General features: G+C 72.3%; 786 protein-coding genes, 8 tRNA genes, 6 pseudogenes and 2 riboswitches (2 of these 802 cut by a window edge). Of the genes and pseudogenes, 308 read left to right on the forward strand and 492 right to left on the reverse strand.

Annotated features, from left to right (window positions below; translation table 11 throughout):
- From AC5WAM_RS12100 to rimP, 8 genes are all read right to left on the reverse strand, one after another.
- Positions 1–2,284 carry the 5' portion of a trypsin-like peptidase domain-containing protein gene (locus AC5WAM_RS12100; RefSeq protein WP_495522597.1) on the reverse strand. The gene continues 1,247 nt to the left of window position 1, outside the view, so only the first 2,284 of its 3,531 coding nucleotides appear in the window; the start codon lies at positions 2,282–2,284; its stop codon lies beyond the left edge, outside the window.
- Between the two features lie 294 nt (positions 2,285–2,578).
- On the reverse strand, positions 2,579–3,541 hold the full coding sequence (gene truB, locus AC5WAM_RS12105) for a tRNA pseudouridine(55) synthase TruB (RefSeq protein WP_366795281.1): 963 nt from the start codon (positions 3,539–3,541) through the stop codon (positions 2,579–2,581).
- The gene (gene rbfA, locus AC5WAM_RS12110) at positions 3,538–3,993 is read right to left on the reverse strand and encodes a 30S ribosome-binding factor RbfA (RefSeq protein ID WP_138962129.1); all 456 of its coding nucleotides are present in this window, start codon (positions 3,991–3,993) and stop codon (positions 3,538–3,540) included. Before rbfA ends, truB begins: the two co-directional genes overlap by 4 nt.
- A 47-nt stretch (positions 3,994–4,040) precedes the next feature.
- The gene (locus AC5WAM_RS12115) at positions 4,041–4,337 is read right to left on the reverse strand and encodes a DUF503 domain-containing protein (protein WP_138962128.1); all 297 of its coding nucleotides are present in this window, start codon (positions 4,335–4,337) and stop codon (positions 4,041–4,043) included.
- A gap of 285 nt (positions 4,338–4,622) precedes the next feature.
- Positions 4,623–7,724: a translation initiation factor IF-2 gene (gene infB / locus AC5WAM_RS12120; protein ID WP_366795280.1), complete on the reverse strand. Its 3,102-nt coding sequence runs from the start codon at positions 7,722–7,724 to the stop codon at positions 4,623–4,625.
- Positions 7,725–7,871: 147 nt separating this feature from the next.
- Entirely contained in the window at positions 7,872–8,171 is a 300-nt protein-coding gene (locus AC5WAM_RS12125; RefSeq protein WP_366795279.1) for a YlxR family protein, read from the reverse strand.
- Between the two features lie 141 nt (positions 8,172–8,312).
- Positions 8,313–9,311 carry a transcription termination factor NusA gene (nusA, locus tag AC5WAM_RS12130; protein ID WP_138962125.1) on the reverse strand — a complete coding sequence of 333 codons (999 nt, stop codon included), beginning with the start codon at positions 9,309–9,311 and terminating at the stop codon, positions 8,313–8,315.
- A gap of 2 nt (positions 9,312–9,313) precedes the next feature.
- Positions 9,314–9,823, reverse strand: a complete 510-nt coding sequence (gene rimP / locus AC5WAM_RS12135; RefSeq protein WP_366795278.1) for a ribosome maturation factor RimP — start codon at positions 9,821–9,823, stop codon at positions 9,314–9,316.
- Positions 9,824–10,097: 274 nt separating this feature from the next.
- Between rimP and AC5WAM_RS12140 the strand changes: the two genes are divergently transcribed.
- From AC5WAM_RS12140 to AC5WAM_RS12150, 3 genes are all read left to right on the forward strand, one after another.
- Positions 10,098–10,628, forward strand: a complete 531-nt coding sequence (locus AC5WAM_RS12140) for a hypothetical protein (protein WP_495522598.1) — start codon at positions 10,098–10,100, stop codon at positions 10,626–10,628.
- Positions 10,625–11,089 carry a ferritin-like domain-containing protein gene (locus tag AC5WAM_RS12145; protein ID WP_172382097.1) on the forward strand — a complete coding sequence of 155 codons (465 nt, stop codon included), beginning with the start codon at positions 10,625–10,627 and terminating at the stop codon, positions 11,087–11,089. Before AC5WAM_RS12140 ends, AC5WAM_RS12145 begins: the two co-directional genes overlap by 4 nt.
- Positions 11,090–11,152: 63 nt before the next feature.
- A complete protein-coding gene (locus AC5WAM_RS12150) occupies positions 11,153–12,061 on the forward strand; it encodes an aminoglycoside phosphotransferase family protein (protein WP_495522599.1) in 909 nt (302 codons plus the stop codon).
- Positions 12,062–12,145: 84 nt separating this feature from the next.
- On the opposite strand, the gene AC5WAM_RS12155 is transcribed toward AC5WAM_RS12150, so the two are convergent.
- The 11 genes from AC5WAM_RS12155 to AC5WAM_RS12205 form a co-directional block, all read right to left on the reverse strand.
- Positions 12,146–13,840 (reverse strand): proline--tRNA ligase, encoded by a 1,695-nt coding sequence (locus AC5WAM_RS12155; RefSeq protein ID WP_366795275.1) that lies wholly within the window; start codon positions 13,838–13,840, stop codon positions 12,146–12,148.
- Between the two features lie 154 nt (positions 13,841–13,994).
- Positions 13,995–14,543 (reverse strand): GNAT family N-acetyltransferase, encoded by a 549-nt coding sequence (locus tag AC5WAM_RS12160; protein WP_366795274.1) that lies wholly within the window; start codon positions 14,541–14,543, stop codon positions 13,995–13,997.
- A 40-nt stretch (positions 14,544–14,583) separates the two neighbouring features.
- Complete coding sequence (locus tag AC5WAM_RS12165; protein ID WP_399626030.1) at positions 14,584–15,432, reverse strand: GNAT family N-acetyltransferase; 849 nt, start codon at positions 15,430–15,432, stop codon at positions 14,584–14,586.
- A gap of 104 nt (positions 15,433–15,536) precedes the next feature.
- Positions 15,537–17,321 (reverse strand): alpha-L-fucosidase, encoded by a 1,785-nt coding sequence (locus AC5WAM_RS12170; RefSeq protein WP_495522600.1) that lies wholly within the window; start codon positions 17,319–17,321, stop codon positions 15,537–15,539.
- A gap of 919 nt (positions 17,322–18,240) precedes the next feature.
- Positions 18,241–19,395: a flavodoxin-dependent (E)-4-hydroxy-3-methylbut-2-enyl-diphosphate synthase gene (ispG, locus tag AC5WAM_RS12175; RefSeq protein ID WP_366795271.1), complete on the reverse strand. Its 1,155-nt coding sequence runs from the start codon at positions 19,393–19,395 to the stop codon at positions 18,241–18,243.
- Positions 19,396–19,614: 219 nt separating this feature from the next.
- Positions 19,615–20,916 carry a M50 family metallopeptidase gene (locus tag AC5WAM_RS12180; RefSeq protein WP_138962115.1) on the reverse strand — a complete coding sequence of 434 codons (1,302 nt, stop codon included), beginning with the start codon at positions 20,914–20,916 and terminating at the stop codon, positions 19,615–19,617.
- Positions 20,913–22,178 carry a 1-deoxy-D-xylulose-5-phosphate reductoisomerase gene (dxr, locus tag AC5WAM_RS12185; RefSeq protein ID WP_366795270.1) on the reverse strand — a complete coding sequence of 422 codons (1,266 nt, stop codon included), beginning with the start codon at positions 22,176–22,178 and terminating at the stop codon, positions 20,913–20,915. The genes AC5WAM_RS12180 and dxr overlap by 4 nt, the downstream gene beginning before the upstream one ends.
- A gap of 60 nt (positions 22,179–22,238) precedes the next feature.
- Positions 22,239–24,194 (reverse strand): acyl-CoA dehydrogenase family protein, encoded by a 1,956-nt coding sequence (locus AC5WAM_RS12190; protein WP_366795269.1) that lies wholly within the window; start codon positions 24,192–24,194, stop codon positions 22,239–22,241.
- Positions 24,195–24,398: 204 nt separating this feature from the next.
- On the reverse strand, positions 24,399–25,844 hold the full coding sequence (locus AC5WAM_RS12195) for an aldehyde dehydrogenase family protein (RefSeq protein WP_495522601.1): 1,446 nt from the start codon (positions 25,842–25,844) through the stop codon (positions 24,399–24,401).
- Positions 25,845–26,212: 368 nt separating this feature from the next.
- Positions 26,213–27,787: a PucR family transcriptional regulator gene (locus tag AC5WAM_RS12200; protein WP_495522602.1), complete on the reverse strand. Its 1,575-nt coding sequence runs from the start codon at positions 27,785–27,787 to the stop codon at positions 26,213–26,215.
- A gap of 239 nt (positions 27,788–28,026) precedes the next feature.
- Complete coding sequence (locus tag AC5WAM_RS12205) at positions 28,027–30,459, reverse strand: ATP/GTP-binding protein (RefSeq protein ID WP_495522603.1); 2,433 nt, start codon at positions 30,457–30,459, stop codon at positions 28,027–28,029.
- Between the two features lie 328 nt (positions 30,460–30,787).
- Between AC5WAM_RS12205 and gabT the strand changes: the two genes are divergently transcribed.
- A complete protein-coding gene (gene gabT / locus AC5WAM_RS12210; protein WP_366792652.1) occupies positions 30,788–32,122 on the forward strand; it encodes a 4-aminobutyrate--2-oxoglutarate transaminase in 1,335 nt (444 codons plus the stop codon).
- Positions 32,123–32,603: 481 nt separating this feature from the next.
- Complete coding sequence (locus AC5WAM_RS12215) at positions 32,604–33,203, forward strand: phosphatase PAP2 family protein (RefSeq protein WP_366792651.1); 600 nt, start codon at positions 32,604–32,606, stop codon at positions 33,201–33,203.
- Here AC5WAM_RS12215 and AC5WAM_RS12220 read toward each other — a convergent pair.
- From AC5WAM_RS12220 to AC5WAM_RS12255, 8 genes are all read right to left on the reverse strand, one after another.
- A complete protein-coding gene (locus AC5WAM_RS12220) occupies positions 33,157–34,266 on the reverse strand; it encodes a chitinase (RefSeq protein WP_495523570.1) in 1,110 nt (369 codons plus the stop codon). The two genes, AC5WAM_RS12215 and AC5WAM_RS12220, sit on opposite strands and share 47 nt — an antisense overlap.
- Before the next feature lie 147 nt (positions 34,267–34,413).
- The gene (locus AC5WAM_RS12225; protein WP_366792649.1) at positions 34,414–34,926 is read right to left on the reverse strand and encodes a hypothetical protein; all 513 of its coding nucleotides are present in this window, start codon (positions 34,924–34,926) and stop codon (positions 34,414–34,416) included.
- A 231-nt stretch (positions 34,927–35,157) separates the two neighbouring features.
- A complete protein-coding gene (locus AC5WAM_RS12230; protein ID WP_495522604.1) occupies positions 35,158–36,576 on the reverse strand; it encodes an NAD(P)/FAD-dependent oxidoreductase in 1,419 nt (472 codons plus the stop codon).
- Positions 36,577–36,652: 76 nt separating this feature from the next.
- On the reverse strand, positions 36,653–37,465 hold the full coding sequence (locus AC5WAM_RS12235) for an ABC transporter permease (protein WP_366792647.1): 813 nt from the start codon (positions 37,463–37,465) through the stop codon (positions 36,653–36,655).
- Positions 37,465–38,394 (reverse strand): ABC transporter permease, encoded by a 930-nt coding sequence (locus AC5WAM_RS12240; RefSeq protein WP_366792645.1) that lies wholly within the window; start codon positions 38,392–38,394, stop codon positions 37,465–37,467. The genes AC5WAM_RS12235 and AC5WAM_RS12240 overlap by 1 nt, the downstream gene beginning before the upstream one ends.
- The gene (locus AC5WAM_RS12245; RefSeq protein WP_495522605.1) at positions 38,391–39,536 is read right to left on the reverse strand and encodes an ABC transporter ATP-binding protein; all 1,146 of its coding nucleotides are present in this window, start codon (positions 39,534–39,536) and stop codon (positions 38,391–38,393) included. The genes AC5WAM_RS12240 and AC5WAM_RS12245 overlap by 4 nt, the downstream gene beginning before the upstream one ends.
- A 97-nt stretch (positions 39,537–39,633) precedes the next feature.
- Positions 39,634–40,878 carry an ABC transporter substrate-binding protein gene (locus AC5WAM_RS12250; protein ID WP_495522606.1) on the reverse strand — a complete coding sequence of 415 codons (1,245 nt, stop codon included), beginning with the start codon at positions 40,876–40,878 and terminating at the stop codon, positions 39,634–39,636.
- A gap of 88 nt (positions 40,879–40,966) precedes the next feature.
- Positions 40,967–42,493 carry a gamma-aminobutyraldehyde dehydrogenase gene (locus AC5WAM_RS12255; protein WP_495522607.1) on the reverse strand — a complete coding sequence of 509 codons (1,527 nt, stop codon included), beginning with the start codon at positions 42,491–42,493 and terminating at the stop codon, positions 40,967–40,969.
- A 205-nt stretch (positions 42,494–42,698) separates the two neighbouring features.
- On the opposite strand from AC5WAM_RS12255, the gene ybiA reads away from it, so the two are divergent.
- From ybiA to AC5WAM_RS12275, 4 genes are all read left to right on the forward strand, one after another.
- A complete protein-coding gene (gene ybiA, locus AC5WAM_RS12260) occupies positions 42,699–43,310 on the forward strand; it encodes a riboflavin biosynthesis intermediates N-glycosidase (protein ID WP_495522608.1) in 612 nt (203 codons plus the stop codon).
- 160 nt (positions 43,311–43,470) lie between these two features.
- Positions 43,471–44,517 (forward strand): adenosine deaminase, encoded by a 1,047-nt coding sequence (locus AC5WAM_RS12265; RefSeq protein ID WP_366792637.1) that lies wholly within the window; start codon positions 43,471–43,473, stop codon positions 44,515–44,517.
- A 30-nt stretch (positions 44,518–44,547) separates the two neighbouring features.
- A complete protein-coding gene (locus AC5WAM_RS12270) occupies positions 44,548–45,261 on the forward strand; it encodes a glycerophosphodiester phosphodiesterase (RefSeq protein WP_366792636.1) in 714 nt (237 codons plus the stop codon).
- Entirely contained in the window at positions 45,258–46,049 is a 792-nt protein-coding gene (locus tag AC5WAM_RS12275) for an SAM-dependent methyltransferase (protein ID WP_366792634.1), read from the forward strand. Before AC5WAM_RS12270 ends, AC5WAM_RS12275 begins: the two co-directional genes overlap by 4 nt.
- Before the next feature lie 54 nt (positions 46,050–46,103).
- Here the strand turns inward: AC5WAM_RS12275 and AC5WAM_RS12280 are convergent, their stop codons facing one another.
- Positions 46,104–46,850 carry an SDR family NAD(P)-dependent oxidoreductase gene (locus AC5WAM_RS12280; RefSeq protein WP_366792633.1) on the reverse strand — a complete coding sequence of 249 codons (747 nt, stop codon included), beginning with the start codon at positions 46,848–46,850 and terminating at the stop codon, positions 46,104–46,106.
- 153 nt (positions 46,851–47,003) lie between these two features.
- Between AC5WAM_RS12280 and AC5WAM_RS12285 the strand changes: the two genes are divergently transcribed.
- A complete protein-coding gene (locus AC5WAM_RS12285) occupies positions 47,004–47,615 on the forward strand; it encodes a TetR/AcrR family transcriptional regulator (RefSeq protein WP_495522609.1) in 612 nt (203 codons plus the stop codon).
- 39 nt (positions 47,616–47,654) lie between these two features.
- Here AC5WAM_RS12285 and AC5WAM_RS12290 read toward each other — a convergent pair whose 3' ends face one another.
- Both AC5WAM_RS12290 and AC5WAM_RS12295 read right to left on the reverse strand, forming a co-directional pair.
- Complete coding sequence (locus AC5WAM_RS12290; protein ID WP_495522610.1) at positions 47,655–48,827, reverse strand: ABC transporter substrate-binding protein; 1,173 nt, start codon at positions 48,825–48,827, stop codon at positions 47,655–47,657.
- A 103-nt stretch (positions 48,828–48,930) separates the two neighbouring features.
- Positions 48,931–50,367, reverse strand: coding sequence for a gamma-aminobutyraldehyde dehydrogenase (locus AC5WAM_RS12295; RefSeq protein ID WP_366792628.1), 1,437 nt, complete (start codon positions 50,365–50,367; stop codon positions 48,931–48,933).
- A gap of 176 nt (positions 50,368–50,543) precedes the next feature.
- On the opposite strand from AC5WAM_RS12295, the gene AC5WAM_RS12300 reads away from it, so the two are divergent.
- The 6 genes and pseudogenes from AC5WAM_RS12300 (at position 50,544) to AC5WAM_RS12325 (ending at position 56,475) form a co-directional block, all read left to right on the forward strand.
- Positions 50,544–51,080 (forward strand): Lrp/AsnC family transcriptional regulator, encoded by a 537-nt coding sequence (locus tag AC5WAM_RS12300; protein ID WP_495522611.1) that lies wholly within the window; start codon positions 50,544–50,546, stop codon positions 51,078–51,080.
- Positions 51,065–52,444 (forward strand): aspartate aminotransferase family protein, encoded by a 1,380-nt coding sequence (locus AC5WAM_RS12305; protein ID WP_138962090.1) that lies wholly within the window; start codon positions 51,065–51,067, stop codon positions 52,442–52,444. The genes AC5WAM_RS12300 and AC5WAM_RS12305 overlap by 16 nt, the downstream gene beginning before the upstream one ends.
- Before the next feature lie 171 nt (positions 52,445–52,615).
- Positions 52,616–53,311 (forward strand): annotated as a pseudogene (locus AC5WAM_RS12310) (ABC transporter ATP-binding protein); the annotation flags it as partial.
- 245 nt (positions 53,312–53,556) lie between these two features.
- Entirely contained in the window at positions 53,557–54,714 is a 1,158-nt protein-coding gene (locus AC5WAM_RS12315) for a hypothetical protein (RefSeq protein WP_495522612.1), read from the forward strand.
- Positions 54,715–54,907: 193 nt separating this feature from the next.
- Positions 54,908–55,312 carry a VOC family protein gene (locus AC5WAM_RS12320; protein ID WP_495522613.1) on the forward strand — a complete coding sequence of 135 codons (405 nt, stop codon included), beginning with the start codon at positions 54,908–54,910 and terminating at the stop codon, positions 55,310–55,312.
- A 38-nt stretch (positions 55,313–55,350) separates the two neighbouring features.
- Positions 55,351–56,475: an LOG family protein gene (locus AC5WAM_RS12325; RefSeq protein WP_495522614.1), complete on the forward strand. Its 1,125-nt coding sequence runs from the start codon at positions 55,351–55,353 to the stop codon at positions 56,473–56,475.
- Between the two features lie 151 nt (positions 56,476–56,626).
- On the opposite strand, the gene AC5WAM_RS12330 is transcribed toward AC5WAM_RS12325, so the two are convergent.
- The 10 genes from AC5WAM_RS12330 to rpsB all read right to left on the reverse strand — a co-directional run bounded on the left by AC5WAM_RS12330 (position 56,627) and on the right by rpsB (position 67,566).
- Complete coding sequence (locus AC5WAM_RS12330; RefSeq protein WP_495522615.1) at positions 56,627–57,418, reverse strand: maleylpyruvate isomerase family mycothiol-dependent enzyme; 792 nt, start codon at positions 57,416–57,418, stop codon at positions 56,627–56,629.
- 9 nt (positions 57,419–57,427) lie between these two features.
- Positions 57,428–58,525: an ABC transporter ATP-binding protein gene (locus AC5WAM_RS12335; RefSeq protein ID WP_495522616.1), complete on the reverse strand. Its 1,098-nt coding sequence runs from the start codon at positions 58,523–58,525 to the stop codon at positions 57,428–57,430.
- Positions 58,525–60,222 (reverse strand): ABC transporter permease, encoded by a 1,698-nt coding sequence (locus AC5WAM_RS12340; protein WP_495523571.1) that lies wholly within the window; start codon positions 60,220–60,222, stop codon positions 58,525–58,527. The genes AC5WAM_RS12335 and AC5WAM_RS12340 overlap by 1 nt, the downstream gene beginning before the upstream one ends.
- Entirely contained in the window at positions 60,198–61,286 is a 1,089-nt protein-coding gene (locus AC5WAM_RS12345) for a thiamine ABC transporter substrate-binding protein (RefSeq protein ID WP_495522617.1), read from the reverse strand. The genes AC5WAM_RS12340 and AC5WAM_RS12345 overlap by 25 nt, the downstream gene beginning before the upstream one ends.
- A gap of 225 nt (positions 61,287–61,511) precedes the next feature.
- On the reverse strand, positions 61,512–62,624 hold the full coding sequence (rlmN, locus tag AC5WAM_RS12350) for a dual-specificity RNA methyltransferase RlmN (protein WP_366792615.1): 1,113 nt from the start codon (positions 62,622–62,624) through the stop codon (positions 61,512–61,514).
- A 171-nt stretch (positions 62,625–62,795) separates the two neighbouring features.
- Positions 62,796–63,938 (reverse strand): phosphatidate cytidylyltransferase, encoded by a 1,143-nt coding sequence (locus AC5WAM_RS12355; RefSeq protein WP_495522618.1) that lies wholly within the window; start codon positions 63,936–63,938, stop codon positions 62,796–62,798.
- 57 nt (positions 63,939–63,995) lie between these two features.
- Positions 63,996–64,553 (reverse strand): ribosome recycling factor, encoded by a 558-nt coding sequence (gene frr, locus AC5WAM_RS12360; RefSeq protein ID WP_138962079.1) that lies wholly within the window; start codon positions 64,551–64,553, stop codon positions 63,996–63,998.
- A 188-nt stretch (positions 64,554–64,741) separates the two neighbouring features.
- Complete coding sequence (pyrH, locus tag AC5WAM_RS12365) at positions 64,742–65,536, reverse strand: UMP kinase (protein WP_374120711.1); 795 nt, start codon at positions 65,534–65,536, stop codon at positions 64,742–64,744.
- A gap of 198 nt (positions 65,537–65,734) precedes the next feature.
- Positions 65,735–66,571: a translation elongation factor Ts gene (tsf, locus tag AC5WAM_RS12370; protein ID WP_366792611.1), complete on the reverse strand. Its 837-nt coding sequence runs from the start codon at positions 66,569–66,571 to the stop codon at positions 65,735–65,737.
- Positions 66,572–66,669: 98 nt separating this feature from the next.
- Complete coding sequence (gene rpsB, locus AC5WAM_RS12375) at positions 66,670–67,566, reverse strand: 30S ribosomal protein S2 (protein ID WP_366792610.1); 897 nt, start codon at positions 67,564–67,566, stop codon at positions 66,670–66,672.
- A 269-nt stretch (positions 67,567–67,835) separates the two neighbouring features.
- Between rpsB and AC5WAM_RS12380 the strand changes: the two genes are divergently transcribed.
- Positions 67,836–68,579 (forward strand): murein hydrolase activator EnvC family protein, encoded by a 744-nt coding sequence (locus AC5WAM_RS12380; protein ID WP_495522619.1) that lies wholly within the window; start codon positions 67,836–67,838, stop codon positions 68,577–68,579.
- Here AC5WAM_RS12380 and AC5WAM_RS12385 read toward each other — a convergent pair.
- The 18 genes from AC5WAM_RS12385 to proS form a co-directional block, all read right to left on the reverse strand.
- Positions 68,533–69,090 (reverse strand): TetR/AcrR family transcriptional regulator, encoded by a 558-nt coding sequence (locus tag AC5WAM_RS12385; RefSeq protein WP_366792661.1) that lies wholly within the window; start codon positions 69,088–69,090, stop codon positions 68,533–68,535. The genes AC5WAM_RS12380 and AC5WAM_RS12385 overlap by 47 nt on opposite strands.
- Positions 69,091–69,264: 174 nt before the next feature.
- On the reverse strand, positions 69,265–70,110 hold the full coding sequence (gene whiG, locus AC5WAM_RS12390; RefSeq protein WP_366792609.1) for an RNA polymerase sigma factor WhiG: 846 nt from the start codon (positions 70,108–70,110) through the stop codon (positions 69,265–69,267).
- 311 nt (positions 70,111–70,421) lie between these two features.
- Positions 70,422–71,567 carry a DNA-processing protein DprA gene (gene dprA, locus AC5WAM_RS12395; RefSeq protein WP_495522620.1) on the reverse strand — a complete coding sequence of 382 codons (1,146 nt, stop codon included), beginning with the start codon at positions 71,565–71,567 and terminating at the stop codon, positions 70,422–70,424.
- 179 nt (positions 71,568–71,746) lie between these two features.
- Entirely contained in the window at positions 71,747–73,372 is a 1,626-nt protein-coding gene (locus tag AC5WAM_RS12400; protein ID WP_366792607.1) for a YifB family Mg chelatase-like AAA ATPase, read from the reverse strand.
- The gene (locus tag AC5WAM_RS12405; protein ID WP_366792606.1) at positions 73,372–73,734 is read right to left on the reverse strand and encodes a YraN family protein; all 363 of its coding nucleotides are present in this window, start codon (positions 73,732–73,734) and stop codon (positions 73,372–73,374) included. The genes AC5WAM_RS12400 and AC5WAM_RS12405 overlap by 1 nt, the downstream gene beginning before the upstream one ends.
- A gap of 109 nt (positions 73,735–73,843) precedes the next feature.
- Entirely contained in the window at positions 73,844–74,152 is a 309-nt protein-coding gene (locus AC5WAM_RS12410; RefSeq protein WP_003965949.1) for a DUF2469 domain-containing protein, read from the reverse strand.
- A gap of 55 nt (positions 74,153–74,207) precedes the next feature.
- Complete coding sequence (locus AC5WAM_RS12415) at positions 74,208–74,717, reverse strand: NUDIX hydrolase (protein ID WP_495522621.1); 510 nt, start codon at positions 74,715–74,717, stop codon at positions 74,208–74,210.
- On the reverse strand, positions 74,707–75,453 hold the full coding sequence (gene lepB / locus AC5WAM_RS12420) for a signal peptidase I (RefSeq protein ID WP_495522622.1): 747 nt from the start codon (positions 75,451–75,453) through the stop codon (positions 74,707–74,709). Before lepB (AC5WAM_RS12420) ends, AC5WAM_RS12415 begins: the two co-directional genes overlap by 11 nt.
- Before the next feature lie 166 nt (positions 75,454–75,619).
- Positions 75,620–76,636, reverse strand: coding sequence for a signal peptidase I (gene lepB / locus AC5WAM_RS12425; protein WP_495522623.1), 1,017 nt, complete (start codon positions 76,634–76,636; stop codon positions 75,620–75,622).
- Positions 76,521–77,603: a signal peptidase I gene (lepB, locus tag AC5WAM_RS12430; protein WP_366792601.1), complete on the reverse strand. Its 1,083-nt coding sequence runs from the start codon at positions 77,601–77,603 to the stop codon at positions 76,521–76,523. Before lepB (AC5WAM_RS12430) ends, lepB (AC5WAM_RS12425) begins: the two co-directional genes overlap by 116 nt.
- Positions 77,596–78,318: a signal peptidase I gene (gene lepB, locus AC5WAM_RS12435; RefSeq protein WP_495522624.1), complete on the reverse strand. Its 723-nt coding sequence runs from the start codon at positions 78,316–78,318 to the stop codon at positions 77,596–77,598. The genes lepB (AC5WAM_RS12430) and lepB (AC5WAM_RS12435) overlap by 8 nt, the downstream gene beginning before the upstream one ends.
- Before the next feature lie 45 nt (positions 78,319–78,363).
- Positions 78,364–78,714, reverse strand: coding sequence for a 50S ribosomal protein L19 (rplS, locus tag AC5WAM_RS12440; RefSeq protein WP_138962067.1), 351 nt, complete (start codon positions 78,712–78,714; stop codon positions 78,364–78,366).
- Positions 78,715–78,893: 179 nt separating this feature from the next.
- Positions 78,894–79,715 (reverse strand): tRNA (guanosine(37)-N1)-methyltransferase TrmD, encoded by an 822-nt coding sequence (gene trmD, locus AC5WAM_RS12445; RefSeq protein WP_366792599.1) that lies wholly within the window; start codon positions 79,713–79,715, stop codon positions 78,894–78,896.
- Positions 79,715–80,374: a ribosome maturation factor RimM gene (rimM, locus tag AC5WAM_RS12450; RefSeq protein ID WP_495522625.1), complete on the reverse strand. Its 660-nt coding sequence runs from the start codon at positions 80,372–80,374 to the stop codon at positions 79,715–79,717. The genes trmD and rimM overlap by 1 nt, the downstream gene beginning before the upstream one ends.
- Before the next feature lie 109 nt (positions 80,375–80,483).
- On the reverse strand, positions 80,484–80,723 hold the full coding sequence (locus AC5WAM_RS12455; protein WP_138962065.1) for an RNA-binding protein: 240 nt from the start codon (positions 80,721–80,723) through the stop codon (positions 80,484–80,486).
- A 2-nt stretch (positions 80,724–80,725) separates the two neighbouring features.
- Complete coding sequence (gene rpsP, locus AC5WAM_RS12460; RefSeq protein WP_138962064.1) at positions 80,726–81,154, reverse strand: 30S ribosomal protein S16; 429 nt, start codon at positions 81,152–81,154, stop codon at positions 80,726–80,728.
- A 316-nt stretch (positions 81,155–81,470) separates the two neighbouring features.
- Positions 81,471–82,103: a hypothetical protein gene (locus AC5WAM_RS12465; RefSeq protein WP_138962063.1), complete on the reverse strand. Its 633-nt coding sequence runs from the start codon at positions 82,101–82,103 to the stop codon at positions 81,471–81,473.
- 244 nt (positions 82,104–82,347) lie between these two features.
- On the reverse strand, positions 82,348–83,763 hold the full coding sequence (proS, locus tag AC5WAM_RS12470; RefSeq protein ID WP_495522626.1) for a proline--tRNA ligase: 1,416 nt from the start codon (positions 83,761–83,763) through the stop codon (positions 82,348–82,350).
- A 214-nt stretch (positions 83,764–83,977) separates the two neighbouring features.
- Here proS and AC5WAM_RS12475 point away from each other — a divergent pair, with 214 nt between their 5' ends.
- The gene (locus AC5WAM_RS12475) at positions 83,978–84,832 is read left to right on the forward strand and encodes a class I SAM-dependent methyltransferase (protein ID WP_495522627.1); all 855 of its coding nucleotides are present in this window, start codon (positions 83,978–83,980) and stop codon (positions 84,830–84,832) included.
- Between the two features lie 212 nt (positions 84,833–85,044).
- Here the strand turns inward: AC5WAM_RS12475 and ftsH are convergent, their stop codons facing one another.
- The 6 genes from ftsH to nsdA all read right to left on the reverse strand — a co-directional run bounded on the left by ftsH (position 85,045) and on the right by nsdA (position 95,043).
- Entirely contained in the window at positions 85,045–86,976 is a 1,932-nt protein-coding gene (gene ftsH, locus AC5WAM_RS12480) for an ATP-dependent zinc metalloprotease FtsH (protein WP_366792595.1), read from the reverse strand.
- 128 nt (positions 86,977–87,104) lie between these two features.
- Entirely contained in the window at positions 87,105–88,664 is a 1,560-nt protein-coding gene (gene ffh, locus AC5WAM_RS12485; RefSeq protein WP_366792594.1) for a signal recognition particle protein, read from the reverse strand.
- 227 nt (positions 88,665–88,891) lie between these two features.
- Positions 88,892–91,342 (reverse strand): [protein-PII] uridylyltransferase, encoded by a 2,451-nt coding sequence (locus AC5WAM_RS12490; RefSeq protein WP_495522628.1) that lies wholly within the window; start codon positions 91,340–91,342, stop codon positions 88,892–88,894.
- An 82-nt stretch (positions 91,343–91,424) separates the two neighbouring features.
- A complete protein-coding gene (locus tag AC5WAM_RS12495) occupies positions 91,425–91,763 on the reverse strand; it encodes a P-II family nitrogen regulator (protein WP_138962057.1) in 339 nt (112 codons plus the stop codon).
- Positions 91,760–93,130, reverse strand: a complete 1,371-nt coding sequence (locus AC5WAM_RS12500; RefSeq protein WP_495522629.1) for an ammonium transporter — start codon at positions 93,128–93,130, stop codon at positions 91,760–91,762. The genes AC5WAM_RS12495 and AC5WAM_RS12500 overlap by 4 nt, the downstream gene beginning before the upstream one ends.
- A 428-nt stretch (positions 93,131–93,558) precedes the next feature.
- Positions 93,559–95,043, reverse strand: coding sequence for a transcriptional repressor NsdA (nsdA, locus tag AC5WAM_RS12505; RefSeq protein ID WP_242724210.1), 1,485 nt, complete (start codon positions 95,041–95,043; stop codon positions 93,559–93,561).
- Positions 95,044–95,562: 519 nt separating this feature from the next.
- Here nsdA and AC5WAM_RS12510 point away from each other — a divergent pair.
- On the forward strand, positions 95,563–96,345 hold the full coding sequence (locus tag AC5WAM_RS12510; protein ID WP_366792590.1) for a bifunctional DNA primase/polymerase: 783 nt from the start codon (positions 95,563–95,565) through the stop codon (positions 96,343–96,345).
- Positions 96,346–96,595: 250 nt separating this feature from the next.
- Here the strand turns inward: AC5WAM_RS12510 and ftsY are convergent, their stop codons facing one another.
- Entirely contained in the window at positions 96,596–97,825 is a 1,230-nt protein-coding gene (gene ftsY / locus AC5WAM_RS12515) for a signal recognition particle-docking protein FtsY (protein WP_495522630.1), read from the reverse strand.
- A gap of 204 nt (positions 97,826–98,029) precedes the next feature.
- On the opposite strand from ftsY, the gene AC5WAM_RS12520 reads away from it, so the two are divergent.
- Together AC5WAM_RS12520 and AC5WAM_RS12525 are read left to right on the forward strand one after the other, a co-directional pair.
- Positions 98,030–99,490 (forward strand): purine-cytosine permease family protein, encoded by a 1,461-nt coding sequence (locus AC5WAM_RS12520; protein ID WP_495522631.1) that lies wholly within the window; start codon positions 98,030–98,032, stop codon positions 99,488–99,490.
- A gap of 134 nt (positions 99,491–99,624) precedes the next feature.
- A complete protein-coding gene (locus tag AC5WAM_RS12525) occupies positions 99,625–100,653 on the forward strand; it encodes an LLM class flavin-dependent oxidoreductase (RefSeq protein ID WP_495522632.1) in 1,029 nt (342 codons plus the stop codon).
- Here the strand turns inward: AC5WAM_RS12525 and AC5WAM_RS12530 are convergent.
- The 4 genes from AC5WAM_RS12530 to AC5WAM_RS12545 form a co-directional block, all read right to left on the reverse strand.
- The gene (locus tag AC5WAM_RS12530; protein ID WP_495522633.1) at positions 100,650–102,077 is read right to left on the reverse strand and encodes a sugar porter family MFS transporter; all 1,428 of its coding nucleotides are present in this window, start codon (positions 102,075–102,077) and stop codon (positions 100,650–100,652) included. The two genes, AC5WAM_RS12525 and AC5WAM_RS12530, sit on opposite strands and share 4 nt — an antisense overlap.
- A 325-nt stretch (positions 102,078–102,402) precedes the next feature.
- Positions 102,403–105,981, reverse strand: a complete 3,579-nt coding sequence (gene smc / locus AC5WAM_RS12535; protein ID WP_495523572.1) for a chromosome segregation protein SMC — start codon at positions 105,979–105,981, stop codon at positions 102,403–102,405.
- A 424-nt stretch (positions 105,982–106,405) separates the two neighbouring features.
- Complete coding sequence (locus tag AC5WAM_RS12540; RefSeq protein WP_030675993.1) at positions 106,406–106,609, reverse strand: hypothetical protein; 204 nt, start codon at positions 106,607–106,609, stop codon at positions 106,406–106,408.
- 395 nt (positions 106,610–107,004) lie between these two features.
- Positions 107,005–107,286: an acylphosphatase gene (locus tag AC5WAM_RS12545; protein WP_366792584.1), complete on the reverse strand. Its 282-nt coding sequence runs from the start codon at positions 107,284–107,286 to the stop codon at positions 107,005–107,007.
- Positions 107,287–107,446: 160 nt separating this feature from the next.
- On the opposite strand from AC5WAM_RS12545, the gene AC5WAM_RS12550 reads away from it, so the two are divergent.
- Positions 107,447–108,463 (forward strand): CAP domain-containing protein, encoded by a 1,017-nt coding sequence (locus AC5WAM_RS12550; protein ID WP_495522634.1) that lies wholly within the window; start codon positions 107,447–107,449, stop codon positions 108,461–108,463.
- A 67-nt stretch (positions 108,464–108,530) separates the two neighbouring features.
- Here the strand turns inward: AC5WAM_RS12550 and AC5WAM_RS12555 are convergent, their stop codons facing one another.
- Positions 108,531–109,121, reverse strand: coding sequence for a flavodoxin family protein (locus AC5WAM_RS12555; protein ID WP_172382152.1), 591 nt, complete (start codon positions 109,119–109,121; stop codon positions 108,531–108,533).
- Between the two features lie 132 nt (positions 109,122–109,253).
- Between AC5WAM_RS12555 and AC5WAM_RS12560 the strand changes: the two genes are divergently transcribed.
- A complete protein-coding gene (locus AC5WAM_RS12560) occupies positions 109,254–109,667 on the forward strand; it encodes a winged helix-turn-helix transcriptional regulator (protein WP_366792581.1) in 414 nt (137 codons plus the stop codon).
- Here the strand turns inward: AC5WAM_RS12560 and mutM are convergent.
- From mutM to AC5WAM_RS12605, 9 genes are all read right to left on the reverse strand, one after another.
- Complete coding sequence (mutM, locus tag AC5WAM_RS12565; protein WP_366792580.1) at positions 109,634–110,500, reverse strand: bifunctional DNA-formamidopyrimidine glycosylase/DNA-(apurinic or apyrimidinic site) lyase; 867 nt, start codon at positions 110,498–110,500, stop codon at positions 109,634–109,636. The genes AC5WAM_RS12560 and mutM overlap by 34 nt on opposite strands.
- A gap of 132 nt (positions 110,501–110,632) precedes the next feature.
- Entirely contained in the window at positions 110,633–111,460 is an 828-nt protein-coding gene (gene rnc, locus AC5WAM_RS12570; protein ID WP_366792579.1) for a ribonuclease III, read from the reverse strand.
- A gap of 7 nt (positions 111,461–111,467) precedes the next feature.
- Positions 111,468–111,641, reverse strand: a complete 174-nt coding sequence (gene rpmF, locus AC5WAM_RS12575; protein ID WP_030676011.1) for a 50S ribosomal protein L32 — start codon at positions 111,639–111,641, stop codon at positions 111,468–111,470.
- Between the two features lie 2 nt (positions 111,642–111,643).
- A complete protein-coding gene (locus tag AC5WAM_RS12580; protein ID WP_366792659.1) occupies positions 111,644–112,318 on the reverse strand; it encodes a YceD family protein in 675 nt (224 codons plus the stop codon).
- Between the two features lie 167 nt (positions 112,319–112,485).
- A complete protein-coding gene (locus AC5WAM_RS12585; protein ID WP_495522635.1) occupies positions 112,486–113,586 on the reverse strand; it encodes a F0F1 ATP synthase subunit B in 1,101 nt (366 codons plus the stop codon).
- Between the two features lie 60 nt (positions 113,587–113,646).
- On the reverse strand, positions 113,647–114,126 hold the full coding sequence (coaD, locus tag AC5WAM_RS12590; protein ID WP_212767913.1) for a pantetheine-phosphate adenylyltransferase: 480 nt from the start codon (positions 114,124–114,126) through the stop codon (positions 113,647–113,649).
- Positions 114,127–114,152: 26 nt separating this feature from the next.
- A complete protein-coding gene (gene rsmD, locus AC5WAM_RS12595) occupies positions 114,153–114,746 on the reverse strand; it encodes a 16S rRNA (guanine(966)-N(2))-methyltransferase RsmD (protein ID WP_366792577.1) in 594 nt (197 codons plus the stop codon).
- Positions 114,747–114,902: 156 nt separating this feature from the next.
- Positions 114,903–118,142 carry a helicase-related protein gene (locus AC5WAM_RS12600; RefSeq protein ID WP_495522636.1) on the reverse strand — a complete coding sequence of 1,080 codons (3,240 nt, stop codon included), beginning with the start codon at positions 118,140–118,142 and terminating at the stop codon, positions 114,903–114,905.
- Between the two features lie 76 nt (positions 118,143–118,218).
- Positions 118,219–119,955, reverse strand: coding sequence for a DAK2 domain-containing protein (locus AC5WAM_RS12605; RefSeq protein ID WP_495522637.1), 1,737 nt, complete (start codon positions 119,953–119,955; stop codon positions 118,219–118,221).
- 258 nt (positions 119,956–120,213) lie between these two features.
- Between AC5WAM_RS12605 and rpmB the strand changes: the two genes are divergently transcribed.
- Positions 120,214–120,399 (forward strand): 50S ribosomal protein L28, encoded by a 186-nt coding sequence (rpmB, locus tag AC5WAM_RS12610; RefSeq protein ID WP_030195073.1) that lies wholly within the window; start codon positions 120,214–120,216, stop codon positions 120,397–120,399.
- Between the two features lie 265 nt (positions 120,400–120,664).
- Here the strand turns inward: rpmB and thiD are convergent, their stop codons facing one another.
- Positions 120,665–121,540 (reverse strand): bifunctional hydroxymethylpyrimidine kinase/phosphomethylpyrimidine kinase, encoded by an 876-nt coding sequence (gene thiD, locus AC5WAM_RS12615; RefSeq protein WP_495522638.1) that lies wholly within the window; start codon positions 121,538–121,540, stop codon positions 120,665–120,667.
- Complete coding sequence (locus AC5WAM_RS12620) at positions 121,540–122,508, reverse strand: thiamine-phosphate kinase (RefSeq protein ID WP_138962034.1); 969 nt, start codon at positions 122,506–122,508, stop codon at positions 121,540–121,542. The genes thiD and AC5WAM_RS12620 overlap by 1 nt, the downstream gene beginning before the upstream one ends.
- A 206-nt stretch (positions 122,509–122,714) precedes the next feature.
- On the opposite strand from AC5WAM_RS12620, the gene AC5WAM_RS12625 reads away from it, so the two are divergent.
- Both AC5WAM_RS12625 and AC5WAM_RS12630 read left to right on the forward strand, forming a co-directional pair.
- Positions 122,715–122,948, forward strand: coding sequence for an Lrp/AsnC family transcriptional regulator (locus AC5WAM_RS12625; protein ID WP_016642988.1), 234 nt, complete (start codon positions 122,715–122,717; stop codon positions 122,946–122,948).
- Positions 122,949–122,968: 20 nt separating this feature from the next.
- Positions 122,969–123,454 (forward strand): DUF3515 domain-containing protein, encoded by a 486-nt coding sequence (locus AC5WAM_RS12630; protein ID WP_495522639.1) that lies wholly within the window; start codon positions 122,969–122,971, stop codon positions 123,452–123,454.
- Positions 123,455–123,580: 126 nt separating this feature from the next.
- Here the strand turns inward: AC5WAM_RS12630 and AC5WAM_RS12635 are convergent, their stop codons facing one another.
- The 3 genes from AC5WAM_RS12635 to AC5WAM_RS12645 form a co-directional block, all read right to left on the reverse strand.
- Positions 123,581–124,759 carry a D-alanine--D-alanine ligase family protein gene (locus AC5WAM_RS12635; RefSeq protein WP_366792570.1) on the reverse strand — a complete coding sequence of 393 codons (1,179 nt, stop codon included), beginning with the start codon at positions 124,757–124,759 and terminating at the stop codon, positions 123,581–123,583.
- 69 nt (positions 124,760–124,828) lie between these two features.
- Positions 124,829–125,839, reverse strand: a complete 1,011-nt coding sequence (locus AC5WAM_RS12640; RefSeq protein ID WP_495522640.1) for an NAD(P)H-dependent glycerol-3-phosphate dehydrogenase — start codon at positions 125,837–125,839, stop codon at positions 124,829–124,831.
- On the reverse strand, positions 125,836–126,645 hold the full coding sequence (locus AC5WAM_RS12645; RefSeq protein WP_366792568.1) for a lysophospholipid acyltransferase family protein: 810 nt from the start codon (positions 126,643–126,645) through the stop codon (positions 125,836–125,838). The genes AC5WAM_RS12640 and AC5WAM_RS12645 overlap by 4 nt, the downstream gene beginning before the upstream one ends.
- 208 nt (positions 126,646–126,853) lie before the next feature.
- On the opposite strand from AC5WAM_RS12645, the gene cofC reads away from it, so the two are divergent.
- Positions 126,854–127,489, forward strand: coding sequence for a 2-phospho-L-lactate guanylyltransferase (gene cofC, locus AC5WAM_RS12650; RefSeq protein WP_495522641.1), 636 nt, complete (start codon positions 126,854–126,856; stop codon positions 127,487–127,489).
- Positions 127,490–127,503: 14 nt separating this feature from the next.
- Complete coding sequence (locus AC5WAM_RS12655; RefSeq protein WP_495522642.1) at positions 127,504–127,707, forward strand: hypothetical protein; 204 nt, start codon at positions 127,504–127,506, stop codon at positions 127,705–127,707.
- Between the two features lie 107 nt (positions 127,708–127,814).
- Here AC5WAM_RS12655 and AC5WAM_RS12660 read toward each other — a convergent pair whose 3' ends face one another.
- From AC5WAM_RS12660 to leuC, 4 genes are all read right to left on the reverse strand, one after another.
- Positions 127,815–128,519 (reverse strand): HU family DNA-binding protein, encoded by a 705-nt coding sequence (locus AC5WAM_RS12660; RefSeq protein WP_366792565.1) that lies wholly within the window; start codon positions 128,517–128,519, stop codon positions 127,815–127,817.
- 162 nt (positions 128,520–128,681) lie between these two features.
- Positions 128,682–128,918 carry an SCO5555 family protein gene (locus AC5WAM_RS12665; RefSeq protein ID WP_138962026.1) on the reverse strand — a complete coding sequence of 79 codons (237 nt, stop codon included), beginning with the start codon at positions 128,916–128,918 and terminating at the stop codon, positions 128,682–128,684.
- Between the two features lie 271 nt (positions 128,919–129,189).
- On the reverse strand, positions 129,190–129,783 hold the full coding sequence (gene leuD / locus AC5WAM_RS12670; RefSeq protein ID WP_366792564.1) for a 3-isopropylmalate dehydratase small subunit: 594 nt from the start codon (positions 129,781–129,783) through the stop codon (positions 129,190–129,192).
- Between the two features lie 6 nt (positions 129,784–129,789).
- Entirely contained in the window at positions 129,790–131,214 is a 1,425-nt protein-coding gene (leuC, locus tag AC5WAM_RS12675) for a 3-isopropylmalate dehydratase large subunit (protein WP_495522643.1), read from the reverse strand.
- A gap of 187 nt (positions 131,215–131,401) precedes the next feature.
- Here leuC and ndgR point away from each other — a divergent pair, with 187 nt between their 5' ends.
- A complete protein-coding gene (gene ndgR, locus AC5WAM_RS12680) occupies positions 131,402–132,118 on the forward strand; it encodes an IclR family transcriptional regulator NdgR (protein WP_138962023.1) in 717 nt (238 codons plus the stop codon).
- Positions 132,119–132,276: 158 nt separating this feature from the next.
- Here ndgR and AC5WAM_RS12685 read toward each other — a convergent pair whose 3' ends face one another.
- Positions 132,277–132,777, reverse strand: a complete 501-nt coding sequence (locus AC5WAM_RS12685; RefSeq protein ID WP_495522644.1) for a DUF4188 domain-containing protein — start codon at positions 132,775–132,777, stop codon at positions 132,277–132,279.
- A gap of 86 nt (positions 132,778–132,863) precedes the next feature.
- Between AC5WAM_RS12685 and AC5WAM_RS12690 the strand changes: the two genes are divergently transcribed.
- Positions 132,864–133,508 carry a MerR family transcriptional regulator gene (locus tag AC5WAM_RS12690; RefSeq protein WP_495522645.1) on the forward strand — a complete coding sequence of 215 codons (645 nt, stop codon included), beginning with the start codon at positions 132,864–132,866 and terminating at the stop codon, positions 133,506–133,508.
- A 91-nt stretch (positions 133,509–133,599) separates the two neighbouring features.
- Here AC5WAM_RS12690 and AC5WAM_RS12695 read toward each other — a convergent pair.
- From AC5WAM_RS12695 to AC5WAM_RS12735, 9 genes are all read right to left on the reverse strand, one after another.
- Positions 133,600–133,672 (reverse strand) — tRNA-Glu (locus AC5WAM_RS12695).
- Between the two features lie 38 nt (positions 133,673–133,710).
- Positions 133,711–133,782, reverse strand: a tRNA-Gln gene (locus tag AC5WAM_RS12700).
- A 21-nt stretch (positions 133,783–133,803) separates the two neighbouring features.
- Positions 133,804–133,876, reverse strand: a tRNA-Glu gene (locus AC5WAM_RS12705).
- A 62-nt stretch (positions 133,877–133,938) separates the two neighbouring features.
- Positions 133,939–134,011 (reverse strand) — tRNA-Glu (locus AC5WAM_RS12710).
- A gap of 21 nt (positions 134,012–134,032) precedes the next feature.
- Positions 134,033–134,104, reverse strand: a tRNA-Gln gene (locus AC5WAM_RS12715).
- Between the two features lie 87 nt (positions 134,105–134,191).
- A complete protein-coding gene (locus AC5WAM_RS12720) occupies positions 134,192–134,953 on the reverse strand; it encodes an HAD family hydrolase (RefSeq protein WP_495522646.1) in 762 nt (253 codons plus the stop codon).
- 127 nt (positions 134,954–135,080) lie between these two features.
- Complete coding sequence (gltX, locus tag AC5WAM_RS12725) at positions 135,081–136,559, reverse strand: glutamate--tRNA ligase (protein ID WP_495522647.1); 1,479 nt, start codon at positions 136,557–136,559, stop codon at positions 135,081–135,083.
- A complete protein-coding gene (locus tag AC5WAM_RS12730) occupies positions 136,552–137,328 on the reverse strand; it encodes a fumarylacetoacetate hydrolase family protein (protein ID WP_138962018.1) in 777 nt (258 codons plus the stop codon). Before AC5WAM_RS12730 ends, gltX begins: the two co-directional genes overlap by 8 nt.
- A 156-nt stretch (positions 137,329–137,484) precedes the next feature.
- Positions 137,485–137,655 (reverse strand): hypothetical protein, encoded by a 171-nt coding sequence (locus AC5WAM_RS12735; protein WP_366792556.1) that lies wholly within the window; start codon positions 137,653–137,655, stop codon positions 137,485–137,487.
- A 571-nt stretch (positions 137,656–138,226) separates the two neighbouring features.
- On the opposite strand from AC5WAM_RS12735, the gene AC5WAM_RS12740 reads away from it, so the two are divergent.
- From AC5WAM_RS12740 to AC5WAM_RS12775, 8 genes are all read left to right on the forward strand, one after another.
- Positions 138,227–142,231 (forward strand): sensor histidine kinase, encoded by a 4,005-nt coding sequence (locus AC5WAM_RS12740; protein ID WP_495522648.1) that lies wholly within the window; start codon positions 138,227–138,229, stop codon positions 142,229–142,231.
- Between the two features lie 9 nt (positions 142,232–142,240).
- Positions 142,241–142,654 carry a roadblock/LC7 domain-containing protein gene (locus AC5WAM_RS12745; RefSeq protein ID WP_030676095.1) on the forward strand — a complete coding sequence of 138 codons (414 nt, stop codon included), beginning with the start codon at positions 142,241–142,243 and terminating at the stop codon, positions 142,652–142,654.
- 157 nt (positions 142,655–142,811) lie between these two features.
- The gene (locus AC5WAM_RS12750) at positions 142,812–143,216 is read left to right on the forward strand and encodes a DUF742 domain-containing protein (protein ID WP_030676098.1); all 405 of its coding nucleotides are present in this window, start codon (positions 142,812–142,814) and stop codon (positions 143,214–143,216) included.
- Positions 143,197–143,799, forward strand: a complete 603-nt coding sequence (locus AC5WAM_RS12755; protein ID WP_495522649.1) for a GTP-binding protein — start codon at positions 143,197–143,199, stop codon at positions 143,797–143,799. The genes AC5WAM_RS12750 and AC5WAM_RS12755 overlap by 20 nt, the downstream gene beginning before the upstream one ends.
- Before the next feature lie 341 nt (positions 143,800–144,140).
- Complete coding sequence (locus AC5WAM_RS12760) at positions 144,141–147,440, forward strand: nitrate- and nitrite sensing domain-containing protein (protein ID WP_495522650.1); 3,300 nt, start codon at positions 144,141–144,143, stop codon at positions 147,438–147,440.
- A gap of 10 nt (positions 147,441–147,450) precedes the next feature.
- The gene (locus AC5WAM_RS12765; RefSeq protein ID WP_030676106.1) at positions 147,451–147,864 is read left to right on the forward strand and encodes a roadblock/LC7 domain-containing protein; all 414 of its coding nucleotides are present in this window, start codon (positions 147,451–147,453) and stop codon (positions 147,862–147,864) included.
- Positions 147,865–147,926: 62 nt separating this feature from the next.
- Positions 147,927–148,595: a DUF742 domain-containing protein gene (locus AC5WAM_RS12770; protein WP_495522651.1), complete on the forward strand. Its 669-nt coding sequence runs from the start codon at positions 147,927–147,929 to the stop codon at positions 148,593–148,595.
- Complete coding sequence (locus AC5WAM_RS12775; protein ID WP_030361923.1) at positions 148,576–149,160, forward strand: GTP-binding protein; 585 nt, start codon at positions 148,576–148,578, stop codon at positions 149,158–149,160. The genes AC5WAM_RS12770 and AC5WAM_RS12775 overlap by 20 nt, the downstream gene beginning before the upstream one ends.
- A gap of 86 nt (positions 149,161–149,246) precedes the next feature.
- On the opposite strand, the gene AC5WAM_RS12780 is transcribed toward AC5WAM_RS12775, so the two are convergent.
- The 4 genes from AC5WAM_RS12780 to AC5WAM_RS12795 all read right to left on the reverse strand — a co-directional run bounded on the left by AC5WAM_RS12780 (position 149,247) and on the right by AC5WAM_RS12795 (position 152,877).
- Positions 149,247–149,444 carry an acyl-CoA carboxylase subunit epsilon gene (locus AC5WAM_RS12780; protein WP_138962012.1) on the reverse strand — a complete coding sequence of 66 codons (198 nt, stop codon included), beginning with the start codon at positions 149,442–149,444 and terminating at the stop codon, positions 149,247–149,249.
- Between the two features lie 44 nt (positions 149,445–149,488).
- Complete coding sequence (locus AC5WAM_RS12785; protein WP_366790042.1) at positions 149,489–151,081, reverse strand: acyl-CoA carboxylase subunit beta; 1,593 nt, start codon at positions 151,079–151,081, stop codon at positions 149,489–149,491.
- Positions 151,082–151,422: 341 nt separating this feature from the next.
- Entirely contained in the window at positions 151,423–152,262 is an 840-nt protein-coding gene (locus AC5WAM_RS12790; RefSeq protein WP_366790043.1) for a DUF4097 family beta strand repeat-containing protein, read from the reverse strand.
- Between the two features lie 87 nt (positions 152,263–152,349).
- Entirely contained in the window at positions 152,350–152,877 is a 528-nt protein-coding gene (locus AC5WAM_RS12795) for a toxin-antitoxin system HicB family antitoxin (protein WP_366790044.1), read from the reverse strand.
- Positions 152,878–153,227: 350 nt separating this feature from the next.
- Between AC5WAM_RS12795 and AC5WAM_RS12800 the strand changes: the two genes are divergently transcribed.
- Complete coding sequence (locus tag AC5WAM_RS12800) at positions 153,228–153,839, forward strand: YceI family protein (RefSeq protein WP_366790045.1); 612 nt, start codon at positions 153,228–153,230, stop codon at positions 153,837–153,839.
- 71 nt (positions 153,840–153,910) lie between these two features.
- On the opposite strand, the gene AC5WAM_RS12805 is transcribed toward AC5WAM_RS12800, so the two are convergent.
- From AC5WAM_RS12805 to ureA, 10 genes are all read right to left on the reverse strand, one after another.
- On the reverse strand, positions 153,911–155,239 hold the full coding sequence (locus AC5WAM_RS12805; RefSeq protein ID WP_495522652.1) for a hypothetical protein: 1,329 nt from the start codon (positions 155,237–155,239) through the stop codon (positions 153,911–153,913).
- 42 nt (positions 155,240–155,281) lie between these two features.
- Positions 155,282–156,889: a citramalate synthase gene (gene cimA, locus AC5WAM_RS12810; RefSeq protein WP_495522653.1), complete on the reverse strand. Its 1,608-nt coding sequence runs from the start codon at positions 156,887–156,889 to the stop codon at positions 155,282–155,284.
- 308 nt (positions 156,890–157,197) lie between these two features.
- Positions 157,198–158,448 (reverse strand): TolB family protein, encoded by a 1,251-nt coding sequence (locus tag AC5WAM_RS12815; protein WP_495522654.1) that lies wholly within the window; start codon positions 158,446–158,448, stop codon positions 157,198–157,200.
- Positions 158,449–158,619: 171 nt separating this feature from the next.
- The gene (locus tag AC5WAM_RS12820) at positions 158,620–159,714 is read right to left on the reverse strand and encodes a TolB family protein (RefSeq protein WP_495522655.1); all 1,095 of its coding nucleotides are present in this window, start codon (positions 159,712–159,714) and stop codon (positions 158,620–158,622) included.
- Between the two features lie 26 nt (positions 159,715–159,740).
- Positions 159,741–160,847, reverse strand: a complete 1,107-nt coding sequence (locus AC5WAM_RS12825) for a hypothetical protein (protein ID WP_495522656.1) — start codon at positions 160,845–160,847, stop codon at positions 159,741–159,743.
- Positions 160,848–160,951: 104 nt separating this feature from the next.
- Entirely contained in the window at positions 160,952–162,220 is a 1,269-nt protein-coding gene (locus tag AC5WAM_RS12830) for a TolB family protein (protein WP_495522657.1), read from the reverse strand.
- Between the two features lie 115 nt (positions 162,221–162,335).
- The gene (locus tag AC5WAM_RS12835) at positions 162,336–162,893 is read right to left on the reverse strand and encodes a TetR/AcrR family transcriptional regulator (RefSeq protein WP_366790203.1); all 558 of its coding nucleotides are present in this window, start codon (positions 162,891–162,893) and stop codon (positions 162,336–162,338) included.
- An 87-nt stretch (positions 162,894–162,980) separates the two neighbouring features.
- The gene (locus AC5WAM_RS12840) at positions 162,981–164,006 is read right to left on the reverse strand and encodes an agmatine deiminase family protein (RefSeq protein ID WP_366790052.1); all 1,026 of its coding nucleotides are present in this window, start codon (positions 164,004–164,006) and stop codon (positions 162,981–162,983) included.
- 26 nt (positions 164,007–164,032) lie between these two features.
- Entirely contained in the window at positions 164,033–165,721 is a 1,689-nt protein-coding gene (locus tag AC5WAM_RS12845; RefSeq protein ID WP_495522658.1) for an urease subunit alpha, read from the reverse strand.
- Positions 165,718–166,410, reverse strand: coding sequence for an urease subunit gamma (gene ureA / locus AC5WAM_RS12850; RefSeq protein WP_495522659.1), 693 nt, complete (start codon positions 166,408–166,410; stop codon positions 165,718–165,720). Before ureA ends, AC5WAM_RS12845 begins: the two co-directional genes overlap by 4 nt.
- A gap of 200 nt (positions 166,411–166,610) precedes the next feature.
- Here ureA and AC5WAM_RS12855 point away from each other — a divergent pair, with 200 nt between their 5' ends.
- On the forward strand, positions 166,611–168,098 hold the full coding sequence (locus AC5WAM_RS12855) for a cytosine permease (RefSeq protein WP_495522660.1): 1,488 nt from the start codon (positions 166,611–166,613) through the stop codon (positions 168,096–168,098).
- A 10-nt stretch (positions 168,099–168,108) separates the two neighbouring features.
- Here the strand turns inward: AC5WAM_RS12855 and AC5WAM_RS12860 are convergent, their stop codons facing one another.
- The gene (locus AC5WAM_RS12860) at positions 168,109–169,041 is read right to left on the reverse strand and encodes a zinc-binding dehydrogenase (protein ID WP_495522661.1); all 933 of its coding nucleotides are present in this window, start codon (positions 169,039–169,041) and stop codon (positions 168,109–168,111) included.
- Positions 169,042–169,140: 99 nt separating this feature from the next.
- On the opposite strand from AC5WAM_RS12860, the gene AC5WAM_RS12865 reads away from it, so the two are divergent.
- Entirely contained in the window at positions 169,141–169,803 is a 663-nt protein-coding gene (locus AC5WAM_RS12865) for a TetR/AcrR family transcriptional regulator (protein ID WP_495522662.1), read from the forward strand.
- An 84-nt stretch (positions 169,804–169,887) separates the two neighbouring features.
- Here AC5WAM_RS12865 and AC5WAM_RS12870 read toward each other — a convergent pair whose 3' ends face one another.
- Positions 169,888–170,976: a branched-chain amino acid aminotransferase gene (locus AC5WAM_RS12870; protein WP_366790058.1), complete on the reverse strand. Its 1,089-nt coding sequence runs from the start codon at positions 170,974–170,976 to the stop codon at positions 169,888–169,890.
- 280 nt (positions 170,977–171,256) lie between these two features.
- The gene (locus tag AC5WAM_RS12875; protein WP_366790059.1) at positions 171,257–172,297 is read right to left on the reverse strand and encodes a 3-isopropylmalate dehydrogenase; all 1,041 of its coding nucleotides are present in this window, start codon (positions 172,295–172,297) and stop codon (positions 171,257–171,259) included.
- Between the two features lie 151 nt (positions 172,298–172,448).
- Here AC5WAM_RS12875 and AC5WAM_RS12880 point away from each other — a divergent pair, with 151 nt between their 5' ends.
- A complete protein-coding gene (locus tag AC5WAM_RS12880) occupies positions 172,449–174,038 on the forward strand; it encodes a purple acid phosphatase family protein (protein WP_495522663.1) in 1,590 nt (529 codons plus the stop codon).
- A gap of 10 nt (positions 174,039–174,048) precedes the next feature.
- On the opposite strand, the gene AC5WAM_RS12885 is transcribed toward AC5WAM_RS12880, so the two are convergent.
- Together AC5WAM_RS12885 and AC5WAM_RS12890 are read right to left on the reverse strand one after the other, a co-directional pair.
- Positions 174,049–174,177 carry a hypothetical protein gene (locus AC5WAM_RS12885; RefSeq protein ID WP_278194243.1) on the reverse strand — a complete coding sequence of 43 codons (129 nt, stop codon included), beginning with the start codon at positions 174,175–174,177 and terminating at the stop codon, positions 174,049–174,051.
- Positions 174,178–174,364: 187 nt separating this feature from the next.
- Positions 174,365–175,288: a LysR family transcriptional regulator gene (locus AC5WAM_RS12890; RefSeq protein WP_495523573.1), complete on the reverse strand. Its 924-nt coding sequence runs from the start codon at positions 175,286–175,288 to the stop codon at positions 174,365–174,367.
- Between the two features lie 131 nt (positions 175,289–175,419).
- Here AC5WAM_RS12890 and AC5WAM_RS12895 point away from each other — a divergent pair, with 131 nt between their 5' ends.
- A complete protein-coding gene (locus tag AC5WAM_RS12895) occupies positions 175,420–176,427 on the forward strand; it encodes an NADP-dependent oxidoreductase (protein ID WP_495522664.1) in 1,008 nt (335 codons plus the stop codon).
- A gap of 31 nt (positions 176,428–176,458) precedes the next feature.
- On the opposite strand, the gene AC5WAM_RS12900 is transcribed toward AC5WAM_RS12895, so the two are convergent.
- Positions 176,459–177,019, reverse strand: coding sequence for a GNAT family N-acetyltransferase (locus tag AC5WAM_RS12900; RefSeq protein WP_495522665.1), 561 nt, complete (start codon positions 177,017–177,019; stop codon positions 176,459–176,461).
- A gap of 52 nt (positions 177,020–177,071) precedes the next feature.
- On the opposite strand from AC5WAM_RS12900, the gene AC5WAM_RS12905 reads away from it, so the two are divergent.
- The 4 genes from AC5WAM_RS12905 to AC5WAM_RS12920 all read left to right on the forward strand — a co-directional run bounded on the left by AC5WAM_RS12905 (position 177,072) and on the right by AC5WAM_RS12920 (position 180,613).
- Positions 177,072–177,674, forward strand: coding sequence for a CDP-alcohol phosphatidyltransferase family protein (locus AC5WAM_RS12905; RefSeq protein ID WP_495522666.1), 603 nt, complete (start codon positions 177,072–177,074; stop codon positions 177,672–177,674).
- Entirely contained in the window at positions 177,671–178,534 is an 864-nt protein-coding gene (locus AC5WAM_RS12910; protein WP_366790064.1) for a phosphatidate cytidylyltransferase, read from the forward strand. Before AC5WAM_RS12905 ends, AC5WAM_RS12910 begins: the two co-directional genes overlap by 4 nt.
- Positions 178,531–179,787, forward strand: coding sequence for a lysophospholipid acyltransferase family protein (locus AC5WAM_RS12915; protein ID WP_495522667.1), 1,257 nt, complete (start codon positions 178,531–178,533; stop codon positions 179,785–179,787). Before AC5WAM_RS12910 ends, AC5WAM_RS12915 begins: the two co-directional genes overlap by 4 nt.
- A gap of 94 nt (positions 179,788–179,881) precedes the next feature.
- The gene (locus AC5WAM_RS12920; protein WP_138961986.1) at positions 179,882–180,613 is read left to right on the forward strand and encodes a nitroreductase family protein; all 732 of its coding nucleotides are present in this window, start codon (positions 179,882–179,884) and stop codon (positions 180,611–180,613) included.
- On the opposite strand, the gene AC5WAM_RS12925 is transcribed toward AC5WAM_RS12920, so the two are convergent.
- The gene (locus tag AC5WAM_RS12925; protein ID WP_495522668.1) at positions 180,592–181,737 is read right to left on the reverse strand and encodes an alkene reductase; all 1,146 of its coding nucleotides are present in this window, start codon (positions 181,735–181,737) and stop codon (positions 180,592–180,594) included. The genes AC5WAM_RS12920 and AC5WAM_RS12925 overlap by 22 nt on opposite strands.
- 144 nt (positions 181,738–181,881) lie before the next feature.
- Between AC5WAM_RS12925 and AC5WAM_RS12930 the strand changes: the two genes are divergently transcribed.
- Positions 181,882–182,757 (forward strand): alpha/beta fold hydrolase, encoded by an 876-nt coding sequence (locus AC5WAM_RS12930; protein ID WP_495522669.1) that lies wholly within the window; start codon positions 181,882–181,884, stop codon positions 182,755–182,757.
- Positions 182,758–182,832: 75 nt separating this feature from the next.
- Here the strand turns inward: AC5WAM_RS12930 and pruA are convergent, their stop codons facing one another.
- Both pruA and AC5WAM_RS12940 read right to left on the reverse strand, forming a co-directional pair.
- Positions 182,833–184,464: an L-glutamate gamma-semialdehyde dehydrogenase gene (pruA, locus tag AC5WAM_RS12935; protein ID WP_495522670.1), complete on the reverse strand. Its 1,632-nt coding sequence runs from the start codon at positions 184,462–184,464 to the stop codon at positions 182,833–182,835.
- 54 nt (positions 184,465–184,518) lie between these two features.
- On the reverse strand, positions 184,519–185,445 hold the full coding sequence (locus AC5WAM_RS12940; protein WP_495522671.1) for a proline dehydrogenase family protein: 927 nt from the start codon (positions 185,443–185,445) through the stop codon (positions 184,519–184,521).
- A gap of 259 nt (positions 185,446–185,704) precedes the next feature.
- Here AC5WAM_RS12940 and AC5WAM_RS12945 point away from each other — a divergent pair, with 259 nt between their 5' ends.
- Positions 185,705–186,874 carry a PucR family transcriptional regulator gene (locus AC5WAM_RS12945; protein ID WP_366790070.1) on the forward strand — a complete coding sequence of 390 codons (1,170 nt, stop codon included), beginning with the start codon at positions 185,705–185,707 and terminating at the stop codon, positions 186,872–186,874.
- Here the strand turns inward: AC5WAM_RS12945 and AC5WAM_RS12950 are convergent.
- On the reverse strand, positions 186,860–187,462 hold the full coding sequence (locus AC5WAM_RS12950) for a TetR/AcrR family transcriptional regulator (RefSeq protein ID WP_495522672.1): 603 nt from the start codon (positions 187,460–187,462) through the stop codon (positions 186,860–186,862). The genes AC5WAM_RS12945 and AC5WAM_RS12950 overlap by 15 nt on opposite strands.
- A gap of 97 nt (positions 187,463–187,559) precedes the next feature.
- On the opposite strand from AC5WAM_RS12950, the gene AC5WAM_RS12955 reads away from it, so the two are divergent.
- On the forward strand, positions 187,560–189,062 hold the full coding sequence (locus AC5WAM_RS12955; RefSeq protein ID WP_495522673.1) for an MFS transporter: 1,503 nt from the start codon (positions 187,560–187,562) through the stop codon (positions 189,060–189,062).
- 85 nt (positions 189,063–189,147) lie between these two features.
- On the opposite strand, the gene serA is transcribed toward AC5WAM_RS12955, so the two are convergent.
- The 6 genes from serA to AC5WAM_RS12985 all read right to left on the reverse strand — a co-directional run bounded on the left by serA (position 189,148) and on the right by AC5WAM_RS12985 (position 199,665).
- Complete coding sequence (gene serA, locus AC5WAM_RS12960) at positions 189,148–190,752, reverse strand: phosphoglycerate dehydrogenase (RefSeq protein ID WP_138961978.1); 1,605 nt, start codon at positions 190,750–190,752, stop codon at positions 189,148–189,150.
- A gap of 304 nt (positions 190,753–191,056) precedes the next feature.
- Positions 191,057–192,055 carry a ketol-acid reductoisomerase gene (gene ilvC / locus AC5WAM_RS12965; RefSeq protein WP_138961977.1) on the reverse strand — a complete coding sequence of 333 codons (999 nt, stop codon included), beginning with the start codon at positions 192,053–192,055 and terminating at the stop codon, positions 191,057–191,059.
- A gap of 86 nt (positions 192,056–192,141) precedes the next feature.
- Positions 192,142–192,666, reverse strand: a complete 525-nt coding sequence (gene ilvN, locus AC5WAM_RS12970; RefSeq protein ID WP_242724007.1) for an acetolactate synthase small subunit — start codon at positions 192,664–192,666, stop codon at positions 192,142–192,144.
- Between the two features lie 45 nt (positions 192,667–192,711).
- Positions 192,712–194,574: an acetolactate synthase large subunit gene (locus tag AC5WAM_RS12975; protein ID WP_366790073.1), complete on the reverse strand. Its 1,863-nt coding sequence runs from the start codon at positions 194,572–194,574 to the stop codon at positions 192,712–192,714.
- Positions 194,575–194,838: 264 nt separating this feature from the next.
- Positions 194,839–197,946 carry a putative bifunctional diguanylate cyclase/phosphodiesterase gene (locus tag AC5WAM_RS12980; RefSeq protein ID WP_495523574.1) on the reverse strand — a complete coding sequence of 1,036 codons (3,108 nt, stop codon included), beginning with the start codon at positions 197,944–197,946 and terminating at the stop codon, positions 194,839–194,841.
- Between the two features lie 768 nt (positions 197,947–198,714).
- Positions 198,715–199,665: a 2-hydroxyacid dehydrogenase gene (locus tag AC5WAM_RS12985; RefSeq protein WP_366790074.1), complete on the reverse strand. Its 951-nt coding sequence runs from the start codon at positions 199,663–199,665 to the stop codon at positions 198,715–198,717.
- Positions 199,666–199,791: 126 nt separating this feature from the next.
- On the opposite strand from AC5WAM_RS12985, the gene AC5WAM_RS12990 reads away from it, so the two are divergent.
- Positions 199,792–200,784, forward strand: a complete 993-nt coding sequence (locus tag AC5WAM_RS12990) for an aldo/keto reductase (protein ID WP_495522674.1) — start codon at positions 199,792–199,794, stop codon at positions 200,782–200,784.
- Between the two features lie 322 nt (positions 200,785–201,106).
- Positions 201,107–202,249, forward strand: a complete 1,143-nt coding sequence (locus AC5WAM_RS12995; RefSeq protein WP_495522675.1) for a PQQ-dependent sugar dehydrogenase — start codon at positions 201,107–201,109, stop codon at positions 202,247–202,249.
- A gap of 78 nt (positions 202,250–202,327) precedes the next feature.
- Here AC5WAM_RS12995 and AC5WAM_RS13000 read toward each other — a convergent pair whose 3' ends face one another.
- From AC5WAM_RS13000 to gatC, 11 genes are all read right to left on the reverse strand, one after another.
- Complete coding sequence (locus AC5WAM_RS13000; RefSeq protein WP_495522676.1) at positions 202,328–202,576, reverse strand: DUF6191 domain-containing protein; 249 nt, start codon at positions 202,574–202,576, stop codon at positions 202,328–202,330.
- A gap of 73 nt (positions 202,577–202,649) precedes the next feature.
- On the reverse strand, positions 202,650–205,730 hold the full coding sequence (locus AC5WAM_RS13005) for a helix-turn-helix transcriptional regulator (protein ID WP_495522677.1): 3,081 nt from the start codon (positions 205,728–205,730) through the stop codon (positions 202,650–202,652).
- A gap of 68 nt (positions 205,731–205,798) precedes the next feature.
- A complete protein-coding gene (locus tag AC5WAM_RS13010) occupies positions 205,799–205,987 on the reverse strand; it encodes a hypothetical protein (RefSeq protein WP_366790079.1) in 189 nt (62 codons plus the stop codon).
- 164 nt (positions 205,988–206,151) lie between these two features.
- The gene (locus tag AC5WAM_RS13015) at positions 206,152–206,733 is read right to left on the reverse strand and encodes a hypothetical protein (protein ID WP_495522678.1); all 582 of its coding nucleotides are present in this window, start codon (positions 206,731–206,733) and stop codon (positions 206,152–206,154) included.
- A 35-nt stretch (positions 206,734–206,768) separates the two neighbouring features.
- On the reverse strand, positions 206,769–207,326 hold the full coding sequence (locus tag AC5WAM_RS13020) for a GNAT family N-acetyltransferase (protein ID WP_495522679.1): 558 nt from the start codon (positions 207,324–207,326) through the stop codon (positions 206,769–206,771).
- A 26-nt stretch (positions 207,327–207,352) separates the two neighbouring features.
- The gene (locus tag AC5WAM_RS13025) at positions 207,353–209,572 is read right to left on the reverse strand and encodes an MMPL family transporter (RefSeq protein WP_495522680.1); all 2,220 of its coding nucleotides are present in this window, start codon (positions 209,570–209,572) and stop codon (positions 207,353–207,355) included.
- 324 nt (positions 209,573–209,896) lie between these two features.
- Positions 209,897–211,993, reverse strand: a complete 2,097-nt coding sequence (locus tag AC5WAM_RS13030) for a phosphocholine-specific phospholipase C (protein WP_495522681.1) — start codon at positions 211,991–211,993, stop codon at positions 209,897–209,899.
- 215 nt (positions 211,994–212,208) lie between these two features.
- Positions 212,209–213,726 (reverse strand): Asp-tRNA(Asn)/Glu-tRNA(Gln) amidotransferase subunit GatB, encoded by a 1,518-nt coding sequence (gene gatB, locus AC5WAM_RS13035; protein WP_308402325.1) that lies wholly within the window; start codon positions 213,724–213,726, stop codon positions 212,209–212,211.
- Between the two features lie 18 nt (positions 213,727–213,744).
- A complete protein-coding gene (locus tag AC5WAM_RS13040) occupies positions 213,745–213,990 on the reverse strand; it encodes a hypothetical protein (RefSeq protein WP_144321085.1) in 246 nt (81 codons plus the stop codon).
- A complete protein-coding gene (gene gatA, locus AC5WAM_RS13045; protein ID WP_495522682.1) occupies positions 213,987–215,480 on the reverse strand; it encodes an Asp-tRNA(Asn)/Glu-tRNA(Gln) amidotransferase subunit GatA in 1,494 nt (497 codons plus the stop codon). Before gatA ends, AC5WAM_RS13040 begins: the two co-directional genes overlap by 4 nt.
- Positions 215,481–215,486: 6 nt before the next feature.
- Positions 215,487–215,783, reverse strand: a complete 297-nt coding sequence (gene gatC, locus AC5WAM_RS13050; protein WP_016642027.1) for an Asp-tRNA(Asn)/Glu-tRNA(Gln) amidotransferase subunit GatC — start codon at positions 215,781–215,783, stop codon at positions 215,487–215,489.
- 414 nt (positions 215,784–216,197) lie between these two features.
- Between gatC and AC5WAM_RS13055 the strand changes: the two genes are divergently transcribed.
- Positions 216,198–217,544: a glycosyltransferase 87 family protein gene (locus AC5WAM_RS13055; RefSeq protein ID WP_495522683.1), complete on the forward strand. Its 1,347-nt coding sequence runs from the start codon at positions 216,198–216,200 to the stop codon at positions 217,542–217,544.
- Between the two features lie 21 nt (positions 217,545–217,565).
- On the opposite strand, the gene AC5WAM_RS13060 is transcribed toward AC5WAM_RS13055, so the two are convergent.
- The 5 genes from AC5WAM_RS13060 to AC5WAM_RS13080 form a co-directional block, all read right to left on the reverse strand.
- Positions 217,566–219,647 (reverse strand): putative bifunctional diguanylate cyclase/phosphodiesterase, encoded by a 2,082-nt coding sequence (locus AC5WAM_RS13060; protein WP_138967117.1) that lies wholly within the window; start codon positions 219,645–219,647, stop codon positions 217,566–217,568.
- Positions 219,648–220,618: 971 nt separating this feature from the next.
- Complete coding sequence (ligA, locus tag AC5WAM_RS13065; RefSeq protein ID WP_495522684.1) at positions 220,619–222,799, reverse strand: NAD-dependent DNA ligase LigA; 2,181 nt, start codon at positions 222,797–222,799, stop codon at positions 220,619–220,621.
- A 41-nt stretch (positions 222,800–222,840) separates the two neighbouring features.
- Positions 222,841–223,857 (reverse strand): methionine synthase, encoded by a 1,017-nt coding sequence (locus tag AC5WAM_RS13070; RefSeq protein WP_366790086.1) that lies wholly within the window; start codon positions 223,855–223,857, stop codon positions 222,841–222,843.
- An 8-nt stretch (positions 223,858–223,865) separates the two neighbouring features.
- Entirely contained in the window at positions 223,866–224,555 is a 690-nt protein-coding gene (locus tag AC5WAM_RS13075) for an SDR family oxidoreductase (RefSeq protein WP_366790087.1), read from the reverse strand.
- Positions 224,556–224,723: 168 nt separating this feature from the next.
- Complete coding sequence (locus AC5WAM_RS13080; protein ID WP_172382223.1) at positions 224,724–225,263, reverse strand: LOG family protein; 540 nt, start codon at positions 225,261–225,263, stop codon at positions 224,724–224,726.
- Between the two features lie 113 nt (positions 225,264–225,376).
- On the opposite strand from AC5WAM_RS13080, the gene AC5WAM_RS13085 reads away from it, so the two are divergent.
- Positions 225,377–225,718: a DUF427 domain-containing protein gene (locus AC5WAM_RS13085; protein WP_366790088.1), complete on the forward strand. Its 342-nt coding sequence runs from the start codon at positions 225,377–225,379 to the stop codon at positions 225,716–225,718.
- Here AC5WAM_RS13085 and AC5WAM_RS13090 read toward each other — a convergent pair.
- Positions 225,685–226,704, reverse strand: a complete 1,020-nt coding sequence (locus tag AC5WAM_RS13090; RefSeq protein WP_366790089.1) for a GlxA family transcriptional regulator — start codon at positions 226,702–226,704, stop codon at positions 225,685–225,687. The genes AC5WAM_RS13085 and AC5WAM_RS13090 overlap by 34 nt on opposite strands.
- A 116-nt stretch (positions 226,705–226,820) precedes the next feature.
- Here AC5WAM_RS13090 and AC5WAM_RS13095 point away from each other — a divergent pair, with 116 nt between their 5' ends.
- Positions 226,821–227,792 carry an NADP-dependent oxidoreductase gene (locus AC5WAM_RS13095; protein WP_366790090.1) on the forward strand — a complete coding sequence of 324 codons (972 nt, stop codon included), beginning with the start codon at positions 226,821–226,823 and terminating at the stop codon, positions 227,790–227,792.
- Positions 227,793–227,827: 35 nt separating this feature from the next.
- Here the strand turns inward: AC5WAM_RS13095 and AC5WAM_RS13100 are convergent, their stop codons facing one another.
- The 3 genes from AC5WAM_RS13100 to mnmA all read right to left on the reverse strand — a co-directional run bounded on the left by AC5WAM_RS13100 (position 227,828) and on the right by mnmA (position 230,541).
- Entirely contained in the window at positions 227,828–228,562 is a 735-nt protein-coding gene (locus AC5WAM_RS13100; RefSeq protein WP_495522685.1) for a hypothetical protein, read from the reverse strand.
- Positions 228,556–229,287 (reverse strand): hypothetical protein, encoded by a 732-nt coding sequence (locus tag AC5WAM_RS13105; protein WP_495522686.1) that lies wholly within the window; start codon positions 229,285–229,287, stop codon positions 228,556–228,558. Before AC5WAM_RS13105 ends, AC5WAM_RS13100 begins: the two co-directional genes overlap by 7 nt.
- Before the next feature lie 117 nt (positions 229,288–229,404).
- The gene (gene mnmA / locus AC5WAM_RS13110; protein ID WP_495522687.1) at positions 229,405–230,541 is read right to left on the reverse strand and encodes a tRNA 2-thiouridine(34) synthase MnmA; all 1,137 of its coding nucleotides are present in this window, start codon (positions 230,539–230,541) and stop codon (positions 229,405–229,407) included.
- A 61-nt stretch (positions 230,542–230,602) separates the two neighbouring features.
- Here mnmA and AC5WAM_RS13115 point away from each other — a divergent pair, with 61 nt between their 5' ends.
- Entirely contained in the window at positions 230,603–231,334 is a 732-nt protein-coding gene (locus AC5WAM_RS13115) for an N-acetylmuramoyl-L-alanine amidase (RefSeq protein WP_495522688.1), read from the forward strand.
- A gap of 57 nt (positions 231,335–231,391) precedes the next feature.
- Here AC5WAM_RS13115 and AC5WAM_RS13120 read toward each other — a convergent pair whose 3' ends face one another.
- The 3 genes from AC5WAM_RS13120 to AC5WAM_RS13130 form a co-directional block, all read right to left on the reverse strand.
- The gene (locus AC5WAM_RS13120; protein ID WP_495522689.1) at positions 231,392–232,561 is read right to left on the reverse strand and encodes a cysteine desulfurase family protein; all 1,170 of its coding nucleotides are present in this window, start codon (positions 232,559–232,561) and stop codon (positions 231,392–231,394) included.
- A gap of 84 nt (positions 232,562–232,645) precedes the next feature.
- On the reverse strand, positions 232,646–232,864 hold the full coding sequence (locus AC5WAM_RS13125) for a DUF4190 domain-containing protein (RefSeq protein WP_366790206.1): 219 nt from the start codon (positions 232,862–232,864) through the stop codon (positions 232,646–232,648).
- Between the two features lie 250 nt (positions 232,865–233,114).
- Positions 233,115–233,267: a hypothetical protein gene (locus tag AC5WAM_RS13130; RefSeq protein WP_366790096.1), complete on the reverse strand. Its 153-nt coding sequence runs from the start codon at positions 233,265–233,267 to the stop codon at positions 233,115–233,117.
- 110 nt (positions 233,268–233,377) lie between these two features.
- Here AC5WAM_RS13130 and AC5WAM_RS13135 point away from each other — a divergent pair, with 110 nt between their 5' ends.
- The gene (locus AC5WAM_RS13135) at positions 233,378–234,022 is read left to right on the forward strand and encodes a TetR family transcriptional regulator (RefSeq protein WP_495522690.1); all 645 of its coding nucleotides are present in this window, start codon (positions 233,378–233,380) and stop codon (positions 234,020–234,022) included.
- A 59-nt stretch (positions 234,023–234,081) separates the two neighbouring features.
- Positions 234,082–234,948 carry an alpha/beta fold hydrolase gene (locus AC5WAM_RS13140; protein ID WP_495522691.1) on the forward strand — a complete coding sequence of 289 codons (867 nt, stop codon included), beginning with the start codon at positions 234,082–234,084 and terminating at the stop codon, positions 234,946–234,948.
- On the opposite strand, the gene AC5WAM_RS13145 is transcribed toward AC5WAM_RS13140, so the two are convergent.
- Positions 234,942–235,910 (reverse strand): helix-turn-helix transcriptional regulator, encoded by a 969-nt coding sequence (locus AC5WAM_RS13145; protein WP_495522692.1) that lies wholly within the window; start codon positions 235,908–235,910, stop codon positions 234,942–234,944. The genes AC5WAM_RS13140 and AC5WAM_RS13145 overlap by 7 nt on opposite strands.
- A gap of 192 nt (positions 235,911–236,102) precedes the next feature.
- On the opposite strand from AC5WAM_RS13145, the gene AC5WAM_RS13150 reads away from it, so the two are divergent.
- The 3 genes from AC5WAM_RS13150 (at position 236,103) to AC5WAM_RS13160 (ending at position 238,734) form a co-directional block, all read left to right on the forward strand.
- Entirely contained in the window at positions 236,103–237,008 is a 906-nt protein-coding gene (locus AC5WAM_RS13150) for a LysR family transcriptional regulator (RefSeq protein WP_138961946.1), read from the forward strand.
- A gap of 104 nt (positions 237,009–237,112) precedes the next feature.
- Positions 237,113–237,688, forward strand: coding sequence for a cysteine dioxygenase family protein (locus tag AC5WAM_RS13155; RefSeq protein WP_366790104.1), 576 nt, complete (start codon positions 237,113–237,115; stop codon positions 237,686–237,688).
- On the forward strand, positions 237,688–238,734 hold the full coding sequence (locus tag AC5WAM_RS13160) for a YeiH family protein (RefSeq protein WP_495522693.1): 1,047 nt from the start codon (positions 237,688–237,690) through the stop codon (positions 238,732–238,734). Before AC5WAM_RS13155 ends, AC5WAM_RS13160 begins: the two co-directional genes overlap by 1 nt.
- Before the next feature lie 39 nt (positions 238,735–238,773).
- Here AC5WAM_RS13160 and AC5WAM_RS13165 read toward each other — a convergent pair whose 3' ends face one another.
- The 10 genes from AC5WAM_RS13165 to AC5WAM_RS13210 all read right to left on the reverse strand — a co-directional run bounded on the left by AC5WAM_RS13165 (position 238,774) and on the right by AC5WAM_RS13210 (position 250,083).
- Positions 238,774–239,634, reverse strand: a complete 861-nt coding sequence (locus AC5WAM_RS13165; RefSeq protein WP_138961943.1) for a thioesterase family protein — start codon at positions 239,632–239,634, stop codon at positions 238,774–238,776.
- 67 nt (positions 239,635–239,701) lie between these two features.
- A complete protein-coding gene (locus AC5WAM_RS13170) occupies positions 239,702–240,364 on the reverse strand; it encodes a trimeric intracellular cation channel family protein (RefSeq protein ID WP_242723937.1) in 663 nt (220 codons plus the stop codon).
- Positions 240,365–240,577: 213 nt separating this feature from the next.
- A complete protein-coding gene (locus AC5WAM_RS13175; protein WP_495523575.1) occupies positions 240,578–241,867 on the reverse strand; it encodes an ABC transporter ATP-binding protein in 1,290 nt (429 codons plus the stop codon).
- Positions 241,868–241,923: 56 nt separating this feature from the next.
- Positions 241,924–243,021, reverse strand: a complete 1,098-nt coding sequence (locus tag AC5WAM_RS13180; RefSeq protein ID WP_138961941.1) for an ABC transporter ATP-binding protein — start codon at positions 243,019–243,021, stop codon at positions 241,924–241,926.
- The gene (locus AC5WAM_RS13185) at positions 243,018–244,019 is read right to left on the reverse strand and encodes an ABC transporter permease (RefSeq protein WP_138961940.1); all 1,002 of its coding nucleotides are present in this window, start codon (positions 244,017–244,019) and stop codon (positions 243,018–243,020) included. Before AC5WAM_RS13185 ends, AC5WAM_RS13180 begins: the two co-directional genes overlap by 4 nt.
- 162 nt (positions 244,020–244,181) lie before the next feature.
- Positions 244,182–245,954 (reverse strand): ABC transporter substrate-binding protein, encoded by a 1,773-nt coding sequence (locus AC5WAM_RS13190; protein WP_495522694.1) that lies wholly within the window; start codon positions 245,952–245,954, stop codon positions 244,182–244,184.
- 101 nt (positions 245,955–246,055) lie between these two features.
- Complete coding sequence (locus AC5WAM_RS13195) at positions 246,056–247,060, reverse strand: ABC transporter permease (protein WP_366790111.1); 1,005 nt, start codon at positions 247,058–247,060, stop codon at positions 246,056–246,058.
- A 391-nt stretch (positions 247,061–247,451) separates the two neighbouring features.
- Entirely contained in the window at positions 247,452–248,228 is a 777-nt protein-coding gene (locus AC5WAM_RS13200; protein ID WP_366790112.1) for an enhanced serine sensitivity protein SseB C-terminal domain-containing protein, read from the reverse strand.
- A 234-nt stretch (positions 248,229–248,462) separates the two neighbouring features.
- The gene (locus tag AC5WAM_RS13205) at positions 248,463–249,248 is read right to left on the reverse strand and encodes an enhanced serine sensitivity protein SseB (RefSeq protein ID WP_495522695.1); all 786 of its coding nucleotides are present in this window, start codon (positions 249,246–249,248) and stop codon (positions 248,463–248,465) included.
- Between the two features lie 70 nt (positions 249,249–249,318).
- Positions 249,319–250,083 carry an AAA family ATPase gene (locus AC5WAM_RS13210; RefSeq protein WP_495522696.1) on the reverse strand — a complete coding sequence of 255 codons (765 nt, stop codon included), beginning with the start codon at positions 250,081–250,083 and terminating at the stop codon, positions 249,319–249,321.
- Between the two features lie 134 nt (positions 250,084–250,217).
- Positions 250,218–250,320, forward strand: a riboswitch (glycine riboswitch).
- A gap of 175 nt (positions 250,321–250,495) precedes the next feature.
- Here AC5WAM_RS13210 and gcvT point away from each other — a divergent pair.
- From gcvT to AC5WAM_RS13230, 4 genes are all read left to right on the forward strand, one after another.
- Entirely contained in the window at positions 250,496–251,629 is a 1,134-nt protein-coding gene (gene gcvT / locus AC5WAM_RS13215; protein WP_366790115.1) for a glycine cleavage system aminomethyltransferase GcvT, read from the forward strand.
- 143 nt (positions 251,630–251,772) lie between these two features.
- Entirely contained in the window at positions 251,773–252,150 is a 378-nt protein-coding gene (gcvH, locus tag AC5WAM_RS13220; protein WP_242723927.1) for a glycine cleavage system protein GcvH, read from the forward strand.
- A gap of 25 nt (positions 252,151–252,175) precedes the next feature.
- On the forward strand, positions 252,176–253,438 hold the full coding sequence (glyA, locus tag AC5WAM_RS13225; RefSeq protein ID WP_366790116.1) for a serine hydroxymethyltransferase: 1,263 nt from the start codon (positions 252,176–252,178) through the stop codon (positions 253,436–253,438).
- A gap of 194 nt (positions 253,439–253,632) precedes the next feature.
- Entirely contained in the window at positions 253,633–255,003 is a 1,371-nt protein-coding gene (locus tag AC5WAM_RS13230; RefSeq protein WP_495522697.1) for an L-serine ammonia-lyase, read from the forward strand.
- A gap of 20 nt (positions 255,004–255,023) precedes the next feature.
- Here AC5WAM_RS13230 and AC5WAM_RS13235 read toward each other — a convergent pair whose 3' ends face one another.
- Positions 255,024–255,899, reverse strand: a complete 876-nt coding sequence (locus AC5WAM_RS13235; protein ID WP_495522698.1) for a phosphatidylinositol-specific phospholipase C — start codon at positions 255,897–255,899, stop codon at positions 255,024–255,026.
- 205 nt (positions 255,900–256,104) lie between these two features.
- Here AC5WAM_RS13235 and AC5WAM_RS13240 point away from each other — a divergent pair, with 205 nt between their 5' ends.
- Positions 256,105–256,656, forward strand: a complete 552-nt coding sequence (locus tag AC5WAM_RS13240) for a glycoside hydrolase family 25 protein (protein ID WP_366790129.1) — start codon at positions 256,105–256,107, stop codon at positions 256,654–256,656.
- A 21-nt stretch (positions 256,657–256,677) separates the two neighbouring features.
- Here the strand turns inward: AC5WAM_RS13240 and AC5WAM_RS13245 are convergent, their stop codons facing one another.
- A complete protein-coding gene (locus tag AC5WAM_RS13245; protein ID WP_495522699.1) occupies positions 256,678–257,337 on the reverse strand; it encodes a GNAT family N-acetyltransferase in 660 nt (219 codons plus the stop codon).
- 81 nt (positions 257,338–257,418) lie between these two features.
- On the opposite strand from AC5WAM_RS13245, the gene AC5WAM_RS13250 reads away from it, so the two are divergent.
- Positions 257,419–257,634, forward strand: coding sequence for an EF-hand domain-containing protein (locus tag AC5WAM_RS13250; RefSeq protein ID WP_366790131.1), 216 nt, complete (start codon positions 257,419–257,421; stop codon positions 257,632–257,634).
- 52 nt (positions 257,635–257,686) lie between these two features.
- Here AC5WAM_RS13250 and AC5WAM_RS13255 read toward each other — a convergent pair whose 3' ends face one another.
- Positions 257,687–258,526, reverse strand: a complete 840-nt coding sequence (locus AC5WAM_RS13255; RefSeq protein ID WP_495522700.1) for an ABC transporter ATP-binding protein — start codon at positions 258,524–258,526, stop codon at positions 257,687–257,689.
- Positions 258,523–260,268, reverse strand: a complete 1,746-nt coding sequence (leuA, locus tag AC5WAM_RS13260) for a 2-isopropylmalate synthase (protein ID WP_495523576.1) — start codon at positions 260,266–260,268, stop codon at positions 258,523–258,525. Before leuA ends, AC5WAM_RS13255 begins: the two co-directional genes overlap by 4 nt.
- 115 nt (positions 260,269–260,383) lie before the next feature.
- On the opposite strand from leuA, the gene AC5WAM_RS13265 reads away from it, so the two are divergent.
- On the forward strand, positions 260,384–261,085 hold the full coding sequence (locus AC5WAM_RS13265) for a FadR/GntR family transcriptional regulator (RefSeq protein ID WP_366790209.1): 702 nt from the start codon (positions 260,384–260,386) through the stop codon (positions 261,083–261,085).
- 35 nt (positions 261,086–261,120) lie between these two features.
- On the opposite strand, the gene AC5WAM_RS13270 is transcribed toward AC5WAM_RS13265, so the two are convergent.
- From AC5WAM_RS13270 to AC5WAM_RS13295, 6 genes are all read right to left on the reverse strand, one after another.
- A complete protein-coding gene (locus AC5WAM_RS13270) occupies positions 261,121–262,308 on the reverse strand; it encodes a YncE family protein (RefSeq protein ID WP_495522701.1) in 1,188 nt (395 codons plus the stop codon).
- Entirely contained in the window at positions 262,308–263,060 is a 753-nt protein-coding gene (locus AC5WAM_RS13275) for a polysaccharide deacetylase family protein (RefSeq protein WP_366790134.1), read from the reverse strand. The genes AC5WAM_RS13270 and AC5WAM_RS13275 overlap by 1 nt, the downstream gene beginning before the upstream one ends.
- A gap of 376 nt (positions 263,061–263,436) precedes the next feature.
- Positions 263,437–263,940 (reverse strand): ATP-binding protein, encoded by a 504-nt coding sequence (locus AC5WAM_RS13280; protein WP_030676216.1) that lies wholly within the window; start codon positions 263,938–263,940, stop codon positions 263,437–263,439.
- 264 nt (positions 263,941–264,204) lie between these two features.
- Positions 264,205–264,975 (reverse strand): enoyl-CoA hydratase/isomerase family protein, encoded by a 771-nt coding sequence (locus AC5WAM_RS13285; RefSeq protein WP_495522702.1) that lies wholly within the window; start codon positions 264,973–264,975, stop codon positions 264,205–264,207.
- A gap of 88 nt (positions 264,976–265,063) precedes the next feature.
- Positions 265,064–266,305 (reverse strand): L,D-transpeptidase, encoded by a 1,242-nt coding sequence (locus AC5WAM_RS13290; RefSeq protein WP_366790136.1) that lies wholly within the window; start codon positions 266,303–266,305, stop codon positions 265,064–265,066.
- Between the two features lie 177 nt (positions 266,306–266,482).
- Positions 266,483–267,706 (reverse strand): L,D-transpeptidase, encoded by a 1,224-nt coding sequence (locus AC5WAM_RS13295; protein WP_495522703.1) that lies wholly within the window; start codon positions 267,704–267,706, stop codon positions 266,483–266,485.
- Between the two features lie 208 nt (positions 267,707–267,914).
- Between AC5WAM_RS13295 and glgX the strand changes: the two genes are divergently transcribed.
- From glgX to AC5WAM_RS13330, 7 genes are all read left to right on the forward strand, one after another.
- The gene (glgX, locus tag AC5WAM_RS13300; RefSeq protein WP_495522704.1) at positions 267,915–270,245 is read left to right on the forward strand and encodes a glycogen debranching protein GlgX; all 2,331 of its coding nucleotides are present in this window, start codon (positions 267,915–267,917) and stop codon (positions 270,243–270,245) included.
- A 61-nt stretch (positions 270,246–270,306) separates the two neighbouring features.
- A complete protein-coding gene (locus AC5WAM_RS13305; protein WP_366790138.1) occupies positions 270,307–271,260 on the forward strand; it encodes a LysR family transcriptional regulator in 954 nt (317 codons plus the stop codon).
- 183 nt (positions 271,261–271,443) lie between these two features.
- Positions 271,444–272,829: a carbohydrate-binding protein gene (locus AC5WAM_RS13310; RefSeq protein WP_495522705.1), complete on the forward strand. Its 1,386-nt coding sequence runs from the start codon at positions 271,444–271,446 to the stop codon at positions 272,827–272,829.
- Between the two features lie 428 nt (positions 272,830–273,257).
- Positions 273,258–275,030 carry an ABC transporter ATP-binding protein gene (locus tag AC5WAM_RS13315; RefSeq protein ID WP_495522706.1) on the forward strand — a complete coding sequence of 591 codons (1,773 nt, stop codon included), beginning with the start codon at positions 273,258–273,260 and terminating at the stop codon, positions 275,028–275,030.
- A complete protein-coding gene (locus tag AC5WAM_RS13320; protein WP_495523577.1) occupies positions 275,021–276,841 on the forward strand; it encodes an ABC transporter ATP-binding protein in 1,821 nt (606 codons plus the stop codon). Before AC5WAM_RS13315 ends, AC5WAM_RS13320 begins: the two co-directional genes overlap by 10 nt.
- 450 nt (positions 276,842–277,291) lie before the next feature.
- Positions 277,292–278,971, forward strand: coding sequence for a M4 family metallopeptidase (locus AC5WAM_RS13325; protein ID WP_495522707.1), 1,680 nt, complete (start codon positions 277,292–277,294; stop codon positions 278,969–278,971).
- 287 nt (positions 278,972–279,258) lie between these two features.
- Positions 279,259–280,899, forward strand: coding sequence for a M4 family metallopeptidase (locus AC5WAM_RS13330; protein ID WP_366790143.1), 1,641 nt, complete (start codon positions 279,259–279,261; stop codon positions 280,897–280,899).
- Positions 280,900–280,959: 60 nt separating this feature from the next.
- On the opposite strand, the gene glgP is transcribed toward AC5WAM_RS13330, so the two are convergent.
- The 5 genes from glgP to AC5WAM_RS13355 all read right to left on the reverse strand — a co-directional run bounded on the left by glgP (position 280,960) and on the right by AC5WAM_RS13355 (position 290,491).
- A complete protein-coding gene (glgP, locus tag AC5WAM_RS13335; protein WP_495522708.1) occupies positions 280,960–283,602 on the reverse strand; it encodes an alpha-glucan family phosphorylase in 2,643 nt (880 codons plus the stop codon).
- A 123-nt stretch (positions 283,603–283,725) separates the two neighbouring features.
- The gene (locus AC5WAM_RS13340) at positions 283,726–286,080 is read right to left on the reverse strand and encodes a protein kinase domain-containing protein (RefSeq protein ID WP_495522709.1); all 2,355 of its coding nucleotides are present in this window, start codon (positions 286,078–286,080) and stop codon (positions 283,726–283,728) included.
- A gap of 83 nt (positions 286,081–286,163) precedes the next feature.
- Positions 286,164–288,845, reverse strand: coding sequence for a protein kinase domain-containing protein (locus tag AC5WAM_RS13345; protein WP_495522710.1), 2,682 nt, complete (start codon positions 288,843–288,845; stop codon positions 286,164–286,166).
- Positions 288,846–288,999: 154 nt separating this feature from the next.
- Positions 289,000–289,521: a hemerythrin domain-containing protein gene (locus AC5WAM_RS13350; RefSeq protein WP_495522711.1), complete on the reverse strand. Its 522-nt coding sequence runs from the start codon at positions 289,519–289,521 to the stop codon at positions 289,000–289,002.
- 463 nt (positions 289,522–289,984) lie between these two features.
- Entirely contained in the window at positions 289,985–290,491 is a 507-nt protein-coding gene (locus AC5WAM_RS13355; RefSeq protein WP_495522712.1) for a nuclear transport factor 2 family protein, read from the reverse strand.
- A gap of 559 nt (positions 290,492–291,050) precedes the next feature.
- Between AC5WAM_RS13355 and AC5WAM_RS13360 the strand changes: the two genes are divergently transcribed.
- The 6 genes and pseudogenes from AC5WAM_RS13360 to glgB all read left to right on the forward strand — a co-directional run bounded on the left by AC5WAM_RS13360 (position 291,051) and on the right by glgB (position 301,863).
- Positions 291,051–292,241 (forward strand): S8 family peptidase, encoded by a 1,191-nt coding sequence (locus AC5WAM_RS13360; RefSeq protein WP_495523578.1) that lies wholly within the window; start codon positions 291,051–291,053, stop codon positions 292,239–292,241.
- Between the two features lie 309 nt (positions 292,242–292,550).
- On the forward strand, positions 292,551–293,720 hold the full coding sequence (locus tag AC5WAM_RS13365; RefSeq protein WP_495522713.1) for a S8 family peptidase: 1,170 nt from the start codon (positions 292,551–292,553) through the stop codon (positions 293,718–293,720).
- Positions 293,721–294,019: 299 nt separating this feature from the next.
- Positions 294,020–296,058, forward strand: a pseudogene (locus AC5WAM_RS13370) (alpha-1,4-glucan--maltose-1-phosphate maltosyltransferase); the annotation flags it as partial.
- 1 nt (position 296,059) lies between these two features.
- Complete coding sequence (gene treS, locus AC5WAM_RS13375; RefSeq protein ID WP_495522714.1) at positions 296,060–297,787, forward strand: maltose alpha-D-glucosyltransferase; 1,728 nt, start codon at positions 296,060–296,062, stop codon at positions 297,785–297,787.
- 144 nt (positions 297,788–297,931) lie between these two features.
- Complete coding sequence (locus tag AC5WAM_RS13380) at positions 297,932–299,362, forward strand: maltokinase N-terminal cap-like domain-containing protein (protein WP_495522715.1); 1,431 nt, start codon at positions 297,932–297,934, stop codon at positions 299,360–299,362.
- Between the two features lie 50 nt (positions 299,363–299,412).
- Positions 299,413–301,863 carry a 1,4-alpha-glucan branching enzyme gene (glgB, locus tag AC5WAM_RS13385; RefSeq protein WP_495522716.1) on the forward strand — a complete coding sequence of 817 codons (2,451 nt, stop codon included), beginning with the start codon at positions 299,413–299,415 and terminating at the stop codon, positions 301,861–301,863.
- Between the two features lie 8 nt (positions 301,864–301,871).
- Here the strand turns inward: glgB and AC5WAM_RS13390 are convergent, their stop codons facing one another.
- The 7 genes from AC5WAM_RS13390 to AC5WAM_RS13420 all read right to left on the reverse strand — a co-directional run bounded on the left by AC5WAM_RS13390 (position 301,872) and on the right by AC5WAM_RS13420 (position 312,013).
- Positions 301,872–304,124 (reverse strand): HelD family protein, encoded by a 2,253-nt coding sequence (locus AC5WAM_RS13390; RefSeq protein WP_495522717.1) that lies wholly within the window; start codon positions 304,122–304,124, stop codon positions 301,872–301,874.
- A 188-nt stretch (positions 304,125–304,312) separates the two neighbouring features.
- Positions 304,313–304,657 carry a thioredoxin family protein gene (locus tag AC5WAM_RS13395; protein ID WP_366790153.1) on the reverse strand — a complete coding sequence of 115 codons (345 nt, stop codon included), beginning with the start codon at positions 304,655–304,657 and terminating at the stop codon, positions 304,313–304,315.
- Entirely contained in the window at positions 304,654–305,091 is a 438-nt protein-coding gene (locus AC5WAM_RS13400; protein WP_366790154.1) for a MerR family transcriptional regulator, read from the reverse strand. The genes AC5WAM_RS13395 and AC5WAM_RS13400 overlap by 4 nt, the downstream gene beginning before the upstream one ends.
- 57 nt (positions 305,092–305,148) lie before the next feature.
- Entirely contained in the window at positions 305,149–306,033 is an 885-nt protein-coding gene (locus AC5WAM_RS13405) for an NAD(P)-dependent oxidoreductase (RefSeq protein ID WP_366790155.1), read from the reverse strand.
- Positions 306,034–306,119: 86 nt separating this feature from the next.
- Entirely contained in the window at positions 306,120–307,745 is a 1,626-nt protein-coding gene (locus AC5WAM_RS13410; RefSeq protein ID WP_495522718.1) for an AAA family ATPase, read from the reverse strand.
- A gap of 91 nt (positions 307,746–307,836) precedes the next feature.
- Positions 307,837–310,254 carry a hypothetical protein gene (locus AC5WAM_RS13415; RefSeq protein ID WP_495522719.1) on the reverse strand — a complete coding sequence of 806 codons (2,418 nt, stop codon included), beginning with the start codon at positions 310,252–310,254 and terminating at the stop codon, positions 307,837–307,839.
- 67 nt (positions 310,255–310,321) lie between these two features.
- Complete coding sequence (locus tag AC5WAM_RS13420; RefSeq protein ID WP_495522720.1) at positions 310,322–312,013, reverse strand: MFS transporter; 1,692 nt, start codon at positions 312,011–312,013, stop codon at positions 310,322–310,324.
- 150 nt (positions 312,014–312,163) lie between these two features.
- Here AC5WAM_RS13420 and AC5WAM_RS13425 point away from each other — a divergent pair, with 150 nt between their 5' ends.
- The gene (locus AC5WAM_RS13425; protein ID WP_495522721.1) at positions 312,164–312,847 is read left to right on the forward strand and encodes a TetR/AcrR family transcriptional regulator; all 684 of its coding nucleotides are present in this window, start codon (positions 312,164–312,166) and stop codon (positions 312,845–312,847) included.
- Here the strand turns inward: AC5WAM_RS13425 and AC5WAM_RS13430 are convergent.
- Entirely contained in the window at positions 312,844–313,284 is a 441-nt protein-coding gene (locus tag AC5WAM_RS13430) for an ATP-binding protein (protein ID WP_495522722.1), read from the reverse strand. The genes AC5WAM_RS13425 and AC5WAM_RS13430 overlap by 4 nt on opposite strands.
- Positions 313,285–313,461: 177 nt before the next feature.
- Here AC5WAM_RS13430 and AC5WAM_RS13435 point away from each other — a divergent pair, with 177 nt between their 5' ends.
- Together AC5WAM_RS13435 and AC5WAM_RS13440 are read left to right on the forward strand one after the other, a co-directional pair.
- Positions 313,462–314,343, forward strand: coding sequence for a helix-turn-helix domain-containing protein (locus tag AC5WAM_RS13435; RefSeq protein WP_495522723.1), 882 nt, complete (start codon positions 313,462–313,464; stop codon positions 314,341–314,343).
- 4 nt (positions 314,344–314,347) lie between these two features.
- A complete protein-coding gene (locus AC5WAM_RS13440; RefSeq protein ID WP_495522724.1) occupies positions 314,348–314,650 on the forward strand; it encodes a DUF397 domain-containing protein in 303 nt (100 codons plus the stop codon).
- Here AC5WAM_RS13440 and AC5WAM_RS13445 read toward each other — a convergent pair.
- A complete protein-coding gene (locus tag AC5WAM_RS13445) occupies positions 314,626–315,321 on the reverse strand; it encodes a response regulator (RefSeq protein WP_366790163.1) in 696 nt (231 codons plus the stop codon). The genes AC5WAM_RS13440 and AC5WAM_RS13445 overlap by 25 nt on opposite strands.
- Complete coding sequence (locus tag AC5WAM_RS13450) at positions 315,318–317,171, reverse strand: sensor histidine kinase (protein WP_495522725.1); 1,854 nt, start codon at positions 317,169–317,171, stop codon at positions 315,318–315,320. Before AC5WAM_RS13450 ends, AC5WAM_RS13445 begins: the two co-directional genes overlap by 4 nt.
- A gap of 185 nt (positions 317,172–317,356) precedes the next feature.
- On the opposite strand from AC5WAM_RS13450, the gene AC5WAM_RS13455 reads away from it, so the two are divergent.
- From AC5WAM_RS13455 to AC5WAM_RS13480, 6 genes are all read left to right on the forward strand, one after another.
- Entirely contained in the window at positions 317,357–318,796 is a 1,440-nt protein-coding gene (locus AC5WAM_RS13455) for a cation:dicarboxylate symporter family transporter (protein WP_495522726.1), read from the forward strand.
- Positions 318,797–318,893: 97 nt separating this feature from the next.
- Positions 318,894–319,103, forward strand: coding sequence for a hypothetical protein (locus tag AC5WAM_RS13460; RefSeq protein WP_138961891.1), 210 nt, complete (start codon positions 318,894–318,896; stop codon positions 319,101–319,103).
- A gap of 123 nt (positions 319,104–319,226) precedes the next feature.
- On the forward strand, positions 319,227–320,591 hold the full coding sequence (locus tag AC5WAM_RS13465) for an extracellular solute-binding protein (protein ID WP_495522727.1): 1,365 nt from the start codon (positions 319,227–319,229) through the stop codon (positions 320,589–320,591).
- Positions 320,592–320,689: 98 nt separating this feature from the next.
- A complete protein-coding gene (locus AC5WAM_RS13470) occupies positions 320,690–321,496 on the forward strand; it encodes a carbohydrate ABC transporter permease (protein ID WP_495523579.1) in 807 nt (268 codons plus the stop codon).
- The gene (locus tag AC5WAM_RS13475) at positions 321,496–322,326 is read left to right on the forward strand and encodes a carbohydrate ABC transporter permease (protein WP_495522728.1); all 831 of its coding nucleotides are present in this window, start codon (positions 321,496–321,498) and stop codon (positions 322,324–322,326) included. Before AC5WAM_RS13470 ends, AC5WAM_RS13475 begins: the two co-directional genes overlap by 1 nt.
- Before the next feature lie 192 nt (positions 322,327–322,518).
- Complete coding sequence (locus AC5WAM_RS13480) at positions 322,519–323,145, forward strand: XRE family transcriptional regulator (RefSeq protein WP_495523580.1); 627 nt, start codon at positions 322,519–322,521, stop codon at positions 323,143–323,145.
- Positions 323,146–323,238: 93 nt separating this feature from the next.
- Here the strand turns inward: AC5WAM_RS13480 and AC5WAM_RS13485 are convergent, their stop codons facing one another.
- Positions 323,239–324,264: an ATP-dependent 6-phosphofructokinase gene (locus AC5WAM_RS13485; protein WP_138961886.1), complete on the reverse strand. Its 1,026-nt coding sequence runs from the start codon at positions 324,262–324,264 to the stop codon at positions 323,239–323,241.
- Between the two features lie 199 nt (positions 324,265–324,463).
- Here AC5WAM_RS13485 and pta point away from each other — a divergent pair, with 199 nt between their 5' ends.
- The 3 genes from pta to pyk all read left to right on the forward strand — a co-directional run bounded on the left by pta (position 324,464) and on the right by pyk (position 329,276).
- Positions 324,464–326,563 (forward strand): phosphate acetyltransferase, encoded by a 2,100-nt coding sequence (gene pta, locus AC5WAM_RS13490; protein ID WP_366790168.1) that lies wholly within the window; start codon positions 324,464–324,466, stop codon positions 326,561–326,563.
- The gene (locus tag AC5WAM_RS13495) at positions 326,560–327,771 is read left to right on the forward strand and encodes an acetate kinase (RefSeq protein WP_495522729.1); all 1,212 of its coding nucleotides are present in this window, start codon (positions 326,560–326,562) and stop codon (positions 327,769–327,771) included. Before pta ends, AC5WAM_RS13495 begins: the two co-directional genes overlap by 4 nt.
- 74 nt (positions 327,772–327,845) lie before the next feature.
- Positions 327,846–329,276 carry a pyruvate kinase gene (gene pyk / locus AC5WAM_RS13500; RefSeq protein ID WP_366790170.1) on the forward strand — a complete coding sequence of 477 codons (1,431 nt, stop codon included), beginning with the start codon at positions 327,846–327,848 and terminating at the stop codon, positions 329,274–329,276.
- 76 nt (positions 329,277–329,352) lie between these two features.
- Here pyk and AC5WAM_RS13505 read toward each other — a convergent pair whose 3' ends face one another.
- From AC5WAM_RS13505 to AC5WAM_RS13520, 4 genes are all read right to left on the reverse strand, one after another.
- On the reverse strand, positions 329,353–330,720 hold the full coding sequence (locus AC5WAM_RS13505; protein WP_495522730.1) for a hypothetical protein: 1,368 nt from the start codon (positions 330,718–330,720) through the stop codon (positions 329,353–329,355).
- Between the two features lie 79 nt (positions 330,721–330,799).
- Positions 330,800–331,375, reverse strand: a complete 576-nt coding sequence (locus AC5WAM_RS13510; RefSeq protein ID WP_495522731.1) for a DUF6114 domain-containing protein — start codon at positions 331,373–331,375, stop codon at positions 330,800–330,802.
- 207 nt (positions 331,376–331,582) lie between these two features.
- Complete coding sequence (locus AC5WAM_RS13515; protein ID WP_366790173.1) at positions 331,583–332,209, reverse strand: DUF6230 family protein; 627 nt, start codon at positions 332,207–332,209, stop codon at positions 331,583–331,585.
- A gap of 705 nt (positions 332,210–332,914) precedes the next feature.
- The gene (locus tag AC5WAM_RS13520) at positions 332,915–333,883 is read right to left on the reverse strand and encodes a tetratricopeptide repeat protein (protein WP_495522732.1); all 969 of its coding nucleotides are present in this window, start codon (positions 333,881–333,883) and stop codon (positions 332,915–332,917) included.
- 391 nt (positions 333,884–334,274) lie between these two features.
- On the opposite strand from AC5WAM_RS13520, the gene AC5WAM_RS13525 reads away from it, so the two are divergent.
- Positions 334,275–334,919, forward strand: coding sequence for a TetR/AcrR family transcriptional regulator (locus tag AC5WAM_RS13525; RefSeq protein WP_495522733.1), 645 nt, complete (start codon positions 334,275–334,277; stop codon positions 334,917–334,919).
- Positions 334,920–335,242: 323 nt separating this feature from the next.
- On the opposite strand, the gene AC5WAM_RS13530 is transcribed toward AC5WAM_RS13525, so the two are convergent.
- Positions 335,243–336,256 carry a GDP-mannose 4,6-dehydratase gene (locus AC5WAM_RS13530; RefSeq protein ID WP_366790176.1) on the reverse strand — a complete coding sequence of 338 codons (1,014 nt, stop codon included), beginning with the start codon at positions 336,254–336,256 and terminating at the stop codon, positions 335,243–335,245.
- The gene (locus AC5WAM_RS13535; RefSeq protein ID WP_495522734.1) at positions 336,253–337,458 is read right to left on the reverse strand and encodes a UDP-N-acetylglucosamine--N-acetylmuramyl-(pentapeptide) pyrophosphoryl-undecaprenol N-acetylglucosamine transferase; all 1,206 of its coding nucleotides are present in this window, start codon (positions 337,456–337,458) and stop codon (positions 336,253–336,255) included. The genes AC5WAM_RS13530 and AC5WAM_RS13535 overlap by 4 nt, the downstream gene beginning before the upstream one ends.
- A 156-nt stretch (positions 337,459–337,614) precedes the next feature.
- Here AC5WAM_RS13535 and AC5WAM_RS13540 point away from each other — a divergent pair, with 156 nt between their 5' ends.
- Positions 337,615–338,337, forward strand: a complete 723-nt coding sequence (locus AC5WAM_RS13540; protein ID WP_366790177.1) for a response regulator transcription factor — start codon at positions 337,615–337,617, stop codon at positions 338,335–338,337.
- Positions 338,334–339,734 carry a sensor histidine kinase gene (locus tag AC5WAM_RS13545; RefSeq protein ID WP_495522735.1) on the forward strand — a complete coding sequence of 467 codons (1,401 nt, stop codon included), beginning with the start codon at positions 338,334–338,336 and terminating at the stop codon, positions 339,732–339,734. The genes AC5WAM_RS13540 and AC5WAM_RS13545 overlap by 4 nt, the downstream gene beginning before the upstream one ends.
- 223 nt (positions 339,735–339,957) lie before the next feature.
- On the opposite strand, the gene icmA is transcribed toward AC5WAM_RS13545, so the two are convergent.
- From icmA to AC5WAM_RS13560, 3 genes are all read right to left on the reverse strand, one after another.
- Positions 339,958–341,658: a coenzyme B12-dependent isobutyryl-CoA mutase large subunit gene (gene icmA / locus AC5WAM_RS13550; protein WP_495522736.1), complete on the reverse strand. Its 1,701-nt coding sequence runs from the start codon at positions 341,656–341,658 to the stop codon at positions 339,958–339,960.
- A gap of 72 nt (positions 341,659–341,730) precedes the next feature.
- Positions 341,731–342,063, reverse strand: coding sequence for a DUF3817 domain-containing protein (locus AC5WAM_RS13555; protein ID WP_171075864.1), 333 nt, complete (start codon positions 342,061–342,063; stop codon positions 341,731–341,733).
- A 66-nt stretch (positions 342,064–342,129) separates the two neighbouring features.
- Positions 342,130–342,639 carry a MarR family winged helix-turn-helix transcriptional regulator gene (locus AC5WAM_RS13560; RefSeq protein WP_138961873.1) on the reverse strand — a complete coding sequence of 170 codons (510 nt, stop codon included), beginning with the start codon at positions 342,637–342,639 and terminating at the stop codon, positions 342,130–342,132.
- A 168-nt stretch (positions 342,640–342,807) separates the two neighbouring features.
- On the opposite strand from AC5WAM_RS13560, the pseudogene AC5WAM_RS13565 reads away from it, so the two are divergent.
- The 3 genes and pseudogenes from AC5WAM_RS13565 to AC5WAM_RS13575 all read left to right on the forward strand — a co-directional run.
- Positions 342,808–343,038 (forward strand): annotated as a pseudogene (locus AC5WAM_RS13565) (ArsR/SmtB family transcription factor); the annotation flags it as partial.
- 133 nt (positions 343,039–343,171) lie between these two features.
- Positions 343,172–344,197: a glycoside hydrolase family 6 protein gene (locus tag AC5WAM_RS13570; RefSeq protein WP_366790182.1), complete on the forward strand. Its 1,026-nt coding sequence runs from the start codon at positions 343,172–343,174 to the stop codon at positions 344,195–344,197.
- Positions 344,198–344,252: 55 nt separating this feature from the next.
- A complete protein-coding gene (locus tag AC5WAM_RS13575) occupies positions 344,253–345,005 on the forward strand; it encodes a 2-phosphosulfolactate phosphatase (RefSeq protein WP_495522737.1) in 753 nt (250 codons plus the stop codon).
- A 30-nt stretch (positions 345,006–345,035) separates the two neighbouring features.
- On the opposite strand, the gene glxA is transcribed toward AC5WAM_RS13575, so the two are convergent.
- The 7 genes from glxA to AC5WAM_RS13610 all read right to left on the reverse strand — a co-directional run bounded on the left by glxA (position 345,036) and on the right by AC5WAM_RS13610 (position 351,781).
- On the reverse strand, positions 345,036–347,015 hold the full coding sequence (gene glxA / locus AC5WAM_RS13580; protein WP_495522738.1) for a radical copper oxidase GlxA: 1,980 nt from the start codon (positions 347,013–347,015) through the stop codon (positions 345,036–345,038).
- 4 nt (positions 347,016–347,019) lie between these two features.
- On the reverse strand, positions 347,020–348,795 hold the full coding sequence (locus AC5WAM_RS13585) for a glycosyltransferase family 2 protein (protein WP_495522739.1): 1,776 nt from the start codon (positions 348,793–348,795) through the stop codon (positions 347,020–347,022).
- A 139-nt stretch (positions 348,796–348,934) separates the two neighbouring features.
- Positions 348,935–349,564: a TetR/AcrR family transcriptional regulator gene (locus tag AC5WAM_RS13590; RefSeq protein ID WP_495522740.1), complete on the reverse strand. Its 630-nt coding sequence runs from the start codon at positions 349,562–349,564 to the stop codon at positions 348,935–348,937.
- On the reverse strand, positions 349,561–350,241 hold the full coding sequence (locus AC5WAM_RS13595) for a DUF4166 domain-containing protein (RefSeq protein ID WP_366790188.1): 681 nt from the start codon (positions 350,239–350,241) through the stop codon (positions 349,561–349,563). The genes AC5WAM_RS13590 and AC5WAM_RS13595 overlap by 4 nt, the downstream gene beginning before the upstream one ends.
- On the reverse strand, positions 350,238–350,960 hold the full coding sequence (locus tag AC5WAM_RS13600) for a hypothetical protein (RefSeq protein ID WP_495522741.1): 723 nt from the start codon (positions 350,958–350,960) through the stop codon (positions 350,238–350,240). The genes AC5WAM_RS13595 and AC5WAM_RS13600 overlap by 4 nt, the downstream gene beginning before the upstream one ends.
- A 183-nt stretch (positions 350,961–351,143) precedes the next feature.
- Positions 351,144–351,440, reverse strand: coding sequence for an MTH1187 family thiamine-binding protein (locus AC5WAM_RS13605; RefSeq protein ID WP_138961865.1), 297 nt, complete (start codon positions 351,438–351,440; stop codon positions 351,144–351,146).
- Complete coding sequence (locus AC5WAM_RS13610; RefSeq protein ID WP_366790190.1) at positions 351,437–351,781, reverse strand: DUF3817 domain-containing protein; 345 nt, start codon at positions 351,779–351,781, stop codon at positions 351,437–351,439. Before AC5WAM_RS13610 ends, AC5WAM_RS13605 begins: the two co-directional genes overlap by 4 nt.
- Positions 351,782–351,925: 144 nt before the next feature.
- Between AC5WAM_RS13610 and AC5WAM_RS13615 the strand changes: the two genes are divergently transcribed.
- The 4 genes from AC5WAM_RS13615 to AC5WAM_RS13630 all read left to right on the forward strand — a co-directional run bounded on the left by AC5WAM_RS13615 (position 351,926) and on the right by AC5WAM_RS13630 (position 354,635).
- Positions 351,926–352,564, forward strand: a complete 639-nt coding sequence (locus AC5WAM_RS13615) for an AIM24 family protein (protein ID WP_366790191.1) — start codon at positions 351,926–351,928, stop codon at positions 352,562–352,564.
- A 1-nt stretch (position 352,565) separates the two neighbouring features.
- Entirely contained in the window at positions 352,566–353,216 is a 651-nt protein-coding gene (locus tag AC5WAM_RS13620; protein ID WP_366790192.1) for an AIM24 family protein, read from the forward strand.
- Positions 353,213–354,040, forward strand: coding sequence for an AIM24 family protein (locus tag AC5WAM_RS13625; protein WP_366790193.1), 828 nt, complete (start codon positions 353,213–353,215; stop codon positions 354,038–354,040). The genes AC5WAM_RS13620 and AC5WAM_RS13625 overlap by 4 nt, the downstream gene beginning before the upstream one ends.
- A 118-nt stretch (positions 354,041–354,158) precedes the next feature.
- Complete coding sequence (locus AC5WAM_RS13630; RefSeq protein WP_366790194.1) at positions 354,159–354,635, forward strand: MarR family winged helix-turn-helix transcriptional regulator; 477 nt, start codon at positions 354,159–354,161, stop codon at positions 354,633–354,635.
- 50 nt (positions 354,636–354,685) lie between these two features.
- On the opposite strand, the gene AC5WAM_RS13635 is transcribed toward AC5WAM_RS13630, so the two are convergent.
- Complete coding sequence (locus AC5WAM_RS13635; RefSeq protein WP_495522742.1) at positions 354,686–356,377, reverse strand: sensor histidine kinase; 1,692 nt, start codon at positions 356,375–356,377, stop codon at positions 354,686–354,688.
- Positions 356,374–357,048, reverse strand: a complete 675-nt coding sequence (locus tag AC5WAM_RS13640; protein ID WP_366790196.1) for a response regulator transcription factor — start codon at positions 357,046–357,048, stop codon at positions 356,374–356,376. The genes AC5WAM_RS13635 and AC5WAM_RS13640 overlap by 4 nt, the downstream gene beginning before the upstream one ends.
- A 138-nt stretch (positions 357,049–357,186) precedes the next feature.
- On the opposite strand from AC5WAM_RS13640, the gene AC5WAM_RS13645 reads away from it, so the two are divergent.
- Entirely contained in the window at positions 357,187–357,897 is a 711-nt protein-coding gene (locus AC5WAM_RS13645; protein WP_495522743.1) for a PepSY domain-containing protein, read from the forward strand.
- Between the two features lie 104 nt (positions 357,898–358,001).
- On the opposite strand, the gene meaB is transcribed toward AC5WAM_RS13645, so the two are convergent.
- A complete protein-coding gene (gene meaB / locus AC5WAM_RS13650) occupies positions 358,002–358,958 on the reverse strand; it encodes a methylmalonyl Co-A mutase-associated GTPase MeaB (RefSeq protein WP_366790198.1) in 957 nt (318 codons plus the stop codon).
- A 118-nt stretch (positions 358,959–359,076) separates the two neighbouring features.
- A complete protein-coding gene (locus tag AC5WAM_RS13655; RefSeq protein ID WP_172383844.1) occupies positions 359,077–360,279 on the reverse strand; it encodes an acetyl-CoA C-acetyltransferase in 1,203 nt (400 codons plus the stop codon).
- A gap of 148 nt (positions 360,280–360,427) precedes the next feature.
- On the opposite strand from AC5WAM_RS13655, the gene mce reads away from it, so the two are divergent.
- The 7 genes from mce to AC5WAM_RS13690 all read left to right on the forward strand — a co-directional run bounded on the left by mce (position 360,428) and on the right by AC5WAM_RS13690 (position 371,553).
- Positions 360,428–360,868 (forward strand): methylmalonyl-CoA epimerase, encoded by a 441-nt coding sequence (gene mce, locus AC5WAM_RS13660; RefSeq protein ID WP_366790200.1) that lies wholly within the window; start codon positions 360,428–360,430, stop codon positions 360,866–360,868.
- Between the two features lie 210 nt (positions 360,869–361,078).
- Entirely contained in the window at positions 361,079–365,128 is a 4,050-nt protein-coding gene (gene scy, locus AC5WAM_RS13665; RefSeq protein WP_495522744.1) for a polarized growth protein Scy, read from the forward strand.
- A gap of 183 nt (positions 365,129–365,311) precedes the next feature.
- Positions 365,312–366,247, forward strand: a complete 936-nt coding sequence (locus tag AC5WAM_RS13670) for a coiled-coil domain-containing protein (RefSeq protein ID WP_030688363.1) — start codon at positions 365,312–365,314, stop codon at positions 366,245–366,247.
- Positions 366,248–366,370: 123 nt separating this feature from the next.
- Positions 366,371–367,348, forward strand: coding sequence for an ABC transporter ATP-binding protein (locus AC5WAM_RS13675; RefSeq protein ID WP_495523581.1), 978 nt, complete (start codon positions 366,371–366,373; stop codon positions 367,346–367,348).
- A 6-nt stretch (positions 367,349–367,354) separates the two neighbouring features.
- Complete coding sequence (locus AC5WAM_RS13680) at positions 367,355–368,125, forward strand: ABC transporter permease (RefSeq protein ID WP_366790202.1); 771 nt, start codon at positions 367,355–367,357, stop codon at positions 368,123–368,125.
- Between the two features lie 1,236 nt (positions 368,126–369,361).
- Positions 369,362–370,534: an ABC transporter ATP-binding protein gene (locus AC5WAM_RS13685; RefSeq protein WP_172383842.1), complete on the forward strand. Its 1,173-nt coding sequence runs from the start codon at positions 369,362–369,364 to the stop codon at positions 370,532–370,534.
- Positions 370,535–370,710: 176 nt separating this feature from the next.
- The gene (locus AC5WAM_RS13690) at positions 370,711–371,553 is read left to right on the forward strand and encodes an ABC transporter permease (RefSeq protein ID WP_495523582.1); all 843 of its coding nucleotides are present in this window, start codon (positions 370,711–370,713) and stop codon (positions 371,551–371,553) included.
- A 163-nt stretch (positions 371,554–371,716) separates the two neighbouring features.
- Here AC5WAM_RS13690 and AC5WAM_RS13695 read toward each other — a convergent pair whose 3' ends face one another.
- Positions 371,717–372,049 (reverse strand): Rv1322 family protein, encoded by a 333-nt coding sequence (locus AC5WAM_RS13695; RefSeq protein ID WP_366790217.1) that lies wholly within the window; start codon positions 372,047–372,049, stop codon positions 371,717–371,719.
- A gap of 212 nt (positions 372,050–372,261) precedes the next feature.
- Between AC5WAM_RS13695 and AC5WAM_RS13700 the strand changes: the two genes are divergently transcribed.
- Positions 372,262–373,311: an LLM class flavin-dependent oxidoreductase gene (locus AC5WAM_RS13700; protein ID WP_495522745.1), complete on the forward strand. Its 1,050-nt coding sequence runs from the start codon at positions 372,262–372,264 to the stop codon at positions 373,309–373,311.
- A 184-nt stretch (positions 373,312–373,495) separates the two neighbouring features.
- On the opposite strand, the gene AC5WAM_RS13705 is transcribed toward AC5WAM_RS13700, so the two are convergent.
- Entirely contained in the window at positions 373,496–373,888 is a 393-nt protein-coding gene (locus AC5WAM_RS13705; protein WP_030685118.1) for an SCO5389 family protein, read from the reverse strand.
- A gap of 255 nt (positions 373,889–374,143) precedes the next feature.
- Between AC5WAM_RS13705 and nucS the strand changes: the two genes are divergently transcribed.
- Entirely contained in the window at positions 374,144–374,815 is a 672-nt protein-coding gene (gene nucS, locus AC5WAM_RS13710) for an endonuclease NucS (RefSeq protein WP_366790219.1), read from the forward strand.
- Positions 374,816–374,882: 67 nt separating this feature from the next.
- Here the strand turns inward: nucS and AC5WAM_RS13715 are convergent, their stop codons facing one another.
- The 4 genes from AC5WAM_RS13715 to AC5WAM_RS13730 form a co-directional block, all read right to left on the reverse strand.
- Positions 374,883–377,573, reverse strand: coding sequence for an ATP-binding protein (locus AC5WAM_RS13715; protein ID WP_495522746.1), 2,691 nt, complete (start codon positions 377,571–377,573; stop codon positions 374,883–374,885).
- 342 nt (positions 377,574–377,915) lie between these two features.
- The gene (locus AC5WAM_RS13720; protein ID WP_030361223.1) at positions 377,916–378,239 is read right to left on the reverse strand and encodes an STAS domain-containing protein; all 324 of its coding nucleotides are present in this window, start codon (positions 378,237–378,239) and stop codon (positions 377,916–377,918) included.
- A gap of 172 nt (positions 378,240–378,411) precedes the next feature.
- Positions 378,412–379,260 (reverse strand): 3-hydroxyacyl-CoA dehydrogenase family protein, encoded by an 849-nt coding sequence (locus AC5WAM_RS13725; RefSeq protein WP_366790221.1) that lies wholly within the window; start codon positions 379,258–379,260, stop codon positions 378,412–378,414.
- Positions 379,261–379,431: 171 nt separating this feature from the next.
- Positions 379,432–380,067 carry a TetR/AcrR family transcriptional regulator gene (locus AC5WAM_RS13730; RefSeq protein ID WP_495522747.1) on the reverse strand — a complete coding sequence of 212 codons (636 nt, stop codon included), beginning with the start codon at positions 380,065–380,067 and terminating at the stop codon, positions 379,432–379,434.
- Between the two features lie 84 nt (positions 380,068–380,151).
- Here AC5WAM_RS13730 and AC5WAM_RS13735 point away from each other — a divergent pair, with 84 nt between their 5' ends.
- The 3 genes from AC5WAM_RS13735 to AC5WAM_RS13745 are packed head-to-tail and all read left to right on the forward strand — an operon-like array spanning position 380,152 to position 382,350.
- The gene (locus tag AC5WAM_RS13735) at positions 380,152–380,934 is read left to right on the forward strand and encodes an ABC transporter ATP-binding protein (RefSeq protein WP_495522748.1); all 783 of its coding nucleotides are present in this window, start codon (positions 380,152–380,154) and stop codon (positions 380,932–380,934) included.
- A 55-nt stretch (positions 380,935–380,989) separates the two neighbouring features.
- A complete protein-coding gene (locus AC5WAM_RS13740; RefSeq protein WP_495522749.1) occupies positions 380,990–381,739 on the forward strand; it encodes an ABC transporter permease in 750 nt (249 codons plus the stop codon).
- 38 nt (positions 381,740–381,777) lie between these two features.
- The gene (locus tag AC5WAM_RS13745) at positions 381,778–382,350 is read left to right on the forward strand and encodes a cob(I)yrinic acid a,c-diamide adenosyltransferase (protein WP_495522750.1); all 573 of its coding nucleotides are present in this window, start codon (positions 381,778–381,780) and stop codon (positions 382,348–382,350) included.
- Here AC5WAM_RS13745 and AC5WAM_RS13750 read toward each other — a convergent pair.
- The gene (locus tag AC5WAM_RS13750; protein WP_495522751.1) at positions 382,347–382,997 is read right to left on the reverse strand and encodes a hypothetical protein; all 651 of its coding nucleotides are present in this window, start codon (positions 382,995–382,997) and stop codon (positions 382,347–382,349) included. The genes AC5WAM_RS13745 and AC5WAM_RS13750 overlap by 4 nt on opposite strands.
- A gap of 170 nt (positions 382,998–383,167) precedes the next feature.
- Here AC5WAM_RS13750 and AC5WAM_RS13755 point away from each other — a divergent pair, with 170 nt between their 5' ends.
- The 3 genes from AC5WAM_RS13755 to AC5WAM_RS13765 all read left to right on the forward strand — a co-directional run bounded on the left by AC5WAM_RS13755 (position 383,168) and on the right by AC5WAM_RS13765 (position 387,092).
- Positions 383,168–384,376, forward strand: coding sequence for a sensor histidine kinase (locus tag AC5WAM_RS13755; RefSeq protein ID WP_495522752.1), 1,209 nt, complete (start codon positions 383,168–383,170; stop codon positions 384,374–384,376).
- Complete coding sequence (locus tag AC5WAM_RS13760; RefSeq protein ID WP_495522753.1) at positions 384,373–385,020, forward strand: response regulator; 648 nt, start codon at positions 384,373–384,375, stop codon at positions 385,018–385,020. The genes AC5WAM_RS13755 and AC5WAM_RS13760 overlap by 4 nt, the downstream gene beginning before the upstream one ends.
- Positions 385,021–385,232: 212 nt before the next feature.
- Positions 385,233–387,092: a glycosyl hydrolase family 18 protein gene (locus AC5WAM_RS13765; protein ID WP_495522754.1), complete on the forward strand. Its 1,860-nt coding sequence runs from the start codon at positions 385,233–385,235 to the stop codon at positions 387,090–387,092.
- 132 nt (positions 387,093–387,224) lie between these two features.
- Here AC5WAM_RS13765 and AC5WAM_RS13770 read toward each other — a convergent pair whose 3' ends face one another.
- Positions 387,225–389,546, reverse strand: coding sequence for an MMPL family transporter (locus AC5WAM_RS13770; RefSeq protein ID WP_495522755.1), 2,322 nt, complete (start codon positions 389,544–389,546; stop codon positions 387,225–387,227).
- Positions 389,547–389,789: 243 nt separating this feature from the next.
- Here AC5WAM_RS13770 and AC5WAM_RS13775 point away from each other — a divergent pair, with 243 nt between their 5' ends.
- Positions 389,790–390,971: a sensor histidine kinase gene (locus AC5WAM_RS13775; protein WP_495522756.1), complete on the forward strand. Its 1,182-nt coding sequence runs from the start codon at positions 389,790–389,792 to the stop codon at positions 390,969–390,971.
- The gene (locus AC5WAM_RS13780; protein ID WP_495522757.1) at positions 390,968–391,639 is read left to right on the forward strand and encodes a response regulator; all 672 of its coding nucleotides are present in this window, start codon (positions 390,968–390,970) and stop codon (positions 391,637–391,639) included. The genes AC5WAM_RS13775 and AC5WAM_RS13780 overlap by 4 nt, the downstream gene beginning before the upstream one ends.
- A gap of 63 nt (positions 391,640–391,702) precedes the next feature.
- On the opposite strand, the gene AC5WAM_RS13785 is transcribed toward AC5WAM_RS13780, so the two are convergent.
- From AC5WAM_RS13785 to AC5WAM_RS13910, 26 genes are all read right to left on the reverse strand, one after another.
- Positions 391,703–392,161 carry a DUF2550 domain-containing protein gene (locus tag AC5WAM_RS13785; protein WP_138961836.1) on the reverse strand — a complete coding sequence of 153 codons (459 nt, stop codon included), beginning with the start codon at positions 392,159–392,161 and terminating at the stop codon, positions 391,703–391,705.
- A gap of 159 nt (positions 392,162–392,320) precedes the next feature.
- Positions 392,321–392,695, reverse strand: coding sequence for a F0F1 ATP synthase subunit epsilon (locus AC5WAM_RS13790; RefSeq protein ID WP_138961835.1), 375 nt, complete (start codon positions 392,693–392,695; stop codon positions 392,321–392,323).
- 131 nt (positions 392,696–392,826) lie between these two features.
- Positions 392,827–394,263, reverse strand: coding sequence for a F0F1 ATP synthase subunit beta (gene atpD / locus AC5WAM_RS13795; protein ID WP_366790233.1), 1,437 nt, complete (start codon positions 394,261–394,263; stop codon positions 392,827–392,829).
- On the reverse strand, positions 394,263–395,180 hold the full coding sequence (locus tag AC5WAM_RS13800) for a F0F1 ATP synthase subunit gamma (protein WP_366790234.1): 918 nt from the start codon (positions 395,178–395,180) through the stop codon (positions 394,263–394,265). Before AC5WAM_RS13800 ends, atpD begins: the two co-directional genes overlap by 1 nt.
- Positions 395,181–395,200: 20 nt before the next feature.
- The gene (gene atpA, locus AC5WAM_RS13805) at positions 395,201–396,793 is read right to left on the reverse strand and encodes a F0F1 ATP synthase subunit alpha (protein WP_366790235.1); all 1,593 of its coding nucleotides are present in this window, start codon (positions 396,791–396,793) and stop codon (positions 395,201–395,203) included.
- 124 nt (positions 396,794–396,917) lie between these two features.
- Positions 396,918–397,739 carry a F0F1 ATP synthase subunit delta gene (locus AC5WAM_RS13810; protein ID WP_366790236.1) on the reverse strand — a complete coding sequence of 274 codons (822 nt, stop codon included), beginning with the start codon at positions 397,737–397,739 and terminating at the stop codon, positions 396,918–396,920.
- Complete coding sequence (locus AC5WAM_RS13815) at positions 397,736–398,293, reverse strand: F0F1 ATP synthase subunit B (RefSeq protein WP_030685168.1); 558 nt, start codon at positions 398,291–398,293, stop codon at positions 397,736–397,738. Before AC5WAM_RS13815 ends, AC5WAM_RS13810 begins: the two co-directional genes overlap by 4 nt.
- Before the next feature lie 36 nt (positions 398,294–398,329).
- A complete protein-coding gene (atpE, locus tag AC5WAM_RS13820) occupies positions 398,330–398,566 on the reverse strand; it encodes an ATP synthase F0 subunit C (protein WP_138961830.1) in 237 nt (78 codons plus the stop codon).
- A gap of 76 nt (positions 398,567–398,642) precedes the next feature.
- Complete coding sequence (atpB, locus tag AC5WAM_RS13825) at positions 398,643–399,461, reverse strand: F0F1 ATP synthase subunit A (RefSeq protein WP_495522758.1); 819 nt, start codon at positions 399,459–399,461, stop codon at positions 398,643–398,645.
- Positions 399,462–399,689: 228 nt separating this feature from the next.
- Positions 399,690–400,151, reverse strand: coding sequence for a Cg1360 family ATP-synthase-associated protein (locus tag AC5WAM_RS13830; RefSeq protein ID WP_138961829.1), 462 nt, complete (start codon positions 400,149–400,151; stop codon positions 399,690–399,692).
- A gap of 261 nt (positions 400,152–400,412) precedes the next feature.
- Positions 400,413–401,783 (reverse strand): MraY family glycosyltransferase, encoded by a 1,371-nt coding sequence (locus tag AC5WAM_RS13835; RefSeq protein ID WP_495522759.1) that lies wholly within the window; start codon positions 401,781–401,783, stop codon positions 400,413–400,415.
- A gap of 102 nt (positions 401,784–401,885) precedes the next feature.
- A complete protein-coding gene (gene glyA, locus AC5WAM_RS13840; RefSeq protein ID WP_495522760.1) occupies positions 401,886–403,160 on the reverse strand; it encodes a serine hydroxymethyltransferase in 1,275 nt (424 codons plus the stop codon).
- 243 nt (positions 403,161–403,403) lie between these two features.
- Positions 403,404–404,102: an arsenate reductase/protein-tyrosine-phosphatase family protein gene (locus AC5WAM_RS13845; RefSeq protein WP_495522761.1), complete on the reverse strand. Its 699-nt coding sequence runs from the start codon at positions 404,100–404,102 to the stop codon at positions 403,404–403,406.
- Positions 404,099–404,746 carry an L-threonylcarbamoyladenylate synthase gene (locus AC5WAM_RS13850; RefSeq protein WP_138961826.1) on the reverse strand — a complete coding sequence of 216 codons (648 nt, stop codon included), beginning with the start codon at positions 404,744–404,746 and terminating at the stop codon, positions 404,099–404,101. The genes AC5WAM_RS13845 and AC5WAM_RS13850 overlap by 4 nt, the downstream gene beginning before the upstream one ends.
- Positions 404,747–404,853: 107 nt before the next feature.
- On the reverse strand, positions 404,854–405,699 hold the full coding sequence (gene prmC / locus AC5WAM_RS13855) for a peptide chain release factor N(5)-glutamine methyltransferase (protein ID WP_172383823.1): 846 nt from the start codon (positions 405,697–405,699) through the stop codon (positions 404,854–404,856).
- A gap of 39 nt (positions 405,700–405,738) precedes the next feature.
- The gene (prfA, locus tag AC5WAM_RS13860) at positions 405,739–406,815 is read right to left on the reverse strand and encodes a peptide chain release factor 1 (RefSeq protein WP_366790239.1); all 1,077 of its coding nucleotides are present in this window, start codon (positions 406,813–406,815) and stop codon (positions 405,739–405,741) included.
- A 136-nt stretch (positions 406,816–406,951) separates the two neighbouring features.
- Entirely contained in the window at positions 406,952–407,176 is a 225-nt protein-coding gene (gene rpmE, locus AC5WAM_RS13865) for a 50S ribosomal protein L31 (RefSeq protein ID WP_138961823.1), read from the reverse strand.
- Between the two features lie 171 nt (positions 407,177–407,347).
- Positions 407,348–408,472: an LCP family protein gene (locus AC5WAM_RS13870; RefSeq protein ID WP_366790240.1), complete on the reverse strand. Its 1,125-nt coding sequence runs from the start codon at positions 408,470–408,472 to the stop codon at positions 407,348–407,350.
- Positions 408,473–408,831: 359 nt separating this feature from the next.
- Positions 408,832–410,874, reverse strand: a complete 2,043-nt coding sequence (rho, locus tag AC5WAM_RS13875; protein ID WP_366790241.1) for a transcription termination factor Rho — start codon at positions 410,872–410,874, stop codon at positions 408,832–408,834.
- A gap of 387 nt (positions 410,875–411,261) precedes the next feature.
- Positions 411,262–412,179: a homoserine kinase gene (gene thrB / locus AC5WAM_RS13880; RefSeq protein WP_138961820.1), complete on the reverse strand. Its 918-nt coding sequence runs from the start codon at positions 412,177–412,179 to the stop codon at positions 411,262–411,264.
- Positions 412,180–412,490: 311 nt separating this feature from the next.
- Complete coding sequence (gene thrC, locus AC5WAM_RS13885; RefSeq protein ID WP_366790243.1) at positions 412,491–413,549, reverse strand: threonine synthase; 1,059 nt, start codon at positions 413,547–413,549, stop codon at positions 412,491–412,493.
- Positions 413,550–413,555: 6 nt separating this feature from the next.
- On the reverse strand, positions 413,556–414,845 hold the full coding sequence (locus tag AC5WAM_RS13890) for a homoserine dehydrogenase (RefSeq protein ID WP_495523583.1): 1,290 nt from the start codon (positions 414,843–414,845) through the stop codon (positions 413,556–413,558).
- Between the two features lie 141 nt (positions 414,846–414,986).
- Positions 414,987–416,378, reverse strand: a complete 1,392-nt coding sequence (gene lysA, locus AC5WAM_RS13895; protein ID WP_366790244.1) for a diaminopimelate decarboxylase — start codon at positions 416,376–416,378, stop codon at positions 414,987–414,989.
- Positions 416,379–416,400: 22 nt separating this feature from the next.
- The gene (gene nrtL / locus AC5WAM_RS13900; protein ID WP_495522762.1) at positions 416,401–417,489 is read right to left on the reverse strand and encodes an ArgS-related anticodon-binding protein NrtL; all 1,089 of its coding nucleotides are present in this window, start codon (positions 417,487–417,489) and stop codon (positions 416,401–416,403) included.
- Positions 417,490–417,760: 271 nt separating this feature from the next.
- Positions 417,761–418,261 (reverse strand): response regulator, encoded by a 501-nt coding sequence (locus AC5WAM_RS13905; RefSeq protein ID WP_366790246.1) that lies wholly within the window; start codon positions 418,259–418,261, stop codon positions 417,761–417,763.
- 36 nt (positions 418,262–418,297) lie between these two features.
- Positions 418,298–419,020 carry a TetR/AcrR family transcriptional regulator gene (locus AC5WAM_RS13910; RefSeq protein ID WP_495523584.1) on the reverse strand — a complete coding sequence of 241 codons (723 nt, stop codon included), beginning with the start codon at positions 419,018–419,020 and terminating at the stop codon, positions 418,298–418,300.
- Between the two features lie 485 nt (positions 419,021–419,505).
- Between AC5WAM_RS13910 and AC5WAM_RS13915 the strand changes: the two genes are divergently transcribed.
- From AC5WAM_RS13915 to AC5WAM_RS13925, 3 genes are all read left to right on the forward strand, one after another.
- A complete protein-coding gene (locus AC5WAM_RS13915; protein ID WP_495522763.1) occupies positions 419,506–420,510 on the forward strand; it encodes an isopenicillin N synthase family dioxygenase in 1,005 nt (334 codons plus the stop codon).
- Between the two features lie 102 nt (positions 420,511–420,612).
- Positions 420,613–420,750, forward strand: coding sequence for a hypothetical protein (locus AC5WAM_RS13920; RefSeq protein WP_366790248.1), 138 nt, complete (start codon positions 420,613–420,615; stop codon positions 420,748–420,750).
- Positions 420,747–422,213, forward strand: coding sequence for a nitrosuccinate lyase (locus AC5WAM_RS13925; RefSeq protein ID WP_495522764.1), 1,467 nt, complete (start codon positions 420,747–420,749; stop codon positions 422,211–422,213). The genes AC5WAM_RS13920 and AC5WAM_RS13925 overlap by 4 nt, the downstream gene beginning before the upstream one ends.
- Positions 422,214–422,865: 652 nt before the next feature.
- Here AC5WAM_RS13925 and AC5WAM_RS13930 read toward each other — a convergent pair.
- Complete coding sequence (locus tag AC5WAM_RS13930) at positions 422,866–423,297, reverse strand: hypothetical protein (RefSeq protein WP_495522765.1); 432 nt, start codon at positions 423,295–423,297, stop codon at positions 422,866–422,868.
- 9 nt (positions 423,298–423,306) lie between these two features.
- Between AC5WAM_RS13930 and AC5WAM_RS13935 the strand changes: the two genes are divergently transcribed.
- Together AC5WAM_RS13935 and AC5WAM_RS13940 are read left to right on the forward strand one after the other, a co-directional pair.
- A complete protein-coding gene (locus tag AC5WAM_RS13935) occupies positions 423,307–423,495 on the forward strand; it encodes a hypothetical protein (RefSeq protein WP_495522766.1) in 189 nt (62 codons plus the stop codon).
- A 126-nt stretch (positions 423,496–423,621) separates the two neighbouring features.
- Positions 423,622–424,032: a site-specific integrase gene (locus AC5WAM_RS13940; RefSeq protein ID WP_495522767.1), complete on the forward strand. Its 411-nt coding sequence runs from the start codon at positions 423,622–423,624 to the stop codon at positions 424,030–424,032.
- A 141-nt stretch (positions 424,033–424,173) separates the two neighbouring features.
- Here the strand turns inward: AC5WAM_RS13940 and AC5WAM_RS13945 are convergent.
- Positions 424,174–424,245, reverse strand: a tRNA-Arg gene (locus AC5WAM_RS13945).
- 114 nt (positions 424,246–424,359) lie between these two features.
- Positions 424,360–425,178 (reverse strand): SAM-dependent methyltransferase, encoded by an 819-nt coding sequence (locus tag AC5WAM_RS13950; protein WP_495522768.1) that lies wholly within the window; start codon positions 425,176–425,178, stop codon positions 424,360–424,362.
- A gap of 256 nt (positions 425,179–425,434) precedes the next feature.
- Here AC5WAM_RS13950 and AC5WAM_RS13955 point away from each other — a divergent pair, with 256 nt between their 5' ends.
- On the forward strand, positions 425,435–426,229 hold the full coding sequence (locus tag AC5WAM_RS13955; protein ID WP_366790254.1) for a class I SAM-dependent methyltransferase family protein: 795 nt from the start codon (positions 425,435–425,437) through the stop codon (positions 426,227–426,229).
- A gap of 51 nt (positions 426,230–426,280) precedes the next feature.
- On the opposite strand, the gene ku is transcribed toward AC5WAM_RS13955, so the two are convergent.
- Complete coding sequence (gene ku / locus AC5WAM_RS13960; RefSeq protein ID WP_495522769.1) at positions 426,281–427,378, reverse strand: non-homologous end joining protein Ku; 1,098 nt, start codon at positions 427,376–427,378, stop codon at positions 426,281–426,283.
- 50 nt (positions 427,379–427,428) lie between these two features.
- Here ku and ligD point away from each other — a divergent pair, with 50 nt between their 5' ends.
- Positions 427,429–428,325, forward strand: a complete 897-nt coding sequence (gene ligD, locus AC5WAM_RS13965) for a non-homologous end-joining DNA ligase (protein ID WP_495522770.1) — start codon at positions 427,429–427,431, stop codon at positions 428,323–428,325.
- A gap of 329 nt (positions 428,326–428,654) precedes the next feature.
- Here the strand turns inward: ligD and AC5WAM_RS13970 are convergent, their stop codons facing one another.
- Positions 428,655–429,458 carry a nuclease-related domain-containing protein gene (locus tag AC5WAM_RS13970; protein ID WP_495522771.1) on the reverse strand — a complete coding sequence of 268 codons (804 nt, stop codon included), beginning with the start codon at positions 429,456–429,458 and terminating at the stop codon, positions 428,655–428,657.
- A 277-nt stretch (positions 429,459–429,735) separates the two neighbouring features.
- On the opposite strand from AC5WAM_RS13970, the gene AC5WAM_RS13975 reads away from it, so the two are divergent.
- From AC5WAM_RS13975 to AC5WAM_RS14005, 7 genes are all read left to right on the forward strand, one after another.
- Positions 429,736–430,014 (forward strand): hypothetical protein, encoded by a 279-nt coding sequence (locus AC5WAM_RS13975; RefSeq protein ID WP_495522772.1) that lies wholly within the window; start codon positions 429,736–429,738, stop codon positions 430,012–430,014.
- A 49-nt stretch (positions 430,015–430,063) separates the two neighbouring features.
- Complete coding sequence (locus AC5WAM_RS13980; protein ID WP_495522773.1) at positions 430,064–430,708, forward strand: class F sortase; 645 nt, start codon at positions 430,064–430,066, stop codon at positions 430,706–430,708.
- A 57-nt stretch (positions 430,709–430,765) separates the two neighbouring features.
- Positions 430,766–431,548, forward strand: a complete 783-nt coding sequence (locus AC5WAM_RS13985) for a hypothetical protein (RefSeq protein ID WP_366790260.1) — start codon at positions 430,766–430,768, stop codon at positions 431,546–431,548.
- On the forward strand, positions 431,545–432,861 hold the full coding sequence (locus AC5WAM_RS13990) for an ATP-binding protein (RefSeq protein ID WP_366790261.1): 1,317 nt from the start codon (positions 431,545–431,547) through the stop codon (positions 432,859–432,861). Before AC5WAM_RS13985 ends, AC5WAM_RS13990 begins: the two co-directional genes overlap by 4 nt.
- A gap of 107 nt (positions 432,862–432,968) precedes the next feature.
- Entirely contained in the window at positions 432,969–433,325 is a 357-nt protein-coding gene (locus AC5WAM_RS13995; RefSeq protein WP_366790262.1) for an SH3 domain-containing protein, read from the forward strand.
- A gap of 89 nt (positions 433,326–433,414) precedes the next feature.
- Positions 433,415–434,770, forward strand: coding sequence for an FtsW/RodA/SpoVE family cell cycle protein (locus AC5WAM_RS14000; protein ID WP_495522774.1), 1,356 nt, complete (start codon positions 433,415–433,417; stop codon positions 434,768–434,770).
- Positions 434,767–436,224, forward strand: coding sequence for a penicillin-binding transpeptidase domain-containing protein (locus tag AC5WAM_RS14005; RefSeq protein WP_366790264.1), 1,458 nt, complete (start codon positions 434,767–434,769; stop codon positions 436,222–436,224). Before AC5WAM_RS14000 ends, AC5WAM_RS14005 begins: the two co-directional genes overlap by 4 nt.
- A gap of 82 nt (positions 436,225–436,306) precedes the next feature.
- Here the strand turns inward: AC5WAM_RS14005 and AC5WAM_RS14010 are convergent, their stop codons facing one another.
- The 4 genes from AC5WAM_RS14010 to AC5WAM_RS14025 all read right to left on the reverse strand — a co-directional run bounded on the left by AC5WAM_RS14010 (position 436,307) and on the right by AC5WAM_RS14025 (position 439,809).
- Positions 436,307–437,464 carry a C40 family peptidase gene (locus tag AC5WAM_RS14010; protein ID WP_366790265.1) on the reverse strand — a complete coding sequence of 386 codons (1,158 nt, stop codon included), beginning with the start codon at positions 437,462–437,464 and terminating at the stop codon, positions 436,307–436,309.
- A gap of 224 nt (positions 437,465–437,688) precedes the next feature.
- The gene (locus AC5WAM_RS14015) at positions 437,689–437,991 is read right to left on the reverse strand and encodes a DUF8847 domain-containing protein (protein ID WP_495522775.1); all 303 of its coding nucleotides are present in this window, start codon (positions 437,989–437,991) and stop codon (positions 437,689–437,691) included.
- A 37-nt stretch (positions 437,992–438,028) separates the two neighbouring features.
- Positions 438,029–438,748, reverse strand: coding sequence for a TetR/AcrR family transcriptional regulator (locus AC5WAM_RS14020; RefSeq protein ID WP_138961776.1), 720 nt, complete (start codon positions 438,746–438,748; stop codon positions 438,029–438,031).
- 122 nt (positions 438,749–438,870) lie between these two features.
- A complete protein-coding gene (locus AC5WAM_RS14025) occupies positions 438,871–439,809 on the reverse strand; it encodes an AurF N-oxygenase family protein (RefSeq protein WP_495522776.1) in 939 nt (312 codons plus the stop codon).
- Positions 439,810–440,019: 210 nt separating this feature from the next.
- Here AC5WAM_RS14025 and AC5WAM_RS14030 point away from each other — a divergent pair, with 210 nt between their 5' ends.
- Complete coding sequence (locus tag AC5WAM_RS14030) at positions 440,020–441,129, forward strand: ferritin-like domain-containing protein (protein WP_366790268.1); 1,110 nt, start codon at positions 440,020–440,022, stop codon at positions 441,127–441,129.
- Positions 441,130–441,224: 95 nt separating this feature from the next.
- On the opposite strand, the gene AC5WAM_RS14035 is transcribed toward AC5WAM_RS14030, so the two are convergent.
- From AC5WAM_RS14035 to AC5WAM_RS14055, 5 genes are all read right to left on the reverse strand, one after another.
- The gene (locus AC5WAM_RS14035) at positions 441,225–442,460 is read right to left on the reverse strand and encodes a styrene monooxygenase/indole monooxygenase family protein (RefSeq protein WP_366790269.1); all 1,236 of its coding nucleotides are present in this window, start codon (positions 442,458–442,460) and stop codon (positions 441,225–441,227) included.
- A gap of 61 nt (positions 442,461–442,521) precedes the next feature.
- Positions 442,522–443,154: a GTP-binding protein gene (locus AC5WAM_RS14040; protein WP_138961772.1), complete on the reverse strand. Its 633-nt coding sequence runs from the start codon at positions 443,152–443,154 to the stop codon at positions 442,522–442,524.
- Positions 443,135–443,557, reverse strand: a complete 423-nt coding sequence (locus tag AC5WAM_RS14045) for a DUF742 domain-containing protein (protein ID WP_366790270.1) — start codon at positions 443,555–443,557, stop codon at positions 443,135–443,137. Before AC5WAM_RS14045 ends, AC5WAM_RS14040 begins: the two co-directional genes overlap by 20 nt.
- A complete protein-coding gene (locus AC5WAM_RS14050) occupies positions 443,557–444,021 on the reverse strand; it encodes a roadblock/LC7 domain-containing protein (RefSeq protein ID WP_495523585.1) in 465 nt (154 codons plus the stop codon). The genes AC5WAM_RS14045 and AC5WAM_RS14050 overlap by 1 nt, the downstream gene beginning before the upstream one ends.
- Before the next feature lie 155 nt (positions 444,022–444,176).
- Positions 444,177–447,578 (reverse strand): sensor histidine kinase, encoded by a 3,402-nt coding sequence (locus tag AC5WAM_RS14055; protein ID WP_495522777.1) that lies wholly within the window; start codon positions 447,576–447,578, stop codon positions 444,177–444,179.
- 386 nt (positions 447,579–447,964) lie between these two features.
- On the opposite strand from AC5WAM_RS14055, the gene AC5WAM_RS14060 reads away from it, so the two are divergent.
- Entirely contained in the window at positions 447,965–448,810 is an 846-nt protein-coding gene (locus tag AC5WAM_RS14060) for a hypothetical protein (protein ID WP_495522778.1), read from the forward strand.
- Between the two features lie 227 nt (positions 448,811–449,037).
- Here the strand turns inward: AC5WAM_RS14060 and AC5WAM_RS14065 are convergent, their stop codons facing one another.
- A complete protein-coding gene (locus AC5WAM_RS14065; protein ID WP_366790273.1) occupies positions 449,038–449,532 on the reverse strand; it encodes a MarR family winged helix-turn-helix transcriptional regulator in 495 nt (164 codons plus the stop codon).
- Positions 449,533–449,847: 315 nt separating this feature from the next.
- Here AC5WAM_RS14065 and AC5WAM_RS14070 point away from each other — a divergent pair, with 315 nt between their 5' ends.
- Entirely contained in the window at positions 449,848–450,687 is an 840-nt protein-coding gene (locus AC5WAM_RS14070; protein ID WP_495522779.1) for a lysozyme, read from the forward strand.
- A 146-nt stretch (positions 450,688–450,833) separates the two neighbouring features.
- Here the strand turns inward: AC5WAM_RS14070 and lon are convergent, their stop codons facing one another.
- The gene (gene lon / locus AC5WAM_RS14075; RefSeq protein WP_495522780.1) at positions 450,834–453,251 is read right to left on the reverse strand and encodes an endopeptidase La; all 2,418 of its coding nucleotides are present in this window, start codon (positions 453,249–453,251) and stop codon (positions 450,834–450,836) included.
- Positions 453,252–453,517: 266 nt separating this feature from the next.
- Between lon and AC5WAM_RS14080 the strand changes: the two genes are divergently transcribed.
- Positions 453,518–454,210 carry a GNAT family N-acetyltransferase gene (locus AC5WAM_RS14080; protein ID WP_495522781.1) on the forward strand — a complete coding sequence of 231 codons (693 nt, stop codon included), beginning with the start codon at positions 453,518–453,520 and terminating at the stop codon, positions 454,208–454,210.
- Between the two features lie 457 nt (positions 454,211–454,667).
- Here AC5WAM_RS14080 and AC5WAM_RS14085 read toward each other — a convergent pair whose 3' ends face one another.
- From AC5WAM_RS14085 to AC5WAM_RS14095, 3 genes are all read right to left on the reverse strand, one after another.
- Positions 454,668–455,423 (reverse strand): hypothetical protein, encoded by a 756-nt coding sequence (locus AC5WAM_RS14085; protein WP_495522782.1) that lies wholly within the window; start codon positions 455,421–455,423, stop codon positions 454,668–454,670.
- 40 nt (positions 455,424–455,463) lie between these two features.
- The gene (locus AC5WAM_RS14090; protein ID WP_495522783.1) at positions 455,464–455,814 is read right to left on the reverse strand and encodes a PadR family transcriptional regulator; all 351 of its coding nucleotides are present in this window, start codon (positions 455,812–455,814) and stop codon (positions 455,464–455,466) included.
- Between the two features lie 388 nt (positions 455,815–456,202).
- The gene (locus AC5WAM_RS14095) at positions 456,203–456,880 is read right to left on the reverse strand and encodes a rhomboid-like protein (RefSeq protein WP_495522784.1); all 678 of its coding nucleotides are present in this window, start codon (positions 456,878–456,880) and stop codon (positions 456,203–456,205) included.
- 803 nt (positions 456,881–457,683) lie between these two features.
- Between AC5WAM_RS14095 and AC5WAM_RS14100 the strand changes: the two genes are divergently transcribed.
- From AC5WAM_RS14100 to erm, 6 genes are all read left to right on the forward strand, one after another.
- A complete protein-coding gene (locus AC5WAM_RS14100; RefSeq protein WP_495522785.1) occupies positions 457,684–458,433 on the forward strand; it encodes a spermidine synthase family protein in 750 nt (249 codons plus the stop codon).
- A gap of 66 nt (positions 458,434–458,499) precedes the next feature.
- Positions 458,500–459,240 (forward strand): response regulator transcription factor, encoded by a 741-nt coding sequence (locus AC5WAM_RS14105; protein WP_016641312.1) that lies wholly within the window; start codon positions 458,500–458,502, stop codon positions 459,238–459,240.
- Between the two features lie 167 nt (positions 459,241–459,407).
- Positions 459,408–460,478, forward strand: a complete 1,071-nt coding sequence (locus AC5WAM_RS14110) for a HAMP domain-containing sensor histidine kinase (protein ID WP_366790280.1) — start codon at positions 459,408–459,410, stop codon at positions 460,476–460,478.
- 277 nt (positions 460,479–460,755) lie between these two features.
- Complete coding sequence (locus tag AC5WAM_RS14115) at positions 460,756–464,538, forward strand: multifunctional oxoglutarate decarboxylase/oxoglutarate dehydrogenase thiamine pyrophosphate-binding subunit/dihydrolipoyllysine-residue succinyltransferase subunit (protein WP_495522786.1); 3,783 nt, start codon at positions 460,756–460,758, stop codon at positions 464,536–464,538.
- 119 nt (positions 464,539–464,657) lie between these two features.
- Entirely contained in the window at positions 464,658–464,840 is a 183-nt protein-coding gene (locus AC5WAM_RS14120; RefSeq protein WP_003961784.1) for a DUF6104 family protein, read from the forward strand.
- Between the two features lie 428 nt (positions 464,841–465,268).
- Positions 465,269–466,072 (forward strand): 23S ribosomal RNA methyltransferase Erm, encoded by an 804-nt coding sequence (gene erm, locus AC5WAM_RS14125; protein ID WP_495522787.1) that lies wholly within the window; start codon positions 465,269–465,271, stop codon positions 466,070–466,072.
- On the opposite strand, the gene AC5WAM_RS14130 is transcribed toward erm, so the two are convergent.
- Entirely contained in the window at positions 466,046–466,975 is a 930-nt protein-coding gene (locus AC5WAM_RS14130) for a TIGR03620 family F420-dependent LLM class oxidoreductase (RefSeq protein ID WP_495522788.1), read from the reverse strand. The genes erm and AC5WAM_RS14130 overlap by 27 nt on opposite strands.
- A gap of 101 nt (positions 466,976–467,076) precedes the next feature.
- Here AC5WAM_RS14130 and AC5WAM_RS14135 point away from each other — a divergent pair, with 101 nt between their 5' ends.
- A complete protein-coding gene (locus AC5WAM_RS14135; protein ID WP_495522789.1) occupies positions 467,077–467,703 on the forward strand; it encodes a TetR/AcrR family transcriptional regulator in 627 nt (208 codons plus the stop codon).
- Between the two features lie 48 nt (positions 467,704–467,751).
- Here the strand turns inward: AC5WAM_RS14135 and AC5WAM_RS14140 are convergent, their stop codons facing one another.
- Positions 467,752–468,603, reverse strand: a complete 852-nt coding sequence (locus AC5WAM_RS14140) for a hypothetical protein (protein WP_495522790.1) — start codon at positions 468,601–468,603, stop codon at positions 467,752–467,754.
- 209 nt (positions 468,604–468,812) lie between these two features.
- On the opposite strand from AC5WAM_RS14140, the gene AC5WAM_RS14145 reads away from it, so the two are divergent.
- Positions 468,813–469,778: a DUF4097 family beta strand repeat-containing protein gene (locus AC5WAM_RS14145; RefSeq protein ID WP_495522791.1), complete on the forward strand. Its 966-nt coding sequence runs from the start codon at positions 468,813–468,815 to the stop codon at positions 469,776–469,778.
- Position 469,779: 1 nt separating this feature from the next.
- Positions 469,780–471,006: a PadR family transcriptional regulator gene (locus AC5WAM_RS14150; protein WP_495522792.1), complete on the forward strand. Its 1,227-nt coding sequence runs from the start codon at positions 469,780–469,782 to the stop codon at positions 471,004–471,006.
- 323 nt (positions 471,007–471,329) lie between these two features.
- Here the strand turns inward: AC5WAM_RS14150 and AC5WAM_RS14155 are convergent, their stop codons facing one another.
- The 4 genes from AC5WAM_RS14155 to AC5WAM_RS14170 all read right to left on the reverse strand — a co-directional run bounded on the left by AC5WAM_RS14155 (position 471,330) and on the right by AC5WAM_RS14170 (position 474,746).
- The gene (locus AC5WAM_RS14155) at positions 471,330–471,884 is read right to left on the reverse strand and encodes a Clp protease N-terminal domain-containing protein (RefSeq protein ID WP_495522793.1); all 555 of its coding nucleotides are present in this window, start codon (positions 471,882–471,884) and stop codon (positions 471,330–471,332) included.
- Entirely contained in the window at positions 471,884–472,093 is a 210-nt protein-coding gene (locus AC5WAM_RS14160; RefSeq protein WP_164320753.1) for a helix-turn-helix domain-containing protein, read from the reverse strand. The genes AC5WAM_RS14155 and AC5WAM_RS14160 overlap by 1 nt, the downstream gene beginning before the upstream one ends.
- Before the next feature lie 77 nt (positions 472,094–472,170).
- Positions 472,171–473,133 carry a zinc-binding dehydrogenase gene (locus tag AC5WAM_RS14165; RefSeq protein ID WP_495522794.1) on the reverse strand — a complete coding sequence of 321 codons (963 nt, stop codon included), beginning with the start codon at positions 473,131–473,133 and terminating at the stop codon, positions 472,171–472,173.
- A 392-nt stretch (positions 473,134–473,525) separates the two neighbouring features.
- On the reverse strand, positions 473,526–474,746 hold the full coding sequence (locus AC5WAM_RS14170) for an NAD(P)-dependent malic enzyme (protein ID WP_495522795.1): 1,221 nt from the start codon (positions 474,744–474,746) through the stop codon (positions 473,526–473,528).
- A 586-nt stretch (positions 474,747–475,332) separates the two neighbouring features.
- Between AC5WAM_RS14170 and AC5WAM_RS14175 the strand changes: the two genes are divergently transcribed.
- The 3 genes from AC5WAM_RS14175 (at position 475,333) to AC5WAM_RS14185 (ending at position 478,386) form a co-directional block, all read left to right on the forward strand.
- Positions 475,333–476,298, forward strand: coding sequence for an ABC transporter substrate-binding protein (locus AC5WAM_RS14175; protein ID WP_366790292.1), 966 nt, complete (start codon positions 475,333–475,335; stop codon positions 476,296–476,298).
- 382 nt (positions 476,299–476,680) lie between these two features.
- A complete protein-coding gene (locus tag AC5WAM_RS14180) occupies positions 476,681–477,625 on the forward strand; it encodes an amino acid ABC transporter permease (protein ID WP_366790293.1) in 945 nt (314 codons plus the stop codon).
- Complete coding sequence (locus tag AC5WAM_RS14185; RefSeq protein WP_301549596.1) at positions 477,625–478,386, forward strand: amino acid ABC transporter ATP-binding protein; 762 nt, start codon at positions 477,625–477,627, stop codon at positions 478,384–478,386. Before AC5WAM_RS14180 ends, AC5WAM_RS14185 begins: the two co-directional genes overlap by 1 nt.
- Positions 478,387–478,462: 76 nt before the next feature.
- Here the strand turns inward: AC5WAM_RS14185 and AC5WAM_RS14190 are convergent, their stop codons facing one another.
- Entirely contained in the window at positions 478,463–479,236 is a 774-nt protein-coding gene (locus tag AC5WAM_RS14190; RefSeq protein WP_366790294.1) for a class I SAM-dependent methyltransferase, read from the reverse strand.
- A gap of 117 nt (positions 479,237–479,353) precedes the next feature.
- On the opposite strand from AC5WAM_RS14190, the gene AC5WAM_RS14195 reads away from it, so the two are divergent.
- On the forward strand, positions 479,354–479,983 hold the full coding sequence (locus tag AC5WAM_RS14195; RefSeq protein WP_138961748.1) for a CGNR zinc finger domain-containing protein: 630 nt from the start codon (positions 479,354–479,356) through the stop codon (positions 479,981–479,983).
- Here the strand turns inward: AC5WAM_RS14195 and sodX are convergent.
- On the reverse strand, positions 479,887–480,348 hold the full coding sequence (sodX, locus tag AC5WAM_RS14200; RefSeq protein ID WP_138961747.1) for a nickel-type superoxide dismutase maturation protease: 462 nt from the start codon (positions 480,346–480,348) through the stop codon (positions 479,887–479,889). The two genes, AC5WAM_RS14195 and sodX, sit on opposite strands and share 97 nt — an antisense overlap.
- A 143-nt stretch (positions 480,349–480,491) precedes the next feature.
- Here sodX and sodN point away from each other — a divergent pair, with 143 nt between their 5' ends.
- Positions 480,492–480,887, forward strand: a complete 396-nt coding sequence (sodN, locus tag AC5WAM_RS14205; protein WP_030683420.1) for a superoxide dismutase, Ni — start codon at positions 480,492–480,494, stop codon at positions 480,885–480,887.
- A gap of 318 nt (positions 480,888–481,205) precedes the next feature.
- The gene (locus tag AC5WAM_RS14210) at positions 481,206–483,209 is read left to right on the forward strand and encodes a GTP-binding protein (RefSeq protein ID WP_495523586.1); all 2,004 of its coding nucleotides are present in this window, start codon (positions 481,206–481,208) and stop codon (positions 483,207–483,209) included.
- Positions 483,210–483,494: 285 nt separating this feature from the next.
- On the opposite strand, the gene AC5WAM_RS14215 is transcribed toward AC5WAM_RS14210, so the two are convergent.
- The 3 genes from AC5WAM_RS14215 to AC5WAM_RS14225 form a co-directional block, all read right to left on the reverse strand.
- Positions 483,495–484,421 (reverse strand): sigma-70 family RNA polymerase sigma factor, encoded by a 927-nt coding sequence (locus tag AC5WAM_RS14215; RefSeq protein WP_366790295.1) that lies wholly within the window; start codon positions 484,419–484,421, stop codon positions 483,495–483,497.
- A 283-nt stretch (positions 484,422–484,704) separates the two neighbouring features.
- Complete coding sequence (locus tag AC5WAM_RS14220) at positions 484,705–485,367, reverse strand: HAD-IA family hydrolase (protein WP_495522796.1); 663 nt, start codon at positions 485,365–485,367, stop codon at positions 484,705–484,707.
- 88 nt (positions 485,368–485,455) lie between these two features.
- On the reverse strand, positions 485,456–486,544 hold the full coding sequence (locus tag AC5WAM_RS14225) for an EamA family transporter (RefSeq protein WP_495522797.1): 1,089 nt from the start codon (positions 486,542–486,544) through the stop codon (positions 485,456–485,458).
- A gap of 25 nt (positions 486,545–486,569) precedes the next feature.
- On the opposite strand from AC5WAM_RS14225, the gene AC5WAM_RS14230 reads away from it, so the two are divergent.
- A complete protein-coding gene (locus AC5WAM_RS14230) occupies positions 486,570–487,250 on the forward strand; it encodes a CGNR zinc finger domain-containing protein (RefSeq protein ID WP_495522798.1) in 681 nt (226 codons plus the stop codon).
- Between the two features lie 7 nt (positions 487,251–487,257).
- Here AC5WAM_RS14230 and AC5WAM_RS14235 read toward each other — a convergent pair whose 3' ends face one another.
- The 6 genes from AC5WAM_RS14235 to AC5WAM_RS14260 form a co-directional block, all read right to left on the reverse strand.
- Complete coding sequence (locus tag AC5WAM_RS14235) at positions 487,258–488,232, reverse strand: hypothetical protein (protein ID WP_495522799.1); 975 nt, start codon at positions 488,230–488,232, stop codon at positions 487,258–487,260.
- Between the two features lie 123 nt (positions 488,233–488,355).
- The gene (locus tag AC5WAM_RS14240) at positions 488,356–488,673 is read right to left on the reverse strand and encodes a hypothetical protein (RefSeq protein ID WP_495522800.1); all 318 of its coding nucleotides are present in this window, start codon (positions 488,671–488,673) and stop codon (positions 488,356–488,358) included.
- A 65-nt stretch (positions 488,674–488,738) separates the two neighbouring features.
- A complete protein-coding gene (locus AC5WAM_RS14245) occupies positions 488,739–489,335 on the reverse strand; it encodes a dihydrofolate reductase family protein (protein WP_495522801.1) in 597 nt (198 codons plus the stop codon).
- A gap of 89 nt (positions 489,336–489,424) precedes the next feature.
- Positions 489,425–490,030: a GNAT family N-acetyltransferase gene (locus AC5WAM_RS14250; RefSeq protein ID WP_495522802.1), complete on the reverse strand. Its 606-nt coding sequence runs from the start codon at positions 490,028–490,030 to the stop codon at positions 489,425–489,427.
- 178 nt (positions 490,031–490,208) lie between these two features.
- A complete protein-coding gene (locus AC5WAM_RS14255; protein ID WP_495522803.1) occupies positions 490,209–491,285 on the reverse strand; it encodes a polyprenyl synthetase family protein in 1,077 nt (358 codons plus the stop codon).
- A 129-nt stretch (positions 491,286–491,414) separates the two neighbouring features.
- Positions 491,415–492,821, reverse strand: coding sequence for a family 2B encapsulin nanocompartment shell protein (locus AC5WAM_RS14260; RefSeq protein WP_366790303.1), 1,407 nt, complete (start codon positions 492,819–492,821; stop codon positions 491,415–491,417).
- A gap of 230 nt (positions 492,822–493,051) precedes the next feature.
- Between AC5WAM_RS14260 and AC5WAM_RS14265 the strand changes: the two genes are divergently transcribed.
- The 4 genes from AC5WAM_RS14265 to AC5WAM_RS14280 all read left to right on the forward strand — a co-directional run bounded on the left by AC5WAM_RS14265 (position 493,052) and on the right by AC5WAM_RS14280 (position 497,687).
- Entirely contained in the window at positions 493,052–495,649 is a 2,598-nt protein-coding gene (locus tag AC5WAM_RS14265) for a phosphatidylglycerol lysyltransferase domain-containing protein (RefSeq protein ID WP_495522804.1), read from the forward strand.
- An 84-nt stretch (positions 495,650–495,733) separates the two neighbouring features.
- Positions 495,734–495,967 (forward strand): hypothetical protein, encoded by a 234-nt coding sequence (locus AC5WAM_RS14270; protein WP_242722809.1) that lies wholly within the window; start codon positions 495,734–495,736, stop codon positions 495,965–495,967.
- A gap of 162 nt (positions 495,968–496,129) precedes the next feature.
- Complete coding sequence (locus tag AC5WAM_RS14275; RefSeq protein WP_366790305.1) at positions 496,130–496,720, forward strand: N-acetylmuramoyl-L-alanine amidase; 591 nt, start codon at positions 496,130–496,132, stop codon at positions 496,718–496,720.
- 31 nt (positions 496,721–496,751) lie between these two features.
- Positions 496,752–497,687 (forward strand): 1-aminocyclopropane-1-carboxylate deaminase/D-cysteine desulfhydrase, encoded by a 936-nt coding sequence (locus tag AC5WAM_RS14280; protein ID WP_495522805.1) that lies wholly within the window; start codon positions 496,752–496,754, stop codon positions 497,685–497,687.
- Here the strand turns inward: AC5WAM_RS14280 and AC5WAM_RS14285 are convergent.
- Complete coding sequence (locus AC5WAM_RS14285) at positions 497,666–499,264, reverse strand: Na+/H+ antiporter (RefSeq protein WP_366790307.1); 1,599 nt, start codon at positions 499,262–499,264, stop codon at positions 497,666–497,668. The genes AC5WAM_RS14280 and AC5WAM_RS14285 overlap by 22 nt on opposite strands.
- A gap of 45 nt (positions 499,265–499,309) precedes the next feature.
- Here AC5WAM_RS14285 and AC5WAM_RS14290 point away from each other — a divergent pair, with 45 nt between their 5' ends.
- The 3 genes from AC5WAM_RS14290 (at position 499,310) to AC5WAM_RS14300 (ending at position 501,405) form a co-directional block, all read left to right on the forward strand.
- Positions 499,310–499,570: a UBP-type zinc finger domain-containing protein gene (locus AC5WAM_RS14290; RefSeq protein WP_138961728.1), complete on the forward strand. Its 261-nt coding sequence runs from the start codon at positions 499,310–499,312 to the stop codon at positions 499,568–499,570.
- Between the two features lie 243 nt (positions 499,571–499,813).
- Positions 499,814–500,227, forward strand: a complete 414-nt coding sequence (locus AC5WAM_RS14295; protein WP_138961726.1) for an ATP-binding protein — start codon at positions 499,814–499,816, stop codon at positions 500,225–500,227.
- Entirely contained in the window at positions 500,224–501,405 is a 1,182-nt protein-coding gene (locus tag AC5WAM_RS14300) for an RNA polymerase sigma factor SigF (RefSeq protein ID WP_495522806.1), read from the forward strand. Before AC5WAM_RS14295 ends, AC5WAM_RS14300 begins: the two co-directional genes overlap by 4 nt.
- A gap of 88 nt (positions 501,406–501,493) precedes the next feature.
- Here the strand turns inward: AC5WAM_RS14300 and AC5WAM_RS14305 are convergent, their stop codons facing one another.
- Entirely contained in the window at positions 501,494–501,946 is a 453-nt protein-coding gene (locus tag AC5WAM_RS14305; RefSeq protein WP_366790308.1) for a hypothetical protein, read from the reverse strand.
- A gap of 104 nt (positions 501,947–502,050) precedes the next feature.
- Here AC5WAM_RS14305 and AC5WAM_RS14310 point away from each other — a divergent pair, with 104 nt between their 5' ends.
- Together AC5WAM_RS14310 and AC5WAM_RS14315 are read left to right on the forward strand one after the other, a co-directional pair.
- Positions 502,051–503,019, forward strand: coding sequence for a diacylglycerol/lipid kinase family protein (locus AC5WAM_RS14310; RefSeq protein WP_495522807.1), 969 nt, complete (start codon positions 502,051–502,053; stop codon positions 503,017–503,019).
- A 320-nt stretch (positions 503,020–503,339) separates the two neighbouring features.
- On the forward strand, positions 503,340–503,597 hold the full coding sequence (locus tag AC5WAM_RS14315; protein WP_003992873.1) for a WhiB family transcriptional regulator: 258 nt from the start codon (positions 503,340–503,342) through the stop codon (positions 503,595–503,597).
- Between the two features lie 229 nt (positions 503,598–503,826).
- Here the strand turns inward: AC5WAM_RS14315 and AC5WAM_RS14320 are convergent, their stop codons facing one another.
- Together AC5WAM_RS14320 and AC5WAM_RS14325 are read right to left on the reverse strand one after the other, a co-directional pair.
- Positions 503,827–505,293, reverse strand: a complete 1,467-nt coding sequence (locus tag AC5WAM_RS14320) for a sensor histidine kinase (RefSeq protein WP_366790378.1) — start codon at positions 505,291–505,293, stop codon at positions 503,827–503,829.
- A gap of 462 nt (positions 505,294–505,755) precedes the next feature.
- Positions 505,756–506,373, reverse strand: a complete 618-nt coding sequence (locus tag AC5WAM_RS14325; protein ID WP_366790310.1) for a TetR/AcrR family transcriptional regulator — start codon at positions 506,371–506,373, stop codon at positions 505,756–505,758.
- 93 nt (positions 506,374–506,466) lie between these two features.
- Here AC5WAM_RS14325 and AC5WAM_RS14330 point away from each other — a divergent pair, with 93 nt between their 5' ends.
- On the forward strand, positions 506,467–507,309 hold the full coding sequence (locus AC5WAM_RS14330) for an SDR family oxidoreductase (protein ID WP_495522808.1): 843 nt from the start codon (positions 506,467–506,469) through the stop codon (positions 507,307–507,309).
- 78 nt (positions 507,310–507,387) lie between these two features.
- Here the strand turns inward: AC5WAM_RS14330 and AC5WAM_RS14335 are convergent, their stop codons facing one another.
- Positions 507,388–508,458, reverse strand: a complete 1,071-nt coding sequence (locus AC5WAM_RS14335) for an SIS domain-containing protein (protein ID WP_495522809.1) — start codon at positions 508,456–508,458, stop codon at positions 507,388–507,390.
- Positions 508,459–509,474: 1,016 nt separating this feature from the next.
- On the opposite strand from AC5WAM_RS14335, the gene nagB reads away from it, so the two are divergent.
- Positions 509,475–510,260: a glucosamine-6-phosphate deaminase gene (gene nagB / locus AC5WAM_RS14340; protein WP_138961717.1), complete on the forward strand. Its 786-nt coding sequence runs from the start codon at positions 509,475–509,477 to the stop codon at positions 510,258–510,260.
- 177 nt (positions 510,261–510,437) lie between these two features.
- Here the strand turns inward: nagB and AC5WAM_RS14345 are convergent, their stop codons facing one another.
- The 4 genes from AC5WAM_RS14345 to AC5WAM_RS14360 all read right to left on the reverse strand — a co-directional run bounded on the left by AC5WAM_RS14345 (position 510,438) and on the right by AC5WAM_RS14360 (position 515,129).
- Entirely contained in the window at positions 510,438–511,931 is a 1,494-nt protein-coding gene (locus AC5WAM_RS14345) for a glycoside hydrolase family 3 protein (protein WP_366790313.1), read from the reverse strand.
- A gap of 9 nt (positions 511,932–511,940) precedes the next feature.
- On the reverse strand, positions 511,941–512,771 hold the full coding sequence (locus AC5WAM_RS14350) for a carbohydrate ABC transporter permease (RefSeq protein ID WP_138961713.1): 831 nt from the start codon (positions 512,769–512,771) through the stop codon (positions 511,941–511,943).
- The gene (locus tag AC5WAM_RS14355; protein ID WP_138961712.1) at positions 512,768–513,748 is read right to left on the reverse strand and encodes a carbohydrate ABC transporter permease; all 981 of its coding nucleotides are present in this window, start codon (positions 513,746–513,748) and stop codon (positions 512,768–512,770) included. Before AC5WAM_RS14355 ends, AC5WAM_RS14350 begins: the two co-directional genes overlap by 4 nt.
- 106 nt (positions 513,749–513,854) lie before the next feature.
- Complete coding sequence (locus AC5WAM_RS14360) at positions 513,855–515,129, reverse strand: extracellular solute-binding protein (RefSeq protein ID WP_366790314.1); 1,275 nt, start codon at positions 515,127–515,129, stop codon at positions 513,855–513,857.
- 342 nt (positions 515,130–515,471) lie between these two features.
- On the opposite strand from AC5WAM_RS14360, the gene AC5WAM_RS14365 reads away from it, so the two are divergent.
- From AC5WAM_RS14365 to AC5WAM_RS14405, 9 genes are all read left to right on the forward strand, one after another.
- Entirely contained in the window at positions 515,472–516,305 is an 834-nt protein-coding gene (locus AC5WAM_RS14365) for a GntR family transcriptional regulator (RefSeq protein WP_216677471.1), read from the forward strand.
- Between the two features lie 220 nt (positions 516,306–516,525).
- A complete protein-coding gene (locus AC5WAM_RS14370) occupies positions 516,526–518,667 on the forward strand; it encodes a carbon starvation CstA family protein (protein WP_495522810.1) in 2,142 nt (713 codons plus the stop codon).
- Entirely contained in the window at positions 518,664–518,864 is a 201-nt protein-coding gene (locus AC5WAM_RS14375; protein WP_495522811.1) for a CstA-like transporter-associated (seleno)protein, read from the forward strand. Before AC5WAM_RS14370 ends, AC5WAM_RS14375 begins: the two co-directional genes overlap by 4 nt.
- A 120-nt stretch (positions 518,865–518,984) precedes the next feature.
- Entirely contained in the window at positions 518,985–519,272 is a 288-nt protein-coding gene (locus AC5WAM_RS14380; RefSeq protein ID WP_495522812.1) for a DUF3311 domain-containing protein, read from the forward strand.
- Complete coding sequence (gene mctP, locus AC5WAM_RS14385; protein WP_366790318.1) at positions 519,269–520,888, forward strand: monocarboxylate uptake permease MctP; 1,620 nt, start codon at positions 519,269–519,271, stop codon at positions 520,886–520,888. Before AC5WAM_RS14380 ends, mctP begins: the two co-directional genes overlap by 4 nt.
- 68 nt (positions 520,889–520,956) lie before the next feature.
- The gene (locus tag AC5WAM_RS14390) at positions 520,957–521,592 is read left to right on the forward strand and encodes a hypothetical protein (RefSeq protein WP_495522813.1); all 636 of its coding nucleotides are present in this window, start codon (positions 520,957–520,959) and stop codon (positions 521,590–521,592) included.
- Positions 521,593–521,752: 160 nt separating this feature from the next.
- Positions 521,753–522,250, forward strand: coding sequence for a GNAT family N-acetyltransferase (locus AC5WAM_RS14395; RefSeq protein WP_495522814.1), 498 nt, complete (start codon positions 521,753–521,755; stop codon positions 522,248–522,250).
- A 100-nt stretch (positions 522,251–522,350) separates the two neighbouring features.
- Positions 522,351–522,449, forward strand: a riboswitch (adenosylcobalamin-variant (AdoCbl-variant) riboswitch).
- A 146-nt stretch (positions 522,450–522,595) separates the two neighbouring features.
- Complete coding sequence (locus AC5WAM_RS14400) at positions 522,596–525,007, forward strand: ribonucleoside-diphosphate reductase subunit alpha (RefSeq protein WP_495522815.1); 2,412 nt, start codon at positions 522,596–522,598, stop codon at positions 525,005–525,007.
- Positions 525,007–526,044: a ribonucleotide-diphosphate reductase subunit beta gene (locus AC5WAM_RS14405; RefSeq protein ID WP_495522816.1), complete on the forward strand. Its 1,038-nt coding sequence runs from the start codon at positions 525,007–525,009 to the stop codon at positions 526,042–526,044. Before AC5WAM_RS14400 ends, AC5WAM_RS14405 begins: the two co-directional genes overlap by 1 nt.
- Here the strand turns inward: AC5WAM_RS14405 and AC5WAM_RS14410 are convergent.
- Positions 525,957–526,187: a hypothetical protein gene (locus AC5WAM_RS14410; protein ID WP_495522817.1), complete on the reverse strand. Its 231-nt coding sequence runs from the start codon at positions 526,185–526,187 to the stop codon at positions 525,957–525,959. The genes AC5WAM_RS14405 and AC5WAM_RS14410 overlap by 88 nt on opposite strands.
- A gap of 93 nt (positions 526,188–526,280) precedes the next feature.
- On the opposite strand from AC5WAM_RS14410, the gene AC5WAM_RS14415 reads away from it, so the two are divergent.
- Positions 526,281–527,258 carry a GlxA family transcriptional regulator gene (locus AC5WAM_RS14415; RefSeq protein ID WP_495522818.1) on the forward strand — a complete coding sequence of 326 codons (978 nt, stop codon included), beginning with the start codon at positions 526,281–526,283 and terminating at the stop codon, positions 527,256–527,258.
- 53 nt (positions 527,259–527,311) lie between these two features.
- Here AC5WAM_RS14415 and AC5WAM_RS14420 read toward each other — a convergent pair whose 3' ends face one another.
- The 10 genes from AC5WAM_RS14420 to AC5WAM_RS14465 all read right to left on the reverse strand — a co-directional run bounded on the left by AC5WAM_RS14420 (position 527,312) and on the right by AC5WAM_RS14465 (position 537,795).
- Entirely contained in the window at positions 527,312–528,691 is a 1,380-nt protein-coding gene (locus AC5WAM_RS14420) for a bifunctional albaflavenone monooxygenase/terpene synthase (RefSeq protein WP_495522819.1), read from the reverse strand.
- Positions 528,688–529,800, reverse strand: coding sequence for a terpene synthase family protein (locus AC5WAM_RS14425; protein WP_495522820.1), 1,113 nt, complete (start codon positions 529,798–529,800; stop codon positions 528,688–528,690). The genes AC5WAM_RS14420 and AC5WAM_RS14425 overlap by 4 nt, the downstream gene beginning before the upstream one ends.
- Before the next feature lie 427 nt (positions 529,801–530,227).
- Positions 530,228–530,878, reverse strand: a complete 651-nt coding sequence (gene def / locus AC5WAM_RS14430; protein WP_495522821.1) for a peptide deformylase — start codon at positions 530,876–530,878, stop codon at positions 530,228–530,230.
- A gap of 96 nt (positions 530,879–530,974) precedes the next feature.
- The gene (locus tag AC5WAM_RS14435) at positions 530,975–531,955 is read right to left on the reverse strand and encodes a tetratricopeptide repeat protein (RefSeq protein ID WP_366790328.1); all 981 of its coding nucleotides are present in this window, start codon (positions 531,953–531,955) and stop codon (positions 530,975–530,977) included.
- Positions 531,956–532,226: 271 nt separating this feature from the next.
- Positions 532,227–533,483, reverse strand: a complete 1,257-nt coding sequence (locus AC5WAM_RS14440) for an HD-GYP domain-containing protein (protein ID WP_495522822.1) — start codon at positions 533,481–533,483, stop codon at positions 532,227–532,229.
- Positions 533,480–534,949 (reverse strand): HD-GYP domain-containing protein, encoded by a 1,470-nt coding sequence (locus AC5WAM_RS14445; RefSeq protein ID WP_495522823.1) that lies wholly within the window; start codon positions 534,947–534,949, stop codon positions 533,480–533,482. Before AC5WAM_RS14445 ends, AC5WAM_RS14440 begins: the two co-directional genes overlap by 4 nt.
- Positions 534,950–535,117: 168 nt before the next feature.
- Positions 535,118–535,417 (reverse strand): mycothiol system anti-sigma-R factor, encoded by a 300-nt coding sequence (rsrA, locus tag AC5WAM_RS14450; protein ID WP_138961698.1) that lies wholly within the window; start codon positions 535,415–535,417, stop codon positions 535,118–535,120.
- A complete protein-coding gene (gene sigR / locus AC5WAM_RS14455) occupies positions 535,414–536,097 on the reverse strand; it encodes an RNA polymerase sigma factor SigR (protein ID WP_212767830.1) in 684 nt (227 codons plus the stop codon). Before sigR ends, rsrA begins: the two co-directional genes overlap by 4 nt.
- A gap of 221 nt (positions 536,098–536,318) precedes the next feature.
- Entirely contained in the window at positions 536,319–536,978 is a 660-nt protein-coding gene (locus tag AC5WAM_RS14460; RefSeq protein ID WP_495522824.1) for an alpha/beta hydrolase family protein, read from the reverse strand.
- A 1-nt stretch (position 536,979) separates the two neighbouring features.
- Positions 536,980–537,795 carry an SOS response-associated peptidase gene (locus AC5WAM_RS14465; protein WP_366790331.1) on the reverse strand — a complete coding sequence of 272 codons (816 nt, stop codon included), beginning with the start codon at positions 537,793–537,795 and terminating at the stop codon, positions 536,980–536,982.
- Positions 537,796–537,844: 49 nt separating this feature from the next.
- On the opposite strand from AC5WAM_RS14465, the gene AC5WAM_RS14470 reads away from it, so the two are divergent.
- From AC5WAM_RS14470 to AC5WAM_RS14485, 4 genes are all read left to right on the forward strand, one after another.
- Positions 537,845–538,567 (forward strand): M50 family metallopeptidase, encoded by a 723-nt coding sequence (locus tag AC5WAM_RS14470; RefSeq protein WP_366790332.1) that lies wholly within the window; start codon positions 537,845–537,847, stop codon positions 538,565–538,567.
- 180 nt (positions 538,568–538,747) lie between these two features.
- Positions 538,748–540,088 (forward strand): 3-phosphoshikimate 1-carboxyvinyltransferase, encoded by a 1,341-nt coding sequence (gene aroA, locus AC5WAM_RS14475; protein ID WP_366790333.1) that lies wholly within the window; start codon positions 538,748–538,750, stop codon positions 540,086–540,088.
- A gap of 16 nt (positions 540,089–540,104) precedes the next feature.
- Positions 540,105–541,115 (forward strand): ribosome small subunit-dependent GTPase A, encoded by a 1,011-nt coding sequence (gene rsgA, locus AC5WAM_RS14480; RefSeq protein WP_366790334.1) that lies wholly within the window; start codon positions 540,105–540,107, stop codon positions 541,113–541,115.
- Positions 541,116–541,284: 169 nt separating this feature from the next.
- Entirely contained in the window at positions 541,285–541,608 is a 324-nt protein-coding gene (locus AC5WAM_RS14485; protein ID WP_138961691.1) for a DMT family transporter, read from the forward strand.
- Here the strand turns inward: AC5WAM_RS14485 and AC5WAM_RS14490 are convergent.
- Complete coding sequence (locus AC5WAM_RS14490; protein WP_138961690.1) at positions 541,574–542,203, reverse strand: TetR/AcrR family transcriptional regulator; 630 nt, start codon at positions 542,201–542,203, stop codon at positions 541,574–541,576. The genes AC5WAM_RS14485 and AC5WAM_RS14490 overlap by 35 nt on opposite strands.
- 146 nt (positions 542,204–542,349) lie before the next feature.
- Here AC5WAM_RS14490 and hisN point away from each other — a divergent pair, with 146 nt between their 5' ends.
- Positions 542,350–543,147, forward strand: a complete 798-nt coding sequence (hisN, locus tag AC5WAM_RS14495; protein ID WP_366790335.1) for a histidinol-phosphatase — start codon at positions 542,350–542,352, stop codon at positions 543,145–543,147.
- Positions 543,148–543,352: 205 nt separating this feature from the next.
- A complete protein-coding gene (locus AC5WAM_RS14500; RefSeq protein ID WP_366790336.1) occupies positions 543,353–543,766 on the forward strand; it encodes a CBS domain-containing protein in 414 nt (137 codons plus the stop codon).
- A 91-nt stretch (positions 543,767–543,857) separates the two neighbouring features.
- On the opposite strand, the gene AC5WAM_RS14505 is transcribed toward AC5WAM_RS14500, so the two are convergent.
- Positions 543,858–545,309 (reverse strand): catalase, encoded by a 1,452-nt coding sequence (locus tag AC5WAM_RS14505; protein ID WP_366790337.1) that lies wholly within the window; start codon positions 545,307–545,309, stop codon positions 543,858–543,860.
- A gap of 143 nt (positions 545,310–545,452) precedes the next feature.
- Between AC5WAM_RS14505 and AC5WAM_RS14510 the strand changes: the two genes are divergently transcribed.
- Entirely contained in the window at positions 545,453–545,872 is a 420-nt protein-coding gene (locus tag AC5WAM_RS14510) for a Fur family transcriptional regulator (protein ID WP_172383724.1), read from the forward strand.
- A gap of 149 nt (positions 545,873–546,021) precedes the next feature.
- Here AC5WAM_RS14510 and AC5WAM_RS14515 read toward each other — a convergent pair.
- The 4 genes from AC5WAM_RS14515 to AC5WAM_RS14530 all read right to left on the reverse strand — a co-directional run bounded on the left by AC5WAM_RS14515 (position 546,022) and on the right by AC5WAM_RS14530 (position 551,425).
- Positions 546,022–546,095, reverse strand: a tRNA-Met gene (locus tag AC5WAM_RS14515).
- Between the two features lie 132 nt (positions 546,096–546,227).
- Entirely contained in the window at positions 546,228–548,039 is a 1,812-nt protein-coding gene (locus AC5WAM_RS14520; RefSeq protein WP_366790338.1) for a tetratricopeptide repeat protein, read from the reverse strand.
- 271 nt (positions 548,040–548,310) lie between these two features.
- Positions 548,311–548,384: transfer RNA gene (locus AC5WAM_RS14525), tRNA-Met, on the reverse strand.
- A gap of 80 nt (positions 548,385–548,464) precedes the next feature.
- Positions 548,465–551,425: a UPF0182 family membrane protein gene (locus AC5WAM_RS14530; protein WP_495522825.1), complete on the reverse strand. Its 2,961-nt coding sequence runs from the start codon at positions 551,423–551,425 to the stop codon at positions 548,465–548,467.
- A 126-nt stretch (positions 551,426–551,551) separates the two neighbouring features.
- On the opposite strand from AC5WAM_RS14530, the gene AC5WAM_RS14535 reads away from it, so the two are divergent.
- Positions 551,552–552,109 (forward strand): PPA1309 family protein, encoded by a 558-nt coding sequence (locus tag AC5WAM_RS14535; protein WP_366790339.1) that lies wholly within the window; start codon positions 551,552–551,554, stop codon positions 552,107–552,109.
- 86 nt (positions 552,110–552,195) lie between these two features.
- Here AC5WAM_RS14535 and AC5WAM_RS14540 read toward each other — a convergent pair whose 3' ends face one another.
- From AC5WAM_RS14540 to AC5WAM_RS14555, 4 genes are all read right to left on the reverse strand, one after another.
- Positions 552,196–553,290 (reverse strand): YlbL family protein, encoded by a 1,095-nt coding sequence (locus tag AC5WAM_RS14540; protein ID WP_495522826.1) that lies wholly within the window; start codon positions 553,288–553,290, stop codon positions 552,196–552,198.
- A gap of 98 nt (positions 553,291–553,388) precedes the next feature.
- Entirely contained in the window at positions 553,389–553,568 is a 180-nt protein-coding gene (locus tag AC5WAM_RS14545) for a hypothetical protein (RefSeq protein ID WP_030683279.1), read from the reverse strand.
- Positions 553,569–553,722: 154 nt separating this feature from the next.
- Positions 553,723–554,187: a molybdenum cofactor biosynthesis protein MoaE gene (locus AC5WAM_RS14550; RefSeq protein WP_366790341.1), complete on the reverse strand. Its 465-nt coding sequence runs from the start codon at positions 554,185–554,187 to the stop codon at positions 553,723–553,725.
- Between the two features lie 205 nt (positions 554,188–554,392).
- Positions 554,393–555,505 carry an SDR family oxidoreductase gene (locus tag AC5WAM_RS14555; protein WP_172386510.1) on the reverse strand — a complete coding sequence of 371 codons (1,113 nt, stop codon included), beginning with the start codon at positions 555,503–555,505 and terminating at the stop codon, positions 554,393–554,395.
- A 190-nt stretch (positions 555,506–555,695) separates the two neighbouring features.
- Between AC5WAM_RS14555 and AC5WAM_RS14560 the strand changes: the two genes are divergently transcribed.
- Both AC5WAM_RS14560 and AC5WAM_RS14565 read left to right on the forward strand, forming a co-directional pair.
- Positions 555,696–557,159 (forward strand): zinc-dependent metalloprotease, encoded by a 1,464-nt coding sequence (locus AC5WAM_RS14560; RefSeq protein ID WP_172386509.1) that lies wholly within the window; start codon positions 555,696–555,698, stop codon positions 557,157–557,159.
- The gene (locus AC5WAM_RS14565) at positions 557,156–557,686 is read left to right on the forward strand and encodes an NUDIX hydrolase (RefSeq protein ID WP_495522827.1); all 531 of its coding nucleotides are present in this window, start codon (positions 557,156–557,158) and stop codon (positions 557,684–557,686) included. The genes AC5WAM_RS14560 and AC5WAM_RS14565 overlap by 4 nt, the downstream gene beginning before the upstream one ends.
- Positions 557,687–557,773: 87 nt before the next feature.
- Here the strand turns inward: AC5WAM_RS14565 and AC5WAM_RS14570 are convergent, their stop codons facing one another.
- From AC5WAM_RS14570 to AC5WAM_RS14585, 4 genes are all read right to left on the reverse strand, one after another.
- Complete coding sequence (locus AC5WAM_RS14570) at positions 557,774–558,529, reverse strand: AIM24 family protein (protein ID WP_366790345.1); 756 nt, start codon at positions 558,527–558,529, stop codon at positions 557,774–557,776.
- A 14-nt stretch (positions 558,530–558,543) separates the two neighbouring features.
- On the reverse strand, positions 558,544–559,227 hold the full coding sequence (locus AC5WAM_RS14575) for an AIM24 family protein (protein WP_366790346.1): 684 nt from the start codon (positions 559,225–559,227) through the stop codon (positions 558,544–558,546).
- An 11-nt stretch (positions 559,228–559,238) separates the two neighbouring features.
- Entirely contained in the window at positions 559,239–560,993 is a 1,755-nt protein-coding gene (locus AC5WAM_RS14580; RefSeq protein WP_495522828.1) for a TerD family protein, read from the reverse strand.
- A gap of 142 nt (positions 560,994–561,135) precedes the next feature.
- Positions 561,136–561,729, reverse strand: a complete 594-nt coding sequence (locus AC5WAM_RS14585) for a M48 metallopeptidase family protein (protein ID WP_366790348.1) — start codon at positions 561,727–561,729, stop codon at positions 561,136–561,138.
- 358 nt (positions 561,730–562,087) lie between these two features.
- Between AC5WAM_RS14585 and AC5WAM_RS14590 the strand changes: the two genes are divergently transcribed.
- The gene (locus AC5WAM_RS14590; RefSeq protein ID WP_495522829.1) at positions 562,088–563,233 is read left to right on the forward strand and encodes a ThiF family adenylyltransferase; all 1,146 of its coding nucleotides are present in this window, start codon (positions 562,088–562,090) and stop codon (positions 563,231–563,233) included.
- Positions 563,234–563,266: 33 nt separating this feature from the next.
- Positions 563,267–564,667 carry an ABC1 kinase family protein gene (locus tag AC5WAM_RS14595; protein ID WP_495522830.1) on the forward strand — a complete coding sequence of 467 codons (1,401 nt, stop codon included), beginning with the start codon at positions 563,267–563,269 and terminating at the stop codon, positions 564,665–564,667.
- Between the two features lie 72 nt (positions 564,668–564,739).
- On the opposite strand, the gene AC5WAM_RS14600 is transcribed toward AC5WAM_RS14595, so the two are convergent.
- From AC5WAM_RS14600 to AC5WAM_RS14620, 5 genes are all read right to left on the reverse strand, one after another.
- Complete coding sequence (locus tag AC5WAM_RS14600) at positions 564,740–564,931, reverse strand: hypothetical protein (protein ID WP_366790351.1); 192 nt, start codon at positions 564,929–564,931, stop codon at positions 564,740–564,742.
- 131 nt (positions 564,932–565,062) lie between these two features.
- Complete coding sequence (locus AC5WAM_RS14605; protein ID WP_138961671.1) at positions 565,063–565,386, reverse strand: putative WhiB-interacting protein; 324 nt, start codon at positions 565,384–565,386, stop codon at positions 565,063–565,065.
- Positions 565,383–565,751 carry a WhiB family transcriptional regulator gene (locus AC5WAM_RS14610; protein WP_030359819.1) on the reverse strand — a complete coding sequence of 123 codons (369 nt, stop codon included), beginning with the start codon at positions 565,749–565,751 and terminating at the stop codon, positions 565,383–565,385. Before AC5WAM_RS14610 ends, AC5WAM_RS14605 begins: the two co-directional genes overlap by 4 nt.
- Before the next feature lie 167 nt (positions 565,752–565,918).
- On the reverse strand, positions 565,919–566,248 hold the full coding sequence (locus AC5WAM_RS14615; RefSeq protein ID WP_138961670.1) for a hypothetical protein: 330 nt from the start codon (positions 566,246–566,248) through the stop codon (positions 565,919–565,921).
- A gap of 162 nt (positions 566,249–566,410) precedes the next feature.
- The gene (locus tag AC5WAM_RS14620) at positions 566,411–568,618 is read right to left on the reverse strand and encodes an ATP-dependent DNA helicase UvrD2 (protein ID WP_495522831.1); all 2,208 of its coding nucleotides are present in this window, start codon (positions 568,616–568,618) and stop codon (positions 566,411–566,413) included.
- Between the two features lie 386 nt (positions 568,619–569,004).
- On the opposite strand from AC5WAM_RS14620, the gene AC5WAM_RS14625 reads away from it, so the two are divergent.
- A complete protein-coding gene (locus AC5WAM_RS14625; protein ID WP_138961668.1) occupies positions 569,005–569,244 on the forward strand; it encodes a mycoredoxin in 240 nt (79 codons plus the stop codon).
- A gap of 16 nt (positions 569,245–569,260) precedes the next feature.
- On the opposite strand, the gene nudC is transcribed toward AC5WAM_RS14625, so the two are convergent.
- From nudC to AC5WAM_RS14650, 5 genes and pseudogenes are all read right to left on the reverse strand, one after another.
- Positions 569,261–570,208, reverse strand: coding sequence for an NAD(+) diphosphatase (gene nudC, locus AC5WAM_RS14630; RefSeq protein WP_495522832.1), 948 nt, complete (start codon positions 570,206–570,208; stop codon positions 569,261–569,263).
- A gap of 60 nt (positions 570,209–570,268) precedes the next feature.
- The gene (locus AC5WAM_RS14635; RefSeq protein ID WP_495522833.1) at positions 570,269–571,690 is read right to left on the reverse strand and encodes a dipeptidase; all 1,422 of its coding nucleotides are present in this window, start codon (positions 571,688–571,690) and stop codon (positions 570,269–570,271) included.
- 10 nt (positions 571,691–571,700) lie between these two features.
- On the reverse strand, positions 571,701–575,336 hold the full coding sequence (locus tag AC5WAM_RS14640; RefSeq protein WP_495522834.1) for an ATP-dependent helicase: 3,636 nt from the start codon (positions 575,334–575,336) through the stop codon (positions 571,701–571,703).
- Between the two features lie 75 nt (positions 575,337–575,411).
- The gene (locus tag AC5WAM_RS14645) at positions 575,412–576,107 is read right to left on the reverse strand and encodes a hypothetical protein (protein ID WP_495522835.1); all 696 of its coding nucleotides are present in this window, start codon (positions 576,105–576,107) and stop codon (positions 575,412–575,414) included.
- A gap of 285 nt (positions 576,108–576,392) precedes the next feature.
- Positions 576,393–576,635, reverse strand: a pseudogene (locus tag AC5WAM_RS14650) (UvrD-helicase domain-containing protein); the annotation flags it as partial.
- A 435-nt stretch (positions 576,636–577,070) separates the two neighbouring features.
- Between AC5WAM_RS14650 and AC5WAM_RS14655 the strand changes: the two are divergent.
- Positions 577,071–577,376, forward strand: coding sequence for a hypothetical protein (locus AC5WAM_RS14655; protein WP_495522836.1), 306 nt, complete (start codon positions 577,071–577,073; stop codon positions 577,374–577,376).
- 169 nt (positions 577,377–577,545) lie between these two features.
- Here the strand turns inward: AC5WAM_RS14655 and AC5WAM_RS14660 are convergent, their stop codons facing one another.
- The 3 genes from AC5WAM_RS14660 to AC5WAM_RS14670 form a co-directional block, all read right to left on the reverse strand.
- Positions 577,546–580,908 (reverse strand): ATP-dependent helicase, encoded by a 3,363-nt coding sequence (locus tag AC5WAM_RS14660; protein ID WP_495522837.1) that lies wholly within the window; start codon positions 580,906–580,908, stop codon positions 577,546–577,548.
- A 171-nt stretch (positions 580,909–581,079) separates the two neighbouring features.
- The gene (locus AC5WAM_RS14665; protein ID WP_495522838.1) at positions 581,080–581,475 is read right to left on the reverse strand and encodes an MGMT family protein; all 396 of its coding nucleotides are present in this window, start codon (positions 581,473–581,475) and stop codon (positions 581,080–581,082) included.
- Complete coding sequence (locus AC5WAM_RS14670; protein ID WP_366790381.1) at positions 581,472–581,903, reverse strand: pentapeptide repeat-containing protein; 432 nt, start codon at positions 581,901–581,903, stop codon at positions 581,472–581,474. Before AC5WAM_RS14670 ends, AC5WAM_RS14665 begins: the two co-directional genes overlap by 4 nt.
- On the opposite strand from AC5WAM_RS14670, the gene AC5WAM_RS14675 reads away from it, so the two are divergent.
- The 3 genes from AC5WAM_RS14675 to AC5WAM_RS14685 all read left to right on the forward strand — a co-directional run bounded on the left by AC5WAM_RS14675 (position 581,787) and on the right by AC5WAM_RS14685 (position 588,010).
- Positions 581,787–584,636, forward strand: coding sequence for a flippase-like domain-containing protein (locus tag AC5WAM_RS14675; protein ID WP_495523587.1), 2,850 nt, complete (start codon positions 581,787–581,789; stop codon positions 584,634–584,636). The genes AC5WAM_RS14670 and AC5WAM_RS14675 overlap by 117 nt on opposite strands.
- Before the next feature lie 99 nt (positions 584,637–584,735).
- A complete protein-coding gene (locus tag AC5WAM_RS14680) occupies positions 584,736–586,325 on the forward strand; it encodes an alpha/beta hydrolase (RefSeq protein WP_495522839.1) in 1,590 nt (529 codons plus the stop codon).
- Between the two features lie 86 nt (positions 586,326–586,411).
- Positions 586,412–588,010, forward strand: a complete 1,599-nt coding sequence (locus AC5WAM_RS14685; protein WP_495522840.1) for an alpha/beta hydrolase — start codon at positions 586,412–586,414, stop codon at positions 588,008–588,010.
- A gap of 69 nt (positions 588,011–588,079) precedes the next feature.
- On the opposite strand, the gene moeZ is transcribed toward AC5WAM_RS14685, so the two are convergent.
- The 12 genes from moeZ to AC5WAM_RS14745 all read right to left on the reverse strand — a co-directional run bounded on the left by moeZ (position 588,080) and on the right by AC5WAM_RS14745 (position 602,811).
- On the reverse strand, positions 588,080–589,258 hold the full coding sequence (moeZ, locus tag AC5WAM_RS14690; protein WP_138961660.1) for an adenylyltransferase/sulfurtransferase MoeZ: 1,179 nt from the start codon (positions 589,256–589,258) through the stop codon (positions 588,080–588,082).
- A 63-nt stretch (positions 589,259–589,321) separates the two neighbouring features.
- Positions 589,322–590,134: a spherulation-specific family 4 protein gene (locus tag AC5WAM_RS14695; protein ID WP_495522841.1), complete on the reverse strand. Its 813-nt coding sequence runs from the start codon at positions 590,132–590,134 to the stop codon at positions 589,322–589,324.
- Complete coding sequence (locus tag AC5WAM_RS14700) at positions 590,122–591,072, reverse strand: NAD-dependent epimerase/dehydratase family protein (protein ID WP_138961658.1); 951 nt, start codon at positions 591,070–591,072, stop codon at positions 590,122–590,124. The genes AC5WAM_RS14695 and AC5WAM_RS14700 overlap by 13 nt, the downstream gene beginning before the upstream one ends.
- Before the next feature lie 288 nt (positions 591,073–591,360).
- Complete coding sequence (locus AC5WAM_RS14705) at positions 591,361–592,683, reverse strand: hypothetical protein (protein ID WP_495522842.1); 1,323 nt, start codon at positions 592,681–592,683, stop codon at positions 591,361–591,363.
- Positions 592,680–594,434 (reverse strand): glycosyltransferase, encoded by a 1,755-nt coding sequence (locus tag AC5WAM_RS14710; protein WP_495522843.1) that lies wholly within the window; start codon positions 594,432–594,434, stop codon positions 592,680–592,682. The genes AC5WAM_RS14705 and AC5WAM_RS14710 overlap by 4 nt, the downstream gene beginning before the upstream one ends.
- 235 nt (positions 594,435–594,669) lie before the next feature.
- Positions 594,670–596,307 carry a dipeptide ABC transporter ATP-binding protein gene (locus AC5WAM_RS14715; RefSeq protein ID WP_495522844.1) on the reverse strand — a complete coding sequence of 546 codons (1,638 nt, stop codon included), beginning with the start codon at positions 596,305–596,307 and terminating at the stop codon, positions 594,670–594,672.
- On the reverse strand, positions 596,304–597,281 hold the full coding sequence (locus AC5WAM_RS14720) for an ABC transporter permease (RefSeq protein ID WP_366790383.1): 978 nt from the start codon (positions 597,279–597,281) through the stop codon (positions 596,304–596,306). Before AC5WAM_RS14720 ends, AC5WAM_RS14715 begins: the two co-directional genes overlap by 4 nt.
- A gap of 26 nt (positions 597,282–597,307) precedes the next feature.
- Positions 597,308–598,315, reverse strand: a complete 1,008-nt coding sequence (locus tag AC5WAM_RS14725; RefSeq protein WP_366790366.1) for an ABC transporter permease — start codon at positions 598,313–598,315, stop codon at positions 597,308–597,310.
- A 20-nt stretch (positions 598,316–598,335) separates the two neighbouring features.
- Positions 598,336–600,060: an ABC transporter substrate-binding protein gene (locus tag AC5WAM_RS14730; RefSeq protein ID WP_366790367.1), complete on the reverse strand. Its 1,725-nt coding sequence runs from the start codon at positions 600,058–600,060 to the stop codon at positions 598,336–598,338.
- A 207-nt stretch (positions 600,061–600,267) separates the two neighbouring features.
- Entirely contained in the window at positions 600,268–600,360 is a 93-nt protein-coding gene (locus AC5WAM_RS14735; RefSeq protein ID WP_311775232.1) for an Ms4533A family Cys-rich leader peptide, read from the reverse strand.
- A gap of 67 nt (positions 600,361–600,427) precedes the next feature.
- Positions 600,428–601,765, reverse strand: a complete 1,338-nt coding sequence (locus tag AC5WAM_RS14740; protein ID WP_495522845.1) for a DUF3152 domain-containing protein — start codon at positions 601,763–601,765, stop codon at positions 600,428–600,430.
- A gap of 8 nt (positions 601,766–601,773) precedes the next feature.
- Positions 601,774–602,811, reverse strand: a complete 1,038-nt coding sequence (locus tag AC5WAM_RS14745) for an alpha/beta fold hydrolase (RefSeq protein WP_495522846.1) — start codon at positions 602,809–602,811, stop codon at positions 601,774–601,776.
- A gap of 268 nt (positions 602,812–603,079) precedes the next feature.
- On the opposite strand from AC5WAM_RS14745, the gene AC5WAM_RS14750 reads away from it, so the two are divergent.
- The 4 genes from AC5WAM_RS14750 to AC5WAM_RS14765 all read left to right on the forward strand — a co-directional run bounded on the left by AC5WAM_RS14750 (position 603,080) and on the right by AC5WAM_RS14765 (position 605,064).
- The gene (locus AC5WAM_RS14750; RefSeq protein ID WP_495522847.1) at positions 603,080–603,298 is read left to right on the forward strand and encodes a hypothetical protein; all 219 of its coding nucleotides are present in this window, start codon (positions 603,080–603,082) and stop codon (positions 603,296–603,298) included.
- Positions 603,299–603,465: 167 nt separating this feature from the next.
- Entirely contained in the window at positions 603,466–604,107 is a 642-nt protein-coding gene (locus AC5WAM_RS14755; RefSeq protein ID WP_138961649.1) for a TetR/AcrR family transcriptional regulator, read from the forward strand.
- A gap of 212 nt (positions 604,108–604,319) precedes the next feature.
- Positions 604,320–604,547, forward strand: coding sequence for a DUF3107 domain-containing protein (locus AC5WAM_RS14760; RefSeq protein ID WP_030684738.1), 228 nt, complete (start codon positions 604,320–604,322; stop codon positions 604,545–604,547).
- Between the two features lie 247 nt (positions 604,548–604,794).
- The gene (locus tag AC5WAM_RS14765; RefSeq protein ID WP_138961647.1) at positions 604,795–605,064 is read left to right on the forward strand and encodes a hypothetical protein; all 270 of its coding nucleotides are present in this window, start codon (positions 604,795–604,797) and stop codon (positions 605,062–605,064) included.
- 60 nt (positions 605,065–605,124) lie between these two features.
- On the opposite strand, the gene AC5WAM_RS14770 is transcribed toward AC5WAM_RS14765, so the two are convergent.
- On the reverse strand, positions 605,125–605,889 hold the full coding sequence (locus AC5WAM_RS14770) for a ferritin-like fold-containing protein (protein ID WP_495522848.1): 765 nt from the start codon (positions 605,887–605,889) through the stop codon (positions 605,125–605,127).
- 430 nt (positions 605,890–606,319) lie between these two features.
- On the opposite strand from AC5WAM_RS14770, the pseudogene AC5WAM_RS14775 reads away from it, so the two are divergent.
- Together AC5WAM_RS14775 and AC5WAM_RS14780 are read left to right on the forward strand one after the other, a co-directional pair.
- A pseudogene (locus AC5WAM_RS14775) lies at positions 606,320–607,736 on the forward strand (DEAD/DEAH box helicase); the annotation flags it as partial.
- Positions 607,737–607,974: 238 nt separating this feature from the next.
- Positions 607,975–608,850 (forward strand): alpha/beta fold hydrolase, encoded by an 876-nt coding sequence (locus tag AC5WAM_RS14780; RefSeq protein ID WP_495522849.1) that lies wholly within the window; start codon positions 607,975–607,977, stop codon positions 608,848–608,850.
- A gap of 10 nt (positions 608,851–608,860) precedes the next feature.
- Here the strand turns inward: AC5WAM_RS14780 and AC5WAM_RS14785 are convergent, their stop codons facing one another.
- On the reverse strand, positions 608,861–609,775 hold the full coding sequence (locus AC5WAM_RS14785) for an NYN domain-containing protein (protein ID WP_495522850.1): 915 nt from the start codon (positions 609,773–609,775) through the stop codon (positions 608,861–608,863).
- 215 nt (positions 609,776–609,990) lie between these two features.
- Here AC5WAM_RS14785 and AC5WAM_RS14790 point away from each other — a divergent pair, with 215 nt between their 5' ends.
- Positions 609,991–610,143 (forward strand): DUF8834 family protein, encoded by a 153-nt coding sequence (locus AC5WAM_RS14790; RefSeq protein WP_138961645.1) that lies wholly within the window; start codon positions 609,991–609,993, stop codon positions 610,141–610,143.
- Between the two features lie 104 nt (positions 610,144–610,247).
- On the opposite strand, the gene AC5WAM_RS14795 is transcribed toward AC5WAM_RS14790, so the two are convergent.
- From AC5WAM_RS14795 to AC5WAM_RS14810, 4 genes are all read right to left on the reverse strand, one after another.
- The gene (locus AC5WAM_RS14795; protein WP_172386485.1) at positions 610,248–610,850 is read right to left on the reverse strand and encodes a MarC family protein; all 603 of its coding nucleotides are present in this window, start codon (positions 610,848–610,850) and stop codon (positions 610,248–610,250) included.
- Between the two features lie 111 nt (positions 610,851–610,961).
- Positions 610,962–611,837, reverse strand: a complete 876-nt coding sequence (locus AC5WAM_RS14800; RefSeq protein WP_366796141.1) for a PHP domain-containing protein — start codon at positions 611,835–611,837, stop codon at positions 610,962–610,964.
- Positions 611,838–611,967: 130 nt separating this feature from the next.
- Positions 611,968–612,609, reverse strand: a complete 642-nt coding sequence (locus AC5WAM_RS14805; protein ID WP_172386483.1) for a DUF6758 family protein — start codon at positions 612,607–612,609, stop codon at positions 611,968–611,970.
- 419 nt (positions 612,610–613,028) lie between these two features.
- Positions 613,029–613,619, reverse strand: coding sequence for a suppressor of fused domain protein (locus AC5WAM_RS14810; protein WP_366796140.1), 591 nt, complete (start codon positions 613,617–613,619; stop codon positions 613,029–613,031).
- A gap of 503 nt (positions 613,620–614,122) precedes the next feature.
- On the opposite strand from AC5WAM_RS14810, the gene AC5WAM_RS14815 reads away from it, so the two are divergent.
- A complete protein-coding gene (locus tag AC5WAM_RS14815; protein ID WP_366796139.1) occupies positions 614,123–615,238 on the forward strand; it encodes a magnesium and cobalt transport protein CorA in 1,116 nt (371 codons plus the stop codon).
- A 70-nt stretch (positions 615,239–615,308) separates the two neighbouring features.
- Positions 615,309–615,824, forward strand: a complete 516-nt coding sequence (locus AC5WAM_RS14820; protein WP_495522851.1) for a hypothetical protein — start codon at positions 615,309–615,311, stop codon at positions 615,822–615,824.
- Positions 615,825–615,831: 7 nt separating this feature from the next.
- On the opposite strand, the gene AC5WAM_RS14825 is transcribed toward AC5WAM_RS14820, so the two are convergent.
- Complete coding sequence (locus AC5WAM_RS14825; protein ID WP_366796137.1) at positions 615,832–616,593, reverse strand: hypothetical protein; 762 nt, start codon at positions 616,591–616,593, stop codon at positions 615,832–615,834.
- Between the two features lie 238 nt (positions 616,594–616,831).
- Between AC5WAM_RS14825 and AC5WAM_RS14830 the strand changes: the two genes are divergently transcribed.
- The 3 genes from AC5WAM_RS14830 to AC5WAM_RS14840 are packed head-to-tail and all read left to right on the forward strand — an operon-like array spanning position 616,832 to position 619,870.
- Complete coding sequence (locus AC5WAM_RS14830; protein WP_138961637.1) at positions 616,832–618,106, forward strand: magnesium transporter MgtE N-terminal domain-containing protein; 1,275 nt, start codon at positions 616,832–616,834, stop codon at positions 618,104–618,106.
- Entirely contained in the window at positions 618,096–618,692 is a 597-nt protein-coding gene (locus AC5WAM_RS14835; protein WP_366796136.1) for a DUF1003 domain-containing protein, read from the forward strand. Before AC5WAM_RS14830 ends, AC5WAM_RS14835 begins: the two co-directional genes overlap by 11 nt.
- Before the next feature lie 44 nt (positions 618,693–618,736).
- A complete protein-coding gene (locus AC5WAM_RS14840) occupies positions 618,737–619,870 on the forward strand; it encodes an Mrp/NBP35 family ATP-binding protein (protein WP_366796135.1) in 1,134 nt (377 codons plus the stop codon).
- Between the two features lie 112 nt (positions 619,871–619,982).
- Here the strand turns inward: AC5WAM_RS14840 and AC5WAM_RS14845 are convergent, their stop codons facing one another.
- The 5 genes from AC5WAM_RS14845 to sigE all read right to left on the reverse strand — a co-directional run bounded on the left by AC5WAM_RS14845 (position 619,983) and on the right by sigE (position 625,352).
- A complete protein-coding gene (locus AC5WAM_RS14845; protein ID WP_366796134.1) occupies positions 619,983–620,657 on the reverse strand; it encodes a hypothetical protein in 675 nt (224 codons plus the stop codon).
- A 207-nt stretch (positions 620,658–620,864) separates the two neighbouring features.
- On the reverse strand, positions 620,865–621,317 hold the full coding sequence (locus tag AC5WAM_RS14850) for a sec-independent translocase (RefSeq protein ID WP_495522852.1): 453 nt from the start codon (positions 621,315–621,317) through the stop codon (positions 620,865–620,867).
- A gap of 119 nt (positions 621,318–621,436) precedes the next feature.
- The gene (locus tag AC5WAM_RS14855; RefSeq protein WP_495522853.1) at positions 621,437–623,515 is read right to left on the reverse strand and encodes a S1C family serine protease; all 2,079 of its coding nucleotides are present in this window, start codon (positions 623,513–623,515) and stop codon (positions 621,437–621,439) included.
- 86 nt (positions 623,516–623,601) lie between these two features.
- The gene (locus tag AC5WAM_RS14860; protein ID WP_495522854.1) at positions 623,602–624,591 is read right to left on the reverse strand and encodes an anti-sigma factor family protein; all 990 of its coding nucleotides are present in this window, start codon (positions 624,589–624,591) and stop codon (positions 623,602–623,604) included.
- Positions 624,588–625,352, reverse strand: a complete 765-nt coding sequence (sigE, locus tag AC5WAM_RS14865; protein WP_199818946.1) for an RNA polymerase sigma factor SigE — start codon at positions 625,350–625,352, stop codon at positions 624,588–624,590. The genes AC5WAM_RS14860 and sigE overlap by 4 nt, the downstream gene beginning before the upstream one ends.
- Before the next feature lie 160 nt (positions 625,353–625,512).
- Here sigE and AC5WAM_RS14870 point away from each other — a divergent pair, with 160 nt between their 5' ends.
- Positions 625,513–626,211, forward strand: a complete 699-nt coding sequence (locus AC5WAM_RS14870; protein ID WP_366796143.1) for an O-methyltransferase — start codon at positions 625,513–625,515, stop codon at positions 626,209–626,211.
- A gap of 155 nt (positions 626,212–626,366) precedes the next feature.
- Here the strand turns inward: AC5WAM_RS14870 and AC5WAM_RS14875 are convergent, their stop codons facing one another.
- Entirely contained in the window at positions 626,367–626,534 is a 168-nt protein-coding gene (locus AC5WAM_RS14875; RefSeq protein ID WP_003966491.1) for a DUF3117 domain-containing protein, read from the reverse strand.
- Positions 626,535–626,876: 342 nt separating this feature from the next.
- Here AC5WAM_RS14875 and chcB point away from each other — a divergent pair, with 342 nt between their 5' ends.
- Positions 626,877–627,677 carry a 2-cyclohexenylcarbonyl CoA isomerase gene (gene chcB / locus AC5WAM_RS14880; protein ID WP_495522855.1) on the forward strand — a complete coding sequence of 267 codons (801 nt, stop codon included), beginning with the start codon at positions 626,877–626,879 and terminating at the stop codon, positions 627,675–627,677.
- Here chcB and AC5WAM_RS14885 read toward each other — a convergent pair.
- Together AC5WAM_RS14885 and AC5WAM_RS14890 are read right to left on the reverse strand one after the other, a co-directional pair.
- Positions 627,674–628,267: a DNA-3-methyladenine glycosylase I gene (locus tag AC5WAM_RS14885; protein WP_495522856.1), complete on the reverse strand. Its 594-nt coding sequence runs from the start codon at positions 628,265–628,267 to the stop codon at positions 627,674–627,676. The genes chcB and AC5WAM_RS14885 overlap by 4 nt on opposite strands.
- Positions 628,264–628,716: a DivIVA domain-containing protein gene (locus tag AC5WAM_RS14890; protein WP_366796129.1), complete on the reverse strand. Its 453-nt coding sequence runs from the start codon at positions 628,714–628,716 to the stop codon at positions 628,264–628,266. Before AC5WAM_RS14890 ends, AC5WAM_RS14885 begins: the two co-directional genes overlap by 4 nt.
- 160 nt (positions 628,717–628,876) lie before the next feature.
- Between AC5WAM_RS14890 and folP the strand changes: the two genes are divergently transcribed.
- Positions 628,877–629,737: a dihydropteroate synthase gene (gene folP, locus AC5WAM_RS14895; RefSeq protein WP_366796128.1), complete on the forward strand. Its 861-nt coding sequence runs from the start codon at positions 628,877–628,879 to the stop codon at positions 629,735–629,737.
- A 61-nt stretch (positions 629,738–629,798) separates the two neighbouring features.
- On the opposite strand, the gene AC5WAM_RS14900 is transcribed toward folP, so the two are convergent.
- Both AC5WAM_RS14900 and dapE read right to left on the reverse strand, forming a co-directional pair.
- Positions 629,799–630,551: an LOG family protein gene (locus tag AC5WAM_RS14900; RefSeq protein WP_138961625.1), complete on the reverse strand. Its 753-nt coding sequence runs from the start codon at positions 630,549–630,551 to the stop codon at positions 629,799–629,801.
- Between the two features lie 128 nt (positions 630,552–630,679).
- Positions 630,680–631,771 (reverse strand): succinyl-diaminopimelate desuccinylase, encoded by a 1,092-nt coding sequence (gene dapE, locus AC5WAM_RS14905; RefSeq protein ID WP_138961624.1) that lies wholly within the window; start codon positions 631,769–631,771, stop codon positions 630,680–630,682.
- Positions 631,772–631,897: 126 nt separating this feature from the next.
- Between dapE and AC5WAM_RS14910 the strand changes: the two genes are divergently transcribed.
- Together AC5WAM_RS14910 and AC5WAM_RS14915 are read left to right on the forward strand one after the other, a co-directional pair.
- Entirely contained in the window at positions 631,898–632,803 is a 906-nt protein-coding gene (locus AC5WAM_RS14910) for a heavy metal transporter (RefSeq protein ID WP_495522857.1), read from the forward strand.
- 300 nt (positions 632,804–633,103) lie between these two features.
- On the forward strand, positions 633,104–633,502 hold the full coding sequence (locus AC5WAM_RS14915) for an ATP-binding protein (protein WP_138961622.1): 399 nt from the start codon (positions 633,104–633,106) through the stop codon (positions 633,500–633,502).
- 98 nt (positions 633,503–633,600) lie between these two features.
- Here the strand turns inward: AC5WAM_RS14915 and AC5WAM_RS14920 are convergent, their stop codons facing one another.
- Both AC5WAM_RS14920 and fdxA read right to left on the reverse strand, forming a co-directional pair.
- A complete protein-coding gene (locus AC5WAM_RS14920; protein WP_495522858.1) occupies positions 633,601–634,695 on the reverse strand; it encodes a bifunctional succinyldiaminopimelate transaminase/glutamate-prephenate aminotransferase in 1,095 nt (364 codons plus the stop codon).
- A 98-nt stretch (positions 634,696–634,793) separates the two neighbouring features.
- Positions 634,794–635,114, reverse strand: a complete 321-nt coding sequence (gene fdxA, locus AC5WAM_RS14925) for a ferredoxin (RefSeq protein WP_138961620.1) — start codon at positions 635,112–635,114, stop codon at positions 634,794–634,796.
- 143 nt (positions 635,115–635,257) lie between these two features.
- On the opposite strand from fdxA, the gene AC5WAM_RS14930 reads away from it, so the two are divergent.
- The 3 genes from AC5WAM_RS14930 (at position 635,258) to AC5WAM_RS14940 (ending at position 638,274) form a co-directional block, all read left to right on the forward strand.
- A complete protein-coding gene (locus AC5WAM_RS14930) occupies positions 635,258–636,268 on the forward strand; it encodes a GNAT family N-acetyltransferase (RefSeq protein ID WP_495522859.1) in 1,011 nt (336 codons plus the stop codon).
- Between the two features lie 202 nt (positions 636,269–636,470).
- Entirely contained in the window at positions 636,471–637,325 is an 855-nt protein-coding gene (locus AC5WAM_RS14935) for a transglutaminase-like domain-containing protein (protein ID WP_242722413.1), read from the forward strand.
- Between the two features lie 70 nt (positions 637,326–637,395).
- A complete protein-coding gene (locus tag AC5WAM_RS14940) occupies positions 637,396–638,274 on the forward strand; it encodes a transglutaminase family protein (protein WP_495522860.1) in 879 nt (292 codons plus the stop codon).
- Between the two features lie 18 nt (positions 638,275–638,292).
- Here the strand turns inward: AC5WAM_RS14940 and AC5WAM_RS14945 are convergent, their stop codons facing one another.
- From AC5WAM_RS14945 to AC5WAM_RS14980, 8 genes are all read right to left on the reverse strand, one after another.
- A complete protein-coding gene (locus AC5WAM_RS14945; protein ID WP_366794370.1) occupies positions 638,293–638,955 on the reverse strand; it encodes a response regulator transcription factor in 663 nt (220 codons plus the stop codon).
- Complete coding sequence (locus AC5WAM_RS14950) at positions 638,952–640,193, reverse strand: sensor histidine kinase (RefSeq protein ID WP_495522861.1); 1,242 nt, start codon at positions 640,191–640,193, stop codon at positions 638,952–638,954. The genes AC5WAM_RS14945 and AC5WAM_RS14950 overlap by 4 nt, the downstream gene beginning before the upstream one ends.
- Positions 640,190–640,915, reverse strand: coding sequence for an ABC transporter permease (locus AC5WAM_RS14955; RefSeq protein ID WP_366794380.1), 726 nt, complete (start codon positions 640,913–640,915; stop codon positions 640,190–640,192). The genes AC5WAM_RS14950 and AC5WAM_RS14955 overlap by 4 nt, the downstream gene beginning before the upstream one ends.
- A gap of 212 nt (positions 640,916–641,127) precedes the next feature.
- Positions 641,128–642,087: an ABC transporter ATP-binding protein gene (locus AC5WAM_RS14960; RefSeq protein WP_366794369.1), complete on the reverse strand. Its 960-nt coding sequence runs from the start codon at positions 642,085–642,087 to the stop codon at positions 641,128–641,130.
- Positions 642,088–642,312: 225 nt separating this feature from the next.
- On the reverse strand, positions 642,313–644,388 hold the full coding sequence (locus AC5WAM_RS14965; protein ID WP_495522862.1) for a hypothetical protein: 2,076 nt from the start codon (positions 644,386–644,388) through the stop codon (positions 642,313–642,315).
- Positions 644,389–644,528: 140 nt separating this feature from the next.
- Complete coding sequence (locus AC5WAM_RS14970) at positions 644,529–644,897, reverse strand: DUF6113 family protein (protein WP_366794379.1); 369 nt, start codon at positions 644,895–644,897, stop codon at positions 644,529–644,531.
- A gap of 152 nt (positions 644,898–645,049) precedes the next feature.
- Positions 645,050–645,958 carry an N-acetyl-1-D-myo-inositol-2-amino-2-deoxy-alpha-D-glucopyranoside deacetylase gene (gene mshB / locus AC5WAM_RS14975; protein ID WP_495522863.1) on the reverse strand — a complete coding sequence of 303 codons (909 nt, stop codon included), beginning with the start codon at positions 645,956–645,958 and terminating at the stop codon, positions 645,050–645,052.
- Positions 645,959–646,063: 105 nt separating this feature from the next.
- A complete protein-coding gene (locus tag AC5WAM_RS14980) occupies positions 646,064–646,258 on the reverse strand; it encodes a hypothetical protein (protein WP_144320756.1) in 195 nt (64 codons plus the stop codon).
- A gap of 169 nt (positions 646,259–646,427) precedes the next feature.
- On the opposite strand from AC5WAM_RS14980, the gene AC5WAM_RS14985 reads away from it, so the two are divergent.
- A complete protein-coding gene (locus AC5WAM_RS14985; RefSeq protein ID WP_495522864.1) occupies positions 646,428–648,668 on the forward strand; it encodes a S9 family peptidase in 2,241 nt (746 codons plus the stop codon).
- A 330-nt stretch (positions 648,669–648,998) separates the two neighbouring features.
- On the opposite strand, the gene AC5WAM_RS14990 is transcribed toward AC5WAM_RS14985, so the two are convergent.
- The 12 genes from AC5WAM_RS14990 to AC5WAM_RS15045 form a co-directional block, all read right to left on the reverse strand.
- On the reverse strand, positions 648,999–650,021 hold the full coding sequence (locus tag AC5WAM_RS14990; protein WP_366794365.1) for an ABC transporter ATP-binding protein: 1,023 nt from the start codon (positions 650,019–650,021) through the stop codon (positions 648,999–649,001).
- Entirely contained in the window at positions 650,014–651,066 is a 1,053-nt protein-coding gene (locus AC5WAM_RS14995) for an ABC transporter ATP-binding protein (protein WP_366794364.1), read from the reverse strand. The genes AC5WAM_RS14990 and AC5WAM_RS14995 overlap by 8 nt, the downstream gene beginning before the upstream one ends.
- A gap of 5 nt (positions 651,067–651,071) precedes the next feature.
- The gene (locus AC5WAM_RS15000) at positions 651,072–652,037 is read right to left on the reverse strand and encodes an ABC transporter permease (protein ID WP_495522865.1); all 966 of its coding nucleotides are present in this window, start codon (positions 652,035–652,037) and stop codon (positions 651,072–651,074) included.
- Positions 652,030–652,953, reverse strand: coding sequence for an ABC transporter permease (locus tag AC5WAM_RS15005; protein WP_242722360.1), 924 nt, complete (start codon positions 652,951–652,953; stop codon positions 652,030–652,032). Before AC5WAM_RS15005 ends, AC5WAM_RS15000 begins: the two co-directional genes overlap by 8 nt.
- 70 nt (positions 652,954–653,023) lie before the next feature.
- A complete protein-coding gene (locus tag AC5WAM_RS15010; RefSeq protein ID WP_366794362.1) occupies positions 653,024–654,646 on the reverse strand; it encodes a peptide ABC transporter substrate-binding protein in 1,623 nt (540 codons plus the stop codon).
- Positions 654,647–654,896: 250 nt separating this feature from the next.
- Entirely contained in the window at positions 654,897–656,051 is a 1,155-nt protein-coding gene (locus tag AC5WAM_RS15015) for an ABC transporter ATP-binding protein (protein WP_366794360.1), read from the reverse strand.
- On the reverse strand, positions 656,044–657,096 hold the full coding sequence (locus tag AC5WAM_RS15020) for an ABC transporter ATP-binding protein (RefSeq protein WP_495522866.1): 1,053 nt from the start codon (positions 657,094–657,096) through the stop codon (positions 656,044–656,046). Before AC5WAM_RS15020 ends, AC5WAM_RS15015 begins: the two co-directional genes overlap by 8 nt.
- Before the next feature lie 11 nt (positions 657,097–657,107).
- Positions 657,108–658,070, reverse strand: coding sequence for an ABC transporter permease (locus tag AC5WAM_RS15025; protein ID WP_495522867.1), 963 nt, complete (start codon positions 658,068–658,070; stop codon positions 657,108–657,110).
- Positions 658,063–658,989 carry an ABC transporter permease gene (locus AC5WAM_RS15030; protein ID WP_495522868.1) on the reverse strand — a complete coding sequence of 309 codons (927 nt, stop codon included), beginning with the start codon at positions 658,987–658,989 and terminating at the stop codon, positions 658,063–658,065. Before AC5WAM_RS15030 ends, AC5WAM_RS15025 begins: the two co-directional genes overlap by 8 nt.
- 80 nt (positions 658,990–659,069) lie before the next feature.
- Entirely contained in the window at positions 659,070–660,701 is a 1,632-nt protein-coding gene (locus AC5WAM_RS15035; protein ID WP_495522869.1) for a peptide ABC transporter substrate-binding protein, read from the reverse strand.
- A gap of 515 nt (positions 660,702–661,216) precedes the next feature.
- Positions 661,217–663,124, reverse strand: coding sequence for a translational GTPase TypA (gene typA / locus AC5WAM_RS15040; RefSeq protein ID WP_366794356.1), 1,908 nt, complete (start codon positions 663,122–663,124; stop codon positions 661,217–661,219).
- Positions 663,125–663,267: 143 nt separating this feature from the next.
- Complete coding sequence (locus tag AC5WAM_RS15045; protein ID WP_495522870.1) at positions 663,268–665,625, reverse strand: ABC transporter family substrate-binding protein; 2,358 nt, start codon at positions 665,623–665,625, stop codon at positions 663,268–663,270.
- Positions 665,626–666,371: 746 nt separating this feature from the next.
- Between AC5WAM_RS15045 and AC5WAM_RS15050 the strand changes: the two genes are divergently transcribed.
- The 7 genes from AC5WAM_RS15050 to AC5WAM_RS15080 all read left to right on the forward strand — a co-directional run bounded on the left by AC5WAM_RS15050 (position 666,372) and on the right by AC5WAM_RS15080 (position 675,216).
- Complete coding sequence (locus tag AC5WAM_RS15050) at positions 666,372–666,698, forward strand: Rv0250c family protein (protein WP_366794354.1); 327 nt, start codon at positions 666,372–666,374, stop codon at positions 666,696–666,698.
- An 81-nt stretch (positions 666,699–666,779) separates the two neighbouring features.
- Positions 666,780–667,613: a succinate dehydrogenase subunit SdhC gene (gene sdhC / locus AC5WAM_RS15055; RefSeq protein WP_366794353.1), complete on the forward strand. Its 834-nt coding sequence runs from the start codon at positions 666,780–666,782 to the stop codon at positions 667,611–667,613.
- Positions 667,614–667,649: 36 nt separating this feature from the next.
- On the forward strand, positions 667,650–669,578 hold the full coding sequence (locus AC5WAM_RS15060) for a fumarate reductase/succinate dehydrogenase flavoprotein subunit (RefSeq protein WP_366794352.1): 1,929 nt from the start codon (positions 667,650–667,652) through the stop codon (positions 669,576–669,578).
- Complete coding sequence (locus tag AC5WAM_RS15065; protein WP_366794351.1) at positions 669,575–670,363, forward strand: succinate dehydrogenase/fumarate reductase iron-sulfur subunit; 789 nt, start codon at positions 669,575–669,577, stop codon at positions 670,361–670,363. The genes AC5WAM_RS15060 and AC5WAM_RS15065 overlap by 4 nt, the downstream gene beginning before the upstream one ends.
- A gap of 263 nt (positions 670,364–670,626) precedes the next feature.
- Positions 670,627–671,892: an alpha/beta hydrolase family protein gene (locus AC5WAM_RS15070; RefSeq protein ID WP_495522871.1), complete on the forward strand. Its 1,266-nt coding sequence runs from the start codon at positions 670,627–670,629 to the stop codon at positions 671,890–671,892.
- 426 nt (positions 671,893–672,318) lie between these two features.
- Entirely contained in the window at positions 672,319–674,337 is a 2,019-nt protein-coding gene (locus tag AC5WAM_RS15075) for a TPM domain-containing protein (RefSeq protein WP_495523588.1), read from the forward strand.
- A gap of 165 nt (positions 674,338–674,502) precedes the next feature.
- A complete protein-coding gene (locus tag AC5WAM_RS15080; RefSeq protein WP_138961593.1) occupies positions 674,503–675,216 on the forward strand; it encodes a PspA/IM30 family protein in 714 nt (237 codons plus the stop codon).
- Between the two features lie 129 nt (positions 675,217–675,345).
- Here the strand turns inward: AC5WAM_RS15080 and AC5WAM_RS15085 are convergent, their stop codons facing one another.
- The 8 genes from AC5WAM_RS15085 to AC5WAM_RS15120 form a co-directional block, all read right to left on the reverse strand.
- Entirely contained in the window at positions 675,346–678,420 is a 3,075-nt protein-coding gene (locus AC5WAM_RS15085; RefSeq protein WP_495522872.1) for a SpoIIE family protein phosphatase, read from the reverse strand.
- A 185-nt stretch (positions 678,421–678,605) separates the two neighbouring features.
- Positions 678,606–679,058, reverse strand: a complete 453-nt coding sequence (locus tag AC5WAM_RS15090) for an ATP-binding protein (protein WP_495522873.1) — start codon at positions 679,056–679,058, stop codon at positions 678,606–678,608.
- A gap of 277 nt (positions 679,059–679,335) precedes the next feature.
- Positions 679,336–679,740, reverse strand: coding sequence for a (deoxy)nucleoside triphosphate pyrophosphohydrolase (locus AC5WAM_RS15095; protein WP_495522874.1), 405 nt, complete (start codon positions 679,738–679,740; stop codon positions 679,336–679,338).
- A 24-nt stretch (positions 679,741–679,764) separates the two neighbouring features.
- Entirely contained in the window at positions 679,765–679,947 is a 183-nt protein-coding gene (locus AC5WAM_RS15100; protein WP_030687960.1) for an SPOR domain-containing protein, read from the reverse strand.
- Positions 679,948–680,373: 426 nt separating this feature from the next.
- Positions 680,374–681,126, reverse strand: a complete 753-nt coding sequence (locus AC5WAM_RS15105; protein WP_366794346.1) for a GntR family transcriptional regulator — start codon at positions 681,124–681,126, stop codon at positions 680,374–680,376.
- A gap of 146 nt (positions 681,127–681,272) precedes the next feature.
- Complete coding sequence (locus tag AC5WAM_RS15110) at positions 681,273–682,529, reverse strand: alpha/beta hydrolase (protein ID WP_495522875.1); 1,257 nt, start codon at positions 682,527–682,529, stop codon at positions 681,273–681,275.
- 290 nt (positions 682,530–682,819) lie between these two features.
- Complete coding sequence (locus AC5WAM_RS15115; protein WP_495522876.1) at positions 682,820–684,403, reverse strand: S8 family peptidase; 1,584 nt, start codon at positions 684,401–684,403, stop codon at positions 682,820–682,822.
- 257 nt (positions 684,404–684,660) lie between these two features.
- Positions 684,661–685,167 (reverse strand): MarR family winged helix-turn-helix transcriptional regulator, encoded by a 507-nt coding sequence (locus AC5WAM_RS15120; RefSeq protein WP_366794343.1) that lies wholly within the window; start codon positions 685,165–685,167, stop codon positions 684,661–684,663.
- A gap of 165 nt (positions 685,168–685,332) precedes the next feature.
- On the opposite strand from AC5WAM_RS15120, the gene AC5WAM_RS15125 reads away from it, so the two are divergent.
- Positions 685,333–685,941 (forward strand): malonic semialdehyde reductase, encoded by a 609-nt coding sequence (locus AC5WAM_RS15125; protein ID WP_495522877.1) that lies wholly within the window; start codon positions 685,333–685,335, stop codon positions 685,939–685,941.
- Positions 685,942–686,248: 307 nt separating this feature from the next.
- On the forward strand, positions 686,249–687,484 hold the full coding sequence (locus tag AC5WAM_RS15130) for an MFS transporter (RefSeq protein WP_495522878.1): 1,236 nt from the start codon (positions 686,249–686,251) through the stop codon (positions 687,482–687,484).
- A gap of 54 nt (positions 687,485–687,538) precedes the next feature.
- Here AC5WAM_RS15130 and AC5WAM_RS15135 read toward each other — a convergent pair whose 3' ends face one another.
- On the reverse strand, positions 687,539–688,957 hold the full coding sequence (locus tag AC5WAM_RS15135; protein WP_495522879.1) for an amidase: 1,419 nt from the start codon (positions 688,955–688,957) through the stop codon (positions 687,539–687,541).
- 118 nt (positions 688,958–689,075) lie between these two features.
- Between AC5WAM_RS15135 and AC5WAM_RS15140 the strand changes: the two genes are divergently transcribed.
- Positions 689,076–689,657: a Uma2 family endonuclease gene (locus tag AC5WAM_RS15140; RefSeq protein ID WP_495522880.1), complete on the forward strand. Its 582-nt coding sequence runs from the start codon at positions 689,076–689,078 to the stop codon at positions 689,655–689,657.
- Between the two features lie 63 nt (positions 689,658–689,720).
- Here the strand turns inward: AC5WAM_RS15140 and ychF are convergent, their stop codons facing one another.
- The gene (gene ychF, locus AC5WAM_RS15145; RefSeq protein WP_495522881.1) at positions 689,721–690,809 is read right to left on the reverse strand and encodes a redox-regulated ATPase YchF; all 1,089 of its coding nucleotides are present in this window, start codon (positions 690,807–690,809) and stop codon (positions 689,721–689,723) included.
- Positions 690,810–691,113: 304 nt separating this feature from the next.
- Between ychF and AC5WAM_RS15150 the strand changes: the two genes are divergently transcribed.
- Positions 691,114–691,782 carry a DUF6542 domain-containing protein gene (locus tag AC5WAM_RS15150; RefSeq protein ID WP_495522882.1) on the forward strand — a complete coding sequence of 223 codons (669 nt, stop codon included), beginning with the start codon at positions 691,114–691,116 and terminating at the stop codon, positions 691,780–691,782.
- Between the two features lie 31 nt (positions 691,783–691,813).
- Here the strand turns inward: AC5WAM_RS15150 and ppgK are convergent, their stop codons facing one another.
- Together ppgK and AC5WAM_RS15160 are read right to left on the reverse strand one after the other, a co-directional pair.
- Positions 691,814–692,563, reverse strand: coding sequence for a polyphosphate--glucose phosphotransferase (gene ppgK / locus AC5WAM_RS15155; RefSeq protein ID WP_172383480.1), 750 nt, complete (start codon positions 692,561–692,563; stop codon positions 691,814–691,816).
- A gap of 40 nt (positions 692,564–692,603) precedes the next feature.
- On the reverse strand, positions 692,604–693,590 hold the full coding sequence (locus AC5WAM_RS15160; protein ID WP_366794337.1) for a 4-hydroxy-3-methylbut-2-enyl diphosphate reductase: 987 nt from the start codon (positions 693,588–693,590) through the stop codon (positions 692,604–692,606).
- A 97-nt stretch (positions 693,591–693,687) separates the two neighbouring features.
- Between AC5WAM_RS15160 and AC5WAM_RS15165 the strand changes: the two genes are divergently transcribed.
- From AC5WAM_RS15165 to AC5WAM_RS15180, 4 genes are all read left to right on the forward strand, one after another.
- Complete coding sequence (locus AC5WAM_RS15165; RefSeq protein ID WP_366794336.1) at positions 693,688–695,097, forward strand: APC family permease; 1,410 nt, start codon at positions 693,688–693,690, stop codon at positions 695,095–695,097.
- A gap of 262 nt (positions 695,098–695,359) precedes the next feature.
- Positions 695,360–696,568 carry an exodeoxyribonuclease VII large subunit gene (gene xseA / locus AC5WAM_RS15170; protein WP_138961578.1) on the forward strand — a complete coding sequence of 403 codons (1,209 nt, stop codon included), beginning with the start codon at positions 695,360–695,362 and terminating at the stop codon, positions 696,566–696,568.
- A gap of 9 nt (positions 696,569–696,577) precedes the next feature.
- Positions 696,578–696,802 carry an exodeoxyribonuclease VII small subunit gene (locus AC5WAM_RS15175; RefSeq protein WP_138961577.1) on the forward strand — a complete coding sequence of 75 codons (225 nt, stop codon included), beginning with the start codon at positions 696,578–696,580 and terminating at the stop codon, positions 696,800–696,802.
- Positions 696,803–696,972: 170 nt separating this feature from the next.
- Positions 696,973–697,563 (forward strand): malonic semialdehyde reductase, encoded by a 591-nt coding sequence (locus AC5WAM_RS15180; RefSeq protein WP_366794335.1) that lies wholly within the window; start codon positions 696,973–696,975, stop codon positions 697,561–697,563.
- A 170-nt stretch (positions 697,564–697,733) separates the two neighbouring features.
- Here the strand turns inward: AC5WAM_RS15180 and AC5WAM_RS15185 are convergent, their stop codons facing one another.
- A complete protein-coding gene (locus AC5WAM_RS15185) occupies positions 697,734–698,282 on the reverse strand; it encodes a DUF4245 domain-containing protein (protein WP_366794334.1) in 549 nt (182 codons plus the stop codon).
- Between the two features lie 160 nt (positions 698,283–698,442).
- Between AC5WAM_RS15185 and glpX the strand changes: the two genes are divergently transcribed.
- A complete protein-coding gene (gene glpX / locus AC5WAM_RS15190; protein WP_366794333.1) occupies positions 698,443–699,477 on the forward strand; it encodes a class II fructose-bisphosphatase in 1,035 nt (344 codons plus the stop codon).
- Positions 699,478–699,604: 127 nt separating this feature from the next.
- Here glpX and AC5WAM_RS15195 read toward each other — a convergent pair whose 3' ends face one another.
- Both AC5WAM_RS15195 and AC5WAM_RS15200 read right to left on the reverse strand, forming a co-directional pair.
- Positions 699,605–700,021 carry a WhiB family transcriptional regulator gene (locus AC5WAM_RS15195; protein WP_375256674.1) on the reverse strand — a complete coding sequence of 139 codons (417 nt, stop codon included), beginning with the start codon at positions 700,019–700,021 and terminating at the stop codon, positions 699,605–699,607.
- Positions 700,022–700,202: 181 nt separating this feature from the next.
- Entirely contained in the window at positions 700,203–700,889 is a 687-nt protein-coding gene (locus AC5WAM_RS15200; protein ID WP_495522883.1) for a DUF1707 SHOCT-like domain-containing protein, read from the reverse strand.
- A 186-nt stretch (positions 700,890–701,075) separates the two neighbouring features.
- Here AC5WAM_RS15200 and AC5WAM_RS15205 point away from each other — a divergent pair, with 186 nt between their 5' ends.
- The gene (locus AC5WAM_RS15205) at positions 701,076–702,740 is read left to right on the forward strand and encodes a fumarate hydratase (RefSeq protein WP_495522884.1); all 1,665 of its coding nucleotides are present in this window, start codon (positions 701,076–701,078) and stop codon (positions 702,738–702,740) included.
- Between the two features lie 67 nt (positions 702,741–702,807).
- Here the strand turns inward: AC5WAM_RS15205 and AC5WAM_RS15210 are convergent, their stop codons facing one another.
- Positions 702,808–704,361, reverse strand: a complete 1,554-nt coding sequence (locus AC5WAM_RS15210; protein ID WP_495522885.1) for a ricin-type beta-trefoil lectin domain protein — start codon at positions 704,359–704,361, stop codon at positions 702,808–702,810.
- 152 nt (positions 704,362–704,513) lie between these two features.
- Between AC5WAM_RS15210 and AC5WAM_RS15215 the strand changes: the two genes are divergently transcribed.
- From AC5WAM_RS15215 to AC5WAM_RS15235, 5 genes are all read left to right on the forward strand, one after another.
- Positions 704,514–705,926: a class II fumarate hydratase gene (locus AC5WAM_RS15215; RefSeq protein ID WP_495522886.1), complete on the forward strand. Its 1,413-nt coding sequence runs from the start codon at positions 704,514–704,516 to the stop codon at positions 705,924–705,926.
- Positions 705,927–705,970: 44 nt separating this feature from the next.
- Entirely contained in the window at positions 705,971–706,657 is a 687-nt protein-coding gene (gene fomD / locus AC5WAM_RS15220) for a cytidylyl-2-hydroxypropylphosphonate hydrolase (protein ID WP_366794328.1), read from the forward strand.
- Positions 706,658–706,773: 116 nt separating this feature from the next.
- Positions 706,774–707,451, forward strand: coding sequence for a class I SAM-dependent methyltransferase (locus AC5WAM_RS15225; protein ID WP_495522887.1), 678 nt, complete (start codon positions 706,774–706,776; stop codon positions 707,449–707,451).
- Between the two features lie 56 nt (positions 707,452–707,507).
- Complete coding sequence (locus tag AC5WAM_RS15230; protein ID WP_495522888.1) at positions 707,508–709,580, forward strand: SpoIIE family protein phosphatase; 2,073 nt, start codon at positions 707,508–707,510, stop codon at positions 709,578–709,580.
- A 165-nt stretch (positions 709,581–709,745) separates the two neighbouring features.
- Positions 709,746–711,218 (forward strand): catalase, encoded by a 1,473-nt coding sequence (locus tag AC5WAM_RS15235; protein ID WP_366794327.1) that lies wholly within the window; start codon positions 709,746–709,748, stop codon positions 711,216–711,218.
- Between the two features lie 117 nt (positions 711,219–711,335).
- Here the strand turns inward: AC5WAM_RS15235 and AC5WAM_RS15240 are convergent, their stop codons facing one another.
- A complete protein-coding gene (locus AC5WAM_RS15240) occupies positions 711,336–713,789 on the reverse strand; it encodes a transglycosylase domain-containing protein (RefSeq protein WP_495522889.1) in 2,454 nt (817 codons plus the stop codon).
- A 333-nt stretch (positions 713,790–714,122) separates the two neighbouring features.
- On the opposite strand from AC5WAM_RS15240, the gene AC5WAM_RS15245 reads away from it, so the two are divergent.
- From AC5WAM_RS15245 to AC5WAM_RS15255, 3 genes are read left to right on the forward strand one after another with little or no spacing between them, the layout of a single operon-like run.
- The gene (locus AC5WAM_RS15245) at positions 714,123–714,650 is read left to right on the forward strand and encodes a PadR family transcriptional regulator (RefSeq protein WP_030668264.1); all 528 of its coding nucleotides are present in this window, start codon (positions 714,123–714,125) and stop codon (positions 714,648–714,650) included.
- Complete coding sequence (locus AC5WAM_RS15250) at positions 714,647–715,333, forward strand: ABC transporter ATP-binding protein (RefSeq protein WP_366793110.1); 687 nt, start codon at positions 714,647–714,649, stop codon at positions 715,331–715,333. Before AC5WAM_RS15245 ends, AC5WAM_RS15250 begins: the two co-directional genes overlap by 4 nt.
- Entirely contained in the window at positions 715,330–717,774 is a 2,445-nt protein-coding gene (locus AC5WAM_RS15255) for an FtsX-like permease family protein (protein WP_495522890.1), read from the forward strand. The genes AC5WAM_RS15250 and AC5WAM_RS15255 overlap by 4 nt, the downstream gene beginning before the upstream one ends.
- A gap of 175 nt (positions 717,775–717,949) precedes the next feature.
- On the opposite strand, the gene AC5WAM_RS15260 is transcribed toward AC5WAM_RS15255, so the two are convergent.
- Complete coding sequence (locus AC5WAM_RS15260; protein WP_366793108.1) at positions 717,950–718,888, reverse strand: LysR substrate-binding domain-containing protein; 939 nt, start codon at positions 718,886–718,888, stop codon at positions 717,950–717,952.
- A 128-nt stretch (positions 718,889–719,016) separates the two neighbouring features.
- Between AC5WAM_RS15260 and AC5WAM_RS15265 the strand changes: the two genes are divergently transcribed.
- A complete protein-coding gene (locus AC5WAM_RS15265; protein ID WP_018536446.1) occupies positions 719,017–719,571 on the forward strand; it encodes a peroxiredoxin in 555 nt (184 codons plus the stop codon).
- 2 nt (positions 719,572–719,573) lie between these two features.
- Complete coding sequence (locus tag AC5WAM_RS15270; RefSeq protein WP_495522891.1) at positions 719,574–720,104, forward strand: alkyl hydroperoxide reductase; 531 nt, start codon at positions 719,574–719,576, stop codon at positions 720,102–720,104.
- 237 nt (positions 720,105–720,341) lie between these two features.
- Here AC5WAM_RS15270 and AC5WAM_RS15275 read toward each other — a convergent pair whose 3' ends face one another.
- The 4 genes from AC5WAM_RS15275 to AC5WAM_RS15290 form a co-directional block, all read right to left on the reverse strand.
- A complete protein-coding gene (locus tag AC5WAM_RS15275) occupies positions 720,342–721,994 on the reverse strand; it encodes an AI-2E family transporter (protein WP_495522892.1) in 1,653 nt (550 codons plus the stop codon).
- Between the two features lie 136 nt (positions 721,995–722,130).
- Positions 722,131–722,871 (reverse strand): aggregation-promoting factor C-terminal-like domain-containing protein, encoded by a 741-nt coding sequence (locus AC5WAM_RS15280; RefSeq protein ID WP_495522893.1) that lies wholly within the window; start codon positions 722,869–722,871, stop codon positions 722,131–722,133.
- 474 nt (positions 722,872–723,345) lie between these two features.
- Positions 723,346–724,668: an RNA 5'-3' helicase PhoH2 gene (phoH2, locus tag AC5WAM_RS15285; RefSeq protein ID WP_138961557.1), complete on the reverse strand. Its 1,323-nt coding sequence runs from the start codon at positions 724,666–724,668 to the stop codon at positions 723,346–723,348.
- A gap of 297 nt (positions 724,669–724,965) precedes the next feature.
- Positions 724,966–725,727, reverse strand: coding sequence for an isoprenyl transferase (locus AC5WAM_RS15290; protein ID WP_366793104.1), 762 nt, complete (start codon positions 725,725–725,727; stop codon positions 724,966–724,968).
- Between the two features lie 511 nt (positions 725,728–726,238).
- Between AC5WAM_RS15290 and mgrA the strand changes: the two genes are divergently transcribed.
- Both mgrA and AC5WAM_RS15300 read left to right on the forward strand, forming a co-directional pair.
- Positions 726,239–727,276: an L-glyceraldehyde 3-phosphate reductase gene (gene mgrA, locus AC5WAM_RS15295; protein ID WP_495522894.1), complete on the forward strand. Its 1,038-nt coding sequence runs from the start codon at positions 726,239–726,241 to the stop codon at positions 727,274–727,276.
- Positions 727,277–727,598: 322 nt separating this feature from the next.
- Positions 727,599–727,961, forward strand: coding sequence for a DUF192 domain-containing protein (locus AC5WAM_RS15300; RefSeq protein WP_366793102.1), 363 nt, complete (start codon positions 727,599–727,601; stop codon positions 727,959–727,961).
- A gap of 275 nt (positions 727,962–728,236) precedes the next feature.
- Here the strand turns inward: AC5WAM_RS15300 and AC5WAM_RS15305 are convergent, their stop codons facing one another.
- From AC5WAM_RS15305 to AC5WAM_RS15430, 26 genes are all read right to left on the reverse strand, one after another.
- Positions 728,237–728,608, reverse strand: a complete 372-nt coding sequence (locus AC5WAM_RS15305; RefSeq protein ID WP_495522895.1) for a winged helix-turn-helix transcriptional regulator — start codon at positions 728,606–728,608, stop codon at positions 728,237–728,239.
- A gap of 69 nt (positions 728,609–728,677) precedes the next feature.
- Positions 728,678–729,466, reverse strand: a complete 789-nt coding sequence (locus AC5WAM_RS15310; RefSeq protein ID WP_495522896.1) for a class I SAM-dependent methyltransferase — start codon at positions 729,464–729,466, stop codon at positions 728,678–728,680.
- Positions 729,467–729,505: 39 nt separating this feature from the next.
- Positions 729,506–730,924: a DUF6177 family protein gene (locus tag AC5WAM_RS15315; protein ID WP_495522897.1), complete on the reverse strand. Its 1,419-nt coding sequence runs from the start codon at positions 730,922–730,924 to the stop codon at positions 729,506–729,508.
- Positions 730,921–734,925, reverse strand: coding sequence for a type VII secretion protein EccCa (gene eccCa, locus AC5WAM_RS15320; protein WP_495522898.1), 4,005 nt, complete (start codon positions 734,923–734,925; stop codon positions 730,921–730,923). The genes AC5WAM_RS15315 and eccCa overlap by 4 nt, the downstream gene beginning before the upstream one ends.
- A gap of 48 nt (positions 734,926–734,973) precedes the next feature.
- Positions 734,974–736,224, reverse strand: a complete 1,251-nt coding sequence (locus tag AC5WAM_RS15325; protein WP_495522899.1) for a CpaE/TadZ family protein — start codon at positions 736,222–736,224, stop codon at positions 734,974–734,976.
- An 11-nt stretch (positions 736,225–736,235) separates the two neighbouring features.
- Positions 736,236–737,606 carry a type VII secretion integral membrane protein EccD gene (gene eccD / locus AC5WAM_RS15330; protein WP_495522900.1) on the reverse strand — a complete coding sequence of 457 codons (1,371 nt, stop codon included), beginning with the start codon at positions 737,604–737,606 and terminating at the stop codon, positions 736,236–736,238.
- A gap of 453 nt (positions 737,607–738,059) precedes the next feature.
- Positions 738,060–738,461 (reverse strand): YwqJ-related putative deaminase, encoded by a 402-nt coding sequence (locus AC5WAM_RS15335; RefSeq protein ID WP_495522901.1) that lies wholly within the window; start codon positions 738,459–738,461, stop codon positions 738,060–738,062.
- The gene (locus AC5WAM_RS15340; protein ID WP_495522902.1) at positions 738,439–738,918 is read right to left on the reverse strand and encodes an SUKH-3 domain-containing protein; all 480 of its coding nucleotides are present in this window, start codon (positions 738,916–738,918) and stop codon (positions 738,439–738,441) included. Before AC5WAM_RS15340 ends, AC5WAM_RS15335 begins: the two co-directional genes overlap by 23 nt.
- 27 nt (positions 738,919–738,945) lie before the next feature.
- Positions 738,946–741,336: a YwqJ-related putative deaminase gene (locus tag AC5WAM_RS15345; RefSeq protein WP_495522903.1), complete on the reverse strand. Its 2,391-nt coding sequence runs from the start codon at positions 741,334–741,336 to the stop codon at positions 738,946–738,948.
- A complete protein-coding gene (locus AC5WAM_RS15350) occupies positions 741,333–741,746 on the reverse strand; it encodes a DUF6507 family protein (protein ID WP_366793093.1) in 414 nt (137 codons plus the stop codon). Before AC5WAM_RS15350 ends, AC5WAM_RS15345 begins: the two co-directional genes overlap by 4 nt.
- Before the next feature lie 46 nt (positions 741,747–741,792).
- The gene (locus AC5WAM_RS15355) at positions 741,793–742,104 is read right to left on the reverse strand and encodes a pore-forming ESAT-6 family protein (protein ID WP_030668329.1); all 312 of its coding nucleotides are present in this window, start codon (positions 742,102–742,104) and stop codon (positions 741,793–741,795) included.
- A gap of 70 nt (positions 742,105–742,174) precedes the next feature.
- A complete protein-coding gene (locus AC5WAM_RS15360) occupies positions 742,175–742,504 on the reverse strand; it encodes a hypothetical protein (protein ID WP_144320688.1) in 330 nt (109 codons plus the stop codon).
- A 376-nt stretch (positions 742,505–742,880) separates the two neighbouring features.
- Positions 742,881–743,498: an OmpA family protein gene (locus AC5WAM_RS15365; protein ID WP_495522904.1), complete on the reverse strand. Its 618-nt coding sequence runs from the start codon at positions 743,496–743,498 to the stop codon at positions 742,881–742,883.
- A gap of 2 nt (positions 743,499–743,500) precedes the next feature.
- Entirely contained in the window at positions 743,501–744,100 is a 600-nt protein-coding gene (locus AC5WAM_RS15370; RefSeq protein WP_495523589.1) for a hypothetical protein, read from the reverse strand.
- Between the two features lie 35 nt (positions 744,101–744,135).
- Positions 744,136–744,825 carry a pilus assembly protein TadG-related protein gene (locus tag AC5WAM_RS15375; protein ID WP_495523590.1) on the reverse strand — a complete coding sequence of 230 codons (690 nt, stop codon included), beginning with the start codon at positions 744,823–744,825 and terminating at the stop codon, positions 744,136–744,138.
- Entirely contained in the window at positions 744,822–745,049 is a 228-nt protein-coding gene (locus AC5WAM_RS15380; RefSeq protein ID WP_495522905.1) for a hypothetical protein, read from the reverse strand. The genes AC5WAM_RS15375 and AC5WAM_RS15380 overlap by 4 nt, the downstream gene beginning before the upstream one ends.
- Positions 745,050–745,266: 217 nt before the next feature.
- The gene (locus AC5WAM_RS15385; RefSeq protein ID WP_495522906.1) at positions 745,267–746,157 is read right to left on the reverse strand and encodes a DUF5936 domain-containing protein; all 891 of its coding nucleotides are present in this window, start codon (positions 746,155–746,157) and stop codon (positions 745,267–745,269) included.
- A gap of 14 nt (positions 746,158–746,171) precedes the next feature.
- A complete protein-coding gene (locus AC5WAM_RS15390; RefSeq protein ID WP_138961548.1) occupies positions 746,172–747,119 on the reverse strand; it encodes a type II secretion system F family protein in 948 nt (315 codons plus the stop codon).
- 29 nt (positions 747,120–747,148) lie between these two features.
- Positions 747,149–748,489 (reverse strand): TadA family conjugal transfer-associated ATPase, encoded by a 1,341-nt coding sequence (locus tag AC5WAM_RS15395; protein WP_495522907.1) that lies wholly within the window; start codon positions 748,487–748,489, stop codon positions 747,149–747,151.
- A gap of 5 nt (positions 748,490–748,494) precedes the next feature.
- Positions 748,495–748,953 (reverse strand): TadE/TadG family type IV pilus assembly protein, encoded by a 459-nt coding sequence (locus AC5WAM_RS15400; protein ID WP_495522908.1) that lies wholly within the window; start codon positions 748,951–748,953, stop codon positions 748,495–748,497.
- Positions 748,950–750,560, reverse strand: coding sequence for a CpaE/TadZ family protein (locus AC5WAM_RS15405; protein WP_495522909.1), 1,611 nt, complete (start codon positions 750,558–750,560; stop codon positions 748,950–748,952). Before AC5WAM_RS15405 ends, AC5WAM_RS15400 begins: the two co-directional genes overlap by 4 nt.
- Positions 750,561–751,121: 561 nt before the next feature.
- Positions 751,122–751,832, reverse strand: a complete 711-nt coding sequence (gene cpaB / locus AC5WAM_RS15410) for a Flp pilus assembly protein CpaB (RefSeq protein WP_366793084.1) — start codon at positions 751,830–751,832, stop codon at positions 751,122–751,124.
- 104 nt (positions 751,833–751,936) lie between these two features.
- Positions 751,937–752,836: a hypothetical protein gene (locus AC5WAM_RS15415; protein WP_495522910.1), complete on the reverse strand. Its 900-nt coding sequence runs from the start codon at positions 752,834–752,836 to the stop codon at positions 751,937–751,939.
- Positions 752,837–753,205: 369 nt separating this feature from the next.
- Positions 753,206–753,463 (reverse strand): MafI family immunity protein, encoded by a 258-nt coding sequence (locus tag AC5WAM_RS15420; protein WP_495522911.1) that lies wholly within the window; start codon positions 753,461–753,463, stop codon positions 753,206–753,208.
- A gap of 11 nt (positions 753,464–753,474) precedes the next feature.
- Positions 753,475–760,398: a polymorphic toxin-type HINT domain-containing protein gene (locus AC5WAM_RS15425; protein ID WP_495522912.1), complete on the reverse strand. Its 6,924-nt coding sequence runs from the start codon at positions 760,396–760,398 to the stop codon at positions 753,475–753,477.
- 96 nt (positions 760,399–760,494) lie between these two features.
- A complete protein-coding gene (locus tag AC5WAM_RS15430; RefSeq protein WP_495523591.1) occupies positions 760,495–763,200 on the reverse strand; it encodes a laminin G domain-containing protein in 2,706 nt (901 codons plus the stop codon).
- A gap of 1,812 nt (positions 763,201–765,012) precedes the next feature.
- Between AC5WAM_RS15430 and AC5WAM_RS15435 the strand changes: the two are divergent.
- Positions 765,013–765,900, forward strand: a pseudogene (locus AC5WAM_RS15435) (chitinase); the annotation flags it as partial.
- Between the two features lie 49 nt (positions 765,901–765,949).
- On the opposite strand, the gene AC5WAM_RS15440 reads toward AC5WAM_RS15435, so the two are convergent.
- Positions 765,950–767,281: an Nramp family divalent metal transporter gene (locus AC5WAM_RS15440; RefSeq protein ID WP_366793078.1), complete on the reverse strand. Its 1,332-nt coding sequence runs from the start codon at positions 767,279–767,281 to the stop codon at positions 765,950–765,952.
- A 278-nt stretch (positions 767,282–767,559) separates the two neighbouring features.
- On the opposite strand from AC5WAM_RS15440, the gene AC5WAM_RS15445 reads away from it, so the two are divergent.
- Complete coding sequence (locus tag AC5WAM_RS15445; RefSeq protein ID WP_366793077.1) at positions 767,560–768,903, forward strand: M14 family metallopeptidase; 1,344 nt, start codon at positions 767,560–767,562, stop codon at positions 768,901–768,903.
- Between the two features lie 535 nt (positions 768,904–769,438).
- Here AC5WAM_RS15445 and AC5WAM_RS15450 read toward each other — a convergent pair.
- The 4 genes from AC5WAM_RS15450 to AC5WAM_RS15465 form a co-directional block, all read right to left on the reverse strand.
- The gene (locus tag AC5WAM_RS15450) at positions 769,439–770,950 is read right to left on the reverse strand and encodes a GntP family permease (protein WP_366793076.1); all 1,512 of its coding nucleotides are present in this window, start codon (positions 770,948–770,950) and stop codon (positions 769,439–769,441) included.
- Between the two features lie 222 nt (positions 770,951–771,172).
- Positions 771,173–771,592 carry a RidA family protein gene (locus tag AC5WAM_RS15455; RefSeq protein ID WP_138961538.1) on the reverse strand — a complete coding sequence of 140 codons (420 nt, stop codon included), beginning with the start codon at positions 771,590–771,592 and terminating at the stop codon, positions 771,173–771,175.
- Positions 771,589–772,353 carry an IclR family transcriptional regulator gene (locus tag AC5WAM_RS15460; RefSeq protein WP_172383449.1) on the reverse strand — a complete coding sequence of 255 codons (765 nt, stop codon included), beginning with the start codon at positions 772,351–772,353 and terminating at the stop codon, positions 771,589–771,591. The genes AC5WAM_RS15455 and AC5WAM_RS15460 overlap by 4 nt, the downstream gene beginning before the upstream one ends.
- Complete coding sequence (locus tag AC5WAM_RS15465) at positions 772,350–773,531, reverse strand: sugar kinase (protein ID WP_375256671.1); 1,182 nt, start codon at positions 773,529–773,531, stop codon at positions 772,350–772,352. The genes AC5WAM_RS15460 and AC5WAM_RS15465 overlap by 4 nt, the downstream gene beginning before the upstream one ends.
- 191 nt (positions 773,532–773,722) lie before the next feature.
- Between AC5WAM_RS15465 and AC5WAM_RS15470 the strand changes: the two genes are divergently transcribed.
- Positions 773,723–775,129, forward strand: a complete 1,407-nt coding sequence (locus tag AC5WAM_RS15470) for an amino acid deaminase (protein ID WP_495522913.1) — start codon at positions 773,723–773,725, stop codon at positions 775,127–775,129.
- 167 nt (positions 775,130–775,296) lie between these two features.
- Positions 775,297–776,910, forward strand: coding sequence for an N-acyl-D-amino-acid deacylase family protein (locus AC5WAM_RS15475; protein WP_495522914.1), 1,614 nt, complete (start codon positions 775,297–775,299; stop codon positions 776,908–776,910).
- A 23-nt stretch (positions 776,911–776,933) separates the two neighbouring features.
- Here the strand turns inward: AC5WAM_RS15475 and AC5WAM_RS15480 are convergent, their stop codons facing one another.
- Positions 776,934–777,833: a S1 family peptidase gene (locus AC5WAM_RS15480; protein WP_495522915.1), complete on the reverse strand. Its 900-nt coding sequence runs from the start codon at positions 777,831–777,833 to the stop codon at positions 776,934–776,936.
- A gap of 223 nt (positions 777,834–778,056) precedes the next feature.
- Here AC5WAM_RS15480 and AC5WAM_RS15485 point away from each other — a divergent pair, with 223 nt between their 5' ends.
- Both AC5WAM_RS15485 and AC5WAM_RS15490 read left to right on the forward strand, forming a co-directional pair.
- The gene (locus AC5WAM_RS15485) at positions 778,057–779,268 is read left to right on the forward strand and encodes a pyridoxal phosphate-dependent aminotransferase (protein WP_495522916.1); all 1,212 of its coding nucleotides are present in this window, start codon (positions 778,057–778,059) and stop codon (positions 779,266–779,268) included.
- Between the two features lie 101 nt (positions 779,269–779,369).
- On the forward strand, positions 779,370–779,777 hold the full coding sequence (locus tag AC5WAM_RS15490) for an SCO4983 family protein (protein WP_366793115.1): 408 nt from the start codon (positions 779,370–779,372) through the stop codon (positions 779,775–779,777).
- A 92-nt stretch (positions 779,778–779,869) separates the two neighbouring features.
- On the opposite strand, the gene AC5WAM_RS15495 is transcribed toward AC5WAM_RS15490, so the two are convergent.
- Positions 779,870–781,720, reverse strand: coding sequence for a phosphoenolpyruvate carboxykinase (GTP) (locus AC5WAM_RS15495; protein ID WP_366793070.1), 1,851 nt, complete (start codon positions 781,718–781,720; stop codon positions 779,870–779,872).
- Positions 781,721–781,960: 240 nt separating this feature from the next.
- Here AC5WAM_RS15495 and trhA point away from each other — a divergent pair, with 240 nt between their 5' ends.
- Complete coding sequence (gene trhA, locus AC5WAM_RS15500; protein ID WP_495522917.1) at positions 781,961–782,713, forward strand: PAQR family membrane homeostasis protein TrhA; 753 nt, start codon at positions 781,961–781,963, stop codon at positions 782,711–782,713.
- Positions 782,714–782,861: 148 nt separating this feature from the next.
- Here the strand turns inward: trhA and AC5WAM_RS15505 are convergent, their stop codons facing one another.
- Positions 782,862–783,383 (reverse strand): hypothetical protein, encoded by a 522-nt coding sequence (locus AC5WAM_RS15505; protein WP_366793068.1) that lies wholly within the window; start codon positions 783,381–783,383, stop codon positions 782,862–782,864.
- Positions 783,384–783,675: 292 nt separating this feature from the next.
- Positions 783,676–785,700 (reverse strand): thioredoxin domain-containing protein, encoded by a 2,025-nt coding sequence (locus AC5WAM_RS15510; RefSeq protein WP_495522918.1) that lies wholly within the window; start codon positions 785,698–785,700, stop codon positions 783,676–783,678.
- A gap of 235 nt (positions 785,701–785,935) precedes the next feature.
- Between AC5WAM_RS15510 and AC5WAM_RS15515 the strand changes: the two genes are divergently transcribed.
- The 4 genes from AC5WAM_RS15515 to AC5WAM_RS15530 are packed head-to-tail and all read left to right on the forward strand — an operon-like array spanning position 785,936 to position 794,177.
- Positions 785,936–789,163, forward strand: a complete 3,228-nt coding sequence (locus AC5WAM_RS15515) for a tetratricopeptide repeat protein (RefSeq protein WP_495522919.1) — start codon at positions 785,936–785,938, stop codon at positions 789,161–789,163.
- Positions 789,164–789,216: 53 nt separating this feature from the next.
- Positions 789,217–791,676, forward strand: a complete 2,460-nt coding sequence (locus AC5WAM_RS15520) for a tetratricopeptide repeat protein (RefSeq protein ID WP_495522920.1) — start codon at positions 789,217–789,219, stop codon at positions 791,674–791,676.
- A gap of 6 nt (positions 791,677–791,682) precedes the next feature.
- Positions 791,683–792,975 carry a CHAT domain-containing protein gene (locus AC5WAM_RS15525; protein ID WP_366793063.1) on the forward strand — a complete coding sequence of 431 codons (1,293 nt, stop codon included), beginning with the start codon at positions 791,683–791,685 and terminating at the stop codon, positions 792,973–792,975.
- Positions 792,972–794,177 (forward strand): hypothetical protein, encoded by a 1,206-nt coding sequence (locus AC5WAM_RS15530; RefSeq protein WP_495522921.1) that lies wholly within the window; start codon positions 792,972–792,974, stop codon positions 794,175–794,177. The genes AC5WAM_RS15525 and AC5WAM_RS15530 overlap by 4 nt, the downstream gene beginning before the upstream one ends.
- A gap of 23 nt (positions 794,178–794,200) precedes the next feature.
- Here the strand turns inward: AC5WAM_RS15530 and AC5WAM_RS15535 are convergent, their stop codons facing one another.
- Both AC5WAM_RS15535 and mca read right to left on the reverse strand, forming a co-directional pair.
- On the reverse strand, positions 794,201–794,440 hold the full coding sequence (locus AC5WAM_RS15535) for a hypothetical protein (protein ID WP_366793061.1): 240 nt from the start codon (positions 794,438–794,440) through the stop codon (positions 794,201–794,203).
- Complete coding sequence (mca, locus tag AC5WAM_RS15540) at positions 794,441–795,322, reverse strand: mycothiol conjugate amidase Mca (RefSeq protein WP_366793060.1); 882 nt, start codon at positions 795,320–795,322, stop codon at positions 794,441–794,443. It abuts the gene before it with no gap.
- 122 nt (positions 795,323–795,444) lie between these two features.
- Here mca and AC5WAM_RS15545 point away from each other — a divergent pair, with 122 nt between their 5' ends.
- Positions 795,445–795,873, forward strand: coding sequence for a DUF4307 domain-containing protein (locus AC5WAM_RS15545; RefSeq protein WP_366793059.1), 429 nt, complete (start codon positions 795,445–795,447; stop codon positions 795,871–795,873).
- A gap of 192 nt (positions 795,874–796,065) precedes the next feature.
- The gene (gene greA, locus AC5WAM_RS15550) at positions 796,066–796,563 is read left to right on the forward strand and encodes a transcription elongation factor GreA (protein ID WP_366793058.1); all 498 of its coding nucleotides are present in this window, start codon (positions 796,066–796,068) and stop codon (positions 796,561–796,563) included.
- A 63-nt stretch (positions 796,564–796,626) separates the two neighbouring features.
- Here the strand turns inward: greA and AC5WAM_RS15555 are convergent, their stop codons facing one another.
- The 3 genes from AC5WAM_RS15555 to ilvA all read right to left on the reverse strand — a co-directional run bounded on the left by AC5WAM_RS15555 (position 796,627) and on the right by ilvA (position 799,936).
- Complete coding sequence (locus tag AC5WAM_RS15555; RefSeq protein ID WP_172383438.1) at positions 796,627–797,472, reverse strand: ABC transporter permease; 846 nt, start codon at positions 797,470–797,472, stop codon at positions 796,627–796,629.
- On the reverse strand, positions 797,469–798,494 hold the full coding sequence (locus AC5WAM_RS15560) for an ATP-binding cassette domain-containing protein (RefSeq protein WP_495522922.1): 1,026 nt from the start codon (positions 798,492–798,494) through the stop codon (positions 797,469–797,471). The genes AC5WAM_RS15555 and AC5WAM_RS15560 overlap by 4 nt, the downstream gene beginning before the upstream one ends.
- 212 nt (positions 798,495–798,706) lie before the next feature.
- On the reverse strand, positions 798,707–799,936 hold the full coding sequence (ilvA, locus tag AC5WAM_RS15565) for a threonine ammonia-lyase (RefSeq protein WP_366793114.1): 1,230 nt from the start codon (positions 799,934–799,936) through the stop codon (positions 798,707–798,709).
- A gap of 145 nt (positions 799,937–800,081) precedes the next feature.
- Here ilvA and AC5WAM_RS15570 point away from each other — a divergent pair, with 145 nt between their 5' ends.
- From AC5WAM_RS15570 to AC5WAM_RS15580, 3 genes are all read left to right on the forward strand, one after another.
- Positions 800,082–800,594 (forward strand): MarR family winged helix-turn-helix transcriptional regulator, encoded by a 513-nt coding sequence (locus AC5WAM_RS15570; RefSeq protein WP_138961521.1) that lies wholly within the window; start codon positions 800,082–800,084, stop codon positions 800,592–800,594.
- A gap of 238 nt (positions 800,595–800,832) precedes the next feature.
- The gene (locus tag AC5WAM_RS15575; protein ID WP_138961520.1) at positions 800,833–801,318 is read left to right on the forward strand and encodes a sigma factor-like helix-turn-helix DNA-binding protein; all 486 of its coding nucleotides are present in this window, start codon (positions 800,833–800,835) and stop codon (positions 801,316–801,318) included.
- Positions 801,315–801,569, forward strand: a complete 255-nt coding sequence (locus tag AC5WAM_RS15580) for a hypothetical protein (RefSeq protein ID WP_366793056.1) — start codon at positions 801,315–801,317, stop codon at positions 801,567–801,569. Before AC5WAM_RS15575 ends, AC5WAM_RS15580 begins: the two co-directional genes overlap by 4 nt.
- A 37-nt stretch (positions 801,570–801,606) precedes the next feature.
- Here the strand turns inward: AC5WAM_RS15580 and AC5WAM_RS15585 are convergent, their stop codons facing one another.
- Entirely contained in the window at positions 801,607–802,761 is a 1,155-nt protein-coding gene (locus tag AC5WAM_RS15585; RefSeq protein ID WP_030668471.1) for a cystathionine gamma-synthase, read from the reverse strand.
- 121 nt (positions 802,762–802,882) lie between these two features.
- On the opposite strand from AC5WAM_RS15585, the gene AC5WAM_RS15590 reads away from it, so the two are divergent.
- The 3 genes from AC5WAM_RS15590 (at position 802,883) to AC5WAM_RS15600 (ending at position 805,621) form a co-directional block, all read left to right on the forward strand.
- Positions 802,883–804,001, forward strand: coding sequence for a hypothetical protein (locus tag AC5WAM_RS15590; protein ID WP_495522923.1), 1,119 nt, complete (start codon positions 802,883–802,885; stop codon positions 803,999–804,001).
- 114 nt (positions 804,002–804,115) lie between these two features.
- A complete protein-coding gene (msrA, locus tag AC5WAM_RS15595; RefSeq protein ID WP_495522924.1) occupies positions 804,116–804,823 on the forward strand; it encodes a peptide-methionine (S)-S-oxide reductase MsrA in 708 nt (235 codons plus the stop codon).
- A gap of 3 nt (positions 804,824–804,826) precedes the next feature.
- Positions 804,827–805,621, forward strand: coding sequence for an alpha/beta fold hydrolase (locus AC5WAM_RS15600; protein WP_495522925.1), 795 nt, complete (start codon positions 804,827–804,829; stop codon positions 805,619–805,621).
- Positions 805,622–805,724: 103 nt separating this feature from the next.
- Here AC5WAM_RS15600 and AC5WAM_RS15605 read toward each other — a convergent pair whose 3' ends face one another.
- Together AC5WAM_RS15605 and AC5WAM_RS15610 are read right to left on the reverse strand one after the other, a co-directional pair.
- On the reverse strand, positions 805,725–806,114 hold the full coding sequence (locus AC5WAM_RS15605) for a VOC family protein (protein WP_495522926.1): 390 nt from the start codon (positions 806,112–806,114) through the stop codon (positions 805,725–805,727).
- A 279-nt stretch (positions 806,115–806,393) separates the two neighbouring features.
- A complete protein-coding gene (locus AC5WAM_RS15610; protein WP_366793051.1) occupies positions 806,394–807,479 on the reverse strand; it encodes an NAD(P)-dependent alcohol dehydrogenase in 1,086 nt (361 codons plus the stop codon).
- Between the two features lie 128 nt (positions 807,480–807,607).
- Between AC5WAM_RS15610 and AC5WAM_RS15615 the strand changes: the two genes are divergently transcribed.
- A complete protein-coding gene (locus AC5WAM_RS15615) occupies positions 807,608–808,495 on the forward strand; it encodes a helix-turn-helix domain-containing protein (RefSeq protein WP_366793050.1) in 888 nt (295 codons plus the stop codon).
- 18 nt (positions 808,496–808,513) lie between these two features.
- On the opposite strand, the gene AC5WAM_RS15620 is transcribed toward AC5WAM_RS15615, so the two are convergent.
- Both AC5WAM_RS15620 and AC5WAM_RS15625 read right to left on the reverse strand, forming a co-directional pair.
- The gene (locus AC5WAM_RS15620) at positions 808,514–809,311 is read right to left on the reverse strand and encodes a group II truncated hemoglobin (RefSeq protein ID WP_495522927.1); all 798 of its coding nucleotides are present in this window, start codon (positions 809,309–809,311) and stop codon (positions 808,514–808,516) included.
- Positions 809,308–809,625 (reverse strand): winged helix-turn-helix transcriptional regulator, encoded by a 318-nt coding sequence (locus AC5WAM_RS15625; protein WP_495522928.1) that lies wholly within the window; start codon positions 809,623–809,625, stop codon positions 809,308–809,310. Before AC5WAM_RS15625 ends, AC5WAM_RS15620 begins: the two co-directional genes overlap by 4 nt.
- A 133-nt stretch (positions 809,626–809,758) precedes the next feature.
- Between AC5WAM_RS15625 and AC5WAM_RS15630 the strand changes: the two genes are divergently transcribed.
- Positions 809,759–810,163: a YybH family protein gene (locus tag AC5WAM_RS15630; protein WP_495522929.1), complete on the forward strand. Its 405-nt coding sequence runs from the start codon at positions 809,759–809,761 to the stop codon at positions 810,161–810,163.
- A 47-nt stretch (positions 810,164–810,210) separates the two neighbouring features.
- Here the strand turns inward: AC5WAM_RS15630 and AC5WAM_RS15635 are convergent, their stop codons facing one another.
- The 3 genes from AC5WAM_RS15635 to AC5WAM_RS15645 form a co-directional block, all read right to left on the reverse strand.
- Positions 810,211–813,567, reverse strand: coding sequence for a S8 family peptidase (locus AC5WAM_RS15635; protein WP_495522930.1), 3,357 nt, complete (start codon positions 813,565–813,567; stop codon positions 810,211–810,213).
- Positions 813,568–813,863: 296 nt separating this feature from the next.
- Positions 813,864–815,111 carry a L,D-transpeptidase gene (locus AC5WAM_RS15640; RefSeq protein WP_366793045.1) on the reverse strand — a complete coding sequence of 416 codons (1,248 nt, stop codon included), beginning with the start codon at positions 815,109–815,111 and terminating at the stop codon, positions 813,864–813,866.
- 245 nt (positions 815,112–815,356) lie between these two features.
- Complete coding sequence (locus AC5WAM_RS15645) at positions 815,357–815,692, reverse strand: hypothetical protein (protein WP_366793044.1); 336 nt, start codon at positions 815,690–815,692, stop codon at positions 815,357–815,359.
- Positions 815,693–815,803: 111 nt separating this feature from the next.
- On the opposite strand from AC5WAM_RS15645, the gene AC5WAM_RS15650 reads away from it, so the two are divergent.
- The gene (locus tag AC5WAM_RS15650) at positions 815,804–816,070 is read left to right on the forward strand and encodes a hypothetical protein (protein ID WP_366793043.1); all 267 of its coding nucleotides are present in this window, start codon (positions 815,804–815,806) and stop codon (positions 816,068–816,070) included.
- Between the two features lie 219 nt (positions 816,071–816,289).
- The gene (locus AC5WAM_RS15655; RefSeq protein WP_495522931.1) at positions 816,290–817,771 is read left to right on the forward strand and encodes an APC family permease; all 1,482 of its coding nucleotides are present in this window, start codon (positions 816,290–816,292) and stop codon (positions 817,769–817,771) included.
- On the opposite strand, the gene hutH is transcribed toward AC5WAM_RS15655, so the two are convergent.
- The 5 genes from hutH to AC5WAM_RS15680 all read right to left on the reverse strand — a co-directional run bounded on the left by hutH (position 817,772) and on the right by AC5WAM_RS15680 (position 824,513).
- The gene (gene hutH / locus AC5WAM_RS15660) at positions 817,772–819,310 is read right to left on the reverse strand and encodes a histidine ammonia-lyase (protein WP_495523592.1); all 1,539 of its coding nucleotides are present in this window, start codon (positions 819,308–819,310) and stop codon (positions 817,772–817,774) included.
- 617 nt (positions 819,311–819,927) lie between these two features.
- A complete protein-coding gene (locus tag AC5WAM_RS15665) occupies positions 819,928–821,070 on the reverse strand; it encodes a GGDEF domain-containing protein (protein ID WP_366793041.1) in 1,143 nt (380 codons plus the stop codon).
- Between the two features lie 116 nt (positions 821,071–821,186).
- Positions 821,187–821,981, reverse strand: a complete 795-nt coding sequence (locus tag AC5WAM_RS15670; protein WP_138961504.1) for an enoyl-CoA hydratase/isomerase family protein — start codon at positions 821,979–821,981, stop codon at positions 821,187–821,189.
- A gap of 85 nt (positions 821,982–822,066) precedes the next feature.
- Positions 822,067–823,332 (reverse strand): adenylate/guanylate cyclase domain-containing protein, encoded by a 1,266-nt coding sequence (locus AC5WAM_RS15675; RefSeq protein ID WP_366793040.1) that lies wholly within the window; start codon positions 823,330–823,332, stop codon positions 822,067–822,069.
- A 317-nt stretch (positions 823,333–823,649) separates the two neighbouring features.
- Positions 823,650–824,513, reverse strand: a complete 864-nt coding sequence (locus AC5WAM_RS15680) for a biotin--[acetyl-CoA-carboxylase] ligase (protein WP_495522932.1) — start codon at positions 824,511–824,513, stop codon at positions 823,650–823,652.
- 127 nt (positions 824,514–824,640) lie between these two features.
- Between AC5WAM_RS15680 and AC5WAM_RS15685 the strand changes: the two genes are divergently transcribed.
- The 4 genes from AC5WAM_RS15685 to AC5WAM_RS15700 all read left to right on the forward strand — a co-directional run bounded on the left by AC5WAM_RS15685 (position 824,641) and on the right by AC5WAM_RS15700 (position 827,689).
- The gene (locus tag AC5WAM_RS15685; protein WP_366789317.1) at positions 824,641–826,302 is read left to right on the forward strand and encodes an acyl-CoA carboxylase subunit beta; all 1,662 of its coding nucleotides are present in this window, start codon (positions 824,641–824,643) and stop codon (positions 826,300–826,302) included.
- A gap of 43 nt (positions 826,303–826,345) precedes the next feature.
- The gene (locus tag AC5WAM_RS15690; RefSeq protein WP_138961501.1) at positions 826,346–826,552 is read left to right on the forward strand and encodes an acyl-CoA carboxylase epsilon subunit; all 207 of its coding nucleotides are present in this window, start codon (positions 826,346–826,348) and stop codon (positions 826,550–826,552) included.
- A 367-nt stretch (positions 826,553–826,919) separates the two neighbouring features.
- Entirely contained in the window at positions 826,920–827,048 is a 129-nt protein-coding gene (gene mmpB / locus AC5WAM_RS15695; RefSeq protein WP_361831922.1) for a morphogenic membrane protein MmpB, read from the forward strand.
- A 29-nt stretch (positions 827,049–827,077) separates the two neighbouring features.
- Positions 827,078–827,689 carry a nucleoside triphosphate pyrophosphatase gene (locus tag AC5WAM_RS15700; RefSeq protein WP_495522933.1) on the forward strand — a complete coding sequence of 204 codons (612 nt, stop codon included), beginning with the start codon at positions 827,078–827,080 and terminating at the stop codon, positions 827,687–827,689.
- 21 nt (positions 827,690–827,710) lie between these two features.
- On the opposite strand, the gene AC5WAM_RS15705 is transcribed toward AC5WAM_RS15700, so the two are convergent.
- Positions 827,711–828,166, reverse strand: a complete 456-nt coding sequence (locus tag AC5WAM_RS15705; protein WP_366789316.1) for a hypothetical protein — start codon at positions 828,164–828,166, stop codon at positions 827,711–827,713.
- A gap of 369 nt (positions 828,167–828,535) precedes the next feature.
- Between AC5WAM_RS15705 and AC5WAM_RS15710 the strand changes: the two genes are divergently transcribed.
- The gene (locus AC5WAM_RS15710) at positions 828,536–830,308 is read left to right on the forward strand and encodes an acetyl/propionyl/methylcrotonyl-CoA carboxylase subunit alpha (RefSeq protein ID WP_366789315.1); all 1,773 of its coding nucleotides are present in this window, start codon (positions 828,536–828,538) and stop codon (positions 830,306–830,308) included.
- A gap of 112 nt (positions 830,309–830,420) precedes the next feature.
- Entirely contained in the window at positions 830,421–830,990 is a 570-nt protein-coding gene (locus AC5WAM_RS15715) for a TetR/AcrR family transcriptional regulator (protein WP_366789314.1), read from the forward strand.
- Between the two features lie 31 nt (positions 830,991–831,021).
- Here AC5WAM_RS15715 and AC5WAM_RS15720 read toward each other — a convergent pair whose 3' ends face one another.
- Positions 831,022–831,957 carry a DeoR/GlpR family DNA-binding transcription regulator gene (locus tag AC5WAM_RS15720; RefSeq protein ID WP_495523593.1) on the reverse strand — a complete coding sequence of 312 codons (936 nt, stop codon included), beginning with the start codon at positions 831,955–831,957 and terminating at the stop codon, positions 831,022–831,024.
- Positions 831,958–832,208: 251 nt separating this feature from the next.
- Positions 832,209–833,657, reverse strand: coding sequence for an NAD(P)H-quinone dehydrogenase (locus tag AC5WAM_RS15725; RefSeq protein ID WP_172383421.1), 1,449 nt, complete (start codon positions 833,655–833,657; stop codon positions 832,209–832,211).
- A 603-nt stretch (positions 833,658–834,260) separates the two neighbouring features.
- On the opposite strand from AC5WAM_RS15725, the gene AC5WAM_RS15730 reads away from it, so the two are divergent.
- The 4 genes from AC5WAM_RS15730 (at position 834,261) to AC5WAM_RS15745 (ending at position 838,708) form a co-directional block, all read left to right on the forward strand.
- A complete protein-coding gene (locus AC5WAM_RS15730; protein ID WP_138961494.1) occupies positions 834,261–834,698 on the forward strand; it encodes a gamma-glutamylcyclotransferase family protein in 438 nt (145 codons plus the stop codon).
- A gap of 115 nt (positions 834,699–834,813) precedes the next feature.
- Complete coding sequence (locus tag AC5WAM_RS15735) at positions 834,814–835,638, forward strand: purine-nucleoside phosphorylase (protein WP_138961493.1); 825 nt, start codon at positions 834,814–834,816, stop codon at positions 835,636–835,638.
- A 50-nt stretch (positions 835,639–835,688) separates the two neighbouring features.
- On the forward strand, positions 835,689–837,359 hold the full coding sequence (locus AC5WAM_RS15740; protein ID WP_495522934.1) for a phospho-sugar mutase: 1,671 nt from the start codon (positions 835,689–835,691) through the stop codon (positions 837,357–837,359).
- Between the two features lie 128 nt (positions 837,360–837,487).
- Entirely contained in the window at positions 837,488–838,708 is a 1,221-nt protein-coding gene (locus AC5WAM_RS15745) for a glycosyltransferase family 39 protein (RefSeq protein ID WP_366789311.1), read from the forward strand.
- Between the two features lie 335 nt (positions 838,709–839,043).
- Here AC5WAM_RS15745 and AC5WAM_RS15750 read toward each other — a convergent pair whose 3' ends face one another.
- A complete protein-coding gene (locus AC5WAM_RS15750; protein WP_366789310.1) occupies positions 839,044–839,688 on the reverse strand; it encodes a PH domain-containing protein in 645 nt (214 codons plus the stop codon).
- A 207-nt stretch (positions 839,689–839,895) separates the two neighbouring features.
- Here AC5WAM_RS15750 and AC5WAM_RS15755 point away from each other — a divergent pair, with 207 nt between their 5' ends.
- The 4 genes from AC5WAM_RS15755 to AC5WAM_RS15770 all read left to right on the forward strand — a co-directional run bounded on the left by AC5WAM_RS15755 (position 839,896) and on the right by AC5WAM_RS15770 (position 845,787).
- Positions 839,896–842,229, forward strand: coding sequence for a glycosyl hydrolase family 18 protein (locus AC5WAM_RS15755; protein WP_495522935.1), 2,334 nt, complete (start codon positions 839,896–839,898; stop codon positions 842,227–842,229).
- 205 nt (positions 842,230–842,434) lie between these two features.
- The gene (gene deoC / locus AC5WAM_RS15760; RefSeq protein ID WP_495522936.1) at positions 842,435–843,427 is read left to right on the forward strand and encodes a deoxyribose-phosphate aldolase; all 993 of its coding nucleotides are present in this window, start codon (positions 842,435–842,437) and stop codon (positions 843,425–843,427) included.
- Between the two features lie 5 nt (positions 843,428–843,432).
- Positions 843,433–844,890, forward strand: coding sequence for an aldehyde dehydrogenase family protein (locus AC5WAM_RS15765; RefSeq protein ID WP_495522937.1), 1,458 nt, complete (start codon positions 843,433–843,435; stop codon positions 844,888–844,890).
- Positions 844,891–845,787 carry an aldehyde dehydrogenase family protein gene (locus AC5WAM_RS15770; RefSeq protein WP_495522938.1) on the forward strand — a complete coding sequence of 299 codons (897 nt, stop codon included), beginning with the start codon at positions 844,891–844,893 and terminating at the stop codon, positions 845,785–845,787. It abuts the gene before it with no gap.
- A gap of 105 nt (positions 845,788–845,892) precedes the next feature.
- On the opposite strand, the gene AC5WAM_RS15775 is transcribed toward AC5WAM_RS15770, so the two are convergent.
- Positions 845,893–846,321 (reverse strand): hypothetical protein, encoded by a 429-nt coding sequence (locus AC5WAM_RS15775; RefSeq protein ID WP_495522939.1) that lies wholly within the window; start codon positions 846,319–846,321, stop codon positions 845,893–845,895.
- A 213-nt stretch (positions 846,322–846,534) separates the two neighbouring features.
- Between AC5WAM_RS15775 and AC5WAM_RS15780 the strand changes: the two genes are divergently transcribed.
- Together AC5WAM_RS15780 and AC5WAM_RS15785 are read left to right on the forward strand one after the other, a co-directional pair.
- A complete protein-coding gene (locus tag AC5WAM_RS15780) occupies positions 846,535–847,089 on the forward strand; it encodes a hypothetical protein (protein WP_495522940.1) in 555 nt (184 codons plus the stop codon).
- A gap of 168 nt (positions 847,090–847,257) precedes the next feature.
- Entirely contained in the window at positions 847,258–847,902 is a 645-nt protein-coding gene (locus tag AC5WAM_RS15785; RefSeq protein WP_172383413.1) for a uridine kinase family protein, read from the forward strand.
- 217 nt (positions 847,903–848,119) lie between these two features.
- Here the strand turns inward: AC5WAM_RS15785 and AC5WAM_RS15790 are convergent, their stop codons facing one another.
- Positions 848,120–848,902 (reverse strand): SigE family RNA polymerase sigma factor, encoded by a 783-nt coding sequence (locus AC5WAM_RS15790; RefSeq protein WP_495522941.1) that lies wholly within the window; start codon positions 848,900–848,902, stop codon positions 848,120–848,122.
- Between the two features lie 212 nt (positions 848,903–849,114).
- Here AC5WAM_RS15790 and afsQ1 point away from each other — a divergent pair, with 212 nt between their 5' ends.
- The 5 genes from afsQ1 (at position 849,115) to AC5WAM_RS15815 (ending at position 852,932) form a co-directional block, all read left to right on the forward strand.
- Positions 849,115–849,792: a two-component system response regulator AfsQ1 gene (afsQ1, locus tag AC5WAM_RS15795; RefSeq protein ID WP_030562528.1), complete on the forward strand. Its 678-nt coding sequence runs from the start codon at positions 849,115–849,117 to the stop codon at positions 849,790–849,792.
- Positions 849,789–851,387, forward strand: a complete 1,599-nt coding sequence (locus AC5WAM_RS15800) for an ATP-binding protein (protein WP_495522942.1) — start codon at positions 849,789–849,791, stop codon at positions 851,385–851,387. The genes afsQ1 and AC5WAM_RS15800 overlap by 4 nt, the downstream gene beginning before the upstream one ends.
- On the forward strand, positions 851,384–851,989 hold the full coding sequence (locus tag AC5WAM_RS15805) for a hypothetical protein (protein ID WP_495522943.1): 606 nt from the start codon (positions 851,384–851,386) through the stop codon (positions 851,987–851,989). Before AC5WAM_RS15800 ends, AC5WAM_RS15805 begins: the two co-directional genes overlap by 4 nt.
- Positions 851,990–852,119: 130 nt before the next feature.
- The gene (locus tag AC5WAM_RS15810) at positions 852,120–852,626 is read left to right on the forward strand and encodes a VanZ family protein (RefSeq protein WP_495522944.1); all 507 of its coding nucleotides are present in this window, start codon (positions 852,120–852,122) and stop codon (positions 852,624–852,626) included.
- 102 nt (positions 852,627–852,728) lie between these two features.
- The gene (locus tag AC5WAM_RS15815; RefSeq protein WP_495522945.1) at positions 852,729–852,932 is read left to right on the forward strand and encodes a PspC domain-containing protein; all 204 of its coding nucleotides are present in this window, start codon (positions 852,729–852,731) and stop codon (positions 852,930–852,932) included.
- 67 nt (positions 852,933–852,999) lie between these two features.
- Here the strand turns inward: AC5WAM_RS15815 and AC5WAM_RS15820 are convergent, their stop codons facing one another.
- Positions 853,000–853,452, reverse strand: coding sequence for an ATP-binding protein (locus AC5WAM_RS15820; RefSeq protein ID WP_495522946.1), 453 nt, complete (start codon positions 853,450–853,452; stop codon positions 853,000–853,002).
- A gap of 131 nt (positions 853,453–853,583) precedes the next feature.
- Positions 853,584–854,777 carry an adenosine deaminase gene (locus AC5WAM_RS15825; RefSeq protein ID WP_366789298.1) on the reverse strand — a complete coding sequence of 398 codons (1,194 nt, stop codon included), beginning with the start codon at positions 854,775–854,777 and terminating at the stop codon, positions 853,584–853,586.
- A 102-nt stretch (positions 854,778–854,879) separates the two neighbouring features.
- Between AC5WAM_RS15825 and AC5WAM_RS15830 the strand changes: the two genes are divergently transcribed.
- Entirely contained in the window at positions 854,880–855,644 is a 765-nt protein-coding gene (locus tag AC5WAM_RS15830) for an alpha/beta hydrolase (RefSeq protein WP_495522947.1), read from the forward strand.
- Positions 855,645–855,740: 96 nt separating this feature from the next.
- Here AC5WAM_RS15830 and AC5WAM_RS15835 read toward each other — a convergent pair whose 3' ends face one another.
- Both AC5WAM_RS15835 and AC5WAM_RS15840 read right to left on the reverse strand, forming a co-directional pair.
- Positions 855,741–857,426, reverse strand: coding sequence for an FAD-binding oxidoreductase (locus AC5WAM_RS15835; RefSeq protein WP_495522948.1), 1,686 nt, complete (start codon positions 857,424–857,426; stop codon positions 855,741–855,743).
- 258 nt (positions 857,427–857,684) lie between these two features.
- Complete coding sequence (locus AC5WAM_RS15840; protein ID WP_138961475.1) at positions 857,685–858,647, reverse strand: LysR family transcriptional regulator; 963 nt, start codon at positions 858,645–858,647, stop codon at positions 857,685–857,687.
- Positions 858,648–858,710: 63 nt separating this feature from the next.
- Here AC5WAM_RS15840 and AC5WAM_RS15845 point away from each other — a divergent pair, with 63 nt between their 5' ends.
- Together AC5WAM_RS15845 and AC5WAM_RS15850 are read left to right on the forward strand one after the other, a co-directional pair.
- On the forward strand, positions 858,711–860,006 hold the full coding sequence (locus tag AC5WAM_RS15845; RefSeq protein WP_495522949.1) for an MFS transporter: 1,296 nt from the start codon (positions 858,711–858,713) through the stop codon (positions 860,004–860,006).
- A gap of 220 nt (positions 860,007–860,226) precedes the next feature.
- Complete coding sequence (locus AC5WAM_RS15850; protein ID WP_366789293.1) at positions 860,227–861,210, forward strand: sigma-70 family RNA polymerase sigma factor; 984 nt, start codon at positions 860,227–860,229, stop codon at positions 861,208–861,210.
- Here the strand turns inward: AC5WAM_RS15850 and AC5WAM_RS15855 are convergent.
- From AC5WAM_RS15855 to AC5WAM_RS15900, 10 genes are all read right to left on the reverse strand, one after another.
- Entirely contained in the window at positions 861,121–861,522 is a 402-nt protein-coding gene (locus AC5WAM_RS15855) for an STAS domain-containing protein (protein ID WP_366789291.1), read from the reverse strand. The genes AC5WAM_RS15850 and AC5WAM_RS15855 overlap by 90 nt on opposite strands.
- 244 nt (positions 861,523–861,766) lie before the next feature.
- The gene (locus AC5WAM_RS15860; RefSeq protein WP_172383406.1) at positions 861,767–863,044 is read right to left on the reverse strand and encodes a thymidine phosphorylase; all 1,278 of its coding nucleotides are present in this window, start codon (positions 863,042–863,044) and stop codon (positions 861,767–861,769) included.
- A gap of 98 nt (positions 863,045–863,142) precedes the next feature.
- Entirely contained in the window at positions 863,143–863,535 is a 393-nt protein-coding gene (locus AC5WAM_RS15865; protein ID WP_366789289.1) for a cytidine deaminase, read from the reverse strand.
- Positions 863,532–864,794 (reverse strand): ABC transporter permease, encoded by a 1,263-nt coding sequence (locus AC5WAM_RS15870; RefSeq protein ID WP_366789288.1) that lies wholly within the window; start codon positions 864,792–864,794, stop codon positions 863,532–863,534. The genes AC5WAM_RS15865 and AC5WAM_RS15870 overlap by 4 nt, the downstream gene beginning before the upstream one ends.
- Positions 864,791–865,915 carry an ABC transporter permease gene (locus AC5WAM_RS15875; RefSeq protein WP_366789287.1) on the reverse strand — a complete coding sequence of 375 codons (1,125 nt, stop codon included), beginning with the start codon at positions 865,913–865,915 and terminating at the stop codon, positions 864,791–864,793. Before AC5WAM_RS15875 ends, AC5WAM_RS15870 begins: the two co-directional genes overlap by 4 nt.
- The gene (locus tag AC5WAM_RS15880; RefSeq protein WP_495523594.1) at positions 865,912–867,543 is read right to left on the reverse strand and encodes an ABC transporter ATP-binding protein; all 1,632 of its coding nucleotides are present in this window, start codon (positions 867,541–867,543) and stop codon (positions 865,912–865,914) included. Before AC5WAM_RS15880 ends, AC5WAM_RS15875 begins: the two co-directional genes overlap by 4 nt.
- A gap of 201 nt (positions 867,544–867,744) precedes the next feature.
- Entirely contained in the window at positions 867,745–868,800 is a 1,056-nt protein-coding gene (locus tag AC5WAM_RS15885) for a BMP family lipoprotein (RefSeq protein ID WP_366789285.1), read from the reverse strand.
- A 492-nt stretch (positions 868,801–869,292) separates the two neighbouring features.
- Positions 869,293–870,390, reverse strand: coding sequence for a BMP family lipoprotein (locus AC5WAM_RS15890; protein WP_366789284.1), 1,098 nt, complete (start codon positions 870,388–870,390; stop codon positions 869,293–869,295).
- A gap of 334 nt (positions 870,391–870,724) precedes the next feature.
- The gene (locus AC5WAM_RS15895; protein ID WP_366789335.1) at positions 870,725–871,975 is read right to left on the reverse strand and encodes an amidohydrolase; all 1,251 of its coding nucleotides are present in this window, start codon (positions 871,973–871,975) and stop codon (positions 870,725–870,727) included.
- A 414-nt stretch (positions 871,976–872,389) separates the two neighbouring features.
- Complete coding sequence (locus tag AC5WAM_RS15900) at positions 872,390–872,869, reverse strand: ATP-binding protein (protein ID WP_495522950.1); 480 nt, start codon at positions 872,867–872,869, stop codon at positions 872,390–872,392.
- Positions 872,870–873,104: 235 nt separating this feature from the next.
- On the opposite strand from AC5WAM_RS15900, the gene AC5WAM_RS15905 reads away from it, so the two are divergent.
- The 3 genes from AC5WAM_RS15905 (at position 873,105) to AC5WAM_RS15915 (ending at position 874,607) form a co-directional block, all read left to right on the forward strand.
- A complete protein-coding gene (locus AC5WAM_RS15905) occupies positions 873,105–873,956 on the forward strand; it encodes a helix-turn-helix domain-containing protein (protein WP_495522951.1) in 852 nt (283 codons plus the stop codon).
- Between the two features lie 16 nt (positions 873,957–873,972).
- Positions 873,973–874,176, forward strand: a complete 204-nt coding sequence (locus AC5WAM_RS15910; protein ID WP_495522952.1) for a DUF397 domain-containing protein — start codon at positions 873,973–873,975, stop codon at positions 874,174–874,176.
- A gap of 221 nt (positions 874,177–874,397) precedes the next feature.
- The gene (locus AC5WAM_RS15915; RefSeq protein ID WP_366789280.1) at positions 874,398–874,607 is read left to right on the forward strand and encodes a DUF397 domain-containing protein; all 210 of its coding nucleotides are present in this window, start codon (positions 874,398–874,400) and stop codon (positions 874,605–874,607) included.
- Positions 874,608–874,614: 7 nt separating this feature from the next.
- Here the strand turns inward: AC5WAM_RS15915 and AC5WAM_RS15920 are convergent, their stop codons facing one another.
- The 9 genes from AC5WAM_RS15920 to AC5WAM_RS15960 form a co-directional block, all read right to left on the reverse strand.
- Complete coding sequence (locus AC5WAM_RS15920) at positions 874,615–875,382, reverse strand: hypothetical protein (RefSeq protein WP_495522953.1); 768 nt, start codon at positions 875,380–875,382, stop codon at positions 874,615–874,617.
- Positions 875,383–875,935: 553 nt separating this feature from the next.
- Positions 875,936–876,316: a hypothetical protein gene (locus AC5WAM_RS15925; protein WP_495522954.1), complete on the reverse strand. Its 381-nt coding sequence runs from the start codon at positions 876,314–876,316 to the stop codon at positions 875,936–875,938.
- Between the two features lie 11 nt (positions 876,317–876,327).
- Positions 876,328–883,167, reverse strand: coding sequence for a polymorphic toxin-type HINT domain-containing protein (locus AC5WAM_RS15930; protein WP_495522955.1), 6,840 nt, complete (start codon positions 883,165–883,167; stop codon positions 876,328–876,330).
- Positions 883,168–883,264: 97 nt separating this feature from the next.
- Complete coding sequence (locus tag AC5WAM_RS15935; protein WP_495522956.1) at positions 883,265–886,900, reverse strand: LamG-like jellyroll fold domain-containing protein; 3,636 nt, start codon at positions 886,898–886,900, stop codon at positions 883,265–883,267.
- Positions 886,901–887,021: 121 nt separating this feature from the next.
- Positions 887,022–888,545, reverse strand: coding sequence for a VCBS repeat-containing protein (locus AC5WAM_RS15940; protein WP_495522957.1), 1,524 nt, complete (start codon positions 888,543–888,545; stop codon positions 887,022–887,024).
- Positions 888,546–889,201: 656 nt separating this feature from the next.
- Complete coding sequence (locus AC5WAM_RS15945) at positions 889,202–890,527, reverse strand: hypothetical protein (protein ID WP_495522958.1); 1,326 nt, start codon at positions 890,525–890,527, stop codon at positions 889,202–889,204.
- A gap of 191 nt (positions 890,528–890,718) precedes the next feature.
- A complete protein-coding gene (locus AC5WAM_RS15950) occupies positions 890,719–891,654 on the reverse strand; it encodes an N-acetylneuraminate synthase family protein (protein ID WP_366789272.1) in 936 nt (311 codons plus the stop codon).
- A 14-nt stretch (positions 891,655–891,668) separates the two neighbouring features.
- Positions 891,669–892,964: a cytidylyltransferase domain-containing protein gene (locus AC5WAM_RS15955; protein ID WP_495522959.1), complete on the reverse strand. Its 1,296-nt coding sequence runs from the start codon at positions 892,962–892,964 to the stop codon at positions 891,669–891,671.
- Positions 892,965–893,062: 98 nt separating this feature from the next.
- Positions 893,063–894,409 carry a DUF6716 putative glycosyltransferase gene (locus AC5WAM_RS15960; protein WP_366789270.1) on the reverse strand — a complete coding sequence of 449 codons (1,347 nt, stop codon included), beginning with the start codon at positions 894,407–894,409 and terminating at the stop codon, positions 893,063–893,065.
- A gap of 198 nt (positions 894,410–894,607) precedes the next feature.
- Between AC5WAM_RS15960 and AC5WAM_RS15965 the strand changes: the two genes are divergently transcribed.
- Both AC5WAM_RS15965 and AC5WAM_RS15970 read left to right on the forward strand, forming a co-directional pair.
- Positions 894,608–895,588, forward strand: coding sequence for a glycosyltransferase family 2 protein (locus AC5WAM_RS15965; RefSeq protein WP_366789269.1), 981 nt, complete (start codon positions 894,608–894,610; stop codon positions 895,586–895,588).
- A gap of 56 nt (positions 895,589–895,644) precedes the next feature.
- Positions 895,645–897,027, forward strand: coding sequence for an alpha-2,8-polysialyltransferase family protein (locus AC5WAM_RS15970; RefSeq protein WP_366789334.1), 1,383 nt, complete (start codon positions 895,645–895,647; stop codon positions 897,025–897,027).
- 173 nt (positions 897,028–897,200) lie between these two features.
- On the opposite strand, the gene AC5WAM_RS15975 is transcribed toward AC5WAM_RS15970, so the two are convergent.
- The gene (locus AC5WAM_RS15975; protein WP_495523595.1) at positions 897,201–897,869 is read right to left on the reverse strand and encodes a TetR/AcrR family transcriptional regulator C-terminal domain-containing protein; all 669 of its coding nucleotides are present in this window, start codon (positions 897,867–897,869) and stop codon (positions 897,201–897,203) included.
- 28 nt (positions 897,870–897,897) lie between these two features.
- Between AC5WAM_RS15975 and AC5WAM_RS15980 the strand changes: the two genes are divergently transcribed.
- From AC5WAM_RS15980 to AC5WAM_RS15990, 3 genes are all read left to right on the forward strand, one after another.
- The gene (locus AC5WAM_RS15980) at positions 897,898–899,388 is read left to right on the forward strand and encodes an FAD-dependent monooxygenase (protein ID WP_495522960.1); all 1,491 of its coding nucleotides are present in this window, start codon (positions 897,898–897,900) and stop codon (positions 899,386–899,388) included.
- The gene (locus tag AC5WAM_RS15985) at positions 899,385–899,882 is read left to right on the forward strand and encodes a winged helix DNA-binding protein (RefSeq protein WP_366789266.1); all 498 of its coding nucleotides are present in this window, start codon (positions 899,385–899,387) and stop codon (positions 899,880–899,882) included. Before AC5WAM_RS15980 ends, AC5WAM_RS15985 begins: the two co-directional genes overlap by 4 nt.
- 103 nt (positions 899,883–899,985) lie before the next feature.
- Positions 899,986–900,933, forward strand: a complete 948-nt coding sequence (locus AC5WAM_RS15990) for a L,D-transpeptidase family protein (protein WP_495522961.1) — start codon at positions 899,986–899,988, stop codon at positions 900,931–900,933.
- Positions 900,934–901,381: 448 nt separating this feature from the next.
- On the opposite strand, the gene AC5WAM_RS15995 is transcribed toward AC5WAM_RS15990, so the two are convergent.
- The 3 genes from AC5WAM_RS15995 to AC5WAM_RS16005 all read right to left on the reverse strand — a co-directional run bounded on the left by AC5WAM_RS15995 (position 901,382) and on the right by AC5WAM_RS16005 (position 904,352).
- Positions 901,382–902,524 carry an extensin gene (locus tag AC5WAM_RS15995; protein ID WP_495522962.1) on the reverse strand — a complete coding sequence of 381 codons (1,143 nt, stop codon included), beginning with the start codon at positions 902,522–902,524 and terminating at the stop codon, positions 901,382–901,384.
- Complete coding sequence (locus AC5WAM_RS16000; protein WP_366789263.1) at positions 902,524–903,195, reverse strand: RNA polymerase sigma factor; 672 nt, start codon at positions 903,193–903,195, stop codon at positions 902,524–902,526. The genes AC5WAM_RS15995 and AC5WAM_RS16000 overlap by 1 nt, the downstream gene beginning before the upstream one ends.
- Positions 903,196–903,536: 341 nt before the next feature.
- Positions 903,537–904,352 carry a hypothetical protein gene (locus tag AC5WAM_RS16005; protein ID WP_366789262.1) on the reverse strand — a complete coding sequence of 272 codons (816 nt, stop codon included), beginning with the start codon at positions 904,350–904,352 and terminating at the stop codon, positions 903,537–903,539.
- A 325-nt stretch (positions 904,353–904,677) separates the two neighbouring features.
- On the opposite strand from AC5WAM_RS16005, the gene AC5WAM_RS16010 reads away from it, so the two are divergent.
- A complete protein-coding gene (locus AC5WAM_RS16010) occupies positions 904,678–906,090 on the forward strand; it encodes an FG-GAP and VCBS repeat-containing protein (RefSeq protein ID WP_495522963.1) in 1,413 nt (470 codons plus the stop codon).
- A 93-nt stretch (positions 906,091–906,183) separates the two neighbouring features.
- Here the strand turns inward: AC5WAM_RS16010 and AC5WAM_RS16015 are convergent, their stop codons facing one another.
- The 4 genes from AC5WAM_RS16015 to AC5WAM_RS16030 all read right to left on the reverse strand — a co-directional run bounded on the left by AC5WAM_RS16015 (position 906,184) and on the right by AC5WAM_RS16030 (position 909,217).
- A complete protein-coding gene (locus tag AC5WAM_RS16015) occupies positions 906,184–906,732 on the reverse strand; it encodes a hypothetical protein (RefSeq protein ID WP_366789260.1) in 549 nt (182 codons plus the stop codon).
- A 92-nt stretch (positions 906,733–906,824) separates the two neighbouring features.
- Positions 906,825–907,337: a hypothetical protein gene (locus tag AC5WAM_RS16020; RefSeq protein WP_366789259.1), complete on the reverse strand. Its 513-nt coding sequence runs from the start codon at positions 907,335–907,337 to the stop codon at positions 906,825–906,827.
- Between the two features lie 120 nt (positions 907,338–907,457).
- Positions 907,458–909,050 (reverse strand): beta-N-acetylhexosaminidase, encoded by a 1,593-nt coding sequence (locus AC5WAM_RS16025; protein WP_495522964.1) that lies wholly within the window; start codon positions 909,048–909,050, stop codon positions 907,458–907,460.
- Positions 909,047–909,217, reverse strand: a complete 171-nt coding sequence (locus AC5WAM_RS16030) for a hypothetical protein (RefSeq protein WP_495522965.1) — start codon at positions 909,215–909,217, stop codon at positions 909,047–909,049. Before AC5WAM_RS16030 ends, AC5WAM_RS16025 begins: the two co-directional genes overlap by 4 nt.
- Positions 909,218–909,500: 283 nt before the next feature.
- On the opposite strand from AC5WAM_RS16030, the gene AC5WAM_RS16035 reads away from it, so the two are divergent.
- From AC5WAM_RS16035 to AC5WAM_RS16060, 6 genes are all read left to right on the forward strand, one after another.
- Positions 909,501–909,992, forward strand: coding sequence for a 2-oxo-4-hydroxy-4-carboxy-5-ureidoimidazoline decarboxylase (locus tag AC5WAM_RS16035; protein ID WP_495523596.1), 492 nt, complete (start codon positions 909,501–909,503; stop codon positions 909,990–909,992).
- A 148-nt stretch (positions 909,993–910,140) separates the two neighbouring features.
- Positions 910,141–910,521, forward strand: coding sequence for a succinate dehydrogenase, cytochrome b556 subunit (gene sdhC / locus AC5WAM_RS16040; protein ID WP_138961444.1), 381 nt, complete (start codon positions 910,141–910,143; stop codon positions 910,519–910,521).
- 8 nt (positions 910,522–910,529) lie between these two features.
- On the forward strand, positions 910,530–911,012 hold the full coding sequence (locus AC5WAM_RS16045) for a succinate dehydrogenase hydrophobic membrane anchor subunit (RefSeq protein ID WP_172385184.1): 483 nt from the start codon (positions 910,530–910,532) through the stop codon (positions 911,010–911,012).
- A 16-nt stretch (positions 911,013–911,028) separates the two neighbouring features.
- Positions 911,029–912,783 (forward strand): succinate dehydrogenase flavoprotein subunit, encoded by a 1,755-nt coding sequence (gene sdhA, locus AC5WAM_RS16050; protein WP_495522966.1) that lies wholly within the window; start codon positions 911,029–911,031, stop codon positions 912,781–912,783.
- On the forward strand, positions 912,783–913,544 hold the full coding sequence (locus AC5WAM_RS16055; RefSeq protein WP_138961441.1) for a succinate dehydrogenase iron-sulfur subunit: 762 nt from the start codon (positions 912,783–912,785) through the stop codon (positions 913,542–913,544). The genes sdhA and AC5WAM_RS16055 overlap by 1 nt, the downstream gene beginning before the upstream one ends.
- Positions 913,545–913,699: 155 nt before the next feature.
- Positions 913,700–914,314, forward strand: a complete 615-nt coding sequence (locus tag AC5WAM_RS16060; protein ID WP_495522967.1) for a Uma2 family endonuclease — start codon at positions 913,700–913,702, stop codon at positions 914,312–914,314.
- A gap of 48 nt (positions 914,315–914,362) precedes the next feature.
- On the opposite strand, the gene AC5WAM_RS16065 is transcribed toward AC5WAM_RS16060, so the two are convergent.
- Positions 914,363–917,020: an MMPL family transporter gene (locus tag AC5WAM_RS16065; protein WP_495522968.1), complete on the reverse strand. Its 2,658-nt coding sequence runs from the start codon at positions 917,018–917,020 to the stop codon at positions 914,363–914,365.
- Between the two features lie 275 nt (positions 917,021–917,295).
- Here AC5WAM_RS16065 and AC5WAM_RS16070 point away from each other — a divergent pair, with 275 nt between their 5' ends.
- Both AC5WAM_RS16070 and AC5WAM_RS16075 read left to right on the forward strand, forming a co-directional pair.
- Positions 917,296–917,961: a response regulator transcription factor gene (locus tag AC5WAM_RS16070; protein WP_366789332.1), complete on the forward strand. Its 666-nt coding sequence runs from the start codon at positions 917,296–917,298 to the stop codon at positions 917,959–917,961.
- Complete coding sequence (locus tag AC5WAM_RS16075) at positions 917,958–919,496, forward strand: ATP-binding protein (RefSeq protein ID WP_495522969.1); 1,539 nt, start codon at positions 917,958–917,960, stop codon at positions 919,494–919,496. The genes AC5WAM_RS16070 and AC5WAM_RS16075 overlap by 4 nt, the downstream gene beginning before the upstream one ends.
- On the opposite strand, the gene AC5WAM_RS16080 is transcribed toward AC5WAM_RS16075, so the two are convergent.
- Complete coding sequence (locus tag AC5WAM_RS16080; protein WP_495522970.1) at positions 919,462–920,700, reverse strand: metallophosphoesterase; 1,239 nt, start codon at positions 920,698–920,700, stop codon at positions 919,462–919,464. The genes AC5WAM_RS16075 and AC5WAM_RS16080 overlap by 35 nt on opposite strands.
- Positions 920,701–920,702: 2 nt before the next feature.
- Complete coding sequence (locus AC5WAM_RS16085; protein ID WP_138961436.1) at positions 920,703–920,942, reverse strand: SCO4848 family membrane protein; 240 nt, start codon at positions 920,940–920,942, stop codon at positions 920,703–920,705.
- Between the two features lie 109 nt (positions 920,943–921,051).
- On the opposite strand from AC5WAM_RS16085, the gene AC5WAM_RS16090 reads away from it, so the two are divergent.
- Positions 921,052–922,287 (forward strand): D-alanyl-D-alanine carboxypeptidase family protein, encoded by a 1,236-nt coding sequence (locus AC5WAM_RS16090; protein ID WP_495522971.1) that lies wholly within the window; start codon positions 921,052–921,054, stop codon positions 922,285–922,287.
- Here AC5WAM_RS16090 and AC5WAM_RS16095 read toward each other — a convergent pair.
- Positions 922,256–922,746 carry the 3' portion of a YihY/virulence factor BrkB family protein gene (locus AC5WAM_RS16095; protein ID WP_495522972.1) on the reverse strand. It continues 442 nt past the right edge of the window, so the window shows 491 of its 933 coding nt (coding positions 443–933); its start codon lies off the right edge, out of view; the stop codon is at positions 922,256–922,258. The genes AC5WAM_RS16090 and AC5WAM_RS16095 overlap by 32 nt on opposite strands.

The following is a 922,746-nucleotide window of genomic DNA, read 5'->3' on the forward strand; positions in this document are numbered from 1 at the left end:
GCAGGAGGTCGTAGCGGGTGGCGTCGGGCAGGGGCAGGGCCATCCAGAAGGCCGGGGGGAAGCGCCGGTGCGCGGCGATCTCGCGGAGCACGTCCAGATACGGGCTGGCGTCGGGGACGCGCAGGAGGACCTCGCCCAGGAGGTGCCTGGCCCACCAGGCGGCGTCCTGGGCGCTGTCCGGTGGCGCGGCGCCCCGGGCCGCCGCCGTGCCGAGCGCCTCGACGGCGGTCGCCAACCGCGCCAGGCACACGGCGAGTTCCCCCGCGCCCCACTGCCGCTCGACGAGCAGCAGCGCTTCGAGCACGGGGCCGATCCGGTGCCGGGGCACCGGCAGGGAGCGGGTGGCCGGGGCCGGACCCTCGGCGTGGCGGAACACCAGGGACGTCAGGGCGCCCTCCACGTCCAGATGGGTGCCCTGGAGCCAGTCGGCGACCTCTTCGTGCGCGAAGCGGTACCCGGTGCCCGCGGGGACCATGAGGCCTTCCGCGAGGACCGCGGAGGCCCAGCCGGTGCAGCCCTCGGGCCCCGGCAGGGCGCCCCACGGGAAGACCTCCTCGAACGCGGCCCGGTCGAGCTCCCCCTGCCCCGGCCCCAGGCACCGCCGCGCCGCCTCGTGGACCTGGCCCGCCACCCGCGCGGCGAGCCGGCGCACGGCCGTCCCGCGCAGTCCGTTCGCCGCGGCGAGGCGGACGGCGACGCGCAGGCTCATCAGGTCCAGGTGGGCGGCGAGGATCTCCTCACGTCCGGGCCGTCCCGGCGGCTCCCCGGGCAGCGCGGCCCTGACCTCGGACAGCAGCCGCAGCGCGAGGGGGTGCCGGGCGTCGGCGGCGGCGAGGGCCGCGTCCGGGATGCCGTACCGCGCACGGGCCCGGCGCGCCTGCGGCTCCGGCAGGTCCCCGAGCCGTACGCAGCCGGGCAGCGCGTCCCCGAGGGCGCCGGGGACGCCCGGGCCGGGGCGGCCGGGGGTTCCTTCCGCCCCGGTGTGCAGCAGCTCGGCGGGGAAGTGCTCCCCGGCCCGCTCCCAGTACTCCGCGCGGCAGGCGACGACGAGCCGCGCCCCGGTGTCCCGCAGCCACCCGGCGGTGCCCGTGCTCCACTCGGCGAGGCGGTGGGCGAGGACGGGCGGCATCTCCTCGGGCCCGTCGAGCAGCAGGAGCAGGGGCCGTCCGGCATCCCGGACGAGCCGCGCGACACGGCCCGCGGAGATGTCCCCGAGGCCTTCGCCCGCCGGGCGGTTGTCGTCCGAGGCGGCGATGATGCGCCCGGCCCGCTCCAGGGCGCGCGCCACCGCGTCGGCCACGGAGGTGTCGGCGTCGCGCAGGTCGGCGCCGCGCAGCCACAGCGTGGGCGCGGGCGCGCCGCCCCGGGCGCGGCGGGCGGCGAGCGCGGCCAGCTCCGTGGTCCGTCCGGAGCCGGGGTCGCCGACGAGCCCGAGGACGCGTGCGGGACCGCTGGTGAAGTCGGTGAACTCCCGTGCCGTATCGGGCCGTTCGACCAGCTCGGGCCCGGGTGCGGCAGGGCCGTCGGAGCCCACGGACGTGGCGGTCAGCTGGAGCGCGCCCGCGAGGTTCAGATCGGGGCCGTAGGCGGGCACGGTGGCCGCGTTGCGGGCGAGGAGCGCGGCGAGGGGGCCTTCCGGGTCGGCGGCGGCCGCCTCCCGCAGCGGCACCGCGAAGCCGGCGGCGCGGTGCGGGGCGTGCAGGGCGGTGGCGAGGACGGCGAGCACCGCGCCGGACGCGGCGTCCACGACGGGCCCGCCCGCGGCCCCGCCGCCGAGCCGCAGGGCGTCGGCGCCGTCCGTGCCGATGGCCAGCTCCATGGCGGCGTCGAGGACGTGGAAGCGGTCGGTGGCGGCATAGGTCACCGAGGCGGAGTCCAGGACCCGCGCCTGCCGCCAGCCGCCCGCGGCGATCCGTACGTACGAGCCCACCGGCACGGCCTCGCGCACGGTGACGGGCAGCGGCCTGAGGCCGAGGCCCTCGGTGCGCACCAGTGCGAGGTCGGCCCCGGGAAGGGCGGTCACGGCGTCGGCGGCCACGACGCAGGTGCGCTCGCCCGCCGCGTGCAGCACGATCCGGGCGAGGCCGTCGACGGCCTCGTGGCTGGTGATCACGGTGCCGAGCTCGTCGGCGGCGAACCCGGCGCCGCGCGGGCGTCCCGCCAGGTCGCAGATCCGCACCAGGGACCACCGGGGCCCGCCCCCGTCGACCGGCTCCGCGGCCGTCCCGCTCCGGCCCCGGGCCCGGTCCCCGCCGCCCCGGGCCCGCGGGCCACGTCCCGCCATGCGCGCACCTCCCCGACCGCTTGTCGACCCCCGTTCCTCCGACCGTAGGTCGGCGGTGATCAGCGGGACAGAACGCGAGCCGAACGCGCCCCCTTCCGCTCCCGTGGTTCACTCCGAGCGCCTGCTCATAGGGGTGAAAGCCCGGGCGGGCGTGGATAGACCTTCCTTGGGGGGGATTGTGGAGCGGCGGACAGTCGTCCGCCGCTCCACAGCGCGAAGGGCCAAGTGCCGTCAGGCCCAGCAGCCTTGAGCGGCGCTCAAACCACTGCTCCCCGGCAGCCCGTGCGAGGGCCGTCAGACGAACACGGCGAGGCTCTTGGCCTTGCCGCGCGACTCCTCGGCCAGGACCACGAACCGTCCGTCGGGATCGAAGACGGCCACGGCCCCCGCACCCGCGTACTCCTCGGGCATCTCGATCCGCACGCCGTTGACGAGCAGCCGCGCCCGCTTGGCGTCCACGTCCCAGCGCGGGAAGGCCGCACCGGCCGCGTCCGCGACCGGCATCACCGTCAGCTCCTCCTGGAGCTGGTCGAGGGTCCGCGCCGAGTCCAGCTTGTAGGGGCCCACGCGGGTGCGGCGCAGCGCCGTGAGGTGCCCGCCCACGCCGAGGTCCGCGCCGATGTCCCGGGCCAGCGCCCGGATGTACGTACCGGAGGAGCAGACCACGGACACGACCAGGTCGAGCACGGGTGTGCCGTCCTCGGCGACCGCGTCGCGGACGTCGTACACCTGGAAGGACGACACCGTCACCGGCCGGGCCGGGATCTCGAAGTCCTCGCCCTCGCGCGCCCGCTTGTAGGAGCGCTTGCCGTCGATCTTGATGGCGCTGACCTTCGACGGCACCTGCATGATGTCGCCGGTGAGCTTGGCGACGGCCGCGTCGACGGCGTCCCGCCCGATGCCGGAGGCGTCGGTGGAGGCCGTGATCTCGCCCTCGGCGTCGTCGGTGACGCTGGACTGGCCGAGCCGGATGGTGCCCAGGTACTCCTTCTCCGTCAGCGCCAGATGGCCGAGGAGCTTGGTGGCGCGCTCGACGCCGAGCACGAGGACGCCCGTGGCCATCGGGTCGAGGGTGCCCGCGTGGCCGACGCGGCGGGTCTTGGCGATGCCCCGCATCTTGGCGACCACGTCGTGCGAAGTGAAGCCGGACGGCTTGTCGACGATGACAAGTCCGCCCTCCCGTCTCCCACCGCCGCCCTTGTCTGTGAGCGCTGCGCGCTCGCCCCTCTCGTCCGTGGTGGTGGTGCGCTTGGTCATGAGGCGGCGTCGCCGTCCGTTTCCTCGTCCTCACCGGGCTTGCGGTACGGGTCCGCCTCACCGGCGAAATCGGCGCCCGCGGAGGCCTCGCGGACCTTCGCGTCCGAGGCGCGCGCCCGGTCGAGGAGGTCCTCGATGGCCCGCGCGTTGTCGGGCAGCGCGTCCGCCACGAAGGTCAGCGTCGGCGTGAACTTCACGCCCGCCGCGCGCCCGACCTCGGAGCGGAGGACGCCCTTGGCGCTCTCCAGGCCCGCGGCCGCGGCCGCGCGCTCCTCGTCGTCCCCGTAGACCGTGTAGAAGACGGTCGCCTCCCGCAGGTCACCGGTGACCCGGGTGTCCGTGATGGTGACATGCGTGCCGAGCCGCGGGTCCTTGATCCCGCGCTGCAGCTTCTGGGCCACCACCTCTCGGATGAGGTCCGCCAGCCTCTTCGCCCGCGCGTTGTCGGCCACTGCTCCGTCTCCTTCTGTGCTGTGCTCGTCGCTGGTCGTTCAGGGGGTCATTCGTCGTCGTCACCGTGGAACCGCCGCCGTACCGACAGCAGCTCCACTTCGGGCCGGGCGGCGACGAGCCGTTCGCACCGGTCCAGTACCTCGGTGAGGTGCGCCGCGTCCCCGGAGACCAGCGCGATGCCGATCTCACTCCTGCGGTGCAGTTCCTGGTGGCCGACCTCGGCCGCGCTCACCGCGTACTTCCGCTGGAGTTCCGCCACGATCGGGCGGACGAGGGAGCGTTTCTCCTTCAGCGAATGTACGTCGCCGAGGAGCAGGTCGAAGGACAGCGTCCCCACAAACATGTGTGCCCGGATAACCCGCCGGTACGGGATCGCGCCCTGCGCACGGTCGGCAGGGTCACCAGAACCGTACAACGAGCGGCGGTCCGGCTCGACGGGATTTCGCCCCCGCCGCCCCTGCCCGTGCCCGCTTCCTGGGGGCTCCGCCCCCAGACCCCCGCTCCTCAAACGCCGGAGGGGCTGTATCTTCCAGCCCGTCCGGCGTTTGAGGACGAGGCGCGGAGCGCCGAAAAGGGGTCGGGGGTCGCCCGGGGAAGAACCCCGGAGCAACCCCCGACCCTGCGAACGCTAAGCCCGCGGCTTCTCGCGCATCTCGTACGTCGCGATGACGTCGTCGACCTTGATGTCGTTGAAGTTGCCGAGGTTGATACCGCCCTCGAACCCTTCGCGGATCTCGGTGACGTCGTCCTTGAAGCGACGCAGGCCCTCGATGTTGAGGTTCTCCGCGATGACCTTGCCATCGCGCAGCAGGCGGGCCTTGGTGTTCCGCTTGACCTCGCCGGAGCGGATGAGCACACCCGCGATGTTGCCCAGCTTGGACGAGCGGAAGACCTCGCGGATCTCCGCCGTACCCAGCTCGACCTCTTCGTACTCCGGCTTGAGCATGCCCTTGAGGGCCGCCTCGATCTCCTCGATGGCCTGGTAGATCACCGAGTAGTAGCGGACGTCGACGCCCTCGCGCTCCGCCATCTGCGCGGCACGGCCGGCCGCGCGGACGTTGAAGCCGATGACGATGGCGTCGGAGCCCATGGCCAGGTCGATGTCCGACTCGGTGACCGCACCCACGCCGCGGTGCAGCACGCGGATGTCGACCTCCTCGCCGACGTCCAGCTGGAGCAGGGAGGACTCCAGGGCCTCGACGGAACCAGAAGCGTCACCCTTGATGATGAGGTTGAGCTGCTGGATCTCGCCGGCCTTGAGCACCTTGTCCAGGTCCTCGAGCGAGACGCGGCGGACGCGCTTGGCGAACGCGGCGTTGCGCTCGCGGGCGGCGCGCTTCTCGGCGATCTGACGGGCCGTACGGTCCTCGTCGACCACCAGGAAGTTGTCGCCCGCGCCCGGGACGTTGGTGAGACCGAGGACGAGGACCGGGGTCGACGGACCCGCCTCTTCCACGTTCTCGCCCTTGTCGTCGAGCATCGCGCGGACACGGCCGTAGGCGTCACCGGCGACCATCGTGTCGCCGACGCGGAGGGTACCGCGCTGGACGAGGACGGTCGCGACGGCGCCGCGGCCCTTGTCCAGGTGGGCCTCGATCGCGATGCCCTGCGCGTCCTGCTCCGGGTTGGCCCGCAGGTCGAGCGAGGCGTCCGCGGTCAGGACCACGGCCTCGAGCAGGGAGTCGATGTGCAGACCCTGCTTGGCGGAGATGTCGACGAACATCGTGTCGCCGCCGTACTCCTCGGCCACCAGACCGAACTCGGTGAGCTGGCCGCGCACCTTGGTCGGGTCGGCGCCCTCGACGTCGATCTTGTTGACCGCGACCACGATCGGCACGTCGGCCGCCTTGGCGTGGTTCAGCGCCTCGATCGTCTGGGGCATCACACCGTCGTTGGCCGCGACCACGAGGATCGCGATGTCGGTGGACTTCGCACCACGGGCACGCATGGCGGTGAACGCCTCGTGACCCGGGGTGTCGATGAAGGTGATCGCGCGCTCTTCGCCGTTGACCTCAGTGGCGACCTGGTAGGCACCGATGTGCTGGGTGATGCCACCGGCCTCGCCCGCGACGACGTTCGTCTTGCGGATGGCGTCGAGCAGGCGGGTCTTACCGTGGTCGACGTGACCCATGACGGTCACGACCGGCGGACGGGAGACCAGGGCCTCGTCGCCGCCCTCGTCCTCACCGAACTCGATGGAGAACGACTCGAGCAGCTCGCGGTCCTCCTCCTCGGGGCTGACGATCTGAACCGTGTAGTTCATCTCGTCGCCGAGGAGCTGCAGCGTCTCGTCGGAGACGGACTGCGTGGCCGTGACCATCTCGCCGAGGTTCATCATCACCGCGACGAGCGACGCCGGGTTGGCGTTGATCTTCTCGGCGAAGTCGGTGAGGGAGGCACCGCGCGACAGGCGAACGGTCTCGCCGTTGCCGCGAGGCAGCATCACGCCGCCGACCGACGGGGCCTGCATGGCCTCGTACTCCTGGCGCCTCTGCCGCTTCGACTTGCGACCGCGACGCGCGGGACCGCCGGGACGGCCGAAGGCGCCCTGCGTGCCACCACGGCCACCGGGACCACCCGGACGGCCACCGAAGCCGGGACGGCCGCCGAAGCCACCGCCGCCGCCACCGGGACCACCCGGACGACCGCCGCCGCCACCGGGACCACCGGGACGACCGGCGAAGCCGCCGCCGCCACCGGGACCGCCGGGACGACCGGCGAAGCCGGGACGACCGCCGCCGCCACCGCCCGGACGGCCACCGCCGCCGGGACCGCGGCCGCCACCGGGGCCGCCGCCGGGACGCGGGCCCGCGGCGGGACGCTGCGGCATCATGCCCGGGTTCGGACGGTTGCCGCCGGGGCCGCCGCCGGGACGCGGGGCCTGCGGACGGGGCATGCCGCCCGGGGTCGGGCGGGGACCGCCCTGGCCCTGCGGGCGGGGAGCGCCGCCGGGACCGCCCTGGCCCTGCGGGCGCGGGGCGCCGCCGGGGCCGCCCTGGCCGCCGCCGGGACGCGGGGCGCCGCCGGGACGGGGCGCCTGCGGGCGCGCCATGCCGGTGGAGCCGCCGGACGTGAAGGGGTTGTTACCCGGACGCGGACCCGCGGGACGGGCACCGCCGGGACGCGGGGCGCCACCCTGGCCGCCGGGGCGCGGAGCACCCTGACGGTCGCCGCCACGCTGACCCTGGCCGGGCGCCGGACGGGCGCCACCGGGCTTCGGGGCACCGGGACGGGCGCCGGGGCGCGGCGCGGCCGGAGCGCCGGAGGACGCCGCGGCCGGGCTCGGCGACGGCGGCGCGGTGAACTCGGGCGCGGCCGGAGCCGGAGCGGCGGGGGCCGCGGGCGCGGCGGGGGCCGGCTTCGGCGCGGGCGGCTTCGGGCCCGGCGTCGGACGCGGACCCGGGGTCGCCGGGGCGGCCGACGCGGGCTTGGCCGGGCTCTCCGCGGCCGCCGGACGGGGCGCGGGCTTGGGCGCGGCCGGACCCGGACGGGCGGCCTGCGCGGGGGACGGTGCCGCGGGCTTCGCGGCGGGCTTGCGCGGGGCGGGCTTGCCGGACTTGCCGGAGCCGTTGCCCTGCTGGAATGCGTCAGTCAGTTTGCGTACCACCGGCGCCTCGATCGTCGAGGACGCCGAACGTACGAATTCACCGAGTTCCTGGAGCTTGGCCATGACGACCTTGCTCTCCACACCGAACTCCTTGGCGAGTTCGTATACCCGGACCTTAGCCACTTCGCTCCTTTTAGGTCCGGGTTACCGCCGGACCGTCGCTACTTCATGGGCGTACTCATCGCGTACTCATCGAGTGCTCATCGCAATCTCGACCTACTTCCAACTCGCGAGGTACCAGGACCGCACAGGGGCTCCGTGCGGCACGTCTTACGGTGTTGCCTGCTCGGCAACGGTCTCGGCCTCCTCGAGATTCCCGCGCAGCTCCGCCGTGTCGAGCGGTCCCTGGAGCCGGAAGGCCCGCGGGAACGCCCGGCGGCGGACCGCCAGGTCGAGACAGACCAGGGCGGGGTGTACATACGCACCCCGGCCGGGCAGCGTACCGCGTCGATCGGGGACACAGGTGCCCTCGATCACCACGATCCGCAGCAGCTCGTTCTTGGCCGCTCGCTCCCGGCACCCCACACAGGTGCGCTCAGGGCATGCGCGGGCTTGCGTCCGGCCAGACACGCTTAAGTCTACCTCCCCGTACCGACCTCACCCCTTTGGGGCAAAAATCGAACGGCCGTTGTCTTGATCAGTAACGTGACCAGGGTGAGGGGGGCTCGCGCAACCGGATTTCCGGACTCGCGCGTTCCCCCTTCGCGAAGGTCAGTTCCCGCCGTCCTGGCCCGGCTGCTCGGTGTCGGGGCGGATGTCGATCCGCCAGCCGGTGAGCCGGGCGGCGAGGCGGGCGTTCTGGCCCTCCTTGCCGATGGCCAGGGACAGCTGGTAGTCCGGGACCGTCACCCGGGCGGAGCGGCCGGACAGGTCGACGATCTCGACCTTGCTGACCCGGGCCGGGGACAGCGCGTGGGCGACCATCTCGCCCGGGTCCTCCGACCAGTCGACGATGTCGATCTTCTCGCCGTTGAGCTCGCCCATCACATTGCGCACGCGGCTGCCCATCGGGCCGATGCAGGCGCCCTTGGCGTTGAGCCCGGAGCGGGTCGAGCGGACCGCGATCTTGGTGCGGTGCCCGGCCTCGCGCGCGATGGCGGCGATCTCCACGGAGCCGTCGGCGATCTCGGGGACCTCGAGCGCGAACAGCTTCTTGACCAGGTTCGGGTGCGTGCGCGAGAGCGTCACGGACGGGCCGCGGACGCCCTTGGCCACCCGGACGACGTAGCTGCGCAGGCGCATGCCGTGCGGGTACTCCTCGCCCGGCACCTGCTCCTGCGCGGGCAGGATGGCCTCGAGCTTGCCGATGTCGACGAGCACGTTCTTGGGGTCGCGCCCCTGCTGCACCACACCGGTGACGATGTCGCCCTCGCGCCCGGCGTACTCGCCGAGCGTCGCGTCGTCCTCGGCGTCGCGCAGCCGCTGCAGGATGACCTGCTTGGCGGTGGTGGCCGCGATCCGGCCGAAGTCGGACGGGGTGTCGTCGAACTCGCGGGCCTCCTGGCCCTCCTCGATGTCCTCCGGGTCCTCCTTCGCCCAGACCGTCACGTGCCCGGTCTCCCGGTCGAGCTTCACGCGCGCGTGGCGGCGGCTTCCCTCGGTGCGGTGGTAGGCGATGAGGAGGGCCGACTCGATCGCCTCGACCAGCAGGTCGAAGGAGATCTCCTTCTCCCGCACCAGGCCCCGCAGGGCACTCATGTCGATGTCCACGGCTACGCCTCCTCCTCTTCCTTCATGTTCTTGTCGTCCTTGCGGTTGAACTCGACTTCCACGCGCGCCTTGACGATGTCGCCGAAGGCCAGCCTGCGGGCGGTGGGCTTGCGCCCCTTCACGCCGGGCACCTCCAGGTCGACGCCCTCGTCGTCCACCCCGACGATGCGCGCGACCACGTCGGCGCCGTCGGCGGGCTGGATGCGGGCGAGGCGCCCGATGGCGCGCTCGTAGTGGCGCTGCTCCTTGAGCGGGCGCTCGGCGCCCGGGGAACCGACCTCCAGGGTGTACTCACCCTCGCCCATCGCGTCGGTCTCGTCGAGCTTCGCGGAGAGCGCACGGCTCACATCCGCGATGCGGTCCAGATCCACGCCGTCCTCGGAGTCGACGACGACTCGCAGCACCCGCTTGCGTCCGACCGAGGCCACTTCGATCTCTTCGAGATCCAGGTCCTGGGAGCTGACGAGCGGTTCCAGCAGTTCCCGCAGCCTCTCGCTCTGGGTGGTGCTCATCCGGGTGACTCCTCGGCCGCGTGTGCTGTTGTGGGATCGTCGCGTGTCTGGTCAAAGGGTATCCGGTCCGGGAGGGTGTTGCCGTCCACCGGGCCGGGTGCCCGCCCCCCGACTCCGTACGCGCGTGCGGGACCGAGCCGGTCACGCGTGCGAGGAGGGCGCGAAGGTACGGTGATCACCGGGCCTCGGCCCGTTCTGTGCCGCCGCCACCGTTCGCCGTCCGAGGGACGCCCTGCCCCGCGCCCTCCCGGCCCGCCTCCCGAGGACGCCCGCCGTGCCGTCGTATCCCACCCTCTCGCGGTCCCGACCCGGGCCGCGCCGCAGAAGCCTGCTCGCCGGGACCGCCGGCGCGGTGCTGCTCACCGGCTGCTCGGACGCCGGGTCCGGCGACGGGCGCTCCGCCGACACCGAGCGGCTGCGCGCCCGGGCGGCCCGCGACAGCGCCGCGCTGCTCCGGCGCTACGACGCCGTGATCGCGGCCCACGCCCCCCTGTCCGCCCGGCTGCGGCCGCTGCGGGAGGAGGTGGCCCGGCATGCGAAGGCCTTCGCGGACGGCGGGCCCGAGCCGACCCCGGCCGCCTCGGAGCGCGCGCCGGAGCCGCCCGTGCCCGGCGACCGCAAGGACGCCCTGCGCCTGCTCGCGACGGCCGAGCGCGAGCTGGCCCGGCGGCGCGGCAAGCAGCTCCTGGACGCGCCGGGCGAGCTGGCCCGGCTGCTCGCGTCCGTCGCCGCCGCGGGCGCGGCGCACGCGTACCTGCTGACGGAGAAGGGCGCCGAAGGCACCGGCGAGGGGGACCACAAGTGAGCGCGCGCAAGGACGAGTTGGCGGCGGTGCAGGCGGCCCTGCGGGCCGAGCACGCGGCCGTGTACGGCTACGGGGTCGTCGGCGGCCGCGTCGGCGACGCCCGCCGGGCCGAGGCCCGCACCGCCTACGACGCGCACCGGGCGCGCCGCGACGAGCTGCGCCGCGCGGTGCGCAGGCTCGACGGCGACCCGGAGCCGTCGGCGGCCGCGTACGCGCTGCCGTTCCCGGTGCCGGACGCGGCGGCCGCCGTCCGGCTCGCGGCCGCCCTGGAGGAGCGGCTCGCCGGGGTGTACGCCGATCTGGTGCGGGCCGCCGAGGGGGACGCGCGGGCCGTCGCGGCCGAGGCGCTGCGGGAGGCGGCGGTCCGGGCGGCGCGGTGGCGCGGCGGGAGCGTAGCCTTCCCTGGGCTCGCCGAGCGGGCCGGCGGGTCCGGGGACCCGTCCGCGGACCCGCGGGCGTGATCCCGCCACCGCACACGCACCCCAGCGCTGCTGGGACCGGGCTGGGAAAGGAACACCTCGCGCATGGCTTTCGAACCGCCGCCGCGCCTCGTCCGCGCGCTCGGCGAGGCGCCGGGCGACGCGGACACCGACCGCTGGCTGCGGAGCCTCGCCGCACGCACCGATGAGGCCGTCGCCGGGCTCGGCCTGACCGTCGAGCGGGTGCAGGTGCCCGGGGGCCGCAGCAGCCTCGTCGTGCTCGTGCGGCGGGCCGACGGGTCCCCCGCCGTCCTGAAGCTGGTGCCGCCGCGCTCGCGGCCCGCCGCCGAGCGGGCCGCGCTCGCCCACTGGGGCGGGCTCGGGGCGGTGCGGCTCCTCGACGAGGGCCGGACCGGGCCCGGCGACGGCGTCCTGCTGCTCGAACGGCTCCAGCGGGACGTCTCCGTACGCTCCCTGCCCGAGGCCAAGTCCATGCTGGAGGCCGCGGGGACGCTGCGGCGGCTGTGGGTGGCGCCGCCCGCCGGGCACCGCTTCGAGACGGTCGCCGAACGGACGGGGCGGCAGGCCGACGCGATGCGGGCCCATCCGGACCCGGACGTGGCCCCGCTGGTGGACGCGGCCCTCGCGGCGCGCGCGGAGCTGCTCGCGAACGCGCCGGAGGAGCGGCTGCTGCACGGCACCTTCCGGCAGAGCAAGGTGCTCGCGGCCGAGCGGGTGCCGTGGCTGGCGGTGGGGCCCGATCCGGTGGTGGGCGAGTGCGCGTTCGACCTGGCGCGGCTGGTGCGGGACCGGGTCGAGGACCTGATCGCGACGCCGTCCGGGGCGGCGGTGACGCGGCGGCGCGTCAAGCGGCTCGCCGAGTCCCTCGACGTGGACCAGGAGCGGCTGCGGGGGTGGACGCTGTTCCGGGCCGTGGAGTCGGGCGTCCGGGCCCTGCGCGTGGGCCGTGCCCAGGACGCGGAGCTGCTCCTGGAGTTCGCGGACTGGCTGTAGCCCCACGGGGGCGCGCGACGGCGCCGGACGGGCCGGAGACCGCCGCAAGCGCGGTCTCCGGCCCGTCCGGCGTTCGCGGGCCCGTTACGCCGTGAGGCGGGCGATCGCGTCGGCCACCGGGAGCTCCTCGCGCTCGCCGGTGCGGCGGTCCTTGAGTTCCAGGACGCCCTCGGCGGAGCGGCGGCCCGCGACGAGGATCTTCGGGACGCCGATGAGCTCCGCGTCGGTGAACTTGACGCCGGGAGAGACCCCGGCGCGGTCGTCCACGATGACCCGCACCCCGGCGGCGTTCAGCTGCTCGGCCACGTCGAGCGCGAGCTCGGTCTGCACGGCCTTGCCCGCGGCCACGACGTGGACGTCGGCGGGCGCGATCTCCTTGGACCAGCACAGGCCCTGCTCGTCGGCGGTCTGCTCGACCAGGGCGGCGACGGCGCGCGAGACGCCGATGCCGTACGAGCCCATGGTCACGCGCACGGGCTTGCCGTTCTGGCCGAGCACGTCGAGCTGGAAGGTGTCGGCGTACTTGCGGCCGAGCTGGAAGATGTGGCCGATCTCGATGGCCCGGTCGAGCTTGAGCCCGGCGCCGCAGGCGGGGCAGGGGTCGCCCTCCTGGACCACGACGACGTCCAGGTACTGGTCGACCTCGAAGTCGCGGCCGCAGACCACGTTCTTCGCGTGCGTGTCGGGCTTGTTGGCGCCGGTGATCCACGCGGTGCCGGGCGCGACGCGCGGGTCGGCGAGGTAGCGGACCTTCTCCAGGCCCTGCGGGCCGATGTAGCCGCGGACGAGGTCGTCGCGGCCCTCGAAGTCCTCGGCGGTGACCAGCTCGACCTCGGCGGGCGCGAGGTGCTCGGCGAGCTTGCCGAGGTCGACCTCGCGGTCGCCGGGCACGCCCACGGCGACGATCTCGCCGTCGACCTTGACGAGTAGGTTCTTCAGCGTCGCGGAGGCCGGGACGCCCAGGTGCTGGGCGAGGGTCTCGATCGTCGGCGTGTCGGGGGTGTCGAGGTCCTCGGCGGCGGGGTGCCGGTCGCCCTCGACCGGCTTCAGGGCGAAGGTCACGGCCTCGGTGTTGGCCGCGTAGTCGCACGCCGGGCAGTCGACGAAGGTGTCCTCGCCGGCCGGGGCCGGGGCCAGGAACTCCTCCGACGCCGAGCCGCCCATCGCGCCGGAGACCGCGGAGACGATCCGGTAGTCGAGGCCGAGGCGCTCGAAGATGCGCTGGTAGGCGGCGCGGTGCAGGGCGTAGGCCTCGGCGAGGCCCTCGTCGCTGGTGTCGAAGGAGTACGAGTCCTTCATCTGGAACTCGCGGCCGCGCAGGACGCCCGCGCGCGGGCGGGCCTCGTCGCGGTACTTGGTCTGGATCTGGTAGAGGATCACCGGCAGGTCCTTGTAGGACGCGCACTGGTCCTTGACGACCTGGGTGAAGATCTCCTCGTGGGTGGGGCCGAGCAGATACTCGGAGCCCTTGCGGTCCTTGAGGCGGAACAGCAGGTCGCCGTACTCCTCGTAGCGGCCACTCGCCTCGTAGGGCTCCTTGGGCAGCAGGGCGGGCAGGAGGACCTCCTGGCCGCCGATGGCGTCCATCTCCTCACGGACGACCCGGGCGACGTTCTCGTAGACCTTCTTGCCGAGCGGCAGCCAGGTCCAGATGCCGGCGGCGGTGCGGCGTACGTAACCGGCGCGGACCAGCAGCTTGTGGTTGAGCGTCTCGGCGTCCGCCGGGTCGTCGCGCAGTGTCTTGACCATCAACCGGGACATGCGCTGGACCTGGGCCATGATGAACTCCTGCGTTCCTCTGACGGGGGCGTCCGGTGCCGTGAATCGGCCTTCGGCCTCGTCCTCAAGCGCCGGACGGGCTGAATCCCCCCTGGCTGCTACCTAAAGATGATGGGCGCAGGTTATCCGGGGCACGGGCGCGGGCGGAAATCGGTCAGCGGGCCGCTCGGCGCGCGAGCGGCAGCGGGGCGCCCATCACGGCGTACGGCTTGGGGGCGCTGGGGAACAGCACCTGGCGGGCCAGGTCCGTGTAGCCGAGGGAGCGGTACAGGCCCCGGGCGGGGCTCTCGGCGTCGATCGCGGAGAGGATCGAGCGGGGCTCGGCGGCGGTGTCCGTGATGCCGGTGATCAGGGTGCGGCCGATGCCCTGGTTCTGGTAGCCGGGCCGCACGTGCAGCTCGGTGATCACGAAGGAGTGGTCGAGCCAGCCGTCGGTGCGCCGGGCCCGCAGATAGGGCTCGACGACGGTGGACCACCAGTGGGCGCGGTCGTTGGGCATGCCGTAGACGAAGCCGACGAGCCGCCCGTCGCGGGTGGTGGCGCCGAGGGCCCGCGCGCCCGGGTAGGTGAGGTGCCGGAGCACGATCTGCCGCCGCACGGCCACCTCGTCGTCGCCGAGCCCGAAGGCGAGTGCCTGTACGCGCAGTGCCTCGTCCACCCGCGTGGCCAGGTCGAGGGGGCCGATCACGACGTCGTCAGTCATGCGCGAACCCTACTTCGCTGCCGTGGGGGGCCGCGCTCGGTCAGAACAGCACGCTCATGAACGCGCCGACTTCCTCGAAGCCGACTTTTCGGTACGTCGCCCGGGCCGGGGTGTTGTAGTCGTTGACGTACAGGCTGACGACGGGGGCCACGTCCGCGAGGGCGTAGCGCAGGACGGCGGCCATGGCGGGGGCGGCGAGGCCCCGGCCGCGGTACTCGGGGGCCACCCACACGCCCTGCACCTGGCAGGCCCGGGGCGTCGCGGCGCCGATCTCGGCCTTGAACACGACCCGGCCGTCCCGGTCGATGCGGGCGAAGGAGCGGCCGGAGCCGACGAGTTCGGCGACCCGGGCCTGGTAGAGCAGGCCGCCGTCCCCGGCGAGCGGCGAGACGCCGACCTCCTCGGTGAACATCGCGACGCACGCCGGCATGATCGTCTCCATCTCGTCCTTGCGGACGCGACGGACGTACGGGTCGGGCGTGACGTCGTCGGGGAGCCGGTCGGTGACCATGAGCGGCTGCTGGGCGCGGACCTCGCGGGCGGGCCCCCAGGACGGTTCGAGCAGGCGCCAGAGCCGGGCGGTGGGCTCGGCGGGGCCGACGATGGAGGAGCAGCGGCGGCCGGTCCTGCGGGCCCGGTCGGCGAAGGCGCGCACGGCGCGCGGGGTGGCGCAGATCGGCACGAGGTTGGCGCCCGCGTAGCAGAGGGACTCCAGCATGCCGTCGGCGTACCAGCCCCACATCTCGCCGCCGAGGCGCCACGGGTCGAGGCCCGCGACCTGCACCCGGGCCGCGACGAAGGCATTGGCGACCGGCTCGCGGTCGAGCACGGCGAGTGCGGCGTCCAGGTCACTCGGTTCGAGGACCCTGGTGGTGGTCTGGGTCAACACGGCGGGGCCTCACCATACGGTCTGCTGATCTCCGCACTGTACCTGGCGAGGTTCCGTGGTGCCGCCCGGTCGCCGAGGGCGGCCGGGCGGCCGGGCCGCTCCGGTCAGCGGCGGCGCACGTGGTCGTGGCCGACCTGGATCTCGTCGATCTTGAGTCGGCGGTAGAAGTTCGGGGCGCCGGGGGCGCTCCAGGTGGTGGCCACGTCCAGCTTCAGATAGCGGGTCCGCAGCCCGTCGCCGAGGTCGACGAAGCGGATGCCCCGGGCGCTCTCCAGCTCGCCCGCGGCGACCCGGCGCCAGCGCTCGCCGTCGTCGCTGGCGGACACCGTGTAGTCCTTGATGCGGGCGGAGTCCTCGGGCCTGCCGAAGGTGGAGCGGTTGTGGGTGGGAGACCACTCGCGCTGGTTGACGCCGAGGTACGCGGCCTTCTTGACGCGGCCGAGGTCGAGCGTGAAGGAGACGGGCAGGGCGCCCCCGTTGTCCGTGTACGTGGTGAAGTCGCCGTCGGTGAGCTGCGGTTGGCTCGCCCTGACGGAGCCGGTGGGGTACACGCCGTAGCGCTGCGGGGCCGTCTCCACCTTGAAGACGGTGTCGTAGGCGTCCCAGTGGTCGATCGAGCGGATGGTGAGGCGGCCGTCCCGCTGGCCGAACGACAGGCGCTCGCCGGTGCGCAGGTCGGTGACCTCGGTGACGCGGTAGCCGTTGTCGCGCAGCTCGAGACGGTCGCCGCCGGTGGGCCGGGTGGTGACGTGGACGTACTGCGTGGTGGGCCGGGCGCGGCTGACGGTGACGTAGCCGTACGCGCCGTCGTTCCAGGCGCCGGGCTGCATGCCGCCGTGGGCGTAGCCGCCGCCGTCGACGCCGTGCAGGGACTCGCGGATCGGCGGCAGGTAGTCCTTCATGAAGTCGGTGAACTTCCGCTGCTGGGGCGGGAAGCGGCCGTCGACCATCGCCTGGAGGTCCATGAGGGACTTGATGGAGGTGCCCGCGTTGGCGACGTACCGGCCGACGTTGAGGCCCGTGTCGACGGGGCGGTCCTGGCCGTCGTACCACCAGGCGCCGGTGCTCGGCACCTTGTAGCAGGACTCGGTCAGGCGCGGCATGGGCGTCCAGATCGCCGACGGCTGGTCGTAGGGCGGGGTCATGCCGGTCTTCTGCTCGTGGGACACCATGTCCATGATCGGGGTGTCCTCGTTGTTGTTGCTCAGGGTCAGGTCCGGGCGCCGCTCGCGGATCTGCTCGTAGAGCTTGTGCTGCTCCCAGTACTCGTTGTCGTTGTCGATCCAGAAGCCCGACAGCTTCGGGTAGCCGTCCATGACCTCGAAGAAGTTCTCGTAGCTGAACTCGCCGAAGCCGGGGCGCGTGGTGAGGTCGACGTCGCGGCCCTTGTGGGCGGAGTACGCGGCCGAGTCGAGGGTCTCGACGCCCTGCTCGTCGTGCCACTTGGGGTCGTCGGTCATGTAGAGGATCGTGCGGACGCCCTTGGCCGCGCCCGCCGCGATCAGTTCGCCGAGGAAGTCGCGCCGCGTGGAGCAGGAGCCGGGGATCTTCGAGGGCCAGGGGCGGGCGTAGCCGAGGCGGGAGTGGAAGGTGGCGAGGACGATGTAGCTCGCCCCCAGCTTCCTGGCCTCGTCCACCCAGTACTCGGGCGTCCAGCCGCTGTCGGTGACGGCCTTCTCCCAGGCCGCGCAGTCGTCGTGCCGGGGGCTCGTGAACATGCCCCAGTGCAGGAAGAGCCCGGCGGTGGCGTCCCGGAGCGGCTGCTGGCGGGGCGGGTCGGCGACGGCGTCCCCGGGCCGGGCGGTGGAGCTCCCGCTCCCGGCGAACAGCAGCCCACCGACGAGGGAAAGGACGGCGGCCCACAGGGGCAGGGCGCCACGGCGTCTCATGGATGCACCTCGGTTCCGTTGACGAAGAACGGCTGGGGCGCCTCGGCACGGGGTTGCCCGGCTCACCCGGGCTGTCCGGGTGACCCGTTCCCCCCTCCCCTCATCATCGGATGAATCACCACCAGGGCCCCGCCCACCTGGCGAGGCTCAGCCCGGCCATGTGCGAAAACGCTGAGAGAAGGCACTTCCCCGGTCGAGTCGCCCGAACAAGGTCCTGCCATACATCGGAGCTGTCAAGGTGGTGCGCTCGGGGAATCACGAAGGTGCAGCTCAGCGGGGAGCGTGCCGGGCTCGGCGCTTCAGCCGAGCACCGGGCCCGGCGGCCGCATGCCGGGCGGCACCTCGGCCGGGCGCCCGGCCTGGGCCCTGTCTTGACGCCTGGGCGGCACTTGGCGCTGCGCGCACTCTCCCCAAGCTCTGGGCTTCGCTCCAGAAGGGAATGCCGCACTCGCCCTGCGGGGCGACGGCCCACAGCGAGGTGGGGCGGACGGCTTCGCGCGGCGGAAGGGGGCGCGCGTTCCGCGCTGCGGGAGGGCCCACCCACCCGCCCCCACCCGGGCCACGGAGGGGAAGCGCCCACCCGCACCGCGAAGCATCGGGGCCGGGCCCGCGAAGCGGGGGCGTTCCGGGCGGGCGGATGGGAGAATACCGCCGCGCCAGCGGCGGACACGGACGCGGACGGACAGCGCGAAGCGTCGGGGCCCAGCCTGCACGGCAGGGGCGTTCCGGGCGGGCGGGTGGGAAAACCCGCCGCGGCAGCGGCGGGCACGCCACGGACGGGAAGCGCAGCGCGTCGGGGCCGGGCTCACGAAGCCCGGGAGACACGGGCGGGCGGGTGGGCAGGACGGCCCGGCGCCCAGCCACCGCTCAGCCCCGGCGCACAGCTGCCGCTAGGCCCGGCTGCCGCCAAGGCCCGGCCTCAGCTGATCGTGACCTCGGGCTCGCCCGAAGCGACCCCGTCCTTCTCCATCTGCTCCGCGATCTTCATCGCCTCTTCGATCAGGGTCTCCACGATCTTCGACTCGGGCACCGTCTTGATCACCTCACCCTTGACGAAGATCTGCCCCTTGCCATTGCCGGACGCCACCCCGAGATCGGCCTCCCGCGCCTCACCCGGACCATTGACGACACAGCCCATCACCGCCACCCGCAGCGGCACCTCCATGCCCTCAAGCCCCGCGGTCACCTCGTCCGCCAGCTTGTACACATCCACCTGCGCCCGCCCGCACGACGGACACGACACGATCTCCAGACGCCGCTGCCGCAGATTCAACGACTCCAGAATCTGAATGCCGACCTTGACCTCCTCCGCCGGAGGAGCCGACAACGACACCCGGATCGTGTCACCGATCCCCTCCGCCAGCAGCGCACCGAACGCCACCGCCGACTTGATCGTCCCCTGGAACGCCGGACCCGCCTCCGTCACACCCAGATGCAGCGGATAGTCGCAGGCGGCCGCCAACTGCCGGTAGGCATTGACCATCACCACCGGATCGTTGTGCTTCACCGAGATCTTGATGTCCCGGAAACCGTGCTCCTCGAACAGCGAGGCCTCCCACAACGCCGACTCCACCAACGCCTCCGGCGTGGCCTTGCCGTACTTCGCGAGCAGGCGCTGGTCCAGGGAGCCCGCGTTGACGCCGATGCGGATCGGCGTGCCGGCCTCGCCCGCGGCCTTGGCGATCTCCTTGACCTTGTCGTCGAACTGCTTGATGTTCCCCGGGTTCACCCGCACCGCCGCACACCCCGCGTCGATCGCCGCGAACACGTACTTCGGCTGGAAGTGAATGTCCGCGATCACCGGAATCTGCGACTTGCGCGCGATGACCGCCAGCGCGTCCGCGTCATCCTGCGTAGGACACGCCACCCGCACGATCTGGCAACCCGACGCCGTCAGCTCCGCGATCTGCTGCAACGTCGCCCCGATGTCCGACGTACGCGTCGTCGTCATCGACTGCACCGACACCGGTGCGTCCCCGCCCACGGCCACCGAGCCGACCTGGATCTTGCGGCTGACCCTGCGGTCGGCCAGCTTGGTCGGAACGGACGGGATTCCGAGAGAAACGGCAGTCATCTGGCGTGCATCCCCAAGTGTGGATCAAGGTCCCGAGTTCGGCGGGCTCCGGGCTTCGCGGCATCGCGCTGCAACATCGCTTGTTCGCGGGTTCGAGATTACGGCACCCCACAGGCCCCAAGCACATCCCGCCCCGATGTCCACCCATTGGCGGGCGGTACCGCACATACGAAGGCGGCCGGGCACACACGGTGCCCGGCCGCCTCAAACTTCGTACGGCTAGGAAATTCTGACCGGGTTCACCACATCGGCGATCAGGACCAGAATGGTGAAGCAGATGAAGATCCCCGCCACCACATAGGCCACGGGCATCAGCTTCGCCACGTCGAACGGGCCGGGGTCCGGTCGCCGCAGGACCTTCGCCGCGTTCCGGCGCAGCGACTCCCACACTGCACCCGCGATGTGACCGCCGTCCAGGGGCAGCAGCGGCAGCATGTTGAACAGGAACAGCGAGAGGTTGAACCCGGCAAGGAGGAACAGCATCAGCGCGATCTGGTTCTGCGGCGGGATGTCCAGGGTGAACACCTCGCCGCCGACCCGGGCCGCGCCCACCACGCCCATCGGGGAGTCCTGCTTGCGCTCCCCGTCGCCGAAGGCCGCGTTCCACAGGTCGGGGATCTTGGAGGGCAGGGCGACGATCGACTCGACGCCGTTCTCCATCATGTTGCCCATGCGGTCGACGGACTCGCCGAAGGACTGCTGGACGATGCCGGAGGCGGGCGTGAAGCCGAGGAATCCGGCGTACACGTACTTGCCCTCGACGTAGCCGCCGTCGCCGTCCGTCTTGCTGACCTGGTTCTTGATCAGGTTGGCGTGCAGGTCGACGCGCTTGCCGTCGCGCTCGACGGTGATGGTGGCCGGGCCGATGGTCTCGCGGATCCGCGACTGGAGCGTGGACCAGTCGTCCACGTCCTTGCCCTGGAAGGCGACGATCTTGTCGCCCGCCTTGAGGCCGGCGGCCTTGGCGGGGGCGGGCTTGTCGCCCTTCTCGCACGTGGCGCGGTTCTGGCCGGCCTCGATGACACAGTCGGAGACCTTGCCGACCGAGGTGGTCTGGGTGCTGATGCCGAAGGTCATCATCACGCCGAGGAAGATCACGACGGCCAGGATCAGGTTCATGAACGGCCCGGCGAACATGACGATCACGCGCTTCCACGGCTTGCGCGTGTAGAAGAGCCGGGACTCGTCGCCGGGCTTGAGCTCCTCGAACGCCGCCGAGCGCGCGTCCTCGATCATGCCGCGCCAGGGCGAGGTGGACCGCGCCTCAAGACGCCCGTCGGGCCCCGGCGGGAACATGCCGATCATGCGGATGTAGCCGCCGAGCGGGATCGCCTTGATGCCGTACTCGGTGTCGCCCTTCTTGCGGGAGAAGATCGTCGGGCCGAAGCCGACCATGTACTGCGGTACGCGGATGCCGAACATCTTCGCGGTCGACAGATGGCCGAGCTCGTGCCAGGCGATCGAGAAGAGCAGCCCGATCACGAAGACGACTATGCCGAGGATCATCATCAAGGTCGTCATGCACGAGCCTCCGCGGTCGTCTGGGTCGAAGCCGTCAGTTCCCGGGCCCGGGCCCGGGCCCAGGTCTCCGCTTCGAGGACGTCCGCCACGGTCAGCGAGGTTCCCGTCCGCGGTGTGCCGTGCTCGGCGACGACCCGGGTGACGGTCTCCATGATGCCGTTGAACGGCAGCGCGCCCGCCAGGAAGGCGTCCACGCACTCCTCGTTGGCGGCATTGAACACCGCCGGGGCCGTGCCCGCGAGCTCCCCGACGTGCCGGGCGAGCCCCACCGACGGGAACGCCTCGGTGTCCAGCGGGAAGAACTCCCAGGTGGAGGCCTTCGTCCAGTCGAACGCGGGCGCGGCGTCCGGCACCCGCTCGGGCCAGCCGATCCCGATCGCGATGGGCCCGCGCATGTCCGGCGGGGTCGCCTGGGCGAGCGTGGAGCCGTCGGTGAACTCGACCATGGAGTGCACGTACGACTGGGGGTGTACGACGACCTCGATGCGGTCGAAGGGGATGTCGTAGAGGAGGTGGGCCTCGATCACCTCCAGGCCCTTGTTCACCAGGGTCGCCGAGTTCACCGTGATCACCGGGCCCATCGCCCAGGTCGGGTGCGCGAGCGCCTCCGCGGGCGTGACGTCGGCGAGCTCGGCCTTCGTCCGGCCGCGGAAGGGACCGCCGGACGCGGTGACGACGAGCTTGCGGACGTCGGCGCGGGTGCCCGCGGCGAGGGCCTGGAAGAGCGCGGCGTGCTCGGAGTCGACCGGGATGATCTGGCCGGGCTCGGCCAGCGCCTTGACCAGCGGGCCGCCGACGATCAGCGACTCCTTGTTGGCGAGCGCGAGGGTGCGGCCCGCCTCCAGGGCGGCGAGCGTGGGCGCGAGGCCGATGGAGCCGGTGATGCCGTTGAGGACCGTGTGGCAGGGCGAGGCGGCGAGCTGGGTGGCCGCGTCCGGGCCCGCGAGGACCTCGGGCAGCGGCTCCCCGGCCCCGTACTCCTCGCGCAGCGCCTCGCGGAGCGCGGGCACGACGTCCTCGCGGGCGACCGCGACGGCCCGCACCCGCAGCCGCCTGGCCTGCTCGGCGAGCAGCGCGACCCGGCCGCCCGCGGCGGACAGGGCCGTGACCCGGAAGCGGTCGGGGTTGCGCAGCACGAGGTCGATCGCCTGCGTGCCGATCGACCCCGTGGAGCCGAGGACGACGACCTCCCGCGGCCCGTCGGCGGTGCCGGGGTCGAAGACGAGGTGCGGGTCGGCGAGGGGTGCGGGGCTTTCGCTCATGCCCACCATTGTGGCGTGTGCCCTCGCGGGGACGCCCCAGGCCCGCCCCTTCCCCGGGCCTCAGCGGATCGGGCGGTGGACGTTCTCCCTCCGGCTCGCCCCGGGCGTCGCGTCGGCGATCCACGGACCGTCGTCGCTGGGGTCGATCACCCCCTGCTCCAGCCAGGTGTACGTACCGGCGAGGACGCCCTTGACGACCTTGCGGTCCAGGTCGTCGGTGTTGGTCCACAGGCGCCCGAACAGCTCGTCGACGCGGATGCGGGACTGGCGGCAGAAGGCGTCGGCCAGTTGGTACGCCTCACGGCCGTGGTCCTCGGTGGTGCGCAGGAGCTCGGCGCGCACGCACGCCGCGCTCATCGCGAACAGCTCCGCGCCGATGTCGACGATCCGGCCGAGGAAGCCCTGTTTGGTCTCCATGCGGCCCTGCCAGCGCGACATTCCGTAGAACGTCGAGCGGGCCAGGCGCCGGGCCGCGCGCTCGACGTAGCGGAGGTGACCGGACAGGTCGGGGTGCCCCGCCGGGGCGAAGTCGGCGTACGCGCGCGGCAGCTGGCCGGGGCCGGCGACGAGCTTGGGCAGCCAGCGGGCGTAGAAGGCCCCGGCCGCGGCTGTGGCCCTGGCCTTGTCGGACAGGGACTTGTCCGGGTCGATCAGGTCGCCCGCCACCTTCAGATGGGCGTCGACGGCCTCGCGGGCGATCAGCAGGTGCATGATCTCCGTGGAGCCCTCGAAGATGCGGTTGATGCGCAGGTCGCGCAGGATCTGCTCGGCCGGTACGGCCCGCTCGCCGCGGGCCTTGAGGGACGCGGCGGTCTCGAAGCCGCGGCCGCCGCGGATCTGCACCAGCTCGTCGGCCATGAGGCAGGCCATCTCGGAGCCGTACAGCTTGGCGAGGGCGGCCTCGATGCGGATGTCGTTGCGGTCCTCGTCGGCCATCTGCGAGGACAGGTCGAGCACGGCTTCGAGGGCGAAGGTCGTGGCCGCGATGAAGGAGATCTTCGAGCCGACGGCCTCGTGGTGCGCGACGGGCTTGCCCCACTGCTCGCGGGCGCCCGTCCACTCGCGGGCGATCTTCAGGCACCACTTGCCCGCGCCCACGCACATCGCGGGCAGCGAGAGGCGCCCGGTGTTGAGGGTGGTCAGGGCGATCTTGAGGCCCGCGCCCTCCGGGCCGATGCGGTTCGCGGCCGGGACGCGGACCCGGTGGAAGCGGGTGACGCCGTTCTCCAGGCCGCGCAGGCCCATGAAGGCGTTGCGGTTCTCGACCGTGATCCCCTCGGAGGCCGCCTCGACGACGAACGCGGTGATGCCGCCCTTGTGCCCCTCGGACCGGGGCACGCGCGCCATGACCACGAGGAGGTCCGCGACGACGCCGTTGGTCGTCCACAGCTTCACGCCGTCCAGTACGTAGTCGTCGCCGTCGGGCACCGCGGCCGTCGCGAGCCGCGCCGGGTCGGAGCCGACGTCCGGCTCGGTGAGCAGGAACGCGGAGATGTCGGTGCGGGCGCAGCGCGGCAGGAACGCGTCCTTCTGCTCCTGGGTGCCGAAGATCTTCAGCGGCTGCGGGACGCCGATCGACTGGTGCGCGGACAGCAGGGCGCCGAGCGCGGGGCAGGCGGAGCCGACCAGCGCGAGGGCCTTGTTGTAGTACACCTGCGTCAGGCCGAGACCGCCGTACTTCGTGTCGATCTTCATGCCGAGCGCGCCGAGCTCCTTGAGCCCGTTGATCACCTCGTCCGGGATGAGCGCCTCCCGCTCGATGCGCTCCCCGTCGATCTCCGTCTCGCAGAAGTCCCGCAGCTTGGCCAGGAACTCCTCGCCGCGCTGGGCGTCCTGGGTGGCGGGCAGCGGGTGCGGGTGGATCAGGTCGAGGCGGAAGCGGCCGAGGAAGAGCTCCTTGGCGAAGCTCGGTTTGCGCCAGTCCTGCTCACGGGCTGCCTCGGCGACCTGGCGGGCCTCGCGTTCGGTGACCGAGGGCTTCGACGCGGGGGACGGGGGTGTGGTTGGTGCGGTCATGAGGCTCACCTCGCCGCGAGTCGGGATCGTGGACCGATCATGAATCGGCGTAGAACCGGATGATGGTTACTCACCGGTGCTACTCGATCGTTGGTACCCGATTCCGCCCGTCCTCACCAGCCCTCGCGCAGCGAATGCACGGATACGGCCGGAGCCCCCCGCCGTGTGCGGGGGGCTCCGGCCGTATCCGGATCGGTCGGTGCGCTACAGCGCCAGACCGGTGAGGACCAGGACGCGCTCGTACGTGTAGTCGTCCATGGCGTAGCGGACGCCCTCGCGGCCGACGCCGGACTGCTTCACGCCGCCGTACGGCATCTGGTCGGCGCGGTAGGAGGGGGCGTCGCCGATGACGACGCCGCCGACCTCGAGGGCGCGGTGGGCGCGGAAGGCCGTCTGGAGGTCGTGCGTGAACACGCCCGCCTGGAGGCCGTACTTGGAGTCGTTCACGGCGTCGAAGGCGGCCTGCTCGCCGTCCACCTTCGTGATCGTGAGCACCGGTCCGAAGACCTCCTCGTGGGCGAGGGTGACGTCGCCCGGCACGTCGGCGAGGACGGTCGGCGCGTACGTGGCGCCGTCGCGCTTGCCGCCGGTGAGGAGCGTGGCGCCCGCCCGGACGGCCTCGTCGACCCAGGACTCCACCCGCTTGGCCGCGTCCTCGCTGACCAGCGGGCCGACGTCGGTCTTCGGGTCGGACGGGTCGCCGGTCACCTGGGCCTCGACGGCCTCGACGACCTTGGCCACGAGCCGGTCGTGGACGGCGGCGTCGGCGATGACCCGCTGCACGGAGATGCAGGACTGGCCGCCCTGGTAGTTGGAGAAGGTCGCGATGCGGCTCGCGGCCCAGTCCAGGTCCTCCTCGGCGGAGAAGTCGCCGAGCACGACCGCCGCGCCGTTGCCGCCGAGCTCCAGGGTGCAGTGCTTGCGCGGCACCGAGTCCATGATCTGGTAGCCGACCTTGTCGGAGCCCGTGAAGGAGATGACCGGAAGGCGCTCGTCCTGGACGAGGGCGGGCATCTTGTCGTTGGCGACCGGCAGCACCGACCACGAGCCCGCGGGCAGGTCCGTCTCGGCGAGCAGCTCGCCGAGGATCAGACCGCTGAGCGGGGTCGCCGGGGCGGGCTTGAGGATGATCGGCGTACCGACCGCGATCGCCGGGGCGACCTTGTGGGCGCACAGGTTCAGCGGGAAGTTGAACGGCGCGATGCCGAGGACGACGCCCTTGGGGAAGCGGCGGGTGAGCGCGAGGCGGCCCTGGCCGCCCTGGTCGGTGTCCAGGCGCTGGGCCTCGCCGCCGTTGAAGCGGCGGGCCTCCTCGGCGGCGAAGCGGAACACCGAGATGGCGCGGCCGACCTCGCCGCGGGCCCACTTGACCGGCTTGCCGTTCTCGGCGGAGATCAGCTGCGCGATCTCCTCGGTGCGCTCGACGAGGCGCTCCGACACGTGGGCGAGGGCGGCGGCGCGGACGTGGGCCGGGGTGGCGGCGAACTCGTCGCGGACCGCGTAGGCCGCGGCGACGGCCTCCTCCACCTGGGCGTCGGTCGGGACGGCCGCCTTGCCGACGAGTCGCCCGTCCCACGGCGAGGTGACGTCGAGCGTGGTCTCACCGGTGGTCTGGCGACCGGCGACCCAGAAGGCGTGAATGGAAGTCATACGAATCCCGGCCCTTCGCGGAGGTTCGTCTTCAGCAGTACGGGGTCCACCGTAGGGGTGGAGGTTTGGCGTCGGGGTTGTCCGAGTCGGCGTAGTGACGGGCCCCGGCGCACCGGAATGTCAGGGCGGGGCCACGCGGTGCGCCCCTGGCCCGCCCCTTCCCGAACCAGGGGCTGCCGCCCCTGGGACCCCGCCCTTATCGGCCTTCGGCCTCGTCCTCAAACGCCGGACGGGCTGAATCGTGCCGGTTGCGGCAGCCTTCCAGCCCGTCCGGCGTTTGAGGACGAGGCGCGGAGCGCCGACAAACGGGGGCACGGGGGCGGAGCCCCCGGATCGGGAAGGGGCGGGCCTGGGGCGCACCGCGACGGCTAGTCCACCGGTGTCGTCGCCTTCAAGGACAGCCACAGCTCCATCCGGACGTCCGGGTCGTCCAGGGAGCGGCCGAGGATCTCCTCGACCCGCCGCATGCGGTAGCGCAGCGTGTGCCGGTGCACGCCGAGGTCCGCGGCCGCCGCGTCCCACTGCCCGTGCCGCGACAGCCACGCCCGCAGCGAGGCGACCAGGTCCCCGCGCCCCGTCGCGTCGTGCTCGCGCAGCGCCCGCAGGAGCCCGTCGGCGAACGCCCTCACCGCCTCGTCCGCGAGCAGCGGAAGGACCGACCCCGCGGCCAGCTCCTCGTGCTCGACGAGGGCCTTGCCGCGCCGCCGCGCCACGGACAGGGCCTGCTCGGCCTGTTTGTAGGCGGGTGCGGCGGCGACGGTCCCCGCGGGCGCGGAGAGCCCCACCAGGAGCCCGGGCCCGTCGGCCGGCTCGGGGCGCCCGACCTCGACCCGCGCCACGTGTTCGACGGCGGCCCGCTGGGCGGCCCCGCCGTCGGCGACGAGCAGCACGAGCCGCTCGCCGTCCGGCACGACGAGGAGCGCCTCGCCGAAGCGCGCGGCCGCCGACTCGACGACGTCGACGAGCCCCGCGGACCAGGCGCCCTCCTCCTCGGCGGCCGGGGGCGTCGCGGACTCGGCCACCAGGAGGCGGAAGGGCGCGTCGAGCAGCTCGCCGTACAGGTCACCGGCGACGGCCAGCGCGTGGTCCGGCTCCCCGGCGAGCAGCATGCGCAGGACGGCGGAGCCGATGCGGGCCTCGGCGGCGTGCAGGGAGCGGGAGCGCTCGGTGGTGAGGGTGAGCAGGGCGATCGCGGAGTGCACGGCGTAGCGCTCGGCGGTGCCGAGGGTCGAGGCCGTGCCGACGGCGAGCGCGGCGCGCGGCCGCCGCCCGGTGCCGAGGGAGTGCAGTTCGACCCGGTCCTCGGCGCCGGCCACGACGAGGCTGGCGGGGGCGGTGCGCTCGCGCAGGCGCTCGACGTCCGGGGTGAGGCGGGCGGCGCGGCGGGCGGCCCACTCGGGCGCGGTGGCGACGACGGCCCCGGAGGCGTCGTACAGCGCGGCCCAGCCGTCGACCTGTCCGGCGAGCGCGCCGAGCAGCCCTTCGGGGCCGTCCCCGAGGGCCTGCCGGGTCAGCTCGCGCTGGGCGGCGAAGCCCGCGGTGACGGCGCGGTACTGGTCGGCGGCGATGGCGGCCGACACGGCCTTGCTGATGGCCAGGAAGGGGGTGCGGCGCGGCACTTCGAGCAGCGGCAGGTCCTCCGCGGTGGCCGCGTCGACGAGGGCCTCGGGGATGTCGGGGTAGTTCACGCCGACGGCGAAGCCGAGGCCGACGACGCCCGCGCCCGCGAGCCGCTTCACGTACCGCCGCATCGCCTCGGGGTTCTCCGCGTCCAGCTGGAGGGCGGTGACGAGGAGCAGCTCGCCGCCCTCCATGTACGGCACGGGGTCGGCGAGCTCGCTGACGTGGGCCCAGCGCACGGGGGTGTCCAGGCGGCCCTCGCCGGCGCGCACGGTGAGCTTGAGCGCGGAGTGCTGGACGAGCGAGGCGAGCGTGGGGGGCATGGGACCTTCAGGTCGTACGACGGCGGGGGCGGGCGCCGGGGCGGCGGACCGCGTGCGGGTGGTGGGGCGGCGGTCGTGGCGGCGGACGGCGGTCACGCGGGCGCCCGGCGAGCGCACCGAGCGGCACGTGATCTCTTGGCCGCCGCGTATGACGGCTACCGTCGATTCTGCCTCACCGTACGGTCGCCACGGGCGCCCTGCCGGGTATATCCCCTGCCGAAACCCGGGGCTCAGGACCGTCAGCTCCGCAGGTCCACGAGGAGCGGCGGCGCGTGCTCCCCCCGTACGTCCGTCAGCGAGAGGACCGCGTGCCCCGGCGGCACCGCGTGGGCCAGCTCGGAGGCCGACCAGCGCTCGCGCTCCACCTGGCGGACGGTGACCGCGTCCGTCGTCACCGCTTTGCCGGTGAGGAACTTCCGCAGGGAGTGGATCGCGCGCGTCATCGGCTGGTGCGCGAAGACCGCGTGCTTGGCCACCTCGCGGGTCTCGACCCACTCCGTGCCCCACGATTCCGTGAATCGTCTGCCATCCCACGTAGTCACTCCGGAGAGCGCCGTACGGCAGCCGACGACGCTGTAGAGCGGCCCATGGAGTCTTTCCGGGACGTCCGCGACGGTGCGGAGCGCGAGCAGCACACCAGCCTTGCGGGACCGAAGCTGCTGGATTCCGCGCACGGTTTGTTCCGTCAGGCTCCCAGCGGCGTCGTCGAGCACCAGGAAGGCGAAGTGAGGGCGCTCGCCCCCGACGCGCACCAGGTGTGTGAACTGTGCGAGCAGCAGTCGCGTCAGCAACCGGGACGCCTCATCGTGTCCCTTGGCGGGCAGGTCGAAACGGACTCGCAGCGGGTGGTGCGCCACCGCGTTCAGCGAGAAGGGTTTTCTGGTCCCCCCGCCGAAAAAGTCGGCGAACAACGGCCGGTCGAGCACTGCGAGGCGGTCAGCCAGCGCACGACCGGGATCACTGGGCGTGTCGATCTGCCGGACCCGCGCTTCTACCTCACGCAGCATGGTCGCAGCACCCGTCCGGTCGCTGCGCCGCAGGGCTTCACACAGTTCGGACAGGGCGAAGGACGCGCCTTCCAGCAGTTCCCGGAGAACCGGAACGGTGGGGAACCGGCCGTGCACAGTGGCGTAGGGGCCGAGCACCTGGGCCAGAGCGGTCGCGGCGCGCTGGCTGTCGACGGTGTCGAGATCTCCGATCAGGCCTTCGGCGAGGAATCCCGCCGCCTCGTCAGGGTCGGTGACCCCGGCATACAGGTCCAGATCGTGAGTGGACTCGGGGTCCCCCGGTCGGACGACGACGTCGAATGAGGAGTCCGGCCCCAACTGCGTGCCCGCTGCGGCCACGGCCACGACGGCACAGTGTCCCGTCAAGGCCTGCAGCGTCAGGGATTCGGTGACGGGACGTACCAGATAACGAGTCTTACCACTGCCGGATGGGCCCACCGCCAGCAAGGAAGTGGCGAGCGAGCTGGGTTCGAGCGCCACCCCCGCTCCACGGCGCTCCACCGGGACACGATCCCCTTCCGTATAGCGCCCGATGCGCACCTGCCCCGCCCGGATGTCGTGGGAGACGGTGCGCAGCGGCAGGTCCCGTGCTCCCGAGGGGTGCGTCCAGGCCGCGCCCGCTTGATCCAGCACTGTCTGCGCGAACCGCGCGACCCTCTCGGGGTCGTGCATCACGCGCTCCCACACCCGCTGGATCCGCGCGCAGTCGACGTCGTTCATGCTGCCGCGGGCTACCGCCGCAGCGAGTACGTCCGCCGCGGCGTCCTGCCCCATGGCGCGGATCTGCGGCCATTGGGAGGGGAGATCAGTCGGATCTCCCGCTCGCTCGATGTCGTGGCGCCCAACGGCTCTCCTGCGATCGGACCCGTGGTTCGCGGCACGCCCGTCCCGCCATTCCTGCAGAATCTGCCACCAGTTGCCGAGACGCATGAAGGGCCACAGAACAGCCGCCGTAATCAGGGCGTAGACACCGTACGTGACGATTTCCGACTGCCATACCTCGTAACCACCCGTGACCAGGGTGATCAACGCGAGCATGGGCGTGGCAATCGGCAGAGGGTCCCAGTCGATGAGAGGGAAGGCCTCAGGCCACACGAAGCTGAGTGTGACCAGAGCGGAGAGCGCCGTCACGCCTGCACGCTTCGGCTGCGGCAGACCGTCCAAGTGGTAACGCACCACCTCCGCGACACTGCCGAGGCGCAACACGCCGTATACGAGCGCCCCGAAGAAGACGCCGTTGTACACGTTCCTCGCCTCGAATCCCTCCCAGCGCCTAGGGGCGCTCACAGTGCCCCCCCACCACCATTCATCGGGCGTGAACGCACGCAGCACAGGCCCCTGATACGGGATGCCGCCCCGCCGCCAGACGGACCAGAGGAACAGAGCCGCCAGGATCGGGATCACCAATCCGATGATGGTGACGGGCCTCAGCCGCTCGTGGTCAGCCGCTCCCCTCGGGGCAACGTAGCCGAAGCGCCACACTCCCAGGCCGACCTGAGGTCGCGGTTCGTCGAGCCACCCCCTCACCGAGAAACCAACGGTGGGCCGCTGGCTCGGCACAGGTGGAACCGGATTCCCTTGCGGCAGGGAGGGGGGCGGGGCCGGTGGGCGAGACAGAGGGGTCGCCTGCGCGCGACGCGAGTTGCGCGTGCTGTCGGAGTCCATGGCCTCGCCCCCTGACCTACCGATCCAAGATTCGCTGGTCAATCTAATCGCAGCATCCGCACCAGGGCGTCTCGTCACGCCGCTTTGGGGCAGATGTCTGAGAGACGACCGCGACCCCGCCGCTTCTTTACGCAGGGCAAGCACGCGGCCCCAGGTCCAGATGCTCGGCTATGTCCACCACGGACAACCGCCACGCCGAACCTCTCCCCCATGGAGCATGCCCGCCGCCACCGCCCGCCCCTAACCTGCGGAGAAAGACCAAGAACGCGTCCGGAAAGCCGCTGTGCCCCGAGGACGTCCGCACGACCCACCACCCCCAGGAGCTCTCATGACCGCTATTCCCCAGGAGCGCCGCGTCGTCACCGCCATTCCCGGGCCGAAGTCCCAGGAGCTGCAGGCCCGCCGCACCGCGGTGGTCGCCGGTGGCGTGGGCTCGGTGCTGCCCGTGTTCACGGCCCGCGCGGGCGGCGGCATCATCGAGGACGTCGACGGCAACCGCCTGATCGACTTCGGCTCCGGCATCGCGGTGACCAGCGTCGGCGCCTCCGCCGAAGCCGTCGTGCGCCGCGCCTCCGCGCAGCTGGCGGACTTCACCCACACCTGTTTCATGGTCACCCCGTACGAGGGCTACGTGGCGGTCGCCGAGGCGCTCGCCGAGCTCACCCCGGGTGACCACGCCAAGAAGTCGGCCCTGTTCAACAGCGGCGCCGAGGCCGTCGAGAACGCCGTCAAGATCGCCCGTGCGTACACCAAGCGCCAGGCCGTCGTCGTCTTCGACCACGGCTACCACGGCCGCACGAACCTCACGATGGCCCTGACGGCGAAGAACATGCCGTACAAGAACGGCTTCGGCCCGTTCGCCCCCGAGGTCTACCGCGTGCCGGTGGCGTACGGCTACCGCTGGCCGACCGGGGCCGAGAACGCCGGGCCCGAGGCCGCCAAGCAGGCCATCGACATGATCAACAAGCAGGTCGGCGCCGACAACGTCGCCGCGATCATCATCGAGCCCGTGCTCGGCGAGGGCGGCTTCATCGAGCCCGCCAAGGGCTTCCTGCCGGAGATCGTGAAGTTCGCGGGCGACAACGGCATCGTCTTCGTCGCGGACGAGATCCAGTCCGGCTTCTGCCGCACCGGCCAGTGGTTCGCCTGCGAGGACGAGGGCATCGTCCCGGACCTGATCACGACGGCCAAGGGCATCGCGGGCGGGCTGCCGCTCGCCGCCGTCACCGGCCGCGCCGAGATCATGGACGCCGCGCACGCGGGCGGCCTCGGCGGCACCTACGGCGGCAACCCGGTGGCCTGCGCCGGCGCGCTCGGTGCCATCGAGACGATGAAGGAGCTCGACCTCAACGCCAGGGCGAAGGAGATCGAGTCCGTCATGAAGGCCCGGCTCTCCGCCATGGCCGAGAAGTTCGACATCATCGGCGACATCCGCGGCCGGGGCGCCATGATCGCGATCGAGCTGGTCAAGGACCGCACGACGAAGGAGCCGAACCCGGAGGCGACCGGCGCCCTCGCCAAGGCCTGCCACGCCGAGGGCCTGCTCGTCCTGACCTGCGGCACCTACGGCAACGTCCTGCGCTTCCTGCCGCCGCTGGTGATCGGCGAGGACCTCCTGAACGAGGGCCTGGACATCATCGAGGCCGCGTTCGCGACGGTCTGACCGCCCCGGCGCGCACCCGCGCGCGCCGCGCCTGTCTGGACCTCTGACACCGGGGCCGTCCCATCGAGGGGGCGGCCCCGGTGCCGTACGGGGCGCACCTCCTGACATGTGCGGATCTCGCCCGGTGCACCGCTCGTGACCTGGGGTGACGGTCAGGGCCTGTGAAGAAGGTGTGGGAGCCCCATGGCGGGACCCGCTTCCGGCTGTCGGCCCCCGAACTACTGACGTACGGTTTCTGCAGATGAGAGAAACACCCCGTTCACGGGAGACCGTGGGCGACACCGGGTCGGAGCCTCCCCAGCCCCGCCCTGGACGTGCCTTCGCGCACACACCTGGAGCCATGGGCTCCGGAACTCCTCACCGATCGGATGGCCGCCCGTCCCACACCCCCCGGGGCGCGCGGCAGCCCGGTCCTCTCGGCCGCCCCGGAACTACCCCCCCTGTTCCGGGGCGGCCGACCCTTTCCCTGCTCCTGCTCGCGGTGAGCGCTCTCCTCTTCACCCTGCTCACCTGGCAGATCGTCGACAACGGCCCCGTGCGCCGGCTCGACGAACGCCTCGGCCGCGCCCTCTCCGGTGCCCTGCTCCCCCGCCCCGTCGCCGAACTCTTCGCCGACCTGGGCAACACGGCCGTCGCCCTGCCGGTGCTCGCCGCCGCCCTCGGATACGCGGCGTGGCGCGGCCACCGCGCCGGCGCGCACCGGTGGTGGCTCGCGCCCCTGGTCGCCGCGCTCGCCATGGCCGCGGTGCCCGCCCTGGTCGTACCTCTGAAGGCCGCGGTCGACCGCGGTGCCCCGCCGGGCATGGACGGCACCGGCTACTACCCCTCCGGGCACACGGCCACCGCCACCGTGGCCTACGGCGCCGCCGCCCTGCTGCTCCTCCCCTTCCTGCGCGCCCCCCGCACCCTGACCGCGGTCTGCGTCCTGGTGAACCTCGCCGTCGGGCTCGGCCTGGTCGTCCGCGGCTACCACTGGCCCGCGGACGTCCTGGCGAGCTGGCTGCTGTGCGGGGGGCTGCTCGGGGCCGTGTCGCTCAGCCGAAGTACGCGTCGAAGTTCTTCGAGAACTCCCCGTTGTTGAAGCGGTCCCAGTTGATGGACCAGGTCATCAGGCCGCGCAGGGCGGGCCACTTGCCGTGGGGCTTGTAGGGGCCGCAGTTGGTGTTCTTGGTGAGGCAGTCGAGGGCCTTGTTCACCTCGCCGGGCGCGACGTGGCCGTTGCCCGCCTGGGGGGACGCGGGCATGCCGATGGCGATCTTCTCCGGGGGCAGGGGCGGGAAGACGTTGGCCGCGTTGCCCTTCACGGGGAAGCCGGTGAGGAGCATGTCGGTCATGGCGACGTGGAAGTCGGCGCCGCCCATCTGGTGGTACTGGTTGTCGAGGCCCATGATCGGGCCGGAGTTGTAGTCCTGGACGTGCAGCAGGGTGAGGTCGTCGCGCAGGGCGTGGATGACCGGCAGATAGGAGCCCGCGCGCGGGTCGCCGCCCCACTGGCCGGGGCCGTAGAACTGGTAGCCGAGCTGCACGAAGAAGGTCTCGGGCGCCATGGTGAGGGTGAAGCCGGGGCCGTACTTGGCCTTCAGGGTCTTCACGGCGGAGATCAAGTTGACGATCACCGGGGTCTTGGGGTTCTTGAAGTCGCTGTCGCCCGCGTTGAGGGAGAGGGAGTGGCCCTCGAAGTCGATGTCCAGGCCGTCGAGTCCGTACTCGTCGATGATCGCCGACACGGAGGCGACGAACTTGTCGCGGGCCTGTGTGGTGGTGAGCTGGACCTGGCCGTTCTGGCCGCCGATGGAGATCAGGACCCTCTTGCCCTGGGCCTGCTTGGCCTTGACGGCGGCCTTGAACTCGTCCTTCGTCTCGACGTTGGGGCACTCCGTCTTGGGGCAGAGGCCGAAGCGGATGTCGCCTGAGGTCGAGGAGGTCGGCTCCCCGAAGGCCAGGTCGATGATGTCCCAGCTGGCCGGGGTGTCGGCGAGGCGCGTATAGCCGGAGCCGTTGGCGAAGCTGGTGTGGAGGTAGCCGACGAGGGCGTGGGCGGGCAGCGGATCGGCCGGAGGCGACTCCGCCGCACCGGCAGGGCTCTGGACCGCGAGCACGCCGCACACCGCGAGCGCCGAGGACAGCGCCCCATAGGGGCGCAGGGAACTGCGCGACCAGCCACGACGAACCCGTCGACGAGGAACGAGTGCCACAACTGCCTCCAGAGGTGGGGGTGTTGGAGAGCAGGACACATGTACGTTGGTCCAGACCAATACTCTTGTCAAGTCCCTGTCACTCATCTGACGGGGTCACTCCGGGCGCGACTCATCCGGGTCGCGAGGGGCGGCGCCCCAGGCATCCCGTTCGGCTCGCTCGTCCCGCGCGATGCGCGCCGCCGCCTCGTGCATCGCGAGCTCCAGGAGCGCCGGGTCGACCAGCGTGCCCGAGCCGTCCGGCGGGATCAGCCAGCGCACGGCGCCCGTGGAGCGCCCCGGGAAGGGCACGACGATCCAGGTGCCGCGGCCCGCGCCGCGCACCCCCGTGCCCACCCAGCGGGCCACCGTGCCCGGGGGCACGAAGAACCCCATCCGGGCGTCGCCGAAGTCGGCGAGCACCGGACCCGGACGGTCGACGACCCGCGTCAGCACGTCCAGCGTGGGATAGCCGAGCTCGCCCGGCAGGATCAGCACGTCCCAGAGCCTGCCCGCCGGGAGCAGCGCGACCCCGAGGGGGTTGCGCTCCCACTCCCAGCGACAGGCCTCCGGATCCGGTGCCACCGACACCAGCCACTCCACCGCCGATTTGGCGCCCGAACCATTCACGGTCGGACCTCCCTGTCTTCGTGTGCCGTACGAATGCCTGACACGAGGGAGAGGGCTTCGGGGGCCGGGCGTTACGCGGATTCAGCTACTGACTGGTAGTGAAGCGTGTCACAGCACGGTGGGGGCGTACGCCGGTGGAGGACGGCGGGCGGATGCCCACCCGCGCGCCGCCCGGACGGCGGTTCACGGGCGGCGGCTCGACGGGCGGCGGCTCGACGGGCGGCGCGGGGGTCAGCTGTCGAAGCCGAGCCCCAGCCTGTCCATCGTCCTGAGCCACGCGTTGCGCTTGCCCCCGTTGGCGTCCGCGCGGGCCAGGGCCCACTTGGTCAGGGTCACCCCCGTCCAGGCGAACGGCTCGGGCGGGAACGGCAGCGGCTTGGAGCGGACCATCTCAAGCTCGGTCCGCTCGGTGCGCTCGCCCGCGAGGAGGTCCAGCATCACGTCGGCGCCGAAGCGCGTGGCGCCGACGCCGAGGCCCGTGTATCCGGCGGCGTACGCGACCCGGCCCCCGTGCGCCGTGCCGAAGAACGCCGAGAAGCGCGAGCACGTGTCGATCGCACCGCCCCACGCGTGGGTGAACCGCACCCCCTCCAGCTGCGGGAAGCAGGTGAAGAAGTGCCCGGCGAGCTTCGCGTACGTCTCGGGGCGGTGGTCGTACTCGGCGCGCACCTTGCCGCCGAAGGGGTAGACCGCGTCGTACCCGCCCCACAGGATGCGGTTGTCGGCGGACAGCCGGAAGTAGTGGAACTGGTTGGCCGCGTCGCCGAGGCCCTGGCGGTTCTTCCAGCCGATGGCGGCCAGCTGGTCCGGGGTGAGCGGCTCGGTCATGAGCGCGTAGTCGTACACCGGGACCGTGTACGCGCGCACCCGCTTGACCAGGGACGGGAAGACGTTCGTGCCGAGTGCGACATGGCGGGCGAAGACCCTGCCGTACGGGGTGCGGATCGCCATCCCGGCGCCGGCGGGGGCCAGGTCCAGGGCGGGCGTGTGCTCGTGGACGCGCACGCCGAGGTCGCGGCAGACGCGCTTGAGGCCCCAGGCGAGCTTCGCCGGGTGCAGCATGGCGACGCCGTCGCGGTCCCAGAAGCCGCCGAGGAAGGTCGGCGAGTCGACCTGGGAGCGCAGCTCGTCCGCGTCCAGCATCTCGGCGGAGCCGGTGAGGCCGCGCGCGGCCATCTCCTCGTACATCTCGTGGAGTTCGGCGAGCTGGTGCGGCTGGGTCGCGACGTCGATCTCGCCGGTGCGCTCGAAGTCGCAGTCGATGCCGTACCGCTCGACGGCCGCCTCGATCTCGTCGAGGTTGCGGGCGCCGAGCTCCTCCAGCCTGGTGATCTCGTCCGGCCAGCGGGCCAGGCCGTTGGGCACGCCGTGGGTGAGGGACGCGGCGCAGAAGCCGCCGTTGCGCCCGGAGGCGGCCCAGCCGATCTCGCGGCCCTCGACGAGGACGACGTCACGGCCGGGGTCGCGCTCCTTGGCGATCAGGGCGGTCCACAGGCCGCTGTAGCCGCCGCCGACGACGAGCAGGTCGGCGCGCTCGTCACCGACGAGCGCGGGTTCGGGTTCGGGACGGTCCGGACCGTCCAGCCAGTACGGGGCCGGCTTGGCCTCGGCGAGGGACTTCGTCCAACGGTTCATGGCTGCAGGGGCCATGATTTCCACTCCCTTGAGAAATGCGTAGAGCTGCACAGAGCTGCTGGGAACCGCACGGGCACCGCTTTCCCTCAGGTCAGCGCGCCCGCTTCGCGCGGCGCTTTCCGATCAGCATTCCTGCCAGTACGAGAACGACGGCGATGAGGAACATCGCCGTGCCGATCACATTGATCTGAACGGGCGTACCCCGCTGCGCGGATCCCCAGACGAACATGGGGAAGGTCACAGTCGATCCGGCGTTGAAGTTCGTGATGATGAAGTCGTCGAAGGACAGCGCGAAGGCGAGCAGCGCGCCCGCCGCGATGCCCGGTGCCGCGATCGGCAGCGTGACCCGCAGGAAGGTCTGCACGGGCCCGGCGTAGAGGTCCTGCGCGGCCTGTTCCAGGCGCGGGTCCATCGACATCACGCGCGCCTTCACCGCGGTCACCACGAAGCTCAGGCAGAACATGATGTGGGCTATCAGCACGGTCCAGAAACCCAGCTGCGCACCCATGTTCAGGAACAGCGTGAGCAGCGAGGCGGCCATGACGACCTCGGGCATCGCCATGGGCAGGAAGATCAGCGAGCTGACCGCGCCGCGCGCCCGGAAGCGGTAGCGCACGAGCGCGAAGGCGATCATCGTGCCAAGGACGGTGGCGCCGAGCGTCGCGAGGAAGGCGATCTGCAGGCTGAGGGAGAGCGAGCCGCACATGTCGGCGACGCCGCACGGGTCCTGCCAGGCGTCGGTGGAGAACTCCTGCCAGGAGTAGTTGAAACGGCCTTTCGGCTTGTTGAAGGAGAAGACCGTGACGACGACGTTGGGCAGCAGGAGATAGCCGAGCGTGAGGAGTCCGAAGATGACGACGAGGTTCCGGCGCAGCCAGCGGCCGCATGCGATGAACGGGCCCATCAGACCAGATCCTCCGTCCCCGACTTGCGGATGTAGAACGTCACCATGATCAGAATGGCGGCCATCAGGATGAACGAAAGGGCGGCCGCCGTCGGGTAATCCAGAATGCGCAGGAACTGCGTCTGGATGACGTTTCCGACCATGCGCGTGTCGGTGGAGCCGAGCAGATCGGCGTTCACGTAGTCACCGGCGGCCGGAATGAAGGTGAGCAGCGTCCCGGAGACGACACCCGGCATCGACAGCGGGAAGGTGACCTTGCGGAACGTCGTGGAAGGACGGGCGTAGAGGTCGCCCGCGGCCTCGTGGAGCCGGGGGTCGATGCGCTCCAGGGACGTGTAGAGCGGCAGGATCATGAACGGCAGGAAGTTGTACGTGAGTCCGCAGACCACGGCGAGCGGCGTGGCGAGGACGCGGTCGCCGTCGGTGACGCCGAGCCAGCTGGTGACGTCCAGGACGTGCAGCGTGTTCAGGGCGCCGACGACGGGCCCGCCGTCGGCGAGGATCGTCTTCCAGGCGAGCGTGCGGATGAGGAAGCTCGTGAAGAACGGCGCGATGACGAGCACCAGGATCAGATTGCGCCAGCGCCCCGCGCGGAACGCGATGAGGTACGCCAGCGGATAGCCGAGCAGCAGGCACAGGACCGTGGCGGCGCCCGCGTACAGCACCGAGCGCAGGAACTGCGGCCAGTAGTCGCCGAGCGCGTCCCAGTAGGTGGCGAAGTGCCAGGTGACCTTGTAGCCCTCTTCGAGGGAGCCGGTCTGCACGGACGTCGAGGCCTGGTAGACCAGCGGCAGGGCGAAGAAGACGACCAGCCACAGGATGCCGGGCAGCAGCAGCCAGTAGGGCACGAGGCGGCCGCGCCTGCGGGGCCGGGCGGGGGCGTCGGAGGCGGGGGCGTCCTCGACGGGCGCCTTGACGGGGGCCGTCACGCGTCCTCCTCGACCTTCTCGACGCCCGCGTCGACGTCCTGGTCGGCGTCGAGGCCGAAGGTGTGGGCGGGGTTCCAGTGCAGGACGACCTCGGCGCCCGGGGTCAGCCGGGTGTCGCGCTCGATGTTCTGCGCGTACACCTCGAAGGCGTCGCAGACGGGGCTGTCGACGACGTACTGGGTGGAGACGCCGATGAAACTGGAGGCCACGACGCGGCCGGTGATGCGGTTGCGGCCGTCGGGGACGGTGCCCGCGTCGTCGGCGTGGGTGAGGGTGATCTTCTCGGGGCGCACCCCGACGAGGACCTTGCCGCCGGGGCTCGTCGCGGCGCTACATCGCGCCCCGGGCAGCAGCAGTTTGCCGTCGCCCGCCCTGAGGACCACGTCGTCGCCGGCGGCCGAGTCGACCTCGGCCGTGATGAAGTTGGAGGTGCCGAGGAAGTTGGCGACGAAGGTGGTGCGCGGGTTCTCGTACAGCTCGGCCGGGGCGCCCTGCTGCTCCACGCGCCCGCCGTTCATCACCGCGACCGTGTCGGCCATCGTCATGGCCTCCTCCTGGTCGTGCGTGACGTGGACGAAGGTGATGCCGACCTCGGTCTGGATGCGCTTGAGCTCCAGCTGCATCTGGCGGCGCAGCTTCAGGTCGAGGGCGCCGAGCGGCTCGTCGAGGAGCAGCACCTTGGGGTGGTTGATGAGCGCGCGGGCCACCGCGACGCGCTGCTGCTGGCCGCCGGAGAGCTGGTGCGGCTTCTTGCGGGCCTGCTCGCCGAGCTGGACGAGGTCGAGCATCTCGCCGACCTGCTTCTTCACCGACTTGATGCCGCGCCGGCGCAGGCCGAAGGCGACGTTCTCGAAGATGTCGAGGTGCGGGAAGAGCGCGTACGACTGGAAGACCGTGTTCACCGGCCGCTTGTAGGGCGGCAGCGCGGTGACGTCCTGCTCGCCCAGGCACACCGTGCCGGAGCTCGGCTCCTCCAGGCCCGCGATCATGCGAAGGGTGGTGGTCTTGCCGCAGCCGGACGCGCCGAGCAGGGCGTAGAACGAGCCCTGGGGCACGGTGAGGTCGAGCGGGTGGACGGCGGTGAAGGAGCCGTAGGTCTTGCTGATCCCGGTCAGGCGGACGTCGCCGCTGGTTTCGGTCATGAGTTCTTCCCAGGGGTGGTGAGCGGTCGGGACGGCGGGCGCCGTGAAGGGGGCCGGGGAGCCGTGGGCGGGTCCGGTGCGGCCCGTGGGGGCGGGCTCAGGAACCCGTGAGCCGGGCGAACTTCTCCTCGTACGCCGTCTCTTCCTTCGGCGTGAGCGACCGGAAGGCGTGGGACTTCGCCGCCATCTCCTTGTCCGGCAGGATCAGCGGGTTCCGGGCCGCCTTCGGGTCGATCTTGGCGAGCTCGTCACGGACGCCGTCCACCGGGCACACGTAGTTGATGTACGCGGCGAGCCGGGCTGCGGGCTCGGGCTCGTAGTAGTAGTCGATGAGCCGCTCGGCGTTGCGCTTGTGGCGCGCCTTGTTGGGGATGAGGAGGTTGTCCGTGGAGACGATGTAGCCGCTGTCGGGGATGGCGAACTCGATGTCGGGGTTGGCCAGTTTGAGCTGGACGACGTCACCGGCCCAGGCCACGCACGCGGCGATGTCGCCCTTGTCGAGGTCGGCGGTGTAGTCGTTGCCGGTGAAGCGGCGGATCTGCCGTCGGTCGACGGCCTTCTGGAGGCGGGCGATCGCCGCGTCGTAGTCGTCGTCCTTGAAGGCGGCCGGGTCCTTGCCCATGTCGAGCAGGGTCATGCCAACCGTGTCGCGCATCTCGGAGAGGAACCCGACGCGGCCCTTGAGCTTCGGCTCGTCGAGCAGCTGCGAGACGGAGGTGATCTCCTTGCCGCCGGTCGCCTTCTTGTTGTACGCGATGACGGCGGAGATCCCGGTCCAGGGGTAGGAGTACGCGCGTCCGGGGTCCCAGTCCGGCGAGCGGAACTGGGCGGACAGATTGGCGTAGGCGTGCGGCAGCTGGGCCGCGTCGAGCTTCTGCACCCAGCCGAAGCGGATCAGCCGGGCCGCCAGCCAGTCGGTGACGCAGATCAGGTCGCGGCCGGTGTCCTGGCCCGCGGCGAGCTGCGGTTTGACCTTCCCGAAGAACTCGTTGTTGTCGTTGATGTCCTCGGTGTACTTGACCGCGATGCCGGTGCGCCGGGTGAAGGCGTCGAGGGTGGGCCGCCGCTTGTCGTCGTCCACGTCCATGTACTCGGTCCAGTTGGAGAAGGACACGCGCTTCTCCTTCGCCGAGCGGTCCTCGGCGGCGATGCCGCCCGTGCCCTTGCCCGCGGCGGGGATGCCGCAGGCGCTCAGGGCGCCGAGCCCGCCCGCGGCGAGCGCGCCGCCGGTGGTGGCGCGCAGCAGCGAGCGGCGGGTGAGCGCGGCCCGGCCGCTGGTCAGGCCGCGCCGCAGGGCGGCCCGCTGGGCCGGGGAGAGGCGGTCGGGCTCGTACTGCTCCATGCGCTGGTCTGCCCTTTCGGGAGGGTCCCTTGCGGGAGGGTGAGGGGCGGGCGCCGCCCGGTCTCGCGGCGCCCGGGCCCGTGCCGGCTTATCGGTCCCCGAAGATCGTGCGGTGCCAGTCCTTCCTGGCCACCGCGGTGTTGTCGAACATGACGTGCTTGATCTGCGTGTACTCCTCGAAGGAGTAGGCGGACATGTCCTTGCCGTAGCCGGAGGCCTTGTAGCCGCCGTGGGGCATCTCGCTGAGGATCGGGATGTGGTCGTTCACCCAGACGCACCCGGCCTTGATCTCGCGGGTGGCGCGGCCCGCGCGGAACACGTCGTGGGTCCAGGCGGACGCGGCGAGCCCGTACGGCGTGTCGTTGGCGAGCCGGATGCCCTCGTCGTCGCTGTCGAAGGGCAGCACGACGAGCACGGGCCCGAAGATCTCCGCCTGGACGGCCTCGCTGTCCTGCGCGGCCCCGGTGATCAGCGTGGGCCGGTAGTAGGCGCCGGGGTGCTCGGGCGCCTCGCCGCCGGTGACCACGCGCGCGTAGCCGCGGGCCCGCTGGACGAAGCCGGCGACGCGGTCGCGGTGGGCGTGCGAGATCAGCGGGCCCAGGTCGGTGGACGGGTCGCAGGGGTCGCCGAGCCGCACGGTCGCCATCAGGTCGGCGACCCCGGCGACGAAGGCGTCGTACAGCGGCCGCTGGACGTAGGCGCGGGTGGCGGCCGTGCAGTCCTGGCCGGTGTTGATCAGGGCGCCCGCGACGGCGCCGTGCACGGCGGACTCCAGGTCGGCGTCGTCGAACACGACGAAGGGCGCCTTGCCGCCGAGCTCCAGGTGCAGGCGCTTGACGGTGGCGGTGGCGACCTCCGCGACCCGCTTGCCGACGCCCGTGGAGCCGGTGAAGGAGGTCATGGCCACGTCCGGGTGGCCCACGAGGTGCTCACCGGCGTCGCGGCCCGCGCCCGCGACCACGTTGACGACCCCGTCCGGGATCCCGGCGGCCGTCGCCGCCCGCGCGAACATCAGCGAGGTGAGCGGCGTCAGCTCGGAGGGCTTGAGGACGATGGTGTTCCCGGCGGCGATGGCGGGGAGCACCTTCCAGGCGGCCATCTGGAGGGGGTAGTTCCAGGGCGCGATGGACCCCACCACGCCGATGGCCTCGCGGCGCACGTAGGAGGTGTGGTCGCCGCCGTCGTACTCCCCCGCGGACTGGCCCTGGAGGTGGCGGGCCGCGCCCGCGAAGAAGGCGGTGTTGTCGACGGTGCCCGGGACGTCGAACTCGCGGCTCAGCTTGATCGGCTTGCCGCACTGGAGGGTCTCCGCGCGGGCGAGGTCCTCGGCGCGGGCGGACAGCTCGGCGGCGAAGCGGTGCATCGCGTCGGAGCGCTCGCCGGGGCTCGCGCCCGCCCAGCCGGGGAACGCGGCGCGCGCGGCGGCCACGGCCGCGTCCACGTCCTTGGCGCCCGCCAGCTCGTAGCCGAGCACCTCCTCGCCGGTGGCCGGGTCCACGACCGCGTGGTGAGTTCCCGAGGTGCCGTGGGTGAGCCGCCCCGCGATGTACTGCGCGCCGTCCGCGAAGTGCTCCCGTGCCGGAAAGAACTCATCGCGCGCCTGGAATGTGTGCATGCCGCTCTCCTCCGCCGCCCGGCCCCGAAGAGGGAGCGGCGTAGTTCCAGATCGATTTGAGTGCCGATCCTGACAGAGGGTCGATAGTCCAACAAGTGATTCCGTAGTTGCCTTTTGGTTAAGCGACGGAATCTGTCGACCAGGTGTCGAGTCACCCCGGAAAAGGCCGGACGGAATGTCCGTGGCGCGTGCCAGGGTGGCGTGCATGAGCGAGAACACGGGGGCGGACACGCGGTCCGGCGGGCCTGCGGCCACGCGTACCGGCACGGACGACATCCGGTCGGTGGCCGACCTGACCGCCGCGCTGCGGGCAGGGCGGCGGGTGAAGTACGTGCACTTCTGGGGGCACACCCCGCGCCGCGACGGCACCCTCGGCGCGAGCTGCTTCAGCCAGTGGTGGCCCTCGCCCTTCACCGCCGACGGGGTCGTGTACGCGACGGCGGAGCACTGGATGATGGCCGCCAAGGCCCGTCTGTTCGGCGACGCGGAGGCCGAGCGCGCGGCGCTCACCGCCCGGACGCCCGCCGAGGCGAAGCGGGCGGGCCGGCTCGTGCGCGGCTTCGACCGGGCCGTGTGGGAGCGGGAGCGGTTCGCCGTCGTGGCCGAGGGCAGCGAGCGGAAGTTCGCCTCCGACGCCGCCCTGCGGGCCTATCTGGTCGGCACCGGCGACCGCGTCCTGGTGGAGGCCAGCCCCGTCGACCCCGTCTGGGGCATCGGCCTGGCCGCCGACGACCCCCGGGCCGACGACCCGGCCGCCTGGCGCGGCCTGAACCTCTTGGGCTTCGCCCTGATGACGGCGAGAGAGCGCCTGCGCTGACACCACCGGCCCTGCCCGCTGTGGGCAGGGCCCCGGGTGCCGCCCCGCCGGGAAACCGGGGCCGGGCCGCGGCCCCGTACGGGCGAGGGCCTGTTTACGATGAGCCGGACCTCACGCGGGTCGCCCGATCAGCCGATCAACCTTGTTCCGGGGAGGAACCATGACCGAGACCACCGCATCCCGAGCTGGAAGCTTCATCGCAGGTCTGCCCAAGGCGGAGCTGCACGTCCACCACGTCGGCTCGGCCTCCCCCCGGATCGTCTCCGCGCTCGCCGCCCGCCACCCCGACTCCAAGGTGCCGACGGACCCCGAGGCCCTCGTCGACTACTTCACGTTCACGGACTTCGCGCACTTCGTCGAGGTGTACCTGTCCGTCGTCGACCTCATCCGCACCCCCGAGGACGTCCACCTCCTCACCTACGAGGTGGCCCGCGAGCTCGCCCGGCAGAACGTGCGCTACGCCGAGCTGACGATCACCCCGTACTCCTCCACCCGCCGCGGCATCGACGAGCGCGCCTTCATGGCCGCCATCGAGGAGGCCCGCAAGACGGCCGAGGCGGAGCTGAACGTCGTCCTGCGCTGGTGCTTCGACATCCCCGGCGAGGCGGGCCTCGTCGCGGCCGAGGAGACCGTGCGCCTCGCCACCACCGACGGCATCCGCCCCGAGGGCCTGGTCTCCTTCGGCCTCGGCGGCCCGGAGATCGGCGTGCCCCGCCCGCAGTTCAAGCCGTACTTCGACCGGGCCATCGCCGCGGGCCTGCGCTCCGTGCCGCACGCGGGCGAGACCACGGGCCCCGAGACGGTCTGGGACGCCCTGACGCAGCTGCGTGCCGAGCGCATCGGCCACGGCACCAGCTCCGCCCGCGACCCCGAGCTCCTCGCGCACCTCGCGGAGCACCGGATCCCGCTGGAGGTCTGCCCGACGTCGAACATAGCGACGCGCGCGGTCACCACGCTCGACGAGCACCCCCTGAAGCAGTTCGTGGACGCCGGGGTCATCGTGACGATCAACTCCGACGACCCGCCGATGTTCGGCACGGACCTCAACAACGAGTACGGCGTCGCCGCCCGCCTGCTCGACCTCGACGAGCGCGGCATCGCGGCCCTCGCGAAGAACGCCGTGGAGGTGTCCTTCCTCGACGAGGCGGGCAAGCGCCGCATCAGCGAGGAGATCGACGCGTACACCGAGACGTGGCTGTCGCGCTGATCCCCGCACCCCCCGGGCCACAATGAACCCATGCGCACCCTGACTGCCGTGGCCCACCGAGGCGATCCCTACCGCGTCCGCGAGAACACCCTGCCGTCCCTGCGGTCGGCACTCGACCGCGGCGCGGACGCGGTGGAGATCGACGTGCGCCTGACCGCCGACGGCGTCCCCGTGCTGCTGCACGACGCCTCCCTCGACCGGCTGTGGGAGCACGACCGGCCCCTGGCCGCGCTCTCCGCCGCCGAGGTCCGGGGCATCACCGGGGGCGGCGTACCCACGCTGGAGGAGGCGCTCAAGGAGACCGCGGGGCACCGCGTCCTCGTGGACCTCCCCGACCCGGCGCCGGACACGGTCCGCAGGGTCGTCGGCGTCATCGGCGAGTGCGGCGCGGCGGAGCGCGTGTACTACTGCGCCGGGCCCGCCGCCATGCTCGCCGTGCGGGCCGCGGACCCGGCGGCGGAGATCTCGCTGACGTGGAAGTCGCTCGCGCCGCCGCGCCCCGCCCTGCTCGCCGCCCTCACGCCGCGCTGGCTCAACTACCGCTTCGGCCTGGTGAGTCGGGAACTCGTCGACCACGTCCACGGGCAGGGTTACCTGGTCTCCGCCTGGACTGCCGACACCCGTCGCACCCTGCGTAAGCTCGTGTCCCACGGAGTGGACTCGATCACCACGAACCGCATGGACGCGCTCGCCACCGTGCTGGGGCGGCGGAGCCAGGGGACGGGGAAGGAACCGCAGGCGTGACGGCAGACAGCACCGGCAGGATCCGCACGGACATCGCGCACAACGCCCGGGTGTGGAACTACTGGCTGGGCGGCAAGGACAACTACCAGGTGGACCGGGCGGTCGGCGAGCAGGTCACCGAGATGTTCCCCGGCATCGGTGAAGTGGCCCGCGCGGACCGGGCGTTCCTCGGCCGGGCGGTCACCCACCTCGTGGGCGACCGGGGCATCCGCCAGCTCCTCGACATCGGCACCGGCCTGCCCACCGGCGAGAACACCCACGAGGTCGCGCAGCGCCTGGCCCCGGACGCGCGCATCGTGTACGTCGACAACGACCCGATCGTGCTGACCCACGCCCAGGCGCTGCTCACCAGCTCGCCCGAGGGCGTGACCACGTACGTCGACCAGGACGCCCGCAACGCGCGCGAGATCGTGGAGGCCGCGGCGGCCACGCTCGACCTGACCCGGCCGATCGCCGTGCTGCTGCTCGGCATCCTCAACTTCGTCCCGGACACCGGCGACACCTGCCGGATCGTACGGACCCTCATGGACGCGGTGCCGTCGGGCAGCTACCTCGTCGTGACCCACCCCACCCTGGACGCCGACGTCGGCGGGGCGGACAACGAGGCCGCGATGGACTTCTGGAACAAGAACGCCACGCCGCCGATCACCGGCCGCACCCGTGCCGAGTTCCAGGCCTACTTCGAGGGCCTCGACCTCCTCGAACCAGGCATCGTGCCCTGCTCCCGCTGGCGCTGCCCCGAGGCCCCCACGGTCCCCCAGTACGGCGCGGTGGCCCGCAAGCCGTAGCCCGCGCCCCGCCTGCCGGGGAGCCGGGCCCGACGGGAACGCCCGGCGGGGCGCCTACGCGTTGGTGCCGCCGTCCACCGTGAAGTCCGCGCCCGTGATCGAGCGGCCCCCCGGTCCCACCAGGTGCGCCACCGTGGCGGCGATGTCGTCGGCCTCCGCGTAGCGGCCGAGGGCGGACAGGCCGCGCTGGAAGTCGGCGCTCTGGCCGTCGGCCGGGTTCATGTCGGTGTCCGTGGCACCGGGGTTGACGAGGTTGACGGTGATCCCGCGCGGGCCGAGCTCGCGGGCGAGGGCCTTGGTGAAGCCGATCAGGGCGGACTTGCTCATGGAGTACAGGACGATGCCGGGGAACGGCACGCGGCCCACGAGGTTGCTGCCGATGCTCACGATGCGCCCGCCCTCCGGCAGGTGCGCGAGCGCGGCCTGGGCGCCGAGGAAGGCCGCGCGGGCGTGGATCGCCAGGGTGCGGTCCAGCTCGTCGAGGGAGACCTCCTCGATCGGCCCGCTCGGGAACACGCCCGCGTTGTTCACGAGGATGTCGAGGCGGCCGAGCTCGCGCGCGGCCCGCTCCACCGCCCCGGTGACCGCCGCCGCGTCCGCCGCGTCGGCCTGGACGGCCACCGCCCGCCGCCCGAGCGCCTCCACCTCGGCGACGACGGCTTCGGCCTTCGCCTTCCCCGCGGGGCTCACATAGGTGAACGCCACGTCGGCGCCGTCTTGCGCGAGCCGCTTGACGATCGCCGCCCCGATGCCCCGGCTGCCGCCCGTGACCAGCGCGGCCTTGCCCTGGAGGTCCGTCATTTACTGCCCCACATCCGTCGTGCGCGAGGGCGGCCCCCGCGGTCGCGTACCGCCCGCCGATTTCTGTGTCGATCGGCACAGAAACTTTCACACGCGCGTTCCACCACGTCAAGACCTATATTTGTCAGTCACTACAGAAATGAGGTGGGGAGCGTGGCGGGACGCGGACGGCCCCGGGGCTTCGACCGGGAGACGGCCCTGCGCCGGGCCATGGAGGTGTTCTGGGAGCACGGGTACGAGGCGACGTCGATGACCGACCTCACCTCGGCCATGGGCATCGCCTCGCCCAGCCTGTACGCCGCGTTCGGCTCCAAGGAGCGGCTGTTCCAGGAGGCGGTGGCGCTGTACAGCACCACCGAGGGCTCGGCCATGACGCGCGCGTTCGCCGAGGTCCCCACCGCGCGGGGCGCCGTCGAGGCGGTCCTGCGCGAGAACGCGCGCGCGTACACCGACCGGGACCGGCCGACCGGCTGCATGATCGTGCTTGCCGCCACCAACTGCTCACCGGCGAACGCGCCGGTGCGCGACCACCTGGCGGCCTGGCGCCGCTCGGGCGCCGAGATGATGGCCGAGCGCCTGCGCCGCGGCGTCGAGGAGGGCGAACTCCCCGCCGCCACCGACACCGAGGCCGTGGCGGCCTTCTACACCACGGTCGTCCAGGGCATGTCCGTCCAGGCCCGCGACGGCGCGTCCCGCGCGACCCTGGACAAGACGGTGGACCGGGCGATGGCGGCCTGGGACGCGGTGCTCGCGCCCGGCGCGTAGCCCGCGCGGCCGCGCGGCGCGGGGCCTACAGCCCCACGCCTACAGCCCCACGAGGGAGTTCCACCGGCGGGCGAACTCCGTGCGTTCGGCGGACGTGATGTCCCGGGCGATCGCGAGGCGCGCGCGCATCGCGTCGTCGGGGAAGACCAGGGGGTCCTCGGCGAGGGCGGCCAGCTCCTTGTCCGTGGAGGAGGCGAGGACGTCGCGGGCGGCGGGCACGGGGCAGACGTAGTTGACCCAGGCGGCGAGCGAGGCGGCGACCTCGGGGTCGTAGTAGTGGTCGATCAGGCGCTCGGCGTTGCCCTTGTGGCGGGCGAGGTTGGGGATCATCAGGGACTCGGCCCACAGCTCGGCGCCCTCCTCGGGGACGACGAACGCGATGTCGGGGTCGTCGGCCTGGAGCTGGATGACGTCGCCGCTGTAGGCCTGGCAGGCGAGGACGTCGCCGGAGGCGAGGTCCTTGATGTAGTCGTTGCCGGTGAAGCGGCGGATGTGGTGGCCGCGCACGCGCTTCTCCAGGCGGTCGCACATGCGGTGGAAGTCGTCCCCGGTCCACTTCCCGATGTCGACGCCGTCGCCCTGCATCAGCAGCGCGAACGCCTCGTCGAGCCCGGACAGGAGCGTCACCCGGCCCTTCAGGTCGTCGGCCCACAGGTCCGACACCTGCCGGATCTCGCGGCCGAGCCGCCGCTTGTTGTACGCGATGCCGGTGATGCCGGACTGCCAGGGCACGGAGTACCTGCGCCCCTCGTCGAAGTGCGGCGTGCGCAGGATCGGGTCGAGGTGCTCGGCCACGTTGGGCTGCCGGGAGCGGTCCATCTCCTGCACCCAGCCCAGGCGCACGAAGCGCGCGCACATCCAGTCGCTGATGACGACGAGGTCCCTGCCGGTCTCCTGATGGTTCATCAGGGAGGGGCTGATCTTGCCGAAGAACTCGTCGTTGTCGTTGATCTCCTCGGTGTAGCGGACGTCGATGCCGGTCCGCTTCTCGAAGGCGTCGAGGGTGGGGCGCCTGGTCTTGTCCTCGTCGTCGGTGTCGATGTACAGCGGCCAGTTGGCGAACGTCAGCTTCTTCTCCCGGCCGGAGAGGTCCTTCGCGGCGCGGTCCGAGGCCTCGACGTACGCGGCGGGCACCCCGCAGCCCGCGAGGGCGCCGAGGACCCCGGCCGCGCCGATGCCCTTGAGGAACGTACGACGTGCGGCAACTGTCATGTCCCCACCCTCACTTCACGCACGCGGGGCGGGCAATGGACAAGGTGTCCACCGCCCGCCCCGAAGACGACTCAGAACGTCAGCCCCGCGCGGGGCCCCGACGTCAGTCGAGCGACGTCATGACGTGCTTGATGCGGGTGTAGTCGTCGAAGCCGTAGGCGGAGAGGTCCTTGCCGTAGCCGGACTTCTTGAAGCCGCCGTGCGGCATCTCGGCGACCAGCGGGATGTGCGTGTTGATCCAGACGCAGCCGAAGTCGAGGACCTTGGACATGCGCATCGCGCGGGCGTGGTCCTTGGTCCACACCGAGGAGGCCAGGGCGTACTCCACGCCGTTGGCGTAGGCGACGGCCTGGGCCTCGTCCGTGAAGGACTGGACGGTGATGACCGGGCCGAAGACCTCCTTCTGGATGATCTCGTCGTCCTGCTTGAGCCCGGAGACGACGGTCGGCGCGTAGAAGTAGCCCTTCTCGCCGACCCGGTGGCCGCCCGCCTCGACCTTGGCGTGCGCGGGCAGCCGGTCGATGAAGCCGGAGACCTGCGCCAGCTGGTTCGCGTTGTTCAGCGGGCCGTACAGCACGTCCTCGTCGTCGGGCAGGCCGGTCTTGGTGTCGGCGGCGGCCTTGGCGAGGGCGGTGACGAACTCGTCGTGAATGGACTCGTGGACGAGCACCCGGGTCGCGGCCGTACAGTCCTGGCCCGCGTTGAAGAAGCCCGCCACCGAGATGTCCTCGACGGCCTTGGCCAGGTCGGTGTCCTCGAAGACCACGACGGGCGCCTTGCCGCCGAGCTCCAGGTGGACGCGCTTGAGGTCCTTGGCGGCCGACTCGGCCACCTGCATGCCCGCGCGCACCGAGCCGGTGATGGAGGCCATCGCCGGGGTCGGGTGCTCGACCATCATGCGGCCGGTGTCGCGGTCGCCCGTGACCACGTTGAACACGCCGGGCGGCACGACGGAGCCGATGATCTCGGCCATCAGGACGGTCGACGCCGGGGTGGTGTCCGACGGCTTGAGGACGACCGTGTTGCCCGCGGCGAGCGCCGGGGCGAACTTCCACACGGCCATCATCATCGGGTAGTTCCACGGCGCGACCTGCGCGCAGACGCCGACCGGCTCGCGCCGGACGATGGAGGTCAGGCCCTCCATGTACTCACCGGCGGCGCGGCCCTCCAGCATCCGGGCCGCGCCCGCGAAGAAGCGGATCTGGTCGACCATCGGCGGGATCTCTTCGGAGCGGGTGAGGCCGATCGGCTTGCCCGTGTTCTCGACCTCGGCGGCGATGAGTTCCTCGGCGCGCTCCTCGAAGGCGTCCGCGATCTTCAGCAGCGCCTTCTGCCGCTCGGCGGGCACGAGGTCGCGCCAGGCCGGGAAGGCGTCGGCGGCGGCCTTCATCGCCGCGTCGACGTCGGCCTGGCCGGACAGCGGCGCCAGGGCGTACGCCTCACCGGTCGCCGGGTTGATCACCTCGGTGGTCCGTCCGTCGGCCGCGTCCCGGAATTCTCCGTTGATGTAGTTGCGCAGACGGCGCAGCTCGGTGCTCACTTCCGGCCCTCCAGTCAGTGTCCAGTGGATGAGACACCCACCCTAGTCCGTACACCGACGCTTTCAACATACCCAGCAGCCCAGGACTGCGAAATCCGCAAGCAGGGAGTCCATTGGCAACGAATTTCATTGATCCGCCCTTGCGTAACTGACGAGACCTCGTGCACAGTGAAGTCGTGGCCAGTCGAAGCACAGACCCCAGCAGCCCTCGCGAGGGGGCGACCACCCGCCCCGCCACCGGCGGCGGCCGCGGCCAGAGCGGATCGCCCTCGGTCGACGCCGTCTCCCTGGCGATCATCGAACAGCTCCAGGAGGACGGCCGCAGGCCGTACGCCGCCATCGGCAAGGCCGTCGGCCTGTCCGAGGCGGCCGTGCGCCAGCGCGTCCAGAAGCTCCTGGACCAGGGCGTGATGCAGATCGTCGCCGTGACGGACCCGCTCACCGTGGGCTTCCGCCGCCAGGCGATGGTCGGGATCGACGTGGAGGGCGACGTGGACCCGGTCGCCGACGCCGTCGCCGCCATGCCGGAGGCGGAGTACGTGGTGATGACCGCGGGCTCGCACGACCTGCTCGTGGAGATCGTCTGCGAGGACGACGACCACCTCCTCGACGTCATCAACAAGCGGATCCGCGCGCTCCCCGGCGTGCGCTCGACCGAGAGCTTCGTCTACCTCAAGCTGAAGAAGCAGACCTACATGTGGGGAACCCGATAGCCGTGAGCAAGGACCTCAGCAAGACCGCGTACGACCACCTGTGGATGCACTTCACGCGCATGTCGTCGTACGAGAACACGCCCGTGCCCACCATCGTGCGCGGCGAGGGCACCTACATCTACGACGACCAGGGCAAGAAGTACCTCGACGGTCTCGCGGGCCTGTTCGTGGTCCAGGCCGGTCACGGCCGCCGTGAGCTGGCCGAGGTCGCCGCCAGGCAGGCGGCCGACCTCGCCTTCTTCCCCATCTGGTCGTACGCCCACCCGAGCGCCGTCGAACTGGCCGAGCGCCTGGCCCACTACGCCCCGGGCGACCTGAACAAGGTCTTCTTCACCACCGGCGGCGGCGAGGCCGTCGAGACCGCCTGGAAGCTGGCGAAGCAGTACCACAAGCTCACCGGCAACCACACGAAGTACAAGGTCATCTCGCGCGCGGTCGCCTACCACGGCACCCCGCAGGGCGCCCTGTCCATCACCGGTCTGCCGGCCCTGAAGGCCCCCTTCGAGCCGCTGGTCCCGGGCGCGCACAAGGTGCCGAACACCAACATCTACCGCGCGCCGATCCACGGTGACGACCCGGAGGCCTTCGGCCGCTGGGCCGCCGACCAGATCGAGCAGGAGATCCTCTTCGAGGGCCCCGAGACCGTCGCCGCGGTCTTCCTGGAGCCGGTGCAGAACGCGGGCGGCTGCTTCCCGCCCCCGCCCGGCTACTTCCAGCGCGTGCGCGAGATCTGCGACAAGTACGACGTGCTCCTTGTCTCCGACGAGGTCATCTGCGCCTTCGGCCGCCTCGGCACGATGTTCGCCTGCGACAAGTTCGGCTACGTGCCGGACATCATCACCTGCGCCAAGGGCATGACCTCGGGCTACTCCCCGATCGGCGCGGCCATCGTCTCCGACCGCATCGCCGAGCCGTTCTACAAGGGCGACAACACCTTCCTGCACGGCTACACCTTCGGCGGCCACCCGGTCTCCGCGGCCGTCGGCCTCGCCAACCTCGACCTCTTCGAGCGCGAGGGCCTCAACCAGCACGTGCTCGACAACGAGGGCGCGTTCCTGAGCACCCTCCAGAAGCTGCACGACCTGCCGATCGTCGGCGACGTCCGCGGCAACGGCTTCTTCTACGGCATCGAGCTGGTCAAGGACAAGGCCACCAAGGAGTCCTTCACGGACGAGGAGTCCGAGCGCGTGCTCTACGGCTTCGTCTCCAAGAAGCTCTTCGAGTACGGCCTGTACTGCCGCGCCGACGACCGCGGTGACCCCGTCATCCAGCTGTCGCCGCCGCTGATCTCGGACCAGTCCACCTTCGACGAGATCGAGGGCATCGTCCGGCAGGTCCTGACGGAGGCCTGGACCAAGATCTGACCCGGCACGACACCGGCCCGGGCGCACCCATCCGAGTGAGATGGGTGCGCCCGGGCCGCGTCCTTGTCCGGGGTCCCGCCGGCAATACCTAGCGTGCCCAGTGACCGATCGGCCCAGCCTTCGTTCCCCCGTACGGGGGAGGCAATCTGATCTGAACCGAGGTGTACGCCCATGGTGGCCCCGCCGGACAACGACGTGCTGTGGGCTCGTGCCCTGCACGTCACGCTCAACGGCACTCCCGCACTCACCGGCGTCTCGCTCGGTGTCCGCGAGGGCGAGATCCTCGCCGTCGGCGGCCCGCGCGGCAGCGGCAAGACGACGCTCCTGCGCTGTCTGTCCGGCCAACTGCCGCCGCAGCGGGGCGAGGTCTGGTTCAACTCCACACCCGTGCACACCATGGGCCCGCTGGTCCGAGAGCGGCTGCGCCGTGACCGGTTCGGCTGGATCGACCCCGAGCCCTCGCTCGTCCCCGAGCTGACCGGCTGGGAGAACGCCGCGCTCGCGCTGCTCCTGCGCGGCGCCCCGCACCGCACCGCCAAGCGCGCGGCCCTGGAGTGGCTGGAGCGCCTCGACGTGGGCGACTGCGCCCGCAAGCGGCCGCACGCCCTCACCCGCGCCGAGTGCCAACGCGTGGCCGTCGCCCGCGCCCTCGCCGCGGCCCCCGCCGTCCTCTTCGCGGACGAGCCCACCGCGCCGCTGCACAGCACCGACCGCGCGCACGTCCTGCGCACCCTGACGACGGCCGCCCGCTCGCACGGCATCACCGTCGTCCTCGCCACCCACGACGCGGGGGTCGCCGCCCTCGCCGACCGCACGGTGGCCCTCCTCGACGGCAGACGCGTGCACACCGTGCACCTGCCCGGCGACGGGCACGCGTCCGCCGCCTCGGCCGACGGGGCTGGGGCCGCACGCGGGGCCGTGGACGGGGTCGCACACGGGGCCGGGGCCGCGCGCGGGGCCGCCGACGGGCCGGGCGGGTCCGGCGGGCCGGGTGCCCCGGGCGGATCGGCCGCCGCGGGCGGGACCGGAGCCGCCGACCGGCCCGGGGCCGCCGCCGGCGGGCCGGGGGGCTCCGGGCGGCCCGGCGGGTCCGACACGGAAGGCCGGGCCGCGTGCTCGCTCTCCGTCTAGCGCGCGGCGCCCACCCCCTGGTCCTGCTGCGCCGCCTGCTCGTCGCCGCCGCGGCGGCCGGGACCGGATTCCTGCTCCTGTGCGCCCTCGGCTACGCCCTGGGCCACCCCGGCTCCGGTGGCGCCGCGGCGCGCCTGGCCTGGTGCGCGCTGCCGCTCGCCGCCACCGGGTACTTCGCCGTCGCCGTGGCCCGCAGCGACCCCGGCACCAAGCCGCGCCCCGGGCTGTCCTCGGTCGGCCTCGGCCCCGGGCGGCTGATGGTCATCTCGGCCATGACCACGGCGGTGGCCTGCACCCTCGGGTCCATGGTGGCGCTGCTGTTCTTCCTGCACCTGCGCGGCGACCTCACCGGCCTGCCGTTCGACGGCGCCGCCGCCGAACTCCTCGCCGCCGACCGGCCGTTGCCGCTCGCCGCCGCGCTCACCCTGCTCGCCCTCGCCCCGCTCGGCGCGTCCTGCGCGGTGGCGCTCACGCTGCGGCCGCGGCGCACGAAGCCCGGCGCGCAGCCGCCCGACCCCGACGCGCCGCCCCCGGCGCCGGGCGGCCTGCCGTGGGGCGTGGCCCTGCTCGCGGCCGGGCTCGCCGTCGAGACGTACGCGAGCGGCGCCGACGCGGCACCGGGCCTGCGCATGCCCGGCGGCATCGACGGCAGCCCGGCCGGGGTGCTCACCGGGTGGGCGCTCACCGCGATCGGCCTCGCGCTCGCCGGGCCCGGCCTCACCCACCTGTGCGGACGCGTGCTCCAGGCGGTGCGGCCCGGGGCGCTCCGGCTGCTCGCGGGGCGCGTCCTGATGCGGGAGGCGCGGCGGATCGGCCAGCCCCTCGGCGTGGTGTGCGCGGTGGCGTCGGGCGCGTACGCGCTCACCACCCTGCACGCGGCGGGCGGCCGCGCGGACTTCGGCCCGCTCACCACTCTCGGCGGGCTGCTGGTCGCGGGCTGCACGGTACTCACCCTGGCCCTCGCGGCGGCCGAGGCCCGCCGCGCCCGCGCCTCGACCCAGGCGGCGCTGGTCCGCCTCGGGGCGCCCGCGGCCCTGCTCCGGGGCTCCGCGGCCCTGCGCACGGGCGTGCTGGCGGCCGCGTTCGGCCCCCTGACCTGGCTGGTGGCTCAGCTGTCGGCGATGCCGCTGGCGGCTTGAGGCACGGCTCGGGACACCCCGCCGCTGTGGTGAAGGGGTCGGGAAGGGGCGGATCCGGGGCTCTCCCGCGAGGCCCCGCCCCTACCCATTCGAAAAAACTTCCGCACCACCGATGAGTTCTCGCCCGGCCCTCCGTCTACCCCTCCGTAAGGCACACCGCACCCACGCACCACACCCGAGCGGGAGACACCTCATGTACCAGCAGATGATCTTCGTGAACCTGGCCGTGTCCGACGTCGACGCCTCCAAGAAGTTCTTCACGGAGCTCGGCTACACGATCAACCCCCAGTTCACGTCGGACGACTGCGCCTGCGTGGTGATCAGCGACACCATCGTCGCGATGCTGCTCGGCACGGCGCGCTACCAGGACTTCACCACCAAGGAGATCGCGGACTCCACCAAGACCAGCGAGGTCCTGCTCTGTCTGAGCGCCGAGAGCCGCGCCGCCGTCGACGAGGTGGTCGACAAGGCCGTCGCGGCGGGCGGCACCGCGGGCCGCACCCAGGACTACGGAACCATGTACGGCCGCAGCTTCGACGACCTCGACGGCCACACCTGGGAGATCATGTGGATGGACCCGGCCCAGGTCGAGGGCTGAGCCCACCGTCCCCGCCGCCGGGTGCCTAGCATGGGCGGATGCTCCCCTCCGCAGCATCCGCCCCGCACCCCGGCGACCGCGAGATCGAGACGCTCGCCGCGTTCGACGAGGTCGTCGCGGCACGCGGCTCACTGGCCGGATACCGCGTCCAGGCAGTCGATCTGACGGACCGTACGGACGCGTTGCTGACCGTGGACACCACGGACACCGTCTTCCTGGGCTGCCCCATGCACGAGGACGCGGCGGCGCGGGTCCGCGCCGGTGGCGCCCTGGTCTTCCCGCCCGTGCCGGGGCTGCCCTTCGACCCCTACCTCGCCCGCCTCTACACCCCGGGCGACCTGTTCGCGGGCCTCGCCGACGGCGGGTACGACGCGACGCCGGACGCCCGCGCGTACGCCTGGTTCCAGCGGACCAAGGCCGACGGCGACGTCTTCGCCTCGATGCTGCGGGCGGTCCACGACGACTCCGTCTCCGACGCGCTCGACGAGCTCCTGCACGGCGCCCGGGTCGTGGGCGTCATGGGCGGCCACGCGATGGCCCGCGGCACGGACGCGTACGCGGGCGCGGCCCGGCTCGGCCGCTCCCTCGCGCGGGCCGGTCTCACGGTGGCGACGGGCGGCGGGCCCGGCGCGATGGAGGCGGCGAACCTCGGCGCGTACGCCGCCCCGTACGACGACACCATGCTCGACGAAGCCTTCGAAATCCTCGCCAAGGCGCCGTCGTTCACTCCGTCGGTGACCGAGTGGGCGAAGGCAGCGTTCGCCGTGCGCGAGCGGTGGCCGGACGGCGGGGCGTCCGTCTCCGTCCCGACCTGGTTCTACGGCCACGAGCCGCCGAACGCGTTCGCCGCGCACGTCGCGAAGTACTTCGCCAACGCCACGCGCGAGGACGGGCTGCTCGCCCGCTCGAACGCGGGCGTCGTCTTCCTGCCCGGCGCGGCCGGCACGGTCCAGGAGATCTTCGACAACGCCACCCCCAACTACTACGAGTCCCGGGGCGAGCCCACCCCCATGGTCCTGGTCGACCGCCCCCACTGGACCACCCGCCTCCCGGCCTGGCCCCTCCTCCAGGCCTTGGCGAAGAACCGCCCGATGGCGGGACGGATCGCGCTGGTGGCCGACGCGGAAGAGGCGGCGGACGTATTGTCGTCGCTGGCCCGCTGACGCGGGCGCAGTTGGCGTACCCGCTGTGGGCAATCGTCCCGTAGGGCGAGTGGGGTCTCCCCTGCTCGAGCGAAGCCGAGAGCTTGGGGAAGGGTGGGCACAGCCCCCGGTGCCGCCCAGCCGTTCAACAGGGCCCCAGCACAGCCGAGGCTCAGCCGAACGACGCCTTCGCCAGCCAGAACTCCAGCAACCCCCGGTCCCCAAGCACCTCGACCCGCCCGGAGTTCAGCCCCCGCCGCCGATAGAACGCGAGCAACACCTCGGTCAACGGCCCCCGCAACACCACATCCGCCTCAGCACACCCGCGAACCCACGCCACCCCATCCGGCCCCAGCGTGACGGTCCACTCGGCCCCCAGCTCGGGCCCCGCGTCCACCGCGCGCAGCCCCAGCGTCCGCCCCTCGCCCACCAGCTCCGCGGCCCGCGGATCCGCCTTCGCCAGCTGCACGAACCGCACGATGTCCAGCCACTCGTCGACGGCGTCGGCGGCCACGTCGGGCGCCAGTTCGTACGGGGCGCCCACGGCGATCGCCGCGTCCGCCCGGTGGATCGCCACCTCGTGCGTCATGCGCCGCGCCCAGAACCCGGCGGTGGCCTCTCCCGCCCAGGACCACACCGGCGTATCGGCCTCGGCGCCCCGCAGCGTCGCGTCGAACATCTGCGCCGACTCGGCCAGCCACGCGTCGAGCGCGGCCGCGCCTCCGCCCTCGGGGCCTTCGAAACCGGGCACCTGCGCGTCGGGGATGTTCTCCGTCGCCCGGGTCCGCACGTGCAGCTCGACCCAGCGCACGGCACCGCCCGTGTGCCGTACGAGCCGGTCGAGGGTCCAGTCGGGGCAGGTGGGGACGGTCACCGACAGATCGGCGCCGTCCAGCGTCGCCCGTAGGCTCTCCAGCTGGGCGGCGACCTGGTCGCGGTAACGCTCGTACGGAAGGCGGGCCATGGGCCGAGCCTAGGCCGTCGCCCCCCGCCGCAGCACGACGATTTCCTCCACCGCGAAGCGCACGCCCACGCGCGCGCCCGGCTCCGGCGCGTCGCGCAGTCCGCACGCGGCCTCCAGCCGGGGCGCGCCCTCGCCGCCGACCGGCTCCAGGCGCACGGCGACGTGCGTGCCCCGGAACGTCCGCCCCGTCACCACGCACGCGAGCCCCTCGTCGGCCCCCACGAGCCGCACTCCGGCGGGGCGTACGAGCAGGCGGCAGGGGCCGTCCGCCGTGCCGTCCGGCACCGGTACCTTGCCCCACACGGTCGCGGCGGCCGGTCCTGTGACCGTCGCGTCGACCACGTTGTCGAAGCCGAGGAAGCGCGCCACGAACTCGTCGGCGGGCCTGCGCCACACCTCAAGAGGCGTACCGGACTGCGCGATCCGGCCGTCCCGCATCACCACGACCCGGTCGGCGAGCGCGAACGCCTCGCCCTGGTCGTGCGTGACCGCGAGCACCGTCGTCCCCAACTCCTTGAACAGCTCCCGGAGTTCGGCGACCAGGCGCTCCCGCAGCGAGCGGTCGAGCTGGCCGAGCGGCTCGTCGAGCATCAGCAGGTGCGGCCGGGGCGCGAGCGCCCGCGCGAGCGCGACCCGCTGCTGCTCACCACCCGACAGCGAGGCGACCGCCCGCTTCTGCGCCCCCGGCAGGCCCACCAGATCGAGGAGTTCCGCCACCCGCAGCGCCTGCTCGGCGCGCGGCACGCCGCGCATGCGCAGGCCGAAGGCCACGTTGCCCGCCACGTCGCGCTGCGGGAAGAGCTGGTGGTCCTGGAACATCAGGCCGACGCCCCGTTTGTGCGCGGGCACCCCGGTCTGGTCGCGGCCGCCGAGCACGACCCGCCCGGAGTCGAGCGCCTGGAGCCCGGCGACCGCCCGCAGCAGGGTGGACTTGCCGCTGCCGCTGGGCCCGAGCACGCACACGATCTCGTGCTCGGCGACGTCGAGGTCGACCGCGTCGAGCGCGGTGTGCGGGGTGCGCGCGGCCCGCGCGCCGAAGCGCACGGTGGCCTCGTCGAGCCGCAGCAGCGCGCCCGGCGCGCCCCCCGCGGAGGCCGTGGCGGTCATCAGAACTCTCCCGTCGTACGGTCCGTGCGCAGCCGCTCGAGGAGCAGGAGCGACACCGCGCACACCACCATGAGAATCGTCGAAAGGGCCATCGCCTGCCCGTAGTTGAGGTCGCCGGGGCGACCGAACAGGGTGGCCACCGCGACCGGCAGGGTCGGGTTGTCCGGCCGCGCGATGAACACCGTCGCGCCGAACTCGCCGAGCGACACCGCGAAGGCGAACCCGGCCGCGATGAGCAGCGCCCGGCGCACCAGCGGCAGGTCGACCTCCCGCCAGGCCCGCAGCGGCGAGGCCCCGAGCACGGCCGCCGCCTCGCGCAGCCGCTCGTCCACGGCGCGCAGCACGGGCAGCATCGTACGGACCACGAACGGCACGCCCACCAGGGCCTGGGCGAGCGGCACCAGGAACCAGGACGCCCGCAGGTCGAGCGGCGGCTCGTCCAGGGCGATGAGGAAGCCGAAGCCGACCGTCACGGCGGACACGCCGAGCGGCAGCATCAGGAGCGCGTCGAAGCCGCGCACGAGGCGGCCCGCGCGCCGGGTCAGCGCGGTGGCCGCGAGCCCGCCGACGACCAGGGCGATGACGGTGGCCACGGCCGCGTACGTCAGGGAGTTCCCGATCGCCTCGACGGGCGGCACCAGGAAGGCCCCGCCCTCCGTCGAGGTCAGCTGCCGGTAGTACGCGAAGCCGTACCCCTGCGGACCGTCGAGGGACCGCTGCACCAGGACGCCGAGCGGCAGCACGACGAGCACGGCCACGGTGAGCAGGACGAAGCCGAGCAGCCCCCACTGCCCGGCCCCGCGCGGCCTGCGCGCCGTCGTCGCGGCGTCGACGAGGCGGAGCGTGCTCTCGCGCCGGCGCACGGTCCAGGCGTGCACGGCCAGGACCCCGCCCACCGCCGCGAACTGCACGAGGGTGAGGACGGCGGCCGTCGGCAGGTCGAGCAGGTTGGCCGTCTGCCGGTAGATCTCCACTTCGAGCGTCGCGTACGTGGGTCCGCCGAGGATCTGTACGACGCCGAAGGACGTGAACGTGAACAGGAAGACCATCAGCGCTGCGGCCGCCACGGCGGGCGCGAGCGCGGGGAGCGTCACCGTGCGCCACGCGCGCGTGCGCGAGGCCCCGAGCATCCGCGCGGCCTCCTCCTGGCGCGGGTCGAGCTGGGCCCACAGGCCGCCGACGGTGCGCACGACCACGGCGTAGTTGAAGAAGACGTGGGCGAGCAGGATCGCCCACACCGTGGTGTCCAGACGGACGCCCCACAGCTCGTCGAGGAGCCCGCCGCGCCCGATCAGCGCGAGGAAGGCGGTGCCCACGACGACGGTCGGCAGCACGAACGGCACGGTGACGACCGCCCGCAGCACCTGTTTGCCGGGGAAGTCGAAGCGCGCGAAGACATACGCGCCGGGGAGCGCGAACAGCAGGGTGAGCGCCGTCGACGCGAGCGCCTGCCAGGTGGTGAACCACAGCACGTGCTGGATGTCGGACTGCCCGAGCACGTCCGCGATCCGCCCGAACTGCCAGGCGCCGTCCACCTTCAGGCCGCGCACGACGATCGCGGCCACCGGATAGGCGAAGAAGACGGCGAAGAACACGACGGGCAGGGCCATGAGCCCGAGCCTCGCCGCGCCTCCCCGCGACGGCCGCCGGCCCGTGCGGGCCGGGGCCTTCGCTACTTCAGTACGAGCGAGGTCCACGACTTGACCCACGGCTCACGGTTGTCGGCGATCTTCTTGGGGGCCATGGTCCCGGGCTCGGCGACCTCGACGCCGAACTCCTGGAAGAGCTTCGGCACCCGCGCGCCCTCCCGTACGGGGTTCACGAACATCTGCAGCGGCATGTCGTCCTGGAACTCCTTGCCGGACAGGAAGTCGAGCAGGGCCTTGCCGCCCTTGGCGTTCTTGGCGTTGCTGAGCAGGCCCGCGTACTCGATCTGCCGGAAGCAGGTGCCGGTCGCGACACCGGTCGGGGCCTGCTTCGGCTGCGGCTTGGCGTACAGGACCTCGACGGGCGGCGAGGAGGCGTACGACACGACGAGCGGCCGGTCGCCCTTGGCCTTGCGGCCGCCCGCGGAGCCGGAGAACTCCTGGTTGTAGGCCTGGTCCCAGCCGTCGACGACCTTGACGCCGTTGTCCTTGAGCTTCTTCCAGTAGCCCCGCCAGCCGTCGTCGCCGTACGCGGCCGCGGTGCCGAGCAGGAAGCCGAGGCCGGGCGAGGACGTGGAGGCGTTCTCGGTGACCAGGAGGTTCTTGTACGCGGGCTTGACCAGGTCGGCGAAGGTCTTCGGCGGCGCGAGCTCCTTGTCGGCGAAGTACTTCTTGTCGTAGTTCACGCAGATGTCGCCGCTGTCGACGGGCGTCACGCGGCGCTCGCCCTTCGCGAGCCGGTACTCCGGCTTGACCAGGCCCGCGTCCTTGGCCTCGTACGGCTGGAAGAGACCGTTGTCGAGGGCGCGCGAGAGGAGGGTGTTGTCGACGCCGAAGAAGACGTCGCCCTGGGGGTTGCCCTTGGTGAGGATCGCCTTGTTGACGGCCTGGCCGGCGTCGCCGTCCTTGAGGACCCGGACCTTGTACCCGGAGCGCTTCTCGAAGTCCTTCAGGACGTCCTTGGAGACGTTGAAGGAGCCGTGGCTGACCAGGGTGACGTCCTTGGACCCCTGCGAGGAGCCGCCGGAGTCGCCGCCGGAGCCGCACGCGGAGACGGCGACGAGCCCGAGGCCCACCGCGACCGCGGTGAGCGTGGCCTTCTTGGTGGTGCTCACGTGAGTTCATTCCTCCTGGAGTGACCAGGAGAAGACGCGGCCCTGCCCGCGGACCGGGCGGTTCGCGGGCAGGGCGCAACAGCTTGAGTGGTGACCGAACTTCCTACCCGGAATGACCCGGGCGAGGTTCAGAGGGTCTGCGGCCGGCCTGTGTCAGGTGCCGCACTCTCAGCGCTGTGGCGCTCCCCTGTCGGAATATGCAGATGTTCCGGCCAGCGTACCGCGCTAGCGTTCGGCTGCCGCGAGCTGTCCACAGGCGCCGTCGATCTCCTGACCTCGGGTGTCGCGGATGGTCACGGGGACGCCGTGGGCGGCGATGGCCTCGACGAAGGCCTTCTCGTCCTCGGGGCGCGAGGCCGTCCACTTCGAGCCCGGCGTGGGGTTCAGCGGGATCAGGTTGACGTGCACCGGCTTGCCCTTGAGGAGGCGGCCGAGGCGGTCACCGCGCCAGGCGTGGTCGTTGATGTCGCGGATCAGGGCGTACTCGATGGAGAGCCGCCGCCCGGACTTCGCCGCGTACTCCCAGCCGGCGTCCAGGACCTCGCGGACCTTCCACCGGGTGTTCACCGGCACGAGGGTGTCGCGCAGCTCGTCGTCGGGCGCGTGCAGGGAGATCGCCAGGCGGCACTTGAAGCCCTCGTCGGCGAACCGGTGGATGGCCGGCACCAGGCCGACCGTCGAGACGGTGATGCCGCGCTGGGACAGGCCCACGCCGTCGGGCTCGGGGTCGGTGAGGCGGCGGATCGCGCCGACCACCCGGTTGTAGTTGGCCAGGGGCTCGCCCATGCCCATGAAGACGATGTTGCTCAGCCGCGCGGGGCCGCCCGGGATCTCGCCGTCGCGCAGGGCCCGCATGCCGTCCACGATCTGGTGCACGATCTCGGCCGTGGACAGGTTCCGGTCGAGGCCGGCCTGGCCCGTGGCGCAGAACGGGCAGTTCATGCCGCAGCCCGCCTGGGAGCTGATGCACATCGTCACCCGGTCGGGGTACCGCATGAGCACGGACTCGACGAGCGTGCCGTCGAAGAGGCGCCACAGCGTCTTGCGCGTGGTGTCGTCGTCACAGCTGATGTGCCGCACGACGCTCATCAGCTCGGGAAGCAGCGCCTCCTGGAGCTTGCCGCGGGCCCCGGCCGGGATGTCCGTCCACTGCTCGGGGTCGTGCGCGTACCGCGCGAAGTAGTGCTGCGAGAGCTGCTTGGCGCGGAACGGCTTCTCGCCGATGGCGGCGACGGCCTCCTTGCGCTCGGCAGGCGTGAGGTCGGCGAGATGCCGCGGCGGCTTCTTGGCTCCGCGCGGCGCGACGAAGGTCAGCTCTCCAGGTGCGGGCGGGGTCACGAGCGGCTACTCCTCACTACGGCGAGGCCGATGACCTCCGCTGGCGCGGAGAGGCCGGGCGCATGATGCCGAAGCCGGGAGACCTCACGGGAACACCCCCGCGGATGCGGGGAAAGGGCGCACGGTGCACCACGGCACAGCACGCCCTTCAAGGGTAACCCCGTCGCCGTTTCACCCCGACCCGACGAACACCACCAGCAACAGCCACACCACCGGCGCCGTCGGCAGCAGGGAGTCGAGCCGGTCCATGATGCCGCCGTGGCCCGGCAGCAGCGTGCCCATGTCCTTGATGCCGAGGTCCCGCTTGATCATGGACTCGCCGAGGTCGCCGAGCGTCGCGCTCGCGGCCACCGCGAGGCCGATCAGGAGGCCCTGCCACCACGTGCCGTCGTCGATCATGAAGTGCATGCACAGCGCGCCCGCCGCCATGGCGAAGGCCACCGCGCCGAGCAGACCCTCGCGGGTCTTTCCGGGGCTGATGCGCGGCGCCAGCTTGTGCTTGCCGAACCGCCAGCCGACCGCGTACGCCCCGGTGTCGCTGACCACGGTCAGGATCAGGAAGGTGAGCACCCGCTGCGGGCCGTCGTCCGCGGTGAGCATCAGCGCCACGAAGGTGGCGAGGAACGGCACGTAGAAGGCCGCGAAGACGCCTGCGGTGACGTCCTTGAGGTAGCCCTCGGGCGGCTCCGTCATACGCCAGACGAGTACCGCGAGCGCGGTGAGCGCCATCGCCACCCAGGCGCCCTCGGCGCCGCGCACGTACCCGGCGACGACCATCGCCGCGCCGCCGACCGCGAGCGGCACCAGCGGCGCCTTGATGGCCTTGCGCTCCTGCAGACGGGAGGTGAGCTCCCACAGGCCGACGACGACGGCGACCGCTATGACGCCGACGAAGACGGCCTTCTCGAAGAACAGCGACGCGAGGATGACGGCACCGAGGCCCACTCCGACCCCTATGGCCGCCCCGAGGTCGCGCCCCGCGCTCTTCTTCTGCGGTGCTGGGGCGGGCTGTGGTGCGCCGGTCATGGGCTCCTGCGGCTTCTGCGCGGGGTTCGAAGAGTGCGCCGCGTGCGCTGCGTGCGCGGTCTCGTCACGGAACAGGGGGCCGCTCGACTGAGCAGCCCCCCGGTCGTCGTCCTGGTGTCCGCCGCTCGCGGCTACGTCGGGAACGATGGGCATGGGCTGAGTCTCTGACGGATTCAGCGCGTGCGCATCGTGTGCGGGACCCACCGGGGCAGCACCCTGGACCGGCCCCTGGTCGGGCGCCCCCCAGTACCCGGCTCTGGACGGCGCCCCCCAGGAAGTGTCGTTCACGGAATCGGATTCCTCAGACCTAGATCAGACGTCGCTCGACTCGGCAGACCCGGCGGGTCAGACCTCGAGCAGCTCGGATTCCTTGTGCTTGAGCAGCTCGTCGACCTGGGCGACGTACTTGGCGGTGAGGTCGTCGAGCTCCTTCTCGGCACGACGGCCCTCGTCCTCGCCGATGTCGCCGTCCTTGATCGCCTTGTCGAAGGCCTCCTTGGCCTTGCGACGGATCGAACGGATCGAGATCTTGGAGTCCTCGGCCTTGGTCTTGGCGACCTTGATGTACTCCTTGCGACGGTCCTGGGTGAGCTCGGGGAAGGTCACCCGGATGATGTTGCCGTCGTTGCTCGGGTTGACGCCGAGGTCGGAGTCGCGGATCGCCTGCTCGATGTTGCGCAGCGCGGTCTTGTCGAACGGCGTCACGACCGCCATGCGCGGCTCGGGCACCGAGAACGAGGCGAGCTGGTTGATCGGCGTCAGCGCGCCGTAGTAGTCGGCCACGATCTTGTTGAACATCGCCGGGTGCGCACGGCCCGTGCGGATCGCGGCGAAGTCCTCCTTGGCGACCACGACGGCCTTCTCCATCTTCTCCTCGGCCTCGAGGAGGGTCTCTTCGATCACCACTTGCTCCTGCGTGTCTTGAGTGGGCCCGGCTTCCATGGATCGGCCGGCTGCGTCGCGTCTCTTTCCTGCACGGTGTCCGACCGGCAGGGCTTTGTCCATCCCTCCGAGGCGCCTCGGAGCCCCGAGGGATCCCGGGGAGCCCCCCGGAGCCCGGTGGGGCCTCGTGCGGGACGGACGTCCTCGGCTCAGGCCCGGGAGTCCTGGTCGCCGACGAGCGTGCCGATCTTCTCACCCTTGACGGCCCGCGCGATATTGCCCTCGGCGAGCAGCTCGAAGACCAGGATGGGCAGCTTGTTGTCCCGGCACAGCGTGATGGCGGTGGCGTCGGCGACCTTCAGGTCGCGGGTGATGACCTCGCCGTAGCCGAGGGAGTCGAACTTCACCGCGTCCGGGTTCTTCTTGGGGTCGGAGTCGTAGACCCCGTCGACGCCGTTCTTGCCCATGAGCAGGGCCTCGGCGTCGATCTCCAGAGCGCGCTGGGCGGCGGTGGTGTCGGTGGAGAAGTACGGCATGCCCATGCCGGCGCCGAAGATCACGACGCGGCCCTTCTCCAGGTGGCGCACGGCGCGCAGCGGGATGTACGGCTCCGCGACCTGGCCCATGGTGATGGCGGTCTGCACGCGGCAGTCGATGCCTTCCTTCTCCAGGAAGTCCTGGAGGGCCAGGCAGTTCATGACCGTGCCGAGCATGCCCATGTAGTCGGAGCGGGCCCGGTCCATGCCGCGCTGCTGGAGCTCGGCGCCGCGGAAGAAGTTGCCACCGCCGATGACGATGGCGATCTGCGCGCCGTCCCGCACGACGGCCGCGATCTCGCGGGCGATGTTGTGCACCACGTCGGGGTCGACGCCGAGGCCGCCGCCTCCGGCGAACGCCTCACCGGAGAGCTTCAGCAGGAAGCGCCCGGCCACTTTGCCGTCGTCAGTCTTGGTGTCGGCCTTGGTCATGGAGTTCTCCTTGTGGTGCACATACGAAGAGGCCATTGCCGGTGGGGTGGTGTTCATCCCATGCTCGGCAATGGCCTCCTCGTCAGATCTTGCGGTCGTCCGTCGCGTGCGAGGCGCACCGTCGCTCTCGGTACGGCCCTCGCGGTACGACGTCACGGCCGTCGCGTGCGCCGCTGCGCACGCGGGCGACCGCGGTAGACCCTAGCGGGGTCTACCGGCGATCGTGGTGCGGACTCAGATGCCGACCTTGATGCGCGAGAAGCGCTTCAGGGTGACACCGGCCTCCTGCAGGACCTTCTCGACGGACTTCTTGTTGTCGAGGGCGTACGGCTGGCCCAGGAGGGTGGCGTCCTTGAAGAAGCCGTTGACGCGACCCTCGACGATCTTCGGCAGGGCGGCCTCGGGCTTGCCCTCGGCGCGGGTGGTCTCCTCGGCGACGCGGCGCTCGGACTCGACGACCTCGGCCGGAACGTCCTCACGGGTGAGGTACTTCGGCGCGAAGGCGGCGATGTGCTGGGCGACACCGCGGGCGACCTCGGCGTTCGGCTTGTCCAGCTCGACGAGGACACCGATCTGCGGGGGCAGGTCGGGCATCGTGCGGTGCATGTAGGCCGTGACGTAGCCGTCGGAGAACTGCGCGAAGCGGTCCAGGACGATCTTCTCGCCGAGGTTGGCGTTGGCCTCGTCGACGTACGCCTGGACGGTCTTGCCGGCCTCGATCTCGGAGGCGAGCAGCGCCTCGATGTCGGCCGGGTTCGTCTTGGCGACGTGCGCGGCGATCGCGGCGGCGACGGCCTGGAACTTCTCGCCCTTGGCGACGAAGTCCGTCTCGCACTTCAGCTCGACGATGACACCGGTGGAGTTGTCGTCGGCGATCAGGGAGACGATCGCGCCGTTCTCGGCCGAGCGGCCCTCGCGCTTGGCGACGCCCTTCTGGCCCTTGATGCGCAGCGCCTCGACGGCCTTGTCGACGTTGCCGTCGGCCTCGTCGAGCGCCTTCTTGCAGTCCATCATGCCGGCGCCGGTGAGCTCGCGGAGCTTCTTGACGTCAGCGGCGGTGTAGTTCGCCATGATTCTCTGAAGTCTTTCTCGAAGTCGAAGATCTACGGGTGAACGGCGGGGGCCGCGCTCGTGGCGCGGGCCCCCGCCGTCAGCATCCGATGCTGAGGTCAGGCCTGCTCGGCGGCGTCCGCGGCCGGAGCCTCGGCGGCCTTCTCCTCGGCCTTGGGGGCCTCCTCGGCCTCGGCCTTGGGGGCCTCGGCGTCAGCGGCCTTCTCGTCGGCCTTCTTCTCGCCCTCGAGCAGGTCGCGCTCCCACTCGGCGAGCGGCTCGCCCGCGGCCTTCTCGCCCGGCTTCGAGTCGCCCGTGGCCACGCCGGAGCGGGCGATGAGGCCCTCGGCGACGGCGTCGGCGATCACGCGGGTGAGCAGGGTGACGGAGCGGATCGCGTCGTCGTTGCCCGGGATCTTGTAGTCGACCTCGTCGGGGTCGCAGTTGGTGTCGAGGATCGCGACGACCGGGATGTTCAGCTTCCGGGCCTCGCCAACCGCGATGTGCTCCTTCTTGGTGTCCACGATCCAGACGGCGCTGGGCACCTTCTGCATCTCGCGGATACCGCCGAGGGTCTTCTCCAGCTTGGCCTTCTCGCGGGAGAGGACCAGCAGCTCCTTCTTGGTGAGGCCGGAGGCGGCCACGTCCTCGAAGTCGATGGCCTCAAGCTCCTTGAGGCGCTGCAGGCGCTTGTAGACGGTCGAGAAGTTGGTGAGCATGCCGCCCAGCCAGCGCTGGTTGACGTAGGGCATGCCGACGCGGGTGGCCTGCTCGGCGATGGCCTCCTGCGCCTGCTTCTTCGTACCCACGAACATGACCGTGCCGCCGTGGGCGACGGTCTCCTTGACGAACTCGTAGGCGCGGTCGATGTACGACAGCGACTGGAGCAGGTCGATGATGTAGATGCCGTTGCGCTCCGTGAAGATGAAGCGCTTCATCTTCGGGTTCCAACGACGGGTCTGGTGACCGAAGTGGACGCCGCTCTCCAGCAGCTCCCGCATCGTGACGACGGCCATGGCCGTACTCCTTGGTTTTCTCGGTTGTGTCCTGACGCCCTGCCGCGCGCCGTGCCACGCACTCGCGTGCGGGACCGAAAGGCGCTGACACCGGCGGCTGCGAGAGCCCGGTGCCGGGGCGTGCGAAGTCGACCCGGTGACCCGGATCGCCACATGAAGTGTACGGGACCCGCGAGGTGCCGGGTGACGCCGCTGTCCACAACCGGCTGGTAGTCCACAGTTCCCGGCCAAGATCCCTGCGGATCGCGGCGGCGCGGGACCGTTCTGGCATGTCTCGCCTACGACGCATCCTGACCTCGGCCGTGCTCGTGCTCCTCGCCGCGCTGCCGCCTCCGGGCGCCCTGGCGGCCGTCGACCCGGTGCCCGCCGTGGGCGGTGCCTGGCCGGTGGGCGCACGCCCCTGGATCGTCCGGGGCTGGGAGCCTCCGGCGACGGCGTACGGCCCCGGCCACCGGGGCGTGGACCTGGCCGCGCCCCCGGGCTCCCCCGTGCGGGCGGTGGCGCCGGGGCGGGTCTCCTACGTGGGCCGGGTGGCGGGCCGAGGAGTGCTCACCGTGGAGCTCGCGGGCACGGGAGATCCGCCGCTGCGCACGACCTACGAGCCGGTTCGGGCGTCGGTGCGCAAGGGCGCCCAGGTCTCCACCGGCGACCTCCTGGGCACGGTCGAGGCCTCGGCCCGCTACCACTGCCCCACGGCATGCCTGCACTGGGGCCTGCGCCGGGCCACGGCGTATCTGAACCCCTTGGGCCTGCTGCCACCGTGGCTGCTGGGCGGAGGGCCGTCACGGCTGCTGCCGCTGACGGGGGCCGGGGCGCCGCCGCCGGTGTGGCCGTCCTGGCTGTGGGCGGCCGTGCCGCAGGGCGCGGGGGTCCTCCTCCGGGCGAGCGAGGCCGGGGCTTCGGGGAAAGGCGGGCACGGCCCGCCGCCGCCGAGTGCCGCTGAGGCCCGGCCGGGCGGCCCGGGGCTCAGCCCCGCACGCCCCGCAGGGCCATGGCCACCGCCGCCTCCGTGATGGCCTCGGGCTCCTCGGCCACACCGAGCTCGATGCGCCGCACCGCCGCGTCCACGACGCCCTGGAGCAGCATGGCCGCGAGCCGGGGCTCCTGATGCCCGAGGGCGTCGAGCGCCTCCACGATCATCGCCACCAGGCCCCCGTGCGCGGCCCGGATCTTCTCCCGCGCCCCGGCGTCCAGCTCGCTCGCGGAGATCGCGACCACGGCCCGGTGCCGCCGGTCCCCGACCAGCGCGAGCTGCTGGCGCACATAGGCCTCGACCTGCCCCTCGGGCGTCGCGGCCCGCTCCATCGCCGCCGAGACCTCGGCCGCCCAGACCGGGAAGTCGACCTCGCAGAGCTCTTCGACGACGGCCGCGCGGGAGCGGAAGTACTCGTAGACGGACGAGCGCGCGAGCCCCGTGCGCTCGGCCAGCGCGGGGAACGTCAGCGCATCCGTCCCGCCCTCGGACAGCAGGGTGCGCGCGGCGTCCAGCAGGGCGCCGCGCTGCATCGACCGGTGCTCGGCCACAGAGGCCGCTCGAATCCTTGGCACGCCTCCACTTTACGGACGCGTCCCGCGCCAGGGGAGGCCGCCAGGCAGGCACTCTTCCTGGCCGCGAGGGCGCGGCGAGGCACATCCGCGGCGCGAACGGGGCGAGGGAGCGGTGGACAGCGCCGCCCAGGAAGGGACGATTCAGCTCGCTCAGCGACCGAAACTGGCCAGCTTCGCCCGCAACTGGAGCACCGACTTGGTGTGGATCTGACTGACCCGGCTCTCGGTGACGCCGAGCACATTGCCGATCTCCGCCAGCGTGAGGCCCTCGTAGTAGTACAGCGTGACGACGGTCTTCTCGCGCTCCGGCAGCGTGTTGATGGCGCGGGCGAGCAGCCGCCGCAGCTCGCGGTCCTCGGCGACCTCGACCGGGTTGTCGGCGGCGGTGTCCTCCAGGGTGTCCATCAGGCTCAGCCGGTCGCCGCCCTCGCCGCCGACGTGCAGCAGCTCCTCCAGGGCGACGACGTTGGCCAGCGACAACTGGCTGAACACCGCGTGCAGTTCCTCCACCTGAATGCCCATCTCGGCGGCCACCTCGCCCTCCGAGGGCGTGCGCCTGAGCCGGGCCTCAAGGGTCGCATAGGCCCGCTCCACATTGCGCGCCTTCTGCCGCACCGACCGGGGGATCCAGTCGAGCGCCCGCAGCTCGTCGATCATGGCCCCGCGGATGCGGGTGATCGCGTAGGTCTCGAACTTGATCGACCGCTCGATGTCGAACTTCTCGATCGCGTCGATGAGCCCGAAGACGCCGGAGGAGACGAAGTCGGCCTGCTCGACGTTGGACGGAAGGCCCACGCTGACGCGGCCCGCGACGTATTTCACCAGGGGTGAGTAGTGCAGGATCAGCTGCTCGCGCAGCCGCCCGTCGCCCGTCGACTTGTACGACCGCCACAGCTCGTCCAGCGACGAGGGCGCGGGAGGCCGCCGCTCCCGCTCGCCGCTACGGGCGGCGGGGGGAATGGCCGCCCGGTCGGACCCGGAGGTGTGCTGGGGCATGCGTCGCCTTGAGCCGTTCTGCCGTGGACCTGAGGGGTTGTCGGAACTGGTTCGGGTGGGGGTTTGCGTGAAGTGAATGAGGTTGTCCGTCTGATTGCCTGTCTGCACCGGATTCGTCGTGAGCGTAGCGTGACTGAAGTGTCGCGGTGAGCGAAGAGTATGGGATCGCGCGTACGCAGATACGTTCCGCTTTACGTCCGAGCGATCCGGCACCGTCGCTCTGCGTAATGGATCTAAGGCGCCAACTGCACCGTTTCCCAAGGCCGTCAGGTGGGCGCCGCACCGTCATCCATCCGGCGGAATACGCACAGTCACGCATCACCCCCCTCGGGAAAGACCGACAGAAACGCCTGGCGTGTCAACTGCCAGCCGTCGCCCTGCCGTTCGACGAACCCCAGCGAGCGAAGTTCGTACAACCTGGCGACCGCGTCGTCCGCACTGGTGCCCGCACCCCGTGCCACGTCGGGGACCACGGCCGTGCCGCGGGCGGGCAGCGCCGCCAGGACCCGGGCCGCGCCGGGGGCGAGCAGGTCGCGCGGCACGACGGGGCCGCGCCGCCGCGGGGCGAGCTCGCCCATGTCGCCCACCAGCTCGGCGACTTCGGCGGCGTCGGTGACCAGGACGGCGTCCCCGCGCAGGAGTTCATGGACCCCCGCCGACAAGCCGCTGGTGGCGGGTCCCGGCACGCCCATCGTGAACCGCCCGAGGTCGCGCGCGGCCCGCGCCGTGACGAGCGCGCCGCTGCGATAGGCGGCCTCGACGACGACGGTGCCGCGGGTGAGGGCGGCGATCACCCGGTTCCGCAGGACGAATCTGCTCGGCGTCGGGTGGTCGCCGGGCGGCAACTCCCCGATGACGAGGCCCTGTTCAGCGATCCTGCCGATCAGCTGGGTGTGGCCGCGCGGATAGGGCCGGTCGACACCGCACGCAAGCACCGCCACGGTGGCGCCGCCCGCGCCCAGGGCGCCCCGGTGGGCGGCGCCGTCCACGCCGTACGCGCCGCCGGACACGACCACCCAGCCGCGCTCGGCCAGTCCCGCGCCGAGGCTCGCCGCCATGTGCGCTCCGTACTCCGTGCAGGCCCGCGCCCCCACGAGGGCCACCGAACGCAGCGCCCAGATCCGCAGCGAGGGCCGCCCCCGCACCCAGAGCCCCACGGGCCGCGCGTCCCCCAGGTCGTCGAGCTGCGCCGGCCACTCCGCGTCCGCGGGCGTCACGAACCGCGCCCCTGCCGCGGCCGCGACCTCCAGGTCCCGCTCCGGCCGCGTTCGCCCGGCGCGCGCCCGCAGCCCCTCCCAGCGCCGGGCGCTCACCCCGGGCAGCATCTCCTCGCCCTCCTCGAGGCGCCTCAGCACCACCGTGGCACCCCACTCCCGCAGCCACCACCCGCCCACGGGGTCCCCCGGCTCGAGGACCCGCGTCAGGGCGACCCGGGCGAGCCACTCCTCATCCGGCACGGGGCCCGGGTCCGGGGAGGGGCCTGTGCCCGGGAGGGCCTCCCGGTGCGGGTCAGGCCCCGCAGGCGGCTCCCCCGGCTCTACAGACGGCTCCCCCGGCTCCCCCGGCCCCGCCGGGCCCGAGGGCCGTCCGGGCTCCGGCCTCGGGACGCCCTCCCGGCCGCGGCCCCGCTCCGCGCTCACGTCCGGGCCCCGACCACCATGGGCACCCCGCGCGGCACCCCCGTGCGCAGTTGCAGCGCCAGGCCCACGTCGCCCTCGTCCGGGCGGTCGTGGCCCGCCAGGTCCGCGATGGTCCAGGCGACCCGCAGGACCCGGTCCAGGCCGCGCGCGGTCAGCAGGCCACGCTCCAGGCTGTGCTCCGCCTGCGTCAGCGCGCCCGGCAGCGCGTGCCAGCGGGTGCGCAGCTCATGGCCGGGCACGTCGCTGTTCGTGTGCCAGGGGGTGTCCTTGAACCGCTCGGCCGCCCGCTCACGAGCTGCCCGCACGCGCTCGGCCACCACGCGCGTGGTCTCGCCCCGCGCTCCCTGCGCCGTCAGCTCGGCGCGTGTCACGGGCTCCACCTCGACCCGCAGGTCGACCCGGTCGAGGAGCGGCCCGGAGAGCCGGGCCTGATAGCGGCGGACGCTGCTGGGCGAGCAGTCGCAGGCGTCATTGGTCAGGCTGAACCGGCCGCACGGGCACGGGTTCGCCGCGAGGAGCATGAGGAACCTCGACGGCAGCCGCACGACTCCGGCGCTCCGGGCGATCACGACGTGCCCGGACTCCAGCGGCTGCCGCAGGGCGTCGAGCGCGTGGGTGCTGAACTCCGGCGCCTCGTCCAGGAACAGCACGCCACGGTGTGCCAGGGAGACCGCTCCGGGACGGGCGACGCCTCGGCCGCCGCCGACGAGCGACTGCATGGTCGAGGAGTGGTGCGGCGCGCAGAACGGCGGGACGTCCACGAGGGGCTTGCCCGGCGGCAGCATGCCCGCGACCGAGTGGACCGCCGTCACCTCGAGGGACTCCGTCCTGGTCAGCCTGGGCATGATCGTCGGCAGCCGCTCGGCGAGCATCGTCTTGCCCGCGCCCGGTGACCCGTGGAGGAAGACGTGGTGCCCGCCCGCGGCCGCCACCTCCATCGCCGTACGCGCCGACAACTGGCCCACCACGTCCGCCAGATCGTGCGCGTGGTCGTGGCCCGGCGCACCCACGCCGCCCACGTCCACACCGAGTCCGGCGCCCGGCAGGCCGAGGCCGGCCATCAGCCGGTCCGGTCGCCCGGAGTCGTCCGGCGCCTCGTCCGGCACGGGCTCGTCGGCGAGCACCGCGATCAGCTGGCGCAGGCTGCGCACGCCGAGGACGGAGACACCGGGCACGAGCGCGGCCTCCGCCGCCGTGCATTCGGGGACGACCACCTGCTCGTACCCCGCGTCGGCCGCGGCGAGGACGGCGGGCAGCACGCCGCGCACCGGTCGCACCCGGCCGTCGAGGCCCAGTTCGCCGATCATCACGATGTCGGCGAGGACCCGTGGGTCGATGCGCTCCGCGGCACCGAGGACCGCGCAGGCCACCGCCAGGTCGAAGCCGCTGCCGCCCTTGGGCACGGAGGCGGGGCTCAGGCCCACCGTGAGCTTCTTCTGGGGCCATTCGCCGCCCGAGTTGACGACGGCCGCCCTGACCCGGTCACGGCTCTCCGTGAGGCTCTTGTCCGGGAGTCCCACCAGCGTGAACGCCGCGACGCCCGGCTCCAGATCGGCCTGCACCTCGACGACGACACCCTCCACCCCGACGAGGGCCACCGAGCACGTACGCGCGAATCCCATCAGGACACCCCCCGCGCGTGCTCCACCACGGGTGCGCCGCGCTCGGGCAGCAGAACGCCGACGACGTCGATCCGCACGCCGCCCGGTGGGGCTCCGCCGTGCTCCTGGACCCAGCGCTCGGCTAGCCCGCGAAGGCGCTCGGCCTTGGCGGGTGTCACCGCCGCCATCGGATGCTCGAAGGACACCGCCCTGCGGGTCTTCACCTCGCAGACCACCAGGACGTCGCCGTCGCGGGCGACGATGTCGATCTCTCCGGTCCTGCCTCCGCGCCAGTTGCGCTCCAGGACCGTCATTCCGGCTTCGGCGAGCCGCCGGGCGGCCAGTTGTTCGCCGTACTTGCCGAGTGCGCCTCGTGCGTTCATGTCGGCACCACCTCCGACATCAACGGTCGCGAGACGGGCCGCACGTTGTGGATCTTGGTGTGCTACCGACGGGTTGTGGACAACTCCGTCACCCACACGGGGATCGGCGTCAGCCGCCCGGCAGCTCCAGGTCGCTCTTGTTGAGCTCCTCGATATTCACGTCCTTGAACGTGAGCACCCGTACCTGCTTGACGAAGCGGGCCGGTCTATACATGTCCCACACCCAGGCGTCCGCCATGGAGACCTCGAAGAACACCTCACCCTGCACTGAGTGCACCTGCATCTCGTAGTCGTTCGTGAGGTAGAAGCGCCGCTCGGTCTCGATCACGTATTTGAACAGACCGACGACATCTCGGTACTCCCGGTAGAGCTTCAGCTCCATCTCGGTCTCGTACTTCTCGAGGTCCTCGGCGCTCATGGCATGTTCCCCTTCAGCCGTGCGTCCCCCTATTGTGCGCCAGTCCCGGAGGCCTCTACACGATTTCCGTGTCCAGGGTTTCGGGCCGTTGCGGAGGACCCTCGTCGAGCAGCTTGCGCAGCAGCTCGGCGAGCCTGGTCGGATACACCGTCTCATGCGCCCGGGCCAGTTCCGGGCAGGTCCACCAACGCGCTTCGGCGACGCTGCGCCGCTCCAGGTCGGTCAGGGCCGTCGCCCGGACCGCCGTCTGGGACGTACGCCCCAGGTAGTACCACTCGTCCTGGTCCCAGCGCCGTCCGGCGAACGGGAAGGAGCACACGCGCCGCCACAGCACCGGGCCGAGCTCGACGTCCGTGATGCCGGTCTCCTCGGCCAGTTCCCGCAGCGCGGCCTGTTCGCGCGTCTCGTCGCCCTCCAGGCCGCCGCCCGGCGTGAACCACCAGTCGTCCGCCCGGTCGCCCGGTTCATGGCCGTGCAGCAGCAGGATCCGGTCCCGCTCGTCGAGGAGCACGACACGGGCCACCTTCCGCAGCGGCCGCCCGGCCACCGCGTCCTCAGCCGACACCGGCGGTCTCCGTGGCCCCGCTGCGGTCCCGCCCGCCCCGGCGCACCAGACCGGCGACGGGCCCGTACGCGGCCCCGCCGAGCACCAGCGCGGCACCGGCCACGACCGCCCCCACGAGGAGCCGCAGCGGGCCGGGCTCGGACGTGCCGCCCGGCAGGGCGTCGAAGCCGGTGGGGCGGTCGAGCATGCCGTCCAGCGGCCAGGCGACGGCGTCCACGCGGCCCTTCACGGCGCTGCGGGGCACGGAGCCGTTGCCGGCCTCGTCCAGGTGGGCGGTGGAGTCCAGGGAGCCGTTGCGCTCGTCGCCGAGCAGGAAGAGGCGCCCCTTGGGGACGGTGGTGGACGGTATGGCGCTGTCCATGCCCCGGGAGAGATACGGTTCTGCGATCTGCTTGCCGTTGACGGTCAGCTTGCCGTCCGTGCAGCAGGCGACCTTGTCGCCGCCGATGCCGACGACCCGCTTGACCATGGGCAGGTTGCCCCAGGACTTCTGCCGGAAGACGACGACGTCACCACGGCGCACGTCGTCCCCGTCGATCCGCTGGGCGAGCACCCGGTCGCCCGCGCCGATGGTCGGCGTCATGGAGCCGGTGGGCACGGTGTACGGCTGGTAGAGGACGGCGCCCCAGACGAAGCCGCCGAGGAAGAGGACACAGCCGAGGGCCACGGCGACCCCCGACAGCACGCTGCCGAGCCGTCCGTGGCCCTCGTCCGTACGACGTGTCCTGCTGCTCATCCCAAGTGCTCCCCCGGCTCGGCGACGACCCCGCCGCCCCGCTCCGGCGGCGTACCGGCGTACGGGGCCGACGGGCGCTGACGGGACCGGACCACGGAAGATCGGCGATCTGGGACGGCAGACTACCCGGCGGTACCCCCGCCAGAAACCCTGGTGCCGCCGGGGATCAGGCGGAGCGGGCCGTGCGGCGGCGGCGCCACAGCACGAGCGGCACGGCGCCCGCGAGGCCGAGGGCGGCGGGTGCCGCGCTCATCGCCTGGCTGATGCCGGGCTGGTCGAAGGTGTCCGGGACCGGCAGCGTTCCCCAGCGGGTGGGGGGCCAGGCGATGACGAAGGCGCGGCCGACCACGTTGTCGACGGGGACGGCGCCGCCGCCCGGCTGGTTCTGGTGGTAGCGGGAGTCCAGCGAGTTCTGCCGGTGGTCACCCATGACCCAGATTTTGCCCTTGGGCACCGTGATCTTGAACTGACCGCCCTGGTCGTCGTCGGTGCAGGGGGTGTTGCCGGGGTAGACGTACGGCTCGTTCAACGCCTTGCCGTTGACCTTCAGGGGGCCGGTGCCCTTGCACTCCACGGTGTCGCCGCCGACACCGATGACGCGCTTGATGAGGTCCTTCTCGTCGGCGGACGGCATCAGGCCGATCCAGCCGAGGACCCGCTGCACGGCGTTCGGGTCGGGCGTGGGCTCGCCGTCCAGCCAGTGGCCGGGGTCCTTGAAGACGACGACCTCGCCGCGCTCGGGCTCGGAGCCGAACCACGGCGTCAGCTTGTCGACCAGGACCCGGTCGCCCTGCTGAAGCGTGTTCTGCATCGAGTCCGAGGGGATCGAGAAGGCCTGGACCAGGAAGGTCTTGATGATCAGGGCCAGGACCAGCGCGATGCCGATGAGGAGCGGCAGCTCCTTCCAGAAGGACTTGTGCTTCTTGCCCTTCGCCGGCTCGGGCGGCTTCGGCGGCTCGGCACCCTCCGCACCGGGCTGCTGCTCCGGCGTCCCGGGGGCGGCGCCGGGGGGCGGGGCGGGCGTACCGGGCTCGCCCGGCGCTCCGGCGTTCCCCGGGGCCGGGGTGTCAGGGGCGGCGTTCACGCCGCCCGCCGGTGACGCGGGCGCGGGCTCCCCGGAGTGCCGCGGCCGCTCCTCGGGCCCATCGTGTCCGGATCGTGCGCCGACCGCCACATCCCCCACATCCACTCCTCAGTCCGTGCCGCTGCCTGCCCCGTATGCGACGCAGGCCCACCACTCCCATAACGAGCGGGAGTTCCGCAGGGGTCGGGAGCCCGGTCATTCCATTGCGATCGCCGGGGGCCACCCTATGCGACGTACCTGTGGCCGCGTCCGACCCGTCGGGCGCGTCGGGCACCGACGCGTACGTATCGGGTTCCTCCAGTTTGCGCCAGTGGCCGAAGGGCCAGGCGATGACGAGCGCGCGGCCGACGACCTCGTCCTCGGAGACGGTGCCGCTGAACTTCTCCTTGCGGTGGAAGCGGGAGTCGGCGGAGTCCGCGCGGTGGTCGCCCATGACGAACAGGCGCCCCTTGGGGACCTTCACTTCGAAGGCGAAGTCGGACGGCTTGTTGCCCGGGTGCACATACGGCTCGTCGAGCGGGACGCCGTTGACGGTGACCTTGTCGTTCTTGTCACAGCACTTCACGGTGTCGCCGCCGACGCCCACGACGCGCTTGATCAGGTCGCGCTCGTCGTCGGACGGGAGGAGGCCGATGAAGGTCAGGCCCTGTTTGACCTGCTTGACCACCACGGGGTCGTCCTGCTTCTTGCCCCGCTCCTCCTCCAGCCAGTTGCCGGGGTCCTTGAAGACGACGACGTCTCCGCGCTCGGGCTTGTTGCCGAACCAGGGGGTGAGCTTGTCCACCAGGACGCGGTCCCCGATGCGGATCGTCTGCTCCATGGAGCCCGAGGGGATCACGAAGGCCTGCACCAGGAAGGTCTTCAGGACCAGCGCTATGAGCAGGGCGACGCCTATGAGGAGAGGTATCTCCTTGATCGCGGAGCGCTGTCTGCGGCGCTTGACCTTCTTGGCCAGTTTGCGCCGCTCGGCCCGGCCGGGCAGGACGGGGCCGCTGGTCGGGCGGGTGCCGGTGGGCAGGCCGGTGTCGTCCTGCTGGGGGGTCTTCGCCCGGCCGCGGCTACCCATGGGCGCCGCCGGGTGCCGGCACGCGCGCGTACACGTCGGGGCGCTTCAGCGAGGTCCAGTGGCCGAGCGGCCAGGCGATCCAGTCGGCTCTGCCGATGACGTCGTCCACGGGGATCATGCCGCCGCCCGGGGACCCCAGGTGGTCGCGGGAGTCGCTGGAGTCGCTGCGGTGGTCGCCGAGGACGAAGATCCTGCCGTCGGGCACGACGACGTCGAAGGCCACCGTGGAGGGCTTGTCCCCGGGGAAGAGGTAGGGCTCGTCGACCGGCTGGCCGTTCACCTTGATCCTCCCCCGCTTGTCGCAGCAGACCACCCGGTCACCGCCGACGCCCGCGACCCGCTTCACGTAGTCGGCGTCCCCGAAGTAGCCGCTGCCGTCGAAGACGACCGCGTCACCGCGCTGCGGCCCGGATCCGAAACGGTACGCCAACTTGTTGACGAGTATCCGGTCGCCGACCCGGAATGTGGGCTCCATGGAGCCGCTCGGGATCTCGTAGGGCTGCACCACGAAGGTGGTGACGAGCAGCAGGACGGCCACGCTGAACAGCGCGCCCAGGGTGAGGCGGCCGCCGGGCAGCCAGGCCACGAAGGACGCGAAAGCGGAGCGCGACCGCTCCTCCGTGCCCTCCGTGTCCGGTTCGCCCGCGTCGGCGGGGGTGGACTCGGGGGGTGGGGAGGAGCGGTCGCGCTCCGCGTCCTGTGCTTCGGTGTCCATCGGGGCCAGATGCTATCCGGCCCCGCTGTGGACCCGCGCCAGAGCTCAGCTCTCGCGCTTCTCCTTGATCTTCGCGGCCTTGCCGCGCAGGTCGCGCAGGTAGTACAGCTTGGCGCGACGCACGTCACCGCGGGTGAGGAGCTCGATCTTCTCGACGATCGGGGTGTGCACCGGGAAGGTGCGCTCGACGCCGACGGAGAAGGAGACCTTGCGGACCGTGAAGGTCTCGCGGACACCGGCGCCCTGGCGGCGGATGACTACGCCCTTGAACTGCTGCACACGGGAGCGGTTGCCCTCGATGACGCGGACGTGGACGTTGACGGTGTCACCCGGGCGGAAGGCCGGGATGTCGCTGCGCAGCGACGCGGAGTCGACGGAGTCGAGCAGGTGAGACATGATCGTCTGCTTCCTCGCTGATGCCACAGGTCATCAGCGGTATGTCGGGGTGAGATTCGGGGTGCTTCCGTACGCGCGGGCGTTTCCGGGGAAACTTGCGGCACGGAGGCCGCTGGACGCGTCGGGCGGGCGTCGTGTCCCCCTGTGGCAGGGGCGCACGCTGGACGCACAGCAGCTGCTTATTCTTCCACGTCCTGCGCCTTGCGCCAAAATCGGCCGCCGGGCTCGGGCTCCCAGCCCAGGATGGAGAGCATCTCCCGGTCCTTCTTGTCGAAGGCGGAGGCCTCGCAGCGCTCGATCAGGTCGGGCCGGTGGGCGGTGGTGCGGCGCAGTGCCTCGTCCCTGCGCCAGCGCGCGATCTTGCCGTGGTGGCCGCTGAGCAGGACGTCCGGGATGCCGCGGCCGCGCCACTCGGGCGGCTTGGTGTAGACGGGGCCCTCCAGGAGGTTGGCCATGGCCCCGGGGGCGAAGGAGTCGTCGCGGTGGGACTCGGCGTTGCCGAGCACGCCCGGCAGGAGCCGGGCCACGGCTTCGGTGATGACCAGGACGGCGGCCTCGCCGCCCGCGAGGACGTAGTCGCCGATGGAGACCTCGTAGACGGGCATCCGGGTCGCGTACTCGTCGATGACGCGGCGGTCGATGCCTTCGTAGCGCGCGGGCGTGAAGACCAGCCAGGGGCGCTCGGACAGCTCGACGGCGAGTTCCTGGGTGAAGGGGCGCCCGCTGGGCGTCGGGACGACCAGGGCGGGCTGCGAGCGGCCCGCCTCGTAGCCGTCGGCGAGGGCCTGGTCGAGGGCGTCGCCCCAGGGCTCGGTCTTCATGACCATGCCGGGGCCGCCGCCGTAGGGGGTGTCGTCGACCGTGTTGTGCCGGTCGTACGTCCACTGCCTGAGGTCGTGCACGTGTACGTCGAGGCTGCCGCGGGCGCGCGCCTTGCCGACGAGCGAGACGTTCAGGGGTTCCAGGTACTCGGGGAAGATCGTGACGACGTCGAGCCGCATCAGGCGTCGCCCTCGCTCCGGGCGTCCCGCACGGCCGTGGAGCCGCCCTCGGGGGCGTCCTGCGCGTCGTCCTCGGGGGCGTCCTGCGCGTCGCCCTCGGAGTCGCCCGCCGGGGCGCTCTCGGCGTCCCTGCTGGAGGCGATCACGGCGCGGTCGTCGATGAGGCCGGGCGGCGGGTCGATGACGGCCCGCTGCTCCTCCAGGTCGATCTCGGTGACGATGGACTCGACGAAGGGGATCATCACCTCGCTGCCGTCGGGCCGCTCGACGATGAAGAGGTCCTGCGAGGGCAGGTGCGAGATCTCCGTGATCCGGCCGACCTCGGTGCCGTCCGTGGTGACGACGTCGAGGTCCATCAGCTGGTGGTCGTAGAACTCGTCCTCGTCCTCGGGCAGCTCTTCCGGGTCGACCTCGGCGATGAGGAGGGTGTTGCGCAGTGCCTCGGCGCCGGTGCGGTCGCCGACGCCCGCGAAGCGCAGCAGCAGCCGGCCGCTGTGCACCCGGCCGGTCTCGATGGTCAGCGGTCCCCGGGCGGCGGGGTCGGTGGCGAGCACGGCGCCGGGGCCGAGCCGCAGCTCCGGCTCGTCGGTGCGCACCTCGACGGTGACCTCGCCCTTGATGCCGTGGGCGCGGCCGATCCGCGCGACTACGAGCTGCACTGGTGTCTCTCCTGTCCCTACCTGCGACTGGGGCCGGGGCCCGGAACGAGCTCGGGCCGGGGACGGCTCTGAAGCCCTCCCCGGCCCGAGCCGGTGCTACGTGCGGTTATCAGCGAACCTGATCCACGTCGACGAGGTCGACGCGGACACCACGGCCGCCGATGGCACCCACGACGGTGCGCAGGGCGCGTGCGGTGCGGCCGTTGCGGCCGATCACCTTGCCCAGGTCGTCCGGGTGGACCCGGACTTCGAGGACGCGCCCGCGGCGCAGGTTGCGCGAGGCGACCCGCACGTCGTCGGGGTTGTCGACGATGCCCTTCACGAGGTGCTCGAGAGCCTCCTCGAGCATGCTCAGGCCTCGGTCGACTCGGCGGACTCGGCCTTGGCCTCGTCCGCCTTCTTGTCGGCCTTCTTGGCCTTCTGGGTGATGGCCTCACCCTTGGGCTCGTCCTCGGCGCTGACGGCCTCGAAGGACGGGCGCGCGGACTTGACCTCGGGCTGCAGCAGCGGCGCCGGGGCGGGCTCGCCCTTGAACTTCTGCCAGTCGCCGGTCTTCTTCAGGATGGCGAGAACGGGCTCGGTCGGCTGGGCGCCGACGGAGAGCCAGTACGCCACGCGGTCGGCGTTGACCTCGATGCGCGACGGGTTCTGCACCGGGTGGTACAGACCGATCTCCTCGATGGCCCGGCCGTCACGGCGGGTACGGGAGTCGGCGACGACGATGCGGTAGTGAGGCGAACGGATCTTGCCCAGACGCTTCAGCTTGATCTTGACTGCCACGGGAGTGGGTTCTCCTGGTTTGACGTGGGTGGGCACAACGAGATGCCGCGTGGGGTTGCGGTACCCGAGTGGCCCGATGGACGCGTCAGCCGGAGGAGAGAGGGGTCCTGTGCGGCTGTCGAGTACAGCTAGCCATTGTGCCACACCCTGAGACGGGCGCCCCCGGCCGACCGCACCCGCCCACCGGCCCGGGACGCGCCTGCCCACCGGCCCGGGAGGGGCGCCTCCGTTCAGGAACAGCGCCCCCGGCCGCGGGCGAGGGGCACCCCAGGGCGCGGTGCCGCCCTGGGGAGAACGATCACCCCCGCGCGGGGGGTCACCCCGCGCCCACGCCCACCACTTCCGGGATGCGGAAGGGTTTCCCGCAGCCTCCGCACATGATGGGGGCCTGGGCGAGCACCGACGGCACGACGCGGACGTTGCGCCCGCAGTCGCAGACGGCCTTCACGCGCACGCCGCCCCCGGAGGAGCCGTGCCGGGCGGCCGGGCCGCGGAAGGTGCGGGTGGTGTCCGCCGTGGTCGCGGCCGTGTGCGCCTTGAGGGCGCGCTGGAGCCGGTCCATCGTCGGGCGATAGCGCTTCTTGGCCTCGGGGTTGAGCGTGACCAGGGAGAAGCCGCTGCTCGGATGCGGCTCCTCAGGATGGTCGAGGCCCATCTCCTCGGCGATCGCGAGGAATCTGCGGTTGTGGTAGCGGCCCGCGCGTGAAGTGTCGCGTACACCGCGGGCCGCGGCGATGCCGTGGACTGCTTCATGCAGCAGTCGCTCGAAGGAGAGCTCGGCGCCACAGGCGGACGACGACTCTCCGATCAGGGATTCGGGCGCGGCTAGGTCCGGCAGCTCGGGGTGGTGCCGCTGAATATCGGCCCACGCCTGTGCCAGCTCTGCGGCGAGAACAGGTGGTGTCGTGCTCACGTCGTGACAACGAGCCGAGGTGCCTCCGGGTTCCATTCCGGGGCATCTCAAATATTTTGCACTTACCCGTCAGTTGCCGTTGATGCGTCCGGACGAGGGCGGGTGCGCTGATCTGCGGAGAAGCCTCGCAGCTCACATCAAGCCGGTACGTAGCGGCGCGTACGCCCCGGCGCTCGGGTCAACTCCGCGCGCCGGGGCGCCTGTTGCGCAGGACGCAAAGCGTCGCCCAGGAGAAGCCCCCGAAGGCGCCCCGAGGGCAGCCCGACCGGAACCCCAAGTCTCAATAGGCGCGCGCTACGAGGGCGACGTTACCGGGTGTCTCATCGGCGTCCGGCACCGCCCCGTCCTCCGTGACCAGACACCGTACGGTCACACCGCGCTCGGCGAGCCGGGCCTCGCCGTCGGGGCCGAGCGCGGACCACGGAACGCGCGCCCAGCCGCCCGCCGACGCCACCTCCACGGCCTCCTCCACACCGGTCACCTCGCTCGTACGGGACTCACGGCGCTCCCGGGCCCGGGTCAGGAGCAGCTCCTGGTCCTCCTCCAGGACGGTGGGCAGCAGCGCGGCGAGGGCGTCGAGGGCCACGGGCTGCTTGCCGCCCGCGACGCGGCGCACGAGCATCGCGGTGCCGCCCGCCAGGTCGCGCGGGCCGACCTCCACCCGCACCGGCACCCCCTTGAGCTCCCAGTCGACCGCACGCCGCCCGAACGGCACGTCCGTACGGTCGTCGACCTGGACGCGCACGCCCGCCGCCGTCAGCCGCTCGCCGACCTCGCGGACCTTCGCGAGGACCGCCTCGTCGTCCTTCACGGCGAGCACGACGACCTGCACGGGCGCGAGGCGCGGCGGCACGCACAGCCCGTCGTCGTCGCCGTGCATCATCACCAGGGCACCCACCAGACGCGTCGTGGCGCCCCAGGAGGTCTGCCAGACGAGCTCCTGCGTGCCGTCCTTGGACAGGTACTGGGTCTGGAAGGCACGCGCGAAGTTCTGGCCGAGTTCGTGGCTGGTGCCGAGCTGGAGGGCCTTGCCGTCGCCCATCATCCCTTCGAGCGTGAGGGTGTTGATCGCCCCGGCGAAGCGCTCCTTGGCGGTCTTGCGGCCGAGCACGAAGTCCATCGCGAGGACGTCCCGCATGAAGGCCCCGTAGACGTCCCGGTGGATCCGGGCGGCGAAGTCCCGCGCGTCCTCGTACGTCGCGTGGGCGGTGTGCCCCTCCTGCCACAGGAACTCCGAGGTGCGCAGGAACAGCCGGGGGCGCAGCTCCCAGCGGACCACGTTGGCCCACTGGTTGATCAGCAGGGGCAGGTCGCGGTAGCTCTGCACCCACTTGGAGAAGTACTCGTTGACGATGGTCTCCGAGGTGGGCCGGACCACGACCGGCTCCTCAAGTTCCTTGCCGCCGCCGTGCGTGACCACGGCAAGCTCCGGGGCGAAGCCCTCGACGTGCTCGGCCTCCCGCGTCAGATACGACTGCGGGATGAGCAGCGGGAAGTACGCGTTCTGCGCGCCGGTTCCCTTGATGCGCGCGTCCAGGGCCTGCTGCATCCGCTCCCACAGGCCGTAGCCGTACGGTCGGATGACCATGGTGCCGCGCACCGGGCCGTTGTCGGCCAGCTCCGCCTTGCTGATCAGGTCCTGGTACCAGCGGGGGAAGTCGTCCCCGCGGGGCGTGAGTACGGGTGCCTTTGCCATGGCGCGCATGGTACGTCCGAGCCGCCTGAAGAGTCCGGAATTATCGCTCCGCAGGGGCGCACGACGGGGGCACACAAGCATTGCCTGACAACCTCTGGACGCCACGGCGGAAGCGGAGTTCCCTGGCATACGGGGGAGAGCGAACGCACGTCATGGGGGCGGACGCATCGTAAGGAATCAGCTGGACAACTCTCGGCGGATTGGGGCGCTTTCGATGACACCTACGCTCGTGCACCCTCACCTCTCGCGCGCGGGTGCACCCCCACGTGTGGACCGGTGCGCACGCGCGCGTGACTGGGCGGAGATCCAGGAGAGGATGCTGGTCCCCCTCGTGGACGCGGTGTACCGACGACTCGAAGTGGGCGCGGGCACCCGCCTGCTCGACCTGGGCTGCGGCTCCGGGCTCGCCCTGCTGATGGCGGCCTCGCGCGGCGCGACGGTGACCGGCGTCGAGCCGTCGGCGCCCGAACGGCTCGCCCTCGCCCGCGAACGCCTCATGCCCGAAGGGCCGTTCGCCGCGCACGCGGACACGCGCCTCCTCCAGGGCTCCCCCGGGGACGCCGCCGCGCCGGACGTCCCCGCGTACACCCTGGTGACCGCGTTCCAGCCGATCGGGTGCACGGCGGGCGACGCCGACGACCTGTCGGCCCTGCTCGACGTCGCGACGCCGCTGGCCGAGCGCGGCGCACCGGTGGTCCTGGTGGGCTGGGGCCCGCCGGAGCGCTGCACGACCTCGTCGGTGCTCCGGGTGGCGACGAAGCTCGCCGACCCCCTGCGCGGTGCCGCCGGCTGGCGCGCCGCCTGCCGGGACGACTTGGAGGACGTCGCGCAGCGCGCGGGCCTCAAGCCCGACGGATCGGGCCGTGTGGCCTGCCCCTTCGGCTACGCCGACATGGACAGCGCCGTCCGCGGACTCCTGTCCACGGGCCTGTTCGACGCGGCGGTCGGCGCGACGGACCAGGCGCAGGTCGACAAGGAGCTGACCGAGGCCCTCCACCCGCACCGGCGCCGCGACGGCACGATATGGATGCCGAACGTCTTCCGCTACCTCATCGCCCGGACGCCGTAGCCACCCTCTCCGTAGACATGGCCGTCATCCCCGTAGACCACGACCCGTCTCCGTAAACCACTAACAGCCTCTATAGACCACGACTCGCCTCCGTAGGCCATCACCCGTCTCCGTAGGCCACGACGCATCTCCGTAGACCACGACCCTCGCTACCGCCGTCCCCGTAGACCACGACTGGCCCGCACACCGTCGTGGCTGCCCCCCCCGCGGCCTCAGCCGTCCTTCGTGAGGCGGGTGATCCCGGCCACCCGGTAGGCGTCCGCCTCCTCCAGGGTCTCGTTCTCCAGCAGGGCCTCGGCCAGGGCGTCCAATTGGCCGCGGTGGTCCCGCAGTTGGCGGCAGGCGCTCTCGTAGCACTCGTCCACGATGCGGCGCATCTCGCCGTCGATGGCGTCGAGGGTCCCCGGAGCGGCGGCGAGGCCGTACGCCTGCTGGGCGTCGTTCGGCAGGGCCGAGAGCCGACCGACGCGCTCGCTCATGCCCCAGCGGGCGACCATCCCGCGCGCGATGTTGGTGACCTGCTCCAGGTCGTTCTCGGCACCCGTGGTGATGACCCCGTAGACGACGTGTTCGGCCGCCATGCCGCCGAGCGCGCCGATGATGCGGCCGCGCAGATACTCCTCCGTGTACGCGTACTTGTCGGAGTCCGGCGTGGAGAGCGTGACGCCGAGGGCACGGCCGCGCGGCACGATGGTGATCTTGCGGACGGGGTCGGCGCCCGGCTGCAACATGCCGAGCAGGGCGTGCCCGCTCTCGTGGTACGCCGTGCGGCGCCGCTCCTCGTCCGGCATGACCAGCGGCCGCTCGGCGCCCAGCTGGACCTTCTCCAAGGCCTCGGAGAGGTCGGACTGGGTGACGGCGGACTGCTTGCGCTTCACCGCGAGGAGAGCCGCTTCGTTGGCGAGGTTCGCCAGGTCCGCGCCGGTCATCCCCGGCGTGGTGCGCGCCACCTGGGCCAGGTCGACACCGTCCGCCAGCGGGATCGCCCGCGTATGGATCTTGAGGATGGCCTCGCGGCCGCCCCGGTCGGGCGGCGAGACGTTCACGATCCGGTCGAAGCGGCCGGGACGGGTCAGCGCCGGGTCGAGGATGTCGGCCCGGTTCGTGGCCGCGATGACGATGACGCCCTCCGAGCCGGAGAAGCCGTCCATCTCGGTCAGGATCTGGTTGAGCGTCTGCTCGCGCTCGTCGTGGCCGCCCATGCCGCTGCCGCCGCCGCGCGCCCGCCCGATGGTGTCGATCTCGTCGATGAAGATGATCGCGGGCGCGACCTTGCGGGCCTCCGCGAACAGCTCCCGCACCCGCGAGGCGCCGACGCCCACGATCATCTCGATGAACTCGGAGGCCGACGCCGAGAAGAACGGCACCCCCGCCTCCCCCGCCACCGCCCGCGCGAGCAGCGTCTTGCCCGTGCCCGGCGGACCGGCGAGCAGCACGCCGCCGGGCATCCGGGCGCCCATCTTCCGGTACGCGTCGGGGTTGCGCAGGAAGTCGACGACGTCGTTCAGCTCGCCCTCGACCTCGTCGATGCCCGCGACGTCCTCGAACGTGGTGCGCTTCTTGCCCGGCTCCAGCTCCACCGGCTTCGGCGGCTGCTTGCGCCCGAGCATCCCGCCCGCACCGCCCATGCCGGACGCCATCCGCCGCGCGATGAAGATCCACAGCACCACCAGGAGCAGCATCGGCGCCAGCGAGATCAGCAGGTTCGACAGGAAGCTGCGCTCCTGCACCACCGGCTCGGCCGTGACCGTGACCTTGTTCTTGGTCAGGTCCTGCCACAGCTCGTCGTCCGCGAACGCGGGCCGCTGGGTCGTGAACTTCGTGTACGTCCCGTCGCCGTCCGGGTCCTTCTGCTCCTTCTTGAGCTGCCCCTGGATCGCGTCGCCCTTGGAGTAGATCTTCGACACGTTGCCGTCGTCGACCTGCTTGCTGAACTCGGTGTACGAGATGGTCGGCTCGTCGCCGTCGTTGAAGAAGGAGAGGACGAGGTTGGCGATCAGGTACACGATCAGGGCCGTGAGGATGAGCCCGCCCCAGCCGCCCGGCATCTTCCGCTTGGGCGGCGGTGCGGGCGGCGGCTCCGGAGCGCCCTCGGAGCGCCAGGGCTGCTCGGGCTTCTGGCGCGGCGGCACAGGGTTGCTCATAAGCGGACGTTACGTCACAAAAACCCGCCCGGCACCTGCGCGGACGGCCTCGCATCCCCCGCCGGACGCGCCTGGGGCGCCCCTCCTCACGAAGGGGCGCCCCAGCGCACTCACACGACGATCCGGGCTCAGCCCATGAACTTCTTGAACTCGTCCGGCAGCTCGAAGTCCTTGCCGCCCTGCCCGGCCGGCAGGCCGAACGCGCCGCCCGCGGCGGCTTCCCCGGCCGCGGCACGCCGCGCGGCGGCCTCGTCCTCCTGCTGCTTGCGCTTCATCGGGTTGCCCGAGCGCTGCTTGCCCTTGGCCTGCTTCTGCTTCTTCTTCTGCCGACCGGGGCCGCCGCCCATGCCCGGCATCCCGGGCATCCCCGGCATGCCGCCGCCCTGAGCCATGCGGGACATCATCTTGCGGGCCTCGAAGAACCGCTCGACCAGGCCCTTCACCGCGCTGACCTCGACGCCGGAGCCCTTGGCGATACGGGCGCGGCGCGAGCCGTTGATGATCGTCGGGTCCTGGCGCTCGCCCGGCGTCATCGACTTGATGATCGCGGCCGTGCGGTCGACGTCCCGCTCGTCCAGGTTGTTGATCTGGTCCTTGATCTGGCCCATGCCGGGCAGCATGCCGAGGAGCTTGGAGATCGACCCCATCTTCCTGACCTGCTCCATCTGCGCCAGGAAGTCATCGAGCGTGAAGTCCTGGCCCTTCTTGGAGGCCAGCTTCGAGGCCATCTTCTCGGCCTCTTGCTGCGAGAAGGTCTGCTCGGCCTTCTCGATCAGCGTGAGCATGTCGCCCATGCCGAGGATGCGGGACGCCATGCGGTCCGGGTGGAACGCGTCGAAGTCGTCCAGCTTCTCGCCGTTCGACGCGAACATGATCTGGCGGCCGGTGACGTGCGCGATCGACAGGGCCGCACCACCACGGGCGTCGCCGTCGAGCTTGGAGAGCACCACGCCGTCGAAGCCGACGCCGTCGCGGAAGGCCTCGGCCGTGTTGACCGCGTCCTGACCGATCATGGCGTCGACGACGAACAGGACCTCGTCCGGGCTGACCGCGTCGCGGATGTCCGCGGCCTGCTGCATCAGCTCCTGGTCGATGCCGAGGCGGCCGGCGGTGTCGACGATGACGACGTCGTACTGCTTGGTCCGCGCGTACTCGATGGAGTCCTTGGCGACCTGCACCGGGTCGCCCACGCCGTTGCCCGGCTGGGGGGCGTACACGCCGACGCCCGCGCGTTCGGCGACGACGCTCAGCTGGTTCACGGCGTTCGGGCGCTGGAGGTCACAGGCCACGAGCAGCGGCGAGTGGCCCTGCGACTTCAGCCAGCTGCCGAGCTTTCCGGCGAGCGTGGTCTTACCGGCACCCTGGAGACCGGCGAGCATGATGACCGTCGGCGGCTGCTTGGCGAAGCGCAGGCGGCGGGTCTCGCCGCCGAGGATCGCGACCAGTTCCTCGTTGACGATCTTGATGACCTGCTGGGCGGGGTTCAGGGCCTGCGAGACCTCCGCCCCGACCGCGCGCTCCTTGACCTGCTTGATGAAGGCACGGACGACGGGCAGCGCCACGTCGGCTTCCAGCAGGGCGATACGGATCTCGCGCGCCGTGACGTCGATGTCCGCCTCGGACAGCCTGCCCTTGCCCCGGAGGGTTTTGAAGGTGGCTGCGAGGCGATCGGAGAGAGTATCGAACACGGCGGAGTCGGTCCTCAGGGTCGGCGATGGTAAGCGTTGCACCCCAGGGTATCGGGCCCGGCAAGCCAAGCGTCCCTGCCTGCCGTCACCCGACGGGCGAAGTGCCGTCAGGCGACGGACGGAGGCGGAGCCCGGCACGGCGACAGGGCTCCTTCAGCCCCACAGGGCTCCCCCAACCTCGCAGAGCCCCTCAGCTACGTAGGACTCCCCCAACCCCACTGAGCCCCTCAGCCCCGCAGCGCCCCCTCCACCCCCCGCGCCACCTCGACCGCCCGCTCCTCCGCAAGCGGCCCCCCGTCGGCCCCGGTCACGTAGAACGCGTCCACCGCGTTCGACCCGAGCGTCGACACGTGCGCGCTGCGCACCCGCACCCCGGCCGCCTCCAGCGCGAGCCCGATCCGGTGCAGCAAGCCAGGCGCGTCCTGGGCCCTGACCTCGATGACGGTGGCGCGCCGCGAGCCCGCCGACGCGACGGTGACGTGCGGCGGCGGGGCGAGCACCCCGCGCCGCCGGGGGTAGGCGGCGTCCCGTTCGGCGAGGCGCCCCGCGATGTCCAGGGAGCCGTCGAGGGCCCGTACGAGATCGGCGCGGAGCCGGGTGGCCTGCGGTAGGGAGCCGTACTCGGCGGCCACCCGCCAGTCGAGCAGCAGCACCGAGCCCCCGACCTCCGCGGGCAGTTCCAGGACGCGCAGCTCGGCCGTGCGGACGGTCAGGCGGTGGGTGGCGAGCACCCCGGCGGCGGCCGCGAGGATCCCGGGCCGCTCCGGCAGGGCGATGAGCAGCTCGACGCCGAGGCCTTCGGCGGGCCCGTCCGGGTCCGGCTCGGCCCGGGAGCGCAGCGACAGGACGGGCCCGCCGGTGCGGAACGCCTCCAGGGCGAGCCGCTCCTGCTCGGCCGACGTGGGCGGCTCGGCGCTTTCGAGCGGCTCGTTCCCGGCCAGGACCGCGTCGACGCGGCGGACGAGGTCCGCGACCAGGGAGCCGCGCCAGGAGGACCAGGCGGCGGGGCCGGTGGCCAGCGCGTCGGCCTCGGTGAGCGCGTGCAGCAGCTCCAGGGTGCCCCGGGTGCCGACGGCCTCGGCCACCGTCTTCACGGTGGCGGGGTCGTCGAGGTCGCGCCGGGTCGCGGTCTCGACGAGCAGCAGGTGGTGGCGGACGAGACGGGCGAGCACGGCGGCGTCGCCCTCCTCGAAGCCGATCCGGGTCGCCACGTCACGGGCGATGATCTCCCCGGCGACGGCGTGGTCGCCGGGCCAGCCCTTGCCGATGTCGTGCAGGAGCCCGGCCATGAGCAGCAGGTCGGGCCGCCCGACGCGGCGGGTGAGCGCGGAGGCCCGTACGGCGGTCTCGACGAGGTGGCGGTCCACGGTCCAGGTGTGCACGGCGTTGCGCTGCGGCCTGCACCGCACCCGCTCCCAGTCCGGCAGGAGCCGGGTGATCAGGCCTTCCGCCTCCAGGGCCTCCCAGACCTGGACGGTGGGCCGTCCGGCGCCGAGCAGGGTGACCAGCTGTTCGCGGGCTTCCGCGGGCCAGGGCGTCGGCAGCGGCCCGGCGGTGGCGGCGAGGCGGCGCACGGCGTGCAGGGAGAGCGGCAGGCCCGCCTGGGCGGCGGCCGCGGCGGCGCGCAGCGGGAGCACGGGGTCGCGCTCGGGGCGCGCGGCCCGGGCGAGGACGACCTCGCCGTCCTGCTCCACGACGCCCTCGGCGAGCGGCGAGCGCTCGGCCGCGGTGGTCCTCGCGCCGCCGAGCAGGCCGCGAAGGCGCGGCCGGGCGGCGCGTGCCCTCAGGACGCGGGAGACCTCGCGCCAGGTGACGTCGCCCGCGTAGGCGATGGTGCGGGCGGCCTCGTAGACCTGGCGCAGCAGCGTGTCGGCGTCCAGGAGGCCCAGTTCGGCGGCGACCTGGTCCTGCTCCTGGAGGGCGAGCCGGTCGGTGGCGCGGCCGGTGGTCAGATGCAGTGCGTCGCGTACGTCGAGCAGGGTGCGGCGCGCCTCGGCGAGGCCTTCGCGGGGCGCGTCGGCGAGCCAGGACGCGGCGACGGCGCGCAGGGCGGTGGTGTCCCTCAGGCCGCCGCGCGCCTCCTTCAGGTCGGGTTCGAGGAGGTGGCTCAACTCGCCCTGGCGTTCGGCCCGTTCCTCGCACAGCTCGCGCAGCTCGGGGAGCCGTTCGGGCGCCTGGTTGCGCCAGTCGGCGAGGACCGTGGCGCGCAGGGCCGTGGTGAGGCCGAGGTCCCCCGCGACGTGCCGGGCGTCGAGGAGGCCGAGCTGGACCTTGAGGTCGTCGGCGGCCGTCCTGCGCGCCTCGGCGGGGGTGCGGACGGAGTGGTCGAGGGAGAGCCCGAGGTCCCAGACCGGGTACCAGATGCGGTCGGCGAGGGCCGCGAGGGCGCCGGGCTCGGCGCTGCCGTCGTGCAGGAGCAGCAGGTCGAGGTCGCTGCGCGGGGACAGCTCGCCGCGGCCGTAGCCGCCGACGGCGACGAGGGCCGCCGCGCGCGGCGCCGCGAGGTCGGCGGTGCCCGCGGCGAGTAGGCCGCCGAGCCAGCCGTCGGTCAGCTCGGCGAGGGCCGAACGGCGCGGCGGCCCGGACCGCGCCTCCTGGTGCAGGAGGCGCAGCCGGGCCGCCGCGTAGCCGCTGGGTCCGGGGTCTTCGGTCTCGGTTCGTACGTCCACACTCGTCACCCGGCGGCTCCTGTTCTCCACGGTGTCCAGGGCGGTTACGGCACGGTGTCCACGGCGCCCCCGACGCGGCGCCGTGGGGGGGTTACAGCGCGTCGGGGCCGCGTTCGCCGGTCCGGACGCGGACGGCGGTCTCGACGGGCAGCGTCCACACCTTGCCGTCGCCGATCTTGCCGGTGCGGGCGGCCTTCACGATGACGTCGACGAGCTGCTCGGCGTCGCCGTCCTCGACGAGGACCTCGATGCGGATCTTGGGGACGAGGTCGACGGTGTACTCCGCGCCGCGGTAGACCTCGGTGTGCCCGCGCTGGCGTCCGTAGCCGCTGGCCTCGGTGACGGTCAGGCCCTGGACGCCGAAGGCCTGGAGGGCTTCCTTGATCTCGTCGAGCCGGTGCGGCTTGACCACCGCGGTGATGAGCTTCATGCGTCCACCTTCTTGTTCTTCGGCTCCGTCGCGGAGGCGGCGGTCTGCGCCACCGGGCCCGGCACGGCGGCCGCGGTGCGGGGCGCCGTGCCGCCGCCCGCGCCGCTGAAGTCGTATGCCGTCTCGGCGTGCTGGACCTGGTCGATGCCGCCGACCTCCTCGTCCTCGCTGACGCGCATGCCGATCGTCTTGTCGATGAGGAGGGCGAGCACGGCGGAGGCGAGGAAGGAGTACGCGAGGACGGCGCCGACCCCCGCGGCCTGCTTGCCGAGCTGGTCGAGGTTACCGCCGTAGAAGAGGCCCTTGGCGTCGGACTGGCCGCCGCCGGTGGCGAAGAGGCCGACGAGGAGGGAGCCCGTGATGCCGCCGACGAGGTGGACGCCGACGACGTCGAGGGAGTCGTCGTAGCCGAACCTGAACTTCAGGCCGACGGCCATGGCGCACAGGAGTCCGGCGACGGCGCCGATGGCGACGGCGCCGAGCGGGGAGCAGGAACCGCCGGAAGGAGTGATGGCGACGAGGCCCGCGACGGCGCCGGAGGCGGCGCCGAGCGTGGTGAACGCGCCGTGCCGCAGCTTCTCGTAGACGAGCCAGGCGAGCATGGCGGCGGCGGTGGCGACCTGGGTGTTGAGGAACATCAGGGCGCCGACGCCGTCGTCGTTGCCGAGCCAGGACCCGGCGTTGAAGCCGAACCAGCCGAACCACAGCAGGCCGGCGCCGAGCATCACGAGCGGCAGGCTGTGCGGGCGCATGGGGTCCTTCTTGAAGCCGACGCGCTTGCCGATGACGAGGATGACGCCGAGGGCCGCGGCACCCGCGTTGATGTGCACGGCGGTGCCGCCCGCGAAGTCGATCACGCCGAGCTCGAAGGCCCAGCCGCCGGTGCCCCACACCCAGTGGGCGACGGGGAAGTACACGATCGTGGCCCACAGCGTGACGAACAGGGCCCAGGCGGTGAACTTCACGCGGTCCGCGAGGGCGCCGCTGATCAGGGCGGGCGTGATGATCGCGAACATGAGCTGGAAGACCGCGAAGACGTAGACGGGGACGGTGTAGCCGTCCCAGAGCTCGGTGAGGCCGATGCCGCCGAGCCCGACGTAGTCGGAGTTCCAGGCGATGAGGCTGCCGTGGTCGGTGCCGAAGGCGAGGGAGAAGCCGTAGAGCACCCACAGGAGGGTGACGATCCCCAGGCTGATGAAGCTCATCATCAGCATGTTCAGGGTGCTCTTGACGCGGACCATGCCTCCGTAGAAGAAGGCGAGACCCGGCGTCATGAGCATCACCAGGGCGGAGCAGATGAGCATGAACCCGGTGTTGGCGGCAGACAGCTCCGGGGCGTCTGCGGCAAGCCGGATGCCTGGGGGCATCGCAGTCTCCTCGTCGTCGGATGCGGCCCGTGCGGTCCGGCCTCTGCGGTGCGAGGACGGTGGACCGGTTATGCGGCACGAGGTTGGCGCAGCGCGGTTTCGGCCAGTGCCGCTCGATGTTTCACGGCAGTGACGAAGAGGTCGGGCGTGTTACGCGTGAATGAACTGCACGCCGGAATCGGGGGACGGAACGTATCCTCCCAAAACCCCGGCCATCGAACCCCGGCCATCAGGGGAGCAACCCCCACGGCGAGCGCCCTGGTCCGCGAGAGCGGCGCCGGTTCGGGCGCGAAAGCAGCCCGGCCGCGGCGCCATCCGGATGACCTGGCATGGGGGAGCCGAGTCGGGCTGTTCGGGATGGGCTGCCGCGACCGGAGTCCTGGGGCGTCGGGCCGGAGGCCCTGGAGGGTCGGCGGGACCTCGGACCGTCAGACGGCCTCCGCGGTTTCCGGCATCTCCTGGGCGAGCTGCTCGGTGAAGTGGACGACCTCCGGGACGTCGCCGAAGTCCCGCACGGCGTTGGCGACGGTCTTGCGCAGCCGGGTGTTGACCCGCTCGGAGCGCACCTTCTTGGCGATGTCCAGCGTGTCCCTGGCGAGGAGCATGCTCTGCTCGGGCTCCTTCTGGAGCAGGTGGACGGTGGCCATGCCGATCAGGTTCAGCGCGTACGACCGCTGGTGTTCGGGGTCCTTGCCGAAGAGCTCGACGGCGCGCTCCATGACGGGCTCGGAGAGGGAGGCGTAGGTGGGGCTGCGGCCCGCGACGTAGGCGAGGTCGCGGAAGGAGTGGGCGTTCTCGCCGTTGAGCTCGGCTTCGGAGAAGAAGCGGATCCAGTCCGGCTCGGGCTCGTCCCAGTCGTCCGCGTCGGTGAAGGTGTCCTCGGCCATGCGCACCGCCCGTTTGCAGCGGCCCGGTTGGCCCATTCCGGCGTAGGCGCGGGCCTCCATCGCATACAGCATCGCCTGGGTGCGCGGGCTCGCGCAGTCGCGGCTGCCGTACTGGGCGAGGTGGATGAGCTCCAGGGCGTCGTCGGGGCGGCCGAGGTGGATCATCTGGCGGCTCATGCTGGAGAGGATGTACGAGCCGAGGGGCTTCTCGCCCGCTTCCTTGGCGGCGTGCAGGGCGAGGACGAAGTACTTCTGGGCGGTCGGCTGGAGCCCCACGTCGTAGCTCATCCAGCCCGCGAGCTCGGCCAGTTCGCCGGCGACCTTGAACAGGCGCTTGGCGGTGGACTCGGGCTGGGGCTCCTGGAGCAGGTCGGTCACCTCGTGCAGCTGGCCGACGACGGCTTTGCGGCGCAGGCCGCCGCCGCACTGGGCGTCCCACTGGCGGAACATCACCGTGGTGGACTCCAGGAGGTCCATCTCCGGCTTGGAGAGGCGGCCGGGGCGCCTGCCGGGGTACTGCTGGGGCTCGGGCTCGGCCACCACCTGGGCGGTGGAGGGGCCCGGCACCAGCCAGCGCTGCATGGGCTCGATCAGGGCGGGGCCCGCGGACAGGGCGAGCGAGGTGCCGAGGAAGCCACGCCGGGCGAGCATCAGGTCGCTGCGGCTGAACTCGCTGATGAGCGCGACCGTCTGCGGCCCGGTCCAGGGCAGGTCGACGCCGGAGACGGAGGGCGACTGGTGGGCGGCGCGCAGGCCGAGGTCCTCGACGGCGACGACGCAGCCGAAGCGCTCCGAGAACAGCTCGGAGAGGATGCGCGGAATGGGCTCGCGCGGATTCTCCCCGTCCAGCCAGCGCCGGACGCGGGAGGTGTCCGTGGAGATGTGATGAGCACCCAACTGCCTGGCTCTGCGGTTCACTTGGCGCGCCAGCTCGCCCTTCGACCAGCCGCTGCGCACGAACCAGGAGCTGAGCATCTCGTTCGGGCGCTTCTCGGCGTTCGCACCGCCACCGCTACTGCCGCCCACTGGAACGCCCCCATCCCTCAAGACACTTGTACGCGGTCCTCGGTCAAGCCCTAACAGAATGCCGTGTGCCGCGGCCGCCCGTCCGGAGAATGTCACCCATCGAACGGGAAGCCGACTTGCCTCCGGCATACCCGCGGGCGCGCACCGCTCCCGACTCCATGTACTGAAAGTAATCCTACGATCACCCCTCCGGCGAGGGCGATCCCGGAAACGCCACCATTCGCCACCCCTTCGAATGAACTCCCGGACCGCCGCACGCGATTCACTTGACACAGAACAACCGAGAGTCGGCGGAACGGAGCACACAGGGGCGCGGACCGCGGGGCACACCACCCCCGAATCCCCCGAGCGCCGCGAGCACGTGGCGGCGGAAGTCGGCGAAAGTCAGCGAAAGTCGGCTTGAGACGTCCAAACAGCGACGCCGGGCGCCACTCAAGACGGCTCAACACAGCTTAAGACAGAGAGTCACGATCCGATTCCGTCACGTAACCACGGCGCACTCGACCCGTTGGAGGGGGCATGGGCTTCACGATCGGCGGCATCCGGGGGACCAAAGAGCCCCGTTCCGGTGACCGCGGAACAAAGGATTCGGGACTCCCGGAGGCGAAGGACACGGGCGGGACGGCCCGGGGCACGGGCGACCGTGAGCCCGGCCGCGCGAAGGAGCCCAAGGAGCCGCGCGCCACGTCGCGGCGGCGGGGGCGCGCCGCGTCCGACTGCACGGCGGTGGCGGAGTACACGGGCCTGTGGGGCTGGGCCGTGGTGCCCGGGGCGCGCGCCCAGGACGGCCGCTGCTCCTGCGGCGCCGCCGGGTGTCCGGCCCCCGGCGCACACCCCCTCGACTTCGCGCCGGAGGTCCCTGCGGGCGCCACCCTCGACGAAGTGACCGACGCCTGGGGGCAGTTCCCCGGGGCGGCCGTGATGCTGCCGGTCGGCCGGGCGTTCGACGTCATCGAGGTCGCGGAGACCGCCGGGCGCCGGGCCCTGGTGCGCCTGGAGCGGATGGGCCTGCCGCTCGGCCCGGTGGCGGCCACGCCCGACGGCCGCACGCACTTCCTGGTCGCGCCCGGCGCCGCCGCCGAACTCCCCCAGCTGCTCTACCGCATGGGCTGGGACGACGCGGCCCTTGACCTGCACGGCATCGGCCCCGGCAACCACATCACCGCGCCGCCCTCCGACCGCGGCGGGCTCGGCCCGGTGCGCTGGCTGCGCGCCCCCGACCCGGACTCGGCGACGAGCCCCCCGCACGCCCGCCTCGTGCTCGGCACGCTGGCGTACGTGGCCCACCGCTCACCGGCGTAACACCCCGCACGCGCGCGGGGGCGCACTCCCCGCGCGTCGGCCACCCCATACGGAAGGGCCCCGCCCCGGCTGCACCCCGGGGTGGGGCCCTTCTCCTTGATCCGCGCGGCTGAGCGGCCACGGTGTAGGCCGCCGCGGCACGGCAGCGCCCCGAAGGGGCGCGGGGCTGTGCCGATATGTGGCTCCGCCACGCGGGCGCGACCAGCCACCGGCGGCCCGCAGGTTCGGCACCGCGCTTCCCGCGAAGCGCCTAGTCGCCGATAAGGGCATCGACGAAGGCCTCGGGCTCGAAGGGCGCGAGGTCGTCGGCGCCCTCGCCCAGGCCCACCAGCTTGACCGGCACGCCCAGCTCGCGCTGGACGGCGACGACGATGCCGCCCTTGGCGGTGCCGTCGAGCTTGGTGAGGACGATGCCGGTGATGTCGACGACCTCGGCGAAGACCCGGGCCTGGACCAGGCCGTTCTGGCCGGTGGTGGCGTCCAGGACGAGCAGCACCTCGTCGAGCGGGGCGTGCTTCTCGACGACGCGCTTGACCTTGCCGAGCTCGTCCATCAGGCCGGTCTTGGTGTGCAGACGGCCCGCGGTGTCGATGAGCACGACGTCGGCGCCCTCGGTGATGCCTTCCTTGACGGCGTCGAAGGCGATGGAGGCCGGGTCGCCGCCCTCGGGTCCGCGCACGGTGCGGGCGCCGACGCGGTCGCCCCAGGTCTGGAGCTGGTCGGCGGCGGCGGCGCGGAAGGTGTCGGCGGCGCCGAGGACGACCGAGCGGCCGTCGGCGACGAGGACGCGGGCGAGCTTGCCGGTGGTGGTGGTCTTGCCGGTGCCGTTCACCCCGACGACCATCACGATGCCCGGGGTCTCCAGGCCGGACTCGGTCTTCACGGCGCGGTCGAAGTCCGTGCCGACGAGTTGCAGGAGCTCCTCGCGCAGCAGGGTGCGCAGCTCCTGCGGGGTGCGGGTGCCGAGCACCTTCACGCGCTCGCGCAGCCGCTCGACGAGCTCCTGGGTGGGGGCGACGCCGACGTCGGCGGTGAGGAGCGTGTCCTCGATCTCCTCCCAGGTGTCCTCGTCGAGGTGCTCGCGGGAGAGCAGGGTCAGCAGGCCCTTGCCGAGCGCGTTCTGCGAGCGGGACAGGCGGGCGCGCAGCCGCACCAGGCGGCCCGCGGTGGGCTCCGGGGTCTCGAACTCCGGGGCTTCGGGGGCCTCGGGAGCCGGGGGCTCCTCGACCACGACGGGGGCGGACGCCGACGGCTCGGCGACCGGCAGGTCCACCTCCTCGATGGTGCGGCGCGGCTCGTCGCGCGGCGTCTCGGCCTCGTCGCCGACGTGCGGCTCGGCGGGGGGTGCGGTGATGGTGGGCGTGCTCGACGGGGCCTGGGACGGCGGCAGCTGCTTCTTCTTGCGGCTGCCGACGACGAGCCCGCCGATCGCGCCGACCACGACCACGGCGATGACTACAGCGAGGATGACGATTTCCATAACCCACCCAGTATCAGTCATGGCCCGCCAACGGGCCCCCCTTGTGGGTTCCTCCAAAAGACATAGGCCACTAGCCGGGATTACTCGGACTAAAGTACGATGGAAGAGGCTGCGTCAACGCGCGTAGAGTCCCATCCGAAGAAAACCCCCACCGGCTGCGACAACGTCGACGCAGACCGAGCGAGAGGCACGGAACTCCCCCTCATGAGCACCACCGCCGAAACCGCCGAACACGAAGGCGCCCTGGAGACCAGGGGTCTGGAGCCGGTCCCCGACTCCGAACGCCACGGCAGGACCCGCGAGCTGTTCCCCACCTGGGTCGCCGCCAACATCAGCGTGCTGCTGCTCACCATGGGCGCGGGCCTCATCGTCTCGAACAAGCTGAACTTCTGGCAGGTCCTGGTCGTCGCCCTCGTCTCGCCCGTCCTGAGCTACGGCCTGGTGGGCCTGGTCTCCATCGCGGGCAAGCGCGGCGGCTCCCCGGGCATGACGCTCTCGCGCGCGGTCTTCGGCCAGCGCGGCAACCTCTTCCCCGGCGCGCTGATCTGGGTCGCCCGGTGGGGCTGGGAGACGATCAACGCGGTCACGGGCGCGTACGCGATCCTCACCGTGCTCGACATCTGCTTCGGCGTGCAGGCGAACACGGCCCTGAAGGTCATCACGCTGCTCGCCTTCGTCGCCGCCACGTTCCTCATCTCGGGCCTCGGCCGCAAGGTCCTGCACGTGTGCAGCCAGTGGTCGACGTACCTCTTCGGCGCGTTCAGCGTCCTGGTGCTCGTCTACCTCCTGAAGAACACCGACTGGTCGCAGGTCTTCGACAAGCCCGCGGGCTCCACCGCGATGATGATCGCGGGCATCGGCACCATCGCCGCGGGCGGCATCAGCTGGGTCCCCACCGGCCCGGACTTCACCCGCTACCTGCCGCGCACGGCGCCGAGCAAGCCGCTGGTCGGCCACGCCGTCGGCGGTGCCGCGATCGTCGTCGTGCCGATGGTCCTGATGGGCGCCGTCATGGCCGTCTCCACGCCGAGCCTGTCCTCCGCGCAGGACCCGGTCGCCTTCCTCGGCGACCTGCTGCCGACGTGGATCGCCGTGCCGTACCTGATCATGGCCCTGATCGGCATGCTCCTGATCAACTCGATGTCGATGTACTCGGCGGGCTTCACCGCGATGACCCTCGGCATCAAGGTCCCGCGCGCGTGGGCGGTCAGCGTGAACGCGATCATCAGCCTGATCTTCGGCTACCTCCTGATGAACGTGGCGACGAGCTTCATGGGCTCGTTCATCTCCTTCCTGACGCTGCTCGCCGTCGCCTTCTCCGCCTGGATCGGCGTCTTCTGCATCGACATGCTGCGCCGCAGGACGTACGACGGCGAAGGCCTGATGGACACCACGCGCACCAGCGTCTACTGGTACAAGGCGGGCTTCGCCTGGCAGGCGATGACCTCCTGGGCCGTCGCGCTCGTCGTGGGCCTGCTCTTCACCAAGGTCGACTGGTTCAGCGGCCCGCTCGCCACGTCCTGGATCGGCCGCAACGGCCTGGGCTGGCTCGTGACGATCCTGGTCGCCGGGGCGCTGTACGCGCTCCTGCCGCGCCGGCCGCTCCCCGAGCGCGACGCGAAGGCCCCGGCCGCCGCGGCCGAGCCGGTCTCCGCCAAGGCGTGAGCCCGACGGGCCGTCCCCGGCGGCGGCCCGGCCTCCGTACACCCCTGTTCATCTGACACTGCGTCAGCTAGCGTCCCCCTCCGCCGCCCACGGCCCGCCGTCGAGACGGGCCCCGGTGAAGGGGGACGTTGCGCATGCCCGTCACAGTCGTCCGCTTCAACCTCGTCGACCCGGCGTCGCGGGAGCTCGGCGCGCGCTACCGGGCCGCCGTGGAGATGGCCGCGTACGCCGATGCCCACGGTGTCACCACGGTCCAGACCGAGGAGCACCACGGCGCGGCCAACAACTGGCTGCCCTCGCCGCTGACCTTCGCGGGCGCGGTGTTCGGCGCCACCCGACGCGTCCTCGTCACCGTCTCGGCCGCCATCGGCCCCCTGTACGACCCGCTGCGCCTCGCCGAGGACATCGCCGTGCTCGACCTGCTCAGCGGCGGCCGCCTGGTCACGGTGGCGGGCATCGGCTACCGGCCCGAGGAGTACGCGGCCCTCGGCGTCGACTGGTCACGGCGCGGCGCGCTCCAGGACGAGCTCCTGGAGACCCTGCTGCGGGCCTGGACCGGCGAGGAGTTCACCTTCCGCGGGCGCAGGGTCCGCGTGACGCCGCGCCCCGGCACCCGGCCCCATCCGCTGCTCCTGGTGGGCGGCTCCTCGCGGGCGGCGGCGCGCCGCGCGGCCCGGCTCGGCCTGCCGTTCTTCCCGAGCGCGCACCTGCCGGAGCTGGACGCGTACTACCGGCACAAGCTCACGGAGTACGGCACCGAGGGCTGGACCACGATGCCCGCGGCGAAGACCCCGCTGCTGCACCTCGCCGAGGACCCGGACCGCGCCTGGGCGACGTACGGCGAGCACTTCCTGCACGAGGCGCGCGCCTACGCGTCCTGGCAGTCGGGCGGCGTCCGCTCGGCGGTGCGGTCGACGGCCACGACGGTCGGGGAGCTGCGCGCGGAGGGCGTGTACCGCATCCTCACGCCGGACGAGTGCGTGGCGCACGCGGCGGGCGGCGCGCCGAGCCTCGTGCTGCACCCGCTGGCCGGCGGGATGCCGGTGGACGAGGGCTGGCGGGGCCTGCGCCTGTTCGGCGAACGCGTACTGCCCCGGCTCAGGGACGTCGGGTCCGTGAGCCGGGGCAGCTTTCCGCAGGAGGAGGGGGCAGCGGGGTCTTAGCCCATCTCCTCCAGGGTCTTGCCCTTCGTCTCCTTGACGAACTTCAGGACGAAGGGGATCGAGAGGGCCGCGAAGGCGCCGTAGATGATGTACGAGCCGCTCAGGGACCACTCGGACATGCTCGGGAAGGTCTTGGTGATCGCGAAGTTGGCCAGCCACTGGGCGGAGGCGGCCACGCCGAGACCGGCGGCGCGGATGCGGTTGGGGAAGATCTCGCCGAGGAGCACCCAGACCACCACGCCCCAGGAGAAGGCGAAGAAGAGCACGAAGGCGTTGGCGGCGATGATCGCGACCAGGCCCTGCGCGTGCGGCAGCGAGACGTCGTCACCGGAGCCGCTGCGGTACGAGAACGCCCACGCCATGGTGAACAGGGCCGCCGCCATGCCCGCCGAGCCGATCAGGGCCAGCGGCTTGCGGCCGATGCGGTCGACCAGGACCATCGCGATCACCGTACCGACGATGTTCACGATCGAGGTCTCGAAGGAGTACAGGAACGAGCTGGACGGGTCCTTGCCGATCGACTGCCACAGCTGGTTCGAGTAGTAGAAGATCACGTTGATGCCGACGAGCTGCTGGAAGACCGAGAGCCCGATGCCGATCCAGATGATCGGCAGGAAGCCCGCCCTGCCGCCCAGCAGGTCCTTGAACGTGGACTTGTGCTCGCTGCGCATGCCCATGTTGATCTGTGCGATGCGCTGGTCCAGGTTGACGTCCTTGCCCTCGACGTCGGCGAGCACCTTGCGGGCCTCGGCGTCGCGGCCCACGGAGATCAAGAAGCGCGGCGACTCGGGGATCGCGAGGGACAGCAGGCCGTAGAGGACGGCCGGGACGACCATGACGCCGAGCATCCACTGCCAGGCCTCGAGGCCCGCGAGCTTGCCGCGCTGATCGCCGTCGGCCATGTTCAGGATGCCCCAGTTGACCAGCTGCGACACGGCGATGCCGATGACGATGGCGGCCTGCTGGAAGGAGGCGAGACGGCCCCGGTAGGCGGGCGGCGCGACCTCGGCGATGTAGGCCGGGCCGATCACGGAGGCCATGCCGATGCCGATGCCGCCGATGAGGCGCCACACCGTCAGGTCCCAGGCGGCGAACGGCAGGGCCGAGCCGATGGCGCTGGCCGCGAACAGGACCGCGGCGATCTGCATGACGCGGATGCGGCCGATGCGGTCCGCGACCCGGCCGGCGACGGCGGCGCCGACGGCACAGCCGAGCAGCGCGGTGGCGATGATCCAGCCGAGCAGGTTGGCGTCCACGTCGAACCGGTGCTGAATGGCCACCGTGGCGCCATTGATCACGGAACTGTCGTAACCGAAGAGGAATCCGCCCATCGCGGCTGCCGCCGTGATGAAGATGACATGGCCGAGATGGTCCGGGTGGGCCTCCCGGGCCCGTGGTGTCGGCGGCTGCGCTGTGCTGGTCACGTGTACTCCTCGGGCCACCGGCGTCGCTGCCGGGGTGGGGGCGAGCTCTTCAAGTGGCGCACAACTTCTCGCCGCCCACCACCTGAAGGTAAAAGCAACGTTGCAGAGACTATGCCTTCAAGTTTCGAAGTCAATAGCTCATGAAGAACCAGTTGAATCAACACCGGTCACGGTTTGACTTCAAGAGTTGAAGCAGAATGAAGTTGATCAAGAAAGGGCGCCGAACGCGACGGTGACGGCGGCCCGGCAAGGGCGCCTGGGCACCTTCCGCAGCCGGGGGCGGCTCAGCCGCGCCGGGGCGCCTGCCGCGGCCCGGGGGGGCGGCTCAGCGCAGCCGCTGGCTGATCACCTTGGAGACGCCGTCGCCCTGCATCGAGACGCCGTAGAGCGCGTCGGCGACCTCCATCGTGCGCTTCTGGTGCGTGATCACGATGAGCTGCGAGGCCTCCTGGAGCTCCTGCATGATGCGGATGAGCCGCTGGAGGTTGGTGTCGTCGAGCGCCGCCTCGACCTCGTCCATCACGTAGAACGGGCTGGGCCGCGCCTTGAAGATCGACACCAGGAGCGCCACGGCCGTCAGTGACCGCTCGCCGCCGGAGAGCAGCGAGAGCCGCTTGACCTTCTTGCCCGGCGGACGGGCCTCGACATCGACCCCCGTGGCGAGCATGTTGTCGGGATCGGTCAGGATCAGCCGCCCCTCACCCCCGGGGAAGAGCCTGCTGAAGACGCCCTCGAACTCCCGGGCCGTGTCCCGGTAGGCCTCGGTGAAGACCTGCTCGACGCGCTCGTCGACCTCCTTCACCACTTGGAGGAGGTCGGTGCGGGTCTTCTTCAGGTCCTCCAGCTGCTCGGAGAGGAACTTGTGGCGCTCCTCCAAGGCCGCGAACTCCTCAAGGGCGAGCGGATTGACCTTCCCCAACTGCTGGTACGCCCGTTCGGCTGACTTCAGCCGCTTCTCCTGCTCCCCGCGGACGTACGGCCGCGGCTGGTTGCGCGGATGTCCGGGGTCCTCCGGCAGCTCCTCGCCCTCGGCGGGGGGCGAGGGCGGCACGAGCTGATCGGGCCCGTAGTCGGCCACGAGCCCCGCCGGTTCCACACCGAGCTCCTCCAGCGCCTTGGTCTCCAGCTGCTCGATCCGCAGCCGCTTCTCCGCGCCGAGTACCTCGCCCCGGTGAACCGAATCCGTCAGTTTGTCGAGCTCCGCCTTGAGGTCGCGCCCCTGGTTCCGCGCGGCGGCCAGGTCCCGCTCGCGCGCCTCCCTGGCCCGCTCGGCCGCTGCCCGCTCCTCCTCGGCCCGGACCAGGGAGACCTCGACGTGCGCGAGCAGCTGGCGGGCGCCGGACGCCACGGCCCCGGCGACCGCGGCCTCGTGGCGCAGCCTGGCCCGGTGCCGCTCCGCACGCGCGCGTGCCTCGCGCTCGGCACGGGCGGCCCGGTCGAGCGATTCGGCGCGCCCGGCGAGCCCCTTCACCCGCTCCTCGTGCGTACGGACCTGGAGGCGGGCCTCCATCTCGGTCTGGCGGGCGTTGGCGCCGTCGGCCGCGAGCCGGTCCCGCACCCCGGTGTCCGGCTCCTCGTCCGCGGGCATCTCCTCGGCCACGGCCAGCCGCTCGGCCAGCTCCTCGACCTCCCCCCGCGCCTTCTCCAGGGCCTGGTGGGCCTTGGCGGCGGCCGCGGCGGACCGCTCGGCCTCACCGGCGGCGCCGCGCGCCTGGCCCGCGAGGCTGCCGAGCCGCTGCGCGACGGCGGACTTCTCCCGGTCGGCGGCGCGCCGCCGCTCCCCCAGTTCCTCGACGAGCGCGGCGCACTCCCGGCGCCGCTCGTCGGCGGCCCGCTGCTCGTGCGTCAACGCCTCGCAGCGCACGCCGAGTTCGTCCAGCTCGGCGGCGGCTTCGGCCACCGCGGCCTGCACCTCGAGGAGGCTGGGCGCGCCCGCGGAGCCGCCCTGCGCGAAGTGCGCCCCGAGCAGGTCGCCGTCGGCGGTGACCGCGGTCAGCTCCGGGTGCGCGTACACCAGGTCCTCGGCGTCCTCCAGGGTGCCGACGACGACGATCCCGCGCAGCAGCCGCCGCACGGAGGGCAGCAGTTCGGCGGGGCCGCGCACGAGGTCGGCGGCGCGCGGCGGCCCGTCCTCCGCGGCCTGCCCCGCGGCCTCGTCCGCGGGGGCGGGCCCCTCGGTGTCGGTGGCCCCCGCGAGCAGGAGCGCGGCCCGGCCCGCGTCCTGCTTGCGCAGCAGGCGGATCGCTTCTGCGGCGGACGCGGGCGTCGCGACGGCGATGGCGTCGGCCGCCGCGCCGAACGCCGCCGCCACCGGCACCTCGAAGCCCGGCGCGACGGAGAGGAGTTCGGCCGCGGGCCCGAGCAGTCCCGTGAGCTGCTCCTTCGCGGCGAGCAGCGCGCCCGAGCCGTCCTTGCGGCGCAGCCCGAGCGCGAGCGCCTCGTGCCGGGCGGCGACGGCGGCCCGCTTCCGCTCGGCGGCGGTGGCCGCTTCCCGGGCCGCCGTCAGCGCGGCCTCGGCGTCGGCGAGGGCCCGGCGGGCCTCCTCGTGCCGCTCGCCGAGCTCCGCGTCGCCCGCGTCGAGCCCGTCGACCTCGGCCTTGAGCTGCTCGTACTCCTCCTGGGCAGCGGTGGCCCGCTCCTGGGCCTCGTCGCGCGCCAGGACGAGCCGGTCGATCTCGGCCTGGGCGGAAGCGGCCCGCGAGCGGGCCGCGTTGACCTGGCCGCCGAGCCGGGCGAGGCCTTCGCGCCGGTCGGCGATGGCCCGGGCCACGTCCTTCAGGCGCCGCTCCTCGGCGGCGAGGTCCCGCTCCAGGTCGGCCCGGTGCGCGACGGTGTCGTCGAGGGCGTGCTGCGCGGCCTCCAGGGCGGCTTCCAGCTCGGCCTCCTGCTCGCGGACGCGGGCGGCCTCGCGCTCCATGTCCTCCGGGTCGCGGCCGCGCCGCTCCTCCGCCGGAGCGGAGGTGGCGCTGGTGACCCGGGCGTCGGCGAGCGAGACGGTGCCGCGCACCCGCTCGGCCAGCTGCGAGAGCTCGTACCAGGTCTGCTGGGCGCGCTGGAGGCGCGGGGTGAGCCGGCGGACCTCGTCCTCCAGCTGGGCCTCGCGCGTCAGGGCGGCCTTCAGCTCCGCCTCCGCGGCGTCCCTGCGGGCCTTGAGCGCGGCCTCGTCGGCGACCTCCGTGTTCAGGGCCTCACGCAGGCCGACCAGGTCGTCGGCGAGCAGCCGGAGGCGGGCGTCGCGCAGATCGGCCTGGATGACGGCGGCGCGGCGCGCGGCGGCCGCCTGCCGCCCGAGCGGCTTGAGCTGACGGCGCAGCTCGTCGGTGAGGTCCTGCACCCGCGCGAGGTTGGCCTGCATCGCGTCCAGCTTCCGCAGCGCCTTCTCCTTGCGCTTGCGGTGCTTGAGGACGCCCGCGGCCTCCTCGATGAAGGCCCTGCGGCCCATGGGGTCGGCGTGCAGGACGGAGTCGAGCTGGCCCTGTCCGACGATGACGTGCATCTCGCGGCCGATGCCGGAGTCGGAGAGCAGCTCCTGGATGTCGAGCAGGCGGCAGGTGTCGCCGTTGATCTGGTACTCGCTGCCGCCGTTGCGGAACATGATCCGCGTGATCGTTACTTCGGCGTACTCGATGGGCAGCGCGCCGTCGGAGTTGTCGATGGTGAGGGAGACCTCGGCGCGGCCGAGCGGCGGGCGGCCCGTGGTGCCCGCGAAGATCACGTCCTCCATCTTGCCGCCGCGCAGCGACTTGGCGCCCTGCTCCCCCATGACCCAGCTCAGCGCGTCCACGACGTTGGACTTGCCGGAGCCGTTGGGTCCGACGACGCAGGTGATGCCCGGCTCGAACTTCAGTGTCGTGGCGGACGCGAAGGACTTGAAGCCGCGCAGTGTGAGGGCCTTGAGGTGCACGCCGCTGGACTCTACCTTTCGCCGAGAGTTCACCGAGGGAACGTACGGGCCGTTTCACGGAGGAAGGTGCAGGGCACATCAGAGTCAAGGAACGGCCTCGCACCGGGGCATGGACAGCCAAGTTCTGGGCACGGCTTGACCGTTCGGCATCCGGCTCCCGGTCCCGCACCCGCACGGCAGGGGTCCGGCACGACACTGCGGACGACGCACCGCGGACAACGCACCGCGGACGACAAAAGAAGAAGGGACGCCGAAGCGTCCCTTGCAGATCTCTTGAAGCAGAGCTCTTGGGTCAAGCGGTTGATACGGGCATCGTGACCACGTCGCTCCGGGCACGCGGCCGCTCTGGCGTCCCCGCGCACTTGGCGATACGCGGGAGTACGTCACGGGGACGCACGAGGTGCCGGGCCCGGGGTGGCGTGGGTCAGGTGAGCGCAGGCTCCGCCTGGGGTACGTCGATGCTCTCCAGGAGCGATTCGTGAGAAGCGGCAGCCGTCAGCGCGTCGTTCTCCGCCTGGATCCTGACCAGCTCGGATTCCAGGTCCTGGACGCGCTGCTGGAGCCGTCGCATCTCGGCGAGAAGTCGCGGGTCGCTGCCGCCGACGTAACCGAGAAGCGCCTTTGCCATGATGGATGGTCCTCCACACTGAGTGACCGACCGAATCGGTGTGGGTCGTGAGGGAATCGCACCCGCGGTGCCTGGCACTCTTCGGTTCTTGCTGGGTCTTACTTGGCCGTTCTCACATGCCAAACAGCGAGGATGCGCGGGGCTTCCAGCGTCTCACCAAAAAGTTTGACGGTCAACACGATCACACCCCGTATTGACGGGCATCCCGGGGGCACACGGCGGTCGAATCCGCTGCGGTGCCTCTCCTTCGGGGCCCTGGGGGTGTGGAGATCATCCTTACCCGCGGAGCCTGTCACGGCAAGGGCTTCTTGGCAATCACCAGGCCTTTTTTGCCCCAGGGGACCGTCGCGCCCCCAGCAGGACCGCGCGTGCGCCGGCTCCTGGGAGGCGCGGCATCAGCGAATCGCGAACGACTCGTAACCGCCCCGCGGCGTGTCCCAGATCTCAGTCACACCGTCGACCCGGCCGGGAGTGTCGCCCCTCTCGAGCCAGTCGAGGAGCGCCTCGCACCCGGCCCGGGGACCCTCGGCGACCACTTGCACGCGGCCGTCGTCGAGATTGAGAGCAAAACCACTCAGGCCGCCGATCTCCAGGGCCCTGGCCCGCGTGAACCAGCGGAATCCCACGCCTTGCACACGGCCGCGCACCCAGGCGGTGAGCCGGACTTCTTCGTTCATAAGGTGCACGCTAACCGGCCAATCGCACAGGGAGCACTTCGCCCCCTTGCGCCATCGCGTACAGTCGCGACTCGACGCGCCTCACCCGTACGGGCGAGTCACGTGGACCGTCAGGACGACGCCGGGGCACATGACCGGGCGTCTCGACGAAAGGCCAGACATGGGACGCCACCGACGCTCCGCCGCCGGCCGCGCCGCCACCGGCCGCGCCGATCACGCGAACCCGTCCGACTCCGCCGCAAGCCCCGCCTCCCCCGATGCCCCGGTGGGGCCGTTCCACACCCCTGGCACCGACGCCACCCTCGGCACCGGGCCCCCGCCGCGCTCGCACCGCCGCAAGGCCCGTGCGGCCGCGCCGGTGCGCACCGGGCTCCTCGGGGTCTCCGCCGCCGTCGCCATGGGCGCCGTCGCGGTCGCCTCGGGGCTGCTGCCCGGCGGCGACACCTACACCTTCGGCGGGAGCGACGGCGCGGGTGCCATGAGCTCCGCCACCTCCCCCTCCGACCTGGACCCGCAGGGCGGCGGCTCCGGCACCGCCGAGCGCGGCCCGGCCCCGGCGCCCGGCACGGGGCGTGCCGAGGCCCCGGCCCCGACGCCCTCGCCGGCGGCCGGCGACAAGCCGTCCGCGAAGCCGTCGAAGAAGCCCACGGCCGAGCCGCCCCAGGGCAAGGAGCGGGACGACGCCGACCGGGCCGACCGCGACGAGGCCCCGGACGAGCAGACGAAGAAGCCCGCACCGCCACGCGCCGACGAACCGAAGCCCACCCCGCCCGCGCCCCGGCCCGAGCCGTCCACGGGGGACAGCTCCGCCGAGGCCCAGGTGCTCGCGCTGGTCAACGAGGAGCGCGCCAAGGTGGGCTGCCGCCCCGTGAGCGCGGACGGCAGGCTGGCCGCGCTCGCCGAGGGGTTCAGCGCGGACATGGCCGAGCGCGGCTTCTTCTCGCACACCGACCCGGACGGCGCGACCCCGTGGGACCGCGCCGAGAAGGCCGGGATCAAGGACCTCGGCGGGGAGAACATCGCCCGCGGCCAGGCCGACGCCCGGGCCGTGATGGACGCCTGGATGAACAGCCCGGGCCACCGGGCGAACATCCTCAACTGCGACTACAAGACCCTCGGCGTCGGCGCGCACTTCGCGCCGGGCGGCCCGTGGTGGACGCAGGACTTCGGCTTCTGAGGACCCGCGCCCCGCGTGGCCCGCGCCGCTGTGCCCCGGGCGGGCAGCGGCCCTGGCGGGCGGCGGCTCAGGCCGCGACGGCCGCGCGGCCCGCGACGAAGGCGCGCGCGGTCTCCGTGACGCGGCGGCCGAGGTGCTCGGCCGTGGCGATGTCCGCCTTGTGCACGGCCTCCGGGCCCTCGTCCGAGTTGGTCTGGGCGGCGGCACCCGAGAAGAAGCCGAGGCGGTTGAGGTCGTTCTCGGAGCCCGTGGAGGAGTTCCAGCCCGGGAACAGGCCGAGGTTCACCCAGTGCATGCCCTGCTGCGCGGCGAGCGTCTGGAAGTACTGGAGCGTGTGCAGCTTGTCGCCGCTCTTGGACGCCGAGTTGGTGAAGCCCGCGGCGATCTTGTCCTGCCAGGCGCGGGTGAACCAGCGCTTGGAGGAGGCCTCCGCGAAGACGTGGAAGGCGCCCGACGCGGTGCCCATGTAGGTGGGCGAGCCGAAGACGATCGCGTCGGCGGCGTCCAGGAGCTCCCACTGGGCCTCGGTGATCTCGTCGACCTTGACCAGGTGCACGGTGGCACCGGCGTCGGCGGCACCGGCGCGCACGGCCTCGGCGACGACAGCGGTGTGGCCGAAGCCGGAGTGGTAGGCGATGGCGACGACGGGGCTGGTCATGGGGTGCTCCTCGGGTGGGCGAGTACAGGGGACGACGGCGGCACCCGGGTGCTCACCGCTGCACCAAGGAAAGCACTAACTCCTAGTTAGCGCAATCTCCTGGCAAGCGCTGTGTCCGAGTACGCTTGTGGTATGGACTCCACCGCACCCGCCGAGAAGACCTCCGATCCGGATCTGGCGTACGACGTGTTCGCCCGGAACTGTCCCTCGCGGACCACGCTCGAACACGTGACGGGACGCTGGGGCGCGCTGACGCTCGGCGCGCTGCACGACAGCACGTTCCGGTTCAACGAACTGCGCCGCCGCGTCGACGGCGTGAGCGAGAAGATGCTGTCGCAGACGCTGCACGCCCTGGAGCGGGACGGCCTGGTGCACCGCGAGGCGCAGCCCACCAACCCGCCGCGCGTGGACTACCGGCTGACCCCGCTCGGTCGGCAGATCTCCGAGCGCCTGCTCGCGCTCATCCACTTCGTGGAGGGCTCCCAGGACGCCGTCGGCGAGGCCCAGCGGGCCTATGACAGCCGCGAGGGCCTCGGCGGACGCTGACAGCGCGGGCAGAAGTAGCTGGAGCGGTTCATCCAGGGCCGCCGGCGCATGAGCGTGCCGCACCGGCGGCACGGCTCGCCCTCGCGGCCGTACGCGTCCAGGGACCGGTCGAAGTAGCCCGACTCCCCGTTCACGTTCACATAGAGGCTGTCGAAGCTCGTGCCGCCGACGGCCAGCGCCGCGTTCATCACGTCCCGTACGTGACCGAGGAGTTCCCAGGTGCGCGGGCGGGTGAAGGTGGCCGTGGGGCGCTCGTAGTGCAGCCGGGCGCGCCAGAGCGCCTCGTCCGCGTAGATGTTGCCGACGCCGCTGATCAGCGACTGGTTCAGGAGCGCGCGCTTGATGGTCGTACGGCTGCGGCGCAGCGCCTCGTGGAAGACGCCGGCGTCGAACTGCTCGTCCAGCGGGTCGCGGGCGATGTGCGCGATGACGTCGGGCAGCCCGTCCGGGGCGGTGTCGTGCAGCGAAAGGCCGCCGAAGGTGCGCTGGTCGACGAAGCGCAGCTCCGTGCCCACGTCGTCGGCGAAGCGGACCCGGATCCTCAAGTGCTTCTCGTCCGGGGCCTCCTGGGTCTTCACCAGGAGCTGCCCGCTCATGCCCAGATGTGCGAGGACGGCACTGCCGGTGTCCTCCACGGGGAGCCACAGATACTTGCCGCGGCGGCTCGGGGCGCCGATGCGCTGCCCCTTCAGACGGTGCGCGAAGTCGTCCGCGCCCGCGATGTGCCGCCGGACGGCACGCGGGTGCAGCACCTCTACGTCGGCGACGGTCCGGTGCGCCACCCAGCGCGCGAGGCCCCGCCGCACGACCTCTACCTCGGGCAGCTCGGGCACGGCTCTCCTCGGGTGGGACGCGCTGATGGTGGGGGCAGCGTACCGCGTGGGCGCGGGGCCGCCGCCGCGGGATACGACGACAGAGCGCACCCCCGCGGGAACGAGTCCTGCGGGGGTGCGCTGAGCCTGTGGTCAGGCGGTCGCGGCGCCCGGGGACGACGGGCCGTCGTCCTCGTCCGGCTTACCGCTCTCGGCGGCCTTGGCACGCTCGTCCGCGGCCGAGCGGATCGCACGCCACGCGGACTCCGCGGCCTGCTGCTCCGCTTCCTTCTTGCTGCGGCCGGTGCCGGTGCCGTACGAGACGCCTCCGACGCGGGCGGCAGCAGTGAAGGTCTTCTCGTGATCCGGTCCGCTCTCCGAGACGAGGTACTCGGGCACGCCGAGGCTCTCCATCGCGGTGAGCTCCTGGAGGCTGGTCTTCCAGTCCAGGCCGGCTCCGAGGTTCGAGGACTTCTCGATCAGCGGGTCGAAGAGCCGGTGCACCAGCTCGCTCGCCGCGTCGAGGCCCTGATCCAGATAGACCGCGCCGATCACCGCTTCCAGGGTGTCGGCGAGGATGGAGGCCTTGTCCCGGCCGCCCGTGCCCTCTTCGCCCCGGCCGAGCCGGATGAAGGAGCCCAGGTCGAGCCCGCGGCCCACCTCCGCAAGCGCACGCGAGTTGACCACCGCGGCCCGCAACTTGGCCAGCTGGCCTTCGGGCAGGTCGGGGTGGGTGCGGTACAGCGTGTCCGTGACGACGAGGCCGAGCACGGAGTCCCCGAGGAACTCCAGACGCTCGTTCGTCGGCAGACCGCCGTTCTCGTACGCGTACGAACGGTGGGTCAGCGCGCGCACCAGAAGGGCGGACTCGAGTTGATACCCGAGCCGCCCTTCCAGAAGCGTGTGGGACGAGGCCGCGTTGTTGCTGTCTGCCATCTTGGCGTCTTCCGCCTTCTTAGGGCTAGACACAGCGCCTCTCACCAGCCGCTCAGACCTCGAGGACCTGGCGCTTGTTGTAGGTGCCGCAGCTCGGGCACGCGATGTGCTGCTGCTTCGGCTCCTGGCAACGCTCACACGAAACCAGGGGGGTGACCGCAGCCTTCCACTGCGACCGGCGGTGGCGCGTGTTGCTGCGCGACATCTTCCGCTTCGGAACAGCCACGGCTACTTCTCCTGCTTCTCGTCGGCGTGCGCTGATCGAGGCGCGCCGCCGCTCATCTCGTCCTTCTCGCCGCCCTTGATGGAATCGGCGAGTCCCTGCAGTGCCGCCCAACGGATGTCGACGGCATCGTGGTGGTGGTCCGGGTCGCCCGTGAGCCGCGCTCCGCATTCGGAGCACAGACCCTCACAGTCTTCCTGGCACACCGGCTGCATCGGCAGTGCGAGCACCACCGCATCACGCAGCACGGGCTCGAGGTCGAACATGCCGTCCTCGATGAAGAGCCTGTCCTCGTCTTCCTCGGCGTCGTCGGCCGGTTCCGCTGCGCGGCCCCGGTCGTCGGCGTCAGGGTACGAGAACATCTCCTGGAAGTCCGCGTCGAGCTCCAGCTCGAGCGGCTCCAGACACCTTACGCACTCCCCCCTGGCCGATGCACGGGCGGTGCCTGTGACAAGCACCCCTTCCATGACCGACTCCAGGCGGATCTCCAGCTCCACCGGTGCACCCTCGGGCACTCCGATGACACCCTCGACACCGAACGGCGCCGGGGCGCCGGGAGCGTCGATGGTGCGGGTCAGCCGCTGCATGGCACCGGGACGCCGACCCAGCTCGTGCGTGTCGAACACGAGGGGGTTGCGGTGGTCGAGGCGCGTACTCAGGGCTTTTCCTGCTTTCGAGATCCTGGGATGGGGCAAGGGGGCCACCACGCGGACGCCTCGGAACCGAGGCCTGAGCGGGCAGCGCTGATCGCGGGGCATACGCGCGACCGAAGAGCCAGGATACTGGACCATTCGCTCTCGGCCCAATCCGGCCCCGGCGAACCGGCCGGACCCGTGCGCGAGCGGCCCTAGCGCCCCTGCTCGTACTGGCGCAGCTGCTCCGCGCTGATCATGGTGGTGTCGAAGAGGCTGGTCTCGTCGAGCACCGCGGGGGGCTGGCCCTGCTGGCCGTAGCCCTGCGCCTGCTGCGGGGCGTACTCCTGCCGCTGGTACGCGTACGGGTCCTGCGGATAGCCGTACGGATCCTGCTGGCCGTACGGCTGCTGGTAGCCGTACGGGTCCTGCCCGCCGTACTGGTCCTGGTGACCGTACTGACCCTGCTGGTCGTACGCGTACGGATCGGGCTGGTGGTCGGGGCGCGGCGGGTCGTAGGGCTCCTGGGCGGGGACGCGGGGTGCCGAAGGGGCGCCCGAGGCCGCCGGTGCGCTCCCCGCGCGCGGGGGCTCGGGGGTCTCGGCGAGGTCCGCGAGGTAGTCGGCGTCGGAGGTGTGGCCCGCGCGCCCGGCGTCGGCGTGCGCGCCGAGCTCGCTCAGCTCGTCCGCGGGGGCGCGGCCCTGGAGTTTCTGACGGCCCCGGCCGACGGCCTCCAGGGTCTTGGCGAGGACCGCCTCGAAGGCGCCGAGCTTGGCGTCCACGTACGCGTCGGCGTCGCGGCGCAGCGTCTCCGGGTCGTGGCTGCGCTCGGGGGCGTCCTCGTCCGCGTAGCCGTGCTCGTCCAGGCCGGGGCCCGTGCCGAGCAGCTTCTCGCGGCCGCGGCCGACGGAGCCGAGGGTCTTGGTGAGGACGACCTCGAAGTTGGCGAGCTTGGAGTCCACGTAGTCGTCGGCCTCGGCGCGGATCTCCTCGGCGTCCCGGCGGGCCTCGGTGACGATGCGGTCGGCCTCGCCCTGGGAGCGGCGCGCGACCTCCGTGTCGGAGATCAGCGAGCCGCGCTCCGCGTGCGCGGACTCGATGATCCGGTCCGCCTCCTGCCGGGCCCGCTCGACGAGCTGCTCGCGGCCGCCGATCAGCTCCTGGGCCTGGGCGAGGGAGCCGGGCAGGGCCTGGCGCACCTCTTCGAGCATCGACAGGAGCTGCGCGCGGTTGACCACGCAGGAGGCCGACATGGGCATGGACTTGGCGCTGCCGACCGCCTCGGCGATCTCGTCGATCTTCTTCTGCACGTCCACCGCGGGCTCGCCACTCTCTACAGCTTGTTGGGAGACGGACGGGACGACTTTAGCCCCTGATCAGCCCTTGGCGAGGCGCTTGTTGAGGGCTTCGAGCACGACCGGGGGAACGAGGTGCGCGATGTCGCCGCCCCAGGACGCGACCTCCTTGACGAGCGAGGAGGAGAGGAAGCTGTAGGCGGGGTTGGTGGGCACGAACAGGGTCTCGACGCCGGAGAGGCCGTTGTTCATCTGGGCCATCTGCAGCTCGTAGTCGAAGTCGCTGACCGCGCGCAGGCCCTTGACGATGGCCGGGATGTCGCGCTCCTTGCAGAAGTCCACCAACAGGCCGTGGAACGACTCCACTTCCACGTTGCCGAACTCACGGGTGACCTGACGGATCAGGTCGATGCGCTCCTCGATCTCGAAGAGGCCCTTCTTCGACATATTGATCATCACCGCGACGTGCACGACGTCGTACAGCTTGGAGGCGCGGGCGATGATGTCCAGGTGTCCATTGGTGATGGGGTCGAACGACCCCGGACAGACGGCGCGGCGCAACGGAAGTCCCTCGCTCTCCGGTCGGGTCATGGCGCGATTTCTTGTTCGTCGCACGTAGAGGCGGCGCGACCGTACCAAAACGTGCCTTCGCCGTAGCGACGGGACCTCAGCCCCTCGAAGCCGTCCGGCCAGTCGAAAACTCCGCCTCTCGTACTGCGTTCAACGGTGACGAGCGCGTCGTCCGCGAGCCAGCTTCCCGAGCGGAGTGTGAGCAGGATCTCCCGGAGATCGTCATCTCCCACCGCATAGGGGGGGTCGAGAAACACCAGGTCATAGGGGTCGCTAGGGGTGCTTTCCCGGATGACTTGAGCGGCTTTGCCTGCTCGGACGTCGGCGCCGGGCAGGCCGATCGCCCGGACGTTCTCCCGGATCGTGCGCACCGCGCGGGCGTCGGTCTCGACGAGCAGGGCGTGCGCGGAGCCCCGGGACAGCGCCTCCAGGCCGACGGCGCCGGAGCCCGCGTAGAGGTCGAGGACGCGGGTGCCGTCGAGCGTGCCCAGGAGGGCCTGCCAGGTCGAGAACAGGCCTTCGCGGGCGCGGTCCGACGTGGGCCGGGTGCCGTTGCCCGGCGGAACGGAAAGGCGGCGCCCGCCGGCCGTACCGGCGATCACGCGGGTCATCTGGGTCTCTGCGTCCTTCGGCTGCGAGGGGAGCCCGGGGCGGGGCTCGGGAGCGGGCCCCGGAGCCACGGACGGGCTCCGCGGGGGAGCCCGGGGGCGGGCCCGGTCGGGGGCCCCGGGGCGGGGCCTGCCTTCACGATAGGTCGTATCGGCGCGTCACCCCTTGTCGAGGTACTGCTCGCGCTTCTCGTCCAGGAGGGCGTCCAGGGTCATGCGGAGTTCGGGCAGGTGCTCCAGGTCGGGGTCGCGGGAGACCACGGCGGTCGCCTCCTCGCGGGCCGCCGCGATGATCTCCTCGTCGTCGATGACGGCGAGCATCCGCAGCGACGACCGGACGCCGGACTGCGCCTGGCCGAGCACGTCGCCCTCCCGGCGCTGCTCCAGGTCGATGCGGGAGAGCTCGAAGCCGTCCAGGGTCGCCGCCACCGCGTTCAGCCGGGCGCGGGCCGGACTGGCCTCCGGCATGTCGGTGACGAGCAGGCACAGGCCGGGGGCGGAGCCGCGGCCGACGCGGCCGCGGAGCTGGTGGAGCTGGGAGACGCCGAAGCGGTCGGCGTCCATGATCACCATCGCCGTCGCGTTCGGCACGTTCACCCCCACCTCGATCACCGTCGTGGCGACCAGGACGTGGGTCTCGCCCGCGGCGAAGCGGCGCATCACCGCGTCCTTGTCGTCGGGCTGCATGCGGCCGTGCAGGACCTCGACCCGCAGGCCCTGCAACGGGCCGCGGGAGAGCTGCTCGGCCACGTCGAGGACGGCGAGCGGCGGTCGCTTCTCGGCCTCCGCGGCCTCGGCCTCGGCCTCGGCGGACTTCTTGCCGCCCTTCTTCGCGGCCGCCTCCTTCTCGTCCTCGTCGTCCCCGATGCGGGGGCAGACCACGTACGCCTGGTGGCCGTTCTCCACCTCCTCGCGGACGCGCTCCCACGCGCGGGCGAGGAAGTGCGGCTTGTCCTGGGCCGGGACGACGTGGCTGGAGATCGGCGAGCGCCCGGCGGGCAGCTGGTCGAGCACGGAGGTCTCCAGGTCGCCGAAGACCGTCATCGCGACCGTGCGCGGGATGGGCGTGGCCGTCATCACCAGCAGGTGCGGGGGCTGCTTGCCCTTGCCGCGCAGGGCGTCGCGCTGCTCCACGCCGAAGCGGTGCTGCTCGTCGACCACGACCAGGCCCAGGTCGTGGAACTGCACCTTGTCCTCGATCAGCGCGTGCGTCCCGATGACGATCCCGGCCTCGCCGGTGACCAGGTCGAGCAGCGCCTGCCGCCGCGCGGCCGCGCCCATGGACCCGGTGAGCAGCGTGACCTTGGTGGCGTGCTCCGAGCCCCCGAGCATGCCGCCCTCGGCCAGCTCCCCCATCATCTCGGTGACCGAACGGTGGTGCTGCTGCGCGAGCACCTCCGTGGGCGCGAGCATCGCGGCCTGTCCCCCGGCGTCCACGACGGCGAGCATGGCGCGCAGGGCGACCATCGTGTTGTGCGTCACCGTGAAGTTGTCGGTGACATACGCGCGCGTGGGGTGCGCGACGCTGATGCACTGAACCGGCTTGCGCCCGACGAAGTCCACACTGCGGATGGCTCGACGGAAGGTGTCGTACTTCGGGCGTGGGCGAACGCGGTCCGCCTTGCGGGTCAGGCGGAAGGGCTCGTACTCGGCGGGCAGTGCCACCGACACGTCGAACGCGGCCTTCTTCGGCAGGACCCGCGCTCGGCCCCCCAGGGAACGCACGAGCCAGGCGACGTCCTCCGCGAGCCTGCGGGAGGCCGAACGCAACGAGATGCTCAGTCCGTCCGGCTGAACCGTGCCACCCGTGTCCAGAAGTCCCTGCAACAGCGCCAGTCGGTTCTTGATCGACGTGTTCTTGAACACGTCGGGGACGAACTTTCCGTGGGACGTCACACCCCACAGCCCCATGTCTCGCAGCGCCTGGACGACGGGGTTGCGGACGCCGCCCGCGCGGTGGGCGAGCTGAATCGTGTAGTCGCAGGCTGAGCCGGTGACGGGGGTCAGACGGCAGTCCGGTGCCACGGCGGCCGCTGCGGCTTCATGGATCTCGGCATCGGCGGTGGACAGGCGGAGGTTGTGCCGGAACGACCCGTCACCCAGCAGAAGACCGACGAGGTAAGGGTCCAGCGGCAGTCCTTCATCGCCTCCCAGGTCCACGGGTGCCGCGACGGGGAGGTACCACTTCGACGAGCCGTCCGCCTTGAGGAGGTCGAGTCGGATCTCTCTGCTCGTCAGCACCTTGGGGGCTTGGCCTCGGTGCCAGCCGCAGCTCGTGCCGACGATCCAAAGGTGCTCGTCGTCGCATTCGACGGAGCTGCCGTCCGACAACGTCAGGCTCCAGACGTCGCGCTCACCCTGCGGGAACACTCCGTCGACCACGGCGACCTCCCCCGTGGGCACGATGACGGGATCTCCCGGCTCCAGGGCGCCCATCGGCCGGAACCCCTCGGGCGTCAGCACCAGTGCGTCGAGCGGCTGCGCCTTGCCGGAGCCGACCTCTCCCTGGAGGAGGCGGTGCATCGGGTGCTCCGTGGCGAGGTCGGTGAAGATCTCGGTGGTGACGCGGCGCTGGCCGTCGGTGAGCTCGAAGGGGAGCTTGGCGTCGAAGGCGTCCAGGAGGCCGCCCGGCCGGGGCGTGCGGGCGACGGCGGGCAGGTGGGAGTCCGCGAAGCGGCGGCGGGCCAGGGCGACCTGGAGGACGAAGGCCTCGTCCCACTTCAGGCGGTCGCGGGCCGTCGCGATGTCCGCCTTCGCGTGCGGCCGGTGGATCTTGAGGAGGGCCTCGGGGAGCGGGATGAGGCCGCGGCCCTCGCGCAGGGCGGGCGGCAGCGGGTCCAGGGCCTCCCGGGCGCTCGGCAGCACCGCGTCGATCGACTTGGCGATCTTCCACGACTCCAGCTTCGCGGTGGCCGGGTAGATCGGGATGAGCGCGCCCGCCCAGGAGTCCACCGCCTCGGCGGCGGACTCGCAGTCGGCCCGCAGCAGCTCGTACGCGGGGTGGGCGAGCTGCGTCTTGTGGTTGAAGACGGAGACCTTGCCCGCGAACATCGCGCGCGTGCCGGGGAGCAGGTCCTTGTGCGGCTTGTGGATGCCACGGCCGAAGAAGACCAGCTGGAGCTGGCCGCTGCCGTCCGTGATCGTGACCTCCAGGCGCTGGCCGCGCCCCGCGTTGAACTTCAGGACGCGGGCGCTCGCCACCTGGGCCACGACCGTGACGTGCTCGTCCAGCGGGAGGTCGGACAGGCGGGTGAGCTCGCCCCGCTCGGCGTAGCGCCGGGGGTAGTGGTGCAGGAGGTCGCCCACCGTGTGCAGGTCGAGGTGCTCGGCCATGACCTTGGCGGTGGCTTGGCCGAGGGCGTTCTTCAGCGGTTCTTGGAGCGCGTGCACGAGATCCATTGCACACCACGCCACTGACATTCCGGGGCCGGGCCCGCCATTCCGAGCCCGTCATCGGCGCGGGGCGGCCCCGGGGCTACTCCACTCCGATGAGGAGGAGGGCCGACTGCGGGCCGCCCCGGTACAGGACCGTGTCCACGGCCAGGTGGCCGTCGCGCACGTGCTTCTGGAGGCGCTCGGCCACGTCGTCCGAGACCTCCTCGCCCAGGACCAGCGTGACCATCTCGCCACCCGCCGCCAGCATCCGGTCCAGGACGACCTCGGCCGTGGCCGGGACCTGTGCCCCGATGACCGCCACGTCGCCGTCGATGAGGCCGAGGACGTCCCCGGCCTGGCAGATGCCCGCGCTGGTCCACGACTGGCGCTCCGCGACGGCCAGTTCCGCGTACCGGGTGGCGCCGGCCGCCGCCGTCATCGCGACGACGTCCTCGTCGAAGCGCCGGTCCGGCTCGTGCACGGCGAGCGCGGCGATGCCCTGCACCGGGGAGCGGGTGGGGATCAGGGCGACGCGCACGCCTTCGGAGCGGGCCTGTTCGGCGGCCGCCGCGGCGGTGTGCCGCAACTCGGCGTCGTTGGGCAGCAGCACCACCTCGCGCGCGTGGGCGCGCCGGACCGCCTGGACCAGCTCGCCGCTCGCGGGCGGCTCCCCCGCGCGTGCGGGCACGGTGGTCGCGCCCGCCTCCGCGTACAGGCCTCCCAGGCCCTCGCCGCGTACGACGGCCACGATGCCGCGCTGCGCGCGCTCGCGCGGCGGCTGCGCGGCACGGACGGCGTGGGCGTCGCCGAGGCCGAAGTGCGTGATGCGGATGCGGTACGGCCTGCCCGCCTCGACCCCCGCCTCGACGGCCGCGCCCGCGTCGTCCACGTGCACGTGGACGTTCCACAGCCCGTCGCCGCCGACGACGACGAGGGAGTCGCCGAGGGCGTCGAGCCGGGTCCGGAGCCGGGCGACGGCGTCGTCGTCCGCCTCCAGGAGGTAGATCACCTCGAAGGCCGGACCGGCGCCGGAGCCGACGCCTTCGGCGCACTCGGCGGCGGCCGGGGAAGCCGTGCCGTCCGCGCCCGCCACGCGCGCGTGGCCGTCCGTCCGCGGCCCGCCGTTCGCGGAGGTCCAGGTGTGCCAGGCGGCCGCGGGGTTCCGGGCGCCCACGCGCTCCCCCGACAGGGCCCCGACGAGCGCTCCGAGCACCGCCACGAGCCCCCGGCCCCCGGCGTCCACGACGCCCGCGCGGCCGAGCACCGCCAGCTGGTCCGGCGTCGCGGCCAGGGCCGCGCGGGCGCCGTCGTAGGCCGCCCGGGCCACCGCGCCGCAGTCGTCCGCGGGCCGCCCGGCACCGGCCGCTTCCGCCGCCGCCCTGGCGACCGTCAGGACCGTCCCCTCCACGGGGTGGGCGACCGCCTGGTACGCGGACTGGGCCGCGCGCCGCAGCGCCTGTGCCAGGCGCTGCCCGTCCGCGTGAGGTGCGTCACCTGCGGGGTCCGGCGCGCTCTCGTCGTCGGCCAGCACCTGCGCCATGCCCCGCAGCAGCTGCGCGAGGATCGTGCCCGAGTTGCCGCGGGCCCCGATCAGGGCCCCGTGTGCCAGTGCGCGCACGGCCTCGGCCCGGGTGGGCCCGGCGGGCTCCAGGCCCGTGAAGACGGCGTCGACCGCCCGGGTCGCCGACTCCATGGTCAAGTAGAGGTTGGTTCCGGTGTCCGCGTCCGCGACCGGATAGACGTTGATCGCGTCGATCTCCTCGCGGGCCTGTCCCAGCGCGTCCAGAGCCAGTGCGCTCCAGGCGCGGATCGCGACCGCGTCGAGGTTCTGCGGCAACTGTCGCCTCCTAGAGAGCGTCCGGAACGGCCGGTTCGGCGGGATGGGACGCAGCGTAGACCCGGTGCGGGAGGGGAGCGCGGGGCGGGCCCCGGGCGAGACATGGTAGTTTCGTTGTACCGAAGCAGTCGTTGTATGCTGCTCCGGTTGCCCGATACACATCGGGACATTCCCCTGGCACCGCCACCCAGATCATTCGCTCTGATCCCGGCATGCCGGGTTTAACCGTAAGTGCATCTGAAGTCTTTGGAGTGACCCGTGGCTGCCAACTGCGACGTCTGCGGCAAGGGGCCGGGCTTCGGCAACAACATCTCGCACTCGCACCGCCGTACGCCCCGTCGCTGGAACCCGAACATCCAGCGCGTGCGTGCCGTGGTCGGCGGGACGCCGAAGCGGCTCAATGCCTGCACCTCGTGCATCAAGGCCGGCAAGGTCTCGCGCTGACGCTAGTTCTGCGCGGCCACCTGGCCGGTTACCGGAAGGCCGGTCCCCTCGGGGACCGGCTTTTTCGCGCGCCCGCACCACCACTTCACGTACACGCGCCAGTACTCTCCGCGCACTTCCTGCCGCCTCGCGCCCTCCTGCTCGCGGGGTCGCCCCGCCTGGTGACGCTCACCAAACCGGGTAGCGCGAGCCAGACGCGCCTCGCGGAGATGGCCGCCCACGCGATCGAGCTCAAGGAGTACCCCATCGGCATAGGGGACCCCGTTTACGACGAGTCCCGGTCCTCCGCGGCGGCCGTGCCGTTCCGGAACCGCCAGGCGTGATCCACGGGGCCGATGCCGCCGCCGAGCGCGAACCCGGCGGCGATCGCCCCGGTGACGTACTCCTTGGCGGCCCGCGCGGCCTCGGGCACGGAGCGGCCCTTGGCGAGGTGGGCCGCGATGGCGCTGGCGAGGGTGCAGCCGGTGCCGTGCGTGTGGCGGTTGTCGTGGCGCGCGGACCGCAGCCAGTGCTCCTCGGAGCCGTCGGTGAGCAGGTCCACGGCGTCCTGGCCGCCGGGCAGATGGCCGCCCTTGACGACCACCCACCGGGGCCCGTACGCGAGGAGGGCGGCGGCGGCCCGCCGCATGTCGTCCTCGGACTCGACGCGCAGGCCCGTGAGTTGTGCCACCTCGTCCAGGTTCGGCGTGGCGACCGTGGCGACGGGGAGCAGCTTCGTGCGCACGGAGTCGAGGGCGGAGGCGGCGAGGAGCGCGTCGCCGTGCTTGGAGACGCCGACGGGGTCGACGACGGCCGGGGCGTCGGTGCCCGCAAGCAACTCGGCGACCGCCTCGACCAGTTCGGCCGAGGCCAGCATGCCGGTCTTCACGGCCTGGACGCCGATGTCGTCGACGACGCTGCGGTACTGGGCGCGCACCGCATCGACCGGCAGCTCCCAGGCTCCCTGGACGCCCAGGGAGTTCTGCGCGGTCACGGCGGTGAGCACGCTCATGCCGTGGGTGCCGAGCGCGAGCATGGTCTTCAGATCGGCCTGGATCCCGGCCCCGCCGCCGGAGTCGGAGCCCGCGACGGTCAGCACCCGGGGCGGCGCGAGGCCCGGCCGCCCCGGCGGCTCCGCCCGGGGCTCGCTCAGCGGCTCCATCAGTCGTGGCCTCCGTTGTCCCCGAAGTGGTCCCAGCCCTTGCTGGTCCACGGCGCGCCGTCCACGGTCACCTGGGGCATCGCCGAGGGGTTGAGGACCTCGCCGATGACCTTCCAGCGGGCGGGCAGCTTCACGTCGGAGGGGAAGGTGGCGACGATGGCGTGGTCCTCGCCGCCGTTGAGCACCCACTGGAGCGGGTCGATGCCGACCGCCTGGGCGATGTCGTTCATCTGCGAGGGCACGTCCACGTCGCCGGAGCGGACGTCGATGCGCACCTTGCTGGCCTCCGCGATGTGGCCGAGGTCGGCGATCAGGCCGTCGCTGACGTCGGTCATGGCGGTGGCGCCGAGCCCGGCGGCCGCGGGGCCCGCGTGGTACGGCGGTTCGGGCCTGCGGTGGGCCTCCACGAAGGCGCGCGGCGAGCGGAAGCCCCGGGAGAGCACCGCGTGGCCCGCGGCGGACCAGCCGAGCCAGCCCGTGACGGCGACCGTGTCGCCGGGCTGCGCGCCCGCGCGCGTGACGGGTTCGTGGTTGCGCAGATCGCCGAGGGCGGTGATCGAGACGGTGATGGTGTCGCCGCGCACGACGTCGCCGCCGACGACGGCGGCGCCCGCCACCTGGCACTCGTCGCGCAGGCCGTCCATGAGCTCGGTGGGCCAGCTCGCGGGGAGTTCGGCGGGGACGACGAGGCCGAGCAGGATCGCGGTCGGCACGGCGCCCATGGCGGCGATGTCCGCGAGGTTCTGGGCGGCGGCCTTGCGGCCCACGTCGTACGCCGTGGACCAGTCGCGGCGGAAGTGCCGGCCCTCCAGGAGGATGTCGGTGCTCGCCACGACCCTGCGGTCCGGGGCGGCCACGACCGCGGCGTCGTCACCGGGGCCGAGGCGTACGGCCGGAGTGGAGGTGAGCCGCGAGGTGAGCTCCTTGATGAGCCCGAACTCCCCCAACTCGCCGACGGTGCCCTTCATGCGCGTGCTGCTCCTTCTGCCGCGGTCCGCTTGCGGTCGCGAGCCGTCCCTGTCGTCGGTACGGTCGACGTGACCGTCAACCTCTGTTGTCCGTCCGCCGTGATGTGCGCGGCGCGGCTCCCCCGGGTCTCCCCGTGACGAGCGGCGACGCGGTACCGTGGCGTCCCTTCTCCCCACATGATCCTCGTGGCCGCCCTGGAGGTTCCGTGGTACAGGCGTACATCCTGATCCAGACCGAGGTCGGCAAGGCGTCGACCGTCGCCGAGCTGATCGGCAAGATCCCGGGAGTGATCCAGGCCGAGGACGTGACCGGTCCCTACGATGTCATCGTGCGCGCCCAGGCGGACACGGTGGACGAACTCGGCCGCATGGTGGTCGCCAAGGTCCAGCAAGTGGACGGCATCACCCGCACCCTGACCTGCCCGGTCGTGCACTTGTAGCCCCCGTCTACCCTTGGCCGGTGAACGTTTCCCGCCGGCTCCGCCTCCCGCTCGGGCCGCCCGCCCTCGCACTGCTGATCGCATGCGCGGGCTGCTCCTCAACGGACGACGGGGGGACGGCCGCGGTTCCCTCGCCGGGCGCCGGCGTCACCGAGCTGTGCCGGAACTTGGACGAGCGACTGCCGCGCGAGGTGGACGGGCTCGACCGGCGTGACCCGAAGCCCGCGTCGCCGCTCACCGCGGGGTGGGGGGACCCGGCGATCATACTGCGCTGCGGGGTGCCGCGACCGGCGAAGATGAACGATCCCGAAGCCGACGGCGTGACCGTGAACGGCGTGGGCTGGCTGCTCGAGAAGCGGACGGACGGTTCGTTCCGCTTCACCACGACGCTGCGCAAGGCCTACGTCGAGGTGACCATCCCCGAGCAGCGGACGGGGGACGGCGTGGGCCCGCTCACGGACTTCGCCGCCCCCGTCAAGAAGTCGATCCCGGAAGGAATCGCGTAGCAAGGGCACTCCGATACGAGAAGGCGCCCGGTACAGGAGCGCCCCGAAGGGGCGCGGGGAACTGCGCGACCAGCCACAAACGGCCCGCAGTCGCCCCGAGAGGCAAACCGCCCCCGACGCCGCGCGCTAGCGCAGCCCCGTGGAGCGCCGCAGCGCCGCCTGGATCAACCGGTCCACGAGCTCCTCGTAGGAGACCCCGCTCTTCTCCCACATCTGCGGGTACATGGAGATCGGCGTGAAGCCGGGCATCGTGTTGATCTCGTTGATCACGAACCGGCCGTCCTCGGTGAGGAAGAAGTCGGCGCGCACCAGGCCCTCGCAGGAGGTGGCCTCGAAGGCCTCGACCGCGAGCCGCTGGACCTCGGCGGTCTCCTCGGGCGTCAGCGGGGCGGGCACGATGCCGGGCGTCGAGTCGATGTACTTCGCCTCGAAGTCGTAGTAGTCGTGCGCCTGCACCGGCGGGATCTCGGCGGGCACGCTGGCGCGCGGGCCGTCCTCGAACTCCAGGACGCCGCACTCGATCTCACGGCCGCGGAGCAGTGCCTCCACGATGACCTTCGGGTCGTGGCGCTGGGCCTCCGCGATCGCCTCGTCGAGGCCTTCGAAGGACTCGACCTTGGTGATGCCGATCGAGGAGCCCGCGCGCGCGGGCTTGATGAACAGGGGCCAGCCGTGCTCGCCCGCGAAGTCCGCGATCCGCGCCCGGGCGGCCTTCTCGTCGCTCTCCCACTCGCGCGGCCGGATCACCAGGTACGGGCCGACGGACAGGCCGAAGGAGGTGAAGACGCGCTTCATGTACTCCTTGTCCTGGCCGACGGCCGAGGCGAGCACGCCCGCGCCCACGTAGGGCACGCCGGACAGTTCGAGCAGGCCCTGGAGGGTGCCGTCCTCGCCGTAGGGGCCGTGCAGCATCGGGAAGACGACGTCCACCTCGCCGAGCGCCTTGGGCACGGAGCCGGGCTCGCTGTAGACGACCTCGCGGTTGCCGGGGTCCAGCGGCAGGACGACGCCGCCGTCGGCGGACTCGGCCAGGTCGGCGACGTTGGGCACCTTGCGGTCGGTGATGGCCATCCGCTCGGGCTCGTCGGCGGTCAGCGCCCAGCGGCCGTCCGTCGTGATGCCGATGGGGAGCACGTCGTACTTGCTGCGGTCGATGGCACGCAGGACGGCGCCGGCGGTGACGACGGAGATGCCGTGCTCCGAGCTGCGGCCGCCGAACACGACGGCGACGCGCGGCTTGCGGGTCGGCTCGGCGCCCGGCTCGGGGCTCCGCTGAGGGCTCTGGGGGAGGTTCTCGCTGCTCATATCGCGTTGAGCGTACCCGCTGGCCCCGGCGGAGTCAGTGTGCCGCAGGTGACCCGGGGCCCGCCGGGCTCAGCGGCGCTCCGGTTTGGCGCTGCGCGCCATCAGCTCCTTGAGCGCGACCATCGGCGGGGTGCCCTCGTGCACGATGCCCACGACGGTCTCCGTGATGGGCATGTCGACGCCGTGCCTGCGGGCCAGGTCGAGCACGGACTCGCAGGACTTCACGCCCTCGGCGGTCTGCTTGGTGACCGCGATGGTCTCCTCCAGGGTCATGCCCCTGCCGAGGTTGGTGCCGAAGGTGTGGTTGCGCGACAGGGGCGAGGAGCAGGTGGCCACCAGGTCGCCGAGGCCCGCGAGCCCGGCGAAGGTCAGCGGGTCCGCGCCCATCGCGAGGCCGAGCCGGGTGGTCTCGGCGAGTCCGCGCGTGATGAGGGAGCCCTTGGTGTTGTCGCCGAGGCCCATGCCGTCGGCGATGCCCACGGCGAGGCCGATGACGTTCTTCACGGCGCCGCCGAGCTCGCAGCCGACCACGTCGGTGTTGGTGTACGGCCGGAAGTAAGGGGTGTGGCAGGCGGCCTGGAGCCGCTGGGCCACGGCTTCGTCGCGGCAGGCGACGACGGAAGCGGCGGGCTGCCGGGCGGCGATCTCACGGGCGAGGTTGGGCCCGGTGACGACCGCGACGCGCTCGGCGGCGGCCTTGGTGACGTCCTCGATGACCTCGCTCATCCGCATGGCGGAGCCGAGTTCGACGCCCTTCATCAGGGAGACGAGGACGGTGTCCGGCGCCAGCAGCGGCGTCCAGGCGGCGAGGTTGTCGCGCAGCGTCTGCGAGGGCACGGCGAGCACGGTGAAGTCCGCGGCCTCGGCGGCTTCGGCGGGGTCGGTGGTGGCGCGCAGGTTCCGCGGCAGTTCGACGCCGGGGAGGTAGTCCGGGTTCGTGCGGGTGGAGTTGACCGCGTCGGCGAGTGCGGCTCGACGGCCCCACAGGGTGACGTCGCAGCCCGCGTCGGCGAGGACCATGCCGAAGGCCGTCCCCCACGAGCCGGAGCCGAAGACGGCGGCCTTCAGGGTTCGGGTCACTTGCTCTCCTCCGCGCTGCCCTGCTGTGAACTGTCCTGCTCCGTAAGGCCGCTGGAGCCCTGCCCGGCGTCGGTGCCCCGGGCCTTGCGCCGCTGCGCGATCCGCGCCTCGCGCGGGTCGTAGCGTTTCTGCGGGGCCTTCTCGCCGCGCAGTTCCTCCAGGAGGGCGGTGATGTCCGTCATGATGGCCTCCGTGGCCTCCTTCAGGAGGTCGGGGGTCATCTCCTTGTCGTAGAAGCGCGCCAGGTCCACCGGCTCGCCGACGAGGACCTGGTGCGTCTTGCGCGGCAGGAGCCGGGGCTTCTTGGCGTACGGCGGCAGGACGTGGTTGGCGCCCCACTGGGCGATGGGGACGACCGGGCGCTTCGTCTGGAGGGCCACGCGCGCGACACCCGTCTTGCCCGTCATGGGCCACAGGTCGGGGTCGCGGGTGAGGGTGCCCTCGGGGTAGAAGGCGACGCATTCGCCGCGCTCGACGGCGTCGATGGCGGCCCGGAAGGCGCTGAGCGCGTTGGTGGTCTCGCGGTAGACCGGGATCTGCCCCGTGCCGCGCATGACCGCCCCGACGAACCCCTTCTTGAAGAGGCCGTGCTTGGCGAGGAAACGCGGGACCCGCCCGGTGTTGTACTGAAAGTGGGCGTAGACCAACGGGTCCAGATACGAATTGTGGTTCACGGCGGTGATAAAACCGCCGTCGGCCGGGATGTTCTGCATTCCCCGCCAGTCCCGCTTGAACAGAACCAGCAGCGGCGGTTTACAGATCACGGCCGCCAGGCGGTACCAGAAGCCGATTCTGCGGCGGGACACTCGGACACCTTCCTCCATGAGCCTGGTCGGCCGCACAAGTGTCGCTCCAGGCTGCCGTCCTGTCGAGAACACCGTACGCCCACCCGTCCGCGGCCACCGCCTCCACGCCGCTCCGGCACCCCGCTGACCGGCCATTTCGTCGACCCCAGCCCCTGGCGCCGCGCTCTTGGCAGGCCACAATGGGCGCGACTGGAAGGACGGAGCGCCCGTGCACTGGACCCTGGTGATACCGCTCAAACCCCTGGCACGGGCCAAGAGCAGGCTGACTCCCGCCGCGGGCGAGGGGCTGCGGCCCGCGCTCGCGCTGGCCTTCGCCGAGGACACGGTGGCGGCCGCGCTCGCCAGCGCCGCGGTAAGGGATGTGGTGGTCGTCACTGATGACGTCCGGGCGGGCCGTGAACTGGCCGCCCTCGGCGCCCGCATCGCCCCCGACACTCCGGGAACGGGCCTCAACGCCGCCCTCGAACACGGCACCGCGGTGGTCCGCGCGGCCCGGCCCGGGGCGCCCGTGGCGGCCCTGAACGCCGATCTGCCCGCCCTGCGCCCCGCCGAATTGACCCGCGCCCTCGACCTTGCCGCCGCTTTTCCCCGCGCGTTTCTCCCCGATGCCGCGGGAATCGGCACCACGCTCCTGGCCGGAGCCCCCGGCACGGAATTGCGGCCCCTTTTCGGCCCGGATTCCCGGGCCCGGCACACGGCGTCGGGGGCCGTGGAACTGGCGCTCGCCGACGTGGATTCCGTACGCCAGGACGTGGACACCGGCGGCGACCTGCGGGTCGCGCTCGCGCTCGGCGTGGGCCCGCGCACGGCTGCGGCGGCGGCCGGGCTGCTCATCCCGGACTGAGTACGCTTCTGCTCATGCAGGCCACCGCGTACACGTACGACCCCGACACCCGCACCGGCAGCGTGCTGCTCGACGACGGCACTCCGGTGCCCTTCGACACTCCGGCCTTCGACGCGGGCGGGCTGCGCCTGCTGCGCGCGGGGCAGCGGGTGCGGATCGAGGTGACCGGCGAGGGCGGGGCCCGCCGGATCACGCTGGTCACGCTCCAGACGTTCTGAGCCGCGGCCCGGGCGGCCGGACTTCGTATACGTTCACCGCTGTGCACGCGCCGCGGGCCGGGCTCCCCAGCGGGAGCCCGGCCCGGCGCGTGAGTACCCCAGTGCCCTTAGCGCTTGCGGGCAGTGGTCTTCTTGGCGGTGGTCTTGCGCGCCGTGGACTTCTTGGCGGGCGCCTTCTTGGCCGTGGCCTTCTTGGCGGGGGCCTTCTTCGCCGCGGCCTTCTTGGCGGTGGTGGCCTTCTTGGCCGGGGCCGCCTTCTTGGCCGTGGTGGCCTTCTTGGCCGGAGCCGCCTTCTTGGCCGTGGTGGCCTTCTTGGCCGGAGCCGCCTTCTTGGCCGTCGTGGCCTTCTTGGCGGTGGTGGCCTTCTTCGCCGCCGTCGCCTTCTTGGCCGTCGTGGTCTTCTTCGCGGCCGTCGCCTTCTTGGCGGTGGTGGCCTTCTTCGCGGCGGCCTTCTTGACCGTCGTACGGGTGGAAGTGCCACCCGAGAGGCTGCCCTTCGGCGCCTTCTTGACCGCGACGTCGTTCTTCGGGAGCTTCTTCGAGCCGCTCACCAGGTCCTTGAAGCCCTGGCCTGCGCGGAAGCGCGGCACCGAGGTCTTCTTGACCCGCACGCGCTCCCCGGTCTGCGGGTTGCGGGCGTACCGGGCCGGGCGGTCGACCTTCTCGAACGAGCCGAAGCCGGTGACCGAAACCCGGTCTCCGCCGACCACGGCACGGACGATGGCGTCCAGAACCGCGTCCACGGCGTCGGCGGCCTGCTGACGGCCACCGACCTTGTCGGCAATCGCTTCTACGAGCTGCGCCTTGTTCACGTCTTCCCCTTCGGAGACATTGCCTGAAGCGAATGCGCCAGGCTTTTTCGCACGTTAGGCAGATATATACCGCAAATCAAACACGAAACGGGCTAATCACCCTTGTGCCGCAACGTTCTGGACTCTCGAGGAGTTCCTCGAAGGTCCGTTGAGGCTTGACGATCAGTCGTCTTCGGGGATTCGGCCCTCGTCGCCCTCGTCGAGGTACGCCATCAATCGCTCCAGACGCCTTGCCGCATCGGCGAGATCGTGTTTGGCCGCGGCCGTAATGACCAGCAGCTTCCGGGTCAGCGCCATCCGTACGCCCTCCGGGACTTGCAGTGCGCGCACTCGGGAGTGCGCTTCCTTCAGCCGGTCCGCGACGAGTCCGTAGAGCTCGAGTTGGTCGTCGCGTCCCATGCACCGATTGTGCCATCTGGGGCGAGTTGTCGCCTCCGCAGGGGGTAACTACCCCCGCCCGGCGCCTTCCTGAGGATACCCGCACCCACTGTGTGCAAGGGGATTTCCAGCCTCTTCTTCCCTTCGCTTCAAGGCAGTTGAGTCCACCCGTTCAGGTCATCGGGGGTCAAAGGGGACCGGAAAGGGGCCGGACACGGATGTACCCCCAACCGTCCACGATTGGGGGTACATCGGGTGGGTCGCGGCCCGCGCGGCCGCCGGCGAGGGGGTGTCAGACCCGCGCGGTGCTCGGCTTGTGGGTGGGGCGGAGGGCTTCGTAGGCCGCGATGTCCGCCTCGTTCTGGAGCGTGATGCTGATGTCGTCCAGGCCGTTGAGCAGCCGCCAGCGGGCGTTCTCGTCGAGCTCGAAGTCCGCCGTGACCCCGGGGGCCCGAACCTGGCGATCCCGCAGGTCAACGGTGATCTCGACCTCGGGATCCGCCTCCGTCAGGGCCCACAGGGCGTCCACGGTCTCCTGCTCCAGAACCACCGTGAGCAGCCCGTTCTTGAGCGAGTTGCCCCGGAAGATGTCGGCGAAGCGGGAGGAGATGACGGTCTTGAAGCCGTAGTTCTGGAGGGCCCAGACGGCGTGCTCGCGGGAGGATCCGGTGCCGAAGTCGGGGCCCGCGACCAGGACGGTGGCTCCCTGGCGCTCCGGCAGGTTGAGGACGAAGTCGTCACTCTTGCGCCAGGCCTCGAAGAGCCCGTCCTCGAAGCCGTCGCGGGTGACCTTCTTCAGCCAGTGGGCGGGGATGATCTGGTCGGTGTCCACATTGCTGCGGCGCAGCGGGACGGCCCGGCCGGTGTGGGTGGTGAAGGCTTCCATGGCTGATCAGACTCCGGCGGTCGCGGGGGTGTCGGTGAGGTCGGCGGGCGCGGCCAGACGGCCGGTCACCGCGGTGGCGGCGGCCACCTGGGGCGACACCAGGTGGGTGCGGCCGCCCTTGCCCTGCCTGCCCTCGAAGTTGCGGTTGGAGGTGGAGGCGGAGCGCTCGCCGGGCGCGAGTTGGTCGGGATTCATGCCCAGGCACATCGAGCAGCCCGCGTGCCGCCATTCGGCGCCCGCCGCGGTGAAGACCTTGTCCAGGCCCTCGTCGACGGCCTGCAGGGCGACCCGCACCGAGCCGGGCACGACCAGCATCCGTACGCCGTCGGCGACTTTGCGCCCCTCGATCACGGCGGCCGCCGAGCGCAGGTCCTCGATGCGCCCGTTGGTGCAGGAGCCTACGAAGACGGTGTCGACCTCGATGTCCCGCAGCCGCTGCCCGGCGGTCAACCCCATGTACTCCAGGGCCTTTTCGGCGGCGAGGCGCTCCGAAGCGTCCTCGTACGAAGCCGGGTCGGGGACGCTCGCGGACAGCGGCAGGCCCTGGCCCGGGTTGGTGCCCCAGGTGACGAACGGCGCCAGGGAGGCGGCGTCGATGCGGACCTCGGCGTCGAAGACGGCGTCGTCGTCGCTCCGCAGGGTCTTCCAGTACGCCACGGCGGCGTCCCAGTCCTCGCCCTGCGGGGCGTGGGCGCGGCCCTGGATGTAGGCGAAGGTCGTCTCGTCCGGGGCGATCATGCCGGCCCGGGCACCCGCCTCGATGGACATGTTGCAGATGGTCATGCGGGCTTCCATCGACAGCTTCTCGATGGCGGAGCCGCGGTACTCGATGACGTAGCCCTGGCCGCCACCGGTGCCGATCTTCGCGATGATGGCCAGGATGAGGTCCTTGGCCGTGACGCCCTCGGGCAGTTCGCCGTCGACGGTGATGGCCATCGTCTTGGGGCGCGCCATCGGCAGGGTCTGGGTGGCCAGCACGTGCTCGACCTGGGAGGTGCCGATGCCGAACGCGAGCGCGCCGAAGGCACCGTGGGTGGAGGTGTGGGAGTCGCCGCAGACCACCGTGGTGCCGGGCTGGGTCAGGCCCAGCTGCGGTCCCACCACGTGGACGACGCCCTGCTCGACGTCGCCCAGCGGGTGCAGGCGCACGCCGAACTCGGCGCAGTTCTTGCGCAGGGTCTCCAGCTGGGCGCGCGAGACCGGGTCCGCGATGAGCTTGTCGATGTCGAGGGTGGGGGTGTTGTGGTCCTCGGTCGCGATGGTGAGGTCGAGCCGCCGCACCTTGCGGCCCGCCTGCCGGAGGCCGTCGAAGGCCTGGGGGCTGGTCACCTCGTGCAGCAGGTGCAGATCGATGAAGAGGAGGTCGGGCTCGCCTTCGGCGCGCCGGACGACGTGGTCGTCCCAGACCTTCTCCGCGAGTGTCCTACCCATCGCTTTCCCTCCGACCGGCGTCGTGCGCCGGCCCAACTAGAGAATGAGTTCGCCGCCGCCGGGCCCCTCTTCACGCATGCCGGACGTCGGTCGCGTATCCGTTGGTCGGCGGATCGCTCCTCCAGGGTGGCGGGTTCCTGGGAATTTTGAACTTGCGTTTCACAGAGTGAGACGCGAGTATCGTTTCATGGACAACTCTAGCGGCGTAGGCGTCCTGGACAAGGCAGCCCTTGTCCTGGGCGCTCTGGAGTCCGGTCCGGCCACCCTCGCGGGACTGGTCGCGGCCACCGGACTCGCACGACCCACGGCGCACCGGCTCGCCGTGGCTCTGGAACACCACCGGATGGTGGCGCGGGACATGCAGGGCCGGTTCATCCTCGGCCCCCGCCTGGCCGAGCTGGCCGCGGCGGCGGGCGAGGACCGGCTGCTCGCCACGGCGGGCCCGGTGCTCACGCATCTGCGCGACGTCACGGGCGAGAGCGCCCAGCTGTATCGCCGCCAGGGCGACATGCGCATCTGCGTGGCGGCGGCCGAGCGCCTCTCGGGCCTCAGGGACACCGTCCCGGTCGGCTCGACGCTCACCATGAAGGCGGGCTCGTCCGCGCAGATCCTGATGGCCTGGGAGGAGCCGGAGCGGCTGCACCGGGGCCTGCAGGGCGCGCGCTTCACGGCGACGGCCCTGTCCGGGGTGCGCCGCAGGGGCTGGGCCCAGTCGATCGGCGAGCGGGAGCCGGGCGTCGCCTCGGTGTCCGCGCCGGTGCGGGGGCCGTCGAACCGCGTGGTGGCCGCGGTCTCCGTCTCGGGCCCCATCGAGCGCCTGACCCGGCACCCGGGCCGCATGCACGCCCAGGCCGTCATCGACGCGGCCGGCCGCCTCTCCGAGGCCCTGCGCCGCACCAACTGAGCCGCGCGAGACCGTCGTACGACCTCAGGGAGAGGGCCCGCCCCAACGCCGCGGCGGGCCCTCTCCCCTTTCCGGAACGCCGTCCGCCGTTCCGGACGTCACCAGCCCTTCAGGGCGCCGTCAGCCTTTACGCGCGTCGGCAGCCTTTCAGCGCGCCGTCAGCCCGACCGGTACGCGAGCCGGTCCTTCGCCTGCCGCCCGCGCCGCTCCACCGGCACCTGCCCGTGCGCCGCCGCGAGGCCGAAGGCGGGCATGTCCATGTAGATCGCCTCGTACGCGCCCTCCGGCACGATGTACGTCTCGTGCCACAGGCCCACGTGCTGACGCACCTTCCCCGCCCGCTCCTTGCGGTTGGCGATCGCCCAGGCCTTGTGGTGGAACATCCGCGGCGAGTGCGCGTACGCGTACAGCCGCTCCTTGGACTCCCAGTACTGGACGACGTAGTACGTCCGGGGCGACGCGGTGAGCAGGACGTGCCGCAGCAGCCCCTGGCTCTTGTCCCGGCCCAGCTCGCGCAGCATGCGGACCATCGCGAGGAACACCGGCCCCCAGTGGTGCACGGCCCAGAAGTGGTTGACGCGCATGCCGATCAGGAGGACCACCACCTCCCCCCGCGCGTCGGCGGTGGTGCGTCCCGCGGTGACGGACCTGCTCGGCATGGCTCCCCCTGACACCCGTTGGTGAGCGGCACTATCCGACCGGCTCATGCTTGGATAGTGCCACTACCCGATGGGAGGCGCAAGCGATGCGGCTGGCCGAGCTGAGCGAGCACAGCGGTGTGTCCACCGCGACGATCAAGTACTACCTGCGCGAGGGCCTGTTGCCGCCCGGCCGGCAGGTCAACACGACGACGGCGGAGTACGACGACGAGCACCTGCGCAGGCTGCGTCTGGTGCGGGCGCTCATCCAGGTGGGCCGGGTGCCGGTGGCGACGGCCAAGGAGGTCCTCGCGCACGTCGACGACGACTCCCTGGGGCGCACGATCCGCATGGGCGCGGCGCTGTGGGCGCTGCCGCAGGGCCCGGAGCCGGACGAGGCCGACCCCGCCGTGGCCGGGGCGCGCGCCGAGGTGGACCTGCTGTTGCGGCGGCTGGGCTGGGAGACCTCGCGGGAGCTCGCCGAGCTCTCCCCCGTGCACCGCTCCCTGGTCGCGGCGGTGGCGACGCTGAACCGCCTCGGCTACGGCTGGGACGCCGAACGCATGGCGCCGTACGCGGAGTTGATGCACGCGGCGGCGAAGCTGGATCTCGACTTCCTGGAGACGTACGGCTCGGAGGCGGAGCGGGTCGAGACGGCGGTGGCGTCGGCGGTGCTGTGCGAGCCGGTGCTGCGGGCGCTGCACCGGCTCGCGCAGGAGGAGGAGTCGGCGCGGCGGTACGGCATCGAGTAGGCGCGCCCCGGCCCCGCGGCCGGGCTCCGGCGGCCCGGGGTTCCGGGAACGCCGAAGGGCCTCCACCGTGGTGGAGGCCCTTCGGTCTCTGTACCCCCGACCGGATTCGAACCGGCGCTACCGCCTTGAGAGGGCGGCGTGCTAGGCCGCTACACAACGGGGGCGAGGATCTTGCAAGCGTTGAAACCGCCGCAGATCCGAGCTGGTCTACCAGGACTCGAACCTAGACTAACTGAACCAGAATCAGTCGTGCTGCCAATTACACCATAGACCAATGATGGTTTAGACCAGTTTGTACCCCCGACCGGATTCGAACCGGCGCTACCGCCTTGAGAGGGCGGCGTGCTAGGCCGCTACACAACGGGGGCCCTAGCGATCCTGCATCAAGGTCGGTGGGAGCTACCCATACCGTCCTCGCGGGAAGGATCTGTACCCCCGACCGGATTCGAACCGGCGCTACTGCCTTGAGAGGGCAGCGTGCTAGGCCGCTACACAACGGGGGCTTTGCAGATGAGCTCTGCGAGCTGGCCTACCTGGACTCGAACCAAGACTAACTGAACCAGAATCAGTCGTGCTGCCAATTACACCATAGGCCAATGGAACGCAACCCCCGGGAGGGGTTCTGTTCCGGTTGCGCTTTCCTGCCGGACCTTTCGGCCCTCTCGGGCGGCGCAGGAAGAACATTACCCGAAGGTGGACGGCGCTCCAAAACGGGTATCCGAGCGCAGCAGCGCGGGGAGCTCCGTGAGGCTCGTGATGCGGTGGACTCCCGACGGGCCGTCCCCCCGCGTGCCGTTGCGGTCGAGCCAGATGCCGAGCAGGCCCGCGTCGCGGGCGCCGCGCGCGTCGATGTCCGGTTCGTCGCCGACGTAGGCGATCTCCCCGGGGGCGAGGGCGAGCGCCTCGCACACCGCCAGGAAGGCCTCCGGGGCGGGCTTGGCGACGCCGAGGTCGGCGGCGCACAGGACGGTCTCGAAGCGGTCGCGCACGCCGAGCGTGCTGAGCTTGTGCTCCTGCACGGAGAGCGCCGAGTTGGAGAGGACCGCGTGGCGGTAGTCCCCGGCGAGGGCGTCCAGGGCGGGCACGGTGTCCGGGAACAGGGCCCAGGCGGCCTCGTAGTGTCCCAGGTAGCGGCCGAACCAGGCGTCGGCCTCCACGTCGTCGAGGGCGGCGCCGAGGAACTCGCGGACGCGGTCCCTGCGCTGCGCGTGGTACTCCACCTCACCGGCGCCGAAGCGGGCCCAGTGCCGGTCCGTGATCTCCTTCCACAGCGCCAGGGCGCGATCGGCGCTGTCGTACCGGGCGAGGAGGTCCTCGGCGGCGAGGTGGGCCCGCATGCCCGCCAGATCGGCGGACGCGTAGTCGAAGAGGGTGTCGTCGACGTCCCAGACGACGGCCTTGACCGGTCCGGCGGCGCGCTGCGGCCCCACGGCGTTGATCGGCATGTTCCGAACGTACGCGAAAGGGCCCGGAAGCCGTGATGGCTTCCGGGCCCTTTCGCCGGGACCGTACGGGCCGTGCGCGCGGGCCGGCACGCGCCGTGCGGGCGCCGGTGCGCGGGGTCACACGGCGTTACGCGCCGAGCTTCGCCAGCGCCGCGTCGATGCGGGCCAGGGCGCGGTCCTTGCCGAGGATCTCCAGGGACTCGAAGAGGGGCAGACCGACCGTGCGGCCGGTGACGGCGACGCGGACGGGCGCCTGGGCCTTGCCGAGCTTGAGGCCGTGCTCCTCACCGGCGGCCAGGACGGCCTCCTTGAGGGCCTCGGGGGACGACCAGTCGGCCGCCTCCAGCTTGGCGCGGGCGGTGGTCAGGAGCGCGTCGGAGCCCTCCTTCATGGCCTTGGTCCAGGAGGCCTCGTCGAAGACCGGCTCCGGCAGGAACAGGAAGTCGACGTTGTCGGTGATCTCCGAGAGGACCTTGAGCCGGGTCTGGGCGTGCGGCGCGATCGCCTCCCAGACGGCCGCGTCGAAGTCCTCGGGCGCCCACGGGGCGTGCGGGGCGCGCAGCCACGGCTCGCAGGCCGCGGCGAACGCCTTCACGTCCAGCATGCGGATGTGGTCGGCGTTGATGGCCTCGGCCTTCTTCAGGTCGAAGCGGGCCGGGTTGGAGTTCACGTCGGCGAGGTCGAACTTCGCGACCATCTCGTCGATCGAGAAGACGTCCTGGTCGGCGGAGAAGGACCAGCCGAGCAGGGAGAGGTAGTTGAGCAGGCCCTCGGGCAGGAAGCCGCGCTCGCGGTAGAGGTTCAGGCTCGCCTGCGGGTCGCGCTTGGAGAGCTTCTTGTTGCCCTCGCCCATGACGTACGGCAGGTGGCCGAACTGCGGGATCCCCTGCGCGATGCCCAGCTCGATCAGCGCCTTGTAGAGCGCGATCTGGCGCGGCGTGGAGGAGAGCAGGTCCTCGCCGCGCAGGACGTGGGTGATCTCCATCAGGGCGTCGTCGACCGGGTTGACCAGCGTGTACAGCGGGGCGCCGTTCGCGCGGACGATGCCGTAGTCGGTGACGTTCTCGGCCTGGACGGTGATCTCGCCGCGGACCAGGTCGGTGAAGGTGGTGGCCTCGTCCGGCATCCGGAAGCGGACGATGTGGCTGCGGCCCTCGGCCTCGTACGCCTGCTTCTGCTCGGCGGTGAGGTCGCGGCAGTGGCCGTCGTAGCCGGACGGCTTGCCGGCGGCGCGGGCGGCCTCGCGGCGGGCGTCCAGCTCCTCGGTGGTGCAGTAGCACGGGTAGGCGTGCCCGGCGGCGAGGAGCTTCTCGGCGACGTCCCGGTAGATGTCCATGCGCTGCGACTGGCGGTACGGCGCGTGCGGGCCGCCGACCTCGGGGCCCTCGTCCCAGTCGAAGCCCAGCCAGCGCATGGAGTCCAGAAGCTGCTCGTACGACTCCTCGGAGTCGCGGGCGGCGTCCGTGTCCTCGATGCGGAAGACCAGGGTGCCCTCGTTGTGCCGGGCGTAGGCCCAGTTGAACAGGGCGGTGCGGACCAGGCCCACGTGCGGGTTGCCGGTCGGGGAGGGACAGAAACGTACGCGGACGTTCGTCGCGTTAGCCACGCTTGATCACCTTGTTGGTGAGAGTGCCGATGCCTTCGATGGTGACGGCGACCTCGTCGCCGACGTTGAGGGGGCCAACCCCCTCGGGGGTGCCGGTGAGGATGACGTCGCCGGGCAGCAGCGTCATGGCCTCGGAGATGTTCACGACCAGGTCCTCGATGGAGTGCACCATCTCGGAGGTGCGGCCGAGCTGGCGCTGCTGGCCGTTGACCGTGCACTGGATCGTCAGGTCGCTCGGGTCGAGCTCCGTCTCCACCCAGGGGCCGAGCGGGCAGGACGTGTCGAAGCCCTTGGCCCGGGCCCACTGCTTCTCGCGCTTCTGCACGTCGCGGGCGGTGACGTCGTTGGCGCAGGTGTAGCCGAAGACGACGTCCTTCACGCGCTCGCGCGGGACCTCGCGGCACATGCGGCCGATGACGACGGCCAGCTCCGCCTCGTGGTGCAGCTCCTCGGAGAACGGCGGGTACTGGATGGCGTCGCCGGACCCGATCATCGAGGTGGCGGGCTTGAAGAAGGCGAACGGGGCCTCCGGCACCTCGTGGCCGAGCTCCTTGGCGTGCGCCGCGTAGTTCCGCCCGAAAGCCACGATCTTGTGGCCGATGACGGGGGCGAGGAGCCGGACCTTGCTGAGCGGGACCTTGACACCGCTCAGCTCGAAGTCGCCGTACGGGCTGCCCTTGATGATGTCGACGACGAGCTCGTCCGGCTTGTCGCCCTCGACCGCGCCGAAGGCGACGTTGCCGTCGATGGAGAACCTGGCGATACGCACGTGGACGGTGCCCTTTGCTTGTGCGGGTGATCTGGGTGGGCCCAGTCTATGGGGCTTCGCCCCGCTTCCCCTTTTCACCGCTTCGCGGCTCGTCCTCAATCGCCGGACGGGCTGCGTTCATGCCGGACGAGCTGTCCCTTCCGGAGGGCTGTACGCCTACGGGGCTTCCATGAGGATGGTGCGCTTCGGGTTGGCCGTCTGGGTGGGGAGGGCCACGGGGTGCTCCGGCTGCTCGGGGGCCGTCTGCAGGGCTTCGGCGTCCTCGAGGTGCGCGAGGGTGGTGCGGCGCGGGTTGGCTATGTTGCGGAACATCATCGTGGACTTCATCTGCTGTTCAGGCCCTGTCGATCGGGGCGCCGCCGAGTGGGCGCCGATTGTCGGATTCCCCATCCCTGTAAAGCGTCAGGCTAAACATGCAATTCCCGCGCAATGTCGAGAAGAGGCCATGATCTTCATGTGAGTTTGCTCACGAGGGCATGGATAAATGGGTCAATTCCGACTGCCCATACGACCCTTGAAAACGGACATTGCCCCCCTGAAGCTCTCATTCCGCTCCTGATCATGAAGACTGGGACACCGACTCCGGCCTCGCATCTCGTACGGGAAAGTCCGATTTGGGCGGCTTGAGTTTCTACGTCTCGTGACGCGGTCCTCACGTGCTGTCACAGGAGGGTCGGCCTGGACCACGGGCCTTGTTGGAGATCCTGCACTGTGCTGGAATTCCCGGGACCGCCGCGGGATCGAACCGGCGCACAGGGGCGCAACGCAGCGCCGAGGGCGGCGGGAAGGGGGAGCAGCGCCGGTCTCACGACCACCATGGGGTGCCTGACGCCCCGAGACGCCGACACCGTCCCGCCGTCCACGCGGCAGGACGCCTGGTCCAGAGGTTGCGACGCTAGTGCAGGGACGTTTCAAGAGGGATGGCAGCGCTGCGGCGGAGCCGGAGCGCGGCGGAAGTGACCGCGGCTCCTCGGCCCAGCACGCCCAGAACCCCGCATCGGTACAGTCCGGCGACGGCCCCGGAGCCGCGCGTACGGGCGCGCCGGGCGGCGGTGCGCCTGCGGACGAGACAAAGGCGAAGGGCTCCAAGACACCCCCCGGTCCCGGCCCTCGAATAGCCCTGCGCAACTGGCGCATCTCGACCCGCCTGGTCTCGCTCCTCGCGCTCCCCGTCATCACGGCGACCTCGCTGGGCGCCCTGCGCATCAACTCGTCGATGGACGAGATCCAGCAGCTCGACAACATGAAGCTGCTGACCGACCTGACCGAGGACGCCACCCGCCTCGCCGTCGCGCTCCAGGAGGAGCGCGACCAGTCGGCGGGCCCGCTCTCGCACGGCGCCAGCGACACCGACTTCACCGTCAAGAGCGTGCGGGAGAAGACGGACCGCGCCTACAAGAACTTCCTGTCGGGCACCCAGAACGTCGACGACAGCGACGGCGACAAGGGCTTCCTGGGCATCCGCCAGAACACGGTCCAGATCACCCGGCAGCTGCAGAAGATCAAGGACGTCCGCCGGGACGCCTACCAGAAGAACGTCCCGTCCTCGCAGACGGTCGACGGCTACAGCCAGCTGATCCAGCAGCTCCTCGCGCTCTCCGAGGACATGGCGCAGGCGACCAGCAACCCGGACATGATCCAGCGCACCCGCGCCCTGGCGGCCTTCTCCTCCGCCAAGGAGTTCGCGTCCGTGCAGCGGGCCGTCATCGCGGCCGCGCTCCCGGCGAACAACCGCGAGTTCGGCAAGCTCTCCGACCTCGACCGCCGCTACGCCCTCACGGCGCTGGAGAAGGAGACGGACGAACTCCAGTCCTTCAACCGGATCTACGTCGGCAACGGCGCGAAGCTGCTCGCCCCCATCAGCCGCGGCAACCAGACGATCCAGGGTGCCGACGCCTACGCCCAGCGCGTGCTCGAACAGCCGGGCGGTATCAAGCTCCGCGGCAAGCGCTCGTACAAGGACTGGGTGGACGCCGACTCCACCAAGATCTCGGAAATGGGCAAGATCGAGCTGACGCTGCTCGACGAGATGGAGCAGAAGGCCCGCTCGCTGCGGAACGAGTCCGAGCAGCAGGCGATCCTCAACGGTGCGCTCATCCTGCTGGTGCTCGGCGTCTCGCTCGTCGGCGCCTTCGTCGTGGCCCGGTCCATGATCCGCTCGCTGCGCCGGCTCCAGGACACCGCCACCAAGGTCGCCCAGGACCGCCTGCCCGAGCTGGTCAAGCAGCTCTCCGAGTCCGACCCGCAGGACGTCGACACGTCCGTGGAGTCCGTCGGTGTGCACTCCCGGGACGAGATCGGCCAGGTGGCCGCGGCCTTCGACGACGTGCACCGCGAGGCCGTCCGCCTCGCCGCCGAGCAGGCCCTCCTGCGGGGCAACGTCAACGCGATGTTCACCAACCTCTCGCGCCGCTCCCAGGGCCTCATCCAGCGCCAGCTCTCGCTCATCTCCGAGCTGGAGTCCCGCGAGGCCGACCCGGACCAGCTGTCGTCGCTGTTCAAGCTCGACCACCTCGCGACCCGCATGCGCCGTAACGGCGAGAACCTCCTCGTGCTCGCCGGTGAGGAGCCCGGCCGCCGCTGGACGCGGCCCGTGCCGCTCGTCGACGTCCTGCGTGCCGCCGCCTCCGAGGTGGAGCAGTACGAGCGCATCGAGCTGTCCTCGGTGCCCGCCACCGACGTCGCGGGACGCGTCGTCAACGACCTCGTGCACCTCCTCGCCGAGCTCCTTGAGAACGCGACCTCGTTCTCCTCGCCGCAGACCAAGGTCAAGGTGACCGGTCACGCGCTGCCCGACGGCCGCGTGCTCATCGAGATCCACGACACCGGCATCGGCCTCTCCCCCGAGGACCTCGCCGCGATCAACGAGCGGCTCGCGTCGCCGCCCACCGTGGACGTCTCCGTCTCCCGCCGCATGGGTCTGTTCGTGGTCGGCCGCCTCTCGCAGCGCCACGGCATCCGCATCCAGCTGCGGCCCTCGGACTCCGGCGGTACGACCGCGCTCGTCATGCTGCCCGTCGACGTCGCCCAGGGCGGCAAGAAGGGCCCGGGCCAGCCCGGCGCCCCGGCGCCGACCGGCGGTCCCGCGGCGGCCCAGGCCGCCGCGGGTGCCGCCGCCGCGCGCCGCGGTGGCGGTGTGGCGGCCGGTCTGAGCGGCGCGGCCCGCGCCCGGCAGAACAACCAGGTCGGCCCCGCCGCCGGCACGCAGCGCGGCCAGGTCGCGGGCTCGGGCCCGCGGGCGGCGCTGCCCTCGCGCGGCAACGGCCAGGGCGCCCCGTCGGCCGGGTCCCCGGTGGCACCGGGCGGCCTCGCGGGCGGCCCCGGCGCCTTCGGCCAGGGCCAGGGCGGCGGCAACCGCTCCGGGGCGGGCAGCATGCCACAGCCTCCGGTGCCCCAGCAGCGCACGAACGACGCGGGTCAGGCCGTCGGGTCCGGCTCGGGCGCGGGCTCCGGCCCGGGCGAGCAGGACCGCAGGCCGCAGCTGCCGCCGGGGATGGGGTCTCCCCTGGTCGAGCGGAGCCGAGACCTTGGGGAAGGTCCCCGGGCCGAGCTGCCCGGTGGCAGCCCGCAGCAGCCCCGCGTGCCCAGCTGGAGCGACGAGAACGCGCAGCCGCAGGTCCCGCGCGAGCCCTTCGACGCTCCGCGCGGCCACGAGGAGCCCGAGTCCACCGGCCAGTTCGCGCACCCCGCAGGCCTCGCCGACGACCTGCAGGGTCCGGGCTCGACCGCGCAGTTCGACCGCCCCGACTTCGACGGGCCGCCGCCCGGCCCGCAGGGCGACGCCCAGAGCGGCGCCACCGGCGAGTTCGTGCGCTCCGACGTCTTCGGCGGCCCTGCGGGCCCGGCCCCGCAGGCGCCCCAGACCCCGCAGTCGGGCCAGTCGCCGCACGCCACCGGTGAGTTCTCGGTGCCGCGTCCGCCCGCGCCCCGCCGCGAGCAGGCCCCGCGCGCCGATCTGGACCAGGGCGGGCAGCAACAGCGCCCCCAGGCCCAGCTCCCGCAGGCGCCCGAGCCGCAGCAGACCGAGCCGGAGGCCCTGCCGCCCGCGTCCGGTCCGCTGGACGGCCGTACGCCGCTGTACGACACGCTGGAGACCAACTGGTTCTCGCAGCAGGCGCAGGCGCAGGCCGAACAGCAGCAGCGGGCCCAGCAGGAGCGCGCCGAGCAGGAGCGCCAGGCCCGGGCCGAGCAGGAGCGCCAGCAGGCCGAGCGCGGCCGCCGGGCCGAGCAGGGCCACCGCCCCGAGCTGCCGCAGCGCGGCCAGGAGCCGGGGGGCCACCGCCCGGACGCCGGTGCGCCGCAGGCCCAGCAGCCCCAGCAGTCCCCGCAGCTTCCGCAGCGCGGAGCCCGGCTCCCCCGCCGGGAACCGCAGCTCCCGCAGCGCGAGCCGCAGCGGCCGCTCGACGGCACGCGTCCCCAGGGCTCCCGCCCGCAGGGCGCGCGTCCGCCGCAGCAGTCCCCCGGGACCCCGCCGCCGTCCCAGCGTCCGGGCGGCTTCCAGGCCCCAGGCCCGCAGGGGCAGCAGCACGCCCAGCCCGGCCAGAGCGGCCCGGGCGGCCCCCAGAACCAGCAGAACGCGCAGCACCCGCAGAACCCCAACAGCACCACCGGCAACACCGCTTGGCGCGCCACGCCGAACGACGAGCTGGGCCGCCAGGCCGAGCGCGTCCGGCAGCCCTCCGCGGGCGGCGTCACCACCTCCGGCCTCCCGCGCCGCGTGCCACGGGCCAACCTCGTGGCGGGCACCGCACAGCAGGCGCAGGACAGCTCGGGTCCGCAGGTCTCGCGCGCGCCCGACGACGTGCGCGGCCGGCTGACCAATCTCCGTCGGGGCATCCAGCAGGGTCGCCAGGCCGGCACCGGCCAGACCGGCAGTTTCCCCACTCACCAGCAGGAGCGTTAGTTGAGTCCGATGAGCCAGGCGGCACAGAACCTGAACTGGTTGATCACCAACTTCGTGGAGAACACCCCCGGGGTGTCCCACACGGTCGTGGTCTCCGCCGACGGCCTGCTTCTCGCGATGTCCGAGGGCTTCCCGCGCGACCGCGCCGACCAGCTCGCGGCCGTCGCCTCCGGCCTGACCTCCCTCACCGCCGGGGCCTCCCGGATCTTCGAGGGCGGGGCGGTCACGCAGACCGTCGTGGAGATGGAGCGCGGCTTCCTGTTCCTCATGTCCATCTCCGACGGCTCGTCCCTGGCCGTGCTCGCGCACCCGGAGTGCGACATCGGCCTCGTCGGGTACGAGATGGCGCTGCTCGTCGACCGTGCGGGCACCGTCCTCACCCCGGACCTGCGCGCCGAGCTCCAGGGCAGCCTGCTGCACTAGCCGGCGCGCGGGCCAGGCCCGCCGCAGCCCCCGGCCACCCCACAGGCCGGGGACGTCCGATCCGTACGCAACCACCCACCGTCCGGCCGCCACTCATGCCCCACCAGGCTGACGTCAGACGGAACGCAGACGAACTGCTGTCCCGCCCGGAGGATCCATGAACCCGCCCACCGCCTCTCATGACCCGTACGGCGCCCAAGCCGGATACGGCTACGAGGGCGACCAGCCGCTGGTGCGCCCGTACGCCATGACCGGTGGCCGGACCAGGCCCCGCTACCAGCTCGCCATCGAGGCGCTGGTCAGCACCACGGCGGACCCGGCCCAGCTGATGGGGCTGCTCCCCGAGCACCAGCGGATCTGCCACCTGTGCCGCGAGGTCAAGTCGGTGGCCGAGGTGTCGGCGCTGCTCTCGATGCCGCTCGGCGTCGCCCGCATCCTGGTGGCCGACCTGGCCGAGGCCGGGCTCGTCGCGATCCACCAGCCCGGCGGTGACGAGAACACCGGTGGCCAGCCAGACGTGACTCTGCTCGAAAGGGTGCTCAGTGGACTTCGCAAGCTCTAGCGCGGGCGGCTTCGCGGACTCCGCCGCCACAGGCCGGTCCACCACGTCGGCCAAGATCGTGGTGGCGGGCGGCTTCGGCGTGGGCAAGACCACGTTCGTCGGCGCGGTCTCGGAGATCAATCCGCTGCGCACCGAAGCGGTGATGACGTCCGCGTCAGCGGGTATTGACGACCTCACGCATACCGGTGACAAGACCACCACCACAGTGGCGATGGATTTCGGCCGCATCACCCTTGACCAGGATCTGATCCTGTATCTGTTCGGCACCCCGGGCCAGGACCGCTTCTGGTTCATGTGGGACGACCTGGTGCGCGGCGCGATCGGTGCCATCGTCCTGGTCGACACCCGGCGCCTGGCCGACTGTTTTCCCGCTGTGGACTACTTCGAGAACTCCGGACTGCCTTTCGTCATCGCCCTCAACGGCTTCGACGGCCAGCAGCCCTACACCCCCGACGAAGTCCGCGAAGCGCTGCAGCTCGGCCCGGACACCCCCATCATCACGACAGATGCCCGACAGCGTGCGGAAGCAAAGAGTGGCCTGATCACGCTGGTCGAGCACGCGCTCATGGCACGACTCAAGTAGGCGGGATCATACGGAAGTTGCCGTATAAAGCACGGAACGATCTGTGTCCTTTGACACGGACGGCCGCCGTGTTCATAACGTTTCGACAGAGAATTCCGCCGACGCGGCCACACATCGCGGTCGGCCGGTATCACTGTGCTCACAAGAGCCCCGCCTTTTGGCGGGGCTCGCTCTTTATGACCGATTTATCTGAGGCCTGCACCACTCGGATCGCTTCGCTCCTACTGTTTGGAGGAGCACCACCTGACGTGCTGGAATGCGCTGAACTGCCCAGTAGCACGGGCCTTTGGAGACGACAGCGGCACCAGCGCGGGAGCCGCCGCCGAGAGGTTGTTGGTCGAGTGAGGCGAAGCAAGACGAGCCCCGCACCCCCGGAACGGGACACGCGGGGCAACTTCACCCCGCCCCCGCGAGCGGCGACGCCGTCGCCGTCCGCGGACGTACCCGGTGGCGAGCCACAGCCCGCCTCCGGCGGGCGGCTCTCGCCCCGTAACTGGCGCGTACCGACCCGCCTGAACGCGATCCTCCTCATACCCGTGCTCGTGGGTCTCGTCATGGGCGGCTTCCAGGTCAAGGGCGCCATCGACACCTGGGACGAAGCCCGCGACGCCGAGGCCACGGCCCGTCTGGTGCGCGCTTCGCTGGACTACGGCAACCGCCTCATCGAGGAGCGCGACATCTCCGCCGCGCCCCTGCTCGACGGCAAGAAGAACGACCCGGACGTGGCCAAGGCCCGCAAGGCCACCGACCGGGCCGCCGCCGTCTTCGCCGACGCCGCCGAGGACATGCCGAAGAAGGAGGGCCTGGAGCGCCGACTCGCGACCTTCAAGAAGGTCGAGCCCAAGCTGGAGGGCCTGCGCCAAGCCGCGTACACCAGCAAGCTGCCCGGTGTGCGGACCGAAGAGGGCTACGTCGCCATCCAGCACCCGCTGATGGAGTTCGCCAACGAACTCGGCCTCGGCACCGGCAACATCACCTCCTACGGCCGCACCGTCTACGCGGTGTCCCTGGCGAAGGCCGCGCTCTCGCTGCAGCGCTCCATCGGCACCCACCTCCTGGAGAAGCCGGGCCCGACCCAGGGCGACTTCACCAAGCAGAAGGTCTCCTTCTCCTCGTACGCCTACCTCGAGCGCATCGCCATCGAGGAGTACACCGGCGGCGGCACGCCCTCGGACGTGCGGAAGCTGGAGGAGGGCAGGAAGCGGCTGATCGCCGACGCCGCGAAGCAGGCCGAGCAGAGCGCCGCCGAGGCGCGCGCGGCGGGCAAGAAGTTCGTCCCGCCGCCGCAGGGCGAGAAGATGCTGGAGCTCATCCTGGGCATGCCGGACACCCGGCCGAGCTCCCGGGTCGCGCTCGCCGCCAAGGGCGTCGACAGCAAGGTGCTGTGGGCGGCCACCACCGCCAAGTTCGACGCGTACCGCACCATCGAGGCGGACCTCACCGACAAGGCCGTGAACGAGGCCTCCGGCATCGCCGACGACGCCAAGACCGACGCCTTCATCACCGGTGCCGCCGTCGTGGTCGCCCTGCTCGCCGCCTTCGTCCTCGCCGGGCTCATGGCCCGCCAGATGAGCCGCTCGATGCGCTCCCTGCGCACGGCCGCCTTCGGCATCGCCGAGCAGCGCCTGCCGATGCTGGTCGACCAGCTCTCGCGCACCGACCCGGGCCGCGTGGACACCCGCGTCCAGCCGATCCCGATCACCAGCACGGACGAGATCGGCGAGGTCGCCCGCGCCTTCGACCAGGTGCACCGCGAGGCCGTCCGGCTCGCCTCCGAGCAGGCCCTGCTGCGCGGCAACATCAACGCGATCTTCACCAACCTCTCGCGCCGCAACCAGTCGCTGATCGAGGGCCAGCTGACCCTCATCACCGACCTGGAGAACAACGAGGCCGACCCGGACCAGCTGGAGAGCCTCTTCCGCCTGGACCACCTGGCGACCCGCATGCGGCGCAACGGCGAGAACCTCCTCGTCCTGTCCGGCGAGGAGCCGGGCCGCCGCTGGGACCAGCCGGTGCCGCTGGTGGACGTGCTGCGCGCCGCCTCCTCCGAGGTGGAGCAGTACGAGCGCATCGAGCTGTCGGGCGTGCCGGAGGCCGAGATCCACGGCCTGGCCGTGACCGACCTCGTGCACCTGCTCGCCGAGCTCCTGGAGAACGCCACCACGTTCTCCTCGCCGCAGACCAAGGTCAGGGTCACCGCGACCCGTCTCCCCGACGGCCGCGTGATGATCGAGATCCACGACAAGGGCATCGGCCTGACCGCCGAGGACTTCGCGGACATCAACCACCGGCTCGCCAACCCGCCGACCGTGGACGCCGCGATCTCCCAGCGCATGGGCCTGTTCGTGGTCGGCCGTCTGTCGGACCGGCACGGCATCCGGGTCCAGCTGCGCCCCTCGGGCGAGCAGGCGGGCACCACCTCGCTCGTCATGCTCCCGGAGATCATCACGCACGGTGGCGGCGGCGAACTCCACCCGCAGGACAACGAGTTCACGGTCTCCTCGATCATCCCCGAGCAGCAGGCGCAGGCCGCCGAGCCGCTGCGCACGGCCGCCGAGCTGGGCTTCGACGACACCGCCTACCACGGCGACGGCGCCGAGGGGCAGGGCGGCCGGCTCGACCCGGTGGGCCGTTCCTTGATCCGCGAGGAGCGCCGCGCGGCCCTGGAGGCACAGGCCCAGTCCGGCCGCCCGCCGTACCCCGAAGAGACACAGGGTGGCCAGGAGGCGTACGAGCAGCCGCAGGCGTACCAGGACCAGGGCGCGTACGAGACGCCCCGGACCGGTTACGAGGAGCAGTACGACCCCCAGCAGGCGTACGACGGCGCGCAGGCGTCCGGCTACGACCAGAGTCAGGGCGGCTACGACACCGGCTACGACACCGGCTACGACGGACAGCCGACGTACGAGCAGGGCCAGGCCGCGCAGCCCGCACAGGCCGGTTACGACGACGCGTACTACACGACGCAGGACGGCTACCCGGACGGCGCGTATGCGGAGCCCGGTCAGGGCGGCCACGAGGCCGCCGCGGGGGGCAAGGAGGAGCCCTTCGCCACCTACCCGGCCCGTTCCCACCAGGACGACTGGCCGCTGCGTGACGGCTACCAGGAGCCCTACCAGGGCGAGTACGCTCCCGAAGCGGAATCGGCTCCGGCGGCTGCCGCGGCCGAGCCCGAGCACGTAGGCTTCGACCGTCCGGGACCTGCCCAGACGGCCCCCTCGACCAGTCACGAGCTGACCGACGCGGGCCTGCCGCGCCGGGGCAGCACGGCGGCGAACGGCAACGGAAGCGCCCCCGCCGCACCGGGCGAAGAGGGCCGCGACGGCGAGAGCCCGAACGGCGAGCCGGACAGCTGGCGCACGGCCAACGACGAGCGCTGGCACCGCGCCGAGCAGCTGCGGGAGCCCAAGGCGGGCGGGGTCACCCCGTCCGGTCTTCCGCGGCGGGTGCCCAAGGCCAACCTGGTCGAGGGCACGGCGGAGCAGACCCCGCAGGGCGGCCCCCAGGTCTCCCGCGACCCCGAGGAAGTACGCGGCAGGCTGAGCAATCTGCGCCGCGGCGTCCAGCGGGGCCGCAGCGCGGGCAGTGACACGAATGGCCAGGGCTTCAGCCCTGATAGCACCTACAACCAGGAGCGTTAGTGTGAGCCCGATGAGCCAGGCGGCGCAGAACCTGAACTGGTTGATCACCAACTTCGTGGAGAACACCCCCGGGGTGTCCCACACCGTGGTGGTCTCCGCCGACGGACTCCTTCTGGCGATGTCCGAAGGTTTCCCGCGCGACCGAGCCGATCAGCTCGCCGCGGTCGCGTCGGGACTCACCTCCCTCACGGCCGGGGCCTCCCGGATCTTCGAGGGCGGCTCGGTGACCCAGACCGTTGTGGAGATGGAGCGAGGATTTCTCTTCATCATGTCCATCTCCGACGGGTCCTCCCTTGCCGTACTCGCCCACCCAGAAGCGGACATCGGTCTCATTGGGTACGAGATGGCACTTCTCGTCGACCGCGCCGGGACCGTCCTCACTCCGGACCTGCGCGCGGAGCTTCAGGGGAGCTTGCTCAACTAACAGACAGACGGTGCGTATTCGCGTCCCGGGGCCGTAAGGTTTCGGGACGCGGCTCCACAGCGATGGCGCCGGGCACAGTTTCGGAGGAGGAGTACGTGGCTGCAACACCCCCAGACGGTTCGTCTTCGGCCAACTGGCCTTCGGGCCGTGGCCAGGGCCAGGGTGACGGTTCGCAGAACCGGTACAACTTCCCCTCCGCGCCCAGCCACCGCCGTCAGCCGCAGTACCGGCAGCCCGGCCCGTACGACCAGCCCGCCCCGGGCGCGTACGACCAGCCGGGGCCCTACCGTCAGCCCGCCCCGGGCGCGTACGACCAGCAGCGCCCGTACGCGCCGCGCATCCAGCCCGCGCCGTCGCAGCGCCGCGCCCCCGAGCCGGCGCCCGCGGCCGCCAACCCGCTGGTGCGTCCGTACGCCATGACCGGCGGCCGCACCAGGCCGCGGTACCAGCTCGCCATCGAGGCGCTGGTGCACACCACCGCACAACCGCATCAGTTGCAGGGCCAGTTGCCCGAGCATCAGCGCATCTGCAACCTGTGCCGCGAGATCAAGTCGGTCGCCGAGATCTCGGCACTGCTCTCCATCCCCCTCGGCGTAGCCCGGATCCTCGTCGCCGACCTGGCGGAGGCCGGTCTCGTCGCCATCCATCAGCCCGGCGGGGACGAGTCCGCCGGCGGTCAGCCAGACGTGACACTGCTCGAAAGGGTGCTCAGTGGACTTCGCAAGCTCTAGCGGAGGAGCAACAGCCCGCTCCACCACCAGCGCGAAAATCGTGGTGGCGGGCGGCTTCGGTGTGGGCAAGACCACATTCGTCGGGGCCGTCTCGGAGATCAACCCGCTGCGCACCGAAGCCGTGATGACGTCCGCGTCGGCAGGCATCGACGACCTGACGCACACCGGCGACAAGACGACCACGACGGTCGCCATGGACTTCGGCCGCATCACGCTCGACCAGGACCTGATCCTGTATCTGTTCGGCACCCCGGGCCAGGACCGCTTCTGGTTCATGTGGGACGACCTGGTGCGCGGCGCCATCGGAGCGGTCGTCCTCGTCGACACGAGGCGGCTCGCCGACTGCTTCCCCGCCGTCGACTACTTCGAGAACTCCGGACTGCCCTTCGTCATCGCCCTCAACGGCTTCGACGGACACCAGCCGTACACCCCGGACGAGGTCCGCGAGGCCCTGCAGATCGGCCCGGACACGCCCATCATCACCACGGACGCGCGCCACCGCGCCGACGCGAAGTCCGCGCTGATCACCCTGGTCGAGCACGCCCTGATGGCCCGCCTCCGCTAGGCCCCCGCACCGACGCCCGTGGGCCCCGTACTCGAAGGAGTACGGGGCCCACGGGCTTGTGTGTCGCGGAAGGCGAGCGGCGGGGCTCAGCCCTGCCAGCTGTGCGGGGCGCGGAAGCCCGGCGTGCGCTCCAGGCGGCGCCAGCCGGCCTTGTCACGGCCGAAGCCCACGGAGGGAACGGCGGCGGGCTGGGCGGCGGCCCGGGCCAGCAGGATCGCCGTGAGGGCGGCGACCTCTTCGGGCTCGGCGTGGCCCTTCTCGACGCGGATGTCGGGAGTAGTCATGTGCGGCGTTCTCCTTGTGGGAAAGCGAAGGGGGCGGCGCGGCGCTACTGCGGCGGATTGCCGTGCTTGCGCGACGGCAGATCGGCGTGCTTGTTGCGCAGCATCGCGAGCGAGTTGATCAGCACGGACCGGGTCTCGGCCGGGTCGATCACGTCGTCGACGAGCCCGCGCTCGGCGGCGTAGTACGGGTGCATCAGCTCGGCCTTGTACTCCTTGACCATGCGGGCGCGCATGGCCTCGGGGTCCTCGGCGGCGGCGATCTGACGGCGGAAGATGACGTTGGCCGCGCCCTCGGCGCCCATGACCGCGATCTCGTTCGTCGGCCAGGCGTAGGTGAGGTCGGCGCCGATGGACTGGCTGTCCATCACGATGTACGCGCCGCCGTACGCCTTGCGCAGGATGAGGGAGATGCGGGGCACGGTCGCGTTGCAGTACGCGTACAGGAGCTTCGCGCCGTGGCGGATGATGCCGCCGTGCTCCTGGTCGACGCCGGGCAGGAAGCCGGGCACGTCGAGCAGGGTGACGATCGGGATGTTGAAGGCGTCGCACATCTGGACGAAGCGCGCGGCCTTTTCGGAGGCCTCGATGTCGAGGACGCCCGCGAGGGTCTGGGGCTGGTTGGCGACGATGCCGACGACCTGGCCGTCGAGGCGGGCCAGGGCGCAGATGATGTTGCGCGCCCAGCGCTCGTGGACCTCCAGGTAGTCGCCGTCGTCGACGAGCTCCTCGATGACCTTCGTCATGTCGTACGGCCGGTTCCCGTCGGCGGGGACGAGGTCGAGCAGCACGTCGGAGCGGCGGTCGGCCGGGTCGTCGCAGGCGGTGACGGGCGGGTTCTCACGGTTGTTCTGCGGCAGCATCGCGATGAGGTAGCGCACCTCGGCGAGGCAGGTCTCCTCGTCGTCGTACGCGAAGTGGCAGACGCCGGAGGTCTCGGCGTGCACGTCGGCGCCGCCCAGGCCGTTCTGGGAGATCTCCTCGCCGGTCACCGCGCGGACCACGTCGGGCCCGGTGATGAACATCTGCGAGGTGTCGCGGACCATGAAGACGAAGTCGGTGAGGGCGGGGCTGTACGCCGCGCCGCCCGCGCACGGGCCGAGCATCACGCTGATCTGCGGGATGACGCCGGAGGCCTTGGTGTTGCGCTGGAAGATGCCGCCGTAGCCCGCGAGGGCGGAGACGCCCTCCTGGATGCGGGCGCCCGCGCCGTCGTTGAGGGAGACCAGGGGCGCGCCCGCCGCGATGGCCATGTCCATGATCTTGTGGATCTTGGTGGCGTGCGCCTCGCCGAGGGCGCCTCCGAAGATCCGGAAGTCGTGGGCGTACACGAAGACCGTGCGGCCCTCGACGGTGCCCCAGCCGGTGATGACGCCGTCGGTGTAGGGCTTCTTCGCCTCCAGGCCGAAGCCGGTCGCCCGGTGCCGGCGCAGCTGCTCGACCTCCTGGAACGAACCCTCGTCGAGGAGAAGCGCGATCCGCTCGCGTGCCGTCAGCTTGCCCTTGGCGTGCTGGGCCTCGGTCGCCTTCTCGCTCGGTCCCGCCAGGGCCTGCGCGCGGATCCCGGCCAATTCGGCCACTCGGCCCCGCGCGTCGGTGGGCTCACCCGCTGAAGATCCAGCTTCGTCCAAAACGGTCATGCTCTCGACCTTACGAAGTGCACGCGCGAAAACGGACCGTCGACTCTGAACAGTCTCGGGACCGTTTTCCTGGCACCCCCGGACAGAAGTTTTGTGCGGTGCGGGCGAAGCCACTGCTCAGGGCCCCATCCGGCTGTAGGGATTCCACAAGGTGGCCAATGAGACTCGGATCACATTCCGGCCCCGGAATGAGTGATTCCGGGCGGAGCCCACACATCCGGCGCGGGGTGGCCCGGGCACCCGGGGCGGGGCGGAATTGGCAGGGGCCGACAACGCCCCGCCGCGATTCCAGCCAGCGGGGAGCCGGGCCGGACGGCCCGCCCCGGGCCTTCCCGCGGGCCTCAGGCGCGGTGGATCACGATGTCGCCGAGGCCCGTGCGCGCGCGCACCTTCACGGTCTCCCCGGAGTCGCCCGGGCCCGCCGACGAGCCGAGCGACTGCCGCACGGAGCCGTACTTGGTCTGGACATCGAGCCAGGCGGCGGTGCCCTCGCTGATGCCGATGTCGACCCTGCCGGTGCCGGTCTCCAGGACGGCGGTGCCGCGCGTCACCTCGCCGATCTCGATGGCGCCGGTCGCGGTCCTCGCGGTGACGTCGGCGCGGGCACGGGCCACGACGATGGCCCCGTTGGCGGAGCGGACCCGCAGCTCGCCGGCGACCTCGCCGATCTCGGTCGACCCGTTGGAGTTCTTGACGACGGCCGCGCCGCCGATCGTGCCGAGCCGCACCTCGCCGGAGGCCGTGGTGACGTCGGCCTGGCCGTCCGTCCGGTCCACGTAGACCCGGCCGTGGCCGGTGTCGAGGCGCACCGAGGCCGCCCGGACGACCCGGATCTCGCCCATGGACGTCTTGACCTCGCACTCGCCGAGGCGGCCCTCGACGGTGCAGTCGGCCATGGAGGTGGTGACGTGCACGTCCGAGCCCTCGGGCAGCACGACCTCCACGTCGACCGAGGAGCCCCTGCCGAAGAGGGAGCGCTCCTTGGGGCCCTTCACCAGGAGCCTGCCGGTGGTGTACTCCACCCGGGTGCGCTCGGCGGCGCGGACGTCGGCGGCGCGCGTCTCGCTGGTCGGGCGCACGTCGACGACGGTCTCGGCGCGGTCGCCCGCGATGATCCGCACCGTCCCGCTCTCGATGGTCACTGAGGCGTTGATGGGCTTGGCGGTGTCGAAGGTTGGCATGGCTGTCCTCGTCGTCGTGGTCCCGGTCCTGGTGGATGCGGCGGGGCGGCCCGGACGCGGCGGTCCGGGCCGGGCGGGGAGCGGGCCCTAGCGGGCCCAGCCGGTGAAGCTGTTCCCCACGCCCTCGCCGCGGGCGGGGGGCTGCGGGCTCTCGCTGGGCCTGAGGGCCTCGGCGACGGTGCGGACCAGCCAGGCGTTGACCGACAGGCTCTCGGCGGCTGCGGCCTCCTCGGCCTGGGACTTGAGGTGCATCGGCAGCCGGAGGTTGATGCGGGCGGTGCCGCCCTCCTCGGCCTCGGGCAGGGGCGCGGGGGCGGGCGCGGAGCGCGTCACGGGCGCCTCCATGACCGGCGCCTCGAACGCGTCGGCCAGGGGCGGCGGCGTCACCACGAAGTCCGGGTCACCCCCCCGCAGGCGCACGTCGACCGAGCCGGGAGCGAGGTCTCGGGTAACCTCGTCCATGGCCGCGGACAGCACGTTCAGCAACGTGAGCCGGGTGGCCGACTCGAGCGGGGCGATCAGACGCTCGGCGACCGCGCGAGCCTCCTCACCACCGGCCTCGGCGGCGACCGCGAGCTCCTGACGGAGTTGGTCGACATACGGCGTGAGATTCATGGCATCACTATGGCACCACAATGGCGCCATGGCAAGTTCCTGACACGCCCCCACCCCGGATTCCCGCGCCCCCAGCAGGTCGGGCCACCGCTTCCACCCTCGCCACCCCGCCTGCGCCATGGCGGCGAACGCCCCGCGCATCCCGCCGGACGCCCCGCCCGCCCCCTCTCATGGCGCCACACATGGCACCACTCCCCCACGCGCCCACACCTGGCGTAATCGAGCCACCACGCGGTGATCACGGTTGAACATTGAACCGATCAGCGTTACAGTCAATGTTGTTGAACATTAAACCGCTTGTGGTTGCGTCTCCCCCGTGATCCGCAGCCCGTCCCCCCAAGGAGCACGTCATGGGACTCTTCGGCCGCAAGAACGACAACGCCACCCCCGCCGCCGCCCCCGCCGCCCCCAGCCCTGAACTCGCCGCGCTGACCGGTGACTACGAGCTGGACCCCGCGCACAGCAGCATCGGCTTCGTCGCCCGCCACGCGATGGTCACGAACGTCAAGGGTTCCTTCCTCGACTTCAGCGGCTCGCTGCACCTCGACGGCACCGACCCGGCCAAGTCGACGGCCGTCATCGACGTGACGATGGACAGCATCGACACCGGCAACGCGGACCGCGACGGCCACCTCAAGAGCGCGGACTTCTTCAAGACCGAGGAGTTCCCGAAGATGACCTTCCGCTCCACCGGGGCCGAGGCGCTCGGCGGCGACGACTACCGCGTCACCGGTGACCTGACCATCCTCGGCACCACCCGGCCGCTCACCATCGACCTGGAGTTCAACGGCGCGGCCACGGACCCGTTCGGCAACCAGCGCGTCGGCTTCGAGGGCAAGGCCGAGCTGCTGCGCTCGGAGTGGGGCCTGACGTGGAACGCGGCCCTGGAGACGGGTGGCGTACTGGTCTCCGACAAGATCAAGCTCACCTTCGACATCTCGGCGATCAAGAGCGCCTCGTAAGGTCGCGTTGGGGCCGGTGGGCGGCCTTCGCCGCCCCGGCCGGTCCCGGGGGCCCGTCCGACGGGGCGGCCCTAGAAGCCGCCGCCGAAGTCCCCGCCCCCGCCGAAGTCCCCGCCGCCCCCGAAGTCGCCGCCGCCGAAGTCGCCCGCGTCGAAGTCCGCGCCCGTGACGTCGCCGCCGTCGGCCGCCGGGACGCCCGCCGACGCCGCGTACGCCGGGGACGACAGGGCCGAGCCGAGCAGGGTGCCGACCAGGAGGCCCGGGAGCAGGCCGCCGCCGAAGTAGCCGCCCGCCCAGGGGCCGTAGGCCGGGCCCGCCTCCCAGTAGGGGCGGCGGTCGCCGGTGTCGGTGGTGACCGTGCGGGTCATGGGCGCCTCGCCGTCGGCCAGGCGCACCGCGTCGGCCGCGCACACCGGCACCTCGCGGGGCGCACCGCCCGCGGGGGTCCACTCGGCGTCCTTCACGGAGGGCCCGTGCCGGGGGTCGAAGAAGCACGGCGGCCGCCGCTCGGGCAGCGTGCGGCCCTCGCGGCGCGCGGCGAGCAGGGCGAGCGAGAAGCGGCCGTCCTCCAGGGCCTGGGTGACGGCCCTGACCTGCTCGGGCCGCTCGGCCGCGGCCATGAAGGACTTCGCCTTCTCGTACGCGTCGAGCGCCCGCTCGTAGTCGGCGCGCATGGCGTCGTCGGCGCCGGCCTCCGCGGGGTGGAAGTCGAGCCGGTCCAGCTCCTCGCCGAAGGCGGTGATGTCCTCGTCGACGACGACGCGCAGCTTCTCCAGGGCCGCCCGCTCCTCCTCCGCGCGCTTGCGACGGCGGCTCCGGGCCACCGCGTAGGCGCCCGCGCCGCCCGCGACGACCACCGCGCCGACGCCGATCAGCGCCCCGACGGGCGCGCCGTCGTCGCCGCCCGCGGCGCCCCAGGAGGCGGGCGCGCTGCCCGACGTCTGGGCGAGTGCCCGGTCCACGAAGTCGTCGAGCTGCTGTTTCGCGGGCTCGCCCCGGACGAGCGTGGTCAGGTTCCGCACGGCGTCGCGCGACAGGGCCGCCCGGTCGGCCTTCGCGTCGAAGGCGTCGCCGAGGCGGATCGCGTACACGCCCGTGACTCCCGTCGCCGTCCGCAGGTTCCGGAACAGGTCCTGCTTCGGGAACGACTCCGGGAGCACGGCGACGAAGACCGGCTTGTCGGCCTTCTTGATCTTGTCGGCGAGGGCGTCGGCGTCGGCGCGGGAGAGCTGGGACGCCGCCGCCCCGTCGACGTACACCGGGTTCTCGCGCAAGGCGTCGGCCACCGTCGTGACGTCCGTGGCGGCCCGGGCCGCGGGCGCGAGCGTGGCGCCCAGGGCCAGGAGCAGTCCGGACAGGATGACGGTCAGCCGCGACGCCGCCTGCCTGGTCGGCCTCATACTTCACGCTAACCCAGGCCGGGCGCGAACGTGCCCCCGCGGCTACTCGGCGGGCTCGACCCCGGCCCTGAGCAGGCCGTAGGTGACCGCGTCCTCCAGCGCCTGCCAGGACGCGGCGATCACGTTGTCCGCGACGCCGACGGTCGACCACTCCCCGTCGCCGTCCGTGGTGGAGACGAGCACGCGGGTGGTGGAGGACGTGCCGTGCTTGCCCTCCAGGATGCGGACCTTGTAGTCCACCAGCTCCAGCTTGGCGAGCTCCGGGTACATCCGCTCCAGGCCGACGCGCAGGGCCCGGTCGAGGGCGTTGACGGGGCCGTTGCCCTCCGCCGTCGCCACGATGCGCTCGCCCTTGGCCCACACCTTCACGGTGGCCTCGTTGGCGTGCGAGCCGTCGGGCCGGTCCTCGACGATCGCGCGCCAGGACTCGGTGCGGAAGTAGCGCCGCGCGCGCCCTTCGGCCTCCGCCCGCAGGAGCAGCTCGAAGGAGGCGTCGGCCGCCTCGTACGTGTAGCCCTTGAGCTCGCGCTCCTTGACGCGCTCCACGACGCGGCCGACCAGTTCGCGGTCGCCGCCGAGGTCGACGCCCAGCTCCTTGCCCTTGAGCTCGATGGAGGCGCGGCCCGCCATGTCGGAGACCAGCATGCGGATGCGGTTGCCGACGAGCTCGGGGTCGATGTGCTGGTAGAGGTCCGGGTCGACCTTGATCGCGGAGGCGTGCAGGCCCGCCTTGTGCGCGAAGGCCGAGACGCCGACGTAGGGCTGGTGGGTGGCCGGGGTGAGGTTCACGACCTCGGCGATGGCGTGCGAGACCCGGGTCATCTCGCGCAGCGCGCCCTCGGGCAGGACCTGTTTGCCGTACTTCAGCTCCAGGGCGGCGACGACCGGGAAGAGGTTGGCGTTGCCGACGCGCTCGCCGTAGCCGTTGGCGGTGCACTGGACGTGGGTGGCGCCCGCGTCGACGGCCGCGAGGGTGTTGGCCACCGCGCAGCCGGTGTCGTCCTGGGCGTGGATGCCGAGCCGGGCGCCGGTGTCGGCGAGGACGGTGGCGACGACGGCCTGCACCTGGGCGGGGAGCATGCCGCCGTTGGTGTCGCACAGGACCACGACGTCCGCGCCCGCCTCGTGCGCGGCCCGCACGACCGCCTTCGCGTACTCGGGGTTGGCGCGGTAGCCGTCGAAGAAGTGCTCGCAGTCGACGAAGACGCGGCGGCCCTGCGCGCGCAGGTGGGAGACGGTGTCGCGGACCATCTCCACGTTCTCGTCGAGCGTGGTGCGCAGGGCGAGTTCGACGTGCCGGTCGTGTGCCTTGGCGACCAGCGTGATCACCGGGGCGCCGGACTCCAGGAGCGCTTTGACCTGGGGGTCCTCGGCGGCTCTGCCGCCCGCGCGCCGGGTGGCGCCGAACGCGACGAGCTGCGCGTTCTTGAAGGTGACCTCGTCCTTGGCGCGGGCGAAGAACTCGGTGTCGCGCGGGTTGGCGCCGGGCCAGCCGCCCTCGATGAAGCCCACGCCGAAGTCGTCCAGATGCCGGGCGATGGTCAGCTTGTCCGCGACGGTCAGATTGATGCCCTCGCGCTGCGCGCCGTCGCGCAGCGTGGTGTCGAACACGTGGAACGAATCGTCGGGGCTGCTGGTTTCCGTCGTCATCTCTCTGGCTCCTGTGTCGGATCTCGGTCTACCGGATGACCGGCTCCACCACCCTCATGATCCCCCGCGCCCTGTTCCTCCGGCTGGGGTGGGCCGGAAAACGAAAAGACCCCTCGCGGGTGCGAGAGGTCTGCGCGCGGGTCGAGGACGGTGCCGCCCCGTACGGTCGTACGGGCGCGGTCACTGCGGACCGGCGCGCCTGCTGCCCATAATCACGGCGGTAAGCATGGGGTCAGCCTGCCACACCCCGCGCCGCGCCTGAACGGCCGTCTCACCATGCGGGCGACCGTTCGGGCGCGGCGCCGCCGTCAGCCGAGGTGGCGCACGAACGCGTCGTAGCCGTCGTTGGTGTCGCCCGGCAGCAGGCCCGCGTCCGCCGACAGGAACGCGACGCGCTTGCCGTTCGCCGAGATCGCGCCCGGGACCGCCTTGGCCGAGGCGGTGCCGCCGGTGGCGTCGGGGGTGACGAGGGCGGTCCTGCCGGTCTTCAGGTCCCGTACGTAGACGGGCTGTTCGGTGCCGTAGCGGCTGCCGGGCTCCCGCACCTCCGTCATATAGGTGAGGCGGCGGCCGTCGGCGCTGATGGCGGGGGCGCGGGTGTAGGCCGCGCCGGGGCCGCCCTGGGTGCCGTGGATACGCCGGTTCTTGCCGGTGGCGAGGTCGTGGACGAAGACGTTCCAGGCCTTGTCGTCGTCGTTCGGCACGAGGTGGGTGTCGCGGGACTCGAAGACGACCGTGCGGCCGTCGCCGCTGAGGGACGGTTCGAGGGACTCCTTCTCGGTCTGGGAGCCGTCGTGGGAGCGGTCGATCTGCGTCAGGCGTCCGGTGGTGCGGTCGCGCAGCCAGACGTCGCTCCAGTCGTCGCCCCGCGGGCCGTTGGTGTAGTTGTGCGCGTAGACGACCTTGCGGCCGTCGTCGCTGACCGTCGGGGTGTGCGCGGAGCGCGGCTCCCAGCCGGAGTTGGGGTGGCTGATGCGCTCCGTGGTCTTCTTCTCGCGGTCGCGCAGGAACACGACCTGGCCGTCGGAGCCCTCGCGCTTGCGGGTGTCGAAGACGGCGTAGCGGGCGTTCGGGGTGAGGGCGACGGTGCCCGCGCCCTTGCCGTCGAAGCCGTCCGGCAGCTCCACGTCGAGGCGCTGGAACTTCTTCGTGCTGCGGTCGTACAGGCGGACGTCGGACGCGCCGTAGTCGTCGGCCGGGGCGGTGATGACGGCGACGTAGCGGCCGTCGCCGCTGAGCGAGGGGCTGCGGAGCTGGCGGCCGGGGAGGGCGACGCGCTCCGTCCGTCCGGTGGCCAGGGTGCGGACGAACACGTCGGAGCGGCCGTTGGTGTCACCGGCCACCAGGTCGCTCGCCTCCGAGTCGAAGGCGACGACCTTGCCGTCGCGGCTGATCACCGCGGCCGAGGCGGCCGCGTTGCCCGCCGTGCCGCCGGGCGTGACGCTCACGCCGACCGTGCGGGGCGCGGCGGGCGCCGCGAAGGCCGCGGGCAGGGCGGCCGCCGTGACCGCCGCGACGACGGCCGCGGCGGTCAGGGCGCGCTGGGTGCTGTGGCGCATGGTTCGGTTCCCCCGTGTGGTGAGTGGTGCGGGTCCGGCGGTCCTTACCGGCGCCGGCGTGGGTAAGGACCGCCGTACGGGCGCTGATGGTTGCCGACACGACTGTTCGCTCCGGGGGCGCGCGGGGGCACGTCCGACACGCCGTTCACGTCCCCCTCACCGGATCGGACGTCAGCGGAGGCGGCGCACGAACACGTCGGACGTGCCGTTGGTGTCACCCGGCACCAGGTCGGAGGCCGTCGACGAGAAGACGGCCGCGCGGCCACCGGAGGTCACGGTGACCGCCCCGGCGCGGGTCTCGCCGGGAGCGAGCGCCGTGCGGCGGCCCGTGCGGACGTCCAGCAGGACGAGCCGCTCGCCGCCGGTGCCCTCCCGGGACAGGACGGCGAACCGCGCGTCCCTGCTCGCGGACCGCGCGGGCGCGTCGGCGACCTGCCGGGCCGTGCCCCCGCGCACGTCGTACGCGTACGTCCGGCCCGCGGCGGCGAACAGGACGCGGCGGCCGTCCCCGCTGATCCGGACGAACTGCCCGTCGCTGTCCCCGAGTCCCCCGTCGGCCCGCACGGTGGTGCCGGTGGCGCGGTCCTTGACGAGGACGTCGTCGCCCTCGGGCCCGGAGCCCTTCTTCTGGTAGGCCACGAACCTGCCGTCGGCGCTGAGCGAGGCGGCGCCGAAGCGGGTGGTGGTCGCGTCGCCCTCGACCCGTTCCACGGCGCCGGTGGCCATGTCCCGTACGTTGACGTACCGGTCGGTGACGAAGCGGTCGTCGCCGGAGGTGTAGAGGACGTAGCGGCCGTCGGGCGTGATGTCCTGGATCCGGGCGGACGACGCCACCAGGGTGCTCCGGCCGGTCGCCAGGTCGTCGACGCGGGCCGACGGGCCCTTGGTGCCCTCGGTGTAGCCGATGTGGCGGCCGTCGCCGCTGAGCACGGGCGGGCCCCAGTCGAATCCGCCGCCGTTCGCGATCCGGGTGAGCCTGCCGGTGTCCCGGTCCTTCACGGCCAGGCACACGTACGTCTGCTGCTCGCAGCCCGGGAAGCCCTCGGGCACCGACGTCTTCGTGGAGAACGCCACGTACCGTCCGTCGTCGCTGATGGCCGCGTGCTGTGACGCCCGCTCCAGCTGCGCCCCGTCGCTCGCCGTGCTCACGCGCTCGGTGAGCGGCCCGTCCGGCCGCGCGTCGGCCGCCGCTGCCGACGGCGTCGTCGTGCCGAGCGCGGCGGCGAGTGCCGCCGCCGCCAGGCCGCGTGTGGTGCGTCCGCGCATGGGGCGTTCCCCTCAGGTCGGTCGGGTCATCGGGTGTGGCGTACGAAGACGTCGGCCTCGCCGTTGGTGTCGTCCGGGACGAGGTCGGGCGCCGCCGAACCGAACGTGACGGCGCTGCCGTCGGCGGCCACCGCGCCGTCACCCGCCCGGACGTCGGGCGGGCCGACGGCCGCGTCCCGGCCGGTGCGCAGGTCGAGCAGGTGCAGGCCGTCGGCCCGGGAGAGCACGACGTGCCGGGCGCACGCGGTGGCCGATCGGGCGCGGCCCTCGGCGACGCGCGCGGTGGTGCCGGTGCGCGCGTCGTGGACGTAGAGGCCGCCCCGGGCGTTGAAGAGGACCCGGCGGCCGTCGGCGCTGATCCGGACCAGTTCGGCCGTGCCGAGGCCGGTGTCGAGCTGGACGCGCTCGCCCGCGCCGCGCGTCTTGAGGAAGACGTCCGCCGTGTCCTCGGGGCCCTCGCTGTAGCCGCCGGTCTGGTAGGCGACGCGGGTGCCGTCGCCGTTCACGGACGCCGCGCCCTTCCAGCCCTCCTCCGCGGGCGAGATCAGCTCGTCGCTGCCGGTGGCGGTGGAGCGGACGTAGAGGAGCCGGGAGCCCTGGGTGCCGTGGCGGTTGCCGATGGTGTACGCGACGTGCGTGCCGTCGGGGCTCAGCGACCGCACGGCGCCCAGTTCGTTGGAGCCGGGCGGGCTCTCGGGCCACAGGCGCCGCGTGGTGCCGGTGGCGGTGTCGTGGAGGTAGGGCGCCGTGAAGCGCGTGCCCGCCGTGAAGGCGACGCGGGTGCCGTCCGCGCTGAGCAGGGGCGAGCTGTAGAGGTGGCCGCCGCCGAGGTCGATGCCGGTCAGGGCGCCGGTGGCCAGGTCCTTGACCTTCAGGCAGGGCAGGTACCGCGCGCAGCCGAGGCCCGGTGCCCGCGTCACGAACGCGACGCGGCGGCCGTCGCCGCTGAGCGCGGCGTCGCCGGAGGGCCCGTCGAGCTGGCCGCCGTCGCCCGCGGTGCTGACGCGTTCGGTGCGCGGGGCCCGCGGGGCGGCGTCGGCCGGGGGCGCGGCGGTGGCGCCGAGGACGGCGAGGAGGGCCACGCTCAGCGCGGTGCGGCACAACGGCTGGGTCGCTCTTCCGCTGTTACTCATGGCTGCCTCTCGGTGTCGCGCTGGCACGGCTGCGATGGGCCGTCGCTCGCCTGCGGGTTCGTCGTGGCGGGTCGCGCAGTTCCCCGCGCCCCTACGGGGCCCTCCTAGCGCGGCGTGCGGACAAAGACGTCCGGGACGCCGTTGGTGTCGCCCGCCACGAAGGCCTCGTCGTCGGAGCCGGTGAAGACGACGGTCCGCGCGCGGGCGTCCATGCGGGCGTCCACGGCGTTGGCTGGCCTGCCGCTCTTGTCGGGCGACACCAGGGTGTTGGCGCCCGTGCGCAGGTCGCGCAGGAACTCGGCGTCGTCGACGGTGTGGACCGGCCAGGTGTCGAGCAGCAGCTTCGAGCCGTGGGCGGAGACCGCGTCGACGGACAGCACGCCCTCGGGCCCGGGCAGGACCGCGTCGACGCGGGTGACCCTGCCGGTGCGCAGGTCGCGGACGAACGGGTTGACGCTGTCGTTGGGGTCCGGGCCCGGGACGAGGTTGGAGGCGCCGGAGGTGAAGGCGAGCGTGGTGCCGTCCGCGCTGAGCAGCGGGCCGGTGGCGGCGCCGTCCGCGGGGCTGCCGTCGAAGGTGGTGTCGGCCTGGGTCTCGCCGCCGGTGTCGCGGTCGTGGACGTAGACGTCGGACCAGTCGCCGCGCGGCGGGGTGCCGCGCACGGCCTGGTAGGCCACCTTCCGGCCGTCGGCGCTGATCGTCGGGGCGCGGAAGCCGCGGAAGTCCTCGTCCCCGTCGACGGGGAAGCTGACCCGCTCGGTGCGTCGGGCGCGCAGGTCGCGCACGTAGACGGCCTGGGCCCCGGTGGTGGTGAAGTCGGTGTCGTCGACGGTGAAGGCGACGGTGCGGCCGTCGGCGGAGAGCGCGGGCGCGGAGCCGTTCTCGAACGGCATCGGCAGGTCGACGTCGGCGCGCTCGGTGGCGCCCGTCCGCAGGTCACGGACGACCACGGCGGTGGTGTCGCCGTCCTGCGCGGTGTAGGCGAGGTAGCGGCCGTCCTTGCTGAGGGCCGGTGCGGAGAGCTCGCCGCCGGGGTCCGTGATCCGCTGGGTCCTGCCGCGGCGCAGGTCCCGTACGAACAGGTCCGCCCGGTCGTCGGTGTCGTCGCGCACGAGGTTGCTCGCCTGCGAGGTGAAGGCGGCGACGCGGCCGTCGGCGCTCACGACCGGGTTGCCGGAGGGGCCGTTCGCCGCGCCGCCGTCGACGGCGGCGCTGATCAGCCGCGTGGTTCCGGCGGCCCCCGCCGGTGCCCGCGGCGCCGGTGCGGCGACGGCCGCGGGCAGGGCCGCGGCCGCGAGCAGCAGGGCGAGGGCGCTCCCGCCCGCCGCGCGTCCGGCCGCGCCGCGTCTCTTCCCGCGCTGGTCTGTGGCCATGCGTTCCCCCCGGAAGGCAGGGGTCCCCGGCCCGGTGCCAGGGCCCATCGGGGATGCAAGCGCACGCCGGGCGCGGGGGTCAATCAGCCGTAACGCGTACAACCTGGACGGGCCGTCAAGCGTCCGCGACCGGCCCCGCACCCAGCGTCTGGTCGGTGAACTCCCGTGCGTGGTCGAGGACTTGGGGCCGGTCCGTGCCGCGCAGGCCGATCGCCAGATGGATGCTCAGACCGTCGAGGAGCGCCCGCAGCCGGGTCGCGACCCGGTCGGGGTCGACGGCGCGGAACTCGCCGCGCGAGACGCCCTCGGCGAGCAGCGCCACCAGGTCGCGGTGCCAGGCGCCCTCGATGGCGGCCTGCCGGTCGCGGCCGCCCGCGTCGGCGTTGAGCGAGCGGTTCCACACCTCCAGCCAGAGCGTCCAGTGCGGATCGCGGTGGCCCTGGGGCACGTACAGGTCGACGTACGCGTCCAGGCGCGCGCGGGCGGGGGTGTCCTGGGCGAGCAGCTGCCGCCGCCGGGCGCCGAGCCGTCCCTCGCTCCACTCCAGGGTGCGGAGCAGCAGCTCGTCCTTGGAGCCGAAGTAGTAGAGGAGGTGGCCGCTGCTCATGCCGACCTCGCGGCCGAGCGCGGCCATGGTGAGCTTCTCCAGGCCGCGCTCGGCGATCATCTCCATGGCCGCGGCGAGGACGTCCTCGCGCGGGGGCGCGTTCCTGCGCGCGCTGCGCGAGGGGCTCGCTTCGGCCACGTGGTGCTCCTGCCGCTAGATCCTTGGCTGCTGCTGGGTGACGCAGTGAATGCCGCCGCCTCCGGCAAAGATCGTACGGGCGTCGACGAGGGTGACCGTGCGGCGCGGGAAGAGACGGCGGAAGATGCCCGCGGCGAGCTCGTCGCGCGGGTCGTCGAAGCCGCACAGGACGACGCCGTCGTTGCACAGGTAGTGGTTGATATACGAGTAGTCGACCCAGCCCTCGTCGTCGGCGAGGACGGTGGGCGCGGGCACCTCGACGACCTCCAGGGCGCGGCCGCGGGCGTCGGTCCGCCCGCGCAGCAGGCCCGCGACCTCCTTGCTGACCTCGAAGTCGGGGTGGGCCGGGTCCCGCTGGCTGTGCACGAGGACGACGCCGGGCGCGGCGAAGGCGGCCACGATGTCGACGTGGCCGAGGGTGCCGAAGCCGTGGCCGGGGTAGTCGGCGGTGAGGCCGCGCGGCAGCCAGAGGGCCTTGGTGGTGCCGAGGCGGGCGTGGACCTCGGCCTCGACCTGCTCCCTGGTCCAGCCGGGGTTGCGCTCGGGGCCGAGCTGCACGGTCTCGGTGAGCAGGACGGTGCCCTCGCCGTCGACGTGGATGCCGCCGCCCTCGTTGACGAGCGGGGAGGCGTGCACCGGGGTGCCCGCGAGGTCCGCGACATGCCGGGCGATCTTCGCGTCGTGCTCCCAGGCGGCCCACTCCTGGGCGCCCCAGCCGTTGAACACCCAGTCGACGGCGGCGAGGCCCCCGGTGGCGGTGTCGCGCACGAAGGTGGGGCCGATGTCCCGCATCCAGGCGTCGTCGAGCTCCCGCTCGACGAGCTCCACGTCCGGGCCGGTGAGCGCACGGGCGGACGCGCTCTGGCCGGGGCCGCACACCAGGGTGACGGGCTCGAAGCGGCGCACGGCGCGGGCGACGGCGGCCCAGGCCCGGCGCGCCGCGTCCAGGTCCGCCGGGTCCTGGAAGGTGGTGTTGGGCCCGGGCCAGGCCATCCAGGTGCGGTCGTGCGGGGCCCACTCCGGGGGCATGTACAGCGTCATGGGGGGTCCTTGGCGGTGGGTGGGGCTCAGAGGAAGTACAGGCGGTTGAGGGACACCGAGTCGGCGGGCTCGGAGCGCAGCGGGTCGCCGTCGAGGGTGACGAGGCCGGTGCGCTGGTCCACGTCGACGGCGCCGGTACGGGAGTTCCGGCGCAGGTCGGCGGGGCCGATGCCGCGGGTACCGCGCACGGCGACGCGGCGGCGCCGGGTGGGCATGAGGTCGTCGCCCCGGTCCACGGCGGCCTGCGCGACGAAGGCGACGGACAGGTCGGCGGCGGTCGCGCCGTACGCCCCGAACTGCGGCCCGAGGACGAGGGGTTCGCAGGTGTCGGTCGCCGCGTTCGGGTCGCCGACGACGCCGTAGGCGGGGAATCCGGCCTTGAGCACGAGCTGCGGCTTGGCGCCGAAGAACTCGGGCCGCCACAGCACGACGTCGGCGAGCTTGCCGGTCTCGATCGAGCCGACCTCGTGGGCGAGGCCGTGCGCGATGGCGGGGTTGAGGGTGAGCTTGGCGATGTAGCGCAGGACGCGCGCGTTGTCGTCGTCCGGCCCGTCGCCGTCCATGGGGCCGAGCTCGGCTTTCATCTTCCCGGCCATGGCGAAGGTGCGCCGCACGGTCTCGCCCGCGCGGCCCATGCCCTGGGCGTCGGACGAGGTGATGCCGATGGCGCCCAGGTCGTGCAGGACGTCCTCCGCGCCCATGGTGCCCGCGCGGATGCGGTCGCGGGCCATGGCGGCGTCGCCGGGCAGGTCGGTCTTCAGGTCGTGGACGGAGACGATCATCCCGTAGTGCTCGGCCACGGCGTCGCGGCCGAAGGGCAGGGTCGGGTTGGTGGAGGACCCGATGACGTTCGGCACGCCCGCCATCTTCAGGACGTTCGGTACGTGGCCGCCGCCGCACCCCTCGATGTGGAAGGCGTGGATGGTGCGCCCCTCCAGGACCTTGAGGGTGTCCTCGACCGACAGGCACTCGTTCAGGCCGTCGCTGTGCAGGGCGACCTGGACGTCGTGGTCCTCGGCGACGCGCAGCGCGGTGTCGAGGGCGCGGGTGTGGGCGCCCATGTCCTCGTGCACCTTGAAGCCGGACGCCCCGCCCTCGGCGAGCGCCTCCACCAGCGGCGCCGGGTCGGAGGACGAACCCCGGGCGAGGAAGCCGATGTTGACGGGCCAGGCGTCGAAGGCGTTGAAGGCGTGCCGCAGCGCCCAGGGCGAGTTGACGCCCACGCCCCACACCGGCCCGAACTCCTGGCCGATGACCGTGGTGACGCCGGACGCGAGCGAGGCCTCCATGATGCGCGGCGACAGCAGGTGGACGTGGGTGTCCACGGCTCCGGCGGTGGCGATGAGCCCCTCGCCGGACACGATGGACGTACCGGTGCCGACGACGACGTCCACGCCGTCGAGGGTGTCGGGGTTCCCGGCCCGGCCGATCGCGGCGATCCGGCCCTCCCGGATCCCGATGGACACCTTCCTGATGCCCTGGACCGCGTCGATGACCAGGACGTTGCTGATCACGACGTCGCAGGTGTCGCGGACGGCGGCGGCCTTGAGGTGCAGTCCGTCGCGGGCGGTCTTGCCGAATCCGGCGAGGAACTCGTCGCCGTACCGCTGTGCGTCGGACTCCACGCGGACGGTCAGGCCGGAGTCGCCGAGCCGGACCCGGTCCCCGGCGCGGGGGCCGTGCGTGGCGGCGTACGCGTACGGGTCGATGCTCATGCCCTCGCCCCCAGGTAGCCGCAGGCGGCGGCCCTGCGCAGGGCCTCCTGCTTCGCGCCCGGCGCGTCGAGGGCGCCGTCGACCAGGCCGGCGAAGCCGATCGCGACGCGGTCGCCGCCGATCGGCAGGAGGCCGACGTCGACGCGCTCGCCGGGGCCGAAGCGCACGGAGGACCCGGCGGGCACGGCGAGCCGCATGCCGTACGCGGCGGCGCGGTCGAAGTCGAGCCGGGGGTTGGCCTCGAAGAAGTGGAAGTGCGAGGTCACCGAGACGGGGACGGTGGCGGTGTTGCGCACGCGGAGCTCCACGACGGGCGCGGGGTCGGCGTGCGCGGGCCCGGGAAGGAGGGCCCCCGGCGCCCGGTCGCCCTCGCCGGCGCCCGCACCGTCGCCGATCGGCCGGGACACGACGGCGAGCCGGGAGCCGTCGTCGAAGACGGCCTCCACGTGCACCTCGGTCACCACGTCCGCGACGCCCGGGAGTACGTCGTCCGGGCCGAGCACGGCCCTGGCCCGCTCGACGGCCTCGGCGAGCCGGGCGCCGTCGCGCGCCGCCTCGCACACGGTGTCGGCGATGAGCGCGGTCGCCTCGGGCACGTTGAGCCGCAGCCCGCGCGCCCTGCGGGCCCGGGCGAGCTCGGCCGCGCCGAAGAGCAGCAGCCGGTCGCGTTCGGTCGGGGTCAGTCGCACACCGCACACCTCACTTCCGGGTGGCACTCGCGCCCCGCAGGGGCACGAGCAGATTTGAGCGCCACTCTAAGCAAAGTTTTGAGAACGCGAAAGCTCCACCCATTGACCTCGCGATGCGGCATACCCCACATTGAACGCCACTCAAACACATGGTGCGTCCATCCCCACCTTCCGTCGAGCGACAGCGTCAGGGGCCCTTCATGCCGATCGAACAGCGCGGAGTCGACACCGTCCCCGAGGAGGAGCGCACCAGCGGCCCCCGGGACGTGGTCACGATCCTCCTCGGCTCCAACCTCTGCCTCGGGGTGATCGTCTTCGGCTGGCTGCCGGTGTCGTTCGGCCTCACCTGGTGGCAGTCCGTGACGGCGGTGGTCGCGGGCACGCTCGTCGGCACCGCCCTGACAGCACCCCTCGCCCTGGTCTCGCTGCGCACCGGCACGAACCTGTCCACGTCCTCCGGCGCCCAGTTCGGCGTCCGGGGCCGTCTCGTCGGCTCGGTGGTCGGCCTGCTGCTCTCGCTCGGCTACACCGCGCTGACCCTGTGGATCGGCGGCGACGTGATGGTGGGCACCCTGCACCGGCTGTGCGGGCTGCCCGCCGGCGGGCTCACCTACACCGTCGTCTACGCGCTGCTCGCGGCGGCCACGGTGGGCGGGGCCGTGTACGGCTACCAGGTGCTGCTGCGCCTGTCGCGCGTGCTCGCCGTCGGCATGACGGCGCTCCTCGCCCTCGGCGTCGCGGCCTACGCGCCCGACTTCACCACGGCCGCGGTGCCCAAAGCGGGCGGCTACGCGCTCGGCTCCCTCTGGCCGACCTGGACCCTCGCCCTGGTGGCCGCGGGCCTGTCCGGACCGATCGCCTTCATCACCCTGCTCGGCGACTACACCCGGTACGTGTCCCCCGCCCGGCACTCCTCGGGGCCGGTCCTGCGGGCGACCTGCCTGGGCCTGGTCGTGGGGCTCCTGGTCCCGCAGCTCTTCGGCACCTTCACCGCGTACGCGGCGCGGGCGGCGCTCGACTACGCAGGGCCGCTGGTCGCGGCGGCGCCCGGCTGGTACCTGGTGCCGCTGCTGCTCGCCGCCTCCGCCGGGTCCGTCGGCAACGCGGGCCTGATGCTGTACTCGATGGGGCTCGACCTGGACGCGATCGTGCCGCGGGCGTCGCGGGCGCGGGCCACGTGCGCCGTGGCGGCCGTCGCCACGGGGTGCGTGTTCGCCGGGCACTTCGCCTGGGCCGCGCAGGACGCGATGACGTCGTTCGTCCTGCTGCTCACGGCCATCGGGACGCCCTGGGCCGTCATCACGCTCATCGGCTTCGCACGCTGCCGCGGCGCGTACGACCCGGACGCCCTCCAGGTCTTCAACCGCCGCGCGCGGGGCGGGATCTACTGGTTCCGGGGCGGCTGGCACCCGGGGGCCACGGCCGCGTGGGCGCTCGGCGCGACGGTGGGCCTGCTCTCGGTGTCCCTGCCCTCCTACGAGGGGCCCCTGCTGGCCCTGACGGGCGGCGTCGACGTGAGCTTCCTGCTCTCGGGGGCGGTGGGGGGTGCCGCCTACGCGGTGTGCTCCGGGCCCGCCCCTTCGCGGAGCGAGCCCGGGCCCGCCCCTTCCCCGGCCGAGGGGACGCCGCCCCCTCGCACCTCCGCGGAGCGGCCCGCGGCCCCGCCCTCGAACGCCGGTCGGGCCTGAGGACCCGGGCCTACGCCAGGTCCAGGACCGCCTTGCCGTGCAGGCGCCGCTCGCGCAGGGCCTCGGCCGCCCGGGCCGCCTCGCTCCAGGGGCCCCGCCACGCCACCCCGGCGTCGAGCGCGCCGGAGGCGACCCGGCCGGCCAGCCAGGCCAGGTCCCGCCCCAGCGGGGCGCCGCCGCCCAGCAGGAAGAAGCTGACGACCGCCCGGTCGTGCCGCCCCAGGTTCCCGTACAGCGCCCCGTACGGAAAGTGCTCGCCGTCGCCGCCCGCGTGCCCCACGGACACCAGCGTCCCCCCGGCCGCCAGCGTGCCGTACGCGGCGACGAGCTGCCGCCCGCCCACCAGGTCCACCACCCCGTCCACGTCCGGCCCGGCGTCGGCGGGGTCGGCGAGGACCTCGTGCGCGCCGAGCTCCCGCAGCCGCTCCCCGTGCGCCCGCGGGTTCCCGGTCGTGGCCACGACGTGCGCGCCGCCCTGCCGGGCGAGCTGCACCGCGTACCGCCCGACGCCGCCCGTCGCCCCGGTGACCAGGACGCGCCGCCCGAGCAGGGGCCCGATCCGGTGCAGGGCCCGCAGCGCGCTGGCCCCGGCGACGGGCACCGTGCTGAGGGCGCCGAGGTCCGCGCCCTCGGGCACGGCGCCGAGCAACCCGGTGTCCACCGCCCGCAGTTCGGCCCATCCCCCGGCCTCCCCCACCGTCACCACCGGGGTGCCCGCCGCGGGTCCGGAACCGTCGGCGGCCGCCCGCTCCACATACCCGGCCGCGTCCCAGCCGGGCACGGCGCCCGGCTCCGCGCCGGGCACGACATCGGACACCTCGCCGTGGTTCAGGGAGGTCGCGGTCACCCGGACCAGGGCCTGGTGGGCGGCGGGCTCGGGGTCGGGGGCGGTGCCCAGGCGCAGACCTGCGGGGGCGGAAGGGTCGACGAGCAGAGCGCGCACGAGGGCACCTCTTTCCAGTACGGGAGTGCGACGCGGCCATAGTGCCACTGAGTGGCATAAGCCATCAAGGAGCATTGGCTACCCGACTACACTCCCGTCATGGACACCGCCCGGGCCGACGCCCCCCTCTCCCTGCGCGAGCGCAAGAAGCTCCGCACCCGGCAGGCGCTCGTCGACACGGCCCTGGAGCTGTTCACGGAGCGCGGCTTCGACCACGTCACGCTCGACGAGCTGTGCGAGGCCGTCGAGGTGTCCAAGCGGACCTTCTTCCGCACCTTCACCAGCAAGGAGGACGTGGCGACGGCACCGCTCCACGACCTGTGGACGGTGTTCCTCGACGAGCTGGACGGGGCCCGCCCCGACGGCGGTCCGCTGAGCGAGCTCCTGCGCGACGCACTGCTCGCCGCCCTCGACCGGATGCCCGGCGAGGAGTGGGCGCACCGCGTGCTGCTCAGCCGCCGCCTCGCCGCCCGCAACCCGTCGATGGACGCGCACGGCCTCGCCTTCTGCGACCGCACCGGGCGGGCCGCCCTGGACGTCGTCGTCCGCCGCTTCGACCTCGGCGGCGGCGCGCACGACCCGGACCCGCTGTGCGCGCACCTGGCCGTCGACCTGCTCGTGGCCGCCTGGCACCGCGGCCTTGAGGTCTGGACGGCCGGGCCGGGCACGCCCGGTCGCGCGGGTCTCGCCGCCGCCTTCCGCCGCGCCTGTGCGGCCCTGCCCGAGAGCCTGACGCTCACCGCGGCCCCCAAGCCGGACTAGGCCGCGCGGGCCCGGACGCACCGAGGGCCGGGCCCGGCAGGGGTGCCGGGTCCGGCCCTCGGGGCGGACGGGTCAGGCGGGGGCTCAGCCCAGGCGGTGCATCCAGCCGTGCTGGTCCTCGCGCACGCCGCGCTGGATGTCGAGCAGCGCCTCGCGGAGCTTCATGGTGACCTCACCGGGCCGGCCCTCGCTCTGCGTCCACTCGCCGCGCTGCGCCTTGACGGTGCCGACGGGCGTGATCACGGCGGCCGTGCCGCAGGCGAAGACCTCCGTGAGCGTGCCGTTCTCCGTGTCGGCCTGCCACTGGTCGATGGAGACGCGGGCCTCCTCGGAGGTGTAGCCGAGGTCGCGGGCGACGCTCAGGAGGGAGTCGCGGGTGATGCCCTCCAGGATGGAGCCGGAGAGCGCCGGGGTCACGATCTTGTCGCCGTACACGAAGTACAGGTTCATGCCGCCCAGTTCCTCGACCCACTTGTGCTCGACGGCGTCGAGGTAGGCGACCTGGTCGCAGCCCTTCTCGGCGGCCTCGGCCTGCGCGAGCAGCGACGCGGCGTAGTTGCCGCCGGTCTTGGCGTCGCCCATGCCGCCGGGGACGGCGCGCACGCGGTCCTCGGAGAGCCAGATGGAGACGGGCTTGACGCCGCCGGGGAAGTAGGCGCCCGCCGGGGAGGCGATGACCACGAAGAGGTACTCGTTGGCGGGCTTCACGCCGAGGCCCACCTCGGTCGCGATCATGAAGGGGCGCAGATAGAGGGATTCCTCGCCGCCGTGGCCCGGCACCCAGTCGATGTCCTGGCGCACGAGGGCGTCGCAGGCCTCGATGAACGTCTCGACGGGCAGCTCCGGCATGGCCAGGCGGCGCGCGGAGGACTGGAAGCGGCGGGCGTTGGCCTCGGGGCGGAACAGGGCGACCGAGCCGTCGGGCTGGCGGTAGGCCTTCATGCCCTCGAAGATCTCCTGCGCGTAGTGCAGGACGTTCGTCGCCGGGTCGAGCGAGAGCGGGCCGTAGGGCACCAGCTGGCCGTCGTGCCAGCCGCGGCCCTCGGTCCAGCGGATCGTCACCATGTGGTCGGTGAAGTGGCGGCCGAACCCGGGGTTGGCAAGCACCGCCTCGCGCTCCGCGGCCTGGGCCGGGGTCGAGGAGGGCTTCAGCTCGATCGTGGGCGTCGTCATGGTTGCGTGTCCTTCACCGGTTTCGTGTGTGACGGACCGCGCTCACTCAAGCCGTACGCGCGTGGTGCTCACGTCGTACGGGTGTGCGCCGCTTCGCGGCCCCACGTCCGATTATCGCTCGTGGGGTTCCGTGGACGAAACGGCGGGATCTGCGGCCCCTGGGATCCGATGGTGACACCCGGCGCCCGGTTACGAGAAGCCGCCGGGTGTCCACGGGGACCCGGCGGCTTCGAGGGAGCCTCACGCAGGGCTCGGGAAGGGCGGACGCCCTGCCGACGGGTCAGCCCGCCACCCGTACGGCGAGCGCGTCGCCGATCTCGTCGGTGCTGCGCGCGGAGGTCCCGCGGGCGCCGAGATCGGCGGAGACGGCCTCCTCGACCCGGGTCGCCTCGGTGTCGTACCCGAGGTGGCGCAGGAGCAGGGCGACGGAGAGCACGGTCGCGCTGGGGTCGGCCTTGCCCTGGCCCGCGATGTCGGGCGCCGAGCCGTGCACCGGCTCGAACATCGACGGGAACGCGCGGGCGGGGTTGATGTTGCCGGAGGCGGCGACGCCGATGCCGCCGGAGACGGCCGCGGCGAGGTCGGTGATGATGTCGCCGAAGAGGTTGTCGGTGACGATCACGTCGAAGCGGCCCGGGTCCGTGACGAGGTAGATCGTCGCCGCGTCCACATGGATGTAGTCCGTGGTGACGTCGGGGAACTCCTTGGCCACCGCGTTGAAGACGTTGGTCCAGAGGTGCCCCGCGAAGGCGAGGACGTTGTTCTTGTGGACCAGCGTCAGCTTCTTGCGCGGCCGGGCCTGGGCGCGGGCGAAGGCGTCGCGCACCACGCGCTCCACGCCGAAGGCCGTGTTGACGGACACCTCGGTGGCGACCTCGTGCTCGGTGCCCTGGCGGATGGTGCCGCCGTTGCCCGTGTAGGGGCCCTCGGTGCCTTCGCGGACGACGACGAAGTCGATCTCGGGCTGACCGGCGAGCGGGGTGGCGACGCCCGGCAGGAGCTTGCTCGGGCGCAGGTTCACATGGTGGTCGAAGGCGAAGCGGAGCTTGAGCAGGAAGCCGCGCTCCAGGACGCCGGAGGGTACGGACGGGTCGCCGATGGCGCCGAGCAGGATCGCGTCGTGCCGCTTCAGGTCGGCGAGGTCGGCGTCGGTGAGGGTCTCCCCGGTGGCGTGGTAGCGCCGTGCGCCGAAGTCGTACTCCTTGGTCTCCAGCTTCACATCCTGCGGGAGGACGGCGTTGAGGACCTTGAGCCCCTGGGCCACGACTTCCGGGCCGATCCCATCTCCGGGGATCACTGCGAGATTGATGCTGCGAGACATGTCGGCACCCTACCGTTCGTCCCATCCAATGACACGGCCCGTCCGGGATGTGGACACCCCGGGCTCCCGCGCACCTACGCCACCACACGGACACGCTCTTTTCACCCGCGCGTAGGGCGGGAGTTGGGCGTCGCTGGGAAGTTCCCAGGTCATGGACACCCCCAACGTCGGCATTCCCGAGCCGCTCGCGCGGCGGCTGAGCATGGCCGAGCAGCACGCGTATCTGCGCGGAAAGCTCTCCCGGCGCAAGGTGCTCGCCGCCTCCTTCGCGACCGCGGGCACCGCGGGCGGCCTCGGCCTGCTCGCGGGCAGTTCGGGCAGCGCGTACGCGGGGCGCCGGGGGCCGGCGCGGCCGCTCGCGGCGCCGCCCGCGCCGGTGCGGGTGGACGGCGGGCACGTCGCGCCCTTCGGCCGCCATCTGGCCTTCGGGGCCGAGCCGCGCACGCAGATGCGGATCTCCTGGCAGGTGCCGTTCGCCGTCGGGAACCCGTACGTGCGCGTGGGCCTGACGCCCTGGGAGCTCGGCCGGAAGATCCCCGCGGAGGTGCGCGACCTGCGCACGCCCTCGCTGTCGAAGAAGCTGCCCGCGGTCGAGCAGTACTACCTGCACGCGGCGCTCGACCGCCTCACGCCCGGCACCACGTACTACTACGGCGTCGGCCACGACGGCTTCGACCCGGCCGCGCCCTCGCGCGCGGGCACCATCGGCACGTTCCGCACCGCCCCGGCGCGGCCGGAGAGGTTCGTCTTCACGGCCTTCGGCGACCAGGGGGTGAGCTATCACGCCCTGGCCAACGACCAGTTGATCCTGGGTCAGAACCCGTCGTTCCATCTGCACGCCGGGGACATCTGCTACGCGGACACCACCGGGCACGGCAAGGACACGGACACCTACGACGCCCGCGTCTGGGACGCCTTCCTCGCCCAGACGGAGTCGGTGGCGAAGTCCGTGCCGTGGATGGTGACGACCGGCAACCACGACATGGAGGCCTGGTACTCGCCGAACGGCTACGGCGGCCAGTCGGCCCGCTGGTCGCTGCCCGACAACGGCTTCGACCCCGAGGGCGCGCCCGGCGTCTACTCGTTCCGCTACGGCAACGTCGGCGTGGTGGCGCTCGACGCCAACGACGTGTCGTACGAGATACCCGCCAACAAGGGCTACTCGGACGGCAAGCAGACCGCGTGGCTCGACCGGCGCCTGGGCGAGCTGCGCGCGCACGCCGACGTCGACTTCCTCGTCGTCTTCTTCCACCACTGCGCGTACTCGACGGCGACGCACGGCTCCGACGGCGGGGTGCGCGACGCCTGGCTGCCGCTGTTCGCCAAGCACCAGGTGGACCTGGTCGTCAACGGCCACAACCACGTGTACGAGCGGACCGACGCCATCAGGGGCGGCGAGGTCGGCAGGCCCGTGCCCGTCGGCGCGTCGACGGACCCGACGCGCGACGGCATCGTGTACGTCACCGCGGGCGGCGCGGGCAAGGACCTCTACAGCTTCCCCGCCGGAGTGGAGGACAGCTACGAGGGCCGGGTGCGGGACCGGGAGTCGGTCCACACCTTCCACTGGACCAAGCAGCGCCTGCCCGACCCCGACACGGTCGCGTGGTCGCGCGTGCGCTACACCGGCTTCTCGTTCCTCGCGGTGGAGGTGACGGCCGGGGCGCGTCCGAGGCTGACGGTCTCCGCGCTCGCCGAGAGCGGCGAGCGCGTCGACCACTTCGAGATCGAGCGCGGGAGGTGACGCGGGGGGCTCAGTGCCCCGTGGCGCCGCCGTTGTCCCGGCGGTCGAGGGCCCGCTGGAGGGCGGCGGCGGCGTTCTTGCGCTCGGCGTCGCTGGTGCGGAGGCTGCGGCGGACTCGTCGGACGGTCGTCTCGGCCATGGGTGTTCGACTCCTTCGGTCCAGGCATCCGGAGAACGGAGGATGCGCAGGGTTACGAGACGCCGGAAAGGGCGGGGAGCGGGGCCGCAGGGTTCGCCTGCGCGGGGCCGGGCTCACATCCGCCGTTCGCTTGATCGAGCGAGACGTTCGGCTCCTACAAAGCTAAGACAGCTTCCGCTTTCTGTCTCTACAAATACTCGGGCTTCCTACTATTTGAGACGGCCGCCTCCGCGGCGACCGCTCTCAGCTCCCGGATCAGCGCTCTGACCGCGTGCGTCGCGGCCAGTTCGGGCGTGGTGACGTAGCCCACGGAGCGGGTCGGACGGCCGGGCCCGAGGTCGGTGACCGTCACGCTCGGCGGCGCTCCCGTCAGCGACAGGGCGGGCATGACCGCCATGGCGTGCCCGGCGCTCACCATCGCGAGGACCGCGCCGTCGTCCTCGGTCCGCGTGGTGGCCCGCGGCAGCCAGTCCTGCCGCGCCCACCAGTCGCGGGTGTACGAGGTGCAGTTCTCCGCCCAGTCCACGAGCGGCAGCGAGCGCGGGTCCGGATGCCCGGCCGGGTGCACGAACGCGTAGGGCTCCTCCACGAGCACGTCGCCGACGAGCCCCCGCGGCACCGGCGAGGTCGTGCCGAGGGTGGCGATGCCGAGGTCGGCGCGGCCGTCGGCGACCTCGCCCGCGGTGCCGCGCCCCAGCTCCCGCACGACGCGGACCTCGGGCTCGACGCCGGGGTGCCGGGCGCGCAGGCCCGCGAGCGCGGCCGGGAGCAGATGCAGGGCGGCGCTGCGGAACGCGGCGATGCGCAACGGCCCGCTGACGGCGTCCCGACCCCCGGCGGCGGCGCCGCGCGCCTCGGCCGCGAGGGTCTCCAGGAGCCGCAGCACACGCCGGGCGTGGGCCACGGCGCGCTCGCCCCCCGGGGTGGGCGCGGCGCCCCCGCGGCCGCGCTCGAAGAGCAGGGCACCGATCTTCTTCTCCGTGCCGCGCACCGAGTGCGAGACGGCCGACTGGGTCATGCCGAGGGCCGCGGCGGCGCCGGAGAAGCTGCGGGCGTCCGCGACGGCCACGATGATCCGCAGCTCGTGCGGGGCGAGGTCGTGTCCGGCCATCGGTTCCCACTCGTCCTTTCCGCCCTCGAAGGGCGTGCCACCTGCGTCCATGAGGAGCTTTCATGGTTCGTCGCGTTCCATGAGCCGAACCCTCTGCCGCGCGCGCCCATTCCCGCCGTACGTTTCCGGGCATGACCAGCGACACGGCCCTGACCGTCCACCAGACCGCACGCCCGCACGGCTTCCCCTCCCCCGCGCACTTCGCGTTCGTGGAGTCGGCGCTGCCGGAGCCCGCGCCCGGCTCGGCGCTCGTGGAGAACCTCTACTGGTCGGTGGATCCGTACCACCGCGAGATGATGGACGGCGACTTCGCGCTCGACGCGCCGCTGGAGGGCCGCACCCTCGGGCGGGTGACCGCCTCCCGCGAGCCGTCCCTGCCGGAGGGCGCGCTCGTCTTCCACCGCAAGGGCTGGCGCACGCACGCGGTGGTGACGCCGCAGGAGGCCCGCGTCCTGCCGGACTTCGAAGGGGTGCCGCTCTCCGCGCATCTGGGCATCCTGGGCGGCACCGGTCTGACCGCGTACGTCGGCCTGACCCGGATCACGCCGGTGCGCGCGGGCGACGACCTGTTCGTGTCGGCCGCGGCGGGCGGCGTCGGCACGGCCACCGGGCGGCTCGCACGGCTCCTCGGCGCGGGCCGGATCGTCGGCAGCGCGGGCTCGGCGGCGAAGGTCGCCCACCTCAAGGAGCACGTCGGCTACGACGAGGCCTTCGACTACCACGACGGCCCCGCCGCCGAACTGCTCGCGAAGGCGGCGCCCGACGGCGTGGACCTCTACGTCGACAACGTCGGCGGCGAGCAGCTGGAGGCGGCGATCGAGGGCCTGCGCGACCGCGGCCGCATCCTGCGCGTCGGCACGGTCGCGCAGTACAACAGCACCCACGCCCTGGCCGCGCCCCGCAACCTCTCCGAGATCGTGGAGAAGAGCCTGCGCATGGAGGGCTTCCTCGTGCGCGACTACTACGACGTGCAGGAGGAGTTGTACGAGTTCGTCGTCCCGCGGCTGCGCGACGGCCGGATCGGTCTCGACGAGACGGTGGTGGACGGCTTCGACCGGATCGTCGACGCCTTCCTGGGGATGCTGCGGGGCGACAACGTGGGGAAGATGATCGTGCGGGCCACGGGGGCGCCGGCGTAGCCGGGCCCGTCCACCCGTCCGTGGCGGGGGCTCAGAAGACGTCGCCGTCGCGCCAGTCGATGAGCAGCGGGTGCGCCGGGTCGAGGTCCGCGCCCCAGATCATGGGCGCGTCCTCGTCGGGCATCTCCGTCACGCCCCGCGGGCCGAGGGTGCCGACCAGGCCGGTCCAGGTCTGCCAGCCGTGCGCGCGGTACAGCTTCTCGCCCTCCTCGGACGGCGAGAGCACGCCCAGGTCGTAGGCCCGCTCGACGACGCCCTCCAGGGCGCCCATGACCTGCCCGCCGAGCCCCTGCCGCTGCCGGTCCGGGCGGGTGGCGACGGCCTCCACATAACCGACGCGCAGCGAACGGCCGTTGTGCAGGACGCGCCGCTGGACGACGGAGCCGTGCGCGAGCAGCTCCCCCTCGGCGTCGTGGACGAGGGCGTGCACGCCACCGAGGCCGTGGTCCCAGTCATCGTCGGAGAAGTCCCCGTCGAAGGCGAGGTCCATGAGGGCACGGGCGGCCGCGAGCTCGGTCGGGGTGAGGTCGGCGGTGTGCGCCGTGCGGAGGGTGGTCACCGTGGTCACGCGCTCACGGTACTCAGGCGGCATCTGAGTACGCATCCCGATTTGCGCGGGCCCGGGCGGCGGCAGAGTCGACGCCATGAACGGTTCCTCCGGCTCCCACGGCCTCGGCCTGTACGCCCTCAAGCCCTGGTACACCCGCGCGTTGTCGGGCGTGCGCGGTGCGCTGGCCCGCCGCGCGGTGTCGCCGGACGCGCTGACGGCGGCGGGCGTGGTGTGCGCCGCGGGCGCGGCGGCGGCCCTCGCGTGGCTGCCCGCGCCGCTGGCCGCGCTCCCGGTGGCGGCGCTGCTCGCGGCCCGCCTGGCGTGCGCGAACCTGGACGGCGCGCTCGCCCGGGACACCGGCCGCAGCACGCCGCGCGGCGCCCTGCTCAACGAACTCGGCGACAGGGCGGCCGACTTGGTGATGCTCGCGGGCTTCCTGCCGCTGGCCCCGCTGTGGCTGGTGGCGACGGCGGCCCTGGCCGCGACGCTCCCGTCCTGGGTGTCCCTCGCGGGTGCGGCGGCGGGCGCCGGGCGCCTGAACGGCGGCCCGGTGGGCAAGACGGAGCGCTGCGCCCTCGTCGTGGTGGCGGCCGCGTCCGCCTGGGCGGCCCCCGTGCTCGTGGTGATCGCCGCGGGCTCCGCGCTGACGGCGGCCGTCCGGTGCGGGCGGCTGTGGGGGGAGTTGGGCACCCGATGAGCGTCGCGTTCCTGGCGGGCGAGACGGCCGCGCGGGCCGTGCCGGTGGTGGCCGGGGCGCTCGGCGCGGGCGGTGTCGCCGTCGCCGCGCTGCCGTCCCGGCTGCGGATGCGGGCCGAGCTGCGCAGGCGCTGGCGGACCTGGGCGCTGGCGGCGCCGCTGTTCCTCGGCGCGCTCTGGGCGGGCGGGGCGGGGGCGTTCGCCCTGGCGGCCGGTCTCGGCGCGGTCGCCGTGGCGGAGTACGCCCGCATGGCCCAGCTGGCGCGCGGCGAGCGGGCGGTGCTCGGCGTCGCGGCGGTCCTGCTCCCGGCGGCGGCGTGGCTGGCGCCCGGGGCCCTCGGCCTCCGCGCGGCCGCGGCCCTGCTGATCGTGTCGGCGCTGCCCGCGCTCCTGACCGGCGACACCGAGCACGGCTTCACCCGGGCCTGCCGCACGCTCTTCGGCGTGCTCTGGATCCCGGTCTCCCTCACCGGTCTGGTCCTCCTGGACGGCACGGCGGTGGCGGTGGGCGTGGCGGTGGCCTTCGGTGACGTCGGCGCGTGGTGCGCGGGCACGGCCCTGGGCCGCACGGGCCCGCTGGCCCGCCCCCTCTCACCGCTCTCCCCCAAGAAGACGTGGGCCGGGGTGCTGGGCACCGCGGTGGCGACGGCCCTGGCCCTGGCGGCGGTCGGCGCCCTCACGGTCACGCTGTGGGCGGCGGTCCTTGCGGGCTGCGTCCTGGGCGACCTCCTGGAGTCCATGGTGAAGCGCGAGGCGGGCGTCAAGGACGCGGGCACCTGGCTCCCCGGCTTCGGCGGCCTCCTGGACCGCGTGGACTCGCTCCTCCTGGCCCTGCTCCTGACGATGGCGGTGGGACTGTGACGACGCAGAGCAAGCCCGTCCGGCGATGGAGGACGAGGCGCGCAGCGCCGAAAGGGCAGGGGCCCGGGGACGGCAGCCCCCGGTTCGGGAAGGGGCGGGCCTGGGGCGCCCCCGCGAGGGCGGCCCTGTGGCGCACCCTCCTCACCCTCACCGGCGGCATCACCCGCAAGGGCACCCTGCCTCAGGGCGGCTGCGTGGTCGTGGCCAACCACACCTCGCACGCCGACACCGCGGCCCTGCTCGCGGCCCTCGACGCGCGCCACCGCCCCACCATCGCCGCGGCCGCCGACTACTGGTTCGCCTCGCCCTGGCGGCGCCGCGTCTGCGCCCGCCTGGCCGCGGGCTTTCCCGTGCGGCGCACGGGCGGCGGCATGGACGACCTCCTGGCCAGGGCGGACGCGCTGCGCGCGGGCCACGCGGTGGTGCTGTTCCCGGAGGGCACCCGCGCCCGCCGGGGCGAGCTGGGCACGTTCCACAAGGGCGCCCTGGTCCTGGCGAGGGCGGCGGACGTGCCGGTCGTCCCCGTGGGCATCGCGGGCACGGACCGCCTGCTCCCGAAGCACGGCAGGCTGCGTCCGTCCCTGGTGCGCGTGGCGATCGGCGAGCCGCTGCCGCCGACGGTGACGGCCGAGGAGGCGCGCGCGGCGGTGGCCGAGCTGCACCGGCGCACCGCCGCCGAACCGCTGCGGGATTCCCGCGCCCGGGGGCGGGTCGCGGCGGCGGCCGGCTCCCGCTGGGGCCTGCCGCTGGTGTTCGCGTGGGCGTGCGCGGAGGCGCTGAGCTGGCCGTTGATGCCGGAACTCGCCCTCGCCATCGCGTGTGCGGCCCTGCCCCGCAGGTCGCTGAAGCTGGCCCTGGCGGCCCTGGGCGGCAGCCTCACGGGTGGTCTCCTCGCCCTGCACCTCGCGGCGTCCGGCGTGCAGGTGCCGCACCCCCTCACCACCGACCGGATGCGCGCGGAAGTACGCCAGGAGCTGGCGGCCGAGGGCGCGGCGGCGGTCCGCCACCAGCCGTGGAACGGCATCCCGTTCAAGGTGTACGCGGCCGAGGCGGGCCGCGCGGAGGTCGCGGCCCCCGACTGGCTGGCCCGAGCGGCGCTCTCGCGCGGCGCGCGCACCCTCACCGTGGGCCTGGGCTTCGGCGCCTTCGGCTTCCTCGCGCATCGGCTCCGCCGCCATTACGGCGCCTATCTGGCCCTGCTGGGCGGCGGGTTCGCGACGGGCCTCGGTCTGATCGTGGCGGGCTGGAGCTGACGGACGGCTCACGCTCGCTCCGACGGGCAGCTCGCGCACACTCCTTAGGTACGCACCATGGCGCACCGCCGCCCCCCGGTCCCAGAATCTAGGCATGCCTGATACCGAACAGCACAAGCCGGAGACCGGACACCCCGCCGAGCGCTGGACGCCCATCCACGGGCAGTCGTACCGCTCCGTGCCGTACCGTCCCGCCCGCATGCCCGCGGCCGAATCCCTCACGCACGCCGCCGAGTTGAGGCAGCGGATGCAGCAGCGGCGCACGGTGCGGCAGTTCTCGTCGGACCCGGTGCCGCCGCAGGTCGTCCGGGACGCCGTCGCGTGCGCGGCGACCGCGCCGTCGGGCGCGCACCAGCAGCCGTGGACGTTCGTCCTCGTGCAGGACCCCGAGGTGCGCCGCCGCATCCGCGAGGCCGCCGAGCACGAGGAGCGGATCTCGTACGACGGGCGGCTCGGCGAGGAGTGGCTGGCCGCGCTGCGCCCGCTGGGCACCGACGAGGTGAAGCCGCACCTGACGGACGCGCCCGCCCTGATCGTGGTGTTCCAGCAGCGCTACTGGCTGGGTGAGGACGGCACCAAGCACAAGCACTACTACGTCGACGAGTCGGTCGGCATCGCGGTCGGCATGCTGCTGTCCGCGCTGCACCTGTCGGGGCTCGCTGCGCTCGTGCACACGCCGAGCCCGATGCGGTTCCTGTCCGAGGTGCTCGGGCGGCCGGAGAACGAGAAGGCGTTCGCGGTGATACCCGTCGGCTATCCGGCGCCGGACTGCCAGGTGCCGGATCTGGTGCGCAAGTCCCTCGATCAGGTGCTCGTGGAGGTCTGAAGCGCGCGGACCTCCCCCGCTTCCGGGGCGTTCGGGGCGCCCAGGGCATCCAGGGAGGGGTAGTCGGTGTACCCCTCGGGGCCGCTCGTGTACAGGTGCGCCGCGTCGAAGTCGTTGAGCGGCGCGCCCACGGCGAAGCGGTGCGGCAGGTCCGGGGTGGTGAGGAACGCCCTGCCGTAGGAGACGAGGTCGGCGCGGCCGTCGGCGATGACGGCCTCGCCCGCCTCCTGCGTCGTCGGGTCGCCGTTCTCGCCGACGTTGGCGATGAGGGTGCCGCTCCAGCGCGGGCGCAGCTCGGCCAGGGCCGGGTAGCGGTCGTTGTCGGTCAGGTGCAGATAGGCGAGGCCGAGGCCGTCGAGCTCGTCGAGCAGGGCGCGGTAGACCGGCCCGGGGTCGGCCTCCGCCATGCCGAACTGCGGGTTGCCCGGGGAGAGCCGCAGGCCGAGCCGCCCGGCGCCGATCGCGTCGGCGACCGCGCGGACCACCTCCACGGCGAACCGGATGCGGTTCTCGATCGACCCCCTGCCGTACGCGTCGTCGCGGAGGTTCGTGTTGTCCGCGAGGAACTGGTGGATCAAGTAGCTGTTGGCGCCGTGCAGTTCGACCCCGTCGAAGCCCGCCGCGACGGCGTTGCGGGCGGCGGCCACGTGGTCGTCGACGGCGGTGCGGATGTCGTCGAGGGTCATCACGCGCGGGGTCACCGGCTCGGCCTTGCCGCCGTCGCGCACGTGCACCAGCTCGGGCGAGACCACGGCCGACGGGGCGGCGGGCGCGTCGCCGTCGATGCGGGACAGCGGGTGGCCGTGCCGGCCGCCGTGCATGAGCTGGGCGTAGATCCGCCCGCCCGCGGCGTGCACGGCGTCGGTGACCCGCCGCCAGCCCGCGACGTGGGCCGCCGTCTCCAGGCCGGGGATGCGCCAGCCGCTCTGGCCGCGGCTGCTGGGCCAGATGCCCTCGGTGACGATGAGGCCGGCGCCGGCCCGCTGGGCGTAGTAGTCGGCGACGATCGGCTGCGGGGTGCCGTCCTCCTCCCCGCGGAAGCGGGTCATGGGGGCCATGACCATGCGATTGGGCAGGTGGCCGAAGGGGGCGGAGTACGGGGTGAGAAGCGTGTGCTGCGTCATGCCGGAACGGTAGAAGCTGACACAAGTGTCAGTTTCAAGTCCCCGCTCTCTACCTAACCTTTAAAAATCTCTTGACCAGTTACAGCTGGGCATGGTCCACTCGTCCCACGCCAACCACCAAAGGCTTCTTTAGGGGTTAGAGGAATGAGCGCTCAGGTCCACTACCGCACCGCCACCGTCCGCGGACACCAGGTCTTCTACCGCGAGGCGGGGCCCGCCGACGCCCCCGTGCTGCTCCTCCTGCACGGCTTCCCGTCCAGCTCGCACATGTTCCGGGATCTCATCCCGCGGCTCGCCCACCGCTACCGCGTCATCGCCCCCGACCACATCGGCTTCGGCCGCTCGGCGACGCCCGCCGCCGACGCCTTCCCGTACACGTTCGCCGAACTGGCCGACGTCACCGCCGAGTTCACCGAGCGGATCGGCCTGACCCGGTTCGCGCTGTACGTCCAGGACTACGGCGCGCCGATCGGGCTGCGCCTCGCCCTCGCCCACCCCGGGCGGATCACGGCGATCGTCACGCAGAACGGCAACGCCTACGAGGAGGGCCTCGGCGCCGAGGCCTGGGCGCCCGTGTTCGCGTACATCAAGGACCCGAACGAGGAGACGGCCGCGGCCGTGCGGGCGATCCGCTCCCCCGAGGGCATCAAGTGGCAGTACACGCACGGCGTTCCCGAGCGCTACCGCGACCTGATCAGCCCGGACGCGTGGGAGCGCGACACCGCGGACATGGCGCGCCCGGGCCAGGACGCCGTCCAGCTCGCCCTGATGGGCGACTACGGCAGCAACATCGCGCTGTACCCGGACTTCCAGGCGTACTTCCGCGAGAGCGGGGTGCCGGTGCTCGCGGTGTGGGGCGCGCACGACCAGATCTTCGTGCGCGACGGCGCCCTCGCCTTCCAGCGCGACCTGCCCGACGCCGAGGTGCACCTGCTGCCCGCGGGGCACTTCGCCCTGGAGACGCACGCCGGGCAGATCGCCGGGCTGATCGAGGACTTCCTCGGCCGCCGGGCGCGCTGAGCGGGTGCGGGTACGACACCGCCCCCGGCCGGGGTGGGGCCCGGGCCGGGGGCGGGGATCACAAGGGGGCGGACGTCAGCCCATGTGCGGGTAGCCGTAGTCGGTCGGCGCGACCAGGGTCTCCTTGATGGCGCGGGTCAGCGTCCAGCGCATCAGGTTCTGCGGGGCGCCCGCCTTGTCGTTGGTGCCGGAGGCACGGCCGCCGCCGAAGGGCTGCTGGCCGACGACGGCGCCGGTCGACTTGTCGTTGATGTAGAAGTTGCCCGCGGCGTAGCGGAGCTTCTCCATCGTGTACGCGGCGGCGACGCGGTCGTTGGAGATGACCGAGCCCGTGAGCGCGTAGGCCGACACCGACTCCATCTGGGTCAGCATCTCGTCGTACTTGTCGTCCTCGTAGACGTACACGGCCAGGAACGGGCCGAAGTACTCGTCCTTGAAGACCTCGTTGTCCGGGTCGGTGCACTCGACGACCGTCGGGCGCACGAAGTAGCCCTCGGAGTCGTCGTAGCTGCCGCCCGCGACGATCGTGCAGGTCGCGTCGGCCTTGGCGCGGTCGATCGCCGCCTTGTTCTTGGCGAACGCGCGCTCGTCGATGACGGCGCCGATGAAGTTCGACAGATCGGTGACGTCACCCATCTTGATGCCGTCGACCTCGGCCGCGAACTCCTCCTTGAACCCGTCGTTCCAGATGGAGGCCGGGATGTAGGCGCGCGAGGTCGCCGAGCACTTCTGGCCCTGGAACTCGAAGGAGCCGCGGGTCAGCGCGGTCTTCAGGACGGCGCGGTCGGCGCTGGGGTGCGCCACCACGAAGTCCTTGCCGCCCGTCTCGCCCACGATGCGCGGGTAGGAGCGGTACTTCTCGATGTTGGTGCCGACCGTCTTCCACAGGTGCTGGAAGGTGCGGGTCGAGCCGGTGAAGTGGATGCCGGCCAGGTCCGGGTGGTGCAGGGCCACCTCGGAGACGGCGATGCCGTCACCGGTCACCAGGTTGATGACGCCCTTGGGCAGGCCCGCCTCCTCCAGGAGCTGCATGAGCAGCACCGCGGCGTGCGTCTGCGTCGGGGACGGCTTCCACACGACCACGTTGCCCATCAGCGCCGGGGCGGTGGGGAGGTTGCCCGCGATGGCCGTGAAGTTGAACGGCGTGATCGCGTAGACGAAGCCCTCGAGCGGGCGGTGGTCCAGACGGTTCCACACACCGGTGGAGTTCGCCGGGGGCTGCTCGGCGAGCAGGTCACGGGCGTACTTCACGTTGAAGCGCCAGAAGTCGACGAGCTCGCAGGGGGTGTCGATCTCGGCCTGCTGGGCGGTCTTGGACTGGCCGAGCATGGTGGAGGCGGCCAGCGTCTCGCGCCACGTCGTGGACAGCAGCTCGGCGGCGCGCAGGATGATCGCGGCGCGGTCGTCGAAGGACATGGCGCGCCAGGCCGGGGCGGCGGCGAGCGCGGCGTCGATCGCGTCCTGCGCGTCCTGCTGCGTGGCGCCGCGGCCGGTGCCGATGACGGCCTTGTGGTTGTGCGGCTGGACGACCTGGAAGGGCTCGCCGCCGCCGAGGCGCTTGACGCCGCCGATGGTCATCGGCAGCTCGATCGGGTTCTCGGACAGCTCCTTGAGCTTGGCCTCGAGCCGGGCGCGCTCCGGGGAACCCGGGGCGTAGCCGTGTACCGGCTCGTTGACCGGGGCGGGGACCTGGGTCACAGCGTCCATGAGTTCCTTGGCTCCTTTGTGTGCGGGGGCTCTGTACGGGAGGGGGCGGGCGGCTCAGCCCTTGGTGAGGATGGAACGGCCGAAGAACAGCAGGTTCGCCGGCTTCTCCGCGAGACGGCGCATGAAGTAGCCGTACCAGTCGGTGCCGTAGGCGGTGTAGACGCGCATCCGGTGGCCCTCCGCCGCGAGCCGCAGGTGCTCCTCGCTGCGGATGCCGTACAGCATCTGGAATTCGTACTCGTCCAGTTTGCGCCCGGCTCGCCGGGCCAGCTCCTGGGTGATGGCTATCAGCCGCGGGTCGTGGGACCCGATCATCGGGTAGCCCTTGCCGTTCATGAGGATCTTCAGGATGCGGACGTACGCCTTGTCGATCTCCGCCTTGTCCTGGTACGCGACCTCGACGGGCTCCTTGTACGCCCCCTTCACGATGCGCACGCGGCTGCCGTTCTCGGCCAGTCGGCGGGCGTCGTCCTCGGTGCGGAAGAGGTACGCCTGGATGACGCAGCCGGTCTGCGGGAAGTCCTTCCGCAGCTCCTCGTGGATGGCGAACATCGAGTCGAGCGTCGTGTGGTCCTCGGCGTCGAGGGTCACGGTGGTGCCGATGGCGGCGGCGGCCTCGACGACCGGGCGGACGTTGGCGAGGGCCAGCTCGTGGCCGCCCTCCAGCGCTTGTCCGAACATGGAGAGCTTCACGGACATCTCGGCCTTCTCGCCGAAGCCCAGGTCCTTGAGGCGGTCGATGAGCTCCAGGTAGGCGTCGCGCGCGGCGTAGGACTGCTCGACGGTGGTGATGTCCTCACCGACGACGTCGAGGGTGACCTCCAGGCCCTTGCCGACGGCGTCCTCGACGATCGGGACGACCTGGTCGACGGTCTCGCCGGCGATGAAGCGGTCGACGACCTGCTTGGTGCCCGGCGCCGCCGACACGAGACGGCGCATCTTGTCACTGCGCGACGCGGCAAGGATCACGGGAGCCAGCACGGGGCACCTCCACGGGAGTACGAACGAAGCCGCACCTGCATCGCTTTTGCGACAAAACTGGTACGGCACGGAGAACCACCGTGAAACCTAAGGATCCCTCCGATCCTGTGCTATCGACACCTGTCACGCATCCGTGGGCTGGATCTCAGACAGATGTCTGAGTGCGGCGCCGGACTGCGCGAGAATGGCTTTCGAAAGCATTGACGGCGAGGTATCCGGGTAGGCGCGACAGCCCGCACGGAGCGAAGGAAGGGCACGGGTGAAGGGCGACTATCAGGAACTGGTCGACGAGATCTCGGCCCTCCTCGGCGCGCCCGCGACCCTGGAGAACCGCGACTTCGAGCTGATCGCCTTCGGCGCGCACGACGGCGGCGACGGCTTCGAGGCGGCCGACCTCGACCCCGTCCGCACCCGCTCGATCCTCACCCGCCGCTCCACGGCGGCGGTCCGCACCTGGTTCGAGAGCTTCGGCATCACACGCGCCACCGCGCCGGTCCGCATCCCGCCGACCCCGGAGGCGGGCGTGCACCGCGGCCGCATCTGCCTTCCGGTACGCCACCGGGGGTACGCCCTCGGCTATGTGTGGCTGCTCGACGACGAGCCGGGGCCCTCGGACGCGCGGCTCGGCGCCGCCATGGAGGTGGCCGCCCGCATCGGCGCGCTGCTCGCCGACGAGGCCCAGGCGGGCGCCGACCTGACCCGCGAGTTCCGGGCGGTCCTGACGGCGGAGCGCGGCTGGCAGCGGGACATGGCGGTGGCGGCGCTGCGCACGGCGCTCGGGCCGCGCGGCGAGGGCCTGCACGCGGTGGTGTGCGTGGCGCCCTGGCCCGCGGCGGGCCCCGAGGACGCGCCCGCGCTGCGCACGGTGCCGGGGGCGACGGCCCTGTGCACGGTGCCGTGGCTCACGGCGGGCGCCGTGGGGCAGTCGCTCGCGGTGATGGTGCGGCTGCGCTCGGCGGACGCCCTGACCCCGGCGATCACGACGGCCTCCCGGCTCGCCGAGACGGCGGGCGGCGGCGCGACGGCCGGGGTCGCGGGCGCCCGGCACGGCCTGGAGGACCTGGGCGCGGCCTGGGCCGAGGCGTCGGCGGCGGCCCGCACGGCGCTCGCCGAGCCGCGCTTCGGGCCGCTCGCCCGCTGGTCGGACATCGGCCCCTACCGCCTGCTCACGGCGCTGCCCGTGGAGGCCGCGCAGGACGCGGTGGCCCGCGCGCTGCTGACCCCCGCGCACCGCGAACTGGCCCGCACCGCCGAGGTGTTCCTCGACTGCGCGGGCCAGGCGGGCCGCGCGGCGGCGGAGCTGGGAATCCACCGCCAGACGCTGTACTACCGGCTGTCGCGCGTGGAGCAGCTCACCAAGCTGGATCTGGACGAGGGTGAGGACCGGCTCCTGCTGCATATGGCCCTGAAGGCGTCACGGCTGCACTAGCCGTCCGCCCTCCGCGGCCGAGGCCCGCTCCGCCACCCGCCGCAGGCCCTCGGTGAGCTGGGCGGCCGTGGTGGCCGAGCCCGGGTCGAAGAGCCACTGGACCATGAGGCCGTTGAGCAGGGTGGTGTAGAACCGCCCCTCGGCGTCCACGACGTCCCGCGGCAGGGCGTCCTCGTCGAGGCCGAGGAAGAGCGCGGCGAGGCCCGCGCGCCCCTGCTCCTGGGCCTTGACCATGATGTCCCGCACCCCGGAGAGCCGCTCGCCCTGCGTGACGAACTCCAGGGTCAGCAGCCAGATCCCGCGCGCCTGCGGGAACGACTGGACGATGCCGCCCCACACCTTCTCGAACCGCTCGATCGAGCCGCCCGCCCCGGCGTCGTCCGGCGGCGCCCCGAAGCCGTCGCCGAGGTCTTCGATGAGCGAGATGTAGGCCTCGGCGAGCAGCGCGTCCTTCGAGCCGTAGTGGTAGCCGATCGACGCGAGATTCGTGCCCGACTCCTTGACGACGTCGCGGGCCGTCGTGCGCACGAAGCCCTTCTCCAGCAGGCAGCGCCTGGCCCCTGCGAGCAGATCCTCACGGTGTCCCATGCCCGCACCCTATGTCCGCCCCAGACGGCCGTACAAGACAAACGTCTTATACATTCGTTCTAGACAAGCGTCTAAGACGCCCGTACAGTCCTGCTCCATGACCACGACAACCACGCCGCCGCCCTCCCCCGCCACCGAGCGCGCGGGCCGCAAGGAATGGACCGCCCTGGCCGTCCTGATGCTGCCGCTGCTGCTCGTGTCTATGGACGTGTCGGTCCTCTACTTCGCGGTCCCCGCGATCAACGCCGACCTGGAGCCCAGCGGCACCCAGCAGCTGTGGATCTTCGACATCTACGCGTTCGTGCTGGCGGGCCTGTTGATGACCATGGGCTCGCTCGGCGACCGCATCGGCCGCCGCAAGCTCCTGCTGTTCGGCGCGGCCGCCTTCGGCGCGGCGTCCGTCACCGCCGCCTACGCCACCGGGCCCGGCATGCTCATCGCCGCCCGCGCGGTCCTCGGCATCGGCGGCGCGACCCTGATGCCGTCCACGATGGCGCTGGTCCGCACGGTGTTCCGCGACCCCGAGCAGCGCGCCAAGGCGATCGGCATCTGGTCCGGCGTCATGGTCGGCGGGGTCGCCCTCGGCTCGGTCCTCAGCGGCGTCCTGGTCGAGTTCTTCTGGTGGGGCTCGGTGTTCCTGGTCAACCTGCCCGCGATGGCGCTGCTCCTGCTCCTCGCGCCCGTGCTCGTCCCCGAGTCCAGGGACCCGCACCCGGGCCGCTTCGACCTGCTGAGCGTGCCGCTGTCGATGGCCGCGGTGCTGCCCGTCGTCTACGGCCTGAAGGAGATGCCGTCCGAGGGGGTGCGGTGGCCGTACGTCGTCTCGCTCGCGGTCGGCGCCCTCTTCGCCGTGCTCTTCGTGCGCCGTCAGCTCACCGCGCCGTCGCCGCTGATCTCCCCCGCCCTGTTCCGCGGCGGCCGGGGCTTCGGCGCCGCCGTCGCGCTGACCCTCGTCTCGTCCTTCGCGATGCTGGGCTCGGCGTTCTTCACGACGCAGTACCTCCAGTCGGTGCTCGGCAAGAGCGCCCTGGAGGCCGCCCTGTGGGCGCTGCTCCCCTCGGTCCTCATCGGCTTCGCCGCGCCGGCCGCCACGGCGGCGGTGCGCGGGGGCGTGGCCAGGGCCCGGGTCGTCGCGGGCGGCTTCGCCCTCTCCGCCTGCGGCTACGGCCTGCTGTTCCTCGCCGGTACGGACGCGATGTGGACGGTGCTCGCCGGGGCCGGGGTGCTCGCCTGCGGGGCGGTGGTCGTGGGCTCCCAGCTGACGGACCTGGCGCTCGGCGCGGCCCCCGCGGAGAAGGCGGGGGCGGCCTCCTCGCTCCTGGAGACGGGCCAGGAGTTCGGCGGGGCCCTGGGGATGGCCGTCCTGGGCTCCCTCGGCACCGCGGTGTTCCGCCACGACATGCCGGACACGGCTCCGGACGCGGCCCGCGAGACCCTGGGCGGCGCCGTGGCGGTCGCCCCCCACCTACCGCCCGCGGCGGCGGACGCCCTGACCGAGGCGGCCCGCTCCGCCTTCACCAGCGGCATGCACGTCGCGGCCCTGGCGGGCGCGGCGGTGCTGCTGCTGGCCGCGGGCCTGGCCGCCAGGTCCCTGCGCTGACACGCCAAACGCCGGACGGGCTGGAGGTTTCCAGCCCGTCCGGCGTTTGAGGACGCGGCGCGCAGCGCCGATGGAGCGAGGCCTGTCAGTCGGCCAGGTTCACCGAGCGGGCGGACGTGGCCCCGATCTCGGCGGCGACCTCCGCGAGCACCGCGGGCGGCACGGTGTCGTCGACGGTGAGGACGGCCAGCGCCTCCCCGCCCACGTCGGCGCGGGCGACCTGCATCCCGGCGATGTTGATCCCGGCCTCCCCGAGGACGCGCCCGACGGTGCCCACGACACCCGGCCGGTCCGCGTACCGCAGCACGACCATGTGGTCGGCGAGCGCCAGGTCCACGTCGTACTCGCCGACCGCGACGATCTTCTGGTGGTTCTTGGGGCCGGCGAGCGTGCCGGACACCGCGACCTCCTCGCCGTCGCCGAGCGTGCCGCGCACGGTGACCACGTTCCGGTGGTCCGGCGACTCGGAGGAGGTGGTGAGCCGCACCTCGACGCCGCGCTCCTGGGCGAACAGCGGCGCGTTCACGTACGAGACGGTCTCGTCGACGACGTCCTCGAACACACCCTTGAGGGCGGACAGTTCGAGCACCTTCACGTCGTGCTGGGTGATCTCGCCGTACACCTCGACGTCGAGCCGCACCGCGACCTCGCCCGCGAGGGCGGTGAAGATCCGGCCGAGCTTCTCCGCGAGCGGCAGGCCGGGGCGCACGTCCTCGGCGATGACACCGCCCTGGACGTTGACCGCGTCGGGGACCAACTCGCCCGCGAGCGCGAGCCGTACGGACTTGGCGACCGAGATGCCCGCCTTCTCCTGGGCCTCGTCGGTGGACGCGCCGAGGTGCGGGGTGCACACGACCTGGTCCAGCTCGAACAGCGGGGAGTCGGTGCACGGCTCCTTCGCGTACACGTCGAGGCCCGCGCCCGCGACGCGGCCCTCCTTGAGCGCCGAGTACAGCGCCTCCTCGTCGACGATGCCGCCGCGGGCGGCGTTGACGACGCGCACCGCGGGCTTGACCTTGTGCAGCGCCTCGTCACCGATGAGACCCACGGTCTCGGGCGTCTTCGGCAGGTGCACGGTGATGAAGTCGGAGACCTCGAGCAGCTCGTCGAGCGAGAGCACCTTCACGCCCATCTGCGCGGCGCGCGCGGGCTGCACGTACGGGTCGTAGGCGACGACCTTCATGCCGAACGCGGACATCCGCTGCGCCACGAGCGCGCCGATGCGGCCGAGGCCGACGACGCCGAGGGTCTTCTCGGCCAGCTCGACACCGGTGTACTTGGAGCGCTTCCACTCGCCGTTCTTCAGTGCCGTGTTGGCCTGCGGGATGTTGCGGGCGGTGGCGAGGATCAGACCGCAGGCCAGCTCGGCGGCGGTCACGATGTTCGAGGTGGGCGCGTTCACCACCATGACGCCGGCCTTGGTGGCGGCGGAGACGTCGACGTTGTCGAGGCCGACGCCCGCGCGGGCGACGACCCGCAGCTTGCGGGCGGCGGCGATGGCCTCGGCGTCGACCTTGGTCGCGGAGCGGACCAGGATGGCGTCGACGTCGGCGATGGCGGGCAGCAGCTCCGCGCGGTCCGCGCCGTTGCAGCGCCGGATCTCGAAGTCCGGGCCCAGGGCTTCGACGGTCGCGGGCGACAGCTCTTCAGCGATGAGTACGACCGGTTTGCCGTTGGCAGCAGTGCTCACGTGAGTCCTCACAAGTCCAATGCGGACGGCCGTCCCGACGGCCGCAGGCGGTGGAGGTGGCTCCGCGTGGAAGACGCACGACGCTGTGGGCCTGACGCGAATGTGGTTTGCAGTGTAGTGGCGGCTGCGGGGGCCTTATGCGCCTGACTGGAAGGATCACCCGGACGTGGCTGGACACGGCGGACAACCGCGGAAGGCGAGATCCAACCCCTCCGGCGTTTGAGGAGCGGGGTCCGGGGCGGAGCCCCGCGTCCTCGTGCCCGGGGGGCCGGGGCGATGTGCCCCGGCCCCGCCGGAGTACGCCCTACTCGTCGTCGTTGACCCAAGACATGAGCTTGCGCAGCTCCTTGCCCGTGGTCTCCAGGAGGTGGTCCTGGTCCTGCTGCTTGTACTCGTTGTACTTCTTCAGGCCGCCGTGGTACTCGTCCATCCACTGCTTGGCGAACGTGCCGTCCTGGATCTCGGCGAGGACCTTCTTCATCTCGGCCTTGGTGGCGTCCGTGATGATGCGCGGGCCCGTGACGTAGTCGCCCCACTCGGCGGTCTCGGAGACCGACCAGCGCATCTTCTCCAGGCCGCCCTCGTACATGAGGTCGACGATCAGCTTCAGCTCGTGCAGGCACTCGAAGTAGGCGATCTCCGGCTGGTAGCCCGCCTCGACGAGGGTCTCGAAGCCCGCCTTGACCAGCGCGGCGGTGCCGCCGCAGAGCACGGCCTGCTCACCGAACAGGTCGGTCTCGGTCTCCTCGGTGAAGGTCGTCTTGATGACGCCCGCGCGGGTGCCGCCGATGCCCTTGGCGTACGACAGGGCGAGCTCGAAGCCCTTGCCGGTGGCGTCCTGCTCGACGGCCGCGATGCACGGCACGCCGCGGCCCTCCTCGTACTGGCGGCGCACCAGGTGGCCCGGGCCCTTGGGGGCGACCATGCAGACGTCGACGCCCGCCGGGGGCTTGATGAAGCCGAAGCGGATGTTCAGGCCGTGGCCGAAGAACAGCGCGTCGCCCTCCTTGAGGTGCGGGGCGATGGACTCCTCGTAGACCTGGGCCTGGATGGGGTCCGGGACCAGGACCATGATGACGTCGGCCTCTTCGGACGCCTCGGCGGGCGTGACCACGCGCAGGCCCTGCTCCTCGGCCTTGGCCTTCGACTTGGAGCCCTCGTGCAGACCGACCCGGACGTCCACACCGGAGTCGCGCAGCGAAAGGGCGTGGGCGTGTCCCTGGCTGCCGTAACCGATGACCGCGACCTTGCGGCCCTGGATGATGGACAGGTCGGCGTCGGCGTCGTAGAACAGCTCGGCCACTGGGAAACTCCTCTGTGTGCTGATGTTGCGTCCCACCGTACGGCGGGCTCGGACAGGAAGGTCGGGGGGTTCCGGAATGCGGAACGTCAGGCGGTGCGGTCGAGCGCCCGCAGGCTGCGGTCCGTGATCGAGCGCGAGCCGCGGCCGATCGCGATGGTGCCGGACTGCACCAGCTCCTTGATGCCGAAGGGTTCGAGCATCTTGAGCATGGCCTCCAGCTTGTCGCTCGACCCGGTGGCCTCGATGGTCACGGCCTCGGGCGAGACGTCCACGGTCTTGGCGCGGAACAGCTGGACGATCTCGACGATCTGGGAGCGGGTCTCGTTGTCGGCGCGCACCTTCACGAGGACGAGTTCGCGCTGAACGGCCGAGCCCGGCTCCAGTTCGACGATCTTCAGGACGTTCACCAGCTTGTTGAGCTGCTTCGTGACCTGTTCGAGCGGCAGGTCCTCGACGTTCACGACAATGGTGATGCGTGAGATGTCGGGGTGCTCGGTGACGCCGACGGCGAGGGAGTCGATGTTGAAGCCGCGGCGGGAAAAGAGGGCGGCGATCCTGGCCAGGATGCCGGGGGTGTTCTCCACCAGGACGGAGAGCGTGTGCTTCGACATGGGAGTCATGGTTCTCGTGCCTCTGCCTCGTGTTCCGTTAAGCCGTCAGTCGTCTTCGCCGTCACCGAAGTCGGGGCGCACGCCCCGGGCGGCCATGACCTCGTCGTTCGAGGTGCCCGCCGCGACCATCGGCCAGACCTGGGCGTCCTCGTGGACGATGAAGTCGATGACGACGGGCCGGTCGTTGATGGCGTTGGCCTCTTCGATGGCCTTGTCGAGGTCGGCCGGGTCCTCACAGCGGATCGCGTAGCAGCCCATCGCCTCGGACAGCTTGACGAAGTCCGGGACGCGGGTGCCGGCGCTCGGCTGCTTGCCGTCCGCGTCCGGGCCGCTGTGCAGGACGGTGTTGGAGTAGCGCTGGTTGTAGAACAGCGTCTGCCACTGGCGGACCATCCCCAGGGCGCCGTTGTTGATGATGGCGACCTTGATCGGGATGTTGTTCAGGGCGCAGGTGGTGAGTTCCTGATTGGTCATCTGGAAGCAGCCGTCGCCGTCGATCGCCCAGACGGTCTTGTCGGGGCGGCCCGCCTTGGCGCCCATCGCGGCCGGGACGGCGTAGCCCATCGTGCCGGCGCCGCCGGAGTTGAGCCAGGTCGCGGGCTGCTCGTACTGGATGAAGTGCGCGGCCCACATCTGGTGCTGGCCGACGCCCGCGGCGAAGACCGTGCCCTCGGGGGCCAGTTGGCCGATGCGCTCGATGACCTGCTGCGGCGAGAGCTGGCCGTTGTCGGGGTGGTCGTAGCCGAGCGGGTAGGTCTCGCGCCAGCGGTTCAGGTCGGCCCACCAGGCGGTGTAGTCGCCGGTGTGGCCCGCGGTGTGCTCGGCCTGCAGGGCCTGGACGAGGTCGGCGATGACCTCGCGGGCGTCGCCGACGATCGGCACGTCGGCGGCGCGGTTCTTGCCGATCTCGGCCGGGTCGATGTCGGCGTGCACGACCTTCGCGTGCGGCGCGAAGCTGTCCAGCTTGCCGGTGACGCGGTCGTCGAAGCGGGCGCCGAGGGCGACGATCAGGTCGGCCTTCTGCAGCGCGGTGACGGCGGTGACCGCACCGTGCATGCCCGGCATCCCCACGTGCAGCGGGTGGCTGTCGGGGAACGCGCCGAGCGCCATCAGGGTGGTGGTGACGGGCGCGCCGGTGAGCTCGGCGAGGACCTTCAGCTCGGCGGTGGCGCCGGACTTGATGACGCCGCCGCCGACGTACAGGACGGGGCGCTTCGCGGCGGTGATGAGCTTGGCCGCCTCGCGGATCTGCTTGGCGTGCGGCTTGGTCACCGGGCGGTAGCCGGGCAGCTCCTGCTGCGGCGGCCAGGAGAACGTGGTGCGCGCCTGGAGGGCGTCCTTGGCGATGTCGACGAGGACGGGGCCCGGGCGGCCCGTGGAGGCGATGTGGAAGGCCTCCGCGATCGTGCGCGGGATGTCCTCGGCCTTGGTGACCAGGAAGTTGTGCTTGGTGATCGGCATGGTGATGCCGACGATGTCCGCTTCCTGGAAGGCGTCGGTGCCGATGGCCTTGGAGGAGACCTGCCCGGTGATGGCGACGAGCGGCACCGAGTCCATATGGGCGTCGGCGATGGGCGTGACCAGGTTGGTGGCACCGGGGCCCGAGGTGGCCATGCAGACGCCGACCCTGCCGGTGGCCTGGGCGTAGCCGGTGGCCGCGTGGCCCGCGCCCTGCTCGTGGCGGACGAGGATGTGACGGACGCGCGTGGAGTCCATCATCGGGTCGTACGCCGGGAGGATCGCGCCTCCGGGAATGCCGAATACGGTGTCGGCCCCGACTTCCTCGAGCGAACGGATCAGGGACTGCGCACCCGTGACGTGCTCGACGGGCGCGGACTGCTGCTGTCCAGAGGATCGGGGCCGCGGCTGCGGATGGCTGGCCCCGGTGGCCTGCTCGGTCATCGGCATTCTCTTCTCGATGCTGAGGGTTTTCGCTGTGGTTCCGCCCCGACGTCGGGCGGAGATTTAGCGGGGTTTTTGCCTGGGTTTGGCAGTGCTGGTGCAACAAAAAACCCCTCGTGCCGTGGGGCAAGCGAGGGGAGCGCGCCGGGTGCGGTCGCTGGGTCTCTCCGGTGTCAGGAACCGGACTTCCCAGCTTCAGCCGACGCGCTTTCCAAGTACGAGAATTCGGGTGCGCATGGCACTGACCCTCCCCCCGGCGCGCCACACCTGTCAAGTAGGTGGGACGGGCGTCTCAGCATGTGAGCGGCTGAACGGGGTGGCTCCGGCCACCGTCCCGGCCGCGTAGGCCGCGCCCGCGCCGCCGAAGGCGGCCGGGGGCGCCACGGCGGGGCCGCCCACGCACACCGGCTCCACGGGGCCGCGCGGCACGGGGTACTCCCCCATCGCGAGCGCGCGGCGCAGCCGGTACTCGTCGAGCGGGCCGGAGAACGCCATGCCCTGGCCGTGGGTGCAGCCCATCGCGCGCAGCGCCACGACCTGCTCGGGGTGGTCCACGCCGTCGGCGACGGAGTCGAGGCCGAGGTCGGTGGCGATGCGCAGCAGACCGGCCGTGATCTTGTGCAGGCGGGCGGACTCCACGACGCCCTCGACGAGCCCGCGGTCCAGCTTCAGCACGTCGACGGGGAGGCGGCGCAGGGCCGCGATCGCCGCGCAGCCGCTGCCGAAGCCGTCGAGCGCCACCCGGACGCCGAGCCGCCGCAGGGAGGTGAGGCGGCGTTCGAGCTCGTCGAGGGGGACCCGCGGGTCGCTGTCCGCGAGCTCGATGACGAGCGCGCCGGAGGGCAGGCCGTGCCGGGTGAGCAGGGCTTCCAGGGAGCCGAGCGGCAGGGAGCGGTCGACCAGGCGGCGCGCGCCGATCCGCACGGAGACGGGCACCGCGTGCCCGGCGATGGCACGCTCCGCGGCCTGCTCGACGGCCTCCTGGAGCAGCCAGCGGCCCAGCTCGGCGGTGCGGTCGCCGTCCTCGGCGGTGCGCAGGAACTCGGCGGGCGTGAACAGGATGCCCTGGGCCGAGCGCCACCGCGCCTGGGCGGCGACCGAGGTGATCCGGCCGCTGTCGAGGGCCACCACGGGCTGGTGCAGGAGCGCGAACTCGCCCTCGTGCAGGGCGCTGCGCAGGCGCGTGGCGAGCTCGGCCTTGCGGGCGACGTCGGCCTGCATCTGCGGGGCGTACAGCTCCACGCGGCCCTTGCCCGCGGCCTTCGCGCGGTACATCGCCAGGTCGGCGTTGCGCAGCAGCTCGCCCGCGCCGACGCCGGGCTCGGCGAAGGCGACGCCGATGGACGCGGCGACCCGGACATCGTTGCCGCCGATGTCGTAGGGCTGCGAGAGTCTGAGCCGCAGCCGGTCGGCGAGCTCCATGATGTGCTTCTCGCGGGCGGCCTGGTCGCGGGTGCCGTCGCCGACGATGAGGGCGGCGAACTCGTCGCCGCCGAGGCGCGAGGCGGTGTCCGACGCGCGGACGGCCTCCTGGAGGCGCTGGGCGGCCATCACGAGGAGTTCGTCGCCCGCCTGGTGGCCGATGGTGTCGTTGACGGCCTTGAAGCCGTCGAGGTCGATGAAGAGCACGGCCGTGCCTCGGTCGGTGACTCTGCGACCGCCGAGCGCTTGCGCGACTCGGCGGGTGAAGAGCGCCCTGTTGGGCAGGTCCGTGAGGGGGTCGTGCTCGGCGTTGTGCTGCAACTGCGCCTGGAGGCGCACCCGTTCGGTCACGTCCCGGCTGTTGAAGATGAGACCGCCGTGGTGGCGGTTGACGGTGGACTCCACGTTCAGCCATTCACCGCTGCCGGACTTGAAGCGGCATTCGATCCGCGTCGTGGGCTCCTCCACGGGGTTGGCGGCGAGGAAGCGGCGCACCTCGTGGACCACGCGGCCGAGGTCCTCGGGGTGCATGAGCGTGGCCAGCTCCGAGCCGACGAGCTCGTCGGCCTCGCGGCCGTAGACCCCGGCGGCGGCCGGGCTGACGTAGCGCAGGATGCCGCTCGGGGCGGCGATCATGATGACGTCGCTGGAACCCTGCACCAGGGAACGGAAGTGGTTCTCCTTCTGGGCCAGTTCCTGGGTCAGCGTGATGTTGTCGAGCAGCATGATGCCCTGGCGCACGACGAGCGCGAGGACGACGGTGCCCGCGGTGAAGAGCACGACCTCGTCGACGCTGCGCCCGTTCAGGACGTTGTAGAGGATCCCGAGCGTGCAGACCGCGGCGGCCAGGTACGGGGTGAGGGCGGCGAGCGAACCGGCGATGGGCCGCGTCGTCGCGTACCGGCCGTCGTCGCCCCGCTCGTGGTCGCGGAGGTCGCGCCCGTCCCGCACGTCACGCGGATCGCGAAGGTCGCGGGGGTCGCGGTGATCGCGCCCCTCGTGGGGATCGCGCACGTCCCGTGGATCGCGTACGTCGTGGAAGTCGCGGGTGCCCCGCACGTCGTGGAAGTCGCGGACCCCTCGGACGTCGTGCACGCCCGCGATGCGCGTCCTGCCGTACGGGCGGTGGGCCGCGCGCGGGGGGTCCGGTTCGACGCGTCCCGGCCGGGGCGCCGCCCACGGGGCGTACGCGAGGAGCAGGGAGCCCGCGAACCAGCCCGCGTCGAGCAGCTGGCCGGAACGGTAACTGGCGTGCAGCAGCGGCGAGGTGAACAGGGCGTCGCACATCACGGTCAGCGCGAGGGCCCCGATGGCGGTGTTCACGGCGGTGCGGTTCGCCGACGAGCGCCTGAAGTGCAGCGCCAGGACCATGCTGACGAGGGCGATGTCCAGGAGCGGATACGCGAGCGACAGCGCGGCGTGCGCGACGCCCGGCCCGTCGAACTGCGCGGTGTGCGCGAGGGCGAGGCTCCAGGAGAGCGTGAGCAGCGAACCGCCGATGAGCCACGCGTCGAGCCCCAGGCACACCCATCCGGCCTTGGTGACCGGGCGCTTGGCGAGCACGAGCAGCCCGATGATGGCGGGCGGAGCGAAGCAGAGGAAGAACAGGTCCGCGAAGCCGCGCTCGGGCACGGCCTGCCGCAGGACGACCTCGTGCCATCCCCACACCGCGTTTCCGCAGGCCGCCATCGCGGAGGAGAGCGCGAACAGCAGCCACGCGGGTCGAAAGCGGCTGCGCCGGGTGCGGGAGTAGAAGAAGCAGGAGACCGCGGCGGCCGCGGCGGCGGCGCTGAGGCCGAAGTCGCCCATGATGAGCGCGAGCCGGTCCGAGCCCCAGCCGAGGGCGGACCCGGTCGCATAGCCGCCGCAGACCAGCAACAGGAAGACCTGGGAGAGCAGGCCCGTGCCGCCGCTGGGCGCCGGGCGGCGGGCCATGGGGGCGCCCGGCGGGGCCATGGGGGCACCGAGGCCGCCCTCCAGGACGGACGCGGAGGCCGCCTGCCCGCTCACCGGGCCGCTCCGCTGCGCGCGCCGGTGCCACGGCCACGGGGGCCGCGTCCACGCGCCGCGCGCGGGAGGCCCTTCGTGGCACCACGGGTTCCACCCGGCACCGGGCCGGAGCACCCCGGTCCCGTCGACGGGACAGGCGGGGTACAGGGGCCCTGTCGCTGTCCGCCGGGGGGCGCCGGATCCGTGGACCGGCGGCCGCTCGTCCGTCCTGGTGGCTGCCATGCGCCGACCTCCGACCGCTGTGAACGGCGCCTGGCGGCGCGGTGCGGGTGCCGGTGCCGCCGGGCGCGGTGCCGTCGCCCGTGGGCCGGTGTGCGCGAGAGTCGCGGGCGGTGGTCCCGCCGCTTCGGATCGTTCGCCCATAGGCCGTGCATCGCCCGTCGCCCCCCTCGCAGTCTCGGTACTCGATCCCCGGCGCCGAACGGTGCACGGCGCAGCCCCTGTCGGGACGATACACCAGCCTCGTCACTCAGGGACAGGTCTGCTCTACGCTGCGTGACTGCGCTCGTCAATATGGACACGCGGCGCACACGAGTGAGTGCGGAGCGTGCAGAGAAGGCGCAACGCCGGTTCCAGGCGGTCACGGTGCGCCGGATATCGACCGATCCTGACCGACTTGTGAAGCCGCCGCAGGCCGGAGGGCCGCGCTCCGAAGCCCTGAATATCGGGATTGCGACGGGTTACGACACCCTTGGGCTCACGAGGTCATCGGGGTCACGAGGTCGTCAGAACGACGTTGGACAGCGGCTCCCCGGTGACGTACCGCCGCAGCTGGGCGGTCAACAGGCGCCGGGCGCGCGGCGCGAACGCGGACGACGAACCGCCCACGTGCGGGCTGATCAGCACCCCCGGGCTCCGCCACAGCGGGTGCCCCACGGGCAGCGGCTCGGGGTCGGTGACGTCCAGGGCCGCGGTGAGGCGGCCGCTCTCCAGCTCGGGGAGCAGGGCCTTCGTGTCGACCACCGGGCCGCGGGCCACGTTCACGAGCAGCGCGCCGTCCTTCATCCGCGCCAGGAAGTCGGCGTCCACCAGGCCGCGGGTGGCCTCCGTGAGGGGCGTGGACAGCACCACGACGTCCGCTTCGGGAAGCAGTCGGGGCAGTTCGCCGAGCGAGTGCACCACACCGCGCGCCGTGGTGCGCTCGGTGCGCGCGACGCGCGCCACCCGCGCGCATTCAAACGGCGCGAGCCGGTCCTCGATGGCGGAGCCGATCGATCCGTACCCGACGACGAGGACGGACTTGTCGGCGAGCGCCGGATAGAACCCCGAGCGCCACTCCTGTGTCCGCTGCCCCTCCACGAACCGCGGAACACCCCGCAGGGAGGCGAGGATCAGGGTCAGCGCGAGCTCGGCGGTGCTGGCCTCGTGCACGCCGCGCGCGTTGCACAGCCGGACGCCGGGCCGCAGGAACCGCAGACCGGGCTCCAGGGCGTCGATGCCCGCCGTCAGCGTCTGCACGACCCGCAGCGACGCCATGGCGGCCATCGGGGGCACCACGATGTCGGTGCTCTTCATGTACGGCACTACGTAGAACGCGCAGTCGGCCGGATCGGCGGGGTAGTCCGGACCGCCGTCCCAGTAGCGGTACGTCAGACCCGCCTCGGACGCGGCGGGCAGACCCTCGACGTCGGTCTCTTCGAACGGCAGCCATACGTCAGTTGTCATGGTCAGGAGGCTAGTGCGAACAGGGCGCACGCCGCGTGCCGGTACGCAGAGGTTACGTTTGGTGCCGCCCAGACGGAAGATCGCAGACAGTTGAGGGATCGCGGGACAGCGGGAGGGTTCGACCAGGTGGAGCGCAGGACGATCGGCGCCGGGGCGCTCGGGGTGGGCGCCGTCGGACTCGGCTGCATGCCGATGAGCTGGGCGTACTCCGGCTCGCGACAGCGCGGTGACGCCTCGATGCGGACCGTGCACGCGGCGCTCGACCACGGCACGACGCTCCTCGACACGGCCGACATGTACGGCCCGTTCACCAACGAACTGCTCGTCGGCCGGGTGCTCAAGGAGCGGCGCGGCGAGGCCTTCGTGTCGACGAAGTGCGGGCTGCTCGTGGGCGACCAGCACATCGTCGCCAACGGCCGCCCCGGCTATGTGAAGCGTGCCTGCGACGCGTCGCTGCGGCGGCTCCAGACCGACACCATCGACCTCTACCAACTGCACCGCGCCGACCCGGAGGTGCCGATCGAGGAGACCTGGGGCGCGCTGGCCGACCTGGTCACGGCCGGGAAGGTGCGGGCGCTCGGCCTGTGCGCGGTCGGGGCGCGGGCCCGGCGGCGGTCCGGCACCGGGATGCACGACACCACGCTCCGCCAGCTCGAACGGGTCCAGCAGGTCTTCCCGGTGACCGCGGTGGAGGCCGAGCTGTCGCTGTGGTCCCCCGAGGCCCTCGACGCGCTCCTCCCGTGGTGCGCGGCGCGGGGCGTGGGCTTCCTGGCCGCGATGCCGCTGGGCAACGGCTTCCTCACGGGCACGCTGACGCCGGGGCAGGGCTTCGAGCGGGACGACCTGCGCGCCCGGCACCCGCGCTTCACCGCCGAGATGATGGCCGCCAACCAGCCCCTGGTGGTGGGCCTGCGCCGGGTCGCGGCCCGCCACGGCGCGACGCCCGCGCAGGCGGCCCTCGCGTGGGTCCTCGCGCAGGGCGCCCAGGTGATACCGATCCCCGGCGCGAAACGGGACCGCTGGGCCCGGGAGAACGCGGGGGCGGCGGGGCTCCGCCTCTCCCCCCAGGACCTGGCCGACCTGGCGGCACTCCCCCCGGCCCAGGGCTCCTGGGACTGAGCCCACCTGGCCCCTGCCGGGGGCTCTTCCCCAAGCCCGCCCCTGGACCCCGCTCATCGCGCTGGCGCGCTCGTCCTCAAACGCCGGACGGGCTGGACGGTTGCCGGTGCGGACCGGAGACTTTCAGCCCGTCCGGCGTTTGAGGACGAGCCGCGGAGCGGCGATAAGGGGGGTCCGGGGGCGGAGCCCCCGGTTTCGGGAAGGGGCGGGCTTGGGGAGCCCCCGGCAGGGGCGTGGGAACCCGGGGGGCCCGGGCGGTGTATGAACAGGAGAAGCTCCGCGCCGAAGGGATCCCACCGTGCCGAGTCCTCAACGTTTCGCCGTGACAGCCACCTTGGCCACCGCCCTCCTCCTGGCCACCGCATGCTCGTCGGACGACGACGGCACCCCGGACGGCGGCAAGCGCACCGGCCCCAGCTCCTCCCGGTCGCACGACGGCGCGACACCACCCCCCGAGAAGGGCTCGGCCGAGGTCATCAAGACCCTGGCCACGGGCCTGAAGTCGCCGTGGGGCCTCGCCGCGCTCCCCGGCGGCGACCTGCTCGTGTCGTCGCGCGACGAGGGCACGATCACCCAGGTCGACGGCACCTCCGGCAAGAAGACCGAGGTCGGCACGGTGCCCGGGGTGGACCCCGGCGGCGAGGGCGGCCTGATGGGCCTCGCCCTCTCCCCGACCTACGCCTCGGACCACTTCGTGTACGCGTACTTCACGACGGCCTCCGACAACCGCGTGGCCCGGATGCTGTACGACGAGGCCAAGCCCGCGGGCCAGCGCCTGGGAGCCCCCGACACGATCTTCAAGGGCATCCCCAAGGGCATGATCCACAACGGCGGCCGGATCGCCTTCGGCCCCGACAAGCTGCTGTACGTGGGCACGGGAGAGACGGGCGACACCGGTCTCGCCCAGGACAAGAAGTCCCTCGGCGGCAAGATCCTCCGCCTGACCCCGGAGGGCGAGCCGGCCCCGGGCAACCCCTTCGCGAACTCCCCGGTGTTCTCGTACGGCCACCGGAACGTGCAGGGTCTCGCCTGGGACGAGCAAAAGCGCCTGTGGGCCTCGGAGTTCGGCCAGGACACCTGGGACGAGCTGAACGAGATCAAGGCGGGGGACAACTACGGCTGGCCCGAGGTGGAGGGCAAGGGGGACGAGGACGACGAAGGGGCCGGGGGCTTCCACGCCCCGGTGGCCCAGTGGAAGACGTCCGAGGCCTCCCCCAGCGGCGTCGCCTATGCCGAGGGCTCGGTCTGGATGGCGGGCCTGCGCGGCCAGCGGCTGTGGCGCGTCCCGGTGCGCGGGGTGGACGGCGAGCCGAAGACCCGGGCGTTCCTCACCGAGGAGCACGGCAGGCTGCGCACGGTGCTCGCGGCGGGCGGCGACAAGCTCTGGCTGGTGACGAGCGAGACGGATTCCCGGGGCACCCCGGAGAAGGGGGACGACAAGATCCTGGAAGTGCGGGTGAGGTAGCGGGGAACGCGCGGGCGGGGCCGGAGGCGGAGCGGCGGCGCGCCCGAACGGCAAGCGGAATCGGAGCCGGAGCCGGGCTCAGGCGGCGGGCGGGGCCTCGTCCGGGGCCGGGGCGGAAGCCGGGGCGGGGCCGGAATCGGGGGCCGGGTGGGGCTCCTCCGTGCCCTGGCGGGGCACACGGACGACCACCTTGCCGGAGGACAGGTCTATGGGCCCCCGGCCCGGATCCCCGTCGTCCACGTCGACGCGCGACAGCTCGAGCCGCTTCTTCTCGTCGTCGGTGTGCTTGCGCCCGGGAGCGAAGAGCTGCTCGAACACGTTGAACACGGTGCCTCCCGAAGGCTGACGGCGGTCCTGTTCCCCAGGGTAAGCGAGCGCCCGGGAAGCAGGCCGGGGCCGGTCACCCGGCGGCCACGGGCTCCTCGTCCGCGGTGAAGAGACGGAGCCGGTGCGCGAGGGCCGCCGCCTCGCCACGGCCCGCGACGCCCAGCTTGGCGAGGATGTTGGAGACGTGGACGCTCGCCGTCTTCGGGGAGATGAAGAGCTCCTCGGCGATCTGGCGGTTGCTGCGGCCCGCGGCGACCAGGCGGAGCACGCCGCGCTCGCGGGTGGTCAGACCGAGCTCCTCGGCGGGGTCGGCCGGAGTGGTGGCCGCCGCCCCCGTCAGGGAGAGCCGGGCCCGCTGGGCGAGGTGCGTGACGGCCTCGACGAGGGGGCGGGCGCTGAGGTGCTCGGCCACCGCGGCCGCCTGCCGCAACAGCTCGGCGGCCCTCTCCCGGTCGGAGTCGCCGGAGGCGGAGGCCCTGCCGCCCGGGGCTCCGGCCGTGAGCAGCGCCTCCGCGAGACGGTGGCGGACGCGGGCGAGGTCGTAGGGCCGCTCCAGCGGGGCGATCGCGGTGAGGACCTCCAGCCAGTCGTCGGCGGTCGCGCGGCCCTCGGCACGCAGGAGTTCGGCGCGGACCCAGCGTTCGTACGCCTGCCAGACCGGCACGCGGGCGGCCAGGGACTTCATGGTGGTGCGGATCAGGTCCAGGTGCTCGTCGCGGCCCGGCGCGGCGATCGCGAGGCCGCGGGCGTCCGCCTCGGCGGTGGCGGCGGCGAGCAGCAGCGGCCAGCCGTACCGCTGGGTGCCGGGCGGCAGGCCGTCGGCGGCGGTCCGCAGGAGCTCGGCGCGGGCGTCGAGGATGCGGCCCTCGCCCGCGGCGATGCCGAGGGCGATGCGGGCCAGGGGCAGGGTGTTCTGCGGTATGGAGTCGTGCGTGCCGAAGTGGCGGCGGGCCTCGGCGTGCTGGTGGGCGGCCTCGGCCATGTCGCCGCGGGCGAGCGCGAAGTGGGCGAGGCGCACGCTGGCGCCGCCGCGCGGCTTGGCGCTCAGGACGGCGCGCCTCGCCGAGTCGACGGCGTCGTCCCAGCGGCCGAGCGAGTAGAGGGACTCGGAGCGGTTGGCCCACATCCAGGCCTCGGACTCGCGCAGGCCGTACCGCTGCGCGTGCTTGATGCCCTCGTCGAGGAGGGCGAGGGACTCGCGGTGGCGGCCGATGCCTTCGAGGACGGAGGGCAGGTTGATGTAGCAGCGGCAGAGCACACCGACGATCTCCTCGGCGGTGACCCGGTCCCTGACGGCGTACATCTCGGTGAGCCCGGCGTCGATGTCGCCGGTGTCGACGATCAGGCCGCCCAGGGTGAGCCGGGCGTTCAGCTCGATCTCGTGGGCGCCGACCATGCGGGCGTACTCGACGGCCCGCTCGGCGGCGGCGAGGCTGTCGGGGCCCGGCTGGTGCAGCATCTGCCAGCCCGCGACCAGGGCGAACACCTCGGCGTGCACCTCCGACGGCGGATGGCCGCTGAGGAGTTCCTGCGCGGTGGCGAGTTCCGTCCAGCCGTCGCCGCGGGCGAGGCTCTGCACCAGACGGGAGCGCTGCACCCAGAACCAGGCGGAGCGCAGGGGGTCCTGCTCCTCCTCCAGGAGGCGCAGGGCGCGCTTGGTGATCTTCAGGGCGCGTTCGCGTTCGCCGCACAGGCGGCCCGCGACGGCCGCCTCGGCCATCAGGTCCAGATAGCGCAGCGGCATGGTGGCGGGGTCGCAGCCGCAGGGCGGGTAGACCTCGGTGTAGTCGACGGGGCGCAGCCGCGCGCACACGTCGTCGGGGGCCGCGTCCCACAGCTCCATCGCGCGCTCCAGGAGGCGCAGTTGCTCGGCGTAGGCGTGCCGGCGGCGGGCCTCGACGGAGGCGTTGAGCACGGCGGGCAGCGCCTTCGCGGCGTCGTGGGCGTGGTACCAGTAGCTGGCGAGGCGGGTGGTGCGCTGGTCGGCGGCGACCAGGGAGGGGTCGGCCTCCAGGGCGGTGGCGAAGCGGCGGTTGATGCGGGAGCGCTCGCCGGGCAGCAGGTCGTCGCCGACGGCCTCGCGCACCAGGGAGTGCCGGAAGCGGTAGCCGTCGCCGCCGGGCGAGGCGAGCAGGATGTTGGCGCCGACGGCGGCCCGCAGCGCGTCGATCAGGTCGTCCTCGGTGAGGTCGGCGACCGCGGCGAGCAGGTCGTACTCGACGGTCGAGCCGCCCTCGGCGACGATCCGCGCCACCTTCTGGGCGTCGTCGGGCAGGTCCTCGACGCGGACGAGGAGCAGGTCGCGCAGCGAGTCGGTGAGGGAGGCGCAGGTGCCGCCGTGGGAGGCGACGGCGAGTTCCTCGACGAAGAAGGCGTTGCCGTCGGAGCGCTCGAAGACGTCGTCGACCAGCTTGGGGGTGGGCTCGGCGGCGAGGATCCCGGCCATCTGGCGGGCCACTTCGTCGCGGCTGAAGCGGGCGAGTTCGACGCGGCGGACCGTGCGCAGGCGGTCCAGCTCGGCGAGCAGCGGGCGCAGCGGGTGGCGGCGGTGGATGTCGTCGGCGCGGTAGCTGGCGAGGACGACGAGGTGGCCGCTGCGCAGCGTGCGGAACAGATACGAGAGCAGGTGGCGGGTGGAGGCGTCCGCCCAGTGCAGGTCCTCAAGGACCAGGACGACGGTCCGGTCGGCGGCCACGTGCTCCAGGAGGCGGGCGGTGAGCTCGAACAGCCGCGCCATGGCCTCCTCGCCCGCCCTGCCGCCGGAGGACTGCGGGCCCTTGACCCCGTCGCACAACTCCGGAAGCAGCCGCGCCAGTTCCTCCTCCTGGCCCGCGGCGGCCGCCGCGAACTCGGCGGGCAGCTGCTCGCGCACGATGCGCAGGGCGGCGGAGAAGGGGGCGAAGGGCAGTCCGTCGGCGCCGATCTCCACACAGCCGCCGACCGCCACGAGGGCGCCCGCGGCGACGGCCGCGGCCTCGAACTCCTCCAGGAGCCGGGTCTTGCCGACGCCCGCCTCGCCACCGAGCAGCAGCGCCTGGGGCTCGCCCGCGGCGGGATCGGCGGCACGGGCGAGCGCGTCGTTCAGTACGCGCAGTTCGTCGGCTCGGCCGACGAAGACGGGGCTGACGGACTTGGTCTCCACAGCGGTGAGCATCGCACAGAGCTGCGGTTTTGTGGGAGTGGGTTTCGCTGTGCGCGACATGGGAGGGGCCGGGGCCGCCGTCAGGCCGCGTGGGTGTAGCGGTCGGCGGTGGGCTCGGTGCGCCGGGCCGTCAGGCGGGCCTCGGCCGCCTCCCGGCCGAACGCCCTGCGGGGCTTCGCGGCCTTGCGCGCCTCCCGTACGAGGCGGTGGTGGGCGGCCTCCTGGGCGAGCTCGGCGGCGCGGAACTGGTGGAGTTCGTAGTCGAACATTTTCTTTTCCCCCTGCGGAGTCGGTGTCTCGCTCTCTGCGATGACTCCACTTTCGTTTCCCAGGGGGGTCCGGCACATCGGGAAGGTTCCGCATCTTCCGGGGGTGGGGGGCCTTAGGTGTGAGGGGCTGCCTTATCCCCCGCCCCGGGAGCGGCGGCCGGGGCCTAGCTGGTCGACGGCAGGCCCAGGAAAAGGTCGGTGTACTTGGCCACTGCCAGGACCAGGCCGATGGCTCCGAGGGCCACGCCCGCCCAGGCGACCGACGTGATCCAGGGGGCCTGGACGCGGTCGGGGGCGCCGAAGGCCGGGCGGAGCAGGGTGGCGGCGCCGACCACCAGGGCGGCGAGGGCGAACGCGCCCGCCACCAGGGCCGTCGTCTTCCAGGAGTCGCCGTAGACCTCCTGGACCTGGCGGGCCACCCCCGCGCCCTGGGAGGTGTTGAGCTGGCCGATCAGGGACTCGCGGGCCGCGGCGACCGTGCCGAGCCACCCTCCGGAGAGGCCGATCAGGCCGAGCGCGGCGGCGACGAGGGCGGCCGCCCCCTGCCCGACGCCCGACGGCGCGGGCGCCGGGGCGGGCTCGTCATCGGCGAGGTCGTCCTCGGGCCCGTCGGCCTCGACGAGCCCGTCCTCGGGACCGTCGGCCTGGGGAAGGGCCTTAGCCGGCTCCGGGGTCTGAGGTGCCTCCTTGGGCGCCTCGTCCGTCGCTTCCGTCGCGTCCGTCTCGTTGGCGGTGTTCGTTCCCATGCTCCGCACCGTACGGACGGAGTCTGAGAAGGCCCTTAACGCGCGGTGCGGGCCGCCCGCCACTCGGGCGCGAGCACCGACCAGACCTCCATGTCGTGGCGGATGCCCTGCCAGGGGAAGCTCTCCCGCAGCACGCCGTCGCGGATCAGGCCGAGGCGCTTGGCCACGGCCTTGCTGGGCTCGTTGCGGGAGGAGACGAGCCACTCCACGCGGTGGATGCCACGCCGGTCGACGGCCCAGTCGATGAGGACGCGGGCGGCGGCGGTGACGAGGCCGCGGCCGGTGGCGGAGGGTTCGAGCCAGACGCCGACCTCGCAGGAGTCGGACTCGGCGTCGAAGATCCGGAAGAAGACACCGCCGACGAGCGTGCCGCCCAGCCAGATGCCGTACATCCGGCCGGTGTCCGCGGCCTGCTTGTCCGCGTAGCGCTGGAGGACCGCGCGGGCGGAGTCCAGGTCGGTGACCTTGGCGGTCATCGGCACCCAGGGGCCGGCGAACTCCCGTGCCCGGTCGACGTGTTCCAGGAACTCCTCGGCGTTCCACGGCTCCAGGGGCCGCAGTTCGGCCCCCTCCCCCACGGGTATGGCGAACATCCGGATCTCCCTCGTCGGTTCTGCGGCTAGCGCTTCTCCAGCGGCGCGTACGCGATCTCGTCGCGCTCGCGGTGTCCGGGGATCCTCGCACGCGTGCGGTGCTCGGGCACCTCAATACTGATCCGCGGCAGCCAGCGGTCCAGGCGGCGCGGCAGCCACCAGTTGGCCCCGCCGAGCAGGTGCATGAGGGCGGGCACGAGCAGCGTGCGCAGCACGAACGCGTCGAGCGCGACGGCCGCCGCGAGGGCGATGCCGAACATCGCGATCACCCGGTCCCCGCTGAGCACGAAGGCGAGGAACACCGAGATCATGATGACGGCCGCGGAGTTGATGACGCGGCTGGTCTCGGCGAGGCCGACGCGGACGGCCACGCGGTTGTCGCCGGTCTCCAGCCACTCCTCGTACATCCGGCTGACCAGGAAGACCTGGTAGTCCATGGAGAGGCCGAAGAGGACCGAGACCATGATGACGGGCAGGAAGGGCTCGATGGGGCCCGCGCGTCCCAGGCCCATCAGTTCGCTGCCCCAGCCCCACTGGAAGACCGCGACCACGACGCCGAAGGCGGCCGCGACCGCCGCGACGTTCATGACGGCGGCCTTCAGCGGTATGCCGACCGAGCGGAAGGCGAGGAGCAGAAGGACGCAGCCCAGGCCGATGACGACGCCCACGAACAGCGGCAGCTTGCCGACGATGACCTCCGCGAAGTCGTCGTAGCCCGCCGTGACGCCGCCGACGTGGAGGTCGAGGGAGGTACCGCTCTCGGCGCGCGGCAGGACCTCGCCGCGGAGCCGGTCGACGAGGTCGCTGGTGGCCTTCGACTGGGGCGCGGAGTCCGGTACGACGGTCAGGAAGGCCGCTCCGCCGCCGTCGGCGTAGGTCACGGGGCTCACGGAGGCGATGCCCGGGGTGGACTCCAGGGTCGCGCCGAGGTTGTCGAGGGCGAGCCGGTCGGGGGCGCCGTGGACGTCGGTGACGAGGGTGAGCGGGCCGTTCACCCCGGGGCCGAAGCCGTCGGCGAGCAGGTCGTAGGCCTGCCGCGTGGTGGCCGTCGCGGGGTTGTTGCCCTGGTCGGAGGTGCCGAGGCGGAGCGAGAGCGTCGGCACGGCGAGCACCGCGATCACCACGACCGCGAGCGCGCCGAGCACCTTGGGGTGGCGCTCCACGAACGCCGACCAGCGGGCGGCGAGCCCGGTGGGCACCTCAGGCTCGGGCCCGCGCTCGGCGAGCCTGCGCCGCTCGCGGCGGCTGAGGGCGCGCGGCCCTATGAACGAGAGCAGCGCGGGCAGCAGCGTCACGGAGGCGGCGACCGTGAGGACGACGGTCAGGGAGGCGGCGATGGCGACGCCGTTGAGGAAGCTCAGGCGCAGGATCAGCATGCCGAGCAGCGCGATGCAGACGGTGGCACCCGCGAAGACCACGGCGCGGCCGGTGGTGGCGACGGCCCGCTCGGCGGCCTCGGGGACCGGCAGGCCGCGTTTGAGGCCCTTGCGGTGGCGCGTGACGATGAACAGGGCGTAGTCGATGCCGACGCCGAGGCCGATCAGGGTGCCGAGCATGGGCGCGAAGTCGGCGACCGTCATGACGTGGCCGAGCAGCACTATGCCCGCGTACGCCGTGCCGACGGAGACGACGGCCGTGGCGATGGGCAGGGCCGAGGCGGCGAGCGAGCCGAAGGCGAGGAACAGCACGACGGCGGCGACGGCCACGCCGACGATCTCGGCGGTCTTGGCGCTCTTGGCCTCCGTGAGGCCGACGGCGCCGCCGCCGAGGGCCACGTTCAGGCCCTTGGTCGCGGCGGCCTCGGCGGTCTCGACGACGGCGCGCGCCTCGCCGGGGGCGACGGATTCGAGCTGGTCACGGAAGGTGACCGTGGCGTACGCGGTGCGGCCGTCCGCGCTGACCTGGGTGGCGCCGCGCTCGGTGTAGGGGCTGGTGACGGAGGCCACGCCCGGCAGCTCGGCGATCTCGTCGAGCGTCTCGGTCATCGTCTGCTCGACGGCGGCGGCCCGCACGGACTGGTCCCCGCCGGTGTGCCAGACGACGGTGTTGCTGTCGCCGCCGAGGCTCGGGAAGCCGTCCTTGAGGAGCTGGCTCGCCCGGTTGGACTCGGTGCCGGGCACCTCGTAGTCGTTGGAGTACGCGGATCCGACGACGGCGGCAGCGGTCGCGGTGCCGCCGAGTGCGAGGAGCCAGAGCAGTACGGCGACGAGGCGGTGCTGGACGCACCACCGGGCGAGTGCTGCCACGGACTGGCTCCCTGAGTGACTCGTGGATCTTCGTCGGGGCAGCCGGGAAGCGTCGGAATTGACCCGAAAAGAACACGTCTACTGCTTGAAGTACTACATGATCGACATGGCCGGACAAAGATCATGCGGCCGCTTGTGCGGCGACATGACCGGGATGGGCCATGCGGGAGCCACTCTGACAGCCACCGGAGATCCTTAGTCCGTTTCGTGTCCAGCCTCACAACAGCTCAGGCGGGTCCGCCCAGGCGCCCGGGACCGCAACCGCCACGCGGGGGCACACGGGTCACACCCGTATGCCCCCGCACCACGCTCCGGTCGGCCGGATCAGCCCGAGACGCTGGCGCGGCCGTTCTCGATGTGGCCCATCAGCCGCCGCCGGAAGGCCTGGTCGCCCGCGGCCGTCACCTCGATGTCGTACCAGCCGCGCTCGTCCGACGTCCGCCAGGCGACGGTGCGGCTGCTGCCCGGCCGCACGCGCACGGTCCGGGTGCGCCGCCGGACCTCGTCGGCGTCCACGTAGCCGAGCGGCTTGACGGTGAAGACCAGCGGCTCCTTGCCCCGGTTGGCGATGGTGAGGTGCAGCTCGCGCCGGGTGATCGCCGAGGAGAGGGCGGCGACGTCGTCCTTGCCGCCCGCGAACTCGCGGCGGAACCCGTTCGGCCCGGTGACCGTGAAGCGGTAGGCGTCCCCGCGCAGCGGCACGGACCAGCGCCCCTCGTGGCGGACGTCCTGGTGCTGCGGTATCGGGAACTCCCCGGCGTACGGGTACAGCGCGAAGTGCGCGCTGCGCGGGCCGCCGTTGCGCAGCCGCACCGAGAGCGTGCCGTCCTTGGCGGGCCGGGCGTCGGCGTCCGGCTGGTACGGCAGCGGGCGGGCCCGGCGCACGCCCGGCTCCTGGCGGGGCATCGACTGCTGGACGGGCGGCTGGGGCTGCCAGCGGCCGCTGAACGGCGGGATCGCGCCGGGCTGCTCCACCTCCGGCTGCCGGTGGCCGCGGTCGAAGTCGAAGGCACCGGTCAGATCGCCGGTGACCCGGCGGCGCCAGGCGCTGATGTTGGGCTCGCGCACCCCGGTCCAGCGCTCCAGGAAGCGCACCACGGAGGTGTGGTCGAAGACCTCGGAGGACACGTACCCGCCGACGCTCCAGGGCGACACGACGAGCATCGGCACGCGCGCGCCGAGCCCGGTCGGCAGGCCCTGCCAGCGCTCCTCGGCGCCGTCGGGGTCGTCGGTGCCGGGCACGGGCGGCGGCACGTGGTCGAAGAAGCCGTCGTTCTCGTCGTAGTTGATGAACACGGCGGTGCGCCGCCACACCTCCGGGTGCGAGGCGAGCGCGTCCAGGACCTTGTAGACGATGGTGGCGCTGTGGATCGGCGAGGAGACCGAGGGGTGCTCGGAGTCGACGGCGGACGGCACCAGGTAGTTGACCTTCGCCAGCTTGCCCCGGGCGACGTCCCGCGCGAAGGTCTCGGCGAGCTTGCCGGTCGGCACCCGCCTGAGGCCCCGCTCGAAGAGCGAGCGCTCGCGCCGGGTCAGCGACGCCACGCCGGCGTCGAGCGCGGCGAGCAGCCGGGCCCGCTCCGGTTCGTCCTTGGCGTCGCGGACCTTGGCGTAGAAGGCCTCCATGAAGGTGAATTCCGTCTGGGCGAGCGCCTTGCGGGCGATGGCCTTGAAGGTGGTGAAGAACTCGATCTGGTTGTCGGTGAAGTTCTCCCACTCGGTGTACGTCTGCCAGCTCACGCCCGCCTTCTCCAGGCGCTCGGCGTACGTCGCCCAGCCGTAGCCCGGGTGCCGTCCCTCGTCGTACGCGTCGTTGTCGACGGCCCGCTTGCCGGACGCCTCGAAGCCCGTCTTGCCGCTCCACAGGTGGTTGCGGTTGGGGCTGGTGGAGGTGTGGATGGACGAGTGGTAGGCGTCGCAGACCGTGAAGGTGTCGGCGAGTTCGTAGTGCAGCGGGATGTCCTGGCGCGTGTAGTACGCCATCGTGGCGGCGGTCTTGGCCGTCACCCAGCCGTCCATCCAGCCGTCGTGCCAGGCCTTGGCGCCGCCGCTCCAGGAGTGGTCGAGGGCGCCGATGTACTGGAGGTCCTTCTTCTGCGTGGCGGCGGCCTCGCGCACCGGGAACGGCAGCACGGACCGCCCGGCGCCGGGCTGCTCGAAGACGCTCTTGCCGCTGGGGAGCTGGACGGCGTTGCGGTCGCCGAAGCCGCGGACGCCGCGCAGGGAGCCGAAGTAGTGGTCGAAGGAGCGGTTCTCCTGCATCAGGATGACCACGTGCTCGATGGCGTCGAGCCCGCCCTTCGGCGGCTCCTTCGCGAGCGCCTCCTGAAGGGACGGCGGCAGGAAGGACCCGACCGTGGCGGCGCCGAGCGCGCCGCCGCCCACTGCCATCAACCGTCTGCGCGAAATCTCCGCTGCCACGCCCAACCTCCAGTCGACACCCAATGGTTGTCCGGTGATCCATTGGTCTGCTGAGCTGGGACGGTAGTGACTCCTGGTGGCGGAGGGAAGGCCGATGACCGAAGTCGCGGTGAACGTCGGGGCTTTGCCGCCGCGCCGGGGCCCCGCGCACGCGAAGGGGCGCCGCATCCGGTGCGGATGCGGCGCCCCTTCGCCCGGCCCGGAGGGCTCCGGCGTCAGCCCTCGACGCCCAGCTTCTCCAGGATGAGCTCCTTGACGCGGGCCGCGTCGGCCTGGCCGCGGGTGGCCTTCATGACCGCGCCGACCAGCGCACCGGCCGCGGCCACCTTGCCGCCGCGGATCTTGTCCGCGACGCCCGGGTTGCCCGCGATGGCCTCCTCGACGGCCGCCGTCAGGGCGCCGTCGTCCGACACGACCTTCAGGCCGCGCTTCTCGACGACCTGGTCGGGGTCGCCCTCGCCCTTGAGCACGCCGTCGATGACCTGACGGGCCAGCTTGTCGTTCAGGTCACCGGAGGCGACCAGCTCGCTCACCCGGGCGACCTGCTCCGGCGTGATGGGCAGCGCGCCGAGCTCGACGCCCTGCTCGTTCGCGTTGCGCGCGAGCTCGCCCATCCACCACTTGCGGGCGGACACCGCGTCCGCGCCCGCGTTGATGGTGGCGACGATCGGGCCGATCGCACCGGCGTTGAGGATCGCCTGCATGTCGTGGGCGGAGACGCCCCACTCCTCGCGCAGCCGGTTGCGCTGCGCGAGCGGCAGCTCCGGCAGCTCGGCCCGGAGCGCCTCGACCCACTCGCGGGACGGGGCGACCGGCACCAGGTCGGGCTCCGGGAAGTAGCGGTAGTCCTCCGCCTCCTCCTTCACCCGGCCCGAGGTGGTGGAGCCGTCGTCCTCGTGGAAGTGCCGGGTCTCCTGGACGATCGTGCCGCCGGAGGAGAGCACGGCCGCGTGCCGCTGGATCTCGAAGCGCGCGGCGCGCTCCACGGACCGCAGCGAGTTCACGTTCTTCGTCTCGGAGCGGGTGCCGAACTTCTCCCGGCCGTGCGGGCGCAGCGAGAGGTTCACGTCGCAGCGCATCTGGCCCTGCTCCATGCGTGCCTCGGAGACGCCGAGCGCCTTGATGAGCTCGCGCAGCTCGGCGACGTACGCCTTGGCGACCTCGGGGGCGCGCGCCCCGGCACCGACGATCGGCTTGGTGACGATCTCGATGAGCGGGATGCCCGCGCGGTTGTAGTCGAGCAGGGAGTGGGAGGCGCCGTGGATGCGGCCCGTGGCGCCGCCGACGTGCGTCGACTTGCCGGTGTCCTCCTCCATGTGGGCGCGCTCGATCTCCACGCGGAAGACCTCGCCGTCCTCCAGCTGGACGTCCAGATAGCCGTTGAAGGCGATCGGCTCGTCGTACTGGGAGGTCTGGAAGTTCTTCGGCATGTCCGGATAGAAGTAGTTCTTCCGGGCGAAGCGGCACCACTCGGCGATCTCGCAGTGCAGCGCCAGACCGATCTTGATCGCGGACTCGACGCCGACGGCGTTGACCACGGGCAGCGCGCCGGGCAGGCCGAGGCAGGTCGGGCAGGTCTGCGAGTTGGCGTCCTGCTTGAGCTCGGTGGAGCAGCCGCAGAACATCTTCGTCTTGGTGCCGAGCTCGACGTGGACCTCGAGGCCCATGACGGGGTCGTACGACGCGAGCGCGTCCTCGTACGGCACCAGGTCGGGGGTGGTCGTGACAGTCACGGTGTTGGAACTTCCCTCTCAGCCGAGCAGAACGTCGTCGTCACCGATGCGCTTGAGCTCGCGCACCAGGATGGCGATGCCGGTGACGATGGCGGCCGCGGAGACGACGGCGTCGACGAGCTGCAGCGCGTCGTGCTCGGCACGGGCCTTCTTGACCTGCTTGAGCGTGCTGATCGCGCCGAAGGCGGTGGTGCCGATGGACAGATACGTGCCGGTCCTGGACTTCTTGAAGCCCTTGGCCTTGGCCAGCGTCTTGTTGCTCACAGCGACGGTGCCTCCTCAAGCAGCGGGTGGCCCCACCTTTCCACGAAGGCGGCCTCGACGGCTGCCCCCACCTTGTACAGGCGGTCGTCCTTCATGGCGGGAGCGATGATCTGCAGACCGACCGGAAGGCCGTCCTCCGGCGCGAGGCCGCAGGGCAGCGACATGGCGGCGTTGCCCGCCAGGTTGGTCGGGATCGTGCACAGGTCGGCCAGGTACATCGCCATCGGGTCGTCGGCGCGCTCGCCGATCGGGAAGGCGGTGGTCGGCGTGGTCGGCGACACGATGACGTCGACCTGCTCGAAGGCCTTCTCGAAGTCCCGCGTGATCAGCGTGCGGACCTTCTGCGCGGAGCCGTAGTACGCGTCGTAGTAGCCGGAGCTGAGCGCGTACGTGCCGAGCATGACGCGGCGCTTGACCTCGTCGCCGAAGCCGGCCTCGCGGGTCAGCGCGGTGACCTCCTCGGCGGACTTCGTGCCGTCGTCACCGACGCGCAGGCCGTAGCGCATGGCGTCGAAGCGCGCGAGGTTCGAGGAGCACTCGGACGGCGCGATCAGGTAGTACGCCGACAGGCCCAGGTCGAAGGACGGGCAGTCCAGCTCGACGACGGTGGCGCCGAGCGACTTCAGCAGCTCGACGGACTCGTTGAAGCGCTGGACGACACCGGCCTGGTAGCCCTCGCCGGAGAACTGCTTGACGACGCCGACGCGCATGCCGTCCACTGAGCCGTTGCGCGCGGCCTCGACGACCGCGGGGACCGGGGCGTCGATGGAGGTGGAGTCGAGCGGGTCGTGCCCGGCGATGGCCTCGTGCAGCAGCGCCGCGTCGAGGACGGTGCGGGCGCAGGGGCCACCCTGGTCCAGGGAGCTGGAGAAGGCCACCATGCCGTAGCGCGAGACGCCGCCGTACGTCGGCTTGACGCCGACCGTGCCGGTGACGGCCGCGGGCTGGCGGATGGAGCCGCCGGTGTCGGTGCCGATGGCGAGCGGGGCCTCGTACGCGGCGAGGGCCGCGCTGGAGCCGCCGCCGGAGCCACCGGGGATCCGGGTCAGGTCCCACGGGTTGCCGGTCGGTCCGTACGCGCTGTTCTCGGTGGAGGACCCCATGGCGAACTCGTCCATGTTGGTCTTGCCGAGGATGACGACGCCGGCTTCCTTGAGCCGCTTCGTCACCGTGGCGTCGTACGGCGGGATCCAGCCTTCGAGGATCTTCGAACCGACGGTCGTCGGGACGCCCTCGGTGGTGAAGATGTCCTTGAGCGCGAGCGGCACGCCGGCCAGCGGGCCGAGCTTCTCGCCCCTGGCGTGCTTCTCGTCCACGGCGCGGGCCTGCGCGAGCGCGCCCTCGCGGTCGACGTGCAGGAAGGCGTGCACCTTCTCGTCGACGGCCTCGATGCGGGCCAGGTGGGCCTCGGTGACCTCGACCGCGGTGAGCTCGCCGGAAGCGATCTTCGCGGCGATCTCGGCAGCGGTGAGCTTGATGATGTCCGTCATGTTCGGTTAGTCCTCCCCCAGGATCTGCGGCACCTTGAAACGCTGCTGCTCCTGGGCCGGGGCGCCCGAGAGCGCCTGCTCGGGGGTGAGCGACGGACGGACCTCGTCCGCGCGCATGACGTTCGTCAGCGGCAGCGGGTGCGAGGTCGGCGGTACGTCTTGGTCGGCGACCTCCGAGACGCGGGCGACCGCGCCGATGATGTCGTCGAGCTGTCCGGCGAAGTGGTCGAGCTCTTCGTCCTTCAACTCCAGACGTGCAAGGCGGGCGAGGTGAGCGACCTCCTCGCGCGTGATGCCAGGCATGCAGCGATCCTCTGGGGTGAGCGTGATGGATTTGGACCCAATCCTATGGGTCGCGCGCGGCTGACCGCGAAACGCTTTCCTCTCGCGGGGGCGCGCTCGACGGATCAGGCCCGGGGCCACCGCCCCGGACCGGGCGTCGCTCCGCGGGTTCTTCCCCACCCGCCCGCCCCTTTCCCGCGCTGGCGCGCTTGTCCTCAAACGCCGGACGGGCTACATGCCCGCGGCCCGCACCGGAGAGTTTCAGCCCGTCCGGCGTTTGAGGACGAGGCGCGGAGCGCCGAAAAGCGGGGGTGCGGGGGCGGAGCCCCCGGATCGGGAAGGGGTGGGTCTGGGGCGCCCCGCGGGGGATGTCGCGGTACGACAATTGCCCGGCCCCGGTGCGCTGCGCCCCCGCCCGGCCCGAGGGAGCGCAGCATGCGCGGCATGCGCATGCACTTCCCCGGGGCGAAAGGCCCCTGGCCAGGACCGGCGGTGCTCGGCGCCGGGGCCCTCGCCCTGGCCCTGTCGCTCACCGCGTGGTGGGCCCTGATCAACGACCCGACGTACACGTCGCACCGCACCCCCGCCGACCTCAGCGTCTACCTGGACGCGGCGAGGGCCCCGGAGCACGAGCTGTACGGCGGGAAGTTCGGCGTCCACTCCCTGCCGTACCTCTATCCGCCCGTCGCCCTGCTCCCCTTCCGCGCCCTGAGCGATCTGGACCTGACCGTCGCCGCCCGGCTGATGGCGGGCCTGTCCCTCGCGGCGATGGCTCTGTCGGCCTGGGCCGCGGCCCGCATGGCGGGGCGGCGCCCGGGGGCGGCCACCGCCGGGTGCGCGCTCGCGGTGTGCGGCCTCGCGCTGTGGACCGAGCCGGTGCTGCAGAACCTGGACTTCGGGCAGGTCAACCTGATCCTGCTGGCGCTCGTCCTCACCGACCTGGCCACGCCCGACCGCCGCCCCTGGAAGGGCGTGGGCATCGGCCTCGCGGCGGGCCTGAAGCTCACCCCGGGCCTGTTCGTGGTGTATCTGCTGCTCACCCGCCGGTACCGGGCCGCGGGCGTGGCCACGGCTGTCTTCGCCGGGACGGTCGCGGCGGGCTGGTGGGCGCTGCCGGAGGCGTCGGCGGACTTCTGGGGCGGGGCGTTCGCGGGCAGCGCGGGCGGCCGCGAGTATCTGGCGAACCAGTCCCTGAACGGGCTCTTCGTCCGCTTCGGCCTCGGCGCCGACGGCGTCGGCGGGCCCGTGTGGGGAGCGGTGTGCGGGGTGCTCGCCGTGGCGGGGCTCGGCGCGGCGGCACGGGCCTCGCGGCGGGGCCGGGAGCTGGTCGCGGTGTGCGTGGTGGGCGCCCTGATGCTGGTCTGCTCGCCGCTGTCGTGGACCCACCACTGGGTGTGGATCGTGCCCGGGTTCGTGCTGGCGGCGGACGCGGCGCTGCGGCGGCGCACGGCGTCGGCGTGGCTGTGGACGGCTGGCCTGTTCGCGCTGTTCGCGGCGTGGCCGATCCGTATCGATGGCTTCGGCACCTGGGACCCGTCCCGCCCGCTCCTGCCGTACGGCCTCCTCTGGTACGTGCCGCACTGGCAGCGCGAGCTCCAGTGGGATCCCTTCCACGTGGTCGTGGGCAACGCGTACGTGTGGCTGGGCGTGGGCTTCGTGGTGTGGGCCGCCGTGGCGTTCCGGCTGCGGTCGGTCCGGCCCGTCCCGGGCGGACGGACGAGCCGCGAAGCGGTGGTGGAGCCGACCGGTCCGGTCCGTGCGGACGAGCGCGCGGCGCGCTGAACGCGGCCCGCGCCCGCCGGGTCACTGCACCGCGCGGCTGGGCGACGGCGGCGCCGGGTCGGGCGCGGCGGGCCCGGGCGCCGGGTCGACGGGCCGGTGCGTGGCGCCCTCGCCGCGGGCGCGCAGCCAGGCCGTGGTCTCGCTGGGCGGCATCGCCGCGGCGACGAGCCACCCCTGCACGGCGTCGCAGCCGAGGTCCCGCAGCCGCTCCCAGGTCTCGTCGTCCTCGACGCCCTCGGCGACGACGAGCAGCCCCAGCGAGTGGGCGAGGTCGACGGTGCAGCGCACGATCTCGGCGTCCTCGGTGTCGACGGCGAGCCGCGCCACGAAGGAGCGGTCGATCTTCAGCTCGCTCACCGGCAGGCGGCGCAGATGCACCAGGGAGGAGTACCCCGTGCCGAAGTCGTCGAGGGACATCTTCACGCCGTGCCCGGTGAGCCCGGCGAGGGTGTCCGCGGCGCGCTGCGGGTCCTCCAGGAGCACGTGTTCCGTTATCTCCAGCTGGAGCGCGCCCGCGGGCACCCCGTGGCGGGCCAGGCGCGCGGCGACGGCGCCCGCGAAGCCGGGGGTGTGCACGTCGCGCGGCGACACGTTCACCGCGACGGGCACGTTCAGGCCCTGGGAGCGCCAGCGGGCGACCTGGGCGAGGGCCGACTCCAGGACGTACTCGGTCAGGTGCGGCATGAGGCCCGACGACTCGGCGATGGCGATGAACTCGTCCGGCGGCACCTTGCCGCGCTCGGGGTGCACCCAGCGCACCAGGGCCTCCAGGCCCGCCACCTCGCCGTCGAAGCGGACCTTCGGCTGGTAGTGCAGCTCCACGTCGCCCGCGTCGAGGGCGCGACGGAGATCGCCCAACAGGCCCAGGCGGTCGGGGGTGTTGGAGTCGCGCTTGGACTCGTACACCTCCACGCCCGTACGGTCCCGCTTGGCCTGGTACATCGCGACGTCCGCGCGGCGCAGCAGGCCCTCCGCGTCGAGCGCGTGGTCGGGGAAGACGGCGAGTCCGGCGCTGGCCTCCAGGACCAGGGTGAGGCCGTCGAGGTCCAGGGGGGAGCCGAGCGCGCCGACGAGCTGGCGGGCGACGCGCTGCGCGGACGTGGTGGAGTCGGCGACGGGCAGCAGCACCGCGAACTCGTCGCCGCCGAGCCGGGCCGCCTCCGCGCCGCGCGGCAGCGCGAGCCGCAGCCGGTCGGCGATCTGGAGCAGCAGCCGGTCGCCCGCGAGGTGCCCGAGGGTGTCGTTGACCGAGCGGAAGCGGTCCATGTCGATCAGCATCAGGGCGGAGCGGGCGCCGATGCGCTCCGCGTCGTCCAGGGCCGTCCAGGTCCGCTCCAGGAGCCACTGCCGGTTGGGCAGTCCGGTGAGCGGGTCGCGCAGCTGCTCCTCCGCTCTGGCGCGGGCGATCCACAGCGTGGAGTCGAGCGCGACGAGCGGGATCGTGAACAGCGGCAGGAGCAGCGGAAGCGACATCGCGACGACGCAGATCAGCGGGGCGATGCCGAGCAGGGCCACGCCGAGCAGGCCCTGGCGGACCAGCGCGGTGCGGGTGACGGTGGGCAGCGCGCCGGTGCGCGGGGCGTGCACGTACCAGAGCAGGACGCGGGTGACGGCCAGGTACGCGACGGCGACGAGGCCCACCTCGGGGGCCGTGTACAGGTCCCAACTCTCGGGATTCCAGGGCGCGTCGGCGGCCGGCGCGGTGCCGAACGCGGCCAGCGTGAGCGCGCCCGCGCCGATACCCAGGATGTCGACGGCGCCGTGCAGCACGCCCTGGCGCCAGCGGTGGCGGCGCGCGACCCCGACCAGGACGACGACGGTGAGGCTGACCATGCCCGCGGGCATCCAGCCGTACAGCAGCAGGACCGCGACGGTGAGCGCGCCGCCGGAGCCGGTGCCGCCCCACCAGCGGTCGCGGCCGAGCGCCACGAGGTGGCCGACGATGAGGCCGGTCAGGACGGCGAGCGACCAGCCGACCGTGCCGGAGGGGAACAGCGGGTGACCGCCGGTGAAGGCGTGGAAGAAGCCGGTGCCGAGGACGATCGCGGCGGCCGCGACGACGGCCATGGGCAGCAGCTGCCAGCCGCGGCCGTCCTGCTCCATGCCGTCGAGGCCGTCCAGGCCGTCCGGCTGGTCCACGGCCCGCTCGTGCGCGCCGTGCCCGCCGCGCCACCGTCCGCGCCGTCCGGCCGTGCTTCCTCGCGCGGCGCCGGACCCGCCCGCGGCCGCGCTCACCGCGCCCCGCACACCGGAGGGCCCGGCGGCAGACCCGCCTGCCGCGGCCCGCGCTCCCGGGGCGCCCGCGCCCGTCGCACCGCGCACGGCGGGGGCGCCGCCCGCGCCGCCCGCCACCTCCCGCACGGGGGCCGGGCCCGCGGCACCACCGGCCGCACTCCGCCGCGCGTCTTCGGCACTCGCCGTCACACCAGCCTCCGCCGGGCCTGACGTTCCTCGACCTCCGCCGCCCCGCCCGGGCGCGTCCCGCCCGCCTGCTTCCGGTCCCTCACCAACTGCCGTACCCCGAATGCCCGTTACTCCCCCCTGTACGGCACCAGCTGGGCCGGAAAAGCCCGTTCCGCAGCCGGGAGACGACCCCCAGGCCGCTGGAGCGCCGTCGTCGAGGAGGGTGCCGCCGTGTGTCCACGCCCGCTCCCTGGGGCGGATCTCGGGGGCCTGGGCGGGCCGTTCGGCCCGCTCGTCGGTGTCGGCGGGGGCGCCCGCGGCCGACCGGGCGGCGCGGCGGCACCGCCACCCGCCGAGCCCGCGCCGCAGGCGCGACCGCAGCCATGAGTCCGGGGCGACGCTCTCGGTCGGTTCCATTCCCGTCCCTCTCACAGCCGGCGGTGCCCACGCCACGCGGACTCACGTCCTGACAGCCGCGTCCGAAAACCCTTCCCCCGGCTCTCCACGACACGAGCAGGGGAACACCCCGTCCGCATGCGGGGCACGGCAGGCGCACACCTCAACAGTAGGCCGCAGAAGGCTTCCACGGGCAGCGGTCGTCTACGGTTGCCCGAATGCGACCCGGCCACCCGTATGCATCTGGTATGCGCTGAACGGGTGGCCTTCAACCGCTATTCTTCGGTCGGAAGCGCGGCTTCCCGGGCGGCGTCCGCCCCTTGTTCCAGCAGGACCGCGAAGCCGTCCTCGTCCAGTACGGGAACCTTCACTTGCATGGCCTTGTCGTACTTCGAGCCGGGGTTGTCCCCCACCACGACGAATCCGGTCTTCTTTGAAACGGAACCGGTGACTTTGGCTCCGCGGCTCTGGAGCGCCTCTTTCGCGCCATCCCGCGTGTAGTTCTGGAGCGTTCCGGTGACGACGACGGTGAGGCCTTCGAGCGGGCGCGGGCCCTCGTCCTCGCCGCCGCCCTCCTCCATGCGGACGCCCGCGGCCCGCCATTTGCGGATGATCTCCTGGTGCCAGTCCTCGGCGAACCACTCCTTCAGAGACTTCGCGACGATCGGGCCGACGCCGTCGGTGGCCTCCAGCTCCTCCTCCGTGGCCTGCTCGATGCGGTCGATGGAGCGGAACTCGCGGGCGAGCGCCTCGGCGGCCACGGGGCCCACGTGGCGGATGGACAGGCCGGTGAGGATCCGGGCCAGCGGACGCTCCTTGGCGGCCTGGATGTTCTCCAGCATGGCGAGGGTGTTCTTCTTCGGCTCGCCCTTCTGGTTGGCGAAGAAGGTCACGACCTTCTCCTCACCGGTCTTCGGGTCCCGCTTGGGCAGGCCCGAGTCCTGGTCCAGGACGTACGACTTGATGGGGAGCAGCTCCTCGACCTTCAGGTCGAAGATGTCGCCCTCGTCGAGGATCGGGGGCGTCGCGGGCTCCAGGGGGCGGGTGAGCGCGGCGGCCGCCACATAGCCGAAGTTCTCGATGTCCAGGCACTTGCGGCCCGCGAGGTAGAAGAGGCGCTCGCGCAGCTGGGCGGGGCAGGTCTGGCCGTTCGGGCAGCGGAGGTCGATGTCGCCCTCCTTCATGGCCCGCAGGGCCGTGCCGCACTCGGGGCACTCGGCGGGCATGACGAACTCGCGCTCGCTGCCGTCGCGCAGGTCGACGACGGGGCCGAGGATCTCCGGGATGACGTCGCCCGCCTTGCGGATCACGACCGTGTCGCCGATGAAGACGCCCTTGGCCTTGACCACGTCCTGGTTGTGCAGCGTGGCGAACTCGACCTCCGAGCCCGCGACGGTGACGGGCTCGACCTGGGCGTAGGGCGTGACGCGGCCCGTGCGGCCGACGCCGACCCTGATGTCGATCAGCTTGGTGTTGACCTCCTCCGGCGCGTACTTCCACGCGATGGCCCAGCGCGGGGCGCGCGAGGTGGAGCCGAGGCGGCCCTGGAGCGGGATCTCGTCGAGCTTGACGACGACGCCGTCGATCTCGTGCTCCACGGAGTGGCGGTTCTCCCCGAAGTACGTGATGAACTCGCGCACGCCGTCGAGGTCTTCGACGACCTTGTTGTGCCGGGCGGTGGGCAGGCCCCACTCGCGCAGCAGGTCGTACGCCTGCGAGAGGCGGTCGATGTCGAGGCCCTCGCGGGCGCCGATGCCGTGCACCACCATGTGCAGCGGGCGCGTGGCGGTGACGCGGGGGTCCTTCTGGCGCAGCGAACCCGCCGCCGCGTTGCGCGGGTTGGCGAAGGGCTTGTCGCCCGCCTCGACCAGGCGGGCGTTGAGCTCCTGGAACTTCTCCATGGGGAAGAAGACCTCGCCGCGGATCTCCACGAGGGCCGGGACGCGGTCGCCCTGGAGGCGGTCGGGGATGTCGGCGATGGTGCGCACGTTCGGCGTGATGTCCTCGCCGGTGCGGCCGTCGCCGCGGGTGGCGGCGCGGGTGAGTCTGCCCTGCTCGTACGTCAGGTTGACCGCGAGGCCGTCGACCTTCAGCTCGCACAGCAGGTGGTAGTCCGGGGAGCCGACGTCCTTGGCGACGCGCTCGGCCCAGGCGGCCAGCTCCTCGTCGTCGAAGGCGTTGTCCAGGGAGAGCATGCGCTCACGGTGCTCGACGGAGGCGAAGTCCGTCTCGTACGCACCGGCGACCTTCTGGGTCGGCGAGTCCGGTGTGCGCAGCTCCGGGTACTGCTCCTCCAGGGCTTCCAGCGAGCGCAGGAGCTTGTCGAACTCGGCGTCGCTGATGACCGGCTGGTCCTTCACGTAGTACCGGAAGCGGTGCTCCTCGATCCGCTCGGCCAGCTGGGCGTGCTGCTCGCGCGCCGTCGCCGGCACCGCGCCTTCCTGTTCGACAGCCACCGTCTCGTCCTCCCGTTACCTTCAGACCCAGTTGCTCAGCGTTACTCAGGAGAGTCCGCGAGCGATCTCGCCGCCCGGACGCAGTGCGCGAGCGCCGCCCGGGCATATGCGGGCGAAGCACCCGCGAGACCGCACGACGGCGTGACCGTGACCGACTCCGCGAGCGACCCCGGATTCAGCCCCAGCCTGCGCCAGAGCGTCCTGACACCCATGACGCTACCGGCAGGGTCTGACAATGGGCCGTCCGTGCCCGGCACGACACCGGCGAACAGCTTCGTCCCGGCCTCGACGGCCTCGCCCAGGACCTCGTCGTCACGCTCGGTGAGGAGCGAGAAGTCGAACGACAGGCCGTGCGCGCCCGCCCTGCGCAGCAGCGCGAAGGGCACGTCCGGCGCGCAGGAGTGCACGACGACCGGGCCGTCGTGCACGGCCATGACCTCGCGCAGGGCGCTCTCCACGACCTGGCGGTCCGCGGCGCGGTGGGTGCGGTACTCGCTGGCGGTCTTGATCCGGCCGCGCAGCACGGCGGTCAGCGACGGCTCGTCGAGCTGGAGCACGAGCCGGGCGCCCGGCACCCGCTTGCGCACCTGCGCGAGGTGGGCGCGCAGGCCCTCGGCGAGGGACCCGGCCAGGTCCCGGCAGGCGCCGGGGTCGGAGACCATCGCTTCGCCGTTCTTCAGCTCCAGGGCGGCGGCGAGCGTCCACGGGCCGACCACCTGGACCTTCAAGGGGCCTTCGTAGCCCTGGGTGAACTCCTCCAGGGCGTCGAGGTCCTCGCCGAGCCAGGACACCGCGCGCCGCGTGTCCCGTCCCGGCCGGTCGCCGACCCGCCAGCCGCTGGGCTCCACGCGCGCGTACAGCTCGACGAGCAGCCCCGCGGTGCGGCCGATCATGTCGGCGCCGGGGCCGCGCGCGGGCAGCTCCGGCAGGTACGGGATGCCCTGCTCGGGGGTCTCGAAAGTGCCGGTGACGGTCTTCGCGCTCTCCCGGGCGTCGCCGCCGGGCATCGAGCCGACGCCGGTGGCCGGGCCCAGGGCCCAGGTGTCCTCGGTACTCACCGCCGTGCTCACCGTCCGGGCCGCACCGTCAGGTCGTTGACCTCCGCGTCGCGCGGCAGGTCGAGGGCCATCAGGATCGTCGTCGCCACGGACTCGGGGTCGATCCACCGCGCGGCGTCGTACTCCTTGCCCTCCTGCTGGTGCACCTTGACCTGCATCGGGCTCGCGGTGCGGCCGGGGTACACGGAGGTGACGCGGACGCCGTTGCCGTGCTCCTCCTGGCGCAGGGAGTCCGCGAGGGCCTTCAGGCCGTGCTTGGAGGCGGCGTACGCGGACCACTCGGCGCCCGCGTGCAGGCCCGCGCCGGAGTTCACGAAGAGCACGTGCCCCTGGGAGACGCGGAGTTGGGGCAGGAAGTGCCGGGTCAGCTCGGCGGGTGCGATCAGGTTCACGTTCAGCTGGTGGCGCCAGGCCTTGGGGGTGAGGTCGCCGACCGGGCCGAGGTCGACGACGCCCGCGATGTGGAGCAGGGAGTCCACGCGGTCCGGGAGCGTCTGGTGGGAGAAGGCCCAGGAGAGCTTGTCCGGGTCGTTCAGGTCGCCGACGAGGGTGCTCGCGCCCGGGAACCGGGCGGCGAGCTCCTTGGCCCGGCCCGCGTCGCGCGCGTGCAGCACGAGGGCGTCCCCGCGCGCGTGGAGACGGCGGGCCACTGCGGCTCCGATGCCGGAGCCCGCCCCGGTGATCACATGAGTTGCCATGCGCTTATGGTCGCATTCCGGCCGCGCGCTCCTGGATGCGAGCCGGGGCGGGGCGCCCGGTGGCGGGGCGCGGCGGGCGGCCGGGAGCGAGCCGGTGGCGGCGGGGCGCTCCCACCGGGCCCGCGTGCCCGTGTGCGCCGTCCGCGCCGTTCCGGGGCCCCCGGCGCCTCAGCGCACTCCCAGAGACTCCTCCAGGTACGCCAGGGCGCCCACCGGCTCCTCCGCGAAGAAGACCAGGTCGGTCAGCGGCACCGGCAGGAAGCCCTCGTCCTCCATGCGGCGGAACTGCTCCCGCAACCCGTCGTAGAACCCCGCCGTGTTGAGCAGCACGACCGGCTTGGTGGTGTGGCCGTGCTTCTTCAGCTCCAGGATCTCGGTGGCCTCGTCGAGGGTGCCGGTGCCGCCGACCATGACGACGACCGCGTCGGCCTTCTCCAGGAGCAGCGCCTTGCGCTCGGCGAGGTCCCTGGCTATCACCATGTCGTCGACGCCGGTCCGGACCTTGGCGGCGAGGAAGTCCACCGACACTCCGGTGAGCCGCCCGCCCGCCTCGTGCACGCCGTCCGCCACGACCTTCATCAGGCCCGTGTCGGAGCCGCCCCACACCAGGGTGTGGCCGCCCTTGCCGAGCAGCTCGGCGAACTGGCGGGCGGGGCGGGTGTAGGTCTCGGACAGGTCGGCGGCGGAGAGGAAGACGCAGATGTTCATGCGCCCTACCGTACGGTTCGCCCCGGGCGCCCCGGGGGTCGTGGAAGAAGTCCGCCGCCCCGCGCGCTGTACGGAGCGACCCCGGCACAGACGAGGCGACCCCGGCGAAAGGGATGACCGTGACCGCAGGACATCGCATCACCATCGAGCAGGGCACCCAGCACGTGCGCGTGGAGCACGACGGACAGGTCGTGGCGGAGAGCAAGCGCCCCCTGGTGCTGCGCGAGACGGGCTGCCCGGTGCGCTACTACCTGCCGCCGGAGGACGTGCGCACCGATCTGCTCACGCCGTCGGGCACGCACACGTACTGCCCGTTCAAGGGCACGGCCTCGTACTGGTCGCTGCCCGGCGGCGAGGACCAGGTGTGGGCGTATCCGGACCCCAAGGCCGAGGTGGCCGAGATCAAGGACCACCTGTGCTTCTACGCGACCGAGGAGGTGGCGAAGGCCTCCTGAGGGACGGCCGCGAACGTCCTGCGGTAGGCCGCCGGTGACACGCCGAGCACGGACCGCATGTGCTGACGCAGGGAGTTGGCGGTGCCGAAGCCCGCGCGGTGGGCCACCAGGTCGATGGGCAGGTCGCTGCTCTCCAGGAGGTGGCGGGCCACCTCGATGCGCTGGGCCGTGAGCCAGCGGCCCGGCGTGGTGCCCACCTCGTCGCGGAACCGGCGCGTGAACGTGCGCAGGCTCATGCGGGCGTGGTCCGCCATCTCGCCGAGCGTCAGCGGCTCCTGGAGGCGTTCGAGCGCCCACGCGCGCGTGGGCGCCGTGGTGGCGACCGTCGGCTCCGGGACGGGCCGTTCGATGTACTGCGCCTGCCCGCCGTCGCGCCACGGCGGGACCACGCAGCGCCGGGCCACGTGGTTGGCGACGGCGCTGCCGTGGTCGCGGCGCACCAGGTGCAGACAGAGGTCCACCCCGGCGGCGACGCCCGCGGAGGTGAGGACGTCGCCGTCGTCCACGAACAGCACGTCCTCGTCGAGCCGCACGCGCGGGAACTCGCGCCGGAACTGCTCGGCGACCTGCCAGTGCGTGGTCGCGGGCCGCCCGTCCAGGAGACCGGCCGCCGCGAGGACGAACGAGGCGCTGCAGAACGACACCAGGCGCGTGCCCGGACGCACCCGGCCGAGCGCGGCGGCCAGGGGCGCGGGCAGCCCGTCGGCGGCCGTCGCCCGGTCGCAGGGGGCCGCGGGCGGGATCACCACGGTGTCCGCGTCCCCGAGGGCCTCGGGGCCGTGCTCGACGGCCACGGAGAAGCCCGCGTCGGTCCGCACCGGGCGCCCGTCCGCCGTGCACACCACGACCTCGTACAGCGGCCGTCCCGCGGCGTCCTCCGCGTTGCCGAAGACGCGTGAGGGAATGCCCAGCTCGAAGGCGTAGACGCCGTCCAGGGCGAGGACGGCGACGCGGTGGGGGCGGTCGGGTGCGGAGAACGCGCTCATGGCCAGATCCTGTCACATGATGGCCGGACTGCCAGCACTACGGCGGGCCACGGCGCCGCACGCTGGTGGGCACACGCCGGAACTTCGGCGTCCGCTCACCGCAAAGGACATGATCAATGAGCTCGCCCAGCGACCGCCCGACCCGCCCGACCATGCGTGCCGTCAGCCCGCGCGCGTGGGGCGCCCCCGACGTCCTGGTCCCCGTGGAGGTGGACCGCCCCGTGCCCGGACTGACCGAGATCCTGGTCAAGGTGCACGCGGCCGGGGTGAACCCCGTCGACTGGAAGACGCGCGCCGCGGGCGAGTTCGGCACCTGGGGCGACACGCCGATCCTCGGCTACGACGTCTCGGGGACCGTCGAGGCCGTGGGCCCCGGGGTGACCCTCTTCGCGCCCGGCGACGAGGTGTTCGGCATGCCGCGCTTCCCGGAGCAGGCGGGCGGCTACGCCGAGTACGTGACGGCGCCCGCGCGCCGTTTCGCGCGCAAGCCCGCCGCCGTCGACCACGTCCAGGCGGCCGCCCTGCCGCTGGCCGCGCTGACCGCCTGGCAGGGTCTGGTGGAGACGGCGGGCCTGCGCGCCGGGCAGCGGGTCCTGATCCACGCGGCCGCGGGCGGCGTGGGCCACCTGGCCGTGCAGATCGCCAAGGCGCACGGCGCGTACGTCATCGGCACGGCACGGGCCGACAAGCACGACTTCCTGCGGGGCCTGGGCGCGGACGAGCTGATCGACTACACGACGACGGACTTCGCGGCGGCGGTGCGGGACGTGGACGTCGTCCTGGACGGCGTCGGCGGGGAGTACGGCCCCCGGTCGCTGCCCGTCCTGCGCAGGGGCGGCCACCTGGTCACCCTCCCCGACCCGGGCGGGCTCCCCGACGCCGCGCGGGCCGAGGCCCTGGGCGTGCACACCGGCTGGACGGTCGTCGAGCCCGACCGCCACGGCATGCTGGAGATCGCCCGCCTGGTGGAGGAGGGCAAGCTGCGCGCGGAGATCGCGAAGGTCCTGCCCCTGAAGGACGCGGCCGAGGCCCACGCCTACGGGGAGCGCGGCCGCACCCGGGGCAAGATCGTGCTCCAGGTGACCTGACCGGCCGCGCCCCCCTTCAGGCGGCGCTCAGCGGCTCAGCAGGGGCGCGACGAGGGGCCGTCGTAGCGCGCCCAGAGGGCCCGCCAGTCGCGGTCGTACAGGACCATGTTGGCGTCTTCCTGGATGCGCAGCCACGCCCCCCAGTTGCCGCACCCGTGCGTCCCCAGGGACCACAGGGGCCTGCCCTGCCCGTCGTAGACGACGACGTTGCCGTCCCGCTGCATCCACAGCGACACGTTCCAGCCACGGGTGTCGGTCTCCCAGAGCGGGGTGTACAGGCTGAGGGAGTGGCTGTAGAGGACGACGTTGCCGTCGTCCTGCACCCACAGCTCGTACCAGTGCCCGACGTTCTTCGTGACGTGGACGGCGATGTACTTGTTCTGGGTCAGGCACTCACCGGGCTTGAGGTAGTCGTGGTAACCCCAGCCCTGCGGCGGCGTGGAGCAGCCGGAGTCGGGGAAGGCCAGCGGCTTCACCCCGCCCCGGGGGCGCACCGGGCCCGAGAGGAGCCCCTTCTTCTTGGCCTCCTGGAGCGTGGGCAGACCCTTGAGGGGCGCCGACGGCAGCGTGGGGACCTTGTCGCCCTTCTTCGGCCGAACGGACTTCGGAGGAACCGGGTGGGCCGCTGTGGGGGCGCTCGCCCGGGTGGCGTCGGGGCGCACCTGGGCCGTGGCGGCGGGGGTCAGGCAGCCCAGGGCGAGGACGGCGGCGAGCACCGTGGTGATCAGGGGGGTGCGGCGGTTCATGGAGGCGTCGGCTTTCGTCAGCACGGGCGGGTGGAGGGGCCGTCGAAGCGCGCCCAGAGGGGGCCCCAGTTGCGGTCGTAGAGAACGAGGTTGGCGTCCGCCTGGACCCGAAGCCACGCCCCCCAGTCACCGCATCCGTGCGTCCCCAGGGACCACAGGGGGTTGCCGTGCGCGTCGTAGACGACGACGTTGCCGTCCCGCTGCATCCACAGCGACACGTTCCAGCCGCGGGTCCCGGTCTGCCAGACCGGCCGGTAGCCCGAGTCGTTCTTGTAGAGCACGACGTTGCCGTCCTCCTGGACCCACAGCTCGTACCACATCAGGGTGTGGATGTAGGCGGCGATGAACTTGCCCTGGGTCAGGCACTCACCGGGCTTGAGGTAGTCGTGGTAGCCCCAGCCCTGCGGCGGTTCGGAGCAGTTCGCATCGGGGAAGGCCAGCGGCTTCACCGCGCCCTTGGAGCGCACCGGCCCCGAGACGAGGCCCTTCTTCTTGGCCTCCTGGAGGGTGGGCAGCCCCTTCAGGGGTGCCGACGGCAGCGTGGGGACCTTGCTGCCCTTCTTCGGCTGGACGGCCTTGGGAGGGCCCGGGTGGGGCGGCCTGGGCGCGGACGGCGACGCGGCGTCCGGGCGCGGGGCGGCCGCGGCGCCGGTCGCCAGCGGCCCGAAGGCGAGGGTGGCGGCGAGGGCCGCGGCGAACAGGGACGCTCCGCGCCCGACGGCACTCGCCGAGGTTCTGCTGAAGATCATGCGGACATGTCACCGCACAGCGATCCACGGCGGGTCAACGCGCGATAAACACGGCTTCCAGGGAGCGAGACGGCCGCCGCGGCCCCCAAGGGGGTCAGACGGCCGCCCCCAAGGGAGTCAGACGGACGCCGCCGCCCGGTCCGTCGTGGCGATCGTGGCCGAGCCGACCACGCGCGTGCCGTCGTACAGGACGATCGCCTGGCCGGGGGCGACGCCGCGGACCGGCTCGGTGAAGGAGACCCGCAGCTCGCCGTCGGACGTCAGCTCGGCCGTGACCGGCGTCTCGTCGCCGTGGGCGCGCAGCTGGGCGGTGTACGCGCCCGCTCCGGAGGGAGCCGTGCCGCACCAGCGGGGCTTGAGGGCCGTCAGGGCGGTCACGTCGAGGGCGGCGGCGGGGCCGACCGTCACCGTGTTGTTCACAGGCGAGATGTCCAGGACGTAGCGCGGCTTGCCGTCGGGGGCGGGGGTGCCGATCCGCAGGCCCTTGCGCTGGCCGATGGTGAAGCCGTACGCGCCCTCGTGGGTGCCGAGGACGGCGCCGGACTCGTCGACGATGTCGCCCTCCGCCTTGCCGAGGCGGCCGGCGAGGAAGCCCTGGGTGTCGCCGTCGGCGATGAAGCAGATGTCGTGGGAGTCCGGCTTCTTGGCGACGGCGAGGCCGCGGCGCTCGGCCTCCGCGCGGATCTCGTCCTTCGTGGTGACCGTGTCGCCGAGCGGGAACAGGGCGTGCGCGAGCTGCCGGTCGTCCAGGACGCCGAGGACGTACGACTGGTCCTTGGCCATGTCGGAGGCGCGGTGCAGCTCGCGGGTGCCGTCCTCGCGCACGATCACCTGCGCGTAGTGGCCGGTGCAGACCGCGTCGAAGCCGAGGGCGAGCGCCTTGTCCAGGAGCGCGGCGAACTTGATCTTCTCGTTGCAGCGCAGGCACGGGTTGGGCGTGCGGCCCGCCTCGTACTCGGCGATGAAGTCCTCGACCACGTCCTCGCGGAACCGCTCGGCGAGGTCCCACACGTAGAACGGGATGCCGATGACGTCCGCGGCGCGGCGCGCGTCGCGGGAGTCCTCGATGGTGCAGCACCCGCGCGCGCCGGTCCGGAACGACTGCGGGTTCGCCGAGAGCGCCAGGTGCACTCCGGTCACGTCGTGCCCGGCTTCGGCGGCGCGGGCGGCGGCGACGGCGGAGTCCACACCGCCGGACATGGCGGCGAGGACACGGAGCGGGCGGCTGGTGCGCTGCGGGGTCTGCGAAGTCATAGCCCTAACAGGGTACGGGGCGGCGGGAACCTCTCGCCCGTGCGTATCCGTTCACGATCACATGGGGGACGTGAGCGAGAAGAGGGACGCGGACGGGAGCGCGGAGCCGTCGCCGGAGCCCCGGCGCGGGTCGACCCGGCGCGCGCTGCTCATCGGCGGCGCCGCGGTGGGCGTCGGCGCGGCCTTCCTGGCCCGCGACGAGCTGGGCCGCCTGTGGTGGCGCCTGCCGGGGGTCGTGAAGAAGCGCAGGGAGGGCGAGGTGGACGCGCCCGGCGCACAGTGGATAGCGGCGTCCGGCGCGAACTGGCGGCGCGCCGACCGCCCCTCGGACTACGCGATCGACCGCGTGGTGATCCACGTGGTGCAGGGCGGGTACGCCTCGGCGCTGAAGGTCTTCAAGGACCCCGGCCACGGCGCCGCCGCGCACTACGTGATCCGCAAGGACGGCCACGTCGCCCAGATGATCCGCGAGCTCGACGTGGCCTACCACGCGGGCAACAGGGACATGAACGAGCGCAGCGTGGGCATCGAGCACGAGGGCTTCGTGGACCGGAAGGCCTCGTTCACGGACGCGATGTACGCGGCGTCGGCGCGCCTGACGGCCGGGATCTGCCGCCGGTACGACATCCCCGTGGACCGGAAGCACATCATCGGCCACGTCGAGGTCGAGGGCACGGACCACACCGACCCGGGCCCGTACTGGGACTGGGACCGGTATCTGCGCCTGGTGCGCGCGGCCCGCGACGCCCCGCGAAGACGGCCGGGGACGGCCCCGCCCTCGGACAGGCCCTAGCTCGGGTCCCTGGCACAGGCCCTGGCCCTGGCCCTGGCTCAAGCCCTGGCTCGGCCCCTAGCTCAGGCCCGCCGACCGCGCCCGCTCCACCGCCGGGCCGATCGCCGCCGCCACCGCGTCCACGTCCGCCTTCGTCGACGTGTGGCCGAGCGAGAAGCGCAGCGTCCCGCGCGCGAGGTCGGGGGCGGTGCCGGTGGCGAGCAGCACGTGGCTGGGCTGGGCGACACCCGCGGTGCAGGCCGAGCCGGTCGAGCACTCGATGCCCTGCGCGTCCAGGAGCAGCAGGAGCGAGTCGCCCTCGCAGCCGGGGAAGGTGAAGTGGGCGTTGGCGGGCAGCCGGCCCGCGGGATCCGGGTCCCCGCCGAGGACGGCGTCGGGCACGGCGGCGCGGACGGCGTCGACCAGGTCGTCGCGGAGCGCCCCGACCTCGCGGGCGAACCACGCGCGGCGCTCGGCGGCGAGCCGCCCGGCCACGGCGAAGGCGGCGACGGCGGGCACGTCGAGCGTGCCGGAGCGCACGTGCCGCTCCTGGCCGCCGCCGTGCAGCACGGGCACGGGGCTGTAGGCGCGCCCGAGCAGCAGGGCGCCGATGCCGTAGGGGCCGCCGATCTTGTGGCCGGAGACGGTCATCGCGGCGAGCCCGGAGGCACCGAAGTCGACGGGCACCTGGCCGAAGGCCTGCACGGCGTCGGCGTGCAGCGGCACGTCGAACTCGGCGCAGACGTCGGCCAGTTCGCGCACCGGCTGGAGGGTGCCGATCTCGTTGTTGGCCCACATGACGGTGGCGAGGGCGACGCTGCCGGGGTCGCGGGCGACGGCCTCGCGGAGCGCCTCGGGGTGCACGCGCCCGTGCGCGTCGACGGGGAGGTACTCGACGGTGGCGCCCTCGTGCTCCCCGAGCCAGTCGACGGCGTCGAGGACGGCGTGGTGCTCCACGGGGCTGGCGAGGACGCGGGTGCGGGCCGGGTCGGCGGCGCGGCGCGCCCAGTACAGGCCCTTCACCGCGAGGTTGTCGGCCTCCGTGCCGCCGGAGGTGAACACCACCTCGCTGGGGCGGGCGCCGAGCGCGTCGGCGAGCGTCTCGCGGGACTCCTCGACGGTGCGCCGCGCCCGGCGGCCGGCCGCGTGCAGCGAGGAGGCGTTGCCGGTGACGGCGAGCTGCGCGGTCAGCGCCGCGATCGCCTCCGGAAGCATGGGCGTGGTCGCGGCGTGGTCGAGGTAGGCCATGGTGGGCACGATTCTACGAGCCGCGCCCGGGCGCCCGGACCCCGGTGGGCCCTGCCCGGCCGGGATCCGCCGTGCTCGCGGGGGTCAGCCCGCCAGGCTCCAGGAGACCGTGCCGTCCAGGGAGACGAGCGTGGCGAGAACCACGAGGTCGGCGACGCCGAGCCCGAGTCCGAGCAGGGCGCGGCCGCGCCGGGCGGTGCCCCGCCACAGCGCGACGCCGGCGAGCGCGATCGCGACGGGGCCGAGCACGACGTTCAACACGAGCAGTCCGAGCAGCCCGAGGACGAAGGAGGCGACGGCCATGCCGTCGGTGTCCCGGCCGCCGACGGGCCGCGCGCCGGACGCCTGCGCGCGCGACGCCGCGGACGGCTGCCCGCAGGCCGCCGCGGACGGCTCCACCACCGGGTCCGCCACCGGCTTCCCTACCGGCTTCGCGGACGGCTTCCCTACCGGCTTCCCGGACGGTTTCACGGACGGCTTCAGCGCGGCGAGTTCCATGGTGCGACTCCTCAGGGTGAGGCGGGTGTCGTGCGGAGACGGGGCGCGCACCGCGTCAGCGCGGGCGCGCACGGCGCTCGCGCACCGCGAAGACCACGAGCCACAGCCCGATGACCGCGGCCAGGACGAGAGTGACGGACAGCGGGACGTGCGCCACGGTGCCCATGGCGACGCCGAGCAGCAGGAGGGCCGCGACGAGGAACAGCATGAAGGACACCTCTCTTCGGTGAACGCTTGTGGTTACAACTGTTCACTGACTTCTGAGTCTACTCGCCTCACGGCTTTCGAAACTCGGAGAACAGTTGTTAACTGCATGGCATGAGTCACACCACCGGCGACCACCCCGTCGGCATCCGGCAGGCGCAGAAGCAGAAGACCAGGCAGGCCCTCCTGGACGCCGCCCTGCGCCTGCTGGAGGAGCAGAGCCTGTCCAGCCTGGGCCTGCGCGAGGTCACCCGGGCCGTGGGCATGGCGCCCACCGCCTTCTACCGGCACTTCCGCGACACCGCCGACCTGGGCGTGGCACTCGTCGAGGAGGCCCTCGGCAGCCTGCACACGACGCTCGCGGCGATGCTCGCGGCCACCGGCGACGGCGAGGAACGCATCGCGGGCGCCGTCGAGCTGATCGCCTCCTACGTGCGCGCCCACCCGGCGCACGTGCGCTTCATCGCCCGGGAGCGGCACGGCGGCGTACGGGCCGTGCGGGAGGCCATCGGCGACCAGCTGGCGCTGTTCGCGCGGGAGGTGGCGGACCGGTTCGCCGAGGAGCCGGAGGCCGCGGGCTGGAGCGGGGGCGACCTCCTGATGCTCGCGCGGACGTATGTGGACCACATGGTGATGACGGCCTCCGCGCTCCTGGAGACCGACGACGAGGACGAGGTCACCGACACGGCCCGCAGCCAGCTGCGCCTGGTGGGCCTCGGCCGCCGCCACTGGCTGGACGCGCCGCAGGAGGGCGCCTGAGCCGGGCCCGCCCCCGCACTCCTCGACACGCCGGTAAGGGGCAACTAGCCTCGACACCCATGACGAACACGCACGCCGACTGGGCCCTCGACCGCACCTTCGCGTCCTCGTCCGGCACCGTCCGCTGGGCCGCGCTCGGGCCCGGGGACGCGAGCCCCGTCGTCCTCGTCCACGGCACGCCCTTCTCCTCGTACGTGTGGCGGGGCGTCGCCCGCGCCCTCGCGCGCGACCACCGCGTGTACGTGTGGGACCTGCCCGGGTACGGCGCCTCGGAGATGCGCGCCGGGCAGGACGTGTCGCTCGCCGCGCAGGGCCGCGTGCTCACCGAACTGCTCGCCCACTGGGGCCTGGACGGCGAGCGGCGCCCGGCCGTCGTCGCCCACGACTTCGGCGGCTGCGTCGCGCTGCGCGCCCACCTCCTGCACGGCGCCCGCTACGCCCGGCTCGCCCTCGTCGACCCGGTGGCGCTGGCACCCTGGGGCTCGCCCGCGTACCGGCTGCTCGGCGCGCACGCCGAGGTGTTCGGGCAGCTGCCGCCCGCGCTGCACGAGGCGCTGGTGCGGGAGTACGTCGGCTCCGCGAGCCACCGCGGGCTGCACCCGGAGGTCCTCGACCGGCTCGTCGCACCCTGGTGCACCGAGGCGGGCAGGCCCGCGTTCTACCGGCAGATCGAGCAGAACGAGCAGCGCTTCACCGACGAGATCCAGGGCCGGTACGGCGAGGTGGAGCCGCCCGTGCTCATCTGCTGGGGCACCGAGGACACCTGGATCCCGGTGGCGCGCGGGCACGAGCTGGCCGGGCTCGTCCCCGGCGCCGAGCTGCGCCTGATCGAGGGCGCGGGACATCTCGTACAGGAGGACGCTCCCGCGGAACTCACCGGGGAGCTCGGTCGTTTCCTGGGTGCGGGCCTCTCCGGAGCTCACTGACGGTACAGGTCAGTGACGGCCGCGGCGGCCCGCGCCAAGTCCTCGCGCACCTCCGGGGGTGACACGACCTCCACGGAGGCCGCGAAGGGCAGCAGCATGCGGGCCGCGCCCACCGCCTCCAGCGTGAGCACGACGGTGACCCACTCCCCCGTGCCGTCGTCCTCCACCACCCGCGTGAGCGCGCCGGCCTGGAGCCGCAGGAACTGCTCGTAGCGCTCGCGGCGCACCCGCACGGTCACCTCGACGCCACCCGCGCGCCGCTCCACCCGCCGCTTCAGCTCCTCCCAGACGTGGGCGAGTTCCACGCCCGCCCGGCGCCTGACCGGCTCGTCCGTCAGCCGCGCCGCGCGCACCCGGTCGGCGCGGAACAGCCGCGGCCTGCCCGCGCGGTCGGCCACCAGGTACCAGACGCCCGCCTTGGAGACCAGGCCGTACGGATCGAGGGTGTAGGTCCGCGGCTCGCTCGCGCCGCTGTGCCGGTAGCGCACGCGCAGCCGCCGGTCCGCGAGGACGGCGTCCTGGAGCACCCCGAGGTGGTCCACGGGCAGGCCCGCGCCCGGCCCGCGCGTCCAGCGCTCGGCGTCCACCAGGATGCGGCGGCTCGTCAGCTCGGCGGCGGGCCGGTGCGGTTCGGGCAGCGCCGCCATCACCTTGCGCAGGGCCGAGCCGAGCGCGGCGTCCAGGCCGAGCGCCGCGTGCGCGCCCCGCGCGGCGAGCAGGAACAGCGCGCGGGACTCGTCGGCAGTCAGCCCCGTGACGTCCGTGCGGTAGCCGGGCAGCAGGGCGATGCCGCCGTGCCGGCCGCGCTCGGCGTACACCGGGACCCCGGAGGCGGACAGCGCGTCGACGTCGCGGTAGATGGTGCGGACGGACACCTCCAGGCGCTCGGCGAGCTCGGGCGCGGACACCCGCCCCCGGGTCTGGAGCAGCAGCAGGATCGACAGGAGCCGGTCGGACTTCACGGGCACAAGGATCGCGCAGCCCCCGCCGGGAACCCACGCGCGGCCCCGCGTCCACGGCGCCCCTGACGCCCCGGGCCGCACGCCCCACGCGCCCCCGCTCCGCCGCACGCCCCGCCCGGCCACCCGACGCCCGATCCAAAAGCGACGGGAAACACTCCCCAGGTCTTCCCAAATCCTGCTTATGATTCGGAGGTGTTCGACTCCCGGCACATCAGGTCCTTCCACGAAGTGGTCCGCACCGGCTCGTACTCGGCGGCGGCCCGCTCCCTGGGCTATACGCAGCCCGCGATCACCCAGCAGATGAAGGCGCTCGAACGGTCCGTGGGCACGGTCCTGTTCACCCGCGTCGGCCGCCGCATGCGCCTGACCGAGGCGGGCGAGGCCCTGTCCCGGCACGCGGGAGTCATCCTCGGCAACATCGACGCCGCCCAGCAGCAGATGAACGCGATCACGCGCCTGCGCACCGGCCGCGTCCGGCTCTGCGCGTTCCCGAGCGCCACCGCCACGCTGATACCGGAGGCCCTCGCCCGGCTCGCCCGCGGCCACCGCGGCATCCGCGTCGAGCTCCAGGAGTACGAGCCGCCGGAGTCGCTCCAGCGCCTGGTGCACGGCGACGCCGACATCACGCTGGCCTTCACCTACCCCGGCCTGCGCGAGGACGTGCCGGACGAGGTCGTCGAAGTACCGCTGATGGAAGACCAGTTGACGGTCCTGCTGCCGACCGGGCACCCGCTGGCCAGGCGCCGCTCGGTGCGCCTGGCCGATCTGTCCGAGGAGCGCTGGATCGCCGGGTGCCTGCGCTGCCGGGCCAACTTCCTGCACGAGTGCGCCGAGCAGGGCTTCGCGCCCGACATCGCCTTCACCACCGACGACAACCTGGTCATCCAGAGCCTCGTCTCCGAGGGGCTCGGCATCGCCATGATGCCGGGGCTCGTCCTCAACTTCCTGTGCCACCGCTCCGTCACGGGCCGCCCCCTGGACCCGGCGTCGCGGCGGCAGGTGTCCGCGTACGTCCTGCGCGAGCACCTGAGGATCCCCGCGACGGCGCTCGTCCTGGACGAGCTGAAGGCGGTCGCGGCGAACCGGGTGGGCTGCTGACCTCGGCGCCCGGCCGCCGACCCTGCCATCCATAAGCAGTTTTTAACCCAACGCGAAGAAACTGTCGTTGGACGTGATGGATGGTGCGGGTCGACGCTGCGAGTATGACCACCCCCACCGCGCACCACGCTCCGCCCGCCCGCACGACCGAGCGGACCGACGCGCTCGTCGCCGACATCCGCGAGGCCGTCGGCCGCGGTCTGCCGCCGGACCTGACCGCCTACCTCGTCGGCGAGCGGCTCGCGCCGCACCTCGGCGCGGCCGACCTGCTCACCGCCGAGCAGTGCGAGGGCGACCCCGACCGCTACCGGCAGCACCTCCTGCACGCCGAGGCCGACGGCAGCTTCTCCGTCGTCGCGCTCGTCTGGATGCCCGGCCAGCGCACCTCCGTGCACGACCACGTCTCCTGGTGCGTGACCGGGGTGCACGAGGGCGAGGAGCACGAGCGGCGCTACCGGCTCGTGCCCGCGACCGGGCCCGGAACGTCCGCGCGGCTCATCGCCACCGAGGACGTCGTCAACCCCACCGGCGCGGTGTGCGGCTTCGCACCCCCCGGCGACATCCACCGGGTGTGGAACGCGGGCGCGGGGCGCGCGATATCCCTGCACGTCTACGGCGCGGACATCTCCCGGCTCGGCACGAGCGTGCGGCGCGTGTACGACCTGCCGGCCGACCGCTGATGGCGCTCCTCGGCCAGCGCCCGGCGAAGACCGCGCCCCCCGTCGCCGCTCCCACCGCCGGACCCGGCCCCTGGCCGGGGCTCGCCCTCGCCGCGGCCGCGGTGGCGCTCGCCTGGCTGACGCACCGGCTGCTGCCCGGTGTGCCGATGCTGACCGTCGCCATCGTGCTCGGGCTTGTCGCCGCGCACGCACCCGGTACGCGGGCGTGGGTGCGCGGGCCCGCCAAGGCCGGGCTCACCTTCGCGGCGAAGCGCCTGATGCGGGTGGGCGTGGTGCTCCTCGGCCTGAAGCTCAGCCTCGACGACGTGCTCGGCGTGGGCTGGCAGACCGTCGCGATGGTGCTCGTGACGGTGGCGGCCACGTTCTTCGGCACCTGGTGGCTCGGCCGGCGGCTCGGGCTCCCCGGCGACCAGCCCCTGCTCATCGCCACCGGCTACTCGATCTGCGGCGCCTCGGCGATCGGCGCGGTCGGCGACGTGTCCAAGAGCGAGGAGCGGGACACCGCCGCGTCCGTGGCCGTCGTCACGCTGTGCGGCACGCTCGCGATCGCCGTGCTCCCGCTGCTCCAGGGGCCGTTGGGGCTCACCGACGCGGAGTTCGGGCGGTGGGTCGGGGCCAGCGTGCACGACGTGGGGCAGGTGGTGGCGACCGCGCAGACCGCCGGGGGCGACGCGCTCGGCGAGGGCGTGCTCGTCAAGCTGATGCGGGTGGCCGTGCTCGCGCCGCTCGTCGCGGCGGTCGCCGTCTCCGTACGGGCCCGGGGCGCGGCCGCGCCCGGCGAGCGGCGGCCCGCCGTGGTGCCGCTCTTCGTCGCCGGGTTCCTGCTGATGGTGGGCCTGCGCAGCACGGACCTGCTGTCCGGGTCCGCCCTCGACGCGGCCGGGCTCGCCCAGGAGCTCCTCCTCGGGGCGGCCCTCTTCGGGCTCGGCAGCGCGGTGGACCTGCGGTCGCTGGCCCGTACGGGGGGCCGGGTGGCCCTGGTGGGGCTGTGTGCCTGGGTGGTGGTGGCGGGGGTCTCCTACGCGGGGGTCTGCCTGACGGCGTGAGCCCTTGGCCGGGCCCCGGCCCCGAGGGGCGGGGGCCCGTCAGAGGCGGGCCCGGGCCAGTTGGCGGGACTGGGCCACCAGGCGGTCGGCCGTGTCCCAGACCTCGGCGTCCTCCTCCAGGAAGCCCCCGGCCAGGTTGCGCGTGGTGATGGAGACCCGCAGCGGCCCCGGCGCGGGCCTGGCCCGGATGTGCGCGGTCAGCTCGATGGTCGGCACCCAGCCGGAGAGCCCCAGCTCGAACGCCGTCGGCGGCAGCGCGTCCACCGCGAGGAGCAGCGACAGCGGATCGGGGTCGCGCCCGTCCGCGAGGCCGAACCAGCCGCGCATCTCGCCCTTGCCGGAGGGCGCCCCGAGCGCCCACCCGAGCGTCGCCGGGTCGAGCTTCAGCCAGAGCCGGTCCGCGATCGCGGAGCTGCCGGGCACCGCCCCGCGGTCCGGCGCGTCGTCGGGCCCGAAGCACTGCTCGACGGGCGGCAGGTCCGGCGGCAGCGCCGAGGTGCGCACGTCGTCGGGGAGCGCGTCGAGGTCGCCGTACGAGGCGACGACGCGCAGCCGCTCGACCTCGCGCCCGCCCTCCTCCTGGTAGAGGGACGCCTGCCCGGTGGACAGACCGCGCCCGGCGCGCACGACCTGCGTGCGGACGACGGCGGGCCCCGGCTCGGACGCCGTCAGATAGTGCGCCGAGACCGTGAACGGGTCGGAGTGCGGCAGCGCGTGCGCGAGCGCGCGGCCCACGAGGGCGAGGAGATAGCCGCCGTTGACGGCGCTGATGATGGTCCAGCCCGCCGAGAGCTCGGTGTCGTAGACGCCGGGTTCGCGCGCGAAGACCTCGGTGTCGCGGTCGAACTCGCTGTTGCCGATCGTCGCGCGCGGCGCGGGCGCCGCAGCTGTTTCCGCCATGCCGACAACGTACAACATGTAACTACTAAGCGGTAGCTTTTCTTTCTCGCCCGGCTCCGAGCGCCCCTCAGGCCCCGTCCTCCGCCGCCGACGACCGGCGGTTCCACGCCCGGGGCGCCCGCCAGTGGTAGCGCATCGCGAGCAGCCGAAGCACGAACGCCGTGACGATCGCGAGCCCGGTGGTGAAGCCGTTCAGGGCGTCGTAGCGCAGGCACAGGGCGACGATCGCCGCGCCCACGATCGCCGGCACCGCGTACAGGTCGCGGTCCCAGCGCACCAGGGAGGGCACCTCGTTGGCGACGATGTCGCGCAGGACGCCGCCGCCCACCGCGGTGGCGAGGCCGAGGGCCGCGGACGCGGTGAGGCCGAGGCCGTAGTCGTACGCCTTGGCCGTTCCGGTGACGCAGAACAGGCCGAGGCCCGCCGCGTCGAAGACGTTCACGGCGAGCTGGGTGCGTTCGACCTCCGGGTGCAGGAAGAACACGAGGAGCGCGGCGAGCAGCGGGGTGAGGAAGTAGCCGAGGTCCGTGAACGCGGCGGGCGGCACCGCGCCGATCACCAGGTCCCGGAAGAGCCCGCCGCCGAGCGCGGTGACCTCGGCGAGGACGGCGATGCCGAAGACGTCGAAGTTCTTGCGGACGGCGAGGAGCGCGCCGGAGATCGCGAAGACGAAGATTCCGGCGATGTCCAGGGCGTGCTGGACGGAAGGGCTGAACAAATCGTGAAGCACGAGCCATTCTCACCCGCCGGGTGAGCTCCACTCACCCGGGCCGCGCCCGGGGCCCCTCTCCCGCCGAGGCCCGCCCCCTCCGCAGGACCATCGCGCCGACGCGCTCGTCCTCGATCGCCGGACGGGCTCAAACTGTCGCCGCCGCTCTCCTCCAAGGCGACGCCCGCCCGCCCCGTGTGGGGGCGGGCGGGCGGGGGAACTCAGCGCGGTGGATCACTCCGGGTCCGCTGCCTTCTCGGGCGCGGGGGCCTCCGTCGCGGCCTCGGCTTCCTGCGAAGGCGCGGCCGCGGCTTCAGCCTTGGCCTTGGCCTCGGGCTTGGACACGGGCTCGGCCTTGGGCGCGGCCTCCGCCTCAGCCTCGGGCTCGGCCTTGGCCTCGGGCTCGGCCTCCGCCTCGTCCGCGGCCGTCGTGACCGTCACCACGTCGATGGCCTCGCGCGCCACCGACAGGAGCTTCGTGTCCTCGGGCGCCTGGTCGTCCGCGTTCTCCGGGTGGTGGCAGGCCACCTGGTGGCCGGGCTCCAGGGAGAGCAGCGGCGGCTCCTTGACCGCGCAGATCTCCGTCGCCTTCCAGCAGCGCGTGTGGAAGCGGCAGCCGGTGGGCGGGTCGATCGGCGAGGGCACGTCGCCGCGGAGCAGGATGCGCTCGCTCTTGGTGCCGCGCCGCTTGGGGTCCGGCACCGGCACCGCGGAGAGCAGCGCCTTGGTGTACGGGTGCATCGGCTTGGTGTACAGGTCCTTGCGGTCCGCGAGCTCGACCATCTTGCCCAGGTACATCACCGCGATCCGGTCGGACACGTGCCGGATGACCGACAGGTCGTGCGCGATGATCACATAGGTGAGCCCCAGCTCGTCCTGGAGGTCGTCGAGGAGGTTGACGACCTGCGCCTGGATGGAGACGTCGAGCGCGGAGACGGGCTCGTCCGCCACCACCAGCTTCGGCTTGAGCGCGAGCGCCCGCGCGATGCCGATGCGCTGGCGCTGGCCGCCGGAGAACTCGTGCGGATAGCGGTTGTAGTGCTCCGGGTTCAGGCCGACGCGCTCCAGCATCTCCTGGACGGTCTTCTTGATGCCGCCCTCGGGCTTGACGCCCTGGAGCTTGAACGGCGCGCCCACGATCGTGCCGATGGTGTGGCGCGGGTTCAGCGAGGAGTACGGGTCCTGGAAGATCATCTGGACGTCGCGGCGCAGCGGGCGCATCCGCGCGGTGCCCAGGTGCGTGATGTCCACGCCCTCGAACTCCACCCGCCCGCTGGTCGGTTCGAGCAGCCGGGTGATGAGCCGGCCCATGGTCGACTTGCCGCAGCCGGACTCGCCGACGACGCCGAGGGTCTCGCCGGACCGCACGTCGAAGGTGAGGCCGTCCACCGCCTGCACGGCCGCGACCTGGCGCTGGAGCAGCCCCTTCTTGATGGGGAAGTGCTTGACCAGGCCCTCGACCTTGAGCAGCGTCTCCGCGGACTTCGCCGTCGACGACTTCTTCGTCTGCTCCGGGATCGTCATCTGTTCGGCTTTCTCCGTCACTGCGGCTTCGTCCCGCGCCGCGTCACGTTTCTCGGTCACAGCTTCGGCGCAATCTCTTCGGTCCAGATCCGGGTGCGCTCCTCGCGCGACATGTGGCAGGCCGAGAAGTGGCCGGAGCCGACCTCGGTCAGTTCGGGGCGCTCCGTCCGCGTGATGTTGTCCTTGGGCACGTCGGCGTAGGGGCACCGCGGGTTGAAGGCGCAGCCGCTCGGCAGGTTGATGAGGCTGGGCGGGGAGCCCTTGACCGGGATGAGGCGCTCGGTCTCCTCGCGGTCGATGCGCGGCATCGAGCCGAGCAGGCCCCAGGTGTAGGGGTGCTGGGGCTCGTAGAAGACCTCCTGGGCCGAGCCGCGCTCGACGCAGCGGCCGCCGTACATCACGAGGAGTTCGTCGGCCATCTCCGCCACCACGCCCAGGTCGTGGGTGATCATGATGACCGCGGAGCCGAACTCCTTCTGCAGGTCCCTGATCAGGTCCAGGATCTGGGCCTGGACCGTCACGTCGAGCGCCGTCGTGGGCTCGTCGGCGATCAGCAGCTCCGGGTTGTTGACCAGGGCCATCGCGATCATCGCGCGCTGGCGCATGCCGCCGGAGAACTCGTGCGGGTAGGAGTCCACCCGCTTGTCCGGCTGCGGGATGCCGACGCGGTCGAGCATCTCGATGGCGCGCTTGCGGGCGGCCTTCTTGTCGACGTCGTGGTGGACCCGGTACGCCTCGGTGATCTGCTTGCCGATGGAGTAGTACGGGTGCAGCGCGGACAGCGGGTCCTGGAAGATCATCGCCATCTCACGGCCACGCAGCTTGCGCACCTGGTCCGGGGGCGCGCTGAGCAGCTCGGTGCCGTTCAGCCAGATCTCGCCGGACAGCTGCGGCTTGCGGCGGCCGTACTGCCCGGCCGTGTGCAGCCCGAGGATGCCGAGCGAGGTCACGGACTTGCCGGAGCCGGACTCGCCGACGATGCCGAGGGTGCGGCCCTTCTCCAGGGAGAAGGTCAGGCCGTCGACGGACTTCACCAGGCCGTCGTCGGTGGGGAAGTGCACCTTGAGGTCGCGGACCTCGAGGAAGGCGGTGGGGGCCGCGGAACCGGTGGTGGGCTCGCCCACCGCGGCACCGCTCTTGCTCAGTTCGGTCATCCCAGCCTCACTCGCGGGTCAATGACGGCGTACAGAAGGTCCACGACGAGGTTGGCGACGGCGATGGCGAGGGCCGCGCACAGGGTGACGCCGAGGATCACGGGCAGGTCCTTGCTGCTGATGGCCCTGACCGCTTCGAGGCCGAGGCCCGGAAGGTTGAAGGTGGACTCGGTGAGCACGGCGCCGCCCATGAGGACGCCGAGGTCGAGTCCGAAGACGGTGAGGATCGGCGTCATCGCGGAGCGCAGGGCGTGTCTGCGGATGACGACGGACTCGCCGAGGCCCTTGGCGCGCGCGGTGCGGATGTAGTCCTCGCCGAGGACTTCCATCATGGTGGCGCGGGTGAGACGCGCGTACATCGCGGCGTTGAGGAAGGCGAGCACGATCCACGGCAGGATCAGCGTCTGGAACCAGACGTCGATGCTGTCGTCCGTCGAGAGGCTGTCGGCGATCTTCACCCAGCCCAGGTTGTGGACGAAGATGCCCATCGCGACCATGCCGGTGAAGAAGACGGGCAGCGAGACGCCGCCGAGGGCGGTGGTCATCGCGGCGCGGTCCCAGATGGTGCCCCGCTTGAGCGCGGAGACCACACCGGTGGCGACACCGGCGGCGAGCCACAGCACACAGGCACCGGCGGCGAGCGCGCCGGTCACGGGCAGGGCGTCCTTGAGGGTCTCCCAGACGGGCGCCTCGGTGCGGAAGGAGTAGCCGAAGCAGGGCGCCGGGCAGTGCGTGACATCACTGCCGTTGGCGTAGTCCCGGCCCATCGGGATGCCCTTGATGAAGTCCCAGAACTGGACGATCAGCGGGTCGTCGAGACCCAGCTTGGTCCGGATGCCGGCGAGCTGCTCGGCTCCGGCCTGCTTGCCGGCGAAGAGGACGGCGATGTCCTGTCCAGCCCACTTGGGCAGCATGAAGAAGACGGTGAAGGTCGCGAGCAGTACGACCAGCACCATGATGATGACGGCGATCAGGCGCCGGATGAGGTAAGCAAGCACTGTGCGCGGCCCGGCGGTGGCTCCGCGGCCCCCTCGTGAGGGGTGCGGGGCCACCGCCCGGGGCCATCACCTGCCCTTCGGACTGGCGGATATCGGCGGCGTTGTGACGGTTGATCAACTACGGGTGCCACGGCGGGGGCTGCCCGCCGTGGCGGTGGGGCGCTACTTGCTGCTGACGCCGAGCGAGACGTAGTCGTACCGGCCGTTGTAGGCGTCGGACATGTAGGCGTTGGTCAGCCGCGGTCCGCGCCAGGTGATGTTCTTCTCGTAGAGGAAGGGCATCCAGTCGGCCTGGTCGAGGATGCGCTTGTCGAGCTGCTTGTAGATCTCACCGGCCTTGACCGGGTCGGTCTCGGCGATCGCCTTGTCGAAGAGCCCGTCGATCTTCTTGTCCTTGATCTGGGACTCGTTGTAGTTGCCGTTCTCGACCAGGAAGCGGGAGTCGAACAGCGGCTGCGCGTAGCCCTGGCCGGACGGGAAGTCGGGGCCCCAGCCGGACATCTGCATGCTGTAGCCGCGCTTCTTCACCACGGAGGGCGAACCGGTGATGCTGGCCGAGTCGGCGCCGTCGAGGGACTCGACGTCGACGTTGATGTTGGCCTTCTTCAGCTGGGCCTGGAGCGCCTCGGCGGCGTCGACCTCACCCGGGTTGTTGTTGCGGGCGGTCAGCTTGGCGCTGAAGCCGTTCGGCTTGTCGCACTGCTTGAGCTCGTCCTTGGCCTTGGCCAGGTCCGGCTTGCCCTTGCGCGCGAGCACGCCGTACGGGTCGTAGTCGCTGTAGCCCGGGATCGCCTTGGGGAAGGTGCTGTTGGCGATGTCACCGGCGGCGAGCTTGCCGCCGCGGGTCTGCTGCAGGCTCGCGAAGTCCGTGGCGTAGAAGACGGCCTTGCGGCAGTGGACGTTGTCGAACGGCTTCGCCGTGTGGATCAGGGCGACGTAGCGCACGAAGGACGTGTGCATGTTGTCGACGCTGTCGCGGTGCTTCTGGACGGCGGTGACGCGGCCCGACTGCGTCATGCCGGTGCCGTTGAGGTCGACGTCGTAGTCGCCGGCCATCAGGCGCTTGTCGTTCTCCTCCAGGTTGGCGGAGATGGTGACGTCGATCTTGTCCGGGAGCGCCGGGCGGATCGGGTCCGAGGCCTTCTTCCACTTGTCGTTGCGCACGAGCACGATCTTCTTGCCGGGCTTGTACGTGTCGAACTTGTACGGGCCCGAGGAGAACGGCCGCGAGGTGTACTTCGCCTTGGTGTCCTTCGCCGCCTTCACCGGGGAGCCGGAGGGCATCGCGAGGAACTGCTCGAAGTCACCGTTGCGCTTGGGCAGCTTGAAGATGATGGTCTTGTCGTTCGGCGTCTGGATCGCCTTCAGACCGAGCTTGTCCGCCGACTTGTCCTTGTACGGACCCGGGTACTCGCCCTTGGGGTCGAGCGCCTGGCGCAGATAGCCGGGGCCACCGGTGATGGTGTCCTTGGCCCAGATGCGCTCGATTCCGTACTTGATGTCCTTGGAGGTCAGCGGCGAGCCGTCCTCCCAGGTGAGGCCGTCACGCAGCTCGTACGTGTAGGTCTTGCCGTCGGCCGAGATCTTCGCCGTGGACTTGGCGAGGTCCGGCACCAGCTTCGTGCCCGCCTTGCCCGGCTTGGTGTCGTACGACACCAGCTGGCGGGTGTAGAAGCGCATGAAGTCCCAGGACATGCCGTAGTACGCGCGCTGCGGGTCGGCGGAGTCGAGGTCCTGCTTCCCGACCATGCGCAGGGTGCCACCGGTCTTCTTGGACGCCTTGGCGACCTTGTTCAGGGCGGCGTTGTAGCCGGCTCCCTTGCCGTCGCCGTCGCCGTCACCGTCGCCGCTGCCGCAGGCCGTGGTGGTCACCAGGGCCGCGACGACGAGGGCCGCGCCCGCGGCGAGCCGCCTTTTCGGGGGAAGTGTGGGCATTTTCTCGCAACCTTCCAGATTCGCGGTCCCTGGCTTATCGCTGCCGAAGAACCATGGAAAGAGCCACCTGACCAGCGGCAGGGGCAAGTCAGTCGGGTCTGCTAGCGGGTTCCCTTGGGGTCGAGCGCGTCGCGCAGACCGTCCCCGAAGAGGTTGAAGGCGAGCACCGTGATGAAGATCGTCACACCCGGGAAGACCATGAACATCGGGTCGTGCTCGTACGTTTCGAGGGCGTCGCGCAGCATGCCTCCCCAGGAGGCGGTCGGCGGCTTGACACCCGCGCCCAGGAAGCTGAGGGCGGCCTCCGTGAGGATGTTCGTGGGGATCATCAGCGTCGCGTAGACGGTGATGGGGGCCACGAGGTTCGGCAGGAGTTCGCGGAAGAGGATGTGGCGCCGCCCGCCGCCGAGGCTCTTGGCGGCCTCCACGTACTCGCGCTCCCTGAGCGAGAGCGTCTGGCCGCGCACGATGCGCCCGATGTACGGCCAGCCGAAGAAGCCGATGACCAGGACGAGGATCGCGACGCGCACGCTCGTCCCTTCGAGGCCGAGGAAGTCGTCGGGAAGGACCGAGACCAGGGAGATGATGAAGAGCAGCTGCGGGAAGGAGAGCAGCACGTCCATCACGCGGCTGATCAGGGCGTCGATCCAGCCGCCGAAGTAGCCCGCGATGATCCCGAAGAGGGTGCCGAGCACCACGGCGACGATCGCGGCGAGGAAGGCCACGAGCAGCGAGATGCGTGCTCCGTAGACGATCCGGCTGAACACGTCGCGGCCCTTGTTGGGCTCGACTCCGAAGAGGTAGTCGCTGCTCACGCCGCCGAACGAGCCCGTGGGCAGGTTCGTCAGCGGGTCCAGCTTCTCCTGGTGGAAGTCGTTCGGCGGGTGTCCGAGCAGGCCGACGATCAGGGGCGCGAACACCGCCACGAGGACCAGGAGGACCACCGTGATGCCGCCCGCGAGGGCGACCTTGTCGCGCTTCAGCCGGTTCCAGGCGATCTGGGTGAGGGACCGCCCCTCGACCTTCTTCCCCCCTGCACCAGCTGCGGGGGCGACTTCCACCGTGGGTTTCGCGTCCGCAGGTGTGTCATGCAATGGCGCCGTCATCGTGGCAGGGACCCCTCTCAACCGGCGGTGACCGGCCCGCACTTGCCGCTGTAGCGACGTGATCAGTCCGTCGTACACAGGGGCGAAGGCCCCTTGGAGCGGGAGTCTTCAACGGGGTCGTGATCTGTTACCAGACTTGTCGGGGAATGGATGCGCAACCGTGATGCTGATCGAGGTGTTCCGTTATCCGGACGTCACTGAACGACGGGCGAACACGGGGCAGTTGGGGGCACAGGAGCCACACGCGTCCATACAGGCACTCCTGCCCCAGAAGAGGACATCACGCACAACGGCGCTGATCAGCTCGCCGACGACAAGCGGAATCCAGCCACCACCCTGTTCGCCGCAAGGGGCGCGCAGTGGGATTGCTACGTCTTTCGTACGAGATGCCTCAGTACTGTGCGGGATAGCCGTATCCGCCCGCGGCGGGAGCGGAAGCCCCCTGCGCGTCGCGGTCGTAGAACGGCCGGGCGTTGGCGCGCAGCCACAGCGCCACCGGGTCGTGCGGATCGGCCATCGCGACGGTCGACACGGGCAGGCCCTCGGGGACGGCGCCGATGGACTGCTGCATCATCGCGCGCACCGAGTCGACGGACGCGGGCGAGGTGTCGTACACGTCCAGGCCGATGGCCAGATAGGGCGCGCCGAGCACCGGCTGCACCCAGGCGCGGCGCAGCGCGCGGACGGCGGGGGTGCGGTGCGCGTTCTGGGTCAACAGCGCGTAGAACTGCGGGAGTTCGATGGTCGGGTCGGTCAGCCGCAGCGGGCCGGCGGGCTGGCTGGCGAGGCCGCCCGCGATGCGCCGCAGATCGAGCCAGGGGATGCCGACGCCGCCGCCTGGGGCGTGCGGATTGAGCCACAGGCCGTAGTGGTCCGGGTACAGCGCGCGGGCCACGTCGAGGCCGCCGACCACTTCGTAGCCGCGGTTCCAGCCGCTGGCGGAGAGCTCCTGGGCGGAGGTCACGCACGGCGCGTAGCCGTAGCCCTCCACCTCCATGTTGCCGTACTGGGCGTCGGGGGATCCGGCCTGGCCGTGCCAGAGCAGCATCCACACCTTGCCGTCGGCGAGGGCGTGCAGGAGCGCCTCGTACGCGTCATAGCGCCCCGGCGTCACCTGGCGCAGCATGTGCTCGACCTGTCCGGCCGCAGCGGTGCCCGACGCGCTCACCCTAACCGCCCCTTCGCGACGTGCCCTGCGCGGTCGTTGCGCCGACCGCGTCACCGGGCACCAGCTTAAGCGGGGTGTGGCGACTTAGCGCTTGAACAGGTGGTGCCGTGCTGTGCCGTGCTGTGCCGTGCTCTGCCGTCGGATGCCTGCGGGCCGTCCGTGGCTGGTCGCGCAGTTCCCCGCGCCCCTTCGGGGCGCTGGCCCCCGGGGCGCTGGCCCCTCGGGGCGCTCCCCCTAGCCTGCGGTGAAGAACGGGCGGAGGCGGGCCCTCATCCAGTCGCCCACCGGGTCCTGGGCCACGTCCAGGAGGACCAGGTTGACCGGCCACGGCACCGGGGTCCGGCCGAGGGCGCGGCCGAGGGCCGCCATGGGCAAGTCCCGGGCGTCGCTCTCCCAGGAGGACAGCTCGACGCCGACGAACAGGGTGGGGGCCTCGTCCTCGACGGTGGCGAGACAGCGCCGCGCGCTGAGCACCGCGCCCGTCGCCTCGAACTCCTGCGCCGCGGCGGACAGGAAGTCCACCGGGTCGTCCTGCCAGTCCGGCTCGAAGAGCCGCACCCGGCCGCCGCTCGCGGGCCCGTCCAGCTCCGTGCGCCCCACCCGGCACAGCGCGGCCACCGCGGCGGGCGGCAGCGGCACCGCCACCGTGCCCTCCGGGTTGAGCGCGATGCCGAGCTCCGGCGCCAGGCCGCGCGCGAACTCCACCGCGGGCGCCACCGTGCAGCTCATCCGCCCCCCGGTGGCCTGCTGGAACTCCTGCTCCGAGGTGAAGACGGGCACGTACGCCTGCCCGTCGAGCTCCAGCGTCGGCAGGTCGAGCGTGCCGCTCTCGGGCCCGCCGCCGTTCGGCAGCGGGATCCACAGGCTGCTGCGGCCCAGCACCTCGACTATGCGGGCGCCCGTCGCCTCGGACGGCGGCGCGCCGAGCGAGGCGGCGAGCACCTCCTCCAGTTCGTTGGCGGGCCAGCCGCCGTAGGGATGGGCGTGCGCCTGTGCCGGTACGTCCCCCGGAAAGTCCATCTGCCTCGACCTCTGCTCTGCGTGCTGTCTGCGGCCCGACCCTAACGCCGCCGGGCCCGCGCGCCCCGCCCTACCCGCCCTGACCCTCGAAGCCCAGCGCGCGCAGCGCCCCCGCCGCCTCCCGGTCGAGCAGCACCGCCGAGCCGCAGCCGCGCGGAAGGCGCCCGCTCTCGGCGGCCCGGACGAGACGGCCGACCGTCCTGCGGTGGCGCGCGAAGGCGTACCGGGAGACGCCGCGCCCCCGGGCGCGCTGGCCGTCGAGGGCCACCGGGGCGGGCACGTCGAGGAGGAGCAGGTGCAGCGTGGCCCCGCGCCGGGCCGCCGCGCGGGCGAGCCAGCGGCGCACCCACGGCTGGGTGCCGCAGTCGTGGACGACGACGCCGGTGCCCGCGCGCAGCGTCCGGCGCAGGTGCACGTAGTGCGCGAGGCGGACCAGGGGGCGGTAGAGCGCGTACGGGATCCGGCGCGGCACCCGGGCCGCCCAGCGGTCGCGGGTGTCCTGGGAGTCCACGCGCGGGCCCGCCACGGCGCGCCGCATCAGCGTGGACTTGCCGCTGCCGGGCAGGCCGGAGACCACCACGACGTCCCCCGCGGCGAACACCAGGCGGCGCGGGCCGTGCCCGGAGCGGCCCCTGAGGTCGCGCACCACGGCCCGGTGGGAGGCGGCGACGGCCTCCCGCGCGGGCGCCGCGGGGGCGCCCGGCTGCGGGGGCAGGGCGACGCCCGCGCCGGGCAGCACCGCCCCCGCCCTGGGCAGCGAGACACCCGTGGTCGTCGCGTAAGCACTGCTCCTGCGCACCGTGATCGGCCTCCCCATGCTCGTCACGTCACTCATCCCCAGTACTTCTCCGTCGTATGTAAAGAGAAGGTAATGCCCTACGAAGACGACAGCGGGGGACTCCCTGGTTGCGGCTGTTGTGAAGCGGGGGCGCGTGCAATGATGTGCGCGCCAACTCCATACCGGCCGCTTGAATCCGCGCGGGAGAGTCCCCGGTGACGCAGGAGCGTCGCGGGGCGCCGAAGGAGCAAGTTCCTCCCTTGAATCTCTCAGGCCCCGTACCGCGCGGGCGAGGCACATCTGAAAAGCGAGCCACTCCCCCGACGAGCGCCACCAGCTCGGCCCGCGGGACGGCTCCACCCAAGGTGCAAGTCATGCCCCGTCATACGCGCGGGACGTGGTGAACCTCTCAGGTTTATGACAGATGGGGAGGACAGACCTCGCCCGTCATGCCCTGGAGCCAGTACTGATGAGTCAGACCGCAAGCGCCCCACGTCAGACCGCCCTCGACGCCCTGCACCGTTCGCTGGGCGCCACGATGACCGACTTCGCGGGCTGGGACATGCCGCTGCGGTACGCCAGCGAGCGCGACGAGCACAACGCCGTGCGCACCAAGGCCGGCCTCTTCGACCTCTCCCACATGGGCGAGATCACCGTCACCGGCGCCCAGGCCGTGGACCTGCTGAACTTCGCGCTCGTCGGCAACATCGGCTCCGTCTCCGTGGGCCGCGCCCGGTACACCATGATCTGTCGGCAGGACGGCGGCATCCTGGACGACCTGATCGTCTACCGCCTGGCCGAGACCGAGTACATGGTCGTGGCCAATGCCTCCAACGCCCAGACCGTCCTGGACGCCCTCACCGAGCGCGCCGCGGGCTTCGACGCCGAGGTCCGCGACGACCGCGACGCCTACGCCCTGATCGCGGTGCAGGGCCCGGAGTCCCCCGGCATCCTGAAGTCCCTCACGGACGCCGACCTGGACGGCCTGAAGTACTACGCGGGCCTGCCGGGCACCGTGGCGGGCGTGCCCGCCCTGATCGCCCGCACCGGCTACACCGGCGAGGACGGCTTCGAGCTGTTCGTGCAGCCGCAGCACGCCGAGAAGCTCTGGCGGGCGCTCACGGACGCGGGTACCCCCGTGGGGCTCGTGCCATGCGGCCTGTCCTGCCGCGACACGCTGCGCCTGGAGGCGGGCATGCCGCTGTACGGGAACGAGCTGACGACGTCGCTGACCCCCTTCGACGCGGGCCTCGGCCGGGTCGTGAAGTTCGACAAGACGACCCACGCCGACGACTTCGTGGGCCACGACGCCCTGCAGGCCGCCGCGGAGCGCGCCGAGAGCGCGCCCCCGCGCAAGCTCGTCGGGCTTGTCGCCGAGGGCCGCCGGGTGCCGCGCGCGGGCATGGACGTCGTGGCGAACGGCGAGGTCATCGGCCAGGTCACCTCCGGCGCCCCGTCGCCGACGCTCGGCAAGCCGATCGCGATGGCGTACGTGGACCCGGCGCACGCGCAGGCGGGCACGGCGGGCGTGGGCGTCGACATCCGCGGCACCCACGAGCCCTACGAGGTCGTGGCGCTGCCGTTCTACAAGCGGCAGAAGTGACGCACGGCCCGCGCCGGACCTGATCCCGCGGACGCGCCGGAGTCCGGTCCGTCCGCCGGTGCCCCGTCCGTCCCGTCTCACTCCGTAAGACTGCACATCCCCGCGTTCATCAGCACACGCCCGCGTACAGGAGAATTCACGCCATGAGCAACCCCCAGCAGCTGCGTTACAGCAAGGAGCACGAGTGGCTGTCGGCCACCGAGGACGGTGTGGCGACGGTCGGCATCACCGAGTTCGCGGCCAACGCGCTCGGCGACGTCGTCTTCGCCCAGCTTCCGGCGGTCGGCGACACGGTCGCCGCGGGTGAGACCTGCGGTGAGCTGGAGTCGACGAAGTCGGTCAGCGACCTGTACTCGCCGGTTTCCGGTGAGGTCGTCGAGGCCAACCAGGACGTTGTGGACGACCCGTCCCTGGTGAACTCGGCCCCCTTCGAGGGCGGCTGGCTGTTCAAGGTGCGCGTCGCCGAGGAGCCGGGCGACCTGCTCTCCGCCGACGAGTACACCGAGTTCGCAGGCAGCTGACCACGGCGTAAGGACTGATCTTCCGATGTCGCTTCTGAACACCCCTCTCCACGAGCTCGACCCGGACGTGGCCGCGGCCGTCGACGCCGAGCTGAACCGCCAGCAGTCCACCCTGGAAATGATCGCCTCGGAGAACTTCGCTCCGGTCGCCGTCATGGAGGCCCAGGGCACGGTCCTCACCAACAAGTACGCCGAGGGCTACCCCGGCCGCCGCTACTACGGCGGCTGCGAGCACGTCGACGTGGCCGAGCAGATCGCGATCGACCGGGTCAAGGAGCTGTTCGGCGCCGAGTACGCCAACGTCCAGCCGCACTCCGGCGCCTCCGCCAACCAGGCCGCGCTCTTCGCCATCGCCAAGCCCGGCGACACGATCCTCGGCCTGGACCTGGCGCACGGCGGCCACCTCACCCACGGCATGCGCCTGAACTTCTCCGGCAAGCAGTTCAACGTGGTCCCGTACCACGTGGACGAGGCCGGCCTGGTCGACATGGCCGAGGTCGAGCGCCTGGCCAAGGAGAACAGCCCGAAGGTGATCATCGCGGGCTGGTCCGCCTACCCGCGTCAGCTCGACTTCGCCGAGTTCCGCCGGATCGCCGACGAGGTCGGCGCGTACCTGTGGGTCGACATGGCGCACTTCGCCGGTCTCGTCGCCGCGGGCCTGCACCCGAACCCGGTGCCGTTCGCGGACGTGGTGACCTCCACCACGCACAAGACGCTCGGCGGCCCGCGCGGCGGCATCATCCTGGCCCGCAACAAGGACTTCGCGAAGAAGCTGAACTCCGCGGTCTTCCCCGGCTTCCAGGGCGGCCCCCTGGAGCACGTGATCGCGGCCAAGGCCGTCTCCTTCAAGGTCGCGGCCTCCGAGGAGTTCAAGGAGCGCCAGCAGCGCACCCTGGACGGCGCCCGCATCCTGGCCGAGCGCCTGGTCCAGGACGACGCCAAGGCCGTCGGCGTGGACGTCCTGTCCGGCGGCACGGACGTGCACCTGGTCCTGGTCGACCTGCGCGACAGCGAGCTGGACGGCCAGCAGGCCGAGGACCGCCTCCACGAGGTCGGCATCACGGTCAACCGCAACGCCGTCCCGAACGACCCGCGCCCGCCGATGGTCACCTCCGGCCTGCGCATCGGCACCCCGGCCCTGGCCACCCGCGGCTTCCAGGCCGAGGACTTCCGCGAGGTCGCCGACATCATCGCGGAGGCGCTGAAGCCCGGCTTCGACGCCGAGTCCCTGCGGGGCCGGGTGTCCGCTCTGGCCGCGAAGCACCCGCTGTACCCCGGCCTGAAGTAGTTTCGTACGCTTTTATTGGTACGGACTTCCGGGGCACCGCGCACACTGGACCTGAGGACGGTGCGCGCGGTGCCCCGCACCGCGTGCCCGACCAGCAGACCCGCAAGCCCGTGAAAGCCCGCCGAGCCCGCGCAGCACCGCCCTCGCACGACCGGCAGACAACGGCGTCTACCACCCACCATTGGAGTTCTCTCGTGGCCATCTCGGTCTTCGACCTGTTCTCGATCGGCATCGGCCCGTCCAGCTCCCACACGGTCGGCCCGATGCGGGCGGCGCGCATGTTCGCCCGCCGCCTCAAGAACGAGGGCCTGCTGGCCCACACCACGGCCATACGCGCCGAGCTGTACGGCTCCCTCGGCGCCACCGGCCACGGCCACGGCACGCCCAAGGCCGTCCTCCTCGGACTGGAGGGCGAGTCCCCGCGCACGGTGAACGTGGAGAGCGCCGACGACCGCGTCGAGGAGATCAAGACCTCCCGGCGGCTGAACGTCCTCGGCATGCACGAGATCGACTTCGACTTCGACGAGGACCTGGTCCTGCACCGCCGCAAGGCCCTGCCGTACCACGCGAACGGCATGACGATCTTCGCGTACGACCGCGAGGGCGCCCTCGTCCTGGAGAAGACCTACTACTCGGTAGGCGGCGGCTTCGTCGTCGACGAGGCGGCCGTCGAGGGCCAGAACCCGATCGTGCCCGACGACACGGTCCTGAAGTACCCCTTCCGCACCGGTGACGAGCTGCTGCGCCTCTCCGCCGAGACGGGCCTGTCCATCTCCGCGATGATGCTGGAGAACGAGAAGGCCTGGCGCACCGAGGAGGAGATCCGCGAGGGCCTGCTCGACATCTGGCGCGTCATGCAGGCCTGCGTCTCGCGCGGCATGTCCCGCGAGGGCATCCTGCCCGGCGGCCTGAAGGTCCGCCGCCGCGCCGCCCACTCCGCCCGCCAGCTGCGCGCCGAGGGCGACCCGCAGGCCCGCGCGATGGAGTGGATCACGCTGTACGCGATGGCGGTGAACGAGGAGAACGCCGCGGGCGGCCGCGTCGTGACCGCCCCGACGAACGGCGCCGCGGGCATCATCCCGGCCGTCCTGCACTACTACATGAACTTCGTGCCCGGCGCCGACGAGGAGGGCGTGGTCCGCTTCCTGCTCGCCGCCGGCGCCATCGGCATGCTCTTCAAGGAGAACGCGTCGATCTCCGGTGCCGAGGTCGGCTGCCAGGGCGAGGTCGGCTCCGCCTGCTCGATGGCGGCGGGCGCCCTCGCCGAGGTCCTCGGCGGCTCCCCGGAGCAGGTGGAGAACGCCGCCGAGATCGGCATGGAGCACAACCTCGGCCTGACCTGCGACCCGGTCGGCGGCCTCGTCCAGATCCCGTGCATCGAGCGCAACGGCATGGCCGCGGTGAAGGCCGTCACCGCCGCCCGCATGGCCATGCGCGGCGACGGCTCCCACAAGGTGTCCCTCGACAAGGTCATCAAGACCATGAAGGAGACCGGCGCCGACATGAGCGTGAAGTACAAGGAGACCGCGCGCGGCGGCCTCGCGGTCAACATCATCGAGTGCTGACCCGGGCTCCCGCGAGGGCCCTAGTGGTGGGCGATGAGTGACTCCACCAGGCCGGCGCGGGTGTTCGGGTAGTCCATCGGCACGATCCCGAGCCCCCGCCAGGCCCGCCCCTCGGCGCTCTCCAGGAGGGCGTGCACCTTCGGGTTCAGCTCGTCGGAGTTCCAGCGCGGCGGCAGCCCGGCCGCGGTGCTCACGAAGTTGACGTACTGCTTGCCGGGCTGGGCCGCGGCCTTGCGGAAGTGTGCCTCGACCTTCGGGTACTTCGCGCCCGGGGCGGCGTTCCAGTCGTCCTGGAGGTCGAAGGTCCCGGTGTCGCCCCACCGGATGCCGCCCGGCAGGCCGCCGTTGTCGGCGATGAGGACGACGCGGCCGCGCACGTCGCCGAGGCGCGGCCAGGCCTGCCCGATGTGGAAGAGGGACCGCCACCCGCGCCGGTCCAGATAGTCGTCGAAGACCGCGCGGAACGCGCTGTCGCTCTCTTCCGAGTACTCCTGCTTGACCCGCATGAGGACGGTCTCCGACGGCTGGGCGGCCAGGAGGTCCCGGCAGGCGCCGAGCACGTCGTCGAAGTTCAGGTTCTGGTAGAACGCCGCGTGGTGGATGGTGAAGGAGCCCTCGAAGGCCCGGCACCGGATGTCCAGGAACCGTATGCCGGAGGCCAGTTGCTGCCCGAGCGTGGTGTTCTGGCACTCCACCCACCAGCCGCCGAAGCGGGCCCCGGAGTCGTGCGTACCGGGAATCGTGAGGCGCTGAAGGGGAGTCGAGGAGTCGATCCCGGCCAGCCAGCTGCGGCCGTCGAGGGGGCGGGCGGCGGCACGCGTCGCGGACGTGCCGACGAGGGCGGCGGACGCGGTGGCACCGGCGGCGGCGAGGAAGGTGCGACGGCTGAGGGCCATGTGGGTTCCCGTGGGGGTGGGGGGCGTGGGAAGGGCCCTCAGTATGGATGGGAACGCCTGTGGTGGGGAACGGTCAATCCACAGTCAGCAGTTCACGTTTCACCGACCGCTCACCGATCGCTCACCGACCGCCGGGGCGAACCCCCCACCCCCCGTTCCCCGGCCGCGACCCGCTTCCCTCCTCCCCCACCTCCGGAGGCCATCCATGCTGCGCGGCATCGACGTCAGTTCCCACCAGTCGTCCTTCTCGACCGACGGCGTCTCCTTCGTCATCGTCAAGGCCACCGAGGGCCGCTCCTACATCAATCCGCGCCTGTCGGCCCAGACGGAACGCGCCCGCGACGCCGACTGCGTCCTGGGCTTCTACCACTTCCTGTGGCCCGGCAACATCACGGCCCAGGCGGAGTACTTCGTGGCCGAGGCCCCGGAGCGGGCGGGCGACTTCCTGGCCGTCGACTGGGAGTGGACGGGCGACCACACGGCGGCGACGAACGCGGAGAAGGACCGCTTCATCAAGGAGGTGAAGCGGCTCCGCCCGAACCTGCGGACGATCCTCTACACCAACCGCGACTTCTGGCTGAACCGGGACACGACGTCGTACGCGGGCGACGGCCTGTGGATCGCCGACTACGTGACGGCGGGCAAGCCCCGCATCCGCGCCGAGTGGCGCATCCACCAGTACACGTCGACGCCCCTGGACAAGAACGTGGCGGACTTCCCCGACAAGGCCGCGATGCGCGCCTGGGCCACGCCCTAGCCCGGCCTCCGGGACGCCCCGCTACCGGGCGAAGAACAGGGCCTCCGCGCCCACGGGGCGGAACCCCGCCGCCTGGAAGGCCCGGACGCTGCGGGCGTTGCCCGGGGCCTGCTGGGCCCACACCGTGCCGCCGCCCGGCACGAGGGCGCGGGCCGCCGAGGCGAGCGCCCGTCCGAGGCCCCGGTGGCGTGCCGACTCGTCGACCTCCACGGACACCTCCCAGCGCCCCGCGACCCCGCGCCCGAGGACGACGACGCCGCCCGCGTCGGACGTCCACACCCGTACGTCATCACGCCGCTTGAGGGCCCGGGCCACGCGGGGGTGGTCGGGGTCGTCGAGCGCGCGCAGGCCGAGGGCCGGGTCCGGTGGTCCGGGCACGGCGGACGCCACGGTGACCAGGTCGATGGTGTCGACCGCGAGCCCGGTCCGCTGCCCGAAGGCGGTGAGGAAGCCCGGGTTCATCGTCGCGGCCAGCGGGTCGCAGCCGATGCCCGCCACGGTGGCGCGTACCCACTGGGGGTCCTCGTCGGTGAAGACGACGGTGTGCGCCGTGAACGACATGACCCCGGCGTCGCGCGGCGACGGCTGCGGCACGACGGTGGTGCTGCCGTCGGCGGCGGGGAACTCCCCGCGCGCGGCGGCGCTGAGGACGGCGTCGAGTGACGCCGGTGCGCTGGCCATGGCCGTACTCCTTGCAATCGTCACCCGGACCGGCCGTTACCCTAACCCCCGTCAGTAGGACACGAGGAAGGGGCGGACCCGGTGGCGGACATCGAGGAAGCACGCAAGCAGTTCGACCGGTTCGACGCGGACGGCGACGGCTACATCACGGCGGCGGAGTACAAGACCGCCATGGCGCAGATGGGGGACTGGCACGTCACCGAGTCGGTGGCCGAGGCCATCATCAAGTCCAAGGACCTGAACGGCGACAAGCTGCTCTCCTTCGACGAGTTCTGGGCCAGCCTGAACAAGGCCTGAGCAGACCTCGCACCACCGGACGGGCCAGGACTCTCCTGGCCCGTCCGACGTTTCACACCCCGTACCCGGCGCCCCGCACGGCCCACCGCCCCGCGCGCCGCTCCACCCGTACCGGGTGGTCGAAGCACGCGCTGATCAGCTCGCTCGTCACCACGTCCCGTACGGCCCCCGAGGCGAACACCCGCCCCTCCCGCAGCAGCACGGCGTGCGTGGTGCCGGCGGGCAGCTCCTCCAGGTGGTGGGTGACGAGGACCGTGGCCAGCCGGGGATGCGCGGCCCGCAGCGCGTCGAGGCTGTCGAGGAGCCGCTCGCGGCCCGGCAGGTCGAGCCCGGTGGCGGGCTCGTCCAGGAGCAGGAGCCGCGGGTCCGGCATGAGCGCGCGGGCGATCAGGGCCCGGCCGCGCTCGCCCTGCGACAGCGTGGGCCAGCGGGCGTCGGCGCGGGCGGTCAGGCCCAGCGCCTCGATCAGCCGCTCGGCCCGCTCACGCTGGGCCCGCGACGGCTGCCAGTGCGGTACCCGGGCCACGCTGTTGGTCAGGCCGGTGAGGACGACCTCGCGCACGGGCAGCGGGGAGCGCAGCGGATGGCGGGGGTCGACGTGCCCCAGGTACGTGCGCAGCTCCCTCAGGTCGACGGTGCCGAGGCGGCGGCCGAGGACGTCCACCGTGCCGTGCGTGGGGTGCGTCAGGGCGCCGAGCAGGCTCAGGAGGGTGGACTTGCCCGCGCCGTTGGCGCCGAGCAGCGCCCAGTGCTCCCCGGCCCCGACCGTGAGCGAGACGTCGTCGAGGATGCGGCGGCCGTCGCGGACCACGGCGACGGCCGCGGCGCGCAGGAGGGGAGCGGGTCCCGCCGTCGCCGGGGCGGCGAGCGCGGCCGGGCCGGTCGCCGTCATGCCGTCGCCGCCGCGGGGTCCTGGGCCGGCCGGGGCTCCAGGCCGCGGTTCACCGCCGACACCACGGCCTGCACCGACGCGGTGAGCAGCGAGGTGTCCACGCCCGCGCCCCAGACGTCGGCGCCGCCGACGCGGCAGCGCGCGTAGGCGGCCGCCTCGCTGGTACCGCCCGCGGCGAGGGCGTGTTCGCTGTAGTCGAGCACGTCGACGGCGACGCCCGCCGCGCCGAGCGCGGCCACGAAGGCCGACAGCGGGCCGTTGCCGACGCCCTCGAAGTCCCCGGGGCGCCCGTCCACTTCCAGGGTGCACACACAGCGGTGCAGGCCGTCCGGGGAGGTGTCCGCGGTCCAGGCCAGGACCGCCACCGCGCCGCCGGAGCCCGCCCGGCCCGGCGCGAGGTACGTGGTGCGGAACAGCTCGTACAGCTCGTCAGGGCCGGCCTCCCGGCCGCTGCCGTCGGTCGCCTCCTGCACCAGGCGGGCCATGTCGGGGCGCATCCCCGCGGGCAGGTCGAGCCCGTGGCGCGTCCGCAGCAGATACGCGGTGCCGCCCTTGCCCGACTGGGAGTTGACCCGGATCACGGCCTCGTACGAGCGCCCGACGTCGGCCGGGTCGATCGGCAGGTACGGCACGCTCCAGGGCGCGTCGCCCGGCTCGACGCCCAGCTCCGCGGCCCGCTCGGCGTGGCGGGCCAGGCCCTTGGCGATGGCGTCCTGGTGGGTGCCGGAGAACGCGGTGTGCACGAGGTCGCCCGCGTACGGGTGGCGCGGGTGCACGGGCAGGCGGTTGCAGTGCTCGACGACCTCGCGGACCGCGTCGACGTCGGACAGGTCCAGCATCGGGTCGACGCCCTGCGCGTACAGGTTGAGCGCGAGCGTCACCAGGTCGACGTTGCCGGTGCGCTCGCCGTTGCCGAACAGACAGCCCTCGACGCGCTGCGCCCCGGCGAGCAGCGCGAGTTCGGCGCAGGCGACGCCGGTGCCGCGGTCGTTGTGCGGGTGCACGGACAGGATGACGCTGTCGCGCCGGGCCAAGTGGCGGTGCATGTACTCGATCTGGTCGGCGTACACGTTCGGCGTGGCTATCTCGACGGTCGCCGGGAGGTTGTGCGTGACGGGCCGGTCCGGGCTCGCGTCCCACAGCTCGGTGAGGGAGTCGCACAGCTGGAGGACGTAGTCGGGCTCGGTCAGGTTGAAGGTCTCCGGCGCGAACTGGAAGCGGATGTCGGCGGCCGGGCGCGCGTCCGCGAGGCGGGCCATGTGCGCCGCCGCCTCGCGCGCGACGGCGGCCACCGTCGGGCGGTCCCGGCCGAGCACGACCTCGCGCCACACCGGCGAGGTGGCGATGTACAGGTGGACCACGGCCCGCGGCAGCCCGTCGACGGCCTCGAAGGTGCGGTCGATGAGCTCGGGGCGGGCCGGGGTGAAGACGACGGGCGTGACGTCGTCCGGTACGGCTCCGCAGCGCACGAGCTCCACCAGGTGCCGGACGAAGTCGAAGTCCGCCCGGCTCGCCGACGGATAGCCGACCTCGATCTCCTTGAACCCCATGGACACGAGCAGGTCGAAGAAGCGGCGCTTGCGCGCGGTGTCCATCGGCTCGGCCAGGGCCTGGTTGCCGTCGCGCAGGTCGACGGGGACCCAGAGGGGGGCGCGGGTGAGCCTGGCCGAGGGCCAGCTCCGGTCCGTCGGGCGGGGGACGTCGACCCGGTCTTCGTACGGGAGATAGCGGTGCGCGGGCATGGGGCCGGGGCGCTGCGGATTCCAGGGGTACGAGATCACGCCGCCACCCTAGGCAGACCTCAGGTCCTCAGACAAGTACTCCTCAGACAAGTACACTCGCGGGGTGACCTCTCGTATGCCGCGCCCGCCCCTCGGCGCCCTCCGCCCCAGCCCCCTCGTCGAACAGGCCACGGAGCGGCTGCGCGACCAGATCACCGGGGGCGGCTGGCCGGTCGGCGCGAAGCTTCCCGGGGAGACGACCCTCGCCAAGGAGCTGGGCGTCGGCCGCTCCACGGTCCGCGAGGCGCTGCGCGCGCTGGCCGGGGCGGGGCTCGTCCAGGCGCGGCAGGGCGCCGGGGTCTTCGTCACCGCCACCGAACCGGTCGAGGACTGGCCGACGCGGCTGCGGGCGGCCGCGATCGGCGACGTGTACGAGGTGCGGGCGCTCGTCGAGGTGCAGGCCGCCCGGCTCGCTGCGGCCCGCCGCACGCCCGAGGACGTCACGGCGCTGCGGGCCGCGCTCGCGGCGCGGCGGGCGGCCGCGGGCGGGGGCGACGCCGCGTTCGTCGACGCCGACATCGCGCTGCACGCCGCCGTGGTGGGGGCCGCGCACAACCCCGTCCTCACGGACCTGTTCGCCCAGTTCGTGCCCGCGCTGCGGCAGGGGCTCATCGATCTGCTCGACCTCATCGACGTGCGCCGGGAGGAGGCCGACCACGGGGACGAGGCGCATGCCGCGCTCGTGCGGGCGGTCGTGGACGGGGACGGGGAGGCGGCGGAGCGGCTTGCCCGGGCGGAACTGGAGGTGACGCTGGGGCGGCTGGTCGACCGGGGCTAGCGGGCCCCGGCGGGGGCGCCGCTCCTCCGTGCCGCTCAGCGGAAGATGCCGGTGTGGCCCAGCGAGTAGCGGCCCGGCTGTGGGTAGACGGCCAGGCCGTGCGGGCCCCCGCCCACGGGGATGCGGGCCACCTGGACGCCGGTGCGGGTGTCGATGGCGTAGACCTCGGAGTCGTAGCGGCCGGAGAGCCACAGCGTGTGGCCGTCGGCCGAGACGCCGCCCATGTCCGGGCTCCCGCCGTCCGGCAGGCGCCACTTCTTGGTGAGGGCGTCCCGGCGGAAGTCGAAGACGGAGACCGTGCCCTCGCCCCGGTTCGACACGTACATCTCGCGGGAGTCGCGGCTGACGTACAGGCCGTGGCAGCCCTTGCCGGTGGGCAGGAGCTTCGGCTTGCCGAAGGCGTCGCCGTCGAGGACCCACATGCCGTGGGCCATCATGTCGGCGACGTAGAACTTCTTGCCGTCGGGGGACACCTTCACGTCCTGCGGCATGGCCCCGTCGAAGGGCAGCTTCTGCTGGCCGACGACCTTCATCTTCTCGGTGTCGACCTTCAGGAGCTCGCCGCTGAACTCGCAGGAGACGATGAAGTAGCGGCCGTCGAGGGAGAAGTCGGCGTGGTTGACGCCGTAGCAGCTGACCGGGACGGTCTTCTTCCGCGCCATGGTGTGCGGGTCGCGGAAGACCAGCTCGCGGTCGAGGGACGCCATGACGACGGCGTACTTGCCGTTCGGCGTGAAGTAGAGGTTGTACGGGTCGTGGACCTCGACCGGCTTGCCCGCGTCGCCGGTCCTGGGGTCGATGGGGGTGAGGGTGTGGCCGCGGTTGTTGTTGACCCAGAGCGTCTTCATGTCCCAGGACGGGACGACGTGCTGGGGCTGGACGCCGACGGGGATCGTGTCGATGACCTTGTACGTCACCGGGTCGATGACGGAGACCGTGTTGGAGTTGGTGTTGGGGACGTACACGCGGGACGGGAAGTCCTTGACCACCGGGGAGAGCTTGTTCGGGCGGTCGGCGGCGTAGACGTCCTTGGCGTCGAGGACCGGCGGCATCCCGGGCAGGCCCCGGACCTGCTTCGGCTCGGCGGGCTTGACGGGTGCCTTGGTCGCGAGGGCCTTGTTCTCGCGGCCCCCGCGCTCGGTGCCGCAGCCCGCGAGGGCGGTGAGGACGGCCGCGCTCGCGAGCAGGGCGGCGGCGCGCGTGGCCAGAGTCAGGTGTCGCATCAGGTGAGCAGCTCCGTGGTCGTGACGGCGCGCAGGCCGCGGCGGTGGAGGTCGTCCAGGACGGCGGGGAGCGCGGCGACCGTGTCCGCGTACCCGAAGTGCAGGCTCACCACGGAGCCCGCACGGACCTCGGCGGCGACCTTGCGGGTGACGGCCGGGGCGCCGGGCGAGGTGAAGTCGAGGGAGTCGACGTCGTAGGAGAGGACGTGCGGGTAGCCCGCGCGCCGGGCCAGGCGGGCGACGAGCGGTGTCGCCCGCTCTGCCCGCGAGGGGCGGAACCAGCTGCCGATGCCGCCGGTGAGGCGGCGCAGGCGGTCCGCGCAGCCGGTGATCTCGGCGTAGGCCTCGGCTTCGGGGAGGCTGTTGATGGTGCGGTGGCGCAGGGTGTGGTTGCCCAGGTCGTGGCCGCCGTCCAGGACGCGCCGGGCCAGGGCGGGGTGCTCGTCGAGCCAGGTGCCGACGGCGAGGACGGTGACGCGGGCGCCCGCCCGCTCGGCCTCGCCGAGCAGCGCGCGGGCGGTGGCCGGGTCGCCCTGGCCGTGGAAGGTGAGCGCGACCTCGCGCCGCCCGCGCGGGCTGTGCGCGATCTGCACGGGCAGGCCGGGGAAGGCGCGGGGGCCCGGCGCCGGCCCCCGGTGCGGCGTGCGCGCGGGGCGCGGCTCACGGCCTCCCGCCGTGGCGCAGCCAGCGAGGGGGGTGAGGGCGAGCCCAGTGCCGATGCGCAGCGCGCCGCGCCGGTCGGTCGAAGTCACGCGACCCATTTATAGGGCGGCGGCCCCCGAAAGCCGCTGATTGACATGAGGAGCGGTCCAGACCAAGAGATTCCGCTTAGGCTCGCGATGGCCCCTCACAGGCGGTGTTTAGCCATCGTTTACAAGGTGAGTGCTCTATCTCACCAAGGATTCACCTCTAAACTGTCATGCTATGTCCATGAATGACCGAATGGGGACTTTTGGATCGGAGGCCCCCGTCTGCCATAGTCGACGAAGCGACCCTCTTTGACCCGAGCTACGTCGCCTTACGGGCTGCGGACCACACCCACACCGGTCCCGGCCCCGCTCGAAGGCCCCCGACAGCGCCGCCACCCACGGCCCCGGGGGCTTTCGCGCACCCGGACGGGCGCGGGCGCTAGCGGTCGGTGATGCGCATCTCGAACCACGTCGTCTTGCCGCGCGGCAGCAGGTCCACGCCCCAGCGGTCGGCGAGCTTGTCGACGAGGAACAGACCGCGGCCACTGATGTCGAGTTCATGGACGGGCATCAGACACGGCAGGCCGCGCGAGGGGTCGCGGACCTCGACCCGGATCCAGCCGCGCCGCCGGTGCGTGCGCAGACCGAAGACGCGGGCACCGGTGTGCCGCACGGCGTTGCCGACGAGCTCCGACACGAGGAGCACGACGTCCTCGGTGAGCTTGGGCGACAGGCCCCAGTGGCGCAGGACGACGACCTGGGCGAGGCGGCGGGCGATGGCGGCGGACTCGGGGCGGGACGGGAGCTGGACCTCGGCGTCGGTGGGGTTGCCGAACAACTCCAGTGCCTTCAGGGCGTGTTCGTCCTCCACCGCCGGAGACCACCGCGCCGCGGTGGCGCCCGCGCGCCGCCGCGACTGTTCAAAGCCCTCCTGCCCCGCCATGCCCCCCATCATGGCCGCCCCCGGGCCCCATTGGGGCCGTTCCGGCGGAATGAGCCCCCCGGAAGCTTCCGTTCCAGGGGGCGGGCACGTCATATGCCATGGGCAGTTAGAGGTTCGGTACAGCCACCCTGACCTGCGATGACCGCTTGCTCACCGGAGATCGCAGAGCGTCTTGAAGAGGGCAGGCTTAAGGCTCTCTTAAGCCTGCGACAATCCGCCCCTTCGGGGGAAACTTTGGCTGACGGGACCTCAACTGGCCGGTTCTCAGAGGAACTTAGCCTTACCTGGCCCGTCCTCCACGAAGCTGCGCATGCCGCGCTCGCGGTCCTCGGTCGCGAAGAGTCCCGCGAACCAGGTGCGCTCCACGGCGAGCCCGGTGTCGATGCCCGCCTCCAGGCCCTGGTCGACCGCCTCCTTCGCGGCGCGCAGCGCGAGCGCCGGGCCGCGGGCGAGCCGCGCCGCCCACGCGTGGGCCTCGGCGTACACGTCGGCGGCGGGCACCACGCGGTCCACCAGGCCGATGGCGAGGGCCTCGTCGGCCTTGACCTGGCGGCCGGTGAAGATGAGGTCCTTGGCCTTGGACGGGCCGATCAGACGCGGCAGGCGCTGGGTGCCGCCGGCGCCCGGGATCAGGCCGAGCAGGATCTCCGGCTGGCCGAGCTTGGCGTTGTCGCCCGCGATGCGGAAGTCCGCGCAGAGCGCGAGCTCGCAGCCGCCGCCGAGGGCGTAGCCGGTGACGGCGGCGACGACGGGCTTGGGGATGCGGGCGATCGCGGTGAAGGCGTCCTGAAGGGCCCGGGAGCGCAGCACCATGGCCCGGTGGTCCATGTTCTGCATCTCCTTGATGTCCGCGCCCGCCGCGAACACCTTCTCACCGCCGTAGATCACGACGGCCCGCACGTCGTCGCGGTCGGTGGCCTCCGCCGCGAGGTCCTTCAGGCGGTCCTGGAGCTCGATGTCCAGGGCGTTCATGGGCGGGCGGTCGAGGCGGATCGTGCCGACGCCCTCGGCGACTTCGAGATGCACAGATGTCATGACGGGCACGTTAGCGGCCGTTAGCGCAGAAGGGCCCGGTGCACTTGGTCACACTGTGCGCCGGGCCCGTCAAGGAGTACGCGGGGCGTTACGCCTTCCACTCGTCCCAGGACATGTTCCAGCCGTTGTAGCCGTTGTCCGGGGCGATGACCTTGTCGTTGGAGTTCTTGACGACCACCACGTCGCCGACCATCGAGCGGTCGAAGAACCAGGCCGCGGAGACGTTCTTGTCGTAGCCGCCGCGCACGTCGCGCAGGCCGATGCAGCCGTGCGAGGCGTTGTAGTTGCCGAAGGCGCCGCCGCCCCAGTAGTTGCCGTGGATGAAGGTGCCGGAGGTGGACAGGCGCTGGGCGTGCGGCACGTCCTTGATGTCGTACTCGCCGCCGTAGCCGACGGTCTCGCCGTTCATGCGGGTGACCTTGAGGCGCTCGCTGATGACCATCTGGCCGTTCCACGTCTCGTACCCGGGCTTGCCCGTGGTGACGGGGATCTTCTTGATGACCTTGCCGTCGCGCTTGACGGTCATCTGCTTGGTCTTGACGTCGACGACGGAGACCTGGCTGCGGCCGATCTCGAAGCGGAGCGTCTTGGCCTGCTTGCCGTAGACGCCCGGGCGGCCCTCGACCCCGTCCAGGTTCATCCGGACGGTGACCTTGGTGCCCGGCTTCCAGTACTTCTCGGGGCGGAAGTCCAGGCGGTCGTTGCCGAACCAGTGGCCCTCGACCGGCACCGAGGGCTCGGTCTTGATGTCGATCGCCTTCTCGACGGCGTCCGGCGCGGTGATGCCCCGCGTGAAGCGCACCGAGAACGGCATGCCGACGCCGACCTTCGTGCCGTCCTCCGGCGTGAACTGGCCGACGAAGGTGTTCTTCGGCACGAGCGTCGTGAACGACGAGTCCTTGGCCGCGACGCGGCCGTCGGAGTCCTTGGCGATCGCGTGGACCTTGTACTTGGTGCCGGAGGCGAGGTGCCGCTCGGGGGACCATTTCGCGCCATCCGCGACGATCTTCCCGGGCACCGGCTTGCCCTTGGGGTCCTTGACCGTGACCTCCGTCAGCTTGCCCTTGGCGGCCGATATCCGCAGCGCCCCGTCGGTCGCCACGGCGTTCGCGCCGTTCTTGGGCGCGATGGTCACGACGGCCCGGGACGGCTTGTCCGAGCCCGCCTTGTCCCCGCCCCCGCCCCCGTCCCCCGAGTCGGAGCCGCCCCCGCACGCGGCCACGAGCAGCAGCGTCGCCCCCGACGCCACCGCGGTCAGTCCCCTGGCGCCCCGCCGCCCCGCGCGCTTTCGCGCATGGGCCGACGCCCCCGATATCGGTCGCCCGTTCACGATGCTTCTCCCCTCGCACGGCCCCGACAGGCCCGCACTCATCCGTCGCCGCGCGACCGGGAAAGACCCTCCGTCTCGCGCACTGCGCCAGATAACCACACGGCCCGCACCGATGACTCCCCGCCAAATGTCACCGTTCCGTTCCAACTACGACCTTCGTGCGGGCCGGGGGTGGCATCAGCGGCTCGAGCGCTCCTTCTTGTCCCCCTTGGTGGAGTTATGTGCCTGCCCTGACTTCTTCCCGGACCGCCACTCCTCCCAATCCATGTTCCAGCCTCCGAGGCCGTTGTCAGGAGCCACTTTCTTGTCATGGCTGTTGACGACCTCGACGACGTCACCGATGAGGCTGCGGTCGAAGAACCAGCCCGCCGGGGTCTTGGAACTGCCGCCCTTCACATCGCGCAGGCCCACGCAGCCGTGGCTGACGTTGCTGTTGCCCGGCGCGTTCGGCGCCCAGTAGTTGCCGTGCAGGAAGGTCCCCGAGGTGGTCAGGCGCATGGCGTGCGGCACGTCCGGGATGTCGTACTCCCCGCCGAAGCCGACCGTGCGGCTGTTCATGCGGGTCACCTCCAGCATCTCGGTGATCACCATCTTGCCGTTGTACGTCGTCGTCTTCGGGGCGCCCGCGGTGATCGGGACGGTGGTGACCGGCTCCCCGTCGCGGCGCACCCGCATGGTGTGCGCGGCGGCGTCGACGAGGCTGACCTGACTGCGGCCGACGGTGAAGGAGAAGGACTTCTCCTGGAGGCCGTAGACGCCGGGCGCGGCCTCGACGTCGCGCAGCCGCAGGCCCACGGTGACCTTGGTGCCGGGCTTCCAGTAGCGCTCGGGGCGGAAGTCGACGCGGGTGCTGCCGAACCAGTGCGGGCGGATCTCCACGGCGGGCTCGGCCGTGACGCGGATGGCGCGCTGCACGGCGGCGCGGTCGGTGATCTCGCGGTTGAACTCGAGCGAGACGATCATGCCGGTGCCGACCGTGGCGCGGTGCTCCGGGGTGACGTACCCGATGAAGCGCTCCTCGGGGACGTACGTGGTGAACGTGGTGTGGCGCGCGGAGCGGCGGCCGTGGCCGTCGAGCGCGACGGCGTCCACGGTGTACTTGGCGGCGAGCGCCAGCTTCTCGTCCCCGCCCCGCGCCAGGGGCCGCCAGCTCATGCCGTCGGCGGACATGCGGCCCTTCACCTCGGTCTCCTGGGCGTCCTGGGACCGGACGACGCGCACCGACTCCAGGCGCCCGTCCGGCACCTCCACCCTCAGGTGCTTCTCGGGACGCACGCCCTTCTTCCCGTCGCCGGGCGTGACCCGGATCGCGTCGGCGGGCGAGCGGGGGCGGCCGAGCACCCCGTCGAGCGCCGTACCGGAGCAGCCCGATGCCGCGAGTACCAGTGCCGTCCATGCCACCGCGAGCCTCAGCGCGGTCCGTGCGCGCCGAGCGCGCCTCGTTGCCTGTCTCACGTCGGGCCCAACGAGGCTGCCCCGCCCCGGGAAACGTGAGTGCGACGCGCCCGCTGGGCAGAACAGGGGGAAGGACGTCGGGCGGGGAGCCGCGGCCGGGACGCCGCATGCCCCGGCCGCACGCCGACGGGGCCGAGCCGCGGGAGGCTGACAGGTGTCGAGTGCACCCGAGCAGGGGGCAGTCAAGGGGGCGCGTGCCGTGGACCGGGTCAGGCCCGGCGGCGCGGCGGCCGAGCGCAACGGCGGGCGCGGCGGCAAGGTCCGCCCCGCCCCCGCGCGCCCGGTGTGGCCGGGGGCGCCGACGCCGCTCGGCGCCCGCTTCCGGGTGGGCCCGGACGGGGTGGCGGGCACGAACTTCGCGCTGTGGGCGGGCGGCGCCGAGGCCGTGGACCTGTGCCTGTTCGACGCGGACGGCACGGAGACGCGCTGCCCGCTCACCGAGCTGACGCACGAGATCTGGCACGGCTTCGTGCCCGGCGCGCTCCCCGGGCAGCGGTACGGCTACCGCGTGCACGGCCGCTGGGACCCCTGGACCGGCGCCCGCTTCAACCCGGCGAAGCTGCTTCTGGACCCGTACGCGCGCGCGGTCGACGCGGGCCCCGGGCAGGACTACGGATCGCTGCCGCCGGAGGTGTACGGCCACGTGCGGGACTGGCCGCAGCAGCACGTGGCGGACACCGTGCGCGACGACCGGGACTCGGCGCCCTTCGTGCCGAAGGGCGTCGTCGTGCACGACGACGCGGCGGACGACGAGTGGGCCGACGACCGCCGCCCCAAGACCCCGTGGGCCGACTCCGTCATCTACGAACTGCACGTGCGCGGCTTCACCATGCGCCACCCGGACGTGCCCGAGCCGCTGCGCGGCACGTACGCGGGGCTCGCGCACCCGGCGGCCGTAGACCACCTCGTACGCCTCGGGGTGACGGCGGTCGAGCTGCTCCCGGTGCACCAGTTCGCGCACGAGGACCATCTCCTGCGGCGGGGCCTGCGCAACTACTGGGGGTACAACTCGATCGGCTACTTCGCGCCGCACGCGGCGTATGCGGCCTCCGGCACCACCGGGCAGCAGGTCGGGGAGTTCCGGCGGATGGTGCGGGCGCTGCACGAGGCCGGGATCGAGGTGATCCTCGACGTCGTCTACAACCACACGGCGGAGGCCGGGGAGATGGGGCCGACGCTCTCCTTGAAGGGCGTCGACAACCACGCCTACTACCACCTCCAGCAGGACGCCCGGCGGTACGCCGACTACACGGGCTGCGGCAACACCCTGCACGTGGTGCGCCCGCAGGTGCTGCGGCTCATCACGGACTCGCTGCGCTACTGGGTGAGCGAGATGGGCGTGGACGGCTTCCGCTTCGACCTGGCGGCGGCCCTCGCGCGCTCCTTCCACGACGTCGACATGCTCTCGCCGTTCCTCGCGGTGATCGCGCAGGACCCGGTGCTCCGGCGCGTGAAGCTGATCGCCGAGCCGTGGGACGTGGGCTCGGGCGGCTACCAGGTGGGGGCGTTCCCGCCGCTGTGGACCGAGTGGAACGACCGCTACCGGGACGCGGTGCGGGACTTCTGGCGGGGCGCCCTGCCGGACGTGCGGGACCTGGGCTACCGCCTGTCCGGGTCGAGCGACCTGTACGCGTGGGGCGGGCGGCGCCCGTACGCGTCGGTGAACTTCGTGACCGCCCACGACGGCTTCACGCTCCGGGACCTGGTGAGCTACGAGCGCAAGCACAACGAGGCCAACGGCGAGGGCAACCGGGACGGCGCCGACGACAACCGCGCGTGGAACTGCGGCGCCGAGGGCGAGACCGACGACCCCGAGGTGAACGCGCTGCGCAGGCGCCAGCTGCGCAACCTGCTGACCACGCTGCTGCTCTCCACCGGAGTGCCGATGCTGGTCGCGGGCGACGAGATGGGCCGCACGCAGGGCGGCAACAACAACGCGTACTGCCAGGACAACGAGATCAGCTGGGTGGACTGGGAGCTGCGCGACGACCCCGGCTGGGGCGGTCTGCTCGCGCTCGCCCGGCGGCTGATCGCGCTGCGCCACCGGCACCCGGTGCTGAGGCGCCGCGCCTTCTTCTCCGGGCGCGCCCACTCGGCGGACGGCCTGCGGGACCTGGCGTGGTTCACGGCCCGCGGCACGGAGATGACGGAGGCCGACTGGTACGCGCCCGCCGCGACGCTCGGCATGTATCTGTCGGGGCGCGACATACCGGGCCGGGACGCGCGCGGCGCGCAGGTGACCGACGACAGCTTCCTTGCGGTCCTGCACGGCGCCGACCGGGCGGTGGGCTTCACGCTGCCGGGGCCGCCGTGGGCCGACGCGTACGAGGTGGTGGTGGACACCGCGCGCGAGGAGCAGCGGGAGGCTCCGGGGACGCTGCTCGCCGCGGGGGCGGAGGTGACCGTGGAGGCCCGGTCGGCGCTGCTGCTCAGGGCGGTGCCCGCGCCCGGGGCGCCGGGGTCTCCCGGGAGCGACGCGCCGTGAGGGGAATTCAGGTCCGTACCAAGGTATTGCCCCGGCCCCGGAGGCCGACGAAGCTCACCGCATGGACCTGGAGTTGCGGCACCTGAAGACGATCCGGGCGATCGCCGACGCGGGCAGCCTGACGAAGGCAGCCACCGCGCTCGGCCTCGCCCAGCCCGCGCTCAGCGCCCAGCTGAAACGGATCGAACGGGCCCTGGGGGGCGAGCTGTTCGAGCGCGGCAGGTCCGGGGTGCGGCCCACTCCCCTCGGTGAGTTCGTGCTCGCCCGCGCCCGGATCGTGCTGCCCGCCGTCAGCGAACTCCAGGAGGAGGCCGAGCGGTTCACGCGCGGCTGGCAGGACCGGCGCGGCTTCCGGCTCGGCGGCACCCACGGGCCACTGCTCGGCGGCCTGGTCGACCGGCTCGCCGCCGCGCACCCCGAGCAGTCCGTGTCCACGTACACCTCCTGGTCGGAGCGGGAGGTCGCGGCGCAGGTCGCCGACGGGCGGCTCGACTTCGCGCTCGTCGGCACGTGCGGGGCCGCCGCGCCGCCGGAGCGCGAGCGGCTCGTGTGGCGCGAGGTGGCGCGGGACCCGGTGTTCGTCATGCTCGCCACGGAGCACCGGCTCGCCGGGGAGCCGCAGATCGAGCTCGGGGACCTCGCGGACGAGGCCTGGGCGGACGTGCCGGGCGACGGGTGCTTCGGGGACTGCTTCACCGCCGCGTGCGCGCGGGCGGGGTTCACGCCGTCGTCCGTGTACGAGACCGACACCGCGTCGTGCGTGCATCTGGTGCAGGTGGGGCGGGCGGTGGGGCTGTGCCGCGCGACGTTTCCGCCGACGGGCGGCATCGTGACCCGGCCCCTCGCGGGCACGCCCCTGTACTGGCGGCATCTGCTGGGGTGGCACCCCGAGACGTACGCGCACGACACCGCGGCGGAGGTGTTCGCGCACGCGCGGGCCGCGCACGCGGAGGCGGCCGCCCGCAGCGAGAGCTACTCGGCGTGGCTGGCGTCGCCCGGGGCCGACGTGGGCTAGGCCGCCGGGCCGGCGGGGATGAACAGCCGGTGGCGGGGGCCATAACACGGGACCAGGGGGGTAACTGGCATCTACTGAGCGGCTGTTGAGACTTCTACGGTATGGGCGACCGGAGAGAGGGCGGATCCCACTTCCCCGCTCTACGGGTCCCCCCCTCCCCGATGACACACCGAGGAGACCCCCATGCAGTTCAGAGATGCCTCCCCCTTCCTCAGGAAATGTACCGACCGCCGCGGCCTGGCCGCGGCCGGCGCCGCCTTCGTGGCCGCCGGCGCCCTCGTCTTCGCCTCGATCCCCGGCTCCGCCCACGCCGACTCCCCGTCCCCCGCCGACACCGCCTCCGTGGCCAGGACGTCGCCCGCGGTGCTCAAGGCCATGCAGCGCGACCTCGGCCTCACCCCCACGCAGGCCGAGGCGCGTCTCGTCAACGAGGCCGAGGCGGGCGCGGTCGCGGGCGCGCTGCGCAACGCCCTCGGCCGTGACTTCGCGGGCGCCTGGGTCCAGGGCGCCACCTCGGGCACGCTCACGGTGGCGACCACCGACCGCGCGGACGTCCCCGCCATCACGGCCAAGGGCGCGAAGGCCCGGGTCGTCGACCACGCCCTCGCCCGGCTCGACGCGGCGAAGGCCGCGCTCGACCGGGCCGCGAAGAGGACGAAGACGCTGGACGCCCCGGTCTGGTACGTCGACGTCAAGGCCAACGCGGTCGTCGTGGCCGCCGTGCGGGCCACCGCCGCCCACCGGCTCGTGGCCGCCGCGGGCGTGGACCGCGACCTGGTGCGCGTGGTGCGGACCCAGGACCGGCCGCGGCCGCTGTACGACCTCGTCGGCGGCGACGCGTACTACATGGGCGGCCGCTGCTCGGTCGGGTTCCCGATCACGCAGGGGTCCACGCAGGGCTTCGCCACGGCGGGCCACTGCGGCCGCGCGGGCACGGCCACGCAGGGTTACAACCGGGTCGCGCAGGGCACCTTCCGCGGCTCGATCTTCCCGGGCCGCGACATGGCGTGGGTGGCCGCGAACTCGCAGTGGACGTCGACCCCGTACGTCAAGGGCCAGGGCGGCACGCGCGTGGGTGTCGCGGGCTCGACGCAGTCGCCGGTGGGTGCCTCCATCTGCCGCTCCGGGTCGACCACCGGATGGCACTGCGGCACGATCTCGCAGCACAACACCAGCGTCACCTACCCCGAGGGCACCATCAACGGCGTGACCCGGACGACGGTGTGCGCCGAGCCCGGCGACTCCGGCGGCTCGTACATCTCCGGCAGCCAGGCGCAGGGCGTCACCTCGGGCGGCTCGGGCAACTGCAGCTCCGGCGGCACGACGTTCTACCAGCCGATCAATCCGCTCCTTCAGCAGTTCCAGCTGACGCTGAAGACCACGGGCGGCGAGGACCCGGGGCCAGGACCCGGCCCCGGCGACCCGAGCGGCACCTGGGCGGCGGGCTCCGTCTACGCGGCCGGTGACACGGTCACGTACGGCGGCGAGACCTTCCGCTGCCTCCAGCCGCACCAGGCACAGGAGGGCTGGGAGCCCCCGAACACCCCCGCGTTGTGGGAGCGCGGGTAAGGACCCAGGGCTGAGCGGGCCGCGCCCCGGGGGGTGCGCGGTCCGCGAGGACCGGATTCCGGTCTCGGCCGGCCCACTGCGCCACGGAGGGCCGGCCGAGGATGCCGCGGCGTACCCCTCCGATACGACCGCGGCCCGGTCCTGACGTCCGACTCGCCGTGCGCATGGGCGAGATGGGTCTTGACCGAGGCGTCGACAGTGGCCGGTCCGCCGGCGGCGCCACGGTGGGGCGTGCCCCCGGCGACGAGTGCGAGCCCTTCCCGTCCGCGGGAGCTCAGCATCTCGTCGCCGGGGGCACGTACACGTCGGCGGACCCGCGTTCCCGCAGCTCGAAGGGGTGGGGACCAAGGTCCTAGGACCAGCGGAGGACGGCGTACGGGACGAAACCCAGTGGGCGCTGTCAGTGGTGAAACGTAGGCTCACCCCTGATGTCCACCACACTCGAATCCGCCGGAGGCGGCCGGTCGGCCGTCCGGACGCTCACGCGCCTGTGGCCGTACGTCCGCCCTGTCCGAAAGCGCCTGTTCTGGGCCGCTCTTGTCGCCGTCGTGGCCTCCTGTATGAGCCTGGTCTTCCCGCTCGTCCTGAAGTGGATGGTGGACGGGCCGGTGGCCGACGGGGACACCGCGGGGGTCTGGCTCGGAGCGCTGCTCCTGCTCGGCCTCGGCGTCGCGGAGGCGCTGCTCTTCGGCTTCCGGCGGTGGCTGGTGGCGCGGCCGCTCGCGGGGGTCGAGGCGTCGATGCGGGCGGACCTGTTCCAGCACCTCCAGCGGCTGCCGGTGGCCTTCCACGACCGCTGGGCCTCGGGCCAGCTGCTCTCGCGCGGCACGACGGACCTGATGCTGATCCGCCTTTTCCTCGCCTTCCCCCTGACCTTCATGGTGGTGAACGGCGCGACGATCCTGGTCGGTGTGGCCCTCCTCCTCGCCCAGGACTGGACGCTCGGCCTGGTGCTGCTCGCGCCGGTGGTGCCGCTGGTGGTCGTCGTGTCGTACTTCGAGGCCCGGTTCGCCGACGTGGCGCGCCGCGCGCAGGACCAGGTGGGCGATCTGACCACGGTCGTCGAGGAGAGCGTCCTCGGCATCCGCATCATCAAGGGCTTCGGGCGCCACCGCAGCCAGGCACGGGCGTTCCGCGACCTGTCGCGGACCCTGCGCGGCACGGAGCTGGCCAAGGCCCGGCTGCTCGCCGCGATCTGGGGCGTCATCACGACGCTGCCGGAGCTGGCCATCGGGGCGGCGCTCGTGCTCGGCTCCGTGCAGGTCGCCGACGGCGACCTGTCGGCGGGCACCCTGGTGGCATTCCTGTCCACGGCGCTCGCGCTGCGCTGGCCGGTGGAGTCGATGGGCTTCCTGCTCGCGATGAGCCAGGAGGCGGCGACGGCCACGGAGCGGTACTTCGAAGTGCTCGACGCGGAGCCGGAGTCCGACGCGGAAGCCGTCGCCGGGAGCGCGCCGCAGGCCGCCGACGGGATGCGCTTCGAAGGGGTCTCCTTCCGCTATCCGGACGCGGACGAGGAGACGCCGCCGGTCCTGTCCCACATCGATCTGCACGTCCGTACGGGCGAGACGATGGCCCTGGTGGGCGCCACCGGCAGCGGCAAGACCACGCTCACCGCCCTCGTGCCCCGGCTGCACGACGTCAGCGGCGGCCGCATCACGCTCGACGGCGAGGACATCGCCGCCCTGCCCCGGCAGCGGGTGCGGGAGCTGGTGTCGGTGGCCTTCGAGGAGCCCACCCTGTTCTCGGCGTCCGTCGGCGAGAACGTCCTCATGGGGGCCGGTCCCGACGCCGGGGAGCGCGAGCTCGGCCACGCCCTGTCCGTCGCGCAGGCCGACTTCGTGCACGAGCTTCCGCAGGGCGCGCGGACCCAGGTCGGTGAGCAGGGCCTGAGCCTGTCCGGCGGCCAGCGGCAGCGGCTGGCCCTGGCCCGCGCGGTCGTGGGGCGGCCGAGGTTCCTGGTCCTCGACGACCCGCTGTCGGCGCTCGACGTGCACACCGAGGCGCTGGTCGAGGCGGCGCTGCGGCGCGTTCTGAAGGACACCACCGCCCTGGTGGTGGCCCACCGCCCGTCGACGGTGCTGCTCGCGGACCGCGTCGCCCTGCTCTCCGGCGGCCGCGTCGCCGCCGTGGGCACCCATCAGGAACTGCTGCGGGACAACGCCGAGTACGCGTGGCTGATGTCGGGGGGATCCCAGTGAGTACGCAAGGCCTCGACGACTTCGACCAGGACACGCTGCCCACGGCGCCCGGCGCGACCCGGCGGCTGCTGCGGTCGCTGCTCGCGCCGCGGCGCGGCCGGGTCGCGCTGGCCGCCGTGCTGCTGCTCCTGCAGCAGGCCGCCGTCCAGACGGGCCCGCTGCTGGTGGCGTACGCCATCGACTCGGCCGTGCCCGCCGTGCGCAAGGACGACTACGGCCCGCTGATCGCCGTCGGCGTCGGCTACGGCCTCTCCGCGGCGCTCTCCGGCGCGCTCCAGTACGCCTTCATCCTGGCCTCGGCGCGGGTGAACCAGGACGTGCTGCTCGATCTGCGCGGGCGGATCTTCCGGCACGCGCAGGCGCTCAGCGTGGACTTCCACGAGCGGTACACCTCCGGGCGGCTGATCTCCCGGTCCACGACGGACGTCGAGTCGCTGCGCGAGCTGCTCAGCGAGGGCCTCCAGGAACTGCTCACGGTCATCCTGTCCTTCGTCTACATCGCGGCGCTGCTGCTCTGGCTCGACCTCGGCCTCGGCGCGGTCGCGGTGGCCTCGTTCGTGCCGCTGTACCTGCTGATCCGGCTCTTCCAGCGCCGCGCGGCCAAGGTGTACCGGGTCCGCTCCACGGCGATCGCCGCCGTGATCGTGAAGTTCACGGAGACGATGAACGGCATCCGGCCGGTGCGGGCCTTCCGGCGCGAGCGGGCCAACGACGAACGGTTCGCCGCCCTGAACCGCGAGCACGAGCGCGTGAACGGCGACGCGCTCCTGGAGATGGCCCGGTACGTGGTGGGCTCGCGGCTCGTGGCCAACACCTCGGTGGCCGGAATCGTCCTGTGGGGCGCCTACCGCGTCGCCGAGGGCACCCTCGCCCTCGGTGTCCTGGCGGCGGCCGTGCTGTATCTGCGGCGCCTCTACGACCCGATCGACCGGCTCGGGATGTTCCTCAACTCCTACCAGTCCGCGGCGGCGTCCCTGGAGAAGATCGCGGGGCTGCTCGCGCAGACGCCGACCGTGCCGGAGCCGGAGCAGTCGGCCGCGCGCCCGCTGCCCGACCTGGCCGGTGAACACCCGGGCCGCACGGTCGTGTTCGACGGCGTGCGGTTCGCGTACCGGACGGGCGGCGAGGTCCTGCCGCGCTTCGACCTCACGCTGCCCGCCGGGCAGACCGTCGCCGTCGTCGGCTCCACGGGCGCGGGCAAGTCGACGCTCGCCAAGCTCCTGGCCCGGTTCTACGACCCCACCGAGGGCCAGGTCCTGCTCGACGGCGTGGACCTGCGCGAGCTGGCGACGGCCGACCTCAGACGCGGCGTCGTAATGGTCACGCAGGAGGCGTTCCTGTTCTCCGGCACGGTCGCGGAGAACATCGCGATCGGCCGCCCGGAAGCCACCCGTGAGGAGATCGAACGCGCCGCGAAGGCGATCGGCGCCCACGACTTCATCGCGGCCCTGCCCGACGGCTACGACACGGACGTGCGCAAGCGGGGCGGCCGCATCTCGGCCGGGCAGCGCCAGCTCGTGGCGTTCGCCCGCGCGCTGCTCGCGGACCCGGCCGTGCTGATCCTCGACGAGGCCACCAGCTCCCTGGACATCCCCGGGGAGCGGGCCGTGCAGCGGGCGATGGACACGGTCCTGCGCGGTCGCACGGCGGTCGTGATCGCCCACCGCCTGTCCACGGTGGAGATCGCCGACCGCGTCCTGGTCATGGAGCACGGCCGCGTCGTCGAGGACGGCACCCCCGCCGAACTGATCGCGTCCACGGGCCCCTTCGCCCAACTCCACAAGGCCTGGCGAGAGAGCGTGGTGAGCTGAAGCGCCCCGAAGGGGCGGGGGGGCCGCGCCGATGTGCGGCTCCGCCGCGTGGGCGCGCCCCCGAAGGGGCGCGGGGAACTGCGCGCCCAGCCACGAACGACCCGCAGTTGGCGAGAAGCAGGCGCAGACAGCACAAGAGGGCCCCGCGGCGCAAAGGGCGGCTGACCGCAGCCGCCCTTTGCGCCGCATAACGGACGCCCGAACCCACGCACCGGACGTATTCCAGCCAAAGTACGCCAACTGAATGACATGTACCTGTCTCGAATGGCACTCTTCCCCTCACCAGTCGCACAGGAGCTCACGCACCGGCGGCTCCCGCGCGCGGCGCGTCCCCCCAAGCGGCGCGGCGCGCGCCAGGCACCACGTACTGCCCTGCTCTGCCCGGCCGGTCACCCGCCGCCGGGTCGCCACAGGCCACGCACCCCCGTGGCCGCGCAGAAGGAGTCCGTGTTGAGCACATCCCCCACATCCCGCAGAACCCCCTCCCACCGGCGTGCCACCGCCATCGGCGCGTTCGTCGCCGCCGCCGCCCTGCTCGGCGTGACCGTCCAGGCCACCACCGCGTCGGCCGACCAGGCCGCGGCCGGCACCAAGGCCAACGCCGGTGCCATGCCGCAGCAGCTCTCCCCGTCGCAGCGGGCCGAGCTGATCCGCGCGGCGGACGCCTCGACCGCCGCCACCGCCGAGCGCATCGACCTCGGCGCGAAGGAGAAGCTGGTCGTCCGCGACGTCATCAAGGACCGCGACGGCACCACGCACACCCGCTACGAGCGCACCTACGCCGGACTCCCCGTGCTCGGCGGCGACCTCGTCGTGGCCACCGCCAAGTCGGGCGCGGTCAAGGACGTCATCCGCGCCTCGAAGGCCCGCCTCACGGGCCTCGGCACGAGCGCCGACGTCAAGGCGGCGAGCGCCGAGAAGCAGGCCCTCGGCGTCTCCAAGGCGGACGGCTCCACCAAGCTCAAGGCGTCCCAGAAGCCGCGCAAGGTCATCTGGCTCGGGGACAGCAGGGGCGGCGCCCCGAAGCTCGCCTACGAGACGGTGGTCGGCGGCTTCCAGAAGGACGGCACCCCGAACGAGCTGCACGTGGTGACCGACGCCAGGACCGGCAAGAAGCTCGGCGAGTGGCAGGGCGTCCACGAGGGCACCGGCAACACGCAGTACAGCGGCCAGGTCCAGCTCACCACGCAGCAGTCGGGCTCGCAGTACACGCTCACCGACACCGCGCGCGGCAACCACAAGACGACCAACCTGAACCGCAGCACGTCCGGCAACGGCACCCTGTTCTCGGGCCCGGACGACATCTGGGGCAACGGCCAGGCCTCCAACGCCGAGACCGCGGGCACGGACGCCCACTACGGCGCGGCCCTGACCTGGGACTACTACAAGAACGTGCACGGCCGCAACGGCATCAAGAACGACGGCCGCGGCGCCACCTCACGCGTGCACTACGGCAACAACTACGTCAACGCGTTCTGGCAGGACTCCTGCTTCTGCATGACGTACGGCGACGGCTCGGGCAACTCCAAGCCCCTCACCTCCATCGACGTGGCCGCCCACGAGATGACCCACGGCGTCACCTCCGCGACCGGCAACATGACGTACAGCCGCGAGCCCGGCGGCCTGAACGAGGCGACCAGCGACATCTTCGCCGCCGCCGTCGAGTTCAACGCCAAGAACGCCTCGGACGTCGGCGACTACCTGGTCGGCGAGAAGATCGACATCCGCGGCAACGGCACCCCGCTGCGCTACATGGACAAGCCCTCCAAGGACGGCTCGTCGCTGGACAACTGGCGCAGCACCGCCGGGAACGTGGACGTCCACTACTCCTCCGGCATCGCCAACCACTTCTTCTACCTGCTGAGCGAAGGCAGTGGAAAGAAGGTCATCAACGGCGTTTCGTACGACTCGCCGACGTATGACAACAAGCCTGTGACCGGAATCGGCATCGACAAGGCCGCCAAGATCTGGTTCAGGGCACTCACCACGAAGTTCACCACGACCACCAACTACGCGGCGGCGCGCACCGGCACGCTGGCCGCCGCCGGCGAGCTCTACGGCACGTCGAGCGCCGAGTACACCGCGGTCGCCAACGCCTGGGCGGCCGTCAACGTCGGCGCACGCCCCTAGCCGACGCGGTCGGCGCCGCTCCGGGGAGCCCGGAACCACCAACCCTCCGGGGCGGCGCCGCAGTTCACCGCGTGAGCGCATCCGGCGGTCCGTTCACGCGGTGTTCGCATGACGGACCTTGACCATCGGCCAACGGACGCAATCTGGCCAACATTCGGTCAAGGTCCTGACATGTACCTGGCTCAAATGGCACGCTGCTCACGCACGGCACACCAGTTCATCCGCACAGCACCAGTTCGGCCCGGGTGGTCCCCCATGCCATCCGGGCCTTCACACAAGGAGCATGCGTGACCCCCCACATATCGAAGCGTTCCACTCTGGCCATCGCCACCGCCGTCGCCGCCGGAGCGCTGCTCACCGCCGGAATGACCACCGGCGCCTCCGCACAGCCCGACACCGCCAGAGCCGCCGCCCCGGCCCCCGCCGCCGCGCCCGCCACGCTCTCCGCCACCGCCCGCGCCGACCTGCTGCAGGGCGCCGAGGAGAAGGCCGCGGCCACCGCCGACCGCATCGGCCTCGGGGCGAAGGAGAAGCTGGTCGTCCGCGACGTCGTCAAGGACCGCGACGGCACCACGCACACCCGCTACGAGCGCACCTACGCCGGACTGCCCGTCCTCGGCGGCGACCTCGTCGTCCACACCGCGAAGGACGGCTCGGTCAAGGGCGTCAGCAAGGCGACCAAGGCCACCATCAAGGTCGCCTCGACCGACGCGAAGCTGGCCCCGAAGTCCGTGGCCGCCTCCGCCAAGTCGACGGCCGCCAAGACCGGCGACACCGCGAAGGCCGACCCGCGCGCGCCGCGCAAGGTCGTCTGGGCCGCCGAGGGCACGCCCACGCTCGCCTACGAGACGGTCGTCACCGGCGTCCAGAAGGACGGCACGCCCAGCGAGCTGCACGTCATCACCGACGCGGCCACCGGCAAGAAGCTGTACCAGTACCAGGCCATCGAGACCGGCACCGGCAACAGCCAGTACAGCGGCAAGGTCACGGTCGGCTCCGTCAAGAGCGGCAGCACCTTCCAGCTGACCGACTCCGGGCGCGGCAACCACAAGACGTACGACCTCAACCACGGCTCCAGCGGCGGCAAGCTCTACACCGACGCCGACGACGTCTGGGGCACCGGCAAGCCCTCCAACACCCAGACCGCCGCCGTCGACGCCGCCTACGGCGCGGGCCTCACCTGGGACTACTACAAGTCCGTGCACGGCCGCAGCGGCATCAAGGGCGACGGCAAGGGTGCCACGTCCCGCGTGCACTACGGCAACGCCTACGTCAACGCGTTCTGGCAGGACTCCTGCTTCTGCATGACGTACGGCGACGGCGAGGGCAACGCCAAGCCCCTCACCTCCATCGACGTGGCCGCCCACGAGATGACCCACGGCGTCACCTCGGCCACCGGCAACATGGAGTACAGCGGCGAGTCCGGCGGCCTGAACGAGGCCACCAGCGACATCTTCGCCGCCGCCGTCGAGTTCAAGGCCAACAACAGCCTGGACAAGGGCGACTACCTCGTCGGCGAGAAGATCGACATCAACGGCGACGGCACCCCGCTGCGCTACATGGACAAGCCCTCCAAGGACGGCTCGTCGCTCGACTACTGGAGCAGCAACGCCGGCAACGTCGACGTCCACTACTCCTCCGGCATCGCCAACCACTTCTTCTACCTGCTGAGCGAGGGCAGCGGCCAGAAGACGATCAACGGCGTGTCGTACGACAGCCCGACCAAGGACGGCTCCAAGGTCACCGGCATCGGGCGCGACAAGGCCGAGAAGATCTGGTTCAAGGCCCTGTCGACGTACTTCACCTCGACCACGGACTACGCGCAGGCGCGCAAGGACACCGTGAAGGCCGCGAGCGACCTGTACGGCGCCACCTCCGCCGAGGCGAAGGCAGTTGCCGCCGCCTGGACCGGCGTGAACGTCAAGTAACCCGTTGAGCCGGGCGGCATCCGGGGAGACCCCCTGGATGCCGCCCGCACCATTTTCGCGCTAGCGCATCAAGACGCCCGCCGCCTCCCCCGTCACCTCCGAAGGGACGGCCACCAGGCCGAGTTCCGCGCCGTTCGCCAGGAGGCGGTGGGACGGCAGGATGCGGACCGTGTAGCCGAAGGGGCCGGTGCGGTCCAGGGCCAGGGGGCCCTCGTACAGCAGACGGCCCCCGGCGTCGGGGGCGCCGGTGGGCTTCAGGGGCACCGGGGTGGCGTCGGCGATGTGGTCCTCGGGGTCGACGCGGCCCGCGATGGCCTGCACCTCGACGTCGTCGCAGGACAGCTCGCCGAGCCGGACGCGCACCCGCAGCGCGAGGGTCGCGCCGAGCTCCGCGGTGGCGCCCGCGGCCGTGGCCTCGACGTGGTCGACGGCGACGCCCGGCCAGGCCGCGCGGACCCGGTTCTTCCACGCGGCGAACCCGGTGGCGGCGTCCGCGTCGAGCACGCGGTGGGAGCGCGCGGCGGGCACGTACAGGCGCTCCACGTACTCCCGCACCATGCGCCCGGCGAGGACCTTCGGGCCGAGCCGGGTCAGGGTCCGCCGCACCATCTCGATCCAGCGGTCGGGCAGCCCTTCGGGCCCGTGCTCGTAGAAGCGGGGGGTGACCCGCCGCTCCAGGAGGTCGTAGAGGGCGGCCGCCTCCAGGTCGTCGCGGCGGTGGTCGTCGGTGGCCGCGCCGTCGGCGGTGGGGATCGCCCAGCCGAAGTCGGGCTCGAACCACTCGTCCCACCAGCCGTCCAGGACCGACAGGTTGAGGCAGCCGTTGAGCGCGGCCTTCATGCCGGAGGTGCCGCAGGCCTCCAGGGGGCGCAGCGGGTTGTTCAGCCACACGTCGCAGCCCGCGTACAGCTTCTGCGCCATCGCCATACCGTAGTCGGGCAGAAAGACGACGCGGTGGCGCACCCGCGGGTCGTCGGTGAAGCGCACCAGGTCCTGGATGAGCCGCTTGCCGCCGTCGTCGGCCGGGTGCGCCTTGCCCGCGACGACGATCTGCACGGGCCGCTCGGGGCGCGTGAGCAGTTCCAGGAGCCGGTCCTGGTCGCGCAGCATCAGCGTGAGGCGCTTGTACGAGGGGACGCGCCGGGCGAAGCCGATGGTGAGGACGTCCGGGTCCAGGACCTCGTCGATCCAGCCGAGCTCGGCGGTGGCGGCGCCGCGCTGCCGCCAGGACGCGTGCAGCCGGCGGCGCACCTCGTCCACGAGCTGGGCGCGCAGCTCGCGGCGCAGCTGCCAGATGTCGGCGTCCTGGATGTCGGCGACGGCGTCCCAGCGCTCGGAGCCGCCGACGGACAGGGCGTGGTCGGTGCGGCGCGCGCCGATCTGCCGGGCGCCGAGCCGGAACACCTCGGGAGCCACCCAGGTGGGCGCGTGCACGCCGTTGGTGACGGAGGTGATCGGCACCTCCTCGGGGTCGAACCCGGGCCACAGGCCCTGGAACATCTCCCGGCTGACCTTGCCGTGCAGCGTGGAGACGCCGTTGGCGCCGCGGGCCAGGCGCAGCCCCATCACGGCCATGTTGAACACGTTGGCGTCGCCGCCCGGATAGGTCTCCATGCCCAGGCGCAGTATCAACTCGACGTCGATGCCCGGCAGTTCGGCGTCCGGGCCGAAGTGGTGGGCGACCAGCTCGCGGTCGAAGCGGTCGATCCCGGCGGGCACCGGCGTGTGGGTGGTGAAGACGGTGCCGCCGCGCACGGACTCCAGGGCGCCCTCGAAGGCGAGCCCGCCCTGGACCAGTTCGTGGACGCGCTCCAGGCCGAGGAAGCCCGCGTGGCCCTCGTTGGTGTGGAAGACCTCGGGCGCGGGGTGTCCGGTGAGGCGGCAGTAGGTGCGCACGGCCCGGACGCCGCCGATGCCGAGCAGCATCTCCTGGAGCAGCCGGTGCTCGCTGCCGCCACCGTAGAGCCGGTCGGTGACCTCGCGGGCGCCGGGGTCGTTCTCCTCGACGTCGGAGTCCAGCATCAGCAGCGGCACGCGGCCGATCTGCGCCTGCCAGACGTGGGCGCGCAGGGCCCGGCCGCCGGGCAGCGCGAGGCGCACCAGGGCGGGGGTGCCGTCGGGCTCCCGCAGCAGGGTCAGGGGCAGCTCGTTCGGGTCGAGCAGGGGGTAGTGCTCCTGCTGCCAGCCGTCGCGGGTGAGGGACTGCCGGAAGTAGCCGTGCCGGTAGAGCAGTCCGACGCCGATGAGGGGCACGCCGAGGTCGCTGGCCGCCTTCAGGTGGTCGCCCGCGAGGATGCCGAGGCCTCCGGAGTACTGCGGCAGGGCGGCCGTGACGCCGAACTCCGGCGAGAAGTAGGCGACGGCGGCGGGCAGGTCGGATCCGGGCGGGTCGGGCGGCTCGGCCTGCCGCTCCTGGTACCAGCGGCGGCCGGTGACGTACTCGCGCAGGTCGTCGGCGCTCTCGCCGAGGCGGCGCAGGAAGTCCTCGTCGGCGGCCAGCTCGACGAGGCGGGCCGCGGGCACGGAGCCGAGCAGGCGCACGGGGTCGCCGCCCGAGGCCTCCCACAGGGCCGGGTCGACGTCGCGGAAGAGGTCACGGGTCCCGGTGTGCCAGGACCAGCGCAGGTTGCGGGAGAGTTCGCTGAGCGGGGCGAGGGCGGCGGGCAGGACGGGACGTACGGTGATGCGACGGATGGCTTTCACGGCGGCACCTCTGTCGGAGGACGTACGTGACCCATCGACGGTAGGGGGTCGGGCCGCCCCGCCACCACGGGACCGTGAACTTGTCCGGGACAAAGGCAAGTCGTGGGCGCCGGGGTCGCGGGGTCAGGGCGCGTTCCCGGAGACGACCTTCCCCTCCGCGGTCGTGGTGAAGACGGCGCCGCCGGCGTACAGCGGATGCCGGAACGTGGCGAAGGGGTCCGTCCTGCCCGTGGGCCCCGCCTTCGGGATCTCCTTGGTGCGCAGGGTGTCGACGTCGCCGTCGAGGCGCAGGCCGCGGATCTCGAACGCGCCCGCGGACAGCACCCGGTCGCCCGCGAGCGCCAGCGCGACCAGGTCGTCCGGGGCGCCGTAGCGCCAGCGGCGCTTGCCGGTGCGCCAGTCGTAGGCGCTCAGCTCGTGCTCGATGACGGCGTCCGGCTCGGGGCTGTCGCTCGCCACGACGAGCACGCCCGCCGGGCCGAGCACCGGGCGCGGGCCCGAGGGGCGCACGCCGGGCGCGAGGACCCGCCGGGTGCGCAGGGTCGCGGGGTCGAGCTCACGCACGCCCGCGCGCCCCTGGCTCCAGCACACCAGCGACGACCGGTCGCGCAGCATCAGGTCGTCGCAGGGCACGGACGCGGTGCGGGCGGTGGAGCCGGTCCGCGCGTCCAGGCGGACGACGCCGCCCTTCTCCAGGGCCGTGAACACCCGCCCGCCGTCGACGACCAGCGGCCCCGCCGTCTTGGGCAGCGGCTTGGACCGCCACAGCTCGCGGCCGTCGGACGCGGCACGGGCCCGGACGACGCCGGTGCCGGGCGCGTCGCCCGGAGCGCCGCCGCCGAGGCGGAACTCGACGGCGTAGACGACGTCCTTCGCGTACGCGAGCCCGAGGATCCCCGAGCCCGGGGGCGCCGCCCTGCGCCAGCGTTCCGTGCCGGACGCCACGTCGACCTTCGTGACGCCGAGTTCGCTCGGTACGTAGACGGCACGGCCGGTGGCGTCGGCCTCGGGCGGCACGGCCTGGATGCCGGTCAGCCCGTCCGTGCGGCCGCGGAAGCCGCGCGTCGTCCAGCGGTGGTGCCCGCTTGCCGCGTCGAAGCCCGCGGCCGCGCCCTTGCCGTCGCGGCACACCAGGGTGGCGTCGGCCAGGACGCAGCCGTCGCCCCGGTCGTCCAGGCCCGCGGGGCGCGCCACGGACCAGGGCTTCCAGCCCTCGGGCCGGGCGGCGGCGCGCAGGCCGTCGGGGCCGTGGTCGCCGGTGCGGTGCGCGTTGCCGTACTCGGACACGACGAGCGGGCTCTGCTCGCCGCCGCCGGACGGACCGGCCGGGGAGGCGGAGGCACCGGCTTCACGGCCGCCGTCGCCTTCGCTGCCTCCCGGCAGGAGTACGGCGGCGAGCGTCACGGCGGACACGGTCAGCGCGGCGGCGGCGATCCACACCCACCGGCGGCGCGCGGGCCCGGCCGCCGGGGAGCCGGGATCGCGCGCGGGGGTGACGGGCGGGGCCTGCGGCGCGGGTGCGGGGGCGCGGCCCGCTCCCGCGCCGCTCCCGGTCACGGTGTCGGCCGCAGCGAACTCCCCCGCCGCCGCTTCCCGTTCGCACCGCCGCACGGCCTCGCGGTGCTCGGCGAACAGGGACAGGACCTCGGCCGGCCAGGGCACCGCCGCCGGCCCCGCGAGGCGGGCGGCGAGCTCCGCGGCGGTCGGACGGTCCTCGGGCGCGGGCGCCAGACAGGCCGCCACGGTCTCCCGCAGGCCGTCGTCCCGCGGCACCCCGGACAGATCGGCGTCGCCCTGGGTGATGCGGAAGATGACGGAGGCGATCTCCTGGTCGTCGAAGGGACCGCGCCCGCCCGCCGCGTACGCGAGCACGGCTCCGAGAGCGAACACGTCGGAAGCGGGCACCACCGCGTGGCTGCCCAGGAGCTGTTCGGGCGCCAGATAGCCGGGCGTGCCCACGATCATGCCCGCGGCGGTGAGCGCCGTCGCGTCGAAGGCCTGCGCGATGCCGAAGTCGATGAGCCGCGGCCCGTCCGGGGCGAGCAGGACGTTGCCGGGCTTGAGGTCGCGGTGCAGGACCTGCGCGAGGTGCACGGTGCCGAGGGCCTGGGCGAGCCGGGCGCCGAGCGCGCGCACCGCGCCGACGGGCAGCGGGCCGCAGCGCCGCACGGTCTGCCCGAGGGCGGGCCCGGCCACGTACTCCGTGGCGAGCCACGGCACCTCGGCGTCCGCGTCGCCGTCGAGGAGGGCCGCGGTGCCGGGTCCGGACACGGCCCGGGCGGCGGCCATCTCCCGGCGGAAGCGGACCCGGAACTCGTGGTCGATGTCGAGGTCGGAGCGCACGGTCTTCACGGCGACGAGCGGCGTGCCCGGCCGGGACCGTGCGAGGTGGACCTCCCCCATGCCGCCCGCGCCGATGCGGGCGAGCAGCCGGTACGGGCCGACGTGGCGCGGCGGTCCGGTCAGCGGTGCGAGCACGGGGACTCCTCGGGGTCAGGTCTGGGGGAAGCCGGGGCGGCGCGGGCGCCCGGGCCCGGCGGCTCCCCGTGGCAGGCGGGTGCTCAGGAGGGGATGCGGACGGAGACGACCGTGCCCTGGTCGTACACGATCGTCGCGACCCCGCCGAGCGGCAGGACCGTCGGCGCCCGCAGCTGGTCGGCGATGACCGTGCCGGGGTCGCTGCTCCGCTTCGGCGCGCGGTCGCCCGGCGCGCCCGGCACCCGCAGGGTGCGCACCGCGCCGGACGCGGTGAGCGGCACCGTGCGCAGGGTGGTGTTGTCGGCGACGAGCGCGCGGTCGCCGATGAGCAGCGGCGCCGAGGAGATCATCCGCGTGATCCGGTCCTCGGCGACGGACAGGGGCTCCTTGCGGGTGACCCGGCCCTTCGCCGTCTCGGCGACGAGGAGCTTCGCCCCTTCCGTGTCGTACGCGAGGGCGCTGCCGGGTCCGACGGCGGTGACGACGACGTCGGGCGGCACCATGCCGTCGGGCCTCACCTTCGGCGCCTTGAAGGTGAACGCGCCCTCGGTGGCCAGGGTTTCGGCGTCGAGGCGGGTCACCCGGGTGCCCGTCTCCTCGGTGGCGTCGGCGAAGCCGGAGCCGCCGGTCACCACGGCCGGGCACAGGATCTGCCCGCCCACGGCCATCACGCCGCGGCACTGCTCGCCGTCGTAGGCCTTGCCGCGGCGGGCGCCCGTCCTGGCGTCGAAGGCGACCAGGCCCTGCTTCGCCCAGGCGTAGACCCGGCCGTGCCGGGCGACCTCCGCGCCGTACGTGCCGTTCTGCTCGGCGCCGGACAGCTCGTCGGTGCTGAGCGGCGCGGTCCACCGGGGCGCGCCGCCGCCCAGCGGGTAGGCGAGGAGCGTGGCTCCCTGGGGGCCGCCGTCGGCGTACGGCTTGGCCTCGGCGGTGACCAGGAGCAGGCCGTCACCGAGCAGGGCGCGGGTGAAGTACCTGCCCTCCGGCGGGCGCGCGGACCAGCGCACGGTGCCGGACGCGGAGTCGCGCACCTGGAGGCGCCCCTCGCGGGCGATGACGGTGGTCCCGCCGCGCACGACGGGGGCCAGGGCGTCGCCCGGCATGAACAGCTTCCCGGACGGGCTCAGATAGGCCTCGTTCCCGGTGTCCCCCGCGCTCCCCGAGCGGCCGTCGGAGGTCCACAGGCGGGCGCCGTCGGCCGCGCCGACGGCTTCGTACGTGCCGTCGGTGAGCAGGCAGACGACGGCGCGGGTGTCGGCGGCGCAGTGCATCGGCGCGTGCGAGAAGGAGCCGCGCCACGGCTTCCAGCCCTTGGGGCGCTGCTGCGGGTACTGCGGGACGAGGCCGCTGCGGTCGTCGGTGCCGTCCTTGTCCACGCCCGCGGCGGCGATCAGCCGGGCGGGCTGCAGGGTGCTGGACGGGGCGGCGCCGGGGCGGGCCGCGCCGCCCTTCGCACCGCCTTTCGCGCCGTCGTCGCCGCCGGAGTCGGGGCCGAGCAGCGCGAGCAGGGCACCGGCGGCGCCCCCGGCCACGGCGACGGCGGCCATGACGGCGAACGCGGTACGGCGGCCGCGCCGCCGGGGCACGCCGGGCGCGGTGGCCGCCGGGGGCGCGGCGGCGCCCATGGTGGGCAGTTCGTGGGCGGCCGGGGCGCCGGGCCCGGCCGGGGTGTTCAGGGCGGTGGGCGTCCACGTGGGCGTGGGCTCCCCGGCGGACTCCCCCACGGGCGCCCCGGCGGACTCCCCCGCGGGCCCCCCGCCGGGTGGCGCGGCGGGCGGGGCGGGCAAGGGCAGCAGCGGCCGCCCGGCGGCGCAGAGTTGCCCGACGTCGCGCCGCGCCTCGGCGATGGCCGCCTCGACGGGCGGGGGCCACGCGAAGCCGGTCCCGTCCGCTCCGCCGAGGCCCGCCAGGCGCCCGGCGAGCTCCTCGGGGCCGGGCCGCGCGGCCGGGTCCACGACCAGGCAGGCGGCGAGGACCGCACGCAACTCCGCGGGCACGGCGTCGAGTTCGGCCTCGGCGCGCGACACCCGGTACAGCACGGCGGCCACCGGCCCGTCGCCGAACGGGTCGCGCCCCACGGCCGCGTACACGAGGACGGAGGCGAGGCAGAAGACGTCGGACGCGGCCACCACGTGCCGTCCGCCCGCGACGTGCTCGGGCGACATGAAGCCGGGGGTGCCGACGAGCAGCCCGGTGGCGGTCATCGTGGTGGCGCCGGGGGTGCGGGCGACACCGAAGTCGATGAGCTTCGGCCCGTCCGGGCCGATGAGGACGTTGGCGGGCTTCAGGTCGCGGTGCAGCGCCCCGGCGGCGTGCACGGCGGCCAGGGCCCGGGCCAGGGCGGTGCCGAGCGCGGCGACGGCGGGCACGGGCAGCGGGCCGTGCCGCCGCACCGCCTCGGCGAGGGTGGGCCCGGCCACGTACTCCGTGGCGAGCCAGGGCTGTTCGGCGTCGGCGTCGCCGTCGACGAGCCGGGCGACGTAGGGGCTGGTGACCGAGCGGGCGACGGCGATCTCGCGCCGGAAGCGGGCCCGGAAGGCGGGCTCCTCCGCGAGGTCCCGCCGCACGGCCTTGACGGCGACGAGCTCGTCCGGGTCGTAGGGGGTCCGGGGGTCGCCCGGGGCAGCGGGGTCCGGGACCGCGGTGGGGTCCGCGGCCCCGGGGGCGTCCTGCGGCACGCCCAGGAACACCTCGCCCATGCCGCCCGCGCCGAGCCGGGCGACGATCTCGTACGGGCCCGTCCGGCGCGGGGAGGTGTCCCTCAACTGACCGATCATTCCGCCCCGTCCCCCTGTGCCCCTGTGCCCCTGTGCCCCTGTGCCCCGTCACTGTCGCGTCCGCGTTCGGCACGGGCGGTCGCACCGCCGTCACCTCACGAAACGCCCCGGCAGATTACTCGGTTCACCGGGGCACCGGCAGTCAGGAGGGCGGACCGGGCGGGAACGGCACGTCCGCGAGGACCGGTACGACCCAACTCTCCTCGTGGTCCAGATGGGCGGTGAGGAGCCGTGCCAGGGTGTCGAACTCCGTGAGGAACGCCTCGGGGTCGGCGGTCGTGACGTCGTCGAGCAACGCGAGGAGGCGTTCCTTGACGCGGGCCGTCTCGCGGTGCTCGGCGCCGAGCCGGGCGAGGGGTTCGCACAGGTGGGGGTGGTGTTCCACGACCCCGGGGAAGACGTGCTCGTCCTCGGCGGTGTGGTGGAAGGTGAGCGCGTCGCAGAACTCCAGGCAGCGCCGGCGGATCTGCAGGCCGAGGCCGGGCGCGGGCGGTGCGCCGGGGCCCTGGTGGGCGGCGCGGGCGGCGAGGTGCGCCGCGGCCTCGGCCCGGAGGTGGCCGAGCTGTTCGCGCAGCCAGTCGTGGACCTCCAGGAGCTTGTCGGCGAGGGTGCGGACCTCGCGGGGGCGCGGGGTGCCGGTGGGTGCGGGCGTGGGCGTGGACATGCGGAAGGGATCTCCAGACAGGGTGGCGCGTCCGCGCGTGCGTGACGGACCGACGGACGCGGTGAAGAGGGTGAAGAGAGGGAAGAGGGGAAGGTGGTGCGCGGGCGCGGCCCGGAGCCCGGGAAAGGGGCGCGGGTACGCGGTCGCGGCTGCGTCGGGTACGGGGCTACGCCGTTCCCGTGGGTACGGGGCTGTGCCCGCTCCGGCGGGTACGGGGCTGTGCCGTTCCCTCAAGTACGGCGCTACGCCGGGTACGCGGCTGCGTCAGCCGCAGCGCGGCGACGCGATACGAAGTGAACGCAAGGTCATGTCCCTTGGTGAAGGTGCTCGCCCGGTCAAAGGCCCGCCCACTGCTCTTCGGCCCAGGCCACGCGGCACGCGCACCATTACAGCCACCGGTCCCGCGCCCTGTCAACGCGGGACCGGTGTGCCGCGCGGCACTCGGCGAAGGCCGTACGCGGGCTCAGCGGCAGGCCGCCGCGATCGCCGCCGTGTCCCAGTAGAACGGCCGCACCTCGCGGATCCTGCCCTCCTCCACGGTGATGGTCTGGAGGATCGGGAAGGCGAGTGCGCGGCCGGTGGCCCGGGCGCGGGCGCGGATGTCGCTGTGCACGCAGACCGTCCGGCGCGCTCCGGTACCGCCGTCCGCGAGGAACTCCTGCCGCACGATGTCGAACCGGTCCCAGGTGTCGGCCATCGCGAGGAAGAACCGCTCCAGGCCCTCGTGCCCCCGCCAGGTGCCGCCGTACGGCAGGCCGTCGGCCTGGTGTAGGACGACGTCGGGCGCGAAGTGGGGCGCGAGCGGGGCGAAGGACGCGCGGCCGGGGCCGCCCGCGGCCAGATAGCGGGTCTCGGCGGCGTACATGGCGGTCAGCACGGAGCGGGCGTCGGCGGCGGACGCGATGGAGGACGAGGCGGGCGGCGTGGCGGGTGGCGTGGCAGAGGACGAGGCGGGTGGCGTGGTGGTCATGGGGCGAGGGTGCCCCGTGGCCGCGCCGCGCGCTGGCGGTCCTCGGACACACACCTCGGACACACACCTCGGCCAGGCGCCTCGGCCAGGCGCCGCAGCCAGGCACCCCGACCGGCCATCCCGGCCAGGCGCCCCGGCCAGGCATCCCGTACACGCACCTCGCACAGCCCCGGAGTGCACCCGCGCCCCGGCGCGTGGACCCCCGCGCCCCGAGCAGTTCGGCACCCGTGCCCCCGAGCGGGTCGGCACCCGCCCCTCCCCCGGCCGGATTCCGGACTCCGGCCGGGGCGGGGCGGGTTGCCGCCCTGGGCCCTCACTGATCATCGGGGAGACAAAAAACCCAAGTCAATCCTCGGATTTACTACCATGCACCCAAGACTCAGCTTGGGTTGAGCCGTAACCAGCCATACCGCGGGCGATATGACCGGTTCCGCCCCGCTGTCCGGCTTGTGACAGCTGACCCGCGCACGAGACGCTGCCCAGCACGCCTGCGGACGACGCAGCGCGCACAGGGCGTCGTCACCAGCCGTTTCCAGGGGAGGGAACGCACCACATGACCATGCACCACACCAGAACGCGGCGCGGGGCGGGGGCCGTCGCGGCCGCCGCCGCGGTGGGCCTGCTGGCCGCCGCGACCCCGCCGTCGCACGCCGCGTCCGACACCGGCGCCGACGGCCGGAGCAGCACGTACATCGTGACGCTCGCACCGGGCACGAAGTCCACGTCCGGCGCGGGCAAGAGCATCGCCGAGAAGTACGACGCGCGCATCCAGCACACGTACAGCGCAGCGCTCAACGGCTACGCCGTGCGCGCCACCGCAGCCGAGGCGCGCGAGCTCGCGGCCGACCCGTCGGTCACCGGTGTCGTCGCCGACCGGAAGGTCCGGGTGGACCTGGGGGCGCGGGCCGCGGCCCGGCAGCCGAACCCGCCGTCGTGGGGCCTGGACCGCATCGACCAGAAGAGCCTGCCGCTCGACAAGTCGTACACCGCGCCGCGGTCGAAGGGCGCCGGTGTCACCGTCTACGTCATCGACACCGGCGTGCGCACCTCGCACAAGGACTTCGGCGGACGGGCCCGCTCCGGCTGGGACTTCATCGACCACGACGCCGTCGCCCAGGACGCGCACGGACACGGCACGCACGTGGCCGGAACGGTCGCGGGCACGAAGTACGGCGTCGCCAAGAAGGCCAAGATCGTGGCCGTGCGCGTGCTCGACGAGGAGGGCGGCGGCACCCTCGGCGGCATCATCGCGGGCGTCGACTGGGTGACCAGGAACGCGCGCAAGCCCGCCGTCGCCAACATGAGCATCGGCACCCCGGCCTTCGCCCCGCTGGACGCGGCGGTGCGCAAGTCCATCGCGTCCGGCGTCACCTACTCGGTGGCGGCGGGCAACGAGAGCGAGTCCGCGACGCGCTCCTCGCCCGCCCGGGTCAAGGAGGCCCTGACGGTCGGGGCGTCCGACCGGCGCGACAAGCGCCCCTCGTTCTCCAACTACGGCTCGCGCCTTGACCTGTTCGCCCCGGGTGTGGCGATCAAGTCCGCGTCCAACGCGGGCAACACGGCCACGGCGACGTACTCCGGCACGTCGATGGCGGCACCGCACGTCGCCGGAGCGGCCGCGCTGTACCTCGCCGACCACCGCACGGCCAAGCCCGCCAAGGTCGGCAAGTGGCTCACCGACCGCTCGGCCAGGAACAAGCTGTCCGGCATCGGCGGGGGCTCGCCGAACAGACTGCTCCAAGTTAAGTAGCCCCGACCGGCGGCCCCCGGCAGGAATCCTCACCCCCTGCCGGGGGTCGGGGTCGTAACTCTGCGCGACCCGACACCCAAGCCTCACCTTGGCCCTCGGCTGCCCCTCCAGGCTTCCGCTCAAGTTGCACGTGTACGCCTACGGCAGGGCTCGGCGTGTACCCGAACCGAGACATCCCCCTGCTCGCACAGGCTTGTTGTGCTTCACCCGGACAGTCCACGCTTCAGGGACTCGCGACCTGACGCGGACCGGACACCCGGCCGCTGCCCAGGGGAGGGAAGGTCGCGTCCAAGGGGAGGGAACCAGCACATGCAGTTGTCACACACGCGTCGTATACGACGGGTTTCGGCCGTCACGGTCGTCGCTCTCGCCGGCGGCTTCGCCGTCGCCGCCCCGTCGTCGCAGGCCGCGCCCGACACCGCCGAGCACGGCTACGTCGTCACCCTGAAGTCGGACACCCGCGCGGCGTCCGCGGAGGGCAGGGACATCGCGGACGAGTACGGCGTGAAGATCAGCCGCACCTACCGCTCGGCGCTCAACGGCTTCGCCGTCAAGGCCAGCGCGGCCGAGGCCCAGCGGCTCGCCGCCGACCCGTCGGTCAGCGCGGTCAGCCCGGACGTCACGCTCCACACGGACGCCCGCCAGATCAACCCGCCGTCCTGGGGCGAGGACCGCATCGACCAGCCCAAGCTGCCGCTCGACCGGACGTTCACCTATCCGAACTCGGCGGGCGCCGGTGTCACCGTCTACGTCATCGACACCGGCGTGCGCACCACGCACTCGGAGTTCGGCGGGCGCGCCCGCTCCGGCTTCGACTTCGTCGACAACGACCCGATCGCCGAGGACGGCAACGGCCACGGCACGCACGTGGCCGGGACCATCGCGGGCACGAAGTACGGCGTCGCCAAGAAGGCCAAGATCGTGGGCGTGCGCGTGCTCAACAACCAGGGCTCCGGCACGCTGTCCGGCGTCATCGCGGGCATCGACTTCGTGACCCGCAACGCGCGCAAGCCCGCCGTGGCGAACATGAGCCTCGGCGGTTCCGCCAACGCCCAGCTCGACCAGGCCGTGCGGAACTCCATCAGGTCCGGCGTGACGTACTCCGTCGCGGCCGGCAACTCGGGCCAGCCCGCGAGCGGCACCTCGCCCGCGCGCGTCGCCGAGGCGCTCACGGTCGGGGCCACCGACCGCGGCGACACCCGGCCCGCGTTCTCCAACTACGGCCTGAGCCTGGACCTGTTCGCGCCCGGCGTGGGCATCACGTCGGCGTCCAACACCAACGACAACGCCACCGCGACGCTCTCCGGCACGTCGATGGCGGCGCCGCACGTCGCCGGGGCAGCGGCCCTGTACCTCGCCGACAGGCGCACCGCGCCGCCGTCCGAGGTGATGCGGATGCTCGTCAACCGCAGCGCGAAGAACCGGCTCATCAACGTGGGCCCCGGCTCGCCCAACCGACTGCTCCAGGTCAAGCCGTGACCGTCGCGTAGTCGGCGTCGCACCGCCGCACGTGACCCCCGGCAGGCGCACCCCGCCTGCCGGGGGTTCGTCATTGCCGCGGTGGGGCGGCCGGGTCGCCCGGTCTTCCTGTGACCGGTCTTGTGCATGCCGTTACGCGCGAGTAGTTAACAAAGCGCCGGATTGCCCACCCGAGAAGCGTGGGAAGGCTCCACCGGTACGCGCGTACACGCGCCCGTCGCCCCGGACGCACACGCGCACCCGCGGAACCCCTCCACAGCCGGAATCCGCCCACGCTCGCACGCGGAACAGGAGCGGTCATGCCCGAACCCCGCAAGGACGTAGAGGAGTTCACCTCCGTGCCGGTCACCGGAAGGATCCCCATCCTCGCCGTCGAGCCCGTGGTGCTCGGCGGCCGACGGCCGACCAAGGCCGTCGTCGGCGAGACGTTCCAGGTCAGCGCCACCGTCTTCCGCGAAGGCCACGACGCGGTCGCCGCGAACGTCGTGCTGCGGGACCCGGCCGGGCGCGCGGGCCCCTGGACCCCGATGCGCGAGCTGGCGCCGGGCACCGACCGCTGGGGCGCCGACGTCACGCCCGACGCGCTCGGCGACTGGACGTTCGCCGTGCAGGCGTGGAGCGACCCGGTGGCCACCTGGCGACACCACGCGGAGATCAAGATACCCGCGGGCATCGACACCGACCTCGTCCTCCTGGAAGGCACCCTGCTCTACGAGCGCGCCGCCGCCGGGGCGCCCCCCGAGCAGCGCGGCCCCCTGCGGGCCGCCGTCGAGGCGCTGCGCGACACCACCCGCACGCCCTCCGCCCGCCTCGCGGGGGCGCTGACCCCGGAGGCGGACGCCGTGCTCGCCGCCCATCCGCTGCGCGAACTCATCACCTCCACCCAGGAGTTCCCCCTGCGGGTGGACCGCGAGCGCGCGCTCTTCGGCTCCTGGTACGAGTTCTTCCCGCGCTCGGAGGGCGCGGTGGTGCGCGCGGGCGAGCCGCCCGTGTCCGGGACGTTCCGCACGGCCGCGCGGCGGCTCCCGGCGATCGCGGACATGGGCTTCGACATCGTCTACCTGCCGCCCATCCACCCCATCGGGACGACCTTCCGCAAGGGCGCGAACAACTCCCTGTCGGCCGGGCCGCACGACGTCGGCGTGCCCTGGGGCATCGGCTCCCCCGCGGGCGGCCACGACGCCGTGCACCCGGACCTGGGCACGCTCGACGACTTCGATGCGTTCGTGCGCGAGGCGGACCGCCTCGGACTCGAAGTCGCCCTGGACTTCGCCCTCCAGTGCTCGCCCGACCACCCGTGGGTGGAGAAGCACCCCGACTGGTTCGCCCACCGCGCGGACGGCTCCATCGCGTACGCGGAGAACCCGCCGAAGAAGTACCAGGACATCTACCCCCTCCACTTCGACCGGGACAGGGCGGGCATCACCGCCGAGACGATCCGGCTGCTGCGCTTCTGGATGGGGCACGGCGTGCGGGTCTTCCGCGTGGACAACCCGCACACCAAGCCCGTCGCGTTCTGGGAGGAGGTCCTCGCCGACATCCACCGCACGGATCCGGACGTCCTCTTCCTCGCCGAGGCGTTCACGCGGCCCGCGATGCTGCGCACCCTCGCCGCGATCGGCTTCCACCAGTCGTACACGTACTTCACCTGGCGCAACGACAAGCGGGAGCTGACCGACTACCTCACCGAGCTGTCCACCGAGACCGCGCACTACCTGCGGCCCAACTTCTTCGTGAACACGCCGGACATCCTGCACGCCTACCTCCAGCACGGCGGGCCGCCCGCCTTCGCGGTGCGCGCCGTGCTCGCCGCGACGCTCTCCCCGACCTGGGGCGTGTACAGCGGCTTCGAGCTGTACGAGAACACGCCGCTGCGCCCCGGCAGCGAGGAGTACCTGCACTCGGAGAAGTACGAGCTGCGCCCGCGCGACTGGGCCGCGGCCGAGCGCGAGGGCCGCACCCTCGCGCCCCTCATCACCCGGCTCAACGCGATACGGCGCGCCAACGCGGCCCTCGCCCGGCTGCGCGGCCTGCACTTCCACGAGGCGGACAACGACGCGGTGCTCGCGTACTCCAAGACCGTGCGGCACCCCGGCGGATCGAACACGGTTCTGGTGGTCGTGAACCTCGACCCCCACCACACCCAGGAAGCCACGGTCTCGTTGAACATGCCACAGCTCGGCCTCGACTGGCACGAGTCCGTGCCGGTGCGCGACGAGCTCACCGGCGAGACCTACCACTGGGGCAGGGCCAACTACGTGCGCCTGGATCCGGGCGTCACGCCCGCGCACGTACTCGTCCTGCGACCGTCCTACCGCTGATCGGAGGGTCACCCACACATGATCGTCAACGAGCCCGTCCCGGACACCTTCGAGGACACCCCCGCCAAGGACCGCGATCCGGAGTGGTTCAAGCGCGCCGTCTTCTACGAGGTCCTGGTCCGCTCCTTCCAGGACAGCAACGGCGACGGCATCGGAGACCTCAAGGGCCTCACCGCCAAACTCGACTACCTCCAGTGGCTGGGCGTCGACTGCCTGTGGCTGCCGCCGTTCTTCAAATCACCCCTGCGCGACGGCGGTTACGACGTCTCGGACTACACGGCGGTCCTTCCCGAGTTCGGCGACCTCGCGGACTTCGTGGAGTTCGTGGACTGCGCCCACCAGCGGGGCATGCGCGTGATCATCGACTTCGTCATGAACCACACCAGCGACCAGCACCCCTGGTTCCAGGCCTCGCGCAACGACCCCGAGGGCCCCTACGGCGACTACTACGTCTGGGCCGACGACGACAAGCAGTACCAGGACGCCCGGATCATCTTCGTCGACACCGAGGCGTCCAACTGGACCTTCGACCCGGTGCGCAAGCAGTACTACTGGCACCGCTTCTTCTCCCACCAGCCGGACCTCAACTTCGAGAACCCGGCCGTCCAGGAGGAGATCATCTCCGCCCTGCGGTTCTGGCTCGACCTCGGCATCGACGGCTTCCGGCTCGACGCGGTGCCGTATCTGTACGCGGAGGAGGGCACCAACTGCGAGAACCTCCCCCGCACCCACCACCTCCTCAAGCGGGTGCGCGCCGAGATCGACGCCCACTACCCGGACACCGTGCTCCTCGCCGAGGCCAACCAGTGGCCCGAGGACGTCGTGGACTACTTCGGCGACTTCGAGCACGGCGGCGACGAGTGCCACATGGCGTTCCACTTCCCCGTGATGCCGCGCATCTTCATGGCCGTCCGCCGCGAGTCGCGCTACCCCGTCTCGGAGATCCTCGCCAAGACGCCGCGCATCCCCTCGGGCTGTCAGTGGGGCATCTTCCTGCGCAACCACGACGAGCTGACCCTGGAGATGGTCACCGACGAGGAGCGCGACTACATGTACGCGGAGTACGCCAAGGACCCGCGCATGCGCGCCAACATCGGCATCCGCCGACGGCTCGCGCCCCTCCTCGACAACGACCGCAACCAGATCGAGCTGTTCACCGCGCTGCTCCTTTCCCTGCCCGGCTCGCCGATCCTCTACTACGGCGACGAGATCGGCATGGGCGACAACATCTGGCTCGGCGACCGCGACGCGGTGCGCACGCCCATGCAGTGGACGCCCGACCGCAACGCGGGCTTCTCCTCCTGCGACCCCGGCCGCCTCTATCTGCCCACGATCATGGATCCGGTCTACGGCTACCAGGTCACGAACGTCGAGGCGTCCATGTCCTCGCCGTCCTCGCTCCTGCACTGGACCCGCCGGATGATCGAGATCCGCAAGCAGAACCCGGCGTTCGGCCTCGGCTCGTACACCGAACTGCCCTCGTCGAATCCGGCCGTTCTCGCCTTCCTGCGGGAGGCGCCGTCCACCGGCGAGGACAGCGGGGACGGCGACGACCTCGTCCTGTGCGTGCACAACTTCTCCCGCTTCGCCCAGCCGACCGAGCTCGACCTGCGGGTCTTCAACGGCCGCCATCCGGTCGAACTGATCGGCGGGGTGCGCTTTCCGGCCATCGGTGAACTGCCGTACCTGCTCACGCTGGCGGGGCACGGCTTCTACTGGTTCCGGCTGCGCGAGGACCCGGCGTAAGGTCGCCGTGACAGTGCTGTGAACCCGCCCGCGGCAGGCGTGAGGCACGCCGCACCGGGCACTCGCCCACGGCACGCCTTGCCCGGCACCCCCGGCACCTCCCCTTGACACCCCCCGTCGAGGGCGCGGAAAGGACACGACGCCATGTCGGAAGCCGCCACCCGCCCCAGTGTCCACGCCGGCGCGCTCATCGCGTCGCTCGACCCGCTGCTGCGCGGCTGGCTGCCGCGCCAGCGGTGGTTCGCGGGCAAGGGCCGTCCCGTCGCGGGCTTCGAGCTGGTGGCGGCGACGGAACTCCTGCCGCCGGGGGCGGACATCGGCCTGCTGCACCTGCTGGTCCGGGTCCGCCAGCCGCTGCTCGCGGGCCCGGACGCGGCGGTCGACCACGAGCTGCCCGCCGACTGCTACCAGCTCCTGATAGGAGTGCGGGCCGAGCTGCCGCCGCCGCTCGCGCCCGCGCTCATCGGCCACGTCACCCAGGGCGCCCTCGCGGGCCTGACCGTGTACGAGGCGCTGCTCGACCCGCGCCTGACCGGGCTGCTCCTGGAGCGCCTGCGGATGCCGGGGCGGCTCGGCGCGCTGCGCTTCGCGCGGGCCGAGCACAGCGACATACCGCCCGGGCTCGCCCCGCGCACGTGCAGCGTCGAGCAGTCCAACTCCTCGCTCGTGTACGGCGACGCGTTCATCCTGAAGCTGTTCCGCCGGGTGGTGCCCGGCGTCAACCCCGACCTGGAGCTGCCGCTCGCCCTGGCCCGGCAGGGCTGCGCCCGCGTGCCCGCGCCCGCCGCCTGGCTGACGGCCGAGGGCGCCGACGAGCCGCTGGTGCTCGGCGTCCTCCAGCCCTATGTGCGCGGCGCGGCCGACGGCTGGGAGCTGGCCCTGAAGGCCCTGGCCAAGGGCGAGGACTTCGGCGCCGAGGCCCGGGCCCTGGGCCGCGCCACCGCCGAGGTGCACGCGGCCCTCGCCGCGGCCCTGCCCACCGTCTCGCTCGGCCGCGCCCAGGTGGACCTGCTCGCCCGGGGCATGACGGAGCGCCTGGAGGCGGCCGCCCGCGCGGTGCCCGCCCTGCGCCCGTACGAGCCCGCGCTGCGCACCGCGTACCAGGCGCTCGCCGACCTCGGCACGCACAGCGGCACCACGTGGACGGCCCAGCGCGTCCACGGCGACCTGCACCTGGGCCAGTGCCTGCGGGCGCCGTCCGGCGCCTGGTCCCTCATCGACTTCGAGGGCGAGCCCGCGCGGCCGCTCGCCGAGCGCCGCATGCCGCAGCCCGCGGCCCGCGACGTCGCGGGCATGCTGCGCTCCTTCGACTACGCCGCCCGCTCCTTCCGCCCCTGGTCACCCCGCTGGGCGGACGCCTGCCGGGCCGCGTACTGCACCGGCTACGCCGACGTGTCCGGCCGTGACCCGCGCACCGAGCCGGTGCTCCTGCGCGCCCACGAGACCGACAAGGCGGTCTACGAGGCGGTCTACGAGGCCCGCCACCGCCCCGACTGGCTGCCGGTCCCGCTGGCCGCCCTCGACCAGCTCGCCGCGGACGCCGCGGGCCCGCGCCGCTCCGGCGACGTCCGCTGACCCCCTTGCGCCACGCCCTTCGCCCGCCCTTCGGACAGGAGGCCGACTCCGTGACCCGCCGTCCCCGCTCCTCCGCCCCGCAGAACGAACCGGAACCGGAGGTCACACCCCCCCGCAAGCCGGCCGCCCAGCGGACCAAGCCGTCGAAGACACCGCAGGCGGCGAAGCCCGCCCGGCCGAAGAAGACGGCTGCCGCGAAGACGAAGGCCCCGGCGAAGACACCGGCGAAAGCGTCGGCGAAGACCGGGGCGCGGCCCCCGGAGAAGCCCGCACGGGCACCGGAGCCCCCGGCCCCCTCGGACCCACCGGCCCCCTCGCCCGTGCCCGAGGCCGACCGCGTCCGGCTCCTGACCGGCACGCACCACGACCCGCACGGGGTGCTCGGCGCGCACGCCGTGCCCGGCGGGGTGGCGTTCCGCGCCCTGCGGCCGTACGCGCGCGCCGTCACCGCCGTCGTCGGGGACCTGCGGGCCGAGCTGCTCGACGACGCCGACGGCTTCTTCTCGGCGGTGCTTCCGCTGCGCGCCGTCCCCGAGGACTACCGCCTGGACATCACGTACGACGAGTCGCGGTGGGACACCCACGACGCGTACCGGTTCCTGCCCGCGCTCGGCGAGTTCGACCTGCATCTGATCGGCGAGGGGCGGCACGAGCAGCTGTGGGAGGCGCTCGGGGCGCACCCGATGACGCACCAGGGCGTCACCGGCACCCGCTTCACGGTGTGGGCGCCGAACGCGCTCGGCGTCCGCGTCGTCGGGAACTTCAACTACTGGGACGGCACCGGCTTCCCCATGCGCTCGCTCGGCGGCAGCGGCGTGTGGGAGCTGTTCGTGCCCGCGGTCGGCGAGGGCGAGCTGTACAAGTTCCAGATCACCCGGCCCGACGGCAGCATGACCTTCCGCGCCGACCCGCTGGCCCGCCGCACGGAGGCGCCCCCGGCGAACTCCTCCGTCGTGCACACCTCGCACCACGTGTGGCACGACGAGGAGTGGCTGCGCCGCCGCCAGGAGACGCCGGTGCACCGGGCGCCGTTCTCCGTCTACGAGGTGCACCTGCCGTCCTGGCGCCCGGGCCTCACCTACCGCCAGCTCGCCGAGCAACTCCCCGCCTACGTCGGCGACCTGGGCTTCACGCACGTGGAGCTGATGCCGGTCGCCGAGCACCCCTTCGGCGGGTCCTGGGGCTACCAGGTCACCGGCTTCTACGCGCCGACGGCCCGGCTCGGCACGCCCGACGACTTCAAGTACCTGGTGGACGCGCTGCACCGGGCCGGGATCGGCGTGCTCATGGACTGGGTGCCCGCGCACTTCCCGCGCGACGACTGGGCGCTCGCGGAGTTCGACGGGCGGCCGCTGTACGAGCACGAGGACCCGGCGCGGGCTGCCCACCCCGACTGGGGCACCCTCGAATTCGACTACGGCCGGGCGGAGGTGCGCAACTTCCTCGTGGCCAACGCCAGTTACTGGTGCGAGGAGTTCCACATCGACGGCCTGCGCGTGGACGCCGTCGCCTCCATGCTCTACCTGGACTACTCGCGCGAGCACGGCCAGTGGACGCCGAACGTCCACGGCGGCCGCGAGAACCTGGACGCGGTGGCCTTCCTCCAGGAGATGAACGCCACCGTGTACCGCCGCTCGCCCGGGGTGGTCACCATCGCCGAGGAGTCCACGGCGTGGGACGGCGTGACCCGCGCGACCCACCACGTCGGCCCCGGCGGCTTCGGCGGCCTCGGCTTCGGCCTGAAGTGGAACATGGGCTGGATGCACGACTCGCTGGGCTACATGACGAAGGACCCCGTCCACCGCAAGCACCACCACCACGAGATGACGTTCTCGATGGTGTACGCGTACAGCGAGAACTACGTGCTGCCCATCTCCCACGACGAGGTCGTGCACGGCAAGCGGTCCCTGGTGTCGAAGATGCCGGGCGACTGGTGGCGGCAGCGGGCGGACCACCGGGCGTACCTGGGCTTCATGTGGGCCCACCCCGGCAAGCAGCTCCTCTTCATGGGGCAGGAGTTCGCCCAGGGCGCGGAGTGGTCGGAGAGCCACGGGCCCGACTGGTGGCTGCTCGATCCCGCGTACGGCGCGGAGGCGGACCACCGGGGCGTACGGGACCTGGTCCGCGACCTCAACACCCGCTACCGGGCCGAGCCCGCCCTGTGGCAGCGGGACACCGAGCCCGGCGGGTTCGCCTGGGTGGCGGGCGACGCCGCCGAGGACAACGTCTTCGCCTTCCTGAGGTACGGGGCCGAGGGCACCGCGCCCCTGCTCTGCGTCTCCCACTTCTCCCCCGTGGTCCGGCACGCGTACCGGATCGGGGTGCCGGACGAGTTCGGCGCGTGGCAGGAGGTCCTGAACACCGACGCGGAGGCGTACGGCGGCTCCCACACCCTCAACCCCGACCCCCTGAAGCCCACCCCCGAGCCGGCCCACGGCCGCCCCGCCTCCCTCCTCCTCTCCCTCCCTCCCCTGGCCACGCTCTGGCTGCGCCCGGCCTGACGACGAGGTCAGCCCGCGGCCAGGGCCGGGGGCAGCGTCTTGGGCAGGTCCGAGGTGTGGAGCAGGCCCAGGCGCTGGGTGGGGCGGGTCAGGGCCACGTACAGGTCGCTGACGTCGAAGCGGGACGGCTCGACCACGAACACCGTGTCGAACTCCAGGCCCTTGGCCTGCCGGGGGTCGATGAGGACGACGGGCCGGGTGAGGTCGGGCGCCTCGCCCGCGCTGACGCCGGGCAGCTTCGGGGCGAGCTCCTCGTGGAGGTCACGGGGAGCGATGACCGCGAGCCGCCCCTCGGTGGGGGCCGCAGCGACGGCCTCCGCGACGGCGGCCGCGAGGCCGCCGTCGGGCACGCGCCGCGCCCAGGGCCGCACGCCGGTGGCCCGGACGGACCGGGGCGGCTCGAAGCCGGTCCGCCCGGCCCTGCGGGGGACCTCCGCCGCGAGGGCCATGATCTCCGCGGGCGTGCGGTAGTTGACGCCGAGGCGCGTGAACTCCCAGCGGTCCTCGACGTAGGGCGCGAGGATGTCCGTCCAGGAGCCCACTCCCCCGGCCTCCGCCGTCTGCGCGGGGTCGCCGACGAGCGTCATGGACCGCGTCGGGGAGCGCCGCATGAGCAGCCGCCAGGCCATCGCCGACAGCTCCTGCGCCTCGTCGACGACGATGTGCCCGAAGGCCCAGGTCCGGTCGGCGGCGGCCCGCTCGGCCGCGCTGCGGTGGTCGGCCTCCTCGTGCCGCTCGGCCATCCGCTCGGCGTCGATGATGTCGTGCGCGAGCAGGACCTCGGCGTCCTCCTCGTCCTTGTCCTCGAACTCGTACGTACGGGACGCGTACGACACGTCGAGCACGCCCTGCGCGTAGGCGACCTGCCGCTGCCGCTCCGCCTCCGCGCGGGCGAGCGCCGCGCTGTCGTCCTTGCCGAGCAGCTCGGCGGCCTCGTCGAGCAGCGGGACGTCGGCGGGCGTCCAGGCCGCGCCGGGGGCCCGGCGCACGGCGGCGGCGTCCGCGGCGGACAGGTGGACGGGCTCCTGAAGATAGTCGGTGACGAAGCGCTGCGGGGTGAGCGCGGGCCACAGCTCCTCGATCGCCGCGTGCACCTCGGCGCTGGCCGCGATGCCCTTGCCGAGCTGGGCGATGTCGTCGGGCCCGAGGAAGTTGGGCCCGCCGTACGGGTCGTGGCCGATGCGCTCGGCGAGCTGCGCGGTGAGCGCGTCGATGATGTGGAAGGCGAACGTGGGCCGCGCGAGGTTGTGCGGCAGATCGGCCTCGCGGGCCGCGGCGCGCGCCTCGTAGGCGATCTCCCAGTCGATGACGAGGTCGCCGTCGTCGTGCTCGACGATCAGCGGGGCCCCGGGCTCGGGCAGCTGCTGCCGGTCCTCCAGGGCCCGCTTGAGCACGTCGGCCATGGCGGCGCGGCCCTTGACCTCGGCCGCCGCGGGCGTGTCCGTGCCGGTCGCCGTGACGCCCGGGAACAGCTCGCCGAGCGTGGCGAGCAGCACCCCGGTCTCGCCGAGCGCGGGCAGCACGTCGCTGATGTAGCCGAGGAAGGCCGGGTTGGGTCCGACGATCAGGACGGCGCGCTTGGCGAGCAGCTCCCGGTGCGCGTACAGCAGGTACGCGGCGCGGTGCAGCGCGACGACGGTCTTGCCGGTGCCGGGGCCGCCCTCGACGACCAGGACGCCCCGGTGCGGGGCGCGGATGATGCGGTCCTGCTCCGCCTGGATGGTCTGCACGATGTCCTGCATGCGGCCGGTGCGCGCGGAGCCCAGCGCGGCGAGCAGCACCTCGTCGGCGTCGGCGCTCTCGTGCCCGGTGCGCGTGGCGTCGTCGAGGTCGAGGATCTCGTCGTGCAGATCGGTGACCTCGCGGCCCCGGGTGGTGATGTGCCGCCGTCTGCGCAGCCCCATCGGGGTGTGCCCGGTGGCGAGGTAGAAGGGGCGCGCGACGTCCGCGCGCCAGTCGATGACGAGCGGCGTGCGCTCCGTGTCGGAGGCACGGATGCCGATCCGCCCGATGTGGTGGTCGCGGCCGTCGCGGAACGCGAGCCGCCCGAAGCACAGCCCGTTCTCGCTGGAGTCGAGCGCGGCGAGCAGCCCGGACCGCTCGGCCACCAGTACGTCGCGCTCCAGGCGCGCCTGCAGACCGTTGCCGACCTGCTGGAGGGACGCGCTCACGGCGGACTCGGCCTCCGCGCGCAGCGCGTCGAGGCGCGCGTACAGCCCGGAGACGAATTGCTGCTCTTCCCGCAATTCCTCGGTTGACAATTCAGCCCCTCGCCATATACAGTGTCGTTATACAGATTCCCGCAATACTCGTGCGCCCAAATGCGCAGGGTAATGCGAAAGAATCCACTATACGCAGAGAAAAGCCCCGGACGTCAATGACGTCCGGGGCTTTTCTCCTGTTCGGCCACCGGCTTCGGCAGGTCGGCGGCGTCCGGCCGCCGTGGGGCTCAGAGCACGCCCGCCCCCGTCAGGTCCCCCACCAGCTTCCGCTTCGCCCGGGCCCCGACGGACTGCCACACCGGCTCGCCGTCGCGGAAGACCATCAGCGTCGGCGTGGAAAGCACCCCGTAGGCGATCGTCGTCTCCGGATTGCGGTCCACGTCGATCTGCACCACCTTCAGACGCTCCGCCTCCTGAGCGGCCAGGGCGCCGAGCACCGGCGTCAGCTGCCGGCACGGCCCGCACCACTCGGCCGTGAACTGCACGAGCACCGGCCGCTCACCGCTCAGCACCTCGCATCCGAAATCGGCGTCCGTCACCTCGGCCACGCCTTCGGCCCGCACACCACTCATGTCCGTCCACCCCTCACGTCGCTCAGTTCGCACCGCGGCTCCGGACCGCCCGGAGCCTCCGCCTCGGCGGCCAGCTCCGCCAGCGCGCGCTCGGCCCGCGCCAGCTGCGCGCCGACCTGCGCGCGCACCGCGCCCAACTCGCCGATCAGGGCGTCGAGTTCGGCCAGCTTGCTGCGGTACACCGCGACCGACGCCGGGCAGGAGTCCCCGGCCGGGTGCCCGGACCGCAGGCACTCCACGAACGGCCGGGTCTCCTCCAGGTCGAAGCCGACGTCCTGGAGGGTCCTGATCTGCTCCAGGAGCCGGACGTCGGCCTCGTCGTAGGTGCGATGGCCGTGGCCGTCGCGCCGCGCGGGCAGCAGCCCGCGCGACTCGTAGTACCGCAGGGCCCGCGTGGTCGTTCCCACGCGGGACGCGAGTTCGCCGATGCGCATGCCGCGACCGTAACCCTTGACGTCGGCGTCAAGGCCAGCCCTTCCGGCCGGGGCGCCTCAGGGCTTGCGGACCGCCTCCACCGTGGCCGTCCAGTTGTCGGCTCCGTGGCCGAGGGCGACGCCGCGCCGGGCCACCGCGTTGACGGCGCGCAGCACCGAGACGTCGAGGCCGCGGCGCTCGGCGGCGTGCACGACGTGGTCGATGCCCGCCACCTCCATCGCGAGGTTCGCCTCCGCGCCCGGGTAGCTGCCGGAGTCGACCTGCTTCGCCATCTCGTCCACGAGGGAGGTGACGAGACCGGCGTTCGCCTTGATGAAGGGCGCGATCGCGGCGGCCGGGACGCCGTCCGCCGACGCGAGCGCGAAGGCGTGCACCACGCCGGACATCGCGGTCCAGAAGTAGTCGAGCAGCGACAGGTCGTGGACGGCGGCCAGGCCGTGGTCCGCGCCGACGTACGTCGTCTGCCCGCCGAGCGCCTTGAGGGTCCGCTCGTGCTGGTCGTACGCGGCGCGCGGGCCCGCGTGGAAGAGCAGCGCGCCCGGCGTGCCGATGACGGGCGTGGGCACCATGACCGCGCCGTCCAGATAGTCGATGCCCGCCGCCGCGGCCCACGCGGCGGCTTCGCGGGCACGCTCGGGGGTGTCGGAGGTGAGGTTCACCAGGGTGCGCCCGGCGAGGTCGGCGGCGAGGGGTTCGAGGACGGCCGCCGAGGCGTCGTAGTCGACGACGCACACGACGACCAGGTCGCTCGCGCGCACGGCCTCGGCGGCGCTCGCCGCCCGGACGGCTCCCCGGGCGACGAGGTCCTCCCCCTTGCCCGCGGAGCGGTTCCAGACGGTCGTCGGGTGGCCGGCGTCGAGGAAGGCGCCGGCGAGGGCACTGCCCATGGCGCCGAGGCCGATGACGGTGACAGGGGTCTTGGGGCTGTTGTCGTTCTGCATGCCTCCATGCTTGGTGAGTACGGAAGGCACCACAAGTACCGACTATTTTGTGCGGTACTCACCAACTGGTAAGCATGGAAGGGGCGTCAGCGCAGCGGGCGGTACGACGCCCTGGTGAAGAATCCGCCGCCGTTGTCGCCGAGGCGCCCCGGGCCGGGGTGGCGAGGGGGCAGGCCGCCGGGGCCGTCGTCATCGTCGCCTTCGTCGTCCTCGAACCCCCCGTCGTATCCGTCGTCCCCGTCGTCCCCCTCCTCCTCGTCGCCCGGCACGCCGAGCAGGCGGCGCGTCAACAGGTCGCGGTCCGAGAGGAGTTCGCCCAGGGCGGTGCGGACGTCGTCCACCTCCGTGCGGGGCGCGTCGCGCTCGGCGGCGACGAGGACCGCGCGCCGGACGAGCTCCTTGGTGAAGGACGCCGTGGTGCCCGCCGTGCGCTCGACGATCTCCTCGGTGACCTCGTCGCCCAGGCCGAGCCCGCCGCCGTACAGGGCGAGGAGCCGGCGGCGGCCCTCCGCGTCGGGCAGCGGGATCTCCACCGCGAGGTCGACGCGGCCGGGGCGCTGCACGAGCGCGGGCTCCAGGAGGTCGGCGCGGTTGGTGGTGAGCAGGAAGGCCACGTCGGCGTCGTCGCCGAGGCCGTCCATCTCGTTCAGGACCTGGAAGAGCAGGGGCTGTTCGCCGTCTCCGTAGTCCCGGGCCTCGGCGATCAGGTCGCAGTCCTCCAGGACGACGAGGGCGGGCTGGAGCATGCGGGCCAGCGCGCAGGCCGGGCCGATCGCCCGGATCGTGACGCCGGACAGCAGCACCACGGTGAAGTCGGGCATGCCGGAGAGCAGATACCGGATGGTGTGGGTCTTGCCCGTCCCCGGCGGCCCGTACAGGAGCAGGCCGCGCCGCAGGTGCTGGCCCGCGGCGAGCAGCCGCTCGCGCTGCCGGGCCACGCCCACGACGTGCCGCTCGACGCGGTCGAGGAGCCCGTCGGGCAGGACGATGCCCTCGCGGTCCAGGTCCGGGCGCCGGTGGAAGCGGAACGGGCCGAGGCCGTCGCTGAAGTCACCGCCCTCGAAGGACAGGACCTGGCCCCGCAGGACGTTGAGCTCGCGCACCAGCTCGTCGACCCCGGCGAGCAGCCGCTTGGCGGTGTCGCGGTCCTCCGCGAGGACTTCGAGCTGGACCTTCTCGTGGCCGTACTCGTCGCTCGGGCCGCGCAGGAGCACGACGCAGCGCTCCTCGCGGCCGTCCTCGGTGCGCTCGGTGCCGAGGTAGAACCCGAAGGACACGCAGGCGAGTTCGGCGTCCGGGGACACGGGCAGGTGCGCGTAGTCGACGGCGCCGATCACGAACTTGTCGTAGCGGCTGGCGGATTCGAGGATCTCGGAGAGCGTGTAGTGCCCGCGGTGGTCGGCGCCGGTCATGCCGATCAGTTCGTACGCGCGCGACTCGGCGGCGAACCAGCGCTCCAGGGCGAGGTGCACGTTCGGGTGGTCGTAGGGAGCGTAGGCGGCCTTCACGACCGGGGCCCGGCCCGGCTCGACGCCGAGGTGGCCGCGCAGGCGCGCGGTGAGGTCGCGCTCGCTGTCGCGCTCGGCCTGCGGGCGCCGCGCCACGGCCTCGACGAACTGCGTGAACAGCTCGCCGACCCGCTCCAGCTCGGCCTGTTCGCTCCCCGGCGCGCCCTCGTCGCCGAGGCCGCTGGAGACGATCCGTGTGGTCATGGGTGTACTCCCCCGTCGCGCCACGGCCGCTGGTCGGGCGGCCCGGTGCTGCTCAGCGTGGCCGCGCCCGTTCGCCGCCGTCAACGCGATTTCAGGGGCGGGGGGCGCGCGGGTTGCGTACCAGCCATGCGTGCAGCTCGCTGTGGCGGAACTGGTAGTCGCCGCCGACGATGCGGAGCAGGCCCGCGTGGTAGGCCCAGGTGGTGAAGGCGTCGACGCGCGCCGGGACGCGGCCCAGGAGCGCGGCGGCGAGCCACAGCAGCAGGACGTCGAGCAGCACGGCCGCACTCACCGCCACCCAGACCACGGCCACGCCGACGACACCGGCGAATCCGAGGAGCCCCTCCCCCGCCACGCCCACCGCGTACGGGACGACCACCAGGGAGAGCCACCCGGGCAGCCGCAGCGCGCGCCCGGCGCGCCGCACCCCGCGCCAGGTCCGCTCCGCCGAGCCCGACCCGAGGAACAGACAGCCCAGGACGTAGTAGGCGACGAAGCCCACCGCGGCGCCGCCCCACGCCCCGCCGTCGGGCCCGATGCTCTCGGGCACCGTCGTCGCCAGGCACATGCCGAACCCCGTCACGAGGGCGAAGCCCGTGGCCTTGGTCGAGTCCACCAGGAAGGCCCCGACGATCCAGAAGCCGACGAGGGAGGCGATGTGCCCCGGCCGACCGTGGACCTCCTCCATCACGAACCCCAACGACCAGCCGAGCAGAGGCAGGAGCACGCACCCGGCGAGGCTCCGGCCGTCCACGTGGGCGACCGTGTTCTCGCTCGCCGCGAGGGCCACGCAGACGCCGAAGCAGACGACGGCGCCCGCCACGTACGACGCGGGCTCGGGGACCCACGCCAGCCAGCCCACGACCGGGCTCGCGGCGCCGACGACCAGCAGGACCGGCAGCAGCAGCGCCCAGGAGGCGATGTCTCCCCACAGCGTGGCGACCTGCCACAGCCGTCTGCCCAGGCCCGCGCGGGAGCCACGCACCCGCTCCGACGGTGCGAAGGCCAGCGAGTCGGTCACCGCCGCCACGAACAGGGCTCCGGCGAGCACCCCCACCGCGCCGGCGACCACCGTGGACACCACCACGCCGTGCTGGTGGTCCCACCAGCGGGCGGGGAAGAGCCCTTCCACGGACCGCCCCCACAGGAACGCGGCCCCGAGCATCAGCGCCATGACCGCGCCCCCGAGCGCCCGCGCCGACGCCGCCCCGAGGGCCTCGCCGATCGAGGAGAGCTTCCCTTCCTCCCCGGCCATGTGGTGCAGCCACTGGTGCACGCGGGCGGGCTCGTACTCCGCCTGGCGGCCCCAGGGCGACTCCGTCGCGACGACCCGCTGCCGCGCCCGCTGCGCCGCCGTGTTCGCGGCCCGCGTGGCCGCCGGGATGTAGTGGGCCAGGAGGTGCTCGCGGACCTCGTCCGCCGTCGCCAGGTGCGCCAGTGGCTGGGCCTGGCCCTGGGCCGCCTCCCCGTACACGGCGTACGCGAGCCCCAGGTAGAAGGGCGAGCTGAGCGCCTGGGCCACGGCCTCGCCCGCGCCGTCGAGCAGCGCGTCCAGCGGCGAGCCCCGGCCGTCGGACCGCTTCTCGACGTAGGAGCGGGCCTCTTCGACGTCGACGCCCGCGATGCGCAGCAGCGCCGACTGCCGCAGCCAGGCGTAGCGCTCGGACAGCTCCGTGTAGCGCTGGGCGCGGCAGGTCAGCACCACGGGCGCGCTGCCGTCCACGGACTCGTAGGCGTTCAGCTCGTCCAGGGCCCGCTGCGCGCGGCCCGGCTCCGGCCCGGTGACCTCCGCGTCCATCTCGTCGAGCCCGTCGAGTACGGGGATGACGAGGCGGCGCGCGACGAGGTCGGCGGCGGTGCCCTCGCGCAGGCCGTAGACCTTCACCAGGCTGTCGGTCAGCCAGCGTTCGAAGCCGCCCACGGTCCGCCAGCGGCCCCACCAGCGCCGGTGGGTGCGCGGTGCGGGCAGGTCGCCGATGGCGAGCCGCACGGGCACCGGGTCGGCGGGCCCGCGCGCGGCGAGGAGCCGGACCACGAGGTGCACGGCGAAGACCGTCTTGCCCGCGCCGGGCGCTCCGGTGACGACCAGGCGGCCCGGCGCGGCGCAGTACCAGGCGGCCACGTCGGAGAGCCGCTGCGACCCCGGCGGTTCGGTGCCGCCCTGCCGGGGTGTCACCTCGACGCGCAGGTCGATCAGGTGGGCGCCGCCGCCGAGCATGTGGGCGCGCTCGGCGACCTCGATCTCGCGCACCGCCCCGGCGAGGGAGTCGAGCGCGGCGGCCCGGGCGTCCGTGGCCTGCTGGAGGCGGAGCGCGCCGAGGCTGACGGCCGCGCCGACGAGGATGCCCAGGATGCCGACGGGCAGTCCCAACACCCCTGAGACGTCCTGAGGTTGGAGTCCCCCGCGGGACACGGACCAGCCTGCCCAGACGCACCCGGCGACCAGGACCACCACGCCGCCGCCGAGCAGCCGGCGGACCCCCGCGGGACTCGGCCTTCCCGTCTCCATGGGTCAGCATCATGGCAAGGCGCTGATCGCCGGGCCACCGGTTCGGCGAGGTCGCGCGGCCCCCGTGTCAGGGCTGTGACACGGGTTCCTTCGCGGTGTCGGGCGTCGGCGCGGCGGCGCCGGACACGGGCCCGGCGGGCGCCTGCCGCTTCCCCGGCAGGAGCAGGGCGACCACCAGCGTGCCGACGCCGAGGATGACCGCCGCGATCAGGCTGGTGTGGGCCACCGCGTCGGAGAACGAGGTGCCCACGGCGTGCTTCATCTGCTCGGCGCCCTGGGCGAGTTCGGCGGCCTGGGCCTTCAGTTCGGCGGCCTTCTGCGGGGAGTTCGCGCCCGCGGCCTGCTCGGCGAGGCGCCGCGCCTGCTGCCCGACGGCCTGGGCGACGCCGCCGCCCGCGCCGACGGAGTCCTGGGCCTGGGCGAGGGCGGACGCCGGGAGCTTGCTGCCCGCCGTCTCGTCGGCGAGGGCGTCGGCGTACGAGGTGCCGAGGACCGAGCCGAGGACGGCGATGCCGAGGGAGCCGCCCAGTTCGAGCGAGGTGTCGTTGACGGCGCCGCCGACGCCGAGCTCCGCCTCGGGGAAGGCGCCCATGATGGCGTCCGTGCAGGGCGAGACCGCGAGCCCCATCGACAGGCCGAGCACGACGAGGGGCAGCACGAAGTCCCCGTACGTGGAGGCCGCGTCGGTGGCGGTGAGCAGGGCCATGGCCGTGGTGCCGCCGACCATGCCCGCGGTGACCATCACCTTCGCGCCGAGCCTCGGCGTGAGGAAGCCGGTGAGCGCGGAGCCGACGAAGACCGCGCCCGCGAGCGGCAGCATGCGCACGCCCGTCTCCAGCGGGTCGTACTCCAGGACGAACTGGAGGTGCTGGGTGAGGAAGTAGAAGGCGCCGAAGGCGGCCACGAAGAACAGGGCCACGGCGAGGTTGGAGCCGGAGAAGCCGCGCCGGGCGAACTTGCGGACGTCCAGGACGGGGCGCGGGTGGCGCAGCTCCCAGACGACGAAGACGACGAGCCCGACGGCGGCGACCACGGCAGCGGCGACGGCAGCGGCGCCCCAGCCGAAGCCGGGCCCCTCGATGATCATGTAGATGAGCGCGCCGATCCAGACGACGGAGAGCAGCCCGCCCACGTAGTCGATGCGCCCCGCCGCCGAGGACTTCGACGGCGGTACGAGGACGAAGGCTCCGGCGATCGCGACGGCCGCCACGGGGACGTCGATCAGGAAGGTCGACGCCCAGCCGTAGTGCCGCAGGAGCAGGCCCGCGATCAGCGGACCCGCCGCGATGGCGATGCCGGAGGTGGCCGCCCACAGCGTGATCGCCTTGGCCCGCTCCTCGCGCGGGAACGTCGAGGCGAGCAGCGAGAGCGTCGCGGGCATGATCATCGCCGCGCCCACGCCCATCACGCCGCGCGCGACGATGACGGCCGTCGAGCTGTCGGCGAGCGCCCCCGCCCCCGCGCCCGCGCTGAGCACGAGCAGCCCGAGCACGAGCGCGCCGCGCCGGCTGTACTTGTCGCCGATGGCGCCGAAGAGCAGCATCAGGGCGGCGTACGGAACGGTGTACGCGTCGATGACCCATTGCAGGTCGGAGCTGCTGAGGTCGAGGTCGCGGGTCATGTCGGGCGCCGCCACCGTCAGCGCGGTGTTCGCCATGACGGCGATCAGCAGGCTCAGGCACAGGACGAGCAGCGCCCACCAGCGGCGGGCGTAGGGCCGGTCCATCCGCTCCACCGGCTCATTGATCAACAAAGGCATCGGGGCCACCTCGGAGTACGTCGTACGTGTACGCGGAACACAGAAAATTGCACATGACTGTGCATTTGCACGCCGCTGTGCAATGTAGCGGACGGGCGGCCATCTTGCACAGCGATGTGCAAGTGCGTGGATCGGCGGCACAATGGCGCCATGAGCCGTACGAAACCGACGCCGCCGCGCACCGGGGCCGCCGGGGCGAGACCTGCCACCGGCGGGGCCGCCGGCGCCGCCACGGCCCGCGCCGACGCCAACCGCCGCCGCATCCTCGACGTCGCCCACGCCGAGCTGACCCGGGACCCGGACGCCTCCATGGACCAGATCGCCCGGGGCGCCGGGGTGGTGCGCCGCACGGTCTACGGCCACTTCCCGAGCCGCGAGGCGCTGGTCACCGCCCTCCTCGACGAGGCCGTCGAAGCGGTGATGGCCGCGCACCGCGCCGCCTACGCGAACGCCGACGACCCGGCGCGCGCCGTCGCCGCCGCGATGCTCGGCGTCTGGCGCGTCACCGACCGCTACCGCCTGCTGCTCTCCCTCGCGCAGCGCGCGGTGACCATGGACGGCATCCGCGAACGCCTGGCCCCCATGAACGCGGCGGGCGCCGCGATGTTCCAACGCGCCCTGGACGAGGGCCGGTTCACCACCACGGTGCCGCCGCGCGCCCTCGTCTACGTCCTGGAGAGCATCGTCTTCGGCCTGATGGAGGCGGTGAACGACGGCACGATCGACGCCGACGAGGCGGGCCGCGCGGCCCCGATCACCTTCCTGACAGCAGCGGGCCTCCCCCTCCCGGAGGCGACGGCCCTGGTGAACGAGGTGGCCGCGGACCTCGCCTAGCCCCTGCGGGCCAGCAGCGCGCGGACCGTCTTGCCCCGGCCCCGGCGCGGGAACCAGCCCACGTCCTGGGCGAGTTGGCGTACGACGAGCAGGCCCCGGCCGCCCTCCCCGTGCGGGGCCGCCGACTCGAAGCCGGGGAACTCCCCCACCGGGTCCGACACGTCGACGACCAGGCCGCCGTGCGCCGTGACGGCGAGCCGCAGCCACAGGTGGTGACCCGCGACGTGCCCGTGCCGGGCGGCGTTGGCGACCAGCTCGGACACGACGAGCACGGCGTCGTCGACGTCGCCGCCCCACCGCCACGCGGCGAGCCGCCCCCGCGTGCCCTTCCGGGCGAGGCCTGCGGCCGCGGGGGTCAGGGGGTAGCTCGTGGACCAGGTGTGCGGGGGTTCGCTCGCCGGTGAAGGTGGGGGTGCCGGTGCCGTGGGGTTCTTCATGCCGATTACGGTCGCGCCGTTCCGCGTTCGACTGCAATCGAAAGCCCATTGAATATCCAGCGGGGGAACATTGGACTATGCCTGGATCCGCGCAAGCGCCTGCGCAGGCGCGGCAGCCGGTGCCACACTCGCCGCACGGCAACCGCTGACACACACAGCGCGACGAGAGCGAGCAGCATGGCGGCGAAGCGTGGGCGCACCAGTCAGCGCCTCGAATTGGGCTTGCAGCTGAGGCAGTTGCGCGAAAGCTGCGGACAGAGTGAGAGTGGAGGCGGCCTCACACGGAAGCAAGCCGTCCAAGGTCTGAAGATCTCAGAGACATCGCTCCAGCGGATCGAGACCGGCGCCCTCAACTTCCGGAACGTGGGCGACCTGCGCAAGCTGCTGAGCAAGTACGGCGTCACCGACGAGGCGGTCATCAACTCCTTGATCAACCTCAATCGGGAGTCCTCGACGCAGGATTGGCTTACGCAGTACCGCGGACCCATGCCACCCGAGCTGCCCGCCTTCGTCGGTCTTGAGCCGGAGTCACGCAGCATGAAGGCGTATCACCCCACCCTGGTGCACGGGCTCCTCCAGACCGAGCGTTATGCCACCGCACTGCACGAGGTGCAGAAGCCCGTCGAGGAGACGCCGTCGGACCTCATCCGAAGTAGCGTGGAACTGCGTATGAAGCGTCAGGAGATCCTCACCCGGGAGGACCCGGTCAAGCTGCACGTCATCCTCGGCGAAGCCGCCTTGCGGTATCCGGTCGGAGGCACCGAAGCGATGCGCGAGCAGTACGCGAAGCTGGTGGAGGTGTCGGCTCTGGAACACGTGACGCTCCAGGTACTGCCGTTCCGCTGGGGATACCGCACGACGAACGACTTCGCGATCCTCGACCTGGGCGACCGCATCCCGCCCCGAGTCCAGATCGACAGCGCCTGGAACGCCGTTTCCACGTCGGACAAGCCCCGCGAGGTCGCCCGCTTCACACGCCGGTTCGACGCCATGGTCGCTTCCGCGCTACCGCCTGAGGACACCGCCGACTTTCTGCACCGACTAGAACGAGAGCTGTGAGCCCATGAACGCTCGCTTCAACGCGCCGGATCTCGCCCCCGAAGAGGCCTGGTTCAAGTCGTCGTACAGCGACGGCACGCCCAGCAGTTGCCTGGAAGTCGCCGACCTCACCACCTGGCACAAGTCGTCGTACAGCGGCGGCACCGGCAACAACTGCATAGAGGTCGCCGATCTCGCCGGCCAAGTCGGCGGCGGTGTCGGCATACGTGACTCCAAGGACCCCGAAGGGCCCGCCCTGCTGCTCGGGCGGCCCGCCTGGGCCGCCTTCGTGGCTGGGGTCGTTCAGGACGGCGGCAGCCAGCGGTAGACCAGTTCCGGGCGGCCCACCTGGCCGTACTGGGGGCTGCGGGCCGCGCGGGCCGTGTCGACCAGGTGCTCCAGGTAGCGGCGGGCCGTGATGCGCGAGAGGCCCGTGAGGTCGGCGGCGGTCGCGGCGGTCAGGCCCTCGGGCGGGGCGTCGCGCAGGGTGCGGGTGACGCGCTCCAGGGTGGGGCCGCTGAGGCCCTTGGGCAAGGTGGCGGGCGCCGGGGCGCGCAGGGTCGCGAGGGCCCGGTCGACCTCGTCCTGCCCGGTGGCCTCGCCCGCCGCGCTGCGGAACTCGGCGTAGCGCGTGAGCCGGTCGCGCAGGGTGGCGAAGGTGAAGGGCTTCAGGACGTACTGGATGACGCCGAGGGAGACGCCTTCGCGGACGACGGTCAGGTCGCGGGCGGAGGTGACGGCGATGACGTCCGCCTTGTGCCCGGCGGCGCGCAGACTGCGGGCCAGGGACAGGCCGTGGCCGTCGGGAAGGTTCAGGTCGAGGAGGATCAGGTCGACGGGCCCGCGGTCGAGCGCGCGGCGCGCCTCGGCGGCGGTGTGGGCGGTCGCGGTGGCCTCGAAGCCCGGTACCCGGTTGACGTACAGGACGTGGGCGTCGGCCGCGACGGGGTCGTCCTCGACGACGAGGACGCGGATGGGGGCGGGGGCGGGCTCGGTCATCTCTGGGCCCCTTCTCGACGCTCGGAGGCTTCGGAGTTCGGAGAGGCTCCGGGGCGCGGCGCGGCGGCGGGGTACGCCCCCGCTCCGGAGCCCGGCGCGGCTTCGGGGTGCGCCCCGGTTCCGAAGCCCGGCCCGGCTCCGGGGCGTGCCCCGGCCTCGGAGCCCGGCCCGGCGACAGGGCGCGCCCCCGCGGAGCCCGGCCCGGCTTCGAGGCCCGGCCCGGCGGCAGCGTCCGGTGGTGCGCTGAGCGGCAGCGTCGCCGTGAACTCCGCGCCGCCCGCGGGGGACTCCGCCACCGTCAGCGTCCCGCCGTTGCGCGTGGCCGCCTGGTGGGCCAGGGAGAGGCCGAGGCCCCGGCCGTCGGGCGACTTGGTGGACCAGCCCCGGGTGAAGACGGCCTCGCGGTGGGCCTCGGGGATGCCGGGGCCGGTGTCCGCGACGCGGAGCAGCAGGGTGTCGGGCCGGGCGAGGACGGTCACCGTGACGCGGGCGGACGGGGAGCCCTGCGCCGCGTCGACGGCGTTGTCGATGAGGTTGCCGAGGATGGTGACGAGGTCGCGCGCGGCGGGCGTGCGCGGCAGTTCGCCGTCGTCGACGCTGGTGTCGTCCGAGATGACCAGCTCGACGCCGCGCTCGTTGGCCTGGGCCGCCTTGCCGAGGAGCAGCGCCGCGAGGACCGGCTCGTTGACGGCCGCGACGACCTGGTCGGTGAGGGCCTGGGCCAGTTCGAGCTCGGCCGTGGCGAACTCCACCGCCTCGTCGGCGCGGCCCAGTTCGATCAGGGACACCACGGTGTGCAGCCGGTTGGCGGCCTCGTGGGCCTGGGAGCGCAGCGCGCGGGTGAAGCCGCGCTCGGAGGTCAGCTCGCCGGTGAGGGACTGGAGTTCGGTGTGGTCGCGGAGGGTGACCACGGTGCCCTTGCGGTCGCCGCCGGAGACCGGCGAGGTGTTGACGACGAGGACGCGGTCCGCCGTCAGATGCACCTCGTCCACGCGCGGCGCCGCGTCGAGCAGCGCGCCGGTGAGCGGCGCGGGCAGGCCGAGGTCGGTGACGTAGGCGCCGACGACGCCCTCGTCCGCGCCGAGCAGTTCCCGCGCGGCGTCGTTGATGAGCGCCACCCGCCGCCGCCCGTCGAGCATGAGGAGCCCCTCGCGCACGGCGTGCAGCGCGGCCTCGTGGTAGTCGTGCATGCGGCTCAGCTCGGCCGCGTTCATGCCGTGGGTGCTGCGGCGCAGCCGCGCGTTGATGACGTACGTACCGACGGCGCCGAGCACCAGGGCCGCGGCCGCGACGCCGACGAGCGCCACCAGCTGGCCGCGCGCCTTCGCGGTGATCTCGTCGATGGTGATGCCCGCGCTGACCAGGCCGACGATCCGGCCGCCGTCGTGGATGGGCGTGACCACGCGCACGGAAGCGCCGAGGGTGCCGGTGTACGTCTCCGTGAAGGTCTGCCCGCGCAGCGCCTCCGCCGTGTGGCCGAGGAAGCGCTGCCCGATGCGGGCCGGGTCGGGGTGGGTCCAGCGGATGCCGCGCCGGTCCATGATCGTCACGAAGGCGACGCCGGTGTCCCGCTGGACCTGCGACGCGTACGGCTGGAGCGCGCGGGACGGGTCGTCCCCGCGGATCGCCTCGCGCACGGACGGCGCGTCCGCGACCGCGCGCGCCGCCGCCGTGGCCTGGCGCCGGGCCGCCTCCTCCGCCTGGTGCCGGTCGCTGAGGTACGTGAACAGGGCGCAGCCCGCGACCACCACCGCCACCAGGACCACCTGCATGGCGAAGAGCTGACCGGCGAGGCTGCGCGGCGCGCGCGGAGCCCGCGGTCGGCGGGGCGGTCGGGAGGGCTGGGGCATGGTGCAAGTCTGCCTCGCCGCACGCGCCTGACCTAAAGGAACGCCGGCGGCGGCCCGCGGCGCGAACTCAATGAACGCAAGGGTGACCGCCCTCACACTCCGGGAGATAGTCACCCGGAATCGCCAGGACGTGAGCCGCACGACTCGCGAGGACACAGTGGTCGTAGTCGCCCAAGGAGGCAACCGTGGCAGAGGACAGGACGGCGGCGGGCGCCGCCGGGACCGGAGCGGCACCACCCGCGGCGGGGACGGGCACCCCGCCCGCGCCCCGCGCGAAGCGGGACCGCACCCACTACCTCTACATCGCCGTCATCGCGGCCGTGCTCATCGGCATCGCGGTCGGTTTCGCCGCGCCGGACTTCGCCAAGGAGCTCAAGCCCCTCGGCACCGGCTTCGTGAACCTGATCAAGATGATGATCTCGCCGATCATCTTCTGCACGATCGTGCTCGGCGTGGGCTCGGTCCGCCAGGCCGCGAAGGTCGGCAAGGTCGGCGGGCTCGCGCTCGCCTACTTCGTCGCCATGTCCGTGGTCGCCCTGGCCATCGGCCTGGTCGTCGGCAACATCCTGCACCCCGGCTCCGGCATGGACCTGACCTCCTCGGACAAGGCCGCGGGCCACGACGCGGCCGACGAGGCGGACAAGGGCCTCGTCGACTTCGCGCTCGGCATCATCCCGAAGACGATGGTCTCCGCCTTCACCCAGGGCGAGGTCCTCCAGACCCTGCTCGTCGCGCTCCTCGTCGGCTTCGCCCTCCAGGCCATGGGCCGCACGGGCGAGCCGATCCTGCGCGGGGTGGGGCACATCCAGAAGCTGGTCTTCCGCGTCCTCGGCATGATCATGTGGGCCGCGCCCATCGGGGCGTTCGGCGCGATGGCCGCCGTCATCGGGGAGACCGGCACGGACGCGCTCAGGGCGCTGGCCACCATCATGATCGGCTTCTATGTGACCTGCGCGCTCTTCATCGTGCTCGTGCTCGGCACGCTGCTGCGCCTGGTCACCGGGGTCAACCTCTTCAAGCTGCTGCGGTATCTGGGCCGGGAGTTCCTGCTCATCCTCTCCACCTCGTCCTCGGAGTCCGCGCTGCCGCGGCTCATCGCGAAGATGGAGCACCTGGGCGTGAGCCGCCCCGTCGTCGGCATCACCGTGCCGACCGGCTACTCCTTCAACCTCGACGGCACCATGATCTATCTGACCATGGCCTCGCTCTTCATCGCCGACGCGATGGACCAGCCCCTGGGCATCGGGGAGCAGATCTCGCTGCTGCTGTTCATGATGATCGCGTCCAAGGGCGCTGCGGGCGTCTCCGGCTCCGGCATCGCCGTCCTCGCCAGCGGCCTCCAGTCGCACAAGCCCGGGCTCGTCGACGGCGTCGGCCTCATCATCGGCGTCGACCGCTTCATGAGCGAGGCCCGCGCCCTCACCAACTTCGCGGGCAACGCGGTGGCCACGCTCCTCATCGGTACGTGGACGAAGGAGGTCGACCGGGAGCGGGTCGCCCTCGTCCTCGACGGCAAGCTGCCCTTCGACGAGCGGACGCTCGTGGACGACGAACACGGGGCGCCTCCGGCGGCGGAGGCCGTGCCCGAGCAGGTGCCGCTGGAGAAGGCGCCGGTGCAGGCGTAGGCCCTCGCGGCAGTGCCCCCCAAGTGATGTGCGGCAGCCCCCGGACCCCCGCGGCCCGGGGGCTGCCGCTACGACTTCCGAGGAGCTGACCACCCTCATGCGTACTGCTCTTTCCGCTCTTCCCGCCCTCCCGGACCGCGTGCTCGGCGTCTGTGGCCACTGGACGACCGCCCCGATACCCGTGGGCGAGGTCCGCTGCCGGGGCGGCGGCTGGTGCACGCAGTACGTGTGCCCGGACTGCGTGCACACCTCCCACTACCGCCTCGGCCCGCAGTGGGACGACCTGCCGGCCCGGCTGCACCGCTGAGCGCGCGGCAGGCCCGCCGCGCCCCCTGCAAGGGCATTGACCTTGCTTCCAGCAAGCGCTTACGTTCACCGGGCGGCGGCCGTGCGCGGCAGGCAGTGCGGCCGCGCCGGACCGTAGGAGGTCGTGCCCGTGCGCCCCACCGCTTCCGCTCCTCTCCTCCTCGCGACCGTGCTCGCCGCCGGTGCCCTCACCGCGTGCGGCGGCGGCTCCGGTGACGACCCGGACACCGTGAAGGTGTCGTACAAGCAGTCCATGGACAACCAGATCCGGGTGATGGACGACTACCTGGAGGCCATGAAGAAGCAGTTCGAGAAGGCGCATCCGGGCAAGAAGGTGAAGCTGGTGCCGATCAAGGCGCCGGACGCCGAGTACTACACGAAGGTGCAGCAGATGCTGCGCTCCCCGAAGACCGCGCCCGACCTCGTCTACGAGGACACCTTCCTCATCAACTCCGACATCACCAGCGGGTACTTGAGACCTCTCGACCCGTATCTGGAGAAGTGGAAGGAGTGGCCGAAGTTCATCGACACGGCCAAGGCCGCGGCGCGGGCGGAGGACGGCAAGACGTACGGCGTGCCGGACGGGACGGACACGCGCGGGCTGTGGTTCAGCAGGGACGTCTTCAAGAAGGCGGGCCTGCCGCAGGACTGGCGGCCCAAGAGCTGGGACGAGGTCCTGGACGCGGCCCGCACCGTCAAGGACAAGGTGCCCGGTGTCGTGCCGCTGAACGTGTACACCGGCAAGCCCGGCGGCGAGACCTCCTCCATGCAGGGCCTGGAGATGCTCCTGTACGGGACGGGCAAGGACCCGGTGTACGACCCGAAGGCCAAGAAGTGGGTCGTGGGCAGCAAGGGCTTCAAGGACGCCCTGAGGTTCGTCGAGACCGTGTACAAGGAGAAGCTCGGTCCGGACGTCGAGGACGCGCTCGACCCGAACATGGCCACCCGCGTGCGCGGCGAGTTCCTGCCCAAGGGCAAGCTCGCCATCAACCTCGACGGCTCCTGGCTGCCGCAGGACTGGCTGAAGGGCTCCGGGCACGAATGGCCCGAGTGGTCCGAGGAGCTGGGCCTCGCGGCCATGCCCACGCAAGCAGGTCAGGCGCCCGGCAGGGTCAGCATGTCCGGCGGCTGGACCTGGGCCGTCCCGGCGAAGGCGGACAACCCCGACCTGGCGTTCCGGTTCATCGAGACGATGCAGACGAAGGAGAACGCGAAGCGGTGGTACATCGCCAACTCCGGCATCTCCGTGCGCGAGGACGTCGCGAAGGACCCCGAGTACGTGAAGGCGCAGCCCGGCATCCGGTTCTTCACCGACCTGGTCGCCGTCACCCACTACCGGCCCGCCTACCCCGCGTACCCGAAGGTCTCCACGGCGATGCAGGAGGCCATGGAAGAGGTCACCACGGGTGACGGCTCCGTGGACGACGCGGCGCGCGGCTACGACGACGAGGTCAGGTCGGCCACCGACGGCAAGGTGATCGAGAGGTGAAGGCCCTGGCGACGGCCCCGCGCGAGGCCCCGCCGCGCCGCCGGCGCCTCGTCCGCTCCCTGGGCCGCGCCCTGCCGGTCTCGCCCGCCGTGGTCCTGATGGCGCTGTTCCTCGCGGGCCCCATCGGCTACTGCGCGTACATCGCCTTCACCGACCTCCAGCTCACCGGCCAGGCGCACGAGAGCTTCGTCGGCTTCGAGAACTTCCGCACGGCCTTCGACGACGAGGACTTCCTCAACGCGGTGTGGCTGACGCTCGTCTTCACGTTCCTGTCCTCGGTCCTCGGTCAGAACACGCTCGGCCTGGCGCTCGCCGTCCTGATGCGGCGGGCCTCCAAGCCGGTGCGTACCGTCACGGGGGCCGTCGTCGTCACGGCGTGGGTGCTGCCCGAGGTCGTCGCGGGCTTCCTCCTGTACGCCTTCTTCCGCCGCGACGGCACCCTCAACGCGGTCCTCGACGTGCTCCATCTGCCGTCCCAGAACTGGCTGTTCAGCCTGCCGATCCTGGCGGTGTCGTTCGCCAACGTGTGGCGCGGCACGGCCTTCTCGATGCTGGTCTACTCGGCGGCGCTGAGCGAGATCCCGCGAGAGGTCACCGAGGCCGCGGAGGTCGACGGCGCGGGCGGCTGGCGCCGGATGTGGCACATCACGCTGCCCATGATCCGCCGCTCCATCGGCACGAACCTGATGCTCAACACCCTCCAGACGCTGTCCGTCTTCGGGCTGATCTGGGTGATGACACGCGGCGGTCCCGGCAACCGCAGCCAGACGCTGCCCCTGTTCATGTACGAGCAGGCCTTCCAGAAGAGCATGATCGGCTACGGCACGGCGGTGGCCCTGCTGCTGCTCCTCGTGGGGTCCCTGTTCTCCCTGCTCTACATGCGCCTGCTGCGCACGGAGGTCTGATGTCCGCACGCCGCGCCCGCAGCCGCCGCCTCGCCGCCGACATCGGCCTGCTGACGGTGGCGGCGGCCTTCGCCGTGCCGCTCGCCTGGGTGCTGCTGTCCGCCGTCGACCCCAGGGCCGACGTGGGCGTGAAGAGCCCGGACGGCTTCACGCTCGACCACTTCGACGCCGTCCTCACCGACGAGATCACCTTCACGCCGATGCTGAACAGCCTGCTGCTGTGCGGCGGCGGCACGCTCCTGACGGTGGTGAGCGCCGCCCTCGCGGCCTACCCGCTGTCGCGCTACTCCTCCCGCCTCAACCGGCCGTTCATGCTGACCATCCTGTTCGCGACGAGCCTGCCCATCACCGCGATCATGGTTCCGGTGTACGCGCTGTTCGTCCGCGTCGACCTCATCGACACCCTCCAGGGCACGATCTTCTTCTTCGCCGCTTCCCAACTGCCGTTCGCCATCTGGCTGATGAAGAACTTCATGGACGGCGTGCCCAAGGAGCTGGAGGAGGCCGCCTGGACGGACGGCGCCTCGCCGCTGCAGTCCCTGATCCGCATCGTGCTGCCCCTGATGGGGCCGGGCGTCGCCGTCGTGACCGTCTTCTCCTTCGTCCTGATGTGGGGCAACTTCTTCGTCCCGTTCATGCTGCTGCTCTCCCCCGACCAGATGCCCGCGGCGGTCAGCATCAACGACTTCTTCGGCAGCAAGGGCGCCATCGTCTACGGCCAGCTCGCGGCGTTCTCGCTCATCTACTCGACGCCGGTGATCCTGCTGTACGTCCTGATCGCCCGGCGCCTGGGAGGGGGTTTCGCCCTGGGCGGCGCGGTGAAGGGCTGAGCCCCGCGCCCGGCGCACGGGAGCCCGCCGAGGGCGCCCCCGCCGGATGTGGCTTCGTCCGAGCCACAGCCTCGTAGGAACGCACCGTAGTCGCCCGACTCCGGTACCCCTACCGTGTGCCCCGTGCAAGCAAGGCAGCCCCCACCGCTCTTCGACTTCCCCGCCGCGCGCCGGCTGCGCGAGGCGCTGGGCATGGCGCCCGGGCACGTCGCCCACGACATGCGGGCCAGCTACGGCCTCGCCCATGTCACCGCGGACACCGTCAGCGCGTGGGAGCGGGGCCTCGCCACGCCGAACGCCGCCGAGCTCGCCGCGCTCGCGGCCACACTGTGGTGCTCGCCCGGCGAACTCATGGGCGCCGCACGGACGTTGCGGGAGCACCGCCTGGCGCGCGCCCTCGCCCCGGAGGACGTGGCGCGCGGCGCGGGCGTGGAGCTCCAGGCCTATCTGCGGATGGAGGAGACCGACCAGTGGCGCGGCAGCGAACGGCAGTCCGCCGCCCTCGCGCACACCCTGCGGCTCTCGCTGCCGGACTTCATCGCGGTCACCGGCCGCTCCGAGCAGCTCGCGGAGCTGCTGCGCAGCGCGGTGACGACCCGCTGGCAGGGGTACGTACGCCCGGTCAGCAAGCTCCTGGCCGTCGACAAGCGCACCGTGGAGGGACCGCTGCGCCGCCTGCACGCGGACTACCAGTCGCGGATGGTCCGCACGCTGAGCTGGGGCGGCGGCACGGGCGCGGACGCCTCGGGCCACGCGGGCCGCGACTTCCTCGACCGGGTCCTCGACCACTTCTGGCCGCTGGTCCCGGGCCCGTCCTGAGACGGCCCGGGACGGAGCCGGGGGCGGCGGCGCAATCTGTTTCCGCTCTGGATGGAACGTTCTGGAAAGTCGGAAACCAGATACCCGGAAGCTCTAGAAGACGGACTCCGCCTCGTCCATCCGGTCCTTCGGGACGGTCTTGAGCTCCGTCACGGCCTCGGCGAGCGGCACCATCTCGATGTCCGTGCCGCGCAGCGCGGTCATGCGGCCGTAGTCGCCGCGGTGCACGGCCTCGACGGCGTGCCAGCCGAAGCGGGTGGCGAGGACGCGGTCGTACGCGGTGGGCGTGCCGCCGCGCTGGACGTGGCCGAGGATGACCGGCTTGGCCTCCTTGCCGAGCCGCTTCTCCAGCTCGTAGGCGAGGGCCGTGCCGATGCCCTGGAAGCGCTCGTGGCCGAACTGGTCGATGGCGCCCTTGCCGTAGTCCATGGTGCCGTCGGCGGGGTGCGCGCCCTCGGCGACGCAGATCACCGCGAACTTCTTGCCGCGCGCGAACCGCTCCTCGACCATCTTGACCAGGTCGGCCGGGTCGAAGGGCCGCTCGGGCAGGCAGATGCCGTGGGCGCCGCCCGCCATGCCGGACTCCAGGGCGATCCAGCCCGCGTGCCGCCCCATGACCTCGACGACCATCACGCGCTGGTGGGACTCGGCGGTGGTCTTCAGCCGGTCCATGGCCTCGGTGGCCACGCCGACGGCCGTGTCGAAGCCGAAGGTGCGGTCCGTGGAGGAGATGTCGTTGTCGATGGTCTTGGGCACGCCCACGACGGGTACCCCGGCCTCGTGGAGCATCTTCGCCGCGGTCAGCGTGCCCTCGCCGCCGATCGGGATGAGCGCGTCGAAGCCGCTCTTCTCGATCAGGTCCTTGGCGTTGTCGCAGGCGGCGCGGAAGCGGGCGCGCTCCAGACGGGAGGAGCCGAGGATCGTTCCGCCGCGGGAGAGGATGCCGCTCACCGCGTTCAGGTCCAGGGTCCGGTAGCGGCCGTCGAGCAGACCCGCGTAGCCGTCCTCGAAGCCGATGACCTCGTCGCCGTAGTTGGTGACCGCTCGGTGCACGACCGACCGGATCACTGCGTTGAGGCCCGGGCAGTCGCCGCCCGCGGTGAGAATTCCGATACGCATCGCGCTGTGTCTCCTGCTCGCTGTTGCTTCGTGTGAGCCGGTCCGATTGTTCCACGGCGTTCGGCCAGCCTGCGACTTAGCCAGCCACGGAGGTATTGTCAAGAGGGCACGACCAACAATATCGGGTGATTTTCCGGCGCTGCCGGAGCTGCCCTCCCCCTCCTCACCAGGGAAGACCGAGAAGAAACGGAGAGCACGCGTGACGCGCAGCGTGTACGTGACCGGGATCGACCGGGGCGACGGCCGTCAGGTCGTCGAGCTGGGAGTCATGGAACTCCTGACCCGCCAGGTGGACCGCGTGGGTGTCTTCCGCCCCCTCGTCCACGACGGACCGGACCGGCTGTTCGAGCTCCTGCGCGCCCGCTACCGGCTCTCACAGGACCCGGCGTCCGTGTACGGCATGGACTACCACGAGGCGTCCGCGCTCCAGGCCGAGAAGGGCACCGACGAGCTGGTCTCCCAGCTCGTCGACCGCTTCCACGAGGTCGCACGCGCGTACGACGTGGTCCTGGTCCTCGGCACCGACTTCGCCGCCACCCAGCTGCCCGACGAGCTGTCGCTCAACGCCCGGCTCGCGAACGAGTTCGGCGCCTCCGTCCTCGGCGTCGTCGGCGGCAAGAACCAGACCGCCGAGTCGGTGCGCGCCGAGACCCGCAACGCCTACCGCGCCTACGAGGCCCTGGGCTGCGACGTGCTCGCGATGGTCACCAACCGCGTGGCCCCCGCCGACCGCGCCGAGATCCAGGAGCGCCTCGCCGCGAGCCTGCCGGTGCCCTGCTACGTGCTGCCCGACGAGCCCGCCCTGGCCGCGCCGACCGTCGCGCAGATCACCCACGCGCTCGGCGGCCGGGTCCTCCTCGGCGACGACTCGGGCCTGGCCCGGGACGCCCTCGACTTCGTCTTCGGCGGCGCGATGCTGCCGACCTTCCTGAACGCCCTGACCCCGGGCTGCATGGTCGTCACCCCCGGCGACCGCGCCGACCTGGTCGTCGGCGCGCTCGCCGCGCACAGCGCGGGCACCCCGCCGATAGCGGGCGTCCTGCTCACCCTGAACGAGCAGCCGGGCCCGGAGATCCTGCGCCTGGCCGACCGGCTCGCGCCCGGCACGCCCGTGATCGCCGTCGCCGGGGGCTCCTTCCCGACGGCGGGCGAGCTGTTCGCCCTGGAGGGCAAGCTGAACGCGGCGACGCCGCGCAAGGCGGAGACCGCCCTCGGCGTCTTCGAGCGGCACATCGACACCGCCGAGCTCCTGGCCCGCCTTGCGGTGTCCGGCAGCGACCGCGTCACGCCGATGATGTTCGAGCACAAGCTCCTGGAGCGGGCCCGCGCCGACCGCCGCCGCGTCGTCCTTCCCGAGGGCACCGAGGAGCGCGTGCTGCGCGCCGCCGACGTCCTGCTGCGCCGCGGCGTGTGCGACCTGACGCTGCTCGGCCCCGTGGAGACCATCCGCAAGAAGGCCGCCGACCTCGGGGTGGACCTCGCGGACTCCCAGCTCGTCGACCCGCAGACCTCCGAGCTGCGCCAGGGCTTCGCCGAGGAGTACGCGCGCCTGCGCGCCCACAAGGGCGTGACCGTGGAGCTGGCGTACGACGTGGTGGCCGACGTGAACTACTTCGGCACGCTGATGGTGCAGGGCGGCCTCGCCGACGGCATGGTGTCCGGCTCCGTGCACTCCACGGCCGCGACCATCCGCCCCGCCTTCGAGATCATCAAGACCAAGCCGGACGCGTCGATCGTGTCGTCGGTGTTCTTCATGTGCCTGGCCGACAAGGTCCTCGTGTACGGCGACTGCGCGGTCAACCCCGACCCGAACGCCACGCAGCTCGCGGACATCGCCGTCCAGTCGGCGGCCACGGCCGCGCAGTTCGGCGTCGAGCCGCGCATCGCGATGCTGTCGTACTCCACCGGCACCTCCGGCTCGGGCGCCGACGTCGACAAGGTCCGCGAGGCCACCGAGCTGGTCCGCGGCCAGCGCCCGGACCTGAAGATCGAGGGCCCGATCCAGTACGACGCCGCCGTCGAGCCGTCGGTGGCCGCCACGAAGCTGCCCGGCTCCGACGTCGCCGGCCAGGCCAGCGTCCTGGTCTTCCCGGACCTGAACACCGGCAACAACACCTACAAGGCCGTGCAGCGCTCGGCCGGCGCGATCGCCGTCGGCCCGGTGCTCCAGGGCCTGCGCAAGCCGGTCAACGACCTGTCCCGCGGCGCGCTCGTCCAGGACATCGTGAACACCGTCGCCATCACGGCCATCCAGGCCCAGACCCCCACCCAGTCCCCCACCGAGAAGGCCCCCCAGTGAGCGCCACCCGTGTCCTCGTCCTCAACTCCGGCTCGTCGTCGGTGAAGTACCAGCTGCTCGACATGGCGGACTCGACGCGCCTGGCCATGGGCCTCGTCGAGCGCATCGGCGAGGAGACCTCCCGGCTCAAGCACACCCCGCTGACGGGCGGCGGCGCCGAGCGCGAGCGCACCGGACCGATCGCCGACCACGAGGCCGCGCTGAAGGCCGTCGCCGAGGAGCTGGCCGCGGACGGGCTCGGCCTGGACTCGCCCGAGCTGGCCGCGATCGGCCACCGGGTCGTGCACGGCGGCCTGAAGTTCACCGAGCCCACCGTCATCGACGACGCGGTGCTCGCCGAGATCGAGCGCCTGGTGCCGGTGGCCCCGCTGCACAACCCCGCCAACATCACCGGCATCCGCACGGCCCGGGCACTCCGCCCCGACCTGCCCCAGGTCGCGGTCTTCGACACCGCCTTCCACACGACGATGCCGGAGTCGGCCGCCCGCTACGCGATGGACGTGGCCACGGCCGACGCGCACCGCGTGCGCCGGTACGGCTTCCACGGCACCTCGCACGCGTACGTGTCGCGGGCGACCGCGAAGCTGCTCGGCAAGGCCCCCGAGGACGTGAACGTCATCGTGCTGCACCTCGGCAACGGCGCCTCCGCGTCCGCCGTGCGCGGCGGCCGGTGCGTGGACACCTCCATGGGCCTGACGCCTTTGGAGGGGCTCGTGATGGGTACGCGCTCCGGGGACATAGATCCCGCCGTGATCTTCCATCTGGCGCGGGTCGGCGGCCTTTCCATCGACGAAATCGACACGCTCCTCAACAAGAAGAGCGGCCTTATCGGCCTGTGCGGCGACAACGACATGCGGGAGATCCGCCGCCGGATCGACGAGGGCGACGAAGAGGCCCGGCTCGCCTTCGACATCTACATTCACCGGCTGAAGAAGTACATCGGCGCCTATTACGCGGTTCTCGGCACGGTGGACGCCGTCGCCTTCACGGCAGGTGTCGGCGAGAACGCGGCGCCGGTGCGCGAGGCCGCCGTGGCGGGCCTCGAGGAACTGGGCCTCGCGGTGGACGGCGGCCTCAACGCGGTGCGCTCCGACGAGCCCCGGCTGATCTCCCCCGAGTACGCCCGGGTGAAGGTCGCGGTCGTGCCGACCGACGAAGAACTGGAAATCGCCACGCAGACTTATGCACTGGCAGGAAAGAACAGCTGAGCACCCCCGCGCCCATTTGTATCTTCCGCCAGACGGAATATTCCGTAGCGAAACAAACCGATAGGATCGCCCTCATGCGCCGTTCCAAAATCGTCTGCACCCTGGGTCCCGCCGTCGACTCCGAGGACCAGCTCGTCTCGCTGATCGAGGCCGGCATGAACGTGGCCCGCTTCAACTTCAGCCACGGCACGCACGCCGAGCACCAGGGGCGGTACGACCGCGTCCGGGCCGCGGCGGAGCGCACCGGTCGCGCCATCGGCGTCCTCGCCGACCTCCAGGGCCCGAAGATCCGCCTGGAGACCTTCGCCGAGGGCCCGGTCGAGCTGGTGCGCGGTGACGAGTTCACCATCACCACCGAGGACGTCCCCGGTGACAAGTCGATCTGCGGCACGACGTACAAGGGCCTGCCCGGCGACGTCACCAAGGGCGACCAGGTCCTCATCAACGACGGCAACGTCGAGCTGAAGGTCGTCGAGATCGACGGCCCGCGCGTCAAGACGATCGTCGTCGAGGGCGGCGTCATCTCGGACCACAAGGGCATCAACCTGCCCGGCGCGGCCGTGAACGTGCCCGCGCTCTCCGAGAAGGACATCGACGACCTGCGCTTCGCCCTGGCGATGGGCTGCGACATGGTCGCCCTGTCCTTCGTGCGCGACGCGAACGACGTGAAGGACGTCCACAAGGTGATGGACGAGGAGGGCCGCCGGGTCCCCGTCATCGCCAAGGTGGAGAAGCCGCAGGCCGTCGAGAACATGGCGGACGTCGTGGCGGCCTTCGACGGCGTCATGGTCGCGCGCGGCGACCTCGCCGTCGAGTACCCGCTCGAAAAGGTCCCGATGGTGCAGAAGCGCCTCGTGGAGATGTGCCGCCGCAACGCCAAGCCGGTGATCGTCGCGACCCAGATGATGGAGTCGATGATCACCAACTCCCGCCCCACGCGTGCCGAGGCGTCCGACGTCGCCAACGCGATCCTGGACGGCGCGGACGCGGTCATGCTGTCGGCCGAGTCCAGCGTGGGCGCGTACCCGATCGAGACGGTCAAGACCATGTCGAAGATCGTCACGGCCGCGGAGGAGGAGCTCCTCTCCAAGGGCCTGCAGCCGCTGGTGCCCGGCAAGAAGCCGCGGACGCAGGGCGGTTCGGTGGCCCGTGCCGCCTGCGAGATCGCGGACTTCCTCAACGGCAAGGCGCTGGTGGCCTTCACCAAGTCCGGTGACACCGCCCGCCGCCTGTCCCGCTACCGCGCGGCCCAGCCGATCCTGGCCTTCACCACGGACCAGGAGACCCGCAACCAGCTCGCGCTGAGCTGGGGCGTGGAGTCCTTCGTCGTCCCGCACGTCGACAACACGGACGCCATGGTCGAGCTCGTGGACGCCGAGCTGCTCAAGCTCAAGCGCTACAACGAGGGCGACACCATGGTCATCACCGCGGGCTCGCCCCCCGGCGTCCCCGGCACCACGAACATGGTCCGGGTGCACCACCTGGGCAACGGCTGCCGCGACTGAGCCACCGGCGCCGCGTGACGAAGGCGGAGGGTGCCCCGGCCGGGGCACCCTCCGCCTTCGTCGTCCTCGCCTCGCCTCAGTCGGTGATCGACTGGTGCAGGCCGGGGATGGTGAGGTCGCCGCCGAACTGGCCCGCCTGCTGGACCTTCACCTGGGTGAAGTAGATCAGCGGCAGGTTCAGGGGCGGCGGGTGCTCCGGGTCGAAGGTGACCGGGATCAGGCCGAACAGATTGCCCGAGATGCGCTCGGTGTACATCGTCGTGTCGCCGTTGCGGATCGTGGACATGGAGCCTTCAGCGGCCCGCACGTGGTACTTCTTGCCGCCCGGGCCGTCGACGATCTGGTGCAGGTCCCCGATGTCCGTGCCGCCGCTGATGACGTACTTCAGGGCCTGCTTGGTCTGGCCGTTGGGCATCTTCAGGTTCACGACGCCCTTGTAGTCGGCCCCCTTGAGCAGCAGGGAGCTGGCCTCCAGGTGCCACGGCTGGTTCGGGATCGGCGCGGGCGACTGCTCGTCGTCGCCGTCCACCTTCTTCTCCACGACGCACGGGAACGGCTTCTTGCCGTTCTCGTCCGGGGCCATGGGGTCCTTCGACTCCTCCGGGTCGGCGTCGTCCTTCTTGCCGTCGGCGTCCGTGTCGTCGTCGGCGTTGTCCTTGTCCTCGGCCTTGTCCTCGGCCTTGTCGTCGGTCTGGTTCCCGGCCTCGTCCTTGGCCTTGTCGATCTCATCCCCGGCCTTGTCCCAGGCGTCCTCGGCGGTGTCCTTCGCCTTGTCGGCGGTGTCCTTCGCCTTGTCGGCGGTGTCCTCGCCGGGCTTGGTGGCCCTGCCGTCCCGGCTGCCGTCGCCCTTGACCTCCTGCGCGTCCTCGCCGCCGCCGTCCTCGGCGTCCTTGCCCTGCGGGGACTCCTTCTGGGGCCCGTCCGGCGTCAGGAGGTCCTTGAGGGCGTCGCCGACGCCCAGCGGGTCCAGCGGGTCGGTGGGCTTGGACGGCTCCGACTCCGGAGCCTTGGTGCCGTCGGCCTTGTCGGCCCCGTCGGCCTTGTCGGCCCCGGCGGACGGTGACGGCCGCACCCTCTCGGGAGTCTCCACGGAGGGCGAAGGCGACGGCTCGCCCGCGTCGCCCTTCTCGTCGAGCTTCTTCTTCGCGTCCTCGGCCCGCTTCCGCGCGTCCTCGGCCTGCTTCTTGCGCGCGGCCTCGCGCTCGGCCTTGCGCTCCGCCTTCTCCGCGGCGGCCTTGTCGGCGGCGTCCTTCTCGGCCTTCCCGGCGTCCTCGGCGTCCTTGGCCGGCTCGTCGGGGGCCGTCACGCACGGCCCGTCCTGGAAGGGGTTCTCGGGCACACCGGGCTTCGCCTGTGCAAGCTGCGGCGTCAGCCCCATCCCCATGAGGACGGCGGTGGGCATGGCCGCGAGGGCGATCGCCTTGCCGACGGGTACACGAGTCAACAGCGGCTTCTTGGGGGCCGCGTGGCGCGGCCCCGTTCTCGTACGGGACGTGACCGCATCGGTCCCGCGGCGCACCTCGTCAGTCGGCACGGTGCCTCCCGTTCGTCCCGTTGCTCGGGCTCGTTCCTGACAAGTCATCGGTGGTGCCGTCCGCCCCGGGCGCCGCCTCGTGCGCGGCCCCCGCCGCCGCCTGAGGGGCACCACCGGCGAAGCCCCCGGTGTCCGGCGCCTTCGCGCGCCGTCTCACGGGCCTCTGTGGCTTCTCGTGCACCCAGGAGATGCCGAGCGCGCCGCCGACGAGGGCGAGCAGGAAGCCCATGACGAAGCCGCCGAAGTTGGACACCACCAGGGAGACCAGGGCGAGCAGGATCGCCGCGACGCCCGCGAACACGCGGGACTGCGGCTGGAACCACATGGTCAGGCCGAGCACGACCAACAGCACGCCGATGATCAGCGATCCGGCCCCGGCGGTGGTCGCCATCCGGACGGTCAGGGTGCCGAGCGTGAGGTTCGCGTACGGGAAGTACATGATCGGGATGCCGCCGAGCAGCGTCAGCAGGCCACCCCAGAACGGGCGCTGACCGCGCCACCCTCGGAAACCCCGGCGCATCCGGCCAAGCTTGCTACCAAGGCCCACTTGCGCTTCGGCGCTCATGTCGTACAGCTCCTCGGGTATGGCGTTTCGTTCTGTGTGTCGGATGCGGGCACGGGGACGGCTGGTTGAAGACGTGGCGCCCCCGCGCCCGGCCGTTCAGCGCAACGAGTGCGGCTCAGCCGGTGATGGCCTCGGCCGTGGTCCCCGCTGCGGCTCGGTGGAGCGAAGCGGACGAGGGGGACTGGGGAGACCGAGACGACGACCGCCTCAGTAGCACTCGTGCTTGCCCTTCTGGACCGACATGTGCAGGCCGGAGAGCTTGAACGTGCCCGCGCTCGTCGCCCACGCGCGCTGCTCCACATCGGTGAAGAGCACCTCGTCGGCCTGCTGCGCGAACGAGTCCGGGACGTACTGCTTCCCGGGCTTGTCCTGCGGGTTCGGGCCGGGGCCCTTCGTCGTGCGGTCGACCGACACGCCGATGTCGACGTTGGAGAACGTCGCGTTGGCGCGCAGGTCGTCGGCGTCGATGAAGAGCTTCTTGGCTTCGACGGGGTCGTCCCCGCCACCGGCCTTGAGCTTCATCGACACATTGCCGAACAACGGCACCGGGACGACCACGGACTGGCACAGCTTGGTGATCTCCGCCGAGTCCAGGCCGACGACGGCGACCGGGTGCTTGCCCGACTTGCCGACGTCCATCGCCCCGTACTGGACGAAGCCCTTGCCCTTGAGTTCCTTGGCGGTCACCTTGAACTGCTGACCGGACACACTGAACGATGCCGCGAGCGCACCCTGCGAGAGGGCCACGCCTATCGCGGCCGTCGCCGCGACGCTCGGCACCATGACCACGGCGAACCGCTTCCATCTGGTTCCGCCACGAGCCACGGACTCCATGACTTTCCTCCTTCTCGGACGTGCATCTCCGTCCCACTGGTCCCGAGGGGTCGGTTCAGCGGAGCGGGGATGGGAGAAGTGCTACGTCCTCGGTCAGGAGAGCGCCCGTGTCGCCAAGCACACATCGCGCCTGGGGCACCGGCGATCGCCCCCGAGCGACAACCACTGGTCGCGCCTGACTCATCACGCACAACCCTGCCGGGACAGGCCCTGCCGCGACTACGGGCAGAGACCCCCCTGTCCCAGACCGGCGACGGCGCCGCCGGCCTACTCGGTGGGGACCCAGAAAACCCGTCTCCCGACTGGCCGTCGGGCTGCGGGCAATGGACCGAGCGTGGCCGATCGTGGTGCATTCTCGGCGCCCGCACAAGGGGGTTCATTACTGGCCGGTAACGGTCGGATAACCGAAGCCTGACGGCTCGGCGTCGATCAGCGACACACGGTGGTTCCAACAGACCGGAATGATCCGGATATTGCCGAACAGAAGTGGACAGAATTACACCCCGGACTTACTCCAAGTAACAGTGGCCGCGTTTGCCAAGATTTGGCAAAACGCGGCCACTGTGGCACTGCGGGGACTGACTTTTCACTTGGACACCACGAGCCCCGGCCCGACGTGACCGGTCAGCGGACGGATCGCCGGGCAGGCCGGGGCAAATCCGGCGGAATGCCGGACTCCGGGCGCAGGCGCGCCCGGAGCGCGGCTCAGAAGAGCACGCGGGCGAGCGCCGTGCGCGCCGCCGTCACGCGCGGGTCGTCCGCGCCCACCACCTCGAAGAGTTCGAGCAGCCGCACCCGGGCGGCGTCCCGCTCCTCGCCCGCCGTGCGCCGGACCGTCTCCACGAGCCGCCCGAAGGCGTCCTCGACGTGCCCGCCGACCAGGTCGAGGTCGGCCGCCGCGATCTGCGCGCGGGCGTCGCCGGGCTTCTCGGCGGCGTCCTTGCGGACGGCCGCCGGGTCCATGTCCTGGACGCGGAGCAGGAGTTGGGCCTGGGCGAGGCCGAGCTTGGCCTCGGTGTTGGCGGGGTCGTCGCTCAGCACGTTCTCGTACGCCCGGACGGCGCCGCCCAAGTCGCCCGCGTCCAGGGCCTGGACGGCGGCCGCGAGCGCGGCGTCGTGCGGCCCCGCGGGGACGGGCGCGGGCTGCGCGTCGGCGGCGGCGTCCGCGTCGACGGTCAGACCGGTGAGCCCGAAGCGCTCCTCCGCGACCTGGACCAGCTGGTCCAGGGTCTGGCGGATCTGGGCCTCGGGGGCCGCGCCCTGGAAGAGCGGCAGGGCCTGGCCCGCGACCACCGCGAACACCGCGGGGATGCCCTGCACGCCGAACTGCTGCATCAGCATCTGGTTCGCGTCGACGTCGATCTTCGCGAGCAGGAAGCGGCCGTTGTACTCCTGCGTCAGCCGCTCGAGGAGCGGGCTGAGCTGCTTGCACGGCTCGCACCACTCGGCCCAGAAGTCGATGACGACGGGCACTTCGGTGGACCGCTGCAGTACGTCGCGCTCGAAACCCGCCTCGTCGACGTCGATGACGAGACTCGCGGGGGTGACGGCCCCGCCGCCGCCGTGCCGTGCCGCTTCGGCGCGCGCCTGCTCCGCCTTCGCCTTGGCCTCCTGGGCCGCCTTCACCGCGGCGAGGTCGACGACTCCGCTCATGGACATGTTCCGTGGCTGCATGAGTACATCCTCCCCCAAGCCGTGCGGGAACCGCGCCCGCCCGTCTTCCGCCACCGCGCTTCCAGGGAAGTCGCTTCGCTCCCTCGTCCGCTCGCGGTCCCCCGCCGGATTGCGGGGCCGACCGGACGGACCGGGGCGCGGGTCCCGAGGAGGACCGTTCGTACCGTTTGTCGCTCGGGGTCCCCACCCCGTGCTCGTGGTTGCCGCCCTGGGGCGGTAGAGGTTCGCTCGCAGCGCCTCGCCGCGGGATGCGGCCGTACGGCCTCCGCGCGCGGCTTTCGCTACGGGTCGTAGCGTAACTGGATCCGGTCCGGCCCGGCACGGGGCCCCGCGTGATCTCCCTCACTCGCGGCTGGCCGTCGTGGCCGTACTGGCCGGTATGGTCGCGGGCATGCAGAGCCGCAGTACACCGTCCGCCCGTGCCGGAGGCCGCCCGCGCAGCGCCGAGGCGGACACCGCCATCCTCGAAGCGACCCGCGAGGCCCTGGTCGACCTCGGCTGGACGAAGCTGACCCTCGGCGACGTGGCGACGCGGGCCGGGGTCGCCAAGACGACCCTCTACCGGCGCTGGGCGGGCAAGAGCGAGCTGGTCGTGGACGCGGTGGCGGAGCTCTTCGACGAGCTCGAACTGCCCGACAGCGGCAGCCTCGCCACGGACATCGAGAGCGTGGTCCTGCAGTTCGCGGCGCTGCTCGGGCGGCCCGAGACGAAGACGGCCCTGATGGCGGTGGTCGCGGAGTCCACGACGGACGCCCCGTTGCGGGAACGGGTCCGCGGCTCCATCGTCGAGCGGCAGAAGCGGCTCGTGCTCGAAGGGAGGCAGCGGGCGCAGGCGCGGGGCGAGTTGCCCGTCGAGCCCGACGCGACGGCTGCCGCCCGCACCGCCGACCTCATCTTCGACGTCATCGCCGGAGCCGTGGTGCACCGGGCCCTCGTCAGCGCGGAGCCGGTAGATCCGGCCTGGGCCCACAGCTTCACCCTCCTCCTCCTGGGCGGCCTCTCCGCGACGTCCGGCCAGGCGCCGGACGCCCCTTAGCTCCCCGGCCCCTCGCACCCGCTCGAACCACCGCGCTCGTCCTCAATCGCCGGACGGGCTGGATCTGTCGGCCGAGCGCCGTCGTTGCCCCCCGCCCCCCTCCGACGGACGACAGCGCGAGAGCCGCCAGGCCGGGGAGCGGGCGGGAGACAACCCGCCGCGGCAGCGGCGGGCAGACGACGACGGCGCGAGAGCCGCCAGGTCGGGGCCCGGCCAGGTCGCTGGGGCAGGCACGGGGGGAGCGGGCGGGAGACAACCCGCCGCGGTAGCGGCGGGGGGGGGCGGGCGGGGTGACGGCCCGCCTCCAGGGCCGGGGCCCCGGGTCAGACCTGGTAGCGGGTCGGGGCGAAGAGGGAGAGGTTGGCCTCGACCCAGGCCGAGGTGCGGCGGAGGCCGTCCTTGAGGGAGACCTCCGGCGTCCAGCCGGCCCACTCCCGGGCCCGGGAGTTGTCGGAGACGAGGCGCTCCACCTCGCTCCCGGCGGGCCGGAGCCGCGCGGGATCGACCACGACCCGAGCCTCCCGCCCGCTCGCAGCGACCAGCGCCTCCGCCAGCTCCCCGATGGAGATCTCCCGCCCGACCCCGAGGTTCACCACGTGCCCGAGCGCCCGCTCGCTCTCGGCGACGGCGAGGAACCCGCGCGCGGTGTCGGTGACGTACGTGAAGTCACGCGTCGGCGTGAGCGAGCCGAGCTTGATCTCCCGCGCCCCGGAGTGCAGTTGGGCGAGGATGGTGGGGATCACGGCCCGCGCCGACTGCCGCGGCCCGTACGTGTTGAAGGGCCGCACGACCGCCACCGGCAGCTCGAAGGCGTGCCAGTGCGAGAGCACCGCCATGTCGGCGCCGATCTTCGAGGCGGAGTACGGGGACTGCGGCTGCAGCGGGTGGCTCTCGCTGATCGGCACCGCCCGCGCGGTCCCGTACACCTCGCTCGTGGACGTGTGGACGAGCCGCCGCACCGCGTGCCTGCGGCAGGCCTCCGCGACGTTCTCGGTGCCCACGACGTTCGTCTGCACGTACGCGCCGGGAGAGTCGTACGAGTACGGGATGCCGATGAGGGCCGCCAGGTGGAAGACGGTGTCGCAGCCGGCGACGGCGTCGGACACGCGCCCCGGGTCGCGTACGTCACCGGCGAGGAACTCGACCCTCGGGTCGCCGAGCAGATGCGCCAGGTTCCCCTTCTCCCCGTACGGCTTGTAGTGCACGAAGGCGCGGACGCGCGCGCCGCGCTCCAGGAGCAGGTCGACGAGGGTGGAGCCGATGAAGCCCTCGGCGCCGGTGACGAGGACGGTGCGGTCGTTCCAGTCGAACGAGGACAGCGGAGTGGGCGTGGTCATGCGGCGTTCTCCCAGTGGGTGGAGGGGTGGTGGGCGGACCCGGCCCCGTGGGCGAGGTCGAGGACGCGCGCCGCGAGCAGGTCGGCGGCGCGGGCGTGCGGCCCCGGGTCGGCGGCGCCGCTCATGGCGGCGAGCCGTGCCGGGGAGTCGAGGAGCGGCCCGACGAGGTCGGCGAGGCGGTCGGCGGTGACGTCCGCGTCGGGCAGCAGGAGGCCCGCGCCCGCGTCGGACAGGACCCGCGCGTTGTGGGTCTGGTGGTCGCCGGGCGCGTGCGGATAGGGCACGAGGACGGCGGGCACCCCGGTGCTGGCCAGTTCGGCGACGGTCGCCGAGCCCGCGCGGCACACCACCAGGTCGGCGGCGGCGTACGCGAGGTCCATCCGGTCCAGATAGGGCACGGCGCGGGCGACGGCGTCGCCGCCGTCGTACGCGAGCCGGGCCCGCGCCTCGTCGAGCGCGGCGGGCCCGGTCTTGATCAGCAGATGGACGTCGGCGCGGTGGCGCCAGCGCGCGGCGAGCGCGAGCGCGGCCCCGGTGAGGCGGGCCGCGCCCAGGCTGCCGCCGTTGAAGAGGAGCAGCCGCGCCCCGTCCGGCACGCCGAGCGCGCGGCGGGCGTCGGCGCGCAGCGCGGCCCGGTCCAGGCGGGCCAGGGCGTCGGCGATGGGCATGCCGGTGGTGTGGGCGCGGTGGCCGCCGGGCAGGTGGGCGCGGCTGCGGTCGAAGGCGACGGCGATGTGCGGGGTGAGGCGCGCGGCGAAGCGGTTGGCGCGGCCGGGGACGGCGTTGGACTCGTGGATGAGGCTGGGCAGGCCCGCCATCCGGGCGCCGACGATGACGGGGGCGCTCGGGTAGCCGCCCATGCCGACGGCGACGTGGGCGCCCTGCGCTCGCAGGATGGTCCGGCACTGGGCGCCGGACTTCAGGAGGGCCGCGGGCAGCAGGTAGCGCTTCGCCCCGAGCGCCGGGTCGAAGGGGATCATGTCGACGGTGTGCAGGCGGTACCCGGCCTCGGGGATGAGCCGGGTCTCCAGGCCCCGCTCGGTGCCCACGAACGAGACCACGGCGCCGGGCACGGCCCGGCGCAGGGCGTCGGCGAGGGCGAGGCCCGGGTAGATGTGCCCGCCGGTGCCGCCCGCGCCGATCACGACGGACAGGGGCCTGGGCGGGCTTGGCACGGTGACGGAAGTGACGGTTGGCTTCATGCCGACTCACCGTCCACGCCTGCTCTAAGAGGGTTTTAAGAGCGGTGTTTGGCACCTTTGGTGCATGAACGAGATGAGACACAGGGGGCGCGGCGAGGGCGCCGACGGCCGCTCGCGGGACCGGGCCGCGGCCGTGGTGGCGGCGGTGAGCGCGTCGTGACGGCCGCCGCCGGGTCCCGCGGCCCCGCCGCCAAGGTGCTCGTCGTCGACGACGACCCCGAGGTACGGGCCGCCGTGGAGGACGCGCTCACCGTCGAGGGCTATCTGGTCCGCGGGGCCGCGGACGGCCAGCAGGCGCTGACCGCCGTGGCCCGGTGGGAGCCTGGTCTCGTGGTGCTCGACGTGATGATGCCCGTCATGGACGGGCTCGCCGTCTGCCGTCAGCTGCGGGCGGCGGGCGACCGCACCCCGGTCCTTGTCCTGACCGCCCTGGACGCGGTGAGCGACCGGGTCGACGGGCTCGACGCGGGCGCCGACGACTACCTGGTCAAGCCCTTCGCCCTGGACGAGCTCGCGGCCCGGGTGCGCGCGCTCCTTCGCCGCGCGGCGGCGGAGACGGGCGATCCCGGCGACGCCGGGGACGAGCTGACGTACGGGGACCTGACCCTGGACCCGCGCACCCGCACCGGCGTGCGCGGCGGGCGGCGCGTCGAGTTCAGCCGCACGGAGGCCACGCTCCTCGAACTCCTGCTGCGCAACGCGGGCCAGGTCCTGCCGCGGGAGCTGATCCACGAGGCGGTGTGGGGGCGCGACTTCGGGCCCGACTCCAACTCCCTCGCGGTGTACGTCGGCTATCTGCGCCGCAAGCTGGAGTGCGGCGGCGAGACCCGGCTCGTGCACACCGTGCACGGCGTCGGCTACCGGCTCGGCTCGCCGTGAGCGCGGCCCGGCGCGCCCGTCGCGCCCTCGGGGCCCGCTGGCGGCGGCGCCGTCCGCTGCGCACCCGGCTCTCGGTGGCCGCGTCCGCCGCGGTGGCGCTGGTCGCGATCTGTGTGTGCACCGCGTCGTTCTTCGTGCTCCGCTACAAGCTGTACCAGCAGCTCGACCAGAACCTGGCCCAGTCCGCGACCCTGGCCGCGCAGCAGCACCGCGCCGAGGACCGGGACTACGGCGTGCTCGCGGGCGAGTGCCGCTACCTGGGCGCCCCGGCCTGCTCGCAGGTCGTCCCCGCCGATGCGGCCGACGACCCGAAAAGGCCGTACCTGCTGCCCGTGAACCGCGCCACGCGCCGGGTCGCGGCGGGCGAACTGCCCGCTTACTACTCGAACTTCACCCTCCCCAACGGCAAGCCGGGGCGCATGCTCACCACCGCCTACGGCAAGGGCACCGCCGTGCAGGTCGCGCTGCGCGCCGACATCGCCGAGCGCGGGGTGCGGCAGACCGCCGCGATCCTGTCCGCGGTGGGCGGCGCGGGCATCCTGCTCTCCGCGCTCGGCGGCTACTGGGTCTCGCGGACCGGCCTCGCGCCCGTCGCCCGGCTCACCGCGACCGCCGAGCGCATCGCGGCGACCCGGGACGCCCGGCACCGCATCGAGCTGCCGCCGGGGCCGCCGGGCCGCGAGGACGAGGTGACGCGCCTGGCCGCCACGTTCAACACGATGCTCGCCGAACTGGAGGAGTCCGTCGCGGCCCGCCGGCGCCTCGTCGCCGACGCCTCGCACGAGCTGCGCACCCCGCTCACCGCGCTGCGCACGAACGCCGAACTGCTCGCCCGGGCCGAGCTGTTGACCGAGGCCCAGCGGGACCGGGCCTCGGGCGCGCTCGCCCGGCAGCTGCGCGAGGTGACCGGGCTCGTCAACGACCTCATCGAGCTGGCCCGGGACGAGGAGCCGCGGCCGCTCCTGGAGGACGTGGCGCTCGTACCGCTCGTCGCGCACGTGGTGGAGGCCGCGCGGGAGCACTGGCCGGGGGTCGTCTTCACCCTCGACGTCGCGCCCGACGCGGCGGGCCGGGTCCTTCCGGGCGTGCCCGCGCGGCTCGCCCGGCTCGTCACCAACCTCCTGGACAACGCCGCCAAGTTCAGCCCTCCCGGCGGGCTCGTGGAGGTGTCGCTCTCCGCCCGCGGGCTGACGGTCCGCGACCACGGGCCGGGCATCGCCGAGGAGGACCTCCCCCACGTCTTCGACCGCTTCTACCGCGCCGAGAAGGCCCGCGCCCTGCCCGGGTCCGGCCTCGGCCTGGCCATGGCCCGCCAGATCGCCCACGCCCACGGCGCGGACCTCGGCGCGGAAGCGGCCCCGGGCGGCGGCGCCCGCTTCCGCCTGACGTGGCCGTGAGCCCTCGCGGGGCGCCCCAGGCCCGCCCCTTCCCGCTTCCTGGGGGCTCCGCCCCCAGACCCCCGCTCCTCAATCGCCGGAGGGGCTGAAACACAGCCGCAAGCGGCACCGTCCAGCCCGTCCGGCGTTTGAGGACGAGGCGCGGAGCGCCGATAAGGGCGGGGGCACGGGGGCGGCAGCCCCCGGATCGGGAAGGGGCGGGCCTGGGGCGCACCCGCGAGGGTCAGAAGCCCGCGGGCTCCGTGTAGACGCCCCACTCCTCCCGGAGGACCCCGCAGATCTCCCCGAGCGTCGCCTCCGCCCGCACCGCGTCGAGCATGGGCCCGATCATGTTGGACCCGTCCCGCGCGGCGGCGAGCATCGCGTCGAGCGCGCCCCGCACCCGGGCGTCGTCGCGCAGCGCCTTGCGGTCGGCGAGCAGCCGCACCTGCTCCCGCTCCACCTCGTGGCTGACGCGCAGGATCTCCAGGTCCCCGGTCACGGACCCGTGGTGGACGTTGACGCCGACGACCCGCTTGTCGCCCTTCTCCAGGGACTGCTGGTAGCGGAAGGCGGACTCGGCGATCTCGCCGGTGAACCAGCCGTCCTCGATGCCGCGCAGGATGCCGGAGGTGATGGGCCCGATGGGGTGCTGCCCGTCCGGGTGGGCGCGAAGGCCACGCTCCTTGATCTGCTCGAAGATCTTCTCGGCGTCGGCCTCGATGCGGTCGGTGAGCTGCTCCACGTACCAGGAGCCGCCCAGCGGGTCGGCGACGTTGGCGACGCCGGTCTCCTCCATCAGGACCTGCTGGGTGCGCAGCGCGATCTCCGCGGCCTGTTCGCTGGGCAGCGCGAGGGTCTCGTCGAGGGCGTTGGTGTGCAGGGAGTTGGTGCCGCCGAGCACGGCGGCGAGGGCCTCCACGGCCGTGCGCACCACGTTGTTGTACGGCTGCTGGGCCGTCAGGGAGACACCGGCCGTCTGCGTGTGGAAGCGCAGCCACTGCGCCTTGTCGGTCCTGGCGCCGTACACCTCCTTCATCCAGCGGGCCCAGATCCGGCGCGCGGCGCGGAACTTGGCGATCTCCTCGAAGAAGTCGACGTGGGCGTCGAAGAAGAAGGACAGGCCGGGCGCGAAGACGTCCACGTCGAGGCCGCGGCTGAGCCCGAGCTCCACGTACCCGAAGCCGTCGGCCAGCGTGTACGCCAGCTCCTGCGCGGCCGTCGCGCCCGCCTCGCGGATGTGGTAGCCGGAGACGGAGAGCGGCTTGTACGCGGGGATCTCGCGGGCGCAGTGCTCCATGAGGTCGCCGATGAGGCGCAGATGGGGCTCGGGCTCGAAGAGCCACTCCTTCTGCGCGATGTACTCCTTGAAGATGTCGGTCTGGAGCGTGCCGTTCAGCACGCGCGGGTCGACGCCCTGGCGCTCGGCGGCGACCAGGTACATGCAGAAGGCGGGGACGGCGGGGCCGGAGATCGTCATGGACGTCGTGACGTCACCGAGCGGGATGGCCCGGAACAGGACCTCCATGTCGGCGGCCGAGTCGATGGCGACGCCGCAGTGGCCGACCTCGCCGAGGGAGCGCGGATCGTCGGAGTCGCGGCCCATCAGCGTCGGCATGTCGAAGGCGACGGAGAGGCCGCCGCCGCCCGCGGCGAGGATCATCTTGTACCGCTCGTTCGTCTGCTCGGCGTTGCCGAAGCCGGCGAACTGGCGGATGGTCCAGGTGCGGCCCCGGTACCCGGTGGGATAGAGGCCGCGCGTGAACGGATATTCGCCCGGCCATCCGATCCGTTCGAAGCCCTCGTACGTGTCCCCGGGCCGGGGCCCGTAGGCAGGCTCGACCGGGTCACCGGAGAGCGTCGTGAAATCGGCGTCGCGCTTCTTCGCGGCGTCGTACCGGGCCTGCCAGCGACGGCGGCCCTCCTCGATGGCGTGAGCGTCCATGCCTCCAATTTACTTGGACGTCCTAGTAAATGTCGATGGCTGACCGCCACGGGACGCCCCGTGGCGGTGTGGTTACGCCTTGGCGATGACCGGCGACGCGTCGGTGAGCAGCGGCTCCACCTCGCGCACGACCTTGCGCTCGACGAAGAACGCCGCCGTCGGGATGGTGCCGGACACCAGGATCCACAGCAGCTTGCCGAACGGCCACTTCGCCTTGGAGCCCAGGTCGAAGGCGAAGATCAGATAGATGATGTAGAGGACGCCGTGGACCTGCGAGACGACGAGCGTCAGGTCCTCGCCCTTCTCGAAGCCGTACTTCGCCACCATGCAGGCGCAGAGGATGAGGAGCATGACGGCGGTGACGTAGGCCATCACCCGGTAGCGGGTCAGCACGCTTCGTTTCATGACTATGAGCGTAACCGTCCGGTTTACGCGATCTTCGGGGGCCCTACGGGGCGCCGTGCCCCGCGCTCACTCGTCCGCGAAGTCCTGCGCGGCGACGCGCAGCGGCCGCAGCATCGCGAAGATCTCCCCGCACTCCTCGGCGTCGTACACACCGAGGCCGAAGTCCATGGCCATCAGCTCGCGGGTGGCCTCGTCGACGACCTCGCGGCCCTTGTCGGTGATGGAGGCGAGGGTGCCGCGGCCGTCCTTCGGGTTCGGGCGCTTGTCGACCAGGCCGGAGCGGACCAGGCGGTCGACGGTGTTGGTGACGGAGGTGGGGTGCACCATGAGGCGCTCGCCGATCTTGGACATCGGCAGCTCGCCCGCCTTGGAGAAGGAGAGCAGCACCAGGGCCTCGTAGCGCGCGAAGGTCAGTCCGTACGGCTTGACGACCGCGTCGACCTCGGCGAGCAGGATCTGCTGGGCGCGCATGATGGAGGTGATCGCGCCCATGGCGGGCACGGACCCCCAGCGCTGCTTCCAGAGCTCGTCGGCGCGGGCGATCGGATCGAAGGGGAGACTGAGCGGCTTCGGCACAGCGTCGACCTTAGCCGCCGGGCCCGGGGCGGTCAGCCCCAGTCTCACGATTCGGCAGCGCGTTCGCTTTCCGGGGCGCGTGCGCCGGTCAGAGGGCACGCGGGCGCCACCGGCGCACGCGGTGCGGTGACGCGGACCTCCCGCGCCAGGAGGACGCAGCAGACCGTGCCGAGCACGGCGGCGCGGCTCCTCGGGCGGGGCCGGGCCGCCGTGCTCGTCGCGCTCGTGGAGCCCGCCACCACCTCCGCGCTCGCCGAGCGGCTCGGCCTCGCCCCGTCGTCGGTGTCCGCGCACCTGGCCGCGCTGCGCGGGGCGGGCCTGCTCCTGTCGCGCCGGTACGGCCGTCAGGTCCTGTACGAGCGCACGCCGCTCGGCATCGCGCTCAGCACGGGCGGCTGACGCGCCGCGTGTCCGACGGGCGGCTGACGCCCGGCGCCGTCGGCGGTGTCGTGCCCCCGGGCGATTAATCCCCTATGCCACGATTGCCGGGCACCCACCCGTACGTCACGTCACCGTCGCCCTAGGGGGCTGGATGCACCGGCTGCTCCGTACGTTCACGGCACTCACGGCCGTCGCCGCCTTCGGGCTCGCGGCGGGGTGCTCGTCCGGGCCGGGCTCCGGCGACTCCGGCGGCTCCGGCAAGAAGGAGGCCGCGCCCCCCACGGGCGCGAAGGCGGCGTCGCACTCCTTCTGGGTGGACCCGCAGAGCGCGGCCGCCCGGCAGGTGCGCGCGTGGGCGCAGGAGGGCCGCACCCGGGACGCCGAGGCGCTCAAGCGGATCGCCGAGCAGCCGATGGCGGTGTGGCCCGCGGGCGACGACCCGGCCCCGGACATCCGCGAGGCCACCGCGGGCGCCGCCCAGGAGGGGCGCACGGCCGTGCTCGTGGCGTACAACATCCCGCACCGCGACTGCGGGCAGCACTCCGCGGGCGGCGCGCCCGACGCCGGGTACTACCGGCAGTGGCTCGGCTCCTTCGCCGCCGCCATCGGGGAGAGCCCGGCCCTGGTGATCCTGGAGCCGGACGCGATCCCGCACATCGTGGACGGCTGCACGCCGGGCCAGTACCACGAGGAGCGCTACCAGCTGCTCTCCGAGGCGATCCAGCGGCTCAAGCGGCAGCCGCGCGTCAAGGTCTACCTGGACGCGGGCAACCCCGGCTGGATCGCCGACGCCCGCAAGCTGACGCAGCCGCTGCGGCAGGCGGGCGTCGACGCGGCCGACGGCGTCTCGCTGAACGTCTCCAACTTCCAGAGCGACGAGACCACCAAGGCCTACGGCCGCACGCTGTCCGGGACGATCGGCGGCAAGCACTTCGTCATGGACACCAGCCGCAACGGCCGGGGCCCCCTCGCGGGCGACCGCCAGGACGCCTGGTGCAACCCGCCGGGCCGCGGCCTCGGCACCCCGCCCACCGACAGGACCGGCGACCCGCTGCTCGACGCCTATCTGTGGATCAAGCGGCCCGGCGACTCCGACGGCCCGTGCCGGGGCGGCCCCGCAGCCGGGCAGTGGTGGCCGGACTACGCGCTCGGGCTCGTCCGCAACGCGAAGGCGTAGCCCGCCCGCTGATCACTCTGGCCAAAGCGCCCCGGGGCTGGCAGCCTCGGGGCACATGCGCGATGACTTGTCGCAAGCGGGCTACGGCGTTCGGTTCGAGTGGGGCCCGGCCGGGGCCAAGCAGCTGGCACCGGCCGTGTCCTGCCTGGTGGTGGTCGACGTGCTGTCCTTCACCACGTCGGTGTCGGTCGCCGTGGAGGCCGGGGCGCGGGTCTTCCCCTGCGCGTGGCGGGACGAGAGCGCCACGGCGTTCGCCCGGCAGCTGGACGCCAGCCTGGCGGTGGGGCGGCGCGCGGTCACCGCGGCAACGCCGTGGTCCCTGTCCCCCGCGGCCCTGCGGCGCGCCCCCTTCACCGAGCGCCTGGTGCTGCCGTCCCCGAACGGTTCGGCGATCGCCGCCGCCGCGGGCGGCGCGGACGTGGCCGCCGGGTCGCTGCGCAACGGCTCCGCCGTGGGGCGCTGGCTCGCCGGGCGGGGCCTCGGCACCGCCGAGCGGCCCGTCGGGGTGATAGCGGCGGGCGAGCGGTGGCCCGACGGCACCCTGCGGCCCGCCGTCGAGGACCTGCTCGGCGCGGGCGCGGTGATCGCGGCCCTGTGCCGGCACGGCGGCACCGGGCTCTCGCCGGAGGCCGCCGCGGCCGCGGCCTCGTTCGCCGCGGCCGCGGACCTCGGGGCGGCCGTCGCGGCCAGCTCCTCCGGACGGGAGCTGGCCGACGACGGCTTCGCCGACGACGTGGCCGTCGCGACGGAGCTGGACGCGAGCACCCAGGTCCCCGTCCTGCGGCACGGGGCGTTCGTGCCCGCGTGAGCCTCCGCCGCGCCCGGGCCGCTCGACGTGCTACTTGACGTGCACCCACTTGGCCTCGGAGGAGGCCCCGTCCGCGTCCGTCACGAACAGCATGTACCAGCCGGGCGGCACGAGCGCCGCGTCGCCGCGCGGCACCTCCACCGTCACCGAGCCCTTGCCCTTCGTCAGGCCGAGCGCGATGGAGCGCTGCTCGACGTCCGTGGTGTGCGTGACCGCGCTCGGGCGCATGAGCCGGGCCGAGGCGAGCTTCTCGGGGTGCGGCGTGCGGAAGGTGGCGCGGCCGTCCGCGGGCAGGGCCTCGGGGCCCTCGCCGAGGACGGGGCGGTCCTTGCCCGCCTTGTGCAGCGCGGGCGGGGTGAAGATCTCCATGCGCTGCTCGAAGTGGCCCAGCTTGGTGTTCTGTTCGTCGTCGAAGAGCGGGTCGGAGCCGAAGGTGGCCACGCGCCCGTCGGGGAGCAGCAGCGCCTCGGAGTGGTAGTTGCGGCCCACCGTGGGCTCGGCCGCGGTGCGGAAGGCGCCGCGCCCGCCGTCGGCCTTGGGGTCGTAGAACTGCGCCTTGAGGATGTTGCTGCCGCTGCGGCCGCGGTAGTCGGACGAGCCGTTGGTGGTGAACACGGAGTCGTCCGGCATGATCACGCTGTTCAGATAGCGGGTGCCCTGCGGCAGCCGCGGCCCGGTCTTGAAGGAGGGGGCGGCCTCCTTCAGGTCGATCACGGCCGTGCGGCGCGTGGCCTTGTCCGACTCGCCGACGCCGCCCCCGCCGAGGATCATCACCTTCTGGTCCTGGGCGGGCGGAAGCAGCACGGACGCGGACGTCTCGGTCTGGTCGAGGTCGGCGAGCCCCGGCACCTTGGTGAAGGTGTTGGTCTCCAGGTCCCACAGGCCCGGCTTGCGCCCCTTGTCCGCGGGCCCGTACCCGGCGTTGGACGCGGGGTAGAAGAGCTTGCCGCCCTTGGTGAGGAACAGCGCCGGATAGCTCGGGAAGTAGCGCTTGGGCCCGTCGGTCCACTTCTTGGTCTTCGGGTCGTAGATCTCGTTGTCGCCGGGGTCGATGACGCCGACGTCGTCGAGCCCGGACACCGCGAGCACCCGGCCGTCGTCGAGGCCCACGAGCGTGGGGTACCAGCGCGCCTTGTCCATCGGCTCGACGGCCACGTACCGCTCGGCCACCGGGTCGAACTCGTACGCCGCCTTGATGCCCTGGAAGTCCTGCTTGTCCATGGTGAGCTTCTCGGCGATGCCGTACGTGTTGTCGGCCTCCTTGCCGGTGAGGCCCTCGATCTCGTACTGCGCGGACTTCTCGGTGACCGCCTCCTTGCCCTCCTGCGCGGCCTCCACGAAGACCCGGGCCTCGCTCGCGGTGACCTTCGTCTTCCAGGGCTGCATCACACCGGACTTGGAGTACGTGATCTGGAAGTCCCGCTTGGCCTTGGGGACTTCCACGTCGAACTTGCTGATGTACTCGACGCCCGACGGCGAGCGGAACTTGGTGCCCTTCTTCAGGACGACCGCCTTGTCCGGGTTCTCGTTCTTCACGCGCATGCCGCCGCCCGCGCGCTCCACCTCGCCGTCGAGCAGCTCGTAGCGGGCGGTGCCCCCGGCGACGAGCAGCCGTCCGTCGGGCAGCTGGGCGTGCCCGGCGCAGAAGAAGTCCACCGGGGTCGGCACCTTCTTGAAGGTGTTCTTCTTCGGGTCCCACAGGATCGTGTCGAAGGACCCGGCGTCGAACTTCTTCTGCTCGTTGCCGGAGCCCGCGACGATCAGCACCTTGCCGGTGTGCAGGAGCGCCGCGTGGATGGCGTTCGTACGGAACTCCTCGGGAATGCCGACCTGCCGCCACGACCCGTACTTCTTCTTGTATCCGGGCTGGGAGATCTTGTACGCGTGGTACTTCTCCTCGGCGAAGGAGACGGCGGCGGGGGCGTTGAGGCCGATGAGCAGCGCGCCCGCGCCGGCGCCGAACGCGATCTTCTTGGAACGCTTGGAGAGCTTCGAGAGGCGCAGGGCCATGGCGTCAGTTACCTCCAGTGGTCGTGCCGGTGGCGAACGCGGGCTCCGGCTCGCCGTCGGTCCCGCGCTCCGCGAGCCGCTGCCGCGCCGCCTTGCGGGCCCGGCGCTCCCTGAGGGCGGTGACGCCCCACACCGTCACCGGGGCGAGCGAGATGGCCATGGCGAGCACGGCCCAGGTACGCATGGCCACATGGGTGTGGCCGAGGACGAACGAGGCGACGAGCGAGCTGGCGAGCACCGCGGCCCAGAACAGATGGACGCGGAAGGTGAGCAGCCGGTCGGACGTGGCGCCGCAGCCCTTGGGCGTGACGACGAAGCGGCTCGGGCGGCGAAGGAGCGCGGCGCCGAGCGACTTGGCGTAGATGGGCGCGGAGAGCGCGGACATCGCCATGCCCGCGAGGCCGCCGGAGCCCTCGGGTTCGTGGGGCGAGACGTTGTGCCGCCGGTTCCAGAGGTAGAGGCCGATCTGGAGGGCCGCGGCGTCGCTGTAGAGCATGAGCCACACGGACGCGGCGACCTGTGTGCCCGAGGCCCCGAACCACAGGAACAGGACGCAGCTGAGGATGCCGAGGAGCCAGTTGACGGCCGTCATCGGGTAGTAGACGAGCATCAGGGTGTACGAGAACAGCCGCCCGGGCGGCATCGTGAACGGCGCCTTCCAGTACTGCTTGAACAGCGTCTCGTAGGTGCCGCGCGACCAGCGCATCTGCTGGGTGAAGAAGTCCGTCCAGGACGCCGGGCCCTCGCCGACGGCGAGCACGTCCGGGGTGTACACGGACCGCCAGTGCCGCCGCGTCGCGGGGTTGCGGTGCCGGTGCAGCTCGAAGCCGGTGGCCATGTCCTCGGTGATCGAGTCGTAGAGGCCGCCGACCTGCCGCAGGGCGGCGATCCGCACCACGTTGTTGGTGCCGACGAACATGGGCGCCCGGTAGCGGTTCCCGGCCCGCTGGATCAGCGCGTGGAACAGGAACTGCTGCGACTCGGCGGCCTTGGTGACGGGCGAGACGTAGTTGCCGTACACCTGCGGGCCGACGACGAACGCGACGTCCGGGTCCCGGAAGAAGCCCATCATCCGCTCCAGGAAGTTCGGCAGCGGGACGTGGTCGGTGTCGACGGAGGCGAAGAAGTCGTAGTCGTCGCCGTGCATCGCAAGCCAGGCGTTGTAGTTCCCGTGCTTGGTGCGGGTCTTGTGCGGGCCCTTCTTGCGGTTCCACTCCGGGACGCCGCTGCGGGTGAAGTGCCGCACGCCGAGCTCCGCGCACAGGGCCTTCGCCTCGTCGTCGTCGCCCTCGTCGAGCAGCCACACGTCGAGCGGCCCCGTGTGGTGTATCCGCACGGCGCCCTCCAGCGTGGCGCGGACCATGGGGAGCGGCTCCTTGCCCGGTACGTACGTCGTCAGGAACGCGACGCGGGTGCCCGGCTCGGGCACCACCGGCACGGGGTCGCGGGCCACCATCGTCGCGTGCGCGATCGACACGACGTTGACCAGCATGAACAGCTCGATGAGGCCGATCGCGACGAGCATCGTCACATCGAGGCCGACCAGCCAGCGGTCGCCGCCCTCGCGCTCGGTCCAGTGCGTGGGCCAGACCAGGTACACCAGCAGGACGCCGGTGAGCAGCGGGGCGAGCGTCATCAGCAGGACGGCGCGTATTCGGCGGGGCTCGCCGGCGAGGAGCGACCTGTACTGGACCCGGTAGCCGTGGCGGCCCTCCTCGGGCTGCGTGAGCGGACCGGCCAGCCGGCTGTGGGTGTCGTAGTCGTAGCCCTCCGGCCGCACAGCGCCCTCCTCTGGTCATCAATCAAGCCGATAACCAAACAAAAAGGGACATTCGACGGCGTGTCGAACCGGGCGCGGCTGGCCGGGTGGTGTTTCCCGCTCCCCCGCACCCCCAGCGGGGCCCGAAAGAGGGCACGGGTCAGCGCGTCGCCCGCCGCAGGCGGTGGCGTACGGCCCGCTGGGCCACGGGACCCAGGTCGTCCAGGGCGGCGACCAGGGCCCCCAGGTCCTCCAGGGCGTCGAGCGCCCGCCCCGCCCCGTCCGCGTCCACCCCCTCGTACAGCTCGATCCCCACGAACGACGCCGCCACCGCCCGCGCGAGCCCCACCGCGTCCACGAACCCGCCGAGCGGCGACGCCCCGAGCACCCGCACGAGGACCTTCTCGACCTCCGTGACCCACAGCGAGAGCCCCGCCGCCGTCGCCGCGGCGAGCCGCGGCTGGGTCTGCGCCCCGGCGAGCAGCTGCCCGAGCACGGCCACGGACCCCGCCGCGCGCTCCTCCTCGTGCATCCGCCGCCCGAACTCCAGGAGCTCCCCGAGCGTGGAGATCGCGGCGAGGGCGTCCCGGTGGCGGGCGACCCGCTGCTCCGTGCCGTACCGGCAGGCCTCCGAGAGCAGGTCGTCGACCGACCCGAAGTGGTAGAAGACGAGCGCCTGGTTCACCCCGGCGGCGGCCGCCACGCTGCGCGCGGACGTCTTGGCGATGCCCTGCTCGGTGAGCGTGCGCAGCGCCCCCTGGAGGAGCTTCTCGCGGGTCTCCGCGCTCACGCGCGCACCTCCTCGCGCACGGGCCGCAGACCGGGCCGCACCCCGCACTCCCGCACGTCCCGGTACGCGGTCCGGAACCGGCCCTCGTACCCGAACAGCGGCCCCGCGTACCGGTTGGCGACCCGGACCCGGATGCGGAAGCACCCGGCGGCGTCGTCGTAGGACTCGCGGACCTCGGCGTCGCCGCCGAGGAGGTCCGGCACGCGGACGTCCACCGGGCCCTCCCGGAACCGGTGCTCTCCGGAGCGGATGACGAGGGAGCCGTCCGGCTCGGCCGCGAAGTGCAGGTCGCTGGCGAGGTGCTGGTGCGTGCCGAGGTAGTCGAGCACGCGGTCGCCCTCGGGGGCGAGGACCATCTGGGCGTCGAAGCGCCGGGCCCGCCCGGGGAAGTGGAAGGTGCGCACGAAGCTCACCGTCTCACGCCCGAAGGTGTCGGCGTACGGCACGTTCTCGATGGTGAAGGGGACGTTCCGGCCGGTGCGCGGGACGAGGATGTGCCGCGTCGCGCCGACCGCGAGGAACGGCTTCACAAAGCCGCGGCCGTGCCAGATCCGGTCCATCACGCCGTATCCGACGCAGGCCTCGCCGCTGTCGAGCCCGACGGAGAACCGCCGCTGGAGCTGCGGGTGGAGCCGCTCGAAGTCGGCGCCGAGGACGGTACGGAAGATCGAGGTCATGCGGGCTTCTCCTGCGGGTCGAGGGGCGCGGCGGCGGACAGGCGGTGGAGGAGGCGCGGCGCCCGCGTGCTCCGCGGCGGCCTGCGCAGACAACGCCGCGCGGCGGGCGTGCCGGGCAGCGGCGGCACCAGGAGCGCCACCAGGGCGGCGCCGAGCGCGGCCACCGGCCCGCCGCACACTCCCGCCACGGCCACGGCCAGGCCGCGCGCCCCGGCGTCGGCGGCCGCGTGGGCGAGGGCGCACTCCGGGGTGATGCCGCGCTCCAGCCAGAGCCGGAGCCGGTCGAACGACCACGCCGTGGCCCAGCCCATGAGCGGGCGGAAGAGCAGCCGGTCGGCGAGCGCGCCGGGGCGGCCCCAGCGCGGCCGGTAGTCGTAGCCCGTGAGGAAGCGGACGCCGTCGCCGGTGGGCACGTAGCGCCAGTAGCCGCTGCCCTCGGCGAGCAGCGAGAGCGGATGCGGCGAGGCGAACCGGAGGGCTGAGGTCCGGGTGCCGTCGGGCCTGCGCTTCTCGCCCGCGCTGACGCCGGTCCCGGCGACGGTGAGGAAGGGCAGCACGCGCGTGGCGTACCGGAAGTGCTGCGGCTCGCCCTCCGCGGCGGGCAGATAGTCGATCTCCGTGAACCGGAGGTCCCAGCGCTGGTGCGCGGCGGGCTCCTGGGTGTGCGCCCACAGGTCGTCGATGTCGGCGCGGATCAACGCTTCGATGTACAGGCTCATCGGAAACCCCCACGTCAGCACGGTTTGAGCGACTGCTTTGAGCACTCGCTCAACTGCGTCCATGGAAACGTAGCAGGCATTTGAGCGGTCGCTCAACCGCTCCGGGGTGGCGGGTGAGGACAGCGAAAGGCCCCCGCCGGTGCCCGGCGGGGGCCTTTCAGAAGCGCGGCGTGAGCCCTGACTTCAGCCTTGGGACAGATGCCGCTCCACGGTCTCGACCTTGGAGGTCAGGCCGTCCGTCACGCCGGGGCGGACGTCGGCCTTGAGGACGAGGGAGACGCGGGGAGCGCGGGCCTCGACCGCGGCGACGGCGCGCTTGACCACGTCCATCACCTCGTCCCACTCCCCCTCGACGGAGGTGAACATCGCGTCGGTGCGGTTCGGCAGGCCCGACTCGCGCACCACGCGAACGGCGTCGGCGACGTACTCCCCCACGTCCTCGCCGACGCCGAGCGGCGTCACGGAGAAGGCGACGATCACGCGTTCACGACCCCCTCGCGGCGAGCGCGCGAGGCGATGACCGCGGCCTCGGCCTCACGCTTGAGCTTGCGGTCGGCGAAGAAGCCTCCCGTCGGCAGGACGGAGAGGACGAAGTACAGGGCAGCCGTCTTCAGACTCCACTTGGTGCGGTTCCAGGCATCGGCCCAGAACAGCACGTAGAGCAGGAAGAGCACGCCGTGGATCATGCCCATCGCCGGCACGGCGTTGAAGTCGGTGGTCCGCTTGAGCACCGAGCAGACGATCAGGAGGAGGAAGGACACGGCCTCCGGAACGGAGATCAGACGGAGGCGGCGGAGTGCGGAAGCGGTGTTGATGTCCACGAGTCACCTTCGGGGCGGGGGTCGGCGTCGATCTTGTGAACGGATGCACAAGCGCCCCCCATTGTGGCATCAGGGATCTACCGGGGTGCGTTCAGGGTCGGAAGCCCTGTCGCCGCGCACCGCGCTGCGGATACCTTCGCTGTCGTGGCTACGTTCCGAGTGCAGGGCAGCAGAGTGCTCGCCGTCGACATGACAGGCGACTCGGTCAAGGCGAAGAACGGTTCGATGGTCGCCTATGACGGCACGATGAACTTCAAGAAACTGACGGGGGGCGGCGAGGGCATCCGAGGCATGGTCACCCGTCGTCTGACCAATGAGCAGATGACGGTGATGGAGGTGAAGGGCCACGGCACGTGCTGGTTCGCCGACCGTGCGGCGGAGATCAGCCTGGTCGCCCTCCAGGGCGAGAAGCTGTACGTGGAGGCGAGCAATCTGCTGTGCACGGACGCGAGCCTGCGCACCGGCACCACGTTCACGGGCCTGCGCGGCGCCAGCCAGGGGAACGGCGTCTTCACGACGACCGTGGAGGGCACCGGCCAGGCGGCGATCATCTCGGACGGCCCGGCGGTCGTCCTGCGCGTGACGAAGCAGTACCCGCTCCATGTCGACCCGGGCGCCTATGTGGCGCACCAGGGCAATCTCAAGCAGAGCTTCCAGTCCGGCGTCACCTTCCGCCATCTGTTCGGCGAGGGCGGCGGCGAGGCCTTCCAAATCCGCTTCGAGGGCGAGGGCCTGGTGTACGTCCAGCCCAGCGAGCGCGAAACGATCGCGGGAGACGTGTGACATGCCGTTCCGTGAAGTCACTCCGAAGATGGTCGAGGCGACCGTGCAGCCGGGCGTGAAGCTGTTCAGCCAGCGCGGCGCGATGCTCGCCTACAAGGGAGACGTCTCCTTCACCCCGAACCTCACCGGCGGCCAGGGCGGCCTGATGTCCATGATCGGGCGCCGCCTCGCCGACGAGGACGTCCCGCTGATGACCGTCGAGGGCAGCGGCACGGTCATGTTCGGGCACGGCGGCCACCACGTCCACGTGATCACCCTGACCGGCGACACGCTGTACGTGGAGTCGGACCGTCTGCTCGCCTTCGACGGCACCCTCCAGCAGGGCACCGTGTTCCTCGGCTCGCAGGGCGGCGTGATGGGCATGGTGCGCGGCCAGATCTCGGGCCAGGGCCTGTTCACCACGTCCCTCAAGGGCCAGGGCGCGGTCGCCGTGATGGCCCACGGCGGCGTCGTCGAGCTGCCCATCACCCCCCAGCGTCCGGTCCACGTGGACCCGCAGGCCTATGTGGCGCACCACGGTGACGTACGCAACAAGCTGTCCACGGCGCTCGGTTGGCGCGACATGGTGGGCCGCGGCTCCGGCGAGGCGTTCCAGCTGGAGCTCAGCGGCAACGGCGTGGTGTACGTCCAAGGTTCGGAGGAGAAGCTGTGAGCACGCCCGTGATCTTCGACCCGACGACGCTGCCCAGCGACGACAACGTCAACGCGTACACCTTCTGCGTGGAACTGCGCGGCAGCCAGTGGTTCCTGCAGAAGGGCAAGATGATCGCCTACTACGGGCGCATCGATTTCAACGGCATCGGCCACGGCCGCCTCGACCGCCTCCTGCGCACGTCCTTCCACTCCCCGCTGCACGCCAGCGACTGGGTGGTGGCCGAGGGCGAGGGCAAGATGCTGCTCGCCGACCGCGCCTTCGACGCCAACTCGTACGACCTCGAGGACGGCAACCTGACGATCCGCGCGGGGAACCTCCTCGCTTTTCAGCCAAGTCTTTCGCTGAAGCAGTCCATCGTCCCGGGCTTTCTGACCCTGATCGGCACGGGCAAGTTCGTGGCGGTCTCCAGCGGTCCCGTGGTGTTCATGGAGCCGCCGATCCGCGTGGACCCGCAGGCCCTCGTCGGCTGGGCGGACTGCCCGTCCCCCTGCCACCACTACGACCACGGGTACATGACGGGGGTGCTCGGCGGCCTGCGCGCACTGACCGGCATCGGCGGCACATCGGGCGAGGAGCACCAGTTCGAGTTCGTGGGCGCGGGCACGGTCCTGCTCCAGTCCTCGGAGTCCCTGATGGACGGCGTGGACACCGGCGCGCTCCCGCAGCAGGCCGGGGTGCCGGGTGCGGCGGGCACCGGCGGCGGCTCGGGCGGACACGGCTCCTCCGGCCAGGGCGGGCAACATGGCCAACGTGGACAGCAGCCGCTCGGACCGCGCCTTCCCGGACAACTAGGCAGCCTCCAGCGTCGCTTCGGCCTGTGAGCGGTAGTCTGCGGAGTGTGACGGCGAACGCCTGTGCCCCTCGGTCTCCCGGGGGGTGCGAGCCGTGTCACACCCCTTCACTCGTTCATCATTCAACTTCTTAGGTAGAATCGATTCCATGGAGACCGAGACGGCCCCGCAGTGGCTGACCAACGAGGAACAGTGCGCCTGGCGCACCCACGTGGAGGTCAACAGGATGCTGACGTACCAGCTGGAGAAGGATCTCCAGCCGTTCAACCTGACCATGAACGACTACGACATCCTCGTACATCTCTCCGAGTCCGAAGACCTGCGCATGCGCATGAGCGACCTCGCGACCGCCACCCTGCAGTCCAAGAGCCGCCTGTCGCACCAGATCACACGCATGGAGAACGCGGGCCTGGTCCGGCGCGAGAACTGCGAGTCCGACCGGCGCGGCCTGTTCACCGTGCTCACCGACGAGGGCATGGCCACGATGAAGCGCGTCGCACCGCACCACGTGTCGTCCGTGCGCCAGCACTTCGTCGACCTCATCTCGCCGGAGGCCCTCGGCGACCTGCACAAGGCACTGACACCGATCGCGGAGCACCTGCGCGGCCTGCGCGGCAAGCCGTGACGCTGCCGCTGTGCCTTGGCGGATCCAGGGGGGCTCGGCTCGCGTGTCGCTCAGTGCCGGTGGTCCTTGGCTGAGCGCGCAGTTCCCCGCGCCCCTTCGGGGCGCACTCGCGGCAGGCGCAGGACGAACCGGGCGCCGCCCCCAGGGACCTCGTCGACCGTGAGGGTGCCACCGTGCCGCACGGCCACGTCGCGGGCGATGGCGAGACCCAGGCCCGCGCCGCCCTCGTCCCGGCTCCGCGCGTCATCCAGACGCACGAACCGCTCGAAGATCCGCTCGCGCTCCGCCGCCGGCACCCCGTTCCCGTCGTCGGCCACCTCCAGGACCGCCCAGGCCCCTTCGGTCCGGGTGGTGACGGTGATCCGCGACCGGGCGTGCCGCTGGGCATTGGTCACCAGATTGCCGAGGACACGGGCCAACTGCCCACGGGATCCGGCCACTTCGGCGCTCTCCAGGACCGTCGCGACCGGAACGCGGTCCGCCGGGCGCTGCGACAGCTCCTCACGGGCCAGGGCCGCGAGCTCCACCCGGCCCTGCCCCGGCTTCTCCCCGGCGTCCAGACGGGCGAGCAGCAGCAGGTCGGCGGCCAGCTCCTGAAGCCGCACGGTGTCCTCGACGGCACCGGCCACGTCCAGCAACTCCGGGTGTGCGGCGCCCACTTCGAGCTGGGTGCGCAGCGAGGCGATGGGGCTGCGCAGCTCGTGCGAGGCGTCGGCGACGAAGCGGCGCTGCCGCTCCACGGAGGCCTGGAGGGCGGCGAGCGTCTCGTTGGTGGTGCGGGCCAGCCGCGCGATCTCGTCGTGCGTGTCCGGCTCGGGCACCCGCCGCGCCAGGTCCTCGGACGCGGTGATGGCGGCCATCTCCCCGCGGATCGCGTCGACGGGCCGCAGCGCGCGGCGCGTGACCAGCCAGGTCACGGCCGCGATCACGGCCAGGAGCACGGGGAAGCCGATCAGCATCGCGGTCAGCGCGGTGGTGACGGCGCTCCGTTCGGCGGTCAGCGGGGCACCCGCGTCGACGGTCAGCTCACCCTTCGAGTCCGTGTTCACGCGGACGGCGGCGAATCGGTACTCCTCCGTGTCGCCGTCGACGGTCGCGGAGCGCTCGGTGATCCGGGTCTCGTCGTCGATCTCACCGGGCTTGAGGGAGTCGTCGTCGGACCCGTCGTCGGAGTCCTCAGAGCCGTCAGCCCTCTCGGCGGCGTCCTCGGCGGCCTCTTCCTTGTCCTCCTTCTCCTCCGCGGCGTCGTCCGAGTCATCCGAGCCGTCGGAGTCGTCCGAGTCATCGGAGTCGTCGGAGTTGTCGGATTCCTCGGTGCCCTCGGGGCCCTCGGTGCCCTTGGTGTCCTTCGAGTCCTTGGCGGCGGGCGGGGCGGAAGGGGCCTTCGGCTCGGGGCGCGCGTCCCCGACGCGCTCGCCGTTCAGCCGCTCCAGGTCCTCGGTGTGCGCGACGACCCGGCCGTCCTCGTTCAGGACCCGTACGGGATGGTCGTCGTCGGACAGGTCGAGCTTGTCGTACGGGGTGCCGATGGCCAGCTCGGACGCCACCTTCCGGGCGGCGGACCCGGCCTGCGCGTCGGCCTGCTCGACGAGGCCGGACCGGATCGCGAGCAGCACGGCGGTGCCCGCGGCGACCAGGGCGAGGGCCACGACGACGGTCGCCGCCGCGGTCGCGCGGGCGCGCACCGAGGCGAAGGGGCGGAAGCGACGGGAGCGGGGGAAGCGACCGGAGCGGCGGCTCATCGCGGGGCCTCCAGGCGGTAGCCGGCACCGCGGACCGTCTTGATCAGCGGTGCGCCCAGCTTGCGGCGCAGCGCGCTCACGTACACCTCGACGATGTTCGGATCGCCCTCGTACGCGAAGTCCCAGACGTGCTCCAGGATCTCCGCCTTGGACACCACCTGGCCGACGCGCAGCAGCAGCTGCTCCAGGACGGCGAACTCCTTCGCCGTCAGGGCGACCTCGGTGTCCCCGGCGTCCCCCTCGCGGACGACGCGGCGCGCGGCCGTGTCGATCCGCAGCCCGCCGATCCGGTGCACCGGCGAGGGGGCCGCGGCGCGGCGGCGCAGCAGCGCCTTCACGCGGGCGACCAGGACGACGTAGCTGAAGGGCTTGGTGAGGTAGTCGTCGGCGCCCGTGTCCAGGCCCTCGGCCTCGTCGTACTCGCCGTCCTTGGCGGTCAGCATCAGGATCGGTACGTCGTTGCCCGCGGCGCGCAGGGTGGAGCAGACCCGGTAGCCGTTCATGCCCGGCAGCATGATGTCCAGGATGACCAGGTCGTACGTGCCCTCCGTGGCGCGGTGCAGACCGTCGACGCCGTCGTGGACGACGTCGACGGCGTAGCCCTCGGCGGTCAGGCCCCCGGCCAGGGACAGGGCCAGACGCTTCTCGTCCTCGACGATCAACAGACGCATGCCCTCAGGATGCCGGAGCCCGCCTGAAGAAATCTTCAGGTGTCTTCAGGGGGGCTTCAGGAACGTTCAGGCAGCGTGTTTCCCATCGGAACGGACGGCCCCGGAACGGCGGGGCCAGCCACTCGGGAGGACACCCTCATGAAGCGCAACATCGTCATCGCCACCGTCGCGGCCGCCGCACTCATCGGGGGCGGGACGGCCACGACCTTCGCGCTCAGCGGCGACGGTGAGAGCTCCTCGGCCTCGTCGGCGCAGAAGTCGAGCGTCCAGCTGAAGGACGACGGCGGCGCGCGCGGCACGGAGGTCCGGGGCGACGACCGATACGACGACGACCGATACGAAGACCGTGACGACGACCGTGACGACGACGACAAGGACGACCGGGACGAGGACGCCCGGGACGCCGCCGAGGCCAAGGCAGCCAAGGTGAGCGCAGCCGACGCGATCGCCGCCGCGCTCAGGTCCGCGAGCGGCACCGCCGTCTCCGCCGAGCTGGACTCCGACGACGGCGGCCTGGTCTGGGACGTCGACGTCCTCGGCAAGGACGGCTCCACCTGGCACAGCGTGCACGTCGACCCCGGTACGGGCAAGGTGCTCGGCTCCCACACCGAGAAGGACGCCGAGGACGCGGCCGAGGCCGGCGCCGCGCTGAAGGGCTCCTCGGTCTCCGCGGCCGACGCGGCGAAGGCCGCCGCCGGCAAGGGCACGGTGACGTCGGTCGACCTTGAGGACGAGGCCGGCGGCAAGGGCGCCTGGGAGGTGGAGACGGTGTCCGCCAAGGGCGCCGGGACGCACTGGCTCGTGAACCTCACCTCCGCCGAGGTCACCCCCGGCCCCCTGGACGACTGACCGCCCGGTGCGGAGCCCCGCGCCTCCCCCACCACCCCGCCGTCCCCCGCGGCGGGGTTTCCCTCGCCCGGCCCCGGCTCCCCGAAGCGCGGGCCGTGCCGGGCCTAGCCCGCCGTCAGGCCCTCCACCAGGGAGTCCGCCGCCGCGTACGGGTCCAGCTCACCCGCGACGATCCGCTCGGCGAGCGCCCCGAGCCGCACGTCCCCGTGCAGGTCGGAGATCCGCTCCCGCAGCGCAGTGACGGCGATCGTCTCGATCTCACGGGCCGCCCGGGAGACCCGCCGCGCGGCGAGGACCCCCCGCTCCTCCATCCACGCCCGGTGCTTCTCCAGGGCCTCGACGACCTCGTCGGTCCCCTCGCCGCGCGCGGCGACGGTCTTGACGATGGGCGGCCGCCAGTCCCCGGGCGTGCGCGCCTCCCCGAGCCCCAGCATGTGGTTGAGCTCGCGCGCGGTCGCGTCCGCGCCGTCGCGGTCGGCCTTGTTGACCACGTACACGTCGCCGATCTCCAGGATCCCGGCCTTCGCGGCCTGGATGCCGTCGCCCATCCCGGGCGCGAGGAGGACCACGGAGGTGTCGGCCTGCGAGGCGATCTCGACCTCGGACTGGCCGACGCCGACCGTCTCGACGAGGACCACGTCGCAGCCCGCGGCGTCGAGCACCCGGATGGCCTGGGGCGCGGCCCAGGCGAGCCCGCCCAGGTGCCCCCGGGTCGCCATGGAGCGGATGTAGACGCCGGGGTCGGAGGCGTGCTCGGACATGCGGACGCGGTCGCCGAGCAGCGCGCCGCCGGAGAACGGGGACGAGGGGTCGACGGCGAGGACCCCCACCCGCTTCCCGGCCCGCCGGTACGCGCTCACCAGCGCGGAGGTCGACGTGGACTTGCCGACGCCCGGCGAGCCGGTCAGGCCCACGACGTACGCGTGCCCGGCCAGCGGCGCGAGGGCCGCCATCACTTCGCGCAGCTGCGGCGACGCCCCCTCCACCAGCGAGATCAGCCGGGCCACGGCCCGTGGCCTGCCCTCGCGGGCCTGCGCCACCAGGGAGGGGACGTCCTGCATTGCGGCTCCGTTCCGTACGTACGTCTCCGAAGACACGAAGGGGATGCGAAGAGATGCGAAGGGGTGCGAAGAGATGCGCCGAGGGCGCGGAGGGGTCCCGGAAGGGGGCGCCGGGGCCTCAGCTCTTGGAGACCTTCAGGATGAGCGCGTCGCCCTGCCCGCCGCCGCCGCACAGCGCGGCCGCGCCGACCCCGCCGCCGCGCCGCTTGAGCTCCAGGGCCAGGTGCAGGACGAGCCGCGCGCCGGACATCCCGATCGGGTGACCCAGGGCAATGGCGCCGCCGTTGACGTTCACCTTTTCCGTGGACACCCCGAGGTCCTTCATTGACTGGACCGCGACGGCCGCGAACGCCTCGTTGATCTCGATGAGGTCGAGGTCGTCGACGCCCAGGCCCTCCTTCTTCAGGGCGTGCAGGATCGCGTTGGACGGCTGGGACTGCAGGGAGTTGTCCGGCCCGGCCACGTTGCCGTGTGCCCCGATCTCGGCGATCCACGCGAGGCCGAGCTCCTCGGCCTTGGCCTTGCTCATGACGACGACGGCCGCGGCGCCGTCCGAGATCTGCGAGGCGGTGCCCGCCGTGATCGTGCCGTCCTTGCCGAAGGCGGGGCGCAGCTTGCCGAGCGTCTCGACGGTGGTCTCGGCCCGGATGCCCTCGTCCTTGGCGACGAGCACCGGGTCGCCCTTGCGCTGCGGCACCTCGACGGGCGTGATCTCGGCGTCGAACACGCCGTTCTTCTGGGCGGCGGCCGCGCGCTGGTGCGACAGGGCGCCGATCTCGTCCTGCTCGGGGCGCCGGATGCCGAGCCGGGTGTTGTGCTTCTCGGTCGACTCGCCCATGGCGATGGACTCGAAGGGGTCGGTGAGGCCGTCGTACGCCATCGCGTCGAGCATCTCGATCGCGCCGTACTTGTGGCCCTCGCGCGACTTGGGGAGCAGGTGCGGGGCGTTGGTCATCGACTCCTGGCCGCCCGCGACCACGACGTCGAACTCACCGGCGCGGATCAGCTGGTCCGCGAGCGCGATGGCGTCGAGGCCGGAGAGGCACACCTTGTTCACGGTGAGTGCGGGGACGCTCATCGGGATGCCCGCCTTGACCGCGGCCTGGCGCGCCGGGATCTGCCCCGCCCCGGCCTGAAGCACCTGACCCATGATCACGTACTGCACCTGGTCACCGCCGATGCCCGCCCGGTCGAGGGCCGCCTTGATCGCGAATCCGCCCAGGTCGGCGCCGGTGAAGGACTTGAGTGAGCCGAGCAGTCGCCCCATGGGCGTGCGCGCGCCCGCGACGATCACTGAGGTGGTTCCGGTCGTTCCAGACATGTGGCACGGCCCCTTCCAGCTGGCGAGCTGAGGAGATGTGAACGAGGGTTTACTCGAATGTACTGAGCGGTACGGCGCCCGTCACCGGGAGGCGAGTGTGATCGCGCGCACGTTGCGTAATCACGGCCGCAGGCGCTGCACTTGAACCATGCTGACGCGAATTGATCACATCGGGATCGCCTGCAAGGACCTCGACGCGACGGTCGAGTTCTATCGCGCGACGTACGGCTTCGAGGTGTTCCACACCGAGGTCAACGAGGAACAGGGGGTGCGCGAGGCCATGCTGAAGATCAACGAGACCTCGGACGGCGGCGCCTCCTACCTCCAGCTCCTGGAGCCGATCCGGGAGGACTCGGCGGTCGGCAAGTGGCTGGCCAAGAACGGCGAGGGCGTGCACCACATCGCCTTCGGCACCGCGGACGTCGACGGCGACGCGGAGGCCATCCGCGACAAGGGCGTGCGCGTGCTGTACGAGCAGCCGCGCATCGGTTCGATGGGGTCGCGCATCACTTTCCTGCACCCCAAGGACTGCCACGGCGTCCTCACCGAACTCGTCACGTCCGCGTCCGCCGAACAGCCGGAGCACTGACCTCCCGTTACTCGGGGCCGGTAGGGTTAGTGGCGGCCGTCCGAACCTTGGGCGGTCGCTTGCCGGGGTCCGGGTTTCGGGGGACGAGCGTCGGGGCAGCAGCCCGAGCTCCGCTGTTGATCTGACACCATTCCCCGGGGGCCTTGTTCGCGGGATGGGCGAGGCTCGTACGTCTAAGACTTGCGACCAGGGGACGGATGGGACCGCGCAGTGCGGGGCTACGAGAGCCAGGACAGCCGACGACCGGCTGAGGCCGACCATCTCTCACGGTTCGAAGCCGAGATGGACCGGCTGAAGACCGACCGGGAGAAGGCCGTCCAGCACGCCGAGGACCTCGGCTACCAGGTCGAGGTGTTGCGCGCCAAGCTGCACGAGGCGCGCCGCAACCTCGCGTCCCGCCCTGCCTACGACAGCGCGGACATGGGCTATCAGGCCGAGCAGCTGCTGCGGAACGCCCAGATCCAGGCCGAGCAGCTGCGCGCCGACGCCGAGCGCGAGCTGCGCGAGGCCCGCGCCCAGACGCAGCGCATCCTCCAGGAGCACGCCGAGCAGCAGGCCCGGCTCCAGGCCGAGCTGCACACGGAGGCCGTCTCCCGGCGCCAGCAGCTCGACCAGGAGCTGAACGAACGCCGCCAGACCGTCGAGTCCCACGTCAACGAGAACGTGGCGTGGGCCGAGCAGCTGCGCGCCCGCAGCGAGCAGCAGGCCCGCCGGCTGCTCGACGAGTCCCGCGCCGAGGCCGAACAGGCGCTCGCCGCCGCCCGCGCCGAGACCGAGCGGCTCGCCGAGGCGGGCCGGCAGCGCCTCGCCGCGGACGCCGATAGCGCCCGCGCGGAGGCCGAAGCGCTCCTGCGCCGGGCCCGCACCGACGCCGAGCGCCTGCTGAACGCCGCGTCGACGCAGGCCCAGGAGGCCGCCGACCACGCGGAGGCGCTGCGCTCGTCCACCGCCGCCGAGGCCGACCAGGCGCGCCGCCAGGCCACCGAGCTGAGCCGGGCCGCCGAGCAGCGCATGGCCGACGCCGAGGCCGCCCTGCGCGCGGCGCGCGCCGAGTCGGACAAGCTCGTCGCCGGGGCCAAGGAGGCCGCGGCCAAGCAGCTCGCCGCCGCCGAGGCCGCGGGCGAGCAGCGCACGCGGACGGCGAAGGAGCAGGTCGCCCGCCTCGTCGGCGAGGCCACGAAGGAGGCCGAGGCCGCCAAGGCGGAGGCCGAGCAGAAACTGGCGGACGCCGCCGCCGAGGCCGAGAAGCTGATCGCGGAGGCCGCCGAGAAGGCCCGCTCGATCACCGCAGAGGAGACCGCGTCCGAGATCGCGAAGGCCGCGCGGACCGCCGAGGAGGTCCTGACCAAGGCCTCCGAGGAGGCGACCGCGACCACGCGCGCCGCCGCCGAGGAGGCCGAGCGGGTCCGCGCCGAGGCCGAGGCCGAGGCGGACCGGCTGCGCAGCGAGGCGCACGACATCGCCGAGCAGCTCAAGGGCGCGGCGAAGGACGACACCAAGGAGTACCGCGCCAAGACCGTCGAGCTCCAGGAGGAGGCGCGCCGGCTGCGCGGCGAGGCCGAGCAGCTGCGGGCCGACGCGGTCGCCGAGGGCGAGAGGATCCGCGGCGAGGCGCGCCGCGAGGCCGTCCAGCAGATCGAGGAGGCGGCCCGGTCCGCCGAGGAGCTGCTGACCAAGGCCAAGGCGGACGCGGCCGAGGCCCGCCAGTCCGCGACCGCCGAGGCCGAGCGGGTCCGCGCCGAGGCCGTCGAGCGCGCCACGTCCCTTCGCCAGCAGGCCGAGGAGACCCTGGAGCGCACCCGCGCGGAGGCCGAGCGGCACCGCACGGAGGTCAACGAACAGGCCGAGGCCGTCAAGGCCGAGGCGGAGACGGTCGCGCGGGAGCTGCGCGAGGAGGCCGAGCGCGCCGTCGCGGCCCGGACGGCCGAGGCCGAGGCGGAGCTGGCCCGGCTGCGGACGGAGGCCGACGACAAACTCACCGCGGCCGAGCGGACGCTGACCGAGGCGCGCGCGGACGCCGAGCTGATGCGGCGCGAGGCCGCCGAGGAGACCGAGCGGCAGCGCACGGAGGCCGCCGAGCGCGTCCGCACCCTCCAGTCGCAGGCCGAGGCCGAGGCCGAGCGGCTGCGCGACGAGGCCGCGGCGGACGCCTCGCAGGCGCGCGCCGAGGGCGAGAACGTCGCGGTGCGGCTGCGCTCCGAGGCCGCAGCGGAGGCGGAGCGCCTCAAGACGGAGGCGCAGGAGACCGCGGACCGGGTGCGCGCGGAGGCGGCGGCCGCCGCCGAGCGCGTCGCGGCCGAGGCCGCCGAGGCGCTCGCGGCCGCGCAGGAGGAGGCGGCCCGGCGCCGCCGCGAGGCCGAGGAGACGCTCGGCGGCGCGCGTGCGGAGGCCGACCAGGAGCGGGAGCGGGCCCGCGAGCAGAGCGAGGAGCTGCTCGCCGCGGCGCGCAAACGCGTGGAGGAGGCCGACGCCGAGGCGCACCGCCTGGCCGAGGAGGCCGAGGCGCGCGCCACGGAGCTGGTGTCGGCCGCCGAGCAGCAGGCCCAGTCCGTACGGGACTCCGTGGCGGGTCTGCACGAGCAGGCCCAGGAGGAGATCACGGGCCTGCGCTCGGCCGCCGAGCACGCGGCGGAGCGCACCCGCACCGAGGCGCAGGAGGAGGCGGACCGCGTCCGCGCCGACGCATACGCCGAGCGGGAGCGCGCCGGTGAGGACGCGAGCCGGGTGCGGCGGGAGTCCGCCGAGGCGGCGGAGGCCGCCAAGGCGCTCGCCGAGCACACCGTCGCGGAGGCGATCGCCGAGGCCGACCGGATGCGCTCCGACGCCGCCGAGCACGCCCAGCGGGTGCGCACGGAGGCCTCGGACACCATCGCGCAGGCCGACCAGGACGCCGCCCGCACCCGCGCCGACGCCCGCGAGGACGCCAACCGCATCCGCGGAGACGCCGCGAACCAGGCGGACACGCTGATCGGCGAGGCCCGCAGCGAGGCCGAGCGCCTCACCACCGAGACGGCCGCCGAAGCCGAGCGCGTGCGCACCGAGGCGATCGCCGAAGCGGAGCGCCTCACCACCGAGACGGCCACCGAGGCGGAGCGCGTGCGCGCGGAGTCCGTCGCCGCCGCCGAGCGCCTCACCAGCGAGACGGCGGCCGAAGCCGAGCGCGTGCGCACCGAGGCGATCGCCGAAGCGGAGCGCCTCACCACCGAGACGGCCGCCGAGGCCGAGCGCGTGCGCGCCGAGGCGGTGGCCGCGGCCGAGCGGCTGATCTCGGACGCGACCGGCGACGCCGAGCGGCTGCGCGCCGAGGCGGCCGAAACCGTCGGCTCCGCGCAGCAGCACGCCGAGCGCATCCGCACGGAGTCGGAGCGCGTCAAGCAGGAGGCGCAGGCCGAGGCCGAGCGGATCCTGAGCGAGGCGCGCGCGGAGGCCGAGCGCACCCTGGACGAGGCGCGCCAGGCCGCCAACAAGCGGCGTACGGAAGCCGCGGAGCAGGTCGACACGCTCATCACCGAGGCCACGTCCGAGGCCGAGAAGCTGATCGCGGACGCCCAGGAGAAGGCGCTCAAGGCGACGACGGACGCCGAGACGCAGGCGGACACGATGGTCGGCGCGGCCCGCAAGGAGGCCGAGCGGATCGTCGCCGAGGCCACGGTCGAGGGCAACACCCTGGTGGAGAAGTCGCGTACGGACGCCGACGAGCTGCTCGTCGGCGCGCGCCGGGACGCCACCGCGATAAGGGAGCGCTCCGAGGAGCACCGCAGCCGCGTCACGACGGAGATCGAGGAGCTGCACGAGCGGGCCCGGCGCGAGTCGGCCGAGGCCATGAAGTCGGCGGGCGAGCGCTGCGACGCCCTGGTGAAGGCCGCCGAGGAGCAGCTGGCCGAGGCGAAGGCGAAGTCCGAGGAGCTGCTGTCGGACGCCAACTCCGAGGCGAGCAAGGTGCGCATCGCGGCGGTGAAGAAGGCCGAGGGGCTGCTGAAGGAGGCCGAGCAGAAGAAGGCCGAGCTGGTGCGCGAGGGCGAGCGGATCCACGCCGAGGCGCGGGCCGAGGCCGAGCGCACGGTCGACGAGGGCAAGCGCGAACTGGAGGTCCTCGTCCGGCGTCGCGCGGACATCAATGCGGAGATCTCCCGTGTCCAGGACGTGCTCGAGGCGTTGGAATCGTTTGAGGCCCCACAGGGCGGCGGCAAGGACGCGGGCGTCAAGGCGGGGGCCGCAGCGGGGGCTACACGTTCGGGTGGCAAGCAGTCAGAGGGCTAGCCACGGAGCCCTTTCCGTGCTGGGCCGGGACCTTCGGCCCTGTCGCTGGCAAGGGCTCTGCCGGTTAGCCACTCAAAAGGGGTGTCATTCTCCAGATCAAACGGGCATACGCTCGATGACACGCCGCAACGCCCCCTAGGATTCCCTCTATCACCTCACCCGGTCTCATTCGACAGGAACCCCATGAGCGACACTTCCCCCTACGGCTTCGAGCTTGTGCGGCGTGGGTACGACCGCGCTCAGGTGGACGAACGTATCTCCAAGCTCGTCTCCGACCGAGACTCCGCTCTCACCCGAATCACTGCTCTGGAAAAGCGCATCGAGGAACTCCACCTCGAAACGCAGAACGCCCAGGCCCAGGTCGCCGACGCCGAGCCGTCGTACGCCGGGCTCGGGGCCCGCGTCGAGAAGATCCTGCGCCTCGCCGAGGAAGAGGCGAAGGACCTGCGCGAGGAGGCCCGGCGCGCGGCCGAACAGCACCGCGAGCTGGCCGAGTCGGCCGCCCAGCAGGTGCGCAACGACGCCGAGTCGTTCGCCGCCGAGCGCAAGGCGAAGGCCGAGGACGAGGGCGTCCGCATCGTCGAGAAGGCCAAGGGCGAGGCGAACGCGCTGCGTGCCGAGGCGCAGAAGGACGCGCAGTCCAAGCGCGAGGAGGCGGACGCCCTCTTCGAGGAGACCCGCGCCAAGGCCGCCCAGGCCGCCGCCGACTTCGAGACGAACCTCGCCAAGCGGCGCGACCAGTCCGAGCGCGACCTGGCCTCGCGTCAGGCCAAGGCCGAGAAGCGCCTCGCGGAGATCGAGCACCGCGCGGAGCAGCTGCGCCTGGAGGCCGAGAAGCTGCGCACCGACGCCGAGCGCCGCGCCCGCCAGACGGTGGAGACCGCGCAGCGCCAGGCCGAGGACATCGTCGCGGACGCGAACGCCAAGGCGGACCGCATCCGCAGCGAGTCCGAGCGCGAGCTCGCGGCGCTCACCAACCGCCGCGACTCCATCAACGCCCAGCTGACGAACGTCCGCGAGATGCTCGCGACGCTCACCGGTGCCGCCGTGGCCGCGGCGAGCACGCCCACCGAGGACGAGCCGATCTCGCGGGGGGTTCCGGCACAGCAGAGCCGCTGACGCGGATAGGAGCAACCACGGGGTGAACGCGATGGAGCCCCCTGCCACCTCGAGTGGCAGGGGGCTCCATCGCGTTTTAGCGTGTCGGCATGATCGGGTTCCGTGCGTGATCGAGGTGGCGGCGTGATCGAGCTCGAAGGGCTGACCAAGCGGTACGGCGAGAAGGTGGCGGTCAACAACCTCACCTTCACCGTCAGACCGGGTCTCGTCACGGGCTTCCTCGGGCCGAACGGCGCGGGCAAGTCCACGACCATGCGGATGATGCTGGGCCTCGACAACCCCACCGCGGGCGACGTGCGCATCGACGGCAAGCACTACGCGCAGCTGAAGGACCCGCTCACCTACATCGGCGCGCTCCTGGACGCCAAGGCCATGCACGGCGGCCGCAGCGCCTTCAACCACCTGCTGTGTCTGGCGCAGTCCAACGGCATCCCCCGCTCGCGCGTCCACGAGGTCCTGGACACCGTGGGCCTCACGGCCGTGGCCGGGAAGAAGGCCAAGGGCTTCTCGCTCGGCATGGGCCAGCGGCTCGGCATCGCGGGCGCGCTGCTCGGCGACCCCGAGATCCTGATGTTCGACGAGCCGGTCAACGGCCTCGACCCCGAGGGCATCCACTGGATCCGGAACCTGATGAAGTCCCTCGCCGCCCAGGGCCGCACGGTCTTCGTCTCCTCGCACCTGATGAGCGAGATGGCGCTCACCGCCGACCACCTCGTGGTCATCGGCCAGGGCCGCCTCCTCGCCGACACCTCGATGGCGGACTTCATCCGCGACAACTCCCGGTCGTACGTACGGCTGCGCTCACCGCAGCGCGAACGCCTCCTCGACGTGCTGCACGAGGCCGGGATCACCACCGTCGAGGCGGGCAACGGCACCCTCGAAGTGGACGGCGCGAGCTCCGAGCAGCTCGGCGAACTGGCCGCCACGCACCACCTCGTACTCCATGAACTCAGCCCCCAGCAGGCCTCGTTGGAGGAGGCCTTCATGCAGCTCACCGCCGAGTCGGTGGAGTACCACGCGCACGCCAACCACCAGGGAACCCCGGCGCCCGGCGGCCCCGGCTGGGGCGAGGGCTGGCAGCCGCGCCCGAAGGGAGAGTGACACCGCATGGCAGCGACGCAGGTCCTCAGGTCCGAGTGGACCAAGATCCGTTCGGTGGCGTCGACCGTGTGGACGCTGAGCCTCTCGGTCGTCGTCACGATCGCCCTCGGCATGCTCATCAGCGCCCTGTCCAAGAACGACTACGACAACCTCAGCCGCGACGACAAGCTCACCTTCGACCCGACCTTCATCAGCTTCGCCGGAATGTCGCTCGGCCAGCTCGCCATGATCGTCTTCGGTGTCCTCGTCGTCTCCAACGAGTACAGCACCGGCATGATCCGCACCTCGCTCGCGGCCGTCCCGCAGCGCGCCACGTTCCTCTTCAGCAAGGTCGCGGTGGCGGCGCTGCTCGCCTTCGCCGTCGGGATCGCCACCAGTTTCCTCGCCTTCTTCACCGGGCAGGCGATGCTCGGCGAGCACCGGGCCCACCTGGGCGACCCCGGGGTCCTGCGCGCCGTCATCGGCGGCGGCCTCTACATGACGCTCATCGCGATGTTCTCCATGGGCGTGGCCGCCATGCTGCGCAGCCCGATGCTGTCCCTCGGCATCCTGATGCCCTTCTTCTTCCTGATCTCCAGCATCCTCGGCAACGTGTCCGCCACGAAGAAGGTCGGGCGCTTCCTGCCCGACCAGGCCGGCAGCAAGATCATGCAGGTCAAGTCCCCCTTCGACGACGACACCCCCTACGGTCCGTGGGGCGGCCTCGCCATCATGCTCGCGTGGACGGCGGCGGCCCTCCTGGGCGGCTACGCCCTCCTCAAGAGGCGGGACGCGTGACCTGACGGGGGGCTTCCCTGGGCGGGGGGCTTCCCTGGGCGGGGGGCTTCCCTGGGCGGGGGCCCTCCCTGGCGGGGGGCTTCCCTGGCGGGGGCCGCCCCTGGCCGGGGCCTCGCTGTCGGGCGGGCTGCCCTGACGGGGGCTCCCCTGGCGGAGCGGCTCCGTCGACCTCGGCGGCGGGCCTCGCGCCCCAGGACCTGCCGTTGCTCCCCCTCCCGGGCCCGGGCCTGCTCCCACCCGCCCGCCCCCATCGCGCTCCGCGCTCGTCCTCAAACGCCGGACGGGCTGGATGTCCCGCCCGCCCACCCCTACAGAGCGCCGCCGGACCAGGGCGCCAGGGCAGCGGGCCTCCGCGGCAGGGACGGACCCCCACGAGACACCCAGGCCACGCAACCGGGTGGGAGCAGGCAGACGGCCGGTCCGGACCAGGCCGCCGAGGCGGAAACAGTTCGCGGGGAGAGAGACCGCGCGATGGCGGCGAGGACGTCGGTGCCTGGCCACATCGCCGAGGCGGGAACGGGGACGGGTGGGAGATCCCGCCGCGACAGCGGCGAATCGGCCGAACGACGGCGGGTGAGCCGCTAGGTCGGGGCTCGGCCGGGCCGCCGGGGCAGTCACGGGTGGGCGGGTGGGAAAACCGCCGCGACAGCGGCGGAGACAGCCGACGACGGCGGGCGAGCCGCCAGGCCGGGGCCCGGCCAGGCCACCGGGGCAGCAACGGGTGGGCGGGTGGGAGACCCCGCCGCGATAGCGGCGGAACGGCCGACGACGGCGGGCAAGCCGCCAGGCCGGGGCCCGGCCAGGCCACCGGGCAGGAACGGGTGGGCGGGTGGGAGACCCCGCCGCGATAGCGGTGGGGCAGGCGGGCCGCCGGGCCGCCAGGTCGAGGTCTGGCCGAGCTGGGCTGGGCCGGGTCTGGCCGGGCTGGACCGGGCCGCCGGGGCTGGAACGGGGCGGGTGGGCGGGAGGAGCCCCCCGGAGGGAGGAGCCACCGCAGGAGAGGCCCCCGCCGTGGGAGAAGCCGCCGCAGGAGAGGCCCCAGCGGGGGGAGAGGGCCCCGGAGGGAGGGAGGCCGCCCCGGGTGAGGGCAGGGGCGGCTGAAGGGCCCGGGGCGGCGTGCCGCACACCGCCGTCGTTTTACTCGCTCTTGGCCGGAACCGTCAGTCCACAGATATCCTCCTAACCCTTACGGGGGCGTGTGCCCCGACGTCCTGAACCATTCGATGGGTGCGGAGAATGATCGAGGCAGTCGGCCTGACGAAGCGCTACGGCGCCAAGACAGCCGTGTACAACCTTTCCTTCCAGGTGCGGCCCGGCACCGTGACCGGCTTCCTGGGCCCGAACGGCTCCGGCAAGTCGACGACGATGCGCATGATCCTCGGCCTCGACGCCCCCTCGGCAGGGCAGGTGACGATCGGCGGCTACCCGTACCGCAAGCTGCCGAACGCGCCCCGCCAGGTCGGCGCCCTCCTCGACGCGAAGGCGGTGCACGGCGGCCGGCACGCCCGCAACCACCTGCTCTGCCTCGCGCAGCTCTCCGGCATCCCGGCCCGCCGGGTGGACGAGGTGCTCGGCGTGGTCGGCCTGCAGGACGTGGCCAGGAAGCGCTCCAAGGGCTTCTCGCTCGGCATGGGCCAGCGCCTGGGCATCGCCGCCGCGCTGCTCGGCGACCCGCAGGTGCTGCTCTTCGACGAGCCGGTCAACGGCCTCGACCCCGAGGGCATCCTCTGGGTGCGCAACCTGATGAAGTCGCTCGCCGCCGAGGGCCGTACGGTCTTCGTCTCCTCGCACCTGATGAGCGAGATGGCGCTGACCGCCGAGCACCTCATCGTGATCGGCCGCGGCCAGCTGCTCGCCGACATGAGCGTCACGGACTTCATCTCGGCGAACTCCGCCGACTTCGCCCGGGTCCGCACCCCGGACACCGACCCGCAGCAGCGCGAGAAGCTGTCCGGCGCGCTCACCGAGGCCGGCGGCCAGGTGCTGCCCGAGCCCGACGGCGCGCTGCGCGTCACGGGTCTGCCGCTGCCCCGCATCAGCGACCTCGCGCACCAGGCGGACGTACGCCTGTGGGAGCTGTCGCCGCACCAGGCCTCCCTGGAGGAGGCGTACATGCGTATGACGCAGGGCGCCGTGGACTACCGCTCGACGATCGACCAGCGCGCGGGCCTCCAGGAGCAGCTGCCGCCCGGCGCGCAGCCGCAGCCGCCGATGCCGGTGCCGGGGCAGGGCCAGCCGGGCTGGTACGCCCCGCCGCCGCCCCAGCAGGGCGGCCAGCCCTTCGCGATGCCGCAGGGCGCGCCCGGCGTACCGCCCGCACCCGCGGGCGCGCAGCCGAATCCGTACGCCGCCCCGCAGGCCCCCGCCTCCCCCGAGATGACCAAGCGCGACAGCGAGGAAGCCCGATGACCACGCCTGAGACTCCGCAGCAGCCGCAGGCGCAGCCGCCCCAGCAGCCCCCGGCCCCGCAGCAGGCCCCGGCCGTACCGCAGGCCCCCGCGCCGCAGGCCCCGGCCCCGCAGCCCGTGGCCGTCGCGACCGCCCCGCAGCCGCCGCACGGCGCCCCGCAGCCCGGCATGACGCCGATGGCCCCGGCCCCCGCCGTGCCCGCGCCGCCCTCCGCCTGGCAGCAGGCGATGAGCAACGCGTACACCTCGCCGATCCCGATCAAGAAGACCAACCTCGGCCACGCCCTCACCTCGGAGTGGACGAAGATCAAGTCGGTCCGCTCCACGATGTGGACGCTCGGCGTCTTCCTGCTCCTGGTCATCGGCATCGGCCTGCTCGCGGTCGCGCAGACGGACGACGCCGACTACGTGGACGTGCCGTTCACCATCCCGGCGTTCTTCGGCCTGATCCTCGGCCAGATCTGCCTGATCACCCTGGGCGTCCTGGTCACCTCGTCCGAGTACGGCACGGGCATGATCCGCACGACCTTCACCGCGTCGCCGCAGCGCTCCCGGGTCCTCGCGGCGAAGGCCCTGGTCTTCTTCGTGCTCGCCTTCGTCGTCTCGGCGGGCTCGATCTTCTTCGTGGGCCTGGTGGCCTCGGGCGCGCACAGCGGCCCGGGCGTCGGCGAGGTCTCGTGGATGGACACGGTCTTCAAGGGCGGCCTGTACGTCTCGCTGCTCGGCGTGCTCGCGCTCTCCGTCGGCTCGATGCTGCGCCACTCCGCGGGTGCGATCACCACGATGCTCGGCCTGGTGCTCGTCCCGGCGATCATGCCGGCGTTCCTCGGCATCTGGTCGAGCACCGAGAAGCTGGGCGAGAAGATGGAGAAGTACAACGCCATCAGCTCGCTCGCCGAGATCTTCAAGATCGACTCCAGCCTCGAGGGCGGTGGCGGCGGGCAGCTGCTGCTGCTCGTCGTCGTCACGGCGGGCGCGCTCGCGGGCGCCTTCGCCCTCCTGGAGAAGCGCGACGTCTGACCCGCACCCGCGTCCACGGCACGGCGCCCCGGCCCGCACGGCCGGGGCGCCGTGCCGTTTCCACGAACGGCCACAACCGCCCGGCGGACGGGGGAAGCACACGCTCGGCCGCGGCGGTCCCGCGGGCGGTCGCCGGGCCGTCGCGGCGCCTTCGGCGGAGCGCTCAGTACCGCGGCGCGTTCCGCGACCGGCGCTCCTTGACCCCGCGCCGGTCCTTCGCGCTCCAGCACCCGGTGTGCCAGTGTCGCCGCTCGTCCACGCCCGAGTAGGCGGGCCACGCGACCACGTGCGCGAGGCCGGACGGGATCTCCTGGTCGCAGCCCGGGCAGCGGTACGTCTTGCCCGCCGCGCTCGCCCCCGCGACCCGGCGCACCGTCCAGTCCTCGCCCTGCCAGTCCTCGGTGTGCTCGAAACCGCCGTAGCGCCCGGACGGCTCCGTGTCCGGGCCCGGCGTGGACTCTCCGGCGCCCTTGGGGCGGTTGCGACGCGGCGACACGGGACACCTCACGGGTTGCGCAGGGGGCGGGGGCTGTCCAGCCTACGCGCCGCGGGACCGGGTACGTGTCCTTCACCAAGCCCCGCGAACCCTCCTGAGGCCACGTAGAAAATCTGCCAATCCGCCCGCCAAGCCGTGCCCTTGGCACGTGTCACGCGTTGTTGCCGGTAGGAGGGAGTGCCCGCGTCGGCGCCAAGGAGGCAGGAAGTTCGATGCGCTTAGGAAGCTTTGTGCTGGCCGCCCAGTTCCCCGGCCAGGGCCATGGGGAGGCGCTGCACCGCGCGGTGCGCTCCGCCGAGATGGCCGAGGAGGCGGGCCTCGACAGCGTCTGGCTCGCCGAGCACCACTTCGTGCCGTACGGCACGTGTCCGTCCGCGATCACCCTGGCGGCCCTGCTCCTCGGCCGGACCCGGCGCCTGCGCGTCGGCACCGCCGTGAGCGTGCTGCCCACCGCCCATCCGGTGGCGCTCGGCGAGCAGGCCGCGCTGCTGCACCTCACCACCGGCGGCCGCTTCACGCTCGGCGTGGGGCGCGGCGGCCCCTGGGTCGACCTGGAGGTCTTCGGCTCCGGGCTCGACGCGTACGAGCAGGGGTTCCCCGAGTCGCTCGACCTGCTGCTGCGCTGGCTGAGCGGCGCGCCGCGGGTCGGCGGCCCCGGCGGCCGCTTCGACTTCCGTGACGTCGCCGTGGTCCCGCGGCTCCAGCGCGCCGTCACGTCCGCCGGAGCGCCGGACCCGCCGCGCGCCCCCGAGATCGTCGTGGCCTGCACCTCGCCGTCGAGCGTCCGCCTCGCCGCGGCCCGCGGACTGCCGATGCTGCTCGGCATGCACGTGGGCGACGAGGAGAAGGCCGAAATGGTGGCGCTGTGGAACCGGCACGCGCGTGCCGCCGGGCACACACCGGACGAGGTCGCGGCCGCCGCCCACGTCTCGGCGGGTGTCGTCCAGGTCGCCGACCACCGCGTGGAGGCCGCCGAGATCCTCAAGAAGGCGATGCCCGGCTGGCTGCGCCAGGGCCTTGAGGCCCATGTCACGGTGGACGGCCGGGCCCGCGCCATGCGCGCCCCGCTCGCGTACACGGAACTGCTGTGCGCCATCCATCCGGTGGGCACGCCCCAGGTGTGCGTCGACCGCATCACCGCCACGGCGGAACGCACGGGCATCACCCGCTTCGCACTCCTCGTGGAGGGCTCGGGCGAACTGACCACGACAGAGGAGAACATCCGCCGCCTGGGCGCGGAAGTGCTCCCCCAGCTACCGTAGCCACCCCGCACGAGAGCGCCCCGAAGGGGCGCGGGGAACTGCGCGCCCAGCCCGAACCAACCCGCAGAAGAAGAAAACAGCCCAACCCCCCAGGGCCCCACGGTTCAAGGCGCCCCCGCCAGCGAAAGGTACTGCCGCTCCGGTACTGAAACACCTCCCGCGTACGGAGCGGCAGCAACAGTTCTCAGCAGTCCCGCAGTTCGGGCGACTGGTTCAGCAGCTGGCCGCGGATCGAAGTGAACTTGGCCAGCCTGTCGTCCGCCGAGGCGTCCAGGGGGAACACCGCCACCCGGTGGCAGTTCTGGAACGCCAGACGTACCCCGAAGTGGCGCTGCAGGGCGCCGCGGATCGCGTCACTCGCGAGCGCGCGCAGCAGTTGGCCGCGCGCCTGCTCGTCCGGCGGCGGCGTCTGGTTGTCGGCGAACTCACCGCCGTCGACCTTGAGCTGGGCCACCAGGGAGCTGATCATCTCCCATGCGTAAGGCAGGGAGGTCCGGACGCAGTCGACGAAGGCAGCTTCGTCGACCTCGCCTCGCTCGGCCTGTTCCAACAGTGCCGGTGAGACGTCGAGCGACATGGGTTCTCCTCTCGCACCCCCGAGCAGCAGGGGCTTACGGGCAGGGAAGGAGTCCGCATACGCAGCGTGCACGCGTGACGACCTCCTGCTTATACGGTAGGCAACGCCCGTGGAGGGCACCAGGAGATTGGGCGGATAACTGGCCAGGTTCGAACGGGTCCATCGCCGGACAAGTGGTGCGGCCCACGGCCCCCGCGCGGTCCCCGGGGCCCGCGATTCGCAGGACCGTCCCGCTGTCGAGTAGCGTTGCCGACCATGCGTCTCGTCATCGCCCGCTGCTCCGTGGACTACGCGGGCCGGCTCACCGCCCACCTCCCGTCGGCCCCCCGCCTGATCCTCGTCAAGGCGGACGGCAGCGTCTCCATCCACGCTGACGACCGGGCCTACAAGCCCCTCAACTGGATGTCGCCGCCGTGCACCCTGAAGGAGGGCACGGGCGACGAGTCCCATCTGTGGACCGTCATCAACAAGGCGGGCGAGAAGCTCATCATCACGATGGAGGAAGTGCTGCACGACTCCACGCACGAACTGGGCGTGGACCCCGGCCTCATCAAGGACGGCGTGGAAGCACACCTTCAGGAACTGCTCGCCGATCGGATCGAGACACTCGGCGAGGGATACTCGCTGATCCGCCGCGAGTACATGACGGCGATCGGGCCCGTCGACATCCTGTGCCGCGACGCCGACGGCGGGACCGTCGCCGTCGAGATCAAGCGCCGCGGCGAGATCGACGGCGTGGAGCAACTCACCCGCTACCTGGAGCTGTTGAACCGCGACCCGCACCTCGCGCCGGTCAAGGGCGTCTTCGCCGCCCAGGAGATCAAGCCGCAGGCCCGCGTCCTGGCCACGGACCGGGGCATCAGCTGCACCGTCCTCGACTACGACGCGCTGCGCGGCATCGAGGACGACAAGCTGCGGCTTTTCTGACCTCCACCGCCGTACGTCGAAGAGGGGGTGGACCCGGCCGGGTCCACCCCCTCTTCGACGTGCGCGCTCAGGCGGTCGACGGGCCCGGGGCCGTGTCGGAGGCCGAGCTGAAGCTGCTCGCCGGGGCCGAGGACGTCACCGGGCCGCTCGCCGAGTTCGAGGTGTTCGGCGAGGACGGCGTCGTCGGGGGCTGGGACGTGGGCGGCCGCGACGTCGGGGGCCGCGTGGTCGGCGGCCTGGACGTCGGGGGCCGGGACGTCGGCGGGTGCGTGGTCGGCGGCCTGGACGTGGGCGGCTGCGTCGTCGGCCGGTCGGTGGGCCGGCCCGACGGCTTGCCGCTGGGCTCGCCGGAGGGGCTCTTCGTCCCGCCGCCGTCACCGCCGGTGTGCGACGGAGCGCCGCTGCCGCCGCGCGGCGTCGCGTCGTCGGCGGTGCCCGGTACGCCATCCCCGCCCGGGTCGGCGGGGCGGTGCGAGGAGCCGTCGCCCGGCTTGTCGGCGCCGATGCCGTCGCCGTCGTCGTCCGCGCTCGCCGACTGGTCGGTACGGACCTTGTGGTGCGGCCCGTCGTTGTTGTCGGAGGTCGCGCCGAGCGTCACCACCGTGCCCAGCACGGCGACGAGCAGGGCGCCCGCCCCGGCCGCGACCAGGTTGCGGCGCGTGCCGCGCAGGATGGCGCGGCGGGTGGGCGCGGACCGGGGAACCGGTGCGGCCTGCGGGGTGACCACGGTCTCCGCCTCGTCGGGCGACGCGGTCGGCACCGACGGAACCGCCGGCCCGTAGGCGGCGGGCACCCCGCCGGGCGGCGAAGCGGACTCCTCGGACCGGGCGTCGGGTACCTCCTCGCCCGCCGCGGTACGGCCCCCGGGCAACACCCCGCCGGAGCGGTCGGCGACCAGGGCCAGGGCCCGGCGACCCGCGATCATGCCGCGCTTGTCGGCGAGGGCGCCGCGCAGGCCGATGGAGGCCTCCAGTTCGGCACGGGCCCGGTCGAGCCGCCCGCCGCAGAGCGCGAGGATGCCCAACTCGTGGTGGAAGTAGGCCTCTTCGGCCACCTCACCGGCGGTGCGGGACGCCTCCTGGCCCGCGCGCAGGGCCCGCTCCCAGGCGCCCCAGTGCAGCCCGGCGGCGAAGGCGGGCGCGGCGGTGCGGGCGAGCAGCACCGCGGCGGACGGCTCGTCGGCGACGGCGCCCGGGGCGGCGGGCGCCCCGCCGCGGGCCGTGACGAGGGCGGTAAGCGCCGCGAGGACCGTGTCCGCCTCGGCGGCGACGCGCTCGGCGGCGACCGAGGGGTGCCCGGACCACCAGGCGTAGTGCTGGGCGGCGGACTGCGCGTGCGCGGCGGCGTCGTCGGCGTACCCGGCGCTCTCCAGCTGGACGCGGACTCCGGCGGCGAGCCGGTAGTGCCCGCCCACCGGGGTCACGAGGGCGCAGTCGACGAGCTCGGCGAGCGCCGCGTCGGCGTGGGTGTCGCCGACGAGCGCGGGCAGATGGGCCGGGTGCGGCAGCTCCCCGCCGAGCGCGACGGCGAACCGCAGCGCGGCGCGCGCGGACGGGCTGAGCCGGGAGGCGAGCAGGGCCGCGGGCGCGGCGGCGTCGGCGAGCGAGGGCAGGGGCACGTCGTCCCCGGGTGCCGCCGCGTCCGGGGCGTCGTACGCGGCGAAGTCCTGGAAGGCGGCTGGGTCGGCGCGCAGCCTGTCGCGCTGCCGCAGCAGGGCCCCGGCCTGCACGAAGCGCAGCGGCAGGCCCTCGGACTCGAACCGCAGGTCGCCCGCCCAGTCGGCCTCGTCGTCGGTGAGGACGCGGCCGACGGCGCGCTCCAGGAGCTCCAGGGCGGCGCCGCGGCCGAGGCCGCCGAGGAAGACCTCTTCTAGGTGCGACTCGGGGGCGGGCGCGGCGACGTCGGGGGTCGCGGCGACGAGGAAGGCGCACTCGGGGGTGGCGTCGAGGAGCTCTTCGAGCGCGGCGCCGCCGAACTCCAGGTCGTCGAGGACCACGACGGCGCCTATCTCGCCGACGAGTTCGGTGAGCAGGGCCCGGTCGGGGCGGTACTGCCGGGTGTCGTGGACGGCGGCGCACAGGTCGTACAGGAGGTCCGTGGGCGTCCGGTGGTAGCCGGAGAGGCGGACCACGCCGTCGGGGGCGAGGTCCGCGCAGTCCTCGGCGACGGCGTCGAGCAGCGCGGTGCGCCCGGAGCCCGCGGGACCGGTCAGGCGCACGGAGCGGCCGCGGGCGAGCAGCCGCACCAGGCGCTCGCGCTCCTCCTGGCGTTCGAGGAGCGGGGGGCGGGCCCTGGCGGGGCCCGCGGGCACGGGCGGCAGGGCGGCCGCGCGGCGTTCGGCGCGCTCGGCGGCGGTGTACTTGCGGGGGCGGTCGGGGTGCTCGCCGGGCGGGCAGGGTTCTATCTCGCTGCCGTCTATGGGGTTGACGGTGAGCAGGAAGTCGCCGGAGAAGAGCTGGACGGCGCGCACGGGCGCGGGCGCGGGGGTGCCGAGGCCGGGTGTGCCGGGGCCGTGCGCGCCGGCGGGGCCCGTCGACGCGTCGTGCAGCGGCGGGTGGTTCTCCCGCGCCGCGCCGCTGTCGCGGGCCTCGGGCACGTCGGCGTCGTAGCTGTCGCGGCCTTCGTAGCCCTCCGGGCTCTCGTAGGCGTCCGGGCTCTCGTAGCCGTCGGGGCCCTGGTAGCTCTCGCGGCCCTCGTGGTCGTCACGGCCCGCGTAGTCGCGGCCGTGCTCCTCCGGTCCCCGGTTCGTCGGGTCCATGGTCCAAGCCCCCCAGATGCGTCGTGTGCGAAGCCCCCTCCGGCCTTGGGCACACCGCGCTGTCGCTACTGGTCCGGTGCCCCCGTGTGGGTTCGTCAATCGTCGGGCGGACCGAACCCTAAACCGTCTTCAGTATCTCCGCGGAGGGCGGGGTACCGCCCCGCCCGAGACGTCACAGTCTCGTGAGGATTGCGCGAGTGATGCCGTCCCGCACCGCTCGCACCCCTTGTCCGCGTGTCGCGCACGAGGACGACGCGTCACGCACGAAGACGACGCGTCACGTACGAAGACGGCACGGCACGCGCGAGGACCGCGCGGCACGGCACGCACGGGGGCCGCTCGTCACACGCGAGGAAGCGATTCGACGCCGATGCCGCCCTCGATGGCGAGGATGCGGTGCAGTCGGGTGGCGACGAGCAGGCGCTGCATCTGCGGGGGCACGCCGCGCAGGACGAGCCTGCGTCCGCACCGCCCGGCGCGCCGGTGCGCGCCCATGATGACGCCGAGTCCCGTGGCGTCCCACGAGTCGAGTTCGGACAGGTCGAGCACCAGGTCACCGGCCCCGTCGTCGACGGCCGAGTGCAGGACCGTACGGGCGTCCGCCGCGCTGCGTACGTCGAGGCGTCCCCCGACGACCAGCTGGGCCTGGTCGCCCCTGATGTGCATATGCGCTCCCCGAGAGTGCCGTGTCGTGTGTGACGCCCGTGCCGCAGGACGTCTGCGTATGTCACAGCAACTGACTGTCACGTGGGTGAGGAAGTTGCCGTCTGTAAGCGAACCGATACCGAAATCACTCCGAGGGGTGACCCTCGGAGTGACAGCACGTCAGTGTTCGTGCTCAGTGCTTGTAGAAGCCCTGCCCGCTCTTGCGGCCGATGTCACCGGCGTCAACCATCCGGCGCATCAGCTCGGGGGCGGCGAACTTCTCGTCCTGCGACTCGGTGTAGATGTTGTCGGTGGCGTGCAGCAGGATGTCGACGCCGGTGAGGTCCGCGGTGGCGAGCGGACCCATGGCGTGGCCGAAGCCGAGCTTGCAGGCGATGTCGATGTCCTCGGCGGTCGCGACGCCAGACTCGTAGAGCTTGGCGGCCTCGACGACGAGGGCGGAGATGAGGCGGGTGGTCACGAAGCCCGCGACGTCGCGGTTGACGACGATGCAGGTCTTGCCGACGGACTCGGCGAACTCGCGGGTGGTGGCGAGGGTTTCGTCGCTGGTCTTGTGGCCGCGGACGAGCTCGCACAGCTGCATCATGGGCACCGGCGAGAAGAAGTGGGCGCCGACGACCCGCTCGGGCCGCTCGGTGACGGCCGCGATCTTGGTGATCGGGATGGCGGAGGTGTTGGAGGCGAGCACGGTCTCGTCCCGCACAAGCTTGTCGAGCGTGCGGAAGATCTCGTGCTTGACCTCCAGCTTCTCGAAGACGGCCTCGACGACGACGTCCGCGTCGGCGACGGCGTCCAGGTCGGTGGTGGTCGTGATGCGGCCGAGAGCCGCCTCGGCGTCCGCGGCGTCGAGCTTGCCCTTGCTCACGAACTTCTCGTACGAGGCCTTGATGCCGTCGGTGCCCCGGGTCAGCGCCTCGTCGGTGACGTCGCGCAGGACCACGTCCCAGCCCGCCTGGGCGGAGACCTGGGCGATGCCGGACCCCATGAGTCCGGCTCCGATGACGGCGAGCTTTCGTGCCACGTTACGACTCCCCTTGCCTGGCGTATGACGGAGCGCTTACACGCTGTTTACGTATCGCTCTCCAGCGGACACTAGCGCTCGTGAGCTGCCGTGGGGCGGTGAAGAGACGCACGCCACGTGCGGTTTGACGGACATCACACCGGGGCGGGCCGGAAGGGGGCCCGCGAAGCGTCAGGAGGCCTCGCGGACGGCGTAGTTGAGGACCCGTTCGCCGAGGAGGTCCTCCATCTCGTCGATGAGGACGAGCGCCTCGCGGGAGACCTCGCGGGGGTCGCGGCGCTTGCCCATCTCGGCGCCGATCCAGGCCAGGACGCCGGCGTGCACCCAGTGGAGCTGGCCCGCGACGAGGTCGGGCAGATGGCCGCCGGGGCCGGCCTCCGCGCGCAGGGTGGTCTCCAGGTCGCGCAGGCTCTCCTGCTGGAAGGCCCACAGCCGTGAGCGCAGGGCGGGCGAGTCGGTGATGACCCGCATGAAGTCGGCGTAGCCCGCGAAGAGTCCGATGGTGGGCGAGACGCCCTCGACGAGCCCGCGCAGCTCGCGCAGGACGGCGTCGGCGGCGGACTCGCCGGTGCGGCGGCCGCGCACCCAGCGCGAGAGCCGGTCGGCCATGTCCGCGCCCCGGTCGAGGAAGAGGTCCTCCTTGGCCGGGAAGTAGTTGTAGACGGTGTTGACGGAGACGTCCGCCGCCTCGGCGACGTCGGCGACGGTCACGGCGGCGAAGCCGCGCTCCAGGAACAGCCCGGTGGCGATGTCCGAGATCCGCTGCTTGGTCTGCCGCTTCTTGCGCTCCCTGAGCCCCTCTGCCATGGCCTCATCCTAGGCGCTGTTCTGGGGGTCCATGAAAAATTGGTGGCATTGCAAAATTTCAGTGACTCTGTTTTTGTGGTCCTCATGGCAATCATCAGTACGGCCGGGCTCGCCCGGACCTTCGCCGCCAAGAGCGGTCCCGTGGAGGCCGTGCGCGGCATCGACCTGACCGTCGAGCCCGGCGAGATCCTCGGCTTCCTGGGGCCGAACGGCGCGGGCAAGACCACCACGCTGCGGATGCTCACCACGCTCCTGCCGCCCACCGGCGGCGCCGCCACCGTCGCGGGCCACGACCTGCTGCGGGACCCGGCGGGCGTGCGCGCGCGGATCGGGTACGTGGCCCAGTCCGGCGGCGTCGACCCGCAGGAGACCGTGCGCGACGAGCTCGTCCTCCAGGGGCGGCTCTACCACCTGTCGAAGCCCGAGGCGGCCGCCCGCGCCGCGGAGCTGGCGGCCGACCTCGGCCTCACCGAGCTGCTCGGCCGCAGGACCGCCGCGCTCTCCGGCGGCCAGCGGCGCAGGCTCGACCTCGCGCTCGGGCTCGTCCACCGGCCCGCCGTGCTCTTCCTCGACGAGCCGACCACGGGGCTCGACCCCGCGAGCCGCGCCGACCTGTGGACGCTGGTGCGCCGCCTGCGTGCCGAGCACGGCACCACGGTCTTCCTCACCACGCACTATCTGGACGAGGCCGACGCCCTCGCGGACCGGATCGTCGTGGTGGACCGGGGCGTGGTCGTCGCCGAGGGCACCCCGGCCGCGCTCAAGGAGCGCCACGCGGGCTCGCCCGACGCCACGCTCCAGGACGCGTTCCTCGCCATCACCGGGCGCGGCCCGGCCCCGGTGGACACCGCGCCGGTCGCGGTCTGACCCCCGTCCCCTCCCGAGCCCGCCGTCACCGGCCCGTCGAACCCCGGATACCGCCATGCTTGTGCACGACACCGCGCTGCTGTTCCGGCGCTATGCCCGCCAGACCCTGAACTCCCGCTTCCAGATGCTCTTCGGGGTCCTGATGCCCCTGCTGTACCTGCTGTTCTTCGGCCCGCTCCTCACCGATCTGCCGCTGGCCGCCGACGGCGACTCCTGGCAGGTCCTCGTGCCGGGCCTGCTGCTCCAACTCAGCCTGTTCGGCGCCTCGTTCAGCGGCTTCGCACTCATCCTGGAGAACAGCTGGGGCGTGGTCGAGCGGCTGCGCGTGACCCCGGCCAGCCGGCTCGCGCTGCTGCTCGGGCGGCTGCTGCGGGACGCCGCGCTCTTCGTCTTCCAGGCGGTGCTGCTCGTCCTCGCCGCCTTGGCGATGGGGTTGCGGGCGCCGCTCGCCGGGATCCTGATCGGCTTCGCGTTCGTGGCCCTGCTGACCGTCGCGCTCGCCGCCCTCTCGTACGCCCTCGCCCTCAAGGTCCGCACCCCGCAGGAGTTCGGCCCGACGGTCAACGGCCTCGCCATGCCGTCCATGCTGCTCTCCGGCCTGATGCTGCCGATGACGCTCGGCCCCGGCTGGCTGGACGTGCTCTCACACTTCACGCCGTTCCGCTACCTCGTGGACGCCGTCCGCGACGCGTACGTCGGCGACTACGCGAGCGCGCACATGCTGTACGGCGTCCTGGTCGCCGTCGGCTTCGCGCTCGCCGCCGTGACGGTCGGCACCCGGGTCGTCCGCTCCGCCGGGTCCTGACGCCCGTCCGGCGCGGCCGGCTCACCTACCCTGGCCGCATGGTCAATCTGACGCGCATCTACACCCGTACCGGCGACCAGGGCACCACCGCCCTCGGCGACATGAGCAGGACCGCCAAGACCGACCTGCGGATCTCCGCGTACGCCGACGCGAACGAGGCCAACGCGGTCATCGGCACGGCCATCGCGCTCGGCGGCCTCCACGCGGAGGTCGTGGCGGTCCTCACCCGGGTCCAGAACGACCTCTTCGACGTGGGCGCCGATCTGTGCACCCCCGTCGTCGAGGACCCGAAGTACCCGCCGCTGCGCGTCGAGCAGGGGTACGTCGACAAGCTGGAGGCGGACTGCGACCGCTTCAACGAGGACCTGGAGAAGCTGCGCAGCTTCATCCTGCCGGGCGGCACGCCGGGCGCGGCGCTCCTGCACCAGGCGTGCACGGTGGTGCGGCGCGCCGAGCGCTCCACGTGGGCCGCTCTCGAAGCCCACGGCGAGACGATGAACGCGCTCACCGCCACCTACCTCAACCGCCTCTCCGACCTCCTGTTCATCCTCGCGAGGACGGCGAACAAGGAGGTCGGGGACGTGCTGTGGGTGCCGGGCGGCGAGCGCTAGCCACCGCGCCGGGCATACCGTGCCGGGCCGTCGCCCGCCCGCGAATCCGCCGTGGCCGATCGCGCGGTCCCCCGCGCCGCTACGGGGCTCTCCCCGGCCGTCTCCTGCGGGCCGGGGGCCGGGATCCGCTTCGGGAAGAGCGTGTAGCTGCCCGCGATGATCAGGTTGATGCCGATGACCCAGAGCATCTTCTGCTGCCACATCCGCAGCGACCCGGTCTCGCCGTCGGAGCCGACGTACCAGATCGCGCCCTGGAGCAGGCCCATGGCGATCACCGCGGCGAGCACCCAGCGGGCGGCGAGCTTCCACTCGTGCAGCGCGCGCGGCCACCCGTACTTCGGCGTGACGGGCTTGGGGCCGCCCGCGAAGCGGTGGGCGACGCGGACGTCCACCCACGTGATCGTGTAGTGGCCGAGCGCGACCGAGTAGCCGATGTAGACGGCGGCCAGGCCGTGCTTCCAGTCCGGCTCGGCGCCGTTCTTCAGGTCGATCGCCGTGACGACGAACAGGACGACCTCCAGGAGCGGCTCGCAGAGCAGCACCGCCACGCTGGTGCGGGGCATCTTCGCCCAGTACCGCAGGGCGAGGCCGCCGGCGAGCAGCACCCAGAAGCCCACTTCACACAGGACGATCAGAGTGACGATCACGGCTCGTTCCTCCTGGAGGCGCTGTTCTTCCCTGTCACCCCTCCAGGCTCCCGGCCGCGCGGCCGGGGATCGTCGTCGTCAGTGACGAAGTGCGGGTGCATCCTTCGATGTACCCGGGCCTCCCCCGGCATAGGGAGGCCGGGGCGCCGCGGGCCGTGTTGGATGGAGTCATGCCGCTGCCGCTCCCCCGCCCCGACGTCGTCGACGTGCGCATCGCCGCCGCCAGCCTCGTCGCCGGGATCACGCTGTGGTCGCTGGGACTGCACATGCAAATGGACCGGCCCCTGGGCAACGGGTGGACGCTGGTGCCGCTGTTCGTCATGACGGGCCTGGAGCTGCTGCGCCGGACAGCGCCGCAGACCGCCCTGGCCTGCGGCACCCTGGCGCTGATCGCCGACCAGTTCACGCCGGGCAATCTGGCGACGGTCGTGATGTTCACCGACCTGGTGTACGCGGCCGTCCTGTACGGCACCCCGGCGGCGGCCCGGCGCATCCCGATCACCACGGGGCTGATCACCGTGGCGATGACGATCGGCTTCCTGGCCTGGTTCCGGGAGGCGGAGGCGCTGCTCATCGGCGCCGTCACCGCCCTGGTTTCGTTCGCACCCGCGACGACCGGCGTCCTCGTGCGCAGCCATCGGGAGGCCGCCGAGATGGCCCGGCTGCGCGCCGAGCAGACGGCGCTGCTCGCCGAGGTGGACCGCACCCAGGCCGTGACCGCCGAGCGCGCCCGGATGGCCCGCGAGCTGCACGACATGGTCGCCAACCACCTGTCGGCCATCGCCATCCACTCCACGGCCGCGCTGTCCCTCGACGACCCGCGGACCACCCGGGACGCGCTCACCGTCATCCGGGAGAACAGCGTCGAGGGCCTCGCGGAGATGCGCCGCCTCATCGGCATCCTGCGGGACTCCAGCGGATACTCCAAGGACGCCGCGTCGGCGGTGGCGCCCACCCTGGACGGGCTCGGCTCCCTGGTCGAGAACGCGCGCGCCAACGGCCTGGACGTCACCCTCGACGACACCCGCGCCCCGGACGGCGAGGCCCTGCCCGCCCCGGTCGGTCTCGCCGCGTACCGCATCGTGCAGGAGTCGCTGACCAACGCGCTCAAGCACGCGGCCCCCGGCCGGGTCACCGTGGCCCTCAGCCGACCGAGGGGCGCCCTGTGCGTGCGGATCACGAGCCCGTACGGGGACACGCCGGGGCCGCGCGCGCCGGGCTCCGGCGCCGGGCTCGTGGGCATGCAGGAACGCGTCGCGCTGCTCGGCGGCACGTTCGCGGCGGGCCCGGAGGCCGACCCCGACGCGCCCGCGGGCAAGGTGTGGCAGGTGGCCGCCCGGCTGCCCGTGGACCCCGCAGACCAAGAGGTGACCGAATGATCCGTGTCCTCGTCGCCGAGGACCAGTCCGCCGTGCGGGCGGGCCTCGTCCTGATCCTGCGCAGCGCGCCCGACATCGAGGTCGTCGGCGAGGCCGCGGACGGCGAGCGGGCCGTGGCGCTCGCCCGCGAGCTGCGGCCCGACCTCGTCCTGATGGACGTGCAGATGCCACGCCTGGACGGCGTGTCGGCCACGCGTCAGGTGGTCGCCGAGCAGCTGGCCGACGTGCTCGTCCTGACGACGTTCGACCTGGACGAGTACGTCTTCGGGGCGCTGCGCGCGGGGGCGTCGGGCTTCCTGCTGAAGAACACGGAGGCCAAGGCGCTGCTCGACGCGGTGCGCACGGTGGCGCGCGGCGAGGGCCTGATCGCGCCCGCCGTCACCCGCCGGCTGATCGCCGAGTTCGCGGCGCCCCGCCCGGTGCGCTCCGCGAACGCGCCCGACCCGGCGGTCCTCGACGCCCTGACGCGGCGCGAGCGCGAGGTCCTGTCCTGCCTGGGCGAGGGCATGTCCAACGCGGAGATCGCCCGCCGCCTCGACATGGCGGAGGCCACGGTGAAGACGCACGTGAGCCGCCTGCTCGGCAAGCTGGAGCTGCGCAGCCGGGTGCAGGCGGCCGTGCTCGCCCAGGAGCTGGGAGTCTGATCGCGCGGCGGCCCGCCCGGACCCGCCGGGCGGGCTGATCCGTCCCAACTGCCCCTTTTCGGCCAGTGGTTGAACCTCTTGACCGTTGGTCCAGACCTTTCTATTCTCGCCGCACTGCGGTGGGCACAGAACGTGCACAACGTGCTCATGGGCGTCGCAGGGTTCCACCGGTTCCATCACTCCCAGCGAGGAACTACCCCCAGGAGCACACCTTGCGCGTCGAACTCAGGTCCAGACACCGGCTGACAGCGGGGCTCACCACCCTGCTGCTCCCCTTCGCCACCCTGGTCGCCCTCGGCGGATCCGCCCAGGCGTCCCCCTCGGCCGCGCCGAAGGCGGCCGCCGCCGGGGCCACCGCCACGTACCAGAAGACCCAGGACTGGGGCGCCGGCTTCGAGGGCAAGTGGACGATCAAGAACACCGGCACCGCCTCGATCAGCAGCTGGACCGTCGAGTGGGACTTCCCCGCCGGAACCCGGGTCACCTCCGGCTGGGACGCCACCATCACCAACTCCGCCGACCACTGGACCGCCAAGAACCTCGGCTGGAACGGGACGCTCGCCCCCGGCGCCTCGGTCTCCTTCGGGTTCAACGGCAGCGGCAACGGCAACCCCTCCGGCTGCAAGCTGAACGGCGAGAGCTGCGACGGCGGCGGCCAGCCCGGCGACGCCCCGCCCTCGGCCCCCGGCACCCCGACCGCCTCCGGCGTCACCGACACCTCGGTGAAGCTGGACTGGAAGGCCGCCACCGACGACAAGGGCGTCAAGAACTACGACGTGCTGCGCGACGGCTCCAAGGTCGCCACGGTCACCGGCACCACGTACGCCGACTCCGGCCTGACCGCGGGCACCGACTACTCGTACAGCGTCCAGGCCCGTGACACCGCCGACCAGACGGGACCGGTCAGCGCCGCGGTGAAGGTCCGCACCACCGGCGGCGGCCCCGGCCCCGACCCGGGCGCCAAGGTGAAGCTCGGCTACTTCACCAACTGGGGCATCTACCAGCGCAACTACAACGTCAAGGACCTCGTGACCTCCGGCTCCGCCGAGAAGATCACGCACATCAACTACGCCTTCGGCAACGTCCAGGGCGGCAAGTGCACGATCGGCGACTCCTACGCGGACTACGACAAGGCCGTCCCGGCCAACCTGTCGGTGGACGGGGTAGGCGACACCTGGGACCAGCCGCTGCGCGGCAACTTCAACCAGCTGCGCAAGCTCAAGGCCAAGTACCCGCACATCAAGGTGCTGTGGTCCTTCGGCGGCTGGACCTGGTCCGGCGGCTTCGCCGACGCCATGAAGAACCCGGCGGCGTTCGCCGACTCCTGCTACAAGCTGGTCGAGGACCCGCGCTGGGCCGACGTCTTCGACGGCATCGACCTGGACTGGGAGTACCCCAACGCGTGCGGCCTGAGCTGTGACACCTCGGGCCCGGCCGTGATGAAGACGATGACGCAGGCCTTCCGCGCCAGGTTCGGCGCCAACAACCTCGTCACCGCCGCCATCACCGCCGACGCCTCACCCGGCGGCAAGATCGACTCCGCCGACTACGGCGGCGCCGCCGAGTACGCCGACTGGTACAACGTGATGACGTACGACTTCTTCGGCGCCTGGGACGCCAAGGGCCCCACGGCCCCGCACTCCCCGCTCACCGACTACCCGGGCATCCCCAAGCAGGGCTTCAACTCGGCCGCGGCGATCGCCAAGCTCAAGGCCAAGGGCGTACCGGCCAAGAAGCTCCTGCTCGGCATCGGCTTCTACGGCCGCGGCTGGACCGGCGTCACGCAGAAGGAGCCGGGCGGCACCGCCACCGGACCCGCCCAGGGCGCGTACGAGCAGGGCATCGAGGACTACAAGGTCCTCAAGAACTCCTGCCCCTCCAACGGCACCGTGGCGGGCACGGCCTACGCCCACTGCGGCACCAACTGGTGGTCGTACGACACCCCGGCGACCATCCGGGCCAAGATGGCCTGGGCCAAGGAGCAGTCCCTGGGCGGCGCCTTCTTCTGGGAGTTCAGCGGCGACACCGCGAACGGCGAGCTGGTGACCGCCATCCACGAGGGCCTGAAGTGACCCTCCCCCGAGAACCCGAGGCACCCCCTCGGCGACCCCGGCCGTGCTCCGCCCCCTGACACGGCCGGGGCCATGACGAAGCCGGGGAGGCGGGAACGCCCCCCGCCTCCCCGGCTTCTTCGCGCCCGCCCGTCAGCGGCGGAGCCGCGCGTCGTACTCCGAGCCGTACTCCGGGCCGTACTGCTGCCCGTAGTGCGGGTCCTGCTGCTGGTAGGGCCCCGGGTACGCCGCGTACTGCGCGGGTGCGGACGCCCGGTGCGCAGAGCCGCCGCGGCCGCCGTGCGCGCCGCCGGAGCCGCAGCCCGACCGCGCGGGCCACCACGTCGCCCGGCCCAGCATCGCCACCACCGCGGGCACCAGGACGATGGAGAGGACCAGTGACGACAGGCCGATGCCGAGCGCGGTGACGAGGCCGATCTCCTGGGTGGCCGGGGACGGGTTCACGGCGAGGCTCGCGAAGGAGCCCGCGAGGACGACACCGGCGGTGACGATGGCCGGGGCCGTGTGCCGCACCGCGGCCGCCACCGCCTGCCGTGCCGAGCCGGGCCGCCCCATCTCCTCGCGGATGCGGTCGCTGATCAGGATGTTGTAGTCGGTGCCGAGGGCGACGACGAACAGGAACAGCACGAGCGGCAGCGTGAAGGACACGCCCGGCCGGTCCAGGAGGTGCTGGAACACCAGGACACCGGACCCGAGCGTCGCCGTGAAGCCGAGCCCGATGGCGAGCATGAGCACCAGCGGCGCGAGCAGGCTGCGCAGCAGGGCCACCAGGATCAGGGCGATCAGTGCGGCGGCCACGGGGAAGACCACCTTGAGGTCCTTGGACACCGCCTCGGAGATGTCGGAGAAGATCGCGGCCTGGCCCGACACATGGGCCTCGGTGCCGGGCGGCGCCGCCTTGGCCACGACGGGCCGCACCTCGTCGGAGACGACGTCACGGGCCCGCTGCGACTGCACGTCCACGGACAGGTAGAAGTCCACCTTCGCGGCCGTGTGCTCCTTGTTGAGCACCGGCTGTGCCACGCGGCCGACGCCCTTGACGGCCTTCAGGTCCTTGGTGAGGCCTTCGAGCCCCGCCCGGTCGATGGTGACCTTCTTCGCCCCGTCGCCGCCGGCCGCCACGTACACGGTGTGCGGGCTGTCCACGCCGCCGGGCAGCGCCTTGGATATCTCCTTGGCCGTCACCGCGGCGGGGGTGTCGTCGGGGCCCGCGTCCGTGCCGTAGTCCATCTTCATGCCGAGCGCGCCGGCGCTCAGCGCGACCAGGAGTCCGACGCTGGCGGCCACGAAGAGGAACGGACGCCGGGCGACGCGCTCCCCGAGCCGCGCGCTCATCCCGGGGCGCGGCTCCTTGCGCAGCGACCGCGACGGCCAGAACATCTTGCGCCCGGACACCGCGAGCAGTGCGGGCATGAAGGTGAGGCTGGCGACGAGCATCACCAGGACGCACACCGCGATGGCCGGGCCGAGCACCTTGAACTGACCGAAGCTGGCGATGCCCAGGGTGGCGAACGCCGCCACGATGGTGAGCGCGGCCGAGGCGATCGCCGCGCCCACCCGGCCCGCGCACTCCGCGGCGACGTCCCGGGGGCGCGCCGCCGGATCGGCCCGCAGCAGCTCGCGGAACCGGAACAGCAGGAACAGGAAGTAGTCGATGCCGATGCCGAGGAGCACCACGGTGATCAGGGACGGCGTCGACGGGTCGAGCTTGAAGTCGAACAGCATGGCCGCGCCGACCACCGCGCCGGTCGCGGCGCCGCCGATGATCGTGACCGCGAGCAGCGGAAGCAGGGCGGCGAGGACGCTGCGGAAGGCGAGGACGTTCAGGAGGATGATGAGACCCATGGTCAGGATCCCGACCAGCATCTCGGTGTCCTCCTGGTCGTCCGCCGTGTCGACGAGGTCCGCGAGGCCACCGGTGAAGCCGGTGCGCAGGTCCGCCCGGTCGAACTCCTTCTCGGCCCGGTCGCGGAAGTCACGGAAGACGTCCTGGAGCGCGGGGTCGTTCTGGTTGCCCTTGAGCGAGACGGAGACCAGCCGGAACGACTTGTCGGGCGCGTCGGCCATCGGCCGCAGGACCGGCCGCTGCGAGTGGTCCGTCACCAGGAACGACGGCGTGTCCTCGGGATTCTCCATCTTCAAGCGGTGCTTGCCGAGCCCGGCGGCGATCTTGTCGATGCGCGCGCTGTCGCCCGCGGCGATCTTGCGCCCGTCCTCGCGGGCGACGAGCATCGTGACGGCGTTGCCGTCGGGCTTGGCGCCGAACTCCTCCTCGGCGATGTGCAGGGCGGCCGCCGAGTCGTAGGACTTCGGCAGGAAGTTGCCGACGTCGGGCTCGGTGACGCTGTACATCTTGGACTGGCCGAAGAGGGTCAGCACGATGCCGACCACCGACCAGAGCAGGATGAACTTCCAGGAATGGCGTGTGGTGCACGCCGTCAGGGATCTGAGCATGGTTCCGGTTCCTCCGGCAGGTGGGGTGGAGCCCGGTCCCACCGGGCCCTTCCAGAAGATCACCGCCGGCCCCGCGATCACCTCGACCGCTGCGACGAAACCGCCCCGGGACCAGGGCCACGGCTCCCCGGCCCGACCAGGACCCTGCTCCCAGCCGGGCACTCCGCCCCGAGGATGACGCCCGCGCCGATCCCGCAGACTGGAATGGACACACACGTCCCCCCGGCAAGGAGTCAGTACGGCATGCACGCGCGCAGCCACCCGCCGCGGCCCGGCACTCGGTGGCCGAGCCGCCGGGAGGTCCAGGTGGCGCTCGGCGCCCTGGTCCTCGACCTCACCGCGTACACGCTGAACGTGGGCACCAACGGCGTGAACTGGAGCGCGGGCGTCTTCGCGCTGCACTTCCTGTTCCCCGTCCTCCTGGTCTGGCACCGGCGCCACCCGCTGGCCGCCCTGGCCGCCGTGCTCGTCAACCTGACCCTCATCAGCTGCTTCGCCGCCAACGCGTACGGCCTGTCCATCTCCCTCGTCGTCGCCCTGTTCTCGGTGGCTCTCGAACGGCCCGCGCGCACGGCGGTGATCGCGGGGGTGGTGACCCTGATCGTGCTCCAGGTGCCCGGGATCGGCGAGGACGAGGACCCGGTGCGCGCGGTCGTCGCGGACGTGGTGGGCGTCGGCATGGCGGTCGCCGCCGGCTTCGTCGCACGCCAGTGGCAGCGGCAGCTCGCCGTCCACCGCGAGCTGCTCGCCGCGGGCGCGGTGGCCGCCGAGCGCCGCCGCATCGCCCGCGAGCTGCACGACATCGTCGCCCACCACATCACCGCCATGCAGCTGATGGCGGGCGGCGCGCGCAAGGTGGTCCAGCACGACGTGGCCCTGGCCCAGGACGCCCTGAAGTCCCTGGAGGACTCCGGCCGCCTCGCGCTCAGCGAGATGCGCCAGCTCCTGGACGTGCTGCGCACCGACGACGACGCGGAGGGCGGTCCGGCCGCGCCCCAGCCGGGCGTCGCCGACCTGCCCCGGGTGGTCGCCGAGTCACGTCAAGCAGGTGTGGCCACGGAGCTGCGCGTCGAGGGCGCGGACCAGGAGCTCTCGCCCACCCTGGGCCTCACCGTGTTCCGGATCGTCCAGGAAGCCCTCACCAACATCCGCAAGCACGCGCTCGGCGCCCGCGCCACGGTGCACCTCGACTACGGGCCCGAACTGCTCACCGTCGAGATCCGCGACGACGGCTCCGGCACCACCGCCGCCCGCAAGGGCCGCGCCGGGCACGGCCTCGTCGGCATGCGCGAACGCGTGGCCCTGCACGGCGGCACCCTGGAGACCGGGCCCCGGCCCGAGGGCGGCTTCCGGGTGCTTGCGACACTTCCCCTGCCCGCCGGTGAGCAGACCCCCACGTCCCACGAGAGAGCGACGGTCCGTTGACAGTGTCCGAGAGCCCCCTGACCGTCCTGATCGCCGACGACCAGCCGCTGGTCCGCAGGGGCATCGCGCTCATCTTCCACGCCGACCCCGGCGTACGCGTCGTCGGTGAGGCCGGGGACGGCCGCGAGGCCGTCGACCTGGCGCTCCAGCTCCGCCCCGACGTGGTCCTCATGGACATCCGCATGCCCCGCCTCGACGGCGTCGAGGCCACCGCGGCCCTCGCCGACGGGCTTCCCGAGTGCCGCGTCCTCGCCCTGAGCACCTTCGACATGGACGAGTACGTGGTCGGCGCGCTCCGCGCGGGCGCCGCGGGCTTCCTCCCCAAGGACGTCTCGCCCGAGGAGCTGGTGGCCGCCGTCCACACCGTCAGCCGCGGCGAGGCGGCGGTGGCCCCGCGGCTGCTCACCCGGCTGATCTCCGCGTACGTCACCACGCCCCCGCCCCGGGCGGCCCAGCGCGTCCGCCCCGACCTCACGGCCCGGGAGACGGACGTCTGGACCCTCATGGCCAGGGGCTACGACAACACGGAGATAGCCGAGACGCTGCGGATCAGCCCGTCCACGGTGAAGAACCACGTCACCGCCGTCTTCGCCAAGCTGGGCGCCCGCGACCGTGCCCAGGCGGTCATAGCGGCCTACGAGTCGGGCCTGATCACCGCGGGACAGTAGCCCTCGCGGGGCGGCAGCCCCCGGTTTCGGGAAGGGGCGGGACCGGGGAAGCCCCGGCAGGGCCTACGCCACGTTCACCCGCTGGCCGGGCGGGGCGGCCTCCAGCCAGGCCAGGAAGCCGGTCAGCGCGTCCTCGCTCATCGCGAGCTCCAGGCGCACCCCGCGGTGCAGACAGCCGAGCACCACCGCGTCGGAGAGCAGCGCGAGCTCCTCCTCGCCGTCGGGTGCGCGCCGGTCCACGACCTCGATCGCCGACCGTTCGAGGACGCGCCGCGGCCGGGGGGCGTAGGAGAAGACGCGGAACCACTCGATCCGGTCCCCGTTGTAGCGGGCGACCCCGTAGCCCCAGCCCTTGCCGGAGGTGTCGGGGGCCTCGTCGGGAGCGGGCGCGTGCCACCGCAGGCTGCAGTCGAAGGTGCCGCCGGAGCGCTGGATGAGTCTGCGGCGCAGGCCGAAGACGAAGAGCCCCAGCAACACCAGCGCGATCAACGCAAGTCCGCACACGAGCAGAACGAGGATCATCGGCACCGACCTCCTCGCCTCACTACAGTCTCAACACGACTTCCCGAAACGGACCGAACTACCGCACCCGAAAAAGCACCCGCATTGCCGCAGCCGCGACCCGGTCCGGAAGGTTCCGGACCTGGCCGCGGCTGAGTCACGTTACGCCGCGCGCTGGGGTCAGCGCGTCGCCACCGCACGCAGTCGGGCGTCGGCGCGCCGCTCGGCGGAGGCGTCGGCCTCCGACTTGGCACGCTCGAGCGCCCGCTCCGCACGCTGGACGTCGATCTCGTCGGACAGCTCGGCGATCTCGGCGAGCAGCGACAGCTTGTTGTCCGCGAACGAGATGAATCCGCCGTGCACGGCGGCGACGACGGTTCCGCCGTCGCTCGTACGCATGGTCACCGGGCCCGACTCCAGCACACCGAGCAGCGGCTGGTGACCGGGCATGACGCCGATGTCGCCGGACGTGGTGCGCGCGACGACCAGGGTGGCCTCGCCGGACCAGACACTGCGGTCCGCGGCGACCAGCTCGACATGCAGCTCAGCAGCCAAGGGTGGCTCCTCGGGTCACCACCCGGCGGTTCAGCCGGGTGTTGGGTCAAATTCTACGTGGCGTGTGGGGAGGGGCGGGACGCGGTCCCCGCGAGGGCCGTGCCCGCCCCTCCCCCGAGAGTCACCGGGACTCAGGAGACGCCGAGCTCCTTGGCGTTGGCCTTGAGGTCATCGAGGCCACCGCACATGAAGAACGCCTGCTCGGGGAAGTGGTCGTACTCGCCGTCGCAGATCGCGTTGAAGGCCGCGATCGACTCGTCGAGGGGCACGTCCGAACCGTCGACGCCGGTGAACTGCTTGGCGACGTGGGTGTTCTGGGACAGGAAGCGCTCCACGCGACGGGCGCGGGAGACGACCAGCTTGTCCTCCTCGCCGAGCTCGTCGATGCCGAGGATGGCGATCATGTCCTGGAGGTCCTTGTACTTCTGCAGGATGTTCTTGACCCGCATGGCGGTGTCGTAGTGGTCCTGCGCGATGTACCGCGGGTCCAGGATGCGGGACGTGGAGTCCAGCGGGTCCACGGCCGGGTAGATGCCCTTCTCGGAGATCGGACGGGAGAGAACCGTCGTCGCGTCGAGGTGGGCGAAGGTGGTGGCCGGGGCCGGGTCGGTCAGGTCGTCCGCGGGGACGTAGATCGCCTGCATCGAGGTGATCGAGTGACCACGGGTCGACGTGATGCGCTCCTGGAGGAGACCCATCTCGTCGGCCAGGTTCGGCTGGTAACCCACGGCGGACGGCATGCGGCCGAGCAGCGTGGAGACCTCGGAACCGGCCTGGGTGAAGCGGAAGATGTTGTCGATGAAGAACAGCACGTCCTGCTTCTGCACATCGCGGAAGTACTCCGCCATGGTCAGACCGGCGAGGGCCACGCGCAGACGGGTGCCCGGGGGCTCGTCCATCTGGCCGAAGACGAGGGCGGTCTTGTCGATGACGCCCGAGTCCGACATCTCCTCGATGAGGTCGTTGCCCTCACGGGTGCGCTCGCCGACACCGGCGAACACGGAGACACCGTCGTGGTTGTTGGCGACGCGGTAGATCATCTCCTGGATGAGCACCGTCTTGCCGACGCCGGCGCCGCCGAACAGACCGATCTTTCCACCCTTGACGTACGGGGTGAGGAGGTCGATGACCTTGACGCCGGTCTCGAACATCTCGGTCTTCGACTCGAGCTCGTCGAAGTTCGGAGCCTTGCGGTGGATGCCCCAGCGCTCGCCCGTGTACTGCTCGTCGACGTTCAGCACCTCACCGAGGGTGTTGAACACCTTGCCCTTGGTGAAGTCGCCCACGGGCACCGTGATGGAGGCACCGGTGTCGGTCACCGAGGCCTGGCGGACCAGGCCGTCGGTGGGCTGCATCGAGATGGCGCGGACCAGGCCGTCGCCCAGGTGCTGGGCGACCTCGAGGGTCAGCGTCTTCTTGGCACCGTCCTGCGCCGGGTCGGCGACCTCGACGTGCAGGGCGTTGTAGATGTCCGGCATGGCGTCGACGGGGAACTCCACGTCGACGACCGGGCCGATGACCCGGGCGACGCGGCCCGTGGCCGTCGCGGTCTCAACAGTGGTCGTCATTACTTGTCACTCCCCGCGTTCGCGTCGGCCAGGGCGCTGGCGCCACCGACGATCTCGCTGATTTCCTGGGTGATTTCGGCCTGGCGGGCCGCGTTGGCAAGCCGGGACAGATTCTGGATCAGGTCCCCGGCGTTGTCGGTCGCCGACTTCATCGCGCGGCGCGTGGCGGCGTGCTTGGAGGCAGCCGACTGCAGCAGCGCGTTGTAGATGCGGCTCTCGACGTAGCGCGGCAGGAGGGCGTCGAGGACGTCCTCCGCCGACGGCTCGAAGTCGTACAGCGGAAGGATCTCGCTCTTCGCGTTCGACTCCTCCGCCACCGCGTCGAGGCTGAGCGGCAGCAGCCGGCCGGTCACCGCCGTCTGCGTCGTCATCGAGACGAACTCGGTGTAGACGATGTGGAGCTCGTCCACGCCGCCCTCCGCCGTGTCCTTCTCGATGGCCTCGATCAGCGGGGCCGCGACCGTCTTGGCGTCCGCGTACTCGGGCTGGTCGGTGAAGCCGGTCCACTGCTTCGCGATCTTGTGCTCGCGGAAGTTGTAGTAGGCCACACCGCGGCGGCCGACGATGTACGTGTCGACCTCCTTGCCCTCGGCCTCAAGGCGCGCGGTCAGCTGCTGCGCGGCCTTGATGGAGTTGGAGTTGAAGGCACCGGCCAGACCGCGGTCGCTGGTCAGGAGCAGCACGGCGGCACGCGTCGCCGTCTCCGCCTCCGTCGTCAGCGGGTGCTGGGTGTTCGAACCGGTACCGACAGCCGTGACCGCGCGGGTGAGCTCGGTCGCGTACGGCGTGGAGGCCGCCACCTTGCGCTGCGCCTTGACGACGCGCGAGGCGGCGATCATCTCCATCGCCTTGGTGATCTTCTTGGTCGCCGAGACGGATTTGATGCGACGCTTGTAGACCCGGAGCTGGGCTCCCATGAGTCAGGTCCCTTCCGTCGTCACTTGCCGGCAGCGGCAGGAGCGTCCTCGCCGAGAAGCTTGCCGTCCGAGGTCTCGAACTGCTTCTTGAACGCGGCGACGGCGTCACCGATGGCCGTGATCGTGTCGTCGGACATCTTCGCGCCCTCCTTGATGGAGGTGAGCAGGCCCTGCTCCTTGCGGTGCAGGTAGTCCAGCAGCTCCTTCTCGAAGCGGCGGATGTCGGCGACGGGCACGTCGTCCATCTTGCCGGTGGTGCCGGCCCAGATGGAGACGACCTGGTCCTCGGTGGCCATCGGCTGGTACTGGGCCTGCTTCAGCAGCTCGACCATGCGCTGGCCGCGCTCCAGCTGCGCCTTCGACGCGGCGTCCAGGTCGGAACCGAAGGCGGCGAACGCCTCCAGCTCACGGAACTGGGCGAGGTCGACGCGCAGTCGGCCGGAGACCTGGCGGATCGCCTTGTGCTGCGCGGAACCACCGACTCGGGAGACGGAGATGCCGACGTTCAGGGCGGGGCGCTGACCGGCGTTGAACAGGTCCGACTCCAGGAAGCACTGGCCGTCGGTGATGGAGATGACGTTGGTCGGGATGAACGCCGACACGTCGTTCGCCTTGGTCTCGACGATCGGCAGACCGGTCATCGAGCCCTTGCCCATCTCGTCCGAGAGCTTCGCGCAGCGCTCGAGGAGGCGGGAGTGCAGGTAGAAGACGTCACCCGGGTAGGCCTCGCGCCCCGGCGGGCGGCGGAGCAGCAGGGACACGGCGCGGTAGGCGTCGGCCTGCTTCGAGAGGTCGTCGAAGATGATGAGGACGTGCTTGCCCTCGTACATCCACTGCTGGCCGATGGCCGAACCGGTGTAGGGGGCCAGGTACTTGAAGCCCGCCGGGTCGGACGCCGGGGCGGCGACGATGGTCGTGTACTCCAGCGCGCCGGCCTCTTCGAGGGCGCCGCGCACGGAGGCGATGGTGGAGCCCTTCTGGCCGATGGCGACGTAGATGCAGCGGACCTGCTTGTTCACGTCGCCCGAGCGCCAGTTGTCGCGCTGGTTGATGATCGTGTCGACGGCCAGGGCGGTCTTGCCGGTCTGGCGGTCACCGATGATCAGCTGACGCTGACCGCGGCCGATCGGGGTCATCGCGTCGACGGCCTTGTAGCCCGTCTCCATCGGCTCGTGCACCGACTTGCGCTGCATGACCGTGGGGGCCTGCAGTTCGAGGGCGCGGCGGCCGGACGTCTCGATCTCGCCGAGGCCGTCGATCGGGTTGCCGAGCGGGTCGACGACGCGGCCGAGGTAGCCCTCGCCCACCGCGACCGAAAGGACCTCGCCGGTGCGCTGCACCGACTGACCCTCCTCGATGCCGCTGAACTCACCGAGGATGATCGAACCGATCTCGCGCTCTTCGAGGTTCAGCGCCAGGCCGAGGGTGCCGTCCTCGAACTTCAGCAGTTCGTTGGCCATGGCCGAGGGCAGGCCCTCGACCTTCGCGATGCCATCGCCGGCCAGGGTGACCGTACCGACCTCCTCGCGCGAGGCCGCGTCCGGCTTGTACGCCTGGACAAAGTTCTCCAGCGCGTCCCGGATCTCCTCCGGCCGGATCGTGAGCTCCGCCATCTGGGTTCCCTGCTCTCCTTGTTGGGCCCGAAGTTTCACTTGGGGGGGATGGGGACTCCCCCCAGGAAGAGGTGAATCCTCTGCACGGCCCAACTCGGGCCGTTCGGTCTTGCTTGTTGAGTTGCTAGCCCGCCATGCGGCGGTGCGCGTCCTCGATGCGGTCCGCGATGGAGCCGTTGATGACTTCGTCGCCCACCTGCACCCGGATCCCGCCGAGGACCTCGGGGTCCACGTCGAGGTTCAGGTGCATCTGACGCCCGTAGATCTTGGCGAGCGCCGCGCCGAGCCGCTGCTTCTGCGGGTCCGACAGCGGAACGGCCGACGTGACGACGGCGACCATGCGCTCCCGACGGTCCGCGGCCAGCTTGGAGAGGGACTCGAGTCCCGCTTCCAGGCTACGTCCACGGGGCGCGGTCACAAGGCGCTCGACGAGACGCTCCGTGGTCGCCGCGGCCTTGCCACCGAGCAGGCTGCGCAGCAGCCCGCTCTTGGCCGTGGCGGTGGCCGCGCGGTCGGTCAGGGCCGCCCGCAGCTCGGTGCTGGAGGTGACGATCCGACCGAAGCGGAACAGCTCGTCCTCGACCGCGTCCAGCGCGCCCGACTTCTGCGCGGCGGTCAGGTCGGCGACGTCCGCCAGCTCCTCGAGGGCGTCCACCAGGTCGCGCGAGGCGGACCAGCGGGAGCGGACCATGCCGGCCACCAGGTCAGCGGTCTCGCCGCCGACCTTGCCGCCGAGCAGGCGCCCGGCCAGCTCGGCCTTGGCCTCGCCGGCCTGCGCCGGGTCGGTCAGGACCCGACGCAGCGAGACCTCCCGGTCGAGCAGCGCGGTGACGGCGGCCAGCTCGTCCGCGAGCCGCCCCGCGTCCACTCCGGTGTTGTCCGTCAGCGCGTCGAGGCGCTCGCGCGCGGCGGCAAGGGCCTCGCGGCTCGCTCCATGCGCTGTCATCGAGTCGCCTCGGCCTTCGTCGCCTTCTCGTCGAGCTCGTCGAGGAAGCGGTCGATGGTGCGGCTCTGGCGGGCGTGGTCCTCGAGGGACTCGCCGACGAGCTTGCCGGCCAGTTCGGTGGCCAGCTGGCCCACGTCCTGACGCAGCGCCTGCGCGGCGGCCTTGCGGTCGGCCTCGATCTGGGAGTGACCGGCGGCGACGATCTCCTCGCGCTGCCGCTGGCCCTCGGCCCGCATCTCGGCGATGAGCTGGGCGCCCTGCTCCTGCGCCTCCTGGCGCAGTCGCGCGGCCTCGTGCCGTGCCTCGGCGAGCTGAGCCTTGTACTGCTCAAGAACGCTCTGGGCCTCGGTCTGGGCGGCCTCGGCCTTCTCGATACCGCCTTCGATCGCCTCCCGGCGCTCTTCCAGAACCTTGTTGATGTTCGGGAGGAGCTTCTTCCAGAAGAAGAAGAAAACGATGGCGAAGGCAATGGCGCCGACAAGCAGCTCGGGGCCCGGAGGAATAAGCGGGTTCTGCTTCTCCTCGGCCGCCAGCTGAACCAGGTTGGCGATCACATCAGTGCCTTTCGTCGAAAATGTGTCGGTTAGTAATTACTGACCGAACACGAACGGCATAACGATGCCGATGAGGGCGAGCGCCTCACAGAAGGCGAAGCCCAGGATCTGGTTGGCACGGATCAGACCGGCGGCCTCGGGCTGACGGGCCAGGGCCTCGGTGCCCTTGCCGAAGACGATGCCGACGCCGATGCCGGGGCCGATCGCGGAGAGGCCGTAGCCGATCGAACCGAGGGAGCCGGAAACCTCTGCGGCGAGCTGAACAGCGGACATGCTGTCTCTTCCTTCTCTTTCTTGGACCGGTGGGGGTTGGCCACCGGGCGTCTGGGGGCTTGCGGGGCGGGTGGTGTCAGTGGTGCTCGGCGACAGCGCCCTGGATGTAGGTGCAGGCGAGGAGCACGAAGACGTACGCCTGGACGGCCTGCACGAAGAGTTCGAAGCAGATCATGGCGACCGTCATCACGAAGGAGACGCCGGCGGCCGGGATCATCCAGCTGTTCAGCAGGTACCAGGAGGCGACGGTGAACATCACCAGCATCAGGTGACCGGCGAACATGTTGGCGAAGAGTCGCACGGAGTGCGTGAAGGGACGCACCAGCAGGTTCGAGAAGAACTCGATGAACGACACCAGCCACTTGATCGGGCCGAGCGAGTTGTCGTAGCCGGTGATGTTCTTCCAACCACCCACGAAGCCGTGGCGCTTGAAGGTCAGCGGCACCCAGATCAGGTACGTGATGAGCGCGAGCACGACCGGGTACGCGAAGACCGACGAGACCGGGAACTGCGAGAGCGGCACCACGGACCAGATGTTCATGATCCAGATGAAGAAGAACATCGAGACCATGAGGGGGACGTACTTCTCGCCCTCCTTCTTGCCGAGGGTCTCGTAGACGATCCCGCGGCGGACGAAGTCGTAACCCGCCTCGCCGATCATCTGGAGCTTGCCCGGCACGACCTTGGCCTTGCCGAAGGCGGCGTAGAAGAAGGTGATGACGACCAGGGTCGTGATCAGCGCGAGCAGCATCACCTTGTTGAACTCGAACCCACCGACCTCGAAGATCGGCTTGAAGAGGAACGAGTGCAGGCCCGGGGCCGGGAAGCCACAGCCGTTGTCGGACATGATCCGACAGCTCCAGTCAAAGGCGAGCTCAGTTTGTTCAGCACTCACCGCGGGCTCCTTCGGCGTGAAGCATGGGTACGGCAACCTCGTTGTCGAGTCGGCGCGGCACGCGGCCGCGGATCGGCACCGGACTGGTGTTTCGGAAGTGTGAGCGGCGGTCAGGCATCGAGCCTCGCGATGGTGCAGGCGTCAGCTCAGATGCCCGCGCCTGCAGTGCCGCAGTTGGCACCGGACGATAGCAGCATCTCGAACGGGCATTTATCCCGGCCCTACCTCTCACGTCTCCGACCCCGGCTTCTCCGGCTTGTCGCTCTTCTGGGAGGCGGCAACCGAGGAAGGTTCGGGTTCGGGTTCGACGTAGAGGATCTTGGCCTTCATGTGCGCGCGAGCCTGCGACGCCATCCAGGCGACGGTGGCGATGACGAGAGCGAGCGCGAAGGACTTCGGATTGAACGCGGTGGTGTCCTTGAACAGACCCACGAAGATGAGAAGCAACAGCAGCTGCGCGACGTAGAGCATCATGCCCATCGCCTGGAAGAGCTGCGGAAGCGATTTTGCCGTCCGCTGCAGGACGAACAGGCCGAGCCCCATGAAGGCGATGACCACAGCCGTGCCGATGACGGCACCGAGCGCCCCCTTGCCGCCCGCGACCACACCACTGACCACGGCGGTGATCGCGCCGACGGCGGCAGTGGGGACGGCGGACTGCAGGAGAGTCCGGGTGTCTTGAGACGGCATGGCGGCAACTCCGCTTACTGATGGGGGCAGGGTGTCGTCATGGACGAGCGTAGACCCGGTCCGAGCGGGGTCCTCGGGCCAATGGACCGTCGCACTACGGTCCTTCGGCTCTGTCGCCGGGTCTCGTGAACCGTATCACAAACTATTTGATGAGGTCTTTACCTGTCCGGTGTGCTCGCTGTCACACATGAGAAGTAATCCGCGCGTCTGTGCATACGGGCCGTCACTTTGTCTGCTAAAGGGCGGCTTTGCCGGTCGGCGTCAACGTGACGACCCCGCCTTGCGCCGGTCCAGGAAGCGCGGGCGGGTGCCGAGCGCGGTCGCTCCGTTGACGCCCGCGCCGACGGCCGGCCGGCTCTCGGAAGTCTCCCCCGGCCCGTCCGCCCCGTCCGTCCCGTACGCCTCCGCCCCGGAGGCCCCGTCGGCACGCTCAGTGGCCGCTGCACCGGCCGCGGAGGAGCGCCTGCTCCGGTACCTCGGCGGCACGAAGTTCTCCGCCCAGCGGGGCGCGTGCGGGGTGAAGCGGGGCAGCAGGAGCAGCACCAGGCCCACGGCGCTGAGGGCGACGATCAGGAGCAGGATCCACATGTTCGTCGAGTGGACCGAGTACGCGACGGTGCCGAACGCGATGAGGGCCGACCAGAAGTACATGATCAGCACCGCGCGGCTGTGCGAGTGCCCGACGTCCAGGAGCCGGTGGTGCAGGTGCCCCCGGTCGGCGGCGAACGGCGACTGGCCCTTCCAGGTGCGGCGCGCGATGGCCAGCACCAGGTCGCCGAACGGGATCGCGATGATCGTCAGCGGCATGAGCAGCGGGATGAAGACGGGGAGCATCGCGTGCGTGGCGTCGCGGGAGCTGCCGCCGAGGTTCAGCTTCATCGCGTCCGGGTCGACCTGCCCGGTGATGGAGATGGCGCCGGCGGCGAGCACGAGCCCGATGAGCATGGAGCCGGAGTCGCCCATGAAGATCCTGGCCGGGTGCATGTTGTGCGGCAGGAAGCCGAGGCACATGCCCATCAGGATGGCCGCGAAGAGCGTCGCGGGGGCGGCGGCCTCGATGCCGTAGCCGTACCAGATGCGGTACGCGTACATGAAGAACGCGGTGGCGGCGATGCACACCATGCCCGCGGCGAGGCCGTCCAGGCCGTCGACGAAGTTCACGGCGTTGATGGTGATGACGACGAGGGCGACCGTCAGGAGGGTGCCCTGCCACTGGGTCAGCGAGACCGTGCCGTAGCCCGGGACGGGCAGCCACAGGATCGTCAGGCCCTGTACGACCATGACGCCCGCGGCGATCATCTGGCCGCCGAGCTTGATCAGCGCGTCGATCTCGAACTTGTCGTCCAGGACGCCGATGAGCCAGATCAGGGCGGCGCCGGACAGCAGCGCGCGCGGCTCGTTCGACTTCGTGAACACCTCGTTGAGGTTGGGCAGGTGGTCGGCCACCAGGAGGCCCGCGCACAGGCCGAAGAACATCGCGATACCGCCGAGCCGGGGCGTCGGCTCCCGGTGCACGTCGCGCGCGCGGATCTCCGGCATGGCACCGGCCACGATCGCGAACTTCCGCACCGGGCCGGTCAGCAGGTAGGTCACCGCGGCCGTGATGCAGAGCGTCAGCAGATATTCACGCACGGGCTTCCCCACAGGTATCGCTGGCCATCTCAGCACCACACCCTAGCTTCGCGCGCATAAGGTTGGGCACTTCCGGGTAGCGACGATCGTTGCACAACTCCGCTACAGCGCCGTGATCCCGTCGCCTGCCCGGCCCGGATAGGGGGGAAACCGGCCCGCGAGGTCCCGGACCGCCGCCCTGACGTCGCCCTCCTCCCGGACGGCCGCCGCGAACAGCGCGGCGACGCGTGCCATCTCCGCCTCCCGCATCCCCTGGGTGGTGACGGCTGCCGTGCCCAGGCGCAGGCCGCGGCCGTCGCCCTGGGGCAGCGCACAGGTGTCCAGAACCAGACCCGCCGCGGCGAGCCGGCCCCGGGCCGTCCGGGCGTCCACTCCGTGCGGGGCGGGGTCGGCGAGCACCAGGTGGGTGTCCGTGCCGCCGGTGCTGACGGCGAACCCCTCCCCCGCCAGGGCCTCGGCCAACACCCGTGCGTTCGCCACGACTTGATGGGCGTACGCGGTGTAGGCGGGGGTCGCCGCCTCGCCGAAGGCCACCGCCTTGGCGGCGATGGTGTGCATCTGCGCGCCGCCCTGGGTGAACGGGAACACCGCCCGGTCGATCCGCTCGGCGAGGCCCGCGCCGCACAGGATCAAGCCACCGCGCGGGCCGCGCAGCACCTTGTGGGTGGTGGCGCACACGACGTCCGCGTACGGCACCGGGCTGGGCGCCGCGCCGCCCGCGACCAGGCCGATGGGGTGGGCGGCGTCGGCGATCAGATGGGCCCCGACGTCGTCGGCGACCTCGCGGAAGGCGGCGTAGTCGATGTGGCGCGGATAGGCGATGGAGCCGCACACGACGGCCTTCGGCCGGTGCTCTCGGGCCAGGGCGCGCACCTGCGCGTAGTCGATGAGGCCGGTCTCCGGGTCGAGGCCGTAGCCGACGAAGTCGAACCACCTGCCCGAGAAGTTCGAGGGCGAGCCGTGGGTGAGATGTCCTCCGTACGGGAGACCCATCGCGAGGACGGTGTCCCCCGGGCGCAGGAGTGCGGCGTAGGCGGCGAGGACGGCGGACGAGCCCGAGTGGGCCTGCACGTTGGCGTGCTCGGCGCCGAAGAGGGCCTTGGCGCGGTCCACGGCGAGGCGCTCCGCGACGTCCACGAACTCGCAGCCGCCGTGGTGGCGGGCGCCGGGGTAGCCCTCGGCGTACTTGTTCGCCAGCGGGGAGCCCAGGGCCGTCAGGACGGCCTCCGAGGTGAAGTTCTCGGCGGCGATGAGCTGGAGCGTGGCGGACTGCCGGGTCGTCTCGCCGAGCAGGACCTCCGCGAGTTCGGGGTCCTGGCGGCGCAGCGCGGCGTACGCCGCCGGGGCGGCGGGGCGCCTTGGGCTGGCCGTCGTCATCTCTCCAATGTAGGCGCGCCCGGAATGATGCGCGCGGCGGTGCCCTCGCGGGGCGCCCCTGACCCGCCCCTTCCCGCTTCCTGGGGCTCCGCCCCAGACCCCGCTCCTCAAACGCCGGAGAGGCTGGATCTTCCAGCCCGTCCGGCGTTTGAGGACGAGGCGCGGAGCGCCGATAAGGGCGGGGGCGCGGGGGCGGCAGTCCCCGGATCGGGAAGGGGTGGGTCGGGGGCGCCCCGCGAGGGCCTACGCCTGGGGCACGCCCGTCAGGGCCGTGACGACCGGGTCGAGGGCCTGCTGGATCTCGCCGCCCACGGAGCGGAAGAAGGGCAGGGGCGCGCCGTAGGGGTCGTAGACCTCGTCGGCCTCCACGTTGGGGGCGAGCAGCCACCCGCGCAGCGCGGCCGCGGCCCGCACCAGGGCGCGGGCACGCTCGACCACGCCGTCGGCCCCCTCGGGGTCCGGCAGCGTCGCGGGGTCTATGGCCCGCACGAGCCGGGTGAACTCCTTCAGGGTGAAGGTCCGCAGCCCGGCCGAGTGCCCCATGGAGATGACCTGGGCCCGGTGGTCCCGGGTCGCGGTGAGGACGAGGTCGGCCCGGATGACGTGGTCGTCGAGGAGCTCGCGGCCCACGAAGCCGGTGGCGTCCGCCCCGAAGTCGGCGAGGACCGTCTCGGCGTGGGTCTCCATGGGCGCGCCCTCGTGGCCCCAGGTGCCCGCGCTCTCCACGACGAGCCCGCCGGTGCCGGGGTCGCCGAGCCGGTCGGCGAGGGCGTGCCGGGTGAGCCGCTCGGTGATCGGCGAGCGGCAGACGTTGCCGGTGCTGACGTGGAGGATGCGGAAGGTGCCGGGGGCCTTGAGGGAGCGCAGGCCCCCCTCGTCCCCGGCGGGGTCCGGGAAGCCCGGGAGGCCCGCTATGCCACGCCCCGTCTCAGGGGCTGTCAATTGGCCACCTCGAGGTCGGGTACCACCTTGCGGAGCTCGTCCGCGTCGAGCGCCCCGGCGCGCAGCAGGACGGGGACCTTGCCGGTGACGTCCACGATGGAGGAGGGGACGATGCCGGGGGTGGGGCCGCCGTCCAGGTAGACGGAGATGGAGTCGCCCAGCATCTCCTGGGCGGCGTCGCAGTCCTCGGGCGCCGGGTGTCCGGTGAGGTTCGCCGAGGACACCGCCATGGGGCCGACCTCGGTGAGCAGCTCGATCGCGACGGGGTGCAGCGGCATGCGGATGGCGACGGTGCCCCGGGTGTCCCCCAGGTCCCACTGGAGCGAGGGCTGCTGCTTGGCGACGAGGGTGAGGGCTCCGGGCCAGAAGGCGTCGACGAGCTCCCAGGCGGACTCGGAGAAGTCCGTGACGAGGCCGTGGAGGGTGTTCGGGGAGCCGATGAGCACGGGCGTCGGCATGTTCCGCCCGCGCCCCTTGGCGTCGAGGAGGTCGGCGACGGCTTCCGGGCTGAAGGCGTCCGCGCCCACGCCGTACACCGTGTCCGTCGGCAGCACCACCAGTTCGCCGCGGCGGACGGCGGACGCGGCCTCGCGCAGACCGGTCGTACGGTCGGTCGCGTCGTTGGTGTCGTATCGCCGTGCCATCTAGCGGGCCTCCTCGTACACGTACTGGTCCACGTACTCGTCGTGCTCGTACGCGGCCGGTGCCTGGGCGCCGGTCACGTACCTCGTCTTCTGCGTCGCCGCCGTGATCACGGCAGCGCCTTGCGGGCGGTCGCGAACCGCGGCCGGTTGTTCAGGTCGGGGTGGTCGGCCGCGTCGGCCCAGCCACGCTCCTCGGTGAAGATCCACGGCACCAGACCGCCCTGGGTGTCGGCGTGCTCCACGACGACGACTCCGCCCGGCCGCAGCAGCCGGTGCGCGGTGCGCTCGATGCCGCGGATCAGGTCGAGGCCGTCCTCTCCGGAGAACAGGGCGAGTTCGGGATCGTAGTCCCGGGCCTCCGGCGCAACGTACTCCCACTCCGTGAGCGGGATGTACGGGGGGTTGGAGACGACGAGGTCGACCTGGCCGTCGAGCTCCGGCAGGGCCGTGCGCGCGTCACCGGCGTGCAGGGTGACCCGGGAGCCCTCGACGTTCTTGCGGGTCCAGTTCAGGGCGTCCTCGGACAGCTCCACGGCGTGCACGCGCGAGCGCGGCACCTCCTGGGCCAGGGCGAGGGCGATGGCGCCGCTGCCGGTGCACAGGTCGACGATGAGCGGCTCGACGACGTCCATCGCGCGGACCGCGTCTATGGCCCAGCCGACGACCGACTCGGTCTCCGGGCGCGGGACGAAGACGCCCGGGCCGACCTGGAGCTCCAGATAGCGGAAGAACGCGCGGCCCGTGATGTGCTGGAGCGGCTCGCGGGCCTCGCGGCGGGCGATCGCCTCCCAGTAGCGGGCGTCGAAGTCCGCGTCCTTGACGGAGTGCAGCTCGCCCCGTTTCACCCCGTGCACGAAGGCGGCGAGCTCCTCCGCGTCGTTGCGCGGCGAGGGCACGCCGGCGTCGGCCAGCCGCTGGGTGGCCTGGGCCACTTCCGCTAGCAGCAGGTTCACGCTGGTCCTCCGGGACGGTCGTACGACGGGGTGGTGGGCTTAGGCGGCGGCGAGCTTCGCGGCGGAGTCCGCGTCGACACAGGCCTGGATGACCGCGTCGAGCTCGCCGTCAAGGACCTGGTCCAAGTTGTACGCCTTGAAGCCCACGCGGTGGTCGGAGATGCGGTTTTCCGGGAAGTTGTACGTACGGATCTTCTCGGAGCGGTCGACGGTGCGGACCTGGCTGCGGCGGGCGTCCGCGGCCTCCTTCTCCGCCTCTTCCTGGGCCGCCGCGAGCAGCCTGGAGCGCAGGATACGCAGGGCCTGCTCCTTGTTCTGGAGCTGGCTCTTCTCGTTCTGGCAGGAGGCGACGACACCGGTCGGGATGTGCGTGATGCGCACGGCCGAGTCGGTGGTGTTGACGGACTGGCCGCCGGGGCCCGAGGAGCGGTAGACGTCGATGCGCAGGTCGTTCATGTTGATCTCGACGTCGACCTCCTCCGCCTCGGGCGTGACGAGCACGCCGGCCGCGGAGGTGTGGATGCGGCCCTGCGACTCGGTCGCGGGCACGCGCTGCACGCGGTGCACGCCGCCCTCGTACTTCAGCCGGGCCCAGACGCCCTGGCCGGGCTCGGTGGCGCCGTTGCCGCCCTTGGTCTTCACGGCGACCTGGACGTCCTTGTAGCCGCCGAGCTCGGACTCGGTGGAGTCGATGATCTCGGTCTTCCAGCCGACGCGCTCGGCGTACCGCAGGTACATGCGCAGGAGGTCGCCCGCGAACAGGGCCGACTCGTCGCCGCCCGCGCCCGCCTTGATCTCCAGGATGACGTCCTTGTCGTCGCTGGGGTCACGGGGCACGAGCAGCAGCCGCAGCTTCTCGGTGACCTCGTCGCGGCTCTCGGTGAGGTCCTTGACCTCGGCGGCGAAGTCGGGGTCCTCGGCCGCCAGCTCACGCGCGGTGTCGATGTCGTCACCGAGCTGCTTCCAGGTCCGGTACGTGGCGACGATCGGGGTCAGCTCGGCGTAGCGCTTGTTGAGCTTGCGCGCGTTGGCCTGGTCGGCGTGGACCGACGGGTCGGCGAGCTTCTGCTCCAGATCGGCGTGCTCGCCGATCAGTTCCTCGACCGCCTCGAACATCTTCGGGCTCCTGGGTTCTTCGGTACGCGAGCGGGGCTCGCGCAGGGCTGCGTGGCTGCTTCTGCGACAGACGGCAAACGCCGGTCCCGGCCACCCCCGCGAACGAGGGCGGCCGAAGACCGGCGCAGGTGGCTCGCTACTTCTTGGCGGAGCCGGCAGCCTTGCCGAAGCGGGCCTCGAAGCGGGCCACACGGCCACCGGTGTCGAGGATCTTCTGCTTGCCCGTGTAGAACGGGTGGCACTCGGAGCAGACCTCGGCGCGGATGGCGCCGCCGGAGATCGTGCTACGGGTGGTGAACGACGCGCCACAGGTGCAGCTGACCTGCGTCTCGACGTACTCGGGGTGGATGTCGCGCTTCAAGGTGTCTCCTAGTTTCGGGAGGGCTCCGGGTCGCAAGCGCGGGATGCGGGTGCGTGAACCGGGGCCGACGGACCAGTTTGCCAGGACCGGCCGCATCTGCCCAAACCGGGGTGGGCCCGGAAGTATTCCCGGAGCCCTCCGGCGGGCCTGTCCGCCGGTCGTCCGGCGGGCTTATTCGCTGGTCACGACCTTGCCCGCGGCGCCCTTGTCGCCCGCGGACTTGTCGGTGGCCGACTTGGGGATCGGCTTGTCCGCGCGGAGGGCGTCCCAGACCTGGCGGCCGGCCTCCTCCAGGGGCAGGACGCGGTTCCGGTCCGCCGGGTCGTACTGGATCGGCAGCGTGACCATCTTCATGTCGCCGGAGCCGATGCCCTTGAGGCCGTTCGCGAAGCCCGCGAGGTCCTTGACCGAGTCCAGGTCGGAGTCGGTGGTGATGGCGCTGGTCGAGGCGTCCGCGAGGTCCCAGAGCTTCTTCGGGTTGCCGAACAGGTCGATGTCCTTGACCTGGTTGATCAGCGCCTTGATGAAGGCCTGCTGGAGCTGGATGCGGCCGAGGTCGCTGCCGTCGCCGACGGCGTGCCGGGTGCGGACGAGGCCGAGGGCCTGCTCGCCGTTCAGCTTGTGGTCGCCCGCGGGCAGATCGAGGTGACTGTCCTTGTCCTTGATCGCCTGCTTGGTGGTGATCTCCACGCCGCCGAGGGTGTCGATGAGCTTCTTGAAGCCCGTGAAGTCGACCTCGACGTAGTGGTCCATGCGGATGCCGGACATCTTCTCGACGGTCTTCACCGCGCAGGCCGGGCCGCCCACCTCGTACGCCGTGTTGAACATCTTGCGCTCGCCGCCCGGGTCGGTCTTGCCGTCGCCGTCCTTGACGGCGCACTCGGGCCGGGTGATGAGGGTGTCGCGGGGGATGGAGACCACGCTGGCCTTCTTGTGGCCCTTGTAGACGTGGACGATCATCGCGGTGTCGGAGCGGGCCGCGCCCTCGTCCTTGCCGTACTTGCCGTTGTCGCCGGAGCGCGAGTCGGAGCCGAGGACGAGGATGTCCTGGGAGCCGTTGTCGACGTCCAGGGGGCGGTCGGTGCCGAGCGCGGCGTTGATGTCGACGCCCTTGATGTTGCCGTTGAGCTTGAAGTAGACGTAGCCGAGGCCGGTGCCGCCGAGCACCACCACACCCGCGGCGGTCCAGGCGGATATGACGAGGGCCTTCTTGCGCGTGCTGCGCGGTTTGCGGCGCTTGCCGCGCTTGCCGCGATGCTTCGGCTTCGCGTCGGCGGACCTGCTCTCGTCGGTCATGCGCTCCTCAGTCCTCGTCCGTTCGGCTACCCCCTGCTTTCAGGGTCAGGCGTGGCTTTCCGTCACTTGTCAGACGTCGAAACCGAAAGAAGGGTTGCATAGCGACCTGTGTGCGCCCCGGGGTCCACCAGTTACCCAGTGTTTCTGCCGTCTCGTACTTTCGGCCCCCCACCTGCGCTTTCGCGTGGCACGGCGCTACCGCGCGTGATCGTGAGAATCTCTTATGCGTGTGGTCAAGGTCTCTTGGCCGAAACCTGATGACCGCTTGTCGTCGCATGTCCTCCGCATGCGGAAGGGCCGGCCCCGTCGGATGACGGGACCGGCCCTTCCGGTCAGCCTGCGCGCGGCGCCCGCGGCGGTCAGTCGTTGCCGTTGCCCGGCGCCGGGGTCGTCTTCTGGATCTGGAGCAGGAACTCGGCGTTCGACTTCGTCTGCTTCATCTTGTCCAGGAGCAGCTCGATGGCCTGCTGCTGGTCGAGCGCGTGCAGCACCCGGCGCAGCTTCCAGGTGATGGCGAGCTCGTCGCTGCCGAGCAGGATCTCCTCCTTGCGGGTGCCGGACGCGTCGACGTCCACCGCGGGGAAGATGCGCTTGTCGGCGAGCTTGCGGTCGAGCTTGAGCTCGGCGTTGCCGGTGCCCTTGAACTCCTCGAAGATGACCTCGTCCATGCGGGACCCGGTGTCCACCAGGGCGGTGGCGAGGATGGTCAGCGAGCCGCCGTCCTCGATGTTGCGGGCCGCACCGAAGAAGCGCTTCGGCGGGTACAGGGCGGTCGAGTCGACACCACCGGACAGGATGCGGCCGGAGGCCGGGGCGGCGAGGTTGTACGCACGGCCCAGACGCGTGATCGAGTCGAGCAGGACGACGACGTCGTGGCCCAGCTCCACCAGCCGCTTGGCGCGCTCGATGGCGAGCTCGGCGACCGTGGTGTGGTCCTCGGCAGGACGGTCGAAGGTCGAGGAGATGACCTCGCCCTTCACCGACCGCTGCATGTCGGTGACCTCTTCCGGACGCTCGTCGACCAGGACGACCATCAGGTGGCACTCGGGGTTGTTGTGCGTGATCGCGTTGGCGATCGCCTGCATGATCATGGTCTTGCCGGTCTTCGGCGGGGCCACGATCAGACCGCGCTGGCCCTTTCCGATGGGCGCGACCAGGTCGATGATGCGGGTGGTCAGCACGCCCGGGTCGGTCTCCAGACGGAGCCGGTCCTGCGGGTAAAGGGGCGTCAGCTTGTTGAACTCCGGCCGCCCGCGGCCGTGTTCGGGCGCCATGCCGTTGACGGAGTCCAGGCGCACCAGGGCGTTGAACTTCTCGCGGCGCTCGCCGTCCTTGGGCTGGCGCACCGCACCGGTGACGTGGTCACCCTTGCGCAGGCCGTTCTTGCGGACCTGGGCGAGGGAGACGTACACGTCGTTGGGACCGGGGAGGTAGCCCGACGTACGGATGAACGCGTAGTTGTCGAGGATGTCCAGGATGCCCGCGACCGGGATCAGGACGTCGTCCTCGGACAGCTGCGGCTCGCCCGCGAAGTCCTCGCGGCCACGACGGCCACGGCGGTCGCGGTAGCGGCCGCGCCGGCCGCGGCGGCCGCTGCCGTCGTCGTCGAAGTCGTCCTGCTCCTTGCGGTCCTGACGGTCCTGGCGGCCGCCCTGGTCCTTGCGGTTGCCGCCCTGCTGCTCGTCGCCCTTGTTGCCACGGCGGTCGCCGCGGTCACCGCGGTCCTGGCGGTCACCGCGGTCGCCCCGCTCGCCGCGGTCGCGGCCACGGCCCTGGCGGTCGCGGCGGCCCTGGCGGCCCTCGCCCTGCTGGTCGTCGCCCTTGTCGGCGCGCTCGCCGCGGTCGGACTTCGCCTCGGCCTGCTCGGCCCTGGGGGCCTCGGCCTTCGCCTCGCCCTGGCTCTTGGCCTCGGCGGAGACGGTCTCGGGGCTGCCGGCCTCGGCGGTGACGCGGCGGCGGCCGCGGCCCGGCTTGTCGTCGCTCGCGGGCTGGCCGGGGATGTCGATCTGCTGCTGGGCCGGGGCCTTGGGCTGCTCGGCCGGAGCGTCGTCGGACGTGGCGGCCTTCTCGGCGGCCTCGCCGGTGCGCGCCTTGGAGGTCGCGCGGCGCTTCGGCTTGGCCGGGGCCTGGGCCGTGTCGGCGCCCGCGGCGGCCTTGGCCGGGGCTCCCCCCGCGGCCTGCGCCTCCTTGATGACCTCGATCAGCTGGCTCTTGCGCATCCGCGCGGTGCCCTTGATTCCGAGGCCCGATGCGACCTGCTGCAGTTCGGCCAGCACCATGCCCTCGAGGCCGGTGCCGCGGCGCCGCCGGGACCCGGCCGAAGCACCGGTGGCAGGCGCCGCAGAGGCGTCCGTGGCGGGCGTGTCGGCAGTCACGCCCATCAGATCGGTGGTGTCGCTCACGAAGGGTCCTTCCCTGGAGCGGACGTCGGCCTGTCTGGCTCGGCGACCGGTTGTGCTGTCCGGCGGTCCTTGGTGTGTGGACCGTGCCGGGGCGGTGGTCCGCCAACGCGGCGGAAGAGTTCACAGATGTGGCGCTTCCCGATGCCGGGCCACTGAGGTGCGGTGGTCACTCGGCTCGGTCACGCCGGTTCCGGAGCGTGCTCGGCACCGCTCAGTGCGAAGCACAGAGCAGTTTGGGAGGCTCCCGGAAGGATGGATGTCCCGGACGGGGACACAAAGCACCTCGCCATGGTGGGGTCGGGTGCAGACTTGAGGTTAACACTACCGGATCCAACAAACATTCCCCCTCTCCAAATCCGGACACCCCGAGTGCGCCGTCCTCCCGGGTCAGGGAGCCAGTGGCAGCACACTCGCGCCCGCCGGGTCCAGTGCCAGGCGGTTCGCCGCCCAGCCCTCGCCCGCCAGGCGTGCGACCTTGTCGGCCGCACTGTCGTCGACCAGCGCGAGGACCGTGGGCCCCGCGCCGGAGATCACCGCGGGTACGCCGTCGGCGCGCAGGCTCTCCACCAGGGCGGCGCTCTCCGGCATGGCCGGGGCGCGGTACTCCTGGTGCAGGCGGTCCTCGGTGGCGGGCAGCAGCAGCTCGGGGCGCCTGGTCAGGGCCTCGACGAGCAGGGCCGCCCGGCCCGCGTTGACGGCCGCGTCCACGTGCGGGACGGTGCGCGGCAGCAGTCCGCGGGCGGTTTCGGTGAGCACGGGCTTTCCGGGCACGAAAACCACCGGAACGATGGAATCGACGGGGTCCATCCTGATGGCGCGGGCCGCGGAGCCGTCCATCCAGGAGGCCGTGAAGCCGCCGAGCAGGCAGGCCGCGACGTTGTCGGGGTGGCCCTCGATCTCGGTGGCCAGCTCCAGGAGCGCGGCGTCGTCGAGCCGGGCCTCGCCGCCTATGGTCACCGCGCGCGCGGCGACGATCCCGGCGCAGATCGCGGCGGACGAGGAGCCGAGGCCGCGCCCGTGCGGGATGCGGTTGGCACAGACGACCTCCAGGCCGCGCGGCTGCCCGCCGAGCAGGTCGAAGGCGGTGCGCAGGGAGCGTACGAGCAGGTGCGACTCGTCGCGCGGGAGGGTGTCGCTGCCCTCGCCTGCGATGTCGACGTGCAGGCCGGAGTCGGCGACGCGGACGACCACGTCGTCGTAGAGCCCCAGCGACAGGCCGAGGGCGTCGAAGCCCGGGCCGAGGTTGGCGCTGGTGGCGGGGACGCGCACCCTGACGGCGGCGGCGCGGAACGCGGGACCGGCCATCGCTCGATGACTCTCCTTGAGCTCTGTTGTCTGGAGGACTTGCCGCCGCGACGGGCCTCGACCGGCTTCGACCGGCCTCGACCTGTGACGGACGGCAGCACCCGAAGGCCGCTTCGGCGAGCGGCACCGCGGCATATGCGGCGGGGCGGGTTCGCTACAGCCTATCGAAGGAAGGTTCTGCGGCGACATAGGGCGCACAGGAGGCGCACGATGCGTGTCGCGAGCCCCCTGTGCACCCCCTGTGGGGAGTTGAGAGGTTTGCCCCGGGCTGAATCCGGCGTTCCGCCGGGGGCGCCGCCCGGGGCGGGGTGTTACGCCAGGCCCAGGCGCTCCGCGGCGGCCGCCGCGTCCACCGGGACGGTGACCGGCTGCGGGGCACCCGCGACCGCCCAGTCCGGGTCCTTGAGGCCGTTGCCGGTGACCGTGCAGACGATGCGCTGGCCCTGGTCGACCTTGCCCTGCTCGGCGGCCTTCAGCAGACCGGCGACGGACGCGGCGGAGGCGGGCTCGACGAAGACGCCCTCCTGGGAGGCCAACAGCTTGTAGGCGCGCAGGATCTCACGGTCCGTCACCTCGTCGATGAAGCCGCCCGACTCGTCACGCGCGGCGAGGGCGTGCTGCCACGACGCGGGGTTGCCGATGCGAATCGCGGTGGCGATCGTCGAGGGGTCCTTGACGATCTCGCCGCGCACGATGGGCGCCGATCCGGAGGCCTGGAAGCCCCACATGCGCGGGGTGCTCGTGGCCACGCCGTCGGCGGCGTACTCCTTGTAGCCCTTCCAGTAGGCCGTGATGTTGCCCGCGTTGCCGACCGGCAGGACGTGGATGTCCGGGGCGGTGCCGAGGGCGTCCACGATCTCGAACGAGGCGGTCTTCTGGCCCTCGATGCGGTAGGGGTTGACCGAGTTGACCAGGGCCACCGGGTAGTTCTCGGACAGGCCGCGGGCCAGGTTCAGGCAGTCGTCGAAGTTGCCGTCGACCTGGAGGATCTTCGAGCCGTAGACGAGCGCCTGGCCCATCTTGCCCAGGGCGATCTTGCCCTGCGGCACCAGGACCGCGCAGACCATGCCCGCGCGGACGGCGTAGGCGGCGGCCGACGCCGAGGTGTTGCCGGTGGAGGCGCAGATGACGGCCTTGGCGCCGTCCTCCTTGGCCTTGGTGATCGCCATGGTCATGCCGCGGTCCTTGAAGGACCCCGTCGGGTTCGCGCCCTCGACCTTGAGGTGGACCTCGCAGCCGGTGCGCTCGGAGAGCACCTGCGCGGGCACGAGCGGCGTCCCGCCCTCACGGAGCGTCACGACCGGCGTGGTGTCGGAGACGGGGAGACGGTCCCGGTACTCCTCGATGATTCCGCGCCACTGGTGGGTCATTGCTGCTTACTCCCCTTCAACCCGCATGATGCTGGCGACACCACGCACGGTGTCGAGATTGCGCAGCGCCTCGACGGTGCCGGTGAGGGCGGCGTCGGGCGCGCGGTGCGTGACGACGACGAGGGAGGCCTCGCCGTCCTTGACCGTCTGGCGGACGGTGTCGATGGAGACACCGTGCTCGGCGAAGACCGTGGCCACCTGGGCGAGCACGCCCGGCTTGTCGGCCACGTCGAGGCTGATGTGGAACCGCGTGACGACCTCGCCCATGGAGCTCACGGGCAGCTGGGTGTAGGCGGAGTCACCGGGTCCGGTGGACTCGCCGAGCTTGTTGCGGCACACCGCGACCAGGTCGCCGAGGACGGCGGAGGCGGTCGGCGCGCCGCCCGCGCCGGGGCCGTAGAACATGAGCTGGCCCGCGGCCTCGGCCTCCACGAAGACCGCGTTGTACGCCTCGCGGACGCTGGCCAGCGGGTGGCTGAGCGGAATCATCGCGGGGTGCACGCGGGCGGTGACGGAGCCGCCGTCGGCGGCCCGCTCGCAGATGGCGAGCAGCTTGATGGTGCAGCCCATGCGCTTCGCGGACGCGAAGTCGGCCGCGGTGACCTCGGTCATCCCCTCGCGGTGGACGTCGTCGAGGCGCACCCGGGTGTGGAAGGCGATGCCGGCGAGGATCGCGGCCTTGGCGGCGGCGTCGAAGCCCTCGACGTCGGCGGTCGGGTCGGCCTCCGCGTACCCGAGGGCGGTGGCCTCGTCCAGGGCTTCCTGGTAGCCCGCGCCCGTGGTGTCCATCTTGTCGAGGATGAAGTTGGTCGTGCCGTTCACGATGCCGAGGACGCGGTTGACCTTGTCACCGGCGAGCGACTCGCGCAGCGGCCTGATCAGCGGGATCGCGCCCGCGACGGCCGCCTCGTAGTAGAGGTCGCGCCCGTGCTGCTCGGCGGCGGCGTGCAGGGCCGCGCCGTCCTGGGCGATGAGCGCCTTGTTCGCCGAGACCACGGAGGCGCCGTGCTCGAAGGCGGTGGTGATGAGGGTGCGGGCGGGCTCGATGCCGCCGATGACCTCGACGACGACGTCGATGTCCCCGCGTTTGACGAGCGCGGTGGCGTCCGTCGTCACGAGCGCCGGGTCGATGCCCTCACGCACCTTGGAGGGGCGCCGGACGGCGACCCCGGCGAGCTCCACCGGGGCGCCGATCCTGGCTGTGAGGTCGTCGGCGTGCGTCGTCATGATGCGCGCCACCTCTGAGCCGACGACCCCACAGCCCAGCAGCGCCACCTTCAGCGGACGCGTACGCATCATCCGACCTCGTTTCCTTCTCCAAGTACGGTGGGTCCAGTCTCACCCACCGGAACGGTGTTTCTAACCAAAGTCCGGATCGTGAGACATCCATTTCACGTACCGGTTGTAACGGGTCCGCCTTTCACCGGCGGGGACGACTCACCCGACGTCGAGTCGCATCAGGTCGTCCTCCGTCTCCCGGCGCACGATCACCCGGCTCGCGCCGTCCGCCACGGCGACGACCGGCGGGCGCAGCGCGTGGTTGTAGTTGCTGGCCATGGAGCGGCAGTAGGCGCCGGTCGCGGGGACGGCGATGAGGTCGCCGGGCGCGAGGTCGGCGGGCAGGAAGGCGTCGCGGACGACGATGTCGCCGCTTTCGCAGTGCTTGCCGACGACGCGGACGAGCATCGGCTCGGCGTCGGAGGAGCGGGAGACGAGCGCGACGCTGTACTCGGCGTCGTACAGCGCGGTGCGGATGTTGTCGGACATGCCGCCGTCCACGGAGACGTACGTCCGCAGGCCGTCGAGCGGCTTGATGGTGCCGACCTCGTACAGCGTGAAGGCGGTGGGGCCGACGACGGCGCGGCCCGGCTCGACGGAGAGCCGGGGCACGCGCAGGCCCGCCCGCTCGCACTCGCGGGTGACGATCTCGCGCAGGGCGGTGGCGATCTCGTGCGGCTCGCGCGGGTCGTCGGCCGGGGTGTAGGCGATGCCGAGGCCGCCGCCGAGGTCGATCTCGGGCAGTTCGACGCCGTGCTCGTCGCGGATGTCCTTGAGCAGGCCCACGACGCGGTGGGCGGCCACCTCGAAGCCGGAGGTGTCGAAGATCTGCGAGCCGATGTGGCTGTGGATGCCGATGAGGTCGAGCCCGTCGAGCTTGAGGGCGCGCCGCACGGCTTCGGCGGCCTGTCCCCCGGCCAGCGGGATGCCGAACTTCTGGTCCTCGTGGGCCGTGGCGATGAACTCGTGGGTGTGGGCCTCGACGCCGACGGTCACGCGGATCTGCACGCGCTGGCGGATGCCGAGGCCGTCGGCGATGTGGGCGACCCGCACGATCTCCTGGAAGGAGTCGAGCACGATGCGGCCGACGCCGGCGCGGACGGCGCGCTCGATCTCCGCGGCGCTCTTGTTGTTGCCGTGGAAGGCGATGCGATCGGCAGGCATGCCCGCGTCCAGGGCGGTGGCCAGCTCGGTGCCGGAGCACACGTCCAGGTTGAGCCCTTCTTCGTGCAGCCACCGGACGACGGCGCGGGAGAGGAAGGCCTTGCCCGCGTAGAACACGTCGGCGTCGGGGCCGAAGGCGTCGCGCCAGGCCTGGCAGCGGGCGCGGAAGTCGGCCTCGTCGAGGACGTAGGCGGGGGTGCCGAACTCCTCGGCGAGCCGGCGGACGTCGGTGCCGCCCACGCTGACGACGCCGTCGGCGCCGCGGGTGACGGTCTTCGACCAGACCTTGGGGTCGAGGGCGTTGAGGTCGGCGGGCGGCGGGGAGTAGTGGCCCTCGGGCAGGACGTCTCCGTGCCGGGGGCCTGCGGGGTGGGCGGAACGGCTCATGGCTCTTTGGACTCTTCTCGTCTCACAGGTACGCGGGCGCGCTGATGCCGAGCAGGGACAGGCCGCCGGCGAGCACCGTCCCGGCGGCTTCGGCGAGCGCCAGCCGGGCGCGGTGGGCGGCCGAGGGTTTCTCGTCACCGAGCGGCAGCACGGTGTGGGCCTGCGCCAGGAAGGCGTCGGCGGTACGGACGAGGTGCCGGGCGAGCCGGTCGGGCGCGCGGTGGCGGGCGGCGGCGGCGAGGACGGCGGGGTGGTCGCCGAGGGCGCCGAGCAGCGGGTGTCCGTCGTCCTCAGCTGCTTGCGCCACCGCGTGGTGAGCGTCGTGGGCGTCGCGGACGTCACCGGGGGCGGCGGTGAAGCCGAGCTGTGCGGCGTTGCGGGTGAGGGCGCGGACACGGGAGTGGGCGTACCGGACCCGAAACAGGGGGTTGGTCTCGCGCTGGGCGAGGTGGTCGTCGCCGGTGTGGGGGTGGTCGTGGGCGGCGGGCAGGAGCAGGGCCCAGCGGGCGGCGTCGCGGCCGAGGCGCAGGGGGTCCGGCTCGGCCGGGGCGGGGACCGGGCGGAGGGTGGGCAGCGGGGCCGGGGGGCGTCCGTGGGCGTCCACGCGTACGCCGAGGACCTCGGCCCAGGCGGGGTCGGGGGCCGCGTCGCAGGTGACGCGGACGAGGGCGCCCTGGGAGCGCAGGATGCGGCGCGCGCTGTCGGCGACGACGGCGGCGCGGAGTTCGTGCGGGATGTGCAGCTGGACGCGTTCCCCGGTGTCCGGGGCGAGGTGGCCGTAGCGCTCGCCGCGGGCGAGGATCTCGGCGACGAGCCGGGTGCCGGGGTCGCCGTCGAGGGTGATGCTGAGGAAGCCGGGTCCGGTGACGTCGGCGCGGGCGATGCCGGGCTCGGCGGCGAGGCGCGCGGAGAGGATCTCGGCGACGCGGCGCGGGGGCGCGCCCGCTTCCCGGGCGATGCGCAGGGCGAGGTTGCTGGCGTAGTCGCCTCGGCCGCCGGGGCGCGGCCGCTCGACGTGCGCCCGCTCGGGCACGGTGGCGCTGAGCTCTCCGGCGTCCACGGCGGCGCGCATGGCGCGCAGCACGGTGCGGGAGAGCTCGACGGGTGTCACGGGACAAGGGTAGGGGAGACGGGGGGTCACTGGCGTGCGCGGGGGCGCGGGCCCTGGCGCTCGCTCCGTGACCGTTTCCGGGGGCTCGGCCGGAGGCCGGGGCGGCCGGGCGGGGTGGGTGCGGCTCGCGGGTCGGCGGGGGCACGTGGGGTCGGCGGGTGGGGCTCGGGGGGGGGCGGCCAGGTCGAGGGGCCCTGGGTGGGGCCGGAGGCCCGGGGGGCCGGGGCGGCCAGGAGTCGCCGGTCAAGGGCGGCCGATCAGGGGGCGCCGGTCAGGGGTGGCCGGCCCGCTCCGGGCCGGTGCCGGGGCAGCGGGTGCCGAGAGTGGTGTCGCCGCAGTCACCCCGGGCCATCAACTGGCGTACGACGCTGACGAGTTCCGCGGGCTCGAAGGGCTTGGCCATGAACGCGTCGACGCCGACCTCCAGGCCCGCCTCCACCTCGTACTGCGTACAGGCGCTGACCACGACGAGGGGCACGTGCTGGGTGCGCGGGTCGGCGCGCAGCCGCGCGGCGGTGCGCAGGCCGTCGAGGCGGGGCATGACCACGTCCAGGGTCACGACGTCGGGCCGGACCTGATGCACGACGTCCAGGCACTCGGCACCGTCGGCCGCGGTCACGACCTCGAAGCCCTCCAGCTCGAGATTGACCCTGATCAGTTGCCGGATGACCTTGTTGTCGTCCACAACAAGCACACGGCCGGGCACGCCTGGCACAACTCGAGAGTAGGTCGACACCCGCCGTCGCGTCCGGGTTTTCCCTACTTCCGCCACTTGCGAGGGAGCCCCGGCGGCCCCGCCGGGGCTCCGTCAGCGTCGCGTCCCCGCCTCGATCCCGTCGAGCAGGAACGCGAGGCCGAGGGCGAAGTTGGCGTCCCAGTCGTCGTCGGAGATGTACTGGTTCGCGGCGACCGTCGGGTACTGCTCGCGGCAGCTCTCCAGGTACTCCTGGCCCCTCCTGGCCTCCTCCGCGGACAGCCGCAGACTGGACTGGGTGGCAGCGGCACCCATCACGTGGTTGTACAGCGCCCACGTCGCCGCGTTCAGCCGCTTCCCGGTGAGTCCGGCGCGCACCAGGGCGGACTGGAGGAACTCCATCCAGGCCAGGAAGTTGGGCCCGATCAGGGGGCGTTGCCGGGCGGGCACGGTGGCCACCCAGGGGTGCCGCAGCATGGCCTGCCGCCAGTCGCCGACCAGGGTGGCGATGTCCTGCCGCGGGTCGTCGCCGTGCCGGTCGGGGACCGGCGTCTCGCCGAAGACCGCGTCGACGGCGAGGTCGATGACGTCGCCCTTCGTCTTCACGTGCCAGTACAGGGTGGTGGCACCGGCTTGCAGCCGCTCGGCCAGGCGGCGCATCGTGAGGCGCTCCATCCCCTCCTCGTCCAGGAGGTCGACGGCCGCCCGGACGATGCGGGCCCGGGTGAGCGGCGGCTCCCCCTTGTCCCGCGGGGGACGCAGCCAGACGTTGCCGACCGCCCCGCCCGCCCCGCTTCCCCCGCCGGACTCGCTCTTCGGGTGTTCTCCGCCTGCGATGACGCCCACCTCCACAGTCACGCGGCTCACGGCGGGCGCGGCGCGCGTCACCGAGTGTTCGGGGGCTGAGTCTTCCACGGCCGGACCGCCGCTCCGGGGCCGGGTCGCTCCCGCCGCCACGGACTTTTCCACCTCCTCAAACCCCCTCATTCCCAGGGCAGTTGATGCCCCCGCAGCGCACTTTCCGGCGGCTCCCGGCGCGCGGATCTGTAGTACAGTCACGGCCCACTAGACCGATGTTCTAGTCACTCGACCCTAGTGCGAGTCGAGGTGACGGACATGAAACGAGAGGCACCGCGTCAGCGGTCCGGCCCACGCAGTCCACGCAGTCCACGCAACCCGCTCAGCCCGCTCAGCCCGCTCGACGCCGGTGGGCCCCGAGCCGTACGCAAGCGGGCCGAGCCGTAGGCAACCGAGCCGGGTCGCCCCGTACAACCACCCGCACGGAATGGATCCGTACGCCCCCCGAACAGGAGTGGAACCGCATGCAGGATGACCAGGTGGCCGCCTCCGCAGCCGCCTCCGCAGCCGTCGACGGCTTCGTCCCCGTCATCGACCTGTCCGCCAGGGACACCGCTCGTGGTCGCGCCGCCGTCGCCGCGGCGATCGACCGGGCGTGCAGGAACTCCGGCTTCTTCGTGGTGGTCGGGCACGGCGTCCCCCGGACGCTCATCGACCGCATGTTCACCGTGACCGGCTCCTTCTTCGCCCTCCCCCGGGAGGAGAAGGAGCTGGTCGCCCACCGGCCCGGGGTCTCGGGCTACCGGCGCTCGGGCGGATCGACCGCCCGGAGCCTGGGCCAGGAGTCGCCGCCCGACCTGTGCGAGGCCTTCGCCGCGCACGCGACGGGCGAGCTGGACGAGGAGGAGCGGGGCAGGCTCGGCGACGAGTGGGCGACCTGGACCCTGGCCAACGCCTGGCCCGCGAACCCGCCCGGCTTCAAGGAGGTGTGGCAGGACTACCTGGCGGCCATGGCCGACCTCGCGGCGGACCTGATGCGGCTCTTCGCCCGCGCGCTCGACCTGGACGAGGAGTTCTTCGCCGACAAGTTCGACCGCCACGGCTCGTCCGTCGCCGTCAACTACTACCCGCCACAGCATGAGCCCCCGCTGCCCGGCCAGCTCCGCCGCGGCCCGCACACCGACTTCGGCAGCCTCACCATCCTCTACCAGGAGGCCGACCGCAGTGGGCTGCAGGTCCTCCAGAGCGGGGACACCTGGCGCGACGTCCCCCCGGTCCCGGGCGGCTTCGTCGTCAACATCGGCGACCTCATGAGCCTGTGGACCGGCGGGCGTTGGGTCTCCACCATGCACCGCGTCGTCAACCCGCCGAACGGGGACACATCGTCCCGGCTCACCATCCCGTTCTTCTACCTCCCCAACCACGACGCCACGATCGAGCCACTGCGCACGGGTGGGGGTGGCACACCGGTGATCGCCGGGGAGTGGATGTCCGAGAAGCTCCGCAGGATGTTCGCCGGGACGTCGTAACGACTGGAGAGGCCGCGCGCTGTCGCCCCTCCGCCCCCCCCGGGTCAGGGTCGAACCGTTTTCCGGGAGGGAACGGTGTCCTGCGAGGAAAGGGGACTCCACGTGAACGCGACCGCGCACGACTACGACTCAGTCCTTGCCGGCATCCTGTGGGCGTACGAGCGCGTACGACGAGCGCGTGCCCGGGGCGCGTACGCCGGGCGGGCGGGACAGCGGGAGTACGCCGGGGTCGCCGTATGAGCCGTAGGAACGGACCCCGGGATCCCGAGGACCGGCAGGCCGGGCAGGCCGGGCAGGCCGCCGCGCGGGACGCGCCCTTCGCCGCGGCGGACGGCGCCGCCGCCGACCCGTACGCCGTGGACGCCGGGCTCCTCTCCCCCGTGCGCGCCGGAACCCCCGTGGAGCGGGCGGTGTCCGACCTGGCCTGGCTCCAGGCCATGCTGGACGCCGAGGCCGCGCTGGCCCGCGCGCAGGCCGCGACCGGCGCGGTGCCGCCCGGGGCGGCGCGGGCCATCACCGCCGCCGCGCGGGCCGACCGGCTCGACCTGCGGGCGCTCGCGGTGCACGCGCGCGAGAGCGGCAACCCGGTGGTGGGGCTGGTCCGCGCGTTGACCGGCGCGGTGGCGGTGGTGGACCCGGAGGCCGCCGAGTACGTCCACCGGGGCTCGACAAGCCAGGACGTCTTCGACACCGCGGCGATGCTGGTGGCCAGGGACGCGCTCGGGCTGCTGCGGGCGGACCTGGCGCGTGTCGGGCGGGCCCTGGCCGGGCTCGCCCGCGCCCACCGCGACACGGTCGTCGCGGGGCGCACCCTGGGGCAGCACGCCGTGCCCACCACGTTCGGGCTCAAGGCGGCCGGGTGGCGGGAGCTGGTGCTCGCCGCGGACGCCCGCGTGGCCGCCGTACGGGACGCCCTGCCGGTCTCGCTCGGCGGCGCGGCGGGCACGCTGGCGGGGTACGGTGCCGACGCGGAACGCCTGGTGACGGAGTTCGCCGCCGAGACGGGGCTGCGGGCGCCGGTGCTGCCCTGGCACACGCTGCGCACGCCGATCGCCGACCTGGGCGCCGCGCTCGCGCACACCGCCGGGGCCCTCGGCAAGCTGGCGGTGGACGTCCAGTCGCTCAGCCGCACCGAGGTCGGGGAGGTCGGCGAGCCGCACGCGCCCGGGCGCGGCGGCTCCTCGGCGATGCCGCAGAAGCGCAACCCGGTGCTGACCACCCTGATCCGCAGCGCGGCCCTCCAAGTCCCCCCGCTGGCCAGCATCCTGACGCAGTGTCTGCTCTCCGAGGACGAGCGTTCGGCCGGGGCGTGGCACGCGGAGTGGCAGCCACTGCGCGAGTGCCTGCGCCTGACGGGCGGCGCCGCGCACACCGCGGCGGAACTCACCGAGGGCCTGGTCGTCCACCCGGACCGCATGCGCGCGAACCTCACCCTCACCGGCGGCCAACTCGTCGCCGAACGCCTCGTCGCAGAGCTGACCCCGCTCCTGGGCAGAGCGGCCGCCCGAGACCTCCTGACCACCGCCACGGCGTCCGCGACCCAGGACGGCCGCCCCTTGGCCACCCACCTCGCGGAGGCCCCCGCCCTCACCGACCGCGTCACCCGCGCGCAGCTGGACCGCTGGTGCGATCCGGCGGGGTATGTGGGGGCAGCGGGGGCGCTGGTGGAGGGGGCGCTGACGCGTGGGCCGCGGCAATGCTGAGGGCTGCGCCGGCACGGGGGCGTACGGGGAGGCCGCCCCCGGGCGCGGGCACCCCTGCGCCCCCTGGGAGCGGCCCCCCTCCCCGCGGGAGGCCTCCCCCCGCCATCGGCCCACACGCGAAGACCCCGCCCCCAGCGAAGCCACTGGTGGCGGGGTCTATAGGCACTTCATGCGAAGTGCCCCCGGCAGACCGCACAGAACGCTCCTGCCCTACGGCCCGGCCAACCTCGGCCACCGCACCCGGGAAGCTCACGCACTCCTCACGCACTTCACAGCGCGCAACCGAACCCAAGGCCCCGCTCCGGGGAGGGCCCCTAGAATCCGAAGTGCCGCTTCAACTCAATCTCGGGGCAAAATGTCCGTTTCTTTGAAAGTGAATGGAATCGGGGGTCTACCCCGCTAACGTGCCTGGTCAGCTCCTGTGGTCCCCGCGCGTGCGGGGGTGGCCCCCGCGACACGAAGGACAGGCTCGTGCCTCTGCAGTGGTCCCCGCGCGTGCGGGGGTGGCCCCGGGAAGACCACCCTCAGCGGCGGCATCGCGGTGTGGTCCCCGCGCGTGCGGGGGTGGTCCCGGGTCCTGGGACTGCGAGAAGTCGGAGCTGACGTGGTCCCCGCGCGTGCGGGGCGGTATCAACGGCGAGCTGATCCGGCCTCAGACGAGCGCTTCACCGGTCGGCCCTTCCAGTCCGCGGTCGGCGGCCATCCACGCGAGTTCGTTCTCCCCGAGCTTGCCGAGCTCCATCGCCGCGTCCTGGTACATCAGCGCCAGCAGCGCGTTGGCTTCTTCGCGCTCCGCCCCCGCGTACGTACGGGCGGCCAGGAGGGCGTCGGCCAGGAGAAGCGGCAGCTGCCGCGCGGCGAAACCGAAGCGCGACGCCTGGTAGGCGTCCCACACCTCGCCGACATCGGCTCGAAGGTTCGCCAAGGTCGGGGGCTCGCCGTCGGCCGGCGGGCTCAGGGTCGGGGTCAACTGGCGGTAGTCCATGAGGGCTTCGCGCAGGGCGGGGACGGTGCGCCAGCCGCTGTCGTTCGACCACTCCAGGAGAGTGGGTTCGCCGATCAGGTCGCCGACGGACACATCCAAGGCATTCGTTTGGAGCGGCCCGCCACCGCCGCCAGGAGCACGGTCGACCCCCGCGTCCTCATGAACGCGGTCCAAGGGCGGGAATTCCTGGTCGCCGTCTCCTACGTGGGATCGCTGCACCGGAACCGGGGCAGACGGCTCGTCGCCTTCTTCGGCTGCATCCTGTACGCCGCCATGCGCCCCGCGGAAGTCGTATGACTGCGCCTGGAGGACCGCGAGCTGCCGGAAACGGGGTGGGGCCTGCTCACCCTCCGGGAGACACGTCCGGTCTCGGGCAAGAAGTGGACGGACTCCGGCGAGCGGCACGACAAGCGCGGGCTGAAGATGCGCGACCCCGAAGCCGACCGTCCCGTGCCGATCCCGCCCGTGCTCGTGGCCATGCTCAAAGCACACGTGAAGGAGTTCGGCACCGCGAAGGACGGTCGGCTCTTCCAGAACGAGCGGGGCGACCTGGTGGGCACCTCCAGCTACTGGCGCGTCTGGCAGGAGGCCCGGCCCTACGCCTTCCCCCCATCCAAGATGCACATCCTGGCCAAGAAGCCGTACCACGGCCGCGCCAAGTGCATCACGGACTGGCTCCGCGCCGGCCTCCCCGTGGCCGAGGTAGCGCGGCGCGCCGGCACCTCCCCCGAGGTCATCGACCGCCACTACACCGGGCTCATCGACAACAGCGAGAAGGAGGACAACCAGAAGATCGAGAAGACGATGGGGTGGGCGCCGTCGGACGCTGAGTGAGCCGTGCGTGGCTCACGCACTTCTCACGCACAACCGGTGGGAGACAACGAGAAACGGCCGGAGTCAGTGAGACTGACTTCGGCCGTTTCATCAAGGCATCCGCGCTGGTCAGGCCATAGTTTCAGGTCTCTGACTGGCGAGTGCCCCCGGCAGGATTCGAACCTGCGCACACGGCTCCGGAGGCCGTTGCTCTATCCCCTGAGCTACGGGGGCGTGTCGGTCGCGGTGTTCGCGGCGACGGGTAGAACCCTACCAGCTCTTCGGTGGTCCTCAGGAATGGGTTTGCGGGCGGCGCCCGAGGGGCCGGGGCGGGCGCCGCTTCGCAGGTCAGGGCTTGCGGGCGACGCCGGCGTAGGCGTCGACCTCCGTGGCGGTGTCGGTGGTGGGCTCGGGGCGCCAGCGGGTGACCTGGGCGACGCCGGGGTCGACCAGGGTGAGGCCGTCGAAGAAGCCGGTGATCTCCTCGACGCTGCGGACGTAGTAGGGGATCGCGCCGCTCTCGTTGTAGGCGTTCGACGCCGCGATCATGCCCTCGCTGGTGGCGGTGGAGTCGCTGATCACCAGGTAGCTGCCGGAGGGGAGGCCGGCCATCACGCGGCTGACCAGGTCGCGGGCCTGCTCGTAGTCGGCGACGTGGCCCAGGGTGTTCAGGATCATCAGGGCGACCGGCTGGGAGAGGTCCAGGGTCTTGGCGGCCTCGGTGAGGATCGCCTCCGGCTCGTACATGTTCGCGTCGATGTACGCCGTCTCGCCCTCGGGCGTGCTGGTCAGCAGGGCCCGGGCGTGGGCGAGGACCAGCGGGTCGTTGTCCACGTACACGATGCGGGAGTCGGGGGCGACGCGCTGGGCGACCTCGTGGGTGTTGTCGGCGGTCGGAAGGCCCGTGCCGATGTCGAGGAACTGGCGGACGCCCTGCTCCCCCGCCAGGTGGCGGACCGCGCGGCCGAGGAAGAGGCGGCTGGTGCGGGCCACGTCGACGAGGCCGGGGAAGATCTCCTTGATCTGGTCGCCGAGCTCCCGGTCCTTCTCGTAGTTGTCCTTGCCGCCCACGAAGTAGTTCCAGAAGCGTGCCGAGTGGGGCTTGCTCGTGTCGATCCGCGCGCGTATCTCGGCGGACGAGTCGAGTCTGGGGTCGGAACCGGTCACGGGGGACCTCCTGCGGTGCGTGGGCCTGTCGATCGCTTGCCGATCGATCGATGTCGATCGATGCTGCGGCACATCCTGACATCGTTGCCGGTCGCATCAATTGAATCGTGGATCAAAATCGTGGATCAAGGTAGCAACTCTGCCGTGGGCTGCAGTCGTTGCCCGCCCCCGTCCGCCGCGCCCCGCGGCCTACTCAGGGCCGTCCGAGTAGGCGTACGGATGTCCCGCGCGCGGCGCGGCCGGGACGCTTGCGGGCATGACGAAACCTCTGCGGAACCTCAAGTGGGCGGTGCTCCGGGGCCTGTTGCGCACGGTCGGGCGGACCTCCGCGGGCATCCGTATCGGCTACCGGCACGGCTTCGACAGCGGCACGATGCTCGACTACGTGTACGTGAACCGGGCGCGCGGCTCGCTCGGCGTCGGCCGCCTCGTCGACCGTGTCTACCTCGACGCCGTCGGCTGGCGCGCCATCCGCGCCCGCCGGGACCTCCTCCAGCGCGTGCTGCGCGAGCAGGTCGAGCGGCGCCCCGGCCGCCCGGTCCGCGTCCTCGACGTGGCCGCGGGGCCCGGCCGCTACCTGCACGACCTGGCCGCGGCCTACGGGCCCGAGCGGGTGCGGGTGGTCTGCCGCGACCTCGCGGAGGCCGGGCTGCGCCAGGGCGCGTCGCTCGCGCGGGCACGGGGACTCACGAACGTCTCGTACGAGAGCGGGGACGCGTTCGACCCCGAGCCGCCGCGGGACGGGGCGCCGGACGTCATCGTGGTCTCCGGCCTGTACGAGCTGCTCCTCGATGACGACACCGTCCGGACGTCCATCAAGCGGCTGCGCGGGCTGCTCGCCCCGGGCGGCGTCCTCGTCTGCACCACCCAGACCCGCCACCCCCAGCTGGACTTCATCGCGAACGTGCTGCCCAACCGGGAGGGGCGGTTGTGGATCATGAAGTGCCGCAACGCGGCCCTCACGGAGGGCTGGGCCCGGGAGGCGGGGTTCGAGACCGTACGGAGCCGGCGGGAGGAGGTGGGGCTCTTCGCTGTGACCGTGTGCGAATAGGCCCTGCCGCCATGAGCCCGGGCGACCCGCCGGGCGGCGGCCGTCGGCGGCCTATGAGGCCCGGCGCTTGGCCGGTGTCTTCTTGGCCGTGGCCGTCTTCTTCTTCGTCGGCGCCTTCTTCGCGGTGGTGGCGGTGGATTTGGCCGTGGACTTCGTCGCCGTGGACTTCGTCGCCGTGGACCTGGCGGTCGCCGTCTTCTTCGTGGCGGTCTTCGCGGCGGTCTTCGCCGTGGACTTCTTGGGGGCCGCCGCCGTGGTCTTCTTCGCGGTCGTCGACTTCTTGCCGCCCACCTGCTTGGGGGTCGTACGCGCGGAGCGGCGCGTCGGCAGCTCCGTGACCTCGGCCTCCTTGCCGCTCTCCGGTTCGCCGCGGGCCGTGCGGGCGGCACGGACGCTGTTCTCCAGGGCGGCCATCAGGTCGATGACCTTGCCGCCGCCCGGCTCGGCCGCGGGCTCGGGGGCGGTGGTCGTACCGCCCTCGACCTTGGCGGCGATCATCTCCTCCACGGCGGCGCGGTAGTCGTCGTGCAGCGAGTCGAGGTCGACCTCGCCGAGGGTGTCCATGAGGGCGTCCGCGAGGTCGAGCTCGGCGTCGCGGACCGTGACGCTCGCGTCCGGGGCCACGCTGTCGGTGGCGCGGATCTCGTCCGGCCAGAGCAGGCCGTGCATGGCGATCACGTCGTCGACGACGCGCAGCATGCCGAGCCGTTCGCGGCCGCGCAGCGCGAACTTGGCGATGGCCACGCGGTCGCTGCGCTTGAGGGCCTCGCGCAGCAGGGTGTAGGGCTTGGCGGCGGGCACTCCGTTGGCCGACAGATAGTACGCCGTGTCCATCTGGAGCGGGTCGATGCGGTCCGCCGGTACGAACGAGACGATCTCGATGGTCTTCGCGGTCGGGATCGGCAGCGAGGCGAGGTCGTCCTCGGTGATCGGGATGACCGAGCCGTCGGCGTCCTCGTACCCCTTGCCGATCTCGGCGGTCGGGACCTCGCGGTCCTCCAGCTCGCAGACCTTGCGGTAGCGGATGCGGCCGCCGTCCTCCGTGTGGATCTGGCGGAAGGAGATCGAGTGGCTCTCCGTGGCGTTCACCAGCTTGATCGGGATGCTGACCAGGCCGAAGGAGATGGCGCCGTTCCATATGGAGCGCATGCGGTGCACCTTTCGCCACGTTTTGCCGCGATTCGTGGGATTCTCATCGTATGACGCCCATCACGGAGGTGGAGGGGCGACGGCTCGCGCTCAGCAACCTCGACAAGGTGCTGTACCCGGCGAGCGGCTTCACGAAGGGTGAGGTCCTGCACTACTACGCGACCGCCGCGGACGTGCTGCTCCCGGAGCTGCGTGACCGGCCGGTGTCGTTCCTCCGCTTCCCGGACGGGCCCGAGGGGCAGCTCTTCTTCACCAAGAACGTGCTGCCCGGTACGCCCGCCTGGGTGCGGACGGCCGAGGTGCCGCGGTCCGAGGGGCCCGCGCGGCAGATCCTCGTACAGGACCTGCCGACGCTGATGTGGGCGGCGAACCTGGTGACGGAGTTCCACACGCCGCAGTGGCGGGCGCACGCGCCGGGGCTCGCGGACCGGCTCGTGCTCGACCTCGACCCCGGGCCGCCCGCGACCGTGGTGGAGGCGTGCCAGGTGGCGCTGTGGCTGCGGGAGCGGCTGGTCGCCGACGGGTTCTCGGTGTACGTGAAGACCTCGGGGAGCAAGGGGCTGCACGTGGTCGTGCCGCTGGTGCCGGTCGCGTCCGCGCGGGTCTCGGCGTACGCGAAGGAGCTCGCGGTGGCGGCGGAGCGGGCGCTGCCCGCGCTCGTGGTGCACCGGATGACGCGGAGCCTGCGGCCGGGGAAGGTGTTCGTGGACTTCAGTCAGAACGCGGCGGCGAAGACGACGGCGACGGCGTACACGGTGCGGGCGCGGGGGGAGCCGACGGTTTCGGCGCCGCTTGCCTGGGGGGAGGTGGAGCGTTGCGGGGGCGTCGGGGACGCGGGGCTGCTGGTCTTCCGGGCGCCGGACATGGCTGCCCGGCTGCGGCGGGAGGGTGACCTGTTCGCGGGGCTGCGGGAGCCCGGCCGGGCGGGCCGGCTGCCCGACGCCTGAGCCGGGGCCCGGCTGGCCCCGGGCGGGCCTGCCCCGGCCCCAGGCTCACGGTTGCCCGGCGCCCGGGCGGGGGTCTGGGCAGGCCACGGTTGCTCGATGCCCGGGCAGGGCCTGGGCGAGGCCCCAGCAGCACGGTTGCCCGGCACCTGGGCTGTGCCCACCCGTCCCGCCCTGCGGGACGATTGCCCACAGGGGCCGGGGGAAGCGACACCCCGGGGCGGGAGGGGCGGGAGGGGGCGGGAGGGGGCGGGAGGGGGCGGGAAGACCCCAGCGGCCGCGGGGGGGGGCGGAAACGCCCCCGGGGCGGGCCCGCCCGCCGCCCCCGGGCCCTAGACCCGCTGCCAGACGTGCCGGTCGCGGGCCAGCGCGTGCAGCGCCTCCACGTCCGCCGGCTTGAGCACGCCCCCCGCCCGCGCGAGCCCCGACAGGTCCGGCTCGGCCAGCACATGGACCTCGCGCGGCTCCGCGGTGACCTCGACGGAGACCGCGCCGACGGGCACGAGGACGGCCCGGACCTCCGCGGTGAGGGCGAAGGAGGCCCGCGCGGCGTCGGCGCGCAGCTCCCGCAGGAGCGGGGCGGGCCGGGCGCGGCCGACCGCCACCAGGGGGTCGGCGACGCGCACCCGCTGCCGTCGCGCGGGCACCGCGTGGACGCAGAAGAGCCCCCCGGGCCCGATCAGGAGGTGGTGGATGCGGGCGCCGCCGGGCAGGCCGACGGAGTGCAGCGCGTGCCAGCCCACGGCGTCGAGCCGGTCCAGGGCCTCGCCGACGGCGACCTCGGCGGCGAGGGCCCGGCTGCGGGGGTCGGAGCGCAGCTTGCGGGCCGACGGCGGATCGCGTTCGAGCTGGACGCGCAGCGCCTCGCCGGGCCGGTTCGGCGCGAGGTCGTCGTCGGGGTGGAGGGAGAGCCTGGCCAGCTCGGCGGGGGTGGGCACGGGCGGCGGCCCGACCGCGACGTTCCCGGTGAGGAAGGGGGCGAGGACGTGCAGGACGTCCTCCTCCTCGGCCGCGCTGAGCAGGTTCACACGGGCGGTCTCCCGGTCGTACCAGGCCACGTTCCTGCCGTCCGCCCGGCACACGTAGAGCCGCTCCTGACCGTGCCGGAACGCCGGAACGACACGCAGTCCGCTCATCCCCATCACCCCACCGACCATGGGAACAGCCCGGACGCGCCCGCGGCAAGAAGCTGACGGGGCCGCACGGAAGTTCCTGCCCGTTCGCCCGGGGTTCGCCCCGCTGGGCCCGGTCCGCGCGCCGTGCTCCCCGCGTCCCGTAACGGCACTGCTCGCACAGCTATGGCGCGCTGTTACACACTCGCCGAACCGCCGCAACGGCGGCCGCCTAGCGTCGTAGCCGTCATCGCACCCGCCGGGCCCCCGGCCCCCGCCGCACGAGCGCAAGGAACGTACCGTGAGCCACCCCAGCCGCCGCACCGCCGCCCTCCGGACCGCCGCCGTCGCCGCGCTGGCGGGCGGCGCGCTCCTCGTCCCCGCCACCGGCGCGTTCGCCGCCGCGCCCGCCCCCTCGGCCTCCCACACCACCACGCCGCAGGGCGGCGTCCGCGCGGGCACCGACGGGCTGCGCGACACCGGGAACCCCGCGTTCCTCGCGGCGGGCGGTGCCATGGCCGCCGCCGGTGCCGCGGGCCTCGGCTTCGCGATGCTCCGCCGCGGCCGCACCGACGGCTGACCCGGGCCGCCCCCTTCTCGCAGACTCCCCCGCAAGACCAGGAGCGCCCATGACCACGCAGCCCCAGGAAGACGCCGCCCCCGCCCGCCGCCGCACGGGACGCATCGCCGCGGCCGCCGCCCTCACCGCCGCCGTCGGCGTCGGGCTCATCGCCTGCGGCCAGGGCGGGCAGAGTGCCGCCGCACCCGACGTGACCGTGAAGAACGCGGCGACCGCGCAGGCCGGACGGGCCCCGGCGCCCCTGCCGGAGTCGAAGCCGACCGGCCTGCGGATCCCGGCGGCCGGTGTCGACGCCACGCAGATGCTGGACCTCGGCATCGGCGCGGACGGCGAGCTCGACGTGCCGCCGGTCGCGAAGGCGGAGGTCCCGGGCTGGTGGACGGGCGGCGTCACGCCCGGTCAGAAGGGCGCGGCCGTGCTCGTCGCGCACTACGACACCGTGAACGGCCCGGCGCTGATGCGGAACGTGGCCCGGGTGAAGGTCGGGGACGCCATCATGGTGCCGCGCGCGGACGGCAGCACGGCGAGGTTCCGGGTGCGCGAGATCCAGCAGGTCGACAAGAAAGACTTTCCAACCCATAAGGTGTACGGGACGACCGACCGGCCGGAGCTGCGCCTGCTGACGTGCGGCGGCCCGATCAGGAACGGACACCGCGCCGACAACATCATCCTCTACGCCGACCTCGTGCGGTGACCAGGCTCCCCCGGTTCCTGGCCCCGCGCGCCACACCCCCGTCCCTGGCCCGCAGGAGTGCCGTTGAACCCCAGCCGCCGCAGCGCGCTCGCCGCAGCCGCCGTCGCGCTGCTGGCGGGCGCGTTCGCCGCGGGCTGCGGCGACCCGGGCGACCTGCGCAGCTCGGGCGCGACGCCCACGGCCGTCGGCCCCACCCGGCTCTGGCCCGACCTGCCGCCCGCGTCCTCACCGATCGGCGACTACGGCACGGCGGACACCGAGGAGGTCAAGGGCGTGCGGGTGCCCGGCGGCGACCTCCACAAGGTGAGCCCCGTCGCCATCGTGAAGGCGCAGGCGGCCGCGCACCCCGACGACTACAGCGGCCCGTCCGCGCTCTACAAGGAGACCGCGGACGCCCTGAAGAACTGCGGCAAGAAGGACCGGGAGTGCCCGGTCCTCAAGGCGTACTACCGCGACTTCACCGGTGACGGGAAGGACGACATGGTCATCGGCATCCGCATGCCCGAGGAGCAGCTGGCCATCCGCGTCTACGCGATGGACAAGGGCCATCTGACGCAGATCATGGGCACGTCCGACGCCGTGCTCGGCGTGGAGCTCGCCGGGCGCGACCTGGTGCTCCGCGCGGCCTCCGACATCCCCGGCTACGAGTACCGCACGGCCTGGTCCTGGGACCGGCACCAGCGGGCGATGCTGCCGACCCGCGACGAGTTCCTGCGCTCCTCCGACGCGCCGCGGCCCAAGGGCGCGCGCAGCCCGGCGCCCGAGATGACCGAGATCCCCGCCGAGGAGGCCCCCGCCCCCGGTCCGAGCTCCGGCGAGCACCCGGACGCGGGCGAATGACCGGCCCCAACGGGCCGCGCCGCCCCCGGCTCCCGCTGCGCCTGCCCGCCTGGACGGCGACCCTGACGTGGAAGGCCGCGGTCTTCATCGCCGTGATGTGCTGCGCCCTCGCGGCCCTGCTCGGCGTGCTCGTGCACGTGGCGGTGACGAACCAGACCGTGGGCCAGGCCCGGGAACGCGCCCTGTCCCGGCTCGACGACGCCACCAAGCAGTACGAGGCGGGCGGCCGCCTCGGCCCGGGCGCGGGCATCGACCCGCCGGGCCTGCCGGGCCGCCTGCGCGACCTCGCCGTGGGCGGGGAGCGCGGCACGATGGTCGGCGACCACGACCGGACGCCCACGGTGTGGGCGGCGGGGCCCGCCGACGGCGGCCGGGCGATCGCCGTGGAGGTCGACTACGCCCAGGGCGCCCGCACCATCGACGGCCTCGACCGGGCGATCCTGGGCTCGTCCGTGCTCGCGATCGGCGCGACCCTGCTGGTCGGGGCGTTCGCGGTGACGCGCGTGACGCGGCGCCTGCATCTGACGGCCCGGGTCGCGCGCCGCATCAGCGCGGGCGACCTGGACGCGCGCGTGCACGACCCTCGCACCCGCGACCCCGGCCGCCACCAGGACGAGGTGGCCACGGTCTCCGGGGCCCTGGACACCATGGCCTCCTCGCTCCAGGGCAAGCTCCTGAGCGAGCAGCGGTTCACCGCGGACGTGGCGCACGAACTGCGCACCCCGCTGACCGGTCTGCACGCGGCGGCCGAACTGCTGCCGCCGGGCCGCCCGACCGAGCTGGTCAGGGACCGGGTGGCCGCCCTGCGCACGCTCACCGAGGACCTCCTGGAGATCTCCCGGCTCGACGCGCGCAACGAACGCGTGGACCTGGACGCGGTGCGGCTCGCTCCACTGGCGGAGCGCGTGGTGCGCGCCTCGGGCGCCGAGGTGGAGGTGACCGTCGTGCGCGACCTCATGGTGGAGAGCGACGGGCGGCGTCTGGAGCGGGTGCTCGGCAACCTCGTGGCGAACGCCGTCAAGCACGGGGCGCCGCCGGTGTCCCTGACCGTGGACGGGCCGGTGATCACCGTGCGGGACCACGGCCCCGGCTTCCCCGACTACCTGGTGGAACACGGCCCGCAGCGCTTCCGCACCGAGGGCACCACCAAGGGCCACGGCCTCGGTCTGACCATCGCGCTCGGCCAGGCGCGGGTGGTCGGGGCGACCCTCACCTTCACCAATGTGGAGCAAGGGACGGGAGCGGTCGCCACGCTCACGCTGCCGGGCGCCGAGCGGCTCCCCGGGGACGAGCAGGACGAAGTCCGGGCCTGACGGGGACGTCTGACCGTACGTGACCTTTTGCGGTGGGCGGATGTCGCTTTTAGCGTGAATCGCGGCCTGTGCAACGGCCGTCCACCCACTCCCCCGAGGAGACCCCCATGGCCCTGCGCCCCCGCTCCCTCGCCGTCCGCGTCGGCATAGCCGTCGCCGGCGGCGCGCTCGCCGCCACCACGCTGGCCACCGCCCCGGCCCTCGCCGCCGAGGGCAACGAGCACCCCCGCAGCTACCGGGGCAAGGTCACCGCCAAGCCCGGACTGCTGCTGCGCGACCGGCCCACGCGGGGCAGCAAGGTCGTACGGTACGAGCCGTACGGCAAGATCGTGCACATCTTCTGCAAGACGCGCGGCGAGCACATCCAAGGCAACGACCGCTGGTACCTCCTCACCGACGGCACCTGGGCCTGGGGCGCCGCGCACTACATCGCCAACATCGGGCCCGCCCCGCGCTGGTGCTGAGCCACGGGAGCCGCCTGAGCCATCGGAGCCACCGGAGTCCAGGCGGGGCATAACCGGACATTAAGCCCGGAGCTTGCTACGTTCCGGGCATGGAGGTCCGCGTCCCGCCGCGGCGCCGGGGCACCGAACTCGCCCTGATCGTCGTCGCCGTCCTGCTCTCGGTCTACGGCTACTGCGACGTGGGCCTGGCCAGGACCGGCTCCGTGCCGCCCGGCGCCGCCGGCTACGGCGCCGGGCTCGGCGTGCTCGCACTCCTGGCCCATCTGGCGGTGCGCCTGCGCGCCCCGTACGCCGACCCGCTGCTCCTGCCGATCGCGGTGCTCCTCAACGGCCTGGGCCTCGTCCTCATCTACCGGCTCGACCTGGAGACGCCCGGCGACCGGGCCGCGCCGACGCAGCTCGTCTGGTCCACCATCGGCGTCGGCCTGTGCATCGCGGTCGTGATCCTGCTGCGCGACCACCGGCTGCTGCGGCGCTACGCGTACCTCTCCGTCGTCGCGGCGCTCGTGCTGATGATCGTGCCGATCTTCTTCCCGGCCGTGAACGGCGCCCGCATCTGGATCCGGGTCGGCGGATTCTCCATCCAGCCGGGCGAGTTCGCGAAGATCCTGTTCGCGGTGTTCTTCGCCAGCTACCTCGCGGCCAACCGCACCGCCCTCGCCACCACGGGCCGCACCCTGGGGAGGTTCGTCCAGCTCCCCACCGGCCGCGTGCTCGGCCCGGTCGTGGCGATCTGGCTGCTGAGCGTCGGCGTCCTGGTCCTGGAGCGGGACCTGGGGACCTCCCTGCTCTTCTTCGGGCTCTTCGTGGTCCTGCTGTACGTCGCCACGGGCCGCACCGGCTGGATCGCCGTGGGCCTGCTGCTCGCGGCGGTGGGCGCCTACGCGGTCGGCTCGCTCGAACCGCACGTGCACAGCCGCGTCGCGGACTGGCTGCACCCCTTCGCCTCCATCGAGGCGGGGCAGGGCCCGAACCAACTCGCCCAGTCGCTCTTCGCGTTCGCGGCGGGCGGGCTGCTCGGCACCGGGCTCGGGCTCGGCCACTCCATCCTCATCGGCTTCGCCGCGAAGTCGGACTTCGTCCTCGCCACGGCGGGCGAGGAGCTGGGCCTCGCCGGACTCACCGCGATCTTCCTGCTCTACGCGCTGCTCGTGGAGCGCGGCTACCGCGCCGGGCTCGCGCTGCGCGACCCCTTCGGGCGGCTCCTGGCCGTCGGGCTCGCCTCGATCGTGGCGCTCCAGGTGTTCGTGATCGCGGGCGGCGTGACCGGGCTCATCCCGCTGACCGGCATGGCCATGCCGTTCCTCGCGCAGGGCGGCTCGTCCGTCGTCACCAACTGGATCATCGTGGCGCTGCTCATCCGGCTGAGCGACTCGGCCCGCGCCCACGTCCCGCCCGGCGCGGAGTCCGCCGGGGCCCAGCCGCAGCAGGAGGCGTCCCCGTGACCCGGTACATCCGCCACGCCGCGGCGTTCTGCCTGCTGCTGCTCGTGGCGCTGCTCGTGAACGCCACCCGCGTGCAGGTCTTCGACGCCGAGAAGTACGACGACAACCCCGCCAACCGCCGCCGGGCCATCGAGCGCTTCGCCGTGCCCCGCGGCGACATCCTGGTGGACGGCCGTCCGGTCACCGGCTCCAAGGACACCGGCGAGCAGCTGCGCCACGAGCGGACGTACACGAACGGCCCGCTGTACGCGCCGGTGACGGGCTTCGCCTCGCAGGTGTACGGCACGACGTTCCTGGAGCACGCCGAGGACTCCGTGCTCTCCGGCACCGACCCGATGCTCGCGCCGCTGCCGCTGTGGCACGACCTCACCCGCTCGCGCAGCCCCGGCGGCGACGTCGTCACCACCGTCAGGGCCGCGGTGCAGCGGGCCGCCCACGCGGGGCTCGACGGCAAGAAGGGCGCCGTGGCCGCGCTCGAACCGGCCACCGGCAGGATCCTCGCGCTGGTGTCGACGCCGTCGTACGACCCCGAGCGGCTCTCCGGGACGAGCCGCTCGGTGACGGACTCCTGGGCCCGGCTCAACGGCGACCCCGACAAGCCGATGCTGAACCGCGCGCTGCGCCAGACGTATCCGCCCGGCTCGACGTTCAAGGTGGTCACGGCGGCGGCCGCGCTCGACTCGGGCGAGATCACCGACCTGGACGCGCCGACGAGGTCCCCCGACCCGTACACGCTCCCCGGCACCTCCACGCGCCTGTCGAACGAGGTCACCGGCTGCACCGACGCGAGCCTGCGCTATGCCTTCCGCTGGTCGTGCAACACCGTGTTCGCCAAGCTGGGCGCCGACACGGGGCTCGACGCCCTGGTGGAGACGGCGGGGAAGTTCGGCTTCAACGACCCCGGGATCAAGGTGCCGTCGTCGGTGGCCGCCAGCACCTTCGACACGTCGATGGACCGGGCGCAGCTCGCGCTCTCGGCCATCGGCCAGTACGACACCCGGGCCACGCCCCTGCAGATGGCGATGGTGGCGGCGGCCGTCGCCAACGGCGGCTTCGTCAAGGCGCCGCACCTCGTGGAGCGGACGACGACCGAGTCCGGCACCACCGTGGACTCGACGCCGACGCGCACCCTCCACCAGGCCATGGGGCCCGGCACGGCGCTGCGGCTGCGCGAGCTGATGACCGAGGTCGTCGAGCAGGGCACCGGCACGAACGCGGCGATCCCCGGGGTGACCGTGGGCGGCAAGACCGGCACCGCGCAGCACGGGCTCGGCAACTCCGGCACGCCGTACGCCTGGTTCATCTCCTGGGCGCAGAAGCCGGGCGACGGGGAGCCGTCGGTGGCAGTGGCGGTGGTCGTCGAGGACGCGGCCGCTGCGCGCGCGGACATCAGCGGTGGGGGCAGTGCCGCGCCCATCGCCCGCGCGGTCATGGAGGCCGCGCTGGCGGAGTGAGCGGTCGTGAGCGCCCCGAAGGGGCGCGGGGAACTGCGCGACCAGCCACGACGGCTCCGCAGGCGACCGACGGCCCGGTAGCTCAGGGCAGCTCCTGCCCTACCCCGGTGTCCGCGCCCGCCCGGGCCCCGGCGGGCAAGCGCGGTGGACGGTAGTCGGACACCGGTTCCGCGCCCCGGTCCGGGCGGACCGCGCCCAGGAGGGGGTTGGCCGCGAGCGGGGAGACCTTCACCTTCGCCCCGGGCCGGGGCGCGTGCACCACGAGCCCGTCGCCCAGATAGAGCCCGACGTGCGTGGCCTTGGGGAAGTAGACGACCAGGTCGCCGGGGCGCAGCTGCCGCAGCGGCACCCGGGGCAGGCGCGCCCACTGCTCCTGGCTGGTCCGCGGGATCTCCCGCCCGCCCGCGCCCCAGGCCCGCTGTGTGAGCCCGGAGCAGTCGAACGTGGCGGGACCCTCCGCGCCCCACTCGTAGGGCTTGCCGATCTGCGCGACGGCGTACCGCACGGCCCGCTCGCCCCGGGCCGAAGGGGCCCGCCGGACGCCGGGCGCGCCGAGCGCCCCGGACGCGACGAGCTCGCGCTGGGCGGTGTCCGCGCCGGTGCGCTCGGCCCGGCCGACCGCGGCGAGCTCCTCGGCGCTGAGCGAGGCGAGCAGCTCCTCGACCTCGCGCAGCCGCGTCCGTACGGCGTCGCGGGCCCGCTCCTGCCGCCGGGCGAGGGACTCCTGCGCGGCCAGGGCCCGCTGGGCGGCGCGGGCGAGGGCGGCGGCCCGCTTCTCGCCGTCGGCGAGGCGGGCGACGGCCGCGGCCCGGTCGGCGGCGGCCCGGCGCAGCACGTGGCGCTGGTCGAGGGCGCCCCGCGGGCTGCGGGCGAGCAGCAGCCGGACGTAGGAGGAGATCTCCACGCTGTTGTTCTGGTACTGCTGGCGGGCCAGGCGGCCCGCCGCGCCGCGGCCGTCGCGGGCGGCGGTGCGTGCCGCGCCGAGGCGCCGGTCGAGGTCGGCGGCCTTGCGGCGCTGCTCCTTGAGCTTCTCGTCGGTGGCGTTGTACGTCTCGGTGGACTCCTCGGCCCTGCGGTACAGGCGCTGAAGGTCCGTCAGGAGGGTGGCCACGGAGCGCTCGCCCGGGGCGGGGGCGGGCCGGGGGGCGGCGTGGGCCGGTGGCGGCACGGGGAGGGGCGCCGTCACCAGTGCGGAGAGCGCGGAGCCCGCGCAGGCCCAGCGCAGCAGCCTTCCTGACACGTCATCACCTCCGGTGCGCGACGGGCCTTCCGGCGCGCACCGCGAGCATCCGGCCGCCGGGCCGGGCCCGCCTCCCGGCGGTGGGCGGTTGGCGCAACGAGGTCACTCGTCCTTGGGGCGCACGGCGCGTCCGGTTGCACGCGGTCGGCGGCGGTGCCGCGGCGGGATCGGGATCGTCCGGCGAGGGAGGACGAGCGCGCGGCACGCCGGCGGGCCACCGGGGTTCAGTCGCTCACCCGCCCGGCCGGAGGGCCCGGCTTGGACCAGGGCCACTTCAGGTCGCGCAGGCGGCCACCGCGGGGATCCGCGTCGGGCGCGTACTCGTACCGCCAGCCCGCGTGCAGCCCGAACCGCTTCGCGGACTCGGCGGCCACTCGGCGGTAGACGAGCACCGTGGGCTCGCCCCCCGCGTCGTCCGGCACCGGGACCCGGTACACCTTCGGCGGATGACCGGTCGGCCCGAGCAGGACCGGGAGCACGCGGCCGTCCAGCGGGCCGCCCACGAAGGGGGTGTCTTCACTCTTCACCGGCCCAGTGTCCGTCACCCCGCGCCCCGGGCGCCCGTCACACCAGGTGCGCGGCCTCGGCGACGACCGGCAGGATCCGTCGGACCAGCTCGCCCACCGGCCCCTCGGGGCTCTCCAGGGCGAGGGCGCGGCGCACCACGTCGGCGGTCTGCGGATCCCGCCCCGCGGTGGCCGCGACCTGGGCGACGAACTGCTCGACGAGCAGCTCCCGCAGCTCGTCGAGCGGCGGCCGCTTGTCCTCGTCGAGCCAGATCAGGGAGGCCGCCTCCACCGCGGTGACCCACATCCGCACGGTCGTGCGCAGCCGCGGCCCGGCCGGTTCGGCGAGGTCCATGTGGGCGAGGATGTGTGTGACGGCGGAGCGCCGGACCTCGTCCACGATGGCGGTCGTCCGGGAGGTCTCCACGACGCTGCCGCCCTGGAGCAGCGCGCTGAACCCGGCGTCGTGCTCGTCCACGAACGCCAGGTAGCGGTCGACGGCCCGGGACAGGCGTTGGGTGAGCGGCCCGTCCTGGGGCTCGGCGAAGCACCGTTCGAGATCGTCGGCGGCCGACCGCAGCGCGGCCTCGTACAACTGCTGCTTGCCGCCGGGGAAGTAGCGGTAGACGAGGGGGCGCGAGACGCCCGCGGCCTCCGCCACGTCGTCGAGCGAGACCTCTTCGGGCGCGCGGTGCGCGAACAGCGAGAGGGCGGCGTCGAGCAGCTGGCTGCGCCGCGCCTCGACGCTGAGGCGTCGGTACGCACGGGTAGTGGTCATGCCCCGCAGAGTAACCGGCTTGTCGTACCAATGGGCCTTCCGTCACCTGCGGGTTCGCCGTGGCCGGTCGCGCCCGCGCGGCGGAGCCGCGCCTCGGCACGGCCCCGCGCCCCTCGGCGCGCTCAGGCGAGCAGGCCCGACGACTTCCACAGCCTGCGGCCCACTCCCCGCAGGACCCCGATGTCGTCGAGGAAGTCGGTGAGGCGCTTCGCCCCGCTCTGCATGACCTCGCGGCGGTGACCGCTGGCCTTGACCTGGGTGACGGCCTCGCGGCGGTCGAGGCCCACGTCCGTGTAGACCTGCGGGTTGACGAAGGCGATGGAGAAGACGCGGGCGGCCTCGCCGGAGCTGATCCGGGTCAGCTCGCGCTCCCAGCGCGGGGCGGTCACCATCTGGCGGCGCAGCTCCTCGCGCGCGTAGCGGACGTGCCTGGCCTCCTCCACGACGTGGATGCGGGTCACGCCGCGCACCAGGGTCTGCACGCGCTCGTCGGGGAACGTGAGGCGCTGCATCCAGTCGAGGATCTCCTCGCCGAGCAGCGTGCAGGCGAACGAACCGGGCGTGGTCGAGACGGTCTTCAGGACGCGGGCGAGGTTGTGGTTGAGCCGCGTCACGGGGTACGTGGGCGCGTTGCCCTTCTGGATCATGCGGGCGAACATCATCGAGTGGCGGCACTCGTCGGCGATCTCGGTGAGCGCGTACCGCACGTGCGCGCTGGTCACGGACTTGTCGTAGATGTGCCGTACGAGCAGCTGCATCAGGATGATCTCGAACCAGATGCCGAGCGAGGCGAGCGAGGCCGCCTCGTGCCGGGCGAGGTCGAAGCGCTGCTCCTCGGACATCCGCTTCCACAGCGGGGTGTCGTAGAGCGAGACGAGCTCCGGCGGCCAGAACCACTTGCCGTCCTCGACGGGGGCGTCCCAGTCGATCTCCCGGTCCGGGTCGAAGGAGTGCTTGGCGGAGGACTCCAGGAGCCGTACGGCCACTTGCTCGCGGTCCTTGAGCAGGCCGAGCGCGTCCCGCAGAACGGTGAGCTCGCCGTCTTCGGTCACGGTCGTCATGAGGTCTCCTGCTCTTCGGGGTGCTGTCTGAGGTGCCTGAGGCGGGTTACCAGCGGTCACCTCTTATAAGACTGCTTGTCAGCAAGACCGTCAATCCCCTGTGCGCAACTTGTTGACCGCTCGTCTACCACCGTGTGAGCCTGCCAACCAGCCACCATTTCGCGGCGGTTGCGGGGACTTCGGCGCCGCCGAGACCGTGAGGAGCCGTCCGTGTCCACACGCGATCTGTACGTCAACGGCCAGCAGGACCTCACCTGGCAGGTGCCCGCCACGGGAGCGGCCCGCTTCAGCTGGGAGTACGACGAAGGGCGCGAGCGCCTGCTGAACCTGTACCAGAAGGGCAAGGACAAGCAGTGGGACGGGGCGAAGCGCGTCGACTGGGACCTGGAGGTGGACCCCCTCGACCCGCTCGGCACCCCCGACGAGGCCATGACCCTGTACGGCACGCGGCACTGGGACCTGATGACCGCGCGCGAGCGCGGTGAGCTGCGCAAGCACTACGCCTCCTGGCAGTTCAGCCAGTTCCTGCACGGCGAGCAGGGGGCCATGGTGTGCGCGGCCCGCATCGTGGAGTCCGTGCCCGACCTGGACGCGAAGTTCTACTCCGCCACCCAGACCGTGGACGAGGCCCGGCACGCCGAGGTCTACGGCCGCTTCCTGCACGAGAAGATCGGCATGCTCTACCCGGTCAACGACAGCCTCCGGGCGCTGCTCGGCGACACCCTGCGCGACTCCCGCTGGGACATGCCGTACCTGGGCATGCAGGTCCTCATCGAAGGCCTCGCCCTCGCCGCGTTCGGCATGATCCGCGACACCACGGACAAGCCGCTCCCGAAGCAGATCCTCGCCTACGTCATGCAGGACGAGGCCCGGCACGTGGCCTTCGGCAGGATGGCCCTGCGCGACCACTACAAGGAGCTCGGCGACGCGGAGCTGCGCGAGCGCGAGGAGTTCGTCATCGAGGGCTGCTACCTGATGCGGGACCGGCTGCGGGGCGTCGAGGTCCTGGAGAACTTCGGCATCCCGCGGCGCGAGGCCGGGGAGTACAGCGAGCGCTCCGAGTACCTCCAGCTCTTCCGCCGCCTGCTGTTCAGCCGGATCGTCCCCTGCGTCAAGGACATCGGTCTGTGGGGCGAACGGCTCCAGCGGGCCTACGTCGACATGGGCGTCTTCGAGATGGGCGACGCGAACCTGGACCTGCTGATGGCCCAGGACGAGGAGATCGCGGAGAAGCTGGACGCGGAACGCTTCGCCGCGGAGGAGCGGGGGCGCGTGGCCGAGGTCGAGGCCACGATCGCCTCGGGCACCGCTGCCGACTAGCCGATCGGCGCTCCGCGCCTCGTCCTCAAGCGCCGGACGGGCTGCATGGTGCCACTCGCAGCACGTTTCAGCCCGTCCGGCACCCTCCGCGAGGGCTACGCCCCGGCCACCTCCGCCAGGTACGCCTCCGTGCGCGCGGGGTCGTAGAAGTAGCCCTCGAAGTCCGCGGGGTCGTTGAAGCCGTTGGCGAAGCGGTCGGCCACGGGCTTGAGGTCGCCCGCCGCCCCGAGGAGGCCGATGACGTGCTCCGGCGGCGGCGCCAGCATCGCGTTGGTCCACTTCGTGACGTGTCGCGCGGTCTCCCAGTACCGCTCGAACGCGGCCTCCATCCAGGCCTCGTCGAAGGGCCGGTCCCCGTGCTCCACGATGGACGCCAGGTACGACGCCGCGCACTTGGAGGCGGAGTTGGACCCCTGTCCGGTGATCGGGTCGTTCGCGACGACCACGTCGGCGACGCCGAGGACGAGGCCGCCGGAGGGCAGCCGCCCGACGGGCTTGCGCACGGTGGGGGCGTACCGCCCGGCCAGCGTGCCGCCCGCGTCGGTCAGTTCGGCCTTCGTGGCGCGCGCGTACTCCCAGGGCAGGAACTTCTCCAGGAGTTCCAGGGTGAGGGCGAGGTGCTCGCCGGGGTCCTTCACCCCGTCGAAGACGTCGAGCGGGCCGCCCGGAACGCCCTCCCAGAAGAGGATGTCCGCCCGCCCGGACGTGGTGAGCGTCGGCATCACGAACAGCTCGCCGACCCCCGGCACGAGGTTGCAGCGGACCGCGTCGAACTCGGGGTGCTCCGGGCGCGGCCCGAGGCCGTGGACGTAGGCGACGGCGAGGGCCCGCTGCGGCACGGCGTACGGCGAGCGCCGCGGGTCGCGCTCGAACATCGACACCAGCTCGCCCTTGCCCGCCGACACCAGGACCAGGTCGTAGGCGCGCGAGAAGTAGTCGAGGTCGCCGACGGCCGCGCCGTGGATGACGAGCTGGCCGCCGCGCTGGGCGAACGTCTCCATCCACCCGGCCATCTTCACGCGCTGGTCGACGGATTGCGCGTGGCCGTCGAGCCTGCCCACCCAGTCGATGACGCGGGTGGAGTCGGGCCCGGCGACGGAGACGCCGACGCCCTCGATGTCCGGGGCCTGCGACTCCCAGAAGTTGAGCCCCAGGTCGCGCTCGTGCTGGAGCGCGGTGGCGAACATGCACTGCGTCGACATGACCCGCCCCGAACGGATCTCGTCCGCCGTGCGGTTGGACATCAGCGTGACCTCGTACCCCCCTGACTGGAGTCCGAGCGCGAGCTGGAGACCGGACTGACCGGCTCCGACGATGAGTATCTTGCGCATGCGGGTCCTTCCCTACCTCATGGAACGCGGCGGGCGCACGGGCGCGGGCACGCCCGAGCCGTCACTCGGGCGTTTCGTCCAGCGCGTGGCCCACCAGGGCGAGCAGCGATTCGATCACGGAGGGCCGCTGCCGCGCGTCCATGATCAGCACGGGTATCCGGTCGGCCACGGTGAGTGCCTCGCGGACGTCCTCCGCCTCGTAGCGCTCGGTGCCCTCGAAGTGGTTGACGGCCACGACGTACGGAAGCCCGCAGCTCTCGAAGTAGTCGAGCGCGGGGAAGCAGTCGGTGAGCCTGCGGGTGTCGGCGAGGACGACCGCGCCGATCGCGCCGCGCACCAGGTCGTCCCACATGAACCAGAAGCGCTGCTGCCCCGGCGTGCCGAACAGGTACAGGACGAGGTCGTCGGCCAGCGTGATGCGGCCGAAGTCCATGGCGACCGTGGTCGTGGTCTTGCCCGGGGTCGCGCTCAGATCGTCGGTGTCGGCGCTGGCCTGCGTCATCAGCGCCTCCGTCCGCAGGGGCGTGATCTCGGAGACGGCCGAGACGAGCGTCGTCTTGCCGACGCCGAAGCCGCCCGCGACCACGATCTTCGTGGCGATCGGCGCGCGCGTGCGGTCCAGCTGCCAGTCCTGTACGGCCTCTTCGCCGTCGAGCAGTTCCTGGACCCGGGTCTCAGATACCGCGGAGCCCATGCAACACCCTTTCCAGCAGCGCGCGGTCCGGCCGCCCCGGGCCGTGGCCCGTCCCGTACACGCGGATCCTTCCCTGGTCGGCGAGGTCGCTGAGCAGCACGCGGACCACGCCGAGCGGTATCTTCAACAGCGCCGAGATCTCCGCGACCGTACGCATCCGGCGGCAGAGCTCCACGATCGCGAGCAGCTCCGGCATCACCCGGGCGCCCAGCGCGTCGCCCCGCCCCAGCTCGCGCCGCTCCTCGGCCGCTTCGAGCGCGGGCTGCGCGGCCACGAACGTCTCGACGAGCAGGACGTGCCCGAAGCGGGTGCGGCCGCCGGTGAGCGAGTAGGGCCGGACCCGCGCGGGCTTCCGGTCGGCGCCACGCACCGGCAGGCGGGGCGCCGCCGCGCCCGCGCCCATCAGACCCTCTCCATCGACTGCCGCAGCTCGCTGCGGAGTTCGGGCGTCAGGACGTGCCCGGCCCGGCCGACGAACAGCGCCATGTGGTACGCCACCACCGTCATGTCGCAGTCGGGTGTCGCGTGCACCCCGAGCAGCGAGCCGTCGCTGATCGCCATCACGAAGAGGCTGCCCTCGGCCATGGCGACGACGGTCTGCTTGACCGATCCGCCGTCCATGAGCTGCGCCGCGCCGAGGGTGAGGCTGCCGAGCCCGGACACGATGGTGGCGAGGTCCGCGCTCGACCCCCTGGGCCCGGTGGGGCGGTGGGCGGGGCGGCGCTCGGCGTTGCGGGCGGGGTCGGAGGACAGCAGCAGGAGGCCGTCGGACGAGACCACGGCGACCGAGAGGATGCCGGTGACCTCCTCGACGAGGTTCGTCAGGAGCCAGTGCAGATTGCGGGCCTCGCTGCTCAGGCCGTGCACGGCGGGTCCGGGCTGCGCGGCCTCGGCGGACCGTCCGGTCCCGTCGGACCGTGCGGCCTCGGCGGGTCGTCCGGTCCCGTCGGGCCGTCCGGGTTTCGCGGACTCCTCGGGTTTCGTGGTCTGGGCGGAAGAACCGGGCGTGCGCATGGGCGCAGTCAACTGCTTGCCTCCTCGACTGGGTCCCCCGGAACATCTGCGGTCTCTGCTGTGCCTGTCGCCCGCGCCGTGCCCTCGGGCCCGGCGGTGCCCCGGCCGCGGGCCGCCTCCCCGGCGAGCTCCGCCGCCACGTCGCGCCGCCCGCTCCTGGCGCCCCGCTGGAACCCCCCGAGCCTGCGCCGCAGTTCCTCGGCGTCGACACCGGTGGGGCGCGGCCGGGGCGCGAGTCCCCCGGCGATCGGGCTGACCTTCGGGGTCCGCTTGGGCAGGCCCTTGGCGGTGAAGACCTGGGGCGCGTCGTGGGGCGCGTCGTGGGCCGCGCCCTGGGGCGGGGTGTCCGCCTCGGGCTCGGCGCGGCCGGGGTGCGCCGGGGTCAGCGCTTCCTGCTGGGGGCGGGCCGACGGTCCGGCGGGCGCGTCATCGGCGGGCCGCGCGTGCGCCGACGGCTCCTGGGGCCGGTCGGGGTGGTCGGTCCCGAAGGTCGGCGCCAGGAGTTCCAGGGTGGTCTCGGCGGCCGCGATCAGGGGGTCCCGCTGCTCCGGGCGCGGCGGCAGCTCGTGGGAGTCGGCCTCTGCCTCGGAGCGGGCCTCTGCCTCGGAGCGGGCCTCCGCCTCGGAGCCGGGCAGGGACACGGGTGACTCCCCGTCCCGGGCCGCGGGCACGGCGAGGGGCGGCGCGGCGGCGGGCGGGGGTGCGGCGGCGAGCGGCGGCGCGGGCGGTTCGGCCGCCGGGGCCACGGCTGCGGCGGGCGGTTCGGTGAGTATGCCGCCGGGCAGCACCACGACGGCGGCCACGCCGCCCTGCTTCTGCTCGCGAAGGCGCACCCGCGCCCCGTGCCGGGCCGCGAGCCGGGCCACCACGTACAGGCCGAGCCCGAGCGCGTCCCCGCTCTCGTGCTCGTACGCGTCCTCGGGGGAGAACGCGGAGTACTCGGCGAGCCGCGCGTTCAGCTCCCGCAGCCGCTCCACGCTCGCGCCGATGCCGTCGTCCTGTACGGAGAGCATCACCTCGCCGTTCTCCAGGAGCCAGCCGGACACCTCGACGGAAGAGTCGGGCGGCGAGAACGACGTCGCGTTCTCCAGGAGCTCCGCCACCAGGTGGCTGATGTCGTCCGCGGCGAACCCGGCGATGTGGGCGTGCGAGGGCAGCGTGGCGATGCGGACGCGCTCGTACCGCTCGATCTCGCTGACGGCGGCGCGCACGACGTCGACGAGCGGCACCGGGCCCGCGTGCTGGTGGCCGTGGTCGGCGCCCGCGAGGACGAGGAGGTTCTCGCTGTGGCGGCGCGTGACGGTGGCGAGGTGGTCGAGCTTGAACAGGGTGGCGAGCCGGTCGGGGTCCTGCTCGCGCTCCTCCAGGTTCTCGATGACGGCGAGCTGGCGCTCGACGAGGCCGAGCGTGCGCAGCGCGAGGTTCACGAACGTGCCCTGGATGCCGCGCCGCACCCGCTCCAGGTGCGTGGCGGCTTCGGCGAGTTCGGCGCGCAGCGCGTCGCGCTCGTCGGCCATCGCCTGGCGGGCGTCGGCCATCGTCTGGCGCCGCCCGATGAGGTGCTTGCGGTCGGCTTCGAGCGTGCCGAGGCGCTCCTGGACGGCGACGGCGTGGCCGTGCAGCGCGTTGACGGACCGTACGACGGCGGCGAACTCGTCGTCGCGGCCGGTGAACCGCACCGGCTCCGCCGTCGCGGGCGCCGCCGCGACCCGGGCCGCGCCGAGACGGAGCACGGCGAGCGGGCGGGTGAGCGAGCGGGCCGTCGCCATGGCGACGCCCACGGCGAGGAGCAGCAGCGCGCCGACGAGCGCCACCCTGATCTCCAGGGCGGTGACATCGTCGTCCCGCAGGTCCGCGAGGCTCTTCGTACGGTCGGCGGCGAGCGCGTTCTCGGCGCCGCGCATGGCCTCGATGCGGGCGGAGAGCGCGGCGTTGACCTTGTCCCGGTCCAGGCGCTGGTCGGCGGCGGACAGCTTGCGCTCGTCGGTGAGCCGGCCCAGGTACTGCTCGGCGGTGGTCACCTCGGAGCCGGTGACCGTCGACTCGTAGGTGGCGCGGGCCTTGCCGGGCGCGGCGCCCTGGAAGTCGGCGAGCGCCGCGAGCTCGCGGACGTGGGCCTGCTGGGCCGCGGTGCTGAGGTCGTCGCGCTGCCCGGCCTCGGCGTCCGACTGGCCGGTCCCGGAGGTGGGCAGGCCGGTGACCGGGTCGACGGTGGAGCCGGTGGCGGCCGGGCGGGGCACGGACAGGGCGGCGAGGAGCAGGCCGCGCGTGGCGCCCGCCTGGTCGACGGCGTGGTCGAGGTCGGCGAGCGCGTAGGCGCCGGAGCCCGCGCGCGGCGGCAGCTTCTCGGCCAGTTCGCGGGTGAGGGCGTGGAGTTCGTCGATGGCCTTCGCGTACGCCTTGTGGGCGTCGAGGGCGGTGCTCCTGCCGGTGAGCGCGGAGCGCCGCACGGTGGCGAGTTCCGCGAGGTCCCGGCGGAGCCCGGCCGTGACGGAGCTGTTGGTGTTCGCGTCGGCGGCGGCCTCGCGCAGCTCCTCGATCCGCCGGTCCACGCGGGCGCTGCGGCTCTCGGACAGGCCCTTGCCGTCCGGGCGGCCGGCGGCGATGTAGGCGGTGACCTCGTCGCGCTCGTCGGCCAGCGAGTGGCTGAGCGTGATGGCCTGCTGGGTGAGCTCGGACAGCGTGACGAGGCTCTGCGAGTCGCCGAGGTCCCCGGAGGCGGCGACGATCGCGGGCGCCCCGGCCCCGGCGACGGCCGCGGCGACCACGGCGACGGCCACGATGAGCCGGTTGCGGACCCGGGCCTTGGGGGGCTGGGGGGACTCTGGCTGCGGGGCTGCGGCGTGCGGGGTGGCCGGGGCGGGAGGCTGCGGGGCTGCGGCTTCCGGGGCGGCCGGTGTGGACGCCTGTGCGGCTGCGGCCTGCTGCGGCGCCGGCTGGGCGGCAGCGCCCTGCTGCGGCGCCGGCCGGGCCGGGCCGGACGTCTGCTCGGCGTCCGCCGGAGCGCTGAGGGCGGGTGAGGGCGCGGGCGAGGCGCCGGTGGGGCGCTCGGCGCGGGTCTGGGCGCCGGTGCCGCGCTGCCTCCGGGGCCCCGCGCCGGACGGTCGCTCGGCGTCCGACGGGGTACTGGTGGCGTGCTGGGCCCGGGGTGAGGCGCCGGTCGGGTGCTCGGCGCGGGCCGGGGGTTCCGTACGGTTCGTGGCCTCCGCAGACGCGGCGGCCCCAGTGGACGCGGCGGCCCCTGTGGACGCGGTGGCCCCTGTGGACGCGGTGGCCCCTGTGGACGCGGTGGCAGGGGTCTCCGCGCGGCCCTCGCGCCCCGCGGCGGCGCCCTGGCCGGAGGGAGGGGTCGCGGCGCCCGGTCTGGCCCCTCCCGGGGCCTTCTGGCTGCCTTCGCGCCGAGGCCGCATCTCTTGCACCGGAGCTCGCATTCCTGTTTTCGTCTGCCCTAGGGCCCGGGTGACGATCCGTCAACGCGAGCGCTCCCGGCACGGACCCTGACCTTGCCAGACGATTCCAGTGCCGGTGCGCGGCAGTCTCGCATCGTCTGCCTGGCCACCTGAAGGAGTGAACATCGACTGGGAGTTGGCGAGCAAGTCACGCTGCGTGTCGTGCGGGCCGCGCGCGGCACGCCGGTTGGACGTCCGTGGACGGCTTTGGCAGGATGCGCCGCCACACCCTTCGGAGCCGTCGGTTCCGGCCGATTTCCCCTGCCCTGACCACTGCTGGCGTGCCGCCCCGGCAGCGGCGCGCGCCCTCCGGCCGGGCCCGGGCGGGCCTCGGGCAGACTGACCGGATGCGCATCGAACTGGCCACCGAACCCGGCGACCCCGACCGCCCCAACGAGGACTACGCCTCGGTCGCGCTGCCCGCGTCCGGACAGGGCGGATCACTGGTCCTGCTCGACGGCGTGACGCCTCCGGCGGAGGACGTCGGCTGTCTGCATTCCGTCCCCTGGTTCACCGCGCGCCTCGGCGGCGCACTGGGCGAACTGTCCGTTTCACGACCGGACCTGACGCTCCCTGAGATTCTCGCGGCGGCCGTCTCGCGCACCGCGGACACCCACCGTGACACCTGTGACCTTTCTCACCCGCGCACTCCGCAGGCGACGGTGGTCCTCGCCCGGTGGGACGCCGAGCGCGTCTCGTACCTCGTCCTGTCCGACTCGGCGCTGCTCATCGCCGGGCCCGGCGGCGCGGTGGACGCGGTCCTCGACCGGCGTCTGGACGAGCTTCCGGCCGCCGTGCGCGCCCTGCGCGACGCCGTACGGGCGCTGCCGCGCGGCTCCGCCGAACGGCGGGCGCTCGGCGGTGAGTACGCGGCCGCCGTCGAGGCCCTGCGGAACGCCGAGGGCGGCTTCCACACCGCCGCCGCCGACCCGGACGTCGCCGCCCTCGCGGTCACCGGCGAACTGCCCCGCTCCGCCGTCACCGCCCTCGCCGCGCTCACGGACGGGGCCGGGCGCTGGGTCGAGACGTTCCGCGAGGGCGGCTGGGCCGACTGCTTCGCGCTGCTGCGCAAGGACGGCCCGCGGGGACTCGTCGAGCGCGTACGCGAGTTGGAGGCGGCGGACCCGGACGGCACGGCGTTCCCCCGCGGAAAGCGGCACGACGACGCGGCCGTGGTGTACGCGGAGCTGTAGCCGGACCTTCGACCCGCCCGTCCCCGTACCGGCGCAACCGCTTCGGGTCATGTACCCGCGCACGAAGTGGAATTGCACCGGGAACTACGCCGACGGGGCGGCACCGGGCGACATGGTGCGAAGCGGCGTCGCGCGGAGCGGGAGGGGGCGCCGGGCCGCAACGGGACCGGAGCCAGGGCCGGAGCGGGGGCCGGAGCCGGGCTGGAGCCGGGTCGGAGCCGGGTCGCCTAGAGCTCGGCCCGCGCGTTGAGCTGCCGGAGCAGCCGGGCCAGCTCGGCCACCTCGGCCCGGTCCCACCCGGCGAGCTGCCGCACGTACCGCTCACGCCGCCCGCGGCGCACCGTGCGGAACCGGTCCCTGCCCTCCTCCGTGAGCCGCACGAGCCAGGCCCTGCCGTCCGCGGGGTCCGGCTCCCGCGTGACCAGGCCGAGCTGCTCCAGGGCGCGCAACTGACGGCTCATGGTGGCCTTGCCGACCCCGATGAAGGCGGCCAGATCCGTGGCGCGCCGCGGCCCGGACTCGTCCAGGAAGGCGAGCAGCCCGTACGCGGCCGGTTCGAGATCCGGGTGGACCTGGCGGGCCATCTCGCCGGACGAGGCCCGGGCGCGGCGGAGCAGCAGCGTCAGCTCCCGCTCCAGGGCGAGGAACTCGTGGTCCACACCACCGCCCACCGCCGCCGCGTCCCCGCCCGAACCCCCGCCGTGGTGCGTGTCCTCACGCATGTCAGCACCCCTGCCGCACTTTCCCGATCCTGAAAGTTTTCGCCAGCCGCAGCCATCGCCGCAGCTCGCCCAGTATTTCGCAGGCGTAGACCAACGGCGGCCACGAGAGCCTCTTCCCTCCCGTTGTCTACGTGCGTAGCGTCATGAGTGACATGTTCACACCAGTAGTCCCGTGCCGCGGGCCCCTCGGCGCGGGCTGTTCAGCGACATGTCGACAGGTCCCCCCACCGAGCCCGTCCGCCGGACCGGCGAAGCGCCACACCTTCGGCCACGCCCCCGCCGAACGGGCTCCACGAGGCCTTTCGGAGGCACGCCATGCCCGTGCACAGATCCCGTACGGCCCGCCGCGGACATTCCGTCGCGGGCGTTCTCCTCGCCGTCCTGTCCGCCCTCGCGCTCCTCGTCGCCCTGCCCGGCGCCGCCCAGTCCGCCGACGGTGACGACATCCCGCCGCGCGGCAGCGCCCGCATGGGCCAGGGCGTCATCGAACACGACGGCCAGGGCGGCAAGCCGAGCGGCGGCGACGCCGCCCAGACGGAGGGCGTCGACGTCAGCAGCCACCAGGGCAACGTCAACTGGCAGGCCCTGTGGGACAGCGGCGTCCGATGGGCCTACGTGAAGGCGACGGAGTCCACCTCCTACCGCAATCCGTACTTCGCGCAGCAGTACAACGGCTCGTACAACGTCGGCATGATCCGCGGCGCCTACCACTTCGCCACCCCCGACACCTCCAGCGGCGCCGCCCAGGCCAACTACTTCGTCGACAACGGCGGCGGCTGGTCCCGCGACGGCAGGACGCTGCCCGGCGCCCTCGACATCGAGTGGAACCCCTACGGCGCCGCCTGCTTCGGCAAGTCCCAGAGCGGAATGGTCAGTTGGATCCAGGACTTCCTGGACACCTACCGGGCCCGCACCGGCCGCGACGCCGTGATCTACACGGCCACCACCTGGTGGAAGCAGTGCACGGGCAACTACGGCGGCTTCGCCTCCGCCCACCCGCTGTGGATCGCGCGCTACAACACCAGCCCCGGCGAACTCCCCGCAGGCTGGGACTTCCACACCATGTGGCAGTACACGTCCTCCGGCCCGATCGTCGGCGACCACGACAAGTTCAACGGCGCCTACGACCGCGTACAGGCCCTGGCCAACGGCTGACCGATCGCCCCGGCCGGGACCCGGCCGACCGACTCGGCCGACCGACAGGCGCGGCCGACCGGCAGACTCGGGCAGCCGCACGAGAGCGGGTGCGGCAAGGTCCGGGGCCCTCACAGCCCCGGACCTTCACCGCCCCGCCGCGCCCGTCACGCCGCGGCGGGAACCTTCACCTCGGCCGGCGCGAGCGCCAGGTCGAGCACCTGCCGGACGTCCGTCACCGCGTGCACGTCGAGCTTCTCCAGGACCTCGGCGGGGACGTCGTCCAGGTCCGGCTCGTTCCGCTTCGGGATGATCACCGTGGTGATCCCGGCGCGGTGGGCCGCGAGCAGCTTCTGCTTGACGCCGCCGATCGGCAGCACCCGGCCGGTCAGCGACACCTCACCGGTCATCGCCACGTCCGTGCGCACCAGACGGCCGCTGAGCAGCGACGCGAGCGCCGTCGTCATCGTGATGCCCGCGCTCGGCCCGTCCTTGGGCACCGCGCCCGCCGGGAAGTGGATGTGCGCGCCCCGGTCCTTCAGATCGCCGACGGGCAGCTCCAGCTCGGCGCCGTGGGAGCGCAGGAAGGACAGCGCGATCTGCGCGGACTCCTTCATCACGTCACCCAGCTGCCCGGTGAGCGTCAGACCGGCCGCGCCCGTCTCCGGGTCGGCGAGCGAGGCCTCGACGAACAGCACGTCGCCGCCCGCCCCGGTGACCGCGAGCCCCGTGGCCACGCCGGGCACCGCGGTGCGCCGCTCGGCCGGGTCCTGCGCCGACTCCGGCACGTGGTGCGGTCGCCCGATCAGACCGCGCAGCTCCTCCGCGCCGACCGTGAACGGCAGCTCCCGCTCGCCCAGCTCGTGCTGCGCCGCGACCTTCCGGAGCAGCCGGGCAATGGAACGCTCCAGATTGCGCACGCCCGCCTCGCGCGTGTACTCCCCGGCGAGCTTGCGCAGCGCGCTCTCGTCGACCGTCACCTCGCCCTCGGCGAGTCCGGCCCGGTCGAGCTGGCGGGGCACCAGGTGGTCCCGGCCGATGACGACCTTCTCGTCCTCGGTGTAGCCGTCGAGTCGGACCAGCTCCATGCGGTCGAGCAGGGCCTCGGGAATGGCCTCAAGGACATTGGCCGTGGCCAGGAAGACCACGTCGCTCAGGTCCAGCTCCACTTCCAGGTAGTGGTCGCGGAAGGTGTGGTTCTGCGCCGGGTCGAGCACTTCGAGGAGCGCGGCCGCCGGGTCGCCCCGGAAGTCCGAGCCCACCTTGTCGATCTCGTCCAGGAGCACCACCGGGTTCATCGAACCGGCTTCCTTGATGGCCCGCACGATCCGCCCCGGCAGGGCGCCCACATAGGTGCGCCGGTGGCCGCGGATCTCCGCCTCGTCCCGCACGCCGCCGAGCGCGACCCGCACGAACTTGCGCCCCATGGCGTGCGCCACCGACTCCCCGAGCGAGGTCTTGCCGACGCCGGGCGGCCCGACCAGCGCGAGCACCGCGCCGCCCCGGCGGCCGCCGATCACACCCATGCCGCGGTCCGTGCGCCGCTTGCGCACCGCCAGGTACTCGGTGATCCGCTCCTTCACGTCCTGCAAGCCCGCGTGCTCGGCGTCCAGGACCTCCTGCGCGCCCTTGATGTCGTACGCGTCCTCGGTCCGCTCGGTCCACGGCAGCTCCAGGACCGTGTCCAGCCAGGTGCGGATCCAGGAGCCCTCGGGAGACTGGTCGCTCGTGCGCTCCAGCTTCTCGACCTCCTTCAGGGCCGCTTCCCGCACGTGCTCCGGCAGGTCGGCGGCCTCGACCCGGGCGCGGTAGTCGTCGGACTCCTCCTCGCCCTCCTGGCCGTTCAGCTCGCGCAGCTCCTTGCGGACCGCCTCCAGCTGCCGCCGCAGCAGGAACTCGCGCTGCTGCTTGTCCACGCCCTCCTGGACGTCCTTGGCGATCGACTCGGCGACGTCCTGCTCGGCCAGGTGCTCGCGCAGCTGCTCGGTGGCGAGCTTCAGACGGACCGTCGGGTCCTCGGTCTCCAGGAGCTTGACCTTCTGCTCGGTGGTCAGGAACGGCGAGTAGCCGGAGTTGTCCGCGAGCGCCGAGACGTCCTCGATCTGCTGCACGCGGTCGACGACCTGCCAGGCCCCGCGCTTCTTCAGCCAGCTCGTGGCCAGCGCCTTGTACTCCTTGACCAGCTCGGCCGTGGCCCCGGGCAGCGGGTCCGGCACGGTCTCCTCGACCTGCGCTCCCTCCACCCACAGCGCGGCTCCGGGGCCGGTGGTGCCCGCACCGATGCGCACCCGGGCCCGCCCGCGGATCAGCGCACCGGGGTCGCCGTCCGACAGCCGGCCCACCTGCTCGACGGTGCCGAGCACACCGGTGCCCGCGTACGTCCCGTCGATGCGCGGAACAAGCAGCACCTTCGGCTTGCTGCTACTCCCACTGGACCTCGCGGCGGCCTGCGCGGCCTCCACCGCTGCTCGTACGTCGGCGTCGGACAGGTCGAACGGCACCACCATGCCGGGCAGCACGACCTCGTCGTCGAGCGGCAGCACGGGCAGAGCGAGCGATGTGTTAGCCGTGGACTCAGCAGCCATGATCTCCCCTTCGGCATTCAAGTTGAGCTATACCGACTCAATGGTTGTGAGTCCCTGATTGTTCCCACAGGCTTGTTCGCTGTGAGCGATCACCTCTGCCGCCACAGAGACGCCACTAAGTAACATTCACCAAGCCATTTCAACCATTACTCGTTATGGCTACACCTCTTGACTGTCCATTACGCGGCCAGTCGACGTTGGGAGACGTACGGATGGAAGCGACGGGGGCTACGACGGCCGCGGAGGCCACAGCGACCTTGGGGGCCATGGGGGCCTTGGAGGTCACGGAGGTCATGGGAGCGAACGAGGCGGTGCGCGCCTGGGTCGACGGCTGGGTCGTCTCCCGTGGCGCGGCTCCCCCGGCGGTGGAGCCGTGGGGCTACACGATCGACGTCGGCCTGGCCAAGCATCCGTCCCGCCACGTCTTCGGCTTGCCCCAGGGCGGCGTACAGGAGGCCGACGTGCGCAAGGTCGCGGCGTCGGTGTCGGGTGCGGACATCTGGCTGAAGGTCTTCGCGGAGCCGTCGCGGGTCATGCCGTGGCTCGGCCCGGAGTGGTGGGTCGACCCGGAGGAGGGCTATCTGATGACGGTGGCCCTGTCCCCGGTGGCCCCGGATCGCCTGGTGGCACCCGAGGGTTACCGGCTGCGCACGTGGACGCGGGGCGGTGTCGTACGGACGATGGTGACTGCGGCTGACGGCTCCTGGGCGGCACGCGGCCAGATGGCACCGACGGGCCGCACGGCGGTCGCCGACCAGATCGAGACCTCACCGGAGCACCGCCGCCGCGGCCTCGGCAGTCTGGTCATGCGCACGCTTCAGGCTGCCGCGGCCGAGCAGGGCTGCGAGGTCGGCGTCCTGGCCGGGACCGTGGAGGGACGCGCCTTGTACGAGGCGCTCGGCTGGCGGGTGGTGGCTCCGTTGACGAGCGCCCGCCGCAAGGGGCCGGACGAGTCTTGAACGGCGGTGGGGTGTTGATGGGTGGGGCGTTGATGGGTGCGGTGGCCGACGACGGGTTCGGTGAGCGGTGACTGGGGGCGGGTGCTGGGAGCTGGGGGCTGGCGTTGCGAGCCGGTGACGGGTGCTGCGGGCTGGTGGTGAGGGGCGTGGCGGGCAGTTGGCCGCCGGGGTCGCCTGGCGTGGCGGCCTCGGCCCAGCTGCCGCACGGCTGCTGCCCGATGCCTCACGCCGGTGATCGCCTTGTCCGCCGCGTGGGCTGCTGGCTGCCGATGGGCCAGTTGCCGCCCGGCTCGTCGGTGACCGTCTGTCGCCACGGACCTGGCCGTCACGGGCGCTGGCCGTCACGGGCGCTGGCCGTCACGAGCGCGGGCCCGGTCTGTCGGCCGCTGAACCGCCCCGGCGGCCCGCCGGTCCGTCTCCTCGCGCGTCGCCAACCCCCTCGGCGGCACCGGCTCCCTCAGTCCTGCGAGGGCTCGCCCTTTCTCGCGCGGTGATCCTTGATGGCGTAAGGCAGGCCGGGCAGGAAGAACAGCAGCGTGCCCCAGAGCGGCAGGTGGAAGAGTGGGTCATCGCCTATGAGCCAGCCGACGAGCGCCGCCACGGGCAGCGCGGCCAGGCCGACGAGCATCCAGCCTCTGAAGCCGAGGTTCCCCCGCCGCATTTCCAAGATGACGGTGCCTGCTGCCAGCGCTCCGTAGAAGGCGATCCGGGGCGCCTCTATCGACAGGGTCAGAGTCCGGTCGATGAGGTGGGTGAGCAGCAGCAGGGAGCCGACGACGAAGGGGATCAGCGCGGCCATGCGCAGGATGCGCAGCGGCAGGGGCGTGTGCGCGCGGGCCCAGGAGGCGGCGAACGCCTTCACGTCGGGCCCGACCACGTCCTGCGGGGTGCGGCCAGCGGCGGCGGCCTCCTCCAGGTGATGTGAGAGCTCGGCGAGCATCTCGCGCAGGGAGGCGTCGTCGATTCCGCGGTACTCCCAGTTGCTCCGGCAGATCGCCAGGACGCGTTCGCGGGTGAGGCCGGTGTCGCGCGCGGCCTCGTCCAGTGGGTCGCGGTCCGAGGCGCGACCGCCCGGTGGAGGTGCCCCTCCGCCCTTCGCTTCGCGGGCCGTCGCTTCGCGGACCCTTGCCTCGTCAGCGGGCGTGTCACCGAGGGCCGTGCCGCCGATCGCGGTTGCTCCGGTCGCCGCTTCGTTCTTCGTTTCGTACGTCATGAGTTTCGTCCCCCGTCGTGTGCCGTGTCGTGCGTCCTGGTCACGTCCCCAAGGTGCTGGAGACCGCGCCCGTGAAGGCGGTCCAGGTGGTGCGGCCGCTGGTCAGCTCGGTCGCGCCCGCCTCGGTGAGGCGGTAGTACTTGCGCGGGGCTCCGCCCGCTGCGGACGGAGCGCGATAGGAGTCGACCAGGCCGGCCCGCTCCATGCGCGCGAGCAAGGGATAGATGCTCCCCTCGCTCACCAGGTCGAGGCCGCTCTCGGTCAGGGCTTCCACGAACTCATAGCCGTATCGAGGACGCTCCGCGATGAGCGCGAGCAAGCACAGATCGAGCACCCCGCGCAGCAGCTGGCTACGGCGCTGGTCGTGCGACGCAGACAGCTCCTTTGTCATGCGGTACAAGATAGTCGCCCATTGCCTTGCGCCGCAAGAGTCTCACGCGCATTGATTTCCGACGCCGTCACAGATTCCAGGAACCGCCGCCGGGTGGCACCACGGCCAGGCCCACGGCCGCCAGGCCGCCAGGCCGCCACCGCTACCGCCACCGCCACCGCCACCGCCACCGCCGAAGCCAACGACCGGCCAGCAGCGCAGCCCCGGCCCCGGCCCCGGCTCAAGCCCAGGGCCACACCAAGCCCAAGGCCGCCACCAGAGCCGAGCATGCCGCCCGAGCCAGGCACGCCGCCCGAGCCGAGCCCCGCACACAAGCCGAGCCCGGCGTCTGCGCCTAAGCCCCCGACAACCCACCCGGCCCCGGCAACCCGCCGAGCCCCGGCACCCCCTAAACCGCAGCCCGCCCCACACCGCCCCGCAGCAGCGGCCACGTCGCCACGCCCACCGTGAGGGCGAGCAGGTGGCCCCAGTTCGTCATCGGGTCGGTGAACGCGATGAGGTCCTCGACGAGCATCCAGCCGAAGCCCGCAAGGACCGCCCAGCGCAGCCACGGCGCGAGGACGCCCGCGAGGGCGCCGACGCTCGCGGCGACGCCGAAGCTGATGCCGTAGTCGAGCCGGTGCAGCGACGTGCCGGGCAGGTGGCCGACGAGGACGGAGAGCCCCACCGGGATTTCCGTGGCCAGCGTCGCGACGACGTGCCCGAGCACGAAGACGGCCGCGGCGCGCAACGCGCCCACGCGCCGTTCGAGCGCGGTCAGGACGAACAGGAACCCGATGGCGTACGGCGAGGTGATGCCGCCCGCGATCCACAGCGCGCTGGCGACCAGGACGAACACGGGACGATCCGCCAAATGGGCGACATCCGTGCTCGAACCCTGGTGCATCGAAGAGATCACCGACGGGTCGGCGTGCTCGGCGACCAGCGAGGTGACGAGGAGGACGACCGCGTAACAGAAGGTGAAGGGCGTACTCGTGGGAGTCGGTAGCAGTCGCCAGGGCCGCAGCCCGCGGACCCCGGCCCACGCGGCGGCGCCGAGGGAAACAGGCGCGGCGGGCAGGGCCACCGCAGCGACAGGGCCGCCGGAGCCCGGCCCGCCCCCGGCCACAGCCAGACCGGCCCCGGCCGGACCGGCCCCGGCAGCACCCGCCCCGACCGAACCGGAACCCAATCCGGAACCGGAATCGGAACCGACATCAGAGCCGACCGCGGCCCCAGCCCCGCCCCCGGAAGCCACCCCCTCAAAACCACCCGCCGCCCCCGCGAGCGCCCCAGCCGCGACCACCCGCCGCTGCCGCGGCATCGCGTCCAGCACGCCCTCGCGAGGTATCTCGCCCAACAGGTCCTCGCCCGGCGCCCCGCCCAGCACGTCTCCGCCGCCGGTCGCCTCGGGCCCGCCCGGGCCGAAAGCCCCTGGGCCCCGACCAGAAGCCGCAGCGGCTCCCCCGCCAGGCCTCATGGACTCCGCAGACCTCGTGGACCTCGTAGATCCCGTAGATCCGGTAGATCCCGCAGATCCCGTTGACCCCACAGATCCCACAGAAGCGCCCTCGCCAGTACCCACAGAGGTGCCCACGCCAGAAATGGTCCGGTTCACGCTGAGGCGCTCCCTCCGTCACGGAACTTCACTAGGAACTTCCTACGCGACTGCATCACGAATCGATCACGTTCACTACATCACGAATCAATCACGTTCACGTTTCACTGATCTTCCCCGGGCTGTCTATGACCGACGCCACGTGCGACGCGATTCACAGGAACTCACAGCAACCCGACACCATTCCCCGGCGTCCCGCACAGGCCCGCCGGGACCCTCCGGGGCGCTCTAATTCCCTGGAGTCAGCGACACGGGGACAGCAGGATGAGGGGATGCGCACTCCGTACCGCCCCGATCCCCCCGTGGTCCTCGACAGGCGCGACGGCCCCTACGGCGAAGTAGTGCTGCGGCGCCACGGGGACCTGCTCCAGATCATCGCCAACGGCACGTTCCTCATGGACACCTCGGACGGCCGCTCCGAGCGCCTCCTGGTCGACGCCGCGTACGACGCGCTGGACGGGCGCCCGCGGCCCAGCGTCCTCATCGGCGGCCTGGGCGTCGGCTTCTCGCTCGCCCACGCGGCCGCGGACCCCCGCTGGGGCCGCATCACGGTGGTGGAGCGGGAGCAGGCCGTCATCGACTGGCATCGGGACGGACCGCTCGGGGAGCTCTCGGAGCGGGCGCTTGCCGACCCGCGCACGGAAATCCTGCACACCGATCTGATCGCATATGTCAGGGGCGCATTCGCAAGCGTCAACGAACCGGAATCTCCGCATTCCATCGCACCCGGGACCGCGGACGACGCGGCCCTCGCGAGGTACGACGCCCTCTGTCTGGACATCGACAACGGACCCGACTGGACCGTCACCCAGGACAACGAGAGCCTCTACTCCCCCACCGGTCTCGCCGCCTGTCACACCCGCCTCAACCCCGGCGGCGTCCTGGCGGTGTGGTCCGCGCAGCCGTCACCCGCTTTCGACTCCGCTTTGCGGAATGCCGGATTCCAGCACGTACGTACGGAAGAGATCGCCGTTGCCCGGGGCGTACCGGACGTGGTCCACCTCGCGACAAGGGCTGCGTAGCCGAGGTGCCTCCGCGCCCCGTACTCTGCTGACCGGACACCAAGCGATCACGTCAGGGGCGGGGCGATGGAGCAGACACACACCTCCCACAACAGCGCCACGGCGGCGATGCCAGGAGCACAGCGCCGGGTCCTCGTCGTCGAGGACGACCCGACGATCGTGGACGCCATCGCCGCCCGTCTGCGCGCCGAGGGTTTCGTCGTGCAAACGGCGGCGGACGGCCCGGCGGCGGTGGACACCGCCCAGGCCTGGCAGCCCGATCTACTGATCCTCGACATCATGCTGCCGGGATTCGACGGTCTGGAGGTCTGCCGCCGCGTGCAGGCCCAGCGCCCCGTACCGGTGCTGATGCTGACGGCGCGGGACGACGAGACGGACATGCTCGTCGGGCTCGGCGTCGGGGCGGACGACTACATGACCAAACCCTTCTCCATGCGCGAACTGGCCGCACGCGTTCATGTGCTGCTGCGCCGCGTGGAGCGGGCCGCGCTCGCCGCGACGACGCCGCGCAGCGGCATCCTCCGGCTCGGCGAGCTGGAGATCGACCACGCACAGCGGCGGGTGCGGGTGCGCAGCGAGGACGTGCATCTGACACCCACGGAGTTCGACCTCCTGGTGTGTCTGGCCAACACCCCGCGCGCGGTGCTCTCGCGCGAGCAGCTGCTCGCCGAGGTGTGGGACTGGGCGGACGCCTCCGGCACCCGCACGGTCGACAGCCACATCAAGGCGCTGCGGCGCAAGATCGGCGCGGAGCGCATCCGTACGGTTCACGGCGTCGGGTACGCCCTGGAGACCCCGACGCCATGACCGCGGACCCCGGCGCCGCCGACGGCCCGCCCCCCGGCCCCCTGAGCGGCACGACGCCCCAGGGCGCCGGGAGCGGTACGACGGCGCACGGCGCCGCGCGGGGTACGGCGGGCGGCACCCCGGGCATGGGTCTGAGGTGGCGCTGCGACCGGGGCGGAGGTGGGGGGATGAGCGGTCCCTTCGGCGGGCTCAGGCCGTTCTCCATCAAGACGAAGCTCGGGACGCTGGTCGTCGTCTCGGTGTTCATCACCACCGGGCTGCTGATGGTGGCCATGAAGACCGAGACCGAGCTGCGCTTCATCACGGTCTTCTCGGTGATCGCCACCCTGCTGATCACGCAGTTCGTGGCCCACGGGCTCACCGCGCCGCTGGACGAGATGAACTCGGTGGCCCGCGCGGTCTCGCACGGCGACTACACGCGCCGCGTGCGCGGCGCCGACCGGCGCGACGAGCTCGGCGACGTGGCCACGACGATCAACCGCATGGCCGACGACCTGGAGGCCCAGGACCAGCAGCGCAAGGAGCTCGTCGCCAACGTCTCGCACGAGCTGCGCACCCCCATCGCGGCCCTGCGGGCCGTCCTGGAGAACGTCGTCGACGGGGTCTCGGCCGCCGACCCGGAGACGATGCGCACGGCCCTGAAGCAGACCGAGCGCCTGGGCCGTCTCGTGGACACCCTCCTCGACCTCTCCCGCCTGGACAACGGGGTCGTCCCCCTCAAAGCGCGCCGCTTCGAAGTGTGGCCCTATCTGTCGGGGGTCCTGAAGGAGGCCAATATGGTCGCCTCCGCGCGCAAAGGGATGCCGTCCGGCTCCGGCCGTCACACCCGTACGGACGTCCATCTGCACCTGGACGTGTCGCCTCCGGAGCTGACGGCGCACGCCGACGCCGAGCGTCTGCACCAGGTGGTCGCCAATCTGATCGACAACGCCGTGAAGCACAGCCCGCCGCACGGCCGCGTCACGGTCCGCGCCCGCCGGGGCCCCTATCCGGAGTCCCTGGACCTGGAGGTCCTCGACGAGGGTCCCGGGATCCCCGAGTCGGAGTGGCACCGGGTCTTCGAGCGCTTCAACCGGGGCGCGCACGCCGGCGCCCCTCCCGGAGGCGACGGCGGCACCGGCCTCGGCCTCGCCATCGCCCGCTGGGCCGTCGATCTCCACGGCGGCCACATCGGGGTGGCCGAATCGGCTCGCGGCTGCCGGATCCAGGTCAGCCTTCCGGGCCTGCTCGAAGACTGAAGTTGACGTAAGGTTCGAAGTGGAAGCGAGTCACGGGCGCGCAGGTCACGCGCCGGACGGGCCGCAACCGCGTGTCGACGTGCCCAAGGGGTCTCCACGCGGGGCAGCGTCGTAGGCAAACCTCGCTAGTTTCCCGCCATTTACCGCCCCGAAACTCGCAATCCAGTGTGACTTACGCGACGGATGACCGGCCCGGCCTGCACCTGGCGTCGATGGAGGCGTAGCCTTTATTTCCGCTGTCCATCACCTTGTGAAGCGGAAGAGGGCGGTTGCCGCCGTGTCGCCACAGTCCCCCAGTAACTCGAGCACTTCGACCGACCAAGAAGCGCAGGGCAAGAACCCTGCTGCCGCGTTCGGTCCCAATGAGTGGCTCGTCGACGAGATCTATCAGCAGTACCTCCAGGACCCGAATTCGGTCGACCGTGCCTGGTGGGACTTCTTCGCCGACTACAAGCCAGGGGTAGGCGCGTCCGTCGCCGCCGCTCCGGCCAAGCCGGCGGGTGACGCGGCCGCGGGGGCCGCGCCCACCACGTCCCCCGCCCCGGCCCCGGCCGCGCCCGCCGCGCAGCCCGCGGCCGCGCCGCCCGCGCCCGCCGCGAAGGCCCCGGCCCCCGCCGCCAAGCCCGCCGCTGCGGCGAAGCCCGCGGCCGCGAAGCCCGCGGCCAAGGCCGCGCCCGCGACGGAGGCGCCCGCCGGTCCCGAGTACGTGACCCTGCGCGGCCCCTCGGCCGCCGTGGCGAAGAACATGAACGCCTCCCTGGAGGTGCCCACGGCCACGTCCGTGCGCGCGGTCCCGGTGAAGCTGCTGTTCGACAACCGCATCGTCATCAACAACCACCTCAAGCGCGCCCGCGGCGGGAAGATCTCCTTCACGCACCTCATCGGGTACGCGATGGTGCAGGCCATCAAGGCCATGCCGTCGATGAACTACTCCTTCGTGGAGAAGGACGGCAAGCCGACGCTGGTCAAGCCGGAGCACATCAACTTCGGCCTCGCCATCGACCTGGTGAAGCCCAACGGCGACCGCCAGCTGGTCGTCGCGGGCATCAAGAAGGCCGAAACCCTGAACTTCTTCGAGTTCTGGCAGGCCTACGAGGACATCGTCCGGCGCGCCCGCGACGGCAAGCTCGGCATGGACGACTTCACCGGCGTCACGGTCTCCCTGACCAACCCCGGCGGCCTCGGCACCGTCCACTCCGTGCCGCGCCTCATGCCCGGCCAGTCGGTCATCATGGGCGTCGGCTCCATGGACTACCCGGCCGAGTTCCAGGGCACCTCCCAGGACACCCTGAACAAGCTGGGCATCTCCAAGGTCATGACCCTGACCTCGACGTACGACCACCGGGTCATCCAGGGTGCCGCCTCCGGCGAGTTCCTGCGGATCGTCGCGAACCTCCTCCTCGGCGACGACGGCTTCTACGACGAGATCTTCGAAGCGCTGCGCATCCCCTACGAGCCGGTCCGCTGGCTCAAGGACATCGACGCCTCGCACGACGACGACGTCACGAAGGCCGCCCGGGTCTTCGAGCTGATCCACTCCTACCGCGTCCGCGGCCACGTCATGGCCGACACGGACCCGCTGGAGTACAAGCAGCGCAAGCACCCGGACCTGGACATCACCGAGCACGGCCTGACGCTCTGGGACCTGGAGCGCGAGTTCGCCGTCGGCGGCTTCGCCGGCAAGTCGATGATGAAGCTCCGCGACATCCTCGGCGTCCTGCGCGACTCGTACTGCCGCACCACGGGCATCGAGTTCATGCACATCCAGGACCCGAAGCAGCGCAAGTGGCTCCAGGACCGCATCGAGCGCCCGCACGCCAAGCCGGAGCGCGAGGAGCAACTGCGCATCCTGCGCCGGCTGAACGCGGCGGAGGCGTTCGAGACCTTCCTGCAGACGAAGTACGTCGGCCAGAAGCGCTTCTCCCTGGAGGGCGGCGAGTCCGTCATCCCGCTGCTCGACGCGGTCATCGACTCCGCGGCCGAGTCGCGCCTGGACGAGGTCGTCATCGGCATGGCCCACCGCGGCCGGCTGAACGTGCTCGCGAACATCGTCGGCAAGTCGTACGCGCAGATCTTCCGTGAGTTCGAGGGCAACCTCGACCCGAAGTCGATGCACGGCTCCGGTGACGTGAAGTACCACCTGGGCGCCGAGGGCACCTTCACGGGCCTGGACGGCGAGCAGATCAAGGTCTCCCTGGTCGCCAACCCCTCGCACCTGGAGGCGGTCGACCCGGTCCTGGAGGGCGTCGCCCGCGCCAAGCAGGACATCATCAACAAGGGGGGCACGGACTTCACCGTCCTGCCGGTCGCCCTCCACGGAGACGCGGCCTTCGCGGGCCAGGGCGTGGTCGCCGAGACGCTCAACATGTCGCAGCTGCGCGGCTACCGCACGGGCGGCACGGTCCACATCGTCATCAACAACCAGGTCGGCTTCACGGCCCCGCCGGAGTCCGCGCGCTCGTCGATGTACTCCACCGACGTGGCCCGCATGATCGAGGCGCCGATCTTCCACGTGAACGGCGACGACCCGGAGGCCGTGGTCCGCGTGGCCCGCCTGGCCTTCGAGTTCCGGCAGGCGTTCAACAAGGACGTGGTCATCGACCTGATCTGCTACCGCCGCCGCGGGCACAACGAGACCGACAACCCGTCGTTCACGAACCCGCAGATGTACAGCCTGATCGACAAGAAGCGCTCGGTGCGCAAGCTCTACACCGAGTCCCTGATCGGTCGCGGCGACATCACCCTGGAAGAGGCCGAGCAGGCGCTCCAGGACTTCCAGGGCCAGCTGGAGAAGGTCTTCACGGAGGTCCGCGAGGCCACCACGACCCCGGCTCCGGCCGAGGTCCCGACCCCGCAGACCGAGTTCCCCGTGGCCGTGGACACCGCGGTCTCCCAGGAGATCGTCAAGCGGATCGCCGAGTCCCAGGTCAACATCCCCGACCGGATCACCGTGCACCCGCGTCTGCTGCCGCAGCTGCAGCGCCGTGCGGCCATGGTCGAGGACGGCACGATCGACTGGGGCATGGGCGAGACCCTCGCCATCGGCTCCCTGCTGATGGAGGGCACCCCGGTCCGCCTCGCGGGCCAGGACTCCCGGCGCGGCACCTTCGGCCAGCGGCACGGCGTCCTCGTGGACCAGACGACGGGCGAGGACTACACCCCGCTGCTGTACCTCTCCGAGGACCAGGCCCGCTACAACGTCTACGACTCGCTCCTGTCCGAGTACGCGGCGATGGGCTTCGAGTACGGCTACTCGCTGGCCCGCCCCGAGTCGCTCGTCATGTGGGAAGCGCAGTTCGGCGACTTCGTGAACGGCGCGCAGACCGTGGTGGACGAGTTCATCTCGTCGGCCGAGCAGAAGTGGGCGCAGACGTCCGGCGTCACGCTCCTCCTGCCGCACGGCTACGAGGGCCAGGGCCCCGACCACTCGTCGGCCCGCCCGGAGCGCTTCCTCCAGCTCTGCGCCCAGAACAACATGACGGTCGCGATGCCGACGCTCCCGTCGAACTACTTCCACCTCCTGCGGTGGCAGGTGCACAACCCGCACCACAAGCCGCTGGTGGTCTTCACGCCGAAGTCGATGCTGCGCCTCAAGGCCGCGGCCTCGAAGACGGAGGAGTTCACGACGGGCGGCTTCCGCCCCGTCATCGGCGACACCACGGTGGACCCGGCCGCGGTCCGCAAGGTCGTGTTCTGCGCCGGCAAGTTCTACTACGACCTGGAAGCCGAGCGGCAGAAGCGCGGCGCGACGGACATCGCGATCATCCGCATCGAGCGCCTGTACCCGCTGCCGGGTGCCGAGCTCCAGGCGGAGATCGCCAAGCACCCGAACGCCGAGAAGTACCTGTGGGCCCAGGAGGAGCCGGCGAACCAGGGCGCGTGGCCGTTCATCGCCCTCAACCTGATCGACCACCTGGACCTGGCGGTCGGCGCCGACATCCCGCACGGCGAGCGCCTGCGCCGCATCTCGCGGCCGCACGGCTCCGCCCCGGCGGTCGGCTCCGCCAAGCGCCACCAGGCCGAGCAGGAGCAGCTGGTGCGCGAGGTGTTCGAGGCCTAGGCCCCGGCACGGTCGTACGGAAGGTGGGCCCGGCCCCGAGTTCTCGGACTCGGGGCCGGGCCCACCGGCGTCGCGGCCTACGATGAACGGGCACATCCCGTCTCGTCAGGAGCATGACTTTGTACTTCACCGACCGTGGCATCGAGGAGCTGGAGAAGCGGCGCGGCGAGGAGGAGGTCACCTTCGAGTGGCTGGCCGAGCAGCTCCGCACGTTCGTGGACCTCAACCCGGACTTCGAGGTGCCGGTGGAGCGCCTGGCGACGTGGCTGGCGCGCCTCGACGACGAGGACGAGGACGAGTAGTCACCCCGGCTCGGCAGCGCCCCGAAGGGGCGCGGGGCTGTGCCGATATGCGGCTCCGCCGCGCGAGCGCGACCGACCAGCGCCCCGAAGGGGCGCGGGGAACTGCGCGACGAGCCACGACGAACCGGCAGACGACCAACGGCCGGGCGCGCCGGTTCCGGCGAGGCGCCCCGGGCCGCCCGGCTCCGAAAACCGTTTGCCGCCCGCCCCGCGGGCGGCCTACCGTGCGGGGCATGTGTGGAATCGCACCCAGCGCCGCCTGCGCGGTGACAAGGCACCGCCGCCCGTAGCGGCGGTCGACCTCTCCCGCGCCCCCGGACGCCCTGCGTCCCCGTGGCCATCAGGAACGGAACGCTCCGCCGCTTCAGCGCGTCAGCGCCGAGCGGCACCTCGTGCTGCCCGGCTCACCTCGAAGCCGCGGAGTCCCAGTGCGCACGCACCGCACCACCACCCCCTCGTACCACCAGGGCCGTCATGAGCTCGGCCAGAACTTCCTCACCGACCGGGCCACGATCGACGCCTTCGTGGGCCTCGTGGCCCGTACCCGGGGGCCGATCGTCGAGATCGGCACGGGCGACGGCGCCCTCACGCTGCCCCTCCAGGAGCTCGGCCGGAGCCTGACGGGCATCGAGATCGACGCCCGTCGCGCCGCGCGCCTGGAGCGCCGCACGAACCGCTCGACGACGATCGTCACCGCCGACTTCCTGCGCTACGCGACGCCGACGACGCCGTACGTCCTGGTCGGGAACCTGCCCTTCCACGAGACGACGCCGATGCTCCGCCGCATCCTGCGCTCACCGGCCTGGACGGATGCCGTCCTGCTGGTCCAGTGGGAGGTCGCGCGCCGGCGCGCGGGCGTCGGCGGGGCCACGCTGATGACGGCCCAGTGGTGGCCCTGGTACGCCTTCACGCTCGCGCGGCGGGTCCCCGCCGGGGCGTTCCGGCCGCGCCCGAACGTGGACGGCGGCCTCCTGACGATCGCCCGCCGCGACCGCCCGCTCGTCGACCGCGCGGCCCTGAAGGCCTACCAGGACCTGGTGCACCGCGTCTTCACGGGCCGGGGCCGGGGCCTGCCCCGGATCATCGCCACCGCCTGCCCGGAGCTGCCCGGGCGCGGTGTGAAGGAGTGGCTGGAGCGCCACGGCATCGGCCCGGCGCGGCTGCCCAAGGACCTCACCGCGCGGCAGTGGGCGGAGCTGTACGCCCTAGCGGCGGGCGGGCACCGCCGTTAGCGCCGGCGCGAGCTCGCGCCACTCGCGCAGGGGGAACGCCCCGTCGGCCGTCAGGACCTGGACGCAGACGTGGTCCGCCCCGGCGTCCAGGTGTTCCCGTACGCGCGCGTGGAGCACGTCGGCATCCCCGTAGGCGACGATCGCATCGACGAGCCTGCGGCTCGGGCCGCCCGGCGGCAGGTCGTCGTCGCCGAACCCGAGCCGCCGCAGGCTCGCCACCTGATGCGGCACGCGCGCGTACCGGGCGACGTGCTCCTCGGCCACGGCCCGCGCCCGCGCCCGGTCCGCGTCGAGGACGACCGCCTGCTCCACGGCGAGGAAGGCGTCCGGCCCGAGGGCCGCGCGGGCGCGCGCGGTGTGCTCCACGGGCACGAAGTACGTGTGCGCTCCGCCGGTGCGCTCCGCCGCGAGCCCGAGCATCTTCGGGCCCAGCGCGGCGAGGAGCCGACGGGGAGCGGGGTCCGGCACCGGCCCGTGCGCGGGCGCCGCGTCCATGGCGTCCAGATAGGCCCCCATGGTCGTCACCGCCCTCCCGCGCGCGGGGACGCGATAGCCCTCCACTTCGATGACGGTGCCGTCGACCCGGTGGCCGCCGAGCCCGAGGACGTACCGTCCGGGGAAGGCCTCCCCGAGCGTGCGCTCGGCGTTGGCCATGGCGAGCGGCTCGCGGTAGGCGATGTTGGCGATCCCGGAGGCGACCGGGAGCTGCCGCGTGGCGGAGAGCAGCAGCCAGGCCTGCCCCACCGTGTCGCGGCCGAACGCCTCCCCGTACCAGAGGGCCCCGTACCCCAGTTCCTCGATCTCGGCGGCCGCCTCGCGCACCCGTCCGGCGGGCTGCCCTTCGAAGGCGAAGGTCCAGACACCGACCCGCCCGAGCCCGTCCGTTCCTCGGAGTCCTCGCACGCCGACACCTCCCACTCTTACCGGAGAGCTTCTCCGGATAGCTGTGGAGGTACGATACGGAGAAGTTCTCCGGACAGCTACCCCCACCCCTGGAACCAGAGATGACCGAGCCCCCAGGACGGGCACCGGCCGCGCGGGCCGTCACCCCGGCCCACGGCCGGGCCCCGCGCGCGGACGCCGTCCGCAATCGCGCGCGCATCGTCGCCGCCGCGCGGGAGGCCTTCGCGGAAGCGGGAGCCGAGGCGTCCCTCAACGACATCGCGCGCCGCGCGGGCGTCGGACCCGGCACGCTGTACCGCAACTTCTCCGGACGGCCCGAACTGCTGGCGGCCGTCCTGAAGGACCGCATCGACACCCTGTGCGGCCACGCGGACTACCTCCTGGCGACGAAGTCCGCCCACGACGCCCTCATGGAGTGGCTGCACGCGTTCCTCGACCACGCGCGCGAGCACCACGGCCTCGGCGGCGCCCTGCTGATCGAGCAGCTGGAGGAGTCGGGCGCCCTGGGCATCGACTGTCACCAGCGCGTCCACGACGCCGTGGCGGCCCTCCTCACCCGCGCTCAGCGAGCGGGCGCCGCACGCCCCGACCTGAGCCCCTCCGACCTGCTCCACCTGGTCGTCGGCATCGCGCTGTCGACGGCACGCACGGACGAGCGGACACCCGAGGACCCGCAGCGCCCGGACCGGCTGCTCGGCCTGGTCCTCGACGCGGTACGGACGCGCTGACGGGCGGCACGGCCCGCTGAAGGCGCGCGCACCTCGGGACGGGCGCCGCTAGTCCCGCTCGCGCGCCCGGTCGTAGGCGAACCCCAGCACCCCGTGCACCACGAGGACGAGGCCCGCCACCGCCCAGCCGCCACCGCCGCGCCGCCGCAGGGACCAGGCGAGGAGCGGAACGCCCGCCGCGAGCTGGGCACCCGCGAGGGCCCGCGCCCGCGGCCCGCGCAGCCAGGGGCCCAGCGGGCCGCTCTCCACCGCGTCGAGCTCGGCGCGCACCGCGTCACGCCAGCCCGACCACTCGACGTGCCGTACGCCGTCCAGGACGCGGGCCACTTCCCGCAGCCGGTCGGCGGACTCGCCCGGGCTCAGGCCGGGCGGCAGATCGACCCCCACGCGCGTGAGGACCGCGATGAGGCCGCGCAGCCGGGCGCGTGCGTCGGCCTCCGAGTCGGGGCGGGTCAGCGCGTCCAGGGCCTGCATGTCGAGCACCGGATCGAGGCCGAGCCGGGCGGCGAACGTCCGCATCGCCTCGTCCTCACCGACCGGCGTGCCGTTCGCCAGCCACACATAGCCGACCGTCCGCCGGAAGCCCGCCGCGAGCGTGCAGCCGGAACGGTCGGCGTCCCACCACAGCGCGAGAACCGGCCACGGCGAGCCGACGGCGAGCGCGGTCGCCCACCCGGCGAGCACACTGTCGACCGGCTCGCCGCCCTCCAGCCACGGCTTGCCCTCGGGCACGAGCACGCTCCACTCCGGGCCCGCGGGCGCGAGCAGCATCCGCTCGCGCAGCAGTTGGGCGACCGTCTCCACGGAGTCCGGCCGGGCCCGGCAGAGCAGCAGCGCACCGGGAGAGGAGGCGGCGTCGGCGGAGTCCGTCGCGCGGGTGGGGGTCGACTCGGAGGACATGGCCCCACGCTAGGACAAACCATGGCGTTTGGCGCTCGGGCCTGCGGCGTCCGATACCGCCGAGGCGGCGGACGGTGCCAGCGAAGAATGCCCTCCGGTTTCTGCCGGAGGAGGACACCTCTTGACTTTCCGTATCCGCGATATATCGTGTCTAGCCAAGGATGCGATATGGCGCGTTGCGTCCGAGCCGCCCCAGGAGGTCAGTCACCATGCCGAAGTGGTCCGTCGATGAGCCCAGGAAGCTGACGTTCGACGCGCCGGTGAGGCGCCTGCGCGTCCGCGTCGTGAACGGCACGGTGAACGTGGTGGGCACGAGCGACGACACCGGAAGGCTCGAGGTGTCCGAGATCTCGGGCCCCCCGCTCGCCGTGACGCACTCCGAGGGCACGCTGTCCGTCGTGTACGAGGACCTGCCCTGGAAGGGCCTCCTGGGCTGGCTCACCCCCAAGGGCGCGCGCCGCAGCGCGGTGGTGTCGCTGGCCGTCCCGGCCGGGACCCAGGTCGAGGTGGGCGTGGTCGGCGCGGGCGCGGTGGTCACGGGGATCGAGGGCCGGGCGGAGGTGCGGAGCGTCTCGGGCGACTCCACCCTGGTCGGCCTGACCGGGCCGGTCCGGGCCGAGACGGTCTCGGGCGCCGTCGAGGCCCAGGGCATCACCGGGGAGCTGCGGTTCAACTCGGTCTCGGGCGACCTGACGGTCGTCGACGGAGCAGGGTCCTCCGTTCGGGCCGAATCGGTGAGCGGCTCGATGATCCTGGATCTGGACCCGGTCGGCGGTCCGGCCGACGTCGGGCTCAGCAGCGTCTCGGGCGAGATCGCCATCCGGCTGCCCCACCCCGGGCACGCGGATGTGGAGGCGGACACCACGAGCGGCTCGGTCTCCAGTGACTTCGAGGACCTCCGGATCACCGGCCACTGGGGTGCGAAGAAGATCACCGGCAGGCTCGGCTCCGGCCGCGGCCAGCTCAGGGCGACGACGGTCTCCGGCTCGATCGCGCTTCTGCGCAGGCCGGCGGTAGAGGAAGATCGGTACGAGACCGACGAGCCCCCGCGGAATGCCGCCCCGACGGACGCCCCGCCCTCGGCTCCCCCGGCCGACGCCGGGTCCGAGACCCCGACCGGCACCCCGGAGGCGGACACCGCCGCCGACGCCCCGACCGACAAGAAGGTGCTCTGAGATGCCCCCCGTGTTCGCCCACGGCCGTCTGCGCCTGTATCTGCTCAAGCTCCTGGACGAGGCCCCGCGCCACGGCTATGAGGTGATCCGCCTCCTCGAAGAGCGCTTCCAGGGGCTGTACGCGCCATCGGCGGGCACCGTCTACCCCCGCCTGGCCAAGCTGGAGGCGGAGGGCCTGGTCACCCACACCACGGAGGGCGGCAGGAAGGTCTACTCGATCACGGACGCGGGCCGCGCCGAGCTCGCCAGCCGCAGCGGTGAGCTGGCCGATCTGGAGCTGGAGATCCGCGAGTCGGTCGCCGAGCTGGCCGCCGAGATCCGCGACGGCGTGCAGGGCGCGGCGGGCGAGCTGCGGCGCGAGATGCGGGCGGCGGCCCAGCAGGCCCGGACGGCGGGCAGGACCGGCGCGGGCCACTCGGGCCTCGGCGACCTCTTCGACGGCGCGTGGACGGACAGCGAGGGCTGGCGTCAGGCGAAGGAGGAGGTCCGCCGCGCCCGGCAGGAGTGGAAGGAGCAGGCGCGGCGCGCGAAGGACGAGAGCCGCCGGGCCCGCGAGGAGGCCCAGCGGGCCCGCCGCCAGGCCAAGGACGCGCGGGAGCAGGCCCACGAGGAGGCGCGGGAGGAGTGGCAGCGCATGGCCCAGCGGGTGCAGGACCACGTGCAGGAGCACTTCGCGCGTGGCGACTGGCCCACCGGGGTGCGCGAAGGGCTCGCCGAGCTGGCCAAGGAGGTCGGTGAATTCGGCAGGGAGTTCGGCAAGGACTTCGTGGACTTCGGCTTCGGCGACCCGGAGGGCAAGCGCGCCAAGGCCCCCCGGCACGACGAGGGACCGGGCCAGGACACGGCGTCCGACACGGGCAGGACCTCTGACACGAGCAAGACCTCCGAGCCGGGCAAGGCCTTCGGCACGGGCAAGACGTCAGGGCAAGAAGGGGCACCCGAGCAGGCCGGGGCCGCCGAGCACGCCAAGGCGTCCGCGCCGGGCCCCGTGTTCACGCCGCCGCAAGCCCAGGTGCCGGTGGAGTATCTGCCGGACTGGGCCCAGGAGGAGGCGACGGGGGCGGACCCCGCGCGCGACCTGGAGCGGCTCCTCGACCGCTTCCGCGACGACGTCCGTGACGCGGCCCGCGACCACGGGGTCTCCCCGGACCAGCTCCGCGAGGCCCGCCGCCACCTCTCGGAAGCGGCGGCCCACGTCACGGCAATACTGCGCATCCCCAAGCCCTGACGGGCGACGGCGGGCCCGGCTCCCGGGAGCGCTCGGGGCACCGGGCCCGCCGAGACCATGCCCGGACCACACCACCAGACCGCGCCCACGCCCGCGCCCGGGACCACGCCACCAGCCCACGCCACCGAGGCCCACACCCGGGACCACAGCACCAGACCACGCGCGACCCGGCCCACCCCACGGAGCCACACCACCGGCCCGCGCCACCCGACCCACCCCACGGAGCCGCCCTTCACGACCCCGGCCCCTGGTCACGCCGCCGCGCCACACCTCCAGACCACGCCGCCGCGCCACACCTCAGGACCGCACCCGGCAGCCCGCCCCTACGTCAGCACCCGGTCCAACGCCTCACGCGTCACGCCCCGGGCGCCGAGGACCTCCGCCACGATGCCGGGGCGGGTCGTCAGGGCGAGCAGGATGTGCTCGTCGCCGATGGCGCGCGCCCGGTTCGCGGTGGCGATCCGCAGGGCCCGCGCCAGCGTGTCCTTGGCGTCCCGGGTGAAGCCGCGATGGCCGAACCGGGAGCCGATCCCCTTGCGCCCCCGCCCCGCCCCGACGCTCGCCAGGACACCCGCGCCATGGGTCTCCTCGACCCGGGCGACGATCTCCTCGACGTCGATGCCGAGCCCGGCGAGCGCCTCGGTGTCCGCCTGGGTGAGACCACCCCGGCGGCGGGCGTCGGCCAGCGCCTCGGCGATCTCCTCGCGCCGCCGGTCGGCCCCCAGCGCCGCCAGGGCGAAGGAGGCGCGGCTTCCCCGCCGGTCGAGCAGGGCCAACAGCAGATGGCCGTCGTCGATGGAATCGGCATCCGCCTGCTCGGCGTGCTCGACCGCGCCGGTGACCACGGCCCGAGCACTTCTCGTGAATCGCTCGAACATCACTGCCTCCCGTACTTCTTGTGCACGGCCTGCCTGCTCACGCCGAGTTCGGCGGCGATCTCCTGCCACGACCAGCCCTGCTGGCGGGCGCTGCGCACCTGGACTGCTTCGAGTTGCTCCGCGAGACGGCGCAGCGCGGTGACAGCACGCAGCCCGACCCGGGGATCGCGGTCGCCCGCGCGCTCGGCGAGATCCGTTGCTTCAGTCATGGGTGTCAACGTAGGTTGACGCCCCCCTCTTGTCAACCATGCTTGACGAGAGGGGGGATGGGGAGGCTCCGGGACGCTCAGACCGTCAGCACGATCTTGCCGAACTGGTCACCCGCCTCCAGGCGCGCGAAGCCCTCCCGGGCGCGGTCCAGCGGCAGGATCTCGTCGATGACGGGCCGCACGCCGGTGTTCGCGCAGAACGCGAGCAGGTCTTCGAGTTCGTCCTTCGTGCCCATCGTGGAGCCGACGATGCGCAGCTCCAGGAAGAAGACCCGGGTCAGCTCGGCATGCGAGGGGCGGTCGCCGCTGGTGGCGCCGGAGATCACCAGAGTGCCGCCGGGACGGAGCGACTTGATCGAGTGCGACCAGGTGGCGGCGCCGACCGTCTCGATCACCGCGTCGACCCGCTGCGGCAGCCGCGCGCCCGCGGGCAGCGCCTCCACCGCGCCCAGCTCCACAGCCCGCTTGCGCTTGGCCTCGTCGCGGCTGGTGGCGAAGACCTTGAGGCCGGCGGCTCGGCCGAGCACGATCGCGGCGGTCGCGACGCCGCCGCCCGCGCCTTGGACGAGGACCGAGTCGCCGGGACGTACGCTCGCGTTGGTGAACAGCATGCGGTAGGCGGTGAGCCAGGCCGTGGGCAGGCAGGCGGCCTCGGCGAAGGAGAGCCCCGCGGGCTTGGGCAGGACGTTCCAGGTGGGCACGGAGACCTGCTCGGCGAAGGTGCCCTGGTACTTCTCGGTGAGGATGGTGCGGCGCTCGTGCGGGCCGACGCCGTGGCCCGACTGGCCGATGACGGAGTGCAGGACGACGTCGTTGCCGTCCTCGTCGGTCCCGGCCGCGTCGCAGCCGAGGATCATCGGGAGCTTGTCCTGATCGAGGCCGACCCCGCGCAGGGACCACAGGTCGTGGTGGTTGAGGGAGGCGGCCTTGACGTTCACGGTGGACCAGCCGGGGCGGGGCTCGGGGGCGGGTCGGTCACCCAGCTCAAGGCCGTTGAGGGGGTGCGTGGAGTCGATGCGGGCGGCGTAGGCAGCGAACATGGCGCCGACCGTAGTCCCGCCCCCGGACCTTGGGAACGGCCCACGGGTGTGACCCACACCGCGCCCGCACAGCCCGCCCCCGACTCCGGGCTCCCAGACCACGCCCCGCCCCTCGGAGCTCGCGCCTCGCCCCCAGACCCCGCGCCGCACCCCAGGCCCCATGCCACGCCCCGGCCATCCTGACCCCACGGCCTCGCCTCCACACCCCGGCCCCGCGACAGCCGCCCCCGCGCAGGGGCCCCCGCCCGCAGGCCGAAGCCGGGAACTCGCAGCCCGAAACCCAGAACCCGAAGCCCGAATCACGCAGACAGAGCCCAGAAACCCGAACCCCGCGAACCCCAGCCGGAAAACGCGAGGCCCCACCCCGCCGAGCGAGGTGGGGCCACAGGGCGTCAGCGCCGGGCGACCCCTTCGGCCCGGGCCGCCGCGGCGACCGCCGCGGTCACCGCGGGCGCCACCCGCTCGTCGAACGGGGACGGGATCACATAAGCGGCGGAGAGCTCGTCCCCGACCACGTCGGCGAGCGCGTCGGCGGCCGCGATCTTCATGCCCTCGGTGATCCGGGAGGCCCGCACCTGGAGCGCGCCCGCGAAGATGCCGGGGAAGGCGAGGACGTTGTTGATCTGGTTCGGGTAGTCCGAACGGCCCGTCGCCACCACGGCGGCGTACTTGTGGGCGATGTCCGGGTGCACCTCGGGGTTCGGGTTGGCCATGGCGAACACGAACGAGTCCGGCGCCATCGAGGCCACCGCGGCCTCGGGGACCGTACCGCCGGACACGCCGATGAACACGTCCGCACCGGCGAGCGCGCTCTCCAGGGAGCCGCTCAGGCCCGCCTTGTTCGTCAGCTCCGCGAGCTCCCGCTTGACCGGGGTGAGGTCGTCCCGGTCCCGGCTGACGATGCCCTTGCGGTCCGCGACCGCGACGTCGCCGAGCCCGGCTTCGAGGAGGAACTTGGCGATGGCGACACCCGCCGCGCCCGCGCCCGAGATCACGGCGCGCAGGTCGCCGAGCGTCCGGTCGGTGAGCCGCGCCGCGTTGCGCAGCGCGGCGAGGGTGACGACCGCCGTGCCGTGCTGGTCGTCGTGGAAGACCGGGATGTCGAGCCGCTCCTGGAGGCGCCGCTCGATCTCGAAGCAGCGCGGCGCGGAGATGTCCTCCAGGTTCACCCCGCCGAAAGAGGGGGCGAGCCGCACCACGGTCTCGATGATCTCGTCCGTGTCGGTGGTGCCGAGGGCGATCGGCACGGCGTCGACGCCGCCGAACTGCTTGAAGAGGATGGCCTTGCCCTCCATCACCGGAAGGGAGGCCTCCGCCCCGATGTCCCCGAGGCCGAGCACGGCCGTGCCGTCGGTGACGACGGCGACGACGTTCGACTTCCAGGTGTAGTCGTGGACGAGCTCCGGCTGTTCCGCGATGGCGCTGCACACCTTCGCCACGCCGGGCGTGTACGCGAGGGACAGGTCGTCCTTGTTCCGCACCGGAACGGCTGCCTGCACGGCCATCTTGCCGCCGCGATGCAGGGCGAAGGCCGGATCGAAGGGCTCGTCGGCGCCTTCGTGACCGGTACTCGTACCGCTGTCGCTGCGAGGATTGACGATCTCCGCTGCCACTGTGTCTGACCCCTTAAGTGTTCATGGTTGAGGGTGGACCACTTCCTGGTGGAGAAGTGGGGCGGGAACCGCGTCCGCGCTGAGGCCCCGGGCCTCGCGGCCCGCGACCCTCCGCCTGTCGGCGAAGCGGTACGGGAGGTACGTAACGGACGCGCGGGCGCGCCGCACACGCGCCCTGGCCCCGGATGAGGGGTGTAACCGTCTTTTCTACCGGATGCCTCCCGCCGCCGACGAGCCATATCTGTCGCAGGCCCATGTGAACGGCGGGTTTCCGGCCCGGGACGGGCGCGCGGAGGCCGGGGATTCATCCCTGAATGACACAAAGGTCCGTTCGGCGGGTCCACATAGCGAGATTGGGTGGTTATCGCGAGGTTTTCGCCGCTTCGCCCCACCACGTCAATGACCAAGACATAGCGGCCCGTTGTGGTCGCCGGATCACCCGTTATCCGATTTTGACATCTCCGGCCCCCAGAATCGGACGGTCCGAATGGCAAGATGCACCATCACACGAGGTCGCGACGCCCGAAGGTGTGTGCACGACCCCATGTCAGACCCATGGCTACTCCCCATCCGCCGGAGGACCCCTATGACCGCAAGCACCACTTGTCGCACGACCGCCGCGAAGTCCGCGAAGTCCCGGATCGTCGCTGTCGGCGCGATCGCGGTCGCCGGCTCGCTGCTCCTGACCGGATGCGGCGACCAGCGGGACAACAAGAAGGGCGACGGCGGCAAGAAGGTCGTCGACGCGCCGCTGTCCGACATGCTCCCCGCGAGCATCCGCAACAAGGGCGTCATCAAGGTCGGCTCCGACATCGCCTACCCGCCGGTCGAGTTCAAGGACAAGAACGGCGACACGGTCGGCATCGACCCCGACATCGCCGAGGCCATGGGCAAGCAGCTCGGCGTGGAGTTCCAGTTCGACAACGGCACCTTCGACACGCTCCTGGGCGGTCTGCGCTCCAAGCGGTACGACATCGCGATGTCGGCGATGACGGACACCAAGAACCGCCAGGAGGGCGTCGACGAGGAGACCGGCAAGAAGGTCGGCAAGGGCGTCGACTTCGTCGACTACTTCATCGCGGGCGTCTCGATCTACACCAAGAAGGGCGAGGACCAGGGCATCAAGACCTGGTCCGACCTCTGCGGCAAGAAGATCGTGGTCCAGCGCGGCACCGTCTCGCACGACATGGCCAAGGCCGAGTCGAAGAAGTGCAAGGGCGGCAAGAAGATCTCCATCGAGTCCTTCGACAACGACCAGCAGGCCCAGACCCGGCTGCGCTCGGGCGGCGCGGACGCGGGCTCCTCGGACTTCCCGGTCGCGGCGTACGCGGTGAAGACGTCCGGCGGCGGCAAGGACTTCCAGCTCGTGGGCGAGCAGGTGGAAGCGGCCCCGTACGGCATCGCGGTCTCCAAGGACAACACCAAGCTGCGCGACGCGATCAAGGCCGCGCTCGGCGCGATCATCGCGAACGGCCAGTACGAGAAGATCATCAAGGAGTGGGGCGTCGAGGCCGGCGCGGTCAAGGAAGCCAAGGTCAACGGCGGCAAGTGAGCGGCGCCTGACCGCCCGCCGCGGCCCACCGACGGCCGCGGCCCACCGACGGCCGCGGCCCACCGACGGCCGCGGCCCCGCGGCAGGTCCCGCCGGGCCCAGCGACCACCGGTCGCCGGGCCCGGGCCACCGCAAGACCGACGGAAGCCACCGGAAGGCCGCTGAGCGGGCCCGAGGCCACCGGCACGCCGACGGCGGAACACCGGCCTTCGGCAGTCGCGCGGCCGCCGAGGGCCCGCGCCGGGCCGAAGCCGCGGCAGGCCCGCGGCCACCGAAGGCCGAAGGGCGGAAGCCACCGAAGGGCGGAACCCGCCGAAGGCCCGCGGCAGGCGCGCACCCTGCCGCACCCCTCGTCACACCTCGTCGCTGAAAGGCACCACCCGTGACAACGGACATCACCAAGTCGGGCTCGCCCGGCCCCAAGGACGAGCCGCCACGCTCCGCACCGGAGGCCATCAAGGCCGTCCCGGTGCGGCACTACGGCCGCTACGTAGCCGGCGTGCTCGCCCTCGGCGTACTCGGCGCGATCATCTACGCCTTCTCCCAGGGCGACATCAACTGGGACGCCATCCCCGACAACTTCTTCGACGAGCGCATCCTCAAGGGTGTCCGCGAGACGCTGATCCTCACGGTCCTCTCGATGCTCATCGGCGTCGTGGGCGGTGTGCTCCTGTCGGTGATGCGCCTGTCGAAGAACCCGGTGACCTCGTCGATCGCGTGGTTCTACATCTGGTTCTTCCGGGGCACGCCGGTCCTGGTCCAGCTCTTCGTCTGGTTCAACCTGGGCTTCGTCTTCGAGTACATCAACCTCGGGCCGATCTACCAGGACGAGTGGTCGGACTTCATGACGCCGTTCCTGACGGCGCTGCTGGGCCTCGGTCTGAACGAGGCCGCGTACATGGCGGAGATCTGCCGCGCCGGTCTGCTCTCGGTCGACGAGGGCCAGACGGAGGCCTCGCAGGCGCTCGGCATGAGCCACGGCAAGACGCTGCGGCGCATCATCATCCCGCAGGCGATGCGCGTGATCGTGCCGCCGACGGGCAACGAGGTCATCAACATGCTGAAGACGACCTCCCTCGTGGCGGCCGTCCAGTACTACGAGCTCCTGCGCTACGCCCAGGACATCGGCACCTCGTCGGGCGCCACCGTCGAGGCCCTGCTGCTCGCCGCCACCTGGTACCTGATCATGACGTCGGTCCTCAGCGTCGGCCAGTTCTACCTGGAGCGGTACTACGCGCGCGGCTCCTCGCGCAGCCTGCCGGACACGCCTTTGCAGAAGATCAAGGCCAATATGTTGTCGCTGGGCAACCGCTCGGGAGTGCGCTGATGACCGCCATGGTGAAGGCCGAGAACGTCCACAAGTCGTTCGGCCACGTAGAGGTTCTCAAGGGCATCGACCTGGAGGTCAAGTCCGGCGAGGTGTTCTGCCTCATCGGCCCCTCCGGCTCCGGCAAGTCGACGTTCCTGCGCTGCATCAACCACCTGGAGAAGGTCAACGCCGGCCGTCTCTACGTCGACGGGGAGCTGGTCGGCTACCGGCAGAAGGGCGACAAGCTGTACGAGCTCAAGGACAGCGAAGTCGCCATGAAGCGCCGGGACATCGGCATGGTCTTCCAGCGCTTCAACCTCTTCCCGCACATGACGGCCCTGGAGAACGTCATGGAGGCGCCGGTCCAGGTCAAGGGCCAGTCCAAGGCGGCGGCGCGGGAGCGCGCGGGGCAGCTCCTGGAGCGGGTCGGGCTCGCCGACAAGGCGAAGAACTACCCCTCGCAGCTGTCCGGCGGCCAGCAGCAGCGCGTGGCCATCGCCCGCGCCCTGGCGATGGATCCGAAGCTGATGCTGTTCGACGAGCCGACGTCGGCGCTCGACCCGGAGCTCGTCGGTGACGTGCTCGACGTGATGCGCGACCTCGCCGAGTCCGGCATGACGATGGTCGTCGTCACGCACGAGATGGGCTTCGCACGCGAGGTCGGCGACAGCCTCGTCTTCATGGACGGCGGCGTGGTGGTCGAGTCCGGGAACCCGAGGGACGTCCTGACGGACCCGCAGCACGAGCGGACGAAGTCGTTCCTGTCGAAGGTGCTGTAGTCCTCGCGGCGCGGAAGGGGCGGTCCGGATCCTTCGGGATCCGGACCGCCCCTTCCTGCCGGGCGCGCCGAAGTCCCTACTTCAGGCCTAGGACCATGGCGTCCGACGGCGACGACCACACCGTGCGGGCCTCCGCGAAGCCCGCCTCGCGCAGGGTGCGGGCGTGCCACTCGGCGGGCGGGGTGTCGCCGTCCGCGTGCTCGCCGTAGATCTCGAAACGCTTGGCCGTGGGCCCCGCGAGCACCGGGTCCTGCGCGGCGATCGCCCACCAGTCCGCCCAGTCGAGGGCGCCCGCGGCCCGGGCCTCGGCCTGGCGGGCGTGGCGCTGCTCGCGGTCGGCGGCGTTGAGGCGCGGCGTCGTCGGGTCGGGCATGTGGTCGGCGTTGAGGAAGACGCCGCCGTCACGGACGAGCCCGCCGAGCCGGTGGTACAGCGCGGCCAGCGGCTCGCTGTACAGCCAGTGCAGGGCGGTGGCGGTGAGCACGGCGTCGTAGGAGTCGTGCGGCAGCTGCGCGGCCCAGTCCGGGTCCTTCAGGTCCGCGGTCACGAAGGTGACCCGGTCGTCACCCGCGAAGGTGCCCTCGGCGATGGCGAGCAGGGCCGGGTCGAGGTCGACGCCGACGCTGGTGGCCCCGGGGAACCTGGCCAGGAGCCGGGCCGTGATGGTGCCCGTGCCGCACGCGAGGTCCAGGACGCGGGGCTCGCGGCCGACCAGGGCCTCGACCATGTCGAGCATGACGCGGAACCGCTCCTCGCGGTCCGGCATGTACCACTCCTGCTGCCGGTCCCAGCTGTCCTGCCAGGCACGCCAGTCGGTTCCGAATCCCGTACCGCTAGCCGTTTCCGTCACCGGAAGCCCTCCGTCCCGTACTACCCTCGATTAACCTCGACAGGTAACACCCGCGATAGAACATCGACTGTTACCACGCCCGCAGACGAAGATAGCCCGCCCCGGTAAGGACTACAAGTGGAACTGGCCTATTACTCGGACTACGCCGTACGTCTGGTCAACACCGAGGAGCCGGCGCGCAACAAGGACACGCTGACGTCGGTCGAGGCGGTCCGTGAGCTGTTCGGGGCCAACCAGCAGGCGGCCCGGCGCGCCACGGACTCGGACGTGACGCGCTTCCGCTCGGTGCGGGCCCGGCTCAGGTCGGTCTTCGAGGCGGCGGACGGCGGCGACGAGACCCTCGCCGTGGACCTGCTGAACTCCCTGCTCCTGGAGTTCCCGGTGAGCCCGCAGATCTCCGGCCACGACTACCGCGACGACGACGGCCGTCCGCTGTGGCACATGCACCTGGCCGACCACCCGTCGAACGTCACCGCCGGGTACGCGGCGATCGCGGCCATGGGCCTCGCCTTCCACCTCACCGAACACGGCGTGGACCGGCTCGGCCTGTGCGAGGCGGCGCCGTGCCGCAACGCCTATCTGGACACCTCGACCAACCGCTCCCGGCGCTACTGCTCCGACCGCTGCGCGACCCGCGCGAACGTGGCGGCCTACCGCGCGCGCAAGCGCCTGGAGAGCGAGCGGTCGGCGAGCACGGGACGCACGGCGGAGAAGGTCCAGGAGACCAGCGCCGTCAGGGAGAGCTGACGCCGCCCCAGCGCCTCACGCTCCTCGCGGAACCTGCCGAGCGGCCGGAAGCGCCCCCGCACCCGGGCGAGCACCAGGTCCTCCGGCACCACTCCGTAGACGTTGCTGTCGCCGCCCGTGTTGTACGGGTTGTCGCCGAGCACCCACCAGCCGCCGTCCCGCCGCTCGACCGCGCGCTTGACCACCAACAGGTCCTGCTGCAGCGGATGCCGCAGGATCACCACGTCGCCGGGCCGCACCCGCGCGCCGTGCTGCACCAGCATCCAGTCCCCCGGATTCAGCGTGGGCACCATCGACGGTCCGTCGACCTCGATCAACTGGAACGGCACGCGTGTCTCCCGCCCGTCTGCCGTCATTTCCGGCATCAGACAACCTCCCGGTCCCATCCTCCACCAGTTCCAGTGTGACCCTGGACTTTTGACCTAAGCCCATGGGGGCACTCGCGAAAACGCGTCTCTCACGGAGTAATGTCCCACCTGAGAAGACGATCACGAGGAAGGACAGCTGAATGCTTTCCCGCCTGTTTGCCCCCAAGGTCAAGGCCAGCGCCCACTGTGACCTGCCTTGCGGCGTGTACGACCCCGCCCAGGCCCGCATCGAGGCGGAGTCGGTCAAGGCCGTCCAGGAGAAGATGGCCGCGAACGACGACCCGCACTTCCAGGCCCGCGCCACGGTCATCAAGGAGCAGCGCGCCGAGCTCGCCAAGCACCACGTCTCGGTGCTGTGGAGCGACTACTTCAAGCCGCCGCACTTCGAGAAGTACCCGCAGCTGCACGTGCTGGTCAACGACACCCTGAAGGCCCTGTCGGCCGCCAAGGCGTCGACGGACCCGAAGACCGGCGAGAAGGCCCTTGAGCTCATCGCCGAGATCGACCGCATCTTCTGGGAGACCAAGAAGGCCTGATCTCAGGGCGGTTCACACGGTGGAGGGGCCCGGCAGGAGCGATCCGGCCGGGCCCCTTCTCCATGCCGCGGCCCGGCTGCCCGGCCCCTCGGCGACCCGCTCGGTGGCCCGCTCGGTGACCCGGTCCGCCGCCCGGTCCGCCGCCGCGGAAATCGGTTGCTCCCCCGCCGCGCCCCCTGCTGCACTGGTCGTGGCCCACCCGTACCTCCCCGACCAGGAGACTCCAGATGCGCCAGACGTCCATGTCCCGCCGGAAAGGAATCGCCCCCCATCACGAGGACATGACGCCCTGTGCCGTCGCACACCCCTTCACCCCTTCTGAACTTGGGAATCCTGGCGCACGTAGACGCCGGTAAGACCAGCCTGACCGAGCGGCTCCTGCACGCCGCCGGTGTCGTCGACGAGCTCGGCAGCGTCGACGACGGCAGCACGCTCACCGACTCGCTGGCCCTGGAGCGGCGGCGCGGGATCACCATCAAGTCCGCCGTCGTGTCGTTCGCGCTCGACGACGTCACGGTCAACCTCATCGACACGCCCGGCCACCCCGACTTCATCGCCGAGGTGGAGCGCGTCCTGAGCGTGCTCGACGGCGCGGTGCTCGTGGTGTCGGCCGTCGAGGGCGTCCAGCCGCAGACCCGCGTGCTGATGCGCACGCTGCGGCGGCTCGCCCTGCCCACGCTCGTCTTCGTCAACAAGGTCGACCGCCGGGGCGCCGACATCGAGCGCGTACTCACCGAGATCGGCCGGAAACTGACCCCGGCCGCCGTCGCCCTGGGCACGGTCCGCTCCCCCGGTACGCGGGGCGCGCGCGCCGTCCGCCACGCGCCCGAGGACGCCCGCTTCCGCGCCCTCCTCGCCGAGTCGCTCGCCGAGCGGGACGACGCGCTGCTTGCCGCGTACGTCGCGGACGACCACGCCGCCCTCACGTACGCGCGGCTGCGCGCGGCCCTGGCGGAGCAGACGCGGCGGGCCGAGGCGCACCCGGTGCTCTTCGGCTCGGCCATCACGGGCACCGGCCTCGACGCGCTGACCGACGCCGTCAAGGATCTGCTGCCCCGGGCCACCGGCAGCCCCGACGGGCCGCTCGCGGGCACCGTCTTCAAGGTCGAGCGCGGCACCGCGGGCGAGAAGGTGGCGTACGCGCGCCTGTACTCCGGCACGCTGCGCGTGCGCGACCGGGTGCCCTTCGGGGGCCGCGCGGAGCCCGGCAAGGTCACCGCGGTCGGCGTCTTCGAGCAGGGCGCGGCCGTGCGCCGCGAGGCCGCCGTCGCCGGGCAGATCGCCCGGGTGTGGGGGCTCGGCGACGTACGGATCGGGGACGTGCTCGGCGAGGTCCGCGCCGTACCGGAACGGCACGCGCCGCGGCGGCACTTCGCGCCGCCCACCCTGGAGACCGTCGTCGAGCCGCGCCGGCCGGGCGACAGGGGCGCGCTGCACACCGCGCTCACCCGGCTCGCCGAGCAGGACCCGCTGATCGGCCTGCGCCAGGACCCGCTGCGCCAGGAGGTCTCCGTGTCGCTGTACGGCGAGGTCCAGAAGGAGGTCATCGAGACCACGCTCGCCGAGGAGTTCGGCGTCGGCGTCGACTTCCGCGCGACCACGGCGCTGTGCGTGGAGCGGGTCGTCGGGACCGGCGCGCACGTCGAGGTCATCGACACGGACCCCAACCCGTTCCTCGCCACGGTGGGCCTGCGCGTGGAGCCCGCGCCGCCGGGGTCCGGGGTGGCGTTCCGCCTCGGCGTCGAGCTGGGTTCGATGCCGTACGCGTTCTTCGCGGCGGTCGAGGAGACCGTGCGGGAGACGCTGCGGCAGGGCCTGCACGGCTGGCAGGTCTCCGACTGCCTCGTCACCCTGACGCGCTGCGGGTACTGGCCGCGCCAGAGCCACGCGCACGCGGTCTTCGACAAGAGCATGTCGAGCACGGCCGGGGACTTCCGCCGGCTGACGCCGCTCGTCCTCATGGCCGCGCTGCGGGCGGCGGGCACGCGGGTGCACGAGCCGGTGCACCGGTTCCGGCTGACCGTGCCCGCCGATGTTTTCGGCACCCTGCTGCCCGTGCTCGGGCGGCTCGGGGCGGTGCCGCACGCCCCGGCGGTGCACGGCTCGGCGTACGTGCTCGACGGCGTGGTCCCGGCCGCGCGCGTGCACGAGCTGGAGCGCCTCCTGCCCGGACTCACGCGCGGCGAGGGCGAGATGGAGTCCGCCTTCGAGCGCTACGAGCCGGTGCGCGGGGCACCGCCGGAGCGCCCGCGCACGGACCACAACCCCCTGGACCGGAAGGAGTACGTGCAGCGGGTCACGCGGCGGACGCAGGCGGGCTGACGCGGCGGACGCAGGTGGGCCGACGCGACGGACCCAGGTGGGCTGACGCGGCGGACGCAGGCGGGCCGACGCGGCGGACGCAGGCGGGCCGACGCGGCGGACGCAGGCGGGCCGACGCGGCGGACGCAGGTGGGCTGACGCGGCGGACGCAGGCGGGCCGACGCGGCGGACGCAGGCGGGCCGACGCGGCGGACGCAGGCGGGCCGACGCGGCGGACGCAGGCGGGCCGACGCGGCGGACGCAGGCGGGCCGACGCCGTCCCCCGGGGCCGGGGGACGGCCCCCGTCAGTCCGTGGCCTCCCCGGTGACGGCCGTGACCGTGGCGGAGTCCAGGAGCGCGGCGAGGCGGTCGTGGTCCGCCAGGATGTTGATCTCGACGATCCTGCCGTCGCGGACGGTGAACTCGCCGACGGAGAACGGCTTGCCGTCCACCACCGACAGCTGACCCACCCTGCCGTTGACGAGCACCAGGTGCGTGGCGAGCGCGACGGTGGCGAACGAACGCGCCCCCGCCACCACCGCCTGGGCGCCCCGGACCAGGCGCGAGAGGCCCGCGACCTCGCCGCCGTCGGCCCGCAGCACCACGTCCGGGTCCAGGAGTTCGAGCAGCGCGTCGAAGTCGCCACCGCGCGCCGCCGCGAGGAACGCCTCGACGACCTCGCGCTGCTTGGCCCGGTCCGGGTCCGGCACCGGCGCCGCGTCGCGCACCCGGCGGCGGGCCCGGCTCGCCAGCTGCCGGGTCGCGGCCGGGGCCCGCTCCACGATGGGCGCGATGTCCTCGAACGGCACGGCGAACATGTCGTGCAGCACGAACGCCAGGCGCTCGGCCGGGCTGAGCGTGTCGAGTACGACGAGCAGCGCGAGCCCCACCGAGTCGGTGAGCAGCGCCTCCTCTTCGGGGTCGACCGTCTCGCGGCGCCCCGGCAACGCGCTGACCTGCGGGTCGGGCACATAGGTGTCGGGCACGTCGAGCGACTGCTCACCGCGCTGCTGGCGGGCCCGCAGCAGGTCCAGGCAGACGCGGCCCACGACGGTCGTCAGCCAGCCGCCCAGGTTCTGCACGGCGTCGCTGTCGGTGCGGCTGAGCTTGAGCCAGGCCTCCTGGACGGCGTCCTCGGCCTCGCTGAGGGAGCCCAGCATGCGGTACGCGACCGCCTTCAGGTGGGGCCGGTGCTCCTCGAAGCGCTCCGCCAGGAGATCTCTTCCGTCCATCTGTCACATTCCTTCGTCGCGATCCGTCAAAGCAGTGACACACCGAGAACGGCGGTGCGTCACCCGCCGCGCGGCGGCGCCGACCAGAAGATCACGAAGCGGTACGTCCACGGTATCGATCCCCGCCCGAATGTGACATGGGCCTGTGTGTGATGTGGAGGACAGACAGATGGACGCGCGTATGCCCCCGGACCGAATGACCGGACGGCCCCGCTCCGGTGGACGGGCCGGGTGACGGGGCCGCCGCGCGCGGTGACGGGCGACACGGGGTGGGGCGCCCGGGTCAGCCGAGCAAGGGGGCGAGGGCCGCCCGCAGGTCGTCCGGCCCGCGGTACAGCACGCCCTTCATGCCGAGCGCGGTCGCCGCGGCCACGTTCTCCTCGCGGTCGTCCACGAACAGACAGCGCGTGACGGCGGCTCCGACGCGCTCGGCGGCCAGTTCGTAGATCCGCCGGTCGGGCTTGGCCAGGCCGAGCGCGGCGCTGCCGACGACGTCGTCCACCAGGGCCGTCAGGCCGAGCCGCGCCAGGTCCTCGTCCAGCCAGGGCGTGGCGTTGGTGACGATCGACACCGGTACGTGGGCGCGGGCGCGGCCCAGCAGGTCCACGACCGTCCGGTCGGCCCAGAACGCCGAATCGGCCAGCGCGAGCCCCAGTTCGTGGCCGCGCGCCGCGGCGAGCCCCCGGCGTTCGACGAGCCCGGCGGCGATCGCCGCCACCCACTCGTCCTTGCCGATCCGGCCGAGCATCAGCGGCAGATCGGTCTCGGGCGCGAAGGCGATCTCGGCGGTGGCCCCCTCGGGCAGCCCGGCCGCGCGCTCCAGCTCCGTGAGGCGGGACATGTCGTAGAAGCGGATGACGCCGTCGAGATCGGTGAGCACGGCGTCGAAGGGGCGGGGGCGCACGGGGTCGGCCGGGCGTATGAGGCCTGCCTGGGTGTCGGTCACCGGATGAGGCCTTCGAGTCGGGTCATGGCCCCATCATGCACACGGCCCCACCGACCGGTGATCCCGTGTGCGCGCCGGGCCCATGCCCTCAACAGCCGCAGGCCTGCCCGCGGGCACCAGGGTCTCCGCCGGTGGCGGGACGACGATCCCCGCCCTCGGCACGGCCTTCACCCGTCGCGGCGGAGCCTCCGACCTCGGTGGCGAGGACGCCGTCCCCGGCGGTGGTGCCTCCGACCTGGGTGGCACGGCCTCCGTCCCCGACGGTGCGGCTCCCGACCTCGGGGGCACGGCCTTCGCCGGTGGCGGTGCGGCCCCCGTCCCCGGCGGTACGGCCCCCGTCCCCCGACCACACCGCCCACGCGCAGGCCACGATCACGAGCGCCACCGCCCCGCGCTGCCGGGCGTTCAGTCGCTCGCCGAGGGCGGCGAAACCGACGGCCGCGCCCGCCGCGGGCCCGAGGGCCAGCAGGACGCCGAAGGCGCGGACGCCGATGCGACGCAGGGCGAGCAGGTCAAGGGAGTACGGGATCAGGGACGAGAGGAGCGCGACGACGAGGCCGGTGGCGAGGACTCCCGGGCACCGCGCGACGGCCGCGCCGTCGGTGAACGCCGCGACCGGAACCAGGAGCAGCGCGCCCACCGCCAGCGCCACCGTGAGCCCGGACCAGTCCGGGAAGAGCCGCCCCACGCGCCGGTTGAGCACCACGTACGCGGCCCGGCAGCCCGCGGCGAGCGCGCCGAGCGCGAGGCCCGCGACCGGCAGCGCCCCGCCCGGCGCCGCGAGCAGCAGCACTCCCGCGAGGGCGAGCAGCCCCGCGCACAGCTGTGCCGGGCTGCGCGAGAGCGCCAGGGCGAGCAGGAGCGGCCCGAGCAGTTCGAGGGTGGCGGCGACCCCGAGCGGCAGCTTCCCGATGGCCTGGAAGTACGCCGTGTTCATGGCGGCGAGCACCACGCCGAGCCCCACGGCGGCCCACCACCGCTCGGCCGTGAACCGCCGGGCCCGGGGGCGCACCACGCACCACAGCACGAGGGCCGCGAACCCGAGCCGCATGCCCGCGAGGGCGGTCGGACTCACCTGCCCGTACGCGGCCTTGGCGACCGCCGCGCCCGCCTGGAGGCTGACCACCTGCGCGAGCACCAGGCCGAGGGCGCCGCGCGCGGCGCGAGTGTTCCCCATGGACCCAGCGTGATGTCATGCCCTTATGCATTTCAACCATTACGGAGGCGAGGCCGCACTGCTCGCCGCGGACCTGGTGAACGCGTATGCGACCCCGGGCGGAGCGGGCCCGGGCGAGGCGGCCTCGGATGGCGCGGGCCCGGATGGCACGGGCCCCGATGGCATGGGCCCGGATGACGCGGGCCGCGACGGCGTGGGCCGCGACGCCGCGGACCCGGGCGAGGCGGATCCGAGAGGCGCAGATCCAGGCGCCACGGCCACGGCTGTCGACCCCTCCGCCCTGCTCGCCGCGCACGGCATCGTGGAGCACGCGCTCGGCCCCGCGCAGCGGCGGGACCTCCGCGCCTGGGCCCACCGCCTCGCCGGCTGCTTCGGCCCGCAGGACCTCGCGGAGCGCTGCGCCCGCCTCAACCAGCTCCTCGAAGAGGCGTCGAGCCGCCCGACCATCGCCCTGCACGACGGCACCCCGCACTTCCACTACAGCGCGCCCGGCGCCGACCCCGCGGCCCACGTCCGCGCCCTGACGGCGGCCGGGCTCGCGTACATCGTGTGCCACGCGGACGCGCGCCGCCTGGGCCGCTGCGCCCGCGCGGGCTGCGGCCGCGCCTTCGTGGACACCTCCCGCGCGGGCCGTCGCGCGTACTGCTCGGTGCGGTGTGCCAACAACGACGCGGTGGCCCGGCACCGGGCGCGCCGCCCGCGCTGAACGGCCGCTAGGCGAGCGCCCGCCGCACCGCCGCCCGCACCCGCTCCAGGTCGGCACGGACCGCGTCGTACGACGCCTTGTGCCGGGATATGTCGTACCGCTGCTTCTCGGCGGCCACGGCCCACCACACCCCTGCCGTGTTGTGCTCGCGCTTGCACTCGATGTCGGCGACGGCCGTGCCGCGCTCCCGGGGCGTGCGCCCGGTCCGCCCGTCGCCGCCGCGCCGCCAGGCCTTGTCCCGGAAGGCGGCTTCCGGGCTGGCGTAGCGGGCGAAGCCCTTGCCCTCGACGCAGTCGGCCCAGACGTCGAGGGCGCGCCGCATCCGCCGGTCCTTGGCGACGGCCTTGTCCAGGGCCGTGCGGCGCTTCGTGACGTACCAGGTCGTGCGCGGCTCGTCCTTGACGTCGGCCCTCAGCTGCCGGGCGGCGCGCTGGGAGCAGCCGCCGCGCGGCACCTCCCGGCCCTCGGCCTTGGAACCGCCGCTGCTCGGGCCCTCGCCCACGCCGCGCAGCACCGCGTACTCGTCCTGTGTGATCAGGCGCCCCTTCGAGAGCCGCCGCTCGCGGTACTCCTTCAGGGCGTCGCCGTCCACGCCGTAGCCAAGGCGTCGGGCCCGGTCCAGGTCGAGCGAGCCGGTGAGCGTGGTCGAGACGATCGCCGCGACGGCGACGCTACCCAGGGTGGTGTCGCGCTCATGCCAGTGCAGCGGGAAGTCGGTGAAGCCGTAGGACTGCATGCAGACCTGGGTGAGGCGCAGGGTGGCGGCCTCCTGTCGGTCGTAGTCGCGCCGACTGAACTCGTAGCGGTCCAGAGGAAGTTCCGGAAGGTCGCGCTCCGAGTCGACCTCGGGTGCTCCGGGCAGCTGCGCACCACGGGCCGACGCACCGGCCCCGTCCCGGCCGCCTCCGACCCCGCACCCGGCGAGGGCCACCACCGCCACCACCGCGGCGACGGCCCACCACTTCCCCCATGTGACCTTCATGCTCGCGACCTTAGCGGCGCCCACTGACAATGGGCCGTCCGCGCAGGCCAGTTGGGGGTACAGCCCCCCGGAGCACCCACCGAGAACCCGGCGACCCCGCCGGAAGTTCCGGGCGCCGACGGTTCAGGCGCCGGGGTCCGGTTCCGTCTCCACGACCGACTTGGTGTCGGCCCCGGCGGGGCCGGGCGTGCGGGGACGCGCCTTCTGCGGCGGAGCGCCCCGCCGCCTGCTCTTGTGACCGCGCCTGCCCCGGTCCTCGGACTGCTCCTCGATGACGCACGCGTCGCACGCGGGGTTGTGGCACGGGGCCGGTCCCCAGACGGGGACGAAGACCCCGAGCACTTTGCGTCGCTTGACGGCCGTGCCGACCTGCCGTCCACAGCTGGGGCAGACGTGCTCACCCTCGGGACGGGGGACGGACCGGCTCCCATCAGTGCCCATAAGGCCAGGATATGGCGATTTATGAGGGCCGCACAGCCCGAGGGCGCCTGCTTGCGGCCCGAGGGTCACCCGTCCGCACGCTGCCGCGCGTAGTTCCGTACGACGACTCCGTTGCCGAAGACCCGGGACGAGGTCAGCGCGAAGCCGCTGACGGCGGACTCCACGCCCGAGAACATCGGCATGCCGGAGCCGAGCAGCACCGGGTACGTCTTCAGTACGAGCTCGTCGATCTCGTCGCGCAGCAGGCCCGCGAGCCGCGCGCCTCCGCACAGCCAGATGTCGAGGTCGCTCTCCTCGGCCTTGAGTGTGCGGACCTTGCCGATGAGGTCGTCGGCGATGACCTGCACCTTCGGGTCGGGCGCCGCGCCCAGGCTGCGCGAGGCGACGTACTCGCGCAGATGGGCGTACGGGCTGGGGATGCCCTCGTCCAGGCCGACCTGGTAGGTGTTCCTGCCCTGGATGACGGTGTCGAACTTCTGGTTCGGCGCTCCGTCGAAGCCGAGGACGCGACGTCCGGCGACGGAGATCGTCTCCGGGTACTCCGTCTTCAGGAACTCCAGGAACTCCTCGTCCACGTACGGCATGTAGGCGTTGGCGTCTCCGCTCGGGTCACCGATGAACCCGTCGATCGAGACGGCGACGAAGTAGGTGAGCTTGCGCAAGCCGGAACCTTTCCAAGACGGCGGGTGAGCGTTCATGGAGGGCCGCTTCCGCCGCCCTCCAGGCGGGACGTGCGGGGATCGCCGTCGATTCAGGAGGCCTTCGGCTCACGCCACATGGGCCACATCGTGGGCCCGTCCGGGAGGTCGAGCGCCTCTCCCAGATCGGTGAAGCCGAGGCGCAGATACAGCGCGCGGCTGCGCGCGTTGCTCGCCTCCAGATACGCGTGCAGCCCGTCGCGGTCGCACCGTTCGAGGACGGAGGCGACGAGCGCCGTGCCGAGCCCCTGCCCCTGCCGGTCGGGCCGCACGGCGATCATGTGCAGATACTGGTGCGGCCGGTCGGTCGGATGGATGTCGGACGTCAACTGGCCGATCACCTCCACCCGTTCGTTCGCCGGGTCGACGGCCTCCCGGAGCTGCGCGGGCCCGTCCTCGGGCGCGCCGTCCCCGTGCCCCGCGCCTGCGGGAACCGACCACCACAGCGCCACCGCCGAGCCGTCCTCGGCGATGTCCACGTGCCCCTCGGCGAACGCGAGATCGAGGAAGGCACTCATCAGCGCGCCGTGCCTGCTCCGCCTGCGCTCCTCGTCCGGGAACAGCCAGCTGCTCACCGGATCCCGGTGGAACGACTCGTTCATCAGCCGGACGACGTCCGCCCGGTCATCCTCGACCGCTCTCCGTATCGCCACTTCCACGACCCCACCCCTTCACCGTCAACTCCTCCCCCCGCGCTGCCGGTTGCAGCCTAAGTGATCGTTTCGTGCGCGGCGAGGCGGTGGTACGGCGGCCCGAACGCCCGGCGGGAGGGGCCCGCCTGCCGCATGGCGCGGCACGACGGGCCCCACCCACCGGGCACCCCCCTCGGGCCGGTCGTCAGTGGGATCGGCGGGTGACGAACTCCGCGAGCGTCAGCAGGCCCCCCGCCCGCTCGGGGTCCGGCACCGCGCGGGCGACCTCCTGCAGCGCCCGGGACATCCGGTCGGCGGCCTGCGCCTGCGCCCAGTCCCGCCCTCCGGCCCCCTCGACCGCTCGGGCCATCCGGTCCAGGTCTCCCGCCCGCGCCCTGCGGCCGTACAGCGCGGCCAGAGCGGCGCCGTCCGGGGTGCCGGAGGCGAGCGCGGCGACCACCGGCAGCGACTTCCTGCAGGCCGCGAGGTCCGCCCCCACGGGCCTGCCCGTCCGTGCGGGATCTCCCCAGATCCCGATCACGTCGTCGATGAGCCGGAAGGCGAGCCCCGCCTGCCTCCCGAACCCGTCGAGGGCATCGGCGGTCTCCACGCTCGCGCCCGCGTACACGGCCCCGATCGCGCAGGCGCAGCCGAGGAGCGCCCCGGTCCTGGCCTCGGCCGTGGCGAGACACTCGGCGAGCGAGACCTCGCCGGGGGCGCGCCGCTCCAGGGCGCAGTCCGCCCGCTGCCCGGCGCGCAGCTCCACGACGCAGGCGGCCAGGCGGGCGGCGGCCACCGCGGCCCCCGGATAGGGGTCCTCGGCGAGCAGCCGCTGCGCCAGGCCCCGGAGGGCGTCCCCCGCGAGGATCGCGTCGGCGTCGCCGAACACGGTCCACACGGTGGGACGGCGCCTACGGGTGGCGCCCCGGTCCGTGACGTCGTCGTGCAGCAGCGTGAAGTGGTGGGTCAACTCCACGGCCGCCGCCGCCCGGACGGCCGCCCGCGGATCGCCGCCGAGCGCCCGCACCGCGGCCAGGACGAGCGCGGGCCGGATGGCCTTGCCCGCGTCTCCCGCCGCGGGCGTGCCGTCCGCGCGCTCCCAGCCGAAGTGGTAGAGCGCGACGCGGCGCATCGAACCGGGCAGCGACTCGACGGCGCGGCGCAGCTCCGGGTCGACGCACCCGCGGGCCGCGGCGAGGATGTCCGCCGCCTCGCCCCCTTCCGGAGGGCCGTGGCTCCGGGGTGCCCGCACGCGTTCCGTCACGTCCGTGGTGTCCGTCATGGACCTACTCCGGCGTGGAGGCGGACGGTGGCCGGTCCTTGGTATCCGGGCGCGTGCAGGACGGGTGTGCGCGGCGTCGCTGCAAGGGGCACGGGCGGCGGCGCTGACGCCACGGGCAGGGGCGGCGGGTCACCTCCAGCGGCCGATCTCGACGTTCTCCAGGACGCCGAGCGCGTCCGGGACCAGGACGGCCGCCGAGTAGTACGTCGAAACCAGGTAGGAGATGATCGCCTGCTCGCTGATGCCCATGAAGCGCACGGACAGGCTCGGCTCGATCTCGTCCGGGATGCCCGCCTGGTGCAGTCCGATGACGCCCTGCTCGTCCTCGCCCGTACGCATGCAGATGATCGAGGAGGTGCGGGCCTCGGTCACCGGGATCTTGTTGCACGGGAAGATCGGCACACCGCGCCAGGTGGGGATGCGGTGCCCGGCCATGTCGATGGTCTCCGGGACCAGTCCGCGCTTGTTGCACTCGCGGCCGAACGCGGCGATCGCGCGCGGGTGGGCGAGGAACAGCTTCGATCCGCGCCTGCGGCTGAGCAGTTCGTCCAGGTCGTCCGGGCTGGGTACGCCGTCGTGCGGCTGGAGCCGCTGGTCGTACTCGCAGTTGTTGAGCAGCCCGAACTCGCGGTTGTTGATGAGCTCGTGCTCCTGGCGCTCCTTCAGCGCCTCCACGGTGAGGCGCAGCTGCTCCTCGGTCTGGTTCATCGGCTGGTTGTAGAGGTCGGCCACGCGCGTGTGGATGCGCAGGACCGTCTGGGCGACGCTCAGTTCGTACTCGCGCGGCCTCGCCTCGTAGTCCACGTAGGTGCCGGGCAGGACGGCCTCGCCGACGTGGCCCGCGGAGAGGTCGATGGCCGCCTCTCCGTAGTCGTTGGTGCGCTGGGACGGAAGGGACCGCACCCCCTGGAGGTGGGCGCGCAGGGAGTCGGAGCGCTCCGCGACCTGCTCCAGGTCCTGGCGCGGGAGCGTGAGGACCGTGCACGCGGTCACCGCGCGGACGGTGTACTCCCAGATGGTCTCCGCATCGATCAGCGCATGGTCACCGAAGTAAGCACCGTCGGCAAGGGTGGCGAGGACCGTGTCGTCGCCGTAGGGGCCGGTGCCGATCTGCTCGACCCGGCCGTGGGCCAGCAGGAACACCTCGTCCGCCTGGCTGCCGAAGGACGCGAGCACCGCGCCGGCCTCGAACTCCCGCTGCTGGCAGCGCTGCGCCAGCTCCGCGAGCACGTCCTGGTCCTCGAAGTCCCGCAGCACCGGCAGCTCGCCGAGCTCGGCCGGGATGACCTCGACGCGGTCCCCGGTCTTGATGAACGTGACCCGCCCGTCACCGACCGAGTAACTCGTCCTTCGGTTCACTCGGTACGTGCCGCCCTGCACCTGGACCCAGGGCAGCATCCGCAGCAGCCAGCGCGAGCTGATCTCCTGCATCTGCGGCGCGGACTTGGTGGTGGTGGCCAGATTCCGCGCGGCAGAAGTGCCGAGACTCTGCTGCGGCCTGCCTTCGTCCGTACGGATTTCTTCGCCTACCGACATGGACAATGCCCTCCCGATCCCGTAATGGCGTGCGTTCGTCAGCCTTTCAGTGCGGTGAGTACGGGCGCCATTACACAAATGAGCGGGAATGGATCCGAGCGGACGGGGCACGCTGCCGTTTACCAGGCGCGATCCTTCGTACGTTCGTCCAAGGTCGGTGTCGGGGCGCGCGTCACCCGTTCGGCCCAGCCCCGGATGTGCCCGCGGCGGCCTCCTGATGCGCTCGGTGAATGAGCACCCCCGAGGGCCCGGCGGGCGGCGCCGCCACGGAGCCGGCGCCGCGGCCGCCGCTCGCGCCGCCGGGCGAGCGGGGGCCCCTGCGCTGGTTGCGCGCCGCCGAACGCGCCTTCGCGCCGGTGAGTCACGCACCCGTGACGGTGTTCTTGGTCGTGGCCCTGTGGGCCGTCGGCCTGTTCACCGGCAGCCTCGGCGGAGGGCCCGCCGACAGGCTGCTTTCCGATGTCGGCGCGGGCGTGCCCGCGCTCGCCGAGGGCCGCTGGTGGACACCCCTCACCTCGATCCTGTGGTGCTCCGGAATCGGCAACTACGTGGGGTCCACGCTGCTGTTGCTGCTGATCGGCCCGGCCGCCGAGATCCGTATGGGCTCCGTGCGCACCGCCGTGCTCCTCGTCGTCGGCCAGGTGCTCGGCTCGCTGCTCGGCACCGGCGCGGTCAAGGTCGGCGAGCTGGCGGGCGACGACTGGCCGACCGCGCTCGCCCAGGAGCTCACCGCGACACCGGGCATCGCGGCCTGCGCGGTGGGCGCCTTCCTGAGCTTCCGGCTCAGTGCCCTGTGGCGGCGCAGGCTCCAGCTCGCGCTGATCGTGTTCCCGCTGACGCTCGCCCTCTACGTAGGACACCTCCAGGACGTGCTGCGGTTCGCGGGCACGGTCGTGGGCCTCGCCCTGGGCGCGCTCGCGCACCGGGACGCGCACCGGCTGCGCGTACCCCACGCATCGCACACCGAGGGCCGCGTCCTGGTGGCCCTCGCCGTCGCGGCCTCGGCCCTCGGCCCTCTGCTCGCCACCCTCTACAGGGACGCGCTCGGCCCCTTCGACGTGCTCGACCTGTACGTCTCCGGAGGGCCGGACCCCCAGGAGATCGCCGACGCCTGCGCCGGGCCCGGCCCCGACTGCGACCGCGTGCGCGCCCAGGACCACTTCTACGGCTCTCCGGCGATGCTCATGGGCGTCGCCATCCCCCTGCTGCTCCTCGTCCTCGCCGAAGGGCTGCGCCGCGGGCTGCGGCCCGCCTGGCGGATCACGGTCGCCGCGCACCTGGTGTGGCTCGGCCTCATGGCGTACCTCCTGAGCGACATCACCTCGCACCCCGGCCACTACGTCCTCGAAGGGAGCGACGCCGCCGACCGGAAGGCGGCGATGGTCCAGGCGGTGGTCGAGCAGGCGCTGCTCCCCCTGTGCGTGCTGGTGCTGCTCTTCGGGACCCGCCGCCGCTTCGACCAGCACCTCGGCCGCGCCGCCGTGACAGCGCTGACCGGGGTCATCGGCGGGACGCTGCTGCTCTGCTGCGCCGCCTACGTGGGCATCGGCTACGCAGTGCGCGACCAGTTCGCCCCGGACGCCACCTTCGGGCGGCTCGTCGCGGGGCTGCCCGCGCAGTTCCTGCCGCCCAGCTACGAACCGCTGTTCTTCAGGGGCAGCTCCCCGGTGCCGGTCGGCGGCACGGCGCTGTCGCTGTACGAGTACTGCGGCGTGGTCTTCTGGGTGGTCGCCCTGGTCGCCCTCCTCGTGGCGTTCCGGCGGCCTTCGGTGCGCCAGGACGCGGGCGCGGCGGCACGCGCGCGTGCCCTGCTCACCACTCAGGGCGGCGGCACGTTGTCGTACCTGGCGATGTGGGACGGCAACGACTACTGGTTCACCGCCGACGGCAGGGCCGCGGTCGCCTACCGGGTGCGGTCCACGGTCGCGCTCACCACGGGTGACCCGTTCGGCGTGCCCTCCGCGCGCGGGGACGCGGTCACGGGGTTCGCCGCCTTCTGCGACGAGCACGGCCTGACCCCCTGCTTCTACAGCGTCACCGCCGCCACCAAGGCCCGCACGGACGCGTTCGGCTGGAGCGCGGTGCAGGTCGCCGAGGACACCGTCGTACCGCTGCCGGACCTCGCGTTCACCGGCAAGAAGTGGCAGGACGTGCGCACCGCCCTGAACAAGGCCAAGAAGCAGGGCATCACCGCCGAGTGGCACGTCTTCCCCGAGGCGCCCCTGGACCTCACGGACCAGATCCGCTCGATCTCCGAGGAGTGGGTCGCCGACAAGGGGCTGCCGGAGATGGGCTTCACGCTCGGCGGCCTCGCCGAACTCGACGATCCGTACGTGCGCTGTCTCCTGGCGGTCGACGAGCACCGCACGGTGCACGGCGTGACGAGCTGGATGCCCGTCCATGGAGCGAATGGGGCACACGATTCAGGCCAACCCGTGGGATGGACCCTTGACTTCATGCGGAGGCGGTCGGACGGGTTCCGGGGTGTGATGGAGTTCTTGATCGCGTCCGCCGCGCTGGGGTTCCAGGAGGAAGGAGCCCAGTTCCTGAGCCTGTCGGGCGCTCCGCTCGCCCGCGCCGACGCCGCGGAACCCACCGCCGCGCTGCAACGGCTCCTCGACTACGCGGGCCGCGCCTTGGAGCCCGTATACGGCTTCCGCTCCCTGCTCCACTTCAAAGCCAAGTTCCAGCCCGAGTACCACCCGATGTACATGTGCTACCCCGATCCCGCGGCGCTCCCGAGCATCACGCGCGCGATCGGCAAGGCATATCTGCCGCACCTGTCGGCAGCCCAAGGAGTCCGTCTGATGCGCAAGCTGGCCGCGTAGGGCGGTGGGAGGGGAACTGCAAGATCCGCGCGCTCGTTGCACCACACGTACGCAGCGAGCGCACCAACCGTCAGGAGAAAGCACATGGCAGGCTTCCTGGACCGCGCAAGAGAACAGGTGCAGCAGGGGCTCAACCAAGGCAAGCAGAAGATCGACGAGGTCCAGGCCCAGCGCGCGGGCAACGACCTCCTGAAGCAGCTCGGCGCGGCGTACTACGCGGAGCGCCGCGGCAGCGGCACCCCCGACGCCACCCAGCAGGCCCTCACGGCCCTGGAGGCCCACATCGCGACGCACGGAGACGGCTTCCTGCGCGCTTGATCACCTTCCGCGTAGCGCGCCGTCCCCGTAGCTGACCGAATCAGCTCGCACAGTGGCCCGAACAGCCGCCGAACAGGTAGTTCGGGCCTCTGCTGTTCGGTACAAGCTGCGTACGAGGCGGACCGCGACGGGCGTCCGTCGCGTTCCCCGAAGGAGGCGGCCATGGCCACACCCATGTCCGCGAACAGATTCCTGGACGCGCTGCGCGACGAAGGCCTCACGGTCGTCGAAGTCGGCGACTGGCGCACGCACAACCGCAACCACAAGGGCCCCTGGGGCCCGATGCACGGCGTGATGATCCACCACACGGTGACGTCCGGCGCCGAGAAGACCGTACGGATCTGCCGCGAGGGCTACGAAGGCCTGCCGGGCCCCCTGTGCCACGGCGTCATCACCAAGGACGGCACGGTCCACCTCGTCGGCTACGGCCGCGCCAACCACGCGGGCCTCGGCGACGACGACGTGCTGCGCGCCGTCATCGCCGAGAAGGCCCTGCCCCCGGACAACGAGGCCAACACGGACGGCAACCGCCACTTCTACGGCTTCGAGTGCGAGAACCTCGGCGACGGCGAGGACCCCTGGCCGGAGGCCCAGCTGGACGCCATCGAGAAGGTCTCCGCGGCGATCTGCCGCCACCACGAGTGGACGGCCCGCTCCGTCATCGGACACCTGGAGTGGCAGCCCGGAAAGATAGACCCCAAGGGCTTCACGATGGACGGGATGCGGGCCCGCATCCACGAGCGCCTGAAGTAACCCCGAAGAGAGGCAGAGGGACAATGGCGGGGTGCCGCCCACCCCGCCCGCCCTCACACCCCGGCTGCCCACCCCCCTCCAGCCGGTCACCGACCCCCGCTTCGCCGCGCACGGCGTCCGCCTCCTCCTCAAGCGCGACGACCGGATCCACCCGGCCCTGCCGGGCAACAAGTACCGCAAGCTCGTCCTGAACCTGGAGCGGGCGCGGACGGCGGGCCACGACACCCTGCTGACGTTCGGCGGCGCCTACTCCAACCACCTGCGGGCCACGGCCGCCGCGGGCCGGCTGCTCGGCTTCGCCACCGTCGGCGTCGTCCGCGGCGAGGAGCTGGCGGGCCGCCCCCTCAACGCGTCACTCGCCCAGTGCGCGGCCGACGGCATGCGGCTGCACTTCGTCGACAGGTCGACGTACCGGCGCAAGCACGAGTCCGCCGTCCTGGCCACCCTCCAGCGCGCGACCGCCACCCAGGAGGCGTACGTCATCCCCGAGGGCGGCAGCAACGCCCTCGCCGTGCGCGGCTGCGCGGCCCTGGGCGCGGAGCTGCGCGGACACACGGACGTCGCGGCCGTGGCCTGCGGCACCGGCGGCACCCTCGCGGGCCTGGCGGCGGGCCTCGCCCCGGGGCAGCGCGCCCTCGGCATACCCGTCCTCAAGGGCGGCTTCCTGGGCGAGGAGATACGGCGGCTCCAGGGGGCCGCCCTCGGGTCCCCCACACCCAACTGGAGCCTCGACGAGCGCTTCCACTGCGGCGGCTACGCCCGGGCCACCGACGCCCTCACCGCCTTCGCCGACGACTTCGAGGACCGGCACGGCCTCCCCGTGGAGCGCGTCTACGTGGCCAAGCTCCTGTACGCGCTGACCGCCCTCTCCGAAGAGGGCGCCTTCGCCCCGGGGACCACGGTCACGGCCGTCGTCACCGGCACGCCGCCCGCGCCGGGCCCGGCTCACTCCTCGACCTCCCGATAGGCCGCGGCCTCCTCCAGGTCCAGCTTCCGCAGCAGCGTCCGCAGCAGCTCGTCGTCGATGCGTCGCTCGTCCCGCAGCCGCACGAACACCTCGCGCTCGGCGGCGATGGCCTCGCGCGCGAGCCTGCGGTAGGTGTCGTCCGCGGTCTCGCCCGTCACGGGGTTGGGCTGGCCGAGCCGCTCCCACACGGAGTTGCGGCGCCGCTCCAGAACCGTGCGCAGACGGTCCTGGAGGGGCCCTGGGAGGCGGTTGCGCTCATCCGCCATCAGTTCGTCCAGACGGTCCTCCGCGGCCTGTGAGGCGGCGTTCTGCGCCTGCGCCTCGGCGAGCGTCTGCGCCCGCGCGTCGGGACCGGGCAGCCGCAGCACCCGGATCAGCCACGGCAGCGAAAGGCCCTGCACCACGAGCGTGCCGATGACGGTCGTGAAGGTCAGGAAGAGCACCAGGTTGCGGGCGGGGAAGGGCTCGCCGTCGTCCATGACGAGCGGGATGGAGAACGCGATCGCGAGCGACACGACACCTCGCATCCCGGCCCAGCTGACGACCAGCGGCCGCCGCCAGTCCGTCTCGCTCTCGCGCTCTCGGATCCGCGGCGACACGACCCGTGGCAAGTAGGTCGCCGGATAGGACCACGCGAAGCGCACCACCACCACGAGGACGAAGACCCCCAGGGCGTACCAGACGGCCTGCCCCACGCTGTACTCCCCGAGGTCCCTGAGGACGATCGGGAGCTGGAGGCCGATGAGCGCGAACACCGCCGACTCCAGGAGGAAGCCGACGACCCGCCACACCGCGGCCTCCTGGAGCCGCGTCTCGAAGTCGACCTGCCAGGAGCGGTGCCCCAAGTAGAGAGCCACCACGACCACGGCGAGCACTCCGGAGGCGTGCACCTGCTCCGCGACGGCGTACGCCACGAAGGGGATGAGCAGCGACAGCGTGTTCTGCAGGAGCGCCTCCTTCAGGTGAGTGCGCAGCCAGTGGATCGGCACCATCAAAAGGAGGCCGACGCCGACGCCGCCCACCGCGGCGACCAGGAACTCCTTGATGCCGCCCGCCCAGCTCGCGCCCTCGCCGACGGCCGCCGCGAGCGCCACCTTGTAGGCGGTGATCGCGGTCGCGTCGTTCACCAGGGACTCGCCCTGGAGGATCGTGGTGATGCGCGAGGGCAGCCCCACCCGCCGCGCGATCGCGGTGGCGGCGACGGCGTCCGGAGGCGCGATCACCGCCCCGAGGACGAGGGCGGCGGTCAGCGGAAGATCGGGGATCAGCAGGTACGCGAGCCAGCCGACGACGACCGTCGCGAACAGAACGTAACCGACGGACAGCAGCGCGACGGGCCGCACGTTGGCCCGCAGGTCCAGATACGAGCTCTCCAGGGCGGCCGTGTGCAACAGCGGCGGCAGCACGAGAGGCAGCACGATGTGCGGGTCGAGGTGATAGTCCGGCACCCCGGGCAGATAGGCCGCGATCAGTCCGACGCCCACCAGGAGCAGCGGCGCCGGCACCGGGGTGCGGCGCGCCGCACCGGCTACGGCGGCGCTCGCCGCGATCAACGCCACCAGTGGCAGTACGTCCATGGCAAGGCCCTCCGCCGTCCGCTCGCCCGTCGTAACCTGGCCATCATGAACGAGTGTCCGCACGTCAGCGCGCTGCCCCACCCCGAACCCGAGCCGCTGGGCGAAACCTGCCCGGAGTGCCTCGCGGCCGGCAGTCACCCCGTGCAACTGCGGCTGTGCCTGACGTGCGGGCACGTGGGGTGCTGCGACTCCTCCCCGTTCCAGCACGCGACGGCGCACTTCAAGGAGACCGGTCACCCCGTGATGCGGTCCTTCGAGCCGGGTGAAAGCTGGCGTTGGTGCTTTGTCGACGGTTCGATCGTCTGAGGCCTGGGTACGTCAACCCGACGCTCGTTCTTTCCAATTGGGCCCGCAAAACCCCTAGCCACTGTCCGTACCCGTAGGCTTACTATGAGTGACAGCAACGGGGCGGGGCCCCGGGACACGGAACTGAGCAGCGCGGTAGCGTCACCGCTGAAAGACGAGGTGCGTTACCCGAGTGACGCAGTCCGGGCCGCCGGAGAGCGGCCCCGGAGCCCCGAAAGTGCTTGTACCACCTTGGAGGTGAGGGTGTCCCAGATCGCAGGCGAGCCCGGGAATCAGGACTTCGTAGAGGTCCGCCTTCCGGCTGCGGGTGCCTACCTGTCGGTGCTGCGTACGGCCACGGCCGGCCTCGCGGCGCGCTTGGACTTCACCCTGGACGAGATCGAGGACCTCCGCATCGCTGTCGACGAGGCCTGCGCGATCCTGCTCCAGCAGGCCGTGCCCGGCTCCGTGCTCAGCTGCGTCTTCCGGCTCGTCGACGACTCGTTGGAGGTGACCGTGTCGGCCCCCACCACCGACGGCCGCGCTCCGGAGCGGGACACCTTCGCCTGGACAGTGCTCTCGGCCCTCGCGGGCAAGGTCGACTCCTCGGTCGGCGACGACAAAACCGTTTCGATCAGCCTCTACAAACAACGCGGCGCGGGACCCGGGCCGGCGTGAGGAACGGGGACGGGCCGGTGCGGGACGAAGAGCGCGGAACACCCGGCAAACACGGCACCCACGGCCTGCCCGGCCGCGGCAGGGGCGGCACGCGCCCGGTCGCGGGGCGCGGCGGTCCCGCGGAGCCGGGGCCTGCCCCCGGAGGCATCCCCGAGCAGCAGGCGAGGCCCCACCCGCAGGACCCGGAGCAGTCGGGTCCGGTGACGGTGGCCGAGAAGACAGCGATGCCGGATGAGGCAGAGCCGACCGCCGAGGACGGGCTCGACGGGCCGTCCGGCCCGGGCGGGGGGCGAAAGGACCGAGTAGGCGCCGCACGCAGGGGGTCCCCCCGGGCGTCCAGCACTGGGGGCGCGACCCCAGAAGGGCGGCGGCTGGTGACGGGCGGGACGATGAGCGAGCACGAGCAGCACAGCCGGCACGATCCACAGGACCGCAGCGGCGCGCGAGCGATGTTCGTGGAGCTGCGCGCGCTGACGGACGGCAGCCCGGAGTACGCGGAGCTGCGCAACCGGCTGGTCCGCATGCACCTGCCGCTCGTGGAGCACCTGGCCCGCCGCTTCCGCAACCGCGGCGAACCCCTGGACGACCTGACGCAGGTCGCCACCATCGGCCTGATCAAGTCCGTGGACCGCTTCGACCCGGACCGCGGCGTGGAGTTCTCGACGTACGCGACGCCGACGGTCGTCGGCGAGATCAAGCGCCACTTCCGCGACAAGGGCTGGGCGGTGCGCGTCCCGCGGCGGCTGCAGGAGCTGCGCCTGGCCCTGACGACGGCGACCGCCGAGCTCTCCCAGCTGCACGGCCGTTCCCCCACCGTGCACGAGCTGGCCGAGAAGCTCGCGATCTCCGAGGAAGAGGTCCTGGAGGGCCTCGAGTCGGCCAACGCGTACTCCACGCTGTCCCTGGACGTCCCGGACACGGACGACGAGTCCCCGGCCGTCGCGGACACCCTCGGCGCCGAGGACGAGGCCCTGGAGGGCGTCGAGTACCGCGAGTCCCTCAAGCCGCTCCTGGAGGACCTGCCGCCCCGGGAGAAGCGGATCCTGCTCCTGCGCTTCTTCGGCAACATGACGCAGTCGCAGATCGCCCAGGAGGTCGGCATCTCCCAGATGCACGTCTCCCGGCTGCTCGCCCGCACCCTGGCTCAGCTGCGGGAGAAGCTCCTCGTGGAGGAGTGACCTTCCCCGCTCGCGGGGCCACGCCGGTCGCGGGGGCCACCGTCTTCCCGCCCCTGTGAGGGGGGCACCCCTGTGGGGGGGGCGGTGGCTACTTGCCGTCTTCCTGCACGGAGCCGGGCCCGCCGATGCCCAGCGCCTCGGTCGCCGCGGGGTTCACGAGGAGGACGAGCGCGGCGATCGCGATCGCCGCGAGCGCGATGCCGCCGGGGATCATCGCGCTGTCCGCCTGCAGCAGCTGCCAGGCCACCGGGAGCGCCATGATCTGCGTGATGATCGCGGGGCCGCGGGCCCACCGGCGCAGCCGCAGCAGGCCGCGCGCGGCGATCAGCGGCAGCAGCGCGAGGACGATCAGCGTGACCCCGCCGGTCGTGGCCTGCCGCGGGTTGTCGGGATCGCCCGCCAGCCCCATCACGAGCATGTACGCACCGCCGACGACGAGGGCGAGGCCCTCCAGCGCGGCGAGCGCCGCGGCGGCCGTCAGGCGCCCGGGACGCGGCCCTGTTTCCGGGGCTTCGGGGGTGGTCTTCGGCTCAGTGCTCACGCATCGAGGGTAGCCGCGGGCGGCACCGGCGCGGGCACCGTGGGTGAGGCCCGGGCGAGACCTCGGTCTGGGCCGGGTAAAGACCGCTAGGTAGTCTGCTGCGCATGCGTGCTCTCCTCGTGGTCAATCCGGCGGCTACTACCACCAGTGCGCGCACGCGTGACGTACTGATCCACGCGCTGGCGAGCGAGATGAAGCTGGAAGCGGTGACTACGGAGTACCGCGGTCACGCCCGCGACCTCGGCCGACAGGCCGCGGAGAGCGAGGACGTCGAGCTGGTCGTCGCCCTCGGCGGCGACGGCACCGTCAACGAAGTCGTCAACGGTCTCCTGCACAACGGCCCCTCTCCGGCGGACCTGCCCCGCCTGGCCGTCGTCCCCGGGGGCTCGACCAATGTGTTCGCGCGCGCCCTGGGGCTGCCGAACGACGCCGTGGAGGCGACCGGCGCCATCCTGGACGCGCTGCGTGAGGGAAGCGAACGGACGGTGAGCCTCGGCCGGGTCTCGGGCACTCCGGGGACCGAGGACGAGGCGGTCCCGGCGCGCTGGTTCACCTTCGCGGCCGGGCTCGGCTTCGACGCGGGCGTGGTCGGCCGCGTCGAACAGCACCGCGAGCGAGGCAAGAAATCGACGCACGCCCTTTACGTGCGCCAGGTGGTACGCCAGTTCCTCGGCGAGAGCGACCGCCGGCACGGGGCGATCACCCTGGAGCGGGCGGGCGAGGAGCCGGTGACGGACCTCGTGATGTCCATAATCTGCAACACCTCCCCCTGGTCCTACCTGGGCAATCGCCCCCTGTACGCCTCCCCGCAGGCGTCGTTCGACACCGGTCTCGACGTCCTCGGACTGAAGCGCCTTTCGACCGCTTCGGTGGCCCGTTACGGCACCCAGCTGCTGCGCTCGACCCCCGAGCGGGGACCGCACGGGAAGAACGCGGTCTCGCTGCACGACCTGACGGACTTCACCTTGCATTCGAAGGCGCCTTTGCCCCTCCAGATGGACGGCGACCACCTGGGGCTGCGGACGAGCGTGACGTTCACAGGCGTACGCCGCGCACTGCGTGTGATTGTGTGAGTGGAAGGGCCTAAAGTCCTTTCACTCGAACGTTTAGGCCAGGATCCACCCCATGGAAGTACGGCTGTGACCCAGTCGACACTAAGGAATCAAAAAAAACTTTCCGGAAGGGGTTGTATCCGCCGCCGAGGTTTGCGAATCTCTAGGTGGCGATCGGGACGGCCCGCAACACCGGCCTCTACAGACCGCCAGAACCCCTCCTCTCACCACAAGGTCCACACCAGGCAACTGGGAGTCGGCCCTTCCCGCGCGGAGGGATTCGTGAAAGCGTTCACATTCACAAGCACCCTGCATGTAAGACCCAAGGAGAGGTAGCAGCCATGGACTGGCGTCACAACGCCGTTTGCCGCGAGGAAGACCCCGAGCTGTTCTTCCCCATCGGCAACACCGGTCCTGCGCTGCTGCAGATCGAGGAAGCCAAGGCCGTCTGCCGTCGCTGCCCTGTCATTGAGCAGTGCCTGCAGTGGGCGCTCGAGTCCGGCCAGGACTCCGGCGTCTGGGGTGGCCTCAGCGAGGACGAGCGCCGCGCGATGAAGCGCCGCGCCGCCCGCAACCGGGCGCGCCAGGCCAGCGCCTGACGCCCACGCCCCACGAGCCTGAGCCCGGCGGCGCGTACAGCGCGTACGCAACCCCCGCCCCCGAGCCGCAGCCGCGCAGCACCCCCGGTGCGCATCGCAACGTGAACGAGAAGCCCCGGACCCACCCGGTCCGGGGCTTCTCGCTGTGCGCGGGCCGGGGTTCCCGCCGCGCGCGGTCTCGGCCTGCGCGGCGGCACTCCTTCGGGGGCTCCGAAGAGGGGCCCCGGCGTCACTTGTCGGCGCGTACCGGAATGTCCAGGACGACGCGTGTACCGCGCTCCGGAGCCCGGACCATGTCGAACGTGCCGCCCAGTTCGCCCTCGACAAGGGTGCGGACGATTTGCAGACCGAGATTGCCCGCGCGGTGCGGATCGAAGCCTTCCGGCAGGCCGACACCGTCGTCCTGGACGGTGATCAGCAGGCGGGCCTCCTTGGTGGTGCCGCCGCGCACCGCGGACACCTCCACGGTGCCGGTGTCGCCCTCGCGGAAACCGTGCTCCAGGGCGTTCTGCAGGACCTCGGTGAGGACCATCGACAGCGGAGTGGCGACCTCGGCGTCGAGGATGCCGAAGCGGCCCGTGCGGCGGCCCGTCACCTTGCCGGGCGAGATCTCCGCGACCATCGCGAGGACGCGGTCGGCGATGTCGTCGAACTCCACGCGCTCGTCCAAATTCTGCGAGAGCGTCTCGTGGACGATGGCGATGGAGCCCACCCGGCGGACCGCCTCTTCGAGCGCCTCGCGGCCCGACACGGAGTCGATGCGGCGCGCCTGGAGGCGCAGCAGGGCCGCGACCGTCTGGAGGTTGTTCTTCACCCGGTGGTGGATCTCCCGGATGGTGGCGTCCTTGGTGATCAACTCGCGCTCGCGGCGGCGCAGTTCGGTGACGTCCCGCAGGAGCACGAGCGAACCGATGCGCGGGCCCTTGGGCTTGAGCGGGATGGCGCGCAGCTGGATCACGCCGTCGCCGCCCTCGATCTCGAACTCGCGGGGCGCCCAGCCGCTGGCGAGCTTGATCAGCGCTTCGTCCACCGGCCCCCGGGACGGGGCGAGTTCGGCGGTCGCCTTGCCGAGGTGGTGGCCCACGAGGTCGGCGGCGAGACCGAGGCGGTGGTACGCGGACAGGGCGTTCGGCGACGCGTACTGCACGATGCCGTCCGCGTCGAGGCGGAGCAGGCCGTCCCCCACGCGCGGGGAGGCGTCCATGTCGACCTGCTGGCCGGGGAACGGGAAGGAGCCCGCCGCGATCATCTGCGCCAGGTCGGAGGCCGACTGGAGGTAGGTGAGCTCCAGGCGCGAAGGGGTGCGCACCGTCAGCAGGTTGGTGTTGCGGGCGATGACCCCGAGGACGCGCCCTTCCCGGCGTACGGGGATGGACTCGACCCGCACGGGGACTTCCTCGCGCCACTCCGGGTCGCCCTCGCGCACGATGCGGCCCTCGTCGAGGGCGGCGTCCAGGAGCGGGCGGCGGCCGCGCGGGACGAGGTGGCCGACCATGTCGTCCTGGTAGGAGGTGGGGCCGGTGTTGGGCCGCATCTGCGCCACGGAGACATAGCGGGTGCCGTCGCGCGTGGGGACCCACAGGACGAGGTCGGCGAAGGACAGGTCGGAGAGCAGCTGCCACTCCGAGACCAGCAGGTGCAGCCACTCGAGGTCGGAGTCGCCGAGGGCTGTGTGCTGACGTACGAGGTCGTTCATGGAGGGCACGTGTGCGAGCGTACCTGGCGGCCCGGGCGGGACCCTGGGTCCGCTCCCCCGCGCGCGGGGGCGGCGGGCGCCCCGACGGGCCGCGGCGCCAGGGCGGGACCCTCAACCCGTCCCCAACACCGCAGCCCTTTGGTGCATCGACAGCCGGACTGTGCGGTATCGGCCGCCGATTCGGGAGAAGCCGACGCGGTCAGGGCAGAGAGCGCCGGATCCTCGGTCCGCTCTCCTGTGCGGGGAGGGCGGAGCTTATACCCGCATTGTGGACTAGACCATTCTCGTCTGTCTACGTACGGGGGAGATGTTTGTCGCCGTGCCGCGCGCGGGGGCCCGGAACACGAAGCTCCGGCATGCGGAATCCGCGGGCCCAGTTGAGGCGGACCCGACGACTCGGCAGGCGGAGCCCGACAGCCCAATAGGCGGAGGCCGACGACTCGGCAGGCGGAGCCCGACGGCTCAGTGCGCGGAGGCCACCGGCTCGGGCGCAGGCCAGGCCCGCATCGCCAGCTCCGCGACGGCCTCCAGCTCCTCGCGGGTGGCGCCGTCCCTCGACTGCTGGGACAGGCCCTGCAGGACGGCGCCCACATAGCGGGCGAGCGCCGCCGTGTCCGTGCCCGGGGGCAGCTCGCCGCTCGCCACGGCCGCCTTGATGCGGTCCTCGAACGAGGCGACGTTCGCATTGCGCTGGTCGCGCAAGGTCTGCTCGACCTCGGGTGTCGCGCAGTTGACCGCGGCATGGATGACGAGGCAGCCGTGCGGATGCGTCGGGTCCGTGTACTCCGCGGCCGCCTCGCGCAGCATGCGCTCGACGCCCGCGCGGACGGTCGGCTCCTCGTCCAGCGCACGGGCGCCGAAGGCTCCGTACGAGACGGCGTAGCGCTGGAGGACCTCGGCGAACAGGGTCCGCTTGTCGCCGAAGGCCGCGTACAGGCTGGGCGCGCCGATGCCGAGCTCGCGGGTGAGGTCGGACACGGACGTCGTCTCGTACCCCTGCTCCCAGAACGTGCGCAGGGCCTTCTCCAGGGCCGTCTCACGGTCGAAGGAGCGGGGCCTGCCTCGCTGTTTCGTCGCCATGGGAAAAATTCTATAGCGGGCGCTAGAAAAGAGGGAGCGAGATCGGGTACGGTCTTTGTGTAGCGACCGCTAGAGAAAGGGGGGCGCCTGGTCATGGGTGCGCCGAAGGGGAACGAGACGGGGACGGCTCTCGGGGAGACGGCACCGGGGGCGAGCGGGCCCGCGGCCGGGTCGGCGGCAGGTCGGCTCGCGGGGAGGACCGCGCTCGTCACGGGCGGCAGCCGGGGCATCGGGCGGGGGATCGCCGAGCGGCTCGGCCGGGACGGCGCCCGCGTCGCCGTGCACTACGGCAGCAACGCGGCGGCCGCGAAGGAGACGGTGGCGGCGATCGAGCGGGCGGGCGGCTCGGCGTTCGCGATCGGCGCGCAGCTGGGGACACCGGGAGACGCACAGGCGTTGTGGTCGGCGTTCGACGCCCACGCAGACGGCCTCGACATCCTGGTGAACAACGCGGGGATCGGCACGTCACGCCCCTTCGCGGACACCGACGAGGCGGAGTTCGACCGGCTCTTCGCGGTGAACGCCAAGGCGCCGTACTTCATCACGCAGCTCGGCGCGGAGCGCCTGCGCGACGGCGGCCGGATCATCAACATCTCGTCCGGCGTCTCCCGCGCCGCCGTCATGCCGGACATCATGACGTACGCGATGACGAAGGGCGCCCTGGACGTCTTCACCCGGAATCTGTCGAAGGTCCTCGGCCCCCGGGGCATCACGGTGAACTCGGTCGCCCCGGGCGTCGTGGACACGGACGTCAACGCCGCCTGGCTGCGCGGCGAGGAGAACAAGGAGGCGTGGGCGGGCGCGGCGGCGCTGTCCGCCCTCGGCAAGGTCGGCACCGTGGAGGACATAGCCGACGTGGTCGCCTTCCTCGCCTCGCCGGACGGCCGCTGGGTGACGGGCCAGTGGCTCGACGCCACGGGGGGCTCGCTGGCCTGAGCGACCCCGGCTCCGGCTCCGGCCAGGGCTCCGGCTCCGGCTCCGGCCACGGCCACGGCCACGGCGGGGCTTGGTCGGTCAGCGGGTCTCCGTCACCTTCGCCAGCGCCCTGGGCGCGTCGGGATCCTGGCCTCGGGCGATGGTGACCTCGTAGGCGAGGAGTTGCAGGGGGATGATCTCCAGGATCGGCTGAAGCTCCTCGGCCACGTCCTCCGTCGGAAGCACGAATCCGGCGGACGCCTGCTCGACCTGGGCCTTGGGGCCGATGACCACCAGGTCGGCGCCGCGGCCGCGCAGCCGGTCGAGGACGGGCTGGAGCGCCTCCCCTCCCCTGCCGTCGGTCACCACCGCGATGACGGGCGAGATGTTGTCGACCATGGCGAGGGGGCCGTGCAGGAGGTCGGCACCGGAGTAGGCGAGGGCGGGGATGTAGCTGGTCTCCATCAGCTTCAGGGCGGCTTCCTTCGCAGTGGGGTAGCCGTAGCCGCGAGAGGTGATCACCATGCGTTCGGCGAAGCGGTAGCGCGCGGCGAGGGCGCGGATCTCCTCCTGCCGCGCCAGGAGGTCCGCGGCGAGGCCGGGCAGGGCACCGGCCTGGGCGCCGTCGCTCCCGCGCAGGCCCTCGACGAAGAGGTACAGGGCGAGCAGGGACGCCGTATAGGTCTTCGTCGCCGGGAGGGCCTTCTCCGGGCCCGCGAGGATGTCGATGTGGTGCTCGGAGACGGCCGCGAGGGGCGAGTCCGGGTTGTTGGTGACGGCGAGGGTGACGGCACCGGCCTCGCGGGCGGCCTGGGTGGAGGCCACCAGGTCCGGGGAGCCGCCCGACTGGCTCACGGTGATGACGAGGACGTCCCGGAGGTCGGGCTTGGCGCTGTAGGCCGTGGTGGTGGACATGGAGGTCAGCCCGCAGGGCAGGCCGAGGCACACTTCGAGGAGGTATTTGGCGTAGAGCGCGGCGTGGTCGGAGGTGCCGCGGGCGGTGAGCAGCACGAAGCGGGGGCGCTTCGCCGCGACCTCTTCGGCGGTCCGGCGGATCTGGGGAGCGCCGACGTCGAGGATGCGCCGCAGCACGTCGGGCTGCTCGGCCATCTCCCGGGACATGATGCGGCCCGGCTGCTCGCTGTACGGGGAGGAGGGGGTCACGGTCATGCGTACCACTCTGCTCGCTCCCGGCCGGGAGCGCTCCTTGTTCAGGGGGCTCAGGTACGGGGCCCTGGGGCCGGGCGGGCCTGGGCGGGCTTCGGTTGGCTTGGGGCGCGACGCCCCAAGCCCCGGGAGGGCTCCAGCTCGGCGGCTCCCGGGCACGCTGCCCTCGGACCCCAGAAAGCTCCGGGCGCTCCGCCGGCGTCCGGGGCGGGGCTCCGGGGGCGCTGCCCGCCTCGGTGGGCTTGGGGCGCGACGCCCTCAGCCCCGGGGGGGGGCTCCGTCCCGACGGCTCCCGGGCACGCTGCCCTCGGACCTCGGAGAGCTCCGGGCGCGCTGCCTCCGGGGCCCGGGCGGGGCTCCGGGCGCGCTGCCCGCCGCGCTCCGGTGGCTTCAGGTGCGCTGCCCTGAGGCCCGGAGGCTCTGGCGAGCTGGAGCGCGGCGCCCTCGGCTCGGGAAGTGGGCTTCAGGCCCGCCGCCCTCAGCCCGCCGGGCTGCCGACTCGTCGCGCTCAGCCCGGCGGGGGCAGGGGACCGCCGCCGCGGCCCCGGCAGGCTCGGGGCGCGCCGTCCCCGGCCCGGGCAGGCTTCGGGTGCGCTGCCCTCGGCTCGGAGGGGGGCATAGGACCGTCTCCCCGACTCCGGTGGGTGGGGCGCGCCGCCCCCCAGCTCGGCGGGGCACAGGACCGCCGCCCCGGCCCCGGCGGGCTTCGGGTGCGCTGCCCTCGGCTCGGAGGGGGGCATAGGACCGCCGCCCCGGCCCCGGCGGGCTTCGGGTGTGCTGCCCCCAGCCCGGGCAGGCTTCGTCCGGTCCGGGCAGGCTTCGTCCGGTCCGGTCCGCTGCGGTCCGGCCCGGTGCGAGCCGGCCTCGTCCGGGGGTGCCTACGAAGCCGTGCCCCCGTTCGCCGGGCGTGGTGGGTGGGGAGCCGGAAGCATGGGTGAGAGGGCTGCGCTCCCTGGGGGCAGCTCTGCTAGATTGGTCTATACCACACCGTCCCCCTTCTCCAGATCGGCAGGCCCAGCGTGGAAGTTGTCATCGTCCCGGACGCCAAGGCAGGCGGCGAGCTCATCGCGGAGGCCATGGCCGCCCTGGTGCGCCGCAAGCCTGACGCCCTGCTCGGTGTCGCCACCGGCTCGACCCCGCTGCCCATCTACGAGGCCCTGGCCGCCAAGGTCCGCGGCGGTGCCGTGGACGTGGCGCGGGCGCGGATCTGCCAGCTCGACGAGTACGTCGGGCTTCCGGTCGGGCACCCGGAGTCGTACCGCTCGGTGGTGCTCCGGGAGGTCGTCGAGCCGCTCGGCCTGAGCGAGTCGGCCTTCATGGGTCCCGACGGCAGCGCCGAGGACGTCCAGGGTGCCTGCGAGGCGTACGACCGCGCGCTCGCCGAGGCGGGCGGGGTGGACCTCCAGCTGCTCGGGATCGGCACGGACGGGCACATCGGGTTCAACGAGCCCTGCTCGTCGCTGGCCTCGCGGACGCGGATCAAGACCCTGACCGAGCAGACCCGCGTGGACAACGCGCGGTTCTTCGACGGGGACATCGACCAGGTCCCGCACCACGTCATCACGCAGGGCATCGGCACGATCCTGGAGGCGCGGCACCTGGTGCTGCTCGCGACGGGCGAGGGCAAGGCGGACGCCGTGGCAGCCACGGTCGAGGGGCCGGTGGCGTCCCTCGTGCCCGCGTCGGCGCTGCAGCTGCACCCGCACGCGACGGTCGTGGTGGACGAGGCCGCGGCGTCCAAGCTGAAGCTGGCGGAGTACTTCCGGCACACGTACGCCAACAAGCCCGCGTGGCAGGGGCTCTAGGCCTCCGGTCCGGGTATGCCGACGGCGCCGGGCCGCCTCCCCCGCTGGGGTGGGCGGCCCGGCGCCGTCGGTGTGTGCGTGGCGCTGGACCGGGTGCGGGCCGTGGGTGGTGTGGGCCCACCCGTTCCGCCCTGCGGAACGCCTGCCCACGAACCAGGGGCGGCGTAGAGCCCGCGGCTACGCGCCCGTGATGGCCTCCGCTGCCGCGATGCCGCAGACGCGGGCCGCGCCGTGGGTGGCGATGTGCAGGGCGCCGGTGGGCTTGGCCTGCGGGACGCCCATCTCGACCACGACGGTGTCGGGGCGGGCGGCGAGCAGGTGGTCCACGGCGACCGTCATCCAGGGGTGGCGGTGGGCGTCGCGGACGACGGCGACGATGCGCCGGTCCCCCGCGGCGGCCAGGGCCTCGCGGCCCGCGTCGGCGCCGGTGAAGGAGCCGGTCTCGGTGCCGGGCAGACGGCGGCCGAGTTCGGCGGCGACGCCCCACGGGGTCTCGTCGCCGACCGCGATGTTGGCCACCGGCGTGAAGGCGGCGACGTAGGGGGCGCTGGTCAGCGGGCCCGCGTAGGTCTCGCTGTGGGTGACCGTCAGGGCGCGGCGGGCCGCGCGCAGGCCGATCTCGGTGTCGGGCACGCCCCCCGAACGCCCGGCCGCGCCCGACACCGAGGTCCAGTGCGCGAGCGCCCGGACCCGGGCGGCCGCGTCGGCGAGCCGCTCCTCGGGCAGCTCGCCCGCGCGCACGGCCGCCACGAGGGCGTCGCGCAGACGGCGTACGGTCAGCTCGTCGTGGAGGCCGCCGCCGACGCAGATGGCGTCGCAGCCGGCGGCGACGGCGAGGACGGTGCCGCGTTCGATGCCGTACGTCGAGGAGATGGCCTGCATCTCGATGCCGTCGGTGACGATGAGGCCGTCGAAGCCGAGCTCGCCGCGGAGCAGGTCGGTGAGGATGCGCCGGGAGAGCGTCGCCGGGTACGCGGAGTCGAGCGCCGGGACGCTGATGTGGGCGCTCATCACGGCCTGCGTGCCCGCGGCGATGGCGGCCCGGAAGGGGGCGAGCTCGCGGGCGCCCAGGACGTCCGCGTCGACGCCGATGTGCGGCACGGCGTGGTGCGAGTCGACGGCGGTGTCGCCGTGGCCCGGGAAGTGCTTGGCGCAGGCGGCGACGCCGGAGGACTGGAGGCCCTCGATGTACGCGGCGGTGTGCCGGGCCACCAGGTCGGGATCCGCGCCGAAGGAGCGCACGCCGATGACCGGGTTGTCCGGGTCGGAGTTGACGTCCGCGGACGGCGCCCAGTTGAAGGTGACGCCGCACTCGGCGAGGCGACGGCCCAGCTCGGCGGCGACGCCACGGGTGAGCGCGGTGTCGTCCACCGCCCCGAGGGCGTGGTTGCCGGGGAAGGACGAGCCGGTGCGCACCTCGAGGCGGGTGACGTCACCGCTCTCCTCGTCGATGGCGACGATGAGGTCCTCGCGCTCGGCGCGCAGCTGCGCGGTGAGCGCGGCCACCTGCTCGGGCGTCTCGACGTTGCGGCCGAACAGGCCCACGGCGGCCAGGCCCTCGCCGATGTGGCGGAGCAGCCAGTCGGGGGCGGTGGTGCCGCCGAAGCCGGGCTGGAGGACGGTGAGGGCGTCACGCGTCAGGGCGTCCGGCGTGGATGCGGTAGAGCTCATAAGTGTGCGTTATCCCTTCACGGCACCGTCGGTCAGACCGGCGACGGCGCGCCGCTGGAGGAAGACGAAGAGGAGCAGGATCGGGATGGCGAAGATCGAGGACGCGGCCATGGTGGCACCCCAGTCGTCGCCGTAGACGGTCTGGAAGCTCGACAGCCACGTCGGGAGCGTCTTCGACTCCGGGTCCTTGTTGACGAGGAGGGCGATGGGGAACTCGTTCCAGGCGGTGATGAAGCCGAAGAGCGAGGTGGACATCAGGCCGGGGGCGAGCAGCGGCAGGATGACGCGGCGGAACGCCTGCATGCGGGTGCAGCCGTCGACCATCGCCGACTCCTCCAGCTCCTTGGGCACGGCGGCGACGAAGCCGCGCAGCGTGAGGATCGTGAAGGGCAGGATCATCACCATGTAGAAGAGCGTCAGCGGCACCAGGCTGTTCAGCATCTCGGCGTCGCGCACGATCATGTAGATCGAGATGACCATGACTTCCCAGGGCGCCATCTGGGCCAGCATGAAGCCGATGATGAAGCCCCGGCGGCCCTTGAACCGCATGCGGGCGAGCGCGAAGGCCGACAGCAGGGCGATGGCGAGGGAGAAGACGACCGCGAGGACGGTGACGGTCACCGAGTTCCTGACCATCTGCCAGAAGTGGTCGGCGTCGACGGCCGTCTTGAAGTGCTCGACGGTGAAGTCGAAGGGGATCCAGACCGGGTCCTCGCTGATGATGTCGCCGGTGGGCTTGAAGGCCGTGGCGAACATCCAGTAGACGGGGAAGACCAGGCCGATGAAGAGGACGACGGCGACGACGTTGGGCCAGGTGCGGCCGAACCAGGAGCGCTTCACGCGTCCTCCTCTTGCTTGAGCACGATGCGCAGGTGGTACGCGGTCAGGAAGAGCATGATGATGATGGTCAGCATGGCGATGGCGGAGCCCATGCCGTAGTGCTGGTTGCCCGAGCCCTCGATGTACGCGTACACGGGCAGGATCTCCGTGAGCCGGTCGGGACCGCCCTTGTTGATGGCGTAGACCTGGACGAGGGCCTTGAAGACCCAGATGACCTCGAGGAAGGTCGTGGCGTAGAGGAAGGGCCGCAGGAACGGCAGGGTCACCGAGGTGAACTGCTTCCAGGCGCCCGCGCCGTCGAGCGAGGCGGCCTCGTAGAGCTCCTTGGGGATGGTCGTGGTGGCGGCGTACAGGTTGATCGCCACGAAGGGGATCGACATCCACACGATCAGCGTGATGATCACGAAGAAGGTGGAGTACTGTCCGCCGAACCAGTCGTAGTCGGCCATGGAGCTGAAGCCGATCTTGGCGAGCACCCAGTTGACGACGCCGAAGCGCTGGGCGAACAGCCACTGGTAGACCGTGGTGCCCGCGACGACGGGCATGGCCCAGGCGAGGACGAGGCCGAACAGGAGCAGCCGTCGCATCTTGGTGCCGAGCTTGGCGAGCAGCAGTCCGATCAGGGTGCCGAGCGCCATGATGAGGACGACGTTGATGGCGGTGAAGACGATCGACCGCCCGGTGACGCGCCAGAAGTCCTCGCTCTTGAGGACCTCCTTGTAGTTGTCGATGCCGTTCCACTCGGTGAGATGCAGGATGACCTGTCTCATGTTGAGGTTCTGGAACGACAGGATCCCGTTGTTCACCAGCGGCCAGCCGAGGAACAGCAGGGTCGCCACGAGCGCGGGAAGCAGCAGCAGATAGGGCGCGAGGGCCCCGGCCCTGGCCCGGGGCGTGCGCGGGGCCCCGCTGCGCCCGCCGCCCGACTTCACTACCTCCGGCGGGCCGGAGGGCGGCCGTTCGGTCTGTACGGTCATGCTCGCCATCTCTCTCATCGGCACGTCACACAGGAATGCGCCGGGGGCGGCGAGGTGGGGGTCGCGGGCACGACCCTGGTGTCACCGCCCCCGGCGGGGCGCTTCCTTACTGCTTCTGCGACAGGCGCTTGTTGAACTCGCCCTCGACCTTCTTGGCGGCGTCGGCGGGCGATTCGCCGTTCATGACCGCGGTCAGGTAGCTCTTGATCGGGTTGGGCTCGTTCTCCACGGCGGCCCACTCCGGGATCAGCGGGGTGATGCCACCGCCGGCGGCGGCCGGGGCCATGGCCTCGGCCGCCGGGTTGCCCTTGAGGTTGGACTCCAGGGCCTGCTTGTTCGGGATCACGCCGCCTTCCTTGGCGAGCGCGCCCTCGAACTTGTCGGACAGGGCGATCTTCAGGAACTCCTTGGCGAGCTCCTGCTTCTTGCTGGTGGCGGCGACGGCGAGGTTGGAGCCGCCGAGGAAGACGCCCTCGGGCTTGGCGGCCGTGGCGCCCGGGATCGTGAAGTAGCCGATGTCCTTCTCGATCTTCTTGTTGGCCTTGATGGCCGTGGCGGCCTCCCAGCTCATGCCGATGAAGGCGCCGGTCTTGCCCTTGGCGAAGACCTCGGCCTGCTGCGGGGTGGCCTCGTCCTTGTTCTTCGGCGCCTTGGACAGGGCCTGGAACTTCTTGTAGGTCTCCGCGGCCTTGACGACCTTCGGGTCGGCCAGGTTGGAGACGTACTTGTCGCCGTCCTTCTTGACCAGCTCGCCGCCCTCGCCGATGACGAGGCCCACGAAGTGGTACCAGTTCTGGCCCGGCAGGTAGATCGGCTCCGCGTCGGTCTTGTCGCCGATCTTCTTCAGGTCGGCGTAGAACTCGTCACGGGTCTTGGGCGTCTTCTTGATGCCCGCGTCGGCCCAGACCTTCTTGTTGTAGAGCACGACGCGGTTCAGGACGAACCACGGGGCGGCGTACTGCTTGCCGTCGACGACCGTGGACTTGTTGATCGAATCGGTCCAGTCGGCGCCGAGCGACTCCTTGAGGTCGCTCAGGTCGGCGAGGCCGCCGGACTTGGCGTAGGCGGCCGTCTGGGTGTTGCCGATCTCGAAGACGTCCGGCGGGTTCTCCTCGGAGAGGGCGGCGGTCAGCTTCTGCTGGATGCCGTTCCAGTCCTGGACCTCGAGCTTCAGCTTCGCGCCGGTCTTCTTCTCGAAGGCCGCCTTGACGTCCTTGGTCCAGGTGTCCGGCGTCGAGCCGTCCATGGCCCAGAGCGTCAGCGTCTCGCCCTTGAAGCCGTCCGCCCCGGACTTCTTGTCGTCGTCGCTGTCGCCGCCACAGGCCGCGATCGAGACCAACATGCCCGCGACACCGATAGCCGCTATGAGCTTGCGCTTCACGTCATCCTCCTTTGGATGCCACCCAGCCAACCCCCCACCCGCAGCGACCAAGAGGACCGAAAGACTGCCCGTGGGACTGGACCTGGTCTTTAATGGTGTAGACCAGTACGGGGGAGCTTGGCCTAGACCTTTTGGGGTGTCAAGGGTGTATAAGAAGGGCAGTCGGCTCCGTTATCGGACCGACACCTGAGCGCCACGGCTCACCCCCACGGCTTCGCTCGAACAGGGGTGACCCCCCTGGCCCGGACCGTGCCACGATGTGAGCCGCGACAGACGGAGGAGCCGGTGACGGCAGCAGCACAGGAGCCGGTGAGAACAGCACAGGAACGGGGAAGGCGGAGCATGGGCACAGAGGCGGGCAGCACCCGGTCCGAGGTCGGCACCTCGGCGACGGCATCCGCGAGCACGGCCGCCCCCGCACCGGTGGCAGGCGACGGCTCCGGCCCCGGCAAGTCCGTGCGCCCGGCCCGCGTACCCAAGTACTACCGCCTGAAGCGGCACTTGCTGGACATGACCGAGACCCTGCCGCCGGGCACCCCGGTGCCGCCCGAGCGCACGCTCGCCGCCGAGTTCGACACCTCGCGCACGACGGTGCGCCAGGCCCTGCAGGAGCTGGTCGTCGAGGGCCGCCTGGAGCGCATCCAGGGCAAGGGCACGTTCGTGGCCAAGCCGAAGGTGTCCCAGGCGCTCCAACTCACCTCGTACACCGAGGACATGAAGGCCCAGGGCCTGGAGCCGACCTCCCAGCTCCTGGACATCGGGTACATCACCGCCGACGACACCCTCGCCGGCCTCCTGGACATCGCGGCCGGCGGGCGCGTCCTGCGCATCGAGCGCCTGCGGCTCGCCAGCGGCGAGCCGATGGCCATCGAGACCACGCACCTGTCCGCCAAGCGCTTCCCGGCGCTCAGACGCTCGCTGGTGAAGTACACCTCGCTCTACACGGCGCTCGCCGAGGTCTACGACGTGCACCTCGCCGAGGCCGAGGAGACCATCGAGACCTCCCTGGCGACCCCGCGCGAGGCGGGCCTGCTCGGCACCGACGTGGGCCTGCCGATGCTGATGCTGTCGCGGCACTCCGTGGACGGCGGCGGGCAGCCGGTGGAGTGGGTGCGCTCGGTGTACCGGGGCGACCGGTACAAGTTCGTGGCCCGGCTCAAGCGGCCGCAGGACTGAGACCGCCCCGGTGCCGCCGCCGCGCCCCGGCGCTCCGGCGGCACCGCGCCCCACCGCGCCCCAGCGACACCACGCCCGGCCGCGCTCCGGCGGCACCACGCCCCGTTCCGCCCCGAACCCCGGCCGCGCCGCGTTTCACCCTGTCCGCCCCATGGCGCAGATCACTTTCCTGCCCTACCGTCCTCCCGTCACCGCAGACACGTGACCGGGAGGACGGCCCGTGCGCACAGCGACCCCCAAGACCCTCGTCATCTGGAGCCTCGTCGCGCTGGTCGGCGCCGCGGGCTGGACCGTGCTCGCGCTCTCCCGGGACGAGGAGGTGTCCGCCGCCTGGATGGTGGCCGCCGCCCTCGGCTCGTACGCCATCGCCTACCGCTTCTACGCGAAGTTCATCGCGCACAAGGTCCTGCGCGTCGACAAGCGCAGGGCCACGCCCGCCGAGCGGCTCGACAACGGCATCGACTTCCACCCGACCGACCGGCGCGTGCTGCTCGGCCACCACTTCGCGGCGATCGCGGGCGCGGGGCCCCTGGTGGGGCCCGTGCTCGCCGCCCAGATGGGGTACTTGCCCGGCACCATCTGGATCATCGCGGGGGTGATCTTCGCGGGGGCCGTGCAGGACATGGTGGTCCTGTTCTTCTCCACCCGCCGCGACGGCAAGTCGCTCGGCCAGATGGCGCGGGACGAGATCGGCCCGTTCGGCGGGGCCGCGGCGCTGCTCGCCACCTTCGCCATCATGATCATCCTCCTTGGCGTGCTCGCGCTCGTGATCGTGAACGCGCTCGCCGATTCGCCCTGGGGCACCTTCTCGATCGCGATGACGATCCCGATCGCCCTGTTCATGGGCTTCTACCTGCGGATCCTGCGCCCGGGCCGGGTCAGCGAGGTCTCGTTCATCGGCATCGGCCTGCTGCTGCTCGCGCTCGTCGCGGGCCGCTGGGTGGCGGAGTCCTCCTGGGCGGAGGCCTTCACGCTCGCCCCCTCGACGCTGGTCATCTGGCTGGTCGCGTACGGCTTCATCGCCTCGATCCTGCCGGTGTGGATGCTGCTCGCGCCGCGCGACTACCTGTCCACGTTCATGAAGATCGGCACGATCGTGCTGCTCGCGCTCGGTGTGGTCCTCACCCTGCCGACGCTGAAGATGGACCCGGTCACCGACTTCGCCTCGCGCGGCGACGGGCCGGTCTTCGCGGGCTCGCTCTTCCCGTTCGTGTTCATCACAATCGCGTGCGGCGCGCTCTCCGGCTTCCACGCCCTGATCTCCTCCGGTACGACGCCGAAGATGATCCAGAAGGAGACCCAGGTCCGGATGATCGGCTACGGCTCCATGCTGATGGAGTCGTCCGTGGCGGTCATGGCCCTGGTCGCGGCGAGCATCATCGACCCGGGCCTGTACTTCGCGATGAACGCGCCCGCGGGCGTGGTCGGCGACACCGTCCAGGAGGCGTCCCGGGCGGTCGCGAACTTCGGGTACACCATCTCCCCCGAGGACCTGGCGCAGGCCGCCAAGAACGTCGAGGAGAGCTCGCTGCTCTCGCGCACGGGCGGCGCGCCGACCCTCGCGATCGGCGTATCGGAGATCTTCTCCAAGGTCACCGGGGACTCGCTGCGGGCGTTCTGGTACCACTTCGCGATCATGTTTGAGGCGCTGTTCATCCTCACCGCGCTCGACGCGGGCACGCGCGTGGGCCGGTTCATGCTCCAGGACATGCTGGGCAACGTCCACAAGCCCTTCAAGAACGTGAGTTGGAAGCCGGGCCTGGTCCTGACCAGCGCGGTCGTGACCGGCCTGTGGGGCTACTTCCTCTGGGTCGGCGTGCACGAGCCGCTCGGCGGCATCAACCAGCTCTTCCCGATCTTCGGCATCGCCAACCAGCTGCTCGCCGCCGTCGCCCTCGCCGTGTGCACCACGCTCCTGGTGAAGTCCGGACGGCTCAAGTGGGCCTGGATCACCGGGGTCCCGCTGGCCTGGGACGCGACGGTGACGCTCACGGCGAGCTGGCAGAAGGTGTTCTCCGACGACCCGCGCGTGGGCTTCTTCAAACAGCGCTCGGTCTACCGGGACGCCATCGACGACGGCAAGATCCTGCCGCCCGCCAAGACCATGGACGACATGCACACCGTCGTCACCAACTCCACGGTGGACGGCGTCCTTTCGGCGGCCCTCGCGATCCTCGTCGTGATCGTGCTCGTGGACGCGGCCCGCGTCTGCGTCCGGCACGTGCGCGATCCGCTGTCCTCGCGCCTGAGCGAGGCGCCGTTCGTGGAGTCGAGGACCGTCGCGCCCGCCGGGCTCGTCGCCACGCAGGAGGAGAAGGCGGAGCTGGCGGCCTACGAGCGCACCAAGGCGGGCTCGTCGTGAGCGGCCCGCTGCGCCGCGCGCTGCGCGCCATCCGCTGGTACGTACGGGAGTTGACGGACGAGTCCGCGTACGAGCGGTACGTGGCGCACGTGCGCAAGGAGCACCCGGCCGCGGCCGTGCCGACCCGGCGGGCGTTCGAGCGCATGCGGACGGACCGCCAGGAGTCGGACCCGCGGCAGGGCTTCCGCTGCTGCTGAGCGCCCTGACGAGCCCTCTGTGGCCCGTCCGTTATACGGACAGGGGTTCCGTAGGCCAAGACCGTCGCTTAGATTTCCCGCACGTTAAACACGGGATAAGTGAGCGAACGGAGCCGCGGTATGCCAGATGTGCCTGAAGTGCCGGTTGCGCCTGAAGTGAGACAGCCGGTGGTCACGCCGGTCCGTGTGGTCGTCGCCCTCTGTCTCGCGGCGCCCTTCGTGGCCATGCTCTGGGTGAGCTCCTACGCGAAGGCCGACCCGGCCTTCATCGGCATCCCGTTCTTCTACTGGTACCAGATGCTGTGGGTGCTGATCTCGACCGCGCTCACGATGATCGCCTATCAGCTGTGGCAGCGTGAGCAGCGCGCCCGCAGGGCCGCCCGCGGCCAGGGGGGTGCGCGGTCATGAACGACGGCGTGAACGGCGTCGCGCTCGCCGTCTTCATCTTCTTCTTCCTCGCGGTCACCGTCATGGGCTTCCTCGCCGCCCGCTGGCGCCGGGCCGAGAGCGACAGCCTCGACGAATGGGGCCTCGGCGGCCGGTCGTTCGGCACCTGGGTGACGTGGTTCCTGCTCGGCGGCGACCTCTACACGGCGTACACCTTCGTGGCCGTGCCCGCGGCGATCTACGCGGCCGGCGCCGCCGGGTTCTTCGCGGTGCCGTACACCATCCTCGTCTATCCGCTGATCTTCACCTTCCTGCCCCGGCTCTGGTCGGTCTCGCACAAGCACGGCTATGTGACCACGTCCGACTTCGTGCGCGGGCGCTTCGGCTCCAAGGGGCTCTCGCTCGCGGTGGCCGTCACCGGCATCCTCGCGACGATGCCCTACATCGCGCTCCAACTCGTCGGCATCCAGGCCGTCCTGGACGTGATGGGCGTCGGCGGCGGCGACGACACCAACTGGTTCGTCAAGGACCTGCCGCTGCTCATCGCCTTCGGCGTGCTCGCCGCGTACACCTACTCCTCGGGCCTGAGGGCCCCGGCGCTGATCGCGTTCGTGAAGGACACCCTGATCTACATCGTGATCGTGGTGGCCATCATCTACATCCCGATCAAACTCGGCGGGTTCGACGACGTCTTCCACGCGGCGAGCGAGAAGTTCTCGGCGACCAACGAGGCGACCGGCAAGCCCGTCGGCGCGCTCGTGCCCGGGGACGCGGGGACCTGGACGTACGCGACCCTGGCGCTCGGCTCGGCGCTCGCGCTCTTCATGTACCCGCACTCGATCACCGCGACGCTGTCCTCGCGCAGCCGGGACGTGATCCGCCGCAACACCACCATCCTGCCGCTGTACTCGCTGATGCTGGGCCTGCTCGCGCTGCTCGGGTTCATGGCGATCGCGGCCGGGGTGAAGGTCGACAACGGGCAGCTGGCGATCCCGCAGCTGTTCGAGGACATGTTCCCCGACTGGTTCACCGGCGTGGCCTTCGCGGCCATCGGCATCGGCGCGCTCGTGCCCGCCGCCATCATGTCCATCGCGGCCGCGAACCTCTTCACCCGCAACATCTACAAGGACTTCCTCAAGCCCGACGCGACGCCCGAGCAGGAGACCAAGGTCTCCAAGCTGGTCTCGCTCCTGGTGAAGGTGGGCGCCCTCGCCTTCGTGCTCACCATGGACAAGACCGTCGCCATCAACTTCCAGCTCCTGGGCGGCATCTGGATCCTGCAGACCATGCCCGCACTCGTCGGCGGCCTGTTCACGCGGTGGTTCCACCGGTGGGCGCTGCTCGCCGGGTGGGCGGCCGGCATGGTCTACGGCACGGTGGCCGCCTACGGCGTCGCCTCGCCGACGCAAGCGCACTTCGGCGGGTCCTCCAAGGAGATCCCCGGCATCGGCGAGATCGGCTACATCGGCCTGACGGCGTTCGTCCTGAACGTGGTCGTGACGGTCGTCCTCACCTTCGTCCTGAAGGCGATCAAGGCCCCCGACGGCGTCGACGAGACCTCCCCCGAGGACTACACGGCGGACGCCGGCGACCAGGGCGTGGCCGTCGAGCTGCCCAAGGTGGGGGCGGGCCACTGAGCCGAGGCGCTACGGACCCACAGGGCCGGGCGGGGCACGGCGGCGGACGCATGCGAAAGGATGTGCGCATGAGACGTTCCCGCCGCCTCCTCCCGGCCCTGCTCCTCGCGCCGCTCGCCCTCACCGGCTGCGGCTCGGACAGCCTCGACAGCGCGGCACCGCCGGACCGCGCCGAGCTGAAGGCCCGCGCCGAGGCGGCGCAGACGGTCGTGGAGCACGTCTACGTGACGGAGGCCGACGGCTTCGAGCTGGCCCGCCAGTCGGTGGGCGTGATCGGCGACTACGGCTTCCAGTCCACCTACGTACGGGACGAGGGCGGCGCGCAGCTCACGCTCTCCGTCGACCGGGGCACCGTCACCGACGGGAACTGCCGCACGGTCCCGCCCGCCGCCACGCGCTGCGAGAAGGACGGCAAGGGCTGGTACCGCCGCACGGGCTCCCGGCACGAGTACGTCCGCACGGAGAACGGGCTGCGCATCCAGCTCGCCGCCGACCGCGACGCGGTGAGCCGCGAGGTGCTGCGCGCCGCCGCCGAGGCCGCCCACCGCGCCGACGACCGCGAACTCGACGCGACCCTGCCCGAGACGGCCGACCCCGAGGGCCTGCCCACGGACGGCGGCGACACGGGCCGCCCCGTGGAGCGCGGCGACCTGCCGCCGAACGGCGACGGCGCCCCGCAGGACCCGCCGGGCGCGGGCGGCTGACCCACCGGCGCCCCGCCCGGGGCTCCGGCCGAGACGGCACCGGGCACCCCACCCGGGGCTCCGGCTGACACGCCCCCGGGCACCCCGCCCGGGGCTCCGGCCGACACGCCATCGGGCACCCCCTCGGCCCCCCGCACGCCGCTCCGGCACACTGCCGCGCATGGACATGGTCATCAGGCGGGTGCGGCCCGCCGAGTACGCGGCCCTGGGCGAGCTCACCGTCGAGGCGTATCTGCGCGACGGCTTCCTGGAGTTCGGCGCCGAGGAGGGCGGCTACCGCGACCACCTGCGCGATGTCGCCGGGCGGGCCGAGGCCGCCGAGGTGCTCGTCGCGGTGGCGGGCGAGCGGCTGCTCGGGGGCGTGACGTTCGTGCCCGCGGCCGGACCCATGGCCGACATCGCGCGCGCGGACGAGGCGGAGGTGCGCATGCTCGCCGTCGCGCGCGCGGCGCGCGGCCGGGGCGCGGGCGAGGCCCTGGTGCGCGCCTGCGTCGAACGCGCCCGGACCGCGGGGCGCGCCGCGGTCGTGCTGTCCACCCAGCCGACGATGCTCGCGGCCCAGCGGCTCTACGAGCGGCTCGGCTTCGTCCGCGCCCCGCGCCGGGACTGGGAGCCGGTCCCCGGTCTGGGGCTCCTCTCCTACGAGTTGACGCTCTGACGGGCCGAGGAGCGACCACACCCCGTGAGGGAGCGGTCACCTCCGACACAACATCTAGGGGCACCACCGAAACCCGGCACAAGATGTATGCTCGTCCTCGCTGTCGCCGCAGGGGAATCCGGTGGAAGTCCGGAACTGTCCCGCAACGGTGTACGTGTGCGCATTTGCGTACCCACAAAGTCCGAGGACCTGCCGACAGCGCACCCGTGCCGCCCGGTCCGGGTGCAGACGTCCGGGCCTCGTGGACATGGGCTGGTGGACGCGGCGTACGTACCGCCTCGCGCGGTCGCGCCCGTGTGCCTTCGCCTGCCTCGATGCCCAGAGCCGAGCGAGGGAGAGCACCACGTGACCATCGCGCCCGCCGAGCCCGCGTCAGCGCAGGCCGAAGCCGGTCAGCAGCACGCCGAGCAGTCCGCCCCGTCCACCGACGGGCCCGGCGCCGCCCTGCTGCGCACCCTGACCGACCTCACCGCCGACCTTCCCGACGCCGACCCCGGACGCGTCGCCGCGGCCGCGCTGCGCGGTCGCTCGGCGAAGGCCGACGAGGCGGAGTTGCGGGAGCTCGCCACCGAGGCGGCCGCCGGGCTCATCTCCGAGGACCCCGCGTACTCCCGGCTCGCCGCCCGGCTCCTGAGCATCGGCATTCGCGAGGAGGCCGCCTCGCAGGGCGTCACGTCGTTCTCCGAGTCCGTCGCGGTGGGCCACCGCGAGGGCCTGATCGCCGACCGCACCGCCGCCTTCGCGGCCCTGCACGGCACCCGTCTGGACGCCCTCGTGGAGGCCGCGCTCGCCGACGGCGCCGACCGCCGCTTCGGCTACTTCGGCCTGCGCACGCTGCACAGCCGCTATCTGCTGCGCCACCCGATCACCCGCAAGGTCATCGAGACGCCGCAGCACTTCATGCTGCGCGTGGCCGCCGGTCTCGCCGAGGACGACTCCGCTCACGCCCTCGACGAGGTCGCCGCGCTGTACGGCCTGATGAGCCGCCTCGACTACCTGCCGTCGTCGCCGACGCTCTTCAACTCCGGCACCCGCCACCCGCAGATGTCGAGCTGCTACCTGCTCGACTCGCCGCTCGACGAGCTGGACTCCATCTACGACCGCTACCACCAGGTGGCGCGTCTGTCGAAGCACGCGGGCGGCATCGGTCTGTCGTACTCCCGCATCCGCTCGCGCGGTTCGCTGATCCGCGGCACGAACGGCCACTCGAACGGCATCGTGCCGTTCCTGAAGACGCTCGACGCCTCCGTCGCCGCCGTGAACCAGGGCGGCCGCCGCAAGGGCGCCGCCGCCGTCTACCTGGAGACCTGGCACTCCGACATCGAGGAGTTCCTGGAGCTGCGGGACAACACCGGCGAGGACGCCCGGCGCACCCACAACCTGAACCTGGCGCACTGGATCCCGGACGAGTTCATGCGCCGGGTCGCCGCCGACCAGGAGTGGTCGCTGTTCTCCCCCGCCGACGTGCCCGAGCTCGTCGACCTGTGGGGCGAGGAGTTCGACACGGCCTACCGCGCGGCCGAGGCCAAGGGCCTGGCGCAGAAGACCATGCCCGCCCGCGATCTGTACGGCCGCATGATGCGCACCCTCGCGCAGACCGGCAACGGCTGGATGACCTTCAAGGACGCCTCCAACCGCACCGCCAACCAGACCGCCGAGCCCGGCCACACCGTGCACTCCTCCAATCTGTGCACGGAGATCCTGGAGGTCACGGACGACGGCGAGACGGCCGTGTGCAACCTCGGCTCGGTGAACCTCGGGGCCTTCGTGGCGGACGGCGACATCGACTGGGAGCGCCTGGACGCCACCGTCCGCACCGCCGTGACGTTCCTCGACCGCGTCGTCGACATCAACTTCTACCCGACCGAGCAGGCCGGGAAGTCCAACGCCAAGTGGCGCCCGGTGGGCCTCGGCGCCATGGGCCTGCAGGACGTCTTCTTCCAGCTGCGGCTGCCCTTCGACTCCCCCGAGGCCAAGGCGCTGTCCACGCGGATCGCCGAGCGGATCATGCTCGCCGCGTACGAGGCGTCCGCGGACCTCGCCGAGCGCCACGGGCCGCTGCCCGCCTGGGAGAAGACCCGCACGGCGCGCGGCGTCCTGCACCCCGACCACTACGAGACGGAGCGGGCCTGGCCCGAGCGCTGGGAGGCCCTGCGGGCCCGCATCGGCAAGGTCGGCATGCGCAACTCGCTGCTCCTCGCCATCGCCCCGACGGCCACCATCGCGTCCATCGCGGGCGTCTACGAGTGCATCGAGCCGCAGGTCTCCAACCTCTTCAAGCGCGAGACGCTGTCCGGCGAGTTCCTCCAGGTGAACTCCTACCTGGTGCAGGACCTCAAGAAGCTCGGCGTCTGGGACGCGCAGACCCGTGAGGCGCTGCGCGAGTCCAACGGCTCGGTGCAGGGCTTCACCTGGGTGCCCGCCGACGTGCGGAACCTGTACCGCACGGCCTGGGAGATCCCGCAGCGCGGACTGATCGACATGGCCGCCGCGCGCACGCCGTACCTCGACCAGTCGCAGTCCCTGAACCTGTTCCTGGAGACGCCGACCATCGGCAAGCTCTCCTCGATGTACGCCTACGCCTGGCAGCAGGGCCTCAAGACCACGTACTACCTGCGCTCGCGCCCCGCGACGCGCATCGCCCGCGCCGCCGGGGGCTCCGCCGCCGCGGCCGCCCCCGTCCCCCAGCAGGTGAGCGACCCCGAGGCGATCGCCTGCTCCCTGGAAAACCCCGAGTCCTGCGAGGCCTGCCAGTAATGTCCCAGTCGGAACAGCACACCACGACGACGGGTGAGAAGAACCTGCTCGACCCGGGCTTCGAGCTGACGCTCCGCCCGATGCGCTACCCGGACTTCTACGAGCGCTACCGGGACGCGATCAAGAACACCTGGACCGTGGAGGAGGTCGACCTCCACTCGGACGTGGCCGACCTCGCCAAGCTGACGCCCGAGGAGCAGCACCTGATCGGCCGCCTGGTCGCGTTCTTCGCGACCGGCGACTCGATCGTGGCGAACAACCTCGTGCTCACCCTCTACAAGCACATCAACTCCCCCGAGGCGCGGCTCTATCTGAGCCGGCAGCTGTTCGAGGAGGCCGTGCACGTCCAGTTCTATCTGACGCTGCTCGACACCTATCTGCCGGACCCGGAGGACCGCGCCGCCGCCTTCGCGGCCGTGGAGAACATCCCCTCCATCCGCGAGAAGGCCGAGTTCTGCTTCAAGTGGATGGACTCGGTGGAGAAGCTGGACCGCCTGGAGTCCCAGGCCGACCGCCGCCGCTTCCTGCTGAACCTGATCTGCTTCGCGGCGTGCATCGAGGGCCTGTTCTTCTACGGCGCCTTCGCCTACGTCTACTGGCTGCGCAGCCGCGGTCTGCTGCACGGCCTCGCGACCGGCACCAACTGGGTGTTCCGCGACGAGACGATGCACATGTCCTTCGCCTTCGAGGTCGTGGACACCGTCCGCAAGGAGGAGCCCGAGCTCTTCGACGACGCGCTGCAGCAGCAGGTCACGGACATGCTGAAGGAGGCGGTCGACGCCGAGCTGCAGTTCGCGCGCGACCTGTGCGGTGAGGGCCTGCCCGGCATGAACACCGATTCGATGCGCGAGTACCTGGAGTGCGTCGCCGACCAGCGCCTGACGCGCCTGGGCTTCGCGCCGGTGTACGGCTCCGAGAACCCGTTCTCGTTCATGGAGCTCCAGGGCGTTCAGGAGCTGACCAACTTCTTCGAGCGGCGCCCGTCCGCGTACCAGGTCGCCGTGGAGGGCTCGGTCTCCTTCGACGACGAGTTCTGATCCCGCGGCCCGGGCCCGCGCCCGGCCTCCCGCAGCGCCCGGTCGATCCGGCGGTCGTGGGCGTGGCCGATCAGTGACGGCAGGGCCATGAGCAGGAAGACCCCGAGGACGGCCAGCGTGTCGAGTGCGTCGTGTGCGTTCATGACGACCACTCTCGCGCCGGCCGTCCTTCGGCGTCAGTGGCAGGACTGCCGCACACCCTCGATTTCCTGCCAGCGACGCGGCACACTGTCCCCATGTTGAGGAACGTGGCCGCCGTCGCGCTGGACGGCGTGCATCCCTTCGAACTCGGCGTCGTGTCCGAGGTGTTCGGCCTCGACCGCAGCGACGAGGGCCTGCCGGTGTACGACTTCGCGCTCGTGTCGGCCGAGGGCCCCACGCTCTCCACGCACGCGGGCTTCTCCATCTCCACGCCGTACGGCCTGGACCGCCTCGAAGAAGCCGATCTCATCACCGTCCCCGCGGGCGACTCCTATGTGACGCGGGACTTCCCGCCCGCACTGCTCGACGCCCTGCGCCGCGCCACCGAGCGCGGCACCCGGGTGCTCAGCGTCTGCACCGGAGCCTTCGTGCTCGCGGCGGCCGGGCTCCTGGACGGGCGGCGCTGCGCGGTGCACTGGCGCCACGCCGACCAGCTCATGCGCCGCTGTCCGCGGGCCGTGGTCGAACCGGACGTGCTGTACGTCGACGAGGACCCGGTGATCACCTCCGCGGGCACCGCCGCGGGCATCGACGCCGCCCTGCACCTGGTCCGCAGGGAGGACGGCGTGGAGGTCGCCAACGCCATCGCCCGCCGCATGATCGTGCCGCCGCACCGCGACGGCGGCCAGGCCCAGTACATCGAGCGCCCGCTGCCGCGCGGCCGCTGCGACACCGTCGGCGAGGTCCTGGCCTGGATGGAGCGCCACCTCGACCAGGAGCTCGCCGTCGACCAGCTCGCCGCCCGCGCCCACATGTCGCCGCGCACCTTCGCGCGCCGCTTCCAGCAGGAGACCGGCACCACGCCGTACCGCTGGCTGCTGCGCCAACGCCTGATGCGCGCCCAGGAGTTGCTGGAGGCGACGGACGAGACCGTGGACGCGGTCGCGTGGCGCTCCGGCTTCCCGAACGCGGCCGCGCTGCGCCACCAGTTCGTCCGCGTGCTCGGCACCACGCCCAACGCGTACCGGCGTACGTTCCGCGGCCCCGGGCCCGGGGCCGAGCCGGCGGCCTGACGCGCGGGCCCGCACCGACGCGGGGGCCGGTGCGGGCCCGCGGCGCGCCGGCGTCAGCGCGCCGCGGCGCGCAGCACCAGATCCCGCGGGTGCAGCGTGATGCCGACCTTCGTGCGCGTGTCGGTCCGCGCCGTGGGGTCGAGCCGCCACCTGGCGGCGATCGTGGCCAGGATGAGGGTGAGTTCCACCAGGCTGAAGTGATCGCCGGGGCACTTACGGTTGCCCACGCCGAAGGGCATCATGGCGAACTCCGGTACCCGCGCCGCACGTTCCGGATTCCACCGGTCCGGGTCGAACTCCAGATGCCGCTCGAAGGAACGCGGATCGCGCTGCATCGCGTACACGCTGTACACGATGTCCGCGTCGGCCGGAATGCGATAGCCGCCGAGGGAGGTCTCAGCCACGGACCGCCGCGTGAAAATCCAGGCGGCCGGTCGTATACGCATCGCCTCCGTGACGACATTGCGCGTGTGCCGCAGCTCGCCGAGATCGGCGAAGGCGACCGGACGTCCTCCCGTCACGGAATTTACCTCTTCAACCAACCGCCTTTCGTGCTCCGGGTGTTCGGTGAGCAGATGGAAGGTCCATGCCAGTGTCGAGGCGACATTCTCGGCGCCCGCCACGACGAGCGAGACGACGTGGTCATGGATCTCCTGATCCGTCAGCGGCCGTCCCGATTCGTCGCGGGCGGCCAGCAATACGGCCAACAAGTCCTCTTCCGTGCCGTTTCCGCAGCGGCGGCGTTCGGCGATGATCTCGTCGACGAGCGCGTGCAGATCGGCGAGCGCGCGCTCGAAGCGCCGGTTGGCGGGCGTCGGCACGCGGTACAGCGGCCCGACGGAAAGCACCATGCGGCGGTACAGGCCCTCGAAGACGGTGTGCAGCGACTCGCAGATGCGGTCCGCCTTCTCGCCGATCGAGTCGACTTCGAGGAGCGAGCGGGAGACGACGCGCACGGCCGTGCGGAACATCTCCGCGCTGACGTCCACCGCCTCCCCGTCACTCCAGCGGCCCGCCGTCGCCTGGGCCTCCTGCTCCATCACGCGCGCGTAGTCGGCGATGCGCTCGGGCCGGAACGCGGGCTGCATCATGCGCCGCTGGCGCCGGTGCAGCGGGCCGTTGCTGGTCGCCACGCCCTTGCCGAGAAGCACCTCCAGGGTGTCCCAGAGCGGCCCGCCGACGGCGTACTCCGGGCTCTTGAGGAGGGCGCCGACGAGGTCCGGGGCGCACACCGCGTACGCCGTTTTGGGCCCTAGTCGGATCCGGACGAGATCGCCGTGGTTCCGCAGATCGGCGAGGAAGCCGAGCGGGTCGCGCACCAGGTTCCAGGCGTGGCCGAGAAGTGGCGCTCCGCCGGAGACCAGCGGCGGCGTATTCAGCCGCTGCGAACCGGCCGGTGCGGGTATGGCGGACGCTGCGGATTCGACGGTCATTCCTGGCCTCCTGCCAGTTCGGGGCCTGCCAATTCGCATTCCGGGAGCTCGGGCCCCGGAGCGTCGGACACGTACGGGGGCAAGGATCGGTCGTCCCAGTTGTCGACGCGATATCTGCCGGATTCGTGGTGGAACCAGTAGACGGAACTGAACCAGTTCCGCATATTGAAGACGCAGGATTGCAGCGCGGCACTCGCCTTCCTGCCCGCCGCGCTGCCGTCGATCAATTCATCCGCCAGACCCAGCACTTCCGGTTCCACCGCGAGAAAATCAGTTACACAGTCACTGACGCGCCGGTGCACTTCCGCCACCGCCTGCTGCAATGAAAGACCTTCGTGGTGGATGAGGGAAATTCCGAGGTTGTGCACCTCGTCTCCCGCCAATTCCTTCGGCAGCGAGCAGAGGTCGTTGTACCAGGCGGAGAAATCCTGGGTCGCGAGTGCCGCCGCGCGATAGGCGGGGTGTTTCCTTACCGCGTCCGGCAGTTCCTGGCACGCGGTGGGTTCGAGCAGGTCGATCCAGACCCAGTGCGCGAAGGTGAGCCGGCGCAGCTCGACGTACGCCTCGACGCTCGGCACCGTCCCGGTGCGGCGGTTGCCGAACTCGTGGTCGTAGGCGTCGATCACCGGGTGGAAGTGCCGGGCGAAGCGCGCGTTCCACCGCGGCCCGAGGTGCGCGTACAGCCTCAGGACGCAGTCTGCGAACCCCGCGACCAAGGGGTCCTTGTGGTGCAGCTGCGCGTGCGGGTCCTGGAGTGTCTCGTGCAGGCCCGCGCACAGGTGCCGCCAGCCGGCGGTCCTGCCGTGCACCGCGTCCCGGTCGTGCCGGTCGTCCCAGCCGAAGAACCACGAGCTGAGGTCCGCGATGGCGGCGAGCAGCGCATCAGGGGCCCCGATGTAGTACCCGGCCACCAAGTCCGTGTAGCACAGGCTGTCGGCATATGCCGCGACCTTGTCCGGGGGCATGAGGCGCTTTTCCAGGAGCCATGCCCGGGACTTCTCCTGAAGCTTTGGCCAATACGGATGCAGATGCCGGGGAAACTCCGACTCCACCACCGGAAGGGCCAGTGCGGGCGGCACCGATACCGCCTGTCGAACTGGTGAGTGCATCGACTCGGACGGCTTCTGTCGTTGCCTCGGGACCCGTTCCGCTGCATATGCCGGAACGTGTACCGGGGCACGTGTCGCCCAGTCCGACTGTGAAGTGCTGTGTGAGGAAGCAGGCACGAACAAACCCCTCTCGACCGCGCTGAGGCCCACGCCCCTCTTGCCGTGCCGGGCGCGCGCCGTTGCGTATCCCCGCGCTTTCCATTCAGCACCACAACTGACCGTTCAGGGAACACATTTGCGCCATTCACTACCCCAGCGTGCCGAGAACATCCCCTTACGTGACTGAATCTGGATCACGGGCGGCTGATCGTGGGCTAGTCCTGTCCGGTTCTGAGCGGGTACACCAACGGCCCCTGGTCAGTGGAGTGCTCCCGACCAGGGGCCGCTGTCGTCACGCGCGCACCGCGCGCCTCAGCCGTGGCGCAGTTCAGTCATTCGGCACCACGGGGTAGCGCGGCGTGCCCTCCGCCATCTGCCGCAGCGCGTCCTTGCGCTCCCGCTTGGAGAGGCGGTCGATGTACAGATACCCGTACAGGTGGTCCGTCTCGTGCTGGAGGCAGCGGGCGAAGTAGCCCGTGCCGCGCACCTTGATGGGGTTGCCCTTCTCGTCCTGACCGGTCACGACCGCGTAGTCGGGGCGGGCGAGCGGCGCGTACGCCGTCGGCACGGACAGGCAGCCCTCGCCCGAGTCGTCGAGGCGGCGGCGGTCCGCGGGCAGCTCCTGGAGGACCGGGTTGCAGACGACGCCCACGTGCCGCACGCCCTCGTCGTCCATGCAGTCGTACACGAACACCTTCAGGTCGACGCCGACCTGGTTGGCGGCGACGCCGACGCCCTGGGCGACGCGCTGGCTCGCGAACATGTCGTCGATCAGCTTGGCGAGCTCGTCGTCGAAGGACGTGACGTCCTTGCACTCCTTGTGCAGCACCGGATTGCCGACGACCGTGATGGGCCGGGACGTGCCGCGCTCGCGGTAAGCCGTCTCCCGCTCCTCGCAGTCTTCCGTGTCGATGACGAAGCCCTCGTCGTCGACCGGGAGCACTCCGTCCGCGTAACTCTGCTCAGTGTCCTGCGCCATGTCCGCCGTATGCCTTCTTCCTGGGTCCGTGTACTGCCCGTACAGGGTACGGGCAGCTCCCCGTCGGGGCACCGGCCTCCGGCGCTCGTCAGGGGGCTAGCAGACCTCTTCGAGGTCGCGCCAGGCCCGGGAGTCCGGGCTGTCGGCGACCCAGCCGTCGAGCAGGCCGCGCACGAGCCCCGCGGGGGCGGCCAGGCCGCACTCCCGCTCGGGCACCCACACCGCTCCCGGGCTGCGGTGGCCGAGCGGCCCGGGGTGCCCCGGCTCGCTGTGGTCGTGCGGGTCCAGGTGCTCCCCGTCGCCCTCGTCGCTGGGCATCCGCGACTCCGAGCACATCCGGCAGAGCAGCCGCACGGACGACGACCAGTCCTCGGCGGCGAACCCGGCGTCGGCGGCGAGCTTCTCCAGGGCGTCCCGGTCCTCCTCGGTCGCGGCCTCCAGGAGGACGACCCAGGTGGGCACGGGCGACGGCGCCCACAGCTCGATCTCGTCGAAGACGGGGTAGGCGTGCCCGGCGGCCGTGGTCCGCTCGCCGTGCGGCACCCCGTCGTGCAGCACGACCTCGCCCCAGCGCCGCCCCGAGGACGGCAGCGGAATGGAGAGCACCTCGATGCGGGCCGGGTCCAGCCTGCGGCCCCAGACGACCTCGGCCTCGCCCTCCGGGGAGAGCCGCACGGCCGCGCTGCCCAGGTCCATCCCCGCGGGCTCACCCGTCGCGGCGACCCCGCCGGGCACCTTGAGGCCGTACGCCTGCCAGGCCCTGCGCGCCAGCGGCCAGTCCTGCAGCGCGGTCGCCGCGATGCCCACGTTCCACCAGTCGGGGGCGCCCGCGGAGCGGTCGAGCAGCGCCACGGCCCGCAGGCCCGCGGCCCGTGCCTGCTCCCAGTCGTGCCGGAACTTGTGCAGCAGCGCGAGGTTGAACCAGGACTCCGAAAGCCAGGGTTCGAGATCGGCGGCGCGCGTCAGGAGCGCGCCCGCGTCCTCGTAGCGACCGTCGCCGATGAGCGTGAACGCCCTGTCGGTGGCCTGCCGCCAGGAGGCGGAGGGCCGGTGCCGTCCCTTGCCGAAGATCCTCACGATTCCCGCCTGCCAGCTCTTGTCGGGATGTCCCCGCCGCCGCGCTGCCGCGCGGCCCCGCTTCTCTTTCGCATCCAACCACGTACGGTCGGACGGCCGCTCATTACCCATGGGTTACCCAGCGGGGCCCGAGGTCAGACGACCCGTCCCCGGCGCCTTCACCGGGCGGCCGGGACCCGCCCCCCGCCGCTTCGGCGGGGCCGCCGCCGGACCCCCCGATCGTGTCAGGGGCCGTGCCGGTCCGCGGCGGGGCACCCGTGCCCCGAGCACGCTAACGGGACCGGCGGGGCGCCCCCGCCAGGGCCCGGGCCAAGGCCTCGACCACCTCTGTCTGGTACTCGCGCCCGGTCCCGAGCCGCAGCCGCTCCAAGGCGGCCAGTGGTCCTTGGGGCCCGTGTTCCCGCGCCATCTCGTCGTATGCGTTCGCGGTCCGCACGATACGGGCGGTGAGCGGCTGCTCGCGGTACGGATCGGCCTGGCGCTCCACGACCACGGCGACGTCGGCGGCCACGCCGGTCTGCCGGACCACGGCCCCGCCGAGCAGGGCGATGCGCCGCTGCTCGGCGGTGGGCAGGCGAGCGGTGGCGCCCGCGGGCACGGGGTCGACCAGGGAGAGCTGCCCGATGTCGTGCATCAGCGCCGCGTACTCGAGGACGGTGAGGTCCGCTCCGCAAAGCCCCAGCTCACGACCCATGGCCCGGCTGAGGTCCGCGACGCGCCTGGCATGCCCCGCGGGGGTGTACCCGGCGATCTCGGTGGCGCGGGCCAGCGAGGCGATGGTCTGCCGGTAGGTGGCCCGCACGGCGGCGTAGCGGCGGACGGCCAGCTGGGTGAGCAGCAGCGGGCAGCTGAACACCGGCAGCGCCCACAGCCCCGCCACGGCGACGGCGAGCGCCATCACGGCCCCCGTGGCGCACACGGCGGAGCCGATGCCGGGCATGCGCCGCAGCTCGTCGCGGAGCAGCGGCCCGAACGGCCACCCCCGGCGGGCGTGCGCCAGGGCCGCCGCGAGCACGGCGTCGCACAGCGCGGTGAGCGCGAGCAGGGCCACGACCACGGCGGCGTACCGGCTGCCGTAGCCCGCCAGGGCCTGCAGTCGGCCCGAGTTGTACAGCGGCTGGAAGCACACGGCGGCGAAGGCGACGGTGAGCACGCGCCGGGCGAGGGCGTCGCGCGCGGGCCCGCGCCCGAGCGCGACGTGCGGCACGGCGCCGACGAGCCCCGCCGCCACGACCACGGCGACCACCTGGAGGACCCCGTGGTGGGTCGCCCTCCCGCCGCTCTCCCCCAGCAGGGCGTACGCCAGTGCGCCCGCGGCCCCCAGGGGCGCGGGCTCCCGCTCGCCGCCGCTCCCCCACCGGGCCAGCTCGCCCACGGTGATGAGCGCCCCGAAGGCGAGGGCGGTCCCGGGCTCCTCGACGCCGCGCCAGAGCGTGGCCCCGAGCGCGGCGAGCGCGGTGAGGAGGGCGGCGGCGCGGAGCACGGCGGCCACCGCGGCGGCGAGCCGCCCCGCGGGCACGTGCGTCACCGGGCGGCCGGGCCGCGGGCCGCGGGGGCGCCGGACGCCACACCGCCGACCGGGCCCGGCACACCCGGCTCCACCGACAGGCTCGGCTCGCGAGACTCACGCGGATCGCCCAGCTCACGCGACCCACCCGTCATGCCCGGCTCGCCCGTCACGCCCGTCATGCCCGTCACACCCGGCTCACGCCACCCGCCCGACGAAGCGTTTCCGCCGCCCCCGGCCGTGACCTCCGCGTCCCATCCGTACCGGTCGAGGGCCCGCGCGAGGGCGCCGACCATGGCCGGGTCGAACTGGGCCCCGGCGCATCTGCGCAGTTCGGCGACGGCGGCCTCGACCGGCCGGGCCCGGCGGTAGGAGCGCGAGGACGTCATGGCGTCGAAGGCGTCGGCGACGGCCACCACCCGGGCGCACTCCGGAATTTGACGGCCCATCAGGCCATAGGGGTAGCCGCTGCCGTCGATGCGCTCGTGGTGGTGCAGGATCGCCGCCCTGGCCTCCCCGAGGAAGCCGATGCCGCGCACCATCTCGTGGCCGTACTCGGGGTGCAGCTCGATCACGCGCCGCTCCTGCGGGGTCAGCGGGCCCTCCTTGCGCAGGAGCCGGGTGGGCACGCCGAGCTTGCCCACGTCGTGCAGGATCCCGGCGAAGCGGAGCAGCTCCACGCGCCGGTCGTCCATGCCCAGCTCGCGGGCGATCAGCACGGAGGCGCGGCCGACCCGCTCGCTGTGGCCCCGGGTGTAGCGGTCCTTGATGTCGACGGCCTGCACCAGCGCGCGGATGGTGGCCTGGTGGGCGGCGCGCTCGCGGTGGTACTGGGCGAGCACCCAGCACGAGACGCCCATCGGGAGCAGCACGAGCAGCGCGGCCGGGGGGCCGTACCGGCTGTTCCAGAGGACGGCCATCATCACCCCGGCCAGACCGTGCACGGCGATGGGCGCGAGCGAGCCCGGCAGCAGTCCGCGCCAGGCGTGCCGCGGCGGAACCCGCTCCGCCGCCATCAGGATGCCGCCGTCGAGGGCGGCGACGACCGCGGCGAAGCAGAGCACGGCGACCGCCGCGGGCAGCAGCACGGCGGGGAAGTCGGGCGGCGCCGAGGCCGCGTCGGGACCGCCGAGCGCGGCGTACGTCCGCCCCGAGGCCCAGGCGGCGAGGGCCGGCTGGGCGCCTCGCCAGAGGCGGCGAAGGCCGCGGGGGCGCCGGGGGACGCGGGCGAGCAGGGCGCCGGGGACGGCGACGAGCGCGGCCGCCGCGGGCGGCAGCAGGAACACCGCGGCGAGCAGCACCGGGTAGAAGGCGGGCACGGCCGGGCCGCCGCGGACGACGGTGCGCTCCCCGCCCGCGTGCAGCAGGGCGAGCAGCCCGACGACGGTCCATGGCGTGCCGGGGCCGAACGCGGGCGCCGCGCAGACGGCCCCGCCGAGCGCGGCGCACAGGACGTAGCCTCGGGCCCACACCGGCACCGACCGCATAGGGGTTCTCCTCCCGATCCAGGTCGGGAGAGTAGAACGGGCCCCGACCACCTCGGTGGTCGCGAGCGCGAATTAGCACCTTCGAGTGAGAAACCCCAGAAGAAACAGAGAGAAACGTTCAACTAGCGGGTGAACAGCGGCCCTTCGGGGGCCGCGGGGCACCTCCGCTCAGGAACCGGGCGCCAGATCCACGCCCTCGTCCGGAACGGCCTGCCCGGAGCGGATCAGGTCGATCCGGCCCATGACCTTCGCCCGCAGGTCGGCGGGTACGTCGTCATGGCCGCAGCAGCGCTTGACGAGCTTCTTCACCGCCTGTTCGAGGCCGTACTTCTCCAGGCACGGGGAGCACTCCTCGAAGTGCGTCTCGAACTTGGTGCAGTCGCTGTCCGGCATCTCCCGGTCCAGGAACTCATAGAGGTGGTCCAGGACCTCACTGCAGTCAGTCTCGTGCGGCTCTCCGCAGCTCATGAGCCCGAGCCTTTCGCTTCGTTCGAGTCTCCGGCGCCGGCCGGGACCAGGCCGCGGTCACGCGCGTAGTCCTCGAGCATGCCGCGGAGTTGGCGGCGGCCCCGGTGGAGACGGGACATCACCGTACCGATGGGTGTACCCATGATGTCCGCGATCTCCTTGTACGCAAAGCCCTCCACGTCCGCCAGATACACGGCGATGCGGAATTCCTCCGGGATCGCCTGGAGCGCGTTCTTCACGTCGGAGTCCGGCAGGTGGTCGAGCGCCTGCGACTCGGCCGAGCGCAGTCCCGTGGACATGTGCGACTCGGCGCGCGCCAGCTGCCAGTCCTCGATCTCCTCGGCGGCGCTGCGCTGGGGCTCGCGCTGCTTCTTGCGGTACGAGTTGATGAACGTGTTCGTGAGGATGCGGTACAGCCAGGCCTTGAGGTTGGTGCCCTCGCGGAACTGGTGGAACGACGCGTACGCCTTCGCGTAGGTCTCCTGGACCAGGTCCTCCGCGTCCGCGGGATTGCGCGTCATGCGCAGCGCGGCCGAATACATCTGGTCGAGGAACATCAGCGCGTCCCGCTCGAAGCGGGCCGTGCGCTCCGCGGCCGTCTCGGCGTCCTTGCCGGAACGCTCCGGCTGCTCGGAGTGACCGTGCTCAGTGCCTGCGTCGGTCCCAGTGACCGGACCCACCTCCTCCAACGACGTGGTGGGGCCGTAGCCGGTCCCACTGGTTTCGGAGGATAGACGACGACCCGCTTTGCCCGCCGCTCGAATAGGGGCCGTCTTGGGCGCACTCAGCACGCTCCACTCCAGGTCAGAGGACTTGGAGCGGTTCGGGCAGATGGTCGATCCCATGCGGGCGGCCCCCTCTTCTACGAACACTGTTTGCGGTCTGCTGGCGACAACAGAGGTCACGCGCTCAACATTCCCGAGGCGGCCGTCCAGGCGACGACGGCGTCCGTGATCCGCTTCACAGCTTCCTCCTGGCCGATGTCGGCCCGTTTCGGCACGGCGAAGGAGTGGTCGCCGAAGGGAATCTCGACGAGGTCGTACGCCGCGCCCGGAGGGAATTCCGCGGGCCTGCCGAAGGGGTCGTTGCCGCCCTGCACCACGAGCGTCGGCACCCCGGCGCCGAGCAGCTCCTCGGCGCGGGACCTCTCCGGCCTGCCCGGCGGGTGCAGCGGGAAGCTCAGCGCGAGCACGGCGGCCGCGCCGAGCTCGGTGGCCGTGCGGCAGGCCACGCGGGCCCCGGCGCTGCGGCCACCCGCGATCACCGGCAGGCCGGGCTTCGCGAGGGCGGGCCACAGGCCGCGCCAGCCGGTGTCGAGCGTCTTCGGGGCGGGCGCCACCTTCTTGCCGGCCACCCGCCAGGGCTGCTCCACCAGGGCGACGGTCACGCCGTGCGGGGGCAGGGCGGCGGCGATGGCCTGGAGGTCGCGGGCCTCGATGCCGCCGCCCGCCCCGTGGCCGACGGCCAGGACGGCCCGCGCCTGCTCGGCGGGGTGCCAGGTGATCCGGGCGGCCCCGGCGTCGGTCTCGACGACTTCGCTGTGGGTCTCACTGTGCGTCACGTCAGAAGAGTGTGCCCTCTTCGGGGCCGTCCAGTTCCTTCAGCAGCTCCGGACCGTTGTTGCGGACGTTGCTGACGGCCGTCGAGACGGGGAAGGCGCGCATGAGCCCGGCGGGCGGCGGCTCCAGGAGCGGGCGCACGTCCTCCACGTCGGTGCGCGCCGGGTCGAGCCAGGCGTCCCAGCGGTCGGGCGTGAGCATCAGCGGCATGCGCGGGTGGATGTCCGCGAGCGAGCCGGGCCCGCCCTCCGGGGCGACGCCGAGCGGGGTGGTCTCCGCCTCCGTGGTGATCACCGAGCAGGTCACCCACCAGGCGAGCGGGTGCTCGTCGGGCAGCGTGCGGTCGCGCCAGAACTCGTACAGGCCCGCCATCGCGAACACGGAGCCGTCGGCGGGCAGCACGAAGTACGGCTGCTTGCGGGGCCGCTTCTTCTTGCCCTCGACCTCCAGCTCGCGCTCGGCGGCCGCGGTCACCCACTCGTAATAGCCGTCGGCCGGCAGGATGCAGCGCCGCGCGGCGAAGGCCCGGCGGTAGGAGGGCTTCTCGTGCACCGTCTCCGCGCGCGCGTTGATCATCCGCGCGCCGCCCTCCGGCGTCTTGGCCCAGGACGGCACCAGTCCCCACTTGAGCTTGCGCAGCTGGCGAACCGGAGCCTTGTCCGCGGCGTCTTTCAGGGGACGGTCGAGGACGGCGTAGACCTCTTTCGTGGGAGCGACGTTGTAGTCCGGCTCCAGGGTCTCCTGCGGCTCCCACTTCTGGACCTCGAAGATTCCTGCGAGATCCTCGGGCCTACGACTCGATGCATACCGTCCGCACATACGTGCAACACTGCCACGCCGCGGCACACGACAGGGAGCCAACCGAGCAATGCACACCACCGCTTCCGCCAGCCTGAGCGACCTGTGGGACCGCGTCTTCGGCACGCAGTCCGCGCCCGAGCAGTGGCTGGTGATCGCCACCGGCGTCGTCGCGCTCGCCGCCGTCGTCCCGCACGGCGTCTGGCGCGTGGCCCGCAACGCCATCACCATCGCGCACGAGGGCGGCCACGGCCTGGTCGCCCTGCTCACCGGCCGCCGCCTGGACGGCATCCGGCTGCACTCCGACACCAGCGGCCTGACCGTCAGCCGCGGCAAACCCTCGGGCCTCGGCATGATCCTCACCGCCGCCGCGGGCTACACCGCTCCCCCGCTGCTCGGCCTCGGCGGCGCGGCGCTGCTCTCCCAGGGGCACATCACGGCCTTCCTGTGGATCGCCACGGCCCTGCTCGCCGCGATGCTGGTGATGATCCGCAACGCGTACGGCGCGCTCACGATGGTCCTGGCGGGCGGCGCCTTCCTGGTCGTCTCCTGGCTGGCGAGCACCGACGTACAGGCCGCCTTCGCGTACGCGGTGGTGTGGTTCCTGCTCCTGGGCGGCGTGCGGCCCGCCTTCGAGCTCCAGGCCAAGCGGCGGCACGGGGGCGCCGGGGACTCCGACGCGGACCAGCTGGCCCGGCTGACGCACGTCCCGGCGGGCCTGTGGCTCTTCCTGTTCCACGCCGTGTCGCTGTGCTCGCTGATAGGCGGCGGGCGCTGGCTGCTCACCGTGTGACCCGGCGCCACGGGGCCGTGCCGCCGCATCGCGCGGGCGCGACCGGCCCCGGAGGGCCCCGGGCGACCCGCGACCCACTACGGCAATTCCCGGGAACCGCTCCGCGCTTCGCGGTTTCGCCTGTATTTCGCCACTTTTGATCAAGTTCTGTGGTCGTCGCCAGCCACTAAAGTGAGGGGCATGACCGTGAACCCGACGCACACCGCCCTCTGGCCCGCCCCGCACGCGAGCGGAGCCGTCGCCGCGACGGTCCACGTGCCGGGCTCCAAGTCGGTCACCAACCGCGCTCTCGTCCTGGCCGCCCTCGCCGCCGAGCCCGGCTGGCTGCGCCGGCCGCTGCGCTCCCGCGACACCCTCCTCATGGCGGGCGCCCTGCGCGCCATGGGCGTCGGCATCGAGGAGACGGTCTCGTCCAGCTCCACCGCCGCGGGGAGCCCGGACGCCTCCGGCGAGGCCTGGCGCGTCATCCCGTCGGGCCTGCACGGCCCGGTCACCGTCGACGTGGGCAACGCGGGCACGGTGATGCGCTTCCTGCCGCCGGTCGCGGCCCTGGCCGACGGCCCGATCCGCTTCGACGGCGACCCCCGTTCCTACGAGCGCCCGCTGCACGGCGTGATCGACGCCCTGCGCGCCCTCGGCGCCCGCGTCGACGACGACGGCCGCGGCGCGCTGCCCCTGACGGTGCACGGCGGCGGTGCCCTGGACGGCGGCCAGGTCGAGATCGACGCCTCCTCCTCGTCGCAGTTCGTGAGCGCGCTGCTGCTCTCGGGCCCGCGCTTCAACCAGGGCGTGGAGGTGCGGCACGTGGGCAGCACCCTGCCGTCCATGCCGCACATCCGCATGACCGTCGACATGCTGCGCTCCGCGGGCGCCCAGGTCGACACCCCCGAGGCGGGCGGCGAGCCGAACGTCTGGCGGGTCACACCGGGCGCCCTGCTCGGCCGCGACCTGACGATCGAGCCCGACCTGTCCAACGCCCAGCCGTTCCTGGCGGCGGCCCTGATCACCGGCGGCCGCGTGACCATCCCCGACTGGCCCACGCGCACCACCCAGCCCGGTGACGCGCTGCGGCAGCTGTTCACCGAGATGGGCGGCTCCTGCGAGCTGACCGAGCACGGCCTGACGTTCACCGGCTCCGGCTCGGTGCACGGCATCGACGCCGACCTCGGCGAGGTCGGCGAGCTGACCCCGGGCATCGCCGCCGTCGCGGCCCTCGCCGACTCCCCGTCCACGCTGCGCGGCGTCGCCCATCTGCGGCTGCACGAGACGGACCGGCTCGCCGCCCTCACCAAGGAGATCAACGAGCTGGGCGGTGACGTCACCGAGACCGCCGACGGCCTGCACATCCGCCCGCGCAAGCTGCACGGCGGCGTCTTCCACACCTACGACGACCACCGCATGGCCACGGCGGGCGCGATCATCGGCCTCGCCGTGCCGGGCGTACAGATCGAGAACGTCGCGACGACGGCGAAGACGCTGCCCGACTTCCCCGACCTGTGGACCGGGATGCTCGGGAACTGACGGGCGGACTGGAACCATGCGCCGCTACGGCAAGCACACCGACGAGGACGACGTCCGGGTCCGCCCCAACCGCAAGGGCAACCGTCCCCGTACGAACATCCGCCCCAAGCACGAGGACGCGGCCGACGGAATGGTCCTCACCGTCGACCGCGGCCGGCTGACCTGTCTGGTCGACGACCGGATCGTGGTCGCGATGAAGGCCCGCGAGCTGGGCCGCAAGGCCGCGGTGGTCGGCGACCAGGTGGCCCTCGTGGGCGATCTGTCCGGCGACAAGGACACCCTCGCCCGCATCGTCCGCATCGCGGAGCGCACCTCGGTGCTGCGCCGCACGGCGGACGACGACGACCCGTTCGAGCGCGTGGCCGTCGCCAACGCCGACCAGCTCGCCATCGTCACCGCGCTCGCCGACCCCGAGCCGCGCCCGCGCCTGATCGACCGCTGTCTGGTCGCCGCGTACGACGGCGGGCTCACCCCGCTCCTCGTCATGACGAAGTCCGACCTCGCCCCGCCGGACAAGCTCCTGGAGCTGTACGGCGCCCTGGACATCCCGTACGTCGTCACGAGCCGCGAGGAGCTGGAGAGCGGCGCGGCGGTGGCCCGGGTGCGCGCCGAACTCGACGGCAAGGTCACGGCGTTCGTCGGGCACTCCGGCGTCGGCAAGACCACCCTCGTGAACGCCCTGGTCCCCGAGGAGCGGCGGCGCAGCACCGGCCATGTGAACGCGGTGACCGGCCGCGGCCGCCACACCACCACGTCCGCGCTCGCCCTGCCCCTCGCGGACGGCGAGGGCTGGGTGATCGACACCCCGGGCGTGCGCTCCTTCGGCCTGCACCACGTGGACCCCTCGCGCGTCATCCACGCCTTCCCCGACCTGGAGCCCGGCACCGAGAACTGCCCGCGCGCGTGCAGCCACGACGAGCCCGACTGCGCGCTCGACGCGTGGGTGGCCGAGGGCCACGCGGATCCGGCGCGGCTCTACTCGCTGCGCCGGCTGCTCGCCACCCGGGAGCGGCGCGAGGGCGACTGACGGCGCGGGGGCCGCCCTTCGGCGGACCGGATCTCCCCCGGGTGACCCGGCCTTCGCGTTGTTTACGCCCGCGCCGCTTCGGTAAGTGCATAATCGCACCAAGATTGTTCCAAGCTTTGGCGAAGCAGTCACGGAACGTACGGGTCGTACGGATGCGGGAGGCACAACCATGGCGTGGCTGCTGGTCATCGTCGCCGGGATCCTCGAGACGGGCTTCGCGGTCTGCCTGAAGCTGTCGCACGGCTTCACCCGCGTCTGGCCCACCATCGCCTTCGCCTGTTTCGCGCTCGGCAGCTTCGGCCTGCTCACGCTGGCCCTGAAGAAGCTGGACGTGGGCCCCGCGTACGCGGTGTGGACGGGCATCGGCGCCGCGGGCACGGCCATCTACGGCATGATCTTCCTCGGTGACCTGGTCTCCACCCTCAAGATCCTCTCGATCTCGCTGGTGATCCTCGGCGTCATCGGCCTCCAGCTGTCGGGCTCGGCCCACTGAGACCGCGCAGCACCACCCGCCGGACCAGCTGGACCGAGTCCTCGTCCCGCCCGCCGGGCGCCACGACGTAGGACAGCGCGACGCGCACCGCGCTCTCGCAGGCCCGCGCCAGCTCCTCCGTCTCCGAGGGGCGGCCCCGCTCGGTCAGCGCGGCCATCGCCCGGTCGCGCACCTGGACGAGCAGCTCGGCCGGGCTCGGCACGCCCGCGTCCGCGCGGCGCTGCGCGGGCACCGGGGAGCTGGACACCACGGCCCGGCTCGGCGCGGGCAGGCGCTCGCTCCAGAAGCCGGTGAGCACCGCCCGCACCAGGGCGTTGTCGCGGGCGGCGCCGATCGTCCACGCGCTCACCGCGGCCAGCCGGTCCACGGGGTCGCGAGCCTGCGCGAGCGCCCGCTCCACCCCCCGCAGATAGGTGTCGGTCTCGCGCCGGAGCAGGGCCCGCGCGAGGCCGTCCTTGCTGCCGAACTCGTTGTACAGGGTCTGCCGGGACACCCCGGCGACCGCCGCCACGTCGACCATGCGCACACCCGCCCACGGCCTGCGGGCCAGTGCGGTGTACGCCGCGTCGAGCAGTGATTCCCGCGCTGCAGGCATCGTCGCCTCCCGCTGCCCAGGGCCGGGCGGCCCGTGCGGTTCTGCTGGCCAGGTTTGACGCGCCACGAGGCACTGTCAAGGGGTACGGCGGGCGGCGCCCGATACGCGCTGTGGCTCGCGCGAAACGAGATCGATACTGTTCACCCATGCCCGACTATCACGATGATCTGCGCCTCGCCCACGTCCTCGCGGACGCCGCCGACGCCGCGACGATGGGCCGGTTCAAGGCCCTCGACCTCCGGGTGGAGACCAAGCCGGACATGACGCCGGTCAGCGAGGCCGACAAGGCCGCCGAGGAGCTGATCCGCGGACAGCTCCAGCGCGCCCGGCCGCGGGACGCGATCCTCGGCGAGGAGTACGGCATCGAGGGCACGGGCCCGCGCCGCTGGGTCATCGACCCGATCGACGGCACGAAGAACTACGTACGCGGCGTGCCGGTCTGGGCCACGCTCATCTCCCTGATGGAGGCGGGCGAGGGGGGCTACCAGCCGGTGGTCGGCGTCGTCTCCGCGCCCGCGCTCGGCCGCCGCTGGTGGGCCGCGAAGGGCGGCGGCGCGTACACCGGCCGCAGCCTGTCCTCCGCGACCCGGCTGCGCGTCTCCGAGGTGAGCGGGCTCCAGGACGCGTCCTTCGCGTACTCCTCGCTCAGCGGCTGGGAGGAGCGGGGGCGCCTGAACTCCTTCCTCGACCTCACCCGCGCCTGTTGGCGCACGCGTGCGTACGGCGACTTCTGGCCGTACATGATGGTCGCCGAGGGCTCGATCGACTTCTGCGCGGAGCCGGAGCTGTCCCTGTGGGACATGGCGGCGAACGCGATCGTGGTGACGGAGGCGGGCGGCCGCTTCACCGGTCTCGACGGCGCCCCCGGCCCGCACAGCGGCAACGCGGCGGCGTCGAACGGGCTGCTCCACGACGAGATGCTGGCCTATCTGAACCGTCCGTAGGCCGGGACCCGGCCGGCGTCGGGATCGAGCCCGGGGCCGCGCGCCCCCGAACTGGGCGCACGCGCCCCCTTGTTGGCCTTCCGTTTCGCTGCGACTCTGAGAGTCCCCCCGCTTGTGAACTTGTGAATCCTTTCTCTTGGCAATGCGGTTCCCTACTCCAGGCATGCCGAGGGCAAAGGGCTCCCCAAGGAGGTGGCTCAAGCCCATGCTCGTCCGTGACGCCATGAGCACATTGGTCCTCACCATCGGCCCCGCGCACACCCTCCGTCAGGCGGCCCGGCTGATGTCGGCGCGCCGCGTCGGCGCGGCCGTCGTCCTCGACCCCGACACCTGCGGCCTCGGCATCCTGACCGAGCGCGACGTCCTCAACTCCCTCGGCCGCGGCCAGAACCCGGACTTCGAGACCGCGAGCGCGCACACGACGACCTCCGTCGTCTACGCGGGCCCCGCCTGGACCCTGGAGGACGCCGCCGAGGCGATGACCCACGGCGGCTTCCGGCACCTCGTGGTGCTCGACCACGACGAGCCGGTGGGCATCGTCTCCGTGCGCGACATCATCCGCTGCTGGGCCCCGGGCCGTCACCGCCCCGCCCCGGTGGCCGAGTTCACGGCCCGCTGAGCACCGCCCCGAGCACCACCGCCCGGACACGGCGAACGGGCCGGACCCCCGAGGGGGCCCGGCCCGTCACCTACGGCAAGGGCTTGGGTTCTCAGCCGCGAAGGGCCTGGACCGCGGCCTCCAGGCGCTTGCCGAAGTCTTCGTCCGCCCGGCGGAAGTTGCCGATGGCGCGCTCGGCGATGTCGGCGCGCGAGACGCCCGCGATGCTGCCCGCGAGGTTCTCGATCAGCCGCTCCTTCTCGTCCTCGGCCATCAGGCGGTACAGATTGCCCGCCTGGACGAAGTCGTCGTCCTCGGCGTGCACGGGCGTCACGTGGTTGCCCGTGCTCCCGGTGACGGCGGTCGGCTCCCACAGCGGCCGGCCGGTCTGGGCCGGGCCCCCGAAGGAGTTCGGCTCGTAGTTCTTGGCGCCCTTGTGGCGGCCGTCGTACAGATGGCCGTCACGGCTGTAGGAGCGGGCCTCCGTGGCGTGCGGGCGGTTCACCGGCAGGTGGTCGGCGTTGATGCCGACGCGGTAGCGGTGGGCGTCGGCGTACGCGAAAAGGCGGCCCTGGAGCATCTTGTCCGGCGAGGGGCCGATGCCGGGGACGAAGTGCGCGGGCGAGAAGATCGCCTGCTCGACCTCGGCGAAGACGTTCTCCGGGTTGCGGTTGAGCTCCAGCTTGCCGATCTCGACCGGCGGGTAGTCCGCGTGCGGCCACACCTTGGTGAGGTCGAACGGGTTGAAGCGGTAGGTCGCCGCGTCGGCCGCGGGCATGATCTGGACCTGCACGGTCCAGGTCGGGAACTCGCCGCGCTCGATGGACTCGCGCAGGTCGCGCTGGTGCGAGTCGGGGTCCTTGCCCGCGAGCGCCTCCGCCTCCCGGGCGGTCAGGTTCTTGATGCCCTGGTCGGTCTTGAAGTGGTACTTGACCCAGAAGACCTCGCCCGCCTCGTTGCTCCACTGGAAGGTGTGCGAGCCGAAGCCGTCCATGTGCCGGTACGACGCCGGGATGCCGCGGTCACCGAAGAGCCAGGTCACCTGGTGGGTGGCCTCCGGGCTCAGCCCCCAGAAGTCCCACACGTTGTCGGCCTCCTGCGAGCCCGTGTACGGGTCGCGCTTCTGCGTGTGGATGAAGTCGGGGAACTTGATGGCGTCCCGGATGAAGAAGACCGGGGTGTTGTTGCCGACGAGGTCGTAGTTGCCCTCCTCGGTGTAGAACTTCAGCGAGAAGCCGCGCGGGTCACGCACCGCGTCGGCGGCGCCGAGGTTGCCCGCGACCGTGGAGAAGCGCAGGAAGACCTCGGTCTCCTTGCCGATCTCGGAGAGGAACGCGGCGCGCGTGTACGGGGTGACGTCCGCCGTCACCGTGAACGTGCCATAAGCGCCCGCGCCCCGCGCGTGCACCACGCGCTCCGGGATCCGCTCGCGGTTGAAGTGCGCCAGCTTCTCCAGGAGGTGCTGGTCCTGGAGCAGCATGGGACCGCCGACGCCCGCGGTCTCGCTGTTCTGGTTGTCGGCGACCGGCGCTCCGGCCTCGGTGGTGAGGTGTCCCTGCGTCACGTGCGCCTCCTGCGTCATTACTGCAAGTCCTGTCCCTTGGCGTTTGCCGAACTCGATCCTACGATAGACATTGTCTAAGTCAAGTGGACTTCCAAAGTCACACTCAGTCGGGACCTAGGTCCCCTGCCTGTTAGGCTGGATTCATGAGCGACCTGTTGGAACGACTGCGCGGACGCGGCTGGCGGATGACCGCACAGCGGCGCGTCGTGGCCGAGGTCCTCGATGGGGACCACGTGCATCTGACGGCGGACGAGGTACATGCCCGTGCCGTCGTGAAGCTGCCGGAGATCTCCCGGGCGACCGTCTACAACACCCTGGGCGAGCTGGTCTCGCTCGGCGAGATCCTCGAGGTCAGCACGGACCGCAGAGCCAAGCGGTACGACCCGAACGCGCACCGGCCGCACCAGCACCTGGTGTGCTCCCGGTGCGGCGCGATCCGTGACGTCCACCCGACGGGCAACCCGCTCTCGGTCCTCCCGGACTCCGAGCGCTTCGGCTTCACGATCTCGGACGTGGAGGTCACGTACCGGGGCGTGTGCCCCGCGTGCGCGACGAGCGCCTGAGCGGACGACGCGAGTGAGGCCCGGCACCCCTGGGGGTGCCGGGCCTCACTCGTTCCGGGCCTGGCTCGTTCCGGGCATCACTCGCTCCGGGCGTGCCCGGACACACCGAAGGCCCGGAACCTGATCGGTTCCGGGCCTTCGGCCTTCAGTAGCGGGGACAGGATTTGAACCTGCGACCTCTGGGTTATGAGCCCAGCGAGCTACCGAGCTGCTCCACCCCGCGTCGGTGAACCCAACAGTACGCCAAGCCCACGACCAGCGCAAATCCCTTCCGCGGCGGTGGGCGACCGGTCCGCCAGGGGCCGCGGCCCGGCACCGGCCGCCCCGCGCGGGCCCGGCGTCCCTCGCCGGGCCGCTACGCCGACAGCTCCTGCCGCAGCGCCTCGCCGAGCCGCCCCGCCCGCTCGGCGACCTCCGCGGGCCCGAGCTCCACCGCCCGCGAGGCCCACCGCTGCCCCTCCGCGAGCTGCCCCCGGCGGGCGTACAGCAGGGCGAGCCGCAGGGCGGCCCGGCCGTGCCCGGCGTCGGCGGCGCGCGTCCACCACAGCGCCGCCTCCGGCTCGCTGCCCTCGCGTGCGAGGAGCAGGCCCAGGTTGAACGCGCCGTTGCGACTCCCGGCCTCCGCCGCGAGGCGGTACCACCGCGCCGCCTCGACCACGTCGCCCCGCCCGGCGGCGAGCATCCCGACCCGCACCTGGGCCCGCCGGTGCCCCTGCTGGGCCGCGCGCTCGTACCACTCCTCGCACTCCGTCTTGCGCGCCGCGGGCTCCCCGAGCGCGGGCGCGGCCGCGGCCGGGCGGCGCGCGTCGAGCACCGTGCCGAGGCGGTAGGCGGCCTCCGCGCTGCCGCCGCCCGCGGCGCACCGCAGGTGCCGCTCGGCCTCCTGCTCGTCGCCGTCGCGCAGGCGCGCCGTGCCGACCTGGAGCGCGGCGTCGGTGTGCCCCGCGGCCGCGGCCCGCTCGTACCAGCGCAGCGCCGCCGCGTCGTCGCCCCGGCTCGCGTACAGGATCCCGAGGTTGAACGCGGCGTCCACGCTGCCTGCCTCGGCGGCCTTGGAGAACCACGGCTCGGCGCCGAGGGCGTCGCCGCCCTGGAGCAGCAGCACGGCGAGCGCGTTCGCCGCCTCGCGGTGTCCGGCGTAGGCGGCGCGGCGGTACCACTGGTCGGCCTGCGCGGTGCGCTTCTGCTCGGCGCACAGCAGGCCCAGGTTGTACGCGCCGTTCACGTCGCCCGCGTCCAGTGCCGCGCGGTACCAGCGCTCGGCGGTCTGGGTCTCGCCGCGCTCGGCGTGCAGCGCACCCAGCGCGTTGGCCGCGTTGCCGTCGCCGTCCTGGGCGGCCTTGAGCCACCACACGGCGGCGTTCGTCTCGTCACCCGCGTCGCGCAGCAGGAAGCCGAGGGCGCACGCGGCCTTGGCCTCGCCGTCCTTGGCGGAGGTCAGGTACCAGCGCCCGGCCTCCTTGAGCTCGCCGCGCTTCTCCAGGATGGCGCCGAGGTGCAGCGCGGCACGGCGGTGGCCGCGCGCGGCGGCCTGGCGGTACCACTGCTCGGCCTCGTCGAGCGGCGAGCGACCCGCGCCGGGGCGGACGCCGACCTCGCCGGGCGGCTCCTGCTCGGCACGCCGGTCGAGGGCGCGGGCCAGGCGGTAGGCCGCCTCGCGGTGCCCGCGCTCGGCGGCGGTGCGCATCCAGCGCTCCGCGCCGACGTCGCCCCGGTGCTCCAGGAGGTCGGCGAGCGCGTACGCGCCGAGGGTGTGGCCCTGCTCGGCAGACTGGCGCAGCCAGTACTCGGCCGCGGGCTCGTCACCGCGCTCGCGGTGGTGCCTGCCGAGCGCGTGGGCCGCGGCGGCCGAGCCGGCGACGGCGGCGATCCGCCACCATCCGGCGGCCTCCTCCACATAGCCGCGCTGGTGCAGGAGGACACCCAGGTTGTTGGCCGCGGCGCGGTCACCGGCGGCGGTCGCCGCACGCAGCAAGGACTCGGCGCCGTCGAGATCACCGCGGCGCAGCAGCAGGCTCCCCAGGACGCTCATCGCGTCCACGTCCCCGGCCTCGGCCGCGACCCGGTGCTGCATCTCTTCCGCGGCGGCCCCCGGGTCGTCCCGGTCGGCCGACGGCACAAAACGCCCAGTCTCCAACAGAGTTGCCTTGTCCCCCATAACGTCCATCGTCGCACCACCTGCAACCTGGGTACACCTGGTATACCGCAGCCAGTGAGGTCACTTCAGCGTTTTGTCGACATGCCCACAGAGAGATAAGTGAAACACAGCTTCCCTCAACTCCCCCCGCCCGGACCACTCTTCGCACGAACCCCACATCACTGGCATGGGACACCGGCATGAGTGCGTTGCGGAGGGGGCGCGCCGATCGTGACGAAGGCATGACGATGGCATGACGAAGGCCCGGATCCTGTGACAGGATCCGGGCCTTCGTCGCGAGTAGCGGGGACAGGATTTGAACCTGCGACCTCTGGGTTATGAGCCCAGCGAGCTACCGAGCTGCTCCACCCCGCGCCGTTGTGTACGTCACCGTATCACGGCGCGGGGTGGGTCCCGCGCGCTGTCCGCGCGCCCCGGGCGTCCGGGGTGAGCGGCTATCCGCCGCCGCCCCCGCCCTTGCCGCCCTTCTCGCCCTTGTCGCTCTTCTTCGGCTGGCCGGACTGGGCGTCCTCGGCGCGCTCCAGGGCCTCCTGGAGCTTGGCCTGGGCCTTGCCGTAGGCCTCCCAGTCGTCGTCCTTGAGGGCCTCCTTGCCTTCGTCGATCGCCTTCTGGGCGTCGTCGATGGCCTTCTGGAGGTCGGGGTTGTCCGACGTCGGCGGCTTCTGCTTGTCGGGCTTCTCCTTGTCACCGCTGCCCGGTTTGTCCGGTGGCTCGACGGGAGTCGCCCCTTCGGTTCCGAAGACCACGTTGAGCGCCTTGTCCAGGGTGCTCTCGAAGGCGATCTTGTCTCCGTAGGTGACGAGGACGCGCTTCAGGAGTGGGTACTTGAGCCCACCGCCCTTGACGTAGACCGGCTCCACGTAGAGCAGGCCGCCGTCCAGGGGCACGGTAAGGAGATTGCCGTAGTCGACTTCGGAGTCGCCGCCCTTGAGGAGTCTGATCTGCTCCGCGATGTCCTTGTCGGAGTTGAACTGACTCTGGACGAGCTTCGGACCGTCGACCGTTCTGTCGGTCGGCATCTTCAAGATCTGCATCTTGCCGTAGTCCGGTGAGCCCGCGTCCGCGTTGACCGCCATGAAGGCGCTCAGGTTGTTCCGCTTGTTGGGCACGAAGGTCGTCGTCAGCGAGAAGTCCTGCTTCTTGCTGCCCGGCATCTTCATGCTCAGGTAGTACGGCGGGACGGCGCTGGACGTCTGGTTCGTCGGGTCGCTCGGGACCTCCCACACCTCGCTGCCGCTGAGGAACGTGTCGGCGTCCTTCACGTGGTAGCGGGTGAGCAGCTCGCGCTGGACCTTGAACAGGTCCTGCGGGTAGCGCAGGTGGTCCATCAGGGCCGGCGAGATCTCGCTCTTGTCCTTGACGGTGTCCGGGAACGCCTTGCGCCACGTCTTCAGAATGGGGTCCTCGGTGTCCCACTCGTACAACTTGACGTCACCGCTGTACGCGTCGACGGTCGCCTTCACCGAGTTGCGGATGTAGTTGACCTGGTTCTGCTGGGCGACCACCTGACGCTGGTTGTTCCGCGCCGTGAGGGAGTCGGCCGTGGTGTCGCCGAGCGTGGTGCGCGACGCGTACGGATAGCCGTTCGTCGTCGTGTAGGCGTCGACGATCCACTGGATCTCGCCGTCGACCACCGCCGGGTAGGCGTCGCCGTCGATCGTCAGCCAGGGGGCCACCGCCTCGACGCGCTCCTTGGGCGTGCGGTTGTACAGGATCCGCGAGCCCTCGCCGATCGCGCCCGAGTACAGCATCTGGGGCTCGCCGAACGACACCGCGTACGCGGCCCTGTTCAGCGGGTTGGAGAGGTTGACGCCGCTCTTGCCCTTGTAGCTGGTCGTCTTCTCGCCGCTGTCGTCCGAGTAGTCGATCTCCTTCTGCGGACCGCCGACGATCGAGTACTGGGTGGTCTTCTCGCCGTAGTAGATGCGCTGCTGGTACCGCGGCAGACTGCCCTTGGAGGGCAGGTCGGACTCGGTGAAGACCGGCTCGCCCGACCCCTTCGCCTCCGTGCCCTTGGCCGCGACGACGCCGTAGCCGTGGGTGTAGCGGAAGTGGTCGTTGATCCAGTTGTTCTTCTGGACGCCGTTCAGGTCCAGCTCGCGCAGGCCGATGACGGTGTCCTGCTCCTTGCCGTCCTTGTCCTTGTAGCGGTCGACGTCCAGGTTCGACGGGAAGCCGTAGTAGGCCTTCATCTGCTGGAGCTGCTGGAAGGTCGGCGAGACGATGTTCGGGTCGAGCAGGCGGAAGCTGGCGGCGTCGGTGGCGGCGGTGCGCAGCTTCGACGTGTCCTGGGTGGTGCTCACGCCCGGGTACTTCTTCACGTCGGTGCCGCCGATGTCGTACGCCTTGCGCGTCGCTTCCAGGTTCTTCTCGACGTACGGGGCTTCCTTCGCCTGCTCGTTCGGCTGGACCTGGAACTTCTGGACGATGGCCGGGTACAGGCCGCCGATCAGGATCGCGGAGAGCACCATCAGGCCGAAGCCGATGACCGGCAGCTGCCAGGTGCGCCGCCACAGCGTGGCGAAGAACAGCAGCGCGCAGATGACGGCGATGCAGAACAGGATCGTCTTCGCCGGCAGATAGGCGTTGGCGTCGACGTACCTGAGGCCCGTCCAGTTGTCGGTCGCCTTGAAGTCACTGGACTTCACCGCGAGGCCGTACCGGTCGAGCCAGTACGCGACGGCCTTGAGGGCCACGAAGATGCCGATCAGCACCGAGAGGTGCCCGGTCGCCGCGGCCGTGGCCCGGCCGCCGGGGCTGGTGATGCGCAGGCCGCCGTACAGGTAGTGCGTCAGGGCGGCGGCGATCACGGAGAGGACCGTGGCCGCGAAGCCGAAGCCCAGCAGGAAGCGGTACCAGGGCAGGTCGAAGGCGAAGAAGGAGACGTCCAGGTGGAACTGGGGGTCCTTCTGGCCGAACGGCACGCCGTTGACCCACATCAGCCAGGTGCGCCACTGGCCCGCGGCGGAGGCACCCGCGATCAGGCCGACGAGCGCGGTGATCCCGATGAGGAGCCACTTCTTGAACGGCGCGATCGCCATGCGGTACCGGTCGAGGCTCTGCTGCTCCATCGACATGGCGCTCAGCGGCGGGCGCAGCCGGTGCGCCAGCCAGATGTTCACACCGACCGCGGCCGCCATGAGGAGGCCGAAGACGAAGAACAGGCCGATCTTGGTCGACAGGGTCGTCGTGAAGACCGATGAGTAGCCGACCGAGCGGAACCAGAGCCAGTCCGTCCAGAACCCCGCGAACATGACGAACGCCATGGCCAGCACGGCCAGGACGCCGAGCGTCAAAAGCAGGGTCCGGACACGACGGGACGGTCGGCCCACTCTGATCCGTGGCCCCGTCGGGCCTCCGCCGCGGTCCGGCATCTGGAAAGCCAAGGTGCGCACCTCGAAGTTCGCTGTAGCTGTAGCTGTGGCTGAATCGGGCCCCGCGATCGTAGAGCCCACTGATGCAACTTACCGACGCTTTACTCAGTTCCCGTTCCGGGGTCTGAACCAGGCAGGATATTGGGCATGCCCAACGTTTCCCCCTCCGGCCCTCCGATGGCCGCGAGCCCGCTCACCCGCGCCGTGCTCGAAATCGACGAGTACGTCGCGAGCCTCGGCTGGGATCAGCCCGCCCGTCTCTTCGCCCTGGTGGACACCGCGCGACTGCGCACCCAGGAGCCCGGCCTCGCCGACCGCCTCGGCCTCCCCGACGACGGCTCGGCCGCGCCGCTCACCCCCATCGAGCAGGAGGAGCTGCCCGCCGGGGCCGCGCTCGACGAGTTCCTCGGCACCATCGCCTGGCCCGACTCCGTCGCGGGCTGCGCCCTCACCGTGGAGCGCCTGATGCTCCCGCCGTCCGCGGAGGCGTCCGTTCCGCAGCATCTGAGCGAGAAGCAGCTCGCCGCGTGGGTGGCGAAGCACCCCGAGCGCCAGGAGGTCCGCATGACGGTCGCGGTGCTGCGCGACGGCGCGCGCGACTCGGCCCTGCGGCTGCGCGAGAAGGACTCCGCCACGGAGGTCCTGACCGGCTCCGACCTGGTGCCGGGCCTCGCGGAGGCGCTGACCGCGACGTTCGCGGAGTAGCCGCTCCGCGGGCGCTCCACAGCATCTGACCGGGTACGTGGCCGGGGCCGGGGTCGACCGCCCCGGCCGCGGCCGTTTCCGTGGGCTCAGCCCTTGGTGCACTGCGGCAGACCGGCGGTGTCTCCCTTGCGGATCTTGTCGAGGGACTTCACCGCGTCGTCGATGGTGTCGACCTTGACCAGCGTGAGCCCGTCGGGGACGTCCTTCGCGGCGGTCGCGCAGTTGTCCTTGGGCGTGAGGAAGTACTCCGCGCCCTTGTCGCGCGCGCCCACGGTCTTCATCGCGATGCCGCCGATCGGGCCGACCTTGCCGTCGTCGTCGATCGTGCCGGTGCCCGCGACGAACTTGCCGCCCGTGAGGTCGCCGGGTGTGATCTTGTCGACGATCCCGAGCGCGAACATCAGGCCGGCGCTCGGCCCGCCCACGTCGGCGAGCTTGATGTCGATGGTGAACGGGAAGGTGTGGTCGGTCCCGGCCTGGATGCCGACGATCGCCCGGGCCTTGCCCTCGTCGTCGGACATGTCCGTGGTGATCTTGACGTCCTCGGTCTTGGTCGGCTCCTTGCCCGCCTTCTCGGCGGCGGCCGCCTCCTTGACCGGTACGACGGTGAACGTGACGGCCTCGCCGGGCTTGTGCCGGGTGACGAGCTTCGCGACGTCCGTGGTCTTCTTCACGGCCGTGCCGTCCACGCTCCTGATGACGTCGCCCGCGTGCAGTCGGCCCTCGGCCGGGCTGTCCTTGAAGACGCTGCCCACGATCACCTGGGACTTCACCGGGATGTCCAGTTCCTTCAGGGCGGCGACCTTCGCGCTCTCCTGGGACTGGCTGAACTCCTCGGCGTTCTCCCGGGTCGACTCCTGCTCGGTCTTGCCGTCCGGGTACAGCGTCTCGTGGGGCACGACGATGTTGTCGTGCGAGAGCCAGCCGTAGACGGCCTCGGCGAGGTTCATCTTGTAGTCGGCGCTGGTGACCCGGACCGTCGTCATGTTCAGGTGACCGGTCGTCGGGTACGTCTTGCGGCCCGAGATCTGGAGTACCGGCTCGCCGTCGTGGTCACCCAGGGTGTTCACCGTCGGCCCGGGGGACATCTCCGAGTACGGCACTTTGATGAGCACTCCCGCGCAGAGCAGCGCGATGAGCATCAGGGTGGAGGCGAGCAGCGTCGCCGTGCGGCGTGGCATGGAACGACAGTACGGGACGGTCCTGTGAGGGCACCCCCGGGGCCGGTCCGTACGGGCAGGGCGCTGGGCGGTCCCCCGGGCGTCGCGGGGACCGCGGTTCAGACGGCGTCGGTACCCGAGTGGGTCTTCTCCATCGCCTTGCGGAACGCCGCGTAGCCGTTCAGCTCGCTGATGTCGCCGGTCTTCCCGCTCTCGCGGTTGCGATGGGCCAATAGGGCCCACAGACCAGCTCCGACCGCCGCCAGAAGTGGAATGAGCAACCAGGCAAGTGATGCCATGTCGACCTCCCGACCCCATGAGCGACCACAACTGACTGATCAGCAGATTAACCCGCCGCTCCGACAACGCTCACGGCAGGGGTCCGGTTACGCAACCGGAGTTCCGCGGACGCACCACCCGCACAGTCGCCTGCGAGGGCCGCCCCCCCCAGGGCTAGCAGGCGCCGACCCACTCCTCCTGGCCGTCGGAGAACGTCTGGTGCTTCCAGATGGGCACCTCGTGCTTGAGGTCGTCGATCAGCTTGCGGCAGGCCGCGAAGGCCTCGGCCCGGTGCGGGCAGGAGACGGCGACGACGACCGCGAGGTCACCGACGGTGAGGGCGCCGACGCGGTGCACGGCGGCCAGGGCGCGCACGGGGAAGTCCGCGACGACCTTCTCCGCCACCCGCCGCAGCTCGGCCTCGGCGGTGGGGTGACTGGAGTACGCGAGGGCGTCCACGTCGGCGCCCCCGTCGTGGTTGCGCACCGTCCCGACGAACAGGGCCGTGCCGCCCGCGGCGTCGTCACCGACGGCCCGGAAGACCTCGTCCAGCGACAGCGGAGTGTCCCGGACGGACAGCAGCCGGATCGGCTCGTCGGCGGCCTGCTCACCCGGGTGATCGATCGGAGTACGTGCCATGGGGCCATGGTGCCGCACGCCCCGGACCCGACGGAATACCGCTATCCCCCAGGCTCCACACGCCCGACTTGGCCATCCCTACGACCTGACACACGCCCCTTGGCGCCCCCCGGCTGTGGGCAGCTGGAACGGGCGGGCACGGCCCACCACGGCGAGCAAGGGCAGAAGAAGGCTCAGCCGGGGGTTCAGGGCCCCGGAGGGGCCCTCAGAGCCGCCGCCGCGCCTTCCGGGCCCGCCGCACCAGGGCGGCGGTGCCCAGCAGTGCCACAGTGGCCCCCGCAGCCCCCGCGGCCGTCGCGTCCTTGCGCCCGAGCCTCCGCCCCGCCACGGTCCGCCGCCCCGCGACCTCCTCGAGCAGCTCCGCGAGGACCTCCTCGTTGGTCCACTGCGGCCGCCACCCCGCGTCGTGCAGCCGGCTCCCGCTGACGACCCAGGGGTACATCGTGTACGCCAGGTCCCCCGCCGGGGACGGCGTCAGCCCGATGCGGTGCAGTCGCGCGGCCGCGCCGAGGGCGACGGCGGACGGCAGTTCCATGCGCCGGATCCCGCTGAGCTCCTCGACCTCCTCCTGCTCCAGCCACCCGTCGCAGCCGACGGCCAGCTCGCCCTCGACCTTCTCCAGGACGGCGTACTCCAGGGCGCTGCACAGGTCCTCGACGTGGCAGAACTGCCACGCGGGCCGGGACCCGGCGACGACGAGCAGCCGCGGCGACTCGAAGTAGCGGGTCAGCGCGGTGTCGGTGCCGCCGACGAGCACGGCGGGCCGCACCACGGTGACGTTCAGGCCGGGATGGGCCCGGGGCGCGCGCCGGGCGAGCCGCTCGATCTCCAGGAGGTCGCCGACGCCGGTCGCCTCCGCGGTCGCCCGCAATTCGGCGTCTTCGGAGAGGGGCAGTTCGTTCTCGGCGAGCGCTCCGTAGACCATCGCCGAGGTGCACAGGACGACCCGGTGCACCCCCGCGGCGGCGGCCGCGGTCAGCACGGTCTGCGTACCCCGTACGTTGTACGCGGTACGGGCCGCCCCGTCGGTCTCCAGGTCGAGGTCGAGCGCGAGGTGCACGACGACGTCCACGCCGCGCAGCTTCTCGGCGATCGCGGGGTCGCGGACGTCCAGGATGTGCCACTGGGCCGCCGCGCACTCGCCGCGCCGCTCGTCGATGGCCACGACCTGCTTGATCTCGTCGGACTCTGCCAGGCGCTCGGTCAGCAGCGCGCCGACGCCCGCCGCGGCGCCGGTCACGGCGACGACAGGCCCGCGGACGGGGGCCGGGGTCGAAGGGTTTCGCGCTGCGCGAACCTGCGGATCTGGGGAACTCACCGGGCGTCTCCAGCGGTTGTCTTCAGTACGTATGCGAATGACGCGTACGTACCAGGTGGCATCCATCCTGCCGCAGCCCCCGAGGCGGCGAAGCACCGAGGCCCGATCCCGTCGCGGTGTCTACGCTGGGTGGTGTTGTCGGGCAGCCGCCGCCGGACCCATCCGGTGGCCTTACGAGCCGAGGAAACCCGTGAGTGACACCCCATTCGGATTCGGCCTTCCGCCGGAGGAGCCGGAGGACGGCGACGAGGGCAAGAAGAAGGACACCCCCGGAGGGGGACAGGGTTCCGGTGGCCCCGGGAACCCGTTCGGCTTCGGTGTGCCCGGCCTGGGCGGCCCCGGCGGCGGGGACAACCCGTTCGCCGCGATGTTCGGTTCGATGAACCCCAGCGACCTGGGCGCCGCCTTCCAGCAGCTCGGCCAGATGCTGTCGTACGAGGGCGGTCCCGTGAACTGGGACATGGCCAAGGACATCGCCCGCCAGACCGTCGCCCAGGGCACGGCGGACGGCACCAAGGACGCCAGCGTCGGGCCCGCCGAGCGGACCGCCGTGGAGGAGGCCGTGCGCCTGGCCGACCTCTGGCTGGACGACGCGACCTCCCTGCCCTCCGGCTCCGGCACGGCCGTGGCCTGGAGCCGCGCCGAGTGGGTCGAGGCGACCCTGCCGGCGTGGAAGGAGCTCGTCGACCCTGTCGCCGAGCGCGTCGGCGTGGCCATGGGCGACGTCCTGCCCGAGGAGATGCAGGCCATGGCGGGCCCGCTGATCGGCATGATGCGCTCCATGGGCGGCGCCATGTTCGGCCAGCAGATCGGCCAGGCCGTGGGCGTCCTCGCGGGCGAGGTCGTGGGCTCCACGGACGTCGGCCTGCCCCTGGGCCCGGCGGGCCGCGCGGCCCTCCTGCCGGTGAACGTGACCGCGTTCGGCAAGGACCTCAGCGTCCCCATGGACGAGGTGCGGCTGTATCTGGCCCTGCGCGAGGCCGCCCACCAGCGGCTCTTCGCGCACGTGCCGTGGCTGCGCTCGCACCTGTTCGGCGCCGTCGAGGGCTACGCCCGCGGGATCAAGGTCGACACCAGCAAGCTGGAAGACGTCGTCGGCCAGTTCGACCCGCAGAACCCGGAGCAGCTTCAGGAAGCCCTCCAGCAGGGCATGTTCCAGCCCGAGGACTCCCCCGAGCAGAAGGCCGCCCTGGCCCGCCTGGAGACGGCCCTGGCGCTCGTCGAGGGCTGGGTGGACGCGGTCGTGCACGCGGCGGCCAAGCCGCGCCTGTCGTCGGCCGACGCGCTGCGTGAGACGCTGCGCCGCCGCCGTGCCACCGGCGGGCCCGCCGAGCAGACCTTCGCGACGCTCATCGGCCTGGAGCTGCGCCCGCGCCGGCTGCGGGACGCCTCGCGCCTGTGGGCCTCGCTCACGGACGCGCGCGGCGTCGACGGCCGCGACGGCCTGTGGGCGCACCCGGACATGCTCCCGACGGCGTCCGACCTGGACGACCCGGACGGCTTCGTGCACCGCGAGCAGCTGGACTTCTCCGAGCTGGACAAGATGCTCGGCGAGGCGGCGCACGGCAGCGCCTCCGGCAAGCCGGACCTCACGAAGGGTGACGACTCCGCCGAGGGCGGCTCCCCCGAGGGCAAGGACGACGACGGCAAGTGACTCTGCGCGACGACGCGGTGCTCGTCCTGAAGGCGTACGAGCACCAGGAAGACCTGCGGCAGTACTACCTGGACCATCTGTCGGCCCACCCGGACGACGGGATGTGGAAGGCCTGCACGGACGGCCATGTGACGGCCAGCGCGCTGGTCGTCGACCCGGCCCGCGGGCGCGTGCTGCTCACGCTGCACAAGAAGCTGGGCATGTGGCTCCAGATGGGCGGCCACTGCGAGCCGGACGACCGCACCCTCGCCCAGGCGGCGCTGCGCGAGGCCACCGAGGAGTCCGGCGTGGAGGGCCTGACGCTGCTGCCGGGCGGCCCGGTGCGCCTGGACCGCCATCCGATCCCGGGCCCCTGCACCCAGCACCTGGACGTGCAGTACGCCGCGCTCGCACCGACCGGCGCGGTGGCGGCGATCAGCGACGAGTCCCTGGACCTGCGTTGGTTCGCGTACGACGAGGTGGCGGACGTGGCCGACACGTCCGTCGTCCGGCTCGTGGAGGCCACGCGGGAGCGCCTGTCGGTGTGACGGCCTCCTGAGAGGCGGCATGGGTAAGGGGCGGTCGCCATGGCGACCGCCCCTTACCGATAGGGGTCGGGCCCTTGGGGGTCGGGCTCAGTTCCAGACGTTGCTCTGGTTCTGCCCCCGGGCGCCCTGCTGGCCCATGCCGAACTGGGCGGCCGCCCCCTGGCCGATCTGGGCGTGCTGCGGCGGCAGCAGCTCGCTGGGCTGGACGAGCGCGTAGCCCTGCCCCATGAAGCTGAGCTCCCAGCCCTCGCCGGTGTTGCCGCGGCGCCGCCACACGCCCGAGGAGTGCGTCTGCGCCTGCATCTGCACCCGCAGCCCGCTGGACCAGGCGACGATCGCGTCCGCGTCGGCGTTGACGTACCGGTCCGGGGTGACCTGGAGCATCAGCGGCTGCCCGGAGGTCATCAGGGCGACCTTGCCGCGCCCGGTGATGTTCAGCTGGTACTTGCCGGAGCCGGAGATCCCGTACTGGCTGTCCACCGCGATCACCTGGTGGGACAGCGAGGAGTCCATGGCGAGGACGTAGGAGCTGTCCACCGTCAGGCCGTCCTGCTCCACGTCCACGACGTGGATGTACTGGGCGAGGTTCGCGAAGTAGACGGTGCCCTGGCCGTGGCAGCGCATCAGGTCCAGGCCCTCACCCGTGTGCGCCCGGGCGCGCCGCTGCCCGCCGGACTGGAACTCGGCGTCGAACTCGATGAGCCCCTGGTAGGCGACCATGGCGCCCTTGCGGGCGAGTACGTCGTCGTGGCCCTCCAGGGCGACGCGCAGCAGCTGCGGGTTCTGGACGGTGTAGCGCTCCTGGGACTGCTGCTCGGAGTGCGCGAAAAGCGAGCTCTGCATGGTGGTGCTCCCCCTCAGCTCCGGATCCGGAGGCGGTCGGTGCTGTCCTCACTGGGCTGTACGACGACGATGCCCTCCCCGGAGAAGCCCATCTGGTAGGCCTCGCCGCTGCCGCGCCCGATGAGGGAACCGGCCTTGAAGCTGCGCTTGCCCTTCACCTTCAGGTTCGGCGACCAGGCGATCAGGGCGTCGGGGTCCACGTACGTCTCGTCCTCGCCGCGGCCGCAGTCGACGACGATGGGCGTGCCGCGCGAGGTCAGCGCCACCCAGCCCTGCCCGGAGACCTTGATGTTCCACAGGCCCTGGCCCGCGAACTTCGCGAGTCCCTTGACCCGCTCGACGCCCCACTGGAGGCTCGCGTCGAAGGCGAGGAGGTTGGTGCCGTTCACCGAGAGCGAGTCGCCCGCCAGGTTGATGACGACGACGTCCGCCCCGTAGTCGGCGAGGTACAGCAGGCCGTCTCCGGAGCACTTCATCAGGGGCGCGCCCTCGCCGGTGATCCAGTCGCGGGCGATCTGGCGGACGGCGGGCGGGTTCGGCTCGTACTGCACGAACCCTTCGTAGGCGACCATCGACCCCACGCGCGCGAAGAGGTCGTTTCCGGTCTGCATGGCCACCTTGAGCATGTGGTGGCCGTGGTTCTCCATGCGGGCGGCCACCGGGGCCGGGGCGAAGCCCGTGAGCTGGTGCTGGTTCATGACGGGCTCCCTCAGACCTCGTACGGCTGGACGACGATGAAGTTGCCGGGCGCGCCGCGGAACTGGAGGTTCACGCTCTCCCCCGTGGCGCCCGCGGAGGCGTTCGCCCGCAGCCTGACCTGGCTGGAAACGATTGCCTGTGCGGCGGCCGACCAGGCGACGACGGCGTGGCAGTCGGCGAAGGTGGTCGGGGTCACCGGCAGCACGACGGGCATGCCGTGCGTCTTCACGACGACGGTGCCGCTGCCCTGGAACTGCATGACGAACAGCGCGCCCCCGGGGATGCCGTGCCCCTCGATGCGGCGCACCTCGTGCTGGAGGGACTCGTCGAAGGCGAGGACGTTCTCCGCGGAGACGCAGAGGGCGTCCCCCTGGAGCTCGACGGGGTGCAGATGGGTGCCCTCTTCGGCGAGGAAGACCTGGCCGCGGCCCGTGCAGCGCATCAGCTGCATCTCCTGGCCGGTGGCGTTGCCGACGACGCGGCCCGCGAAGCCCGCGCCCTTGTAGCTGAACTCGACCTTGCCCTGGTAGAGCACCATGCTGCCCTGTCGGGCGAGCACGGGCTGGCCGCCGACGTTCAGGTCGATGCGGACCAGCTTCTCGTTCTGCTGCGTCCAGCGCTGGCCCGTGCCCGCCTCGCGGTACTTCTGCAGCGCGGCGGCCACACCGGCACCCTGCGGGGCCGCTGCCGGGACGCCCTGTGCGAAGGGCGGCGGGGCCTGGCCGGGCACCGGCGCCGGAGGCTGCTGTCCGTAGCCGGGCGGCGGAGGCGCGGCGGGCTGGCCGTACCCCGGAGGCGGCGGCGCGGACGGCTGGCCGTAGCCGGGCGGCAGGGGTGCCGAGGGCTGCTGGCCGTAACCGTGCGGCTGCCCGTACGGCGCCGGGGCCTGGGGCGGCACGGGGGCCGGGGGCGGCACCGGGGCGCCCGGCTGGCCCAGCGGGGCGACGATGGTCTGCGCGGAGTGCACGGACGGGGCGGGCGGGACGGGCGTGGACGCGATCGGCGCGGGCGGGACCGGCGCGGGCGGGGGCGTCATGTTCGCCGGGGGCGGGGTGTGCGGGACGGGCGCCGGGGTGGGAGCGGGGGCCGGAGCCGCTGGGGCGGGGGCCGCAGGGGCCGGAGCCGCCGGGGCGGGGGCCGCAGGGGCTGCGAAGGCAGGCGGCGGCGTGGCGCCGCCGGGCGGTGCGAAACCGGGCACTTGCGCCTGGGCCTGCGGCGCGGGCGCCGCGGGCTCCTCCTCGGCGACCTCTCCGCCGAAGTTCCGCAGGAGCGCGTCCAGGCCGCCGTCGAAGCCCTGCCCGATCGCGGCGAAGCGCCACACGTCCTTCAGATAGAAGTCGCCGAGCATCAGCGCCCGCTCGGTGGAGAACTCCGAGCCGTCGAAGGCGTACCGGGCCACCTCTTCGCCGCCCGCGACGATCCGGATGTAGCCGGAGGCGAGCTGGGACATCTGCCCGGCGCCGTCGATCGCAGCAGTGAACGACAGCTTCTGGATCTGCGGCGGGATCCGGTCGAGGGTGACGCGGAAGGACTCGTTGTCACCGGCCTGCGCGCCCAGGAGCTGCAGCGACTCCTCCGGGGACTTCGGCTGGTTGAAGAAGATGAAGTAGCGGTCGTCGGACAGCCGCTCGTCCGCGTCGAGGCCGAAGCAGCTGATGTCGAAGGTCAGCCCGGGGGCAGCGATGTGCACACCGACGTACAGGTCGGTCCCTGCGGTGAGGTCACTGATCTTGGCCTTATGGCCGCGTTGGAATTCCCTGGGCATACGTAACGACCGTCCCCCATCCCGATGGTGAATGCGTCGCGCCAGGCTAACCGCAAAGTCCGACAACGGACGAAGCCGGTACAGACCCGGTACACAACCACCGCGGGGTGCCCCGCCCGCCCTGCCGCGCCGAGGCCCCCGGTCACTCCTCCCGGGCGGCGGGCAGGTGCGGCAGCCGGTCCGCGGCAGCCACTCCTTCGAGGTAGCCGCGGGCGCGCTCCGTGCGCGGATAGGCCTCCAGGAGCTGCCAGAAACGCGGCCCGTGCCCCGGGACCAGCAGATGCGCGAGCTCGTGGACCAGGACGTAGTCGACCACGTACTCGGGCATGCCCTGCAACCGGTGCGACAGACGGATGCTGCCCTCCGAGGGCGTGCACGAGCCCCACCGGGTGTTCTGATTCGTCACCCAGCGCACGGACGTGGGGCGCGCCCTGCCGTCGAAGAACTGCTCCGAGAGCCGCCGCGCCCGCTCGGCGAGCTCACTGTCCCCGAGGACCCGCTTGCTCTCCTGCGCGGCCAGTTTGTCCAGCATGACGGTCACCCAACGCTGCTCCTCCGCCGCGGACATCCGGGCGGGGATGAGGACGACCGTGCGGTCCCCCTCGCGGTACGCCGAGACCGTTCTGCGTCGGCGGGCGCTCCGTCGCACCTCGACCGCGGTCGCCGCCGGGCCGGACGACGGCGGGCTGGTCGCGCTGCGCTGTGGACTTCCGCGGTGCAGTGGGTCGGCGGGCACGCCTTGACGTTACCCGTTCGACAAGCGGGAAGTCCCGCCTCCGGGACGGTTCGCTATCGATCCCCTCCCCGTGCGCTCGATTAGCTCGATTAGTACGACAAACACTCGCCGCCTGTGGACAACCCCGAGCACGCCCCGGCCCGGACGGGCATGCTGACCGTCGAACGGCAACGTCCCGCCACACGGCCCGCACACCCAGGACGGCACGTCGCGGCGCGGCACTGCACGGCACTGCGCGACGCACGACGCACGACGCACGACGCACGACGCACGACGCACGACGCACGACGCACGACGACACCAAACGCAGAACGACACCACACGGCATGACTCGGCTCGGCATGACACGGGGGAACGCATGCATCCGATCCTCAAGCCCGCGCTACGACGCGGCTGGCGCGATCTCAATACGGTCCAGTTCGGGGTGACACCCGCCCACGCCCGCGTACTCGGCCCCGTGGACACCGCGACGGGCAGCTTCCTCACGCTCCTCGACGGCACCCGGGGCCTGCCCCTGCTGCGCGCGGAAGCCAGGAGAATGGGCCTGCCCGATGGACACGTGGACGCGCTGCTCCAGCGCCTGGACCACGCCGGTCTGCTCGATGACGCGACGGACGGCGGCCCGGCGGCCGAGGCCCTGCGCGCCCGCCCGGACACCCTGGACCGGCTGCGCCCGGATCTGGCCGCCCTGTCGGCCGTCACCCCCCGCCCCCACGACGCCATCCGCAAACTGGCCGCCCGCCGGGCCACCCGCGTGCGCGTGCAGGGCACCGGCCGCGTGGGCGCGGTCGTGGCGTCGGTCCTGTCCGGCGCGGGGGTCGGCCAGGTGGACGTGCGGGACGGAGGGTGCGTCGAACCCTGGGACGTCGCTCCCGGCGGGCTACCCGCCGACTCCGTCGGCCAGCGCAGGGACGCAGCGGCCCGCCGGTCCGCGCGCCGAGCCGCGCCGGGCCGCCCGCCACGGCACCCCGAGGACAGAGCCGACGGCGAGCACCCGCTGTCCCTGGTCCTGCTCACCCCGCGCGACGGCCTCGACGCCTACGCCCCGGCTCCGTCCGGAGCAGAGACACTGCTCGCCGCCGGAACCCCGCACCTGTACGCGGGCGTGATCGAGGGCACGGGCGTGGTCGGTCCCCTGGTGCTGCCGGGCGTGAGCGCCTGCGCGAGCTGCCTCGCCCTGGCCGAGACGGACCGCGACCCCGCCTGGCCGCGCATGCTGGCACAGTGGCACTCGGGACACCGGCGCCAGGTGCCCGCCTGCGACCTGGCGCTGTCCACCACCGTGGCCGGCCTCGCGGCGGCACACGCACTGGCCTTCCTGGACGGCGCGGCACCCTCCCTCACGGGAGTCCGCTGGCTGACGGCGGCACCGCGCTACGCCTGGCGCGCCCAGCGCGTACCGGCGCACGCTACTTGCCCGTGTGGGGCGAGTGAGCGCGTTAAGGGGGAGGACACCGCCGTGGATCGAGAGCCACACGGGACAATGACCGGTGTCACCGCCTGAGAGGGCGCGGCTGTCTGGGACTTGGAGGGGCGTATGTCTGATCTTCCCCGGAAGGCGGTTACCCGTACCGCCAAACTGGCCGCGCTGCCGCTCGGCTTCGCGGGCCGCGCGACCTGGGGGCTCGGCAAGAGAATCGGCGGCAAGTCGGCGGAACTCGTGGGCCGTGAGCTGCAACAACGCACGGCGGAGCAGCTGTTCAAGGTGCTCGGCGAGCTGAAGGGCGGGGCGATGAAGTTCGGGCAGGCCATGTCCGTCTTCGAATCGGCCCTGCCGGAGGAGGTCGCCGGTCCCTACCGCGCGGCCCTGACGAAACTCCAGGAAGCCGCACCGCCCATGCCGACCCGCACCGTGCACACCGTGCTCGCGGAGCGGCTCGGCGAGGACTGGCGGGAGCTGTTCCTGGAGTTCGAGGACAAGCCCGCTGCAGCCGCCTCGATCGGCCAGGTGCACCGAGCCGTATGGGCGGACGGGCGCGACGTCGCGGTGAAGGTCCAGTACCCGGGAGCGGGCGAAGCCCTGCTCTCGGACCTGAACCAACTGGGCCGCTTCGCCCGGGTCCTTGGCCCGCTGATCCCTGGCATGGACATCAAGCCCCTCATCGCGGAGCTGCGCGACCGCGTCTCCGAGGAGCTGGACTACGGCCTGGAGGCACAGGCCCAGCGCGCCCACGCCGAGGAGTTCGCGGACGACCCCGACGTGATCGTGCCCGACGTGGTCCACCAGAGCGAGCAGGTCCTGGTGACGGAGTGGATCGACGGCGTGCCGCTGGCCGACGTGATCACCGACGGCTCACAGGAGGAGCGGGACCGGGCGGGCCAGCTCCTCGCCCGCTTCCTGTTCTCAGGACCGGCCCGCACCGGCCTGCTGCACGCCGACCCGCACCCCGGGAACTTCCGCCTGCTGCCGGGCGAGAAGGGCGAATGGCTGCTCGGCGTCCTGGACTTCGGCACGGTGGACCGACTGCCCGGCGGACTGCCCCCGACGATCGGCCGCTCCCTGCGGATGACGGTCGAGGGCCAGGCCGAAGCGGTCTACGAGATGCTGTGCGAAGAAGGCTTCGTCAAGGACTCCGTCGACCTGGAGCCGGAAGCGGTCCTCGACTATCTGCTGCCGATCATCGAACCCGCCCTCGCGGACGAGTTCACCTTCACACGCGGCTGGATGCGCAGCCAGGCGACACGTGTGGCCGATCCCCGCTCCCCCGCCCACCAGTTGGGCAAACGGCTGAACCTCCCGCCGTCGTACCTGCTGATACACCGCGTGACGCTCAGCACCATCGGCGTCCTGTGCCAGCTGGGCGCGACCGTACGCATGCGGGACGAGCTGGAGGAGTGGGTCCCCGGATTCCTGCCGGACGACGAACCGGCGGAGCGGGAGGAACAGCACGACCCGAGCGACGGCCAGGAGCTGGACGACGCGGCGGCTGAGGCATGACCTGACGCGGGGGTGGGGGTGGGGAGGGGGCGGGGGGAGGGGAAGCCCCCCCCCACCGGGGCGAGGCGGCGGTCACCACCAGGCCGAGTCGAGTCTCCCCTCGATGGCCCGGATGTTGTCCCGCGCACAGTTGTCGCAGAAGTAGTGGCGGACGCCGTTCTCCACGGAGCAGGTCCAGGTGGGGGGCCGGCCGTCGGCGACCGTGCCGCAGCGGGAGCACACGAGGTTCTCGGTGTCCGCAGGTTGAGAAGGCTGCTGGTCCACTCGGCGACCTTATCGCCGTCGCCGGTGTTCGGCGGGCACAACGCACCGCGGGGGCCGGTCCGTTCGGACCGGCCCCCGCTGGGTTTGCCGGGAAGCTCGCCGGAGCTTCCGGTTGCCGTGTGGCGGCGGATCTACTGCATGACCGCCATGGCGAGCGCGCGGCGGGCGCGCAGCGAGGCGCGCTCGGCGCGGCGCTGCATGCGGCGGGCCGCGATCAGGCGGACAGCCGGGCGTTGCTGCTCGGCCTCACGCAGTCGCTCGTGCATATGCGCACGGGCCATGGCTTCTGGGATGAGTTGCATTTCTCGGGTCCTGTTCTGGCGCGAGCCGGTCGCGCCGGTGGGGGTGAAGTCTGGGGTCGCGGAGCCGGTGGGCTCACTCGCGGGTGCCTTCATCGGGGCCTGCTTCTTCGGGTCGTGCGTCAGGGGGCGATCGATCGTTCCGGCGGTACTCATGCCACTACCGGGTTCTTCCGCGGACGGCCACGCGGGCGCTTGCGGGCTACGACGACGCCCTGGACGAACAGCTCACCGCCCCAGACACCCCACGGCTCACGTCGCTCCTTGGCGCCGGCGAGGCAGGCCTCCATCAGCGGGCAGGTGCGGCAGAGCGACTTGGCGTACTCGACGTCGGCCGGGGACTCTGCGAAGAAGACCTCGGGGTCGTAGGCGCGGCAGGGGACGGGTACGCCGAGGTTCTCGATGGCGTCGTCGAGCGCGGTGAGCGCGGTGAGGGGAGTCAAGGTCGGGTCCTCCGTGGGTGCGGGCGGGGGGAGCGTGTCTGAAGGCGGTACGGACGGGGCGTGCGCTTCGAGTTGCACGGGGTGTTCTTCCTCGTCTGGTCGTTCCGGCCGGGGTCGGCCGGTTGGCGGCTGGTACCGGGTCTTGCTGTGGCCCCTTCGGTCTGTCTCCCTGTTTTGGGGAAAACAGAAGGGCCGCGGATCCCGGGTGGGGTTCCGCGGCCCTGAAGGCGCCGGTCTGATCGAGATCAGACTGGATCACTCCAGGGTTCGAGCCCACGGAAGGCCCACATCGTGTGGTGCTGCGTCGTCTGCTTCCGGAATCCGGCACCGGCCGCCGCGAAGGCATAGGCCTGCGCCTGTGCCGCCGCTACTGCTGCTTCCGGTGCCTGGGTCGGTCGCTCATTGCCTTCACGGATCTGGAGACCCATGGCAGGCAGGGAGGCACCCGGACGAGCGGCGGCGTTGCCGACGGACAGACCGGTGCTCTGGTGCGAGAAGCCGAGCAGGCAGGAGGCGACGACCGAGCGATCGGTCATTTTGGCGGTGCTGATGAAGCTCTCGTTGATGCTGATCACTGGATTCGCCTCCTCTCGGCGTCTAGGGGATCGGCCGGGGCCGATCCTTCGGACTGACAAGTACAGCATGGAACCGGGGCTCCGGAGAAGCCGCCGTTTCCGTGTTAAGAACCTATGGGGATTGCTGGCGCATGCGCAAACTATTTTTTCGACGAGTTTGAATCAGTTGGCCTCGTCCCTGTCAGTAACCTCCTGACCTGCGCAAATGGCCAGGACGTCGGCGCCGTAGGTGCGCACCTTGCGCTGGCCGACGCCGGGGATGCGGGCGAGCTCGCCCTCCTCCTCGGGCACGGACTCGGCGATGGCGATCAAGGTTTTGTCCGTGAAGAGGCAGAACGGGGGCTGTCCGATGCGTCGCGCGTGCCCCGCGCGCCACTCCCACAGGCGTTCGTAGAGCCCTTCGTCCATGTCGGACGGGCAGTCCTCGCACCGCATGAGTTTCATCTCACCGGCGTCGGTGAGGGTGCGGCCGCAGACGCGGCAGCGGGCCGGGGTGCGGCTGGTGCGGCGGCGGGCTCTGGGGCCGCCGGGCTCGGTGCCGCCGCCCGTGCCGCGCTCGATGCCGCCCGTGCCACCGGCCGCGCGCGCCCCGGCGGTCGCGCCGGAGCCGGGGCGCAGTCCGTCGAGGAACCGGGTGGCCCTGCGGTTGGGGCGCCCGCCCGGGGAGCGGGACACCGCCCAGGACAGGTGGAGGTGGGCCCGGGCGCGGGTCACGCCGACGTAGAGGAGGCGGCGCTCCTCCTCGACCTGTTCGTCGGTCTTGGCGTAGGTGATCGGCATCATGCCTTCGGCGAGGCCGACCAGGAAGACGGCGTCCCACTCCAGGCCCTTGGCGGCGTGCAGGGAGGCGAGGGTGACGCCTTCGACGGTGGGGGCGTGCTGGGCGGCTGCGCGCTCGTCCAGCTCGGCCACGAGGTCGGCGAGGGTCGCGGCGGGGTTGGCGCGGGCGAAGTCCTCGGCGAGGCGCACGAGGGCGGCCAGGGATTCCCAGCGGTCGCGGACGGCGCCGGAGCCCGCGGGGGGCTCGGTGGTCCAGCCCTTGGTGGAGAGGACGGCGCGGACCTGGGAGGGCAGGTCGACGACGTCGTCGAGGAGGGCGTCGTTGCCGCCGAAGCGGGCGGCGCCGCGCAGGGCCGCGCCGGCCTCGCGCACCTCGGTGCGTTCGAAGAAGCGCTCGGCGCCGCGGAGCTGGTAGGGGATGCCTGCGTCGGCGAGGGCTTGTTCGTAGATCTCCGACTGGGAGTTCGTGCGGAACAGGATCGCGATCTCGCTGGCGGGGACGCCGTCGGTCATGAGGGCGCGGATGCGGCGGGCGGCGCCTTCGGCTTCGGCGGGTTCGTCCGCGTACTCGGTGTAGACGGGGTCCGCGGCAGGTTCGCGCTGGGAGACGAGTTCCAGGCGGTGGTCGGCGGCGCGGCCGTGGGCCTGGGCGAGCAGGCCGTTGGCGAGGCGGACGACCTGAGGGGTGGAGCGGTAGTCCCGGACGAGTTTGACGACGGTCGCGCCGGGGTGGCGGGTGCGGAAGTCGAGGAGGTGGTCGGGGGTGGCGCCGGTGAAGGAGTAGATGGTCTGGCTGGCGTCGCCGACGACGCAGAGGCTGTCGCGCTCGCCGAGCCACAGTTCCAGGAGGCGCTGCTGGAGCGGGCTCACGTCCTGGTACTCGTCGACGACGAAGTGCTGGTACTGGGAGCGGACCTGTTCGGCGATGTCGTGGCGGTCCTGGAGGATGCCGACGGCCAGGAGGAGGACGTCTTCGAAGTCGATGACGGAGCGGTCTCGCTTGAGGTCTTCGTAGGCCGCGTAGAGCTGGGAGATCTCGGCGGGGTCGCGGGGGGTTTCGCGGCCTGCTCTGGCGGCCGCGGCGGCGTAGTCCGCGGGGACGGTCTGGGTGACCTTGGACCATTCGATCTCGGCGGTGGCGTCCCGCAGTTCGTTGCGGTCGAGGCGGATGCGGCAGGCGGTCGCGGCGTCGGCGACGAGTTGGATCTTGCGTTCCACGAGTCGGGGCAGGGAGCCGCCGACGGCCTTGGGCCAGAAGTACTGGAGCTGGCGCAGGGCCGCGGAGTGGAAGGTGCGGGCCTGGACGCCTTGGGCGCCGAGCTGGCGCAGTCGGCCGCGCATCTCGCCGGCGGCGCGGTTGGTGAAGGTGACGGCGAGCACGCTGGCGGGCTGGAGGATGCCCGCGCGCACTCCGTACGCGATGCGGTGGGTGATGGCGCGGGTCTTGCCCGTGCCCGCGCCCGCGAGTACGCAGACCGGCCCGTGCAGGGCCGTGGCGACCTCGCGCTGCTCGGGGTCGAGCCCGTCGAGCACCGCGTCGGCCGAGTCCGGGACCCGCGGGAAGAGGGTGGAGTGCGTTGCTGCTGTCACCCTTCAATGCTGCCAGTTCTTGTGGGGCGCGTGAGCGGGGTTATCCACAGGGTGGCGGTCGCAGTCGTATTAATCCCGGGGCGTGTCCGGGTGTGGTTGGTCCGGGGGCGGGGCTTGGTGCCGGTTGGTCCCGGGGGCATCTTCTGGTGTCGGAGTGCGGGCTCTGGCGGGCGCGACGCGGGTGTGGGTTGTGGCGGGAGAGACACAGCTGCGGACTTTGCCGGAGGGGCTTGGGTGCGGGCTCTGCCGGGAGGGGCGTAGGCGCGGGCTCTGGCGGGAGGGGCGCGGGTGTGGGAATGGCGGCGGGGTCGCGTACGTTCGACTGGGTGCGACGACGCACCCCGAAGTGCGATGACGCACCCCGAGCCGTGAAGGAGCGCGAAGACATGCCGGGCACCGTGACGATGTACAGCACCACCTGGTGCGGCTACTGCCGCAGGCTGAAGGGCCAGATGGACCGCGAGGGCATCGCGTACACCGAGGTCAACATCGAGCAGGACCCGGAGTCCGCCGCGTTCGTCGAGAAGGCGAACGGCGGGAACCAGACGGTTCCCACCGTTCTCTTCCCGGACGGCTCGACGCTGACGAACCCCTCGCTGGCGCAGGTGAAGCAGAAGCTCGCCTAGGTCCCCGGGGGCCGGGTCAGGCCGTCGCGCCGGGCCTCGGCAGGGACTCGCCGTACCAGAGTTCGATCAGGCGGGCCGCGATCGAGATGCCGTAGGGAGGCAGGACCTCCCCGGACTCGAACGCGGCCCGCAGGTCGTCGCGGGAGAACCAGCGGGCCTCGTGGATCTCCTCGCCGTCGACGTTGATCTCCGACGAGGTGGCCTGGGCCATGAAGCCGAGCATGAGGCTGGACGGGAACGGCCAGGGCTGGCTGGCGACGTATTCGACGTCTCCTACGGTGACGCCCGCCTCTTCCCAGACCTCGCGGCGTACGGACTGCTCGATGGACTCGCCGGGCTCCACGAAGCCCGCGAGCGTGGAGAAGCGGCCTTCGGGCCAGTGGACCTGGCGGCCGAGGAGGGCGCGGTCCTTGTCGTCCGTCACGAGCATGATCACGGCGGGGTCGGTGCGCGGGTAGTGCTCGGCGCCGCAGGCCTGGCAGCGCCGGATGTGGCCGGCGGCCGCGATGACGGTGCGCTCGCCGCAGCGCGAGCAGAAGCGGTGCATGCGCTGCCAGTTCTCCAGGGCGACGGCGTGCACCATCAGGCCCGCGTCGCGGGGCGACAGGAGCAGGCCCGCCTCGCGCAGTCCGGCGGCGCGTGCGGAGGCGTCCATGCGGCCGGGCAGGGAGTCCTTCTGGAGGGCGAAGTAGCTCACGCCGTCGTCGTCGGTGCCCAGGAAGTAGCGGTGGGCTTCGGTGAGGGGCGCTTCGAAGCTGGGGGTCGTCACCAGTTCGGTGCGGCCGTCGGGGGTCTCGTCGATGAGGACCTGGCCGCCGGAGACCACGAAGACGCGTGTCGAGGGGTGGCTCCACGCGGCGGCGAGCCAGGCCTCGTCGAGGCGGTGGTGGGCTGCGCGGTCGATGCCGCTCGGCGCGGTGAGCGAGACGGGGCGGTCTGCGGCGCGGTCGGTCCAGGTGGTCACTGGTGCTTCCAACTCCCCCGGTGGAATGGGTGGTTCAGCGAGCAGGTGTCTTCGGTGTGCTCAGTGTGCATCGCGCCAGTGCTCCGCGAGGTCGCCCCAGAGGTAGGCGGTGGTCTCGACGCCCTTGAGGAGCAGGTCGAGCTCGACCTTCTCGTTCGGCGCGTGCCAGCCGTCCGAGGGAATGGAGATGCCGAGGAAGAGCACGGGCGCCCCGAGGACGTCCTGGAGGTCGGCTGCCGGTCCTGAGCCGCCTTCGCGCGTGAAGAGGATCTCCTGCTCGAAGGCGCGGCCCATGGCGCGGGCGACGGACTGCAGGGCGGGGTGGTCGAGCGGGGTCAGGCAGGGGCGGGTCGCGGCGCCGAAGGTGATGGTGTGGCGGATGCCCGCGGGCAGCTGGCCGGCGACCCAGGAGCGGACGGCTTCTTCCACGTGGTCGGGGTCCTGGCCGGCGACCAGGCGGAAGGAGAGCTTCAGCAGGGCGCTCGACGGGATGATCGTCTTGCCGCCCGCGCCCTGGTAGCCGCCTCCGATGCCGTTGACCTCGGCGGTCGGGCGGGCCCAGACGCGCTCCAGGGTGGTGTGTCCCGCCTCTCCGTGGGGGGCGTGCGACTTGGCGGTGCGCAGCCATTCGGACTCGTCGAAGGGCAGTGCGGCGAAGAGCTGCCGTTCGCGGTCGGTGAGCTCGATGATGCCGTCGTAGAAGCCCGGTACGGCCACGCGCGCGTGCTCGTCGTGCAGTGCGGCGACGAGGCGGGCGGCTGCGGTGGCCGGGTTGGGTACGGCGCCGCCGAAGGAGCCGGAGTGGATGTCCTGGTCGGGGCCGTACAGCTCGATCTCGCAGTCGGCGAGGCCGCGCATGCCGGTGCAGACGGTCGGGGTGTCCTTGGACCACATGCCGGTGTCGGAGACGACGACGGCGTCGGCGGCCAGGCGGTCGCGGTGGCGCTCGATCAGGTCGCGGAAGTGAGCGGAGCCGGACTCCTCCTCGCCCTCGACGATCAGTTTGAGGTTCACGGCGGGGGCGGTGCGGCCGGTGACGGCGAGGTGGGCGCGGACGCCGAGGGTGTGGAAGAAGACCTGGCCCTTGTCGTCGGCGGCACCGCGCGCGTAGAGGCGGTTTTCGCGGATGACGGGCTCGAAGGGGTCGGTGTCCCAGCCGTCCTCGCGGGCGGCGGGCTGTACGTCGTGGTGGCCGTAGACGAGGACGGTGGGTGCCTGCGGGTCTCCGGAGGGCCATTCGGCGAAGACGGCCGGGGCGCCGGGTGTCTCCCAGACCTCGGCGGTCGGGAAGCCGGTGTCCTTCAGCCGGGCGGCGAGCCAGTGGGCGCTGCGGCGCACGTCGTCGGCGTGCTCGGGCTGCGCCGACACGGACGGGATGCGCAGCCACTCGGCGAGGTCGTCGAGGAAGGCGGCACGGTGGTCGTCGACGTACTCGCGTACGGCGCTGACGACGCTGTCAGCTTGGTCGGCGGACTTACTCATGGTCACGAGCCTATCGGCCCGCGGGAGCGGTCCTGTCCGGTGGCCGGTCGGCCTCGGGGCCGCCGCCCTCGCGGTCGGTCTGGCCCTCGTTCCCGTCCTCGCCGAGCAGGAGCCGTTCCAGCTCTGCCCGGCCGGGCAGGTGCCGGGGGCGTACGACGTCGCCGGTGCGGACGTACAGGAACGCGGCGGTCACCGACTCCAGGGGGACGCCGTACTGCTCGGCCCAGGCCAGGCGGTACACGGCGAGCTGGAGCGGGTCGGCGTCCTGGGTGCGGCCGGTCTTCCAGTCGAGGATCTCGTACGTGGCGTCGGCGCCGTCGCCCTGTTTGTAGACGGCGTCGACGCGGCCGCGGATGAGGCGGCCGCCGAGGGTGAGCTGGACGGGGGCTTCGGCGCGGTAGGGCGTGCGGTGGGCGTACTCGGTGCGCTCGAAGGCCTCCTTGAGGGCCTCCAGGTCGCGTTCGTCGGCGATGTCGGCCTCTCCGGGGGCGCCGCCGGGCAGTTCGTCCGGGCCGAGCATGGGCAGGCGCAGCTCTTCGAAGCGGGCCTCCACCCAGGCGTGGAAGCGGGTGCCCCGCCGGGTCGCGGGCTGGGGGGGCCGGGGCATGGGCCGTGCGAGCTCCTGGGCGAGGCCGTCGGGGTCGGCGGCCAGGCGCAGCACCTGGGAGGCGGTGAGCGAGGCGGGCAGGGGCACGTCGCGCACGCCTTCGCGGGCGCGCAGGAGCTCGTCGGCGAGGGCGTCCAGGTCGCGGTCCCAGGAGGCGAGCGTGCGCAGCTCCTCCGGGGTGAGGGGCTGCTCGGGTCCGGTGGCGTGCGGCTCGCGCGCGTGCGGGATGACGGGGTCCGGGGAAGGGGTCGGGGGCGGGGGGCGGTCGCTGGTCCAGGAGTCCCAGTCGGAGGGGTCCTCGGTCTCGGGCGGGGAGCCGCCGTCGTCGTAGGGGGTCTCGCCGAAACCGTTGTCTTCGTAGGGCGCGGTGTTGCCTTCGTAGGGCTCGCCGTTGTCTACGTAGGGCTCGCCGGTGTCTGTGGGGAACGCGTCCTCTTCGTAGAGCTCGTCGTCCTCCGGGGGCGGGGGCCATTCCGGGTCCGTCGCCGGGTGGGGCTCCTGGTGGTCGCGGGCCGTGCCCGTCCTGAGGCGGTCCAGGTGGGCCTGGACGGTGTCCGCGGCGGCGCGGCGGCGGGCCAGGGAGGCGGGGTCGAGCGGGAGCGGCCAGGCGTGGTCGGCGGCGGCCTCGCGCAGGGCGGGGTTCTCCTCGCCGTCCTGCGGCGCGTCGGCCCAGGCTTCGATCTCGCCGTGTCCGGCGGCGCAGTGGTCGTGGAGCGCCGTCAGGAAGTCGGAGGGGCCGCGTGGCTTCTTCTGGGTGGGGCCCCACCAGTGGCCGGAGCCGAGGAGGAGGCTGCGGGGGCGGGTGAACGTCACGTAGCCGAGGCGGAGCTCTTCGGTGTGCTGGTGCTCCTTCATGGCGGTGTGGAAGGCCTTGAGGCCCTTGGCGTCCCAGGTGTCGACGTCGGGCAGGGTGTCGGCGTCGCCGCGCAGGGCGTGCGGGACGACCTTGGCCTGCGCGGTCCACTTCTCGCGGCCCTGGGCGCTCGGGAAGGTGCCGGTGACGAGGCCGGGGACGGCGACGACGTCCCACTCCAGGCCCTTGGACTTGTGGGCGGTGAGGACCTTGACGGTGTTCTCGCCGCCGGGCAGGGCGTTGTCGAGGCCCTTCTCGTACTGCGCGGCGGTGCGCAGGAAGCCGAGGAAGGCGAGCAGGGAGGCCGCGGGGTCGTGGGCGGCGAAGGACGCGGCGACGTCCAGGAAGTTGGACAGGGTTTCGCGGCGGCGGGCGGCCAGGGCGTGCGGGGAGGCGGACAGCTCGACTTCCAGGCCGGTGACGGCGAGGACGCGGTGCAGGACGTCCATCAGCGGGTCGGCGAGGGAGCGGCGCAGGTCGCGCAGTTCGGCGGCGAGGTGGGCGAACCGGACGCGCGCTTCCGCGGAGAAGGGCAGGCCGTCGTCTTCGGAGGTGCCGATCGGCGACTCCAGGAAGGTGTCGAGCGCGTCCGCGAGCGATATCACTTCGGAGGGGTCGACGCCTTCCACGGCCTGGGCGAGGCGGCGGTCGGCGGCTTCGGGGTCGTCGGGTCCACCGGGTGCCGGGTGGCCGTGGCGGACGAGGAGGCGGGCGCGGCGGCCGAGGAGGGCGAGGTCGCGGGCGCCGACGCGCCAGCGGGGGCCGGTGAGGAGCCGCACCAGGGAGGCGTTGGCGCCGGGGTCCTGGAGGACCTCGCAGACCGCGACGAGGTCGGCGACTTCGGGGAGGTGCAGCAGCCCGGAGAGGCCGACCACCTCGACGGGTACGTCGCGGGCGACGAGGGCGGCCTGGATGGCGGCGAAGTCGGTGGCCGTGCGGCACAGGACGGCGATCTCGCCGGGGGCGGTGCCGGTGCGGACGAGGTGGGCGAGGGAGTCGGCGATCCAGTCGATCTCTTCGGCGTGGGTGCGCAGGAGCGCGCATCGGACGGTGCCGTCGCGCTCGGCGCCGGGGGCGGGCCGCAGGGCCTCCACGCCCGCGTGGCGGGCGCGCAGCGGGGCGGCCAGGGCGTTGGCGAGGTCGAGGAGGCGGCCGCCGCTGCGGCGGTTCTCGCTGAGCGCGTGGCGGGCGGCGGGGCGGCCGTCGGCGTGGGCGAAGTGGTGCGGGAAGTCGTCGAGGTTGGCGACGGAGGCGCCGCGCCAGCCGTAGATCGCCTGGCAGGGGTCGCCGACGGCGGTGACGGGGTGGCCGGTGCCGCCGCCGAACAGGCCCGCGAGGAGGATGCGCTGGGCCACGGACGTGTCCTGGTACTCGTCGAGCAGGACGACGCGGAACTCTTCGCGCAGGATCGCGCCGACGTCCGGGCGGGTGTGGGCGAGCGTCGCGGAGTGGGCGATCTGGTCGCCGAAGTCGAGCAGGTCGCGGGCGCGCTTGGCGTCGCGGTAGCGCTCGACGAGGCCGGTGAGCTCGGTGCGGGCGGCCGCCGCTTCGGGGACCTTGCGGAGGTCGCCGTTGGTGAGCTTGGCGCCTGCCAGGGTGCGCAGCAGCTCGGTGTCGTACGCGCGGAGCCGGGCGGGGTCCACGAGGTGCTCGGAGAGCTCGCCGTCGAGGGCCAGGAGGTCGCTGACGAGGTCCGGGAAGGAGCGGGTGAGTGCCGGGTACGGGCCGGGGGCCTCGCGCAGCACGCGTGCGGCGAGCTGGAAGCGGGTGGCGTCGGCGAGGAGCCGGGAGGTGGGTTCCAGGCCGATGCGCAGGCCGTGGTCGGTCAGCAGGCGTCCGGCGAAGGCGTGGTACGTGGAGATGACCGGTTCGCCCGGGGCGTCGTCGGGGTCGGCCGGGTCCGGGTCGGTGACGCCTGCCTTGACGAGGGCCTGGCGGACGCGGTCGGCGAGCTCGCCCGCCGCCTTGTTGGTGAACGTCAGGCCGAGGACCTGCTCGGGGGCGACCTGGCCGGTGCCGACCAGCCAGACCACGCGCGCGGCCATCACCGTCGTCTTGCCCGACCCGGCTCCGGCCACGATGACCTGCGGGGCGGGCGGCGCGGTGATGCAGGCCGTCTGCTCCGGGGTGAACGGGATGCCGAGGAGCTCTTTGAGCTCGTCGGGGTCGGTGAGGCGGGAGGGCACGTCGGAAAGGCTAGCGGCGGCCACTGACAAACGGGGTGGATCCGGTCGTCAGGGGCCGCCGCGCGGCACTGTGGCTCAGAGGCCCGCCAGTTCCTTCTGGTCGACGACCTCGTCGGCTGCCGGGGCCTTGACGTCGACGGGCTTGCCGTAGTCGCTGAAGGTCGCCGTGCCCTTTTCGTCACCGTTGTTGGTGACCTTCAGGAAGTACGGCTTGCCGTCCATGGCGACGTAGAAGGTGGTGGTCTCCTTGCCCTTCTTCTTGATGAGGACGGCGGCCTTCTTGCCGTCGACATCGGCGTCGTCGAGGCGCTTGAGGCCCTTGAGCTTGCCGCTCTCGAACATGTTGTCCAGGTTGCAGGCACCGCCTGCTCGGGAGCTGGGCGACTTCACCCAGCGGCCCTTGACCCGCCCGGCGATGGTGGCACCGGCGCGCGCCTTCCAGAACTTCTCGTCGGCCTTCACGTAGGAGGCATTGTTGACGTAGAGCAGCTCGGAGTGGCCCATCTTGCCCGAGTCGACCGTGGCCTTGCAGTCGCCGCCCTTGGCGATGGAGAACGCGCCGGTGATCTGGTCGCCGTCCTCCTTGGACTCGCTCTTCATCGTGAAGGAGCCCGCGTTCTTGGAGGCGTTGGACGCCTTCTTCGCGATCTTGTCGGCGCTCATGCCCTCGAAGGGGTCCATGTCGCCGCTGTCGCTGCTGCAGCCCGTGACGCCGATGACGGCGGCGGCGCAGGCGGCTGCCGCTGCCAGGAGCTTCCGGTTGGCTGCCATGTGTGACTCTCCTCGGGACGGTGCACGTCCGGGGGTGCGGGAGGCACCGCGCCGCGTACACGGTTCAGCTTTACGGAGACCTTAGATGGCCTGTGCGAGTGCTATGAGCGCGGGCGACGGAAGGTGACGTTGGCCACCCACGGGACGCGGCGTCGGCCACCGCCGGGGGGCGACGGCAAGCCGTCACTCCACGACCTGGCGGCCCTCCGGGAGGGCGCTGCAAGAGGTGCGGAAGGCGCAGTGGGTGCAGTGCTGGCCCGTTGCGAGGGTGAAGCGTTCGCCGGGGATGACTGGTTCGCCCGGGGCGTCGTCGGGGTCGGCCGGGTCCGGGTCGGTGACGCCTGCCTTGACGAGGGCCTGGCGGACGCGGTCGGCGAGCTCGCCCGCCGCCTTGTTGGTGAACGTCAGGCCGAGGACCTGCTCGGGGGCGACCTGGCCGGTGCCGACCAGCCAGACCACGCGCGCGGCCACCACCGTCGTCTTGCCCGACCCGGCTCCGGCCACGATCACCTGCGGGGCGGGCAGGGCACTCAGTAGCCGCGGCTGCGGCCGCCGACCGCGGCTAGAGCACCGCAGGGTAGACCGAAAGCCCAGCTCCGGTCGGCCAGACCCGCGACACCCGGAGTCCGCGCAGGGCCTAGGGGTGCCAGCCCGCTCGGGCCCGTCACCTCAGTCATGGACCGAGCGTCATCGATTACGTCCTTCATGTGGAGCAGCCCATTGACAGGTAGGGCACCTTGACGCGCCTGCCATAACCCCTGCGCTTGCCGTATCCAGGGCATCGCCATTTCCCTGGCAGCCGTCGAGGCAAATCCTCCCCGCAGAGTCAGGGCCGATAGGACAGGCGATCAGACTGGACCATTCCAACTTTGATCTTGTACTCAAACGCATGATCTACTCGCACCCGTCAAGTCACGTCAGTGTCATGAGTGGCCAGTTGATCAACCACCGAAGGGGATTAGTGTGAAGTTGCTGATGGCGAAGCGAGCTTTGATAGCAGCGAGCATGGTTGTGGGCGTGACAGCAGTTGCGCCAATCACGATGGCGGCTCCAGCGGCGGCCTCAACCTACGACTGCAAGTACTACTTGCAGCAGAAGGGCTACACGGTTGGCTCAAAGGTGGAGACTGCGTGCAACATTGCCTACCAGCACAAGGACGTTAAGGGATTTCCGGTGTACTTGACGGGCTGTAAGAACATGCTAACCACCTTGGGAGTCAAGACGAAGGTCGCCGACCGCGCGTGCAGGCTGGCGGCCAACCTGCCGTAGCGGAAGAAGTGTCAGAAAGATCTGCTGTGCGTGCCTCGAAAAGCCTGGCTCTCCGAGGCTCACGGCTACGCAGGATCCGACCTAGCTGTTGGGAGACCGCGGTGGCGTTGCCGTTCGCGCAGCCGACCCAATCGCCTCGAGGGTGCAAACCTGCATTAAGGCAACCGCGTCACTCCACGACCTGGCGGCCCTCCGGGAGGGCGCTGCAAGAAGTGCGGAAGGCGCAGTGGGTGCAGTGCTGGCCCGTTGCGGGCGTGAAGCGTTCGTCGAGGACCTTGCCCGCGGCGGTGGCCAGGAGGTCGCCCACCCAGTCGCCGCCGTCGCCGTCGCCGCTCTCCAGGGGCTGCTGCGACTGGACCTTCGGCAGGGTGTCGCCGCCGTCCTTCTTGGCGGCGCCCTGGCGCAGGTGCACCAGTTCCGCGCCGCCCGCCTCGGGGCGGGTGCCGCCGAAGGCGTCGTCGGCCGCGCCTTCGCGCAGCGCGAGCTGGTAGACGGCCAGCTGGGGGTGGCGGGCGACGTCGGCCGTGCTGGGGGCCTGTTTGCCGGTCTTGAAGTCCACGACGTAGGCGCGGCCGTCCCCGTCGCGTTCGACGCGATCCATGGAGCCGCGCACGCGTACTTCGTAGGGGCCCGCTTGCAGGGTCACGTCGAAGCCGTGCTCGCTGGCTACGGGGGTGCGGCCCGCGTGGGCGCCGCTGACGTGCCACTGGAGGAACCGTTCGAGCGCTACGCGCGCGTGCTCCTTCTCCTGGTCGGACTTCCAGGGGGCGTCGAAGGCGAGGGCGTCCCACACCGATTCGAGGCGTTCCATGAGGACGTCGAGGTCGGCGGGCGTGTGCCCGGAGGCGACCTCGTCGGCCAGGACGTGGACGACGTTGCCGAAGCCCTGGGCGGCGGTCGCGGGCGCGTCGGCCTTCACCTCGCGGCCCAGGAACCACTGCAGGGCGCAGGTGTTGGCGAGCTGGTCCAGGGCACTGCCGGAGAGGGCGACCGGCTTGTCGCGGTCCCGGAGGGGCGCCGTGCCGGCCGTCGGCTCGTGCATGCCCCACCAGCGGGAGGGGTGCGCGGAGGGCACGAGGGGGCGGCCGTCGGTGTCGGCGAGCCCGGCGAGGCGGGCCAGGCGGCGGGCCGCGGCCTCGCGCAGGGCGTCCGACGCGTGCGGGTCGACGGTCGTGGCGCGCAACTCCGCGACCAGGGCGGAGACCGACAGGGGGCGGCGCGGGCGGCCCGTGACGTCCTTGGGTTCGACGCCGAGTTCGGTGAGGAAGCGGGACGGCTGGTCACCGTCGTCGGCGGGCGCCTTGACGGCGGTGACGACCAGGCGTTCACGCGCGCGGGTGGCGGCGACGTAGAACAGGCGGCGCTCTTCGGAGAGCAGCGCTCCGGGGGTGAGGGGTTCGGCGATGCCGTCGCGCCCGATGCGGTCGGCCTCCAGGAGGGAGCCGCGGCGGCGCAGGTCGGGCCAGAGCCCCTCCTGGACGCCCGCGACGACGACGAGCCGCCACTGCAGGCCCTTGGAGCGGTGTGCCGTCATGAGGCGTACGGCGTCGGGGCGGACGGCGCGGCGGGTGAGCGTGTCCGCGGCGATGTCCTGGGCCTCGATCTCCTCAAGGAAGTTCAGGGCGCCCCGGCCGCCGGTGCGCTCCTCGGCGCGGGCCGCGGTGGCGAACAGGGCGCACACCGCGTCGAGGTCGCGGTCGGCGTTGCGGCCCGCCGCGCCGCCGCGCCGGGCGGCGCGCTCCAGGCGGCGCGGCCAGGGGGTGCCGTCCCACAGCTCCCACAGCGCCTGCTCGGCGGTGCCGCCGCCCGCGAGGCACGCGCGGGCCCTGCCGATGAGTTCGCCGAGGCGCTGGGCGCCCTTGGCGTACGAGGGGTCGTGCGCGACGAGCCGCTCCGGTTCGGCGAGGGCGCGGGCGAGCAGTTCGTCGGAGGGGGGCGGCAGGTGGTTGCCCGCGGCGCGCTCCTCCTCGCGCAGGGCGCGGCCGAGGCGGCGCAGGTCGGCGGCGTCCATGCCCGCGAGCGGTGAGGTGAGCAGGGCGAGGGCGGTCTCGGTGCCGAGCCAGGCGGGGGTGACCTGGGGGGCGGCGGGGTCGTCGTCCCCGGCGGCCCCTGAGTGTGTCTGGCCCTCGGCCTCGGCCGTGGCGACCGCCCGCAAGGCCGTCAGGAGCGCCGTCACGGCCGGTTCGTGGCGTAGGGGGATGTCGTCGCCGTCTATGTCCAGGGGGACGCCTGCGGCGGTGAGGGCGCGGCGGAAGGAGGGCAGGGTGCGGGCGCCCGCGCGCACGAGGACGGCCATCTCGCTCCAGGGGATGCCGTCCTCCAGGTGCGCGCGGCGCAGGACGTCCGCGATGTTGTCGATCTCCGTACCGGCCGTGGGGAAGGTGAGGACGTCCACGCGCCCGCCGTCGCTGACGGCGGTGAGGTCGCGGTGGGCGCGCACCTTCTCGGCGGGCAGCCGGGTCAGCGGCATGCGCCGGGCGAGGAGCCGGGTGGCCGCGAGGAGTCCGGCGCCGGAGCGGCGGGACGTCGTCAGGACCTCGACCGGCGCCGGGGTACCGTCCGCGCGCGGGAAGTCGGACGGGAACCGGAGGATGCCGTTCACATCGGCGCCCCGGAAGGTGTAGATCGACTGGTCCGGGTCTCCGAAGGCGACGAGGTCGCGGCCGCCGCCGGCGAGTGCGTGCAGCAGGCGCACCTGGGAGGGGTCGGTGTCCTGGTACTCGTCCACGAACACGGCGTCGTACTGCGCGACGAGGGCCCGCGCCACCTCGGGCCGGTGGGCGAGCAGCACCGCGCGGTGCACCAGTTCGGCGTAGTCGAGCACTCCTTGGAGGTCGAGGACGTCGAGGTACTCGGCGAGGAACGCGGCCGCGGCGCGCCAGTCGGGGCGTCCGCTGCGGCGAGCGAAGGCGTCGAGGGCGTCGGGGCCGAGGCCCAGCTCGCGGCTGCGGGCGAGGACGGCGCGGACCTCGTCGGCGAAGCCGCGCGTGGTCAGACAGGCGCGCAGTTCGTCCGGCCAGCGGACCCGGGCGAGGCCTTCCTCGCCGAGGTCGAGCTGCCCGGCGAGGAGCTCGCGGACGGCGACGTCCTGCTCGGGTCCGGAGAGCAGGCGCAGCGGCTCGACGAACAGGTCGGCGTCCTGGTGGGCGCGGACCAGGGCGTAGCAGAAGGAGTGGAAGGTGGTGGCCTGCGGGGCGTCGGCGGCGCCTATCCGGTGGGCCATGCGGTCGCGCAGCTCCACCGCGGCCTTGCGGCTGAAGGTGAGCACCAAGACGCGCTCGGGGTCGGTGCCCTTGGCCACGCGCGCGGCGACCGACTCGACCAGGGTCGTGGTCTTGCCGGTGCCCGGACCTGCGAGAACGAGCAGCGGACCGCCGTCGTGGTCAACCACGGCGCGCTGGCGTGCGTCCAGTTCAGGGGGGTCCGCGGCGACCGGCGGGGTACGCACCAGTCGGTAGGCGCCCGTGGCCCCCGGCCGTACCTGCTGGTACGAGGGGTGCCGCGCGTGCCGTGCGGAGGAAGTGGAGCTCACGTGGGTCGCCGGTCCTGGTGGGTGTTCTGATCGAGGTGTGGCCGCGGGGCGGCCACGGGGTGAGGGTGCATGCGTGCTGTCGACGCTACGCCAGTGGCCGTGGGGGACGTGTGGCTTCCCCCGTACGGGCCACCAGCGGTCCCCCACCGCGTGTCCGGATGCCGGAAGCTGTCAGTTGTGACCTTCCGGAGCCTGCGGCCGCCCGCCCGGGCCGTCGGCGGCTGCCCCGCCGTCCCAGCGCGCCCGGCGCATGTCGAGGCGCGGCACGTGTCCCTGGGTGGCCCGGCCCGCCTGCCGCAGGGGCGTGCCCTCCGCGCGGTAGGCCTCCAGGGCGCGCAGTTCGTGGCCGGGCAGCAGGGCGCCGTCGGCGCGGACCACGCGCCACCAGGGCACCGCGCCTCCGTAGAGGGCCATCACCCGGCCGACCTGGCGGGGGCCGCCCTCCTCCAGCCATTCGGCGACGTCTCCGTACGTCATCACCCGGCCCGGGGGAATCATTTCCGCCACTTCCAGGACGCGTTCCGCGTACTCCGGAAGCTCCGGTACCGCTCCGCTCTCCTCGCTCATCCGGACCATCCTGCCCCATGCCACCGACACGGTGACCGGTCGGATACGGAGCGTGCGGAGGCGTGTACGACTAGGTCCGATGTGGCAAATCGTGACCGTTTCGCGCCCCCGGATTGCCCCCTGATGCCCCCCGTTGTCGGCGGGGCATGCCACCATCGTGCGGGCGGTGACTGGTGATACGAGATCAAGAAGAGGCGACGGAGCAGCAGAGCGTGCATTCCGACAAGACGGCCGGCACCTCGGCGGACACGTCGCGCCCCGGTACCGGTGAGCCCGTCGGCGAGGCCGGGGACGGCCGGGAATCGCGGGCCCTGGCCCGCGCCGAGCAGCCGTCCGGCCCCACGGAACCGCACCCCACGGAACCGCGCTCCCCCGAGCCGCGTCCCACGGAACCGCACCCCTCCGAGCCGCGCTCCGCCGACCCGCACGCCTCCGAGCCGCGCCCCGCAGACCCGCATCCCGCGCCGTCCCGCCCCGCCGAGCCGCACCCCGCGGACGCCGCGCCCGGACAGGCCGCGGCCCCGGCGGAGGTGCCCGGCTTCGACACCGACTGCGCCGACGACTCCTACGCCGAGCGCGTGGAGGGCGACGAACCGCTGCTGCCCGCGCGCGTGCACCGCCCCTCCGACCTGATGCGGCTACTCATCGGCATGCTGGCGATCGCCGTGCTGCTCGCGATCTCCGCGTTCGCGCACGGCACGACGTCCGGCCTGGAGCAGGACATCAACGCGGGCACCGGCGAGCCGCCGGACCTGCTGATGAAGCTGGCGGGCCTGACCGCGAGCATCGGCGTCCTGCTCGTGCCCGTGGCGTTCGCGATCGAGCGGCTGATCAAGCGGGACGGGCTGCGCATCGCCGACGGCGTCCTCGCGGCCGTCCTCGCGCACGGCGTGACCCTGGCCACCGACCTGTGGGTCGCCAGAGGAGCCCCCGAGTCCATCCAGGACGCCCTGACGCAGCCCTCGCCCGGCGACGTGCACGCGCTGACCGACCCGGTGCACGGCTATCTCGCCCCGGTCATCGCGTACATGACGGCCGTGGGCATGGCGCGCCGCCCGCGGTGGCGCGTCGTCCTGCTCGTGGTGCTGCTGCTCGAAGCGTTCACGATGCTCGTGTCGGGCAACACGACACCGTTCTCGATCATCCTGACGGTCCTGATCGGCTGGACCGTCGCCTACGGCACGCTGTACGCGGTCGGCTCGCCGAACGTGCAGCCCACCGGGCAGACGCTGCTCGCGGGCCTGCGGCACGTCGGCTTCCGCCCGGTGAGCGCCGCCCGCGAGGACGCCGGGGACAGCACCGACCAGGGGGACCGCGGCCGGCGCTACTTCGTCACGCTGGAGGACGGGCCGCCGCTCGACGTCACGGTCATCGACCGCGAGCAGCAGGCACAGGGCTTCTTCTACCGGGTCTGGCGCCGCCTCACCCTGCGCAGCATCACCACCCGGCGCAGCCTCCAGTCGCTGCGCCAGGCACTGGAGCAGGAGGCCCTCCTCGCGTACGCGGCGATCGCGGCGGGCGCCAACGCGCCGAAGCTGATCGCCACCTCCGAGCTCGGCCCCGACGCGGTGATCCTCGTCTACGAGCACACGGGCGGGCGGACCCTGGACTCGCTGCCCGACGCGGCGCTCACCGACGAGCTGCTGCGCGAGACCTGGCGGCAGGTGCGGGCGCTCCAGTCGCGGCGCATCGCGCACCGCAGGCTCGCCGGGGACGCCATCCTGGTGGATCGTTCCGGCAGGGTGATCCTGACGGATCTGCGCGGCGGCGAGATCGCAGCCGGCGACCTGGTGCTGCGGATGGACATCGCGCAGCTGCTCACCGCCTTCGGGCTGCGCGTCGGCGCGGAGCGCGCGGTCACCTCCGCGGTCGAGGTGCTCGGACCCGACGCCGTGGCCGACTGTCTGCCGCTGCTCCAGCCGATCGCCCTGACGCGCTCCACGCGCGCGACGCTGCGCAAGCGGGCCCGCGAGCGCGCCCAGCGCGAGCGCGACGCCGTCCTGGAAGCGTCCCAGCGGGCCAAGGCGGCGCGCGGCGAGGACGCGCCGGAGGAGCAGGCCCCGGACTCGGCGGCGGCCCGCAAGTCGCTGCGCGCGGAGAAGCAGGCCGAGAAGCAGGCCATAGACGAGGCCCTGGAGCAGGCCCGCGAGGAGGACCTGCTCACCCAGATCCGCCACCAGGTGCTGCTGATCCGGCCGACGGCGCCCGTGGAGCCCGCGCAGCTGGAGCGGATCAGGCCGCGCACGCTGATCAGCTTCATCGCCGGTGCCATCGGCGCGTACTTCCTGCTCTCGCAGCTCACCCACGTCGACTTCGGCACCATCGTCGGGGAGGCCGAGTGGGGCTGGGTCGCCGCGGCCGTGGCGTTCTCGGCACTGAGCTACTTCGCGGCGGCGATGAGCCTGCTGGGCTTCGTGCCGGAGCGGGTGCCGTTCCTGCGGGCGGTGGCCGCTCAGGTCGCCGGGTCGTTCGTGAAGATCGTGGCGCCCGCGGCGGTCGGCGGGGTCGCGCTGAACACCCGGTTCCTGCAGCGGTCCGGGGTGCGCTCCGGGCTCGCGGTGGCGAGTGTCGGTGCCTCGCAGCTGTTCGGGCTCGGCTCGCACATCCTGCTGCTGCTCGTCTTCGGCTATCTGACGGGCACCGAGAAGACGCCGTCGCTGACGCCGTCGCGCACGGTCATCGCGGGCCTGTTGTCGGTGGCGGTGCTCGTCCTGGTGGTGACCGCCATCCCGTTCCTGCGGAAGATCGTCGTCACGCGCGTGAGGTCGCTGTTCGCGGGTGTCGTGCCGCGCATGCTGGACGTCCTGCAGCGCCCGCAGAAGCTGCTCACCGGCATCGGCGGGATGCTGCTCCTGACGTTCTTCTTCGTGCTGTGCCTGGACGCGTCCGTGCGGGCGTTCGCCAGCGAGGAGATGGGCACCCTCAGCCTGGCCAGCGTCGCCGTGGTCTTCCTCGCGGGCAACGCGCTCGGCTCGGCCGCGCCCACGCCCGGCGGCATCGGCGCGGTCGAGGCGACGCTCACGCTCGGACTCGTCGCCGTGGGCGTGCCCAAGGACGTGGCCGCCCCCGCCGTGCTGCTGTACCGGCTGCTCACGCTGTGGCTGCCGGTGCTCCCCGGATGGCTGTTCTTCAACCACCTGACCCGCAAGGGCCAGCTGTAGCGCGCCGCCGCCCCGGCCGCCTGCGCGCCGGAGGCGGCCGGGTCACCCGCACGGCTCGTGCCCCGAGCGCCCCGCCCTGCTCCCCCGCAGGATGGAGCCATGCCCAAGCTCCCGCCGCGCGCCAGGGCCCTGGCCGCCACCGCCGTCCTGCTGTCCTCCGCGCTCGCGGCCTGCGGTGACGGGGCCTCGGACAGCGCCGACGCCGCCGACGAGGCCCGGCCGGACCAGAAGCTCAGCTGGAAGGACTGCCCGGCGCCGTCCGCGGCCGAGGGCGGCGGCGGGGCCCCGTCACCGCTGCCCGGCGGCGCGCGGTGGCAGTGCGCCACCATGAAGGCCCCGCTGGACTGGGACGAGCCCGAGGGCGACACGATCGGCATCGCGCTCATCCGCGCCCGGGCCAGTGGCGCCGAGGACAAGCGCGTCGGCTCCCTCGTGTTCAACTTCGGCGGCCCCGGCGGCTCGGGCGTCACCACGCTGCCCGCGTTCGGCGCCGACTACGCGAAGCTGCGCACCCGGTACGACCTGGTGAGCTTCGACCCGCGCGGCGTCGGCCGCAGCGACGGCGTGCGGTGCGAGGACGACGCGCAGCTCGACAGGTACTTCCAGCAGGACGCGACGCCCGACGACGAGGCCGAGCGCAAGGAGTTCATCGACAACGTCAAGGGCTTCAACGAGGCGTGCGAGGAGAACTCCGGCAAGGTGCTCCCCCATGTGCGCACCACCGACGTGGCCCGCGACATGGACCTGATGCGCCAGGTGCTCGGCGACAAGAAGCTGCACTACTTCGGCATCTCCTACGGCACCGAACTCGGCGGGGTCTACGCGCACTTGTTCCCCAAGAACGTCGGCCGCGCCGTGTTCGACGCGGTCGTCGACCCCACCGAGACGTCCGAACAGGGCTCCCTCGGGCAGGCCAAGGGCTTCCAGCTCGCCCTCGACAACTTCGCGAAGGACTGCGTCTCCCAGCGGGACGACTGCCCCGTCGGCGACACCGAGGACGACGTGAAGAGCCGGATCGCCAAGCTCCTGAAGGACCTGGACGCGAGGCCGCTGCCCGGCCTGCCGCCGCGCCGCCTCACCCAGACCGCGGCCACCAACGGCATCGTGCAGGCCCTGTACTCCCAGGACTTCTGGCCCTACCTCACCGAGGGCCTGGAGGAGGCCTACGACGGCGACGGCCGGATCCTCATGCTCCTGTCCGACTCGATGAACGGGCGCAACGAGGACGGCGAGTACAGCAACCTGTCGGCCGCGAACGTCGCCATCAACTGCGCCGACGACAAGCCCCGGTACACGACGGCCGACGTCGAGGCGAAGCTCCCCCGCTTCCGGGCGGCCTCGCCGCTGTTCGGCGACTATCTGGCGTGGGGCATGCTCGGCTGCACCGACTGGGCCGTGCCGGGCCAGGCCGACCACCCGGACGTCGCTGCCTCCGGGGCGGCGCCGATCCTCGTCATCGGCAACACCGGGGACCCCGCGACTCCCTACGAGGGCGCCCGCAAGATGGCCGACGCGCTCGGCGAGGGCGTGGGCGTCGAGCTGACGTACAAGGGCCAGGGGCACGGCGCGTACGACAGCGGGGACACCTGTGTGCGGGGCGCGGTGGACGGCTACCTCCTGAACGGCACGGTGCCGGCGTCGGGCACGGTCTGCGGCCCGGGCAAGGCGGCGGTCCCGTCCGGCACTTGAGGGGCGCGCGGCCGAGGGCGTGCCGGGGCGCTGTCAGTGGCCCCGCCTAGGATGGCCGGACGTTCTTTCGAGGGGGGAAGCGACACATGCCGCGTTTCGTACGGTCGGCGGCCCTGGCCACCGCGGCGACCCTGGTGGCCGCGCTCGCCGTGGGGTGCACCGGCTCGTCCGACGACAAGGGCGGCAAGGACGGCAAGGACGGCGGCAGCAGCGGTGAGCGCCCCGCGGCCCAGGGCGCCGACCCGGAGCCGCGGCCGGACCCGTCGTCCACGCTGCCCGCGACCGTGGTCGCGCAGCGGCTCGACTGGGGCAGGTGCGAGGGCTCGGGCAAGGACGCCCCGCCCGGCGGCCCATGGCGGTGCGCGACCCTCAAGGTCCCGCTGGACTACGCGAAGCCGGACGGCGACACCATCGGCATCGCCCTGATCCGCGCCGCGTCCACCGCCAAGAAGCGCGGCGACCGCATCGGCTCCCTCGTGTTCAACTTCGGCGGGCCCGGCGGCTCGGGCGTCTCCATGCTCCCGGCGTTCGCGAGCGCGTACGGCGACCTGCGCGAGCGGTACGACCTGGTGAGCTTCGACCCGCGCGGCGTCGCGGGCAGCGAGGGCGTGCGCTGCCGCAGCGACAAGCGGACCCAGGCGGCGGAGAACACGGACCCCACCCCGGACACCCCGGCCGAGGAGAAGGCGTATCTGGCCGACGCGGCCGCGTTCGGCGCGGGCTGCGCGCGGGCCGCGAAGAAGCTCCTGCCGCACGTCTCGACGGCCGACACGGCCCGCGACATGGACGTCCTGCGGCAGGTCCTGGGCGACGAGAAGCTGCACTACTTCGGCATCTCGTACGGCACCGAACTGGGCGGCACCTACGCCCACTTGTTCCCGAAGAGGGTGGGCCGCCTCACCCTCGACGCGGTCGTCGACCCGACGGCGGACGCGGTGGGCCACGCGCGGAACCAGGCCCGGGGCTTCCAGCGGGCCCTGGAGAACTACCTCAGGTCCTCCGGAGAGGTCCCCGCCACGGGCACGCGGAAGATAGCCGAGCTGCTGCGCCGCGTGGACGCCGAGCCGCTGCGGACGTCCACGCCCGGCCGCAGGCTCGGCGAGGCCCTCGCGACGACGGGCATCACGGTCGCGCTGTACAGCAGGCAGACCTGGCCGGTGCTCACCGACGCCCTGGAGAAGGCCGAGAAGGGCGACGGCACGGGCCTGCTGGAACTGGCCGACACGTACAACGACCGGGACGCGTCCGGCGCGTACAGCACCCAGAGCCACTCGCAGCGCGCGATCGCCTGCCGGGACGCCAAGGAGCGGCCGACGGCGGCCGAGGCCAAGGCGCGGCTCGCCGAGTTCCGGAGGATATCGCCGGTGTTCGGCGGCTTCATGGCCTGGGACACGGCGGGCTGGTGCCACGACTGGCCGGTGGCCGGTCTGCGGGACACGCCCGAGGTGAGCGCTCCCGGCGCCGCCCCGATCCTGGTCGTCGGCACCACCGGAGACCCGGCGACGCCGTACGAGGGCGCCCGGAAGATGGCGGACGAGCTGGGCGAGGGCGTCGGCGTCCAGCTGACGTGGAAGGGCGAGGGCCACGGGGCGTACGGCAACGGCAGCGACTGCGTCGACAGCACGGTCAACGACTATCTGCTCAAGGGCGAGGTCCCGCGCGACGGCAAGGTCTGCGCGCCATGACGAACGGCCCCCGGGTGGCAGTCACCCGGGGGCCGCTGGGGCCGAGGCGGTGGGCCTGGGGCCCGGTGTCTAGTAGACGGGCTTCTCGGGCTCGATCTGGTTGACCCAACCGATCACGCCGCCGCCGACGTGCACGGCGTCCGCGAAGCCCGCGGACTTCAGAACGGCGAGGACCTCCGCACTGCGGACGCCGGTCTTGCAGTGCAGGACGATCTTCTTGTCCTGCGGCAGGCCCTGCAGGGCGGTGCCCATGAGGAACTCGTTCTTCGGGATCAGCTTGGCGCCCGGGATCGAGACGATCTCGTACTCGTTCGGCTCGCGGACGTCGATGATCTCGATCTTCTCGTCGGCGTCGATCCACTCCTTGAGCTGCTTGGGAGTGATCGTCGAACCGGCGGCCGCCTCCTGGGCCTCCTCGGACACGACGCCGCAGAAGGCCTCGTAGTCGATGAGCTCGGTGACGGTGGGGTTCTCGCCGCAGACCGCGCAGTCGGGGTCCTTGCGGACCTTGACCTGGCGGTACTGCATCTCCAGGGCGTCGTAGATCATCAGGCGGCCGACGAGCGGCTCGCCGATGCCCGCGAGGAGCTTGATGGCCTCGTTGACCTGGATGGAGCCGATGGACGCGCACAGCACGCCGAGCACGCCGCCCTCGGCGCAGGACGGAACCATGCCGGGGGGCGGGGGCTCCGGGTAGAGGCAGCGGTAGCAGGGGCCGTGCTCGGACCAGAACACCGAGGCCTGGCCGTCGAAGCGGTAGATGGAGCCCCATACGTACGGTTTGTTCAGGAGCACGCACGCGTCGTTGACCAGATAGCGGGTCGCGAAGTTGTCGGTGCCGTCGACGATCAGGTCGTACTGGCTGAAGATGTCCATCACGTTGTCGGCTTCGAGCCGCTGCTCGTGCAGGACCACGTTCACGTACGGGTTGATGCCGAGGACGCTGTCGCGGGCCGACTCGGCCTTGGAGCGGCCGATGTCGGACTGGCTGTGGATGATCTGGCGCTGCAGGTTCGACTCGTCGACCTCGTCGAACTCCACGATGCCGAGGGTGCCGACACCGGCCGCCGCGAGGTACATCAGCGCCGGTGACCCGAGGCCGCCGGCGCCCACACAGAGCACCTTGGCGTTCTTCAGCCGCTTCTGCCCGTCCATCCCGACGTCCGGGATGATCAGGTGGCGGGAGTACCTGCGGACCTCGTCGACGGTGAGCTCAGATGCTGGCTCGACCAGGGGTGGCAGCGACACGGGGACTCCGTTGGTCGGATATGCGGAACGGTTGTTCTCTCCGTAACACTGCCACGGCCTTCTTCATTCCGAGACACCTGGTCCGATGCGCGAGACGATCTCGTCCCAGTAACCGGGCAGGGCCTCCCAGGGGTCGCCGCCCGCGCCGCTGCCGCCGCCGTCCGCGCGGTCGGTGAAGTAGATCGTCGAGGCGCCCTGCCAGCGGGCGACGCGCAGCGCCTCGTCGAGGTGGCCGCGCGGTACGCCGTGCACGAGGTGGCAGAAGCACTCGGGCGGGTAGTCGGCGGTCCACTCGGCGGCCTGGGACCAGCGGTAGTCGCTCCAGGGGCCGCTGAACGTCACCAACTGGTCGGCGCTCTCGATGTATCCGGGGTACGGGTGGGTGCCGTGCCCGAACACGACGTGGGCCCTGCCGAGGAGCGCGCGCAGGGTGGTGACGGTGCGCCGGACCTCGGGCAGCGCCGTGCGCTCCGTCGGGCAGCGGGCGAGGTAGAAGCCGTCGACGAGGTACCAGTCGAGATAGCGGTGGGCGTCGGAGACGAGTTCGCCGAAACTCCGGGTGCCGTACGCCGCGTCGAGGTGGCCGAGGACCCGGACGCCCGCGTTGCGCAGTCGTCCGGCGGCGTCGAGGCAGTGCGGGTCGGGCCGGTCGCCCGGGCCGCCCGCGACGTTCAGGACGACCCAGTGCAAGGCGTCGTGGGACCGGGTGAGTTCGGCCCACTCGGCGGAGGCCAGCAGGGGGTGGGCGGTGCCGGGGACGCCGAAGCCGACGCGCAGGGCGGTCCGCGGGCCGAGGGCCGTCGTGCCGGCGGGACGCGGTCCGCGGCCCGGCCGGGGGGTGGGGCCGGGGCGCGGTGTGCGGCCTAGATGCGGCATGCGGCCTCCATCCAGATGTCGGCGAGCGACTCTTCGAGGTTGATGCGCGGCCGCCAGCCGAGCCGGTCGCGGGCGGTGCGCACGTCGGCCTGCTGCCAGCTGCCGCAGCCGTCCGGGTAGGGGTAGGCGGCGGGCGCGGCGTGGTCGGCGTCGACCCGCGGGTGGAGGCCGGGCCTGCCGGGCGGCTGGTCGAGTTCGTGCAGGGCGCCGCCGTAGCCGGCGACGCGGGCGAGCACGGCGGCGGCGTCGCGCAGCCGCACGGCGCGCCCGGAGCCGATGTTGACGATGCCCTGGGCGGCGGAGAGGGAGGCGGCGTGCACGGCCCGCGCGATGTCGCGGACGTCGATGAAGTCGCGCTGGACGCCGAGCCCGCCGAGTTTGAGCTCGCCGTCGCCGGACTGCATGGCGCGGCGCATGGCCTCGGCGAGGCGGCCGAGCGGCGATCCGGCCGGGGTGCCGGGGCCCGCGGGCGAGAACACCCGCAGGACGACGGCGTCCAGGCCGGAGCCGAGGACGAGTTCGGTGGCGGCCAGTTTGCTGACGCCGTAGGGGCCGCCGGGCCGTGGCACGGCGTCCTCGGCGGTGGACGAGCCGGGCTGGCTCGGGCCGTACTCGGCGCCGCAGCCGAGTTGCACCAGGCGGGCGCCGCAGCCGCTGCGGCGCAGGGCCTCGCAGATGGTGGCGACGGCGACGGTGTTGTGCCGGGTCAGTTCGCGGGCGCCGCCGCGGGTGGCGCCCGCGCAGTTGATGACGACGCCCGGGTGTACGGCGTCCAGGAAGCGGGTGAGCGCGCCGGGGCTGCCGCTGGCGAGGTCGAACCGTACGTCCGAGTCGTCCCCGCGGCCGAGTGCGGTGAGCTGGACCGCCGGGTCGGCGAGCAGCCGGTCGGCGACGAACCGGCCGAGGTATCCGTTGGCTCCGATCAGCAACACCCTCATCGGGCGCCTCCGGGGACGGACGCTCGGATGCTGGGCCTTGTCATCTGTGTTTCTCCTTCAGGGTGGTGCCGGCTGTCTCGGGTAACGGATGGACCGGCGCGGCCCGCCGCGACCGGGGCCCGCGCCGCCGGGGCCCGCACCGGGGCTGCGGGGACGGGGGTTCGGGCCGTTCGGGGGCGGGGTGATCGGAGGGGTGGCCGCGGGGGTGCTGACGACTCGGGCACGGGAGCCGCGAGCCCTGGAGCCACGAGCCCCGGAGCCGCGAACGCTGAGCGGCGGCGCACGCGTTCATGCCGCACCCCCGCAGGCGTGCGCGGAGGCGCGGCCGAGCACGCGGACCGCGCGGGCCAGCAGCAGCGCGGCCCCCGCCCCGCAGACGGCGGCGGGCACGCCCCAGGTGAGGGCCGCGGTCTCCACCGGCGTGGTGAGGAAGCCGCAGCCCGGAAGGCGGGCGGCCCACGCGAGGGCCAGGGCCGCCGCCCCGGTCGCGCCGACCGCGGCGTACACGAGGGCGGGCGCGCGCGTGGAGCCGTGCGCCGCGAGGAGGCGACCGAGCCACAGCAGCGCGGCCAGCGCCCCGACGCCCAGGCACGGGGTCACGCCGCCCGTGCCCGCCGCGCCGCCCGCGTCCGCCGCGCCGACGAGGCCGAGCGCGGCCTCGGCTCCGGCCAGCACCAGGCCCACCGCGGTCGCGTAGAGCGCGAACACGCCGAGCAGGAGGGGCCGTACGGACGCGGCGAAGTCGGCGAGCCCGCGGCTCCTGCCGAGCCGCCTGCGGGCCCGCACCGTGAACAGCCGTGCGCACGCCGTGCCGGGCGCGACGGCGGCGGCGAGCCCGAGGGCGGCGAGGGCCGAGGGCGGCAGGGCCCGGTCCGGCCCGCCCGGCGCGGCGGCGCGCAGCAGCCCCTCGCCGAACAGGGCGTACGCGAGCAGCCAGCACGTCCACGCACGCGTGGCCGGCGCGGCGGGGCGCGGGGTGCGCAGCGGGCCGTGGCGCAGGGCGACGCGGGCCGTGGCGGCGAGGGCGAGCGCGCCGCCCAGGCCCACCGCGAGGCGCACGCCGCCCGTGGTGAGGGCGAGTCCGGTGACGGTGAGGGCGCACACCACGGCGGGCAGCAGCGCGAACACCGGCCAGGCTGCGGGGACTTCGGGGGCGGCGCCCGCCGGGAGGGCGGCGCTGCCGTCCCCCGGGGCGTCGAGGGCGTCCCACTCGTCGCTGTCGCGCGGCACGCGCGCGTACATCTCCTCGGCGAGCGCGAACACGTCGCGGTGCCGGAACCGCGCGGCCGTGCGGTCGGTGACGCCGTGCGCCTCCAGGCCCGCCGCGATGTCCAGCGGGTCGACGGCCCGTTCGCAGAGCTCGCGGTGCCGGTGGAGCAGCGCCTTGACGGGATCGCCCGTGCCGCGCCTGGGGTGCTGCGTGCCACGGCTCGGGGCGAAGGCACTGCCGCCCGGGGCCTTCGCCCCGCCGCCCAGGGCCTCCACGCCTCCGCCCGGGCCGGTCGCACAGCTGCCCGGGGCCTCCGCTCCCCCGCCCAGGCCGGTCGCGCCGCCCCTCAGCGCCGCCGTGCCACGCCCCTGCGCCGCGGCGGCCGCGTCACGTCCCGTCACGACGCCACCTCCCCCAGCTGTCCCCGCAGGCCGTAGCGGGCGGCCCAGCTCGGGGCGGTGGTCGCGGCGGGGCCGAGGGGGGCGGGCCTGCCGAGGGGGACGGCGCCCGCGAGGCGGCCGCCGACGGCCCACCGGCCCGGCACGGACGCCTCGGCCGGGTGGGCGAACGGCACCGGTTCGCCCGCCTCGTTCACGGTCTCGCGGCGTACCGGGCAGTGCGAGACGATCTCCAGGTAAATGCCGTGAAATGCCGCGATGTTCTGCTCGACCGTGAAGAGTTCGAGCGCCCGGGCCCGCGCCGCCGCACCGAGGCGCGCGCGGCGCTCGGGGTCGCGCAGCAGCTGCACGCACGCCTGCGCGAGCGCCCGGGGGTTGCGGGGCGGCACCACGAGGCCCGTGCCGCCGATGACCTCGACCACCGCGCCGACGTCCGTCGAGACCGTGGCGCGGCCGCAGAGCATCGCCTCGATGAGGCTGATGGGGAAGCCCTCGACGACGCTCGACAGGACGACCACGCCGCCCCCGGCGTAGGCGTCGGCGAGGTCGGGTGCCTCGGGGCCGCCGATCTCCTCGAAGGAGACGGGGTTGGCGCCGACCGCGTACGCGTCCTCGGCCTCGTCGGGGAACAGCTGCGCGGCGAGCGCCCGGCAGTGGGCGAGGTACGCCGCGGCCCGGTCCCCGTCGGCGAGGGCGCCGACGATCCGCAGGCGCGCCCGGGGCTCCTCCTTGCGGACCTCGGCGAAGGCGTGCAGGAGGGAGATCAGGTCCTTGGCGGGCTCGACCCGGCCGACCCACAGGAGCGTGTGCGGCTCGCCGGGCTCCTCGCGCTCGCCGACCTCGGCGAAGCGCTCCGCCTCCAGGCCCGGGTAGACCGTGCGCAGCTTGGCGCGGTCGGCGCCGCACCGCTCCTGCCAGCGGCGGGCGTGCGCGTTGCCGGGGGTGATGACGGTGGCCTCGCGGTAGGTCTCGGCGGCGAGCCTGCCGTGGAAGGAGGCGAGCAGCGCCCGCGCGGGTGCGCTCGGCGCGGGCTCCTCGGCGGCGCCCGTGCCCGCCAGGTAGTGCGCCCGCAGCCGTACGCCGTACTCGGTGACGAGCAGCGGTACGCCCGCGAAGTGCCGGGCGAGCAGGCCGGGCAGCGCGGCGGCGCCGCCCGCGGTGGCGTGGCAGAGGTCGACGGCGCCGAGCGTGTCGTCGTCGTACCAGTCGAGGGAGAGCGGGCGCAGGGTCCGCTCCAGGTCGGCCGCGACCGTGAGCAGGTCGGGCACGCGGGCGGCGCGGGCGGCGCGGTGCGCGCCGGGCGCGCGGCAGGCGCTCTCCAGGGCGCGTACGGCGTCCTCGGAGCGCAGGGCCCCGGCGAGCCCGCCGGTGTCGCGGGCGAGTTCGGCGAGGCCGTAGAGGCCGCTGCCGAAACGGTCCGCCAACTCGTCGGACGTGCCCGCCGCGCCCTCGTCGGGGGTGCCCGTCAGCCCCGCCGCGAGCTCCGTGAAGCACTCGGCGAAGCGTCGGCCCGCGCGGCGCCGCCCCCACAGCACCGGCCGCCCGGAGGCCTCGCCCCACAGCGCGGCGCTCCGCACCCGGCGGACCTGCGGGGGCAGGTCGACCCAGCCCAGCGCCTCCTGGCGGGCGCTGCGGCTCAGCGCGTAGACGTCGAACTCGTGCCGCCCGAGCCCGCGCACGAGCCGGTCGCACCAGAGCCTGGCCTCACCGCCCACATACGGATAACCACTCTCCGTAAGCAGTCCAATGCGCACGCGTGCACCCCCGATCTGCCCTATGGGGAGCCGCCGTTGGCCCGGCGGCTCGCAGCGGGACGAACGTATGCGGACATGCCGGTGGCGCGACGGACGGTTGTCCATCGCGCCACCAGAAGGGGTGAAGAGCAGTAACTTTCCCGCGCCGGTAGCGTTCCGTCGCGCTATAGAAGCCTCATAGCGCGACGAAAAGCGTCATGCGGGACGCGTGGGAGCCCTTCTCGCTCACGCGGAGTCATGCCACGGCCAATTCCTCCGGGGCCGGTCCTGACCGGGCGAGACGGGCCGCGCGCCGTTCGGCGGCGAGCGCCGGGTCGAGGGCGGGCACGGCCGCGAGCAGGTCCTTCGTGTACGGGTCCCGGGGCGTGTCGTAGACCTCGTCCACGGAGCCGTACTCGACGAGCCGGCCGCGCCGCATCACCGCGACGCGGTCGCTGACCTGGCGCACCACCGCGAGGTCGTGCGCGACGAAGACGAGTGCGAGCCCCAGCTCCCGCTGGAGCTCCGCGAGCAGCGCGGTGACCTGGGCCTGCGTGGTCACGTCGAGCGCCGAGACCGGCTCGTCGCAGACGATGAGCCGGGGCTCGGCGGCGAGCGCCCGCGCGATGCCGACGCGCTGGCGCTGGCCGCCGCTGAACTCGTGCGGGTAGCGGTCGTAGTGCGCCGGATCGAGGCCGACGCGCTCCATCAGGTCCCGTACGCGGGCGCGGATCGCGGCCTCGTCGCGGTCGCCCCGCGCCCGCAGCGGATCGGCGACGGACTCGCCCACCGAGCGGCGCGGGTTGAGCGAGGAGACGGGGTCCTGGAACACCATCTGCACCCCCGGCACGGGGCCCGTGCCCTGCTTCTCGGCACCGCCGAAGCTCAGCCGTCCCGAGGTGGGCTCCAGGAGTCCCACGAGCATCCGGCCCAGCGTGGTCTTGCCGCTGCCGCTCTCGCCGACGACGCCGAGGGTCTCGCCGCGCCGCACGGTCAGCGACACGTCGTCGACGGCGACGAAGGCGCCCTTGCCGCGCCCGAACTCGCGCCGCAGCCCCTGCGCCTCGACGACGACCTCGCCGAGGTCGCCGGAGCGGTCGTCCCGTACGGAGTCGACGCGCGGCACGGCGCTCAGGAGCTGCTGGGTGTACGCCTCCCGGGGCGCGGCGAGGACGTCGGCGACGCCGCCGCGCTCCACGACGCGGCCGTGCCGCATGACGAGCACGTCGTCCACGCTCTCGGCGGCCACGCCCACGTCGTGGGTGACCAGGAGCAGGCCCATGCCGCTCTCCGCGCGCAGCTCGTGCAGCAGGTCGAGGATCTGCGCCTGCACCGTCACGTCGAGGGCGGTGGTCGGCTCGTCGGCGATGAGCAGGTCGGGCTCGCAGGCGAGGGCCATGGCGATCAGGGTGCGCTGGCGCATGCCGCCGCTGAACTCGTGCGGGCGCGAGCGCGCCCGCCGCGCCGCGTCGGCGATGCCGACGCGGCCGAGGACGTCGACGGCACGCGCGCGTGCCGCGCGGCGCGAGGCCCCGGAGTGGGCGCGGTACACCTCGGCGATCTGGTCGCCGACGGCGTAGTACGGGTCGAGCGAGGACAGCGGGTCCTGGAAGACCATCGCGGCGATCCCGCCGCGCAGCCGCCGCAGTTCGCGGTCGTCGGCCCCGGTGACGTCGACGCCGCCGACGCGCACGGCGCCGGTGACCCGCGCCCCGGTGTCCCGGTGCAGGCCGAGCAGCGCGGAGGCGACGGTGGACTTGCCGGAGCCCGACTCGCCGACGAGGGCGAGGGCGGCGCCGCGCGCCAGCGTGAAGGAGACGTCGTCCACGGCGCGCACGTCGCCGAAGCCGACGCTCAGGCCGTCGACGTGTACGAGCTGGTCGTCGAGGCTCATGGGAGCACCACCCGTCGGTCGGCCACCGCGTACAGCACGTCCGCGACGGCGTTGGCGAGGACCACGAAGAAGCCGGTGACGAGGACCATGCCGACGACCACCGGCAGGTCGACGACCCGGACGGCCTGCACGAGTTCGCGGCCGAGCCCGGGCAGGCCGAACAGGGTCTCGGTGAGCAGGGCGCCGCCGAACATGGTTCCGAAGTCGTTGGCGGTCAGCGCGATCACGGGCGCGAGGGCGCCGCGCAGGGCGTGCCGCCCGACGAGGGAGCGCTCGCTGATCCCGTACGCGCGGAAGGTGCGCACATGGTCCTCGGCGAGGGTCTCCAGCATCGCGGACCGGGTCAGGCGCGCGTACTTGGCGGACTCGATGAGGGCGAGCGACACCCAGGGCAGGAGCAGGTTCCACGCCCACTGCTGCGGGTCCTCGGTGAAGGGCACGTACTGCGGGAACGGCAGCCATTGGAGCTGGCCGCAGACCAGGACCATCAGGAGCAGGCCGATGACGAACACGGGGGTCGCCGTGCCCGCGAGCGTGACGGCGGTCAGGATCCGCTCGGTGGGGCGGCCGCGCCGCCACGCCGACAGGACGCCGGTGCCGACGCCGAGGATCAGCCACAGGACCATCGCGCCGAGCGCGAGCGAGCCCGTGACCGGCACCTTGTTCAGGATCAGATCGGTGACCTGCTGGTCGGTCTGGTACGACAGGCCGAGGCAGGGCGCGTCGCAGTGCAGCACGCCGGTGCCGGTCGAGTAGTCGTGGCCGGCGAAGACGCCGCGCAGGAACTCGAAGTACCGCGCGTAGATGGGGTCGTCGAGCTTGAGCTGCTCGGAGACCTGCTGGACCTGGGCGGGCGAGCAGCGCGGGCCGCAGGTGATCTGCGCGACGTCGCCGGGGGCGACGTAGAAGACGGCGTAGATGACGACGGACAGGACGAACAGCGTGACGACGGCGCCGAGGGCGCGCCGCACCATGAAGCCGGTGAATCCGGAGCCCGGGCTCACGACGGCGCCCCCTTCTTCTTGGCCCGCTTCGCGCCCACCCGCAGCCGCGAGGCCGCGCGCGGGTCGAGGGCGGTGCGCACGCCGTCACCGAGGACGGTCAGGGCGAACACGGTCACGAACAGGACGCCCGCGGGCAGCAGCAGGTACTGCGGTGCCGCCTCGTACCAGACGTCGGCGGAGGTGAGCATCTGGCCCCAGGACGCGGTGGGCGGCTTGACCCCGACGCCGAGGAAGGAGAGGGCCGCCTCCACGGTGATGTTGGTGGGGACGAGCAGCGCGGCGTACGTGATGACGGGCGCGGCGAGCGCGGGCAGCAGCTCGCGGCGGGCGATGCGCACCCCGCCCCAGCCGCTGAGGCGGGCCGCGGCGACGTGGTCGAGCTCCTTGAGCGAGATGGTCTGGGCGCGCACGATCTTCGCCATGCCGCCCCAGCCGACCACGCCGACGACGAGCGCGACGAGCACGGGCCTCGGGAAGTCGCTGGGCACGACGGCGAGGAGGCCGAGCGCGAGGACCATCAGGGGCAGCGCCACCATGACGTCGGTGGCGCGGCTGAGCACGAGGTCGACCCAGCGGTTGCCGAGCCCGCTGGCGAGTCCGACGCCGACGCCGAGCAGGACCTGGAGCAGCGTCGCGATCAGCGCGACGCCGAGGGACACCCGGGCTCCGTACACCAGGCGGGCGAACAGGTCGCGGCCGGTCTGCGGCTCGACGCCGAGCCAGTGCTCGGCGCTCATGCCGCCGAAGGAGCCGACGGGCACGCCGCCGCGCGCGGAGTCGATGAGCTCCGGGTGGTACGTGGTGGGGTCCTGGCCCTCCAGAGCGGTGAGCAGGGGCGCGGCGAGCGCGACCAGGACGAGCAGGACGACGATCGCGCCCGCGACGAGGGCGGCGCGGCGCGTGCGCAGCCGCCGCCAGAACTGACGGGCCCCGGAGGAGCCGGGAGCGGACGCCGTGGCGGCGTCCGCTCCCCCGCTCTCCGAGGCCAAGAGGGCCTCACTCATGACAGATCTACCGACGGGCCCTACTTGACCGCGACCTGGGAGATGTCGAGGACGCCCGTCCAGTCGCTGATCACGACGTTCTTGATGTCCTTGCCGTACAGGCGCTTGTAGACCGGGTGGAACAGCGGCACGTTGACGGCCTTCTCGCCGATCTTCTTGTCAAGAGCGCCCCACCTCTTGGCGGCCTCGTCGTGATCGGTCAACTTGTTGATCGCGTCAATCTCGGCATTGACCGACTTGTCATTGAGGAAGCTGGAGTTGAAGTTGTATCCATCCTTGACGATCTGGCGGCCGTCGAAGATCGGCGACAGGAACGGGCCGCCGGAGGGCCAGTCGGCGCCCCAGTGGGCGAGGAAGAGGCCCGGCTCGTCCTTGGCGTCGTGGACCTTGTCCTCGTAGTCGTTGTCCTCCAGGCCCTGGAGCTTGACGGTGATGCCGGCCTTCTTCAGGGAGTCCTGGAGGGCGGTGGCGATCTCCGGGCTGGTCTCGAAGTTCTTGGTGTTGGAATGCGTGAGCGTGATGGTCAGGCCGTCCTTGTAGCCGGCCTCCTTCAGGAGCTCCTTGGCCTTCTTCGGGTTGCCGCTCGCGCCCGCCGGGAAGTGGTCGAACTTCTGGTAGCCGAAGGACTCCTGGTTGGGCAGGAAGGTCGTCGCGGGCTCGGCGAGCGAGGAGCCGCCCGCGGCGTTGATGACGGAGGAGCGGTCGACGGCGTAGGCGACGGCCTGGCGGACCTTCGGGTTGTCGAAGGGCTTCTTCTTCGGGTTGAAGGCCAGGTAGTTGGTGTAGCCGAAGTGGCCGGTGCCGACCTGGGAGGCCAGCTTCTTGTCGCCGGTGACCTTGGCGAGCTCGGCCGGGCCGAGGTTGGTGTCGGTGGTGACGGCGGCGGCGTCGGCGCCCTGGCTGGCGGAGAGGCGCTGGTTGACGACGGACGAGTTGAAGCCGGAGCGGACGTCGATCCTGTCCGGGTAGGCCTTGCGCTCGGCGTCGGTCTTCGCCGACCAGTGCGGGTTGCGCTCCAGCTGGAGGCGCTCGCCTCCGTTGGTGTTCTTGACGACCTTGTACGGGCCCGAGGAGATCGGGTGCTCCTCGTACTTGGTGCCCTTGTCCTTGGCCTTCGGCACGGGCGCGAACGACGTCTGCGTGGCCACGTAGTCGAAGTCGCCGACGGGCTTGTTCAGACGGAAGACGATGGTGCGCTCGTCCGGCGTCTCGACCGAGTCGAGGCCCTTCTTGTCCTTGTACGGGCCCTCGTACGTGGAGCCGCCGATGAGCCAGTCCCGCAGGAAGGGCGCGCCGCCGGACAGCTCGGCCGCGAAGGAGCGCTCGATGCCGTACTTGATGTCCTTGGTCGTGATCGGCGTGCCGTCCTCGAACTTGAGGCCCTTCTTCAGGGTGTACGTCCACACCGTGGCGTTCTTGCTCGGCTTGCCGAGGCTCTCGGCGAGGTCCGGGACGACCTTCGCGCCCTCGGCGCCGTCCTCGCGGTTGCGGGTGGTCAGGGTGCGGAAGACCAGGCTCGGCACGTTGCCGCCGCCGGAGGTGTAAAGGCGGGCGGGGTCGAAGGTCTTCTGGGGCTCGCGGTTGAGGACGGTGAGCGTGCCGCCCTTCTTGGCCTTGCCGTCGCCTCCGGCGTCGTTGCCGTCCTCGGGCCCGCAGGCGGCGGCGCCGGCGGCCAGGACGACCAGGGTGGCGGATGCCGCTGCCACGCGGCGGGATATGACGGACTTCTGACGACGCAGACGCATCGGAGTGCCTCTCGGAAAGCTCAGGAGATAAGGAGATGAGGGGGCGGAGGAAAGCGCGGGAGCCCGCCCCGGGCACGTACGTCCAAGACCGTCTGTCCAGGATGCGGACACCTGACCACATCGTGGGCCGCGCAGGGAGCGCGCCCCACAGGGGCACGGAACGCGGTGAAGGAAGAAGAAGCGCGACGCACTCGCCGGGGGCGGGCGTCAGCGACAGTGAATATCGGCCACGCAGAGCGCGGTCACGCCGAACAGCGCCAGCTCAAGGGCGGCGCTCGGGGAGGCGTGACGGGTCGACATGCGGAGAAATATGGACGATGCCTCGCGGAATGTCAACGCGATGTCTCACCCGTCGAGCCAAGCCGTCTCACTCCTTGGGAAACACCCAGGGGTTGGGCTTGCAGTGGATCCCGTCGTGGTCGAGGAACTTGGTCTGCTGCTGCATGACGGGCGCGAGTTCGCCGTCGCGCTGGCAGTCCACGTGGCCGTGGCCGAGCCGGTGGCCGACCTCGTGATTGATCAGCATCTGGCGGTAGGGGTGGATGCGGTCGCCATAGGTCTTGGCCCCCTGGGCCCACCGATAGGCGTTGATCATGATGCGGTCGGTGGACGCCGAGTCGCACGACACGTTCTGCTGGAGCGTTTCGAGACCGGACTTCGCACACCACTTCGCGGTGGTCACCGGGCTCGCCAGGGTGATGACGAAGTCCGGCTTCCCGGAGGAGATCCGCTCGAAGGTGCGGGCCCCGCCGTGGGCCCAGCTCCGGCTGTCGTTCAGGGTCTTCTGCACGGCCTGCGCGAACAGGGCGCCGTCCAGGCCCATGCCCTTCTCGACGTCGACGCGGTAGCGGAACTTCTGCCCCTTGCCGGGCGCCTTGTCGAACCCGGGCATCGCCGCGAACTGCCCGGACGCGGCGAGCTTCGCGTCCAGCGGGTACTTCTTGCCCATCTTCGCGTCGTACGACTCCGGGGTCGCGGAGTCGGTCGGCGCGGGCCGGTTGTCCGAGCGCGACGCGGAGCCGCGGGCGTCCCGGTCGTCGCCCGCGCCGCGATCGGCGGCCCGGGTGTCGGAGCCCGAGCCCTTGCCGTCGTCGGTGACCTGGGCGGCCACGACGATGGCGAGGGCCAGGGTCACGGTCGCGGCGGCGGCACCGATGACGGTACGGCTGCTGAGCCGCCCGCCCGACGGGGTCCCGCCGTCGGCCGCGGTGCCCGGGGAGCGGCCGGTGCCGTCGCCGTCGTCCCCGGCGTCGGCCTCCCAGGCGGTCACGGACGCGTACGGGTCGCGGGGCGCGGGGCGCCGCACGGGCGTGGCACCCGCCGCGAACACATCCGCGCCCTCGAAGCCGTCCGGGGCACCGAGGGCGTCGAAGGCCGCGACGTCCTCCCGTCTCGGCCCGGGCACCCGTCGCGATCGCGGCGCACCGGTCCTGGCCTGGGGCGCGGCGGCGCCGACCGGGCCCCAGCCGCCCCCGGGCTCCCGCTGCTCGGGGTGCCCGCCCCGCACGTGCGGGACGCCACGGGGCGGGGTGGCCTGCGGCGTGCCGTGCGGCGGCGTCACCTGGGGCGTGCCGTGCGCGGGAGTGTCACCGCTCCGGCGGCGGCCGCCGCCGGTCCCGGGCTCGGTCGCCTGTGATTCGGGTATGCCAGGGGTGCTGCTGGTGTCTGTCGTGTCGGCCGGGGTCCGGCGGCTATGACGTCCCACGCGGCGTGTCAGCTCCTCGTACCCGAAGTACCCGGCTCGCGGCGGTCGTCGTTCACGCCGCCACCCTTGCGCACCTCACGAGGATCCCTCAACTCACCGGCATCAGCCACGAGTTCACGGATCGCGGTGGCCACCGCGTCCGGAAACTCCATCATCGCCACGTGCCCGGCGTCGGGCAGCGTGAGCAGCCGCGAGCCGCCGAAGGCCGCCGCGGCCCTGCGCGCCATGCGGTACGACACGAGCCGGTCCCGGCCCCCGTAGACGAGGAGCGTCGGCGCGAGCACCCGCTCGGCCTGCCGCCACAGGCCGTGCTGACCGCCGAGCGTGTACGCGTTCACGATGCCGCGGGCCGAGCGGGCCATGGCGTCCCAGAAGTAAGGGTGCGCGAGCCGGCGCTCCATTTCGCGCACGGCCGCCGCGAACGCCTCCGGCGAGACCTTGGCCGGATCGCCGTAGCAGAGCCCCATGACGCTGCGCACCCGCTGCGCCGGCGTCCACTCCTTGGTCAGCCGGGTGAACAGGCCGACCACCCCGGGCAGCGCGAGCAGGCCCGTGGGCACGGCGGTGCGCTGCACCCGCAGCTCGGGCAGGGCGGGCGAGACCAGGGTGAGGGTGCGCACGAGGTCGGGGCGGACCGCGGCGACGCGGGTGGTGACGGCGCCCCCCAGGGAGTTGCCCACCAGATGGACGGGGCCGCGTCCGCGGGCGTCCAGATAGCGGATGACCGCACGCGCGTGCCCGGTGACCGAGTAGTCCCCGTCGTCCGGGGGCGGCGAGTCGCCGAAGCCCGGCAGGTCGAGGGCCTCGCCGTCCACGACGTCCTGGAGCAGCGGCATCAGGGCCGACCAGTTCTGCGAGGAGCCGCCGAGCCCGTGCACGTACAGCGCGGGCGGCAGGTCCGTGTCCGCCGCGACCCGGCCGCGCACCGAGAGCGTCAGGCCGGGCAGCGTGACCGAGTGCATGCGCTCGCCCTCCGCGACACCGACGGCGCCCGGCTTGGGGGCGACGGTGGCGGCCAGCACATCCGGCAACTCGGTCGAAGACATGCGGGCAATGTTACGAGACGATCACGCGTGGGATCGCGTGTTCGGGGTCACAGGTGCCGTTTGGATCGCGTAACAGATCACGCGGGGCCGGGCGAGAGATCGCGGAGCGCCCCGATCGGGTGTTCCCTGGGGACATGGGGAACTCGCGGGGAAGAGGCCCGCGAACTGGGCACTCGCACCGCGGAACGACACCGAACGACACCGAGAGACACCCGAGAGCCACCGAAGACGCCGCAGACACCGGCAAGAGATCCGAGGAGTCCCCCTCATGACCGTTGACCCCAGCGACCCGGACACGTTCGAGGCCGAGGAGACCGAGGACGGCTACGCCGAGGAGACGCCCGAGGCCGACGCCGCCGAGCAGCACACCGACCTGGCACCGCAGCACGACGGCTCCCTGGAGGACGTCGACCCCGGCGCCGCCAACGTGGCCGACGTCGCGGAGCAGGCCCGCGTGGTCGACCTGGACGAGGACGACTACCGCTGAGCGGGGGCGCACGCTCGCACAGCTGCCCGTGTTTGCCCTGCTACGCACCGCTTCCATGGGTGCCCGGTCCGTGAAATTCTGCGCTCGCACCGCGCACATCGCAGTTACCGAAAAGTACGATGGCGGCGCGGCGCACACCGCAACTAAGGACGATTCTGGGAGGCGGCGTGACAGCCATCGAGCAGACAGAGGCGGCACGCCCGCGGGGCACTCGCCTGCCGCGCCGTGCCCGACGCAACCAACTCCTCGGCGCGGCCCAGGAGGTCTTCGTCGCCCAGGGGTACCACTCGGCGGCGATGGACGACATCGCCGAGCGGGCAGGTGTCAGCAAGCCGGTGCTCTACCAGCACTTCCCCGGCAAGCTCGACCTCTACCTGGCCCTGCTCGACCAGCACTGCGACAACCTGCTGCAGGCGGTGCGCGCGGCCCTGGCCTCGACGACCGACAACAAGCAGCGCGTCGCGGCGACGATGGACGCCTACTTCGGGTACGTGGAGGACGACGGCGGCGCCTTCCGGCTCGTCTTCGAGTCGGACCTCACCAACGAGCCGGCGGTCCGCGAGCGCGTCGACAAGGTGACGCTCCAGTGCGCGGAGGCGATCTGCGAGGTCATCGTGGAGGACACCGGCCTGCCCGAGGCCGAGTCGATGCTCCTTGCCTCCGGGCTCGGCGGCCTCGCCCAGGTCGTCGCGCGCTCCTGGCTGCACAGCGACGGCGGCGTCTCGCGCGAGAAGGCGGTCCAGCTGCTCACCTCGCTGGCCTGGCGCGGCATCGCGGGCTTCCCGCTGCACGGCGCCGAGGGCCACTGAGCAACCGGGGTCGCTGAGCGGCCCGGGCCACTCAGCAGCCCAGGGCCATTGAGCAGGCCAACGGGCACTCCGCCCCCTGCCCGCTTTTCTTCCCGGCGCATGTTCGCTCCTGGCGTGCGCGGCCGGAGCCGTCACCGTCGCCTCACCGGGCTAATCTGTGCAGGTACGGCGCGGGCGGCCGCGCACATCACTGACCGTCGGAGGGACAAAGCGTGGAGGTCAAGATCGGCGTGCAGCACGCGCCGCGCGAGATCGTTCTGGAGAGCGGTCAGAGCGCCGAGGAGGTCGAGAGCGCGGTCTCCGAGGCCCTGACGGGCAAGGCCCCGCTGCTGAGCCTGACGGACGACCACGGCCGCAAGGTCCTGGTCCCCGCCGACCGCCTCGCGTACGTGGAGATCGGCGAGCCGGCCCAGCGCAAGGTGGGCTTCGGCGCGCTGTAGCACGCGGACGGCGCGCGCCGCAGCGGCGCGCACGGGAGCGGCCCGGTGGGTGGACCACCGGGCCGCTCCCGCGTGTTCACCCGCTGTTCACCCGGTGTACGGGAAGCAGCGGCGAGCTCCGGACATGGATGGGGTGGAGGGTTGCGTTCCGACGGCCGGGGGTAGGACCGGCTAGGACCGTTTTGCCCCCATGATCCATCCGCGGTCGTCCGCGACCGCACCCGACCACGAGGGAGGGACCCCCATCGTGATCCTGGAAGCTCTCGGCTCCGCGCTGCTCGGCCTGGCCCTCGCCTGGGCGACGGCCCACCGGCTCGGCCACCGCCTGCCGTCCCGCACGCTCGTCCTCGCGACCGGGGCGGGCGGGGCGCTCGTAGGAGCGTTCATCGCGCACACGGCGCTCGGCCCCGGCCGCTCGGCCATGACACTGGTGGGCGCCGTGATCGTCGCGGCCGCGCTGCTGTCCCTGCTGCTCCGCCCTGACCGCCGCCTGCGCCGCCGCCAGCTCACGGCGTAGGCCCCCGCGCGCGGCCCGGACCGGGATCCGGGCCGCTCGGCTCCGGGCCGGGGCCCGGACTCAGGCCGCCAGGCCCAGCGCTGCCATCCGCTTGGTGTGCGCCTCGGTGATCCGCGAGAACATCCGCCCGACCTCGGCGAGGTCGAAGCCGTCCGCGACGCCGCCGACCAGCATGGTCGAGAGCGCGTCCCGGTCGGCCACCACCCGCTGCGACTGCGAGAGCGCCTCCCCCATCAGCCGCCGCGCCCACAGCGCGAGCCGCCCGCCGACGCGCGGGTCCGCCTCGATCGCGGCGCGCACCTTCTCCACGGCGAAGCTCGCGTGCCCGGTGTCGTCGAGGACGCCCAGGACGAGCCCGCGCGTGTCGACGTCGAGCCGGGCCGCGACCTCGCGGTAGAAGTCACTGGCGATGGAGTCGCCGACGTACGCCTTGACCAGGCCCTCCAGCCAGTCGGACGGCGCCGTCTGCCGGTGGAAGCCGTCCAGCGCGGCGACGAAGGGCTGCATGGCCCCGGTCGGCTCCTCGCCGACCGCGGCGAGCCGGTCCCGCAACTGCTCAAAGTGGTGGAACTCGGCGGACGCCATCTTCGCCAGCTCCGCCTTGTCGGCCAGCGTCGGCGCCAGCTTGGCGTCCTCCGCGAGCCGCTCGAACGCCGCGAGCTCTCCGTAGGCGAGCGCGCCGAGCAGGTCCACGACCGCGGCGCGGTACTGCGGGTCGGCGGAAGCTTTCGCCCAGTCCTGGGCGGCCACCCCGGTGGGGGTTGCGGCGGCCCCGGCGTCGGCTGCGTCCTTCGCGGGCTGAGCTGCGTTGTCAGGCGTCTCCATGAACCGCACAATAGCCCGGCGGCGCGGTGGCGTAAGGCCCTGGTCAGCCACTGTGACGACAACGACGTACCGCCGCTGAGGGGGCGCGCGCCGGACCCGCGGGAGCGCCGGTGCGAGCCGGGTGACACAAATCGCCGGACACTCATGCGGGATTCCGGGGTACAGTGGTAATGCGCCCGCCGAATATTCGACGGGCCGTATGAATGAGGATGCCCGGTCGGTGGCCCGATCGGCTCCGACCAGACAGCCCTCCAGGGCGTACGCATGGTGCGTACGGCATGCGGAGGGACCCTCAGCGGTGTGAGCGCTCGAGCGTCGGCAGTGGTCCCGTGCCACCTGGCCCGCCCGGTTCGTTCCACAGGCGGCCGGTAGTCCCCGACACGGTCACGACCCCCAGCGTTCGCCTCGCGCCGCGTCTCACAGAAGAGGCATTGCCCTGACTACCACTTTCCGGGATCTCGGGATCCTCCCCGAGACAGCCGAGGCCCTCGAGGCCGTCGGCATCGTGAACCCCTTCCCCATCCAGGAGATGACGCTCCCCGTCGCGCTCTCCGGCACCGACGTCATCGGCCAGGCCAAGACCGGCACCGGCAAGACGCTCGGCTTCGGCCTGCCGATCCTCGAGCGCGTCGTCGTCCCCGCCGACGTCGAGGCGGGCCGCGGCACGCCCGACGACCTGACGCAGGCCCCGCAGGCGCTCGTCGTCGTCCCCACCCGCGAGCTGTGCACCCAGGTCACCAACGACCTCCTGACCGCCGGCAAGGCGCGCAACGTCCGCGTCCTCGCCATATACGGCGGCCGTGCCTACGAGCCGCAGGTCGAGGCCCTGAAGAAGGGCGTCGACGTGGTCGTCGGCACCCCCGGCCGCCTGCTCGACCTCGCGGGCCAGCGCAAGCTGAACCTGAAGCACGTCAAGTGCCTCGTCCTCGACGAGGCCGACGAGATGCTCGACCTGGGCTTCCTGCCCGACGTCGAGAAGATCATCAACCTGCTGCCGGCGAAGCGCCAGACGATGCTCTTCTCCGCGACCATGCCGGGCGCCGTCATCGGCCTCGCCCGCCGCTACATGTCGCAGCCCACGCACATCCGCGCCACCGCGCCGGACGACCAGGGCGCGACCGTGGCGAACATCGCGCAGCACGTGTACCGCGCGCACTCCATGGACAAGCCCGAGATGGTGTCCCGCATCCTCCAGGCCGACGGCCGTGGCCTCGCCATGATCTTCTGCCGGACGAAGCGGACGGCCGCGGACATCGCCGAGCAGCTGGAGCGGCGCGGCTTCGCCTCCGGCGCGGTCCACGGCGACCTCGGCCAGGGCGCCCGCGAGCAGGCCCTGCGCGCCTTCCGCAACGGCAAGGTCGACGTCCTGGTGTGCACCGACGTCGCCGCCCGCGGCATCGACGTCGAGGGCGTCACGCACGTCATCAACTACCAGTCCCCCGAGGACGAGAAGACGTACCTGCACCGCATCGGCCGCACCGGCCGCGCGGGCGCCAAGGGCATCGCGATCACGCTGGTCGACTGGGACGACATCCCGCGCTGGCAGCTGATCAACAAGGCGCTCGAGCTGGACTTCAACGACCCGGTCGAGACGTACTCCAGCTCCCCGCACCTGTACGAGGAGCTCGACATCCCCGTCGGCACGAAGGGCGTCCTGCCGCGCGCCGAGCGCACCCGGGCGGGCCTCGACGCCGAGGAGATCGAGGACCTCGGCGAGCCGGCCGCCCGCGGGGGCGCCAAGGGCCGGTCCCCCCGTGGCCGGTCCCGGACCGCCGCCGCCGTGGAGGAGCCCGCCGAGCGCCAGGAGCGCACGCCGCGCCGGCGCCGCCGCACCCGCGCGGGCGCCCCGGTGTCCGCCACGGAGGCCGCCGCTGCCGCCGAGGCCCCGGCCGCCGAGGCCCCCGCCGCCGAGCCGGAGTCGGCTCCGCGTGCGCCCCGTCGGCGCCGCCGCACCCGCGCGGGCAAGCCCGACGCCGCGGAGTAGCAGCCCGCCACCCCTGGAGAAGGCCCGCCGCGACCGCGGCGGGCCTTCTGTCGTCCTCCCCCGCAGCGCCGCGGCGGCGGGCAGGCGTTACCGTACGTCGCATGAGTAGGCCCCCCACCTTCACCCCGCCCCCCGGCACCCGGGCCCGGGTGCTGGAGACCGCGCGCGGGGACTTCGCCGTCCTGGACGCCGCGCCCGCCCGCCCGACCGGCGGAAGGAAGGGGTCCGCGGTGCTCCTGCCCGGGTTCACCGGCAGCAAGGAGGACTTCATCGCGCTGCTCCGGCCGCTGGCCGACGCGGGCTACCGCGCGGTGGCCGTGGACGGACGCGGACAGTACGAGTCCGACGGGCCGGACGACGAATCCGCCTACTCCTTGGGCGAGTTGGCCCTCGACGCGCTCGCTCAGGCCGCGGCCCTCGACGACCCGCCCGGCACCCCGCTGCACCTCGTCGGCCACTCCCTGGGCGGCCTGATCGCCCGCACGGCCGCGCTGGCCGCCCCCACGGGCACCTTCGCCTCGCTCACGCTCATGTCGTCGGGCCCCGGCCGCATCGCCCCGTCCCAGCGCACCCGTGCCACCCTGCTCACGGACGCCCTCGCGGCGCACTCGATGGAGACGGTGTGGGAGGCGATGCGGGCCATGGACCCGCCGGAGGACGCCGAGGTGAACGGCGGCGCGGACAGCGACGCCCTGCGCGCCCGCTGGCTGCGCAACAGCCCGGCCCAGCTGATCGCCACCGGCAGACAGCTGTGCGTCGAGCCGGACCGCGTGGCCGAGCTCGCCGCCCTGGCGCTGCCCGTGCACGTGCTGTCCGGGGAGCGGGACGACACCTGGCCGGTGCCGCTCCTGGACGACATGGCCCGGCGCCTCGGCGCGCACCGCACGGTCATCACGGGCGCCGACCACTCCCCCAACACCGACCGGCCCGGGGCGACGGCCGCCGCCCTCGTCTCCTTCTGGGACCGGGCCCGCTGAGCCCGGCGCCTCAGTAGCACTTCTGGAGGTGCTCCCAGAAGCCGTCCCGCAGCACCCGCCGCAGGTCGGACTGGCCGCGCAGCGAGTAGTCGAGCAGCCGCTCCGCCTCGACGAGGAGCTCCTGGTCGACCGAACCGGGCAGATAGGGGTGGCCGGGGAGCAGCCCCACGAGGGCCTCGCGGCCCCGCGCCGACAGCCACTTCGCGGAGATCTGCGCGCCGACGAAGCGCACGTCGTCGCGGGAGGGCCGGGAGGCCGCCATCGGGCCCTCGTACGGCAGGGCGGAGCGGCGGCTGATGTACGGCTTGAAGAAGTCGGCGTCGAAGGTGCGCTGGCTGTCGACCTCCCACAGCAGCGGCTCCGCCTGGTTGCGCCCGTCGGGGGCCTCGATGCCCCACAGGTGGACACGTGCGCCGTACCCCTGTGCGGCCTCGACGGCCGACACCAGGTCCTCGTCGCCGCCGATGAGCGCGGCGTCGCTGATGGCCCGGTGCCGGGCCAGGGACTCCAGGTCGCTGCGGATCAGCGAGTCGACGCCTTTCTGCTGGTTGTTGGCGTTGAGGTTGCCGAGCCTGACCTTGACGTCCGGCAGTTCGGCGATGGACTGCTGCTCAGTGGTGTGGATGCGCCGCCGGGCGCCGTCGTACCAGTACACGCGCAGCAGCCTGCTGTCGGCGAAGATCGTGCGGGCCTTGTCGATGAGCGCGTCGATGAGGCCTTCGGCGTCCAGGTCGAAGGCGCGCCGGTCCTCGGTGCCCACGGCGAGGCGGCCCGCGGCGGCGTACAGATATCCGGCGTCGACGAAGATCGCGTGGGTGGACGGAGTCTTCGCCACCTCGGCGAGCATGCGCTCAAGGAGCCCGTTGGCGCGCGCCAGCAGGGCGTTGACCTCGACGGTCTCGTGGGTGGTCTCGTCCGTGTCCATACGGAACACATTGTCGCGTCCGTCACACAGGGGGCACAACCAGTGCTTGTTACGCAACGAACACAACCAGCCGCGAAACGGGGCGGCAACACGGTGTTCATTAGCCTCTCAAAAAATTTCCTTAGCGTAGGGAATGTTTGAGGCGGGAAACTCGTTGGACCCGTATGTAACCGCAGTTCTCCTCAGGAGGATCACCAGACGAAGGGAGAAGCCCCATGCGCTTCGAAATCATGCGACTCGACGACGTCGACGGCACCGCTGTGGACACCACCGTCGTGGACGCCGCCTCCGTCAATCGGATCGTGCAGCAGGCGGCCGCCATCGGCCAGCGCCTCTACATCCGCCCGGCCGACACCACGGCCTCGTAACGCCGCACGTCCCCACCCCTCACGCTCCAGAGCCCTGTACGACACCGGATCACGCCGGTGACGTACAGGGCTCTGTTCGTGGGTGCGCGGTGCGCGCGGGGAGGTCAGCCGCCCCGGATGATCTGGGTGACGCCGTTGACGATCTGCTGCACCGCGATCGCCGACAGCATCATGCCCGCGAGACGCGTCACCAGGACGACGCCGCCGTCCTTGATGACCCGGATGATCAGCAGCGAGAAGCGCATCGCCAGGAACAGCACCACGTGGATGGCGAGGATCGCCGCCCAGACCGAGACCTGCTCCATGCCGCTGGCGTGCTGGACGGCCAGGATCACCTGGACGATCGCGCCGGGCCCGGCAAGCAGCGGCATGCCCAGCGGGACGAGCGCGACGTTCACGTCCTTGGTCTGCTGGGGCTCGTCGGTCTTGCCGGTGAGCAGGTCGAGCGCGACGAGCAACAGGAGCAGGCCGCCCGCGATCATCAGGGCCTGCGTCGACACGTGCAGATAGTCGAGGATCTGCTGGCCGATGACGCCGAACAGGGCGATGACCCCGAAGGCCACGCAGACGGCCTGGAAGGCCATCTTCTTCTGCACCTTGGCGGGGCGGCCCGCGGTCAGGGCGAGGAAGATCGGCGTGATCCCGGGGGGATCCATGATGACAAAAAGGGTGAGGAAGAGAGATCCGAAAACGGCGACGTCGAACACGGTGATGGCCTTGCAGAGAGTCGTACGAGGTGAGGGAGGTGGGGCGGCGGCCGCGCACGGCGCGGCGGGGCCGCGGCCCCGGACAGGCGTGGCGGACGGTGGACGCGCCCGCTAGGCGGACAGGTCTCCGCCCGCGCCCGGCACCGGGAAGGCCCCGGTGGCGCGGCGCGTGATCTCGCCGTAGATCTCGGGGTCGGTGGTGTACTCACCGAGCGAGACGGTCTTGCGGCTGCCGTGGTAGTCACTGGAGCCGGTCACGAGCAGGCCGAGGTCGGCGGCGAGGGCGCGCAGGCGCGGACCCGCCTCGGGGGCGTACGCCAGCTGCTCGGGGTGGTCGACCTCGATGCCGTCGAGGCCCGCGGCGGCCAGCTCGGCTATCGCGGACTCCGGGACGATCCTGCCGCGCTGGGCGGCGGCCGGGTGGGCGAACACGGTGACGCCGCCCGCGGCCTTGACCAGGCGGATCGCCTCGAACGGATCGAGCTCGGTCTTCTCCGCGTACGCGCGCCCGCCGTCGGCGAGCCACTCGGGCGTGAAGGCGTCCGACACGCTCGCGACGACGCCGAGCTCCACGAGGGCCTCGGCGACGTGCGGGCGGCCCACGGAGCCGTCGCCCGCGATCCGCTCGACCTGCTCCCAGGTCACGGGGACGCCGAGCTCCTGGAGCTTGCGGACCATGGTCCGCGCGCGCGGCACCCGGTCGTCGCGCACCAGCTCGCGCGCCCGCGCGAGCTCCGGCTCGTCCGGGTCGAAGAGGTACGCCAGCATGTGCAGGCCCACGCCGTCGAGGCGGCAGGACAGCTCGGCACCGGTGACGAGGGTCAGGCCTGCGGGCAGCGCGGCGATGGCCTCGGCATGGCCGCGCGTGCTGTCGTGATCGGTCAGGGCGACGACGTCGAGCCCCGCGGCGGCGGCGTTGCGCACCAGCTCGGCCGGGGTGTCCGTGCCGTCGGAAGCGGTGGAGTGGGTGTGCAGGTCGATGCGCACGCGAGGACTCCACGCTGTTCGGGACGGACATAGGGACGCTTCAAGGATAACGGCCGCCTCAGGGGCGACCGGCCGACGCGTGCCCGCGCCGAGCGTGCTCGGGGACGCGGCCGGGAGGCGGCCGCGAGGGCTACGGCGTCAGCAGGCGCGGCGACAGCGCCCCGCAGGGCAGCAGTTCGACCTCCGCCCCCGCGTCCCGCAGGTCCGTGAGCACCAGCTCGTCGTACATCAGGAGCCCCGATTGCTCGGGCCACGCGATCGCCCACAGCCACAGGCCGCACGCCTCGCCCGCGAACACCGCGCGGTCCTCCGGCGTGCCGGACACGTGCCACATGGGCGTCGGGCGCCCGGCGGCGAGGACCTTGGCGGCGGGCGGCTTGCCGACGTTCATGCCGGGGCCGGGGTCGGGGCCGTCGATGCCCGCGTAGCGCGCGCCGAGGCCGACGCCCAACTCCTCGGCGACCAGGATGAGTTCGCCGCCGCCGCCGAGCGGGGCGGGGCCCGAGCAGGCCACGGCGGTGGCCCGGCCGCCGCTGCGGTCGTCGCCCGCGCAGGCCACCCCGGTGAAGAGCCAGCCGACGGGCAGCGGCCAGGGCATCCACACCGGCACCTGCGCACGGTGCACCACGACGCTGAGCGCCTCGACACTGGGCGGGATGACGGGCTGCAGCGGATGCACGGTGCCGTGCACGTCACACTGCCAGGAGTCGGCAAAGAGGCCGGGAGCCCTGACCCGGCCACCACACTTCGGGCAACTGGGTTCGCCCCTCATAGCGCCCCACGGTCCTCCCCGGTGGACGCCGCGTCAAGGACGATCACCCGTCCGGAGTGCGACCGCACGGCGCGGGCGCCGGGAGCGCCGGGCGAGGGGCCCGGCCGCACGGAACCGCGTACGCCTTCGGCCGGGGACGGCACAGGCGTACGGCAGTGGAGGCAGGGCGCCGATGGTCCAGGGCCGGGGAGACGTACGGCCCAGGAGAGTGAGTGCGCCGGGCGCGGGAGCGTAGACGCGCACGGCCCGGACGCGCGCCCCGGATACGCGCTCCTTGGACGCGCACCGCCCGGACGCCCGGCGCGGATACGCGCCCCTCCTGGACGCGAGGGGCCCGAACGCACGGCCCGCCAGCCCGGCGCCAGCCCCCTCAGTCCAGGGCGACGCCCGCACGTCAGTCCCAGGGCGACGCCCGCGCGTCAGTCCAGCGCGACGCCCGCGCGCAGCGGATCGCGCAGGTCCGTGCCCTTGCTCAGCCAGCGCTCCTGGAGGGCCTGCGCGCCGTGCACCCGCTTCCAGGCCGCCTCGTTCGGCGTCATCGGGAGCAACGGCAGGAACCGTACGGGCTCCATCGGCTCGTCCAGCTCCAGATCCGCCACCAGGCCGCCGGGCTCGGCGACGAGGACCGAGGTGAAGGGCGCGCCCGGCCACAGCGGCTCGCCCACGTCCAGCGAGCTGCCGGGAGCCACCACGACGCCTTCGACCTGGGGGGACGCGGCGAGCACGGCCAGCGGCCTGAGCACCTTGTCGGTGTCGGCGACGCCGCCCCGCACGGAGAGGACCAGCTCCGCGCGCGGGCCCTTCACCGGGTCGGCGAGCACGGCCGTGGGGTCGGCCATCGGCTGGGCGGACATGCCGAGGGTGGCGTACCGCACGACCCCCGTGCTTTCGGCCGGAAAGCGCAGCACCTCGATGCGGTCCGTACCGAGGAACGTCACCGCCGCGCGCGCGTCCGGTTCGCCCAGGCCGTCGCGCAACCGGGCCTCGACCAGAGCAAGAACATCAGCCATGCCGTGAGCATAGAACTCGTCAGTGATGGGTAAAGGTGGGGGTTTGGCGGACCGGTCGGCTGATACTGTTGGCTGCTGGCCCGGGCGGCACGCAGAAGCGTCGCTCTCAAGCCCGGACCTCAGGGCCCTCGGGCCCGAACTCGACGGACGGCGCCCGCGTGCGCCTGGGAACTCCCCTACGGGGGACCGGCCGGAGGAGGTGGGGCTGCAGTGGATCGAAGTCGACCGTGCAGTACCACTCGCTCTTCCGCCCGCTGACCTCCCGCAGCAACGACGCTGCGGCCGTGCGCCCGGCACTTCACGAACTCCTCGGCCCCGACCGGCCTGTGCCCCGCACGACGGAAGAGCACCGCGTTTCACCTGATCTGCATCAGTAGCGTTGCTGCCTCCGCGGCGGTGCGGTGCTCCCCGCTTTGTGGACGTGCCTCCCAACACAGCCGGACGTCCCCATTCCGGGCAGTTCCACCCGCCGCAGGCGGCCCTTTCGTCGAAGGAGCCTGCCCATGTCGATGATCCGTGACCTGCGCGCCGCGGTCCGTCCCTCCCTGCGCAAGGACAGCGGCGCCTACAGCTCGTACGACGCGACCCGCGACCCCCGCGTCGCGTCCGCCGTCGTCGACTGCGCCGTCTACCGCGACGGCCGCCGCGTGTCCTGCGACGAGACCCTCACCCCGCACGAGGCGATGCTCCAGGTCCGCCGCGACGGCGGCTTCGCCTGGATCGGCCTGCACGAGCCGACGGAGGCCGAATTCGCGGGCATCGCCGCCGAGTTCGGGCTGCATCCGCTGGCCGTCGAGGACGCGGTCCACGCCCACCAGCGGCCCAAGCTGGAGCGCTACGACGACACGCTGTTCACGGTCTTCAAGACCATCCACTACGTGGAGCACGCCGAGCTGACCGCCACCAGCGAGGTGGTGGAGACCGGCGAGGTCATGTGCTTCACCGGCCGGGACTTCTTCATCACCGTCCGGCACGGCGGCCACGGCTCGCTGCGCACGCTGCGCCGCCGCCTCCAGGACGAGCCCGAACTGCTCGCCAAGGGCCCCTCCGCGGTCCTGCACACCATCGCCGACCACGTCGTCGACGGCTATCTGGCGGTCGCCGACGCGATGCAGGTCGACATCGACGACGTCGAGAACGAGGTCTTCGCGGCCACCGGCAAGGGCGGCTCGCGCGGCGTCGACGCCGGGCGGATCTACCAGCTCAAGCGCGAGGTCCTGGAGTTCAAGCGGGCCGTGCAGCCGCTGCTGCGCCCGATGCAGCTGCTCAGCGAGCGCCCCATGCGGCTCGTCGACCCCGACATCCAGAAGTACTTCCGCGACGTCGCCGACCACCTCGCCCGCGTCCAGGAGCAGGTGCTCGGCTTCGACGAGCTGCTCAACTCGATCCTCCAGGCCAACCTCGCGCAGGCCGCCGTCGCGCAGAACGAGGACATGCGCAAGATCACGTCCTGGGCGGCCATCATCGCCGTCCCCACGGCCGTGTGCGGCGTCTACGGCATGAACTTCGACCACATGCCCGAACTGCACTGGCGCTTCGGCTACCCGATGGTCCTCGGCCTGATCGCGACGGCCTGCTACTCGATCCACCGCACCCTGAAGCGCAACGGCTGGCTGTGAGCGGGGGCCCGGCCGCGGGGGCCCCGGCCGCAGGGGCCCCGGCCGCGGGGCCGCTGGCTAAGCTGCCGTCATGACCGCTGACACGCTGTTCGGGCGCGCCCTGATCGAAGAGGCCACCAAGAAGTCCGGCCTGATCTGGGTGCGCGGCGCGGGTCCCGCCCGCGCCCTGTGGCACGCCTGGCTCGACGGCGCGGCCCACCTCGTGGGCGACGGCCCCGGCGAGCAGCCCCTGCCGCACCTCGCCGACGGCGCCACCGCCGAGGTGACCGTGCGCAGCAAGGACAAGGGCGGCCGCCTCCTGTCCTGGACGGCCACGGTCACGGAGCTCGCGCCGCGCACCGAGGAGTGGGAGGCGGCGGTCGCCGAGCTGAAGGGCAAGCGGCTGAACGCCCCCGACGGCGAGCGGGTCGTCGAACGCTGGGCGGCGGAGTGCCGCGTGCTGCGCCTCACGCCGCGCGAGGCGGACCTGGAGCTGCCCGACGGCTCACTGGCGGCGCCGCCCCTGCCGACGCCCGCGACGACCCGCAGGCCCATGCCTCAGGGGCTGCCGAAGCTGCTCCTGGGCAGGGGGAGGAAGCGGCGCTGAGCGGCGGCTAGGACGTGGGCAGCTGCTTGCCGTAGTCCACCGTCTCGTTCAGGCCCGGCTCCTTCAGCGGGACGGCCTGGTTCCACTCGCTGAGCCGCAGCGTGCCCGCGCCGCCCGCGCGCCGCAGGGTCAGCGGGTACGGCTTGCCGTCGAGGGACACCTCCAGGGTGCCGCCCGCGCCCTCGTCGCCGCTGATCCTGATGTAGCGCTTGCCGCCGGAGCCGCCGCGCTCGCCCTTGGCCAGCGTGCCGTGCAGCGCGAGGGTGCCGTCGAGCAGCACGTCCTTGTCGGTGAACCCGCTGAGCCTGCGGTAGGCCGGGTCGCCCTGGGGCACCTTCACGTACTTGCCGTCGAGCTTGGCCGCAGCCGAGCTGTCCGCGCCCGAGGAGCCGCCGTCCGCGCCCTCGTGCGCCCAGAAGGCCGAGTCCGCCTTCAGGAAGAGGTTCTCGCCGACGCGGAGCAGCTCGAACATCTGCCCCTTGGACGTCACCGTGCCCGTCCCGCCGTTGGCCGTGAGCCGCATGTCGAGCTTGTACGTGTGGCCCTTGGTGACCACGCTGCCGGACAGCCGCACGGCGGGCGCCGCCTCGGCGGCCTGCCGGGCCTTGCTCTGGATCCTGGCCGCGGAGAGCTTGCCGACGCCGTTCGTGCCCTGGTCCGGGTCCTGGCCGCCACCGCCGCACGCCGTCAGCCCCGCACCGCCCACCACGAGCCCCGCACACACCGCGCCGAGGAGCGCGGACCTTCGGAATCGGGGAGCCGGTCGCATCGCAGTCACAGGTGGGGCTGCCTCTCGTGCGGACGTCGTCTGCGGCCACGGCCGTACGCCTGGACGGCCTGGCGTACCGCAGCGTACCGGTGTCTCCCACACCCCTCGGAGCCAGTCCGTCCGGACCGCTCACCAGGGCATATGCGCGGGGTACGGGCTAGCCTGAACCCCGTATCACCGGCATAGGGCACATACCGCCGAAACGGTTCCCTGACGCACCCCGAGAAAGGCGCGGCACATGGCAGGAGGCGCGCCCCGGATCTTCGTCTCGCACCTGTCCGGCACCGCGGTCTTCGACCCGAACGGCGACCAGGTGGGCCGCGTGCGCGACCTCGTCGTCATGCTCCGCGTCGGCAGGAGGCCGCCCCGGCTGCTCGGCCTGGTCGTCGAACTCGCGACCCGCCGGCGCATCTTCCTGCCCATGACCCGGGTGACCGGCATCGAGTCCGGCGAGGTCATCAGCACCGGCGTCCTGAACGTGCGCCGCTTCGAGCAGCGCCCCACCGAGCGCCTCGTGCTCGGCGAGATGCTCGACCGGCGCGTGCGCCTGGTGGAGACCGGCGAGGAGGTCACCGTCCTCGACGTGTCCGTGCGCCAGCTCCCGGCCCGCCGCGACTGGGAGGTCGACCGGGTCTTCGTCCGCAAGGGCAAGGAGGGCGCCTTCCGGCGCAAGGGCGAGACGCTGACCGTCGACTGGTCCGCCGTGGACGGCTTCTCCCTGGAGGAGCACGGGCAGGGCGCCGAGAACCTGCTCGCCACCTTCGAGCAGCTGCGCCCCGCCGACCTCGCCAACGTCCTGCACCACCTCTCCGCCAAGCGCCGCGCCGAGGTGGCCGCCGCCCTCGACGACGACCGGCTCGCCGACGTCCTCGAAGAGCTCCCGGAGGACGACCAGATCGAGATCCTCGGCAAGCTCAAGGAGGAGCGCGCCGCCGACGTCCTGGAGGCCATGGACCCCGACGACGCCGCCGACCTGCTCGCCGAGCTTCCCGAGGACGACAAGGAACGCCTGCTGACCCTGATGCAGCCGGACGACGCGGCCGACGTGCGGCGCCTGATGGCGTACGAGGAGCGCACGGCGGGCGGTCTGATGACGACCGAGCCGATCGTGCTCCGCCCGGACGCCACGGTCGCCGACGCCCTCGCCCGGGTGCGGCAGGAGGACCTCTCGCCCGCCCTCGCCGCGCAGGTGTACGTGTGCCGCCCGCCGGACGAGACCCCGACCGGCAAGTACCTGGGCACCGTGCACTTCCAGCGGCTCCTGCGCGACCCGCCCTACACGCTCGTCGGCTCGATCCTCGACGACGACCTGCGGCCCCTTTCGCCGGAGGACCAGCTGCCGGTCGTCGCGGGCTTCTTCGCCGCGTACGACATGGTGGCGGCGCCCGTGGTCGACGAGGGCGGCGCGCTCCTCGGGGCCGTCACCGTCGACGACGTACTGGACCACATGCTGCCCGAGGACTGGCGCGAGACGGAGTTCCACCTCCAGGAGGAGGCCGGCCATGGCGCGTGAACGGCAGGGACGCGCCGGCGGGCGCGACCGCGAGGCGCGCGAGGAGCGGCGCGAGCCCCGGCCGGAGACCCGGCCCCGGTTCCGCCTCGACCAGCCCCGCGCGCGGCGCCGCAAGCTCCTACCGGACTACGACCCGGAGGCCTTCGGGCGGCTCTCGGAGCGGATCGCGCGCTTCCTCGGCACCGGCCGGTTCATCGTCTGGATGACGGTCGTCATCATCCTGTGGGTGGTCTGGAACGTCTCTGCCCCCGAGAGCCTGCGCTTCGACAACTACCCGTTCATCTTCCTGACCCTGATGCTCTCGCTCCAGGCCTCCTACGCGGCCCCGCTGATCCTGCTCGCGCAGAACCGCCAGGACGACCGCGACCGCGTCACCCACGAGCAGGACCGCAGGCAGAACGAGCGCTCCATCGCCGACACCGAGTACCTGACGCGCGAGCTGGCCTCGCTGCGCATGGGCCTCGGCGAGGTCGCCACCCGCGACTGGCTCCGCTCCGAACTCCAGGACCTGGTCAAGGAGCTGGAGGAGCAGCGTCCGGTATTCCCGCCCGAGGCCGCCCGGGCACGTGACGTAGGCGACCGCTGACGGGCCTTCCGAACCCCCCTACCGGGAGCCGTACCATCGAGTACATGGTTACGGAAGACGCGGTGCGCGAAGCGCTGTCGACGGTGAACGACCCCGAGATCCAGCGGCCCATCACCGAACTGGGGATGGTCAAGTCCGTGGAGATCGGCGCGGATGGCGCGGTCGCGGTCGCCGTGTATCTGACGGTCTCCGGCTGCCCGATGCGGGACACGATCACGAAGAACGTGACGGACGCCGTCGCCCGCGTCGAGGGCGTCACGCGGGTCGACGTGACGCTCGACGTGATGAGCGACGAGCAGCGCAAGGAGCTCGCGACGGCGCTGCGCGGCGGTCAGGCCGAGCGCGAGGTGCCCTTCGCCAAGCCCGGCTCCCTGACCCGGGTGTACGCGGTCGCCTCCGGCAAGGGCGGCGTCGGCAAGTCGTCCGTGACGGTGAACCTCGCGGCGGCGATGGCCGCCGACGGCCTCAAGGTCGGCGTGGTCGACGCCGACATCTACGGCCACTCGGTGCCGCGCATGCTCGGCGCGGACGGCCGCCCCACCCAGGTCGAGAACATGATCATGCCGCCGTCCGCGAACGGCGTGAAGGTCATCTCCATCGGCATGTTCACACCGGGCAACGCGCCGGTGGTGTGGCGCGGTCCGATGCTGCACCGCGCGCTCCAGCAGTTCCTCGCGGACGTCTTCTGGGGCGATCTGGACGTGCTCCTGATGGACCTGCCGCCGGGCACCGGCGACATCGCGATCTCCGTCGCCCAGCTGGTGCCGAACGCCGAGATCCTGGTCGTCACCACGCCCCAGCAGGCAGCGGCCGAGGTCGCCGAGCGCGCGGGCTCCATCGCCGTCCAGACCCACCAGAAGATCGTCGGCGTGGTCGAGAACATGTCCGGGCTGCCCTGCCCGCACTGCGGCGAGATGGTCGACGTCTTCGGCACGGGCGGCGGCCAGCGGGTCGCCGAGGGCCTCACGAAGACGACCGGCGCGACGGTGCCGGTGCTCGGCTCCATCCCCATCGACGTGCGGCTGCGCGAGGGCGGCGACGAGGGCAGGCCGGTGGTCCTCTCCGACCCCGAGTCCCCGGCGGGCAGCGCACTGCGCACGATCGCGGGCAAGCTCGGCGGCCGCCAGCGCGGCCTGTCCGGCATGTCCCTGGGCATCACGCCGCGCAACAAGTTCTGACCCGAAGCCCGGGAGCGGACGGGAGCAGGCCGTAGGCCTACCGACGCAATCGCGCGGGAAGGGGCGCCGCCCATCGCGGGCGGCGCCCCTTCCTGCGTACCTGCCCGGAGGGCTACTTGGCGTAGGCGGCGATGTCCTTGACCACCGAGAACCCGAGGCCGTACGCGCTCATCCCGCGCCCGTACGCCCCCAGATGCACCCCCTCCTGGGTGGACCCGGCGAGCACCCAGCCGTACTCGGACTCCCGGTAGTGGAACGAGGTCGGGACCCCGTCCACCGGCAGGGAGAGGGACGACCAGTCGGAGCCGTCGAGGTCGTCCGCGAGGACCCACGCGGTCTCCGTCTGCTGGTCGAGCCAGTCGTCCCGCAGGCTGTGGTCCATCTGCCCGGGCCAGGTGTAGGACAGCAGCCCGACCCCGGCGAGCCAGGCCGCGGAGGACACCGAGGTGGCCTCCAGGACGCCCGTGCCGTCGGCGCTGCGCCGCACCGGGTTGGCGGCGACGGTCACCACGACCGCGAACCGCTCCCTGTCCCCGTTGCCGAGGCTGCCCTCGGCGCGGACCGAGGGCTCGTCGCCGTGGCCGATCGAACCGTGCTCCACGGCGCCGTCCGCCGCGGTGCCGACCTGCATCAGCCAGCGCGGTCCCGTGAAGGCCTCGTCCAGGCCGTACCAGGGGAAGGGCGCCAGCAGGTAGCCGTCGACCGTACGCCGGGCGGAGGGCACCGCTTGCGACGCGGCACCGTCCGCGGCTGACGCCTGAGCGCCTACCCGACTTGTCGTCTCCATGTACCCGGCCGCCTCCTCGCTGTCGTCGGTCCGGAGCGGCCCGCCCCCCTCGGGCGTCCTCACGCCGGACAACAAGGCAGGATAGCCACACCGGTTCCGGAAGCCGCCGAAGGAGTCGGCGGACGGGTGGCCGGAAGGCCATGAGCGCGGGCACCGCGGCGCACCGGACGGCGCACGCGTGGCGCCGGATGGCGCACGCGGGTGCGCTCAGGTCGCGTCGGCGTCGAAGGGCGGGTGGTCGTCGGCCGCGGGCTTGGCGGGGCGCTTCTCCATGTCGATCCGGCCGCTGCCGTTCGCCGAAGTCGTGGACGAGGTCGTGGACGCGTCGGACTCGCTCTCGCGCCCGTGCACGGAGTCGGCCACTTCGGCCATTTCCTTGCGCAGGTCGAAGCCGTTGCGGATTTCCTTGAGCCCGAGGTCGTCCCGCTCCATCTGCTTGCGGATGAACTTCTTCGGATTCAGGTCGTCGAACTCGAAGTCCTTGAACTCCGGCCCGAGCTCGTCCCGTATGTCCTGCTTCGCGCTGTCCGAGAACTGGCGGATCTTACGGATGGTCCGGGAGGCGTCCTGAATGAACTTGGGCAGCTTGTCCGGGCCGAAGATGAGTACAGCGAGGATGACCAGCGTCACTATCTCGAATACGCCGATGTCGTTGAACACCCTGAGCTCCTTGCCGTCCGGACCCGCTCTACGGTACCCGGCGCTGCTGTACGTCCGGTAGCCGCCGGGCGTCAACGACGTCAACAGCGGCAAGTGCGCGCCAGGAGCGCGCTCCTGGCTCAGTCGCCACTGGCGCTGCCGAGGACCAGCGTCACGGTGCGCTCGTCACCGCCCCGCTCGACGGTCAGCTCCAGGCGGTCCCCGGGCCGGTGCGCGCGGACCTTGACGATCAGCTCGTCGCCGGAGTGCACGGCCCGGCCGTCGACCTCGGTGATCACGTCGCCCGGCCGGAGCCCGGCCTTGGCGCCGGGGCCGCCCCGGGTGACGGCGGGGCCGCCGTTCTGGCTCTTGCTCGCGATGCGGGCGCCGTCGCCCGTGAACCGCTTGTCGATGGTGACGCCGATCACCGGGTGCGTGGCCCGGCCGGTGTTGATCAGCTCCTCGGCGACCCGCTTGCCCTGGTTGATCGGGATGGCGAAGCCGAGCCCGATGGAACCGGCCTGCCCGCCCTCGGACTCCGAGCCGCCGTCGGCGGAGCGGATGGCGCTGTTGATGCCGATGACGCGGGCCTTGGAGTCGACGAGCGGCCCGCCGGAGTTGCCGGGGTTGATGGGCGCGTCGGTCTGGAGGGCGTTGACGTACGAGACGTCGCTTCCGTCGCCCTTCTCGCCGCCCGCCGTGATGGGCCGCTCCTTGGCGCTGATGATCCCGGAGGTGACGGTGTTGGCGAGGTCGAAGGGCGCGCCGATGGCGACCACCGGGTCGCCGACCTGCACGTTCTCGGAGTTGCCGAGGGGTAGCGGCCGCAGGCCGCGGACGCGGGTGACCTTCACGACGGCCAGGTCGTATCCGCTGTCCCTGCCGATGACCTTGGCGCGCGCGGTCTCGCCGCCGCTGAAGGTCACGGATATCTCGCCGCCCGTTCCCGCCGGTTCGACGACGTGGTTGTTGGTGAGGATGTGGCCCTTGCCGTCGAGGACGAATCCGGTGCCGGTGCCGGCCCCGTCGTCGCCGCGCACGTGCAGCGTGACGACACCGGGCAGGGCGCTCGCGGCGATCCCCGCCACGCTGCCCTTGGGCCGGGTGGGGGACTCCGCGCCCGCCTGCGGCAGCTCCACGCCACCGCCGCCGATGCCGCCCTCACGCTCCAGATACGCCCCCACGGCGCCGCCGATGCCGCCCGCGACGAGCGCGATGAACGCCGCCCCGGCCACCAGCGCCCGCCGCCCGCGCCTGCGCCGCTGCTCCCGCGTCTCGACGGCCGCACCGGTCTGCTGCAGGGGGGCGACGCTCCAGGGGTCGTAGCGCTGCCAGGGGGTGGGAGCGTCGGGGGCCGCGAAGGCCGCGGGGGCGGCCGGGGCCGCGCCGGGCGCGATGGCCGCGGGGGCGGGGGCGCCGGGCGCGGGGGTGCCGTGGGCCGGGGTCGTGCCCGGGTGCTGCACGGGCGGGGCCGGGGCCCAAGGGCCGGGCCCGCCGTACGGCGGGGTGCTGTACGGGTCGGGCTCGTGCAGCGGCTGGGGGCGGTCGGCCGGGGGCTGGACCGGGGCGGGTGCGGCCGCCGGGGCCGCCGCCGGTGTCGCCGGTGCCGCCGCCGGTGTCGCCGGGGCGGGCGGCGCAGGTGCGGCGGTCCGGCCGGGGTCGCTGCCGGGCGCCGGGGCGGCCGGGGAGCCGGGTGCTGCGGGTGTGGCGTCGGGCGCGCCGCGGCCGCTGTCGGCCACCGGAGCCGACGGGAAGCCGGACGCTGCGGGCGCGGCCTCGGGCGCGCCGGGGTGGCTGTCAGCCGCCGGGGCCGCCTGGGCGCCGGGCGAGCCCTCGGACTGGCCGGGGCCGCTGTCGGCCACCGGAGCCGACGGGAAGCCGGACCCTCCGGGCGCGCCGGGGTGGCTGTCAGCCGCCGGGGCCGCCTCGGTGCCGGGCGAGCCCTCGGGCAGGCCAGGATCGCCGTCGGCCGCCGGGAAGCCCGGTGCTGCGGGTGTGGTCGCCCGGGCGGGGGCCGTGGGCGTGGGGTGGGCGTCCGTCGAGCGGGGCTGCGGGGGCGCGGCGGCCGGGGGGACGCCAGGGGCTCCGGAGGCTCCGGGCGGGGTGCCGGGGGCCGGGGGGCGGGCCTCGGGGGTGCCGGGGGCGGGGGGTGTGTCCGCCTCCCCGCGCGGCCCGGCGCCCGCGTCCCCGCTCGGCCCAGTACCCACGACCTCGTCCATGCTCTCCCCACAACTGCCCACGGCGGACGCCGATTCCGTGCCCGTCGGGCACACCGGGGAATTCAACCAGGTCCGCGCGCCCGACGTCAGTGGATCTCGGCCGTGCCCCGTCGCTGGGCGAGGCCGGGGGGCGGGGTCGCCCGGGGCGCCGGGTCCGCCGCCGCGTTCAGCGTGAGGCCGCCGACGGGGATGCCCGGGCTCTCCGGATCGTCCGGGGCGGCGGCGCGCACCAAGGGCGACATCACCCCGGCACCGGCGAGCAGCGGGGCCGTGAGGTGCTGGGGCGTCCGCGTGGACGGCCCGGGCGCACCGGACAGGAGCGGCACCGCGGCCGTGGTCGACGCGGGCGCCTGGGGCCGCTGGCCCTGGACGGAGAAGGGGCTGCTGCCCCGGCGGCGCGTCGACTCGGGGACGCCGGAGGCGGGCGTCGGCTGCGAGCGCGGCGGCGAGGCGTTGCTGTTCGCCCCCGCGCCGCTCGCGCGCTGGTCGGCGGAGCCGAGCGGAGCGCTCACCGTGACCCCGCCGAGCGCTATCGCGGCGAGGGACACGGCTCCGGCGGCCGCGAAGGCGAACCGTCGGCCGCGCCAGCCGGACCGCTCCGCCTCGGTCCTGCCGACGGCGTGTATGCGAAAGCCGCGCTGCTCGCTGGGGAGCACCGCCGCGTGGGCGCCCGAGGGCGCGTACTCGACGAGGGGGTCGGGGCGCGGGCCGCCGACGGAGAACACACCGCCGCGGGGCAGGCCCGTCGTGCCGGACGAGCCCGTGGCGAAGCCGTCGTCGACGGGGGTGCGCGGGCCGCCCTGGCCCTCGATGTCGTCGAGGCTCATGCCCGGGAGGTTCTGCAGACGGGCGAGGAAGCTCTCGCTGGGCGGCGGGGCCGCCGTCTGCGCGAACACGCTCTTGAGCCGGCGCTGGGCGTCGGCTTCCGTCTTGCACGTGGGACAGGTGGCCAGATGGGCGAGCACTCGCTCGCGCGCGTCATGACCGAGCTCACCGTCGACCAGCGCGGCGAGCCGGTCCCCCAGGTGCTGCTCGGCGAAATGCCGCTCGGCAGGATTGGACCGTGATCCACTCACGCGGTCGCGCCCCCTCCTCCCAGCGCCACGGCACCGGTGACCGCGAGCGAACGGCGCTCGGCGCGGGCCTCGGGCGACCGGTGCTGGAGCGCCTTGCGGAGCTGGGAGCGGCCACGGTGGATACGGCTGCGGACCGTACCGAGCTTGACGCCCAGGGTGGCGGCGATCTCCTCGTACGAAAGGCCCTCGATGTCGCACAGGACGACGGCGGCGCGGAATTCGGGCGCGAGGGTGTCGAGCGCCTGCTGGACGTCCGCGTCGAAGTGCGTGTCGTTGAACACCTGCTGGGGGGACGGCTCGCGGCTCGGGAGGCGCTCGGCGGCGTCGTCCCCCAGGGCGTCGAACCGGATGCGCTGCTTGCGGCGCACCATGTCCAGGAAGAGGTTCGTGGTGATGCGGTGCAGCCAGCCCTCGAAGGTGCCGGGCGTGTACGTCGACAGGGAGCGGAAGACGCGGACGAAGACTTCCTGCGTGAGGTCCTCGGCGTCGTGCTGGTTGCCCGTCAGGCGGTAGGCGAGGCGGTAGACGCGGCCGCTGTGGGTGCTGACGATCTCCTCCCAGGTGGGGGGAGTCCACGCCTGGGCATCCGCGTCAGCGGCAAAGGTCGCGGTCTGAGCGGAGTTAGCGCGGTCAGCGGTGTCGGTCACGGATTTCGGCCTACCCGCCAACCTGAGAAAACGCCGGAGCGCTCCTCCCCGATCCGCGGACTCGGCCGCACCTCCCCTGTCGGCTCTGGTGGTGTCCAGTGGAGCCCCTACCATAACCACCTCGCCCGTTAGCTCCGGATAAGCGTTTTTACCTAGATTTGCCGATTGGGCGTTCGGAACGGCCCTTTCGATCGTGCCTTGATCCATCCGATTCCCCCGTCGGCTGCCCCCGGACTGCCCCGGTCGGTCTCACACCTGACTAACGCCCGGTCCCATCTGCGGGTTCCCGGGCCCAACGGATACAGTCACCGCCAGGCAACCACGGGGACAGGAGAGGGCCATTAGCGGCAACCGGCAGACGAGCTGGGCGTTCGCCGACGCCTTTGTCGCCGAGGACGAGGCGCTGCTCTGGGCCCGCGACCGCGCGCGGGACGCGGGGCTGCGCTCCGTGTCGCCCGGCACCGGCGCCGCGCTGCGGCTGCTCGCCGCCACCGTGGACGCCAAGGCCGTCGCCGAGATCGGCACGGGCACCGGGGTCTCCGGCATCCATCTGCTGCACGGCATGCGCCCCGACGGGGTGCTGACCACCGTGGACCCCGAGCCCGAGCGCCAGCAATTCGCCCGGATGGCGTTCCGGGCCGCCGGGTTCGCCGGGAACCGCGCCCGCTTCATCCCGGGCCGCGCCCTCGACGTCCTGCCGCGCCTCGCCGACGGCGGCTACGACCTGGTCTTCTGCGACGGCGATCAGCTCGAGTGCCTCGACTACCTCGCTGAATCGTTGCGCCTGCTGCGCCCCGGGGGCCTCGTCTGTTTCGAGGGCGTGTTCTTCGACGGCCGCACCGTCGACTCCGGACCCCAGCCCATAGAAGTGCTGCGCCTGCGGGAGCTGCTCCGCGCGGTGCGCGAGAGCCAGGACCTCGTACCGTCGATCCTGCCGGTGGGCGACGGCTTGCTGTGCGCGGTCAAGCGCTAGTCCGCCGCTCTGATGGCGAGGCCGTCACCGGGTCCGCGGGGCGGGGCGCGTCAATCTCCCGTATGTGTCGGGCCGCCGGGCGATCTTCCGCACACAGCACTGCCCCGGCTCGTCGTACGATGCCGGGGCAGTGGAAAAGTGTGGGCGATTGCGCGTCAGCCGACGACCTTCTTCAGGGCGTCGCCGAGTGCGTCGGCCTCATCCGGGGTCAGTTCGACGACAAGTCGACCGCCGCCTTCGAGCGGAACGCGCATGACGATGCCCCGCCCCTCCTTGGTCACCTCGAGCGGGCCGTCGCCCGTCCGCGGCTTCATGGCCGCCATGCTCGTTCCCCTTCCTGAAACCAGCTTGTCGCAGCCGACAACCCAGGTGTCACCGGCATCGAACACATTGCTTCCAGGTCATTATCCCGCATGGCGGGACCCGATGACCAACATCGGTCGGCATCGCTTGCGCAACGCACGCCCGCAAAACCACTCAATTCGGCGATGTGACTGCAATACTTCGCCGCCCCAGGCGCTTCTTCCGCCTCTTGTTCTTTGACGCAGGTCACATCTCCGACGGCGTACCGGTGGCCGATGATCTAGGTCATGCTGGGCGCACCGAGGCCCAGGGACACACACCCACAGGACCACCCACACAGGACCAGCGGAGGGGACCCCACCATGGCCGACACCGTGCTCTACGAAGTGAGTGACGGGCTCGCGACGATCACGCTGAACCGCCCCGACGCGATGAACGCGATGAACACCGAGGCCAAGGTGGCCCTCCGGGACGCGGCGCGCGAGGCCGCGGCCGACCCGAAGGTGCGCGCGGTGCTGCTCACCGCGACCGGCCGCGCCTTCTGCGTGGGCCAGGACCTCAAGGAGCACATCGGGGTGCTCCAGGAGTCGCGCGCGACGGGCTCCGGACAGACCATGAGCACGGTGCACGACCACTACAACCCGATCGTGCGAGCGCTGACCGGCATGGCCAAGCCGGTCGTGGCGGGCGTCAACGGCGTGGCGGCCGGCGCGGGCCTCGGCTTCGCCCTCGCCGCCGACTACCGCGTGGTCGCCGACACCGCGTCGTTCACCACCTCCTTCGCCGGGGTCGCGCTGACCGCCGACTCGGGCGTGTCCTGGACGCTGTCCCGGCTCGTCGGCCAGAGCCGCGCCGCCGATCTGCTGCTCTTCCCGCGCAGCGTCAAGGCGCAGGAGGCGCTCGACCTGGGCATCGCGAACAAGGTCGTCCCGGCGGACGCCCTCGCCGACGAGGCGCGCGCGGTGGCCCGCGCGCTGGCCGAGGGCCCGACCCTCGCGTACGGGGCGATCAAGGAGTCCCTCGCGTACGCCGCCGGGCACTCCCTGGACGAGACGCTGGACAAGGAGGACGAGCTCCAGACGAAGGCGGGTGCCTCCGACGACCACGCCATCGCCGTGCAGGCCTTCCTCGACAAGGCCCCGCCCCGCTATCTGGGCCGCTAGCCGCCGGTGCCGCTCGCCTCGCGGGCCACGCAGTCCGCGAGGTGGTCGTTCACCAGGCCGCAGGCCTGCATCAGGGCGTAGGCCGTGGTGGGGCCGACGAAGCGCAGGCCGCGCTTCTTCAGGTCCTTGGCCAGGGCCGTGGACGCGTCGGTGACCGCGGGCACGTCGGCGAGCGTCCGCGGCGCCGGGCGGTCGGCGGCGTCCGGCGCGAACGACCAGATCAGACGGTCGAGCTCGCCTTCGGGCCAGTCGGCGAGCACGCGCGCGTTGGCGAGGGTCGCGTCCACCTTCGCGCGGTTGCGGATGATGCCCTCGTCGGCCAGGAGGCGCTCGCGGTCGGCGTCCGTGAACTCCGCGACCGCGGCGATCTTGAAGTCGGAGAAGGCCGCGCGGAAGCCCTCCCTGCGGCGCAGGATCGTGATCCACGACAGGCCCGACTGGAAGGCCTCCAGGCAGAGGCGCTCGAACAGCGCGTCGTCTCCGTGGACGGGGCGGCCCCATTCCTCGTCGTGGTACGCCACGTAGTCCTCGGTGGACAGGCCCCAGGGGCAGCGCAGGGCGCCGTCCGGGCCGGGGATCGCGTCGCTCATCGGTCGTCCTCCGGTCGCTCGGCCGCGGGTGCCGCCGGGTCCTCGCCGTCCGGGACGCGGTCGCTCGGGCCGTGCTCCTGCGGGTCCGGGTCCGGGGCGGGGGGTCCGGCGTACGTCGTGAAGAGGCCGGGGCCGCCGACCGCGGTGGCCTGGGCGCCCGCGAGCGCCGTCTCCAGCTCGGCGATGCGGGCGTCCCGCTCGGCCAGCTCCGCGCCCAGGCGGTCCAGCGCCTCGTCGACGTCCACCATGCGGTAGCCGCGGACGGTCATGGGGAAGCGGACCGCCTCCACGTCGGCCCGGCGCAGCGGGCGGTCCGGCGGCAGCGGGTCCGCGAAGCGCTCCGGCGGCACGTCCGGCAGCGCGCCGCCCTCGGAGCCGCCGAGGACGGCCAGCGTCACCGCGGCGACCACCACCACGAGGGCGACGACCAGGAACAGGAACATGACCATCTGTGCGGGTCCCCACGCTCGGATGCCGACCGCGGCCGGTCGGCACGGAACTGTCTGGCTGATGTCTGGCTCCGATCGTGCCATGCGCCTCTGACAGTTAAGGTCACAGGCGGCGACGGCCACGCGGTCGGCCGCGTAACGAAAGGGAGGCGCACAGCGGATGCTCAAGCTGGGCAGGCGCGTGTTCGAGGCGCATGAGCCGGTCATCATGGCGATCGTGAACCGGACCCCGGACTCCTTCTACGACCAGGGCGCCACGTTCCGCGACGAACCCGCGCTCGCGCGCGTGGAGCAGGCCGTGGCCGAGGGGGCCGCCATCATCGACATCGGCGGCGTCAAGGCCGGTCCCGGCGAGGAGGTGACCGCCGCGGAGGAGGCCCGCAGGACCGTCGGGTTCGTCGCCGAGGTGCGCCGGCGCTTCCCCGACGTCGTCATCAGCGTCGACACCTGGCGGCACGAGGTCGGCGAGGCCGTGTGCGACGTCGGCGCCGATCTGCTCAACGACGCGTGGGGCGGGGTCGACCCCAAGCTCGCGGAGGTCGCCGCGCGGTACGGGGTGGGGCTCGTGTGCACCCACGCGGGCGGCGCGGAGCCGCGGACCCGGCCGCACCGGGTGGAGTACGAGGACGTCGTGGCCGACATCCTGCGCGTGACCCTCGGACTCGCCGAGCGGGCCGTGGAGTTGGGGGTCCCCCGGGAGTCCGTGCTCATCGACCCCGGGCACGACTTCGGGAAGAACACGCGGCACTCCCTGGAGGCGACGCGGCGCCTCGGGGAGCTGGTGGACACCGGGTGGCCCGTGCTGGTGTCCCTGTCCAACAAGGACTTCGTCGGGGAGACCCTCGACCGGCCGCTCAAGGAGCGGGTGGTGGGGACGCTGGCCACGACCGCGGTGTCCGCGTGGCTCGGGGCACAGGTGTACCGGGTCCACGAGGTGGCCGAGACGCGGCAGGTCGTCGACATGGTCGCCACGATCGCCGGGCACCGGCCTCCGGCCGTCGCCCGGCGGGGCCTGGCGTAGCCGCCCTGCCGCCGGGCGCCGGACGGGCCGCGCGGCCCGTCCGGCGCCCGGACCGCGGGACCTAGCGGCCGACTTCCTTCGTCACCAGGCTGACCGCCTCGTCCACGTCGTCCGTCACGTGGAACAGGAGCAGGTCGTGCTCCGAGGCCTTGCCCTGGGCCACGACCGTGTCGCGGAGCCAGTCGACGAGGCCGCCCCAGTAGGCGGAGCCGAAGAGGACGATGGGGAAGCGGGTCACCTTGCGGGTCTGGACGAGGGTCAGCGCCTCGAAGAGCTCGTCGAGGGTGCCGAGCCCGCCGGGCAGGACCACGAACCCCTGCGCGTACTTCACGAACATCGTCTTGCGGACGAAGAAGTAGCGGAAGTTGACGCCAATGTCGACGTGCGGGTTGAGCCCCTGCTCGAAGGGCAGCTCGATGCCGAGCCCGACGGAGACGCCCTTCGCCTCGCGGGCCCCCTTGTTGGCGGCTTCCATCGCCCCGGGGCCGCCGCCGGTGATGACGGCGAAGCCCGCCTCCACGAGGGCCTTGCCGATGCGGACCCCCGCCTCGTACTCGGGGCTGTCGGGGCGGGTGCGGGCCGAGCCGAAGACGCTGATCGCGCTCGGGAGTTCGGCCAGGGCGCCGAAGCCCTCGACGAACTCGGACTGGATGCGCATCACCCGCCAGGGGTCGGTGTGCACCCACGCCGAGTCGCCCCCCTCGGTGTCGAGGAGCCGCTGGTCGGTGGTGCCGGGCGTGATCTGTTCACGGCGCCGCACCACCGGCCCCAGGTGCTGTTCCTCCGGCGGACCCTGAGCTTCCGGACTGCCCATGAACATCCCCTTCCACTGACGGTCGCGGCGGGCCGGGTGGCCCCTGCCGCGCCCCACTCACTCGTTGTGCCACTTCAGCGTAGGTCTACGGGCGTTACGCGCGGCGTAATTCCACAAGGCGGCCGGGGTCAGGAAGTGAGCCAGGCGCGCAGCTTGGCCTCCGCCTCGGGGATCAAGGAGGCCTTGACCCGCTCGTCCACCTTGTGCGCGAGGAGCGGCTCACCGGGGCTGTAGTTGACGGCCGGCACGCCGAGGGCGCTGAAGCGGGCCACGTCGGTCCAGCCGTACTTGGGCCGGGCCTCGCCGCCGACGGCCGCGAGGAAGGCCTGCGCGGAGGGGTGCGTGAGACCGGGGCGCGCGCCCCCCGTGTGGTCGTCGACGACGAACTCGTCGATCCCGCAGTCGGCGAAGTAGTCGCGGACGAAGGCCTCCGCCTCCTCGGGCGTGCGGTCGGGCGCGTAACGGAAGTTGACGACCACCGTGCAGGCGTCGGGGATGACGTTGGTCGCGACGCCGCCCTCGATGCCGACCGCGTTGAGGCCCTCGTGGTACTGGAGGCCGTCGACGACCGGTCGGCGCGCCTCGTACGCGGCCAGCTTCGCGAGGATCGGGGCGGCCGCGTGGATGGCGTTGGAGCCCATCCACGCGCGCGCGGAGTGCGCCCGCTCCCCCGTCGTCTTCAGGTGGACCCGCAGCGTGCCCTGGCAGCCGCCCTCGACCTGGTTGCCGGTCGGCTCAAGGAGCACCGCGAAGTCGCCCGCGAGCCAGTCGGGGTGGGCCTCGGCGACGTGCCCCAGGCCGTTGAGGTGCGCGGCGACCTCTTCGTTGTCGTAGAACACGAAGGTGAGGTCGCGGTTGGGCTCCGGCACGGTCTGGGCGATGCGCAGCTGGACCGCGACACCGGACTTCATGTCGCAGGTGCCGCAGCCCCACAGCACGCCGTCCTCGTCCAGGCGCGAGGGCACGTTCCCGGCGATCGGGACCGTGTCGATGTGACCGGCCAGGACGACGCGCTCGGCACGGCCCAGGTCCGTGCGGGCCACGACGTTGTTGCCGTGCCGGTCGACCGTCAGGTGCGGCAGGGCGCGCAGCGCGGTCTCGATGGCGTCCGCGAGCGCCTTCTCCTGGCCGCTGGGGGACGGGAAGTCGACGAGCGCGGCCGTCAGCGCGGCGGCGTCCATGGTGAGGTCGAGCGGCGGCTGCGCCGAGGTCTGATCCATGGCCTCGACCCTAACTCTCCGCCGCGGATCGCCTCCCGCTCCGTCCCGCCGCCCGGCGCCACGCCCGAACCGTCTCTCTGTGTGCCCGTGTCGGCACTGTCAGTCCGCTCCAGTACCTTGGTGCGCGTGTCCGAGCCGTCCCTCCTCGTCCGGCGCGGCCGCCTCCCGCGCGCCGGGGCGGCCCTCGCCGTGCTGCTCGCCGTGGTGGCGTATGTCGTGGTCCAGTACGTTTCCGGAAGCCGTTCCGACCCCCGGTGCACGGTCGTGTCGGGCAACGGCGACGGGGCGACGTACGAGATGAACGCGGAGCAGGCCGTCAACGCCGCGACCATCGCGGTCGTCGGCACCCGGCGCGGCATGCCCGAGCGCGCGGTGACGATCGCCCTCGCGACGGCCCTCCAGGAGTCGGGCCTGCGCAACATCCGCCACGGCGACCGGGATTCGCTCGGCCTGTTCCAGCAGCGGCCCTCGCAGGGCTGGGGCTCCCGGCGGCAGATCATGGACCCGGTGTACGCGTCGGTGCGGTTCTACGACCACCTGAAGGACGTGCCGGGCTATTCGCGCCTGCCCCTGACGGTCGCCGCGCAGCGCGTGCAGCGCAGCGGCTTCCCGCAGGCGTACGCGAAGCACGAGCCGGACGCCGCGCTGCTCGCCGCCGCGCTCACCGGGCGCACCCCGGCGACGCTCAGCTGCCAGGGCCTGCCGGGCGTCGACCCGGGCGGCCCGCGGGAGGTGCGGCGGGCGCTCGCGCGGGACTTCGGGCGGGGCGTGCTGCCCGAAGGCGCGCCCGCGCGCGGGCGCGTGGTGAGCGTCCCCGTCACCGAAGCGACCGCCGCCTCACCGGAAAGTGGCATTCCGCAGCGCGGCTGGGAGCTGGCGCACTGGGCCGTGGCCAACGCGACGGCACTGCACATCGAGCGGGTCGCGTACGGGGGCCGGGAGTGGAACGCCGGGGATTCCGGTGATTCCGGGGACAGGTGGCGCACGACCGGTGCGCGGACGCGCGAAGTCCGAATCGTCGCTGGGCAGTAGTGCGGAAGGGTCCCTCGAATGAGGGACGGCTATTGCTGCACGAAGACGCCCGGCGGGCCCTTTCGGACAGGTGCGGCAGTCTCCTCAAATTCCTTGGGAACAAGGGGTGTTGAGCGGTCTTGACAGCATTTCCATGAATGGTGTTTGCCCGAATTTATCCGCAGCCGATAATGCGACGCATTGCCAACTCTTTACGTTGGCTCACCGCAACCTTCGCGAGCTTCGAGCGGTAGTCACTGCGTCCGGCGCCGGAGATCCTCCGGTCGGACACCTCACCGTCCTCTCCCGCTAAGGAGCATCATGTCCCTCCCCCTGACCCGCCGGATCGCCCGTGCCGCGCTGCTCGTCGCCGCGGCGGCGCCCGTGGTCGGTGCGGCCGGCTCCGCGAGCGCCGCCGACCTGCCGGACACGTCGAAGCTGGGCGGGCTCAGCGCCGTCGACCCGAGCAGCCTGGGCGACACGGTCGACGGCGCCACGCAGAAGGCCAGTGGCGTCGCGACGGAAGCCGGGAGCAAGGCCGTCAAGAAGGGCGTGCCGACCGCGGGCAAGGCGGTGGGCAAGGGTGCGAAGACGACGACGCCCGCCGCGAAGGGGGCCGCGGATGACGTGGCCGAGGGGGCGGGTGAGGTTCTCGGGGACGCGACGGGGAAGGGGCTGCCGACCGAGCAGCTGCCGGTGAAGAGCCTGCCGCTGGGCTGACCCTCCGGGTCCGGGTACGCGCAAAGGGGTGTGGGGAGCCGAGCGGCTCCCCACACCCCTTTGCGTTGCCGGTTGCCCACAACAGGGGCAGCGGTGGGCTACGCCAAGCGGGACACCGCTGCCGCCACTCGTTCGTCCGTCGCCGTCATCGCCACGCGGACGAAGCGGGCGCCCGCCTCGCCGTAGAAGTCGCCGGGGGCCACCAGGATGCCGAGGGAGGCCAGGTGGGCGACCGTGTCCCAGCAGGACTCGTCGCGGGTGGCCCACAGGTACAGGCTCGCCTCGCTGTGCTCGATGCGGAAGCCGTGCCGCACCAGGGCCGCGCGCAGGGCGGCGCGGCGGGCCGCGTAGCGCTCGCGCTGCTCGTGGACGTGGGCGTCGTCCCCGAGGGCCGCGATCACCGCGGCCTGCGTCGGAGCGGAAGTCATCATTCCGCCGTGCTTGCGGATCTGGAGGAGGTCGCCGAGCACGGCGGCGTCCCCGGCGACGAACGCCGCGCGGTAGCCCGCGAGGTTCGAGCGCTTGGAGAGGGAGTGGACCGCCACGATGCCCTCGTACGAGCCGCCGCAGACGTCCGGGTGCAGGACCGACGTCGGGTCGGCCTCCCAGCCGAGCTCCAGATAGCACTCGTCACTGACCAGCAGGACGCCGTGCTCGCGCGCCCAGGCCACGACCCGGGTCAGCTCGTCCTTTGACAGGACACGACCGGTCGGGTTGGAGGGCGAGTTGAGCCACAGGAGCTTGAGGCCGGTGGGGTCGAGCTCCAGCGGGTCCTCGTACGTGAGGTACTCCGCGCGGGCCAGGCGCGCGCCGACCTCGTACGTCGGGTAGGCCAGGCGCGGGTAGGCGACCTTGTCGCCGGGGCCGAGGCCGAGCTGGGTGGGGAGCCAGGCGACGAGCTCCTTGGAACCGACGATCGGCAGCACGTTGTGGTGGGTCAGCTCGCGGGCACCGAGGCGCCGGGCGCACCAGCCGGTGAGCGCGTCGCGCAGCTCGGGCGTGCCCCACACCGTGGGATAGCCGGGCGAGTCGGCGGCCGCGACGAGCGCCTTCTGGATCAGCTCGGGCACCGGGTCGACGGGGGTGCCGACCGACAGGTCGACGATGCCGTCCGGGTGGGCCGCCGCCGTCTCCTTGTACGGCTCGAGCTTGTCCCAGGGGAACGTGGGAAGACGGTCGGAGACTGCTGACACGAGATGCGCTCCAGGCGGTGCGTGGGTCTTGTACAAACGCCCCGGCCCCGTACGGCGGACGTGGCCGTACGGGACCGGGGCGGCGCTTGGACGGCCGCTTACTGGTTCTGCGGCGGCAGGCCTGCGACGAAGGGGTGGTCGCGCTCGATCAGGCCGAGCTTGCTGGCACCACCGGGCGAGCCGAGCTCGTCGAAGAACTCGACGTTCGCCTTGTAGTAGTCCTTCCACTCCTCAGGAGTGTCGTCCTCGTAGAAGATCGCCTCGACCGGGCAGACCGGTTCGCAGGCTCCACAGTCGACGCATTCGTCCGGGTGGATGTACAAGGAGCGGTTGCCCTCGTAAATGCAGTCGACCGGGCACTCCTCGATGCACGCCTTGTCCTTGACGTCGACACAAGGCTGCGCGATGACGTAGGTCACGCTGTCGTTCCTCCTCGATACGGGCGCTGGCGGGCCGTCCTCAGGCTCCGCTCGCCTGGCGCGCGGGAGCGCGGCGTCGTCGATGCCCGCACCTAGTATCTCCGTTCCCGGGCAAGATCCGAACAGGAGGGGCGTACAGAGCTGTGGAATTCACTGCGGGCGGACGGCTCGAGGTCCGAATCACCCCTTCTGACGTGGGTAAACGCGTATCGGTTCGACGTGTGAGCGAGGCGGACGCCCCGGGCTCCCGGTTCACGGACACGGTGGGCGTTCTCACATCGTGGAACGACGGTGTGTTGGTGATCACACGCAAGAGTGGCGAGGCTGTCCGGATTGCGGAGAGTGTCCTGGTCGCGGGGAAGGTCGTGCCGACCGCGCCCGCGCGCCGCCGGGGGCCCGCCGCGACGTACGAGGAGCTGGCGCGGGCGGGGGCGCGCTCCTGGCAGCCGGTGGAGAGCGAGCGCCTCGGCGGGTGGACGCTGCGGGCCGCCGCCGGATTCACCCGACGGGCCAACTCCGTGCTGCCGCTCGGCGATCCGGGCCGCCCTCTCGACGACGCGCTGACGTACGTGCGCAGTTGGTACGCGGACCGCGGCCTGCCCGCGTACGTGCAGACCGCGACCGGCGTCGACGACGCGCAGGAACGGCTCCGCGCGGAGCTAGAACGGCGCGGCTGGGCGCGGGAGGTGACCACGCGGGTCCTGACCGGCGCGCTCGCCCCGGTCGGGGACCTGCCCGTGGACACCGGCCGGGTGACGCTGGCGCGCGGCGTCGACGAGGCGTGGCTGCGGCGGTACGGGCGGGCCGCGGCGGCGGGACCACATGTGGTCCGGGTACTGACGAGCGGCCCCTCCGTGTGGTTCGCTTCCGTGCCCGGTGACGAGGGCGTGCCGGCGGCGATCGGGCGGTGCGTGGTCGACGGCCGGTGGGCGGGATTCATGGCGGTGGAGGTGGACCCCGCGCAGCGGCGGCGGGGCCTGGCCACGGCCGTGATGACGGCGCTCGCGCGGCGGGCGCTCGACGAGGGGGCGTCGGCCGCGTGGCTCCAGGTGGAGGAGGACAACGGCGGTGCGCGGGCGCTGTACGACGGGATGGGATTCTCCGTCCACCACCGTTACGACCACTACAGGCGGCCCGAGCGACCGGAGGCGTGAGCGACGACGGAAGGCCCGAGCGGCCGCGCCCGGGCGGGCGAGGCGCCCGGTACCGGGCGCGACGGCGCTTCGGCCCCTCACGGATGGCGGCGTACGCGTACGACCGGCGTACGCGTACGACGAAGACAGCACGGGAAGCAGCACCCCGGCACCACCCCTCGGCCCGGCCGGACGGGCCCACACAGAAACGACAGAGGCACGGATGCGCGCACAGCCCGCGAAGTCCAGTGAATGGCGGCGCAGATTCGCCGACGAGGCCAGGTCCGAGCGGCCCGACCTGTCCCTGCTGTGCCTGCTGTTGAGCGGGGAGGCGGACCCGGAGCTCGACGACGCGGGCATCGTGGCGGCGCAGATCGAGCTGGACACGCTCGCCGGGCAGCTCCCCTACCGGCCGGGCGGGGCGCGCGCCTGGGCGGCCGCGATGTCCGAGCTGCTCGGCGGGCGGCACGGCTTCCACGGCACCGCCACGGACTACCAGCGCCTGGAGTCCTCGCTCCTGCACGAGGTGCTGCGGCACAAGCGGGGCCTGCCGATCCTGTTGTCCGTGGTGTGGATAGAGGTGGCCCGGCGTGCGGGCGCCCCGGTGTACGGCGTCGCGCTGCCCGGCCACTTCGTGGTGGGCTTCGGCAGCCCGGACGAGTACGGCGCGACGGAGCAGGTCCTCGCCGACCCGTTCAACGGCGGGCGGCTGCTGAGCCGCGAGGACGCGGAGCAGCTGGTCGCGCAGACCACGGGCGGCAAGCTCAACTCCTCGCTCCTGACGGCCGCGGCCCCGCTGAACATCATGCTGCGCATCCTCAACAACATCCGGGCCTGGGCCGCGGCCCGCTCCGAGCGCTCCCACGTGGCGCTGTGGGCCCTCGAACTGTCGCTCCTGCTGCCCTCGCACCCGGCGCGGCTGCGCTACGAGCGGGCCCAGCTGCTCGTCGAGCGCGGTGACTTCCTGGAGGGGGCGCGGGGTCTCGACGAGTACGCCGAGGTCGTCGAGTCGATCGAGCCCACGACGGCGGAGCGGGTCCGGCTCCAGGCGCGGGCGGCCCGGGCGAAGCTCAACTGAACCCGCGCGGGGCGGGGTCCGGGGGCGCTCGGCCCCGGTTGAGGCGCCCCCGGCCGGGCACCACCGTCCTATGCATCCGTGGCGTCGAGCCTTCGCGGTGGAGGCCAGGGCCGAGCGGCCCGACCTCGCGCTGCTGTGCCTGCTGATCGGCACGGAGGCGGACCCCGCGCTCGACGCGGCGGGCATGGCGGCGGCGCGGCGCCAGCTGGACCTGCTCGCGCAGCTGCTGCCGCCGAGCCCGGGCGGGCCCCGCGCCTGGGCCTCCGCGCTCGCCGAACTGCTCGGCGGGCGCCTGGGGTTCTGCGGGCGGCCCGGTGACTACCAACGCCTGGAGTCGGCCCTCCTGCACCGCGTCCTGCGACGCAGACGCGGCCTGCCGATCCTGCTGTCGGTGCTGTGGATCGAGGTGGCCCGGCGGGCGGGCGCCCCGGTGTACGGCGTCGCGCTGCCCGGTCACTTCGTGGTCGCCTTCGGCAGCCCGGACGCCCGCCCGGGCGAGGGCTGCGGCGCGTACGACTCCTGTGGCGGCCAGGGCGGGTGCGAGGAGCGCGTGCTCGCCGACCCGTTCGGCGGAGGGCGCCTACTGAGCTGTACGGAGGCGCGGCTCCTGGTCGCGGGCGCCACCGGGGCGCCGCTGGAACCGGCGATGCTACGGCCCGCCGACCCGCGCGAGATCGTCCTGCGCGTCCTGAACAACATCCGCGTCTGGGCCGCTGCCCGGCCCGAGCGCTCCGACGTCGCCCTGTGGGCCGTGGAGCTCGCACTGCTGCTTCCAGGACCGGCGGACCGGCTGCACCACGACCGGGCCCAGCTCCTGGTCCAGCGCGGCGACTTCCGCGCCGGCGCCGCCGAGCTGGAGACCTACGCCGACGCCCTCGCCCCGCGCGACGCGGCGGCGGCCGAGCGGGTGCGGCGGCAGGCGCGGGCGGCCCGGGCGCGGCTCAACTGAGCCCGGCCCGGCGGCGGGTCACAGCCAGCCCTTGTCCCGGGCGACCCGCACGGCCTCGGCGCGGTTGCGCGCGGCGAGCTTCTGGATGGCCGTCGACAGGTAGTTGCGGACCGTGCCCTGGGACAGGTGCAGGGCGGCGGCCAGCTCGGCGTTGGTGGAGCCGTCGGCGGCGGCGCGCAGGACCTCCCGCTCGCGGTCGGTCAGCGGGTTGGCGCCCTCGGCGAGGGCGGCCGCGGCCAGCGTGGGGTCGATGACGCGCTCGCCCGCGAGGACGCGGCGCACGGCGTCGGCGAGCTGGGCCGCGGGCGCGTCCTTCACCAGGAAGGCCACGGCCCCGGCCTCCATGGCGCTGCGCAGATAGCCGGGGCGGCCGAAGGTGGTGAGGACGACGACCTTCACCCCGGGCAGGGCGGCGCGCAGCTCCGCCGCCGCCTCGATGCCGGTGCGGCCCGGCATCTCGATGTCCAGGAGCGCCACGTCGACGGGGTGGGCGCGCGCGGCCGCGAGCACCTCGTCGCCGCGCGCCACCTGCGCCACGACCTCGATGTCCGGTTCCAGGCCGAGCAGCGCCGCGAGGGCCTCACGGACCATGGACTGGTCCTCGGCGAGCAGCACCCGGACGGGGCCGCCCGCCGGGGCGTCGGCCGTGCCGGGGTCTGCGGGGGTGTGCGTGCCGGTCATGCGGGTGATCCTAGAGCGGACGCCGCGGCGGCCCCCGCCGGGTCCGCCGTCAGCGGCACGCGCGCGGCGAGCCGGAAGCCGCGGCCCCCGCGCCCGCCGCCCGAGCCCACCTCCAGGACGCCGCCGACGGCCTCCAGGCGCTCGGTGAGACCGGTCAGGCCGTTGCCGTGGCCGGTGCCCGCCGTGAGGCCCACGCCGTCGTCCTCCACGGCCAGTTCGAGCACCGGGCCCGCGAGGGTCTGGCGGCGGGTGAGCGTGACCGCGCAGCGGCTCGCCCCGCTGTGCCGTACGACGTTCGTCACGGCCTCGCGCAGCGCCCAGGCGAGCGCGGCCTCCCGCTCCTCGTCGGGCGCCTGCGGGCCCTCGGGGACCTCCAGGGGGACGGTGGCCTCGACGCCCGCGGCGGTCAGCGCGGTGCGCGCCCCGGCGAGCTGTCCGGGCAGGGTGAGCCTGCGGTAGCCGGTGACGGCCTCGCGGACGTCCACCAGGGCCTGGCGGCTGACCTGCTCGATGTCGGCGACCTGCTGGGCGGCCCGGTCCGGGTGGTCGGGCAGCATCCGCCCGGCCAGCTCGCTCTTCAGCGTGATCAGCGAGAGCGAGTGGCCGAGCAGGTCGTGCAGGTCGCGGGCCAGGCGCAGGCGCTCCTCGTTGGCGGCGAGCTGGGCGACCGTGGCGCGGGCCTGGCGGAGCTGGACGGTCGTACGGATCAGGTGGCGGACGCCGGTCATCGCGAAGCCGACGAGGAAGGTCGTCACGCCGAGGCCGGTGATCAGGTCCGCCGCGCCCACGCCCTGCGCGTACACGCCGATCGCCAGCATCAGCCCGGTGACGGCCGGGATCACCCACAGGGCCTGACCCATGGGCAGGACCGCGCCCGCGGACACCGCGACGTACACCCACAGGCCGAGCCAGGCGGAGTCCATCCAGGCCGAGAGGGCGGCCGCGAGCAGCACGAGGGCCCCGTACGTGACGTACACCCAGCGCCAGCTGAGCACCCGTGTCGTGTACCGGAAGACGAGGGTGAGGTAGCAGCCGACGAACGCGGCGAGGCCGAGCGAGCCGAGGACCGTCGCCGCCGTGGAGCGGCCGCCGTCGGCCAGGTCCTTCACCGGTGCCGCCATGAAGACCAGCCAGATGCCGATCCAGGCGGCCTTGGTGCGGGCCGCGCGGCGGTCCGTGACGGGCCGTCCGAAGCTGTGCAGGGGGTGGCGGCGCTCCAGGTCCAGTGGTTCGTTCACGCCTTCAGTGTGTCCTTCCGGTACAGCCAGGCCGCGCCCGTGGCGAAGGCCGCGAAGTACGCGACGAGCAGGACGACGTCCTTGGCGTGCGGGGCGCCACCCAGCTCGATGGCGCGGCCGAGCGCCGCGTACGCGTGCGTGGGCAGCCACTCGCCGAGGGTCTGGAGCCAGTGCGGGAAGGTCGTGGAGGGCATCCACAGGCCGCCGAGGACCGAGAGGGTGAAGTACAGGATCATCGCGATCGGGCGTGCCGTGTCGCTGGTGGCGAGGTAGCCGACGGCCACGCCGAGCGCGGCGAAGCACAGGCTGCCCGCCCAGATCGAGCCGGTCAGGGCCAGCCACTGCCAGGCGTCCAGACGGACGTCCTTGACGGCGGCCCCGGCCGCGAAGACCACGAGGATCGAGGGCAGGCTGACGACGGCGGCGCTGGCCGTCTTGGCGAGCACGTAGCCGCGGCCGGGCAGGCTGGTCAGGCGCAGCTGGCGCACCCAGCCGCTCTCGCGCTCCTGGGCGATGCGCTCGCTGTTGCCCATCAGGACGGCGGTGAGCGCCCCGAAGGAGGCCATGGACACCATCAGGTACGCGGGCACGCTCAGGCCGCCGCTGCCGGGCATCTTGGCGTGGGCGTCCTGGCCGCCCGCGGTGATCAGGAAGAGCAGCGCCGGGAAGAGCACGGAGAAGAACAGGAACTTCCGGTTGCGCAGGGAGCGCTTGATCTCCAGCTTGACGAGGGCCGCGGAGGAGAAGCCCGCCGCCCCCCGCCGGGCGCCCGCCCGTGCCGTCGTGGTGTGCGTCGCTCGTGCCGCTTCCGTCGTGTGCGTCGCCGTGGTCACGTCGGTCTCCGTGCTGGTGTCGGTGTGCGGGGTGGAGGAGGCGCGCGGGGTGGTGCCGGTGTGCGGCGTGGTGGAGGCGCGCGGGGTGGTGGAGGTGCCGGTCATGCCGCCTTCGCCTCCTCGGCCGCGGTGATCGCGACGAAGGCCTGCTCCAGGCCGAGGCCCGCGACCTCCAGGTTGCGGGGGTAGACGCCGAGGCCGTACAGCGCGTGCACGGTGGCGTCGGCGTCGGTCGACTGGAGCCGCACCGTGCGCCCGGACACGTCGAGCGCGCTGACGTGCGGCAGGCGGCGCAGCCGTGCGGTCAGCTCGGCGGCGTCGGCGGCCAGCTCCGCCAGGTCGAAGCTGACCTTGCGGGCACCGGCCCGCGCCTTGATCTCGGCGGCGGTGCCGTCGGCGAGGAGGCGGCCCCGGTGCAGCACCAGGACGCGGTCCGCGATCGCGTCGGCCTCCTCCAGGTAGTGCGTGGCGAAGAGGACCGCGCGGCCCTGGTCCGCCTGCTCCCGCATGGTCGCCCAGAACGCCTGGCGGGCGCTGACGTCCATGCCCGTGGTCGGCTCGTCGAGGACGATCAGGTCGTTGGGCCCGGCGGTCGCGAGCGCGAACCGGACGCGCTGCTGCTGGCCGCCGGAGAGCCGGTTGACCTTGCGGTCGGCGATCTGGGTGATGCCCGCGTGCGCGAGGACGTCGTTCACGCGGTACGGCCGCGGGTGCAACGCGCAGGCGAGGCGGACCAGTTCGCGCACCGAGACCTCGTCCATGAGGCCGCCGCTCTGCAGCATCGCCCCGACGCGGCCCGCGGTGATCGCCTCGCGCGGTCCGGTGCCGAACACGCTGACCGTGCCGCTGTCCGGACGGCGCAGGCCGAGGAGCAGGTCGAGCGTGGACGACTTGCCCGCGCCGTTCGGCCCGAGCAGCGCCACCGTCTCACCGGGCCGCAGATCGAGGCTCAGGCCGTCGACGGCCCGTACGTCCCCGTAGGACTTGGTCACGGATGCGAACCGCACGGCACTCACCGAGGGCTCCGCGGGGCCCGCCGCAGTGGTCTCTGTCGTCGTCATGTGCACCATCGTCGCTGGTCAGAGCGGTGCGACGGCAGTGTCGGGTGTGGTGACATCCGCATGACAGATGTCATGCGGGAGGGATGACCGACGGCGCCGGGCCCTGGCGACGGCGCCCCGAAGGGGCGCGGGGCCATGTCGGTGTGCGGCTCCGCCGCGTGGGCGCGAGCAGCCACGACGGACCCGCAGTCAACCGGCGGGCCCGTCGCGGCACATCCAGCGAAGCTAGCTCGCGTTCGTCTCGATCACGCCGATGCGCTCCGCGGGCGTCTTGCCGCGCAGCGCCTTGCCCATGGCCTGGGCGACGTCCGTCGGCTGGACCGGCGTCTTCTTGCCGTTGCCCCGCTGGATCAGGACGCCGTCGAAGGTGCTGCCGTAGAGCGCCTTGAGCGCCTTGAGGTCGTACGTCTCGACGAGCTTTCCGTCCACGACCTTCACGCCAAGGACCTGCGGCAGCGACCGCGCGGGGCCGAGCGGGATGCCGCTGCCGGTGCCCGCCTTGATCGTGACGTTGGCGGACATGGCGGGCTTGGCGAACTCCCGCATGAACCGGTCGACCTCGGCGTCCGAGACCGTAGGCTTGCGGTTCGTGACGGGCACCGCCACGCTGCCCGCGCTGCCGGTCTCGACCTGCTTCTTGTACGCCTGGGCGACCGCGCCCGAGGCCTTCTCGGCGTCGATGCCCTTGCCCGCCCTGCCGTGGACCGCGACGGCCTTGCCGGGCACGAACTTGACCGTGCCCTCCTTGGCGGTGCCGGATCCGGAGCCGCCCGCGGCGCGCTCCAGGGCGGCCGCCAGCTTCTCCTCGTCGACGGGCATCTCCGGCTCGACGACGCGCTCGCCGCCGAACAGGCCGCCGATCACCGACACGGGGTTGTAGTCGCTGCCCGCGGCGGAGCGGACCGTGGCCTGGCTGTCGAGCGTGAGCCCCGCCTGGTCCGGCTTGAGGGTGAGCGTGTCGCCGCCGACCGTCAGCTTGAGCGGCTTGTTGACGCGCTCGCCGAGCGCCGCGTCGAGCTTCTTGACGGCCTCGTCGCGGGTGCCGCCGCCGATGTCGACGCCGAGGACGGTGGTGCCCTTCGGCACGTCCGCGTGGTTCATCAGGAGGCCCGCGCCGTACGCGCCGCAGCCGATGACCACGACGAGCCCGGCGAGCATGACCAGCTTGCTGCGGCCCTTCTTCTTCGCCTTCTTGGCCGCCGGGGCGGCCGGGGCCTTCTGCTGCGCGGGCTCGGGCAGCTTGGGCGGCGTGTGCGGCAGCGGTCCGTCGGGGGCTCCGGGCGCGAACGGCCCGTTCTGGGCGGGCGGGACGACCGGGATGCCGCTGTTGAGCGTGTCACCGGAGACGTTTCCTCCGGGCGCTCCGGGGGCGCCGGGCACGCCCGGGCCACCGGGGGCGCCGCCGGCGGGCGGCCGGGGGCCGCCGGGGCCGCCCGCGCCGGGCACGGGCTTCTGCGGCGTGAGGATCGCGGTGTCGTCGCTGAGGCGGCCGGGGCCGCCGGGGCCCGCGGGACCTGCGGGGCCGCCCGCGAACGGGTCGGCACCGGTCCCGTACGGCTCGGGGCCCGCCGCGTACGGGTCGGGCTCGGCCGGGGGCTCCGGCGTCAGCATCGGGCCGTCCCCGGTCACCGGTCCCCCGGTGGGGCCGGCGGGCCGGTCGTCGCCGGGGAAGTACGGGAGGTCGTCGCGCCGCGGCTCCCCGCCGGAGCCGAGCGGTCCGGCCGCCACGGCGGCGGACACGTCGTAGCCCCCCGTGCCGGAGTCACCCGAACCGGTGCCCGAAGAGGGAGCAGGGCTCCCCGGAGTGGACGGACCCTTGGCCGGGGTCTTGCGCGGTGCGAACCAGTCGCTCGCGGGCTCCCCGCCGTCCTCGCCGGAAGCGGAACCTCCGGCGGGCCCCGTGGACGCCTGCGGGGCGGCGCCGCCGTTCAGCGTCCCGCCGGGGGCGGGTGCGGGCGCGCCGGGGCCGGGCAGCACCGAGGCGGCCCCCAGTCCGGAGGCGGTGTCGTCCGGACCGTGGGGTTCCGTACCTCTGTCGCCGTCGGCGTCCCCGACCGGCGTGCGCATCACGACGGGCGGGATGGGCCGCGATCCGGGGATGTTGATCCGGATCCGGGTGGTCAGCGTGGTCTCGGTCTTCGGTTCGCCGGACCGCCGGTCGCCGGGCCCGAGCCCGGCGCCGTCCGCTCCGTCCGGGCCTGCGCCCTGAGCGGGCGAGCCGTACGGCGGCGTCCCCGACGGGTACGCGGCTCCCGCGCGCCCGTGAGGACCGGAGGACGAACTGTCAGTTTCACGACTCAAGGCAGGTTCTCCTGGTTGGCTCCGCCGCCCGTCTCGACCACTCGGGCGGCTCGGCGGCGCGCACCACCATACTGGCCGCCGTCGGCAGGCATCCCGTGACCGGCGTCAAACCCCTGCCGGGGACGGGCTCAAGTGGTACGTCACTTGCCAAGTCGGGCGTCGGACGCGCCTGGTTGCGGCCGCTGTCCGAGCGTGGCACACATCACAGCCACGCCCATGCCGCCGAGCAGGAAGACGTACGACCCGAGCCCGGCGCCGAACACGAAGTCGCCCTCCGGGCGGGTCGCCGTGAGCAGCATGACGGCGGCGAGCCACCCTCCGGCGGGCGCGAGGGCCCCGGCTCTGGTGCCGGTGGCGCACGCGCCGCCGTAGAAGGCACCGGCGGCTCCGGCGAGCGCGAGCAGCAACCCGCCGGGGAACCAGCCCTGTTGGACGAGCGCCCCCGCGACCCCGACGAACGCGCCGAGCACGAAGAGCGCGACGTACGCCACCAGGCGTGCGGCGTTCAGCGGCTGGGCGAGGAAGCTGCCGGGCGCGGCGGCGGCCGCCGCGCCGGACGCCGCGGCCGGGGAGGGCTTCGCGGCCTCGGCGGACGGCTTCGCGGGCTTGGCCGCGGACGAGGCCTTGGACCGCGCGCCCGACGAGGCGTTGGATCGCGTACTCACTGGTCCGCCCCTTCCGTGCCGAGCCCGGCGAACAGATCGGTCTCGCGCGCGCCGGGCGCCGCCCCCGACTCGCCCCGTACGAGCTCGTAGTACTCGGTGTCGAAGATCGGCTGGGCCAGGCCGTTCGACAGCGCGAACAGCGGCTCGCTCACGTCGATCTGCGTGGCGTGGGCCCGCATGGCGGCGGCCTTGGCGGCGGCGAAGGCGGGCCCGCCGGTCTCCGCGGTGATCCGCTCGTCGTCCGTGACGCCGGGCACGTCGGCCGGGGAGGCGACGGCCGTGAAGGGCGTGCCGGGGAGGGCGTCCGGGAGGCGTCCGAAGCGCTCCTCGACGACCGAGCGCGGCGCGCGGTTCCAGTAGATCTTGGCGATCGCGTGCGGCGCGCCCAGGTCGGTGCGGAAGCCGGGCTCGCCCGCCAGGTCCGCGGCGCGCATGGCGACGCGGTGGGCCTGGATGTGGTCGGGGTGGCCGTACCCGCCGTCGGGGTCGTAGGTGACGAGCACCTGCGGCCGCACCTCGCGGATCACCGCGACGAGGTGCGCGGCGGCCTCGTCCAGGTCGGCGGCCCAGAAGGCGCCGGGGCGGTGGTTCTGTTCGAGGCCCATCATCCCGGAGTCGCGGTAGCGCCCCGCGCCGCCGAGGAAGCGGTGGTCGCCGACGCCGAGCTCCTTCATCGCGGCGGCCAGCTCACCGACGCGGTACGCGCCGAGCGTGTCCTCGCGGTCGGGGGCGAGGTGCGCGAGCTCCGCCGGGATGACCTCGCCCTCCTCGCCGAGCGTGCAGGTCACCAACGTGACACGGGCACCGGCGGCCGCGTACGCGGCCATCGTCGCGCCGTTGTTGATCGACTCGTCGTCGGGGTGCGCGTGCACGAGCAGCAGGCGCCGGGCGGGCAGTTCCGTCATGGGAACAGCCTACGAGCCCGGCGCACCCGCCCGGCGCGCATGCCGCACGTCCGCCCCTGTCGCGCCGGTGGGACCGGTGCGACAGGGGCGGCGGTGACGCGTCTTTTACGGGTCGATGTCCTCGATCACGCCCGCAAGGTTCGTCGACAGCTCGTCGATGGTTGGTGCCACGGACGAACTGGCCAGGTAGAACCCGAGCAGGACGCAGACGATCGCGTGGATCGTCTTGAGCCCCTGCTTCCGCACCAACATGACCACGATGATGGCCAGCAACAGCACCACCGAGACCGACAGCACCACGCCGGTTCACCTCCCACTTCCCCGAGCCTCACCCCTGCCTCGCCGGCGGAGTCCTCCACCCGTGCCAGCAAGGTCCTACCCACCACGCGCTACGGATCATAACTATCCGTGGAATCACATGAGTCGGAGCACCGAAACACAGGGGGCGCATCACACTTAGGCTCGGGGGATGACCACCCAGAACCCCGAGACCGCCGAGCATTCCGAGACGCCCGAGCAGGCCGGTACTCCGCCCGGCGCCGCGGCGCCGGACCGCACGGACCCCTCCGGCACCGAGGCGCGGCAGCCGTCCTTCCCGCGCCTGCACGCCCGTACGCAGCGCTTCTCCCTCGGGACGCCGCGCGCGTTCACCGTCGCGCCCGACGGCTCCCGCGTCGTCTTCCTCCGCTCCGCGTCCGGCACGGACCGCGCGAACCAGCTGTGGGTCCTCGACCTCGCCGCGGACGGGTCCCCCGTGGAGCGCGTCGCCGCCGACCCGAAGGCGCTGCTCGGCGGGTCCGCCGAGCAGCTGTCCGCGGCCGAGCGGGCACGCCGCGAGCGCAGCCGCGAGGGCGGCGCCGGGATCGTCGGGTACGCCACCGACGCGGCGGCGGAGCTGGCGGCGTTCGCCCTCTCGGGGCGCCTCTTCGCCGCGGAGCTGCGCGCGGGCACCGCGCGCGAGCTGCCCGCGCCCGCCCCGGTGATCGACCCGCGCCCGTCGCCGGACGGGCGGCACATCGCGTACGTCGCCGGGGGCGCGCTGCGCGTCACGGCTGCCGACGGCGGCGCGGACCGGGCCCTAGCGGAGCCCGACGGCGACGGGCCGGGCACGGTGACGTACGGGCTGGCGGAGTTCATCGCGGCCGAGGAGATGCAGCGCTTCCGGGGCTTCTGGTGGTCACCGGAGTCCGACCGGCTCCTGGTCGCGCGGGTCGACGACACCCCGGTGCGGCGCTGGTGGATCGCCGACCCCGCGCACCCGGAGCGGGAGCCGGAGCAGGTCGCGTACCCCGCGGCGGGCACGCCCAACGCGGAGGTGCGGCTCTTCGTGGTCGGCCTCGACGGCACCCGTACGGAGGTCGTCTGGGACCGCGAGCGCTATCCGTACCTGGCCCGCGTGCACTGGTCGGCGAACGGTGCGCCGCTGCTCCTCGTGCAGGCCCGCGACCAGCGCAGCGCGCTGTATCTGGCCGTGGACCCCGACGCCGGGACGACGCGGATGGTGCACGCCGACGAGGACGACGAATGGCTCGAACTGTTCCCCGGGGTGCCCTGCTGGTCGCCCAGCGGACAGCTCGTGCGGATCGCGGACGAGGGCGGCGCGCGCGTCCTCGCGGTCGGCGAACGGCCGTTGACCGGGCCGCAGCTGCACGTCCGCGCCGTGCTCGACGTGACCGACGACTCGGTCCTGGTCTCGGCGTCCGCGGGTGAGGCCGCCACCGACCCGGCCCTCGGCGAGGTGCACGTCTACCGCGTCAACGAACTCGGTGTGGAGCGGATCTCTCCGGAGCCCGGGGTGCACTCGGCGGTGCGGGCGGGCGACGTCACCGTGCTGGTTTCGGCCACGCTCGACCACTCCGGCTCACGGGTCCGCGTCCTGCGCGACGGCAAGCAGGTGGCCACCGTCGTCTCGCACGCGGAGCAGCCGGGGCTCACCCCGCGCGTGACGCTCACCGAAGGGGGCGCACGGAGGATTCCGTGCGCCGTCCTGCTTCCGACGGGGTACGACCCCTCCTCCGGAGTGCGGCTTCCCGTCCTCATGGATCCGTACGGCGGTCCGCACGCCCAGCGGGTGCTCAGCTCCCGCAACGTCTTCCTCACCTCGCAGTGGTTCGCCGACCAGGGCTTCGCGGTCGTCGTCGCCGACGGGCGCGGCACGCCGGGGCGCTCGCCCGCCTGGGAGAAGGCCGTCAAGGGCGATCTGACCCGCACCCTCGACGACCAGGTGGAGGCCTTGCACGCCCTCGCCGAGCGCTTCCCGCTCGACCTGGACCGCGTCGCCATCCGCGGCTGGTCCTTCGGCGGCTACCTCTCGGCGATGGCGGTCCTGCGCCGCCCCGACGTCTTCCACGCGGCGGTGGCCGGGGCGCCGGTGACGGATCTGCGCCTGTACGACACGCACTACCAGGAGCGCTACCTCGGCGACCCGGGCACCTCGCCCGAGGCCTACCGCACCAGCTCCCTGGTCGCCGACGACGGGCTCGTCGACCCCGCCGAGCCGCACCGGCCGCTCCTGGTCGTCCACGGCCTCGCCGACGACAACGTGGCCGTCGCGCACTCCCTGCGGCTGTCCTCCGCGCTGCTCGCCGCCGGGCGCCCGCACGAGGTGCTGCCCCTCTCCGGGGTCACGCACATGACGCCCCAGGAGCAGGTCGCGGAGAACCTCCTGCTGTTCCAGGTCGACTTCCTGAAGCGCTCCCTCGGCCTGTAGGCCGTGACGACCGGCCGGGGTCACATGGCATTCCCCGGCCGGTCCAACGGCACCCGCACGGCCGTACGCCACCAGGCTGGCGCGCTCTCTTTACCTCCTGGAGTCGCCCAGGTTGCCGCCCTGTTACCGCCCCGCGTGGGACGCCCCAGACCCGCCCCTTCCCGCTCCGGGGGCTCCGCCCCCGTACCCCCGGTCCTCAAACGCCGGACGGGCTGGATGGTGCCGCTTGCGGCTGTGTTTCAGCCTCTCCGGCGATTGAGGAGCGGGGGTCTGGGGGCGGAGCCCCCAGGAAGTGGGAAGGGGCGGGTCTGGGGCGCCACCCGCGAGGGCTCACGGCACCACGTGTTTCTCCTCCGCGAAGTGGCAGGCCGAGTCATGCGCGGCCGGCCCCGTGGCCAGGCGGAACTCCGCGGGGACGGCGAGGGCCGGGACCTCGAGGGCGCAGCGCTCCTGGGCCTTCCAGCAGCGCGTGCGGAACCGGCACCCCGAGGGCGGGTTCGCGGGCGAGGGCACGTCCCCGCTGAGGATGACGCGCTCGCGGTGCTCCCGGGCCCGCGGATCCGGCACGGGCACGGCGGAGAGCAGCGCCTGCGTATAGGGGTGCGTCGGATGCTCGTAGATCTCCGCGTCCGTGCCGACCTCGACGATCCGCCCCAGGTACATGACCCCGACCCGGTCGGAGATGTGCCGCACGATCGACAGGTCGTGGGCGATGAAGACGTAGGAGAGCTCGAACTCGCTCTGCAACCGCTCCAGGAGGTTCACGACCTGCGCCTGCACGGAGACGTCGAGCGCGGAGACGGGCTCGTCGGCGACGATGACCTCCGGGCGCAGGGCGAGCCCGCGCGCGATGCCGATGCGCTGGCGCTGTCCGCCGGAGAACTGGTGCGGGTAGCGGTTGATGTACTCGGGGTTCAGCCCGACCACGTCGAGGAGGTCCTGGACCTTCTTGCGGCGCGAGCCCTTCGGCGCGACCTCCGGATGGATCTCGTAGGGCTCCCCGATGATGTCGCCGACGGTCATGCGGGGGTTCAGGGACGTGTAGGGGTCCTGGAACACCATCTGGATGTTCCGGCGGACGGCCTTCAGGGCCCGGCCGGAGAGCCCGGCGATGTCCTCGCCCTTGAAGCGGATCTCCCCCGCCGTGGGCCGCTCCAGGCTCACGAGCATCTTGGCGACGGTGGACTTCCCGCAGCCGGACTCCCCCACGATGCCGAGGGTTTCGCCGCGCCGCAGGTCGAAGTCCACGCCGTCGACGGCCTTGACGGCGCCGACCTGCTTCTTCAGCACGATGCCCCGGGTGAGCGGGTAGTGCTTGACGAGTCCGCGCACTTCCAGAATGGGCTCAGCCACGGAGGCACTCCTTCCAGAAGTGGCAGGCGCTGCGCCGCTCCCCCGCGAGCCCCTCGTACGTGACCGGGGCGAGCGGCGGTTCGTCGGTGCGGCACACGTCCTGGGCCATGGGGCAGCGCGGGTTGAAGGCGCAGCCGGGCGGGATGTTCGTGAGGTTGGGCGGCAGGCCCTTGATGGCGTAGAGGTCCTGGCCCTTCTGGTCGAGGCGCGGGATCGAGTCGAGGAGGCCGCGCGTGTAGGGGTGCGCGGGCGCCTGGTAGATCTCGTGGACGGGGGCCTTCTCGACGATGCGGCCCGCGTACATGACGGCGATCGTGTCGGCCACGTCGGCGACCACGCCCAGGTCGTGGGTGATGAGGATCAGGCCCATGTTCAGCTCCCGCTGGAGCTCCGCGAGCAGGTCCATCACCTGGGCCTGGACGGTGACGTCGAGCGCGGTCGTCGGCTCGTCCGCGATGATCAGGGCCGGTTCGAGGGCCATCGCCATGGCGATCATGATGCGCTGGCGCATGCCGCCGCTGAACTGGTGCGGATACTGCCCGACGCGCTCCCTGGCGGCGGGGATGCGCACGCGGTCCATCAGCTCGACGGCCTTCGCGCGGGCGTCCTTGCGGGACATGCCCCGGTGGACGACGAACATCTCGCCGAGCTGGTCGCCGACGCTGAGCACGGGGTTCAGCGAGCTGAGCGCGTCCTGGAAGATCATCGCCATGCCCGCGCCGCGCACCTTGCGCCGCTCGTCCTCCTTGAGCTTCAGCAGGTCCCGGCCCTGGAAGAGGATCTCGCCGCCGCTGATGCGGCCGGGCGGCATGTCGAGGATGCCCATGATGGCCTGCGCGGTGACGGACTTGCCGGAGCCCGACTCGCCGAGCACGGCGAGCGTCTCACCCGCCGCGACGGCGTAGTCGACGCCGTTGACGGCCTTGGCCACGCCCTCGCGGGTGCGGAACTCCACGTGCAGGTCGCGCACTTCGAGCAGCTTGGCCGGTGGGGCCGGTGCCGCCGCGGCGGCCGCTGCGGACTCCGGGGGTGCCGTGGGTGCCATGGCGCCTACCTCAGCTTCGGGTCGAGGGCGTCGCGCACCGCGTCGCCGAGCATGATGAACGCGAGCACGGTGACGGCGAGCGCCCCGGCGGGCCACAGCAGCATGTGCGGGGCGTTGCGGACGTACGCGGACGCCGCCGAGATGTCGATGCCCCAGCTGACCGTCGGCGGCTTCAGACCGACGCCCAGGTACGAGAGCGTGGCCTCCAGGGCGATGTACGTACCGAGGGCGATGGTGGCGACGACGATGACCGGCGCGACCGCGTTGGGCGCGATGTGGCGCAGCAGCATCCGGCTGTTGGAGGCGCCGAGGGCGCGGGCCGCCTGGACGTAGTCGTTCTGCTTGGCGGTGATCACCGAGCCGCGGGCGATGCGGGAGATCTGCGGCCAGCCGAGCAGCACCATGAAGCCGATGACGGGCCAGACGGTGCTGGAGGTGACCACGGACAGCAGCACGAGGCCGCCGAGCACCACCGGGATGGCGAAGAAGATGTCGGTGATGCGGGAGAGGACCGCGTCCCACATGCCGCCGAAGAACCCGGCGAGCCCGCCGAGCACGCTGCCGAGGAACGCCACGCCGAGGGTGGCGCACACGCCGACGGTGACCGAGGCGCGGGCCCCGTAGACGGTCCTGGTGTAGACGTCGCAGCCCTGGCCGTCGAAGCCGAAGGGGTGTCCCGGCGACGAGCTCTTCTGGGCGTTGGCCAGATCGCAGTCCAGCGGGTCGCCGGAGGCGATCGCGGAGGGCCACAGGGAGATGAAGACGAGGAAGAGGATGATCAGGCCCGAGACGATGAAGACAGGGTTGCGGCGCAGGTCGTGCCAGGCGTCGGACCACAGGCTGCGCACGGGCGCGGCGGGCCCGCCCGGGCCGCCGGGCGTGAGCGTCGTCGCCTCGCTGGCGGCGAGGTCCATCGCGCCGCCCGCGCCGGTCCCCGCGATGGCGCCGTCGGGCTCCTGGGGTTCAGGCATAGCGGATCCTCGGGTCGAGTACGGCGTACAGGAGGTCGACGATGAGGTTGGCGACCAGGAAGACGAGGACGAGCACGGTCACGAAGCCGACGACGGTCTGGGTGCTCTGCCGCAGGATGCCCTGGTAGAGCTGGAAGCCGACGCCGTGGATGTTGAAGATGCGCTCGGTGACGATCGCGCCGCCCATGAGCGCGCCCACGTCGGTGCCGATGAACGTGACGACGGGGATGAGGGAGTTGCGCAGCAGGTGCCGCAGGACGACGCGGCGCCGGGGCAGGCCCTTGGCGACGGCGGTGCGGACGTAGTCGGCGCGGCGGTTCTCGGCGATGGACGTCCGGGTGAGCCGGGTGACGTAGGCGAGCGAGACGGAGGCGAGCACGAGCCCCGGCACGATCAGCTCGTCCACGGTCGCCTCGGACGACACCGACGGCTTGATGACGCCCCACTCCACGCCGAGCAGCAGCTGGAGCAGCAGGCCGGTGACGAACGTCGGCACCGAGATGACGACCAGGGTGAGGATCAGCACCGTGGTGTCGATGGGCCTGCCGCGCCGCAGCCCGGTCAGCACGCCCAGGCTGATGCCGATGACGATCTCGAAGACGATGGCGACGAGCGTGAGCCGCACGGTGACGGGGAACGCGGTCCCCATCAGCTCGGTGACCTTCTGCCCGTTGAAGGCCGTCCCGAAGTCGCCGGTGAAGACGTTGCCCATGTAGGTCACGTACTGCTGCCAGACGGGCTTATCGAGGCCGAACTCCTTCTTCAGCTGGGCGGCCGTCGCGGGGTCGCACTTGCGGTCGCCGCACAGGCCCGCGATGGGGTCGCCCATCACGTTCACCATCAGGAAGATCAGCAGGGTGGCGCCGAAGAAGACCGGGATCATCTGCAGCAGGCGCCGGATCACATATCGCCCCATGGGCTGGCTCCGGGGGTAGGGGGAGCGGCCGCCCCGGTGTCCTGGGGACCGGACGGCCGCTCCGCGCGGCTCAGTTGACCTTGATCTCCGCGTACACGGGCACGCTGAACTGGTTCAGCGACACGTCCGAGACCCGGTCCGAGTAGCCGGCGCTGCCGTTCTGGTACCAGAGCGGGATGGCCGCCATGTCCTTGGCGAGCACCTTCTCCGCGTCCTGGAAGGTGGAGACGGCCTTGCCGGTGTCGGTCTCGGCGTTGGCCTTGTCGACGAGTGCGTCGAACTCCTTGCTGTTGTACTTGCCGTCGTTGGACGGGGCGTCGGTGTAGTACACCGGCTGGAGGAAGTTCTGGATCAGCGGGTAGTCCATCTGCCAGCCCGCCCGCCAGGCACCGTCGAGCTTCTGCTGCGAGGCCTGGCTGCGGAAGTCGGCGAAGGTGCCGATGGAGTTGCCGACGCAGGACCTGTTGTTGCCCAGGGCCTTGTTGATGGAGTTGCACACGGCGTCCACCCACTCCTTGTGGGAGCCGGTGTCCGCGTTGTACGAGATCTTCAGGGTGCCGCCGGGGATGCCGCCGCCCTCCTGGACGAGCTTCTTGGCCTGCGCGGCGTCGTAGTCGCAGGCGTCGCCGCACAGGCTCTTGTTGTAGCCGCCGTCCTCGCCGAGCACGGGCGAGGTCCAGTCCTTGGCGGGCGTCCGCGTCTTCTGGAAGATCGTGTCGGTGATCTGCTGCCGGTTGATGGCCATGGACAGGCCCTTGCGGACCTTCTCCATCCCGGGCCGGGTCCACTTGCTGTCGTAGAACGGGAAGGCCAGGGTCTGGATGATGCCGGCGGGGGTGTTGATGTAGCGGTCGCCCAGGTCGTTCTTCACGTTCCTGAGCTGCGCGGCCGGCACGTCGTCGACGAGGTCGAGGTTCCCGGCCATCAGGTCGTTGTAGGCGATGCTGTTGTCGGTGTAGACCTTGAGGTCCACGCCGCCGTTCTGCGCCTTGTCGTCACCGCTGTAGTCGTCCCACTTCCTGAGCTCCATCTTGGAGCCCTTCTGGTACGACTTGATGCTGTACGGGCCGTTGCCGACGGGCTTGGCGAGCCAGGCCGTGCGGTCGTCGAAGAAGGCCTTGGGCAGGGGCGCGAAGGCCGGGTAGCCGAGCGTCTCGGGCCAGGTGGAGAACTTCTGCGAGAGCTTGACGGTGAAGGTCCGCGCGTCGACGACCTTCAGGCCCGACAGGGTGTCCGCGCTCGGGTCGCCCTTCTCCGGGTGGACCTTGTCGTAGCCCTCGATGTAGCCGAAGAAGTAGGCGCCCTTCTGGTTGTTCTTCAGGTGCGCCCCGTAGTTCCAGGCGTCCACGAACGACTTCGAGGTGACGGCCTCGCCGTTGCTGAACTTCCACCCGTCCTTGACCTTGACGGTGTAGGTCTGCGAGTCCTTCGTCTCGATGGACTCCGCGACCATGTCCTTGGCCTCGCCGGTCTTCGGGTCGTACCGCTTGAGGCCCCGGAAGATCATGTCGAGGACCTTGCCGCCCTGCACCTCGTTGGTGTTGGCGGGCTCCAGCGGGTTCTGCGGATCGCCCCAGGAGGAGCTCACGACCCCGGAGCCGTCGCCGCCGCCGCTCCCACCACCACAGGCTGTCGCCGCGAGCGCGACCGCCGCCGCACAAGCGGCCCACTTGGCGTGCGTGGCTCCACGCATGAACTGCCTCCTCGCCTCCGCCGCGCGCCTGCCGCGCGCACTATCGCCAATATCGCGTTATAGGGGGCAAGTGGCACATTTAGCCCGGCCGTATGAGGGAGGAGGCCCTCCGGATGTACGCATGCCGCGCCCGGAGGCCGCGCCGCGCCGCCTCCCCGGAACGCCGTCCGGGCCTGGGCGGCGGCCCCCGCACACGCCTGTGCCCCGCCGGGCTCGCAGCCCGGCGGGGCACAGGGGCGGTGTGGCGGTGCTAGGCCGCGTGCACCACGTCCTTCTCCTCCGCGAAGTGGCACGCCGACTCGTGGGCGGCGGGGGTGTCCGCGTCCTTGAAGCGCTCGGGGATCGCGAGCAGCGGGATCTCCTCGGCGCACTTGTCCTGCGCCTTCCAGCAGCGGGTGCGGAAGCGGCAGCCCGAGGGCGGGTTGGCCGGGGACGGGACGTCGCCGGTGAGGATGATGCGCTCGCGGCCCTCGCGGGCCTCCGGGTCGGGCACCGGGACGGCCGAGAGGAGCGCCTGGGTGTACGGGTGCGTCGGGTGGTCGTAGATCTGCTCGTCGGAGCCGATCTCGGCCATCTTGCCGAGGTACATCACGCCCACGCGGTCCGATATGTGCCGGACGATCGACAGGTCGTGCGCGATGAAGAGGTAGGACAGGTTGAACTCGTCCTGGAGCTTCTCCATCAGATTGATGACCTGGGCCTGGACGGACACGTCCAGGGCCGAGACCGGCTCGTCGCAGATGATGATCTCGGGGTTGAGGGCCAGGCCGCGGGCGATGCCGATGCGCTGGCGCTGACCGCCCGAGAACTGGTGCGGGTAGCGGTTGATGTACTCGGGGTTCAGCCCGACCACGTCCAGGAGCTCCTGGACCCGGCGGCGCCGGTCGCCCTTCGGCGCCACCTCGGGGTGGATCTCGAAGGGCTCCCCGATGATGTCGCCCACCGTCATGCGCGGGTTGAGCGAGGTGTACGGGTCCTGGAACACCATCTGGATGTTGCGGCGCACGGCCTTCAGGGCCCGCCCGGACAGCTTGGTGATGTCCTGGCCCTTGTAGAAGACCTCGCCCGCGGTGGCCCGCTCCAGGGTCATGAGCAGCTTCGCGACCGTGGACTTGCCACAGCCGGACTCGCCCACGATGCCGAGCGTCTCGCCCTGGTAGAGGTCGAAGGAGATGCCGTCGACCGCCTTCACCGCACCGATCTGGCGCTTGATGAGGATGCCCTGGGTCAGCGGGAAGTGCTTCACCAGATTGCGGACCTGGAGGATCGGCTCACCGCGCTCGACGGGGGCCTCGATGGCCGCGACGGCCTCCTCGGGCGTCGCCGCGTCGACCGTCTCCACCTCGGTGACGTTCGGCGTGGCGTCGGTGACGTCCGCGGCGTCCTTCTTGAGCTCCTCAGCCATGGATCGTCTCCTTCCAGAAGTGGCACGCGCTGCCGCGGCCCACGAGCTCCCCGCCGTCCCGCTCCGTGACCGGGGCGAGCTTCGGGATCTCGGTGCGGCAGATGTCCTGGGCCTTCGGGCAACGCGGGTTGAACGCGCACCCCGTGGGGATCTTCAGGAGGTTGGGCGGCAGACCCTTGATCGCGTACAGCTCCTGGCCCTTCTGGTCCAGGCGCGGGATCGAGTCGAGCAGACCGCGGGTGTACGGGTGGGCCGGGCGCTTGTACAGCTCGTGCACCGGCGCCGTCTCCACGATCCGGCCCGCGTACATGACGGCGATCTTGTCCGCCACGTCCGCGACCACGCCGAGGTCGTGGGTGATCAGGATCAGACCCATGTTGTACTCGCGCTGGAGCTCCGCGAGCAGATCCATGACCTGCGCCTGGACCGTCACGTCGAGGGCCGTGGTGGGCTCGTCGGCGATGATCAGGTCCGGCTCCAGGGCGAGCGCCATCGCGATCATGATGCGCTGGCGCATGCCGCCCGAGAACTGGTGCGGGTAGTCGTTCACCCGCTCCTTGGCGGCCGGGATCTTGACCTTGTCCATCAGCTCGATGGCCTTGGCCTTGGCCTCCTTGCGGCTGGCGCCCTGGTGCACCCGGAACATCTCGCCGAGCTGGTAGCCGACGCTGAGCACCGGGTTCAGGGAGCTGAGCGCGTCCTGGAAGATCATCGCGATCTTGCGGCCACGGATCTTCCTGCGCTCCTCGTTGGACATCTTCAGCATGTCCTGGCCGCGGAAGAGGATCTCGCCCTTGCCGATCTTGCCGGGCGGCATGTCCAGGATGCCCATGATCGCCTGCGCGGTCACGGACTTGCCGGAGCCCGACTCGCCGAGCACGGCGAGCGTCTCGCCCGGCTCCACGGTGTAGTTGACGCCGTTGACGGCCTTGGCCACGCCCTCACGGGTGTGGAACTCGACGTGCAGGTCCCGGACTTCGAGCAGGGGTGCCCGCTCGGCGTCGCGCGGAGCGGGCACGTCCGCCTCTTTCTCGATGGTGGTCACGTACGCCTCCCTCAGCGCAGCTTGGGGTCGAGGGCGTCGCGCACGGCGTCGCCCAGCATGATGAACGCCAGGACGGTCAGGCTCAGCATGCCGGCCGGGAAGAACAGGATGTACGGGTCGTTGCGCAGCTGCTTGGCGGCGTCGGAGATGTCGCTGCCCCACGAGATCGCGTCGTCCGACAGGCCCATGCCGAGGAAGGAGAGGGTCGCCTCGGCCGTGATGTAGCCGCCGAGCGCGATGGTCGCGACGACGATCACGGGTGCGGCCGCGTTCGGCAGGATGTGCCGGATCAGGATCCGCCAGGTGCTCGCACCGAGCGCCTTGGCCGCGACCACGTAGTCGGAGTGCTTGGTGGTGATCACGGATCCGCGCATGACGCGGGTGATCTGGGTCCAGCCGAGCACCGCGAGGGCGCCCACCACCGTCCACACCGTGCGGTCGGTCACCGCGTTCATCACGACCATGGTGCCGAGCAGGAACGGGACGCCGAAGAACACGTCGGTGACCCGCGAGATGATCGCGTCCCAGATGCCGCCGAAGTAGCCGGCGAGCATGCCGAGGATGGAGCCGATGATGGTGACGGCGACGGTGACGCAGATGCCGACCGTGATCGAGTTGCGGGCTCCGTACAGCACGCGGGCGTAGATGGACCGGCCCTGGCCGTCGTAGCCGAACCACTCCGGCTGGAAGAAGTGCGTGTAGCTCGGCTTCTCCAGGAAGTGGTTGCGCAGGTCGCCCTTGGTCGGGTCGGCGCTGGTGAACATGCCCGGGAAGAACGCGATCACCACGAGCAGCACGATGAGGAGCCCGGAGATCACGAAGAACGGGTTGCGGCGCAGGTCCCGCCAGGCGTCCGCGGCAAGCGAGCGGGGCTTGCCCGGCGCCGGGCCCGCCGCGGCCTCGGAGGCCGTCGCCGCGGCCTTGGCCGTGTCGGAGGCCGCGTCCGGCTGAGTGGTCTTGGTGACGTCAGGCATAACGGATCCTCGGGTCCAGGACCGCGTAGAGCAGGTCGACGATCAGGCTCGCGGCCAGGTAGACGAGCACCAGGATGGTCACAGTGCCGACGATGACCTGACCCTCGCGGCGTGCGAGACCGTCGAACAGAGTGTTGCCGACGCCCGGCACGTTGAAAATGCCTTCCGTGACGACCGCGCCGCCCATCAGGGTGCCGATGTCGGTGCCGAGGAAGGTCACCACCGGGATCAGCGAGTTGCGCAGCAGGTGGCGCGTCATGATCCGGCTCTTGGGCAGGCCCTTGGCCACGGCGGTGCGGATGTAGTCGGCGCGCAGGTTCTCCGCGATGCTCGTCCGCGTGAGCCGGGCGACGTACGCGAGGGAGAGCGAGCCGAGCACGATCGCCGGAAGGATCAGTTGGGTGAGGTCCGTGGCGTCCTGGACCGTTGGCTCGGTCCACTTCAGCTGGAGCCCGAACACCGTCTGGACGATGTAGCCGAGCACGAACACCGGAACCGAGATGACGAGCAGCGTGAAGACCAGGATCAGGTTGTCCACGACGCGGCCGCGGCGCACGCCAGCGAGCATGCCGAGGGCGATGCCGAGGACCATCTCGATGCCGAAGGCGAGCAGGGCGAGCCGCACCGTGACGGGGAACGCCTGGCTGAGGATGTCGCCGACCGGCCGGCCACCGATGTTGGTGCCCAGGTCACCGACGGCCAGGTTCTTCATGTAATGCAGATACTGCTGCCAGAGCGGGAGGTCGAGACCGCGCTGGTGGCGAATGGCCTCCATCTGCGCCGGGTCCGGCGGCTTGTCCCCCCACAGCGCCCGTACCGGGTCGCCGGGAAGCACATTGACCATCAAGAAAATGAGAAGAGTGGTCCCAATGAAGACTGGGATCATCTGGAGCAGTCGCCGCGCGACGTAGCGCCCCATGGAAGCCTCCGTCCTGTGCGAAGCCGCCCGTGGTGCCGACCGGGATCACCGGCCGGCACCACGGGCTGAGCCCTCGCGAACTACTTCTTGTACACCTGGACTTCAGTGAAGATCGGGCTCGCTTGCTGGTCGAACTTCACGCCAGAGACATTGGTGGAGTAGCCGGTCTGGAACTTGCCGTACCAGAGCGGGATGGAGGGGAAGCTGTTCTGCAGGCTGCGCTCGGCCTCGTTGTAGAGCTCCGCGGACTTCTCGATGGTCGGGGCCTTGTCGGCCTTGGCCGTCAGCTTGTCGAAGTCCTTGTTCGAGAAGCCGCTCTGGTTGCCGCCGACGCCGGTGCCGTAGAGGTCACGCAGGAAGTTGCCGTTGAACGGGTAGTCGAGGACCCAGCCGGAGCGGTACATCGACTTGACCTTCTTGGCGTCACGCGTCTGCGTGTCGGCCTGGAAGTCGGTCTTCGGGTCGCCGACGCAGTTCACGCCGGTCGCCTGCTTGATGCTGTTGCAGACGGCGGTGACCCAGCCCTTGTGCGGCTGGTCGGCGTTGTACTGGATGGAGACCTTGTTGTCCGGGACGCCGCCGCCGGCCTTGATGAGCTCCTTGGCCTTCTTGGCGTCGAACTTGCAGTACTCGCCGCAGGCGCCGGGCTTGTAGCCGATGACGTCCTTGGCGACCCAGCCGGTGGCGGGCTCACGGGTGTTGTTGAGGACCGTCTTGATGATGGTGTCGCGGTCGATCGCCATCGACAGGCCCTGGAGGACCTTGACGTCGATGTTCTTCCACTGCTTGGTGTAGCGGGCGAACGCGATCGTCTGGATCATCGAGAAGTTCTGGTTGATCGCGCGATCGCCCAGGTCTTCCTGGTAGTTGGCGAGCTCGCCTTCCGGCACGATGGCCATGGAGTCGACGTTGTTCGACACCAGGTCCTTGTACGCGCCGTCGGAGGAGGCGTAGTTCTTGAAGGTCACGCCACCGTTCTTGGCCTTGTTCGGGCCCTGGTAGCCGTCGTAGCGCGTGACCTTGATGGACTTCTTGTGGTCCCAGCTGGCGAACTTGTAGGGACCGTTGCCGACCGGCTTCTCGCCGTAGCCCTTCGGGTCCTTGAAGAAGCCGGAGGGCAGCGGGGAGAAGACCTCGTAGCCCAGCTTGTACGCGTAGTACGGGATGCCCGTGGTCAGCGTGATCGTGAACTCGTTGTCGCCCTTGACCTTCAGACCCGACATCTTGTCGGTCTTCGGCTTGCCCTTCTCGGGGTGGACGTCGGCGTAACCCTCGATGTCCGCGAACCAAGAGCTGTTGGTCTGGTTGTTCGGCGTGTGGGCCGCCCAGTTCCAGGCCTTGACGTACGACTCCGCGGTGACCGCCTCGCCGTTGTGGAACTTCCACCCCGGCTTGAGCTTGACCGTCCAGGTCTTGTTGTCCTTGGACGGCGTCACCGACTCCGCGTTCATGTTGACCAGCTTGCCGGTGCCCGGCGTGTAGTCGACGAGACCGGTGAACAGCGTGTGGATGACGTCGCTTCCGTACGCCTCCTTGGTGTTCGCCGGCTGAAGCGGGTTCTGCGGCTCGCCACTCGCGTAGACGAAGGTGCCGTTCTTGTCGATCGCCCGGTTCTTGTTGTCACTGCCGCTGTCGCCGCCACCACAGGCCGTCGCGGCAAGGGCGATAACAACCGCGCCCCCAACCCACTTGGCGCTCTTGGCACCACGCATGGGGTTCCTCCTCATGAGTCCACTTGTTCGCTACAAGAGGGGGTACGTCAAGCGGCGCCGACACCCCTGCCGGCGAAGATCGAGTACCCCAGTGTGCTCGTGAGTCGGCGCTCCCCACAGCGCGTGACCCATTGACCCGAGCTATACGCGGTCAACTATTAGCCATGAGGTACGGCCCGACCACACCCTTTTGGTCTCGGTTCAATCACACCTGGCACGTACAACTTCCAAAATCCGGACAAACCGATCCCAGATAGATGGTTGCGAAACGGACGTGTTACCCATCTAACGGTCAAGAGAGTCCGTATAGCGGACAGATCGTGGGCAAAAACCGGTTGCCGAGGTCCGTCGACGCCCCCGAACGCGCGGGAGGCCGGTTTCCCCCACACGCACCCGTGCGGGGGAAACCGGCCTCAGCGCCGAACGCCCTGAAGGGGCGCGGGGAACTGCGCGACCAGCCGCGGCAAAGCCGCAGATGAAAGACGACCGAAGAGGCTAGGCCACGCCTGCGTGGCTCAGCCGTGCTTGGCGCGCGACGCCGCACGGGCGCGCTCGCGCTGGTCCAGGTTCACCTTGCGGATGCGGACCGCCTCCGGGGTCACCTCGACGCACTCGTCGTCGCGGCAGAACTCCAGGGACTGCTCCAGGGAGAGCTTGCGCGGCGGCACCACGTTCTCCGTGTTGTCCGCGGAGGCCGCACGCATGTTGGTGAGCTTCTTCTCCTTGGTGATGTTCACGTCCATGTCGTCGGAGCGCGAGTTCTCGCCGACGATCATGCCCTCGTACACCTCGGTGCCGGGCTCCACGAAGAGCACGCCGCGCTCCTGGAGGTTGATCATCGCGAACGGCGTGACCGCGCCCGCGCGGTCGGCCACCAGCGAACCGTTGTTACGGGTCTGGAGCTGGCCGAACCACGGCTCGTGGCCCTCGTGGATGGAGTGCGCGATGCCCGTACCGCGGGTGTTCGTCAGGAACTCCGTACGGAAGCCGATGAGGCCGCGGGACGGGACGACGAACTCCATGCGCACCCAGCCGGAGCCGTGGTTGGACATGTTGTCCATGCGGCCCTTGCGGACGCCCATGAGCTGCGTGACGGCGCCCATGTGCTCCTCGGGCACGTCGATGGTCATGCGCTCGACCGGCTCGTGCGTCTTGCCGTCGATCTCCTGGGTGACCACCTGGGGCTTGCCGATGGTCAGCTCGAAGCCCTCGCGGCGCATCTGCTCGACCAGGATGGCGAGCGCCAGCTCGCCGCGGCCCTGCACCTCCCAGGCGTCCGGGCGTCCCGTCTCCAGGACACGCAGCGAGACGTTACCGATCAGCTCGCGGTCCAGACGGTCCTTGACCTGGCGGGCGGTGACCTTGCGGTCCTTGACGGCGGACTTGGCGTCCGCGCCCTTGCCGGTGCCGCCGCGGCCGACGAGCGGCGAGGTGTTCGTACCGATCGTCATGGAGATCGCGGGCTCGTCGACCGTGATCAGCGGGAGCGCGATCGGGTTCTCCGGGTCCGCGAGGGTCTCGCCGATCATGATGTCGGGGATGCCCGCGACGGCGCAGATGTCACCGGGGCCTGCCTTCTCGGCGGGCTTGCGGGTGAGGGCCTCGGTCATCATCAGCTCGGTGATGCGGACGTTGGAGATCGAGCCGTCGCGCTTGATCCAGGCGACGGTCTGGCCCTTGCGCAGCTCGCCCTGCTCGACGCGGAGCAGCGCGATGCGGCCGAGGAAGTTGTCGGCGTCCAGGTTGGTGACGTGGGCCTGGAGCGGGGCCGACTCGTCGTACTCGGGGGCCGGGACGTGCTCCAGGAGCGTCGAGAAGAACGGCTCCAGGTTGGTGCTGTCCGCGGGGACGGTGCCGTCCTCCGGCTTGGTCAGCGAGGCCACGCCGTCACGGCCGCAGGCGTAGACGATCGGGAACTCGATCTGGTCCTCGTCGGCGTCCAGGTCGAGGAAGAGGTCGTACGTCTCGTTGACGACCTCGTCGATGCGGGAGTCCGGGCGGTCCGTCTTGTTGATGCAGAGGATCACCGGCAGCCGCTGCTGGAGGGCCTTGCGGAGCACGAAGCGGGTCTGCGGCAGCGGACCCTCGGAGGCGTCGACCAGAAGGACGACCGCGTCCACCATCGACAGACCGCGCTCGACCTCGCCACCGAAGTCGGCGTGGCCGGGGGTGTCGATGATGTTGATCGTGATCGGGTCGCCACCGTCCTTCGGGTGGTACTTGACCGCGGTGTTCTTGGCCAGGATCGTGATGCCCTTCTCACGCTCCAGGTCGTTGCTGTCCATCATGCGGTCGTCGAGGGACTCTGCGGCGTGCGCGGCAAAGGCGCCCGCCTGCTTGAGCATGGCGTCGACGATGGTCGTCTTGCCGTGGTCGACGTGGGCGACGATGGCGACGTTACGAATGTCGTGGCGCGTGGGCATGCGAGGTGCGCTTCTCCCGGGAAGAGTGGAAGGCTGCGCGTACTTTTCTCTTTTGGTACGCGCGCCCTGCCGGGCAGACACACGCCACGGCCTTACCCCATTCTACGCGGCCCCGCCGGAACCGGCCCGGCGGGGCCCCGGCCTCAGCCCCGGGAGGGGCTCTCGGCGGGTTCGGCGCCGGGCTTCCGGTAGCCCATGTCCTCGTAGAGCGGGGTCGCGAAGCCGAAGGCCCCGGCGTTGGCGAGGTTCGGCCGGGCCGCCACCAGTTGGGGGCGCTGGTACAGGGGGATGGAGCCCGCCGCCGCCCAGATGCGGGCGTCGGCCTTCTTCACCAGGGAGCGCATCTCGCCCTCGTCGAGCTCGGCGAGGGCCTGGTCGAAGAGCTGGTCGATGTGGTCGGTACCGACGCGGGTGTAGTTCTGTTCGACGTTGAGGGAGCCGTCCGCGGCGGGCACCGGCTTGGCGAAGATCGGCCGGGCGTCGGTGGCGGGGAAGGCGGACGCGGGCCAGGAGTACAGGGCCAGGTCGTACTGGCCGGACGCGATGTGGTCCTTGAAGTAGCTGTCGTCGGCGACCTTCGCGATCTCCGTACGGACGCCGATGCGCTCCAGCATCCGGGAGATGCGGTCGGCGACGCCGCGCAGCGCCTGCGAGCCGTCGCCGGACGGCAGGACGAAGCGGAGCGTGAGCGGCTTGCCGTCCTTGGCCAGGGGCCCGCCCGCCCCCTTGCCCGCCTTGGGGGCGGCGGTGCCCTTGGGGGCGTAGGCACCCGGGGCGCCGCCCCTGGCGTGCTTCTCCGTGTGCTTCTCGGCGTGCTTCTCGGCGTGCTTCTCGGCGTGCTTGCGCGCGTGCTTCTTGGCCGGGGCGCCCGGGTCCTTGCGCTGCTCCTTGTCGGCGTCGCGGCGCGTGGTGAGGGCGTCGGCCTGGCGGGCCAGGACGGCCTGCTGGAACGCGGCCGCGGGGGCGGGCGCGAGGACCGAGGTGCCCCGGTCGCCGGGCTTCTGGTCGTCCTCGCCGACGATGTACGTGCCGTCGTCGCCGTCCTCGTCGCGGGCGTCCGCCTCGCTCCCGGCCGCGTTCTCCTTCGTGTCCTTCTTGTCCTTGTCCCTCTTCAGCTTGTCCTTGAGGGGGCCGCCGGGCGTCCAGCCCGCGTCGGCGAGCAGTGCCCGCGCCTCGGCGGTGTCCTGGTCCCCGAGCGCCCCGCTGTTGTCCGCGTACGCGTCCTGACCGGCCAGGGCCAGATGGCTGCCGACCGGGAGCGCGGGCAGGCCGAGCGGCTTCAGAACCGTTTCCGCGAGCTCGGTGCGGTTCAGGGCGCGGGCGACCGCGCGGCGGACCCGGTCGTCGGCGAGGGGGCCCTCGGCGCCGTTGAGGGCGAGCTGGGTGTAGGCGGGTTCGAGGGACTTGCGGACCGTGTAGCCGCGCAGGCCCTCCTGCTCGTCGGCGTACCGCGCGACGGCCTTGTCCGTCCGCTCCCGCGCCTCCTGCTCGGCCGCGGCGGCCTCCTCGTCCGTGCCGTGGGCGCGGGCCCAGGAGCGCAGGGCGTCGGCGGGGGTGAGCCGGGCGCCGGGGCCGTGCGCGAGCGGGCCCCGGCCGCCCTTGTCGCGGGCGGCCAGGGCGATCCGGCCCGCCTCGTCGGCGTCCACGTCGGCCAGGTCGACCTTGCCCGCGGCCAGCGCGGCGGCGCGGCGCTCGCGCGGCACCTCGCGCAGGACCAGCGTGTCGAGCTTGGCGGGGTTGCCCCACCAGCGCGGGCTGCGCCGGAGCGTGACCTCGCCCGCGCCCCGGTCGACGTCCTTGAGGACGAAGGGGCCCGCGGTGAGCTTCAGCCTGGTGCGCGCGCCGTCGTTGAAGGAGTCGGGGGTCCCCATGACCTCCTTCGGGTACAGCGGCGAGAACAGCGAGCGCCAGTCCGCGTACGGCTGCGCGAAGGTGACGCGCACCTCCAGGTTGTTGGCGCCGCGCTCGATCTTCTCGATGCGGTCGTAGCCCGCGTTGCGGGCCGTCCAGTACGCGCTGTCCTTGCCGGACAGGGCCCGCCACTGGGCGGCGAAGTCGTCCGCGCCGATCTCCCGGCCGTCGCTCCACACCGCCTGCTGGTTCAGCTTGTAGAGCACGACCTGCTTGGGCTCGCTCTCGACGACCTTCGCGGTCTCCAGGAAGTCCGGGTTGCGCTGTACGCGGCCCTGCGCGTCGAGGCGGTACAGGGAGGGCAGGACGGCGCCCGCCACCCGGGACGTGGCGTCGTCCGCGTCCGACTGGAAGGTGTTGAAGGTCTCCGGCAGCGCGTCGACGGCCCACTTCACGGTGCCGCCGTCGGCCACCAGGTCCCGGGCGGCGGGCGCGACGTCCTGGGCCGCCGCCGGGGTGCTCGTCTCGTCGTCCGCGCCGCACCCCGCGAGGGCGGGCAGCGCGAGGACTCCCGCGGCGAGGAACACGGCCGATCGGACCGTGGCCTTCGGGCGGACCGGTCGCTGCGGCCTGGCGCGGTCGTGGGGCATGACGGGTACCTCCGGGGCTGGCCCGGCCGCGATCCGCCCTGGCGGGCGGGGGTGGGAGGGGGCCGGGGCTGATGACGTGGTGCCGTTCGTGGTCCGGGTGGGGGGCTCGCAACGCGGTTCCGCGGTGCCCTGGGGCGGTGGCCCGGGGGTGGTGCCCCCGGGGTGCCTTCGGGGCGGTGCCCTGGAGGCGGTGCCCTTGTGGGGCGGTGCCCTCGGCGGTGAGGCTCGGGCGCCGTTTCCATGGGTATGCGCGGATGGCGACGTTACGGGCGAAATATGGAGTTGATCACATGTATCACCCCCACTGAACGCGACGGCCCCCGGCGAAGCCCCCCGACACGACGGCCCTCCCCCCAGAACCCACCCGTGCGGCGCAACGCCCCTCTCCCCCGCCCCGGGAACGGCGGACGGCCGACGAGCAGCAGACTCCGAGCGGTCTCCCGGCTCGCGCCCCACGCGATGAGAGGGCAGGCGGGTGGAGCGGGGTTCCCGGCCCGTCCGGCGGTTGAGGGTGAGGCCGGAGGCCGGTGCGGGAACGGGCGGAGGGTCCGGGCCCGGCCCCGGCGGAAGGAGAGCCGGAGCGCGGCCCCACCGGGGCCGCCGGGGCGCGCTCCGGCGGACATGAGCCAGCCCGCCCCCTTCCCGGGCCCAATCACGACAGATCCCTTCCCAAGCCGGGATGTGAGGCGCGACACTCGCAGGCGCATGAGCGTTTACGACCGCACCCCTTGAAGTGAGGGCAAGTCATGGCTCTGCAAGACGACCTGACGGCCATTCAGCGCTGTGTCGACGACCTCGTCCGCACGGTGGGCCGGATCGAGCGGCAGGCCGAGGCGGACGCGGCGGGCGTCGACTTCCGCCGGGTCCGCATGGACACCGACCACCTGCGCGAGAGCGTCGCGCTGCTGCGCGCGGCCGTGGCCCCCGCGTCCCCGGCCGAGCGCCGGACCCAGACGCCCCCGCCCCCCGCGCGGCCCGCGATGGTCCCCGTACCGGACACCCCGTACGACAGCTCCCTGTGGACGGACTCCGACGACGAGGGCCTGGGCGCCCGCTACCGCCGCGCGCCCTAGCCCGGCCCCGGCCCGCCCGCCTCCGGCCCCCCGGACCCGTGCCCGTCGTAACCCACCCGTCGACGAAGGAGTGGAGCCTCGTTGGCAACTGGCACCGAACCCCATCTGAACAAGGGCACGGCCCCCGGCGGCGTACGGCACGGCACGCGCGCCGCGATCGCCGCTGCCCATCTGCGAACGGACCGCTGGTGGCTCCAGCCCGCCGCGACCGCCGCCGGACTGTTCGCCTTCGTCGTGTACTCGACGTGGCGGGCGTTCGCGAATTCCGACTACTACGAGGCGCCGTACGTCTCGCCGTTCTACTCGCCGTGCGTCGCGGACAATTGCAGGCCGATGAAGAACGGCCCGAACTGGGAGATCTTCGGCAGCTGGTGGGGCCTGTCCCCCGCGCTGCTCATCCTCATCTTCCCGCTGGGATTCCGGCTCACCTGCTACTACTACCGCAAGGCCTACTACCGCGGATTCTGGGCGTCCCCGCCCGCCTGCGCGGTCGCCGAGCCGCACGCCAAGTACACCGGCGAGACGCGTTTCCCGCTGATCCTCCAGAACATCCACCGGTACTTCTTCTACGCCGCCGTGCCGGTCGCGGGCATTCTCACGTACGACACCGTGCTCGCCTTCCGCGACGAGCACTACGAGTGGGGCCACATGGGCCTCGGCACGCTCGTGTTCCTGGTGAACATCGTGCTGATCTGGGCGTACACGCTCTCCTGTCACTCGTGCCGGCACATCGTCGGCGGAAAGCTCAAGCACTTCTCCAAGCACCCGGTGCGCTACCGGATGTGGCAGTGGGTGGGCTGGCTGAACGGCCGTCACATGCTGCTCGCCTGGGCGTCGTTGATCAGCGTCGCGCTCGCCGACTTCTATGTGTATCTGATCGCCTCCGGCGCGTTCGACGATCCGGCACTGTTCTGACGACGAAAAGACGAAAGACGAAATAGGGGCGTTCTGATGTCTCAAGTGGAGCGGCAGCAGTGGGATGTCGTCGTCGTGGGCGCCGGCGGAGCGGGCCTGCGGGCCGCGATCGAGGCCCGTGAACAGGGCGCGCGCACGGCGGTGATCTGCAAGTCGCTGTTCGGCAAGGCCCATACGGTGATGGCCGAGGGCGGCATCGCTGCGGCCATGGCGAATGTGAACTCCGGCGACAACTGGCAGGTGCACTTCCGTGACACCCTGCGCGGCGGAAAGTTCCTCAACCAGTGGCGGATGGCCGAACTGCACGCCCGCGAGGCCCCCGACCGGGTGTGGGAACTGGAGACCTGGGGCGCGCTCTTCGACCGCACCAAGGACGGCCGGATCTCACAGCGGAACTTCGGCGGCCACGAATACCCCCGGCTCGCCCACGTCGGCGACCGTACGGGCCTCGAACTGATCCGCACCCTCCAGCAGAAGATCGTGGCCCTCCAGCAGGAGGACGAGAAGGAGTTCGGCGACTACGAAGCCCGGCTGAAGGTCTTCCAGGAGTGCACGGTCACCCGCGTACTCAAAGAGGGCGACCGGGTCAGCGGCGCCTTCTGCTACGAGCGGGAGAGCGGGCGGTTCTTCGTCATCGAGGCGCCCAGCGTCGTGCTCGCCACCGGCGGCATCGGCAAGTCCTTCAAGGTCACCTCGAATTCGTGGGAGTACACGGGCGACGGGCACGCCCTCGCGCTGCTCGCGGGCGCCCCGCTGCTGAACATGGAATTCGTCCAGTTCCACCCGACGGGAATGGTGTGGCCGCCGTCGGTGAAAGGAATCCTCGTCACCGAGTCCGTGCGCGGCGACGGCGGCGTCCTGCGGAACTCCGACGGCAAGCGGTTCATGTTCGACTACATCCCGGACGTCTTCAAGGAGAAGTACGCGGAGTCGGAGGAGGAGGGCGACCGCTGGTACGAGGACCCGGACCACAACCGCCGTCCGCCCGAGCTGCTGCCCCGGGACGAGGTGGCGCGGGCCATCAACTCCGAGGTGAAGGCGGGGCGCGGCTCGCCGCACGGCGGGGTGTTCCTCGACGTGTCGACGCGGATGCCCGCCGAGGTGATCCGGCGCCGGCTCCCCTCGATGTACCACCAGTTCAAGGAGCTGGCGGACGTCGACATCACCGCGGAGGCGATGGAGGTCGGGCCGACCTGCCACTACGTGATGGGCGGCATCGCGGTCGAATCCGACACGGCGGCGGCGCGCGGCGTGCCGGGCCTGTTCGCGGCCGGTGAGGTCGCGGGCGGCATGCACGGCTCCAACCGGCTCGGCGGGAACTCCCTGTCCGACCTGCTCGTGTTCGGCCGCCGCGCCGGTCTGCACGCGGCGCGGTACGCGGACGAACTGGCCGTGCGCCCCGTGGTGGACGAGCCGCAGCTGGACACGGCGGCCGCGGAGGCACTGCGTCCGTTCAGCGCGGAGGGCCCCTCGGACGGGGCGCCCCCGGAGAACCCGTACACGCTCCACCAGGAACTCCAGCAGACCATGAACGACCTGGTCGGCATCATCCGTCGCGCGGGCGAGATGGAGCGGGCCCTGGAGAAGCTCGCCGAGCTGCGGGTGCGGGCGCGGCGGGCCGGGGTCGAGGGGCACCGGCAGTTCAACCCGGGCTGGCACCTGGCGCTCGACCTCAGGAACATGCTGCTCGTCAGCGAATGCGTGGCGCGCGCGGCCCTGGAGCGCACCGAGAGCCGCGGCGGGCACACCCGCGACGACCACCCCGGGATGAACCGCGAGTGGCGCCGCGTGAACCTGCTGTGCCGCCTCGTCGACCCGACCGGCGGCCTCGCGGCGACCGACCCGGTGCGCGGCCAGATCGACCTCGAACGCGTCACGACCGATCCCATCCGCCCCGACCTGCTCGCCCTCTTCGAGAAGGAGGAGCTGGTCAAGTACCTGGCCGAAGAGGAGCTCTACGAGTGAGCACAGCTGCATCGTCCACGGCGTACGACGCGCGCTTCAGGGTCTGGCGCGGCGACACCGGCGGAGGCGGCCTCGAGGACTTCACGGTCGAGGTCAACGACGGCGAGGTGGTCCTCGACATCATCCACCGCCTCCAGGCCACCCAGGCGCCGGACCTCGCGGTGCGCTGGAACTGCAAGGCGGGCAAGTGCGGTTCCTGCTCGGCGGAGATCAACGGCCGGCCGCGCCTGATGTGCATGACCCGGATGTCGGTGTTCTCGCGCGAGGAGACCATCACCGTCACACCGCTGCGGGCGTTTCCCGTGGTCCGCGACCTGGTGACCGACGTGGGCTTCAACTACGCCAAGGCGCGCGAGGTCCCCGCCTTCGTGCCGCCGCCCGGCGTGGGCCCCGGCGAGTACCGCATGATGCAGGAGGACGTGGACCGCTCCCAGGAGTTCCGCAAGTGCATCGAGTGCTTCCTGTGCCAGGACACCTGCCACGTGGTGCGTGACCACGAGGAGAACAAGACGGCGTTCGCGGGGCCGCGCTTCCTGATGCGGGTCGCGGAGCTGGACATGCACCCGCTGGACGCCGCGGCGGACACGGGCCTCGACCGCAAGGCGACCGCCCAGGACGAGCACGGGCTCGGCTACTGCAACATCACCAAGTGCTGTACGGAGGTGTGCCCCGAGGGCATCCGCATCACGGACAACGCGCTGATTCCCCTGAAGGAGCGGGCGGTGGACCGCAAGTACGATCCGCTGGTCTGGCTGGGGAACAAGATCCGGCGGCGGGGGGAGTAGGCGCCGCCGACCCGGGGGCCGGCGGCGATCGCGCGAGGACTGGCGGGGGTGTCGGCAGGACTGGTGACCGGCGGGCTGGCGACCGGGGTCGGCGACCGGCGGGGCTGGCGACCGGCGGGACTAGTGAGGGCGGGGCCGGTGAGGGCGGGACTGGCGGGGGCGGGACTGGCGGGGGCGGACGACGGTTTGTGGGGGTAATCCCCCAGGCAAGTCTCGTGATCTCCCCCATGGTTCCGGCGTGGGCGCGCGGCCAGCATGGAGGCATGGAGATTCGCACGGCGCGGAGCGCGCGCTCGATGAAGGTGCTGGTGGCCGCGGGCCTCGCGGCGGCGGTGACGCTGGGGGCCGCGGCCACCGCCCCGGCCTTCGCACGGGGGACGGAGAGCGCGGTGCGCGCACAGCCCGAGGACGGAGTGCGCCCCGTGCTGCCCGCCCCGACAGGACCCCACCCCGTCGGCACGGTGACGTCCCGCCTCGTCGACCACTCCCGGCACGACCCCTGGATCACCTCGCAGCCGTACCGGGAGCTGATGATCAGCGTCTGGTATCCGGCGCGGAAGACCGGCGGCGACCCCGCCCCCGCGCCGTACATGGCGCCGGGAGCGGCCGAGCGGTGGGACGCCGCCGCCCCGCATGGCATAGCGAAGGGCGCCGTCGACTGGCCGGGCATGCGCACCCACGCGCGCCCGTCGGCCCCGGTCGACGACCGCGGCGGCCGACGCCCGGTGCTGCTCTATTCCGCCGGGGCCAACGACCCGCGGACCTGGGGCACCTCCCTGGTCGAGGAGATGGCGAGCCGCGGCTATGTGGTCATCACCGTCGACCACACCTATGAGGCGCCGGGCGTGCAGTTCCCCGACGGTTCGGTCAAGGGCGACAAGCCCCTGCGGGACGCCTTGGCCAAGGTGACGGACGACCGGTCGCTGTCCCGGCTCCTGAAGAAGGTCCTGAACACCCGGGTCGCCGACGACAAGTTCGTCCTCGACCGGCTCGGCGCCCTGCCGCACGGCCTGTCCCGGGTGATCGACCGCGGCCGCGTCGGCATGTTCGGCCAGTCCGCGGGCGGAATCGCCGCCGCCGAGACGATGTACGAGGACAAGCGCGTCAAGGCCGCCGTCAACCTCGACGGCACCATGGAGCTCAACGGCGAGCCCAAGGGCACGCATCTCACCCCGGTGGCCCGGCACGGCGTCGACCGCCCCCTGCTCCTCATGGGCCGAGACGGCAGCGACCACACCACCGAGCCCTCATGGGGCGCCTTCTGGTCCCACACCCCGGGCTGGAAGCGGGACTTCACCCTCCGCGGCTCCCGGCACCAGACCTACACCGACCTCGCGGCCGTGCTGCCCCAGACCGGAGCCACCCGAGCCGTCATCGAGGAGAACATAGGCACCGTCGACCCGAAGCGGGCCGTCGCCGCCCAGCGCGCCTATGTGACGTCCTTCTTCGACCGCTGGCTGCGCGACCGGGACAACCACCTCCTGGACGGCCCGTCACCCCGGTTCCCGGAGGTGCGCTACGTCCCGTAGCACCGGGCGAGCTACGCCCCGTAGGAGCGGGGGCGGCCCTCGGCCGCCGTCCGCTCCGCGTGCTCCAGCCACGACAGATACCCCTGGGCGAAGGTGACGCGGGGCTCGTCCTGCCGCGTCACGGGCCGCACCCCCTCGTCGAAGGCCCGCACCTCCGGCTCCGATCAGTCCGATGACCGCCGCCCCGCTCAGCCCGATCACCTCCACCGTCCGAGAGGCCGTCGGTCCGGCCCCCGGTCGCGGGGCCTCAGGTACCGCCCTACGCTGCCAGATGTGACGTCGTTCCCGTCGTCCTGGCGGTCCGCGCTGCCTGCGCCCGCTGTGCCGTCCCCGCCGTCCGCGTGGGCGCGCACCGCCGCGCGGGCCACGGCAGCCGTGCTCCTCCTCTGGTGCGGGCTGCCGGTGGCCGTGCCCTCGGCGTCCGCGATGCCTGCCGGGGCCGCCGTCTCCGATGGCCGGGCGGCGCCCGCCGACGACCCCGTGCGCCTGGACCGCGACGGCCAGATCACCGACAGGGCGAGCGCGCTCGGGGACCGGCGGGCCGCCGTGGCCGACGCGCTCGACCAGCTCTACGACGACCGGAAGATCCAGCTCTTCGTGGCCTATGTCCGGGACTTCTCCGGACGGTCCGCGCGCGACTGGGCGGACACCACGGCCGAGCGCAACGGCCTGGGGACGGACGACATCCTGCTGGCCGTGGCCACCCACGACCGGCGGTACGCGTACTCGGCCGAACAGGGCTCGCGGTTCAGCGAGGCGCAGCTCAGGGACGTCGCCACGACCGCCATCGAGCCCGCCCTGCGACAGCACGACTGGGCGGGAGCGGCGATCGGCGCGGCCCAGGGGTACGCGGCCGTGCTCGCCGGGCAGCCCGTGCCCCAGCCCGCGATCACTCCCGGTGAGGCGGATCCGGGCAGCGGGCGCGGGGCTGACGACGGGGTGGCGGGTGACTTGGTGCTGCCCGTGGTCGCGGTCGGCGTGGCGGGCACCTTCGCCGCGGTCGCCCACCGGCGGCGCAGGCGGAGGTTCAGCACGCGGACGACGCCCGGCGGCCGGGGCGAGGCGCAGCGGGTCACGCCCCTGCCCGAGCTGGACGCGCACACCGGGCGGCTGCTCGTCGAGACCGATGACGCGGTGCGCACCAGCACCGAGGAACTGGGCTTCGCCACCGCGCAGTTCGGCGATGAGGCGGCACGGCCGTTCGCGGCGGCGGTGGCGTATGCGCGCGAGGAGCTGACGGCGGCATTCCGGCTGCGGCAGCGGCTCGACGACGCGTACCCGGAGGACGACGCGACGCGGCGGCTGATGCTCGACGAGATCGTGGCGCGCTGCACGGAGGCGGGGCGGCGGCTCGACGCGGAGGCGGCGGCGTTCGACGAGCTGCGTTCCCTGGAGCGCACCGCGCCCACCGCCCTGGAGCACGCCGAGACGGCGCTCCGGCAGGTCAACGCGCGGGCCATGGAGGCGGAGACGACGCTCAAGGAGCTGCGGGCGGCCTACGCGCCGACGGCGAGCGAGACGGTCGTCGGGAGCGTGGCGCAGGCCAAGGACCGGCTCGCGTTCGCCGCGAGCCAGCTGGACCAGGCCCGCGCGGCCGTCGGCAACGCCGACAACGGCACGGCCGCCGTGCATCTGCGCGCCGCGGAGGGAGCCGTCGACCAGGCGGGCACGTTCGTGGACGGCGTGACGCGGCTCGCCGGTGAACTCGCCGAGGCCGACCGGCGGTTGCCGGGCGCGCTGAGCGAGGCCGAGGCCGACCTCGCCGACGCGCACGGCCTCCTCGAGGGCACGGACGCGGGCACGCCGACCGCCGACCTGCGCGGCAGGATCGCCCGGGCCGAGTCCGTCGTGGCGGAGGTGGGGCGCGCGCTGTCGGCGGGGGCGTACGACCCGATCGACGCGCTGCGCCGCGTCGAGGAGGCCGACGCGGCACTCGACCAGGCGCTGGCCGGGGCGCGGCGGCGCGCGAGCGAGGACGACCGGGCCCGGGCGCTCCTCGACCAGGCCCTGCTCACCGCCCGCAGCGCCGTCGCCGCCGCCCGGGACCAGGTGACGACGCACCGGGGCGCGGTCGGCCCCGAGGCCCGGACCCGGCTCGCGGAGGCGGAGCGCCACCTGGAGCGGGCCGAGGCCCCCGGCGGCACCGCCCCCGCCGCCGCCCTGGCCGATGCGCAGCGGGCCGACTCCCTGGCGCGGCAGGCCCAGGCGCTCGCCGAGCGGGACGTCCGCGCCTACGGCAATCCGTACGGCGGGGGCTTCGGCGCGGGCGGCCGGGGCGGCGGCATGGGCGGTGCCGTCCTCGGCGGGATCGTCCTCGGGGAGGTCCTCGGCGGGCTGGGGCGCGGGACCGGAAGGGGCCGGGGCGGAGGCTTCGGGGGCGGTGGGCCCGGGACGTTCGGCGGGGGTGGGACGCGGGGGCGGATGGGGGGCGGTGGCCGGTTCTGAACGCGGCCCGGCGCTCACCCGCACCCCCGTGCCAGGACCCCGAGCCAGGGCCCCGGGCCAGGACCCCGGGCCTGGACGCCGAACCAGGACCCCGGGCCAAGGCTTCGTCACCACATCCAGTGCCAACCGCCTGGTGCCAACGCCTCGGACAAGGAGAGCGACGACATGACCAAGCAGACGATCCTCGGGCGTGTGACCCAGCTGGCGAAGGCCAATGTGCATGCCCTCCTCGATCAGGCCGAGGACCCGCAGAAGATGCTGGACCAGCTGATCCGCGAGTACACGGACAACATCAAGGAGGCCGAGCAGGCCGTCGCGGCCACCATCGGTGACCTGCGGCTCATGGAGCAGGACCACGAGGAGGACCAGAAGGCGGCCGTCGAGTGGGGCGCGAAGGCGCTGGCCGCGAGCCGGAAGGCGGACGCGCTGCGGATGGCGGACGGGGCCGTCGAGGCCGACCGGTTCGACGGCCTGGCGAAGGTCGCCCTGGGGCGGCAGCTGCGCGCGGAGAAGGAGGCCAAGGAGGCCGAGCCGACGATCGCCGCGCAGAGCGACGTGGTCGCGCGGCTCAAGGACGGCCTCGACTCGATGAAGATCAAGCTGACGGAGTTGCAGTCGAAGCGGAACGAGCTGGTGGCCCGGGCCAAGGCCGCGCAGGCGCGGAACCGGATGGCCGACGCCGCAGGGAGCCTGGACGTGCTCGACCCGACGAGCGAGCTGAGCCGGTTCGAGGAGAAGGTGCGCAGGGAGGAGGCGCGGGCGCTCGGCCGGGAGGAGCTGGCCGCGTCGTCGCTCGACGCGCAGTTCGAGCAGTTGGAGAGCCTGAGCGACGAGGCGGAGGTCGAGGCCCGGCTCGCCGCGCTCAAGGCCACCACCTAAGCGCTCCGCTGGATCCGCCGTGCCATGCCGTCGTTCGCCTGCGGGTTCGTCGAGGCTGGTCGCGCAGTTCCCCGCGCCCCTTCGGGGCGCTTCCACCATGCGGCCACCCGGAGCCCGCGCAAGGCCCCGTCAGAACAGGCTCATCAACGCCTCCGCCGCATCCATCGGCGGCGTGTTCCCGTCCGGCAGCGCCAGTTCGAACCAGACCGTCTTGCCGCGCGGGGTGCGCCGCGAGCCCCAGGCCGCGCTCAGCAGGCCGACGAGCTGGAGGCCGCGCCCGCCCTCGTCGGTGTCGCGGGCGCGGCGGCGGCGCGGCTGGACCAGGCCCGCGTCCCACACCTCGCACACCAGGGTGCGGTCGAGGAGCAGCCGGAGCCGGATCTCGCCCTCGCCGTACCGCAGGGCGTTGGTGACGAGTTCGCTGACGAGGAGCTCGGCGGTGTCGACGAGCGCGTCGAGGCCCCACTCCCGCAGGCGCGCGCACGCCAGCTCGCGGGCGTGGCCCACCGAGCGCGGCTCGCGCGGCAGCGTCCAGTCGCCGACGTGCTCGGCGGGCAGTCCCTGGACGCGCGCCATGAGCAGCGCGATGTCGTCTTCGCCGTGGTGGGTGTCCAGGGTGCTGAGGACGTGGTCGCAGATGTCCTCCAGGGCCTGCTCGGGGTCGGTGAGGGTGCTGACGAACGCGTTCAGGCCCTCGTCGAGCGGGTGGTCGCGGGACTCGACGAGGCCGTCCGTGTAGAGGGCGAGCAGGGCGCCCTCGGGCAGGTCGACCTCGACCTCCTCGAAGGGTTCGCCGCCGACGCCGAGCGGCATGCCGGGCGGTACGTCGAGCATGAGCGCGCTCTCGCCGGGTTCGACGAGGACGGGCGGCAGATGGCCCGCGTTGGCGATGGTGACGCGCCGGGTGACGGCGTCGTACACGGCGTACACGCAGGTGGCGAGGTACACCTCGGCGAGGTCGTCGGTGTCGCGGGCGCCCCGGGCCGTGGTGCGCCTCGGGCCCGAGGGGTTGCCCAGGCCACGGGCGATCTCGTCGAGCGCGGCGAGCACCTCGGCGGGCTCCAGGTCCAGCAGGGCCAGGGTCCGCACGGCGGAGCGCAGTTCGCCCATGGTGACGGCGGCGCGCAGGCCGCGGCCCATGACGTCGCCGACGACGAGGGCGGTGCGGTGGCCGGGCAGTTCGATGACGTCGAACCAGTCGCCGCCGACCTCGGTGGCCGCGTTGCCCGGCAGATAGCGGCAGGCGATGTCGAGCCCGGCCGCCTCCGGGTCGCCGGGCGGCAGCAGGGAGCGCTGGAGGATCAGGGCGCGCTCGTGTTCGCGGCGGTAGAGGCGGGCGTTGTCGATGCAGACGGCGGCGCGCGCGGCGAGCTCACCGGCGAGCGCGCGGTCGCGTTCACCGAAGGGCTCGCTGCCCTTCGTACGGGAGAACTGGGCGAGGCCCACGACGGTGTCGTGGGCGACCATCGGGACGGCCAGCGTGGACTGGATGAGGCCGCCGGTCAGCCGGGTCGGACCGCAGTCGTCACCGGCGGCGATGAGGCGCGCCCGGGCGGTGCGCAGCGCGTCGGCGCAGGAGGAGGTGAACGGGAAGCGGTGCACGGAGCCGACGTCGATGGGGCCCGTGCCCTCGGGGAAGGGCGCGTCGGCCACGGCACTGGCGAAGGCGACGCGGCGCAGTTCGGCACTGCCGTCGGCGAGCCCCGGCGGCGTCTCGTCGCCGTCGAGGAGGCCTTGGTAGAGGTCGACGGAGGCCAGGTCGCAGAAGCCGGGGACGGCGACGTCGAGGAGTTCGCGGGCGGTGGTCTCCAGGTCGAGGGAGTTGCCGATGCGGGCGCCCGCCTCGTTCAGGAGGGCGAGGTTGCGGCGGGCGTGGGCGGCCTCGCGGGCGGCGACGTGGCGGCTGGTGACGTCGTTGCCGAGGCCCGCGATGCCGATGGGGCGGCCCGAACCGCTGTGCACGCGGTAGAGGTTGACCGACCAGTGGCGGCGCTCGCTGCTGCCGGGGGCGGGCCCGACGATCTGCATGTCGTTGACGGCCTCGCCGGTCTCCAGGACGCGGCGCAGGGCGGCCTGCATGCGGTCGGCCTCGTTGCGCGGCAGGTAGTCGTGGACGGTGCGGCCGCGGTGGTCCTCGGCGGTGCCGCCGAAGACGGCCGCGAAGCGGCGGTTGGCGCGCTGCACCTTGAGGTCCGTGCCGAACAGGACGAACCCGAAGGGAGATTGGCCGAAGAGGGCCTGGGAGGCGGCGAGGTCGGACTCGATCTGCTGGAGCGCCCGGACGTCGACGACGAGACACACGGCGGACCGCTCGCCGTCCGCGGTCCTGGCGGGCATGACATAGACCTCGGCGACACCCTCGCGCACAGGGGCGGCGGACGCGGCCGATGCGGCGGACGCGGCGGACGCGGCGGACGCGGCGGACGCGGCGGACGCGGCCGGGGACGCCGTCGCAGGCCCGGCCGACTCCGGAAGGCGGAAGGGGACCGCTCCCGTCCACTCCCGGCCGTCGAGGATCTCGGCCATCTTCCGGTGACCGCGCGGCCGCAGCTCGCGCGGGACGAACGCCTCGATCGGGTCCTTGCCGACGGCGTCCCGCGCGGGCACGCCGAACAGCCGCTCGGCCCGCCCGCTCCACTGGTCGACCAGGCCGTCCGGGCCGATCGAGAACGACGCCACCTTGATGTAGTCGTAGAGGGAGCCCGGAGGGCTGTTCTGCCAGATGATGTCGCCCTGCGTGGGGGGCTGGTCCTCGACGCGCGGCCGCGCGCGGCCCGCGGAGTGGTGACGCGCGTCGACGGCGTCCGAGGCCCCGGCTACGCCATGCGCCGCACCGGTATCTACCGTCCCGGACGCGCCGCGCCCTACGCCACGGCCCTCGTCGGGCCGCGCGCCGCCGCCCGTGCCCTGCCCCGGCAGGTCGCCGCCCGTGCCCTTCGCGGGTCCCTCTCCCGTGGCGCCCGGGGCCCGGTCCGCTCCGCCGTCAGCGCGCTCGGGCCCGGCCGCGCCCGCGGGGCCGCGGCCGTGACCGGCTGTCGCGCCGACAGGGCCGTGGTCAGCGCCGCCACCTGCGGTGGTACGCGCACCGTCGCCCGCGCTCGACGCCGCGGTCCCGACCGGGCCCCCGGCCGCCGACGAGGCTGCCCGCCCCGCCCGCGCCGTCGGCCGCGTCGAACCCGTCGCCTTCGCTGGTATCTCGCTCACGCGAACCGTCCCCTCCAGCTCACCGCATCCGGCACCGGTCACCGGATGTGGCTGCCCGCAGTATCCAGCACTACGGGGCCGTGCCACACGCCGTTCACGATCACGGCACGCACTTGCCGCCTTTTTGGCCCGTGACCGCCTTGCGTCCGGCCCGTGCATTTGTACGTACCGACGCTCCCTGTCTTCTAACCGGGCAGCGCCAGCTCGAACCACACCGTCTTCCCCGCCGTTCCCGTGCGTCCCGGGCGGGTGCCCCAGCGGCTCGACGACCTGGCGACCAGCTGGATTCCCCGGCCGCCCTCGTCGTCGGGCGCGGCGACGCGCTCGCGCGGCGGGTCGGGCACGGGGTCGGACACCTCGACGAGGAGCATGCCCAGCGGGCCCTCGGGACGGACGAGCCGGACGACGATGGGCCCCGACGCGTACCGCAGGGAATTGGTCACCAGTTCGCTGACGAGCAGGACGGCGACGTCGCCCAGAGGGGCGAGGTCCCAGTCGCCCAGCTGCTTGCGGACGACGGCGCGGGCCGTACGGACGGCGCCCGGGTCCGCGGGAAAGTCCCACTCGGCGCAGTCGCCTTCGGTGTCGAGCACGCCGATCACTTCCCAGCCGAGCGGCGGATCTATGTCCGGTTTCATGGGGTTAATGGGCACATACCCGATATCCCGGTGGGATTACCGTGTTCAAGGTGGCACTGTGGCACGAACGGCGTACGAGAAGCAGAACCTCACCTTGACGAACCTCGCGCGCCCCCTGTCGCCCCGCGCCGCACAGAGGCGCGCCGGACCCCCTCCCGCCACGCCGGGGCCGCGCCGGGGCCGCGCCCGAGGAGGGCCGGGGCCACGCCCGAGGAGGGCCGGGGCCACGCCCGAGGAGGGGTCCACACAGAACACAGGGAGGGGAGCCTCGGTGGAGCTACCGTTCGTCCCGGCCCGCGAGGCCGAGCGCCCGGACGGCCGGCACGTCCCCCGCCAGCCACTCCACCGTCCACAGCTCGTCGGGCTCCAGCCAGCGCAGCGCGTCGTGGTCCTGGAGCGGCCGCGGTTCCCCCGCGAGCAGCCGGGCCCGCCACACCCGCATCACATAGCCGCGCCCGAGGGGAAACTCCCCCGGGACGCGGTCGACGACCTCCGCCTCGACGCCCAGCTCCTCCTTGAGCTCGCGCACCAGCGCGTCCTCGTCGCGCTCGCCGGGCTCCACCTTGCCGCCCGGCAGCTCCCAGCGCCCGGCCAGTTCCTCGGGCGCGCTGCGGCGCGCGGCCAGAAGGCGGCGCTCGCCGTCGTACAGCGCGGCGCCGACCACCACGATCCGCTCAGTCATGCGCCGGAGCCTACGCCCGCGGCGTCACCGCCCGCCGTTCTGGTTCAGCCGCTCGATCCAGTACAGCTGCTTGTGCCCGCGGTCGTCCAGGCTGTCGGCGATCTTCTGGGCCTCGGCCTTGGTCGCGTACCTTCCGACGCGGTAGCGGTTGCCGTTGTCGTCTTGCCGTATCACGAGCCAGGGAAGTATGACCGTCCCGTCGTTCATGCCGTCCCTCCGCTCCCCACCCCCGGCGCACCCCACGCCTCGATCAGTAAGGAAACCGCATTCCGCATATGCCCGAGCTTACGCCCGACCTTTACGCAGCGGATACGACTTTGCACAAAGAGATACGCAATCGGCCAGCGCGCAGGGGGCGCACCCTCGTGGATGCGCCCCCTGCGTCGGCCACAACCGGCCGCGACGAGCCCTAACTCTCCTCCCTTTACGCCCCGTTGACCCAGGCGCCCCGTCACCGTGCGCCCCGCCCACCGGGGCGCTCGACGTTCGCGGAAGGACGGGCCAGGCGGGACCCGGCCAAGGCGTGCACATGACCAACAGGTAATGGGCCAGGGCGGGTCGGGCCGCGAGAAAGGCCAGATTCCGGCGTCGGCGGACGGCTGCCGGAGGGCCGGGAGCGCGCCGGACGGACCGTCAGCGGACGGGCAGGTGGTACGCGACGCGGTACCGGTCGGCGGGCACCACGATGTCGGCGGTCTCCACGGGGCGGCCCGAGGCGTAGTACGTGCGCTGGACGACGAGGACGACGTGGCCGGGCACCCCGCCGAGCGCGAGCAGCTCCTCGGCGAGGCCGGGGCGGGCGCCGACCTCCTCGGCCACGTTGTCGACGACGACGTCGATGGCGGCCATGCGGTCGACGACGCCGCAGCCGCCGAGGGGGCCCTCCTCCGGGAGCATCACGGGGGTGCGGCCGGTGACGGCGAGCGGTTCCCAGGAGGTGGAGAGCATCATCGCCTCGCCCGCGTCCCGGAAGACGTACTTGGTGCACATGACGCGGTCGCCCACGCGGATGCCGAGCCGCTCGGCGACGGCGCCGGTCGCCTCGGCCTGTTCGCTCCGGGACTCCCAGGTGCCGCGGGTGCCGTCGGCGGCCTGCTCCTGACGGAAGGGCGAGGAGGCGCCGGGGCCGCGGAACCCCGTGCGCGCGATGCGGCGCGGGACGGGGCGCTCGCGCACATAGGTGCCGGAGCCGGAGCGCCCCTCGACCAGGCCCTCGGCCATGAGGACCTTGCGGGCCTCCAGGGCGACCGTGTCCGAGACGCCGTACTCCTCGCGGATCCTGGCCTGCGAGGGGAGCCGGGTGTGCGGAGGCAGCGAACCGTCGGCGATCTTCTTACGGAGATCGCCCGCGACGCGCAGATAGGCCGGCTGCTCACCGAAAGTCACTGGCCACTCCCATCAGGTTGACAGACAGCAACAGCGTGGCAACCGTGGGTTGTTGGCCGCAACCCTAGGCCAAGGAATCACCCGAAGTGATGATTTCCCGGTCCGCAGGGCTTTACGCAGCGCCTTTCCGGCGCTATATCCCTCAACTATCCGTGATTCCCGGCCAGTTGACGCTCATGCGTCCGGCCGGTGACACCGGCGGAGCGGGGCGACCGACCCGCGATCCCGTCCAGGAAGCGCCCCAGCGCGGCCCGCGCGACCTGACTCGCCCACCCGCCCCAGTTGACGTCGAAGCAGTGGTCGGCCCAGGGCAGTTCGACGTAGGTCGCGGGGGCCCCGGCGACGGCGAGGCGTCGGGCCAGGTCACGCGCCTGCGCCACCGGCACGGCCCGGTCCGCGCCGCCGTGCAGGAGCAGCGTGGGCGGCACCCGGTGGTGGACGAGCCGCGCGGGCGAGCCGAGCCGGTAGCGCTCGGGCGCACCGGCCGCCGATCCGCCCATGAGACGCGGCATCAGCGGATCGGCGCGCAGCACGGTCCGTTCGATGAGGCGCCGCATGTCCGTGGGCCCGTACAGCGAGACCACTCCGGCCACGGGACGGTCACGCATCGCGCACGCCGACCGCGTGCGGTGCTCACTCTTCGTACCCGCCGCACGCCATGCGCCCGGCGTGTGCGAGGAGGGCGCCTGCGCGTAGGCGGCGGCGAGCGCCAGGTTGCCACCGGCGGAACTGCCCGCGAGGACCAGGCGCTCGGGGTCCACGCCGTAGGTGCGCGCGTGCCGCCGCACCCAGCGCACCGCGCACCGTACGTCACGGATCTGGTCGAGCTGGGTGACGCGCGGCGCGAGGCGGTAGTCGATGTCGAAGACCGACCAGCCGCGCGCGTTGAGCCAGCGGTTCCAGCGGGGCGACTGGCTGCGGTGGCCCTTGTTCCAGCCGCCGCCGTGCACCCAGACCACGGCGGGCCGCCGCAGCGCGGGCCGCTCGGGCAGCGTCCACAGGTCGAGCCGGACGCGCTCGCCGCCGGGGCGCGCGTAGGTGATGCCGCGCCCCCGGGCGGGCGTCTTGGCGTAGTTGACGCCGCCGCTCACGTACGTGCCGAGGTCCAGGGTCGCGCCGTGGCGCTCGGCGGTGCGGTGCGCCGCCGCGTACGGCATCGCCCCGTACACCAGGGCGGCGAACGCGGTGAGGGCGGCGGCGCCGGCCCACCACGGGCACCGCCGCGCCGCGCACACGGCGGCCGCGAGCCCGAGCAGCGCGGGCAGGACGAGGACGAGGCTCCAGGAGGTGACCGCGACGGCGACGGCCACGAGGGCGGGGACGCGGGGCAGTGGTGCGGCGACGAGCACGGCGAGCGCGGCGTTGAGCAGGCAGAGGACGGCCAGGAGCCCGCGGATGACCACCCCACAGAACTATCACAGAAGCAGACAAAAGGCCCTTAGGTTCACCTTCCAGGCCACCCCGCGCCCCGCATGCCCCGCATGCCCCGCGCGCCCCGCGCACCCCACCGACCGCCGCCCCAGCGGCCACCGCCCCACCGACCGCCAACGCGTCGCCCCGCCGGCCCACCGGCCCCAACACCCCGTCCCCCGCGCACGGCCTCGCCCCCGCGGGCGGCGCCCGGGAAGGACCCGGGAACCGCACCACGGGGGCGAGGTCACTGACTCATGTCACCGCTGTGCCGGGGAGGGGCTCAGAACTGCAGACCCCAGCTGTCCAGGGTGCCCTCGTCCTGGTCCGCGTTGTCGGTCACCCGGAGCTTCCAGGTGCCGTTGGCGGTCTCGGAGGAGGCGTCGACGGTGTACGCGGTGTTGATGTCGTCCGAACTGCCGCCCACGCCGAAGTCCTTGAGGACGTACGCCGTGGTGTCGGGGGCGACGAGCTCGACCTTCAGGTCACCGATGTACGTGTGCTTGATGGCGACCGGCACGCTCAGCGTCGACGGGGCGTTGCCCGCGACGCCGGAGACCGTGATCGGGGACTCCACGGAGGAGTTGTCGGTGATGGAGAAGTCCGCGCCGTTCTCGAACTTCGGTCCCGGCGGGTTGGTGCCGCCCCCGCCCACGTACAGCAGGCGGTTGGGCGAGCCGGTGCCGGGGCTGCCGACGACGTTCGGGGTGGCCGCGCTGACCAGGGCCTGGGAGACCTGGGCCGGGGTGGCCGTGGGGTTCTCGGCGACGTACAGGGCGGCGGCGCCCGCGACGTGCGGCGAGGCCATCGACGTGCCGGAGATGGTGTTGGTCGCCGTGTCGCTGGTGTTCCACGTCGACGTGATGTTCGAGCCGGGCGCGAACAGGTCCAGGACGGTGCCGAAGTTGGAGTAGCTGGCCTTGGCGTCGGTGTTGGTGGTGGCGCCGACGGTGATGGCCTCGGTGACGCGGGCGGGCGAGCGGGTGTTGGCGTTGGTGGTCTCGTTGCCCGCAGCGACGGCGTAGGTGATGCCCGCCGCGATGGAGTTGCGCACGGCCGTGTCGAGCGCGCTGTCGGCCGGGCCGCCGAGGCTCATGTTGGCGACGGCGGGCTTGGTGGCGTTGCGCGTCACCCAGTCGATGCCCGCGACGACCTGGGCGGTGGTGCCGGAGCCCTGGTTGTTGAGCACGCGGACGCCGACGATCTTCGCCTTCTTGGCGACGCCGTGCGCGATGCCGCCGACGGTGCCGGCCACGTGCGTGCCGTGACCGTGGCCGTCCTGCGCGACGTTGTCGTTGTCGATGGCGTCGTAGCCGTCGAAGGCGCGGCCGCCGAAGTCCTGGTGGCTCTTCCGGACGCCGGTGTCGATGATGTAGACGGTGGCGCCCTCACCGGCCTTGTCCGGATAGGTGTACTTCTGGTCGAGGGGGAGGTTGCGCTGGTCGATGCGGTCCAAGCCCCACGACGGCGGGTTGGGCTGGGTCCCGGCGACCTTGTAGGTGCGGTTCTGCACGACGGAGGTGACGGCCGGGTCGGCGGCGAGCCTCTTCGCCTCGGCCTCCGAGGCGTGGACCTCGTAGCCGTTGAGCACCTTCTTGTACGTCCGCTCGATCTCCGCGCCGTGCTTGGTCGCCAGGGCACGGCCCTTGGCCGAATCCGCCTTCGCGGCGTCCTCGTCGAGCGTGACGATGTAGCTGTTCGCGACGGAGCCGGGGGCGCCCGCGTACTGGATCCCGCCTTCCGGGGCGCTCGGCTGCGCGGCCGCCGGAAGGGCGGACACGACACCGAGGGCGACCGCCGTGGCGGCGGCCAGGGCGAGCGGGCCTGCACCTGTCAGTCTTCGTCGACTGTGACGCGTCACTGCCATCTGAGGGGTCCTCCTCGATCGGTGGTGCGCCTGTGGGGGATGCGACAGGGGCATGACAATGCAGTGGCGGCATGTCTACGCCGAGTTGATCAGTGGTCAACTCTCTGTCGCCGTCGAAAGGTTGTCGGATCCCCAAGAGACGCACAAGGGTGGGGTTCGGACGTAACACGATTGCCATGTGCGGGTCATGGCCGGAAAGTGACGCCGGGCGGGCCCGCGAAGGCCCGCCCGCCCCTCGGCGCGCACCCCGCGGCCGACTACGCGATCGACGTGTCGCCGTGCAGCTCCAGGAACTTGCGCAGCAGCTCAGCCGCGCGCAGGACCTCGTCGCGGTCGAGGCCGTCGAGGAGCCGGTCGTAGTTCTCCAGGTGCTCGGCCATGAGCGTCTCCGTGAGTTCCTTGCCGTGCTCGGTGAGCTGGATCCTGACGGTCCGCCGGTCGGCGGCGTCCCGGACGCGCCGGACCAGACCCTTGGCCTCCATGCGGTCGATGCGGTTGGTGATCGCGCCCGAGGTCACCATGGCGGCCTTGAGGAAGGCCCCCGCGGTCAGGGCGTACGGCGGCCCGGAGCGGCGCAGCGTGGTGAGGACGTCGAACTCGCCGATCTCCACCCCATGCCGGGCGTGGAACGCCTTCGCCTCCCGGTCGAGCACCCGGTGCATGCGCTGCACCCTCGCGATCAGCTGCACCGGCCACAGGGCGTCGGTCAGCTCGGGCCGCTCCTTCTCCCACTGCCCGACGATGGCGTCCACGGCGTCGCTCATGCGGACCCACTCTCCTTCGCTTCTGTTCTCTCAACGGACGACTTCTCAATGTTAAGACACTTGACGCTGAACGAACCCGCGTGCTTTTATCTCAACGTTGAAACTCTCAGTGCTCAGAATACGAGCACAAAGAGAACGAACGCGAAGAGAACGAAGGTGTACCCGATGACCGCCGCCGCCCAGCCCGCTCTCGCCCTCGGCCCCGACGCCCAGGACCTCCTCTTCCGCGAGGCCCGCACCGCCAACACCTTCACCTCCGAGCCCGTCACCGACGAGCAGGTCCAGGCCGTCTACGACCTGATCAAGTACGGCCCGACGGCCTTCAACCAGTCGCCGCTGCGCGTGGTGCTCGTCCGCACCCCGCAGGGGCGCGAGCGGCTCCTCAAGCACATGGACGAGGGCAACCGCGCCAAGACCGCCACCGCCCCGCTGGTCGCGGTCCTCGCCACGGACCACGAGTTCCACGAGGAGATGCCGCGCCTGGTGCCGCACGCGCCCGACGCCGGCCGCACGTACTTCTCCGAGCGCGCGGTGCGCGAGCGGTCCGCCCTGCTCAACGGGGCCCTCCAGGCCGCGTACTTCATCGTCGGCGTACGCGCCGCGGGCCTCGCCGCCGGGCCGATGACCGGGTACGACGCGGCGGGCCTGCGCTCGGAGTTCCTGGACGACGACCACGAGCCGCTGATGGTCGTCAACATCGGCAGGCCCGGCCCGGACGCCTGGTTCCCGCGCTCGCCCCGCCTGCCGTACGACGACGTGGTCACGACGGTCTGACCTGGCCGCGCCACGAGGGCCCCGACCCGAGGTCGGTGTGACGGTCCCGCCTGGCTTCGAGGCCAGGGCCCGACCCCGAGGTCGACGCAACGGCCCGACCCGACGTCGAGGCAGGGGCCCGACCCGGCTGCGTCGCAACGGCCCGCCCCGACGGCCCGCCCCGGCCTCCGTCACCACGGCCCTGCCCGGCCCCGTCACCACGGCCCGACCCGGCCTCGTCACCCCGTCCAACCCGACGGTCCCGCACCACGTCGTCACCACGGTCCGCCACCCGGCCGCCGCACACCATTCGCTTCAGGGGGTTCCCATGTCCACCGTCACCGCCCTCGGCAAGGCCGTCCCGCGCCCCGCCGCCGAGGCCACCGCACCGGCCCGCTCCGGCCAGGTCCCCATCGGCTGGCTGGCGCTGCTCGCCACGCCCGTCGCCGCCGGGGCCAACGCGCCGGTGCTGATCCTGCCGGACATGGCCCGCTCCCTCGGCGTCGCCACGGCCACGGCGACCTGGCTGGTCACCGCCTTCGCCTGGGCCATGGCGGCGGGCACCCCGCTGCTCGCCGGGCTCCTGCGCCGCCGCGGCCTCGCCACGGTGCTGCGGCTGAGCACGGCCCTCGTCCTCGGCGGCACCGCGCTCGTCGCCGCCGCGCCCTGGCTGCCCGTGGCCCTGGCGGGCCGCGCCGCGCAGTCCCTCGGCGGCGCGGGCCTGGTCGCCATCGCGATGAACCTCGCGGGCAACGCCCGCCGCATGGGCGTGATCAGCTCCGGCTTCGGCATCCTCGGCGCGGCGGGCCCGCTGCTCGGCGCGACGCTCACCGACGCCGTGTCGTGGCGGCTCGCGCTCGCGGTCTCGGCGGTCGCGGTCGTGGCCGTACCGGTGGTCGCCCGCTACGCCGGGCGGACGCCGCCCGCCCAGGGCCGCTTCGACGCCCGCGGCGCCACGCTCCTCATCGCGCTCGCCACGACCCTGATCCTGCTGCCGACCGCCCCGCTGCCCGCGCTCGCGGGCGCCCTGGTCGCCGCGGTGCTCCTGGCCGCGCACGTCCGCCGCCGCCCCGAGGGCTTCGTCCCGGCCCGCCTCCTGCGCTCCCCGCTCTTCGTGACCTCCGCGGTACTCGGCGCGGCCCTGTCCACCTCGTACTTCACGCTCCTGTTCACCGTGCCGCGGCTGCTCCAGGACCGCGCGGGCTGGACCACCGGCACGATCGGCACCGGCCAGCTGTTCACCCTGCTCATCGCGTCGGCCGCGTCCTGGCTGCTCGCCGCGGGCTCGGCCCGCATGGGGCGCGCGGCGGTGCGCACGGTCCTGGTCGCCGTGGGCGTGACGGCGGCCGTCACCGCGGCCTTCGCGACCTCGGGCGTCCTGCTCCTGCTGGCCGCGGGCGCGGCCGCCTTCGCCGCGACGGGCGCCAACGCGACACTGTCCGTGCAGGCGGCCTCGGCCACCACGGACGCCCAGCGCCCCACCGCGATCGGCCTGTTCGCCCTCAGCTACCAGCTCGGCGGCGCCTTCGGCCCCGGCCTCGCCACCCTGCTCGTCCTCGGCTAGCCCCCGCAGGCACCGCGGCCCCCGCCTCCACCCGGGCGGGGGCCGCACCCCTGTTCACCGCGCGGGCCGCCGTCGGCCCCACCCCGTCGCGGCCTCGAAGGCGGCCCCCACCTCCAGGACGGCCCGCTCGGCCCGGGGCGGCCCCACGATCTGCACCCCGACCGGAAGCCCGGCCTCCGTGAACCCGGCGGGCACGGCGAGGGCGGGCCCGCCGAGCAGCGACACATACGACGCCGACCGCATCCAGTCGATGTACGTCTCCTGCGCCTGCCCGTCCACGACCCGCGGGTACTCCCACTCCACCGGGAACGGCGCGACCTGGCTCACCGGCGCGAGCAGCACGTCGTACCGCTCGAAGAACCCGGCGGCCGCGCGCACGATGCGGGTGTGCCCGGCCGTGGCCGCCGCGAGGTCGGCGCCGGTCAGCTTGCGGCCCTCCTCGATGTTCCACACCACGCTCTCCTTGAGCAGCGCGCGGTGCTCGTCGAGGAGCGGACCCGGCCCCAGCAGGAAGGCCTGCGCACGCAGCGTACGGAAGACGGCGTCGGCCCCGTCCAGATCCGGGCAGTCCTCCTCGACCCGCCAGCCGAGCGCCTCGAACACCGCGCCCTGCCGTTCCAGTACGTCCCGTACGTCGGGGTCGACCGGCACCCGTCCGCCCAGGTCCGGCGCCCACGCGACCCGCAGCCCCCGGGTGTCGCGTTCCAGCGGCGCCCGGAACGAGGCGGCGGGCGGGATGTCGAGCGACAGCGGACAGCGCGGATCCGGCCCGGCGATGACCGACAGCAGCAGCGCCACGTCGGCGACCGTGCGCCCCATGGGCCCCGGCACGGTCAGGCTGTCCCACGCGTTCGCCGCCGGGTACGACGGCACCCGGCCCGGCGTCGGCCGCAGCCCCACGACGTTGCAGAAGGAGGCCGGATTGCGCAGCGAGCCGCCCATGTCGCTGCCGTCCGCGAGCGGCTGGAGCCCCGCCGCGAGCGCGGCCGCCGCTCCCCCGCTGCTGCCGCCCGCGGAGCGCCCGAGGTCGTAGGGGTTGCGCGTCGCACCGAACACGGCGTTGAAGGTGTGCGACCCGGCCCCGAACTCCGGCACGTTGGTCTTGCCGAAGCCCACGGCCCCCGCCGCCCGCATCCGCGCCACGATCAGCTCGTCCTCGTCCGGCACCCACTCGGCGAACACCCTCGACCCCAGCGTGGTCCGCATCCCCCGCGTCTGATGCGTGTCCTTGAACGCCACCGGCAGCCCGTGCAACGGCCCCACGTCCCCGCCCCCGGCCAGCCGCTCGTCCGCCAGCCCGGCCGCCGCGAGCGCCCCCTCACCATCCACCGAGACGACGGCGTTCACCCCGGGATTCACCCGCTCCACCCGCCCCAGATGCGCCGCCACCACCTCCCGAGCGGACACCTCCCCCACCCGCACCATCCGCGCGAGCTCCACGGCATCGACAAAACAGAGATCGTCATCGCCCATACCGGACCACGGTGGAGGCGAGGGAGCGGCGCGTCAACAGTGCGGCCGACGGACCGGCAGCGACACCCGAACTGACGTTCCCGCCGCCCGGTCAGCCGCCCTCGGTACGGTGAGAGGCATGACCGGCTTGCCCGACTGGATGCGCCCGCCACGCGCGGAGGGCTGGTTCGCGGAGGACCTGGACCACCTCCCGGAAGCCCCGCGTCACACCGAGCTGATCGATGGAGCCCTCGTCTTCATGATGTCGCCACAGAGGTCCTGGTACGGCCGCATCGTCACAGCGCTGACGGTCGCCCTCATGCAGCAAGCCCCGGAAGGGGCGGAGGTCGAACGGGAAATGACCGTCCGGCTCGACGCCCGCAACCGTCCCGAGCCCGACCTTCTCGTGACGACAGCCACGTACGACCCCGACAGGACGTCCTACGACCCGGTGGACATCCAGCTCGTGGTCGAGGTCGTCTCCCCCGAATCCGCCCACCGCGACCGCACCGTCAAGCTCCGCAAGTACGCCGAGGCAGGCATCCCGCACTACTGGTGCGTCGAGGACGAGGACGGCGCGCCCGTCGTCCACGTCTACGAACTGGACGAGCCGACCCGTGCCTACGCGCCCGCCGGGATCTTCCGGGGAGCTCTGCACCTCCAGCTGCCGTTCAAGATCAGCCTCGACCTCGACAAGCTCACCCCGCCGCGAAAGAGCTGACACTGCACCGCGCAACGCGAAGGGGCCGGGTTCACCAGAACCCGGCCCCTTCGCGTGCACGCGTCAGACGTTGAAGCGGAACTCCACCACGTCCCCGTCCTGCATCACATACTCCTTGCCCTCCATGCGGGCCTTGCCCGCCGCGCGGGCTTCGGCCACCGAGCCCGTTTCGACCAGGTCGGCGAAGGAGATGACCTCGGCCTTGATGAAGCCCTTCTGGAAGTCGGTGTGGATGACACCGGCCGCCTCGGGGGCCGTGGCGCCCTTCTTGATGGTCCAGGCGCGGGATTCCTTGGGGCCTGCCGTCAGATAGGTCTGGAGGCCGAGGGTGTCGAAGCCGACGCGGGCGAGGGTGGCGAGGCCGGGCTCCTCGGCGCCGACGGACTGGAGGAGCTCCAGGGCGTCGTCCTCGTCCAGCTCGGCGAGGTCGGCCTCCAGCTTGGCGTTGAGGAAGATCGCCTCGGCGGGGGCGACCAGGGCGCGCTGCTCGGCCTTGAAGGCGTCGTCGGTCAGCTCGTCCTCGTCCACGTTGAAGACGTAGAGGAAGGGCTTGGTGGTGAGGAGGTGCAGGTCGTGGAGCAGTTCCTCGTTGCCCGAGCCCTGGACGATGCCGGCGGAGAAGAGCGTGTCGCCCTTCTCCAGGATCTCCTTGGCCTCCTCGACGGCCTTGACCTTCGGCGCGATGTCCTTCTTGATGCGCGACTCCTTCTGGAGGCGCGGCAGGACCTTCTCGATCGTCTGGAGGTCGGCGAGGATCAGCTCGGTGTTGATCGTCTCGATGTCGTCCTTCGGCGAGACCTTGCCGTCAACGTGGACGACGTTCTCGTCCGCGAAGGCGCGGATGACCTGGCAGATCGCGTCGGACTCGCGGATGTTCGCCAGGAACTTGTTGCCCAGGCCCTCGCCCTCGCTGGCGCCGCGCACGATGCCGGCGATGTCCACGAAGTCGACGGTCGCCGGGAGGATCTTCTGGGAGCCGAAGATCTCGGCGAGCTTGTCCAGGCGGGTGTCGGGGACGCCGACCACGCCCACGTTCGGCTCGATCGTCGCGAACGGGTAGTTGGCCGCAAGGACGTCGTTCTTGGTCAGGGCGTTGAACAGGGTCGACTTGCCGACGTTGGGCAGACCGACGATTCCGATCGTGAGCGACACGTTGCGACTTCCCGTACGTGAGGAGTGGGGTCTTGGCTGGGGCTGTGCGAGGGCCCCGTGGGCGGACCCGGCGGGTCGGCCGCTGCGCTCGCCGTCCCCGTCGTCCCCATCGTCCGGGGCCCCCGGGGGCCCGCGGTGGTCCCTCACCGGCCCCGCACTGCCCGGGGCACGATCCACCAGTCTACGGTGTGCCGGGCCCCGTGCCCCGCCCGCGTACCGCCTCCGCGTCGAACGCCGGACCAAGCTCGGCCAAAACGCGTGTCCCAGTCCCGGTTCCGCCCCCGGCCCGACCTAGGTTGGTGCGGTGGAGCAACACAGGACCCGTCCCCCGCGCGCCAGGCCGCGCCCCGCCGCGCCCCTGCCCGGGCAGGGCAGCCCCACGGAGTCGGCGACGGTCTACCGGGCCGCCTCCCGGCCGCCCGGCACCTCGTCCCCGCTCGCCCGGATCCTGCGCAGGAACCCGGTGTACCGGGCCCTGAGCCGGATGCCGCTGTACCGCAAGCTGCGCCGCATGCCGAACCCGCGCCTCACCGGGCTGGGCAGCGGCCTGTTCGCGGCCGTCGTCATGCTGCTGCTCGCGTGCCTGCTGCGGCTGCTCTTCGGCAGCTCGGTGGTCGCGTACGGAGTGCTGTTCCTGCCGGTCAGCGCGCTCACCGCGCTGTGGGTGCGGCCCGCCGACCTGGTCACCGCGCCCGTCGCCGTGCCGATCGCCTTCGCAGCCGGGGTGCTGCCCATCGCCGAGGGCACCGGCGGCTTCGGCGGCCACTTCATGGGCCTGCTCACCTCGCTGGCCCTGCACGCGGGCTGGCTGTACGGCGGCACGCTGGTCGCCGGGGTGATCGTGACCGTACGCAAGCTGCGCCTGATGGGCCGCAGGCGCGCGCAGCGCAAGGAGCAGCGCCCGCCGCAGAGCAGGCGCCCGCCGCGGCCGGGCGACCACACCCCGCCGGGGCGCCGCGTCCCGGCGTCCTAGCGCGGCCCGGCCCCAGTCGCGCGGCCCGGCCCTAGTCCCCGGCGGTGGCCCTTGCCGCCATGGCCGCCCCCACGATCCCGGCGTTGTTCTGCAGCTTCGCCGGGATCAGCTCGGCCCGGACGCCCTCGATCAGGGGCAGGAACTTGTGGGCCTTGCGGCTGACGCCGCCGCCGATGATGAACGCCTCGGGCGAGAACAGCATCTCCACGTGCGCCAGGTACTTCTGCACGCGGCGCGCCCAGTGCTCCCAGGTCAGGTCCTCGTCCTCGCGGGCCTTGGAGGAGGCGCGCTTCTCCGCGTCGTGGCCGTGCAGCTCCAGATGGCCGAGTTCCGTGTTCGGCACGAGGCGGCCGCCGGTGAAGACGGCGCTGCCGATGCCCGTGCCGAGGGTGAGCACGATGACCGTGCCGGTGCGGCCGCGGCCCGCGCCGAAGTGCATCTCGGCGACGCCCGCCGCGTCCGCGTCGTTCAGGACGGTGACCGGGACGCCGCCGAGCCGGTCGGCGATCAGGCCGCGGATGTCCGTGCCGATCCAGCTCTTGTCGACGTTCGCCGCCGTGCGGGCCGTGCCGTCGGTGATGACACCGGGGAAGGTGGCGCCGACCGGCCCCGACCAGCCGAAGTGCTCGACGACCTCGCACACGCGCGCCACCACGCCCTCGGGCGTGGCCGGGTGCGGCGTCAGGACCTTGTGCCGCTCCTGCGCCAGGTCTCCGCGGTCCAGGTCCACGGGAGCGCCCTTGATCCCGGATCCGCCGATGTCCACACCGAAGATCTGCATGGCCCCACCGTACGACGCCGGACCGGCGGCGACGCGGTGGTCACTTCTTCCCGGACAGCTCCGCGGCCTCGCTGCGCAGGTCCCGGCGGAGCTCCTTGGGCAGCGAGAACGTGATCGACTCGTCGGCCGTCTTCACCGTCTCCACGTCCGCGTACCCGCGCTCGGCCAGCCACTCGATGACGCCGTCCACCAGGACGTCCGGGACGGACGCGCCCGAGGTGAGGCCGACCGTGGTCACGCCCTCCAGCCAGGCCTCGTCGATCTCGCCGGCGTTGTCCACCAGGTGCGAGGCGGGCACGCCCGCCTCCAGGGCGACCTCGACCATGCGGATCGAGTTCGAGGAGTTCTTGGAGCCGACGACGATGACGAGCTCCGCGTCCTCGGCGAGCTTCTTGACCGCGGTCTGACGGTTCTGCGTGGCGTAGCAGATGTCGTCGCTGGGCGGCGAGAGCAGGTTCGGGAACTTGTTCTTCAAGGCGCCGACCGTCTCCATCGTCTCGTCGACGGAGAGGGTGGTCTGGGAGAGCCAGACGACCCGGTCCGGGTCGCGGACCTCGACGTTCGCCACGTCGTCCGGGCCGTCGACCAGCGTGATGTGGTCGGGGGCCTCGCCCGACGTGCCGATGACTTCCTCGTGGCCCTCGTGGCCGATCAGGAGGATGTCGAAGTCCTCCTTGGCGAACCGGACCGCTTCCTTGTGGACCTTGGTGACCAGCGGGCAGGTCGCGTCGATCGTGGCGAGCTTCCGCTCGGCGGCCTCCTCGTGCACGGTCGGCGCGACGCCGTGCGCGGAGAACATCACGATGGACCCCTCGGGCACCTCGTCCACCTGGTCGACGAAGATCGCGCCCTTCTTCTCCAGGGTCTGCACGACGTACTTGTTGTGGACGATCTCGTGGCGGACGTAGATCGGGGCCCCGTACTGCTCCAGGGCCTTCTCGACGGCGATCACGGCACGGTCCACGCCCGCGCAGTAGCCACGGGGAGCGGCGAGCAGGACACGGCGGGAGCCAGGCGTTGCAGTCATAGGCCCATCGTAAGGCCGCGTACGAGAGGTCAAAGATCGCCTGTGTGGGGAGACTGGGAGCCAAGTGTGCGATCAGCGTCAGGCACCCGGAGGCACGATGTCCGCCCACAGCACGAATGCGCAGCCACCGTCCGACGGGGGCCAGGGGTCCGCCGCGACCGCGACGGAGGGCGAGGGGCTGCGGCGCAGCCTCGGCTTCCGTGACCTCGTCGTCTACGGACTCCTCTTCATCGCCCCCATGGCGCCCGTCGGCGTCTTCGGGACCCTGGACGCCAAGTCGCACGGCGCGGTGGCGCTGGTGTACGTCGTGGCGACGGTCGCCATGGCGTTCACCGCTTTCAGCTACGCCCAGATGGTGCGGGTGGTGCCCCAGGCGGGCTCGGTCTTCGCGTACGCGCGCGTGGGCCTCGGCAACGGCGCGGGATTCATCGCGGGCTGGATGGCGATGCTGGACTATCTGCTGATCCCGGCGGTCGCGTACCTCTTCTCCGGGATCGCCATGCACGAGCTGGTGCCGGAGGTGTCCCGGTGGGTGTGGACGGCGCTCGCGGTGGCCGTGACGACCGCCCTGAACCTGTGGGGCGTGCGTCCCGCCGCACGGGTCGGCTTCGCGGTCCTCGCCATGGAGATCGTGGTCCTGCTGGTGTTCGTGGTGTCCGCGATCGTGGTCCTCGCCCGCGACGGCGCGGAGCGGGGCTGGCTCTCGCCCCTTTCGGGCGACGGTACGCAAGGGGCGTTCGCCCTCTCCGCGGTGGTGGGCGCGGTGTCCGTGGCGGTCCTGTCCTACCTGGGCTTCGACGCGATCGCCTCGTTCGCGGAGGAGGTCACCGGGGGCTCGGCGAAGGTGGCGCGGGCGGTCCTGTTCTGCCTGGCCCTGACGGGCGTCCTGTTCGTGGCGCAGACGTATCTGGTGGCCCTGATGACGCCGATGTCGTCCGCCGACCTGGCCGCACACCCCGGTGACCAGGGTTCCGCCTTCTACTCGGCCGTGGAGGCCTCCGTCGGCTCCTGGCTGCACGACCTGGTGGCGGTGAGCAAGGCCATCGGCGCGGCCTTCGCGGCGCTCGCCGGGCAGGCCGCGGCGGGCCGGCTGCTCTTCGCGATGAGCCGGGGGCGGCGCCTGCCCCGGCTCCTGTCCCGTACGGAGTCCGGCACTCCGCGGGTGGCCCTGCTGTGCGCGGCGGCCGTGACGCTGGTCGCGGCCGTGTGGGCCGCGCGCCGCGACGACGGCATGAACCACCTGGTCTCGGTCGTCGACATCGGCGCCCTGACGGCCTTCGCCCTGCTGCACGCGAGCGTGGTGGGGTGGTTCGTGGTGCGGCGCCAGGGAGGCCCGGTGAGCTGGTGGCGGCACGTCCTCGTGCCGGTCCTGGGCGCGGCGATCGTCATCGCGGTCATCAAGGAGGCGTCGGGCACGGCCCAGGTGGTGGGCGGGATCTGGCTGGTGGCGGGGCTTGTGGTGCTGGCGGTGCAGGGGGCGCGGAGGGGCGCGCGGGAAGGGGGGTAGGGCCTGCGCAGGCAAGGCCGGGGAGCCACGGGCGGGCGAGCGCGCCGCGGAGCGGCGGAGACACGACCCGCGCCGGCAAAGCCGGGGAGAAACGGGCGGGCGGGTGGGCAAGCACGCCGCGGAGCGGCGGGGATACGACCCGCGCCGGCAAGGCCAGGGAGAAACGGGCGGGCGGGTGGGAAAACCCCGCCGCGGAGCGGCGGAGAAGCCCCGGCCGCCGCGGAGCGGCGGCACTGTCCGCCCCGACGGCTAGTCTCACGGCATGGCTCTGAACACGTCCGCCGACACCCCCCTCCCCGTGGGCGAGGTGTCGCGCCTCATCGGCGGCTGGATCGACCGGCTCGGCGCCGTGTGGGTCGAGGGGCAGATCACCCAGCTGTCCCGGCGCCCCGGCGCGGGTGTGGTCTTCCTGACGCTGCGCGACCCGTCGCACGACATCTCGGTGAGCGTTACGTGCTACCGCCAGGTGTTCGACGCGGTCGCGGACGTCGTCTCGGAGGGCGCCCGCGTCGTCGTCCACGCCAAGCCGGAGTGGTACGCGCCGCGCGGCCAGCTGTCGCTGCGGGCGGCGGAGATAAGGCCGGTCGGGGTCGGCGAGCTGCTCGCCCGCCTCGAACAGCTGAAGAAGACGCTCGCCGGGGAGGGCCTGTTCGCCGCCGACCGCAAGCGGCCGCTGCCGTTCCTGCCGCAGCTGATCGGCCTGGTCTGCGGCCGCGCGTCGGCCGCCGAGCGCGACGTCCTGGAGAACGCCAGGCACCGCTGGCCCGCCGTCCGCTTCGAGGTGCGCAACGTGGCGGTGCAGGGCGTGCACGCGGTGCCGCAGGTGGTGCAGGCCGTCAAGGAGCTGGACGAGCTCGCCGAGGTCGACGTGATCATCGTGGCGCGCGGCGGCGGCAGCGTGGAGGACCTCCTGCCGTTCTCGGACGAGCAGCTGGTGCGGACGGTCGCCGCGTGCCGTACGCCGGTGGTGTCGGCGATCGGTCACGAGCCGGACAACCCCCTCCTCGACCACGTGGCGGACCTGCGCGCCTCGACGCCGACCGACGCCGCGAAGAAGGTCGTACCGGACGTCGGCGAGGAGCTGGAGCGGGTCGCGTTCCTGCGGGAGCGGGCCCGGCGCAGCGTGGTGGCGTTCCTGGAGCGCGAGGAGCGGGGCCTCGCGCACGCCCTCGCCCGGCCGTGCATGGAGCGGCCGCACCGCATGGTCGAGGAGCGCGAGGAGCAGGTCACGGCGTATGTGGACCGGGCCCGGCGCACGCTCGGGCACCTCCTGGACCGCGCGGACTCGGAGCTGGCCCACACGCACGCGCGCGTGGTGGCGCTCTCCCCCAAGGCCACGCTCCAGCGGGGGTACGCGGTGCTGCAGAAGCAGGACGGCGCCGTCGTCCGGGCGGCGGACGAGGTGACGGACGGCGAGGCGCTGCGCGCGCGGGTCGCCGAAGGCGATTTCCCCGTACGGGTCGACATCTAGGGTGGGCGCATGACCAGCAAGACGGACGAAGCCGCCGGGACGGCGGGCGCGCTCGGCTACGAGCAGGCGCGGGACGAGCTCATCGAGGTGGTGCGCCGCCTGGAGGCCGGGGGCACCTCCCTGGAGGAGTCCCTGGCCCTGTGGGAGCGGGGCGAGGAGCTGGCGGCGGTGTGCCGGCGCTGGCTGGAGGGCGCCCGGGCCCGGCTGGACGCCGCGCTGGCCGAAGAGGACTGAGGCCCGGCCCCGGGGGGCCGCCCCGGCCTGTCCGGAATGTGGCGTAGCTCACCCCGCCCCCACTTTAGTTGAAGGTTGAACCTCACTGGAGTAAGGTCATCCTCACGTCCCCACCCCTGACGTACGACCCCCCGTACGACGACGCATTAAGATTGAGAAGGCTGACTCAGATGTCCCTCGTTCTTGACCCCGCCGCCCAGGACCTGCTCTTCCGCGAGGCCCGCACCGCCAACACCTTCACCGACGAGCCCGTCACCGACGAGCAGATCCAGGCCATCTACGACCTGGTCAAGTACGGCCCGACCGCGTTCAACCAGTCGCCGCTGCGCGTGACCCTGGTGCGCAGCCCGGAGGCCCGTGAGCGGCTCGTGCAGCACATGGCCGAGGGCAACCGCCCCAAGACCCTGACGGCCCCGCTCGTGGCGATCCTGTCGGCGGACAACGAGTTCCACGAGGAGCTGCCGCACCTCTTCCCGCACTTCCCGCAGGCCAAGGACGCCTTCTTCGCCGAGCGCCCGGTCCGCGAGCAGGCCGCGGGCCTGAACGCCGCGCTGCAGGCCGCGTACTTCATCGTCGGCATCCGCGCCGCGGGCCTCGCCGCGGGCCCGATGACCGGGCTCGACTTCGCGGGTGTGCAGAAGGAGTTCCTGGACGAGGACCACACCCCGCTGATGGTCATCAACATCGGCAAGCCGGGCGAGGACGCCTGGTTCCCGCGCTCCCCGCGCCTTGAGTTCGACCAGGTCATCACGACCGTCTGAGCGACCCCCGCGCGCACGGCACCCCCGTACCGCACGTCAGAGGCCCCCGGCACTGCGCCGGGGGCCTCTGGCGTTACGGAATCGCGTTACGGGGACCGCTTTACGGAATCGCGGGGAGGAATCGCGCTACGACATCGCGGGACGGGACCGGGGTGCGGCGAGCGCGGGGGTCAGCCCGCCTTCACCGGCTCCACCGGCGTCCGCTTCATCTCCAGGGACTCCACCATCGTCGACAGCTGGTCGAACGGGGCCGTGCCGAGCACCACGGTCGTGGCGCCCTTGTCCTGCAGCACGAGGGCCTTGTAGCGCGTGCCCTTGTAGCGCTGCCACGTCTTGCCCGCGATCTTCTCCGTCGCGTCCGTCTTCCGGGCCTTCTGCGTGGCCTCGTCGATGAACTCGGACGGCTTGCCGGTGGACTGCTTGATGGCCACGTACTCGCCGGCCGGGTCGAGGAAGCCCAGGTGCCAGTTGTTGTGGGCCGCGCCGTTGTACCGGACGGAGGTGGGCTTCCAGGACTCGGGCAGGCCCTTGGGGGCCGCCACCGGGTACGGCGCCGCCCGCCGGGCCGTCAGGAGTTCGACGCGGTAGTCGACCCGCTCGACCGGGTCCTCGGACTCGTCGTGCGGGATGAAGACGTAGATGGCCGCCACGACGAGGCCGATGACGGCCAACGAGAGCAGCATGTTGCGCACGGTCTGCTTGCCAGTTCTGCCTGCCACGCCCCCCATCGTCGCAGGTCCCCGGCGGGGCTCTCGCACGCCCCCTCCCCTGCCGCCCGTCCGCTCATGCGTGGGGCCCCCTGCTCACTTTGTCGACCTGCGGATAGAGTCGAGGCATCACCCTCATCCGGCCGTCGTCGTATCAGAAAGGTGCGCCTCGATGACCGAGCATCACCATTTGCCCTCCGAATTGGAGGTCTCTCCGGAGGCCCCCGACCGCAACCTCGCCCTGGAGCTGGTCCGGGTCACCGAGGCCGCCGCCATGGCCGCGGGCCGCTGGGTCGGCCGCGGCGACAAGAACGGCGCGGACGGCGCGGCCGTGCGCGCCATGCGGACCCTCGTCCACACCGTCTCGATGAACGGCGTCGTCGTCATCGGCGAGGGCGAGAAGGACGAGGCGCCGATGCTCTTCAACGGCGAGCGCATCGGCGACGGCACCGGCGCCGAGGTCGACATCGCCGTCGACCCGATCGACGGCACCACGCTCACCGCCAAGGGCATGCCGAACGCGATCGCCGTGCTCGCCGCCGCCGACCGCGGCACCATGTTCGACCCGTCCGCCGTCTTCTACATGGACAAGCTGGTCACCGGCCCCGAGGCCGCCGACTACGTGGACATCAACGCCCCCGTGTCGGTGAACATCCGCCGCGTCGCCAAGGCCAAGAAGTCCTCCCCCGAGGACGTCACGGTCGTCATCCTGGACCGGCCCCGGCACGAGGGCATCGTCAAGGAGATCCGGGAGACCGGCGCGCGCATCAAGTTCATCTCGGACGGCGACGTGGCCGGTTCGGTCATGGCCGTGCGCGAGGGCACCGGCGTCGACCTGCTCATGGGCATCGGCGGCACCCCGGAGGGCATCATCAGCGCCTGCGCCATCAAGTGCCTGGGCGGTGTCATCCAGGGCAAGCTGTGGCCCAAGGACGACGAGGAGAAGCAGCGCGCGCTCGACGCGGGCCACGACCTGGACCGCACGCTCACCACGAACGACCTGGTCAGCGGCGAGAACGTGTTCTTCGTCGCGACCGGCATCACCGACGGCGAGCTGCTCCGCGGCGTGCGCTACGGCGCCGAGATGGCCTCGACCCAGTCCCTGGTCATGCGCTCCAAGTCCGGCACGATCCGGAAGATCGACTCCGATCACCGCCTGGCGAAGCTGCGCGCCTACAGCGCGATCGACTTCGAGCGGGCGAAGTAGCGGCACCGGGCGCGCGGCAGGCCGCGCGCAGACGACGGGGGCGCTCCGTGCGGGGAGCGCCCCCGTTGTCGTACGTGCCCGTTGCCGTACGGGCCCCGCGTCCCGGCCGTGGCCGGGGGTGCGGGGGCTAGCCCGCGGCCGCGACCGGTCCGGTCGCCGCGCGGGCCGCCTTCTTGAGCTCCAGGTCGCGCCGGCGGCGGCGGGCGAGGACCACGCGGCGCTCGGCGGCGGTCAGGCCGCCCCACACGCCGTACGGCTCCGGTTGCAGCAGGGCGTGCTCGCGGCACTCCACCATCACCGGACAACGCGCGCAGACCCGCTTCGCGGCCTCCTCGCGGGAGAGGCGCGCGGCGGTGGGCTCCTTGGACGGGGCGAAGAAGAGACCGGCCTCGTCGCGGCGGCAGACGGCGTCGGAGTGCCATGGGTTGTCCTGGTCCCGCTCCCGCACTGGCACCTTTCCCCACGCACTCGGCTGCGCTCGTGCAGGGGAGGCCCCATCGGTCGGGGCGGCGACCTGCAGGGACTGATGCGTCGGTTGCAGCACGGTCTACTCCTGACGACGGCTTCGCGAGCGAGAGACGATGCCCGAAGCTCTACCCGCTGTGTGCGGGCCTATGCACTGTGTCCCGGTGCACGGAAGTTCCGGTTCCTGATACCGAGTTCGGCTGGCCGAAAGGTGCCGTCGCCGTGGCGCCGCCGGACGCGCGGGGCGCGCGGCGGCGCACTCAGCCCTGCAGGCGCTTGCGGAGCAAGCCGCGCAGGTCGCGGATGAGCTTGCCGCGCCGGGGCCGGGCCGTGAGGTCGCCGAAGACGGCGAGACCCTCCACGAAGACCACCGGAGCGTCACGCTCCGCGGAGGCGAGGGTGTCCACTTCGAAGGTGCCGAAGACGGCGGTGCCGCGCCCGCGCAGCGACACGTTCTCCGGGACGCGGACCTTGACGTCTCCGAAGAGGGCGAAGCCCTTGACGACGATCTGCCGGTGCTGGAACACCGCCTCGCTGAGGTCGACGACCACGTCGCCGAAGACGGCGTACGCGTGCGTGCGGCGGCCGGGGCTCCAGCGGCCCCTGCGGACCACGTCGCTGAAGACCCCGTACAGCGTCTCGTCGGCGCTCTCGGGGATCGCGCCGGGCGAGGGGCGCGCGGGGACCTCGGTGAACGAGGCGCCGCCGGGCCCCTCGGGGGCGGGCAGGTCCGCCAGCTGGGGCTCGATCTCGGCGAGGGTCTTCGCCGCATAGACGCGGTCGAGCCGCTCGCTGTGCTCCTGCGGGTCGATGCGGCCCGTGGCGAGGGCGTCCGCGAGGACCTCGGCGGCCCGCTCCCGATCGGCGTCCGAGGCCCTGAGGTGCGGCGTCGCCGTGCGCGGCGGCGCCTCGGCCGGAGGTGTCGGGGAGCGCTTCTCTAGGTCCACGGCACCAGACTACCCAGACGCGATAGATCGCGACTACCCCTTGTCGGCCCGTTCCCGTGCCGCGCGGGCCCGAGCCCAAGTGAGCCTTACCTCACCGGCACCCCGCTCCCCGCCCGTTCTACGCTGGGCGGGTGCCGCCAATGGAGGCGAGCGCCGCGCTGTCTGCCAAGTGAGGAATTGGGCGTCATGCCAGAGTTTGCGTACTCCGATCTGCTCCCGCTGGGAGAGGACACCACCCCGTACCGGCTGGTGACCACCGAGGGTGTCTCCACCTTCGAGGCCGACGGGCGCACCTTCCTCAAGGTCGAGCCGGAGGCGCTGCGCAAGCTGGCCGAGGAGGCCATCCACGACATCCAGCACTTCCTGCGGCCCGCGCACCTGGCCCAGCTGCGCCGGATCGTCGACGACCCCGAGGCCTCGGCCAACGACAAGTTCGTCGCCCTGGACCTGCTGAAGAACGCGAACATCGCGGCCGCGGGCGTGCTGCCGATGTGCCAGGACACCGGCACCGCCATCGTCATGGGCAAGCGCGGGCAGAACGTGCTCACGCAGGGCGGCGACGAGGAGGCCCTGAGCCGCGGCGTCTACGACGCGTACAAGAACCTGAACCTGCGCTACTCGCAGATGGCTCCGCTCACCATGTGGGAGGAGAAGAACACCGGCTCCAACCTGCCCGCGCAGATCGAGCTGTACGCGACCGACGGCGGCGCGTACAAGTTCCTGGTCATGGCGAAGGGCGGCGGCTCCGCCAACAAGTCGTTCCTCTACCAGGAGACGAAGGCCGTCCTCAACGAGGCCTCGATGATGAAGTTCCTGGAAGAGAAGATCCGTTCGCTCGGCACGGCCGCCTGCCCGCCGTACCACCTGGCGATCGTCGTCGGCGGCACGAGCGCCGAGTACGCCCTGAAGACCGCCAAGTACGCCTCCGCGCACTACCTGGACGAGCTGCCCGACGAGGGCTCGGTCCTCGGCCACGGCTTCCGGGACAAGGACCTGGAGGAGAAGGTCTTCGAGCTGACGCAGAAGATCGGCATCGGCGCGCAGTTCGGCGGCAAGTACTTCTGCCACGACGTGCGCGTGGTGCGCCTGCCTCGGCACGGCGCGTCCTGCCCGGTCGCGATCGCCGTGTCCTGCTCGGCCGACCGCCAGGCCCTCGCGAAGATCACCGCCGAGGGCGTCTTCCTGGAGCAGCTGGAGACGGACCCGGCGCGCTTCCTGCCCGAGACCGAGGACGCCCACCTGGACGAGGGCGAGGTCGTGAAGATCGCCCTGAACCAGCCCATGGACGACATCCTCGCCGAGCTCACCAAGTACCCGGTCAAGACCCGGCTCTCGCTGACCGGCCCGCTGGTCGTGGCCCGTGACATCGCGCACGCCAAGATCAAGGAGCGGCTCGACGCGGGCGAGGAGATGCCGCAGTACCTGAAGGACCACCCGGTGTACTACGCGGGTCCGGCGAAGACCCCCGAGGGCTACGCCTCCGGTTCCTTCGGGCCGACCACGGCCGGGCGCATGGACTCCTACGTCGAGCAGTTCCAGGCGGCGGGCGGCTCGAAGGTCATGCTGGCCAAGGGCAACCGCTCGCAGCAGGTCACCGACGCCTGCGCCGCGCACGGCGGCTTCTACCTGGGCTCGATCGGCGGGCCCGCGGCGCGCCTCGCGCAGGACTGCATCAAGAAGGTCGAGGTCGTCGAGTACGAGGAACTCGGCATGGAGGCGGTCTGGAAGATCGAGGTCGAGGACTTCCCCGCGTTCGTCGTCGTCGACGACAAGGGCAACGACTTCTTCCAGAACCCGGCCCCCGAGCCGACGTTCACGTCGATCCCGGTACGGGGTCCGGGGCTGGCGTAGCGCGCCCCGAAGGGGCGCGGGGAACTGCGCGACCAGCCACGGCGGTCCCGCAGTTCCCCACGGGCCGCTACGCGAACCGCTGGCTCGCAGCCCCCGCGCACTTCTGGAGCCTCAGGGGCTCCTTGGGGCCCGCGAGGGTCAGGCAGAGTCCGGTCGCCGCGGCGGGGCGCAGGGTGCCCGACTGGCGCACGAACTTCTGGTTGTCGCCGCCGTGGCAGTTCCAGAGGGTGACGGCGGCGCCCTCCTTGTAGGCGCCCTCCGGCACGTCCACGCAGCGGTCGTGCGTCAGGCCGGTGCGCAGGGCCTGCTGTCCGGTGTCGTACCACCAGGTCTGGTTGCGGTTGCCGGTGCAGTCCCAGCCCTGGACCTTGGTGCCGTTGCGGCTGTTGGAGGCGTCGGCGTCGAGGCAGGTGCCGGTGGCCTCGTTCTTCAGGGGCTTGAACGCGTCGTCCCAGCCGCCCTTGTGGAGCTTGGCGCTGCCCGTGCTTGCCGGGTCGGCGCAGCCGCCCTCGTCCAAGCCGGAGTCGTACAGCTGGGTCAGGCAGGACGCGAAGGCGGCGTGGCCCCGGGCGTTGGGGTGGAAGGACTGGCGCACCGAGTTGGAGTCCGGCGGGACGGGGTTGGACAGCTCGACGTACAGGCCCCGCGCCCAGGTGTCCTCCGTGCAGACCTCGTGGCCGTGGAAGAGGCGGGAGTTGTCGAGGTAGGTGGCCCCGGCGCCGCGCGCGGCCTGCCGCATGCCGCGCTCGAAGGCGGGCACGGCCTCGTTGCGGCCCCACTGGGTGTCGGAGTCGTAGCCGAGGCCGCCGCAGGCCAGCTTGCCCGGGAAGTTCGGGTTGTCGCGGAAGTCGGGGCCGATCGGGCTCGGGTAGCCCATGACGACCAGCTTGTAGTCGGCGGCGGAGTACCCGGCCTGGCTCATGACGGTGCGCAGGTCGCGGACGGTCTGCTCGACCTTGGGCACGAGCGCGTCGACGCGGGCCTGCCAGCCGCCCGCGTACTTGGGCGCGCACGGGCCCTGGAGCGTGAGGTAGCGGGTCACGCAGTCGGTCATGACGGGCGCGAACTGGAGGTCGTCGTTCGCGCCGATGACCAGCAGGATCGCCTTGATCCTGGTGTTGCGGGCCTTGATGGCGAGGTTGTCGCTCTGCACCAGCTCGTCGGCGTACTGCTGCTGCCCGCCGATGCGGACGTTCGCGGTCGTCGCCCCCGAGCAGGCGACGTTGTACGTGACGTCGACGGGGATGCCCGTGCGGTGCACGGCGGCGTCCGGCGAGCGGTGGCACCAGTTGTCCGGGCCGTCCGTGCCCGGCTCGTAGCGGCCGATGCCCTCGCCGCTGATCTCGCTGTCCCCGAGCGAGATCAGGCCGGTCTTGCGCTCGGCGAGCGGGCGCTCGGCCGCGTCTCCGTAGAGCTTGGTGGCCTCGGCCGCGCGGATCTTCTCCAGGTCCTGCGGCAGCGGCACGGCCGTCGTGGCCGGGCCCCCGGACCCCGCGGGCGCGGCGTGGGCGGGTGCGGCCGCCAGGGCGCCGCCGAGCAGGGCCGCCAGGGCCGTGGCGGCGGTGACCGTGGCTCGCAGGCGGCCCGCGCCGCCGTGTCCGACGCGTGTCGTGCGCTTCATTGCGCCTCCCCGGTTTGGTGTTACCCAGGGTTTTTACTGGTGGGTAGGAGTCTTGGGAATACTCCGAACAAGACAAGAGCTCAACTTTCCGAGGCAGTTGCCCGGCCTTTGCGGCAGTTGCGGGCGATACGGAACGGAAGGACAGTCGGACCATGAGCGGCGGCGCGGACACCAACGGCAGCGGCGAGTACCGGATCGAGCACGACTCCATGGGCGAGGTACGGGTCCCCGCGGGCGCCAAGTGGCGCGCCCAGACCCAGCGTGCCGTGGAGAACTTCCCGATCTCCGGGCAGCGCATCGAGCGGGCGCACATCGCCGCGCTCGCCGAGATCAAGGCGGCGGCGGCGAAGGTCAACGCGCGGCTCGGCGTGCTCGACGAGGACGTCGCCGAGGCCATCGCGGACGCGGCCCGCGAGGTCGCCGAGGGCCGCTGGGACGACCACTTCCCCGTCGACGTCTTCCAGACGGGCTCCGGCACCTCGTCCAACATGAACACGAACGAGGTCCTCGCCACGCTCGCCACCGAGCGGCTCGGCCGCGACGTGCACCCGAACGACCACGTCAACGCCTCGCAGTCGTCCAACGACGTCTTCCCCTCCTCGATCCACATCGCCGCCACGGCCGCCGTCACCGGTGAGCTGATCCCGGCCCTGGAGCACCTGGCCGCCACCCTGGAGCGCAAGGCCGCGGAGTTCGCCGACGTCGTCAAGTCCGGGCGTACGCACCTGATGGACGCCACGCCCGTCACTCTTGGGCAGGAATTCGGCGGCTACGCGGCGCAGGTGCGCTACGGCGTCGAGCGGCTGCGGTCCTCCCTGCCGCGCCTGGCCGAACTGCCGCTCGGCGGCACCGCCGTGGGCACCGGCATCAACACCCCGCCCGGCTTCTCCGCAGCCGTCATCGCCGAGGTCGCGCGGTCCACGGGGCTGCCGCTCACCGAGGCCCGCGACCACTTCGAGGCCCAGGGCGCGCGCGACGGCGTCGTGGAGACCAGCGGGCAGCTGCGCACCATCGCCGTCGGCCTCACGAAGATCTCGAACGACCTGCGGTGGATGGCGTCCGGGCCGCGCACCGGGCTCGCCGAGATCAGCCTGCCCGACCTCCAGCCCGGCTCCTCGATCATGCCCGGCAAGGTCAACCCCGTGATCCCCGAGGCCGTCCTGATGGTGGCCGCGCAGGTGACGGGGAACGACGTGACCGTGGCCACCGCCGGGGCCGCGGGCAACTTCGAGCTGAACGTGATGCTGCCGGTCATCGCGAAGAACGTCCTGGAGTCGGTGCGGCTGCTCGCCAACGCGGCGCGGCTGCTCGCCGACCGGACCGTCGACGGGGTGGTCGCGCACCGGGAGCGGGCACGGGAGTACGCCGAGTCCTCGCCGTCCGTGGTCACCCCGCTGAACAAGTACATCGGGTACGAGGAGGCGGCGAAGGTCGCGAAGCGGGCGCTGGCCGAGCGGCGGACCATCCGCGAGGTCGTCCTCGACTCCGGGTACGTCGACCGCGGCGACCTCACCCTGGAGCAGCTGGACGAGGCCCTGGACGTCCTGCGGATGACCCACCCTTAGGGAGCCCCCGGCAGGGCCCGGGCGGCGGCACCTAGTATCTGTTCATGACAGACGACCGCGACGGAAGCACGGCACCGGCGAGCGCCAAGCACTGGGCGCCGGGGACACCCATCCTGTGGCGCTACCGCGCCAACGGCGGTGACGGGATCCACATCTGCCGGCCCGTCACCGTCGTGGAGGACAGCGCGGACCTGCTGGCCGTCTGGCTGGCGCCGGGCACGGAGTGCGTGCGGCCGGTGCTCGCCGACGGCACCGCCGTGCACGAGGAGCCCCTGGCCACCCGGTACACCAAGCCGCGCACGACCCGCCGCGGCCACTGGTTCGGCACCGGCGTCCTGAAGCTGGCCCGGCCGGACGAGCCCTGGTCGGTGTGGCTGTTCTGGGAGCCGGGCTGGCGGTTCAAGAACTGGTACGTGAACCTGGAGGAGCCCCGCACCCGCTGGTCCGGCGGCGTGGACTCCGAGGACCACTTCCTCGACCTCTCCGTGCTCCCGGACGGCACCTGGCGCTGGCACGACGAGGACGAGTTCGAGCAGGCCCGGCGGGCCGGGCTGATGGACGACGGGCAGGCGGCGGCCGTCCGCCGGGCGGGCCGCGCGGCCGTGGCGGCGATCGAGGCGTGGGGCTCGCCCTTCGCGGACGGCTGGGAGCGGTGGCGGCCGGACGCGGGCTGGCGCATTCCCGCCCTGCCGGGTGACTGGGACCGCACGCCCGCGCATGTCTCGTCATGAGACCCTTGATGCGCCCCCGTGGTTCAAACGTAGGATCGTCCTCCGCAAGGGCGCACAGCAGCAACTCTTGGTGCCCCCGCGCGGCCTGACAGGATGTCATCGAGGAGCGGCTGAACGTGAGCGAGGAATACGGAGCGCGTGGCGGCCGCGACCGCACGGGCCAGGCCGCGGCGTTCGACGCCATCGGCGCGGCGTACGACGTCGCGTTCCCGCACAAGGAGGGGCAGCTCGCGGCCGGAAAGAGACTGGCCGACGAACTTCCTCCCGGGTCCAGGGTCTTGGACGTGGGCTGCGGCACCGGGCTGCCCACGGCCCGTCAGCTCACCGACGCGGGGCACACCGTGCTCGGTGTCGACCTGTCAGCCGGAATGCTGGACCTCGCGCGCGGGAATGTACCCCCGCCCGCGGCCGAGTTCCGCCGTCTGGACCTCGCCGACCTGCGGATCGGCGGCGAAGGACCGGGCGCTGTGGGGCAGTTCGACGGGATTGCCTGCTTCTTCGCGCTGTTGATGCTGCCCCGGGAGGAGATACCGTCTGCTCTTCGGCTGCTGCGGTCCTTGCTCAGGCCCGGCGGTCTGCTCGCGCTGTCCATGGTCGAGGCCGACCTGGACGACGCGGCGATTCCGTTCCTGGGGCACGTGATCCGGGTATCCGGTTACCTGCGGGACGAACTGCGGCAGGTCGTGCGGGACGCCGGTTTCGACATCGCCCACGAGGAGTCGTACGCGTACGCCCCGGCGAGCACCGACGCACCACCTGAGCACCAGTTATTCCTGCACTGCCGGCGCGGCTGAGCAACGCTTGGACGGCGCGCGCGGCGCGCAGCCCCGGACGGACGGATTCAAAACGCGTGACGGAGCACCTCAGCCCCTACGAGGGCCGCAAGGCACCAGTTGCCCGGCCCCCCGCCCCCGCGGATCCCCGCGGGGCGCTGCTGCGTACCCCGGAGCCGGAGGTGGGCGGCTCCGCGGGGGTGAACGCCATGCCCGCGCAGGCACGTACGGGTGAGCAGGACGCGGGCAGCGAGCACGCCCAGTCGTCCACGGCGGGCGCGTTCGACCCCGGCGGCCACCGGCCCCGGCCCGCCCCCCAGGGCGTTCCCGGGCAGCCGGGCACCGGCGTCGACGAGACCCGCCCGGCCGCCGAGCTCTCGTCCGCCGCGGTCCCCGGCCCGCCCGGGGGCGCCGAGCGCCGCTCGGGGCGGCCGCGCCCGCCGGGCCCGGCCGCGATGCGGCGCGACGGCGACCGGCTGCGCTTCGTGGGCGCGGCGACCCGGCGCATCGCCCGCGGCATCGACCTCGACGAGATCGTGATGGGCCTGTGCCGGGCCACGGTCCCGACGTTCTCGGACGCGATCCTCGTCTATCTGCGCGACCCCCTTCCGGTCGGCGACGAGCGCCCCACCGGGCCGCTGCTGCTGCGCCTGCGCCGCACCGACCGCATCCCGGAGGACCAGGACACCGACGGCGGCACGCTGCCCGCGCTCCAGGTCCAGTCCGACCTGTCGACGGCCGCCGAGCTGTGCGAGGTCCGGGTGGGCAGCGCGCTCGCGGAGGTGCTTCGCGGGGTGCGCCCCGTCTTCGCGGACTCCGCGCAGGCGCTCGGCGCGCTGCCGGAGCTGCTCGGCGAGGGCCGGGCGGTGCCGGGCGGGCAGCGGGCGATCCTGGCGCCGCTGCGGGGGCGGCGGCGGGTCATCGGCGCCGCGGTGTTCCTGCGCCGCCCGGACCGGCACGCCTTCGAGGCCGACGACCTGCTGGTGGCCGCCCAGCTGGCCACGCACAGCGCCCTGGGCATCGACAAGGCGGTCCTGTACGGCCGCGAGGCGTACATCGCGGACGAGCTGCAGCGCACGATGCTGCCCGAGACCCTGCCGCGCGCCACCGGCGTGCGGCTCGCCTCGCGCTACCTCCCGGCCGCCGAGACCGCCCGCGTGGGCGGCGACTGGTACGACGCGATCCCGCTGCCCGGCAGCCGCGTGGCGCTCGTCGTCGGTGACGTCATGGGGCACTCGATGACGTCCGCCGCGATCATGGGCCAGCTGCGCACCACCGCGCAGACCCTCGCCGGGCTCGACCTGCCGCCGCAGGAGGTCCTGCACCACCTGGACGAGCAGGCCCAGCGGCTCGGCTCGGACCGCATGGCGACCTGCCTGTACGCGGTGTACGACCCGGTCTCGCACCGCATCACCATCGCCAACGCGGGCCACCCGCCGCCCGTCCTGCTGCATCTGGGCGGGCGCGCGGAGGTCCTGCGCGTGCCCCCGGGCGCGCCCATCGGCGTCGGCGGCGTGGACTTCGAGGCCGTCGAGCTGGACGCCCCGGCGGGCGCCACGCTGCTCCTGTACACGGACGGGCTCGTGGAGTCCCGGCTGCGCGACGTGTGGACCGGCATAGAGCAGCTGCGCGAGCGGCTCGCCGCCACGGCCCAGCTGACCGGGCCCGACCACCCGCCGCCCCTGGAGGCGCTCTGCGACGAGGTGCTCGACATGCTCGGGCCCGGCGACCGAGACGACGACATCGCGCTGCTCGCCGCCCGCTTCGACGGGATCGCGCCCAGCGACGTGGCGTACTGGTTCCTGGAACCGGAGGACGCCACCCCGTCGCGCGCCCGCCGGCTCGCCCGCAGCGCCCTGGAGCGCTGGGGCCTGACCGATCTGAACGACGCGGTGGAGCTGCTCGTCAGCGAGGTCGTCACGAACGCCGTGCGGTACGCCACGCGCCCGATCACGCTGCGGCTGCTGCGGACCGACGTCCTGCGCTGCGAGGTCGGCGACGACGTGCCGCAGCTGCCCCGGCTGCGGCAGGCGCGCGCCACGGACGAGGGCGGCCGCGGCCTGTACCTGGTCAACAAGCTGGCGCGGCGCTGGGGCGCCACGCGGCTGAGCACGGGAAAGGTGGTCTGGTTCGAGCTGAACCAGACATGAGCCGGGCCTGAGCGGGCACCCGGACCAGGCCGCTGCCAGGTCCGGCCCCCGGGCTCGGCTCCGCCCTGCCCGGTCCGGCAAAAAGTTGCCGACGTCTTGTCGGCGTCGTTGACTGGCGTGGTGACCGAAGCGACCTGACCCCCCTCTGCGAACGGGAGGACGCTCGTGAGTGAGGCGCCCCGGAAGGCCCCCTCCACCACCGACAACGCCGGCGTTCCGGTCGAGAGCGACGAGCACTCGCTGACCGTCGGCGCGAACGGCCCGATCCTGCTCCAGGACCACTATCTGATCGAGAAGATGGCCCAGTTCAACCGCGAACGGGTGCCCGAGCGCGTGGTGCACGCCAAGGGCTCGGGCGCGTACGGGACCTTCGAGGTCACCAACGACGTCAGCCAGTTCACCAAGGCCGACCTGTTCCAGCCGGGCAGGCGCACGCAGATGCTGGCCCGCTTCTCCACCGTGGCGGGCGAGCAGGGCTCCCCGGACACCTGGCGCGACCCGCGGGGCTTCGCGCTGAAGTTCTACACGGAGCACGGCAACTACGACCTGGTGGGCAACAACACCCCCGTGTTCTTCGTGCGCGACCCGCAGAAGTTCCAGGACTTCATCCGCTCGCAGAAGCGCACCCTCGACAGCGCGGTGCGCGACCACGACATGCAGTGGGACTTCTGGACCCTGTCGCCGGAGTCCGCGCACATGGTCACCTGGCTCATGGGCGACCGCGGCATCCCGAAGACGTACCGCCACATGAACGGCTACTCGTCGCACACCTATATGTGGATCAACGGCGGCGGCGAGAAGTTCTGGGTGAAGTACCACCTCAAGACCGACCAGGGCATCGACTTCCTCACCCAGGACGAGGCGGACGACCTCGCGGGCAAGGACGGCGATCTGCACCGCCGCGATCTGTTCGAGTCGATCAAGCGGGGCGACTGTCCGAGCTGGACGGTCAAGGTCCAGGTCATGCCCTTCGACGACGCGCCGGACTACCGCTTCAACCCGTTCGACCTGACGAAGGTGTGGCCGCACGGCGACTACCCGCTCATCGAGGTCGGCCGGATGACCTTGAACGAGAACCCCGAGGATTTCTTCGTCCACATCGAGCAGGCCGCGTTCGAGCCGTCCAGCATGGTGCCGGGCATCGGTCCGTCCCCGGACAAGATGCTGCTCGGCCGCCTGTTCTCGTACCCGGACACGCACCGCTACCGCATCGGCCCCAACTACCAGCAGCTGCCGCCGAACCGCCCGCGCTCCCCCGTCCGCTCGTACGCGAAGGACGGCCCGATGCGCTACGAGCCGGCGAACGTCGCGCGCCCGTACGCGCCCAACTCGTACGGCGGCCCGGCCGCCCCCGTCCAGGAGTCCGTCGACCCGGCGGGCTGGCGGACCGCGGGCGAGATGGTGCGCGAGGCGTACAAGCTGCACCGCGAGGACGACGACTTCGGGCAGCCGGGCACACTGGTGCGCGACGTGCTCGACGACGCGGCCCGCGAGCGCCTGGTGGCGAACATCAGCGGGCATCTGCTCGACGGCGTCTCCCGACCGGTCCTCGACCGGGCGCTGCGCTACTGGCGCAGCGTGGACAAGGACCTCGGCGACAAGGTCGCGGCGCGGGTCAACGGCGCGGGACCTGGCTGACCCGGACACGGAAGGTGCCCGGAACCGTGGGGTTGAACCCTGGGTTCCGGGCACCTTCCGTGTCCGCTGCCGCTCGTCCGAGCGGGACGCCTGCTACTCGTCCGAGAGCGACGCTTGCTACTCGTCCGAGCGCGACGATCTGTCGGCCCGCCGGTCGTCCGGGTCGTCCGGGATCCCGAAGGTGGGCGACGTCGGAGTCGTCGGCGGGGTCGTCGGCGGCTTCGTCGTCGGGTCCGTGGGCGGCGGGGTCGTCGGCGGCTTCGTCGACGGCGGCTGGGTCGTCGGGGGCTTCGTCGACGGCGGCCTGGTGCTCGGCTTGTCCTTCTCGTCCGGCTCGCTGGGCCGCGTCGTCGGGGTCGAGGGGATCCGCGTGGTCGGGTCGGGCGGCGGCGCGACGGCGGCACCCATGTCGGTGTCCAGCTTGAACTTGCTGCGCGAGCCGGTCGCCTCGAAGGTGTACGCCGCCCATATCTCGGCCGGGAAGCTGCCGCCGTCGACGCGGGGCTTGCCGCCCGCGCCGCGCATGGACACCTGGGTGCCCCGCTTGACCTTGCCGTCGTCCTCGGGCTGCTCGCCGAACAGGCCGACGGAGGTGACCAGCTTCGGCGTGTAGCCCACGAACCAGGCCGACTTGTTGTCGTCGGACGTACCGGTCTTGCCCGCGACCTGCTGGCCCTTGCGGCTGGGCGCGTCGCGCACGGACCTGCGGGCGGTGCCGTCGTCGACCACGCCGGTGAGCACCGACGTCACCGAGTCGGCCGCGCCCCGGCTGATGACCTGGTCGCCGATCGCGTCCGGCAGGTCGACGGTCCGGTCCCGGTGCTGGACGGACTTCACGAGCCGCGGGGTGACCAGCTTGCCGTGGTTGTCGAGCGTGGCGTAGGCCCCGGCCATCTCCAGGGGGCTCGCGCCCATGGTGCCGAGGGTCTGCGCGGGCACGGCGGGCAGGCCCTTGGTGCTCATGCCCAGCTTGCCCGCGACCTCCAGGACCTTGTCCATCTTCACGTCCACGCCCATCTGCGCGAACACGGAGTTGACGGACTTGTTCATGGCTGTCTGCACGGTGACGGGACCGTACGACTGGTCGTCCTCGTTCGGCGGCGCGAAGGCGATGTCGCTGCCCTTGACGGGGCGCTCGCTGCGGCCGCTGTAGATCGTGTTCGCCGTGATCGGATCGCCGTCCTGGGTGGTGGCGCCCTTCTCCAGGGCGGCGGCGAGTATCAGCGGCTTGAAGGTGGAGGCGGGCTGGTAGTCGGTGCGGGTCGCGTTGTTCCTGAAGTGCTTCAGATAGTCGCTGCCGCCGTACATCGCGACGATCGCGCCCGTCTTCGGGTTCACGGACACCGCGCCCGCCTGCACGCGCGCGTCGGCCTTGCTCTTCTTCGGGTCGAGGCGGTCTTCGAGTTTGCGCTCGACGGCCTTCTCCAGCGCGCGCTGCTTCTTGCGGTCGATGTTCAGCGTGATGGTGTAGCCGCCGGCCTTGAGCTGCGCCTCGGCCTCGGACTTGGTGTAGCCCTGCTCCACCAGCTGCCGCTGGACGATCTCGTTGGCGAACTGCACCAGATAGCCGGTCTGCCCCTTCATGCCGGGCGCGACCTTCGGCGCGTGCGGGTAGGGGAACTTCAGGCCGTCGCGCTCGCCGGAGTCGAGCCAGCCCTGCCCGACCATGTTGTTCAGGACGTAGTTCCAGCGCTCCTTGACCAGCTTCTTGGCGGTGGGAGTCGCGGTGGCCCAGTCGTAGGAGCTCGGCGCCTGGAGCAGGGCCGCGAGGTAGGCGCCCTGCGACACGTTCAGCTGCGCGGCGTCGACGCCGTAGTAGGCCTGGGCCGCGGCCTGGATGCCGTACGCGCCGCGGCCGTAGTAGCTGGTGTTGATGTAGCCCGCGAGGATGTCGTCCTTGCTCTTCTCGCGGTCCACCTTCAGCGAGATGACCAGCTCTTTGAGCTTGCGCGTGACGGTCTGTTCCTGCGACAGGTAGTAGTTCTTGACGTACTGCTGGGTGATCGTCGAGCCGCCCTGCTTGCCCTTGCCGGAGAGCGTGTTGATCACGCCGCGCGCGGTGCCCTTGAAGTCGATGCCCGTGTCCTTGTAGAAGGACTTGTTCTCGGCGGCGACGAAGGTGCGCTGCACCTTCTTGGGGATCTTCTCGAGGTCGACGATCTCGCGGTTGACCTCGCCGTCGCGGTACAGGACCTCGCCGTCGCTGTACTTGATGATGTTGCTCTGCTTCTTCGCCAGGGCGTTGCCCTTGGGGATGTCCACCACCAGGTAGAGCACGACGAAGCCGAGCATGCCGAGCAGGATGAAGCCGAAGAAATAGCCGAGGAGCTTCTTCCAGGTGAAGAAGCGGCGGATGCCGGTCCGCTTCGGCTTGCCGCCACCGGTGCGCCGCGCCTTGCCGCCCCTGCCGGAGTCGCCGGAGCCGGAGCCGGAGCCCGCCGGGGCGCCCTCGGAGGGGCTCGTACCGGCGTCGGCGGGGGTGCCGGAGGCCGGGGCGCCGCCGGGCGGGCGGCCGCGCGCTGCCCGGCGCGCACCGCGCTGCCGCGCTTTTCGCTCTTCCGCTCGGCCCATGACTGTGGTCGCTCCGCTTCTTCGTCGTATCCGTCTCGTGCCGCTCGTACGCCGCGTACGTCTCGTACCCCTCGTACGGGTCAGGTCAGCTCACGAAGCTAACACCGCACCCGAGGACAAAAGGCGCCCGATCCGGTCTTTTCCGGACGTGACAATGAGCACCCGTGCCAGGGGAACCCTTGCCACTCCACCGGAATCGACTCCTCGGAAGCGCGGACGGTTGCCTCCCCTTTCTGCCGGAGTGGTCACATCCACCGGGCCGGGGCGGTGCGGGGTCCCGCTACACACTCGACGTATACACACCACGTATACGTGGTGTGTATAGTCCTCGGCATGTCCATCGGTCACACTCTCCTCGGCCTGCTCGAGTCCGGCCCGCGCCACGGCTACGACCTCAAGCGCGCCTTCGACGAGAAGTTCGGGCACGACAAGCCGCTGCACTACGGCCAGGTCTACTCGACCATGTCGCGCCTGCTGAAGAACGGTCTCGTCGAGGTCGACGGCATAGAGGCGGGCGACGGCCCCGAGCGCAAGCGCTACGCCATCACCGAGGCGGGCATCACCGATGTCCAGCGGTGGCTCGCGACGCCGGAGAAGCCCGAGCCGTACCTCCAGTCGACGCTCTACACCAAGGTCGTCCTCGCGCTGCTCACGCACCGGGACGCCGCCGACATCCTCGACACCCAGCGGTCCGAGCACCTGCGCATGATGCGCATCCTCACCGACCGCAAGCGCAAGGGCGACCTCGCCGACCAGCTGATCTGCGACCACGCCCTGTTCCACCTCGAAGCCGACCTGCGCTGGCTCGAACTGACAAGTGCCCGCCTCGGCAGGCTCGCCAAGGAGGTGCTCCCCGCATGACCCCCGCCGGTTCCCTGCTCACCGCCCACGGGCTGCGCAAGGCCTACGGGCCCACGACCGCGCTCGACGACGCCGCGTTCTCCATACATCCCGGCGAGGTCGTCGCCGTCATGGGCCCCTCCGGCTCCGGCAAGTCCACGCTGCTGCACTGCCTCGCCGGAATCGTGCGCCCCGACGCGGGCGAAATCTCGTACAACGGCCGCTCATTGACGTCGATGACGGATACCGCGCTGAGCGCACTGCGGCGCAGCGAGTTCGGCTTCGTCTTCCAGTTCGGGCAGCTCGTGCCGGAGCTGACCTGCGTCGAGAACGTGGCGCTCCCGCTGCGGCTCAACGGCGCGAAGCGCAAGGACGCCGAGCGCACCGCCCTGGGCTGGATGGAGCGCCTGGAGGTCGACGACGTGGGCGCCAAGCGGCCCGGTGAGGTCTCCGGCGGCCAGGGCCAGCGCGTCGCCGTGGCCCGCGCGCTCGCCACCAGCCCGCGCGTGGTCTTCGCCGACGAGCCCACGGGCGCGCTCGACTCGCTCAACGGCGAGCGCGTGATGGAGCTGCTCACCGACGCCGCCAGGTCCACCAACGCCGCCGTCGTCCTGGTCACGCACGAGACCCGCGTCGCCGCGTACTCCGACCGCGAGATCGTCGTCCGCGACGGCAGGTCACGGGACATGGAGCGCCTGGTATGAGCACGACACGGACCGAACCGGCCGTGACCCCGGCCCCCGCCGCCGCCCCGCACCCCGGCCCCAGCGGCGTCCGCGCCTGGATCCGCGACCTGGCCATGGGCCTGCGCTTCGCGATCGGCGGCGGCCGACAGGGCTGGACCCGGACGATCCTCACCGCCGTCGGCGTGGGCCTCGGCGTGGCGCTGCTGCTCGGCGCCGCGTCCGTGCCGGACATGCTGAACAAGCGCGACGCCCGCTCCACGGCGCGCACCCCGCTCACCGAGATGAACGGCAAGCAGGCCAAGCGCAGCGACACGACGGTCCTGTCCATCAATGTGAGCACGGACTTCCGCAACTCCGAGATCACCGGGCGCGTGCTGCGCGCGGACGGCGCCCACCCGGTGCTTCCGCCCGGCGTCGACGCGATGCCCAAGGCCGGTGAAGTGGTCGTCTCGCCCGCCCTGCGGGACCTGATGAACGGCTCCGGCGGCACGCTCCTCAAGGAGCGCTTCAGCCAGTACCGCCAGGTGGGCACCATCGGCGACGCGGGCCTGATGCACCCCAAGGAGCTGTACTACTACCTCGGCTCCGACACCCTGTCCAGGGCCGACGGCGCCTACCGTACGCCGGCCTTCGGCTACGAGCAGCCCTCCGAGCCCCTCGACCCGCTCCTGGTCGTCCTGATCGTCCTGATCTGCGTCGTGCTGCTCACCCCGGTGGTCATCTTCATCGGCACCGCGGTCCGCTTCGGCGGCGAGCGGCGCGACCAGCGGCTCGCCGCGCTGCGCCTGGTCGGCGCCGACCGGCGTGCGGTACGGCGGATCGCCGCGGGCGAGGCCCTGTGCGGGGCGCTGCTCGGGCTCGTCGCGGGCGCCATGTTCTTCCTGCTCGCCCGGCAGTTGGTCGGCATGGTCGACATCTGGAAGGTCAGCGCCTTCCCCTCCGACATGGTGCCGCTGCCGGGGCTCACCGCGCTGATCCTCGTGGCCGTGCCCGTCTCCGCGGTGCTCGTCACCCTGGTGTCGCTGCGCTCGGTCGCCATCGAGCCGCTGGGCGTCGTCCGCAGCTCGGCGCCGCGCAAGCGCCGTCTGTGGTGGCGGCTGCTGCTTCCGGTCGTGGGCCTCGGCATCCTGCTCGGCCAGGACCGCATCTCGACCCAGTCCACCACGGCCGACGTGCACGTCTACGTCATCGCCGTCGGCGCCACCCTCGCCCTCGTGGGCCTCGCCACGCTGCTGCCCTGGCTCGTCGAGGCCGCCGTGGCCAAGCTGCGCGGCGGGCCCGTGCCCTGGCAGCTGGCCACCCGGCGCCTCCAGCTGAGCAGTGGCACGGCGGCCCGCGCGGTCAGCGGCATCACGGTCGCGGTGGCGGGCGCGGTCGCGCTGCAGATGCTCTTCGCGTCCATGCACGACGAGTTCAACACCACCACGGACAGCGACCCGCGCCGCGCCCAGCTCAGCGTGAGCTCGTCGCAGGCCAGCGGCGCACTGGCCCAGCGCATGATCGACGACTTCCGCGCCACCAAGGGCGTCAAGAACGTCATGGGCGCCGTCTCGTCGTACGTCGTCAGGCCCGGCAAGCTGCCGAAGGGCCAGGAGTCCGACGGCTACCGGCCCACCACCGAGCTGCGCGTCGGCACCTGCGAGACGCTGCGCGAACTGGCCCACGTCAAGTCCTGCACCAACGGCGACACGTTCATCGTGCGCTCCGGGGACCGCGAGATGACCGCGCAGGTCGACCTGGTGGCCCGCCCCGGCAAGCCGATCGACCTCAACTCCGACTCCTGGTTCAGCTACGACGGCAAGCCGCATGGCAAGCACTCCCCGTGGACGCTGCCGCAGTCCACGCGCACCGTGCAGGCCAGGCCCGACCCGGTGGGCGACAAGTACTACGGCATCTTCGCGACGCCGCGCGCCCTCGACGTGGACCGCATGGTCGACGCCTCGACCGACGCCATGGTCCAGATCGACCGGAGCGTCCCGGACGCCGAGGAGCACGTGCGCAACGCCGCGTTCCGGATGGACCCGCTGGTGAACGTGGGGACCATCGAGATGATGGAACGCGACAAGCAGTACGCGTCCGTCCAGAAGGGCCTACAGGCCGGGGCCATCGCCACGATGATGCTGATCGCCGCGTCCATGCTGGTGTCGATGCTGGAGCAGCTCCGTGAGCGCAAGCGCCTGCTCGCTGCTCTGACCGCCTTCGGCACCCGGCGCACCTCGATGGGCTGGTCGATCCTGTGGCAGACCGCCGTCCCGGTGGCCCTCGGCCTCGCCCTCGCCGTCGTCGGCGGCCTGGCCCTCGGCGTCGTGATGTGCCGCATGGTCGCCAAACCGGTCACGGACTGGCTGGTGTTCATCCCCCTGGCGGGCGCGGGCGCGGTCCTGGTCGCGGTCGTGACGGCCCTGAGCCTGCCGCCGCTGTGGCGGATGATGCGGCCGGACGGCTTGCGCACGGAGTGAAGCAAGTGCCTCGTCGGGGGCGGGAGTCCATGGACTCCCGCCCCCGACGCGTGTGCGGCAGCGCCCCGAAGGGGCGCGGGGCTGTGCCGATATGCGGCTCCGCCGCGCGGGCGCGACCAGCCACGACGGCCCCGCAGGCGATCGACGGCCCATCGCGGCAGTTCCAGCGAAGCGCTTAGAGCACCCGCACGGGCAGCGGCCGCAAGGCCCCCCGCAGCGCTTCGGCCAGCTCCGCGTACTCCGCGGCCCGGGCCGCGCCCGAGCGCATCGCGAGGGCGACGCGCCGGGTGGGCGCGGGGTCGGCGAAGTACCCGGTGAGCAACTGGCTGCTGCGGCTGGTCTCGACGCGCACGGCGGTCCGCGGGAGCAGCGTCACGCCGAGCCCGCCCGCCACGAGCTGCACCAGGGTGGAGAGCCCGGCGGCGGTCGTGGTGACAGGGGCGTCGGCGCGACCCGCCTCGCGGCAGATGTCCAGGGCCTGGTCGCGCAGGCAGTGGCCCTCGTCGAGGAGCAGCAGGTTCAGCTCCCGCAGCGCCTCACGGGGGATCCCCTCGCGGCCGCCCAGCCAGTGGTCGAGCGGGGTGACCAGGACGAAGTCCTCGTCGAACAGGGGCAGTTCGGTGACGCCGGGCACCCCGAGCGGCACCGCGAGGAGCAGCAGGTCAAGGCGCCCCGCGGCGAGACCCTCCAGGAGCGACGACGTCTGCTCCTCGTGCACCTGGAGATCCAGGTCCGGGTACGTCTCGTGGACGAGGGCGAGCACCGTCGGCAGCAGGTACGGCGCCACGGTCGGGATCACACCGAGCCGGAGCGCGCCCGTGAACGGGGCCTTCACGGCGTCCGCCTCCTCCAGGAGCGCCTCGACCTCGCCGAGGACGGCCTTGGCGCGCACGGCGAGGCGCTCCCCGGCCGGGGAGAGCAGCACCTTGCGGGTGGTCCGCTCCAGGAGCTGGACACCCAGTGCCTCCTCCAGGGCGGAGACGGCGCCGGACAGCGCGGGCTGACTCATCCCGATCGCCGCGGCGGCGTCCCGGAAGTGCAGATGCTCGGCGACGGCGGCGAAGGCGCGCAGCTGCGCCAGGCTGGGCTGCTTGCCCCTATGTACAGCGGCCACTGATAACCACCTCCAATCAACAGAACCAAGTGTAGCTATTTCCCTAATCAATGCACCCTGTGCCACGATCGACGGAGTCCAACCCCTCGGAAGCCCTCGACCGGGGCTTCCCGCTGCAAGGAGAGCGCGTGCTCACTGTCGGTGACAAGTTCCCCGAGTTCGACCTGACTGCCTGTGTCTCGCTGGAGAAGGGCAAGGAGTTCGAGCAGATCAACCACAAGACCTACGAGGGCAAGTGGAAGATCGTCTTCGCGTGGCCCAAGGACTTCACCTTCGTGTGCCCGACCGAGATCGCCGCCTTCGGCAAGCTGAACGACGAGTTCGCCGACCGTGACGCCCAGGTCCTCGGCTTCTCCGGCGACTCCGAGTTCGTGCACCACGCCTGGCGCAAGGACCACCCGGACCTGACCGACCTGCCCTTCCCGATGCTGGCCGACTCCAAGCACGAGCTCATGCGCGCGCTCGGCATCGAGGGCGAGGACGGCTTCGCGCAGCGCGCCGTCTTCATCGTCGACCAGAACAACGAGATCCAGTTCACGATGGTGACCGCCGGCTCCGTCGGCCGTAACCCCAAGGAGGTCCTGCGGGTCCTCGACGCTCTCCAGACGGACGAGCTGTGCCCCTGCAACTGGAGCAAGGGCGAGGACACCCTGGACCCGGTCGCGCTGCTGGCCGGTGAGTGAGCATGGCCCTCGATGAGCTGAAGGCAGCCGTCCCGGACTACGCCAAGGACCTGAAGCTGAACCTCGGCTCGGTCATCGGCAACTCCGAGCTGCCCAAGCAGCAGCTGTGGGGCACGGTGCTCGCCTGCGCGATCGCCTCGCGCTCCGCGCAGGTGCTGCGCGAGCTGGAGCCCGAGGCGAAGGCGAACCTCTCGCCGGAGGCGTACACCGCGGCCAAGTCCGCGGCCGCCATCATGGCGATGAACAACGTCTTCTACCGCACGCGCCACCTGCTCTCCGACCCGGAGTACGGGACGCTGCGCGCGGGCCTGCGGATGAACGTCATCGGCAACCCGGGCGTGGAGAAGATCGACTTCGAGCTCTGGTCGCTCGCGGTCTCCGCGATCAACGGCTGCGGCATGTGCCTCGACTCGCACGAGCAGGTGCTGCGCAAGGCCGGTGTGGACCGCGAGACGATCCAGGAGGCCTTCAAGATCGCTTCGGTGATCCAGGCGGTCGGCGTCACGCTGGAGTCCGAGGCGCACCTGGCCTAGCGGCCGCGCTTCCCCGCCCATTGGCCCGTCGGTCGTCTACTGCTCCGTCGTGGCTGGTCGCGCCCGCGCGGCGGAGCCGCACATCAGCACAGCCCCGCGCCCCTTCGGGGCGCTGTCGGAAGGCCCCGCTCCCTATCAGGGGAGCGGGGCCTTCCGTGCACCCGAGTACGGACAGACGGAACATCCCAGCCCGTCCGGCGTTTGAGGACGAGCGCGCCAGCGCGATGGGGTGGACGGTCAGCCGGAGGAAGGGCGGGTGGGCGGGGAGGGCAGCTGCTCCGGCGCGGGAGCCGTGTCCGCCACCGCTTCGGCCTGCCGGAGGGCCAGTTCTCGGGAGTAGGCACGCAAGTGCCCGACCACCGTGTTCGTCACGGCGACGAGCGGCACGGCCACCACCGCTCCCCCGATCCCGGCCACCATCCCGCCCGCGGCCACGGAGAGCACCACGGCCAGCGGATGCACCCGCACCGCGCGGCCGAGGATGAACGGCTGGAGGATGTGCCCCTCGATCTGCTGCACCGCGAGGACCACCACGAGCGACATCACGGCCGTGAACACGCCCTGCGTGACCAGCGCGACGACGACCGCGAGCGCACCCGAGATCACCGCGCCCACCAGCGGGATGAACGCGAACAGGAAGATGAAGACGGCCAGCGGCACCGCCATCGGCACGCCCAGGAAGTAGATCCCGAGCCCGATGAAGACGGCGTCGATGAGGGCCACTATCACCGTGCCCCGCACGTACGCGGTGAGCGTGCGCCACGCCTGCGGCCCCGCCCCCGCGACGCCGGGCCGGGCCGCGGCGGGCACGAGCCGCAGGAACCACTTCCAGATGCGCGGTCCGTCGTACAGCAGGAAGAGCGTGGAGAACACCGCGAGGAGGATGCCGGTCAGGGCCTCCATGATGACGGTGACGCCTTCGAGGCTCGCGGAGGTGATCTCCTCGGAGTTCGCGCCCACGGCCTCGCGCAGGCTCTTCGCGATGTCGTTGATCTGGTCCTCGGTGACGTGGAAGGGGCTGTTGAGCAGCCACTTGCGCAGGTCCTCGATGCCGTCCTGGATCTGGCTGGAGAGCGTGTCGACGTTCTCCATGACCTGCCAGACCACGAACCAGCCCACCAGGCCCATGATCACGAAGCCGAGCACGGCGGTGACCATCGTGGCGAGGCCGCGCGGCAGGCCGAGCCTGCTGAGCCGGGCCACGGTCGGCTGGAGCAGCGCCGTGATGAGCAGCGCGGCGACGAAGGCGAAGACGACGAGCTGGACCGCGCTGATGACCTTCATCAGGACCCAGACCGTGCCCGCGAGGACGAGCAGCCGCCACCCGGCCTCGGCGGCGACCCGCACGCCCCACGGCACGGCGGCCACGGGGTCGGGCCGCGCCGCGATGGCGGGGGCGTAGGCGGGCGGCGCGGGCACGTGGTCCGCGGCCGCGTCGGAGGGCTCCTCGCCCTGGTCCCGGCCCTCGGCGTCGGCGCGCGCGTCGGCGGCGTGCCGCACCATGTCGGCGTACCGCTTGCGCAGCGACAGCTTGGCGCCCGCCGGGGCGGGCTCCCCGGCGGGGGTGCCGTCGGCGGGGGCGGGCCGCGCGGCGGGCGCGGAGTCGTCCGCGCGCGCGTGCGTGCCGTCGGGCGTGACGTCCTCGGCGGGTGCGGGACCGGAACCTTCGGCGGTCACCCCATCGACGGGCACACCGGGCGCCGCGGACGCGTCCGGCGTACGGAGCGCGTCGGATATGACGGACGCGTCCGACGGCTCGTCCCGTCCGGCCGCGGCCGGCTCCGGTTCGGGGGTGTCCGGGGCGCCCTGGGCGCGGCCCGCGTCCAGGCGTTCACCCAGCCTGGTCAGGCCCGCGCCGACGCGTCGGCGCCACCCTGGAACTCGCGACATGATCCGTCCTCTTCCCCCCGCTCATTCCCCACCGGAGCCCCGGTCGTACCCGCTGGGGCGTTCGAACCGACCGTACATGGCGAAGCCCCCCACCGTAGGACGATGAGGGGCTGTGCCAGGTTGAGCGTGATCGCTCTCAGTACCAGTTGTTCGCCTGCCAGAAGCTCCAGGCTCCGCACGGGCTGCCGTAGCGGTCGTTCATGTAGTTGAGGCCCCACTTGATCTGCGTGGCCGGGTTGGTGCGCCAGTCGGCACCCGCCGAGGACATCTTGGAGCCGGGCAGCGCCTGGACGAGGCCGTAGGCCCCGGAGGAGGCGTTGGTGGCGCGGTAGTTCCACGTGGACTCGTGGTTCACGATGTTGCTGAAGCACTGGAACTGGCCCGCGGGGACCATCTGCCGGGCCATCGCCTGGACCTGGGCCACCGTGTAGGAGCTCTGCGGGGCGAAGTCGGAGGCGTCGCGCGAGGAGGAGCGGCTCGCCTTGTTCTCCAGGCGCTCCTTCTCCTGCTGCTTCTTCTTCTCCGCGGCTTCCTTGGCGGCGGCCTTCTTGTCCGCTTCCGCCTGCTTCGCGGCCTTCTGCTTGGCCACGGCGTTCTTGGCGGCCTGGACGCGGGCGGCCTCAGCGGCGGACTTCTTCGCGGCCGAGTCGGCGGCCATCGCCTGGGCGTCGGCCTGCTGCGCCACCGAAGTGGTCTGCACCTGGGCCTGCTCGCCGGCGGGGATGTCTGCGAGGAGAGTCGAGTCGCTGGCCGTCGCCTCGAGGTCGTTCGAGTTCGAGGACGGGGTGTTGCCCGAGGCAACGCCCACGACGGCGCCGACGGTGGTGACCGCGGTGGCCGACGCCACTGCGAATCCCCGGACCGAAATCCGGCTCACACGGTTTCCTTCCAGCATCGCCCGCATAGGTGACCTCGCGGACGCAATCGTGCCCCTGACGCTGGCCTCCGTTTGCTGCTCGGTCACGGGAGGCGCGGGCCCGGTGGACAACTCCCTTGACGGGAGCGCCGCGTGGTGCTCGGGCGGCATACGGCGACCACTATGAAGTTCTGTTGTTCCGTACCGCTGGGGGTACAGGAGTGCCGTATGCGGGGCCTGACAGGACCCAGACTCTGCCGTAGCGGGATGCCGGGAGGCAATTCCGAGTTGCGTGTGAAAGCTCACATCCCGTTTGTCCCAGCAGTTTTACGGAAACCCAGACGCATGGGGCCGAGGCCCCACTAGGCTCTGTCGCTTCTCCGGTCGCGGCCAAGCGCCGCCGCCCCAGGGGCAATTGACCTCACCTCAGTCGCGAACCACAAAAATCCCCCGTTCCGCGTGGAACGGGGGATTTTCGCGCTTCGGACGAAACGGTCAGATCTGACTGTCCTCCAGCATCTCCGTCACCAGGGCCGCGATCTGCGAGCGCTCCGAGCGCGTGAGCGTCACATGGGCGAAGAGCGGATGCCCCTTCAGCTTCTCGATGACGGCGACCACTCCGTCGTACCGCCCGACCCGGAGGTTGTCGCGCTGGGCGACGTCATGGGTGAGGACGACGCGGGAGTTCGCCCCGATCCGGGACAGGACCGTCAGGAGGACGTTCCGCTCCAGGGACTGGGCCTCGTCCACGATGACGAAGGCGTCGTGCAGGGAGCGGCCCCGGATGTGCGTGAGCGGCAGGACCTCCAGCATGCCCCGCGCCGACACCTCCTCGATGACCTCCTTGCCCGCGACCGAGCCGAGCGTGTCGAAGACGGCCTGCGCCCAGGGCCCCATCTTCTCGGCCTCGGTGCCGGGCAGATAGCCGAGCTCCTGCCCGCCCACCGCGTACAGCGGCCGGAAGACCATCACCTTCTGGTGCTGGCGCCGCTCCAGGACGGCCTCCAGGCCCGCGCAGAGCGCGAGCGCGGACTTGCCGGTGCCCGCGCGGCCGCCCATCGAGACGATGCCGACGTCCGGATCGAGGAGCAGGTCGAGCGCGACCCGCTGCTCGGCGCTGCGGCCCTTGAGGCCGAAGGCCTCGCGGTCGCCCCGGACCAGGCGGACGCTGCCCTCGGCCGTGACCCTGCCGAGCGCCTTGCCGCGCTCGGACTGGATGGTCAGGCCGGTGTGCACGGGCAGCTCGGACGCCTCGGGGACGTACAGCGTCTCCGTCTCGTAGAGGAGGTCGACCTGCTCACCGGAGAGGGTCAGTTCGGACATGCCGGTCCAGCCGGAGGAGTCCGTGATGGCGAGCTCGGCCCGGTACTCCTCGGCGAGGAGGCCGACGGAGGACGCCTTGATCCGCAGCGGCAGGTCCTTCGAGACGACGGTGACGTCGTATCCCTCGGCCTGGAGGTTGCGGGCCACGGCGAGGATCCGCGAGTCGTTGTCGCCCAGGCGGTATCCGGCCGGGAGCACGCCGGGATCGGAGTGGTTGAGCTCGACGCGCAGCGTCCCGCCCAGGCTGCCGATCGGGATGGGCGCGTCCAGGCGTCCGTACCGGATGCGGAAGTCGTCGAGCAGGCGCAGGGCCTGCCGGGCGAAGTAGCCGAGTTCGGGATGGTGGCGCTTGGCCTCTAGCTCCGTCACTACGACGATCGGCAGCACCACTTCGTGCTCGTCGAAACGCGCGAGCGCGTTCGGGTCGGCGAGCAGGACGCTGGTGTCGAGAACATAGGTGCGCCGGCCTTGCTGGCGCTTCGTGCTGGTCACCACGGAAGGACGTACCCCCTCGGATGAGGTCGGGGAGCGACGGAGGGAACTGGGCCGGTGTGCGGCCCCCATGCGCGGGCCGGGCACCGGCCCTCCGTGTCGTCCGCGCTCACCGCGCGGTCGTCCTTGCGCAAAGGGCCTCCCGGGCGGACGGCCCCGTGCCGCCCGCTGAGATACGGCGCCCGTGAATCGGACGCCGACCTGGAAGGCTTATTCCCTCGAACAAGCGCAGCCATGCCATGGCATATGACGGCGCGTTGGTTAACTCCCGGTTACCGAGTTCTCAGTCCACCCGGTTCGTCATCCACCGTAACGGCGGTGGCGCGCGGCGTAATCACGCAGTGCACGCAGGAAGTCCACCTTCCGGAACGCCGGCCAGAAGACTTCGCAGAAGTAGTACTCGGAGTGAGCGGACTGCCAGAGCATGAAGCCGGAGAGGCGCTGTTCACCACTCGTCCGGATCACCAGGTCAGGGTCCGGCTGGCCGCTGGTGTAGAGGTGCTTGGAGATCTGTTCGACGTCGACGCTGTCGGCGACGTCCTCGAGGGAGGTGCCGCGCTCGGCGTGGTCGAGCAGCAGGGAGCGGACGGCGTCGGCGATCTCCTGGCGGCCGCCGTAGCCGACGGCGACGTTGACGAGTATCCCCGTGTTGGTGTCGGTGGCCTGCTCGGCCTCCTTCAGGACCCGCTGGGTGCGGCCCGGGAGCAGGTCGAGGGTGCCCACGTGGTGCACGCGCCAGCGGCCGTCGGCCGCGAGGCTGCGGACCGTCTCCTCGATGATGCCGACGAGCGGGACGAGCTCCTCGTCGGGGCGGTCGAGGTTGTCCGTGGACAGCATCCACAGCGTGACGACCTCGACGTCGGTCTCGGCGCACCAGCCGAGGAACTCCTCGATCTTGTACGCGCCCGCCTGGTGGCCCTGCGCGGTGGTGCCGCCGGAGGCCTTCGCCCAGCGGCGGTTGCCGTCGAGGATGACGCCGATGTGCTTGGGCACCTGCGCGTGGTCGAGGCGGCCCTCCACCCGGTGTGCGTACAGCCGGTACACCAGGTCGCGCAAGCTCACGAGATTCCACCTCTCACGAAAGACGGCCGCTGCCCCGGGGGCCGACCGGCCGGGGGGAGTCCTGGGGCCCGACGGCAGCCCCCGAAGCCGAAAGGGTACCGCTGCGCGGGCGGTCCCTCGGCCCGGGTGCCGTTACGGACGGGAGAAAGAGGGGTATGAGGAGTGTTCGTCCACGCCCCCACCCCGAACGACCGCCTCCGGCACGGAAGGGGGGCGCGCGACACGGGGGTTGGGCCCGCGCACCACGCCCCGCGCGGACCGCCACCGCGCCCCCCCCGAAGCCAGCCCGCGGACCGCGGCACGCCCACCGAGCCCGCCCGGCACCGAAGAACGAGACCACAGGCCAAATCAAGCCCGTCCGGCACCGAAGAACGAGACCACAGGCCAATCCAAGCCCGTCCGGCGTTTGAGGACGAGGCCGCAGGCCGATGGAGCCCGTCCGGCGTCGGAGGACGAGGCCGCAGGCCGATCAAGCCCGCCCAAGCCGAACGCAGTGACGTAGCTTCGTTCCATGAACGACATCTCCCCGTACGCCGCCGCCCCCGACCGCTACGACACGATGGAGTACCGCCGCACCGGCAGGAGCGGCCTGCGGCTCCCGGCCGTCTCGCTCGGCCTCTGGCACAACTTCGGCGACGACCGCACGCTCGACTCCCAGCGCGCGATCCTGCGCCGCGCCTTCGACCTGGGCGTCACCCACTTCGACCTGGCGAACAACTACGGCCCGCCGCCCGGCAGCGCGGAGCTGAACTTCGGCAAGCTCTTCGCCCAGGACTTCGCCCCCTACCGGGACGAGCTGGTCGTCTCGACCAAGGCGGGCTACCTGATGCACCCCGGCCCCTACGGCGAGTGGGGCTCCCGCAAGTACCTGCTGTCGTCGCTCGACGCCTCCCTGCGGCGCATGGGCCTGGACCACGTCGACGTCTTCTACTCGCACCGCTTCGACCCGGACACCCCGCTGGAGGAGACCATGGGCGCCCTCGCGTCCGCGGTCCAGCAGGGCAAGGCGCTGTACGTCGGCGTCTCCTCGTACACCAGCGAGCAGACCGCCGAGGCCGCGCGGCTGCTGCGCGAGATGGGGGTCCGTCCGCTCATCCACCAGCCCTCGTACTCGATGATCAACCGCTGGACCGAGGACGACGGCCTGCTCGACACCCTGGAGACGGAGGGCATGGGCTGCATCTCCTTCGTGCCGCTCGCGCAGGGCCTGCTGACCGACAAGTACCTGAAGGGCATCCCCGAGGGCTCGCGCGCGACCCAGGGCAAGTCCCTCGACCCGGGGCTCCTCAGCGACGAGGTCGTACGCCGCCTCAATGGCTTGAACGACATCGCGGCGCGGCGCGGCCAGTCGCTCGCGCAACTGGCGCTGAACTGGGTGCTGCGGGACGAGCGCATGACCTCGGCGCTCATCGGCGCGTCCAGCGTGCGGCAGCTGGAGGAGAACGTGGCGGCCCTGTCCGGACCGAAGCTCACGCAGGCGGAGCTCGACGAGATCGACACCTTCGCGGTGTCGACGCCGGGGACGAACATCTGGGCCGGTCGGAGCTGACGGCGCGGTCCGGCGCGCGGCCCCGCGCCCGGCCGCACGGCCGTGGCGCGGGCGGCCGCCGCGCGGCCAAAAGAAACGGGCCGGTCCGTGGGGGGGAGACGGACCGGCCCGAGGGGGGGTTTCCACCATAACCCTTCGTAAGTGCTTCGCGGTGCATCGGCGTGCCACAACTACTCTCCGAAACCGCCCGGCGACTGCTTGGCCCCCGTTCCCCGCCGGTTTCCGGCCCTCGCGGCGGGATCCGACCGGCGGAAGCGGTAGCTCCGAAGGGTGACGCGCGGGCGGGGCGCGCGCTTGACGCGCCGGGCGCTAGCGTCGCGCCATGGCGACGTTGACGGTGCCCGGCTCCGGGAGCCCCTTCGCGGTCCCCCTGGAGGTGGCGGACTCGCCCCGCGCACGGCGGCGCGGGCTGCTCGGCCGCGACGGCGTCCCGGGCGCCCTGCTGCTGCCGCGCACGAGCGCGGTGCACACGCTGGGGATGCGGTTCGCGGTGGACGTGGCGTACCTGGACCGGGGGTCCCGGGTGCTCGCGGTGCGGACGATGCGGCCGGGCCGGGTGGGCCTGCCCCGGTTCCGGGCCCGGCGCGTGGTGGAGGCGGAGGCCGGAGCGATGGCGGCGTGGGGGGTCCGCAGGGGCGTGCGCCTGGTGGTGGACCTGGACGGACCGGATCGGAACGGCGCCTAGGAGCACGGTGGGGCGCTCGCTCTTGGGCAGAGCGCGCACGAGGCCGCGCAGCCCCCTCCGCTGCGCGGCACCCGCCCCGCGCAGCTTTGCGCACGCGAATTAGCGTTGGTCTGAACTTACGCGAGTCCAGCGATCGAATCGAGCCGGTGTGCGGAACAATCGATAACAATGTTGAATCGACGACCGCGGCGCACCGGAGTCGCCCCGAATTGCCCGAATTGACGTCTGGGGCACCGGGCTTCGGGCAGCGACGCGGGGGCGCGGGCCCCCGGGCCTCAGGCGTCGCGCGCGACCGCGGCGGCCTTGGCCTCCTGGTTGGCGACCAGGTGCGCCATGTTCGCGTCGCCCCACAGGCCGAGCGGCTCCAGGGCCCGGTTCAGGGACTGGCCGAGGTCGGTGAGGGAGTACTCCACCTTGGGCGGCACCTCGCGGTAGACCTCGCGGTGCACGATGCCGTCCGTCTCCATCTCCCGCAGCTGCTGGATCAGCATCTTCTCGCTGACGCCGTGGACGTGCCGCCGCAGCTCCCCGAACCGCAGGGTGCCCCCCGCGTACAGCGCCCACAGGATCAGGGGCTTCCACTTGCCGCCGACGACGTCCACGGCCGCGTCCAGACCGCACGTGTACGGCCCCTTGCCCTTCGCCATGTGCCAACTCCTCGTCCGGGTACGGCCGCTGCCTCACTTACCGGATCGACAGTACCGCCGGAGGAGGGATCAGCGCTTGCGCGCGTCGAAGAGGTGCCGGGTGCTGTGGGCCACGAAAGGCCCTTCCTCCCGGATCTGCTCGTGCAGCTCGCGCAGTCGCGGCCGGTACGCGTCGACGGTGAACCCGGGCACCATCCACACCACCTTCCGCAGGAAGTGGACGACGGCCCCGACGTCGAAGAACTCCATCCGCAGCCGCTCGGCGCGCAGCGACACCACGTCGAGCCCGGCGGCCTCGGCCGCGGCCCGCTCGCCCTCGGGGTCGCGGGCGTTCCTGACCGCCGCTGGCTGCTCACCCAGGAAGTACTCGACGAGCTCGAACACGCTGCTCGGGCCCACGTGCTGGGCGAAGTACGTCCCGCCGGGCCGCAGCACCCGCGCGATCTCGGCGAAGTGCGGCGTGACGGGATGCCTGCTCGTGACCAGGTCGAAGGCGCCGTCCGCGAACGGCAGCGGCGCGTCCTCGGCCGAGGCCACGACGACCGCGCCGCGCGGGTGCAGCAGGGCCGTCGCCTTCGCCACGTTCGGCGGCCACCCCTCCGTGGCCACGGTGACCGCGGGCAACGAGGGCGCGGACGCCAGCACCTCGCCGCCCCCCGTCTGCACGTCCAGCGCGGCCTCCGCCGTCGCCAGCCGCTCCCCCATGGCCCGCGCGTACCCCCACGAGGGCCGCGCTTCGGTGGCCCGGCCCTCGAACCAGGAGAAGTCCCAGCCTTGGGTGGGGGCGGCCTCGGCCTCGGCGACAAGCTCGTCGAACGTACGGGAACCTGCGGGGGTGCTGTTGCTGGAGGTGCTCATGGACCGATGCTCTCAAGCATGGCTCCGGCCCGCCCGGAATTACGTGCGGGCCGCCGCGAGGTGGCGCGTGAGCCGGTCGACGTCGGCCCAGGCGGAGGCGTCCGTGCCGTCCCCGAAGCGGTAGTGCAGCGCGGGCCCGGCCGCGGGTCCGAGCGCGGTGGGCCGGTGCGGCAGCGGCGGGCGGCGGGCGTGGGCGATGCCGACCGCGCGGACGTCGGCGGCGCCCAGGGTGAAGGAGACGGGGGCGGGCGGGTGCTCCAGGTGCGCGGGGGCCGTGAGGTCGGCGCGGGCCGGGTGCAGCGTGACGAGCAGGGTGCGCAGACCGTGCCGGGCGACGAGGGCCTCGGCGAGCGGTTCGATCGCGTCCAGGGGCGCGGGGCTGCCGGCGGCGAGGCCGAGGGCGAGGGTGACCTCCTGGGCGAGGCCGGTCCTGGTGCGCTGGACGCGCAGGGTGGCGAGCGCGGGCCGGTCCGGGCGGCCGACGGCGAGCAGCTGGCTGGGGTCCGGGGCGCGGCCGCGGGCCAGCGCGGTCAACTGCCGGGGCGACCAGGGCAGGTTGATGGGCTCGGCGGTGCCCCACCCCGCGGGTTCGGCGCCGGTGAGGTGCCGCCAGGCGGCCTCCAGGCCGAGGCCAAGGACGAGGTCGGGCTCCGGGGCGTGGTGGGTGCGGAAGGAGACGGTGAGCTGCCGCTCGGCGGTGGACCCGGGCGGCCTGAAGGCCTTCGCCACGGCGGGGCGGCCGTCCCGGTCGAGGGCGGGGGCGAAGGCGCCGTCCCGCCAGCGCAGCACGGCTCCGGACAGGCCGTCGTAGTAGCCGTCGTCGGGGTCCTGGACCACCCAGCGGTTCGGCGGGCCGGTGAGGGCCGTGCGCAGGGGCAGGCTCAGGCGGGAGTGCGGCGGCGTGACGACGTGCAGGGCGCGGCCGGAGGCGACGGTGGCGCGCAGCACGTCGGAGAGCCACGCGGTCAGCGCGACGACGGGCCGGTCGACGAGGACGACGGCCGTGGCGTCGGTGAGCACGTCGACAGCGGGCAGGGCGCCCTCGGGGGCCGGGGCCGCTGTGATCCCGCCGTCGTCGGGGGTGTCGACCACTCGCAGGGTGGCGGCGCCCGGCGGCCAGCTGGTGCCGCCGAGCAGCAGCGTGAGACGGCCGCAGAACGACCCGGCGAGGTCCTCGGCCTCCGGTACCGCCGTCGAGGCGCGGGCCTCGGTCCACCAGAACGGCACCTCGGGCACGGCCACCTGGGAGCCGAGGAGGCGCTCGGCCTCGCCGGGGGTGTGGACGACGACGGGCGCCTCGACCGACACGAGGCGTCGGCCCGTCGGCGTGCACAGGTGGATGACCGCGTCGTCGGCACTCGTGGTCACGCCCAGGTCAGGACCGCCCGCGTGGAGTCCGGCCAGGAGGGCCATCGGGTCGGGCATGCCGGGCGTCAGGGCGATGACGTCCTTGGTCACGGCGTCTCCTCGGCGGAGGTTTCCGGGGTCAGGGCGGTCTGGATGAGCCGGGGGCGGTGTCCGCGGCGGATGAGGGTGCCTCGGCCGGGGGGCTGCGGGCAGGGGTGGACCCCGGGGAAGAGCTGGCCTTCGCCGCGGTCGCCGGTCATCAGCAGGGCGGTGGCGCCGGTCTCGCGCAGGGCGGTCAGGAAGGGCTCGTACAGGGCGCGGGAGGCCCCGGCGACGCGTCGGGCCACGACGAAGTGCAGGCCGATGTCCTGGGCCGAGGAGACGTAGGGCAGGAAGGGCGCAAGGGGCTGCTGGCCCGCGGTGGTGAGGATGTCGTAGTCGTCGACGAGGATGACGATGCGCGGGCCGGTGAAGGCGGGGCCGCCGGTGTCGGGCAGGTCGGGGTCCGCGGTGTCCGGGAGGCGCTTGTCGAGCTCGCCCGCGATGCCGGTGGCGAGGGCGGCCGCCAGCCCGGCGTTGTGGGCGTAGCCGCCGCGGTAGGGCTCGGGGACGTGGCCGCGCAGGCCGCGGCGGGGGTCGAAGACGCCGAACACGACCTCCTTGTCGCCGTACCGCGCGACGAGCTGCCGGGTGATCAGCTTGAGCAGGTTGGTCTTGCCGCACTCGTTGTCGCCCAGGACCAGCAGGTGCTGATCGCGGTCGAAGAGGTCGAGGCGGACGGGGCCGAGGGTGTCCTGGTCGACGCCGATCGGCACGTGGTCCGGCTCGGCGGCGGGCGAGGGCAGCTTCGCGGCGGGCAGGCCGAGCGGCAGCACGCGGACGGGCGCGGCGGGCTCGCCGTGCCAGGTGGCCGCGACCGTGCGGGCCGCGTCCTCCAGGGCGGTGCCGAGGTCGCTCGTCGCGGTGCCGCCGTCGGTGCGGGGCAGTGCGGTCTGCGCGAAGAGCTTGCCGTCGGTCAGGGCCCGGCCGGGGGTGCTCGCCGTGACCGTCTCCGCGAGCTTGCGGTCGACCGTGGAGTCGGTGGGGTCGTTGAGGCGCAGCTCGACGCGCGTGCCGAACAGGGACTGGGTGGCGATGCGGGCGTCGTTCCAGCGCAGCATGCCCGCGACGACGTGGATGCCGTAGCCGCCGCCGCGCTTGAGCAGGTCGGCGACGGCGTCGTCGAGGTCGTCGAACTCCTCGCGCAGCGCGCCGAAACCGTCGACGAGCAGGACGAGGTCCGTGGAGCCGAGCTCGGGCAGCGCCCCCTCGGCGCGCATCCGCCGCAGCCGGTCGAGGGAGTCGATGCCGTGCTCGCGGAACAGCTCCTCGCGCAGGGCGAGCTGGGCGGTCATCTCGGCGACGGTACGGGCGAGACGCTCGCGGTCGGCACGGGAGGCGACGCCCCCGACGTGCGGCAGGCCCGCAAGGGCCGTGAGCCCGCCGCCGACCAGGTCGAGGCCGTACACGGCGACCTCGTCGGGGGTGTGGGTGAGCGCGAGGGACAGGGTCAGCGTGCGCAGCAGCGTGGTCTTGCCGGACTGCGGGCCGCCGATGACGGCCACGTGGCCGCCCGCGACGGTCAGGTCGAGCGTCCACAGCCCCTGCCACTGCTCGGCGGGGTCGTCCAGGACGCCGAGCGGCACGCGCAGGCGGCCGCGGGACCGGGTGAGGTGCAGACCGCGCGCGGAGACGCCGAGCGGTCCGGCCGCGGTGTCCAGGGCGACGGCGTCGGGCAGCGGCGGCAGCCAGATGCGGCGTACGGGCGGGGCTGCGGCGGCGAGCTGGTCGACCACCGTGGACATGAGGGTGGGACCGGTCTCCCGCTCGCGCGCGCCCGCCTCCCGCGTGGCGGTGGCGTCCCGCGCGGGCGCGTTGAAGGCGGAGTAGACCCAGGCGCGGGGCCGTGCGTCGGCGGTGTCCTGCGGGGCGGGGCCGCGCCGGGCCCCGGAGACGTATCCGGCCTTGAAGCGCGTGTACGTGGACGTGTCCACCTTCAGATAGCCGAAGCCGGGCAGCGGCGGCAGCTGGAAGGCGTCCACGGTGTCGAGGACGGTCCGCGACTCGTCCGCGGAGAACGTACGCAGGCCGAGACGGTAGGACAGATACGTCTCCAGGCCCTTGAGCTTGCCGCTCTCGATGCGCTGGCTGGACAGGAGCAGATGCACGCCGATGGACCGGCCGATCCGTCCGATGGACAGGAACAGGTCGATGAAGTCCGGCTTGGCGGTGATCAGTTCGCCGAACTCGTCGATGACGACGAACAGGTGCGGCAGCGGCTCCAGGCCCCGGCCCGGCTCCTTCGCGCGCAGCGCGGCGTAGTGCCCGATGTCGGCGATGTTGCCCGCGTCCTTCAGGACCCGCTGGCGGCGCTTGATCTCACCGGCGAGGCTGGTGTGGACGCGCTCGACGAGGTCGGCCTGGTTCTCCAGATTGGTGATGACTCCGGCGACGTGCGGCAGGCCGGTGAAGGGGGCGAAGGTCGCGCCGCCCTTGTAGTCGACCAGGACCAGCGCCAGGTCCTCGGGCGCGTGCGTGGCCGTCAGGGCGAGGACGAGGGTGCGCAGGAGCTCGCTCTTGCCGGACCCGGTGGCCCCCACGCACAGCCCGTGCGGGCCCATCCCGAGCTCGGCGGACTCCTTCAGGTCGAGCAGGACGGGTTCGTGGTGGTCGTCGACGCCGATGGGGACGCGCAGGAAGTCCCGTTCGCCGCGGGGCGCCCACAGTTCGCCCAGGTCGAGGTCGGCCGGGTCGTCGACGCCGAGGAGCGCGGGGAAGTCGACGGGGCCGGACACCGGGGTGCCTTCGGCGGCGGACTCGGGGGTCAGGCGGAGCGGCGCGAGGAGCCGGGCGAGGCCTTCGGCGCCCGCGGCGCTCACCTCGTCGGCGAGGCCGTGGGCGGCGGGCGCTTCGGGGTGGCGCAGGTCCTCGACCGTGACGCGGCCGCCGTCGACGGTGACGCGCACGCTGACCTCGTCCGGCTCGTGCACCTGCTCCTGGAGCAGGTGCAGCACCGTGACGCCCATCTCCGCGAGCCCCACGGCCGCGTCCGGGCGCGGCAGTTCGGCGGCCGTCCCGCCGTACTCGTCGCTGACCACGAGCATCCGGTCGCTCATGCGCAGCGCCCGCCGGTCCGAGAGCCCGCGCCGCACCTCGGCGGCGTAGGCAGCACGGCGGCGCAGGTCACCGGCGCACAGCCGGGCGAGCTGGGCGAGGTCGGGGGCGACGCGCCGGGCGGCGACGGGCTCCGCGCCTTCGGCGGCGTCCTCGGTGAGGGTGTGCGGCAGCCACTTGACCCACTCCCAGTCGTCGAGCCGCTCGCCCGGCACCCCGAACGCGAGCGCCACGTCGTCCGGGGCGTGCGTCACGGCCGTCTGCACGAGCAGGGCGCGGGCCACGCGCAGTACGCCGTCCCGGTCACCGATCACACTCACGTTGCCCGCCCGGTCGAGGGGCACGGTCAGCGGGAAGTCCGGGGCGACGGCGAAGCGGGCCTGGAGGGCGCGGGCCTCGTTCAGCATGAACGGATCGGGTGGCGTCAGCACGCCGCTGCCGCTGTTCTGTGCGATCACGATGTCCTGCGCGGGGACGTCACCGGCACCGACGCGCACGTCCAGGAAGTCGGCGTCGGCGCGGCGGCGCTCCCAGCAGCGGGCGGGATCCCGTACCAGGTCGTAGAGAGCGGCGGGCGGAGGATTCAGGAGGCGGGCCCGCGCCCGGGCGTCCCTTTCCCTGCCGCCGAGTTCATGGCGCTGCTCCTCCACGTACTCCAGGTACCGCTCGCGCTGGGTGCGCCGCGTGCGCTGTGCCTTGCCGCGCTGCGACAGGAACAGGGCGACCGCGCCGAGCAGCGCGAAGACCAGCACCACCGCGCCGAGCGCGGCGAACCGGCTGTTGCGGATCACGGTCATCATCACGACCGAGCCCATGACTCCGGCCATCGGGAGCAGGGCGGTGGCGGCGTTGCCCAGCTTGCCCTCGGGGAGGTTCGGCGGCGGCTCGATGACGTGCTGGGCCGGGGCCGTCAGGGGGCGGGTGGAACGGGCCGGCCGGTGGACCAGGTGGTGGGTCATCGCGGGCTCCCGGCGGGCGTCGTGCACCTGCGTCGCGTCATCGTCGGCTCACCGCACCCGCACCGCGTGCCGCATCGCCTCGGCGGCGAGCCGGGTGGCTGCCTGCCGGCTGGCGTCGGCGAGCCGGGCCGGGTCGATGGCGCCGCCACCGGCCAGATGCCGGTCGTACGGTACGGCCACGACGGGGACTCCGGTCTCCCGCAGGTGTCCGGCGGCGGCCCGCGCGTTCAGCGTCATGTCGGGTGAGGTGGCGGTGAGCGCGACGACGGTGGTGGCGAGGGCCGAGTGCGGCAATTGCCCGAGCCAGTCGAGGACCAGCCGTGTGCCGCCCACGCCCTCGGGCGTCATCGGCGCGACGACCACGCGGGCGTGCGCCGTGTCCATGGCGGTCCGCGCGACCGCGCCCGGAAGCGTCTCGCAGTCGACGACGGTCACGGCGAAGTAGCGGCGCAGGGCGAGGGTGACGGTGCGGTACGCCGGTATGTCCAGAGGCGCGCCGACCTGCCCCTGGCTGCCGGGCAGCAGCCAGCCGCCGTCGCTGACCGGCACCAGATAGCCCGTGATGTCGGTGAGTTGCATGGCGGGCGTGAGGATCCGGGCGAGGTCGCCGCACGCCCAGCGGACCGACTCGGCGCCCATCCGCACCGGCAGCGTGCCGAGCGCGGCGTCCGCCTCCAGGGTGAGCACCGGGTCGTGCCGGTAGTGGGTGAAGGCCCGGCCGAGCAACGCGGCGACGGTCGTCTTGCCGACGCCACCCCGGATGGACGTCACGGCGAGGACGCGCCCGGTGGTGACGGGCTGCTGTATCTCCAGCGCGGTCCGGGACTCCTCCGCGACCTCCTGCGCGGCGGACGCCGTGAGCCTGCGGAGCGTACGCCCCGTCCGGCGCAGCGCGGAGTCACCGTGCCGCGGGCGGCCTTGGGCGAGGGCCAGGCGGGGGTCGAGGGCCGGGGTGGGCCGGGGGACGGGGCGGGCCGGGGGTGGCGGGGCGGCCGGGGGCGGGGTCGTGGCCGGGGCCGGGGCCGGGGCGGGGGGACGCGTCGGGCTCTCGGGCTCGGGAGCCGGGGTGACCGGAGAGGCCGGAGTAGCTGAAGTGGCTGGAGTGGCTGGAGTGGCCGGGGAGCCTTCCGCCCTGGAAGCGTCCGCCGCCAAAGGCACGACCGGCGTGCTCTTCTCCGCCGTACGGGCCACGGCCGTGCCCGCCCGCGAACCGGTCGCTCCCGCGGGCGCGTCACCCGGCCCCGCGTACGCGCTCAGCTCCCGCAGCACATCGTGCTGCCAGTCCCGTCCCTGTGCCATGTCCCCGCCTCCTAGGCGAAGGTGTCGAGAAGACGCCCGTAGGCACCGAACACACCGAGGAGCAACGGCACCAGGGCAATCACGCCCACCGACTCCAGCAGGTCTCCGGCGCGCCGCAGCCGTACGCGTACGTGCTCGGGGGGACGGACGGCGAGGACGAGCAGCGGTGCCGCCGCGAGCCCCACGAGCAGCGCGAGCGGTCCGGCCGCACCGGACCGGTCGAGCCACACCCGGACGAGCCACGCGACGACGACGCCGGCGGCGGCCAACAGGGCGGCCACCTCGCCGACCAGCGGGAAGGCCCGCGCCCGCAGGGCGAGCACCAGAGCCGTCGCCACGGCGAGGAGCACCGACCACACCGACACCTCACCGAGCACCAGCGTCGCGGCGACGGCCGCGGACCCGGCGAAGACGAGGGTCGCCAGGGCGAGGCCCCGGTGCGTGACGGCCAGAGCGACGCCGACCTGGTACCGGCTGACCGACACGCCGGCCGACCGCCGGTCGTCGAGCCCGGACAGCCCGGAGGCCATCAGCGCGAGCCGCGGCAGCACGCCCAGTACGACCACCGACAGCACGGCCAGCACGGCTCCGGCGCGCACCGCCCCGTCACCGCCCTGCACACCGAGGGCGATCTCCCATGCCGTGAGGCACCCGAGGAGCGCGCCACCGCCCACGAACGCGCCGCGCCCCAGCGGGGTGCACCATCCGAGCAACAGCAAGACGCAGGTGAGGGCTCCGCCCACGCCCGCGAGCCGTTCGGGCGTCGACCATCCGCCGGCCTCGGCGAGGCACCAGGCGGCGAGGACACCGAGGACACCGGTCATGCCGGTCAGGGCACCGGCGATCGCCGTACGCCGAAGCCGTCCGCACACCGCGCCGACGGCCCCCGCGACGGCCGCCCCCGCGAGCAGCCCGACGCCCGCCCGCCCAGCGGCGAACTCATGCCGGGCCAGCACCCCGGCGACCAGGGTCCAGGTGACGGCGGCGACCCCGCAGACCACGCTCCGGGCCCGCGGCCCCCACCGCCAGCCGCGCACGTCCACGTCATCGGCGGCCTCATCGGTGACGTCGTGCACGACGGGCGCGGACGGCGCGTCCTCCGCCCGCACCAGCCGGAGCACCGCCCCGTCGGCGACACCGGCGGACTCCAGCGAAGCGTCCTGCGCGATCGCGGTCCCGTCGACGCCGAGCAGATACCGCAGTTGAGGCCGCTCACCCACCCGATCGCCGAGCAACCGCAGGATCTCGGGCAGCAGCAGCCCGACCGGTTCCTGAGAGGGCAGTACGAGATCCACCCGCCGCCGCTCCCCCACCAGAGTCACCCGGCTCAACACCACCGCCCCTTGACTCCGGCTACGACTCAACGCCCCCGCAGAAATCACAAGTTCGAACCTATCACCGAGAAGAAGACACCACAGAGGGCGATTCAGACACCCTGGACGAAGAAGAGCGGGGCACGGAATCGGAAACCCCGGGCTTATCCTTCATCACCCGCTCCGAAACAAAGGACCAGCCGACGCACCCAGCACACAGCACCGCGCCAACGACAATCCCGCCGAACACTTTTCCGAGCCGCTCGTCCCACCCCCGCCGCTGCCGCTCACTCCCGAACACCACAGCATCCCGAAGCCGCCGCCGCCGAACAGCCACAGACTCCAGAAGCTGACTGTCGTAGTCCTGCGCCGCCATCTCCGCCCCCTTGTCTTCGCGCTTGCGCCTAACCCCTCCCGGCCATCGCGACGATCCTCCACCGGGGCGCCAGGCGAACCTTCCGTTGATCTCTTCGACACGTCCATGAGGCCGCCACTCTGGCGGGCGACGGCACCCAGAAAAGTTCAGCCAACCCAACCAACACTCAGCGCTTCGAGAAGCGCGGAACACACGGAGCACGGCCGCACGGACTTTCCATGGTCCGGGTCACCCGGCGGACGAACCATGCGAGAAGTCATCGCCGCACCTTCGAAGTGCGGGACAGCCTCCATGAGTGTCACTGCGCGCCCATTGTTCCGCTCTGCATCCAAGCGCCACAATTGGTCCGAAATGAGCGCTGCTTCCGCACACTTCCCGTCAAACCTTCGACGCTGTTCAGCCGGGAGGGAGTCAGCGAAACCCCACACTGCTGGATGCAGGTTCGGCTTCTTCGCACCGACGAGACTCGTATGACTTACGACGGTGTCACCCAGTAGCAGGGATGACGCGACCGTCGGGTGCCGCTCAAACAAAGAAGTCCTCCGCATCCAAGGCTTCGGCTCCACTCAAGAAGCGGGCGAATGCGTCCTGCTCATCGAGGCCCCAGAAATACGCCCCCGTGTGATGGAGGTGAAAGAACCTTCCGATCTCATCAACGAGAATGAGACCGTACTCAGCGGAGTCGTACCCGACAGGGAAAAGACGCTTTCCGATCTGCGTAGCCAGTTCCGAGATCAGGGCGGCATCACCGTCATACCCAACTGTCGGACGCATCTCCATCGCGAAGTCCTCGACCCGGGGATGGCGGAGCGTCAGTCCGCCGTAAGCGCGGATGACACGGACTGCGGCATCGACCGGCACCAAGGGGTTTCCCTGACGCCTGGCATCCTGGACCCGCACGTCGATGAGTTCGCCCGCTTCAGCCTCTCCGATGTCACGCCCCGGGACCCAGCCATTTCCCTCCAACCATGCACGCACTTCCTGCGAAAAGCTACCGACAGTCATTCAAGTATCCGTTCTGCGAACAATTTGTCACTCGTGCGCCCGGATGCCGAGCTGAGGAAGTACATGCTTACACGTATCACAGGGGCGCATGTACTCCCCATGCCGACTGACCACTTCGCCGGTCTTGCGGTCCACGACATCGCCGATCCTCCGGGTATGCATCTCGCCACCCTCCAACACCCGTCGCGCATCAGCGACGGTACGTATCGTACTTCCCGTCGGATCGAGCTGATGTAACCGATCACTGATCAGCGAAATTTCAGCACACTTGCCATGCCCGATGCCCTTTCTCGGGATAATTCCTGCACTGACGTCGTCACTGATCCGCTTGAGAATGTCCTGCAGAACTCGATGCGTATGCGGAAGTTTCTGCCCATGCATCTTTGTGGTACTTGAATGCACCGTTATCACCTGATCGTGAAGGAAGCTTCCGGCGCAGCCCGATGCCAGCTGGTGCTGACCAGGAGTGTTACCGGCCGCCGAATTCCGTGCGTCATCGGCGAGCGCCAAGGCTTCCTCTTCCAGGGCCGCGAGCCTCTCCTCAGGAGTCATTCGGCTGACATCCGTCGCTGGGCGTCGATGATGTCTCATGGCATCGGCGCTCATCCCGTGCCAGTCCGGCTGAGGCTCCAGCGGCACGCCCGCACTGGGGCGGCCGACAGCGCCCGGCTCCTGCGCCTCCGGGCCGGAACGACCACCCGTGCCGAGCTCGTCACCGTGCGGTGCGGCGCCCGCCCGAGGGCCGTCGCCGGCGTGACCGCCGCCGGAACCGCCGCGGCCCGTATGCGTCACCCCGTTGTCATGGTGCGCTGAAGGGTGGCCCGATGGCCCGCCCCGTGGCTCGTGGCTCGCTGCGGGGCCGGGGTGCGGATCGGGTGCGGCGCCACCAGGCGTCCGGTGTCCGGCCTCGGGGGCGGTACTCCGCGTTCCACCCGCCAGGTCGTCGCCCATGCTGCTGACGGAGCCGGGAGCCCCGTCGCCCGAACGCGCTCCCACCAGCACCGGCTGTCGCTCATGGGCCCGCAGGGCAGGCTCTGTTCCGCCCTTGGACGCTCCGGCACGCTCCGCGGCAGCGAGCTCTCCCTCTCCTTGGCCTTGCCTCTTCAGATCACTGAGGACCCTGCCCTGGTCATCGACGATGGCCCCGTCGCGCGTCATGTAGAGGGTGTTGCCCTCGCTGTCGGCGTACAGCCGGGCGTTGTCCGGCACCGCCGCGGGCCTCGGCGGCATCGGTGCTGCGTCGTCGACGAGGTGGTAGGAGCCGGCCGGGACGTCGAGTCGGGTGACTGCACGGGGGGCGCGGAGGGGGGCCAGCAGGTCGCCGACCTTGGAGACCGTGAAGGTGACGCCCTTCGCGGCGTACGTGAAGGGGTCCACCGCCCGGCCGACCTTGCTGACGGCCGAGAGCGTCTTCGCCGCCGCGCCGCCCTTGGCCGCCGCGCCGGCGCCGCGGGTCGCCAGGATCGTGAGTGCGTTGAAGCCGACGAGGCCCGCGGCGCGGGCCGGGTTCTTGCTCCACTCGTCGTAGGCGATGAGGCCCTTGCCGGTGTCGACCACGGCCCGGCGCGAGTCCCGCAGCCAGCTGGGCAGTTGGTCGTCCTTGGCCAGCCAGAAGACACCGGCCGCCGGTCCCATGCTGAGGGTCAGCCCGGTGGCGAGCCTGCCCAGGTTGGTCCACGCCTCCCCGGCCGCGCCCCAGCCGCCCTCGCCCTGGCCCACCAGCGTGAGGAGCGCCCCGGCCGCACCGCCCAGGCCGTCGACGAAGAAGCCCTTGCCGACGTCCTTCGCCTTGTGGAGCAGCCAGTCGACGCCGTCGCGGTCCTTCTCGACCGTGCCGCCCCAGGGGAACTCCTCAGCCTGGTCGAGCACCTCGTCGGTGTAGCCGTACGTGTCGCAGCTGCTGGTGCCGTCGCTGCTTGGCCGCAGCCGCACGCCGCCGACCAGTCCGGTGATCTTGTTGTGGCAGTCGATCTCGGCCGCGCGGAAGGCCTGGGTGGCGGCCTTGACCTCTTCCACCAGCCGGTTGTTGTGGTCGCGCTTGTCGTCGTCCTTGCGCCAGTCGTCGTCGGTGGAGACCTCATCGATGTAGAAGGCGCTGGCCTCGGCCTGGAGCTGCTTGAGCTTCTTGGCGATCGGCCGTACGTCGGTCGCGTACGTGCTCAGCGCCTGCGCCACCTTCTCCAGGTCGTCGGCGAAGGCGTCCGTCTTCGTCTGCACCGGCTTCGTCGTGGCGAACAACTGCTCCGCCTCCGGGGCCTCGTAGAACGCCGAGAGCCCCTGGAAGTCGGAGTGCACGTCCCCGCCCGCGTCCCGGAAGCGGGACGCCTCGCCGCGCAGGTCCGCGACGTCCAGCTCCAACTGCTCCAGGTCACCGGTGAACTGCGGAATCGCGTTGGGGTCGATCGGCTCGTTGCTCACCGCTTGCCGCTCCCCCCGCCGCCGTTGGCTCCGGGCATGTCGGGCACGATGCCGTTGATGGCGTCGCGGTTCCTGCTCGCGGCCATCTTCAGGTCGCCCTCCACGTACTCCTTCGTGGCCAGGTGCGCACCGAGCAGGGAGCTCGCGGCGCGCCGCGAGATGTACTCCAGGTCGTCGTTCCACCGCCGGGCGAACACGCCGAGGGCGGAGGCCACCGGGCCCTGCTTCCCGCCCCGGGCGGGCCTCCCGTCCCCCTCGTGCCCGCCTTCGGCGATCGTGCCCGCCGAGGCCGCCGCGCTCGGCAGCGTCTTCTGCATCTCGCCGCCGGCCTTCGCCATGCGCTCGGCCGACCCGCCGGCCCGCCGCAGCACGCCGCCGACTCCTCCGGGCTCGATGTCCCACGCCGTCACCACACGCCCCCTGGATCCCCGTCGTCCCCGCTGCCCGGCACCGCGCTCAGCCGATGTTGTTGACCGCCGCCCGCGCGCGCGACAGCGTCGTCTGGGCCGTGCCGTCGTTCTCCTCCAGCGTCGAGCGGACGAGGCGGATGATCTCGCGCACCTCGTTCGCCGCCTTGTTCCAGCGCACTTCCTTGCCGTGGTACTCGTCCGAGACGCCGTCGGCCTGGTAGTCGGCCATCGCCGCCTTCACCGCGCGGTCGCGGTCACCGAGGACCCGCTCCAGCTGGCCAATGATGATGTGCAGCCCGCCCTGTACGTCGGCGGAGGCGCCGGTGTCGTACGAACGCCGGTCCTGGTTTCCAGCCATGCCTCACTACTCCCCGCAACGATGGACTGTGGACGTACGGGCCCCGCGCCGGCCCGCGTGCGGCTCCCGCTCAGCCGGAGAAGCGCGCCGCCTGGAAATTGGCCGCGCCCATGTTCCGCTGCGCGTTGTCGGACTGCTCCTGCGTGCCGGTCGCGAACGCCTCGTCCATGCCCGCCTGGCCGCCCAGGATCGACTGGAGCGAGCCGTTCAACGCCGCGGTGATCTCGTCCGCGCGCAGCTTGAAGGAGTCGAACGTCGCCTTGCCCGCGCCGTTGAACTTCCCCTCCAGCGGCTCCGCGGCGGACACCAGCGCCCGGATCAGCGCGCCGAGGTCGTCGCTCGACCCGGAGGTGTTCTTGCCGAGGACGGCCAGTGTCGTCTCGCCCATGTCGAACTTCATGCGCCCAACCCCCGCTTCAGCCTGATCACGCTGCGCTCATCCCACATAGCTCATCGAACATACTTCCCGACAATTCATTGCAGGCGCAACGCAGTTGTGGGGTCAGTGGCGCGATTCCGCCACGGGCCGGTCCGCGCGCTCGTCGCGTCGGCGCTGGCGTCACCGCCGCCTCCCCCTTCACCACGGCCTCGGGGGCGAATCCCGTGTACGGGCACTATGGCCAAAAGTGTGCGCCGAGCGAACGGGCGTGGGCGATCGGGACACCGGGTTGTTTGCGGCCGCGTCGAGTGGGTGGGGCCTCAGGACACGCGGCGCAGCATGCACCACGCGCGGACCTCTCCACCTCCCCGGGGTGCCCGGTGCCCCCTTGGGGCGCTCACGCTCCGCGCGGGAACGAGACCTCCACCCGGCGGTTCTTCTTCCGCCCCTCCTCCGAGCCGTTGTCCGCGATCGGATAGTCCTCGCTGTAGCCGCGTACGGAGTACGTGACCTGGGGGCCGAGGAAGCTCGCCAGCCGGTCGTGGACGGCTTCCGCGCGGTCCTTGGAGAGCTTCTTGCCGTGGGCGTACGATCCGAGGTTGTCCGTGAAGCCGAAGACCCGGACGTCGGTGGCCTTCTGGGCCTTCGCCTCGTCGGCGATGGCCTCGATGCGGGCGTTCGCCTCCGGGTTCAGCTTCGCGCTGTCCTTGGGGAAGAGGACCTCCGCCTGCAACGCGAACTTCACGTCCGTGTTGGTGTCCTCCCTGCGCTCCTCACCGCCGAGGTCCTCCACGACGGACTTGATGTCGAGGACCTTGGCGGGCGCGAGCGTCGCCCCGTCGGCGAGCTTCAGGCCGGGGCTGTTGGAGTCGACCTCGGGGGGCGGGGAGGTGGTGGAGGAGCCGGGGGGTGTGCTGGGGTCGTCGTCGGCCCGGGCCTCGGGGGCGAGGAGAGTGAGTGCCGCGACGATGACGGCGGCCGTCGCCGTAGCCGTCCTTCGGGGGCGGGGGGTCATGGTCACTCGCCCTCACTGAGTTCGAGCGCGGCGGGCGGCATCGTCGGCACCTGGAGTTCCACCTTCGTGGTGTCCTCCGGCGGCGCCGGGAACTGGGCGAACCAGTCGGCGGACTGGTTCTGATTGATGCCGCCCTCGAATTTGGTGCACAGGCACCTGCCTGTGGTGTCCCGCAGTACCAGATACTTCTTCTTTCCTGCCGCGTCGACGATGGCGGCGCCGGCCAACGAACCGCCGTTCTTCTTCAGTTCGTTCTCGTCGCTCCGCCACTCACCGGCGAGCCAAATGCCCGAGGTGCCGTTCGTCACCCTGCCGCTCAGGGTCAAGAAGCCGCCTTCGTCACGATCGGCGGAGGTGACCGTCAGCGTGATGCCGTTGCCCTTGACCTCGGCCAGCGCCTCGTCCGACGCGGAGTCCTCGGCTTCCTTGCCGCTGCCTCCGTCGTCGACGTCCTTGGCGGATTCCGAGGAGGACGACTTCTTGCCGGACTTGGAGTCACCGTCGTCTCCGCCGCCGCAGCCGGCCGCCGTGAGGACCAGCCCAGTCGTGATCGCCACCGCGGTCATTGCCCTGCGGGTCGTCATGGTGCGCCGAAGCTTCATCTCAGCGGCTTCCTTTTCTTCTCTGTGATCGCTTGTCACTCGGCCAGGTGCACGGAGAACAGGACGGACGCGTCCGGCAGATCGTCCGGGTCGAAGTCGTCGGGGTCGATCTCGATGGGGCCCTCCTCGCCGTCGCAGAAGAACTCCACGGCGCCCTCGGGTCCGTCCGACGGTTCGCCCGGCGGATCGGCCGGCGGATCGGCCGGCGGATCGGCCGGCGGATCGGCCGGCTGCTCCGCCGGAGGGGCAGCCTCGCACCGGGGCTTGATGACGGCGGTTGCCTCGGCCTTCGCGTGCTGCGTCTCCGTACCCGGGATGATCGAGTCTCCGACCGTGTAATTGGTCGTGACTTCCACGTGATAGCCCGGGTACCCGCTGATCTCCGTGCCGCCAAAGCCGGTGACCTTGGAGTCGTTCTCGGCCGCCAGCGCGTCGGCCGCCGCCTCCGCGCCCTCCCCCGTGAACAGGTCGCCGCCGAGCCAGTCCAGCCACTCGTCCCCGTCGCCGTCCTTGATGGCTTTGGCCAGGCCTTCGAAGAGCTCGTCCCGTGTCTCCTGCGCCGCCGCCAGCGCGGCCGCGTCCGCCGCCGACTGCGCGCCGTTGCGGGCCGAGGCCGCCTGAGCGAACGCGAAGAACGCGAAGGCGACGAAGAGCAGAATTCCGGTCAGCCAGATGTAGATCGGCAGCGTCTGCCCGCCATCACCGCGTATCCGGCTTCGGATCAGCCGCCGATTACGTCGTTGACCGCATTGCCGATCGCCTGGGAGATCTTGCCGTCCAGACCGAGTTGATCGATGAGGGTATAGATCCCGGCAATCAGAATCATCAACCCCGCGTACTCCACGAACCCCGCCCCCCGGTCCCCCTCGCTCCCCTGGGCCCGCCGCACCCGCGCGGACACCGTCAGGGTCCACGTGACCCACGCACCCAGTACGCGTTCCTTCAGCATGACGGACGACCTTTCTCTCCCACCCGATACCGATACCGTCTACGTGACCGACTATCACAACCACTGCCCCAAGAGACCCCTCGCGCAACCGACTTCCCGTCCGGCGCGCAGGTTGGCCTATTTCACCGGCCTCACTGGGTATCGAATGCATCATCGTCGCCCTTCCCTTCGGGAGGGTCCCATACGCGGTTGCATCAGCAAGGACATTTGGGGAAGCTCACCGCCCCAGAATCGAGCCGAAGTCGGATCCGGAGCCCAGGAACATCCCGGCGGCGATCAGGATCATCGTCGCCGGAAGCATGAACACCAGCGTCACCAGCGTGGCCTTGGGGATGGTCTTGGCGGCTCTGCGGCGGGAGTTCTGGGCGTCCGTGCGGCGCATGTCCGTGGCGAGTTGGATCAGGGTTTCGGCGATGGGGGAACCGAGTTCCTCGCCCTGCTGGAGGGCGGAGACGAACTGGGCCACCTGCTCGGAGGAGTTGCGGCGGCGCAGTTCGTCGAAGGCCTGGCGGCGACTGACGCCCATGTCCATCTGGCGCAGGGTGATGCGGAGTTCGTCCGCCCACGGACCCTCGTACTTCTCGGCGACGCGGTCGAGGGCCTGGCGGAAGCCGAGCCCGGCCGAGACGACGACGGCGAGGACGTCGAGGAAGTCGGGCAGGGTGCGGTCGATGACCTCGCGGCGTTCGCGGATGGCCTGCCAGATGAGGGCGTCGGCGGCCATCGAGCCGAAGGCGAACGTCATGACGGCGAACAGCGGCTGGCCGTTGGTGAGGAAGACCAGGCCGAGGACGAGGCCGAAGACGCCGTACACCGCGCGGCGGGCGGCGTAGCGGTCGATGGTGAGGCCGCCGGGGTTGCCCGCCATGTCGATCCGGCGGCGCTTGGCCGCGACCCGCTTGGGGCCCATCAGCCGGAGCACCAGGGGCGCGCACCGCATCCCCAGGCGGTCCACGGCCCCGCCCGCCGCCGAGACGCGCGTCGCGCCGACCTCCAGGGCGACCGCCAGGTCGGGCGGCAGCTTCGCCTCCGCGCGGTACATGCGGACGCCCTGGCAGACTCCCGCGACCGCCAGGCCCATCAGCAGGGCGAGCAACAACGCAGGCACTGTGTCCCCCTCCCTCAGACCTCGATCTTGCCCAGGCGTCTGATCACGAAGAAGCCCACCGCGTACAGGCCCAGCGAGATCAGGATCAGGGTCTGCCCCAGGGGCGAGCCCGTCACGCGCTCCAGCGCGCCCTCGTTCGAGGAATTGATCAGCAGGAGCGAGCCGAGGCCGAGGAGCGGCACCGTGAAGGCCGTGGCGTGGACCTCCGAGAGCATCGTGCGGACCTCGCGCCGGGTCTCCTTGCGGTCCTCCAGGGTCTGGGTGAGGTTGCGGAGGGAGTTGACCACCGAGCCGCCCGCCTTGTTGGACAGGACCAACGTCGTGACCAGCACTATCAGTTCGCGGGACGGCAGCCGCTGGGCCAGCTCCTCCAGGGTGTCGTCGATCGAGCGGCCGACCGTCAACTGGTGCGCCACGTGGGAGAGTTCCTCGCCCGCGGGGGATTCCAGCTCCTCCGCCGCCATCGCCAGCGACGTGCGCAGGGCGAGGCCCGCGGCCGTCGCGTTGGCGAGGATGCGGGCCACGTCCGGGAGCTGGTTGATGAACGCCTCGATGCGCTTCTGCCGCTGCCAGTTGAGGAAGATGACCGCTCCCCAGACCGCCACCACTCCCGCGATCGGACCGAAGAAGGGGGCCAGGGACGCCGCCGCGATCAGCCACACGGCGGCCACGACGGCCGTGACGTACGTGAAGAACTCGCCGGGCGTCAGGTCGAGGCCCGTGGCCGAGAGCCGCAGGTGCAGGGCGCGGCCCAGGCGGGTGCGGCGCAGCCTGCGGTCGACCGCGGTGAACCGGCGCCTGCGCCCGCCGCCCTCCAGGGCCGCGGGCCCGCCCTCGGCGGACAGCCGGTCCACCAGGGCCTGGCGCTGCGCGCGGCCGGAGGCGTACGTCTGGACTCCGGCGACGGCGAGCGTGCCGGTGAGGAGCGTGGCGCCGAGGGCCAGGAGCGTGGGGTTGTTCATGGGGTGTCCTCAGGTCTCCTCTGGTCTCCTCAGCCGATCGCTTCGCGCGTGTTCAGTACGTCGATGGCCTCGGCCACCCCGTACGCGGGCGGCACCGGCTCACCGGCGACGTACAGGCGCTCGGCGACGGGGCGCGGCAGCGGCAGGTGCTCGAAGTAGCCGTGGACGACCCGGTCGGGGCCGACCGGGTGCGGGACGAAGCGGGTGACGGGCGCGATGCGGAACTGCTGGCGGCCGTGCGAGACGAGCAGCACGATCTCGGCGACCTTGCGGGAGCCGTCGGCGTGCCGGGCGAGCTGGACGACGACGTCCACGGCGGAGTTGATCTGGTCGCGCAGGGCCTCGAAGGGGACCTGGACCTCCGACATGGAGCCCAGGGTCTGGAGCCGGGTGAGGGCGTCCTCGGCCGTGTTGGCGTGCACCGTGGCCAGGGAGCCGTCGTGGCCCGTGGACATGGCCTGGAGCATGTCGAGCGTCTCGCCGCCGCGGACCTCGCCGACGATGATGCGGTCGGGGCGCATCCGCAGCGAGTTCCTGACCAGGTCGCGGATCGTGACCTGCCCCTTGCCCTCGACGTTCGGCGGGCGGGACTCGAGGCGGATCACGTGGTCCTGCTGGAGCTGGAGTTCGGCCGAGTCCTCGATGGTGATGATGCGCTCGTGGCCCGGCAGGAGGCCCGAGAGGGCGTTGAGGAGCGTGGTCTTGCCCGAGCCGGTGCCGCCGCTGACGATGACGTTGAAGCGGGCCCGTACGAAGGCCGCGAGGAGCATCAGCATGTGCTCGTCGAGGGAGCCGAGGCCGATCAGCTCCGGCAGCGTGTAGGCGCGCGGGAAGCGGCGGATCGTGAGGGTCGCGCCGGTGAGGGCGAGGGGCGGGATGATGACGTTGACGCGTTCGCCGGTGGGCAGGCGCGCGTCGACCATGGGGTTCGACTCGTCGACGCGGCGGTTGACCGTGGAGACGATGCGTTCGATCGTCTGCATCAGCTGGTCCTCGGACGCGAAGCGGAGCGGGAGCTGCTCCACGCGGCCCGCGCGCTCCACGAAGATCGAGTCGGGGCCGTTGACCATGATCTCGGTGATGGAGGCGTCGGCGAGCAGCGGCTCCAGGACGCCGAGGCCCAGGGCCTCGTCGACGACGCGCCGGATCAGGTGCGCCCGCTCGGAGGCCGAGAGGACGGGGCCCTCGCGGCTGATGATGTGGCCGAGGACCCGCTCCAGACGGGCCCGGCGGTCGGACGCCGACAGGGACGACATCTCGGCCAGGTCGATCTCTTCGAGCAGCTTCGCCCGGTACGTGGCCACGAGGCTGTCGTCGCGGCTCGGCGCGGCGGCGTCGGCGGGCGACGCGATGCGGGAGCGCAGGCTCATGCGGGTCAGCCTCCTGTCCCGGGGGCGCCGGGGTCCGCGGGGTCGTCGTTGGGCATGGTCACGGTCTTCTCGACCTCCCAGTCCGTGTCGACGAAGGGCAGGAGCGTGGGGACCTGGACGGTGACCGTGGCGGTGGTGGTGTCGCCTCCCCCGCCTGCGACCGATACGTCCGCGTCGAGGCCGGAGTCCATCGCGGCGTGCCCCGCGGCCTCGCCGCCGGTGCCCTCGCGGGACTCGACGCGGGCGGCGGCGCGGGCGCCGGAGCCCGCCTGGTTGGCCGCGTAGCCGACGAGGCCGAGCTGGATGGCGGCGAGGCCCACGAGGAGCAGGACGGGGAGGAAGCCGGCGAACTCCAGCATGGAGACGCCCTGGTCGCCGCGGGGGCGTCTGCTCGGCCCGGTCTGCCGCCCGGGCCTGCGGGGCGATCGCCCACGGAGGAGAGCGGCGAAGTACCCCACTGTCATGGCGCGTCATCCCCCTCCACCGCCGCACCGGCCTCCGCATGGACCTCCCACCCCGTGGTGACGCCGGGGAAGAACACGGGGACCTTGACGTCCACCCGGGCCTTCATCACGTCGCCTTCGGCCGCGCAGGAGACCCCGGCGTCCTGCCACGCGCCGGGCAGGTGTTCCTTCGCGGCGGAGTCGCAGGCCCCGGCGTCGCCGGAGACCACGGCCGCGGCGGCCGCCCGCGCCGCCTCGTCCGCCGCGTTCCCCGCCAGCGAGTACGAGTAGCCGTACAGCGCGCACTGCCACAGGATCCCGAGGACGGCGAGGAGCAGCGGGAACATGCCCGCGAATTCGAGGGTGACGGCGCCGCGGTCCGACTTGGGGGCGCGGCGCAGGCCGCGGCCGCCCTTGCGGGCGCCCCCGGTCTCCGCTTCCACGACGCCCAGTTCGCCGGCGAGCCCCCACAGCGCCTGCTTGACGGTGGACTTGGCGTCGAGGTCGTGCAGGCGGCCCGCGTCGACGGCGCCGTGGAGTTCCTTGGGGACGTCCGGGACGGTGGTGCGGGCGGCGCGGGTGCCGGTGACGCGGGCGACGAGGGCGGGCTGGATCTCGGTGCCCCGCGTGTGCCGGTTGACGACGGTGACCGTCTCCTCGGCCTTGCGGATCTGAAGCCGGTCCCAGAGCCGGACCATGCGTTTGGCGGCGCGTACGGCGACGACGTCGGGGGTGAGCAGCAGGATCGCCTGGTCGGCCGTCTCCACGACGGCCGCGCCCGCGGGCGTGACGTACGTGCCGCAGTCGACGACCACGACGTCGTACCGTCCGCGCAGCGCGTGGACCGTCTGCCGGGCGACGCGTTCGGTGATCTCCTCGCCGCGCTCGCCCTCGGCGGGGGCGAGGAGGAGGCCGATGCCGGTCTCGTGGGCGTAGACGGCGTCCTGGACGACGCGCGGCGTGAGGTCGCTGATCGCGGCGAGGTCGGCGACGGAGCGGCGGAACTGCACGTCGAGGTACGAGGCGACGTCGCCGGACTGGAGGTCCAGGTCGAGCAGCGCGGCGCTGCGGCCCGAGGCCTGGGCGGCGAGGGCGAGCTGCACGGCGGTGAGGGTGGTGCCGACGCCGCCCTTCGCACCGGTCACGGCGATGACCTGGCCGCTGCCGGGGGCGGCCGCGCCGGAGCCCGGGCCGTACAGCTCGACGGCGCCGGTGCCGAGGTGGCGCCGCATGCCGGTGGCCCAGCCCGCCGCGGCCTGGACGCGCTCGGCCAGGGCGTCGTACGCCGGCGGATGGGCGACGATGCCGCGCGCCCCGCAGTCCATGGCGGCGGTGAGCAGGGCCGGGCTGGTGTCGGCCGTGATGAGGACGACGCCGACGGCCGGGAAGCGCAGGACCAGGTCGCGGATGAGGTCGAGGGCGGGGACGGGGGCGATGCGCTCGTGTACGAGGACGACTTCGGGCAGCTCGTCGACGGACTCGGCGGCGAGGCGGGCGAGGGTGTCGAGGAGCTCGGTGGAGTCGGCGACGGGCGCGGCGGGTTCGGCGTCCGGGAGCTGGGCGGCGAGCCCGCTCAGGCTGCGGGCGGCGTCCGGGTCGCCGACGGCCGGGAGGATGCGGATGGTCATGGGCGGCCGCCTCCCTCGGGCCGGGGGGCTGCGGGGTTCCCGCGCCGTTCGGGGGGCCCGCCGCCGGGGGCGCCTGTGACGCCCGTGGCGCCGGTGGGCGGCGGCGACCCGCCGGGCGCGGGGCGCGACGGGCTCGGAGCGGCCGACGGAGGCGGGGCCTCCGGCGAACCCGAGGCCTTCGGCGCGCACGAGGCCTCCGACAGACGCGCAAGGCGCGCGGGGCGGAGGGGCCGCGCGGGGCCGAGGGGCCGCACCGGGCGGAGGGGCCGCACCGGGCGGAGGGGCCGCACCGGGCGGAGGGACCACCCGGGACCGGCATGCCACACCGGGCGGAGGGGCCGCTCGGGACCGGCGGGCCACGCGAGGCGAAGGAAATCCGCAGGGCGGAGCGCCCGCACCGGGCGAAGCGAAAGCGTGGAGCCGAGGGGCCGCGCGGGGCGTGGGGACCGCGCGGGGCGCCCCCGGAGCGGCGGCACCCCCGAGAACCAGCCGTGGCGCCGGGCTCGTGCCACCGGAACCGCGCGCGCCACACCAGCCAAGGGAACGTTCACAGCGGGCCCCCTACTTGTCCTCGTCCAAGGTGTACGTACGGTCCCCGCGCGGTACGTCCGCGTCGCCGCCCCGGCCGACCAGGGCGAGCCGGACGTGCGAGGCGAACGACTCGGCGTACGCGACGCGCTGGGCGTCCCGCGTGTCGAGGGCGAACGTGATGGGCACGGCCTCGTCGGCGCGGCGTCGGCTGCGGTCGTCGCGGTCGGGTTCGAGGGCCGTCAGCTTGCCGACGTCGATCACCTTGGCCCGCTCGACGATGACCTTCGACTGGTCCTTGCCGCGGTCGGTCTCGGCCTTGAAGGTGGCGTAGATGTTGACGGTCGAGCCAGGGGTGATCTTCCCGGCGACGCCGGTCGCCGCGTCGATCATGATGGCGATCTCCTGCTGTCCCGGTGCGAGCCGGGGCCGCTTCACGATCATGTCGCTCTGCAGCAGGGAGCCCTTCCGGAGCTGGGTGACGGCGATCTTCCCGCGGATCGCCCTGAGGTCGGTGACGGCGTTGTCGGACAGCCACCGCTCGGGCATCTCCACCTTCTTGAACTGTCCGGGCTCCAGCTCCTTGTACGGCGCGATGTCCGTCTTCAGCTCGTACGCCGCGGTCTCGGGCCCGACCTTCGAGTTCACGTCGCGGATCACGGAGAGGACGCCCACGAAGGCGCCGATCGCGCACAGGACCGACAGGACCATCAGGATGACACCGCGGCGCTGGCGTGAGTTCATGGGCCGGAGTACCTACCTCGTTCGATCGTGCAGCGAGTGCGTGGGGCTACGGACGGTGAGCGGGTTGGTGCGTGAGCCGGTGGGGCACGGGCCCGGGGGGCGTCCTAGGTGGCGCCGCGGGGCAGTGCCCGCGTCGTGGTGGTCACCTCGGGAGCGGCGGCGGTCCGCTCGGACGGCGGGAGCAGCGGCGCCGCACAGAACGCGCAGCGGTCGCCGATGAGTTCGAGACCGCACCAGTGGCAGTCCTCCCTCCGCACGGACGACACCAGTTGGTAGAGCACGGAGATGTCCGGGATGGCCGCGGCGAACTCGACGAGCTTGCCGGTGGCCCACCAGCGCGCGGACTCGCCGGGCAGCGGCACGTCGACGGCGCCCTGCACCTGCCAGACGTCGGCGAGCGTGTCGGTGACCCAGTCGGCGGCGAGCTGTCCCGGCGCGTACAGGAGCTTCGTCCCGAACTCCGGCGCGGGCAGCACGGCATCGGCCTGCGCCTTCACCATCGCGGTCCGCGGCGCGGCGAGTACCGCGAACTGCGTTCCCGGAACCCACGATTTGGTGTGCGAGCGCAGCGTGACGGGCACGCGGTCGAGCTTGGCGACGGAGCCGAGCAGAGCGCCCGCGTAGATGTAGTGGGTCAACAGCCGCGCGGCGGAGGCGAGCACGCCCGGGCTGAAGTCACAGATCGACAACTGCCGTAACTGCAGCGCCAGTACGGAGAGCCCGAGCGGCGGCAGCTCGCTCCGCACGAACGCGATCCGATCGCTTTCGAGCACGGACCGGATCGCGTGCAGCCGATGCCGCACCGCCTCGGGCGCGGACGCCGGGCACAGCACGATCACGTACCCGTGGTACTCGATGAGCTGGTGCATCTCGGTGAGCGCCCGGTCGAGCGAGTACGTCTTCGGCGACTGGTCGGCGCTCTTCAGGACGGCGGCGGTCGGGGTGTGACGATCGGGCGAGGGCAGCACCAGGTCCGGGCTGGTGACAGCTATCGCGGTCGGCATGCGCACACCCCCGGCTCCGAGTCCTCACGCTCCCGCCCGCGCACGCCAACGCGCACGTGCGCCCCTAGCTGTGCACCATATCCACGCGGGGGCCGCGCTAACACCCAACTTCCCACTGTTCACCTTGTGGTTGTCGTGATAGGTCTGTGTCCCGGTTCGACCAGGGCCGAGGACAGCGACGACCCGCCGCTGCACGGAGCCACCGTCCACTGACGTTGCCGTCAACTACTGCCGTCACCCCACGCAGAAGCCCCGCCAGGACGCACATGGCGGGGCTTCAGGTTTGCGATCACTCACTCCGATCCGGCCCGTATCAGACGATCACGACGCACCCCGATCCGAATCAGCTACGGAAGCGTACAAACTCGCTCATCCCGTTACCAGCTCACGAATTCGCGCGATGAGATCGCGAGATCCGAGGTCTCCCGACAGCCGAACAAGCTGCTCGTAATACGCCTCACTAATCGACAACTCGTCTTCGTAAATCCATGAGCACATCGTGTCGAAAGCCAGGGCGAACTCTCCGGCCGCCAGAAGGTCTCGCACGTCAACTGCGACTGAAGGCGCAGTGATGGGCGATTCCTCTAGCAGCGCTTCGATCTTGGCGGCGTACTCTACGGCTTCCACTGCGCCTCCAGTCAGGGCCGGTACGGGAAGCCGGTCACAATTCGGTCCGTTGCAGGTTCATAAATGACCCTGATGTTCACGCCGTCCACTACTCCTTCAACCTTCCACCGCGACGGATCCCCGTTCCTCGTGAACAGGGCTCCAGCTCGGCCTGTCTGCTGCGTTCTGACGCTGTTCGGGCTGGTCGCCACATCGGCAATGCCGTCGAGGATCTTGTCAGTGTCCCAATCGCGCGGAAAAACGGTCTTTCCAGGCTGTCCCGGCCATTTGTGGCCGCCACCCGTTCTGTCACCGTGAATGATGTGGAACTGCTCTTGCCCACCGATCAAGTCACGTCCGGCGCCAGCACAATTGCTGTTGTGAACGAGAACTGGCGTCTGACCAGCGAGTACATAGTACGTGTGGATCTCGTCAACGGTGAGGTTGTACGTACGCGCATGCTTCGTGAAGGCACGGTTCTTGGTGACCACCACCGTGTCGCCGTCGGCCGTCCGGAGCGACATGCCCGGTTCCAAGTGGCGGGCTTCGACCCAGCGTCCTTCGGAGGGGGACCAGAACGGGTGCTCGTGCGTTGCGGTGAGCTTCTCGATGCCATCGCCGGTGGCGATGGACAGTTCGTTGAATCGCTTGTCGTTTTCCGTGACGATGAGGCGGGTTACCTTCCGTAGCCCCGTCTTGCCCGCCTTCGGATCGGTAGCGAGCACCTTGTCACCGAGCTTGACGTCCTCGATGTCCTTCGTCTTGCCCTTCGCCATGAGGACATCGGTGCCGGCCAGGAAGCACTTGTTGCAGTCCGGCGAGACCTTCGCCCTGGGCGCTCTGTCAGCTGCTCTGTCGCCCTTCCGAGTGAGCTTGAAGACCCCCTTCCCTATCTTCAACGGCTTGGCTACAGGGGCATCGAGCAGCAGGACACCACAATGTGCCCCCAGATCGGTCCCGCAGCGCTTCCACGCCTCAAAGTCAGGTAGGACAACGGCGACCACCACACCAATGGCTTTGGTGAACCAATTACTGTTGTCACCGGGGCCCCTTTTGGGCGCGTGCAGTCTGTCTATGCGCGGCCCGTAGCCCGTCACACCACTGCTTCCGCAACCGACGTACCCGCACTGGTAGTCTCTTGCGCCGCCGTAACCAGAGTTGTTTGTGGGGAAGTTCGGGTACTTGTCACTCCAAGTCTCACCGGAGGAGAAGTCCGGGGCGGCGTTGGAGTCGATGAAGTCGGCTGCTCCACCACCACACCCCTTGCCCTTGCACTCGTAGGAGGACCCCAGACCCGACGGGTCGGATGCGGTGACGGGATTGTTCTCCGAGTAGCTGTAGCCATTGAGGCTGCCTGTCTTGGCCACCTCCAGCAGCGGGTCCACGCTGATGAACTGGCCGATGGCCGGGTCGTACTCCCGTGCTCCGATGTGCGTCAGCCCGGTCCCCTTGTCCACCGGCTTGCCCAAGAAGCCCTTGTCGTCCGGCCAGGCGGGGGTCTTCTCGCCGCGCGGGGAGCCGAAGGGCGTCGTGTAGCGCTTCGTCACCGCGTACGTCTTCGCGTCCAGCGCGATGCTCGACGTGCCGTGGTGGTCCGCTGCCAGGAAGCTGAGTTCCGTGTCCGCGGCGCCGCTCGTGCCGGTGCGGACCGCGATGGTCTGGCCGTTGGCGGTGTAGTAGCGGGTGCCGGCGAGTGTCTTCTTCGTGCCCTTCGTCGTCAGGCGGACTTCCGTGGCTCCGAGGTAGAGGACCGTGTCGCCGTCGCCCTTGGCCCGGCGGATGAGGAGCTCGCCGTCTGCGTCGTAGAGGTAGGCGGTCTCGGCCGTTCCTTCGAGGGTCTTGGCCAGCTTGCCCTCCGTGTTCCACGTCAGGGTCTGCTGGGCCTTCGGCCCGGGGCGCTTCGTGGTGTTGCCGGCCTTGTCGTACTCGTATGTGGCCGCACGGGACCCCGTCGTCTTGGTGAGCGGGTGGGGCTGGCCCTCCGGCGTGCCGTACCCGTACGACGTGGTCTCGTCGCCCGACGCCGTGTGCTGCGTTTCGGACTTGCGCTGGCCCGCGTCGTTGTACGTGTAAGACGTCCAGTACGGGGCCGCCCCGTCGATGTTGGCCTTGGTGCGCTTCGCCGCGGCGCAGTCCGCCGTCTTCGGGGTCCAGGCCTCGGTCAGGCGGCTGTAGCCGTCGTACTCGAAGCACTGGTAGTCGGCCTTGTCGGTGCCTCCCTGCGTCGTGGCGTCGAAGATGGAGAGGACGTTTCCGGCGTCGTCCCGCTTGAACTTCAGCTCCTGCGGCATGTAGCCGTGCACGTCATCGGTGACGTAGGAGCGGGTGAGGCGACGGGTTCCCGCCTCGTAGTCGTAGTTGAGGTAGGCCTTCTTCTCCGTGCTGGCGCCGCTCATACCCAGCGTGAGCTGGCGCAGGTCGCCCTGCGGGGAGAAGGCGGCGCCGTGCAGGTAGCCCGTGGTGCCGTCCAGGCCGGTCTGCTGGCCCGTGGCGTTGTACTCGTAACCGACCGTCTCGCCCTTGAGACCCGCCACGGCGGGCTGCGAGGCCTGGCTGATCGTGCCGTCGAAGCGGTAGCCCGTGCTGAAGGCCAGCTTCTGGGGAACGCCCGCCTTCACGATCGGGTCGTCATCGGGCAGGCTGAGCTCGCTCTCCTTGACCTCGTAGAGCGGGGTGTAGGTGGTGACCTTCTGGGTGTACGCCTTGCCCGTCAGGCCGCCGTCGTAGCGGGTGGCGGTGTCCTGCTGGCCCTTGGCGAGGTCGTCGAAGGTCCAGGCGGCGAGCTTGTTGGCGTCCGTCTTCTCGGTGTGCCACATGCCCGTCTTGCGGCCGAGGTCGTCGTAGCCGTACAGCAGCTTCCGGTTCTCGACGTCCTTGGTGGTGAGAGGCCGGTCGAGGCTGTCGTACGTCGTGGTCGTGACGCCCTTGTCCGGGTCGTCGGCACTCACCTGGCGGCCGAACAGGTCGTAGGCGTAGGACCACTTGGCCTTGTCGGGCCCGGTGATCGTCTCCTGCTGGCCTCCGGGTGTGTAGGTGTAGCGGGTGCTCGTGAAGTCGGTTCCGGTCGGCTTCGGGCCGCCGTACTCACGGCGCAGCACGACCTGGCCGCGGGCGTCGGTGACCTCGGCCGTCGCCTGCCCGCCGTCGGGGGCGCTGGCGGCCACCGCGTCACCGGAGTAGGTGGTCGTGGTCGTCCAGCGCGTCACGCCGAAGTTCTTCGTGACGGCCTTCGTGGCACGACCCGCCGCGTCGTACGTGGTGTCGGTCTGGAGCGGGGCCTGACTGCCCTCGGTCTGTACGGGCGTACCGCTCGGGGCCGACGTCTCGTCCCAGGATTCGCCCTGGGCGCTGACGGCGAGGCCCCGCGTGTCGTAGAGCGTGATGCCGATCAGACGGCCGCCCACCGGTGTGGGGGTCTGGGTCTGACGGGGGCGCAGGAGGGAGTCGTAGAACTCGTACGAGGTGTTGTAGCCGGAGCCGTCGCCCTTGAGGGTGCCGGTGGACACCCAGGACATGGCCTTGCTGGTGACCTTGTAGTCATAGACGTAGTTGGGGGTCTTGTCGAGCACGCGGAGCCGGTTGGGCAGCCAGATTTGCGTGGTGCGGCCGAGGCTGTCGTACGTCGTCTCCGTGATCTTGTCGTTGGGGTCGGTGACCTTCACGGGGGCGCCGGTGGCGAACTCGACGTCCGTGGTGATCTTGTGGCCCTTGACGTTCGAGACGCTGCTCGACGTCAGCGGACCCGAGACGGCAGGGGTGTAGCTCGACTTCGCCGTGATGAGCCCGTTGGTGTCCTTGACCTCGGTCGGGCGGCCGAGCGTGTCATACGTCGTCGTGGACACCTTCTGCCAGGACGCGACGTTGTCCGTCCCGTATGACTTCGCCCGGCCGGTCCAGGTCGGCTGGCCCTTGGTCGGCTTCTGGGCGGACGTCCACTTCGTGGCGTCCGGGTCGTCGTAGACGGTCGCCGTGTCGGTCACGACGTCGCCCGGCTTGTCGGAGTCGGCGGGCAGGTCGAGATCCGCGACCGTCGTCGAGCAGGGTTTGGCGACCGTACGGGTGCGAGAGGCGAGGGAGTTGATGCCCTTGTCGTCGTTGCGCGCGTACCAGGTACGGGTGCAGGTCTCGTCACCTGTGACGTCGTCGTCGCCCTTGTCCTCGACGGACTCGGGCATGCCGTAGTCGTCGTAGGCGGTCTTGACGGTGCGAACGCGGTCGCGCGGGGTGTCGCCGCTGGTGACGCGGGTGCGCTCGTGGGTGGCGGCCGTGCGCACGTAGTACGCCTCGGTGTCCGCGTACGACTTGTGCTGCGTCGCGGTCCGCTTCGACCACGGGTCGGTGATCGTCGCGGAGACCTCGGTGTCGCCGTTGTAGGTGACCGTCTCCCGCGTGAAGCCCGCGTACTGGTCGGAGTCGGTGATCTCCTCCGCCTTGACGCCGCCGGCCTTGGCCGTCCTGCGCTTGTCCGGGTCCGGTGTCTTGCCGTCGGAACCGGCGACGCGGTCGCCGTTCATGCCGCGCATGTAGATGTTGACCGTCTTGAGACGGTCGGTGCCCTTGTCACCGGTGTAGTGCGTGACCTTCTCGTAGCCGCGCCAGACCGACCAGGTGCGTTCCTTGGCGGGCGTCATCGGGTCGTCGTTGTAGTGCCAGGCACCGCCCCCGGAGTACTCGTACGTGTGCTGCACGGCTTCCGCGCCGCCACGGGGGTCCGTGGTGGAGACGGACGTGACCGGGTACTTCTGGAACCAGTCGAGCTTCGGGGTCTTCTCCCCGTTCGGGGACCAGTACACGGGGTAGCAGCGCCGGGTGTTGTCGTCCGGCTTCGGCATCGTCTGGCCCGCCACGCAATCGGCGGGCTGGTACGAGACGATCGTCTGGGCGCCCGTCTCGGACGTGACCGTGCGCAGGCGCGGCTTGTCGAGGGAGAGGATGTCGTCCGACGCGCCGTCGACCCTGTTGGGCAGGAAGGCGTGGGTGAACTTCACCGGGTCCAGCGAGATGTCAGCGCCGCGCTTGCCCGTGTGCTGGATCTCGTCCAGCCACAGGGCCTGGTCGGTGCTGTCGCCGGTGTCGCCCGGGTCGAGGTACAGGTGCTTCAGCTTCCAGCTGTCGACCTGCCAATAGGCGAGCGCGTCCGCTGCGGCGTTCCACGCGTACGTGGTGACGGCCGTCATGCGCTTGCGGGTGAAGAACGAGGGGCCGACGTTGCCGGTGCACTTCTTGTCGTCCTTGCAGACGCTGTCGAACGGCACGTCCGGCCAGTTGTCCCGCTTGTCCTCGGTCAGCTCGTCACAACCGGTCCCGGACGCCAGGCAGCGTTCGGCATAGGTGAAGGTCACCTTGTTGGAGGCGGCGGGCTTGGCTGAGAAGAGGGCGTCGGCGCGCTGGCCGTAGCGGATCTCCTTGAGGTAGCCGCCGCGCGTGTAGTCGGTGCCGGTGTTGTCGTCGCCGAGCTTGTCGTAGTTGTTGTGCTCGGCTTCGTACCAGTACGTCATGGCGTTGCCGCGGGTGTCCGCGACGAGGTCGAGGTTCCAGCGCCAGGCCTGCTTCTTGTCCCGGTCGGAGAAGCCGGTTCCGTCGGAGTAGCCGGGCTCGCCCTCGTCGTCGCCGAAGACCGGCACGGTCCAGACCGAGTCGGTGCGGTCGTCCGTCCCCGCGCCCTCCAGCTTGTTGAGGCCGAACGTGTAGGTCGTGCCGTCGCCGGTGGTGACCGTCCAGTACTCGCCGTTGTCGTCGCCGTTGCTCGCGCCGGTGTGGCGCTTGACGGTCGACGCGTCGTCGTTCTTCAGCCGCCACTCGCCGCTGGTGTCGTCCTTGACCAGCTCGGTGGCCTTGCCGTTCAGGACCAGCGAGGCGTTGTCGTACTTCCAGCACAGGTCGTACTTCTTGTCGTGCCCGTCGTCCTCGCAGGAGCCGTACTTGCGCTCGATGTAGGAGGAGGTGAGGTCGAAGCCCTCGCCGATGACCGTGCCCTGGTTGTTGGTGGAGGCGGTGCGGCCGTCCACGCTTCCGGAGTCGTAGGAGATCGTCAGGTCGGGCGCGGGGCCCGCCGCCGCCGGGGGCGTGCGCAGCGGGTACGACCACGTGAAGGAGCCCGACGAACCCCCTGCCTCCCAGGTGGAGGAGGCGGCAAGCGGGGTCGCCTTGTAGTCGCCGGCGCCCGACTTGGTGCCCGCGGCCAGGGCCAGGACCATGGTCCGGCCCGCCTTCGCGCCGGAGGTGGCTGCGGGGAGCGACAGCTGGGCCTTCAGCCGCTCGTCCTTGCGGGCGTTGGTGAACTCCATCGGTTGGCGGGTGCGGCAGTCGGCCTTGCCGGGATGGTCGAGGGCGCAGTCCGGCAGCCGCAGGACCTGGAGGCGCCCCGCCCAGTCGCCGCCGTACGCGGAGGCGAAGGCCGAGTAGTCGATGCCCAGACTTGCCGTGCCGCCGTCCTTGGGGCCCGACACGGTGAGGACGACGCCCTTGACTCCGAGCCTCCTCGCCTCCCGCTGGCCGAGGACCTTGACCTTGAGCCGGTCGGCGGCCCGCTGGGGTGCCCCCTTCGCGGCCTTCGGCGCGAAGAGCGTGACCGGCAGGGATCCGGGGCCGGCCTCCGCCGCACCCGAGTCGGGCAGCTTCAAGGTGGCCGTGCCGGCCTTGGGCCAGGTCACGGTGCGCCGCTGGTCACCGTGGGCCCGCCGGGCTGCCTCGAGGTCGGCCGCCGCGGACTTGCGGACCACGGCCGCGTTCTTGTCGTTCGCCTCCGCCGTGAACGGTGAGACCTCGGCCGAGCGGGGGGCCTCCAGCTTTGGTCTGCCGAGCGGGTCCGTGGCCGCGGATGCCGTGTTCGTGAACATCACCGGGGACAGGAGCCCCGGCAAGAGGGCGAAGCCCGTGACGACGGCGATCCGCGAGCTCCATCGGCGTCTCGCTGATCTGCCGGTTCCGGGCAGCCCGAAGCCAAGCTGTTTCATGTGTGTGTCTCCTCGCGTGCGGCCGCAGCGTCGGCGGCCGCACGCCTTCGAAACCAGTGAGGGAGAAGAGAGGACCGGGAGGAAGGCCCTGTCGGCCTACGTCGAGGGCTCCGCGATCTGGTCGGCGACCTGCTCCCGGTTCATCGCGCCGGCCCACACGCGCAGCTTCGCGAGGTCCCCCGGCAGGTAGTGGCCGGTCTTGCCCTGGGCGGATCCACGCCCCACCGTCAGCGCGCCGTCACCCTGCTGGACCCTGGCGAGCCCGGCGTCGTCCTCACCCTGCTGGGCGAACTGGCCGACGTAGAGCCGGGCCGCGCCGAAGCGCTGATCGCCGTCGTCGTCGGTGAAGTCGAGACCGGCGTCGAAGACTCCGGTCACGTCGACCCAGGTGTCCCACTCCTTCTCACCGATCGTGTCCTCGGCCGGTGCGACTGCAGTCGCCACGACCTTGCCGTCGGCGTTCACCGCGGTGCGTCCGAACTTCCACTGGTAGGAGCCGGAAGAAACCTTCTCCACCCACAGCGCCCACGACGACTCCTTGCCGACCGGCGTGGCCTGCCCGGCCACGAGCGCCCGGTATCCGATGTCCTTGCCCGCGAACTCGGCCTTGGTCAGCCGCACCCGTGCCGACACGGTGAACGACCCGGTCTCGTCGACGACGGGTCCCCCGACCTTGGCGTAGCCGCTCTTGCCGTCCAGGACGAGGGAGGTGGCGTCCTCACCGGTCAGGCGGGCACCGGAGTCGGACAGGTCCAGTGGACCCCGGCGGTAGGGGAAGGCGGCGCTGGACGGGTCGCCCGGATCCTCCGGGCTCTCGACGACCTGGCCTCCGGAGGAGATGGTGGCGTCCCAGTGCCCGACGAGCTCGTTGGTGGGCAGGCCGCCGCGCTCCAGGCGGTTCTCCTCCCGGATCTGCTCGTCGGTCAGCGGACGTTGCCACGTGGCGACCTCGTCGATCCGCCCCAGGAAGTACTCGGCGTAGGAACCGCCCACCTTGGAGCGCCCGACCATCATGTTCCGGTCGGCGGTCCACGGCGTGTACTTGGGAGCCTCGTCCGCGAGCACCACCGGCTTGCCCTGGGGCCTGCCGTTGAGGAAGAGCTGGATGGTGTCGTCCTTCTCGTCGGCGTTGTCCTGTGTGTCGAAAACGCCCACGAGATGCGTCCACACCTTCAGGGGCGGGTTCTCCGCGTCAGCCGTGGAACGGACGTAGACGGGCCCGTCCTTGTCCTGATCGGTGCGGTTGAACACCCACTTCTTGAGGGCGGACGAGTAGTACAGCGTGAAGGCCGAACCGTGCTCGCCCGGCGCGGACAGCACCACGCGATTGGACTTGTCGTCGGACAGGTAGGCCCAGGCGGACACCGTGAAGGAGCCCTGCGTGTTGACCGGGACGCCGTCCGTGGAGGCGTAGCCGATCTGTTTGTCGGGGTCACTCTGGTTGTCGTTCAGGCGCAGCGAATAGTCTCCGGCGCCCCGGCGGCCCAGCGTCGACCAATCGGTGGCGGCCTCGTCGCGCCTCACGATGTCGTGGCGGCTGCCGATCTGCCCGGTGTCGTTCGCGACGGTCTTGCTGGACCCCGGACCGGCGTCGTCGAAGCGCCACCGCCCGGTCGTCCCTTCGGCCGCGTCGACCTTGAAGACGAACTCGGCGGGCGGGCCCCAGCGCACCCGGCCTTCCTTGTCCTTCTTCAAGTCACTGGCCTCCACGGAGAGGGTCTGGGCGCCCCCCAGGCCAGGTTTGACCGGGACCACCGCCATACCGCTTTCCGACGCCGACACCGTTCTGGTGGCGTCGGCCTCCGAGGTCAGGAACCGCCAGCGGTACTGCCGGACGTCCTTGTCCGCCTTGTTCGGCTTGAAGTAGAAGATTCCGGGCTTGCCCGGGCCGCCGTGCGGGTCGCACTTGTTGGCGGTGCACTCGCGGTACGGAGCGAACGACTCGATCGTCGGCTCCTTGGGCGCCGTCGAGTCGATGCGCAGGTAGCACCACTTCGAGTACGGGGAGAAGAGGTCGCCCTTCTTGCCGCCGTAGACCCAGTGCGACTGGGTGCGCGCCTTGAAGCGGTACAGGCCGCCGTCCGCCCGATTGGTGGTGGTGATCTCCTCCGTCGTGCCGTCCGGGTCCCAGCCCGAGTCCGGTTTGTAGTCCTTCCAGACCTCGTCCCACGAACCTGACGTCGTGTCCGTGCTGGAGCGCTGCATCACGAACTCGGCCTGGAGGGAGCCTTCTTCCTCGCCCTGGTGCTGTTCGACCTTGGTCTGCACCCGGGCCCGGAGCGTCGGCTTGTCCACCGTGACGGTCACGGGATCCTTCGCCGGGCGGCACTGCGCCTTGCCGTTGCCCGTACCGGGGATGGCGCCGACGGACGTCGGCACTCCCGGCTTGTGCATGTACCAGACCTTGAGCTCGGCGTTGTTGTCGAACCGCTTCCACGCCCGCGGCTCGCCCTCGTCCTTGGCGCGGAGCATCAGTGTGAGGCGCGAGATCTTGCCGTTGGCGAGGGAGCGCACCGTGGAGGTGAGGTTCTCGTCCTTCTCGTCCGGGTTGTCGTTGAACTCGATCCAGGAGTTGGGCTGTTCCGGGCTGCAGAGGTTGCCGCGCCCCGCCGAGACGTACCGGTCGCCCATCTGGTCGAGCTGCTTCGGACCCGGCCAGCGCGTGCCCTCGGAGATGTTGTCCGTGCGCTCCAGGTCGAGCCAGTGCGGCTGGCAGTTGAACGACCACGTCTCGTACGCGCGGAACGTGGCGTCCAGGACGTGCTTGCCCGCCAGCTTGGAGGCGCCGAACTCGAAGTACATCCGGTCCGTGTAGCCGCCCTGGCTGCAGTAGTAGCCGTCCGCGATGCCGCAGCGGCCCACGCCCTTGGGCTCGCTGAACTTCCAGAACTTGTCGCCGTCCGACGACAGCTTCGTCCATTCGGAGAGCCCCAGGCCCACCGAAGGATCGATGAAGACCGGGTACACGGTCTTCTTGCCGCGCAGCAGGTCAAGGTCGGGGGTCACGGAGACCGCCCCGTCGCCGACGGTCACGGGCAGGTCGGCGGTCGCGTCGCCCTGGCCGGGCTGTGCCGGGTCCTCAGTCGCGCCCTTCGCCGCGGGACGCTCCTCCGGGGGGATCGCCCGCAGACTCTTGCGGGGCACGGGCGCGGGCGCGGCGTCGCCCGCCGAGTCCCACATCTGCCCGGACGGCCCCCGGAACACGGCGTTGCCGTCGGCATCGACCGCCCGCAGGCCGCCGCCCTCACCAGGGGTCACGCTCAGGCCTTCGCCGTGCGCGGTGAGCCTGACCTTCTCCAGCTCGGGACTCGCGGCGGCCTCGGCCGACTTGACGACGAGGACCTCGCGGTAGCCCTCGGCCGTCGCCGTCAGCTGGAGGTCCACGCCCTTGACCGGCACGTCCGCGTACGTGGCGGTCGCACCGTCGAGGGTCGGCTCGGGCAGGGTGGCCGGCCAGCCGAGCTTGAGGCGCTGTCCCTCCGTGCCCAGGGTCAGCAGCCCGGATCCGCTGCCGCCGCCTGAGAAGGCGAGGTCCACCACGGCCGACTTCGGCCCCACGGTCCCGTCGGCGCGCTTCTCCAGCGTGACGTCGATGCTCTGCCACGCGCCGTTCTCGTCGCGGGCCCGCTGTGGCGTTGTCGACTGGGTCATGACGAACGAACCGTCGGGGTTCGCCATCGTCGTCGTGTACTCGGTGCGCTCCGACGTCACCTCGACCGGATCGCCCGTCGCCGCCGCGCGCTGCGACGCGGTCTGTTCCGTCAGCGGCCCGGCGGGCGCCGAGGCATGCGCCTCACCGCCGGGGACAGCGAACGCGACCGCCGGAAGCAGCGACAGGAGGAGAGCCGTCGCCGACACTCCCCCGGTGACGCGTCGTGATGCTCTTCGTTTTCGGGCATGGCCATGCCCCCACCTCAACTCCACAGTCCCCACCCCAGAGTTACGACAACTTCACAGTTTGCAGGTGGAGAGAGTTAACGCCTCGCGAGTTCCTTGCGTCAATGTGAACTGCGCCACAAATCAACTTATCTATGCAACCCCAACTAGGCTCATGCGGGCGGAACTTGAGGCTCCATTGACGTGCACTTACTCCCTCACCGCTATGAATCCGCCACCCTGCGCAAACGACACCCCAAGATGACGTCATGAATACGCCATTTCCAAAACGGTCGGGGGGCAGGGTTTGAAGTGTGTGTTCTTTGCCAGAGCGACTTCACAAGCTGGTCGGTCGACCCGTGCAGCCATCCGAAATCAGCCACACGAGCCCGCGAGGGCCCGCATGACACACCCTCTTGACAACCACATTGGTCTGGACCAACTTGTACGACCAAGCAACAGCGGTGGCCACCGTCCCCTTCCGGCCCGTACGGGCCCCTCCCCCCCATCCCCCCACCGGAGGCAGAAGTGGACCGCGCACGCACAGGTACACGTACGCGCAGAGGCAGGAGCAGCGTTCTCGCCGGGATGCTCGCCGCGCTCGGGCTCGCGGTCGCGGGGCTCGCGACCGGTGGGGCCGGGAGCGCCGACGCCCGGGACGCCGGGACGCCTGGGCAGGGCCACGCCCAGAAGCAGGCACAGGCGCAGGCACACGCCCAGACGCAGGCACGGGCTCGGGCCGTGCCCAAGCACGCCGTCACCGGGTACTGGCAGAACTTCAACAACGGCGCCACCGTGCAGCGGCTCAGCCAGGTGCAGGACCAGTACGACATCATCGCCGTCGCCTTCGCGGACGCCACCGGGACGCCGGGGAAGGTGACCTTCAACCTCGACTCGGCGGGGCTCGGCGGCTACACCGTCGCCCAGTTCAAGGCCGACATCAAGGCCAAGAAGGCGGCGGGCAAGTCCGTGATCGTCTCGGTCGGGGGCGAGCGCGGGGCCGTCTCCGTCAACAGCTCCACCGCGGCGGCGAACTTCGCCGCCTCCGTGTACGCGCTCATGCAGGAGTACGGCTTCGACGGCGTCGACATCGACCTGGAGAACGGGCTCAACGCCACCTACATGACCCAGGCCCTCAAGTCCCTGTCCCAGAAGGCCGGGCCCGGGCTCGTGCTCACCATGGCGCCGCAGACCATCGACATGCAGTCGACGTCCAACGCGTACTTCAGGACGGCCCTGAACGTGAAGGACATCCTCACCGTCGTCAACATGCAGTACTACAACAGCGGCGCGATGCTGGGGTGCGACGGGAAGGTCTACAGCCAGGGCTCCGTGGACTTCCTGACCGCGCTCGCCTGCATCCAGCTGGAGGGCGGGCTCGCGCCGTCGCAGGTGGGGATCGGGACGCCCGCGTCACCGCGCGGGGCCGGATCCGGGTACGTCTCGCCGGCCCTCGTGAAGAACGCCCTCGACTGCCTCGCCCGGGGCACCGGCTGCGGCTCCTTCAAGCCGTCCAGGACCTACCCGGGCATCCGCGGCGCCATGACCTGGTCGACCAACTGGGACGCCCTGAACGGGAACGCGTGGTCCAACGCCGTGGGGCCGCACGTCCACGGCCTGCCGTAGTGCGAACCCACCGCCGGGCGCACCGCGGCGCCGCGGTGCGCCCGGCGGATCAGAAGAAGCTGCTCCAGTCCTGGTCCGTGATCTGCTTGACGCACAGCACCAGGAACAGCAGGCCCGCGATCACCAGCATGCCGTTGCTGACCCAGCCGTTGCGCCACTCCGCGGGCGTGCGGGAGGAGTTGAGGAGCCAGATCAGGGTCAGGGCGAGGAAGGGCATGAAGGCCGCGCCCAGGACGCCGTAGAGGATGATCAGGCGGAACGGCTGGCCCTGGAAGAGCAGGACGATCGGGGGAAAGGTCAGCCAGAGCAGGTAGGCGCGGAAGGGCAGCGAGCGCTCGCGGGCGCCGGAGGCCACCTCGGCGCCGGAGCGGGCACCGCCGTCCGCGCCGACGCGGGACTTGCGGTAGTGCTCCACGAAGTCGGCGAACATCAGGCTCACGCCGTGCCAGACGCCGATGAGGGAGGTGAAGGACGTGGCGAAGAAGCCGATGAGGAAGAGCTTCGAGGTGGCGGTGCCGTACTCCTCCTCCAGGATGCCGCTCAGCTGGACCAGGCCCTTGTCGCCGCTCGCGAGGGCGACGTTCGCGGAGTGCAGCAGCTCGGCGCCGACGAAGAGCATCGCCACGACGAAGATGCCGGTGGTGATGTACGCGACGCGGTTGTCCAGGCGCATCACCTTCATCCAGCCCGTGTTCGTCCAGCCCTTGGCGTTCACCCAGTAGCCGTACGCGGCCAGCGTGATGGTGCCGCCGACGCCGCCGATGAGACCGAGGGTGTTGAGGACCGAGTCCTTCTCGTCGGGCAGGACGGGAAGCAGGCCCGCGACGGCGTCACCCAGGTTCGGGGTCACGCGGACCGCCAGGTACACCGTGACCACGAACATGACGCCCACCAGGACCGTCATGACCTTCTCGAACACGTCGTACTTGTTGAACCAGACGAAGACCAGGCCCACCACACCGGTGAGCACCGCCCACCACTTCAGGTCCATCACGTCGGGGAACAGGGCCTGGAGCGGCAGGCCGGACGAGGACATCGCGGCCGCGCCGTACGCGAAGCCCCACACCACGACGTAGACGACGAAGAACCACGTCGTCCAGCGGCCCAGGCCGGCCCAGCCCTCGAAGAGCGTGCGGCCGGTCGACAGGTGCCAGCGGCCCGCGGCCTCGGCCAGGGAGATCTTCACGACGCAGCCGATGACGGCGGCCCACAGCAGGGTGTAGCCGAAGTTGCTGCCCGCGATCAGCGTGGCCACCAGGTCGCCGGCGCCGACCCCGGTGGCGGCGACGACGATGCCGGGACCGATGTACTTCCAACTGGACTTGCGGGGCACGGAGTCGACGTCCCCGGCTGCGATGGGTCCACCTTTGGTTTCGGCCATGCGATCAAGAAAGCGCAAGCGCGCGCGGCGCACAAGGGGTCGTACGGCAGCGGGCCGTGGGACGCGGGAGGCGCGTGCTCCGGCCCGGCGGTCGCCGTACGGACCGCACACGGTCACCGCACAGCCGCCCCACAGTCGGCTCAAAGCCGTGTTGACCAGAACATGCCATACCGCGACCATGGGCCAGCACGGTCCGTGCCCACCCGGCACCCCGCGCGCTCGCGCCACCCGCACCACATGCGTCGCAATGCACCACTCCCACCCCCACAGGAGCATTCATGCGACTTCGCATACGCGGAAAGAGATCAGCGGCTCTCGCGGCTGTGCTCGCCCTCGCGATCGGGGCGCCCCTCAGCGCCAACGCGTCCGACTCCTCGTCCCCTTCGGCCAGGAAGGCGGCGGCCGCCGCCGCGGCCGAGGACGAGATCCGCCAGTACTCCGTGCCCGGACCCGCCACGCGCGCCGCCCGTACGGCGCTCGCCGCGACCGGCGTGTCCATCGACGAGGCCGGCGACCACGGGGTCGTCGTCTCCGCGAACGCCGCCCAGGCCAGGAAGCTGCGCGCGCTCGGGTACACGCTCAAGGCGCTGGCCGGGCCGCCGAAGCGCGCGGGCGACGGACCGGTGCGGGTGCGGGACTTCCCGCCCGCCGACTCTCGCTACCACAACTACGCGGAGATGACCGCGGAGATCGACCAGCGGCTCCAGCAGTACCCGAACATCATGAGCAAGCGCGTGATCGGCAAGTCGTACCAGGGCCGGGACATCGTCGCCATCAAGGTCAGCGACAACGTCGGCACGGACGAGAACGAGCCCGAGGTCCTCTTCACCCACCACCAGCACGCCCGTGAGCACCTGACGGTGGAGATGGCCCTCTACACGCTGCGCGAGCTGGGCGCGGGCTACGGCAGCGACCCCCGCGTCACCAAGATGGTCAACGAGCGCGAGATCTGGATCGTGCCGGACCTCAACCCCGACGGCGGCGAGTACGACATCGCCACCGGCTCCTACCGCAGCTGGCGCCTGAACCGGCAGCCCAACTCGGGCGGCGCCACCGGCACCGACCTGAACCGCAACTGGAACTTCAAGTGGGGCTGCTGCGGCGGTTCCTCGGGCACGCCCGGATCCGAGACCTACCGGGGCAGCGCGCCCGAGTCGGGCCCCGAGGTCAAGGTCGTCGCGAACTTCGTGCGCAGCCGGGTGGTCGGCGGCAAGCAGCAGATCAAGGCGGGCATCGACTTCCACACGTACAGCGAGCTGGTCCTGTGGCCGTTCGGCTACACGTACAACGACACGGCGCCCGGTCTGACCCAGGACGACCACGACGCCTTCGCCACCGTCGGCCGCAAGATGGCCGCGAGCAACGGCTACACGCCCGAGCAGTCCAGCGACCTCTACATCACCGACGGCACCATCGACGACTGGCTCTGGGGCAACCAGAAGATCTTCGGCTACACCTTCGAGATGTACCCCCGGTCCGGCGGGGGCGGCTTCTACCCGCCCGACGAGGTCATCGAGCGCGAGACCTCCCGCAACCGGGACGCGGTGCTCCAGCTCCTGGAGAACTCGGACTGCATGTACCGCTCGATCGGGAAGGAACAGCAGTACTGCACCGGACAGTGACCGGGCACGCGTAGCCCCCTGGGGTCGTCGTTGATCACTCACAGGGGTTGATTCCCGACGCCGCATGCATAGCGGGGCAGTTCAGGCGCAGCCTCTCGGCGGGTGATCACAAAAGCGGATCACCCGCTGACCGGACTACGGAGAGGAAGTGCTCTGTGCGCGCTGTGTCCTCCATGCTTTCGATGCTCTCGGCGTCTCCCGGACCCTCGCGGCGACGGGCCGCGCTGGCCGTCGCGGGAGCCGTGACAGGAGTGGTCCTCGCCCTGGCGGCGGACGTCGCCAGGGCGGCGGCGACCACCGGCTCCCGGGCCGGCCGCTGCTGCGGAACGCACCGCCCCCTGCGCGTGCTGCGCAGGCGGCGTAACGATCAGGCACGGTCGGTTCGGCGGCCGGGCCAGGAAGGCGTGGTACTGCGCCAGTCGTGAAGCGGCGCCGGAGCGGGGGCACTCGGTGATCCACCGGGTGCCCCCGCTCCGCCGTGCCGTACGCGGTGGCCACTCGCCCGCGTGCGACGGCCCGCCGCCGTCCGCGGCGGCTACACGAAGAGGCTCACCACCGCCGCCACCGCGAAGCCCGCCACCGACAGGACCGACTCCAGGACCGTCCAGGACTTCAGGGTGTCGCGCTCGGTGATGCCGAAGTACTTCGCCACGATCCAGAAGCCGCCGTCGTTGACGTGCGAGGCGAAGATCGAGCCCGCGGAGATGGCCATGATGACCAGGGCCGTGAAGGCGTGCGAGTAGTCGCCCTCGGCGAGCAGCGGGGCGACGATGCCCGCGGTGGTGACGATCGCGACCGTCGCCGAGCCCTGCGCCACGCGCAGGACCAGGGAGATGAGGTAGGCGAGGACGATGACCGGCAGGCCCACGTCGTTGAAGGTGTCGGCGAGGGCGTCGGCGACGCCGCTGCCCTTGAGCACGGCGCCGAAGACCCCGCCCGCGCCGACGACGAGCAGGATGTTGCCGACGGGCTTGAGCGACGCCGTCGACACCGTCTCCAGGGACTTGCGGGACCAGCCGCGCCGGATGCCGAGCAGGTAGTACGCCATCAGGAGCGCGATCGTCAGGGCGACGAAGGGGTGGCCGAAGAACTCGATCACGCTGCGCAGCGTGGACGGGTCGAAGGCGATGGAGGAGAACGTCGCCAGCAGGATGAGCAGCAGCGGCGTGCCGATGATCAGGAACACGGTGCTCAGCGCGACCGGCTCCTCCGTCGGGGTCAGGCCCTGCGCGCGCTGCTCCTCGGCGACGGCCGCCTTCGCCTCCTCGGAGGCCTCCAGCATGTCCTGCGGTACGGGGACGAAGATCCGCTTGCCGATCCAGGCGGCGTACGCCCAGGCCGCGAGCACGGCCGGGATGCCGCAGACGATGCCCATGAGGATGACCCAGCCGAGGTCCACCTTCAGCAGCCCGGCCGCCGCCACGGGCCCCGGGTGCGGGGGCAGGAAGGCGTGCGTCATCGACAGGCCGGCGAGCAGCGGCAGGCAGTACAGGAGGATCGACTTGCCGCTGCGCTTGGCGGCGGCGTACACGATCGGCGCGAGGACGAAGATGCCGACGTCGAAGAAGACCGGTATGCCGAAGATGAGGCCGGTCAGGCCCATGGCCACGGGGGCGCGCTGCTCACCGAAGAGGTCGAGGAGGCGCTTGGACAACACCTCGGCGCCGCCGGAGACTTCGAGGATCGCGCCGAGCATCGTGCCGAGGCCGATGATGATCGCCACATGGCCGAGGATGCCGCCCATGCCGGTTTCGATGAGCGAGGTCGCGGTCGACTTCTGGACCGTGCCGAAGAGTTCGGTGACCGAAAGGCCGGCGGCGAGTCCGACGGCTATGGAGACGGCGAGCAGGGCCACGAACGGCTGGAGCCTGACCTTGATGATCAGGTAGAGGAGCAGCAGGATGCCGAGGGCCGCGACGGTCAGCAGTCCCGCCGTGCCGTCGATCAGGGCCATCAGGCCACCGGTGTGCGGGACCTTCTCCGGTTCTTCGGCGGCGGCGAGCGCGGTGAGGGCTCCGGAGGAGCCCGAGGGGGCGAACGGGGACATCGTTGACCTCGTAAGTGCATGGGGCTTTCTGGGCAGGGGGGATCGCGGCGTGGTCCTCACGCCGGACGGGTGGAGCGGCATCGCGCTGTGCGCGCTTCCTCGGACGCCGGACGGGCTGGATCGTGCCGGTCCGCAGACAATCAGCCCGTCCGGCGTGTGAGGACGAGGCGCGAAGCGCCGATGAACGGGGCGGCAGGAGATGGCGCGGCCCCGGGAAAGGCCTCAGCCGAGGACGGCCAGGGCGTCGATCTCGATGAGGAGGCCCTTGGGCAGGCCGACGTACACCGTGGTGCGGGCGGACGCGGGGGCCTTGAGGCCCTGCTCGTCGAAGTACTGGTTGTAGATCTCGTTCATCTCCGCGAAGTGGTCGACGTCCGTGAGGTAGACGCGCATCATCATCACGTCGTCCCAGGTCGCGCCGCCCTCTTCGAGGATGGCCTTGACGTTGGCGAAGGTCTGCAGGGTCTGCTCGCGCAGGGTGGGGCCCGCCGGGGTGGGCGCCTTGCCCTCCTCGGCGGGGAGGAAGCCGACCTGCCCGGCGACCTGGAGGATGTTGCCCTTCTTCACGCCGTGCGAGAACTTCGCGGGCGGGGCGGTGTGCGTGGAGGGCGTGATCGCGGTCTTCTGGATGTTCTCGCTCATGAACTTGCTTCCTTGATAGGGGCCTTGCCGGAGTACTCCCGGCTGATCGCCTCCGCCGTGCGACGGACCAGCGGGAGCAGGGTGAGGAGTTCCTCGGCGGTGACGACGACGTTCGGCGCGGACACCGACATGGCGGCGACGACACGGCCGTCCGCGCCCCGGATGGGCGCGCCGACGCAGTTGATGGACTCCTCGTGACCACCGAGGTCGGTGGCCCAGCCCTGTTCGCGCACCTGCGCCAGCTCCTTGAGGAAGGCGGCCGCGTTGGGCGTCGAACGGGACGTGTACGTGGGGTAGTCGAGCTTCTCGGCGATCACGCGGCGCTCGCCCTCGGGGAAGTCGGCGAGCAGGAGCTTGGCGACGGCGGCGACGGTGATGGCGACGGACTTGCCGATGCGCGAGTACATCCGTACCGGGTAGCGGCTCTCGACCTTGTCGATGTAGACGACCTCGCCCTCCTCGTAGACCGCGAGGTGGACCGTGTGGCCGCACTTCTCGTTGAGGGCGAGCAGGTGGGGATGGGCGATCTCGCGGACGTCGAGGTGTTCGACGGCCTCCTGGGCGAGCGCGAAGAGCCGCGCGCCCAGGCGGTAGCGCTGGTCGGACTGGCGGAAGACCAGGCCGTGTTCGTGCAGGGTGCGCAGCAGGCGCAGGGCCGTGGACTTGTGCACTCCGAGGCGGTCGGCGACCTGCCCCAGATCAGCGGGGCCCTCGGCGAGCAGGGGCAGGATCGTCAGGGCTCGGTCGACGGTCTGGCTCATGGCGTTGGTACCTCCTCGGCGGCCCCGGGACGGCGCGGCTCTGCCGTCCAGCCGGGGCCAAGGCGCAGTGTCTCCCAGGCGGCGGGGGCCAGGGCGGCGAGCGCGTCGGCGTGCTCGCGCGCCGGGGGCGTGGCGAGGTCGCCCGGCACGGTGAGGGCGGCGGCGGCCATCAGGTGGCCGTGCCGCAGCCGCTGCTCGGCACCGAGGCCGCGCAGCGTTCCTGACAGGTATCCGGCGGCGAAGGCGTCACCGGCGCCGACCGGGGCGACGACGTCGACGCGCAGGGCCGGGACGAAGGTGGCGGTGTCGCGCCCGGTCTCGGGGTCGGTGACGAAGGCGGTGGCGCCCTCGGACCCCTGCTTGACGACGAGTTGGGCGGGTTCGGGAAGTGCGGCGCGGATGGCCGCGGGGCCGCCGGTGACCTGCCAGGCGGCCGCGGCCTCGTCGACGCCGACGAAGACGAGGTCGGCGCCGCGCGCCAGGTCGAGCAGGACGGCGGGGCTGCGGCCGCCCTCGGGCCACAGGCCGGGGCGGTGGTTGACGTCGAAGGAGACGAGCGAGCGGCGGCGACGTCCGGCCGCGCGGTCGCACAGGGCGCGCACGAGCTCCAGGCAGTCGGGGGAAAGGGCGGCGGTGATCCCGGACAGGTGCAGGACGCGTCCGCACCACAGCGCGTCGGCGGCCAGCGTCCGGGGCGACATCGCCGAGGCGGCGGAACCCGCCCGGTAGTAGACGACTTCGTGGGCGTCGGTGTCGCGGTCGTCGGCGGTGCGGAAGTAGATGCCGGTGGGCCGGCGCGGGTCGCGCCCGACCGCGGAGGTGTCCACTCCGTACGCCCCGATGGCGTCGACGAGGTGGTCGCCGAAGCCGTCGGAGCCGACCCGGCTGACCCATCTGGTGCGGTGCCCGGCGGCGGCGAGGGCGCAGGCCACGTTGGACTCGGCCCCGCCGATGCCCCGTTCGAACGCGGGGACGTCGGCGAGCCGCCCCGGCCGCGTGGGCAGGAAGGTGACCATGGACTCCCCGAGCGTGACGACGTCGACGCCGTCGTCCGCGGCACCGCCGTCCGCGCCGCCGTGCGCGCCCTCGGCGACGCCGGGCGGGGCACCGGGCGCGGTCACGCCCTCGGGCACCTCGCCGGTCGCGGCCTCGGTCGCGTCTCGGTCTGCTCCGGTCACGCTCGTGTCAGCCCTTCATTCGTCGTTCGCCGCACGCTCGACGGCCGGGTCGGGGCACCGGATCAGCCGGGCCGGAAGGCCCGTGAGCCGGGCGGAACCCCGGTGCGAGGACCGGGCCCGGATCCGTTGACCCGGCGTTGGCTCGGATGTTAGACAGCAGTAAGCGACATACGCAATGAACGTTGCAGTATATGCAACGCATCTCTGAGGAGGCGCCCATGGCCGCCGACACGCCCGCTGGCACACCCTCCGGCGCGCCCGCCGAACGCGCCGCGACCGCTGACCGCGCCGCGACCACCGAACGCACCGCGGCCACCGAACGCACCGCGACCGCCCTCGCCCGGCTGGCCGAGGAACGGGTCGACCACCGCTTCAAGGGGCTGCCGCCCGACGCCGCGGGCCTCACCGTCGGCGAGCTGGCGGCCCAGCGCCGCAACCTGTTCACGGACGGCTTCACCACCCCCGTCCTCGCCCTCTCCGCCGAGCGCCTGGAGCACAACCTCGCGCTCATGGAGGAGTACGCGACCCGCCACCGCCTCGCCTTCGCGCCGCACGGCAAGACCTCCATGGCGCCGCAGCTCTTCCAGCGCCAGCTGGAGCACGGCGCCTGGGGCATCACGCTCGCCGTGCCCCACCAGGTGCGCGTGGCCCGGGAGTTCGGCGTCCAGCGGATCTTCCTGGCCAACGAGCTGGTGGACGCCGCCGCCCTGCGCTGGCTCGCCCAGGAGCTGGCGCACGACCCCGACTTCCGGTTCATCGCGTACGTGGACTCCGTACGCGGCGTCGAGCTGATGGACGCCGCGCTGCGCGACGCCGGGGCCGGGCGCCCCCTCGACGTGGTCGTCGAGCTCGCCGCGGGCGAGGGCGCGCGCACCGGCGCCCGGACCGAGGCCGACTGCGCGGCCGTCGCCGACGCCGTGGCGGCCACCACGACGCTGCGCCTCGTGGGCGTCTCCGGGTACGAGGGCGAGGTGCCCGACGCCACGCCGGAGCGGGTGCGCGCCTATCTGCGGCGGCTCGTCTCGCTCACCGCCGACTTCGACGCGGCGGGGCGGTTCAAGGCGGGCGGGCTCGACGAGATCGTGGTCAGCGCGGGCGGCTCCGCCTGGTTCGACGCCGTCGCCGACGTCTTCGCCGACGTCCCCCGGCTCTCCCTGCCCGTCCTGAAGCTGCTGCGCTCCGGCGCCTACGTCTCGCACGACGACGGCCACTACCGCCACCTCACGCCCTTCAACCGCGTGCCCGACGAGGGGGCCCTGCACCCCGCCTTCCGGCTGTGGTCCCAGGTCGTGTCCCGGCCCTCGCCCGAGCAGGCCTTCATCAACGCGGGCAAGCGGGACGCGGCGTACGACCTCGACCTGCCCGAGGCGCAGGCCGTCCGCCGCGACGGGGCGGAGCGGCCCGCGACCGGGGTCGAGGTGCACGCCCTCTCCGACCAGCACGGGTGGGTGCGGACCTCCGCCGAGGCCGATCTGGAGGTCGGCGACTGGCTCGGGCTCGGCCTCTCCCACCCCTGTACGTCCTTCGACAAGTGGCAGCTCATCCCTGTCGTCGAGGCGGACGGGACGGTCACGGACTACATCCGCACGTACTTCTGACCCGCGCGGAGCGCCCCAGACCCGCCCCTTCCCGCTCCGGGGGCTCCGCCCCCGTGCCCCCGCCTTTCGGCGCTTCGCGCCTCGTCCTCAAACGCCGGACGGGCTGCGTACAGCGGGCCGGGGCGCTCCCCCGCGAGGACACCCACCCGCCACCAGAGAGGCACCCCATGGACCTGGTCATCCGCGGAGCGCGCGTCGTCGACGGCTCCGGCGACGACGCGTACACGGCCGACGTAGGGATAGAGGACGGACGGATCACGGAGATCCACCGCGAGGGGGAGGCGGGTCCCCGCCCCACGGGCACCCGCCTCCTGGACGCCGAGGGCCTCGCCCTGGCACCCGGCTTCATCGACATGCACGCGCACAGCGACCTCGCCCTGCTCCGCGACCCCGACCACAGCGCGAAGGCCGCCCAGGGCGTCACCCTGGAGGTCATCGGCCAGGACGGCCTGTCGTACGCCCCGGTGGACGACCGCACCCTCGCCGAGGTCCGCCAGGCGATCACGGGCTGGAACGGCGACGGCAGCGACATCGACTTCGACTGGCGCTCGGTCGGCGAGTACCTGGACCGCCTGGACCGCGCGCACGGCGGCCGCGGCATCCCGGTCAACGCCGCGTACCTCATCCCGCAGGGCACCGTCCGGATGTACGCGATGGGCTGGGAGGACCGCGAGGCCTCCCCGGCGGACCTGGAGCGGATGAAGGAGCTGGTCGCCCAGGGCATGGAGCAGGGCGCCGTCGGCATGTCGTCGGGCCTGACCTACACCCCCGGCATGTACGCCAAGGACGCCGAACTGACCGAGCTGTGCCGCGTCGTGGCCTCGTACGGCGGCTACTACTGCCCCCACCACCGCAGTTACGGCGCGGGCGCCCTGGAGGCGTACCGCGAGATGGTGGAGCTGACCCGGACCGCCGGCTGTCCGCTGCACCTCGCGCACGCCACCATGAACTTCGGCGTGAACAAGGGCAAGGCCCCGGACCTGCTCGCCCTCCTCGACGAGGCGCTCGACGGCGGGGCCGACATCACGCTCGACACGTACCCCTACACCCCGGGCTGTACGACGCTCGTCGCGATGCTGCCGAGCTGGGCGAGCGAGGGCGGGCCCGAGGCGATCCTGGCCCGGCTCCAGGACGACGCGACCGCCGAGCGCATCCGGCACCACATGGAGGTCATCGGTGCCGACGGCTGCCACGGCGTGCCGATCGAGTGGGACACCATCGAGGTCTCGGGCGTCTCCGACCCGGGGCTCGCGTCCTGCGTCGGCAAGACCATCCAGCGCTCCGCCGACATGCGCGGCGAGGAGCCGTGGGTCACCGCCCGGCGGCTGCTGATCAACGACCGCCTCGGCTCGACGATCCTCCAGCACGTGGGGCACGAGGAGAACGTCCGGGCGATCATGCGCCACCCCGTGCACACCGGCGGCAGCGACGGCATCCTCCAGGGCTTCAAGCCGCACCCGCGCGCGTACGGGACGTTCCCGCAGTACCTCGGCAAGTACGTACGGGAGTTGGGGGTGCTGTCCCTGGAGGAGTGCGTCGCGCACCTCACCTCACGCGCCGCCGCCCGGCTTCGCCTTCCCGACCGCGGCCACGTGCGCGCGGGCTACCGCGCCGACCTCGTGCTCTTCGACCCCGACACGGTCGCGGCGGGGTCGACGTTCGACGCGCCGCGCACGCCGCCCGTGGGCCTGCCGCACGTCCTGATCGACGGGAAGTTCGTGATCGAGGACGGGCGGCGCACGGACGTCATCGCGGGACGCGCCGTGCGCCGCACCGCCTAGCTCCGGCGGCGCTCAGGCCCCGGTCAGCGGCGCGCGGCCGCCGCGGGCTTGGGCAGGGTGCAGCCCGGCCGGTTCAGGTCGATCTTGTTCCCGGCGCCGACGCAGGGGACGATGGTGTAGGTCTGCTGGCCGTAGTTGATGCCCTGGCGGACGGTGACCTTGCCGTTCTCGTCGACCTCGCAGGGGTTGTTGTCGGTGCAGCGCTGGCCGTCCTCGTTGCCGGTGTTGTTGACGGCCACGACCTTGCCGGTCTGGTCGTCGATCACCGGCGAGCCGGAGGTGCCGCCGATGGTCTGGCACGCGGAGGTGTAGCGGACCGAGTCCTTCCAGGTCCACTGCCCCTCCTTCAGGCGGTACACGAACCCGTCGACGTTGCACTTGTACATCCGCTTCCAGTAGCCGGACGCGACCGTGATGGCCCGGCCCGCCTGCGGGTGCGCGGAGTCGAGTTCGAGGGCCTTGATGCCGTAGCGGCTCTCTATGTCGCGGTAGGTGCTGGTGAGTTCGTACAGCGAGACGTCCGTGTCCGTCATCGTGCCGTACGCGATTTTGCTCGCGCGGACGGTGCCCGCGTTGCCGCCGCTGGCGTTCAGGAGCGTGAAGCTGCGGCTGGACGCGCGGTTCACGATGACCTGGCCGGGGCCGGGGAAGCCGGTCTCCAGACAGTGGCCGTTGGACATCACCAGCGCGCGGTCGGTGGGCTGCGAGCTGGGCACGCGCACGACGGAGCCGGAGCAGTTGCTGAGCGCCACGGTGCCCGCGAAGGTCACGGCCTTGACCTTCGCCTTCGTCTGCGCGGCGGGCTGCGTCCGTACCACCTGCTTGTCGGCCGTCGGCGCCTCGTTGCTGACGGCGGCCGCGGGCAGTGCCGTCGCGCCGAGGAGCAGCGCGGTGAAGACGGCACCGACGAGAGGCTTGTTCATGTGGGGGTCCCCTCAGGAATGACTGCACGACCGGGGGACCAACCGACCCCCCAGTTTTGTCATGCGCATTCTTGAGCCACCCAGCCCCCGGGAACAAGGGTGCGCCCCGAAGGGGCGCGGGGAACTGCGCGACCAGCCCGAGACGGCCCGCACCCGAGAGAACACCCGCCCCGCCCGAGCTCCCACCGTCCAAGGCACCCCCGCCAGAGATAGGCTCGGGGGCATGCAGGTGATCCAGTCGACCAAGCTCGCCAACGTCTGTTACGAGATCCGGGGCCCCGTGCTCGAGGAGGCGATGCGGCTCGAAGCAGCAGGTCACCGCATCCTCAAGCTCAACACGGGCAACCCCGCCGCCTTCGGCTTCGAGTGCCCGCCGGAGATCCTGGAGGACATCCTCCGCAACGTCGGCGACGCCCACGGGTACGGCGACGCCAAGGGCCTGCTCGCCGCCCGCCGCGCCGTGGTGATGCACAACCAGACCCTCGGCATCGAGACCGACGTCGAGCACGTCTTCATCGGCAACGGCGTATCCGAGCTGATCGTGATGGCCATGCAGGGCCTGCTCGACGACGGCGACGAGGTCCTGGTCCCGGCGCCCGACTACCCGCTGTGGACGGCCGCGGTCTCCCTCTCCGGCGGCACCGCCGTGCACTACCGCTGCGACGAGCAGGCGGACTGGATGCCCGACCTCGCCGACGTCGAGCGCAAGGTCACCGACCGCACCAAGGCGATCGTGATCATCAATCCGAACAACCCGACGGGCGCGGTCTACGACGAGGCGGTCCTGCGCGGCCTGACCGACATCGCCCGCCGCCGCAACCTCCTCGTCTGCTCGGACGAGATCTACGACAAGATCCTCTACGACGGCGCCCGGCACACCCCGACCGCGTCCCTCGCCCCCGACCTGCTGACGCTCACGTTCAACGGCATGTCGAAGGCGTACCGGGTGGCCGGGTACCGCGTCGGCTGGATGTCCGTGTCGGGCCCGAAGGCGCACGCCTCCTCGTACATCGAAGGCCTGACGATCCTCGCAAACATGCGCCTGTGCGCCAACATGCCGGGGCAGCACGGCGTGGTCGCCGCCCTCAGCGGACGGCAGACCATCAACGACCTCGTCCTGCCGGGCGGCCGCCTGCTCGAACAGCGGGACGCGGCGTACGACCTGCTCACCCAGATCCCCGGCGTGACCTGCGTGAAGCCGAAGGGTTCCCTCTACCTCTTCCCGCGCCTGGACCCCAAGGTCTTCAAGGTCAAGGACGACCGGCAGATGGTGCTCGACCTGCTGCGCGCCGAGAAGATCATGGTTGTCCACGGCACCGGCTTCAACTGGCCCGAGCCCGACCACTTCCGCATCGTCACGCTGCCCACGGCGACGGACCTGACGGAGGCGGTGACCCGGATCGGGACGTTCCTGGACGGCTACAGCCAGCCGTGACGCCGCGGCCGGACAGCGCGGAGGGCCCGGTTCAAGATCCAGCTCAACTTTAGACAGAATCTAAGCTAGGATGGGTGCTCGACAGCTTGGAGACCCATCTCATGTACGAGCCGATCCGCACCAAGTCGGTCCACACGATGGCCGACCCGGGCGACTTCCCGCACCGCAGCCGCGAGGAGGAGCTGGACATCCAGCTCGCCGGGCACCTGGCCGCGCTGCTCGCCGTCACCGACGAGCTGCGCGTCCTCGCCCCCGACCCCGGTCTCGACCGCGCCGCCGAGCGCCTCGCGGCCCAGGTCGCCCGCCTGCGCGGGGGCCGGCCGCCGGTCCGTTCGACGGTCGCCGCCGCCATCCACGAACCCCATCTGTACGCCCTGCACCAGCGCGCCCACGCCCTCGCGGGCCGCGCCCTGGTCGTCGCCGCGTCCCGCGCCGACACCGGGGCGGCGATCCTGGCCGCCCAGCGCATGGAAGCCCACGCCCCGGCCCTCCACCTGACCAACGCCTGACGGCCCCGGACCGCCGCCCACCCGGCCCCGGACACGCCCCCGCCCGCCCACCTGCCGCAAGGGCAGCTGAGCAGGCGGGAAGGCAGGGGCCTCTAGCCCAGGCGCGCGACCAGCGCCCGGTACTCGTCCCACAGCTCCTTCGGCGTGTGGTCACCGAAGGTGTTGAGGTGGTCGGGCACGAGCGCCGCCTCCTCACGCCAGACCTCCTTGTCCACCGTGAGGAGGAACTCCAGGTCGGCCGCGGGCAGTTCGAGCCCGTTCGTGTCGAGGGAGTCGGGCGTGGGCAGGACGCCGATGGGGGTCTCGACGCCCTCGGCGGTGCCCTCCAGACGGCCCACGATCCACTTCAGGACGCGGCTGTTCTCACCGAAGCCGGGCCACACGAACTTGCCCGCGTCGTTCTTGCGGAACCAGTTCACGTAGTAGATCTTCGGCAGCTTGGACTGGTCCTTGTCCTTGGCCACGTCGACCCAGTGGGCCATGTAGTCGCCCATGTTGTACCCGCAGAACGGCAGCATGGCGAACGGGTCGCGGCGCAGCTCGCCGACCTTGCCCTCGGCGGCGGCCGTCTTCTCGGAGGCCACGTTGGCGCCGAGGAAGACGCCGTGGTTCCAGGTGAAGGACTCGGTGACCAGCGGCACCGCGGAGGCGCGGCGCCCGCCGAAGAGGATCGCCGAGATCGGCACGCCCTTGGGGTCCTCCCACTCGGGCGCGATGATCGGGCACTGCGCGGCGGGCGTGGTGAAGCGGGCGTTCGGGTGCGCGGCCGGGGTGCCGGAATCCGGCGTCCAGGAGTTGCCCTTCCAGTCCGTCAGGTGCGCCGGGGTCTCCTCGGTCATTCCCTCCCACCACACGTCGCCGTCGTCGGTCAGCGCGACGTTCGTGAAGACGCTGTTGCCCCACAGCGTCTTCATGGCGTTGGCGTTGGTGTGCTCGCCGGTGCCGGGCGCGACGCCGAAGAAACCCGCCTCGGGGTTGATCGCGTACAGCCGGCCGTCCTCGCCGAACCGCATCCAGGCGATGTCGTCGCCGATGGTCTCGACGGTCCAGCCGGAGACCGTGGGCTCCAGCATGGCGAGGTTCGTCTTGCCGCAGGCGGACGGGAAGGCCGCGGCGACGTACTTCGACTCCCCCTGCGGCGGGGTGAGCTTCAGGATCAGCATGTGCTCGGCGAGCCAGCCCTCGTCGCGGGCCATGACCGAGGCGATGCGCAGGGCGTAGCACTTCTTGCCGAGCAGGGCGTTGCCGCCGTAGCCCGAGCCGTACGACCAGATCTCGCGCGACTCCGGGAAGTGCGAGATGTACTTCGTGGAGTTGCAGGGCCAGGGGACGTCCGCCTGGCCGGGCTCCAGCGGGGCGCCGAGGGTGTGCACGGCCTTCACGAAGAAGCCGTCGGAGCCGAGCTCGTCCAGGACCGGCCGGCCCATGCGGGTCATCGTGCGCATGGACACGGCGACGTACGCCGAGTCGGTGATCTCGACGCCGATCGCGGACAGCGGCGAGCCGAGCGGGCCCATGCAGAAGGGCACGACGTACAGGGTCCGGCCGCGCATGGAACCGCGGAAGATCCCCTTCTCCCCCGCGAAGACGTCACGCATCTCCGCCGGGTCCTTCCAGTGGTTCGTCGGCCCCGCGTCCGCCTCCTTCTCGGAGCAGATGTAGGTGCGGTCCTCGACGCGCGCCACGTCCGAGGGGTCGGAGGCCGCGTAGTACGAATTCGGCCGCTTGATCGGGTCCAGCTTCTTGAAGGTGCCCTTGGCCACGAGCTCCTCGCACAGGCGCTCGTACTCGGCCTCGGAACCGTCGCACCAGACCACGCTGTCCGGCTGGGTCAGTTCGGCGATCTCGTTCACCCAGGAGATGAGCCCCTGGTGGTCGGTGGGGAGGGTGCCCGCGGACTGCGAGGACTGCGAAGAAGGGGGAGCCGCGATATCGCGCGCCACGATTGCTCCTATACGAGGGGTTTTAGGTTGGGGCCCCGTGGGGGCTGCGACCCGGACGCTTCACTGCATTTCGATCTTCTGGCGCTCATCCGGTGCCGACCGCACTCATTTGATCATCCGTCCCGCTCGCGCATCTGTCCAGAGGGCTTCACACGTGAGCGGAGTGAGCATGGCCACTTGTAGGATGGGATTTCACCGCTTTGATACGTAACTTACGGTTCCGTAGGTACGATGCCGCGCATGACCGCTCCCGTCCCCGACGCGATCACCAGTTCTGCCGCAGGCGGCTCCGGTTCCGCCGTCCCCGCAGGCGAGGTCGCCGCCGCAGTCATCGAGCCCGTCGCCGCGGCCGTGCGCCCGGTGAAGCCCAAACTGCGGGGCTGGCTGCACGCCGGCATGTTCCCCGCGGTGCTGGTCTCCGGCCTCTTCCTGACCGCGCTCGCCGACTCCACCCGCGGCCGTGTCGCCTGCGGGATCTACGTCCTGACGGCGTGCCTCCTGTTCGGCGTCAGCGCGCTGTACCACCGGGGCGACTGGTCACCCCGGACGGACCGCGTCCTGCGCCGCCTCGACCACGCCAACATCTTCCTGATCATCGCGGGCACGTACACCCCGCTGACCATGCTCCTGCTGCCCGACGCCAAGGGACAGTGGCTGCTCTGGGGCATCTGGGCGGCCGCCGCCGCGGGCATCGTGTTCCGCGTCTTCTGGGTGGGCGCCCCGCGCTGGCTCTACACGCCCTGCTATCTGGCCATGGGCTGGGCCGCCGTCTTCTTCCTGCCCGACTTCATGCGCGCGGGCGGGATCGCCGTCCTCGTCCTGGTCATCGTCGGCGGCCTGCTCTACAGCGCGGGCGGCGTGGTCTACGGCTTCAAACGCCCCAATCCGTCCCCGCGCTGGTTCGGCTTCCACGAGGTCTTCCACTCCTTCACCCTCGCCGCGTTCGCCGTCCACTACGTGGGCATCTCCCTGGTGGCCTACCAGCACGCCTGACACCCCCCGGACACCGCAGGGGCCGCGGCTGGTGCCGCGGCCCTCTTCTCTGCGCTCCTTCGGGGCGCGGCTGACGTGCGTCCCCTGAAACACGAAAACCGGGGTTCGAAAGGCCGCCGCCTTTCGAACCCCGGTATCGCGTTACGCGCTAGTTGCCCCAGGTGCCCTGGTTCACGGCGCAGTTCCAGCCGTTGCCGCGGACCTGGAACTTCACCTTGTAGCTGTTCTTGTTCAGCAGCCGGGTGCGGACCTGGACGCCCAGCTTGGCCTTGCCGCTGAAGGACTTGTCGAGGACGGTGATGGTCCGCGACGTCTTGTGGGTGATCTTGCCGCCCTTGGCGGTCGCCCGGCCGAAGCGGATGTTCTTCACGTTGGTGACCGTGAACTTCACGTTCGTGAACTTCTTGGTGCTCTTGTTCTTGATGCCGAAGTACAGGCCGTTGCCCGTCACCCAGCCGCCCTGGCCGATGTAGAAGCGGGACGTGTAGACGATGTCGATCGGGCAGCCGGAGCTCGTCGCCTTGGCGAACGGCGCGGCGCTGCTCGGCTTGTCTGCGGACGCGGAGCGCTGGGTGGCGTCACCCGCCGCGGAGGCGGTCCCGGCGAGGCCGAGCTGGGCGGCGGTGATGAGCCCGGCCGTGCCCAGGGCTGCGGCGGTCGTACGCGTCATGCGGTTCACTGCGGTGAGTACCTCTCCCCCGGTGCCCCTAGTGGGGCCAACTGACAGAACGATGCCAAACATTCACAGCGGTTTCTTACGCCACTGCGACGCCCGTATTGGTATCACGCCGATGGTCACACAAGGAGCACAAGGTGGCCGCTCGGCCCCGGCCGTGACAGAAGCAGGACAATCGGCAGGCATCCCCGGGCGGCACTTCACCGTCCGGAGCCGAGCGGAGTCGTCCGGGGCCGAGGGGGGACGTCCCGGAGCCGAGCGGGGGTCGTCCGGCCCTCGCGGCGGTTCAGCGCAGCGTGCCGAGGGCCGCCGCCAGTTCGGCCGGGTCCGTCGTCGGCCGGTCGCACACGAAGTCCCGGCACACGTACGCCGTCTCCCGGTCCGCCACCGGGACCCGGTCCGCGAGCAGCGGCAGTTCCCCGTCCGCGGGGCCGACGGCCACCGCGGCGCCGGGCGCCGTGCCGAGCAGCGCGACCCGGTGCAGCGGGCCGTCCACCGCCCCCACCACGGCGACCTCGCGCGGCCCGTCGAGCGCGGCCTCGGCGACGGCGAGCCCGTGCCCGATGAACCGCGGCGCGCGCGGCGCGAGGGCCTTGACCACGCCGAGGGCCCGCTCGGCGGCGCGCCGGTGCGGTGCGGCCCCGGTGTGCGCGGCGTAGGTGAGCAGCGCCCCGGCGGCGGCGGTCCAGCCGGAGGGCGCCGCGTTGTCGGTGGGGTCCTGCGGCCGCCGGATGAGGCGCTCGGCGTCGGCGGCCGTGTCGTACAGGGCGCCCGTCTCCTCGTCGGTGAACTGCACCAGAACGTGGTCGAGGAGCAGGCCGGCGAAGTCCAGCCACACCCCTTCGCCGGTCACCGACGCGAGCGCGAGGAAGCCCTCGGCGACGTCGGCGTAGTCCTCAAGGACACCGGCGTTGGCACCGGCGCGGCCGTCCTTGGAGGTGCGGGCGAGCCGGGCCCGGTCGTCCATGTGCAGGCGCACGAGCAGATCGCCCGCGCCGACGGCGGCCGCCACCAGGTCGGGCCGGTCGAAGTAGGCGCCGGTCTCGGCGAGCGCGGCGACGGCCAGGCCGTTCCAGGCGGCGACCACCTTGTCGTCCCTGCCGGGCGCGGGGCGCAGGGCGCGGGCCGCGAGGAGGCGCTCGCGCACGGAGGCCACCCGCTCGGCGTCGGCGACCGCCCCGTCGCCCTGCGGCAGTTGGAGGACGGAGGCGCCCTCCTCGAAGGTGCCCTCCTCGGTGACGCCGAAGTACGCGGCGGCCAGCTCGGCGTCCGCGTCGCCGAGGACCTCGCGCAGCTGCTCGGGGGTCCAGACGTAGTACGCGCCCTCCACCGGGCGGCCGGTGGCGTCCGCGCTGTCGGCATCCAGCGCGGAGGCGAAGCCGCCCTCGTTCGTGCGCAGCTCGCGGACCATGAAGTCGGCCGTCTCCAGGGCGACCCTGCGGGCCAGTTCGGATCCGGTGGCGCGCCACAGGTGGGCGTAGGCGCGGCACAGCAGCGCGTTGTCGTACAGCATCTTCTCGAAGTGCGGCACGACCCACTCGCGGTCCACCGAGTAGCGGGCGAAGCCGCCGCCGAGCTGGTCGTAGATGCCGCCGCGCGCCATGCGCTCGCAGGTGTCGGCGGCCATCTGGAGGGCGCCTTCCGCGCCGGTGCGGGCGTGGTGGCGCAGCAGGAACTCGATGACCATGGACGGCGGGAACTTGGGCGCGCCGCCGAAGCCGCCGTGCCGCTCGTCGTAGTCGCGGGTCAGGCCGAGCAGGGCCTTGGCGAGGTCCTCCTCGGCGGGCCGCCGGTCGTCGCCGAGGGTCAGTTGACGCTCCGCCAGATCCTTGACGATCTTCGCGGCGACCTCGGTGACCTCCGCGCGCCGGTCCTCCCACGCCCGCCGCACGCCGTCGAGGACCTGCGGGAAGGACGGCATGCCGTGGCGCGGCTCGGGCGGGAAGTACGTGCCGAAGTAGAAGGGCTCGGCGTCGGGCGTCAGGAACACGGTCATGGGCCAGCCGCCCTGCCCGGTGGCGGCCTGCACGGCCTCCATGTAGACGGCGTCGACGTCGGGGCGCTCCTCGCGGTCCACCTTCACGTTCACGAAGTTCTCGTTCATGAGGGCGGCCGTCGCGCCGCTCTCGAAGGATTCGTGCGCCATGACGTGACACCAGTGACAGCTCGCGTACCCGACGGACAGCAGGACGGGGACGCCGCGTCGCCGCGCTTCCTCGAAGGCCTCCGGCGTCCAGGGCCACCAGTCGACCGGATTGTCAGCGTGCTGGAGGAGGTAGGGGGAGGTCTCGTGGGCCAGTCGGTTCGGCATGGGCCCATCCTCGCGCACACGGCGCCCGATGGCGGGGTTCCCCCGGCGCGGCGCCCCTCTTCGGGGCGCTCCCTCGCGCCCGTCGCACGTTCGCAGGACACTGACACGTACATGTAGAGGTGACGGGGTACGTGCACCCGTGCAGGGCGGGGCGCGTGACACGTGCCGCGCGACGGTACGCGGGCACGGGCACGCGCGACGGCGGTGTCACGTGCTCCTCTTCGAGGGGGACCACATGCGGGACAGCCACCGGGCCGAAGCCGAGCGCCTGTTGGCACGGGCGGTCGAGGAAGAGGTCCGGCGCACCGGCGGCCGCACCGACGGGAACGTGCTGCTCTCGCGGGCACGGGCCTGTCTCGACGCCATGGAGCAGACGGCGGCGGAGGAGTACGCGGCGTACACGCGGGCCCTGGACGAGTCGGCCGCCGGGCAGCTGACGTTCGGTCAGCGGTATGCGAAGGAGGCGGCCGGGACGCCCCTGCTCGTCGTGGCCGTCGCCGCGGTGGCCGCGTGCGCGGCCGACCTCGTGCTCGGCACCGGCGGCGGCACCGCGCTCGGCGCGGGCGGGGCCGTCGCGGTCGCCGGATTCGCCGCGACCGTGGCGAAGGTGACGGCGTCCCACGTCCCGGCGGCGCAGCGGCACGCGGGCACGGTCCACCAGCCCGGCGGGCCCGAGCAGCTCCGGCTCCAGTGGCTGACGGCCCTGGAGGTGCGGGGCATCCGGCCGTTCCTGGACCAGCAGCGAGTGCTCACGGCGGCGACGGCGGGCGGGGTCGGCGGCGCCCGCTCCGGGCAGCGGAAGCAGGCGCCGCGGCTGCGCGGCACCGACAAGAGCGCGGCCGCGCGGCGGCGCACCGTCCTTGAGCAGTCGTTCGCGCAACTGCCGCAGCCGGAGGGCGAGTTCGCGGGCAGACGGGCCGAGCTCGGGCAGATCGCGCAGTGGGTGCACGCGGCCCGGGCCAGCACCCGGACCAGACCGACGGTGGTGGTCCTGCACGGCGCGCCCGGCGCGGGCCGGTCCGCGCTCGCGGTGCGGGCCGCGCACGATCTGAAGGACCAGTTCCGCGGGGCCTGCGTGGTGGACCTGCGCGGCGAGAGCCCGGACACGCCGCCGCTGTCCACGCGCGACGCGCTCCTGCACCTCCTGAACCGCCTGGGCGCCCCGCGCGAACAGCTCCTCTTCCGGGAGCGCTCGACCCAGGAGCAGCAGGTCAAGCGGCTCAGCGAGCTCTATCACCAGCACCTCACCGGCCTGGAGGTCGTCATCGTCCTGGACGACGCGAGCGACCCCGAGCAGGTGCGCACGCTGGTGCCCGAGCGCTCCGACAGCCTCGTCCTCGTCACCGCCCGCGGCCCCCTGGACCTGCCCGCCGACCTGCCCGCGCGGGTGCACGAGATCGCGGTGGAGGCGCTGGACGACGCCGGGGCCGAACAGCTCATCCGGCAGGTGGCGCAGGACCTGCCGGAGCCGTACGACGCCCAGTCCCTGGACCGCCTTCGGGAGCTGTGCGCCGGGCTGCCGCTGGCGCTGCGCGTGGCGGGCTCCGCGCTCGGGCCGCGCACCCCCGAGGCGCTCGTCGCCGACCTCGCCGCGTACGGGCCCGTCGAGCCGGTCGAGCGCACCCTGTGGCTGCGCTACACCGACCAGCCCGAGACCGCGCGCCGCCTGCTGCGCCGCCTCGCGCTCGCCGGGCGCGCCTCGCTCGGCACCGCGGCGGCGGCCGCGCTGCTCGGCGCCGACGAGCAGGAGGCGGCCCGGCAGCTCACCGCCCTGTCCCGCGCGGGCCTCCTCGACCAGGTGCGCACCAGCCGCTACCGGCTGCACGACACCGTCCGCTCCTTCGCCCAGGCCCGGCTCGCCGACGAGGAGGAGCCCGCCGAGCGCAGCGCCGCGCAGGAACGTCTCATCGTCAGCTACGGCGAGCTCGCCGACTCCGTGATCCGCCTCGTCGACGGCAAGACGTCCACGCGCGCGGACCAGTTCGGGCAGCACGGCTTCACCTCCCTGGACGCGGCACTGCGCTGGCTCGACGACGAGTCGAGCTTCATCACGGCGGCCCTGCGGCACGCCGAGGGCGTCGAGCCCCGGGCCGTGCTCGGTCTGCTCGGCGCGCTGTGCGACTACTGCCTGCTGCGCGGCGACCTCTACCGCCTGGGCGAGATCAGCGAGCTCGCGCAGACGGTCGACCAGGGCCTGCTCGGCCGGAACGTGAAGTGGCGCACCGGCATAGCGGCCCGCCACCTGGGCGAGCTGGACCAGGCCAGGTCCACGCTCACCTCGGTCGTGGACCTGTACTTCGAGGCCCGCCAGGACGCGGGCGCGGCCCGCGCCCTCGGCTCCCTCGGCATCACCCTGCACCACCAGGGCAACCTCTCGGAGGCCGCCGCCCGGCTCCGCGAGGCCCTCGACCTCCAGGTCGCGGACGAGCTCGCGGGCGACCGCGGCTGGACCCTGCACGCGCTCGCCGCCGTGGAACGCGACCGCTCCCGTCTCTCCGAGGCGCAGGAGATGCTGCTCACCGCCCTCGACCTGCACCGCGACAGCGGGTCCGTGCACGGCGAGGCCTGGGCGCACTTCCAGCTCGGCCAGGTGTGCCTGCGCATGGGCGACGTACCGCGCGCGGAGGGCGAACTGCGCCGGGCGATCGAGCTGTACGGGCGCACGCGGGACGCGCGCGGCGAGGCCTGGGCTCTCACCCAGCTGGCCCGCGCCCGGCTCGTCGCGGGCGACCCGTCCCCCGCGGTCGAGGGCCTGCGCCAGGCGGTCTCCCGGCACCGCGACAACGAGGACGCGCGCGGCGAGGCCTGGTCCCTGTACTACCTGGGCCAGGCCCTGGAGGAGACCGGCGCCCTCGACCAGGCGGTACGGGACCTGGAGCGGGCCCGCACCATGTTCTCCCGCATGCGGGACGTCTACGGTCTGGCGTGCGCCCGGCACCACTCGGCCCGCGTCACCCGCGACCAGCGCGCCGCCCAGACCGGCTCGCTGCGCAACTCCGGCTTCGCCCGGCAGCTCCTGGTCGACGCCCGGGCCGACTTCCAGCGCATCGGCGTCGCCCACGGCGAGGGCTGGACGTGCCTCGAACTCGCCGTCATCGACGCGGGCAACGCCCGCACGCAGGCGGCCCTGGCCCTGTGCGACGACGCCATCTCCCTGTTCGCCTCCTACGGCGACCGGCGCGGCGAGGACTGGGCCCACTTCCTGCGCGCCACGCTCCTTCCGTACGCGTCGCCCGGCGGCTGGGACGTCGGCGTCGCCGTCGCCCAGGAGGAACTGGCCCAGCTCACCCGCACCGCGCACCCGCTGCGGGACGCCAAGCTCGACGGCTACGTGGAGGCGTACGAGCTGTTCCTGGAGCGGAAGGCGGAGCTGGAGACCGGCTGGCAGGGGTGGCGGCTCGGCATGACGCCCGACCGGCACGCCAGGGAGATCATGGGCGTTTCGGTGACGTCCCCTCAGTGAGGGCTCGATAGTGGGGAGTTGACCGGTGGAGCCGTCGGAGGGGGTGGGCGCGCATGGGCGGCTGGGTGCCGGACGCGCACGGCCCCTTCCCCGGGCCGTTGCGCGAGCAGGACCTGCCCTGGGAGCTGCGCTCCTTCCTGCGCGAGCACCGGGCGCCCGCACTCCTTGAGCTGTACGGTCCACAGCCGCTGTACACATCGGCGTACGCGGCCCGGCTCGCGCGCTTCGCCCGGGACGCGCCGTCGGCGTGGCGGTCGGATCCCGTGTGGCTCGCGGTCGGCCCGACCGACGTGGCCGCGCCGGAGCGGCTGCTGCTGCGGCTCCTGGAACGGACCATGAAGGACGACCCGCCGTACGGCGTCCCGATGGACGGCCTTTCCCAGTTCCGGGCGGACGGGCCCGAGCAACTGCCCGCGGCGCTGCCCGCCCTGTGCCGCACGCGCCTCGCTCGAAGGCGGTTGACGGTGGTGCTCGACGGAGTGCCGGATGGCGAACCGGGCGCTGACCTGCTGCTCCTCGCCGAACAGCTCGTCCTGGACACCGCGTCCCGTGTCGTGGCCGTTTCGCACCGCTTCCACTACCGTCCCGGGTCGGGGTGGGGCAGCCACGGGGTGATGGCGTCCGCACCCGACGCGCCGGGCAGGAGGCTTGGCCGCACCGCGGTGAAACTGCTCGTCGCCGTCGAGTCCTGGGAGGGCGACGAGTTCGACGCGACGGTGGCGGGCGCGCTGTGCGCGGACACGCCGATGACGGAGAGGCAGCGCGCGGAGGCGCTGCGCGAGCTGACCGTCCACGGCCTGCTCCAGCAGACGCGGCCGGGCTGGTACCGGCGCACCGGCAGCCGGTCCACGCGGGGCGGTGCGGCCAAGGACCGGGCACTGGCCCGCGCCGTGCTCGACGGCACGGCGGACCCGCGCCAGGGAGTCGACGCGTACCTCGATCTGGCGGTACGGCTCCTACGCCGGGACGACCCGGAGGGCGTGGCCCTCCTCGACCGGCTCGAACCCCAACTGATCACCGGACAGGGCCTCTTCCGGCTCCTGCGGGTCAAGCAGACCCTGTGGCGCACGACCGGCGCGTGGCAGCCCCTGTGCGTCACGGCGGCCGTGGCGATCAGGGAGACGGGCGCGCCTCAGCAAGCCCTGGACGCCCTTGAGCGGCTGAGCGCCCCGCGCGCCGTCCGGGAAATCGCCGTCACCCTGCGCCACTTGGGCGAGCTGCCCTTCGCCGTGGGAGCGCTCGACGCCCTTGAGGCGTCCGACCCCGGCCCCCGTACGGCACCGGACGGCTGGGTCCTGCACACCCGGGCCGCGATCCAGTGCGACCAAGGGCGCCTGAAGGGCGCGGAGCGGCTCCTGCGCCGGGCCGTGGAGGCCCATCAGATACGCGGGGACGTGCGCGGCGAGGCCTGGGCCGTGCACCACTACGGGCGTCTTCGGCTGCTGCGCGGCGACGTGGAGGAGGCCCGCAAGGTCCTGGAGGACGCCCGGAACAGGTTCACCGGCCTCGGCGACCTCCAGGGCGAGGCCTGGACCGTGACGGAGCTGGGCAAGGCGGCCCTGGTGAGCGGCGACGTCGCGGATGCCGTCGAGGGCCTGGGCCGGGCGGTGGGGCGCCACCACGCGAACGGGGACGTGCGGGGCGAGTCCTGGGCCGAGCTGTATCTGGGCGTGGCCCACGCGGTCTCGGGCGATCTGGAGGAGGCCGTGCTGACGCTCGACCGGGCGGGCCGCGGGTTCTCGGAGGCCTCCGACCAGCTGGGGCGGGCGTGGGCCGACCACTGGCTCGGGACCCTGCCCGCGGACCCCGTCGGGGGCCGGCAGGCGGTGGAGACGGATCTGCTTTCGGCGCTGACGAAGTTCCGGAGGGCCGAGTGTCCCCACGGAGCGGCGTGGACGCTCCTGGAACAGGCGGCACCGTGGCGGAACTTCGAGCTCCTCGCGTACGAACGGCTCGCCCACGCCCTGCGCCTCTTCGAGAGCCTCGACGACCCGTCCGGACTGCGCTGGAGCCAAGGCTGGCTGGCGGGCCGCGCCGCGCCCGGCCGAATCCCCCTCACCGCCCGCCTGACCGTCCCCGAACCCGGCGCGGACTTCGACCACGGCGCCCTGTCCCCCGCCACGCACGCGCGCGTGCACCTCACCCTCCTCGACGACCGCTCCACCGCGGGCACCGCGTCCCGGATCGCCCTGCGGATCCAGCCGGGCCCCGAGCACCCCTGGTCGGGCGAAGCCTCCGAGCTGCCCTGGCTCACCGTCCGCGCCACCCCGCTCACCGGTGCGGACGTCGAGCCCGCGCACGCGGTGACCCTGCGGCCCTCGCCCCGCGAGGCGGACGCCGCCGAGTTCCTGTTCACGCCCCGGCGCGCGGGCCGCCACCGGCTGCTCTTCACCGTCGAGCACCTGGAGACGGCGACCGTGCTCCAGGAGGTCGAGACGTACGTCGACGTCGTCGAGGACGACGGCGAAGGACCCTGCTCGGGCCACGCCCCCGAAGCCCTGCGGAGGTCCTGAGTCCCCATGGCCCACGACCTCCCCGTCCACGTCACCCAGGACCCCAGCAACGGCTACACCCGGCTGCCCCGGCACGTCGTCCGCCACCCCGACCTCGTCGTCGGCTTCGACGCGCGGCGCGAGGACGAGCCGATCGGCGCCCGGATGTACGGGCCCGCCGTGCCCGCGGTCAGCGGCTCCGAGCACACGGTGACGCTGCGGGTGCTGCCGGGCGAGGTGCGGGCCCTCGCGGCCCGCCTGCGCCGGATGTGGAAGGACGAGTTCGTGGCGCTGCGGCCGGTGGGCGCGGACGGGCTCCCGCGCGGTGCGCCCTTTCCGTACGCCAGCCGCGTCGACCTCACCGGCGAGCCGGGGGACGAGCTGCGCGCCGCGCTCGGGCGGCTCGCCCTGTACGGCTCCCAGCTCCTCTTCGACGTGCTGCTCGGCGGCGAGGACGAGGCCCTGAAGCTGTTCCGCGGCTTCCTGACGGACGCGCTGAGCAGTGCCGCGCCGCTCCGCGTCCGCTTCCACTCCGACCTGTTCCTGCCGTGGCCCATGCTGTGTCTGCCCGCCGCCTCCGAGGAGCCCGAGGCCCCGTCCCCATCTGCGGTGTTCGCCCGCTTCCTCGGCTACCGGCACCAGATCGAGCAGACCGGCGGCCACGCCTACGCGCGCGTCGCCGACGACCGCGACCCGCCGCCCCGCGCGGCCCCGGCCGTGAGCCTCAACCACGACACCGCCGTGGACGCGGCGGGCCTGACCCGGGCCGCCGAGGTCGCGGCGGCGCTGGCCGCGGGCGGCGACCTGGTGGAGCGCACCACCCGGGACGAGCTGGAGCGCGCCCTGCGGGACCGGAGCCTCGACGAGCAGCTGATGTACTTCTGGTGCCACGGCCACTTCACCGCGTCCGGCGACGAAGCCCCGTACCTCGTCCTGAAGCTGAGCGACCAGCTCGCCATCGACGGCTACACGCTGCGCGCCCACCGCCCGCCCCCGCACGCCTGCGTGCCCTTCCGCCCCTTCGTGCTGCTCAACGCCTGCTACGCGGGGCTGCCGGGCAACGCCGACCTGGCGTATCTCGGCCGGGCCCTGTTCGACGCGGGCGCGTGCGGGGTGCTCGGGCCGCAGATCGAGATGCCGCAGCGGTTCGCCGCCGAGTACGCCCTCGCGTTCGTCACCCGCTATCTGACCGGTGAGGAGACCGCGGGCGCGATCGCCCACGCCCTGACCCGGCGCTTCGCCGACACCTGGCACAACCCGCTGGGCCTCGCGTACGCGCTGCACAGCGGCATGGACAGCAGACTGGAGCGGACCACGTGACGACGGCTGGGGGCGACGGGGATGCCGGGGATCGCCGGGGTACCGGGGACGACAGGGGTGCCGGGGACGCCTGGGACGACGGAGGTTCTGGGGACGACGGAGGTTCTGGGGACGACGGAGGTTCTGGGGACGACGGGGATGCCAGGGACGGCCGGGGCGCCGAGGGGGGCTGGGGCCGCTGGGACGACGCGGTCGCCGTCGTCGACCTCGACGAGCGGGGCTGGCCGCTGCGCGACACCCGCGCCGGACCGCGTCCCGTGCCGCCGCCCGGGCTCCTCGACCACTTCGCCGCCCGGCTCACACCGCCGTCGTGGGCGACGGACGTCGTCGTGTACGTCCACGGGTGGCAGACCTCGCGCACGTCGTCCCGGCAGGCCGTGCGCGAGCTCCTGAGCCTGGCGGGGCGCCAGCTCGCGCGACGGCCGGAGCTGTATCCGGGGCTCGGCGGGGCGCGGGGCTCAGGACCCGGCGGGGCGCGGGGCCGGGGCTTCGCTCCCTGGCCGGTGCTGATCCGCTGGCCCTCCCGGTCGCTGCCGTCCCTCGGCGGCTACCGCCGCATCCGCGACCGCGCGCACGCCATGAGCACGGCCGGGCACGCGGCGGACGTCATCGGGCAGCTGCTCGGCTATCTGGACGCCCGGCGCGGCGACCCGCAGGCGGCGCCGGTCCTGGCCGGCCGGGGCGGCCAGTATCTGCACCTCGTCGGGCACTCCTTCGGCTGCCGCTTCCTCTGCGAGGCGGTGCAGTGGGCGGCCGGGGCGCCGGGCGGCACGCTCGGCTGGTCCACGCCCGCGCCGCCGGGGCGGCCGTTCACCGTGGACTCGATGCTGTTGTTCCAGATGGCCGCGCCGCGCGACGCCTTCGCGGAGACGTTCACGGAGCTCGCCGGGGCGCCGCTGCGCGGCCCGGTCGTGGCGACGTACGCGCAGGGCGACCGGGCCACCGGCTTCTGGCACCTGCGGGCCGAGAAGCGCACCGGCATCGGGCACGCGGGCATCGGCACGGCGCCCGCGCCCGTCTCCGGCATCCGGATGCGGGGCACGGGCGACGGCTATCCGCACGCGGCCCTCGACCACCGGTTCGTCAGCGTCGACGCGAGCCACGTGTTCGTCCGCGGGCGGGGCCCGGCGGGCGCGCACTCCGACCATCTGCGGCCGGAGTCCGCGCACCTGCTGCTCTCACTGGCGGACCACTCGCGGTGAGTCCGCGGGCCGGGCCCGGGGGGTCAGCCCCGCTCGGCCTTGGCCTCACCGGCGTCGACCGGCTCGCGGGAACCGGCCGCCGGGTCCGGCGCCTCCTTGAAGTCGACCTTGCTCATGTGCCGGTTCATGGACTTCATCAGCCGCCACACGGCAAGGGCCATCACCGCGAAGACGATGAAACCGAGGACACCGGGGGTCACCTTGTTCTCGTCCACCTCCTTGGCGAGGGGGACGAGATGCGTCATTGCCAGGCTTGCGCTCATTTAGGCATTGTCGCGGATGCCCGCGAAGAGGTCGTCCTCGGGGAGGGAAGTATCGACGAGGGACTTCGCCAGCTCGTACTCCTCCGTCGGCCAGACCTCCTTCTGGACGTCCATCGGGACCCGGAACCAGCCGCCGTCGGGGTCGATCTGCGTGGCGTGCGCGATCAGCGCCTTGTCGCGGATCTCGTAGAACTCCGCGCACGGCACGTGCGTGGTGAGCGTGCGCTCGACCCGCTCGAACTCGTCCCAGCGCTTGAGCCACTCGCCGTACGGGGACTCCAGGCCGCGGTCCAGCATCGCCTGGTGCAGGGCCTCGGTGCGGGGGCGGTTGAAGCCCTGGTTGTAGTAGAGCTTCTGCGGCTGGAAGACCGGGCCGAACTCGCTCTCCGGGTACGCCTCGGCATCCGCCGCGCCCTCGAAGGCCACCATCGAGATCTTGTGGGTCATGATGTGGTCCGGGTGCGGATACCCGCCGTTCTCGTCGTACGTGGTGATCACCTGCGGACGGAACGAGCGGATCTGCTTCACCAGCTCGCCCGCCGCCTTGTCCACGTCCTCCAGGGCGAAGCAGCCCTCCGGCAGCGGCGGCAGCGGGTCGCCCTCGGGCAGGCCCGAGTCCACGAAGCCGAGCCACTCCTGCTTGACGCCGAGGATCTCGCGGGCCTCGTCCATCTCCTTCTTGCGGACCTCGTGGATGTGTTCCTGGATGTACGTGTCACCCTGGAGCTTGGGGTTGAGGATGTCGCCGCGCTCCCCGCCCGTGCATGTCACGACGAGCACGTCCACCCCTTCGGACACGTACTTCGCCATCGTGGCCGCGCCCTTGCTCGACTCGTCGTCGGGGTGGGCGTGAACGGCCATCAGTCGCAGCTGCTCAGTCAAGACTCGATCCTCGATGAATTGGGCGCCCTCGGTCATCCACTGCAATGGGCGGCTTCTATAGTGACGGAATCGGGGGGTGGAAAATTCCGGCACCCCTGTCCAGTGTCCAGTGGAGGACGAGCATGACCGCGGTCAGCGGCCGTGACACGAGCGGCCCCGCCGCCAGGCCCCCGGAGGGCCGCTACGGCACCTCCCTCACCGCCGACCAGCGCGCCGACCGCAAGCTCAAGGTCGTGGGCGCGGTCCTCGGCGTCCTGCTGCTCGGCGTCGTCGGCTGGTTCGGCTACGACTCCCTCGCGGGCTCGAAGATCAACGCCGAGATCATCAAGTGGGAAGCCACGGACAAAGCCGTCGAAGTCCACCTGGAAGTGCGCAAGGACGCCGACGCCAAGGGTTACTGCACCCTGCGCGCCCAGGCCGAGGACGGGGCCGAGGTGGGCCGCGGCGACTTCCGCTTCGACCAGAACAGCGGACGCATCGACAAGACGGTCACCCTGCGCACCACGGAGCGCGCCACGAGCCCGTCCCTGGTCTCCTGCCACACGGACTGACCGGCAAGCGGGCCGCCAGGCCCGGGCACGCGTGGGAAAACAGGGCAGTGACCAGCGCTAACGCGTCTCTGATGCCCTATGTTCTCCCCCTCGGGCACCGAAATTGTTAGGCTCGTGGTTTCGCCCACCCATAGGGGAACATCCTTCTGGGTAGGGCGATGCTTTGTATTCAAGGACCTACGAGGAGCACCTGTGACCCAGACCAGCGACAACGTCACCTGGCTGACCCAGGAGGCGTACGACAAGCTCAAGGAAGAGCTTGAGTACCTGTCTGGTCCCGCGCGCACCGAGATCGCAGCCAAGATCGCGGCGGCGCGCGAGGAGGGCGACCTGCGCGAGAACGGCGGGTACCACGCGGCCAAGGAGGAGCAGGGCAAGCAGGAGCTCCGCGTCCGCCAGCTGACGCAGCTCCTGGAGCACGCCAAGGTCGGCGAGGCGCCCGCCGCGACCGGTGTCGTCGCCCCCGGCATGGTCGTCACGATCGCCTTCGACGGCGACGAGGACGACACCGTGACCTTCCTCCTCGCCTCGCGGGAGTACGCGAGCGACGACATCGAGACGTACTCGCCGCAGTCCCCGCTCGGCTCCGGTGTGAACGGCAAGCGGGTCGGCGAGGACGCCCAGTACGAGCTGCCGAACGGCAAGCTCGCCTCGGTCAAGATCCTGGAGGCCAAGCCCTACCAGGGCTGAGCCCGCCCCGATCCGCCCGGAGCCCTCGGCACGCACTCCGCGTGCCGGGGGCTTCGCCGTGCGTCAGGACGTCGCGGTGCGGTACTTGCGGACCGCGAGCGTGCGGAAGATCAGGATGATCAGGATCGAGTAGAGCACCGAGGCCCAGACGGGGTGCTGCATGGGCCAGGCGTCGGACTGGGACACTCCGGGATTGCCGAAGAGCTGGCGGCAGGCCTGGACGGTGGCGCTGAAGGGATTCCACTCGGCGAGGTGCCGCAGGAAGGTGGGCATGTTGCCGGAGTCCACGAACGCGTTCGAGATGAACGTGACCGGGAAGAGCCAGATCAGGCCGCCGGACGTGGCCGCCTCCGGGGTGCGGACCGACAGGCCGATCAGGGCGCCGATCCAGGTGAACGCGTACCCCGACAGGAGCAGCAGGCCGAAGGCGGCGAGCGCCTTGGGGAAGCCCTCGTGGATCCGCCAGCCGACGAGGACCGCGACCACGGCGAGGACGAGCAGCGTCAGGGCGGTCTGCACCAGGTCGGCGATGGTGCGGCCGGTGAGGACGGCGCCGCGCGCCATGGGCAGCGAGCGGAACCGGTCGATCAGGCCCTTGTGCATGTCCTCGGCGATGCCCGCGCCCGCTCCCGCGGTGGCGAAGGTGACGGTCTGGGCGAAGATGCCCGCCATCAGGAAGTTGCGGTACTCCTCGGCGCTGGTGCTGGAGCCGATCTTCATGGAGCCGCCGAAGACATAGCTGAACAGGACGACGAACATCACCGGCTGGATCAGGCCGAACAGGATGATCTCGGGGATCCGGCTCATGCGGATCAGATTCCGCTTGGCGACGACGAGGGAGTCGCGGACGGAGGAGCTCACGCCGCCCGCGGGCCTCGCGGCGGGTGCGGTGTCGCTGAGGGCGCTCACTGGCGGGCCTCCTTCTTGTGCTTGTCCTTGGCGCCCGGCCGGGTCTTCCCCGGGGTGGCGTCCGTGCCGTTCCCCTCCTCGGCCTCGGCGATGTGGCCGGTGAGGGAGATGAAGACGTCGTCGAGGGTGGGGCGGCGCAGGCCGATGTCGTCGATCTCGATGCCGCGGGCGTCGAGGTCGCGGATGACCTCGGCGAGCAGCTTGGCGCCGCCGGTGACGGGCACGGTCAGCTTGCGCGTGTGCTGGTCGACGGTGGTCTCGCCCTTGCCGAAGCCGGTGAGGACGTCACGGGCGACGGCGATGTGGTCGCGCTCGTGCACCACGACCTCGACGCGCTCGCCGCCGGTCCTGGCCTTGAGCTGGTCGGAGGTGCCGCGGGCGATGACCCGGCCGTGGTCGATGACGCAGATGTCGTGCGCCAGGTGGTCGGCCTCCTCCAGATACTGCGTGGTCAGGAGCAGGGTCGTGCCGCCCGCGACGAGCTCTTGGATGACCTCCCACAGGGCCTGGCGGTTGCGCGGGTCCAGGCCGGTCGTCGGCTCGTCCATGAACATCACGGGGGGCGAGACGACGAGCGCCGCGGCGAGGTCGAGGCGGCGCCGCATGCCGCCCGAATACGTCTTGGAGGGGCGGTCGGCGGCGTCACTGAGATTGAAGCGCTCCAGGAGCTCGCCCGCCCGGGCCTTGGCCTGCTTGGTCGGCATCTGATAGAGCTGGCCGACCATCTGGAGATTCTCGCGGCCGGTCAAGTACTCGTCCACGGCGGCGAATTGACCGGAGAGTCCGATCGAACGCCGCACCTCGTTCGGATGCTTCAGTACGTCGATTCCGGCGACGACCGCCCTGCCGCTGTCGGGGGTCAGCAGGGTGGTCAGACAGCGGACCGCGGTGGTCTTCCCCGCGCCGTTCGGCCCGAGGAGGCCGAGGACGGTGCCTTCCGGGACATCCAGATCGACGCCGTCCAGAGCCCTTACGTCGCCGAAGGTCTTCACCAGACCTTCGGCATAGATGGCGCCTGGCATAGAGGTCTCCCATAGCTTGGGTCGGTACCTGGCGAAAAGCCTAGATTCGCCGGACCTCGCTCGCCCGGCGGCCAGTGGAGTGAGTCACACAGTAACGCGATACATCGCGTCTCCTCAACCGGTTCTGCCAAGCCTGTGGAAAACCCTGCCGCCCGCCCGCGCCGGGGGCGGCCCGCCCCCGGCGGAAGCCCGGCCGGGCGCGGGGGCGACGGTCAGTCCAGGACCGTGTAGCCCGCCTCCCTCAGCGCCGCGCCCACCTCGGCGCAGTGCTCCGGCCCCTTCGTCTCCAGGTGCAGCTCCACCTCGACCTCGGTGAGCCCGAGCCGCGGGTCGGTGCGGACGTGGCTCACGTCGAGCACGTTGGCGTCCGCCGCGGACAGCGCGCCGAGCAGCGACGCCAGGGCCCCGGGGCGGTCCGGCAGGCGCAGCCGCAGCGACAGGTAGCGGCCCGCGGCCGCCATGCCGTGGCGCAGGATGCGCTGCATCAGGAGCGGGTCCACGTTGCCGCCGGACAGCAGGGCGACGACGGGCCCCTCGAAGGCCCGCGGGGCGCTCAGGAGCGCCGCGACCGGGCTGGCGCCCGCCGGCTCGACGACCATCTTGGCCCGCTCCAGGCACAGCAGCAGGGCGCTGGAGAGGGCGTCCTCGGAGACGGTGACGATGTCGTCGACGAGCTCCTCGACGAGCTGGAAGGGCACGTCGCCCGGGCGGCCCACCTTGATGCCGTCCGCCATGGTCACCGGGTTGTCGATCGACACCGGCCGGCCCGCGGCCAGCGAGGGCGGGTACGCGGCGGCCCCCGCCGCCTGCACGCCCACGAGCCGTACGTCGGGGCGCAGCGCCTTGACGGCCACGGCGATGCCCGCGGCCAGCCCGCCGCCGCCCACGCCGACGAGCAGCGTGCGCAGCTCGGGGCACTGCTCCAGGACCTCCAGGCCCACGGTGCCCTGCCCGGCGACGATGTCCGGGTGGTCGAAGGGGTGGATGAAGACGGCGCCGGTGGTACGCGCGTACTCCTGCGCGGCGGCCAGCGTCTCGTCGACGACCTGGCCCTCCAGGCGCACCTCCGCGCCGTAGTCCCGGGTCGCCGCGACCTTGGGCAGCGGGGCGCCGACCGGCATGAACACCGTCGAGCGCACCCCGAGCAGCGCGGAGGCCAGCGCCACGCCCTGGGCGTGGTTGCCCGCGCTGGCCGCGACGACGCCCGCCGCGCGCTCCTCGGGCAGCAGCCCCGCGATGCGCACATAGGCGCCGCGCAGCTTGAAGGAGCCGGTCCGCTGGAGGTTCTCGCACTTCAGGTGGACGGGGGCGCCGACGAGCCCGGACAGGTACCTGCTGCCCTCCAGGGGCGTGACCCGGGCGACGCCGCCCAGCATCTTCTGCGCGCCGCGTACGTCGTCCAGGGTGACGGCCGGCAAGGAGCGTGTCGTGCGGTAGCTCATGACGGCAGTCTCGCAGTTCACGCCAGTCCCCTCCCCGTCCGACCAAGCGGCGAGACGGGTTTGCGCAGCGCCGGTACGGGTAGCGCCAGGACCCCGTACCCTGTCCCCCAACCCACCACCCTTCCCATGAAGTGAGCCCACGGCCATGCCCACAACTCCGGACATGACGACCGCCAGCGATCCCGGCCTCCTCGACACGCTCCAGCACCAGGTAGCGGTGTTCGCGCGGCGTGCCGAGCAGACCCGTCTTGGCGGCGTCGGACAGGTCCGCAACTCCATGGACCGAGCCGCGTACCTCCTGCTCAACCGTCTCGACAAGGAAGGCCCGATGGGCGTCAAGGCGCTCGCGGCGAGCATGGGCATCGACTCCTCGACGGTGACCCGCCAGGTCGCGCCGCTCGTCGACACCGGCCTGGTCAAGCGCACCTCGCACCCCGAGGACGGGCGCGCGGTGGTGCTCCAGCTCTCACCGCGCGGCCAGTCGCGCCTGGACGACGTGCGGTCCTCGCGCCGTGAACTCATGGCCGAGCTCACGCAGGACTGGACGCCCGAGGAGCGCTCGGGCTTCACCGCGCTGCTCACCCGCTTCAACACCGCGCTCTCCGCGCGGCAGAACGCCCACGCGGTGCCCGACGCGGCGGCGCAGGCCGACTCCTGAGCCCGGGGCCGCGGTTCGCCGACTGCCGCGGCCCCGGCCCTCGTACGGGAGGGCGCTGACGAGCGCCGACCGCGCGGAGTCCGCTCCGCACGGCCCGTACGGGGGCGTGGCTCATGACGACCTGTTCCACCCCCAGGTGCCCGAGCGCGAGGTTCCGCTCGTGCCGGGCTCTTGACCTGGGCGCCGTGCCTGGCCTCAGATGAAACCGGGTCCCCTACGCCGGACGGCGGGAGGCACGGTGCGAGAGCGGCAGGCCGCCCAACAGGCCCGCCGCGCCCGGGAGTTCCAGGCGTTCGTCGCGGGCGCGGCAGGGCGTCTCCTGCATGCCGCCACGCTGCTCACCGGCGAGCGGCCGGACGCCAACCCCCGCGCGCGGACGCTGCTGACCCGCGCGCTCGCCGCGACGTACGCCTCCTGGGACCGGATGCGCGGCGAGGACCCCTACGACCGCACCCGTACGCACGTGGCCGTGCACTACGCGCGCGGTGCCTGGTGGCGCTACCGCGGCCACGGAGGGCTGCTCGCCCGGCTGTCCCCCCTGGAGCGGCTCGTTCTCGTCCTGCGTCTCTACGAAGGCGTCGCCGAGGAGCAGACCGCGGCGCTGCTCGGGCTGCCGCCGGAGCGCGTGCGCGCCGTGAGCGCCCGCGCCGTGGCCACCGTCCTGCACCCGCCCCGGGGGCCCGCCCCCGCGGTACCGGCCCTGGGGGAGGCGGCCTCGTCATGAGCCAGCAGGAGCGCGCCGAGGCGGCCGTACGCCAACTCCTGGACGCGGGGGCGCCCGCGTCCGTGCCGCCCGATCTGCACGCGGAGGCGGTGCGGCGCGGCGCGCGCTCCCTGCGGCGCCGCACGGCCGTGCGGCGGCTGCTGTGGCTGCTGCTGCTCGCGGCCGCGGTGGCCTTCGCCGTGTGGGCCTCGACGGCGCAGCCGTGGGTGGAGCCGCCGTCGCGGACGACGCCGCCGCTCACGCGCTGGTAGCCCGCGAGCGGCGGCCGGGGATGTCCGGGCGACCGGACTAGCCCAGGGCCTGCTTGAGGTCCGCGAGGAGGTCGTCGACCGCCTCGATGCCCACCGACAGGCGCACCAGGTCGGCCGGGACCTCCAGGGCCGAGCCCGCCACGGAGGCGTGCGTCATGCGGCCGGGGTGCTCGATCAGGGACTCCACGCCGCCGAGGGACTCGCCGAGCGTGAACAGGCGGGCCCGGTTGCAGACCTCCACGGCCGCCTCTTCGCCGCCCTCGACCTGGAACGACACCATGCCGCCGAAGGCCTTCATCTGCTTGGCGGCGATCTCGTGGCCGGGGTGCGAGTCGAGGCCCGGGTAGAAGACGTTGGTCACGCGCGCGTGGCTGGTCAGCATCTCGGCGACGCGGGTCGCGTTCTCGCTGTGCCGGTCCATGCGGACGGCGAGCGTCTTGACGCCGCGCAGCACCAGCCAGGAGTCGAAGGGCCCGGCGACCGCGCCCATCGCGTTCTGGTGGTAGGCGAGCTCCTCGCCCAGGGCGTCGTCGTTGACGATCAGGGCGCCGCCCACGACGTCCGAGTGGCCGCCCATGTACTTCGTCATCGAGTGCACGACGACGTCGGCGCCGAGGGCGAGCGGCTGCTGGAGGTAGGGGCTGGCGAAGGTGTTGTCCACGACCAGGCGGGCGCCCGCCTCGTGGGCGATCTGCGCGACGGCGGCGATGTCCGTGATGCCGAGCAGCGGGTTGGAGGGGGTCTCGACCCAGACGGCCTTCGTCTTGGGGGTGAGGGCGGCTCGTACGGACGCCGGGTCCGAGGTGTCCGCGACGGACCACTCCACGCCCCACCGCGCGACGACCTTCGCGAAGAGGCGGAACGTACCGCCGTACGCGTCATTGGGGATGACCACGTGGTCGCCGGGGGCGAGCAGCGTACGCAGCAGGCAGTCCTCGGCGGCGAGGCCGGAGGCGAAGGCGAGGCCGCGGCGGCCGTTCTCCAGGGCGGCGAGGTTCTCCTCGAGCGCCGTGCGGGTCGGGTTGGCGCTGCGGCTGTACTCGTAGCCGCCGCGGAGCCCGCCGACTCCGTCCTGCTTGTACGTGGACACCTGGTAGATGGGCGGGACGACGGCGCCCGTGAGCGGGTCGGCGGTGTTGCCCGCGTGGATGGCTACGGTCTCGAAGCTCTGGCTGCTGTGCGAGTCACTCATGCGGCCTGAGCGTAGTGCGAGGCGGCGCCGCGGGCCGGGCGGGGCGGCCGCCACGAGCCGTTTGGCCTGCGCGGACGGTCAGGTTGGCCAATTGTCACAGCCGTCTGGTTCGCTTGGAGGCATGGAGATTCTCTGGGTCCTGATGGCAGTGGTCATGATCGGGGCGGTCCTCGGGCCGATCCTGCTGCGCAGGCGCGCCGGAATCCGCCAGGTGCACCCGGGCGCCCCGGACGCGGCGGACCCGGCGAACTACGGCTTCGCGCGCCAGGAGGACCTGGACATCCGCATGCCCGGACCGGACGCCGACCTGGTCGAGGTGCTCGACCTGGTGCAGCGCACCCAGGACTGGCGCGGCGCCGCCCAGCTCCTCGCCGGGACGGAGGTGCACGGCGAGCAGCGCTGGCAGCGCGTGCAGGCCTTCGCGGGCGCCGCGTCCCTGGAGCTGCAGCAGCGGCCCGGCGGGGTCAGCGACACCCCGGGCGGCCAGTGGCTGCGGGTGTGGCGCGCGGAGGCCGAGAAGGACGCGGGCGGCGCGGCCGTGCACGCGGAGTTCCTGGTGCAGCAGGCCTGGCGCACGTCGACTCCGGGGACGGACGAGTTCCGCATCATCCTGGAGGAGGCCAAGGCGGCCTGCGGCCAGGCGGCGCTGCTCTCCCCCGGCGACCCGATCCCGTACATCATCGAGCTGTCCATCGCCCGCGGACTCGCCTATCCGCGCGCGGAGTTCGAGCAGGTGTGGCTGAAGATCCTGGACCGCGCGCCGGCGCACATGGGCGCGCACCTGGCAGCGCTGCACTACTGGTGCGAGAAGTGGCACGGCACCCGTGCGGAGGCCTTCTCCTTCGCCGAGGCGGCCGCCGCCCGCGCGCCCCGTGGCTCGCTGCTCTCCGCGCTCCCCCTCTTCGCGGTGTACGAGCACCTGCCGGAGGTCAACATGGTGCGTGGTTTCTACCAGAGCGAGGTCGTGACCAAGGCCGTCGAGGGCGCCCAGTTCGCGGTGCACTCGGCCCGCCCCGACGACCCGATGCTGGCCCACGTCCGGCACCTCCTGGTCTTCTTCCTGGTCCGCGGCGAGCGCTGGGGCGAGGCCATGCACCAGCTGGTGCTCGTCGACGGCCACGTGGGGGCGCTGCCCTGGACGCTCTCCGCGGACCCCGCGGCGGACTACGCGGTGTACCGCGCCCTGGCGGTCGCGGGCTATGAGGCCAATGGCGGCAGCCCGGCGACGCTGCCGCACTAGGGCCTGCCCGGGGCGGGCCGGCCCGCCCCGGTCGGCCCCTTTGGGGCGGCCGAGGAATTCCCGGCCGCCCCCCGACGTTGAGCATCACGCCGACACCTGCTCCAGGAGGACCCGATGATCTTCGGCCGCACCCCCGTGCTCCCGACTCCCGAGGAGGCCCTGAAGGGCCGCGAGACCCCCGAGTTCGAGGTCCCCTCCCGGCACACCGTCCTCGGCACCGCCCTCCAGGGCCCGTATCCCGAGGGCCTGGAGGTGGCGGACTTCGGCCTCGGCTGCTTCTGGGGCGCGGAGCGCAAGTTCTGGCAGACGGACGGCGTCTGGACGACCCTGGTCGGCTACCAGGGCGGGTACACGAAGAACCCGTCCTATGAAGAGGTGTGCTCCGGCCTGACCGGCCACACCGAGGTGGTCCGCGTCGTCTTCGACCCCTCCAAGGTCACCTACGCCGAGCTCCTGAAGGTCTTCTGGGAGTCGCACAACCCGACGCAGGGCTTCCGCCAGGGCAATGACGTGGGCACGCAGTACCGCTCGGCGGTCTACACCCACTCCCCCGTCCAGGAGGAGACGGCCGCCGCGTCCCGCGAGGCCTACCAGCAGGTCCTCACGGCCGCGGGCCTCGGCACGATCACCACGACGGTCCTGCCCGCCGAGGGCCGCGCCTTCTGGCCCGCCGAGCCCTACCACCAGCAGTACCTGGACAAGAACCCCGACGGGTACTGCGGCATCGGCGGCACTGGCGTCGAGCTGAGCAGCCCTTCGGCGACGAACTGGGGCCGGGCCTGCCCCACCGGCATCGCCCCCGCTCCGGAAGCCGCACAGTAGGCCATGCCCCTCGCCTTCGCCGACGACGGCACCGGAATCGCGTACGCGCTGCAAGGCTCCGGTGAGCCGCTGGTCCTGCTGAGCGGGCAGTCCAACAGCCGGCACTGGTGGGATCCCGTCGTGGCGGACTTCGCCGCCGCGTTCACCGTGGTGACGCTGGACTGGCGCGGGACCGGTGAGAGCGACCGGCCGGACACGGACGCGTACAGCACGCGCGGGTTCGCCGACGACGTCGCGGCCGTCCTCGCGGACGCCGGGATCGAGCGGGCCCACGTGTACGGCACGTCGATGGGCGGGCGGGTCGCGCAGTGGCTCGCCGCCGACCGGCCGGACCGCGTGGACCGGCTCGTCCTGGGGTGCACCTCACCGGGGGCGCCGCACGGCGTGGAGCGCGGGCCCGAGGTGCGGCGCGCGCTCACGCAGCCGGACCAGGAGGCGGCGGCGCGCGCCCTGCGGGAGCTGATGTACACGCCCGCGTGGCTGGCGGCGCAGGAGGCGGCGGGGCGCACCGAGTTCCCCACGCTCGGGGATCCGACGATGCCCGGGCACGCCCGGCGGCGTCATCTGCGGGCCAGCGCCCGCCACGACGCGTGGGACGCACTGCTCCGGATCAAGGCGCCGACGCTCGTGGTGCACGGCGACGACGACGCCTTCAACCCCGCGGCCAACGCCCCGCTGCTCGCCCAGCGGATCGCGGACGCCCGGATGCGCCTCGTCCCGGGCGCCCGGCACGCGTACTTCGAGGAGTTCGCGGACGTGGCGACGCCCCTGGTCCTCGCGTTCCTGCGCGGGGAGTGACCCGCGCGCGGGTCCCCGGGCTCGGGCGCCCCCGGCCCCGTACGGCGGTCGGGCGCCCCCGGACCCGTACGGCGGTCAGGCGTGGCCCGGACCCGTACGGCGGTCAGGCGTCCCCGGACCCGTACGGCCTGGTGATGATCTCCAGCTTGTGGCCGTTGGGGTCGTCCCAGTAGAGCCCGCGGCCGCCGTCGTTCGTGTTGATCGCGTTCTCCCGCGTGTGGTGCGGGTCCGCCCAGTAGGTCAGGCCCCGCTCCTTGATGCGGCCGAAGATCTCGTCGAACTCCTCCTCCGAGACCATGAACGCGTAGTGCTGCGGCACGAACGGTTCGCCGTCGCCCTCGTAGTAGTCGAGCGTGACGCCGTTGGGGATCTCCACGGGGACGAACGGACCGTAGCGGGGGCCGACCTGGAGCCCCAGGATGTCGGCGAGGAACTGTGCGGACGCCTTCGTGTCCTCGGCGTGGACGATGGTGTGGTTCAGCGCGATGCTCATCGTGCGGACCTCCTCGATGCCCGGCCGGGCCGCCCCGGCCTGTGGCGTTCCTGTGGTGTTCCGACGTCTGCCGTCTGACACCTCGAACGCTACGGCCGGGCTGCCACCACCGGCATCCGTCACCGGCCCGGCCATCGCTGCGCCTTGCGTCCTAGTCCCCCGGAACCAGAGGGCCCTCGCGGGGCGCCCCAGACCCACCCCTTCCCGAACTGGGGGCTCCGCCCCCGGACCCCCGCTCCTCGAACGCCGGAGGGGCTGGATCTTCCAGCCCGTCCGGCATCAGATCGTCGCGGCGTCGATGACGAAGCGGTAGCGGACGTCGCTGCGCAGGACCCGCTCGTAGGCCTCGTTGATCCGGTCGGCGCTGATCAGCTCGATCTCCGCGCCCAGGCGGTGCTCGGCGCAGAAGTCCAGCATCTCCTGGGTCTCGGGGATGCCGCCGATGGCGGAGCCCGCGAGGGTCTTGCGCTGGAGCATGAGCGAGAAGACGTTGAGGGACACGGGCTCCTCGGGGGCGCCCACGTTCACCAGGGCGCCGTCGGTCTTCAGCAGGCCCAGGTACTTGTCGAAGGGCAGCGGCGCCGACACCGTGGAAACGATCAGGTCGAAGGAGCCCGCGAGCTGCTCGAACGTGGCGTCGTCGCTGGTCGCGTAGTAGTGGGCGGCGCCCAGCCGGAGCCCGTCGTCCTTCTTGCGCAGGGTCTGCGACAGGACGGTCACCTCCGCGCCCATCGCGTGCGCGATCCTGACGGCCATGTGACCGAGGCCGCCGAGCCCGACGACCGCGACCTTCTTGCCGGGGCCCGCGTTCCAATGCGCGAGCGGGGAGTACGTGGTGATGCCCGCGCACAGCAGCGGCGCGGCCACGTCCAGGGAGAGCCCGTCGGGGATGCGCAGCGTGAAGGCCTCGTCGACGACGATCTGCCGGGAGTAGCCGCCGTAGGTGGGCTCGCCGTTCTTGTCGAGCGCGTTGTACGTCTGGATGTTGCCCTCGACGCAGTACTGCTCCAGGCCCGCCCGGCAGGCGTCGCACACGCGGCAGGAGTCGACCATGCAGCCGACGCCGACGCGGTCGCCCACCGCGAACTTGGTGACGCCGGGGCCGACCTCGGCGACGACGCCCGCGATCTCGTGGCCCGGCACCATCGGGAAGATGCCCTCGCCCCAGCCGTCACGGGCCTGGTGGATGTCGGAGTGACAGATTCCGGCGTACTTGATGTCGATCAGCACGTCGTGCTCGCCGACCGGGCGGCGCGGCACGGTGGTGCGCTCCAGGGGCGCGGAGGCCGCGGGGGCGGCATAGGCCGGGACCCGGTGGGCCCCGGGGGTCGAGGTGGTGGTCTGCGGAGCTGTCTGTGCGGTCATGCCACCGAGCCTGGCAGCGGCGCGGCCGGTCACCCAGCCCTCCGCTGTGCCTACGCACGGTGTGCGTACCACTGCTGGTATCAGGCTCAGGAGCGTACGCACAGCCGCGCGCCGGAATACTGGAAGGCATGGACGTGAACGCCGCCGCCCCCGAGGGCCTGGACCGCCGGGCCGAGCTGAGCGAGTTCCTGCGCACCCGCAGGGCCCGCCTCCAGCCCCAGGACGTCGGCCTGACCGGCTACGGCAGGCACCGGCGGGTCCCGGGGCTGCGCCGCGAGGAGCTTGCGCAGCTCGCGGGCGTCTCGGTGGCGTACTACACGCGCCTGGAGCAGGGCAACGGCCGCAATGTGTCGGCCGAGGTCCTCGACGCCATCGCCCGCGCCCTGCGGCTGAGCAGCGCGGAGCACGCGCACCTCACGCACCTCGCGAAGCCCGCGGCGCACAAGCGGAAGCGGGTCGCGCCGACGCAGACGCTGCGGCCCGCGCTACAGCAGCTGCTCGACGCGATGGACACCGTCCCGGCGTACGTCAGCGGGCGCCGCTCCGACATCCTCGGCTGGAACCGCATGGCCACCGCCGTCTTCGGCGACTGGGGCGCGCTGCCGCGCGAGCAGCGGAACTGGGCCCGGCTCGTCTTCCTCGACCCGGGCGTGCGCGAGCTGTTCGCGGACACGTGGGAGCAGAAGACGTCCGACATGGTCAGCTTCCTGCGGATGGACGCGGGCTGCTATCCGAACGACCCGCAGCTGTCGGCGCTCGTCGGGGAGCTCTCCGTGAAGAGCGACACGTTCCGGCGGCTGTGGGCGGCGCACGACGTGCGGGAGAAGGGGCACGGGGTCAAGCAGCTGCGGCATCCGCTGGTCGGGCAACTGACGCTGTCGTACGAGACGATGCGGCTCGCCGACGACACGGAGCAGTCCCTGATCACGTACCACGCCGAGCCCGGCTCCCCCTCCGCCGAGGCCCTCCGCCTCCTGGCCAGCTGGCAGGCGGAGTCCCCGGCGGGGGTGCGCTGACGGCTTCCCGGCGCCGCGTCAGGGCTGGTACGGCGGGGCCGCGCCCCAGGTCCAGGCGGGGACGGGCTGGTCGGCGGGGCGGGCCGCGCCGGGGCCCGAGAAGTGGACGGCCAGGCGCGTGCCCCACTCCACGTACGCCACGAACGCGGAGCGGAACTCCGCGTCGGTCGGCAGGCCCGCCTCGTCCGCCGCGTCCTGCATGAGGTTCACCCAGCGGCGCCGCTGCGGCTCGGTGATGCCCTTGCCGAGGTGCTTGGAGACCATGTGGGCGTGCGCGCCCGAGCCGTCGGGCCCGCCGTGGTCGCGGGAGTACGCCGCCGGGCCGCCGAAGACCTCGCCGAGCCACTGCGCGACGTGCGCCGCGTGCTCGGGCGCGAGGCCCGCGAAGACCGGGGCGAGGAGGTCGTCGGCGAGGACCTTCTCGTAGAAGACCTCCGTGAGCTTCTGGAAGCGCTCCGCGCCGCCCGCCCACGCGTACAGCGTCGGCGTCGAGGCGCCGGTGCCGCGCACCGGGGTCGGCGCGTAGTGCCGCATCTCCTCGATGTTCTCGACGTACGGGCGGACGTGCGCGAAGAAGTCCCGGAAGTGCTCCGAGGACCGGAAGCCCTCCAGGTGGTCCTTGGTGGAGGTCCAGGTGATGCGGAGGACGAAGTGCTCGGCGTCCTCTTCGCAGCGGGCGAGTTCGTAGTCGACGCACTGCGGGGCCGCGGCCAGGGGCACGGCGGCGCGCTCGTACGCGGACAGGAACTCGGCGGCGCGCTCGGCGGGCACGCGGTAGCGGATGTACTCGACGGTGTGGGCGGGGCTCGCGCTCATGGCGGGTCGGCTTCCTCTTCCGGGACGTCAGGGGCGGCGGCCGCGCCCCAGTCCCAGAGGGCCTGGAGCACCGGACCGAGCTCCCTGCCGTGCGGGGTGAGTCGATAGGTGACGGTGGGCGGCCAGCCGGGCCTCCGCGTGCGCCGGACCACTCCGGCGGCGGTGAGCTGTGCCAGCCGCTCCGCAAGTACCTTGTCGGACAACTCCGGTAGCGCGGCGGCGAGTTCGCTATACGCGTACACGTCACCCGCGAGCAGCTCGCGCACCACGAGTGTGGTCCAGCGGCCCCGCAGCGCCGCGAGCGTGACCTCCACGGGGCAGCCGGGGCTCGGCGCCGCGACCCGGGCGCGCGGGTCGTCGGGGAGTCCGGGCCGCGCCCCGCGAACGCCCTGACCTGCCTGACTTACCGTTCGGTGAGCCACGAGGGCGCCTCCTACCGTGCTGTGCATGACCGAGCCGAGCACCCCCATCCTGCCCCTGCCCGACCTGCCGAGGCGCGCCGAGGACGTCCCCGCCGCGTTCGCCGCGCGGTTCAACACCGGTGATCCGGAAGCGGTCCGCGCGCTGTACGAGCCGCGCGCCGCGTTCGTACCCCGCTCCGGCGTGCCGGTGCACGGGGACTTCGCGATCGCCGCGCAGAACGCCCCGTTCCTGGCCCTCGGCCTGCCCATCGCCGTGCGCACCCGGCAGGTGCACATCGCTGGTGACGGCGATATCGCGCTGCTCGTCGTGGACTGGGAGATCGGTGACGAGGTGCGCGCGACGGCCACGGACGTGGCACGACGCGGCGCCGACGGATACTGGCGATATGTGATCGACAGTCCGTTCGGCGCCGCGCCTCGGAGCGACTAGCTCACGTCCTCAGGAAGGGGCCGTCCCCGCCGCACGCGGGGGCCGGCTCACTTGCCGTAGTACGCGTTGTAGATCGACAGCGTCGACTTGTTGCCCTTCTTGTCGCTGATCTTGGCGTGGAAGGAGATGCCCTTGCCCGCGTCCGGGTTCTTCACCGAGATCTTGCCGTTCCTGACGTCGACGGGCTTCCAGTTGCGGCCGTAGTCGTAACTGACCCAGACCGTCAGGGACTTGAGGTTCGCCCCGGCGGCCGCGCCCTGCACCGTCACCGGCACGGACTGCTTCTCGCCCGCGGGCACCCGGCTGTCGAGGCCGACGGCCGCGTTGAAGCGCACGCCGGAGACGGGCAGCTTGGTGACGGCCGCGGTCTTCTTCGAGCGGAACGAGTAGCTCGCGTCGATCCGCGTGGAGGCCGCGGCCACGGCCACGCTGCGCTTGACCGAGGTCGACAGCTGGTACTGCGCGTCGCCCGCGGGCACCTTGAAGACCTCGCCGGTCAGCGGGTCGGTGTTCTCACCGATCTGCGTGCCGTTGTGCTTCAGGGTGGTCTTCACCGACGTGTACCGGGAGCTGCCCGCGTGCGTCTGGCCGTCGGCGAACAGCGGCAGGAAGCCGGAGATCTCGTTGCCCTTGCGGAAGACGCCGAACTCGCCGCCGATCCGCGGCCCGAAGACGGCCGTGTTGAACTTCTTCTCGTACGTCTTGCCCGCCGTGAAGGTCTGCGGCGCGCCGAGCGAGTACGAGGCGTCGGAGACCGGACTGCCGTCGTCGCCCGCGGCCCCCAGCTGCTCGAACTCCAGGCTCCACTTGACCTTGTCGATCGCGGAGACGTACAGGGTGCGCGTGCCCGGGGCCTTCTGCGGCACGCCGAGCGCGATGCTCAGATCGCTGTCCGGCAGATAGCCGAGGGCGCCGACCGTGGCCTTCTTCCCGCTGGACGCGGCGCCGAGGCCGACCTTCACCGTGGCGAGGTCGGACTCCTTGTAGTGCTTGGTGTAGCCGGTGGCGAACTGCTTGACCTTGCCGCCCGACACGACGTCGTACTCGGCCTTCTCGCCCTTGGTCCAGCGCGCGTCCCAGCTCTGCCGCAGCGAGCCGTCGGTGACGGCCGGGCCGAGGTGCGCGGTGCGGAAGCCCGCGTAGGAGTCGAGGAACCAGCCCGAGGCGAAGTCGGCGGCGTCGGTCGTGATGCCGTAGAGCGGCAGCGCCAGCTCGGGCTTCGCGTCGGCGGCGGGCACCGTCACGTCGACGGGCTTCGCCGTGCGCGCGTCCACGGTCACCGTGGTGTCCTTGGTGACGTTCAGCTTCGGCTGGACGACCCAGTCGATGCCCTTGGTGGCGTCCTGCGGGTCGACGAAGACGCTGGAGTCCAGGGCGTAACCGCCCTTGGGCACGCGGACCTTGGCCGTGCCGGACGGGTCGTAGACCTCGAAGTCCTGCTGGGCGGCGAGCCCGGAGAGGCCGAAGAGGGCCGAGCTGTAGGCCGTGGCGGCCTGGCCGTCGCGGCCGACGTGCTTCACCGTCACGTCGTACGACTCGACCTCGCGGTTCACCGCGGCGGCCGTGCGCACGGACTGGCCGCCGCCGCTCGCGGTCACGTACGCGGAGTACGCGCCGTCGAGGGTGCCGCCCAGCTTGGTGTCGCTGGTCAGGTCGACCGAGGCGGTGCCGCCCGCGGGGACGGTGACCTTCTTGGCGCCGAGCTTGTAGAAGCCGGAGGGCGCCGGGTTGCCCTTGGGGTCGGCCGTCGTGAGGGCCAGGTCGAGGGTGACCGCGGCGCTGCCGAGGTTGCGGTACGTGACCTTCTTGGTGACCGGCTTGTCGTCGGTGTGCGGCCACGCCTGGGTGCCGAAGCTCACCGACACCGGGTCGGCGATCACGGACTGCTTGATGGCGTTGTCGACGGCGATCCGGCCCGAACCCTGCTGGAAGGGCGTGTACTTGCCGGGCTTGGTGGACGCGGTGAGCGCGCCCTTCAGCTCGGTGTACTTCCAGGTCGGGTGCTGCTGCTTGAGCAGCGCGGCGGCGCCCGCGGCGTGCGGCGTCGCCATCGAGGTGCCGGAGATCGTCAGATAGCCGTCCGGCTTCTGCCCGACCTCCTTCTCGATCTGGCTGCCCGGGGCCGCGGCGGCGGTGATGTCCACGCCCGGCGCCGTCACGTCGGGCTTGATCGCGCCGTCGCCGACGCGCGGGCCCTGGCTGGAGAAGTCCGCGAGCTTGTCCTTGTCGTCGACCGCGCCGACCGTCAGGGCCGCGTCCGCGCTGCCGGGCGAGCCGACCGAGGCGGGTGCCCCGTCGTTGCCCGCGGCGATCGCGAAGAGGATGCCCTTGTCCTCGGAGACCTTGTTGACCGCGGCCTCCAGCGGGTCCACGCCGGGCGTGTCGCCGCCGCCGAGGCTCAGGTTCACCACGTCGGCGCCCTCGGCGGCCGCCCACTCGATGCCCGCGATGATCCCGGAGTCGTCGCCGGAGCCCTCGTCGCCGAGGACCTTGCCGTTGAGGACCTTCGCGCCCGGGGCGACGCCCTTGTAGGCGCTGTTCTTCGTGCCGGTGCCCGCGGCGATGGAGGCGACGTGCGTGCCGTGGCCGACGCGGTCCTTGGCGTCGGGCGACGGGGTGAAGTTCTTCGCCCCGACGACCTGTTCCTTGAGGTCGGGGTGGGTGGCGTCCACACCGGTGTCCAGGACGGCGATCTTCACGCCCTTGCCGTCGTACCCGGCCTGCCAGGCCTTGGGGGCGCCGATCTGCTTGACGCTCTTGTCGAGGCTCGCCCTGCGGGTGCCGTCCAGCCAGACGCGGCTGATGCCGGACGCGGTGGTGCGGGCCGCGCCGTGCTCCGCGGTGAGCGCGTCCCACAGCTTCGCGGCGTCGCGCTTCGGGGTCTGTACGGCGTCGGCGTTGAGCGTCTTCAGGGAGCGGCGGAGCTTGGTGCCGCCCGCGTCCCTGACGTCGGCCTTGGCCGCGGCGGCCGCGCCCTTGTAGGCGACGATGACCTTCAGGCCCTGCTGCTGGGAGGCGCGGGTGCTCTTCTTGCTCAGCTCGGTGATGTCGAAGAGCCGCTGGTCGAGCTTGCCGCTGGCTATCAGGCGCTGGGCGTCGGCCGGCACGACGAGCGTGTGGCCGTCCAGGCGGGTGGTCCGCACGGGTATGTGCGCCCGCCCCTTCCCGGGGGCGAACCCGGTGACGCGCCCCTTGGCGTCCACCGTGACGCGGTCCCCCGTGAGGAGCGTGACGCGGTGTTTCACCGGTGTCTTGACGCGCTCGTGCGCGGCTGCGGCGGACCCGGACCCGGCCCCCGCCTGGGCCGGGCTGGTCATGCCCGCGGCCAGCGCTACGGCCGCCGCGGCGGCGACGGTGGCCGCGCCCGCGCGACGCGCGGTGACCGGTCGTCTCGCTTTCTTCACTTGTCTGAGCAAGTTTCCCCCTCAAAGGTGAAAGCTCTGAGTCACGCAGTATGTCGAGGGGGACGATATCTGTTCAACTATGAGACAGAAGTGAATAGTTGAGCTTGTTGGCCGGTTCAACATGGTCCCGCAACGCCGCGGACACGGAGCGCGGCCCCGGGCGCCACCGCCGCAGCCCGCACGCGGACACCCGAGGGTCCGGCCCCCGGACGCGCGAGGGACCCGCACCCGGACGCGCGACGGGCCCGCACCCCGGGCGGGGTGCGGGCCCGTACGGACGGCCCGGAGGCGGTGGATCAGAGGGCGGAGCCCGCCTTCCACTGCGCCCAGCTCATGTTCCAGCCGTTGAGGCCGTTGTCCGGGGCGATCGTCTTGTCGCCGGTGTTGCGGACGTCGACGACGTCACCGGTGATCGTGTTCTCGAAGAACCAGGAGCCCGGGGTCGACTTGTCGCCCGCACCCTTCGCGTCCTCGAGGCCGATGCAGCCGTGGCTGGTGTTCACATTGCCGAAGATCGACTTCGAGCCCCAGTAGTTGCCGTGGATGAAGGTGCCGGAGCTGGACAGGCGCATGGCGTGCGGGACGTCCTTGATGTCGTACTCGCCCTTGCCGTCGCTGTCCGTGAAGCCCACGGTCGCGCCGTTCATCCGGGTCTCCTTGAACTTCTCGGAGATCACCATCTTGCCGTTGTACGTCTTGTTGTCGGGCGACCCGGCGGAGATCGGGATGGTCTTGACGACCTTCCCGTCCCGCATGATCTTCATCTGCTTGGTCTTGGCGTCCACGACGGACACCTGATTGCGCCCGATCTTGAACTGGACCGTCTTCTGCTGGACGCCGAACACCCCGTCGGCGCCCTCGACGCCGTCCAGGGCCAGCTTCAGCGTGACGGTGGTGTTGCCCTTCCAGTAGTCCTGGGGGCGGAAGTCCAGGCGCTGGTTGCCGAACCAGTGGCCGACGATCTCCTGGCCGGAGGTCGAGGTCACCTTGACCCCGCTCTGCACGGCCTTCCTGTTAGTGATCGGCTTGTCGAAGTTGATCGACACCGGCATGCCCACGCCGACCGTGGAGCCGTCCTCCGGGGTGAAGCTGCCGATGAAGCTGTTGGCCTTCGAGACGGTCGTGAAGGACGAGTTCTCGTGCGCCTTGCGGCCCTCGGAGTCCGCGGCGGTCGCGGTGATCTTGTACGTCGTGGCGCGCTCCAGCTGGGCGCTGGGCTTCCAGGTCTTCTTGTCCGCGGATATCCGCCCGGCGACCGCTGCGCCGCCCTCGGCCTTCATCACCACGTTCGTGAGCGTGCCCTGGCTCACGGTGACCTTGGCGTCCTTGTTGATGCTCGCGTTGTCGGAGCCGTTCTCCGGCGCGATCGCGATCTTGGCTGCCGAGGTCTTCTCCGCCGCCGCCTCGTCGACCTGGTTCTGCGACTCCTTGCCGCCGGAGCCCTTCTTGTCGCCGTCGTCACCGCTACAGGCGGAGAGCACGAGCACCCCGCCGACCAGGGCGGACACGGCCACCAGACCTCTGCGCCGCTTACTGTCCGTCATTACACGCATCTCCATCGTTGCCGAATCCGCACAAGACCCAGGGGTCCCGTAATCCCGCTTCACGCCTAACGCAGTTCCCGGTCCGTCGCGTTCCATTTCCGCCCCGAATGTGGGGAACACCACGTCGGGCGGGACGGACGGGGCTGCCGCGCGTTCAGGAGACGACGGAGCCCCGGACGGCGGTTGCCGTCCGGGGCTCCCCCTTCGCTCCGGTGCCGACCGGTGCGCGGTGCCGCGGGCGCGCCCTAGGGCTCCTCGCCGTCCTCACCGTCATCATGCTCGTCCGGGTCCCAGTCGGGCGAATCGGGGTCGTAGTCGATCACTTCGCTGCTCCAGGACGCCTGGGTCAGCTCGATTCCGGGCAGCTCCTTGACCAGGTCGAAGGGGTCCACGAGATAGGCGAGCGCCTCCGCGTCGTCCTCCTTGACGGCGGCCTCGGCGTGCATGCGCTCGTCGTGGGGCAGGTGGGGGTCGTCCACGATGCGCTTCAGGGCGGCGGCGGTCAGGTCGCCGGACCCGTCCACCTCGACGACCAATTCGGCACGCAGCCGTACAAAGCGTGATGTTTCATTCACGTTCATGGGAGGGAGGGTACGGCCCGTGCCCGGCTCGGCTTCCGCACGACCCGCGCCTTTCATTAGCATCGCCCCAGACGGCCAATTCGCCAGCTCCACAAGGGGGATCCGTTTCCCGTGACCGCACTTCGTCCGCTGCTGACCGCGGCAGCCGCCGCGGCCCTGCTCAGCGCCCTGTGCTTCGTCCCCTCCGCGAAGGCGGCCCCGGCACCGGACGCACCCCGCCACACCTCCGCCGCACCCCGGGCGACCGCCACCGAGGACCGGCTCGCGGACACGGGCGGCGTCGACACCACCCCGTACGTCGTGGGCGGCACGGCGTTCCTGGGGCTCGGGGCGGGCTTCGTGGCGTACTCGGTACGCCGGGACGGCACGACGGACTGAGCCGGGCGCGGCGCGCGCCGGGCGGCGCCGCCGCCGTACCCGGGCCGCGTGCGGGCCGCCCCGGGCGCGGCGTCCGTGCGGCGGGACACCGGCCCCCTCCGGCCGGAACCTGACGGCTGAGGCGCCAACTCGCGCTTTCGTCCGACCTCTTGGGCTCGGCGGCGATCGTCCGTACCGTTGTCGATCGGCCGTGCCGATCGTCGCGCCCAGGAGGCTCCCATGCCGGAGAAGGGCTTCGTACGCCGCGTGGGCCCCTTCCAGGCCACCGCCATCAACATGAGCCAGATGTGTGGCATCGGACCTTTCGTGACGATCCCGCTGATGGTCGCGGCGTTCGGCGGGCCGCAGGCGGTCACCGGGTTCGTCGCGGGCGCGCTGCTCGCGCTCGCGGACGGCCTGGTCTGGGCCGAGCTGAGCGCCGCCATGCCGGGCTCGGGCGGCAGCTACGTCTATCTGCGCCAGGCCTTCCAGTACCGCACCGGGCGGCTGATGCCGTTCCTGTTCGTGTGGACGGCGATGCTGTTCGTCCCGGTGGGCATGTCCACGGGAATCGTGGGGTTCGTGCAGTACCTGGGCTACCTCGCGCCCGGCATGGGGCGGACGACCGGCGATCTGATCGGGCTCGGCGTGATCGCGCTCGTCATCGCGCTGCTGTGGCGCGGCATCGAGCACATCGCGCGGATCACGGCCGTGATGTGGGGCGTGATGATCGTGTCGGTCGGCTGCGTGATCGTCGCCTCGCTCACGCACTTCGACGCCGACCTGGCGTTCACCTATCCGTCCGGCGCCTTCGAGCTGACGAGCGACCACTTCTGGATCGGCTTCGCGGGCGGCCTGACGATCGGCATCTACGACTACCTCGGCTACAACACGGCCGCATACCTGGGCGCCGAGATCAAGGACCCGGGGCGCACCCTGCCCCGCGCGATCGTCTTCTCGATCCTCGGCATCATGACGATCTACCTGCTGCTCCAGATCGGCACGCTCGGCGTCGTCGACTGGCACCGCATGACGGACCCCGACGACGTGGCCTCGACGTCCGTGGCGTCGGCGGTCCTGGAGGAGACCTGGGGCAAGGGCGCGGCGGACACGGTGACCGTGCTCATCCTGATCACCGCGTTCGCGTCCGTCTTCGCGGGGCTGCTCGGCGGCTCCCGGGTGCCCTACGACGCGGCCCGCGACCGCGTGTTCTTCCGGCCGTACGCGAAGCTGCACGCCCGGCACCGCTTCCCGGTGCTCGGCCTCGCGACGATGGGCGTGGTGACCTCCGGGGGCTTCCTGCTCGGCCGCCACACCGACCTCGCGACCCTGATCCAGCTCCTGACCGCCGTGATGGTCCTGGTGCAGGCCCTGGCCCAGATCCTCGCCCTGAGCGTGCTGCGCCGCCGCCAACCGACGCTGCGCCGCCCCTACCGCATGTGGCTGTACCCGCTGCCGAGCTTCGTGGCGCTCGCGGGCTGGCTGGTCATCTACGGGTACGCCGACAAGAACGCGCCGGGCCGCCACCCCATCGAGTGGTCGCTCGCCTGGCTCGCGCTCGGCTGCGTGGCGTTCGTGGTGTGGGCGCGCCGGGAGAAGGTGTGGCCGTACGGACCGAAGGAGATCAGCGAGGACTTCCTGCCGGCGAGCCCGGCGGGGGCCACGGGCCCCGTGGACCACGGCCCGGCTCCGGGGGACCCGGAGCCGGTGCCGGAGCCGTGATCAGGCCAGCGGTCCCGTGACCTGCTCCGCGGCGGCGACGAGCTCGCCGCCGCGGACGAACCGCTCCGCCGCCGCCAGGTCCGGCGCGAGATACCGGTCCGGGCCCGGGCCCTCGACGCCCGCCTTGCGCACGGCCTCGATGACGGCGCGGCTCGCGGGGGCGGGGGTGAGGCCCTCGCGCAGCTCGACGGCGCGCGTGGCGGCGTACAGCTCGACGGCGAGGATCCGGGCGAGGTTGTCGACGGCGGTCCGCAGCTTGCGGGCGGCCGACCAGCCCATGGAGACGTGGTCCTCCTGCATGGCGGAGGACGGGATCGAGTCGGCGGAGGCCGGGACGGCGAGCCGCTTCATCTCGCTGACCAGGGCGGCCTGTGTGTACTGGGCGATCATGAGGCCGGAGTCGACGCCCGCGTCGTCGGCGAGGAACGGCGGCAGACCGTGCGAGCGGTTCTTGTCGAGCAGCCGGTCGGTGCGCCGCTCGGCGATGGAGCCGAGGTCGGCGGCGGCGACGGCGAGGAAGTCCAGGACGTACGCGACGGGCGCGCCGTGGAAGTTGCCGTTGGACTCCACGCGCCCGTCCGGCAGGACGACCGGGTTGTCGACGGCCGCGGCCAGCTCCCGCTCGGCGACGGTGCGGGCGTGCGCGAGGGTGTCCCGGCCCGCGCCCGCGACCTGCGGGGCGCAGCGCACCGAGTACGCGTCCTGGACGCGCGGCGCGTCGTCCTGGTGGTGCCCGGTCAGGCCCGAACCAGCGAGGACGGCCAGCATGTTGGCCGCGGCGGCCGCCTGCCCGGGGTGGGGGCGGATGGCGTGCAGCTCGGGCGCGAGGACCTTCGCCGTGCCGAGCAGGGCCTCCAGGGAGAGCGCGGCGGTGATGTCGGCGGACTTGTACAGGACGTCCAGGTCGGCGAGGGCCATCACCAGCATGCCGAGCATGCCGTCGGTGCCGTTGAGCAGCGCGAGGCCCTCCTTCTCGCGCAGCTCGACCGGGGCGATGCCGTGCTCGGCGAGCAGCTCGGCGGCGGGCCGCACCGTCCCGTCCGGGCCCTCGGCGTCGCCCTCGCCCATCAGGGTCAGGGCGCAGTGGCTGAGCGGGGCGAGGTCGCCGGAGCAGCCCAGGGAGCCGTACTCGTGGACGACCGGGGTGATGCCCGCGTTCAGGACGTCGGCCATGGTCTGCGCGACCTGCGGGCGCACCCCGGTGTGGCCGGAGCAGACCGTCTTCAGGCGCAGGAACATCAGCGCGCGCACGACCTCGCGCTCCACGCGCGGGCCCATGCCGGCCGCGTGCGAGCGGACGATGTTCCGCTGGAGCTGGGCGCGCAGGCCGTGGTCGATGTGCCGACTGGCGAGGGCGCCGAAGCCGGTGGAGACGCCGTAGACCGGCTCCGGTTTGGCGGCGAGGGCGTCGACGATCTCCCGGGCCGCGGTGAGGGCGACGACGGCGTCGTCACCGAGCTCGACGCGGGCGTTCCGACGGGCGACGGCCACGACGTCCGCGGCGGTGGTGCCGGACGTCCCTACGACCACAGTCTGCATATCCATATTCAGGAGCGTACGCATTGAAACTCGCCGTGTCACTGGGGAACCCCGCCCGCTTCCCCACGGACCACCACGAGGTTCCCTGCGGACCACCGCGAGGTTCCCTGCGGACCACCACAGGGGTCCACTGCGGACCACCGCACGGGTCCTGCGAGCCCCCGCACGGTTCACCGCAGACCACCACACGGGCCCTGCGAACCACCGCACACGCCACCGCAGACCACCCCGGGGCTCGCCACGGACCACCGCCGGGCTCGCTGCGGACCACCGCAGTGGCCCTCTGCGGAACCCCCGCACGGTTCACGGCAGACCACCCCGGGACTCACCGCAGACCACCACACGGCTCGCCGCGGACCACCGCACGGATCAGCGCAGACCACCGCAGGGGTCCACTGCGGACCACCGCACAGGTCACGGGACCTGCGAACCACCGCACACGCCACCGCAGACCACCCCGGGGCTCGCCACGGACCACCGCCGGGCTCGCTGCGGACCACCGCGCGGGTCACCGCGCAGGTCGCCGGAGAACACGGCCCGGGCCGCCGAGGAACGCCCCAGCGGCCGCTGGGGAACACCACCGGGGGGGTACGCCCGGGGGATGCCCCCGGCGCGGGCTACCGCCCCCGGAAGCGGCGGCGTTCGGCCCGGGCGGGGGCCGTCGCCTCGTCCGCGAGGCGCACCACGGGATCGTCGGCGCCCTCGCGGCCCGCGACCACCGGCTTCGGCGCCCGCGCGCCCTTCGCCCGGTACTGCGCCGCGTCCGCGAGCCGGAACAGGCGCCGGGCCGACCGCACCGGACCGATCGGGTCCCCCGTCGACGCGACCCCGCAGGCGACCCCCTCGCCCAGCTCCAACTCGTACGCCCGCAGGCACAGTTCGTCGGCGACCCGCACCACCTCGTCCGAGGAGGGGCCGACCGAAAGGAGGCAGAACTCGTCGCCGCCGAGCCGGGCCGCGAGGGCCCCCGGCAGCATCGCCCCGCACAGCGAGAGCAGCGAGCCGAAGCGTTCCAGGAGCCGGTCGCCGACCGCGTGCCCGAGCCGGTCGTTGACCTGCTTGAGCCCGTTCACGTCGCAGACGACGAGGCTGACGACGACGCCCTCGGCCCGGTGCCGCTCCACGGCCTCGTCGAGCCGCACGTCGACCGCGCGGCGGTTGGCGAGGCCGGTGAGGGAGTCCGTGAAGGCGAGGCGCCGGGCCTCCTCCAGGCGCTCGGTCTGTGCGATCCCGGCGGCGACCACGGCCGCGAGGACGGTGGCGAAGTCCGCGTCGGTCCGGTCGAAGACCGGCGCGCCCACCGGCCGCGCCACGTACAGCTCGCCCCAGGCGCGCCCGCGCAGCACGATCGGGGCCACCACGCAGCAGCCGCGCCCGCGTCGGCGCAGCGCGGCGACCCGCTGGTGGCAGTAGCCCGCGCGCCCGCCGTCACCGGGCCCCCGCGCGGTCTCCACCCAGGCGTGCGGCTCGCCGCCGCCCGCCCAGCGCTCGTGCAGGAACTCCGTGATCTCCGGGAACTGGTGGACGGGGTAGGCCTCGCCCTCGGGGAACTCCTCCTCCCCCGCGGCCAGCTCCCCGACGTTGGCGAGGACGCGCAGGCGCCCGCGTTCGCGCTCCCACACGGACAGCGCGGCGAAGCTCCCGTCCAGGGCCCGCCGGGCGCCCTGGGCGGCCGCGCGCCAGGACCCTCGCGGGGTGTGCGCGGCGGCCATCCCCTGCGCGAGCGCCACGACAGCGCGCAACCGAACGTCCTGTCCCATCACTCCAGGTTACGGACATTCCACGCAAAGGGAGACGTGAGCCCGGAGCGCCCCGCGACTGGGGCCGGGACACCCCGTGGGCGGGGCCGGGACGCCCCGGGCGCCCGCGCGCGGCCCTACTCCCCGGGCCACTCCGGCTTCCGCTTCTCGTTGAACGCCGCCACGCCCTCCGCCCGGTCCCCGGAGAACGCCACCGACCGCCAGGCCGCGTCCTCCACCTCCAGGCCCGCGCGCAGGTCGAGCCCGTGGCCGAGGCGCAGCGCGCGCTTGGCGGCACGAAGGCCGACGGGCGAGTTCGCGGCGATGCGGGCGGCGAGCGCCAGGGCCTCGTCGCGGTCCTCGCCCTCGCCCGCCACCAGGTCGACGAGCCCGAGCTCCTTGGCCTCCGCCGCCGCCACGCGGCGCGCCGAGAAGATCAGCTCGGCGGCCCGCGCGGCGCCCACGCGCCGGGGAAGCAGCTGGGTGCCGCCACCGCCGGGCAGCACGCCCACGGACACCTCGGGCAGGCCGACGACGGCCGTCGGGTCGGCCACGATGACGTCGCAGGACAGCGCGAGCTCGAAGCCGCCGCCGAGGGCGTAGCCGTGCACGGCGGCGACGGTGGGCATCGGCAGGTCGAGCACCCCGGTGTACGCGGCCCGGGTGACGGGCCGCTGGCGCACCAGCTCCGCGTCGGTGAGGGAGTTGCGCTCCTTGAGGTCCGCGCCCACGCAGAACGCGCGCTCGTGCGTGGAGGTCAGCACCACCACGCGCACGTCCCGGTCCGCGCCGAGCGCGTCGCAGGCCTCGCTGATGGAGCGGGCCATGGCGCTGGACACGGCGTTCATGGCCTTGGGCCGGTCCAGCGCGAGCTCCGCCACGTGGCCGTGCCGGCGTACCCCCACGAACTCCCCGAACCGCAGCTCGCCCATGACCCCTCCAACTCCCGGTTAACGACCGTTACCCCGCGATCATGTCAGCAGGACCGCGCCTTGGGTACCCGGCACCGGCCGGGCGTCAGCCCCTGCGGGTGAGCAGCCAGGGCTCGACGATGCCGAGGCCGCGGACCGGCCGCTGCCACATCGGCTGGAGCGCGAAGCGGTACCCGGGCGGCTCCTCGCCCTCCTTCTCGGCGCGCTCGGCGAGGGCCGCGGCCTCCGTCTCGGACGCCGGGGCCTCCCCGGTGCGGGTCAGCTCCTCGGCGAGGGCCCCGTCGACGAGCACGGCGTCCCGGGGCGCTATCGAGGTGAGGCGGCTCGCGAGGTTCACGGTGGTGCCGAACACGTCGCCCATGCGGGTCGTCACCGTGCCGAAGGCGATGCCGACGCGCAGCTCGGGCATGGTCTCGTCGTTCGCCATGGTCTCGATGAGCCGCAGCGCGATCTCGGCCGCGATCCCGGCGTCGTCGGCGGCGAAGAGGACCTCGTCGCCGAGGGTCTTGATGAGCCGTCCGCCGTGCGCGGCGACCAGGTCGGCGGCCGTCGTCTCGAACGCCTCGACCAGCTCGCCGAGTTCCTCCTCCTCCATGCGCCGCGTGAGGCGTGTGAAGCCGACGAGGTCGGCGAAGCCGACGGCGAGCCGCCGGTCGACCATCTCCTCGTCGTCGGCCGCCTGGACGACCCGGCCCGTGGCCGCGGCGAGCTGCCGCCGCCACACGTAGATGAGGAACTCCTCCAGCTCGGGCAGCAGCAGTTCGACGAGCGGATACGTGACTTCCGTCCGGGTCATGCCCGGCTCGGGCGGCTCGGTGAGGCCCTCCAGGAACGAGTCGATCTGCCACTCCGCGAGCCGGGCGGTGGTCTGCCCGGTGGACCGCGCCACCTGCACCGCCATCGCCTCGCTCAGCAGGCCCGCCTCGACGAGGCCCGCGAGGCGGCGCAGCGCGAGCACGTCGGCCTCGGTGAGGGCCTTGGCCTGGCCGATGTCGGGGAAGCCCATGGCCCGCCAGAAGCGGGACGCCAGCTCCATGGAGACGCCCGCGCTGCGGGCCGCCTGGAAGGGGGTGTAGCGCCGGTCGGCCCCGAGGATCAACTGCTCGAGGCGCAGCGCCAGGGGGTCCTTGTCGTCGTCGGGGTCGGCCGGGGGCCCGGGGTTCGCCGTGCGGTCGAGGGCCGCCGACAGCTCCGGCTCCGCCGGGCGGTAGGAGTCGTCCGGCTTGTCGTCCTTGGCGGCCTTGTCGCCCGCGCCGGACGCCTCCTCGGAGGCCGAGGGTGCCGCCGCGCGGGGCTCACCGTCGGGGGCTGGGTGTGCGCCCTGGCCGGAGCCGGTGTCGTCGACGGTCACGCCTGCTGCCCTTCCGATCTGCCACGGTCAGATATCGACCGGCGCCAACTTTACGGCAGGTGTGCCCCAGCTCACTCCCGCCTCGGCCCGCCACCCACGCGGGGCGCCCCTGACCCGCCCCTTCCCGCTTCGGGGGCTCCGCCCCCCTGCCCCCGCTTTTCGGCGCTCCGCGCCTCGTCCTCAAACGCCGGACGGGCTGGAACTGCCGCCGGTCGCGGCAGGGATTTCAGCCCCTCCGGCGATTGAGGAGCGGGGGTCCGGGGGCGGAGCCCCCAGGAAACGGGAAGGGGCGGGACTGGGGCGCCCCGCGAAGGCCGTCAGCCGACGCCGCGCAGGTGGACGACGTCCCCCGCACCCACGGGCTCCCGAACCCCCTCGGCCGTGGCGAGGACCAACCGCCCGTCCCCGTCCACCGCCACGGCCTCGCCGGAGACCTCGCGCCCCCCGGGCAGCTCGGCCCGCACCGCGCGCCCGAGCGTCGCGCACCCCGCCGCGTACGCCTCCTGGAGCCCGCAGGCCGCCGGGTCGCCCCCGGCCCCGCGCCAGTCGCCGTACCAGCGCTCCAGGCTGCGCAGGACGGCCCGCAGGAGGGGGTCGCGGTCGGTGCCCGCCGCGCCCGCGAGGGCGAGGGAGCCCGCGTGCGGCACGGGAAGCTCCGCCGCGCGCAGGGTGACGTTGACGCCGATGCCGACGACGACACCGGTGGCGCCCGCGCGTTCGGCGAGGATGCCGCCGGCCTTGCGCTCGTCCCCGTCGACGGTGACGAGCAGGTCGTTGGGCCACTTCAGCGCGGTGTCGACCCCGGCAGCCCGGGCAAGGCCGGTGGCGACGGCGACGCCGGTGAGCAGCGGCAGCCAGCCCCACCGCTCCACGGGCACCTCGTCCGGCTTGAGCAGGACGGAGAAGAACAGGCCGGAGCGCGCGGGCGCGGTCCAGCGCCGGTCCAGGCGGCCGCGCGCCGCGCTCTGCGCCTCGGCGACGAGCACGGCGCCCTCGGGCAGCTCGTCGGCGCGGGCGGCCAGGTCGCTGTTGGTGGAGCCGGTGGACGCCACCACGTCCAGAGAGCGGTAGAGCCCGCCGTCGCGGACGAGCGCGCGGCGCAGCGCGGCCGCGTTCAGGGGCGGGCGGTCCAGGTCGCTCCAGCGGTTCCCGGTGTTCTCTGGGTCATTCGACGGCGTCATGCAAGCCACCCTAGGTGTGGTAAACGCCGCACTGCACAGGCGTATCCGCGCCGATACGCTACGAGTCAGTAGCCAGCGTCGTCAGCCCCTCACCGTCCCCTTTGAGCAGGCAGGGAGCCGCGTCCCGATGTCCGAGCCGCACGAGCCCAAGCAGCCCTCCGCGCAGCCCCAGGAGCCCCACGGGGCCCCGGCGCCCACCGGGGGCGATCCCGGCACCGACATCCACACGACCGCCGGGAAGCTGGCCGACCTGCGGCGCCGCATCGAGGAGGCGAAGCACGCCGGTTCGGCGCGCGCGGTCGAGAAGCAGCACGCCAAGGGGAAGTTGACGGCGCGCGAGCGGATCGAGCTGCTGCTCGACGAGGGCTCGTTCGTGGAGCTCGACGAGTTCGCCCGGCACCGCTCCACCGACTTCGGCATGGAGCACAACCGCCCGTACGGGGACGGCGTGGTGACCGGCTACGGCACGGTCGACGGCCGCCCGGTCGCCGTCTTCTCGCAGGACTTCACGGTCCTCGGCGGCTCGCTCGGCGAGGTCTTCGGCCAGAAGATCATGAAGGTGATGGACTTCGCCCTGAAGACGGGCTGTCCGGTCGTCGGGATCAACGACTCGGGCGGCGCCCGCATCCAGGAGGGCGTGATGGCCCTCGGGATGTACGGCGAGATCTTCCGCCGCAACACCCACGCCTCCGGGGTGATCCCGCAGATCAGCCTCGTCGTGGGGCCGTGCGCGGGCGGCGCCGTGTACTCCCCCGCGATCACCGACTTCACGGTCATGGTCGACCAGACGTCGCACATGTTCATCACGGGCCCGGACGTGATCAAGACCGTCACCGGCGAGGACGTCGGCTTCGAGGAGCTGGGCGGCGCCCGCACGCACAACGCGACCTCCGGCGTGGCGCACCACATGGCGGGCGACGAGAAGGACGCGATCGAGTACGTCAAGTCGCTGCTCTCGTACCTGCCGTCGAACAACCTCAGCGAGCCCCCGGCCTTCCCCGAGGAGGCGGACCTGGAGACGACCGACGAGGACCGCGAGCTCGACGTGCTCGTGCCGGACAGCGCCAACCAGCCGTACGACATGCACACGGTCATCGAGCACGTCCTGGACGACGGGGACTTCTTCGAGACGCAGCCGCTGTTCGCGCCGAACATCCTCACCGGCTTCGGGCGCGTCGAGGGCCACCCGGTGGGCATCGTCGCCAACCAGCCGATGCAGTTCGCGGGCTGCCTCGACATCGACGCGAGCGAGAAGGCCGCGCGCTTCGTGCGCACCTGCGACGCGTTCAACGTGCCCGTGCTGACCTTCGTGGACGTCCCGGGCTTCCTGCCCGGCGTCGGCCAGGAGCACGAGGGCATCATCCGCCGCGGCGCCAAGCTGATCTACGCGTACGCGGAGGCGACGGTCCCGCTGATCACCGTGATCACGCGCAAGGCCTTCGGCGGCGCGTACGACGTGATGGGCTCCAAGCACCTGGGCGCGGACCTGAACCTGGCCTGGCCGACCGCGCAGATCGCGGTCATGGGGGCGCAGGGCGCGGTGAACATCCTGCACCGCCGCACGATCGCCGCGGCCGGGGACGAGGCCGCCCAGGAGGAGACCCGGGCGCGGCTCATCCAGGAGTACGAGGACACGCTCCTGAACCCGTACACGGCCGCCGAGCGCGGCTATGTGGACGCGGTGGTCATGCCCTCCGAGACCCGCTCGCACCTCGTGCGCGGCCTGCGCCAGCTGCGCACGAAGCGGGAGTCCCTGCCCCCGAAGAAGCACGGCAACATCCCGCTGTAGCCCGGCCCCCACGGCTGTGTCCCGACCCCCGAGGAGCCCATTCGTGATCAAGGTCGTACGAGGCAACCCGACCCCCGAGGAGCTGGCCGCCGCCCTGGCGGTGGTCCAGGCGCGCGCCGCGGCGGCCGCGCAGGCGCCGTCCGGCGCGCCCCGCACCCCGGACGCCTGGGCGGACCCGGCCCGCGTGGCCCGCGAGCGCCTGCCGCAGCCGGGCCCCGCGTCCTGGGGCCGCACGTACTGGCCCGTGTGACGGGCCCGGTGGGGGCGCGGCCCGCGCCCCCACCACGGCGGTTCAGCGCCCGAGCCCGGACCCGATCCGCTTGTTCCGGCAGGTGAGGCCGAACGCCTCATCGCTGAGCGCGTACGCCCCCGCGGCGCCGATCCCGCCCTTCGTGCCGCGCGGCACCCAGGCGGAGCCGTCGTTCCACGGCGCGCCGGCCTTCCTGCATCAGGACCTTGGTGCGCAGTGCGCGCATATCGGAGCGCTCCCCTCCCGGACGGCCAACGCGTAGTTGATGCCGGGCACCGGCACGGGGGCGTACGGGTGAACGATCGATCTGCGGAACTTAGGTACGCGTACTCAGGCGCGGGACCGGCCCGGCGCGCACCATCGAGCCATGCTGTGGTCCGACCCGGAGAACGACCCGCCCAAGGACATGCGGGACATGCAGGCCAAGATGCGCCGCGCGGGCGTGCTCCTGGCGGTGGCCATGCTCCTCGCGATGCTGATCCTGGGGATCATCTGAGCGGGCGGGACCGCGGCTACGCTGACCGCATGAGTGATCAGCCCACCCGCCGCCTCGTCCTCGCCTCCCAGTCCCCCGCCCGCCTCGGCCTGCTGCGCCAGGCGGGGCTCGCCCCCGAGGTGATCGTCAGCGGGGTCGACGAGGACGCGGTCGCCGCCCCCACCCCGGCCGAGCTCGCCAAGGCCCTCGCGGAGGCGAAGGCGTCGGTGGTCGCCGCGCGGCCGGACGTCAAGGGCGCCCTGGTCATCGGCTGCGACTCGGTCCTCGAGCTGGACGGCCAGGCCCTCGGCAAGCCCGCCGACGCCGAGGAGGCCACCGCCCGCTGGAAGGCGATGCGCGGCCGCGCGGGCGTCCTGCAGACCGGGCACTGCGTGTACGACACGGCCTCGGGCCGGCACGTCGCCGCCACCGCCTCGACGGTGGTCCGCTTCGGCGAGCCCTCGGACGAGGAGATCGCGGCGTACGTGGCGAGCGGCGAACCGCTGTACGTGGCGGGCGCGTTCACCCTCGACGGCCGCTCGGCCCCGTTCATCGACGGCATCGACGGCGACCACGGCAACGTCATCGGCCTCTCCCTGCCGCTCCTCCGCCGCCTCCTGGCCGAACTGGGCGTGGGCATCACCCAGTTGTGGGCCGACTAGCGCGCGGCCGCGGACGGCGCCTCACGCCGTCCGCGGAGCCGCCTCGCCGGGCGGCGGCGGTGCGTCCGCCGCCGCGACCCGGCCCTCGTGGCGGTCGTAGGCCAGCAGCGTCAGCACGACGAGCCCAAGCACCAGCATCATGAACGCGAACGCGAGCCAGCCCACCAGGCCCACCGCGAACGCGCCGAGCACCGCGTGCAGCACGGCCGCGCCGATCAGCACGGCGTGCCCGAAGCCGCCCGGCGCGCGGTCGCGCACGGCGGTGCGCGCCAGCAGGAAGCCGCACAGCGCGAGACAGAGCCCGAGGACACCGCCCGCGATCCACGTCGCCACGGTCATGGCGTGCGGGTCGAGCCCGGCGAGGGACATCTTCTGCTCGTCGACGACCAGGCCCAGGAACCAGTTGAGGAACGCGACGCCGGCCGCCTCCGCCCACAGCACGACCGCGCCCGCCCACGCCACTGGTCTGCGCCCCACGGCGCCCCACCCACTCTCCACCGATCCCCGGCAACCGCTGTTACCGCAAGTACGTACGAGCCATCGGGCACGCTACTAACGGGTAAACCGGGGGACAAGAGCCGTGCCGGAGGCAAAGATTCATTGGGCCATTCGTAGGGACTCCACAAAGAAAGCTCCCGCGCCGCAGCGCGCCCTCACAGAGACCTTGAGCACACCGGAGGGCTACGCTGCCCGGAAGGGACCCTGCGTACCACGGTGCGACAAGGGATTTCGGGGGTCTGGCGCGCCTCGGATCACGCTCCGTGTGGGCAAGCTCACCAATGGGGACGGGTCGAAAGGGCGTGTCGGCAGTCCCTAAACTCGGCTTGTTTCAAGGAGGGAGCCATCGTGCGCAAGGTGCTCATCGCCAACCGTGGCGAAATCGCTGTCCGGGTCGCCCGGGCGTGCCGGGATGCCGGGATCGCGAGCGTTGCCGTCTACGCGGACCCCGACCGGGACGCGCTGCATGTGCGGGCCGCAGACGAGGCGTTCGCCCTCGGCGGTGACACCCCGGCGACCAGCTATCTGGACATGGCGAAGGTGCTCGCCGCCGCCAAGGACTCCGGGGCGGACGCCGTCCACCCCGGTTACGGCTTCCTCTCCGAGAACGCCGAGTTCGCGCAGGCCGTCCTGGACGCGGGCCTCACCTGGATCGGCCCGCCGCCGCAGGCGATCCGGGACCTGGGTGACAAGGTCGCCGCCCGGCACATCGCGCAGCGCGCGGGCGCCCCGCTGGTCGCGGGCACCCCGGACCCGGTCTCGGGCGCCGACGAGGTCGTCGCGTTCGCCGAGGAGCACGGCCTGCCCATCGCCATCAAGGCGGCGTTCGGCGGCGGCGGCCGCGGCCTGAAGGTCGCCCGCACCCTCGAAGAGGTGCCGGAGCTGTACGACTCCGCGGTGCGCGAGGCGGTCGCCGCCTTCGGCCGCGGCGAGTGCTTCGTGGAGCGCTACCTGGACAAGCCGCGCCACGTCGAGACCCAGTGCCTCGCCGACCAGCACGGCAACGTGGTCGTGGTCTCCACCCGTGACTGCTCGCTCCAGCGCCGCCACCAGAAGCTGGTGGAGGAGGCCCCGGCGCCGTTCCTCTCCGACGCCCAGGTCGAGGAGCTGTACAGCGCGTCGAAGGCGATCCTGAAGGAGGCCGGCTACGTCGGCGCGGGCACCGTCGAGTTCCTCGTCGGCGCCGACGGCACGATCTCCTTCCTGGAGGTCAACACCCGTCTCCAGGTGGAGCACCCGGTCACCGAGGAGGTCGCCGGGATCGACCTGGTCCGCGAGATGTTCCGCATCGCCGACGGCGCGGAGCTCGGCTACGGCGACCCCGAACTGCGCGGCCACTCCTTCGAGTTCCGCATCAACGGCGAGGACCCGGGCCGGGGCTTCCTGCCCGCCCCCGGCACCGTCACCAAGTTCGCGGGCCCGTCCGGCCCCGGTGTCCGCCTGGACGCGGGCGTCGAGTCCGGCTCGGTCATCGGCCCGGCCTGGGACTCGCTGCTCGCCAAGCTGATCGTCACCGGGCGCACCCGCAAGGAGGCCCTGGAGCGGGCCGCCCGTGCGCTGGCCGAGTTCGAGGTCGAGGGCATGGCCACCGCCATCCCGTTCCACCGCAAGGTGGTCGCCGACCCGGCGTTCGCGCCCGAACTGACCGGCTCCGACGAGCCGTTCACGGTCTTCACCCGATGGATCGAGACCGAGTTCGTCAACGACATCCCGCCGTTCGCCCCCGTGGGCGGCGACGCCGAGGAGGAGGACGGCGACCGCGAGACGATCGTCGTCGAGGTCGGCGGCAAGCGCCTGGAGGTCTCCCTGCCCGCCGGCATGGGCATGTCCCTGGCGCGTACGGGACTTTCGGCGGGCGCCAAGCCGAAGCGCCGCGCTGCCAAGAAGTCCGGGCCCGCCGCCTCCGGCGACACCCTGGCGTCCCCGATGCAGGGCACGATCGTCAAGGTCGCGGTCGAGGAGGGCCAGGAGGTCAAGGAGGGCGACCTCATCGTGGTCCTGGAGGCCATGAAGATGGAGCAGCCCCTGAACGCCCACCGCTCCGGCACCGTCAAGGGCCTCCAGGCCGAGGTGGGCGCGAGCCTCACCTCGGGCGCGGCCATCTGCGAGATCAAGGACTGAGTCTTCCCTGCGCGGGCACCCTGAGCCCGTACCGCCAGGCCTCCGCCCACCCGTCCCCCACCGGGGCGGGTGGGCGGGGGCGTTCGGACCGTCCGGCGACCGAGGAGGCCGCATGCGCGCCGATGCCCAGCGCAACCACCAGCGCCTCCTGAAGGAGGCCCGCTCCGCCTTCGCGGAGCACGGTACGGACACCTCCCTCGAAGACGTCGCCCGCCGCGCGGGCGTGGGCATCGGCACCCTGTACCGGCACTTCCCCAACCGTCACGCCCTGATGAGCGCCGTGTTCGAGGAAGCGGTCAGCGATCTCCTGAGCCGCTCGCGGGAGCTGCTCGACGCCCCGCAGCCCTGTGCGGCCCTCGTGACGTGGCTGCGCGCCCTGGTCACGCACGCGAGCGAGTACCGGGGGCTCGCGCGGGCCCTGATGTCGGTGTCGCGGGACGACAGCACCCCGCTGGGGCGGTGCAGCCGCCCCATGCGGGAGGCGGGTGCGGCCCTGCTCGCCCGCGCCCGGGCGGCGGGCGCGGTGCGCGCGGGCGTGTCCATCGAGGACCTGCTCCAGCTGACGAACGCGATCGCCCTGGCCGCCGAGGAGTCCCCCGACGACCCGGAGCTCGCCGACCGGCTGCTCACCCTGACCCTGCGCGGCCTCAAGGCCCACCCCGCGGACCCGTCCGGCGGCTGAGGGCGGGGCGCACAGCGCCCCGCCCCCGGGCCTACCGCCGCCGGAGGTCGGCCACCCTCGCCGCCCGCTCCCCGGGCTGCTGGTCGCCGAGGACCGCCGCACTGCGCAGCTGCGGCCCCTGGCCCCCGTGTCCCCGCCGCTGGCCGGGCAGCGGCACGTCCCGGCGGGGCTGGCGGCCCGTGGGCACGGAGTCGACCCCCGGGCCCTGGCCGGGGCCCGCGGCTCCGCCGGCCACGGCGATCTGCACGCCCTGGTCCGCCAGGGCCTGGAGCTCGGTGGCCGCGCGGTCGTCGTGGGCGGGCGGTTCGTCGGTGACGAGGCGGGTGATGACGTCCGTCGGCACGGTCTGGAACATCGTGTCCGTGCCGAGTTTGGTGTGGTCGGCGAGGACCACGACCTCGGCCGCCGCCTGGACGAGCGCGCGGTCCACGCTCGCGGACAGCATGTTCGACGTGGACAGGCCGCGCTCGGCGGTCAGGCCACTGCCGGACAGGAAGGCGCGCGAGACCCTGAGCCCCTGGAGGGACTGCTCGGCACCACTGCCCACCAGGGCGTAGTTGGAGCCGCGCAGGGTGCCGCCGGTCATGACGACTTCCACTCTGTTGGCGTGGGCCAGGGCCTGGGCCACGAGCAGGGAGTTGGTGACCACGGTCAGGCCGGGTACCCGCGCGAGCCGGCGGGCCAGCTCCTGCGTGGTCGTACCCGCCCCGACGACGATGGCCTCGCCCTCATCGACGAGACCCGCCGCGAGATCGGCGATGGCCGTCTTCTCGGCGGACGCGAGATGCGATTTCTGCGGAAAGCCGGACTCCCGCGTGAATCCGCCCGGCAATACCGCACCGCCATGCCGGCGGTCGAGGAGTCCTTCTGCCTCCAGCGCGCGCACGTCCCGCCGTACGGTCACTTCGGAGGTCTGGACGACGCGGGCGAGCTCACGGAGCGACACAGCCCCGTTGGCCCGCACCATTTCGAGGATCAATTGGCGACGTTCTGCAGCGAACACGAAACTGACAGTAACCCCAACGACCGTCTGCTTTCAGCAGTTTGCGCCGAATTACAGAAGTTGTACGCACGACAGGGGTGGGAGTGGTATAGGGGTACTCCACGCGCCTATGCCGGACGCATGGACGGCAACAGGCTGTGACCTGCGAAGAGTTGATTCCGGCCGCCGGAGGGATCACCTCCGGGTGCCGCGCGCGGCACCCGGAGTCGCCGGAATCAGGCCTCGCCGCTCGTCTTCCGCGTGTGCAGCTGCCGGGCCACCTCGGCGATCGACCCCGAAAGCGAGGGGTACACGGTGAAGGCGTTAGCGATCTGCTCCACCGTCAGATTGTTGTCGACCGCGATCGAGATGGGGTGGATCAGTTCCGAGGCGCGCGGTGCGACGATCACGCCGCCGACCACGATCCCCGTGCCGGGGCGGCAGAAGATCTTGACGAAGCCGTCCCGGATGCCCTGCATCTTGGCGCGCGGGTTGCGCAGGAGCGGCAGCTTGACCACCCGGGCGTCGATCTTGCCCGCGTCGACGTCGGCCTGGGTGTAGCCGACGGTGGCGATCTCCGGGTCGGTGAAGACGTTCGACGAGACGGTCTTCAGGTTCAGCGGGGTCACCGCGTCGCCCAGGAAGTGGTACATCGCGATGCGGCCCTGCATGGCGGCCACGGAGGCGAGGGCGAAGATGCCGGTGACGTCACCGGCCGCGTACACGCCGGGGGCGGAGGTCCTGGACACCCGGTCGGTCCAGATGTGCCCGGAGTCCTTCAGCTTGACCCCGGCCTCCTCCAGGCCCATGCCGCTGCTGTTGGGGATGGCGCCGACGGCCATCAGGCAGTGCGTGCCGGAGATGACGCGCCCGTCGGCGAGGGTGACCTCCACGCGGTCGCCCACGCGCTTGGCGGAGGCGGCGCGGGTACGGCCCATCACGTTCATCCCGCGGCGGCGGAAGACGTCCTCCAGGACGGCGGCGGCGTCCGGGTCCTCGCCCGGCAGCACGCGGTCGCGCGACGACACGAGGGTCACCTTGGACCCGAGCGCCTGGTAGGCACCGGCGAACTCGGCGCCCGTGACGCCGGAGCCGACCACGATGAGCTCCTCGGGCAGCTCGTCGAGGTCGTACACCTGCGTCCAGTTCAGGATGCGCTCGCCGTCCGGCTGGGCGTCCGGCAGCTCGCGCGGGTGGCCGCCGGTGGCGATGAGCACGGCGTCGGCGGTGAGCCGCTCCTCGGACCCGTCGGCGGCGCGCACGACCACGGTCCGCGACCCGTCCATGGCCTGCTGGCCTTCAAGGCGCCCGCGGCCGCGCAGCACGCGCGCGCCCGCCCGCGTCACGGACGCGGTGATGTCGTGCGACTGCGCGAGCGCGAGCCGCTTCACCCGACGGTTCACCTTGCCGAGGTCCACGCCCACGACACGCGCGGCCTGGTCGATGTGCGGGGTGTCGTCCTCGACGATGATCCCGAGCTCTTCGTACGACGAGTCGAAGGTGGTCATCACCTCGGCCGTCGCGATCAGGGTCTTCGACGGCACGCAGTCGGTGAGCACCGACGCCCCGCCCAGACCGTCGCAGTCGACGACGGTCACCTCCGCGCCGAGCTGGGCCGCGACCAGCGCCGCCTCGTATCCGCCGGGTCCGCCACCAATGATCACGATCCGAGTCACGTACTCCATTGTCCCGTACGCCCCGAGCACCGAGCGAGCGGGGCCACATCCACCCCCGCCCCCACCCCACAGCACCCCCAAGAACAACCACCCACCACCCGCCACCCCACCCATCCGAAACCCAAGAACGACCGCCCAGCACCCCCACCCAGCCCATCCGACACCCGAGAACGCACGCCCAGCCCCCCACCCAGCCCGCCCGGCACCCGAGAACGAACGCCCAGCACCCCCATCCAGCCCGCCCGGCACCCGAGAACGCACGCTCAGCACACCCATCCAGCCCATCCGACACCCGAGAACGCACGCCCAGCCCCCCACCCAGCCCGCCCGGCACCCGAGAACGAACGCCCAGCACCCCCATCCAGCCCGCCCGGCACCCGAGAACGCACGCTCAGCACACCCATCCAGCCCGCCCGACACCCGAGAACGAACGCCCAGCACCCCCATCCAGCCCGTCCGGCGCTTGAGGACAAGCGCGCAGCGCGGAAACCCAGCCCGCCCCCCGCCGGAGGACAAGGCGCGAAGCGCCAAAAAGGGCCGGTTAAGGGGGCGCAGCCCCCTTAACGGCAACTGCGTAGGGCGCCCACGCCAGAAAGCCGTACCCTCGACGGCATGTCGCTCTACGCCGCGTACGCCGGCAATCTCGACGCGCGGCTCATGACGCGCCGCGCCCCGCACTCGCCGCTGCGCGCGACCGGCTGGCTGAACGGCTGGCGGCTGACGTTCGGAGGCGAGCACATGGGCTGGGAGGGCGCACTGGCCACGATCGTGGAGGCCCCGCGCTCCCAGGTCTTCGTCGCCCTGTACGACGTGGCGCCGATGGACGAGGACTCCATGGACCGCTGGGAGGGCGTCGGCCTCGACATCTACCGGCGCATGCGGGTGCGGATCCACACCCTGGAGGGCGAGGAACCCGCGTGGGTGTACGTCCTGAACGGCTACGAGGGCGGCCTGCCCTCGGCGCGCTACCTCGGCGAGCTGGCCGACGCCGCCGAGTCCGCGGGCGCCCCCCACGACTACGTGATGGAACTGCGCAAACGCCCGTGCTGACCCGCTCCGGCGGGAGCCCGGTCGATCACCTTGTCGGAAACGACAAGGCAACGATCCCGATCCCGTGAGCCTCGTCATCTACGCGCGTAGGGCGTAACCGGCTACCCTCGTCGGCGTGAACGCTTCAGTTATTCCGGACGACATCCAGGGCGACCCGTACGCCGCCGCCGACGCCGCCGCCACGCGCCTGCGTGAGCTGACGGGCGCCGAGACCCACGACGTCGCCCTCGTGATGGGCTCCGGCTGGGCACCGGCCGTCGACGCGCTCGGCGCCCCCGAGGCCGAGTTCCCGGTCACCGAGCTGCCCGGCTTCCCGCCGCCCGCCGTCGCGGGCCACGGCGGCAAGATCCGCTCCTTCAAGGTCGGCGACAAGCGCGTCCTGGTCTTCCTGGGCCGCACGCACTACTACGAGGGCCGGGGCGTCGCCGCGGTCGCGCACGGCGTGCGCACCGCCGTCGCCGCGGGCTGCAAGACCATCGTGCTCACCAACGGCTGCGGCGGTCTGCGCGAGGGCATGCGCCCGGGCCAGCCGGTCCTGATCAGCGATCACCTCAACCTCACGGCGACGTCCCCGATCGTCGGCGCGAACTTCGTGGACCTCACGGACCTGTACTCGCCGCGCCTGCGCGCGCTGTGCAAGGAGGTCGACCCGACCCTCGAAGAGGGCGTGTACGCGCAGTTCCCCGGCCCGCACTACGAGACGCCCGCCGAGATCCGCATGGCCCGCACCATCGGGGCGGACCTCGTCGGCATGTCGACCGTCCTCGAGGCCATCGCGGCGCGCGAGGCCGGGGCCGAGGTGCTCGGCATCTCCCTGGTCACCAACCTCGCCGCGGGCATGACGGGCGAGCCGCTGAACCACGAGGAGGTCCTCCAGGCGGGCCGCGACTCGGCGACCCGCATGGGCGAGCTGCTCGGCAAGGTCCTCGACCGCCTCTGACCGCGCCGCCCCCAGGCGTACGACCCCCCTCACGGAGAGGCTGACCACACGTGCAGGACCACCAGGAGCACGACGTACTCATCGACCGGGCCCGGACGTGGCTCGACGAGGACCCGGACGCGGACACCCGCGAGGAGCTGGCGAAGCTCATCGCGGGGGCGGCGGACGGCGCGGACGTCCTGGCCGACCTCGCGGCCCGCTTCGCCGGCACGCTCCAGTTCGGCACGGCCGGGCTGCGCGGCGAGCTGGGCGCGGGCCCGATGCGGATGAACCGCTCCGTGGTGATCCGCGCGGCCGCGGGTCTGGCCGCCTATCTGAAGGGCAAGGGCCACACCGGCGGCCTGGTCGTCATCGGCTACGACGCCCGCCACAAGTCGGCGGACTTCGCGCGGGACACGGCGGCCGTGATGACCGGGGCCGGGCTGCGCGCCGCCGTGCTGCCCCGGCCGCTGCCGACGCCGGTCCTCGCCTTCGCCATACGGCATCTGGGCGCCGTCGCGGGCGTGGAGGTCACGGCCAGCCACAACCCGCCGCGTGACAACGGCTACAAGGTCTACCTGGGCGACGGCTCGCAGATCGTGCCGCCCGCCGACGGGGAGATCGCGGCGGAGATCGACGCGGTGGCGAGCCTGCACGACGTGGCGCGCCCGGAGTCCGGCTGGGACGTCCTCGGCGAGGAGGTCCTCCAGGCGTATCTGGCGCGCACGGACGCGGTCCTGTCCCCGGGCTCGGCCCGGACCGCCCGGACCGTCTACACGGCCATGCACGGCGTCGGCAAGGACACGCTCCTCGCCGCCTTCGCGCGGGCCGGCTTCCCCGAGCCGGTGCTCGTGGCCGCGCAGGCCGAGGCCGACCCGGACTTCCCGACGGTGGCGTTCCCGAACCCGGAGGAGCCGGGCGCGATGGACCTGGCGTTCGCCACGGCCCGCGAGGCGCGGCCCGACCTGGTGATCGCCAACGACCCGGACGCGGACCGCTGCGCGGTGGCCGTGCCCACCGACGCCGAGCGCTCCGCCTGGCGCATGCTGCGCGGCGACGAGGTGGGCGCGCTGCTCGCGGCCCATCTGGTGCGGCGCGGGGCCGAGGGCGTGTTCGCCGAGTCGATCGTGTCGTCGTCGCTGCTCGGCCGGATCGCGCGGACGGCGGGCCTCGGCTACGAGGAGACCCTCACGGGCTTCAAGTGGATCGCCCGCGTCGAGGGCCTGCGGTACGGCTACGAGGAGGCGCTCGGCTACTGCGTCGACCCCGAGGGCGTCCGCGACAAGGACGGCATCACGGCGGCGCTCCTGATCACCGAGCTGGCCTCGGAGCTGAAGGAGGAGGGCCGCACGCTGCTCGACCTCCTCGACGACCTGGCGCTCGCCCACGGACTGCACGCCACCGACCAGCTCTCGGTGCGCGTGCAGGACCTGTCGCTGATCGCGGCCGCGATGCGGCGCCTGCGCGAGCAGCCGCCGGCGCGCCTGGCCGGACTCGCGGTGACGCGCGCGGAGGACCTGGCCGAGGGCTCGGCACAGCTGCCGCCCACGGACGGGCTGCGCTACACCCTCGACGGGGCGCGCGTCATCGTGCGCCCGAGCGGCACCGAGCCGAAGCTGAAGTGCTATCTGGAGGTCGTGGTGCCGGTCGCGGACCGCCCCGGCCTGCCCGCGGCCCACGCGCGGGCCGCGGAGCTCCTGGCCGCCCTGAAGCGGGACTTCGCGGAGGCGGCCGGAATCTGAGCCCGGGGCTCCACCCGTACGGGTGGTTCCGCGCGGCAACTGACGCAGCGTGCAGGTGCGCTGCCGGTCAACCCAGGAAGGGTCCGACCGGTAGCGCACCTTCTCGTTCGTCACGCCCGGGAGCCGCAGTGCCGTACGGACCCCTCGCCCGTCTCTCCGGTCGCAGCGCCGACACGCCGTCCCGCGTCCCCGCGTCGCGCCGCTCCCGTCCCGTCGCCCGGCCACCGCGCGGCCCGCGCGCGCGGGCGGTCGCCGCGCTGCGGCACGCGGCCCCGGCGCTCCTGGCGTACGCGGCGGTGCGCGTCTGCGGTCTGCTGGTGTTCGTCCTGTGGGCGCGCCACGAGCACCGCGGCGTCTGGCACCTGCTCGCCGAGTCCTGGGACTGCGACTGGTACTTGAAGATCGCCGAGCACGGCTACGCGGACACGCTCGGCCACACCTTCGACGCGAACAACCTGGCGTTCTTCCCGCTGTACCCGCTGCTGATCCGGGCGGGCGAGCACCTGGTGCCCGCGCCGCGCGGCGCAGTGGGCCTGGCGATCGCGTGCGCGGCCTCGTTCCTCGCGGCCTGGGGGATCTTCAAGGTCGGCGACCGGCTGCACGGGCGGCGGACCGGGGTGCTGCTCGTGCTGCTGTGGGCGTGCCTGCCGGTGGCCCTCGTGCAGTGGATGGGCTACACGGAGTCCCTGTTCACGGCGTTCGCGGCGTGGTGCCTGTACGCGGTCCTCACCGGGCGCTGGGTGGCGGCGGGAGCCCTCGCCTCGCTGGCGGGCCTGACCCGCCCGACGGGCATCGCGCTCGCCGCCGCGGTGACCGTGACGGCCCTGCTCGCACTGCGCCGCCGCTTCTCGGCGGCCGCGCTCGCGGGCGCCGTCCTCGCGCCCCTGGGCTGGCTCGGGTACGTCGGCTGGGTGGGGGTCAGGCTCGGCCGCTGGGACGGCTACTTCGCGGTGCAGAAGTGGTGGCACAACGAGTGGGACGGCGGCGTCGGCACGCTGCGCTGGATGAAGAGCCTGTTCGTCGTGGAGCGGCCGCAGCTGTTCCTGGTGATGGTGACGCTGGTGCTGTGCGGCGCGCTCGTGCTGTTCGCGATGTCGGTGGCGGGGCGCGAACAGCCGCTGCCGCTGCTCGTGTTCACGGGCCTGCTGCTCGCGATCGTGCTGGGCTCGCGGGGGGTGTACTTCCCCCGGGCACGGTTCCTGCTGCCGGGCTTTCCGCTGCTCCTTCCGGTGGCGCTCGCGCTCTCCCGGGCCCGGGCGCGGGTGGTGGTGCCGGTCCTGCTGGGCGCGTCCCTGACGTCGGCGGCCTTCGGCGGGCACATGCTCCTGGTGTGGCTGGGCCCGCCGTGAGGCGCGCGGCCGGGCCCGGGGCCGGGGCCGGGGGGCCTGGGGATCGGGGGTCCGGGGGCGCTCGGCCGGTCCGGGGGCGTGCCCCGGCGCATGGGTGCCCACTGCATCCCGGCCGCGGCCGTGCTGAATCCGGTCCGGTTCCCCGGGAGTTGGCGCCCGCCCGGCTCCCCGGCGGCCGCGGCCGGACAACGATGCCGCACTATGGAAGCGCTGTCCGGCGGCTCCCCGGCCCCCCAGCGGGAGCCGACGGATCGGGCGCTCCGCTCCCCCCCTTGCGGAGCGCCGCCCGGCCGGACACGGCAGCGGCCGTGTCCGGCTCCCCACGTCCCGCGGGCTCAGCCGGTCGCGAGCAGGACGGCCAGGACGACCGCTCCCGCGAGGCTCGGGGCGAGGATCTCGTACGCCCAGCGCACCAGCGGCTCGCCCTGCGCGGCCTCGGCGCCCTCGCGGCGCTCGGCGATCTCGCGCAGGTCGTCCATGGCCTGGTCGCCGGGTGTGCGCGTGTTCTCGTGCCCGGTGCCGGGGCGCGTCAGGCTCGCGGCCGGGTCGTCCGAGGCGACCTGCCGCGCGTGCCGCTGCGCGGCCCTCTTGCGGCCGCGCAGGGACACCGGGATGGCCCACAGCTGGTACTTGGTGCCGTCCTGCGTGAAGACCTCGTTGGAGTACCCGGAGCGGAGCCCCGAGATCGCGCCCCACGGCAGGACGATGGTGCGGAAGGGGTTGCGGACGCGCAGCCGGTCCTCGCTCGCGTACACGGCGGGCCGCACGGTGTAGGCGACGACGAGCGGCACCGCGAGGAGCAGCCCGGCGAGGGCCACCCAGGGGGTGCGCCCCTCGCCCCTGATCAACGCGTCGATGCCCAGCCAGGCGCCGATGGCGAGCAGCATGACGCCGCCGGCGATGGCCGCGTGGGACCGGTAGACGCGGTCCTTGTACGCGGGGGTGGGCTCCGCCGGGGTGGGCTGCGGGTCGCTCGTCATACGGCTGATTCTGCCTGACGCGTTCACGGCCGCCGCGCGCGGCGGGGGTATGGCGATTGGTCCAGACCTAGTACCGTCGAGGGTTGTCATGTACGCCTAACTGTCGCCCCGGCGGCGCGGCGGCCCGGCGCCGCACGGCCCCTCCCACACGAACCCCCCGTACGCACCCGAGGAGTCACCCGCAACGACCCACCCCCGAGGAGAACCATGACCCCCACCGGAAGAGGAACACCCAGCACGCCCGGACTCTTACGAAGAGCGGCCGCAGCCCTGCGCGGCAGGACCGCCGCGCTGCTCGCCGCCCTGCTGCTCCCCGCGGCCCTGCTCACCGCCCTCTCCGCGGCCCCCGCCATCGCCGCGGGCGGCCTCACCGCGGCCTTCAGCACCGAGGGCAGCGGCGCGTCCTGGCAGGGCAAGTACATCGTCCGCAACGGCGGCACCACCGCGTCCGCGAGCTGGACCCTGGAGTTCGACCTGCCGCCGGGCGTCACCGTCAGCGGCCACACCCACGGTGAGGCGACCGTCTCGGGCAGCCACGTCACCGTGAAGAACGCGTACTACAACGGCCGTGTCCCCGCGGGCGGCTCCACCGAGCCGTACAGCTACCAGTTCACCGCGCGCGGCCCGATCGGCACGCCCACGGGCTGCACGATCAACGGCGACAAGTGCGACGGCACGCCGGACAAGCCCCCGACCGCGCCCGGCACCCCGACCGTCACCACCACCACGTCGCGCACCATCTCCCTGACCTGGCCCCCGGCCGGCGCGGGCGACTACCCGGTCACGACGTACGAGGTGCTCAGCGGCACCACCGTGGTCGCGAGCTCGGCGACGAACAGCGCGACCGTCACCGATCTGACGCCCGCCACCCGCTACTCCTTCACCGTCCGCGCCAAGGACCGGCGCGGCAACACCAGCCCGGAGAGCCCGCCGGTCAGCGCCACGACCGTCGACCCGTCGACCGACCCGACCCCGCCGACCGCGCCCGGCAATCTGCGCGCCACCGGCAAGACCCAGGTCTCGGCGTCCCTCGCCTGGGAGAAGTCCACGGACAACGTGGCCGTGGCCGCGTACGACGTCTACCGCGGCAAGGAGCTCGCGAAGACCGTCCCCGCCTCGGCGACCACCGCGACCGTCGAGGGCCTGACCCCCGCCACCGCCTACAGCTTCACCGTCAAGGCGCGTGACACCGCCGACAACGAGTCGGCCGCCTCGAACGCCGTGAACGTCACGACGGACGACGCGGCAGGGCCCGGCAACCACCTCACGGTCGGCTACTACGCCCAATGGGGCATCTACGGCCGCCAGCACTTCGTGAAGAACCTGGACACCTCCGGCCAGGCGGCCAAGCTCGACGTCATCAACTACGCCTTCGAGAACGTCGACCCGGTCAACCACACCTGCCTGGCCGGCGTGGTCAAGGGCGTCTCCGGCAAGCCGCAGGACCCGGACGAGGGCACCGGCGCGGGCGACGCCGAGGCCGACTACGGCCGCGCCTTCTCCGCCGCGCAGTCGGTGGACGGGGTCGCGGACGACGGCTGGGGCAAGCTGCGCGGGAACTTCAACCAGCTGAAGAAGCTCAAGGCCAAGTACCCGCACCTGAAGGTCGTCGTCTCGCTCGGCGGCTGGACGTTCTCGAAGTTCTTCGCCGACGCGGCGGCCACGCCCGCCTCCCGGGAGAAGTTCGTGAAGTCCTGCGTCGACACCTGGATCAAGGGCAACCTGCCCGTCTACAACGGCGCGGGCGGCCCCGGCACCGGCGCGGGCATCTTCGACGGCATCGACATCGACTGGGAGTGGCCGGGCTCCGAGGGCCACCCCGGCAACCACTACGGCCCGGCGGACAAGGCCAATCTGACGGCGCTGCTCGCCGAGTTCCGCAAGCAGCTGGACGCCACCGGCGGCAGCCACAAGCTCCTGACCGCGTTCACCCCGGCCGACCCGGCGAAGATCGAGGCGGGCTGGGACATCAAGAAGATCTTCGAGTACCTGGACTTCGCCAACGTCCAGGGCTACGACTTCCACGGTTCGGGCAGCGACGACTCCTGGGAGCCCAAGCGCACCGGCCACCAGGCCAATCTGTACCGCGACGCCCAGGACCCCTACTCCTTCGACTTCAGCATGGAGAGGGCGATCAAGACCTATCTGGACGCCGGGGTGAACCCGCGCAAGCTCACCATCGGCTTCCCGTTCTACGGCCGGGGCTGGAAGGAGGTCGCCGACGGGGGCGTCAAGGGCGAGTGGCAGTCGGCCAACGGCGCGGCCCCCGGACAGTTCCCGGAGGAGGCGGGCACCAGGGGCTACCAGAACCTGATCACCAGCGTCCCGAACATGACCGTGTACCACGACGAACAGTCCGTCTCCACCTATGGCTACACCGGCAACAACGGCCAGTGGTGGAGCTTCGACGACACCTGGTCGATCGGCAAGAAGACCGCCTGGGTCAAGTCGAAGGGCCTGCTCGGCGGCATGGTCTGGGAGATGTCGGGCGACACCCCGAACGGCACCCTCATGACGGCACTGGACAACGGCCTGAAGTGACCGCCCTCACATCGCATTGAAGTTCGTACCGCGAGCTGCTGACGTTCGCGGTACGAACTGGATGCGTGTGTGCCGGAGCGCTTCGCCGAGCCCTTCGGCACGGGGCCCGCCCGGCACGGCGGCCCGCCCGGCACCGGGGTCCGGACGCCGGGCGCGGGCGCCCCGCCCCTGTACAGGCCGCTACGCGCGTAGATATGCTCCCCTCGTGACTATGCCGACGACGACATCACCCCCAGGGGCAGCCGGGGCGGCCGCGCCCGCCGGCACCCCCTTCGCCGACGTCACGACGTCGGCCGCCACGCTGCACCGCTTCCTGCACGGCCTGCCCGGCGTGGACGCGGTCGGCCTCGAAGCCCGCGCCGCCGCCCTCGGGACGCGGTCGATCAAGACGACGGCCAAGGCGTACGCCATCGACCTGGCCATCTCCATGATCGACCTGACGACCCTGGAGGGCGCCGACACCGTCGGCAAGGTCCGCGCGCTCGGCGCCAAGGCCGTCCACCCCGACCCGACGGACCGCGGCACCCCGCGCACCGCCGCCGTCTGCGTCTACCCGGACATGGTGGCCACCGCGAAGGAGGCCGTCGCGGGCTCGGACGTGAAGGTCGCCTCGGTCGCGACCGCGTTCCCCGCGGGCCGCGCCGCCCTCGCCGTGAAGCTGGCGGACGTCCGTGACGCCGTCGCCGCGGGCGCCGACGAGATCGACATGGTCATCGACCGCGGCGCGTTCCTGTCCGGCGACTACCTGAAGGTGTACGAGGAGATCGTCGCCGTCAAGGAGGCGTGCGAGCACGCCCGCCTCAAGGTCATCTTCGAGACCGGCGAGCTGTCGACGTACGACAACATCCGCCGCGCGAGCTGGCTCGGCATGATCGCGGGCGCGGACTTCATCAAGACGTCGACCGGCAAGGTCGGGGTCAACGCGACGCCCGCCAACACCCTGCTGATGCTTCAGGCCGTCCGCGACTTCCGCGCGCAGACCGGCGTCCAGGTCGGCGTGAAGCCCGCGGGCGGCATCCGCACGACGAAGGACGCCATCAAGTTCCTGGTCCTGGTGAACGAGACCGTCGGCGCGGACTGGCTGGACAACCACTGGTTCCGCTTCGGCGCCTCCAGCCTGCTCAACGACCTGCTGATGCAGCGTCAGAAGCTGGCCACCGGCCGCTACTCCGGCCCTGACTACGTGACGGTGGACTGATCGCCATGGCATCGATTTTCGAGTACGCACCGGCTCCCGAGTCCCGCTCGGTCGTCGACATCGCCCCCTCCTACGGCCTGTTCATCGACGGCGAGTTCACCGATGCGGCCGACGGCAAGGTCTTCAAGACGGTCTCGCCGTCCTCCGAAGAGGTCCTGTCCGAGGTCGCGCGCGCGAGCGCGGAGGACGTCGACCGCGCGGTCAGGGCCGCCCGCAAGGCCTTCGAGAAGTGGTCCGCGCTGCCCGGCGCCGAGCGCGCGAAGTACCTCTTCCGCATCGCCCGCATCATCCAGGAGCGCAGCCGCGAGCTCGCCGTCCTGGAGACCCTCGACAACGGCAAGCCGATCAAGGAGACCCGCGACGCGGACCTCCCGCTGGTCGCCGCGCACTTCTTCTACTACGCGGGCTGGGCCGACAAGCTCGACCACGCGGGCTACGGCGCGAACCCGCGCCCGCTCGGCGTCGCGGGCCAGGTCATCCCCTGGAACTTCCCGCTCCTGATGCTGGCCTGGAAGATCGCCCCGGCGCTCGCGGCCGGCAACACGGTCGTCCTGAAGCCCGCCGAGACGACCCCCCTGTCCGCCCTGTTCTTCGCGGACATCTGCCGCCAGGCGGGCCTGCCCAAGGGCGTCGTCAACATCCTTCCCGGGTACGGCGACGCGGGCGCGGCCCTCGTCGCGCACCCCGACGTGAACAAGGTCGCCTTCACCGGCTCCACGGCCGTCGGCAAGGAGATCGCCCGCACGGTCGCGGGCACCGACAAGAAGCTCACCCTGGAGCTGGGCGGCAAGGGCGCCAACATCGTCTTCGACGACGCCCCCGTCGACCAGGCCGTCGAGGGCATCGTCACGGGCATCTTCTTCAACCAGGGCCAGGTCTGCTGCGCGGGCTCGCGCCTCCTGGTCCAGGAGTCGATCCAGGAGGAGCTCCTGGACTCCCTCAAGCGCAGGCTCTCGACGCTGCGCCTGGGCGACCCGCTCGACAAGAACACCGACATCGGCGCGATCAACTCCGCCGAGCAGTTGGCCCGCATCAGCGCGCTCGCCGACCAGGGCGAGGCGGAGGGCGCCGAGCGCTGGTCCCCGGCCTGCGAACTCCCGTCCGCGGGCTACTGGTTCGCCCCGACGCTGTTCACCGGCGTCACCCAGGCGCACACCATCGCTCGCGACGAGATCTTCGGCCCGGTCCTCTCGGTCCTCACCTTCCGCACGCCGGACGAGGCCGTCGCCAAGGCGAACAACACGCAGTACGGCCTGTCCGCGGGCATCTGGACGGAGAAGGGCTCGCGCATCCTCGCCGTCGCGAACAAGCTCCGCGCCGGGGTCGTCTGGGCCAACACGTTCAACAAGTTCGACCCGACCTCGCCCTTCGGCGGCTACAAGGAGTCGGGCTTCGGCCGCGAGGGCGGCCGCCACGGCCTGGAGGCGTACCTCGCCCCGTCGAACCCGAAGGGTGAGCGATAGATGAGCACGGTTGACCGACTTGCGGTGTTCAAGACCTACAAGCTGTACGTGGGCGGCAAGTTCCCGCGTTCCGAGAGCGGCCGGGTGTACGAGGTGACCGACGCGAAGGGCAAGTGGCTGGCCAACGCCCCGCAGTCGTCCCGCAAGGACGCGCGGGACGCGGTCGTGGCGGCGCGCAAGGCGTTCGGCGGCTGGTCGAACGCGACGGCGTACCTGCGCGGCCAGATCCTCTACCGCGTGGCCGAGATGCTGGAGGGCCGCCGCGAGCAGTTCGTGCGCGAGGTCGCCGAGGCCGAGGGCCTGTCGAAGTCCAAGGCCGCCGCGGTGGTCGACGCGGCGATCGACCGCTGGGTCTGGTACGCGGGCTGGACCGACAAGATCGCCCAGATCGCGGGCGGGGCGAACCCGGTCGCGGGCCCGTTCTTCAACCTCTCGACCCCCGAGCCGACGGGTGTCGTCGCGGCGGTCGCGCCCCAGGAGTCGTCCTTCCTCGGCCTGGTGTCCGTGCTCGCCCCGGTGATCGCCACGGGCAACACGGCGGTCGTCATCGCCTCCGAGAAGGCCCCGCTGCCCGCCCTGTCCCTGGGCGAGGTGCTCGCCACGTCCGACGTCCCCGGCGGCGTGGTCAACATCCTCTCCGGCCGGACGGCGGAGCTCGCGGCCCCGCTGGCCGCCCACCAGGACGTGAACGCCATCGACCTCACGGGCACCGCCGCGGACCTCGCGAAGGACCTGGAGGTCGCGGCGGCGGACAATCTGAAGCGCGTGCTGCGTCCACAGGCTGTGGACACGGACTTCACCGCGTCCCCGGGCACGGAGCGCCTCACCGCGTTCCTGGAGACGAAGACGGTCTGGCACCCCACGGGCTCGCTGGGCGCGTCCGGCTCCTCGTACTGAGACGGGCCCTCCCCGCCCGCCCCGTGAGGCGGGCGGGGAGACACGCCCCCTTATCCAGGCAGCACCCCGGCGCGCCCCCCAGCCGGGCGGGCCCCCACGCGGCCCTCAGCCGGGCAGCGCCCCGACCACCGTCCCCACCACCGGCAGGTCGCCGAGCGCCCCGCCCTGCGTCAGCGGCCCCGTCGCCATGCCCGTGCTCACCGGCTGGAAGTCGGCGACCTGCGTCCCCACCGCGTTGTCCAGCGGATCCACGCCCGTCCCGGCCAACGGGTCGAGCTTCAGCCGCTTCGCGGGCCCGAGCGCGGGCCCCACGGCCGCGGCGGCCGCCTGCACGTCCAGGTTCCCCAGGCCCCCGGCCTGCGAGGCGACGGGCGGCGGCGCGGCCTCCGCGGCGCTCGCCCCCGCCGCGCCGACACCGAGGACGGCCCCCGCCGCGGACACCGTGAGGCCCGCCCGCAGAAGCGCCCGCGCGGGAGCGGAGGGCGACGTCGACGCGGCGTTCCGCGCCGCGGACCGAGCTGGGTTTCGCGCCATCTGGACCATGTGGACCGCCTAACGAGCTCTCCATGAGTAACCGTTCGCGCACGCAGCGTAGCTGTGCGAGCACATTCCCACCAAAGCCCGCCCCGCCGGAGCGCCGCCCGGCCGCCGCACACGCGGGCCGATAGCTTTGCGGGTCCCGGCCCTGCCCGCGTGTCGGACCGGGCGAGGGTCGGCTGCCGGACTCGATCCCTCCGGAGTGATGCGATGGAACTCGACCGTCTGCTGCCCGCCTACGACCTGCGCTCCCGGTTCGCCCGGCGGATCGCGGCGGATCCGGCGACCGTGTGGCGGGCACTGACCGAGGTCACCGTCGGGGAACTGCCGGTGTACCGGACGCTGATGCGACTGCGCCTGGGTGGCCGCGGCCGGGTCGAGGGGCCGTTCGTCGACAGCTTCCCCACGCCCACCCTGGTCACCGTGGAGGGCGAGGAACTGGTCAAGGGCATGGTCGCCCGGTTCTGGAAGCCCCGCCCCCAGCCCGCCCCGGTCGCCCCGGGGGACGCGGGCGCCTTCGTCGCGTTCGACGAACCGGGCTGGGCCAAAGCGGCCCTGAGCCTGCGGGTCGCCCCCGACACCGGCACCGGCGGCTCCCTCCTGTCGTTCGAGACCCGGGTGCACTCCACCGACGCCCGCGCCCGGCGCGCCTTCCGTGCCTACTGGCTGCTCATCCAGCTGGGCGGGGCGGCGTACATCAGGATCGAGGTACTGCGCGCCGTGGCCCGACGCGCCGAGCGCACCACCGCCTCAGGCCGCCCGTAGACGGCGGGAAGGTCCGCGCACGGGCGGCCGGAGCCGATGCGTGCCGCGGTCGCCCCAGTGGGGATAATGCCCCACGAAGCGAGCAGGCTCGAACAGGGCCCAGCAGGGTCGATAACGACGCAAATGTCCGACCGGTCGGCACAACCGCAGGTGAAAAGGTTCATAGAATTGGGTTCCCATCCTCCGATACCCACGCGCGTCGTCCTGCTCACCGGGCCTTCGGGTTCCGGCAAGTCGTCGTTCGCCACCCGCAGCGGGCTGCCCGTGCTGTGCCTCGACGACTTCTACAAGGAGGGCACCGACCCTTCGCTGCCGCTGGTCGAGGGCAGCTCGGACATCGACTGGGACTCGCCCCGGTCCTGGGACGCGGACGTCGCGGTCGCCGCGATCGAGGAGCTGTGCCGCACGGGCCGCACCCGCGTACCGGTGTACGACATCGCGACGAGCGCGCGCGTCGGCGAGGAGGCGCTCGACATCGAGCGCACGCCGCTGTTCATCGCCGAGGGCATCTTCGCCGCGGACATCGTGGACCGCTGCCGGGAGCTCGGCGTCCTCGCGGACGCGATCTGCCTGCGCGGCCGGCCGTCGACGACGTTCCGGCGCCGGCTCCTGCGCGATCTGCGCGAGGGGCGGAAGTCCGTGCCGTTCCTGCTGCGCCGCGGCTGGCGCCTGATGCGCGCCGAACGCGCCATCGTGGCCCGCCAGACCGCCCTCGGCGCCCACGCGTGCGGCAAGGAGGAGGCCCTGGGCCGCGTCGCCGCGGCCGCCGCTGGGCGGCATATCAAGGCGAAGAAGACCGCGACCATCAATTGAGCAGCCCCCGCGGCGAGCAATTTGGTCCGCGAGAGCGGCGCCGGTTCAGGCGCAGAAAAGCGCGGGACCGGAAAGACCCCCCGGCCTTCCGGTCCCGCAGTGTTGCCCCCCGGAGATCCCCCGATCCCCGTGGTCCCCCGTGGTTCCCCTCCCTTTCCGCCGCTTCCCCCCTAGGAGCGACGGCCCCCGTGCTTTCCCCCGTGGTCCCCCCTCATCCTCAAGCGACCAACTCGCCGAAGGACTCCTCCTGGTCACGGCCGAAGCTGAGGACCTCGTCCTCGCGCATGCGGCGCAGGGAGCGCCAGATGCTGGACTTCACCGTGCCGACGCTGATGTCGAGGATGTCCGCGATCTCCGGGTCCGTACGGCCCTCGTAGTAGCGCAGGACCAGCATGGTGCGCTGGAGCTCGGGCAGCCGGGCGAGCGCCTGCCACAGGACGGCGCGCAGCTCGGTGCCGCGCATCGCGTCCGTGTCGCCGACGGTCTCCGGCAGCTCCTCGGTCGGGTACTCGTTGAGCTTGCGGCGGCGCCAGGCGCTGATGTGCAGGTTCGTCATGGTGCGCCGCAGATAGCCGCCGACGGCGGCCTTGTCGCTGATCCTGTCCCAGGCGCGGTACGTCGAGAACAAGGCGCTCTGCAGCAGGTCCTCGGCCTCGAAGCGGTCGCCGGTCAGGTGGTAGGCGGTGGCGTACAGGGAGGCGCGGCGCTCCTGGACGTAAGCGGTGAACTCCGCTTCCGAGCGGGACGCCTGCTCCCCCGATGCCTCCCTGTACGCGGCTCCCCCGTGAGCTCCCCCGTCACCGCCGCCCTTGAGCGCGTCAACCACCGTCATATAGGCCTGGCGGCCCTGCTTCGCAGCTGCGGTGTGCTGACGCCCGGCGCCGCGAGCGCACCCCCGCCCGCTCACGGCACCGGACTTCTCGTGCTTCTCAGAACTCCGCCCCAGGTCGTGCAGACGCGTGACAACTGCGCTCGAGCTGGTGCTGTGCAGCGTGTTCATCTCGCGCCCCCCGTCGTGGAGTCTGGGATTTCCGTGTGCCCAAAACTCTGCACGAGCGACTTCATGGCGGTGTCCGCCGACTGTCACAGGCCTGTCACAGGGGTCCACCGGGCCCTGTTCAAGATCAGCGGCGGCGTTCGCTCGTGTGGGTGCGGTGTGAGACGCCTGCCAACAGTCGAACTGCGCCCGCGCCATGGGACAGAATGACGTTCGTGCCTTCCCTGTTGCTGATCGAGGACGACGACGCCATCCGGACGGCCCTGGAGCTCTCACTGACGCGCCAGGGCCACCGGGTGGCCACTGCTGCCACCGGCGAGGACGGCCTGAAGCTCCTGAGCGAGCAGCGGCCGGACCTGATCGTGCTGGACGTGATGCTGCCCGGCATCGACGGATTCGAGGTGTGCCGCCGCATCCGGCGCACCGACCAGTTGCCGATCATCCTGCTGACCGCGCGCAGCGACGACATCGACGTGGTCGTGGGGCTCGAGTCGGGCGCCGACGACTACGTGGTCAAGCCCGTGCAGGGGCGGGTGCTCGACGCCCGGATCCGGGCGGTGCTCCGCCGCGGCGAGCGCGAGGCGAACGACGCGGCGACGTTCGGCTCCCTGGTGATCGACCGCGCGGCGATGACGGTGACGAAGAACGGCGAGGACCTCCAGCTCACGCCGACCGAGCTGCGCCTGCTCCTGGAGCTGAGCCGCCGCCCCGGCCAGGCCCTGTCCCGCCAGCAGCTCCTGCGCCTGGTGTGGGAGCACGACTACCTGGGCGACTCCCGGCTCGTGGACGCGTGTGTGCAGCGGCTGCGCGCCAAGGTCGAGGACGTGCCGTCCTCGCCGACGCTGATCCGTACGGTGCGTGGCGTGGGCTACCGGCTGGACACGCCTCAGTGACCCCACCGCACGACAAGCTCCGCGGGCTGCCCGCGGCCCGCAAGGCGATCTGGTCCGGTCTGCGCTTCACGAGTCTGCGCCTGCGGCTCGTCGTCGTCTTCGCCCTGGTGGCGCTGACGGCGGCGGTGTCCGCGTCCGGCATCGCGTACTGGCTGAACCGCGAGGCCGTCCTGACACGGGCGCAGGACGCCGCGCTGAAGGACTTCCGGCAGCAGATGCAGACCCGCGCGGGCGCGCTGCCGCCGAACCCGACGCAGGACGCGCTGCAGGCCGCCGCCGGGCAGATGGCCAAGAGCAGCCAGCGCTACAGCGTGCTCCTGGTCGGTGAGAACGCGCAGGGCGAGATGGTCTACGGCTACTCCGACCTGGACGCGTTCACGCTCGCCAAGGTGCCGAAGGCGCTGCGCGACGCCGTCAACAAGCAGCAGCTCGGCGAGGGCAACAAGAGCCCGTACCACCTGTACTGGCAGCGCACCGTCGAGCACGGCACTCCGTACCTCGTCGGCGGCACGAAGATCGTCGGCGGCGGGCCGACGGGCTACATGCTCAAATCGCTCGAACCGGAGGCCAAGGACCTCAGCTCGCTCGGCTGGTCCCTCGCGATCGCCACGGCGCTCGCGCTCGTCGGCTCCGCGCTGCTCGCCCAGGCGGCCGCGACGACCGTCCTGAAGCCGGTGCACCGCCTCGGCGTCGCCGCGCGCCGCCTCGGCGAGGGCAAGCTGGACACCCGGCTCAGGGTCTCGGGCACGGACGAACTCGCGGATCTGTCGCGTACGTTCAACCGGACGGCCGAGAACCTGGAGAAGAAGGTCGCGGACATGAGCGCCCGCGACGAGGCGAGCCGGCGCTTCGTGGCCGACATGTCGCACGAGCTGCGCACCCCGCTGACCGCGATCACGGCGGTGACGGAGGTCCTGGAGGAGGAGCTGGACGCCGAGACGGGCAGCGTCGATCCGATGATCGAGCCCGCGGTCCGGCTCGTGGTCAGCGAGACCCGGCGGCTGAACGACCTGGTGGAGAATCTGATGGAGGTGACCCGCTTCGACGCGGGCACCGCCCGTCTCGTCCTGGACAACGTCGACATCGCCGACCAGATCACGGCCTGCATCGACGCCCGCGCCTGGCTGGACGCCGTCGAGCTGGACGCCGAGCGCGGCATCATGGCCCTCCTCGACCCGCGCCGCCTGGACGTGATCCTCGCGAACCTCATCGGCAACGCGCTCAAGCACGGCGGCTCCCCGGTGAAGGTGTCGGTGCGCCTGGACGGCGAGAGCCTGGTCATCTCCGTGCGGGACGGCGGCCCCGGCATCCCCGAGGACGTCCTGCCGCACGTCTTCGACCGCTTCTACAAGGCCAGCGCGTCCCGGCCGCGCTCGGAGGGCAGCGGCCTCGGCCTGTCCATCGCCCTGGAGAACGCGCACATCCACGGGGGCGAGATCACGGCCGCGAACTCGGCGGCCGGGGGCGCCGTGTTCACGCTGCGGCTGCCCCGCGACGCCTCGCCGCTGACGGCGGAGCCGGAGCCGGAGCGGGCGGCGCACGGCGGGGCCGGGCAGGCGGCGGACCGTTCCGAGGAAGGCGAGGAAGAGACATGACCAGGCGACGGCTGCGCGCCGTGCTCGCCACCGCGGCGCTCGCCACCGTGCTCACCGGCTGCGGCATCCGCTCCACCGAGGTGCCCACCGACTTCGGCGCCGCGCCCTCTCGGGTGCCGTGCGGGGCGGCGGCCTCCGGGATCTCGGCGCGCGACGAGGCGGCCGGCGTGCCCGTGCAGATCTTCCTGCTGTGCGCGGGCCGGCTCGTCGCCGTGGACCGTACGGTGCGCATCTCCACGGACCGGACGGGCACGGACCGCGCGCGCATCGCGCAGGCCCTCCTGAACGAGCTGTCCACACCGCCGTCGGAGGACGAGCGGCAGGCCGGGTACGCGACGGAGCTGCGCCGCGGCATCACGGTCGCGGGACCGCGCCCCGCCGACCCGAACGAGGCCCTGCGGCTCAGCAGGCAGCCCCAGGAACTGCCCACGGCCGCACTCGCCCAGCTGGTGTGCACCTACGTGGACAGTGCCGCCTCCGACGGCGGCTCGGTCATCCTGGGCGGCCCGGCGGGCACCCAGCTGCGGCGCTACGAATGCACCCCGGAGTCCCGGGACCGGCCCGGCACGGTGCCGCCGCCGTCGCGGCCCCTGGAGTCCTGAGGGGCCGGTCGGGACGGGCCCGATGTCCCGTTCGCCCGGCCTTTATTACTCGCGCGGAACCGATCCCGCCGCCCGACGCGTCTTGGGGAGCGTGCGTCAAGGCTCGGGCGGGCGCGGTGCCGCCATTCGCTTGCGCGCGGCGGGAGGGGTCCTCCTCGTCGCGCACCTCCTGGTCGTCGCGTGGATCACGCTGCGGCCGCTGGACGTGCCCTGGGTGAGCGCGGCGAACCTGGAGCCGCTGGCCGGCATCAAGGCGGACCTGGAGCGCGGCCCCGAGCAGGCCGTCCGGCAGATCGGCGGCGCGCTGCTGCTGCTCGCCCCGCTGGGGGTGCTGCTGCCGCTGGTGGGCGGCCGCCTTGACGTGTCGCCGCTGGCCTCCCTCGCCCGCACGGTCGCGGCGGGCGCCCTGCTCTCGCTCGGCATCGAACTGCTGCAGACCGGGGTGCCCGGGCAGGTCGTGGACGTGGACTCGCTCCTGCTGAACACCGTGGGCGTAGGGCTCGCCCATCTCGCCGTGGTGCCCGCGGCGCGGGCCCGGCTGCGCCGCCGCGGCGCACGCCCCCGGGCGCGCCGGGCGCGGGAGGAGGCCCCTCAGGGGGCGACCCCGAAGATTCCCAGGGTCGGGATCGCTCCGTAGCTTGATGCCGCGTCCCCCGCGCGCTCCTACTGTGGAGCCATCGGGGCCTCGGAGAGCCGGGGCCCGACCGACGACCCGACCACGGTCCATGAAGGAGCCACCATGACCGCCCTTGCCCGCCCCACCGACGGCCGCATGATCGGCGGAGTGTGCGCTGCCCTCGCCCGCCGCTTCGGCATGTCGGCGACCACGATGCGCGTGATCTTCGTGCTGTCCTGTCTGCTGCCCGGCCCCCAGTTCCTGCTCTACATCGCGCTGTGGATCCTGCTGCCGAAGGAGGGCGGCAAGGCCAAGACCGCCTGGTGATCCCCGTACGCGCACGACGACGGGGCGCACCCCCAGGGTGCGCCCCGTCAGTCGTGTGCGGCGGCCGTCAGAGCGGCAGGCCCAGGCCCTGCGTCGGCAGCCCCTGCGTCTTCATCTCGCCGGTGGGCAGCCCGCCGAGGAGCTGGCTCACGGGGTCGCCGGGCTTCGGCGCGGCGGCCCTGCTGCCGTCCTCGCCCTGGTCGTCGGCCGGCTCGGTGGCGGCGCTCGCGGCGCTCTCCAGGGTCTGCGTGGACAGGGCGGGGAGGAAGTGCTCGACGGCGGGCTTGGTGGCGTCGAGGCCGCTCGCGAGCGCGCTCTGCCCGGCGGCGAGGGACTCGGGCGCACCGGCGGGCAGCGTGCTCGCGGCCTGGTCGAGCGGCAGCGTCGAGGTGACGGTCTCCAGGGCGGTGGAGGGGTCGGGGACGGTGGCCGGGGCCGCGTTCGCGGCGCCCGCGCCGACGGCGGCGAAGGCGGCACCGAGCGCGGCGACACCGAGGGTCTTGACGGCAGACTGCTTCATCTTCAATGCGTCCTTGCTACGGGGGCGTTGAGCGGTGCTCGACGTTAAACACCCTCAAGCTGGGGCCGCAAACAGCCGAAAGCGGCCGGGAGTGGGTACTCCCGGCCGCTTCATTGACGTACAAAATCCGCTTAGCTGTCGACGGATCCGCTGGTGGAGGCGGTCTGGCGGAACAGCCATTCGGACTTGAGCTCGGCATAGCCGGGCTTGATGACGTCATTGATCATCGCGAGGCGTTCGTCGAAAGGAATGAACGCCGACTTCATGGCATTGACGGTGAACCACTGCATGTCGTCGAGCGTGTAGCCGAAGGTGCCGACCAGGTGCTCGAACTCGCGGCTCATGCTGGTGCCGGACATCAGGCGGTTGTCGGTGTTGACGGTCGCCCGGAAGTGCAGCTCGCGCAGCAGGCCGATCGGGTGCTCGGCGTACGAACTGGCGGCGCCGGTCTGGAGGTTCGAGCTCGGGCACAGCTCCAGCGGGATGCGCTTGTCGCGCACGTAGGAGGCGAGGCGGCCGAGCTGCACGGTGCCGTCGTCGGCGACCTTGATGTCGTCGATGATGCGCACGCCGTGGCCGAGGCGGTCGGCGCCGCACCACTGGAGGGCCTGCCAGATGGAGGGCAGGCCGAAGGCCTCGCCCGCGTGGATGGTGAAGTGGTTGTTCTCGCGCTTGAGGTACTCGAAGGCGTCGAGGTGGCGGGTGGGAGGGAAGCCCGCCTCCGCGCCCGCGATGTCGAAGCCGACGACGCCGGAGTCCCGGTAGCGGTTGGCGAGTTCGGCGATCTCCAGGGCGCGGGCGGCGTGCCGCATGGCGGTGAGCAGGGCGCCCACCCGGATGCGGTGGCCGTTCTCCCGGGCGCGGCGCTCGCCCTCGCGGAAGCCCTCGTTGACGGCCTCGACGACCTCTTCGAGGGTGAGTCCGGCCTCCAGGTGCTGCTCGGGGGCGTAGCGGATCTCGGCGTAGACGACGCCGTCCTCGGCCAGGTCCTCGGCGCACTCGGCGGCGACGCGCTTGAGGGCGTCCTTGGTCTGCATCACGGCGCAGGTGTGCGCGAACGTCTCCAGGTACCGCTCCAGGGAGCCGGAGTCGGCGGCCTCGCGGAACCAGACGCCGAGCTTGTCGGGGTCGGTCTCGGGGAGGCCCTCGTAGCCGCAGTCGCGGGCGAGGTCGACGATGGTGCCGGGGCGCAGGCCGCCGTCGAGGTGGTCGTGGAGCAGGACCTTGGGCGCGCGGCGGATCTGTTCGGAGCCCGGGACTCCCGGGGCGGTGCCACGGCCCGTGTGACCGCTTCCTTCGGTGATCTTCCTGATCTGGCTCGTCATTTCCGCACTCTAACTCCTACGCGCGTAGAACTCACCGGTCGATACGTAACAGTGACCAGGCGGACGGGTGGCATCCACACGGACTTCTGACACTGTTCTGGCATGGCTCAGCAAGCGACATCGCGACCGGTGCGTACGGCCGGGCTCGGGCGGGTGATCGCCGCGCGGCCCTCGACGGTCAGCGGGGTGGTGCTGCTCCTGCCGGGCGGCCACGCGACGTCGGCGCGCAAGCCGTCGTTCCTCGCCGCGCCGGCGGTGCGGCGTCTCGGGCGGCGGCTCGCCCACGCCGGGCGCGCCGACGGGCTCGCGGTCCACGTCGTGCGCTACCGCGTGAGCGGCTGGAACGGCGCGGAGGCGCAGCTCGCCCGGGACGCCGAGTGGGCGGCCGACGAGGTGGTGCGCCGCTACGGCGACGTGCCGGTGTGTCTCGCCGGGGTCGACATGGGCGGCCGTGCGGCGCTGCGCGCGGCCGGTCACAGCGCCGTGCAGTCGGTGCTCGCGCTCGCGCCGTGGCTGCCCGAGGACGACGTGGCCGCGCCGCCCGAACCGGTGAAGCAGCTGGCGGGGCGGCAGGTACTGATCGTGCACGGCACGAACGACGAGCGGACCGATCCCGAGCTGTCGTTCCGGCTCGCGGAGCGGGCGAAGAAGGCGAACCGGGACGTGTGCCGGTTCGAGGTCCACTCGGACGGGCACCGGCTGAGCCAGCACCGTGACGAGGTGCTTGCCCTCGCTGTGAACTTCGTCCAGGGGTCGCTGTACGGGGCCGCCTTCGCCCGGCCCTTGGAGGACGCGCTCGCGGCTCCGCCGCCCATCGGGTTACGGATGCCGCTTGCCTCCGGCTTCGGGGAGACGTTGCGGGGCTGAGCCGTTCGCTGTCGGCCGCGGGTGCTTCGTGGCTGGTCGCGCAGTTCCCCGCGCCCCTTCGGGGCGCTCCAGTGGAGGCGCGGGGAACTGTGCCCGTTACGGCAGGCGGATCGACTGGGCGTGGCGGAAGACGTCCTTCGGGTCCCAGGCCGCCTTCGCCTTCTGCAGACGCGCGTAGTTGTCCTTGTAGTACAGGCTGTTCCACGCGGTCGACGAGGTGTTCCAGGCGGCGTCGCCGAGGTCCTTGTCGGGGTAGTTGACGTAGCAGCCGTCGTTGATGTCGCCCGGCACCGGGACGCCGCCGGTCTCCGCGTACACGTCCTTGTAGAACTCGCGGATCCAGGCCACGTGCTTGGCCTCGTCGGCCGGGTTCGTCCAGTAGGTCTGGTACTGGAGCTTGAGCACCGAGTCGCGCTGCGGCACGGCGGTGTCGCCGGGCTTGACGGCGTTGATGCGGCCGCCGTACGAGTCGATCTGGACCAGCGCGTCACCGTTGCTGTAGTCGGTGCGCGTCAGGTGCTTGTACATCGCCTTGATCTGGGTGGTGGAGAAGCCCTTGCGGGCGTACGCCGACTTGTACTTGCCGTACAGCGTGGGGTTGCCGCCGCTGAGGTAGTCGGTCGCGATGTACCAGGGCAGCGTGCGCGGCTTGGCGAACTGCGGCATGGCCGCGTGCTCGCCCGCGCGCTGGGTCATGGCCTGGCGGGTGGCGCTCACGCCCGCGAAGACCGCGGCCAGGTAGTCGTCCAGGAGGGCCTGGGCGTCGGGGACCGTGGCGTCCATCTGCGTGAGCAGGGCGATCTCGGAGTTGGCGCCGGCCTTCTGGTTCAGCTTCAGGAGGCCGAACAGCGAGTTGTACTTGGAGTCCGGCGCGGAGTTCTGCTCGTGCCAGGCGCCCCAGTTCTGGATCAGCCGGGTGAAGGACGCCTCGGTCAGGTCGGCCCACTTGACGGCCGTGGCGTGCACGAAGACCTCGGACGGGGGCTTCGGCAGGAGCTTGGTCGGGTCGGTGCCGGTGGCGCCGGGCGAGCGCAGCCAGTAGCGGGTGATCAGGCCGAAGTTGCCGCCGCCACCGCCGGTGTGGGCCCACCACAGGTCCTTGAGCGAGGCGTCGGTGGAGTCGCGGGTCGCGACGACGGCCTTGGCGGTGCCGTTCTTGTCCACCGTGACGACCTCGACGCCGTAGAGGTGGTCGACGGTCAGGCCGTGCAGCCGGGAGAGCAGGCCGTAGCCGCCGCCCGATATGTGGCCGCCCGCGCCGACGGAGGCACAGGAGCCGGCCGGGAGCGTGACGCCGTACAGCTTGTAGAGCGTCTCGTAGATCTGGAGGTTGGAGGCACCGCCCTCGACGGCGAAGGCGTTCTTGGCGCTGTCGTAGTAGACCTGGGTCATCCCCGACATGTCGATGACGACCTGGACGTCCTTGTTGAAGACGAAGTCCTCGTAGCAGTGGCCGCCGCTGCGAACGGTCAGCCGCTTGCCGGCGGTGACGGCGTCCTGCACGGCCCGCACCGCCTGGGCGGTGGTGGTGACGAGGCGGACGTAGTCGGGCTTGGCGACCCAGCGCTGGTTGGTGCCGCGCACCAGGTCGGGGAAGCGCGGGTCGCTGGGGCTGACGGTGATGTAGTCGGACGTCGCGGAGGTGGCGTCGGCGGCCGCGGCCGTGCGCGGGGCCGCCTGGGCGGTCGCGGGCAGGGCCGAGCTGACGGCCGCCCCACCGGCGACGGCGGCGGCACCGGTCAGGAGGGATCTGCGACCCAAGGATCTGTCGTTCTTTGCCATGTATGCCTCACTTGTCTCGCACCTGGCCACACTCCCCCAACGGGCATGGCCACACAGGAAGTTGAAGACCCATCGAACGATGATCGATCAGAGCCTAGACCAGCGTTACGGGTGTGACGCAACACCTCGATCGATAAAACTGTCCGAACTGCCAGTGAAAACCTATTTGGTTGCAGCATGTGCAACTCGTCCTACTGGCAAGTCCTATTCATAACCGGGCGATTGGGGAATTCCGCCGGACGGTCATGAGCTCCCTGGTCAGCGCGGCAGCAACTGGCCCCGCCTGCTGAGCAGGAACCGCTTGAACGCCGCCACCGGCGCGGTGTCCGGATGCCCGTCCAGCCACGCCACGCCGACCTCGCGGACCGCCCGCTGCCCGGTGACGGTCAGCTCCACCACCCCCGGCCGGGCCACGGCGGGCGGCGGGAGCAGCGCCACGCCGAGCCCGGCGGCCACCAGGCCGCGCAGGGTCTCGGCCTCCTCCCCCTCGAAGGCGATCCGGGGCCTGAACCCGGCCTCGGCGCAGAGCGCGTCGGTGATCCGCCTGAGGCCGTACCCCGGCTCCAGGGTCACGAAGGCCTCGTCGGCGGCCTCCGCCAGGCGCACCCGCTTGCGCCCGGCGAGCCGGTGGTCGTCCGGCACGACCAGCCGCAGGCGCTGCTCGTCCAGACGGCGGGCCACCAGATCGGGCGCGTCGGGCACCGGCGAGGTCAGACACAGGTCGAGCTCCCCGGCGCGCAGCCGCTCCAGCATGGCCTCGCCGTAGTTCTGCACGAGGCTGAACCGCACGCGCGGGTGGTCGGCCCGAAAGGCCCGGATGAGGCCGGGCACCGTCTCGGACCCCATCGTGTGCAGAAAGCCGAAGGCGACCTTGCCCGAGGCCGGGTCCGCGTCGGCCCGCACGGACTCGGCGGCCCGGCCGACCTCGGCGAGCGCGCGCTCGACCGAGCCGAGGAAGGTGCGGCCCGCGGGGGTCAGCGACACCGTGCGCCCGTGCCGCGCGAACAGGTCGACGCCCAGGTCCCGTTCGAGCCTGACGAGCGCGCGCGACAGGGTGGACTGCGGCACCTGGAGCTCCTGGGCGGCGCGCGTGACGTGCTCGGTGCGCGCGACCCCGGCGAAGTACGCCAGGCGCGGGGCGAGCAGCCGCACGATGTGATCCGTGTCCTGTGTGTCACTGTTCTGCGACAGTCGGGCCTGTGACCTCTGCTGATGCTGCATGGGATGGATTATCGCCGTTCCATGCATTGGACGCATGAGACGGCGCGGTCCTACGTTCGTGACATGCCTCCTGCCAGTAGCGGGGCGTCCGCCACCCACGCGGTCGCCCTTCCCCCGTCGTCCCCCGCTCCCGAAGCCACCCCCGCGCGCGACTCCCGCATGGCACCCGGAGGCCCCGGCTACCGCCGCATGAGCTTCGCGCTCTTCCTCGCGGGCGTCGCCACCTTCGCCCTGCTGTACTCCACGCAGGCGCTGCTCCCCCTGATCTCCGCCGACCTGGGCGTGAGCGCGTCCACCGCGAGCTGGACGGTGTCCGCCGCGACCGGCGCGCTCGCCCTGTTCGTCCTGCCGCTGAGCGCCCTGTCGGAGCGGTACGGCCGCCGCACCCTGATGACGGCGTCACTCGCCGTGGCCGTCGTGGTCGGTCTGCTCGTGCCGCTCGCCCCCTCCGTGGGCGCCCTGATCGCGCTGCGCGCGGTGCAGGGCGCGGCGCTCGCCGGACTGCCCGCCTCCGCGATGGCCTACCTCGCCGAGGAGGTGCGGCCCAAGGCCCTGGTCGCCGCGATCGGCATGTTCGTGGCGGGCAACTCCATCGGCGGCATGAGCGGCCGCATCGTCACCGGCTGGGTCGCGCAGGCCTGGGGCTGGCGCTGGGCCCTCGCCGTGGTCGGCGCCGTCGCGGTCCTGTGCGCGCTCGCCTTCCGCGCGCTGCTGCCCGCGCCGCGCCACTTCACGCCGGGCACGCTCAGCCCGAAGTCCCTGGGCCGCACGGTGCGTTCGCACCTGTCGAACCCGCTGCTGCGCCGTCTGTACGCGATCGGCGCGCTGTTCATGACGGTGTTCGGCGCGGTCTACACGGTGATCGGCTACCGCCTCACCGAGGCGCCGTTCTCGCTGCCGCAGGGCGTCATCGGCTCGATCTTCCTCGTCTATCTGGTCGGTACGGCCTCCTCGGCCGCGGCCGGGAAGCTGGTGATGCGGCTCGGGCGGCGCGGCGCGCTGTACCTGGCCGCGAGCACGACGGCCGCGGGCCTGCTGCTCTCCCTGTCCACCGACGTCCTCCTGGTGCTGCTCGGCCTGGTCCTGATCACGGCGGGCTTCTTCGCGGGCCACGCCGTGGCGTCCTCGTCGGTGAGCCACACGGCCACGCGGGGCCGCGCGCAGGCCTCCGCGCTCTACCAGTCCGCGTACTACGTGGGCAGCAGCGCGGGCGGCACGCTCGGCGCGGTCGCCTTCCACTCCGGCGGCTGGGGCGGGACCGTGGCGCTCGGCGTGCTCGCGGTGGTGGGCGTCGTGGGGATCACGCTGTTCGGGACGCGGGCGGCGCGGCGCGTGACGCCGGTGGCGAGCGCCTGCTGACGGCACCGGGGGCGAGCGCCTGCCGACCGGACCGGTGGCCGGGCGCCTGCTGACGGCGGCGGCGCGCCGGTGGCCGGGCGCGGGCGCGCGCCCATAGCGCAAACAACCCCCGTGAACTGCCGTTTCCGCCGCTCCGGAGGCCGTTGTCAGTGGGCTGCGGTAGCTTCCGGTGTGCTGGGGCGTCCGCGCCGGCGAGGCAGAGGCACAGGGGTGGGTTGGGATGAGCCGGACCGTTGGAGCGACCACCGAGCTGGACGCGAGCCTGGAGAAGCACCGCGTCGAGCTCACGGGGTACTGCTACCGCATGCTGGGCTCGGCCTTCGAGGCCGAGGACGCCGTGCAGGACACGATGGTCCGCGCCTGGCGCAGCTATGAGAAGTTCGAGGGCCGCTCCAGCCTCCGCTCCTGGCTGTACCGCATCGCGACGAACGTCTGCCTGGACATGCTGAACGCGGGCAACCGCCGCGCCCGCCCCATGGACCTGACCGCGTCCACGCCCCTGGCCCAGGCGGCCCTCAACCCCCGCGCGGACAACGTCTGGCTGGAGCCGATACCGGACGCCCGCGTCCTGCCCTCGGTCAGCGACCCCGAGGAGGCGGCCGTCGCCAAGGAGTCCGTGCGGCTCGCCTTCGTCGCCGCGCTCCAGCAACTGCCCGCCAAGCAGCGGGCGGTGCTCATCCTGCGCGAGGTCCTCGCCTGGAAGGCCAGCGAGGTCGCCGAGCTGCTCGGCACGACGGTCGCCTCCGTGAACAGCGCGCTGCAGCGGGCCCGCGCGACCCTCGCCGAGCGCCCCGCCGACGACACCGCGACGTCCGACCCGCTGGACGAGGAGCAGCGCAAGCTCCTCGACCGCTATGTGAAGGCCTTCGAGGGGTACGACATGGCGGCGCTCACCGCCCTGCTCCACGAGGACGCCGTCATGACGATGCCGCCGTTCGACCTGTGGCTGCGCGGGCCGCAGGACATCACCGGCTTCATGTCGACGATGGGCGCGGCGTGCGCGAACTCCCGGCTCCTCCCGGTGGAGGCGAACGGCACGCCCGCGTTCGCGCAGTACAAGCCCGACCCGGACAACGGCGGCTTCATGCCCTGGGCGATCCAGGTCATCGAGCTCTCAGCGGGCCGGGTCGCGGGGTTCCACTGCTTCCTCGACACCGAGCGGTGGTTCCCGCTGTTCGGGGTCCCGCTCCACCTCGACGCATAGCTCCGCGAGGCCGACCAAGCGCAGCAGCGCCCACAGGGCCGGGGTGGGGCCGCGCAGGCGCAGCCCCACGTCGGCCCTGCGGGCGGCGAGCCGCAGCCTGGCCACGGCCTCGACGGTGGCCAGGTCCGCGGTGGTGACGCCGCGCAGGTCGCACACCACCGGGCCCTGGCCGGGCCCGGCACGCCGGTCGAGCTCGGCGCACAGCGCCGGGATGTCGTCCTTGCGGACGGGGCCGGTGATCACCATGTGGTTCGCGGGGTTCTCGTCGGAAGCTGCCACGTAGGAGGGACCGGCGAGGTGGGGCGAACTCATCGGTGCGCGGTTCTCCCCCACCCCGCCCCTTCCCGAAACCGGGGCTCCGCCCCGGACCCCGTATCGGCGCTCCGCGCCTCGTCCTCAAACGCCGGACGGGCTGAATGGTCTCCGGCTCGGGCCGTGGGTATTCAGCCCGTCCGGCGTTTGAGGACGAGCGCGCCAGCGCGACAAAGGGGCGGGGTGCCAGGGGCGGCCAGCCCCTGGCTCGGTAAGGGGCGGGCCCGGGGCGCCCCGCGAGGGATCAGCCCACCCGCTCCAGGACGATCGGCTTCGCCGAGAACGCCGTGCCCTCGGGAGCGATGTCGTACGCGCCCGCGAGGGACTCAAGGGCGTACGCGAAGCGCTCGGGGGTGTCCGTGTGGAGGGTGAGGAGGGGCTGGCCCGCGGTGACCGTGGTGCCCGGCTTGGCGTGGAGTTCGACGCCGGCCCCGGCCTGCACCGGGTCCTCCTTGCGGGCCCGGCCCGCGCCGAGGCGCCAGGCCGCGACGCCGACGTCATAGGCGTCGAGGCGGGTGAGCACGCCGGAGGACGGCGCGGTCACGACGTGGGTCTCGCGCGCCACCGGCAGCTGCGCGTCGGGGTCGCCGCCCTGCGCGGCGATCATGCGGCGCCAGACGTCCATCGCGGAGCCGTCGGCGAGGGCCTTCGCCGGGTCGGCGTCCGGCAGGCCCGCCGCGTCGAGCATCTCGCGGGCCAGGGCGAGGGTCAGCTCCACCACGTCGGCCGGGCCGCCGCCCGCGAGGACCTCGACGGACTCGCGGACTTCCAGGGCGTTGCCCGCCGTGAGGCCGAGCGGCGTGGACATGTCGGTGAGCAGCGCCACCGTGCGGACGCCGTGGTCGGTGCCGAGGCCGACCATCGTGGCGGCCAGTTCCCGCGCGTCCTCGATCGTCTTCATGAACGCGCCGGTGCCGACCTTCACGTCCAGGACGAGCGAGCCCGTCCCCTCCGCGATCTTCTTCGACATGATGGAGGAGGCGATCAGCGGGATCGCCTCGACCGTGCCCGTCACGTCGCGGAGCGCGTACAGCTTCTTGTCGGCGGGGGCCAGGCCGTCGCCCGCCGCGCAGATCACCGAGCCGACGCCGTCGAGGACGTTCAGCATCTCCTCGTTGGAGAGCAGGGCGCGCCAGCCGGGGATCGCCTCCAGCTTGTCCAGGGTGCCGCCGGTGTGGCCGAGGCCGCGCCCGGACAGCTGCGGCACGGCCGCGCCGCACGCGGCGACCAGCGGGGCGAGCGGCAGCGTGATCTTGTCGCCGACGCCGCCGGTGGAGTGCTTGTCGGCGGTGGGGCGGGACAGGGACGAGAAGTCCATGCGCTCGCCGGACGCGATCATCGCCGCCGTCCAGCGGGCGATCTCACCGCGGTTCATGCCGTTGAGCAGGATGGCCATGGCCAGGGCCGACATCTGCTCGTCGGCGACGGCACCGCGCGTGTACGCGTCGATGACCCAGTCGATCTGCTCGTCGCTCAGCTCGCCCCGGTCCCGCTTCGTACGGATGACGGAGATGACGTCCATGGCATTCCTTCCGGCAGTGACAGTCGTGCGTAGACGGGACTCTACGCGCATAGAGAAAGGGGGTTGAAGAAGGCCCCCGCCGACGGCGGGGGCCTTGTTCAGTCGAGGTTCTCGGGGCCGAACGCGTCCGGCAGCAGCTCGGCGAGGCTGCGGACGCCCGAGGCCGTCTCGATCAGCAGCCCGGGACCGCCGAACTCGTACAGGAGCTGGCGGCAGCGGCCGCAGGGCATCAGGATGTCGCCCTTGCCGTCCACGCAGGTGAAGTGGGTGAGGCGGCCGCCGCCGGTGAGCTGGAGCTGGGAGATCAGACCGCACTCGGCGCACAGGCCGAGCCCGTAACTGGCGTTCTCCACGTTGCAGCCGGTGACCGTGCGGCCGTCGTCGGCCAGGGCCGCCGCGCCGACGGGGAAGCCCGAGTAGGGCGCGTAGGCACGGGACATGGCCTCGCGCGCGGCGTCCCGCAGGGCCTCCCAGTCGGCAGCGGTGGTCACTTCCCTTGTCCCTTCCGGTACGGCAGGCCGTTCGCCTTCGGCATCCGCAGGCGTTGGGCCGACAGCGACAGGACCAGCAGCGTCACGACGTACGGCGTGGCCGTCACGACCTGGTTCGGCACCTCGTCGGTGAGGCCGTACCAGGCGAACATCAGCGCCGAGATCACCGCGGTGACCGCCGCGGGAACGTAGCGCTTGCGCCACACCAGGTAGATCGCACCGATGACCAGAAGGATGGCGATCAGCAGGAGCAGGGCGTGGACATTCGTGCCGCCGCCCCGCAGCTTCAGGCTGTCGGTGTAACCGAACAGGCCCGCGCCGATGGCCAGTCCGCCCGGCATCCAGTTACCGAAGATCATCGCGGCGAGGCCGATGTAGCCGCGGCCGCCGGTCTGGCCCTCCAGGTAGATGTTCGAGGCCACCAGGGACAGGAAGGCGCCGCCGAGCCCGGCGAGGCCGCCGGAGATCATGACCGCCAGGTACTTGTACTTGTAGACGTTGACGCCGAGGGACTCCGCGGCGACCGGGTTCTCACCGCAGGAGCGCAGGCGCAGGCCGAAGGACGTGCGCCACAGGACGAACCAGCTCAGCGGCACCATCGCGATGGCGATGAGCGTCAGCGGCGAGACGTCGGTGAGCAGCCCGCCGAGCAGGCCCGCGAGGTCGGAGACCAGGAACCAGTGCTTCTGGTTGAGGTCCACCAGCCAGTCCGAGAGGCCCGGCACGGAGAACTTGCCGAGCGAGTCCACGCCCGGCGACTGCTTGGAGGTGCCGCCGTCCGTGCCCTCGAAGGCGTACGTCGACAGATAGCGGGTGGTGCCGAGGGCGAGGATGTTGATCGCCACGCCGGACACGATGTGGTTGACGTTGAACGTGACCGTGACGATGGCGTGCAGCAGGCCGCCGATCGCCCCGCCGAGGATGCCGAAGACGATGCCGACCCACGGGCCCCACTGATAGCCCGCCCAGGCGCCGAACCAGGTGCCGAGGATCAGCATGCCTTCGAGGCCGATGTTGACCACGCCCGCGCGCTCGGCCCACAGGCCGCCGAGACCCGCGAGTCCGATCGGCACGGCCAGGCGCAGGGCGCCGGACATCTGGCCGGTGGAGGTGATGCCGTGGGCGTCCGTGATCAGCCGTACGACCGAGGTCAGGACGAGCACGCCCGCGATGATCAGCAGCAGGACGGGGAGCGAGATGCGGCGGCGGCCCGGCGCGGGCTTCGCGGGCGCGGCCTTGGTGACGGTGGCGGTGCTCATCGCGCGGCCACCTCCTTCACGGAGTCGTTGGTGCTTGCTGCGGACGCGGCCGCGGCGAGTTCCTCACCCACGCGCTGCTGCTGGCGGCGCAGCCCCCAGCGGCGCACGGCCTCGTACGAGACCACGACGGCGATCACGATCAGGCCCTGCATGATGACCGCGATCTCCTTGTCGTACCCCTTGTAGTCAAGCGCCGGGGACGCCTTGTCGAGGAACGAGATGAGCAGCGCGGCGAAGGCGATGCCGACCGGGTTGTTGCGGCCGAGCAGCGCGATGGTGATGCCGGTGAAGCCGAGTCCGGTGGGGAAGCTCAGGCTGTAGGTGTGCACGTCGCCGAGGAGGATCGGCATGCCCGCGAGACCCGCGACCGCGCCGGAGATCAGCATGGCGGTGAGCACCATGCGCTTGGCGTTGACGCCGGACGCCGCGGCGGCCGACTCGGAGGCGCCGGTGGCGCGCAGGTCGAAGCCGAAGCGGGTGCGGTTGAGGACGAGCCAGTACAGGACGCCCGCGAGGACCGCGACGACGACGAAGCCGTAGATCTCGCCGGAGGAGCCCATGTCGATGCCGGGGAACCAGCCGGAGGAGTGCATGACGCCGGTGGTCTGGTTGTTGCCGACCGGGACGCCGAAGTTCTCCTCCAGGGTGAGGTAGCCGATGACGCTCGTCGCGATCGCGTTGAGCATGATCGTCGCGACGACCTCGCTGACGCCCCGGGTGGTCTTCAGGATGCCCGCGATGCCCGCCCAGAAGGCGCCGGTGAGCATCGCCACCAGGATGAGCAGCGGGATCTGGAGCCCGGACGGCAGCGAGACGTGCGCGCCGACGACCGCGGTGACCATCGCGGCGAGGCGGTACTGGCCGTCCACGCCGATGTTGAACAGGTTCATGCGGAAACCGACGGCCACCGCGAGCGCGGCCAGGTAGTACATCCCGGCCTGATTGATGATCAGGACCTGGATGTCCGAGTAGGTGGCCTGCTCGAACATCAGGCTGTACGGCTCGATCGGGCTCTTGCCCGAGGCGACCAGGACGACCGAGGTCAGCACCATGGCCGCGACGAGCGCGATGACCGGCCCCGCCAGAGCGAGGAGCACGCGCTCCTTGTCGAACTTCTTCATCGGGCCTCGTCCTCCGGACCGGCGTCTTCCGTGACGTCCTCCGCTGCCGCGGCGGACGTGGTGTTCTCGGGTTCCTCCACGTGCTCCAGGTGACCGGAGGCCGCGCCCGTCATCGCCGAACCCAGCTCCTCCGGGGTGACCGTGGCCGGGTCGGCGTCCGCGACGAGCCGGCCGCGGTAGATCACCCGCAGCGTGTCGGACAGGCCGATCAGCTCGTCCAGGTCGGCGGAGATGAGGAGCACGGCGAGGCCCTCGCGGCGGGCCTCGCGGATCTGGTCCCAGATCTGCGCCTGCGCGCCGACGTCCACGCCGCGGGTGGGGTGCGCGGCGATGAGGAAGCGCGGCTTGTGGCTCATCTCGCGGCCGACGATCAGCTTCTGCTGGTTGCCGCCGGACAGCGAGGCCGCGGTCACGTCGATGCCGGGCGTACGGACGTCGTACTCCTCGACGATGCGACGGGTGTCGGCCTGGGCGCCCTTGGGGTCGAGCCAGAAGCCCTTCGCGTTCGGCTTCTCGGTCACGTGGCCGAGGATGCGGTTCTCCCACAGCGGGGACTCCAGGAGGAGCCCGTGGCGGTGGCGGTCCTCGGGGATGTAGCCGACGCCCTCCTCGCGGCGCTTGCGCGTCGCCCAGGCGGTGATGTCCTCACCGGCGAGCCGGACGGCCCCGGAGTCGGCGTGCTTGAGGCCGATCAGGGCGTCGATCAGCTCGGTCTGGCCGTTGCCCTCGACACCGGCGATGCCGAGGACCTCGCCCTCGTGGATGGTGAAGGAGATGTCGTCGAGGAGCGCCCGGTCCGAGTCGCCCGCGAGCAGCTTGAGCCGGTCGACCTCCAGCATCGGCCGGTCGGTGACCGTCGACTCGGCGGTCTCCGGCGTCGGCAGCTCGCTGCCCACCATCAGCTCGGCGAGCTGGCGCGGGGTGGTCTGCGACGGCACGGCCGTGCCCACGGTCGTGCCGCGCCGGATGACGGTGATGTCGTCCGCCACGGAGAGCACCTCGCCCAGCTTGTGCGAGATGAAGATGACGGACAGGCCCTCGGACTTGAGCTCGCGCAGGTTGTCGAAGAGCGCGTCGACCTCCTGCGGCACGAGCACGGCGGTCGGCTCGTCGAGGATGAGCGTGGTGGCGCCCCGGTACAGGACCTTGAGGATCTCCACGCGCTGGCGGTCGGCGACGCCGAGGTCCTCGACGTGGGCGTCCGGGCGCACCCCGAGGCCGTAGCGCTCGGATATCTCCAGGACCTTGCGGCGGGCCCCGGCGCCGATGCCGTACAGCTTCTCGCTGCCGAGGACGATGTTCTCCAGGACGGTGAGCTGGTCGGCGAGCATGAAGTGCTGGTGCACCATGCCGATGCCGCGCGCGATGGCGTCGGCCGGGCTGCCGAAGGCGACCTGCTCGCCGTCGACGGCGATGGTGCCCTCGTCCGGCTTCTGCATGCCGTAGAGGATCTTCATCAGCGTCGACTTGCCGGCGCCGTTCTCACCGACGAGGGCGTGGACGGTGCCCTTGCGGACGCTCAGATGGATGTCGTGGTTGGCGACCACGCCGGGGAACCGCTTGGTGATTCCGGCGAGTTCCACCGCGCACGTGGTGGCGGTGGGCGGAGGGGTGGTGGACGCGTCGATGGCGCACTCTCCTCGGGGACTTAAAGGAAAGGGGCCTGCGCCGCGCACGCGGTGTGCCCCTGCTTCACGCCTCAGACGCCACCGCGCCCCGCCAACTGCGGCGCTTCGTACGGTGGTTGAGGCTGGCCGCGCGAACGGGGCGCGAGCGGACCGTTCGGTCCATGGTGCCCACACCCCGTTCCGCGGCCGTGACGCCGCTCGTTACAGCTTCGTCTTGACCTTGATCTTGCCGCTGCCGATGCCCTGCTCGGCCTTCTTCAGGGCCGCCTGCAGGTCCTTCATCTTCATGAACTCCGGGTTGGAGTCGGCCAGGCCGACGCCGCCGGACTTGAGGTCGGCGCGCACGACGCCGCCCTCGGCCTTGCCATCCTGAACCGACTTCACCAGGTTGTACACCGCGCCGGAGACGTCCTTGGTGGCCGACGTCAGGATGTACTTCTTGTACTTGTCGAGGGCCTTCTGCCGGTACTGGTCGGAGTCGACGCCGATCGCCCACACCTTCTTGGCGGCGGCGGCCTCGATCACGCCCTGGCCGGAGAGTCCTGCGGCGTGGTAGACCACGTCGGCGCCGCCCTCGATCTGGCCGCTGGCCGCCTCCTTGCCCTTGTCCGGGCTGGAGAAGCCGCCGTCCTCGGGCTTGTCCGTGAGGAACTGGCGCTTGATCTTGACCGACTTGTCGGTGGCCTGGACGCCCTGGACGAAGCCCGCCTCGAACTTGCGGATCAGCGGGTTGTCCACGCCGCCGACGAAGCCGACGGTCTTGGACTTGGTGGCCTTGGCGGCGGCGACGCCGGCCAGGTAGGAGGACTGCTCCTCGGTGAAGACCAGGTCCGCGACGTTCTTGGCGTTGATGGTGGCGTCGTCGACGATGCCGAAGGTGACGTCCGGGTGCTTGGCCGCGACCTCCTTGACGGCGGGCGCGTAGGCGAAGCCGACGCCGATGACCGGGTTGTAGCCCTGCTTGGCCAGCTCGGTGAGGCGCTGGATCTTGTCGGCGTCGGACTCGCCGTCGGTCGGCTCGACGGCCTTCTTGCCGATCTTGAAGTCCGCGGCGGCCTTGTCCATGCCCGCCGTGGCGGCGTCGTTGAAGGACTGGTCGCCCGCGCCGCCGACGTCGTACGCGATCGCGACGCCCTTCTTCTTGCCTCCGTCGTCGCTCTTGGCGGCGTCGCTTGAGGTGCCGCCACAGGCGGAGACGGTGACGGCGAAGGCGGCGGTCGCGGCGGACGCGAGCGCGAGTCGGGACACCCGGCGCATAGGGACGAACTCCTTTGGACAACGCCCTGACGTGTACGACGCGGGTACGACCGCCACGCGTGCGGGGGTGCGCTGCTGCGCGTGCACACGCTGCGGATACGTACGGAGGCGTACGCGAGGACGTACGTGAGGCGCGCCTCACCCGGCGCGATTTCGCCGCAGCGTAACGCGCGTAGACCTGACATAAGAACCCTTCTGTCCGGTCCGTTATCGAGCTGTGGCCGCCGGGCGTCGGCCAGGTGACACCTGGTCGACGCCGTCCGGACGGGACGGATCCGCCGGGGCGCAACGGGTTATACGTACGACGTGTTAACGCGGCGTGGACGGGGCAACGCCGTAGTTATACGTACGACGTGAACCTGCACACGGGGGCCGGCCCCTGGGCCTCGAACGGGCTTGTGGGCCGGGCCCCTCCGCCCCGGGCCGATCGGCCTTCGGCCTCGTCCTCGAACGCCGGACGGGCTGGGTGACCCCGCGGCCGCCCCCTGTGCGCTATGGCTTGATCTTGACCTTCACCTTGCCGCTGATGATGTCCTTCTTCGCCTGCTCGACCGCGGCCACGACGTCCTTCATCCGCTGGTACTCGGGGTTGGAGTCGGAGAAGCCCACGCGCCCCGACTTCAGGTCGTACCGCTGTGTGCCGGTCACCGGCTTGCCGTGGACCACCGACTTCGTCAGGTCGTACACCGCCCCGCCCACGTCCTTGAAGGCCGAACCGAGGATGTACTTCTTGTACTTGGCGAGGGCCTTCTGCCGGTACTGGTCGGAGTCGACGCCGATCGCCCACTTCTTCTGCGACCCGGCCTCCTGGATCACGCCCTGCCCGGAGAGCCCGGCCGCGTGGTAGAGCACGTCCGCGCCCGCTTCGAGCTGGCCGCTCGCGGCGTCCTGGCCCTTGTCGGGGCTGGCGAACCCGCCCTCCTCCGGTTTCTCGGTCAGATAGCGCCGCTCGATTTTGATCTTCGGGTCGACCGACTTCACGCCCTGCACGAACCCGGCTTCGAATTTGTGAATGATCGGAATGTCGACGCCGCCGATGAATCCGACGTGTTTGGCCTTGGTCGTCTTCGCGGCGGCGACTCCGGCGAGATAGGAGCCCTGTTCCTCGTGGAAGACGAGATCGGCGACGTTGTCGGCCCGTACGGTGTTGTCGTCGATGATCCCGAAAGTGGTGTCCGGGTACTTCTTCGCGACTTCCTGGATGGCGGGCGCGTAGATGAAGCCGACGCCGACCACCGGGTCGTACCCCTGGCGGGCGAGCTGTTCGATGCGCTGGGTCTTGTCGGCGCTGGACTCGCCGTCGCCGGGCTCCATGTCGACGCCGCCGATCTTGAAGTCCTTGCGGGCCCGCGCATAGCCGCTGTGGGCCGCGTCGTTGAAGGACTGGTCGCCCTGCCCGCCGATGTCGTACGCGAGTCCGATGCCCTTGCCCTGGTACGCGCCGCTCTTCTTGCCGCCGTCGTCGTCCTTGGCGGCGTCGCTGCTGGTCTCGCCGCAGGCGGTGGCCACGAGGGCGAGGGCCGCGACCGCCACGGCCGCGCGGGAAATCCCTGCTGATCGGGTGGTGCGAAGCTGACGACGTCGACGCATAGGACGTACCCCTTACGTTCCGAACGTTCCCCGACGCACCTGGAACGGCGCGGATTCCGGCGCACACTAACGCGCGTAGAAAGGGAGGGAAACGGTTTCGGCGGGGGCCGTTATCGATTCGTGGCGGGATGGCCGCGGGGTCCCTGGCGGGATGGCTGCGGGGTTCATCGCGGCATGGCCGCGGGGTCCCTGGCGGGATGGCCGCGGGGTGGATCCCGGGGGCGGGCCGTGGCGCCTTGTGGGTGCCGACGGCGACGCTTCACGGGATCCCGGCCGGGTGGCTTCTGGCGGTGCGGCCGTGGTGCGTACGGGACGTCCTGTGGGCTCGCGGGCCTCAGGACGTGCGGTCGGCCGCGTCGAGGAGCGCGGCGGCGGTGAAGAGCTCCACGCCCACGGTGATGGCGTGCTCGTCGGCGTCGAAGTCGCCCTGGTGCAGGTCGCGTACGCCGCGTTCGCCGGGCGTACGGACGCCGAGTCGCGCCATGGCGCCCGGGACGTGCTCCAGGTACCAGGAGAAGTCCTCGCCGCCGAGGCTCTGCTCGGTGTCCTCGACCGCGTCGGCGCCGCGCCGCGCGGCCATCGCGTCCCTCAACAGGTCTGTGACGACGGGGTCGTTGACGACGGGCGGCACCCCGCGCACGTAGTTGATCGCGGACTTGGCGCGGTGCAGGTCGGCGATCTCCTGCACGGCCGCGTGCACGATGTCGGGGGCCTGCCGCCACGCGTTGATGTCGAGGCAGCGGATGGTGCCGGAGAGCTCGGCGTGCTGCGGGATCACGTTGCACGCGTGGCCCGCGTCGATGCGGCCCCAGGTGACGGAGAGCCCCGAACGGGCGTCCACGCGCCGGCCGACCAGGGCCGGGACCTCGCTGACGACCTTCGCGGCGGCGGTGACCAGGTCGGTCGTCAGATGCGGCCGTGCGGTGTGGCCGCCGGGCCCGGCGAGGGAGACCTCCAGGCGGTCGCAGGCGGAGGTGATCGGGCCGTGGCGCAGGCCGATGCGGCCCGCGTCGACGCGGGGGTCGCAGTGCACGGCGATGATGCGGCCGACCCCGTCGAGCACGCCACAGGCGACGGCGTCCGTGGCACCGCCGGGGAGCACCTCCTCCGCGGGCTGGAAGATCAGCCGCACCGGGTGCGGCAGGCGGCCCTCGCGGGCCAGTTCGGCGAGGACGAGTCCGGCGCCGAGGACGACGGTGGTGTGGACGTCGTGGCCGCAGGCGTGGGCACGGTCCGGGACGGTGGAGCGGTACGTGGCGCTGGTCTTGGTGTCCGGAATGGGCAGGGCGTCGATGTCCGCACGCAGCGCGAGCACGGGGCGTCCAGCGGTGTCCGGGGTGCCCCCGACGTCGCAGACGAGCCCGGTCCCGACCGGGAGCACGCGGGGCGTGAGCCCGGCTTTCTCCAGGCGCGTCTTGATCGCCGCGGTCGTGCGGAACTCCTGGTTGCCGAGCTCCGGATGCATGTGCAAGTCACGCCGGAAGGCGATGAGTTCGGCGCGCAGCGCTGCTGGCAGCGCGCCGGGCAGATTTCCGGGCGGCGCGGATTCGGCTCCTTCGGGCGCGTCCGTGGACGCGCGGGACATCAATTGGTTCACCCTGTGAAGGGTAAGGCGCTGCACCCGTCAACTAAGCCTCGATCAACAAAAGTTCAGCCAGATTGAGGTAAGTTCGCTGGCCCGCGAGCGCATGCGCGGCTGGTACGGCGGGTATGAAGGTGGGTTACCTTCCGCACACCCAGAGAGATCACCGCAGGTCAGAGGTCTCCACCTTTGGGGTGGGTCGTCATCCTTGGGGTGGAGAGTACGGACTTCAGCGGGTTTGGGTGGCGAGGTGGGGGCGCGTGTGGTAATCGAACATGCGGGCGGTCAAGAGTGGGCGTGTCCCGTGCCGGGACAAGCTCGACCACCGCCTTGGAGTTTTCGGAATAGATCATTCCGAGGGGACGGCACAGCCCTGCTTCGCGCCCGCCCGGGCACGGGTGTGCGCATCCGCTGCCGTCACGCCACCACCTCCAAGGCCAGCCCCGGGGCCACCACCTCGAACCAGAGCAGCTTGCCGCCCCGACCGAAGAGGTCGTCACCGAGCGCGAAGCCGCCCCACGCGTCGGCGCACAGCCGGACGAGGTGGAGACCACGGCCGTGGTCGGCGCCCGGCGGGGCGGGACGGAGGGGCGGGCGGTGCACGGCGCCCGCGTCGAACGGGGGCGGGATGCGCGGGTCGGTGTCCCACACCCCGACCCGGATCCCATGGCGCGGACCGTCAAGGCCGCGCACGCGGAGGGCGGCGGGCCCGGACGTGTGCCGGTAGGCATTGGTGACGAGTTCAGAGGTCAACAGCTCGGCGGCGTCGAGGAGTTCGAGGGGGCCGTGCGCGGCGAGGGCTGCGCGGAGGGTCATGCGGGCGACGCGGGGGGCTCTGGGGTCGTGCGGGAGGTGGAGAACATATGACCAGGCCGGGGCAGGGGCTACGGTGGGCATGGGTGACTCCTGGGGCGGTGGGAGTTGGGCAACGGGACGGTCGGGCCCAGCGATGGCATGCCGCGATTCGCTACGGTGCGTTGCACTTTCGGCTTCTGGAACGCGGCAGTTGAGGCCGACCACGGCAACCGTAGGCCGACAGATGGCCTATATTCCATCGGAAGAGAGGAATAGGGCCCATCACCACTCGTGTGAGTGACGGGGCCCTTCCGTGCGCACCCGAGAGGGGACGGATATGCCGCCCGGCAAGCAACCCACGCTGCGGCAGCGGCGACTCGGCGCTGAGCTGCGCAAACTACGTGACCGCGCCGGACTGTCCACCAACCAGGCCGCGTCCCGACTCGGCGTCAACCAGTCACGCGTCAGCAACATCGAGGCAGGTCGCTACGCCGTCGGACCTGACCGCGTACGCGCCATCGCCCGCAACTACGCCTGCGCCGACTACAGCCTCATCGAGGCTCTGGTCGGCATGACGGGCGGCCGGACGCGCGGGTGGTGGGAGGAGTACCGCGGTCTGCTGCCACACGGACTGCTGGACCTGGCCGAAGTCGAACATCACGCCGCCGCACTACGGGTGGCGCAAGCACTGCACATTCCCGGGCTGTTGCAGACCGCCCAGCATGCCCGTGCCCTCTTCGGCGACGCGGTCCCGCCCCTGCTACCGCATGAGATCGAACACCGGCAGTCGTTCCGGATCAAACGACAAGCCGTTCTGTACGGCGATGCGCCACTCCGATACACAGCTGTCATCCACGAAGCGGCTCTGCGCATGCAGGTCGGCGGCCCCACTGTGGCTGCGGATCAGCTGGCCCACCTGGCCGAGATGGGCCAGCTCGACAACGTCACGGTGCTGGTGATCCCGTTCGGCCGAGGAGCCTTCCCCGGCTCAGGGCAAGGGCTCGACTACGCGAGTGGTCCCGTCGCGCAACTCGACACCGTCCAGATCGATACCGAACATGGGAGTGAATTCATCGACGCCGCCGCTCAGTTGGAGCGGTACAGAACAGTCCTGGACCGCCTGGAAACGCTCGCGCTGTCCGCCGAGGAATCCCGCGCACTGATCCACCAAGCAGCAGCCCGAGCCTGAAGGAACCCCTGATCCCATGCTGACCTGGCAGAAGTCCTCCTACAGCTCAGAGGCATCGTCTTGCGTGTACGTGGCCGCAGGCCCCGACGGCACCGTCCTCCTCCGGGAAAGCGACGACCCCCAAACGATCCTCACCACCCACCCCGCCCAACTCGGCACCCTCATAACGGCCCTCAAGACCGGCACCGCGCCCACCCGAGGGCGCACTTCCCAGCCGTAGCCCTCCCCGGCAAACTTGCGGCCGCGCCACCGCTGTCCGGGTGATCCCCCTTCGGCGGCACCTCGTTCCCCACGGCGGGGCACGGTCTCGACTACGCGCATGGTCCGGTCCCGCGCTCGACACAGCGCAACTCGACCGCATGGAAGAGGTCACCCTCAAGCAGGATGCTTCCCGTGACGTCATCCACCGCCTGGCACGGAATACCTGAGGATCAGTACCCCATGGACGCACTCAACTGGCAGAAGTCCACCTACAGCGAGAACGCATCTTCCTGCGTCTACGTGGCCGCAGGCCCCGACGGCACCGTTCTCCTCCGGGAAAGCGACGACCCCCAAACGATCCTCACCACCCACCCCGCCCAACTCGGCACCCTCATAACGGCCCTCAAGACCGGCACCGCACCCACCCGAGGGCGCACTTCCCAGCCATAGCCCAGATTCAGTGCGCCGCCTTCGCCACCTTCGCCAACTGGGCCTTGACCAGCGCGCGGTCAGGCTTCGTGACCTCCCAGGGCGCCTCCAGGTCGGTGGCGTTGAAGGTGACAACGGTCGAGCCACTGCGCACCACGGTGAACATGGCGCCGGCGTCCTCCCCGTGTGCGCCGCCCCACACCACGTACGAGACCGACTCGTCCCCTAGGCCCTCGGGGGACTGCTCCTGGACTTCGTTGTACGCGCCGTTCCCGCCTTCAAAGCCGTTACCGCACTTCGTCACCGCGGCCCGCAGTTTCGCCAGCACCTTCTTGGCGCCGGATCCGTCGTGCGCCGCGAGGCCCACGACGAGCTTCGTGCCCTTCGGCTCGTTGTACGTGGAGCCTTTCTCGACGACGGAGAGGGGATGGAACGCCTTGGGCTCGGGGCTGGACCCGTACGACAACATGTCGTCCAGCGGTCGGCACCGCGCCGGATCGGCGATGGATCCGCCCTTCCCGAACGCCGCCGCCAGCGCGTTGTTCATCGGCCTGATCCTGCGCCCGGCCACGTCCTCGGCGGCGAGCGCCATCTTCTTCAACGCCGCCCGACGATCCCCACCCGTCTGCGCCTGCCCGTCCGCCTTCTCGGCCTTCACGCCCTGCGAAGCATCGCGGCCCTTCCCCGCCCGCTCTTCCTCCCCATCGGAGCCCGCGCCACAGGCGACCACGCCCAGAAGAACCGGCGCGACCACGGCACCCGCACACCACGAACGCCGCCTGCGAAAGATGCGCATAAGACTCTCTCTATTCCGTAGATCACCAACGACTTGCCAAGGCGAAACACCCTGCCGACAAAGCCGCGCCCACTGCACGCGGGCGTCGCGTTCTGCAACCCCCGCCGGGACCCGCCCGACGGGGGCTCTGGTTTCCCCGTCCGCTCCCAGCATCGGCTTGAGCGCCACATCCGCACCGTCAGGAACGAACAGAGCACCCGAGTCGACGTACCCTTCACCCGCCTGTTTCTCGGTCACATCCGACGGGCCTGATTCCCCTCCACGCCTGCCCGTGCGGTCAACTCTCCCACCTCCAGAACCTCCTGATACGCGCCCATCACACATTTAAGGAAATCATCCACCTGGTCCGATAAAAGGTGGAGTCGGGTAATAGCCTCACCGGCCAGGCCAGCGACCTCACCGAAAGCCACTCCCGCCAAACCGCATCGAGATCTCCCAGCAGAACACAAATGAGGGCAGCGCCAGCATATAGCCCGAATTCAAAGGCCTCGAACATGACGGAAAATAAGGCCCGGAAGAAACCCCCGAGCCTTATCTTTAAACGGTTGAGAGGCTACTCATCGTTTTCCCTCAACAAGATCTGCACCTTTGACGGAAATTGCGGATCATCCACCATCACCGAGCAGAAGACCGAGCCACGAAACCCCGAAAATTGCATTCGAGCATACTCATTCGGGTCATGCAGTACAAGCCAACCAGACGGGCACGGGAGCGACACTTCAAAGAGACTCACAGGCAGCATCGCAGGAGGGGCTGACTTCCACACCTCGCATTCGACAGGACCGTCAACACTGGCTTGTACGCCAAAGACGAGTGAGCTGCCCTCCCGAAACCAGCTACTCGACGATGGATCCCAGCCGGTGACGTCATCTTCGCTTCCCGCATCTCGCAAGATCAGGGATCCATGCTCGATCTTTGCCAGCAGTGCAACCACTGGACCATTAGCTACCATTCCTTCTTGCTCTTTCCTTGTGAGAGTTGCGAGACGACCCCGCCCTGCCTCCTAGCGCATGACAAGCAGTGAGGGTACGCAGTCTGAGGCGAACCAGGAGCAACAAGACTGGACGGCGGCTGGTGATCCGGTATCCAATCCCCGTTCTTAGTCCCAGGCTTCTTGGCAGAGCAGGTGTGGCAGCCATGCGCATTGCCTGATTCATTGACCAGATCTCGAACCCCATCTGCTTCAATGTCGCCGTTCTCAAGAGCTATTCCCTCGCGGGCATTTGGACCGGCACCCAACGTAAGATCGCACTTCTGGCCGGGCGTTGCATTGTGAACGAGAACCGGCGCAGCAGCAGCCACCACATAATACGTATGCAGATCCGCAACCGTAAGGTTGTGCACCGTCGCCGACCGGGTCCAGCGGGTGACCGCGGTGATCTGTACGTGCGTTCCCGCGCTCGTGCGGAGCCACTGGCCCGGGCGGAGGTCCGTCGCGTCGATCCACTCGCCCAGTTCCGGGACCCAGAAGGGGTGGCCGTCCGTGGCGGTGACGGAGGCGGTCTTGGAGCCCTTCTTGCCGTCCGTGTCGATCGTGACCTTGACCAGGCGCTTGGCGCCCTTGCCCTTGATCTCGGCGGTGACCGTCTCGACCTTCGTCCTGCCGGTCTTCGGGTCGGTGGCCAGGACCTTGTCGCCCACGTCGACGTCTCTGATGGCCTTGGTACTGCCGTCCGCCATCAGGACTCTGGTCGCGGAGGTGAAGCTGTTGCTCACGCAGCTCGACTTCTCGGCCGCGTCCTCCAGTTTGTCGGCCCGCTTGTCCAGGGTGCGCCATTTGCCGACGCTGTCCTTGAGCTGGCCGAGCAGGCCCCAGATGCGTTTGCCGAGGGCGACTCCCTTGCGCCAGTTCAGCAAGTACTTCTTGGTCAACTGGCCGATCTTGGCGCCGATCGCGCTCGTGACGACGTTGAGGATCGTCGCCCCGCAGGAGCCGAGGCTCCCCGTGCTGAAGCAGTCGAGCGCGTCCGTGATGCCGAGCTCGTCCTGGATGATCTTGCCGAGTTCCTTGGCGGCCAGGACGGCGCGGCTCTGCTGGATGTCGGCCCGGGTGCGGGCGACGATGGCCTTGCGCTGCGCCGGGGTCTTGTCGGGCTGGTAGTACCGGTAGTAGGTCTTGGTGGACTTGACCTCCCAGCCGCCGTTGTCCTTCAGCCGGCACGTGACGCCCATGTAGATGCAGTCGTCGGGCTTCTCGCCGGTCGGGTCGGAGAGCGTCACCGGGCTGTTGTTGGCGTACGCGTAACCGTTGATCTGCTGCGGATCGGTGAAGTCGATCAGCGGGTCGGCCGAGACGAAGCGGCCGTTCTCCGGCTCGTACTCCCGTGCCCCGATGTGGGTCAGGCCCGTCGTCGCGTCGACCGACTTGCCCAGGAAGCCCTTGTCGTCCACCCACGGTTCTACCGTGCCGGAGTCGCGTACGTTGCCGAACGGATCCATGCGGCGCCGCGTGACCTCACCCGAAGCCGCGTCGACGGCCGCCAGCGAAGTCCCGTGGTGGTCGCCCGCCAGGAACTGAACGCCCTTCGTCGTGCGCATCGCCACGGTCCGGCCGCCGAAGCCGTAGTAGCGGGTCGCCTGCACCGCACGCGTGGCGGTGTTCAGGCTCAGCTCCATGCCCGGCAGGTACAGCGTCTGCTCGCCGGGTTCCTTGCGCAGCAGGCGGTTGCCGGAAGCGTCGTACGAGAAGGCCGTGGCCTCCGTGTCCGGCTTCGCCGACTTGGTCAGCCTGCCTTCGGCGTTCCAGGTCAGGTCCTGCGTCGTGCCGTTCAGCACGCGCTGGAGGGTGTTGCCCGCCGCGTCGTAGGCGAAGGTGTCCTGCGCCTTGACGGCCGGACCGCTGCTGCTGGCAGGAGTGTCCTTCACGACCTTGGTGAGGGTGTGCGGGCCGCCGTTGCCCTCCGCGTCCTTGCCGTAGGTGTACGTCCGCGTGACGTCCGGCTTGCCGCCCACACCGTGCAGGACCTGCTTGCTGCGGTTCCCCGACGCGTCGTAGTCGAAGTCCTGCCAGTAGGCTCCCGGGCCGCCGAGCGTCGTGGCGCTCGGATCGTTCGCGCACGCCTTGTCCTGCTTGCCGGTGCCCGCCGCGCCGTCGGAGGAGTTGGACGTCGCCCAGGCGGCCTTCAGGCGCCGCTGCCAGTCGTAGCGGAAGCACTGGACGTCCGCCTGACCGCCCTGGGGGGTGTCGGCGATCGAGGTGACGTTGCCGGACGCGTCGTACGTGTAGTCGGCGTCGTACGTCACCGCGTCGACGCCCGAGACGTCCACGCTGGAGTTCTTCAGGCGGTCGGTGCCGCGCTCGTACTCGTAGGTCAGCCAGGTCTTCTTGCCGTCGGAACCGCCCACCGTGCCCAGTTCCAGCTGCTGGAGCTGGGAGGTCGGGGCGTACGACGCCTGTCCGACGTACGCTCCCTGGCGCTTGCCGTCCAGGGTGGACAGCAGCTGCGTCGGACGCTGCAGGGCGTCGTACGTGTAGGTGAGCGTCTCGGAGCCGAGGCCGCCCGCGGCGGGGACGCTCTGCGACTGGACGGTGCCGTCAGGGTTGTACTGGGTGCCGAACTCGTAGGTGCCCGCGAGCTCGGAAGCCGTGTCACCGCCCAGCGCGACCTTGGTCAGCGTCGGCTGGTACAGCTCGTCCAGCTGGACGTTGAGCGTGGAGGTCTGGACCTTGCCGTTCTCGTACCTGTACGTGCCGTACGTCTGGCCCTTGGCGACGTGGTCGTAGGTCGTCGCGGTCAGCTGGGTGCCCTTGTCCGGCTCGCCTTCCCACGTCGACGTCGGACGGCCCAGTTCGTCGTACTTGGTGAACGTCGACTTGCCGCGCATGTCCGTGGTGGAGACGAGGCGGTCCAAGGAGTCGTACGTGTACGTCGACCTGCCCGTGTCCGGGTCGGTGGCCGACGTCTTGCGGCCGCGCTGGTCGTATCCGTACGACCAGGTGTTGCCCGCCGGGTCCTCGACGGACTTGAGCTGTCCGGCCGGCGTGTACGTGTACGAGGTGGCCTCGTAGTCCGCGGACGTGCCCGTCGGGACGGGCTTGTCCCCCTTGTAGCGACGGATCTCGGTCGTCCTGCCGCGGCCGTCCGTGAGCGTCGTCGTGGGTGCCGTACCGGGCGGGGGGTCGACGTGGACGCGGTCACCGCCGTAGGCGTACGTGGTGCGCCACTTCTCCTCGTCGGCGACCTTGAAGATCTCGGCCGTCTTGCGTCCCGCGCCGTCGTACCGCGTGACGGTCTGGCCGTCCACCTCGCCACCGGGCTTGAAGACCGTGGCGGTGGGTGCGCCGGTGGTGTAGTAGTCCGAGGCCGTCTCGACGACGTTGCCGAGGCCGTCGCGGCGCGTATCGGCGACGATCCGGCCGCCGTTCGGGCCCTCGGACTGCTGCTGGCGGGGCCGCAGCAAGCCGTCGTAGATCGTGTACTCGCTGCCGTAGGACGTGCCGTTGTTCTCGATCCGCTCCGTCTTGACCGCTGTTGACGCGGTCTTGCGGATCAGATAGGTGTACTTGATGGACGGGGTGAAGTCCTTGGCCCGGGACCGGTCGGGCAGCCAGACCGAGGTGAGCCGGCCCAGGGCGTCGTAGGCGAGGTCGCTGCGCTTGCCGTTCATGTCGATCTGCGCGGCGGGAGCGCCCCACGAGCGCACGTACTCCGTGGACACCTGCCAGCCCAGCGGATTCGTCTCCGTCTGCTTGGTGGTCAGGCCGTCGGTCTCGGTGTACGAGAACTTCGTCTCGATGCCCTTGGCGTCCTTGGCCTTCAGCGGACGCCCGAACTTGTCGAAGTCGGCAGTCGTGGCCTCTGACACCGTCTGGTAGGTGGGCGTGGTGCCGTCGTGCTTGGAAAGGCGCTGCACCTTCGTGGCGTCGCCCTTGGTCGGGGCCTCGCCCAGGCCCTTGCCGTCGTAGAAGGTGAGTTCGTCGGAGATGACCTGGGTCTTGCGGTCCGGCTTGCCGTCACAGGTGACGGCGACCTTCTCGGAGCGGGAGACCAGATCGTAGATGTTCTTGGCCTTGTTGTCCGCGAATTCCGTCCGGACGCACTGGTTGTCGCCGCTGTCGCCGATCTTTCCGAAGTCGTCGGTCTCGACCGCGCGGCCGGTGGCCGCGTCGTAGCGCGTGGTGGCGGCCACCTCCTGCCACTTGTTGTCCGGCAGCGCGGTGTAGGTCCGCGTGGTCTGCGGGCGTACGTAGTACGCCTTGCGGGTGCCCCAGTCCTTCACCCGGGTCGCGGTGGCTCTGGTCCACGTCGTGCTGATGCTCTTCGAGACGATCTTGTCGGCCGCGAACCCGCCGTCGTAGGTGATCGTCTCCAGTTCCTGGCCGGAGAGCTCCTCGTCGTCGGCGTGCTTCGTGCCCGTCGAGTCAGTGACCTCTCCGCCGAGGCCCCGCAGGAAGACGTGCTCGGTGCGCTGGTTGGCGGAGCTGACGGTGCCGTCGGACTTGGTCACCCGGACCCTGCCGTAGCCGCGCCAGTCGCTGTGCGTGCGGTACTCGCTCTTGGTGATGCCGTCGGCGCGGGCCTTCTTCCAGCCCGCGTCGCCCTGGTAGTCGTACTCGCTGACGTTGTCCGGCGTGTCCGCCGTCACGTCGTCCTCGACCACCCGCTCGACCAGGTACTTGTGGAACCAGTCGGTGATCGGGTCCTCCGCGCCCGGCGGGTTCCACTTGACCGGGTAGCACGCCTTCTTGGGGCTGTCCGCGTCGGGCAGGGAGCCCGCCTTGCAGTCGGCCTCGCGGTAGAGGACGTCCAGCCGGCCGCCGGAGCCGTTGTCGACTCCCGAGATGCGGAAGCGGTTCATCGCCTGGATGTTGTCGCCCGGCTTGTCGACGCGGTTGGGCAGCTGCTGGCCGAGGAGTTCGACGGCAGGCGTCTCGGCCGTCCCGGAGCCCGCGTGCCCGGTCTGCTTGATGGTGTTGAGCCACAGCGACTTCGAGCTGTCGCCGTTGTCGGTGAAGAGGTGGCCGAGGGACCAGGAGTCGACGTCCGCGTAGCCGTCGCCGTAGCGGATCTGCGTCGTGACCTTGCTGAGCATCTTGCGGGTCCAGAACGTCGGGCTGTTCTGGCCCTTGCACTTGGTGTCGGCCTTGCAGTTGAGGTCCCAGGGCACGTCCGGCCAGCGGCCCGCCGTCGCGTCCGTGAGGTCGCCCGGCTGGCAGTCGGCCGCCGCGGCCAGGCAGCGCTCGTCGGTGTCGAACACCATGCGGGCGGCGGCCGGGGTGCTGTAGACCGAGCCGTCGCGCTGGCCGTAGTCGATGCGCTTGAGGTACCCGCCGCGCGTGTACGGCTTGCCGTTCTCGTCGGTCTTCAGGCCCTGCGTGTAGTAGTTGGTCTCCTTGCCGTAGAAGTACGACATGGCGTTGTCGTGCGGGTCGACGACGTAGTCGAGGTTCCACCGCCAGGCCTGCTTGCAGTGGGCGTTGGCGAGGGTCGCGTCGTAGCAGGGCTCGCCCGAGTCGTCGCCGTAGACGGGAACCGTCCAGGTGGAGCCGGTCTGCTCCTTGCCCGAGGTGTAGCCGGGCAGGTTGTCCAGGCCGAAGTAGTACTGGGTGCCGTCGGTGGTGGTGACGCGCCAGTGCTCGCCGTTGTCGTCGCCGTTGCTGGCTCCGGTCAGCTTCTCGACCTTGCTGTTGTCGTCACCGCTGATCCGCCACTCGCCGGTGTCGTCGTCCTTGATCAGCTCGCCGGAACTGCCGCCGGCCAGTTGGATGGTGGCGTTGTCGTACGCCCAGCACTGGTCGCCGTTGGTCTTGGCCTGGCCGTCGTCGGCACACGGCTTGTACCGCCGCTCGATGAAGCCCGGCTCGTAGCCGAAGCCCTGCCCGATCCAGGAGCCCTGGTTGTTGGTGGCGGCGGTCTGGCCGTCGACGGACTGGGAGTTGTAGCCGAGGGTGACGCCCGGTACGAGCCCGCCCGGCGCGGGCGGTGTGCGCAGCGGGTACGTCCAGTTGAACGCGCCGGAGGAGTTGGAGACGCTCCACTCCGCGGAGGGTGCGAGCGGGGTTGCGCCGAAGCTGCCCTGGTCGCCCGAGGCCCCGGCGGTCGCCGCGAGGACGGTGGGGGCGGACCGGGCTCCCCGTGCCGCGACGGGCACGTCCGCGCTCAGGGTCGTGGCGGCGGTGTCGTTGGCCGTCCGCAGTTCGCGCGAGGTGGCGCAGCCGCGCTTCTGCGGTGTGGTCAGGGCGCACTGCGGCAGTTGCACCAGGCGAAGGCGGGAGCCGTACCCGGCGCCGTAGGCCTCGGCGAACCCCGAGTAGTCGAGGGTGACGCGCACGGCCGCGGGTCCGCCCGCCCGGTTCGCCCGCCCTGCCTTGCCCGCGTCGGCGACGGTGAGCAGGACGCCGTCGATGCCCGCGGCCTTCGTCTTCTCCCGGCCGACCACGTCGACCTTGACGGCGTCCGGCGTCTCCGGTCTGGATCTCCCGCGCTTCTCGGGCGGGCCGATCTCCAGCGGCAGGCCCTCTGCCTTGGCCGCACGGCTCGCTGAGCCCAGCGACACCGCGTCGCTCCCCGGCTTCGGCCAGACGACCGCGGCCGCCCGGTCCACCCGCGCCTTCTCGGCCGGATTGGCCCGGTGCCGTTCGCCCTTGAGGTCCGTACCGGACACCGGCTTGCCCAGGTCCTGGACCTCCGGCCGGGTCCGCCCCTTGTCGTCGGCCGCCGCGTCCGGGACGTACTGCGGAAGCAGCCCCACGGCCAGTGAGACGCCGAGGGCGAGGACGACCTGGCGGCGTGCGCCGGGGTGGGCGGACCAGGAGGGCAGGCGGAACCATTTCGACGTAGGCATGACATATCTCCGAGACGTGTGAGAAGAGCTGTGTCCGCGGGGCCGTGGGCGGGCGGGGCGCCCCTGCCGTGGAGCCACCCCGCCCGCCTGCCCTCGCCTACGTCACCGTTCCGTCCAGGTTCACACCGGATTCCAGCCTCGCCACGGTGGCCACCAGCGGTTCGTCGAAGGCCCCTTCGAAGACGCGTACTTCGTCGATCGCGCCGGAGAAGTACGCGGATCCCGACGTCAGGCCCGAGCGGCCCACCTGCACACCGGTCGTGGTGAAGTCCCAGCTGTTGGGCCACTTCACGACCTGGTCGGTCCACTGGCCGTTCACATACAGCCGGACCTCTTCGAAGAGCGCGTTGTACGACAGGGCCAGGTGGTCACCGTCGCCCGACGTGCTGGGCTGGACCCCCTTCGCGATCGCTTCCTGCACGGGGGCGTCCGCTGCGTCCTTCTCGGTCAGCCGCAGCTGCCAGCGGCCGGACTCCTTGTCGAAGCGGACCGTGGCCGCCGACCCCTCGGTCCCCGGCAGCGCGAACACCGTCTGGCTGGCCGTGGCGTCGGGCGAGCTGAGCCTGGCCCGTGCGGTGATCGTGAAGCTGGCCTTGGACTTCAGCAGTCCTGCGGTACGGCTCGCGTAGCCGTCCTTGCCGTTCAGCGCCAGGTGGCCGTCGCCCCACACGGGCTGCTCGGCCGGCTTGCAGTTCGGGTCGAGCACGTCGCAGGAGTCGTCCGCCTGGTAGAGGGAGGCGCCGCCGCGCATCGTCAGCCCCTTGCCGCCCGAACGGTCCGGCACCGTCCCGCCGGTGGCCTCGTCCATGTCCCAGTAGGCGAGCTGCAGGGGCGGGATCCCGCCCAGGCTCCGGGTCTCGCCCGCGGCCAGGACCCGGTCGAAGACCTGCACGTCCGCCACCGTCCCCTTCAGGTGCGCGGTGTATCCGTCGGGCTCCAGGGCCCGCCCGATCTGGAGCGAGCCGGTGGCGTTCCAGGTCGTCGGACGTTCCTGTATGTCACCGTTCACCAGCGTGCCGTTGACGTACATGCGCATCGTGCCGTCCGCGCCCGCTTTGACCTCGTCCTTGTCGTAGACGCCCACGAGGTGGGTCCATTCGCCGGGCACCGGCCTCGGGCCCTGGACCTCCCACGAGGTGACCGATCCGATCTCGCTGTCAGGTGCCCGGAAGGACCACCGCCGGGAGGTGGCGTCGTACCCGAGCGAGAAGCCGGACTGGGCGGAGCCGTCCTGGCTGATCACGGTCATCGAGGACTTCGGCAGCTCGGGAAGCAGCACCCAGCCCGCGACGGAGAAGGTCTTGTCCGTGTCGACGATGTGCTGACCTGCGTTGAGGTAGGCGCCGCTGCTGCCGTCGAGGGTCGCCGCGGTGCGCACCGAGCCGTGCGGCCCCTTCCCGCCGAACGTCACGCCGGAGCCCGCCGTGGCCGCCGCGGTGTTGTCGTTGCCTGCGGCCTGCTTGGATCCGACAGGGTCGGCGAGGGCCCAGGAGGCCTTGGCCGAGCGTCCCTTGGCGACCCGGAAGCGGTAGGACCTGGTGATCTCCTTGCTGTTGCCCGCGCGGTCCTCGGCCCAGACGAGCAGCGTCATCGGGGCTTCCCGCTGGGGCATCCAGCGCAGGACGACCGGTCTGCCCGGTGCGCTGGGCGTGAGCGACTTCTTCGCCTCGCCCGTGAACTGGTAGGTGTACTTGACCACGTCGGTGCCCTCGGAGTGCAGTTCGAAGGTGCCGTAGTCGCCCACGCCCGCATGCCACTTGCCGTCGTCCGGGAACGACTCCGACTTCACTTCGGGCGCGTCGGGCTTGGTCTCGTCGAGGATGAACTCGCATCGGGTGCCCGAGCCTTCGTGGCTCCACGGGCCCCAGGACTCCTCCGAGCCACCGATGTCGTCGCCGCCGCGCACCCACCAGCCGATCACGGTGTTCTGCGGCACTTTGAATCCCCCTGTGCCATCGCCCGTGATGTCGCTGCCGACGGTGTAGGTGAAGTCCTCGAAGCCACTGTCACGGCCGGACATGGTGTCCGACTGCTTGTAGTGGGTCGTGACGACGCGCTTCTCCTCCTTCCCGTTCTTGTCCGTCCAGAAGATCTCGAACTGGGCCCTCAGCTTCTCCGTGTTCCCGTTCGCGTCGCCGTGGTCCGGGTCCCACACCCTCGCCGCCAGCGTCGGCACCTTCTTCGTGTAGTGCTTGGTGGCCTCTCCGTAGGCGCACGTGCCACCGGTGCTCATGGACAGCTCGTCCATCTTCGGCTGGTAGGGCGGCCTGTTGTACGTGACTTCGAGTGCGGCGTTGTTGCAGAACCGCTTCCACGACGCGTAGGAGTCCTCGCTGGCGGCCTGGAGTCCGAACGTGGTGGTGTCCCAGCCGCTGGACGCCGCCTTCTGCACGGTGCCCTTCACGTTGAAGCGCACGTTCTGGTTGGTGGCAGAGCAGGAGCCGGTCGGGTTCGTCGGCGACTCGGAGGTGATGTGGTCCTTGCTGGACGGCCTGTTGGACCAGTTCGTGCGGGAGTTGATGGCGCTGCCGCCGGAGCTGTTCACGCGGTGCAACTGCACCGAGCGCGCCTCGCTGTTGTACGTGTGCACCAGGGTGATCGCGAACTCGGCCTTGAGGATCTTCTTGTCCTCGAAGCTTCCGGTCGGCAGGGCGTAGTACTGGCGCTGCACGTCGTCATTGCCGGTGCAGCGCACGGAGTAGTTCGCCGGGCAGCGGCCGACGCCCTTGCCGGACTCGACGCCGTCGTCGGAGTTGGGGAACTTCCAGCCTTCGAGCCCCGGCTTCGCGGACGACACCCAGGTCCAGCCCGTGCGGCCCTTCGTCCTCGCGACCGGGTCGATGATCACCGGATAGCGCGTGTTCGCGCCCCTGAGCAGGCTCAGGTCCGGCTTCAGGGTCATGGCGTGCTTCCGCAGCCCGAGTGCGACGTCCGCGACCCGGGCGCCGTCGCCCGGCGTGGCCTGCGGTGCCGTCGTGGCGCGCTGCCGCGGGCCGGCGGTCCTGCCGTCGCCGCGCGAGTCCCACATCACCGGCTGCGCGGCTTCGAATACCGTGGCCCCGGTCTGCCCGTCCTTCGCCACGAGCCCGCCCTCGACGTCCTTGCGGACGGCCAGGCCTTCGGCCTCGATGGGCAGTTCGATGGTGGCGAGGTCGGGATTGGCCGCCGCCCGGGCGGACTTGACGACCAGCATGTGCGCGAAGCCCTCGGTCTCCGCGCGGACGACCAGGTCGACGTCCGGCAGCACGGAGCGGTACGTGGCCGTGGGGCCCTCGACCTCAGGGGCGGGCAGCTTGCCGGGCCAGGACAGGGAGAGCTTCCTGCCGTCGCGTGCCATCGTGGCGAACGGGCCGTCCCCGCCCCGCGAGATGCTCAGGGCCGTGGGAGTGGCCCTGGGGGCGAGCACACCGCCGGGCCGCCCGACCAGCGTCGTGTCGATGCCGGTCCACGTGCGGCCCTTGCGGGTACGGACCGGCTCCGCGAACTCCTTGGCGGTGAAGGTGCCGTCCGGGTTCGCGAACGTCTGGCTGCGTTCGGTGCGCCGCCCGAAGACTTCGACGCGCTTCCCGGACTCGCCCGCGCGCCGGGCGGCCGCGGCGTCCGTGAACTCCGTGCCCGGTGCCGTGTCCGGGGCCGTGCCCGGGGACGCCGACTGCCGTTCGGACGACTCCGCGGTCGCCACCGGCGAGCCGGTGATTCCGGCGGCCAGTACGGCGGTGATCACCCCGGCCACGGCGACCGCTCTTCGCGCCCTCCGTGCTGCCCTGCTCTTCACGATTCCCCCTGCGTCGAAAGCGCTTGCGTCATGGGCCGAAGGCGGCGCACCCCCCGGGGCACGCGCCGCCCGGCGCCGCCTAGCGGATGTCCGTACCGAACGCCTTGCCTTCGTCCGGGACGCCGTTGGCCCCCGGCTTCACCGTGCGCACCGATCCCGTGCCGCCGTCGATGTGCTTCCAGGACGTCGCGTACACCAGGCCCTTACGGTCGCCCGACGTCTTGCTGTAGGGCACGCCCACATACAGGTCCCTGTACGTGCCCCACAGGCCGAGGCCCGTGAAGTCGCGCGCCTCGGCCGTGCCCGGCAGGCCGTGCCCCCGCGTGAGGACCTTGCCCCCCGCCCCGGACGGACCGAGCGGGGACAGGACGTGCACGGCACCGGCGTTCTCCACGGCCCCCACTTCCTGGTTGGGGACGCTGACAGCGAGCCTGATCGTCTCGGCGGTGGCGGTCGCGCCCGGCTCGGTGTTGGCCAGGGCGACCCGCTGCCCGAAGAAGTCCGCCGCCGCCGGCCGCTCATTGCCCCCCGAGGCCAGCCGGTCGACGAAGTCGACCTCGGAGACGGCACCGGACGGCTTGATGCGGATGACGGTGACGGCGCCCGCGTCCGCGACCGTGCCCACGTTCTCGTTGGGCGCGCCGACGGCCAGCAGCGCGTCCGTCTCCGTGTCCGCCCCCGACGGCCGGTAGGGGACCATGGACAGTGCCGTGCCGAAGCGGTCGTCCTTGGCTGCCGCGCCCGTCACCAAGGCCGGATGGTCCTCGTCCACCCCGTCGAGCGAGGTCGGCCGCCCGTCGTCGATGGTGTGGTTGAACAGCGTCACCGCCCCGGCGAACGACTCGTCGCCGATCGCCTCGCCGGGCGCGCCCGCGGCGATGAAGCGGCTCGTGGCCGCGAGGGACTGCCCGAACCGGTCGTTGGCCTCCGCCACGCCGGGCACGTCCGGGTCGTCCTGGTTCACCGTGGTCTTGGTGGTGCCCTGGACGTAGTGGATGCATCCGGCGTCCGAGATCCTGCCGATGGCTTCACCCGGAACGCCGATGGCGAGGTACGGCTTGCCGCCCGCCTTGACGCCCGCCGCCAGCGCGTAGCCGAAGAGATCCCCGGCCTCGGTCGCGGTGTCTCCGTCGAGTCCCGCCTGTGTGTAGCTCTGGATCTTTGAGCCCTCGCCGATGCCGGAGGGCCGTCCGTGGATGACGTACACGGCACCGGCGTCCGCTTGGGGCCCGTCGGCGGTCTTGACGTCCTCGTACGGTGCGCCCACCACCAGGTCGTCGCACCCGTCCCTGTCGGCGTCGTACACCGCGAGCGACGACCCGAACTTGTCGCCCGTCTCCGGGTCCGCGGTCATGCCGCTCAGCTTCTGGGAGATCTCGAAGACTCCCTTGTCGCCTCCGAGGACGACGCGGACGAGGCCGGCTGCGGTCTTCCCCGCCACGGTGGCCTCGGGATCGGCGATCGCCATGTCGCGGACGCCGTCGCCGTTGAAGTCCGATCCCGCCCCCTCGGCGCACGTGGCGGCGGCCGCGGGCGACGCCCCCGCGGAGAACGACGTCGCGGCAGCCACCACGAGCGCCGCTGCCACTCCCCATCCGGTCACCCGCGCGCCACCGCGCGCGCCTCGACTCAACTCCACAACCCCACCCCAGAGTTACAGAACACCGTCACAGAATGTTCACAGGGGAGCGAGTAAACGCTCGGCACATCCGAGCGGTCAATGTGACCCAGGACACATGAGGCCACGGGGCGATGTGCACCTGTTACTGAACGTGTCCGAGCTCGGCGGGTCCTGGCCACCGCATCCATCCCTGTGAGGCGCGCCTACGGGGCTCTTCGGTGGGCAGTTTCGTCACCAGAAGGGTGATTCATTTCCATGAGCAAGCACTGAAGGGGCGTGCCGCACGGTCGGCCAGGAGGGCGAAACTCGGCCACACCAACACGGAGGGGGCCCATCCGTATCACGCAGCGCAGCGGGAAATTTTGCCAAGCGTCCCGAGATCCACACCCGCCCCACCCTCTGTCCAGCTTGGGACACAACGGCCGTATAGGGACAGACACGAAGTGACCGGACGTGAGGTGGGGCGGTGTGGCCGCGGGGCGCGTCTGGGGACGGTGGCGCGGTTGCAGATTCAGGATGCGCCAGGGTGATCAACGGGCTGTCAACAGGCGTTGAACAGGGGCCGCCGCGGGTCGCGGCGGCTCGGGCCCGGTCAGGCCGAGGCCCGGTCAGGCCGAGGCTCGTCGGGCCGGACCCCGTCAGGCCGGGGCCGGGGTCTGGCGGGTGGGCTGGGTGGGGAGGGCCGGGGCCGGGTCGGGGTGCTGGAGGGCGGCCAGGCGGTGGACGTCGCGGGCGGTGCCCGTGACGCCGGAGAGGAAGCCCTGGGCCCGGGGGGACGCCTTGTCGGTCAGCCACGCGGGGTCGATGTCCATGACCGCGACCTTGACCTCGGTGCCCGCCAGGGCGAGGGGAAGGGTGTGGACGACCGTCGAGGGGAAGCTGAGGATGGTGCGGCCGATGGGGCCCCGGCGGGCGATGAGTTCCAGGGGGAGGTCGGGGCGGATCACCTGGAGGCCCGTCTCGACGGCCAGGCGGTGCAGCTTCTCGGCGCTCTCGCGGCGGTGCGCGAAGTAGCGGGCCGCCCCGTGCGTACGGGCGAGCGCGCCCACCGCGTCCAGATAGCGGTCGAGGTCCACCACGCCGGTCTCCACCAGGGACGTGCCGACCAGGTCCGCGCCCTTGGTGATGCGCGGCGGGCCGAAGCGGGCCCGCGTCCACGCGAAGGAGTTCACCGTGACGCGGACGCCCTCGGGCGCCGCGTCGATGGGCATGGAGGAGAAGACCTCCACCCGGCGGCGGCCCTTGGGGTGCGGCGTGAGGCGGCGGCGGGCCGAGGAGGAGACGGGCAGGAAGACCATGTCCCTGGGGCCCGGCCTGCCGCCCCTGCGGTGCCAGCGCACCAGGCGCTCGCCGTTGGCCAGCTGGGAGATGAACTCCATGGTGGCCGTGCCGTCGTCCACCACGACGAGGTCCTGCGCCCGGGTGATGGTGAGCAGGAGCTGTACGTAGCGCGAGAAGGGGTCGCCGATCACTATCCGGGCGGCCCTGCGCAGCGGGCCCGCGAGACCGCCGATCGTGTGGAACGGCGCGGTCGTGCCGCCGCGCGCCTCCTCCCAGCGCACCGTGTGGCCCTCCGCGCGGGCCAGTTCGGCCATGCGGCGCAGCTGGCCCCGGGTCATGGGGTCGGTGGGGGCGAGCACCACCAGCGTCAGGTCGTCCGGCGCGGCTCCGGCTCCGGCCTCGGCCCCGGCGTCGGTGCCGGAGTCGGCCGCCGTGGACTCGCCAGCGGCCGCCGTGGACAGCGCGGGCTCGGTGTCAGCCGCCGTGGACGCGGCATCGGCTGCCGAGGACGGCGCAGGCTCGGCGTCAACCGCCGTGGACGCCGCAGACGCGGCCTCGGCTGCCGTGGGCGGCGCGGACAAGTGCGCCCACTCCAGCACGTTGAGCAGCTGCACCGGCGACTCCACGAACGCCAGCGTGCCGTGTGGTGCCCTCGCGGCGCGCCGTGCGCTCCGTGCTGACATGGGTCGGTCCTCCCGTACGGGATGGGGCGGGTCGGTCCGGGCCCCGGCCCTCCCGTGCGGGGAGGGCCGGTGGGGGGTGTGCACAGGCCACCCGGGAACGCGTGGCGCGGGAGCGGCGCCGGTGCGCTCCCGGGGGCGCCGGGGGCCGACGGGCGGGGTGCGCCCGCCCGTCGGCGTGCGGCGGTCGGGCCTCAGACCGCCACGGGCTCGCGGTCCGCGGCCTCGGCGACGACGCCCGCCACGCGGCGGAGCTTCTTCATCGGGCCGAGCTCGGACTCGTAGACCTTCTTGACGCCGTCACCGAGGGAGGCCTCGATGGTGCGGATGTCGCGGACGAGGCGCGTGAGGCCCTGCGGCTCCACGGACGCGGCCTGGTCGGAGCCCCACATGGCGCGGTCCAGGGTGATGTGGCGCTCGACGAAGGTGGCGCCGAGGGCCACGGCGGCGAGGGTCGTCTGGAGGCCCGTCTCGTGGCCGGAGTAGCCGATCGGGACGTTCGGGTACTCGGCCTGGAGCGTGTTGATGACGCGCAGGTTCAGCTCCTCGGCCTTCGCCGGGTACGTCGACGTGGCGTGGCAGAGCAGGATGTTGTCGGAGCCGAGGACCTCGACGGCGTGGCGGATCTGCTTCGGCGTCGACATGCCCGTGGAGAGGATGATCGTGCGGCCCGTCGCGCGCAGGGCGCGGAGCAGCTCGTCGTCCGTCAGGGAGGCGGAGGCGACCTTGTGCGCGGGGACGTCGAACTTCTCCAGGAAGGCGACGGCCTCGGTGTCCCACGGGGACGCGAACCAGTCGATGCCGCGCTTGGCGCAGTGCTCGGTGATGGCCCGGTACTCGGACTCGCCGAACTCCACGCGGTGGCGGTAGTCGATGTACGTCATCCGGCCCCAGGGGGTGTCGCGCTCGATGTCCCACTGGTCGCGCGGCGTGCAGATCTCCGGCGTGCGCTTCTGGAACTTCACCGCGTCGCAGCCCGCGTCGGCGGCCACGTCGATGAGCGCGAGGGCGTTCTCCAGGTCGCCGTTGTGGTTGATGCCGATCTCACCGGTGATGTAGACGGGGTGACCGGGGCCCGCGGTCTTCGAACCGAGGGTGCGCAGGCGGTTGGCGGAGGCCGTAGTGCTCATGGCAGGAACTTTCCTTAACTGTTGAGGGAGGGGCCGAGGATCCAGGCGGCGATCTCTCGGATCGCGCCGTCACCGCCGGGGACGGAGGTGACCGCGCGTGCGGCGCCGCGTACGACGTCGTGGGCGCTCGCGACCGCCACGGGCCAGCCGACCAGGCCGAAGCACGGGAGGTCATTGACGTCGTTACCGACGTAGAGCACGCGCTCGGGAGCGATGCCCTGCTCCTCGCACCACTGCTTCAGTGCGAGGTCTTTGCGGTCGATGCCGTGCAGCACGGGGAGCTTCAGCTTGCGTGCGCGCGCGGCGACGACCGGGTTCTGTTCCGTGGACAGGATCAGCATCTTCAGGCCCGACCTGCGCAGGGCCGCGATGCCGAGGCCGTCACCGCGGTGCACGGTGACGAACTCCCGTCCGTCGGAATCGATCAGCACCCGGTCGTCCGTCTGGGTGCCGTCGAAGTCGAGTACGACCGCGTCGATGTCGTCGCGGGTCGGAAGGGCCGCCTCGTCGCCCGAGCGCACCGCGTCGAAGAGCGGGGCGAGGGCGCGGGCGCGGGCCAGGTCGTGCGGGTCGTCGATCTCCAGGACGCGCGCGGGGTCGGTCCGCACCAGTTCGGTGTGGCCGAAGAAGCGGTGCTTGTGCGCGCGGAAGCCGGTCGCGTCCATGCCGTAGGCGGCGCCGGTCTCCAGGAGGTCCTGGGGGCGGTCCTGGCGGCGGGGGCGGAAGGACTTGTCGTGGTTGACGCCGTAGCCGCCGGAGGTGACGGTGCCGGTGACGACCTTGGTCGAGCCGCCCTCCTCGGCGGTGCGCTCGCCCTCGATGGCGGGCGGCTCGTCGCCCGCGTCGCGCCAGACGAAGCCGTGGAAGGGCGCCACGGTGTGGGCCGTGTCGGCGCCGCCCTCGACGATCGCCGCCACGATGCCGTCGACGTCCTCGCGGGTGATGAAGGGGCTGGTGCACTGCACGAGCAGGACCACGTCCACCGGTACGCCGTGCAGCGCCTCGTGCGCGTCCATGGCGTGCAGGACGGCGGCCTCGCTGGTCGCGGTGTCGCCCGCGATGGCGGCGGGGCGCAGGACCACCTCGGCGCCCGCGGCGCGCGCGGTCTCGGCGATGACCGTGTCGTCGGTGGACACGACGACGTGGGTGACCAGGCGGGACGCGGTGCACGCGCGGACCGCACGGGCCACCAGCGGGACCCCGCCGACCGGTGCGAGGTTCTTCGCCGGCACCCCCTTGGAGCCGCCCCGCGCGGGGATGACGGCGAGGACGCGGCGTGCCGCTGCGCCCTCCGGGTGGGCCTTGGACATGGAGGCTCCTTCAGTGGTGCCAGGTGCGTCAGGGGTGCCTGATGGGGGGTACTGGCCTTGCTGCGGGATCACGGCCCGGCCGTCCGGGCGCGGGCCGGTCACAGCTCGCCCATCCGCCGGATCACCGGCGCGACGCGCTGCACTCCGTGCCGGTAGGCGCCGCGCGCCGCGCTGCGGACGGCCTGCCGCACGGGGCCCGGCTCGCGGTCGGCGGTGGGGGCGCCGGGCAGCGGCGCGCCGTCGGGGCCGAGGTGGTGGCGGGCGAGGATGCCGGGCAGATAGCCGGGGGCCGTGACCTGGGTGTAGTAGGGCTGGAGCGGGGGCAGCCCGCCCTCGGCCGCGCGGCCGACGAGCTCCGCGACCCGCTTGCGGGCCTCGTCGAAGGCCGTGTCGTACGTGCCGTCGGCGGCGACGCCCTGGCGCGCGACCCAGGCCGGGTCGGGCTCCGGGACGTGGCCGGTGTCGAGCTGGTCCCAGGAGGCGAGGCAGCCCGAGCCGATGAAGTGGTGGTTGCCGTGCGCCTCGCGGATGCCGAAGTCGGTGAGGACGGCCGTCGGGATGCGCCGGTGCAGGGCCTCGAGCGCGGCCGTGGAGCTGACCGTGACGAGCAGGTCGGTGCGGTCGAGCACCTCGCCCATGTGCCCGTAGACGAGGCGGAAGTTGGGCGGCGCGTCCATGCCCTTGACGAGCTTCTGGTACGGCAGTTCCTCGATGTGCGTGGTGTGCTCGCCGGGCTTGCTGCGCAGCTTGAGCAGGACCTCGCGCTCGGGGTGCAGCCGCGCGTGCCGGACGAGGCGGTCGAGCAGATACGTGCGCTCGGCGCGCTTCTCCGGTACGGAGGGCTGGGCGGCGAAGACGACCGTGTAGGGGTCGCGGGGCGCGTAGGGCTCACCGCCGAGGAAGGGCAGGGCGGCCTCCGTGACGCTGCCGGCGTCGGCGCCCACGCCCTCGTACACGGCGCGGAAACGGTCCGCGTCCTGGCGGGAGTTGGCGAGGACGACGTCCGCGCCGTGGCGGAGCAGCAGGCCGTCGGCGAGCTTCTCGTAGACGACGCCGACGTAGCCGGTGACGACGACGGGCCGCCGCCGGGTGCCCGCCCAGTCGCGGGCGAGGCCGTGAAGGACGGCCTGGACGCCGCCGCCGACCAGGGCGAGCACGAGGACGTCGTACTCCGCGGCCCGGCCCCGCATCTCGCTCAGGAACTCGATCGCCGTGACCTCGCGCAGGCTGTCCGCGCGCACGCCGACCTCTTCGAGCTGGCGGGGCGTCGGCGTGGCCCGGCCGCGCAGCAGATATCCGTCGACGTGGACGTCCGCGGCGGCGTGGGGGGCGGCCTGGGCTCCGGTGGATCCGACGAGGCGCCGCGCGGTGAGCGCGCCCCACTTCCACCGGGTGTCGGAGTCGGCGAGCACGGCGACCCGCGTCGTCTTGTTGCTTACTGGCACAGCGAAGACGCTAGGAAGGCATTCCGATTGATGGCCCAACTCAGGTGCAACAAACGGTTAACAGCGTGCCGACGAATGGCGAAGCGGCATGGCAAAGGTGTGACGGGAAGCCCGGTTAACCATTCCGCCACGCTTCGTTCACCTGACATCCCACCGCGGGTCAAGACGAATGCCGGGCCGACACCTAACGTCTCGCACGTGGTTAAGCTCTCCGTCATCGTGCCGTTCTACAACGTGCAGCAATACGCGCCCGACACCTTGAAGTCTTTGCGTGCGAACGCGCGTGACGACTTCGAATTCATTCTCGTCGACGACTGCTCGACGGACGAGACGCCGGACATCCTGGAGCGGGCCGCGCGCGAGCTCCCCGGTGCCGTGCACCTCAGACACGAGCAGAACGGAGGCCTGGCCACCGCCCGCAACACGGGTCTGGACGCGGCCCGCGGCGAGTACCTCACGTTCCTCGACGGCGACGACTGGCTCGCGCCCGGATACTTCGGGCAACTGGTCGCCTCCATCGAGGAGTTGGGGTGCGACTTCGTGCGCACCGACCATGTGCAGTGCACGGCGCGCGCCCGCAGCGTGCACCGCGTCCCGCACGGCAGGCGCGGCGTGGTGATGAGCCCGCGCGACGTCATACTGCCCGCGGACCGCTCCACGTCCGTGGACTACGCGTTCGCCTGGGCGGGCGTCTACCACCGCCGCCTCCTGGACCGCGGTCTGCTGCACTTCACCCACGGTCTGCGCACCGCGGAGGACCGGCCGTGGATCTGGCGGCTGCACCGCGAGGCGGAAACGTTCGCGGCGGTCAGCCTCTTGGGGGTCTTTTACCGACGCGGTGTTTCCTCGTCGCTCACACAGATCGGCGATGTGCGCCAGCTCGATTTCATCAAGGCCTTCGACCAGGTGGTGCGCGAGACGGCCGAGGACCGCGACGCGGACAAGCTGCTCCCGAAGGCGGTCCGTACATATTGCGCGATCATCTCCCATCACTTGGGATCAATCGAAAGGTTCGAGCCGGCGGTGGCGCGAAAGCTGAAGACGCTGAGCGCGGCCGCGCTCAAGCGGATGCCGCAGGGCGTCCTCGACGAGGCGCTCGACTCCATGGACCTCCAGCGGGCCACCCGGCTGCGCCGCCTGCGCCGCCGTCCGGTCGGTGCCGGGGAGGTGGCCGCGTGAGCGCCGCCGGACTGCCGGGCGCCGGGCCCGCGGTGCGCGAGCCGCACACCGCGGCCATGGTCGCCGCGACGCCCGACCACCGCCGGGGCACCACGCAGATCTTCCTGGCGTCCACGCTGTACGGCATCGCCACGCTCGCCGCCGCCCTGGACACCGACCGCTTCGGCCCGGCCGACCGGCGCGTCCTGCTGATCGCCAACAACGCGGCGACGCCCGAGACCACGCCGTCCGTCGCCACGATGCCCGGCTTCGAGAAGCTGCGGACCCGCTTCGACGACGTGGTCTCCTGGAACGAGACCATCTCCCCCTTCCACCCGGGCGGCTGGTCCCCGCGCGGCGACGACCTGCCGCTGTGGGAGCGGTACGTGCGCCTGGCCTGGGGCCTCGGCGACGACCGCGTCGAGCTGGCCGTCGAGTCGATCCAGGTCAACCCGGCCCTCGCGGTCGCGCGCATCTTCGAGGGCGCGCCCGTCGACGTCTACGCCGACGGCCTGATGAGCTACGGCCCGACCCGCAGCAAGCTCGACCCGCTGGTCGGCACCCGGGTGCGGCGGCTGCTCCACCTCGACCTGGTGCCGGGCCTGAAGCCCCTGCTGCTCACGGAGTTCGGCGTGGAGCAGGAGGTCGTTCCGACCGACACCTTCGTGAAGGTCCTCGCCGAGCTCGCCGACGACGAGTCCCACACGGGCGTCATCGACGCGCTCCCCCGGATCAGCGAACCGGCGCTGCTGCTCGGCCAGTACCTGTCCGCGCTCGGCATCCTCACCGCCGAGGAAGAGGAGGAGCTGCACGCCTCCATGCTCCGCGGCGCCGCCGAACTCGGCCACACCCGCGTGGTGTTCAAGCCCCACCCGACGGCTCCGGCGCGCTGGTCGCGGCAGCTGGAGAAGGAGGCCGAGCGGATCGGCGTCGAGCTGACCGTCCTGGACACGCCGGTGCTCGCGGAGGTCCTCTACCAGCGGATGCGGCCCGCGCTCGTCGTCGGCTGCTTCTCCACGGCGCTGCTCACCGCGTCCGCGTTCTACGACCTGCCGGTGGCCCGCGTCGGCACGGAGCTGCTCCTGGAGCGCCTGAAGCCGTACGAGAACAGCAACCGCGTCCCGGTGACCCTCGTCGACGCCCTGCTGCCGGACCTGGCCGACCGGGACGCCGTCGCCCACCAGGACGCGCGCCCCGACCTGCGCGCGCTGACCGGCCTGGTGCGCGCGGTGGGCTTCGCCATGCAGCCCAAGATCTACCCGAGCCTGCGCCCGGCCGCCGAGGCGTATCTGGCGGCCCACCTGAACGACCGCACCTGGCGGTACTTCAAGAAGCGCCGCCTGACGGCGCTCGCGCTGCCGGGCGGCATTCCGGTGCAGCTGGCGTTCATCCCGCGCAACGCGGCGGTACGCAAGGTCGCGCGGCGGGCGCGGTCCCTGAAGCGGGCTGCCCTGGGCTGAAGCCCAGGGCTGGCCCCTTCCGGGGGCCCGGGCGGCCCGGGCGGCCCCGTTGGGTGTGCGGGTGCGGGGTGCTTGGCGCACCCCGCGACCCCGCACGCCGTTGGCCTCCTCGCCGTTTCCCTCTGCCCGTTCCCGCATCGCGCTGCGCGCTCGTCCTCAATCGCCGGACGGGCTCAATCTGACGTGCTCGTGCGCAGGGTCGCTCCGATGCCTGCGACCACCGCCGCCAGGCCCGTCTCGAAGCCGTTCTCGTAGCCCCGGAACATCTCCTCGCCCGCGGCCGCGGCCAGGGGGTAGTCCTTCAGGCGCTCGGCGCGGGCGGCCAGGTCGTAGCCGCCCTCGCCCGCCGCCGGGTCCGGGCCGGTGGCCTGCTCCTCGATGACGTAGCCGATCATGTAGCTGTACGCGGTCAGCCAGGCGCGGGCCGCGGCGCCCGGGGTGAAGCCCGCGCGGGTCAGGCGGCGCAGCTGGGCCTCCATCGGCGCGGCGTAGGAGATGTCGGTGAAGTGCGTGCCGCTGTAGACCTTCGCGCCGTCGCGGTAGCGCAGGAGGTGGCGGCGCAGCGCGCGCATGGCCCCGGTGAGGGCGGCGGCCCAGTCCCCCTCGGCCGGGTCGGGGCCGCCCGTCAGGTCCGCCGCCATGCGGCGCAGCATCTCCGTCGCCATCTCGTCCAGGAGCGCCTGCTTGTCCTTGAAGTGCCAGTACAGGGCGGGGGCCTTGACGTCGAGGCGCTGGGCGATCGCGCGCAGGGTCAGCCCGTCGAGGCCGGTCTCGTTCAGGAGGTCGAGGGCGACGCGCGCCACGCGGGTGCGGTCCAGTCGTGTCGTAGCCACCTTGACAATTTAACACCGTTAAGCGCATGCTCCGGGCATGGCACTTAACAGCGTTAAGGAAGCAGGGGCGGACCGCGCGGAAGCGGGCCCCGTGGAGACGGACGTCCTCATCGTGGGCGCGGGCCCCACCGGCCTCGCCCTGGCCGTGGACCTCGCCCGGCGCGGCGTGCCCGCGCTCGTCGTCGACCGCGCCCCGGGGCTGTTCCCCGGCTCGCGCGGCAAGGGGATCCAGCCGCGCACCCTTGAGGTCCTCGACGACCTCGGCGTCGTCGGCGCCGTCCTGGAGGCGGGCGGCCCGGCCCCGGTGGGCATGCGGTGGGCCGGGGGCAGGCGGCAGGGCGAGTACCGCATGTTCGACGAGCCGAGGGCCACGGAGGCCGCGCCCTACACCGGGCCGTGGCTGCTGCCGCAGTGGCGCACGCAGGAGATCCTCCACGCGCGCCTGACCGAGCTCGGCGGCGCGGTGGCCTTCGGCACGGAGGTGACCGGGCTCGACCAGGACACGACCGGGGTCACCGCGCGCCTCGCGGACGGCTCCGCGGTCCGGGCCGCCTACGTCGTCGCGGCCGACGGGGGCCGCTCCGCGGTGCGCCACGCGCTCGGCATCGGCATGACGGGCGAGACCGTCGACCCCAAGCCGATCCTCGTCGCCGACGTCCGCGTCCGCGAGGGCGCGCTCGACCGCGACAACTGGCACATCTTCCCGCCGTCGCCCGGCGCGGGCTTCACCGCGCTCTGCCCGCTGCCGGGCACGCCCGACTTCCAGCTCACCACCCAGTTCGCCGACGGCGGGGCGCCCGACACCTCGCCCGCGGGCGTGCGCGAGGCCGTGGCCGCGCGCACGCACCTGGCGGCCGAGGACGTGACCGAGGTGCGCTGGGCCTCCGACTTCCGGCCGCGCGCCGCGCTCGCGGACCGCTTCCGGGCGGGGCGGGTGTTCCTGGCGGGCGACGCGGCCCACGTGCACTCGCCCGCGGGCGGCCAGGGCCTCAACACGAGCGTGCAGGACGCCTACAACCTGGGCTGGAAGCTCGGCCTCGTCCTGCGGCACGGGGCGCCGGACGCGCTGCTCGACACGTACGAGGAGGAGCGGCTGCCCAACGCCGCGCGGATGCTGGACCTGTCCACCCGCATCCACCGCGGCCAGGCCCGCAGGGGCGCGGCCACGCGCCAGCTCGGCCTGGAGTACCGGGACTCGCCCCTGTCCCTGGGCACCGGGACCCCGCTGCCGGAGGGCGGCCTCAGCGCGGGCGACCGCGCCCCGGACGGCCGCCTCGGCACGGGACGCGTCTTCGACGCCTTCCGCGGCCCGCACTTCACCCTCCTCGCAGTGGGCGCGGAGGCCGAACCCCCGGCCGTCAACGGCGACTTGGTGCACACCCACCGAACGGAATCCCTGGACGGCTACGGCGAGGGCCTCTTCCTCGTCCGCCCGGACGGCTACGTGGCCTGGGCGGGCCGGAGCGGAGAAGACCTCCGGAGCCAGTTGACCTCAAGCAAGCTTGAGGTCCTACTTTCGTGGTCATGACGAACGACACGAACGACACCAAGCCCGTCTTCACCCCCTCCCACAGCGACGCCGAGCTGGTCAACCAGCCCATCGGCTACTGGAGTACGGCCGCGGGCCAGGCCGTCGTGCACCACATCCGCACGATGCTCGCCGAGGAGGGCCTCACCCAGCCGCAGTGGTGGGTCCTCAACCAGGTCCCGGCGGACGGACCCCGCGACCGCGCGGAGGTCGTCGGGGTCCTGCGCGGCTACCTGGAGTTCGGCGAGGGCGGCATCGAGCACAACATCGACGCCCTGCTCCGGCGGAAGCTGCTCACCGAGGAGACCGAGGGCGGGGTGCGCGGGCTGGCCCGCACGGAGGCCGGGCACGCCCTCCAGCAGCGGGTCGCCGCGCGCCAGCTGGAGACCCGGCAGCAGATCCACGAGGGCATCGACGACGCCGAGTACGTACGGGCGCTCAAGGTCCTCCAGCGGATGATCCACAACGTCAACGGCTCGGCCTGGCACCACTGAGCCCCAACGGGCCCTCGTCGAGGCGTGGTTCACAATCCTTCGCGGGTGGGAAACACTGCGGAGGGTTGGCCATCGCAGTGACACGAGGTGACGTGGGGGATCCATGGGCAGGGTCGCGAAAGCCAGGGGACGTGCGGCGGCGGGTGCCGTCGTCGCGCTGACCCTGGCCTGCGGATGCACGGCGCAGGCCGTCGGCACGGCGGGGCGGGACGGCAGGGGAGACAGGGACGACGCCAAGGCGGCTCCGCCGAAGCGCACGGCTCCGCACGCTCCCGGCCCCACGCCCTCGCGCTCCCCCACACCGAAGATCAAGTCCCCCGTCTCGCGGGCCGAGCTGCCCCCGTCCGAGCTGCCGAAGCCGACGCCACCGCCGTCGTGGACCCCGCCCCCGCCGAAGGCGACGCCGCCGCCCCCGCCGGGCCCGGTGCTCATGGCGCAGGGCAAGCGGGGCGAGCGGGTGCGCGAGCTCCAGGCCCGGCTGCGGCAGCTCAGCTGGTTCCACCAGTACCCGACGGGTCTGTACGGCCCGGCGACGGCCGCCGCGGTCAAGGGCTTCCAGGGCAAGCGGGGCCTCGCCCCGACCGGCGCGACGGACACCCGCACCTGGGCGCGGCTCCTGCGCATGACGGACGAGCCGACGCGCTACGCCCTGTATCCGGACGGCGGCATGCCGCCCGCCGAGCCCGACCGGCGCTGTCTGACCGGGCGCGTGCTGTGCATCAGCAAGGAGAGCCGCACGCTGACGTGGATGGTCGACGGCAAGGCCCTGTCGACGATGGACGTCCGCTTCGGCTCGGAGTACACCCCGACGCGCGAGGGCGTCTTCACGGTCTTCTGGAAGTCCCGCCACCACGTCTCAACCCTGTACGACACGCCGATGCCGTACGCCATGTTCTTCAGCGGCGGCCAGGCCGTGCACTACTCGTCCGACTTCGCGGCGCGCGGGTACGCCGGGGCGTCGCACGGGTGCGTGAACGTCCGCGACGAGCGGCGGATCGCCGACCTCTTCAAGAAGGTCCAGGACGGGGACCGGGTGGTCATCTACCGGTAGCCGGGGGCCGGTGGTCCGGCCGGGGCGGCGAGTGAGGGCGCGGGCGGAATCGGGGGAACGAATTCCGCCCGCGCCAATGGCACGGAGCCGTAGGTACGGGGGGAACCCCGGCTCGTGCGCGGGCCGATGACCAGTCGGCTCACTCTTTACTGCGCCGGGGGGCCGGAAAGTGTCACAGGGGCCGGATGCGGCTTGCGTCACACCGTGGCGGCGGGCCCGACCGGCCCCATCGGCGCTCCGCGCCTCGTCCTCGAACGCCGGACGGGCTGAAAGTCTCCGACGCGGCCGGACCCCGTCTGCGGCTCGCAGTCGAGACGCGCGTCCGCGGCCGAGATCCGGTCCGCACCGGCAGCCATCCGGCCCGTCCGGCGTTTGAGGACGAGCGCGCCAGCGCGACAAAGGGCGCGGGCGGGATCGGGGGACGCCGCGTCAGCGGGGGTGGGCGGCGTCAGAAGACCGGGGCCGCCGTGTACGACGGGACGGGCCGGGGACGGTGCGGCAGGGTGACGGGCGGAACCTGGCTGCCGCCCCCGGGGCGGCCCCCGTGGTGGCCGCCGCCGGGCAGGTGCCCGCCGCCGTGGTCGTCGTCCTCGTCGTCCCCGTCGTTGCCGTGCCCGTTGCCGCCGCCGTTGCTGTTGCCGCCGCCGTTCCCGCGGCCGGGCTCGTCGTCGTCCTGGTCCTTGCCGTTGCCGTTGCCGTCCAGGACGCGCTCGCAGAACGCGCGCACGCGCTCCGCCCCGCGGGCGGCCTCCTCAAGGCGGCGGCGCTTGTCGGTGGCGAGGCCGCCGCTGCGGTAGTCGCGGCAGGCGGAGACCACGTGCTTGTACCACTTGCGGCCGTTGCGCTTGCCGTCCTCGCCCGGGTCGACGGCGTCCGTGCCGGGCGAGCCCGTGGCGCCCCGGTCGCGGCCCTCGTCCGGGGCGGCGGAGCGCTCGGAGCCCTCCGACGTCGCCGAGGGGTCCGGCTCGGCGGACGTGTCGTCGCCGAGGGGCGAGTCCTCCGCGTCGGGCACCTCGTCGGGCGGTGCGGCGGCGTCGGTCGAGGGGCTGCGCAGCGGCCGGTCGGGCGTCTGCACCGGGGACGCGCTGGTGGCGGGCGCCCGGTCGTCCCGGTGGAACGGGGAGGGGATCACCCCGGTGCCCGCCGCGACCGCGACCCCGCCGGCCATGCAGGCCGCGAGGGCCGCCGCGACACCGAGCCGCAGGGGGCGCCCCCAGCGCACGGGCCGGGGCGCGGCGGCGGGGCCGCCGATCCGCACGGGTTCGTCGACCGGGTCGGGGGCGCCACCGGCCACGCCGGACACGCCGCCCGAGGCCGCGCCCGTACCGACCGCACCAGCGGCACCGGCCGCCTCGGACACGAACGTCTGTCCGCCCCGCGCCGCCCGGAACGCGGCCAACGCACCGCACTCACCAGGGAGTTCGCCGTCCTCGCCGGTCTTCGCGGGCTTGCCCGCGGACAGCGCGGCGAGGGTCTGGGCGAGCCGCTCGGCCCGTTCGCGGTCGTGATCGCCGATGCCGTCGAGCCGCTCGCCGCGCAGCAAACGCTCCGCCGCGACACGGTCCAGCCACTTGTCCTGCTCGTCGGCCATCACATGTCCTTCTGCGTCCGCGTACGCGAATGCGTCACACAGGGGGACGGGGGCACCGCGCGTCCGTGCGGGTCGGGCTGCGGGGGTACGGCGCCGAGTCCGCGCGCCCGCGCGGCGTCGTCGGCGCCCATCAGTTCGGCGAGCCGCTTGAGCCCGCGGTGGGCCGCGGTACGCACCGCTCCGGGGCGTTTGCCGAGCGTCTCGGCCGCGCTCTTCGCGTCCAGGCCGACGACGACCCGGAGCACGACGGCCTCCGCCTGGTCCTGCGGGAGCTGGGCTATCAGCGCGAGCGCCGCGTCGGTGCCGAGCGACTCCATGGCCTCGCCCGCGGTGTCCGCGTCGGCGGGCTTTCCGGTCAGCTCGGTCTCGTCGCCGCCGATCGCGGGGCGGCGCCCGCGCATGCGGATGTGGTCGAGGGCGCGGTTGCGGGCGATGCGCGCCGCCCAGCCGCGGAAGCGGTCCGCGTCGCCGCCGAACCGGTCGAGGTCGCGGGCGATCTGCAGCCACGCCTCGGACGCCACGTCCTCGGCGTCGAGATCACCGACGAGCGTCCGTACGTAGCCGAGCAGCCGCGGGTGCACGGCGCGGTACACCGTCCGGAACGCGGTCTCGTCCCCGGCCTGCGCCGCGAGCACGGCGGCGGTCAGCTCGGCGTCGTCCTCCCCCTGCACTGCGGGCCCCTCTGCGCCTGGCCAGGCGCGGCTCTCACGGGTCTCATGGCGCGCCGTCCGCCGCTCGCGGTCCGCCTGGCAGCGGCCCACGGTGGTGGGTCGCGACACGGCGCGAAACTGCACGCTACGGCGTGAAAGCCGTGCACGTCCATGTTTGTACAACGCGCAACTAGCGGGTGACTCGGTGAGGTGTGACAGAAAACGCACCCCCGACGCAGTAGGGAGTACGGACCGCCACGCGGTTCGTGCCGTGTGACGGCCGGGGCCTCTCCTGTGGGGGGTGGCGGCCCCGGCCGTTCCCACGTCGCCGTCCGCCGCGCCGGTCCTCGTGGCCCGGAACGTCAGACCTGGAAGAGGCCGGTGCCGTCGCCGAAGCCCTGGAGTTCGCTCGCGTCGACCGTCTGCGCGGCGGGCGGGGCCTTCGCCTCGACCGGCTCGTCGTAGTCGGAGATCCGCATGGTCATGCGCTCGCCGCCGCTCTCCTCCATCTCCATCGCGACCAGGTACGGCTTGCCCCGCGCCGCGACGTAGACGGTGGTGTCCGTGCCGTCCTGCCGCTCCACGAGGGGTATGACCCGGCGGCCGTAGCGCCACGTCGCCTCCTGGGCGCGGATGGTGGTGGTGCCGCCCACGCCGTCGAGGTGGCCGAGCACCTCGTCCAGGTCGCACTGCGCCGACGGCATCACGCGCCGCCCCGAACTCCCGTCGCCCGTGGGGAACTTCACGTACTTCCCGCGCAGCAGCCCGATGCGCCGCTCCATCTGCGCGGCGACCGCGGGGCCGCGCTCCCGGGCCAGCGAGCCGAGGGCGTCGAGCGAGGAGTCCTGGAAGCGCACATAGGTCGCGCGCCCCTCGATCATGATCAGGTCGCCGCGCATGATGCCCTCCTCGACCGTGCCGGTGCAGTTGCTCTCCCGGTCGACGTGCAGCGTCACCTCCTGGCGCTGCGCGGTGCCGGCCGCCACGGACCCCTTGGTCTGGGCGACGTTGATCCGCATCGAGTGCGTCGCCTTCATCAGCTCCACGGCCCGCAGGGTGAGCCGCTGGCCGCGCGCCTCGTCGCGGGGCAGCTCCTTCTCGAACGTGCCGCCGCTCAGCCGCACCGGCCCCCGCTCGCCGCCGCAGGCCGTCGTGACCGACGCGAGCGAACCGGCCACGAGCGCGACGGCCGCGGCCCGCGTCCACCGGCGGCGCGCGCCGCCCCGAGTCGCACGCCGCGCCCTCAGCCCCACAGTTCCCACCGTCTTTGCCCCGCTCTGCCCGCGCGCCCACGTGTCCGCGCTTCCGTCGGTCTTCTCATACGTTTCTCATGAACCCTGCGCACAGGAGCGCTTGGATGTCACACCACAGGCGTGCGGGATACATCACGCGCCCTTTCCCACCACCCCGTACAACCCTCCGCGCCGCCCATAAGTCTTACGAACTCGTTGATTCACCGGGAGTTCGCTTCATGAGCTCAGGAGTTCTCAAGGGGTGGGGTACGTGACCCTCAAGCACAAGGCCTGGCTCGCCGTGGGCAGCGTCGTCCTCGGCGGCGCCGCCGTCAGCGGCACGGGAGCGGTGGCGCACGCGGCCACCGGCACCGGCACCGCCACCGCGACCGGCGCCGCCGACCTGGTGGCGGGCATGCCCCGGGCGGGCGGCTCCACGGGCGCCCTGAGCGTCCTGCCGGGCGCGGCCGGCGGCCCCGACGCGACCGCGCGCAAGAACCTCACCCAGTCGAGCCCCGGCGTCCCCGGCCTGGACGAGCCGGGCGACGAGTGGGCCGCCGCCACCGCACAGGGCGATCTGAACGGCGACGGCCACCCCGACCTCGTCATCGGCGCGCCCGGCGAGGACGACACCGCGGGCCACAAGGACCGGGGCGCGGTCACCATGCTGTACGGGCCGGACTACGCCTCGGGCACGGACATGCAGCTGTCGGAGGACTTCGCGTACGGCGGCGCGCGCTTCGGCTCGGCCGTGGCCGTCGGCGACTTCAACAAGGACGGCAGGGCGGACGTGTTCGCCGCGGCCACCGGGACGGGCGGCAGCTGGGCCGCGCGGTTCTCGGCGGACCAGGAGGCGGCGGGCACGATCACCTCCGCCGAGCGGGCGATCTCCTTCCCGGCCGCCGCGTCCGGCGACTTCAACCACGACGGGTACGCGGACGTGGCCCTCACCTACCGGGACACGGCGGGCCGGGCCAAGGCCGTCTGGTTCCGGGGCACCCGCTCGGGCCTCAGCCGCGTCGGCCCGCTCGCCACCCCCGGCGGCCGCTCGGTCGCCGCGGCCGACGTGAACGGCGACGGCTACGACGACCTGGTCATCGGCCAGCCGTACACCTCCGAGTCGGGCGCGCACGCGGGCGGCCAGGTCACGGTCGTCAACGGCGGCTCCGGCGGCCTCACGAGCACGGGCGCGCGGACCGTCCACCAGGCCACGGCAGGAGTGCCCGGCGCGGCCGAGGCGGGCGACGCGATGGGCTGGTCGGTCGCGGCGGCCGACGTGGACGGCGACGGCTGCGCGGACGTGCTCACCGGCGCCCCGGGCGAGGACATCACGCGCGCGGGCAAGGCCCGTACGGACGCGGGCACGTCCCTGCTGCTCAAGGGCTCCCGCTCGGGCCTGACCGGCACGGGCGCGCTCGCCGTCAGCCAGGACGAGCCGGACGTCCCCGGTGTCACGGAGACCGGCGACCGGCTCGGCTCCTCGGTCTCGCTCGCCGACTTCGACGGCAACGGCCACCCCGACCTCGCGATCGGCGCCGAGGGCGAGGACAAGGGGGACGGGACGGTGCTTCAGCTGGACACCGACAAGAACGGCGCGGTGGTGCGAACGAGCGGCGTCTACTACGCGCGGGCTCAGCTCGGGACTCCTGCGGGGGCTCGTCTCGGGCAGGTGCTCGCGCCGTAGGTCTGACCGTCGTGGCCGTCTGCGGGTGCGTCGTGGCCGGTCGCGCAGTTCCCCGCGCCCCTTGAAGGGCGCTTCCCCAAGGGGCGCTCCACCTCAAGGAGTGCTCCTTGCTCGGCGTGATATCGCTGCTCGCAGCACCCGGCGGCCCTCCGTCGACACGTCGAGCACCTGGCGCAGACCGCCGCCGGGGGCGGCCCCGCCGAGCAGTTCCAGGACGCGTATCTGGCGGCGCAGCTCGGCGGCGACCAGCGGCGCCACGCCCTCGTCGGTGGCGTCGAGCAGACGGTGGACCTGGAGCGCCGCGGCGGAGCAGCCGTCGGCCCAGGTCCGCAGGGCGCCCGCGGTGCGCTCCGCGGGCACGGCGGCGAGCATGCGCCGGGCGAGCGCGGCCGCCTCACCGCCGCCCGGACGCGCGGGCCCGGCCCCGCCCGCACCGCTCTCCCCGGCCCGCTCCGCCGTCAGCGTCCGCCGCACCCCGGCGAGCGCCCCGTCCCACGCCGTGCCGTCCGCGAGGTTCGCCCACAGCGGTCGCAGGACCTGCTCGTCGACGCCGTCGCCGAACAGCGGCACGCACCGGTCGAGGCAGGCGAGCCCGCTCGCGGCGAGACCCGTCTCATCGGCCTGGGCGATCAGTTCCACCAAGCTCGCACGTGACTCTTCTGGCTTCACATGCCCTTACAGCGTCCGACGGCCCGTTTCCGTCACTGCGGCCGAAAAGCGCTGCTGGGGCGGGGCTACTGCGGCAGCACCCCGAGCCGGTCGAGGAACCGGAAGAACAGCTGCTCCGCGGACGGCTCGGCATCGGCGCGCAGCACGTCGAGCAGCGCCGGGGAGCGCGCGGTGCGGCCCGCCTCGGCGGCCCAGGCGACGGCGCGCTCGGCAGCGTCGGACGGCTCGAGGAAGTAGTCCTCGACCGTCAGGTCACCGGCGGCCAGGTACCCGGCCATCGCGTCCCGCGCCAGGCACGTCGTCCACACGCCGCTCTCCGGCGCGGCCGCCTCGACGACCACGCAGTCGCTGTCCATCACATAGCCGAAGAGGGCGGGCGCGCCGGTCTCGGCGGCGAGCGCGTTCATGCTCCCGATGTCCTTGGCCTCCTCGGTGGCCTTGCTCGGGCACTCCCACACCTGCCAGCCGTCGGGCCGCCGCTCAAGCAGTTCGAGCGCGTCCCGCGCCCCCGCGAGCGCCGTGCACTTCCCCAGCGGAAGCGCGCTCCTCCCCACGACGTAATAGCCCCAGTAACCCATCCCCGCCCCCGTCGTACTCGCACCGTGCCTGTGCTGCCGTGGCCGCACACCATAGAGGGCCGTGCCCCTTTCCCCCCTAGTTGGCCCGCGCAGGCGTGTCCTCAAACTCCGGCGGGGCCGTCAGCCCCCGTCCTCCACCCGCCCCGCGAGGTCCACGAAGTCGCGCCACGGCACCGCGGGCCGCCGCGCGTCCCACAGCTTCTGCGCCGTCGCCCGCAGCGGCATCCGGATGCCCCGGGCCACCTGCTCCTGCGTCTGGGCCCCGGCGAGGTCGCACCAGACGGCGAAGACCGCGCCGAGGATCCGGTCGTCGTACGCCGCGTCGACCGGCCGGGTGCCGCGCAGGACGCGCGGGGTCCACTGCTCGTAGACGCGCCGGCCGGTGGGGTAGGCGAAGTCGTTCGGCTCCCCCAGGACGTAGTAGAGGTACTCGTCGTTGTAGTTGACGACCTCGCGGCCCTCGCGCAGGTACTCCACGGGGTCGCGGGCGCCGAGTTCCTTGCCGGTCCAGTACGCGACCTCGACGCGCTCGTCGACGGCCGTGGTGCCGCCGCGGAAGAAGCCGTCGTTCCAGGCGCGGACCGCACGCGCCGGGCCGACCGCCCGCGCCCGGTCGTTCAGCCACCGCGTCGCCAGGTCCTGGATCCGGGCGCCGGGGCCGAGCCGCTCGCGCGCGGCCGCGGCCAGGCGCGGATAGGACGCCTCCGGGTCGCGGACGGCCAGGGCCTGGTACTCGTCGGCGCCGATGTGCCACTGCCCGCCGGGGAACAGCTCGCCGTACTCGCGCAGGAGGTCGTCGACGATCCGGGCCGCCTTCGGGTTCGCCAGGTCCACCGCCCCCCGCGTCGCCACGCCCCGGGTGTCGCGCAGCCGGAGGTCCGGGTGGGCCTTCAGTACGGCGCCCAGGTGCCCGGGCGAGTCGATCTCCGGCACGACCGTGATGTGGCGGCTCGCGGCGAGGTCGACGATGCGCCGCACCTGCTCCTTGGTGAGGTGGTCGGCGGACACCACCTCCGGGTGCGACTCCGAGGCGATCCGGAACGCCTGGTCGTCGGAGAAGTGCAGGCCCAGCTCGTTGTACTTGAGGTCGCCGAGCTCCCGCACGCGCCGCTCGATCCACTCGGCCGGGAAGGGCTTGCGGGCGATGTCGACCATGAACCCGCGCCGCGGCTTCGCGGGCGCGTCCCGTACGACGCCCTCGGGCGCGGCCCCGTCGGCGCGCACGGCCTGCTTCAGGGTGCGGGTGCCGTAGAAGACGCCCGCCTGCGCGGGGGCGCTGACGCGGACGACGCGGTCCTTCACGGTGAGCGTGTACGCCTCCGGGTTCCCGCCCGCCGGGCCGTCCTCCAGGTCGAGCCGTACGTCGCCCGGGCGGGCCCGCGTCCCGCCCCCGTACCGCAGCCGCAGCTCACCGGCGAGGAGCCGGGCCTCGTCCCGCAGCTCCGGGGCGCCCACGACCACGCGTCCCCCGGGCCCGGGGCGCCAGCCGGGGCCGCGGGCCGGGGTGTGCTCGCGCACGGCGGGTATGGTCCGCGGGGCCTTGGACAGGGCGTAGGACCGCGAGGGCGTGGGCTCGGCGGACGTGGGGGCCCGGCCGCTCCGCCGCCCGCTCCCGCCGTCGCCGTCGCCGTCGGGCCACGCCACCAGGGCTATGACCACGGCTCCCGCCGCGACGACGCCTCCGCCGACGAGGGCCGCGCGCCGCCGCGTCACCGCCGGTCACCGCCGTCGGCGCCCACCGCCGTGGCCCCCGGGGCCACGGCGGCCCGCGCGGCTCCCACGGCCGACACGGCTCGCGCGGCCCGCACCGCCCGCACCGTCCGCGCGCCCCGCACCGTCCGCACGGCCCGCACCGCTCGCTCGCACATCAAGGCGTCCACACCCCCACGCTAAGCCCCGGTTCCCCGGCCCCGCCCGTCCACTCGGTGCCGCCAAACTCTCCCATCCGGATGAATTCGCCGCGCCGATTCCGCAGAGCGGTCGGACACCCCTCCCGCCACCCCGATAGCGTGGCGCCCCGTCACTCACCCGTTTGCCCTCCGCCGAGGAGCCCCCCTGCCGTCGCACCGCGCCATACCGGACACCACGGGATCTCCGGCCTCTCCGACGGGACCGCTGGAGCCCCTGAACACCGCGTCCGCCGACGAGGCCCAGCGCACCCTTCTGACCTGCTGCGGAAGCAGCCACTGGGCGCGCAGGCTCGCCGCCCACCGGCCCTACCCCGACCTCGACGCGCTGCTCGCCGCCGCCGACGAGGCCGCGTACGACCTGACCCCCGCCGACCTCACCGAGGCCCTGGCCGCCGAGCCGCTCGAACCGGCCGTGGCGCCGGGCAGCGCCTGCGCCGCCGCGGCCACCGCCCTGCGCGCCGCCCACGCCGCGTACGAGAGCCGCTTCGGCCACGCCTTCGTGTTCTGCCCGGACGCCACCGCGCCCAGCGAGGCCCTCGACCACCTGCTCGCCTCCCTGCGCGACCGGCTCGGCAACGGCCCGGAGGAGGAGCTCGCGCTGGCCGCGGACGAGCTGCGGCGCGCGGCCCGCGCCCGACTCACCCGACTTGTCCACAACTGGCAGGACATTTCCGTTCCGCTCCCGTCCCGGCAGCCGGATCCGTCCCGGCCCACGCGCAGCGATAGCCCGTACGTACCAGTTTGATTGCCTGTTTGATCACACCCGAGGACCCCGGGCAAGCCCACCGACAACTCGTCGATACGATGACGAGCGGCCGGTGGACCGTACCCGGCCGGGCTCGTCCGACAGAGAAGCCGGCCGGCCCCAATCCCCGCTCCCGGAGGGTTCTTCCGTGCCGGCTGGAACGCTGTACCGCGGCCGGGAAGGAATGTGGTCCTGGGTGGCTCATCGAGTCACCGGCGTCCTCATCTTCTTCTTCCTGTTCGTACATGTGCTGGACACCGCTCTCGTCCGCGTCTCGCCCGAGGCGTACGACGAGGTCGTGGCTACCTACAAGACGCCGATCGTCGCGCTCCTCGAGTACGGCCTGGTCGCCGCCATCCTCTTCCACGCGCTCAACGGCCTGCGTGTGATCGCCGTCGACTTCTGGTCGAAGGGCCCGCGCTACCAGAAGCAGATGCTCTGGACCGTCGTGGGCATCTGGGTCGTCCTGATGGTGGGCGCGCTGTACCCGGTCCTCGGCCACGCCGTCCGTGAACTGTTCGGGAGCTGAGGCCAGACATGTCCGACACCACGCTTGAGAAGTCCGGAGTGGGCCCCGTCGAGGGTGACTCCCTCTACGACGCCGACCACCCCGCGCCCGTCATCGAGGCCCCCCGCAAGCGCACGTCGAAGACGCCTCGCGCCACCCGCGGCAACTTCGAGATGGCCGCGTGGCTGTTCATGCGCCTGTCCGGCGTCGTCCTCGTCGTCCTCGTCATCACGCACCTGCTGATCCAGCTGGTGCTCGACGGCGGTGTCTCGAAGATCGGCTTCGCGTTCGTCGCGGGCCGCTGGGCGTCCCCGTTCTGGCAGGTCTGGGATCTGCTGATGCTGTGGCTCGCCATGCTGCACGGCGCGAACGGCCTGCGCACGGTCATCAACGACTACGCGGAGCGTCCGAACACGCGCCTGTGGCTCAAGGGCCTGCTGTACACCGCCACGGTGTTCACCATCCTCCTGGGCACGCTGGTGATCTTCACCTTCGACCCGAACATCCGCTAAAGCCGAGGCGACCCCAGTGAAGATTCACAAGTACGACACCGTCATCGTCGGCGCGGGCGGCGCCGGCATGCGCGCCGCCATCGAGGCGACGAAGCGCAGCCGCACCGCCGTGCTCACCAAGCTCTACCCCACCCGCTCCCACACCGGCGCGGCGCAGGGCGGCATGGCCGCCGCGCTCGCCAACGTGGAGGAGGACAACTGGGAGTGGCACACCTTCGACACGATCAAGGGCGGTGACTACCTGGTCGACCAGGACGCCGCCGAGATCCTGGCGAAGGAGGCCATCGACGCGGTCCTCGACCTGGAGAAGATGGGCCTGCCGTTCAACCGCACCCCGGACGGCACCATCGACCAGCGCCGCTTCGGCGGTCACTCCCGCAACCACGGCGAGGCGCCGGTGCGCCGGTCCTGCTACGCGGCGGACCGCACCGGCCACATGATCCTCCAGACCCTCTACCAGAACTGCGTCAAGGAGGGTGTGGAGTTCTTCAACGAGTTCTACGTCCTCGACCAGCTCATCGTGGAGGAGGACGGCGTCAAGAAGAGCGCGGGCGTCGTCGCGTACGAGCTGGCCACCGGCGAGATCCACGTCTTCCAGGCGAAGGCCGTCATCTACGCCTCCGGCGGCACCGGCAAGTTCTTCAAGGTGACCTCCAACGCGCACACCCTCACCGGTGACGGCCAGGCGGCCTGCTACCGGCGCGGGCTGCCGCTCGAGGACATGGAGTTCTTCCAGTTCCACCCGACCGGCATCTGGCGCATGGGCATCCTGCTGACGGAGGGCGCCCGCGGTGAGGGCGGCATCCTCCGCAACAAGGACGGCGAGCGCTTCATGGAGAAGTACGCGCCGGTCATGAAGGACCTCGCGTCCCGTGACGTCGTCTCGCGCTCCATCTACACGGAGATCCGCGAGGGCCGCGGCTGCGGTCCCGAGGGCGACCACGTCTACCTCGACCTCACGCACCTCCCGCCGGAGCAGCTCGACGCCAAGCTCCCGGACATCACGGAGTTCGCGCGCACGTACCTCGGCATCGAGCCGTACACGGACCCGATCCCGATCCAGCCGACCGCGCACTACGCCATGGGCGGCATCCCGACGAACGTCGAGGGTGAGGTCCTCGCGGACAACACCACCGTCGTCCCGGGCCTGTACGCGGCGGGCGAGGTCGCCTGCGTGTCGGTGCACGGCGCCAACCGTCTGGGCACCAACTCGCTGCTCGACATCAACGTCTTCGGGCGCCGCGCGGGCATCGCCGCCGCGGAGTACGCCGCGAAGGCCGACTTCGTGGAGCTGCCGGAGAACCCGGCGCAGCTCGTGGCCGACCTGGTCGAGCAGCTGCGCGACTCCCGGGGCACCGAGCGGGTCGCGGAGATCCGCAAGGAGCTCCAGGAGACGATGGACGCCAACGTGATGGTGTTCCGCACGGAGCAGACCATCAAGACGGCCGTCGAGAAGATCGCCGAGCTGCGCGAGCGCTACAAGAACGTCTCGGTCCAGGACAAGGGCAAGCGCTTCAACACCGACCTCCTGGAGGCCATCGAGCTGGGCAACCTGCTCGACCTCGCCGAGGTCATGGCGGTCTCGGCCCTCGCCCGCAAGGAGTCCCGCGGCGGTCACTACCGCGAGGACTACCCCAACCGCGACGACGTCAACTTCATGCGCCACACCATGGCGTACCGCGAGGTCGCCGACGACGGCAAGGACTCGATCCGCCTCGACTACAAGCCGGTCGTCCAGACCCGCTACCAGCCGATGGAGCGTAAGTACTGATGGCAACCCCGACGATGGACAAGGTCGAGGCGGACGCCGCGGCCTCGTCCCACCTCATCACCGTCACCTTCCGGATCCGCCGCTTCAACCCGGAGGTCTCGGCGGAGGCGACCTGGGAAGACTTCCAGCTGGAGATCGACCCCAAGGAGCGCGTCCTCGACGGTCTGCACAAGATCAAGTGGGATCTGGACGGCACGCTGACGTTCCGCCGCTCCTGCGCGCACGGCATCTGCGGCTCGGACGCCATGCGGATCAACGGCAAGAACCGCCTGGCCTGCAAGACCCTGATCAAGGACATCAACCCGGCCAAGCCGATCACGGTCGAGCCCATCAAGGGCCTCACGGTCCTGAAGGACCTCGTCGTGGACATGGAGCCGTTCTTCCAGGCCTACCGCGACGTGATGCCCTTCCTGGTCACCAAGGGCAACGAGCCGACGCGCGAGCGCCTGCAGTCCGCCGAGGACCGCGAGCGCTTCGACGACACGACGAAGTGCATCCTCTGCGCCGCCTGCACGTCCTCGTGCCCGGTGTTCTGGAACGACGGCCAGTACTTCGGCCCGGCCGCGATCGTGAACGCGCACCGCTTCATCTTCGACAGCCGTGACGAGGCGGGCGAGCAGCGCCTGGAGATCCTGAACGACAAGGACGGCGTGTGGCGCTGCCGCACCACGTTCAACTGCACGGACGCCTGCCCGCGCGGCATCGAGGTGACGAAGGCGATCCAGGAGGTGAAGCGGGCGCTGATCACGCGCCGCTTCTGAGCCTCCAGCTCGGTCCGCTGTGAGGGCCCCGCTCCCCGGTACCGCACCGGGGAGCGGGGCCCTCACTCGTTCTGGTGAACGATTTGGTTACCGGCACAGGCCCCTGGCTCGTCCTACGATGACGCTCTCGACCCCAGCCCCCTAGGAGGCACGCGATGTCCGCCGCCAGCGTCGAGCAGCCCTATGAGGACGAAGAGCCGTTCTCCCTCACGGCCATCGCCGACGAGATCATGGAGCGCCATCCGGGCTACCGCGTCGAGATCATCGGAGGACATCTCCTCGTGACCCCTTCCCCGGATGCCCCGCACGCCCGCGCCCTGACCAAGCTCATGGTGCCCTTCCTCGCCGCCGGGTTGCACGGCGAGGAAACCGAGGTCCTCCAGAACGTCGGCCTCTGGCTGCCCACCGGCGCGGAGGACTACGCCATCCCCGACCTCGTGCTCGTGGACGCCGACATCGACGACCACCTCGTCGAGAACAACGCCTACGACCCTGTCTGCTTCCGCCTCGTCCTGGAGGTCACCTCCAGCAACTGGAGGGACGACCTGAAGACCAAGGTCACCGCCTACGCCGAGGCCAAGGTGCCCGTCTATGTCGTCGTCGATCGCAAGCACCAGCGCCTGCACCTCCTCACCGACCCCAAGGGCGGCGAGTACGGAAACCATCAGGTACATGCCCCCGGCCAGGTGGTCGCCCTCCCCGACTCGATCGGCGCCAAGGTGTCGCTGGACGTGACGGCACTTCTGGAAGCCGGGAAGAAGAAGCGCTAGCCGCGCTGCGCATCCACCCGCTCCCACCCCCGCCGCTCCGCCGAAGCCTCACAGCACGGGCCCGGTCCCCACCGCCTCCAGGAGTTCCAGGTCGTACGTCAGGGGGCCGCTGCCGAGCATGATGTGGCGGGCCTTCGAGGCGTAGCCGGGGGCCGTCGCCGCGAGGAGGTAGACGCCGGGGGCGGGGGCCGACAGGAGGTAGGAGCCGTCGGCCAGGGACGAGACGCGGTCGAGCTGGCGGCCGCTCTTGGACAGCAGGGTCATGGTCACGGTGTGGATGGGCTCGCCGTCGGGCGTGATGATGAAGCCGTGCACGACGTGCGCTCCGCGCTCCTGCGGGGCGGGCAGTCCGGGGACGTACTGCTCGTCGTCGGCCGCGTAGGCCGCGTCGTAGGGGTCGTACGGGGAGAAGTCGCCGCGGGCCGTCAGCGGGTCCACCGCCCCGCACGCGCCCTGGGCCGCGCACGCCTCGGGCGACCCGCACGCGTCGGCCGGGGCGCGCGGGTCCGGCGCGGGGCCCGCCGGGCCGAGGGCGGCGGCCACCAGTGCCTCCAGTTCCTCGGGCGCCGGGGGCGTGGCGTCGCGCGGCTCGACGGCGAGGTGCGGAAGGTGCCGGTCGAGCCAGGGCGGGAGCCACCAGTTGGCGCGGCCGAGCAGCTGCATGGCGGCGGGGACGAGCGCGGTGCGCAGCACGAACGCGTCGAGCGCGACGGCCGCGGCGAGGCCGATGCCCGCCGTCGCGCCCTCCATGTCGCCGCTGAGGACGAACGCGGAGAACACGCAGATCATGATGAGGGCCGCGCAGTTGATGACCCGGCTGGTCTCCGCGAGGCCGACGCGCACCGCGCGGGCGTTGTCCCGGGTGTGCACCCACTCCTCGTGCATGCGGCTGACCAGGAACACCTGGTAGTCCATCGACAGGCCGAAGAGCAGCGACAGCATGACGACGGGCAGGAACGCCGTGATCGGGCCCTCCTTGGCGATGCCGAGCGCCTCCGCGCCCCAGCCCCACTGGAAGACCGCCACCAGCACGCCGAAGGACGCGGCGGCGGCGACCAGGTTCATGACGGCCGCCGTCAGCGGGACGACGAGGGAGCGGAAGGCGACGAGGAGCAGCAGGAAGCCGAGCACGACGATGGCGCCCACGAAGTACGGCAGGCGGTCCGCCGTGACCGTGGCGAAGTCCTTGAACACCGCGGTCACGCCGCCGACGTGCGCGTCCACGCCCGCCCGCGGCAGTACGTCGGCGCGCAGCCGGTCGATCAGGCGGTCCGTGGCCGCGGACTGCGGCGAGGTGGTGGGGACGACCTGGACGACGGCGGTCCGGCCGTCGGCCGAGAGCGCCGCGGGGCCGACGTGCGCCACGCCCTCCGTCGCGCGCAGGCGCTTGACCAGGGCCTCGGTGGCGGCCGGTCCTGCCTTCTCCACGACCACGTGGAGGGGCCCGTTGAAGCCGGGTCCGAAGCCCTCGGCGAGCAGGTCGTAGGCCTGTCGGGTGGTGCTGGACTCCTGGTGGTTGCCCTGGTCGGTGGCGCCGAGGCGCAGCGAGAGGAGCGGCAGCGACAGGGCCGCCATGACCGCGACGGCGAGCAGCGCGACCGTGCGCGGGCGCCGCTCCACGGCCGCGGCCCAGCGCGCCGCGAGACCGGTCGGCTCGTCCGGTTCGGGCCCGGTGGCCGCGAGGCGGCGCCGCTGGCGGCGGCTGAGCACGCGGGAGCCGAGCAGGCCGAGCATCGCGGGCAGCAGGGTGAGGGCGGCGAGCACGCTCAGGACGACGGTGAGGGACGCGGCGATGACCACGCCGTCCAGGAAGCGCATGTTCATCACGAGCATCCCGGCGAGCGCGACGCACACGGTGCCGCCCGCGAACAGCACGGCGCGGCCCGAGGTGTCGAGGGCCTGCGCGGCCGACTCCTCGGGGGCGAGGCCGCGCAGGATGCCCCGGCGGTGCCGGGTGACGATGAACAGGGCGTAGTCGATGCCGACGCCGAGCCCGATCAACGTGCCGAGCAGCGGGGCCACTTCGGGCACCGCCGTGACGTGGCTGAGCAGCATCGTGGCGAGCAGCCCGGTGCCGACGGCGAAGACGGCGGTGAGGATGGGCAGGAGCATCGCGAACAGCGAGCCGAAGGCGAGGAAGAGCACCACGGCGGCGGCCGCAATGCCGACGGCCTCCGCGGTGCCCGCGGGCGGCTCCTGGATGCGGGCGACGGCCTGGCCGCCGAGTTCGACCCGCAGGCCCGGGCGGGCGGCGGCGCGCGCGGTGTCGACGACGTCCTCGACGAGGCTCTTGGAGACCTCGTTGGCCTGCTCGGTGAAGGTGATCTGCGCATACGCGACGCGTCCGTCGCGGCTGACCCGGGCGGCGGCCTCGGGCCCCGGCGCGTACGGGCCCGCGACCTCGCCGATGCCCTTCATCCCGGCGATCTCGGCGAGCACGGGCTCGATCCTGCCGCGCACGGCGGCGTCCCGCGCCGAGCCCCGCGCGGTCTTCCACACCACGGTGTCCGTGTCGCCGCTGCGCTGGGGGAACGCCTTCTCCATCAGGTCACCGGCGCGCGTGGAGTCGGTGTCGGGGGCGGAGAAGACGTTCGCGTAGTCGGTGCCCGCGGAGCCGCCCACGGCCCCTAAGCCGACCAGTGCCGTCACCCACAGCACCACGACCACCAGCCGGTGCCGGTAGCACCAACGTGCCCATGCCACCACGATGTACGCCCCTTCCTCCCGACGGACCGGTCTCTTCGCCGGGCCGTGCCGTCCGCCGCCGCCCGGCCCCGCGGCCCCTTCGCGCACGCGAAGGACCCCCAGCATCAGCGGCGGGCGGACCGTGCGCGCGGCAAAGGCCGTGATTCTCAAGCAACTCCAAACCACGGAGCGGCCCCCGGTACAACGAGCGCCCCGATACTGGGGACATGAGCCACGCCGAGGGACCCCGGGGAACATCTGTCGCAGAGGCCGCTCCCGCAGCGGGCGCGGCCACCGTGCTCGTCGTGGAGGACGAGCCGAGCATCGCCGACGTCCTCAGCCTCACCCTGCGCTTCCACCGCTTCGAGGTGATGACGGCGGGCTCCGTGCGCGAGGCCCTCGCGCTCGTCGAGCACACCCGGCCGGACTGCGCGCTCCTGGACGTGATGCTGCCGGACGGCGACGGGCGGGCGCTCGGACGTGAACTGCGGGCGCGCAGGCCCGACCTCGCCCTGGTGTTCCTCACCGCCCGCGACGCGCCGACGGAGGTCGTCGGCGCCCTCGGCTTCGCCGACGACTACATCACCAAGCCGTTCCACATCGACGAGGTCGTCGCCCGCATCGGCGCCGTGCTCCGCCGCACCCGCCCCGGCGACGTGCTGCCGCAGCGGCCGCCGCTGCGCTACGGCGACCTGGAGCTGGACGAGACGACGTACCTGGTGCGCAGGGGCGGCCGCGAGGTGCAGCTGACGCCCACCGAGTACGCCCTGCTGCGCTTCCTGGTGCGCAACGCGGGCCGGGTGGTGCCCAAGGAGCAACTCCTGCGCCACGTCTGGCACATCGAGCACGCGGCGGAGTCGACGGTCGTGGAGACGTACATCAGCTATCTGCGGCGCAAACTGGACCAGGTGGGGCCGCCGCTGATCACGACCCGGCGCGGCGTGGGATACGGGCTGGCATGAGGAAGCGGGCGCACACCGGGCCGCGGCGGCTCTTCGGGAACTCGCTGCGCGCCAAGCTCACCCTGGTGAACGTCGTCCTGCTCGCGCTCGGCATAGCGGCCGCGACCGCCGTGAGCATCATGGGCATGAAGCACTACCTGCTGAACAGCGTCGACACCGAACTGCAGAACTCACGCTCGGCGTTCAGCGGCATGCCGGTCACCCTCGACCACCTGAAGGAGATCAACAACTTCAAGAAGTCGCTGATCGAGCTGCCGCAGCAGGTCGGGAAGGCGAACCAGCTGACGCCTTCCTCCTCGCTGTTCGTCGCGGTCGACATCGACGGCAAGCCCGTCAACTTCGGCTATGTCGGCTCCACCCAGCTCCAGCTCCAGCTCGCCCACGCCGTCGGCGACGCGCAGGAGTTCGCGGACAAGGAGACGCCGAGCGACGTGCGGCTGGGCGGCGACTCCTACCGCGCCCTCGGCATGCGGATCGCCGACGGCACGGTCCTCGTCATCGCCACCTCCACGGAGGACGTGCACGCGAGCGTGCGCAAGGCGCTCCGGCTCGACCTGGCCTTCGGCATGCTGCTGCTCGCGCTGCTCGCCGTCCTGACGATGATGTCCGCGAGCCGCCGCCTGCGGCCCCTGGAGGACATGGTCGAGACGGCCTCCGCGATCGCCGAGGGCGATCTGAAGCGGCGCGTGCCCTGCAGCAGGACCGAGGTGCGGGAGACCGAGCAGCTGCGGCTCGCGCTCAACTCCATGCTCCAGCAGGTCGAGGCGGCCTTCGCGACCCGCGAGCGGAGCGAGGCCCAGCTGCGGCAGTTCGTCGCGGACGCCTCGCACGAGCTGCGCACCCCGCTGTCCGCGATCCGCGGCTACCTCCAGCTCTACGACAACGGCATGCTGACCACGCCGGAGGACCGCGGCCGCGCCTGGTGCCGCGTCAACGCGGAGACCGACCGCATGAACCACCTCGTGGAGGAGCTGCTCACCCTGGCCCGCCTGGACCAGCAGCCCGAGCTGCGCCTGCGCCCCGTCGACCTGAGCCGTCTGGTGCGGGACGCGGCCGACGACCTGCGCGCGCAGGACCCGGGCCGTCCGCTCACGGTGTGCGCGGACGGCGCGATCCTCGTCCGGGCGGACGAGCAGGGCCTGCGCAAGGTCCTCGCCAACCTGCTCGCCAACGTCCGCGCCCACACCCCCGCCGAGACCCCGGTGCGGCTCGGCCTGGAGCGGCGCGGCCACGTGGTGTGCCTGACCGTGGCGGACGAGGGCCCGGGGCTCGGCGAACAGGACGCGGCCCGGGTCTTCGACCGCTTCTTCCGTACGGGCCGCAGCGGGGGCAGCGGGCTCGGCATGGCCATCGTGCAGGGCGTGGTGGCGGCCCACGGCGGCCGCGTCCAGCTCCGCACGGCGCCGGGCGAGGGCCTGACGGTCCTGGTCAGCCTCCCGCGCGTGCCGTCACCCGCGTCGCGGCCGCGCCCCCAGGCGCCGCGGGAGCCGGTGGCCCTGCTCACGCCGCACGCGACGCCAGCTCCACCACCGTGACGTCGGACGGCGCCCCCACCCTGACGGGCGGTCCCCACGCCCCGGCGCCGCGGGTCACGTACAGCTGGGTGTCGCCGTAGCGCTCCAGGCCCGCGAGGGTGGGGTTGGCGAGGTCGGCGACGAGGTTGTTGGGCCAGAGCTGGCCGCCGTGGGTGTGGCCGGAGAGCTGGAGGTCGACGCCGTGCTCGACGGCGTCGTGGATGACCACGGGCTGGTGGGCGAGCAGCACGGAGGCCCGGGTGCGGTCCCGGTCGCCGAGCGCCTTGGCGAAGTCGGGCCCCTGGCCCTCGCGCTCGCCCTGGACGTCGTTGACTCCGGCGAGGTCGAAGTAGGGCAGTTCGGTGCGGGCGTTCTCCAGGGGGCGCAGGCCGAGCGAGCGGACGTGCTCCACCCACTGCTCGGCGCCGGAGAAGTACTCGTGGTTGCCCGTGACGAAGAAGCTGCCGTGGCGTGCGCGCAGGTCCGCGAGCGGGCGGGCGGCGCCCGCGAGGTCCTCGACGTCCCCGTCCACCAGGTCGCCGACGATCGCGATGAGGTCGGCCTGGGTGGAGTTGACGGTGTCCACCACGCGCCGGGCGAAGCCCGCGCCGAGCACCGGGCCCAGGTGGATGTCGCTGACCACGGCGATCCGGAAGCCGTGCGCCGCGCGCGGCAGCTTGGCGAGGGGGACGGTGACGCGTTTCACGCGGGGGCCTCGGAGGACGGAGTACGTGCCGTAGCCCACGGTCGCCGCCGCGACGGTGGCTGCGCCCGCGGCCACCGTTCTGGCCACGAAGACCCGGCGGGGCAGGTCGCCGCCGGGGCCCGTCGGATGGGGCTGCGCCCCTTTCACCGCCTCATGGGCGCTTCGCGCCTCGTCCTCGAACGCCGGACGGGCTGATCTGCTCGCTGACCACCGGTTCAACAGTGGGCGTACCAGCTCTCCCACCAGCAAGGCCAGGAGCAAGTACAGCGCGAACGCCATCCACAGGAAGCCCGGCCACGCCAGGACCTGCTGGAGCGGGAACGGCGCCCCGGTGCGCTCCGCCGCCAGCGCCCCGAACATCAGCAGGGGTCCCGCGAGGAACGCCGCGGTGCCCAGGCGTCTGCCCCACGAGCCCTTGATCGTGGTGTCGCGCACCGTCCGTCGCCACACGTACCGGAGGAGGCCGCCGAAGACGGCGGCCGCACCCAGGGCGACGAGGGCGAATCCGAGGACGCCCACCGCTATGAGCTTCGGCGCAGTGCGCGCACCCCACGCAACCCGATGGTCCCGACCACCGTCCCCAAGACAAAGGAGACAACGGCGAGCGTCAGGTGCACCCAGAAGTACGCCGTCGGACGGCCGTCGTCGAAGGCGAGCCCGCTGCCGTCCTTCCACAGGTTCTTGACGAAAGTGATCCAGATGACCCAGCTCCACGCGCCGAAGGCGAGCAGGAACCAGGAGACGGGGCGGCTGAGCTTCATACGCTCAGTATCACCAGCCGCCCTCACGGACCGCCTTCGGGGTGGGGGCCGCCGGGCGGGGCGGACCTCGGCGGAAACGGGCGCCGCCACGCCCTGTACGTTCTCGTCCGTGCCTGCTGTGAAGAAGACCGCCCTGCTCATCGCGTCCGCGACCCTGCTGTCCCTGTCGACGGCCGCGCCCGCGCTCGCCGACGGCAAGCCGGGCGGCGACAAGGACAAACAGCCGAAGCCGCCCGCGCAGATGTCCACGGTCGGCGGCGCCCGCCTCGGCAAGCCGGGCACCCAGGTGGATCTCCAGTCGGGTGCGCCGGTGCTGCCCAAGGACCTGTCGGCCCGCTCCTGGATGGTCTCGGACGCGGAGTCGGGCGAGGTGCTCGCCGCGCACAACCCGCACTGGCGCCTCGCCCCGGCGAGCACCCTGAAGATGCTGTTCGCGGACACCGTGCTGCCGAAGTTCCCGAAGACCCAGAAGCACAAGGTCGCGCTGACCGACATGCAGGGCATCGGCGCGGGCAGCAGCCTGGTCGGCATCAAGGAGAACGAGACGTACTCGGTCCACGACCTGTGGCTGGGCGTCTTCCTGCGCTCCGGCAACGACGCGGTGCACGTCCTGTCCGCGATGAACGGCGGCGTGCCGCAGACCGTGCAGGACATGCAGAAGCACGCCGAGGAGCTCCAGGCCCTCGACACGCACGTCGTCACGCCGGACGGCTACGACGAGAAGGGCCAGGTGTCGTCCGCGTACGACCTGAGCCTGTTCGCGCGCTCCGGCCTGCAGAAGAAGGACTTCCGCGAGTACTGCGCGACGGCCACCGCGGAATTCCCCGGCGCGACCGTCAAGGTGAAGAAGGGCAAGGACAAGGGCAAGACGAAGCGCGAGTCCTTCGGCATCCAGAACACCAACCGCCTGCTCACCGGGGCCGACGGCGTCGAGGCGTACAAGGGCATCGCGGGCGTCAAGAACGGCTCGACGACCAACGCGGGCAACACCTTCACGGGTGTCGCCGAGCGCGACGGCAAGGTGCTGCTCGTCACCGTCATGAACCCCTCGTCGGGCGAGCCGCACGCCGTCTACAAGGAGACGGCCCGGCTGCTCGACTGGGGCTTCGCGGCACACGACAAGGTGAAGCCGGTCGGCGAGCTGGTCCCGCCGAAGGGCGCCTCCACCGGCGCGGGCAAGGGCGCCCCGGGCGACGGCGGCACGAACGCGAAGAACGTGGCGCACGCCTCGGGCGAGCAGTCCAGCGGCATGGGCGTCGCGCTCGGCATCGCGGCCGGGGTGCTCGCCCTGGTCGCGGGCGGTCTGTTCCTGCTCAACCGTCGCTGGCCGCTGCGCCGGGGCTGACGGCCTCCTCGGGCCGGCGCGCCGTGCTGTCCGCCGCGCGTTCCTCGGTGCGTTCCTTCTTCGGCACGGCCGTCCAGGCGGCGCAGAAGAGGAGCAGCTTCGCGGTGAAGTTGATCCACAGCAGCAGCGCGACGGGCACGCCGAAGGCGCCGTACATGCTCTTCGCGGCGACGCCCTTCATATAGCCGCCGAGCAGCAGCTTCAGGAGCTCGAACCCGGCCGCGCCGATCAGGGCGGCGACGATCAGCGCGCGCCGGGGCGGCTGGACGCCGGGCAGCAGCGTGAGGACGTACAGCAGGAGCAGGAAGTCGGCGAGGACGGCGATGGCGAACGCGGCGACCTGGAGCAGGACGCCGCCGGGGCCGTCCTTGTCGACGCCGAGCTGTTCGGCGGTCCAGCCCACGGCGGTGGAGGCGACGGCGGAGGCGATCAGCGAGGCGAGCCCGGCGCCGCCGAGCC

It is taken from the genome of Streptomyces sp. JLYT201 (assembly GCF_059448825.1).

Coding starts and splice junctions, on each gene's coding strand:
- AC5WAM_RS13075 (WP_366790087.1), bottom strand. CDS start 224,555: ATGGCAACTCATGTGATCACCGGGGCGGGCTCCGGCATCGGAGCCGCA.
- AC5WAM_RS14685 (WP_495522840.1), top strand. CDS start 586,412: ATGCCGCGTTTCGTACGGTCGGCGGCCCTGGCCACCGCGGCGACCCTG.
- leuD (WP_366792564.1), bottom strand. CDS start 129,783: ATGGAAGCCTTCACCACCCACACCGGCCGGGCCGTCCCGCTGCGCCGC.
- ilvA (WP_366793114.1), bottom strand. CDS start 799,936: ATGAGCTACCGCACGACACGCTCCTTGCCGGCCGTCACCCTGGACGAC.
- AC5WAM_RS12805 (WP_495522652.1), bottom strand. CDS start 155,239: ATGAGGCCGACCAGGCAGGCGGCGTCGCGGCTGACCGTCATCCTGTCC.
- AC5WAM_RS13175 (WP_495523575.1), bottom strand. CDS start 241,867: ATGACGATCCCGGAGCAGACGAAGAAGTCGTCGACGGCGAAGTCCGCG.
- AC5WAM_RS13525 (WP_495522733.1), top strand. CDS start 334,275: ATGCAGAGCCGCAGTACACCGTCCGCCCGTGCCGGAGGCCGCCCGCGC.
- AC5WAM_RS12510 (WP_366792590.1), top strand. CDS start 95,563: ATGGGCTTCACGATCGGCGGCATCCGGGGGACCAAAGAGCCCCGTTCC.
- AC5WAM_RS15115 (WP_495522876.1), bottom strand. CDS start 684,403: ATGGCAGTGACGCGTCACAGTCGACGAAGACTGACAGGTGCAGGCCCG.
- AC5WAM_RS15120 (WP_366794343.1), bottom strand. CDS start 685,167: ATGAGCGACGCCGTGGACGCCATCGTCGGGCAGTGGGAGAAGGAGCGG.
- AC5WAM_RS12200 (WP_495522602.1), bottom strand. CDS start 27,787: ATGCCCCCCACGCTCGCCTCGCTCGTCCAGCACTCCGCGCTCAAGCTC.
- AC5WAM_RS14410 (WP_495522817.1), bottom strand. CDS start 526,187: ATGAACGCACACGACGCACTCGACACGCTGGCCGTCCTCGGGGTCTTC.
- AC5WAM_RS12950 (WP_495522672.1), bottom strand. CDS start 187,462: ATGGGACACCGTGAGGATCTGCTCGCAGGGGCCAGGCGCTGCCTGCTG.
- AC5WAM_RS12955 (WP_495522673.1), top strand. CDS start 187,560: ATGACCACGACAACCACGCCGCCGCCCTCCCCCGCCACCGAGCGCGCG.
- AC5WAM_RS13060 (WP_138967117.1), bottom strand. CDS start 219,647: ATGGAGCAGGACGGCCGCGGCTGGCAGCTGCTGCCCATGGCCGTCGTC.
- AC5WAM_RS15830 (WP_495522947.1), top strand. CDS start 854,880: ATGGCTCAGCAAGCGACATCGCGACCGGTGCGTACGGCCGGGCTCGGG.
- AC5WAM_RS15000 (WP_495522865.1), bottom strand. CDS start 652,037: ATGCCTGAACCCCAGGAGCCCGACGGCGCCATCGCGGGGACCGGCGCG.
- AC5WAM_RS14695 (WP_495522841.1), bottom strand. CDS start 590,134: ATGCCGCATCTAGGCCGCACACCGCGCCCCGGCCCCACCCCCCGGCCG.
- AC5WAM_RS15680 (WP_495522932.1), bottom strand. CDS start 824,513: ATGACGCCGTCGAATGACCCAGAGAACACCGGGAACCGCTGGAGCGAC.
- AC5WAM_RS13205 (WP_495522695.1), bottom strand. CDS start 249,248: ATGGACTTTCCGGGGGACGTACCGGCACAGGCGCACGCCCATCCCTAC.
- treS (WP_495522714.1), top strand. CDS start 296,060: ATGATCGTCAACGAGCCCGTCCCGGACACCTTCGAGGACACCCCCGCC.
- AC5WAM_RS16055 (WP_138961441.1), top strand. CDS start 912,783: ATGGCAACCCCGACGATGGACAAGGTCGAGGCGGACGCCGCGGCCTCG.
- AC5WAM_RS14635 (WP_495522833.1), bottom strand. CDS start 571,690: ATGAGTAAGTCCGCCGACCAAGCTGACAGCGTCGTCAGCGCCGTACGC.
- AC5WAM_RS12330 (WP_495522615.1), bottom strand. CDS start 57,418: ATGGCCCGCCTTCCGTACGAGCGTTACCGCGACCAGGTCGCCGCCCAG.
- AC5WAM_RS15995 (WP_495522962.1), bottom strand. CDS start 902,524: ATGGCCGACGAGCAGGACAAGTGGCTGGACCGTGTCGCGGCGGAGCGT.
- AC5WAM_RS15600 (WP_495522925.1), top strand. CDS start 804,827: ATGCCCCTCGCCTTCGCCGACGACGGCACCGGAATCGCGTACGCGCTG.
- AC5WAM_RS13890 (WP_495523583.1), bottom strand. CDS start 414,845: ATGCGTACGCGTCCGCTGAAGGTGGCGCTGCTGGGCTGTGGGGTCGTC.
- AC5WAM_RS12745 (WP_030676095.1), top strand. CDS start 142,241: ATGAGCCAGGCGGCACAGAACCTGAACTGGTTGATCACCAACTTCGTG.
- AC5WAM_RS12475 (WP_495522627.1), top strand. CDS start 83,978: ATGACACCTACGCTCGTGCACCCTCACCTCTCGCGCGCGGGTGCACCC.
- AC5WAM_RS14175 (WP_366790292.1), top strand. CDS start 475,333: ATGACCGCAAGCACCACTTGTCGCACGACCGCCGCGAAGTCCGCGAAG.
- AC5WAM_RS12550 (WP_495522634.1), top strand. CDS start 107,447: ATGGGACGCCACCGACGCTCCGCCGCCGGCCGCGCCGCCACCGGCCGC.
- eccCa (WP_495522898.1), bottom strand. CDS start 734,925: ATGACCCACCACCTGGTCCACCGGCCGGCCCGTTCCACCCGCCCCCTG.
- AC5WAM_RS12290 (WP_495522610.1), bottom strand. CDS start 48,827: ATGACAGTTGCCGCACGTCGTACGTTCCTCAAGGGCATCGGCGCGGCC.
- AC5WAM_RS14105 (WP_016641312.1), top strand. CDS start 458,500: ATGGAGCAGACACACACCTCCCACAACAGCGCCACGGCGGCGATGCCA.
- AC5WAM_RS15890 (WP_366789284.1), bottom strand. CDS start 870,390: ATGCGTCGACGTCGTCAGCTTCGCACCACCCGATCAGCAGGGATTTCC.
- cimA (WP_495522653.1), bottom strand. CDS start 156,889: ATGACGACGGAAACCAGCAGCCCCGACGATTCGTTCCACGTGTTCGAC.
- AC5WAM_RS12885 (WP_278194243.1), bottom strand. CDS start 174,177: ATGGCCGAGACGACCGTCCGACGAGTCCGCCGCAGCCTCCGCACCAGC.
- AC5WAM_RS13355 (WP_495522712.1), bottom strand. CDS start 290,491: ATGACCACCACGCCACCCGCCTCGTCCTCTGCCACGCCACCCGCCACG.
- AC5WAM_RS13010 (WP_366790079.1), bottom strand. CDS start 205,987: ATGTTCGACTACGAACTCCACCAGTTCCGCGCCGCCGAGCTCGCCCAG.
- AC5WAM_RS15405 (WP_495522909.1), bottom strand. CDS start 750,560: ATGACCATCCGCATCCTCCCGGCCGTCGGCGACCCGGACGCCGCCCGC.
- AC5WAM_RS12410 (WP_003965949.1), bottom strand. CDS start 74,152: ATGAGCGCCGAGGACCTCGAGAAGTACGAGACCGAGATGGAGCTGAAG.
- AC5WAM_RS12840 (WP_366790052.1), bottom strand. CDS start 164,006: ATGACGCTGTACATGCCCCCGGAGTGGGCCCCGCACGACCGCACCTGG.
- AC5WAM_RS15715 (WP_366789314.1), top strand. CDS start 830,421: ATGCGCGCCGATGCCCAGCGCAACCACCAGCGCCTCCTGAAGGAGGCC.
- AC5WAM_RS14070 (WP_495522779.1), top strand. CDS start 449,848: ATGCCCGTGCACAGATCCCGTACGGCCCGCCGCGGACATTCCGTCGCG.
- AC5WAM_RS15255 (WP_495522890.1), top strand. CDS start 715,330: ATGAGCACGACACGGACCGAACCGGCCGTGACCCCGGCCCCCGCCGCC.
- AC5WAM_RS13405 (WP_366790155.1), bottom strand. CDS start 306,033: ATGCAGAACGACAACAGCCCCAAGACCCCTGTCACCGTCATCGGCCTC.
- AC5WAM_RS12895 (WP_495522664.1), top strand. CDS start 175,420: ATGACCAGCGACACGGCCCTGACCGTCCACCAGACCGCACGCCCGCAC.
- AC5WAM_RS13535 (WP_495522734.1), bottom strand. CDS start 337,458: ATGAAGCCAACCGTCACTTCCGTCACCGTGCCAAGCCCGCCCAGGCCC.
- AC5WAM_RS15950 (WP_366789272.1), bottom strand. CDS start 891,654: ATGAGCACTACGGCCTCCGCCAACCGCCTGCGCACCCTCGGTTCGAAG.
- AC5WAM_RS14810 (WP_366796140.1), bottom strand. CDS start 613,619: ATGGCTGATGTTCTTGCTCTGGTCGAGGCCCGGTTGCGCGACGGCCTG.
- mgrA (WP_495522894.1), top strand. CDS start 726,239: ATGAACGACATCTCCCCGTACGCCGCCGCCCCCGACCGCTACGACACG.
- mnmA (WP_495522687.1), bottom strand. CDS start 230,541: ATGACTTCGCAGACCCCGCAGCGCACCAGCCGCCCGCTCCGTGTCCTC.
- AC5WAM_RS15990 (WP_495522961.1), top strand. CDS start 899,986: ATGGGCAGGGTCGCGAAAGCCAGGGGACGTGCGGCGGCGGGTGCCGTC.
- AC5WAM_RS14140 (WP_495522790.1), bottom strand. CDS start 468,603: ATGTCCTCCGAGTCGACCCCCACCCGCGCGACGGACTCCGCCGACGCC.
- folP (WP_366796128.1), top strand. CDS start 628,877: ATGCTCAAGCTGGGCAGGCGCGTGTTCGAGGCGCATGAGCCGGTCATC.
- ligD (WP_495522770.1), top strand. CDS start 427,429: ATGACGCCCATCACGGAGGTGGAGGGGCGACGGCTCGCGCTCAGCAAC.
- AC5WAM_RS15915 (WP_366789280.1), top strand. CDS start 874,398: ATGGACGCACTCAACTGGCAGAAGTCCACCTACAGCGAGAACGCATCT.
- AC5WAM_RS15645 (WP_366793044.1), bottom strand. CDS start 815,692: ATGAACGTGAATGAAACATCACGCTTTGTACGGCTGCGTGCCGAATTG.
- AC5WAM_RS15820 (WP_495522946.1), bottom strand. CDS start 853,452: ATGAAGCAGTCTGCCGTCAAGACCCTCGGTGTCGCCGCGCTCGGTGCC.
- AC5WAM_RS12170 (WP_495522600.1), bottom strand. CDS start 17,321: ATGAGACGCCGTGGCGCCCTGCCCCTGTGGGCCGCCGTCCTTTCCCTC.
- AC5WAM_RS12380 (WP_495522619.1), top strand. CDS start 67,836: ATGTCTCGCCTACGACGCATCCTGACCTCGGCCGTGCTCGTGCTCCTC.
- gcvH (WP_242723927.1), top strand. CDS start 251,773: ATGAGCAACCCCCAGCAGCTGCGTTACAGCAAGGAGCACGAGTGGCTG.
- atpD (WP_366790233.1), bottom strand. CDS start 394,263: ATGACGACCACTGTTGAGACCGCGACGGCCACGGGCCGCGTCGCCCGG.
- AC5WAM_RS16045 (WP_172385184.1), top strand. CDS start 910,530: ATGTCCGACACCACGCTTGAGAAGTCCGGAGTGGGCCCCGTCGAGGGT.
- AC5WAM_RS12780 (WP_138962012.1), bottom strand. CDS start 149,444: ATGACTACTCCCGACATCCGCGTCGAGAAGGGCCACGCCGAGCCCGAA.
- ftsH (WP_366792595.1), bottom strand. CDS start 86,976: ATGAGCAACCCTGTGCCGCCGCGCCAGAAGCCCGAGCAGCCCTGGCGC.
- mshB (WP_495522863.1), bottom strand. CDS start 645,958: ATGACGGAACTGCCCGCCCGGCGCCTGCTGCTCGTGCACGCGCACCCC.
- AC5WAM_RS14570 (WP_366790345.1), bottom strand. CDS start 558,529: ATGCAGAGCTCGCTTTTCGCGCACTCCGAGCAGCAGTCCCAGGAGCGC.
- AC5WAM_RS14025 (WP_495522776.1), bottom strand. CDS start 439,809: ATGACGACCGTGACCGAAGACGGCGAGCTCACCGTTCTGCGGGACGCG.
- AC5WAM_RS13470 (WP_495523579.1), top strand. CDS start 320,690: ATGGCGCTGTTCCTCGCGGGCCCCATCGGCTACTGCGCGTACATCGCC.
- AC5WAM_RS12465 (WP_138962063.1), bottom strand. CDS start 82,103: ATGGAACCCGGAGGCACCTCGGCTCGTTGTCACGACGTGAGCACGACA.
- AC5WAM_RS12795 (WP_366790044.1), bottom strand. CDS start 152,877: ATGAATCTCACGCCGTATGTCGACCAACTCCGTCAGGAGCTCGCGGTC.
- AC5WAM_RS14260 (WP_366790303.1), bottom strand. CDS start 492,821: ATGTCGGTAGGCGAAGAAATCCGTACGGACGAAGGCAGGCCGCAGCAG.
- AC5WAM_RS13600 (WP_495522741.1), bottom strand. CDS start 350,960: ATGAGCCTGTACATCGAAGCGTTGATCCGCGCCGACATCGACGACCTG.
- AC5WAM_RS14985 (WP_495522864.1), top strand. CDS start 646,428: ATGACCACCCAGAACCCCGAGACCGCCGAGCATTCCGAGACGCCCGAG.
- AC5WAM_RS13020 (WP_495522679.1), bottom strand. CDS start 207,326: ATGTTCGCCATACCCGTGGGGGAGGGGGCCGAACTGCGGCCCCTGGAG.
- AC5WAM_RS14380 (WP_495522812.1), top strand. CDS start 518,985: ATGCCAGATGTGCCTGAAGTGCCGGTTGCGCCTGAAGTGAGACAGCCG.
- AC5WAM_RS15780 (WP_495522940.1), top strand. CDS start 846,535: ATGGAACTCGACCGTCTGCTGCCCGCCTACGACCTGCGCTCCCGGTTC.
- AC5WAM_RS15610 (WP_366793051.1), bottom strand. CDS start 807,479: ATGACCGCACAGACAGCTCCGCAGACCACCACCTCGACCCCCGGGGCC.
- AC5WAM_RS12540 (WP_030675993.1), bottom strand. CDS start 106,609: ATGGCAAAGGCGCTTCTCGGTTACGTCGGCGGCAGCGACCCGCGACTT.
- AC5WAM_RS12230 (WP_495522604.1), bottom strand. CDS start 36,576: ATGGCCCCTGCAGCCATGAACCGTTGGACGAAGTCCCTCGCCGAGGCC.
- AC5WAM_RS15980 (WP_495522960.1), top strand. CDS start 897,898: ATGGCACTTAACAGCGTTAAGGAAGCAGGGGCGGACCGCGCGGAAGCG.
- AC5WAM_RS13415 (WP_495522719.1), bottom strand. CDS start 310,254: ATGGAGACGGGAAGGCCGAGTCCCGCGGGGGTCCGCCGGCTGCTCGGC.
- AC5WAM_RS12910 (WP_366790064.1), top strand. CDS start 177,671: ATGAGCGTCGCGTTCCTGGCGGGCGAGACGGCCGCGCGGGCCGTGCCG.
- dxr (WP_366795270.1), bottom strand. CDS start 22,178: ATGAGCGAAAGCCCCGCACCCCTCGCCGACCCGCACCTCGTCTTCGAC.
- AC5WAM_RS14160 (WP_164320753.1), bottom strand. CDS start 472,093: ATGACTGAAGCAACGGATCTCGCCGAGCGCGCGGGCGACCGCGATCCC.
- AC5WAM_RS15390 (WP_138961548.1), bottom strand. CDS start 747,119: ATGAACAACCCCACGCTCCTGGCCCTCGGCGCCACGCTCCTCACCGGC.
- AC5WAM_RS12250 (WP_495522606.1), bottom strand. CDS start 40,878: ATGGAGCAGTACGAGCCCGACCGCCTCTCCCCGGCCCAGCGGGCCGCC.
- truB (WP_366795281.1), bottom strand. CDS start 3,541: ATGACCAAGCGCACCACCACCACGGACGAGAGGGGCGAGCGCGCAGCG.
- AC5WAM_RS15440 (WP_366793078.1), bottom strand. CDS start 767,281: ATGGCCGAAACCAAAGGTGGACCCATCGCAGCCGGGGACGTCGACTCC.
- AC5WAM_RS15825 (WP_366789298.1), bottom strand. CDS start 854,777: ATGACGAGCCAGATCAGGAAGATCACCGAAGGAAGCGGTCACACGGGC.
- dapE (WP_138961624.1), bottom strand. CDS start 631,771: ATGGATCAGACCTCGGCGCAGCCGCCGCTCGACCTCACCATGGACGCC.
- AC5WAM_RS13850 (WP_138961826.1), bottom strand. CDS start 404,746: ATGGCACGGCGATACGACACCAACGACGCGACCGACCGTACGACCGGT.
- AC5WAM_RS12785 (WP_366790042.1), bottom strand. CDS start 151,081: ATGACCGTTTTGGACGAAGCTGGATCTTCAGCGGGTGAGCCCACCGAC.
- AC5WAM_RS12455 (WP_138962065.1), bottom strand. CDS start 80,723: ATGCTCGAGGAGGCTCTCGAGCACCTCGTGAAGGGCATCGTCGACAAC.
- AC5WAM_RS15475 (WP_495522914.1), top strand. CDS start 775,297: ATGGACCTGGTCATCCGCGGAGCGCGCGTCGTCGACGGCTCCGGCGAC.
- AC5WAM_RS12900 (WP_495522665.1), bottom strand. CDS start 177,019: ATGCCGCCTGAGTACCGTGAGCGCGTGACCACGGTGACCACCCTCCGC.
- AC5WAM_RS15335 (WP_495522901.1), bottom strand. CDS start 738,461: ATGCGGAGGACTTCTTTGTTTGAGCGGCACCCGACGGTCGCGTCATCC.
- AC5WAM_RS12190 (WP_366795269.1), bottom strand. CDS start 24,194: ATGACCGCACCAACCACACCCCCGTCCCCCGCGTCGAAGCCCTCGGTC.
- AC5WAM_RS14485 (WP_138961691.1), top strand. CDS start 541,285: ATGGCGTGGCTGCTGGTCATCGTCGCCGGGATCCTCGAGACGGGCTTC.
- AC5WAM_RS13810 (WP_366790236.1), bottom strand. CDS start 397,739: ATGACAGCGCATGGAGCGAGCCGCGAGGCCCTTGCCGCCGCGCGCGAG.
- AC5WAM_RS13705 (WP_030685118.1), bottom strand. CDS start 373,888: ATGTCGCTCGACGTCTCACCGGCACTGTTGGAACAGGCCGAGCGAGGC.
- AC5WAM_RS12655 (WP_495522642.1), top strand. CDS start 127,504: ATGCAGGCCACCGCGTACACGTACGACCCCGACACCCGCACCGGCAGC.
- rsmD (WP_366792577.1), bottom strand. CDS start 114,746: ATGACCCGCGTGATCGCCGGTACGGCCGGCGGGCGCCGCCTTTCCGTT.
- AC5WAM_RS15035 (WP_495522869.1), bottom strand. CDS start 660,701: ATGCGTGGTGCCAAGAGCGCCAAGTGGGTTGGGGGCGCGGTTGTTATC.
- AC5WAM_RS14995 (WP_366794364.1), bottom strand. CDS start 651,066: ATGGCACCCACGGCACCCCCGGAGTCCGCAGCGGCCGCCGCGGCGGCA.
- AC5WAM_RS13280 (WP_030676216.1), bottom strand. CDS start 263,940: ATGGCGGGGCAGGAGGGCTTTGAACAGTCGCGGCGGCGCGCGGGCGCC.
- AC5WAM_RS14730 (WP_366790367.1), bottom strand. CDS start 600,060: ATGCGTCTGCGTCGTCAGAAGTCCGTCATATCCCGCCGCGTGGCAGCG.
- AC5WAM_RS14735 (WP_311775232.1), bottom strand. CDS start 600,360: ATGTCGACCCGTCACGCCTCCCCGAGCGCCGCCCTTGAGCTGGCGCTG.
- AC5WAM_RS14700 (WP_138961658.1), bottom strand. CDS start 591,072: ATGAGGGTGTTGCTGATCGGAGCCAACGGATACCTCGGCCGGTTCGTC.
- AC5WAM_RS15380 (WP_495522905.1), bottom strand. CDS start 745,049: ATGCTGAAGGAACGCGTACTGGGTGCGTGGGTCACGTGGACCCTGACG.
- AC5WAM_RS14510 (WP_172383724.1), top strand. CDS start 545,453: ATGAGCGACCTGTTGGAACGACTGCGCGGACGCGGCTGGCGGATGACC.
- AC5WAM_RS13730 (WP_495522747.1), bottom strand. CDS start 380,067: ATGGCAGAGGGGCTCAGGGAGCGCAAGAAGCGGCAGACCAAGCAGCGG.
- lepB (WP_366792601.1), bottom strand. CDS start 77,603: ATGGGTAGCCGCGGCCGGGCGAAGACCCCCCAGCAGGACGACACCGGC.
- AC5WAM_RS14900 (WP_138961625.1), bottom strand. CDS start 630,551: ATGGGCAGTCCGGAAGCTCAGGGTCCGCCGGAGGAACAGCACCTGGGG.
- AC5WAM_RS15875 (WP_366789287.1), bottom strand. CDS start 865,915: ATGAAGAAGTTCGACAAGGAGCGCGTGCTCCTCGCTCTGGCGGGGCCG.
- AC5WAM_RS14815 (WP_366796139.1), top strand. CDS start 614,123: ATGTCGATGATCCGTGACCTGCGCGCCGCGGTCCGTCCCTCCCTGCGC.
- AC5WAM_RS12255 (WP_495522607.1), bottom strand. CDS start 42,493: ATGCACACATTCCAGGCGCGCGATGAGTTCTTTCCGGCACGGGAGCAC.
- AC5WAM_RS14855 (WP_495522853.1), bottom strand. CDS start 623,515: ATGGACGAGGTCGTGGGTACTGGGCCGAGCGGGGACGCGGGCGCCGGG.
- AC5WAM_RS14345 (WP_366790313.1), bottom strand. CDS start 511,931: ATGAGCTCTACCGCATCCACGCCGGACGCCCTGACGCGTGACGCCCTC.
- glyA (WP_366790116.1), top strand. CDS start 252,176: ATGTCGCTTCTGAACACCCCTCTCCACGAGCTCGACCCGGACGTGGCC.
- AC5WAM_RS13195 (WP_366790111.1), bottom strand. CDS start 247,060: ATGACGGCGCCATTGCATGACACACCTGCGGACGCGAAACCCACGGTG.
- AC5WAM_RS14235 (WP_495522799.1), bottom strand. CDS start 488,232: ATGAAGGTCACATGGGGGAAGTGGTGGGCCGTCGCCGCGGTGGTGGCG.
- AC5WAM_RS15755 (WP_495522935.1), top strand. CDS start 839,896: ATGACCCCCACCGGAAGAGGAACACCCAGCACGCCCGGACTCTTACGA.
- AC5WAM_RS15910 (WP_495522952.1), top strand. CDS start 873,973: ATGCTGACCTGGCAGAAGTCCTCCTACAGCTCAGAGGCATCGTCTTGC.
- AC5WAM_RS13760 (WP_495522753.1), top strand. CDS start 384,373: ATGATCCGTGTCCTCGTCGCCGAGGACCAGTCCGCCGTGCGGGCGGGC.
- AC5WAM_RS13690 (WP_495523582.1), top strand. CDS start 370,711: ATGGCCCCGGCCCCCGCCGTGCCCGCGCCGCCCTCCGCCTGGCAGCAG.
- AC5WAM_RS14185 (WP_301549596.1), top strand. CDS start 477,625: ATGACCGCCATGGTGAAGGCCGAGAACGTCCACAAGTCGTTCGGCCAC.
- AC5WAM_RS12890 (WP_495523573.1), bottom strand. CDS start 175,288: ATGGCCGGACACGACCTCGCCCCGCACGAGCTGCGGATCATCGTGGCC.
- AC5WAM_RS13120 (WP_495522689.1), bottom strand. CDS start 232,561: ATGGCCTACCTCGACCACGCCGCGACCACGCCCATGCTTCCGGAGGCG.
- rplS (WP_138962067.1), bottom strand. CDS start 78,714: ATGTCTCACCTGCTCGACTCCGTCGACTCCGCGTCGCTGCGCAGCGAC.
- AC5WAM_RS15535 (WP_366793061.1), bottom strand. CDS start 794,440: ATGAGCGCAAGCCTGGCAATGACGCATCTCGTCCCCCTCGCCAAGGAG.
- xseA (WP_138961578.1), top strand. CDS start 695,360: ATGGCTCTGAACACGTCCGCCGACACCCCCCTCCCCGTGGGCGAGGTG.
- gatA (WP_495522682.1), bottom strand. CDS start 215,480: ATGACGGACATCATCAAGCTCACCGCTGCCGAGATCGCCGCGAAGATC.
- AC5WAM_RS13425 (WP_495522721.1), top strand. CDS start 312,164: ATGAGCCGTACGAAACCGACGCCGCCGCGCACCGGGGCCGCCGGGGCG.
- AC5WAM_RS13095 (WP_366790090.1), top strand. CDS start 226,821: ATGAGCTCGCCCAGCGACCGCCCGACCCGCCCGACCATGCGTGCCGTC.
- AC5WAM_RS13530 (WP_366790176.1), bottom strand. CDS start 336,256: ATGACCACGCCCACTCCGCTGTCCTCGTTCGACTGGAACGACCGCACC.
- AC5WAM_RS16075 (WP_495522969.1), top strand. CDS start 917,958: ATGAGGAAGCGGGCGCACACCGGGCCGCGGCGGCTCTTCGGGAACTCG.
- AC5WAM_RS13105 (WP_495522686.1), bottom strand. CDS start 229,287: ATGATCTTCAGCAGAACCTCGGCGAGTGCCGTCGGGCGCGGAGCGTCC.
- AC5WAM_RS16085 (WP_138961436.1), bottom strand. CDS start 920,942: ATGAAGCTCAGCCGCCCCGTCTCCTGGTTCCTGCTCGCCTTCGGCGCG.
- AC5WAM_RS15630 (WP_495522929.1), top strand. CDS start 809,759: ATGACCGAGCCGAGCACCCCCATCCTGCCCCTGCCCGACCTGCCGAGG.
- AC5WAM_RS15835 (WP_495522948.1), bottom strand. CDS start 857,426: ATGGCAAAGAACGACAGATCCTTGGGTCGCAGATCCCTCCTGACCGGT.
- AC5WAM_RS13365 (WP_495522713.1), top strand. CDS start 292,551: ATGCAGTTGTCACACACGCGTCGTATACGACGGGTTTCGGCCGTCACG.
- AC5WAM_RS15355 (WP_030668329.1), bottom strand. CDS start 742,104: ATGGCTGGAAACCAGGACCGGCGTTCGTACGACACCGGCGCCTCCGCC.
- AC5WAM_RS13445 (WP_366790163.1), bottom strand. CDS start 315,321: ATGACCGAGCCCGCCCCCGCCCCCATCCGCGTCCTCGTCGTCGAGGAC.
- pyk (WP_366790170.1), top strand. CDS start 327,846: ATGCGCCGTTCCAAAATCGTCTGCACCCTGGGTCCCGCCGTCGACTCC.
- AC5WAM_RS12270 (WP_366792636.1), top strand. CDS start 44,548: ATGCGCACCCTGACTGCCGTGGCCCACCGAGGCGATCCCTACCGCGTC.
- lepB (WP_495522624.1), bottom strand. CDS start 78,318: ATGGACACCGAAGCACAGGACGCGGAGCGCGACCGCTCCTCCCCACCC.
- AC5WAM_RS14625 (WP_138961668.1), top strand. CDS start 569,005: ATGCCGGGCACCGTGACGATGTACAGCACCACCTGGTGCGGCTACTGC.
- AC5WAM_RS13460 (WP_138961891.1), top strand. CDS start 318,894: ATGCGTACTGCTCTTTCCGCTCTTCCCGCCCTCCCGGACCGCGTGCTC.
- AC5WAM_RS12245 (WP_495522605.1), bottom strand. CDS start 39,536: ATGACCGAAACCAGCGGCGACGTCCGCCTGACCGGGATCAGCAAGACC.
- AC5WAM_RS14535 (WP_366790339.1), top strand. CDS start 551,552: ATGCCCAACGTTTCCCCCTCCGGCCCTCCGATGGCCGCGAGCCCGCTC.
- AC5WAM_RS14055 (WP_495522777.1), bottom strand. CDS start 447,578: ATGCGGCCTCGGCGCGAAGGCAGCCAGAAGGCCCCGGGAGGGGCCAGA.
- aroA (WP_366790333.1), top strand. CDS start 538,748: ATGACCGTGAACCCGACGCACACCGCCCTCTGGCCCGCCCCGCACGCG.
- AC5WAM_RS12790 (WP_366790043.1), bottom strand. CDS start 152,262: ATGCCAACCTTCGACACCGCCAAGCCCATCAACGCCTCAGTGACCATC.
- AC5WAM_RS14320 (WP_366790378.1), bottom strand. CDS start 505,293: ATGAACGACCTCGTACGTCAGCACACAGCCCTCGGCGACTCCGACCTC.
- AC5WAM_RS12545 (WP_366792584.1), bottom strand. CDS start 107,286: ATGAACGAAGAAGTCCGGCTCACCGCCTGGGTGCGCGGCCGTGTGCAA.
- AC5WAM_RS15215 (WP_495522886.1), top strand. CDS start 704,514: ATGAGCGGCGGCGCGGACACCAACGGCAGCGGCGAGTACCGGATCGAG.
- AC5WAM_RS15670 (WP_138961504.1), bottom strand. CDS start 821,981: ATGGGCGAGCTGCGGTTCGGGGAGTTCGTGGGGGTACGCCGGCACGGC.
- AC5WAM_RS14840 (WP_366796135.1), top strand. CDS start 618,737: ATGGTTACGGAAGACGCGGTGCGCGAAGCGCTGTCGACGGTGAACGAC.
- AC5WAM_RS12830 (WP_495522657.1), bottom strand. CDS start 162,220: ATGGCCACAGACCAGCGCGGGAAGAGACGCGGCGCGGCCGGACGCGCG.
- AC5WAM_RS15545 (WP_366793059.1), top strand. CDS start 795,445: ATGACCGCGGTCAGCGGCCGTGACACGAGCGGCCCCGCCGCCAGGCCC.
- mce (WP_366790200.1), top strand. CDS start 360,428: ATGCTGACGCGAATTGATCACATCGGGATCGCCTGCAAGGACCTCGAC.
- AC5WAM_RS16060 (WP_495522967.1), top strand. CDS start 913,700: ATGTCCGCCGCCAGCGTCGAGCAGCCCTATGAGGACGAAGAGCCGTTC.
- AC5WAM_RS14725 (WP_366790366.1), bottom strand. CDS start 598,315: ATGAGTGAGGCCCTCTTGGCCTCGGAGAGCGGGGGAGCGGACGCCGCC.
- AC5WAM_RS15815 (WP_495522945.1), top strand. CDS start 852,729: ATGACCGCCCTTGCCCGCCCCACCGACGGCCGCATGATCGGCGGAGTG.
- AC5WAM_RS14545 (WP_030683279.1), bottom strand. CDS start 553,568: ATGGCATCACTTGCCTGGTTGCTCATTCCACTTCTGGCGGCGGTCGGA.
- AC5WAM_RS15100 (WP_030687960.1), bottom strand. CDS start 679,947: ATGAACGACGGGACGGTCATACTTCCCTGGCTCGTGATACGGCAAGAC.
- AC5WAM_RS13410 (WP_495522718.1), bottom strand. CDS start 307,745: ATGACCACACGGATCGTCTCCAGCGGCCTCGGCGACGAGGGCGCGCCG.
- AC5WAM_RS16020 (WP_366789259.1), bottom strand. CDS start 907,337: ATGGGTTACTGGGGCTATTACGTCGTGGGGAGGAGCGCGCTTCCGCTG.
- AC5WAM_RS14645 (WP_495522835.1), bottom strand. CDS start 576,107: ATGGCAGCCAACCGGAAGCTCCTGGCAGCGGCAGCCGCCTGCGCCGCC.
- AC5WAM_RS13745 (WP_495522750.1), top strand. CDS start 381,778: ATGGTCAATCTGACGCGCATCTACACCCGTACCGGCGACCAGGGCACC.
- msrA (WP_495522924.1), top strand. CDS start 804,116: ATGATCTTCGGCCGCACCCCCGTGCTCCCGACTCCCGAGGAGGCCCTG.
- AC5WAM_RS13245 (WP_495522699.1), bottom strand. CDS start 257,337: ATGGCCAGCGCACCGGCGTCACTCGACGCCGTCCTCAGCGCCGCCGCG.
- AC5WAM_RS12555 (WP_172382152.1), bottom strand. CDS start 109,121: ATGACCAGCCCCGTCGTCGCCATCGCCTACCACTCCGGCTTCGGCCAC.
- AC5WAM_RS14390 (WP_495522813.1), top strand. CDS start 520,957: ATGAGACGTTCCCGCCGCCTCCTCCCGGCCCTGCTCCTCGCGCCGCTC.
- AC5WAM_RS15850 (WP_366789293.1), top strand. CDS start 860,227: ATGAGCCGGACCGTTGGAGCGACCACCGAGCTGGACGCGAGCCTGGAG.
- AC5WAM_RS15250 (WP_366793110.1), top strand. CDS start 714,647: ATGACCCCCGCCGGTTCCCTGCTCACCGCCCACGGGCTGCGCAAGGCC.
- AC5WAM_RS15525 (WP_366793063.1), top strand. CDS start 791,683: ATGGCCCACGACCTCCCCGTCCACGTCACCCAGGACCCCAGCAACGGC.
- AC5WAM_RS15665 (WP_366793041.1), bottom strand. CDS start 821,070: ATGGGACAGGACGTTCGGTTGCGCGCTGTCGTGGCGCTCGCGCAGGGG.
- AC5WAM_RS15025 (WP_495522867.1), bottom strand. CDS start 658,070: ATGCCTGACGTCACCAAGACCACTCAGCCGGACGCGGCCTCCGACACG.
- AC5WAM_RS14135 (WP_495522789.1), top strand. CDS start 467,077: ATGACCGAGCCCCCAGGACGGGCACCGGCCGCGCGGGCCGTCACCCCG.
- prfA (WP_366790239.1), bottom strand. CDS start 406,815: ATGTTCGAGGCGGTCGAGGAACTGATCGGCGAGCACGCCGATCTGGAG.
- AC5WAM_RS15765 (WP_495522937.1), top strand. CDS start 843,433: ATGGCATCGATTTTCGAGTACGCACCGGCTCCCGAGTCCCGCTCGGTC.
- AC5WAM_RS15175 (WP_138961577.1), top strand. CDS start 696,578: ATGACCAGCAAGACGGACGAAGCCGCCGGGACGGCGGGCGCGCTCGGC.
- ftsY (WP_495522630.1), bottom strand. CDS start 97,825: ATGGAAATCGTCATCCTCGCTGTAGTCATCGCCGTGGTCGTGGTCGGC.
- AC5WAM_RS12690 (WP_495522645.1), top strand. CDS start 132,864: ATGCGGCTGGCCGAGCTGAGCGAGCACAGCGGTGTGTCCACCGCGACG.
- AC5WAM_RS15885 (WP_366789285.1), bottom strand. CDS start 868,800: ATGCGCCGGGTGTCCCGACTCGCGCTCGCGTCCGCCGCGACCGCCGCC.
- whiG (WP_366792609.1), bottom strand. CDS start 70,110: ATGCCCCAGCACACCTCCGGGTCCGACCGGGCGGCCATTCCCCCCGCC.
- AC5WAM_RS15920 (WP_495522953.1), bottom strand. CDS start 875,382: ATGCGCATCTTTCGCAGGCGGCGTTCGTGGTGTGCGGGTGCCGTGGTC.
- AC5WAM_RS13635 (WP_495522742.1), bottom strand. CDS start 356,377: ATGAGCCGCCGCTCCGGTCGCTTCCCCCGCTCCCGTCGCTTCCGCCCC.
- AC5WAM_RS13685 (WP_172383842.1), top strand. CDS start 369,362: ATGATCGAGGCAGTCGGCCTGACGAAGCGCTACGGCGCCAAGACAGCC.
- sigE (WP_199818946.1), bottom strand. CDS start 625,352: ATGGTAGGGGCTCCACTGGACACCACCAGAGCCGACAGGGGAGGTGCG.
- trhA (WP_495522917.1), top strand. CDS start 781,961: ATGACCGCTCCCGTCCCCGACGCGATCACCAGTTCTGCCGCAGGCGGC.
- AC5WAM_RS14290 (WP_138961728.1), top strand. CDS start 499,310: ATGAACGAGTGTCCGCACGTCAGCGCGCTGCCCCACCCCGAACCCGAG.
- def (WP_495522821.1), bottom strand. CDS start 530,878: ATGGCGCAGGACACTGAGCAGAGTTACGCGGACGGAGTGCTCCCGGTC.
- AC5WAM_RS13285 (WP_495522702.1), bottom strand. CDS start 264,975: ATGACATCTGTGCATCTCGAAGTCGCCGAGGGCGTCGGCACGATCCGC.
- AC5WAM_RS15045 (WP_495522870.1), bottom strand. CDS start 665,625: ATGCCCCACGACCGCGCCAGGCCGCAGCGACCGGTCCGCCCGAAGGCC.
- AC5WAM_RS13480 (WP_495523580.1), top strand. CDS start 322,519: ATGGCGCCCGGGCACGTCGCCCACGACATGCGGGCCAGCTACGGCCTC.
- AC5WAM_RS13630 (WP_366790194.1), top strand. CDS start 354,159: ATGGAGACCGAGACGGCCCCGCAGTGGCTGACCAACGAGGAACAGTGC.
- glyA (WP_495522760.1), bottom strand. CDS start 403,160: ATGACGACGGCCAGCCCAAGGCGCCCCGCCGCCCCGGCGGCGTACGCC.
- AC5WAM_RS13210 (WP_495522696.1), bottom strand. CDS start 250,083: ATGAGTGACGTGACGAGCATGGGGAGGCCGATCACGGTGCGCAGGAGC.
- AC5WAM_RS15425 (WP_495522912.1), bottom strand. CDS start 760,398: ATGAAACAGCTTGGCTTCGGGCTGCCCGGAACCGGCAGATCAGCGAGA.
- AC5WAM_RS15010 (WP_366794362.1), bottom strand. CDS start 654,646: ATGCGTGGAGCCACGCACGCCAAGTGGGCCGCTTGTGCGGCGGCGGTC.
- AC5WAM_RS13555 (WP_171075864.1), bottom strand. CDS start 342,063: ATGAAACGAAGCGTGCTGACCCGCTACCGGGTGATGGCCTACGTCACC.
- typA (WP_366794356.1), bottom strand. CDS start 663,124: ATGCCCACGCGCCACGACATTCGTAACGTCGCCATCGTCGCCCACGTC.
- AC5WAM_RS15135 (WP_495522879.1), bottom strand. CDS start 688,957: ATGGGCGATGACGATCTCTGTTTTGTCGATGCCGTGGAGCTCGCGCGG.
- AC5WAM_RS14540 (WP_495522826.1), bottom strand. CDS start 553,290: ATGCCACGCCGCACGGCGACGCTGCTCGCCTCCACCCTGATGCTCATC.
- AC5WAM_RS13670 (WP_030688363.1), top strand. CDS start 365,312: ATGAGCGACACTTCCCCCTACGGCTTCGAGCTTGTGCGGCGTGGGTAC.
- AC5WAM_RS14845 (WP_366796134.1), bottom strand. CDS start 620,657: ATGGAGACGACAAGTCGGGTAGGCGCTCAGGCGTCAGCCGCGGACGGT.
- AC5WAM_RS15790 (WP_495522941.1), bottom strand. CDS start 848,902: ATGAACACGCTGCACAGCACCAGCTCGAGCGCAGTTGTCACGCGTCTG.
- AC5WAM_RS13350 (WP_495522711.1), bottom strand. CDS start 289,521: ATGTCCACGCCCACGCCCGCACCCACCGGCACCCCGCGCCCCCGCGAG.
- AC5WAM_RS13955 (WP_366790254.1), top strand. CDS start 425,435: ATGACGAAACCTCTGCGGAACCTCAAGTGGGCGGTGCTCCGGGGCCTG.
- AC5WAM_RS14040 (WP_138961772.1), bottom strand. CDS start 443,154: ATGGGCTCCGCGGTATCTGAGACCCGGGTCCAGGAACTGCTCGACGGC.
- AC5WAM_RS13485 (WP_138961886.1), bottom strand. CDS start 324,264: ATGCGTATCGGAATTCTCACCGCGGGCGGCGACTGCCCGGGCCTCAAC.
- AC5WAM_RS14490 (WP_138961690.1), bottom strand. CDS start 542,203: ATGCCTGCAGCGCGGGAATCACTGCTCGACGCGGCGTACACCGCACTG.
- AC5WAM_RS13380 (WP_495522715.1), top strand. CDS start 297,932: ATGTCGGAAGCCGCCACCCGCCCCAGTGTCCACGCCGGCGCGCTCATC.
- AC5WAM_RS14080 (WP_495522781.1), top strand. CDS start 453,518: ATGGGGGCCTTGGAGGTCACGGAGGTCATGGGAGCGAACGAGGCGGTG.
- AC5WAM_RS14150 (WP_495522792.1), top strand. CDS start 469,780: ATGCCCCCCGTGTTCGCCCACGGCCGTCTGCGCCTGTATCTGCTCAAG.
- AC5WAM_RS15180 (WP_366794335.1), top strand. CDS start 696,973: ATGTCCCTCGTTCTTGACCCCGCCGCCCAGGACCTGCTCTTCCGCGAG.
- pruA (WP_495522670.1), bottom strand. CDS start 184,464: ATGGACGCTGTGACCCAGGTCCCCGCCCCGGTCAACGAGCCGGTACAC.
- AC5WAM_RS15870 (WP_366789288.1), bottom strand. CDS start 864,794: ATGAGCACCGCCACCGTCACCAAGGCCGCGCCCGCGAAGCCCGCGCCG.
- AC5WAM_RS14745 (WP_495522846.1), bottom strand. CDS start 602,811: ATGTCTTCGACCGAGTTGCCGGATGTGCTGGCCGCCACCGTCGCCCCC.
- AC5WAM_RS14415 (WP_495522818.1), top strand. CDS start 526,281: ATGTTGAGGAACGTGGCCGCCGTCGCGCTGGACGGCGTGCATCCCTTC.
- AC5WAM_RS12400 (WP_366792607.1), bottom strand. CDS start 73,372: ATGGGATTCGCGCGTACGTGCTCGGTGGCCCTCGTCGGGGTGGAGGGT.
- AC5WAM_RS12280 (WP_366792633.1), bottom strand. CDS start 46,850: ATGACGGACCTCCAGGGCAAGGCCGCGCTGGTCACGGGCGGCAGCCGG.
- AC5WAM_RS15860 (WP_172383406.1), bottom strand. CDS start 863,044: ATGGACGTCATCTCCGTCATCCGTACGAAGCGGGACCGGGGCGAGCTG.
- AC5WAM_RS12880 (WP_495522663.1), top strand. CDS start 172,449: ATGGACACCCCCAACGTCGGCATTCCCGAGCCGCTCGCGCGGCGGCTG.
- AC5WAM_RS12155 (WP_366795275.1), bottom strand. CDS start 13,840: ATGGCCCAGGTCCAGCGCATGTCCCGGTTGATGGTCAAGACACTGCGC.
- AC5WAM_RS14020 (WP_138961776.1), bottom strand. CDS start 438,748: ATGACCACTACCCGTGCGTACCGACGCCTCAGCGTCGAGGCGCGGCGC.
- AC5WAM_RS13240 (WP_366790129.1), top strand. CDS start 256,105: ATGCTGCGCGGCATCGACGTCAGTTCCCACCAGTCGTCCTTCTCGACC.
- hutH (WP_495523592.1), bottom strand. CDS start 819,310: ATGCAGACTGTGGTCGTAGGGACGTCCGGCACCACCGCCGCGGACGTC.
- AC5WAM_RS13870 (WP_366790240.1), bottom strand. CDS start 408,472: ATGACCGACGAGAGCAGGTCCGCCGACGCGAAGCCGAAGCATCGCGGC.
- AC5WAM_RS13740 (WP_495522749.1), top strand. CDS start 380,990: ATGCTTGTGCACGACACCGCGCTGCTGTTCCGGCGCTATGCCCGCCAG.
- AC5WAM_RS14310 (WP_495522807.1), top strand. CDS start 502,051: ATGCGTGCTCTCCTCGTGGTCAATCCGGCGGCTACTACCACCAGTGCG.
- AC5WAM_RS15620 (WP_495522927.1), bottom strand. CDS start 809,311: ATGAGCGCGAGCCCCGCCCACACCGTCGAGTACATCCGCTACCGCGTG.
- AC5WAM_RS14425 (WP_495522820.1), bottom strand. CDS start 529,800: ATGCACTCACCAGTTCGACAGGCGGTATCGGTGCCGCCCGCACTGGCC.
- AC5WAM_RS14145 (WP_495522791.1), top strand. CDS start 468,813: ATGCCGAAGTGGTCCGTCGATGAGCCCAGGAAGCTGACGTTCGACGCG.
- AC5WAM_RS13315 (WP_495522706.1), top strand. CDS start 273,258: ATGTCCACCACACTCGAATCCGCCGGAGGCGGCCGGTCGGCCGTCCGG.
- AC5WAM_RS13475 (WP_495522728.1), top strand. CDS start 321,496: ATGTCCGCACGCCGCGCCCGCAGCCGCCGCCTCGCCGCCGACATCGGC.
- AC5WAM_RS15655 (WP_495522931.1), top strand. CDS start 816,290: ATGCCGGAGAAGGGCTTCGTACGCCGCGTGGGCCCCTTCCAGGCCACC.
- AC5WAM_RS14595 (WP_495522830.1), top strand. CDS start 563,267: ATGTCTGATCTTCCCCGGAAGGCGGTTACCCGTACCGCCAAACTGGCC.
- AC5WAM_RS12635 (WP_366792570.1), bottom strand. CDS start 124,759: ATGAGCAGCGAGAACCTCCCCCAGAGCCCTCAGCGGAGCCCCGAGCCG.
- AC5WAM_RS13520 (WP_495522732.1), bottom strand. CDS start 333,883: ATGCAGCCACGGAACATGTCCATGAGCGGAGTCGTCGACCTCGCCGCG.
- AC5WAM_RS12720 (WP_495522646.1), bottom strand. CDS start 134,953: ATGCCGATCAACGCCGTGGGGCCGCAGCGCGCCGCCGGACCGGTCAAG.
- AC5WAM_RS15360 (WP_144320688.1), bottom strand. CDS start 742,504: ATGAAGTTCGACATGGGCGAGACGACACTGGCCGTCCTCGGCAAGAAC.
- AC5WAM_RS14500 (WP_366790336.1), top strand. CDS start 543,353: ATGCTCGTCCGTGACGCCATGAGCACATTGGTCCTCACCATCGGCCCC.
- AC5WAM_RS12800 (WP_366790045.1), top strand. CDS start 153,228: ATGGGACTCTTCGGCCGCAAGAACGACAACGCCACCCCCGCCGCCGCC.
- AC5WAM_RS14275 (WP_366790305.1), top strand. CDS start 496,130: ATGGCCACACCCATGTCCGCGAACAGATTCCTGGACGCGCTGCGCGAC.
- AC5WAM_RS15580 (WP_366793056.1), top strand. CDS start 801,315: ATGAGCCAGCAGGAGCGCGCCGAGGCGGCCGTACGCCAACTCCTGGAC.
- AC5WAM_RS15510 (WP_495522918.1), bottom strand. CDS start 785,700: ATGCCGAACCGACTGGCCCACGAGACCTCCCCCTACCTCCTCCAGCAC.
- AC5WAM_RS13595 (WP_366790188.1), bottom strand. CDS start 350,241: ATGACCTCGATCTTCCGTACCGTCCTCGGCGCCGACTTCGAGCGGCTC.
- AC5WAM_RS13715 (WP_495522746.1), bottom strand. CDS start 377,573: ATGGACCCGACGAACCGGGGACCGGAGGAGCACGGCCGCGACTACGCG.
- AC5WAM_RS14940 (WP_495522860.1), top strand. CDS start 637,396: ATGCATCCGTGGCGTCGAGCCTTCGCGGTGGAGGCCAGGGCCGAGCGG.
- AC5WAM_RS13420 (WP_495522720.1), bottom strand. CDS start 312,013: ATGCCTTTGTTGATCAATGAGCCGGTGGAGCGGATGGACCGGCCCTAC.
- AC5WAM_RS14065 (WP_366790273.1), bottom strand. CDS start 449,532: ATGCGTGAGGACACGCACCACGGCGGGGGTTCGGGCGGGGACGCGGCG.
- AC5WAM_RS14315 (WP_003992873.1), top strand. CDS start 503,340: ATGGACTGGCGTCACAACGCCGTTTGCCGCGAGGAAGACCCCGAGCTG.
- AC5WAM_RS15840 (WP_138961475.1), bottom strand. CDS start 858,647: ATGCAGCATCAGCAGAGGTCACAGGCCCGACTGTCGCAGAACAGTGAC.
- AC5WAM_RS13135 (WP_495522690.1), top strand. CDS start 233,378: ATGAGTCACACCACCGGCGACCACCCCGTCGGCATCCGGCAGGCGCAG.
- AC5WAM_RS13720 (WP_030361223.1), bottom strand. CDS start 378,239: ATGCACATCAGGGGCGACCAGGCCCAGCTGGTCGTCGGGGGACGCCTC.
- AC5WAM_RS12405 (WP_366792606.1), bottom strand. CDS start 73,734: ATGAACGCACGAGGCGCACTCGGCAAGTACGGCGAACAACTGGCCGCC.
- AC5WAM_RS12975 (WP_366790073.1), bottom strand. CDS start 194,574: ATGCCGATGACCGAGCAGGCCACCGGGGCCAGCCATCCGCAGCCGCGG.
- trmD (WP_366792599.1), bottom strand. CDS start 79,715: ATGCGGCTCGACGTCGTCACGATCTTCCCCGAGTACCTGGAACCCCTG.
- AC5WAM_RS13645 (WP_495522743.1), top strand. CDS start 357,187: ATGAAGCGCAACATCGTCATCGCCACCGTCGCGGCCGCCGCACTCATC.
- AC5WAM_RS12855 (WP_495522660.1), top strand. CDS start 166,611: ATGCCGATCGAACAGCGCGGAGTCGACACCGTCCCCGAGGAGGAGCGC.
- AC5WAM_RS15325 (WP_495522899.1), bottom strand. CDS start 736,224: ATGGCACAGGGACGGGACTGGCAGCACGATGTGCTGCGGGAGCTGAGC.
- AC5WAM_RS12825 (WP_495522656.1), bottom strand. CDS start 160,847: ATGAGTAACAGCGGAAGAGCGACCCAGCCGTTGTGCCGCACCGCGCTG.
- AC5WAM_RS15955 (WP_495522959.1), bottom strand. CDS start 892,964: ATGTCCAAGGCCCACCCGGAGGGCGCAGCGGCACGCCGCGTCCTCGCC.
- AC5WAM_RS14465 (WP_366790331.1), bottom strand. CDS start 537,795: ATGTGCGGACGGTATGCATCGAGTCGTAGGCCCGAGGATCTCGCAGGA.
- AC5WAM_RS14330 (WP_495522808.1), top strand. CDS start 506,467: ATGGGTGCGCCGAAGGGGAACGAGACGGGGACGGCTCTCGGGGAGACG.
- mmpB (WP_361831922.1), top strand. CDS start 826,920: ATGCTGTGGTCCGACCCGGAGAACGACCCGCCCAAGGACATGCGGGAC.
- AC5WAM_RS12560 (WP_366792581.1), top strand. CDS start 109,254: ATGGACTCCACCGCACCCGCCGAGAAGACCTCCGATCCGGATCTGGCG.
- AC5WAM_RS14790 (WP_138961645.1), top strand. CDS start 609,991: ATGCGCTTCGAAATCATGCGACTCGACGACGTCGACGGCACCGCTGTG.
- AC5WAM_RS12500 (WP_495522629.1), bottom strand. CDS start 93,130: ATGCCCCCAGGCATCCGGCTTGCCGCAGACGCCCCGGAGCTGTCTGCC.
- AC5WAM_RS14750 (WP_495522847.1), top strand. CDS start 603,080: ATGACCGTTGACCCCAGCGACCCGGACACGTTCGAGGCCGAGGAGACC.
- ispG (WP_366795271.1), bottom strand. CDS start 19,395: ATGACTGCCGTTTCTCTCGGAATCCCGTCCGTTCCGACCAAGCTGGCC.
- AC5WAM_RS13155 (WP_366790104.1), top strand. CDS start 237,113: ATGACCACCCCCACCGCGCACCACGCTCCGCCCGCCCGCACGACCGAG.
- AC5WAM_RS15485 (WP_495522916.1), top strand. CDS start 778,057: ATGCAGGTGATCCAGTCGACCAAGCTCGCCAACGTCTGTTACGAGATC.
- AC5WAM_RS15050 (WP_366794354.1), top strand. CDS start 666,372: ATGGCTCTGCAAGACGACCTGACGGCCATTCAGCGCTGTGTCGACGAC.
- AC5WAM_RS13770 (WP_495522755.1), bottom strand. CDS start 389,546: ATGCTCAGATCCCTGACGGCGTGCACCACACGCCATTCCTGGAAGTTC.
- AC5WAM_RS12160 (WP_366795274.1), bottom strand. CDS start 14,543: ATGACTGACGACGTCGTGATCGGCCCCCTCGACCTGGCCACGCGGGTG.
- chcB (WP_495522855.1), top strand. CDS start 626,877: ATGGCCGACACCGTGCTCTACGAAGTGAGTGACGGGCTCGCGACGATC.
- AC5WAM_RS13190 (WP_495522694.1), bottom strand. CDS start 245,954: ATGCCCACACTTCCCCCGAAAAGGCGGCTCGCCGCGGGCGCGGCCCTC.
- AC5WAM_RS13080 (WP_172382223.1), bottom strand. CDS start 225,263: ATGAACATCTGCGTCTTCCTCTCCGCCGCCGACCTGTCCGAGACCTAC.
- AC5WAM_RS14575 (WP_366790346.1), bottom strand. CDS start 559,227: ATGAACCAGCACCAGCTCACGGGCTTCGCCCCGGCCCCGGTGGCCGCC.
- AC5WAM_RS15720 (WP_495523593.1), bottom strand. CDS start 831,957: ATGGTGCGGGCCAACGGGGCTGTGTCGCTCCGTGAGCTCGCCCGCGTC.
- sodN (WP_030683420.1), top strand. CDS start 480,492: ATGCTTTCCCGCCTGTTTGCCCCCAAGGTCAAGGCCAGCGCCCACTGT.
- AC5WAM_RS13235 (WP_495522698.1), bottom strand. CDS start 255,899: ATGGCCCTCAGCCGTCGCACCTTCCTCGCCGCCGCCGGTGCCACCGCG.
- AC5WAM_RS15370 (WP_495523589.1), bottom strand. CDS start 744,100: ATGAAGCTTCGGCGCACCATGACGACCCGCAGGGCAATGACCGCGGTG.
- ybiA (WP_495522608.1), top strand. CDS start 42,699: ATGAGCGAGAACACGGGGGCGGACACGCGGTCCGGCGGGCCTGCGGCC.
- AC5WAM_RS14045 (WP_366790270.1), bottom strand. CDS start 443,557: ATGGGCGCGGGCGCGGCGGCGCCCCGCCTGCCGGTGCGTGGCGCCGAC.
- AC5WAM_RS13160 (WP_495522693.1), top strand. CDS start 237,688: ATGGCGCTCCTCGGCCAGCGCCCGGCGAAGACCGCGCCCCCCGTCGCC.
- AC5WAM_RS15095 (WP_495522874.1), bottom strand. CDS start 679,740: ATGACTGAGCGGATCGTGGTGGTCGGCGCCGCGCTGTACGACGGCGAG.
- hisN (WP_366790335.1), top strand. CDS start 542,350: ATGCCCGACTATCACGATGATCTGCGCCTCGCCCACGTCCTCGCGGAC.
- AC5WAM_RS14945 (WP_366794370.1), bottom strand. CDS start 638,955: ATGACCGGCACGCACACCCCCGCAGACCCCGGCACGGCCGACGCCCCG.
- sodX (WP_138961747.1), bottom strand. CDS start 480,348: ATGCCGGAAATGACGGCAGACGGGCGGGAGACACGCGTGCCGTTCCAG.
- AC5WAM_RS13925 (WP_495522764.1), top strand. CDS start 420,747: ATGAGCCGTAGGAACGGACCCCGGGATCCCGAGGACCGGCAGGCCGGG.
- AC5WAM_RS15970 (WP_366789334.1), top strand. CDS start 895,645: ATGGTCGCCGCGACGCCCGACCACCGCCGGGGCACCACGCAGATCTTC.
- AC5WAM_RS12320 (WP_495522613.1), top strand. CDS start 54,908: ATGTACCAGCAGATGATCTTCGTGAACCTGGCCGTGTCCGACGTCGAC.
- AC5WAM_RS13620 (WP_366790192.1), top strand. CDS start 352,566: ATGCCGTTCCGTGAAGTCACTCCGAAGATGGTCGAGGCGACCGTGCAG.
- AC5WAM_RS13700 (WP_495522745.1), top strand. CDS start 372,262: ATGCGCTTAGGAAGCTTTGTGCTGGCCGCCCAGTTCCCCGGCCAGGGC.
- rsgA (WP_366790334.1), top strand. CDS start 540,105: ATGCGCCGCTACGGCAAGCACACCGACGAGGACGACGTCCGGGTCCGC.
- AC5WAM_RS15615 (WP_366793050.1), top strand. CDS start 807,608: ATGGACGTGAACGCCGCCGCCCCCGAGGGCCTGGACCGCCGGGCCGAG.
- AC5WAM_RS13570 (WP_366790182.1), top strand. CDS start 343,172: ATGCACCGGCTGCTCCGTACGTTCACGGCACTCACGGCCGTCGCCGCC.
- AC5WAM_RS15480 (WP_495522915.1), bottom strand. CDS start 777,833: ATGAACAAGCCTCTCGTCGGTGCCGTCTTCACCGCGCTGCTCCTCGGC.
- rpsB (WP_366792610.1), bottom strand. CDS start 67,566: ATGGCCGTCGTCACGATGCGGGAGCTGCTGGAGAGCGGCGTCCACTTC.
- AC5WAM_RS13055 (WP_495522683.1), top strand. CDS start 216,198: ATGCGCGGCATGCGCATGCACTTCCCCGGGGCGAAAGGCCCCTGGCCA.
- AC5WAM_RS15775 (WP_495522939.1), bottom strand. CDS start 846,321: ATGGCGCGAAACCCAGCTCGGTCCGCGGCGCGGAACGCCGCGTCGACG.
- AC5WAM_RS15505 (WP_366793068.1), bottom strand. CDS start 783,383: ATGACGCGTACGACCGCCGCAGCCCTGGGCACGGCCGGGCTCATCACC.
- AC5WAM_RS15605 (WP_495522926.1), bottom strand. CDS start 806,114: ATGAGCATCGCGCTGAACCACACCATCGTCCACGCCGAGGACACGAAG.
- AC5WAM_RS14770 (WP_495522848.1), bottom strand. CDS start 605,889: ATGGAGACGCCTGACAACGCAGCTCAGCCCGCGAAGGACGCAGCCGAC.
- AC5WAM_RS14215 (WP_366790295.1), bottom strand. CDS start 484,421: ATGGACGGAAGAGATCTCCTGGCGGAGCGCTTCGAGGAGCACCGGCCC.
- AC5WAM_RS14395 (WP_495522814.1), top strand. CDS start 521,753: ATGGACATGGTCATCAGGCGGGTGCGGCCCGCCGAGTACGCGGCCCTG.
- AC5WAM_RS15805 (WP_495522943.1), top strand. CDS start 851,384: ATGACCAGGCGACGGCTGCGCGCCGTGCTCGCCACCGCGGCGCTCGCC.
- AC5WAM_RS13990 (WP_366790261.1), top strand. CDS start 431,545: ATGACCGGCCCCAACGGGCCGCGCCGCCCCCGGCTCCCGCTGCGCCTG.
- AC5WAM_RS15560 (WP_495522922.1), bottom strand. CDS start 798,494: ATGCCAGGCGCCATCTATGCCGAAGGTCTGGTGAAGACCTTCGGCGAC.
- AC5WAM_RS13515 (WP_366790173.1), bottom strand. CDS start 332,209: ATGGAGTCCGTGGCTCGTGGCGGAACCAGATGGAAGCGGTTCGCCGTG.
- AC5WAM_RS15490 (WP_366793115.1), top strand. CDS start 779,370: ATGTACGAGCCGATCCGCACCAAGTCGGTCCACACGATGGCCGACCCG.
- AC5WAM_RS12335 (WP_495522616.1), bottom strand. CDS start 58,525: ATGACCGCCACGGCCTCCGCGGGGGGCGCGCCGGGCGCGCTGCTGCGG.
- AC5WAM_RS13360 (WP_495523578.1), top strand. CDS start 291,051: ATGCACCACACCAGAACGCGGCGCGGGGCGGGGGCCGTCGCGGCCGCC.
- AC5WAM_RS14100 (WP_495522785.1), top strand. CDS start 457,684: ATGCGCACTCCGTACCGCCCCGATCCCCCCGTGGTCCTCGACAGGCGC.
- AC5WAM_RS14155 (WP_495522793.1), bottom strand. CDS start 471,884: ATGTTCGAGCGATTCACGAGAAGTGCTCGGGCCGTGGTCACCGGCGCG.
- AC5WAM_RS15165 (WP_366794336.1), top strand. CDS start 693,688: ATGTCCGCCCACAGCACGAATGCGCAGCCACCGTCCGACGGGGGCCAG.
- AC5WAM_RS12845 (WP_495522658.1), bottom strand. CDS start 165,721: ATGAGCATCGACCCGTACGCGTACGCCGCCACGCACGGCCCCCGCGCC.
- AC5WAM_RS15770 (WP_495522938.1), top strand. CDS start 844,891: ATGAGCACGGTTGACCGACTTGCGGTGTTCAAGACCTACAAGCTGTAC.
- AC5WAM_RS12115 (WP_138962128.1), bottom strand. CDS start 4,337: ATGTTTGTGGGGACGCTGTCCTTCGACCTGCTCCTCGGCGACGTACAT.
- AC5WAM_RS12870 (WP_366790058.1), bottom strand. CDS start 170,976: ATGACGACGCCCACGATCGAGCTGAAGCCCTCCTCGACCCCGGCCCAG.
- AC5WAM_RS15070 (WP_495522871.1), top strand. CDS start 670,627: ATGGAGATTCGCACGGCGCGGAGCGCGCGCTCGATGAAGGTGCTGGTG.
- AC5WAM_RS12875 (WP_366790059.1), bottom strand. CDS start 172,297: ATGTCTCGCAGCATCAATCTCGCAGTGATCCCCGGAGATGGGATCGGC.
- AC5WAM_RS15160 (WP_366794337.1), bottom strand. CDS start 693,590: ATGACTGCAACGCCTGGCTCCCGCCGTGTCCTGCTCGCCGCTCCCCGT.
- ku (WP_495522769.1), bottom strand. CDS start 427,378: ATGCGCTCCATATGGAACGGCGCCATCTCCTTCGGCCTGGTCAGCATC.
- AC5WAM_RS14000 (WP_495522774.1), top strand. CDS start 433,415: ATGGAGGTCCGCGTCCCGCCGCGGCGCCGGGGCACCGAACTCGCCCTG.
- AC5WAM_RS12835 (WP_366790203.1), bottom strand. CDS start 162,893: ATGGAGATGATCGCCGAGCGCGGCCTGGAGAAGCTCACCATGGCCGCG.
- AC5WAM_RS14580 (WP_495522828.1), bottom strand. CDS start 560,993: ATGCCCAGGGAATTCCAACGCGGCCATAAGGCCAAGATCAGTGACCTC.
- AC5WAM_RS14165 (WP_495522794.1), bottom strand. CDS start 473,133: ATGTTCGCTGCCTACGCCGCCCGCATCGACTCCACGCACCCCCTCAAC.
- thrC (WP_366790243.1), bottom strand. CDS start 413,549: ATGACCCACCAGTGGCGCGGAATCATCGAGGAGTACCGGGACCGTCTC.
- AC5WAM_RS12205 (WP_495522603.1), bottom strand. CDS start 30,459: ATGGACTCCGACAGCACGCGCAACTCGCGTCGCGCGCAGGCGACCCCT.
- AC5WAM_RS15310 (WP_495522896.1), bottom strand. CDS start 729,466: ATGAGCACCTCCAGCAACAGCACCCCCGCAGGTTCCCGTACGTTCGAC.
- AC5WAM_RS13305 (WP_366790138.1), top strand. CDS start 270,307: ATGGACCTGGAGTTGCGGCACCTGAAGACGATCCGGGCGATCGCCGAC.
- AC5WAM_RS12525 (WP_495522632.1), top strand. CDS start 99,625: ATGCCCGTCACAGTCGTCCGCTTCAACCTCGTCGACCCGGCGTCGCGG.
- AC5WAM_RS13915 (WP_495522763.1), top strand. CDS start 419,506: ATGCAGGATGACCAGGTGGCCGCCTCCGCAGCCGCCTCCGCAGCCGTC.
- AC5WAM_RS15080 (WP_138961593.1), top strand. CDS start 674,503: ATGACCAAGCAGACGATCCTCGGGCGTGTGACCCAGCTGGCGAAGGCC.
- AC5WAM_RS13130 (WP_366790096.1), bottom strand. CDS start 233,267: ATGCTGTTCCTCGTCGCGGCCCTCCTGCTGCTCGGCGTCGCCATGGGC.
- AC5WAM_RS14085 (WP_495522782.1), bottom strand. CDS start 455,423: ATGACGTACGAAACGAAGAACGAAGCGGCGACCGGAGCAACCGCGATC.
- AC5WAM_RS13940 (WP_495522767.1), top strand. CDS start 423,622: ATGCGCGACCCCGAAGCCGACCGTCCCGTGCCGATCCCGCCCGTGCTC.
- AC5WAM_RS15005 (WP_242722360.1), bottom strand. CDS start 652,953: ATGGGGCGATATGTGATCCGGCGCCTGCTGCAGATGATCCCGGTCTTC.
- AC5WAM_RS13775 (WP_495522756.1), top strand. CDS start 389,790: ATGCACGCGCGCAGCCACCCGCCGCGGCCCGGCACTCGGTGGCCGAGC.
- leuC (WP_495522643.1), bottom strand. CDS start 131,214: ATGGGTAGGACACTCGCGGAGAAGGTCTGGGACGACCACGTCGTCCGG.
- AC5WAM_RS15415 (WP_495522910.1), bottom strand. CDS start 752,836: ATGCCGACCGCGATAGCTGTCACCAGCCCGGACCTGGTGCTGCCCTCG.
- AC5WAM_RS12180 (WP_138962115.1), bottom strand. CDS start 20,916: ATGACGACCTTGATGATGATCCTCGGCATAGTCGTCTTCGTGATCGGG.
- AC5WAM_RS13830 (WP_138961829.1), bottom strand. CDS start 400,151: ATGCCGTCTCAAGACACCCGGACTCTCCTGCAGTCCGCCGTCCCCACT.
- AC5WAM_RS12820 (WP_495522655.1), bottom strand. CDS start 159,714: ATGCGCGGACGCACCACACGCGGCCTGGCGGCGGCGGCACTCGCCGCC.
- AC5WAM_RS14355 (WP_138961712.1), bottom strand. CDS start 513,748: ATGACCGTACAGACCGAACGGCCGCCCTCCGGCCCGCCGGAGGTAGTG.
- thrB (WP_138961820.1), bottom strand. CDS start 412,179: ATGGCCGGTCCCGCGTTCCGCGCCGCCGCCGTCAGGGTGCGCGTCCCC.
- AC5WAM_RS14715 (WP_495522844.1), bottom strand. CDS start 596,307: ATGAGCCTCGACGACCAGCTCGTACACGTCGACGGCCTGAGCGTCGGC.
- glxA (WP_495522738.1), bottom strand. CDS start 347,015: ATGGCCCTGCGCCTCTCGAAGCTCTCCAAGCGTTCCAAGAAGATCGCG.
- cpaB (WP_366793084.1), bottom strand. CDS start 751,832: ATGAACTCACGCCAGCGCCGCGGTGTCATCCTGATGGTCCTGTCGGTC.
- ilvN (WP_242724007.1), bottom strand. CDS start 192,666: ATGTCGAAGCACACGCTCTCCGTCCTGGTGGAGAACACCCCCGGCATC.
- ppgK (WP_172383480.1), bottom strand. CDS start 692,563: ATGCAGATCTTCGGTGTGGACATCGGCGGATCCGGGATCAAGGGCGCT.
- AC5WAM_RS15445 (WP_366793077.1), top strand. CDS start 767,560: ATGCGACTTCGCATACGCGGAAAGAGATCAGCGGCTCTCGCGGCTGTG.
- AC5WAM_RS13430 (WP_495522722.1), bottom strand. CDS start 313,284: ATGAAGAACCCCACGGCACCGGCACCCCCACCTTCACCGGCGAGCGAA.
- AC5WAM_RS14785 (WP_495522850.1), bottom strand. CDS start 609,775: ATGGACACGGACGAGACCACCCACGAGACCGTCGAGGTCAACGCCCTG.
- AC5WAM_RS15640 (WP_366793045.1), bottom strand. CDS start 815,111: ATGACGGACAGTAAGCGGCGCAGAGGTCTGGTGGCCGTGTCCGCCCTG.
- AC5WAM_RS15900 (WP_495522950.1), bottom strand. CDS start 872,869: ATGCCCACCGTAGCCCCTGCCCCGGCCTGGTCATATGTTCTCCACCTC.
- AC5WAM_RS14935 (WP_242722413.1), top strand. CDS start 636,471: ATGCGCGCACAGCCCGCGAAGTCCAGTGAATGGCGGCGCAGATTCGCC.
- AC5WAM_RS14805 (WP_172386483.1), bottom strand. CDS start 612,609: ATGAGGGGCGAACCCAGTTGCCCGAAGTGTGGTGGCCGGGTCAGGGCT.
- AC5WAM_RS15930 (WP_495522955.1), bottom strand. CDS start 883,167: ATGCCTACGTCGAAATGGTTCCGCCTGCCCTCCTGGTCCGCCCACCCC.
- AC5WAM_RS14875 (WP_003966491.1), bottom strand. CDS start 626,534: ATGGCGGCCATGAAGCCGCGGACGGGCGACGGCCCGCTCGAGGTGACC.
- AC5WAM_RS14550 (WP_366790341.1), bottom strand. CDS start 554,187: ATGGCACGTACTCCGATCGATCACCCGGGTGAGCAGGCCGCCGACGAG.
- AC5WAM_RS15895 (WP_366789335.1), bottom strand. CDS start 871,975: ATGTCCCGCGCGTCCACGGACGCGCCCGAAGGAGCCGAATCCGCGCCG.
- proS (WP_495522626.1), bottom strand. CDS start 83,763: ATGGCAAAGGCACCCGTACTCACGCCCCGCGGGGACGACTTCCCCCGC.
- AC5WAM_RS15515 (WP_495522919.1), top strand. CDS start 785,936: ATGCGGGACAGCCACCGGGCCGAAGCCGAGCGCCTGTTGGCACGGGCG.
- AC5WAM_RS15340 (WP_495522902.1), bottom strand. CDS start 738,918: ATGACTGTCGGTAGCTTTTCGCAGGAAGTGCGTGCATGGTTGGAGGGA.
- AC5WAM_RS15945 (WP_495522958.1), bottom strand. CDS start 890,527: ATGTCAGCACGGAGCGCACGGCGCGCCGCGAGGGCACCACACGGCACG.
- lon (WP_495522780.1), bottom strand. CDS start 453,251: ATGGCTGCTGAGTCCACGGCTAACACATCGCTCGCTCTGCCCGTGCTG.
- AC5WAM_RS14420 (WP_495522819.1), bottom strand. CDS start 528,691: ATGACCGTCGAATCCGCAGCGTCCGCCATACCCGCACCGGCCGGTTCG.
- AC5WAM_RS14060 (WP_495522778.1), top strand. CDS start 447,965: ATGCGCATCGAACTGGCCACCGAACCCGGCGACCCCGACCGCCCCAAC.
- AC5WAM_RS13400 (WP_366790154.1), bottom strand. CDS start 305,091: ATGCGCATCGGCGAACTCGCGTCCCGCGTGGGAACGACCACGCGGGCC.
- AC5WAM_RS14405 (WP_495522816.1), top strand. CDS start 525,007: ATGTCCCAGTCGGAACAGCACACCACGACGACGGGTGAGAAGAACCTG.
- AC5WAM_RS13015 (WP_495522678.1), bottom strand. CDS start 206,733: ATGGGAACGAACACCGCCAACGAGACGGACGCGACGGAAGCGACGGAC.
- AC5WAM_RS13165 (WP_138961943.1), bottom strand. CDS start 239,634: ATGGCGGAAACAGCTGCGGCGCCCGCGCCGCGCGCGACGATCGGCAAC.
- ndgR (WP_138962023.1), top strand. CDS start 131,402: ATGGACAACTCTAGCGGCGTAGGCGTCCTGGACAAGGCAGCCCTTGTC.
- AC5WAM_RS15905 (WP_495522951.1), top strand. CDS start 873,105: ATGCCGCCCGGCAAGCAACCCACGCTGCGGCAGCGGCGACTCGGCGCT.
- AC5WAM_RS12815 (WP_495522654.1), bottom strand. CDS start 158,448: ATGCGCCACAGCACCCAGCGCGCCCTGACCGCCGCGGCCGTCGTCGCG.
- AC5WAM_RS15205 (WP_495522884.1), top strand. CDS start 701,076: ATGCCAGAGTTTGCGTACTCCGATCTGCTCCCGCTGGGAGAGGACACC.
- lysA (WP_366790244.1), bottom strand. CDS start 416,378: ATGAGCCGTTCCGCCCACCCCGCAGGCCCCCGGCACGGAGACGTCCTG.
- AC5WAM_RS14960 (WP_366794369.1), bottom strand. CDS start 642,087: ATGACGACGACAGAGACCACTGCGGCGGGCCCCGCGGAGCCCTCGGTG.
- AC5WAM_RS14830 (WP_138961637.1), top strand. CDS start 616,832: ATGGCAGGAGGCGCGCCCCGGATCTTCGTCTCGCACCTGTCCGGCACC.
- AC5WAM_RS15210 (WP_495522885.1), bottom strand. CDS start 704,361: ATGAAGCGCACGACACGCGTCGGACACGGCGGCGCGGGCCGCCTGCGA.
- AC5WAM_RS13180 (WP_138961941.1), bottom strand. CDS start 243,021: ATGACCGAACTGAGCAAGAGCGGTGCCGCGGTGGGCGAGCCCACCACC.
- AC5WAM_RS14285 (WP_366790307.1), bottom strand. CDS start 499,264: ATGGACGTACTGCCACTGGTGGCGTTGATCGCGGCGAGCGCCGCCGTA.
- AC5WAM_RS15985 (WP_366789266.1), top strand. CDS start 899,385: ATGACGAACGACACGAACGACACCAAGCCCGTCTTCACCCCCTCCCAC.
- AC5WAM_RS14820 (WP_495522851.1), top strand. CDS start 615,309: ATGACCGCTGACACGCTGTTCGGGCGCGCCCTGATCGAAGAGGCCACC.
- AC5WAM_RS14835 (WP_366796136.1), top strand. CDS start 618,096: ATGGCGCGTGAACGGCAGGGACGCGCCGGCGGGCGCGACCGCGAGGCG.
- AC5WAM_RS14335 (WP_495522809.1), bottom strand. CDS start 508,458: ATGACCGTGACCCCCTCCTCCCCGTACAGCGAGCAGCCGGGCCGCATC.
- gatC (WP_016642027.1), bottom strand. CDS start 215,783: ATGCCTGGCATCACGCGCGAGGAGGTCGCTCACCTCGCCCGCCTTGCA.
- AC5WAM_RS15570 (WP_138961521.1), top strand. CDS start 800,082: ATGCCCACAACTCCGGACATGACGACCGCCAGCGATCCCGGCCTCCTC.
- AC5WAM_RS13785 (WP_138961836.1), bottom strand. CDS start 392,161: ATGATCCTCGTTCTGCTCGTGTGCGGACTTGCGTTGATCGCGCTGGTG.
- AC5WAM_RS14255 (WP_495522803.1), bottom strand. CDS start 491,285: ATGACGGACACCACGGACGTGACGGAACGCGTGCGGGCACCCCGGAGC.
- mctP (WP_366790318.1), top strand. CDS start 519,269: ATGAACGACGGCGTGAACGGCGTCGCGCTCGCCGTCTTCATCTTCTTC.
- AC5WAM_RS12985 (WP_366790074.1), bottom strand. CDS start 199,665: ATGACAACTGACGTATGGCTGCCGTTCGAAGAGACCGACGTCGAGGGT.
- AC5WAM_RS12620 (WP_138962034.1), bottom strand. CDS start 122,508: ATGAAGGGCACCGTCGGCGAGTTGGGGGAGTTCGGGCTCATCAAGGAG.
- atpA (WP_366790235.1), bottom strand. CDS start 396,793: ATGGCGGAGCTCACGATCCGGCCGGAGGAGATCCGGGACGCGCTGGAG.
- gcvT (WP_366790115.1), top strand. CDS start 250,496: ATGAGTCAGACCGCAAGCGCCCCACGTCAGACCGCCCTCGACGCCCTG.
- AC5WAM_RS14890 (WP_366796129.1), bottom strand. CDS start 628,716: ATGGTCATGTTCCTGTTCCTGGTCGTCGCCCTCGTGGTGGTGGTCGCC.
- AC5WAM_RS12980 (WP_495523574.1), bottom strand. CDS start 197,946: ATGGCCCCGCCGGGCGCCCCCATGGCCCGCCGCCCGGCGCCCAGCGGC.
- AC5WAM_RS15365 (WP_495522904.1), bottom strand. CDS start 743,498: ATGACCCCCCGCCCCCGAAGGACGGCTACGGCGACGGCCGCCGTCATC.
- AC5WAM_RS14445 (WP_495522823.1), bottom strand. CDS start 534,949: ATGCGGTCGGTGCCGGTGTGGGCCCGAGGCTACGTCCTGTGCGCCGCG.
- AC5WAM_RS15015 (WP_366794360.1), bottom strand. CDS start 656,051: ATGGCTGAGGAGCTCAAGAAGGACGCCGCGGACGTCACCGACGCCACG.
- AC5WAM_RS15450 (WP_366793076.1), bottom strand. CDS start 770,950: ATGTCCCCGTTCGCCCCCTCGGGCTCCTCCGGAGCCCTCACCGCGCTC.
- AC5WAM_RS13640 (WP_366790196.1), bottom strand. CDS start 357,048: ATGCGTCTGTTGATCGTCGAGGACGAGAAGCGTCTGGCCCTGTCCCTG.
- AC5WAM_RS15520 (WP_495522920.1), top strand. CDS start 789,217: ATGGGCGGCTGGGTGCCGGACGCGCACGGCCCCTTCCCCGGGCCGTTG.
- AC5WAM_RS15300 (WP_366793102.1), top strand. CDS start 727,599: ATGGCGACGTTGACGGTGCCCGGCTCCGGGAGCCCCTTCGCGGTCCCC.
- glpX (WP_366794333.1), top strand. CDS start 698,443: ATGACCGAGCATCACCATTTGCCCTCCGAATTGGAGGTCTCTCCGGAG.
- gabT (WP_366792652.1), top strand. CDS start 30,788: ATGACCGCTATTCCCCAGGAGCGCCGCGTCGTCACCGCCATTCCCGGG.
- AC5WAM_RS12665 (WP_138962026.1), bottom strand. CDS start 128,918: ATGGGACGCGACGACCAACTCGAGCTCTACGGACTCGTCGCGGACCGG.
- AC5WAM_RS12920 (WP_138961986.1), top strand. CDS start 179,882: ATGCCTGATACCGAACAGCACAAGCCGGAGACCGGACACCCCGCCGAG.
- AC5WAM_RS15700 (WP_495522933.1), top strand. CDS start 827,078: ATGAGTGATCAGCCCACCCGCCGCCTCGTCCTCGCCTCCCAGTCCCCC.
- AC5WAM_RS14230 (WP_495522798.1), top strand. CDS start 486,570: ATGCATTTCAACCATTACGGAGGCGAGGCCGCACTGCTCGCCGCGGAC.
- AC5WAM_RS12495 (WP_138962057.1), bottom strand. CDS start 91,763: ATGAAGCTCATCACCGCGGTGGTCAAGCCGCACCGGCTCGACGAGATC.
- rimP (WP_366795278.1), bottom strand. CDS start 9,823: ATGAGCACCACCCAGAGCGAGAGGCTGCGGGAACTGCTGGAACCGCTC.
- AC5WAM_RS13125 (WP_366790206.1), bottom strand. CDS start 232,864: ATGGCCGTCGCCTCCTTCGTCCTCGGGCTGCTCGGACTGCTCGTGTTG.
- AC5WAM_RS15090 (WP_495522873.1), bottom strand. CDS start 679,058: ATGAAACCGGACATAGATCCGCCGCTCGGCTGGGAAGTGATCGGCGTG.
- AC5WAM_RS12325 (WP_495522614.1), top strand. CDS start 55,351: ATGCTCCCCTCCGCAGCATCCGCCCCGCACCCCGGCGACCGCGAGATC.
- AC5WAM_RS14225 (WP_495522797.1), bottom strand. CDS start 486,544: ATGGGGAACACTCGCGCCGCGCGCGGCGCCCTCGGCCTGGTGCTCGCG.
- AC5WAM_RS13800 (WP_366790234.1), bottom strand. CDS start 395,180: ATGGGAGCCCAGCTCCGGGTCTACAAGCGTCGCATCAAATCCGTCTCG.
- AC5WAM_RS13970 (WP_495522771.1), bottom strand. CDS start 429,458: ATGAGCGGACTGCGTGTCGTTCCGGCGTTCCGGCACGGTCAGGAGCGG.
- AC5WAM_RS13005 (WP_495522677.1), bottom strand. CDS start 205,730: ATGCTCACCGCTGTGGAGACCAAGTCCGTCAGCCCCGTCTTCGTCGGC.
- AC5WAM_RS12930 (WP_495522669.1), top strand. CDS start 181,882: ATGAGCGCTCAGGTCCACTACCGCACCGCCACCGTCCGCGGACACCAG.
- pyrH (WP_374120711.1), bottom strand. CDS start 65,536: ATGGCCTCTTCGTATGTGCACCACAAGGAGAACTCCATGACCAAGGCC.
- AC5WAM_RS12770 (WP_495522651.1), top strand. CDS start 147,927: ATGGCGCCGGGCACAGTTTCGGAGGAGGAGTACGTGGCTGCAACACCC.
- AC5WAM_RS14110 (WP_366790280.1), top strand. CDS start 459,408: ATGAGCGGTCCCTTCGGCGGGCTCAGGCCGTTCTCCATCAAGACGAAG.
- AC5WAM_RS13755 (WP_495522752.1), top strand. CDS start 383,168: ATGCCGCTGCCGCTCCCCCGCCCCGACGTCGTCGACGTGCGCATCGCC.
- lepB (WP_495522622.1), bottom strand. CDS start 75,453: ATGAGCAGCAGGACACGTCGTACGGACGAGGGCCACGGACGGCTCGGC.
- thiD (WP_495522638.1), bottom strand. CDS start 121,540: ATGGAGCCGCTGAGCGAGCCCCGGGCGGAGCCGCCGGGGCGGCCGGGC.
- rsrA (WP_138961698.1), bottom strand. CDS start 535,417: ATGAGCTGCGGAGAGCCGCACGAGACTGACTGCAGTGAGGTCCTGGAC.
- AC5WAM_RS15125 (WP_495522877.1), top strand. CDS start 685,333: ATGACCGCCGCCGCCCAGCCCGCTCTCGCCCTCGGCCCCGACGCCCAG.
- AC5WAM_RS15470 (WP_495522913.1), top strand. CDS start 773,723: ATGCAACGCATCTCTGAGGAGGCGCCCATGGCCGCCGACACGCCCGCT.
- nucS (WP_366790219.1), top strand. CDS start 374,144: ATGCGTCTCGTCATCGCCCGCTGCTCCGTGGACTACGCGGGCCGGCTC.
- AC5WAM_RS14365 (WP_216677471.1), top strand. CDS start 515,472: ATGGGCACAGAGGCGGGCAGCACCCGGTCCGAGGTCGGCACCTCGGCG.
- AC5WAM_RS15855 (WP_366789291.1), bottom strand. CDS start 861,522: ATGAGTTCGCCCCACCTCGCCGGTCCCTCCTACGTGGCAGCTTCCGAC.
- AC5WAM_RS15750 (WP_366789310.1), bottom strand. CDS start 839,688: ATGACGAGCGACCCGCAGCCCACCCCGGCGGAGCCCACCCCCGCGTAC.
- AC5WAM_RS14680 (WP_495522839.1), top strand. CDS start 584,736: ATGCCCAAGCTCCCGCCGCGCGCCAGGGCCCTGGCCGCCACCGCCGTC.
- AC5WAM_RS14590 (WP_495522829.1), top strand. CDS start 562,088: ATGCATCCGATCCTCAAGCCCGCGCTACGACGCGGCTGGCGCGATCTC.
- AC5WAM_RS15725 (WP_172383421.1), bottom strand. CDS start 833,657: ATGGAGTACGTGACTCGGATCGTGATCATTGGTGGCGGACCCGGCGGA.
- AC5WAM_RS14780 (WP_495522849.1), top strand. CDS start 607,975: ATGAGTAGGCCCCCCACCTTCACCCCGCCCCCCGGCACCCGGGCCCGG.
- AC5WAM_RS15305 (WP_495522895.1), bottom strand. CDS start 728,608: ATGGCGAAGGGCAAGGGGCCGTACACGTGCGGTCTGGACGCGGCCGTG.
- AC5WAM_RS14270 (WP_242722809.1), top strand. CDS start 495,734: ATGGCAGGCTTCCTGGACCGCGCAAGAGAACAGGTGCAGCAGGGGCTC.
- AC5WAM_RS12905 (WP_495522666.1), top strand. CDS start 177,072: ATGAACGGTTCCTCCGGCTCCCACGGCCTCGGCCTGTACGCCCTCAAG.
- AC5WAM_RS12235 (WP_366792647.1), bottom strand. CDS start 37,465: ATGGGCCCGTTCATCGCATGCGGCCGCTGGCTGCGCCGGAACCTCGTC.
- AC5WAM_RS12265 (WP_366792637.1), top strand. CDS start 43,471: ATGACCGAGACCACCGCATCCCGAGCTGGAAGCTTCATCGCAGGTCTG.
- AC5WAM_RS14665 (WP_495522838.1), bottom strand. CDS start 581,475: ATGAGCGAGGAGAGCGGAGCGGTACCGGAGCTTCCGGAGTACGCGGAA.
- AC5WAM_RS12520 (WP_495522631.1), top strand. CDS start 98,030: ATGAGCACCACCGCCGAAACCGCCGAACACGAAGGCGCCCTGGAGACC.
- AC5WAM_RS12600 (WP_495522636.1), bottom strand. CDS start 118,142: ATGGATCTCGTGCACGCGCTCCAAGAACCGCTGAAGAACGCCCTCGGC.
- AC5WAM_RS13980 (WP_495522773.1), top strand. CDS start 430,064: ATGACCACGCAGCCCCAGGAAGACGCCGCCCCCGCCCGCCGCCGCACG.
- AC5WAM_RS13655 (WP_172383844.1), bottom strand. CDS start 360,279: ATGTCTGGAACGACCGGAACCACCTCAGTGATCGTCGCGGGCGCGCGC.
- AC5WAM_RS14885 (WP_495522856.1), bottom strand. CDS start 628,267: ATGAGCGACGCGATCCCCGGCCCGGACGGCGCCCTGCGCTGCCCCTGG.
- AC5WAM_RS13450 (WP_495522725.1), bottom strand. CDS start 317,171: ATGCCCCAGCCCTCCCGACCGCCCCGCCGACCGCGGGCTCCGCGCGCG.
- AC5WAM_RS15845 (WP_495522949.1), top strand. CDS start 858,711: ATGCCTCCTGCCAGTAGCGGGGCGTCCGCCACCCACGCGGTCGCCCTT.
- AC5WAM_RS14470 (WP_366790332.1), top strand. CDS start 537,845: ATGCACACCACCGCTTCCGCCAGCCTGAGCGACCTGTGGGACCGCGTC.
- AC5WAM_RS12150 (WP_495522599.1), top strand. CDS start 11,153: ATGGCTTTCGAACCGCCGCCGCGCCTCGTCCGCGCGCTCGGCGAGGCG.
- AC5WAM_RS15460 (WP_172383449.1), bottom strand. CDS start 772,353: ATGAGCCAGACCGTCGACCGAGCCCTGACGATCCTGCCCCTGCTCGCC.
- atpE (WP_138961830.1), bottom strand. CDS start 398,566: ATGTCCGCTGTTCAGCTCGCCGCAGAGGTTTCCGGCTCCCTCGGTTCG.
- AC5WAM_RS15140 (WP_495522880.1), top strand. CDS start 689,076: ATGACCGGCTTGCCCGACTGGATGCGCCCGCCACGCGCGGAGGGCTGG.
- AC5WAM_RS14325 (WP_366790310.1), bottom strand. CDS start 506,373: ATGGCGACGAAACAGCGAGGCAGGCCCCGCTCCTTCGACCGTGAGACG.
- AC5WAM_RS13440 (WP_495522724.1), top strand. CDS start 314,348: ATGAACGCTCGCTTCAACGCGCCGGATCTCGCCCCCGAAGAGGCCTGG.
- AC5WAM_RS14035 (WP_366790269.1), bottom strand. CDS start 442,460: ATGCGCAAGATACTCATCGTCGGAGCCGGTCAGTCCGGTCTCCAGCTC.
- AC5WAM_RS12195 (WP_495522601.1), bottom strand. CDS start 25,844: ATGACTTCCATTCACGCCTTCTGGGTCGCCGGTCGCCAGACCACCGGT.
- AC5WAM_RS15590 (WP_495522923.1), top strand. CDS start 802,883: ATGGAGATTCTCTGGGTCCTGATGGCAGTGGTCATGATCGGGGCGGTC.
- AC5WAM_RS14520 (WP_366790338.1), bottom strand. CDS start 548,039: ATGGACGTTATGGGGGACAAGGCAACTCTGTTGGAGACTGGGCGTTTT.
- AC5WAM_RS15730 (WP_138961494.1), top strand. CDS start 834,261: ATGTCGCTCTACGCCGCGTACGCCGGCAATCTCGACGCGCGGCTCATG.
- AC5WAM_RS13995 (WP_366790262.1), top strand. CDS start 432,969: ATGGCCCTGCGCCCCCGCTCCCTCGCCGTCCGCGTCGGCATAGCCGTC.
- AC5WAM_RS15060 (WP_366794352.1), top strand. CDS start 667,650: ATGTCTCAAGTGGAGCGGCAGCAGTGGGATGTCGTCGTCGTGGGCGCC.
- AC5WAM_RS15275 (WP_495522892.1), bottom strand. CDS start 721,994: ATGTCGCGAGTTCCAGGGTGGCGCCGACGCGTCGGCGCGGGCCTGACC.
- AC5WAM_RS14265 (WP_495522804.1), top strand. CDS start 493,052: ATGAGCACCCCCGAGGGCCCGGCGGGCGGCGCCGCCACGGAGCCGGCG.
- AC5WAM_RS13140 (WP_495522691.1), top strand. CDS start 234,082: ATGACGAACACGCACGCCGACTGGGCCCTCGACCGCACCTTCGCGTCC.
- AC5WAM_RS15455 (WP_138961538.1), bottom strand. CDS start 771,592: ATGAGCGAGAACATCCAGAAGACCGCGATCACGCCCTCCACGCACACC.
- AC5WAM_RS14605 (WP_138961671.1), bottom strand. CDS start 565,386: ATGAGTACCGCCGGAACGATCGATCGCCCCCTGACGCACGACCCGAAG.
- AC5WAM_RS15585 (WP_030668471.1), bottom strand. CDS start 802,761: ATGAGTGACTCGCACAGCAGCCAGAGCTTCGAGACCGTAGCCATCCAC.
- AC5WAM_RS12865 (WP_495522662.1), top strand. CDS start 169,141: ATGGACACCGCCCGGGCCGACGCCCCCCTCTCCCTGCGCGAGCGCAAG.
- leuA (WP_495523576.1), bottom strand. CDS start 260,268: ATGCCCGCGCACCGCTATCTCCCGTACGAAGACCGGGTCGACGTCCCC.
- AC5WAM_RS15075 (WP_495523588.1), top strand. CDS start 672,319: ATGCCTGCCGGGGCCGCCGTCTCCGATGGCCGGGCGGCGCCCGCCGAC.
- AC5WAM_RS12685 (WP_495522644.1), bottom strand. CDS start 132,777: ATGCCGAGCAGGTCCGTCACCGCGGGACGCACCACCGCCGACGCGCGG.
- AC5WAM_RS12925 (WP_495522668.1), bottom strand. CDS start 181,737: ATGACGCAGCACACGCTTCTCACCCCGTACTCCGCCCCCTTCGGCCAC.
- AC5WAM_RS14915 (WP_138961622.1), top strand. CDS start 633,104: ATGTCCCTCCCCCTGACCCGCCGGATCGCCCGTGCCGCGCTGCTCGTC.
- AC5WAM_RS14090 (WP_495522783.1), bottom strand. CDS start 455,814: ATGACAAAGGAGCTGTCTGCGTCGCACGACCAGCGCCGTAGCCAGCTG.
- AC5WAM_RS15395 (WP_495522907.1), bottom strand. CDS start 748,489: ATGAGCCTGCGCTCCCGCATCGCGTCGCCCGCCGACGCCGCCGCGCCG.
- AC5WAM_RS14240 (WP_495522800.1), bottom strand. CDS start 488,673: ATGGGCACTGATGGGAGCCGGTCCGTCCCCCGTCCCGAGGGTGAGCAC.
- AC5WAM_RS15030 (WP_495522868.1), bottom strand. CDS start 658,989: ATGGGGCGCTACGTCGCGCGGCGACTGCTCCAGATGATCCCAGTCTTC.
- AC5WAM_RS12765 (WP_030676106.1), top strand. CDS start 147,451: ATGAGCCAGGCGGCGCAGAACCTGAACTGGTTGATCACCAACTTCGTG.
- AC5WAM_RS13310 (WP_495522705.1), top strand. CDS start 271,444: ATGCAGTTCAGAGATGCCTCCCCCTTCCTCAGGAAATGTACCGACCGC.
- AC5WAM_RS13255 (WP_495522700.1), bottom strand. CDS start 258,526: ATGACGGCGACCGGCCCGGCCGCGCTCGCCGCCCCGGCGACGGCGGGA.
- AC5WAM_RS13510 (WP_495522731.1), bottom strand. CDS start 331,375: ATGAGCGCCGAAGCGCAAGTGGGCCTTGGTAGCAAGCTTGGCCGGATG.
- AC5WAM_RS15400 (WP_495522908.1), bottom strand. CDS start 748,953: ATGACAGTGGGGTACTTCGCCGCTCTCCTCCGTGGGCGATCGCCCCGC.
- AC5WAM_RS15430 (WP_495523591.1), bottom strand. CDS start 763,200: ATGTACTTCGAGTTCGGCGCCTCCAAGCTGGCGGGCAAGCACGTCCTG.
- AC5WAM_RS13085 (WP_366790088.1), top strand. CDS start 225,377: ATGACCGTGACCGCAGGACATCGCATCACCATCGAGCAGGGCACCCAG.
- AC5WAM_RS15240 (WP_495522889.1), bottom strand. CDS start 713,789: ATGGGCCGAGCGGAAGAGCGAAAAGCGCGGCAGCGCGGTGCGCGCCGG.
- AC5WAM_RS13435 (WP_495522723.1), top strand. CDS start 313,462: ATGGCGGCGAAGCGTGGGCGCACCAGTCAGCGCCTCGAATTGGGCTTG.
- AC5WAM_RS12750 (WP_030676098.1), top strand. CDS start 142,812: ATGAACCCGCCCACCGCCTCTCATGACCCGTACGGCGCCCAAGCCGGA.
- AC5WAM_RS13265 (WP_366790209.1), top strand. CDS start 260,384: ATGCCGCGCCCGCCCCTCGGCGCCCTCCGCCCCAGCCCCCTCGTCGAA.
- fomD (WP_366794328.1), top strand. CDS start 705,971: ATGACAGACGACCGCGACGGAAGCACGGCACCGGCGAGCGCCAAGCAC.
- meaB (WP_366790198.1), bottom strand. CDS start 358,958: ATGCAGGACGTCCCCTCCCTGGTGGCGCAGGCCCGCGAGGGCAGGCCA.
- AC5WAM_RS15270 (WP_495522891.1), top strand. CDS start 719,574: ATGGCCCTCGATGAGCTGAAGGCAGCCGTCCCGGACTACGCCAAGGAC.
- AC5WAM_RS15130 (WP_495522878.1), top strand. CDS start 686,249: ATGTCCACCGTCACCGCCCTCGGCAAGGCCGTCCCGCGCCCCGCCGCC.
- AC5WAM_RS13680 (WP_366790202.1), top strand. CDS start 367,355: ATGGCAGCGACGCAGGTCCTCAGGTCCGAGTGGACCAAGATCCGTTCG.
- tsf (WP_366792611.1), bottom strand. CDS start 66,571: ATGGCGAACTACACCGCCGCTGACGTCAAGAAGCTCCGCGAGCTCACC.
- AC5WAM_RS13395 (WP_366790153.1), bottom strand. CDS start 304,657: ATGAGTGGTGTGCGGGCCGAAGGCGTGGCCGAGGTGACGGACGCCGAT.
- AC5WAM_RS14825 (WP_366796137.1), bottom strand. CDS start 616,593: ATGCGACCGGCTCCCCGATTCCGAAGGTCCGCGCTCCTCGGCGCGGTG.
- AC5WAM_RS13575 (WP_495522737.1), top strand. CDS start 344,253: ATGCGCGATGACTTGTCGCAAGCGGGCTACGGCGTTCGGTTCGAGTGG.
- AC5WAM_RS12735 (WP_366792556.1), bottom strand. CDS start 137,655: ATGAAGTCCACGATGATGTTCCGCAACATAGCCAACCCGCGCCGCACC.
- AC5WAM_RS13735 (WP_495522748.1), top strand. CDS start 380,152: ATGGCAATCATCAGTACGGCCGGGCTCGCCCGGACCTTCGCCGCCAAG.
- AC5WAM_RS13115 (WP_495522688.1), top strand. CDS start 230,603: ATGGGGGACGTGAGCGAGAAGAGGGACGCGGACGGGAGCGCGGAGCCG.
- AC5WAM_RS13270 (WP_495522701.1), bottom strand. CDS start 262,308: ATGCGACACCTGACTCTGGCCACGCGCGCCGCCGCCCTGCTCGCGAGC.
- AC5WAM_RS13090 (WP_366790089.1), bottom strand. CDS start 226,704: ATGAGCGCGTTCTCCGCACCCGACCGCCCCCACCGCGTCGCCGTCCTC.
- AC5WAM_RS15685 (WP_366789317.1), top strand. CDS start 824,641: ATGTCCGAGCCGCACGAGCCCAAGCAGCCCTCCGCGCAGCCCCAGGAG.
- AC5WAM_RS14720 (WP_366790383.1), bottom strand. CDS start 597,281: ATGGTGCGGCGCGCCCTCGGCGCCGTCGTCACGCTGTTCGTCCTGTCC.
- icmA (WP_495522736.1), bottom strand. CDS start 341,658: ATGGACGCTCACGCCATCGAGGAGGGCCGCCGTCGCTGGCAGGCCCGG.
- AC5WAM_RS15245 (WP_030668264.1), top strand. CDS start 714,123: ATGTCCATCGGTCACACTCTCCTCGGCCTGCTCGAGTCCGGCCCGCGC.